We start from the raw sequence: 911,369 nt of genomic DNA on the forward strand, positions 1-911,369 counted from the left end.
CAGTACAGCGACGACCAGGAGCATCCGCGTGTCTTTATTATCAAGTCCGAACATGTGTTATTCCTCCATCACGCCTTTGCGGCCCATGAGACCCCGCGGACGGGTGAGCAGAATAATGATCGCGACGACATAGATGATGATTTGGTCGATACCGGGAAGGAAGGATTTGATCTCGTTCATCGAGGCAAAGCTTTCCAGAATGCCGAGCAAAAAGCCCGCCAGCACAGCGCCGGGCAGCGAGCCCATGCCGCCGACAACCACAACCACAAAGCTCAGCACCAGAAAGTCCATGCCCATATGGTAGTTGGGGGAATTGATCGGGGTATACATCACCCCGGCAAGGCCCGCGACAGCGGCAGCAATGCCAAACATGATGGTAAAGCGGCGGTCGATATTGATGCCCAGCAGACCAACGGTTTCACGGTCTGCCATGCCGGCACGCACAACCATCCCAAAGGTGGTGAATTGCAGGAAGGAGAAGATGCCGCCGATGATGACAACCGAGAAGAAGAAGTAGACGATACGCCAGACCGGATAGACAATATCCATGCCAATCAGGGCGCCAACATTGGCAACGCCGCTCAGCGCCTCGGGCGAGGGGGTTTGGATTGGGTTGGCACCGTAGAAATACTTGATCACTTCCTGCAACACGATGGCGAGGCCAAAGGTCACCAGGATCTGATCCGCATGTTCGCGCTTGTAGAAGTGCTTGATCAGCCCGCGTTCCATCACATAGCCAACGCCGATCATGATCGGAATGGCAAAGAGGATCGCGAAGGGCACCGCCCAGTCTATTATGGCGCTGCCGATTTCGGGACCGAACCAACTTTCCACATAGGGTGTCTTTACTTTCAGTGCGTTACCGAGGAAATCCTTTTGGCTTTCGTCGACAACCTCATAGCTGAGGCTCAGCAAACGCTGCACGGTCACGGCGCAGAAGGCACCAATCATGAACAGGGCGCCATGCGCAAAGTTCACCACGCCCAGCGTGCCAAAAATGAGTGTCAGGCCCAGCGCGATCAGCGCATAGGCAGAGCCTTTGTCCAGCCCGTTTAAAATTTGCAATAGGATTGCGTCCATAGTCCCCACCCTTGGGTTCTTCGATGTGGAAGTGGTGGATTCCGACCCTGCGAGGCCTCATGCCCCGTCTTAACGGCACGCCCACACGGCCAAGGCCGCGTCAGGTGAAACCGGGATGTCAGAATGAAGATAATGCGCCGGGCGCTATAGCAAGCGCCCGGCTATGAGTACCTGAATTAGGCGCCCGGGTTACAGCTGCCCAATGCACCACCGGCAAACATCGGGTGATCCGCAGGATAGGTAACCTGTGCTGCAGGTGTGACTTCAACCACTTCAAGAAGGTCAAACTCGGACGTGGGGTTTTCTTTACCACGTACAACCAGAACGTCTTTGAAGCACTGGTGATCTTCGGCGCGATAAAGCGTCTTACCGTTGCCCAGACCGTCGAATTCAAAGCCTTCCAGGGCTTCGACAACAGCGCAGGGGTTGAACGAACCCGCGCGCGAAACGGCATCTGCATAGAGCATGGTCTGGCAATAAACAGTATGTGCCGCCTGGCTGGGTGGGAAGCCGTATTTGGTGCCAAAGGAGCGCACAAAGGCCTGGCTGCCTTCGTCCTGCAGCGACCAGTGCCAGTTGGTGGAGCCGTGGATGCCTTTAACGTTGGCACCAGCACCTTTGGCCATCAGGCGCGAATAGAGCGGAACAACAATTTCAAACTGTTTGCCGTTTACGATCTTTTCACGCAGGCCAAACTGAACCGCGTTGGTCAGCGAGTTCACCATGTTGCCGCCGTAGTGGTTCAGAACCAGCACATCGGCGCCAGAGTTCAGAACTGGGGCGATATAGGAAGAGAAGTCAGTGGCCGCCAGCGGCGTACGTACTTTTTCCACGGTGTTCCAGCCGAGCGCTTCGGTCGCGGCCGCGATGCTTTCTTCCTGGGTCCAGCCCCAGGTGTAGTCAGCGGTCAGGTGATAGGCGTTCCGGTCGGTGCCATAGAGGTTCTTCAGCACTGGCGCCAGCGCCGCTGCCGACATGTAACCGTTAAAGAAGTGACGGAAGCCATTGGCTTTCTTGTCTTTACCGGTGGTGTCGTTGGAATGTGTCAGACCAGCCATGAAGATCACGCCAGCTTCCTGGCACAGGCCCTGAACGGCGACAGCCACACCGGAGGACGAGCCACCAGTGATCATCACGGCGCCGTCTTTTTCGATCATCGACTTGGCCGAGGCACGGGCCGCATCAGATTTTGTCTGGGTGTCGCCGGTGACGAACTTGACTTCTTTGCCCAGGATGCCGTCGCCCTGCAACACCTTGGACGAGAAGGTGTTCATCATGCCGCCGTCGCCGCCGCCATTCAGGTGCTCAACCGCCAGCTGATAAGCGCGCAGCTCGTCGGCGCCCTCATCGGCGTAGGGGCCGGTCTGTGGAACGTTGAAACCCAAAGTAACCGAGCTGCCGGTTGGGTCGTTGGTGAACGCGGCTGCAGAAGACGCGGTAAAAATTGTTGGAAGCGCAAGGCCAGTGCCTGCGAGGGCGCCTGACTTCAGGACCCCGCGACGCGAGAATGCTGACTTGGACATAAAATCCTCCCTTATGTGTAAAACGTCGAACAGCTCCTCACTTCTGCGCAACGTCTGCACGTTTTGTGCAAAATCAGTATGGGAGCGAGTTGTAAAATTGCGCAATAAAACCCTTGAAATGATCATCTATTCTGTAAACAAATGCACAGTATTCACTGGTATTCTGTAAAGTTTATTATACTGCAGTGCAGAAAGCCTTTGAAATGGTAGGGTTTTGACAAGGAGCCAGCGGATGGCGCGTGACACGCTGACAGGCAGCCGTATTCGGGAGCGGCGTTTGATCCTGGGTATTCGACAGGCTGAGCTGGCGCGCAAGGCTGGAATCTCGGCCTCCTACCTCAATTTGATCGAACACAACCGCCGTAGAATCGGCGGTAAACTTTTGGTGGGCTTGGCGCAGGTTCTGGGGGTGGAACCCTCGATGCTGACCGAAGGTGCCGAAGCGGCATTGCTCTCGTCTCTGCGGGAGGCGGCAGCGGATGCCGGCCCCAAGGTGGCAGAGCTGGACCGCACCGATGAGTTTGCCGGCCGCTTTCCGGGCTGGGCCGAGGTCCTGGCCAGCAATCATCAGCGCATCGCCCGGCTGGAACGCACGGTCGAAACCCTGTCGGATCGGCTGACCCATGACCCGCAGCTTGCGGCCTCGTTGCACGAGGTGTTGTCAACGGCGGCGGCGATCCGCTCGACGGCCTCGATCCTGGCCGAAACCGGAGAGCTGGAGCCGGAGTGGCGGGATCGGTTTCACAATAACCTCAATGAGGATTCGCGGCGTCTGGCCGAAAGCAGCCGTGCGCTGGTGAACTTTCTTGATGAAAGCGACAGCAGCGCAGAGCGTCGCGGGATGCCACAGGAAGAGGCCGAAGAGTTCCTGCTGTCCAATGGCTATCACTTCCCTGACCTGGAGCAAGGGCGCACCGACCCCAAGTCGCTGGTTGCGGCGGCCCCGGAGCTGATCAGCGACTCGGCCCGGATGATCGCCCGTAGCGCCTTGGAGCAATATCACAGTGATGCCCAGCAGATGCCGCTCGACGCGGTGGCGCAGATCATCCAGGCCGAGGGGCTGGATCCCTCTGCGCTGGCGCTGCGGTTTAATGTCGCCCTGCCGGTGGTCTTGCGCCGTCTGGGTGTCTTGCCAGTTGATGTGCTGGGGCAGGAGGCAGGGCTGGTGGTCTGCGATGGCTCGGGGTCGATCCTGTTTCGCAAACCGGTGGCTGGTTTTGCTCTGCCGCGCTTTGGCGCCTCCTGTCCGCTTTGGCCGATCTATACGGCGCTGCAGCGACCGGACGTTCCATTGCGGCGCAATGTGGTGCAGCAGGGGCGCAGTGCGCTGGGATTCGAATGCCTGGCGGTGGCCTGGAACCATGTGCCCAGCTCGTTTGACCGGGATCCGCTTTATCACGCGGTGATGCTGATCCTGCCGCGCCGCGAGGTGCCGGCGCAGGCGCAGCCGGTGGGCAGCAGCTGCCGGATCTGCCCGCGCCAGGCCTGTGAAGCACGCCGTGAGCCGTCGATCCTGAAGGAAGAGTTTTGACTTGTGCCCGGCGGCAAGGCTAGTCTGCCTTGGGATGAGAACGTGGCCTTGGGCAAAAATGTCCGAAGCAGCCGCGCTGGGAGGAACTTCTGCCAATGAGCAGACATGTGGTTTTAATTGAAGATGAGCCAAATATCGCGGAAGCCATTCGGTTTCTGCTGACCCGCGACAAGTGGACGGTGGATGTGCATGGAAATGGCAGTGACGCGGCTGCGGTCATCCAGGCAGCCAGCCCCGATCTGGTGATCCTGGATCTCATGCTACCGGGGAAAAGCGGCCTCGAAGTGATTCAAGAGCTACGCCTTGTCGACGGGATGCAGGCGCTGCCGGTGTTGATGCTGACCGCACGCGGCCAGCTGAAAGATCGTGAAATGGCGGAAAAAGCCGGGGTAACCAGGTTTATGACCAAGCCGTTTTCCAATTCCGAGGTGCTGACGGCGGTGCGCGACCTTTATGCGCAGGCCTATCAGGCGCCGCAGACCGTGACAGCACAGGACGCCGCCCAGTGAGGGGGCTTTTATAATGCGTGGCGACGGGGCCGGACGCCAGGATGAGCCCAACAGCCCCTTTGTGGAGCGGCGCACCTATCGCCGCCGCCGCCTGATGGATATCGCCCGCTTGCTGCCGATCCTGGGTGCATTGCTGTTGACGGTGCCCCTGATGTGGCCAAACCCAGATCCCTATCCCGCCCCTGGCAATCACGGCGGCATGGCGACCTCTGCTGCGATCACCTATATCTTTGCGGTCTGGGGCGGATTGATCGCTGCCAGCTTTGTCTTTGGACTGGCGGTGCGGCTGTGGGCCGGGCACTGGACAGAGGGCGGAGCCCAGGACGACCAGAGCTGATGGCCTCGCTCAATGTTCTGGCGCTGGTCTGTCTGGCCTATGTGGCGCTGTTGTTCCTGGTGGCCTTTCTGGCGGATCGTCGCGCCGCGCGCGGCCACAGCTCTGCCTGGATCCGCTCGCCGCTGATTTATACCTTGTCGCTGTCAATCTACTGTACCGCCTGGACCTTCTACGGGGCGGTGGGCTACGCGGTGCGCTCGGGGCTGGAATTCCTGACCATCTATCTGGGGCCGACGCTAGTTATGGTTGGATGGTGGTGGGGCCTGCGCAAGCTGGTTCGGATAGGGCGCAGTCAGCGGGTGACCTCGATCGCGGATCTGCTGTCGGCGCGCTATGGCAAGTCAAATGCGCTGGCCATTGGTGTCACTGTCTTGGCGGTAATTGGCATAACCCCGTATATTTCGCTGCAACTTCAATCTATTACCCTGTCTTTCTCAATCTTTGCCGAGGCCGATCCGCTGCGCAGCTACCACGATACCACGACGGTGTTCTGGGTGACGGCGGGGCTGGCGGTTTTTGCGATTTTGTTTGGCACCCGCAATCTAAACGCAAATGAACGCCACCACGGCGTGGTCACGGCGGTGGCGCTGGAGGCGGTGGTCAAGCTGGTGGCGCTGCTGGCGGTTGGCATCTTTGTGGTCTGGGGCCTGTCGGATGGGATCTCAGATACACTGGCCCGGATTGATGCCTCGCAAATTGGCGATTGGCGGGTGGATGGCGGCCGCTGGGCCACCATCACCTTTTTGTCGGCGGCCGCCTTTGTCTGCCTGCCACGGATGTTTCAGGTCATGGTGGTCGAGAACGAGGATGAGCGGCATCTGCGGGTCGCGGCCTGGGCCTTTCCGCTCTATCTTTTTCTGATCTCGATGTTCGTGGTGCCGATTGCTGCCATCGGCTTGGAGCTGCTGCCGCCGGGATCAAACCCGGATCTGTTTGTTCTGGCCCTGCCTCTGTCGCAGGGACAACAGGGGCTGGCGATGTTGTCTTTCCTGGGAGGGTTTTCTTCGGCCACATCAATGGTGATCGTGGCGGCCATGGCGCTTTCGACCATGGTGTCGAACCATATGGTGATGCCGATCTGGCTACATCTGCAAGGGGGCGAGGGGGCCTCGGTTTCTGGCGATGTGCGCAATGTGGTGCTGTTTGCCCGCCGGATTTCCATCGCGGTCATTCTTGGCTTGGGGTATTTCTACTACAAACTCTCTGGCGGAGGCGCGGCGCTGGCAGCCGTGGGGTTGATCTCCTTTGCCGGAATTTCCCAGATGTTGCCGCCGCTTGTCGGCGGGTTGTTCTGGCGCGGCGCCACCCGGACCGGCGCCCTGAGCGGCCTGTCCGTGGGCTTTGCCATCTGGGTCTATACCATGTTGCTGCCCGCCTTGGGCGGTGGCCTGTTGCCGGATCACGTCCTGGCCGAAGGGCTGTTTGGCCAGTCCTGGCTGCGGCCGCAGGCCCTGTTTGACATCGAAGGGCTGGATCCGACGGTGCATGCGGTGCTCTGGTCCATGAGCCTCAATGCGGCGGTGTTCTGCCTGGTCTCGCTGGTGACCTTCCCCAGCCCAATCGAGCGGCTGCAGGGGGCGCAGTTTGTCAATGTGTTTGAACATTCCTCGGGGCCACGCGGCTGGACCGGCTCGGTGGCGCAGAGCGAAGACCTGATGGTGATGTCGCAACGTATCCTGGGCGCCACCGAGGCCCAGGCGTTTTTCCAACGGGAGCTGGCCCGGCAAGGCGTGCGCGGCACCCTGCCGGAGCCAACTCCGGCCTTTCTGGAACGGTTGGAGCGTGAATTGGGGGCCTCGATCGGGGCGGCAGCGGCCCATGCGATGATTGGCCAAATCGTGGGTGGCTCTTCGGTTTCGGTGCAGGATCTGCTGGCGGTTGCGGATGAAACGGCGCAGATGCTGGAATATTCCAACCAATTGGAAGAACAGTCAGCGGAACTGTCGCGTACGGCGCGCCAATTGCGGGTCTCAAATGAAAAGCTGACCCAGATTTCCCAACAAAAAGATGCCTTTCTCAGCCAGGTGAGCCATGAGCTGCGCACCCCGATGACCTCAATCCGGGCCTTCTCTGAGATCCTGCGTGATGACGGCGATATGCCCCTGCCGGACAAAACCCGGTACGCCACCATCATCCATGATGAGGCCCTGCGCCTGACCCGGCTGTTGAATGATCTCCTGGATCTGAGCGTGCTGGAAAGCGGTCAGGTCAGTTTGAATATGTCGGTGGGCACCCTGAGCGACGTGATGGACCATGCGGTATCCACTGCATTGGCGGGCTCGGATCATCCAATTCAGGTCCAGCGTGATCCAAAATCAGAGGACATCCGCATTTCCTCTGACCTGGATCGGCTGGCGCAGGTTTTTATCAACCTGATTGCCAATGCACAGAAGTATTGTGACGCTGACCCGGCGGAATTGACCATTCGGGTGACCCGCAGCTTGGGGGAAGTCTGGATTGATTTTACCGACAATGGCAGCGGCGTTCCCGCCGACCACCAACAGCTAATTTTTGAGAAATTCTCGCGTGTTAGCCCGGAACGCGCAGGCGGAGCCGGGCTTGGTTTGGCGATTTGCCGTGAGATTATGCAGCGCCTGGATGGCGACATTTCCTACCTTCCCGGAGCGACGGGAGGCAGTTTCAGAATTTCCCTGCCATTTGAGCGGAAAATCCCCCCCGAGAGACCGTTTTAAAGGTCTTGGTAACGAACCGGCGTTAAGACAATTAAAAAGGGAGCGCAAAACGTGCAGGTTGATGGCTGATGTCTGAAGCGGAAAAACAGCAAGCTGGTAACGGCGGGTCCGGTGGACTCGCGCGTAAACTTGCGGCGTCAAAGGATGGGGGGGCGGCTCAAAAAGGGTCTCTAACTCTCAAAGCCCTGCGTCGCTCGCTTGCCCGCGCGGCGTCAGAGCAATGCGATCTGCCACTGGCCGTTTTGGCGGCACGCCAGGTCAATCGTGCCCCCGAAGACCTGGTCGAGGTGCTTTCTGACAAGGATCTTCTGGTGGTTCTGGACGGTCCCGACGGCCGTATTGGCGCGGCCACCATGGATGCGGCTTTGGTTACGGCCTTGATCCAGAAACAGACCATTGGCCAGATCATGGGCAAGGCCCCGTCTGAGCGGAATTACACCCCAACCGATGCGGCAATGACTGCTGAGTTCCTGGAAAAGTCCTTTTCCAAGGTGCAGGCCTTGTTGCAGGGGGAAAGAGATCAGCTGATCTTTTCTGGGTATCGCTACGGGGCCCAGATCGAAGACGTGCGCTCGCTGATCCTGGGGATGGAGCGGGAAAACTACCGTCTGATCACGATGACGGTGGATTTGGCCATTGGGGCAATGCAGGGCGAGCTGAAGCTGATCCTGCCGGAACCCACCCTGGAGGAGCTAGGCCTGAGTGGTGCAAAACCCGGGCCTACTTTGGCTGGCGGCATGGGCGCCATGCGGGCGGAGCTTTCTGCGATTCTGTGTAAGGTCCGGGTGCCACTCAATGAATTCTCGGCCCTGAGGGTGGGTGAAGTTCTGCCACTGGATCAGGCCTTTTTGTATGAAACTGATTTGATCGACATTGGCGGCCAGTCAATTGCCAAGGGACGTCTGGGCCAGTTGAACGGCGCCCGCGCGGTGCGGTTGAGCACAGGGCGCCGGCAGCAGGCGGACCCTGCTCAAATGGGCGATGCGTTTGCCGATAGAATTGGGTCTGACGCGCCACCGGCTCTGCCTATGATCGAAGAGCCCGCGACGCTGGATCTGGGAATTGCGGCGCAGGATTTGCAAGATCCATTGGATGATCCGATGGGCTTTGCTGCGCCGGCCGGGGGGCTTGCCCTGGGCGGGATGGACTCCGATCCAGCTGGGATGGAGGATGACCTGAGTGATCTAGGTGCAGATTTCGGCGCGGACTTTGGGGGCGGCTTGGGTGGTGATCTGGGCGCGGATCTCGGCGCGGATCTGGCCGCATCCCCAATGGGGGAGTTCGCCGGGCTTGGCGACAGCATGAACCAGTTCAACCCGGATGACGCGGCCGCAGAAATCTCAAAACTCGCAGGCCTGGAAGGGGATTCCGCGCCTGGGCTTTGATGCCGCGCGGTGGCGCCTTTTGCAGGGGGATCCCGATCTGGGAGAGCGGTGCTTGGCGCCGTTTCATGTGTTGGAACATTGCCCCGCCTGCGAAATGGATTTGACAGTCGGCTTTTGCATGAATTTTTGCAGTGAACTTAAATCGTGGGCTTTCGCTGGCGGCTTTAGCGGTGGGCGGCGGCGGTGTCCTTGCAACAGGACATCAGACCAGAAACACAACAGGCCCGGCCAGAAATACAACAGGCCCGGCCAAAATGGCCGGGCCTGTTGCGGATAGAGAGAAGGTCAGGAGGCGCCGCGATTTTACACAACGGCAAAACGCTGCGAAAAAACAAGCGCTCCCATGTTCTTATGCGGTGGCGATTGATTCCAGCGTTGGCCGCAGACCATCCAACTGATAGCCCGCAGCGCTGGTTTTTTCCAGAATCTCGTCGGGGCTCATCTCGGTGGCAACCCCCAGCGACCAGATCACCGAACAGCGGGTTCCAGAGGCACAATAGGCCAGAACCGGACCTGGGCTTTCCTCATAAAAGGCACGCTGTTGCGCGACATTTTCAGGTGTCATGGTCTGATGGGTGAGCGGCAGTTCCCGAAAGACCAGCCCCGCTGCCTCGGCAGCGGCCCGAATGGCAGCGGCCTGATGGCTGGGCGGCACTTCGGAATCCGGGCGATTGCAAATCACCGTCTTGTATCCGTTGGCAACAATTTCAGGCATGTCTTCAGCCGAAATTTGCGGCGAGACGGAGTAGCGGGGGGTGATTACACGTGCATCCATATTGATTCCCTTAAACCTTCGCTGCCAGTCCGTCCAGTTGCCTGCCAAAAAATGGTGCAGCCGCCATGCCCAAAAGCATCGCTCCCATGAAGATAAGACCGCCAGAGCCATTGTAGCTGAGCGAGGCAACCGCCGGTCCGGGGCAGAGCCCGGCCAGACCCCAGCCCATGCCAAACAAGATTGATCCGATGATCAGCCGGTGATCCATTTCGGGGCGGGGGGGCGCTGGGAACTCGCCGCCGACCAGGGGGCGTCGCCCCTTGGTCAGGCGCCAGGCGACAAACATCGGTATAATGGCGCCGCCCATGACAAAGGCAAGGGTGGGGTCCCAGCTGCCAAAGACGTCAAGCCAGCCCTGCACCTTGGTGGTATCGGTCATACCGGACACAAAGAGCCCTGCGCCAAACAATGCGCCGGACAGAAGGGCGAGAAACAAACGCTGCATCAGATTACTCCCAATACGTGGCGGAACAGGACAATGGTGCCCCCCCCGGCCAGGATATAAAATACGGTGGCAACAATGCCGCGCAGGGACAGGCGGGAAATCCCACAGACCCCATGGCCCGAGGTGCAGCCATTGGCAATTCTGGTGCCAATCCCAACCAACAGGCCCGCAGCTATGATCACCGCGATATTGCTGGTCAGATGGGTGTCTACACCGCCTTTGTAGAAGGGCAAAAGCAGCATTGGGGTGCCCAGCACCGCAATCAAAAAGACCAGCCGTTCTGCTGCATTGCTACGGCCCGAGCCGTCAACCAGGCCACCAATGATGCCACTGGCGCCCATGATGCGGCCATTGCCAAGCAGGAAGACTGCGCCTCCCAGCCCGATGAGGCCGCCTCCGACGAGCCCCCAGATCCAATCCATTTCCATTTTCGCGCGTTCCTATTTTGTCAACTTGGATAGCGGGGTATAGGCAACCACTGGGGCAACCACTGGATAGCCATTTCCGCCGCGACGGGGAGGTCAGCCATGCCAGGATAGGCCCACATGGCCCAACTCACCTGACCTTATACGCCTCGCCTCGTACACCTGGTCCCGCATTCAGCCCCGACATAGGGGCAATGTTCTGGCGGAATGTCTCAGCGCCGCCAGAGCAATCTTCAGCGGCCTAAATCTTGTTTACCGGCAGTTTCAGGAAGATGTCTCCCTGTTCGTCCGGTTCCGGCATCTGTCCGGCCCGCATATTGACCTGCAATGAGGGCAGGATCAGCCGGGGCATCGCCAAGGTGGCATCGCGGGCGTCGCGCATTGCAGTGAACTCTTCCAGCGGGCGGCCCTCCCCGATATGCACGTTGAGCGCTTTTTGCTCTCCGACTGTGGTCTCCCAGGCATAGTCATCACGCCCCGGTGCCTTGTAGTCATGGCCAACAAAGATGCGGGTTTCGTCGGGCAGGGCCAGGATCTTTTGGATCGACTGGTACAGCATCTCGGACGAGCCGCCGGGGAAGTCACAGCGGGCGGTGCCAAAATCTGGCATGAACAGGGTGTCGCCAACAAAGGCGGCATCGCCAATCACATAGGTTAGGCAGGCAGGGGTATGGCCCGGCGTATGCAGCACCTCGCCGCGCAACTGGCCAACCATAAAGTGATCGCCCTCTTCGAACAAAGCGTCAAACTGGCTGCCATCGCGCTGAAAGGCGGTGCCTTCGTTGAAAACCTTGCCAAAGGTATCCTGCACCACGGTGATATTGGCCCCAATGCCAATCTTGCCGCCCAGGTGCTCTTGCAGATAGGGGGCCGCCGATAGATGGTCCGCATGCACGTGGCTTTCCAGGATCCACTCACATTTGAGCCCTTCCTGTTTGATCCAGGCAATGATCTGATCTGCCGAGGCCGTGTCAGTACGTCCCGAGGCATGGTCAAAATCCAAAACGGAATCGACAACAGCACAGGCAGGCCCCGCTGGATCCCGCAGAACATAGGATACTGTGTTGGTGGCCTCGTCGAAAAAGGCTTTGACGGTGGGGTTCATTATCTGGGCACTCCCTTTCGTTTCGATAGATATATACAAAATAAGGAATATGTTTCAAGTGCTGCGATAGCCTTGCATGGAGATTAGTCTAGAGACGCTGCAGGTCAGGGTCTTGAAAAAATCTGCTCAGGATGAATTTTGACCGTTTTGACTTGTCTCAATGACAGCAAAGCTGCGGTGGGCTAGGCAGACCCCCATGAGGGACAGGCTGAGGCCTTTTTACGGGGGTTTCAAGCCTCTTGGGATCTGACTTGGCTACACTGCCCTCACGGCCTGCCTGCAGGGGCGCCAGATCGTCCTGCATACAGGAGTTGGCGCCAGTGACTGCGCAGAGGAGCTGCTTGCGACAGAGGTTTTGCGACAGGGGTTTATGGCGAGGCCAGACTTGGGACAATTTTGGAGGAGATGAGATATCATGACACGCGCGTTGCTGAACCAAGCCGAGGAAATGGCAAAAACAATTCGTCAACAACCGCCACAGGACCGGCTGGCCCTGCGGCCTGAGTTTTCACGCCTCCTCAGCAATTTACGAATCGAAGGCGTCTCTGTGCCGCGTCACTTGCAGCAATTGGATACAGATCTGTCTGAAGAAGAGGCTGAGACCCAATTTGACAATATGCCCGTCTAAACAGATCGGCCATTTTGCCCAGCGTCTTTCCCGCTAGGTTGTCGCCTGTTCAGCGCGACAAGCCGGGTTGGGTGTGCAGCGCAGGGTTGGTCAGTACGGGTTTGGTCAGTACAGGTTTGGTCTGTGCGGGCACGGGACTCTTGGGTCGCGTGACGTGGCCCGCTGGCTTCCTGGCTTGGGGGGGGCTCAGACGGTTAGCCCAGAAAAATTCCCACCATGACAAGCATCAATCCAATAACCGACAGAAACAATGCGCCCAGATTATAGGGCAGAACTTTTTGCACAACAGCGCGCAGCGCCTCGTCGTCCAGGTTTTTCCCACGTGCGCGGACAACGTGCACGATGCACCACATCAGGCCAATCAGACCAGCAACCGACAGGGCGGCTCCGGCCCAGACGAGGATTTCAAACATAGCGCAGCTCCTGCATCACTTGCACAGCTGTGCGATTAGCGGATTGCCAGTGCAGACACAAGCCGCAGCGCCTTGGATCTCGATGCCGCTGCGGGGACCGGGGCAGGGCAGCAAAGCTGATATCTGGCTTGCACCCTTGCGGATGGCTCGTCCTGGTTGAGGAAGACACCGGGGCAGACTTGGGGGTAGGCCTGGGTGTAGACAGAAGCATCGGCCGGGGACAGACCGGCCCAGGGGCAAAGGCGAGAAATCGCGGCAGGCCGTTTCCTGTCTTGCGATAGGGCTGTTGTGTCGCTATCCCCTTGCCCCAATCCCTATCTCATGACAGCAGTAAAATGAGGCACCCATGACAGATCATGAAGACGCGAGCGACTCCTACAAAGTGACCGCAGGAGAGCTGCGCCAGTTCGTTGAACGTATCGAGCGGCTGGAGAGCGAAAAGAAAGACATCGCCGAACAAGTCCGCGAAGTCTACGCCGAGAGCAAATCCCGTGGCTATGACCAAAAAGCCCTGCGGGCCATTGTCAGCCTTCGCAAGCGCGACAAGGATGAGATCGCAGAACAGGAAGCCGTTCTGGAGATGTACAAAGAAGCTTTGGGGATGACCTGAAGACAAAGACCCATTCTGCCGCGACCCCTCATCGGTCGCTGCAGGGGGGCGCAATCGCCTAAATCCACCAGCCAAAGGCGGCTGGTCTGCGCGTTGCATGGCAGGCAGGCGATTGCGCAAGACCCTGAATTTACGCATCAAACCGGCGTGCGGATCACCTGATTAGCCTATCTTGCGCGGGTAAATGTCTGGCAAATGTCTTATGAATGCAGCACATCCCATCGGGGCTGTGGAGCGTGCCTCTCCTGCTGCAGGGCTGGGACTGAAATTGCTTCAGGGTTATAAATTTTAAGCTTGAAATATCCGCCGCGCTGCTTGATATTGCGGTAACAGCTGCTGCAGCCGCCAGTTTACCAGTGCCAAGTGACCAAAAGGAGAGCTCCATGCCTGCCATTTCTGTACATCCCGAAGGGTGGAAACCGGCCAAAGGCTATGCCAACGGTATGGTCGCCGAGGGAAAGCTGCTGTTTGTTGGTGGCCAGATTGGCTGGACTGCGGATCAGGTCTTTGAAGAGCATGGCTTTATTGGCCAAATGAGCCAGGCGCTGCGCAATATTCTGGATGTGGTAGAGACAGCAGGCGGGCAGGCGCGCGATATTACCCGCCTCACCTGGTATGTGACAGACAAGGCCGAATATCTGGCGCATCAAGCCGAGGTTGGCGCCGCATACCGCGCGGTCATGGGGTATCATTTTCCCGCGATGACCATGGTTGTTGTCTCGGCGCTGGTCGAAGATGAAGCCAAGATCGAGATCGAGGCAACGGCAGTTCTCCCCTCCTGAGCCCCCCACTAGACAACAGATTTTCTTAGAAGGCCGGTAGGGAAACCTCCGGCCTTTTGTGATGTTTCGGGGTCTTTTTCGCGGGCAAAGCAGCCGAGTTGCTGGGATCAAAGCAGCCGCTGAAAGTTCCATTTTGGTGCTGCAGGCGGGAAGGTCGAGAGTCTTTTGCTTTGTATTGTCCTGCGCCCAAGAAATGGGCGAGTGATAAGGTTTATATATTTCAATATGTTGGCCCTGATTGTTGTGATTTGGGTCTGTGTTTTTGCATTTTTCAAAATTTTACCAGTTGATAAAAAATCAAACTGTGGCACTCTTTGAGTCGAAGAAGAACACAGTCAGGGAGACACCCAATGGCGAGTAGCCATCAGGCATCAGGCATTCAGGCAGGGCGATTGGCCGCTGCTGATATCGCCGACAACTTTGGGGATCTGCACCCCGCTTATGACGCACATGAGGCCGCAGTGGCCGCGGATCGTTGCTATTTCTGCTATGATGCGCCCTGTATGACCGCATGTCCCACCAGCATTGATATTCCGCAGTTCATCCGCGAGATTCAGGCCGGGCATCCGTCTTCTGCTGCCAAGACCATTCTGGACCAGAATATCCTGGGTGGCATGTGTGCACGGGTCTGCCCCACAGAAACGCTCTGTGAAGAGGCCTGCGTCCGTGAAGCCGCCGAGGGCAAGCCGGTCGAGATAGGCCGGTTGCAGCGCTATGCCACCGACACAGTGATGGAAAAAGGCGTGCATCCCTTTAGCCGTGCCGCCAGCACGGGCAAGCGGGTGGCGGTTGTCGGCGCCGGTCCTGCGGGTCTGTCAGCAGCTCACCGTCTGGCGATGCTGGGCCATGACGTGGTCATCTATGACGCCAAGTCCAAGGCCGGTGGCCTGAACGAATTTGGCATCGCCGCCTATAAATCCACCGAAGATTTTGCCGCCCGCGAGGTCGACTGGCTGCTGAAAATCGGCGGTATCACCGTCGACTACGGCAAAAAGCTGGGCGCGGATCTATCGCTGGAGGCGCTGAAAGGCGATTTCGACGCTGTCTTCCTGTCAATCGGTCTGGCAGGGGTCAATGCCCTGCGCGCCGAAGGTGAAGACTTGAGCGGCGTGCGCGATGCTGTTGATTTCATCGAAGAGCTGCGCCAGGCTGAGGATCTTACCAAACTACCTGTTGGCCGCAATGTTGTGGTCATCGGTGGCGGCATGACAGCTGTTGACGCCGCCGTGCAGTCAAAACTGTTGGGCGCCGAAAACGTGACTATCGCCTATCGCCGCGACCGCGACGCGATGGGGGCCAGCCGGTTCGAACAAGATCTTGCGGCCTCCAAGGGGGTGACATTGATGTTCAACGTGATGCCCAAGGCGATCCATGGCAATGGCGCCGCCGCCGAGATCGAGCTGGAATATACCCAGGTCGAAGACGGTCGCGTTCGTGGCACTGGTGAGACAGTGCGCCTGGCCGCAGAGCAGGTCTACAAGGCCATCGGCCAAAGCCTGCAAGGTCAGCCCGACGCGGTTGCGCTGGAGGGTGGCAAGATCATGGTCGATGCCACAGGGCGCACCTCGGTGGCGAATGTCTGGGCCGGGGGCGACTGTGCCTCTGGTGGCGAAGATCTCACCGTGACTGCCGTGGCCGAAGGCCGCGACGCTGCAATGGACATCCATACAAGCCTGATGGGCTGAGCAAGCCAGGGTCGTTGCTGGTCAACGGCCCTAAGCGAGCATGAAAAGGGACAGACAAATGGCTGATCTGACAACAGAATTCCTGGGTATCAAATCCCCAAACCCGTTCTGGCTGGCCTCGGCGCCACCAACGGACAAAGAATATAACGTACGCCGCGCCTTTGAAGCAGGCTGGGGCGGTGTGGTCTGGAAGACCCTCGGCTCCGAAGGCCCCCCCGTGGTCAACGTCAACGGCCCGCGCTATGGCGCTATCTTTGGCGCCGACCGCCGGCTGCTGGGGTTGAACAACATCGAGCTGATCACGGATCGCTCGCTGGAGATCAACCTGGAAGAAATCACCCGCGTCAAAAAGGACTATCCGGACCGCGCCGTGATCGTGTCGATTATGGTGCCCTGCGAAGAGGAAGCCTGGAAGGCGATCCTGCCCAAGGTTGAGGCTACCGGTGCCGATGGGATCGAGCTGAACTTTGGCTGCCCGCACGGCATGGCCGAACGCGGCATGGGTGCGGCTGTGGGTCAGGTGCCTGAATACATCCAGATGGTCACCGAATGGTGCAAGAAATACTACTCCAAGCCCGTCATCGTAAAGCTGACGCCCAATATCACCGATGTGCGTTTCCCCGCACGTGCGGCCAAGGCCGGCGGCGGTGATGCGGTCAGCCTGATCAATACCATCAACTCGATTGTCTCAGTTGATCTGGACCAGATGGCGCCCGAGCCAACCGTTGGCGGTAAGGGCACCCATGGGGGCTATTGTGGCCCTGCGGTAAAACCAATTGCGATGAATATGGTTGCGGAAATCGCCCGCTGCCCCGAAACCCATGATCTGCCGATCTCGGCCATTGGCGGTGTCACCACCTGGAAAGACGCGGCAGAATTCATGGCGCTGGGGGCGGGCAATGTGCAGGTCTGCACCGCCGCCATGACCTATGGGTTCAACGTGGTGAAAGAGATGATTTCCGGCCTGTCCAACTGGATGGATGAAAAGGGCTATACCTCGACCGAAGACTTCATCGGCATGGCGGTTCCAAATGTCACCGACTGGCAGTATCTGGATCTGAACTTCATCGCCAAGGCCAAGATCAATCAGGAAGACTGCATCAGCTGTGGCCGTTGTTTTGCCGCCTGCGAAGACACCTCGCACCAGGCCATCGAGATGAGCGCCGACCGTGTCTTTACCGTTAAAGATGATGAATGTGTGGCCTGTAACCTCTGCGTGAATGTTTGCCCGATTGAGGGCTGCATCACCATGGAAGAGGTTCCCGCTGGCCAGATTGATGAGCGCACCGGAAAAGTGGTGTCGGGTGAATATGCCAACTGGACAACCCATCCCAATAACCCCTCTGCCACCGCTGCAGAGTGAGGTAACCGGCCCAAGGGGCTGATTTAAATGAAAAAGGCAGCGTTTTGACGCTGCCTTTTTTGGTTTGGCTATATTGTTGTATGGCGCAGAGACCTGGGCGAGCTATTGGAGTTAACCAATGTTAACTTGTTGGCGTAAGCATCCGGCGATACAGGGTTTCCAGGAATTCTGGGGCCGCATCAAAGGGGTCTTCCGGCCCCATCAGCATCCGCACCTGAACGTCAAAATCCGCATAGTGCTGGGTCAGGGCCCAGATCGAAAACATCAGATGTTTGGGGTGGGTGGTGTTGATTTTTCCCGCCGCCATCCAGCCGGTCAGGACGGCTTCCTTTTCTGCCAGAAGATCCCGCAGATCGGTGGATAATGCGTCCAGCATACGCGGCGCCCCCTGCACGATTTCATTGGCAAACAGGCGGCTTTCGCGCGGGTAATCCCGGCTCATCTGCAGCTTGCGCTGCACATAGGCGAGGATCTCTTCCAGCGGTTCACCCGCAGCGTCGATCTCGCGCATCGGGTCAAGCCAGGTATCCAATAGTTCAGACAGCAGGGCGGTGAACATCGCCTCCTTGGAGGGGAAATAATACAGCAGATTCGGCTTGGACAGCCCGGCCTGACTGGCAATTTGATCCACCGTGGCACCGCGAAACCCATGGGTCGAGAAGACCTCAAGCGCGGCCTCCAGGATGGCGGCGCGATTCTTTTTCTGGATACGGGTGGGTGATCGGTCCTTGGGCATAGTGGATAAGCGATCCTTAACGTCCGTTGTGCGGGTTTGAGCGCCCGCAATTTGCGCATTGCCCCGGTTTTCATGGGGATTCCAGAGCCAAAATGACTCAATTTCTTGACTGGTGGTCTCTCCGTGATAGCGTGAGTTTGACCAGTTGGTCAAATCCATCTCTTTGGGTGCAGGCCAACGATTCAAAGCCACCGATTGGTGCCAAGCCAAGAATAACCCGCAAGATCAGCGGGGGGAACAGGAAGGAAGCTGCGATGACGTCTTTGGGACAGAATCTAAAAATCAACGGCGATCGGCTCTGGGAGAGCCTGATGGAGATGGCCAAGGTCGGCCCCGGTGTCGCAGGGGGCAACAATCGCCAGACCTTGACCGATGAAGATGCCGAAGGGCGCGCCTTGTTCCAGAAATGGTGCGAAGAGGCGGGCTGCACCATGGGGCTGGATCAGATGGGCAATATGTTTGCCCGCCGCGAAGGCACCGATCCGGAGGCGTTGCCGGTCTATGTGGGCTCGCACTTGGATACCCAGCCAACCGGCGGCAAATACGATGGTGTGCTTGGGGTTCTTGCTGGGCTGGAGCTGATCCGTTCGCTCAATGACATGGGCATCAAGACCAAACATCCCATTGTGGCTACGAATTTTACCAACGAGGAAGGCACCCGTTATGCTCCGGCCATGCTGTCGTCAGGGGTTTTTGCGGGCATTCACACCCAGGACTGGGCCTATGACCGGGTTGACGCCGAGGGCAAGTCATTTGGCGATGAGTTGAAGCGGATCGGCTGGCGTGGCGAGGAAGAGGTTGGCGCGCGCAAAATGCATGCCTTTTTTGAGCTGCACATCGAGCAGGGCCCCATTCTGGAAGCCGAGGGCAAGGATATTGGCGTGGTCACCCATGGCCAGGGCCTGAGCTGGACCGAAGTGACCATTACCGGCAAGGATGCCCATACCGGGTCGACCCCGATGCCGATGCGCCGCAACGCGGGCCTCGCCATGGCGCGGGTGCTGGAAGCGGTGGATGAAATTGCCTGGTCCCATGCGCCAAGCGCCGTTGGCGCGGCAGGTCATATTGACGTCTATCCAAACTCGCGCAATGTGATCCCTGGCAAGGTGGTCTTTACCGTCGATTTCCGCTCGCCCGAGTTGGAAGTCATCGAGGATATGGAGCTGCGGCTGCGCGAAGAGGGCAAGGATATCGTCGAGGCCTTGGATATGCAGATCACCTTTGAAAAGGTCGGCGGCTTTGACCCGGTGAAATTTGATGAGACCTGTGTGGCGGCGGTGCGCAATGCGGCCGAGCGTCTGGGCTATTCGCATCTGGATATCATTTCCGGCGCCGGCCATGATGCCTGCTGGATCAACCGGGTGGCGCCAACTGCGATGATCATGTGCCCCTGTGTGGATGGTCTGAGCCACAACGAGGCGGAAGAGATCAGCAAGGACTGGGCCGAGGCTGGCGGCAATGTGTTGTTTCACGCGGTTGTCGAAACGGCTGAGATCGTTTCCTGATAGAGTAGCAAGGGGACGGGGCGCTGCTCTCAAAAAGGGAAGGGGCGCGCCTCTCAAAGGACGGAGCGCTGCCCCTAAAAGGAGGGGGCGCTGCCCCCGCGGCCCTGGCGGGCCGCTCCCCCGGGATATTTTTGGCCAACTGAAGAGGGGCCAAGAGAACACTGAAGAGGGGCCAAGAGAACAGGGAACTGGTCCCAAAACCAGATAAAAGTGGCGCAAAATGCGCCCGAGACAGGGAGTTTTACCATGACTAAAGTCATCAAGAACGGGACAATTGTCACCGCGGATCTCACCTATAAGTCGGATGTTTTGATTGAAGGTGGGGTGATCACCGCAATCGGGCCGGATCTTAAGGGCGATGAAGAGTTGGATGCCACTGGCTGTTATGTCATGCCGGGCGGGATTGACCCGCATACCCATCTGGAAATGCCCTTTATGGGCACCTATTCGACGGATGATTTTGAAAGCGGTACGCGGGCTGGTCTGGCGGGGGGCACCACCATGGTGGTGGATTTTGCGCTGCCAAATCCGGGTGAGAGCCTGCTGGATGCCTTGAAGCGTTGGGATAATAAATCCACCCGGGCGAACTGTGATTATTCCTTCCACATGGCGGTGACCTGGTGGGGCGAGCAGGTCTTTGACGACATGAAGACCGTGATCGAGACCCGTGGTATCAATACCTTCAAGCATTTCATGGCCTATAAGGGCGCTTTGATGGTCAATGATGACGAGATGTATTCCAGCTTTCAGCGTCTGGCGGAACTGGGCGGTATTGCCATGGTGCATGCGGAAAACGGTGATGTGGTGGCGGAGCTGTCGGCGAAGCTGCTCGCCGAGGGCAATACCGGCCCCGAGGCGCATGCCTATTCGCGCCCGCCCCAGGTGGAAGGCGAGGCCACCAACCGGGCCATCATGATTGCGGATATGGCGGGGGTGCCGCTTTATGTGGTGCATACCTCCTGTGAGGACAGCCACGAGGCCATTCGCCGGGCGCGGATGCAGGGCAAACGGGTCTGGGGCGAGCCGCTGATCCAGCATCTGACGCTGGATGAGAGCGAATATTTCAATCCCGATTGGGATCATGCCGCGCGCCGGGTGATGTCGCCGCCGTTCCGCAACAAGAAACATCAGGACAGCCTTTGGGCGGGTCTTCAGTCTGGCTCGCTTTCGGTTGTGGCCACCGATCACTGTGCGTTCTCGACTGAGCAGAAACGCTATGGGGTGGGGGATTTCACCAAGATCCCCAATGGCACGGGTGGGTTGGAAGACCGGATGCCGATGCTGTGGACCCAAGGCGTTGCCACGGGTCGGATCACGCCAAATGAATTTGTTGCCGTGACCTCGACCAATATTGCCAAGATCCTGAATTGTTATCCCCAAAAGGGTGCGGTTCTGGTTGGCGCCGATGCCGATCTGGTGGTCTGGGATCCGGAAAAGTCAAAAACCATTGCCGCCAGCACCCAGCAGTCTGCCATCGATTATAATGTCTTTGAGGGCCATGAGGTGAAAGGTCTGCCGCGCTTTACCCTGAGCCGAGGCCAGGTGGCTGTGCAGGACGGCGAAATCCGCACCCAGGAAGGCCATGGCCGGTTTGTTGAGCGCCAGGCCAATACAACCGTGAACAAGGCGCTGTCGACCTGGAAAGAGCTGACTTCTCCGCGTCCCGTTGAACGCTCTGGCATTCCCGCAACTGGCGTTTAATCAAAGAGCAGGGCTGCGCCGGGGGAGCCCCCCTCGTGTGCGGCCCGCTTATAGTCTGAACAAGGCGAAGACATGAATACTCAAACGACTACCCAGGCCGATGCTCCCCAGGCCGATTCTCTCCGGGCCCATGCCCCAGAGGGTGCCCCCGAGGCCGTCGTCGAAGCAAAAAACCTGGATCTGGTTTTTCCGACAAATGACGGTCCCGTACAGGCGCTGAAGGATGTGAACCTCACCATCAACAAGGGGGATTTTGTCTCCTTTATTGGCCCCTCGGGCTGCGGCAAAACCACCTTTCTGCGGGTGATGGCGGCGCTGGAACATCCCACTGGTGGATCTATCACCGTAAATGGCATGACCCCGGATGAGGCGCGCAGGCAGCGCGCCTATGGCTATGTGTTTCAGGCGGCCGGCCTGTACCCCTGGCGCAGCATTGCCAAGAACATCAAGCTGCCGCTTGAAATCATGGGCTATTCCAGGGCCGAACAGGACAAGCGGGTCGAACAGGTGCTGGAGCTGGTGGAGCTTACGGGCTTTGGCGGCAAATATCCCTGGCAATTGTCGGGGGGGATGCAGCAGCGCGCCAGCATCGCCCGGGCGCTGGCCTTTGATGCGGATATCCTGCTGATGGATGAGCCCTTTGGGGCGCTGGACGAGATTGTGCGCGATCACCTGAATGAGCAGCTCTTGAAACTTTGGGCGCGTACCAACAAGACCATCGGCTTTGTCACCCATTCGATCCCGGAGGCGGTCTATCTGTCGACCAAGATCGTGGTGATGAGCCCGCGCCCCGGTCGCATTACCGATGTGATCGAGAGTACCTTGCCGCGCGAGCGCCCGCTGGATATTCGCGACAGTCAGGAATTCATCGATATCGCCCATCGGGTACGCGAAGGTCTGCGGGCAGGGCATGGCGATGATTGATGCTCTGGTTTTGACAACAGCCGGGGAGGGGGCAGTATGAAAACCTTTTTTTCCGTTCTGACGGTGCTCGCGGCGATTGTGGCCTTTTGGTATGCGGCCTGCGTGCCGATGAACATCAAGGGCGTGTTGGATGCGGCGGAACGGGGCGGGGCCGAAGTCATGCCTGCGACCTCGAAAGCGCGGCGCGATATGGGGGCCTTTGGTCTGGTGGCTGGCAATTCCTTTGCCATTGCCGATACCTTTGCCCAGGACCGCCCGCGCCTGCCGGCGCCGCATCAGGTGATATCTGAGCTGTGGGAGACCACGGTGATGAAAAAACTCACCTCAAAACGCTCGCTTGTCTATCACGCGCAGGTGACGCTCACGGCGACCCTTTTGGGGTTTGTCATTGGCACCGGTCTGGGAATTCTGCTGGCCGTGGGCATCGTGCATTCACGGGTGATGGATATGTCGGTGATGCCCTGGGCCATTGTCAGCCAGACCATCCCGATTATTGCGCTGGCGCCGATGATCATTGTGGTGCTCTACTCGATCGGGGTGCAGGGGATCCTGCCCAAGGCGATCATATCGGCCTATCTCAGCTTCTTTCCTGTGGTGGTTGGCATGGTGAAGGGCCTGCGCAGCCCGGATGCGATGCAGCTGGATCTGCTGAAAACCTATAGTGCCAATACCGCGCAGGGGTTTTGGAAGCTGCGTTTGCCCTCGTCGATGCCCTATCTGTTTACCTCGCTGAAAATTGGCATCGCGGCCTCGCTGCTGGGGGCCATCGTGGGGGAGTTGCCAACCGGGGCTGTTTCGGGTCTGGGCGCGCGTCTGTTGGCGGGCAGCTATTATGGTCAGACGGTGCAGATCTGGTCAGCGCTGTTTGCGGCGGCCATTCTGGCGGGGCTTTTGGTGGCGCTGCTGGAGCTGATCGAGAAGATCGTGTTGAAACGGATGGGAATGCAGCCATGATGAGACAGCGCATGATGAGACTGTGCCTGATGAGACTGTGGCAGTGGGGCGCTGCCCCCGCCGCAAAAATGCGGCTCCCCCGGGATATTTTGGGCCAAATGAAGCCCGTGGTGTCGGCGCCGATCAGGCCCCGGCTGGGCAGCGGAGGTGTCAGATGATTTTGGTGTTTCTTGCGGTTTTGGTCTGGTGTCTGGGGTGGTGGTTGAACAGCCGTTTGGCCAATGGGCACCGCGCGGATACCCGGGCTGTGAAGCTTTTGGTGCCGGTGATCTTTGGTGTCACGGTGTTACTGGTCTGGGAACTTATGGTGCGCGGGCTTGCGGTTTCGATGGTGATCCTGCCAGCACCGAGCCTTATTGCCGAGCGCTTGGTATCGTCGTTGCCGATCCTGTGGAAGGATCTGGCGCAGACCTTTTTGAAAGGGGCCTTGTCTGGCTATATCATGGGCTGCGGTGCGGCCTTGCTGATGGCAGTGGCGGTGGATCGCAGCGATTTCCTGCGTCGCGGGCTGCTGCCTGTGGGCAATTTTGTCGCCGCTCTTCCCATTGTTGGCACCGCGCCCATTTTGGTGATGTGGTTTGGCTTTGATTGGCAGTCCAAGGCGGCTGTGGTTGTGGTCATGGTGTTCTTTCCGATGCTGGTGAACACGGTGGCTGGTCTGCGCGAGACCTCTGCCATGCAGCGGGATCTGATGCAGACCTATGCGGCCAGCTATTGGCAGAGCTTTTTCAAACTGCGCCTGCCGGCGGCTTTGCCCTTTATCTTCAACGGTTTGAAAATCTCGACCACCCTGGCGCTGGTGGGCGCAATTGTGGCGGAGTTCTTTGGCTCTCCCACCGTGGGCATGGGGTTTCGGATCTCGACCAGCGTCGGGCAACTGGCCCTGGATATGGTCTGGGCCGAGATTGTCATGGCGGCTTTGGCGGGGTCGTTTTTCTACGGGGCGATTGCCCTGATGGAGAAAAGCCTGACCTTCTGGCACCCCTCGCAACGGGGATAAACGAACAATCCATCGCGTGAGATGAATTGCGCGGTGGATTTTCCAGAGGAGCGCTCTGGCAGAGGCCCATGAGAGTGGTGAAAAATCAGTCATTGGCCGAAAAGAAACGCTCAATTGCTGCGCGAAGAGGCAGAATGCCTAACAACAACTTAAGAATAATATTTGATCGAAGGGTCAAATTCGCGCTAGCGTTCATCATAACCAACGGGAGAACGATCTCATGAAACACATTTTGACAGCCGCCGGTCTGGCGCTTGCATCTGTCGGCGCGGCCCAGGCTGCGGATGACGTGAAACTGCAGCTGAAATGGGTTACACAGGCACAGTTCGCTGGCTACTATGTGGCACTGGACAAGGGCTTTTATAGCGCTGAAGACCTGAATGTAACCATCCTGCCAGGTGGCCCGGACATTGCCCCAACTCAGGTGATTGCAGGCGGTGGCGCCGATGTCACGGTGGAGTGGATGCCTGCGGCCCTGGCGGCGCGTGAAAAGGGCCTGCCGCTGGTCAATATCGCCCAGCCTTACAAAAGTTCCGGCATGCAGCTGACCTGCTGGAATGACACCGGCATCGCGGCACCTGAAGACCTGTCCAACCGCACCCTGGGTGTTTGGTTTTTTGGCAATGAATTCCCCTTCATGAGCTGGATGGGCAAGCTGGGCATCTCGACCGAAGCCAAGGGTGAGATGGGCGTCGAAGTTCTGAAACAGGGCTTTAACGTTGATCCGCTGTTGCAGCGTCAGGCCGATTGCATTTCCACCATGACCTACAATGAATACTGGCAGGTGATTGATGCCGGGGTTTCCGAAGATGAGCTGATCACCTTCAAATATGAGGATCAGGGCGTCGCCACGCTGGAAGATGGTCTGTATGTTCTGGAAGAGAACCTGAACGATCCTGCCTTTGTCTCCAAGATGGAGCGCTTTGTGCGCGCCTCGATGCAGGGGTGGAAATATGCCGAAGCCCATCCTGATGAGGCTGCGGAAATCATCCTTGAAAACGATGCCTCTGGCGCACAGACCGAAGTTCACCAGCAGCGCATGATGCGCGAAGTGGCCAAGCTCACAGCGGGCAGCAATGGCGCGCTTGATGTGGCGGACTATGAGCGCACAGTGCGGACCCTGCTGGAAGGTGGCTCATCGCCAGTGATCACCAAGATGCCCGAGGGTGCCTGGACCCATTTGATTTCTGACGCGGCTTTGAAATAAGTCTTTTGCGTCCTGCTCCAGACCGTGGCGTGGGACGCTGGGAAACATAATGAAACCCGCTTAACCTGATGGTTTGGCGGGTTTTTTTGCTCGATCTTTGTGGTCCTGATGGCAGGTGCAGCGGTCTAAATCTGTTCCAGAAAGCCGCCGTATTGACCGCGCTTAAAGACCAGGCCGTTGCCCGGGCAGGTGGTGACCTGGGTGACTTGGCCCAGAATAATGGTGTGATCCCCGGCGGGGTAGCTGTCAAAATGCTGGCACTCGAACCGGGCGATAAAGCCGGGCAGGGCCGGGGTTCCGGCGTCGCTTTGGCGCCAGTTTCCAGCGGTGAAACCCTTACCGTTGCGGGCAAAATGCTGTGCCTGGCTGAGCTGGTCTTCGGCCAGCACGTGAATGGCAAAGCGCTGTGCGGTGACAAAGGCATCGTGGCGCAGTGAGCTGCGATCGGGACACCAGAGCAAGAGAGGCGGTTGCATCGAGACGGAGGTGAAACTGTTGACCGTAATTGCCAGCGGGCCGCTGTCCGTCTGGGTGGTCACCACGGTGACTCCGGTGGCAAAGCAGCCCAGAGCATCCCGATAAGCCCGGGCCGTATCGGCGCCGGGAATAAAACTGGTTTGTGGCATCGCGCGCCTCGCTTCAGGTCTTTTTGCCTGCCTGCCATGTGCTGCCGTGATTGTCCACAGGGTTCAGGTCTTCCAGCAACCGACCATGGCGGCGGGTCTGTTCAATCACCTGTGCCAGGCTGTTAAGCCCGCGGGCCTGCAACATGGGGATCATCTGCACCAGTGCGCGGGCGGTTGCATCGGCGTCGCCCAGGGCCGTGTGGCGCAGGGCGGGGGGAATGATGATGTCCAGCCGTTTGCAAAGCGCGTCCAGCGTATGCGGTACCGAGGCACCAAACAGCACCGCGCTCAGCAGGACCGTATCCAGAATAGGTTGGTCCCAGGCCAGCCCGGTTGCCTTGGCGTGACGCCGCAGGAAGGCCATGTCAAACGGCGCGTTATGGGCCACGATGACCGCATCAGTGGCAAAGAGGTGAAACTTGGCCGCCGCAGTGGAGATCTTTGGGGCGCCCTGCACCATGGCGGTGCTTACCCCATGCACTCGGGTCGAAGCCTCGGGGATCGGGCGCCCCGGGTCAACCAGGGTGTCAAACTGCTCGCTCTCGATCAGGCGCCCATTCAATACCCTGACTGCACCAATCTGTACGATTTCGTCCTTATGCGGCAAAAGCCCGGTGGTTTCAGTGTCAAACACCGTAAAACACAGCTCATTCAGCGGCCGCTCCCCGATGTCCTGCAGGGGGCGGTCCAGCAGGTCAAAATCATAGACGATGGGGCGCGCAGCCTCTGGCGCAATTCTGGCAACAGAGGCATCAAAGATCAGCACGTAGCCCTCGCCCTGGCCCAGCGGTTTCAGGCTGACGGAATAGCGCTGCGCCTGATCGCGGCCGCAGACCTGCGCTTGCACCTCTGTGCCGGACTTGTTCATCTGATCATAGGCCGCTTCCAAAGCCACCCGGTCCAGATAGTCAAACAGGCGGGCATTCAGGCGCGGATGGGCGATCTGCGCCAGGACCGTTGCCGCCTGGGCATCATACAAGACGATGCGATGATCGGGCCCCAGCATCACCGTGGCCACCGGCAGCTCGCTCAACAGGGCCGTCAAGCGACGCTTGTCTGCCTCCAACCGGGCCGTTTCCTTGGCGATATTGCGGGCTGTAAGCTGGGTGGTGTCGCCCACCTGTCCCGCCAGCCCGGCAGCCGCCGGCGCCAGATCGCCCAAGTAACGCGCGGTCTTTGCGTCGATGCCGCGCGACACGCCGCCATGGGCGCGCAGCCGCATTTCAGCGGCGAGGATCTCGATTGGTTTGGCAACATTTTCGTCAAACAGCAGCCAGATACCAGCGCAAAGCCCAAGGATTGCAAAGGTGCCCAACAGGCCGGCAAAGATAAAGGGATCCAACAGGGCAGGCGTCGCCGCCCGTTCAAAGCTGAGCCAGAGACTGCCGAGGCTGACAGCAATCGCGCCAAGGGCCAGCAGGCAAAAGAACAGAAAAATCCGCAGGCGCAGGCTCAGATGGGTCAACATGAGTTAACTTCCGCAGATACTTAGCAAGAGGTGATCTTCTGCAGGCGGCGAGACCCAGTTGACGCCATGAATGCCGCCATCCTGCGCAAGGTTTGTCTCGGCCTCCACCGCAGCGCGTCGCCAGCTGGCGCAATCGGCGGCGATGCTAAGCTGGCTGATCGGGGCCCAGCGGCCAAAAAAGAACACCTCAGCCAGATGTTGATCGGGCTGCTTGGGGTGGCTGCGCATGGTGGCAAGATCAACCGCGACAAAGCGTTCGTTCAGCGGCACAATATAGGTCCAGGGCCGATAAAAACTGCGGCTCTCAACCGTGTCAGCCACCACCAGTCCTGCGGGCAGGCTGGTCAGGGTGCGGCTGTACCAACTGTACTCTGACGTCACGGTGACAGCGATCATCGCCAGGCCAGCAGCGACCGGGGCCAGCCAGCGCGGCAGCCGGGTTCCGGTGACACTGTTGATCAGCATCACCACCCCGGCGACAGCGATGCCGGCAAAAATCACAGCAATCAGTTCCAGAAACATAAATTACCCTCGCGATTGCCCGGTGGTTTTGTCAAACCGCCGGTTTTATCTTTCCCATAATAGCCCCGCCCAAGGCTCCTGCAGAAGCAACAGGCGGGTTCGCTAGCTCAGCAGTCCAGTACCGTGACCCAGCGCGGATTGCATGGTCTTTACCACCACAAAGGCATCGCGTAGATGACTTCGCTCAAAGTCGGACAAATTTGATGGCGCCAGATAGTTGTCCGGGGCGGCTCCCTGGCGCACCAGGGCGGCCTGGTGTTCCAGCCGGGTTTGGGCAATCAGATCATAGGCATCCAGAAGATCACGGGCCCCACTGGCGCTGATCACCCCACTGGCGGCTGCTGCCTCCAGACGCGCGCGGGTATTGACCGGCGAAATTTTTCCCTGCAGCGCGTAGATACGGCCCAGGTCGGTGACCGGCACCACGCCATTGTGCTTCATATCCAGGGTGTTGCGGTGCTCGCCGGACCGAATGGTGGCAAACCCCTGAGCAGCCCCAGCGGCGGCGTATGTTTCAGCGCATTGGAGGTCATATGGGCTACAAAGATTGAATTGGCGCAGGCCGAAGCCAGAACGCTGCTTTGCAAACCCTCAAACAGCGCGACATCGCCGCCAATAGGACGCAGATCAAACATCACCGAGGCCAGCATCTGGGCTTCGGGGGCGGGTTTGTTGATCCAGCCGCCAAAATAGTCGCGCCAGACGTGCAATGGCTGACGCCAGCGGGGATTGGTCGCCATCATATCGCCCGGACAATAGACATAGCCGCAGGTATTGAGCCCCTCGCAGACAAAGGCGGCGAGGGCGGCAAAATAGGCGTCGTCCTGGGGCTGGGCCTCATCCGACAGGATCAGGCAATTGTCCTGATCCGACACGCCTGTCTGCTCTTGGCGCCCCTGGCTGCCACAGGCGAGCCACAGATAGGGGACGGGAGAGGGCCCAAGCGTTTCTTGTGCAAGGGTGAGCAACCGCCGGGTCACGGTGTCGGCAATATCGGTGATCAGCCGCGTCACCACCTCATGGCGATTGCCGCCTGCCACCAGCTGCACCAGCAGCCGGGGGATTTCAGCGGTAACCTTGGCCATTTCCTCGGCGCTGTTGGCGCGGGCGATGCTGGAGACCAGCTCGGCTGAGCTGACCGCCTGAAACCGGGTGAGGTCGGTCTGGGTGATGATGCCCAACAGCTGGTCGTTTTGCACCACCGGGATATGGCCAATGTGATGTTCCATCATCGCATGCAGCACATCCGAGCCAATAGCCGAAGGCGGCAGGCTGCGGGGATTTTTGGTCATGATCTGCGACACCGGGGTGGAGAAGGGCAGCCCCTCGGCCAGCAGCTTTTCGGTCAGGTCACGGGTGGTCAGGATGCCCAGCAGGCGGTCGCCCTCGCTGATGCAGACACAGGAGATATGATGCGCGCGCATCAGCTGCGCCGCCCCCTGGCAGGTCAGACCAGGCGAGCAGGTCACCGGTGGCGCCGCCATAAAGCTTTCGGCGCGGGTGGTGGTGAGACCATTTTGAATGGGAGTATCGGGACGGCGGCGATCAAAAAAACGGGTGACCGACGGTTCTGCCTGCATCAACAGGGCAAAATCTTTGCGCGGGAGCAGCAGCAGCACCGTTGCAGTACTGGCCCGCGCCGAGGTAGCCGCGCGACCGCCGCGCGTCAGCCCGCGCTCGCCAAAGGAATTGCGCGGCCCCAGGATCGAGATCGCCATATGGTTTTCGTCAAAGACCTCGACTTCGCCGTGATACACCAGATACAGCCCGGCAAGATCGGCGCCCAGCTCATAAATCATCTCACCTGGATTGACCGACAGGATTTGAAACTTTGGAGCCAGATCCCGCAATGTGCTCTGCTTCAGGCTGTCATAGGGATGTACAGAGGTGAGAAAGCGGATCCGGTCGGTTTCGGAAATTGGCATCAAAGCACCTCTATGAATAAGGGCAACTTGGGACGACGGGGAGACCCGCCCGGGCGATAACCGGGGCGGGCATCAGGATGGGCTGGACGGACCATATGGGGGATACCCCGAGGGAGGAGTGACCCGTCCAGCTACCGATCCGGTGAGGGATCAGTGATCCTGTGCCGTACCGGCGCCACGGGGGATACGCACGCTTTCGACCAGATCTTTGATCTCTTGCGGGGTTTCCCTGGTGATGCTGGCCACCAGATAGGCCGTGGCAAAGTTGATCGCAGCGCCAATGGCTCCAAAGGAGGTTGACTTGATCGTGCCCAGCAGCGGATCTGCATCGGTAAAGGAGTTGGTGTCCGGAATGAACAGCCAGCCCTTGTGCAGGAAGATGTAGATCAGGGTAACGCCCAGACCCGCCAGCATACCGGCCACAGCCCCGGTGTTGTTGATCTTCTTGGAGAAGATCCCCATCATCAGCGCCGGGAAGATCGAGGCCGCCGCCAGACCAAAGGCCAGCGCAACAGTCTGCGCCGCAAAGCCGGGAGGGTTGAGGCCAAGATAGGTGGCAACCGCGATGGCCACGGCCATGGCAATACGCGCCGACATCAGCTCGCCTTTTTCCGAGATATTCGGATTGATCGAGCCTTTGATCAGATCGTGCGACACAGCGGAAGAGATCGCCAGCAGCAGACCAGCCGCCGTTGACAGCGCCGCCGCCAGACCACCCGCCGCCACCAGACCAATGACCCAAGAGGGCAGGTTGGCGATTTCAGGGTTGGCCAGCACCAGGATATCGCGGTTGAAGTTGGTCAGCTCGTTGCCTTCCCAGCCCATGTCAGCCGCCTTGGCCTGCATATCCGCATTTTTATCGTTGTAATACTGGATATGGCCATCGCCGTTCTTGTCTTCCCAGGCCAAGAGCCCGGTTTTTTCCCAGGTGGCCATCCAGTCGTAGCGGGCATCGTTTTCGATCTGCTCGACGGAAACCGCCTGCGCATCGGTGCCATTGGGCCACATCATATCGGTGATATTCAGGCGCGCCATGGCGCCAACCGCAGGCGCGGTGAGGTAGAGCAACGCAATGAACACCAGCGCCCAGCCAGCCGACCAACGGGCATCAGCGACGCGCGGTACGGTGAAGAAGCGCATGATCACATGGGGCAGGCCGGCGGTGCCGATCATCAGCGACAGGGTAAACAGCACCATGTTGAAGGTATCGGCATGGTGAGCGGTATATTCATTAAAGCCAAGCTCACGCACAATGGCGTCGAGTTTCGCCAGCAAAGGCTCACCGCTTGCAACGTGATCGCCAAACAGACCCAGTGCGGGGATTGGGTTGCCGGTCAGTTGCAGCGAGATGAAGATGGCCGGGATGGTATAGGCCATGATCAACACGCAGTACTGCGCAACCTGGGTATAGGTCACGCCCTTCATGCCGCCGAACACCGCGTAGGCGAATACAACACAGGCGCCGATCAGCAGGCCAGTGGTATTGGAGACCTCCAGAAAGCGGCCAAAGGCGACGCCAACGCCGGTCATCTGGCCGATCACATAGGTGGTAGAGGCGACGATCAGGCAGATCACCGCCACGATACGCGCGGTTGGGCTGTAGAACCGATCACCGATGAACTCGGACACGGTGAACTTGCCGAACTTGCGCAGATAGGGGGCGAGCAGCAGGGCCAGCAGAACATAGCCACCGGTCCAGCCCATCAGGAAGGAGGAGTTGTCATAGCCGGTAAAGGCGATGAGACCCGCCATCGAGATGAACGAGGCCGCCGACATCCAGTCGGCCGCTGTCGCCATACCGTTGGTGACAGGGTGCACGCCGCGCCCCGCCGCGTAGAATTCAGACGTGGAGCCCGCACGGGCCCAGATCGCGATGCCGATGTAGAGCGCAAAAGACGTGCCTACAAACAGCAGGTTGATGGTAAACTGATCCATGATTACTCCTCCTCGACGCCGAATTCACGGTCCAGCTTGTTCATGCGGAAGGCGTAGAAAAAGATCAGGGCCAAAAAGACCAGGATTGATCCCTGCTGGGCAAACCAAAAGCCCAGGTCAGTGCCGCCGACAGCGATGCCGGACAGCATCGGACGCAGCAGAATGCCAAAGCCAAATGAAACGACAGCCCAGATCACCAGGCTGACAAGAATGATCCGCACATTGGCCTGCCAATACCCCTTATCGGCATCGGCTGTCTGTGCAGCATTTGTTGTGTGATCCGCCATGGCGGCTTCTCCTTTTTTCTCCAGGACCTGATTGGGGGGTCAATCAGGCAAACGCTCTCTGTTTGCCCGCGCCACTGTCTTGAGAAGACAGGGCATCGGGCATGGCTCCGCCGATGTGCTGGCCCGAGGGGCAGCAGAGGTCGTTGGATTTTCCGGTTTGTTGGGTGGGGGCTGGCAGAGCAGGCCAGCCCCCTGGAAATTCAGATCTTACGTGGTCGCTTGGGTCACGATCTTGGCCAGACCATCGGAGATGGTGTTGATGTCTCCCATGGCATCAATTGTCTTCAGCGCGCCTTTGCCGTCGTAATAGGCAATGAGCGGCGCTGTCTGTTCGTGATAGGCCGCCAGACGGCTGGCAACGGTTTCGGCGTTGTCATCGGCGCGGCGGGTCATGTTTTCACTGCCACATTTGTCGCATTTTCCGGCAACTGCGGGCTGCTTGAAGCTGTCGTGATAGCCCTCACCGCAGCCGCCACAGGTGTAGCGGCCAGAGACCCGGGCCACCATGGCGCTGTCGTCCACTTCCAGGCTGATGGCGGCGTTGATCTTTTGCCCGGTTTCAGCCAGCAGAACATCCAGGGCTTCGGCCTGAACCGTGGTGCGCGGGAAGCCATCCAGGATGACCCCCTTGGCACAATCTGGTTCTGCCAGACGGTCACGCAGAATGTTGATGACAATCTCATCCGAGACCAGACCACCGGATTCCATCACCGCCTTGGCGGCATTGCCAGCGGTGGTGCCTGCGGCGACAGCTGCCCGCAACAGATCCCCGGTTGAGAGTTGGACGAGGCCAAACTTCTCTTCCAGAACACGAGCTTGTGTTCCCTTCCCGGCGCCAGGAGGGCCGAGAAGGATCAAAACAGCAGGGCGGGTCATTACATCTGTTGTCATGCTGCCTTACCCCTTGTTTGCCCGGTTTGCGATCAGGTCATCCACCACCGACGGATCCGCCAGTGTCGAGGTGTCGCCAAGCGCGCCAAAGTCGTTTTCGGCGATCTTGCGCAGGATGCGGCGCATGATCTTGCCGGACCGGGTCTTTGGCAGGCCCGGCGCCCATTGGATCACATCCGGGCTGGCGATGGGGCCAATCTCGGTGCGCACCCAGGTGCGCAGCTCTTTCAGCAGTTCATCCGACGGTTCGCGGTCGTTCATCAGGGTGACATAGCAATAGATGCCCTGACCCTTGATCTCATGTGGGTAGCCCACCACGGCGGCCTCGGCGACGGCGGCATGGGCGACCAGCGCGCTTTCGACCTCGGCGGTGCCCATGCGGTGACCCGAGACATTGATCACGTCATCGACGCGGCCAGTGATCCAATAGTCGCCATCGGCATCCCGGCGACAGCCGTCACCGGTGAAGTAATAGCCTTTGTAATCAGAGAAATAGGTCTTCTGGAAGCGCTCGTGATCGCCCCAGACGGTGCGCATCTGGCCAGGCCAGCTGTCCTTGATGCACAGGACACCCTCAACACCATTGCCCGAGATTTCCTCTCCGGACTGCGGATCCAGAACCACGGGCTGGATGCCAAAGAAAGGCTTCATGGCAGAGCCGGGCTTGGTGGCATGGGCGCCGGGCAGTGGCGTCATCAGATGACCGCCGGTTTCGGTCTGCCACCAGGTGTCGACAATGGGGCAACGGCCGCCGCCAACAACTTCGTTGTACCAGTTCCAGGCCTCGGGGTTGATGGGCTCCCCCACGGTGCCCAGCAGACGCAGGGAGGACAGGTCACATTTTTCAACCCATTCGTTGCCCTGACCCATCAAGGCGCGCAGTGCGGTGGGGGCGGTATAAAACTGGTTGACCTTGTGCTTTTCGCAGACCTGCCAGAAGCGGCTGGCGTCTGGGTAGGTTGGCACACCTTCAAACATCAAGGTGGTGGCGCCATTGGCCAGCGGGCCATAGACGATATAGCTGTGGCCGGTGACCCAGCCCACGTCAGCGGTACACCAGTAGATGTCTCCGTCGTGGTAATCAAAGGTGATCTCATGGGTCATCGCCGCATAGGCGAGATAACCACCGGAGGTATGAACCACACCTTTGGGCTGGCCGGTGGAGCCCGAGGTATAAAGCACAAAGAGCGGGTCTTCGGCGTTCATCTCTGCGGGTTTGCAGTAGTCGTTCGCCTCCAGTGCCATCTCGTTGTAGTCATAGTCGCGATCGGCAACCCAGGTGGTTTGGCCACCGGTGCGCTTGACCACCAGGCATTTCACCGTGTCCTTGCAGTGCAGCAGAGCGGCGTCCGCGTTGGACTTCAGCGGTGTCTTGCGACCGCCACGGGGGGCCTCGTCGGCGGTGATCACCACCTTGGCGTCAGAGCCGTTTACCCGCGCCGCCAGGGCGTCAGGGCTGAAGCCGGCAAAAACAATCGAATGGATGGCACCGATACGGGCACAGGCCAGCATCGCATAGGCGGCTTCGGGGATCATTGGCAGATAGATCACCACCCGGTCACCTTTGCGCACCCCCATGGTTTCCAGAATATTGGCCATGCGGCAGGTGCGGCGGTGCAGCTCACTATAGGTGATGTGCTGCGCGGCCTCGTTTGGATCATCGGGTTCAAAGATGATCGCGGTCTGGTCGCCACGGGTGTCCAGATGGCGGTCGATGCAGTTGGCCGAGACATTCAATGTGCCGTCGGCAAACCAGTTGATCGAGACTTCGCCAAAATTGTAGTTCACATCCTTCACCGTGGTGAAGGGTTTGATCCAGTCGATGCGCTTGCCGTGCTCTCCCCAGAAGGCCTCTGGATCGTTAAGCGAGGCGGCATACATTTCCTCATATTTGGCACTGTCCACATGGGCGCGGGCAACGGTTTCCACGGATGGCGCGTGCGTCTTACCTTCGGGCTGCGGTGACATGCTGTTCTCCTCCCAGATATCTAGTCGGTTCGACACCACAACTGCTAGGCGTGAGTGTCAAACCGTTTCCTTCCCTGCCGGTGATCATAGGGCGAGAAGAAAATAAGTGAATAAGATACGGGGAAATAACGATTTGCTTGTAAATGAATTTCCTTTCCAAGTCCAAATCTGAAAATTTGGCACCAAGTCACAAATGAATTCCCTTGTGATTATGGGGGTTATGAGTCAACGATTTGCAGGTGGATTTTTTGTAAAGCATTGAAAATGCCAGGCCCCAATGGGGGTAAAGGGCGTTTCCAATCTGTTTTGACCTGCGGCATTTTGTGCAGCAGGCGCCGGATCAGGCAAAAAACCAGGCTGTTTTGCGCAATTTTATTGCGCCGAGGTGGGTGGCCGAGGTGAGTGTCGAGGTGTGCGATTATGTGCGGCAACCGAACATGGCCCGGCCCTGATCAGCTCTGGGTCCACTCAGTTTCCGCCAGAGCTGCAAACTCTTTGTTTCGGGGGATCTGTGGGCTTGGCAGCTGTGTGTCTTGTCGTTAGCTTACCCGCCAAGCGCCTGCCAAAAAGGTTGCCCCACTGGGCGATTGGGCCACTGTCTGCAGGGCCTTGGGCTACTGGGTCACTGTGCAAGGATTGGCGCAACTAAGGGAGAAGAACACAATGAAGACGATTTTGACTGCCGCTGTGACGGTTGCCGCTGGTTTTGCGCTTGTTGGCGAGGCCGCCGCGACGGAATGGAATGTATCGGTTTGGGGCAAGCGTCGCGCCTTTACCGAGCATGTAGAGAAACTGGCCGAGCTGGTCAGCGCCAAGACCAATGGCGAATTCACCCTGAACATCAGCTATGGTGGCCTGTCCAAGAACAAAGAGAACCTTGACGGGATTTCGATTGGCGCTTTTGAAATGGCGCAGTTTTGTGCCGGCTACCACCGTGACAAAAACCCTTCGATCACCGTGCTGGAACTGCCCTTCCTGGGGGTGAATACCCTGGAAGAAGAGGTTGCCGTCAGCCATGCGGTCTATGCCCATGAAGCGGCACAAAAGGATCTGGCGCGCTGGAACGCCAAGCTGCTGATGACCAGCCCCATGCCACAGTACAATATTGTTGGCACCGGCGAGCCCCGCGATACGGTTGCCGATTTCAAAGACATGCGCGTGCGTGCCACCGGCGGTATCGGCAAAGCTTTTGCGGCGGTTGGCGCGGTTCCGACCTCGGTCACCGCGACCGAAGCCTATAACGCGATGGAATCCGGTGTTGTAGACACCGTCGCCTTTGCCCAGCACGCTCACCTGGCCTTTGGCACCATCAACCGCGCTGAGTGGTGGACGGCCAACCTGAACCCAGGCACCGTGAACTGCCCTGTTGTGGTCAACACGGATGCCTATGACGCGCTGTCTGACGCAGAGCGCACAGCCCTGGACAGCTCGGTTGATGAGGCGATTGATCACTACCTGGCCAACTATGGTGCGCTGCTCGAAAAATGGGACGCGGTGCTGGAAGAAAAGGGCGTGACCAAGGTCATGCTGCCCGAGGCAGAACTGGCCGCCTTCCGCGCCATTGCAGCCGATCCGATCCGTGAACAGTGGATCAAGGACATGGAAGCCCAGGGCATTCCTGGCCAGGAGCTGTATGATCTGGTGGTCAAAACACTGGCAGACACCCGCGCAGGTAACTAAGACCCGCTGCGACGGATCGGGGCTGAGAGGAACCTCTCGGCCCCGTTTTCTATTTCTTGGAACCCTCTAACGAAAGGTGGGCCCCATGGCGGGAAACGCCGCGGTGCTGGAAGACGGCAGCCTGATCAGTCGTCTTGACCGTAAATTACTAAAGCTGGAGCAGGTGCTTGCGCTGGTCAGCGGCTTGGCAGTCTTTTCTCTTATGCTCTTGGCCGTTGTCTCGGTTGGGGGGCGCAACGCGATGAATGCGCCGCTGCCGGGCTATGTGGATTGGATCGAGCAGGCCATGCCGCTTATTGCTTTTATGGGGATCGCCTATGTGCAGCGTGACGGTGGCCATATCCGGATGGATATTGTTATCGGGGCGCTGCGGGGGCGGGCGCTCTGGCTGTTTGAACTGGTCTCGGTCTTGCTCATCCTGGTGCTGATGCTGGCCCTTGTCTGGGGCAGCTGGTCGCATTTCTCCCGCTCGTTTGATTTTGCAGCTCCGTTGTGGAGCCGGGACAGTTCCATCGACATCGGCCTGCCAATCTGGCCGGCCAAGCTCTTGGCGCCGGTGGCCTTTTCGGTCCTGTGCCTGCGGCTGCTGTTGCAGGCCTGGGGATATGGACGGGCCATGGTGCTGGGGCTGGACACCCCGGCTGCGGTTCCCTTGATCCAGGACGCGGCCGAACAGGCTGCGGCTGAGGCAGAAGCATTAAGCGGACATGACAATGACGCCATCGGCGGGCAGGGGTAACGGGCATGGAACCTATTGAAATTGGCCTCTGGGTCACGTGTTTTTTGCTGGTGCTGGTTGTTGTTGGCATGCGGGTGGCCTTTGCCGCTGGTCTGGCCGGGCTTGTTGGTCTGATCTGGATTTTCTGGGCCAAATTTGGCTACAGCCCCGACAAATTCGGCAAGGCGGTGACTGTTTCGGTCAAAATTGCCGGCCAGGTGCCCCATTCCAAGGTCTCCAGCCAGGCGCTGAGCCTGATCCCGACCTTTATCCTGATTGGTTATCTGGCCTATTACGCTGGCCTGACCCGCGCCCTGTTTGAAGCCGCCAAGCGCTGGATTGCCTGGCTGCCGGGTGGGCTTGCGGTCTCGACCGTTTTTGCCACCGCAGGCTTTGCGGCGGTGTCGGGTGCATCTGTCGCGACCTCGGCCGTGTTTGCCCGTATCGCCATCCCCGAGATGCTGGCGATTGGCTACAACAAGCGCTTTGCTGCCGGGGTGGTTGCCGCTGCCGGTACGCTGGCCTCGCTGATCCCGCCTTCGGCCATTCTGGTGATCTATGCCATTATCGTGGAGCAGGACGTGGGCAAGCTGCTGCTGGCGGGCTTTATTCCCGGCGCCTTTAGCGCCGTGATCTATGTGTTGCTGATTGTTGGCATCGCGATGGTGTTCAAAAACGTCGGCCCCCCGGTCAAGGGCTTTACCTGGCGCCAGCGCTTTGAAGCGCTGCCCGGGGCGCTGCCGATTGTCTTTGTCGTCGTGATCATCATCTGCTTTGTCTACAACCCCTTTGGCGGTGATGCATGGGGCACCCCGACCGAGGGCGGCGCGCTGGGGGCCTTTGTGGTCTTTTGCATGGCGCTGTGGCGCGGCATGCGCTGGGGCGAGTTAAAATCGGCCCTGCTGGAAACCGCCAAGCTCACGGTGATGATCTTTACCATCATCTGGGGCGTGTTGATCTACGTGCGCTTCCTTGGTTTTGCTGATTTGCCGGGTGCCTTTTCGGACTGGATCACCAGCCTTGAGATGTCGCCGATGGTCATTTTGGTCTGTATCCTGCTGGCCTATGCGGTGCTGGGCATGTTCATGGATGCCATTGGCATGCTCTTGCTGACCCTGCCGGTGGTCTATCCTGCGGTGATGGCATTGAACGGCGGCGAAAGCGTTGCGGCCGCTGACAGTGCCTTTGGCATGTCGGGGCCGATGTGTGCGATCTGGTTTGGCATTCTGGTCGTGAAAATGGCCGAGTTCTGCCTGATCACCCCGCCAATCGGCCTCAACTGCTTTGTGGTGGCCGGGGTGCGCGACGATCTGAGCGTACAGGATGTGTTCCGTGGGGTGATGCCCTTCTTTATCGCCGATGGTGTAACCATCGCGCTCTTGGTGGCCTTCCCCTCGATCGTGCTCTATCTGCCCAGCCTGGCGCAGTAGCGATCGTTTCGCCCATAAGGGCACTCAGGCGTACTCTAGATAGGGGCGGAAAGACGCAGGTCTTCCGCCCCTTTTCTTTGTCGCGCGGCCGGCTGGGGAGGGAGGTCTCCCGCGCCCCTGCGGGTCTGAAAGCCTGGCCGCAAGTGCAAAAACGGAAAGCGGGTTGAAGGAATCACCCAAAGGTTGAACAATTGGTGCAGTTGCGTTGCTTAAAGAATTTGAGCAAGGAGACCAGTTGCATCATGTTATTGGATGCCCGACCAGATCGAATTGATTTTAGAGACCGAGAGTTCCGCTCGCAGCTTGTTTCGCTGCCAGCCCAATACCCCTCCGACCAGCAAATTGGCTTGTTTCTGGAACAGTACCAGAAATCGGGCATGGTGCTTGATCAGGGGGTAGACGGGGCCTGCACCGGATATGGGCTGGCGGCGGTGGTGAACTATCTGTCCTGGTACCGCAAGGCGCTGGAATTCTGGCAGGCGGAACAGATCAGAGACCCTGTTGACCTGCCGCCCTCGCCTGAAAAGGTGAGCGAATGGATGCTGTATAGCGCCGCCCGGCTGTATGACGAATGGGAGGGCGAGGACTATTCCGGGTCCAGCTGCCGCGGCGCGATGAAGGGCTGGCACAAGCATGGGGTTTGCAAGCAGCTGTACTGGCCCCGATCCGGCCCCGCCGATGAGGTCTGGGCGCAGGATGCCGCGCGGCGTCCCTTGGGGGCCTATTACCGGGTCAATGTGCAGTCAATTGCCGATCTGCAGGCGGCAATCTACGAGGTCGGCGCCGTCTATTGTTCGGCGCGGGTGCATGAGGGTTGGTTTTTTGACGAGCTCGATACAGCGCCGGCGCTGACCCGGTTTCAGCTGACAGGGGGAAATGTTCCGGATCATCTCGCGGTGCCGATCATTCCGCTCAAGCCGCAGTCGCGCGGAGGCCATGCCTTTGCGGTTGTTGGCTATACCTCGCGCGGTTTTATCGTGCAGAACTCCTGGGGGCCGGGCTGGGGCAAGACCTGGGGGCGCGGGGCAAGTAGTCTGCCTGATGCCGCTGGGGGCTTTGCGCTGATCACCTATGAGGACTGGGTGTTGAACGGCCACGACGCCTGGGTTGCCGCCCTTGCGGCCCCCATGCTGGTGGAAGAAAAGGTGACCGTCCTGAAAACCCCCAGCGAGCTGAGCCTGCTGGAACAGGTGGCCCAGGGCCGTGCCGAAAGCCATCTGCGGGCCAGTGCGCAGCCGGGGGCCGCCCGGCGCTGGCCCATCGCCAAGGCCCAGCAGCACTGCATCAGCATGGGCAATGACGGCAAACTGACCAATGGGCGCATTGATGCCAGCAGCGCCAGAGAAGGGCTGCGCAAATCAATAAAGGATTTGCTGAACAGCTACCCGGGCCGCGACCTCATGATCTTTGCGCATGGCGGGCTCAACACCAAAGAGGATGCCCTGCGCCGGGCGCAGGTGCTGGGGCCATGGTTCGAAGACAACAAGATTCTGCCGATCTTTGTGCTGTGGCGCACCGGCTTTGGCGAGACGCTGGCAAATATCGGCGCGGATTTTCTCAACAGCATTTTCCCCAGCCTTGAACAGCAGCGCTCAGGCGTTGAAGAGCTTGTGCACAGGCTGTCCAAACAGGTGGAAAAGCGGGTGGATCGGGGCTTTGAAGCCCTGGCCGAAAAGGTCATGGGCAAGGCCGTCTGGTCGCAGATGAAACAAAATGCGCAGGCGGCCAACCAACATTCTGCAACGCGCAACCTGACAGGCGGCATGCGTGAGCTTGCGGATTTCCTCAAATCCTATCAGGCCAGCGCCGATAGGCCGCTGCGGCTGCACCTGTTGGGGCATTCAGCCGGTGCAATCCTGCTGGGGCATTTTGCCCGCGATCTGGCGCGATTTAGCGATATTGCTTCGCTTGGGCTGCTGGCCCCGGCCTGCACATTGAAATTTGCCAATGCACATTTTGCGCCGCTGGTCGCGGCCGGGCGGCTTGCGAGTGACAAGCTGTATATCGTCAACCTGAGCCGCAAAAATGAGCGCGCAGACCGGGTTGGCCCCTATAATAAGTCGCTGCTGTATCTTGTCAGCCGCGCCTTTGAAATGCCCCGCAAAACGCCACTTCTGGGGCTTGATGACAGCTGGATCCTGGATTGTGAGGCGCCGGGGGGACGCAGGCCTTCGCCGCAGGTGTCCGGCGCCTTTGGCGATGAGAATGACCCGCTGCATCAGGCCATGGTGCTGGCAAAACTTGCTCCTTACTACGCGCTAACCGGCCAGAAGGCGCTGCCAGATTTTGGCGCAATGGCCAGTCTCCAGATCCTGCAAAAGGCCAATACGCTCAGCGATCTTGACCCGCTGCGGCAGGCCACAGAGGCTTTGACGCTGGATCTGCTGACCAAGCAGGACGGTATCCACGATGTTCTGCAATGGCGGAGTTTCACCGCGAAACATAATATCCCCTACCTGCTGCACGGCGCCGCCAACGCAAGGGTGCGCCGTACCGAAGGCGCCAGCGCCTACCAGCCAATTTCCCACGGCAGTATTGATAACGATGTTGAGGTGATGGACTGGGCGATTTCAAAAATGATCGGCACGCCCATCCGCCCTGCGACCGACCTGACAGAGAGTTGAGATCAAGCTTATTTTAGCCCCCATAAGGAGACCGTGATGACGACACCTAGAGCACAGTTGGAACGCCTCAGGGCGATGCTTTCAAAGGATGATTTGGTGCAGATGCGGGATGATCCGGCTGGGTTTGCGACTGTTCCTGCCGATGCAGATATTGCCGCGCCCCCGGTGGAAGCCCTGCGCATGGGGGCGGCGGCAGGGCAGGGCCCGGCGGATGATATGGATCTTGTGGTCGCGGTGATGCAGAAATTTGAGGCCGGCGAGGAGGTGACGCAAGAAGAGGTCATGCGCACTGAGGCCATTATCCTGCCGCGTCAGCGGCCTGCGGTTCTGGTGCGGCAGGATTCATTTGAGACGGTGCATCCGGAGTGGCTGCATCTGAATGACACAGAGCACGACGCGCGCGGCCATATCTTGGCAAGCCTGCCTTCTGTCGGCCGTATCAACGTGCCCAGCGACTGGTCGGTGCCCTATGCCGGAACCGGCTTTGTGGTCGGGAAAAATCTGTTGATGACCAATCGCCACGTGGCAGAGATTTTTGCAAATGGTCTGGGCCAACGCAATATTGCGCTCAAGCCCGGGGCCACGGTGAATATGGATTTCAAGGCCGAGCACGGTTCTTTCAAGCGCAGCCGGATCCAGATCATTGGCGTTCGGATGATTCATCCGTTCTGGGATATGGCCCTGCTTGAAGTCGACGAGCTGAAACAGGCGGGTGTTTTAAGCCTGTCTCAAACCCCGCCGGCAGAGTTGTTGGGGAAACAAATTGCGGTATTGGGATATCCGGCGTTTGACTCGCGCAATGACACAGCGGTGCAACACAGGCTGTTCAAGCGCATTTATAACGTCAAACGAATGCAGCCGGGGTTTTATACCGGACAAAACACCGTGCGCAGTTTTGACAACACTGTGCAGGCCTCCAGCCATGATGCCTCGACGCTTGGGGGCAATTCAGGCAGCGTTGTGGTGAACTTGGAGACCGGCCATGTGGTTGGGCTGCATTTTGGCGGCATCTATGGGCGCAACAACTACGCTGTGCCCGCATCGGAACTGGCCCGTGACCCCTATGTGATCAAGGCGGGCGTCGAATTTGCACCTGCCGCCCCAACACCGCGCCGCAATCCCTGGCAGCAGCAATGGGCTGCGGCAGATGGCTCAGAGGCGCCACAGTCTGCACTGGCGCAGTCAAATACTCAGGGCGATACCTCTCTCGACACACCGGCCAGTGCGGACCCCCGGAATGGGGTTTCCACCACCACCATGGTTCAGGTTGCTGCGGGCAGCGGAGCCAATGGGGCAGAGCTGTCGATCAATGTACCCATCAAGCTCACTCTGGGCTTTGATCTGGAGGCGGGGGGGGCGGGTACTGGCAGCAGCATCGCAGCCGCCGGGCCAATCACCGAACGCAGGGTCGAGCCGCGTCACGACGGCGATTACAGCGCGCGCGGCGGCTATGATCGCGCCTTCCTGGGGCTGCCTGTGCCGATGCCGATTGCGACCAACCCAGAGGATCTGTCGCGGCAGGAAGATGGAGAGACAGAGCTGCGGTACAATAATTTCTCCATTGTCATGAATGCAAAGCGCCGCCTTGCCCAGATCGTGGCAAGCAATCTGGACGCCAGTGACGCGGCCAAGGAACCAGAGCCCGGCTTTACCTATAGCCGCCATGAGCTGAACGGGTTTACCAGCAAGAACGACCGCGAAAAGTGGTTTCTCGACCCGCGGATCCCCGCGCGGGATCAACTGCCGGACAGGTTTTACAACCAGGATCGCACGGCCTTTGACAAGGGGCATCTGGTGCGGCGCGAGTCGGTTGCCTTTGGCTCCACTTTTGACGAGGTGCAGCTGGCCAATGGCGATAGTTTTCATGCGACCAATTGCTCGCCGCAGGTGAAAGGGTTCAACCGGTCAAACCTGGGGGGGCTTTGGGGAAAGCTGGAAAACGATGTGCTGGAAAGCGCCAAAACCAGCCGCTGCGTGGTGTTTTGTGGGCCGGTTTTTGCCTCCAGTGACAGGGCGTTTCACGGCCGCGATCTTGCGGGCGACACGGTGGTGCAGATCCCTGCACGATACTGGAAAATGATTGTCTGCCGTGACGGTGATGCGCTTAAAACCCATGCCTATCTGCTGCAGCAAGATCTGGGGGAGGTCAATTTTGAATTTGCCAAGGCAGGAGAGTGGCGGCAGCAGGAAATTGATCCGGCTGCGTTGGAACAGCTGCTGGGCAATGTGACCTTCCCGCATCTTCTGGCCGGCGGCGAAAAAATGAGCGCAGAGGAATGGCGCGACCTTGTTGCGGACCCGTTGACCAGCGAGGAGGAAATTCAGGAGGTTTCCCTGATCCTGCCCGGCGCCGGCGCCTTTGATTTTTGCATCGCGCCCAACCCGGATTTTGTCTATCTGCCACCGGGCAGCGCTGAAACGGAAAACGCCATGGCGGTGGCAAATGACCTGGCGCGCAGCCGCAGGGCAGCCTCCTTTGATATGCGCACCCGGTTGGGGAACAAGGACCCGGTGCTGGTGTCGGAAATGGACAGCTGGGGGCAGTTTCCTGTGTTGATCCGAGAAATTGTCGACCACCTGAACAAAGACTACCGGGTATGGTCCGTTGGGGCTGCAGGCGATACGGCCCGCAACATGGTGCAGGGACCAAAGGAGCCCGGTAAAACCGAATATATGCTGGCGCTAAATGAAAAGCGTAAGGATGTGAAAGGCTTTGTGTTTTCCGCTGCGGGCAATGATATCATCGGTGCAGATCCCGACACGGGCAGGCCGGTCCTGACCGATCTTCTGCTGCCGTTCAACGGCGATCCAACAGATGTGTTGGGCCATATCAACCAGGCCTTGCTGGCGGAAAAGCTGGCTTTCCTGCAAGAGATATATACCAAGGTTATCAGCGATATTCGCGCCGATCCTGATTTTTCCCAGCTGCCGATCTTTATTCACGGCTACGACTATCCCTTTCCCTATCCCTGGGTGAATGACCACCGCAATCCGGTCTACGCAGCCAAGGATAAATGGCTTGGTCGGCCCTTCTCAGAGCGGGACATACAGGACAAGACCCTGCGACGTGAGATTTTGAAGGAGCTGATAAATCGGCTCTATACCATGCTGTCAGGATTTTCAGGTGATCCAAAACAGTCGCGGGTCTGGCTGGTGGATTGCCGCAATGCAATGCCCAATCTTGCCGATTGGAAAGACGAAATTCACGGCACGTCAAACGGATTTCGCAGGGTTGCCAATAGGTTCAAGGCGGCTCTGAAAGAGGCTGGGATCTAGCGGGCAGGATGACAAAGGGGAGCATCGCATTTGCTTTTGCAAGTCCGGTGTTTCCTGAGCGCGTGTTTTTCACCAAGTGTTTTCTGATTGTTTGCGTCTCTCAGAATTTTGTTGGCGGGGACATGACCAAAACAGAAGTGATCGCTTGAAAATGTCACCCGTCTGCCTGTCTTGAAACGGCGGGGCAAAGCTGGTGATCCGTTGGGCGTTTGTCTGGTTCACGATAACCAAAAAAGCCCTCAACCTGTTGAGGTCAAGGGCTTTTTATGGCTCCGGCGGTAGGGATCGAACCTACGACCAATTGATTAACAGTCAACTGCTCTACCGCTGAGCTACGCCGGAATATGGGGTCCGTATAGCTTTGGTGTTTTTGCGCGTCCAGAAGAAAAATGGGTTGAACCGGAATTTTTTTCCCCTCCTACCAGCTGTCATGTGAAGCGAGTTTGACAGGCAGGCTTTGGCAGTTCTCTTGGAGATAAGGGGGGCAAGGGGGCATTGGCTCAGATACCCCCCATATTCATTCCACCGCACGAATGGGCTGCACCTGGGGGTGGTTTTGGGCGTCCAGGGTAATCTTGGCCTCGATGCCATACATGGTGCGCAGGTTCTGTGCGGTCAGAACCTCCACAGCCGGACCAGAGGCGGTTTTTTTCCCGCCGCTGAGCCCGACAATGCGGTCGGCATATTGGGCTGCGAGGTTTAGATCATGCATGGCCAAGCCGATAATGGTGCCGTTTTGGCGCGCCACCTTCCGCAACCGGTCAAGCACCAGCAGTTGATGGCGCAGATCCAGCGCGGCGGTTGGTTCATCCAGCAGCAGAACGCGAGGCTGGCGAAACAGGGCCTGGGTCAAAAACACCAGCTGGCGTTGCCCGCCGCTGATTTCGTCCAGTTGCCGGGCCTGCAGTGCCGCAAGTCCAAAGGTGTCGAGCGCGGCCATGGCTTGCTCGGCAAGGCCTGCTGGCAGGCGCAGACCAAGGCTGCCCAGACGCCCCAGGAGCACAACTTCCAGCACGGTCAGCGACGACTGCGCACTGGTGTCCTGCGGCATATAGGCGATCTGGCGGCGCTGCTCTTCTGGCGAGAGCACGCCTCCGGACACAGAGATCACCCCCTGCATCGGACTGAGCCCGGCAAGGGCGCGCAGCAGGGTTGATTTGCCCGCGCCGTTGCATCCGATCAAGGCAGTGATTTGCCCTTGAGGCCAAAGATCATCAAAGCCGCAGATTACCGGCGTGTTGCCGTAGGCCACGTTCAGGTTTTTGATATGGAAACTCACCAATGTCTCCTTTGTCCACGCAGGATGAGAAGGAACAGGAAGGGCACGCCAATCAGGGCGGTGACGATGCCAATTGGGATCACGCCACCGGGAGAGACCAGTTTGGACAGGACAGAGGCGCCGGTCATGACAATTGCACCAACCATCGCCGCCATAGGCAGCAATACACGCTGATCCTCACCCACCAGCATCCGTGCGATATGTGGTGCGACAAGGCCAACAAAACCAATGGTGCCAACAAAGGCGACCGCTGCCGCCGTCAGAAAGGCAACCATCGCAAAGAGCTTGATGCGCAGTGCATGCACATTGACGCCAATGGCTGCCGCCCGCGCATCACCAAGGCGCAGGGCGGTCAATTGCCAGAGGTTGGGCAGGACGGCGATGGTGCTGACAGCAAAGACAATGGCCACGATTGGCACGTTGTTCCAACTGGCCTTGAGAAGCGAGCCAAACAGCCAGAACACTATGGCCTGAAGCACTTCGGGAGCGGCAAGATATTGTACAAGCGATTGTGCAGATTGGAACATGAACAGGGTGGCGATCCCTGCCAGCACCATGACCTCGGGACGCATGCCGCGCATTTTTGAGAAGGAAAACACCAGGGCTGCGGCCAGAACGCACATGACAAAGGCTGACAGGGGCACGGTCAGCCATGGCAGCAAAGGCAGGCTAACGCCGGTCAGAATTGCCAGCGCCGCGCCAAACCCGGCTGCTGCCGAAAATCCCAGCGTATAGGGGCTGGCGAGCGGATTGCCGAGGATCGTTTGCATATGCACGCCCGCAGTGCCCAGAGACATGCCCACCAGAATGGCCATCAGGGTCATCGGCAGGCGGATGTCCTGAACAATCACCCGTGTTGTGGGATCCGCCGTGGCCGGGGTGAACAGCCCGGTCAGAACTTCGGTCAGCCCCAACATCGCGGGGCCGGTCAGAATGTCTGCGATGATCAGCGCAGCCAGAACGGCAGCGCCCCCAACAAGCCGGGTCAGGCGTCGCAGGATCAATGTGCGGTAAGCCGTTGAAATTGCAGTGTCAGGGGCGGCATAAACCGCCCCTTTCTGCTGTGCGGGGGATGCGGGTATCACTCGTCGCTACCTGGCAATTGAGTCATATAGGTGCCTTTGAATTCTACCGGCATATAGGTGGCAAAGAACCGGTCAAGCGAGGCCTGCGGGTCCAGATCCGCGAACTGTTCCGGGTACATCGCCTTGGCGAGGAACTGCAGGAAGGCATAGTCATAAAGCGTGCGATTGCCGCCATGATAGATGCCAAAGACCTGGCCGTTCTTTACCGCGTCCAACCCCTGCCAACCGGGGCGATCCATATAGGCCTGCATGCGCTCATGGGTCAGCTTGGGGTCCACGCCTGGCCCCATGATGACAGCCTCATCACGTCCGGCCCAGCCGGACCCGGCCAGCAGGATTGCCTGTGGGTTTTGAGCCAGCACATATTCGGGGCTCAGCTTGCCCCAGTTGCTGATCTGGCCATTGGCAATATTGGTGGCGCGCAGCTGGTCGATCACGGACCCCCATTGTGTCCCCGAGTAGGAGTTGTCGATCGTGTCTTTGCCTTTGCGGGCCAGTTCCACGTAGACCTTGGGATGGATGTCGTCGGGCAGTTGCGCGAGGCGGGCTTCGATCTCGCCTACGGCGGCGGCATATTCACTGGCCAGCGCATGGGCGCGGTCTTCGGTGCCCATGATCTTGCCCAGAATTTTGGTGGACTGGACATGTTTTTCCACGGTCTGCGCGTTGTAGTCCAACACAACGATTGGAATACCTGCGGCTTCCATGCGGTTGGCGACGTCTCCGAGGCTACGATACTGCCAGGCGGCCAGAACGGCCAGGTCAGGCTGTGCCGCTATTGCCGCTTCCAGCGAGAAGGAACCGGAATCGACTTCCCCGACGTCTGTGAGCTCTTCCAGACGCGGGATCGCGGCGGCATAGGTCTGCCATTGCAGATTGCGCCAACCTTCCCAGGTGTCTTTGGAAATCGCAACAACCCGGTCATAGGATTCGGCGCCGGCGATGGCCATGAAGTCTTCAAAGTAGAAGCCCAGCAGGATGCGCTGTGGATCTTCCGGCACCTCGACGGTGCGGCCCATGGTATCGGTTACGGTGATCGTGTCAGCCCAGGCGGGCATGGCGAAAGAGGCTGCAAAAGCAGCTGCGGCAACGCCGCTTGCAAGTGTTTTGAACATTGATTTTCCTTTGAGTCACAAGAATTCCTCGAACAGCTCCGCAGGGGGGCTTTCGGGTTTTCATTCAGGTTTTGTGAAAGCTCAAAGGAGAGGCGGCGCCCGGCTGTGGTAATCCGCGATAAGCCGCAAAGGTTTGTGCAGGGGGGGCGTCAAAGCCAGGTTCTGTTGATAGCTCAGCTTCAGAACAACCCAAGTCAGGTCGTCGCGTGCCGAGGTGTCGATAAAATGCCCAAAAGACTGACACCAATCACAGCCCCCGCCTTCGATGGTGGGTTCACTTGGCTCGCCGGTGTTTGGATCAATGGTGATCAACTGGATGCCAGAAGGCGAACAGATTTCAATCTGCATCGCGTTTGCCGAGGACCCAAGCACAAGGCCCGACATGGTGAACTGAACGAACAGCCATGTGAGTGCCGGGAAGAGCAATCCAAATTTATGAAGGAAACCGTGCTTCAAGAAGGGGCCATTTCATGCGGATAGTGAGGTCGTGATCGCTGACGTGGTGATCGCAGACTTGTTACCAAGGTGCAAGCTTCCGTGATGGGGGTGATGGGACTATCTGCAGCCCATGGTCAATCTGACTGGACAACCAAACTGGACAACCAAACCGGGCAACCGGACTGATAAATTGACTGACAAATCGACTGACAAATCGACTGGCCACCACATCCAGAGGACCCTGGCCTGTATCTTTCAGAGTCCTATCCCGGCTGCCACCGCCGAGACCGGTTTCGAAGAAGTGCGAAAGTGCGTCCTGGCGTAGATCATGAAAGTGTAGATCGTCGATCTCCAAGATCTTGCAGGCGTCAGTGAACAGGTGGTTGATCGTATCGGAATGGTACGGGAAAATACGCGCATCGGATCGCGGCATTGATGCGATGATTTTCATTCCTTCTTCGGCGATCCAACGCTTTGCGGATCGCACACTGGGAGAGGTTTCGGTCAGTGTCAAAATAACCGTGCCCTTTTGCTTCTTTCTAACGGTAGCGGTATAGCTCTGTGATCCGTCGGTCTTTGTGCGCGTCACACTGGGTCCCATGGGGATTGAGCTGCCCCCCGAAATTCGGACACTGACATAAGCTACGATTTGCAGTCTGCTGATCTTCGACGAAGAGGAGATCAGAAATGTCGAAACGGAAGAACCATTTGCCCGAGTTCAAGGCCAAAGTTGCGCTTGAGGCTTTGAAGGGCGAGCGGACTGTTGCTGAGCTGGCGAGTCAGTTTGGCGTTCACCCGACGATGATCCACAGCTGGAAACGGGCGCTTCTGGAAGGCGCGTCCGGCGTGTTCGAGCGTGGCGGAAAGAAGCCCCCAGAGATCGACGAGGAGCAGGTCAAAGAACTGCACGCGAAGATCGGGGAGCTGGCCGTCGCCAACGATTTTTTGTCACGAAAGCTCAAGCCGTGGATCGGCAAGTGAGGCGCAAGATGGTCGAGCCTGGCAATACCAACCTGTCAATTGGCAAACAGTGCAAGCTGTTGTCGATCTCGCGGTCATCGTTTTACTACATGCCCAAGGGCGAGACGGCGATGAACCTGATGTTGATGCGGCAGATCGACGAGCAGTTTCTGGAAACACTGTTCTTTGGCGTCCGGCAAATGACTTGGCATCTGCGAAACGAAGGTCATCTGGTGAACGAGAAGCGCATCCGACGCTTGATGCGGCTGATGGGCTTGATGCCGATCTATCAGAAACCAAACACCAGTAAAGCGGCGAAAGGGCACAAGACCTATCCCTATCTGCTGCGTGGCCTACGGGTGGAGCGCCCCAATCAGGTCTGGTGCGCCGACATCACGTATCTGCCAATGCGCAGGGGCTTTCTGTATCTGGTCGCCATCATGGATTGGCGCACCCGCAAGGTGCTGGCCTGGCGGATATCAAACACGCTGGAAGCTGAATTCTGCGTCGAGGCGTTGAACGAGGCCATCGCCAGGTTCGGCCCACCCGAAATCATGAATACCGATCAGGGCAGCCAGTTTACGTCCTTTGCCTGGACGGATCGGCTGCGCCGAACCGGCGTGCGCATCTCGATGGATGGCAAGGGCCGGTTCCTTGACAACATCTTTGTCGAGCGGCTCTGGCGGAGCCTGAAATACGAATGCGTCTACCTGCATGCTTGGGAGACCGGATCGGAAGCCAAAGCGGGTGTCGGCAAATGGATAGAGTTCTACAACCGAAAGCGTCCTCATTCCGCCCTTGGCGGCAAACCACCTGCCGTGGTCTATTGGCTGAGAAAAGAAGAAAACCAAACCGATCAGCAGGAGCAAAAAGTAGCCTAATCTACGCCGGAAACTGTCCAATGATTGGGGAGTAGCTCAGTGACGAGCGGCGGCAACAGACCTTCGAACCGTTCTCCCGTCTCGGGGAGTTCGGCGGAAATACGCGGTGCAGCAGCGTGAACCTCAGCTCCGACATGATGCGCGACGAGCCGGATGATCCGTTCGCCATCGACAGCCGTTACGCGGTCACTCGTTGCACACAATCCTTCGGATAGGCGATCAGCCCATAGACGCCCAACGGGGGTGAGCATGACTTCGACGATCTGCTCATCATCGAGATATTGGACAATTGCTGGACCAAGCGCGCTACGCAGCATGCGGCTGCCGCGAAAAAATGCTTCGGAGTGTCGATGCAAAGCGGTCATGCCTGTCCCCATGCGGCGGGACGGCGCGGAACGGCCCTCATCTGGAGTTGATCAAGAAGACCTGAAATGGAGGCGAAGCAACAACTTCAATGGCGTAGAAGTAGTTTGAGCGCAAAAAAAACAGGGAAACGGCGGTGCGACCGGAAAGAGCAGGACGGCAACAACAGAGTAAGCGCGCTTAAGTTTCAATTGTTGCTAGAAATGGCGGTGGCTAAACTACCGAGAATGCGAACTTCAGGCAGTTCAAACCCGAGATCGGTAAATGACATGTCGCGCGCTCCGCGCCCTTTCAGATAGAAAAGCTCCAGCAAGTTCGAGATCGCGTTGCCGCTTGCGCCCGCAAGCCCTGCGATCTTGTCCGGAACTTTTTCCTTCGCAACGGATCGCATGGCAAGCACGTCATAAAAGGAAAGCGCGAAAAAGCTGACCACAGGCCAGAGCAGCGCGATACCGAGGGCTTTTTTTGAACTTCCGGCGATATCGGTTTTCACATGCGCCCAGTGAACTTGGCTCGCAAACTTGTGCAAGACGTAAACAGCGACACCGGTGACCAGGATTGGAACAGCCTTCCGGACAACAGGCTGTTCTAGGACGCGAACAATGTGCGGCGGTGGACGTGCCTGTTCAGGGACGATCAATCAAACGTTCCTCCAGAAGTTCGATCTGGATTTGTTGCAATTCCGCAAGCTTGTCCCACTGCTGCGCCAATTGGTGGTCCATCTTTTCGTGCAGTTGCCTGATTTCGAGTTCTGCCTTCAAATTGACGCGGTAATCATTTTCAGCCTGTATCCGGTCTCTGGTATCCTGACGCCTTTGGCTCATCATGATGATTGGGGCCTGAAGGGCCGCAAGACTGGACAGGACGAGATTCAGCAAAATGAAAGGATAGGGATCGAATGGCCGCACCATCAGCCCGATTGCATTGACAGTGATCCAGATGACCAAGATTGCGGTGAATGAAATGATGAATGGCCAACTACCGCCAAACGCGGCGACGTGATCGGCCATTCGTTCCCCGAATGACGTTGATTCCTCGATCGCATCTGACAGGTTCTGCGAAACCAATTGGCCAGACTGAAGGCTTTCGATAACTTGGCGGTCCAGATCGCTCAATTCGCCGCGTTCTCTCTCAAGCAGCGCTTCGACATAGGCACCGCGGAACGTTGCGAGATCGGAGCGACAGATGTGCTTGCCTGCGTTCCAGCCGGGATAGGCTGCGTTGACCAGTTCGGAAACGCCGGGTCTGACGGAAACCCAAGGCCGAATGCGAGACGGCGGGAAAGCCTTCTGACAAACATGGCAATGGAACTTTGTGGTCGAGATCTTGGGCTCGGTCACCGGGCCAGTTTTCCTGCGGAACGCGACATCAGGAGCATCGAAATGCCAGTTGATAAGAAATTCAGACCGATCAAAAAGCCCAGAACCCATGTGGAGGTTGTCGGCCACTGCACCAAAATGACAGCTCCAAGAATGACCGCTGAAGCCCCGCTTGCTATGATCCAGCGCCAGCTTGATATCTGATTGCGCAATCTCAGCCCAAAAGTGATCGAGAGAGCGCCATCGAGCAGAAATGCAATGACGATGAACCCAGTGATGAATGCCGCGCCGCGATCAGGGAAAAAGACGAATGAGAGCCCTATAATTAACACAGCGGCGAAAAACAGCGTTACGATGCGCCAGTCAAAGATCACACGGAAACTGTTGGCAAAGGCCAGACCGGCGAGGCCCCAGAACACAAAGAGCCAAGCGACCAGTTGTTCAACTACAAGCGTTGCCACCACAGGGGCAAAGATCGCAGCCACACCCAGTGCCGCAAAGCCGAGCCCGAGGTTTCGGAAACTGTTTCTGATGTTCGCGTGCCTTCTGAGTGTTTGGTATCGAAATGGTTGCGCAGATGGTTTTCTGCAACTGAATCTAGGTTCGTGCGCAGAATGTGTCCACCCTTCTTGCTCAGGCGTTCAATGACGCGGTCCGACGCGTCAGACCGCATCATCATGAACAGCGCTGCCTGACCCGGTTGCAGGGCACCTGATACGTCTTTCATGAAATCGTCGTCTATCCCGTAGTCGGAAAGACCGCCTGAAATTGCACCTGCTCCGGCCCCAACGGCCAAGCCCAATAAGGGATTGAAGAAGATAAGACCCGCCAAAAGGCCCCAAAACGCACCACCGGTTGCACCAACGGTCCACATATTGACCATTTGATCCAGCTTGATGTTCCGATCCTTGTCCGCTGTCGCGATTACGGCATCCGCAATCTCCACAAGGTATTCCTTTGCCATTCCAAAGAGTTCATAACGCGCAGCCTCGGCTTTGGCGGGCGTGTCATATGCAACGACAATGAGTTCAGACATTCGATGTTCCTTTGTGAAACTGCGATCATTTCAGGTACTAAACGCGACTGAGGATGAGTGAGTGTTGGCCCAATACGGCGGTGGCCAGGGACTGCGCGCGGGCGACACCAATCCGTTTGGGCCGCCACCCTGCCGGAAAGGGCTTGAACGCCTCGATTAACTTCTGCGGACAGAATTTCCGCCAGCGATGATCTTGTTTATCAGCGTAGCGACCGCGTTATGTTCCTCGATCTCTCTGTCGGACCCTCCCGCATTTTCATGTGTGGCGGCGGCATCCTTGAGAACACCCATAATCTCGTTTTCTGGTAGGACCTTTGCATCATTCAGCGCGAGAAGCAGCGCTTCGCAGATTGATAAGGCGGCCACACCAGCACTCGTGCTATGGTCAGACATACTGTGTTTGCCTTTCAGGATTGTTGCACGCGCGCAGCGAACCTGTGCGGCGGTAACTGCAGTGTTTCAAAGATCACGTCTCTTTGGGCTGATCCATGTCAGTCGCGGCGGATTTCTCTTTGATAGGTAACCAGTATTTGTGTGGAAAGGAGCCTATGATGCAGAGCAAGCCGCTTGTACTCAAACTGAGCGCTTTTGTAGCCTTATCAGAGGCTGAACTGTCCATCCTGGAAGGTTTGCACAAGCGCCGCCGTACCTTTGCCGCTGGGCGCGGTCTGGTGCATCAGGGCCAAACGGATCATGCCGCATACATTCTCAATTCTGGGTGGGCTTGTTCCTACAAACTGCTTCGCGATGGGCAGCGGCAGATTGTTGATTTCCAGATACCAGGCGATTTTCTTGGGCTACGGAGTGTGGTGTTGCACATCTCAGATCATAGTATCGAGCCTGTCACTGATATCGAAGTGACGGAAGTTCATGTTGCTGACCTTCTGGAGGCGTTTTCGCACACGCCGCGGCTGGCGACAGCGGTCTTTTGGGCGGCGTCCCGCGACGAGGCGATGGTGGTGGAGCATCTGGTAGATATCGGGCGTCGTGATGCGGCTGAACGCATGGCACATTTTCTGCTCGAACTTGGGGCCAGATTGTCCCTTGTCGGCTTGGGAAGCAGGGCGGGATACGCCTGTCCTCTGACACAGTATCTTTTGGCCGATGCCCTTGGGTTAAGTGCCGTCCACGTCAACCGGGTTCTGCGGCAATTGCGCGAACAAGGACTGGTCACATTCCGCGATGATTTTGTCACGTTTGATGACTATGATCGGCTGGTTGAATTTGCGGACTTTGAGATGACCTATCTGGATCAGGTTGGGCCGCTCCTTTCATAAAGTGACGGTTTAAGTAGGCAGGGTTCAGATGCGTCCAAGTAGCACTAGAATAAGCACGATGATCAGCACGGTGCCAAGCACACCGGTCCCCGCATGACCAAAGCCGTAGCCATAGCCACCAAAGCGTCCGCTAACTCCACCAAGCAGAAAAATGACAAGAATGATGATCAGGATTGTACCAAGTGACATAGCGTTTCCTAAACTGTTGTGCAGTATGCGGCCACTCATCGACCCAGACGGTCAGTAGCGTTATGCGGTTCGAATTCGATGTGGACTGATGTTAGAAGTTAGTTTCCATCGATGGAAATGCCCTGCTCGTTGATCTGGATATCGACGCCGCTTTGGCTTTCACGGTAGTAAAAATAGATTGCAGTAAGGGCGACGACGGCGAGACCTGCGATCAAGACGAACAAGACGTTGCGGCTCATTATGGTCTTCCTTTCAGTTTTCTTTTGTCATTCGTGCCCGAGGGAAAGTGGCTCAAGCACAGACGCCAAGGAGCTATAACTCTCTATTCGTTCCGGCAGCCGGGCACATTCAGGTCTCTGCAAAAATATCCCGCAGCGCCGCCAATAACAGCGCCTGTCACAGGGCTTCCGCCCGTCGCACCGGAAATCACAGCGCCGCCGGCTGCACCGGCGATGCCGCGTTCTGTATCGTTTCCGAGACATCCAGTGAGGCCAAAAAAGACCGGTACAAGAAGAATGGATCTGAGGTGCATTTGACTATCCTTTGGTCCGATATGGTTGGAAATCTGTTCGAAGGGTCGAATTGAAAACAGATCAAACGCGGTCGCCAAACAAGGGTTGCAAGGCGACCGCGCATTTAACTCAGGCGGGCAGCGTTACGCGAGTGCGTGTGTTGCCGCGTCGAGTGCTTTGTGCGTGTCCGCATCGTTCTTTGCGGTGTGCGCCTTTTCAGCGGCCTGGTAGTGTTTGTGTGCCGCGTCCTTTTTCGGACCAGACGGGGCTTTGTCCCAGGCGGCCTTCACGGTTTTCATCTTGTCGGCAGCGTTGGTCGATTTATTGGTTTCGGGTGTCATTAACTTGTCCTTTCGTGGACGGTCCGGAAAAGGGAAACACGCGGGACATCGGACGAGGTGACAGATTGCCCCGCGTGTCTCCGGCTCACTCGGACTGGTACATGTCCACCGATATCCAGTGAACCTTCAGACTATCGCGCCGCCCTCGTTCTCCCACACTGATGCAGGTTGGTCTGGGGCATTGATTTCCGAAAATTCCGGGTGGAAGTTCACAAACTGGCGGAGTTTGGCCGACGTCCGGTTGATGATTGCCCGAACGGCTCCCCCCCGTGTTTCGCGGTTGTCAGCAGATGACTTGGGAACATGCACAGAAATGGTAGAAACCGGAAATGTAACCTCAATATCTTCACCGCCAAGTGCTGTTTGCACTCCACCGAATTGATCAAGAAGCCCCAGCATTGCTGTATTCTCGCTGTGGATCAGGGCATTGAACTCGGTAATTCGGCCTTGCCTCGCGAATTTCGCCAGCGCGCCAAGGAGAAGACCGCCCAGCCCCTGATGCTGATACTGATCGGCAATGGAAATGGCGATCTCAGCGACATGTTTTTGATCGGGTAGCCGTATATATCGCGCGATGCCAATCGGTTCCGGTATTGTTCTACATCTGAGCAAAGCGCCTGCCGCGACGTGGTCGGGGTCGTTTGCGGCTGTGATCCTGTCCAGTTCTTTCTCGGTGAGGGGGGTGTGCGCCCCCAGAAACCGAAAATATCTCGCACGACCAGACAAATGCGCGAAACCAATCTCCAACAGATGGCGATCTGTCGATGTCACGTCCCTCACGAGAACGGATACGCCGTTTTTGAGGGGTGTTGGGAAGGGTGTGAGTTTCACTGCGTGCCTCGAAGGTCAGATACGCCTGGTTGTCGTGCTGACGTTTCATCCACCCGGCGTTGGCGCGCTTTGGGATGGTCTGCAAGCACTCGTGTTCCGGCACGACCCTCGATGATGGCGCGGGCATCGGTCAGCTGTCCTATTCCGGCGAGTTTGCCACTGGCTGTTGCGAAGGCCACCGCAGCGGCGACCTTTGGACCCATCGAGCCGGGCGGAAGGTCAAGGCTCCCAAGTTTCGCTGGCGTCGTCGTGCTGATGGCGGTCTGATTGGGAGCGCCAAAATCTTGGTAGACGGCTGGTACGTCAGTCAGCAGCAAAAGCGCGTCTGCGTCGAGGCCGAGGGCCAAAAGGGCTGACGTTCGGTCCTTGTCGATGACCGCCTCGACGCCCTCCATGTCACCGCTCGCGTTTCGAATGACGGGAATGCCTCCACCGCCTGCGCAGATGACGATATGCTCAGCGTGCAAAAGAACCTTTATGGCCTCCAAACCGATGACGCGAAGGGGCATTGGCGACGGAACGATCCGGCGCATGCCACCGGTTGCTTCCTGCACCATCTGCCAGCCGTGATCGCTTGCAGCCAACGCGGCCTCTTTATCCGTATAGACAGGACCGATGGGCTTGCTGGGGGTGTCAAAGGCAGGGTCTTTCGGGTCCACCTCCACACGGCTGAGGAGAGATGCACAACGCGATCCCTTGGGGAGCGCGTTCATCAATTCCTGTTCGATCAAGTAGCCAATCATGCCGTCTGTCTCAGCGCCCAGCACATCCAGCGGCCATGGTTTTTGAGGATCATAGGACGCACCTTGGAGGGCCAGCAAACCAACCTGTGGTCCGTTGCCATGGGCCACGATGATTTCATGGTCACGCGCCAGATCAGCCAGCGCAAGTGCCGCAAGCCTTACGTTCGTCCGCTGAACGGCTGCGGTCAGCGGCTCACCTCTGCGCAATAATGCATTTCCGCCAAGAGCCACAACGATGCGCATGTCAGGCCCCCATTGTGGCGACGAGGACCGCCTTGATCGAATGCATCCGGTTTTCTGCCTGATCGAATACGACGGAGGCGGCGCTTTCGAACACCTCTTCGGTCACTTCCATGCAATCGATTCCGAACTTTTGAAACGTCGCTTCGCCGACTTCGGTGTCGCGGTTGTGAAAGGCGGGCAGGCAATGGAGGAATTTGGCATAGGGATTTTTCGTCTTTTCCATCACCTCGGTTGTCACGCGGTAAGGTTGTAGCAGCGCGATCCGCTCTTCCCAGACGTCATCAGGTTCGCCCATGGAGACCCAGACATCGGTGTAGACGAAATCGGCCCCTTCCAACCCTTCGGCATGCTTCTCGGTCAGGGTGATCCGCGCACCCGTGGTCTCGGCCAGGTGTCGACATCGCGTGACAAGGTCTGCATCGGGCCAGCAACTTTGTGGGCCGCACAGGCGAATATCCATGCCGATCAGGGCGGCACCGACCATCAGGCTTGACCCCATGTTATTGCCTGCATCCCCCATGAAGCAAAATGCGATATCTGAAAGATGCTTGTGCGTGATTTCCTTCATGGTCATCAGGTCGGCAAGGATCTGGGTGGGGTGAAATTCATCCGTCAGCCCGTTGAATACCGGCACACCAGAGAATTTGGCCAGCACCTCTGCGTCTTTCTGGCCAAAGCCGCGATACTCAATGCCATCATAGAATCGGCCCAGTACGCGCGCGGTGTCCTTCATGGTTTCCTTGTGCCCGATATGGCTGCCTGACGGACCCAGATAGGTGACATGGGCGCCCTGATCATAGGCGGCGACCTCAAACCCGCTGCGGGTGCGGGTGCTGTCCTTTTCAAATATCAGGGCGATGTTCTTGCCTTCGAGCATGGGGCGTTCATATCCGCCTGCCTTGGCCATTTTGAGGGAGGCTGCGAGTTGCAGCAGGTGTCGGATTTGGTCCGGTGTGAAATCGAGTAGCTTAATGAAACTGTGTCCGCGAAGGTTCTGTGGCATTTGTTATTCCTTTAAATGGCGTCGCGGATCAGTGGGCAGGTCATGCAATGTGATCCACCGCGTCCACGGCCAAGTTCTGATCCGGGGATAGTGATGACCTCGACACCCGCCTTGCGAAGAAGGGTGTTAGAGTAGACGTTGCGTTCGTATCCGACGACAACGCCGGGCTCGAGACACAGAAGGTTGTTGGCATCGTCCCATTGCTCGCGTGCGGCCTCATAGGCGTCGCCGCCTGTTGGCACGGTGCGAAGTTTCTTGATATTCAAAGCATCCGCGACCACATCGAGGAAGGGTTTTGTTTCAACCTCAACTGCAATGGTTTTGTGGTCCGTTTGGCGCAGGCTTGTGCAGCGGATTGCATCTGTCACTTCGGAAAAGACCGTGACCAGATCACGGTCACAGAAGGTGAAGACCGTATCTAAATGCATCGCACTGCGGGATTTAGGGAACTGGCAGGCAATAACGCGGGTAGCACCGCCGCCTGCAAAAAGCCCACGCGCGATCTGGCCCACGGCCTGAGGTGTCGTCCGCTCGCCCATGCCAATGAGGACGCATCCATTGCCGATCGGCATGACATCGCCACCCTCGACTGTTGCGGGGCCGTGATCTGCCAGTGGGTCACCCCACCAGATAGGAAACCCGGCATTCTTGAAATCCGGATGAAACCGATAGATCGCAGCAAGGTTCAGCGTCTCTAACTGCCGTGCAGGCCAGTGCATTGGGTTGAGCGTAACACCACCATAGATCCAGCAGGTCGTATCGCGGGTGAAGATGTGGTTGGGCAAGGGCGGCAGGATGAAATCAGCCGGATCCAGCATAGGGGCAAGTACGCCCTTTTCGGCAATCGGTAACTCTGCCTTGCTCATCCCGCCGATCAGAATGGTGGACAGCAAATCAGCTGAGATTTCCATCAGATGCGCCATCAGATCGTCGGCAAGGCCGATGCCCACGGTATCGTCGGTAATCCGTGCCTCCAAAATCCAGCGGCGGGCTTCCATGTCAGCCAATGTCTCGGCCAAGAGTTGGCGCAGGAACACGACCTCGACCCCGCGATTGCGCATCGCATCAACAAAGGTCATGTGCTCGATCCGCGCCTGTTTGACCCAGATTACATCATCAAACAGCAGCTCGGCGCAGTTGGCGGGTGTCAGCCGCGCCATCGCTGCACCGGGTTTATGCACCAGAACGCGGCGCAGTTTGCCCGCCTCGGAGCGGACGCCGTAGGCCAATGAAGCATCGTGTGTCATGTTGGGGTTCCTTGCAGCAGCACGCCAAGACTGAGGGCGGCCATGATGATGACAGTGAGGCCCAGCAGCACGGGCCAGACAAAGCGAAGCCAGCGCTCATAAGGGACGCGCGCAATGGCGAGGCCGCCCATGACCACGGCGGAGGTGGGTGTGACGAGGTTTACGACGCCGGTCGCAGATTGGAATGCTGTGACAATCAGGCTGCGCTCGACCCCGGCAAAGTCGCCAACCGGCGCGAGGATCGGCATCGACAGAACGGCAAGGCCCGAAGTCGAGGGCACGAAGAACGCCATCACCACTTCGATCCAGTACATCACGTTGATGAACACGACCCGGTTGAGGCCCGCGACTGTACCTTCCCCCCAATGCAGGATGGTGTCGGTCATATGACCGGCGTCCATAATGACGACGATACCGCGTGCAAGCCCGATAATGAGCGCGACACCCAGAAGGTCGCGCGCGCCGCCGACAAAGGCCTCGACCATACCTTTCTCGCCCAGACGTCCGACAAGGCCGATGGCGATGCCCGCGAACAGGAACAGCCCGCTCATCTCGGCCATCCACCATCCGCCCAGCGACACGCCCCAGATCATGACGGCGAAGGTGGCCCCAAAAAGCAGCAGGACGATTTTATGCAGACCGGTAAAGTCCGTGGTGACCGCCTCGACCGTGCCAAAATGCGTCTCGTTCGAAGCCTTCAGATCATAGACAAACGACTTGGAAGGATCGGCTTTGACCCGTGCGGCATAGCGCATGACATAGGCCACGGTGGCCGCAAAAGTGATGCCAAGGATGACAAAGCGCAGCATCAACCCGTCGGTAAAGGCAACACCTGCCGCGTCCGACGCAATGACGGTAGAGAAGGCGTTCACAGTCGAGCCAAGCACACCGATGCCAGCGCCCAACAGGATCACCGCCACGGCTGTCATGGAGTCATAGCCTGCGGCGATCATGACGGGGGTCAGCAGCACGTAAAAGGCCAGTGTTTCCTCGGCCATGCCTTCGGTCGTGCCGCCGAGTGCGAAAAGCCCCATCAGGATCGGGATCATCCACTTTTCGCGCCCTTTGAGCCGCGTCATGGCGCGCTTGATGCCCGCATCGATGGCCCCCGTGGCCGTCACCACACCGATGAACCCGCCGATCATCAGCACGAACAACGCCACGTCGATCGCGTTCGCGGTATAGCTGCCAGGATCGTAAAAGCCTGCGATAGGGGCAAGGATGACATCGAAGACGCCCTGCGGGTTGGCCTCGGTGGGGGCATAGGTCCCCGCCACGGGGAGTTCCTTGCCAAGCGCCTCGGAGGCCACGCGCGCGTATTGGCCCGCCGGGATCACCCATGTCAGGGCCGCGATGATCACGATCAGCGCGAAGAGGATGGTATAGGCAGAGGGAAAGCTGAACCGTTTGGTGGGCTCAGCCGGGGGCGCTGCGGGGTTTGCCATTGGGTGTCCTTTGCCAGCAAGGGCCGCGATTTGATGCGCGACCGTTCAGGCAAGGCTAGGCGATGATGGCGGACGGCGGACTGACGGAGGTTAGCGGGGAGGTTTGAGGCTGAGGAGTCTGCTATGCGGACAATCCGGACTTTGAGGATTTCCGGACAAATGTCCGTTTCGGCGCTGACACTTATTCCGTGGCGGGAAACTTCAAATAGTATTCGATGTGTTTTGATACATGGGCTTCGAGCGCTGTTACCAAGCTTTTGTCTGCATCAGAAGTTAAGAGGTCCATTTCATCAAGTTCGTCAGTCCAAAGCCGTTCCAGTTTTTCCCACCTTTCCTCTTCAGTGGCGGTCGGAAGGTGTTCGCCCAACGCTGCTAGGATGCCTCTAAACTGGGCGGCCGCAGGATTTGCGCCAATTTTTTGAAGCGATTGAAGCACCTCTTGACCATCCAAGTCCGAGTAATTCGTTAGAAATGCGTTTACGCCGCCATTGTTTGCCCCTCCCATGTAGAGGCAGGCTATTGCGGCGTTTCGTCGTTCGTCACCGATTTCATACAACTCCGGATCGGCATTCATCACTAGGTTGTTCCATGCGGTTTCCTTGTTCGCGTCGCCCATTGCTTACAAACCTCTAGTCGTATCCTGCATTGATTCTACTAGCAGACATTCACGCACTGTGCAGCATCAGTTACTTCGGGCTCAATCCAGACCTTCCCGCGTTCACGCTCCCTGCCCATCCCCCACCGGCGTCTGCTGGTGCGCTAACCGCAACCATGTGCCGTCATCATTCAGGTAGGTCGAGGTGCAAAGCGCCTCATAGATCGGCAGGTCGCCCCGCTCAGCGGACACGCGGTACGCCAGAACCGCAATGTTGTCCTGCCGTGAAACCTGACGCTCACTCATCACGACCGTGCGCCATCTCTGCGCGACATCAGCCTCTCGCCACAGCGCATCGCCGCGCAGGATCCCGACGGGGTAGGGGAACACAAAGACGGCGTCTTTTGCGGTCATATGGCGGGCGCTGTCAGCACCTTCCGTCCAGAAACGCTCTTCGAGAGTCCATAAGGTGTCATCCGGTGTCATGCCGCGCCCTCGTCAATGTCCGACATCTCGCGGAGTTTCTTGATATTTGTAGGTATTTGCATCTCAGTTCCCTTGAGCCAGCGTTACGATCCAGCCAAGAAAAAGGGCTGCTGCGATGATCCAATAGAGGGGCGCGCCGGTTGGCAGTTTCACAGATTGAGCGACCGAGCCATTTCCGGAGGGTCCCGCGGTTTTTGCTCGATTTGGCAGAAAGGCCAGAAGTCCCGACGCAACGCGGCCCTGATCCGCTAGCAGTGTGGGCACGTCCTCGAAACGGGCCAATAACGCTTCCAGTCTTTGCCGTGCCGGGGCCTCTTGCATCTTGGCCAGATCAGACGCCTCATTCCACGGATCGACGTTCAGTCGGGCAAGCATCGACAGGACAGACACGCTGGTGCCTGTTCGGTCTTCACCGACCGGTGCCCCAAGAAAACGCGCGTAAGCCGGATCTTGGCCCAACTGGGTCATGGACATCGCCATTGTAGTCTCCTGTCCTGTGATTGGCAGAAATGGTGTCGTCGCGCGATTGTCTGTACACTTTGTGACAGGGTAAGCCTTGATGTGCCATGCTGCGCTGATGCAGATCAGGGCTTAAGCCGCGTAGGAGCAGGTTTGGCGCTGGTCAACGCATGGGTTGCCCGCGCGACGATGATCTCTTCGTCAGTTGGGATGATCAGTACGTCAACTTTGGAACTCAGCGAGCCGAAGCGGGTGGCATGTCTGTCGTTTGCGTCGGTGTCGATCTCCACACCCATCCAGAGCAGACGATCGCAGATGCGACGACGCACGAGGGCAGAATTTTCGCCGATCCCAGCGGTAAAGACGATGGCGTCGAGCCCACCAATGGCGGTTGCGAGCCGGGCCAATTCACCTGCTGCACGATAACAGAATAGGTCGATCGCTTCCTGTGCCGGGACTGCGGCATTTGCCTCTAGTGCCGCCATGTCATTGCTGATGCCTGACACACCGAGAAGGCCGGATTTCGTATAGAGCAACGATGTGACGTCCTGTGCAGTCAGGCCTTTTTCCTGCATCAAATACAACACGACGCCCGGATCGATCGCGCCGCAGCGACGGCCCATCATCAGCCCGTCAAGTGCGGTGAACCCCATGCTGGTTGCAACACTGCGTCGGTTCAACATCGCGCACATGCTGGCTCCGCTGCCCAGATGGGCGACAATCACACGCCCATTGGCACGGCCGCCAAGATGGGTCGGTAGGGTGCCCGCGATGTAATCATAGGACAGACCGTGGAAGCCATAACGCACTATTCCCTCGTCAGTCATTGCACGGGGCAGAGCAAAGAGTTGCGACAGGCGGTTTTGCGTCCGGTGAAAGCTGGTGTCGAAGCAGACGATCTGCGGCAGACCCGGCAGGGCGGCGGCGACACAGCGGATTGCCGCAAGGTTATGCGGCTGGTGCAGTGGCGCAAGCGGCACCAGCGCCTCAAGTTCAGTCAGCAGCACATCGGTGACCCGCGCCGGTTCGGCGTGCGTGCGCCCGCCATGCACCACGCGATGCCCGGCGGCCCGGATCGCGACACCGCTACGGTTGGAGTTCAGCCAGTCCAATAATTTTGGAATGAGAACGTCTAGCCCTGCCGACGGCTCAAGCGGCATCGGACTGGCCTTTGGCTCTGCAACCCCTACATTTTTACGTACCGAAAAGACCGGGTTTGTGCCGATCCCTGCGATCTTGCCGCGTAGTATCGGGGGTGGGCTGCCCGGTGCATAGGGATACACTGCGAACTTTATGCTGGAAGAGCCTGCGTTCAGCACAAGGATTGCATCTGTCATGGCAGTGTTGATGGCTGGTGGTTGATGACAAGCTGTGCCAACGCGCAAGAGGCAAGCCGCGACACCGTGCTGTCGGCCCGGCTGGTCAAGATGATCGGCACCCGTGCGCCCAGCACGATACCTGCGGCATCGGCACCGGCCAGATAGATCAACTGCTTGGCAATCATGTTCGCGGCCTCAAGATCCGGGGCGACGAGGATGTCTGCGATGCCCGCCACATCCGACACGATCCCTTTGGCAGCGACCGCTACCGGAGAGATGGCATTGTCAAAAGCCAACGGACCATCCAGCAACCCGCCGGTGATCTGGCCCCGATCCGCCATTTTGCACAGGGCGGCGGCGTCCAACGTCGAGGTTATCCGGGGGTTTACAGTCTCAACTGCTGAAAGGATTGCGACCTTTGGCAGGGACGTCCCTAGCGCGCGTGCCAGATCGATGGCGTTTTGGACAATGTCGCGTTTAACGCCAAGATCAGGATAGATGTTGATCGCGGCATCTGTGATCAGCAGGGGTTTGGGATAGGTCGGCACGTCCAGCACATAGACATGGCTCATCCGCCGCTCGGTACGAAGGCCAAGGGTGGTATCGACGATCGCTTCCATCAACTCATCAGTGTGCAGCGCGCCTTTCATGAGGGCATCCACTGTGCCCGCCCTGACAAGGGCCACCGCCGCCTCGGCTGCGGCATGGCTATGGGGTGTGTCGATCACCTCAAATCCCTTAAGGCTAAGCCCAGCCTCTTGTGCTGCAGCTTCGATCTTTGCCTTTGGTCCGACCAGAACGGGAAGGATTATCCCTTGCCGAGTGGCATCCAGCGCGCCGCTCAGGGACAGCGCATCGCAGGGATGCACAACTGCGGTCCGAACCGGTTCCAGTTCCTCGGTTGCTGCGATCAGTCTGGCATATTGCGCGCCTTGGACATGCAGATGGACCTCGGGCAGGACGACGCGCGGGCGGCGCACCTTGTCGCGTGGGGCGATGACACGTGCGACACCTTCGATGACTGAAATGCCGTCTTGGTTGAGGCAGGTGCAAGCAAGTAGCACGCGCCCTTTCTCAAGCTTTTCCGTCACTTCAACCCGTACGGTCACCGTATCGCCAAGCCCGACCGGAGCCTCGAATGTCAGGCTCTGGTTCAGGAAAATCGTGCCGGGGCCGGGCAACTCTGTGCCCAGCACGGCCGAAATGAGCGCGCCACCCCACATGCCATGGGCAATCACACCGTGGAACATGTCTGTCTTTGCGTATTCGGCGTCGACATGCGCCGGGTTCACGTCGCCGGACATAACGGCGAACAATTCGATATCCTGCGGTTTCAATGTCCGCGTCAGCTCCGCGTGGTCGCCCACTGCGATCTCGGCGTAGGTCTTGTTCTCGATATACTGCATCGGTTCAGGCGCGGACATGCAGGCCTCCGTCGACATAAGTGACATCACCAGTGACGCGGCCCATGCCGTCGCTTGCCAGCATGACTGCGACATCCCCCACATCCTTGATCGTCACAAGAGTCTGCTCGGGTGCGCGACTTCGTGCGGCGTCGATCAACTGGTCAAAATGGGCGATGCCGGACCCGGCGCGTGTTTGCAGCGGCCCCGGCGAGATCGCGTTCACACGGATGCCTTTGGGGCCAAGCTCAACCGCAAGGGCGCGCATCGTGCCATCTAGGGCCGCCTTGACCGGCCCCATGATATTGTAGTGATCAACGACTTTTTCGCCGCCGTAATACGTCATGGTCAGGATCGTGCCACCCTTTGTCATCAACGGCTCGGCGCGCTGTGCCATGCGGATCAGCGAGTGGACCGAAATGTCCATTGCCTGTGCAAAGCCCGCGCGGGAGCAATCAACAACCCGACCGTGCAAGTCCTTTGCCACGCAAAAGGCGATGGAGTGGACAATAACATCGAGCCGCCCCCAGCGCGCGTCGATCGCCGCAAAAACGGCGTCCATCTGCCCCTCGGCTTCGACGTCGAGTGGCAGTAACAGCTTTGCCCCCACGGCGTCGGCAACTGGCTGCACATAGGGTTTGGCCGTCTCGTTCACATAGGTCATTGAGATCTCGGCCCCCGCATCAGCGAAGGCCTGCGCACATCCGGCTGCGATGGAATGGGCGTTCGCAACCCCAACCACCAGCACGGTTTTGCCCTCCAGCGACGTCATCGCTGCATGACATAAGAGCCGGGCGCATCGCACAGCGCTGTGTACGCGCCGGAATGTGCGCCCATCGCTGGCGGTGCGGCAAGCGCGCTGGATCGCGCGGCAAGCCAGTTGGCAAAGCCAGTCCACCATGAACCGTCCTGGGCCGCGTTTTTCTCAAGCCATTCGGAGGGATCGCGGTAGGTGGCATTAGCTTTGGTCTCAGCGATCCGGAAATGCCGTCCTGCATGGCCGGGCTCTGAGACAATGCCTGCATTGTGTCCGCCGCTTGTGAGCACGAAAGTCACATCCGTATCAGCCAGAAGCTGCATCTTGTAGACAGATTGCCAAGGGGCGACATGGTCATCCTCGGTGCCGACGGCAAAGATCGGCGCGCGGATATCAGAGACGGCAATCGCTTTGCCCTCGACATGATATCGGCCTTCGGCCAAGTCATTATTGAGAAACAGCTTACGCAAATATTCGGAATGCATCCGCGCGGGCATCCGTGTGGCGTCGGCGTTCCACGCCATCAGATCGAAGGCATCGCTGCGCTGTCCCAGCAGATAATTGTGGATCGCAGGCGCCCAGATCAGATCACGGGCGCGCAGCAGCGCGAAGGCGCCGACCATCTGATCAGAGGAGAGATAGCCCTTTTCGGCCATCATGTCCTCGATCAGCGTGACCTCACTGTCATTGATGAACAAGCGCAGCGGTCCGGCCTCGGTGAAATCGACCTGTGCTGCAAGGAAGCTGGCCGAGGCCAGACGCGCGTCACCGTCCCGGCCCATCGCCGCCGCTGCGATCGAGAGCAGGGTGCCACCAAGACAATAGCCGACAGCGTGCAGCTTGGGCGCTTTTGTGATGGCGAGGGCGGCATCAATGGACTCCATCACGCCAAGCTGGCGGTAGTCTTCCATGCCCAGATCGCGGTCTTCCGCGCCCGGATTTTTCCAGGACACGATGAATACGGTAAAGCCTTGGGCCACAAGAAACGCGACCAGCGAATTCTGTGCCGACAGGTCGAGGATGTAGTATTTCATGATCCAGGCAGGCACGATCAGGATCGGCTCTGGCCGAACTGTGTCGGTCGCAGGCGAATATTGAATCAACTCGATCAGGTCGTTGCGAAACACCACCTTGCCGGGCGTGGTCGCCAGATTGCGCCCCACCTCAAAGACTTGCGGTCCAGCGGGCGGTGCGGTTCCGGTTTTCGCGATCAGGTCTTCGGTCAGATTCTTCACACCGCGCACAAGGTTCTGACCATGCTCAGTAAGAGTGGCCGAGATCACGTCCGCGTTGGTCATGGCAAAGTTCGACGGTGCGGCCGTGTCGGTCATCAGACCGGCCACAAAACCCATGAGGTTTTCATGTTCGGGCGTCACGCCGTGCACGCCGCCCGTGGCGTCCTGCCACCAAGCCCAGGACTGCTGATGTGCCTGAGACCAGACGTTGAAGGGGTATTTCTGCCAGGCTTCACCGGCGAACCGACGGTCGGGGTTCAGGGCCTGCGATGTGTCTGGCGCAGCCTCTGGCTTACCGATACCAAGGCTGGCCATCCAAACGGTCTGAGCGTCTCGGAAGGCCTGCTCCATCAGGTGCAACTGCTTGCCCGGCGAGACGGCGAGGTGGGTTGCCCAGTCCATCCACGCCTCGGCCAGCACCGAAGGTGAGAGCCCTGAGGTTGCCTTTGCGACGCTTGCGTGGGCCATCCGGTCAAGCGTTTCAAAGGGCGCGAGGAGAGGCGTTTTTTTAAGGTCAGGGCTGGGTCTTTTGATCTCCGAAGTCTGAGTCGATGGGGCCGGTTTATCGGCGCGAGACGCGATCGATTTGGGCTGTGTTGACATAGCTTGTCCTCTGGGTAACGACGCGGTTGGCGCATCCTTTTCCGGAGATCTAATGCGTTTGCTGCACTGCGGCGTTGATCTGGGTTAGTGTCTGGGCAGAATTGATCACCATCTTCGGCTATGATTGGCCCATAGGTTTTGGGGTGTCGATATTAACGCCTGTCACGCGCGTTGACGGCACCGGTGCCAAGTTCGATAATCTCCGCCGTAATCGCCTCCTGCCGCACACGGCGCAGGGTCGCTTGAAACGTCTCCAGTTCACGTGCGATTTGAGTCCCTGCGGACGACATGGCTTCCATCCGCGCTTCGTTCTCGGCGGCAAAGGCGTGGAGCGCTGCTTTGCAGACCTGCGCGTTGAAGTAATCCTGACCGAGCGAAGCGATCAGGGTGCTTGGCGATAACTGCATCAGGGGGCGGTCGCGCGATGCAGGCGGAAGATTGGCCAGATCGATTGGAAACAGATGTTGCCGAACAAGGGCAGGGCGGCCTGCTTGCCAGCCGGTGAAGATGACATCGAGACAGTCAATGCGCCGCGCGGTGACCGCCGCGTAGATTGCCGTTGTGATCTCGCCTGCCAATTTGGGAATGCCGGGCGTGTGCGAGGGCAGGGGTGCGCTCCAATGCGGTTTCAGACCGCGTGCTGTCGCAATAGATAGCCCCCTCTTGCCGATGAGGAACAAGGTTTCGGCTCCCGATGCCCCGCTGATGCTGTCGAGAACACGTTCGCTGAACGCGCCTGCGAAACCTTGCTCGGCACAAAAGACCAGCAGGCCCATTTGGTTGCCCGCGTCCTGCTGCTTGTCTTTGTCGGGGTCAGTCTTGGCGATATCAGGCCCCAGAACACGCGACATCGCCACAGCAATGGTTGCGGCGTAACTGTCCACGGCGTCAACTTGCCCTCGGGCGACATGCGCGCGGGCCGCGGCGATACCTTTCATGGCATTCACCACCGCGCCCAACTCGCGAATACCTTCGATCCGGGCGCTGATATCGGCCAGTCGTTCGGTCATGGGCCGTCTGCTGCGGCTGTGTCCGTCTTCACCGCTGTTTGCTCTCCGCCCAGTGACGTGGCGAGTTCGGCGAGCGTTTCCATCAGGCGCTCGCGAACTTTATCGTCAAGGTCTCCTGTCTCGGTCAGAGTTCTGAGTATCTCGGGCGCGTTCTTGTCCAGGTGGGCTGGTAGGCCTGTCCGATAGGCGGCCACCGCCGCAAGCGGCAAGGGATCCAGCAGCCCGGCCTGCACTGCGAGCATCAGTGCGACTTCATCCACCAAACGGAACGGCATATGCTGGGATTGACGCAGCGCTTCGCGGATCCGCGCGCCACGGGTCAGCTTCTCGCGGACGCGGCCATCGGGCATGCCGCCGAAGCGGGTAAAGACCTCAAGTTCCAGAAACTGCGCATAGTCCAGACGCAGCGTGCCTGCGGCTTTGCGAAGGATTGGTGCCTGTGTCTTGCCGCCGACGCGGCTGACGCTCAGGCCCACATCCACGGCCGGTTTCTGACCCTGATGGAACAGGGCGGCGTCCAGAACGATTTGCCCATCGGTGATCGAGATCAGGTTGGTCGGGATATAGGCCGACAGGTTGCCCGAGTCCGTCTCTGCAATCGGCAGGGCAGTGAGTGAGCCACCGCCGCGGTCCTTGGACAGTTTAGCCGCGCGTTCCAGAAGGCGTGCATGGATGTAGAAGACATCACCGGGATAGGCCTCGCGACCCGGCGACTGACGGGTCAGAAGTGCGATTTCACGGTGGGTGGCGGCGTGTTTGGACAAATCATCAATCACGATCAGCGCGTGCTGGCCTTTGTCGCGGAAGTATTCGGCCATGGTCATGCCTGCATAGGGCGCGATCCATTGCAGACCCGGCGCCTCAGACGCGCCCGCCACGACGACGATACAGCGCGCAAAGTTACCGCGCTCTGCAAGCGCATCGATGGCGCGGCGGACGCTGGATGTCTTCTGCCCCACGGCGACGTAGATGCAGATCATGTCGCTGCCACGTTGCGCGATCAGCGCGTCTATGGCCAGCGTCGTCTTACCCGTCGAATGATCGCCGACGATCAATTCACGCTGCCCCCGGCCAAGCGCAAACAGCGTGTCCACCACCACGATGCCGGTCTGGACGGGTTCGGTTACAAGATCACGTTCGATAATGGAGGGCGCAGGTTGTTCAATTGGCAGATGCGTCTTGGACTCTATCGGTCCTTTGCCGTCCAGGGCGCGTCCCAGCGGGTCCACGATCCGACCCAGCAGCGCCTCGCCGACGGGCACGCGCGCAACCTCGCCGGTGCCGAAAACCGCGTCGCCCGCTTCCACGTCCCAAGCGGCGTCCAGAAGAACGCAGCCGATCAGGTCGGGGTCGAGCACGCGGGCGAAACCAGTTTGACCGCCCTCAAAACGCAAGACCTCGTCAAGCCGCACATCGCGCAGTCCGGAGATCATGGCAACGCCGTCGCCGATCTCTTCGACCCGCCCCTTGTGCTCGGTGCGAGGGCCAAGGGCCGTGCTCTTCAATGCGTCTGCTGTTTTCGCGACCCAGTTTGACGTGTCAGGCGGCATCTTTCACCGCCTTCCGGACCTGTATTAAGTCCGCAGCCCACGAGTTGTGGAGGGTGAAGTGCGGGCTGCGCAGCTCCAGACCGGCAATCAGGTTGGGATCGGTGGTGAAACGTATTTCTGTGGTTCCGCCTAAAGCGGTCTGAATTTCCTTTTTGATCTTCCCTTGTTCTGCTCCTGTCTCGGTCGCCGAAACGATCTCGATGCCTTTTGGATCACTGGCCAGCGCTTTGCGGTCGGCGGCGGGCATATCTGCGATGGCGTTCACCAGTTGCGACAGAAAGGCGGATTGCACAGTGGGACCATTCAGGCGTTCCAGCAGCCGGGCGGCAATCTTGAGCGACAACTCCAAGGCCTGGGCGTCATTGGCTTTGGCTGCGGCTACCCTATCATGGCTTTTAGTGTCTTTTGCTGTGGCCAATATCGCCTCGGCCTGTGTGCGGGCCTCGGCGAGGGTGGATTTTGCGGCGGATTCAGCTTCTGCCCTTGCCGCATCACGCATCGCGGCGCGTTCTTCTGCGATGCCGGCGCGGGCCTTGGTGGCTTCGGCCAGTGCGGTGTCGGCCTTGGCCTGCGTCGCCGTTGCCGCTCCGATCACCGCCTGTGCGGTTTTTTGACGCTTGGCAATGGCCGCCGCGACAGGACGCCAGAAGACCCGTGACAATAGCCAGACGAGTATCAGGACGTTGACCGCCTGCAGGCCGAGGCCCCAGAAATCAATTGTCATCGGCCTAAGCCAGCAGCGGGTTGGCGAAGATCAACAAGAGCGCGATCACCAGACAATAGATCGCGGTCGTCTCGATCATGGCTAGGCCTACGAAAAGCGTACGCGAAATCGTGTTCGCGGCTTCCGGCTGGCGCGCGATGGCGTCCATCGCGGCGGCCACGGCGCGGCCTTCTGCGAGTGCGGGTCCAAGTGCGCCAAAGGCCACGGCAAAAGCCGCACCGATGATGCTGGCAAGAGCGAGGTAATCCATTAAGTGTCCTTTTGGTTTGGGGGAGGGCGCGGCGCGGCATCGCGCTTGGCGCTTTGGCCGTCCTCTACCGTGGATGTGATGAAGACCATTGCCAGGACGGCAAAGATGTAGGCCTGCACCAATCCGGTCAGCAGATCGAGCGCCATCAGCGGGATCGGCACCAGAAGGCCCGCCAGCGAGGCGACGATGCCGATGACGAAAACGCCGCTCATGACATTTCCGAATAGGCGCACAAACATGGAAAATACGCGTGTCAGGCTTTGCAGTATGTTGAGCGGGATCATGACCGGGTTGGGTGCTGCGAAGGATTTGAGATAGCCACCAATGCCGTCGCCGCGCACACCAAACCAGATCACCGACATAAAGACGAGTACGGCCAAAGCGGCGTCGGTTTCCAGCCCAGCGGTTGGCGGCTCGACCCCCGGGATCAGCGACGACCAGTTGGCTACAAGAATGAACATGAACAGCGTGCCGATGAAAGCGCGGTAAGGGGCAGGGTTTGCGCCGCTCGTCTCGACGATCTGGGTGTCCATCGTGGTGACGATCAGCTCTAAGGCGGCCTGCCGTTTGCCGGGCACAAGGTCCATCCGCCTCGTCAGCAGAAAGGACCCGAGAACCAGTATCGCCATGATCGCCCAGGTCGTCAGCACGGCCTGTGTGATGGGCAGAGGGCCGAGGTAGAAGAGTGCGATTGAGTCCAGTGGCGAATTCAAACCTCGTCCCTCCGCACCTTGTAGAGCATCAGAGCTCTGGCGCAGAGGACCCCTGCAAAAGTCGCCAGCAAGGCCAGCCCGCCAATCAGGACTGCGATGAAAAAGCCCGTGACCAAAAGGGACAGACGCCCGAGGGTCAGGGCCAATCCCATCAGCGGTTGACCGTCGTGCACGATCAGATCAGCCGTCGCGCGCAGGGCGCGGAAATAACCATATCCGATAAAAAGCCCAGCCAGAAAACAGCTTGGCAGGAGGATGAACAGCGGCAGGCCTGAGAGATCAATCATTCCGCATTCATCCATTTCCATGCGGTCCAGCCGCCAAGGCAAACACCCAAAAACATTAAAGGGGCGCTCCAGAAAATGCCTGAGGCGAAGCGGGCATCAAGCCAGCGCCCCAAAAACAGGCCCGCCAGCGTCGGGACAACAAAGATCCAGCCCAACACCCCAATTTGCGCCAGACGGCGGCCCACGGACATATCACCGTCGCGCAGCCAGCGGTCACGCCGGTCCCGGCGCAGACGGGTTTGCGTCACCAGCGGATCATCGTCGGGCCCATCTTGTTGAGGCGTGGGGGTCATCGGAACTCACCCGCGTTTGCACCGGGCTTCAGGCGACTGACCATGTGGCGGATGGCGTTGAACTGCAGGCGCATCGTCTCGACATGCTCGGTCCGCTCAATGTCTGCATCGGATTGGAATCGGGCCAGCACATCGGCGTCGAGGGTGGAAAGGTCATCGCCCGTCACGGCCTCGCGTGTTGCAATATGAATGTCAGAGGTATCCCCAACAGTCATGACCCCACCGCGCAGGGCGCAAAACTGCTCGAGGTCGGCTTTGCGCCAACTGACGATTGAGACCGCCAGTGCTGTGACGAAGGGCGCGTGGCTTGCGAGGATGCCGAAACTCCCGCTCGCGTCCTCGGCGCGCAATCCGTCGATGTCTTCGTCCACAACGACCGAAAGGGGTGTAATAATCCGCAACCTCATGCCGCGGCCTCTTTGGCGTTGGCGGCGTCTTCTTTCTTGCGTGCATCCTCCAATGTGCCGACCATATAGAGAGCGCTTTCGGCCCAATCGTCAGCGGCACCGTCCAGGATCGCGCGGCACCCTTTGAGAGTGTCAGCCAGCGGGACGCTGGCACCGGGCGTTCCGGTAAAGGCTTCGGTCACCATAAAGGGTTGGGTCAGGAACCGCTGCAGCCGCCGGGCGCGTTTCACGATGAGACGGTCGGCTGTTCCCAACTCTTCGACCCCCAGCAAGGAGATGATATCGGTCAACTCCCGGAAGCGGGCCAGGGCTTGCCGGACAGCTTCGGCGGTCTTGTAGTGCTCCTCTCCGACCACGAGTGGATCGAGCAACATCGAGGATGAGGCCAATGGGTCAATCGCCGGATAGAAACCTTCGGCGGCTTGGGCGCGCGACAGAACGATAACACAATCCATATGGCTGGAGATCGTGGTGACTGCTGGGTCGGTGAAATCGTCGGCGGGTACATAAACCGCCTGAATCGCCGTCACGGCTGACCCCGCGACTGATGCGATCCGTTCCTGAAGTCCTGCGACTTCGGTCGCAAGTGTGGGCTGATAGCCAACGCGCGAGGGCAAGCGACCCAGCAGGCTCGACACCTCTGCGCCCGCCTGCACAAAGCGAAAGACGTTGTCCATCAGCAAAAGCACGTTTTTATGCTTTTGATCGCGGAAATATTCTGAGATTGTCAGCGCGGTCAGCGGCGCGCGCCAGCGCGCGCCGGGTGGCTCATTCATCTGCCCGTAGACCAGCACCGTGCGTTCCAGCACGCCGGACTCGCTCATCTCTGTGAGCAATTCGTGCCCTTCGCGGGACCGCTCGCCGACACCGGCAAAAACTGAGATGCCTTCGTATTTCTCGACCATGGCCCGGATCAGTTCCATCACCAAAACGGTCTTGCCAACGCCTGCTCCGCCGAACATCGCGGCCTTGCCGCCCTGGGCCATCGGAGTCAGCAGGTCGATCACCTTGATACCGGTCTCGAATACGTCCGTCGTGCGGGTTTGGGTGCTCAAAACGGGTGGCAGCGCATGGATTGATCGGCGTGGCGTATCCTTTGGCAGCGGTGGGCCATCGTCTTTGGGAGAGCCAACGACATCCAACAATCTGCCAAGCACAGCTTCGCCAACCGGCACGGCAACTGGCCCGCCGCTTGCATGCACTGCGACGCCGCGCGCGAGGCCCGCGGTTGATTGGAACGCCACTGCACGTAACGTGGTCAAATCAAGATGGCTGTGAACTTCCAGGATAAGTGGGCTTGGCACATCCCATTCGACATTCAACGCGGCGTTAATTGGCGGCAGGTCCGCGCTGGCAAAAAGCACATCCACAACTGCACCTCGTACAGCAAGCACAGTCCCAATGTTCTGCTGAGATGGATCTGTGGATTTGTGGTGGTTTTGCATCGGGGCGCGGTCTTTCTGAAGGGGCCATCTGTCTCAACTTAACCGGAGCGTCGGGGGACCGTGCTGATCGGTGTTAGCGTGGCGCCGGTAGCCGCGCAGGCGTACTATACAAATCGGGCACCTTTCATTGAAAACCATGGCCGCTAACCCTGATCAGTGCGGAAGGGGCTATCTCCAGGCAAACATGAACGCACCGCTGCGTCATGTGGCGCAACCTTTGGGAGGTTTGTCGTGATTGGATACTTTGGAAACATCGAAGAATTGGCCGAAGAAAACACGGACTTCCGGCGGGTGCTTTATACTGGAGCCAAGCTTCAGCTGGTTTTGATGTCGATTGATCCAGGCTCCGAGATAGGCGGTGAGCTTCATTCCGACACGGATCAGTTCTTTCGTATCGAGGACGGCAAAGGGCGCGCGGTGATCGACGGCGTCACCCATAAGTTGGGACCCGGCGACGGTATCGTTGTGCCTGCAGGTGCGCATCATAATGTGATTTGCACAGGGCATGAGCCGCTCAAATTTTTTACGATCTATGGCCCGGCACATCATCGCGATCAGCTTGTGCAGAAGACAAAGGCAGAAGCGGATGCCTCGGACGAAACCTTTGAGGGACAGACCACCGAAAACAAATCTGACGTGGTCCGGATCTAGTGACCTGGTCCTGTTGCCGTTCTGAGCACAGTCAAAATGGGCGCATAATGTGCCGTCAAATCATCTTCACGCAAAAAAAACATGGGGTTTTTAATGTCACAAAATAGCAAAGCAACCACAGAGGCAGCGACCGATTTCGAAGCTGTAAGCCACCAGCTCGCCGCCTTGCGGACAGATTTGTCGCGCCTTGCCGAGACAGTCAGCGGGATTGCTGGAAAACGCGGTAGCCATATGGCGACTGATATCGTCGAAGGCTTTGGCGAAGCAAAACATTACGTCGAAAGAACAGGGAAATCTGCCGAACATCAGCTTGAGGCATCGGTTGCCGATCATCCGTTACTGGCCATTGGCCTTGCGGCGAGCGCTGGTCTTTTGGTCGGGGCCATGTCGCGCCGGTGAACCAGTTTCTGACAGATGCGATGCGCGGCGTTGAAGGCAGTGCGCGAGACGCCGCGCAAAAAGTGCTTTGGCGCTTGTTTTTGGAAATATCAGTCGGCCTGATTGGGCTTGCGGGCTTTGGGTTCATCACTGCGTCTGCCTTCCTCGCACTCAGCGCGTCTTTCGGCGCTGCATGGGCGGCCCTATCGACGGGGCTTGGTTTGCTTTTGGCAGCAGGAGGGTGTGTGGCGATCGTCAAAAAACCGTGGTCAAAACAGCATCTTTCAAACGCACCCAACGCCCCACCCATTCCCACGGCAACGGACCCCGCAGGCGTCGCGGCTACAGTTGCTTTTACTGCAGCCTTTGTCCTTGCCAGATATTTGGGCGACGACAAGCCGGACTGATTTGATCGGGAAAAGTGCTGCGAAGGCATCCTTTTCCTGATCAACTTACTTGGGCCTGAGAAGGCTTTTATTTCAGGCCCCGGCGCTTGTTTTGGGAGTGATGGGTCAAAGTCACTCGATCAATTGCGCTAGGGAAGCTTAGGTCTGCTGTGCGGAAAAACCGGACACTGGCTGACTGTGTGCCGGTGTCCGGTTTATTGTTTTACAGTTTAGTTATGGAGTTCCCCCCATCGACAACCATGGCACTGCCGGTCACGAAAGACGCCTGATCAGAAAGCAAGAACAAAGCTGCGTTGGCGATTTCGGACGGCTCAGCCATGCGCTTGAGCGCGTGGAAACTGCGCACGACTTCATGAGTCCCCACGTCATCACCGGCCATGGGCGTCATCGTGCCTCCCGGGAGGAGCGCGTTTACGCGGATGTTTTCCGGCCCGTGTTCTGTCGCCAGAACCTGTGTCATCCCGATGAGTCCCGCCTTGGAAGCGGCGTAGGCCGCCATGCCAGGCAAGCCGATTGTGTGTCCCACGAATGTGGATGTGAACACAATTGAACCACCACCGCGTTTACGCATCGCAGGGATCTGGAACTTGGCCGCATAGAACCCGCTATTCAGATTTACCGCCATCACTTTATGCCAGTTGCTGTCTGCCATGTCGGGGACTGGTCCCATGTCTCCAATGATACCTGCATTGTTGAAAGCGCCGTCGAGGCTGCCAAAGCGCGATTCCGCGAGCGCCACCAACGCCTCGGCGTAGCTCGCGTCCTCGACGTTCCCCGCGAGGAAAGCCGCCTCGCCTCCCGTGGCAGAAATATCCTTTGTGATCTCCTCAAGCAGTTCGGCGCGACGCGCTCCGAGCACCAGTTTCGCACCTTCAGCTGCGAAAATTCTGGCGGCGGCGGCTCCTATGCCACTGCTCGCGCCGGTGATGATAATTGTCTTTCCGTTGAGAAGCATTCCTATCTCCTTATATTGAGGACTGGGAGATGCTTAGTCAGATCGAGGCTGCTGACCGACCCGTTTCTTGCGTAAATACCATTTGTCTGCTGCGAAAGGTCGCCATTTATTGCGGATGCAGCGTCGGTCGCTCTGGGCTCAAAGTCGACCTTGGGCTGGCTTGAGCACCCCTAGCGAACGCGCGGCGGCGTGGCGTTTCTCTGCGTCAGGACAAATCAATTTGTTGCTGAGGTGTGGCCGACAACTTGCAAGTCTTCACACTCAAAGCCATGGCGTTCCAAGTCGAGGGTGATGTGAGACAGCCCGAACCTATCGCGAAGGGCGATCTTCACGGCCTCTTTCACGCGATCAGCCTCGTTCCAGCGGCCTTCTTTGATCACAATATGGGCGTTCAATGCGGATTGGTGTTCCTGCATCTGCCACAGATGCAGGTGGTGCACATCCCCAACGCCTGACACGCCGCGCATCGCCGCTAGCACAGCTTGCGTATCCATATCCGGCGGACTGCCCAGCATCAGGATGCGCACTGACCCGCCAATTTCGGTGATGGATTGCCACAGGATGTAACCGGCGATCAACAATGTGATCAGTGGATCAATCAGCCGCCAATCATAGAGAATAATGACAGTGCCTGCCACAATGACAGCAACGGAACCAAGTGCATCCGCAACATTATGCAGGAACGCCGCGCGAATATTCATGCTGCTTTTGGAGAGTGCATAGGTCAGAAATGCGGTGAGCGTATCTACCCCAAGCGCGAATGCTGCAATGATAACAACTGACCATCCGTCCACGTCTGTGGGGGCGAACAGTCGCAAAACCGCCTCATACGTCAAAAAGAGGCCCAGCAGGATCAGCGTTGTGTAGTTTATCAACGCCGCAACGATCTCTGCACGGCCATATCCAAACGTCATGGTGTCGTCTGCGGGTCGCCTTGCGATAATACGTGCAAACAGGGCCAGACCAAGCGAAAGCGCATCTGACAGATTGTGGATCGCATCGGCGATTAAAGCGAGGCTACCCGATAGAATTCCGCCGACGATCTGCACCACAGTCAACATGATATTGATCATAACGGCCCAAACTATCCGCGTGTTTCCGGCTTTGGGGTCGATATGTTGGTGATGTCCGGGTTTGCTGAGGACGTTCCCGGTTTTGATCCTATGCCCCAATTCAGACGGGCATATTATTGAACATGTCGTCCTCATATTTGGGTCCGACGGCCCGCTTCTCGTCTGGTGGTGCCGTTTGTTCCTTCGGCGTCTTGCCATCGTTCTTGGTGGCAGGTGCAGTCTTCGCCTCGGCGGGGGCTGTGGAGCCAAGCGCCTTTTTGTCTAGATCCTTGAAAGTCATTTGAAGCTCGCTTTCTGTGTTGTATGTTGGGTCCAACAACTGTCCCTCGAACGGGCACCCGGTTGCACTAATCCAAGTTAGGAGCGGCGGTCGTTCCCACGATGCATCGACGTGGTCAGCGGTAAGATCCTTTTCGCAGGTGAGCCTGCTAACCGGTGACACGTCCGTCTCCGACAACAAGTTGTCTCCGACACAGACCTGCGATCTTTTCGTCATGGGTCGAGATCAGAAACGTCGTGCCTTCCTCTCGATTGATTTGACCGATCAACTCCATGACGCGGGCAGCAGAGGCGCGGTCAAGGTTGCCGGTCGGCTCGTCTGCGAGCACCAGTTCGGGGCCGTTCATCAGGGCGCGGGCGACGGCGACACGTTGTTTCTGTCCGCCTGACAGTTTGGTCGAGGGGAAGTTGGTCCGTTCCTCTAGCCCCATGCGCACCAGCAAGTCGCGGCCACGGTCGCGGGCGGCGGATGTCTCGCGGCCCATTCGGACAGCTGTCGGAAAGATGACGTTTTCCAGTGCGGTGAAATCGGGCAACAAGTTATGAAACTGGAAGACAAAGCCGATGTGGAGGTTACGAAACACCGTCAGCTGCTTGTCGTCCGCCGCGATCAGATCCTGCCCCAACATGTTGTAGCTGCCCGATGTGGGCTTCATCAACGTACCAAGGATTGTCAGCAGCGTGCTTTTGCCCGAACCGGACGGACCCAGCAGGGCGGCCATTTCACCCTTTGCAAGGGAGAGTGACAAGCCGCGCAACACGCGTGTTGCCACGTCCCCGGTTCCGAAGGTCTTGACCAGATCGTTCACCTCAAGAAGGGCGCTTTGCGAAATCGTCATTGTCCGATTGCCGTGACTGGATCGACCCGGGCGGCCGACCTCGCAGGCAGGATAGAAGCGAGTATCGAGCCGGTGAGCGTCAGGGCAATGGCCAGTCCATACGATCCCTGGGTAATGTCCAACGGCAGAGTCCCTGCCTGAAACGCATCGCGCGATGGGAATGGCAGCAGGGCAAGATACCCCAGGGCCGCCCCCGTGACCCCGCCCATCAGTCCGATCATGGCACCTTGAGTGACGAACACGAAAACAACGAAGCCACGACTTGCCCCCATCGCCCGCATGATCCCGATCTCGGGGCGGCGGCGGTAGGTGGAGAGCAAGAGCGCTGAGGCGACCCCGATGACGATGGTGATGAGCGCGAAGGTTTTCAGGAAATACCCGGTCTGCGCCTGTGCGTTCAGCGCCTCCATCAACTGTTCGGCTCCGTCCGTCCACGGCACAGCATCCAGACCCGTGAGCCCACTGATCCGAAGGGCGGTGGTATTGGCGGCATTCAGATCGTTCAGCTTGATCTCGATCTGTGTCACGCCTTGGGGCATGGCAAAGAGGGTTCGCGCAGTCGAGAGGCTGACAAAGGCGCGCGCGCCGTCCATCCCACCATTGCCCGTATCAAAGATGCCGCTCAGTGTGAGTGTCGCCGTGACCCCGTTTGAGCTTTGCAACCGTAGTGTCTGGCCGAGCGATAGGGCCAGATCATCTGTCAATCTATTGCCCAGCACGATGAGACCCGAGCCGAGCCGTACGGTTCCCGCGACCATGTAGCCCTCAAGGTCCAGGATCGCGGATTCTTTCCCAGGCTCCAAACCTGTCACGCTGACTTGGGCGACTTGAGCGCCGCGTGTCAGAAATCCGGCACCGGTGATCTGCGGCGAGACGGCACGCACACCGGGTACGGCCTGGATCAGGGGAAGCCATGTCGCCGCATCACTCAGTGTGGCGGTCCGGTCGCGGCCCCGTTCGGTGACGAACAAGACATGCCCGCCATCCAAGTCATTTGGTGAAATCAAAACGGCAGGGTCATCGATCTCGGCCTCGATCGTGATATGCGAGATATCGCCCACGGTGCGCGACAGGATGAATTCGGCCAGCCCCCCGATCAGGGCCGACATGAAAATGAAGATAAACACGCCCACCGCGACCCCGACGACGAGGAGCGCTGTTTGCGCCTTGCTCGCCGTTAGGTATCGGCCCGCGATCTTGAGCGCGTAAAGCATCAGGGTTGGTCCGACACGACGGCCTGCCCAACTTCGATGTTGGTGGGGTCGATGATCACGGCGTCACCCTCGGCAAGGCCTCCTGTCACGATCAGCCGTGCGGCCGGCCAATCGACGACTGAGACGGGTTGGAACATGGCGGTCCCGTCTCTGACCACAAAAACGCCGGTGCCATCCGCGCCTGTTTGCAGGGCGGTGCGCGGTAGGGTCAGCGCCGCATCGCGTCTCTCCACGATGATGTTCGTCGCAACCGTCAGACCGATGGGAGCCATGACCGGGGCCTCAAAGGCAATCTTGACCGCCAGACCACCGGTTGCCGCATCCACAAGGGCAGACACGAAACTGACGTGTCCGTCTCGATTGCGTGCCTCACCCGCCAGTTGCAGCAGCGCAGGTTGTCCTAATGCAATCTGTGTCGCATAGGCTTCGTCCACATCGGCTTCGACCACCAGATCGCTCAAATCTGCCAGTGTCAGCAAGGGAATTGTGGGTCCGGTAAGTTGGCCCAGCTCGGCGTCAAGCGCCACAACAGTGCCGCTGCGCGGCGCGCGGATGGTGTGATTGCCAAGCACGACTTGGGCTTGATCAAGAGCGGCGGTTTGGCGCGCAACCTCCTGCACCGCCGTTTGGACGACATGGGCATCGGTTTCGAGCACGCTCCTGGCGATATTTGGGCCAAGGGACAGCGCGCGCTCGTAGCTTTCGGTTGCCTGAGCTTGGTTAACGAGGGCTACATCCAGGCCAGCCATGGCTTGCCGCACAATTGCATTTTGCGCGGCGGCGTCCACTTGTGCAAGGATCTGGTCTGCCTCAACCACATCACCTTCGGTAACGGCAATTGCTATCAGGGTGCCTGTAGCAACGGGCCGGATGGCGACGGAATTGACTGCAGCAATACGTCCGTTGACGGCGAGAAGGCGTGTGACGGGCGCCGCTTGGGCCATTTCGACCGCGACCACCGACGGCCCGGCCATCCACTGTTGTGAATATGCGAGAGCCGCCAGCGCGAGCCCCATGACGCTTGCACTGATCCAGAGCCAAATCCTTCGGTTTGGTGAAGCGACTGGGGCCGGATGACATAGGGCAGGGACGGGTGCTGGACTCAAAGCGAGCAGATCGGTCGTGCCGTTCTCATTGGAAGTGTTGTCAGTTTCCGTCAATGTAACTCCCTTTTCGAACTGAGTTTGCGACCGCTGGTGCGTCAGTCCCCAACCCTGTGTCTGCTAGGTCAGAATAGGTGGCCCGGACACCTTTGGTGCTGACATGGATCAGGGCGGCCCCCTAACTGACATGGCATAATAAGCGGACAGAAGCACCGGACGGTTGGATGGTCCGCTTACTGCGTTTTAGTCAGAAATAAGGGAGTCTGAATGCCCGACGATCCATACGAAGCGCTTGGCTTGCCCAAGTCGGCCACGGCAGACGAAATCAAGAAAGCATATCGCAAACTGGTGCGCACCAGCCATCCGGATCTAAATCCCGACGACGCGGGCGCAGAAGCACGGTTCAAGGCCATTGCCGCCGCCTATGAAGTGTTGAAAGATCCCGAGACCCGTGCGCGCTTTGATGCCGGCGAGATTGACGGACTAGGTGCGGAACGCCCTCAGCGCCAGTATTACCGCGATTTCGCACATGCACCTGACAACGCTTACCAGCAAGGTCATGGTTTCGGCGCAAATGCCGATCCCGCGGATATCTTTGCTGAGATTTTGCGAAACCGCGGGCGCGGCCATGGTGCCGACGACTTTGGCGCACGTGATTTTCAGGCCGCCGGTGCGGACGCGCGCTATACATTGGAAGTGCCTTTCCTTGATGCCGTGCGGGGCAGTAAAACGAAGATAACTCTGCCGGGCGGCCAAAGCCTTGAGGTCAAGATCCCGCGCGGCACGGAAGATGGTCAGACCCTACGACTGCGCGGCAAGGGCAGCCCCGGCTTTGGCGGCGGACCACCCGGTGATGCATTGATCACAGTTCTTGTGCGACCCCATCCGGTGTTCCGCCGGGATGGCGACGACATCTTGCTGATTTTGCCGATTACAATAGACGAGGCCGTTCTGGGCGGCAAAGTCACCGCACCAACTATCGACGGACCAGTCGGTCTGATAGTGCCACCTGGGGCAAGCACCGGCAGGGTCCTGCGTTTGAAGGGCCGCGGCGTTGCGCGAGCGGGGCGAAAGTTGAGCGGCGATCAGAAGGTCGAATTGAAGGTCGTTGTGCCGCCTGATCCTGATGAGAGCCTGCGCGAATTTCTGTCTGAATGGCGCCAAAATCACGGGTTTGATCCGCGCATTGATTTGATGAAGAGGGCAGAGACATGACAGACCTTTTCTCAGAGGATGAAGTCGTCGTTACGGTAACACGATTGACCCGCGTACAGCTTGCGCGCTTCATTGAAGGCGATTTCATCAAGCCGCAGCGCCATACCGACGGATATGTTTTCCGTCCCATTGACATCGCGCGGTTGGAGCTCTTGTGCGATCTGTCTCAGGATCTCGATCTTGAAGAAACAGCGCTTGGCATTGTGATCTCGCTTATCGATCAATTGCACGCCGCGCGACAGGATCTTGCGGCAATGGCCCAGGTGATTGACGCCCTGCCTGTGGATCTGCGCAGCCAGATCGACACCACGTTGAAACAGGGCTGAACAAGGTGTGCGAAGGATCAACGGATGACTTTAGATGCTCAATGATCGCATAAAGACCGCGCTGCTGGCCATTGCTTTGCTGGGCCTGATATCCGGTGCGGGCCTTTGGATGGCCGGTTTGCCGGAGTTCACTGCCTTGGCCTGGTCGGCTGGTGTTGTGCCGGTTCTTGCCGCCCTTGTAATCGAGATTATACGAAGTCTCGCGCAGGGGCGGGTCGGGCTCGATATTGTCGCCGCTTTGTCGATGTCGGCGGCGTTGGTTTTTGGCGAAGCGCTCGCAGCCGCAGTGGTCGCACTGATGTATTCGGGCGGCACCTTTCTGGAAAGCTTTGCCGAGGGTCGTGCCCGGCGCGAGATGCGCGATCTTCTGTCCCGGGTCGCGCGGACAGCGACGCGGCATCGCGGTGGACGGCTGGAAGAGGTCGCACTGGACGCCATCGTGCCGGGGGATCTGTTGTTGATCCGGCAAGGCGACGTTGCTCCGGTTGACGGCGCTTTGGAAAGTGCGCAGGCCATGTTGGATCAATCTGCCTTGACGGGTGAAGCGATGCCGGTACGCTTGGCGCGCGGTATGGACGTTATGAGTGGCGTTACCAACGCGGGCGAGGCTTTCGATTTGCGCGCAACCCGTGCGGCGTCTGAGAGCACCTATGCCGGTATCGTGCGGCTTGTAGAGGCGGCACAGAAATCCCGCGCGCCCATGGCGCGACTGGCAGATAGATACTCACTGCTTTTTCTAGGGGTGACGGTCGCGCTGGCGACCGGGGCCTGGTGGTTTACCGGCGATCCGATCCGGGCGGTCGCTGTCTTGGTCGTTGCGACCCCATGCCCGTTGATCCTGGCCGTGCCAGTGGCCCTTGTTGCGGGTATGTCACGGGCGGCGCATTTTGGCGTCCTGATAAAAGGTGCACAGGCGCTTGAGGCCATGGCACGAACCCGAACGCTGATCTTTGACAAGACGGGAACGCTGACGGACGGGCGCCCGAAGATTGTGGCGGTCACGTCGACCGGCGATCTGAGCGAAGAGGACATCCTTTATTTTGCAGCGTCCCTTGATCAGGGCTCCAAGCACCCGGTGGCACAGGCTGTTGTCGCGGCAGCTCAGGCGCGCGGCGTTGAATTGCCGGTGCCCGCAAACGTTGTTGAGACACCAGGCGAAGGTGTCACCGGAATTGTGGATGGTCGGGCGATCGTGGTCGGCGGAACCGGATTTATTGCGGCACAAACAGGAACGCCTCTCGATCCGAAACCTTTGGCACCGGGAGCTGTTCTGGTGTCGCTTGCCGTCGACGGCAGCCCTGCAGGGTGGATCGAGATGGCCGATACGTTGCGCAGTGGGACACCTACATTGCTGTCCGAAATACGCCGAAACGGGGTTGCACGCCTCTTGCTGGCGACTGGCGACAGGCACGCCGTTGCAGATGCGGTGACAGAGGGACTGGGCCTTGATGCTGTTCATGCGGATCTGACACCGGATCAAAAGGTGCTTTTGGTCCTATCCGAGCGCAAACACGGCCCGGTTATGATGGTGGGCGATGGTGTAAACGATGCACCCGCACTTGCCGCGGCGGATGTTGGCGTGGCGATGGGTACACGTGGTGCCGCGGCGTCAGCCGAGACTGCGGATGTGGTTCTTTTGGTGGACGACCTTGGGCGGCTTTTGCCGGGTCTGGTGATTGCCCGCAGCGCACGCTTTATCGCGTGGCAGAGCGTCGTTGCAGGGATTGGCCTGTCAGTCGCGGGCATGTTTGCTGCGGCCTTTGGCTACCTGACTCCGGTGCAGGGCGCATTGCTGCAAGAGGTGATCGACGTCGCGGTCATCCTCAATGCACTCCGGGCGCTGAGGATCGAACCGGGCGAAATTGCAAAAGGCTCTTCGGTTACAGTTTCAGGATCGGCACCCCGCCTGCCTTCAGAAAAGAAAGCGGAGCGAATTACGCGCTAACTGACGCGGAGTTCGTTCACGACCGACGTTGTGCCAGGTGCACGCCACGCTGTCGTTGCGACCAGGTTCCGGTCATTCCAGGTTTAAACGCTCCCAGTCAAATGAACCTCGCCGCCTTTTGCCGTCACTTTGACATGATCGTCAGAAAACCATGCTCGGTGCAGCGCATGACCGATGTCACCTTGAATTTTCGAGGTGTCAGGGCGCTTCTTCACGCTGATCTGGTTGGAACCCCCCGTGATACCCGTCAGCGAGCGGATAGCCTTCCATAGCCTGCGCTTAGTGGAAAGCCCCAACCGGTCTGGCGATGGAGAACACCGCGCCGAGATGCGAAAGGTGGTTGGCGACGGTTTGAGGCTGGACGCCGCTGTTCAGCTTTTCTTGCGTAAATTCGATGATGTCGGCGCTGGTTATCGCGTCACAGTGTTGGTCCGCGATATCAAACGTCTTGATGCTCTTCAGAACTTGGGTCTTGGTCCGACCGATCTGTTTGTTGCTTTCTTGGACATACCTGTCGATGGCATCGGCCAAGGTCGGTGTCTTCTTGCTTTTCGGTTGAGTTTTGAGCGCATCAAGGGCACCGGGTCTCGCAAGGCTTTCTTCGCGGTTTTCAATCCACGCCGCAGCGGTTGATCTGCGCTCGAATGTCTGACTTTCGCGAAGTAATACTTTACCTTGCCGCATCACTGAGATTTGTGCGAGCCAAGCCATGGTGCCATTCTTGCGACGACGCCTTATGATGGTTCCCATGATTTACAACATGGCCTTTCATTCTACATCACGTGTTGTAAATGTAGCGGATAATGGGCCTAAATGGCAAGATATCGAACATAGACAAACCTGAGCAACCGGAGCTAAGTGTTGGAAAAGGCGATAAAATCACAGATTGGCGTAAGTGGCAGGTTATCTGTGGCTCCGATGATGGAATGGACCGATCGCCATTGTCGCTATTTGCACCGTTTGCTCAGTCAGCAGACGCTGCTTTATACGGAAATGGTAACGGCGCCGGCTCTGGTGCGGGGCGGGGCTTTGCATTTGCTGGACTACAGCCCGGAGGAACACCCGGTTGCCTTGCAGCTTGGTGGCTCTGACCCGGTTGAACTGGGGCTGGCGGCTCAGCTGGGCGCGCGCGCGGGCTATGATGAAATCAATCTCAACTGCGGCTGTCCCAGTGATCGGGTGCAATCTGGTGCCTTTGGTGCGGTGTTGATGCAAAGCCCTGATCTCGTGGCAGAGTGTGTTGCTGAGATGCGGGCCAAGGTGGCGGTGGAGATCACGGTGAAATGCCGTATTGGAGTGGATGAGCAGGAACCGCGCGACATCTTGCCGGTGTTTTTGGAGAAAATTCGCGCCGCAGGTTGTCAGCGGGTGACCATTCATGCGCGCAAGGCCTGGCTCAAAGGGCTGTCCCCAAAGGAAAACCGCGACATCCCGCCACTGGAGTATGACCTGGTGCACGAGATGAAGCGCGCCTTTGGCGATATGCACATCTCGCTGAATGGCGGCATTGCCACTTTGGACGCGGCGCTTGACCATCTTGATCGGGGCCTTGACGGTGTCATGGTGGGGCGTGCGGCCTATCATCAGCCCAGCGATATCCTGGCCGCTGCGGATGCGCGGGTCTATGGTCGTGGCGAAGTGCGCGATCCCTTTGACGTGGTGCTGCAGATGCTGCCCTATATCGAAGAACAGATGGGGCAGGGCGCGCGGCTGCATCAGATCAGCCGCCACATGCTGGGGCTTTTTTCCGGTCGCCCCGGTGCGCGGGCCTGGCGGCGCCTCTTGTCGGAAGGCGCAAGCCGGGCAGGCGCTGGCCCCGAGTTGGTGCTGCAAGCCATGCAACAGGTGCAAAACCCGCCAATCGCGGTCTGAGGGGGGGCAACGATAAAGCGTCAGGCCAGCAGCCTAGCGTTTGAGCCGGGCCGTGCGTCCGCCCCGCCGTTTGGTCAGATTTTTTGCACGGGCAGGGAGCGCCTCCATGATTTCGGCGCGGGCCTCGTTAGACAGCTTGGACCATTGGCTGATTTCGTCGATCGAGCGATAACAGCCGGTACAGATGCGGGCCTCTGGGTGGACGACGCAGATATTGATGCAGGGCGATTGGATTTCATCCCGCTGCCAGACCTCTTTGCCGTTGCTCTTAGTCATTCTTCAGGTGCCTCATGCGGTCAAGTGCTCCCTGTAGGATATAGGACGCGGCCACGTGGTCGATAACCTCTGCGCGACGTTTGCGTGACGTATCTGCCTCTAACAGCGCTCTTTCAGCGGCGACGGTGCTCAATCTTTCATCCCAAAACCCGATGGGCAGCTCTGTCAGGCGCGACAGATTGCGGGCAAAAGCGCGGGTTTTTTGGCAGCGTGGCCCTTCCGAGCCGTCCATATTACGCGGCAGGCCAAGCACCAGCCCGCCGATCTCGCGCTTTTTGACGATCTCAAACAGGCGTTCTGCATCCAGGGTGAATTTTTTGCGCCGGATGGTTTCCAGCGGTGTCGCCACCGTGCCCATCCGATCAGAGATGGCGACACCCACGGTTTTGTCGCCAAAATCGAGACCCGCCAGCGAGGTGAAGCCAGGGGCGGCGGCGGCAAACTCTTCGAAGTCGTCGTAGATCATGGCTCCAGTCCTGCCATGGAGGCGGCCGATTCAAGCTGCGCCAGCGCCTCGGTATCGTCGGCAAAGCGGGTTTTGGCCTCGGCATAGATGGCCTTGGCACGGTCCTGTTCGCCCAGCACCCCCAGGGCGCCGATCAGCTGTGCCCATTCCGGCGCGGAGCCACCTTCGGTGGCCAGACGGTCAGAGAGGCGTGCAACCATGCCTCGGATCATCTCCTGGCGGCCCTCTGCGGTCATCTCCTGTGCCGCCTCTAGATCCTCGGCGTTGGGGCCGGCAAGGGCGGGGGCCTGTGCACCGGCAGCGCCAGGCGGAGAAATCGGGCTGTACTCAATACCGGCGCGGAAGGCCATGTCTTCGATCTGGGCTTCAATCCCATTGATCCAGGGCGCACCTTTGGGGCCTTGACGCAGGGTGTCGACCCAGACCCTAAAGGCGATATCGGGGCGGTCCAGCTGCCCCTGGAGCAAGCCATAGTAATACCGGGCGGGGCCATTGCGGGGATCCAGCCGGAGCGTGTCGTCCAGCAGCTCTTCGGCTTCGGGGGAGACATATCCGCCCGCCGCCATGATCATCAGCTCCGCCAGCTCGCCATAGTCCTGGGGCTCTAGATCGCCGCTCATGATGCGGATGTAGTTCTGCTTGGCCTGATAGGCGGCAATGAAATTGCCCAGATTAGCCTCATGCTGCGCCAAAAGCGCCTGTCCCTGCGCGTCATCCGGGCGCTCACCTGCGGTTTGGCGCAGCTGCGCCACCAGATCGGCATAGCCCGGCTCCAGATTGGGGTTGGGCTGGGGCGGCACCTTGCTTTCGGCTTCGGCCTGTTTGGGGCGGGTCTGGGCGTAGTTGTCTGAGGCCTCAATGCGGGAGGCCAGCCCCATATCGCCGTATCCCGGCGCGCCAAGAAGGTTATAAAGCGCCAAAGTCCCGCCGATCAGCAGCGCCGCTGCCAGCACCACCGTGAGACGGCTCATCCCCTTGGGCTGGGGGCTGCCCGAGCTTTGCTTTTGCAACTGGGCGTCCGCAGCCAGAATACGGCGCGACACCTCGGTGCGCACACGCTGGGCATCGGAGTCGTTGATCACGCCACGCAGCAGATCCTTGTCGACGTCGCTCAGTTGTTGGCGATAGACCCGCAGGTCATAGGCCGCCGGGGGTTCTGCCATGGAATGGGCCCGCAGCAGGATAAGCCCCAACAGAGCAGCCATTGCCAGGGCGACAAAGGAAATCAGGATCCAGAATACCATAGTGAAGCTGCCTCTTTGGTCTCAGATATTGGGCCGGGTCGCCGCTAGCCCCCGTCTACAGGGGCGGGGCACAGGAAAAAAGACCTATCTGGCCGATTGCGGGCGCCTGCCCGTCGCTGGTGCGATTGGTCGCATGTCGCAAGAGTGCAAAAATGCGACGATAAACGGCGCCGGGCAGGCCGGGCTCTGGGGCATACCTGTTAACAGTCTCGAACCATCGGATTCGCACATGAAACGCTATTCAGCCTTTGCTGTCGCGCGGGAAGCCCTGCGCTATCATACCGGATGGGAGCGCGCCTGGCGCTCGCCGGAACCCAAACGCCACTACGATGTGATCATCGTCGGGGCCGGGGGCCATGGTCTGGCCACCGCCTACTATCTTGGCAAGAATTTCGGCATCACCAATGTCGCGATTATTGAAAAGGGTTGGCTGGGCGGCGGCAATACCGGTCGGAATACCACCATCATCCGCTCGAACTATTTGCAGGATCCGTCGGCTGCGATCTATGAAAAGGCGCGTAGCCTTTATGAAACCATGTCGCAGGATCTGAACTACAACGTGATGTTCAGCCCCCGTGGCGTCATCATGCTGGCGCAGACCGAGCATGAGATCCGTGGTTACAAGCGCACCGCCCATGCCAATGCGCTGCAGGGGGTTCAGACCGAATGGATCTCGCCGGAGCGGGTCAAGGAAATTGTGCCGATCATCAACCTGCATGGTCCGCGCTACCCTGTCCTGGGTGGACTGTTTCAGGAACGCGGCGGCACCGCCCGTCACGATGCGGTGGCCTGGGGCTATGCGCGTGCCTGTTCCGACATGGGCATGGACATCATCCAGCAATGCGAAGTCACTGGTGTGCGGGTTGAAAACGGCCGTGTTGCCGGGGTCGAGACCTCCAAAGGTCCGATTGATTGCGACAAGATGGGTATGGTTGTTGCCGGCAATGCCTCGCATCTCTCTGAGATGGCAGGCTTCCGTCTGCCAATGGAATCTGTGGCGCTGCAGGCGCTGGTCTCTGAGCCGATCAAACCCTGCATGGATGTGGTTGTGATGGCCAATACCGTGCATGGCTACATGTCCCAGTCCGACAAGGGCGAGATGGTGATTGGCGGCGGTACCGATGCCGCCAACAACTACACCCAGCGTGGCAGCTTCCACCATATCGAGGAAACCGTGCGCGCCCTGGTCGAGACCTTCCCGATGGTCAGCCGCCTGAAGATGCTGCGCCAGTGGGGCGGTATCGTCGATGTGACCGGTGACCGCTCGCCGCTGATCTCCAAAACCCCGGTGGACAATTGCTTTATCAACTGTGGTTGGGGCACCGGTGGTTTCAAGTCGATCCCTGGATCCGGCTGGGCCATGGCCGAGCTGATGGCCACGGGCCATTCGCCGCTGACCGAGGAATTCTCGATCAACCGCTTCAAAGAAGGCAAGTTCATCGACGAGAGCGTCGCCGCTGGTGTGGCACACTGATGAAGAAACTGTGCGGTTACACATTTTGCCTACTAGGGGGGCTAGTAATGTTGTTCGCTTTCGGAGACTGGCTAACCGCCGACTATCCGGAAATGAACCCATTTCGCTTTCTGGGGCAGTTTGAAGGTGGAGTAATCGCGATTTTGCAAACTCAGTTGATCTGGCTTCGAGTAGCCATTGTCGGGACTTTGGGGATGTTGCTTTTCCAAATCGGACGGTCGCTGATCAACAATGAAACGGGAGAGCAATAATGCTGATCCTTGAATGCCCTTATTGTGGCGTCAAAGCTGAAGAAACCGAACTGGGCGCCGGTGGCGAAGCGCATCTGAAGCGTTTTGGCCCTGGCTCGGACGATGACCAGTTCCATGATTATCTGTTCATGCGCGAAAACCCCAAGGGGGTGCATTTTGAACGCTGGCGCCATGCCAATGGCTGCGGCAAGTGGTTCCATGCCGCGCGCTGCACCATGACCATGGAGGTCTTTGGCACCTATAGCGCCCAGACCTATGAGCCGCCGCAGGAGATCAAGGACAAGATCACCGCAAAACGTCCCGGCTGGAGCTGGCGCGAATTCTCGGATGCCTCCGAATGATCCGCCTTGCTGAAACATTTGCCTTTACTTTGAGAGGTCTGACCACATGAGCACGCGTCTCGCCAAACAGGGCCGGCTGATTGACCGGTCAAAACAGATCGAGTTTACCTTCAACGGCAAACGTATGCAGGGCTATGCGGGCGACAGTCTTGCCTCGGCGCTGCTGGCCAATGATCAGGTGATGATGGGTCGGTCGTTCAAATACCACCGCCCGCGCGGCGTTATCGCGGCGGGTTCGGAAGAGCCCAATGCGCTGATGCAGCTGGGCACTGGTGATCGCTACGAGCCCAACCAGCGCGCCACCACCACCGAGCTGTTCTCGGGTCTGACGGCGCAGTCGCAGAACCACTGGCCCAGCCTGGAATTTGACGTTCTGTCGATCAACAACAAGCTGTCGCGCTTTTTGACGGCAGGTTTCTACTACAAGATGTTCATCCACCCGCGTCCGCTGTGGAAACATGTCTACGAGCCGATCATTCGCAAATCTGCCGGTCTGGGCGCCGCGCCTGAGGCAGAGCTGAAAGACGCAGACACCTACGAGCATTTTTACTTTTTTGCCGATGTGGTTGTGGTTGGCGGCGGTGTCGCCGGCTTGCAGGCTGCCAAGGCGGCGGCGGCCAGCGGTGCCAAGGTGCTGGTGCTGGAACAAAACAGCTATTGGGGCGGACGTGCGCCAGTGGATGGCGGAACCATTGATGGGGATGCGCCGGAAGCCTGGGTTGAAAAGACCCTGGCCGAGCTGCGGGCGATGGAAAACGTCACCCTGCGCGACCGCTGCATGGCCTCTGGCGTCTATGACCACGGCTATGTGCTGGGCTATGAGCGTCTGACCGATCACGTGCCCGGACAGGGTGGCCCGCGCCACCGTCTGTGGCGGATCCGTGCCAAACAGATCATCACCGCCTCTGGCGCCATTGAACGCCCGCTGTCCTTTGCCGGCAACGATGTGCCCGGCGTGATGCTGGCGGCCTCGATGCGCGACTATGTGGTGAACTGGGGCGTGAACCCAGGCCAGAAGGTCGTGGTTGCCACCAATAATGACGATGCCTATCGCACCGCGCTGGTCCTGCATGAGGCAGGTGTCGAAGTGGTGCGGGTGGTTGATGCCCGCGATACCGGCGGCGGCGCCCTGATGGAGGCCGTGCGCGAAAAAGGTATCCGGGTTGAACTGGGCCGCGCCATTGCCCGCGTCAAGGATGGCCCCCGGGTCACCAAGGTCGCCATCTGTGCTCAAAACGGCGAAGGCGGCGCTCAGGAAGAGATCGAGGCCGATGCCGTTGCCATGTCCGGTGGTTGGTCGCCTGTGGTGCACCTGTGGTCGCACTGCGGTGGCAAGCTGACCTGGGACAAGGAAAACGCTTTCTTCCGTCCCGATCCCACCCGTCCGCCGCTTGGCGACAATGGTGCAGGCTTTGTGATTGCCGCAGGCTCCGCCAATGGCAATCTGGGCCTTGGCGCCACGTTGGAAGATGCAGCAGCCGCTGGCGCGCAGGCGGGGGAAGCCGCTGGCTTCCCAGCCAAAACAGTCGCCGCCTCCAAGGGGATCTCGGAAGATGAGAGCCTGATGGAGCCGGTCTGGCTGATGCCCGCCAAGGCGGATATCAAGCTGCGGATGAAAACCTGGCTCGACTATCAGAACGACGTCAAGGTTTCCGACGTGCAGCTGGCGGCCCGTGAAGGCTATGAAAGCGTTGAACACACCAAGCGCTACACCACGCTGGGCATGGCAACCGATCAGGGTAAGCTGTCCAATATCAATGGGCTGGCCATTCTGGCGGATAGCCTGAATGCAGAAATCCCGCAGGTTGGCACCACCACCTTCCGTCCGCCCTATCACCCCATCTCGATGGGCGCGATTGGCGGCGAGGCCCGTGGCGAGATCTTCCAGCCGGTGCGCAAGACACCGATCTATGACTGGAACGATGCCAATGGCGCGGATTGGGAGCCGGTGGGTCAGTGGCGCCGTCCATTTGCCTATACCCGCAGCGGTGAAAGCCGCCATGACGCGGTCAATCGCGAGGTCAAGAACACCCGTGAGAACCTTGGTGTGCTGGACGCGTCAACCCTGGGCAAGCTGATTGTCAAAGGCCCGGATGCAGGCAAGTTCCTGGACATGATGTATACCAACATGATGTCGACCCTGAAGGTGGGCAAATGCCGCTATGGCTTGATGTGTTCGGAAAATGGCTTCCTGTCTGATGATGGCGTTGTTGCCCGCATCGACGAGGACACATGGCTGTGCCACACCACCACTGGCGGCGCCGAAAGCATCCATGGCCACATGGAAGAATGGCTGCAGACTGAATGGTGGGACTGGAAAGTCTATGTCGCCAATGTGACCGAGCAATACGCCCAGGTTGCGGTTGTTGGCCCCAACGCCCGCAAGGTACTGGAAAAGCTGAACGCTCAGGCTGGTGGCGGCATGGATCTCAGCAAGGAAGCACTGCCCTTCATGGAGTGGCGTGACGGCCAGATCGGTGGCTTTAATGCCCGCGCCTATCGGATCTCATTCTCGGGTGAGCTGTCCTATGAGATCGCGGTTGCAGCCTCTGAGGGGCAGGCGTTCTGGGACGCGCTGATGGAGGCCGGCAAGGAATTCAATGTCATGCCCTATGGCACGGAAACCCTGCACATCCTGCGGGCCGAGAAGGGCTTTATCATGATCGGGGATGAGACCGACGGAACTGTTATTCCGCAGGATCTCAACTTGCAGTGGGCCTTGTCCAAGAAGAAGGAAGACTACCTGGGCAAACGCGCCCATCTGCGCTCGCATATGGCAGATCCTGACCGCTGGAAATTGGTTGGTCTGGAGACTGTTGATGGCTCGGTGCTGCCCGATGGCGCCTATGCCCGGGGCAATGGCATCAACGCCAATGGACAGCAGATCGTGATTGGCCGGGTGACCTCGACCTATTATTCCGCAACGCTGGAGCGTGGCATTGCCATGGGTCTGGTCAAGCACGGACCAAAACGCATGGGCGAAGTGATCGAGTTCCCCGGAACCGATGGCAAGATCTACAAAGCCAAGATTGTTGACCCGGTCTTCTATGACAAGGAAGGGGAAAAGCAGAATGTCTAATCCTGTCACCGCCACTAATGGGGCGCAATTCACCGGTCTCGCCACAGTCGAGGACGCAGGTTTGCAGGGGATGATCACCCTGCGCGGCGATCTGTCTTCCAAAACTCTGAAGGCGGCGGTCAAGGCGGCCACCGGTGCCGAGGTGCCAGAGCAGCGCAAGATCTCGGTGGTTGAGGGCGGCGCAGCGGCCTGGATGTCTCCGGATGAGCTGCTGCTGTTGGTGCCCTATGGCGATGCCGTGGCCAAAACCGCCGAGCTGGCACAGGCCTTGAAAGGCGAACATGCGCTGGCGGCCAATGTGTCGGATGCGCGGAGCTATTTCAGCATTTCCGGTGCAGGCGCGCGCGAAACGCTGGCCAAGATCAGCCCGGTGGATCTCTCGCCTGAGGCCTTTGGCGCAGGCGACTTCCGTCGCAGCCGGACAGCACAGGTTGCGGCAGCCTTTTGGCTGCAAGATGACGACAGCTTCCGCCTTGTCTGTTTCCGCTCGGTTGGTGCCTATATGTTCAACCTCTTGTCCGCGTCTGCCCATCCACAATCCTCGGTGGGTGTGTACTGAGTAGACCCCTCCCTTTTGGGTTGAAATTCTAAAACTGTAAATCTAAAGTGCCCTCAAAGTGATTTTGAGGGCACTTTTTTGTTTGGAATTTGTGTTTGGCAAAACTGAAATTGGGGCACGTTACGCCGTGAAGGGAGATGGTTTTGCAATTTTGCAGACCGCTGTATCTGGCCACTATTCGCGATGACCGTCCTCATGGCAATGCCGCCGCCTGTGTTACCGGTAAGTGTCGCCGGGGCTGAGCGGGTTAAGTAAGAGAGAACAAGGAGTTTGAATGAAACAGCTTAAAAAGATGAGCCTCGCGCTTCTGGCTGGCCTTTGTATCGCTAGCCAGGCCCAGGCTGCGGACCGCATCATGTGCGAATTGACTGCGCATACCAGATTTGGTCTGGTGCCCCCGAAAGTGCTGATCGAGTTTAACGATAACCGGGGATCCGCGCTGGCCTATGATGCGCATATTCATGAGGTCTACGGCAAGCCAATCGCAGCCGAGTTAGAAGAAACCAGGGCGTCTCGTTACACAATTTCCTGGAGGATTGAAAACTTGCCAATTCGGGGCAATACCACGTCTAGCGCACAGAGCATGCTGCGGTTGAACCTTAAGACAATGACAGCGAGTTTTACCGGCTATCTGGGCGGCTATGCCAATCACGCACGTGGCAGCGGGAAATGTCGGCCAGTTTCCTAGGGTCTGGCACAAACCCTTGGGGGATGTGAGCAGATTCTGACCTCTGGGGCTTGCAGAAGCAAGCTCTATCACTTTTCACTTTTGTGAAGTTAGTTGTCATGGTAATTAACCATAACCTAGATGGATTGTAATCGCCCCCGTTTAGGGAGGGGCATCAGAGTGCCGAGATCTTTTTAGAGTTGTGTGTCTGTTCCTGAGGGTTGAATGACAGGATATTTAAACAGTTTGTTGTTTGCGACGTTAACCCTGTTTGGCGGCAGTGCTTATGCGGCCGATACCTTCACCTGCACTCTCACACCGGTGACCAAGTCTGGCTGGATACCCTCTCGGGTTTTGGTGGAGTTCTTGGAAAGTGGCGAAGATGCGCGGATCTGGGCCTCTGAGGGAGGGGGATCGGTTCATGCGGTTTTGAAACAGCGCAGCGAGACTTCGTATCTGTTGGACTGGACGCCAAGCCGTGCGCTGGTGGCAAAAGCCACGGAGTTGAGCAACGACCGCTACAGGGCAATTTTGAACCTTGGAAATTTGAAAGTTTCGCTTCAGGTTCTGTCCAACTTCGCTTCTGGAGCGCGGTCACCGCGAGGGGTCGGAAGCTGTATGAGGGTCGGGGACTCGTGAGCCAACCACATGGAACATTCGCGATAAGTGATTGCAGCCAAAACGATAATTTTTGAAATGAAGATAACGAATAGCTAAAAGATATGATGTGAAGGTACTACTTCCTGCAGCACGCGTTCTGGCTGCCTCTGGGTCAGTTGTTCAGGCAGCTGAGGAGCCCAAATTCGACTATACCTGCCGTATAAAAGCAAAGCGAACGAGGGGCTGGACCCCCTATCAGATAAAGTTCTCCATTAACGAAGAGGACATGACGGTTCTGGTTGACCACGGCATGAGCACGCCTGGCGAGGAGAGGCCTGTAACGGCCAAGCTCAAACGCAGAGATGATGAGACTCTCCGCTTCAAGTGGAGGATTGGCCTCAGAACTTCGGAATGGGACATCATGTCCATCGGCTACAAGGTGGATTTTAAACCTGAAACAAAAACCGGAATGATGTGGCTTGCCATCCCATCTGGGGGCGCCCGAGACGGTCCTGGAACCCTATCTTGCAAATAGCCCGGCTTGTGACGCCTGCCTGTCTATTTGTTGTCGCTGAACAAAAAGGTTGGGAACCGGGTTAAGGCGCGCTCTTGTGTGAGCGTTTCAAATCCGGTGGCCCGCCCGTTGTCTTCGTTGCAGTTGCTATAAAACGACAACTGGTCTGCCAGCTGCTGCATGCGCTGTTTTCGAATCTCTGCATCCAGAAAGGGTGCATGGGTCGACAGGTAGAGGGCAGGGCGGTGCTCTTTCAGCCAGGGGATCAGGCTGGGCAGCACATCAAATTCGGCGCCTTCAATATCCATTTTTACCAGCGAGACACGGCTCAGGTCTGCAGATTTGGCAAAGTCTTTCCAGCCCAGGGTGATCACGTCAGAACCGTGCTCCCCATCGTTGAGCAGGCTGGTCATACTGTCGCCAGCCTCGCCGCCAAAAGAGGCCATCCGGGCAATGCCGACGTCTTGGCTCAGCGCTGCGGAAAAGGCCGAGACATTCTGCACAGAATTCAGTTCCAGGTTCCAGGCGAGATAGCGAAAGGCCACCGGGTCCGGCTCAAAGCAATAGACCCGCCGGGCCAGGCTGGCGCCATATAATACCGTGGGGCCAATCCAGGCGCCAATGTCGAGATAGTCGTGATCCGCGTCCAGATGCGCCTCCAGCACGGCAAAGGTTTCAGGCTCCCAGGTGCCTGCGCTTGCTTTGCGCCAGAATTTGGAATGATAGGGATCCAGCCGAAAGGCAGTGCCGTTCAGAGAGCCGGCATAGTGCCCCCGGGCGCGGTAAAACATTTTGCGCGCGGCGATCCAAGTCTGCATGACCTTCTGTGCGATCATCTCAAGTTTCCTTATTATTGCACATAGGCCATGCGCGGTTTTATTGTCTTGGCACTTGACCTGCTGCCCCCCGCGCCGCATGTATCAGCTCAGGAACGCAACAAAAATTGACAGGTGTCCACTATGGCTTTTGAACTTCCCGATCTTCCTTATGCACATGACGCGCTGGCCGCCAAGGGCATGTCGGCAGAAACCCTGGAATACCACCACGACCTGCACCACAAGGCCTATGTCGACAACGGCAACAAGCTGATTGCAGGCACCGAGTGGGACGGTAAATCTCTGGAAGAGATCATCATCGGCACCTACGACGCGTCTTCTGTGGCGCAAAACGGTATCTTCAACAACATCTCGCAGCTGTGGAACCACAACCAGTTCTGGGAAATGATGGGCCCTGGCGCCGCCGCCATGCCTGGTGAGCTGGAAAAAGCTCTGGTTGAAAGCTTTGGTTCGGTTGACGAGTTCAAGTCGCAGTTCTCTGCTGCTGGCGCTGGTCAGTTTGGCTCTGGCTGGGCTTGGCTGGTGAAAAACGCTGACGGCTCGCTGGCTGTGACCAAGACCGAAAACGGCGTCAACCCGCTGTGCTTTAACCAGACCGCGCTGCTGGGCTGTGACGTTTGGGAACACTCCTACTACATTGATTTCCGCAACAAGCGCCCCGCCTACCTGTCGAACTTCCTCGACAACCTGGTGAACTGGGAAAACGTCGCTTCGCGTCTCGGCTAAGCCTCTTTAGTTTTCAAAACCTTGAAGCCCTGCCAGCAATGGCGGGGCTTTTTATTTGGAAAAAATGTTGCCGTATGAGATGATTTCAATCAAATTTGAAAAATCAACCTTTGATTGAGGTACTTTTATGCGCTTCTCTTTTTGCCTGATCTTGTTTTTTTCTTTGACGTCCTGCTCGGTTATTGAACGCGAGGTTGGATATCCTGGCGGTAATCTGGGCTATCTGGCGGATCGCAACACCCTGTTTGCCAAAGGGCAGGAGCAGCGCGTGAACCGATATCTGGTCAGTCTGGCGCTGATTGCGCCGCTGGTTGCGGAAACGGCCCGCACCGGCACCGAGGCAAAGCTATCTTCGTCTGCAATTGAGCTTCTCTATGGCAATATCGCCAAGCTGAAAGCGGCCTCCTCTCTGTGCAAATTTCCTACCCTGCCGGTTGCAGCCGATGCCAAGCCTGGTGACGTCGCGATCAAGTGTGATGCTGCAAAGCTGAAGGGCAACGTTAACACGGCCCTGAATTTTGAATCTCTGTCTTATGAAGTGGCAAAGTCCCTGGGGGATGCGCTGAAGCAGGCCTTTGACAATCTGGAAATCAAGGCAAATGTGACACGCATTATTGCCCTGGATCCTTCGGAAATCCTGCGGGCGGTGCTGGGGGCGCGTCGACTTATTCCAATCTTGATGGACTATCTTGCCACTTTTCGGGATGTCTCAATTATTTTTGGACAGTCCGTCGTGACCTCGTGTGAGCAGCAAGAAATTGCCTCCTGCGCCGCTGTAACCCAAAGCTTTGCCAGCTTGATCAACCGGCCCGCAGGCGAGAGCCTGGAACAGGTGACGGCGCAAAGACCGATCTACGACATCTATTCCACGTCAAAAGCGGCGATTACTGCCGGGCTCGACTGGAAGCTGCAGCAATGGCAGGTGGTGGCGCTGTTGCAGAACGTAAACCGTGCCTGCAGAAAGCTAGAGGCCATTGCCCGGGTCGATGATGCTGACTACCAGGGTTGCGCGGTGAAATGGGATAAGGTCGTCGTGAACCAAACAGCGCCACGCGCTGGAAAAACCGTTCAGGAAGTTGACGAATCAACCGCCGCCTTGCCCAAGGTCAATGCGTTGATCGCAGCCCATGGCGCGCAACAGGGCTAGGGACGGCTTGCCTGCTTCACCAGGCGGCGTTTTACTGCTGCGCAACTGGTTTTGTGGGGAGGGGCTTAGGTCGCCAGAGCGTTCAACGCCTGCTCTGGGGTTTCGACCCAGATCAGGAAATCGCTGAGCGAAGTATCGGCAAAGCCCTGAGCCACCATATGGGTCATCAGGTCGTGCAGCTTGTCCCAGTAGCCTTCGACGTTCAGGATCACGATGGGTTTGTCGTGCAGCCCCAGCTGGCGCCAGGTCAGGGCCTCAAACAGCTCATCCAGCGAGCCCGGACCGCCCGGCAATACCACCACCGCATCGGCATTATACAGCATCACCTTTTTGCGCTCATGCATGGTCTCGGTGACCACATAGGTGTTGAGGTCGGATTTTCCGACCTCTCGCTTGACCAGATGCTCGGGAATAACCCCAAAGGTCTCCCCTCCGGCCTCTTGTGTGGCGCGCGCCACAACCCCCATCAGGCCAACGTCTCCGGCGCCATAAACCAGCCGCAACCCGCGCGCTGCAAGCATCACTCCCAGGCTTTTGGCGGCGCTTTCATAGGCGGGCATTGCCCCAGACCGTGATCCGCAATACACACAGACCGATTTTATAGGCATGAGAAAGGCCTTTCTTTGAGTTTTCAAGGGGAAACATAACTGGTGTTTTGACCCTTGATAGCGTGATTGATAGGCTGCCTCAACCGGGTGCATGGCGCGGTTTCAGCGGGAAACCCGTTTGGCACTGAAGGAAGGAAGAAGATGGCTGGAACAGGTGTAACAGGTGGGCTGAGTAGCATGGCTCTGGGTGGAGCTGTTGCGACGGTTGTTGTCGTCGGGGGGGCAACCATGGTCTGGCTCGGAGTGTTTGACAGCAGCGATGGCACGCGCAGCACCCGCGATGAGGCTTCAAACCCGGTTGTCATCTCGCCCTCGGCCACTCCGCCGGTGGTGATCGAAGGTGTTTCGCAACAGCCGGAGCCAGTGGTGAGCGAAACTGCAACCGTCGCCCAACAGGCTGCAACCCAACAGGCAGAACAGCAAGACAGTGGGCAAGCAGAGCAACAGCTCGCATCGCCGCAAGAGGTGGCAGCGGTCGACACCACTTCGCAGGCCTCCACTGGCTCTGTGAGTGATGCGCCTGCGGTGGAAACCAGTGCCGATGGTGGCAAAGCTGTGATCGAGACTGAAAACCTTGCCGAAGATACCAGCGCCGCAGAGAGCAGTGATGCCGCGCGGGTTGCGGCTCTCGCCCTCCCAGAGGGAAACACGGCCGAGACCCCCTTGTTTGAAGCGCCGCTGCTGGATCTGGTTCGGGTTGGCCCAAATGGCGAAACCGTAATTGCCGGCCGCGCCCCGGCGGGTGTGCGGGTCGAAGTCCTGCTGGACGGCGAAGTTGTCGAACAGGTTGAGAGTGAGGCCGGCGGTGATTTTGTCGCTTTTGCGGATCTGCCCCCGAGCACCCAGGCGCGGGTGATTTCTTTGCGGGCCAGTGCCCAAGGGCAGGAGCGTCTGTCGGACAGCAGCTTTATTGTCGCGCCCGCGACCCCTGTGCCAGCCGGTCCTGCGCCGACCTCAACCGCTGAGGCTGCGCCGGTGTCGGAGCAGGTCGCCACAGAGACGGGTGACGCCCCATCTGATGAGGCCGCGCAGCGTGCCGAAGCATCTCAGGTCACCGAAACAGTGGCCACCGAAACACTGGCCACCGAAACACTGGCCGAGGCCACAAAAACGCCAGAGGATACAGTGGTGTCCAAGGTGCCACAGGGGCTGGACACAGGGACGCCGAATGCGCCCAAGGCTACAGAACTCGCTGCGGATGTTGCCTCTCCCGAAGCCAAGCAGATGGCGGATGCCACAACGGCGGGTGCACAGCCGGATGCAACCAGCCCTGGCCGCGGCGAGGAAGCCGTTGTCGCAGAGACCGATCCGGCCCCCCAGCCCGAAGCCACCCAGGTTGCTGTCCTGCGGGCCAATGCCGAAGGTGTCACCCTGGTGCAGCCGATCGCGCAAAAACCGCAGGGTAAGGTGGTTCTGGACACCATCAGCTATTCTGACAATGGCGAGGTGCAATTGGCCGGCCGTGCCGGGGCTGCGTCCAATGTGCTGGTCTATCTGGACAACACGCCTGCGGGGCAGTTTGCTGCCGCCGAGAATGGCAGCTGGGGCGGCGGGCTAGAGGCGGTAGACCCAGGTGTCTATATCCTGCGCCTGGATGAGGTGAACGACGCGGGCAAGGTCCTGAGCCGGTTGGAAACTCCCTTCAAACGCGAGGCGCCCGAGGTGTTGCAGCCGCCCGTTGCCGAGGGGGCAACAGGGGATACCGCGCCATTGGTGCGGGCTGTGACTGTGCAAGAGGGCGACACGCTCTGGGCGATTTCGCAGCAGCGCTATGGCAGCGGGTTTCTCTATGTGCGGGTCTTTGAGGCCAATAACACTGCCATCCGCGACCCGGATCTGATCTACCCAGGCCAGGTCTTTACCCTTCCGGAATAATCTCTGGCCAGCAACGAAAAACGCGCCTGATCTGGGCGCGTTTTTGCGGCTGCTACTGGTGGGATCGCCACCGGCAGCCTATCTGTCATACATTGAGCCAGGATATCACGCCCTATGCCCCCAGCCGAGACTTCTATCGCCAGCGACGAGCGTCGCTCTGGCCTGCGGACCCTGCGTCGGATGGGGCCCTATCTGTGGCCGAGCAAGCATCTCTGGGTAAAGCAACGGGTGGTGCTTGCCATTGCGGTTCTGGTCCTGGCCAAGCTGATCGCGGTCTATACGCCGATGCTCTATAAAGGCGCGGTGGACAGTCTGGCGGCAGAGGGTGTTCCGCCGCTGGCGCTGGGGGCTGTTGGCCTGACCATCGCCTATGGTGTTGCGCGGGTCTTTACCACCGGGTTCCAGCAACTGCGGGATGTGATCTTTGCCCCTGTTGGCCAGCGCGCCCTGCGGCATCTGGCACTGGAGACCTTCACGCATATTCACCGCCTGTCGATGCGCTACCACATCACCCGCAAAACCGGCGGCCTGTCGCGGATCATCGAGCGTGGCGTCAAGGGGGTTGAGTTCCTGCTGCGGTTCATGCTGTTCTCCATCGGCCCCCTGGTGTTGGAGCTGACCCTGGTGGCGGTGGTGCTGACGGTGCTGTTTGACGCCTGGTATCTGCTGGCAGTTGTCGTCACCATCGGGCTCTATGTCTGGTTTACCTTTGCCATCACCGAATGGCGGGTGAAACTGCGCCGCGAGATGAACAAGCAGGACACGGACGCCAATCAAAAGGCCATCGACAGTCTGCTCAACTATGAAACCGTCAAGTATTTTGGCGCCGAGGCACGCGAAGCCAAGCGCTATGACGGGGCGATGCGGGCCTATGCCAATGCGGCGCTGAAAACCGCCTATTCACTGGCCTTTCTGAACTTTGGCCAAAGCCTGTTTATCACTGCCGGGCTGGTGGCGGTGATGGTTATGGCGGCGATGGGGGTTCAGAGTGGCGAGCTGACGGTTGGCGATTTTGTCATGGTCAATGCCTATATGATCCAGATCACCGTGCCACTGAACTTCCTGGGCACAGTCTACCGTGAAATCCGCCAGAGCCTGGTGGATATGGGAGAGATGTTTGACCTGTTGGAACAACCGGCTGATGTCGCGGATGCGGCTGACGCCAAGGTGCTAAAGGTCTCTGGCGGTGAGATCCGGCTAACGGATGTGCGTTTTGGCTATGACAGCGGCCGGGAGATCCTCAAGGGGGTTGATCTGGTGGCCGGGGCCGGTCAGACGGTTGCCATCGTTGGCTCCACCGGGTCGGGAAAATCCACCGTTGGTCGGCTGCTGTTTCGCTTTTACGATGTCACCGGTGGCGCACTGACCATTGATGGTCAGGATGTGCGGCAGGTGACCCAGGAAAGCCTGCATGCCGCCATTGGCGTGGTGCCGCAGGACACTGTGCTGTTCAACGATACCATCCGCTACAATATCGCCTATGGTCGCGATGGCGCGGATCAGGCAGCGGTCGAGCAGGCCGCGCGGGATGCCCAGATCCATGACTTCATCACCAGCCTTCCCGAAGGCTATGACACCCAGGTTGGCGAGCGTGGGCTAAAGCTGTCGGGCGGAGAAAAGCAACGGGTTGGCATCGCCCGGACCCTGTTGAAAAACCCGCCGATCCTGCTGCTGGACGAGGCAACCTCGGCGCTGGACACCGACACCGAGCAAGAGATCAAGGATGCCCTGGAACGCGCAGCACAGGGCCGCACGGTTCTGACCATTGCCCACCGCCTGTCTACCGTGGCCGAGGCGGATATCATTGTGGTTCTTGAGCAGGGCGAGGTGGTCGAGCAGGGCAGCCACGAGGATCTGTTGGCCCGGGAAGGCCGCTATGCGCATCTGTGGCAGCGACAGCAAGCGGAGCAGGACGTAGCTTAGAACGGTTGGTGGACAAGACAAAAGGGATGGCGGCAAAATGGACCTGAGCTGGGCCCTTTATCTGGCATTCTGCGCGGTTCCGCTGATGACGCTGCTGCCGCTCTTGCGGCACGAGGGCTGGTGGGTGCGTGGGTTCGAATTCCCGGCCATGCAGATCACGGTTGTGACGGCTTTGGCGCTGGTCGCCTGTCTTTGGGTTAATGGCTGGCCGGGGGGCTGGGGCCTTGGGCTGGCTGCCGTGCTGCTTGGCTGCACCCTGTTCCAGCTGGGCCGGATCCTGCCCTATACGCGGCTGTTTCCCCATCAGATCCAAACCGCGCGGCAGGCGCGGCCGAAAGATCGGTTGAATATCATTGTCGCCAATGTCCTGATGACCAATCGCAACGCAGGCCCGCTCCTTGATGTGATCCACACAGAGGCGCCGGATCTGATCCTGACGCTCGAGACGGACGACTGGTGGCAGGAGCAACTGGCAGGGATCGAGGTGGATTATCCGTTCACTGTAAAACAGCCACTCGACAACCTGTATGGGATGCATCTTTATTCTCGGTTACAGCTGCTCGACGCACGGATTGCATATCTGGTGGACGACGAGGTTCCCTCGATCCATGCAGATGTGGTGTTGCGCTCTGGCACCAGGGTGCGGCTCCATTGCCTGCATCCAGCGCCGCCCAGCCCCACCGAGAATCCAACCTCTGCCGAGCGGGATGGAGAGCTGTTGCTGGTCGCACGCGAGCTGGACGTCTGCGCCGGGCCTGTGGTGGTCATGGGCGATCTGAACGATGTGGCCTGGTCCGCCTCAACCCGGCTTTTCCAAAAGATAAGTGGCCTTCTGGATCTGCGCATCGGGCGCGGGCTGTTCAGTACATTTCACGCCGACTACCTGTTCATGCGATGGCCGCTGGATCATATCTTTTGCTCAGGCGATTTCACGCTGGCCCGGATCCGGCGGCTGGGGCACATAGGGTCGGATCATTTTCCGATCCAGGCAGTGCTGCAGCATACCCCGCGTGCGCTCGACCTGCACCCAGAGCCTACAGCCAGCCTTCGCGAGGCCGAACGCGCCGAGGAAAAGATCGCGCAAGTGGATGCAGATCAGACTGCACTGCCCTGATTTTTTGGGGGGGCTTTTTTTGAGGGGCCTTGAATGAACGAAGGCCCCGCCTGAGCGGGGCCTTTGGGGGTCTTTCAGAGACTTATTCTGCTGCCCGCAGGGCGCTGCTGTCGCCGGGGTCTTGGGGGGCGGCTGTGTCGCTGGCCTTCTGGTCCGTGGATTTTGCAAGCGGTGTGCGGCTGATCAGGTCATCCCAGAGGATTTCACTGGTGGGCAACTTGCGGGCCTTTTTGGCAAGGCGCATGTCCTGGGCAATGCGGCTAGAGCGTCCCCCGGTGAGACGCGCCATCAACTGTCCCATCCAGCCAAGGTAGGTGGACAGCCAGACCCGAATTGCCAGCAGCGAAGGGGTCACCACCAGCGTCAGAACCGTGGCAATACCCAGCCCAAAGACCACAGCCGTTGCCAGTTGTTTCCACCACAGGGCTGTGGGGCTGTCGATGGAATAGCCACCGCCGATAAAGTCCAGGCTGATGCCAAACATCATCGGTGCAAGCCCCGCCATGGTGGTGACGGTGGTCAGCAGAACCGGACGGATCCGGGCCTCGGCGGTGCGAATGATCGCTTCGATCCGCGGCATTTGCTGGCTGAACTCCTGATAGGTGTCGATCAGAACAATATTGTTGTTCACCACGATCCCCGCCAGAGCCACAATGCCGGTGCCGGTCATGATGATCGAAAACGGCTGCTGCATCACCATCATGCCAATCAGCACCCCGGTGGTGGACAGTACCACCGCCAGCAGTACCAGAACCGCATTGTAGAACGAGTTGAACTGCGCCAGCAGGATTACAAACATCAAGGCCAAGGCCCCGGCAAAGGCCTTGGACAGGAAAGCGCCTGATTCCGCCTGCTCGTCCTGGTCGCCGGTCCATTCCCAGCTCACCCGAGGATCCAGCGGACCTGTTTCGAGCCATTCCGTGAGCTTTGCGATGCGCTCATTTGCGTTGACCAAGGCGATCTTGGCACCGCCATCTATGGCCTGCTGCACGGCCTCCACGTTCTCAAATGCAACATATTGGTAGATGGTATAGTTGGTGCCTTTAGGGTCGGTGACAACCTCGCCGCGCGGGGACAGCCCGTCGGGAACGGTCTTGATCATGGCAAGGTTGAGCTGCCCGTCGCCATTGGGGTTGTCAATCGAGACACTATGCAGGCCGCTCTCAACATCAGCTTTGACGTCATAATAGCGTTCCTGGTCGACGCGGCTGATCTGCGCCAATTTGGGCACCGGTTTGCGGGTGATGAAGTTCGACAGCGGCACCAGCCCATCGGCGGTGCGTACCTTCAGCGTATCCAACGTGGCCAATACACGATTTTCATCGGGCAGGCGGACACGGATTTCGATCTCCTCGTCCGAGCTGTCGACCCGCATGGTGTCCAGCAGGATACCACGCGTCACCAGCTGTACCATGGCCCCCACGGTGGCGACATCGGCGCCAAAACGCCCCGCCTTTTCAACATCAACGTCGATCTGCCAGTCGATGCCGGGCAGCGGCAGGCTGTCCTCAACCAGGGTGAGGCCGGGGGTGGATTCGAACTGGGCGCGGGCGGCGCGGGTGGATGCGGTCAGCGCTTCCCAGCTGTCGCCGCGAATGCGCAGATGCAGCGGTTTTCCTGATCCAGGCCCCTGTTCCAGCGCTTTGATTTCAACAAAGAAACCAGGGATTTTAGCCAGCTCGGCATTCAGTTCTTCGATCACCGTATTGCCGTCAAACTTGGTCGCTGTGACCTCACGGGTGAGCAGGTCAAAGAACCAGGTCTCGGTCTGGGTTGGACGGTCCTCCCAGGGGATGATTTCGAATTGTACCTGACCGACAGTATCAACCGGCCCCTGGTTATTGCCGGGGCCACCTGTGGCCAGGCCACCTTCGCCGGCAAAGGAGAAGACATTGATCACCGCAGGATGCGCCAGGATTGTCTGTTCGGCCCGTTGCACCATCAGGTCCTGCTCTTTCAGGCTGAGGTTGCCACGGGCGCGCACATAGGCCGTGGCCTGTTCCGGCTCGGATTCGACAAAGAATTCCACGCCGTAGTTGTTGTCGCCAAACATGGTGAAAACCGTGCTGATACCAAAGGCAACAGCGGCCAGGGTGACCAGCGGCATCACCGGGTTACCAGCAATGAATTTGATTGCATAGCCAAAGGTGGTGTGATGATAGCCGGCCTGAACGCTGCTCTCTTTGCGGCTGATTTTTGTCGCCCCCAGGGTAATAGAGGCGGCAAAGGCAGAGGCGATAAAGACCAGCCCGCCAAAGCCAAGCCCCGCCAAGGGGGTCGTGCCATCGGGCAACAGATATGTGGGGTTGAGCATCTGCATGGCACCGGCAAACATTCCCCATAGGGCAGGGGGCACCAACAGCGCCCGCAGCCACCAGGGCGCAATGGCGCGCAGACCATTGGAGGTTTGCTCAAAGATCCGGCTGATGCGGCCAGACAGCCCGCCCATGACAGGCAGGTAAATCAGCGCCACCACCAAAGAGGCCGACAGAACAAAGATCAGGGTGACTGGCAACATGCCCATGAACTGGCCGGGAACACCGGGCCAGAACAGCATTGGCAAGAAGGCACAGAGTGTGGTCGCGGTGGAGGACACGATGGGCCAGAACATCCGCTGCGCCGCCTCAACATAGGCATGCATCGGACCGGTGCCTTCGCTGATGCGTTTATCGGCATATTCCACCACCACAATAGCCCCGTCCACCAGCATGCCAACGGCCAGGATCAGGCCAAACATCACGATGTTTGAGATCGAAACCCCCATCACTGCCAGGAAGGCAAAGCACAGCAGGAAGGAGGTGGGGATGGCAAAGCCCACCAGCAGCGCCGCGCGGCTGCCCAAAGAGGCCAGAACCACAATCATCACCAGCGCAACAGCCGTCAGAACCGAGCCTTCCAGCTGGTCCACCATGGAGCCGACAACCCGGCTTTGGTCATTGGAGGTGCCAAGGGTAACAGAGCCCTTGAGCTCCGCTGGCCATTTGGCCTGGGCCTTGGCCAGGGTTGCCTTCACCAGATCAACGGTATCAATCAGGTTAAAGCCTTTGCGCTTTACCACCTGCAGCGCGATGGTGTCAGCGCCATCAAACCGGGCGGTACCGGCGCGGTCCTCAAAGGTGAAATTGATCTCGGCCAGCTCTCCCAGTGTGACGATACGGTCACCATTGGTTTTGACCGGCAGCCCGTAGATGTCGTTCACGTCATCAAAAGACGACGGGATCTTGACCGAGAAGGTCCCTTGATCGGTCTCGACTTCACCGGCGGCAATCAACTGGTTGTTGTTGCGCACCACATTGATCAGCTCAACCGCTGTGATGTTGTAGGATTCCAGACGCAGAGGGTCGATGATGACCTCGACCATTTCGTCGCGATTGCCGGCAATGCCGGCCTCCAACACCGCGTCCAGTGCCTCGATATCGTCCTGCAGATCCTTGGCGATACGGGCCATGGTGCGTTCCGGCACCGCGCCGGTCAGGTTGACGATAACGATGGGGAATTCTGAAAAGTTGATTTCCGTAAGCGAATAGGTCTCGGCGCCGTCGGGGAACTCGGCCTCAGCCCGGGTCATGGCATCGCGCACATCCGCCATCACGGCTGTTTTGTCCCAGCCAAAGTCGAATTCCAGCGCCACACCAGCGTAGTTTTCCGCCGCTGTCGCGCTCATCTTGTCGAGCCCGTCGAGATCGGCCAATTCGGTTTCCATGACCTTGACCAGCAGGCTTTCAGCGTCTTCGGCGGAAATACCCGGGAACTGGACCGAGATGAACAGGGCCGGAATTTCAATATCCGGCTCACCCTCTTTGGGCAGGCTGGAATAGGCAAAGCCACCCACCAGGATCGAGATCAGAATAAAGGCGATAACCATGCGGGCCCGGTCAGCGGCCCAGGAGACGACACCGATCATTGGGAGGCCTCATTCTGGTAGCTGGGGACAACGGCAACGCCACTGATGACAAAATCCTGCCCTGTGATGATCACGTCTGCCTGCTCTGGCAGGCCATCAACCCAAATGCCATCTGCTTCGTCGCGCAGCAGCTCTACCGGGATGAATCCGACGGTCTGGTCGGCCTTAACGGTTCTGACGCCCAGTTGCCCGTCCTTGTTCAGGGTGAGGGCGGACTGTGGCAATTTATGCGCTGTCGCCCCCGGAGCCGCAATTGCGATATCTGCGGTCTGCCCGTCGCGGATGGCCAGGTCAGGGTTGGCAACGGTGATCTCGACTTCAAAGGTGCGGGTGGCCTGATCGGCAGAGCGGCTGACAAAGGTCACCACACCCTCGACCAGGTCTCCGGTGGCCAGTTTGGCCCGCGCCAGCGCGCCAAGAGCAACGCGATTGACCTGGGTCTCAGGCACAAAGCCAATCACCTTGATGGTGTCGAGCTGGATCACTGTTGCACAAAGATCGCCGGGCAGAACCAGACTGCCGAGCTCAGCACTGTCGCTTTCCAGCAGCCCGTCAAAGGGCGCCAGAATGGTCAGGCGTTCGATTTCTTTTTGCGCAGCACCAACGGCGGCGATGGCAGATTCGATGCCCGCTTTTGCGGTTTCCAGCCCGCCCTTGGCGCTGGCCACCCCTGCAACAGCAGTGCGTTCCGCCGCTTTTGACGCCGCCAGATTTGTCTCCGAGGTATATCCGCCCTGTGACAGTTTCTCAGAGGCGGTGAGTTTGATAATGGCTTCGCTCAGTTTTGCGTTTGCCTCATCAAGACGCGCTTCTGAGACGGGCATATTGGCGCGGGCTTCGCTCAGGCGTGCCTGAGCTTCCAGCAGCGCTGCCGGGCGGGTGCCGGGGTCTAGCTCGCACAGAACATCGCCCTCGTGAACCTGTACGCCCTTGCGCAGGGGTTCAGAGATCACGGTAGAAGAGGTTTCAGCGCGAAGATTGACCTCACGCACCGCCTGGGTCATGCCACGCAGGATCACCGCCCGGTCAAAAACCTGGGCCTGACTGTGCAGGGCAACCACGGCTATGCGGTGTTCTGCCACCGGCTCACGGGTTTCTGCCTCGGCAGTTTCCTCAGCACTGGGGCTGGCGGATGAGGATGTGGTTTGGGCCGCTTCACCTCGGGCAAAGGCCAGCAGGGCGTCACGTTCGATGACCAGAAAATACAGGCCTAGGGATACCAAAATGGCAGTAATAAGGGGGATCAGTTTCATCTCGGGCCTTTCAAAAGCATTTTCGCTTGGTAAAAGCTGGTGACCAAGCACACCGGAGATCCCGCCAGATCTGCTGATAAGTGATAGTTGTGATCTATGCGTTGTCCATACTAAACGGAACAGTTCAGCCCACATTTATTGGAAAAAAGTAGTGGTTTCCCTAAATTTCCCCTGCAATGGAGTACTTGGCTTGCTGCAACAGGCAGGATATGAGGGGCGAAAGAGGATAAAACATTCCCTGCCGTTTTTGCAGAGGGGATGGCACTTCGGGGGCAAATACCATGAGCGACACTGACAGCTTTATTGACGAAGTTACGGAAGAGGTACGCCGCGACCGTTTGTTCGTTATGCTAAAGCGCTATGGCTGGATTGGCGGCCTGGCGGTTGTGCTGATCGTCGGCGGCGCGGCCTACCGCGAGTATAACAAAGCGCAGAACCTTGCGGCCTCCCAGAGGCTGGGCGATGACATGATCGCCGCGCTCTCTTTGGATGAGGATCTGGCACGGGCAGAATCCCTGTCACAGATCTCTGCGGAGACCCCTGGCGGGGCGGCTGTTCTGGCGATGTTGCAGGCGGGAGCCCTGGCAGACGCGGGGCAACAGGATGAGGCCGTAACGCGGCTGCAGGCGGTTGCTCTGGATGCAGAGCTGCCGCTGATCTATCGTCATATTGCCAGCTTTAAGGCCCTGGGGTTGCAGCAGGACAGCCTGAGCATCGCGGAGCGGCGGTTGCAATTTGAGGCGCTGGCCCAGCCGGGGGCGCCTTTGGCGCTGCTGGCATCAGAGCAAATGGCGCTTTTGGATATTGAAGCGGGTGACCCGGATGCAGCAATTGACCGCCTGAAGGCAATTGTTGAGGATGCGAGTGTCACAGCGGACTTGAAAGAGCGGGCCACGCAAGTGATTGTGGCCCTGGGGGGCGCGCTGGACGAGGCTGCTGTCTCTGAAGGTTAACAACAACCGCAGTGTCAACTTGCGGAAAACTACAACGGGTACGAGGCAGGGTCATGACGGCAGCTAACTCCTTTTCTTTGGTACGGATCTTGCTTTGTAGCACCGCCCTGGCAGTGGGGCTTAGCGCCTGCTCTGAGCCGGAGGTGATTCTGCCAGGCAAGCGAGAGTCGATCCGGCCGGATGCCGAAATAGAGACGGTAAACCAGTCGGTGGCGATTACGTTGCCTAAACAGGTTGCCAATGCGACCTGGGCCCAAAGCCACGGCAATCCGGCTTACCGGACCGCCCATCCCGCCTTGAGCTCGACGCCACGGCTGGCCTGGTCGGTTCCAATTGGTGCCGGTGACGGGCGCAAGCAACGGATCAACACGCGGCCCGTTGTTGCCGCTGGCCGGATCTACACGCTGGACAGCGCAGCGCGGGTCTCGGCGGTTTCTCCTGCAGGGCAGCTGCTGTGGCAAAGTAACCTGCTGCCGGCGCGCGACGACGAGGGCCAGGCCACTGGCGGTGGCATGGCCTTTGCTGATGGGGTGCTCTATGTCTCCTCTGGCTTTGGTGTGCTGACCGCGCTGGATGCGGCCACTGGCAAACAGGTCTGGCGCCAGGAATTGGATGCAACAGGATCCGGCGTGCCGACAGTGCGCGACGGGCTGATCTATCTGGTCGCCGGAGATGACACCGGCTGGGCAATCCACGCAAAAGATGGCCGCATTGCATGGCAGGTGGAAAGCGCACCAAGTGCGTCAAACGTGCTGGGCGCACCGGCCCCTGTCCTGACCAAAGATCTGGTGATTTTTGCCTTTGGTTCTGGTGATTTGGTGGCGTCATTCCGCCGTGGCGGGCTGCGCCGTTGGAGCGCCTCGGTGGCGGGGCAACGTGTTGGATCTACCCTGGCGCGGATCAGCGATGTAACGGGCGAGCCGGTGCTTGTGGGGCAACGCGCCTATGTGGGCAACCATTCCGGACGCACCGTGGCCTTTGACACCGCAAGTGGTGAGCGTATCTGGACCGCGCAAGAGGGCGCGATTGGTCCGGTTTGGCCCGCAGGCAACAGCCTGTTTCAAATCAGTGACCGCAATCAGCTTTTGCGGCTCGATGCCGGGAGCGGTGAAGTGCTCTGGGCGGTTGATCTGCCGGGATACCTGAAGGACAAACCGGGCAAGCGCGGTGCCATCGTTGCGCATTATGGCCCGATCCTGGCCGGTGGGCAGCTTTTGGTTGCCTCCAATGACGGGCTGCTGCGGCAGTTTGATCCGCGCGATGGCAGCCTGTCGCAGAGCATCGAAATTCCGGGGGGCGCGACGGCCGCGCCGGTGGTTGCAGGCAATACTCTTTACGTGGTGTCGAGCAAGGGCAACCTGCTCGCCTTCCGCTAATGCGCAATCGGCTCTGGCCGTGGCCGCATAGATGCGCTATTGGGCGCGTCTCAAACGCTGAAAGTTGGGTCCGATGTCTTTTACCCTCGCTATTGTGGGCCGCCCGAATGTGGGCAAGTCCACGCTGTTCAATCGCCTTGTAGGCAAAAAGCTGGCGCTGGTTGATGACCAGCCCGGTGTGACGCGCGATCTGCGCGAAGGCGAGGCGCGTCTTGGCGATCTGCGCTTTACCGTGATTGACACGGCCGGTCTGGAAGATGTCACCGATAACTCGCTGGAAGGCCGGATGCGGCGACTGACCGAACGCGCGGTGGATATGGCCGATATCTGCCTGTTCATGATTGATGCGCGTACCGGGGTCACCCCGGTTGATGAAATGTTTGCCGAAATCCTGCGTCGTAAATCCGCGCATGTCATTCTGGCCGCCAACAAGGCCGAGGGCAACGCCGCCGAGGCAGGTGTTCTTGAAGCCTATGGTCTGGGTCTGGGCGAGCCGCTGCGGCTGTCTGGTGAACACGGGGAAGGTATCACCGATCTCTATGCAGAGCTTGTTCCCCTCGCAGATCAGTTTGAGGCCGATGCGGTGGATCATTCTCCTGTTGTTGACCTCGATCTGGATGAGGATGACGACTGGGACGAAGAAAACGCGCCACCCGTGCCAGTGCCAACCCGTGAAAAACCGCTGCAGGTGGCCGTGGTTGGCCGCCCCAATGCCGGTAAATCGACCCTGATCAACAAGATCCTCGGCGAGGATCGTCTGCTCACCGGGCCCGAGGCGGGTATTACCCGTGATGCGATCTCATTGCAGATCGACTGGTCTGGCACCCCCATGCGGATCTTTGACACTGCCGGCATGCGTAAAAAGGCCAAGGTGCAGGAAAAGCTCGAAAAGCTTTCGGTTTCTGACGGGCTGCGTGCGGTGAAATTTGCCGAGGTCGTGGTTATCCTTCTGGATGCCGAGATCCCCTTTGAACAGCAGGATCTGCGGATTGCCGACCTGGCTGAACGTGAGGGCCGGGCTGTGGTTGTCGCGGTCAACAAATGGGATGTCGAAGACAACAAACAGGAAAAGCTGGCGGCCCTGAAAGAGAGCTTCACCCGGCTGTTGCCACAGCTGCGTGGCGCCCCCTTGGTGACGGTTTCGGCCAAAACCGGTAAGGGGCTCGATCGTCTGCATGCGGCCGTGATGCGTGCCTATGATGTCTGGAACCGCCGCATTCCAACAGCGGCGCTGAACCGTTGGCTGACGGGCATGCTGGAGCAGCACCCGCCCCCCGCACCGCAGGGCAAGCGGATCAAGCTGCGCTATATGACCCAGGCCAAAACACGTCCGCCAGGATTTGTGGTGATGTGTTCGCACCCGGATAAAATTCCGGCCAGCTATACACGCTATCTGGTCAATGGGCTGCGTCAGGATTTTGACATGCCCGGCTCACCGATCCGCCTGACCATGCGGGGGCAAAATGACCAGAACCCCTTCAAAGGGCGTAAGAAAGCTCCGCCCTCCAAGCTGCGCAAACACCTGTCCGGGCGCCGCGCCTAGCTTGGGTATTTAGGGTCCGCCTTCTTCAGGCGTGTTGAATTTTCACGTTCCAAACACCTCAGAGCTGTATGCTCTGGGGTGTTTTTGTTTGAAGAGAGAGCGCAGTTGGGTCAAGATCGGGAAAGAAGGCGGGGGCTGCGCTGGCAGATTGAGTGAAACATCCGTTTTTGAACGATCCAGAGCTTTCAAACCCGCGTTACACTTGGCATTTATTTGAATCCCCATGGACCTAAGAAACTATACCCGCAGTTACGCTCAGCAAGACAACAAATTGGCTTTGTTGAGCTATTTTGGCACCTTTGCCACCTATTTCTGTGCGCTCTATCTGGCGGTCAGCCAGGCTGATAAACTGTATATTTTGATCCCCTGTGGCCTGGTTTTTGCTTTCGCCTCGGTGCGGCTATACGTGTTGCAACACGATACCGGCCATCACTCCCTGTTTGAAACACGGCTTCAAAACGAGCTGGCCGGCCATGTGCTTTCGCCCTTCACCTTTGCGCCTTTTGAGGTGATGAAGCAAAATCACAACCTGCATCACGCAAATATTGGCAATCTTGACCATCGCGAAACCGGCGAGATCCACACGATGACCCTGCAAGAGTGGCAGCAGGCGGGGTTTTGGCAGCGGCTTTATTATCGCCTGTATCGTAACCCGCTCCTGTTTGTGCCACTGGGCGCGGCCTTCACCTATTTCATCCGCTATCGCTGGCCCAAGAACAGCACGCGCTTTGGCGCGCTTGGGGTGATCCTGCACAATATCGCCATCCTGTGTTTGCTGTGGCTCTTGTATCAGATCACAGGCTGGCAGGGTGTGTTGATCTGGTTGGGCTTTTCCTTTCTGGGCGGCATGATCGGGGTGTTTTTGGTCTATCTGCAACATAATTTTGAAGACACCTATTGGGATCGCCGCCCGGATCTTAATCCTGCCGAGGCTGCATTGCAGGGCTCTTCCTGCCTGGATTTTGGCTGGCTCTTTGATTTTGCCGTTGCCAATATCACGCTGCATGACATTCACCACTTTAACGCGCGTATCCCCAGCTATCGGCTGCGTCAGTGCCACTATAACCTGCCTGCCGAATTTGCGTTGCGGCGTATCAAATTTGCCGAAGCCTTGGGCGCGCTGTCGCTAAAGCTCTGGGATGAAGAGAAAAAGAGGCTTGTGCCCTTTCCGGGGTAACTCTTGGCGTGCAATAATTGCGCAGTACAAGCCGACGCGCAGCAGGGAAATTCAGAGGAGTAAGGCAGGAATGACCGACATAATTGAATTGAGTGGCGTTGGTCCGGCGCTGGCAAAAACGCTCAAAGAGCACAGGTTGCACACGGTTGAGGCCGTCGCTGCGGCCTCCCTGGAGGATTTGAAAGCCATCCCCGGTATCGGTGCCGCCCGCGCCATGCGGTTGAAGCGGGCCGCAGAGGCAGAGGGCTCCGCTGAGGCCAAACCAGCCGCAGCGCCCGCCAAACCAGCTACTGCAGGCGCGGTCAAATCTGGCGGTGCAGGGGCGGCAAAGACAAATTTACCGGCAAAAGCAAAAGCTAAACCCGTGGAGATAACACAAGGCAGCACGGCGGCTGGGTCCGATGTGGTCTCGGTTTCCGAGATTGAAGAGGCCTTGAGCATAGCTCTGGCGGCCGCAGAGGCGGCGCGCGAGGCGGCTGAGCAAAAGGCAGCCAAGGCCAAGGCCAAAGCCAAAAAATCCGCGCGCAAGGCCGAAGCTCTGATGGAAGAATTTGGCAAGGCAAAAGAAAAAGCCCGTACCAAGGCAAAAAAAATGAAGGCCGAAGCGCACCGGGCAATTGAAGATGAAAAGGCCAAGGCCAAGGCAATTTTGGAAGGTCTGGCTCAAAAATCCAAAGACATGGGCAAAGAGAAAGACAAGAACAAGAAGCCTAAAGCCAGCTCCAAATCGTCTGGCAAAAAGAAACCCAAGAAGCTCGACCTTTGATTCTGGGGTAATACTGCCCGGGGACGATTGGAAAAAGGAGCGGCGCTCGGGAATGAGTGCCGCCCCTTTTTTCTAACTTGCTATCAGGTCCGGATTGGACCCTTTAGACCAGATCCCCATTGGCGGTGAGGGTCAGTTTGTTTTTCAGATAGGGGCCCAGAACCTCAGGCAAGATGACCGATCCATCGGCCTGTTGGCCATTTTCCAGAACCGCAATCAGGCAACGGCCAACTGCCAGACCAGATCCGTTGAGGCTGTGGACAAACTCAGGCTTGCCACCATCCGCCGGGCGGAACCTGGCGTTCATGCGGCGCGCCTGAAAGGCGCCGGTGGTGGAGACAGAGGAAATCTCGCGGTAGGTGTTTTGCCCCGGCAGCCAGGCCTCGATATCAAAGGTGCGCCGGGCGCCAAAGCCCATATCGCCAGTGCAAAGCACCACGGTGCGGTAGGGGACACCCAATTTCTCCAGCAGCCCCTCGGCGCAGCGCAGCATGCGCTTTTGCTCGGCATCAGACTCATCCGGATGGGTGATCGAGACCATCTCGACCTTTTCAAACTGGTGCTGGCGCAGCATGCCAGAGGTGTCGCGCCCGGCCGAACCCGCCTCGGAGCGGAAGCACTGGGTATGGGCGGTCATGCGGATGGGCAGCTCAGCCGCCTCCAGCACGTCGCCAGCAACGGAATAGGTCAGCGTCACCTCAGAAGTGGGCACCAGCCACCAGCCATTGGTGGTCTGGTAGCTGTCATCGCCAAATTTTGGCAGCTTATCAGTGCCATACATGGCTTCATCACGAACCAGAACCGGGGTCTGCACCTCGGTGAGGCCATTTTCATCCACATGGGTGTCAACCATGAACTGCGCCAGGGCGCGGTGGATACGGGCGACGCCGCCCTTGAGGAAGACAAACCGCGCCCCCGAGGTCTTGGCGGCGGTTTCAAAATCCATCGCCTGGGCCACGCCTGCGATCTCAAAGTGTTCTTTGGCAGCAAAATCCAATTCCCGCGGGGTGCCCCAGCGGTTGACCTCGACGTTGTCGTTTTCATCGGCGCCATCAGGCACATCATCGGCGGGCAGGTTGGCAATACGCGCCAGCATGTCGGTCTGTTTGGCGTCCAGCTCTTTGGCCTCGGTCTGCAGTGCAGCCACTTGCGCCTTCTTCTCGGCCACCTCAGAACGCAGACGTTCAAAGGTCTCAGTGTCGCCCTTGGCCTTGGCGGCGCCAATTTCCTTGGCAGCTTTGTTCTGCGCGGCCTGCGCGGCCTCGGCTTCCTGGATCTTGGCGCGGCGCGCCTCGTCCAGCGCCAGAATGTCTGAGGACACGCCCGCATCCCCACGCCGCGCCAAAGCAGCGTCAAAAGCAGCAGGGTTTTCGCGGATTGCACGGATGTCATGCATGGTGTCGTCTCCTCGACGGTTTTTGAATCAATAGGCAACCTATGCCGCAAGGGTTACCAAAGAGGAAGGGGGCAGGGGCAAAAGCTGGCAAATGTTGTAGCGCCGCACGGGAAGGGGCGGCAGCTGCCGGGGCCACTTTGCCTATGTGCGGTGTGCCCTTGCTGGGGGGCGGGTTTGCCTTGGTCGCCTTGATGGCTTCGGTAGCATCAGCCGAGATCGCATTTCCCCCAGCTTTTCAGGGCCAAACAGCGGGCCTGCCTTGCAATGCTTGGGTGCAGCGCATAGGTTCGCCGCAAATTCACGGCACCTCGCCAAGAGGGTGCCGTATAGACAGAAGGAAGACCCCCTTGGATATGAACCAAATTGGCCAGTTTCTACCGCTTATTCTGATCTTTGCGATCATGTATTTCCTGCTGATCCGTCCGCAGCAAAAAAAGATGAAAGAGCACCAGACCATGGTCTCGAATGTGCGTCGCGGCGATCAGGTGGTCACCCAGGGTGGTTTGATTGGCAAGATTGCCAAGGTCAAAGATGACAACGAAGTCGAAGTTGAACTGGCCGAAGGTGTCAAGGTGCGGGTGGTGAAATCCACCATTGCCCAGGTTCTGACCAAGACCGAACCGGCAGCTTAATTGCCCCCTTTAACAAACTGAAAAGGCAGGGCAATGCTTCAAATTGATCTCTGGAAAAGGGTTCTCATCTGGCTGGTCTGCGTGACCGGCCTTTTGCTTGCCCTGCCAAATGGGTTTTACACCCGGGTGGAGCAGTCTAACGATGCTGCCGCCGAAATTATCGCCCAAGGCGACACCCCCGAACGACAGGCCTTGGTCGCGCAATGGCCCAGCTATCTGCCGTCCTCGCTGGTCAATCTTGGTCTCGATCTGCGCGGTGGCGCACATCTTCTGGCCGAAGTGAAGGTCGAGGAGGTTTACGCTGCCCGCATGGATGCGCTTTGGCCCGAGGTGCGCGATGCACTGCGGCCCGAACGCGCCACGGTTGGCAGCTTTCGCCGTCAGCAAGCGCCCGAGGGGCAGATTCGCCTGAAGATCTCCAAACCCGAAGGCATGCCTCGCGCGCTGGAGTTGGTGCGCGGCCTTGCCAATCCGATCACCAGCCTGACGGGCGCCGGCGGCAATGACATCGACGTATCGGGGCAGGGTGATATAATCACCGTGGAACTCTCCGAGGCGGAAAAACTCGCCTCCGATGATCGCACCGTGCGCCAGTCGCTGGAAATCGTGCGTCGCCGGATTGATGAGGTCGGCACCCGTGAGCCGACCATTCAACGCCAGGGCGCGGATCGGATCCTGATCCAGGTGCCGGGCATTGGGTCTGCGTCTGAGCTGAAAGCCATCATCGGCACCACCGCGCAGCTGACCTTCAACCCGGTTGTCGGTCGCGGATCTGACGCGGATGCGCCTGCAGGCGTGGGCAACAAGGTCATCCCATCGCTGGATGAACCTGGCACCTATTACACGGTCGAAGCAGCACCTGTGGTCACCGGCGAACAACTGGTTGATGCCCAGCCTGCCTTTGACCAGAACGGCCGCCCGGCGGTGAACTTCCGGTTCAACACCTCTGGTGCGCGCAAGTTTGGCGACTATACGGCGGATAACATTGGCTCTCCCTTTGCCATTGTGCTGGATGATGAGGTGGTCTCGGCCCCGACCATCCAGTCGCATATCCCCGGTGGCTCCGGCATTATCACCGGCAATTTCACCATCGAGGAAAGTACCCATCTGGCCATCCTGCTGCGCGCCGGTGCCCTGCCTGCAGGGCTGGAATTCCTGGAAGAGCGCACCATTGGCCCAGAACTGGGCCAGGACAGCATTGATGCCGGCAAGGTCGCCACCATTGTGGCCTTTATCGGCGTGCTGGTCTTTATGGCGCTGAGCTATGGGCTGTTTGGGATTTTTGCCAATGTGGCCTTGATCCTGAACGTGGCGCTGATTTTTGGCTTCCTCAGCCTGATTGGCGCAACGCTGACACTGCCGGGGATTGCCGGTATCGTGTTGACGGTTGGTATGGCGGTGGATGCCAATGTGCTGATCTTTGAGCGGATCCGGGAAGAGCTGAAAGCTGGCCGTGGCCCTGCGCGGGCCATCGACGAGGGCTACTCCAAGGCGCTGAGCGCCATTCTGGACGCCAATATCACCACCTTCATCACCGCTGTGATCCTGTTTGCCATGGGCTCGGGTCCGGTGCGGGGCTTTGCAATCACGTTGGGACTGGGCATTTTGACCTCGGTCTTTACCGCGATCTTTGTCACCCGGTTGATTGTCGTGATGTGGTTTGAGCGTCGCCGTCCCAAAACGATTGAGGTGTAATCATGCGGTTAAGACTTGTTCCCCAGGAAACCTCTTTCGATTTCTTCAGCAAGTGGAAGATCTGGCTGGGTATTTCCGCCCTTATGATGATTGTCGGACTGGCGTCCTTTGGTCTGCAGGGGTTGAACTTTGGCATCGACTTTCGCGGTGGCACAACCGTGCGGACCGAAAGCACCACGCCGATTGACGTAGGCCAGTACCGAGAGGCCATTGCGCCACTGGAGTTGGGCGATATCTCGATTACCGAGGTGTTTGACCCAACGTTTGAGGACGACCAGCATGTTGCCATGCTTCGTATTCAGGCGCAGGCAAATGGTGAGGCGATGTCCGCTGAGGTGATCCATACCTTGCAAACCACGCTGGACGCGGTGGCGCCGGGCATCAAATTTGTCTCAGTTGAATCCGTGGGCCCCAAGGTCTCGGGGGAACTGGTGCAAACCGCCATGCTCTCTGTGGTGCTGGCCATTGGTGCGGTGCTTATCTACATCTGGCTGCGCTTTGAGTGGCAGTTTGCGCTGGGTGCGGTTGTGGCCCTGGTGCATGACGTGGTGCTGACCATCGGGATCTTTTCCGAGCTTCAGATCAAATTTGATCTCGCCATCATCGCGGCGCTGCTGACGATTGTAGGGTATTCGCTCAACGACACCGTGGTGGTGTTTGACCGGGTGCGCGAAAACCTGCGTCGCTATAAACAAAAAGACCTGTCGGAGGTGCTGAACCTGTCGATCAATGAAACCCTCAGCCGTACCATGATGACCTCGGTCACCACTCTGCTGGCGCTGATCTCGCTGTATGTGCTGGGCGGCGATGTGATTCGCGGATTTGTCTTTGCGATGATCTGGGGCGTGATTGTCGGGACCTATTCCTCGGTCTTTGTTGCCTCCACCATTCTGCTGTGGCTGGGCGTGAAACGCGACTGGAGCAAGCAGGCCAATACCGCCGGCAACCAGTTTGGCAATATTGATGCCTGATTGCTTCGATCCGAAGCACTGAGGATACAAAAAGACGAAGCTGCGGGGACTCTCCGCAGCTTCGTTTTGTTTTGACAAGCCGATTGCGGACATGGCAGGGATTGCTCCGGTTTGAGTTCCGCGCCGCACAAGAGAGATTGGACAGCCCATGCAGCTCAATGAGGTGACATTTACGGAGGCCCGGCCTGTTGATGGCTATGGGCCCGGGTTCTTTCGTGTCGGCGGAGAGGTGCATGACGGCGCCTTGTTGATCACCGCAACGGGGTTGAGCGCCTGGGGAGGCTATGACGATGATGCGGGCCTTTTGGCGCTGGCCGGGCAGGTGGACGTCTTGTTTATCGGAACCGGGGCGGAAATCGCCCATATCCCTGCAGAGCTGCGCAACAGACTCGAAGGGGCGGGGCTGGGGGTGGAAGTGATGAACTCTCCGGCGGCCTGCCGAACCTATAATGTGCTGCTGTCTGAGGGGCGCCGGGTCGCGCTGGCAGTCCTACCAGTCTGACGCCGGTTGACTGGATCCAGCGGCAATGGGGCTGCAAAGGTGAACATCCCCGGTGAGATTTGACCTGCCGCAAGGCGTGACCCTGGGCTTTCGTTCTTTTGTGCAACCAAACAATGAGATAAGCCTGTATTCATGTCACTGAATGTATCAGATCTGAGTATTGCCCGTGGGGGGGTGCCGGTGCTGGAGGGGATCAGTTTTGAGCTGAAGCCCGGACAGGCTTTGATTTTGCGTGGCCCCAATGGAATTGGCAAAACCACCCTGTTGCGCAGCATCGCAGGGCTGCAACCGCCGCTTGCTGGCACGGTCAGCGGTGGCGAGGATCAGATTGCCTATGCGGCACATTCCGATGGGTTGAAATCCGCTTTGACCGTGACCGAGAACCTTACCTTTTGGGCCAGTGTTTTTGGCACGCGCAGCATCGAACCGGCGCTGCAGGCCTATGATCTGACCACGCTGCGGGATCGTCCGGCAGGGGCGCTCTCGGCGGGGCAGAAACGGCGGCTGGGTCTGTCGCGGATGATGGTAACGGGGCGGCCGATCTGGGTGATGGATGAACCCACGGTGAGCTTGGATCAGGCCTCGGTCAGCCTGTTTGCCACTGCGGTGCGTAGCCATTTGGGCGCCGGGGGATCGGCGCTGATTGCCACCCATATCGACCTTGGGTTGGATGCCACTGTGCTGGATGTCGGCCCCTATAAGGCGGCGCCGCTGGATATTGATGACTTTGACGGAGGCTTCCTGTGATTGCGCTGCTGATGCGGGATCTGCGCCTGGCGGTGCGGGCCGGGGGCGGATTTGGCCTGGGGCTGGCCTTTTTCCTGATTGTCACCGTTATGGTGCCCTTCTCGGTTGGCCCTGAGTCCGATCTTTTGGCGCGGATTGCGCCGGGGGTTCTGTGGCTGGGGGCGCTGTTGTCCTGCCTGTTGTCCCTGGACCGGCTGCTGGCGCTGGACTGGGAAGATGGCTCGTTGGATCTGCTGGCCACAGCACCGCTGCCGCTGGAGGCTGTGGTCAGTATCAAAGCGCTGGCCCATTGGATCACCACCGGCCTGCCGCTGGTTCTGGCCGCGCCTATGTTGGGGGTATTGCTGAACCTGCCGCTTGAGGGCTTTAAATGGGTGTTGATCTCGCTGTTGCTGGGTACCCCTGCCTTGTCGGTGATCGGAACCTTTGGTGCTGCGCTGACAGTGGGGCTGAAACGGGGCGGGCTATTGCTGTCGCTGCTGGTGATGCCGCTTTATGTGCCGACGCTGATCTTTGGCGCCGAGGCAGCCCGGCGCGGCGCAATGGGCATGGTGGTGGAAACGCCTTTGCTGATGCTGGCCGGCATTTCCGCCGGCGTTATCGCGCTGATGCCCTTTGCCAGCGCAGCCGTATTGCGTATCAATCTGCGCTAACTATGTAATCAACCGAAATCACGGGAACGAGAGAGCCAAAATGTCGATCTGGGAATATGCCAATCCACGAAAGTTCCTGCACACCTCGGAACGGGTGATGCCGGTGCTATGGGTGAGCGCGGGCCTGTTGATGGCCATAGGGCTGATCTGGGGGTTCTTTTTCACACCCGATGATTACCGCCAGGGCTCAACCGTCAAGATCATCTTTTTGCACGTGCCGGCAGCCCTGATGGCGATCAACGCCTGGTTCATGATGCTGGTGGCCTCGCTGATCTGGGTGGTGCGGCGTCACCATGTCAGTGCATTGGCCGCCAAGGCCGCAGCCCCTGTCGGGATTGTGATGACGCTGATTGCCCTGGCGACAGGTGCGATCTGGGGGCAGCCGATGTGGGGCACCTGGTGGGCCTGGGATCCGCGACTGACCTCTTTCCTGGTCTTGGCGCTGTTTTATCTGGGCTATATCGCCCTCTGGGAAGCCATTGATAATCCTGACACTGCTGCGGATCTGACGGCGATCCTGTGTCTTGTTGGGACGGTTTTTGCGGTGCTCAGCCGCTATGCTGTGAACTTCTGGAACCAGGGGCTGCATCAGGGCGCCTCGCTGAGCCTGGATGAAAAGGAAAACGTGGCGGATGCCTTTTCCAACCCGCTCTATGTTTGCATGATTGGCTTTGGATTGTTCTTCCTTGCCATGGTGTTTTACCGCACCGGGACAGAAATTCGCGCCCGGCGCATCAAGGCGCTAATGGCGCGTCAACGGCAGGAGGCGTGACCATGTTGCCAGATCTGGGAAAATACAGCGATACGGTGCTGTCGGCCTATGCAGCGTCCCTGCTGCTACTGGCGCTTTTGGTGGTGCTGACCCTGTGGCGCGGCCGTCGGGTCCGGCGCGAAATGGATGCTCTGGAACAAAGGATGCGCCGGGATGGCTAAGTTCTCTCCGCTGATGGCGGTTCCGATTGTGGTGTTTGCCAGCTTTGTGGGCCTCGCGGTCACCGGCATGTACCGGGAGGATCCCGAAAGCCTGCCGTCGGCCCGCGAAGGCCAGCCAGCCCCTCCGGTGGTGCTGAGTGAATTTGCCGGTAAAGAACTGTTTAACGATGCGGCTCTGCGCGACGGTGAGGTCAAGCTGGTCAACTATTGGGCCAGCTGGTGCGCGCCCTGTCGGGTGGAACACCCGAATCTTGAGGCGCTGTCGCAGGAGGGGCTGACGATCTACGGGGTGAACTACAAGGACCAGCTGGACAATGCTGCGTCATTTCTGGATGAGCTGGGCGATCCCTATACGGCCATTGGTCGCGACGAAAAGGGCCGCATGGCCCTGGATTGGGGCGTCTATGGCGTGCCGGAAACCTATGTGGTTGACGGAAACGGCAAGATCATCCTGCGCTTTGCCGGACCAATAACGCAGCGGGTGATCAAAAACACCCTGCGCCCGGCCATTGAAAAGGCCCGCGGCAACTAAGCCTGTCTTTCCCCCAAGACAATTGCTTGGGGAGCAGGGGCTGCGGGCCCTGTTGCTCAGGCAGCGTCAGTCAAAGATCGAAAGGTCGAGATCAAGGCCGCAGCCCAGCCAAATGCTGTGGTCGCGGTGGTCTTCCAAGGCGTTTCCGGTTTCGGGATGGGCAAAAACAATCAGATCCCCCCGGTTCAGGGCCAGCCATGGCAACAGTTCGGAAAACTGTGCAGGAGTGGCGGCCAGTTGGCAGGACCACATTGGATGTGGTCCGACGGGTTTTTCGTGGATGCGGCCCATTTGAACCCCAAAGCGCGCGGCGGCGGTGTCGCAAAGGATTATTGCCGCTTGCAGGCTGTCGGCGTCAAAATAGACATGGGCGTGGTAGCCCTGGATGCTGGAGATTTGTTTCATTTTACCAGCCTATGCGCAGCGGGTGCCCGTTCATACCTCTAGCGCTTCACAGGGCCTGTGCGATTCTACGCGTGATACTGGACGCGCCTGCGAAAGACGATAGCCACCTGATACAGTCAGGACTTCGTCGGCGTTGTTTACGATGACATCCATCCGGCCAAAGCGCGCCATGGTGGCCTTTATCACCTGCTCAGTGCTGCCATCCTGAGTGAGATCTGCCTGCAGAAACAACTAGTTGTCATTCGGATCGGTGACAGGTTCGCGGTGGCGCCAGGTCAGCGCGGCATTGTTTCCTTGTTGAAACAGCACAGCGATGGCGCGCCCAATACCATAGGTGCCGCCGGTGATCAGAACAGGTTTGACCAACCTGTGACCTCCTCAAAACCTCGGACCCCGACAAACGCTCCACCAGAGCGCCGGCCAGGATCGAGGGCTTTCACGGCCTCAGGATTTGGCGAGGTTGCGCAGCACATAGTGCAGCACGCCGCCATTTTCGACATATTCGATTTCTGGTGCGGTATCTATGCGGCACTTCAGGGTGATGTCCTTGACCGTGCCATCAGCAAAGGTGATGGCGCAGGGCACATCTTGCAGCGGCTGGATGGTGTCGAGACCAAAGATTGAAACCGTTTCATCCCCGGTGAGGCCGAGGCTTTTGCGGCTGTCGCCATTGGTGAATTCAAAGGGGATCACCCCCATGCCCACCAGATTGGACCGGTGGATGCGTTCAAAGCTTTCAGCGATCACCGCCTTGACACCCAAGAGCGCGGTGCCTTTGGCAGCCCAGTCCCGCGAGGAGCCGGCGCCATATTGTTCACCGCCAAAGATCACCAGCGGAGTGCCTGCCGCCTGATAGGCCATCGAGGCCTCATAGATCGAGGTCTGCTGCCCATCTGGCCCTTTGGTATAGCCGCCTTCAACCGGGCTGCCGTCTGCCTGGGCCAGCATTTCGTTCTTGATGCGGATATTGGCAAAGGTGCCGCGCATCATGATCTCGTGGTTGCCCCGGCGGGAGCCGTAGGAGTTGAACTCACGGGGCTGCACCTGGCGCTCCAGAAGATGCTGGCCGGCAGGAGTGGTGGTTGCAAAAGAGCCCGCCGGAGAGATGTGGTCGGTGGTGACCATATCGCCAAGCAGCGCCAGCACCTTGGCACCGGTGATATTGGTGATGGTGCCGGGGGTCGGCCCCATACCCTGGAAATAGGGCGGGTTCTGAATATAGGTGGACTGGGGCGGCCAGTCATAGGTCTCGGCATTGGTGGTTTCTACCGCTTGCCATTTCTCGTCGCCTTTGAAGACATCGGCATATTTGGACAAAAACGCCTCGCGGGTGACGGTTTGATCGACCAGATCCGCGATCTCCTTGGTGGAGGGCCAGATATCCTTGAGGTAGACATCCTGGCCGTCCTGGTCCTGACCAATGGCATCGCGGCTGAGGTCGATATCCATGGTGCCAGCCAAGGCATAGGCCACCACCAGCGGCGGCGAGGCGAGGTAGTTGGCGCGCACATCGGGGCTGATGCGGCCCTCAAAGTTGCGGTTGCCCGATAGAACCGAGGTTGCCACCAGATCGCCCGTTGCAATCGCTTCGGACAATTCCGCCTGGATCGGGCCGGAATTGCCGATGCAGGTGGTGCAGCCATAGCCCACCAGATTAAAGCCAATCTTGTCGAGATCCGCTTGCAGCCCTGCGGCCTCAAGATAGGCAGAAACCACCTGGCTGCCCGGCGCCAGCGAGGTCTTGACCCAGGGCTTGCGGTCCAGCCCCAGGGCGGCGGCCTTGCGGGCCACCAGGCCAGCCCCGATCATCACATAGGGATTGGAGGTATTGGTGCAGGAGGTGATCGAGGCAATCACCACCTTGCCGCTTTCCAGCGTGTAATCTTCGCCCTTGACGGCAACTTGCTTGCCCATGGGGCGCTTGAATGTCTCTTCCATTTCGCGGCGGAAGGCGCTTTGCCCCTCGCTGAGCGCCACATAGTCCTGTGGCCGTTTGGGGCCGGAAATCGCGGGCACGATGGTGCCCATATCCAGGCTGAGCCTATCGGTATAGATCGGCGCATAATCAGCACCGCGCCAGAGCCCGTTTTCTTTGGCATATGCTTCGACCAGCGCCAGACGATCCTCATCGCGGCCGGTATTGCGCAGGTAGCGCAGGGTCTCACCATCAATTGGGAAAAAGCCGCAGGTGGCCCCATATTCGGGTGCCATATTGGCGATGGTGGCGCGATCGGCCAGGGGCAGGTGATCAAGACCGGCGCCAAAGAATTCGACAAACTTCCCAACCACGCCCTTGGCACGCAGCATTTCCACAACCTTGAGCACCAGGTCGGTGCCGGTGGTGCCCTCGACCATTGCGCCAGTAAGCTCAAAGCCAATGACCTCGGGGATCAGCATCGAGATCGGTTGACCCAGCATGGCCGCTTCGGCCTCGATGCCGCCAACGCCCCAGCCCAGAACGGCGACGCCATTGACCATGGTGGTATGGCTGTCGGTGCCAACCAAGGTGTCAGGATAGGCAATTTCCTCGCCATTTTGATCGGTGTCCGACCAGATGGTCTGCGACAGGTATTCCAGGTTTACCTGATGGCAGATACCAGTGCCGGGGGGCACGACGCGAAAATTGTCAAAGGCGCCCTGACCCCATTTCAGGAACTGATAGCGCTCCATGTTGCGCTCATACTCGCGGTCCACATTCATCTGAAAGGCGCGGGGATTGCCAAATTCATCAATCATCACCGAGTGGTCAATGACCAGATCGACGGGCACCAGCGGGTTGATCTTCTTGGCGTCGCCCCCCAGGGCCTTGATGCCGTCGCGCATGGCGGCAAGATCGACCACAGCGGGCACGCCGGTGAAATCCTGCATCAGTACGCGGGCAGGGCGGTAGGCAATCTCACGCGGGTTCTTGCCCCCCTTGGTGCCCCATTCTGCAAAGGCCCTGATGTCATCGGTGGAGACCGAAAAGCCGCCATCCTCAAACCGCAGCATGTTTTCCAGCACCACCTTCAGGGCGGCGGGCAGTTTGGAGAAATCTCCCAGCCCGGCTTCTGTGGCGGCCGGGATTGAATAGTAAGAGATCGACCGGTCGCCGGAGCGGAGCTTGCGGCGGGTTTTGGCGGTATCTTGTCCAACGGTAATGGGCATCTTGGCCTCCCTTTGGGGCATGTAACAGGGAACTCGCTGTTGATTTTGTGCCATTGCATTGGATTTCACACAATAGCGGAGGTGGCGCAAACTGGTGACAAAGCCATCAAATCACCAAATCCCCGAGTTGCCAATGTCGGGCTCAAGACGGGCTCAAGAATGATTGATTGGCGTTACACTGCGCGGCGCAGTAAACCAGACAGGCCAGCAGGCCAGAAAAGTAAATCAGAGAGGCCAGTAGACCAGACGATGGGCCAGACGCGGAAAGTACCAGCCATGAGACGTAAAACAGCCCTTGCCACCGCCCTCTCTGCGGTCCTTTCCGCTGTCTTGGGTCTTGCCTTGCCAAGTGGCGCGCTGGCGCAGCAGGGGGAGGAGGCTTCGCCGCAGCCGGTGGTGGTGGAGCTATTTACCTCGCAGGGCTGCTCTTCCTGTCCGCCCGCTGACGCGCTGTTGAAACAGCTGGCTCAGCGACCAGGGGTAATCGCGCTGGCGCTGCATGTGGATTACTGGGACTACATCGGCTGGAAAGACTTCTTTGCCAGCCCGTCAAATACCAACAGACAAAAGGGCTATGCGCAGGTCAACGGGCGCAAGATGATCTATACGCCGCAAATGATTGTCATGGGACAACAGGATATCCCGGGGAGCGATGTCATGGGGCTTTCTGAAGCGATTTCAGCCTATCAGGCCCGCCCACGCCCTGTGGCGCTTGAACTGCAGCGACAGGGCGGGCGCCTCACGGTGACGGTTGCGCCACGCGGCGCTTTGCCGGAGGGCCCTATTGCAATTCAGCTGGTGCGCTACACCGCATTGGAAACCGTGGAAATAACCCGTGGAGAACTGGCAGGCCATCAGATTGACTATGCCAATATTGTCAATGATTTTCAGCAGGTCGCGATCTGGGATGGGCAGAGGGCCAGCGCCTTTACAGTTGATTATGATGGGGCGCAGCCCGCCGCCATTTTGGTACAACTGGGCCCCTTTGGGGCAGTCTTGGCCGCCGCACAAGTTGAGTAAGATACATGGGAGGACCGGCAGCCTTAGTGGCTCAGGTTTTTCATGTATACATCTGATTTATAATGAAAATAGCACAGGTCTCTACCTGGATTCTATTTTGTCTTCCGGAGGATGTTCTGGCGCCGGGAGGAAGCCAAGTGGCTTCCAGCGCCGGTGGATCCAGAACCATTGGCCCATATGGCGGCGCACCATACTCTCCAAATCATCGCAAATGGCCCGCGTCATAGTGACAGGATCCGAGGCAGGGATTTCGCCATTCAGGACGACCTCAAAATCCAGGCCGTTCCCCTGACGGATGCCGTAGACCGGGATCAGGGCCGCGTTGTATTTCAAGGCCAGCTCAGCCGGTACGGTTGAGGTGACAGCGGGTTTGCCAAAGAAATCTATCAGCACGCCATCATGAACGTGGAGATCGGCAACAATTGCGATAATACCCCCTTTTTTCAGGTGTCGCACCATTTCCACCATGCCACGCCTGCCCTGTTCGAACATCGGGGTGCCAATATGGCTGATGGTGCGTACATAGTGGGTGTTGAAAAAGGGGTTGGCCATACGCCGATACAATGCGCCCATGGAAAACCCGCGAGAAATCAACCCGGCGCGGGCGGCGTCGTAATTGCCAAAATGACCGGTGACCAGAATGACAGGCCGCCCTGCGGCGCGCGCCTCTTCCAGGGCTTTCAGCCCGTCGCCGGTGATGGGGGCTGCCTTGGCACGGTCGACAAATGGCGCCCCGGCGTAGAGCTCGGCAATGGTGCGACCAGCATTGTTGCTGACCTCACGGCACAGGTGATCGACCTCGGGCTTTGTCAGTTCGGGGCAGGTCAGGGCCAGATTGTCCCGAATTCTGCGATCAAAGCCTACCAAGGGTCCAAAGGCGCTCACCAGCTTGCCGATCAGAGGAATACGCCAACGATAGGGCACAAATCCGGCCAATCCCAGGATCCCGCGCAGAGCGATATTTTCGACAAAATAGGAGGCACGTTGTTTGGCCGTCAGTTGCGATGGATCTAGGGGCATAGAGCGGATTGCCTGCAGGGACATGGAACAGAAACGAACCATAACCTTTGGTGAACAAAGGCACAACCGAAGACCATAATCGCTGCCCGAGGGCCTGTTGCAACGCTGACCCTATGGCCGGATCGTTGCGATTGGCAGAAGGCTTACTCTTCGTCCTCTTCGGAGATCAGCTCAATCTCACCGGTAGTGATGAGGTCGCGCATCGCCGAAACGATCAGACCAAAGGCTGCTTCGCCATCATTGCGCTTGACCTTGCCGCGCTCTGCCACTTCTTCCCGAATATTGGTGGCCATGCGACTGGACATGTTGTCGAGCAGGAATTCATTGGTGGCAATATCGTCTTCTTCGGTGGCAAAGGCGATGGCGGTCACCAGTTCTGGAAGCGCCAGCACGCGCATCAGTTTGGGCACGTCTAGCGGCTGCATCCGCTGCGCCAATAGACCATAGGTAAAGATGGCTTTGCGCACATCAGTGGCAAATGCCTCGTCTTCTTCTTCCAGCGCGATGAGAACCTCTTCCCGCTTGGCGGCTGCAGCTTCGGTCAGAATTGCACCGACACGTTGGCCGGGCGTGGTTTCAAAGGCAAGATCGGGCCGTGCCTCGACCTGACCCGCAAGAGAAAGGCCAATGCGATCAACGGTTTCTGGGGTGACATTGCTGGTATGGCTTACGGCATAGGTAATTTGGCGCGCCACATTCCCCGGCAAATGCATCAGCATCTTTGCCGCTTTTGCGGTATCAAGTTTTGACAAAAGAACCGCTGCAACTTCGATGCTTTCGGCTTCGGCGAGGGCGGCAAGGTCTTCGGGGGGCAGGGCTTTGAGGCGCTCCCAAGGATCGCCAAACTGGCGCACGCCGGCCTCTTTGCGCAACCGGCTGGCGGTTTGGCGGCTGATCCGCCCATCCATTGCAGTCAGGGCACCGGCCAGACCATTTGGAAAGGTGAGGCCAACATTGTCCAACATTTCCGCAAATTCAGAGGCAACAGCATAGAGCGTTTCGCGGTCGATAAGACGCATCTTTCCCATCTGCTGAGTCAATTCCATTTGTAACTCATCAGGCAGATCTTCGATTGGAATATCAGCACCTTCATTGAGCAGCAGGCGCACAACAATGGCAGCTTTGGCCTTCCCGCTGAGCTTTGGGGCAGACAGAGAGCTTCCGCCCATTCCGCCCATTCCGCCCATTCCAGCCGGAGCCGGAGCGGAAAAATCGCCCATCCCACCACCATTGGTGGTCATTGGTAGCGCCAACATATCGTCTTGCAGCATTCTAGCACCCTAGCCAAAAAGATTCTTTTTCGGTCAGGTACAAACTAGCCCACAAGCGGTAAAGAAAAGCTGAAGCTCAGTAGCTTGTTGTGGCACCGGTCTCCAGAGCCAGACGCAGAGAGGTTTCCGGCCAGGTTCCAGCGCCGCCGCGTGCCCGAATTTCCTTCCACTCCGCCAGGGCCAAGCCAAATTGACCTTCCTCGACAAAGCCTTGACCCATGTAGGACCGGGCCAGAAGATTGTTGGGATCGGCAGCAATTGCTTGGTCGTAATAGTTTTGGGCGAGGGCGCGATTGCCCAGCTTGCGGTGGGTGAATCCCCAGTAGGTCAGCACCCGTGGGGCGTCTTGATCATGCATCGCTGACAGCACCGCCTGGGCGTCTTTGTTGCGCCCGGCATAGGCAAGCTCGCGCGCGGCCTCAAACAACCCGTCCTGATCGAGCGAGGACTCTTTTGGCGCGACACAGCGGCCCTTTACCTCATCCCAGACCTGTTGGCCTTTGCAGGTCTTGGTTGTTTCGCTGGGTGTCGGCGGGGTCATTGTGTCGCCCCCGGCTGAGAGTGCGGGGAGAGGCAAGACCAGGGCGGCAGCAAGCAAGAGATAACGCATCAAACAACTCCGAAAACAAATAAGGGCTTTGCACCACTATAGCGCAAAATATGCCTTTGGTGGCAAGCACCTCTGGTCGTTCGGTCACGTTGATGTGAAGCCCGGCTGTTCTGGGCCTATCTTGCAGCGCAAGGGCGACAGGGAGGGAGCAAATGCCAGGTGAAGCCGTTTTGCAGGCTGTTGAGTTTTTTATCGTCCGCGATACGCGTAGATCGCCTGTTGGCTACGCGCCCCGGTGACGTCCAAACCAGAGGTTTTGGCCAGGGGTGCAGTCACGAAACAGGCGCGCCTCCCCTCGGAGACGCGCCTGTTTGTTGTTGTCGTCACCTTTGGCAATTAGGCGCCAAAGACCCGTTTGAAAATCGTATCAACATGTTTGGTATGGTAGTCCATGTTGAACTTTTCCTCGACACCTTCTGTGCCCAACGCGGCGACCACATCGGCATCAGCCAGCAGCAGTTCGCGGAAATCAAGCCGTTCTTCCCAGACCTTCAACGCATTGCGCTGCACCATGGAATAGGCGTCTTCGCGGGATACACCTGCCTGTGTCAGCGCCAGAAGCACCCGCTGGCTCATCACCAGTCCGGGGAACTTGTTCATATTGTCCAGCATGTTTTCGGGGAAAACCAGCATCTTGTCGATGACACCGGTCAGGCGGGCCAGGGCAAAATCAAGGGTGACGCAGCAGTCGGGGCCAATCGCGCGCTCAACCGAGGAGTGCGAGATATCACGCTCGTGCCACAGGGCGACATTCTCTAGTGCCGGGATCACAGCCGAGCGCACCAGACGGGCGAGGCCGGTGAGGTTTTCGGTCAGGACCGGGTTTTTCTTGTGCGGCATCGCCGAGGAGCCTTTCTGGCCCATCGAGAAGAACTCCGCGCCTTCCAGCACCTCGGTACGTTGCATGTGACGGATTTCAGTCGCGACGTTTTCGATCGACGAGGCAATCACGCCCAGGGTGGCAAAGAACATTGCATGGCGGTCACGCGGGATTACCTGAGTCGAGATCGGCTCGGGGGTCAGGCCCAGTTCGGCGCAGACATGTTCTTCGATTGCGGGGTCGATATTCGCAAAGGTGCCCACCGCGCCAGAGATTGCGCCGGTGGCAATTTCTGCCCGCGCCAGCTTGAGGCGCGCCATGTTGCGGTCCATCTCAGCGTAGAAACGCGCAAATGTCAGACCCATGGTTGTGGGTTCGGCGTGGATCCCGTGGGAGCGGCCAACACGTACGGTGTCCTTGTGCTCCAGCGCGCGCTTCTTAAGCGCTGCCAGCAGGGCTTCCATGTCCTTGATCAGAATATCAGCAGAGCGCACCAGCTGCACGTTGAGGCAGGTATCCAGCACGTCGGAAGAGGTCATGCCCTGGTGGACAAAGCGGGCCTCTTCTGATCCCACATGTTCGGCCAGATGGGTCAGGAAGGCGATGACGTCATGTTTGGTCACGGCCTCGATTTCGTCGATGCGGGCGACGTCGAATTCCACATCCTTGGCTTTCCAGACCGCATCGGCGTTTTCGCGGGGGATGACACCGATATTGGCCATGGCTTCGCAGGCATGGGCCTCGATCTCGTACCAGATCTTGAACTTGGTCTCGGGCGACCAAATGGCGACCATTTCGGGGCGGGAATAACGAGGGATCATTGGCGAAAGCACCTTTATGGGATTGTCCAGTTGATAGGGCGGGTCATAAGGGAGGCGCGCCAATTGGGCAAGACCGGGCAGGTGGATATGAAAAATGTCGCATCTCCCAAGTCGCTTTGCCACTTGGGGCGCGCCTGCGGGTCAGTTGCCTTGCCGTTCTGTCAGCGGAGCCCTGATCAAAAAAAGCGGCGCCTGTTACAAGGCGCCGCCGAATAAAACGGGACTGTTGTCCACCTGAGCTAGGTTTTGGGCCTATGCGCCAGCATATCGCGGTTGCGGCAATAGCCCGGCGCTTCTTCCAGATGGCTGTGTGATGCCTGCAGGTCGGCGCAGCCCGCTTGATTGGTGCAATGGCTGCAATTCATAACCGCACGTCTGAACTTGCGGCCCTCGGCCTCTGGGTCTGCAACGATGCTTTTGCCAAAATCAACGCCCAGGCGATCAGCCATACCCTCTACCAGGTCGGTGCTTTGCCCGAGTTTTGAAAAAAGTCCCATGCGCGTCTCCTCAGTGTGGACCTGTGTCCAGATTACTGAGAGCAAGATGACAGGGATCCAGCAGGGGGACTTTGATATGTATCAATATCAATTTCCGATCCGGGTTGATCACTGTCCGGCGAGGGCCCCAGGCCCCCGGGAATGGGGGGGATCAATAATCACCGCTCGACATCATTGAATGCTCTTCCTCCAATGTTGTCAGAACTTTGGAGTTGTGCTCCAGGGTTCGGTGCACCGGACATTTGTCGGCTATCTCCAGCAGCTTGTCACGTTGGTCTTCGCTCAAGGGGCCGCAAATTCGAATGGTGCGGATAAACTGGTCGATCTTGGCCGGTCCCGAAGGCAGAACATCCTGCGCGTGGACCTTGTCATGCGAGATATCAACGCTGACGCTTTCGAGCGGCCAGCCTTTGCGACGGGCATACATGCGAATGGTCATCGAGGTACAGGCGCCCAAGCCAGCCGAGACAAAGCCATAGGGCGACATGCCGCGATTGGTGCCGCCATAGGCCAGGGGTTCATCCGCATGGGCATGATGATGAGGACCAGATTGGATATCCTGCAAAAACCCTGTGGGATCCGCCTCGGTGATCCGCAAGACGCCTTCGGGCGCGCCGGGGGGCGGTGCGGGAGGTGTTAGATCAATGTAGCGCCCGGCCCAGGCTGCGATCACCTCGGCGGCATATTCCGCATCCCGCGCTTTGCTGATCAGATGGTCGGCCTCATCCAGGGTGACAAAGCTTTTGGGATGTTTGGCAGCGGTGAAGATCTCTGCGGCATTTTCCACGCTCACGGTGTCATCCCGCGGCGCATGCATCACCAAGAGGGCGGCATTCAGCTCCTGGATGGCTGGGGTCAGAACTTCGGCCTGGATATCTTCGACAAAATCACGACCAATTACAAAGGGGCGCCCGCCGAGGCAGACTTCGGCCCGATCCTTGGACCGGATCTCGGGCAGGGCCGCGTCAAAGTGATGTGAGACATGGCCCGGATCAAAGGGTGCGCCCAGGGTGACAACGCCCTTGATCGTCGCGATGCCCGCCCGCGCGCGCAAAACGGCAGCGCCGCCCAGGGAATGCCCGATCAGCAGCGATGGCGACATGTCGCGCCCGGCAAGGTACTGCGCGGCAGCAATGAGATCAGCAACATTCGAGCTGAAGGTGGTATTGGCAAACTCCCCGTCAGAATGTCCAAGCCCGGTGAAATCAAAGCGCAGCACGGCAATGCCCATGGAGGCCAGCCGTCCCGCAATACGCCGCGCCGCGGGAATATCCTTGGAACAGGTGAAACAATGGGCAAATAGCGCGGTTGCCAGCACGGGCCCGGCAGGCAGATCAAGCCGGGCGGAGAGGGGCTCACCGGAGTGGCCGGGAAAGGTGATGCGTTCGGTTGCCATGAGGAAAGGCCTTGTTGCTAGGGCTGTCTTAGATTGGGCAAGGCGGCGGCACAGGGCAAGGCGACTGCGGGAAACGTCACGGGAAGGTGAAGGAAAGAGACCGCGAAGGCCTCTCATTGGCTGCGAGCGAGACCTGGGCGACGAGCGAGACCTGGGCGACCTGTTTTGACTGACGTGTTTGGAACTGACTTGCCTGCTCAGCATGAAACGGCCGATCCTGCGCAACTATCTGCGGTGGAGCAATTGCAGCGGGCTGTCGCTGGCCGTAAGGTCCAGGTTATGAAACCTCTGTTGCTTCTTCCTGCCCTGATCTCTGGCCTGATGCTTCCGGCATTGGGGTCGGCGCATCCTCATGTCTTTGTGGACACTGGCTTTGCCCTTGAGTTTGATGATGACAACCAATTGGTTGGGATTAAGGTCACCTGGCAATATGATGAATTTTATTCGCTTTTGATCACCGAAGATCTGTTTCTCGACAAGGATGGAGACGGCAAGCTCACCCCGGATGAACGCCAGCGTCTGATTGGATTTGATACCAATTGGGATGAAGGCTTTAACGGCGATCTGGAAATTCGCGCAGCGGGCCAGCTCTTGGCGCTGTCCGGCCCGATGCAGGCCACCACAGACCTGCGTGAGGGGCGGATCGTCAGCTCCCATGTTCGGCAACTGGAGCCCCCGGTGGCCATGCAGGATGGGCCGTTTTCGATCAAGGCTTTTGATCCGTCCTATTACACAGCCTATGAGATCAATCTGCCGGTGACCCTGTCGGACCAGCTGCAGGGGCTGTGCCTGCTGGAGCGGATCGAGCCGGATATCGCTGGCGGATTGGCTTTGATGCAGGCCCAGCTGCTGCGGCTGAACGCCGATGCCGATCTGGAAGAGAATGATATTCCGCTGATGGGCGGAGAATTTGCCACGGAGATCCTGGTTACATGCCCCGCATCATAAAAGCCCTGGCCCTGGGCCTGGGCTGCATTGCCCTGTGTCTGTGTATCTGGTGGCTGTCGCGAGGGGCCTTGGCACCTTTGGGCGATTGGGCGGCGGGGCATCAACGCGAATTTCAAAATCGGATTGCCGGATCTTTGCGGGCGCTGCGGGCTGGGGAGCCCGGGGCGATTATGGCGCTGATGCTGCTGTGTTTTGCCTATGGGTTTTTCCACGCCATTGGGCCGGGCCACGGGAAAATCCTGGTTGGCGGCTATGGGTTGGCGCGCAAAACGCCCTGGCTGCGCCTGGGCGGTGTGGCGCTTTTGTCCAGCCTCGGCCAGGCGGTCACGGCAATTGTCTTGGTCTATGGTGCCATTTCGCTGTTGCAGCTGGGCCGCGACAGCCTGATCGGGCTGGCAGAAAAGACAATGGCACCAATCAGCTATGGGGCTATTGGTACGATTGGCCTGTGGTTGCTGCTACGGGGCCTTCGCAAGCTCTGGCGCAGCGCCGCTGAGACTTCGCATGCCGCTCATGATCAGGGCTCTACGTCTGAAACAACGCAGGGCCAAGGTCATGGGGCTCATCACGCGCATGGCCACGATCACAGCCATCAGCATGACCCCAGCCACGACCACAACCATGGCGCATCAGAGGTCTGTAGCGATTGCGGTCATCGCCATGGCCCCAGCCTGGAAGAGGTCAGCGGTCTGCAGTCCTGGCGCGAGGCCTTGGTTTTGATTGGAGGAATCGCGATAAGGCCCTGCACCGGAGCGTTGTTTGTTCTGGTCATCACCTGGCAGATGGGGATCGCTATGGCTGGCATCGCCGGGGCCTTTGCAATGGCGCTTGGTACCGCCTTGGTGACGATCACGGTGGGGCTTGCGGCGCTTGGTCTGCGCGGTGGGGCCCTGGCGGTTTTTGCCCGTACAGGCCGTGCGGCGCAGATGGTGCCTATTCTTGAGATCGGCGCTGGCTTTCTGGTTGTGCTGGTTGCTTCTGGGCTTTTGCTGCGCAGCCTTGCCTAGGAGGTTTGAAAACCAAAGGTCCGGCGCGATTTTACATTCAGCCATGGTCTGAAATCTTGAGCCTGAAATCCTGAGGCTGCTAACTTGGGCCTGCTACCCTGGGCCTGCAATTTGATTGTCCCGAAAAACGACCCTGAAAGCCTCGCATGATTCTGCAAAAATCCATCCCGTATAACCCGCTTGAAGAGGTACCGCTGCCTGGGATCAAGCCGATGAACCTTGCCGATTGGCTGCGCCCGGATGAGGCCTTTGCCGCGCAGGTGGCCTATCGGGCCGAGCTGTTGTCCAACAGCCGCGACAAGGTGCTGATGATGCATCCCGATGCGCAGATCGCTGCACAAGAGCTGCTGGAACTGGTGCTTGACCATCGCTATGACGGCGCGCGGGATCATGTGGTCCTTCCGGATGGGACCAGGGTCACGCTTGACTGGCAGCAGCCTTTGGCGACTCTGGGGCAGATCTGCCAGGAAGATTTCTGTATTCTTGAACGCGCCGAAGGCAGCCCAGAGCACGTATTGACCGGCGCGGTGCTGTGTTTCCCTGCCAGTTGGACGCTGGCAGAAAAGTTCATGCGCCCGCTTGTCGGGGTTCATGATACCGTCGACAGCTACGATAGCAAAATGGCATCGCGGGTTCAGCGTCTGTTTGACGGGGTGCAGGTGGGGCGGCCGCTGTGGCGGTTCAATGCGCTTTGGTATCAATCGCCTGAGCTGCACGCGCCGCGTGCAGAGCATGACCCCCGAGACCAAAGCCACGGCGAGGATGCGCCCTATCTGCGCAGCGAGCAGCAGGTCATTTTACGTCTCCCCAAATGCAGCTCGGTGGTGTTTTCGATCCATACCTACATGGTGCATCGCGATGACGTCATGGCGGAGTGGGGGCAAGATGTCGCTGCCAGCTAGTTAGCCCTTGTCTGCTGCGGGGCAGGTAGGTGGGGCGCTCTGGCAGTGGTCATCACCAGGGGCGGCCATCGGTATCGTCTGACCCGTATATACCACCAAGACTAGGGCGGAATTATTGTGGCAGCAAAACCCGTGCTGCGGCCTGCACCATGCCAGAGCCGTGCAGGAACAGGATAACCATCCCTGTCAGCAATGCGCGCACTGAAAGCACCAGATCGACACTTCGAATGCCATTTCCCATCATTGAAAGAACCGCACGGGGCAGGGCAAAGAGCCAGCTCAGGCGGCTTTTGCCAAACACCGTCTGATAAGAGGCATGAGAGGCGACCGAGGGAACTCTGCGCCCTGATTTGGCGCGCGGTGTTCGGCGCCTGGGGCTGCCTTGGATCTCGTTGCAATGTTGTTCCAGACCTGCTGTTGCCTCATCGGCAGATCCAAACCGGGCTTGCCCCCGGGCGCGTTCGGCCTCGGCTTCGGCGCGGGCCTGATCCGCCATCCAAAGGCGCGACGCGGCGGCAGACATTTTTTTTGGTTTTTCCATGGCTGGAGCTGCCGCCACCAAAGTCCGGGCCAAATGGGGGGCGGGCTCTGGAGACTTTTGGACAGAGGAGGCATCAGCCATAACCTGTTCCAACAGCGCATCCGCCGCCATAACCGCAGCCTCTGTATCGTTGACGACCATGGCAGGGGAGGCACAAAGCTCCACCGTGAGAGGCTCGTCCGCCGGGGTGAAAGCTCCAAGAAACTGTTTTGGCGTCAGAGGCCGGTTGGTCTCTTGCCAGAAAATGACCACAGGATCTAATGTTTCTGTCAGCCGTTTCAGGATCATGGCGAGCAGAATTTCCGAGATTTCCTGATCGCAGACCTCGGGAAAACAAGGGGTCATTGCCAGCTCGATATAGGCCGCCGGTGCCGGAATGCCGGGCGGGGTGCGTACGCCAAGCCGTAGTGGAATACGGCGCAGTCGCAGGCTGATCTTGTATTGATCGCCATCCAAGCCGATCCGATGCGGATCACGGGCATTGATCTGAAGTGCGGGATGGCCGAATTCTTCCAGTGTATCCAGCAGCTCTGTCAGCGCGAGTGTCAGTTTTTCTTCGCTGCGGTGTTCAAACCCCAGCTTGCCTTTATATTGCTCTACCTGTGCCACCGTCAGGGTCCTCCGTTCGGGGTGCTCTGCAGCAACAATAAGAGGGGATCTGGTTCAAAAGTGAGGCGGAGAGAGACAATAGATGAAGACGAATTCAGATTTTACTTTGCTGTTGTGATGTTTTGAATTCTTGTTTTATTACGGATGTTTATAGGGCGGATTTGTTCCGGGTATTGATGGAATTGGGCAAGAAAAGGGCGCTCTGCGGCCACTTTGATGCCGCATACCCTACAATCAGCCCCAAACGGCGGGATTGTTCCAGCCACAAAACACAAGGGTCAACAGCGGCGGAGTTGGGGGCGCAGTCGCAGGATTGTTTCCCCCCATGAGATGTCCCCAAAGACCTCCCTGATCTGTCGGCCTGTTAGTTGTCGATCTGACGCCCCATGATGGCGAGCGACTGTTGATAGACTGTTGCGGCGTTCCACTCTTTTAGGACGCGGTAATTGGGTTGGCCCTCCTGGTAGCCCTTGCCACGCTTCCAGCCCCGTTTTTGCAAATAGCGCGCGGTTGAGGCGAGGGCGTCCTCCATATCATAAAAATTGACCCGCCCGTCGCGGTTCCAATCGACGCCGTATTCCAGCGCATTGCCGGGCAAAAACTGGGTATGTCCCAGTTCGCCGTGTTTCGCCCCCAGAGTGGCAGGGGTGATGGCGCCCTGGTCCACCAGTTTCAAGGCTCCCAAAGCATGGGGTTCAAAGAAATCAGAGCGGCGGCAATCATAGGTCAGGGTGACAATGGCCGAGACAATCTGGCTATCGCCCATGTAGTTTCCAAAGGCGGTTTCCATCCCGTGGATGGCGATCAAGACCCCGGCCGGGACGCCGTATTTGCGTTCCAGGGCGGCGTAGAAATCTGCATGGCGCGCCCTGCGCTTGCGGCCCTGGGCCACAATGGTGGCAGAGCCGCGGATCTGCATGAATTTTTCCAGACTGTAGCGAAAGCTCTTTTGGTTGCGGTCTGCGGCGATGGTACGGGTGGCGTATTGGGCCTGCGCCAGGGCCTGCAGCCCCGCTGATTTCACCCCTGCACGGCGCGCGACCTTGGCAAAATCAGCTTTCCAGGCGTCAAACCCGGCAGCGCGATTGCCACAGGGGGCGGCGGCTGCGGGCAGGGCAAAACTGCTGACACCAAGGGTCAGGGCGAGGGCGGCAAAGGCAATGAGGCGCATAAAATTGATCCTGAAAACAATTGAAACAAGTGCAATCAAAGTCTAACGGGCTGGCGGGGGGAGTCTAACGGGAAAACTGCGATCTGTTTCTCATTTCTGACGCAGGGCTTTAGCCAAAGGCACTGGCCGCAGACAGCGCCAACCCATCGGCCACCGCCGTCATGGCATTGCGGTTTTCGACCCTGGCATTGGGGCAGAGCTGACGCAGTCCTGCTTCAAGCGAAGAGAGCAGCGAGGAGCCACCGACCATGACCAGCCGATCAATCCGCACCGGAGCCACATCTGCCGTCTCTAATGTTTCAGCGGCGCTATGCGCAATCTGCGCCATCATTGTGGCCAGGCTTTCCTGCATCAGGGCTTGCGAGAGCGGGGCAGAGAGGCCGCGTTCCAGGATGCGCAGGTCGATCCGTGGATCGGTCGCCATCGCACCATTGGCCCCATTGGCCTGGATCTTGCCGCGCTCCACCGCAAAGGCCAGATCATGCCCCAGCTCGTCTTCCAGTACAGAAACCAGCCGGTTCAACTTGACAGGTTCAACCGCATATTTTGCCAGATCACGGGCGGCACGGCGGCTGTCAGCAGCATAGAGAAAAGGGATCATCTGCCAGGTGGCCAGATCGTTGAACAACCGGTTGGGGGCGGGCAGGGTCTCTTTGCCAAAGGCATTGCGGATCTGGCTGCCGCGCCCCAACAGCGGCATCACATGGTCAATGCTGATCTGGCGGTCAAAATCGGTGCCGCCCAGGCGTATCCCGTGAGAGCCCAAAATGCGGGTCTCACCGCTGCTGTCCTGCTCAAAAAGGGTGAAATCCGATGTGCCACCGCCGATATCCACAATCAGCCCCAGCCCCGCCGAGGGCGTTGCAGAGCGCACTGCGGCCTCGGGCTCATAGAGAAAGCGCACATCTTCAAACCCGGCTGCCAGGTAACAATCGCGCAGATCAACCTCGGCCTGGGCATCGCGGGCGGGATCATTGCTGTGGAAATGCACCGGTCGCCCCGACAGCGCATGGGTGAATGTCTGATGTGTCGCGGCCTCGGCACGGGATTTCACCTCGGCCAGGAAGCGCGCAATGATCTGGATAAAATCGGTAACCTCGCCGTTGATGCGGCGCTCTTCGCGCAACAGCGGCGTGCCCAGCAGGCTTTTGAGCGCCCGCATGAACCGGCCTTCGTCGCCATTAATCAGCGCCCGGGTGGCCGAGCGCCCAATGCGCATCGGGCGCTTGGGCTCAAAAAACACCGCTGTGGGCAGGGTGGTCTCCCCCGGTTCCATCTCAACCAGAAACGGCGCGTTGCCAACCGCAATTCCGGCGGCGGAATTGGAGGTGCCAAAGTCGATGCCCAGGGTCATCGGCGTGGTGGTCGCGGGTGCGGTTGCAGGCATGAGTTGGCTCCTCATCAGGGGACTGGAACGCGCCTTCCTACAGAAGCCAAGCAGGTGCTTCAAGAGACAAGCGCGCCAATGCCCATCTTGCGCAACGCAGGGCGCAAACCCGGCAATAAAAAAGGGCACCCGGTTGGGGCGCCCTTCCTTATTCAGTCTAACCGTGAAGGATTAGCAGCTGTAGTACATGCCATACTCAACAGGGTGAGGCGTGTGCTCATAGGTCTGAACTTCTTCCATTTTCAGAGCGATATAGCCTTCGATCTGATCCTTGGTGAAGACGTCGCCCTGGATCAGGAAGTCGTGATCGGCTTCCAGTGATTCCAGCGCTTCACGCAGGGAGCCACAGACGGTTGGGATATCGGCCAGCTCTTCGGCGGGCAGGTCATAGAGGTTCTTGTCCATGGCCTCACCGGGGTCGATCTTGTTCTTGATACCGTCAAGACCAGCCATCAGCAGAGCAGCAAAGCACAGGTAGGGGTTGGCGGCCGGATCGGGGAAACGGGCCTCAACGCGCTTGGCTTTGGGGGATTCAGTCCATGGGATCCGCACACAGCCGGACCGGTTACGCGCAGAATAGGCGCGCAGAACGGGGGCCTCGAAACCAGGGATCAGGCGCTTGTAGCTGTTGGTCGCTGGGTTGGTGAAGGCGTTCAGGGTCTTGGCGTGCTTGAGGATGCCACCGATGAAGTACAGGGCTTCATCCGAGAGATCCGCGTATTTGTCGCCCGCAAACAGTGGCTTGCCGTCTTTCCAGATCGACATGTTCACGTGCATGCCGGTGCCGTTGTCGCCATAGATCGGCTTGGGCATGAAGGTGGCGGATTTGCCGTAGGCGTGGGCCACGTTGTGGATCACATATTTGTATTTCTGCAGCTCGTCGGCCTGTTTGGTCAGGCTGTCAAAGATCAGGCCCAGTTCGTGCTGGCAGGAGGCAACCTCGTGGTGGTGCTTGTCCACTTTCATGCCCAGACGCTTCATGGTCGACAGCATTTCGGAACGCAGGTCCTGCGCTTCATCGGTGGGGTTCACCGGGAAGTAGCCGCCTTTGAGGCCAGGGCGGTGGCCCATGTTGCCCATTTCATACTCGGTGTCGGTGTTCCAGGAGGCGTCTGTCGCGTCGACCTCGTAGGAAACCTTGTTGATCGAGTTGGAGTAGCGCACGTCGTCGAACAGGAAGAACTCGGCTTCGGGACCCATGTAGGCCACATCACCAATGCCGGATGCCTTCAGATAGGCCTCGGCTTTCTGCGCAGTGCCGCGGGGATCACGCTCGTAGGCTTCGCCGGTGTCGGGCTCGACGATGGAGCAGTGGATGCAGATGGTCTTTTCGGCGTAGAAAGGATCTACATAGGCGGACGTGGTGTCTGCCATCAGTTTCATGTCGGAGTTTTCGATCGACTTCCAGCCAGCGATCGAAGAGCCGTCGAACATGAAGCCTTCTTCGAGGAAGTCTTCGTCAACCAGGTCCACGTCCACGGTGACGTGCTGCAGCTTACCGCGCACATCTGTAAAGCGGATGTCGACATAGGCGGCATCTTCGTCTTTGATCATCTGGAGAACTGCGTCTGTGCTCATTCCCTTGGTCCTTCTGATTTTGATGTCAGGTAGTATTGTTTACAGTGCGTCCGTGCCGGACTCGCCGGTACGAATACGGATGGCCTGTTCGACGGGCGAAACAAAAATCTTGCCGTCGCCAATCTTGTCGGTTTTAGCAGCGTCAATGATGGCTTCAATGGCGGCTTCGACCTGATCGGCCTCGAGCACAACCTCGATCTTCACTTTGGGCAGGAAGTCGACAACATATTCTGCACCGCGGTAAAGTTCGGTATGGCCTTTTTGGCGGCCAAAGCCTTTGACTTCGATGACGGAGAGGCCCTGCACGCCTACATCCTGTAGCGCTTCCTTCACCTCGTCCAGTTTGAACGGCTTGATGATGGCTTCGATCTTTTTCATGCCTTGGACTCCTCACAACCTTGTCGAAGCTCGTCAGATCATTTCTTATTGGTGACGACAATGCGCTGTGCTGTCTCAGGGGGAGCAAGCTGGCAGATTTGAGTGCATCTGATTAAAAAATAGGCGATGCGCCCTAAATTTGTGCAAAAGTGAATCGCCAGGTCTTTGGGAGAAGGAGAGCCCTCATGATGGAACTGCTAACGGCCGCCCAGATGCGTGCCATAGAACAGGCCGCCATCGAGTCGGGGGAGGTCACGGGGCTGGAGCTGATGGAGCGCGCGGGCACCGGCGTGGTGGAGGCCATCTTTGAGGAATGGCCGGAACTGGAATTGGTCGGACAGGAGGGGGGCGCTGCCCCCGATCCTGCGGATCCCCCCCGAGGTATTTTGGGCAAGATGAAAGCCCTGGTGCTTTGTGGTCCCGGAAACAATGGTGGTGATGGCTTTGTTGTGGCGCGATTGTTGCGGGCGCGTGGCTGTGAGGTGGAGGTGTTTTTCTTTGGAGAGGCTGCGCACCTGCCGGCGGATGCGCGGGTCAATTTTGACCGGTGGTCAGAAATTGGGGCGGTGAAGCCGTTACAGGATGATGTATTTGATGGATGGCCGGATGAGACTTCGGGGGTTCACATTGTCATCGACGCCCTGTTTGGTACCGGATTGGCACGCCCGTTTTTGCAATGCCGCCATTTGTCGAGGAGGATGAACAGCTGTTCCGAGTTGGCCAGAACGAGAGATCTGTTTCCCAGGGTTGTTGCCGTGGATATTCCCAGTGGGCTTTGTGCGGATTCCGGGGCGTGGCTCGGGGATGATCAACCGCTTGATTTTGCGGGGCTGGCAAACCTGACCGTGACCTTTCACAGTTTGAAGCCAGGGCATTTCTTGGCTGATGGGCCTGCAAGCTGCGGCAAAGTGGTCTGTACGGATATCGGGTTGACTGCGCCATCAAAGCTGGGGTCGTTGTCGCGCAACGCTTTGATTGAGATGTATAATGACAATCGCCCTGGGCGGCATATTGTGTCTTTGGTTGGCGGTGGAGGGGAGCCCCACCTGTCGGCAAAACAGGGGCCGCATAAGTTCTCCCATGGTCATGCTCTGGTTTTGTCGGGGGGGCATGGCCGGACAGGGGCGGCGCGATTGGCGGCGCGCGGAGCGTTGCGGATTGGTGCCGGGCTGGTGACACTGGGGTCGCCCCGTTCGGCGATGTTTGAAAATGCAGCACAGCTGACAGCGATCATGCTGCACCAGATTGATGGTGCCCATGGGGTAAGTGAGCTGTTGGAAGACAAGCGGTTCAATGCCCTGTGTCTTGGCCCTGGGCTGGGCCGGGGGATGGATACCCAGGCGGTGGTGATTGCCGCCTTGAAAGCGCGGCGCGCGACTGTTTTGGATGCTGATGCGCTCACTCGATTTGAGCGCGATCCGCAGGTGCTGTTTGATTTGCTGCATGAAGATTGTGTGCTCACGCCACATGGGGGGGAGTTTGCAATACTGTTCCCGGATCTGGCGGCAAATCTTGCCGCGAGACCGCAAACAGGCCCGGCCTATTCCAAGGTGGATGCCACCCGCGAGGCCGCCGCGCGGTCGGGTTGCGTGGTGCTGTTCAAGGGGGCTGATACGGTGATTGCTGATCCAACAGGGCGCTGTTCGGTGAATTCAGCGCAGTATGAAAGGGCAGCGCCGTGGTTGGCCACTGCCGGGGCAGGGGATGTGTTGGCCGGGTTTATTACCGGGCTTCTGGCGCGCGGGTTGTCGCCAATGGCAGCGGCAGAGGTTGGGGCCTGGCTGCATGTGGAATGTGCCCGACAATATGGCCCCGGCCTGATTTCTGAAGATCTGCCAGAGCAACTGCCAGCCGTGTTGAACCGGCTGGAGCAGGGGGCTAGGCGCATGGGGCTGTGATGCGGGATTGGGTTGTGATGCGGGATTGGGCGCTGAGAGCTGCCCTGGCCGCTGCAACCTCTAGCCCGCTGGCATAGATGATATGGGGGCGGCTAAAGCGCAGAACTGTCAGCGTCATCTGGCGCAGCCCAAGATCGCAGATGAACTCCCCATCGACCAATGAGGCGGCCCGCGCCAGAGCCTGTGGTTTGCCAAAAATGGCTTTGGCCCGCCAATCACGAAGCAAGACCTGCTGGTCGGCAGGCAGGATCACATCACAGTCCGGGCGGCTGTCCCCCAGAGAGCCGGGCGCAAACCAAATGGCTTTGGTCGTGCTGAGATGCTGCTCTACCGCGAGACAGCTCACCAGTCCCAGATCGCGCGAGATGATGCTGTCGCCGGGCCTGAGTGTCTCGACCTTGCAGTCGCCGCGCCGCGTGAGCAACAGGGTGCCGGGTAGAAACCCGATAGAGATGGTCTGCGTGTCATTGACCTCGGGAGGGGGATGGTGCGGGCGCTTTGCCGGAGTCGCAAGCAACGACCCCGCAGGCCAAGGGGCTTGCGATTTCACGGTTTTGTACTCTTTTTGCCTCAAGTGTTTTTTGACCAGCCTAGGAGAGATCAAGGATCTGGTCGCGTCAATTTTTCCAGGCGGCTGCATAATGCGTTAATTTTTTCAGGATTGTTGCGCTCCTGCATTGTTCTGATTTTGGTGAAATTAGCGCTCGCATCCGATTGCAACCTTTGCTATCCACCGCGGCACGCGAAGAGTGATTTGCGAAACGTGCGGGTGTGGCGGAATTGGTAGACGCACCAGATTTAGGTTCTGGCGCCGCGAGGCGTGGGGGTTCGAGTCCCTTCACCCGCACCAACATCTAAACCGACGTGAACGGTTTAGAACATTTATCCTTATAAAATAAGAGTGTTGCGGGTTTTTCTGAATTGAGTGACTACCCATGATGTGCAGGAATGTGTGATGTGCAGGAATGTGTATTCGTTTACGCATATTTTCCGCACGGCGCGCAATTCATGGCGTCTATTCGTAAGCTCAAATCAGGATACCGGCCAGAGATTGCCCGCAGGGGTGTCCCCGTTCGCCGGGCAGTGAGAAATCCACTTCAATCGCTGGACACTCGCGTGTGCAATCATCCTTGAGGTTCGCTGTACGGAATTTGCGCCCGTTCGCCAGCGCATCACTGGTGAAGTCAAGCGACCAACGTTGATTGGCCGCAATCGGGCACCAGCCACGCTCACGGCCTTCCTTGGGGATCTTTTTGCGTTTGGTTCGGCGCAGCCATAGCCGTTCTTCGCGGTAAATCCGCTCGACAACTTTGACGTTCACCTTGAAACCCTCGCGCACCAGTCTTGCGTGGAGCATGCGATAGCCATACCTTCTGTGCTTTCCTGACAAGGTGATCAGGCGTTCCCGGAGCCGCACGTGGCGATCCGGGCGCGCCAGATACGTCAGGCTTGATCTGGATATCCCAACAAGCCTGCATGCCCGCCGCTCGGTGAATTGGTGATCGCGCACCAGAGTTCTCACGGCATCCCGGCGGGCAGCAGGCGCCAGGAGGGTCCGCAGGCTCACTCGAACGCATGGCGTTTGCCTGCTTCCATTGCCAACAGCCCCTTGAGACCGGCGTTATCAAGCATGGCGTCGGCCAGGAGGCGCTTCCGTTCCGTGTTCTCTGCCTCAAGATCCTTCAACCGCCGCAGCTCGGATACTGTCATGCCGCCATACTTGGCTTTCCACTTGCACAAGGTGGCGTCCGACATTCCGTTCGGCGCGACAAACGATCCCCCGGATCGTTTGCTTTACGCTTGAACTGCGGCACAGCTCCGAGACTTTGGCTCCCGCCGCATACTCCTGCAAAATCCCGACAATTTGTTCCTCTGTGAACCGTGACTTGCGCAGTCTTCGTTCTCCTCGTTGCTTTGAACGTTACGAGAACAAACTCTCAATTTGAATGGCCCAAAATCTTGGGGACACGTCAGAATCAGCCCAACCATGACGTTCGCGCCAAGCATGGCCACGCATATATTGTGAACGCGAAACTGTTGAGTGATTTCCCGAATGGGCCTCAGGGTATTCACAAAATGGTCCACGATATTTCCGGCGCGGTCTAATCGAAAAGCCCTGCGAAATCAGCTACGTCACGCTCAGTCTTGATCAAGCGCAGACTCTTCGCATACGACCTTCACTATCTGCGCCATTTCCGTTTCAAAGGTGTCGGTTGAATGCGTGGTTTTCTGCGCTTTAACATCTTCGATGGATTTGGTGTCCACACTGTGCGTAAACCACTTCAAAAACGTGCGCATCACATGCGAAACACCTTCCTCACGGACGCTCCTCAGGTCTTCGGCGAAATAAGAGTTGCCGGCGTGGTGTCCAGTGATGATTTCGTATGACGGGAAATAGGCGACCCCATCGTTGCCTTCCGACAGCTCTTCAGCCGCGACCCGAAGAACTGATTTGGAATAAATAGTCGCGGACAGTGCACTTTTGCCTGTTGCTGTAGCGACCAAAGGAACAGGTGAAACTGTTAGTATGACTTTCACCGTCGGATTTATATTTCTCAGCTTAGAAATAAATAAGTTCAAGTCGTCAATAACTTCCGACACGCGCCAATTCTTAAACGTGTATTTTTCTTCCGAAAATTCGCCACCCGATACTCCGGGGCACAATGGGAAAACCGTGCCGTCGTCGCGCGACATCCAGCTTTCAGTGAGACCTAGCGTGAAAACGAAAACATCCATAGTTTCGAACATCTGTCGCACTGCAAGTAGATGCTGCGCTCTGTCGAATAGAGCCTCATCAGAACTAACAAATCCATTTGGCTGGATCTGGGGTCGCAGCGGATCAACAAAACTGTCCCTGTAGCGCCAGATCGGCTCTGACGACTCGAATGTACGAAATGCTCGATCAAAAAGCTGAAGGAGTTGACGGGCCGTATAGATGTTGCCGTATCGGCAACTGAAGGTACCGTAATTGAAGTCACGCAGGATGCTTTCGGAAAGCAAAGGGTGACCTGTCTCTTCGACGTAGTAGTTGAAACCCGTCGCTTGCAGATGACGCGCAATATGTTGGGAAAAACAGCTTCCTGCAGTTGCTACTTTGTCCGATTTTTCAATAAGAAACGGTACAGAAGTGACCGGGTCACATTCATCTCGGTCAACGCTTGCTACTGAGCGTCGCCAAAAGGCCGAATCGGGAAGTGTTTTGTATGGATTGTTTCCCATCTTTCTCAAGCTTCCCTTCTTTTTCTGGGGGTTTTTAGGTAGTCTGACAACTGATCCAAAACCTTCGACCCAAAATCAATGTTTCCGTGTGTAGGGTCCGCAAATCGCGCCATTTCTTCCGTAAGGTAGCCATCTTTATCTACCGTTTGCGCAGGAACTTCTAAATATGGAACATCCAGATCATCACAGGCTTCACGTATCAATTCATCATATGCCCGCCATAAAACAAGCGGGAAGTGATCGGCACATATTCCGTAATTCTTCACCCGCTCCAGATAGGGTCCTTCGAGCTTCAATGTTCCATGCTCATCAAATAGATGCGTGCTATACCGCGGTGGCGGCGGCGCTTGCAGATACACCACATCATCACCAAGCCGGCACTTAAGTTCACGCAGCAGGCGAATGCCGAAATCGCTCTTTTCGGCCATCTTTTCGGCCATAAAGGCTTTCGTTAGAGGCTCTGTGAAGTAGAACTTTTCACCATTGTTTTCTTCACAAAATCTGTCACCGAAGAAAGCAAAATCGAAAGGCTCTGGATGACTAAATAAACCAAAATGAGTGTGGATGGCGCCCAAAAGGGAAAACGCAAAACTAGTATTTTCGTTCTCACTTCGACAGGAGTCAATTTGTTTTAAAATTTCCACATTTGGTTTATTGTCAAGAAACAGCGGCTTAAACTGGTCGTTATGCAGGTTGATAAAGGAAGCACCCATTCCCCATTCACCAGGAGTTTTTTTTGAATACGCGGCTGAAAGAGTTCCTACGTGACTTTGCCCCAAAATAATACAGTTGCTCAAAGCAGAACCTCACTCGAATTTTTCTGACCTGCGATTAGACTGGTGAATCTAATCCATTAAGCTCAAGCGGCGCTACCATATATCACTCTTCTCAATAGGACCAATGCTAGCGCGCGCCCGTCCGATACCCCAACTCATCACGTTGTTCGGGGCTAACAGCGGGTGTGGTATTTGGCAAGAACTTTGATGCTGTCAACTGGGCCTGTCGTCGTAGGCCTATTCGCTCACCCGAGGTCAGCGAATAGACAGCGCGGTAGGTCGTAGCCTCCTCGATGCTGGAACCCCGATCATGTGGCGCGTCCGGGCGGATGATCAATGCATCTCCGGATCTGGCAGGGCGCTGCATTCCGGGATAGGCAAAGCTTTGAACGCCCCAATCGGTCATTCCCACTACGTCGCAATCGTGCGGAGGGAGGCAGAATGCTTCCGTCAAGCCACTTGCACGGACAAGCTCCAGTCCCAGGGGGACTTTGCCTTCGTAGGCACTTGGGCAAATAACGACCTCAGTAGCCCAATCAGCGCAGTGGTCTGCCGCTGGGGCATCTCTACGCAGGTCTGGAATGTGGTGCAGTTGCAATCGCAACTGCCTCAGGCCGCCTGGGCGCCTACGCCTGCCAATGTCACGGCCAGATCATGGGTACGCTGCTCGGCGGCTTCAAAGGACGCCTTATAACGGTCGTCCTTGAATTCCTGATATTCAATTGCGATTGTATCGATATCCTCCGCTGCGACGCCAAGGTAATGCGCACAGGCCGCCAGTGCCGGGTCCAAAGCATTGAGATCCGCGCCTACACCACCAGTCGCAAAGCCAAACTCCCCGCGTGCCGACAAAACAACCAACCGTTTTCCCGATAGGACCGGCTCGATTGGCGTATCGCCACGCGCAAGGTCAAAGGAAAAGGTCTTGCCAATCCGCGCGACATGATCGATCCACCCCTTCAAGGCCGCCGGCATACCGTAGTTGTACATCGGCGCGCCCATCACGATGATATCCGCAGCAGTCACTTCCTCAATCAGCTCATCAGACAGTGCGAGCCGCTCATGCATCCACGGCTCACGCTCCTGTGTTGGGGGAAACGCGGCATGGATGAACCGGTGATTAATGGATGAACTGGTGATCAATGGCCGGAATGGGGTTCATTCCGACATCCCGGACGATCACTTTCGTGTCTGGTGCATCGGTCCGAAACCTTTAGGCAAAAATTTCGGTCAGATGGCGTGTCAAAGACCGGTCTTCCAATTGGGCACTGGCCTCAATCCGCAGCAAGCTGGGCATGGGACATCTCCTTGGATTTTGCATGCCCCGTCTTGTTTACCAACCCACCAAACAACTGGAGAAATCGCATTTATCAGGGCATAGATGAATGAAATTCATCTCAACTGTAATCCGAAGGCAGAAATCCGATGCGGCGTCTTCCCCCCCTACATGCTCTCAGGGCCTTTGAAGCCGCCGCGCGGCATCTACATTTTGGCCATGCCGCCGCAGAACTTCACTTGACGCCGACCGCGATCAGCCACCAGGTGCGCCAACTGGAAGAGATTTTGGGCGTGAAGCTCTTTCAGCGTTATCCGCGCCCCATTTGCCTGACTGCCGAGGGCGCGGCCTTGTATCCAGTGCTGCGCGAGAGCTTCGACCGCATGGCTCACGCCATCGTTGAACTTGCGCCGCAAGACAAAGACCGTCCCTTGACGGTGTCTGTCACTGTGGCTTTCGCCAGCCTCTGGCTGATGCGCCGCCTGCCGGACCTGAACCGTCAGACCGGGTTGACCCTGAAGATTGAAGCCGACAACTGCCCCGTGGACCTTTCCGCAAGCAACGTCGATTGTGCCGTGCGCTATGCTCGCCAGGCGGGTGCAGAAGACCATTGGTTGCCGCTCTTCAAAGACCGCCTCGTACCGCTCTGTGCACCGGATCTGGTGCACAGCAATTCTATCGAGGGCGATGCCGATATCCTGCGGTTGCCGTTGATCCAATACCGATGGGCCTCTGAAACGGATGCACCGCCAAGCTGGCAGAGTTGGTCGCAAGCCGCTGGCTTAGCTGGAGAAAATCCAGAAATCTCGCAGCATTATTCCGAGGAAATTAATGCCATCGACGCTGCACTCGCGGGTCAGGGTGCAGTATTGGCATCCAGTGTCTTGGCTTCCTCCGCGGTGGCAGCCGGGCATCTGGTGTGCTTATCTAAAACCGCATTGTCGGGGCGAATGTTCTGGGCCGTGGCCCGCAACGGACACCCGCGGCTCAGCGAGGTGGAGAGCTTTTCGATTTGGGCGCGATCTACCAGTTGAGCCAGATAAAAGCAACGCGGCTTGTTTCCGCATGCCTCCTCTCAGACAGGGTTCCATATCTGCACGTGCAGCGAAAGGCAGCATTCGGAGGCGGCAGTGCGACCAGCGTGTCCGGGTTTGCAGGCAGAAGGTTGAGTTGGCTAGGTGTATTTCTGCACGTCTCTGACAACGGTGCCGAGCGCAACATCGCCCTGGTCAGCTCTCGGGAAGCATTTTGCTCTTGCAGCAGAGTCTTCGCTGCGACTTGCGTGAATGTCGAGCTTGGGCTGGAAGCGGTCGGTTCAGCTGATCCCAAGAAAACTGCCAGAGGCAGGGCTATAACATAGCTGCGATTTTCACCTCACGCCAACGGGCGCGCGCTACTGCCGCCGGTTAGCGGCGAGGTCAGAGTTGCATGACGCAGCCCACAATCACCAAGACCATTTCGCTGGGCACAATCCTTAACCTCGCCACAATCCTCACCTCCCTGGCTTTTGCCTGGGGGCAACTCAATACGCGCATATCTGTGACCGAGGAAACGATCAGCCGTCTCGATGGCCGGGTGGTGACGCTGGATGACTTTCAGCGCCGTGAGGATCAAATCGACCGTAGCCGTCTCGCTAGGTGTCAGTGATCAGGGTTGGCAGTCAGGCTTCAGTCATCTCGGTCTCCAGGACTTGAAGGGGCCGCCCCGCGGAGGGGGCGGCATTTGGTGGATCAGTTGAGGGCGCCGGGCAGGCTGAGATCGCCCGAAGCGATGTCGAAGACATCCGTCACGCAGAGCAGCGGCGCATGGATGTTTGTGTTCACCCGCAAGGCCGAGGTCACACCGTCATAGGCGGCACCGCTGACAGCGTCCGGTTTGGCGAAGGGCACGGTGAGAGAGATTTCCGGCCCGTCGAACAGTGGTGCATAGCCTGGGCTGTCGATGAAGATCGGGAGCCCAGGCCATGTCGCGGGCATGGCGGGCGTTGCACCTTCGGGAATGTCCCGCACGCCGAGAGCGCCTTCGCCGCAGGCCTCGGTCGGCGTCAAGACAACCCAATGGCTGTGCCACAAAAGCCCGTCATTGGCCGGATTGCCGTCGTTGTTTTCGTCAAAGAGCGGCGTGTCGTCGAAGTCCGGATGGCTGGTCGCGGCCAGAGCCAGGATGCCTGTGCCGCCTTCGAACCCGACCACCGCAGGGTCCAGCGAGGTGGGCCAGACATAGGACAGCACGGGGGCACCGGCGAGGGCGCCGCTCGGGTCTGGTTGCTCTGATCCTGCGACACCGTTCGTTGTCATGTGGAACGTCACGAGACGGCTATCACGATGGGCATGGGCGGCGAGGATATCAAAGGCCGCGGTTTTGAAAGCGTCAGCTGGCGAGGGGATGGCCCCGTCTTGGTGGATGGCATGGTTTTCATCGGCGAAGGCACCGCTGGCCAGAGCCAGGGCGCAAAGGGATGTCAGAAGGATGCGGGTCATGATGGTCTCCATTCATTAAAGATAGCGAGTCGATATCATTTGGTGAAAGTTATTGCAATGATGATTTCGACTCGCTACTTTGCGCGTATGAAAATAGCCAACCACATCCGCGCACTTGTTAGTCGCCTCACCCGCCTCGACGCCTCGGATACCTGGGGCGATGATCTGAACCCGGCGCAGATCTCCGCCTTGGAGTATCTGTCCTGTGCCAACCGCTTCTCGCGCGCACCCTCGCACGTGGCCGAGTATCTGGGCACGACGCGGGGAACGATGTCGCAGACGCTCAAGGCGCTGATGCGCAAAGGCTATGTGTCCGAAGCGAGATCCGAGGCGGACAAGAGGTCGATCCGGTATGATCTCACTGAAACAGGTTTCGCCGTGGCGGGGCGAACAGCCGCCTTGACTGAGGCCATTGCAGCGCTGCCCGCGGACCGCCAAACGGATCTTGCCGAAACCCTCTCGACAGTTCTGAAATCCCGTCTTGCAGCGCGCGGCGGGCGCGCCTTTGGTATGTGCCGCAGCTGCGCCTATCATCGCACGACCGGTGATGGCGCGTTTTGCGCCCTGCTGTCGCTGCCCCTCGCAGCGGAAGAGGGCGATCAGATCTGCCACGAACAGGTGGCAGCATGACGACCCGCGTCACCATTGAAGGCCTGTTCGCGGGCGTCGTTGAAGTGCACTGGCCTGGCAAACCACCATCGGCGATCAGAAAGCGGCCGCTCTCGCAGACTGTTTCGGTAACAGAAGGCGGCCTCGACGGAGATATGCAGGCAGACCTGACGGTGCATGGCGGTCGGGACAAGGCCCTACATCACTATCCCGGGGAGCATTATGCGGTCTGGTGCCATGAGTTGGCTCGCGATGATCTCGTGCCCGGCGGGTTTGGCGAAAACATCACGACCACCGGTCTGACGGAAGAAACGGTGTGCATCGGTGACGTGTTCGCGCTCGGAACGGCAAGGGTGCAGATCAGCCAGGGTCGGCAACCCTGTTGGAAACTGAATTCCTACACGGCCGACGACCGGATGGCATGGCGCTTTCAGAAAACGGGACGGACAGGGTGGTATTACAGGATTTTGGCACCCGGCGAGGTCGGCGTCGGGGCGACCCTGACGCTGATCGACAGGCCCTGTCCGGAGTGGAGCGTCGCTCGCGTCACGCGCGCACGATTGACCCGACGCATCTCACGTCAGGACGCGGGGACCCTGGCAGACCTTGCCGAACTCGCCAACGGCTGGCGTGACGCGTTCGCCAGACTGGCGCAAGGCAATAGGCAGGAAGATACCGCAAAGCGGTTGCAAGGCTCATGACCTAGGCGTTTTTCGTGACAGCATTTGATGGCCCGAACCTTGTCGTGCTCAGCCTCGAAGAGCGGGGGAAGGGAGATCTCGCCAGCGTCGCGTTGCGGGTTCAAAACCCCGGTGCTCTTGGGGTCTTGATCGATCACATGGCAGTTCATACTATTTTCTCAGTCCGGTGTTGGAAAATATCCGACCTTCACGTTGGCGGCTCAAATCTGCTGGTCCATCGAATGGGATGGCATCTGTGCCGCGTCGTGCCATCGGACAACTTTTGCGGGAACGCCTGCAACGGTGCAGTTTGGCGGCACCTCTTTCAGGACCACGCTGCCCGCTGCAACTTTGCTCATCGCTCCGATTGTTACATTCCCCAAAACTTTGGCGCCGGCGCCAATCATGACGCCCTGTGCGATCTTGGGGTGTCGGTCTCCGATCTCATTGCCGGTGCCGCCCAGAGTTACATTCTGCATAACCGAGACATTATCATTGATCACTGTCGTTTCTCCGATCACGACACCGGCCCCGTGGTCAACCAGAATGCCGCGCCCTATGCTGGCAGCGGGGTGAATATCAGGCCCCAGCACCAGAGACACCCGGTTGGCCAGCCAGGCGGCAATGTCTGTACGCCCGTCCTTCAAGAGCTGATGCGCGATACGATGTGCCTGAACCGCTTGGAATCCTTTGAAGTTCAGAAGGGCATGAAGGTAACTGGTGCAGGCGGGATCGCGGTTGTAGGCGGCTTGGAGGTCCGCAACGGTGGCATTCGGCACGGACGGATGTGAATGCAAAATCTCGGCAAACAAATCCCCCAAGGCGCTGACATCAACTCCAGTTGCATGAAGAACCGCTGAGAGGTGACGTGCCAGCATCCACTCCAACGAAGATGCCTGCGCAAGGGGGGCAAGAACTGTGTTCAGGATCGGCTCCTGCCTGCGCAGCTGATTGACCTCGCTCACACATATCTCGAACATTGACTGCCGCGTATGTCCATCGGTCTTTTGCAAGTTCACAAGCATGTTTGCCCTAATACCGGATGTTTGATCCACCTTGGGGCGCCTTTGTGTTTCTTGGTGTTTTGACAAGGTTCAGAAGGTTTCGACATTGGGCCGCAGCTCGATTTCATAGGTCCAGGCGCTCTTGTGCTGTCGAGACAGCTCAAGATAAGTTCGGGCAACTTCATCGGGGTGAAGCGTGGTGTCCGGGTTTGCGTAGGGCCCTCCACGATCAGGCCAAAGGATCACGCCATCCAGAACAACATGGGCGACGTGGATGTTCTTTGGCGCCAGTTCGCGTGCCAGGCTTTGGCATAGACCGCGCAGCGCAAATTTTCCCATCGCAAAGGGGGCGGATTGTGCAAACCCTTTCAGCCCTGCGGACGCGCCAGTGAACAGCATTGTTCCACTGCCCCGCGCGATCATTCGCCGTGCTGCCGCCTGTGCTACAACCAAAGCCCCCCAGCCATTCACCGACAAAGTTGCGCGCACGAGATCCAGGTCAAGGTCGGCAATCGGGCCACGCATATAGGCCCCGGCGTTATATACAACGAGGTCCGGTGGTCCCAAATCGGTATCCACCTGATGAAACAGGGTTTTCACATTCTCAACCTCCGACGCGTCGCAAACATAGTGCTTTGCGCCAATCTCTGCGCAGAGTTCCGGCAGTGATCCCGAGCGGCGCGATGCAAGCGCCACATCATATCCGGCCTGCGCAAATGTCCTGGCCAGTGAGGCCCCGAGACCGGGGCCTGCACCAACAATCAGTGCCACTTTATCCATGGAACTGCTCCCAACTCACGCGAGAGCTTGCAGACATCTTGGTCACTTCGACAGGCGCGCTCAGCCATGTTTCGTATTTTTTGAAAACGCGTGTGGTGTAGTCTTGCGCGTAGTGGGCGTTCAGTGCCGCCTCATCTTCAAAGCATTCAAACAGATGCAACGTGTTGCTGCGATCTTGGCTGACAAATGCCGCAAAGACGTGACACCCAGGCTCTTTCAGAGTGGGCGGAATGATCGCATCCAGGGCGGCCTTGGCCGCGTCGAAATACTCGGGCTTTATCTGGATTACCGCGAACAGGAACAGTTTGGGTTGATCGCCAGCCATTTACAGGCCTCCCATGTAGACAGGTTTCAGGCCTTTGATGAGCTCAGCTTGTATTGGCATGACTGCATCGTTAACGGCGGTAACCCCCATGTCCTGGCCAATTTGTGTCCGGATCGGGCGCGGAGCGTCCATGTCCACAAGATCCGCAATGCGATTTGCGACGTTGACGGCATCCGTGCTCGCATCCCCTTGCTCAAACATGCCCTGAAACATCCCAAGAAGACGGTCCCGGCCATTGGCCAAATCCCCATAATCCTGAACGCGCGGCAAATCAGCAGGTGCGGGGGCTGTTGTGACCAGATCGGTTCCGTGGCCGCTGGGCTCGACCAGAATTGACTCGATGCCGAGAGGTTCAAGTTCATAGTGCAGCGATTCACAATAGGCTTCCATCGCCCATTTGCTGGCACAGTACAGTCCGAAGAACGGCATCCCGAAGCGACCTGCAGAAGAGCTTAGGCTGATGATAAGGCCAGACTTTCTGGCGCGCATCGCCCCAAGAACGGCGCGGCTCATCCGCATGATGCCGTACACGTTCACGTCAAACAGATCTTGAGCCTGCTTGACCGTAAATGCCTCGGTCAGGCCAACAGGCATAACGCCTGCGTTATTGATCAGCACATCAATCGGGGCCTCTGCTTCGATTTTTGCAACTGCTGCAGTGCAGACAGCTTCGTCCGCGACATCCAATTCGATTGGCACAATGCGGCCGTCAGAACTGTCAGAAAACGCGGTCAATTCAATCGCGGCACCTTTGTTGCGCCCACTCAGATTGCGCATTCCCGCGTAAACAGTATGCCCGCGCGACGCGAGGGATTTGGCTGTGAGCAGACCGATTCCCCGGCTTGCACCGGTAATGAGGATTGTTTTTGCAGATGTCATTGTTGTTGTTCCTTCATTTTGAAGACTGTGCGCATAAAGAGCGCAAGCGGTTCGTCATTCCCGCTGGCTTTCATGCGTGTTAGGGCTCCGCTCCAGGCGTTCATCAACCAGTCAGCTGCTTGTGCCGAAGTGAGATGTTCAAGTCCAAGTTCGGACAGTTCGACCTTGCTCAAGCACTCTGCCACCACGGCGGTCATGTCCCGCCAGTGAGTGTCCAACACAGCCTGAAACGCAGGTCTTTCGTCAGCAAGCTCCGTCGAGAGATTGCACATCAGGCATCCCTGTTGGAATTTGCGGTTCCTCATATCCTCGCGGGCTTGTTCAAAGAATAAGCGCAGGCGGTCGATATGGGGGTGTGATGGGTCTTCCAGACATTTCTTTGCCGAGGCAATCTGCGCCTCGTTGTAGCGATTGGCCACCGCTATCCCGAAGGCTTCTTTGGACGGGAAGTGGTGATAAAAGGAGCCTTTGGGCACGCCTGAGCTTGCCAGGATGTCATTGATCCCGCTTTCGGAAAAACTGGACTCTCGAAAGGCATGTTCGCCGGCATCCAAGAGTTTCTCACGGTTTAACATCTGTGTGTTCTGGTCTCTTGGGCGTGCCAATTTTGTTATCTCCTGCTGTTTTCCAGATTTTAAATAGACCAGTCTCTTATTAATTAAAAGCACGTCCCATTCACACTATCGTTATTATCCTTCGCGCAGGGGCGCCCAGATGGATCCTGAACTGTTGATCGACAAAACCAATGGCGCTGCAGGCCCTTTTGAAAGGTGGCTTGATCCGTTGAAATCGCTGCCCAAAGTTTCCTTTGTAAAATCGTTGCTGCCTGACTGGCATGGTGCATAGCAATCGATTCAAACTTGCAGCGAAGGCCTGTCTGCCAGGCTTTTGAAACCTACTGGATGCCAGTTTGCCAGGCCTTGCCAATAGCCAAACGCGGTTCCATTTTGACGCCCTGGGACTGGAAAGGGGGAGGGTGATTTTGTGTTGTTTTCGCTATTGGATGGAATCACATGAGACCCTATAAGCCACGCGACGACGACACAGGGCAAAATCACTAGGGGTGTTGGGTTATGGATTGGTTATGGGAGCACGCTTCAAGTTCCAGTCGAAAAATCTGAACTTTCCTCCCCTTTAGACTCTGTTTCCGCTACTGTTTTCTTACCCCTATTTACAAAGGCGAACTGGCTTGAATCAGGACCACACGTGCCCAGAGAATATTTACGGAGTTGACCGGTGGGGCAAAGGCCTGATCACCATTTCGTCAGATGGTGAGATCGCTCTTTGCAATCCAGCCCATAAGGCGGCAGCTCCAATCAGCCTGCCTGGCATCCTGAGCGATCTGGAGCAGCGTGGCATCGCCACACCGCTCTTGCTGCGTATTAGCTCATTTTTGGAAAACGAAATCCGCCACATCAACCAGAGTTTTTCTAGCGCAATCCAGCGGGTTGGGTACAAAGCACCCTATCGCGGTGTTTTTCCTATCAAGGTGAACCAGCAAGCGCAGGTTATTGACCGTATCGTCGAATTTGGAAGCAAATATGACTTTGGGCTTGAGGCAGGATCAAAACCCGAGCTGGTGATCGCCCTGGCACATCGCCTGTCCAAAGACGCTCTGATCGTTTGCAACGGTGTCAAAGACGCCGAATTCATTCGCTTGGCGATCCTGTCACGGCGGCTTGGCTTTAATACCATCATTGTGCTGGAAAGCCCCAAAGAGGCCGAGACCGTTATCCAGGTCACCCGTGAACTTGGCATTGAGCCGCTTTTGGGGGTCAGGGTGAAACTGACCAACCAAATCGGCGGCAAATGGCAGGAGAGCTCAGGCGATCGGTCGGCCTTTGGCATGAACACCGATCAGCTGCTGCGCGTTGTGGACCGGCTAAAGGACGTGGGCCTGCTTCATTGCTTGAAACTGCAACACTCCCATTTGGGCAGTCAGGTGCCGGATGTGAATGATGTCCGCCGCGCCACTGCGGAGGCCTGTCGTTATTTCATCGAGCTGACCGGCGAAGGCGTGCCGCTGACCCACCTTGATCTGGGCGGTGGTTTGGGGATCGACTATACCGGCGAGAAACGGGCCGCAGAAAACTCGATCAACTATTCCATCGAGGAATATGCCGCCAATGTGGTGGAAACCGTGGCCTACGCCATGGACGAAGCCGAGATTAAGCATCCGGTTCTGGTCACGGAAAGTGGCCGCGCCGTGGTTGCCACCTCGTCGATGCTGATTTTCGATGTGCTGGAAACCACGCTGTATGACGCCCCGGACGCCCCGGAAGTCCAGCCGGAGGATCATCACCTGGTGACCGATCTGGCCGCAATCCGCGGCTATCTGGTGGCTGGCCGGGTGCAGGAGTGCTGGAACGATGCTACGTTTTATCGCGATGAGCTGCGCGGGTTGTTCCGCCGCGGCATGGTTGATCTGCGTCAGATGGCGCGGGCAGAGCGCATCTATTTGTCCCTCGTAGCCCAAATCAAAGTGCTTGTCGCGGCTTCAGACGAAGTGAACGAACTGGGTGAAAAGCTGAAAGAGGTTGCAGATGTCTATCACTGCAATTTTTCGCTGTTCCAATCCCTGCCTGATGTCTGGGCCATTGATCAGCTCCATCCGATTGTTCCGCTGCAAATGCTGAACCAGAAACCGGACCGTCGCGCGGTGTTGTCTGACATAACCTGTGATAGCGACGGTAAGGTGGACCGCTTTATTCTGGCCGATGGCATTTCGCCCTCTCTGCCCGTGCATTCCTTGGAACCGGATCAACGCTATTATATTGGGGTTTTCTTTGTCGGAGCCTATCAGGAAACCCTGGGCGATTTGCATAATCTGTTTGGCGACACAAATGTTGTCACAGTCGATCTGCGGCCGGATGGCGGTTTTGACCTGTTGCACGAACAGGAAGGCGACACGATCGCCGAGGTCCTGTCCTATGTTGAATTCGACCCGGCTGACTGCGTGGCGGCCTTTCGCAAAATGGTTGACGAAGCAATTTCAAACGGGTCGGTAAAGGTAAGCGAACGCAAGATATTGATCGGGGCCTATCGGGACTCGATCAACGGCTATACCTACTATGAATAACCCCGGGAAGGAGAAAACCACCATGGGTAAGACACTTGTTGTTGGTGCCGGCGGCGTGAGCCACGCCTCGGTCCATAAGATGGCGATGAACGCCGATATTTTCACCGAAATTACATTGGCCAGTCGCACCAAATCCAAATGTGATGCGATCGCGACCAGTGTGAAGGAACGCACCGGGGTTGATATCAAGACGGCTGCGCTGGACGCCTATGACGTTGCTGCCACGGTTGCCCTGATCCGCGAAACCGGTGCCGAGATTCTGGTGAACCTTGCCTTGCCCTATCAGGACCTTGTGCTGATGGATGCCTGCCTTGAGGCCGGATGTCACTACATAGATACAGCAAACTACGAACCCGAGGACGTGGCCAAATTCGAATACCACTGGCAATGGGCCTATCAGGACAAGTTCAAAGAGGCGGGGCTGACCGCCATCTTGGGGTCCGGCTTTGATCCGGGTGTGACCAGCGTTTTTGCCACCTGGTTGCGGAAACATAAGTTGGACACCATTCGCCAGATTGATATTTTGGATGCCAACGGTGGGTCTAACGATCAGGAATTTGCCACCAACTTCAATCCCGAAATCAACCTGCGTGAAGTTCTGGCAGAGGCTCGTCATTGGGAAAACGGTGCATGGCACGGCACCCCGGCGATGACCCACAAAGTCGAATTCGACTTCCCTGCCATTGGGTCCAAGAACATGTACCTGATGTATCACGAAGAGCTGGAAAGCCTGTCGACCCATTTCCCGGAAATCGAACGGGCCCGGTTCTGGATGACCTTTGGCGATGCCTACATCATGCATGCCAAAGTGCTGGAGAATGTCGGTATGACCCGGATTGACCCGGTGATGCACGATGGTCAGGAAATCATCCCGATCCAATTCCTGAAGACCCTGCTTCCCGATCCCGGTGACCTGGGCCCGGAAACCAAGGGCAAGGCCTGTATCGGCGATATCGCGACGGGGCAGGCCAAAGATGGGTCTGGCGAAAAGACATTCTACATCTACAACATCTGCGACCATGAGGAGTGCTATGCCGAAGTTGGCAGCCAGGCCGTCAGCTATACCACCGGTGTGCCTGCGATGATTGGTGCTGCTCAGGTGCTGAAAGGCAACTGGACCAATCCCGGCGTCTGGAACATGGAGCAGTTGGACCCCGATGACTTCATGGACATGCTGAATGTCCACGGGCTGCCCTGGCAGGTCCACGAACTGGATGGGCCTGTCGACTTTTAACAGTCGCGTGCCCCCCTTTGGCCCGGCAGCAATGCCGGGCCTTATCTTCGTTCCAAGGATGGATAATGCAATGTCCGACATGATGGCCACCCAGGCAGGGGATGCAGGGGCTTTCCACGATTTTGACCTGTCCCGCGTTCCAACGCCGTCTTTCGTCGTGGATGAAATAGCCATCGCGCAGAACCTGATGGTCTTGGCCGATGTTGCAGACCGGTCCGGGGCGCATATTCTGGCAGCGCTCAAGGCGTTTTCAATGTTCGCTCTGGCGCCAATGGTGCGGCAATACCTGCGTGGCACCTGTGCCAGCGGCTTGTATGAAGCACGGCTTGCACGGGAAGAATACGGTGGTGAAGTGGCCACCTTCTGCGCTGGGTACAAGGATAGCGAAATAGATGAAATCATCTCGCTGTCCGACCATATGATCTTTAACAGCCCCGCGCAAAAAGACCGTTTCCTGGCCAAATGTCAGGCGGCTGGAAAGCAGGTCGGGCTCCGTATCAATCCGGAACACTCCGAAGGCGAAATTGCCAAATATGACCCCTGTGCGCCTTGTTCGCGGCTGGGCACCCCTATCAGCCAGCTGACCTCAGAGGTGATAAACGGGGTGGACGGGTTGCACATGCATACCCTTTGTGAACAAGGGTTTGCCCCTCTCGAACGGACCTGGGTCGCGATCGAGCCCAAGCTCAAGCCGTATCTCAGCCAGCTGAAATGGTTGAATTTTGGGGGCGGCCACCACATTACCCGTGATGATTATGACCGCGACGCTTTGGTGAATTTCATCCAGGATATCCGCAGCAGATATGATGTCGATGTCTACCTGGAACCGGGCGAGGCCGTTGCGCTGGATGCGGGGATTCTGATCGGCGAGGTGCTGGACCTGCCGCAAAACGGTATGGACCTAGCCATCACCGATATTTCAGCCACCTGTCATATGCCGGATGTGATCGAAGCCCCTTACCGACCCGCGATGATGGGGGAGACCGACACGGGCCATATCTACCGCTTTGGGGGACCCTCCTGTCTTGCCGGGGATGTCATCGGCGACTACGGCGTGGCGCGACCGCTAAACGTCGGCGACCGTTTTGCCTTTCTGGATCAGGCACATTATTCGATGGTCAAAACGAACACCTTCAACGGCGTTGCCTTGCCGACCATTGTTCTGTGGAATAGCCAGACGGATGATCTAAGGATTGTGAAACAATTCGGATATGACGATTTCAAGGACAGACTGTCATGAAGGGAACGCTATGAACATCTTTCTGGATAGCGAATTAACGGCCGGTGAGCGTAGCGAAACCTCCCACTTTCGGGTCATTCCCGTGCCTTTGGAACGCACTGTGTCCTATGGTGCTGGCACCGCATTGGGGCCGCAGGCAATCATCGACGCCTCCAACGAGCTGGAGCGCTTGTGTCAGGGGATAGAGCCCTGTGCCAAAGGCATCTTCACCGAACCAGCGCTTGATTGTGACGGGCCTCTCGCCGAGGTGATGGAGCGTCTGGCCCAGCGTACCGAAGCCTGTGTGCGTGCAGGTCAACTGCCGGTCACCCTCGGCGGGGAACACTCCCTAAGCTATGGCGCCGTGACGGGGGTCGCCAGAGCGCTGAACCAACCGGTTGGCATCGTGCAAATTGATGCACATGCTGATTTACGCGTCGCCTACCAGGGGGAAAAACACTCTCATGCCTCCGTCATGCATCTGCTGGTCAATGAGGGCCACAGCTTGGCCCAATTTGGTGTGCGTGCCCTTTGCACACAAGAGGCCGAAAGCCGCGCTGCAAACGGGGTCTTTCATGTGGATGCGGAAGAGCTGGTCACCGGTAATCTCCATGCGATCGACCTGCCCACAGATTTCCCGGAACTTGTCTACGTCAGTTTCGACGTGGATGGTCTGGATCCCTCACAGATGCCTGCCACCGGCACACCGGTTCCCGGAGGCCTGGGCTACTATCAGGCGCTACACCTTGTGGAACACGCCTTAAAGGGCCGGCGCTGCGTGGGGGTGGATGTTGTTGAACTTGCCCCCGATGGCAATGCGGCCTGGGACTTTACCGCAGCGCAGATCGTATATCGCTTAATGGCTGGCTGCCTTGGAAATACGGGGGCATGACCACAGGGTATTATGCCTAGCTGTTCTCACCTTCGTTTGTTCTCGTCGGCCCGTGCCTGAATTGCAGGTCTCCCCAGGGGATGTGCGCAGCTGGACCTATAGCAAACATCCTGCGCGCCAAGGGGGCTAGAGAGCCGAGCCAATGTCTGCGCCTGGTGTCTGCGGCTTCAGCTATTTGCGAATGCAGCTAGCGCGCTGACAGTGCTTCAGCGAAAGGCGGGACCATGCGCCCAGACAGTCATGGAGTGACGGACCCCATGTTTGACCGGGGTGACTTGATGCAGCCAAAAACTGGGGAAAACGCTGGCACATCCTTGGACACGACTGGCGGCAAGAACCTGCGCGCCAGGCATGATTTCTAGGTCACCGCCCTCGTAGGTGCTGGGTTTGCTCAGTTGCAATACCAGGGTAAGTTTGCGTTTTCCCGCTGCGGGACCATCGCCAATATCTGAATGCCACGAAAAATGGCCGCTGTCAGTGGCCTTGTATGTCGCCACCTGAGGGCTTTCCGCAAATTCCCGCAGATCAAAATCGAACTTAACATTGGCCCTGCGCACGAGCTCAATAAGGCGCTCCATGACCCAGCCCATACCCGCAACCTCATCTATCCAAACCAACTTGGCTTTGCGAAGGTTGTGGTTCTGGTTTTGACCAACCAGTAAGGCATCACTGGCTGGCGACCTGGCCAGCGCAGCAATAATTTGTTCGCATTCTCCGACGCTAAACGCATCTGGAATCGTATGGACTGCCATCATTGTATGAACCTTTTCGAGCATTCGACTAAGCGTCCCGAAAAGCGCCGCTTTGCATTGCGCGGCCCACAAGAAGGGTCATCTTGGACAGAGATCAAGCGAGAGCCGCAGCGCCTGCGCCGGGGGGAGTGCCCCCTGTGACATGCAGGTGAGAACCACTTGAGGTTTACATCAGTTAGGTTTTCCGGGGGCCTGAAACTGCGCCAGAACCATTTGCTTGATTTTTGTAGAAGAGGTTCGCGGATTGTAGCGAACTTGGGCGATCTCTTTCCCCATTTCTTTCAAATAGGCATTCACATCAAGGTTGTGGGGGTTGCTGCCCCAATCCTCCCCGATCACAAAGATATCCGCGTTCACAGCTTTGCAGCCCGAAACATACTCCAGCTCGTGGTAGGGGCGGACAATGTCGACACAGCTTAAAGCCTGCAACATCTCCACGCGCTGCTCCAACGGGACAACCGGAATATTTGGTTTGTAAAGATTGACGACCTCATCTGAAGCAACGCCAACAGCAAGAACCTTGCCCAGTGATTTGCAATGGTTCAACAGAGCAAGGTGGCCGACATGAAGTAAGTCAAAAGTTCCAACTGTATAAACGATCATTCTTCGCTTTATCCTTTTACCTACCCATAAACAGTGATACCCAGCGGCATCTGAATGCACGCCGACGTGATATTTCTTCAGTAGTTTCAAACAATTAAATAGATAAACCTCCAGACCTTCAGATGTCTGGAGTCGGCTCGTGTTTTGAAAACTACACGTTTCAAAGGCACACAGAATGGGAAGCAGAGATTGCCTGTCAACATTGACTAGGGTCCTGTCCCTTAACTTAAAGGACCTGCTATGACAACCAAAAACGCTGTGACCGGCGCGCTGCCGACAAGACCGATCCTTTCATATATCAAGGATCTTCCCAATATCTGCTCTCTGGCGGGCCTGGGCTGCACGCTGCTAGCGATCTATTTCTTGATCGTGGGGGTTTATCCTGCCGCAATGATTGGCATGATCTGGGCTGTTGCATTTGATTGGGCGGATGGGCTCATCGCGCGCCGAATGGCAGGACGAACAGGCGCGGATCGAAAATTTGGCGGCCAACTTGATCTACTCATTGATATCGTAAGTTATGGCGTCACGCCCGCCATTTTGATTTTGAGCTATGCAAATTTCAGCGCAAGCTTTTTACCCGTCGTTTTCACAATGCTGGTTTTTGGCGCCATACGGTTGAGCTATTTTAGTACTTTTGGGCTGTCGGGTGACTCTAAATACACAGGCTTAGCTATTGATAATAATAGTATTATTCTCGTTTTTGTTTTCATGTTTGCAGGGTATTTTGAACGCCCGGTATTTGCCATTGTTCTTGCTGCCAGTGGTCTTTGCCTCGCGGTCTTGAATGTCTCGCAGATAAAGACTCCAAAGCTCTCGGGAAATCCTGTCAACGTCGCCCTTCTTGCGCTTTATACGCTGGCCGTCTCCTGTATCTATGGTTGGAAGTTAATGTGAATTTGACCTGGAATAGAAGGGGCCTGTTCCGCGCGCGGCGTTTGTCTTCCTTCCGGACCAGGCCGGTCGCAATCGGAGCCTTTCTGATCTCAGCGACGGACAGCGTTCACTCATCTACATTGCTCTGACGGCAGCGATGTTGGGAACAGATCAGAGCGCGCTCGCGCTTGGCCACGGGTGACAGCGGAGTTGAGCGCGCCGTCTGTTGTTTCACCAAGGAAAGCCTACGTGTCACACGTCACGTTAAACGCAATTATGCTGCGAGCTGCTCTTTTCGCAATGCCATTGCTTCCTTACACACTTGGGGTCCGACAGCAAATGCGCGCTCGATCATGCGGTTTTCACCGATGGGATCACATATACAATGAGCCGCTCTGGCAACGGCTGTGACACTTCCGCATGCAGTTCTTCGACACGAGCCAAAAGCGGCGAAAGATCGAAGCCGTAAAGGCCCCATGACTCGACAGGTGTCGTGGGTGAGAAGTTTGGGGTCCGCGTGGCTTGCCGATCCGATACTCCCCACCTCCCAAAGGCGGGTAAACTTCTCATCAGATGATGTCGTTCATTGGTCAGTGATGGTCATTCCCGCTCTGGCAGTTTGAGCATGTGCTGCGCAACGCCGATCCATTCACGAATGAGATTCTCGCGTTTTATCGCGTCTTTCCGCAGGATCGTGGTCAGGGTCAGGCCACGAATGAACTCAGTGCTGAGCTCGGCGACACGCGTCATCCGCGGATTGGCTGCAAGTGGCGAGAACAGTTTTTGCACAACACGATCCCGGCTTTCCCGCGCGCGTCTTTCCGCAACGCGCAGAGAGTCTCGAAGTGCGCCATCCGTGCGCGCCACGGCCCAGAGTTCAAGTTCGGTGGCAAAAGAAGGATGTGCAAATGCGTTGGCGAGCGTCCGGATGATCCGCTCCACCGGGTCAGGCATGTCAGACAGTGCCTTGGCTTCTTCCCACACCGCCGCTTCGTTCATCTGGACAAGCCGGGCAACGGTCGCCGACAGCAGCTCGGCATGCGTCGGGAAATGGTGAAGCAAAGCGCCTCTGCTTACACCTGCGCGCTTCTGCACTTCCAATGTCGTCGTGCGCGCCACGCCCTCATCGACAAGGACCTGAACGGCGGCTTCGAGCAACTTTTCATGTGTTGCAGCGTGTTTCTGCGCGCGGGTCATGGGAGTGTCGGGTTTTGCAGGGGATGGTCTGGAGGCCATGCGTGGTCCTAACTTGGGCTTGGTGGCCGCGGCAGGCGCGGCATGGGCTGCGCGGAAGACCATCGTATATGGTTTTCCATTTTCGTGATCATGTCGGGATCGCCCGCCCACCGGATAGGCGATCCACGGTTCTGAGCCGTCCAGTTTATGTTTCCTGATCTGCCAGCCATCGGGACCGCGCGGTCGTATCGAAGACCGTCATGTCGGCTTCTGATCGCGTTTGCGACGCTGTGATCGCGCGAGGCTGCGGGCAGGCATTTCCTTCCACCCATCCCGGTGGCAATTCCGCTCGCATATTCAGCAATGTGGGGCGGCATGACATTGCGCACTTGATCTCGTAGCCGCAGCTGACCGCTGGTCAGTCGGAAAGCCATCTCGACACTCTTTCTTTGTTGGTCCCCTTGGGGGCAGTACACTCGGGCGTTCTGGCTTAGCTCTGTTTGCCCGACGCCCGTTCCATGTCTCGGATCATGCGTCTTGCTTCATCGCCCTCTGGAATGGGCCGTCCGCTGTCGCGCCATTCGATCGCTGCCTTGAAGCCTTCGCTCTGGGCGTATCTTCTGAACCACAGCCCTTCGGGATTGTGGCGGGTTATCCCGTCAAAAACCGTGGCGCTCATTTGTGCTTGCTCAAGGCCCTGCGCCAGCATCACCTGATTGACGACAATTTTATGCATTGCGAGGTGTCCCCGAGGCACGCCAGCGATGCGCTTGGCCAGCCTCATCGTCTCGCTTTCCAGCTCCTCGACAGGGCAGCTCAGATTTGCAAGCCCCCAGTCTGCGGCCTGAGTTCCGGTGATCATGTTGCCGGTAAACATCATCTGTTTTGCGCGTGCCGGCCCCAGACGGAAGGTCCACATTGCGGTCGTGGGGCAGCCCCAGACCCGTGTGGGCATGTAACCGATCCGCGCGTCATCAGCCATGACGAGCAAATCGCAGCACAGCGCGATATCGCTGCCACCCGCCACAGCTGCACCATGAACCTTCGCAATAGTCGGCTTGGTGCAACGCCATAAGCTCATGAAGTTTTCCGTGTTTCTTTTCATGGCCCGATAATCGACCATCGGGTCCCAAGGATCACTTTCCTGCTGGCAGGGGTGCTCGATATCACTTTCGGCGTAGTCCACGAGATCATATCCGCCGCAGAACCCCTTACCGGCACCCTCAAGGACGATGACATGGACCTCGTCGTTGTCCTCGGCCCATTCGACAGCAGTGCGCAGCTCCCCCGGCAGATCGTCGTTGATGGCGTTAAATCGCTCTGGCCGGTTCAAGACGAGGCGCGCGATGCTTGGCGTATCGGCGTCCTGCGAAATTGTGAGCGTGCTGAAGTCTGGCATTGTTTGATCTCCTCTTCCTTATGCCTCCGTATACTGGATCTGTGCTTCACAGTCAAAGCTGACTGTGAAAAACTTGGGCGGCACATAATTCAGATTGACCTGAGCCTGCCTGCGCCCCCTTTATGGAGGGCCGGTTGGGCACCGTGAGTGGATTGGCGGGCGTTCCTGCGGATCCATAATCCGCCACGCTGCACCAGCCGCAGGGAAATTGCTTGGACTATCCGACAATCCCAACATGTCCCAATGAGCGTCTGCGCGATTGGCAGAGCCATGATCTATGGTTTTTCCTAAAAACTAGAAATCGAGCCGCCATACTCATCCGTGATTTTTGCTGATGACTACCGACTGTCTCCAGAGCTGACAAACTGTGCGGATGCCAAACTTGCATGGAGATCGCATCACGCGACTTGCGGATTTTCAGGCTTCTTACGACCGCAATCCTCTTGCGTGTGAAATGATCCTAAAGTGGCTCGATATCGCTAGACGACAAATGCCTCGTAGCCGCGAAATCTGAAACTAGATCTCTTTCATTCACGGTTCCCAAAGCGTCAAGTGAGGGCGTGCCGACATGGTGCTGAGGGATGGTACTCCGTGCAGATCCAATGCGCAGAACACCAGTGAAAACAGAGTGGTACAACAATCTGGCAAGCCATCGTCGTTCGCTAGCGAGTTAAATCGTTCGCCCGTGGAAAAATGACACTGCGTTGTGTTAGCACGCGATCCTCAACCAACCAAAATATACACTTTTGATTGGTTGAGGCATTACAGCTTGCTGTCAGCCTTATGACTCGACAGTTCTTTGGTTCGTTGTAATTAGAACGGGATCTCGTCGTCGTCGATGTTGTGCGAGGGGCCGCTGCTGCCGCCACCAAAGCCGCCACCCTGCTGCGCACCGCTGTCGTAGCCACCGCCACCGCCATAACCGCTGTCCTGGCCGCCGCCGTAGCTGGCGCCGCCACCGCCGCCTGCGCCACCACCTTCGCCACGCCCGTCGAGCATTGTCAGTGTCGAGCCAAAGCCCTGCAACACCACTTCGGTGGAATAGCGGTCATTGCCGCTTTGATCCTGCCATTTGCGGGTTTGCAGCTGACCCTCGATATAGACTTTGGAGCCTTTGCGCAGGTATTGCTCGGCGACGCGGACAAGGCCCTCGTTGAAGATCGCAACCGAATGCCATTCGGTACGCTCGCGGCGCTCACCAGTGTTGCGATCTTTCCAGTTTTCCGAGGTTGCAATGCGCAGATTGCAGACTTTGCCACCGTTCTGAAACGACCGCACTTCCGGGTCGCGCCCCAGGTTACCGATGAGGATGACTTTGTTGACTGAGCCGGCCATAGGGGTCCGTCCTTATTCTTTTCTTAGGTTGTGTTACGCGCGGGAGAGGGGGCTTGCCGAATCCCAACCGCTGGGTTGCAGCTACAGTATAGACCTGGGCGCGGCTAGGAAAGCTCTCCTCTGGCCGCATTGCTCTTGGACATTTGAGGAGAGGGTAGGGGGGCTCTGTTACGGGTGGTTTTGGGTGAATTTGCCCCTGCATTTTGTCCCGTGTGAACCTGTTTGCTTTCATTTGATGAAAATCCGGCTATAATCCGGCCTGAACTCAGCAGGGCAACAAGATGATAAGCGGGATGCGGTCACTGACATTTGGGGTTTTTAGTGCCGGTCTTGGCCTTGGTTTCACCTGTGCCACACTGGCGCAGGCGGATATGTTCAGCACCAAAAGCAGGCGTGATCTTTTTTCTGCCCATACCCGCATTCTGGATACACGGGCGGCGCAGCAATACGAGGATTCGGCACGCCTGCGCCCGGATACTGTCCCGTCGGTCTCGTCTATCAGCCCGCGCTACACCGGTAATTATCGTGGTGAATACCTGGCCATGGCGCGACAAGCTGCGCGCAAACACGGGGTGCCTGAGGATCTATTCCTGCGCCTGGTGCAACAAGAGAGCAACTGGAATCCTAACGCAGAATCCCACAAGGGTGCGTTGGGGCTGGCGCAGTTGATGCCGGCCACGGCGCGTCGCTTGGGGGTGGATCCTTCCATTCCAAAACAAAACCTCGAAGGCGGCGCCCGCTACCTGTCCAAACAGTTCAGGAAATTCGGATCCTGGCGCCTGGCGCTGGCGGCGTATAATGCCGGGCCGCAAGCGGTTCAAAAATACGGTGGGGTGCCCCCCTATAAGGAAACTCAAAACTACGTGGCCAAAATCTGGGGCAGCTGATCTAGGGGCTTTTGTCTTTGAGCGTTCGGCAAGTAGCTGTTTGTAATACATAAATTTTGGAACTTCAGGGGGGCTTTGCAACGCAGCTCGCTTCTGGGACTGGCTTTGGCGCGCGTGACTCAGAGCAAAAGGTCACCGGTGGAAGGGGATGTTAAAGAGTTGATAATTTTACTTAATGCCTTGTTAACTTCCCCGGTTTGCCATTAATCAGCCGTATTATTTTATGACGTTGCCTGTGATTTCAGGAGGAATTCAAGTGACCAGCAGAAGCTTTGACGACCGGCTCGAACGCATTCAATGGGTACCCGGAGCGGTCCCGTCACAAGACGTGATTGATAGCGTCCTGGGGGGGCAGCGTGGCCTGGCAAAGGCCCGCAGCGTTGGGGCTACTCTGTTGGGAGCTATCCTGGGCATTTGTATCGGCTTTGGCCTCAAGGGAATGACGCTTGTTGGCTCTCCCTGGGGGCCGGATACTGGTCTGGTGGGGGTGATTGGGGGCGGCTTGTCTCTTTCTGGCCTCGCGGTTTCGGTAACTCTGGCGATCTATGCTGCGCTGCGCAGCCGTAGACATCCCTGGCTGATGCAATTTGCCTCAATGAACCTTCTGATGATCGTGGTCCTGCTGCTCAGTTGACCACAAATACCTTTGTGTAGCACTGCAATTTCATCTGCTGTGGGAGTGGGATGAGATACTTGATTTTTTTAATCAGGAATTGCGCTACATCAAAGTTTTCATTATGGGTTCCGGAGAATACAGGCACAACCGCTATTCCCGGAGCCCATGATGCAGCGACCTAACCCGATCCGATTGACACTCTCCAGCCTTTGCGCTTTGGCCGTTTTCACCTCTGTGGGGGCCGTGCAGGCAGAGACCCTGGCGCGGGACCGTCTGCTGGAACAACTGGGTGAGGCGCTGTTTCACGACGGAAACCTGTCGCTGAATCGCAGTCAGTCCTGCGCCAGCTGCCATGACCCGGAGCGGGGGTTCAGTGATGCCCGTCGCTCTGCCGATGGGGCGTTTTCCCTTGGCGATGACGGTAGATCATTGGGCAACCGCAATGCGCCAACCGCGTCATATGCCGCCTTCATTCCCCCCTTTCACCAGAATGAGGATGGCAAATGGATCGGCGGTCTGTTCTGGGATGGGCGTGCAGCCGATCTGGAAGAACAGGCCGGTGGCCCGCCATTGAACCCAGTCGAGATGGGGCTGCCAGACAAGGCGGTTTTGGTGCAGCGCCTGCGCGAAAACCCGGCCTACGCAGAGCAATTTTCCACGCTTTTCACTCCGACGGTTCTGCAGCAAGATGAGACTGGTTTTACCGCCATGACCCAGGCGATTGCGGCCTTTGAACGCCGCGATGAATTTGCCCCCTTTAGCAGTAAGTATGACCGCTACCTGGCTGGAAAGGCCGCGTTTTCAAAGGAAGAGGAGCTGGGGCGCACGCTGTTCTTCTCAGACCAGTTTACCAATTGTAATCAATGCCATCAGCTGCGGGGCAGCCCAATAGGCGCGCAAGAGACCTTTACCGATTACAGCTATCACAACATCGGCGTGCCACGTAATCCTGCGGGTATCCAAGAGGCGGGCATGGCCGTGGATTTTGTCGATGATGGCCTCTTGGCCAATCCACAGGTGACTGATCCAGGCCAGCGCGGAAAGTTCCGCACGCCAACCCTGCGCAATGTCGCTGTGACTGGCCCCTATATGCACAACGGGGTGTTTCAGGATCTGCGCACGGTGGTGCTGTTCTACAATCGCTACAACAGCAAGGCAGAGGCCGCGCAAATGAACCCCGAAACCGGCCAACCCTGGGGCGAGGCTCCGGTGCCTGGGACACTGTCCGTCAAGGAGCTCACCCACGGGCCGGCTTTGGATGCACAGCGAGTGGACGCGCTGGTGGCTTTCTTAAAAACCCTGACGGATCAGCGCTACGAAGACCTTCTGGACGCCGCGGAATAAGATCACAGGCGTTCATCACAGGCCTCCATCACAGGAGCCCATTGCTGGCGGCCCGCACCCGTCTTTGGGCGGGGCCACCCGAGGAATCATTCCGCGGCCAGCTTGATGACCGGCTGCATCCGTTCCAGCACCTCATCGCTCAGGTGGCATTTGATCTGGTGCCCCGCCTGCAGAACGCGGGTGGGCGGTACCTCTCTATCACAAAGCCCACCCGGCACCTCGCCTTTCCAGCGGCATCGCGTTTGAAATGGGCAGCCCGAGGGCGGATCCATCGCCGAAGGAATATCGCCCTCCAGGACGATATGTTGCTTTTGGATTGATGTATCGGCAATCGGCACCGCACTGAGCAGGGCTTCGGTATAGGGGTGGTAGGGCGGCGAAAAGACCTGATCGGTATCGCCCAGCTCCACCACATGGCCCAGATACATCACCATCACCCGATCACTGAGATAGCGCACGATGGACAGATCGTGGCTGATAAACAGCAGGGTGGTTTTTTCGGTGCGCTGGATCTCCATCAAAAGGTCTGTCACGGCGGCCTGAACCGAAACATCCAGTGCCGATACCGGCTCATCCGCCACCACAATCCGCGCCCCGCCCGAAAAGGCCCGCGCAATGCCCACCCGCTGCTTCTGCCCGCCCGAAAGCTGGCGTGGCATCCGATCCGCAAAGGCCCGTGGCAGTTTGACCAGATCCAGAAGTTCAAGCATGCGCTGTCGGCGCTCCAGGTCGCTGTCACCTATGTCAAACACCTCCAGTGCCCGGATGATCTGGCGCCCCACAGTCATGGATGGGTTGAGCGTGTCAAATGGGTTTTGGAACACCATCTGTACATCCGAGATGGTTCTGGTGTCACGGTCCTCAATAGGGGTTTGTTCAATGTTTTGACCATCCAGCAGGATTTCACCCTCGGTGGCGGTCTCCAGCCCCATCAACACCTTGGCAAAGGTGGACTTGCCACAGCCGGATTCCCCAACAATGGCGAGCGTTTCAGACTCCCTCGCCTCAAAGCTCAGGGTTTCATTGGCTTTGACCACCCTTTTGGCCCCCCCACCAAACAGCGCATTGGCTGCCACCTCATAATATTTCTTGAGATTGTCGATCTTGAGAACAACCGCGCCGGGTTTGGTCTTTTCCTTCTGCGCCGCAACGGCAATGGGCGCGTTCCAGTCGATCTCCTGGTGGCGCAGACAGCGGGTGGCATGGCGGTCGTTCCCCGTCACATCTGCCATATCGATCTGTCCGACATCGCAGCGGCCCGCTTCAAAGTAGTCGCACCTGGGGCCAAAATTGCAGCCTGTCGGCCGCTCATGCGGCAGCGGAAAGTTGCCGGGGATCGCCACCAGCGGATGGGCGTTCTTGTCGGCACCAGGCAGCGGGATTGAGCGGAACAGGGCCTGAGTATAGGGGTGCTGCATCTCATCAAACACCTCCGCGATCGAGCCCCGCTCGACCGCCTCGCCCGAATACATCACGCAAAGTCGGTCACAGGTCTCCAGGATCAACCCCAGGTTATGGCTGATGAACAGCATCGAGGTGCCGTATTTCTTACCCAGCTCCTTGACCAGCTCGACCACGGCGGCTTCAACCGTCACATCCAACGCAGTCGTCGGCTCATCCAGGATCAGCAGCGCCGGTTTTGACATCAAGGCCATGGCAATGACAATACGCTGCTGTTGCCCCCCAGACAGCTGATGCGGATAAGAGTTCAGCATTCGCTCCGGATCGGGCAAGCGGACATCCGTGACAACCTCCAGCGCACGTTCATAGGCTTGGCTTTCACTGATGCCCTCATGGATCATGGGCACTTCCATCAGTTGGCGCCCAATTTTCATCGCCGGGTTGAGGCTGGCCATAGGTTCCTGATAGATCATTGCAATCTCATTGCCGCGGATATCCCGCAACTCCTCGGCACTCATCTGCGCCAGATCGCGGCCCTTGAACTTGATCGAGCCGCCAACAATGCGGCCGTTCTTGCCCAGATCCTGCATCACCCCCAGCGCCACGGTGGATTTGCCACAGCCGGATTCGCCAACCAGCCCCACCGCTTCACCGGGGTGTACCGAGACAGAAAAATCCATCACCGCAGGGATTTCCCGCAACCGGGTAAAAAAGGAAATCGACAGCTTGTCGATCTCAAGCACCGGCCCATCAGTCTCTGACAGTTTGTTCATCATCGTGTCTCCCTGCTGAGCCCAAAAGGATTACCCTTTCATTTGGCCTCAAATATCCCGGGGGTCCGGGGGCTGGCCCCCGGCGCTGCCAGGTTTGGATTAATCCTTCAGGCTCTCTTCACGCAGCCCATCCGCCAGTAGATTGAGGCCCAGAACCATGCTCAACAGTGCAATTGCTGGTGGCAGGGCGGGGTGCAGATAGATCGCCAGTAGCTTGCGCCCCTCATTGATGGTCGATCCCCAGTCGGGGCTTTCCGGTGGCAACCCGAGGCCAAAAAAACCTAATGTTCCTAACAGGATGGTCGTGTACCCAATGCGCAGGCAAAAATCGACAATCAGCGGCCCACGCGCATTGGGCAGCACTTCCCACAGCATGATGTACCAGGGGCGCTCGCCGCGGGTTTGGGCTGCTGCCACATAGTCGCGGGTTTTGATATCCATGGCGAGGCCACGCACAATACGAAACACCGTGGGCGAGTTCACAAAGACCACCGACACAAAAACCACGAGGATGCCGCCGGGAATGTTTATTCTGTCCAGAACCGCAGGCAGGATATCGACCTTGGAACCGGGGGCGTTCACCACCATCAGATAAAGGGCCAGCATCGGCAGCAAAACGACCCCAAGGTAGAGACGGTTTTGCGCCGGTTGGGTGCGATACCGCGCATTGATCAGCACGTAGAAAAAGATCAGCGGAAAGGCAAAAAGCACAATGGCCATATACTGCGGCAGCCCTGTGAGCACAATTTCCGGCGTGACCAGCAGGTAAAACAGCAAGATCACCGGGAAGGCCAGGATCAGATTGGCAAGGAAGGACAAAACAGTGTCGAGCCGCCCACCAAAATACCCTGCAGGCAGGCCAAGTGTGATGCCAACCATAAAGGCAAACAGCGTCGCCAGCGGCGCAATCTTGACCACCTCCCAGGCGCCCTTGACCATGCGGCTAAAGACATCGCGGGCCAGGTTGTCGCCGCCCAGAAGATACCACTGAAAATCACCCTCTTCGGGGCTGCGCAGCGGTGTCCCTGGCACTTTGTTTTTCAGGCCGGATAGCTGCGCCAGTGGATCATGGGTGACAATCAGGTCAAAGGCGCCAAAGAAACCAGTGAACACCCAAAACATCACCAGCGCAAAACCGATCATGCCGATTGGGCTGTCAAACAGCTTGCCATAGAGACCAAGCCTGCGTTTGTAGCGGATCGACAGGGTGAACAGCAGCACCAGGGCGATCCAGACGGGTAAGAACCGCTGCGCCATTGCGCCGATAATACCGGCACCTGTTCCCATGATAATGCCCAGAACCAGATAGCAGACAAGCAGGGCGGTTGTGGCCCATAGCGCCGCCTTGACGGCCCAACTGGCCAGCGCACGCGGTTCAGTGCTGAGGCCGGTGCTGCCATTGCCGGTATTGATGACCCGCTGTTCTGGCAACACTGCGCTGAGCAGGATCCAGACCAGGACCGAGATGGCAAGAAGCCCAAGGGCGAAAAAGAGAACGGGGTCGAGGAAGGCGATCTTGCCGGTCCAGCTGAGAGGGTCCATGTCTGTCTCCTTCCGTTATGAAATGCGAATGCGGGGATTAAGGAAGACATAGCCAATGTCAGAAATCAGCTGGGTCACCAGGACGACAAAGACCGAAACAACCGAAATCGCCAGTAACAGCTCAATGTCGTTATTGCCTGCGGCCTGCACAAGTATCCATCCGAAGCCTTTGTAGTTAAATAGGGTTTCCACAATGACGACGCCATTGAGCAACCAGGGAAACTGCAACATGATCACGGTGAACGGCGCAATCAGCGCATTGCGCAGGGCGTGTTTCAAAACAATCTTGGGAAAGCTGACACCTTTGAGCCGGGCTGTGCGAATATACTGCGCTGTCATCACCTCGGTCATCGAGGCGCGTGTCATGCGGGCGATATAGCCCATGCCATAAAGCGCAATTGTCAGAACCGGCAGAAAGAAATTTTCAAAGGTGGGATTCTCGGTGGCGGCGGTGGCAGAGCCTTTGAACCATTTTAATCCAACGGTGGAAGAGGTGAAGATCGCGATAAAAACCACGCCAGAGACGTATTCCGGGGTGGCGGTGGTCAGAATGGAGACGGTGGAAAGACTGCGGTCCGTAACCGATCCTTCGCGCATGCCGGCCAGAACACCAATGATCAACGCCGAGGGGATCATCAGCAGCAACACCCAGCCCATCAGTCGCAGAGTATTGCCCAGGCGTTCCGTGACCACACTGGCGACATCTTTCTGCAATACCGTTGAATGGCCCCAGTGGCCTTGCAGAATGCCGCAGAACCTTGGCGCCTCAGCGGCTTGGACCTGGGCCGCAACGCCGGTTATGCAGCGGCCGGTTGTTCCGTCGTCACTCTCCAGTGTCCAGCCGGGCAATACTCCCAGCCACTGGCCATATTTGACAGCCATCGGCTGACTATAGCCGTTTTTGTCAAGCCAGCTGGCCACGGCCTCGTCGGTCATCCGAAAATTGCCCTGGGTCTTGGCGAGCTTTTCCAGATTTGGATACAAATTGGTGAGCGTAAAAACGATGAACGTCAGGCATAGCGCCGTCAGGAGCATCACGCCTGAACGGCGTAAAATGAACAATCCCATAGGTTTCCCTGTTGGTCTGGCGTCAAAACCGGGGCAGCCTCGGAGGCGCAGCCTTGGTTTTCTTGGCTGCCCTGAGCCGCAGTACAGATCTGCGGCTCAGGGGGAGGGACATGCTGGAGGCCGGTATCTAGGCCGACCACCCCCATTTGTAGTGGTGATGTTCAAAGGTCACATGCATATCGGCATTGGCAACGCCCTCGCGCATGTGCCGATAGAGTGAACGCCAGTAGGGCTGGATGGTGACGCCTTCGTCCTGAATGATCATTTCCATCTTCTTCATCACTTCGCGGCGCTTATCCGCGTCTGCAATGGCCAGGGCCTGGGTCAGCAGGGCATCGAACTCTTCATTGGACCAGCCAAACTCGTTCCAGGCCTCGCCCGAGCGATAGGCCAGCGCGTGGATTTGCACACCCAGCGGGCGTGGATTCCAGTTGGTAGAGCTGAAGGGGTATTTCACCCAGTCATTCCAGAAGGTCGAGCCAGGCAGCACTGTGCGCTTTACCTTGAAACCGGCATCGCGCAGCTGTGCGGCAACCGCATCGGTGGTGTTTTTGCGCCAGTCGTCATCAATCGAAATGATTTCATGCTCGAAATCCAGCATGCCCGCCTCGTCCATCAGGGCGCGGGCCGCTTCGGGATCATATTTCTGCGGTGGCAGTTTGGCATACTCGGGATGGATTGGACCCACATGGTGGTTCTCGGCCGCCTGGCCACGGTTGCCATAGCCCAGCTCAAGACAGACCGCGTTATCAACGGCCATCTGGATTGCCTGGCGCACCCGTTTATCCGCATAGGGACGTTTGCCGTCCACTTCAGCCAGCTGATTGGGGCGCACCACGATGGTGGCCATGGTGACAACCTCGGATTTGGGGTAGCCCAGCGCATCCATCACATCGATGAATTCACCAACCGATTCATAGAGCATATCAACTTCGTCTGATTCCAATGCAGCCAGCCAGGAGGAGGGGTCGGTGCCAAAATCGGTGTATTCGATGCGATCCAGGGCAGGTGTGCCGTAGACCTCTTCGCCCCACCATTTATGCGCGGTATTGCGGTCCAACACGGCTTTGACACCCACCTCCAGCGAGCTGAGAAGATAGGGGCCGGTGCCGACGTTTTTAGTGAAGTCAGTGGTCTGGAAGCTGGAATGGGTAATGGCGGCAGGATAATCCGCCATGCCGGCAATCAGTGAAATATCCGGGCCAGGCAAGTTCAGGCGGAGGGTGTGTTCGTCCACAATCTCGATACCGCCCTCAACGGCGGCGTTTGTCTCGGGGTCAATCAGGGTGGAGAAACGCCCGGCCATCGAGTTGCCTTCCAGCCCCTTGTCACACCAGCCGGCGATATTGCGCGCCACATCTTCGGCGGTGAAGGCGTCGCCATTGTTCCAGGTCGCGCCCTTGCGCAGGTTCAACGTATAGACGGTGGCGTCTTCATTGACCTCCCAGCTTTCCAGCAACATGCCCCGGATCGAGCCGTCATTGTTGTATTCCACCAGGTATTCGAGTGTCCCCCGCGTCTGGTTCGCCATCTGGGACCAGTCATAGGTGCGTGGGTCTTTGAGAGGGCGGACCTCCATTTGCACCCTCAGGGTGCCACCGGATTTCATTTCGGTCGCTGCCTGGGCCGCAGGGGCCGTCAACCCAAGAAGGCCGTAGGCCGCAGCAGCGCTCACCCCCAGACCGGTGGCGCGGGTCAGAAATTCGCGGCGGTCCAGTTTACCGTCGATGACTTCCTGGGCATGCATTTGTGCGGCCCAGTGTGGCGTCACATCTGTTGTGGAATTATGGGTCATTTGGATCTCCCTTTGGTGCACCGCGGGGAAATGTTCCCCCTCTGGACATTGCCAATGTGTTTCTGGACCTGTGGTCAGAAATGGTGCTGTTGTGGCTTGCTGCCATTTGATGACCTCATTCGGCCCTAGTTCTGGGGGCAGGTCAATGCTCAGAATCGATCTTTAAGTGGTTAAAAGCGACATTGTTGGTGTCGATTTTGAATTATCTCACTCAGTCCATCAGATGACTGGGCACCTGTGCCCAGTTCTTCGGGTCCGAAAGCTGTGTCACCTTGTTGAGTCGATGCGAAAGAATCGCAAAAGCTGTCACCGCCCAGGCAGGCAGAATCACGGGCAGAATCACTGGCGGGATCGCAGGCGGAATCACAGGCGTTTGCGGGATGATTTTCGCAGGGTGCTGGGGGTTTGGCCGGTATGCTGGGTAATAAAGCGGGTGAAATAGGCGGGGCTGCCAAATCCAATCTGATCAGCGATATCCCGCATGGTCATATCGGAAAAGGCCAACAGGCAGCGCGCAGCATAGAGCTGGCGTTCGGTCAGCAAAGCCGCAGCAGTTTTACCGGTTTCTGACTTGCAGACACGAGTGAGATGGGTCGGGGTCACATTCAGGGCGGCGGCATGATCGGCCATTGTCGTGCGGGCGTCATAATATTCGCTGACGCGTTGGCAATAGGCCTGTGACAGGCGCCGGGCGGCGGATGGCCGTTCTGGGGGCAGGGGCCCCGAGGGCGGCAGGCGCCGCAATTGAATGCTGATCAGCTCGCTATAAGATTGCAGGGCGCGGCGCCACAGCGCCGGGTGGCCTGTTTGTTCCTGCACCATGGCTTCGAGCAGAGCATTCAGCCGTGCCTGTTCGCGGGCGTCAGAGATTTTCAGATGCAGGGGTTTGTCAGGTGTGGCAACCGGGGCCGAGACCGGAATTTTGAGTGCCTGCCCCAGGCACTGGCGGCCAAATTCAACGGACCAAAGCGACCTGGCGGGAAAAAACAAGGCGCTATGTGTGCTGAACCCACGTTGGTTGCCATCCATCAGCATACGCCCCTGACCACGGGTGACCCAGATCAGCAGATGCTCACCGCGATCATGCGGGAGCTCGGTTTGCCATGCGCCAGACGATACCAGTTGGGAAAGTGGAATAACCTGGATTTCTTCGTTTGGGGTCGGATCAAAAGGCATTAAGTGGCAAACACTTCGCTACTAGGTTCAATTTAATACAAGCAGGGCATGAATTTTTGATTCGGGCAAGTTCTCCCGGAAAATGTGTTTACCTTAAGGTGTTCGTTTTCTAGGTGCGCAATCAGAGGCCTGTGCCTCAGATGGCAATTCTTGCAGCCATATTGCGGCGGTTATTTCCCGCAACCATCTGAAACTGTGGTGCTTTTTGGTGTTTTGCCAGGGGGCACCCTGGGCGGATCTGGGCCGTGCGGAGGCCTGAGGTCAGATCACACCGCGCTGGAAGGGACGACCGTCCAGTCTTTCATTCTAGAGCGAAACCAGCTGCGTTGCCGTTTGGCATAGCGGCGCGTGGCGATGGCTGCCTGTTCCCGCGCGGCCTCCAGTGTCAGCTCACCACGGATATAGCCCATCAATTCCGGCACACCGATGGCCTTGCACGAGGGGAGCCTGGGATCGTAGCGGTCACGCATCGCCTCCACCTCTTCCAAGGCACCTTGCTCTAACATCTGATCAAAGCGTTGACGGATGCGGGGCTCCAGCCAGTCTTTGGGACTATCCATAACCAGGGCGGAACAGGTGCCAATTGGCAAAACAGGTGCGGGGGTGTCGTCTTGCCAATCTGCCAGGGATCGTCCTGAGGCCTGCAAGACCTCCCAGGCGCGCTGTACCCTGGCCCGATTGTTTAGATCTATACGCGCGGCGGTTTGCCGGTCGAGCTGCGCTAGCAGCGCGTCAAGCGTGAGGGAATCACCACGTGCACGAATCTCGTCGGGTGTTGGCGGGATTTCTGCCAGCCCTTCGGTGAGGGTGGAAAAATATAGCCCGGTGCCGCCAACGATAATGGGACGCTCAGAGCCCTCCAGCAGGGATTTGACCTCTCGCAGCCAGTGGCCTGCGGAATATTGCGCATCATATGCGACATGACCGTACAGACGGTGCGGCAGGCGCTGCTCATCCGCGCGCGAGGGGCGGGCGGTAACCACGCGCCAGCAATCGTAGATCTGGCTCGCATCCGCGTTGACGATCACACCGCCTTGTTTTTGCGCGATTTCCATCGCCAGGGAAGATTTCCCGGAGGCCGTGGGGCCGGCCAGAAGCACGGGTTTGTCCGGGTCAAGATCGGGCAGCAGCATGAGGGGTCCGTCCAGAGGTTTGCGAGTTTAGGTCAGCGGCAGGTTGGAAACAGATCAGAAACAGAGAGGAAAGCGGCTTACCCGCATTGAAACTCGTCGCATTTTGCTTCATTTTGCCGCGCAAACTAACCCCCTCATCTGCCGGAGCGCAACATGCCCCTTGATCTCGAAACGCTGGATACTGTTCCAGACGCTACCTATAACCGTGTCATGCTGAAAATCTCCGGCGAGGCGCTGATGGGCGATCAGGGGTTCGGCCTGCACCCCCCCACCGTTCAGCGCATCGCGCGGGAAGTCAAAACCGTGCACGACATGGGCGTCGAGATTTGCATGGTGATTGGCGGTGGCAATATTTTCCGCGGCCTGTCCGGTGCCGCCCAGGGGATGGAGCGCACCACTGCCGATTATATGGGCATGCTGGCCACGGTCATGAACGCCCTGGCCATGCAAAGCGCCCTCGAGGATCTGGGGGTATTCTGCCGGGTGATCTCTGCCATCCCGATGGATCAGGTCTGCGAGCCCTATATTCGCCGCCGTGCGGTGCGCCACCTGGAAAAAAAGCGGGTCTGCATCTTTGCTGCCGGCACCGGCAACCCCTATTTCACCACCGACACCGCTGCGACGCTGCGCGCCAACGAGATGGGCTGTGAAGTGATCTTTAAAGGCACCAAGGTGGATGGTGTCTATGACAAAGACCCTGAAAAACACGCCGATGCCAAACGCTATGACATGGTCACTTTTGACGATGTTCTGGCCAAGCGCCTTGGGGTGATGGATGCCTCGGCGATTGCCCTGGCGCGGGACAACAACCTGCCCATCATTGTGTTCTCGCTGGATGAGCCCGGCGGGTTTCGCGGAATTCTGGCAGGTGAGGGAACCTATACCAAGGTGCAGGGGTAACCTTTACTTGTCTGCGCGTTTTTGAGTTTTAGGAAAGTTTTGCGCTGTCATACGCCTGATACTTTTTGCGCCTAAGTCAGAGCCAGGCATCATTTACAGAACGTGAAGGCCGGGGGAATTGATCTATCCCGGCGATGCCACGGTCCCCCCTGGACCCCATTTTTCTGCGCGTGATGGCCTGCCATCGCGCGCAATTTCGTTCCGGGAACCGGGGCAACCCGCAGGCGGTGGGCTGTGATTTCATAGCGAGGCTGCGCAGAAAACGAGGTCATGATCGCTATACATTGACGGACCAATGGCTTATGAGCGGATCAAAGACTGCCTCAAGTCAGGGGAGAGAAGAGATGTCTGACGATTTCGAACTGGATACCGACGATCTGAAACGCCGTATGGACGGCGCGATGGCGAATTTGAAAACCGAATTTGCCTCGTTGCGCACGGGACGTGCGTCTGGCTCCATGCTGGAACCAATCATGGTCGAGGCCTATGGCTCGATGACACCGATCAATCAGGTTGGTACGGTAAACGTACCTGAGCCGCGCATGGTTACCATCAATGTCTGGGACAAGGGCCTGGTGGGGCCGGTGGAAAAAGCGATCCGTAATTCTGGCTTGGGCATCAACCCGCAGCTCAACGGCACCATCATCATGCTGCCGATCCCAGAGCTGAACGAAGAACGCCGTCGCGAGCTTGGCAAGGTTGCTGGCCAATATGCCGAACACTGCCGGGTTTCGATCCGCAATGTGCGCCGCGATGGCATGGATCAGATCAAAAAGGCCAAGGCCGACGGCATGTCTGAGGATGACCAGAAATTCTGGGAATCCGAAGTGCAGGATCTGACCGATGCGATGATCAAGGCTGTGGATGACGCGCTTGAGCACAAGCAGGCAGAAATCATGCAGGTCTGACCCGCTATATGCCCAGTGTTTCCAATACGAGTACGACCAGCACGGCGTCAGGGGGACAGAGTTCCACTGGCCCGCGCCATGTTGCAATTATCATGGATGGCAATGGCCGGTGGGCGCAGGCGCGCGGACGTCCCCGCCTGTTTGGTCATCACGCTGGCGCCCGCCGTGTGCGTGAGATTGTTGAGTGTTGCCCGCGCTTTGGGGTCAAATATCTGACCATTTTTGCCTTCTCTACCGAAAACTGGAAGCGGACCCAGGTTGAAATTTCGGGATTGATGAGCCTGTTTCGCCGCTACATCTCAAAAGAAATGAAGGCCCTGGCGGCGCAAAATGTGCGGGTGCGGTTTATCGGCGACCGTTTGCGTCTGGACGCCAAGCTGGTGCAGCTGATGGATGAGCTGGAGCATGAAACGACGCAAAATGATGGCATCAATCTGACCATCGCCCTGAACTATGGGGGGCGGGACGAAGTTGCCCGCGCCACCAAAAGACTGGCGCAAGACGTGGCATCAGGGCAGCTGTTGCCCGAGGATGTCAACGAAGAAACACTGCCGCGCTACCTGGACACCCATGTTTTGCCCGACCCGGATCTGGTGATCCGCACCAGCGGCGAAGCACGGATCTCCAATTTCCTGCTGTGGCAGTCCGCCTATGCGGAATATGAATTCATCGATACGCTCTGGCCGGATTTCACCGCCGATGAGCTGGGCCGTCTGTGCCAAAAATTTGGTGCCCGAGACCGCCGGTTTGGCGCGGTTACCTCATGAGTACACCCATTCCAAATGGTGCAGGCCCCACTGGCCCGACTGGCCGCTGGGGCGATCTGATGCCTCGGATTATATCCGCTTTGGTGATGGTTGTGGTGGCCCTGGGGGCGATCTGGGCCGGGGGGCTGGTCTTTATTCTGGTGATTGCACTGTGTTGTGGCGGCATGGTCTGGGAGCTGACCCAGATGTTGGCGCCACGTCGGTCTGGCACAGCGCTCCAGCTGGGAGCCGCGGCTTTTGGCGCCGTGTGTCTTGCCGGGGTGCTGCCAGTGCCCTTGGGGTTGGCGCTATTGCTGCTGCCCGTTGTTCTGGGCTGGCTGAAGGTTGCTGAAGCCGCCAAAACCCGATTTGCGATCTTTGCGCTGTGGGTCGTCTTTGCTGGATATAGTTTTATCTGGATGCGGGGCACTTTGGGCGCGGATTGGCTGATCTGGTTGGCCCTGGTGGTGATTGCCACGGATGTTGCCGGGTATTTTGCTGGAAAAATCTTTGGCGGGCCAAAATTCTGGCCACGTATCAGCCCGAAAAAGACCTGGTCCGGCACCTCTGCCGGCTGGGTCGCGGCTGCATTGGTGGGCCTGGGCGCGGCCCCTTTGTTCGACATGGGCTTTGCGCTGGTCCTAGCCTCCGTGCTGGTCTCGATGGCCAGTCAGGCCGGAGATGTCGCCGAAAGCGCCTTGAAGCGCCAGACAGGGGTCAAGGATTCCAGCGGGCTTATTCCGGGCCACGGCGGGTTGCTTGATCGCTTTGATGGAATGCTGGGCGCTGCGGCCATGTTCCTGCTTCTCTTCACCTTTCTGGGATAGCCTGAGAGGGAAATAAATGCGGAAAATCTCTATTTTTGGCGCCACCGGCTCCATCGGTCAAAGCACCATTGATCTCATCAAACGCGCACCTCAATCCTATGAGGTGGTGGCGCTGACGGGGGGGCGCAATATTGCCCAGCTGGCGCGCGATGCCATCGACCTGCGCGCCGATCTGGCGGTCACCGCCTTTGAGGATCAGCTCCCCGACCTGCGTGCCGCCCTTGCTGGCAGCGGAGTCGCGGCGGCAGCGGGGCAGGCGGCCCTGATTGAGGCTGCGACGCGGCCAGCAGATTGGATCATGTCGGCCATCGTCGGGGTTGCGGGACTGGCGCCGGGGCTCAAGGCGCTGGAACAGGGGACAACGCTGGCGCTGGCCAACAAGGAATCACTGGTCTGCGCCGGAGAACTGTTGCTGGACACAGCCAAGCAGCACGGCGCCCGCCTGCTGCCCGTCGATAGCGAGCATTCAGCGGTGTTTCAGGGGCTGGTGGGTGAAGAAATTTCAGCGGTGGAGCGTATCGTCATCACTGCGTCCGGCGGCGCGTTTCGCGACTGGCCTCTGGCAGATCTGCAGCAGGCCACGCTGGCCCAGGCCTCGTCGCATCCCAATTGGGACATGGGTCAACGGATCACCATTGACAGCGCTTCTATGTTCAATAAGGCGCTGGAGGTCATTGAAACGCGTGAATACTTTGGCGTGGAGCCAGATCAGATCGAGGTGCTGGTACACCCCGAATCCCTGGTACATGCACTGGTTGGATTTCGCGATGGTGCCTTGATGGCGCATCTCGGCGCACCTGATATGCGTCACGCCATTGGCTATGCACTGCACTGGCCCGAGAGGCGTGATCTGCCTGTCGCCAGGCTGGATCTGGCCAGCATCGGCCAGCTGAATTTCCGCCAGCCGGATCTTGCCCGCTATCCGGCGCTGGCGCAGGCGCGCGATGTCATGCAGCGCCGCGGCCTGATGGGCGCCGTGTTCAATGCCGCCAAGGAGCGCGCGCTGGATCATTTTATCGCCGGCGCCATCCGGTTTACCGATATAGCCGAGATCACCGCCAGGGTGCTGGATCAGATTGAGACGCAAAGCGGCCTCATTGAGTCCGCAATGACCCTTGATAACGTCACACAGATTGACCACATCGCCCGCAAGGCTGCGGATGTGGCCGCAGCTCAAAGCATAGGGTAAATTTTGGACCTACTCGCACTTCTCCCGCAGCTCAGCGGGCTCGTTTACACGGTTGTCAGTTTTGTCGTCGCGCTTTCGGTGATCGTGGCGGTGCATGAATATGGCCACTACATCGTTGGGCGCTGGTCCGGGATCCATGCCGAGGTCTTCTCGCTTGGCTTTGGTCCGGTGCTGTGGAGCCGTCACGACAAACGCGGCACCAAATGGCAAATCGCGGCCCTGCCTTTTGGCGGCTATGTGAAGTTCCTGGGCGATGCCGATGCGGCCTCTGGCAAGGATACAGAGGTCATCGAAGCCGCAGCGGCGGATCCGGTGCAGTTGCGGCGGACCATGCATGGCGCGCCGCTCTGGGCGCGTGCCGCAACGGTTGTTGCGGGTCCTATGTTCAATTTTGTCATGTCGATTGCCGTCTTTTCGTCGCTTGCGCTGTATTTTGGCGCGGTGCGTGATCCGCTGACTGTTGGCTCATTGGTGCCGGTTCCTGGCGTGGAAAACACCCTGCTCCCTGGTGATGAGCTGCTTGAAGTTGCCGGCCAGCCTGTTCCTGCTCTCAGCGATACTGCGGCCTGGTCTGATTTTCGCGATACCTTGCCGATGTCCCCCAGCCTGGAATATCTGGTCCGTCGTGACGGTGTTGAACACAGGGTTGTGGATACCAATTTTGCCCCGGCCTATGTGTCTTCTGTGACGCCGCGCAGTGCCGCCGCGGATGCAGGGCTGCAAACTGGCGATTTTATCACCGCAGTGGACGGCGAGCCGGTTTTTGCCTTTGGTCAACTGGTAGACAAGGTTGCGCAGACCGAGGGGGCGGAGCTTTCTCTTGAGATCTGGCGCAATGGGACAACGCTTGAAATGTCGCTGTCGCCGCGCCACGTGGACCTGCCCAATGCTGATGGTGGCTTCAGCAGCCGTTGGCTGATTGGAGTGAGTGGCGGCAATCTGATAGAATATGAGACCGAGCCGACGACTTTGGGGCGCGCGCTGACAACCGGGGTAGAGCAGGTCTGGACTGTGGTCAGCTCTTCGATCTCGGGGCTTGGCCATATTATCACCGGGGCGATCAGCAGCTGTAACCTGTCAGGGCCGATTGGCATTGCAAAGGCATCCAGCGACACCGCAAGCCAGGGGGCTGCCAGCTTTATCCGCTTTATTGCGGTCCTGTCGACCGCCGTTGGTCTGCTCAACCTGTTTCCCATCCCGGCACTGGATGGCGGCCACCTGGTGTTTTATGCCTATGAGGCAGTGGTCGGACGTCCGCCCAGTGATCGCGCGGTGCAAATCCTGATGACTGCTGGTATCGCCATGATCCTGTCTTTGATGGTCTTTGCGCTGAGTAACGATATCTTCTGCTGATACGGTGGTCTGCCCCTCCTATCGGCGCTTGTTGCTCAAGAGGGGGCAGTGCGGCCTGTACCCAAACCGGCCTGTATCCAAACCGGCCTGCATTCAATCCGGCCTGTATCCAAACTGGCCTGTACCAAAATCAGGCTGTGCCAAACTGATGCCACATTCCGGGGTTAATGCTTTGCTAATCTGCATTAACGCGCAGGGTTTGACCAAGGATACTTGAGGAGCGGGCTGAAGCGAGCCCCCGGGGTATCGCGTCAGATTTTGCGCCTTTCCTGGGGGAACTTGTCATGCAAAACCAGATGCCAAAACCGGCTGAAACTGAAAATGGATTTGCGCTTTTACTGCGCCTGAATTGGGATCGAGCGCTTTCGGCAACCTTCATCCTGCTGTCGCTGTGCTTCGGGAGTTGGCTGGCCGCTTTGTAATCTCATCACACGTTTGAAATTTCATTGCCAGTAAACACGTGGGTTTTAGCCTGCGTGTTTTTTTTGTTGGTTTTGACAAGCGCTCACAAACCCGGTACGCACAGTGATAAGGTGCTATTAATTTCGGGTAAATACTGATGGTCTGGGGCAAGAACGTGGGCATATCCTGCGGTGAGCGCGTAAAGCGTACCAATATTTTGTATCGGGGCGTATCTGTGATCGCCTTAACAGTTACCTTTGGGCTTGGGCTGTCACCCAATTTTGCCGAAGCACAGAACTACCGGTTCAACAGTGTTCAAGTTGAGGGTAACCAACGTATCCAAAGCTCAACTATCGTTGCCTATACGGGTATCGAACGGGGCAAGACTGTTTCCGCCGGTAAACTGAATGACGCCTATCAGAACATCATCGACAGCGGTGTGTTTGAGAGTGTCGAGCTGGTTCCCAAGGGAAATACTCTGGTCATCAAGGTGACCGAATTCCCGACCATCAATAAAATCAACTTTGAAGGCAACCGCCGGATCAAGGATGAGAACCTCTCTGAAATTATCGAATCGTCTCCGCGCCGGGTGTTTAATCCTGCCGTTGCGGAACAGGATGCGGCAGCCATTGCCGAAGCCTACGGTGTGCAGGGGCGGCTGGCATCGCGGGTGACCCCGCGGATCATTCGTCGCAGCGACAACCGTGTCGATCTGGTGTTTGAAATCTCCGAAGGCGACACCACCGAAGTTGAACGCGTGTCCTTCCTTGGCAACCAGGTCTATTCGGATCGCAGGCTGCGCCGGGTTCTGGAAACCAAACAGGCCGGCTTGCTGCGTGCCTTTATCAATAAGGACACCCTGATCGAAGACCGGATCGACTTTGACAAACAGGTCTTGCGCGATTTCTACCTGTCGCGCGGCTATGTCGATTTCCGGGTCAATAGTGCCAATGCCGAAGTCACCCGCGAGCGCGACGCGGTCTTCTTGGTGGTGGATGTTTCCGAGGGGCAGCAGTTCTCCTTTGGGGAAATCTCGGTAACCAGCGAGGTTTCTGAGGCGGACGCGGATGTGTTCCGCTCAGTGCTCAAATCCAAGCCGGGTATCATCTATTCGCCAACGGTGGTTGAAACCGAGATCGAACGCCTGGAAAACCTTGCATTGCGCCAGGGTATTGATTTCCTGCGGATCGAGCCTCGGGTGACGCGCAATGATCGTGACCTGACGCTTGATGTTGAATATGTCCTGACCCGCGGTCCGCGGATCTTTGTTGAGCGTATCGATATTGAGGGCAACACAACAACGCTGGACCGGGTCATCCGCCAGCAGTTCCGTACCGTTGAAGGCGATCCTTTTAATCCGCGTGAGATCCGACGCACGGCGGAACGGATTCGCGCACTGGGTTTCTTTTCTGAATCGGAGGTCGATGTCCGCGAGGGAAGTTCCCCCAGCCAGGTCGTGGTGGACGTCAATGTTGCGGAACAGCCAACCGGTTCGCTGAGCCTTGGTGGCTCATATTCGATAAATGATGGCTTTGGCGTCGCTGTGGGATTGACCGAAAACAACTTCCTGGGCCGTGGTCAGCGTCTTTCGTTTTCGATTAAAACAGCAACTGAAACAGACGAATATGTCCTTGGATTTGTTGAGCCGCATTTGTTGGGCCGAGATCTTCGCTTCAGTTTTGACCTCGGGGTTTCTGAATCGGACTCGAGCTTTTCGGAGTACGATACCAAACGTGCGTTCCTGTCTCCGGCGCTTTCCTTCAAGCTGAGCGAGAGTTCAGCCCTGCGGGTGAGCTACACTTGGGACTCTTCCGAAATGGTTGCGCGGGCTGATAAAACCTACACGGGCGGTACTTACCCAGCTGCGGCGCCGACAATTGTAAATGAAATTGCCCAAGGGAAACGTACAAATAGCGTTTTGGGCCTGAAATACACCTATGACAGCCGGTTGAATGGCCTGGACCCCAATGCAGGATTTCTGTTTGAAGTCGGCGCGGATTATGCGGGTCTTGGTGGTGACAATGAGTTCCTGAAGACGAGCACAAAATTTGTGGCTCAAAGGACGATCCTCAACGAAGAGGTAACTCTGCGCGCCACCTTGGAAACTGGGGCTCTCCACTGGATGGGGAACAACAACAGCCGGTCGCTGGATAGATATGTTCTGTCCCCTTCCATCATGCGCGGGTTTGAACCCGGTGGTATTGGTCCTCGGGACCGCTCGGCGCGGGCAGATGGCGGCACTTATGATGACTTCCTGGGCGGCAACCTTTTTGCTGTTGCGCGATTTGATGCGGAATTCCCGCTGGGCCTGCCTGATGAACTGGGGCTGCGTGGGGCGTTGTTCTATGACGTTGGCAACCTCTGGGGATTGAACGATGTTAATACCTCAGGCAGCACAAACATTGTTGGGCGTGAAGGATCTTTCCGTCATGTGGTTGGCTTCTCGGTGCTCTGGACAACTGGTCTTGGGCCGCTGCGGTTCAACTTCTCCAAGGCGCTCAAGAAAGAAGACTATGACAAGGAACAGAGCTTCGATCTGACCCTGCAGGCGCGGTTCTAAACCCGTGATTGGGCAATTGCTGACATATCTGCCCTTCCGAAAATACCAAGCGCTGGCCCTAGGGTCGGCGCTTGTTGCCCTGACAACAGCGGCAGCACCCGCTTTGGCGCAACAGGGCCTGCCGCTTGGCGGGTTTGAGCTGGGGCAGAACGTTCAGCTTGGAACGCCACAAAGCGGTTTGCTGACCATTCAACCCGACAGGCTGTTTTCCGAAAGCCTATTTGGCAAGCGCGTGGCTCAGGAAATCGAAGCCGAAGGCGCTGTATTGACGGCCGAAAATCGAAACATCGAGGCTGATTTACGGGCTGAAGAGCAGGAATTGACCCAGCGGCGTAGTGATATGGAGGCTGAAGCCTTTCGTACTCTCGCCGATGCCTTTGACCGCAAGGTGCAAGAGACCCGTAGCACCCAGGACCGCAAACTCCGCGAAATCAGTCAGCTGGGAGAGACCGCCCGGCGGGAGTTTTTTGCCGCCTCTCTGCCCGTGCTGGAAGGGATCATGCGCGAAACCGGGGCCGGGGCAATTCTCGACCATTCCACAGTTTTTCTAAGCGCAGATGTGGTGGATATCACCGATCTGGCCATTGCCCGCATCGACAAGGTTCTAGGGGACGGGCTGAGCCAGCCCGAAGGGGCCCGGGACCAGTAGGGCGCTAGAACCTTGCTCAAAATGGGCCTAGTTGATAGGGACGTTTCAAACATACCAAAGACAGGATACTTGCCATGACCGCTGAGCTACAGAGCGCCGATATTCACCTGATCCAGCGGATCCTGCCGCATCGCTACCCCTTCCTTCTGGTGGATAAGGTGCTGGACATCAACGGAATTAACTCGGCGCGTGGCATCAAGAACGTGACCATGAACGAGCCGCATTTCCAGGGGCATTTCCCGGGAACGCCGATCATGCCAGGGGTCACCATCGTCGAGGCCATGGCGCAGACCGCCGGTGTCATGCTGGGGGTGGCCTTGGATATGGTCGACCGCGATCTGTTGATCTACTTCATGAATATCGACAAGTGCAAATTCCGCCGCAAAGTCATCCCAGGTGACGTGCTGGAAATGAATGTTGAGATTCTGCGCGGCAAGGCTGGCGGCAAAGTCTTCAAATTCAAAGGCCTTGCCACGGTTGAGGGCGAAACCGCTGCCGAAGCAGAGTTCACCGCCATGGTGGATATTCAAAAGGATTGAATGAGATGAGCCAAATTCATCCCAGTGCCGTGATCGAAGAGGGCGCCAGGATTGGCGAGGGCTGCCAGATTGGTCCTTTTTGCCATATTGGCGCAGAGGTGGTTCTGGGCGCGCGTGTGACGCTGAAATCCCATGTGGTTGTCACCGGAGATTGTGAAATTGGCGATGACACCGTGGTGTTCTCTTTTGCGGTGCTTGGCGAGATTCCGCAGGATCTCAAATTTCAGGGCGAAAAAAGCCGCACGGTCATTGGCAAGCGCAACCGCATTCGCGAGCATGTTACGGTCAATGCCGGCACCGAAGGCGGTGGCGGGATAACCCAAATTGGCGATGATGGGCTGTTTATGGCCGGCTGCCATATTGCCCATGATGCCATTGTGGGTGACCGGGTGATTGTGGTGAATTCCGCTGCGGTGGCCGGGCATTGTGTTCTCGAAGATGATGTGATCATCGGCGGACTTTCTGGTATTCACCAATGGGTCCGTATTGGCCGTGGCGCCATCATTGGTGCTGTAACCATGGTGACCAATGATGTGATCCCCTACGGCCTGGTTCAGGCGCCGCGCGGCGGGTTGGATGGGCTCAATCTGGTTGGTCTGAAACGCCGGGGCGTGACGCGCTCTGATATTACCGCATTGCGGGCAGCGTTTCAGATGTTGGCACAGGGCGAAGGTACCTTTCAGGAACGCGCCCGGCGTTTGGGCGAAGAGACCGAGAGCCCTTATGTTGAAGAAATTGTTGCCTTTATTACGGGTCAGACGGATCGCTCCTTCCTGACACCCGGAGCTTGACGCGATGCTTGCAGTTATTGCCGGAACCGGGCTTTTGCCCAAAGAAGTATGTGACCGTCAGACCCGTCGACCGCTGATCTGCGCCATGGAGGGATCTGAGCCGGACTGTGTCGATGCTGAGATTTCCTTTCGCATTGAACATCTCGGCAGCTTTTTTGCGCGGCTGAAATCGGCAGGCGTGACTGAGGTCTGTCTGGCCGGAGCGGTGCGGCGCCCGCCCGTTGATCCTAGCGCCATTGATGCCGCAACCCTGCCGATGGTGCCGGTTATCCAGGCGGCTTTGGGGGCCGGCGATGACGGGGCTTTGCGCGCCGTCATGGGGCTGATCGAGGCGGCAGGCTTTGCCCTGCGGGCAGCGCATGAGGTCGCACCAGAACTGTTGATGGCAGAGGGTGTGCCCAGTCAGGTTCAGCCCGGCGCAATCGACAAGGTGGATGCGGAGCGCGGCGCCGAGGTGGTTGGCGCGATGTCGGCAGCGGATATTGGCCAGTGCTGCGCCATTCGCGCAGGCCAGGCGATTGCTGTGGAAGGTAGCTTTGGCACCAACTGGATGCTGCAAAGCCTAAGCCAGCGCCCCGATGGCCAGGGGGGGATCTTGTTCAAGGCCCCCAAACCGGGACAGGACCGCCGCGCCGACCTGCCAGCCATTGGGCCGCAGACGGTTGAGCTGGCAGCTAAGGCCGGATTGTCGGGAATCGTGTTGGAGGCAGGTGGCGTCATTGTGCTGGAGCAGGACGAGGTGATCGCGGCCTGTGATCGCCTGGGCCTGTTTCTCTGGCTGCGCGACTCGTGAGCCTCAGGGTCTTTATCCTGGCGGGGGAGCCCTCGGGCGACAGGCTGGGGGGGGCTTTGATGGCAGGGCTCAAGGTGTTGCGCCCGGATGTCAGTTTTGCGGGCATCGGCGGGGCGCTGATGCAAGCGCAGGGGCTGCGCTCGCGCTTTCCCATGGAAGAGCTGTCGGTCATGGGGTTGGCAGAGGTGCTGCCAAAATACCGGCATCTCAAACGGCGTATCCGCGAGACGGCCGAGGCGGTGATTGCCCAGAAACCTGACGTTTTGATCACCATCGACAGCCCGGATTTTTCGCTGCGGGTTGCCAGCCTGGTCAAGGCAGGCAGTGACATTCGCACCGTGCATTATGTTGCCCCTTCGGTCTGGGCCTGGCGGCCCAAGCGGGCGGTAAAGATGGCCAGGTGCATAGATCAGGTTTTGGCCCTGCTGCCGTTTGAGCCGCCCTTGATGGAAGCGGCGGGGATGGACTGCGACTTTGTCGGCCATCCGGTTGTGGCAGAGCCGCTGGCAACAGATCCCGAGATTTCTAATTTTCGCGCAAGATTTGATCTTGGCGACGCGCCGCTGGTGCTGGCTTTGCCGGGCTCCAGACGGTCCGAGGTCACGCGGCTAGGGCCTGTGTTTGGGGAGGCTTTGAAAGCCTTTGCGCATTTCCATCCTGGATACAGGGTGGTGGTTCCCTGTGCGGCGCCAGTGGCCGATCTGGTGCGCGCCCAGGCTGAGGAATGGCCCCAAAACACCCTGTTTCTGGACCCCAATGCCCATGATGCGCAGATCTTTGCGGCGATCAAGCGCGCGGCCTTTGCGACGTCAGATCTGGCGCTTGCGGCCTCGGGCACCGTCTCGCTGGAGCTGGCTGCCAATGCAACACCCATGGTGATTGCCTACCGGTTTCAGTGGCTCACCTGGCAGTTGATGAAACGTATGGCCCTGGTGGACACTGTCACCCTGGTCAATCTGGTGAGTGAGACCCGCGTGGTGCCAGAATGCCTAGGCCCCGATTGCACTGCCGAAAACATTGCCGCCCAGTTGGACGCGCTGGCCAAGGCTCCCGCGCTGCAAAAGGCGGCGATGGCGGTGACCATGCAGCGTTTGGGGCAGGGCGGTGAGGCACCGGGGCTGCGGGCTGCCAGGGCGGTGCTCGGTCGCTTACCCTAAGGGGGGCGCTATTTGTTGTTGGCCCGCAGGCCTGCTTGCAACAGCGCAACCAGCTGCGAGGTCGGGGCCTCGGGCGCGGAGTCAAAGCCAATACTGTCTGGCGATAGCAAAGCGGACAGATCCGAGAGGGTGATCCCCTCCAGCAACTTCAGATCCCCCTGATCGGCAAGGATGCGAAGCGCCTGAGCGCGGGCCTGATAAAAGCTGGCAAGCCGCTGCAGATAGCGGTAGCGATTAACGACAATCTGGACCAGGTAGATAAGCATGCCGATAACGGCCACCCGTGTCGCGGTTTGGGTGATCTGGCGGGTCAGTTCATTGTTGCGCAGCGACTGATCCAAAGCGACCCGGACCTTTTCATATTCGTCGATGGAGGTGCGCAATACATTTGAGGATGCACTTTCCCGGTTCACCAGCTCTTCCTGGTCTTTGAGAAGAGGTTGCAGCGTAGTGATACGTCTGGACAGGTTCTCGAGAGTGTCCAGAATTTGGTTTGTGCCCGGGGGAACAAGTGAAGAGTAGGGCACCAAACGCCCGTCCTCTTGATCTCGTCCGGTGGTATCAACAAAAATACCCTTTGCAGGGAAGCTGAGTAAATTTGCCTGTGGGTTGCTGCCCAGGATTTCGCCAGATGGCAATGATGTGAGCAGCGTAAAAGGCGCATCAATTTTTGACCCAAACCGTTCATACTCTTGGGTGTGCCACAAAACGCCGTCCTGGGAATGTGAAATCTGCGGGATCTTGCCACCTCTGGTCGTTGCGATGCCTGCGGCAACAAATCCATATTTTTCACTATAGGTCAGCGCGCTGATCTCGGTCGATGTTTGTCCAGGTGGTCGCTTCCAGGCCAGCCCGTTGGAGGACGACAGCAATAGCCCTGGCCCTCGAAAGTTTGTTGCAATGGCCAGAAACAGAGGGCGTTTCTCTCCTTCAGATAATTCAGTGCCCGCAACCAGTTGCGTGAGAAGGTGACCGGCAAAAAGAGGGGAGTTTTCGGCAATCGAGAAACCATCAGCAAGGCCCCATGCTCCCGTGGCACTGCGCATGAGCGCGAAGCTATCACTTGACGTTGTGAGAGCCAGGAGGCTGGCCCCATATACCAGCAGCGAGCCATCGTCGCGCTGCAACAGCGCAGAAATCGTGCTGTTCGGGGGCATCAGGGCAAGCGCCTCCGCCAGAGGTTGGGGTGCCTTCGGGTCTGTCAGATCAAGGAGTAGAGGCGCAACAGAGGTCTCGGAAATCTTTCTGGAACCAAAGGCAATAACCTCCCCGGATTTCAGAACCTTTATATCGCGCAGAGTGCCGGGCCCTGCATGGACCTCTTGCCACCCATCGCTGGTTTGCTGTGTGATGTGATAGAAAGGTTTGCCGCTCTTGAAGCCTGAGTTGTGCCCAACCAGGAGATCGCCAGTGCCTAGACGTATGATGGCCGCAAACCGGATGTCTTCATCGCCAGAACTGGGAAAGGGAGACGTATTTGTCCCATCCTCAAGCCATTCAATAAGAACGGCTTGGGCCGGGCTGTTGGTTCCATCCCAAGCCAGGCCAACAATTGTATCATCCCGCAGGCGGCGGTGGAGAGCGACCCTGATGTCTTCGTATTGGTAGGGTCCGGTTTCATCCCATACCGTCAGCGGGTTCAATAGTGTTTCTTCCAGTTTTGTTTTTTGCTGGTCGTTCTCCAAACCGGCCTCATCTAGCTGCGATGATATTTCAACAAATCTGCTGCGGACCGCGTCTTCGCCGACCTGCTGTTCACGTTGAATGGCGTGTAGCGAGGCGCCAATCGCCTTTGCGTCTTCCATGATGGCCGGATCGAGTTTCCGATCCGTCGAAAGCAGGTCGTCAATTTTCTGAATGATGAAGGGAAGAACCAGAACCAGGACAAGCCCGCCCAACAGCAATATCCAAATGGTTTGGAATTGCCCCTGGGCCAAACGATGGTTTGCTTTTGCCGTTCCCTCACATTCATCAGCGATACGTCGAATGATTGTGCCCGTTATCTGGCCACTTATCTGGCCTGTTATCTGGCCAGAAGGCAGGAGGTCTGCGGTGTCATGCGAAGGCGCGGTCATAACTCTACTCTTTACAGTGCTGAGATAGAGCAACTGTAGCATGTAGAATAGTTGTGCCTAGCACCTTCCTGTTGAAAGCTTAGTAGCCGCGCCAGATCCAACCGCCGCCCAGGATACGGCTGCTTCCGGATTGGTAAAAGACACAGGCCTGCCCCGGAGAGACGCCTTCCTCGGGTGTCAGCAGTTCTACTTCGGCGGTGGTGGCGCTGAGCGGGCGAATGATTGCTTCGCGCGGAGGACGGGTCGAGCGCACCTTGACCATGACCTGCCACTCTGTGCGGCTGTCAAAGGGCTCATCTCCCAGCCAGTTGATTTCGCGCACCGGGATGGTGCGGGTTGCCAACAGCTCTTTGGGGCCGACAATCACCTGTTTTTTGTCCACATCCAGCCGCACCACATAGAGCGGCTCGGTCAGGCCACCGATGCCCAGCCCGCGCCGCTGGCCGATTGTGTAGTGGATAACGCCGGTATGGCTGCCCAGGACGCGACCATCTGCGTGCAGGATCTCGCCGGGCTCTGCTGCGCCGGGGCGTAGTTTCTCGATAACGGAGGTATAATTTCCATCCGGCACAAAACAAATGTCCTGGCTGTCCGGCTTATCCGCCACCGCCAGGCCATATTTTGCCGCCATCGCGCGCGTTGCGTCCTTTGAGGGCAGATGGCCCAGGGGGAATCGCAGATAGTCCAGCTGTTCGGGGGTGGTGGAAAACAGAAAATAGCTCTGATCGCGATTCGCATCTTCTGCGCTGTGCAACTCGGCCCCCTTGTCGCCCATCTTGCGCTGAATATAATGCCCGGTGGCCATGCAATCAGCCTCCAGATCGCGGGCGGTTTCCAACAGATCCTTGAACTTCACCCGCTCATTGCAGCGGATACAGGGCACAGGCGTTGCCCCGGCCAGGTAGCTGTCGGCAAATTCGTCGATCACCGCGTCTTTGAAAATGTTTTCATAATCAAGAACATAGTGGGGAAATCCGCGTTCTTCGGCGACCCGGCGTGCATCATGAATATCAATGCCAGCGCAGCAGGCCCCTTTTTTGGCCAGGGCCGCACCGTGATCGTAGAGCTGCAATGTCACCCCAATCACATCGTAGCCCTGATCAGCAAGGTCGGCGGCAACAACGGAACTGTCGACACCCCCGGACATGGCCACAACCACACGGGTTTCAGAGGGCGGTTTGGCAAAGCCAAGTGAATTCAGCGGTGTATCGATATCCAGTGCCATCAGGCAAATCCTTAGATCAAGGGGGCAAGCATCGCAGAATATATGAAAATCCTACAGACTCTCAAGGGGGCAGGTTCATGGCTCCTTAAGTAGACTGGGCAGAAACTACAGCTGAACAAAATACTGATGCACCGAATAAGGGTAGAGGCATGTTCCTGAAGAAAGTTGAGGGTCCGCGCGCTGTGACGTTGCCTGATGGCAGCACGATGACACGAGCTGATTTGCCACCGGAAAATACCAGACGATGGGTGGCCTCCCGCAAAGCTGCAGTTGTGCGCGGCGTGCTATATGGGTTGCTCCCACAGACCGAAGCCCTGCGCCGATATGGGCTGAGCGAGGAGGAGTTTCGCAGCTGGATTTCCGCCGTCGCAGACCATGGGGAAGAGGGCCTGAAGACCACCCGACTAAAAGAGTACCGTAAACATTGAGGACATTATCAAGTGAAGACTTGAGTAAAAGTTGAAAATTTAGGATTGTAGTAACGGGCCATTAACCTTTTTCGATCAGGGTTAACGTAACCTAAGGGAAACAGTTACAGGCGGAGACTTTCAACATGCGCATTCTACTGGTCGAAGACGATCCAACGACAGCAAAGAGCATCGAGTTGATGCTGACCCATGCCAACCTCAACGTGTATTCAACGGACCTGGGGGAGGAAGGGATCGATCTGGCGAAGCTTTATGACTACGACCTGATCCTGCTGGATCTTGGCCTGCCAGATATGAATGGTCACGAAGTCCTGCGTCAGCTGCGTATGGCCCGTATCGAAACGCCGATACTAATCCTGTCTGGCGCCGACGATACGGACAACAAAATCAAAGGCTTCGGCTTTGGCGCGGATGATTACCTCACCAAGCCATTCCACCGCGAAGAGCTGGTGGCCCGGATCCACGCGATTATCCGCCGCTCCAAAGGTCACTCCCAGTCCATCATCAAAACCGGCAAGATTGCGGTTAACCTGGATGCCAAAACCGTGGAGGTGGACAGCAAGACCGTGCATCTCACCGGTAAGGAATACCAGATGCTGGAACTACTTAGCCTGCGTAAGGGGACCACTCTGACCAAGGAGATGTTCCTTAACCATCTTTATGGTGGCATGGACGAACCTGAGCTGAAAATCATCGACGTCTTTATCTGCAAACTGCGCAAAAAGCTGAGCACTGCAACAGGTGGTGACAATTATATCGAAACAGTTTGGGGCCGGGGCTATGTTTTGCGGGACCCGCAGGATGATCAGATGTCCGGTGGTCACCGCATGGCCGTAGGGGCCTGAGGCGACAATTTCTGATCGCGGCGGTTACAGCCCGGAAATGGCATGTCGAAATGGCACAGTGGTGAACTCTGTCTGCGTGTGTCGGTCTTTTTGAAATGTCCGTATAGTGATATTCAGGTTAACGCAGTTGTTTTTGCATTGCGAAGAAGAACCCGCCTCGGCGGGTTTTTTGCTGTCTTGGGATCAGGACCTTTGCCGGGGCATTTTCTTGCGCTGTGGTCACTGGACCTGAGACCAACTGCGTTTTATCACCTAGGGCAAACCAGGACGACGGGGACAGCGCGTGAAACAGTTCGAAACAAAAGATCCCGCAGGGCTTTCGCCAGATCAGGCCGAGGCGGAGTTTCTGCAGCTGCAAACTCAGCTCATCGCCGCAGACCAGGCCTACCACCAGAATGATGCGCCAATCCTGAGCGATGCCGCCTATGACGCAGCCAAAAGACGCTATCAGAACCTCGCGGAGGCTTTCCCGCAGCTGAAAGAGATTGCGACCCAGCTTGATGTCGTTGGCGCGCCGACAAGCTCGGGTTTTGGCAAGATCCAGCACGTGGTGCGGATGTTGTCGCTGGGCAATGCCTTTGAGGACGGGGACGTCGCGGATTTTGACCGCAGCATTCGCAGCTACCTGGGGCTGGAACCCGCTGCACCGCTGGCTTTTACGGCCGAGCCCAAAATTGACGGGCTATCCCTGTCGCTTCGCTATGAAAAAGGCGTTTTGATTCAGGCCGCGACCCGGGGCGATGGCGCCACGGGGGAGAATGTCACCGCCAATGCCCGCACCATTTCGGATATCCCGCAACAGCTGACCGGCGCGCCGGATGTGCTGGAGGTGCGTGGCGAAGTCTATATGAGCCACGAAGATTTTGCCGCACTGAACGCCCGTCACGCAGAGCGCGGCGGCAAGGTCTTTGCCAATCCACGCAATGCGGCGGCGGGGTCTTTGCGGCAGCTGGACGCCGAAATAACCCGCGCCCGGCCTTTGCGTTTCTTTGCCTATAGCTGGGGCGAACTCTCTGCTCCCCTTGGGGATACGCAAATCAGCGCAATCGAGCGCCTGGCCGAGCTTGGGTTTCAGACCAACCCACTGACAAAGACCTGCGATACCGTTGCTGATCTGATCGCGCATTACCGTTTGATCGAAGAACAACGCGCCACGCTGGGCTACGATATCGACGGGGTGGTCTACAAGGTGAACGAGTTGGCGCTGCAGGATCGGCTTGGGTTTCGCTCGACGACACCACGTTGGGCGATCGCCCATAAATTCCCGGCTGAGCTGGCCTGGACCTGGCTGGAGGCAATTGACATTCAGGTGGGGCGCACCGGCGCGCTCAGCCCGGTTGCTCGTCTTGCTCCGGTCACAGTGGGCGGCGTGGTGGTCTCAAATGCCACCCTGCACAATGAGGACTATATCCGGGGGCGGGATTCCAAAGGTGCGGTGATCCGGGGCGGCAAGGATATCCGCATTGGCGATTGGGTACAGATTTACCGTGCCGGGGATGTGATCCCCAAGGTGGCGGATGTCGATCTTGCAAAACGGCCCGCTGACGCTATTGAATTTACCTTTCCCGACCGCTGCCCTGAATGTGGTTCCGAGGCGGTGCGCGAAGAAGGCGACGCGGTCAGGCGCTGCACGGGCGGCATTATTTGTCCCGCGCAAGCCATTGAAAAACTAAAGCATTTTGTGTCCCGCAAAGCCTTTGACATCGAAGGTCTGGGGGCCAAGCAGCTGGAGGCGTTCTACAATGATGCAGATCTGGCGATCCGCACGCCGGTTGATATCTATACCCTGGCAGATCGGGACGCGGACCAGTTGGCAAAGCTGAAGAACCGGCCAGGTTGGGGCGATCAAAGTGCTGCCAATCTTTTTGCTGCGATCAATGAAAAACGCAATATTCCGCTCGGGCGCATGATCTTTGCGCTTGGCATTCGACATGTGGGGGAGGTCGCAGCCAAGGATCTGGCGCTGCATTTTGGCAGCTGGGAGGAGCTGGCAAAGGCCGTGGATGAGGCCCGTGCGGCCGCGCTGGCCCATCGTGCGGCGGATCAGGCTGAGGATCAGGAGCGGGAGCTGGCCAGTACCGAAGGCCGCCGCGCCAAGATCAAGGAAACCCGCGAGGCGGTACTGGCAGATTTGCAGGTGCCCGCGTCAGCGCGGGAGGCCTGGGTGGATTTGATTGGCATTGACGGGATCGGCGCAACAGTTGGCCTGTCTTTGTCCGACGCGCTGGCCAATAGCCAGGAGCGCGCAGTGATCAATGATCTGGTGGCTCATCTGAACATCTCGGCCCCGGCAGTGCCATCGCAGGCAAGCCCGGTTGCGGGGCTGACAGTGGTCTTTACCGGCAAGCTGGAAAAGATGACCCGCGACGAGGCCAAGGCGCGCGCCGAATCTCTGGGGGCCAAGGTCTCTGGCTCGGTGTCGAAGAAAACCGATATCCTGGTGGCCGGGCCGGGGGCTGGATCAAAGGAGAAAAAGGCGCGCGAGCTTGGCATTCGTATCTTGGATGAGGATGGCTGGTTGGCGGAGATTGCAGCCACATGAGTGGCCGCCCGGAAATCCTGTTTCCGCTCTTTGCCGGAGCCGAAACCCTTAAAGGGGTTGGCCCAAAAACGGCACAGAGCCTGGCTCAGATCGGGGTGGAAACGCCGCGGGATCTGGCTTTTTCTCTGCCGCATTCGATACTGGATCGTCGTCGGCGCGACAGCATCAAGGGGCTGGAGCTGCCCGCCATTGCAACGGTGGAGGTCGAGGTGGGAAGCCACCAGCCGGCGCGCAATCGCGGCGGTGCCTATAGGATTAATGTCAGCGACCAAGAGATTGAATTTCAACTGGTATTCTTTCACGGACGCAGCCGGTACCTCGAGGCGCAATGCCCCGAAGGTTCGCGGCGTCTGGTGTCGGGCAAGGTGGAACTGTTTGACGGAGTTGCCCAGATGGTGCACCCGGATCATATGGTTCCCCTGGCCGAGGCCGAGGATATCCCAGAGTATGAGCCGGTCTATCCGCTGACCCATGGGGTAACCCAGAAAACCATGACCAAGGCGGCGCTCAGCGCTTTGGAGCGTCTGCCGGAGCTTGCCGAATGGATAGATGCTGAGCAGGTCAAACGCGAGGGCTGGCCCACCTGGAAAGAGGCGCTGATTGCTGCCCATCATCCGCAGGGGCTGGGTGACCTGTCGCCAGAGGCACCAGCCCGAACCCGGCTTGCCTATGATGAATTGTTTGCCCATCAATTGACACTGGCCCTGGCACGGCAGGCAGAACGTAAATCCCATGGCATCGTCAGCCGGGCCACAGGGCGCTTGCAAGGGCCGGTGCTGGCCTCGCTGCCCTATCGTCCGACCGCGGCGCAGACCCGTGCCATCGCAGAAATATCGGCAGATATGGCGAGCGACCGCCGGATGAACAGATTGCTGCAAGGGGATGTCGGATCAGGGAAAACCCTGGTGGCCTTTATGGCATTATTGGTCGCGGTTGAGGCCGGTGGGCAGGGCGTGATGATGGCACCAACCGGCATCCTTGCACAGCAGCACTATGCGGGGCTGCGGCCGCTTGCTGAACAGGCCGGGGTGGTGCTTGAGCTGCTGACCGGCCGCGACAAGGGCGCTGAACGGCGTGCCAAGCTGGCGGCGTTGAAAGCTGGCGATATCCAGATCCTGGTTGGCACCCATGCGGTGTTTCAACAGGATGTGGTGTTCCGTCGGCTGCATCTGGCAATTGTCGATGAACAACACCGGTTTGGTGTGCGTCAACGGATGGAGCTGGCGGAAAAGGGCAAAGGTGCCGATGTTCTGGTGATGACGGCCACGCCAATCCCGCGCTCGCTGGCGCTGGCGCAATATGGCGATATGGATGTCTCGGTGCTGGATGAAAAACCGCCCGGGCGTAAACCGGTTAAAACTGCGGTGTTGAGCACCGAACGCATGCAGGAGGTGGTGAACCATCTGCAGCGGGCAATCGACGAAGGTCGCCAATGCTATTGGGTCTGTCCACTGGTGGGCGAGTCCGAGGTGATGGACCTGATCGCCGCTGAAGAACGCTTTAAACATCTGCGCGCCACTCTGGGCGAGGGCATTGTCGGTCTGGTACATGGCCAGATGCCCCCAGCCGAAAAAGACGCGGCCATGGCGGCCTTCCAACGGGGAGAGACCAAGGTTCTGGTGGCAACCACCGTGATTGAGGTGGGGGTGAACGTGCCCAATGCCTCGATCATGGTGATTGAGCGCGCCGAGATTTTTGGGCTGGCGCAATTGCACCAACTGCGGGGGCGGGTTGGACGTGGAAGCGCGGAATCAACCTGTCTTTTGATGTATCAACCGCCCCTGTCCGAAGGCGGGCGGCGCCGGTTGGAGGTCCTGCGCGAGAGCGAAGATGGCTTCAAAATCTCTGAAACGGATCTGCAGATGCGCGGCGCGGGCGATGTGATTGGCACCGCCCAATCTGGATTGCCGCGCTTTCACATCGCCGACCTTGAACGCCAAGCGCCCTTGATGGCCGTTGCGCAGAGCGATGCCCGGTCTTTGTTGGCGATGGATCCCGGTCTGGACAGCGCCCGAGGCCGTGCCGCGCGTGTTCTCCTTTGGCTGATGAAGCAGGATCAGGCTATTCGTTTAATTTCAGTCGGTTAGGCTGGATTTATCGAAACCTCCACTCTGAAGTTCCAAAAAAGTTCGCAAATGTTCTCAAAAAGTTCTTTACAGGATGGGCGTAAAGTGAGAACAAAAGGGCAACAAGACCGACAAAGAGCGGCGCGGTGAAAACCTGGACCCCGACAGAGAGTAGTGGAGATAAATCTGATGATGACCCAACTGAAGACAACCCTGCACAATGCCCAATCCACCCTGCTACAGGATGCTATTGGCGCTGTTGCCCTGATTGTTATGCTTGTTGTTGCCCTTCACCTGCCGGGATTTATGTAGTCGCGCTGTCGTGATCGAGGAGACCTTTTTACCTGGCCCTGAACCCCTATCTAATTTCTGCCTGCTGTCTTTATGTCATGTGCGCTGGCATCCATCCCGATGCCTTTGGATCCCCGCCTGATCTTTCCGCCCGGTTGCGCCTAACAACCGGTTTGCGTGCCTGAACCCCGCATGAAGACGCATCTCCTGCCGCCACCATCTGCCCGGATGAGTGGCGGCTTTTTTTTCCAGATGCCTTTTTACCAGATTTCCGGGGTCGCTTAGGATTTAAACCCCATGCGCAGGCCGCCCCAGTGCCGGGTGCCGACAAAGACAGGCACGGACAGATCCTTCATCATGACAAAATGCCCACCCCCCATATCCCGGCGGTAGACCTGCATCAGGAATGGCTCAGAATTTCGCCCGGCTTTGAGCCCCACACGGTCGTCAAAGATCCGTCGGTTGCGGCAATTGGCAGTGTTCCAGTCGGGATCGGGGCCTTGGGGATGGGAAAAGACCTTATTGTGGGTTGGTAGATAGCCGTTGGTGTCAATCGCGGCACAAAAAACCACGCGCGGATCAAAATCCAAGGCAGCCTCTAGCAGGGGCGGCAGCGTGGCATCGGTGAGGGCCAGAAAACCTGTGGTGTATTGTTCTGGATTGGTGCCTGGGATCAGCCGGTAGTTTTTGTCGAACAATGCATTTGACGAGATTTTTCCGGCCGCCAAGGCCGTTTCAAAAATCTCGCTGACCTTGTGACTAAGCTCGGTCACATAAGAAATGAACCTCTTGTCGGTGGACTGGCCGCCCAGGGCGACGGTGCCCTGTACCAGCTGTTCGGAAGAGGAAATCAAATTCTCAACCCGGGTATGGGTGTCATGAATGCCCGTGGTGGTCTCCTTCACGGATTTCCCTATGCGGTTGATATTTGGCGCAAAACTACTCACGGCGTTTTTAACCAGAGCCGCCTCGCTGAGGATCCGGGCGGTCTGTGTGTTTACCTCGGTGGCCTTTTCTTCAATGCTCTGCAGAGAGCTGTCTGTCTCTCTGGCCTGGCCCAGAATTTTTTCGGCGGACCGTGCAACCTTGACCGTTTCATCGTGCAGGAGCGTCACCCAGTTGGACAGGTTTTCGATATTATTGCCAATCTCCCGCGCCGCCGTCTGGGTGCGTTTGGACAGATCATTGATCGCCTCCGCGACCACGGCAAATCCGCGCCCGGCATCCCCCGCCCGGCTGGCCTCGATCTTGGCGTTGATGGCCAGGATGTTCACCTGCGCGGCAATATTGGTGATCATCTCGTTGTTTTTGCGGACCGCATCCACGGTATCGCCAATCTGATCCGTGCGTTGCTCCAGATCGTTCACCCATTCGGCGACTTCCTGACTGCGGCCGCTGTTGTCGCGCACAAATTTCACCGAGGCCTGAACGGACTGGAGTGTTTGTTCGGTGGTGATCGATACCGTCTGGATGGTATCAAGAACCTGACCATTTGAGGTGACAACCTGATCAGCCTCTTGGGTGAGTTGCTGCAGAGCGGCTAGTTGGCGCTGCGATTTTTGATCCATCAGGTCCAGAAAACCGGCAATATCCACGATCTCAAAGCCAAGCTGCGAGGAGATCTGGGTCAGGTGATTGAGTTGCGGATTGTCAGCCGCATGATCCTGACCGGCGATGAGCGCAGCACCAGGACCTGGCGCTGGGGCATTGGTTGCCATTTGAGAGACATTTGACTGCATGTTCTGGGCCCGTGTTAGATTAACGGGCCCATCGTATTTGAATAAAATAAAGGTGTGGTTAAGCGCAGTTTTTCTGCAAAGCGACTTTAAACGCGTCCAGGCTGGCCTCAAGGCAGAGCAGGATCGAGGCGTGGCGGTTTTTGAATTCGCGTGCCGGAATAAGGACTTCCAGTTCCGCAAAGGGGGCTTTGGGGGCTGGCTGGTTGTCGGTTAGCATGGCTTTCAGCGCATCCCGCGCGGTTTCCACCTCGGCAAGAGAGCGTCCAATTATGTTTCGTCCAACAACCGAGGCAGAGGCCTGACCCAGAGCGCAGGCTTTGACATCCTGACCAAATTCGGCAATCCGTCCGTCTTCTATGTTGAGGTCAACCGTGACGGTTGATCCACAAAGCGGCGCGCGCTTTTTGGCCGTGGCATCGGGGTTTTCCAACCGCTCCAGAAATGGAATATCGGCGGCCAGCGCCAGAATGCGGGACGAATAGAGTTTGATCAGATCTGTTTCGCTGGACATTGGCTGCCTTGGGCTTTCCCTTGGTGTTTCTTCCCCATACATAGGGAGGCAGATGCAAGATGCAAAAGGTTTTTATAATGTCCTTTGATCACAATAGCCTGAAGTATGACGCTGCCGGGTTGATCCCCTGTATCGCCCAGGATGAGCAAAGCGGTGAAGTGCTGATGATGGCCTGGATGAACGCGCAAAGCGTTGCCAAAACGCTGGAAACCGGCAAGGTGACCTATTGGTCGCGCTCACGCCAGGCCTTTTGGGTCAAGGGGGAAAGTTCGGGCCATGTGCAAACCCTGGTGGACCTGCGCCTGGATTGCGACCGTGATTGTCTGTTGGCCCTGGTGCATCAGGTGGGGCCTGCCTGTCACACCAACCGGCGCAGCTGTTTTTACACGGCTGTTCGTGACGGCGCGGAACAGGAGTTGATGGCGCCGATGATCTAGGGCGCACCAAGGGAAAAGGGCGGCGCTGGCGCGCCGCTGTCTCCGGCGGAGGTATTTGGGGCAAGATGAAAGAGGGGCTGGAGGTTAGTCCAGGCCCACCAATTGGCGGATGTCTTTGGGGCTGGCGCCGTCGCGCCGGTATTTGGCGATGGCACGGGCATCATCGCGTTTGGCGAGCCGTTTGCCCGCCTCATCGCGGATCAGGCGGTGGTGGTGATAGGTTGGATGGGGAAGGTTCAACAGGGCCTGAAGCAATATATGTATTCGCGTTGCTTCAAAGAGATCCTGACCCCGAATGACGTGGTTCACGCCCTGGGCCGCATCGTCCAACACCACTGATAGATGGTATGAGGTTCCCATGCCGCGCCTGGAAAGAACAACGTCGCCGATAGTCTTAACCATGTTATCTGGGGTGAATTCAACGAGACCCCGTTCGCCATTCGATCCGTTTCCAGTCTCCAGAAAACTGCCAAAGCTAGCAAAAGACTTTCCGGGCACTATGCGATTCTGAAACAGGCCGGGCACCATGCCGATCGCTTTTTCCATATCGAGCCTAAGGGGAACATTTTGAGGGCGTTGGTGCTGATCAGAAAAGACCTGTTCCCATGGCCCCCGGCATGTTCCGGGGTAGATTACCCCGTCTGGCCCCAGCAGAGGCGAACCTTCCTGCGGGGCGGCAGCTGCGGCGGCGATGTCTTTACGATTGCAGGTGCAGGGGTAGAGGAGACCCAACTGCCACAGACGATCCAGAGCCTCATCGTAGATTGACTGGCGCTCTGACTGGCGCATTACCGGTTTGGGCCACCACAATCCAAGCCATTCCAGATCTTCATAGATCTGTGCTTCCCACTGGGGGCGTGCACGAGATTGGTCAATGTCTTCGATCCGTAGCAGAAATTTGCCCCCCTCAGCCATGGCCATGTCATGGGCCAGTAGGGCGGAGTAGGCGTGGCCCAGGTGCAAGGGGCCAGTGGGCGAGGGGGCAAAGCGGGTGATGAAGGTCACGGGATCTGCCCCCATTGGGTTTGTTCAGGCAAAGGTGTTCAGGCGAAGTTTTCCAGCCAGGTGGTCCAGGCCGCTTTGGCGCGATCCGTATAGGCCTTGTAGCGGTCCTTGCGACCACGGCGCCCCCCTTTCAGGCCCTCGACCGGTTGGAACAGGCCAAAGTTCACATTCATCGGCTGAAAGGTCTTGGCCTCGGCACCGCCGGTGATGTGATGGATCAGCGCGCCCATGGCACTGTCTTGTGGTACTTCTGGCAGCTCAAGGCCGAGGATCTCGGCGGCGGCCATGCGACCGGCCAGCAGACCCATGGCCGCACTTTCCACATAGCCCTCGACCCCGGTGATCTGGCCGGCAAAGCGCAGGTGGGGTTTGGATTTCAGCCGCATCTGGGCATCGAGCAGGGTCGGAGAGTTGAGGAAGGTATTGCGGTGGATGCCGCCAAGCCGGGCAAAATTGGCTTCTTCCAGACCGGGAATCATCCGCAGCACCTCGGTTTGGGCGCCATATTTCATCTTGGTCTGGAAGCCGACGATATTGAACAGGGTGCCAAGCGCGTTGTCGCGGCGCAGCTGTACCACGGCATGGGCTTTGACATCCGGCTGATGTGGATTGGTCAGGCCAACGGGTTTCATCGGGCCAAAGCGCAGGGTCTCGCGGCCGCGCTCCGCCATGACCTCGATCGGCAGGCAGCCATCAAAATAGCCGGCGGTTTCACCCTCGTGGAATTCGGTCTTATCAGCGGAGAGCAGCGCGTCGATAAAGGCCTCATATTGGTCTTTGGTCATCGGGCAGTTGAGATAGGCGGTGCGCTCTGCCTCTGTCTCGCCCTTGTCATAGCGGGACTGCATCCAGGCCTGTGACATATCAATGCTGTCTGCATAGATGATTGGCGCGATGGCATCAAAGAAAGCAAGGGCCTCGGCGCCGGTTTCGGCCTGGATGGCCTGGCCAAGGTTGCCGGAGGTCAAAGGCCCGGTGGCAAAGATCCAGTGGCCGTCCTCGGGCAGGGCGGTGATTTCCTCGTAGGAGACCGCGATATTGGGATGGGATTTCAGCTTGGCTGTCACCGTTTCGGCAAAGGGTTCGCGATCAACCGCCAATGCACCACCGGCGGGCAGGCGGTGTTCCTCGGCTGTGGCCATGATCACGCCATTTGCGGCGCGCATTTCCCAATGCAGCAGGCCCACGGCGTTTTGCTCATCGTCATCCGAGCGGAAGGAATTGGAGCAGACCATTTCGCCCAGATTGCCGGTCTGATGGGCAAAGGTTTCCACTTTGGGCCGCATCTCGTGGATCACCACTTTGACGCCCATGTTCGCAGCCTGCCAGGCTGCCTCGGACCCGGCCATGCCGCCGCCCACGATATGTAATGTCTCTGTCATGTGGAGCAAATAGGGCAGTGCGCGCCCTTAAGCAATATTGCGCAGGCCCAAATGTGGCAGCAAAGGGGCACAATCAGGCACAATGGGGCAAAGAAGGGAGAGGCAGGTTTCCAGCGCCCTGTCTGGGGCAAATGGCATGAGTTTTTCGGAGGGGAAACAGTCAGTCCAGAGGTGAGCCATTGTTTCGGCTTTCTGCACCAAACGACAAGGCTTGGGGGGAAATAGTCCAAAGTATAGGCGCGAGATCTTTGGGAGAGGGGGTATTTGGGGCCGCTGAGCGGGAATGTCGCCCGGGGAGAGAGATTCCCGGTTGGAGGGACCTTCCGCTACAGCGGCCCAAATTGTGTCCGGGGCAGAACCTGTGTCATACCCCGTGCCCAATCTTTGCCATTATCTTGCCCCGATTAAAAGGCCCGATATAGAAACAATAAATCCTGAATGGTAAACAAAGACTAAAATTTTCAGAAAAATTGTCTCTATTTCCAATCGGGGCTGCGTTTTTCGATAAAGGCCTGCATGCCCTCAATGGTATCGGGTTGCATCAGATTGGTGACAATGACCTTGCTGGTATAGGCGTAGGCCTCTTCAATCGGCATCTGCAGTTGTTGGTAGTAGGCCTCTTTGCCGACTTTGACGGCGGCGCCAAGTTTTGCGGCGATCTTATCCGCCAGGGCACGGGTCTCGGCCTCCAGCTGCTCGGCTGGGACGGCGCGGTTGATCAGCCCCAGCTCAGCAGCGCGGGGGGCTGACATGAATTCGCCGGTGGTGAGCAGTTCAAAGGCGTGTTTACGGGGGATATTGCGGGATAGGGCGACCATGGGGGTAGAACAAAACAACCCGATGTTGACGCCATTGACGCCAAAGCGGCAATCGTCAGTTGCAACCGCCAGATCACAGGAGGCAACCAGTTGGCAGCCCGCTGCTGTGGCAATGCCATGGACCTGGGCGATGACCGGCTGCGGCAGGTTTTGCAGCCCCAGCATCACCGAGGTGCAGCGGGCAAAAAGCCCCTCAAAATAGGACTGTCCCTTGTCCTCTGCTGCGCGCCCAGCGGTCATCTGGCGAATATCATGGCCGGCACAAAAGGCTTTGCCGATACCAGACAGGATCACGGCCTTGATGCTGGTGTCGTCTTTCAGGGCATCAATCTGCGCCTGCAGCGCCGCCAGCATTTCATCCGAAAGCGCATTCAGGCGCTCGGGTGCATTCATCTGTAAATGGGCCACTGCATTTTTGTCGTGACGTTCCAGAATTGCCATCTTGCTCTCCTCCTAGGTTCCGGGTGAACTCTAGGGCGCAAAGAGGGAGAGGAAAAGCATGGGTTTGGCATTTGAGGCGAGAGAGTTGGAAGCCTATATGGCAGAGATCTTTCCGCAGGTCGCAGATGATTTTGCGATCGACGCACTGTCCTGGGAGGGGATTACCATGCGGCTGAAAGTGGCAGAACGCCATCTGCGCCCTGGTGGCACGGTGTCTGGCCCGTCGATGTTTGCGCTGGCCGATGTCACTGTCTATGCGCTGGTGCTGTCGCGTCTGGGCCGCAAGGCGCTGGCGGTGACCACCAATTGCTCGCTTGATTTTATGCGCAAGCCCGAGGCGGGGCTAGATATTATTGCCAAAGGCCAGTTGCTGAAACTGGGGCGCAGCCTGGCGGTAGGGGATGTTCATATGTTCTCTGCAGGATCGGATAAGATGGTGGCGCGGTCCACCATGACCTATTCGATCCCACCAGAGCGCTGAGCAGTGAAGCTTGAGCGTTACAGGATCGCAGTTGCCAGCGGCTGGCCAACCTTGACCAGGGTTTCCCGGCCTTTGGCGCTGTTTTCTACCAGATCAGGGCTAAAGCTGACCCGGCCGGGCTGAAAGACCACCACAACAGTGGAGCCACCGAACTTGAAATAGCCCTTTTCCTGCATCTTGTTGACGGGGCCGGAGGCCAGGGTGTTGATGATTGATCCCACCCCAAAGGCGCCAATTTCGCTAAAGCAATAGGTGTCAATCTTATCGTTTTTTATCAAGGTGTTGCAGCGCTTGTTTTCCCCAAAAACATCCGGGCCAGCGCCCAGGGCAATAGGGTTTACCGAATGCAGCGCTCCGGCAATCTCTTGGGTGGTTTCAATCTGGCCAGAGGCGGGGAAATGATAGCGGTGGTAGTCCGCAGGGCAGAGACGCACGATGGCCAGCGCCCCGCCCAGAAACTGCTCTGACAGACCTGGCAGCATTGATGTGATCGACATCGGATGGCCTTTGACCGGGACAAAGACATCTTTGTCCAGTTTGGGAAAGACCAGAACCCGTCCATCCGCCGGGGCGACAATCTCGCGCGGGTCATCGGAATAGGGGCGCGCTTCGGGCTTGAGGTGGCGGGCAAAGAAATCGTTGAACGAGCTGTAGGCCTGCGCGGGTCGCACCGCTTCCTCCATGTCGATGGAGAGCTCTTCAATGACCGAGGCGATTTTGCCGCGCGACAGCGGGCTGTCATACCACAGACCAAACAAGCGGCTTATTAGGGAGCTGCGAAACAACAGGCGCTCTATCAGGCTGGAACTGGCATCCTGATAGGCCCAGCGGATCCATTTTTCGCCCAGGATGACTTCGTCAAATACCCTGCCGCTGTCCCGGTCGACCACTTGAATTGGGGTGTTCTGCATGTGATCCGCCTTGCTGTGCCTTGGTCCTCGCCGCCTAGCAGAAGCGGGCGCAAGCGCCAAGAGGGGCTGGCAGGGCGGCGCCGTCAAAAAGGGCAGGGATGGATTGGTTATAGTTTTTAACTATAATAATCATTCCCGTTATCTGTTTGTCCAATGAGGGTAAGCTGTGCAAGCGTCACCGCACAGATGCCAAGGGGCACAGGCCTGCGCCGTTACGCCCTGAGAGAGCAATTCAGAACCGACAAAGGAGTGACACATGACATCGCGTAGAACGCTTTTAAAAACCACATTGGCTGCAGGTTTTGCCCTGGCTGCCAGCTTCACCACTGCCAGCTTTGCAATGGCAGAAGAGCTTGATAAAATTAAGGAAGACGGAGTAATCCGCATCGCCATGAGCGGCGCTTACCCTCCCTTTAACTTTGTCAACGACAGCAACGAGGTTGTCGGTTTTGATCCGGCCGTTGGTGCCGAGATCGCCAAACGCATGGGAGTCGAAGTTGAAATCGTCACCACCGCCTGGGACGGCATCATCGGCGGTTTGCTGGCCAATAAATATGACGCCATCGTCGGATCCATGTCGATCACCGAGGAACGTCAGCAAGTGGTTGATTTTGTTGGCCCCTATTACACCACCAAACGCGCTATCTTTGCCAAGCCGGGGGGCATCAGCTCGGCTGCTGAACTGGGCGACGCCAAGGTTGGCCTGACGCTGGGCGAAACCCATGAGGCCTGGGCCCGCGAAATGGGCTATGACGTGCGCACCTACAAGGGCCTGCCCGAGCTGCTGCTTGAGCTGGAACATGGCCGTGTTGACGTCATCGTCAATGACTCGATTGCTGCCATCCTGGCGATGAAGGAAACTGGTCAGGACTATGTCATGATCACAGATTTTGAGACCGAAGAATTTGGCGCCGGTATCGCCATCCGCAAGGGCAACCCAGAGCTGGCCGCCGCCATGCAGGGCGCGCTGGATGCGATGATGGAAGATGGCACCTATCTTGAAATCGCCAATAAATGGGTTGGCGGCGACATTCGCTAACCCCTAAAGACGCGGCCCCGTTTGGTTGTCTCTTTTGATCACCATCGGGGCCGTGCTATGCGCGACTGCCGTGCTGTTACGCAGGGCAGCAAAGACATAAGCGCGGTTTGAGGAGACAGACGACAGTGGACTATGCCTTGATGCAACGGGTCTTTCCCTTCTTTCTGGAGGCGGCCTGGATAACCATACTGCTGTCGGTGCTGACCGCCCTGTTGGGGGTGACCTGCGCCATGCTTGGCACTGCGGCCCGGCTGTCGCGGTTCCCGGTGCTTCGGTTTTTTGGGGCTGCTTATGTCAGCGTGTTTCGCGGTACTCCGGCGCTGATCCAACTGTTTATCCTCTATTTTGGCGGTCCGCAGATCGGTATCCAGCTGGATGCTTTTGAGGCCGGTGTTATTGGTTTGGGGGTCAATGTCGGCGCCTATATGACCGAGACCATGCGTGGCGCCATTATCTCGGTTGACAAAGGCCAGGGCGAGGCCGCCCGGACCCTGGGCATGAGCAAATGGCAGGCGATGCGCAATGTGATCCTGCCGCAGGCCATGCGCCTGATGATCCGCCCGCTGGGGGTGAATCTCAACACGCTGATCAAAAGCACCGCGCTGGTCGCCGCGATTTCGGTGGTTGAGCTGACCTATACAGCGCAGCGCTACATTGGCTCTACCTACAAACCCTTCGAGATGTTCCTGATTGCAGGCCTTTTGTACATGATCATCATCTATGTTGTCGGGCTGGCCGTGACCTGGGCCGACCGCAAAGCCCGCCTGAATTGATCGGGGAAAGGAAACCGCATGGGACTCGATTTTAGCGTCATTCCAAAATACCTCGACATCGTCCTCCTGGGGGCGCTCTGGACCATTGCCATTACCGTGGGGGCTGCGGTTGTCAGCTTTTTCGGCGGCATTTTTCTGGCTGTGGTCGCGCTCTATGCCCCTGCAGTGGTGCGTTGGCCCTTTCGGGTCTTTTCCTTCCTGTTTCTGGGCACGCCGCTGTTGTTGCAGTTGTTCCTGATCTACTTTGGCCTGGTGCAGGTTGGCGTAGACGTACCGGCCTTTGTTGCCGGGGTGATTGGCCTGGGGCTGCATTTTGCCGTCTATAACTCGGAACTGTTTCAAACCAGCATTCTGGCCGTCGACAAAGGCCAGGTCGAGGCCGCCCGCACCCTGGGCCTGTCGCGGATGCAGGCGCTGCGCAAGGTGGTGGTGCCGCAGGCCGTGCGCGACGTGATCCCGCCGATTGGCAACAATATGATCGCGCTTTTGAAGGATTCCGCCCTGGTCTCGGTGATTGGTGTCTCTGAGCTGACCCTGTCTGCGCAACGCGCCATTGGCAGCACCTATCGGCCCTTTGAATTCTACGTCCTGGTGGCGGCAATCTACTATATTATCAACCTCGGCATGGAGGCCGTCTTGCGCCGCGTGGAACGCCGCATTCAGGCCTCGAAATGAACCGGCAGGAGAAAGACATGAGCGAGCAGAAACCTTTCATCGATATCCGTCACGCCAAAAAGAACTTTGGCACATTGGAAGTTTTGAAAGATATCAACCTGCAGGTGGAGCGGGGGCAGATCGTTGCCATTATCGGCCCGTCGGGCTCTGGCAAAAGCACCCTGCTGCGGGCGATCAATGACCTGGATCCGCTGACCGGCGGTGAGATTTGGCTGGAGGACAAGCAGATCAATATGGATCTGCCCCATCGTCAATATGAACGTCATATCAATGAGGTGCGCCAGGAAATTGGCATGGTTTTCCAGCACTTCAACCTGTTTCCGCATCTGAAAGTGCGCGAAAACGTGACCCTGGCGCCAAAGATGCTCAAAGGTCTGTCCGAGGCAGAGGCAAACGCCCTGGCGGAGGAGCAGCTGACCAAGGTCGGCATGATTGAACGGATCGACTACTACCCCTCGCAGCTTTCGGGTGGACAGAAACAGCGGGTGGCAATTGCGCGGGCTTTGGCGATGAAGCCCAAGGTGATGCTGTTTGACGAGGCGACATCGGCGCTGGACCCAGAGCTGGTCGAAGAGGTGAACCTGGTGATGAAACAGCTCGCCGAAGAGCACATGACCATGATCATTGTCACCCATGAGATGGGCTTTGCCGAAAGCGTTTGTGATCGGGTTTTGTTTATGGATCAGGGGGTTGTAGTTGAAGAAGGCCCACCAGAGGTGATCTTTCGCAATCCCAAGAGCGCGCGCACACAGAATTTCCTGCGCAAACATCTGGCTGGCCAGAACGCCTAGCGATAACTACGCTGTTCAATCGGGGTCTTGTCGATTTCAGCAATCAGCCGATCAATCAGGATCTGTTCGGCGCGGTTCTTGGTCGCGTTTTCGCTCCAGACCAGATAGACGTCGATGGCGGGCAGATCCTTGTAGGGGGGCACCTGCCACAGTTGTCCGTCCTGCACATCGCGTTCGGCCACGTGAATGGGCAGCGGGCCAACGCCTAGGCCCGAAAAGATCATCCGGCGCACCTCTTCCAGATGGCTTGAGACGCCGGTGATTTTCTGCCCCAGGGCGGCCTGCGCCCGCATCACCGTGATGGGTTTCAAAACATCCTGTAGCCGGTCGGTCTCAAAACTGACCGAAGAATGCCCCTCCAGGTCCGCGATGGTCAGATCGTCGCGGCCAAACAGCGGATGCGGCGGGCCGCAGAACAGACCAAAATATTCGCGAAAGACCCGCCGGTATTCCAGATTCGGATGGTGATCCCCAACCAGGCAGATGGCAAAGGAGGCGCGTTTTGCGGCGACCTCGGCAATGGCCTTGGAGCTGGACAGCACCTCGATCTTGAGCGTGGCCAGCGGGTGGTCGCGGTGAAATCCTGTGAGAGCCTGGTTGATCAATGGGCTCACCACATGGCTGGCCATGGCAATCCGGACATGGCCGCGGACATCATCGGTCATTTCGCGCATCAGGGTCGACAACCGCAGCACCGAACCATTGATCTCCACCGCCTCACGGTACAGCAATCGCCCCGCTTCCGTCAGCGCATAATGGCCGGGAGAGCGGTTTATCAGCTTGCGGCCAACCCGGTCCTCCAACCGTTTTAACGCCGTAGAAACAGAGGGTTGTTTGAGCCGTAGCTGGCTTGCGGCATCGGTGACAGAGTGGCTTTCAGCCAGAACAACAAAGGTGCGCAACAGGTTCCAGTCCAGCTCGCGGGCGATCCGTTCCGGTTGGTAGTGAGGGTCATCTTCGCGCATAGCTCGTCTCTATATCAAGAATTCCAATTATCTATTTGATCTATACTAAGGGCTCTCGCATGGTTCCTTCAAGCCCGCATTCCGGCTGCCCGCATCTTTGCCGCACTTCTATAGCGCGACGATGTCAGGGCTGGACACCACAGCGGCAGGCACATGGAAAGCAAAGAATGAGCAATCTATTTTATCAGGCGCAGGGGCGCAGGCCGGTTCTGGATCAGGCGCGCGGCGTTTATATGTGGGACAAGGATGGCAAGCGCTATCTGGATGGTTCGTCGGGGGCGATGGTCTGCAATATCGGCCACTCCAACCAGGAGGTGCTGACCGCGATGCGCCGCCAGATGGAAAAGTCCACCTTTGGCTATCGGCTGCATTTTGAGACCGAAGCCTCCGAACAATTGGCGCAGAAGCTTGCCGGGTTGATGCCGGGCGATCTGAACCGGGTGTTCTTTGTGTCTGGCGGCTCTGAAGCGGTGGAAAGCGCCACCAAGCTGGCCCGGCAATATGCCTTGGCCAGTGATCAGGGCAGCCGCTGGAAAGTCATCTCGCGTGCGCCCAGCTATCATGGCTGCACATTGGGTGCCCTGGCCCTGACCGGTTATCGCCCGCTGACCGCACCCTTTGCGCCAATGATGCAGGACATGCCGAAAATCCCCGCGCCCCGGGCCTATCTGGACGGGCTCAACCCCGAGGATCCGACCACCGGCCACCACTATGCCGATATGCTGGAGGCAAAGATCATTGCCGAAGGCCCCGAAACTGTTCTTGCGTTTATCATCGAACCTGTCGGTGGCGCCTCCACTGGCGCGCTGGTGCCGCCCGAGGGCTATATGGAGCGGATCCGTGAGATCTGCACCCGCTATGGCATCTTGTTGATCATGGATGAGGTGATGACCGGGGCCGGCCGTACCGGCAGCTTTCTCGGCTCGGATCACTGGCAGGCGCAGCCCGACATTGTGGTGATGTCCAAGGGGCTGGGCGCGGGCTATATGCCCCTGGGGGCGGTGATTGCCGATGAGCGCCTGGTTGAGCCGATACTGGCGCAGGGCGGCTTTGCTCATGGTTTTACCTATGCTGGCAACCCGCTGGCCTGCGCCGCCGGGCTGGCGGTGGTGAATACCATCGAAATAAGCGGGCTTTGTGCCAATGCCGCCAAAATGGGCGAGAGCCTGTTGGCACGGCTCAATGGATTGATGCAAAAGCATGAATTGATTGGCGATGTGCGCGGCAAGGGGCTGCTGACGGCCTTTGAATTTATGGCCGACCGGGACAGCAAGGCGCCGCTCCCGGCTAGGCTGAATGCCCATCAGCGCTTTGTCGATCTGGCCTATGCAAAGGGGCTGATTGTCTATTCGCGACGCACGCGCGATGGCACCGAGGGGGATCACATCCTGGTTTGCCCACCGCTGATCGTGAACGCGGAGCATATCGACGAAATCATCGAGGGTCTTGATGCCAGCCTGGTTCAGTTCAGCCAGGACATCCATTCCGAACTAAAGGCAGGCTGACCCATGCGCAAAATTCTGATTACCTGTGCCGTCACCGGCTCTATCCATACGCCGTCGATGTCGCCCTATCTGCCTGTGACGCCTGCGGAAATATCTGATCAGGCGCAGGGCGCAGCCGCGGCAGGTGCAGCGATCCTGCATCTTCATGCGCGCAATCCCGTGACCGGCCAGCCTTCGGCCCGCGCAGAGGATTTTATGAGTTTCCTGCCGCAATTGAAACAATCCTGTGATGCGGTGTTGAACCTTTCAACCGGGGGCAGCGCGGTGATGACCCTGGATGACCGCCTGGCCGCCCCCAAACGGGTCGAACCGGAGATGTGCAGCCTCAATATGGGCAGCATGAACTTTGCGCTCTATCCGGCGGCGGCGCGGATTTCCGACTGGAAACACGACTGGGAACAGCCATTTCTGGAGAACTCGGATGATCTGGTGTTCAAGAACACCCCGCGCGACATTGCCCGTATCCTGACCGAGCTGGGGGTCGAGCGGGGCGCCCGGTTTGAGTTTGAATGTTACGACGTTGGGCATCTTTATATGCTCAAACATTTTGTCGATCGCGGATTGGTGCGAAAGCCCCTGTTCATTCAGTTTGTCTTTGGGGTGTTGGGCGGCATGGGGACGGATCCGGAAAACCTGATGCATATGAAGGTGATCGCGGACAAGCTGTTTGGCGATGATTACATGTTTTCGGTGCTGGCAGCGGGGCGTCAGCAGATGCCGCTAATCACCATGGCCGCCGCCATGGGCGGGCATGTGCGGGTTGGGCTGGAGGACAGTCTGATGATCTCGCGCGGGGTTCTGGCCAAGGATAACGCCGAACAGGTGCGCAAAATTCGCCGCATCGTCGAAGACCTTGGCCGTGAGGTGGCAAGCCCAGATGAGGCCCGCGATATGCTGGGCCTCAAAGGCGCTGACCGCACCGCGATTTAAAGTGATACAGAAGGACAGGCAGATGAAAGCGATCTTTGACGCGCGCCAATGGCACCACGACCCCAAGCATTTTATGGCCAACGGCAAGGCGCAGCCAAACCCGGAACAGCCCAAACGCATTGAGGTTCTTCAAAACGGAGCACTGGCGGCGGGCTGCACATTCTCGGAGCCGCAGGATGCGGGTCTCGGCCCGATTGCTGCGGTGCATACGGCGGAATATCTGACCTTTCTCAAGAATATCTACCGCCGTTGGCAATATATCAAAGATGCAGGCGAAGAGGTGATCCCCAATATTCACCCTGCCAACCGCAGCGACAGCTACCCCAAATCGGCCACCGGCCAGTCGGGTTACCATCAGGCAGATACCGCCTGTCCAATCGCCAAGGGCACCTGGGAGGCGGCCTATTGGTCGGCGCAATCGGCCATTTCAGGTGCCGATCACCTGCGCGAAGGCGGCCAATCCGCCTATGTTCTGGCCCGTCCACCGGGGCATCACGCCTTTGCCGATATGGCCGGGGGATTTTGCTTTCTGAACAATTCCGGCATCGCGGCCCAACGGCTGGCCGCAGCCGGGCTGCGGCCGGCGATTGTCGATGTGGATGTGCATCACGGCAACGGCACCCAAGGCATATTCTACAATCGTGATGACGTGTTGACCGTCTCACTTCATGCAGACCCCGACCGGTTTTACCCGTTCTTCTGGGGCCACGCCCAGGAGCGTGGCGCGGGCGCGGGGCTGGGCTATAACCTCAATCTGCCGCTGGCGCGCGGCACCGATGATGAGGGCTTTCTCAAGGCGCTTGATGTTGCGCTGGAACGGGTGACCCTGTTTGGCGCCGATGTCGTGGTGGTGGCTCTGGGGCTGGATGCCTCTATTGATGATCCGTTTCAGGGGCTTGCCGTGACGAAAGAGGGGTTCTCTCGTATTGGCGCGGCCTTTGCAAATCTTGGCCTGCCGGTGCTGTTTGTCCAGGAGGGCGGATACCTGAGCGCCAGTCTTGGCGAAAACCTGACCCGCTGCCTGACAGGCTATCAAAGCGCCACTTGACGGAAAGCGGCCTGCCCAAGGTCGCGACAATGAAAGAAGCTGACATGACAACCGCACTCTCCAACACTCAGTTGGCATATCTCCAGTCCCTGCGCCGGGAGCTGCACCAAAGCCCCGAGATCTCGGGCGAGGAGGCTGAAACCGCGGCGCGTATCACTCAGGAGCTGACGCGCGCCGGGGCGGACCGGATCTGGACCGGGCTTGGCGGCCATGGCGTCGCGGCGGAATTCCGGGGTCGGCAGGACGGGCCGACAGTCATGATCCGCTGCGAGCTGGACGCTTTGCCGATCCCTGAAATCTCGCAGGCGCCCTATCGCTCGCGGGTGGATGGCAAGGGGCATCTGTGTGGCCATGATGGCCATATGGTGATGGTGCTGGGGGTGGCGCTGGCGCTAAAAACCCGCCCTGCCTTGGGCCGGGTGATCCTGCTGTTCCAACCGGCAGAAGAGACCGGCGCCGGGGCCGCTGCGGTGATAAATGACCCGCGCTGGCCGGAGCTGAGACCTGATTTTGCCTTTGCCTATCATAATGTTCCGGGTCGACCTTTAGGTGAAATTGGTCTGTGCCAGGGGGTGAGTAACTGTGCCTCTCGTGGGATGAAGATCCGCTTTGACGGCAAAACCTCCCATGCGGCAGCGCCCGAAGATGGGGTCTCGCCGGGCTTGGTGATCGCAGATCTGATGCAGCGCCTGCCACTGCTGGGTCCAGGTGGTGAAATGGGGGATGATTTTGCCCTGGCGACACTGACCCATGCGCAGCTTGGCGAGGCAAGTTTTGGCATCGCACCGGGCGCCGGGGAGCTGCGCATGACCCTGCGCAGCCAGACCGATGCCAGGATGGCGCGCCTGGTGCAGGAGGCAGAGGCGCAGCTGGCGCGGGCCTTGGCAAAGGCTGCAAAGCAGGCCGGGGATGTGTCTGGCAGTGTGACTTGGCACGATGTGTTTTTGGCCACCGTAAATGAGGACAGCGCTCTCGCTATTGCCACCAGGGCCGCCTCCAGCCTTGGCCTGTCCACAGTGGCAATGCGCCATCCGATGCGCTGGTCAGAAGACTTTGGCCGTTTTGGCCTGGATGGCGCCAAGGCGGCGATGGTGTTTATCGGATCCGGCGAAGCACAGCCACAGTTGCATAACCCGAACTACGACTTCCCGGATGGCTTGACCCCAATCGGCGTGGCCCTGTTGGTTGAAATTGTCGACCAGCTGCTGGCGGAGCAAGGCGATGCTCATCCCGCGCCCAAAATCCTCCAGCTGTCAGATGTGCCCAATGACTGACCACCCAAACGACAGCGCCTGGTGCGAGATCTCCCCGGTGCAGATCTCGCAGAACCTGCGCCATACTCTGGATCGGCTGCCTGCGCAGACCCGGCTTTGTGCCGTTATCAAGGCGGATGCCTATGGGCATGGCATTGAAAACGTGGTGCCTGTGTTGATGGCCCAGGGGGTGCGCCATATCGGGATCTCTTCCAACGCCGAGGCCCGCGCGGTGCGGGTGGCTGGTTTTAGCGGGGCGATCCTGCGCCTGCGCACGGCCACACCAGATGAGGTCGAAAGCGCCCTGGGGGATGATGTCGAAGAGCTGGTAGGATCAGAAGAGGGGCTGCGGGCGATCCGGGACAGGCTGGGGGGGAGAGCCCTGCCAAAGCTGCATATCTCATTGAATGCCAATGGTATGTCGCGCGATGGGCTGGAGTTGTCGACACAGCAGGGGCGGCGTGCCTGTGGCAATATTCTGAAACTGGGGGCCGGGCGCATTGTCGGGCTCTGCACCCATTTTCCGTCAAATCATAGCGATGAGCTGGCGGAAAATATTGCAAGATTTCAACAGGATATTGCCTGGGTTTTTGCCAATAGCAGCCTGCGGCGTCAGGATGTTTTGACCCATGCCGGCAGTACATTGACCCTGGCTTCTGGATGCGATCCGCAGGTCGATATGATGCGCTGTGGCGCCATCCTGTTTGGCATCGCTGGTCCCAGCGCAGAGTTCCATCCCGCATTGACCTTGAAATCCCAGGTGATCAGCGTCGGATCCTACCCCAAAGGCAGCACAATCGGCTATGATCGAACCGCCGTTTTGCGCCGGGACAGGCGGCTTGCCAGCGTTGCTTTGGGCTATGCCAATGGTTACAGCCGTCAGCTTGCACAGGGGGCCGAGGTGCTGATCCGGGGACAGAACTGCCCGGTGATGGGGGCGATCTCGATGAATACCATCGTGGCCGATGTGACTGAGCTGCCCGAGGTTGCGATCAGTGATGAGGTGGTCGCCTTTGGCCAGCAGGGGGGGCGAGAGATCGGATCCCAGACGATTGAACGGCTTAGCGGCACCATCATGGCCGATCTCTTTTCCGATTGGGGGCAACGCAATCCACGTTTTATTTGTGACCGCGCTGCCCCAAATGTCTAGGGCGCGGCGGTCGTGGGGGCAGCTGCGAGGGCGCGATTGCAAGCGCCGGGTTAAGCGCCGGGACCTGACAGCAGCTCGGCGCCGCGCAACAGCTCGCGTACCGCGACCTCCTCTGTGTCAAAGGTGTCTTTGAACACCTCAACCGCCTTCCAGGGGTCGGCATCGCCGCACATGAACACATCAAAGGCGCCATAGCCGATCTCTGGCCAAGTGTGGACGGTGATATGGCTTTCCCCGAGAACCGCAACGCCCGAAACACCCTGCGGAGAGAATTTGTGGGTATGGATATGCAGCAGGGTTGCGCCACATAGGGCGGCTGCCCGACGAAAAGCGTCCTGAATGCGGGCTTCGCAGTCCAGCCCGGTCCCTTCCATCACCTCGATGATGAGATGGGTGCCGGCAAAGACCTTATTGTCACGGCAGATAAAGTGATCTGTGCGATCGGCCTGCGCCAGCGCCACCAAGGTTGCCGCAGTGGCCTGGCGGGGGCGGCCTGTGTCCGCCGGGCCTGTGTCTGCCTGGCCTGTGTGTGATGGGGCTGGCTGTGACGTCAACCCGGGGGGGAGGTCAGTGGTATCACTCACGTCTGCCACCTTGGGTATCCGTGCCGAGCAATCCGGTTGATCCAACGCGCACCTCTGGGCTTGACGGGGTCCTGTTGGTGGGCGGAACAGCAGCGCAACAAGATCGGGTGATAGGGTTTGGGCGGTGTCCCAAAATCGTGGTTCCATCTAGCATGAGCCACAGGCGCGCTGCAAGCCAGCCAGGCGTGACGGGCTTGGGTAGCAGGTCGTCAAAGATGTGAGGGGCAGAGCCGTGATGAAGGGGCTGACATAATAAAAAGGGCCGGGGACATGCCCCGGCCGTCAGTTGGTTCCTTTGCCCAGGGGATCAAGGGCGCCAGAACGGAAGAGTCGCTTGATAATGGGCTTCTGCGCGGGAGATCCCAATGTCATTCAGTTGCTCTGCGCTAAGATGGCGCAGCTCTGTTCGCGTCTTGTGACGGATGGACCATTTGGTGACGAGGACTGCAAAGGCAACGGCGACCTGTGCCAGCACCGGCAAAGCAGGGCGGCTGTTCAGGTAGGAGGTGTGCGAGGGGCTCTGGGTTGCAGAAGAAGTCATGGTCGTTTTCCTTTATTGTGTTGATACAATCCCAATTGTCTGTTATGTAAACTTGATACAATGAATAAAAGTGGCTGTCTAAGGATGGATTGTAATGGGTACAATTTGGTCGCCAGACCTCGACGGTAAATCGGGACCCAAATACCAGCGGGTCGCGGATACCATCCGCGCGGCGGTTGATGATGGCATATTGCAATGCGGCACAAAGTTGCCGCCAGTGCGGGAATTGGCCTATCAGCTCAGGATCACGCCGGGCACCGTGGCTCGCGCCTATACGCTGCTGACGGATGAGGGGCTGTTGCAGGCGGAAGTTGGCCGCGGCACCTTTGTCGCGGAAAAGCAAAACCGCGTCATGGATGATGTCTGGTCGCGCGAATTGCACCTGCAAGAAGCCAAAGATCCGCATCATGTCAGCCTGTTTAGTCCACGTATGGTGGATGTTGGCCAGGTTTCCGCCCTGCGGGAGGCGATGGAGAAAGTCTCCAGGGCGGATCCCTTGCTGTTTTTGAACTACCCAACGCGGGATGCCTATCTGCCGGTACGGCAGGCTGTGCTGCAGTGGCTGGAAGGGCATGCCTTGGGGCCATTGGGGGAGGCGGATGTGGTTCTGACCCATGGGGGGCAAAATGGTATCCTGACCGTGTTGCAGACGCTGCTGCGGGATCCGCAGCCGGTGATCCTGGTGGAGGATCTCTCCTATGCAGGGTTCCGACGGGCGGCAGAGCTGTTGCGGGCCAAAGTTGTCGGTGTGGCGATGGATGAGCAGGGAATTGTACCAGACTCGCTAGAGCTTGCGATTCGAAAGTCTGGCGCGCAGGTACTTTGTACCAGTCCAGAAGTGCACAATCCGACCGGCCTGTTTACCCCTCTGAAACGACGTCAAGAGATCGTCGAAGTTGCGCGGCGCCATGGGGTGCAGATCGTCGAGGATGATTGCTATCGCATGGGAGAGGCCAAGGCGCCAAGCTACCGGGCGCTGGCGCCGGATATGACCTGGCATGTGTTTTCGATTTCCAAGAACCTGACACCGGCGCTGCGGGTTGGCTTTGCTCTGGCGCCAACGGGGCGGTCGCAGGATCTGCGCCGGGCTGCGGAGTATAGCTATTTTGGTCTGGCGCAGCCTCTGGCGGAAGTCACCCGGATCCTGCTGTCAGATCCCCGTACCAAGGAGCTGGCGCGGGAGGTGCGCAAGGAAATGGCCAAATACGTCCGTGTTGCGGTGAATACACTGGGCGGTTTTGAGCTGGTCTGGAACGATGAGGTGCCATTTTTATGGCTGAAACTCCCGGCAGGCTGGCGTTCAGCCGCCTTTACCCGTGCAGCCGAGGCCAAGGGGGTTCAGATCCGGTCGGCAGATGAATTTGCCCTGCGTGATGGGCGCGCGCCCAATGCCGTGCGCATCTGCGTCAATGGCCATGTCAGTCTCAAACGGTTTGAAGAGGCCATGCAGCGGCTGCGCGCGCTGCTGGATAACCCGCCCGAACAAATCAGCGTGTGACCCGTCGGACGGGTGGGGTGTTTTGCGTTTCTTAATCTCTTCTGGCGAGCGGAAAAAGTCTACTTGGGGAGATAGAGGGGGGCGATAGTGTTTAGATGTCACGGGTGCGGCGGCGCTGGCCTTGGATTGGTAAATCGTTTTGGGGTATTATTATACCTATTTTTTAAACACTTGAAAACAAACAATTTAAACATGTTTGACGGCATTGACGCGGGGCGGGGAACTCCGTAAACCCTGTCCATCAAATCGGGCGCTGGACCTTTGTTCTGCGTCGTCACGACAAACAGGATTGACCTGCCATGAAAACCTTCTCTGCTACACCGGCAGATATCGACAAGAAATGGATCATCATTGACGCCGAAGGCGTCGTGCTGGGCCGTCTCGCATCGATTATTGCCATGCGCCTGCGTGGTAAGCACAAAGCAACCTTCACTCCGCATATGGACATGGGTGACAACGTCATCGTGATCAATGCCGAGAAAATCCAGATGACCGGCAAGAAGCGCGAAGAGCACTTCTACTGGCACACCGGCCACCCCGGTGGCATCAAGTCCCGCACCAAGCAGGAAATCCTGGAAGGCAAGCACCCCGAGCGTGTTGTCTATCAGGCCGTCAAACGCATGCTGCCAGGCAACCGCCTGTCGCGTCAGCAGATGACAAACCTGCGCATCTATGCTGGCACCGATCACGGGCATGAAGCCCAGGCGCCCGAAGTTCTGGACGTGAAGTCCATGAACAAGAAAAACACGCGGAGCTGATATCGATGACTGATCAGATCAACACTCTCGAAGAGCTGAGCGCCGTTGCAGGCGTTGAGGTTGTCGCCGAAGACATCATCGCCCGTGAACCTGTTCGTGACGAACTGGGCCGCTCTTACGCCACTGGTAAGCGTAAAGATGCGGTTGCGCGCGTCTGGATCAAGCCTGGCTCCGGCAAGGTCGTGGTGAACGGCAAAGAAATGAAAGCTTACTTTGCCCGTCCGGTTCTGCAGATGATCCTGCGTCAGCCGTTCACGGTTGCCGGTGTCGAAGACCAGTTTGACGTCTTCGCGACCGTCAAAGGTGGTGGTCTTTCCGGCCAGGCCGGTGCGGTTAAGCACGGTGTTTCCAAAGCACTGCAGCTGTATGACCCCTCCCTGCGCGGTGCTCTGAAAGCCGCTGGCTTCCTGACACGCGACAGCCGTGTTGTTGAACGTAAGAAGTTTGGCCGCCGCAAAGCGCGTCGTTCCTTCCAGTTCTCCAAGCGTTAAATTTACCGCATATGTGGTTTTGGGGGCTGCCTTCGGGCGGCCCTTTTCTTTTTGAACTCTCTGCCGATTTGATCCCAACCGGCTTGGGCCGTTTTGGTAAAACTCTACAGCTCGCTGGGGTGCTGGTGACCACGCGACCCAGTGACAGGCAATATGCGGGTAACACTATTGAGGGGACCCCTGCGGTGTTGGCTGAATTTGGGCTCTTGCTTTGTTGGACCGCGCCTTTGCAAAAGGCTGCCAACGCGGTCTTGAACTGCTGGCCCTGACCTGACCCAAGCCCAATGCGCGAAGATTTACGGTTGGCTTTGACCACGTTTGCCTGCGCCTTGAGGGGCGGCAATTGGGAGGCGAGCGTTTAAACAATGTTCAAACATTTTGTGTTTAAGAGGAGCCATGCCTCAGAACGAGTACCCCTATAGGAGAACCCAATGCTGAATGTCTCGAGCAGTAAAGAAGCACCGCTTGGCAACGGGAGAGTTGAAATTGGCCGTTTCACCTATGGTTATGACGGCATCAGTTTCCGAAATACAGAAGAAGGGGCCAATGTTGTGATTGGTTCGTTTTGCTCGATCGCGGAAGATGTGACAATCATCCTTGGGGGGCAGCACAAGATTAACCGGATTGCCACATTTCCTGTGGCGCAGGTCTTTCAGGATGAGCAACTGGCGGAGGGGGATCAGGGGCTGATGGATGTCACGATCGGCAACGACGTCTGGATTGGTCACGGGGTGACCATCATGCCGGGGGTCAACATTGGTGACGGTGCAGTCATTGCTGCCACGGCCACTGTGTTCAAGGATGTTGGTCCCTATGAAATTTGGGGCGGCAATCCAGCGACATTCCAGTGCAAGCGTTTTGAAGACGATATGATCGCGGCGCTTCGAAAGCTTGCTTGGTGGACCCTGCCTGAGGAACTCATCGAGGAAATGGCGCCGCTATTGTCGACCGTGCCAAATCCCGAATTGATCGAAGGGTTGCAAGCAATCGTGACGGACCTGGTGGTCTTTGCGGATGGGAGTGATGCCGCCGCCTAGCAGCGGGTTCGCCGCAAGAGGATTAAGAAGCGCCCCGGATCTGCGGGGCCTTTTTTCTGAGCAGAGACACCTTGCGGCTATGGCCGCGTCAGTTGTCTGGCTCGATCAGGCCCAGACCGCGCAGGTAGATGCCGATGCCGGTTTCCAGCAGATCCTCCGGGGGAAAGGGCGAGGTCGCACCGGGAGTGTTGCGGGCATAGAGCTCGACCACGCCGTGGCTCATCGCCAGGATATGGGCGGAAAACATCGAGGCAGGGGGGCGCCTGTCCGCCGGGATTTGCTGGCTGAGATCATCTGCGGCGCGTTCCAGGATATTGCGGGCGCGATTCGCGGCAGCGGCCAGTTCCGGGGAGCGGTTACTGGCAATCCCGCTTTCGAACATGGCGATGTAGTGGCCGGGATGTTTGCGCGCAAAGGCGAGATAGGCACGGCCTGTGGCCTCAAAGGCGGCCAGGGGCGACGGCTGATATTTGTCATAGGCGTGCTGCATCAGGTCGGCAAACATCAAAAACCCCTGACGCGCCGCCTCTGCGATCAGATCTTCGCGGCCTTCAAAATGGCGATAGACCGCCGCCGGGGTAACCCCGGCCTGTTTTGCAGCCTCAGAGAGGGTAAAGCCAGTGGGGCCTTTCTGTTCGATCAGACGCAGCGCCGCCTCAACCAGGGCCTGACGCAGATTGCCGTGATGATACCCACGTTTAGGCATCCCAGTTTTCCGGTCCGATGCAGATGTTTTCATTTATGGGTCCGATGGCTTTCTCATCTTTGTTTTTATAATCAATAGCATGCAGGACTGTGCGAATGGCAGAAAGACGCGCACGCCGTTTGTCATCAGAGCGGATCACACACCAGGGCGCATGGGTGCTGTGGCTTTTATTGAGGGTCTCGCCGATGGCGGCGGAATACTCCTCCCATTTCTCCAGCCCTTTGACATCAATCGGGCTGAGCTTCCATTGCTTCAGCGGATCGCTTTCGCGGGCCAAAAAGCGGCGTAGCTGCTCGGGGCGGCTGACGTTCAGCCAGAACTTGAACAGGATAATTCCATCGTCAACCAGGGCCTCTTCAAAACCGCCGACCTGATGAAAGAACCGTTTGCGCTGCTCTGGAGTGCAAAAGCCAAAAACATGTTCGACCACGCCGCGATTGTACCAGCTGCGGTCAAAAAACGTGATTTCACCGCCAGAGGGCAGGTGATCGACGTAGCGCTGAAAATACCACTGGCTTTGTTCGGGCTCGCTGGGTTTGGACAGGGCCACGACGCGGGCGCCCCTTGGGTTGAGGTTCTCGCGAAACCGTTTGATTGTACCGCCTTTGCCGGCCGCATCGCGGCCCTCAAACACAATCGCGACCCGCGCGCCACTCTCTTTGACCCAGGACTGCAGCTTGACCAGTTCGACCTGCAAGGATTTGATTTCTTTCTCATAGTCCTTGCGGGGCATGCGCTCCGAATAGGGGAAATTTGGTGCCAGAATGTCGTCCTTGTCACTGTCTTTGATACAGTTGGCCAGGTCTGTTGGAGCTTGGTTCTTGAAATAGCTGCTGATGGCGCCGTCAAATGGCAGTTTCATTGGCGAACTCCTCTTTGGTCAGGCCTTTATAGGGCAAGACCGGGGGGGATGTGAATCGCTTTCACTCAGATCAGGGGCCAGCCCAGGCGATATCCAGGTCCCGTGGCCGCAAACCGCCAGAGGCCTGCGCGCACAACGCAACACCAGGCGGCGCCGGACAGGATATCCTCTGGGCTAACGCTGCCTCTGTTGCTTAACGCTGGCGTCCGATATCTGCCATATCAAAGGGCGTCGATTGGTAGATCTCGTTGATCCAGTTGCCATAAAGCAGATGCGCATGGCTGCGCCAGCGGTTCAGCGGCGGGCGGCTGGGATCGTCATTTGGGTAGTAGTTTTGCGGAACATTGATTTCCGTGCCATTGGCGACATCGCGGTCATATTCCTGTTTCAGGGTGTCGCTGTCATATTCAAAATGGTTAAAAATATACAGCGCCTGATGTGCGGGGTCCTGCACCAGACAGGGGCCGGCCTCTTCGCTGCCCAGCAGGGTTGTCAGGCCGGGGGTCGCGTCGATTTCATTCTGGCGTATTTCTGTCCAGCGGGAGACCGGTATGACGCAGTCATCCGAAAACCCACGCAGATAGGGAGAGGAGGCGGCAAGGTTCTGATGGCGAAAGCAGCCAAAGGCCTTGTGGTCCAGCAGGTGTTTTTTCACACCATTGAAGTAGTTGATCATCGCCATGCCGCCCCAGCAGACGCCAAAGGTCGAGTGCACATTGGTCTGTGTCCACTCAAAAACCTCGCAAAGCTCGTCCCAGTAGGTGACCTCTTGAAACGGCATATGTTCAATCGGCGCGCCGGTGATCAGCAAACCGTCAAATTTCTGATCCTTCACCTCCTGAAAGGAGTGATAAAACTCTTCCATATGGGCGGCGGCGGTGTTGCGGGTCTGGTGCTCGGTCATCCGGATGAGCGACAGATCAATCTGCAAAGGGGTGGCGCCAATCAGACGGGCAAACTGGTTTTCCGTCTGGATTTTCTTGGGCATCAGATTCAGCAACCCGATGCGCAGGGGGCGAATGTCCTGACGCGCCGCTTGATCCGGCGACATGACCATGACGCCTTCGTTCGTCAGAACGTCATAGGCGGGCAGGTCAGAAGGGATCTTGATAGGCATGTCAGGTCCTCAATGTGGGGAAAATGTAGCGGCGTTCTGCTAGATAGGCCGGTTTGGTTTAGGGCTCAAGTGTCTGGGCGATCAACTCATTGAAATCAGCCTCAGTTTTGATCGCCGATATTTGATCCGCAGTGACGGTAACACCCCAGTTCTTTGCCATCGCTGCATAGCGCGGCTGGCGATGAGCCAGGGCCTGGGCATAGGTCCAGCGAATAAAAGCATCAGGGTCGACATCGCTCTCTGATAGACCCATTTGGTTGAGATAGTCTTCCCAGGTTTTTTGCAGGAAATCCGGTTGATAAGACATTGGTTTTGGGGCGCGGTCAAAGCGGCGGATCAGCTCTTCGGTATGGGCGTCATCGCCTTTGATCCAGACCAGAAGGCACTGTTTGGAGAGCTCTGTCAGGACGGGGTCCTTGGGGTCATCTGCATCGACCCATTCGCAGATTGACCCGCCCGTGTCGCAGATGAAATTTGGATAGTCATACAGCCGGGTAGCGCGGTCGGCAAAATACTGGGTGTCCAGCAGGGCGTGGATTTCGGCCATGCGGAACTGATCCTGACGGCGCTGATATTCTGCCATATCCAGCCCGCCCTTGGCAGGGTCGCCGGGTTTACCCAAATAGGAGGATACCGGGGTCAGGTTCTCAAAGGTGATATTGGAGCCAATATAGATCGAATCTGACAGCAGCAGATCCCGCAGGAAAGGGTTTTTCATCGCTTCGGATTTTGCATTGTCGGCGATATATTCGCCCATGTAGCGGGTGCCGATGCGGTAATCTACCGAGTAGTGAAACCAACTGCCTGCGTTGCGTAGGATGTTGCTGATATAGGTCTTGCCAAGACCGGACATCCCAAAGAACAAAATGCGTTTTTGCGGCGCATCGCGCCAGTCTTGTGCACTCTTATATAGCATTGACCCGTCTTCCCTATTTTCGTCTGGTCTTGCTAATCGGCTCTGGCAGGTTGGTCAATTCTACTGTGATGCCGCAGTTCTCAGGAAAGGCGGGTCTTGTTCAGGCCGATCCGCCCTGCGGCCTCGAGGATATTGAGGTAATTGGCGGCAAAGATCAGCCCGGCGCCGATGAATGTCCAGACCACGACGGCCTCGCCATAGATGACCATGGCCAGCACAGCGATCACCGGCAGGCGGGCAAAGTCAAAGGGGACCACCACTGTTGCCGGTGCGATGGACAGCGCATTGGTAAAGCAGAAATGTGCAGCCAGACCGGCCAACCCGATAAGCAGAACCCAGGGCAGGACCTCCAGGCTGGGCAGGGCAATGTCCCCATCCCATCCGGCCATGATCAGCCCCATGACCAGCTGCATGGAGGTGAGCCAAAACAGGATTGAGGCAATGCTCTCATGGCGGGTCAGCCGCTTGGTGAAAATAACGGTCAGAGCAAAAAAGACGGCACAGCTGGCGGCGGCGATAACCCCGGCGTTGAGCGTTTCCGGGGAGGGGCGGGCGACAATCAGGATACCCATGAACCCGAGCAGAACCGAAAATCCGCGGATCATGGTCAAGCGCTCCCCAAGCAGCAGGGGCGATAGCACCACCACCCAAAGCGGTGAGGTGAATTCAAGCGCAAAGACCTGCGCCAGAGGGATCAGGGTCACGGCAAAAAACCAGAGGTTTTGCCCAGTAAAATGCGCCATGTTTCGAAACAGGTGGCTGCTCAGGCGATCCGTTTTTACACTGCCCCAGTTGCCCCTTACCGTGATCAGCAGGGCCACGATGACCACCCCAACCAAACTGCGATAGCTCATGATTTCAAAGGTATCGAGCGTCTGACCCGCTTCGCGACCTGCAATCGCCATGGCCGAAAAAGAGGCGATAGCCCCCAACATCCACAAAGCCGCTGGCAGAATTTTGATCTCAGCAGTCATGGGGGATTCCTTTGGGTTCTGGGGCTCGCCATCACAGGAACCCGTATTTCTCGGTCGCGTCAATGGGGGGGGAACCATGGGGTAAAAGAAAGCCCCGGCACCGGGCCGGGGCTGATGGTTTTTAATAGCCGACGCGTGGGATTATTCCCACTCGATGGTGCCCGGAGGTTTCGAGGTGATGTCGTAGGTGCAGCGGTTGATGCCCTTCACTTCGTTGATGATCCGCGTCGCGGTCTCGCCAAGGAATTCATGGCTGAAGGGGTAGTAATCCGCCGTCATACCATCAACGGAGGTGACGGCGCGCAGGGCACAGGCAAAATCATACGTCCGCCCATCGCCCATCACACCCACGGTGCGGACCGGCAGAATGGCAACAAAGGCCTGCCAGATTTCGTCATAGAGACCATGTTTGCGGATTTGGTCGATATAGACGGCATCGGCCTCGCGCAGGATCTCCAGCTTTTCGCGGGTGATCTCGCCGGGGCAGCGGATTGCAAGACCGGGCCCAGGGAAGGGGTGGCGGCCAATAAAGCTGGCAGGCAGACCCAGTTCGCGGCCCAAGGCGCGGACTTCGTCCTTGAACAATTCGCGCAGCGGCTCAACCAGCTTCAGGCCCATCTTTTCGGGCAGCCCGCCCACATTGTGGTGGCTTTTGATGGTGACCGAAGGACCGCCAGAGAAGCTGACGGATTCGATGACATCGGGGTAAAGCGTGCCCTGTGCCAGGAACTCGGCGCCCTCAATCGAATTGGCGTGTTTCTGAAACACATCAATGAACAGTTTGCCGATGATTTTGCGTTTGGTCTCAGGGTCGCTTTGACCTTCCAGCTCGCCCAGGAACAGGTCCTGCTCGTCCGCGTGGATGAACTGCATGTTGTAATTGTCGCGGAACATGGTGACGACCTCATCAGCCTCACCCTTGCGCAGCAGGCCGTGGTCAACAAAGACACAGGTGAGCTGATCACCAATGGCCTCGTGCAGCAAAACGGCGGTGACCGAGCTGTCAACGCCACCGGACAGACCGCAGATCACCTTTTTGTCGCCAACCTGTTCGCGGATCGCGGCAATGGCCTGCTCGCGGTACAGACCCATGGTCCAGTCACCGCTAAAACCTGCGAGGCGCACAAAGTTTTCATAAAGCTTGGCGCCATTGGGCGTGTGGTGCACTTCGGGGTGGAACTGCACCGCGTAGAAATTGCGGCTGATATCAGCGGTGATGGCATATGGCGCATTGGGCGAGGTGCCGTAGACCTCGAACCCTGGTGCAATCTTGCTCACGTGGTCACCGTGGGACATCCAGACCTGCTCGCGGTCTGCGTCATCTTGGAACCAGCCCTCCAGCAGCGGCAGCGAGGCAATGGTGGGTTTGACATAGGCTCGACCAAACTCGGCGGTGCCATGGCCGCTTTCGACCATGCCCCCAAGTTGATGCATCATCACTTGCTGGCCGTAGCAGATCCCGAGAATCGGTACGCCTATGTCAAAGATCTCCTGTGGCACGCGGGGGCTACCCTCGCGGGTCACGCTGTCTGGGCCACCGGAAAAGATCACGGCCTTGGGCGCCAATTGGCGCACAAAATCCATTGTGACGTTCTGGTAGGGGTGAATTTCGCAATAGACATTCAGCTCACGCAGGCGGCGCGCAATAAGCTGCGTAACCTGGCTGCCAAAGTCTATGATAAGAAGGCGGTCATGGGATGTCTGGCTCATGTTTGGCTCATAGGCCCTGTGTTCCTGTCTGGCAAGAGGACAGATGTGCCACAGGGGCTGGTTGATGCAAAACTTTGCCAATCTTGGCCGCGGTTGCGGGTGTTTTTGCGCAGAAGCAGACGCAGGGGCGGAAAAAATGCTGATCAGATGTCGCTTTCCAACCGGATAGGCCGTTATCCTTCGGCGCGGACGGTGGTTGGCGGTCTAAATATCTCCTAACGAAATTCCTTCAAGAGGGCTGACCATGGCTGAAGAAGCACCACGTCGTCGGAGCAGAGGTGGCGGCGGCGCCGCCCGCCGCGCAGAACGTACCAGCATCAAAATTGAAACTGCAAAGTACATTCAGCGCAATATCCCCAACTTCGAGGTTCTGACCCAAGAAGCGCTGGAGATCATCGAAGCCAATGCGGATATCATCCTTGAAGAGGTTGGCGTCAACTTTGTGGACAATCCGGCAGCGCTGCAGCGTTGGCGTGATGCTGGTGCAGATGTTCAGGGCGAACGGGTGCGTATTCCCCGTGGCCTGGCCCGCAAGCTCTGCGCAACGGCGCCGTCTGAGTTCACCCAGCACGCCCGCAACCCGGAAAAATCCGTGGTCATCGGCGGCAAAAACATGGTTCTGGCACCTGTTTATGGCCCGCCCTTTGTGCGCGATGCCAAGGGCGGACGTCGCTATGCGACCATGGAAGATTTCAACAAGTTTGTGAAACTCGCCTATATGTCCAAATGGCTGCACCATTCAGGTGGCACCGTTTGTGAGCCCACGGATATCCCGGTGAACAAACGTCACCTGGATATGCTGCTGGCCCATATGACTCTGTCCGACAAGCCCTTTATGGGCTCGGTGACCGAGCCAAGCCGGGCGCAGGATTCGGTCGATATGTGTGAGATCCTCTTTGGGAAGGAGTTCGTACAGAACAATACCGTCATGACCTCGCTGACCAATATCAACTCGCCAATGACATTTGACGATGTAATGATGGGGTCGCTGGAGGTCTATGCGGCCAATAACCAGGCCTGCATCATCTCTCCCTTTATCGTGGGCGGTGCCATGGCGCCGGTTTCGGTTGCAGGTACCCTGACGCAGGTTCTGGCCGAGGTCATGGCCGGTGTGGCCTATAGCCAACTGGTCCGTCCCGGTGCGCCGGCGATCTTTGGTGCCTTTGTTTCCTCGATTGACATGAACTCTGGTGCGCCAACCTTTGGCACGCCCGAGGCCTCTCTTATTACCTATGGCGCCGGTCAGCTGGCGCGCCGTTTGAACCTGCCGTTCCGCTCTGCCGGGTCCTTCTGCGGCTCCAAACTGCCCGACGCCCAGGCCGCGTATGAAACCGCCAACTCGCTCAACATGGGGCTGTTGTCAGGCGTGAACTTCATGCTGCACGCCTGTGGCTGGCTCGAAGGCGGGCTGGTGGCTGACTTTGAAAAGTTTGTCATGGATGCCGACCAACTTGGCACCTTGCATGGCCTGGCCAAAGGTGTACCAGTGAGCGAAGACGATCAGGCAATGGATGCGATCCGCGAAGTTGGCCCCGGTGGCCACTACCTGGGCTGTGCCCATACTCAGGCAAACTTCAAAACCGCCTTCTGGAAGTCCGAACTGCTGGACTACAAACCCTTTGAAACCTGGGAAGAAGAGGGCGCCCGCGACACCTATGCTTTGGCAACCAACCGCGTGGATTATCTTCTGTCGAACTATCAGGCTCCCGAGTTGGATCCGGAAATCAGAGCGGCACTGGAAGCCTTTGTTGCTGAGAAAAAATCCGCGTCTCCGGATACTTTCATGTAGATTTTATGGTGTCCTGATCGGGGAGCTATTTTCCCGTATAAGGCGAGACTTTGCAGGCAGTGGCTGGAATAGCCACTGCCTGTTTTAGTTTGGCAAAGGGCTGGTGTTATTCGCTTCTGCCGCTGCAGGTCGGTCCGGTTGGGCCGGGGGCGCCAGATACTCTGCTTCCCCAAGCAGGGCTATCAAGATCTCGACATGACGGCTGATGGCATAGCCCGCATCTCCACTCAGTCGCTGTTGGTTCACCTCATGTTCAAGGTCCAGCAACCGCATGATCGCTGCGGCGGGTCTTGCAGGCTTTTCAGTGCCAAGAATCCTGCGCAAATCCCGTTCCCTGCTGTAGTTGCCAGCGCCAATACGGGCGGTTCTAACCAGAAGCCTGGGGCGGTGAAGGGTTTTTAGACGGCTCAGTAGGTCCTGCATTGAAGTGTCCCTTTTGCTGTGCGTGTGGTCTAGGCCATAACACAACTCAAGCGGGTGTTGCCGCGAGAGGCTGTTCGCCGCGCGGTCTATTGTTTGTTGATTGGTGAGTTTTTGGAAACAATGATGGATAACTCGAAGTTCTGTTCAAAATCAGGCGGGTAAACTCTCTGTCTCTGTGGGAAACCTTGGGGGCGGAATGTGGACTATTTGCCTGGCTGACGACTGGAGATCAGTATTCATGCAAAGACAGTCAGCACAAACACTCCCGGAATGGGTCCCCACCGAGGTACAGAGATATCTGGACCACACCGAAGGCGGACGTTCGATCCGTCAATTGGCAAGAGATCTAAAATGCCATCCGTCAACCGTGTTGCGGCAAATACGCCGGGTCGAAAACCGCCGCGATGATCCTTTGATCGACTGCGCATTATGCGAATTGGCGACGGCTCATTTTAATCGCCAGGTCTCACCGAAATTCCAGTATTTTTCCGATTCAATGACGTTACAAACCGCCGCCCTTGAGGTCCTGGCCCGGCTTTGCCAAAGCGGTGCAGTTTTGGCGGTGGCGGAGGGTATGGAAAAGGCCGTGGTTGTGCGGGAAGGCGAAGGCGCGATGAGCAAGCTCGCGGTGGATCAGGGGCTGGCAGGGAATATGGCGCTTTTGGGCTGGATCAGCTGCACCCGGCCCGGTCGCCTGCGTCGCTATCATATCACCCCAATGGGGCGAACGGTGTACAGTCGTTTGATGGCAGAGCGGGAAAATCGGGCGCGGGCCAAACTGGAGCAGGGATTCAGTGAAACGCAGCAAAGCTATCTGCCAAGACGGGGCGATAAAACCAAAGAGCGCCGTACGCGCTATGGTCTGGGGGAAACCCCTCTGGATATGCTGGCGCGCTTGCAGGACAAAAGCGGTGAGCCCTTTCTGGCCCGAGAGCTGGTCGATGCGGGAAAACGCCTGCGGGAGGATTTTGAATTGGCGCAGGTCGGCGATCACCTGGCGCAGAGCAGGGACTACTTTGCGGCGTCAGAGAGTTGTGGGCGCACCAAGCCGCCAAAGCGGAGCGCTGCGTCTACAGCGGCAAAAAAGCGGGCTGCTGAAGCAATGGCGGCTCTGGGCTCTGGTCTGAACGATATTGCGCTGCGGTGTTGTTGTCACCTGGAGGGGCTGGAAGCCGCAGAGCGCCATCTGGGATGGTCGGCGCGTTCTGGCAAAATTGTCCTGCGGATTGCCCTGGGGCAGCTAAAGGTCTTTTATGATGAAATGGACGAGCGCCTTGGAGAGGCCCGTTGCAATCAGTTGATTGGCTGACGGTTCACTCTATTGGCGGCAATCGCGCAGCCAGGGGGAAGGCGGCGATTTTGACCCTTTCTGCTCCTTTAAGTGATAATCGCATCTTGTAGCTAGCGGCTGTTTTGATAGGGTGCTCTTATGAGATTTACCCTTCGACAGCTTGGATATTTCAAGGCGCTGTGTGAGCATCGCAATTTTGGCCGTGCGGCCCAGGCCTGCCATGTCTCTCAGCCGGCTTTGTCTGTTCAGATCAAGGCATTGGAAGACCAAATGGGGGGAATTCTGGTCGAACGCCGGGCGCGTGAGGTGATCCTTACGCCTTTGGGGCGTGAGGTCCTGGCGCAGAGTGACGAAATCCTGCTCTCCGCTGGACGGTTGGAACGTCTGGCGCAGGATCAGAGCAGCGGTCGGCGCAGCCTGTCATTGGGGGTGATCCCAACCATTGCGCCCTATTTGCTTCCGGGGTTTCTGGCTGATCTGCGGGCGCAGGATCTGCAATTGGACATTCAGGTGCGTGAGGCGAGAACCGAGCGCCTGCTGGAGGCCCTGCAAAGCGGCGCATTGGATCTGGCCATTATGGCGCTGCCCAGCGGTGGTGCCGGGCTGGTTGAAGTAGATCTGTTTGAAGACCACTTTTTGCTGGCGGGCTCCGCCAATCGTCTGGCGCAGGTCAATGCCGGGCACCCAAAGGTTGAACCCTCGGATCTGGAGGCAAATCAGTTGATGCTGCTTGAGGATGGCCATTGCCTGACGGATCAGGCGCTGGAGGCCTGTGGTGTTGCGCGCTCTGCCTCGGGGATCAACATGGGGGCAGGGTCGCTGGCCACGCTGTCACGTCTGGTTGCCGCTGGTTTTGGCCTGACCTTGATGCCCGAGCTTGCATTGGCTGCGGAATGTAACGCAGCGCAGGGGCTTTGTGTTCAACGCTTTGGCGCGCCGCAACCAAAGCGCAGGATTGGCTTGATCCGCCGCGCCAGCACCGCAGAATCAGAATGGTTTCAGGATCTGGCCCGCGTGGCGCGGCAAACCGGGCAGGCTATTCTGGAGCAGGCTCAAAAAGACTACGGGCCCGCCACTGGCGAGCCCGAGTCTTAAACAGGTTTTGCAAAATCGCAGGGATTAGGCTGCAGCAGTTTCTTTTGCGGCCTGTAGGTGCTTCATCACGTTTTCCGGGGAGGAGACGCCATAAGGGTCTTCGCCGTGGTTGTCGCAGAGGCCGGGCTCTTCGAACCAGGCTTCAACAACACCATTGTTGACGATGGCGGCATAGCGCCAGGAGCGGGCACCAAAGCCCAGGTTGTCCTTGGCGACGAGCATGCCCATTTTGCGGGTGAACTCACCAGAGCCATCAGGGATGACAGTGACGTTTTCCAGGTTCTGCGATTCGGCCCATTTGTTCATCACAAAGCTGTCGTTGACCGACATGCAGTAGATGGCGTCGATGCCTTCGGCCTGAAAATCGGCAAAGCCTTTTTCAAAGCCGGGCAGCTGGTACGTGGAGCATGTGGGGGTGAAGGCGCCGGGCAGGGAGAACAGCACAACGCGCTTGCCTGCAAAGTAATCCGCAGTGGTTTTGTCTTCCCAGCGGAACGGATTGGGACCGCCCACAGCTTCGTCGCGTACGCGGGTTTTAAAGGTCACGTCGGGCAGTTTTACGCCAGCTTTCATCTTACAACTCCATGGATGATGAACCAGTTTGGCAGCCAGTTATAAGAGTTCTAAATTGAGCGCAACCATCTCTGGGCCTTGTCGTGAAACAGTCATGGAATGGCTGGGGAATGAGTTGAAAATAAGCACAAATGCCCGAAATTTTAGCCCTGTCGCGCTGCGGGAGGGGCCTGGGGTTGTGCAAGGGTGTGCTGAGTCAAATAGCGCCAGAACTTGCGGCTATGCATCACTTGCATTGCCGATATCTCAATGTCGCGGTGACGCCAAGGAATGAACGTGCTAAGTCACCTGGGAACACAGGCCAGAAGCGGACCCACCATGCGTGATCTAAAAATTCCCGAGCAACGGCACCCCGAAAAGGCAAATCGCCCGGACAATGCCCAGCCAAAGAAACCCAGCTGGATCCGGGTAAAGGCCCCGGGCGGCAAGGGCTATGCGGAAACGCATAAGATCATGCGCGACAATGGGCTGGTCACGGTCTGCGAAGAAGCGGGCTGCCCGAATGTGGGCGAATGCTGGAGCCAGGGGCACGCCACCATGATGATCATGGGCGAGGTCTGCACCCGTGCCTGTACCTTCTGCAATATCGCCACCGGAAAACCGCCCGAAGATCTGGACGCCTTTGAGCCTGGCCGGGTGGCCCATGCAGTGCAAAAACTTGGTTTGAATCACGTGGTCATCACCTCGGTGGATCGCGACGATATCAGCGATGGCGGAGCAGAGCATTTTGCCCAGACAATCCGCGCCGTGCGCCACCGCAGCCCCGCGACCACCATCGAGACCCTGACGCCCGACTTTATCAAATGTGACATGGCGGTGATTGAACAGATCATCGAGGCGCGTCCCGATGTGTTCAACCACAACCTGGAAACGGTGCCGGGCCTCTACCCCGAGGTGCGCCCCGGCGCGCGCTATTTCCACTCCCTGCGCTTGTTGCAGCGGGTCAAGGAGCTGGATCCGTCGATGTTCACCAAATCCGGCATCATGGTTGGCCTGGGCGAGGACGAACAAGCGGTGCGTCAGGTGATGGACGACATGCGGGCCGCCGATATCGATTTCCTCACCATTGGTCAGTACCTGCAGCCAACGCCAAAACACCACGCGGTGGATCGTTTTGTAACACCTGAGGAGTTCAAATCATATGAGAAGGCCGCCTATGGCAAGGGCTTCCATATGGTGTCGGCCACACCGTTGACGCGGTCTTCTTATCATGCGGGAGATGATTTTGCCCGGCTGCGGGCTGCGCGGAATGCCAAACTCGGCTTGGCCTAATCAAAACGCCCCAGACGGCAGGCATCACATCAGGTGGAGACCTGCAACGTTGTGATGCCTGTCATGGGATTTCTTTCTCCCCCTCGCGCCCGTCCTTACGCCCGTCCTCGCACCTGTTGTCACTCTCCCTATCTTGCTCATATTGCGTGGTATTTGCAAAATCGGGCAGGCAGGATTCCCGGCGGATGGTCCACAGCTCGTAGGTCGGCGTGAGCTGGTTCGGCTGGTCCAGTATCCCGAGGTGAACTTCGATCTCATCTTCGCTGCGAGAAAAAACCGAAGAGCCACATTTGGGGCAGAAGAAACGCCCCGCATAGCTGTGGGTTGGACCTGTGATGGTCACGGAGCCTTCTGGGAAAACGGCGGAGGCGTGAAACAGCGCTCCGTGGTGTTTGCGGCAGTCAAGGCAGTGACAAATACCAACCCGGTAGGGTTGGCCTTTTGCAGTCACCCTAACGCTGCCACATAAACAGCCACCAAGGAATTCCGTCATGGGGCGCTCCCTCTTAAGTGTGGCGCGGGACAATGGGGGCCCGTCAGCCACCGCCTGTCAGTCACCGCCAGTCAGTCAGCTTTCGTCAGTAAAACGCACTTTGCCAATATAGGGCAGGTTGCGATTGCGCTGCGCAAAGTCGATGCCATAGCCCACGACAAATTCATCGGGAATTTCAAAGCCAATCCAATCGGAGCGGAAATCCACTTCGCGGCGCGACGGTTTGTCCAGCAGGGCGATGGATTTCAGCCGCGCCGGTTTGCGGCTTTCCAGCAGATGCGTGACATGGTTCAGGGTGTGGCCGGTATCGACGATATCTTCAACCACCAGCACATCACGCCCTTCAATTGCGCCGCGCAAGTCTTTGAGAATGCGCACTTCCCGGCTGCTTTCCATGGCGTCTCCATAGGAGGAAGCCTCCAGGAAATCGACCTCGATCGGCAGGTCCAGCTCACGCACCAGATCGGCAATAAAGACAAAGCTGCCGCGCAGCAGGCCAACAACAACCAGCTTATCCGTGTCGCCAAATTCCTGGGTGATATCGTCACACAGCTCTTCGATGCGCGCTGCAATAGTTTTGGCTGAAATCATCACATCGATGACATATGGACGCTGTGGCATGGCTGACCCCTTGAAATTCCCGCGCGTTCATAGGACATGACGCGGCACGATCATAGCAAGAAAATTGATGTCGCTCATGCCAGTTCACTCAGAAAACCGCCAGATGCCCTATACCGCACAGCAGATGTACGGGCTTGTGGCGGATGTGGCGCAATATCCAAAATTCCTGCCCTGGTGCGCCGCCGCGCGCATTCGCAGCCGCAGCCAGCAGGGCCCGGCCGAGGTGATGGAGGCGGATCTGGTGATCTCTTTCAAGGTATTTCGCGAGCGTTTTGGCAGCCGGGTGACGCTATTTGCTGATGATATGAAGATTGATACCGAATATCTGGATGGCCCCTTTCGCCACATGAAGTCGAACTGGAGCTTTGCGCCACGCGAAGATGGCACCTGTGATGTCACCTTCTTTGTTGATTTTGAGTTCAAAAATGCGGTGTTGCAAGGCATCATCGGGGTTGTCTTCAACGAGGCAATGCAGCGTATTGTGAAGGCATTCGAGCGTCGCGCGGCTGAGCTATATGGCTAGGCTGCCCTGAACACAGGAAGCCTGAACGATGAATACCCCCTTCGCGGGCCAATTGGCCGCTTTTGCAACGTCACAGATAAAGCCCTCCGTATTGGCCCGCCAGATGGCGCGGCTCTCGGCGCTGGACTGGCTGGCCTGTGGCTGTGCCGGAACCGCAGAACCAGTGTCGCGGATTCTGCGTGATCAGGCCCTGTCCGAGGCCGGGGCGGCGCAGGCAACCCTGTTTGGCGGCACCCAGGTGCCCGCGCGGATGGCGGCGCTTGCCAATGGCACCATCTCGCATGCGCTGGACTATGACGACACCCATTTTGCCCATATCGGCCACCCCTCGGTGGCGGTGTTCTCTGCAGCTTTTGCGCTTGGCGAACTTCAGGGCAACAGCCTGCAACAGGTGATCGAGGCGGCGCTGTTTGGCATGGAGCTGTCTATCCGGGTGGGGCTGTGGTTGGGGCGCTCGCATTACCAAAAGGGCTATCACCAGACGGCAACGGCTGGGGCCTTTGGTGCCACGGTGGCCGCGGGTCGGCTGTTGGGGCTGAACACCGATCAGATGGAAATGGCGCTGGGGCTTTGCGCCACCCGCGCGGCGGGGCTGAAGGCGCAATTTGGCACCATGGGTAAGCCCTATAATGCCGGACTGGCTGCCACCGCCGGGGTTGAAGTCGCCCAGTTGATCAAAGCGGGGTTTGAGGCAAACCCCGGGGCCATGGAGGGCACCTTGGGGTTTGGGGCAACCCATCACGGTGAAGGTAACCTGGAGGCGGCGCTGCAGGATCTGGGGCAGGTCTGGCTGTTTGAAACCATCAGCCATAAATTCCACGCCTGTTGTCACGGGCTGCATGCGGCATTGGAGGCCTCTCGTAGCCTGGATCTGGCCGCGCCCGAGATCGCCAGCCTGACGGTGCGCACCCATCCGCGCTGGATGACCGTGTGCAACCAGCCCGCGCCGGATACAGGCCTGGGGGCAAAGTTTTCCTACCGGACGGTTCTGGCCCTGCAGGCGCTTGGCAAAGACACCGCGCGGCTGGACAGTTACAGCGATGCGCTGTGCCGGGATCCACGGCTGGTTGCCCTGCGTGATCAGATCCATGTGCAGGCAGATGACAGCCTCGCCGAGACAGCGGCGCATGTGACGCTGGTGCGGCGCGACGGCAAGCGCCTGGAGGCCAGCCATGACCTGCAGGCGCCGGTGGGTTATGAGGCACGCGAAGCGCGGCTGCTGGCCAAGGCTGCGGCCTTGTTGGGTCCCTCGCGCAGTGCGGCACTGTGGTCGGTGCTTCAGGGGGCAGGATCTGCGGCGGATGTCACCCCGTTTTTCTAATCTGGTGGTGAAATGAAAAACGGGCTCCCCAAAATCTGGGAAGCCCGCCAGTAGCACAGTCTGCAAGCTGCTGCATCCATGCCGCGTGAGTGGTGGCATTTGCCGCGAGAGAACAGGCCCCAAGAGGGGCACGCTCGCTTTGTTAGCTGGTCATGTCGTAGGCGCGTTCGCCGTGCACAGAGATATCTAGCCCGTTTGTTTCGGTTTCAACGTCAACGCGCAAAGATGTGAAGGCGCCGACGATCTTGATCAGGGCAATGGTGACAACGGTGGTGAAGATGCCGACCACCGCCAGCGCGCCCAGCTGAGCACCCCAGGCACCCTGTCCAAAGACCGCGATCATGATGGTGCCAAAGATGCCGCCAACGCCGTGTACGGCAAACACATCCAGCGTGTCGTCGATATGCAGCTTGTTGCGCACCAGATTGACCAGCTCCTGACAGAGAATACCGGCGATACCGCCAATGATCAGCGCCTCAATGGGGCCAACAAAACCGCTGGCCGGGGTGATCGAAGCAAGGCCTGCAATGGTGCCTGTCACCAGACCCACAACCGAGGCCTTGCCGTATTTGATCTTCTCCCACAGCGCCCAGGTGAGCGAGGCCGCAGCGGCGGAAATATGGGTGACGGTCAGCGCCATGGCCGCGCCACCATCTGCCGCCAGCTGCGAGCCGCCGTTAAAGCCAAACCAGCCAACCCAGAGCATCGCAGCGCCAATGACCACATAGCCGGGGTTATGGGGCGGGGTGGTACGGTTTTTGCGGGGGCCGAGGAAGATCGCGATGATCAGCGCCGCCAGACCGGCGGTTTCATGCACCACGATGCCACCGGCAAAGTCCCTGACGCCGATCTCTCCAAAGATGCCGCCATCCGCCATGATGCCGCCACCCCAGATCCAGTGCACCACAGGCGCATAGCACAACAGCATCCACAGCCCCGAAAAGGTCAGCACAAAGGCAAAGCCAACCCGTTCCACATAGGCGCCCACAATCAGCGCCGGGGTGATGATGGCAAAGGTCATCTGAAAGGCAAAGAACAGAACCTCGGGCAGGGTGCCGCTGAGGCTCTCAGCGGTGACGCCATTGAGGAACATTTTGTCCAAACCGCCCCAATAGCCGCTCTCCCCGGGTCCAAAGGCAATTGTGTAGCCAAAGGCGAGCCAGAGAATGCTCATCAAACAGGCAATTGCGTAGCATTGCATAAAGACGCTGAGCACATTTCGTGCACGCACCAAGCCGCCATAAAACAGGGCAAGCCCCGGCAAAGTCATAAACAGCACCAGGGCCGTTGCTACAATGATCCAAGCTGTATCAGCTCCATTCATGGGGTCGTCCTTCCATCCCGCTTGCGTGGTTGGTGGCTCACAGACCTGATCTGAAGTGAGGAAAAAAGCATCACGTGGATCAAAAGCGCCAAAAACATGGGCTTTTTTGAAAGTGATCAAAAATAAGGCGGAATTTAAGAGCTCTTGCCTAAATCGCGTTCAATTTGCAAAACAGCGCGCTGCAGGAGAAAAAGCGCATATGCGCAGCTTTTTGCCCGGACATTTTCGCGGCCAAGGGCACCAAATTCGATGGTCTCCACCATGACCTTTTGGCCGGTTCTGGCGAGGCCAAAGCAAACACGGCCTTCGGGCTTATGTTCGGATCCGCCAGGGCCTGCAATGCCGGTGATCGAGACCGCCAGATCCACGCCCGCCCGGTGCAGCGCGCCCTCGCACATTTCCTGCGCCACTTCTTCGCTGACGGCGCCAAAGGCTGCCAGCGTCGACTCATTCACCCCCAGCATGTCTTGCTTGGCACGGTTGGAATAGGTGACAAAGCCGCGATCCAGCACGGCAGAGGAACCGGGCACATCCGTCAGGGCCGCCGCCACCATGCCGCCGGTGCAGCTTTCGGCGGTTGCCACGGTCAGGCCCAGTTGCGCGGCCAAAGCAATAAGCCCGGCAACATCGGGTTGGGTCGCTGGAACTGCCTTCTCTGGCGCTGCCTTGGGGAGGGATTGGCTCATAGCCCCAAAACTCCGTGGCTGAATCCGGCAAGCACCATCACCCCAAGGGCGGCCAGGAACCCGGCTATGATGTCATCCATCATCACCCCAACAGGGCCTTCTTTGCGATCTGCCCAGCCCACGGGGCCAGGTTTCCAGATGTCGAACAGGCGAAACAGAACAAAGGCGGTGACCCAGCCGGGCCACAGCGCGGTGATCGAGATATCATGCGCCCAGGCCGGGTAGGAAATCGCCCAGATCGCCAGCCATTGCCCGGCAACCTCGTCGATGACAATTTCAGACGGGTCATGATTTGCCTGCCCCCTTGTCATTGCAGCCGTGGCCCAGATGCCAATCACGGTACAGATGAGGGTGGCAAGGGCCAGCAGAGGAAAGCCGCCCCACTGATGCAACCCGTAGGCCAGCGGCAGCGCCGCCAGTGAGCCCCAGGTGCCGGGGGCGGGGCGCAAATAGCCAATGCCGCCAACAGTTGCCATTACAGAGGCCAGGGTCATGGTTTCACCAGTGCGGCAGTGGCAAGAGAGGCAATGCCTTCGCTGCGTCCGGTAAAGCCCAAGCGCTCAGATGTAGTGGCCTTGATCGACACGCGGTTGGCATCAATCCCGAGGATTTCGGCCATGACGGCGCGCATCTTTGGCGCATGGGGGCCAATCTTTGGGTATTCACAGACCAGGGTGCAATCGACATTGGAGATCTGAAACCCCATGTCGCGTGCCAGATCGGCGGCATGGCGCAGGAAGATCTCGCTTGCGGCGCCTTTCCACTGGGGATCAGAGGGCGGGAAATGCTGGCCGATATCGCCCTGTGCCAAAGCACCATAGATCGCATCCGTCACCGCATGCATGCCGACATCGGCATCGGAATGGCCCTGAAGGCTGCGATCATGCGGGATCTCGACACCGCAGAGGATGACGCTGTCACCGGGGCCAAAGCGATGTACATCGTAGCCATTGCCCAGTCTGACATCCGGTCTGATATTCATTTTCTCTTCCGTTTCCAAAATTCTGGCGGCGCGGGCAAAATCCTCGGGCCGGGTGATCTTAATATTGTCTGGCTCGCCGGCGATGATTGCAACCTCCAGCCCGGCGGCGCGGGCAACCTCGACATCGTCAGCGGCACCGCCGGGATGGCTGGCATGGGCGGCAAGGATCGCCTCCAGCCGGAACCCCTGCGGGGTCTGCGCCGCAAACAGCCCGGTGCGATCCTGCGTGCCGGTGACCTGCCCCTCAGCACCGGTCCACAGCGCGTCGGTGATCGCAAGGGCAGGGGCGGCGGCGGGGCCGTGGTCCAGGGCTGCAATGACCGATGCGATCAGCGCCTGACTGGTGCAGGGGCGGGCAGCATCATGGATCAATACCTTGGAAATCGGCAGGCCCTGCGCAGATCCTGCCCGAGCAAGATTGAGATCCCGCAGCGCAATCAATCCGTTTTGCACCGAGATCGCCCGCTCGGCGCCACCCGCTGTCAAAACAAGGTCGCTGTCGGTTGCAAAACTGTCCCAGGCGCTGCGGTCCTCAGGAGAGAGCACCAGCACAATTGTGCTGATCCCGGCGTCACGAAAAGCCTGCAGGGTCCAGTCGATGACCCGCTGACCTTTGAGAGCGCGCCATTGCTTGGGCAGGCCGCCACCGGCCCGGGTGCCGCGTCCTGCCGCGACGATCAAGGCTGCAGTGGTCATAAAACCCTCTCTCTTCTGGTTCCGTCGTGCCAAATCTGGTGTCTCGGCGCTTTGGCCCGGCTTCGATCTGTGCTGTGGAATGTTTAGGTTCTGCCAGTTCCAGAGGCAATCACCTGCGGTGAAGTGCTTAAAATTTAGGCAAGTGGTGGGAGTTGTGCCCTTGCAAGGGGCGGATTCATTGTCCAATACCGCGGGCTTCGGCTACAAAACACTCACTCGCACAAGGATTAGGCAATTGTCCTTCACCCTCGGAACCACCTCTATGACCCCACCAATCGCGCTGGCCCCCATGGCTGGAATCACCGATCGCCCGTTCCGCGATCTGGTGCGCTCTTTTGGTGTGGGGCTGATGGTCAGCGAGATGGTGGCGAGCCAGGAAATGGTGCAGTCAAAGCCCGGTGTGCGTGAACGCGCCGAGCTGAGCGCCGATGTGGAGAATACTGCGGTGCAACTGGCCGGGCGCGAAGCCAGCTGGATGGCGGAGGCCGCCCGACAGGTGGCAGATCGCGGCGCGCGGATGATTGACATCAACATGGGCTGCCCGGCCAAGAAGGTGACCAGCGGCTATTCCGGCTCGGCCTTGCTGAAAACGCCGGATCACGCGCTCTCATTGATCGAGGCAGTGGTGGCGGCGGTGGATATTCCGGTGACCCTGAAAACCCGTCTGGGTTGGGACGACAACTGCCTGAACGCAGCATCCGTTGCGGCCCGTGCCGAAGCGGCAGGGGTTCAGATGGTCACCATCCATGGTCGCACCCGCTGCCAGTTTTACAAAGGCCGCGCCGATTGGGCTGCCATCCGGGCGGTCAAGGATGCGGTGAGCCTGCCGGTTCTGGCCAATGGAGACATTGTCGACAGCCAGACCGCCACGGCAGCCCTGGACCGCTCCGGGGCCGATGGGGTGATGATCGGGCGCGGCATCCAGGGCAAGCCCTGGCTCTTGGCTCAGGTTGCCAGTGACCTATGGGGAAACGCGGCTCCGCAGGTGCCTGAAGGTGCCGAGCTTATCCAAATGGTTTCAGCGCATTATGAGGCGATGTTGTCCTTTTACGGCTCTGATCTGGGGCTGCGCGTCGCGCGCAAGCACCTGGGCTGGTACATGGATCTTGCCCAGACCCCAGCGCCGCTGCGGCGCGCGGTTTTGATTGAAAAAGATCCGGCTGAGGTGCTTCGGCTTTTGCCGGATGCCTTGTCCCAGCCGCAACGAGAGGGAGCAGCATGATTTCGGACGCCGCACTTTGGGCCTCACTTCCGGTCCCGGCCTTTTTGATCGGGGCTGACAATTGCATTCTTGATGTAAACGCTGCCGCCGAGGGTTTTTTGAATACCTCACGCCGGGGGCTGCTGAACCAGCCGGTCTGGCAACAGATCGCCATAGATGCCCCCATTGAGGCCTCATTCGAGCGCGCCCGGGCCCAGGGGACGCCATTGTTTGTCAATGATATTGATGTGGGCTCGCGCAGCCGGGCACCGTTGCAATGCGGGGTGCAGATTGCCCCGGTTCAGGGGCGGAAAGGCGAGATGCTGCTGTTGCTCTCCCCGCGCGAGCTGGCGGCGCGGATGACGCAGAACCATTCCGCAAAATCGGCGGCGCAATCTGCCATCGGCATGGCGGAAATGCTGGCCCATGAGATCAAAAATCCACTTGCGGGCATCACCGGTGCGGCGCAGTTGCTGAGCATGAACCTCTCTGGGGAAGATGTTGAACTTACGGATCTAATTGTCAGCGAGAGCCGCCGTATCGTCAAGCTTCTGGATCAGGTGGAACAGTTCGGAAATCTGAGCGAACCACAGTTCAAGCCGGTCAATCTACATGATGTTCTTGACCGGGCGCGGCGGTCGGCCTTGCTGGGGTTTGGCGCCAATATGACCATCACCGAGGACTATGACCCATCACTGCCCCTTGCCTGGGGCGATGCGGATCAGCTGCTGCAGGTGGTGCTGAACCTGCTGAAAAACGCCTCAGAGGCGGCAGGTCCAAGCGGCGGCACCATCCGCATTCACAGCTACTACGAGCATTCCTTCAGAATGCGCCGCAGCGATGGCACCGGCAAGCTGCTGCCTTTGCAGATCGAAGTAATAGATGACGGCCCCGGCCTGCCAGAGGCAATCCGGGAGGATGTCTTTGATCCCTTTGTGTCGGGACGTGAAAACGGCACCGGCCTGGGGCTCGCCCTGGTGAGCAAGATCATCGCTGAACACAATGGCTGGATCTCAGTTGACTCGGTGCCGGGACGCACCGTGTTCCGGCTTTCCCTGTCCCGCATACCAAAAGACGCAGAACCGCAGGAGATTTAACCCATGGACGGCACCGTTCTTGTTGCAGATGACGACCGCACTATTCGTACCGTGCTGACGCAGGCGCTGACCCGGGCTGGCTGCCGGGTGCATGCGACCTCTTCGCTGACCACCCTGATGCGCTGGGTTGCGGAAGGGAAAGGTGACGTGGTGATTTCAGACGTGGTCATGCCGGATGGCAACGGTTTGGAAATGCTGCCAAAGATTGCGCAGGACCGTCCAGGTCTGCCGGTCATCGTGATCTCGGCGCAAAATACCATCATGACCGCGATCAAGGCTGCCGAGGCAGAGGCCTATGACTATTTGCCAAAGCCCTTTGATTTGCCGGAACTGATGAAACGAACCGCCAAAGCCTTGGCGGAAACGCAAAAATCCCCCAGCAGCAGCACCGTTGTCGAACAGGATCGCCCCGAAGATCTGCCATTGGTGGGGCGGACCGAGGTCATGCAGGCGCTGTACCGGCTGATCGCGCGGGTGATGAACACGGATATGCCGCTGATGATCACCGGTGAAAGCGGCACTGGAAAATCGCTGATTGCCCGCGCCGTGCATGATTTTTCTGATCGCAGAACCCTGCCGTTTGTCACCGCCTCTGAAAGCGACCTGATGGCGCTGGAGGGGCCCGCCCGGCTGCTGGCCGAGGTCAAGGGCGGCACCCTGCTGATTGATGAGCTGGTTGATCTGCCGGATGAGGCCCAGGCGCGGCTGGTGCGGATGATGGATTCTCCGGGGACCCATGCGCCGCGCATCATGGCGACCAGTCAAAAAGACCCGGCTGCGGCGATGGAAAGCGGCGCGCTGCGCCAGGATCTGTACTACCGGATCTCGGGGACCGAATTGCGGGTGCCCAGTCTGCGCGAAAGGGTCGAGGACATCGCGTTGCTGTCGGCGCATTTCCTGATAAAGGCCGAAAATGACGGGGCGCTACATCGGCGGTTCAGCGAAGAGGCCAGCGAGATGATGCGCCATTGCGCCTGGCCGGGCAACGTCCGCCAGTTGGAAAACCTGGTGCGGCGGCTGGCTCTGACGGCGCGCAGCGAGGAGATCTCGCGGTCAGAGGTTGCAGCGGCTTTGGGACCGCAAACCGAGGCCGGGCCAATCATCGGCGGCACCGTCAACGAGAAGCTGGCAGATTCGGTTGCCCGTCATCTGCAGCGCTATTTTGACCTGCATGGCGATATCCTGCCGCCTCCGGGGCTTTATGCGCGAATCCTACGGGAAGTAGAGGCTCCGTTGATCGAAATTGCGCTCACGGCGACCGGCGGAAACCAGGCAAAATGCGCTGAGCTTTTGGGCATCAACCGTAATACGTTGAGAAAGAAAATCACCGACTTGGATATTGAGGTGACACGCCGTCGCAAACTGATGTAATATCGCCACATGACTGTGGTCGTCGCCGGTTTTTACTGGTGATGACCGCGATATATGGCGGTTGGCCGATGTGGTCATACATCAGAATGAGGGTATCGAGTGGCTCAAAAGTCACAATTTTGGATTGGTCAGGGCGCATTTATGGCCTTGGACCATTGGCGTAAAACACGTCAGGCCCGCAATATCGGTACCCTTGGAATGGTGGTGCTCGGCCCGCTTCTGGCGCTGCTGACCTTCCTGATTTTTGGTCCGCTTGGCCATGGCGCCTCGTCCAGACCGCTGCGTCTGATTCTGCTGGCGGATATGGTCTATGTCATGGCGGTCGCCGCCCTGGTCCTGACGCAGATCGCCCGGTTGTTTGCGGCGCGGCGCTCCAAGTCGGCGGGATCCCGCCTACACCTGCGCCTGATTGGCGCCTTTGGCTTTCTGGCGCTGGGGCCGACGGTGATCGTCGCGGTGTTTGCAGTGCTCACGGTGAATGTCGGGCTGGAGGGCTGGTTCTCGCAGCGGGTGCGTCAGGTGATTGGCACCTCGCTGTCCGCGGCAGAGGCTTACCAGGAAGAACACCGTCGCGGTATTGCCACCGATGGCGAGGCCCTGGCGCGATTTCTGGATCAAAGTCGCAGCCGCAGCTACTACATCAACGATGCGGAGTTGCGCCAGGTTTTGACCCAGGGACAATTGCAGATCCAACGCGGGCTGCGCGAGGCCTATGTCATTGATGGCACTGGACGTATTCGCGCTCGGGGCGAACGCTCTTACGAGTTTGATTTTGAGCGCCCCAGCCCTGAGGACATTGCCAAGGCCAGCTCTGAAGGGCTGAGGATTATCCAGGATTGGGACAACAATGAGTTTCGCGCCCTGGTGCGGCTGAATGCCTTTGTGGACCGGTTTTTGTATATCAGCCGCGACGTTGACGGCGCCCTGTTGAACCTGCTGGACGAGACCAAGGAAACCGCGCTGCTGTATCAACAGCTCGAGAACGAACGTGGCCGGGTTCTGTTTGAATTTGGCCTTTTGTATATCGGCTTTGCGCTGATCCTGATCCTGGCGGCCATGTGGCTGGGGATCTGGTTCGCGGAACGGCTGTCGCGCCCGGTTGGGCGCTTGACGGTGGCGGCCCAGCGGGTTGGGGGCGGCGATCTGAACGCGCGGGTTCCCGAAGAAGATGGTGGTGATGAGATTTCCCAATTGGGGCATTATTTCAACCAAATGACCCATGAATTGCGGGCGCAGCGCGCCACCCTGCTGGAGAATACCAATCAGATCGAACGGCGGCGACGGTTGTTTGACTCGGTGCTGTCTTCGGTCACCTCGGGGGTTGTTGGCCTGGATCATGAGGGCAAGATCACCTTTGTGAACCGCTCGGCTGAGCGGCTTTTGGATTGGAAAGAGGACCAGCAATCCCTGTCTCTGTCGGTGGCGATCCCGGAATTTGGTCCGCTGTTTGAAACGCTGGTCGCCGGCGGTGGCGAGGCGGAGCAGGGCGAAGTCAAAGTGACCCGTCAGGGGCAGTTGGAAAACCTGCTGGTGCGGATGTCACGACGGCGCGGCGATGATGGCAAACTCGAAGGCTATGTGGTGGCCTTTGATGACGTGACCGATCTGGTCAGTGCCCAACGGATGGCGGCCTGGGGCGATGTGGCCCGACGGATTGCCCATGAGATCAAAAACCCGCTGACGCCTATTCAGCTCAGCGCTGAGCGGATCAAGCGTAAATTTGCCCCGATGCTGGGGGAGGAGAACAGCGACAAGCTGCAGTCCATGACCGATGTGATTGTGCGTCAAACCAATGATTTGCGTCGTATTGTCAATGAATTCTCCAAGTTCGCGCGGATGCCGGAACCCGAACGCCGCGAAGAAGATCTGGTGAGCCTGGTGCAGGATGCCGTGACCCTGCAACAGACCGGCCAGCCCGGGGTTATCATCTCGGCGGAACTTCCAGACCAGCCACTTTGGGCGGATCTGGATTCCACCATGATTGGGCAGGCGCTGACCAATCTGATCAAGAATGCGGGGGAAGCGATTGAAACGCTTCGCAAAAAGCAGCCAGATACCAGGGTGGAGCCACAGATCCGTATCGCGCTTTGCGTGGCGCCGACCGGCGGCTATGAGATCACCATTGCCGACAATGGCATCGGTCTGCCAGAGGACCGAGCCCGGTTGTTTGAACCCTATGTGACCACCCGAAACGAGGGCACGGGTCTGGGGCTTCCGATCGTGAAAAAGATTATCGAGGAACATGGCGGGGCGCTCTCGCTTGAGGATGCGCCGATTTTTGAAGGGCACCAACATGCTGGTGCCATGGCAGTGATACGTCTGCCCGCAGCTGCCAGCGCGGAGCAGGGGAACCGGAATACAGTGAAAGCAGGTCTGACATGAGTGACATTCTGATTGTTGATGATGAACGTGACATTCGCGAGTTGATTTCTGACATCCTGGAGGATGAGGGATATGCAACCCGCAAGGCCGGTAATTCAGAAGAGTGTATGGCGCAGCTCAACCAGGAGCTGCCCGCGCTGCTCATTCTGGATATCTGGCTTAAGGACAGTCAGATGGACGGCATCGATATTCTCAAAACGGTGAAACGCGACACCCCCGAAGTGCCGGTGGTGATCATCTCTGGCCATGGTAATATTGAAATCGCCGTGGCTGCGATCAAACAGGGCGCCTATGACTTTATTGAAAAGCCCTTCAATATTGATCAGCTGATGGTGGTCATCCGCCGCGCCATGGAGGCGTCGCAGCTGCGGCGGGAAAACACCGATCTGCGGCGCAAGGAAACCGGCGGCTCTGAAATGATCGGCTCTTCTGCGGCCTTCCGTGGGCTGGTTGGACAGCTGGACAAGGTCACCAAATCCAATGGTCGGGTGATGCTCAGCGGTCCGGCTGGCAGCGGCAAAGAGATTGCAGCGCGCTATATTCATGTCAATTCGGCGCGCGCCTCTGCGCCCTTTGTCACGGTCAGCTGTGCCGGTATCGAACCCGACCGGATGGAGGAAGTCCTGTTTGGCCGGGAAAGCACCGAGCGCGGCGTAGAGCCGGGGCTGTTGGAGCAGGCACATGGTGGCGTGATCTTCTTCGATGAGGTGGCGGATATGCCGCTGGGCACCCAGTCAAAGATCCTGCGCGTTTTGGTTGATCAACAATTCCAACGGGTTGGAGGCAATGACAAGGTGCGGGTTGATCTGCGCGTCATCTCAGCCACCAATAAGGACCTTGAGGCAGAGATCAATGCAGATCGATTTCGTCAGGAGCTGTATCACCGCTTGAATGTGGTGCCGATCAATGTGCCCTCATTGGCGGACCGACGCGAGGATATCCCGCAGTTGGCGGAGTATTTTATCGCTCAGTTCAATGAGAACCAGGGACTGCCACTGCGCGCCTTGGCGGATGAAGCGGTGGCGCTGATGCAGACCATGACCTGGCCCGGCAATGTGCGCCAGTTGAAGAACATGGTGGAACGGGTGCTGATTCTTGGCGATGGCACCGGTCCTATCGAGGCAAAGGATCTGCCGCGCGAAGAGGAAAAAGTGGTGGAAGAGGGCCGGGTTGTTTTGTCCGGTGCCCTGGCGACCCTGCCGCTGCGCGAAGCCCGCGAAGCATTTGAACGGGAATACCTGCTGACCCAGATCAACCGCTTTGGTGGCAATATCAGCCGCACCGCCTCCTTTGTCGGGATGGAACGCTCCGCTTTGCACCGTAAGCTGAAATCGCTGGGGGTTGTGACCTCCAACAAGACCGGTGCGCGCATTGCCCATGTGGAAAAGGAGGACGACATGGTCTGAGGCTTGGTGGGGGCCGGTCAGATCGAGGCCAGTGCAATCGAGACTGCTCAGACCGAGACTGATTGCAACACTGTCCCAAGCTCATTCCCCGCTACCGCCCCGCTACCGCCCCGCTACCGCCGAGGGTATTGGGGACTGGACCTCGTGGGGGATCTTTTGCGACCTGGGACAGGGCTGCAAAAGGACAGGGCTGCAAAGCGACAGGGCCGTAAAGAGATGGTTCTTTAAAGCGGTGGCAAAATAACGGTGGTGCCATTGCTTTGCAGGACTGCACAGGATTCTTGCGATAGGCCAGCGTCACGTCGATTGCGTCCCGGCAAGGATTGCAGCTTGGCGATTTGCTCTTTGGTGCAGCGTGGCAATTCCAGGTGCTGGTAGCCTTTTTGCGCCATGCAGCGTTGCTCTAGCTGGCTGCGCAGGCCCTGGTTCACATCCACTGTATAGGTGCCGCCATCCACCCAGTAGCCGGGTCCGGTCCAGCAACCGCCAGCGTTACAATACTGCCGTCCCGGATAATAGACTGGTGGGCGTTGGCGGATCTGATTGGCCACGGGGGCATCTTTCAGGGCCGCGACCTTGCAGGTCAGGGTATCGCTGTTGGTCCGCGTCTGATCATTGCCGGGGCGGTAATAAACCGGCAGGGGGCCGCAGGAAGCAAGCCCTAGTACGACAAAAGAAAATGCAGTGGCCAGGTGAAATCGGGACATAGGGGCGGGGTGCCGTATTTGGGCAAGAGTTACAATTGATTTGACCCTCTAGATGGCTTCTGGCATTCAAAACTGGCGAAATGGCGCCAAGGGACAGTGGCATGAAAGTTATTATCTGTGGTGCAGGTCAGGTTGGCTGGCAGATTGCGCGCCACCTCTCTGCGGAACAAAACGATGTCACCGTTGTCGACAATAACCCGGAGCTGGTGCGCCGGGCGACGGATACGCTGGATGTGCAGGGGGTGGCTGGGTTTGCCTCTTATCCGGATGTGTTGGACCGGGCCGGGGCCCGTGACGCTGATATGATTATCGCCGCCACCCATTCCGATGAGGTCAATATGGTCACCTGTCAGGTGGCCCATTCGGTTTTTTCGATCCAGCGCAAAATTGCGCGGCTTCGGGCGCGCAGCTATCTGACTGCGATCTATTCGGATCTGTATCGCCGCGAACATCTGCCGATTGATGTGGTGATCAGCCCGGAACGCGAAGTGGCGGCTGCGGCGATGCAGCGGCTTCAGGCGCCGGCCGCCTTTGATACCGAGATCTTTATGGAGGGCGACGCCCAGCTGCTGGGCATTCAAATCGACGAAGACTGCCCGGTGGTGAATACACCGCTGCGCCAGCTCACCGATCTGTTCTCGACGCTGCGGGCCATCGTTGTTGGTGTGCGTCGCGACGGGACGCTGTTTGCTCCGGATCCGGGCGATCAGTTGTTTGTCGGCGATAGCTGCTATGTGTTTGCCCATGCCGAAGATGTTGACCGTACCATCGAAATCTTTGGCAAGGTTGAGAAACGCCAGGACCGGGTGGTGATTGTTGGCGGCGGCAATGTCGGCCTGGAGGTGGCCAAGGCACTGGAAAGTGGCACCAGTCGCATTCGCGCCAAGATGATCGAGAAAAGCCGCAAATGTGCAGAACATGCAGCCGAGGCGCTGGAGCGGACCATCGTGCTGAACGGCGATGGTTTGGACCGCTCACTGATGATCGAGGCGGGCATTGACCGCGCTGATGCCATGCTGGCCGTCACCGATGACGACAAGACCAATATGCTGGCCGCGGTACGGGCCAAGGCCGAGGGCTGTCCCTTTGTGATTGCTCTGATCAACGACCCAACGCTGTTGCCCCTGTTGAAACCCCTGGGCATTGACGCTTTCATCAACCCGCGCGCCACCACGGTGAGCTCGATCCTGCGCCATATTCGTTATGGCCGGGTGCGTCAGGTCTATAGCATTGGCGATGCCGAGGCCGAAGTCATCGAGGCTGAGGTAATGGGCACCTCTCCCATGGCCGGTAAGGCAATCCGGGATATTGATTTCCCCGAGGGGGTATTGGTATGCGCCGTGCGTAAAAACGGCAAGGTGCTGCGCCCAACTGGCGGGCTGAAGATCGAGACCGGCGATGTGATCGCACTTTTTGCCATGGCGGATGACGTGCCCGAAGTGGAGCGTCTGATGCAGGTCTCCATCGACTACTTCTAGGATGGGGCGCCGCAACAAGACACCCAACCGGATCCTGCGACTGCCGCTGTTTTTGTTGATCTGGAGCGTGGCCTCGCTGGCCATGTGGGTTCCGGCGGCCCATGCGCTGGCGCTGAATGACCACCAGACCTCGCGGGCGTTTTTCTACACCGGTATTTTGGGGCTGTTTCTGGTCACCCTGGCGGGGCTGTCGCTGGGCAACCGGGTGCCGCGCTATGGCATGCCGGGGCAGCTGCTGTCACTGCTCGCGACGTTTGTTATTTTACCGCTGTTTCTGGCGGTTCCGGTGCAGGAATCGCTGCGCAACACCAGTTTCCTGAACGCCTATTTTGACATGGTCAGCGCGGTGACCACCACCGGGGCTGATATCTACGCAGATCCCGGCAGGCTGCCCCCCAGTGTCCATCTGTGGCGCGCCATGGTGGCCTGGCTGGGCGGGTTGCTGATGTGGATCTCGGCCTCTGCGGTTCTGGCGCCCTTGTCGCTGGGCGGCTTTGAGGTGACAGCCCGCGGTGAACCCGGCGGTGGGAGCGCGGCGCACTCGCAGATCCAGGATGTCGATCCCAAAAGACGCCTGATCGAGATCGCCCTGACGCTTGGTCCGGTCTATGCCGGGCTTACGACCGTGCTGTGGATTTTGCTGATGATCACCGGCGAGACGCCTCTGGTTGGGATGGGGCATGCGATGTCGATCCTGGCCACCTCCGGTATTTCCGCCGTCGGCGGTGTTGAAAATGCTGCCAGTGGCATTGGTGGCGAAATGGTAATGTTCCTTTTTATGTTCTTTGCCCTCTCCCGCCTGACCTTTTCTGATGACACCGTCACGGTTGGTTCTGGTCGATTGGACAAGGACCCCGAATTCAGAACCGGGTTGCTGATTATTGTTGGGATGCCGCTTTTGCTGATCCTGTGGCATTGGTTCAGAACCTTCGAGGTTGGTGCCCATAGCGAGCCGGTTCAGGCGCTCAGATCCTTTTGGGGCGGGCTTTTTACCGTCATGTCCTTTTTGTCGACCACCGGTTTTGAAAGCGCCGATTGGCAAACCACGCGGGAATGGTCCGGGCTGCAAACCCCAGGCATGATCCTGCTGGGGCTTTCGGTGATTGGCGGCGGCGTGGCGACCACAGCCGGCGGTGTGAAACTGCTGCGTGTCTATGCGCTTTACCTGAATGGCATGCGCGAAATGGAGCGTCTGGTCCATCCTTCATCGGTCAGCGGAGAGGGCAGTGGCAATAAGCGGATACAAAGGAATGGCGCCTTTGTTGCTTGGATATTTTTTATGCTGTTTGCCCTGTCTCTGGCGCTGATCTCGATTGCGCTGTCGGCCGTCGGGAGCGATTTTGAACATTCCCTGATCCTGGCCATTGCAGCGCTGTCAACCACCGGGCCACTGACCGAAATTGCCGGCAATGCGCCTATTGTGCTGACCAGCCTGGCACCTGCGGCAAAACTGATCCTCTGCTTTGCCATGGTGCTGGGGCGGCTTGAGACATTGGCGATTATCGCGCTTTTGTCTCCAAATTTCTGGCGCAGCTAGGCAATCGTGGCAAACCTCTGTGTGTGTTGGGTGTTTTTCGGCTGGAAACTGTCAAAATCTGCGTCCATAGTCGTAAGTAATATGGGACGCTGGTCCGCAGCGTGCCGCAAGAACAAAGGCGAGAGATATTAATATGGCTTCGGACAGACAGAATTTGCAGGATGCATTCCTCAATCACGTTCGCAAAACCAAGGTTCCAGTGACAATTTTCCTGATTAACGGGGTCAAACTGCAGGGTGTCATCACCTGGTTTGATAATTTCTGTGTGCTGTTGCGTCGTGATGGCCAGTCCCAACTGGTCTATAAACATGCGATCTCCACTATCATGCCGGCGCAGCCGATCAGCCTTTACGAGGGTGAAGACGCCTCTTGATGGAGCACGACAGGATCCGCACCCGCGCCTGGGTGTTACATCCGGACATTAAATCTGATCAGGGGCGCCGCCCTGCTGAACCCGCTTTGGCGGAAGGTGTTGCCTTGGCCGAGGCGCTGCCTGATCTTGACGTCATTGGCTCTACCGTTGTGCGCCTGCCAAAGGCCCATGCGGGGATGCTGTTTGGCTCGGGGAAAATCGAAGAGCTAAAAACGCTGTTGCACGCGAGCGAGATTGATCTGGTTCTGATTGATGGGCCGGTTTCGCCGGTGCAGCAACGCAACCTGGAAAAGGCCTGGTCGGTCAAAATCCTTGATCGCACCGGGCTGATCCTAGAAATCTTCTCGGATCGCGCTCGAACCCGCGAGGGTGTCTTGCAGGTCGAGATGGCGGCGCTGAGCTATCAGCGCACCCGTCTGGTACGGGCCTGGACCCACCTGGAGCGTCAGCGTGGCGGCTTGGGATTTGTCGGCGGACCCGGCGAAACCCAGATCGAGGCGGACAGGCGTGCAATTGATGACCAGTTGGTCAATCTGCGCCGTCAATTGGCAAAGGTGGTCAAAACCCGTACTCTGCACCGCGCAGCCAGGGCAAAGATCCCGTTCCCGATTGTGGCACTGGTCGGCTATACCAATGCTGGTAAATCCACCCTGTTCAATCGTTTGACCGGGGCTGATGTCATGGCCAAGGACATGCTCTTTGCCACGCTGGACCCAACCATGCGCCGGGTTGAGATGCCGGATGGGCCCGAGATCATTCTCTCGGATACCGTTGGCTTCATCTCGGATCTGCCCACCGAACTGGTGGCGGCCTTCCGGGCGACGCTGGAGGAAGTGCTGGCGGCGGATGTGATCCTGCATGTGCGTGATATCAGCCATGAAGACAGCCAGAACCAGGCCAATGATGTCGCGGCTATTCTGGCGACGCTTGGGGTCGATGAAAACCGCGCCCAGATCGAGGTCTGGAACAAGCTGGACCAATTGCCCGATGACGTGGCCGAGGCGCGCCGCCAGCGGGCTGCGCGCGAAGAGGGGATCCATGCGATATCCGCCCTCACCGGGGAGGGTATCGAGGCACTTCTGGAGGATGTCGCTCTTAAATTGGAAGGCGTGCGCCACGTTGAGGAGTTTACGCTCTCCTTTGCCCAGGGCAAACAGCGTGCTTGGCTGTTTCGACAGGACGTGGTGATCAGTGAAGAACAGGGCGAGGAGGGCTTTGCCCTGACGGTGCGCTGGACGGATAAACAAAAAGCCCAGTTCAACGCGCTGTAAACGGCGCGTCAGATGGGGCAACAGGTCGAGCGCGGGGGAAGCCTCCCTGCGCTCGATTGCATTTGGGCGCTCGTTTGCATTTGAGCGGCTCAGTCGGGCTTGGCTGCTTTGCCTTGCCGGGACAGCACATAGGCGGTGACGACGGGGCCAATCAGTTCAAAGCCGGCGGTTGTGCCAATGGCCAGAGCGGTGATCTGATCGCCATAGGCGGGCAGTTGCTCTGAGGCGGCCAGTGCCATACCGATGGCAACACCCGCCTGGGGCAGCATTGCGGCGCCGTAGTAGCGTTGTTCCTGTTTCGGGGCCCGCGCCGCCGCGCCACCGATCCAGCCGCCAATAGTCCGCCCCAGAATGCGAAGCAGCGCATAGACAAAGCCCGCGCCGCCCGCCAGCACCAGGGCCTTGGCGTCTAATGTGGCGCCGGCTAACACAAAGAAAACAATCAGAAAGGGCCATTCAAAGCTGCGGACCTCGGCAAAGGCGCGGCTGTTGTGGCGGGTGTGATTGACGATAACGGCGCCGACGGTCATGCCCGCAATCAGATAGGACAGGTCCAGCATCAGCGACAGACCGGCAGTGAGGAAAATCAGGCCCAGCGCTTCGATCCTGAGCGGTTCACCGTCGGAAAACCGACCAATCAGGAAGGCACCTGGCCAGCCGATGGCAACGCCCAAAGCGATCGAGCCACCGAGTTCATAGGCGGCGACGACCAGCGGGGATGACCCCTCGCTGGTTCCGGTGGTATCCCCAAACAGGCGCAGTGCGAGCATCGTCAGGCTAAAGGTCAAAAGCCCCCAGGCATCGTCAATGGCCACAATGCCCTTGAGCCTTTTGGTGAAGGAGCTGTCCTGACCGGATTGATCAATGACATCGTAGGTGGCCGCAGGATCGGTGGCCGTGGCCAGGGCTCCCAGCACCAGCGCCAGGGCCAGCGGCAACCCAAAGCCCCATAGCCCAAGGCTCACCACGGCCTGGGTCACCAGCACGACGCAGAGCGAGACGATAATGACGATCCGCCCATGACCCCGCAGGGTCTCCAGCGAAAGCGAGCTGCCCAGCAAAACCGCGACAGCACTGAGGGCGACAATCGCAACTACCTGATACAGATCGGTAATTGCGTCAGGCAACAGGTCAAACCCAGCCTGACCCACCACCAGGCCAAACCCCAGCAACAGCGTTACCCGCGGCAAGCGCAGCTGCCGTCCTATGCGGTCTGCGGCCAAACCGACAAAGAACAATAGGCCCATCACAATGAGTGGGGTGGCGAGGTCCTGCATGGCTGGTCAGTTCCTAGGGTTAATGGTGGTCACACCAACTGCCGCTGCGCGGGCGAGATCTTCGTCCAGCGACATCGGCACATATTCACCGCGTCGCCACAGCTGGGCCATGTCATCATAGTTGCGGGACAGGAAATGCCCTGATTGTCCGGTTGCCAGAATGAACAAGGAGCTGTCCGGGTCAGCAAAATCATATACGCCACGATAGCCCGCAGCGTGAATATTCTGAAACGGGTTGGGACCGCGGCCCGAGGTCAGCCCTCGTTGCAGGGTATTATCACCGCCGCTGGTCGACTGGCGGATATTCACAAAGAACCGCAAGACCGGAACTTTGCCCAGGGTCGCGTGGTCCTGGGTGGCCTGATGCGCATCCCCCCAGCGCAGGGATTCCAGGGCTGGACCATAGCGCTCTTCGATCCAAATCAGGGCATCATCCAGCGCCAGGCGGGCCATATCGGTGCATGTTTCCAGCGGCGCGCTTTGGCGCACGTCACACCAGCTGCTGGCCCCGTCTACATCCCGGTAGACACGTTCGATAAACAAAGGGTCCACCTGGGTGAATTCACTTGCCAGCGGTCCCAGATCATCGGTGATCAGGCGGGACTGAAGCGCCCGTAGCCAGGCGGCATAGATCAGGGGTTCAGGCAGATGTTCATTCATCTCGCCGTTCCATTCGGACAGCAGTGACAGCGCGGTCTGGCGCTGCTTGTCCCGGCTGCCATCCTCTGCGGCGCTGCCGGTGAACCACAGGTCGGCTCCAATCAGCGGCAGCAGGGAGCGCGCAGTGTAAGACACCGTATCGAGCTGGGCCTCCATGAAGCTGTCGCGGGTGTGCACTTCGCGGCTCTGCATCAGACGGCGCCAACGGTTGATCCTCTGGGTATCGCCCCAGGTATAGGATACATGGCTGGGGAACGGGCGTTCCAGGATTTTGTTGTTGGTATTGCCCAGTATTCCGCCGCGCGGGCTGATGAATTCAGGATTGGCGGCATAGGGCGCGCGCCCCAGCCAGCGGTTCACCCGCTGCCAGCCCTGGCTGGGCAGGCGGCCCTTGCTGTGATGTCGGGCGTCGCGGGCCGGAAAGGCGCCGACGGTTTTTTGGGCGATGGTCTGGCGATCTGCCAGAACCAGATTCTGCGAGGGGGCAATGAAGCCTTCCCCGGCAATAATGGCCTCGGCGACATTTGTGCTGCGCATCAGCTCTATCGCCGCCGTGAGCGATGTGTCCTGCGGGTCAAGCGCTGTCCAGCCCAGGCTGACCACATGCCCTGGCGGGGTAATGGCGGCAAGCCCAAACAGGGATCCGGGCAGAATGGGGCCGTTTTCGCTCCAGCGCAGGGTCAATGTCACTGGCGGCTCATCCTTGATTTTGATAATCGAGGGGCGCCCGGTAAACCTCTGATAGCCCTGCGGCGTGAGGTATTCCTCTGGGTTGTCCGGGTTCAGCCTTTCGATGAACAGATCCTGATCATCCAGAAAAGACGCGGTAATCCCCCAGCCCAGCTGCTCTGAACGTCCGGTCAGGATGGCTGGAATGCCGGGAATAGTACCGCCGATGACACCGCCGGTTGCCAGCTCCATGCGGGCCAAATACCAGCTGCCCGGTGCCGAAAGCGCCAGATGTGGGTCATTGGCCAAAAGGCTGCCGCCCGCAGCCGAGCGATTGGGGGCGGCAGCCCAGGCGTTGGAGGCGCCGCCAAAACCGCGGGCCGATACTGGAAACAGGCTGTCCCTGGGGGGCAGCGGCTCGGTGCTGGCATAGCGGGGCAGATCTGGGAAAAGACTGGCATATTCGGGCAGGGTGGTGATGCCCTTGCCGGGGGCGTCCGGCAGAATATCCTGCAGACGTGCAGGATCGGCAAGCGCCAGCGAGGTCCGCGCCCGCAAAACCTCATCCTGTAGGTGGTTCGATGACCGCAGCGCCATGAGTTTCATCACTGCGATGCTATCGGCTGGCTGCCAGGGGGCCATCGGCATGTTGAACAGGAACATCTCGGGGGCACCACGTCCCAGGGCGTCTTCGTTGATTTCCAGAATGCGCGCATTCACCCCGGCAGAATAGGCTTTGAGCGATCGCAGTGTCTCTTCTGACTGGGCCGAGACTGACTGCTGGGACAGCCCGTAAAGATCAAGGCGGCGCACAAGCAGATCACTGTCAATGGTGCGTCTGCCAAAGACTTCGGAAAGCCGCCCCTGGGCCGTGCGCCGCAGCACTGCCATCTGCCATAACCGGTCCTGGGCATGGGCATAGCCGAGGCCAAAATAGACGTCTTCGTCACTGGCACCAAAGCTGCCAAAAATATGCGGAACATTGGCGTTGTCGCGGATAATTTCCACCGGCGCCGAAAGACCAGGAAGAGAGATCTCTTTGTCGTATTCGGGCAAAGACTGGGCCGCGAGGTAATAGGCCAGGCCGCTGGCAATCAGGGTCAGCAGAATCAGTGTCGCAGCCAGCCGCAAGAGCCAGCGAAAAAGACGTGCCATCAAGTGCCTGTTTCCTATTATTTTATGGTTTAGCCGCCCTGTGTGCAATTGCACCCTGCCGGACCGGTGGTATGTTGTCGCCAACATAAGCCAGTTCAGAACAGGGGAAAAGCAAATGGCAAAAATCGCATTTTTGGGGTTGGGGGTTATGGGCTACCCGATGGCTGGCCATCTGAAATCCGCAGGCCATGAGGTTTGCGTTTACAACCGCACAACCGCCAAGGCCGAGACCTGGGCGCAGGCCCATGAGGGCAGCTTTGCGGCTACGCCCCGCGCCGCCGCCGAGGGGGCGGAATTTGTGCTGTCCTGCGTTGGCAATGATGATGATCTGCGGGCGGTCTGTCTGGGTCCGGATGGGGCCTTTGCCGGAATGGCGAAGGGAAGTGTGTTTGTCGATCACACAACGGTGTCGGCCAAGGTCACGCGTGGGCTATATGCTGAGGCAGGCAAAAGCGGCATTTCGTTTGTGGATGCACCGATCTCTGGTGGGCAGGCGGGCGCGGAGAACGGCGTTTTGTCGGTGATGTGTGGCGGTGATGTCGAGGCCTTTGAACAGGCAGAGCCGGTGATCCAGGCCTATGCCCGCATTTGCCGCCGTATCGGCGACAGCGGCGCAGGCCAAATGACCAAGATGTGCAACCAGATTGCCATTGCCGGCCTGGTTCAAGGGTTGAGCGAAGCGCTTCATTTTGCAGAAAAAGCCGGTCTGGACGGCCGATCCGTGGTCGAGGTGATCAGCCAGGGCGCCGCCGGCAGCTGGCAGATGGCAAACCGCTATGAAACCATGTTGGATGACCAGTTCGAACATGGCTTTGCGGTGGATTGGATGCGCAAGGATCTGGGGATCTGTCTGGACGCGGCGAATGAAACCGGAGCCAGCCTGCCGGTCACGGCCCTGGTGGATCAATTTTACAAAGAGGTGCAAAAACTCGGCGGTGGCCGTTGGGATACATCGTCTTTGCTCAAACGTCTGCGGGCCTTGGACTAATCCCTGCGCAGGCCAAAGTGGGCCCCAACGGGTGGCACAGGGACGTAGGCAAGACCTGAATACCAAAAGAGGCCGTGCAAGATGATTTGCACGGCCTCTTGTATTTCTGCCTTGGCGTATCGGCTGCCCGGAAGGGGCGGGATTGGCGCCTAGGGGATAATACGGGTGTATTTTGTGCCTTCCAGCGTCGCGCCAATGCGCAGCCCGGCCTGACCAAAGACAGCCGCAAGAACCGGTGAGGTCAGCGTGTTTGTATCTGCAGTGATGGAATTGCCGTCGTCCCGTACAACATATTCAAGATCCGCGCCCGCGGCCCAGCCAGAGGACCGGCGGAAACTGCTGAGTGCGTCCTGGGTCATGAAGAACAGAACGTGGGCATATTGCTGGGCGCCAATTTGCAGCCCGGCGTTGCCTTTTACGGTCGAATAATAGTCCACGGTGGCGCCATTGATCAGAAGGGCACCGCGGCCATAGGCCCCGCCAACAATAAACCCGGCCTCGGTCACCAGCGGCATGACAAGCATACCGGTGGATTTTTCTGCCAGGGTCCGGGTGTTGGGATAGAGATTATACATCTGATTCAGAGTTGAATCGACGCGGGCATCAATGGTGGCCCCATTGTTGCTGCCAATGCCATTGCCGCAGGCTGCGGTGACGCCTGCTCCGGCCAGAAGGCTTAGGGTGAATCCGCGACGTGACATGCGGTCAAAAGATTTGCTGCTCATATATCCAGTTGCCTGTCCTGCTGCTCAAAACGGCCCAATGAGGGTGAGAGATCCTCAGCCAGCTGGCCCGAGCGGGTGTCGTTGCAATAGGCCGGTTCTCCGGCTCTGCTTCAATGTATAGGCGTATTCTGGCCGTCTGTCATCACTTGGCCAACAGCAATTGCAGCCAATGGGCGGCATATTGCTGTTTTGCACTCATCTTATGGTGATCAGGGCGATGCAACAGGCCAATGAAACAGGCCGGTGAAACAGGTTGGAACGCGCCGAAGAACGGGCCGGTTGGCAGGCTGGTTGGGGACCCGCGGCCCCTAACCGTTAAGAATCCGGGCGGTTTGTGGTGCGAAATAGCTAAGAATTCCGTCACATCCAGCACGCTTGAAGGCCATCAGGCTTTCAAGCATGACCTTTTCACCGTCGATCCAGCCATTTAGTGCGGCGGCCTGGATCATCGCGTATTCACCAGAGACCTGATAGGCAAAGGTTGGTGTGCCAAAGGTGGATTTCACCCGGTAGCAGATGTCCAGATAGGCAATCCCCGGCTTCACCATCACCATATCCGCGCCTTCCTGCAGGTCGCGTTCGATCAGGCGCATGGCCTCATCCGAGTTGCCGGGATCCATCTGGTAGGTCTTTTTATCGCCCTGCAACGCCCCCGAGGCGCCAACCGCATCCCGGAAGGGACCGTAGTAGCCCGAGGCGTATTTTGCTGAATAGGACAGGATCGAGACATTGCGATGCCCGGCTTTTTCAAGCGCCTGGCGGATGGCCCCAATGCGGCCATCCATCATATCCGAGGGTCCAATGATATCGGCCCCGGCCTCGGCCTGGGCCAGGCTCATCTTGACCAGGGCCTCAACGGTTTCATCATTGAGGATCTCGCCCTCAACCACATAGCCGTCATGGCCGTTGATATTATAGGGGTCCAGCGCCACATCGGTCATCACCGCCATGTCCGGCGCCACGGATTTGATTGCGCGGATGGCGCGGTTACACAGATTGTCCGGGCTCCAGGCTTCGGCGCAGTCCTCGGTTTTGAGTGCCGCATCGGTGTAGGGAAACAGGCAGATCGCCGGAATGCCCAGCGCCTGTGCCTCCACTGCGGCCTCGGCTATCTTGTCAACCGAGCGGCGCAGCACCCCCGGCATCGAGCTCACCGGCTCCTCAATACCTTCGCCATCGCGCACAAACACCGGCCAGATCAGATCATCTGTGGTCAGGGTGTTTTCACGCACCAGGCCACGGATCGCGGGGCTCATTCGGGTACGGCGCAAGCGGCTGGCGGGAAAGGGAGCGACGGTCGGCTTCATCTGGAACTCATCTGTTTTGTTGCAGGTTGCCTTTGGGTCGCATGGAAGCCCGGCCCAAGGCAAGTGGCACAATCGCCGCGCTTTTCTCTACCTGCGGGCCTGGCCGCGCGTGGGGGGCTTGTTTAACCCAATGTGACAGAGGATATAGGGCCGGTTCGCACCCGCCGGATATTGCCTTTTGTTCGCAAAAGAGCCAGTTGCGTCGGCAGCGTGATCCTGCGTGATAAGAGGCATTGACGTTTTGAGTTTGTTTGAAACCCTGTCCGAGATGATTGATCTGCGGTCTTTTTCCAATCTTTGGTATTGGATTGCCCTGGCAGTTATGTGGTCGACTCTCAGCCATCGCATCCTGGGCGCGCCTTTTGACATGGTACATCGGGCCCGCAAATACGGTGGACAACAGGCACAGGACCTGGACGATTTGGTGCGCATCAACGTGAACCGGATGATGTTTGTGGTGCAATCCGCCGGTGTCTGGTTGCTTGGGCTGGCCTGTTTTGTCCTGTCCGTTTTGGCGACGCTGGGCTTTGGTCTGAGTGTCGAAATTGCTCAGGCGGTCTTTTTGCTGGTGTTTCCGATGTCGCTGGTTGTTTTGATCAACCTGATGACGGCGCAGAAGATCCTCAAAACTGCGGCGCAGGGCGAAGATCTCTACAAAGCCATGACCACATGTCGGCTTTTGATTCAGCTTTTGGGCATGGTCTGCATCTTTTTGACCTGCCTTTGGGGGATGTTTCAGAACTTGCATATTGGTCCTTTAGGCGGTTAGGCGCGGATCACTTGCCTGTGTGGCGTGATTGAAACTGGACGCCCTGTCTGACAGCGTCCAAAACTGTCCGCCAAAAGCACCGACCCCAGAGTGACCTCCGGGAGCAGAAGTTTGAGAGGAGAGGCGCGATATGGCGCAACGAGCGATTACCATGGGCGGCGCCCCCGAAGGGTTTGATGCCCGGCTGATCCTGGATGAGCTGGCCAAATCCGGCCAACCGGTTTTGCATATCGCCCGCGATGACAAGCGGATGGAGGCCATGCGGGCCGCGCTTGCGTTTTTTGCGCCACAGATGCCGGTGATCATCTTCCCCGGTTGGGACTGTCTGCCCTATGATCGGGTCTCGCCCAATGCGGATGTGGCGGCGACGCGCATGGCCTGTCTGGCGGCGCTGGTGCATCAGATGCCAAAACAGTTCATCCTGTTGACCACCCTGAATGCTGCCAGCCAGCGGGTGCCAGCGCGCGCCATCCTGCGCGATGCGGCCTTTTCGGCGCGGGTGGACCAGCGGGTGGATGAAAAATCCCTGCGGGAATTCCTGGTGCGCATGGGCTTTGTGCAAAGCCCCACAGTGATGGAGCCGGGGGACTATGCCATTCGCGGCGGCATCATTGACATATTCCCCCCAGGTGACAGTGGTCCGGTGCGGCTGGATTTCTTTGGCGATGTGCTGGACGGTATCCGCCGGTTTGACCCGGCCAGCCAACGCACCACCCAAACCCTGGATCTGATCGAACTGGCTCCGGTTTCCGAAGTGATCCTGGACGAGGCTGCCATCACCCGGTTCCGGCAGAATTACCGGATCGAGTTTGGCGCTGCCGGCACCGATGATCCGCTCTACGAGGCGGTAAGTGCCGGGCGCAAGCATCAGGGCATTGAGCATTGGTTGCCGTTCTTTCATGAAAAACTGGAAACGCTGTTTGACTATCTGCCACCAAAGGCCACGATCACGGTCGACGATCAGGTCACCCCGGCACGTCTGGCGCGCTGGGACAGCATCGAAGACCAGTACGAGACCCGCAAGATCGCCATGAGCCAGAAGGGGCGCATGGATACAGTCTACAAGCCAACCCCGCCGGGGCTGCTCTATCTGGATGATGCCGCCTGGGAGGAAGCCGTGGCGCCACTGCGGCGCATTCAGCTGCATCCCCTGGCGCAGGCGTCGGGGCCAGGCGTGGTGGATGCTGGCGGGCGTATCGGTCGCAACTTCTCGCCTGAGCGACAGCAGGAAAACGTCAGTCTTTTTGGTGCCTTGGCCGATCACATTAAGGCGCGCCTGCAGGAGGGGCCAGTGGTTGTTGCCTCCTATTCCGAGGGCGCGCGTGAACGGCTGACCGGGCTGATCGAGGACGAAGGTCTTGCCGAGATCATTCCGGTGATGGATGGCACAAGGATTGGAAAATCCGGGCTTCATCTGGCGGTTTGGGCGCTGGAGCACGGATTCCAGTCTGACAAGATGACGGTAATCTCAGAGCAGGATGTGCTGGGAGACCGGCTGATCCGGGCCCCCAAGAAACGCCGCAAGGCAGAGAATTTCCTGACCGAAACACAGTCGCTTAGTCCGGGCGATCTGGTGGTGCATGTGGACCACGGCATTGGCCGCTATCAGGGCATGGAGGTGGTCCGCGCCGCCGGTGCCGCCCATGAATGCCTGCTGCTGGAATATGCCGAGGAATCCAAGCTTTACCTGCCGGTCGAGAATATCGAACTGCTGTCCAAATACGGTCACGACGAGGCCTTTCTGGATCGCCTTGGCGGGGGGGCGTGGCAAGCGAAAAAGGCCAGGCTCAAGGAACGCATCCGCGAGATGGCGGATAAACTTATTCGGATTGCTGCCGAACGGGCCCTGCGCCGGGCCCCGACAATGGATCCGCCGCCGCATGCCTGGGAGGAATTCTCGGCCCGCTTCCCCTATCAGGAAACCGACGATCAACTGCGCGCGATTGAGGATGTGATGGCGGATTTGACCTCGGGCCAGCCGATGGACCGGTTGATCTGTGGCGATGTGGGCTTTGGCAAAACCGAAGTGGCAATGCGGGCCGCCTTTGTGGCGGCAATGTCCGGGGTGCAGGTGGCCGTGATCGCCCCAACAACCCTGTTGGCGCGGCAGCACGCGGCATCCTTTGTTGAGCGTTTTCGGGGATTTCCCTTGGAGGTCAGGCAGTTGTCGCGCTTTGTTACGGCAAAAGACGCCGCCAAGACGCGCGAAGGCATGGCCAAGGGCACGGTTGATATCGTCATCGGCACCCATGCCTTGCTGGCCAAAAACATCCGTTTTAACAACCTTGGCCTGTTGATCATCGACGAGGAACAGCATTTTGGCGTCGGACATAAAGAACGGCTGAAACAGCTGCGGTCTGACATTCATGTGCTGACCCTGACGGCGACGCCCATCCCGCGCACCCTGCAGCTCAGCCTCACCGGGGTGCGCGATCTGTCGATCATCGGCACGCCGCCAGTGGATCGCCTGGCGATCCGCACCTATGTCAGCGAATTTGACGCCGTTACATTGCGCGAGGCGCTGCTGCGTGAGCATTATCGTGGTGGCCAAAGCTTTTACGTGGTGCCCCGCATCTCGGACCTGCCCGAGATCGAGGCTTTCCTGAAAGAGCAATTGCCGGAACTCAGCTATATGGTGGCCCATGGGCAAATGGCCCCGGGTGAGCTGGATGACCGGATGAATGCCTTTTACGACGGCAAATATGACGTGCTGCTGGCGACAACAATTGTTGAAAGTGGTCTCGACATTCCAACCGCCAATACCATGGTGGTGCACCGAGCGGATATGTTCGGCCTGTCGCAGCTCTACCAGATCCGCGGACGTGTCGGCCGCTCCAAAATCCGCGCCTATGCCTATCTCACCACCAAACCGCGCCAGCGCCTGACGCCCGCCGCAGAAAAGCGCCTGCGGGTGCTGGGCTCGCTTGATACCCTGGGGGCGGGCTTTACCCTTGCCAGCCAGGATCTTGATATTCGCGGCGCTGGCAATCTGCTGGGAGAGGAACAATCCGGCCAGATGCGCGACGTGGGATACGAGCTGTACCAGTCGATGCTGGAGGAGGCGATTGCCAAGATCCGTTCCGGTGAGCTGGAGGGCCTGAGCGACGGGGACGAGCAATGGGCGCCACAGATTAACCTGGGCGTGCCGGTGCTGATCCCAGAGGCCTATGTGCCGGACCTTGATGTGCGCCTTGGGCTGTATCGCCGTCTTTCGTCGCTGACCACCAAGGTGGAGCTGGAAGGTTTTGCTGCCGAATTGATTGACCGATTTGGCACATTGCCAAAAGAAGTCAATACCTTGATGCTCGTTGTTCGCATCAAGGCAATGTGCAAACGCGCCGGGATTTCCAAACTGGACGCTGGTCCCAAAGGGGCGACCATTCAGTTCCACAATGACAAATTTGCCTCGCCGCAGGGGCTGGTTGATTTCATTCAGGGGCAGAACGGTCTGGCCAAGGTCAAGGACAACAAGATCGTGGTACGTCGCGACTGGAAGAAAGACAGCGACAAGATCAAAGGCGCCTTTGCCATCGCTCGCGATCTGGCCGAACGGCTGGTTGCCGAGCGGAAAAAGGCAAAGGCCAAGTAGTCCTTGATGACACCTCGTCACCTTAACCGGGTGTCATTTTCTTTTAGGCGCTGCAGCAGCTTGAGGGCTGCATAGCCACCTGGGCGCAGCCGCAGGAGGCAAAGACGCCATCCGAGCGCGCCTGGGCAAGGTCGAGCTTTTGTTTGATGTGATGGATCTCAACCGTCTCGCCACGCGCTTGCAGACAATCGTATAGGCCCTTGAGACTCCAGACATTATCTGGATGAACGGAGGCGCGCGACAGGGTGTCGTCAAGCCCGAGATCCGCGCGGTAGACCGCTTCGGCCTCCGCCACGTGGCCCTGTTCCAGCAAGAGCGCCCCCAGCGCGTGACGCGTCGGCTGCATCCAGCCCCAGGGCTCATCATAGGGCAGAGTGTCGTCCAGAGCGACCGAGCGGCGCAGGTGGTCATAGGCCGTGGCGTAGTTTTCTTTGCGGTATTCAATCTCGCCGCGCAGCATTTCGCGGGCAATTTCTAGCAGATCCACCACCCGATTATTGTGCATCAGGCGGCTTTCCGGCACCCGCGCCTTGGCCGCAAGAAAGTGCTGCTCTTCTGCTTCGGCCTCTGCCACCCGGCCGGTGGCCGCATAGCCGATGGCACGGGCGTAATGGGTTGTGGCCGTCAGGGTGCAATACAGCTCTGGGTCTTGCGGCAGCTCTAGGGCAATGCAGTCCTGCCAGCGGCCAAAGCGGATCAGGATATGGGGATGCATCGCCATATAGGATTCAAAATAATCCGCCATGGGCGGGCTTTCAATACGGAGCATCTCTTCGGGGGTGGTCTGCCACAAACCGGCATTGGCCCGCAGAGCGGGTTCCATTTGTCCAAGGAAAAGAGCACCATAGATGACAAAGTGATAGTCGTGCTGGCGGTAGCCTGTGTAGATATTATAGGCGCCTTCGCGGGCGTAATATTTCAGATCCGCCTTGATCGCTTCTTCGTTCCACAGCACCACGTCATGATAGTTGCCGCAAAGCACATCGATATGGGTGGGCATATGCACCAAATGGCCGGCATCTGGCACCAGACGGCGCAATACATCCGCAGCCTTGAGAGCCTTTTCCGGGCTGGGCGACATCTCCATCAGATGGACATAGATGTGTAAAAGCCCCGGATGTGACATTGCTCCGGGGGCGGTTTCCATGGCGGATTCAAGCACCTGTTGCGCCTCTAGCGTGGCGGCGCCCTTGGCCGGGGAACCGGATTTTAGATCCCACATTTTCCAGGGCGTGAGGTTGAGCAGGCTCTCGGCGTAAACAGTGCGCAGGTCGAGATGGCTGTCACAGCTGGCAAAGGCCGCGCGCATGGCATCGGCAAAGTCAAAATCCCAGGCATGCATGTCTTCTGCCAGTGCGCGCTGTGGATAGCGGGCCTGCAGGGCCGTGATCAGCAGGGTTTCGGCTTGGGTGCAGCCTGCTGTATGCTGCAGGGCCGCCTGGCTGGCATCATAGGCGATGGCCAGGGCTTCGGCGCGACCGGGCTGGTCATGCAGCGCCCAGGGCATGTTGTAATTGGGGCCAGCGGCATAGGCGAGCCCCCAATGGGCCATGGCGCAGTTGGGATCATGAGTAAGCGCCTGTCTGAAACAGGCGACGGCCTCTTGATGGTTGTAGCCATAGGTCCAGATCAATCCGCGATCAAACCACAGCTGCGCCTGTGGGGATGTGGTGGTGATTGGGCTAGAATAGCTGCCCAGATCATACGGATATTCCATGAAAAACCTCTCCAGATATCTGGCCCAAACATCTGGGGAGGTTAGGAGTTTCGCCGCCCTTCGACAAGACAGTGATGTGGGCCAGTGATGCCGTTCAGTGGCTAGAGCACATAGCGCGCCTCAACCCGTGCTATGTGCAGCATGATCAGGTAACCAAGGCCGGACATCACCAGAATTCCCAGCGTGACGGGGAAGAGCGTGCCGTTAAACAACAGCCCGATAGGCGCCGCGATGATGGCTCCACAGACCGTAGAAATCGCACCAATGACCGAAGCGGCCATGCCGGCGATATGGCCCATAGGTTCCATCGCCATTGCATTGAGATTGCCCATTGTGGTGCCGGCCATAAAGAAGACGCTGGTCTGCCAGGCCACAAATAGCCCAAAGGCCACTGCGCCGGGGAGCGGGACGTTTGCGAGGCTGAACATGATGGCCGAGAGGACAATTTGCCCCGCCAGGGACCAGGTCACAATGCGACGCATGCCGATGCGCACGACAACGGCGGCATTCAGCAGGCTGGCACTGCCCGACATCAGCGCCACCAGGCTGAACCAGAAGGGGAAACTGTCGGCACGATCAAAAATGATGTCATAGATCTGCTGAACCATGGTGATCATGGTGAAGAGGATGGCCAGGCAGAGGGTTTGCACCAAGATGGACAGGCGCACTGTTGGATGCTGGACCATCTCCTTGACCGCCGCCAACATCAGCGGAATCCGAAAGGGGCGCCGGTTTTCAACCGCCAGTGGCTCGGGCAGGCGCAGCATGGTCCAGACCGAGATGATGATCGCAAACAGCGCAAATGCAGCAAAAATGCCGCGCCAGCCCGCGATCAGGATAACAAACTGACCCAGCATCGGCGCAACTGCGGGAACCAGGGTAAAGATCATCATGGCAATGGACATCATACGCGCCATCTCGCGCCCGGAATAGAGGTCGCGCACAATGGCCAGGGCAACAACCCGTGGGCCGGCGGCGCCCAGCCCCATGGTCACCCGCGCAAAAAGAACCAGCTCCAGCGAGGAGGAGGCCCAGGCCACACCTGCAGAGAGCACGTAAACCAGCGCGCCGGCGATGATGACCGGCTTGCGCCCAAAGGCATCAGACAGGGGGCCGGTAAAAAAGGTGCCAATGCCCATACCCAGGACAAATGAGGTCAGGATCAACTGCGCCTGGTTTACGTCATTGGGGCTCAGTTGAGCGCCAATTTCCGGCAGGGCCGGCAGCATGGCATCGATGGAAAAGGCAATCGTCGCCATCATCATAGCAACCAGAGAAATGAACTCGGCCTTTGACATGGCTTGGGCGGGTCTAGTCGTCATTGGGATCCTCATAAGAGACTTCGGGGATCCTGAAATTGAATCCTGACCGGGCCTCAACGGTGTTCGGCTATCATGGTCAGAACCGAGAGGCCATGGTTCAATAATGCACAGACTTCTGTGCATTGTTGTCTTGTGAACTACCTGAAGACGCAAGTGGCAGCCAGAGGCGAGACAGGAGGGGGCTGGAAGGCGTTTACCAAATAGTCAGCCGAGGCGGCACTGCTTTGGCTATTCGCCAGAATCCGGCTTCTGTGGACTGGCGGGGAGCCTGTCCTGGCTCAGGCTATGGGGTTGATCATCCATATTGGCGACCTGCTCTTCCTCGCCCTCATCGTTGCGCCCGAGGCGGGCAAAAAGCCATTCGTTGTGCTCTTGCCGTTTGAGCAGTTGGATCTTGGCAAATTCATGGATGGCCAGAGCAAAAACGCCCAAGCCGCCAAAAATCAAAAAGGTCGTGGCCAGCTTGCCTGCCGTGGTGACCGGCACCAGGCTGCCATAGCCAACGGTCGAGATGGTCACGATGGTAAAGAAATAGGCATCCAACCAGCTCCAGCCTTCGACAATGCGAAAAAACACCGTGCTGCCGGAAATGATAGACAGCAGCGAAACAAAGATTGTCATGCGCCTGAGTTGGCTCATGCTTCCCCCTCAGTGGATTGAAGTTGCTGCATAATGTCCGTGATAATCTGTTTCCACATTTCGGGCTGCTGGGCGCCTGGAACCGCATGTTGATTGGCAATGATGAAGGTTGGAACCGAAGACACCCCCATCTTGCGTGAATGGGCGTCGCGGTTGCGGATGTCGTCGATATCATTGGATCCAGACAGAAGCTGACGCACGACATCGGCTTCCATGCCCACATTTGCGGCGATTTCGGCCAGCACATCCCTATCGCCAATATCACGGGCCTGGGCAAAATAGGCGTCAAACAGGGCATCAACCATGGCGGCCTGTTTGCCTTCGATCCCGGCCCAGTGGATCAGACGGTGGGCGTCAATAGTGTTGGGCGTGCGCTGCATGCCTTCAAAATCAATGCGCAGGCCTGCTTTTTCGGCGTGTTCCACCACCGGTGCATAGGCCCGGACTGCGGCCTCTTTGCCGCCAAATTTGCCTTCCAGATATTCCCGGCGCCCCATGCCCTCGGAGGGCATATCGGGGTTCAGCTGAAAGGGGTGCCATTCAATCACAAAGGGATGATCGGGGATTTCGGCCAGTGCTTTGTCCAGATGCGTCTTGCCGATATAGCACCAGGGGCAGATCGGGTCGGAAATGATGTCGAGCTTGACGGTGGGCAGGGCGGCGGTCAGATCAGCGGTCATGGGCTATCCTTTGAAATAGGCGGGCAGGGCGCGGCGCAGCAATTTGCCGTTGGCGCCGCTGGGCAGCATGTCGAGATGCACATAGGCACGCGGCTGTTTATAGCGGGCCAGATGGGCGGCTGCAAAAGCCTCTAGCTCTGGCACATCCAATTTGGTTGGACCGGTGTAGAAGGCGACAATGATATGGCTGTCGGTTTTGACTTCAACCGTGGCAACCCCCACTTGGGTAATGCCGGGATGGGCAGAAAGCTGGGTTTCCACCTCAATCGGGGAGACCCGAAAGCCTCCGGCATTCATCATGTCGTCCACGCGGCCAAGATAGCTCACCTGACCGTCAACGGCCATGGCGCCTTGATCGCCGGTCAGGAACCAGCCGTCCTGTATCCGTGCTGCGGTCTCTTCCGGGGCATTCAGGTATCCCAGCATCAATCCAGGATCGCTGTCGGCAATGGCAATCGTGCCCTCCTGGCCTTGGGGCACCGGGCCCTCGGCCCCCAGGATGGCGATCCTGCGCCCCTGTTGCGGCCGCCCCAGCGCGTCGCCCCGCGCCGGATGGGCCGGGCTGGAGGAGATGAAGGTGGAGCATTCGGACATGCCGTAGGCCTCATATAGCTCGGTGCCGGTGGTGCTGTTCCAGGCGCCGTGCAGATGTGACGAGAGCTTCTCTCCGGCGCACAATCCATGACGCAAATCCGGAAGCTCCATGGCAGTTTCGCCCTTCAGGATCTTACGATAAACACCTGGAGCCGCGGCGAAAATTGTTGCCTTATGTTGGCGCAACAGGCCTGGCAGATCACCAGGGTCTGTGCCGGGGTGCGGGATCAATGCGGTGGCGCCAATGGCCCAGGGGTCCATCAGGCCCGTGCCCAGGGTAAAGGTCCAGTTGAAGGCCCCGGCATGCAGCAGCCGGTCAGTGGGTTTAAGATCATACCAGCCCGTCACCATCATCTGGCGGGCCCAGATTGCGCGGTGGGCATGGGCCACGGCGCGCGCCTTGCCGCTGGTGCCTGAGGTATAGACCGCATAGGCCATCCGGTTTGGGTCTCCCATGTCATAGGCGCAGGGAGGGAGCGCATGCATCGCCTGCAGCTCTGCCAGCAGGATCTGTTTGTCATGGGGCGCGCAGGCGACCTGCGGGTCACGCAGCACGGCTGCGGGCTGCAGATCGGCAATCATCTTTGCCGTCTCCTCCTCGGTGAGCTGCGAGGAGGTCGGCACGGGCACCAAACCGGCGGCAATTGCGCCAAGATAGGCAATGGGGAAATCAACCGTATTTCCCAGACGCATCAGCACGATCTGGCCAGGCGTGAACCCCGCCTGCAGCAGCCCGGTGCCGGTGCCGCGCACTGCGGCTTCCAACTGGGCATAGCTCCAGATCTGCGAGTCGTTGGGGCCGACAACTTCCAGACCTGGTTTATCGGCCAGGTCAACAGCATGGCGGAGCACAAAGGCTGCCAGATTGAAGGGGGCGGGGCAGGGCGCAAAGGCGCCTTGATCAAACAAGGATAACATTTCCATTGGCTAGCGTGACAAGGTCTGCGTTGCAAGCACCCACCGGGCGGCATATAGAAGCCCTATGACAGGAAACGACCCAAAATCTTTGATTACCATTGCCCGCGCCAATGGCGATGAACGCGAAGCAGAGCCCCTGGACCTGGGTGCCCGTGTGCGCGAGTTGCGCAAGGCGCGCGACTGGACATTGGAGCACGCCGCCAATCAGGCCGGTCTGGCGCGCTCGACCCTGTCTAAAATCGAAAACGGCCAGATGTCGCCGACCTATGAAGCCCTGAAAAAGCTTGCGGTTGGGTTGCAGATCTCGGTGCCACAGCTGTTCACGCCGCCGCAACGGGATCAGGTCAATGGTCGGATGACGGTGACCAAGTTGAACGAAGGCTCAGCCCAGGCCACCGCGACCTATGAGCATGAGCTGCTGGCCGAGGGGCTGCGCCGCAAACAGATGTTGCCCTACCGGGCCCGGGTGCGGGCGCGGTCGATGGAAGAGTTTGATGGCTGGGTGCGCCATGACGGCGAAGAGTTCATGTATGTGCTGACCGGAGTGGTGACGCTGTTTACCGAGTTTTATGAACCGGTTGAGATGCGTCGTGGTGACAGCGCCTACTACGACGCGGCAATGGGGCATAATGTGGTGTCGCAAAGTCAGGAAGATGCGACCATCCTCTGGGTGACCTCGCTCAGCTAAGGCCCTGCGTTCTGCGGAACCTAGATCCCCACAGTCATTTAGTGTTGTGGATCTTTCAGTGTTGCGGATTTGCTCCTGGCCGGTTCTGGTCTGGGTCAGATCAGGTTTCTGCTCAGGCTGGATTTTGTTCGGGCTGGACTTTGTTCGGGCTGGACTTTGTTCGGGTAGACTTTGGCTTGGGCAGGCTTTGGCTTAGGCCGAGTAAGATTTCAGCTCCGCATGCAGGCTTTCGGTAAAGAGAAAATCCTCGATCTCTTCACGGGCTTCGCGCAGAGTCAGCTGATGGCTGTCTGCAAGGTAGCTGACAAAACCATCGTGATCCCCTTTCAAGCTGGAGACCGTATCGAACTGCAAATGTGGAAACCGCTGTTTGGCCCGGGGGTACATTGCCTCCCAGCACAGCGGGGGAGGACGGAGTGTCATGATTGGTGCCCCTCTTTAACCGTTACCATTTATACAAGCACAGTATAGCAAAAATGGGCCAAAATGGAATGATCGAGTTTCCTGAGGCAGTTTTACGCCGACCATGGGAAAAAGAGGGTACGCTCACATGGCCCCGGCGTCAGAGGTATGCCTGGCCCCATGGGGGGCCAGACGGCCTGTCAATCTTCCTGATACCACCAGACATCTGGCATAAACCCGGTGCGGTCTCCGTAGATCGGCAGGGTTTGCGGGAACTTCAGCGCCCGTTTATGGGCGATACGACCCTTATCAAAGGTCCAGATCGGGATCACATAGCGCCCCGCCGTGAGCAGGCGGTCCAGGGCACGGGTGGCGGCGACAAAATCTTCTGGGGCCTCCACGCTGAGCATGGTGTCAATCATCGCGTCCACCGCAGGTGAGGCGATGCCCATCAGGTTGCGGCTACCGGGTTGTTCGGCACCGGCTGAACCCCAGTAGAGTTTCTGTTCGTTTCCCGGGCTGAGGGAGAGTTCGCGGCGCACCTTGGTGAGGTCAAAGTCAAAGCTGCTTTGACGGCCAACATATTGCGCGTTGTCAACAGGTTCTGGGGTCAAGGTGATCCCCAGGCGTTCCAGCGCGCGGGCATAGATCTCGACCACGGTTTTCATTTCGCTGTCGCCCTGGCGCAGCAAGACGTTAAAGGCAACCTGGTTGCCCTCCGCATCGCGCAGGACGCCGTCTTGCACCGTCAGGTCGGCTTCTTCCAGCAGGGCCATCGCTTTGCGAAGGTTCGTGCGATTGCGCTTGGTGCCGTCACTTTGCGGCAGGCTATAGCCGTCAACTGTGCCGGGGGGCAGGTCCTCCGCAAAGGGCATCAGGTATTCGGCAACCCGGCCGCTGGCTGCCCCGGGACGCAGCCCGAGATGCGAGTTGGAGAAATACGAGGTGATACGCGGTTGGGCGCTGCCGGTTATTGTCTCGTTGATGTATTCAAAGTTGAAGGCAAGCAGCAACGCCTCGCGCACCCGCCAATCGTCCAGGGGCGCGCGGCGGGTATTGAAGGCAAGCCCGGTCATGCCCGAGGGGCGTTTGTGGGGAATCTCACTTTTGACAATCCGGCCATCGGTCACCGCAGAAAACCCATAGGCGCTGGCCCATTTATCGGCATTGAATTCCCGGTAACTGCTTAGCTCGCCGGCTTTGAAGGCTTCAAACAACACGGTTTGGTCGCCAAAGAAGTCTATCCGGAGCTCATCAAAGTTTTGCGTTCCCACCCGAAAGGGCAAATCCTTGCCCCAATACTCGGGATTGCGTTTCAGGGTGATTTGCCGACCGGCTTCAAAACTCTCGATCACATAGGCCCCGGTTCCAATTGGCGCCTCTGTCAGGCCGGAGGCGGCAAAATCTTTGTCCTCCCATTGGGATTTTTGCAAAATCGGACGCATGCCTGCAATCAGAGCGAGTTCTCTGTCGGCGGTGTTAAAGGTGATGCGCAGGCTCAAAGGGCCGGTCTGGCGGATCTCGGCAATCTTGTTCCAAAAGCCGCGATAGCGCAGATGCCCCTGGGTGCCGAGGGTCTCATAGGACCAGATCACATCTTCGACCGTGACCGGGCTGCCATCGGAAAAACGCGCCTCAGGTCTGAGGGTGAATTCGACCCAGGATCGGTCCTCGGGTACTTCAACTGATTCGGCCAACAGCCCGTAAAGAGAGAAAGCTTCGTCCCAGGATCGCCCCATCAGGCTTTCATATCCCCAGAATCTGAGCTGCCAGGGAGGGGTGCCTTTTTGGGCAAACGGATTAAGCGTATCAAATCCGCCGGTGTTCCCAACCACCACTTTCCCACCCTTTGGCGCATTGGGGTTTACATAGGGTAGAGATACAAAATCCTGTGGTAGAGCGGGGGTCCCATACATAGCTATGCCATGTGATGATTCTGCGACTGCAAAATCGGCAGCGCAAAACAGCAGGATTCCAGAGGTTGTAACTTTGAGTTTTTGGAAAAAATCTGGAGTCACTTTGGCAACAATCCCCTTCAGCCCTTATTTCCTTGGCTCTATACCCCAGCGGCCGCGCATCGTCATTTAAAACTTTTAGCTTGGATGCACAGGGGAAATTGCTTATAAAGGTGTCACTGCTCGATAGGTTTCTTGCCTGTATGAAACCTGCCTCAATAACTTCACGCCCGCTTCGCGCGGGCGTTTTTTTTTGGGGATTTCAAATATCCTATTGTGAACTGATTGGCCAGATCCGGCGATTTTAACGCTGGTTTGACCTCCGTGCCTGGCTGTTCTGGCTGGCCACCAGGGGGCGAGGCTACGTAGTCCTACGCGTTTCCTTTGCCTTCACGGCATGGCAAGAAGGGGCACCAAATCTTGTCAGGATCCAAGGAAGGAACAACAGATGACGCTCCAGGGGAAAACCGCTGTGATCACCGGATCAAACTCAGGCATCGGGCTGGGCATTGCGCGCGAATTGGCACGGGCTGGGGCAGATGTGGTGTTGAACTCCTTTACCGACCGCGAAGAGGATCACGCGCTTGCGGCGCAGATCGCAGCTGAGTTTGGCGTCCAGGCCCGCTACATCCAGGCCGATATGTCCAACGGCGACGCCTGCCGTGGCTTGATCAAAGAGTCCGGGCGTTGCGATATCCTGGTCAATAATGCCGGCATCCAGCATGTGGCGCCAGTGGATGAATTCCCGGCCGAAACCTGGGATGCCATTCTGGCGATCAACCTCAGCTCTGCCTTTCATACCACAGCGGTGGCTCTGCCGATGATGCGGGCGGCCGGCTGGGGGCGGGTGGTGAATATCGCCTCAGCGCATGGGCTCACCGCTTCGCCGTTCAAATCGGCCTATGTCGCGGCCAAACATGGCGTTGTTGGCCTGACCAAAACCGTGGCGCTGGAAACCGCAGAAGAACCGATCACCTGCAATGCCATCTGCCCCGGATATGTTTTGACTCCGCTGGTTGAGGCACAGATCCCGGATACCATGGCGAAATACAACATGTCGCGCGAAGAGGTGATCAAAAAGGTAATGTTGGAGCGCCAACCCTCGCGGGAGTTTGCCACGGTGGAGCAACTGGGCGGATCCACTGTCTTTTTCTGTTCTGATGCTGCGGCGCAGATCACGGGCACCACGCTGAGCGTTGATGGGGGCTGGACCGCACTTTAGACAGGACCTGCAAAAGACAGGGCCTGCAAAGCGGTTACCGCGCAACAAAAAAAGAAAAGGGAAGGCGCGGCGCCTTCCCTTTTTTGTTGCTGCAAACCCTATGGGTCTGGGATGGGTCGCCCGCGCTGGGGTACAGGCTACTCAGGAGGTCTCTTCTGGCTGCTCTGGGGTGCTGGGATCCTTGGGGTTGGGATAGACCAGCCCGGCTGAGATCACCAGTTTAGCCGCATCCTCCACGCTCATTTCCAATTCGATCACATCATCCTGCGGGACAAAGAGCAAAAAGCCCGAGGTTGGGTTGGGGGTTGTTGGCAGAAAGACACTCATCATCGGGCTGCCGGTATTGGCATGTGCCGAAATTTCGCCTTTTGCCGTGGTCGAGATGAAGCCGATGGCCCAGATCCCACGACGGGGGTACTGGATCAGGCAGGCTTTTTCAAAACTGCGTTCCGACTGGGCAAAAACGGTTTCCGAAATCTGCTTGATGCCGGAATAGATGGTGCGCACCACGGGCATGCGATTGACCAGGTTTTCGGCAAACCCGATCAGCGAGCGGCCAATGATCCCCTTGGCGACCCAGCCAATGACAATGGTAAAGACCAAAAAGAAGATCAGCCCGATACCACGCAGGTTGATGCCGATATATTGCTCGGGCGAGATGGTATGCGGCACCAGAGGCAGCACCACGGAATCGACCCAGCCGACAACCGTCCACAGCAGCCAAATGGTCAGGCTGACCGGAGCAATGACCACAATCCCGGTAAAAAACGAGGAGCGGAGCCGCGCAAATACGCCGGGACGGTGGCGAATGGGGTCTTCGTCAAAGGGTGTGGTCATTGGAAACAATCAGGTATGAGGAACAGTCACGTCCGTTGCGTTGATCAGAACCTAGGTACTGATCACGCCATGGGCAATGCCAGAGTCAAAGGAAAGTCACTCAAGAGTTAAGCGCGACCATTTCTTTGGCAATTTCCGCGGCAAGCCGTGCATTATTTCGCACCAAAGCAATATTTGCCGTTAGCGAGCGCCCCTCGGTGAGCTCAAAAATCCGTTGTAGCAGGAACGGCGTGACGGCTTTGCCGCAAACCCCTTGCGCATCGGCTTCGCTTTGCGCCTGGGCGATCACCGGAGCGAGCAGCTCGGCAGCAATTTCTGCCTCGCGCGGGATCGGGTTGGCAATCAGCTGACCACCGGGCAGGCCCATGGCGCTGCGCATGATCTGCGCGCGGGCGATATCCCTGGCGCTGTCCATACGCAGCGGCGCGGTCAGATCTGACTGGGACGACCAGAAGGCGGGGAAACTGTCCTGACCATAGGAGATGACCGGAACCCCCTGAGTTTCAAGGATCTCCAGGGTTTTGGGGATGTCCAGAATGGCCTTGGCTCCGGCGGCGACAACGGTCACGGGGGTTTGCGCCAGCTCCATCAGGTCGGCGGAGATGTCAAAGCTGGTCTCGGCCCCCTTGTGGACACCGCCAATACCACCGGTGGCAAAGACCGAAATTCCGGCAAGCCGGGCTGCGATCATGGTGGCGGCCACTGTGGTGGCTCCGGTTTTACCCATGGCAATACAGGCAGGCATATCGGCGCGCGATACCTTGGCCACATCTTTGGCCTGGCCCAGCGATTGCAGCTGATCGGGCTCCAGCCCGACATGCAAGACCCCCTGCATCACCGCAATGGTCGCCGGTGTTGCGCCTGCATCGCGGATATCCTGTTCGACCTGGGCCGCCACTTCGACATTTTGTGGGAAGGGCATGCCATGGGTGATGATGGTGCTTTCCAGCGCCACAATGGCGCTGCCTGCGGCTTTGGCAGCCTGGACTTCGGCGGAATACTGGATGTCGATCACAGCGGGGTATCTCCTGAAACATAGGTGGCGGCGGTCTGCAGGGCAGTCTCCAGCGCCAAGTGTCGGTCTGCGCCACGCGCTTCGGCGGCGATATGCGCCGCCATGAAGGTATCACCGGCGCCGGTGACACGGGCAACGGTCACCTGCGGCGGGTGTTTGGTTATCACGGTCTGTGAACCGTCTATGGTATGGGGCTCACCGGTGGCGGCATCACTGGCAGAGGCGTCACTGGCAGAGGCATCCCCATCGGTGACCAGAACCCGCGCCGCGCCATGAGCGATCAACGCCTGTGCCGCCTCGGCGCTATTGGTAAAGCTGGCCTGGCACAGCAGCCCGGCCTCTTCGAGGTTCACATAAAGCGTGCCACGGGTGGCGGTCAAAAACGGACGCAGCCGCTCTGCCTTGCCGGGAGAGGCCGGAGCCACATGCAGCTTGGCCTGGGCAAAGGCCGGGTCGGTGGCAATTTCGGCCAGCAAGGCCTGAGTGAGATTGCCGTCCAACGCAATGGCGCCCTGATAGGGGGCCTGGGGCGAACCCAGCGTGCCATCCAGCAGCGGGCGCAGGATCTTATCCCCGGCGGCCTCCAGGGAGTGGGCATCTGCGATGGCGGCAATCAAGCCATTGCCCCCCTCAACCGCCATGTAGCGATCTGTCGGCAAATCCCCGCAGCGGTACAGATGCTGAGTGCCGCAACCCAGACGGGCGCAGGCGGCAATCAACTCTTCGCCCTCGGGGTCGGTTCCTACCGCGCTCAGCAGATCGGGTTTGAGCCCAAAGCGCGCCAGTGTCATGGCAATATTCAAAGCAACACCGCCGGGCAGGCGGGTAATACGACCCGGCATATCAGAGCCGCGGCGCATATCCGTTGGGCAGCGGCCAATGATGTCCCATAGAACAGACCCGATGCAAAGCACCTGTAGAGCGGGAGCAGAAGCGGTGGCGGGCGTGGTGATATCCTGTGTCATGGCAACTCTATTGCGCCTTTTTCCGCGCCCCGCAAGCGACAAGCGGAAAAAGCCGCGAGGTGATCACCCGGGCACTAGGGAGTGGCAAAAACCAAGGAGGCCCAGAGCGTTTGCCAAACCGCTTTTGCGTCCTCTTGTGCGGGGGGCAGTGGTTGCGCAGCTGTCACGGGGCGCAGCACCACAGCGTTCAGCAGGTAGCGCCGCTGGGCCCGCACAGGAACCTGAACAATGCCGCTGTCATTGGTCTGCAACAGCTGGCGCTGAACACTGTCATCTGGTGCGCGTTCAAACAGCTCGACCTGGGCATGCACCCTGGGCGCCCCCTGATACAGCAGTTGTACCGGCATCATTGTCGGGCTGCCGTCACCAGGCAGCGTAAGGGTGTAGGGGTTTTGCAAAGCCACAAACTCGGTCTCCAGGCCAAAGGCCCGGTCTGCGCCGGCGCCATGGTCGACGGCGACCAGCAGTTTTGCGTGGCGGGTGTAGTATTCGCCAAAACCGGCCTCCGGCAGACCACGGGCCTGATGGCGGGCCAGAATGTCGTCAAATCCCTGGGCCTCGGCAAAAGCGGCAAATTTCTCCCAGCTCTTGTAGGTGATCAGATCGGGAGAGGTTTCGTGCAGGGCGATCAACAATCCGGGCGCCAGGTTGTTCAGCACCAGGGCGGGCATATCCCCCATCCGCCCCGTATAGGGTGTGACCTCGCCCCCCTGGACGATGTCAAACCGGCGGATGCGATGATCAAAATAGGGCAGGCGGGCGCCTTTGAACAATTGGCCGTTTCTGAGCCCCGCAGTGAGGGATTCGTCGGAATTCACTTGATATTTCTCAGGCTCAATCCAAAACTCATGGGCAAGCGCCAGAGGCGTCGACGCCAGAAGGGCGGCAAGGCAGAGACCAGGCAGAAAAACAGAGCGGACCACGGGTTTGAGCATTTTCAGAACTTTTCACTTGGGTGGCTTCAGGGTGGGTATCCTCTCGCTTCTGTCAAGCCTTATGCTCTGCCTGCCGATGTCGGGGGGGGCACATGAGATCACGCCGACGATCGCAGACTTTGACGTTTCTGACGGCCAGCTCAGGCTGCTGTTGCGGCTGAACATCGAAGCCTTTGTTGCCGGAATTGATCTGGATGATCGCAGCGACACCAATAGCAGCGAGAGATCCGCCGACTATGATTTGCTGCGCAACATGTCCGAGGACGAATTGGAGCCCATGGTGCGGCTGTTTGTCGAGGACTGGCTGCCCACGGTGCAAGTCGAAGCTGGCGATCCGGTGCTTTTGCAGCTGCAGAAGATCACCATCCCGCAGGTGGGAGATGCCAGCCTGCCGCGCAGCTCGGTACTGGAACTTTCGGGGAGCCTGCCGGGATCTGCGCTTTATCTGAACGTTACCTGGCCAGAGCGCTCCGGGGCGGTGGTCCTGCGGCAGAATGCTGTGCCAGAGCCCTATACCGGTTATCTTCTGGGCGGGGTGCGCTCTCCTGCCATCAGTCTGAATGGCGGTGCAGTGCAAAGTGGCTGGGAGGTGTTTCAAAGCTACCTGCCAGTCGGGTTTGATCACATCCTGCCCAAGGGGTTGGATCATATCCTGTTTGTGCTGGGGCTGTTCTTCCTCAGCACCCGGTTGCGGCCGCTGCTGTGGCAGGTCACCACCTTTACCCTGGCGCATAGCATAACCCTGGCGCTGGGCGCTTTGGGCCTGGTCAGTGTAAATACTGCCCTTGTCGAGCCCCTGATTGCGGCCTCGATTGTATTTGTCGCGGTGGAGAATATCTTTTCCCGCCGTCTGCACCTTTGGCGTCCGGTGGTGGTGTTTGCCTTTGGGCTGTTGCATGGGCTTGGCTTTGCCACGGTACTGGGAGAGTTTGGCCTGCCGCAAAATCAGGTCGTACCGGCGCTGCTTGGCTTTAACGTCGGGGTGGAACTGGGACAGTTGGCCGTGATCGCCCTGGCCTATGGCACGCTGGGCTATTGGTTTGGCACCCATCCCAAATACCGCGGGCGGGTGGCCATCCCGGCCTCTGTGACCATTGCGCTGATTGGCAGCTATTGGTTTTATGAACGTGTGTTCCTGTAAAGCCTGACCTGCTTTGACCAACTGGCTATGACCAACTTGCCTTGACCAAAAGAAAAGGCGCAGGAGTTGCCTCCTACGCCCTGTCGTCCGGTGCCGAACTGGTGTCAAAACTGACGTGCCCGGTCGCCCGGTGGGTCTAGCGCATAGCCGCCATAAAGCGGCTGAGGGTGGCAACGGGATCTTCGGTGTTCCAGATCTCCTCACCCAGGCCAAAGAAATCGGTAAAGGGTGACACCGTGCGGATCAGATCTTCGGTCAGCCCACCCTCGGCCACCACAGGCACCTCGATCATCTGCGACCACCACTGAAACAGCTCTGTTTCGGCCACGGCGCCATCGCCCAGCCCAGAGGTGCCAACAGGACCAAAGCTCACGTAATCCGCTCCGGCTTCCCCGGCGCTGATCCCGTCATGACGCGAGGCGCCGCAGAAACTGCCGACAATGGCATCCGGCCCCAGCGCCTTGCGGGCGGTGCGCACGGACTTGGAGGCATCGTTCAGATGCACACCATCCAGCCCCAGGCGCTCTGCCAGGATTTGGTGGTCGCTGATCACAATGGCAACGTCGCGGGCATGGCACACCTCGCGCAGGGCATCGCCCGCACGGCTCAGCGTGTCTTCGTCCCGGCTGGCCATATTCAGCCGCAGGCAGGAAATCTCGGCGCTGTCCAAGACACGGCCCAGAATATCAGGGTAGCGACCCAGCTCAAAACTCGGGGGGGAGATCAGGTAGATCTGCGGGGCTTCGGTGGCTTCTGAGGCGTTATCCATGCAGGTCACTCCTGTTGATCTTGAAGCACGGGTTTTAGCGGTTTTGTAGCCGAGTGCAAGGTTTTGGCGGGCCAGGGACAGGAATTCCACCATTGCACTCCGGTTGGTGGGCCGCAGCCCTGTCATATGGGTTGCTCATTGGCGATGTGACGACTACAGCAAGGCGGTCTTAAGCGGAGAGAAGAATGCCCAGCCATATGCCACAACCTGCCTTTGTCCTGGTGCGCCCGCAGATGGGGGAAAACATCGGTGCGGCGGCCCGTGCCATGTGGAACTTTGGGCTTGACCGGATGCATATTGTGGCGCCGCGCGATGGCTGGCCCAACCCCAAGTCCGTGGCCATGGCCTCGGGCGCTGGGCGGCTGCTGGATGAGGCGGTCCTGTCTGATGATCTGCCCTCCGCCCTGGAAGACTGCTCCTTTGTTTTTGCCACCACGGCGCGCCCGCGCGAGCTGGTCAAACCGGTCTACAGCCCCGAAGCGGCGATGAAACTGGCAGCGCAAAAGATCAAAGCCGGCGAAAAGGTCGCGGTGCTGTTTGGTCCTGAACGCGCTGGGCTGGAAAACGATGATATTTCCCGCGCCAATGCAATTATTTCGGTCCCGGTGAACCCGGATTTTGCCTCGTTGAACCTGGGCCAATGTGTGTTGTTGACGGCCTATGAATGGCAGCGCCAAACCCAAGAGATCGCGGATGAGGTCATTGAACTGGGTAAAACCGATTGGGCAACGGGGCGCGATGTTGAGGCCCTGGTCAGCCACTATGAGGACCGTCTGGACGAAGCTGGCTTTTTCTTTCCAGTGACCAAGGCGGCGGGCATGAAGGTGGTGTTTCGCAATATGTTCAGCCGCATGCCTTTGACACGCGCCGATGTGCAGATGTTGCATGGAATCATGCGGCAGATGGTACGTTGGCGACACAAAGACGATCCAGCCCAGGACGCGCCGGGCAACGCACCAGAAAAATGACATCTCGGGGCTGCAAAGGCCGCGCATGCTCTGGACCTTCGCTGCAAGCCTGCCTAGCTTGGCCCCAGTTCTAAAAGAGGCAAGCATGAGCAAGCGCAGCATTTTTGAAGAGGTCGCGGGCGACAAACCCGACGCCGCCCCAGCAGTCACTCCGGGCATGATAGATCGCGGCCGTCGCGGCGCGCGCGGCGCCATTCGGGCCTGGTTGATGGTGCTGTTTGCCCTGGTGGTCGCGATGATTGTGGTGGGCGGGCTGACTCGGCTTACAGATTCAGGCCTGTCGATCACCGAATGGCGTCCGGTGACCGGGGCTGTGCCGCCCCTGACAGAGCTGGACTGGCAGGCCGAGTTCGACAGATACAAACAGATTGACCAGTGGCGCATCGCCAACCAATGGATGGAGCTGGCGGATTTCAAGGCGATCTATTGGTGGGAATGGGGCCATCGTCAGCTTGGCCGCGTCATGGGGCTGATCTGGGCCCTTGGCTTTCTGGGCTTTCTGGTCACCAGAAAAATCCCCACTGGCTGGACCATACGGCTTGCGCTGCCGGGGCTGCTGGGCGGTGTACAGGGCGCTATTGGCTGGTGGATGGTGTCCTCGGGCGTGACCCAGGGCGAGGGCATGACCTCGGTGGCCTCCTATCGGCTTGCCACGCACCTGGGGCTGGCCTTTGTCATTCTGGGCGTCATCGCCTGGTCTATCCTGCAGCTGGGACGCAGTGAACGCGATCTGATGCAGGCGCGCCGCGCCAAAGAGGCAAAGATCTTTGGCCTCTCCACCGGCTTGCTTCATTTTGCCTTTCTGCAAATCCTACTGGGCGCCTTGGTGGCGGGGATTGATGCTGGGCGATCCTATACCGATTGGCCATTGATGGGCGGGCAGGTGATCCCACCAAACCCGCTGATGTTTGAGCCAATTTGGCGGAACTTCTTTGAAAACCCTGGACTTGTTCAGTTTATTCACCGGGTCAGTGGTTATCTTTTGTTTGCCTTTGCCGTTGTTGTCTGGCTCAAAGGGCGCGCTTCGGCGCATCCGCATACCCGCAGCGCCTTTTCCTTGAGTTTTGCAATTTTGTGCCTGCAGATCCTTTTGGGTGTGATCACCGTGATCTACGGCGCGCCCTGGCAGGCCGCGATCCTGCACCAGCTCGTGGCCGTCGCCCTTTGGGTCGCAATCCTGCGGGCCCGGTTTCTGGCGGGCTATCCCATTTCAACTTCGATCAAGGACCATTGAACCATGAGCATTTTTGACACTTTGATGGCCTATGAGCGCGATACGCAGGCGCTTGGGCAGATCGCCGGACGGCTGGGCTGGGATCAGGAAACCATGATGCCGCGCGGCGCAGGCCCGCAGCGCGGTGAAGAAATGGCCGCGATCGAGGCGGTTCTGCATGCGCGCCGCTCCTCTCCACAAGTGGCAGAGTGGCTGGCAGCGGCGGAGGTGCCGGATGCGGTGGGCGCGGCGCAACTGCGCGAGATCAAGCGCAGCTACGAGCGCAGCGTCAAGGTCCCCGCCGATCTGGCGCGCCGTATTGCCCGTGTCACCTCTGAAGCACAGGGCAAATGGGCTGCTGCCCGCGCAGATGAAGATGTCGCAGCCTTTCTGCCGGTGCTGGAAGAGGTTGTGGCCCTGAAGCGCGAGGAGGGTCAGGCCCTGGCGGCGGGCGGTGACGTCTATGACGCCATGATCGAAGACTATGAGCACGGCACCAGCGCCGCAGAAATTGCTGCGATCTTTGACACCATGCGTCCCGGGCTGGTGGACCTGCGGGCGCGGGTGCTGGACAAGCCAGCCCCACAGGCGCTGCAGGGCAGCTTTCCCGAAGGCGCGCAGATGAAGCTGACCCGCAAACTGGCCAAGGCCTTTGGTTATGACATGAGCCACGGTCGGGTCGACAAGGCGGTGCATCCCTTCAGCTCGGGCAGTGGGCTGGATGTGCGTATCACCACCCGCACCAGCGAAGAGGATCCCTTTAATTGCTTCTACTCTACCATTCACGAGGTCGGCCATGCCGCCTATGAACAGGGGATCAGCCGTGACTATCTGCTGACGCCACTGGGGCGGGGGGTGTCGATGGGCGTGCATGAAAGCCAAAGCCGGATTTATGAAAACCAGATCGGACGTGGTGCCGCCTTTACCAGCTGGCTTTATGGTGAGATGCGCGACAGCTTTGGTGATTTTGGCATCTCGGATGCGGATGCATTCTACAAGGCGGTGAACAGGGTTCACAAAGGCTATATCCGCACCGAAGCCGACGAGCTGCAATACAATCTGCATATCATGCTGCGTTTTGATCTGGAGCGGGCCCTGATGGCTGGTGATCTGGAGGTTGGCGATCTGGAAGCCGCCTGGAATGATCGCTTTGAGGCGGATTTTGGCTATGGCGTCGACAAGCCGTCAAACGGCTGTTTGCAGGATGTGCACTGGTCCGTTGGTCTGTTCGGGTATTTCCCGACCTATTCCCTGGGCAATGTCTATGCGGGCTGCCTGAACAAAAAAATGCGGGCGGATCTACCAAAGCTGGATGCGGAACTGGCAACCGGCAATACGGCGTCTGCAACCAACTGGCTGCGTCAAAACCTGCAACAGCACGGCGGATTGCGTAGCCCACAAGAGACGATCACCCTGGCCGCTGGCACCACTCCCAGCCCGGCACCCCTGATGCAGTATCTGGAGGAAAAATTCACCGGTCTCTACGATCTGTAACTGTGGATGTCTCTGCAAGACATAAGGCCAGGCAATTGCCTGGCCTTTTCTGGTTTGGAGAATGGACTGGTTTGGGACTGGCCTAGACCAGGGCCATGCGCTCGGCCCGCTCGGGATCCGGGAAGGGGCGGAACAGGCCAAATTCTGCATGTGCAATCAAGGCATTTACGTTGCGATAGAGGCGGGCAACCTCTTCGTCGTCTTCCCCCAGAACCCGAAAGGCTTCATCCAGCTGGGCCAGGTTCTCGAATTCGATCTCCAGCAGGAAATCCCGGCAATTGTCGCTGGCAAGGTTCAGCTTGCGTCGCAGCAACCGGTGCCCCTTCACAACCCCGCGCTGTTTCAGATAGTCCATCCATTGATCAACCGCCCCGGCAAAGGCCAGAGCTTTGGCTTCGTTGTGGATGTCGATGGAGCAGTGATAAAGGTTCATGAGCAGATCCTGGCGAGTACTGTGGGGCTTTTGATCTCCTTGCTATGAGAAAAAACCTTCGCTTTCGTTAAAACCCAGCCATTCACATCCAGATGCCATAATTTTGCTCTCCTTTAGGGAGAGCTTACCCGCATGATGTGCAGCCATTTTGAGAGAGATATTTGGAATGAAGAGGTTTTTGGCCACCGCGATCCTGTCGTTATTGGCATTTCAACCCACGGTGAGCGCGGCGGAACTGACCCGCAGTGAAGCCCGGCAACTGGCCTATGCAGGCGATTTTACCAGTTTGGAAAGCAGGCTCAGCCAGGAACGAGAACGCCCCCTGATCGAGAGTGAGGATTTTTTCAAACTGCGGCGGCTGATGTCGGTTTTTGAGGCCTCTGATCCGCGGATGGTCTCTTTTGTTGAGAGCTGGGTCGACGCGGTGCCAATGTCGAGCTTTGCCCATTCGGCGCGCAGCTTTTCGCTGAGCCGGGGCGCCTGGGATATTCGGGGGGAGCGCTATGCCAAATATGTGCATCCTCAGGCCCTGGCGGTGCACCACAACATGATCCAGCAGGCCATTGCCCACGCGCGTCGCGCCCTGGAGCTGGACGCAGATTTTATTCCCGCCTCCGACGCGCTGCTGAACCAAAGCGCCACTTCGCGCGACAAGAGCGAGATTCTTGAGACCCTCGACAGGGTTATGACACAGCAGCCGAACTGGGGCAGCCTGCGCAGGTCGCTTGATATGGCCCATCAGGGCTATGGCGGCACTGCGGCAATGCTGGAGCAACTATGCCAAACCTACGCGCCGCTGATCCCCAGCGATGGTCCGGATATGCTGTTCCGCTGCCGTTACTCCGGGCTAAAGCGGTACTACTTTTCTGAAAGTTACGATCTGCGCCAGACAATGCAGGCAGCGGTGGCAAAAGACCCTGAGTTTGATCTGAGCCGGGCCATTCGCATGACGGATCGAAGCGAAAGCCATAATCGCACAGAAGATGAAATCGAGTTTGCGCGCAAAACCATTCTGGAGCAGGCCTGGTGGAGGCCTCGGGTTGTTCAGAACTTTGACGCTGCCTTTAAAACCCGGTTGGGAGGGCGGTCTCTAAAGGACGAAATCGCGGTATTGAAGATTGATGAGGTGAAGGAGGGGTTGCGGCATGATCCGTTTGATCAGTCCTTAATGAAACTTGCTGAGAACTGGATCTGGTATCAAATCAAAAACAGATCAACTGAATATGCTCCTGCAGCGCTTTATGATCTCCAGGAACAGGTTGCAGAGGATTTTGCTTTCCGACGTCTTATTGCTTCCCCCTTTTCTGGACAAAACTGGGAACAGGTTGCAAAGCTCAAATTCGGCAACGATAGCCCTCTCAATATTTTCTTAGGCGATCAGTTTCTTGTTAACGGTATCGTCTATTCTGGTTTTGAAGATCAGGCTCTCTATAGGTTCATGGCCCGTAAAGCGGAGCAATGGTACCGGTTCCGCGGGGTCGTAAGACTGGTCGATCACAAGGGGGCCCGGCCTGAAAAGGGCGATGCACCCCATTGGGATCGTAGCGCACTTTTGCATTGCCCATTCCTGCGCGCCTATCTCTTGCTGGAGCAGGTCTGTGCGGAAAACGGGGGCCGGGGATATTGCGCAGAGGAGGATTTTGCATCCTTTGCACCACAGTTGGAAATGGCGCGGGCGGATCAAAATTGTGACTATCTCAACGGATTAAGCCCAGAAGAGCTGGCCTTCAAACCGGTCAAGGTGGATCTGTCTTATGATCCGCAGGATCATTGGCCGGCAGTTGAATAACGCCGGCCAATGATCTGTTTATATTAGGATATTACTCTTCGGTCGCCACGACTGTTTCGTCTTCTTCGCTGTTTTCGGCAATCCAGGCGACCGAAACCACCTCTTCGCCTTTGCCGGTATTAAAGACGCGCACACCGCCAGCAGACCGGGAGCGGAATGAGATGCCATCAACCGGAACCCGGATCGACTGGCCTTTGGAGGTGGCCAGCATGATCTGGTCGCCCAGCTCAACAGGGAAGGTTGCGACAATCTCGCCGCCCTTCATGGCGCCAACACCCTGGCCGCCACGGCCACTCACCCGGTAATCATGGGCCGAGGTCAGATTTCCCGCGCCGGGTTTGTTGATGGTGACAAGCAGATCATTGGCTGCCAGCATTTGCTGATAGCGATCATCACTCAGCGCACCGTCTTCGACCTCTTCCGCGACTTCAGCTGTGACATCGTCCTCGGAAATGTCAGTGCCGAGTTCAGAGCGGAAGCGCTTGATAAAGGCGCTGCGTTCCCAGGGTTCGGCGTCAAAGTGGCGGATCACCGACATGGAGACAACTTCCGCCCCTTGGCTGAGTTTGATCCCGCGCACCCCAACAGAATTGCGGCTGTTAAAGACCCGAACATCAGTGGTGGGGAAGCGGATGGCGCGACCGGTGCTGGTGACCAGCATCACATCGTCGTCTTCGGAACAGATGCGGGCATTGATCAGTTTGGTGTCGGCATGTTCGTCTTCGAACTTCATCGCGATTTTGCCGTTGGATTTCACATTTGTGAAGTCCGACAGTCGGTTACGGCGCACAGTTCCGGCAGACGTGGCAAAGACAATCTGCAGATCTGCCCATTCATCATCGGGTCGATCCACCGGCATGATGGCGGCAATCGACACCCCAACCGGGATCGGCAGGATATTGACGATGGCCTTGCCTTTGGCGGTGCGTCCGCCCTGGGGCAGACGCCAGGTTTTCAGCTTGTAAACCATGCCATCGGTGGTGAAGAACAACAGCTGGGTATGGGTATTGGCCACAAAGAGGTTGGTGACAACATCCTCTTCCTTGGTCTGCATCCCCGAAATACCCTTGCCGCCACGCTTTTGGGCGCGGAAATCCCCCAGTGGCGTGCGCTTGATGTAGCCGCCAGAGGTCACGGTAACGACCATGTCTTCGCGCTCGATCAGGTCTTCGTCATCCATATCACCGGACCAATCGACGATCTCGGTGCGGCGGGGCACGGCAAACTGCTCGCGCACTTCCCGCAGCTCATCGCAGATGATCCCCATGATCCGTTCCCGCGAGGACAGGATTTCAAGGTATTCCTTGATCTTGCTGGCCAGGTCTTCCAACTCGTCGGTGACTTCTTTGACGCCGATCTGAGTCAGCCGTTGCAGACGCAGTTCCAGAATGGCGCGGGCCTGGGTTTCCGACAGGTTATAGGTGCCGTCTTCGTTGGCGGTATGGGTCGGATCGTCAATCAGCGCGATGTATTCCAGGATCGGCTGGGCTGGCCAGCGTCGCGTCATCAGTTTCAGACGCGCTTCAGCGGCATCGGCGGATTGGCGAATGGTGGCGACGATCTCGTCGATATTGGTAACGGCCACGGCCAGACCACACAGCACATGGCTGCGCTCGCGGGCCTTGCGCAGCAGATAGGCGGTGCGGCGCGCCACCACGTCTTCGCGGAAATCAATAAAGGACGTCAGGAAACGGCGCAGGGTCAGCTGCTCGGGGCGGCCGCCGTTCAGCGCCAGCATGTTGCAGCCAAAATAGGTCTGCATCGGGGTGAAACGGAACAGCTGGTTCAGCACCACCTCTGGTGTGGCATCGCGTTTCAGTTCGACCACGACACGTACGCCGTTACGGTCGGATTCATCCTGAACGTGGGCGACGCCCTCGATCTTCTTCTCGCGCACCTGCTCGGCAATCTTTTCGATCATCGCGGCCTTGTTGACCTGATAGGGGATTTCATCCACCACGATGGCATAGCGGTCCTTGCGAATTTCCTCGACGCGGGTCTTGGAGCGGATGATAACGCTGCCGCGCCCCTCAAGGTAGGCTTTGCGCGCGCCCGAGCGGCCCAGCATGATGGCGCCAGTAGGGAAGTCGGGGCCGGGCACATAGTCAATCAGCTGTTCACTGGTGAGATCGGGATCATCAATCAGCGCCAGCGTGGCGTCGATCACTTCGCCCAGGTTATGGGGGGGGATATTGGTGGCCATGCCAACCGCAATACCGCCGGCACCATTGACCAGCATGTTCGGAAAACGTGCCGGCAAAACTGTGGGTTCTTTGTCTTTGCCGTCGTAGTTATCCTGAAAATCGACCGTATCTTTTTCGATGTCTGCCAGCATAAAGGCCGAAGGCTTGTCCATGCGCACTTCGGTATAGCGCATTGCGGCGGCATTATCGCCATCCATCGAACCAAAGTTGCCCTGACCGTCCAGCAACGGCAGCGACATGGAGAAATCCTGTGCCATCCGAACCAGGGCATCATAGATCGCGCTGTCACCATGCGGGTGGTATTTACCCATGACATCGCCCACGGGACGGGCAGATTTACGGTAGCTTTTGTCATGGGTATTGCCGGTCTCATGCATCGCATAAAGAATACGGCGATGCACCGGTTTCAGCCCATCGCGCAGGTCGGGAATGGCCCGGCTGACGATGACGGACATGGCATAGTCCAGATAGGAAGTCTTCATCTCCGCTTCGATGGAGACCGTGGGGCCGTCATAAGTGGCGCGCTGAGGAAGGTTTTCTTCTGCGTTTTCAGGAATATCCGGCGTATCTGTCACGTTTGCTGCCCGTTCTTTTCTATGGGTCTATATCTTGTTGGTGCACCCTATCAGAGAGGGCCTATAGGGTGCAAGCAAACTGCCGGTTTTGCTCCGGTTTTGCACCGACTTCGTACTAACTACCTACCGACTTCGTACTGGCTTCGCACTGGCTTTGCGGGGCTTTTGAGGAGGGGGGCAGCGGATGAAACCAGAATTTGCACGCGGTTAACCTATTTCGCGCTAGTTTATATCTTGGGGGGCTTTCAAAAGGAGGTCACAGATGGAGATGAGCAGTACCGAAATGATGCTCAAGGGCTATGGGCTCACCACTGCCGAGTTCACCTATCACATGCCCGACTATGCCCATGTTCTGAATACCTATGTCTGGCAAGACTATGACATGGCGCCGGACCACGAGCGCCTGTTCAAATTTATCGAATTCTGGCAGCGTGAGCTGGACGGGCCGTTGCATTCAGTGCGGTTCAGTCATCGCAAGATGATCAGCCCGGGCGAATGGCGCAATGTCAAAGGTATCTTGAACCTGCACTGACCTTGCCACTGGCCTGACCCTGATCTGTCACTGGCTAAATACTGGCCTGTATTTAGCCTGAAGCTAGGCTGGCCGCTGGTGTTTTCTTGGTCGGGGGCGGTTCAGGCTGAGCAACTGGCGCCGCCCAGAACGCAAAACTTGGCGCAATGGGCGTGGTTCAGCCGCACTGGCGCCTCTGCTTGTGCAAGTGTCTCTCCCAGTTCGAACTCTGGCGAATAGGGTAGCAGGGTACAGGCGAGAACCACAGGGGCCTTGGCGCCTTTGCGTTTGACCACCATGCGGGAGGAAGAGCACATCACGTCATTTGGGGATTTATCCAGAATGCCCCAACAGGCCGTGGTGATCTCAGGCACCTCGACGCTTTCGTCCATTTCGGGAAACAGCACGGTTGCACCAGGGTTCTGGGCATCAATGTCAAAGCCGTGCCTCTGGTAGAGTGCTGCAAAACCGGCACGGCTTTCTGCCGCGCTTTCGCCCCAAAGACTGCGGCCTGCGACAGCCATTTTAATGCCCGCATCCCGCAACCAGCACATGCCTTCGATGGTTTTGGCAAAACTGCCAAGCCCGCGCTCTTGGTCATGGTGCCGGGGTGAGAAATGATCCAGTGAGACCCGCAGTGTCATCTTGCCGGGGTAGGCGGCTTCCAGCTCTTGCAGGCCTGCGCGCATGGATTTGCGCATCATCGGCAGCATTGCATTGGTCAGGATCAAAACCTCAAAACCCCGCGCCAGGGCGGTTCTGGCCATGGCGATCATCTGTGGGTTCATAAAGGGCTCGCCGCCGGTAAACCCGATCTCGCGGATTGGCCAGGCGCGCTCGGTGACCTGATCGAGATACTGCCGCACCTCGGGTTCGCTCAGATAGACCAGCGCATCATTGGTCGGCGAGCTGAGGATATAGCAGTTTTCACATTCGATATTGCACAGCGTACCGGTGTTGAACCACAGGGTTTCAGGATTGCTCAGCGCTACGGAGGCGCGTTCGGATCCGTCCGCTGTCACATGACTGTCTTTGAATTTCCCGATATTGGCGGCTGGGCCAGATAGATCTTTCACACTTAAGCTCTCTCGGACAGTTTCTTTCGCTGGACGCTAGCCTATAATGGTGGAAAATGAAAAGCCGCCACAGGTCTTTATGACAGGGAAGTGATGGTGTGGGCCCGGAAACGGAAACAAATCATTGTCGTTGCAGGAAGTTGGAAAACAAGATGGTATCTCGTGTCATTCCGGTCGAACCTTTTGATCTGGTGGTGTTTGGAGCAACAGGCGATCTTGCGCGGCGCAAGATATTGCCGGCCTTGTTTCGCAGGTTTTGCGCCGGGCAAATCCCTGGCGGAACACGGATTATCGGCGCTGCGCGATCTGAATTTTCAATCACGGGGTATCGCGACAAACTGGCGGCAGACCTGAAGCAGAACACCAGCGAAAAGATCTGCGACGCCGATGTTCTGGCTGCGTTTTTGCAACTGGTGACCTATGTGCCGCTGGACGGCAGCGGCGAGACCGGCTGGCCTGCGCTCTGTGAGAGCCTGTCCGCGAGCGGGGCAGAGCGGGTGAAGGTGTTCTATTTCTCGGTAGGTCCGGCCCTGTTTGAACCCCTGGCAGAGCGTTTGCACAGCTATGGATTGACCAATGCGGCGACGCGTATTGTGGTGGAAAAACCCTTTGGCCACGATCTGGCCTCGGCGCGGGATCTGAACCGGACCCTGGCCAGCCATTTTGACGAGGGGCAGATTTACCGGATTGATCACTATCTGGGCAAGGAGACGGTGCAAAATCTGATGGCGGTGCGGTTTGGCAATATGCTGTTCGAGCCGCTTTGGAACAGCCAGTATGTTGACCATATCCAGATCACCGTGGCTGAAACCGTCGGGGTGCTGGGGCGAGAAGATTATTACGAACGCGCCGGCGCGATGCGGGACATGACGCAGAACCATCTGATGCAGCTTTTGTGCCTGATCGCCATGGAGCCGCCGGCAAAATTTGATCCCGACGCAGTCCGCGATGAAAAGCTCAAGGTGATCCGCGCCCTGGATCCGGTGGAGCCCTATCACATTGTGCGGGGGCAATACGCACCGGCTGCGGGGGCGGTTGGCCGCGATTTAAATTACCGGGAAACGGTTGATAATCAACGTAGTAGCACCGAAAGCTACATCGCTCTCAAGACACATATCAGCAACTGGCGGTGGGCTGGAACACCGTTTTACCTGCGGACTGGCAAGCGGCTCAAGGCGCGTTCATCGGTGATCAATGTGATGTTCAAGGATGCACCGCATTCCATCTTTGGCGAAGAGGCCGGACGCCATGCCAACCATCTGAAAATCCGCCTGCAACCCAATGAGGGCATCACCCTCAGCGTGACCATCAAAGAGCCGGGACCGGGGGGGATGCGCCTGATGGATGTGCCGCTGGATATGAGCTTTGCTGAGGCGCTGGGGCCTGAGGGGAGCGAACCGGCAGACGCCTATGAGCGGTTGATTATGGATGTGGTGCGCGGCAACCAGACCCTGTTCATGCGCGGCGATGAGGTCGAAGCCGCCTGGGGCTGGACCGACCCGATCATTGCCGACTGGCAGGCCCGGGGGGATGTGCCAAAACCATATGAAAGCGGCAGCACCGGTCCAGGGGATGCGGATCTTTTACTGCGCCGCGATCAACGTGAATGGAGAGGGATAAACCCATGAAGATTAGTGAATACCCAGACAGGGAGATGTTGGCGATTGCTGTGGCCAACGCGATTGCCGGGGAATTGAAAATGCATCTTCTGCATCACGATACCGCCGCGCTTGCCGTGGCTGGCGGCACCTCTCCGGCACCCATCTTTGACGACCTCTGCGCTGCGGATCTGGACTGGAGCCGGGTGCATGTCATGGCTACGGATGAGCGCTGGGTTGCACTGGAAAGCGATCGCTCCAATGCCCGCCTGATCCGCAAACACCTGCTGACGGACCGGGCAACAGCGGCGCATTTTTTGCCCTTTCATGTCCCCGCCAGAAAGCCAGAAGAGGTTCTGGCAGAGATCGAGGCACAGATTGCACCCAACCTGCCGCTCTCGGTTGTGCTGCTGGGAATGGGCGAGGACATGCATACCGCCTCGCTGTTTCCCGGCGTGGCGGGGCTGGAACAGGCGCTGGCCGCCGATGCGCCAATCCTGTCTGTCCTGCGTCCCGACAGCCAGCCGGAACCCCGCGTCAGCTTGTCAGCGTCGGTGTTGAACGGGGCGCTTTCCAAACACCTGGTGATCTACGGAGAGGCCAAGAGAAAGGCGCTGGAAATGGCGCTTTCGTTGCCGCCTGAACAGGCCCCCATTCAGGCCGTCTTGACCGAAATTACGGTGCACTGGGCTCCGTAATTGCAGGTGACTCTCAGCCGTTATTGAGCGCGCCTGGGCAGGTTATCCCGCTGCCGGGGCCGCACCATCAAGGTTGATGAACTGCTGCTTCAAGCTGTCGGGCAGGGGGTAACCCGCGCTGCCATCGGGGCTGCGCAGCACCATCACCGCCTCAAGGCTCGCCCGCAGCCCATCGGACCAGATCTGCTGTTCCATGACATATGAGGTGTTGCGAAACGAGAGGCAGCGCGCGGTGGTGATATAGGGCTCATCCAGCACCATTTCCCGCATGTAGTGCACATTGGCATTGCGTAAAACCGAGCGCGGCGCCGGTCTGCCTTCAAAATGCTTGGCGCAGAAATTGTCAAAATAGGTGACCCGGGCGGTTTCAAACCACCCCAAATAGGCCTTGTTGTTGACGTGCCGCAGAATATCAAGCTCGGAAAATCGAACCCGATCCGCCAGGGCCATCGGTTTGGGCTGATCCAAGCCCTGCGCGCGTTGTTCATCCGCGCTGAGCGGTGTGAGAAATCGTAAATCCATATCCCTGCGCTAAACTGCGGAAGGGGTAAAAGGCAAGAGCCCCATTTTGTGCCGCCGCGTCGTCGCCGCCCTCAACAGAACAGCTTTCCAACGCGCAGTGGTTTTCCTGTGCAGCACCACCTAAAGGGGCGTGCTACAATGGTCGAACAAACTAGCTACGCCTAGATCAAGGCAAAATAACAGATAAATCTGGAGCGGGTAACGAGAATCGAACTCGTAACTAAAGCTTGGGAAGCTGCCGTGATACCTTTTCACCATACCCGCCCTTGTAGCCTTGCTATCCAATGAGGCTGGCGAGGTCAATATGCTCAAACCGGGTTTTCGAGTTCCTCTTTCGATGGTGCGAAACCGCGAAGATTTTTTGGGTTGTAGTGCAAAGTGGGATCCGCGCGTCGAATGAATGCCGATGGGTGAATTTGGGCATCGTCGGGGATATGGCGGTACTGAGCCAGTGGCAGGTAATAGCCAAGCACTCCCTTTTGTCCGGGCCAATTGCTGCGTCGCACCAGGCGGGGGAAAAGCTCGAGAATGGGCCAGAGTTTGCGTAGTTTCATCTGACTGTGCAGTGGGGTTTTGGCGCTGGGTTGCGAGACTTTTAAGTTCATGCGTTCAGTCACTTTGTCTTTTTGACCAAGCACATAGCGGTTATAGTAAAGCTCGCGGAATTCGAGACTGTCGACGCTCAGAGCGTCAAGCTCCTGTCGCATCCATTGCATGGTTTGTTTGGCAAGACCGGCCTCAGCCTCTGGCACACTGCCTGCGACATCGGTATGGGTGCCGGGAAACCAAACCTGTTTTACATCCTGAGGTTCCGGGTGCTTTTTGCTGCGAAACCGGGTGCCGTGATATTCTTGTCCTTCTTGCCACATCTGTTGGCGGAAAAAGCAGCGGGTCTCATCAATTGAAAGCACATGGCGGACGGCTTTGACCGATGGGTTTTCATCGACGCTTGAGTGGGTGCCAAATTCAATAAAGGTGTCTTTTTGCAGCCGAATGCGGATCATTGAACTGACCGTATCCCAAAGCCCGAGAAAGCGGATGGGAACCCGGCGCAGGTGGAAAAACTGTTCAGAAATCCGCAAGGGTGCGAACTGTTCATTGGGGCCATCCTGGCGCAGTTTTCGCCAGGCTTTGAATACCGGACCGATCAGGTGCAGCTCATGCGGGGCGACGAGGCCAAAATCATTGATGAAACCAGCCAGAACACGAGCGGTATAGGCGCCTCGTGAATACCCAAAAAAATACAGCCTGTCGCCTTCGCGATAGTTTTCGCAGAGGAAGGAATAGGCATGCAGGACATTGGTGTGCAGTCCCCAACCAAAGGCCAGGCCAGCCACCAACTTGGTCTTGGCAAAAAGACTGTTGGCGAAGGGGCGGGTCGAAAGCGTGCCAACGCCCGGTTCATAATAGACAAGTTGATTTTCGTTGTGTTTCAAGCATTTGTAGAGGCGTAGAATGTTGCTTTCGTTCTGTTCGACCTCGTTTCCGGTACCATCCAGGCAGATAATCAATTTGCGTGACATGAAAAAGCTTTCCGAGAAAAATCCTCGGAAAGCTATCATGTTTCAGGTATTGCAACAACCTTGACGTGTCAGCCGCGACGGCGACGGCGGCGTCCGCCTGCAGGGCCATCTCCGCCACCGGTGTTGAAGTTGACCTCCGGCAGGGTCAAAATCGACGCCAGAATTGGGAAAGGCTCTTTCGAGTTGGGGATTGCCGAGGCATTGACAAAATGTTCCTGGAACCGCGGCTCGACAGCGGTTTCGATTTTCTCGATCTTGCGCACGGTTTGTTCGATTTCACTGCGGGCCTTGGTGTTGAGCAGGGCAATGCGGGCGCCGGTGCCGGCGGCATTGCCGGCGCTGGTGACCTTGTCGATGGGGCAGTCGGGGATCATCCCCAGAACCATGGCGTGTTTGGCGGAGATATGCGCGCCAAAGGCACCGGCCAGAACCACCCGGTCGACGGTGTCGACACCAAATTTGTCCATCAGCAGTCGCGCGCCGGAATAGAGCGCCGCCTTGGCCATCTGAATGGCGCGAATATCGGGGTTGGTGATGGTAATCTTCGGCCCACCTTCGGCGCTGCCATCCCAGACCAGATAGGCATTGGTGCGGCCATCGGCAATACAGCGGGCCGTGCCGGTCTGCTCTGCCGAGCCAATCAGGCCGGAAGCGTCCAGCACCCCGGCCATACGCATTTCTGCGATGGCCTCGATGATGCCAGAGCCACAGATGCCGGTGATACCAGTGGTGGCAATGGCGGCATCAAAGCCCTCTTCATCGGACCAGATATCAGACCCGATGACCCGAAAGCGCGGCTCTTTGGTCTCAGGGTTGATTTCCAGCCGCTCTATGGCACCGGGAGCGGCCCGCTGGCCGCTGGAAATCTGTGCGCCCTCAAAGGCGGGACCCGTGGGAGAGGAACAGGCGAGGACCTTGGTCTTGTTGCCCAGCAGGATTTCGGCATTGGTGCCGACATCAACCACCAGGACCAGATCTTCGGATTTATCCGGCGCTTCAGAAAGCGCAACCGCAGCCGCATCGGCGCCAACATGGCCGGCAATGCAGGGCAGCAGGTAGACGCGGGCCGCCGGGTGGATGTTGAGGTCCAATTCAGCGGCGCGCAGGGCCAGAGAATCCGAGGTGGCCAGGGCAAAAGGTGCCTGACCCAATTCAAAGGGATCAATGCCTAGGAACAGGTGGTGCATCACCGGGTTGCAGACAAAAACCGCATCCACGATCAGGTTCTTGTCGATCTCGGCCTCGGCTGCAATCTGGGTGAACAGGGCGTTCATGCCCTCGCGCACTGCGCGGGTCATCTCCTGATCGCCGCCCTTATTCATCATCGAATAAGAGACCCGGCTCATCAGATCCTCACCAAAGCGGATCTGTGGGTTCATAATGCCGGATGAGGCAACGACCTCGCCGCTGATCAGGTCGCACAGATGTGCGGCAATGGTGGTGGAGCCAAGATCAACCGCCAGCCCGTAGAGGGTGCCTTCGTAATAGCCGGGCCAGATATTCATGATCTTGGGCGGGTGATTTGCGTCGCCCAGGTGCACCGCCACAGTGACCTTCCATTGGCCTTTGCGCAGGGCAGGCTGCAGGCATTGCAGGATATGCAGGTCCGTTTTGACATTCTTGAGCTGCCATTGATTGTCGAGCGCCTCTATCAGCCGCTCCATATCGCCCGAGGGCTTGTGCATGTCGGGTTCTTCCACCTCGACATAGAACAGCCGGGTCGAGGGATTCATGGTGATATCGCGGGCCTCGGCACGTTTGCGCACCACCTGGCGGTGCACCTGGCTTTCGGGGGGGACGTCAATCACCACATCGCCCTGGACCTGAGCCTGACAACCCAGGCGGCGGCCATCAATCAAGCCACGCTTGTCTTTATAGCGCTGTTCGACCTTGTTCCACTCGCTCAGGGCATCATTGGCAACGGTCACCCCATGTTTGGAGAACTCACCATAAGAAGGGGTGATCTGGCATTTTGAGCAGATACCGCGTCCGCCGCAGACAGAATCGAGATCTACTCCCAATTGCCGTGCGGCCGTCAATACCGGCGTCCCAACCGGAAAATGACCGCGCTTGCCCGATGGCGTAAAGATGACGAGAGGATCGCTGCTCATAAAGGCACCCTATGGATTCATGTATTTTCACCGGACCATAGGGGCTTGGCGGCGCAATCAAAAGTCTCAGACCGCCACAATCTGGTCCAGTGGCGTCATTTTTCCGCCGCGGGCCCGTCATTGGCTTGGCTACGGCTGACTGGCGAGATCGCAAATGTGCCTTCCAGGGCTTTAACTTTGGCGGGCTCGCCTGTGCTTTAGCGCGGCGCGACGTCCTCCAGCCAGTCCAGAATGGCTTGCCGGTTGCCATCCAGGCGCGGCGCCGGGGCGCGGGTCTTGGGATCCTTCAGGCCTGACATCTTGATCGGATTGCCCGCAGCCACATAGGCCGGGGCGCCGTCTTCGTCCAATACGTCAACCACCATATTGCGCGCCAGGATTTGCGGATCCTTCAGGACCTGTGCCACATCCTGGATTGGCCCGGTTGGAATGCCGGCCTCGGTGAGGTGCGCAATCCAGTGGTCAGCCGGTCGATCAATGGTAACTGCCTCGATTAAGCGTTTCAAAAGGCGGGCATTTTCACACCTGGCTGGATTTGTCGCAAAGCGCTTGTCCTGTGCCAATGGCAGCTCCAGGGCGGTGCAGAGTTTGGCAAAGAGGGCGTCATTGCCGGCGGCGATGACAAACAGACGGTCCTCGGCGTGAAAGGTCTCAAATGGTGTGATCGACGGATGACGGGCGCCAGAGGGGCGCGGTGCTTCGCCAGTGACCGAGGTGATGGCAATGGCATGTTCCAGCAGCGCCAGTTGGCTGTCGAGCATGGCAATATCAACTTTCTGCCCCAGCCCGGTTTTTTGGACCTCCAACAGGGAGGCAAGAACGCCCTGCGCAAGAAACATGCCAGCGGCAATATCACCAATTGAGGCGCCAACCCGTACTGGGTCGCGGTTGCGCTCTCCTGTGATCGACATCACCCCGCCGCGCGCCTGAACCACCATATCATAGGCGGGGCGCTGTGAATCCGGGCCGCTATGGCCAAAGCCGGACACCGCGCCGTAGATCAGCTTTGGAAAGCGCTTGTGGAGATCCTCCCAGCCAAAGCCAAGACGCTCCATCACGCCGGGGCGGTAGTTTTCCAGAACCACATCCGCCTGCGACAGAAGTTTATTGAAAACAACGCGGTCCTCGAGGGACTTAAGGTCCAGCGCGATGCTTTCCTTGCCGTGGTTGATGGTGGCAAAATAGGCGCTGTCCTGGCCCTTGAACGGTGGGAACGAACGGGTGTCATCGCCGCTGCCGGGGCGTTCCACCTTGATCACGCGGGCGCCCAGATCCGCCAGGGTCATCGAGGCATAGGGGCCGGCAAGCACATGGGTGAGATCGACGATAAGAATCCCGGTCAATGGTCCAGTATTTGGGGAGGCTGAAGTTGCGGACACAGGGAAATCTGGCGTTGTCATTGAAGGTTCCTCTTGGTTCTGTTCGCTCAAACACAGGGCATAACGGCTTTGTATGAAACAGCTTTGACGTAGATCAGGTCGGCCAGAACTTCGCCAGACCTCTGCCAGACCTTGGCCAGAATGAAGTCCTCAGTCACGGGTGACAAATGCTGCGCTGCAGGATTTCTTGGTCCGGCCTCTTTTCTATCCTGATCTTCTGTGCAATAGGGTCACCGTCAAACGGGGTTTTGCATAGGGGTAGCAAATGCAGATTCGTGAGGCACTCACCTTTGATGATGTTCTACTGGTTCCAGGCGCGTCCGACGTCCTGCCCAGCACTGCTGATACGCGCACACGCGTGACGCAGAAAATTGATCTCAATATTCCGCTGATGAGCTCGGCCATGGATACGGTGACCGAAGCCCGCATGGCTATTGCCATGGCGCAGGCCGGCGGTATGGGTGTCATTCACAAAAACCTGGATGCCGAAGAGCAGTCGCGTCAGGTGCGGCGGGTCAAACGCTTTGAAAGCGGTATTGTTTATAATCCGATCACGCTGCTGGCCAGCCAGACGCTGGCGGATGCCAAGGCGCTGCAGGAACGCTATCGCGTCACCGGCTTTCCGGTGGTGGATGAAGCGGGCCGGGTGGTCGGCATCGTCACCAATCGCGATATGCGCTTTGCCAACGACGACGCAACGCCTGTCTCGGTGATGATGACCTCGGATAATCTGGCGATGCTGCAAGAGCCCGCCGATCTGGACGAGGCCAAATCAATGATGCGCGCCCGTCGCATTGAAAAGCTGCTGGTCACCGATGGCAGCGGTAAACTCACCGGTCTTTTGACCCTGAAAGATACCGAACAGGCCGTGTTGAACCCAACCGCCTGCAAGGATGAGCTGGGCCGTCTGCGGGTTGCCGCTGCCAGCTCGGTTGGCGATAGCGGTTTTGCCCGTTCAGAGCAGCTGATTGATGCCGGTGTTGATATTGTGGTGGTGGATACCGCCCATGGTCACTCGGCGGGCGTTCTGGACGCGGTGAAACGGATCAAGGCGCAGTACCCCAATGTGCAGGTCATTGCCGGCAACGTGGCCACCGGGGCGGCGACTTCGGCGCTGATCGACGCAGGCGCCGACGCCATCAAAGTGGGCATCGGGCCTGGCTCGATCTGTACGACACGGATGGTGGCGGGGGTTGGCGTGCCTCAGCTCACGGCCATCATGGACTGCGCCGCAGCGGCTGGCGACACGCCGGTTATTGCCGATGGCGGCATTAAATTCTCTGGTGACTTTGCCAAGGCAATTGCAGCTGGCGCGTCTTGTGCCATGGTGGGCTCGATGATTGCCGGCACAGACGAAAGCCCCGGTGAGGTGATCCTCTATCAGGGGCGGTCGTTCAAATCATACCGTGGTATGGGCTCGTTGGGCGCCATGGCGCGGGGCTCTGCCGATCGCTATTTCCAGAAAGACGCCGCCAGCGACAAACTGGTGCCCGAAGGCATCGAAGGTCAGGTGCCCTATAAAGGCAGCGCCAATGCGGTTATTCATCAGCTGGTGGGGGGGCTTCGCGCCGCCATGGGCTATACTGGCAGCGCCACGGTTGAGGCGATGCGCAAGGACTGCTCTTTTGTGCGCATTACCGGTGCCGGCCTGAAAGAAAGCCACGTGCATGATGTCCAAATCACCCGTGAAAGCCCGAACTACCGTATCGGCTAAATAGATTGGAAAGATGACGATGACCCTTTGTAGCTTTGGAGCCTGGGCGTGACCCCGGCTGCCCGCCAGCAGGCGGCCATCGAAATTCTTGACCTGATCCTCGATGGGGAAGCGGCTGAAAAGGCGCTTACCTCTTGGGGGCGGCGCAATCGTTATGCCGGCTCCAAGGATCGCGCCGCCGTGCGCGATCATGTGTTTACCGCCCTGCGCCGGCGCCGCTCTTTTGCGGTGCTGGGCGGGACGCAGACCGGTCGCGGTCTGGTCCTGGGGGCGTTGCGCGCCACAGATACCGATCCCGCGACCGTGTTCAGCGGCCAGGGCTACGGGCCCGCGCCCCTGACCGAGGCCGAGAGCGCCGCGCCTGCCGCCTTTGCCTCTGATGCTGAGCGTCTGGATATTCCTGATTGGATCTGGCCCTCCTTTAGCGACAGTCTGGGCGAGGCCGCAGAAGCCGCAGCGCAGGCCCTGCAGTCGCGGGCGCCCGTGTATTTGCGGGTCAATCTGCTGCGCAGCAACCAGGCCGATGCAATCGAGGCCCTGGCAGAAGAGGGCATTATCTGTGTGCCGCACCCTGCCAGCGATACGGCCCTGGAGGTGACCCAGGGGGGACGCAAGATCCGCAACAGCGATTGTTTTGCAGATGGCCTGGTAGAGCTGCAGGATGCCGCCAGTCAGGCGGTAGTCGACAAGCTGCCTCTGCAGGACGGCATGCGGGTGCTGGATTTCTGTGCCGGCGGCGGTGGCAAAAGTCTTGCCATGGCGGCGCGCGCCAAAGTTGATCTTTTTGCCCATGATGCCAATACCAGCCGGATGAACGACCTGCCGCTGCGGGCTCAGCGGGCGGGGGCAGATATCACCTGCCTGTCCGAGGATGAGCTGGAGAAGGCTGCACTCTTTGATCTGGTGCTGTGTGATGTGCCCTGTTCCGGTTCTGGATCCTGGCGACGGGCGCCAGAAGGTAAATGGCGCCTTACCCGGGAGATGCTGGACGAGATCCGGTTGTCTCAACGTCAAATCCTAGAGGATGCCTGCCAGCTGGTGCGCCCAGGTGGCCATCTCGCCTATGCAACCTGTTCCATGCTGGACGAGGAAAACAGCGCACAAATTCAAGGTTTTCTTGACAATCATGAGGGCTGGTCGCGGAAGGATCAGGCCAGCTGGCAGGTTCAGGACGGCACGGATGGGTTTTTTGTCACTGTGTTGACGCATATCGGCTAGGGTTGTTAGGTAATTCGTCAGGAAAGCTACATATACCTTAAGGTGGCTTTAAGACTTTAGCCGCGTTATGGCGGCTACCAATCCTGAAGATGGAGCCGAAATGTCCGGTCGCCAAAATTCCTCCGTGCCTGTGCTGCGGACTTACCACCCTGAACATCTTCGCTTGGGGGCGACTTTGCTGTTGTCGATTGGGCTGATGGTGGTGCCAAGCTTTTTTGCCTGGCCCGATTGGATCATGCGCGGTCTTTTGGCGGTTGGGCTAACGCTGCTGGCGGTTGGGGTTCTGATGCTGTTTCAGGCGCGGCTGCGGAGCAATGCGCGGTCCATGGCGGTTGAACTGCTCACCGGTTTTATTGAAAAAGATGCCACCCCCAGCTTTGTGACCGATGATGACGGCACTATACACGCCTGTAACCAAGCGGCACAGAATCGGTTTCATGAAAATGATCGCACGACCCTGGCAGGGGCCCTGCGCTCGGTATTGGCCAATCCATCGGCGGTGCTGTTCCGGCTGCAAAGCCGCGCAAGGTTTGAAGGATCCGCACGCGAAGACATCGTGACCCGCCGGGGTCATGTGCGCCTGGCTGTCCATCAGATGCATGGCGGCAGCTTCCTGTGGCGTGTCGAAGATATCGCCGAGCGCCAGTCCGGGCGGGGCTCGGAAGCGGTGCCAATCCCGATGATCACCGTCGGGCGCACCGGTGCGGTCTTGTTCATGAATGAGGCGGCCCGAAAATTGGTTGGCGAGCGGGTGAAATCCACCGACCGGTTGTTCGTGACGCTGCCGGTGAGCAGCGGTGAGGTGAATACCATCACCACCAAAAGCGGCCCGATTGACGTGTTGGTTACCGAATTGAACCGAACCCAGGGGCGCAGTGAGCTGTTCTTGATGGAGGTCAACAGCGCTGAGCTGCAGACCCAGCAAACCAGCTTTGAACATATGCCGGTTCCCTTTATCAAACTGGCGCCCTCTGGCGATGTTCTTTCGCTTAACAAGATGGCGATGGGAATGCTTGGTGTCGAGGGCCGGGACAATCTGAAGCTGGCGCAACTGATGGAGGGCCTGGGGCGACCGATGTCGGATTGGCTGCGTGACACTGCGGATGGGCTGGCCTCCAACAAATCCGAATTTCTGCGGCTGTCGCGACCTGACAAGGAGGTCTTTGTCCAGGTGACGCTGACCCGCGCGGTGGAAGAGGGCAACACCATCCTTATTGCGGTGTTGAATGACGCGACCGAATTGAAAACGCTGGAGGCGCAGTTTGTCCAGAGCCAGAAGATGCAGGCGATTGGTCAGCTGGCCGGGGGCGTGGCCCATGATTTCAACAATCTTCTGACCGCTATTTCAGGCCATTGCGACCTGCTGCTGCTGCGGCATGATCAGGGGGATCAGGACTTTGGCGATCTCATCCAGATCCACGAGAATGCCAACCGCGCCGCCTCGCTGGTGAGCCAGCTTCTGGCCTTTTCACGCAAGCAAACCTTGCTGCCCGAAGTGCTGGATGTCCGCGATACCCTGTCGGACCTGACCCATCTGCTGAACCGTCTGGTTGGGGAAAAAGTCACCCTGACCCTAAGCCACGATCCGGTCATGCGCTCGATCCGGGCTGACAAACGCCAGTTGGAACAGGTGTTGATGAACCTGGTGGTGAATGCCCGCGACGCGATGCCCAACGGTGGTGAGATCCGCGTGCGGACCGAAGCCGTCACCCTGGATGCCCCGCTGAAACGGGACCGTGCCGCGGTTCCCGAGGGCAATTGGATCACGGTAAAGGTCAGTGATGAAGGTGTTGGTATTCCAGCGGATCAATTGCAAAAAGTTTTTGAACCCTTCTATACCACCAAGCGCACCGGTGAGGGGACCGGTCTGGGCCTGTCCACGGCCTATGGGATCGTCAAACAGACAGGTGGCTATATCTTTGTCGACTCGGTGCCCAACAAAGGCACCCAATTCACCCTGTACTTCCCGGTCTACCAAGAGGGCAAAGACGACAAGGTCGAGGTTGCCGAAGCGCCAGCGCCCAAGGCAGCGCCCGCTCCGCAGCATGGCGAAGGCGTGGTGCTATTGGTCGAGGATGAGGCGCCGGTCCGGGCCTTTGCGTCGCGCGCCCTGCGCATGCGGGGCTATACGGTTCTTGAGGCCGAGTCCGCAGAGGACGCGCTGCGCACACTTGAAGACCCCGGTCTGACGGTGGATGTGTTTGTGACGGATGTGATCATGCCGGGAATGGACGGCCCCACCTGGGTGCGTCAGGCCCTGAAAACACGCCCTGACACCCGGGTTGTCTTTGTTTCGGGCTATGCCGAAGGGGCTTTTGGCGAATCTGAACCGGATGTGCCTAATTCAGTATTCCTGCCAAAACCATTCTCGCTCAACCAGTTGACGGAAACGGTTCACGCCCAGCTTCACTAAGCCCTAAGCCCTAAGCCCTAAGCCCTAAGCCCTAAGCCCTGGCACCGAGAGGCTGGATTCCCTCGGTGCTCAGCCTCACTGAATGCTGTCGTACAGCTCAAATTCCTCGGGCTTTTTGCGCCGGTACAGCGCCTCAATCTCGGGGCTGAGTGTTAAATCCATGACGGGGCTGACATTGCGTTGTTGCAAAGTGATCTTCACATCCAGCCGCTGTTCCAGGAATGACTGAATGGCTGGCTGATCTTCATAGCGGAACAGATGGGTGACGTGACAGCCGTTCTTTTGCGGTTCCAGGAATTTTGCCTGACTGCCGACGTTGGCATAGTCGGGTTGCTGGCCCTTGCAATAGCCACGTACAAATTGATCAAAACTAATGCCATGGGTCGCATTGGCTTTGCCCTCCATAAAAGGGCGCTGGCGAAACCGATACCAGCTTCCCAGCCAGCTCACCGGCTCACGCATGACAGCTGCCACCTCCAGTTCCACATTACAGACACGCTCAAACATCGGGCGAATCCAGCGGTTGTAGCGATAAAGTGGCGCATGCTTTAATTCGGGAGGGTTGGTAATTGCCAGATCCGCACGCGTTTGCAGCGCTTCCTGGTAGGCAGATGTGCCCGTTTTTGGCACCGAGAGTAGCACCAGTTTTTCGTCATAAAATACCAACATAAACCGCGTCAAATCCTTTGAAACAAGATGGATAGAGGTTGTACCTCACTGTCTAACACCTGGCTTGTCGTCTGAATAGATGAAGTTTGTATTTGCTTTGTTCTCTTTTTGGTCTCATAAGGAACAAGAGGCGAACACAGCAGGGATTGCCGCAAGCGCAGCTCTATGACACATAGAAGAGGACAAGGGACTATGGCGGATCTGTTGACCATGAAAAATAAAGTAAGCGGTGACAAGCAGAAGGCGCTCGATAGCGCGCTTGCACAGATCGAACGACAGTTCGGCAAAGGCTCCATCATGAAGATGAGCGACGGTGCCATTCAGGAAATCGAGGCCAGCTCTACTGGATCTCTCGGCCTGGATATTGCCCTGGGCATCGGTGGCCTGCCAATGGGGCGCATCATTGAAATTTATGGTCCGGAAAGTTCTGGTAAGACCACGCTGACCCTGCATTGTGCGGCGGAGCAGCAAAAAAAGGGTGGCGTTGTAGCCTTTGTTGACGCGGAACATGCGCTGGACCCGCAATATGCGGCCAAGCTGGGGGTTGATCTTGATGAGCTGCTGATCTCGCAGCCCGACACCGGCGAACAGGCACTGGAAATCACCGATACCCTGGTGCGCTCTGGCGCGGTCAATATGGTCATCGTCGACTCGGTGGCGGCGCTGACGCCAAAATCAGAACTCGAAGGCGATATGGGCGATTCCAGTGTGGGTGTTCAGGCCCGCCTGATGAGCCAGGCCATGCGCAAGCTTACCGGCTCGATCAGCCGGTCCAAATGTATGGTTATTTTCATCAACCAGATCCGGATGAAAATCGGCGTGATGTTTGGCTCGCCCGAGACCACAACCGGCGGCAACGCCCTGAAATTCTATTCCTCTGTGCGTCTGGACATCCGCCGTATCGGCGCGGTCAAAGACCGGGATGAAATTGTCGGCAATGCCACCCGCGTTAAAGTGGTGAAAAACAAGGTGGCGCCGCCCTTCAAGCAGGTTGAATTCGACATCATTTATGGCGAAGGCATCTCCAAAATGGGCGAACTGCTGGATCTGGGCGTCGCTGCGGGCGTGGTGAACAAATCCGGTTCCTGGTTCTCCTATGGGGATGAACGGATCGGGCAGGGGCGTGAGAACGCCAAACAGTTCCTGCGTGATCATCAGCCCATCGCCTATGACATTGAGGACAAGATCCGCGCGGCCCACGGGTTGGAGTTTGATCGCGCTGACAGCGCTGATGAGGATGATATTCTCGAAGGGTAATACCCCTGGGAATTTGATCAAAATGATCTTTCAAAAGGACGTGGTGGATGCTGCGTCCTTTTTACGTTCTTTGGTGGGATGCGGGCTGTGGACAGGGACAGATTGGGGGGATAAACCTCTCTCCAACCTTGAACATTGCCCGCAAAGGGATCCCTATCCATGGCGACGCTGAACGACATCCGCTCAACCTTTCTGAACTACTTTGCCAAACAGGGGCATGAGATCGTCGACTCCAGCCCACTGGTGCCGCGCAATGATCCTACCCTGATGTTTGTCAACTCAGGCATGGTACAGTTCAAGAACCTCTTTACCGGGGTTGAAACCCGCGACTATAAACGCGCGACGACCTCGCAGAAATGTGTGCGCGCCGGTGGTAAGCACAATGATCTCGACAATGTAGGCTATACTGCGCGTCACCATACCTTCTTTGAAATGCTGGGGAACTTCTCCTTTGGCGACTATTTCAAGGAAGAGGCGATTCCCTTTGCCTGGGAGCTGATCACCAAGGAATTTGGCATCGACAAGAACCGTCTGTTAACCACGGTTTATCACACCGATGACGAAGCCTTTGCGATCTGGAAAAAGCTGGGTGTGCCTGAGGATCGCATTATTCGCATCGATACTGCGGATAACTTTTGGCAGATGGGCCCCACTGGTCCCTGCGGCCCCTGCACCGAGATCTTTTATGACCACGGCGATCATATCTGGGGCGGCCCTCCCGGCTCGGCTGATGAAGATGGCGACCGTTTCATCGAGATCTGGAACGTGGTCTTCATGCAGAACGAAAAGTTCGAAGATGGCTCGCTGAAACCACTGGACATGCAGTCGATTGACACCGGCATGGGGCTGGAACGTATCGGGGCGCTGTTGCAGGGCAGTCACGACAACTATGAGACCGATCTGTTCAAATCCCTGATCGAGGCCTCGGCGGATGTCACCAATTCCGACCCCTACGGCGACCAGAACGTGCATCACCGGGTGATTGCCGATCACCTGCGCTCGACCTCTTTCCTGATGGCCGATGGGGTGATGCCGTCCAATGTTGGCCGTGGCTTTGTGCTGCGCCGCATTATGCGCCGGGCCATGCGTCACGCCCATCTTCTGGGCGCCAAAGATCCAGTAATGCACCGGCTGGTGCCAGCGCTGGTGCAGCAGATGGGCGCCGCCTATCCAGAGTTGGGCCAGGCCCAGTCGATGATCGAGGAAACGCTGCAGCAGGAAGAAACCCGTTTTAAGCAGACGCTGGAACGCGGCCTTAAGCTGTTGGACGATGAGGTCTCCGCACTGGAAGACAAAGCGCCGCTGCCTGGTGCCACCGCCTTCAAACTTTATGATACCTATGGGTTCCCGCTGGATCTGACCCAGGATGCGCTGCGTGAAAAGGGCCGCGAGGTCGATACCGATGGCTTTGACAGCGCCATGGCTGAGCAGAAAGCCAAGGCGCGCGCTGCCTGGTCGGGATCCGGCGACAGCGCCGACAGCACCATCTGGTTCGATATCGCCGACAAGCACGGCGCCACGGATTTCCTCGGCTATGACACCGAGCAGGCGGAAGGCCAGGTTGTTGCCCTGGTCAAGGACGGCGGCGAAGTCAGCGAGGCCGGGCAGGGCGACAAGGTGCAACTGGTTCTGAACCAGACGCCGTTTTATGCTGAATCCGGTGGCCAGGTTGGCGATAGCGGTGAGATCCGCGTTGACGGCGGGGTTATCCGTGTGACGGATACCAAAAAATCCGCCGGTGTCTTTATTCACATGTGTGACGTGGTTGAGGGGCTGGTCACCGCCGGCGCCCCGGCGCAGTTGCGGGTTGATCCCACACGTCGCGCCGCCATTCGCGCCAACCACTCGGCGACCCACCTGCTGCACGAGGCCCTGCGCGAGGCGCTTGGCGATCATGTGGCGCAGCGCGGGTCGTTGAATGCGGATGATCGGTTGCGGTTCGACTTTAGCCACAGCAAGGCGCTGAGCGATGCCGAACTCAGCAAGGTGGCCGCGGATGTGAATAGCTATATCCGTCAGAACACCGCTGTTGAAACCCGCATCATGACACCAGATGACGCGCGCGCCTTGGGGGCGCAGGCGCTGTTTGGCGAAAAATACGGCGATGAGGTTCGGGTTGTCTCGATGGGACGGGCCGCGACCGGCAAGGGCAACGACGGCGAGACCTATTCGATCGAGCTGTGTGGCGGCACCCATGTACGCCAGACCGGCGACATCGGGACCTTTGTCATTCTTGGCGACAGCGCCTCATCCGCTGGGGTACGTCGGATCGAGGCCTTGACCGGCGCTGCGGCCTTTGATCATCTGCAGCGGACTGCGGGCCAGATGGCAGAGATTGCCGGCACGCTCAAGGCGCAGCCGGGTGAGGTGATGGATCGCCTGAAATCCATGATGGATGAGCGTAAATCGCTGCAAAATGAGATCTCCAACCTGAAACAGCAACTTGCCATGGGCGGTGGTGCCGGTGGCGGTGCGCAAACAAAAGATGTTGGCGGCAAGACGTTCCTGGCCCAGGCCCTGCAAGGTGTCTCTGGCAAGGATCTGCGCGGGTTGATTGACGCCCATAAACAGAGCATCGGGTCTGGTGTGATCTTGCTGATCGCCGAAGAGGGCGGCAAGGTGGCCGTTGCGGCGGGTGTCACAGATGATCTGACCGCAGATGTCTCGGCGGTTGACGTGTTGCGCGCTGCAGTTCCGGCAGTTGGTGGCAAAGGCGGCGGTGGCCGTCCTGACATGGCCCAGGGCGGTGGCAAGGATTTTGCTGGTGCAGAAGAGGCGATTGCAGCAGCGGAGGCCTTTTTGGCGGGCTGACCGTAAATTGCGGTTAACTTGCCAGCATGGCCGAGATTAAGAAACGCCCGCAGTCATCCGACTGACGGGCGTTTTTATTGAATTGGACCATATGGTCAAAAAACTAATCGACGCGGCGATGCAATTGCCTATGCTGAGCCAAAGCCAGGCAGATTACCGGAGGTTCCCCATGCCCGCACTTTGGATTGCTCATGTTACCGTCACCGATGAAGAGGCCTATGGAAAATATGCCAAATTGGCCGGCCCAGCCATCGCCAAGGCCGGGGGAGAGTTCATCGCCCGTGGCGGTCGCTTTGTTCAGCTCGAAGGCAAGGAGCGCCCCCGCAATGTGGTTGCAACTTTCCCCAGTGTAGAGGCGGCAGTGGAGTGTTATCACAGTCCTGAGTACCAGGAAGCGCTAAGCCATGCCCGCGGCGCCTCTGAGCGGGAGTTGATGGTGGTCGAAACCAGCGCCTGAAGGTGATGGAATTTGTAAGCTCGCGCACCAGGGCATCCATTTTGGGTGCCCTTTTTCATGGTCATTTTGTTTGGCGGCTGCGGCATCGTCAAACAGAAAGGGGCGCCCCGAGGCGCCCCTGTTTTGGCTGTGTAGTGTAAGGTTTTAGGCGTTACGCGCCATCCGTTTACGCTCATGCGGGTCAAGATAGCGCTTGCGCAGACGGATGTTGTTTGGCGTCACTTCCACCAGTTCGTCGTCGTTGATATAGGCAATGGCCTCTTCCAGCGACAGCGTGATTGGCGTGGTCAGGCGAACCGCTTCGTCGGTGCCAGAGGCCCGCACGTTGGTCAGCTTTTTGCCTTTCAGCGGGTTCACTTCCAGATCGTTTTCACGCGAATGCTCACCAATGATCATACCGGTGTAGATATCCACCTGCGAACCGATGAACATTTTGCCGCGATCTTCCAGGTTCCACAGCGCATAGGCCACGGATTGGCCGCTTTCCATTGACAGCAGAACGCCAGCGCGACGGCCGGGAATAGGCCCTTTGTGCGGGGCCCAGCCGTGGAATACGCGGTTCAACACGCCAGTACCACGCGTATCGGTCAGGAACTCGCCGTGATAGCCAATCAGGCCTCGCGACGGCACATGGGCGATGATGCGGGTCTTGCCTGCGCCGGCTGGTTTCATCTCGACCAGCTCACCTTTGCGGGCGCCAGTGATTTTTTCAATCACGGCACCAGAGTATTCGTCATCAACGTCGATGGTGGCTTCTTCGATTGGCTCCATGCGGACGCCGTCAATTTCTTTCATCAGAACCTGAGGACGCGAAATCGACAGCTCAAAGCCTTCGCGGCGCATGTTTTCGATCAGGACACCCATCTGGAGTTCGCCTCGCCCGGCAACTTCAAAGGCATCGCCGCCAGGGGTGTCGGTGACTTTGATCGCGACATTGCCTTCGGCTTCTTTCATCAGGCGGTCGCGGATAACCCGCGACTGAACCTTTTTGCCGTCACGACCGGCCAGCGGGCTGTCGTTGATGCCAAAGGTCACAGTGATGGTTGGCGGGTCAATCGGCTGGGCATCCAGGGCTTCATCCACTGCCAGGGCGCAGATGGTATCTGCCACGGTGGCCTTGGTCATGCCGGCCAGAGAGACGATATCGCCAGCTTGGGCTTCTTCGATGTCCTGCTGTGCCAGACCACGGAAGGCCTGAATGCGGGTGACGCGGAACTGTTCGATCTTTTGGCCAATGCGCGACAGGGCCTGCACGGTGGCGCCCACTTTCAGCGAACCACTTTCCACACGACCTGTCAGCAGACGGCCAACAAAGGGGTCAGAACCCAGGGTGGTGGCCAGCATGCGGAAATCTTCACCCTGGCGTTTGATCTGCTTTGGCTCGGGCACGTGGTTTACAATCAGATTGTACAGCGCGTGCAGATCCTTGCGGGGACCGTTGAGTTCTGCATCGGCCCAACCATTACGGCCAGAGGCATACATATGCGGGAAATCAAGCTGATCTTCGGTTGCATCCAGTGATGCAAAAAGGTCAAAACATTCGTCCAGAGCGCGATCCGGCTCGGCGTCGGGCTTGTCGACCTTGTTCAGCACCACGATGGGGCGCAGGCCCAGGGCCAGGGCCTTAGAGGTCACAAATTTGGTCTGCGGCATGGGGCCTTCGGCGGCATCCACCAGCAGGACAACACCGTCAACCATCGACAGGATCCGCTCAACCTCACCGCCGAAATCGGCGTGACCGGGGGTATCAACGATGTTGATACGGGTGCCATTCCACTCCACCGAAGTGGGTTTTGCAAAAATGGTAATGCCCCGCTCGCGTTCCAGGTCGTTGCTATCCATGGCACGTTCAGCCACAGCCTGGTTTTCGCGGAAGGCGCCGGATTGTTTCAGAAGCTCATCAACCAGGGTCGTTTTACCGTGGTCCACGTGAGCAATGATCGCAATGTTGCGCATGTCCATGACGTCAGCCTTTGTAAGGAAGTTGCGCCGCCCATAGCCCGATCCCACGCCAAAGGCCAGAAGAAATACGTCCAATCCGGCCTGTGAGGCAAAACCTGCAACAATACTGCGTATTTGATTGCAAATTATTTCGGTTCAACACCGCGTCAAGGCCGGGACCAAGCTGCGGCAAGGCTGGCGAAAGACCGGGAAGGACTGGGAAAGACCGGGCGCTGTCACGAGGCGTCTTTGGAGCAGGGGGGCTGCGCTGCCAAAGCAGGCACAGCTAATGACCGGAAGAGGAGGAAAACAGGTGAATGACCAACACGCCGGCGATGATCAAGCCGATGCCAAAGATTGCGGGCAGGTCCAGACGCTGGCCAAACATGACCAACCCGATAAAGGCAATGAGCACAATGCCAAGCCCGGCCCAGATGGCATAGACCAGACCAACCGGCATGTATTTCAACGTCTGCCCCAACATGAAAAACGAAAACCCATAGGCAACAATGACCACCAGCGACGGGCCAAGGCGGGTGAACTGTTGGCTCGCCTGCAGCGCGGTGGTGCCGATGGTCTCTGCCGAGATGGCAAGGACAAGATAGAGGTAGTGAATGGGCATGTCCGGATCCTCTGCAGTGCTGAACTTTGGGGCTCTTCCTTGGCCATACCCGAAGGTTTTGATCTGCGACAGTCCGGAAACGGCAGGGCGCGAATATTTGCAGGTGGATTGTCTAGGTGGATTGTCTAGAAGGTGAGAATGGGAGGTTTGAGTACGAGGTTTAACTGCCGAGTCGGCTGGGAGCCATTGAGCCAAAAAAGCCGCATCTTTGAACAGGTACCTGTGCAATCGAGATAATCGACGTCGGCTATGTGGCGCTGTATCAAGCCGCAAATCTTACAGACCAAACCGACTGGTCCTTCCCCCACTACAAGCCGCTAGGAAATCAGACCAATGTGCCGCTGGGCCGCTTATCTTGGATCCCCCATCTTTCTTGAAGACATTATTTCCCGCCCCGGTCACTCGCTTGTGGCGCAAAGCCAGGAGGCGACCGAGTGCAAGACCAGCACCAATGGAGATGGCTTTGGTGTCGCCTGGTACGACCAAAAGGCAGAGCCCGGGCTGTACCGCGACGTCTATCCGGCCTGGTCCGATACCAACCTGCGCGCATTGGCCCATCAGGTGCAGTCCGGACTGTTCCTGTCGCATGTGCGGGCCTCAACCGGGTCTGCCATCAGCCGCAATAACTGCCACCCCTTTGCCGTTGGTCGCTGGTCCTTTATGCACAACGGCCAGGTCGGCGGATTTGAACAGTTTCGCCGCTACGCCGATATGTGTATCCCCGATGAGCTGTACCCCCATCGGAAAGGCGCCACCGATAGTGAGGTGTTGTTTCTCCTGGCCCTGAAAGAAGGGCTGGATCAGGATCCATTGCAGGCCCTGGAGCGGGCAGTGGCAAAACTGGAGGCACTGTCGCGCAATCGGGGCACCACGCCGCATATGCGGCTGTCGGTGGCTCTGTCGGATGGGGAGAGGCTTTATGCAGCGCGCTACTCCTCCGATCATGTCGCACCTTCGCTTTACTACAGATGGAGCAATACGCGGCAGGGCTGGGCCGTGGTGTCGGAACCGCTGGAACAAAAACAGGATGGCTGGCAGCTGTTGCCACCGGGCGGTTTCCTGACCCTGTCAAACAGCGGGAGTGAGGTGACGGATTTCACCCCAGGCAGGCATGATATTGACCTGAGCTGCCCGGGGTAAGTATTTATAACCGTTCGTTTTCTTCAAACCATGGGGAGATACGGTCACGCACATAGGTCCAGACCTCGGGGGCGCCGCGGCTGACTTTGACGCCAACGCGGGACTCGACCTGCTGCAGGCTGACATCATACTCCAGCCAGCTGCCGCCACCGTTGAGAAGGTTCAGCAAAACCGGCTGCACCCGGTCAATGGCCTTGGCATAGACCGCATCGGCGCTTGCTGCTGCTTCGAACTCATCCCAAAGCACCCGAAACTCTGTCGCCTGTGGCGCGGGCAGCAGGCCAAATAGACGATCGGCGGCCTGTTGTTCCTCAGCTTCCTGTGCAGCCTGAGCCTGAGCCGAGACCGCGCCGTGAATTGGCGTATCTCCCGCGTCTACTTCAACAATATCATGCAGCAGCAACATGTTGATAACGCGGGATATATCGATGTCAGTGGCGGCATATTCCCCCAGAATCCAGCCATAGAGCATGATATGCCAGCTGTGCTCGGCTGAGTTTTCCGCCCGTGACCCATCGCCAATCCAAGTGGCGCGCAAAACGGTCTTCAGCGCGTCGGCCTCGTTGAGGAAGGGCAGTCGCCGGGTCAATGGGCTGACGTCTTGAGTGGTCGTTTTTCCCAGTAGGGACAGCGCGTGATGATAGGCCTGCGGGAAATTCTGTTCGAGCGCTGCCGCGCGCCCACCGTGAAGATTGCCCCGGACCACATCAATATGATCCGGCAGAGGCGCAGATCCGTATAGCGTTTGAAAAATGGGCTGGCAGTGGTCCAGATGTTTGGCAAAGCGGGCATCTGGCGATTCGGCTTGCTCAAATTCAAGCCAAAGGCCGTGTAGGGCCGCACCTTGATCGCCGGGCAAAAGCCCAAACAGCCGGGTTGCGGCTGCCTTTTCGGCGATTGCTACGGCCTGCCAATCGACCTTTTCTCCAATCGGGTGATCTCCGGCGTCGATCTCGACGAGATCATGCAGCAACAGCATTTGAATGACGCGGGTGATCGAGACCTCTGGCCCGGCAAAGGGCGCCAGAACCAAGGCGTAAAGCGCCAGATGCCAGCTGTGTTCGGCAGAGTTTTCGCGGCGCGAGCAGTCCAGGATCAGGTTTTGACGCTCAATCCCGCGCAGCCTGTCTGCCTCCAGCAGAAAGGCAAATTGCGCCTGGATACGCGGGTTCATTTTTGCACTCTCTCTTCCAGGTCGCGTTGAACCTGGGCCAGTTTGGCGGAAATGAAGTCGCGGGCTTTGCGTTCCGCAAGACGCACCCGAATTTCAGTCAGAAAGGCTTCTTCCAAAGACTGAGAGGCTGCCCCAAGAACCTGGGCAACCTCCATATAAAACCGATCTTCGCCGATGGCATCCTGGACTTTGAGCGTATCGATTGCCAGCTTTTCACCCAGCTTTTCGATGGTTCCCATTAGCGGGTATTCTCCGTCAGGCGGCGCTTCACATAGTCAGTGGTGTGGCCCATCAAGGTGTCCATATGCTCCCCCTGGAAGAAGTGGTCAGCGCCCTCAACTTCGGTATGGGTGACTGTGATGCCTTTTTGCTCGTGCAGCTTGTTCACCAGATTGACGGTATCCGCAGGCGGTGCCACGCGGTCGGCGCTGCCGTTGATGATCAACCCAGACGAGGGGCAGGGCGCCAGAAAGGAGAAATCATACATATTGGCGGGCGGTGCCACCGAGATAAAGCCGGTGATTTCGGGGCGGCGCATCAAAAGCTGCATACCGATCCAGGCGCCAAAAGAGAACCCGGCAACCCAGCAATGCTTGGAGTTGTTGTTCATCGACTGCAGATAATCCAGCGCCGATGCCGCATCTGACAGCTCACCAATACCCTGATCGTATTCGCCCTGCGACCGGCCTACACCACGGAAATTAAACCGCAAAACGGTAAAACCCATGTTGTAGAATGCATAGTGCAGGTTGTAGACGACCTTATTGTTCATGGTGCCGCCAAACTGCGGGTGCGGATGCAGAACAATGGCGATAGGTGCGTCTTTTTCTTTTTGCGGGTGATAGCGGCCTTCCAGGCGGCCTTCGGGTCCGGGAAAAATGACCTCAGGCATGTGTGGGTTAATCCTATTCTCATTTTCTGCAGATGCTGTTCCAGGAATACTTGACGAATTCCATCAGTCATCTTAGAACAATTCTAATTGCTGGCGCAGGCCATTGCATTGCACCGTCACGCTGAGATACGCACTCACGCGGTTAAGGTCAATGTTTTCGCGCCTAAACTGATGTTTGGAGAGATGGAAAGATGAAGCTTTCTACCAAAGGGCGCTATGCCATGGTCGCACTGGCTGATATTGCGTTGCAGCCGCAGGGCGCGCTGGTTGTGCTTGGTGATATCTCCAAACGGCAAAATATCTCACTTCCCTACCTGGAGCAGCTTTTTGTCAAACTGCGCCGGGCAGAGTTGGTTGCTTCGGTGCGCGGACCCGGTGGCGGCTATCGCCTGGCCCGTCCGCCGTCAGAAATTCGGGTTGTCGATATCCTGAGCGCCGTGGATGAAACCGTTGATGCAATGCACAAGGGGGCGGGGGCTTCGGGGGCCACCAGCGGTAGTCGGGCGCAATCGCTCACCAACCGTCTGTGGGAAAGCCTCAGCGCCCATGTCTATGTGTTTTTGCACCAGACCAGGCTGTCGGACATCATTCAGAACGACCTGGCGCCATGCCCTGCGGTTCCGGGTTTGTTTTCAGTTGTTGACGCAGAATAATCCGGACATGAAGAGGGTAAATGCATCCAATCCTGTCCGACTTGAACGAGAAAAGATGATTCTATGACACGGGTTTATCTCGATCATAACGCCACCACCCCCCTGGCCCCTGCGGCCCGGACCGCGATGATTGCGGCGATGGATCAATGTGGCAATCCCTCATCGGTGCATGCCGAGGGTCGCGCCGCCAAGGCGGTGATCGAACGCGCCCGTGCCCAGATTGCTGCTGCCTTTGGTGCTGACGGGGCGGATATCGTCTTTACCTCGGGCTCCACCGAGGGCGCCTCGCTGGCTTTGGCGGGACGCGATCTGCATGGGGCGGCGATTGAACATGATGCCGTAAGGGCCTGGACATGCGAGGATATTTCGGTTTCTCCCGCCGGGCTGGTTGCCGTAGAGACCCCCGCAGAAACAACCCTGCAACTGGCCAATTCCGAAACCGGAGTAGTGCAGGAACTGCCGCAGGGGCTTGCGGTCAGCGATGTGACCCAGGGCTTTGGCAAGCTGCCGATCGCCTTTAACTGGATGGGTGTCGGCATGGCGCTGATTTCGGCGCATAAGCTGGGCGGACCCAAGGGCATTGGCGCCCTGGTGATGCCGCGTGGCACCGATCTGGCGGCGCAAATTCGCGGTGGCGGTCAGGAAATGGGCCGTCGCTCCGGTACGGAAAACGTGATCGGTATTGCCGGTTTTGGCGCCGCCGCCGAAGCCGCAGCTGCCCAGCTGGCTGATGGCACCTGGGAACGGGTGCAACAGCTGCGCGATCTGATGGAAGAAGCCCTTGTGGCCGGCGCTCCAGGGCTTATTTGTGTCGGCAAAGATGTGGCGCGTTTGCCCAACACCTCCTGCTTTGCGGTGCCGGGCTGGAAGGGGGAGACCCAGGTGATGCAGATGGATCTGTCCGGCTTTGCCATCAGCGCCGGCTCTGCCTGTTCCAGTGGCAAGGTGCGTGCCAGTGCGGTGCTGACCGCGATGGGATTTGACGAAGATACCGCCCAGGGCGCCGTGCGCGTCTCACTTGGGCCGACAACAACAAAAGACGAGGTGCTGCGCTTTGCGCAGACCTGGCTTCAGAAACACAAGAAACATTGCGCCCGCGTGGCGTGAATGCAGGAGAAGAACATGGCCGCTTTGGACCAGACCCAAGTCAAGGAAGGTGTCGACCAGGAAACCGTGGATGCGGTGGCCGAGGTCAGCACGTATAAATACGGCTGGGAAACCGATATCGAGATGGAATATGCCCCCAAGGGCCTGACCACCGACATTGTTCGCCTGATCTCGGAAAAGAACGAAGAGCCCGAGTGGATGCTGAACTGGCGCCTGGAGGCCTATGATCGCTGGCTGCAAAAGGAAGAGCCAACCTGGGCCATGGTCGACTATCCTGAAATCGATTTTCAGGACCAGTATTACTATGCCCGCCCCAAATCCATGGAAGTAAAGCCAAAATCCCTGGATGACGTCGATCCCAAGCTGCTGGACACCTACAAAAAGCTGGGTATCCCGCTGAAAGAGCAGATGATCCTGGCCGGCGTTGAAGGCGCTGAGAATGCTCCCGCCGAAGGTCGCAAGGTTGCCGTGGACGCGGTGTTTGACTCGGTTTCTGTTGGCACCACCTTCCAGGCTGAGCTGAAAAAGGCCGGGGTAATCTTCTGCTCCATCTCGGAAGCGATCCGCGAACACCCCGAGCTGGTGAAGAAATACCTCGGCACCGTGGTTCCGGTTTCGGATAACTTTTATGCGACGCTGAACTCGGCCGTATTCTCGGATGGCTCCTTTGTCTATATCCCGCCGGGCGTGCGCTGCCCGATGGAGCTGAGCACCTATTTCCGTATCAACGCGGAAAACACCGGTCAGTTTGAACGTACCCTGATCATCGCCGACAAGGGCTCCTATGTGAGCTACCTTGAGGGCTGTACCGCACCGGCCCGTGATATCGCCCAGCTGCACGCCGCTGTGGTTGAGATCATCATCGAAGAAGACGCCGAGGTGAAATACTCCACCGTGCAGAACTGGTACCCCGGTGATGAAAACGGCAAGGGCGGCATCTACAACTTTGTCACCAAACGCGCCGACTGCCGCGGTGATCGCGCCAAGGTCATGTGGACCCAGGTGGAAACCGGCTCTGCCGTGACCTGGAAATACCCCTCCTGCATTCTGCGCGGCAACGAGAGCCAGGGCGAGTTCTACTCCATCGCCATCGCCAACAACATGCAGCAGGCCGACACCGGCACCAAGATGGTGCATCTGGGGCGCGATACCAAATCGCGGATCGTCTCCAAAGGGATTTCCGCCGGCAAGGCGCAGAACACCTATCGTGGTCTGGTCTCGATGCATCCCAAGGCAAAGAACAGCCGCAATTTCACCCAATGTGACAGCTTGTTGATCGGCGACAAATGTGGCGCCCACACCGTGCCTTACATTGAGGTGAAGAATAACTCATCCCGGGTTGAGCACGAGGCGACAACCTCAAAAGTGGACGATGACCAGCTGTTCTACTGCCGCCAGCGCGGCATTGGCGAAGAAGACGCGGTGGCCCTGGTGGTCAACGGCTTCTGCAAGGACGTGCTGCAGGCCCTGCCGATGGAATTCGCCATGGAAGCCCAGCAATTGGTGGCGATCTCCTTGGAAGGTTCGGTGGGGTAAAATGACCGAAGCTCAGCTCGCCGAGATTTTGAAAGAACGATACACGTCCGCCGAAAAGCGAGAGATGGTCACGGCCATTCATGTATTCGGAGTTGAATTCGCAGATCTTCTGGATGGAGTTTCAATCAACGACGTAGCTGAGCTTGGAACCGGTCATCGCTCCTATGGAACCGAAATCCGTAAGGGCATCCGACTGTCTAAATTTGTGACTCTGAAGAGGTGAGTAGCATGATCGTCACAACCACCCCCTCTGTTGAGGGCTACCAAATAGCTGAATACAAGGGCATCGTCGTGGGCGAGGCCATCATGGGGGCCAATGTGGTGCGGGATGTCTTTGCCTCGATCACCGATATCGTCGGTGGCCGCTCTGGCGCCTATGAAAGCAAACTGCAGGACGCGCGTGAAACCGCGCTGGCAGAGCTGGAAGACCGCGCCCGTGAAAAAGGCGCCAATGCGGTTGTGGGCGTTGATCTTGATTACGAGGTCGTTGGCAATTCGATGTTGATGGTCTCTGCCAGCGGCACAGCGGTGGTGATCGGCTGACATGACCTTGACGGCTCCTCATATCGCGCCTTTACGCCTGTTCTGGTGGAAAGCGGTGCCAAACTTTGGCGACGTGCTCTCCAGCCTTGTGGTGGCGCATCTGAGTGGCCGTGACGTGGTGCATTGTGGTCCCGGCAAGGCGGATCTTTTTGCCATTGGCTCGATCCTGCAAATTGCCCGGCGCAAGTATTCCGAGGCAAAGACCTATGCCCAAAAGCCGGAGATCTGGGGGGCTGGGCTGCTGCATGCAGTGTCGTCACTTGATTTTTTATCCAATGTAAACATTGCCTTGCTGCGCGGTCCTATCACGGCTTCGCTGTTGGGGGTGAAAACACAACGCTTTGGAGACCCTGGACTGCTGGTGGCAGATGTCTTTGCGCCCGCGTCATCAAAAACCCACCGGATCGGCCTGGTTCCCCATCACAGCCAGATGGAAGACCCGCAAATTCAGGCGCTTGCGAATAGCAGTGAGGAGATCTTGCTGATTGATCCGCGTCAGGATCCCGCCACCGTCTGTCGCCAGATCAGCGCCTGTGGACATATCTATGCTGCCTCGCTGCATGGGTTGATCACCGCGGACGCCTACGGCGTGGCCTCGACCTGGGTCGCACCCGGGGATCAGGGGCATCTGAAATACTACGACTATGCCGCCTCGATCGGGCGGGTCCTTATTTCTCCGCTGGCCTGGGAGCAGATCCCTGGCCACGCGCGAAACACCGACCAACCGGCAGAGCTGACCTACGGCGCGGGCATTGCGCGCGCCCAGGCAGATCTGCGTAACAGTTTTCCTGCGCGCCTGCGCGCTGAACAGAACACAGGGACCGCCTGAGGGCGCGACCAAGAGAAAAGAGACGAGGAAAAAATGCTCGAAATCAAAAACCTGCACGTCAAACTTGAAGACGAGGACAAGCAGATCCTGAAAGGTCTGAACCTGACTGTTGAAGCCGGCAAGGTGCATGCGATCATGGGGCCAAATGGCTCTGGCAAGTCGACACTTTCTTATGTTCTGTCGGGCCGCGACGGCTATGAAGTCACCGAAGGCAGCGCCACCCTGGCGGGCCAGGATCTGCTGGAGCTGGAGCCGGAAGAGCGCGCCGCACTGGGTGTGTTTCTGGCCTTTCAATACCCGGTTGAAATTCCCGGCGTCGGCAACATGACCTTCCTGCGCACCGCGGTGAATTCCCAGCGCAAAGCCCGCGGCGAAGAAGAGCTGTCTGCGGCAGAGTTCCTCAAATCCATCCGCGCCAAGGCCAAAGAGCTGAAGATCGACGCCGATATGCTGAAGCGTCCGGTCAATGTGGGCTTCTCTGGTGGTGAGAAAAAGCGGAATGAAATCCTGCAGATGGCCATGCTTGAGCCCAAGATGTGCATCCTGGATGAAACCGACTCGGGCCTTGATGTCGACGCGATGAAACTGGTCGCCGAAGGCGTCAACGCCCTGCGCGACGAGGGCCGTGGCTTTCTGGTGATCACCCACTACCAGCGTTTGCTGGACCATATCAAACCGGATGTTGTGCATATTCTGGCGGGCGGCAAAATTGTAAAAACCGGTGGGCCGGAGCTGGCAATGGAAGTCGAAAACAACGGCTATGCTGGTATCCTGGCGGAGGTTTCCTGAGATGGCGCTTGCTGATGTGAAACAAAGTGCCACCGAGGCACGGTTGGCGGCGCTGAGCCTGCCGCAGGGCGGTTGCCTTGCGGCGGCACGTCAGGCGGCGCTGTCGCGGGTGCAGACCATGGGATTGCCGGGGCGCCGTGATGAATACTGGAAATACACCCGTCCCGATACGCTGATCTCAGCTGACGTCGAAAAGGCAGCAGTTTTTGCCATGGACGAAGCACCAATGTTCAATGAATTTGACCGTTTGAAGGTCGTTTTTGTGGATGGCGTTTATGATACCGAGGCTTCGGATGATCTGAGCCTGGAAGGTGTCCGGATCGACCGGATTGCGGATATCTGCAGTCAGGACATTCATTGGGCCAAAGACCTATACGGGGTTCTGGAGGCACGCGGCCAGGCGCCGGTGGAACGTCCGCTGGCAGCCTTGAACACCGCCTTTGCCCAGGATGGTGTTGCCATTCATGTGACCGGCAAGCCCAGCAAGCCAATCAACCTGGTCTATGTGCATTCGGATGAGGGATCAGATGCCATCCTGCATCACGTGATCCGGGTTGAGCCCGGCGCTGAGGCCACGATCCTGGAAAACGGCCCGGCTGCCTCGCGGTTCAACAAATGTACCGAGATCGACATTGCCGACACCGGCAAGCTGCATCTGGTGCGCGCCCAGGGGCGGGATCATGAACGTCGGGCTGCGACCCATCTGTTTGCCCGTCTGGGCGCTGAATCCGTGTTCAAAAGCTTCACCCTCACGGTGAATGGCATTTTGACCCGCAACGAGGCGGTGATTGAGCTGTTGGGCGATGACGCCATTGCGCATATTGCCGGCGCCTGTGTTGGCGACGGGGAATTCCATCATGATGACACGGTGTTCATCACCCATGATGCGGTAAACTGCGAAAGCCGTCAGGTTTTCAAAAAGGTGCTGCGCAATGGGGCCACCGGTGTGTTTCAGGGTAAAATCCTCGTCAAAGAGGGGGCTCAGAAAACCGATGGGTATCAGATCAGCCAATCGCTGCTTTTGGATGGTGACAGCCAGTTTCTGGCCAAGCCTGAGCTGGAAATCTATGCCGATGATGTGATCTGTTCCCATGGCTCCACCACCGGCGCCATCGACGAAGAGGCGCTGTTCTACCTGCGCTCGCGTGGGGTTCCGGTTGCCGAGGCGACGGATCTTTTGACTCTGGCTTTCCTGGCGGAAGCGGTGGAAGAGGTCGAAGACGCCGATATTTCTGCTTCCCTTGTTGCCCGCCTGGAAGGCTGGCTGTCGCGGCGCCGCTAAATGGCGGTCACCGGCGATATTCTGGCAACCTATCGAGGGCCGCGCAGGGTGTTTGCGCGGCTCTTGACCATGGGCCCGCGCGAGGACCGGCTGTTGGCAATCCTTATGGCAAGCTGCGCTTTGATGTTCATCTCGCGGATGCCCAGCCTGGCACGCGAGGCGCATCTGACCGGACAGGAACAGACAATGTTGCTCAGCAACGCGTTGTTTGGCATCATTTTTATCGCTCCTCTGGGCCTGTATACCCTGGCGCTGATTGCCCATTTCATCGCCCGTGTTATGCGCGGCAGTGGCGAAAGCCATGCGGCGCGTCTGGCGCTGTTCTGGAGCCTTCTTGCCGCCAGCCCGCTGATGCTGCTGAATGGGCTTGTGGCGGGTCTGATTGGCCCCGGAACTGAGCTGAACCTGGTTGGCGGACTTTGGTTCACGGCCTTTTTGTGGTTCTGGATCAGCGGTATGTATCAGGGCTATTGGGCCAAACCCCAGGTGCACGCATGAGGTTTCTGTGGTCTTTTTTGATACTGACCCTGCGCCAGCCCGGCGTGGCGGCCCGTACCATTTTGTTGCGGCAATGGCCACCCGAGGCCGTTTGGACCGGATTTTTTCTGGGGATTATCCTTGGAACCTTTTTTAATACCCTGCTGAATTACTGGTATCCGCTGGTAGATGAACTGGCGTTCCTGAACCTTTCAAGCGGGACCTATTTGGGGGTCTCTGCGCTGATGAGCCTTGGATTTGCATCCACGCTGGCCATTGCCGGGCGCTGGCTGGGTGGTATCGGGCGGTTCATGCCAGTGCTGACGCTGCTGGTCTGGTTGCAATTGGTGCATATGGTGGTGCAGGCGATACTGATCATGGTGATGCTTCTGTCACCTGCGCTTGGCAACCTGCTCGGCCTTGTCGCCAATGTCTTTTTGTTCTTTGTCTTGTTGAACTTTATCAATGAAGCGCATGGCTTTGCCTCGCTTTGGCGGAGCCTTGCAGTGGTTGTCATGGCGGCCATTCTGGTGTTCTTTGCCTTTATCTCTGTCGTTGGCCTGATCGGCCCTGATACCATTGGACTGCCTGAAAATGTATGATGTAGAAAAAATCCGTGGCGACTTTCCCATTCTGTCCCGGCAGGTGAACGGAAAGCCGCTCACCTATCTGGACAATGGCGCCTCGGCGCAGAAACCGCAGGTGGTGATTGATGCAATCAATCAAGCCTATTCTCAGGAATATTCCAATGTTCACAGGGGGCTGCACTATCTGTCCAATCTCGCCACCGAGAAATACGAAGGCGTGCGCGGCATTATTGCCAAGTTCCTGAATGCGGCGAGCGAAGACAGTATCATTCTGAATTCCGGCACCACTGAAGGCATCAATATGGTGGCCTACAGCTGGGCCATGCCGCGGCTTCAGGCCGGGGATGAGATCCTGTTGTCGGTGATGGAGCATCACGCCAATATCGTGCCCTGGCATTTCCTGCGTGAACGTCAGGGGGTGGTGATCAAATGGGTGGATACCGCCGCTGACGGCAGCCTTGATCCGCAGGCGGTGCTGGACGCGATCACACCAAAAACCAAACTGATTGCAATCACCCAATGTTCCAATGTGTTGGGTACTGTTGTTGACGTCAAAACCATCACTGCGGGGGCCCATGCGCAGGGGATTCCGGTATTGGTCGATGGCTCGCAAAGTGCCGTGCACATGCCGGTGGATGTTCAGGATCTCGGCTGTGATTTCTTTGCCATTACCGGGCATAAGCTGTATGGGCCCTCTGGCTCTGGGGCGATCTATGTACACCCTGACCGGATGGCCGAGATGCGCCCCTTCCTGGGCGGTGGGGATATGATCCGCGAGGTCTCCAAGGAGGCGGTGATCTATAATGATCCGCCAATGATGTTTGAGGCCGGAACACCGGGCATTGTCCAGACCATCGGCTTGGGCGTTGCGCTGACCTACATGATGGATCTGGGGATGGAGAATATTGCCGCCCATGAAGCCGAACTGCGGGACTATGCCATGGCCCGACTGCAGGGGTTGAACTGGATTAATATCCAGGGGCAGGCCACTGGCAAGGCTGCGATTTTCAGCTTTACCATGGAGGGGCCGGCCCATGCCCATGACATCTCCACCATTCTTGATAAAAAGGGCGTCGCGGTACGGGCCGGTCATCACTGCGCCGGCCCGCTGATGGACCATTTGGGCGTTACCGCCACCTGCCGCGCGTCTTTTGGCGCCTATAATACCAAGGCTGAGGTCGATACTCTGATCGAGGCGCTTGAACTGGCGCATGAGTTGTTCGCCTAAGACGACTAGGGCGTACAGGCAGATTTGGCACAGGCGAGGAGGGATCCTCGCCTGTGCTTTTTTGGATCACGTTCCCAGGTGGATGTTGAACCGGGCGCGTATTTTGGCGTCCAGGGTGGGATCAAAACGGGCGGCAGAGCGCTCTGACAGGATTTGCTCCTTGCGGGCTGTTGCCTTATGCAACAGGTCTGGTTTACCCAGCTCAACCCATTCTTTTGGTGAGGTGCGGTCCCCCAGTGACGGGTAGACATAGTCAGCCTGCATGCGGCCCAGGGTCTGGCTGGTTCCCAGATAGTGACCAGGGCCATTCAAACAAACCTCGGCCATCTGATCCAGCGCCAGGGTCTCGTCGGTGACTTCGATGCCGCGCACACAACGCAGCGCCTGACCAATAAGATCGTCGCCCAAGATCAGGGATTCATGGCAAAATCCCAATAGTGAAGCATGCATGCCGGCGGCTTCATAGACCATGTTGAGGCCCGAGAGCCCGGCCATGACATTGGAACACATCTGCTCCCAGCCAGCCTGCATGTCGGGCAGTTTGGAATCTCCGATGCCGGCAGCGGCGCCGCCTGGCAGGTCGTAGAACTTGTGCATCTGGGCGCAGCCTGCTGTCAGCAGGGCCTGTTCACCGGATCCCCCAGTCATGGCGCCAGTGCGCAGATCCAGACCAAAGGGCCAGGTGCCAAAAATCGCCGGGGCACCGGGTTTCACCGCGTTGACATAGACCAGTCCGGCCAGGCACTCGGCCACCGCCTGGGTGATGGCACCGGCGATGGTTGAGGGCGCCGTGGCCCCGGCCATACCAGCCGAGAGCAGCAACACTGGCATCCCATATTTGATGCATTCCTCCATGACCTGGCAGCTTTCGGTGGCAAATTTCATCGGCGGCACGACAAAACAGTTGGAGTTGGAGACAAAGGGACGTTCGCGCCATTTGTCTTCTCCACCTGCTATGAGGTGCAGCATCTCCATTGCCGGGGCGACAAACCCCGGTTCGGAAAAGGAGACACCGATATGTTTGGTAGTGCCCGAGGTGGTGGCATAGATCGAATTCAGGTCCATCTCCAGATTGTCCGCGATGTCGCGACAAACCATAGGGCGTTGAACAAAATGGATATTGTCGAGCTTGTCACAGATCCGGGAGGCATCGTGCAGATCCTGAACGGTTGAATCGCGGTAGTGGCGCCCTTCGACATCGACCATATGAACCGCTGCGCCGGCGGTGCCGTAATGTACGCGGTTACCTGACAGTTCGAGATCGTGTTTGCCGTCCCGGCTGAACAGGGTGATGGAGCGGTTGGCCTTGGCCAGCATGTCCTCCACCAGGGCGCGGGGAAAGCGGATGCGACCATCCTCGCCCAGAATACAGCCCGCCTTTGTCAGGTGGTCGATCCCACTTGGGGGGGCATCTGCCAGGCCGATGTGTTCCAGCGCATCCAGGGCGGCGCGGTGAATTCTCTCCATTCCCTCCTGGGTCAGAGGTTTGAAGGTGCCGCCCTCCATGCCTGGGCGAATGGGGCGCAGATGGTCGGGCAGGGCACTGGCACGGGCGTTTCGACGTGCTGTGCGGCCTCCGCTGCGCGAGGATGCACGGGGGGAGCTGGCAGTTTGATCAGTCATAGCGAGGGTCCTTGATGCAGGAAAAGGGCAGTTGTTTCAAAGTGGTGAAGACAACACCCAGCCAGGGCGCCCACGGGCTGCAAGGCCCCTGGTGGCACCAATGGTGCGCCATACTAGATTTATGACACAGCGTTCCGCCAGCATATTGGATCCCTCCTGCTCCCCCTTGCAGCCTTGGCGGTTTTGAGGGCCGATTCTAACATGTTTGCGACCTTTGTGAAAAATGCGACCTCTTTTTCACGACACCTTTTGAGAAGGGGGCTGTGATCTGGCCGTTTTTCTGTGGGACCCAGAAAAACGCAGTCTCCTTTCAAGATCTCTTTTGGGGGCAGTTAATTTTCTTTCATCTACGCGGCCCTTTCCTGAAAAATGGAACAGCTCGTTAAGGTATTTCTCCGAAAATGGAGGCTCAGGATATATCGCGCTGTGAATGGCGCTAGAACAGGCAAGAAATCATGCCAGCTGCTCAGATGAACTGGAACAAAATTGGACTATTGCTCGCCGTTGGCACGTTTTCGGCTGTTGCCATTCCAGCCTTGTCTGGGGATTGGCAATCCACCAGTTTTTTCTCCCCTCAACACAATCTTGTAGGCGCCAGTATTCAAGGTTTTGACCAGCCTCGCGACAGTTTGGAATTTTCCGCCGACAGGGACTATGGGCGACTTGTTTTGGGCGGCAGCTACAGTCGCGGCAGCGGGTCTTTGTTTTCCGGACTGGGCGGCGCAGCTGGGACGGAGCGGGTGAGCCTGCGGGCTGGATATGATTTTGGCCAAAGTCTGGGCTATGTTTCATTGGGGCGCCAGCAGGCGCTGGCACTGCGCGGCGAGGACGCGACGGATACCTTGGGCATCGGCATTCGGGTTTCCCTGAACCGCGCCCTGCAGCTCACCGGGGAATATCTGCATCGCGCTCCTTCGGAGCCGGGCGCATATCAAGGTCAATCCCCCAGCCGGATTTCTATTGGTGCTGCGTTTCGTTTCTAGATATCGCCCTTGGCGGACCAAAAAAGACATGCTAGGACTTCGGGCATGACCAAAACCTGCACCCTGATTATTTGCTGCATTCCCTGCTGAATTCCTCAGCGGGCTGGTTTCTGTCGTTTTCTTCACCTTGACAAGTTGCTATGCCCGCGCTGCGCGCCTAGCCCATCCGTGTCCGTCCAAGGAGCTGTCATGATGACCACGAACACCGTGATTAAACTGCACAATACCAAGACCCGCAAAAAGTCGGAGTTTATTCCGATAGATGCCAATAATGTGCGGATGTATCTCTGCGGTCCCACGGTTTATGACCGGGCGCATCTGGGCAATGCACGCCCCGTGGTGGTGTTTGATGTGCTCTATCGGCTGCTGCGGCAGGTTTTTGGCCCGGCTCACGTGACCTATGTGCGCAACTTCACTGATGTTGACGACAAGATCAACGCCACAGCCCTGGCGCGCAAAGAAGCGGGCGCCACCGGAACGCTGGAGCAGCTGATTGCCGAGCGCACCGAAGAGACCATCGGCTGGTATCTGAGCGACATGGGCAAGCTGGGTGCGCTGGAGCCTGATCACATGCCACGGGCGACGCAGTATATTGGCCAGATGGTGGCGATGATCGAGGATCTGATCGCCAAGGGCCATGCCTATGCGGCTGAGGGCCATGTGCTTTTTGCGGTGGACAGCTGGAAGCAGCATTATGGTGCGCTGTCCGGGCGATCGGTGGATGACATGATTGCCGGCGCCCGCGTCGAAGTTGCCCCCTATAAAAAGAACCCGATGGATTTTGTGCTCTGGAAGCCCTCCACGGATGACATGCCGGGGTGGGACAGCCCCTGGGGGCGTGGCCGTCCGGGCTGGCATATCGAGTGCTCGGCGATGTCGCAGGAACTGCTGGGGGCGGATTTTGATATTCACGGTGGCGGCAATGATCTGATGTTTCCGCATCATGAAAACGAAATAGCGCAAAGCTGCTGCGCCAATGGCGATGATAGTTTTGCACGCTACTGGCTGCACAATGAGATGCTGCAGGTCGAGGGCAAGAAGATGTCCAAGTCGCTGGGCAATTTCTTCACCGTGCACGATCTGCTGGCCGGCCACGACGGCGAACCGGGCGTGCCGGGTGAGGTGATCCGCTTCGTCTTCCTGTCGACGCATTACCGCAAACCGATGGACTGGACCGCGAAAAAGGCTGCAGAAGCTGCGGCCACGCTGCGCAAGTGGCGTGCGCTGACGGCGGGTATTCAGGCTGATACAAATCCGCATCAGATGGTGGTGAATGCACTGGCAGATGACCTCAATACCCCTTTGGCAATCTCTGCGCTGCACACACTTTTTAAAGACTTTGAAATGAATGGCCGTGGCGGGGCAGTGTTCAAGGCGTCCGCTCAATCTTTGGGACTTCTGACAGAAGAAATAGGTGGATGGGAAACAATTCCGGAAATTGATCTCTCGGCCCATGAGGGACGCCTATTTGCGGCCCGTCAGGCGGCGATGGAGACGAAGGACTTCGCCGAGGTCGACCGGCTGAAAGCGGCTTATCAGGCGGCCGGGCTGGAAGTGCGTATGTCCAAGACCGGGGTGGAACTGCTTCCGGGCGCCGGTTTCGATCCGGCCAAACTGGAGGCGCTGTGATGAGCAAATCTCGCCTGTATCTTTATGACACCACCCTGCGCGATGGCCAGCAGACCCAGGGGGTGCAATTCTCCACCGCCGAAAAAAAGCGGATCACCCAGGCGCTTGATGATCTTGGGATCGACTATATCGAAGGCGGCTGGCCAGGTGCCAACCCCACCGACAGCGCCTTTTTTGATGAGGCGCCCAAGACCCGCGCCACCATGACCGCCTTTGGCATGACCAAACGGGCAGGGCGCTCGGCTGAGAATGACGATGTGCTGGCAGCGGTGGTGAATGCGGGGACCTCTGCCGTTTGTCTGGTGGGCAAGGCGCATGACTATCATGTGACCGCAGCGCTTGGCATTAGCCTTGAGGAAAACCTGGAAAACATCCGCGCATCTATTGCACATCTGGTGGGGCTGGGCCGTGAGGCGCTGTATGATGCCGAGCATTTCTTTGATGGCTATAAGGCCAATCCCGAATACGCGCTGGCCGCTTGCCGTACAGCCCTGGAGGCCGGGGCGCGCTGGGTGGTGTTATGTGACACCAATGGCGGGGCCATGCCCAGCGAAGTGCGCCGTATCGTGGCCGAGGTCATAGAGGCGGGCATTCCGGGCGAAAGCCTTGGTATTCACACCCATAACGATACCGAGAATGCAGTGGCCTGTTCTCTGGCCGCAATTGAGGCCGGGGCACGACAGGTACAGGGCACGTTAAACGGGCTGGGGGAGCGCTGTGGCAATGCCAATCTGACCACCTTGATCCCGACCCTGCTGCTGAAACAGCCCTACGCCGATCAATTCGACATTGGCGTCACCCGGCAGGGACTTGCCGGGCTGACCCAACTGAGCCGGATGTTGGACGAGATCCTGAACCGTGTCCCAACCAAACAGGCGCCCTATGTTGGCGCCTCGGCCTTTGCCCATAAGGCCGGGCTGCATGCCAGTGCGATCCTCAAGGATCCCACAACCTATGAACATATCGCGCCCGAACTGGTTGGCAATGCGCGGGTCATTCCAATGTCGAACCAGGCCGGTCAGTCCAACCTGCGCAAACGTCTGATGGACGCCGGGCTGGAGGTCGCCAAGGGAGATCCGGCACTGGCGCGTATTCTTGATCGCATCAAGGACCGTGAGGCAGAGGGCTATTCCTATGACACGGCGCAGGCGTCGTTTGAGCTGCTCGCCCGCGAAGAGCTGGGACAAGGCACTGATTTCTTTGAGGTCAAGCGCTACAAGGTCACCGTTGAACGCCGCAAGAACAAACATAACCGCATGATCAGCCTGTCGGAGGCGGTTGTGGTGGTCAAGGTTGACGGTGAAAAGCGTCTTTCGGTCAGCGAGTCGATGGATGAAACCGGCAGCGACCGGGGCCCGGTGAACGCGCTGGCCAAGGCGCTGGCCAAGGATCTGGGGCGCTACTCGGCGATTATCAACGATATGCATCTGGTGGATTTCAAAGTGCGCATCACCCAGGGCGGCACCGAGGCCGTGACCCGTGTTATCATTGACAGCGAGGATGCCCAGGGGCGGCGTTGGTCCACTGTTGGTGTCAGCGCCAATATAATAGATGCCTCTTTTGAGGCTTTGCTGGATGCTATGCGGTGGAAACTGTTGCGTGACAGCAAAGAGCTGCAATGATCACCCAAGCGATAAAATTTATCGCGGTTTCCGGAGCTATTACTGCGCTTGTTCCGCTGGTCCTGATCCTGTCCCAGCCGCTCAAACCAATCGCCCCCTCAGCGCCGACGCTGGATTTTGACAAAATTCTGCAGGGTCGCCCGCAGGTGGATTCCCAGTCCGCAGCGGTGGAAAATGTGTATATGCGCGATGGGTACGGACTACAGGTAAGGTCGTATTCCAATGGGGATGGGCCGTTGATTGTGCTGGTACATGGCTCTGGCTGGAATGGATTGCAGTTTGCAGGCCTTGCGCAGCAGCTCGATGGTACCGTGCTGGTGCCGGATTTGCGCGGCCATGGTGCGCAGCCCGGCAGACGTGGGGACGTCGACTATATTGGCCAGCTAGAGGATGATCTGGCGGATCTGATCACAGCCAGGGGTGCCCCGGGTCAAAAGGTTGTTCTGATCGGCCATTCATCGGGCGGGGGGCTGGTGGTGCGCTTTGCCGCGGGGGCGCAGGGCGATCTGCTGGATGGGGCGGTGCTGTTGGCGCCTTTCCTACACCACAGCGCCCCCACGATGCGTGCCAATTCCGGTGGTTGGGCGCGGCCCCTGCCGCGTCGCCTCATTGCCCTGTCGATGCTCAATGCCGTTGGGATTACCGCCTGGAACCACCTGCCGGTTATTCAATTCAATATGCCGACAGAGGTTCTGCAGGGGCCGCTGGGGCATCTGGCAACACCCTCCTACAGTTATCGGCTCAATCAATCCTACGCGCCGAGAGCGGACTATTTGAGTGATATCAGATCCCTGCCGGAGTTCCTTCTGCTTGTCGGCGCACAGGATGAAGCCTTTGTTGCTGAGGCCTATCGCCCAGTGATGGAGGCCGAAACTGCCAAAGGTGCCTATCAGGTTCTGGTGGGTACCGGGCATCTTGACCTGGTTGATGCGCCGGAAACTCTGGCGGCAATTCGGGGGTATTTGGATGCGTTTTGATGATGACCTCTCCAGCTGTGCTGAGCTGGTCCAGAAGGGGGACCCGGACCGGTTCCTGGCAACCATGGCGGCCCCTGTTGCTGCGCGGCCGCTGCTGTTTGCGCTGTATGCTTTTAATCTCGAACTGGCGCGCGCCCCCTGGGCCAGTCAGGAAAGCATGATTGCCGAGATGCGGGTGCAATGGTGGCGTGATATTGGCGCTGAAATCGCCCAGGGCGGTGCGGTGCGACGCCACCATGTGGCGACGCCCCTGGGGCGGCTGCTGCGCGCGGATCTGGCCATATATATTGACCCCATGGCCGAGGCCCGCCGTTGGGATATCTACAAGGATCCCTTTGAAGATGAGGCGGGTTTTGACCGCTATATTGACGCCACTGCGGGCGGGTTGATGTGGATGGCCGCGGCCTCCCTTGGCCAGGCGGACGAAGCAGTGGTGCGCAAATTTGCCTATGGGGTAGGGATCGCCAATTGGTTCAAGGCAGTCCCGGAGCTGGTGAAACACAGCCGTATCCCGCTGCTGGATGGCACCCCCGAGGGGCTGCGCCAATTGGCCCGCAAAGGCCTGGAGCATATCCAGCAGGCGGAAAAGCAGCGTGCCCTTGTTTCCAAAGAAGCCGGCCATGCCCTGTTATCCGGCTGGCAGGCCAAAGCGATCCTGAAACAGGCGCTACGCCAGCCATACCGCATTGCCGAGGGCAGCCTGGGACACAGCGAGTTCCGCCGCCGGGCCGGTCTGATTTGGCGGGCTGGGCTTAGGCGTTGGTAGCCTGAACTTTCTGTGTATCTTATCGATTAAATGAAAAAAGGCGCCTCAATCGGGCGCCTTTTTTGTTTGAAATCTCCCTTGGAGATCAGGCCTCTTTGGGCCGCATGGCCAGCCAGACCAGGGCACCACCGGCCAGAACCAGGAAGGGCGCCATCGCCATGTTGACGGCATTCCAGCCCTCAACCGGGTTGCCACCAGAGCAGTTCATCAAGCCACCAGAGGCCAGCGAGGCCATGGTTACACCGCCAAAGACCAAGAGGTCATTGAGGCCCTGCATCCGTCCGCGCTCTTCTGGAGTATGCGAGGCGGTCAGCATGGTGGTGGCGCCAATAAAGCCAAAGTTCCAGCCCAGGCCCAGCAGGATCAGCGCGATAAAGAAGTTCTCGAGCTCAACCCCCTGCAGCGCCACTGCGCCGGCACCGGCAAGGATCACCAGGCCGGCAGCGACAACTTTATGGACGCCAAAGCGCGCAATCAGGTGGCCGGTAAAGAAAGAGGGCACATACATCGCCAGAACATGCAATGACACAACATCTGCCGCGTTGCCCTCGGTAAACCCACATCCCACAACCGCCAGGGGCGTCGAGGTCATCACCAGGTTCATCAGCGCGTAAGAGACCATGGAACAAATCACCGCCACCGCAATAGCCGGGGTTTTCAGCAGCTCCATTCGGCTGCGCCCGGCGGGAAGATCTTCGTGGGGCGCTTCGGGCTTGGGGATGTCCAGGAACAAAAACAGGCCGGATCCCAACAGGTTGATGGCAATCACTGTCAGATATGTGCCGAGAAAGGGAATAACAAAGACCTGGCTTGTCGCCTTGACCAACTGTGGCCCCAGCAAAGCCGAGAGCAATCCGCCCGCCATGACATAGGAAATCGCCTTGGGCCGAAAACTCTCAGAAGCGGTATCCGCTGCGGCAAAGCGGTAAAACCCATGGGCGCTCATGTAGACGCCGGTCAAAAGACTACCCAGCAGGAAGACCGGGAAAGACCCGAGGTAGAGCCCATAGGCGCCAACCAACCCGCCAAGCGCACCAAACATCGCTCCGGTAAAAAAGCCAGCGCGACGTCCCCATTTTTGCATGATCGACGAGATCGGTGTCGCGGCAACCATCGAACCCGCAACAATCAAAGAGATCGGCAGGGTGGCAAAACAGGGGTTGGAGGCCAGGGACTGGCCAGCAAGCCCGCCAATGATAAAAATCATCGGCATTTGTGAGCCGAGGATTGCCTGGGCCAATACCAGGATGGCGACGTTTTTCTTGGCGACGAGGTCGCTTGGGGTGGTCATATGAACTGTCATATGGGATGCGTAGCGATCAATATTCAAAGGAACAAGCGGCAACAAACGTTTTGGTACAATGTCGCAGGAAAAAGAGAACGCTTTGAGGAATTTGGATGTGAGCCCCTTTGTGACCGACTGCGGGCCGGAGGCGGGCCGCATTATTTGCACCGATGCCTGTGTCAGCGAGGGGGCCGACTGGCTTGCCAAGCGTGATCCGCGCTTTGCCACGGCTTTGGCCCACTGTGGCCCGCTGCCGCTGCGGCGCAAACCGGATGGCTTTGGTCAACTGCTGAGCGCAATTGTCAGTCAACAGGTGAGTGTGGCCTCTGCCAATGCGATCTGGCAGCGTCTGACAGAGGCGCGTCTCACCACGCAGGCAGAGATCCTGGCAGCAACCGAGGACGACCTGCGCGCAGCCGGGTTAAGCCGACAAAAAGTCAGGTATTCTATGGCCTTGGCCGAGGAAGGTATCAACTTTGACGCGCTCCGCGACATGCCGACAGACAGGGTTATCAAGACCCTGACAAAGGTCGTCGGCGTTGGCGTCTGGACCGCTGAAATCTATGCCATGTTTTCGCTGGGGCGGGCGGATGTCTTTGCCCCCGGCGATCTGGCCCTGCAGGAGGCGGCCAAAGTCCTGTTTGACTTGCCGCAGCGGCCAAAGGAGCGCGAGCTCAGGACATTGGCTGAGGCCTGGTCGCCCTGGCGGTCGGTTGCGGCCCGCATTCTGTGGGCCTATTACCATGTAGCGAAGGACAGGGAAGGGATCCGATGACTCGTGTACTAAAAGCTGAGCGCAGAGAGCCGCTCTCCGGGGTGACCCGGTCTATTGTGGTGTTTCTGCATGGCTACGGCGCCAATGGGGCGGATCTTCTGGGTCTTGCCGACCCGCTGGCCGAGCATCTGCCGGACACACTGTTTGTCGCCCCAGACGCGCCAGAGAATTGTCCGGGTGCGCCAATGGGATATCAGTGGTTTCCGATCCCCTGGATTGATGGCTCCTCGGAAGAGGAAAGCATGCGGGGGATGAATGCCTCGATCGAGGATTTGAACGCCTTTTTGGACGCGCTGATGGTCGATGAAGATGTGCTGCCCGAACAGGTTGTGCTCTTTGGGTTCTCGCAGGGCACCATGATGAGCCTGCATGTGGCACCGCGCCGCGAAGATGCGATTGCCGGCATTGTTGCCTTCTCGGGTCGCCTGCTGTCGCCCGACTCGCTCAAAGACGAGGTGGTGAGCCGGATGCCGGTCATGCTGGTACATGGTGATGCCGATGATATGGTGCCGCCACAATCCCTGCCAGAAGCCGCCGAAGCCCTGGGTCAGGCCGGGTTCAAGGATGTCTTTGCCCATATCATGAAGGGTACCGGCCACGGGATCGCCCCCGATGGGCTGAGCGTGGCCCTGGCCTTTATGCGGGATAAGTTGGGCCTGTAAGGGGCGGGTATTATGTGGGGTGCGGGTTTTGGACCTGCATCTCGCTGGCGTTAAATTCGCCAAAACGAGTGCTTGATCAGGGTTTCCTAGCGTGGTTTCTCCGGCTTGAGCGGGCAGTCGGATCCTTGCGGTCCTGTTTGGGTTTGGACTGTGTCTTGGTCTGAGCCTTGTCCGGTGTCTTGGGCGGCGTCTTCGCCTGTGCCTGACCTTTAGACTGCACCTGAGCTTTAGACTGTACCTTGGCCTTTTGCGCTCTGCGATTGGGCAGCTGCGACGGTTTTGCGGGCCCAGGAATGTTTGGGATTTCAAGATCTTCCCAAGCGCCCTGCGACAGCCCATCCAGCGTCCAGGCGCCAATACTATAGCGAATTAGCCGCAGGGTGGGGAAACCAAGCGCAGCTGTCATGCGGCGTATCTGCCGGTTTTTGCCTTCCCGAAGGGTGAGAGAAATCCAGCTGGTCGGAATGGATTTGCGCGCGCGAATGGGCGGGGTCCGCGCCCAGAGTTGAGCAGGTTCCGCCATCAGACGCGCCTTGGCGGGCCGGGTCAGGCCATCCTTTAGCGCGACGCCTTTTTCCAGCGCCGAGATTGCCGCTGCATCCGGCTGACCCTCGACCTGTACCCAGTAGGTTTTGGCCATCTTATGCTTTGGGTCGCTGATCCAGGCCTGCAATCGGCCGGTATCTGTCAGCAGCATCAAGCCTTCGCTGTCACGGTCCAACCGCCCTGCGGCATAGACGCCGGGGCAGTCAATAAAGGCGCTCAAGGTTTGACGGGGGCTGCCCTGGCTGCCGGAATCCGTGAATTGCGGCAGCACGTCATAGGGTTTGTTAAAGCGAATAAGGCGGGTCATGGGAATTCCATAGGCAGTGGCCCGGTGGCTTGCAAGCAGGCTTTGGCAGCCGGCGGAATCCCCGCGTCACAAGCCTGTCACAGACGAATGCTAGCGATGAAGCGAAATCTTGTAGCTGGCAAGGGCTTGTCAGACAATAACCACGATATATAGTTAAACATATGCTGGGGCGGGTTCCCCGCTCTGGTGCCGGTAACGGGCAGACAGGGTGAGGAAGACGTAGCATCATGGATGGCGATTTCAGAACTGATTTTGTGAGGGACCCTAGCGCATTGCGGAATCACCCTGCGCTGGTGCTGAATGCGGACTATCGGCCGCTGTCATATTACCCGCTGTCCCTGTGGAGCTGGCAAGACGCGGTCAAGGCAGCCTGGCTGGACCGGGTGGATATCTTGGCGGAATATGACGAAGTGGTGCATAGCCCCAGCACCCAGATCCGAATACCTTCGGTTGTGGTTCTGAAAGACTATGTGAAACCTCAAAAGCGCGTGGCCTTCACGCGCTTTAATTTATTTCTGAGAGACGAATTTTGCTGCCAGTATTGCGGTGCCCGTGGCGATCTGACCTTTGATCATGTGGTTCCGCGGGCGGCAGGTGGGATCACCAGCTGGGAAAATGTCGTGGCCGCCTGTTCATCCTGCAATTTAAAAAAGGGCTCCAAGCCCTTGCATATGCTAGGTATGTCACTGCAAAAAGCGCCAAGACGCCCCGGAGCAGAAGAGTTGCGCAACACCGGGCGAAAGTTCCCACCCAACCATCTGCACGACAGTTGGATGGATTTTCTCTATTGGGACACCGAGCTTGATGCCTGACGCCTGATGGCTTCAGCTCAGATCTGACTGATCCTAAGGTATTGATTTATTTGTGGACTACGCGTCTGAGCGTTGCAGCATGCCAAACAGATCGCGCGGATCATCCGGGTCGGCCAACATATCTAGCTCAATAAAGAACTCGGTATCTTTGATGTGGTCGCGGATGTAACGCAGAGCGCTGAAATCTTCGATGGCAAAACCGACGCTGTCGAACAGAGTGATCTGCTTGTCGTCGCGCCGCCCCTGTTTCTGGCCGGTGATCACTTCCCAAAGCTCAGTCACCGCAAAATCTTCTGGCATCTGCTGAATTTCGCCCTCGATCCGGGTTTGCGGCGGGAACTCCACAAAGACATCAGACCGGTTCAAGATGCCGGCGGCCAATTCGGTCTTGCCGGGGCAGTCGCCGCCGATGGCATTGATATGCACGCCGGCGCCGATCATGTTGTCGGTCAGGATGGTGGCGTTTTGCTTGTCGGCGGTGCAGGTGGTCAGGATCTGCGCGCCTTCAATGGCTTCCTCGGGGGAGCTGCAGCGCACCACCTCCAGGCCAAAAGGGGCCAGGTTACGGGCGCATTTTTCTGTGGCCGCCGGATCCTTGTCAAACAGGCGTACGGTTTTTAGCCCGCAGATCGCCTTCATCGCCAGGGTCTGGAATTCCGACTGAGCCCCATTGCCAATCATCGCCATGGTATCCGCTCCCTTTGGCGCGAGATACTTAGCCGCCATAGCTGAGGTCGCGGCGGTGCGCAGGGCGGTGAGCATTGTCATCTCGGTCAGCAGCATCGGGTAGCCGGTGTAGACATCCGCCAACAGCCCAAAGGCGGTTACCGTTTGCAGGCCCTCGCTGGTGTTTTTGGGATGGCCATTGACGTATTTGAACCCATAGGCCTCCCCATCCGAGGTCGGCATCAGCTCGATCACGCCGACATCGGAATGGCTGGCAACACGCGGAGTTTTGTCAAACAATTCCCAGCGCTTAAAGTCCGCTTCGACATATTCCGCCAGATCGCGCAGCATGGTTTCAATGCCAATGCTGTGGACCAGACGCATCATGTTGTCGACGCTGACAAAGGGAACGAGGGCTTTATGCGAAGGCGTGGTCATGTCGTGGTCCTTTCGCGGGGGCTGAGATGGATACCTGCCAACATGCAGCGCACCGAGCCTCCGGCTGTTTCGATGGTTGGAATAGAAAGTGGCAACAGGCTTGTGCTGCGCTCGATGATACGGATTTGATCGGGGCGCAGCGCCGTCAGGGCGCGGGTGGACAGGGCCAGCAGCGGCTTTGATCCGGTCAGCGCAAAGACATTGCCGGCAAAGTTCTGGATCTGGTCTTCGGAGAGGTCGATGACCTCATGGCCGGTTTCCGCCAGGCGCGTGGCAATTTCCCTGCGCCGGTCTGGATCGCTGATCATCGACAGACTGATCATGGCAAAATCAGTGCCGATCCCCATCAGCACATTGCTGTGATAAACTTCGCGTCCCGCGGCGTCGCGGGCCTCAAAGGCCATGGGTTCATAATTGAAGTGGGTGCAAAACCGCTCCAGCAACACCGGATCGGCCCGGTTTGATGTCACCGTATAGGCAATCCGGCCAATATGATCGAGCACCATAGCGCCCGTGCCCTCCAGTGTCAGCCCGTCTTCTTCCAGTCCGGAAAAATCAATGACATCCTGCACCCGGTAGCTGCGCTTTAGCGCCTCGATAACATCCCAGCGCCGTTCCAGCCGTCGATTGGGAGCATGCATCGGATAGATGGCAATATGGCCGCCGGAATGTGTCGAGAACCAGTTGTTGGGAAAAACGCTGTCAGGTGTCGCGGTGCCGGTGTCGTCAAAGACATGCACGCGCACCCCGGCATATCGCAGAGTTTCCACTGCGGTATCAAACTCTTGCAGAGCCTTCATGCGGGTAACCTCAGGGTTACCGGCAGGGGTTTGAAAGGCATTGTCCGCCTGGGTGTCCGGGTTTGAACAAAAATTGTGCGGCCGGATCATCACCACGGCAGTGGGGGCTTGCAGGGTGTTCAATTGTAGCTCCTGGTGGGCCGGTCAAAGACACGGCGCCCAAGCGCAGAGGCGCAGAGATCAACCATCAGATGGGCTGTGCGGCCGCGTTCATCCAGAAACGGGTTCAGCTCTACCAGATCCAAAGAGGTCATCAGACCGGAATCATGCAGCATTTCGCAAACCAGATGGGCCTCGCGCACCGTTGCGCCACCTGGAACCGTGGTGCCAACAGCTGGCGCCACAGATGGGTCAAGGAAATCCACATCCAGCGACACATGCAGCAGACCATTGGCCTTTGCGACCCGATTGAGGAACCGCGCCAGCGGTCCGGCGATACCATTTTCATCAATGTCACGCATGTCATGGCGGTAAATTTTGCTGGCTTCCAGCGCCTGCCGCTCAGCGCTGTCAACAGAGCGCAACCCAATCATACAGAGGTTTTCCTGTGGCACCGGGTTGGTCACCTCGGGGAAGCCATCAAACCCACTGCGCCCGGTAAAATAGCCAACGGGCGTGCCATGCAGGTTGCCGCTGTCCGAGCTTTGCGGGGTGTGAAAATCCGTATGGGCATCCAGCCACAAAACATAAAGCGGGCGCTTTACCGAGGCGGCATAGGTTGCCACCCCAGAGACGGATCCCAGCGACAAAGAGTGATCGCCGCCAAGGAAGATCGGCAGACCTTCGGCCATTGTATGCTGGGCAATTTCGACCAGCGCGGTTGTCCAGCCAATGGTCTGATTGGGTGCAAAAATCACGCCATCTTTGACATCGGGATCATGTGGAGCAGGGGAGAGATTGCCCAGATCGGTGACCTGATGGCCAAGCCCGGACAGGGCCTCAGCCAGGCCCGCCGTGCGATAGGCATCCGGTCCCATAAGGCAGCCAGCCCGGCGTTTGCCGCTGTCCACCGGGGCTCCAATCAGGAAACAGGTCTTATGAGTCATGGTGAAACGCTCCGCGTCTATATCGATAACTTGTAGAAACCTCCGAAATGGGGTGATTGAAACCAACCAAATTGGTCGGTATGTAATGCAAACCATCAAATCGGAGGCGCATGATGGATAAAACGGACGAAAGACTAATTGCAGCCTTGCGGCACAATGCCCGCGCCAGCCTGTCAGACCTTGCTTTGCAGCTGGATTTGTCCCGTACCACTGTGCGCGCCCGGATCGAGCGGCTGCAACTGCGCGGAGACGTTCTGGGCTTTACGGTTGTCCTGAAAGAGGATGTGCTGCGCGACCCGGTGCGGGGGTTGATGATGATCGGCATCGAAGGCCGCGGTGCCAGCCGCATTGTTCGCCAGCTTCAGGGCCTGCCAGAGGTGCGTGCCATCCATACCACCAATGGGCGTTGGGATCTGATTGTTGAACTGGGCACCGAAACGCTGGAAACCCTGGATGCAGCGCTTGCAAAGATACGCACCTTTGACGGGGTGGTCAGCAGTGAAACAAATCTGCTTTTGGCGACCAAAAAGGACTCCTGAAACCACAATGGGCGCATTGGACGCGGGCGCTGTTGGGCGTTTTGTGGTGTCGGTCCGTGTGCCGAGAGGCGGTTTAGGACTTGCTGCGCGCCGCTGCGATCCACAGACCGGCCAGGGCAAAGGAGAGGATTGCGTTCCAACTGGCCATTGAGAGAGTGAACAGCTCCCATGGCACCTCATCGCAGCGCACCAGCGGGGCCCCCATGATCTGTTCCATCAGCTGTTCAGGGGTCAACCCACCAATCGGACCCGAGGTGCAGGATGTCGGTCCCTCCCAATAGCCGCGCTCAACCCCTGTGTGATAGACGCCAATCCCGCCAGTGATCAGGGTGGCCAAGGCGCCAAGGTACAACAGCGCCGTGAGACCTGCGCCAGGCAACAGAAAAGCCAGGATGCCGATGCCGACCGCGGCGACATGCGGGTAGCGCTGCCAGTAGCACATCTTGCAGGGGGCCAACTCACCAATATACTGAAAACCAAGCGCTCCCAGCATCATCGCCGCTGAGCCCAAGGTCGCGGCAAGGATCAGAATTCGTCGCATATCACAGGTACCTCAGCACTAAAAATCCGCCAAACAGGAGCATGGAAAAGACGGTAAAGACAAGTCCCAAACGCTGCTCGATAAAGTCACGAATTGGTGCACCAAAGGCGCGCAGCAGCCCGGCCACGATAAAGAAGCGCAGCGCACGGGCCAAAATGGAGGTCGCCAGGAAGGTCATCAGCGGCATGCCGGTCCAGCCCGACATGATTGTAATGACTTTATAGGGGAAAGGTGTAATCCCAGCCACCAGAACCGCCCAAAATCCGAAGTCATTGAATTTATGATTGAATTCTTCAATTGCTGTGGCTTTTCCCATGGCTTCGAGGATCGGCTGTCCCAGGCTGTCATAGAAAAATGCGCCAATGGCATAGCCCAACATGCCACCGGCAACAGAGGTCCCTAGCGCAACCGAAGCAATCAGCCAGGCCCGGGAGGGGCGCGCCAGTATCATCGGAATCATCAAGACATCCGGGGGAATGGGAAAGATCGAGCTTTCGACAAAGGAGACCGCAGCGAGCCACCATAGGGCGTGGCGATGATCCGCGAGGGACATGGTTCGATCATATAGCCTGCGTAGCACTTGAAATACCTTTGCTTTTTCCCTGCTTCCGTGGCCTCGCACGGGGGCGAGATGAGGTCAATAACAGCGCGGTATCTGCGGTGGATTTTTGCCAATTTTCTGCATTCTATTTGGCATTTTCCTCTGGACCTCCGGTTCGGGCTTGGGTAGGAACGGGACGTTGCCCAAGTGGCGGAATGGTAGACGCAGGGGATTCAAAATCCCCCGCTGGTGACAGCGTGCCGGTTCGAGTCCGGCCTTGGGTACCATTAAAATCAAGGCCTTGCGTGAGTAACTTCATGCAAGGCCTTGTTTGTTTTCCAGAACACTCACACACACGAGTCACACAGGCTTCTTTTGTTCTCTCTTTGGTCGCTTAGGTGCGACGATGTTGTGCTGCCTTTGATAGGGCTTTTCGACTTGCCTTCTTTCGGTAGTAGGCAACCATCTCAGGGCTTTGGTTTGTCACGGCTTGGATTTCTGCATCGGTACAGCCTGCCTCGGCCAACCGAATGATTGCCAATTTTCGCAACCCATGCAGAACGTATGGTTTAGCTGCTTCCCCCAAGTTATTGCGCCAGCGTCGAAAAGATTTCTCTACAGCGTCGTACCCAAGTGGTTCTGTTAGGTTCTTTGCGAGCACATGCTTCCCCTTTAGCTCTCGGCTAGACAGATAGTCCCTAAGGTCTTTGGGGCAGTAGGTTTCAAAGTACTCTCCGCCTTTTTCGTCCAATACTTCCATCCAATCCCCGGAGAAGCGCCTATGCTCCATGGAAATTGCTGCATTGGGGCGTTGACCTGTCCCCAATATCAACTCTGCAGCTGTTCGAACTGTATCGGGTGCCTCGGATAGTTTGCCTATCATCCAATCTGGCCAAGGCTCGAATTCTCGCTGCTTTCCGTAGTGATCGATACCTTTTGTTGGATTGTCACCAATGGGCCAGTCCAATTTGTCCTTTGCATAGTTCCAAAGAAGGCTAATCACTTGCAGCCGCTTGTCAGCCTTTCGGGGCTTTCCTGCCATTTTCGCATGAATGGAGCGAAGGTTTTGTTTGCCAGTGTTTCGAACGGCCTTGTTCGCATTCTTTATTAGAATTTCTTCCATGTCGCGTGAGTATGATTTCTTGGTGCCCGCTGATAGGCGCCCCTGGATACGCGGATCGGATCGCCAGGCCCTAATGAGGTCTCCCCAAGTGTGTTTTACTTCCGGTTTTTGCCGCTCATGCCGTCCTGCTTCGCATTGCCAATACAGTGCGTCTAAGGTCTGCGCATCCCCCTCCCATTTGAGAAGAATGGCCTTCTGCCTGCGTCTACTGCCTTCTGTCCATGTCACACGGTGATATGGCTCCCAGGCTTGCAGCCGCACGGACCACTTCCAGACGAGGCGTGGCTTTTCAATACGCGGTTTCAGAGGGCGTTTCACAGCTCGAATTCCTCAATGTTTTTTGCGGCGGTTCCGTCGATGATGGCCTTAAGGTCAGTCACCCGCCAGCGCTTGAGGCCGCCACCAAGTGAAACTGGCTTTGGGAAAGCGCCGAAATTGACAAGTTCTCGGAACTTCGTCGCGGACATGTCCATCATCTTAGCGGCTGTTTTCTCCGTAACCGCAATCCTTTCAACTTGTCCCATGCGGTTCTCCATCTGATGGGTTTGGGTGAGGTTCACTCAAGGCGCTGCGCGCCACACTTGAGCTAATCTGTTTATGATTGCTCTGCCGCATAGTTGCCCCACTGATCTGCCATGGCATTGGCAATGCCTGGGAATGTTTTGCTGCGGATCTGCCAGCGCAGTTCGCCCGGTGGGGCGCGGTGGATGGCGGACCAGCGTTTGTGGGTCTCTGTGCCTTTCTCAGGCGGTGTCAGCTTGTTTGTGGGGGTGAGCTTGGGCAACCCGCGCAGGTAAAGCCCTGTGGCCTTGAAGGCGGGCTCCCCAAACCACCAGGGCTGCACATGCTGGGCGGCGGGCTGAAAGTTCTCGATCCGCTGTTTTGCGTGTTTGTGCATCACCGGGTTTTCCACCGCGACGCGCGCGATCGGCGCATTCCAGCAGGCTGAAAACAGCGCGGCGCCTGCATTGAGGTCAGCCCACATTTCCGACAGGCTGCGTCCCTTTGGGGGCTGGTGCAGCCAGCGCACGCCGCTGTTGCACAGCCGGGTGCAGGGCGGATGCATTACGGCCAGCAGATCCCAGCCCAGACCCAGCACCTCGCGCACATCGCATTGCATGTGGCGGTTGCTGCGATCTTGCGCGGGCAACAGATCACAGGACCAGGCGTCATGGCCGCGATCGAGAAACGCCCGGCGCACCGCGCCGCTGGTTTCGCAGCCGATCAGAACTTTCAACTGTTTCATGGTGGTCCTAGTCTTTTCCTGCGGCACGGCGCATGCGGCGGATACTGCGTCGCATGATGCCGGCGCGTTCCTGCCGCAGGGCTGCAAGCGCCAGTTCTTTACGCAAGATCCTGTTGTGCAGCCGTGCAAGGCGTTCAAATTCTTCCGGGGTGGCGTGATGCGTCCAGGGCGCGCCAAGCCCGAACGGCTTTTCTGAGCGAGGGGCTGGCATCTCAGCCTGTACAGCAGCGGCAAGTGCACGGATGAAATCTGTCGGGGCGTGGTTTGTCGGCATTTATCCATGCTTTCTGGGGACTTGGATGCGGCCAGACCAGATCAGGAAATCGGTATGCATATTCTCAAACCGCTGGCGCGCAGCGGTGTCGGTTGCAAGCTGGCGGCGGCTAGTGACCTGGCAGACGGTGCGCAGATGTTCCGTGGCGGCTGTCGGGCTGAACTGGCCACCGGGAAAGCCATTGCGAGTGGCGGCGTAGCGCTGAAAGGCCACGTCATTGGCCAGCATTGCGGCGCGCATGGGGGCCTTGTCTTGGGTGATCTGCTGCATGGGGCCTCCTGTTGTCTTGATGGGGCGCGGCTGTTGTTCGTGAGTGGTGGGCTTGCAGCGCTCACGCTGCTGGTGTTGCGGGGGCCTGCCCTTGGCCGTTGTAGGGGCAATCCGGGCGACCATCAGTGGCGCGGCGATTGCGGTTGCCAGCTTGATGGGCGGCTTTGGCCCAGGCAGTGATGGCGTCAAAGAAGTTGTCTGCGCTTGCCGTGATGCCGTGCAATTCGGCGCGATGCGTCAGGTTTTCCGGTTCCCACCAGTCCTGTGGATCATCGCTGGGCGGGGTCAGGTTGCCGCCCAGATCCTGAAATTTCAGAATTTTGCAAAGGCCCTGCTGGGCGGTGATTTCCGCCGCGGCTGCGGCCAGGCTATTTGGGGGCATGGTATGACCTCGGTGGATTAGTGTGCGGGCGGTGGGTTCTTTGGAGGAGGACTGAAACCGCCCGCACTATCCCGCACATCAGAAGGAAATGCGCGGAAACTGGGTAAAACAAGACTTGCGATGTCCTCCTTGTCGCAGGCCTGGTGTTGCTAGTGGGGCGGGGGTGGTGCCCGCTGTGATGCGGGCGTCAAGGTGCCGTGCCGGATGATGGGGCAGGCAACGTGGCGGGGCAGGTTCAGATCACGCGGCATGGCGGCGCTGAACCCGGTACCCCTGTTTCTCGGCATAGCAGCGCACGGTTTCGCCCACCCGGATCAGGGTCTGGTCGATCGGTTCCGGCGAGGGTTCGGGCCTTTCGATCAGGTGCTGCGGCCGCAGGCGCTGCGGATCAAAGCCCTGACCGCGCGCGGCCTTCATCGTGGCCCAGGCAGCGGCAAAGAGGGTGGTGTCGTGCAGGTAATCGTGGGGAGCGCTGACAATCTGCCGCGCGGTTTGGGTAATGTTACTCATTCAATCCTCCATCGGTTGATGAGGAGGCGATACAGGGTAAGTTTACCCAAGTCAAATCATAAATGGGTAAACAAACCCATTTATGATTTAACGATGGCAATGAAAAACCCCGCTGTTGAAGGCGGGGGTCACCAGTTTGGAATGATGTTCAGTGAGTTATGATTGCAAGTTGCTGCTGTCGTCATCGTCGGAGCCAACAGCCATCTCAAGGTCAGCTATGCCAAACACTACCTTGTAGATGTCGTGCATACACAAGATAAATAGGAATAGAGTCCAAACCACGATGCCGTTGGAGATGGCGACAATAAGGGTGTCTTCTGCATTGAGGCCTTTAACGAGTAAGACGGCAATTGTTAGAGTGAAGCCCCAAAAAATATACCAGGCGTTGTCTTTCAGTTCACCTTTCACGTCGGCCGCTGCGGTTTTCAGCTTTACATTGTTGTTGAACCGCCGGGCCACAATTCGATTAAGGGTCATGTGAATATTGGCCACGGATGCCAGTGTTACGGTGAGTATTACAGCCATCAGCGCAAGCACCTCATGGTTCGCAAAACCCACCAAGAATGCGTTTTCTGCAAGCCATTCTGGTTTGCAAATCACCGTGACTGCGATCACAGTCGCAAGCGCGATTAGTGATATAACCTTAACCATCTCGTTTTCCGAACAGGTATGAAATCAAACCTAGTATTTTTGTGGGCTCGCTTTGATGTGGCATAAGGCTCTCATGGGCATCTTTTGTCCGCCTTGCCTGCCTGCTACTGAATAGAGTCTTGCGGCCAGATTTCATCGTGATTTTGCCAGGGCCTTCAGATGCGTATTCCACTGCGCTTTCAACAAATCCACCCTCCGGTGCTACTGCGCCATCTGGGTTTTTGATGCTGTACTCGCTGCTTTGGCCATTGGCTTGCTGCTTTGCGATTCTATCGAACTCCTTGAATTTATCAAACCCTTTCAGCCCATTTGGCGGGTAGAACTCAAAAGAGATTTCCGTGATTTGTCCCCGATATTCCTTTGCAGCCATCCAAAAGTCTTTCTCGGTCGAAAGGTATTCGACGTCAGTGTGCCAGGAAAAGCCTTTCCGCCGGGCCACATGGCTCTCAAGTAAGGCCGCTGTGATCCTCTGCGATGACCCGACGTCCTGGCGCTTCTCGAAGGTCATTACTTGTTGGTCCGGTGACACGTCAATGGCTAGGAAAGAGGCCTTGTAGTGCTTGGACTTTGTAAGTGCGAACAATTCTTCTGGACCAGCGTTCACCAGTTCTTCAACAGGCTTTCCGACAAATCCTGCGTAGATGTTGGGCCCTTGGCAGCTCTCGGGGAAGGGAACGTATGTGTATAGTCTTCCTGAGTAGAAGAAATCGTGTCTGCTCGAGAATACTTCTGTCAGAAACTCTCGTCTCGTAGCGTCTGGCTCATTTCTCTGGGCCTCTCGGGCAAGGTCACCGATGGTCGGAACGCTTAAGGAAAGGCGTAAATATTCGAATGTGGGCATGAAATCTCTCGAGTTATTCTAGCGAACCATTTCAATCATGACGCGATTCTGCAAACAAAGATGCGTCGAGGGTGGGGTGGGCTCCCCAAAAGGGAGGCGGTTTGTAGAATATTAGAGGAGAGGGTCAGGTTTTCTGCGCCAAGTCGGCGGGCCAGTGCAGCCGCACGCGAGCAGCCCATTTGAGCCGGATGTTCCAAATGTTGCTGGCTCCGGGATTTAACGAGATCAAATGAAAGAGCCCTGGCTCGTCGCCTGGTTTTATCTGCTTGACCCAGCCCATGCCGTCTTCATCTTCACAGACACAGCGATGCCCGACGTCGTCAGAGGGCACGGCGTCATGCCCGTTGCGGGTGTAGAACAATAGATCGCCGTCAGAATAAACGGGCTCCATGCTGTCGCCTTCGACCTCGACCGCAACAATGCCATGAGGGGAAAGGCCGGGCGGGCATTCCACCTGAGGGCCGTCGCCTTTCTCATAGGCGTCAAACACGGGCACTTTTGCGCCTGCGCCGACTTTGCCGGCGATTGAGATGGTGAGGGTGTTACTTGGTTGCCCCTCGGCCCAGGCCATGACGTCTTCGACGGTCATCCCGAGAGCTTGGGCCAGGCGGACGGCAGAGGACAGCTTTGGTGATGCTGCCTTGCCTCGCTTAAGATCCCGTACAAAGGACTGATGTAGTCCGGCAGCTTCCGAGAGCGGCGCGTCCTTCAGATTGCGAGCCTCCATGACGTTCCGGAGGCCTTCGAGGAATTTTTCACTCTCATTCAACATTGGGGAAATATACCCAAAGAGTTGAAGATTTAATATTGGGAACTTTACCCTTGATAATTCGGGTAAACTTACCCAATAATGCCGCATGGAACAGTTTCTCGAAGATATGCAGGCTTACGCCGATGCGGTAGGCCGAAGCCCACAACACGTTTTGCGCCAAGCTGTTGGCGCAAGCTGGTTGCAATGGAAAGCTTGGGTGGATGGGCAATCGAGCCCGACACTGAACACTGTGGACAAGATCCGCCAATACATGGCTGACAACCCGCCCCCCGTTGTTGAACAGAGGGAGGACGCCGCATGAGCCGCCCGCGTCTAACCCTGATTGTGAGCAATGATCCGTCATGTGCCGAGGCTGGCACGCCCCAGGGGCAAAGCTCTTGGTCAAAACAGTTGGACCCGTACCGGCTGAAGGTCGAGGCGCCGGACCTGTGGTCCAGCTACTTCCGGGCGCGGTTCAACAGCCCGCGCGAGGTGGCGCTGTTTTGCGATGTCAGCTTCCAGACGGCGCTGAACTGGTGGGGGGCGGTAACGTCTCCGGCCAGCCACATCGCGCTGCTGATGATCCTGACCGATCCGCAGGCGCCGGAGTTCTTCCAGACACAGATGGGGCAGGCGGCATGAGTATCCGAATGCAACGCATTGCCTATCAGATCTGGTGGCTGACCCGCGCGACCGCAGGGGATTGCACCCTGGCGGATCTGGCAGAGTTCACGGGGGCTTCCGCGAATACCTGCCGCAACATCTGCATGCACCGGGGCTGGGGCAACCGCTACCGCCGCCGGGTGACGGATCGGCGGCAACGGGCGGGTGTTCGGCTATACCTCAGTGACAGGGCGCGGGATCTGACGGAGATTTTTGCATGAGCCCATCTCCCAACTTTCTGCGGCCCGTCGATATGGGTGACCTGCCGGAGTACCCGCTGTCATGCGATGACCGGCTGGACAGCCATTTCTTCATGGCCTGGGAGCGGCGCCGCTGGCTGGCCTCGGATATGCGGCTGAACGCAACGCCAGAATGTCGGGCGCTGTTCTTTGATCTGATCAATATCGCCTATGACAACAGCCCCGTCGGCACTCTGCCGATGGATCAGAATATTCTGGCCAAACTGCTGATGATTGATCCAGGGCATTTTGGCTCGCTGTGCAAGCTGGACTATGGCCCTCTGTACAAGTGGGAGGCCTGTCGCTGCGACAATGGCGATATCCGGCTGATGCACCCGATGGTGCTGCGCAGCCTGACCGAGGCCATGGCCCGGCGCCAGGACCACCGGGCGCGCAATGACGCTGCCAACTCGGCCAAGCGGTTGCAGCGGCTGCGCATCACGGTTTCCGGCTATCACGCGGATCTGGCCAAGAATGATGCGGCAGTGCGCTGGATGGATGAATGGCTGGTGAAAGAGGGCTGCGAATACCGCAGTGCTGCCTGGATTGAGCGCTCGATGCAGGCCTGGTCGAACCACATCTTTGACCTCGGGCGCTCCGGGGGCGCGTTTCAAAACAAAGGAAGCTGACACTGTCCGACAGTGTCCAAGACTGTCCGGCGGACAGTTCAAGACAGTCTCGGACAGTCTCAGACTGTCCTGCACGACATAGACATAGACAAAGACAAAACATGACAGCAGGACGGTTGCGCCCCAGATGCAGCGCCCCGCCTGTGGATAAGTCGGACTTGCTGAGAAAGAGGAAGGGCAGAGACATGGATGCCAAAGAACAGAGCGAAGGCGAAAAGCGGGTTGAAGCGGTTCTTATCGCCCCATTGGAGGCCCTGGGGCTTGCGAGACCAACAACGGCGACCCTTGCCAAGTTTGAGGGGCAGAAGAACGAGCTGCGCCAGAAGCTCGCCTATATGACAGAGCGGGGCTTGATTGAGCTGCGGGAATGGGTTGAGGCCCATCCGGCAGGCAAGGATGCGGATCGGTTCCCCATTCCGCTGAAGATCCTGAAAAAAGCGCGCGAGATCGAGGTGCCAGACACCGGGCCGTCTCCGTTGATGCTGAAAGTGTTTGCCCATGCGACTGGTCAGGAAGCGATCCAAAAGGGCTGGGCGCCAGAGTTGCTCAAGTTCATCAAGGTTGCGCGGGAATGGCCGGGGGCCTGGAGCCTGTCAAAACTCAGGGCAGAGGCAGATAATCCGACGCGCCGCCTTGAGGATATCGAGCTGCGGATGTCGCGCGGTGAGCAGATCCCGCCAGAGGAGCTGGCGTTTCGGGATCGGCGGCTGGCTGCCTTGCGCAGGTGTCAGGACATTGGTGATCAGGCTCGGGCGGGGCAGGCGGCATGAATATGGCTGCTGATCTGGCGGTCCCGCCTGAACCGGGCTGTGGATCTCGGCTGACCGCAGTGCGCGCCCCGCGCAGCGGCAAGCTTGAAGTGGGCGTGCTGGACCTGATCGAGTGGGCCTTCCAGCGCGAAAAGGTCAGCCTCGACTTTAACGAGATCGAGACAGAGACCGGCGCGCGGCCGGGCATTGGGGTGGAATATCTGATGATGCAGCAGGCGAAACTTGGCTGTCGGGTGCAGGGCGGCGGTTGCTCACCGCGTCACCACGATGCGGATATGGTTGCCGCCTCCCTTGCCAGTCTGCCGGACAGCCAGGGCGGGCGCCGCATGGCTGTTGAGATCGCCGAGCTGGCCCGTGTGGGGCAACGGCCTGACTGCATGATTGGTGTGCGGGCAAGCTGCGGTCCGGTTGCATGGCGGGGAAGTCGGCATGGCCGGTTTGCGGTGACAGAGCGGTGCACAGAACTTGGTGCGCGGTGGCCGGCCAGTCAGCTGGGCACCAAGGCAAACGGGTCCTGGTGCCGGGTGAGTTATGCCGGGTCGGCGCGTGATGTTGCGGCGGCACGGCGGCGCTATCTGGCGTGGTACGGGGCCTTGTTGCATCTGCGTTATGTGTTGCAGGTGGCTTGCCCTCTGACCTCGTTCACGGTGTCTCAGGCGATGCCTGCGCGCAATCCCTGGCGCGGGGCTTGACGGTCAGGATCTCAATCACTAGACAAGATGCCAACACCTTATTCATGCCCGAAGCGGAAACCCCGCCTCGGGCATTTTGCGTTCTGGGGGCCAGCGAATGACAGCCCGAAGCGAGTACCACCATCTTTACAATCTATCGGCATGGCGGCGTCGGTTGCGTCCGCAGCATCTGGAGCGGGAACCTCTGTGCCGGGCCTGTCTGCGGCGCGGCATCCTGAATGATGGCTCGCTGACCTCGGCGGGGGCGGAGCAGACCAATGCACGGCGGCGGTTTCTGGTGGTGGATCACCTGATCCCGCATCGCGGCGACCGGACCTTGTTTCTGGATCCGGGCAACCTGCAGACGCTGTGCCCGGATGACCATGACCAGAACAAGCAGCGGCTGGAAACACGGGGCTTCTCGCAGGAACGCGGCAGCGATGGCTGGCCCATCGACCCGCTGCATCCCGCCAACCAGTAGGCCAGCTGCCTGCCCCGTGATGGGGAGGGGGAGGGTCGGCAGGAAAATCCCTTTTGGTGGAAACCGGAGAGAGAACCTTTCTGTGCGCAAAGCCCTAATTGAATAGAAAAAACCACAGGTTATGGGAGGAGGTCACAACATGGCACGGGGCCGCAAGCCAACAGAGGAAAAGGTTGTTCCGCTCACCGATGAGGGGGTGCAGCCGCATAATCTGGCAGAGCGCGCCCGTGCCCGGCTTGAGGAACTGCGCCCCGAGGGGCTGACCGGCCAGCTGCGCTGGACCTTTGACCGGCTGGCGCTGCCGCTGTGTCATCCAACTGTTGATCGGCTGAAACCCCAGCACATGGAGCCGTTTTTGCAGCTGTGCAAGGCGGTGGTGCGCCATGACCGGATCGAGCTGGAGCTGGAAGAGCTGGGGGAGACCTATGTGAGCCAGACCCGCAACGGCACCCAGATCAAGGCGCGGCCAGAGGTGGCGCAGCTGAATGAAACCTTCCGNCAGATCCGGGGGCTGGCNAATGATTTTGGCATGACGCCNGCNGCNGANCGNGGNCTGTCNGGCGGTGGCCAGATGGGCTTTGACTTNCCNGATCCCAATAGCCCNGAGGGGTTTATGACGTGAGCGACACTGCGGCGCGGATCAGCTATGAGGAGGATCCGGTCACGGCCTGGGCGCAGGATGTTGTNGCNGGNGNNATCACCGCCGGGCCCTATGTGCGGGCGGCGGCNGAGCGGCACCTGCGCGATCTGATCGAGGGGCCAAAGCGCGGCCTCAAATGGGATCTGGTGGCGGCGCTGCGGGCGATCAGCTTCTTTCCCCAGGTGCTGCGGCTCAATGGCGGCCAGTTTGAGGGGCGGCCCTTTCATCTGCACCCCAGCCAGGCGTTCCGGATCGGCTCGCTGTTTGGCTGGAAGAAGTTCAGCGCCACTCACGGGGCCTGGCTGCGCCGCTTTACCCGGTTCTATGATGAGGAAGGCAAGGGCAACGGCAAGTCGCCGATGCTGGGTGGCATTGGTCTTTATATGATGGTGGCGGATGGTGAGCCGCGCGCCGAGATCTATGCGGCGGCTGCGAAAAAAGACCAGGCGGGCATTTTGTTCCAGGATGCGGTGGCGATGGTGGAACAGTCGCCGGTGCTGAAACGCCGGGTGAAACAGCTTGGGGAAAACCCGGTCTGGCAGCTGACCTATGTGGGCAAGTCGGGCGACAAGCGCAAGTTCAAGCCGCTGTCGGCGGAAAAGGCGCAGTCGGGGCCGCGCCCTCATTGTGCGCTGACGGATGAGGTGCATGAGCATCCCAACCGGGATGTGATCGATATGCTGGAGCGGGGCTTCAAGTTCCGCAAGCAGCCGCTTTTGTGCATGGCGACCAACTCGGGCACCGACAAGAAATCGATCTGCTGGGAAGAGCACCAGCACGGGGTCAATGTGGTGAGCGGGGTGCATGAGGATGACAGCACCTTTGCCTTTATCTGCGCGCTGGATGACGGGGATGATTGGGAGAATGACCCCAGCTGCTGGGTGAAGGTGAACCCGCTTTTGGGGGTGACGATTGAGGAAGACTATCTGCGGGGTGTTGTGAAACAGGCGCGGATGATGCCGGGCAAGCGCAATGGCATTGCGCGGCTGCATTTTTGCCAGTGGACGCAATCGGTAAAGGCGGCGATCAAGCGCGATGCCTGGGTGGCCTGCCATGGTGATGTGGATGCAGAGGCCTTGACCGAAAAGGGATACCGCTGTTTTGGCGGGCTGGATCTGAGCCAGGTGCGGGACTTCACCGCGCTCACCCTGACCTGGGTGCTGGATGCCACCAAGGACGCGGAACAACTGGTGTCAAAGACCTGGTTCTGGACGCCAAAGGATACGCTGCTGGAGCGCGCGGGCCGCGATCAGGCGCCCTATGATCTGTGGGCCGATCAGGGCCATATCGAGGCGATCCCCGGCGAGCGGTTGAAATACCCCTGGCTGGCGGATGCGCTGGCGGATCTGAATGCGCGCTATCTGCCAGAGGTGATTGCCTGCGACCAATATGGGCTGGAGCGGCTGAAGGACAGCCTGACGGAAAAGGGGCTGTTGTTGCCAAGCGAGGTGCATCCGCAGGGCTTCCAGAAGCGGATCCTGGACAAGGTGCCGGATCCGACCAAACCGGGTGAAGAGGTCGAGATCTATCTGTGGATGCCGGATTCGATCAACAAGCTGGAAAACGCAATTTACGATGGGCGGCTCATGGTTGCCAAGAACCCGCTGCTGGACAGCATGGCGGCCTCGGTGACTTACGCCGAGAATCGCACCGGGCACCGGATGTTTGACAAGGAAAAGGCCCATGGCCGGATTGACGGCATGGTGTCGCTTGCGATGTCGGCGGGCATGGCGCTGTGCCGGGACCGTGGCCTGCCGGAGCAGTCGCCCTGGGCCGATGATGGCTATTCAATGGAGGATGACCTGTGGGATTGATGGGCAGATTGCGCCGTGACCGGGCTGTGGCCGAGGCGGCGCCAGAGGATCGCGCCCAAGTGCTGGTGGACAGTGGGCAGGTGGACGGTAATGCGACCAGCATTGCGGATGTTCTGAATGGCGGCACCTCTGAGGGCGTGACCATGAAAGAGGCGCTGTCGCTGCCAGCGGTCTGGGACGCGATCAACTTTCTGTCGGCGGCGATGGCGGGATTGCCGATTGAGGTGTTTGAAAAGACCGACGAGACGGGCGGCGACAAGAAACTGACCGGCGGCGTGGCCGATGTGCTGGGGGCGGCGGTCAATGACAGCACCACCTCGTTCAGTTGGCGCGAGACGTTTTTTGCCCAGGTGTTTGGGCCGGGGCGGGCCTATAGCTACATTGAGCGCGACCGGCGCGGCGAGGTGATCAATCTCTTTGCCATGGAGTATGAGCGGGTCACGGTGCGCAGGGTGAAGGGGCGTCTGTTCTATGACTATATGGAGCCGTCGGGCCGGGTGAAAACCTATGCCGGCAAGGACGTGATTGATATCGCCTATATGCTGCAACCGGATCATGTGAACTGCCATAATCCGGTGATGACCTGCGCCAGCGCCATCCGTCAGGGGCTGAATGCCAACCGCTATGCGCTGACGGTTTTTGGCAAGAATGGCGTGCCGCCCTATGTGCTGAAAGGCCCATTTACGGCGGCCAGGGAAATGATGCGGGCGGCGGCGGATCTGATGAAGGTGACGCGCCGGTCGGCGGAGGATGGCAAGCCGATCCTGCCGATGCCAGCGGGGCATGATCTGGTGCGGCTGGGGGATGACCCGGAAAAAATGCAGCTGACGCCGGTGCAGATCTTTGCGGTGGGGCAGGTGGCGCGGATCTATCAGTTGCCGCCGGTGTTTTTGCAGGAGCTGAGCAAGGGCAATTACAACAATATCGAGCATCAGGATTTGCATCTGGTCAAACATACCCTGCGGCGCTGGGTTGAGAAGTTTGAGCAGGAGCTGACGCTGAAGATTTTTGGGCGCGGCTCCCGGCGCTATGTGAAGCTGGACCTGGACGGCATCATGCGGGGCGACTTCAAGACCCGGATCGAGGCGATTGTGAAGGCGGTTCAGAATGCGCTTTTGACCCCGAATGAGGGGCGCGAAATGATGAACAAACCACCGCTGGCGGGGGGTGAGACGCTGTTTATCCAGGGCGCCACGGTGCCGTTGGAAATGGCGGGCACGGCCTTCAACAAGAATGCGCCCCCGGCAGTTGGCGACAGGCCTGCCGAAGAGCCAGACGACACAACAGAGACAACCGAAACCGAGTAACAGGAGGTCGCGATGAGCGAGCTGCAACGTGAGGTGCGCTATTGCGCCCTCGCGCCCGTTGAGCTGCGTGAGGCTGCGGGTGATCAGATCAATGTGACCGGCTATGCCGCTGTCTTTGGCGAGGCGGCGGATATTGGCCCGCTGGACAGCTGGGGCTGGTCGGAGGTGGTGGAACGCGGTGCTTTCAGCGCGGCACTGCAGCGCGGTGATGATGTGACCTTTCTGATCAATCACCGGGATCTGCCGCTGGCGCGCACCACATCCGGCACGCTGACGCTGACTGAGGATGAACGCGGTTTGCGAGTGGATACGGCGCTGGATGCCAGTGATCCGGATGTGATGCGGATCCTGCCCAAGATGCGGCGGGGGGATCTGTCAAAGATGAGCTTTGCCTTTGTGGCCGAGAAAGAGACCTGGGACGAAACCGGCGATCACGCGGTGCGCAGCATCCAGTCGGTGCGGCTGTATGATGTCTCGATTGTGACGGACCCGGCCTATGAGGGCACCGAAATCGGCCTGCGCTCAAAACAGTTGGCACTTGGCGGCGGCGTGGATCTGCACCGCCGCCAGATGCAGATGCGGATGCGACTGACCTGCGGCGGCTGAACCCGCATTCCACCGCCCAGATAGATCGCGCGCCCCGGGCAGGCGCATCTTTCCACACCCAATCACCAAAACCCAATCTCAACATCAAAGGATGATCCTATGAGCAAGATCAAGGAACTGCGCGAGCGCGCCAAGACAATCGAAACCGAAGCGCGCTCCATTCTGGACAGCGTGACGGACAAGACGCCCAAGGCGGAGGCTGAGGCGGCGCATCAGAAGTTTGACACCATGATGGATGAGCGCGACAGCGTGGTGGCGCAGGCTGATCGCGAAGAGCGCGCCTATAAGGCGGCCCAGCAGGAAGAGCGCCGCCGCGAGACCCAGGAACGCGAAGAGCGCGAAGCACAGCGCCCTGGGCAGGAAGAGCGCCAGCACAACCCGGCGCAGGCGGTTGGCGATGAATACCGCGAGGCCTTCCGCCAGTATCTTGCCAATGGGGCGGATATGTCCGAGCTGGACCGCGAGGCGCGCGAGGCTTTGCGGGCGGGTGCCCAGGAAATCCGGGCGCAGAATACTGGCACCGGGGCGCAGGGCGGCTTTCTGGTGCCAACCACGCTGGCCAACACCATCAATATCGCCGCTGCCGCCCATGGCCCGATGATGGATGGGACGATTGCGACCGAGATCAATCTGGCCAATGGCGCGCCCTTTGATATGCCGATGGTGGACGATACCGAGGCCGAAATGGATCCGCACGCGGAGGGCGAAGAGGGTGTGGATGATGACAGCGGCGACATCGTCATCGGCAAGACGCAGCTGCTGGCGCATGTGATGAAAACGCCCTGGATCAAATGGTCCTTTGAGCTGGCGCAGGATTCCAGTTTTGGCTTTGAGGCGCTGCTGGGTCAGCTGATCGGGGAGCGCATCGGGCGCACCGGCAACAAGTGGCTGACGGTGGGCAGTGGCGTCAATGAGCCGCTTGGGTTTGTGACTGGCGCGCCGGTTGGCCATGCGGCGGGATCGGCGGCGGCGCTGACCTTTGATGACATCATTGATCTGGAGCATTCGGTTGATCCGGCCTATCGCACCGGTCCCAAGGTGCGGTTCCAGATGCATGACCAGACAGTCAAGGCGCTGCGTAAGATCAAGGATGCCAATGGCCGCTATCTCTGGTCTGATGGGGACGTGACCAAGGGGGTGACGCCCTCGCTGAATGGCAAGCCGGTGTCGTTCAACCAGGCGATGGCCAAGATTGGCGCCTCGGCCAAGCCGATCTCCTTTGGCGACTTCTCGCAGTATTATGTGCGCAAGGTGGGCAACCCGCTGATTGGTGTGGCGCGCGAGAAGTTCTTTCCCAACCTTGGGATTATGGGGGTGCACCGCATTGACGGCGCGCCGGGTCAGACCAAGGCCATCAAGACGCTGCAGATGGCGGCCTGATCTGGCTGCATTTTAAGGCGGTCCCTTTGGGGGGCCGCTTTCCTGTTTCTTATTCCCGAGGGTGACCCCCATGAAAATCAAAATCCTTACCAGCTGCGGCGGTGTTGCCCGTAGCTTTACCGCCGGTACCGAGCCAACTGTCGCTGATGATGTCGGCCAGGATCTGGTCAATGCGGGCTACGCTGAATTGCTTGACGCCGAGGCGCAGCCGGTTGTGGCGGTTTCCGAGCCCACCGAGCCCACCGAGCCCACCGAGCCCACCGAGCCCACCGAGGAGTGATCCGATGGCTTTGACGCGGAGTGTTGCACCGGTTCTGGCGCCGGTGGATCTGGCCCGGCTGCAGGCGCATATGCGGCTGGAAGCCGGGGAAGATGATGACCATCTGCAGCACTGCCTTGATGTGGCGATTGCGCAGTTTGATGGCGCGGATGGCGAGCTGGGCCGCGCACTGATGGATCAGACCTGGCGGGAGACCTTCTCGGCAGTGCCGCCCGGTGGCCGGGGCGTTGTGCTCACGCTGTTGCCGGTGCGCGAGATCGTCCAGGCCGAGATCCGCGATGCCAATGGCGACTGGATCGCGGTTGAGGGCGTGACGTTAGAGGATCTTGAGGGGGATCGCAGCGCGGTGTTTGCGCCGTCCTGGGGGGCACCGGGGCGCCACCGCTGGCCCTTGCGGATTGATTATGTGGCGGGCTTTGGCGCTGAGCCAGGCGCGGTGCCCTTGCCGATCTGCCATGCCATCCTGTTGTTTGCGGCGCATCTTTATAAGGCGCGTGAGCCTGTGAGTTTTGAGGGCACACCGGTTGAGGTGCCGCTGTCGATCGCGCGGCTGGTGGCGCCGTTCAAAAGCTGGTGGATGTGATGCGGATTGCTGCGCGTGATCGGCGGATCATCATCCTGCAGGCCACCTTTGAGAAAAACGACGCCAGGGAAATGGTGGCAACGGGGTGGGAGGCATATGCGCGCCCCTGGGCTGCGTTTACGCCGGTGTCTGATGGCGAGCGGCTGCGTGCAGCGGCGGTGGAGCAGAAATCGGATGCCCGGTTTGTTGTGTCCTGGTCGGTGCGGCTTGCAGAAATCACCAGCGCCTTTCGATTGCGCTTTGACGGGGATGATTGGCGGATCACCGGCATCAAGGAATTGGGCTTTCGTAATGAGCTGGAGATCACCGCCTGGCGATTGAAGAAAGCAGGGGGCTGATATGGGTGCAAAACTGCGCATTGAAGGCTCGGGCGATATCGAGCGCGCCCTGGTGCAGCTCACGCGGGGGCAGTCGAAAGCCTCGGGGCGGCGGGCGCTGAAAAAGGTGCTGAAGCCGGTGGCGCAAGCGGCAGAAGGCATGGCGGGCGGCAAGTTCAAGGTTGCGGTGACCAGCAAGCTGGACAAGAGCCAGAAGCGGCGCGCGCGCGGCGATCAGGGCCGCAATCGGGTGGCGATGTATGTGGGGCCGGTGCAGTCGGATGGCAGTCATTCCCCGCATGCGCATCTTTATGAGGATGGCACCGCGCCGCGTTATCAGAACTCCACCGGCAAATTTACCGGCGAGATGCCGGCCAATCCCTTCCTGCGGCCTGCCTGGGATCTCTATGCGCCGGGGATGCTGGAGGCTCTGGGGCTGGAGATCCGCAAGGATATCGACAAGACGCTGGAGCGGGCACGGCGCAAGGCTTTGAGGGCTGGCAAATGAGCCTGGAACTTGAACTGGGGGTCTTGCTTGAAACCCTTGGGGTTCCCGTTGTCTGGGGCCTGTTTGGCAGTGACGTGGGCTTTCCCCGCATCAGCCTGCTCCGGGTTGGCACGGTGACGCGCTATGCGCTGCAGGGCCGGGCAGATGTGGAAACCGCGCGGGTGCAGGTGAACATCGATGCGCTCTCATATGGTGAGCTGATCTCGCTGGGGCCTGCAGTGTCCCACCTTTTGACAGGTTATCGCAGCGGGTCGGTGATCCGCTGCAAGGAACTCTCGCGCCGGGACGGATCCTCCGAGACCGGCGGGGAAGTGGTCCGGCGTCAAATGCTGGATCTCCAGGTGCGCTACCGCGCCTGAATACCCCAGGCGTGACTGCGCCTGGCCTATTACGCATGGCCGGGTAACCGGCTGAATACTCTGACAATCTGAAAGGAATAAGCCAATGGCAGAAAATGTCATTCCGGGCGATCTGTGCGATGTGCAGTGGTCTGAAGACGGGGTTGCCTGGGAGGTAATCAAGGGGTGCAAAACAGTTGGCATCCCCGAGGAAAGCCCGGAATACCGGGACCGCACCTCGCTGGACAGCCCTGGCCGCAACAAGGAATACGGCGTCGGCCTGACCGATACGGGCGAGCTGACGCTGAGCTGTTTCTACTCGGCAGATCTCTATGAGAAGGCGCTGGCGCGCAAAGGCAAGGTGATCTTCTTCAAGGTGGATCTGCCCGCTGTGGACGGCGAACAGCTCACTGGGGATGCCTTTGATTACAAGGCCTTTGTGAACCCCTCTATTCCGTCTGTGGACGTGGATGGCGATTTGATGACCGATCTCAAACTGCGCCCGACGGGTGTGGTTGGATGGACCAAAGGGGATCCAGTCGTATGATCCGCAGCGCAAGTATGAAGCTGGGGAAAAAGACCCTCAAGCTGAAGTTCTCGACCCGTGCCCTGATCCGCATTGAAGCGGAAAACGGCGGTCAGTCTTTTGACACCCTGCTGGATCAGCTGATCACCGGCGCCGGGGGCGTGACCCTTATGGCCTCGGCTTTGGGGGCGGGGCTCAATGATGGCAAGGGCATTGATCCCGACCAGGCCCTGGACCTGATCGACCAGGCGGGCGGGGTGCGCAAGTTGGTCCCGCTGGTTGCCCAGGCCATTGGCGCCGCCTTTGACGTCAAATCCGCGGCTGATGAGGACGGCCAGGTTGATGAGACCAGCGAGGCAGGCGAGGCGGCGCCAGGCGAGGCGGCGCCGGGAAAGGGCAGTGCCGCCGCAGAGGCGTAGACTGGGAGGCGATGTTCTCAACGTGGTGCGGGCTGGACCTGCACCACGGCGACTTCTGGGATGTCACCCTGCGGGAATACGATCTGATCACGGGCGGCAGGATCAAGGCCAAGGATCAGGAGTTCAAAGCCTGGCGGGTGCTCAATCAGGAACTGGGCATTCTGGTGCAGTTTGCCTTCCATGATCCCAAAAAAATGCCGGACTTCACCAAGGCGGCGGAGCCTGCAAAACCGGCAATCCGGGATAGAGCGCAGGATCTGGACAAGCTGCGCGCGGGTCTGATGGCGCTGCACTTTCAAAGCAAAAAGGGAAAATAGATGGCCATTATTGGTTCGCTCCGGGGGCTGTTGTCGCTGGAATCCACAGCCTTTGAAAGCGGTGCCAAGCGTGGCATTGCGGCCATGGGCAATGTCGAGCGGCGCATGGTGCGCTTAGGCAATACGGTTGAGCGCCAGGGGCGTCGGCTGGCGCTTGGCCTCACTGTGCCGATGGTTGGTGCGGCGGCACTTGCGGTGAAATCCAGTCTCAAAATTGTCGATGCCCAGGCCAAGATGGCGCAATCGCTGGGGACCACGGTGGCCTCGATGCAGGTGCTGGAGCGGGCGGCGGATCTGTCGGGGGTGTCAATTGGCGAGGTTGAGCAGGCCACCATCCAGCTGACCAAGCGGCTCAGCCAGGCGGCGGCGGGCAGTGGCCCTGCGGTAAAGGCGCTGGACCGGCTGCATCTGAGTGCCGAGGCGCTACAGCGCCTGCCGCTGGATGAACGTCTGGCAAAGATCCAGGATGCCATGGCGCAATTTGTGCCAGAGGCCGAGCGCGGCGCGGTGGCCTCTGAGCTGTTTGGCAGCCGGGCCGGGCTGATCTTTACCCGCATCGATAGCAGCGCCCTGCGTCTGGCGACTGAGGACGTGATGCGCTTTGGCGTTGCGGTCTCCGAGGTGGATGCGGACCAGATCGAGCGCACCAATGACGCGCTGTCGCGCATGGGTGTTGTCGGTCGTGGCATGGCCAATCAGCTGACGGTGGCGCTGGCGCCGTTTCTGGAAGAGCTGAGCGACAAGGCGGCCAGCGTGGCGGAGTGGTTTACCAATCTGTCTGATGGCACCAAGGGGCTGATTGCCAAGGGCGCAGTCCTGACGGCCACCCTTGGGCCTTTGGCGCTGGGGTTTGGCCTGGTGCTGAGACTGGCGATCCCGATGGGCGCGGCGGTTGCGGGGCTGGTGACCACTTTGGCCCTGGCGCCGGTCAGGTTCCTGGCCGCTGCCAAGGCCTCAGTTGCGCTGGAGTTGGCGCTTGGGGCCACCAGCACCAGGGCGGCGCTGGCCAGCCTTGCCATCAAGGGGCTGACGCGGGGGCTTGGCCTGTTGCGACTGGCGGCAATGGCGACCGGCATTGGCGCGCTGATTGGTGTGGCTGCCGGGATCTATCAGGGCTTCACCCAATCGGCACAGGCTGCTGAAGATTACGCGCTTGCAATTGAGGGGGCAGCGGCGGCGCATGACCTGTTGGAGCGTGCCACCGATCAGTTCTATCGCAATATGACGGCCAAGAATGCCGAGGCGATGCGCCGGGCGGCAGAGGCGGCGCGCGATGCCACCCGCCAGGCGCTGGAGGCGGCGAAGGCTGAATTGGAGGCCGCGTCTTTTACCACCAATTTCTTTGGTGCCAGTCTCTATGAGACGGATCGCATGGCCAAGGCCCGCGCGGATATCGACGCCCTGTCTGGTGCCTTGGCAGAGGCCGAGGCGCGGCTGGACGCGGCGGCTGTGGCGGCTGAGCGGACCGCAAAACATGCAGGCGATGCGGCGGATAATATCGACGCGGCAGCGCGGGCCACGGATCCGTTGATCCAGGGGCTTGGCGGCGCGGCGGGGCAGGCGGCGGCTCTGCGCGGCTATCTCTCTGGCCTGCCGGGGGCACTGGCCGGGGCGCAGGCCAATATTGCCGGGCTGAAGGCTGGCATGGCCGTCTTGGCAAGCGGTGGCGGCGAGGCGGCGGCCAATGTTGCCAAGTATCGCGCCGAGCTGGTCGCGGCCCTGCCGCCATTGGAAGAAATGCACGACGGCCAGCGCCGCAACGTGGAGGAGGGGATCAATCAGCAGGTGCGCCTGTTTGAGGAAAACCAGCGCCTGAGCGGCGAATACCGCGCGCAGATCAGCGCCCTGAACAAGGTGCGCTCTGCCGGGGGCGCGGCCAGCAAAAGCGCGCTGGCGGCGCTGCAAAAAGAGATCCGCGACCGGCGCGCCCTGGTGGGGCTGACCGATGAGCAGCGCAAGAAGCTGGAAGCGGTGCGCGCGGTTCAGCAAAAGCTGGGCAAGGAGGGCGCTGGCATCGGCAAGGCGCAGATCGAGGCGCTGGCGGATCAGGTGATTGAGCTGGACCGGGTGGATGCGGCGCTGGACCGGGTGCGGGATCAGCAGGAACGGTGGGCAGAAAACATCACCCGCACCGCCTTTGAGGGCGGCAACCTGGGCGACACCATCAAGGGCATGCTCAAGGACATTGCCTATCAGTTTGCCAATTCCAGGATTGTGCTGCCGGTGGTGGCCTCGGTCTCGGGCATTCTTGGGCTTGGCGGTCTGAACCTTGGCGGCGGTGGTGGTATTGGCGCGGCCCTTGGTGGCGGCGGTGGTGTTGGTGGTGGCCTGGGGGGCGGCCTGGGAGGTTTGCTGAATGGCGCCGGTGGCTTGCTGAAGCTGACCGGCGCAGGCAGTGCACTGTCGGGGGTTGGATCGGGCTTCTTGGGAGTCTTGTCTGGGGGTGGCCTTGGTTCCAGCTTTGCCAATATCGGCGGGTTGCTCTCGGGGGCCACGGGCGGCTGGGGCGCAATTGGTGCGGCTCTGCCGGCACTCGGGATTATTGTGGGCGTGATTGCGCTGCTGGCCAAGGGGTTGAGCCGCAAATACGCCGGCACCGGCATTCGCGGCCATTTTGACGCCGAGGGCTTTAATGGCAGCCAGTTTGATTTTTACAAAGGCGGCTTTCTGCGCTCCAACCGGACCTATTACAAACCGCTGGAGGCTGAGTTTGAAGCGATGCTGGATGACAGCATGGCGGGGCTGACCACGGGCCTGACGGATATGGCGGAAACCCTGGGGCTGAGCACGGATGCGCTGGAGGGCTTCACCGGCGAGGGCTTCACCATCTGGATCAATGGCAAAACCCAGGAAGAGATCCAGCAAGCGCTGCAGGAGCAGATCGAGGCCACCGGCAATGCCATGGCCGAGCTGATCCTGGGCACGGATGCGTTCAGCCGCGCCGGAGAAAACGCGCTGGAGACGCTGTCGCGACTGTCGGGCAGTCTGCTGGCCTTTAATGATGTGGCGGATCTGCTGGGGCATCAGGGCTTTGATATGTCCCTGACAGGCGGTGACAATGCCTCAACTCTGGTGGATCTCTTTGGCGGCGCCGAGGGGTTGAATGCGGCGGCCAATAGCTATTTTGCCGGGTTCTATTCCGAAGGCGAGCAGACCGAGACCATCCTGCGCCGGTTGCGGGAGCGCTTTGACGATATTGGCGTGGCAATGCCAGAAAGCCGGGCCGGGTTCCGGGAGCTGGTCGAGAGCCTGGATCTCACCACCGAACACGGGCGGAAACTTTACGCCAGCCTGCTGCAGATGTCGGGGGCAATGGATCAGGTGCTGCCGCAGGTGGACAGCTTCACCCTGTCGATGGCGGGCATGCTGGATGAGATTGGCGGCGAAATTGGCCTGCAGATCGAAACCGCGCGCGATATGGCGGCGGATGCACGGGCTGCGGCCACGCTCTGGGCGCGCACGGCGGAGAGCCTGCGGGACTATCTGTCTGGACTGGGCACCTCCGAGCTGGGCGGTGCCAGCCGCGATCAGGCGGCGGCAGCCCAGCGGCGCCGGTTTGAGGAAGCCTATGAGGCGGCGCGCGGTGGTGATCAGGAGGCGGCGGCGGGCCTGTCTGGTCTGGCGCGGGACTATCTGCAATCGGCNCTGGCCACGGCCAGATCCTCATTGGAGTATCGCCGTCTTGCCGCCCTGGTGCAGGGCAAGCTGAACTTTGTCGCCGGGGTCTCTGAGCTGGAAAGCGGCAATGAGGAGGTGCTGGAAGCGCTGTATAAACAGCAGATCGAGGTGCTGACCGATCTGGGCACCTTCCTGCAGCTCAAAGGCCTGACCAGTGATCAGGTTGGCGAGCTGAGCGACGGGGTGCAGGCGCTGCATGCGGATTGGGATGGCACGGTGGAGGCGTTCCAGTCGTCATTGGGGGCGCTGGAGGATGCGATCAAGGATGCGGAGGCCTTCTCCTATGATGATCTGGTGGGGCGTCTTGATGTGGCGGTGGCGCTGGATGACACTGCGCCGTTCTGGCTGCGCCACCTGGTGGAGAACGCCGGGACGGGGATCCAGACAACGCTGGATTTTGTCATTCGCCGCGATGATCTGACAGCGGCGGATCGCTGGATTGCCACCAATGCCCTGTCGGAACATGTGGCAACGCTGGATCTGATGTTGGGGCAGGATCTTGATGTCGAGACCCGGCGACTGGCGCTGAGCACGGATGCAGAGATCCGGCGCGATATGCGGCTGAAGCTGGTGCAGGATCTGGATGGGGAGACGCGTGCCCTGTTGCTGACACAGGCCGCCACGCTGTCGCGCCAGGTGAATGTTGCCCTGACCGAGGAGGGCAATGCCGCCATTGGCCGGCTGACCGCGCTGCAGGATCTGATCGGCAGCAATGGCGGCAATCTCACCTTTGATGGTGGCGTCACCCTGACCGCTGACAGCGTGTTCAGCGATCTGGTGGCCTCGACCAGCGGGCTGACGGCCCCCTTAAGCGCTTTGCAAGCCATGTTGAGCGCGCTGCGGGATGCGGTGCAGGAAGATGTGGATCATCGCAAAGGCCAGCTCAAACTTGTTGGGTTGCAGACCGAAGGGGTTGAGATCGCCGGACAACAGAAGAGCCAGTCAGAGGGCACCCTGGCCACCTTCGAGGCGCTGCGCCGCCAATACGGCATCTCTCTGGTGGGGCAGGATCAAAGCGTTGGCCTGGGGCCAAATGGCTATCTGACCTCCTCCTTTGACTATTATGGCGGCACCGCAGCCAATCTTGCGGCCTTCAAGGCGGCGCTGCAGGACCAGCTGGGATCGGCCTCCTATGGCGAGGTGATGCGGCGGGTGAATGCCTCGACAACCGAGAAGAAATCCAGACTGGCGCGCTTGCGCGAACAGATCCGCGATCTGGGCGGGGTGCCGCAGTTTGCCGCTGGCGGTGTGCATGCCGGGGGCTGGCGTGTGGTTGGGGAGCGCGGCTGGGAGCTGGAGAATACCGGATCCAGCCGGGTGATCAGCCATTCCGATTCCAGGGCCATGCTGGACAATCGCCGGGTGGTGGAGAGCGTTGATAACCTGGCGCGCCAGGCCGGGGTGCAGGGCCAGAAGGTGGAACTGCTGATCAAGACAATCGCCCGTGTGGTGGAAAACTGGAACGATGCGGGCTTGCCCAAAGAGGTGGCGTGATGGACTTCAATATTATTGCGCCGATGCCGGTCACGGATGTTGAGCTGGTGGGCTCCAATATTGCCGAGGATGATCATCCGGTCTGGGATGCGGGCGTCACCTATGCCCTGGGGGATCGGGTGATATCGCTGGTGACCCACCGCATCTATGAGAGCGTGCAGCCCGGCAATCTGGGTCATGACCCGGTCTCGGATGCTGGCAGCTGGTGGCTGGATCTGCGGCTTGCCACCCGGCGCTGGTCGGCCTTTGACAATCGCCGCTCAAACACGGCCAGCCGCGCCGATGAGATCACCTATTCCATTGTGCCAACACGGGACTGCGATGCGATCTCGCTGTTTGGCCTCACGGCGGGGGCGGTGCAGATCGCGGTGCGCGACGGCGGCACCCTGATTTATGATCAGACCTTTGTGCTGGCAGACACCGGCCATGTGGTCAGCATGTACACCTATTTCTTTGGCGGCATTTTTTATGCGCGCCAGAAGGTGTTGAACGGCTTTCCCGGCTATATCGGTCATCAGATCGATATCACCATCTCCGCACCGGGTGCGGTGGCCGAGGTTGGCCATATCGTGCTGGGCCGCAACCATATTCTGGGCCGTATCATGGATGGCGCCGAGGTCGGCCATGTCAGCCACAGCCGCAAGGAGTTTGATCAGTTTGGCGATGAGCTGCTGATCAAGCGCGGCTCCACCCGCAAGGTGACGGTGCCTTTGCGGGTGCCGACGGTGCAGGCGCCGCGAGTGATGGATCTGGTGGCTGAGGTGGATGGTCTGGTGACCGCCTTTTATGGCTCCAGCGAATACGCGCCAAACTACGGCATCGAGGGCCTTGGCTTTGTCGATGACCACACGCAGTCGCTGGATGCGGCTGGGGATTCAATCTTCACCCTTGTTCTCAAAACCATCAAATAGGAGTGCGCAACCATGGCAGCACCCATTGCCCCGGCTTTGCCGGCTATTCCGTCACGCTCTGCGCCAGAGGCAGATTTTGACGCCAAGATGTTTGCTCTGTTCAAATGGGCCACCGATGATTTTGTCGGCTTCATGGAAGACTGGCGCAGCTATCTGGACAGCGGCGCCGGGGTCATAAGGGGCAGCAATGCCAATGGCGCCTATGTGCGCTTCCCCGATGGCACCCAGATCTGCACCCATCTGGCCCAGCTGAGTTATTCGGTGCCGGATCTTATGTTTGGGATTTGGACATTCCCCGCCGCCTTTAGCACCGTCACTGGGCTGGTTTTGGAGGGGAGTGTCGATAACGACAGCGCGACTGCAAACCTGACGCCCACAAGAAATGAGCTTGGGCAGGTCTTCGTGGATGTTGCAACTGCCTCTGTGGGCCACCTGGGCCTGCGCAACCAGATCGGCGCCACGGGCTTTGGTGCCTCCGATACCGTTTTACTTCACATGACAGCCACTGGCCGCTGGTTCTAAAGGAGCGCTCCCATGCATATCACCTTTATCTGCAGCGCCGGTCTGCCCAGTCTTCCCGGCCAACCTGGTCTTCCCGGCCAACCTGGCCAGCCTGAAACTACAGCCCGCGTCGCGGGCGATACGATCACCGTCGATGGGGTGGATTATGATCTCTCCGCCGTGCCCGAGGGCGGCTTTGCTGAACCGAGTGGCGATCATCCTTTCTTGGGGCGCATCAGACGCAGTGGCGGGGTGCTGAGCCTGTCGCTGCGCTGGCGCTATGACGCAGCCACAGCCGAGGCGCACCAGCCCACCGTCGCGCCGGTTCTGATTGTCGCTGCCGGGGCCGTGCCCGATCCCATCATTCGCAAACCTGCCACGCCGGAGGCATAGGCCCATGACATTCTTGCTCACGATCACCACGGCAGAAACCCACGCTGCCGAGGGCCTGTCGCAGGCCAAGGCTGACGGCCTGGCGCGGGCGCTGCAGCAGCTCACAGCGGCGGCATCGGAAATCACCGGCCAGGTGCCCCAGGCGGAACGCGACAGCTGGGCCACCAAGGCCCTGGCGGCGCGGGCCTGTCTGGCGGATGCGGCCAGCGCCGATCAGCTGGCCATGCTGCAGGCCGAGGCGGCCATTACTGGCGAGGCGGTTGCGGATCTGGCAGCAGCGATTGTCACGATGGCCGAGAGTTACGCCGACATTGCCGCACAGCTGGCTGGACTGCGCCGCAAAACCCGCGCGGCAATTGAGGGGGCGACAACGCCTGCGCAGGTGCAGGTCGCCCTGGCGGCGCTTGATGCGGCGTTGAACACTCTGGGGGCGGGCTGATGCCTGAGCCGGGGTTGATCGACTGGATGTCGAACCTGTTGGGGGGTGCTGCCACCACGCTGGTTGGGGCCAGTATAGGCCGCTTGATGTGGCATTCCGGCGAGGTGCGCAAAGGCCAGCGCCGTTTCTTTGGCCCGGAGCTGCTCTGGGAAATCCCGGTGGCCATTGGCATGGCCATCATTGGAGAGGCCATTGCCAGCTATATGGGTGCCGGTCCAACCGTGACCACCGGCATTGTGGCGCTGGCGGCCTATATCGGCCCGCGCGGCGCTGAGGTGCTGCTGACCAAATGGCTGCTGCGCGCCAAGCCGTAAAACTACCACAAAACCCAAAACCTGAACCCAGCCCTGCCTCTGGCGGGGTCTTTTGCATTGGAGCAAACATCATGAAACTGATCTCAAACTGGCGCGCCACGCTTGGCAAGTCCTGGTCTGTCTGGCTCATTTTGGCGAGCCTGGTTCTGCTGGGCGGATACTTCCTGGCCCTGGTTCAACCCGGCATGCTGGGCTGGGATCCGCTGTATTTTGCCATGGCCTCGGCCACATGCCAGGCGCTGGCGATCCCGGCGCGGCTGGTGCTCCAGAACGGCTTGTCCAGCCTCGCTGCCTTCCGGCGCGATCAGTCTGGTGCGGTGCGTCGGCGCACGGTTGGGCTGATCGCGGGCAGCGGCATCGCCATGAGCACGGCCATTGGCTTCATCGGTCAGTGGGAGGGGCTGCGGACGCAAGCCTACCGCGATGTCGTGGGTGTCTGGACCGTCTGTTATGGCGAAACCAAGGGGGTGCAGCGCGGCGACAGCTACAGCAAGGCCGAGTGCGATGCCATGCTGGCGCGTGAGATCGTCGCCTATGAGGTGGCGCTGGATCGCTGCCTGAAGCATCCGGTGCCGGTCGGCATGAAGATCGCCCTGGTCAGCTGGACCTACAACGTCGGGGCAGGGGCCGCCTGCAAATCTACCCTGGTGCGCCGCGTCAATGCCGGGGATCTGATCGGCGCCTGCAATGAGCTGCCGCGCTGGAACAGGGCAGGCGGGCGGATCATACCAGGGCTGAGCAACCGGCGCGGCGCCGAGCGCGCAATGTGCCATCAGGCGCTGAAAGAGGCGGCATGATCCCGGTTCGGATATGGGGTTGGGTGCTGCGCAATCTGCCCGGAATTGCCCTGGTGGCGGTACTGGCTGGGGTGGTCTGGACCATTGGCGCGGCCTTCCAGGACCGCACCAGGTTGCGCGCCGAGCTGGCCGCCACGCAGGTGGATCTGGCAACGGCACAGTCCAGCCTGCAGCAAGCCGCCGAGACCGCCCGCATCCACCGCGCCCACCTGGATCGCGCCGCCGATGAGGCCCGCGCCTGGGTGGCGCTTTCTAATGATCTGCAACAGATGGAGGGCCGCGATGCGCCTTTATCCCCTTTGCTTGCCGCTACTGCTCGGCGCTTGTTCTCAACCAGCCAGTGAACTGGTCATACCACCGCCCAGAGTGCCGACCGATCTGCTGCAGCCCTGCGCCGGATACACCGGCCCGCTGCCGCTATCTGAGGGTCAGTTCTCAGATGCCCTGATTGCCGAGGCGCGGGGCAGGCGCTGTGCCAATGGCAAGCTGGCCACCGTAGCTGAGATCCTGGCCCTGCCCAATTTTGAAGACTGATCCCTCCGCGCCCTAGCGGGGGGATCGGGTGCGCAAACACCCGTTCCCACGCAGCCATCCGTTCAAAGCGGCTGCCCCGACATCACAAATCAGAAAATGTCGCCCGACTCTCGCGAGAGTGGGCACCCCATATTCTGGAATCAGCAATGACAACAATGACAAAGGTGCGCCCTGCCGCGCCCGTCGCCCCCTGGCTTGGGGGCAAAAAGGCCCTGAGTGCCCGTATCATCGCGCGCATCGAGGCCGTCGACCATGCCACCTATGCCGAACCCTTTGTCGGCATGGGGGGTGTTTTTCTGCGCCGCAGCTGGAAGCCGCAATGCGAGGTTGCCAATGACTTCAATGGTGAAATCACCAATCTGTTCCGCATCCTGCAGCAGCATTTGCCGCAGCTGATGGAGGTCATGCGCTATCAGATCGCCTCGCGCCGGGAGTTTGAGCGGCTGCGCAAAACCGATCCCGCCACCCTGACCGACCTGCAGCGCGCGGCCCGGTTTTTGTATCTGCAGCGCCAGGCCTTTGGCGGCAAGCTCGGTGGTGTCTTTGGCGTTGCCACCGACCGTCCGTCCAGGTTCAGCCTGTCCCGCCTGGAACCAATCCTCGAGGCCGCCCATGAACGGCTGGAAAGCGTCATTTTTGAAAACCTAGACTGGTCAGATCTGATCCGCCGCTATGATGGCAGCAAGACGCTGTTCTACCTCGACCCGCCCTATTGGGGTGGTGAAAGCGACTATGGCAAAGGCCTGTTTGAGCGCAGCGCTTTCCAGGCGATGGCGGAGCAACTGGCCGGGATCCGTGGCAAGTTCATCCTGTCAATCAACGACTGCCCCGAGATCCGCGAGCTGTTCGCCGGGTTCGAATTTGAAGAGGTGCGGTTGAAATATACCGTCGCTGCAGGTGGTGCGACGGATGCGGCCGAGCTGATCATATCCAACTTTGAACCGCGTATCGGGCTGATCTGATAAGGGGGGCATTGGCTGGCGGGGCGTAGTGGTCCCGCCAGGTCGAAAGTGGGCTAGGAGCAGTCCCGTCAGCAAGAAGGTGAAACGGGCGGATTCCGGAAGTTCGCCACACGCGCGAACGTCACCTTGCCAGATCACGGAAGCGGACACTCGGCCAGGATCGCACTGCGGAACCCTGGGTCACCTACAGGTAGCGCGGCAAGCGGCATTCACTGCCGTTGCGCAATTCGGTGGAGGCCGAAATAGAAGGGCACACGCATAAAATGGCGCAACGTTCACAGTTGACGGAAATACTTCAGAACGTTTCTAGGAGTGTCTGGAGAAACCGTGATGCCAGCCTCAACGCGGTTAAACACTTCAATAGCCATGTCAGGCTGTGGAATTAAGACATTAGTAACAAATCCGCGCTGAATTTGGTCCGCTTTGCTGATCTTGGCTTGGGCGTAAAAGACATAAGATAAGTGCTTCACAAACGGATGATCACCATCGTCCAATAGACATGTCTGATCGCAGCCATCATAGAATGAACTGATATTTACAAGCAGGTTCAGACCGTGCGGACACGTGTCATTGCACACAATGAACAGATGTTTGTCTGGCCCAGAGGGGACCAGCAGGGTTCCTCTCCGATAAACCAACTCTAAAGCGACGCCAGAATGTCTTGGGCATTCTGAAGGCTCTGATATTCACGAGCGCGTTTTTCAGCTTCGTCGACACCCACTGCCTTCATGATCTCTTGCAGACTGATTTTGCGGGATGATCCTTTAGGATCTTTCCATTCCGGCACGTTCTCGACCACATGTGTCCAGTCACGCAAAGCCCACTTATTCATGTTGCCAAACTGGGTCCAGATGTCCGCAAGGATAGCCAGTTCCGTTTGGCTGAGTTCGTCAAGGTCATCAACAGATATGTTGGTGTTGGCTAAGCCCACGTTGTGGTCTTCGCGGTCCTTGAGAAAATCAGCCCATCCCACGCCCTCGGGATCATATGCGCCACTAAGGTAGTCATAGGTGATAGAGTTTACCGGACCATGCGGCATGGATACCCGAGCTTCATCTTGAATCGGGTGCCCCCTGCGCTTCACGCTTTCACGATCAGCGAGATAAACTAACTTCACTGCCTTCAAGACCGACACAGCTGATCCACCCGACTGAAGGGCAAAATATGCAATTGTTTGCGCCGCTTTTCGTGGATTGTAAGTCACTGCTTCGGTTCCCTTGTGTCCACAAAATATGCACACGGAGATTACGTTAGACAAGAGAGGTCAGTAAAATGTGAATGTTCTTAGTAGAATCGAGCACACTTGGACTGGTAGAACTATTTTATAACCAGACGACTTCAACGAGCTGTTCGCACCTACAGTATTCCTCTCGGAGAGTCAACGGCAACTTCGAGCCGGGAAGGGCTTTACTCAAATCTCGTGGTGCAAGGGCATATAACCGCATCCAAGACAGATTTCTCCGGCGGGTCCACCCTGGTAGTGGATTCCACCAAAGCAACCACAAGAAGGACAAAGCTCCTCGACCTCTAGGTCCAACCATGCGGCTCCCCTCGCAAAGCATGGAACGCCAGAGCGGTCGTAGCTCTCGAATTCAAAGACGGCATCTTCAGGTGGAACGTATGCTGCAGCGCCCGCCTTTAACAGAAAGGGGATGACTTCCTCGGCTTCAATGTCAAACCATTCTCCAGACCGGCGCTTCTGGTGAAATTCTCGATGTAACCGGGCTTCAAGCGCAGCATCTTCCGAAGCTTCAATGTATCCAAGTAACCTGAGTTGAACGGGGTTACCGGTTTGTAGCTCGGACATCCTGCGTTGGATGGAATTTGTCCGCCCAATCTTGATCGGACTTAATTGCTCTTCTCCATTGGCTAAAAAGTAAACTGGCAAGATCCCGACTTTCCCTCATTGCTTGGCTCCCAGTGTTGCACTTGCGACGAATGGCGGCAATGGGGGCTGCAAAGGCAGCATTGGCAGCAACCGCCGGACGGCAGCTCTGGGCCGAGGCTGCGTGGAAGCGTCGACCGAGCGCCCAAGTTCAGTGCCTACTTTCTGATGCCTGGCCGACGATACACGCCGCAGCTGCGTCCTCTTGATCACGCTACCCACATCTCGGTTAGCGAGATGTCTGTCCGAGTGCCTTGGCTGAGGGTTGCTTGATCCGTGTCAGCGAAAGGTCACGCTGCAAGGCTATTGCCAACATACAGTCAGAGAACCTATCCTGAATTCATCCTCGAAAATCAGTAAATCGTTTTCAGAACCTTCGCTGTGCCGACAACCAAGTCTTCGATCTCTTCTTTGGTCGGCTCTCGGCCTTTGGCATGGTCGCAGACGTTTCGAATGTCGCCAAGGTATTGAATAAACCGCCATTGCGGCACTGCGATAATCGCAGCGCCTTTCAGAAGTTCGTTGAGGTCTGAGATTCCAGGGTTCTTCTTGCGTATCGTGATGCTGTGCACATCACACACATGATGAAGATGCTTCTCGATAACAACGCCGCAAACTGCTCCAGCTGCGCGTAGATGCCCAGCCTTGCCCAAGCTGGCGGCGGCCTCGACCTCGCTATCAAACAAGTCTGCCTGTAAGACAGCCGTCAGATCTACTAATTTCGATTTTAAAGCGTCTCGTGCAGCCTTTGCTATATATAATTGTTGTCGAAATTCTGGAATTGCTGCTGCGCCATTGACCACGGCGCCTGTCGCCTTAGTCACTCGTAAGTCCTGCAGGCAATCCTTGATCATATAGTTGTCATAAGTGATTGCCTTTCGAACCCTTGGGTACTCAAAGTGCGAGTTAAAGTCGTCCAGCCGGTCGGGGAGGACCTGTTTTACAACCGCTTGAGCCTTTGAGTACCAACTTTGATAGGAAGACAGAAAAGAAGGGAGAGAATCCAGAAATTTATCGAGTCTCGGCTCATCTCCATCAAAACTCTTGAGGTAAGCGTCATGGACCTCGTTCGGATGATAGACATACTCCAATGATAGGCAAAGCAGCTCACCCTCGGCGATCAACTCGTTCAGCTCATCTGAAAACTTCGCCACTCTATCAGACATAATTCTCCGATCCTCAAGCTGAACCACCTCGCCGGGTTGAGTGCACTTTCGCATTGGAGATAATGGCTTTACAATCTAAAAGGTCATTTCAACATGCAGATACTGGACGACTACGGAGAGCGCCGGGTGCTTGCTTCGTCCGCTGACCTGCCAATTACGACCGTGCCGATGCTACATAGCGCATGAACGGTCGCTTTGGTGATGCCGCGCCGCAGTGACCAGCTTGGGGGTGAAAGGCAGCTCTGGGCCGTTCTCGCCGATGAGGCCGACTGGACAGAGGGCGGGGGTCTAGCTTTGGTCGGACCAGCGGCGGATGTCGGTACAGCGCAGATTGCGTGCTTTGCAAAGTTAAGCAAATGCCCAAAGCCGACCTTCTGTCTTGCAAAGCACACCCTAGTGCAGTTTGCGTAGAACCGAGCTCATCTCTCGACTTGATCTGAAGCTCGCGCTTCCTAAATCTAGTTATGAAAAGAATTTTTATGGAAACCACTAGGGAAGTTCACTTCAGCGCTTAGGATGCAAGAACCCTCACTCCGCTAACTGTTCCAAGTATCGTTCAACGACTGGCCTACAAACAAAACTGTACTGCGCATTTGGCTCGCAGAGTTTTTTCAACGTTTCCAGACGAGCTTTCCGCAATAATGGGGAAGTTGCCGCCATAGCCGATTCTGCGGCTGACTTGATATGGTAGATTGCATCCATCCGTGCGGTTACTAGGTCATCCCTATTGAGCTTGATGACTTCAATAGTGGTTTCAGCTCGTTGATCTCCCAACTTTGGAAAGAGCACTTGACACAATGCATCAAAATGTTCAGTCGGCTCGTCAATATATGGGTCGATAAAAGGAAAGCTGTCATCGTATAGGTCGGATTTGTTGTTGTTACAGCGCCAGCAAACAAAACCCAAGTTTGACCAGGCAAATTCCAAATGTTTATATTTCGCTATTCCTTTGGGTTTGATGTGTTCTACGTCCCCGGGATACGTCGCACCGATATTTGTCTCGCAATACATACACTTGCCATGAGAGGCTTCTTGTAGCACGGCTTTGTTCGTTGGATGTTTGTAATTTTTTGCTTCAAGCGCCGCTGGATGGGGACACGCAGGTCTATTGATTTTGTGCATCAAGCCACTTTCCAAGAGCGGCGTGCATCAGTTCGCCAACTCCTTCGTTTTCAAGTTCTATCTGAAGTTTTTGTGCAACGTCTTGGTTAAACGGTTGTTCCAGGTATCGAGAGAGAATGCTGTCGATTTTACGTTCCGCCCATATCGGATAGGGCGCGCCAACGCCCAACACATCATCAAGAATGCGGTTTGCCGTTGCCAGCTTGTCCTTCAGCGGCAACTCCAATACCTCAATCCTATCGCGTTCGTTCGGCCTAAGAGCGTAGACCTTAGCGTTTTCAACGGAGTTCACCACCAAAGGACTGTGGGTGGTCACGATGATTTTGACTTTAGGAAAAGATCGATGAATCATTCCGAGAATTTCACGTTGTAAAGATGGATGCAGATGGTGCTCTATCTCATCCACTATTAAAGTAAAGCTAGGATTGTCTTGGCTGAAATTATACAGCAGCCATGCGAGGGAAATCAATGTTGTGACTCCCCCACTTGCCGTCTCAAGCAAGAATTGATCCCGTCCATCCTTACAAACAAAAACTAGCTCGTCGTCTTTAAACTCAAATCGGTCAAACCCGACTGTGGGAGGCAAAAAATTTCGCAGAAGGTTCATGAAGCCGATGTAGTTATTCTCGGATTCTGCATGCCTTGGCCGCGCCCAATGATCTCCTTGTTTTACCCCAGAACCATCTATAAGCCACTTCAACAATGTAGTTTTTATTTCAAGACCAATATAGCCACCTGTTTGAGCGGGCTGGGAGACCTTATTGTTAAACTCATGATATGCCTCATTGCGTGATTTTTTGTTGCCCGTATTTATATTGGAGACTTTTTGATACAAAAAGGAAGGCCTGTGTGAAGGTAAGAATATTCCTGGCACAGGCCTGCGCGGTAAATATTCCATTATATACTGCGCACTAACATTGTTAGGGGTTTTCAGCTTAGTTTCATTTCCATCTTCAAATTTGATGGTTCCAACGATATTGGGATCAGGTTTGTCAAATAGGCGTGAAAGAAAACCGCCAACGTGCCCCCAAAATCCGGATGTATAACTGACCTCTCCATCATCGGAAACCATTGGTGTTGCGTGGCTAACGAATCTAGCCCCAAATTGGGAACTGAGCAACGAAACCAATGTAGTTTTACCGGATCCGTTGGTGCCGGTGATAATTGTAACAGGGGCACTCAAATCCATTTTTATACTATCGAATTGTTGCCAATCGTTGAGCTCAAATGCAGAAAAAGTCAAAATAAGTCACTCCCAATTTCTCTCCATAGTAGTCAAGGTATTTCGGCTTTTCAACCAGTTAGAAGATACAGCGCAACTGTGAAAGGAAGACCGTTTCGGAACTTAAACTGTGATCCCGCAGCATCAGCCGCTGCCCCCTTCAGATCGTCTGCTCGTGCGTAACATGCTGTTGGCCATAATTTTTCCCGGCTTTATCTAGTAGTTAGAGGCTCTTCGCTGTCGTCATCCACAGTGACATGAATTTGTAGTGTCGAACGTACGCATCTTCTCGGGTTCTTCTGAAACTTCGCGCTGGCAGCGAAAGTCCGGTTTCGGTCTTCGTTGTGGATGGGCAAGTCTGCTTTGGGCTGAATAGCGCAAAAACTTTGCTTGGCGCGGGCGAATGGAGCTCGCCGTGCAAATTGACGCAGCACCAACTTAGGTGCTGCATCGGAGCGGAACTTCAGAAGCCCTGCAGTGAGCCGCCTAAGATCATGTCAGCCATTAATCCCAGGAAGTATCAATTCCTCTTCGATCCAATGACGCTCTTTCTCAAGCTTTGCGCATGTTTTCTGCGCGATCTCAGACGTGAACATCGTCTTCAGGTAGTTTATCAAACCAGGTGTGAGTGGGCTTTGGCCCGACTTCTGAGGCGGGTGCATGGAATCGAAGTCAACGGAGTAGATATACACTTCCTTACACCAATTGATCGCCAAATAGTACGCCAGTTGCGGCGAGGCGAATTCCAGCATTGGTAGCATGGAACGTACAATTTTCTTCTCGTCGTCGGCAAAAACTCTGTCGTTCTTCTTTAAGAGTGCACTGAGCATAAAGCCCCAAGACGAGAACCCCGCGGCGCGAGCAGCCTCTTCGAGAAAAAGGTTGTAAATTGGAACGAGGCTAGAACCGGCATTTTTTCGCGCCTTTATCTCCATTTTTGCCACGCGCTTTAGTTGTCGGGTAAAAGTTTCAACTGGAGTGCTTGTCGGGAAAATCAGGCCTCCAGCGAAGGAATAGTCGTAAGTCTTGTCCATCTCAGCTCCATATAGCGCGTCAATTATGGGCTTGATCTGCAAAGACTCCACGGAACACGCAGGGCTCGGATGGGAATTCAACGAAAATGGCTGTCTCAACTACGCAAAGCAGATCTGCTGGCGCGCCATAACGCCTAGCAGGAAGCTGGTATAGCGAGACGCTGCTGTCAACCCCCTTCCAGTAACAGTTGCCGCGACAATCAACGGTGCGTTTCTGGCCTCAGGCCTTGCACGCTGCACTAGTAGGAAATGTCTGCTTCGGGCTGGGAATCGCCATTCATCGGCGATTGGCCACCGACGTATTGGGCCAGTGAGACCCTACTGCGCGTCTGGGCAAAATGCGAAAAAGTGGAGTTTGGCAGGTCGCAAATTGCCACTCACACACCCCTTATTCGTTCTTGTAATGTCCGTGTGAGCTAAAATCGCCAAGTTATTGAACCATAAAGAAATCGATGTAATTCAAAATCCCCCGCTGGTGACAGCGTGCCGGTTCGAGTCCGGCCTTGGGTACCATATTCCTCAAGGGCTTGCAGAACGATGTTCATGCAAGCCCTTGAGAGCCTCCTATTAAGTTCCCCCGGCAGTTCCCCATTCCCTTTTTGTTATGGTCCGTCGCGTCGACTTTGCGCCGGTTTTGAGAGCCATCTTTGCGATGCTCGTTGTTGATACTTCTGGACCATGGCCTGTGTTTAGACTGCTTCAACCCAGCAGATTGTAGCTATTTGTTATTCTTGATTTATTTCAACAGGCTACGCGCAATGATACTGCGTTGAATTTCCGAGGATCCTTCATAGATGCGGAAAATTCGAAGGTCGCGTAGATAGCGCTCCAGGGGGAAATCGCGCGTGTAGCCATAGCCGCCATGAATTTGCAGCGCCCGGTCGGCAATGCGCCAGGCCGCCTCAGAGGCAAAAAGCTTGGCAATTGCGGACTCGGATGAATAGCGCGCGCCAGTGCCACGTTTGACGGCCGCCTGCATAGCCAAAGCCCGCGCCGCTGCCAGGTCGGTCACACTATCTGCCAGCATCCACTGTAGGCCTTGAAAATCAGCAATCGGATGGCCGCTAACCCTGCGGTCCTTGGCATAAGAAATCGCCGTTTCCAGGGCGGCACTTGCTATGCCGGTTGCCTGTGCCGCGACCTCGATCCGGCCGTTGTCGAGCACCTTCATTGCGGTGCGAAACCCTGTGCCTTCGGCACCAATGCGATTGTCAGCGGACACCCAGCAATCAAAGTTTATGCCAAACACGTGACCGCCGCGCAGGCCCATGGTCCTTTCGTTCGGACCGATGTCGACTCCCTTTGTTGTCTTTGGTTCAACCACAAAGGCGCTGACCCCGCGTGCACCAGCTTCCCGGTCGGTTTTGGCGTAAACCACGATGAAGTCGGCCCCACCAGCGTTGGAAATGAAACATTTTGAGCCTTTGATCCGATAGCCATCGCCCTCGCGGGTTGCATAGGTCGTCATATCCGCCGGGTTTGAGCCGGCTTGCGGTTCGGTCAGTGCAAATGCGCCTAGGGTTTTACCTGCGGCAGCATCGGGCAGCACGCGCGCCTGCAAGGCGTCGTCAGCCCCGAGCAAAAGCGAGTCCGTTGCCAAAAAGTGGGCGGTCAACATTGACGCGGTGGAACCGCAAGCACTGGCAACAGTTTCGACTGCTGCATAAAGCGCGGGACCAGAAAGGCCGATTCCCCCCAATGGTTCCGGTAAATTCATACCCAGAAGACCCATTTCGGCCATGGCAGGCAGGTGAAGGGTCGCAAAGAGCGCCTCTTCATCCAATTGCGCAGCCTGCGGTGCAAGCACCTCGGTGCAAAAGCGTTCGATCTGGGTTGTAATGGCGCGTTCTTCGTCTGTCAGCGGGTATATCATGGGGTGTTTCCTTTGGAGAGCTCTGCGAGAATGTCAGCCGCATCTGCGTTGAGTGCAGGCGCGGAAAGTCGATTGCCGCGCGGGACATCACTGAAATGAACTGGCTGTTCGGGAACGTTGAGGCGACCCAAGGTTGGATGATCAACATCAGAGGTCAGTTGCCTCTCAACGACCTGGGGGGAGTTCCAAGCCTCGGCAACCGACTGAAGCAAGGCGGCCGGAATTCCTGCACTGGACAGGCTTGCAACAATCTCGCCCGTGGATCGTGTGCTGGCCCATCTGGCAATATAATCAGCCAGCGCAGGTTCGTTTTGGCGCCGCAACGCGTCGGTGGAAAATCGAGTGTCCTGTACCAGCTCCGGCTGCCCGATGACCTGGCAGAAGGTCGCAAACAGCCTGTCGTTCAGAACCGCAACAGCGAAAAAACCATCCTGGGCAGGATAGGTCCCAAACGGGGCAGATAGCGGATGACGGTTGCCTGTGCGGGTTGGAGAAACCTTCTCCATCAAGGTCCGGCATGCCAAGATCGGCATCATGGACATCAATGAGTCAAACAGAGCCACATCCACATATCGCCCCCTGCCGGTACGGCTGCGATCAAACAGCGCGACCATGGTGCCCCAGGCGGCAAACAGGCCGCCTGCGACGTCAGCCAGGGCTTCGCCAACCATGGTAGGTGCGCCGCTCGCCTCGCCGGTTGCATCCATCAGCCCGCTCATGGCTTGAATGATAATGTCATAGGCGGGCTTGGACGCATTTGCCCCGGTTTGGCCAAAGCCAGAGACCGAAACGTAAATCAGCGCTGGGAATTGTTCTCGCAGGTGTTTTTCACCCAGCCCCAACTTGTCCATCACGCCGGGGCGATAATTTTCAACCAATACATCGGCATCGCGCAACAACGCATGTACGGTGGCGCGCCCCGCATCGGATTTCAAATCCAAAACAATTGAGCGTTTGCCCCGGTTCACTGCCTGAAACAGCAGGCTTTCCCCCTGATCGAAGGGCCCGATGTGGCGATAGTCATCCCCGTGAGAGGATTCTACTTTGATCACATCCGCGCCCAAATCGGCCATCATTGCGGTGCAATATGGGCCAGCGAGAACACGGGTGAAATCCAGTACCCGTACCCCGTCAAGGGGTTTTGCAGTCTGTGTGAGGGAGGTATCGTTCATTGCAATCTCCGGCATGTGTTGCTGGAAACTAGGCAAGAACTTGATATAGGGTGAAATATAGAGTTATCATATAGGAATAAATGAAACCTATACCTATCACCATGCGCCAGATAGATTATGTCGTTGCCACCGCAGATGGAGGCAGCACAGCTGCGGCTGCGCGCATATTGAATGTGTCACAGCCATCGGTGTCGCTTGCTATTGCGAAGGTCGAGCAACATTTACAGCGTGCCCTGTTTGCCCGCACCTCTGGCCAGGGGGTTGTATTAACGTCTTTTGGCCACCTAAAGCTTGGTGAATTCAGAAATTTGCAAACGCAGGCGCGACAGGTTCTGGTCGCGGATGACCCCAATCGGGCCACTCTTAATCTGGGCGTTTTCTCGACCCTTGGTCCGCGGTATGCGCCGTCGCTGGTTCGCGGATTTCAAAGCGAAAACCCAACAGCACGCATATGCTTGTTTGAAGGCGATCTCGAGACCCTGTCGGCCTGGCTCGAAAGCGGAAAAATTGATATCGCCCTTATGTATGATTTTGGCCTGCCCTCGACACTGGATGTCATCCCGTTGGCTGATGTGCGCCCCTATGGTCTTTTGCCGCAAGACCACCCGCTTGCCCACCGCAAGGAGGTTGCTGTCGCCGAGCTTCTTCAAGATCCGTTGATCTTGATGAACTTGCCGCACAGCCGCAGTTATTTCCTGACGCTGGCGCAGATGAACGGGATCACGCCAAAGATCGCCTATGAAACGAGCTCGGTTGAAATGCTACGCTCGATGGTCGCCAATCAGTTGGGCGTGGGCCTGTTGGCAACCGATATTCCGCATGAAACGGCCTATGACGGGCAAGCAGTTGTCCGAATGCCGCTGCAGGGAACCCTTGCCCCGCATCGTATTGCATTGGCCCGGTCTGGGCGGTTACGAACAAGTGCTCTGGCGAACAGGTTCTGCCACTTTTCAGCTCAATCGTTTGAGGTCTGAGCGAATTTTCTAAGGTTTCAGGCCATAACCCGCAAAGGCTTGTTTCACCTCAGCCATCTGTTCTGAGTTCAGGAGTTTTGGGCTGCCAATGCTTAGGGAGGTGACATATCCCTTGGCCAAAGTTTCCAGCTCGATCATTCGCCACAGAGCGCGCTCCAGGCTGTCGCCTGTGACCACGGCGCCGTGGTTGGCCATCAGGCAAGCGGATCGGGAACGCAGCGCCAGGAGCACCAGATCAGACAGTTCCTGGCTGCCAAAAAGTGCATAGCCCGCCACAGGGACATCATCGCCCCCAAAGGCCGCCACCATATAGTGACAGGCCGGGATCGGCTGGTGGTTCATTGCCAGCGCGGTGCAAAAGACGGGATGGGCGTGCACGACGGCCATCTCCGTTGGTTTGGCCACAAGAATGTCCCGGTGAAACTGCCACTCAGAGGAGGGCTTCATCTGACCCCTGCGCAGCCGAGAGCCATCCAGGGGCAGCAAAACCAGCATGTCGGGGCGCATCTTTTCATAGTCCACCCCAGAGGGGGTGATCAGCATGCCATCGGTGGTGCGCAGAGAAATATTGCCCGAAACACCCTGATTGACACCCGAGGCCTGCATCGCCAGGCAGGCATCAATGATGGATTGTCGGGTGGCGGTGTTATCGCAATAGGGGCCAGGCATCGGATCAGGCATCGGCTCTAGGCCTTTGCCGCGACAAAAGACTGCGCCATGTCCGGGAACAGAGCCGCCAACCCAGCCTCGGACGCGGCACAGACCCCGCGTTCGGTGATCAGGCCGGTCACCAGATGATTGGGGGTCACGTCAAAGGCCGGGTTGCTGACCGGGGTTCCATCCGGGGTCACCTGCACGGTTGAGATCTCGCCCTTGGAGGAGGAGCCGCCCTGAATATGGCTGACCTCTTCAGCGGCGCGGTCCTCGATTGGGATCTCCGTGATCCCGTCCAGGACCGTCCAGTCGATTGTGGGCGAGGGCAGGGCGACATAAAAGGGCACATTGTTGTCTTTTGCTGCCAGCGCTTTGAGGTAGGTCCCGATCTTGTTGCAGACATCGCCCTGCCGGGTTGTGCGGTCGGTTCCGGTGATGACCATATCAACCAACCCGTGTTGCATCAGATGCCCGCCGGCGTTGTCGGTGATATAGCTATGGCTGATCCCATGGCTGCCCAGCTCCCAGGCGGTCAGAGCGCCCTGGTTACGCGGGCGGGTTTCATCCACCCAGACATGTAGCGGGATGCCTGCATCATGGGCGTGGTACATCGGGCTGGTGGCGGTGCCCCAGTCAACCGTGGCGATCCAGCCGGCGTTGCAATGGGTCAACAGGCGCACGGGGCTACCGTCGCTTTTCCGCGCGGCGATCTCCTGGATCAGCTGCAACCCATGTTGGCCGATGCGGCGGTTGATCTCCACATCTTCGTCGGCGATCTCATGCGCCAGAGACAGCGCAGCCTGGCGACGTTGTTCCAGAGGCAGGCCCATCAGCAGATCGCGGCACCGGTTCAGGGCCCATCGCAGGTTGATGGCAGTGGGGCGGGTCTGGTGCAGGGTTTCCCAAGCCCTTTGCAGGGCCGCATCGCCTGGATCCAGGCGCATGGCCAGCGCCATGCCATAGGCGGCGGTCGCGCCAATAAGCGGCGCCCCGCGAACATGCATGTCCTTGATGGCGCTGGCAAAGCCCTGCAGGCTATCCAATTGTTCAATCCGAAAGTCATGGGGCAGCCATCTTTGATCAATGATCTGCAGGGCCTCGGCGTCAGCGTCCCACCACAGGGATCTATAGGGTGTGCCGTCAACTTTCATGAATGATCTCCGCAGGTGGCAACAGGGGGGTACAGCCTGGTTAGCTGGCTTTGATTGTACCTTTATGACAGATCAATGGGTGGGAGTGCGACCACTTCTTGGCAAAACAAAATACAGGCGATCATACTTGGCTTAGGTCCGGCGGCTTTGCCCCGTATATTTGCCCCGTATAGATGTGCGCTGTATAGATGTGTCCCGTATAGTTTTCACTGTATAGATGTCTGTCAGGGGCATTGACGTGGCGATCCGGCCCGGCGGTCTACGCGCCAGCGTTGCGGGCGCGCAGGCCTCTTTCATAGGCGGCAGTGAGAATAATCTGCCATTTTCGCGGGGTCGTGCGATATTCAGGTTCCACATCAATGCGCAGACAGGTATCGGAGGTTTCCAAACTATTGGGACCTTTGCGGGCTGCCGCTGAGACGCATCTTTCGAGGGACCAGAAGTCTTGTACCATCGGGTTGTCTGCGACCAGGTTGCTAAGTAGGATCAAACTGCGCTCCTTTTGAGGTATCACGTCACTCGCGTCAGGGTTGCGTTTTTGGATTGGAAATGTGTTTAAACCAACCTGCGGCCTAAGTCAGTATTTGATTTGAAAAAACGAATATTTCTTGCTGGTTTTCTGATCCCCCCCCGCAGAACCGGCCTGCAAGGGTCAATCAGGTTGAGATCCCCCTTGCACTCACCTGCGACATTCTGCCACACTGCCGCGACTCTTGAGGGGGAGGGTGCCGGGGAAAATTGGCGGGCTTTTGTCACATGCGAGAAAAGTGCCGTCTCATCCACTTCGCTTGATTTTGAAGCGCTTGACAGGTTGGGACCGCAAGGGGCTAGCTTGATGCGTGCAATCAGATCAGCCCTTATTCATCGCGTTGGCCCTTTGGCCCGGGGTGAAATTAGAGTGAGTGTGAGCCTATCGCCGTTCCAACGTAGAAGGGTGAAATTTCATGAAAAACATCGTGGGAGAAATCTAAACATGAAACATACAAAACTAACCGTCGGAGCCTTGGTGACTGCGGCCTTTATGGCACCAGCAGCACAGGCGCAGGAATATATTACAATCGGTACGGGCGGTGTGACCGGTGTGTATTACCCAACAGGTGGCGCGATTTGCCGCCTGGTAAACAAGAGCCGCAAAGAGCACGGGTTCAAATGCGCCGTGGAATCCACCGGTGGCTCTGTCTACAACATCAACACCATCCGCGAAGGCGAATTGCAGTTTGGCGTTGCCCAGTCCGATTGGCAGCACCATGCCTATCACGGCACCTCCAAATTCTCCGAAAACGGCCCCTTTGAAGGCCTGCGCGCGGTATTCTCGGTGCATCCTGAGCCCTTTACCGTTGTGGCACGTGCCGATGCCGGCATCACCACCTTTGACGATCTGAAAGGCAAGCGCGTCAACATTGGTAACCCCGGCTCCGGTCAGCGTGGCACCATGGAAGTTCTGATGAACGCCAAAGGCTGGGGCATGGAAGATTTTGCACTGGCAACCGAGCTGAAAGCGGCTGAACAGTCTGCAGCCCTGTGTGACAACCAGATCGACGCCATGGTCTACACCGTTGGTCACCCCTCTGGTTCGATCCAGGAAGCCACCACCGCCTGCGATTCCGTACTGGTAACCGTTGATGGCGACGCCGTGACCAAACTGGTTGAAGACAACGCCTTTTACCGCACCGCCACCATCCCCGGTGGCATGTATCGCGGCTCTGACGCGGACGTACAGACCTTTGGTGTGGGCGCGACCTTTGTCTCCTCCACCGATGTTCCGGACGAGGCGGTCTATGCGGTTGTGAAATCGGTGTTTGAAAACTTTGATGCCTTCCGCAAACTGCACCCTGCCTTTGCAAATCTGAAGCCTGAAGAGATGATCGCCGATGGTTTGTCTGCACCGCTGCATGACGGTGCGGCCAAATACTACCGTGAAAAAGGTTGGATCGAGTAATAAATCCAACGACATAGGGAGGGGCGCGATTTCGTGCCCCTTTCACCTTACGAGGGGGTACCCCCCAAAACCAATAATATCAGACAGGGTCCGCAACAGGGGGCTTTCCCCATAGGACGGATCACTTCTGTATGGGAGATTATCCATGACATCCGATGTTCAGGGAAATCGACCGCTTAGCGAAGATGAACTGCAGGAACTGGTCGCCTCCTCTGATGCGGGTGCGCGCAACCCGGTCGGAGCTGTGGGACTGTCCCTTGCCATCATCGCTGTGAGCTGGTCCGTTTTTCAAGTCATTCTCGCCTCACCGCTGGCAAATTACCTGCTACCGGGCGCGGTCAACAATAATTCGCGTCTGATCCATCTTGCCTTTGCGCTGATGCTGGGCTTCATGGCCTATCCGGCGATGGGCCGCGAAAGCCGCAATCTGATTTCCTTTGCGCTTGGACATCTTGGCACCGTTCTTGGGCTGGGCGCCTTTACGGTGGCGGTGATGGTTACGGTCTCGCCGGATATCTCCATGAATGTGGCCGTTGTGATTGGTGCCGTGGTTGCGCTGGCGCTGGTGGCTCCCACCTTCCTGAATGGCACTGGTGTCGCCACCGCAGTGGAACGCATCGTCAGTGCCTGTGGGGTGTTTGCGGCGATTGTGGTGCTGTTTTACAGCGCCTTTGCCATTCTGGGCCAATACCTGTTGGGCAGCTGGAACACCACCCTGCAGGGTGTGGCGCTGGTACTGGCACTGGCCATGGGCGCCTGGTTTGTGCTCACCTATGTTCGGCAATGGAAAACCCCCGAAAGCGGTTTTGTTCCGGTTCAGGACTGGGCCCTGGCCGGGGCCGGGGTCTTTGTCGCCATCTATGGCTATCTGAACTATCAAAAGATCGTCGACAGCGGCGGCCTGGCGGATGACATCGACAAGTTCTACGCCCTTGCAGGTCTCTTGATACTGTTCGAGGCGGCGCGCCGCGCGTTGGGGCCGGCCATGGCGATTATTGCCACGGTATTTCTGGCCTATGTTTTCTTTGGCGCCTCTGACTGGGTGCCCGAAGTCATTCGCTGGAAGGGCGCAAGCCTGAAAAAAGCGATGAGCCATATGTGGATCACCTCTGAAGGTGTCTTTGGTATCGCGCTTGGGGTTTCGACTAAATTTGTCTTTCTTTTTGTGCTCTTCGGCGCACTTCTTGATAAGGCCGGGGCAGGGAACTACTTTATCAAAATGGCCTTTGGTGCCCTGGGCCACCTGCGCGGTGGTCCGGCCAAGGCGGCTGTTGTGGGTTCTGCGGCAACCGGGCTTATCTCGGGTTCTTCGATTGCCAATGTGGTCACCACCGGCACCTTTACCATTCCGCTGATGAAGCGGGTCGGCTTCTCATCCGAGCAGGCCGGATCGGTCGAGGTTGCCTCATCCGTCAACGGCCAGATCATGCCACCCGTGATGGGGGCCGCGGCCTTTTTGATGGTTGAATATGTCGGCATTTCCTATGTCGAGGTGATCACCCACGCCTTTCTGCCGGCGGCGATTTCCTATATCGCACTGGTCTATATCGTGCATCTGGAGGCGGTGAAGCGCAATATGCCCACATTGGGCAACCGCGAAGTCCACATGACCCGCACCATTCTGGGCATGGCGAGCTTTTTTGCGGTCTTTGCCGGACTTTGCTACGGCAGCCAATTCCCGGTGGAGGCGGCCTATAGATGGGCGCCGAGTATTGCTGGATTCCTGATGTTTGGCGTGGTCTTTGCCATCTATCTGGCCCTGGTGGCTTTGGCGTCCGGCATCGATGATCTCGAGCCGGATGACCCCAATGCCGAAGAGATCGAACTGCCGGATATCTCCAAGATCTACAAAGCGGGTCTGCACTATATGCTGCCCATCGTGGTGCTGGTGTATTTCCTGATGATCGAGCAGAAATCTCCGGGGCTTTCGGCCTTCTGGGCCACGGCACTGCTGTTTGTCATCCTTCTGACCCAAAAACCCATCAAGGCGATTTTTCGCAAACAAAGCAACATGATGCCCACCTTTGTTGAGGGCTGTCATGACCTGTGGAGCGGCTTGATTGACGGCTCTCGCAACATGATCGGTATCGCCCTTGCAACGGCGACGGCCGGTGTGATCGTGGGCACGGTGACGCTGACAGGGGTTGGTCAGGTGATGGCCGAGCTGGTGGAAACCATGGCCTATGGGCTCACCTATCTGAGCGCAATGGCAGTTCACGCCATCAGCCCGCTGACCGATTTTGTTGGCATTACCAGCTTTCAGGGCACCGTGGCGGAACGCGCCGCAGACATGACCGGTACCATCCTGGTCTTTGTGCTGATTTGCGTTGGTCTGTTGTCGCTGGTGCTGGGCATGGGTCTGCCGACAACCGCCAACTATATCGTTGTCAGCTCGCTGATGGCGGGGGTTGTGGTGGAACTGGGGGCGCAGTCGGGTCTGATCGTGCCGCTGATCGCCGTGCATCTCTTTGTCTTCTACTTTGGGATCATGGCCGATGTGACCCCACCGGTGGGGCTGGCCAGCTTTGCTGCCGCCGCTGTGTCCGGCGGTGACGCCATCCGCACCGGCTTTGTCGCCTTCTTTTATAGTTTGCGAACAGTGGCTTTGCCCTTTGTCTTCATCTTCAACACCGATCTGTTGTTGATAGATGTCACCTGGGTTCAAGGCATTATGGTCGCCATATCTGCAACCATTGCCATCCTGGTCTTTACCGCCGGCACCATGGGCTATTTTGTCACCCGCAGTAGGCTGTATGAAAGCTTCCTCTTGGTCTTTGTCGCCTTTGCGCTGTTCCGTCCGGACTTCTTTATGAACCGGATCATGCCGCCCCACACGGAAGTTGCCCCAACCGAACTGGTGCAGGCACTTGGCGCGGCAGAGGCGGGACAGCAGCTGCGTCTCACCATTGAGGGGCCCGATTTTGACACCGGCGAAATTGCCTCGACAACGCTGATTGTCGAAGCGATCGAAGGGCTGGATGGTGCTGCCTTGGCTGAAAAGGCCGGGCTGATCCTGTTGCCCGAAGGCAGCCAGATGAACCTGGATGCACCGGGCTTTGGGACCCCGGCGGAACAAGATCTGGGCAGCTTTGACTTTTACGGGGATACACCTGTTTTTGTGAAGGAAATCCTGGCACCAGTTGATCAGCTGCCCAAGGAGTTGGTGTTCATTCCAGCGCTTTTGCTGCTGGGTCTGATTGCCATGATGCAACGCGGCCGCGTCCGCAGAGAAGGAGATCCAGCATGATCAAATCTGTCCTGTGTGCGGTGGAGTTAAGCGATAAGGCCACCGACAAAATGGTACTCGAACAGGCGGCCAGAATGGCCGACCTGGACGGGGCGCAATTGGATGTGGTGAATGTTCTGCCTGACTTTGGCGAAAGCTGGGTTTCGGGTTTTTTTGAAAGCCATCACCATGAAAAGGCAGTTGAGGAAACCACAACCAAGCTGAAAAGGATCTGCGCCGAGATCCTGGGGCAAGAGCGCAATGCCAAGATCCGCCATGTGGTGGCCACCGGGACGGCCTATCAGGAGATCCTGAAGGTGGCCGAGGCCGCCGGCAGCGACCTGATCGTGGTTGGGGCCCATAAGCCTGATCTAAAGGACTATTTGCTGGGGCCCAATGCGGCCCGGGTCATCCGGCATTCGGAGTGCTCGGTCTTTGTTGTTCGCGGTCCAAAGGCCTGAAGATCAAAAGGCCTGAAGACCCAACCTGAAGACCCTCACCTGAAAACCAAAAAAGGGGCGCTGTGATGTGCCCCTTTTTGCTGGCCATTATTACAGAGCACTAGTCATACCCGGTCATTTCCAAATAGCCGGTGCCGCTGTGGCTGCCAGATACAGTCACGGGACCCTCCCAATAGGCAAAGGCCACATCCATCCAGCTTTGGGGGTTAAGGGCTTCAACTATCAGGAAAACATTTCGCTCTGGCAGGTGAACCTCCCAGCGCACCGGGATCTGTCGTCCGGCAACCTCCACCTGCGCCAGGGGGACTGCCTGAAAGGAACCCGGTGCCAGCGGCGTGACCTTGCCGGAGGCGGAAATCCAGGTCCCTGATCGAAAGTCATCGGCTCCATCGGCGCCGCGCAACACAAACCCCATCAGCTTATCGCCACTGTCAAACCGCAGCGAAAACCAGTCCCAGCCATTTTGATCTTCTGACAGCGGCTGGCTGGACCATTCGCGATCCAGCCAGCCATCGCCGGTCACAGCAACAGGCCCGGAGGGCAGGGTGAGGGTGCCTTGGATTTGGTAATTTGGCTGCGAGTAATAATAGCTGGCCTGGCCTTCGGGGGATTTCACCGAATAGCCCTGCTCGCCCTGCAAAACCAATGGCGCCATGGTTTCGGCCGAGAGGTCATATGAAAAACTGTCACCCGCGGCGTAGAGATCAAGCTGGGACAGGTCATTTGCACCCGCCATCTGCCAGTCGTCAATCCAGGCCTGAAAGGGCGCTGTGGTGACCCCGGCCTGGCCAATGCCGCCGCGGGCCAGGCGCTCGGTTGAGAAATGCGCAGTGGCGCTGGTCAGGCCGGCATGGCCCATCCAGATCTGCGGGCTTTGCCAACCTTCTGCCTCGCCCGGCGCAAGGGCGCTGCGAAACAGCGTCCATTGAATGCCGTAGCTCTGGCCGTTTTCATCCTTAAGGTTGGCAGTCAAATACCACCATTCAATACGAAAATCCGGATGAGCCCCGTGGTCCCTGGGGAACTGCAAGCGGTGGTCGGGATGCGGAATGGCAAAGCCTTCAGCCGCACTCCCCAGACTGGCAAAGCCCTGGGACAATGCTGGGCTGGCGGCAAGCAGATTCAGACAGAGCAGCAGGCGGCTAACGTTCACTGGAAAACACCTTCAACAGAGCACTGGGCTGGAGACGAAACAGGCGCCAGGCCGGCAGCAGTGCCGCCAGCAGAGCGGCCAAAAGCGACAGTGTGACAAGCCACAGCCAGTCCAGAGGAAACAGATAAACCGGCAGTCGCCAGCCAAAGGCCTCGGTGTTGATCACCACCAACAAGGCCCAGGATAGCACCAATCCCAGCGGCAGGGCCAACAGGGCAGTCAGACCGGCCATCAACAGGCTGCGCAGGATGTCGATCTGCGCCAGCGTTCGGCGGCTGACCCCCATGGCCCAGACCGGGCCCAATTGCGGCAGGCGCTGGCTCCAGAGGGTTGCGAGACTGGTGAAAATCGCAAAACTTGCCACCCCCAATGTGAGCAGTTTCAGGCTGTCGGTCACCAGAAAGGTCTGATCAAAAACCCGTTTTGAGGCGGCTTTGATCTTGCCTTGTTCGACAAGACTTTCTCTATCCAAATCAAACCTGTCCTGGATCTTTTTGATCAAAGCAGGAACATCACTGGCTTCAAGACGCAGGCCAAAACGCTGGTTGGGCGCCTGTGGCGCATTGCGCAGCAGTTGTGCCATCGAGACAATGGCTTGCCCGTGGGGATTGCCATAGTCTGAGTAGATGCCCAAAACCGTGCTCGGCCAGCCCTGCGGCAGCGGTATTGTGTCGCCCAGGTTCAGCTTGCGGCGCCGTGCCAGTTGTTCGCTGACCAAAAGCCCCTTGCCCTGCGCCAGCAGATCCCAGACCTTGGGCTGGGCCTCCAGCATGGGCCAGTTGTCACGATATGTGGGATCGTCCAGCACGCCGTAAATGGTGATCTGTCCGGCCTGATCGCGCAGGATTTGAGAGCGGATGGGTAAGACCCGCAGGTCTTGTTGCGCCAACCATTGGTGCAGCGCGGCGCCTTGGGTATCATCGCGTGCAGTGACGTAGAGCTCTGAAGTCAGCCGTTGGTCCAACCAGTCAGAGAAGGTCAGCCTAAAGCTGGAAACCATTGTTCCAACGCCAATATTTGTCGCCAAAGCCAGCATAAGCGCCACCAGCGCCAGGGAAAGGCCGGGAAGCTGTGCCCGCGCATCCGCCCAGAGCCAATGCCCGAGCGGATGGCGCGTCAGCCTCTGGCCTGCCTGCAGAATATGCCAGAGGCAAAATGGCAGTGGCAGCGCCGTCCCCAGCAGCAGACAGCCCAGAAACACAAAACCACCGTTGAGACCGCCCCACAGCAGCAGGGACAGGGTGCCAATGCCCAGCAATCCTACCCCAGCCCGCGCCCAGCCGTTGAAATTGCGCAGAACCTGTTGGCCTCTGGCCTGGGTGGAGGGCGCTTGCAGGATGGGAAGATGCCAAAGGGTGAAAAACGAATAACAACTGGCGATCCCCGCCCCAAGCAGGGTCATGGCCAGGCCGGACAGCACCCATTGGGGCCGCAGGGTCAGGCCGTTGTCAACCTCAACACCGTAGAGCCCCGAGAGGGTCACAGCCACACCGGGCAACAGGGAGGCTGCAATAAAATACCCAATTATCAATCCGATAAAGGCCGATACACAGGCAATGATGGTGATCTCTATTGCCAAAATAAAGACCAGATTTTGGAACGGAAGCCCAAGGCAGCGCAGGGTACGAAACAGGCCGCGCCGCTGCTCCATCGCCAGACCAATGGTGCCCTGCACAATAAAAAGCCCAACAACAAAGGATAAAAACCCAAAGGCCGTCAGGTTGAGGTGAAAGCTCTCGGTGAGGGTTCCCGGTGCAATGCGGCTGGCGCCTGCGGCTTCAAATTGAATATGTTCTGGCAGCGCTTGTAGTGCACTTGGGGATGGTGGGGCTGGCGACTGATAGATGAGCCGTGTCAGCCTGTCAGGCGCATCAAGCAAGCGGCTGACGACCGAAATATCGCCAATGACTTGACCGGGCGGCAGCTCTGCTGAGAGGTGGAGCGTTATCTTTGGAAACTCTGCAGCAACCAGTTTGGCCGTTTGGGGATGCAGCCACAAACCACCAGGCGGGCGTAGCATCGCGATCAGCAGCGTCCCGTTCTGCGCTGTCGTTTCAGATGACGTGAGGCCAGGAATCTGTGGCGGAGACAGGAGATCAATACCAGTCATTTCAATGGCTTGATCTGCAACCTTGATGCGACCCTCCAGGATTGGAGCCAGTTTCCAGCCGCTGCGCCTAAGCCTGACATACTCAGACAGGGTCAAGCTGTTGTTGGAGGCGGGCACCAGGCTTGGCCGATCAATCTGGCGTGCATAGTTTTCTGCCCTGGCGTAGCTGGCTTTTGCCTGGTTGTTGATCGCCTGGACGGCCATCCACAGGGCTGTTGCCAGCGCCAGGCCGACAATCAGGGCTGCCAGCTGAAATCTGTGCTGACGCCAATGGGACAGCAGCGCAAAAAGGGCAGGCCCTGTCACGTCAGCCCCCCGTTGCTGAGATGCAGCCGCCGATCCAGGGCGGCAGCAATTGTCTGGGAGTGCGTGACGAGAAACAGCGCGGTTTGGCTTTCGGCGACCAGATCCAGCATCAGCGCCAGCACCGCCTCGCCGCTTTCCTCATCCAGGCTGCCGGTTGGTTCATCCGCCAGCAACAGCTTGGGCCGCATGGCAAGCGCGCGGGCAATGGCCACCCGTTGCTGCTGCCCCCCCGACAGCTGTTCTGGGTAGCGGGACAACAAAGCGGTCAAGCCCAGCCGCTGCGCCAAAAGAGCCTCCCAATCCGGATCATGGGCTTTGGCCAGCTTGGCATGCAGCGCGATATTTGCCGCGACATCAAGTGAGGGAATGATATTAAATTGCTGAAAAACAATGGAAACCTTGCTTCGGCGCAGCGCCGCCCGCCCGCTATCATCCAGGGTGCGCAGGGCAACGCCATCCACATGGATTTCGCCACTGTCAAACCCGTCCAAAGCCCCAACAAGGTGCAAAAGCGTGCTTTTGCCAGATCCGCTTTCACCCGTTAGCGCCAGGGAGGTTCCGGCCTGCAATTGCAAACTGACCCGATCCAGTATCGGCTTCTCCAGGTCGCTTTGGGGGATTGTTTTGGTGACATCTGTTACGGTTAAAACCATGTTTTGATCTGTTTCCCGGGAAATGGCCGTCAGCAGGGCAAATGGCAGGTTGATCGCTGTTTGGCAGTGAATACCCCTGGGCGGGAACTGTCCAGCAACTCGCTGTCTTGTTGGCGCGCTTTGTTTTAGTTTAGGGATGTTTGAGATATGGATATGGAAGCCTTGCGATATGAAAATTGGCGTTTTTTCAAATATTTGGGCAAGATCGCTCTGGCTTGCGATAAACCGGTTCAACAGCAAGAACGGCTGGGTGATGAGCAGCCATATTGCCATGTCGATGATGCTGGCACTCTTTCCCTTTGTTTTGTTCACTGTGGCCTTGGCCGGCACCGTGGCCAGCGTTTTTTCCCAGAGCGTCGAACTGGAGCGTCTGGTGGATCTGGTCTTTGGGGCCTGGCCTGAGCCTGTCTCAACCCCGATCCTGGCTGAGCTTGACGCGGTGCTGGCAAGTTCCAACACCGGATTGATCACGGTGGGGGGGATTTTTGCCCTCTATTTTGCCTCCAACGGCGTCAATGCCGTACGGCTGGCCATGGTGCAGGCCTATCACGACGAGGATCACCGTCCCTATTGGCTGTCCCGGCTGCTGTGTCTTGGCCTTGTGGTTCTGGGCGGCGTCGGCATCCTTATTGCGGCCCTGTTTGAGGTGGTCTTGCCGCTCTATCTACATTACCTGGCTGAATTTTTCCCGGATGTGGATCTGTCCGGCTATTTGACACCAGGCCTGCATGCTTTGGTGGTGGCTCTGTTGCCCTTTGGTGCTGTGTTTTGCTGTCATCTTTTGCTGCCAGGGAAAATACATCGCCTGTCCCATATCCTGCCCGGCACGGTTCTCACGGTGGCGCTCTGGTGGGGCGCCGGGATTGGCTTTGCCTTCTATGTTGGATCAATTGCACAATATTCTGCCACCTACGCCGGGTTGGCCGGGGCCATGGCTGCGATGATTTTCCTCTATGTGAACGCGGCAATTTTGATCCTGGGTGCGGAATTCAACAGCGCCCTTATTGATCTGCGATCCAAAAGGTAAGGGGTTAGCGGCACACAAGGCAGCCCAGTCACATCACGGGCTGTGCAAAAATATCACATGTTTCCGGATTGGAAACAATGGGGCAGCCTTGCCACATTTTGGCCCCGCTCGGATCCTACCCAGATCCTACCGTAACACCCCAGGAACACAGAGGTAGGAAGCGCAAGATGACAAGGTTTGGCAAAGAGCTGTTGGTCCCACAACTGGTAAAACAGGTTTTGCAAAAGTCAGGGCTTGCCAGCCAGATGTCGCAGAAGCTGCGCGTTTCTTTGCAAAGCGAAGGCGAGGGCGAAGAGGCCCTCAAACTGCGCGATCTGGCACACCAGTCGCTGATGGGCCAGCACTAAGGGCCCAAAGGCTTAGCCCTTGTATCCCATCGCCACGACAAATTTTTCCGAACTGTCTGACCGCGACGATGGCGGTTTGACATTGGCAACCTTGGTGAATTTGTTCTTCAGCAGTTTTTGCAGCTCACCCTCGGCACCGCCGGCCAGAACCTTGGCGACAAAGGTGCCGCCTTCTTCCAGAACATCAAAGGCAAAATAGGCTGCGGCCTCGCACAGCGCGATAATCTTGAGGTGGTCAGTCTGTTTGTGGCCTGAACTGGAAGCCGCCATATCGGACATGACCACATCGGCAGAGCCGCCCAGCCATTCTTTGACCTGATCATCGGCGCCTTCATCCATAAAATCGAGCTGGTGGAATTCAGCCCCCGCCATGGGTTCCATCTCCTGCAGGTCAACGCCAATGATACGGCCCTGGGCCTTGCCGCGTTTTTCGCCCATCACATTGATACGCTTGACGGCCACCTGCGCCCAGCCACCGGGGGCGCAGCCCAGGTCGACAACGCGGGCACCGGGCACCAGAAAGCGATATTTGTCGTCAACTTCCATGATCTTATAGGCGGCGCGCCCACGATAGCCTTCGGCCTGAGCGCGTTTGACATAGGGATCGTTCAGCTGGCGTTGCAGCCATCGGGTCGAGCTCAGCCGACGTCCGCGGGCGGATTTCACCTTGACCTTAAGATCCCGCTGACCACGGCCAGAGGTATTCTTGCCTGTGGGGGTTTTTCCGTTCGGCGTTTTTGCCATCATCTTCACCGTTTTGCCGCAGCCTCCAAACCGGAGGGCAGGGCGTCAATTACATTTTTCGCGCCTCAGAAGGGCCCGTCTTCCAAAACACCATCCGCGCTCATCTGCGCATAGAGCAGGCCTTCGCGCAGACCACGATCCGCCACCGACAGCCGATCCGTTGGCCAACACCTGAGCAGCGCCTGCAAAATGGCCGACCCGGACATGATCAGGGCCTGACGGTCTTCGCCAATTCGGGGGTCGCGACGACGCCCCTGAGGCCCAAGATCCAGATAGCCACGGATCACCTTGTCGATCTGGTCGCTGGTCATCCGCAACCCGTCTACCTTGGTGCGATCGTAGCGCTTTAACCCAAGATGGGAGGCAGCAACAGTGGTCACCGTACCCGAGGTGCCAACAATCTGAAAGCCATCGCGGGCCTGCTCATCCTTATAGGGGGCAAAATCCGCTAGATGTTCTTCAAAATACCAGCTCATCAGGGCAAAGCGGGCTGAATCATCTTCGACGTCGTTGAACTGATCCCGCAGGGTGGCCACGCCAAGCGGCACAGAAATCCAATCCACAACCTTGGCCGAGGGAAAGGGGCTGTAGGCAGGATGAAAGCCGGCATGCAGCCGCATGATCGCTGCCGGGCGATCACGCTTTGGCACCGACGAAAGATCAATCCAGACCAGCTCGGTCGAGCCGCCGCCAATATCCACCACCAACAGCTGCTCGGTTTTGGTCGAGACCAAAGGCGCGCAGGAAATGACCGCCAGGCGGGCCTCTTCTTCGGGTTGGATGATTTCCAGCAGCAGCCCGGTTTCCCGCTTTACCTGCCTGATGAACTCACGCGCGTTTTTTGCCCGTCGACAGGCTTCGGTGGTGACCAGCCGCATGCGCTTGACGCGGTTGCGTTTGAGTTTTTGCTGGCAAATCCGCAAGGCCTGAATGGTACGGGACATGGACGAACGGGACAGGCGTCCGGTCCGCTCAAGCCCGGTGCCCAATTGCACAGACTTGGAAAAGCTATCCACCACATGAAAGCCGCTGCCCTTTGGCTGGGCAATCAGCATGCGGCAACTGTTTGTGCCAAGATCCAGAGCCGCATAAAGCGCATCAGAATCCGGACGGGCTGGTACAGGGGTTTCAACCACCTTGGGAAACGCGCCCGCACCTTTGGAACGCCTGGGCGTCATGATTCACGCCCTCCGATTATCGTGTTGCCCCTAGACTATGGAGCCAGGCCCTGCTGCGCAAGGGGATCTGGCGTCTATAACACTGTGCGCCCGAGGCGGAGTCCGGGGGGTCGCTGCAGAGATTGCGACAAACTCATATGTTTGATGAGTATTTTGACACTCCCCAGCTGTGGCCAGGACCGGGGCAGCTTTGTATTCAAGAGAAAGGAAAAACGTCGCTCAAAACCCAAGTGGTGTCGAAATCCGGCGTACTCGGTGAAACGGGACGCACTAGAAACAAAAATTAACAGACGTCTCAGGAGAACAGGCTATGGTGGATGTTACGATCGTATACTGGCGCGATATCCCCGCGCAGGTCATTGTGGGCAAGGGGCGCCGCGGTTCAAAACGCCAATTGGAAGAACGTTTTGAACAGGCGATCGACCGGGCCGCAATGAAGGTCAACGCCAAAGACAGCGATGCCTACCTGGCAGAATGGCGCAAAGCAGCGCCCTATGCCCTGGAAGGTGAAGCTGGCGAAGTCGCCGAAGCTGAGGCCAAACGTTTGGAAGCGGAATACGATCAGGATCGTCTTAAGACCCTGATTGCAAATGACGGATGGGCGTGAGCCTGACACCACTATGGGAGGCCGTGATGGCTTTGTTGAACTTCAAAAAACGCGACTCTGGCGCTGAACAGCCCGTCACTCCTGAAATGGAGGCCTTTCTCAAGGGCTACTCCATCGAAGTAATGCCGCGCACAGCCACCAAGGTTGACGATTTCCGCGCTCTGCTGCCTGCCGGAACCCGCGTCTATATCGCCCATATCGATGGCACGCCAATCGAAGACATGGTTGCCACCGCCAAACGTATTGCCGATGAAGGCTTTGATGTCATGCCGCATTTCCCCGCGCGCATCATCAAGGATGAGGCCACTCTGGCCGACTGGATCGCCCGCTACCAGGGCGAAGCCGGCGTCAAGCAGGCCCTGTTGCTGGCCGGTGGTGTTTCAGAGCCACGGGGAGATTTCCACTCCTCGATGCAGCTGCTGGAAACCGGTCTGTTCGACAAGGCGGGCTTTACCCATCTGAACGTTGCGGGCCACCCAGAGCCAAACCTGGACATTGATCCCAAAGGCGGTCGTGCAAACACCTACGCAGCACTGGACTGGAAACAGGAATTCTCCAAGCGGACCGACGCCGAGATGGCCTTGGCCACGCAGTTCTGCTTTGAGGCGAAGCCGGTTATCGACTGGGTCAATGAGCTGAGCGAGCGCGGCATGAACCTGCCGGTGCATATCGGTATCGCGGGTCCTGCCAAACTGCAGACCATGATCAAGTTTGCCATTGCCTGTGGGGTTGGCCCCTCTTTGAAAGTGCTGCAAAAGCGCGCCAAAGATGTTACCAAACTGCTGCTGCCACATGAGCCCGGTGAGGTTCTGGCGGATCTGGCGGCCCACAAGGCTGCAAACCCGGATTTCAACATCACCAAAGTTCACTTTTTCCCACTTGGCGGCATCAAGACCAACGCCACCTGGGCCATCAACAACGGCGGCGCATCCGCGCAGCCCGTCAACCCGCAAGGATAAACAATGACCCGTACGGTTATAGAATCTAAAACAAAAACCGCTGTTATGGGCTTTGACGAGCCATTCTGTGTTATTGGCGAACGGATCAACCCCACCGGGCGTAAGAAACTGGCGGCGGAACTGGAAGCCGGAGATTTCTCCACGGTTGAAAAAGATGCTGTGGCGCAGGTTCTGGCCGGCGCAACTGTGCTCGATATCAATGCGGGTGTTGTCTATAATTCCAACCCCAACCCCAATGAGACAGAGCCACCGCTGATGCGGAAAATTGTTGAGCTGGTTCAAGGGCTTGTTGATGTGCCTTTGTGTATCGATTCCTCGGTTCCCGGCGCGCTTGAAGCCGGGCTGGAAATCTGCGAAGGCCGCCCGCTGCTGAACTCGGTCACCGGCGAAGAAGAGCGCCTGGAACAGATCCTGCCGCTGGTCAAAAAGTACAATGTGCCCGTTGTGGCGATCTCCAACGACGACACCGGGATTTCTGAAGATCCCGATGTACGCTTTGAAGTGGCCAAGAAGATCGTTCAGCGCGCCGCCGATTTTGGCATTCCCGCCCATGATATCGTGGTTGACCCGCTGGTGATGCCAGTTGGCGCCATGGGGACGGCCGGCCTGCAGGTCTTTGCCCTGGTGCGCCGTCTGCGCGAAGAGCTGGGCGTCAACACCACCTGCGGCGCCTCCAACATCTCCTTTGGCCTGCCAAACCGTCACGGCATCAACAATGCCTTCCTGCCAATGGCGATGGGGGCTGGCATGACTTCGGCGATCATGAACCCTGTTGGCCTGCCCGTGACGCAAACAGCCCTGGCTGCCAAAAAGGAAGAAGTTGCCGCCGCTGGCATCATTCTGCCCGAAGGCATGGATGATGAAACCTTTGTCACCATGTTTGGCCTTGGCTCGATGAAGCCCCGTGCTGGTAAGGAAATGGAAGCGATCCGCGCGGCCAACTTCCTGACCAACAATGACCCACACGGTAGCGAATGGATCAAGTTCAACAAGGCGCCTCTGAAAGAGGGCGAAGAAAGCCGCGGTCGTGGTGGCCGTTCTGGCGGACGTCGCCGCCGGGGCTGAGCCAGCCCAGCTGCCTAGCAACATTGGAACCAACAAATAAGGCCGGGGAAACCCGGCCTTTTCTTTTCTTTTTGATGGGGCCGCATCAGGGGGCCGCATCATCAGAGATCCCGCCGGTCTTCGGCTGCGGATCGTGTCCCTGGGCAATGAAACCCAAGTGAAAGCCCCAATTCAGACAATGGCCCGCTTGGCGTGCCGCGTCCTGGCAGGAGCGGCACAGCCCCCACCATACCATCGCGCGCGGCTTTGTCCTTGTCGGATCGGGCGATTAGGTGGCGGTGGACTGAAATTCGCGCTTCTGTACGGCACAGTCATCGCAGGCAGAGATGCAAAGCGGTCATCCAATGCCGTTTTTGCACGTACTTACGCAAGTTTCCATATTGGGAACACAGTTCGCAAAATACAACTTTATCGGAAAGTTAATGGCGGAGAGACAGGGATTCGAACCCTGGGAACCCGTGAAGGCTCAACGGTTTTCGAGACCGCCCCGTTCGACCACTCCGGCACCTCTCCGCGGGGGTCTGGTGGAGGAGCGTTTAAGGCTGAACGCGGCCCAGTGCAAGGGGGATTTTCAACTTCTTTTGAGAATGGCATTTTTTCATTGTTTTGGCGTAGTTTTTGCCTAGATTTCAACTATGAGACACTTTGCAAAACGCTTTTTTCATTTGGCGCTGGCCGCTGTTACCTTTGGATTTCTGGGGCTTCACCTGGCCCCTGCGGCACAGGCCGCTGAACGGGGCAAGGTTGCGGCTTTTCTTGAGGTGACGGGGTTTGATGTTGCCCTGGACAGTATTGCGCTCTCGGCCGGGAATGCGCCGCAGATGCTGGGGCTGTCCGCTGGCGACTTTGGCTCAAACTGGACGCGGCTGTCGCAATCGGTGTTTGACCAGGATGAAATGCGCGAGCTGGCTCTCGATATCCTGACCGAGACCCTGGAGGATGAGGCGTTGAGCCATGCGGCGGCCTTTTATGCCAGCGATCTTGGGCAGCGTCTGGTCCTGGCTGAAAACGCGTCGCATCTGGTTGAAGAGGGTGATACCAAACAGGTTGCCGGCCAGCGCATCATTGCGGATCTTGTCAAAACCGGCAGCAAGCGTGTGGCGCTGTATCACCGGATGAGCAAGGCGATTGATGCGGCCGGGGCAGGGCTGAAGGCGATCCAACAGATCCAGTTTCGCTTTCTGATGGCCGCCAATGCTGCTGGCGTCATTGAACTGAAATTGGATGCCGATGGGCTGCGCGCGCTTCAGCGTGCCCAGGAAGCAGAGATGCGCATGTCGCTGCGGGCCTCAAACCTGGCCGCCTCTGCCTATACCTATCAAAGCTTTAGCGAGGCAGAGGTCGAGGCCTATGTCGAGGCGCTGGAGACTCCGCTGATGCAGCAGGTCTATGAGCTGTTGAACGCGGTGCAGTTTGAAATCACCGCCAATCGGTTTGAAGCTTTGGCTTTCCGGATGAGCGAGCTGGGGCAAGGCGAAGATATCTAGCCCCGGGCTTGATGCCACCAACGCGCAGTTATCACCCGCCAAAGTGTCCTAAACCAGCGGGCGCGGCGATATCTGACGCCACAGCTATAATGGGTTGACAGCGACAGTGATTTTCGGGCAAATGCGCCATCCCGGCCCGGATTCTCTGTGCCGGGTTCATTTTGTAATACGGCCCCAAACCGGGGCGCGCTGTTCGAGGTGGCCACACGGCCAAAACGCCCGATAGGGGACCAAAGGACGCGGTTGATAAAGGAAACACGCATATGTTTGCGGTCCTCAAGACTGGCGGCAAGCAGTACAAAGTTCACGCGGGCGATATCCTCCGCATTGAAAAATTGGCTGCAGATGCTGGCGAAACAATCCAGTTCGACGAAATCCTGATGCTCGGTGGCGACGCCCCCGTCGTTGGTGCTCCTTTGGTAGATGGCGCTGCTGTTAAGGCAGAAGTGATCGACCAGATCAAAGGCGAAAAGCTCATTCACTTTGTGAAGCGTCGTCGTAAGCACTCTTCCAAGCGCACGAAGGGTCACCGTCAAAAGCTGACCCTGATCAAGATCACCGAGATTCTGACATCCGGCGCAACCAAAGCTGCTCCAAAAGCCGCCGCCAAAGCTGCTCCTGCTGCTGCTGCCGCCGGTTCTGACGATCTGACACAGCTGACTGGTGTAGGCCCTGCCGCCGCCAAAAAGCTGGTTGAAGCTGGTCTGACAAGCTTTGCCCAGATCGCAGCCTTGTCGGATGACGACATTGCTGGTATTGACGCGGTCAAAGTGAAACCCGAGTGGGTTGAACAGGCCAAAGATCTGGCTAAAGGCTAAGGAGAGACAGAATGGCACATAAAAAAGCTGGTGGTTCCTCCCGTAACGGCCGCGACTCAGCGGGTCGCCGCCTCGGCGTGAAACTCTATGGTGGCCAAGCGGCCATCGCAGGCAACATCATCATTCGTCAGCGCGGCACCAAGTTTTGGCCGGGCGAAGGCGTGGGCCTGGGCAAGGATCACACGATCTTTGCAACGGCAGACGGTGCTGTCACCTTCCACAAGGGCCTGAAAGGCCGCACCTTTGTATCGGTTCTCCCAGTGGCGGAGGCCGCTGAGTAAACCGAACCCATAAGGTTTTGAAAAATCAGGGGATCGGCGACAGCCGGTCCCCTTTTTCTATTTGGCGCAGCTGCGTCTGTATTGTTTTGTTTTGGCGTCTTGATGACAGACCGGCGACCCCACATCTTTTATGGGTAGAGATCACCCTTTGCCTGTGTGGGACAGGGCCTTTCAGGTCACAGGTCACGGGTCACTTGAAATCTACCTACCGCGCCGTGGTTACCGATTTCTTTGCAAAAAGGAGCAGAGATATGAGCTTGGATAATGTGAAAAATCAGCAGGTTATTGAAACCAGCCGGTTTGTGCTGCGCCCGCTTCGGGAGTCCGACAGCGGCCTTATTGCCCTCTATATGGGTGATGAACGCGTGGCCCGCATGACCCCCTCCATTCCCCATCCGATGCCCCCCGGCGCGGTTGAGGCCTATGTCTCCCGTGCGAGTTCTGGGACGCGGGAAGAGGATATCTGGGCAATCGACGGCACACCGGACGGCGGCGCGGAACTGAAGGGGATTATCAGCCTCAAGCAAATGGACCGCGACCAATCCGAGGTGAGCTTTTGGATTGCGCCCTTGTTTTGGAACACCGGCCTTGCCTCCGAAGCGCTGGAGACACTGGTGAAGGCCAATCCGCTGGGAAGTGTCGCCATGTTTGCCTCGGTCTTTCAGGACAATCCGGCCTCGGCGCGGGTGCTGATCCATTGCGGTTTTGACTATCTTGGCGATGCCGAGAACTTCTCGGTCAGCCGCAACGCAAATGTGCCCACCTGGACCTATAGCCGAAAACTGTGATTGGCGCGGCTGGCGCTTTCAGGTAAGGCACATCAAAGACAATAGGCGGGCCCCAGTAGGGGGCTCGTTGACCCAATCGTATATCCGCGCAGCACCTCGCAAAGGGGGCCGCGCAGCAAGGAGCCGCCATGAAATTCCTCGATCTGGCAAAGGTCTACATCCGCTCTGGTGGCGGCGGCAACGGCTGCGTGAGCTTTCGCCGCGAGAAATACATCGAATACGGTGGCCCTGATGGCGGTGATGGCGGCAAGGGCGGCTCGGTCTGGGCCGAGGCCGTGGATGGGCTGAACACGCTGATTGATTTTCGCTATCAGCAGCATTTCTTTGCCAACAACGGCCAGTCCGGCATGGGGCGTCAGCGCACCGGCAAAGATGGCGAAGAGATCACCCTGCGGGTTCCCGTCGGCACCGAGATCCTCGATGAGGATCAGGAGACCGTTCTGGCGGATATGACCGAGATCGGCCAACGGGTTCAGCTGGCCAAGGGCGGCAATGGTGGCTTTGGCAACCTGCACTTTAAATCCTCCACCAACCAGGCGCCACGGCGTGCCAATCCTGGCCAGGAAGGGGTGGAGCGGACCATCTGGCTGCGGCTGAAGCTGATTGCGGACTCCGGCCTGTTGGGGCTGCCCAATGCCGGCAAATCCACGTTCCTGGCCTCCAGCTCTAACGCGCGCCCCAAGATTGCCGACTATCCCTTCACCACGCTTCACCCGAACCTTGGCGTGGTTGGTATTGATAACACTGAATTTGTCATGGCTGACATCCCCGGCCTGATTGCCGGCGCACATGAGGGCAAGGGCATTGGTGATCGCTTTTTGGGCCATGTGGAGCGCTGCGCTGTCCTGCTGCATCTGGTCGATGGCACCTCTGATGATGTCGTCGGCGACTATCAGACCATTATTGACGAACTCGAAGCCTACGGCGGCGAGCTGGCCAATAAGCCGCGCGTGACCGCCCTGAACAAGATCGACGCCCTGGATGAGGACGAGCGCGCCGAGGCCCTAGCCGCCTTGGAAGCGGCTGTTGGCGGCAAGGTTTATATGATGTCTGGCGTCAGCCGCGAAGGCCTGAACGAGGTTCTGCGCGCGGTGCGTGCCGAGATTGACGATGATCGCATTCGTCAAAAACCCGTCGAGGAACAAGACCCTTGGCGGCCCTGATCGACGCGAGCCGCATTGTCGTAAAGATCGGCTCAGCCCTGCTGGTTGATCGCAGCACGGGCAAGCTGCGGTTGGGCTGGCTGCATTCGCTTGCCAATGATGTGGCCTGGCTTAAATCCCTGGGCAAGGATGTGATCCTGGTCTCTTCGGGATCTATCGCGCTGGGGCGCGAAGTGCTGGGGCTGCCGCGCGCGGACCTGCCGCTGGAAAAATCGCAAGCGGCTGCGGCTGTTGGGCAAATCCGACTGGCGCGCGCCTATGAAGAGGCCCTGGCGCCCCATGGTGTCACCACCGCCCAGGTGCTGGTGACGCTGGAAGATAGCGCTGATCGTCGCCGCTACTTGAACGCGCGGGCGACGCTTGAGACGCTGATTGGTCTGGGCGCGGTACCCATCGTCAATGAAAATGACACCATCGCCACCGACGAAATCCGCTATGGCGACAATGACCGGTTGGCGGCGCAGGTTGCGGTGACCGTCGGGGCCGATGCGCTGGTGCTGCTGTCGGATGTCGATGGGTTTTACAGTGCCAATCCGGCGCTGGACCCCAATGCCAAACGCTATGACACCATTGACCAGATCACCCCCGAGATCGCAGCCATGGCCGGCGATGGTGTGTCTGGCCTGTCAAAGGGCGGCATGATCACCAAGGTGCTGGCAGCCAAGATGGCGACAGCGGCCGGTTGCGCTATGGTGATTACCGAAGGATCGCCCCTGAACCCGTTGAAAACACTGATGGAGGGTGCGCCTTGCACCTGGTTCACCGCGCAGGATGACCCGCAGGTTGCCCGCAAGCGTTGGATTGCGGCGATGAAGCCGCGCGGGGTGGTTTCCATTGATGCCGGGGCCGCGCGCGCGCTGGCAAACGGCAACAGCCTATTGCCCGCAGGGGTCTGTCATGTGGAGGGTGACTTTGGCCGGGGGGATCCCCTGGCCATCCAGGGCCCGGAGGGGCGCATTTTGGGGCAGGGCCTGTCACGCTATACAGGCGACGAAGCCCGCGCCATTCAGGGGCGCCAATCTGCCGAAATCGAAGAGGTCCTAGGCTATCCCGGCCGGGCTGCTTTGATCCACCGGGACGATATGGCGCTCTGACCTCTCTACTTAGGGGCTGGAAACCCGCCTGTGTCTGCTCCTAATCTGGCAGCAATGGAACGGCGCCAGCCTCTCTCAGACAAGGCTTAGAAGAGACCGATGAAAGACACTCAAAATATCCCCGCGCTGATGATGGAACTTGGCATTCGTGCAAAGCGGGCGGCGCAGACCCTGGCCACAGCCAGCGCCGAACGCAAACATGCCGCCCTGATTGGCGCCGCCGATGCGGTCTGGGCGCGGCGCGGCGAGATCATTGCCGCCAACGCCAAAGACCTGGAATTTGGCGCCTCCAAGGGCCTGTCGCCCGCAATGATGGACCGGTTGATGCTGGATGAGCCCCGTATCCAATCCATCGTGGACGGGCTGCGCGCCGTGGCTGAACAGGCCGATCCTGTGGGCGAGATTCTGGCAGAGTGGGAGCAGCCCTCGGGGCTTAACATTCAACGCGTCAGAACGCCGCTTGGCGTCATTGGGGTGATCTATGAAAGCCGCCCCAATGTCACGGCGGATGCCGGGGCGCTGTGCCTGAAATCCGGCAATGCGGTGATCCTGCGTGGCGGCTCTGAGAGTTTTCATTCCAGCCAGGTCATTCATTCCTGCCTGGTCGAAGGCCTGCGCGGCGCCAACCTGCCCGAGGACGCGGTGCAACTGGTGCCAACGCGGGACCGCGCAGCGGTGCAGGAGCTGCTGACCATGACCGAATATGTCGATGTCATCGTGCCCCGGGGGGGCAAGGGGCTGGTGGGATTGGTGCAGCGCGAGGCGCGGGTGCCGGTTTTTGCCCACCTTGAGGGCATCGTGCATATCTATCTGGATAAATCTGCCGACCCGAAAAAGGCGCTCGATGTGGTGCTGAACGCAAAAACCCGCCGTACCGGTATTTGTGGCGCCGCAGAATGCCTGCTGATCCATCGCGATATCGTTGACACAATTGGCCGCGACGTGCTGACCGCGCTGGCCGCTGCCGGGGTGGAGATCCACGCCGCTGGTGGCTTGGTTGGCCCCAAGGGCATGGCGCCTGCAGAGGATGCAGACTGGGGCAAAGAATTCCTGGATAAGGTCATTGCCGCAAAGCCTGTGGCAGATATCGAGGATGCAATTGCGCATATCCGCAAATATCATTCCCAGCATACCGATTGCATCATTACCGAGGATGAGGCCGCCGTGGCCCAGTTTTTTGCAGAGCTCGACAGTGCGATCCTCATGCATAATGCATCGACCCAGTTTGCCGATGGCGGTGAATTTGGCATGGGGGCCGAAATTGGTATTGCCACCGGCAAGATGCATGCCCGTGGCCCAGTTGGGGCGGCCCAGTTGACCAGCTTTAAATATCTGGTGCGGGGCGACGGCACTGTCCGGGCCTAGGAGCGGCACAGGCCTGACCCTCTAACTCTTTGAAAGTACGGCAAGAAAGCCCCCAATATCTGATTGGGGGCTTTTGTTTTGTTCACGCTCGCGCAGGTCTGACATCAGGTGGTCTGAAACCAGGCCTGCTAAAACCAGAGGTTCTAGAACCAGACGGCGGCTTTTTCATCGCTATGGTCAAAGCCCAGCTGACGTTCGGCCTGTGTCGCGGCGGCCGGCAGCATGGCAAATTGCACCTGTGCCGGGGTCAGATTGGCCGAGGTGTCGCTACCGTCGAGATAGGCCCAAAGCGGCGCGTCAATATTGATCTTGCGGCCTTCGCCGGACACGGACCATTTCCCATCTGTGCAGGTCATGGTGATCATACCGCCATAGGGCAGGGCACTTTCCAGGCACAGCGCCGCCAGAAAGGCCATACGCACGTCGCTGCGGTTGCACCCTTCGGTGAAATCCCATTGGAACTTTAAGCGGCCCGCCTTGCTGATGTCATCCAGAACCGAGACGATCTCGGCCCGGCCCATCTGCTGATCGCCGGCGGCACCAAAGGCAATGCGGAAAAACCGGATGCGGGCATTGGCATTCAAAACACTGTCGGAAATCAGCTCCAGCTCGGGACCAGCCATGGCTCCGGACATTGCCAGCAGTTCCAATCCGTTGTTAATGGCGCCGACCGGGCTGATCAAATCGTGACAAATTCTGGACCCTATCAAAGCGGCCAAATTGGCGGTATCTACGGCCATATCTTTCCTCCGACTTGGGCCCATCACATGATCGACCTCAATGCTTTCCTTGCCCCCGGCATGCGTGTAAAACACCCGGAACATCCTGAATGGGGACCGGGAGAAGTCCAATCCAACGCAGGTGGCAAAATTACTGTCAATTTCCCAGACCAGGGGAAACTGGTCTTCGACGGGGCGCGCGTCCCCTTGATTCTAGTGAATGAGCCTTAACGGTTTACGAAAGGTTAAGAAACCCCGGAGAGTTTTACGAAAACCTTGCTTATCGCTGCCTTGGCGGTCTATCAGCTCTGCAAATTGATCTTGGAAAGCCCTGATACATGGCTGAAAGCCCAACAGAATTCACCGTCTCTCTGGCGAAAAACGACGCAGACCTGCGGGCGGCTCAGGCACTGCGGTACGAGGTTTTTGTGAATGAAATGGGCGCGGATGGCGCCCTGGTCGATCACTGCGAAGGGCTGGAAAAAGACAAATTTGATGCCTTTTGCGATCATATGATCATCCGCGAGACAGCAACGCAGCGTGTTGTCGGGGTTTACCGTCTGATGCGCAGCGATCAGGCCCGGCGCGCAGGAGGGTTCTATTCAGATGCCGAATACGACCTGGGGCCGCTGATCGGCTCTGGGCGGCGCCTGCTGGAATTGGGCCGATCCTGCCTGCATCCCGCCTTTCGCGGCGGCAAGGCGTTGTTTTACCTCTGGGTTGGTCTCAATGACTATGTGACTGAACATGATGTTGAAATCCTGTTTGGCACCGCAAGTTTTGCCGGCACAGACCTAGCGGCCCTGGCAGGCCCATTGTCGGTGCTGAACCGGGACTACCTGGCGCCAGAGCCGCTGCGGTGCAGATCCCGCAGCTACCAGTCTATGGACCTTTTGCCCCCCAGCGCCGTGGACCGTAAGCGCGCAATGATCGCATGCCCGGCTTTGATCAAAGCCTATCTGCGCCTTGGCGGAACCGTGGGCGAGGGCGCCTTTGTCGATCATGCGTTCAACACCACCGATGTGCTGATGATCCTGGATACTGCAGCTATGAGCGCACGGCAAAAACGCTTTTACAGCACGCCCAAGGCGCAGGGGTAAGAGATGTCTGCGACCTGGAATGAAGGCGACCCACCAGAGCCCCTGCGGATCCAGCCTTTTGGCTGGTTGCTGATTTTGCTGCGCGGCAGCCTGCTGGGAACGCTGGTTTTTGGCGGATTGCTGATCCTGCTGCTGGTCCGCCTGGTGGAGCGGCCGCTTTGTGGTCTGCACCGGCCTGTGACGCCCTTTATTACCCAGTTTGTTTGCCGAAATGCGTTTCGCATCTTGGGGATCGGCTTTTGCACCCATGGCAGCCTGATGCTGCAACGCGGCGCGGTGGTGGCCAATCACACCTCCTGGCTGGATATTTTTGCGCTCAATGCCAAAAAGCGGATCTATTTTGTCTCCAAGGCCGAAGTGGCCGCCTGGCCCGGCATCGGCTGGCTCGCCCGCTCCACTGGGACCGTCTTTATTGAACGCAACCGCGCCCGCGCAAAAGAACAGACCGAACTGTTCGAAGCGCGGCTGATGGCCGGGCATAAGCTGTTGTTCTTTCCAGAAGGCACCTCGACTGACGGGTTGCGGGTTTTGCCCTTTAAAACAACGCTTTTTGCCGCCTTCTTTGGCGATCATCTGCGCGATGTCTGCTATATCCAGCCAGTGTCGGCGGTGTTCCACGCGCCCCATGGGGCCGAGGAGCGGTTTTATGGCTGGTGGGGCGATATGGAGTTTGGACCACACCTGCTGAAAACCCTGGCCTCGCTGCGCCAGGGCCGGGTAGAGCTGACCTATCATGCGCCGCTCAAGGTCAGTGATTTTGCCAATCGCAAGGCGCTGGCGGCTGAATGTGAACGCCTCGTGCGACAGGGCCATGCCAAGATCCGCAAATAGCCCTTGCGGAGGCCGCGATCCTGGCCTATACGCGCGCCATCAAACCCGCAGGTGGGGTTTGGCCTGTCTGGGGGAGAAATCCCCAAATGGGCCGCCGGTTGGAGCATTTGCTCTGAACCCCCACCGAGGACTGAAACCGGAAACAAGGAATACTAGCATGGCTCTTCCCGAGTTCACCATGCGCCAGCTGCTGGAAGCAGGCGTACACTTTGGTCACCAGACACAGCGCTGGAACCCTCGCATGGCACCCTATATCTATGGTGCACGCAACGGCATCCACATCATGGACCTGACACAGACTGTTCCTATGCTGGACCAGGCGCTGCAGATCGTCCGTGACACCGTTGCCAAGGGCGGCCGCGTTCTTTTTGTTGGTACCAAGCGTCAGGCCGCAGGCCCCATCGCCGAAGCCGCTGAAAAATCCGCTCAGTACTTCATGAACCACCGCTGGCTCGGCGGCACCTTGACCAACTGGAAAACCGTTTCCCAGTCGATCAAGCGTCTGAACGAGATCGACGAGAAGCTCGAAGGTGGCGCCGAAGGCCTCACCAAGAAAGAGCGTCTGGGCATGGAACGTGACCAGCAGAAGCTGCAGGCGTCATTGGGCGGTATCGCCGAAATGGGCGGTGTTCCTGACCTGCTCTTCGTCATCGACGTGAAAAAAGAAGCGCTGGCCATCGCCGAAGCCAAAAAACTGGGCATCCCGGTTGTGGCGATCGTCGACACCAACTGCTCCCCTGATGGCGTTGATTTTGTGATCCCAGGCAACGATGATGCATCGCGCGCCATCTCCCTGTACTGTGACCTGATTGCACGTGCTGCACTGGACGGCATGTCCGCTCAGCTGGGCGCTGCCGGTGTTGACCTGGGCGCTCTGGAAGATGCGCCTGTAGAAGAAGCTGTTGCTGAATAAGCACCTGCCGACGCTACCTGTCACAGATTTGACATGCGGGGCAGGCTATCACCTGCCCCAATTCCGTTTTGATTTGAGGAGAGCCTAAAGATGGCAATCACAGCTGCACTCGTTAAAGAACTGCGCGACTCCACCGGCGCCGGCATGATGGACGCCAAAAAAGCGCTGACCGAAACCAATGGCGACATGGACGCCGCCGTTGACTGGCTGCGCACCAAAGGTCTGGCCAAAGCGGCCAAAAAATCCGGTCGTACCGCAGCAGAAGGCCTGGTGGCCGTTGTTGTTGAAGGCAGCAAAGGTGTTGCGGTTGAGGTGAACTCCGAAACCGACTTTGTTGGCAAGAACGCCGAATTCCAGGAAATGGTTGGCGGTATCGCCAAGGCAGCCCTGGGTGTTTCCGATGTTGACGCGCTGAAAGCCGCTGACATGGGCGGCAAGACCGTTGAATCCGTCATCACCGACAAGATCGCCACCATTGGTGAAAACATGTCCGTGCGCCGCATGGCCGTGCTGGAAGGTGAAACCGTGATTTCTTATGTCCACAATGCCGCAACTGCCGGCATGGGCAAAATCGGCGTCTTGGTTGCAATGACCGGTGGCAACGAAGCCTTTGGCAAACAGGTTGCAATGCACATTGCCGCCGTGAACCCTGCCGCACTTTCCGAAGCTGACCTGGACGCGTCGGTTGTTGAGAAAGAAAAGCAGGTTCAGATGGATATCGCTCGCGAATCCGGCAAGCCCGAAGCCGTCATCGAAAAGATGATCGTTGGTCGCATGAAGAAGTTTGTTGCTGAGTCCACTCTGCTCAACCAAGCCTTTGTTGTGAACCCCGACCTGACCGTTGAAGCCGCAGCAAAAGAAGCTGGCGCGACTATCACCGGTTTTGTCCGTCTGGAAGTTGGCGAAGGCATCGAAGTCGAAAAAGAAGACTTCGCAGCTGAAGTTGCAAAAGCCGCCAAAGGCTGAGCTTTTTCAAAACAACTCAGATTAGAGGGGCTGACGGTTTTCCGTCGGCCCTTTTTTGTTCTGCCACGCGACCAACAGGCCGTTCTGATGCGGTGCGCAAATAGACTGGGGCTGGAACCGCCGGGAATGGCAGTAAACCCCAGGAACCGAGCTGGAAAAAAGGCCAGAGTTCCAGGCGCCGGGGCTTCCCCGCAGCCTAAAGCCACGGCGCCAACGACGATGTTAGGGGCTAGTATCCGGGGGGCAGGGATGTCGAGAGGCCCCATTGATGGGGATGATGGGGCCCCTCTTTCAAACGGCACTGGCGTGGATAAATACACACCAGACACCGGACAGGTCTGAGAGCCTTGTTATCGCAAGGGTCGTTTCCCATAGTTCCCAGGCCAAAGCCACCACTCACGGAACTCCGACACATTGCCCCAGTTTGCAACACAAGTGTAGTAGTGTTTTCCATACCCGATAGACGGAAGCTGCCCTAGGGGAAGTCTCTCCTAAAGGGCGAGGATTATTTGGTTTTTAGCCAGCACCCCCCCGGTTGCGGGTAAGGTTTTTCAGGTTTCGAGGATATACATCTGATTTTGCAAGGCGGCTTTTAGCACCGCTTGGGCGCTGGTTTCCACCGACAGCGAGGCGCGCGCCAGTCGCAGGTGTTTTTCGACCGTGGCCGAGGTGAGCCCCATGAGCAGCGCAATATCCTGGGTGGTCTTGCCGTCCCCGACCCACTCCAGTGCTTCGCGCTGCCGGTTGGTCAGGCCGCGATTCGGCGGATCATAGGGCAAAGTCAGGATCTTGAGATGAACCACATTGTTCATCAAGACGATGTCTTCTCCGTGCTCTTTCCACATCTCGTCCAGTTCGCTTTGGCAGCTTCCAGGCTTGGCGGCCAGGGAGATTGCCCCTTTGTAGCGTTTGGAGGCAGAGAAAAAGCTGATCGTATATCCGGCTGTCAGCTGCATACGTTCGTTGAATTCAATCACCTGTTTAGAGGCCGGGCCCAACTGGCCATTGTTCAGCAGTTCGCGGATGATCTTCCAACTGCAAGCGCCTTCATTCTCCAGCGCCCAGAGCACCATCGGCGCCTGGCGGTAGAGGCCCTGATGCAGGAACCCCGAGATGTATTTCTGATCGTGATTGGTCAAAATGACAAAATCGTCGGGATCCCCCAACGAGGTTTCGGTTTTGAACCGGGTATAGCCGTAGATCAGGCGGTCAAACCCATATTCGGCCATCTTCACGACATGGGCATGCCACAGCTCCTCAAGGCTTTTTGCGCCAGAAACAAAATGAAGATATTCCAATATTGTCATCAGCTTACATCGCTTGATTGAGTCAGCTTTTGTACCAAAGCATCAATCGCCATCAAATAGCCCTGCGTGCCAAATCCACATATCTGGCCGATTGCGGCCCGGGCGATATAGGACTGGTGGCGAAACACCTCGCGGGCATGGATATTGGACAGATGCACCTCAACGGTTGGGATCTCAACCGAGTAGATGGCATCCATCAAGGCGACAGAAGTATGGGTATATGCGCCAGCATTCAGAACAATTCCCACATGTTGGCCACGGGCCGCATGAATGGCGTCCAGCAAAACCCCTTCGTGGTTCGATTGCAGACACTGCACCTGAAACCCCAATTTCTTTGCATGTTCAATGCAGCTGTTTTCCAGCATGTCCAGGGTTTCGGCCCCGTAGACTTCGGGTTGCCGGGTTCCAAGCAGGTTGAGATTTGGACCGTTCAGTATCAATAAGCTGTGCATTACATATCCCCCACTTTTCAGGTTTAAGATTAAACGGCAGCTTTGCACAGGGATAGCGAAACCGGAGAGCGCGGTTTTACGTGTAGTATGTTGCGAATATCGCACGAAAAAAGGCAAGCGCCCAAACTGGCCGCCTGCCTAAATCTCTGCCCGTCTGGCGGGCCTAGCTGTTGGTCAGCACAACTTTACCCATCACCCGTCTGTCCTGCATCATCTCCAGCGCCTTTGCCGCCTCTGTCATTGGCAAGACGTCACAGATCTGCGGCTTGATCTTTCCTGAACCATAAAGCGCCTGGAGCTCGGCCATATTCTCGGCATGGCCCTTGGGGTCACGAAAAACCGAAGCGCCCCAGAACACGCCACGAATGTCGCAGCCCTTGAGCAAAGGCAGGTTCAGCGGAATTTCGGGGATGCCCGCAGGGAAGCCGACAACCAGGTACCGGCCCAGCCAGGCCATGGTTCGCAGCGCCGGTTCCGCATAGTTTCCGCCCACCGCGTCATAGACGACATCGACTCCAGATTTGCCGGACAGCTCTTTGATATTATTTGAAAAATCCTTTTGCTCATCACGGCTCATATCGCGACTGTAGACCAGCGTTTCATCGGCACCGATCTTTTTGCAAAAGGCTGCTTTTTCGGCTGAGGACACAGCCGCAATGACCTTTGCGCCCATGGATTTACCCAGCTCAATGGCCGCAGCACCAACGCCGCCGGCAGCGCCCAAAATCAGCAGGGTTTCCCCCGGTTTCAGCTCTGCGCGGTCTTTGAGGGCATGATAGGAGGTGCCATAGGTGAAGACAAAGCCGGCAGCATCTTCAAACGGCATCGCTTCCGGAAATTTGACGGCCTGATTTGCCGCCATACAGATCTGCGTGGCAAAGCCCCCATGGCCGGTCAAGGCCAGCACCCGGTCGCCAATTTCATATCCGCTGACACCCTCGCCAAGGGCAGTCACCACGCCGGAAATCTCTCCACCTGGGGCAAAGGGGCGCGCAGGCTTCATCTGATAGAGATCGCGAATGATCAGCGTGTCAGGAAAGTTGACGCCGGCGGCGCGAATTTCAACCAGCAACTCGCCTTTGCCGGGGCTAAGGTCCGGCTGTTCAGTCCAGACAAGCGTTTGGGGTCCACCGGGGGTGGTGCTGAGCATAGATTTCATATTTTGTTCCTTCCGGCCGCCCGGTGGCTGACCCGTGTTTCTAAAATTACGTAAAGTCTTCTGTCCCTCAGCCGCGTTGTCAATGGCATAGCGAAATGTAATTCTACATTGTGAAACCGCCAGAGGCCACGGGAGGCTCTGGAAGGCGGGACTGAGGAGAAAGCACAACATGGGTCAAGGTGATGCGGGACGTGATCACGCCGAGTTTCGGCGCGAGGTCCGGGAATGGCTGGAGGCAAACTGCCCGCCAGAAATGCGTGATGGCGCAGGTGGTGAGGATGCGATCTGTTGGGGCGGGACCACTTGGGTCTTTACCTGCGAGGCGCAGAAGACCTGGCTGGACCGCTGTGCAGCACGTGGATTTACCGTGCCCACATGGCCAAAACCCTATGGCGGGGCGGGACTCAGCCGGGATGAAGACAAAATCCTGAAACAAGAGATGCAGGCCATTGGCGCGCGCTCTCCGCTGGATAGTTTTGGCATCTGGATGCTGGGCCCGGCGCTGTTGAAATTTGGCAGCGAAGAGCAGAAATTGCATTTTCTGCCCCCCATTGCCCGCGGCGAAATCCGCTGGTGCCAGGGCTATTCCGAGCCCGGCGCGGGCTCTGATCTGGCGGGGGTACAGACCCATGCGGCAGATCAGGGCGATACCTGGCTGGTCAATGGGCAAAAGATCTGGACCTCTTATGCGGATCGTGCCGATTGGATCTTTGCCCTGCTCAGAACCAATCGCGAGGCCAAGAAACATCTTGGTATTTCTTTTGTTCTTATGGATATGCGCAGCCCAGGAATTACCACACGTCCGATCCAATTGATCTCTGGTGCCTCGCCCTTTTGCGAGACCTTTTTTGAGGATGTCGAGGTGCCAAAACATCAGGTGGTTGGCACCATTGACCGGGGCTGGGATGTCGCCAAATACCTGCTGACCCATGAACGCGAGATGATCAGCAATGGCGGCAATGTCATGGGATCAGGCCGTGCCCTGGGGGCGGTTCTCGCTGAAAGCGAAACAGGACAAAGCGATCCTGTGCTGCGCGGCGAGGCCATGCGGGCCGAAGTCGACAGCCTGGCGCTGGAGATGACGCTGGAGCGCTACAAGGACCAGGCCGAAGGCGGCCAGGGCGTTGGCGATGCCTCTGCCATGCTGAAATACATGGGAACCGAGCTGAACAAGCAACGGCTTGAACTGATCATGGCCGCCGATGGGGCCGATGCCCTGACCTGGGGAGACACGCCAGCCTCGTCCTGGCTGCGCACCAAGGCCAACTCGATCGAGGGCGGCACCTCCGAGGTGATGCTCTCCATTATCAGCCGTCGCATTTTGAACCTTCCAGGATAAGAAACATGGCAAAACTCATTCAAACAGAGGAAGAAACCCTCTTGGCAGAGGCGGCCCATGGGTTCCTCTCCAAATCTGCCCCTGTGTCTCGTCTGCGCGAGATGCGCGATAGCGGTAAACACTCTGACCCAGAACTGTGGCAGGAAATGGTGGCGGCCGGCTGGGCCGGTGTGCTGGTTCCCGAAACCGCTGAGGGCTCTGACATGGGGCACGCGGCGGCTCATGTACTGGCCCGCGAGATGGGCCGCAACCTGACTGTCAGCCCGTTTCTGAGCACCGCCGTCATGGCCGCAACCCTGCTGCGCCAATTCGGCGATGACAGTGCCACCAATAAACTGAAACAGATTGCGGTCGGCGGGCTCACCTATGCGCTGGCGCTGGATGAGACAGCAAAATTTTCGCCCGACCGGGTTGAACTAACGGCGGAAAGCCGTGGCAACGGCTATGTGTTGAACGGTAAAAAGCGTTTTGTTGTCGATGGGTGTGATGCTGACCGCATTCTGGTGTTGGCCAAAAGTGATGCGGGCCTGTGCCTGTTTGATCTGGCCAACAAAGCAAAGGGCCTGACCCAGAGCCCGCTGAAGATGATCGACAGCCGCGATGCTGCAGACCTGATATTTGACAATGTCGAGGTCTCAGGCGAGGCGCTGCTGGGTGAGGCCGGCGCAGGCTATGAATTGCTGAAACCCGCGCTAGAGGCCGGACAGGCTGCACTGGCTGCCGAAACCACCGGGCTGGCCGAGGCGGCGTTTTCCCTGACCACCAATTACCTGAAAGAGCGCAAACAGTTTGGCATCACCATCGGCAGCTTTCAGGCGCTGCAGCACCGGGCGGCGCATCTGTGGTGCGAAATCGAGCTCACCCATTCCGCGGTGTTGAATGCCGGGCGTATTCTGGACGAAACTCCTGATCAGGCGACACTTGCGGTCTCGGTCGCCAAGGCGCGGGCAACGGATACGGCCCAGAAATCGGTTCAGGAAGGCGTGCAGATGCATGGCGGCATTGGCATGACGGATGAATTCGACATGGGATTTTATATGAAACGCGCCCGTGTCGCAGCCGAATGGCTGGGGGACTATGGCTATCACGCAGGGCTTGTTGCCCAATTGCGCGGCTTCTAAGGAGAGATTGAAATGCAGGATCTGTTTACACTCAACGGCAAGACCGCGCTGATCACTGGTGGAGCAACGGGCATTGGCCGGATGGCGGCTGAAGCCATGGTCCGGGCTGGCGCCCGGGTCTTGATCGCCTCGCGCAAGGGCCATGCCTGCGAAGCCGTGGCACAGGAGCTGAACGCATTGGATGCGCCAGGATCTGCCGAAGGCTTTGCCGGGGATGTCGGCACAGAAGAGGGTATCATCGCCCTGGTGGAAGAGGTTCAATCCCGCACAGAGCAACTTGATATTTTGATGAATAACTCAGGCATCACCTGGGGGGCAGAGCTAAAGGACTTCCCGCATCAGGCCTGGGAAAAGGTGATGAATGTCAATGTCACCGGCGTCTTTGACCTGACCCGCCGTTTGCTGCCAATGCTGATCAAAAGCGGTGAGCTGGGAGATCCGGCGCGGGTCATCAATGTGGGCTCTGTCATGGGGGAAATCCCCATGGGGGATGGTGCCTATAGCTATTCGGCCTCCAAGGCGGCTGTCATTCATATGTCCAAAGTTCTGGCCAAGGAACTGGCGCATAAGCAAGTCACGGTAAATGCACTGGCTCCTGGTCCCTTTGTGTCTAGGATGACCGCCTTTGCCACTGGCGACGAGGAGAAGCGGGAAAAGGTCGGCAAGGATGTTCCCCTTGGCCGGGTTGGCCGCTACGAAGATATCGCGGGCTCTGTTTTGTTTCTCAGCGGCAAGGGCGGCGCCTATGTAACCGGTTCGGTGGTGCCGATCTCTGGTGGTATCAACGTCATGTCCGGTCAGAATATTTTTGCCAGCGCAATGGAGTAATCAGGTTTGAAATGGCCTGCAATACTCTGAAATAAGGAAGAAAATATGTCTTCACCAAAACGACATCTCCCAAAGGCGCTGCAAAACCTGCGCATCCCGCTGATCGGCTCGCCTTTGTTTATCATCTCGGTGCCGGAGCTGGTGATTGCCCAGTGCAAAGCGGGCATCGTGGGGGCCTTTCCGGCGCTGAACGCCCGCGAAGGCGAGGGGGATCCGATCCTGCTGGAGGCCTGGCTCAAGCAGATCACCGAAGAGCTGGATCGCCACAATCAGGACAACCCCGATCAGCCAGCCGCGCCCTTTGCCGTCAACCAGATTGTACACCGCTCAAACGCACGGCTTGAGCGTGACCTGGAGATCTGCAACCGCTGGAAGGTGCCAATCTGGATCACCTCGCTGGGCGCGCGCCCTGAGGTGAACGAGGCGGCGCATTCCTGTGGCGGCGTGGTGCTGCATGACGTGATCAACAATACCTTCGCCAGGAAGGCGATCGAGAAGGGCGCTGACGGGCTGATTGCCGTGGCTGCCGGCGCTGGTGGTCATGCTGGCGAACAGTCTCCCTTTGCTTTGATCCGTGAAATCCGCAGCTGGTTTGATGGCCCCCTGGCGCTGTCTGGCGCGATTGCCAGCGGTGAAGCGCTGTTGGCGGCGCGCGCGTTGGGCGCTGATTTTGGCTATGCCGGCTCGCCATTTATTGCCACCCATGAGGCAAACGCCCAGCCGGGGTACAAGCAGATGATCGTCGATAGCACCGCCGAGGATATTGTCTATTCATCGCTGTTTACAGGCGTTTGGGGGAACTACCTGAAGAAATCCATTTCTCAGTCAGGGCTGGACCCTGACAATCTACCCGAAGCGGATTCTTCCTCGATGAACTTTGGCAGCGGCTCTTCGAAACCAAAAGCCTGGAAAGAGATCTGGGGCTCTGGTCAGGGCATTGGCGACGTGAAATCTATCTGCTCTGCCGGGGAACTGGTTGATCGCATTGCAGCAGAATATCAAGCCGCAGGAACCAGACTGGCAGCAGAGTTCAGCGGCTGACCAATGGCAGAGCTGATAATTGTCCGCCATGGGCAGGCCTCCTTTGGGGCCAGGAACTATGATGATCTGAGCGACCTGGGGCGGCAACAGTCGCGCGCCCTGGGCGATACGTTACGTGCCCTTGACTGGGTCCCGGATCGGATGATCACCGGCAGCCTGATGCGTCAAAAACAAACCCTGGAGGAAATGGGGTTTGCAGGGGCCGCCGAAGAACATGCCGGCTGGAACGAGTATGACTTTCACGACCTGCTCAACAGCCGCTATGGCGGTGTGGCCCCGGATGATGTGATTACTGATCGCAAGACCCATTTTCGCGCGCTGAGGGAAACCTTGGCAGATTGGCAGACCCAGGGCATTCCCGGCGCCGGCGAAACCTGGGGACAGTTTTGCGACCGGGTCGAAACATCGCGCCAATCCGCCGTGCGCGCTGGGGCTGAACGGGTATTGGTGGTAAGTTCTGGCGGTGCCATCGCGCGACTGGTTGCCGCCAGTCTGGGCCTGCAAAATGACCAGATGATTGCACTGAACCTGCAGATCAAGAACACATCCACCAGCCGGTTCGTGTTCTCAAAGGAGAAGTTTTTTCTCCATGAATTCAATTCTGTGCCGCATTTTCATAACCTGGAGCGTGCGGCTCTTATGACCTATAGTTGACAGGAGCAGAAGATGAGCACAAAGACCCAGACCCTGGATCAAGAGGCCGTTGCCGCCTATCTTCGTGGGCGCCTGCCGGGATTTGACAGCGAATTTGAGGTTGTGAAATTTGCCACCGGGCAATCAAACCCCACCTTCATGTTAAAAACCACCGCAGGCAATTATGTGCTGCGGCGCAAACCTCCGGGCGTTCTGCTGAAATCGGCCCATGCGGTTGATCGGGAATTCCGGGTGCAACAGGCCCTGGCGCAGAGCGATGTCCCGGTGGCAAAGATGCATCTGCTCTGCGAAGACGATGACGTTATTGGCTCGGCCTTTTACGTGATGGATCACGTGGCCGGGCGCAACATCACCGATCCGCGGATGCCGGACATGGATCCGCAGTCCCGCGCTGCGGTGATGGATGAGATGAACCGGGTTCTGGCCTCGCTGCATCAGGTGGACATCGATGCGGTTGGCTTGTCGGACTACGGTCCTCCCGGCAACTATTTTGAACGCCAGTTGGCCCGCTGGACCAAACAGTATCGTGCCTCGGAAACCGAAGTTATCCCCGAGATGAACGAGTTGATCCAAGCTCTTGAAACTGCAATGCCAAAAGAGGACGGGCAACGCGGCCTTGTGCACGGGGATTACCGGATCGACAATATGATCTTTGCCAGTGACGGCCCCAGTTGTCAGGCCGTGTTGGACTGGGAACTGTCGACCATTGGCCACCCCTATGCGGATCTGGCCGGTGTCATCATGCAGTGGCAAATGCCCCCCGGCGCCGAAGGGCGCGGCCTTGCCGGTGTGGATCGCGCCGCACTTGGTCTGCCCTCGGATCAGGCCTTTATTGAGAGCTATTGCACACGGCGGGGATTGGCCGGAATTGATAACTTTGGCTTCTACCTGTCCTTCAGCTTTTTCCGCATGGGGGGGATTTTGCAGGGCGTTTTGAAACGCGCGCTGGATGGCAATGCCTCAAACCCCGAACGCGCCGTCAAACTGGGTGGGTTTGTCTCACTCTTTGCCCGTAGCGGGTTGGATGCGCTCAAGAAATAAACTCTTGAACTGTCAAAAATGCGGGCGATTTCTGCCCGCATTTGTTTACCTCTCTTGGCTAGACAGGCCTTTCCATGCGGTACTGCGTGGTTCTACGTAGTCCTTTGCCCTCGACCAAAGCGGCCTGGACTGCGCAATATGTCAATCAAAGCCTTCGGCAACAGAAGGCGCATTCTGAACGAAGGAGAGCCTGGATGACAGAAAGTGACACCCTTAGCACACGTGATCTTGGGGATGGGATAGTTGAGCTGCAACTGGGGCGTGGTCCGGTCAATGCGCTGAGTGCCGATTTCCTGATGGGTTTTGCCGCATTGATCACCCGGCTGGGCGCGGATGACGCCGTGCGGTGCATTATTTTGAGCAGTCCTTTCAAGGTGTTCTCCGCCGGGCTTGACCTGAAGGAAGCGCAGCATTTCGACCTGGAGCAGCAGCAGGCGATTGTGCGTGGGCTGAACGAAGGTTTTCTGGCGCTTTATGCCTGCCCCAAGCCGGTTGTCGCCTCCATAGGCGGTGCGGCGATTGCGGGTGGGTTGTTCTTTGTTTTGGCCAGTGACCGCCGGGTTGCGATGACCAAATCCTCCTTTGGGCTTGCCGAAGTGCGCGTTGGGGCGGATTTCCCGGTTGGTCCATTGGAGATCGCCAAGGCCACTTTGGACGCGGATACTCTGCGGCGTCTGATGTTGACCGGTCAGCCCGTTGGCCCCGTCGCGGCGCGCAATTTTGGCTTTATTGATATCATCGCGGACGACCAGGAAGACCTGGCAGCCTATTCGCTCTCAGAGGCGCGCAAGCTGGCCGCGCTTCCGTCGATTGCCTATGGCTCGATCAAGCAGCAGCTCAGAGGCGAAACAATCATAAAGATCAAGACAGCATTGGCGGCAGGCGGTAACGCCCCCGAAGGCGGCTGGTTCAACAGCCAGACCATACCAGCAATGCAGCGCATGATAGATCAGGGATAGCCATTTAAAGGCGAATATAGGGGTGCAGGGCATGGATGAAATCCGGCTTGAAAACTTAAAGCAGTGGCAGCAACGCTATGTGGATCAACAGAAATATGCAGGTAGCTCGCTGCTGATCAAACAGGGCGGAGCGGAGAAGTTTTTCCACGCTGCGGGGCGGCGGAACCTGGAAGAAAACTTGGATTTCACCCGCGATACTCTGGTCCGGATTTATTCCATGACCAAACCTGTGACCTCTGTCGCGCTGATGATGCTGGCCGAAAAGGGGCTGTTTCACCTTGATGCGCCGGTGTCAGACTTTATTCCTGAATTTGCACAGATGCAGGCGCTGGTGCCCGGCGCCACCTCGATTGATCAAACAGAGCCCTCGCGGTCGCCAACCCTGCACGAGCTGCTGACCCATACAAGCGGGCTAAGCTATCCGTTCAACCCCGGCATTCTGTCCCAGGCCATGAACCAGGAACAGCTGATGTTCAAACCAAACCAGGGGGATCTGGGCAAGATGGTTGCGCATCTGACCAGCTATCCCCTGGCGTTCCAGCCGGGCAGCCGTTGGGAGTATTCCGTCGGTATTGATGTGCTGGGTCGGGTCGTCGAAATCGTTTCCGGTCAAACACTTGCTGAGTTCTTTGAAACAGAGATCTTCCAGCCTCTTGGGATGATAGAAACCGGGTTTCGTGTCCCGCGTCAGGCAGGCAACCGTTTTGCCTCGCTCTATACGCCGCTGTCCGGGGATGCCATGGCGCTCAATTCAGCAAAAACCGGCACTGAGACGCTGCGCCTGACGGATCTGTACGGAGGCTCCCCCTTTGAAACTGCGGACATGATGTCAGGTGGGGGCGGCCTGGTCGGGACCATTGATGACTATATGCTGTTTTCCGAGATGCTGCGTCTGCGTGGTCGCTGCAAGGATGGCTTTATTCTGTCTCCAAAAACCATTGATTTCATGATGCAAAACCATCTTCCTGGTGACATTGCCTCGATGGGCCCACAAAGCTTTGCCGAGCAGCCGATGGAGGGTATGGGCTTTGGTCTGGGCGGGGCTGTTGTGCTGGACCCGGCGCGGGCGCGCTGCCCCGGATCGGTTGGCGATTTCAGCTGGGGCGGAATGGCCTCGACCTTCTTTTGGGTGGATCCAAAACTGGACCTTTCGGTGGTCTTTTTTACGCAACTTTCTCCCTCCAGCTCGTATCCTGCGCGGGCTGAGCTCAAAGCCCTGGTGCACGGAGCCATTTTGAAATGACCAAAAATCCAATCCTTTGGACCCCGACCTGTGATCGCGCCGAGGCCAGCCAGATGGCGGCCTACCAGAACTGGCTAAAGCAGACCAAGGGCCTGGAATTTGACAGCTACAACGACCTCTGGACCTGGAGCACAACTGACCTGGAGGCATTCTGGCAATCAATTTGCGACTATTTTGAGCTGCAGTTTTCGCAATCCGCCAGCACTGTTCTGGCCGAGCGGAAAATGCCCGGTGCAAAATGGTTCCCCGGTGCACAGCTGAACTGGGCCGAAAACATCCTGACCGGCAGAGGCGTAGGTGAGGAAAATCAAGCGCTTATCACCCACTCTGAAACATTTGGCCGCACCGAGCTCAGCTGGGGTCAACTGCGCGCGCAGGTGGCAAGCCTGGCCGCGCATCTGCGGGATATGGGTGTCGGGCAGGGGGATCGGGTCGCCGCTATCCTGCCCAACACCGAAAGCGCCATTATCGCCTGTCTTGCGGCCACCAGCCTGGGCGCCATCTGGTCCCTTTGTGCGCCGGATATGGGCCATGTCGCCATTCTGGACAGGTTCCGCCAGATTAAACCCAAGGTGCTGATCTATCAGGACAATTACCTGCATGGTGGCAAACAGGTCAGCCGCAGGGACGAAATGGCCAGGGTTGTTGCTGACCTGCCAAGCCTGCAGAGCCATATCTATGTCGCCACAAATGACCAGCCGGGCCCCATGGGAGCGGTGGCCTGGGACAGCCTGCTGCATCGCCCGGCAGAGCTGACATTTGCGCAGGTTGATTTTGATCACCCCCTGTGGATCGTCTATTCCTCTGGCACCACGGGCAATCCAAAGCCGATTGTACATGGCCACGGCGGCATTCTGCTGGAAGGCTGCAAGCAATCGCTTCACCTTGATCTGAGCCCGGCAAGCCGGTTTTGCTGGCTGACCTCATCTGGCTGGATCATGTGGAATTTGCAACTTGGAGCTTTGGGGCAGGGTGCCACTGTGATGCTCTATGATCGTGCCCCTAACTATCCGGATATGCTGGATATTTGGCGGCGCGTCGCCGATGAAAAGATGACCTATTTTGGCGCAGGGGCGGCGTTTTTCACCGCCAGTGCCAAATCCGGGATCGAACCCGGCGCTGCTTTGGATCTATCATCCCTGGTCTCATTGGGGGCAACCGGATCGCCGATGACCTCAGATGGGTATGACTGGGTATATCGCTCGGTGAGCAACGATATCTGGTTGGCGCCAGTTTCCGGCGGCACCGATTTTGCCGGCGCCTTTGTTGGCGGCAATGTGATGTTGCCAGTGCGGGCCGGCGAAATGCAGGCCCGTGCGCTTGGCAATGCGGTGCGTGCCTTTGATCCTTTTGGCGCCGAGTTGACCGGAGAGGTCGGAGAATTGGTCTGTACCGAGCCCTTGCCCTCTATGCCGTTGTTTTTCTGGGGAGATGAGGACGGATCACGCCTGCGCGAAAGCTATTTTGAAACCTATCCCGGCATCTGGCGCCATGGGGACTGGATCTCATTCACCCCAGAGGGCGGATCGGTCATCTACGGCAGGTCAGATGCAACCATCAACCGGCGCGGATTGCGGCTGGGGTCATCCGAGATCTATCAGGCGGTTGAGGCCCTGACAGAGATCCAGGACAGTCTGGTGGTTGATCTTGAATTCCTCGGCAAAGACAGCTTCATGCCGCTCTTTGTGGTGCTCACACAGCCCGGAAGCCTGGATAACGATCTGAAAGATAAGATAAAGTCCTCTATACGCCAGTTTGTTTCCGCGCGTTTTGTTCCGGACGATATTGTAGAAGTTCCAGAAATTCCCCGTACACTTTCTGGCAAAAAGCTGGAAGTTCCGGTGAAAAAGCTGCTACTTGGTGGCGACCCTGCAAAGGTTGTGAACCGGGACTCGATGGTGAACCCTGACAGCTTTGATGTGTTCATTGCCTATGCCAATGACCGAAATACGTCTTAGAAAGAACTGCTAAATGACTGATGCTGGGAGTCTCCTTCTCAATCTTCTTGACCTGGAAGAGCTCGATACCAATCTCTATCGCGGGATTGGCTCCGGGGGGGAAACGCCGATGCGGATCTACGGCGGCCAGGTCATTGCTCAGGCCTTGGCCGCGGCCTATGCCAGTGTTCCCGAACGTCTGTGCCATTCGCTGCATGCCTATTTCATCCGTCCCGGTGATCCCAGCAGACCTGTCATCTACGAGGTGGATCCAGCCCGCGATGGCGGCAGTTTCACAACCCGTCGGGTCACTGCAATCCAAAATGGCCGACAAATCCTGAACCTGGCGGCCTCGTTCCATTTGGTGGAACAGGGCTGGGAACATCAGCATAAAATGCCCGACGTGCCGCCGCCTGACGGGCTGTTGTCCCGCGATGAATTGCATCGCCAGCATGCCCATCGCATCGCAGAAGATCAATATGACGAGTTCATCAAGGAGCGTCCCTTTGAGATCCGAGATATTGAGCCGCGCGATCCGCTGGACCCAGAAATAACCAGTGATATCAATCACATGTGGATCAGGATGGAGGCAGCAAAAGGGGCAGGGCCGCAGCTGCAACATGTGCTGATGGCCTATGCCTCCGACTTTGGTCTGCTGGGGTCAGCGCTGCGGCCACATGGGCTCACCTGGCACAAGCCCGAGGCCATGACCGCCAGTCTGGACCATGCCATGTGGTTCCATGCTCCGGTGCAGTTTGAAAACTGGCACCTTTATACGATGGATTCTCCCTTTGGTGGCGGCGGCCGCGGCTTTAACCGCGGCTCGATCTACACTCAGGACGGCCAATTGGTCGCCAGCGTCGCACAGGAAGGACTGATGCGGCCAATCAAACCACAAGGGTAAAACGAGAAACCGCCCTATTTACCGCTAAACCGGTCACGCAGTCTTTGCATGCCGGTAATCCAACGGCCATAGTTGGTGGCTTTTGCCTGCATGTAGTCTTTGACCTGTGGATGCGGAAGAACCAGGAACTCGTTGTTCTCAATGGCCTTTACACAACAGTCTGCAACCATATCCGGTTCCAGCAAGCCATCCAGGCTGGCCACGCTATCCTCAAGCCCGCGGGTCATTTCAGACCGGACAGCCTGCGGGCACAGCACAGAAACGCCGATACCCTGATCGCCGTAGGTGATGGCCAGCCACTCTGCAAACCCAACTGCCGCATGTTTGGTTACCCCGTAAGGCGCCGCACCAATCTGGTTCAACAGACCCGCCGCCGAGGCAGTGTTGAGCATATAGCCGCCACCACGTTTCAGCATTAGCGGCACCAGATGGCGTGAGGCCCAAACATGGGACATCACATTGATATCCCAAATCTTTTGCCATTCATCATTGGGAACTTCAAAGCCACCCATGGTAAGAATGCCTGCATTGGAACAGAACAGATCAATTGGGGCGATGCTGTCTTCGACGGTATCAATCAGAGTTTTGATGCTGTCCTCGCTGGCGGCGTCAAGATGTAGCGCGACACCGCCAATATGGGCTGCCGTCACTTTTGCTGCATCCAGATCAATATCGGCACAGATCACATGCGCAGCGCCCAGATCGGCAAATTTCTGTGCTAGCCCTTTGCCAATGCCATGTGCGGCGCCGGTCACAACTATGCAGCTACCCTTGATGTCCATGTCTGTCGCCTTGTCCCTGGTTTTGTTGGATAAAGGCTACCGTGCTTTCCCAGGTCTGCCAATCCGGTGTGACGGAACGGAACAAGTATATTTTACATAATACCAATTATGAGTTTATTATATGACCTTTGGAACGCCCCCCAAGATTGTGTCTTATCTGGTTACAGATCCTTCGTCAGTTTCTCAAAGGCGCAGTTCTGTGATAGAAAAACTTCGCCGGTGAGATCCTGCAGGAAATGGCTCCGCTTCAAACGGTCCATCACCGGTCCCTTGACCTCGGACAGATGCAGCTGCACCCCCAGATCGGCAAGCTGCTGATTGATCGCCTCAAGAGAGTCCAAGGCGCTCAGGTCAATTTCGTTGACAGCCGAACACATCAAAACAACATGGCGCAGCTTGCCTTCGCTGCGATGTACACGGTCCAGGATCAGCTCTTCCATGCGCCTGGCATTGGCAAAATACAGGCTCTCGTCAATTCTCAGCGTCACCAGCGAAGGATCGGTCAGCACCTGATGGCGGTCAATGTTTCTAAAATGCTGGCTTCCGGGCACCTGCCCGACCTCTGCCACATGTGGCCTGGAGGTCTTCCACAGGAACAGCGCGATCGAGGTCGCAACCCCGGCGCCGACACCGGTTTCGACCCCAACCAGCAATGTCAAAACAACGGTTACAAAGACGGCCGCAAAATCTGCGCGTGAATAGATCCAGGCGGTTTTTAGGAAGGAGAGATCAACAAGCGATAAGACCGCCACGATAATTGTCGCGGCCAGGGTCGCTTTTGGCAGGAAATATAAATACGGTGTCAGATAGATAGCTGCCAAAGTTAAACCAATTGCAGTCAAGGCGCCAGCCGCTGGGGTGCGCGCGCCGGCGTCAAAGTTCACCACCGATCTGGCAAAGCCTCCGGTGACAGCATAGCCGCCTGACAGACCGGATGCGATATTTGCGGCACCCAGGGCCGTCAGTTCCTGATTGGGGTCAATCTTCTGGCGACGCTTGGCGGCCAGGGTCTGGGCAACCGAGACGCTTTCGACATAGCCGATGATGGTGATCAACACGGCCGGCCCAATCAGCGCTGTCAAAACTGAACTGTCCAGTGTCGGCAGTCCCAAGGGTGGCAACCCAGTTGGGACAGTCCCAACAACCGAGACCCCAAGGGCTGGCAGATCAAAGCCCCAGGACAAGGCTATGGTGCCAAAGACGGCAAAGACCGGGCCTACACGCACAACAGTGCCAGCCACCTGCTTGGACAGGCCGAACTTGGCCTGCAAGAGGTCCGACAGCCCAAAGCGCAGCCAGAACAGAAAGACCAGCACAGCAAGCCCCAGCGCCAGCGTCACAAAATTGACCTGTCCCAGCCCCTGCCCCAGTGACGATAGAATCTCCAGCAAATTATGCCCCGAGGCGCTGATACCCAGGATATGTTTGGCCTGGCTGACCGCGATCAACAGGCCTGAGGCGGTGATAAACCCGGCAATGACAGGATGTGAGAGCAGATTGGCCACCACTCCCAATTTCATCGCCCCCATGGCGACCAGCAAAACGCCCGACATCAGGGCCAGTACAGCTGAGGCGGCGACATAGTCGGCAACAGTTTCCAGCCCCAGCGATGACAAGGCCGAGGCCGACATCAGGGAAACCACCGCGACCGGCCCCACCGCCAATACCCGTGAGGTGCCAAAGATGGCATAGGCGACCAGAGGCAGGATCGAGGCATAAAGCCCAACCTCTGCGGGTAGCCCGGCAAGCAAGGCATAGGCCAGGGATTGAGGGATCAGCATGATGGTGACAATCACCGCTGCGGTGACATCGCCGCCCAGGTCTTGTCGATTGTAGGCGGCGCCCCAGCTCAGGATCGGGAAAAGCCTTTTCCACTGCGGGTTGGCCGTGGCTGTTTTTGTCATTGCTGCTCTCATCCGTTTAACGCCCTCTGGGCCGGGACTGTTTACACATTCATTTATCTATATGTAAATAAGTGAGAGTAAACCCCTGGCGCCAATCAAAGCGAAAGAAAAGCCTTCACAGCCCCAAAGAAAGATGTTAACTTATTGTAAAGATGCAATTATGTTCAAGTCTCGGGTGGGTTCAGCCTGTTCGCCTTGCGTTTTTGTGGCGGCATTTGTGCAAATCGATAGATTTGTTTTTGCAAAGCTGTCCCGAGGCCGGCCTTGGCTCTCTTGCGGAGCGGGGTTTTCCATTGCATCGCTGCAAGATCACCCTGCCCTATGGCGCCGCTGAGCGCCCTCTGCAAAAATGCCTGCAACAGGCGCGCCGCGCCCCTCTGGTTTTGTATATTCCCGAGGTCGGCATCAGCGATGGTAACCAAATGGACCGGACTGCGACACAGTGCATCCCCGGTCGCCTTCGGTCCTGCCGCTCTCAAATCCCCTGTTTTCAAGATAAGATCAACAAAACTCCACCGCGGGGTGGGCTTTAGGTGGCAAAACAAGCTGTTAAGGCTTTTGGATCCTAACCACGTTCCGAAGAGGACAAACCTCCCCGTCTATCCCTTGCAGCTTTGGCGGGATGGGCTCCCAACCTCTGCGATATGCATAATTGCAATGCGATATTGCGCAAATGCAGGTCCGGAATGACAGTGGGCGAGGGATGGCTCTCCACCCCTCGCCCATTGTCAGGACAAATTTGCCCCGAACCGGCCTATGAAAGGCACGCTCTCCTTAGAAAAACGCCTGCAAACCGGTTTGAGCCCGGCCAAGGATCAGCGCATGAACGTCATGGGTGCCCTCATAGGTGTTAACGGTCTCAAGGTTGACCATGTGACGAATGACATTGAACTCCAGGCTGATGCCGTTGCCACCGTGCATGTCACGGGCATTGCGCGCGATTTCCAGCGCCTTGCCGCAGTTGTTGCGCTTGACGATGGAAATCATCTCTGGCGCGGCATTTGCCTCATCCATCAGGCGACCAACCCGCAGGGAGGCCTGCAGCCCAAGGGTGATTTCGGTCTGCATATTGGCGAGCTTCAGCTGGAACAACTGGGTGTTGGCCAGCGGGCGGCCAAACTGATGACGGTCCAGACCATACTGCCGTGCGGCGTGCCAGCAGGCCTCTGCCGCGCCCATGGCGCCCCAGCTGATGCCATAGCGGGCCCGGTTCAAACAGCCAAACGGACCTTTCAACCCCTGCACATGTGGCAGCAGCGCCTCGTCACCAACTTCCACGCCCTCCATGACGATCTCACCGGTGATCGAGGCCCGCAGCGAGGCCTTGTTGCGGATTTTTGGTGCCGAAAGGCCCTTCATGCCTTTTTCCAGCACAAAGCCACGGATCTTGCCGCCGTGTTCATCCGATTTGGCCCAGACAACAAAGACATCGGCGATTGGGGCGTTTGAAATCCACATCTTGGAGCCGGTCAGCTTATACCCTGTCGCGGTTTTTTCCGCGCGGGTTTTCATGCCAGCCGGGTCAGAGCCCGCGTCGGGCTCGGTCAGGCCAAAACAGCCGATCCACTCGCCAGAGGCCAGTTTTGGCAGGTATTTCTGCCGCTGCTCTTCGCTGCCGTAGGCATAGATCGGATACATCACCAGCGAGCTTTGTACCGACATCATCGAGCGATAACCGCTGTCGACGCGCTCAACCTCGCGGGCCACCAGACCATAAGACACATAACCGCCGCCCAGGCCGCCGTATTCTTCGGGAATGGTGGTACCGAGCAGGCCCATTTCGCCCATTTCGCGGAAGATCGCCGGGTCGGTTTCTTCGTTTTCAAAGGCTGCGGTGACCCGTGGCTGCAGTTTTTCCTGGGCATAGGCCCGCGCCGAGGCGGTGATCATCCGCTCATCTTCGCTCAGCTGGTCGTCCAAACGCAGCGGATCTTCCCAGGTAAAGCCTCCCAGATCCGGTGCATCTTTGGCGCGCAGGCTTGGTTTATCAGTCATTGAAAGACCCTCAATATTGGAATTATGGCGTGTGTTGACCAAGGATTAACAGCAGACCTGGCAAAAAAACAGCGAGACTTTGGCATTCAAACATGAGTAAACCTCATAGATGCAACATCCTCGACGATTCCTCCCCTCAATCTCGGCGCTGCGCGCCCTTGAAGCCTTGGACCGGCTTGGCAGCGCCTCTGCTGCGGCAGAAGAGCTGTGCCTGACCCAGGGCGCAGTGAGCCGCCAGTTACAAGCGCTTGAGGCGCAGCTTGGGGTCTCGCTTGTGCGGCGCGATCGCAAGAAACTGCACCTGTCACCAGAGGCGCAAACCTATGCGCGCGAAATCCGCGACGCGCTGGACAAGATCACCCAATCCACCCTGCGAGTGCAGACCGCGCCACTGACGGGAACCCTGAACCTGGCGATCCTGCCGGCCTTTGGTATGCGTTGGCTGATGCCCCGCTTGCCGGAATTTGCCCGTCGCCACCCTGATATTACCATCAATATGACCACACGGTTGCAGGAATTCAGCTTTGGCAGCGAACCCATTGATGCGGCAATACATTTTGGCAATGCCATATGGCCCGGAACGGAATCCCTCTTGTTGAAAAGCGAGCAGCTTTTGCCGGTTTGTAGCCCTGAGCTGGTGGCCAATGGCAGGTTTATCCCGCCGCAGCAGATCCTGGAGATGCCGCTTTTGCATATTCAAACCCGCCCCACGGCCTGGCTGGATTGGTTTGAACTGCAGGGGGTCACCGCCAGCCCCGAGGATCTGGGCGGCACGATGTATGATCAATTCTCAACCATTACACAGGCAGCCCAGCATGGCCTGGGGGTGGCCTTGATGCCAGATTATCTGGTGGAACAGGATATCGCCACCGGGCGACTGACCGCGCTGCAGCCGCAGGCAACCGAAGCCTCCGGCGCCTATTACCTTGTCTGGCCCAAAAGCAAAGCGCGTGATCCGGCGCTGACCAAGTTCCGGCACTGGCTGGAGGGACAGGCCCAGCCCGAAGACCCGCTGCCACGATAGGCGCCTCAGCTTTTGCAACTGCACAACAAACAACAAAATGGGCCCTCAAAAGGGGCCCATTTTTATTCGACAAACGATCCGGTCCAGTTTTCCAAGACCGATCTAGCCCAGAGCGTAACCAGCCCCGCGCACGGTGCGCACGGGATCCTCGCCACCATACTGGGTCAGTGCTTTGCGCAAACGGCCAATATGCACATCGACAGTCCGGGTATCGACATAGATGTCACGGCCCCAGACCCGATCCAGCAATTGCTCCCGGCTCCAAACCCGACCAGGTTTCTCCATAAAGGTGGAGAGCAGGCGAAACTCGGTTGGTCCCAGCTTCAGGGGATTTTCTGACCGGCTGACCTTATGGGTTTCGGCGTCCAGAATGATGTCATCAAATTCCAGCCGCACCCCAACGGTTGACGGGCGCACCCGACGCAGCTGCGTACGCACCCGCGCCATCAGCTCGATCACCGAATAGGGTTTGACCACATAGTCATCCGCACCGGTTTCCAGCCCGCGCACCTTGTCGACTTCTTCCGACCGGGCCGACAACATGATAATTGGAATACCGCGTGTCTCTGGCCGTGTTTTCAAACGACGACAAACCTCGATGCCGCTCAAATTTGGCATCATCCAATCCAGCACGATGATATCGGGCATGTCTTCTTCAACAAGCAGCAGGCCTTCTTCACCATTTTCAGCCCGGATAACGCGAAAGCCATCGGCCTCAAGATTATAGGCAAGGACTTCGCGTTGGGCCAATTCATCTTCGATGATCAGAACAGTGGGCTGATCGGCAGTCATCAATCAGTGCTCCCCGGTCGCGGTGGAGGTGGTGTCGGCTTTGGGCCGCTCATCCTCGGGGCGGTTGCCCGTCACCAGATAGATCAATTCCTCGGCAATTGAGGTCACGTGATCGCCCATGCGCTCAATGTTTTTGGCGATAAAATGCAGGTGCATACAGGCGGTAATGTTGCGCGGGTCTTCCATCATATGGGTCAGAATTTCGCGAAACAGCGCATTGTACATCTGATCAACTTCGCGGTCGCGGGTGATCACATCTGCAGCCAGTTCAACATCGCGCTGGATATAGGCGTCCAGCGCATCTTTCAGCATCAGCTCGACCTCGCGGGCCATTCTGCGCAGGGCCGCCGAGCTGTCGGTGCTGTCATGCCACTGGATCAGAACACCTGTGCGCTTGGCGATGTTTTTCGAATAGTCACCGATGCGTTCCAGGTTGCCGGCAATTTTCATCACCGACAGGACCACGCGCAGATCAACTGCGGCAGGCGCGCGGGTGGCAATCACGCGGGCGGATTCCTCGTTGATCAGTTCTTCCAGACCATCAATGGCCCGGTCTCCAAGGCGCACCTGCTGCGCCAGTTCTTCGTCACGGGTTTCCAGCGCCCGTGCAGAGGCGACGATTGCCGCTTCGACCAGGCCGCCCATCTTCATGATCTGGGCCTGAATCGCTTCGAGATCCCGATCAAAGGCGGAGGCAATATGTTGTTCTACCATGGTATTTTCCTTTGTGGGCTTAACCGATACGGCCAGTAATATAGCTTTCAGTGCGGGGATCTTCAGGGTTGGTGAAAATCTGCCCGGTGGCACCAAATTCTACCAGATTGCCCAGATGGAAAAAGGCGGTTTTCTGGCTGACCCGCGCCGCCTGTTGCATTGAGTGGGTCACGATCACCACGGAATAATTCGCCCGCAGCTCGTCGATCAGCTCTTCCACCTGTGCCGTGGCAATTGGATCCAGCGCCGAGCAGGGCTCATCCATCAGCAGGACTTCTGGTTCGGTGGCAATTGCGCGGGCGATGCACAGACGCTGTTGTTGGCCGCCAGACAGACCGGTGCCGGGTGCATCCAACCTGTCCTTCACCTCTTCCCAGATCGCGGCGCGACGCAGGGATTGTTCAACAATTTCATCCAATTCCGCTTTGTTTCGCGACAGGCCATGGATCCGTGGACCATAGGCGACATTGTCGTAGATCGATTTTGGGAAAGGGTTGGGTTTCTGAAACACCATTCCGACCTTGGCGCGCAGCTGTACCGGATCGACGCGTTTGTCGTAGATGTCTTCCCCATCCAGCAGAATGTCACCCTCCACCCGGCAGACATCAATTGTGTCGTTCATCCGGTTGATACAGCGCAGGAAAGTGGACTTTCCGCAGCCCGATGGGCCGATAAAGGCGGTGACCGTGTTGGCGTCGATTTCAACATTCACGTTCTTGATGGCATGCGTATCCCCATAATAGACGTTGACGTCCCGTGCGGAGATCTTGGTGGTCATTGTGTCCAAGCTTTTATCCAACATATTCATAATATTCATTTCCTCACCTCCGGCTACCAGCGACGCTCAAAGCGACGACGCAGTATCACAGCCACCGTGTTCATGGTTACAAGAAAGACCAGTAGGATGATAATGCCGCCCCAGGCGCGCTCATAAAAGGCCGGGTCGGCGCGTTTGGCCCATTCGTAGATCTGTGCAGGCATTGCAGAGTTCGGGGACAACAGACCTTCCCCGATGGTTCCAGGCGCGTTTGAGGCGATAAAGCCAACCATGCCGATCAGCAACAGCGGCGCGGTTTCCCCAAGTGCCTGCGCCAGGCCAATGATGGTCCCGGTCAGAATACCAGGCGCGGCCAGGGGCAGCACGTGGTGGAAAACCGATTGCATCTTGGAGGCCCCAACCCCCAGCGCCGCATCCCGGATCGAGGGCGGAACCGCCTTCAGGGCGGCGCGGGTTGAGATGATGATCGTCGGCAAAGTCATCAGCGTCAGGACCAGGCCACCAACCAGCGGCGCCGACATCGGCAGATGCATGTAGTTGATGAAAACCGCGAGGCCCAGGATACCATAGACAATCGACGGCACCGCCGCGAGGTTGGCGATATTGACCTCGATCACATCGGTGATCCAGTTCTTGGGGGCAAACTCTTCCAGATAGATTGAGGCGGCCACACCAATTGGCAGGGCCAGGGCCAGCACCACCAGCATCATGAACAGCGAGCCCATCATCGAAACCCCCATACCTGCGGCCTCTGGACGCTGATCCGAAGCATCAGACCCCAGGATGAAGTCCAGGTTGAAGGTCTTTTCAATCACCCCTGCCGCAATCAGCGCATCCGTCAGATCCAGTTGCGCAGGCGAGATGTTCTTGTCGTTTGCAATGCTCTCACGCGTGACCCGCCCCTTCAGATAGCCATCAACACGGCTTTGCGCCAGAAAGCGGAACGCGATGGTTTCACCAATCTGTTCAGGGTTGGCCAGCACAAAGGCCCGCAGTTGCGCCACGGCGTTCTTCGACAAAAGACCCGCCATCTCTTTGGATTTCAGGCTGGTCTCGATGCCCAGGTCTGAAATGGTTGTCTGCATCGCGGCTTTGATCAGGGGCGCATAGCCAAAGGTGGTGACGCGCTTGATGTCTTCGGGATTGCGTTCGGCGTTCTTGTCCAGCTTGCTTTCCAGCAGTTCGACATTCAGGGTGATAAAGGTCTGCTGAAAGGCACCAGTGCCGCGGCTGACAATTGTGGTCACCAGAACCAGCAGCATAATTAGTCCCACGGCGATGGCCGCAACACCATAGGTTTTGAACCGGGTTTCTGCCGCGTTGCGCTTGATGGTCCGTTGGGACAGGGTCAGCAAAGAACTTTGCGCTCCTGCAGACTGGCCCGGATTTGGGCTGAGATCGGTCATTAGTCGTACTGCTCCCGATATTTGCGCACAATATAAAGCGCCAGGACGTTTAGGCCCAGTGTGAGGACAAAGAGGGAAAGCCCGAGGGCAAAGGCTACCAGTGTTTCGGGGCTGGCAAAATCGGTGTCACCTGTCAGCTGACTGACAACACGGGTGGTTATTGTTGTCATCGATTCAAAGGGGTTGGCAGAGAACTTGGCAATTGCCCCTGCCCCCATCACAACAATCATCGTTTCACCAATGGCACGCGATGCCGCCAGCAGGATGGCGCCGACGATTCCCGGAAGCGCTGCCGGCAACACCACCTGGCGGATCGTTTCCGACGGGGTGGCGCCGAGGCCAAGCGAGCCATCGCGCAATGTTTGCGGAACGGCGTTGATGATGTCATCCGACAGCGAGGAGACAAAGGGGATCAGCATGATGCCCATCACCACCCCAGCGGTCAGAACCGAGGTCGCACCTGTCATCCAGCTAAGCCCAAGCACCCCGTCTTCGCCCTGGCCAAACAGCTTGAGCAGCAGCGGGCCAACCGTCAGCAGCGCAAAGAGACCATAAACGATGGTCGGGATCCCCGCGAGGATCTCCAGCAGCGGCTTGGCAAAGGAGCGCACAGTGGAACTGGCGTATTCAGACAGGTAGATGGCGGCAAACAGGCCAATGGGAACCGCAACCAGCAAGGCGATGGCAGAGATATAGAGCGTGCCCCAGAGCAGCGGCAGCATCGACAATTCACTGTCACCACGGAAGTTCGGCGCCCAGGTGGTGCCAAAGAAAAAGTCGGTCCAGGCATGTAAACCAAAGAAGTTTATGGTCTCAAACAGCATCGACAACACGATGCCAACCGTGGTGAGGATTGCCAGCGAGGCGGCCAGGATGAGCAGCGCCAGAACCCCGCGCTCAACAACGTTTCGCGCGCGAAACTCTTTGTTGGTGCGGCGTGCGGAAAGGCCAAAACCAACCAGCGCCAGGACCAGGCACACCAGCGTCATTGCGGTTGACCCCGTGCGGGACAGGCTGCGGTAGCTTTGGGCTGCCTGCAGCACTTCCGGGCGCACTTCGGACCCCAGGGCAACGCCAACAGTGCCAAGCACTGCGCGGATATCACTGGTTTCAGTGTTCAGCGTAAGGGCTTGGTCTTTGGTCATAACCCCTTGCAACACTGCCTCGTCCAGACCTTCGGCCAGGCGGCGCACATCACTCATCACCAGGCCAATGCTGGTGTTTTCGGGGATCAGCTCTGAGGGGATCGTTGCCGACACCCGGTTTTCAATCAGGAGAGGCTGCGCCAACAGCCAAACCATCAGCGTGATCAGGGCTGGAATGGCAACGCTCATGGCGACATTGGCACCATAATAAACGGGTAGTGAATGCAGTTCGCGCGGGTTTCCCTGCGCCGAGGTCAAGGCGCGGCGGCGCCCGAACCAAAAGCCAAGCGCAGTAAGCGTCAGCAGGACAATGACAAGCCAGAATGTTGGCATCTTATGCTCCGGTATGGCAGCGGCAGAAAATAGGAGCTGGATCTGGTCCAGAAATAAAACTGGGGCGGATTATCCGCCCCAGCCAATAACGATGTGCTGGGGGCGATTAGGAGTTGCCGCCCATGGTGGCTTCGTTGGCAACCGCATCCTGAGTCTCGCTCAGCTCGGGGTCAGCAACCAGGCCATATTCGGACAGGGGGCCATCAGGGCCGGCAACCTCATCAGAGATGAAGAACTCAGCATATTCTTTCAGGCCAGGGATCACGCCGATGTGGGCTTTCTTCACGTAGAAGAACAGCGGGCGCGATACAGGGTATTCGCCGGTTGAGATGCTTTCAGTCGAAGGCACGATACCGGACATGGTTGCAACCTGCAGCTTGTCGGTGTTGTTCTCATAAAACGCCAGACCAAAGACGCCGATACCGTCCTTGTTGCTTTCAATCCGCGCCAGGGTTTCGGTGTAGTCGCCGTCGATGTCGACAGAAACGCCATCGGTGCGCAGCGAGATACAGGCTTTTTCAGCGGCTTTTTTCTGTGCCTTGGCAGTGTCGCCTTCGGCATGGGCCAGCAGGTGCTCAAATGCGCCGGTGGCTTCGCAGCCCGCCAGGATCACTTTGTCTTCAAACACTTCACGGGTGCCGTGTTTGGTGCCTGGGATAAAGGCCTGGATATTCTGTGCCGGGAAGGCAGGGTTCACGTCGGCCCAGGTTTTGTTTGGGTTTGGAACCATCTTGCCGTCAACCAGGATCTCGTCAGAGAGCGCCAGGAACCAGTCTGTGGGGGTGTAGGCAAATTCGTTGCCGTTGATGTCGGAGGCAAAGACAATGCCATCATAACCGATGCGGACTTCGATGATGTCGGTGACGCCGGCTTCGGCGCAGGCCTTGATTTCTTTTTCCTTGATGGCGCGCGACGCATTGGCCACGTCGATGGTGTTTTCACCAACGCCTTCACAGAACCGCTTCAGACCGGCAGAGGAGCCACCGGATTCAACAACAGGTGTTGGAAAGTCGAAGTTTTCGCCAAAGGCTTCGGCAACGATGGAGGCATAGGGCAGAACGGTGGAGGAGCCTGCAACCTGAACCTGGTCACGCGCGGTGGCAGCTGTCGCGGTGGCGGCGGCGATGGTCAGGGCAGAAGCGGTCAGTTTCACAAAGGACATGAGAGTCTCCATGAGAGATTAAGATGTGTGACCATCCACACGATGATCATGGGCCCCTCCTAAAAGGCGCGTATGAGGCTTTTGTGACGGCTGTGTAACAGGCATATGACAAAACCCGACTTGAAGCGATTTTTGTCACAAAACCCGGCCTGCCCATTAACCTTTGATCCCGAGCAACCTTTGATCCCGAATGTCTGGCAGCTGCGCAGCCGCACGGGGGCACGGGGGCAATGGCAGGCGATGACGGCCGTGATCTATGCTGCACCGACAAGATCCGCATGTCAAAACCAAGCGCCCGCGCAGGCCGCGCGCCGGACTGCTGCCGGTTCAGTAAGGCCAAAAGGCCATGACGCTGAAACCGGGGACTGCGCTGTCAGGACAGTGGTAAAGTCACCGAAAAACAGCTTCCCGTCCCTAGCTCGCTTTCCACCCGCAACCGGCCACGGTGGCGGTTGACGATATGTTTGACGATGGCCAGCCCCAACCCGGTGCCACCCATTTCGCGGGAGCGGTGATTGTCGGCGCGATAAAACCGCTCTGTCAGCCGTGGCAGATGGATCGGGTCAATGCCCGCGCCATTGTCAATGACCTGCACCCGCACGGCCGGGGCGCGAAGCGATGGATCCCGCTCCAGCAACTCAAGGGTCACATTTACCTGATCGCCGCCATATTTAATGGCGTTCTCAACCAGGTTGATAAAGACCTGCAGCAACTGATCGGGATCGCCCATGATCATCACCGGATCCGCGGGAGGGGTAAAGCTGAGGCTGACATTCCCAGCCTCAGCAAGGGGCTGCATGGTCTTGAGCGTCGAGCTGAGATGCGCCACCAGGTCCATCTCCTCCTTGGGGCGAATGCGCTCTTTGCTCTCCACGCGGTTCAATGACAACAGATCGCCCACCAGACGGTTCATCCGGCTGGCTTCGCCTTCCATGATCGTCAGGAAGCGATCCCGCGCCGCCGCGTCATCGCGCGCCGCCCCGCGCAGGGTTTCGATAAACCCCATCAGGGCCGTCAGCGGGGTGCGCAACTCGTGGCTGACATTGGCGACAAAATCTCGCCGCATCTGGTTGGCCTGTTCGCGTTCGGTCACATCCAGGAAGGTGATCAGTACCGCGCCGCCTTCGACAGCGCCGATACCGGCAATATACCGCAGTTCAACCTCGTAGGTGGTGTCCTGCGCGCCATCGTTTGACAGATGCCTGGCGGTGCGATTGCCGCGATCCTCCAGACATTTCTCAATTGCTGCGTTGACACCTGGTTGTCGCAGGATTGTCGCAAAATGGCGGCCAAGGATCTGCTCCCCCAACAGGGCAAGCCCAGATTTATTGGCACCGATAAAGCGCTCGGTTTGATCAACCAAGACGCAAGGCATTGGAATTGCCTCCAGAAAACCTGCCATCACCTCTTGTTTCATTGCGAACCCCTGTTGCGATCCGGTTCCAATATCAGGCAAATGTAAAGCCTATGTGGCAGGTCATCGCCTGGCTTGGAACCGGGGTCTTTGGTTAGACGGGTCGCATTTCAGCGCGGAAGCGGCGCATGTTTTCCTGATAATGCAAGGCACTAAGGGTGAGCTTCTGCGCCTGTTCCTCAGAGACCTCGCGCACAACCTTGCCTGGTGCGCCCATCACCAGAGAGTTATCCGGAATCACCTTGTTTTCGGTGATCAAGGCCCCTGCCCCAATCAGACAGTTCTTGCCAATCCTGGCGCCGTTCAGAACAGTTGCGCCCATGCCGATCAGGCTGTTTTCGCCGATGGTGCAGCCATGCAGCATAACCTTATGGCCAATGGTGCAATTCTTGCCCACGGTCAGCGGAAAGCCCGCGTCAATGTGCATGACCACGTTTTCCTGCACATTTGCGCCTTCGCAGATGCGGATCTCTTCGTGGTCGGCGCGGATGGTACAGCCAAACCAAACCGAGGCCCCGGCCTCCAGCACCACCTGGCCAATCAGATTGGCATCGGGGGCAACCCAGGTATCGGGGTGCAGCTGTGGCTGGTGATCACCAAGAGCATAGAGTGTCATGACATGTCCTCAAATTCGCTTTGCAACAGGCGCACATGATCCGTGAGCTGCGGCTGCTGGATACGGCGCAGGCGGGTGGCGGTGATGATGGTTTTCAGCGCCTCTTCGGTGGTGTCCAGATCATCATTGATCAAGACGTGATCATAGCTGCCCCAGTGGCTGATTTCATCCCAGCTCTTCTCCATCCGACGCTTGATGGTTTCGGCATCGTCCTGCCCCCGGCTTTCCAGTCGGCGCCGCAACTCGGTGATCGAGGGCGGCAGCAAAAAGATCGACAGCGTGTGCTGACCCAGCTCTGAATTGCGGATCTGCTGCGCCCCCTGCCAGTCGATGTCAAACAACACATCCTGCCCGTTCTCGATAGCCTCCCGCACCGGCCCCTTGGGGGAACCGTAGAAATTGCCAAAGACATGGGCATGTTCCAGCATGTCATTTTCTGTCACGGCGGATTTGAAATCATCCACGGATACAAAATGATAGTCCTGCCCGTCGACCTCGCCGGGGCGCGGGTTGCGGGTGGTGGCCGAAACGGAAAACGAGATACAGTCGTCCCAGCTGCGCAACCGCTTTGCCAGAGTGGATTTGCCCGCGCCGGAGGGCGAGGACAGGATGATCAAAAGGCCGCGCCGATCTGCCATCAGGTCTTCTCCTTTGGAGTTATTCTATATTTTGCACTTGTTCGCGCATTTGGTCGATCACTGCTTTCAACTCTAGCCCCACCGAGGTCAAGTCACTGTTAAGCGCTTTTGAACAGAGCGTATTGGCCTCGCGGTTGAATTCCTGCATCAGGAAATCAAACTTGCGCCCCACCGAATCCCCGGTGGTCAGCAGATCTTCGGCGGCCAGGACATGGGCCGCAAGCCTGTCGATTTCTTCGGTAACGTCGGATTTTACGGCCAGCATCGCCAATTCCAGGGCAACCCGATTGGCATCTGCCCCGTCAGAGTTTTCCAATACCTTGGCCAGATTCGCCTTGAGCGCCTCGGCCACCAGGGGGCGGCGCGCTTCGGCACAGTTTGCCGCCAATTGGGTCAAACGCCGCACTTCGGCCAGTTGATTCCGCAAAACCCGCTCCAAGGCTGCCCCTTCGGCTTCACGCATTTGAACGAATTCGGCCAAAAGTCTTTCGAATTCCTTTTTTAACGCGGCAACCAGGGGCGCCGGATCATCCTCGGGTGCGGTGGTCTCCAGCACCCCGCGAATAGACAGCAGATCCGCGCCGGATGTGACCGACAGATCCACCCCCGCCGACTGGGCCAGCGCCTCGGCCTCGGCCAGGGCGGTGAGCACCGAGCTCAGCAAGGGTTTGTTCAGAGTGAGCGTTCCGGCAGCGTCTTCTCCCCGGTTAATACGCAGCCCGAGCGAGACATTGCCCCGCGCCAGTTTGTTGCCCATGACCCTGCGCAGGTGCACTTCCAGCCCATCCAGCCAGTCCGGCACCCGCAGCCGCAGATCAAGCCCCTTGGCGTTGACCGACCGCATCTCCCAGCTCCAGCTATGGGCCCCAAGTCGCCCCTGCCCCGAGGCAAACCCGGTCATGCTTCGTATGTTCATCAACTTGTCCTTATTCCATCAATTGGCAGCAAAACCGGGCCAAAACCTGTGTCGTCAGACCTGTCGACAAGCGCAAAAGGATAGGTGCTTATACAAAGGTGTTAACCATTGCTTCAAGTTTTAGTCCAAATTTGAATAATATTGTGGCATGTTAACTGCAAGGTAACCATCTAAACGGTACGAATGGGGCAGTCGACAGATTGTGTTGCGTACGAGATGGCAAGTGGACCGGACAACGTAAGGAAAAGCACATGTTTTTTGGCGGCAGAAAAAACTCTAGCCAGGACAAGGGTGACAACAAGGTGGTTCCCATGACGAATTTCCGTAACACCGTTCCGGTTTCCCCCATGCGTCAGGCAGAGGCCTATTGGACCGCACTGCGTCGCGGCGACGACATTCCCAGCCGGTCACAGATTGACCCGCGCGGGTTGGAGAACATTCTGTCCCAGACGTTCATTCTGGAACGTGTGGCCCCTGGTATCGCCCGTTTCCGTCTGGCTGGCCAAAAGGTCAACGAGATGGCAGGCATGGAGGTGCGCGGCATGCCGATCACCGCCTTTTTCACCCCGGATGCGCGCAAACAGATGAGCGCCGCACTAGAGCACATGTTTGAAGCCCCCGCCATTGTCGAGGTCGAGATGCAGACCGAAGGATCGCGTCTGCGTGGCCGTCGTGAGGCCCGCATGCTGCTGCTGCCACTGCGCAGTGACCTGGGCGATGTGAGCCGTGCGCTGGGTGTTTTTGTCTCCGAAGGCAACCCGACCAAAACATCGCAGCGTTTTGCAATCACCTCGATCGAAATGCGTGCCGTTGCCAAAAACACGGATGACACCGCGTTCAAGGCAAAGTCGCGCAGCTCGGATGATGTGAATGCGCCAAACCCCGCGTTTGCAGAATTGCAGTCCCGCCTCGCCTCTGAGACATCCATCCTGCAAGAGGCGCGTGATCTGGCCGATCGCAGGCTGAAAAAAGCGGCGCGTGATACCGCGCGGGCAGAGGCCAAAAGCAAATCAAAAGGGGCACATCTGCGGCTGGTCTCCAGCCGTGATGAAACGCCCGTTTCTTAAAATTTTAGCCTATTTCTAGTCTATTTGGTCATAGTCTAGTTAGCAACGCCCCGCGGAAGAACTCCCGGGGCGTTTCCCTTTTTGCGAAGGGAGCTAAGCCTTAAGCACCGTGACGCAACGCATTAACGCAACACCCTGCGATAAAACAAAAAACCGCCCCAGAAGACTGGAGCGGTTTTGATGTTTGCTGGCCTGAAAGCTGTGGCTTAGCTGGCTTCGGCGCTGCGCGACCGGCGCTTGTTGCGCAGGTCTGACAATTCTTCTGCAACCAGGAAGGCCAGTTCCAGGGATTGGCTGGCGTTGAGACGCGGATCACAGGCGGTGTGGTAACGATCACTCAGGTTTTCATCCGTCACCGCCCGAACACCACCGGTGCATTCGGTTACATCCTGCCCTGTCATCTCAAAATGTACGCCCCCCGGAATAGTGCCTTCGGCGGAATGGACCGCAAAGAAGTCCTGCACTTCGCGCAGAACGCTTTCAAAGGGACGGGTTTTGTAGCCGGTGGAGGATTTTATCGTGTTGCCATGCATTGGATCGCAGACCCAGGTGACCTTGGCGCCTTCTTCCTCAACCGCCTTGACCAGACGCGGCAGATGCTCTGCCACCTTGCCGGCACCAAAGCGGGCGATCAGCGTCAGACGGCCCTCTTCGTTTTCCGGGTTCAGGCGTTGCATCAGCACCTTCAGGTCTTCGGCGGATGTCGTTGGGCCACATTTCATGCCGATGGGGTTCAGCACCCCACGGCAGAATTCCACATGGGCGCCATCGGGCTGGCGGGTACGATCCCCGATCCAAAGCATATGACCGGAGCCCGCAAGCCATTTGCCAGAGGTCGAATCCAGACGGGTCAGCGCCTCTTCGTATTCCAGCAGCAGGCCTTCGTGGCTGGTGTAGAATTCTACAGTCTGCAGCGCATGCGAGGCATCATTGTTCACGCCCGCCGCCTTCATGAAGTCCAGCGTATCGGTGATGCGATTGGCCATGTCACGGTAGCTCTGGGCTTTTTCGCCCTCGGTAAAGCCCAAGGTCCAGGCGTGCACCTGGTTTACATCGGCATAGCCACCGGTGGAAAATGCCCGCAACAGGTTCAGGGTTGCCGCCGCCTGGGTGTAGGCTTGCAACATCCGCTTGGGATCCGGAATACGCGAGGCTTCGGTAAAGCCAAGATCGTTGATGATGTCACCGCGATAACTGGGCAGTTCCACCCCATCCAGGGTTTCCGTTGGCGCGCTGCGGGGTTTGGCAAACTGGCCGGCCATACGACCGACTTTGACCACCGGAACCTTGGCACCATAGGTCAGAACCATGGCCATCTGCAGCATCACCTTAAAGGTGTCGCGGATGGCATCCGCGCTGAACTGCTCAAAACTTTCGGCGCAGTCACCGCCCTGCAACAAAAACGCCTCGCCACGGCCCGCCGCTGCAAGATGTTGTTTCAAGCGACGTGCTTCGCCGGCAAAGACCAGTGGCGGATAATTTGAAAGCTGCGCTTCAACGGCACCGAGGGCCGCGGCGTCGGTATAGTCAGGCATCTGCACGCGGGGTTTGTTGCGCCAGGATGCTTTTTGCCACTCACTCATAGCTTTTCTCCGCATAAGAGGTCTTAATAATAGAACGGAAGCCACCTATACAAAAACGCACTCGTGCTGACCAGTTTAGATTTGCCCCTCTTGACCCGGCTCCGAACCTATGGTCACGGTTTTCTGGTCTCACGCGGGGCTGACTTTTTACTCGTCTCTCCCGGTGCATTCAAAATTTGCCAAGGATGTGCCCATGCAAACCCAAAGAAAACCGGTCGAAGCATCAAAAGAAGTTACGGCCGAAAAAAGATATGTATTTGTTTTATTAGAGAGATTTTCGATGCTCTCTTTTGCGTCGGCGATTGAATGCCTGCGCATCGCAAATCGCATGGCCGGTCAAGACCTCTATAGCTGGACATTGTTGGGTGAAGGTGGCGAAAGTGTTACCTGTTCTGCCGGGACCACCTTTGCGGTGGATGGTGATCTTGGTGAATTGCAGCGCGATGACATTATTCTGCTCTGCGCCGGGGTGAACGTTCAGGCCGCAGCCAGCAAAAAGCTGCTGGCCTGGCTGCGCCGCGAGGCCCGCAAAGGCGTGATGGTTGGCGGACTGTGCACCGCCTCTTATGTCCTGGCCAAAGCGGGATTGCTGGACGGGAAACGGGCAACCATCCACTGGGAAAACATCGACAGTTTTGCCGAAGAGTTCGAGGAAGTGACCCTCACCAAGTCTGTTTTTGTCATTGATAACAATCGCATGTCTACCGCTGGCGGGACCTCTTCTATTGACCTGTTGCTGAAACTCATTGCCAATGACCACGGCGAGGATCTGGCAAATGCCGTGGCCGACCAGTTGATCTATTCCTCTATCCGAACCGACCAGGACACCCAGCGCCTGTCGGTACCAACCCGCATCGGCGTGCGTCACCCTAAGCTGTCGCTGGTGATCCAAATGATGGAAGCCAATATCGAGGAGCCTATCAGCCCCTCCGTCTTGGCGCAGGATGTCGGGATGTCGACCCGGCAGCTCGAACGGCTGTTTCGTCGTTATCTAAACCGCAGTCCCAAACGCTATTATATGGAGCTGAGGTTGCAAAAGGCCCGTAATCTTTTGATGCAGACCGATATGAGCGTGATCAATGTGGCGCTGGCCTGCGGTTTTGCCTCTCCGTCGCATTTTTCCAAATGCTACCGGGCACATTACGACACCACCCCCTACCGCGAGCGCGGCAGCAAATCGGGCGCTCAGTGATTCGCGCCGGTTTGGCAGTTCCTGATTCTCTGACTTGATCGGCCGCCTCGCCCTCCCGGCGGGCACAGCCTGCCCCGGCACGTGGCATTTTCTTCGCGGGCCTGATCTCTGACATCAACTTTTGCTCCAGGCGTTCAGCCACAGTCGCAGGCTTTGCCTCAGCGGCTTTGTCCCTTTTGGTTTTATCAATAAAATCACGTGACGCCTCAAATGCTTGGCGCGCCGGTGGGGGTCTGGATCGCGAGGCTGGAATTCGCCCAAGGGGCGCCGTTTTGCTCCGTTCCAACGCGCTACGACAGGCGATCCCCGCCGGTGCCTGCGACAAAATCGACGTTGTTTTCTTTGACTTCGGTGCCGAACCCTGTAGAGCATCCGCCTCATCAGGCCAGCAAACCGCTACTGGTAAAAAAATACAGAGCAAGTGGACATCGGGAGGGTGTCGCTAGCCAAGGGGACTTTTCTTTTCAAAGCGCCTTGCCTAGGGTTCATTATGAACAGACTTGTTCCAATAAACTGGGAGAATTATGATGAAAAAATTGATGATGGCCACTGCGGCTCTCGCCCTGACTGCTGGCACGGCCTATGCAGGCAGCCACGCCAAGGAAGTGAAGCTTGGCGTTCTGATCGGTTTCACCGGACCTATTGAATCGCTGACCGCTGCCATGGCGGCTGGCTCTGAAATGGCGATGGACGAAGTCACCAAATCCGGCCTGCTGCTTGATGGTGCCACCGTGACCTCCGTGCGTGCTGACACCGGCTGCATCGACAACGGCCTGGCCGTGGCCAATGGTGAAAAACTGATCGCGGAAGGCGTCAACGGCATCATCGGCGGCGACTGCTCCGGTGTGACCGGTGCCATCCTGCAGAACGTTGCCATTCCAAACGGCATGGTCATGGTTTCCCCCTCGGCGACCTCGCCCGGCCTGTCCACCATGGAAGACAATGGCCTGTTTTTCCGCACCTCGCCCTCTGACGCCCGTGAAGGCCAGGTTATGGCCGAGATTCTGCAGGAAAAAGGCGTTGAATCCATCGCTCTGACCTACACCAACAATGACTATGGCAAAGGTCTGGCCGATGCGATCAAGACCTCCTTTGAGGCCGTTGGCGGTGAAGTGACAATCGTGGCAGCCCATGAAGACGGCAAGGGCGACTACTCTGCTGAAGTGGCCTCGCTGGCCTCTGCCGGTGGCGACATTCTGGTGGTTGCGGGGTATCTCGACCAGGGTGGTCTGGGCATCATTCAGTCCTCGCTCGACTCCGGCGCCTTTGACACCTTTGGTCTGCCTGGCGGCATGATCGGTGATAGCCTGCCCGAAAACGTCGGGTCCGACCTGGATGGCTCTTACGGCCAGATCGCGGGCTCCGACAGCCAGGGCGCGGTAATCTTTGCCGAGCAAGCCAAAGCCCTGGGCTTTGACGGCACCTCTGCCTATGCCTCCGAGTCCTATGACGCGGCGGCTTTGATCCTGCTGGCGATGCAGGCGGCAAATTCGACCGACCCTGCCGAATATGGCGCCAAGATCATGGAGGTGGCCAATGCCCCCGGTGAGGTGATCAATCCTGGTGAGCTGGGCAAGGCACTGGAACTGATTGCGGCTGGCAAAGACGTTGACTTCCAGGGTGCCACCGGCGTTGAGCTGATTGGCCCCGGTGAGAGCGCAGGCTCCTACCGTGAGATCCTGGTCAAAGACGGCATGAACACCACTGTAAAGTTCCGCTGATCTCTCTTGTAGGATCATAAAGACAACGAGCAGCCCGGGAATTTCCCGGGCTGTTCCAAATTTAGTAAGCCGAAAAATAACGGCAGGGGATAAAATGATATGATCGTCGTCGAGGATTTGCACAAGCACTTCGGCGGGTTCCACGCGGTTGACGGCGCCTCGCTTGAAATCGCCAAGGGCTCCATAACCGGTTTGATCGGGCCAAACGGCGCGGGAAAAACCACCCTTTTCAACGTGATAGCAGGTGTTCTTGAGCCCACATCCGGTCGGGTGACCATGGATGGCGAAGATATCACTGGTCTGCCGCCGCATGAGCTGTTCCACAAGGGCCTGCTGCGAACCTTTCAGATCGCGCATGAGTTTTCCTCGATGACCTGCCGCGAGAACCTGATGATGGTGCCCGGCGCGCAATCGGGGGAAAGCCTGTGGAACACCTGGTTTGGCCGCAAGCGCATTGCCGATGAAGAGCGCGCCCTGCGGGCCAAGGCCGATGAGGTGCTGGAATTTCTCACCATCAGCCATATCGCCGATCTGCGCGCAGGCGAGGTATCGGGCGGCCAGAAGAAGCTGTTGGAGCTGGGCCGCACCATGATGGTGGATGCCAAGATCGTTTTCCTGGACGAGGTTGGCGCCGGGGTGAACCGCACCCTGCTCTATACCATTGCCGATGCCATCAAGCGGCTCAATGAGGAGCGCGGTTATACCTTTGTGGTGATCGAACACGACATGGAATTTATCGACCGCCTCTGTGATCCGGTGATCTGCATGGCCGAGGGTAAAAAGCTGGCCGAGGGCACATTGGCCGAGATCAAGGCCAATGAGCAGGTGATCGAGGCCTATCTGGGCACCGGGCTGAAGAACAAAGACAAGTTGGAGAAGGCCTGATGGGGTATTTTAAAGAAAGCCGGGGCTCTGCCCCCGCCGCTTCGCGGCTCCCCCGAGGTATTTTTGGCAAGATGAAGAGGGGCGGCGCCCATGTCTGAACCTTTTTTGATTGGTGACAGCATGACTGGGGGATACGGCAAGGGGCCGGATATCCTGCATGACTGCACCATTGCTGTGAACCCCGGTGAAATTGCCGTGATTGTTGGCCCCAACGGGGCTGGCAAATCAACCGCGATGAAGGCGGTTTTTGGCATGCTGAATGTGCGCTCGGGCGCGGTGCGGTTGGGCGGTGAGGATATCACCAAGCTGAGCCCACAGGACCGGGTGATCAAAGGCATGGGCTTTGTGCCGCAAACCAGCAATATCTTTACCTCGATGACGGTGGAAGAGAACCTGGAGATGGGGGCGTTTATTCGCACCGATGACATCACAGGCACCCTGGAGCAGGTCTATGATCTGTTCCCGATCCTGCGCGACAAGCGCAACCAGCCCGCCGGTGAGCTGTCTGGTGGGCAACGCCAGCAGGTGGCTGTGGGGCGCGCGCTGATGACCCAGCCCAAGGTTTTGATGCTGGATGAGCCCACCGCCGGGGTGTCGCCCATCGTGATGGATGAGCTGTTTGACCGTATCATTGAGGTGGCCCGTACCGGATTGCCGATCCTGATGGTGGAACAAAACGCCAAGCAAGCGCTTGAGATCGCTGACAAAGGCTATGTTCTGGTGCAGGGGCGCAATGCCTATACCGGCACCGGGCAAGAGCTGCTGGCAGATCCCGAAGTACGCAAATCGTTTTTGGGGGGGTGACGCATGTCCTTGCTACATTCAAAAAGCGTCTTTGGTCTATCCTGCGCTGTTAGCCTGGCAACGGGATTGCTCTCTGCAGGCACACTCTCAGCAAAACCTTTACAGAAGGTCTGTTATTTTACCCATGTCGCCAAGGTCACAGACCAAGGGATGCAACGTGCTGATCTTTCCTTGCATGTCGATATTTCACACCCTGGGAGGTCAGGACGCGTGAACGTCGACGGAAGCGGCGTCTACAAAGCTAAAGCCATTTGCTTCGAAAGCGGTGCAACCGAGTACCGGTTCCGAACTGGCGCTTCAAAAGAAGAGATCATGATAAGCCCACAGGGTGATGCCCTTTGGGATATCCGATTTTTTAATGAGGATTACATGGTCTATGTCGGGACCTGTGACACAATAGAGGTGACTTCCTGATGGACTTCCTCAACGCCCTTGTGGCGCTTACCAACTTTGTGATGATCCCCGCCGTGGCCTATGGCAGCCAGCTGGCGTTGGGTGCGCTGGGCGTCACGCTGATCTACAGCATCCTGCGGTTTTCCAACTTTGCCCATGGCGATACCATGGCCTTTGGCACCATGATGACCATTCTGGTGACCTGGTTGCTGCAGTCCTGGGGCATCAGCTTTGGGCCGCTGCCCACCGCGCTCTTGGCCCTGCCCTTTGGCATTCTGGCCACCATGGTGCTGGTCTTGATCACGGATCGCACCGTCTATCGCTTTTACCGCGCGCAAAAAGCCAAGCCTGTGGTTTTTGTCATGGTCTCGCTGGGGGTGATGTTCATGATGAACGGCATTGTACGTTTTATCATTGGACCAGGTGATCAGCGCTTTGCCGATGGTGAACGCTTTATCATCAAGGCACGCGCCTTTAAGGACATGACAGGCCTGCGCGAAGGGCTGGCGATCAAGACCTCCCAAGGCATCACTGTGGTGACGGCCATTGTGGTTGTGGCGCTGCTGTTCTGGTTCCTCAACAAGACCCGCACCGGTAAATCCATGCGCGCCTATTCCGACAATGAAGATCTGGCGCTGTTGTCCGGCATCAACCCCGAACGGGTGGTGATGTATACCTGGCTGATCGTGGCCGCCTTGGCGACCATCGCCGGTGTGCTCTACGGGCTCGACAAGAGCTTTAAGCCCTTCACCTATTTCCAGCTGCTGCTGCCGATCTTTGCCTCTGCCATTGTCGGAGGGTTGGGCAGCCCCCAGGGCGCCATTGCAGGTGGGTTCATCATCGCCTTTTCCGAGGTAACCATAACCTACGCCTGGAAAAAGGTGCTTGGCTATCTGATGCCGGCACACCTGGAACCCGATGGGTTGGTGCAACTGCTGAGCACCGACTATAAATTTGCGGTCTCCTTTGCGATCCTGATCATCGTCCTGCTGTTCAAGCCAACAGGGCTCTTCAAAGGGAAATCGGTATGACTGATACTCTGAAACACAGTCTTTTGTTTGCGGTCGTCGCCGTGCTGATCCTGCTGGAAGGCCTGACGGATTGGAGCTTTTTCTCAGGCTCTTGGAACTCCTCTCTGGTGATCCTCAACATGGGGTTGATCTCGGCCATCATGGCGCTGGGGGTAAACCTGCAGTGGGGCTTTGCCGGCCTGTTCAATGTGGGCATCATGGGGTTCACTGCTCTGGGCGGTCTTGCAGTGGTGCTGACCTCAACGCCGCCAACCTCAAGCGCCTGGAGCGCCGGTGGTCCTGGCGTTGTCATGGCCCTGGTGATGGGGGCGCTGACGGTGATCTCGGCTGTTGCCGCAACCCGGATGCTGCCCAAGGGAGGCCTGCGCGCCGCGTTGATTGTGGCAATCCTGATTGTTGGTTTTGTCGTCTATCGCGCCCTGTTCGATCCGTCGATTGAGGCGATCGAAGCCATCAATCCGGCGCTGGCGGGCAATATCGGCGGGCTTGGCTGGCCGGTGCTGCTGTCCTGGCCCGTGGGTGGCCTGCTGGCGGCCGGAGCTGCCTGGCTGATTGGCAAGACAGCCCTGGGGCTGCGCTCGGACTATCTGGCGATTGCCACCCTGGGTATTGCCGAAATCATCATTGCCATCCTCAAAAACGAAGACTGGCTGTCGCGTGGGGTGAAAAACGTCGTCGGCCTGCCCCGTCCAGTGCCCTACGAGGTCGATCTGCAAAATGACCCCACCTATGTCGACTGGTTCGCCAGCCTTGGGCTGGATCCGGTTCTGGGCTCGACGCTTTATGTCAAGCTGGGCTATGCAGCACTGTTTTCCGTGGTTCTGATCGCGCTGCTCTGGATGGCCCAGATGGCGCTCAAAAGCCCCTGGGGGCGGATGATGCGCGCCATTCGCGACAATGAGGTCGCAGCGCAAGCCATGGGGAAAAACGTCACCAAGCGCCATTTGCAGATCTTTGTGCTTGGTTCGGCTATCTGCGGCATCGCAGGTGCGATGATGACCACCCTGGATGGCCAGCTGACTCCGGGCACCTATAATCCCCTGCGCTTTACCTTCCTGATCTGGGTGATGGTCATCGTTGGCGGCTCTGGAAACAACTTTGGTTCGGTCCTGGGCGGTTTTCTGATCTGGTTCCTCTGGATCAAGGTGGAACCCATGAGCCTGGAGCTGATCACCCTGCTCACCTCCGGTCTGGACGAAACCAACATGCTGCGGATACATCTGCTGGAAAATGCCGCCCATATGCGGCTGTTCACCATGGGATTGATCCTGCTCTTGGTGCTCCGCTTCAGCCCGCGCGGTTTGATCCCGGAGAAGTAGCAGAACAAAAGGGCAGCCCAACACCCCAACACACCGGGCGCCCCTGTCTTCCAGGCCCATATTTCATTTGGCCCAAAATATCCCCGCCGAAGGCGGAACCAAGAGGGGGCTGGCATTTGCCAGCCCCCTCTTCACTTTAGCGTCCTTTAAACAACCCCCCCAGGATGCCGCGTACCAGACGCCGACCGGTGGTGCCTTTCAGCTCTTTGATCACCGCTTCTGACATGGCAGAGGCAAAGCTATCCTTTGGTCGATGCCCGCGCGACGACGAGCGCGGAATACGGGAACCGGAAAACCGCCGTGCGGCATTGAACTCCCGCGCCATCGGTTCTGGCGCCGCCTCTGCCTTGGCTTCTGCGGTCTCGGCCTGCTCTGCCGCCTTGGAGCTGCGCGCCAGCAGGATTTCATAGGCAGAATGGCGATCCAGGGGTTTGTCGTATTTCCCCGCCATATCCGATTGCTTCAGCACCTCAGCACGCTCCGCTTTTGTCAGCGGCCCCAACTGGCTGCTGGGCGGCCGGATCAGGGTACGCTCGACAATGCCCGGCACCCCCTTCTTTTGCAGCATCGAGGTCACCGCCTCGCCAACGCCAACCTCGCGAATGGCATCCTCGGTCGAAAACCGCGGGTTCTCTCTGTAGGTCTCGGCGGCCAGTTTCAGGTTTTTGCGATCCCGCGCGGTAAAGGCGCGCAGCGCGTGCTGGATGCGATTGCCAAGCTGTCCCAGAATATCCTCTGGAACGTCGCCTGGGCTCTGGGTGATGAAATAGATGCCCACCCCCTTGGAGCGGATCAGCCGCGCCACCTGTTCGACCTTGTCGACCAGGGCCTTTGGCGCGTCCTCAAACAACAGATGCGCCTCGTCAAAGAAGAACACCAACCGGGGCTTGTCAGGATCGCCCACCTCGGGCAGCTCTTCAAACAGTTCGCTCAGCAGCCAGAGCAGAAAAGTGGCATAGAGCTTGGGCGCTGCCATCAGTTTGTCAGAGGCAAGGATATTGACCATGCCGCGCCCGGCGCTGTCCTGTCGCATCAGATCGCTCAACGCCAGCGCGGGTTCGCCAAACAGATCCGCCCCACCCTGGTTTTCCAGCACCAGCAGACGCCGCTGAATAGCCCCAACCGAGGCCGGGGAGACATTGCCATAGCGCAGCGATAGCGCGCCGCGGTTTTCACCAATCCAGACCAAAAGCGCCTGCAGGTCTTTCAGATCCAGCAGCGGCAGGGCCTGCTCATCCGCCAACCGAAAGGCGATGTTCAATATCCCCTCCTGGGCCTCGCTCAGCTCCAGCAGTTGCGCCAACAACAGGGGTCCCATCTCTGCCACCGTGGTGCGCACCGGATGGCCCTGCTGACCAAACAGATCCCAAAACGTGACCGGGCAGCTGTGGTAGTGATAGGATGAAAACCCAATTTTTTCGGCACGCGCGGTAAAGGCATCATGTAGTTTGTGGCTAGCCATTCCAGGCTTGGCCAGCCCCGAGAGATCCCCTTTTACATCCGCCAGGATCACCGGAACTCCGGCCTGGGAAAAACTTTCGGCGAGAATTTGCAGGGTTACCGTCTTACCGGTGCCCGTGGCCCCGGCGATCAGCCCGTGGCGGTTTGCATATTTGAAACTCATCTCTTGCGGCTCAGCGTAGCCTTCGCCGCCGCCGCCAATAAAAATCTTGTCCGTCATAGTCTTCCTTTGCCCGCCAATAGACGCCCCCAAAAGGACCTTTGAAGGCACGGACGGGAATCACCCCGGGCACGTGGATTTCAAGCACAGTCCCTTGAAAACTGATTATTAACTTATATATGCGATCAATGTCATGCTCGTCCTCTCTAATCGAGACCGCGACGGGCATTTCCTCCCTGTCAGACTGGCCGTGCCCTGGGCACGGCCCTTTTTTTTGCCGAGGCAAATCCCGGTCCAAATCGCGATGTTTTTTGTATCTGGCCTTCCCCTCGTCCGTTTTGCCCATCATTTAGGCAGCCAGGGCGGTCAACCCCTCTCGTTTGGGAGCTTCTTTGGCCAAAACACCAGGTAAAGCAGCTAAGCGTCACATTTTTTTGCTATTCCATGTTGACCAATGCACGGGCCTTTCGTAACGTCCTAATCAATAACTAAGTCGGCCAGTCCGACGGGGAGAACTACACAAAAAGGGGAGCCGGAGAGCTTCCTTTTTTGCTTTTGATCCAAGCCCTTCACTTGTTACTAAACTCGTTTACAAATCCTTGCCGATTTCTCATCTGTCGCGGGATTGAGACCTGACACCCCAGTTGCAACATGGTAAAGCCTTTGCAAACGACCTGAGAATAATGAGGCATTCATGATCAAGTCCCTTACGCCAATCACCCTGGCCGCCCTGTTGGCGGTGACAAGCACTGTGTCAGCCCAGGAAAGTGGAACAACCGCCACTGAAACAGCTGAACAGGCCGCGCCGGCCAGCGAAACAACCGCGGATCAGATGTTGGATCTTGGCCAGCCTGTTGACGATGGCACCCCAAAACTTGGGGATCGTTACGCCAAAGAGACCCATGGCGACTGGGATCTGGCCTGCGTGAAAACCGAAGCCGAAACAGATCCTTGTTCCTTGCTGCAAATTCTGACGGATCCAAACGGCAATCCCATGGCCGAAGTCTCGCTGTTCCGGATTGATCAGCCCGGTGGCCAGGCCGTTGCCGGCGCCACCATCATTGTTCCGCTGGAAACCTTGCTGCCTGCCGCATTGACCATCTCGGTGGATGGCGCCCCTGGCAAGCGGTATAACTATTCCTTCTGTAACCCGCTTGGCTGTGTTGCCCAGATCGGTTTGACCCAGGCGGATATCGACACCTTCAAAGGAGGCAGCGAAGCCACCCTGGCACTGCGGCCAGCGCCAGCACCAGACCAACTGGTTGAGATGAAGATGTCGCTCAAAGGCTTTACCGCCGGATACAATGTTGTGGACGTGGTGCAGCAGTAAGCGGTGCTATTCGGCGCATCGGGCGAGATCCGCCCCGCGCCGAACCCGTACCCCCCCCCCGGCCCCTGGACACTTGGCGGCCCCCGGACACTTGGCGGCCCCCGGACATACAAAACCACCGCAGGTCATCAGCCTGCGGTGGTTTTCTTTGTCTAGACCTGCGCGTTTTAGATCCGCCCCAGGGCCAATACAGCGTTCAAACCGCCAAAGGCAAAGGCATTGGACAGCGCCACATCAACCCGCGCTTCGCGGGCCTGATTTGGCACCACATCCAGGGCACATTCCGGATCTGGCTCTTCATAGCCAATTGTCGGCGCAATCACTCCGTCCTTCAACGCCATGATACAGGCCAACAGCTCTACCGCGCCGGTGCCGCCGATCAGATGGCCATGCATGGATTTGGTCGAAGACATCATCAACCGGTCCGCATGGGGGCCAAAAACATCCGCCACGGCGGCGCATTCGGTTTTGTCATTGGCTACCGTTCCGGTGCCATGGGCGTTGATATAGCCGACGCGCTCGCGGTTCACGCCGGCATCCTGCAGCGCACCGGCGATGGCCCGCGCCGCGCCCTGTTTGCTGGGCATGACGATATCTGAGGCATCCGACGACATGGCAAAGCCCAGAACTTCGCACAGGATCTCCGCCCCGCGCGCCTGGGCATGTTCATATTCTTCAAAGACAAAGATCCCTGCGCCTTCGCCCTGAACCATGCCATTGCGATTGGCACTAAAGGGACGACAGGCCTTTTTCGACATCACCCGCAGCCCTTCCCAGGCTTTGACACCGCCAAAGCAGAGCATGGATTCCGAACCGCCAGTGACCATCGCCGGGCTCATGCCGCTGCGCACCATCTGAAAGGCCTGCGCCATCGCGTGGTTAGAGGAGGCACAGGCGGTCGAGACGGTAAAGCTGGGGCCTTTGAGGTTGAATTCCATCGAGACATGGCTGGCAGCTGCGTTGTTCATCAGCTTGGGTACCACAAAGGGGTGTACCCGGTTCTTGCCGTCCTCATAGACAGAGCGGTAATTGTCGTCCCAGGTCGAAACCCCGCCGCCGGCGGTGCCCAGAACCACGCCGGATTTGGCAGAGAGCTCCCCGTGGAACTCGAGCCCGGATTGCAAAATGGCTTCTTTGGCGGCGATCAGCGTGAACTGGGTGAACCGGTCATAAAGGCTCATCTGCTGACGGTTGAACCGCCCTTCGGCCTCATAGCCGCGCACCTGACCGCCGATCCGTATGGAGAGGCGTTCTACGTCGCGGAACTCAAGCTTGCCGATGCCGCAACGGCCCTCGCGCATGGCTTCAAAGGTGGCAGCAACCGAATGCCCCAGGGCATTGATGGTCCCTGCTCCGGTAATGACAACGCGCTTCATGTCGTATTCCCCTAGGATTTGAGCGCTGATATCACGAGTTTTGTGACACTAACTTGTCAATCCCGGCAATGATGGCTGCGACATTTGAGATATCAAAATCGCTGTCTTCGGGTGTATTGGAGTTGAAGGGGATTGAAATATCAAATTCCTCTTCAATGGCAAAAATGCACTCCACCAGCCCCATGCTGTCGATCCCAAGATCTTCCAACGTGCTGGTCAGGGTTACATCCGATGGCTCAAGCAGCGCCTGTTCGGCGACAATTGCGATGACCGTGTCCTGAGTGCTCATTTTGGCCCCCTGATCTGTGATGTCCAAGCAGATGTAGCCGCTTCAATCCTATTTGAAAACAGCCTTTTTCAGGTTTTCGATATCCCGCATCAGCCGTGGCAAACGCCGCTGAGCCTTGTAGATTTCCGTATGGGTTTCCATCTTGACCGCCGGGTAGCCCATGACGACCCGCCCTGCAGGCACATTGGAGATGATTTTGGTCGCGCCACCGGCAATCACCCCATCGCCGATAAAGATATTATCCGCAGCGCCACATTGACCGCCCAAGACAACATTATTGCCCACCTCAACCGAGCCCGACAGGCCACATTGCCCACAGATCAGGCAATCCCGGCCAATCCGGGTATTGTGGCCCACATGAACCTGGTTGTCCAATTTGCTGCCCGAGCCAATCTCAGTGTCGCGAATGGTGCCATTGTCGATGGTACAATTGGCACCAACCTCCACATCGTCACCGATCGACACCGCCCCAAGGGAATGAATGCGCAGCCAGCTTTGGGATCTTGCATCGCCTTGATCGCCGACGGTTTTACGGACGTTTTCCACGCCTGACACTTCCGGCGTCACATAGGAGAACCCGTCACTGCCAATACGGGCACCGGGTTGGGCGCGGAAACGATCACCAATGCGGGCGCGCGCCCCAATCGAGACCATTTCCCGCAGCTGCGCCTGCGCGCCGATCTCAACCTCGGCACCAATATAGCAATGCGGCCCGATGACTGAGCCTGCACCAATTTTTGCCCCCGCAGCGATAATGCTCAGAGGTCCGACCGAGACATCCTCACCAAGCGAGGCGCTGGGGTCGATTACGGCAGAGGGATGAATGCCAGGGGCAAATCCCTGCCCTTTGTCCATAATCACCGAGACGCCCCCCAAAGCCAGGCGCGGGCGGGCGGCAAACAGCGCCGCCTTCAGCCCCAGGGCCTGCCAGTCGGCCCCCTCCCACAGCAAAGCCACCTGCGCAGTACCACGCGCCAATCCTTCAGCATATTTGGCTGAGGTGGCCATGGCCAGATCCTGCGGGCCGGCATCCTGTGGCTCTGCGGCGCGGTTAATCACCAGCTCCAGGTCGCCCTGTGCCTCAACGCCAATGGCCTCTGCGATTTCGCGAACTGTGTACATATCTAGGGGCCCTTTCCGGCTTAAGCTCCTGATCGGGCCCCAGATTTACCCCTGAACGTCTGTCAGTGACACCCCGGCCCGCTCGAGTGCAGCCCAGACTTTGGCATCACGCCCATAGACATCCCGGCGGAACTCGGCCCGGCCTTTGTTGGACACATATGCGGTTCGGTAGATAATGTGAACAGGCACCTGTTGTTCCAGTTCCACCTTGGTTTCCTTGCCGGATTTCAAAATGCGGTGGAAAAAGTCGTAGGGATCTTCGGTTTGCTTGGCCAATAGCGCATAGGCAAATTCAAAAGGCTGCGCCAAACGGATGCAGCCATGGGAGAAAGCACGCACCTCACGGTTGAACAGGCTCTTTTGTGGCGTGTCATGCAGGTAGATATTGTGCTTGTTGGGGAAGATGAACTTTACAAGCCCCAACGCATTGCGGGTGCTGGGCGGCTGGCTCATGGCGTAGGGAAAGTTCCGGGCGGTGAACTGCGAGAAATCCACCGCGCTGCGATCCACCACGCGGCCCCGGCTGTCGGTGATGCGGATATGGCCAACCGCATTTGGGTTGTTGCGCAGTTTGGGCAGGTATTCCTTGGTGATGATCGAGCGCGGCACATGCCAGCTGGGATTGATCACCATATGCTCCATCATATCAGAGAACTCGGGCGAGCGGCGACCTGACTGGTTCTTGCCAATGACCGAGCGGGTCTCGAAGGTGACATCGCCATTGTCGATGATCTTGGCAGTAAAATCGGTCTGATTGACCAGGATATGGCGCTCCCCACGGTCCGGCGTCAGCCAGCGTTCCCGCTCCATGGCGATGATCACCGATTTCAGGCGATCCCGCACCGGGCGGTTGATTTCTTCCAGGGTGCCGCCGCCGGCAACACCGTCCACCTCAAGCCCATGGTCCGACTGAAAGTTCTCGACGGCGCGTTCCATGTCCCGATCAAAACTGGCGGTGGCGCTGCGCTCCATATAGCCCAAGGCGATAAGGCGATTGCGCAGGGCAACAACGCTTGTTCCGGTATCGCCAGGCTCCAGCTTTTGCCCCGGAACGATTGGCCCCCAACCACCCGCGGCTTGCAATTGCTCCAGACGCAGCTTTTCGCGCATCAAGGCACGATACTGTGGCGAAGCCGGAACCAGGGTACGCATATAGGCAAAGGGCTGATGGTCCCGCATGCCCGCCAGTGCCGCAGCGCCGTCGTGTTCGCGCCGTTTCCGGACCATGTCGCTGTCGATGGTGGAAGGGTCCAGCAAGCCAGTTTGTATCATGGCAGCATAGTTAACAAATGCAGTGCTGAGCGCCGCTTCGACCTGGCCAAAATCACGTGCGGTACGGGCATTTTTCATCTGCTCCATCAGCGATGCAGCGGTGCCAGATTGATCAGGCAGCCCATGGGCCGAGGCCTCCTCCAGAGCGCGCAGCAAAGCCGCACGCCGCAGGTTTGACGCAGCGTCGCCGCCAGTCCAAAGGGCCGAATAGGTATTTTCCCGATAAAACTGCGCAACATCATCGTTAACGGAAGCGGTGGCCGCGACGGCTTGCCGAAAGGCCGTGGACTGCGCGGTTGCCATGGTGCCAAAACCAAAACTGCCGATGCTGCCCAAGGCCAGGGCAAAAAGCCCATACTTAAGACGTGCAGCGCGCCTCGGGGAGTTGATTTTGGTCATATTTTTAGGTCCTCAACAGCAATGAACGGTAACAATGGTAGCAGCTCTATGAATTATTGGTGAAAGACAGTCCAGAATGTCCATTCACGTTTCCGCAACCACGTTATGTCAGTGTGATTGTGGTGCGATGCTGTCGCATAAATAGGGGTAATCGACGCTACTCTTAGGGGAAAAATTTACCACTCGTCCCCTTTTGCGCAATTTATTGCCGAAAATCCGCGCCAAATGGTCAACTGGCAAAACGGACCTTGGTAATTGATTCTCTCTGTGGCATACCGACCACAGGAAAAAACACAGTCGGCTCGTAACATCGGGCATAGGCAGGATTAATCACGTTCGGGATGGCGTAGTTAAGATATGGCAGAACTTACCAAGACGGGCATGACCCGGCGGGCACTTCTGGGTGCATTTGCGGCTACAACAGTTGCGGCAGCTCCCACTTTCTCCAAGGCAGCAGGTTTCTTGCGTGGCGGGGGCGATATCCGCCGCATTCGCATGTTCTCTGGGCGTACTGGTGAACGGTTGGATATGATCTACTGGATCGATGGCGACTACATCACAGACGCCGTGAAAGAGATCAACTACTTCATGCGCGACTGGCGGACCGATCAGGTGAAAACCATGGATCTGCGCACCATCGACATCATGGCCGCATCGCATAACCTGCTTGATGTAACCGAACCCTATATGATGTTGTCCGGTTACCGCAGCCCGCAGACCAACGCGATGCTGCGCAGACGCTCACGCGGCGTGGCCAAGAACTCGCTGCATATGCGCGGTCAGGCCGCCGATCTGCGTCTGGCGTCTCGCTCGGTCACCCAAATGGCAAATGCCGCCAAGGCGTGCCATGCTGGTGGTGTTGGCAAATACCGCGGCTCGAACTTTGTCCATATGGACTGTGGTGTTGTGCGCAGCTGGAACGGCTAACACGGCTCTGTTTCGGTCGATACGGGTATCGGCCGGAAGCCCCCTTTTGCTGCTGTTAGATTTTTTTCACTCACGCCGTTTTGCCATTGCGGCTCAGTCTGTTGGCGTCTATACCGCCCCCTAATATAGGCACCTGTAGCTCAGCTGGATAGAGCGCTGCCCTCCGAAGGCAGAGGCCAGAGGTTCGAATCCTCTCAGGTGCGCCAGAATTCATAAGGCTCGATGCGTTTTGCATCGGGCCTTTTCACTTTTGGTTTGTTGTTCAGAGCCTTGCGCGGCAGTCGATACAGGGAAATGTTGGAAAATCTGTAGCCAGCCCCTGTCTTGGCTGCTTCATGGGAGCTTTGCCCCAGCAGCCCTATTGCCTCCCCGCCGAAACCTCATGACAGTCCTGCAGGTTTCTGCTGTGTTGAGGGGGGCTTGGCTGCGGCGCGCCTAAGCTCCCAGATCAAGGGCGCGCAGGTTGGAAATGTTTGACATAGTTCCAAGCAGAGCAAACGAGAGCGACAACAACGGCTCCAGAGCAGCTAGGCAAGCGTGGCGATCCAAACGCTATCAGTGGATGGGCCATCTGGTCACCGCTGCCGCAGCCAGAAAACCGGCTCTTTGCGGTGGCAAGGGTCCAGTCCCATCAGTGATCTGTCAGCGTTGTCCGCATCGCGGGGACTGACAAGCGCAGGTCAGGCTTTGTGCGGGGCCCTTTTGTGGCCCCTTAAATTGAAAACGGGTGCGTCGCCGCACCCGTTTCTCCGTTCCAGACAAATGGTTCAGAGATGTTTACGCTCTTGCAGGAGGCCTTTGAAGATGCACCAGCACATCACCAGCAACACAACCGTGAAGGGCAAACCGGTGGAGATCACCATTGCCTGCAACGACCCAAGGCCACCGCCAATCAATAGCGTGATGGCAACCAGACCTTCGAAGGTACACCAGAACACCCGCTGCGGGATTGGCGCATCGAGCTTACCACCAGCTGTGATCGTATCGATCACCAGGCTGCCGGAGTCGGATGATGTCACGAAGAACACGATCACCAGCACAATACCAACGGTCGAAGTGATCGAGGACAGCGGCAGGCTATCGAGCATCGCAAACAGCGACAGCTCCGGTTTGTAGGCATCGATCACATTGGCTTTCACGGCGCTGGCATCGACATTTGCGATCATGTCGTTGATCGCGGTACCGCCAAAGACAGCCATCCAGAAAATGCAGACCATAGACGGGATGATCAGCACGCAGACCAGGAATTCCCGAACAGTGCGGCCACGCGACACACGGGCAATGAACATTCCGACAAAAGGCGACCAGCTGATCCACCAGGCCCAATAGAATGCGGTCCAGCCTTCGCGGTAACCGTCATCCGAGCGACCAAATGGGTTGGACAGCGGCACGATCTCCTGCACGTAGGCCACAAGCGTATTGCCAAAATCCGTGAATATGCCGACGGTCCCAGCGGTAAAAAGCACAAAGAGCAGCAGAGCAATTGCCACCACCATGTTTATTTCGGACAGGACCTTGACCCCGCCATCAAGCCCGCGCACCACGGAAATCAGCGCCAAAAGGGTGATGCCGATGATCAGGATGACCTGAACCGTTAGGTTTGTCGGAATGCCATAGACAAACTCCAGACCGGCATTGGCCTGTTGCGCGCCCAGACCAAGCGAGGTCGCAAGGCCAAAGAGTGTGGCAAAGACCGCGACGATGTCGACTGTGTGACCCCACCACCCCCAGATGCGTTCGCCCAGGATCGGGTAAAAGGCCGAACGGATCGAGAGCGGCAGACCCTTGTTATAGCTAAACAATGCCAGCGCGAGCGCGACAACCGCATAGATCGCCCAGGGGTGCAGCGCCCAGTGATAAGAGGTCGCGGCAAGCGCCATGCGCTTGGCTTCCGCCACATTGGCCGCAATAAGCGTTCCGTCCTCGGCGAATGGGCGTATCGCGTCCAATGGCGCGTCGCCCCAGGGGGTGCCAAAATAATAGGCGGGCTCCAGAACGCCAAAGAACATCAGCCCGATGCCCATGCCGGCTGCAAAAAGCATCGAAAACCAGCCGACATATCCGTAGTCGGGTGTCGCCTCAGCCCCACCCAACCGGACGGATCCGTAGGGCGACACGATGAGAGCGAGACAGAAAACGACAAAGATATTCGCCGAGCTCAGGAAGAACCCGTCAAAGGTCGAGGTCAGAGCCGGGCGCAGCCATCCAAAGAACGTGGCGGCCTGCTCTGGTGCCAACAGCGCGTAGATCACAAAAACCACCACCGACAGTCCCGAGATCAGAAAGACCGGGTTGTGAACATCAAGCCCGAAGGGCCCAATCTGCGTTTCAATATTGTCCTGACCAATCTCGTAATCAGTGTCAATTATGCCAGCGGCGCCTTCCGGTGCCGGAATCCCTGCATTGACGTCTTCGTCGGCCATATTTTAGCCTCCCATTTCGTTTTTTGTATTTAATTAAAGGCCTTACGCGCGCACGACCATCACAGAGCACTTTGCGTGCTCGGCCAGTTTCCCGCCGTGAGACGGCCAGATATGGTCGATCACATTTGGAATATGGCTCGCCATAACAACCAAATCGGCGCCGATCTCATCAATTGCACGCATCAGTGCATCGTCGATCTCGGTCGTAGGATCATGTGCGATGGCAGCATGTGCCGAGGTTTCGACGCTGTGCTTGGAGGCCTCTGCCTCAGCAAAAGCGCCAAGTTTTTGGCCGAACTCTTCTGGGTTATGTGCCACCTGGCCAGGTGCGGTAGAGGTAACGCCAACGTAATAAATGGGCACGTTATATAGCTTGGCCAAGTCAGCAGCGCAGTCGAGCGCGGACCTCAGCCGTTCGATATGTGCCAGATCTACCGGCACCATTATTCGCTTGAACATTTTCCCTCCTTAATGAGCGTCGGCCCAACCATGTTTTTCAGATTTGGATGCGCCACACATACTCTCTTGAATTGCAGGACCGATTGCTCCCCGGTCATTGATACCTCTCTTTGGCCAAGGGTTCTTTTTTGGCCATTAGGTACGAGCGTAACGGTATGGAAGTGGAAATTGCAAACGGATGCGCTCATTTGGGTGACACCATGGCGCGTCGAACATGCCCCCAGCTAAAAACAATCAGGGGCCGGTTCGGGAAAATGGCCCAAGGATTCGGGGAAAAAAGCACCGAGGGTTGGGTGGCAACTATACGACACTGCCACGGGCCTCACGGTTGAGGCAATGCCCCTCTGCCACGGCCCTAGGTTACCGCCACATCCAACACAAAAATCTACAAAGGCTCAGCTCTCCGGGTCCATGACCTCGCGACAACGAGAGTGACAGGTTGGGCCAAAGCTCGACACTTATGCGACGATTCAGTTTCAGAATGCGGCAACCTTCGGTCGGATTCAGGCCAACAGGTTTTAACCAGCCCAAGTTGCAGCCAGGCAATGCAATCGCGCAAACCGCCGCTAATTGGGCCGCGAATTGGGGAGTATCAGACGGCTTTCATGTGATTTCAGCGTAGTGCGCGCTGTTGGGCCGTAGTCGTCACAATCCGACATAAACTCCAGTACTTCAGCCTGCGTTTCCGCATCAAAGGACCCCAGGGTTTCAGCTCCCGGATGATAGCTTTCACTTTGCAGGCCGTTGCCGCACAGAATTTCATGCTGATCAAACAACAGATGTACATAAGTGACCTGCTGGCCATCAGCCAACACGCGAATCGTTGTGTCGTTTATCAGGTGCTTGGCCTTGACCAGGACTTCGAACTGTCCAAAAAACAGCTCAGCCAGATCTGAAGAAATCAACACACGGTGATTTGGCGATACCGCGATGCGACCGTGACAGCCAAGCGCATTTTCAGCAAAAACCACTGGAGCATTTCGCCCGGTAGCACAGCGGGTGCTGCGCCCGATCCAGCGCAGGGGCTGCAGGCCGTGATCGCGGGTCACAACCCGGATGCCGACCTCAAGATCCTCGACCGAGACCAAGCCAAATTCGGTATCAATCTGCGTCCCCGCCACAAAACAAGGCGGGGTGCTCACGACGGTTTTGACCTGCACAGATCCGACGTCGCTATTCCCCTGATCATCCACCACCTTATACGAGAAGGTGCTTGTCTCATCCACGGTGCTGTCATTGCTGATCGAGAGCGTGCCGTCCGCGTTCAGGGTCACCACCTCTCCGCTGCTCAGCGTAACGGAGTCCCCTGGCGAAACCGCCTGCCCGTCAATATGGGTAATCGTCAGACTGCTGCCGTCGCTGTGAAGGTCATTGTCCAGAACGTTTAAGGTCTCGGACCCGTCGCCGGAAATTTCAAAGACGTCGCTGGTTGCGGCCAGATCCGGCTCAAATGGCCCGGTCAATGTGTCGATGTCGGAATTCCACACCAGATCACCGTTCAGGCCGCCCTCGGGGAGGCCTGAGAAATCAATGATCATGGTGGTATAGAGATCTCCGACGGCCTCGCTTCCGGTGAGGTTCACAATGCCCGTATAGGTCGCGGTAATGTTGCCGGACAGGTCTTGGTATTCAGGCGAAAGCTTGAAAGGGTAGCCATTTTTGGAGCTAGGCGTAGACCCTCCGAGAGGATCATCATCCATGGCAAAGGTGGTATCAAACACCGAGTTGGCCGGAGCCAGGTCAATCTGCAGCGAGGTCAACAGTTTGGTGGTCGTCAGTTGATGCCAGTCATAGCCAAAGTACATCTCGATATCGGCACCTGACGCCCCGCCAGCGGTATAGGGATCCAAGGCCTCCCAGGTCAGGACTTCGGTTGTGCCGTCGGCATAGGTCGCGGTGATTGTGGCGCCATCCAGATCAACACCACGAGAGGATGTGTCGGCGCGCACACCATAGGCGCTTTCATGCGGATCTTCATCAAGCCGGATAATGTCGATTGTGGGCATGACTTTTGACTGCTTTCGAATGGACACCGTTGGCGCCAGCGCGAGTGCTGTGCCGTTAGCATTTGGCTGGTTTAAATACCTGTTAGAGTTCTATGAAAGTAAACTGAGCGGTTACAGTGGCAAAAACGCAGCCGAAGTTGGGCATTCTTTTGGGCTTTCCGGATTGAGAGCCGCACATTCATCAGCCCCATCCGGAGGGACGAACAGGTGAGCGCATAGCGGCCTCACCCCGCTTGCCGTCGAACTGGGGTCCTCGGTGTGGCTCATATCCGTCCTCATTCAGCACTTCCGCTTGCACGACCGGATATCCGATCCAGTTGCTGACACAGTTTGGCGCATCCCGCACCCCCCCCGTCTTCGTCCAGAAGGATCATGATGTTGCCCCGACCATTGCCGCACTCGGCAGGGCGTTGGGCCATAGCCGGAGGTCTTTGATTATGGCGCTGCCCACCGGGAGGAGCTGCATTGGCGCCGCCAAAAGGGCAGCCATGCCGCCGTGGGCAGTCTGCCCGGTGGACACCCCGTTGTAAAAGCCTTCGATGTGGGTGGCGTCCAGGACAAAAGCCAGCGCAAAGGCTTCCTCAGAGCCAAGGGCCAGGGCGTCGTCTGCCCCCAGTACCTCGGTCAAAACGCCCCCGACCTTGCTGCGGAAACTTGGTTTGCCCGTATGCGCCCCGGCTGTTGAGACGCGAAGGTCAATAAAATTGTCAGCGTCACTCTCCCACTGCAAGGGGATAGCGTTGCTGGAGCTCTCAGGTTCCTTCGCCCGCGTCATTGTCCCCGTCATCAGAAAGGTCAGCGCCACGGGCATGGTGACTTTGCGGGCAGAAAACCGGCTTACAACTGCATTTGTCGGGGCAGTATCTGCATATACACCGATTGTGGAGGCGGCAGTGGTTGCCGGGATCAAGAACGAATATTTTCCCGCCGCCAAAGCGTAATTGTTTGCACCACCTATGGCGAACCTCAAAGCCCCGGAGGTCAAATCATCAACGTCAACTTCAAGAAGAATGGTATCCCCAGCCGTTGCCGGTGACCGGACGACAAACGAACGGTCATTCACCGCCACATCCTCAAAGATCAGTTTGCCATCGGCAGCAGAAATACCACCGTCGGCAGTATTCCACACAGTCGCAAAAGACGGATCAGGGTTCAACTCGGAACCAAACACGCCAACAGCCCTGGCCAGTTCCACAGGGGCAATCTGCAGGCTCTCAGCGGCGGTAGAGACCTGCGCCGCTTCGGTGCTGATGTAGTCTGTGGCAAAGGGCCCGGCCTCAAGCTGGGCGGTTTGAACATCGCCCGAGACCGTCAGGGTCAGCGGTCCTGCGCTGGGGGTGAAGGCCAGGCGAACGCTGTTCACCTCGCCAGTTCCCGCCCCGATCAGCGGCCCATCTGTTGCCGCACCAGAGAGGGTAACTGTTCCGGTCCCGGTGAAGCTCAGAACATGTTCCACCGCCGCCACCGTTACCACCTGCGTCGACAGGGCGTCACTGTTCAGCAGCAGGTTTGTCCGCACCTCAGAACAGACAGCCAGCCCGGCAGGCACCAGCTTGCCGCCCTGCCAGATGTGGTGCCCCCTGCGCGGCTCTCCCGCCAGCGCCTTGACCCAATGCCCCAGGGCGTTCAGCTTCCAGGCCGCTGACTGCCGCGCAAAGTCGAACAGCCCGTCAAAGGTGACAGCGCGGCCATCAAGCCCATAGACCCCGGCAGAATAATCCGCGACCACGGCGGGAGCCTTGCCGCCGATATTATAGCGCGCCAGCGGTAGTGCCTGCCCCGCGCCGATGCCCAAACCGAGCCCCAGCATCAGAGCCAGCCTGCAACTGTCGCGGTGGTCCCGGTGGCCTCGATGCCGACAGCCGAAATCTGCAGTGTTTCGCCTGCTGAAACCGCATAGGTGATCACCACGCCATTTACGTCCCGAATGGCGACATCGCCCGAGGTAAGAACCCGCAAGACGCGGGGCCGCAGCGGCAGGTCGACACCATCGGCCGGCACAATGGCAAAATGCTCTGTGGCGGGGCTGGTCAAGCTGCGGCTCAGCGCGGCAAAAGGATCGGTCTGGGGCATGGTTTGGCCTCATGTTTTTGGTTGAAATACGCGCCCCTGTTTGGGGCCGGCTGCAGGTCAGGATCTCGGCCAGGGCGGCTAGGCGCCCATTTGTACCAGGGCCATCCCCGCGCTTGGGACACCAATGCCTCCAAGATCCGCCCCTCAGTCAGTGTTGGCAGGTCAAGATAGCCCTGGCAGGGTTGCAAAAGATCTGCAGAGGCGTGCGACGCCCAGGCAACAGGATCAGCGTCACTGCGACCGGCAGCCAACCGCGCTACTCAGCACAGCAGGCAATCGTGGGGCAGATTGGCGTCAATACAGGAATGGCACGAACTTGGCGGTTTTGCCGGCATAGGCACGGAATTCCGCGCCATATCGGTCGGCCAGATAGCGATCCAGCGGTGGAATATGATAAAAGACAAACAGTGCAACCATCAGCATGGGGATGGAAAACGCCCAAACCGAAGCCGCCAGAATGGCCCATCCCGTGAACAGCAGGCTGTCGCCAAAATAGTTGATATGCACGGAATAAGAGAACAGCCCACCCGTATAGCAGTGCCCCTTTGAACCGGGCAGCCTCTTCCAGGCGCGACGTTGCAGTTCGGACCCGGTGTTCAGGCAGGACCCAGTGGCCAGCAATGTGCCCCCCAGCCAATCCCAGAGACCAAAGGGGGTGGAAACCCCGGACAAGGCCCCTGCCCCGAGTACCAAAAATCCAATTTCGACGATGCCAATAAAAAGGGTCAGCCCCAGCCCTTCGGACATCTCAACCCGGCGCTGCAGGATAACAAACAGGGTCACCGCGTGCCGCGCCCAGTACAGAACAGCACATAGCGCCAAAACCTTGGCCCGGGTTGGATCTGCCCACTCAAAGCCGCCAAAGGCCAGCCACAGGCACATCACAACCAGGGCACCGTGCAAGACAGCAAAGGTCAGTTTTGGGCCATAAGAGCGGGCATGGGCGCGATCAACACCACCGTATCTGGTTGTCATTGTCGTCTCCTGTGGTGTGCGACTGCCAAGGGGATTGCTGTTAAACTGTTATGCTGGGGCTGCCCCACCTGAACACATACACCCCGAATTTGCGGTCGCCTCAGGGAAACCCCCGCCTTTTTAGTCCAATCGGACGATAAAACTGCTCTAGACCTCTGCTTTGGTTCATGTCAACTGTATTTAGACCAAATGGACGAAAACAAATGCCAAAAATTGTCGATCACCAGGCCTATAGTCAGCAGCTCGCACAAGGCGCTGCCGGGTATTTTTCGGACCATGGTTATGCCGGGACCAGCATGCGCAAAGTTGCGCAGCATCTGGGCCTGTCAAAAAGCGCGCTGTATCACTACTTTGCAACCAAGGAGGATCTGTTTTTGACCTGTACCAAACAGGTCATGGGCGCATTTGACGCTGATTTTACCGACCCTCAGGCGACAGAACAGGAAAACCTGCAACGCCTGACAGATGCCTTGCGCCAGGATTTTGCCCGTGAAATGGCGCTGATTTTTGACTACCTGCGTGGCAAAACCCGGCCCCAAATAGCAGAGGACGAGGCCATGCAGGTGGCAATGAGCACCTATCGCAGGGTTGTCACTACCATTGTCGGGGACCAGCGGGCCGAGGAGGTCCTGGCCGGTTTGCTAGGTACGCTAATGTTGGATTATTTGACTGGCAAATGACCACGCGGGACGCCGCCTGGGAATCCAACCTGTGCATCCAAACTGGGCATCCAAACTGGCGATCCAACAACCTGGGAATCCACCTTCGGGGCGCGATCCGCGCCGTTCCAGACTGAATGTCCCGCTCTGCCACAATCGGGCTGACCCGAGTGTGGCAGAGGGGTCATCACAGGAGGGGGTCAGGAAAAGGTCGGCGCCCGTTTTTGCATCATGGCTGTGACAACTTCGGAAAACTCCGGGGATTTCAACTGGGCGACAAACAGGTCGGACTCGCGATCCATATGCGCCGCAACCAGATCGCGCTGATGACGGATCAGGGATTTTGACAGCTTCATGGCCTCAGGCGCCGATGCGGCGACGTGATTGGCAATCTCTGCCACCTGTTGCAGCAGCTCTGCATCGGAAAAGACCCGTGAAACCAGACCGTAGCTATGCGCCTCTTCTGCGGTGAGACTGCGCCCGGCCAGCAGAATATCATTGGCAACAGCCATCCCAACTGAGGCCGACAACAGCATTGACGAGGCGGCCTCTGGCACCAGGCCCAATTTGACAAAGGGCGCCGTGAAGGTGGCGCTGGCAGCGGCATAGACCAGATCACAATGCAGCAACATGGTCAGGCCAATGCCAATTGCGGGGCCATTCACGGCGGCAATCACCGGTTTTTTGCAGGTGGAAATCGCCTCGAGAAACCGGGCGACAGGGGGCAAATCACCGCTGTGGTCCGCCATCGAGAAATCCTGCAGGTCATTGCCGGCGGTGAAATAATCCTCAGCGCCCGTAATGACAAAGGCGCGCTGGGTGTCTGAGGCCTCATAGGCCTTGAGCGCATCCGCCATGACGCCATACATCTGTTGTGTGATTGCATTGCGCTTTTGCGGCCGGTTGATGGTCAGAAGGGTAACCCGATCATCGGTCTGAAGAGTAATTGTGTCGGTCATAACAGCAGTCCTAACATGTGAAATCTCAAAGGCATTCCTGCCAATTCAAGCGGTTACCTGGTCTTGTGAAAGCCAATCCCAGCATTCTGCCCAAAGCGCTTCGCGGCCTGGTCGAAAGGCGCCTTCGTGACCAATACGCGTCACACCAATGTCAGCGGGTGTTCTGATTTGCAACGATTTCGCTGCGTTGGGATAGCACTCCAGCAGATCACGCGCCGCCTGCGGGGTTGCAATCGGATCATCGGTAAAGACCCAGGATCGGATCGACGCCGTCACATCGCTGTAGTGCTGTGGCTTTAGCAGCCCCTCATAATCGGCGCGAAAGTAGCTGCGACGTTGGCTCCATTTGCGCCAGGTCTTGAACACGCGGGGCGGCAAGGGCTCGCCCTGCCAGCCGCCCACCGGTTTGATATAGCCCCAGCGCAGCAGGGAATAGGATCCCAAGAGCCACCAGAAGTAAAACTCAAGCGGCCAGTTCTTTACCTGGTGGCCACCAAAATACCCGGTCCCAACTGAAACAAGTGCATGGCGATCAATGGCTTGGTGGTTGGACATCACACCGATAAAATGGCCACCAACGCTATGGGCCAAATGGGTAATGCGCACCCCCGGTGCCGCCTGGGACAGCTGCTCCACGGCGGCAACCATATCGTATCGACCCCAATCCGGATATTCGATCTCGGACTGGGCCAGATCGCCCTGGCGCGACCCCGCAATACCGCGGTAGTCATAGGTCAGCACAATGGCCCCACGTTCGGCCATGAACTGCGCAATCCCGTGGTAAAACTGGCGCGGAAATCCGGTTCCTGCAGAGATCAGCACCGCCAGTTCAGGGGTCTCGCAGGTGGTCAAGTCGCCTTGCAGCGTAACCCCGTCACTGGTGGTAAAGCTGAGTGGTTCACGCTTTGTCAGTTGCATCATCGTCATCTCCGACAGGGGGTGAGACTGGGGCTGAGACTGGGGCTGAGACTGGGTTGATAATCTCATCGGCATGGTCCACCAGATGGGTGAGGAACCTCTGGATAACCAGCTGTTCTTTATCACTAAAAGGCGCAAGCAAAGCCCTGTTGAAATGCTTGGTTTCCTCTTTCACACGGGCCAGGATTTTGGCGCCACTGTCTTCAAGGTGGATATTGGTAATCCGGCCATCACTGGCCGAGGCAATACGGGCAACAAGGCCACGTTCAACCATGCGATCCACCAGACCGGTCAGGCTGGATTTCCCCATAGAGAGCCGTTTGGCGATTTCGGAAATGGGCTGTGCATCTGATTGTGACAAGACAAAGAGCACCGCAAACTGGCGTGTGGTCAGCCCCACCGCCTGGCGCGTGCGCCGGTCGGCTGCGCGAAACAGCGCACTATGGGCCACCTGCAATTGATGAAAGACGCGCAGTTTTACCGACAAAACAGGACTCCAAAACAGATCTTTATTTGGTTCGTATATGAACCAATTCCACCGGGCAATGATGACCAAACGGCAAGATGCCGCGTCATCGGCAGCCAAATGTAGCGAGTTCCGGTGCCAAAAATTCAGGTCCGCAGCCAACTCCGGATGAACCCGGCAGAGGCAATTACGTTTAAAATCAATGAACTGAAATACGTACTTTAGGTGGTTAAATCTGAAATTCAATTTTCTGATAAAAACACTTGGGTATCTGCTGGAAATTCTCTAAAAGGCCGAGTCACACGACCAACACACTGGAGACGCTTATGTCCTATGCGACATTTTTTGGCGGTTTCCTTGGTGCTGTTACAGCCAGTGCACTCGTGATTGCACAAGCCAGTGAAGCTCAAGCGGACGCCCTCACTGTAACAGATATTGCCGGCCGGCAAATTACCTTCACAGAACGCCCTGACAAGATCGTTCTTGGCGAAGGGCGCATGATATATTCAATCGCGCCGCTGACGACGGGCAATCCGTTTGAAAAAATTGTGGGCTGGAAAGACGATCTGATCACGTATGATCCCGATGCCTTTCGCCAGTATGAAAAAGCCTTTCCCGAAGACACCGCCCGGTTGATCAACTTTGGCAACCCCTACGCTGGTGATTTCAGTATTGAATCCGTACTGGAGGCGGGAACGGATCTTTTGTTGCTCGATGTGGGCAACCTGTTCAAAGCCGAAGAGACCGGCCTGATCGAAAAGATGGAAAGCGCAGGCGTCAACGTCGCCTTTGTTGATTTCCGCCGAAACGCTACTGAAAATACCGTGCCATCGCTGTTGATGATGGGCCGCATCCTGGGCGAAGAAAAACGTGCAGCGGAACTTATCGATTTCTATATCGGCCAAATGCGCAAGGTCACCAATATTGTCGACCAGATCCCGGCTGACGAACGCCCCCTGGTGGCGATTGAAAACGCAGCCGGATGGCAAGCTGATTTTTGCTGTTGGTCCTTTGGCCCTTACAACTTTGGCCGTTTTGTCGAATTGGCAGGCGGGGTGAACTACGCCTCGACCCTGGCCAATGCCTATTCTGTCGACATCAGTCTGGAAGGGCTGATTGAGGCAGATCCTGACCATATCATCGCCACCGGCGCCAACTGGATCGAATCGCGCCCAGAGGTCGCCTCGATCCTGTTGGGCTATGAAGGCGACCCTGCAGTGAATCACGCAAAGCTGCAGGCGCTGGCGGATCGCACCGGGTTTGCCCAGATGCGGGCGGTGAAAGAGGGCAATATGCACGCGATCTACCACCAGTTCTACAACTCGCCCTACCACTTTGTTGCGGTGCAACAGATTGCCAAATGGCTCCACCCGGACGAATTTGCAGATCTGGACCCCCAGGCCTCCCTTGAGGAACTGCACGACAAGTTCCTGCCGTTTGAGGCTTCCGGCCAGTTCTGGACCTCGCTCAAATAATTTCAACGGGTTCGCACCGCTGCTTTTGATGTGCGAACCTGACACTTGGAAATCCTATAATGACAGATCAAACGACCTCAGCCGGATTCGATGCGGCGGCTCTTGTGATGGCCTACAAACGGCGCAACCTGCGCCGTGTAGGGCTGGTTGCCGGAGCCGTGACAATAATGATGTGCCTTGTTGTTCTGGACATCATCACCGGGCCTGCAGACCTGAGTTTTGGCCGCACGCTTGCCGTGATCCTGGATCCATCACTTGCATCGCCAAAAGAACAGGTGATCATCTGGCAGCTGCGTTTGCCCGTTGCTTTGATGGCTGTGACGGTTGGCGCCATGCTGGGCGTTGCCGGTGCGGAAATGCAAACCATTTTGAACAACCCGCTTGCCGATCCCTTTACCCTGGGCCTGTCCTCGGCTGCCAGTTTTGGCGCGGCGCTGGCCATCGTGCTTGGCTGGTCGGTTGTGCCGGGTGTTGGCGGGTTGTTTGTCACCGCCAATGCCTTTGTGCTGGCGATGATCACCTCTGGGTGTTTGTTTCTTTTTACCCGTCTTCGCGGCGTCACACCTGAGGCGATGATCCTTGTCGGGATTGCGATGCTGTTTACTTTCAATGCCTTACTGGCATTTCTTCAATATGGAGCATCCGAGCTGCAATTGGCTCAGCTTATTTTCTGGCAACTTGGCTCGCTCGCCCGTGCCTCCTGGACCAAAGTTGGCGTCTGCATCGCCGTTCTGCTGATTGTCCTGCCCTATTTCATGTCACGTTCCTGGGCCTTGACCGCTTTGCGCATGGGCGAAGAAAAAGCCGCAGCGCTTGGGGTCAACGTGTCGCTGTTGCGCATGTCGGTCCTGGCCGGGGTCTCCCTGTTGTCTGCTGTCGCGGTGTCCTTTGTCGGGGCTGTGGCCTTTGTCGGACTTGTCGGCCCCCATATCGCCCGAATGATTGTCGGCGAAGATCAACGGGGCTTTCTGCCACTTTCGGCGCTCTGCGGTGCGCTGATCATGTCCGGCACATCCATCGCCTCCAAGGCCATCACACCGGGCATTGTCTACCCAATTGGCATGATCACATCGCTGATCGGCATCCCGTTTTTCATCCTGTTGATCCTTGGGCAACGTAAAAGGCATTGGCAATGACCAGACTAAGCGCGCAAAACCTGTCTTATTCCTATGGGGCACGGCCCGTCCTGAAGGAGCTGGATTTTGATGCCCTGCCGTCAGGCAAGCTAACCGCTTTGATCGGGCCCAATGCGGCGGGGAAATCCACCTTGTTTCGCCTGATCTCAGGGCTCGCAAAGCCGGCGACCGGGCAGATCACCCTGAATGACACCGATCTTGCCTCTCTGGGGTCTCGTGAACGGCTCAAACGCATCTGCTTCATGCCGCAATACTTTGCCGCAAACGCAGCCCTCACCGTTTTTGATGTGGTCATGATGGCGCATAAGCAATTGCGCGGATGGCGGGTAACTGCGGCAGATATGGCGGCAGTTGCCCAGGCTCTGGCAGAGGCCGGGATCGGCCATCTGTCAGAAGCCTATGTAAGCGAGCTGTCCGGCGGGCAATCCCAGATGGTTTCTGTGGCCCAGGCGCTCATCCGGCATTCTGACGTCTACCTGTTTGATGAGCCCACCTCGGCGCTGGATTTGCGTCACCAACTGGAGGTGCTGACCCGCATTCGCGCAACCGTTCAGGCACGTGACAGTATCGGCGTTGTCGCATTGCATGATTTGAACCTCGCAGCACGCTTTGCCGACCACCTTATTTTGCTGGGTCAGGGACGTATTCTTGCCCAGGGCTGCGCAAAAACCGTGCTGTGCTCACCGGCGATATCTGAAACCTACAAAGTGGATGTTGAAATCAGCACTGGCCCCAGAGAGGATCTGACCGTCCATGCCTACGCGTCGTGAATTTATCCTCTCTCGCAAGGGCGCTTTAACCTGGTAAACTCCAAATCAAAGAAAACCCGCGCCAAATCTGGCGCGGGTTTTTTAGGATGTTAGGGCGGGCATAGGCCGCACAAAGTCACATCTGACCTGTCTTGCCGCCGAAGCTTAGGAACAGCCGGAGGTGGAACCGCAGGTGTTGCATTTCATGCAGGTGCCGTTGCGCACCAAGGTGTAGTTGCCGCATTCGCCGCAGGCTTCGCCCTCATAGCCCTGCATCTTTGCCTTGGTCCGTGCATCCATGCCAGTAACGGGGCCAGATAGCGGAGCTGCTGTGACCTCTGGCACCAGAGAATGCAGGTCCGAAACAGGATCCGCTGCCGAAATCCCTGCATTCATCAGACCACTTGCCCCGCCCTGGAGCACCACCAGATCCTGTGGCAGGCGCTTGCGCAGATAGCCGGTAGAGGAAATCTGCTTCAGCACCTCCAACGACCGGCTTGCCGCGCTTTCGCTGAGTTCCGAAAGATTGGACACGCCTTCTTCTTCGCCGCGCCCGATATCGTCAAAGGCCGGGCCTTGGGGTTTTACATGCGCCAGATCCGTGCGATCCAGATAGCTGACCGCCAGTTCACGGAACACATAGTCGAGGATCGAGGTGGCATTCTTGATCGAGTCATTGCCCTGGACCATGCCTGCGGGTTCGAATTTGGTAAAGGTGAAGGCATCGACAAACTCTTCCAGTGGCACGCCGTATTGCAGACCGACTGAAACCGCGATGGCAAAGTTGTTCATCATCGCCCGGAATCCTGCACCCTCTTTGTGCATGTCGATAAAGATCTCACCCAGGGTGCCGCTCTCATATTCGCCGGTTCGCAGGTAGACCTTGTGACCGCCAACAACTGCCTTTTGAGTATAGCCTTTGCGCCGTTGCGGCATCTTGGTGCGGTGGGATTTGATCACCTCCTTGATGACGATCTTTTCGATAATTTTCTCTGCCAGAACAACGGCTTTTTCCTGATTGTTACCGGTTTCCAGCAGCTCTGCCGCCTCATCGTCATCCTCAACCAGCGCCGCCGCCAGTGGCTGGCTCAGCTTGGAGCCATCGCGGTACAGCGCATTGGCCTTGACGCCCAGGGACCAGCTCAGCTCATAGGCCTTTTGGCACTCTTCAATCTCGGCATCATTGGGCATGTTGATGGTTTTAGAAATCGCACCGGAAATAAAGCTCTGGGCAGCAGCCATCATGCGGATATGGCTTTCGACCCCAAGAAAGCGCTTGCCCTTTTTGCCGCAGGGGTTGGCGCAGTCAAAGATCTGATAATGCTCTTCTTTCAGATGTGGCGCGCCTTCCAGCGTCATGGTGCCACAGACATGATCATTGGCCGCGTCGATATCGGCTTTGGTAAAGCCAAGGTGGCGCAGCAGATCAAAGGTGGGATCATTCAGCTTTTTCGCCGGAATGCCCAACACTCCGGTGCAGAAATCCTCGCCCAATGTCCACTGGTTGAACACAAAGCGGATGTCAAAAGCGGATTCCAAGGCACTGTCGATCTTGGACAATTCATTGGGACCAAAGCCGTGACCGGTCAGCGAGGTGTGGTTGATCCCCGGCGCATTGCCAAGCGAAGCATGCCCCACCGCATAAGAGACGATCTCTTCGATCTGCGAGGAGCTATACCCCAGCCCTTCGAGAGCGGCCGGGACCGAACGGTTGATGATCTTGAAATAGCCGCCACCGGCCAGTTTTTTGAACTTCACCAGGGCAAAATCCGGCTCAATCCCGGTGGTGTCACAGTCCATCACCAGACCAATGGTGCCGGTGGGCGCAATGACAGTGGTTTGGGCATTGCGGTAGCCGTGCTTTTCGCCCAGCTCCAACGCCTCGTCCCAGGCCCCCATGGCAAGATCCGCAAGCCGCGCATCAGGGCAGCCGGAAATGTCCAGCGGCACCGGCGGAACCGAAAGACCTTCATACCCGGTGACCCGCCCCATGGCAGCAGTGCGGTGGTTGCGAATGACCCTGAGCATCGCATCGGCATTGCGCGCGTAGCCAGAGAAGGCGCCAAGTTCACCAGCCATCTCGGCCGAGGTGGCATAGGCAACACCGGTCATCAGCGCGGTCAGCGAGCCGCAAAGCGCCCGGCCCTCCTCGCTGTCATAGCCATAGCCCATGTTCATCAGCAAACCGCCGATATTGGCATAGCCCAGACCCAGGGTTCTAAAGTCATAAGACCGCTGCGCGATCTCCTTGGACGGGAACTGCGCCATGGTGACCGAAATCTCCAGGGTCACGGTCCACAGACGACAGGCATGCATGTAGTCTTCTGCCTGGAACTTGCCATCCTTGTAGAAGGTCAGCAGGTTCAGAGAGGCGAGGTTGCAGGCGGTATCGTCCAGGAACATATATTCGGAACAAGGGTTTGAACCACGAATCTCACCGTCTTGCGGGCAGGTGTGCCATTCGTTCACGGTGTCGTGGAACTGGATACCCGGATCGGCGCAGGCCCAGGCCGCATGGCCGACCTTTTCCCACAGATCCCGTGCTTTGACGGTTTTGGCCACCTTTCCGTCAGTCCGGTTGATCAGCTGCCAATCGGCATCCTTTTTAACCGCATGCAAAAACGCATTGGTAACCCGGATCGAGTTGTTGGAGTTCTGACCGGAGACAGAACTATAGGCCTCGGAATCCCAGTCGGTATCATAGATCGGGAACTCGATGCTGTCATAGCCCTGCTTTGCGTAGTCCAGCACGCGCTTGATATAGGTCTCGGGGATCGCAACCTTCTTGGCCTCGCGGACCGCCTTTTTCAGCGCCGGGTTGGCCGAGGGCTCATAGGCATCCTCAGAGGCGCCATCCCAGGACCGGATTGCCGCAAAGATGCTGTTCAGCATCTTTTCATGCATCTTGGAGCCCGCCACGATGGAGGCCACTTTCTGCTCTTCGATAACCTTCCACTGGATGAAATCTTCGATATCCGGATGGTCCGCGTCGACGATCACCATCTTGGCCGCGCGCCGGGTGGTGCCACCGGATTTGATCGCCCCTGCGGCGCGGTCGCCAATACGCAGAAAACCCATCAGACCAGAGGATTTACCGCCCCCCGACAGGGCCTCCCCTTCGCCGCGCAGATGGCTGAAATTGGTGCCGGTGCCAGACCCATATTTGAACAGGCGGGCCTCGCGCACCCAAAGGTCCATAATGCCGCCCTCGTTGACCAGATCATCGGCCACCGACTGGATAAAGCAGGCATGGGGCTGTGGGTGCTCATAGGAGCTGGTGGATTTGGTGAGCTTACCAGTTTTGTAATCGACATAATGGTGGCCCTGGGCCGGACCATCAATCCCATAGGCCCAGTGCAGACCGGTGTTGAACCACTGTGGGCTGTTGGGCGCCGCGCGCTGGGTCGCCAGCATGTGGCGCATCTCGTCAAAGTAAGAGCGCGCATCACCTTCGCTGGTGAAATAGCCGCCTTTCCAGCCCCAATAGGTCCAGGCCCCGGCCAGACGATCAAACACCTGCTTGGAGGAGGTTTCGCCCCCTGTAGGTACATCTTTGCCAGCAGGAACGGACCGCCAAAGGAATTCAGGAACGCCCTCTTCTTTGACCTTTTTCAGGCGCTCGGGCACGCCGGCCTTGCGAAAATACTTCTGCGCAATGACATCGCTGGCAACCTGGCTCCAGCTGGAAGGAACCTCAATATTCTCCTGACGGAACACAATGGTGCCATCCGGGTTTCGAATTTCGGAGGTGGCAGAAATGAAATCCAGAGATTTATAGGCGTCCTGCCCTGCCTTGGTGAATTTGCGCTCGATCTTCATGCTCTGCCCCTTGAGATGCTCTTGGTCTCATAACTTCATTGCCGCCACAGCAGCTGTGGCCCGTCCATCAGGAAAGCACATCATAGCCGACAGGCCTGTTTTATGGGCCAGCTACTTAAGGCCTTCGCCGGCCATTTTTGCGGATATGTCTAGTGTTTTTCCCATCGTCATGGCGCCGCCGATCTAACTAGATCTAGTAGTGCCGATCCGAGTTCCCACAATTTGGCGTATTGTACCCAAGGGGGTCAACGGAAATTTTACCAATTTTAAACCATCTTTTCTGTTGACGAAATTCCTCAGGACGCGGGGCTCGCGGGTCCGAGTGATTCACCCACAGGCGACGGCACCGCAAGTGACATATGTTACCAAACTCACGGCTGCGAAAACGCGGGTAACAGCAACAACTTGCCCCTCAAAGTTAAAACCTGCCCAGAGCAGGCCACCAAGATCGCCGCAAAAACTGGCACGCCCCCCGGCTTCAAATGCTTGGTTTTGCAGTTCAGGCCGCTTGTGGCTTGCTTGCACAGATTTTCAGCGAACCGGTCAGGATCGAACATTCGCCTTCTTAATACTCTGGCAACCAATTGCCACGCTTCGGCGTCACTTTCTTAAAGAAGTGTTAAAATCTGCACTTTTGTCGATCTGCACAAATTGTCCCTGAATCTGTGATTCTTCGACAGCATCATCAGGCTGGTGACTGGGACAGGCCTTTGGGAACCAAAACTGATGAGCTGGTATCAGATGGCTCAAAGCCGCCGCGCCTTGTGGCTGAACACTGGGAGAAAATTTCTATCGGGAAAAGAAAACGGGCAGTCGCATCTGAATGCGAACTGCCCGGTTTATGTCCAACCCTATGGGTTGTGCCTTCTATCCACCACCCAAAAGCTCAATGCTTTTAAGTGATTATGGTCGGGGCGGCGAGATTCGAACTCACGACCCCCTGTACCCAAAACAGGTGCGCTACCAGACTGCGCCACGCCCCGGACCGTGCGCTGTTCCTAACGCCAGTGAATTGATTTGAAAACCCCTAACATGGCCAAATTGGTGTAGTTTTTGAAAAAACTTTGTGACGCATCTCAGTACCGATCGAAATCCCATAGCGCGCGGCCAAACCGCCGTTAATTTCGAGCACCGCAAAGACGTTGTCGCCACCCGGCAGAGGTGTGAGATCACCCGGAATCGCATTGGCCTGCACGTGAATGACCCGGCCCGTCTGATCCAGAAAAATGATATCCAGTGGAATGAGGGTGTTTTTCATCCAAAAGGCCGCGCGCTGCGGCTTTGGATAGACAAAGAGCATCCCTGCTCCGCGCGCCAGGCTTTCGCGGAACATCAGCCCCTGGGCGCGCTCGGCTTCGTCATCGGCGATTTCAACATTAAAGGAGGTCTGCCCCCAGCTGCCACGCAGCTCCACCCGATCGGGGCGACAGTCAGCTGCAGGAGCAGCGGTGGAAAGGCCCAGGCCAAAGACAATGCCAAAGACAAGGGCCAAGGCCGGTGCGGCGAGAGAGGCTCTCAACCGCGCCATGTGATCAGGTGTCCTGATCGCTATCAAGCAGGGCTGATTCCCAGGCTTGAACTTCGGCGGCCATCTGGCCGCGTTTGCCATCAATCACCCGCAAGGCCAGTGCTTCGCCGGGCTGTAGATCCGCCAGACCGGATTGGCGCAGGACCTCAACATGCAGGAAGACATCTTCGCTGCGGCCAAAGATATTGGCAAAGCCAAATCCCTTACCTTTGTTGAACCACTTCACCCGCGCCGGTACCAGCGGTCTGGATTGCATATCACTTAGGTCAAAGTCGGCAAAGTCGCTCAGAACCGGGTTTTCCTCCCGCTCTGGCGGATGGATCGCCAGGACCTCGACCGCCTGCACACCTCTGTCGGTGCGGTGAGTCACGATTTCGACACGGGTACCATCCGCGACCGAACTCTGTCCAAAATTACGAAGTACATTTACGTGCAACAAAATGTCAGGGCCGCCCAGATCGGACACAACAAAACCAAATCCCTTGGTGGGATCAAACCATTTAACAAGGCCTTGGATTTGCTGCAGGCTGCTCAGATCTTCTGCCACTTATCTCATCCACTGCGTCTTTTTCATTTTCGTAGTGATGTGATGCGCGATTTCACTGCCGGAATTCAAGCAAAAAACCCTCCCATTTGTTAGGAAAGTGCTATTTTCCGCCGTTAGTGCTTAAGGATTGAGACGAGAAACCGACCATTTGTCCTGTTCGGTGGGTCGTACCCAAGCAAAACGGTCATGTAAACGAAACGCGCCATCGGCCCAGAACTCAATCTCAACAGGCGTTATCCGATAGCCGCCCCAAAATGGCGGTCTTGGAGGATTCGGTCCCTTGGTTGCTGTCACCTTTGCCACCTCAGCCATCAGGCTGGCGCGGCTATCCAATGGGCGGGACTGCTTTGAGGCCCAGGCACCAAGACGGCTTTTGAGCGACCGCGAAGCATAGTATTCATCCGCCTTTGGTCCCTCCTCCCGGCTAATAGTACCCCGCACGCGGATTTGCCGCCGCAGGGATTTCCAATGCATGACAAAAGAGGCCTTGCCAGCCTGGTCCAGCTCCTGCCCCTTGGCGCTCTCGTAGTTTGTATAAAAAACAAAGGCGTCCGCCTCGATCTCTTTCAACAAGACCATACGCGCGTTGGGCAAGCCATTGGCATCAACTGTCGCCAGAGCAATAGCATTGGGATCGTTGATTTCTGTCTTTTCGGCCTCTGCCAGCCAGGCGCGGGCAATTTCAAAAGGGTCATCGCCGGCAAAGAGCCCTGAACGTTCACTCATAAGAGCCTCCTGTCTGTTTTGCCGGTACACTAGGCAGCCGCTTTCGGAACGGCAAGGGCCGCAGAGAACAGATGTAGGGGAGACATGTTGGCGGGCAGGTATCGGAACAATCAAGGTCGCCCCTTGAAGCAGGCGCGCCAACATATTAAACGTGTTTAACTTTACGGATCACAGGCGGAGAACCTGAATGTCTAATCAACTGCTGACCGGCAAGCGCGGTCTGATCATGGGCCTGGCCAATGACAAATCGATTGCCTGGGGAATTGCCAAGGCCTGTGCCGATGCTGGCGCCGAGCTGGCCTTTTCCTTTCAGGGCGACGCTCTGAAAAAGCGCGTCGTGCCACTGGCCGAACAGCTGGGAAGCAATATCGTCCTGCCCTGCGACGTCTCGGACGAGGCCTCGATGGATGCGCTGTTTGCTTCATTGGAAGAAAAATGGGGCAAGCTGGACTTTGTGGTTCATGCCATCGGTTTCTCGGACAAGAGCGAGCTGCGCGGTCGCTATGTCGACACCAGCCGCGACAATTTCCAGATGACCATGGATATTTCGGTCTATTCCTTTACCGCCATTGCCAAGCGCGCGGAAAAGATGATGGCCGAGGGCGGCTCGATGCTGACGCTCACCTATTATGGGGCCGAGCAGGTCATGCCACATTATAATGTCATGGGTGTTGCCAAGGCAGCACTTGAGGCTTCGGTGAAATATCTCGCCGAGGATCTGGGCAAGGACGGTATTCGCGTCAACGCGATCTCTGCCGGTCCGATCAAAACCCTGGCGGCTTCGGGCATTGGCGATTTCCGCTACATCATGAAGTGGAACGAATACAACTCGCCGCTGCGTCGCAATGTGACGACGGATGACGTGGGCAAATCGGCCCTTTACCTTTTGTCTGATCTCAGCTCCGGCGTAACCGGTGAGAACCTGCACGTGGATGCGGGCTATCACGTGGTTGGCATGAAAGCTGTCGACGCGCCTGACATTACCAAATAGCCTGTACGCCTCCCTGCACCTTGGTCATCGCGCCCGGATTTCCGCAGCGAATGATCAAGGTGCAGGGGCGCCAACCTCAAAAGAACTGCTTTTTTGATCACTGCCCGACAGGGCCTCATCACCGAGGCTGGGCCGAGATCCGACAAGCACCATCACGCAGCCACCACCACCGCCGGAGCCATAAAGATGACAGACCGCCTGCCGCATGAAAAAGGCTTTCATATCAGCTGGGACCAGATCCACCGAGACAGCCGGGCACTGGCCTGGCGGCTGGACGGACAGGGGCCTGAAAATGGCGCCTGGCGTGCCGTGGTGGCGATCACCCGCGGCGGCATGGCACCTGCAATGATCATCGCCCGCGAGCTGGACATCCGCACGGTCGATACCATCAGCGTGAAATCTTATCATTCCGGCGGCGGCAAGGCCGACCAGCGGCGCGAGGCCGAAGTGCTGAAAAGACCCGACCCCGCGCTGATGGGCGATGGCGATGGTATTTTGATCATCGACGATCTGGTGGACAGCGGCAAAACGCTGGAACTGGTGCGCGCGCTCTACCCCAAGGCGCATGTTGCAACCGTCTATGCCAAACCCAAGGGACGCCCAATGGTGGATACCTTTATCACCGAGGTCAGCCAGGACACCTGGATCTTTTTCCCCTGGGATATGGCGCTGCAATATGTCGAGCCCTATCGCGGCACCGATTAAACCGCGCTCCGCCCTTGAAATCAGCAAACCAGCGCGCCCCTTTGGGCGCGTTTTTCTTTGTCAAAACCCCAGGCTGCATCCCGGCCGCGTTTTAATCCCAGTTTTTTTGTCCCGGCTTCAGGACGTTCTTCTGCCCCAGACCGCCGTGCAAAAGAGAGAGTGATTGCCATCGCGCGCCCAAGCCCCTACCAATTCTCAATCAGAAAACCGTCAACAGGAGCGGGCATGACCAAGTCGCGCACAGAGGCCACCTTTCTTTCACCAATTGTCGAATCCCGTCGCTGGCTCGAAGGTGTCTCTTTCCCTCCTGAGCGCGCGTTGCTCAATGTCAGCCAGGCCGCCCCGGCGGATCCACCACCGCTGGGGCTGCGTCAGGCCCTGGCAGAGGCGGCGCTCAACCAGGATGACGCACATCTATATGGGGCTGTCCTGGGACGTGACGGCCTGCGTCAGGCGCTCTCAGATCAGATGAGCAGGCATTATGCGGCCACCATCACGCCTGCTCAGGTCGGCATCACCTCGGGCTGCAATCAGGCCTTTGCCGCCACCATTGCGGCACTCTGCGGCGAAGGGGATGAGGTCATCATTCCGGTGCCCTGGTACTTTAACCACAAAATGTGGCTTGATCTCAGCGGCGTCACCGCCCGCCCGCTTCAGGTTGGCGATGATATGCTGCCTGATCTCAGCGCCGCGCAGGCGCTGATCTCGGCGCGCACCAAGGCCATTGTGCTGGTGACGCCAAACAATCCAACCGGAGCGGAATATCCTGCCGGCTTGCTGCGCGCCTATTTTGATCTGGCCAAATCCAATGGGCTTACCCTGATCGTGGATGAAACCTACCGCGACTTTGACAGCCGCTCGGGTCCACCCCATGGGCTGTTTCAGGATCCGGATTGGGATCAGACCCTGATCCATCTTTATTCCTTCTCCAAAGCCTATCGTTTGACCGGCCACCGGGTTGGCGCCATCGCCGCCGCGCCACAACGCCTGTTCGAAATGGAGAAGTTCTTGGATACGGTCACCATCTGCCCGTCGCAGCTGGGACAGATCGGCGCGCAATGGGGCATTCACAATTTACAAGACTGGCTGGCCGGGGAACGGGCTGAAATCCTGGCGCGCAAACAGGCCATCACCGACCACTTTCCCAGCCTGCAGGCCAGGGGCTGGAAACTGCTGGGATGTGGCGCCTATTTTGCCTATGTGGAACATCCTTTTGATGCCCCTGCCGAAGAGATCGCCAAGAAACTGGTCGCTCAGGCCTCGGTGCTGATGTTGCCGGGCACCATGTTTATGCCAGAGGGCAGCAAGATCGCCGAGCGCCAGTTTCGCATTGCCTTTGCCAATGTTGACGCCGCCGGAATTGCCGAGCTGTTCGACCGGTTGCGCAATTTCACCCCTTAGGCGACCAGGGCTGGCAGATATCGCAGCTATTTCCCGCATCCACAGGTGCAGATCCCGGTCAAAGCCTCTTATTCAAGTTGTTGAGAGGCCGCAGGATCTTGCTCCCCTTGGGGTGGCAGCGTATGCAAGGTGCGAATTCATTTGAAGAGGCGGCCCCCAGGCGAAAATCTCGCGGCGCCTTTCTGAACCGAAAACAAAGAGGGCAGCATGGCCACAAGCATTAAAAAATTATCCAATACCTTTGTTTGGATCCTTATGGGTTTGCTGATTGTTGGCCTTGCCGGCTTTGGCGCCGTCAACTTCAGCAGCTCAATGTCCGCCGTTGCCATTGTTGGCGAAGAAGAGGTCACCGTTGACGAATACCTGCGCGAGATGCAGCGCGAACAACGTGCGCTGCAGGCTCAGGGTGGGCAGAGCCTGACCTTTGCCCAGATGGCTGCCTTTGGTCTGGACCAGGCGGTTCTGGGCCGTCTGATCTCCATTGCCTCCATCGACAACGAGGTCAAAAACCTTGGCATTTCCGTTGGCGATGAGAACCTGCGCCAGGAGCTGGCCGAAATCCCTGCCTTTCAGGACGCCAGCGGCAAATTTGACAGGCAGGCCTATAGCTTTGCGCTGCAGAACGTCAATCTGAACGAAAGCGATTTTGAGGCCGACCTGCGCCGCGAATCCGCCCGTACCCTGGTGCAGGGCGCGATCGTGGTCGGAGCCAAGATGCCCCAGACCATGACCAAAACCATGACCGATTACATCGGTGCGCGCCGCAGCTTCTCTTATGTGGCGTTTAGCCCTGATCAGATCGCGCTGATCCAGGTGGTGCCAGAGGACGCGGTGCTGAAGGAATTTTATGACGCCAACACGGCACAGTTCACCCTGCCCGAAACCAAGCGCATCACCTATGCGCGCCTCAGCCCCGATATGATTCTGGACAGCGTCGATGTCGCAGATGAGGCCCTGCGCGCGCTTTATGCAGAACGCAGTGACCAGTACGAGGTTGCCGAGCGCCGCCTGGTGGAACGCCTGGTCTTTGCCGATGAGGCCAGCGCCGCCGATGCCAAGGCACAGATTGATGCCGCAAGCACAACCTTTGAAGCGCTGGTCCAAGCGCGTGGTCTGTCGCTGCAGGATATCGACCTTGGCGATGTGACACTGCCCGCCCTTGGCGAGGCCGGCAAAGCGGTTTTTGCCGCCGAAGTGAACGATGTTACCGGGCCTCTGCCCACGGATCTCGGCCCTGCCCTGTTCCGGATCAATGGCCGGCTTGAGGCCCATCTCACCACCTTTGAGGAAGCCCTGCCTGACCTGCGCGATGAGCTGGCAACCGATCATGCCCGCCGTCAGATCGAACAACAGGCCGAAGAGGTCAACGATCTGCTTGCCGGCGGAGCAACGCTGGAAGACCTGGCAAATGAAAGCAAAATGGAAGTGGCCAGCCTGGACTGGAGCGGCGAGACCGGCGAAGGCATCACCGCCTATGAAGGCTTCCGCACCGCTGCCAGCGTGGTGACACTGGAGGATTTCCCCGCCGCTGAATTCCTCGAAGACGGCAGCCTGTTTGCCTTGCGCCTTGATGAAATCCTGCCCGAACGTCCCGAAGCCTTTGAGGATGCCAAACAAAAGGTGCTGGCCGCCTGGGAAGCAGATCGCGTTGCAACAGCCCTTCAGGCACAAGCCGACGCACTGTTTGCCGTGGCCTCTGAAACTGGCGAATTCCCCGAAGGCACCCAGGTCCAAAGCGAAACCGGCCTCACCCGCACGGCTTACCTCGACAACACGCCGGCCGATATGATGAACCAGATCTTCACCATGGCGCCGGGTGATCTCAAGGTGATCCAGGGCGAGGCCAGCACCGTTGTGGTCCGACTGGATGAGGTTCTTGCCGCCGAGGAGAACGAGGAAATGCAACTCCTGGCAAAGGCGCTGAGCACCCAATTGGACCAGGCCGTATCAGAGGCACTGTTCTCCGCCTTTATCAACGACGCACAGCTGCGTGCCGCGCCCCGCGTTGATCAGCAGGCGCTGAACGCTGTTATGACGAACTATCAGTAAATAAGTGAGACCTGCCCGATGGCCTTGACCCCAGATTTTGCGAGCTTCGCCACGGCCTATGAGAGCGGTGAAAACCAGGTTGTCTATACGCGGCTTGCCGCAGACCTGGATACCCCCGTCTCTTTGATGCTCAAGCTCACAGGCGCCCAGAAGGACGCCTTTATGCTGGAATCCGTAACCGGTGGGGAGGTGCGCGGTCGCTACTCCATCATCGGTATGAAGCCCGATCTGGTCTGGCGCAGCCAGGGGGAGGCCTCGGCGCTCAATCGTTCGGCCCGGTTTGATCCGGATGCCTTTGAGGCACAGGACGGCAATCCGCTCGACAATCTGCGTGCGCTGCTGGCCGAAAGCAAAATCGACCTGCCCGAGGACATGCCCCAGGCCGCAGCAGGTCTGTTTGGCTATCTTGGCTATGACATGGTGCGCCATGTGGAATATCTGCCGGATGTGAACCCCGACCCGCTTGGCCTGCCGGATGCGGTGATGATGCGCCCCTCTGTGATTGCTGTGCTTGACGGCGTCAAAGGTGAGGTCACCGTGGTCTCTCCGGCCTGGGCCAGCGACGGCCAGACCGCGCGGGCAGCCTATGCACAGGCCGCTGAGCGGGTCATGGATGCGGTGCGCGATCTGGAACGGGCGATGCCTTCGGAAACCCGCGATCTGGGCGACGCCCGCGAGATCGCGCCACCGGTTTCGAATTTCACCAAATCCGGCTATATGGAAGCGGTGGAAAAGGCCAAGGACTACATCCGGGCAGGCGATATCTTTCAGGTGGTTCCAGCACAGCGCTGGAGTCAGGAATTCCCGCTGCCCCCCTTTGCGCTCTATCGCTCATTGCGGCGCACCAACCCCTCGCCCTTTATGTTCTATTTCAACTTTGGTGGCTTCCAGGTGATCGGTGCCAGCCCGGAAATTCTGGTGCGGGTCTTTGGCAATGAGATCACCATTCGCCCCATCGCAGGCACCCGCCCCCGTGGCGAGACCCCGGAACAGGACAAGGCAAACGAGCTGGATCTTCTGGCCGACAAAAAGGAGCTGGCAGAGCACCTGATGCTGCTGGACCTGGGGCGCAATGACACTGGCCGGGTGGCCAAGATTGGCACCGTCAAGCCCACCGAGCAGTTCATCATCGAACGCTACAGCCATGTAATGCATATCGTCTCCAATGTGGTGGGCGAGCTGCACGAAGACAAAGACGCGCTGGATGCGTTTTTTGCCGGCATGCCTGCGGGAACCGTGTCCGGCGCACCAAAAGTGCGGGCGATGGAGATCATCGACGAGTTGGAACCCGAAAAACGTGGCGTCTATGGCGGCGGTGTTGGCTATTTTTCAGCTGGGGGGGATATGGATATGTGCATCGCCCTGCGCACCGCCATCGTCAAGGATCAGACCCTCTATGTGCAGGCCGGTGGTGGCGTTGTCTATGACAGCGACCCTGAGGCCGAATATATGGAGACCGTGCATAAATCCAACGCCATCCGTCGTGCGGCAGCCGATGCAGCGCGCTTTGTCGGCAGTGGTAACAGCTGATCGCGACAGGCGCGCGTTTTAGCACTGACACGACAAAAGGGCCTCCACAGGGAGGCCCTTTTTTTATATTTTCTCATATTTTGCGGCTCTGTCCGGGCCTCATGTTGGGACAGGCCTCATGTTGGGACGGGCCTCATCTTGGGACGGGCCTCATCTTGGGAGGGGCCGCATCACGGAGATTCAGGCTTCTGATCAGGTCCGCATCATTCCGCCGCAGGAAGCATCGCCTTGAGCCCGGCTGAAATGGGGGCCAGACCAACCTGACTTGCGCGATCCTGCAATCCCCAAAGCAACAGCGCCGAGATAGTGTCTGGCCGCAACCGGCCCAGCATGATCACAGCACCTTCCTGACGGGCCCGAAAAGCCGCTTGGTCCAGGAACCGGCGAATGGCGCGGGGGTTTTGTCCGGCCCCGTCAAAATCGCGAAACACCACTCCGGATGGCATACCATCGCGCAGGGCCAGTTTTTGCACCGTGTTCAGCCCGCTATTCTGGGTCACCATGCCATAGCCCGTGGCCTTCATCACTGCCACCATCTGATCTGCCAGCGGCCGGTTTCCCTGAAACCCGGTGTCAACGCCTTCCAGGATCCCAACCGCCTGCGGCAATTGCTGCATCCAGACCCCCATTGTGGTTTCAGCGTCCTGCGGTGTGGCCTCACGCGGAAGATCCGCGAGGATCAGCACTTCAAACCCAGCGGCGCGGCGCGCCTGCATTTTTTCTGCGGCTTTTGGATCCTGTGGAGAGATTGCAAAGGTCAGCGGATAGGGGAAACCTTCCAAAGCTTCGACGCCAATGGCCCCCTCATCATCTATCAACACGATGGACATCAAGGGGTGGTTATTCAGCGCGGCAAAAGCCTCGGCGTTGGTCTCAAAGGGAATACCATCGGCAACCGCCGCATCTGAGGGCGCTGCCGCATCGTCACCAATCAAAGTCGGTGTGCTGCTGCGTTCGGTCAGCGGGACCACGCGGGTGCCCAGTCGCGCACCGGTCGCTTCGCTCTCGTCAGAGGCCAGCTGCTGTTGATCGGCCTGTTCATCAGACTGTTGATCAGACTGGGCCTGCGTTTCAGTCTCCCCAGGCGCAGCACCTGCGGCCTCCTGCTCAGCCGGATCCGCCTCGGCTTGCGCGCCGAGGCCGCCGGGCTGAGGCCTTGCCCCAGGCGTGACTGATATGCTGGGCAGTGCCGTGGCAACCGGCGCAGCGCCGATTTCGGGCCCGGTCAGGACCGGCACAACAGGCGATGTCACAACAGGCGTGGAGATCTCGGGGCTTGGGGGCGGGCCATCCGCGTTGGCCGTTTCCGCCCTCTCGGTATCGGTGGTTTCAGCATTGGAGCTGTCGGCCCCTATGCTGACGGCATCCGATATTTTAGTTCCGGAGCTGACAACACCAGTTGCATCAGTCGCGCCCCCGGCCCGCTCTGATGACACAGCTTGGTCGGAAAGGGGCGTGGTTTCTTCGGGATTCGATTCTGCCATGACCTGCGGGGCTGGCACAGCCGCAGTCTCGGTGGAGACCACTGGCTGCTCTTCCTGGCCGGGTGCATTTGGGGCCGCGCCACTCTCTGTCTCAGCAGAAACGGTGCTTGGCAGCTGTGGCAGGCTCTCAACCCCTGCCCCCTGGGTCATATCGCCTGGGCTGGCCCCCTCTGCGGTGGCCACCACGGGCCTGGAACCTGGATCGGTGTCGAGAACGGCAATGGGACTGGTATCCTCATTGCCGGAGCTTGTCGGAGTGCTGGGGGCTGCATCCACAAGATCGGCATCGCGGCGCTCATTGGCTTCAGGCGCCTGTATCGCTGATGTTTCAGGCTGGTTGGACTGATCCGGCATTGTTGCATCAACCTGCACCCGGCTCGGCAAGGGGGACGATAACGACCACATTGCTGCCCCCGCTACGGCCACCAACGCACCGACACTCACGCCTCCGAGAAACCCTTTCATCGCAGTCTTGCCTCTCAATCACCTGTTTCCACCCTGTCACCGGGCTGGTTTTACCTCAACGCCGCAGACAGAAACGGCGCATCTGCACCCCAATTTCTGCCTGTTTGGTCCCTAGTCAGGTCAGGGCATGCGCCAATTGAACGTCCTGCTCTTGACGCTGCCGCACAAGCCTGAACAAGTATACCAAAACCACTATACTGCGGCGCCCCCCTCGCCCGCCACCCATAAAAGAGCCCACCAAGATGCTGCTGCTAATCGACAACTACGACTCCTTCACCTACAACCTTGTGCACTATCTGGGCGAGCTCGGCGCTGAGATGGAAGTCCATCGCAACGATGCTCTTACCGTGCAGGAAGCCATGGCGTTGAAGCCAAAGGGCATCCTGCTTTCGCCTGGTCCCAAGGCGCCGGCACAAGCCGGGATTTGCCTGGCGCTGACCCTGGCCGCTGCAGAAACCAGAACGCCGCTGCTTGGGGTCTGCCTGGGGCATCAGACCATCGGCGAGGCCTTTGGCGGCAATGTGGTACGCTGCCACGAGATCGTGCATGGAAAGATGGGCAAGGTTCACCACAACAACACCGGGCTTTTTGCCGGGCTGCCCAGCCCGTTTGAGGCAACCCGCTATCATTCGCTGGTGGTGGACCGCGAAACCCTGCCCGAATGTCTGGAAATCACGGCCGAACTGGAAGATGGCACCATCATGGGGTTGCAACACAAGGGGTTGCCGATGCACGGGGTTCAGTTTCATCCCGAATCCATTGCATCCGAGCACGGCCATGCCCTGCTCAAGAACTTTCTTGATGACATGAAGGTGTCGGCATGAGCGATCTGATCAAACCGCTGATTGGTGCCGCCGCCGACCGCCCGCTCAGCCGTGATGAGGCCATCCAGGCCTTTACCCTGCTGTTTGAAGGCGAAGCCACCCCCAGCCAGATTGGCGGCATCCTGATGGCGCTGCGAACACGCGGCGAAACCGTTGACGAATACGCCGCAGCGGCCTCGGTCATGCGGTCCAAATGCAACCCAGTCAAAGCACCTGCGGGGGCCATGGATATCGTCGGCACCGGCGGTGATGGCAAACATACCCTGAATATCTCTACCGCCACCGCCTTTGTGACCGCAGGCGCCGGGGTCGTGGTCGCCAAACACGGCAACCGCAACCTGTCGTCGCGCTCGGGCACCGCGGATGTGCAGGCGCAGATGGGCATCAATGTCATGGTACCACCAAAGGTGGTCGAAGCGGCGCTGGCCAGCTGCGGTATCGCCTTCATGATGGCGCCGATGCATCACCCGGCGGTTGCCCATGTAATGCCGACGCGTCAGGAACTGGGTACAAGAACGATCTTTAACATCCTGGGTCCATTGACAAATCCCGCAGGTGTCACCCGGCAGCTCACTGGTGCCTTTAGCCGCGACTTGATCCGTCCAATGGCGGAAACCCTGGGCCAGCTCGGGTCTGAGCGCGCCTGGCTGGTGCATGGCTCGGACGGGACGGATGAGTTGACCATCACGGGGGTGAGCTGGGTTTCAGCGCTGGAGGAAGATGGTTCGATCCGTGATTTTGAGCTCCACCCGGAACAGGCCGGTCTGCCGGTGCATCCCTTTGAGGCCATCGTCGGCGGCAGCCCCGAGGATAACGCCGTGGCGTTCCGGGCGCTTTTGAACGGCGATCAGGGCGCGTACCGCGATGCTGTTCTGCTGAATGCCGCCGCCGCTCTGGTGGTTGCCAACGCTGCCAATTCCCTGCCAGAAGGTGTTGAAATGGCAAAAGAAAGCATAGACTCCGGGGCAGCCAAGGGAAAACTGGACGCGCTGGCAAAGATCACCACGGCTGCTGCCGTATGACCCAGACTGATGGCTTGGCCCCGCTAGGAGACAGCCACAACGCCCGCCCAGAACAAAACCTGGCGAACAGCCCGGCAGACCGTCTGACAGACCGCCTGGCAGACCGTCTGGGCGACTGGAGTGACCTGGCGTTTTTCTCCGAGAACTGGCCAGGCATCAAAGCGCGCCTGGATGCAGACACCCGGAGTATTCTGCCACCCGAGCCACTTCGGTTTGCGGCTTTTGAGCTGACACCGCTGGCGCAAACCCGCGTGGTCATTCTTGGTCAGGATCCCTATCCCACGCCGGGGCATGCCAATGGGCTGGCCTTTTCAGTCGCGCCGGACGTAAGGCCCCTGCCTCGGTCTCTTTCCAATATTTACAAAGAACTACAGGAAGACATTGGCCGTCACCCCGCCACAGGTGATTTGCAAAACTGGGCGCAACAGGGCATTCTGATGCTCAACACCGCGCTTTCCGTACCCGCAGGCGAAGCCAATGGGCACAGGGATCTGGGCTGGGCGCCGCTTGTGGAACAGGTGCTCGCCAAGACCTCCCAAAAGCCAACCGCCTATGTATTCTGGGGAAAACAGGCGCAGAGACTTGAAAAACATATCCATCCGGGCGATCACCTAATCCTGAAGAGCGCCCATCCTTCTCCGCTCTCTGCCCACCGCGGCTTCTTTGGCTCAGGGGTGTTTTCGGAGATCAACAGCTGGCTTGCCGCGCGTGGTTCCGTGCCAATCGACTGGTCAATCTGAGGGCAAGCAATGACAAACAGGAGGCAGGAGCATGGCTGAAAATGTTCTGGACAAGATCAAGGCCTATAAGCTGGAAGAAATAGCCGCTGACAAAATCGCCAAGCCATTGTCCGAGGTCGAAGCAGAAGCCCGCGACGCCTCTGCCCCCAGGGGCTTTGCCTCGGCGCTTTCCAGCGCCGCCCGCGACGGCTATGGGCTGATTGCGGAAATCAAAAAAGCCAGCCCCTCCAAGGGCCTGATCCGAGAAGATTTCAACCCTGCCGCGCTGGCACAGGCCTATGAACAGGGCGGCGCTGCCTGCCTTTCGGTTCTGACCGATACGCCGAGCTTTCAGGGCGCCAAATCCTTCCTGGTGGAGGCCAGAGAGGCCTGCTCCCTGCCCGCCCTGCGCAAAGATTTCATGTATGATACCTATCAGGTTGCCGAGGCCCGCGCCCTGGGCGCCGATTGTATCCTGATCATTCTCGCTTCGGTGAGCGATGCACAGGCCGCCGAGCTGGAAGACTGCGCCGTGGGTTGGGGAATGGATGTGCTGCTGGAGGTCCATGACGAGGCCGAGCTGGAGCGCGCCAGCCTGCTGAAATCCCCCCTGATGGGGATCAACAACCGCAATCTGAAAACCTTTGAAACAACATTGGACACCACCCGTTATCTGTCGCGACTGGTGCCTGCCGGGCGCAGCATCGTCTGCGAAAGCGGCCTGTCCACTCCGCAGGACCTGGCGGATATGGCCCGCTATGGCGCCCGGGCCTTTTTGATCGGGGAATCCCTGATGCGACAAGAAGATGTGGCGCAAGCGACCCGCAGCCTGCTGGCGGACCCGCTGATCCCCGGGGCACTCTGAACATGGCTCTGACCCATTTTGACACCAAGGGCGACGCCCATATGGTTGATGTCTCCGACAAAGAGGTCACCGCGCGTGTGGCCGTTGCCGAGGGTCACATCACCATGGCCCCACAAACCTTTGAAATCATTTCCCAAGGCAAGGCCAAAAAAGGCGATGTGCTCAGCGTGGCGCGGCTGGCAGGTATTATGGGGGCGAAAAAGACGCCCGACCTGATCCCGCTGTGCCACCCGCTTGCCATTACCAAGGTCGCCGTTGATCTGTCGCTGGATCCCGATCTGCCCGGCGTCCGGGTGCAGGCCACCGTCAAGACCACCGGCCAAACCGGTGTAGAGATGGAGGCCCTGACGGCGGTGTCAGTGGCCTGTCTCACCGTCTATGACATGGCCAAAGCCGTGGATAAGGGAATGCAGATTGGCGGCACCAGGGTGGTGCTAAAAGATGGCGGAAAATCAGGGCGATACGAGGCGTAGATGATTTCAGTTTCCGAGGCCCGCGCGGCTCTTTTTCAGCTCAGCTCCGTGACCGAAGTTGAGCAGGTCCCCCTAGCCCAGGCCAATGGCCGGGTCTTGGCTCAGCCGGTCAGCGCCACGCGGGACCAGCCGCCCTTTTCCGCCTCGGCGATGGATGGCTACGCGCTAAAACGGCACGAAGTTGAACTGCATGCCATGTTTCAGGTCATCGGTGAGGCCGCCGCAGGGCATCGTTTTGATGGCACCCTAAAGGCCGGTCAGGCGGTGCGGATTTTCACCGGCGCGCCAGTTCCGGACGGCGCCGATTTTGTGGTTATTCAAGAGGATGTTGGCCGCAAGAAGGATCTGATCACCATCCTCAATCACCCCGGCGACTCGGACAATATCCGCCCCCGTGGCGGTGACTTCAGCATCGGCCAAACCGTCAATGCGCCGCGTCTCCTGCGGGCCTCTGATGTGGCGCTTTTGGCGGCGATGAATATCCCCGTGGTTCCTGTTTTCCGCCGCCCTGTGGTCGCCTTGATCTCAACCGGCGACGAATTGGTGATGCCTGGTGGCACCCCCGGTCCGGATCAAATCATCGCCTCAAATACCTTTGGTCTCAAGGCGATGCTGGAAGAGTTTGGCGCAGAGGTGCGGATTTTGCCCATTGCCAAAGACAATGAGCCCTCGCTGAAAATGGCCTTCTCTCTGGCGCGTGACGTCGATCTGGTTGTCACCATTGGCGGTGCTTCGGTTGGGGATCATGATCTGGTCGCCAAGGTCTCGGCTGATCTGGGAATGGAGCGCAGTTTTTACAAGGTTGCCATGCGCCCCGGAAAGCCGCTGATGGCCGGGCGCATGGGCAAGACCGCCATGGTCGGCCTGCCGGGAAACCCTGTTTCTGCAATGGTTTGCGGGCATATCTTCTTGCGACCTATGATCCAAAGCATGTTGGGATTGCAGCCAGGGGTCGAACCGCTGCAAACCGCAACCCTAACCCATGAACTGGCGGCGAACGGGCCGCGGGAACACTATATGCGTGCGACGGTTGCTGCAGGTAAGGTCACCGTTTCGCCCGCACAAGACAGCTCGTTGCTGACCGTTCTGGCCGATGCCAATGCCTTGCTTATCTTGCCGCCCAATGCGCCAGCGCAACGCCCCGGCGAGACCCTGCAATACCTGCCGATCTGAACCTGCCCAAGTGGGAAACTCCGGAATCCTCCAACAGTGAAAACCTCACAAAAGAGGCTGCGGTGTTCTTGTGTTGTTGACACAAAACGGGAACATGAATAGAACAAAGCGCAACAGATGTATTTGGAGGGACAGAAATGCTAACCAAGAAGCAGTTGGATTTATTGAACTTCATACATCGGCGCCTGCAAAAGGACGGTGTTCCTCCCAGTTTTGATGAAATGAAGGTTGCCCTTGATCTGCGCTCCAAATCGGGGATTCACCGGCTCATCACTGCGCTAGAAGAACGTGGATTTATCCGGCGTCTTGCCCACCGCGCGCGGGCGATCGAAATTTTGCGCCTGCCAGAAAACATCGGGGGCGCCGCAGGCCTCTCCAGGGACGATAGCGCCACCGGGACGCGCGAAACTGGGACGCGCGCAACCGGGACTGCAATCGACTTGGAAACGCACAGAAGCACCCGTGACGCCGCCCCGTCTACCACTTCTTCGGATTCTGTTATTGCCTCACTACAAATTCCGGTCATGGGCCGCATTGCTGCAGGGGTGCCAATCGAGGCGATCAACGAGATCACCCATCAGATCGCAATCCCTCAAACCATGTTGTCTACCAATGGCAAACACTACGCATTGGAGGTCCGCGGCGACTCGATGATCAATGCAGGGATCAACGATGGCGACATCGTGGTGATCCGCGAAGCCGACACTGCGGATGATGGGGATATCGTTGTTGCCCTAATTGCCGACGAAGAGGCGACGCTGAAGCGGCTGTTCCGCCGCAATGGTGCCATTGCGCTTGAGGCCGAAAACCCCGCCTATGAAACCCGTATCTTTGCAGAAGATCAGGTTAAGGTTCAGGGGCGGCTGGTTGGCTTGATCCGCAGCTACTGACCTTTGGGCTTACGGGCTGGCAAGCCACTGCCACCACCTGGAGTCGGGACAGGTCAGGGGCGCGACCAGGGGCGGTTTCCGGCCAGTTCATTTGCGGTGACCAATGTGCCATCTCGAGCCATTTTGATGCTGCCACTGCGCCGCAGGTGATCCGGCCCCAGAACCTGGCAGCTGCCTTCTGGCGCAAGGGCCGTGTTGGCAATGACCAAATCTGCCGCGTGGCAGTTTACAAATTCACCAGCCTGCCGCTTGCCGGTAATATGCACAATCCGGCGTCCAAACACCCAGATATCCCTGTCTTGGCTGAGGGCCGTCCACCGCTGCGCAGCCTCACTATGTGACACCAGCGTGCCATCCGCCGCCAACCAGCTTTTGGCCGTGTACCCCTGACTGTTTGCTCGGGACAAAGCTCTGCCCTGCGGGGTCAACACCCCGACCAGCGCCCCATTGGCCGAAACAAGTAGAATTGGCCTATTCGCCTGCCCCCAAACTGCGATGGAAAATCCAATCAAGCCCAGCCCAGCCCATCGCAGCCGCCCCTGCCAGAGCAGCACAACCAGCGCCCCCAGGGTGAAAAGTGGCAGCACCCAATGGCCGGGCATCACCACCCCACTCTGCGCATGTGGAAAGGCCGCGACCCAGGCCGCAACCCCCAATATCCATTCAAGACCAATCTGCAGAAAGAAAACTCCGATCTGTTCGGCACCAAAAGGCGCCAGACAGAGGGATAATACCGCAGCAGGAACAACAACCAATCCCATGATGGGAACCGCCAGCACATTGCCAATAAGCCCGTAATGGGACAGGACATGAAAGTGGGCAGCACCAAAGGGCGCGGTTGCGGCTCCGGCCACTGCCGAGGAAACAATCACCGTCAGGACCGGCCGTAGCCAGGCCGGACCCACTGCCAACTGCTGGGTTCTGATCCAGCCAAACACCGCGACCAAAGCGGTGGTTGCGGCAAAGCTCATCTGAAAGCCGGGGCTCATCAGTGTATCCGGCCTGCGCAACAATACAAGTGTCGCCGCCACGGAAACGGCTCTTAAGGATAGGGCGCGCCGGTCCAGTAAAACCGCCATGAACAGGACCAGAACCATAATAAAGGCCCGTTCCGTGGATATGCTTGCACCAGAGATCCCGAGGTAGATGGCCCCCACCGCAAGCGCCGCCCCTGCAGAGATCTTTTTGATGTTCAACCGCAGGGCAATTGACGGGATCAAGCAGAGCGAAAACCGCAGCACTGTAAACACAAACCCGGTCAACAACCCCATGTGAAGCCCAGAGATCGCCAGCAGATGGGCCAGGTTGCTTGCCCGCAACGCCTGCAGATCTTCCGGGGCGACCCCGCTTCTGTCTCCTGCGATGATTGCAGCGGCGAATCCACCGGTTTTGGGCCCCAAACGGCGTTGCACTGCCTGGGACAGGCGATAGCGGAACCTGTGCAGATACAGCCCGGATTGCGCAGGCTGCAGAACCACAACCGGCACACGGGTATAGCCATTGGCACCAATTTTGTTGAACCAGGCATATCGGCGAAAATCAAACCCTCCCGGCTCGCTTGGGCCCTGGGGAGGCATCAAATGGGCAGTGGTGGCCACGGTTGCCCCCACCGCCGGGCTGTTGCTGCCAGCGGCCAGCGTCAACCGCACCCGTGCGGGACGCTTCCCAGGTGCCACACGCGCCAGCCGCACATGATCCAGGGTCACTCTAACGGCGCCACTACTGGCGCGATCCATGGCGATGACCCGCCCCTCGACCGGGCCATAGTAGCGAAACGACAGCACCGGCGCCTGCACGAGAGAGGTCCGTAACTGGGCCGCAGAAAAGCCCAGGCCAATGAGGAGGATCGCCCAGGCAACAATCGCCCGGGCATCCCGGCAACGGGTCAGAGGCAGTGCCACGAGCAGGGTCAAAGCCAGCAGACACAAAGCAAAAATACCCGGGTCGCTGCGCAGCAGAAAGAACCACCCGATGCCAAGCCCGAGACAAACCGGGATCCAAGGCATCAACGATCCACGCTGCGCCAACAGGGCCTGATCAATGCGCAACAAGATCTGCAAGGTTGCTCCGGCTTCCGCGCCTCGGTACACAGGCAGAAAATCCGGCTCATTTTTGGTTTCCAAAGGCAGATCACCTCATGTCCAAACCCGTCGTCACACGCTTCGCCCCCTCTCCTACAGGCTATTTGCACATTGGTGGCGCCCGTACCGCCCTGTTTAACTGGCTTTTTGCGCGCGGCCGCGGTGGCAAGTTTCTTTTGCGTATCGAAGACACCGATCGTGCGCGCTCCACGCCCGAGGCAACGGCCGCTATCTTGCAAGGCATGAACTGGCTGGGTCTGGATCATGACGGCGAAATTGTCAGCCAGTTTGAAGGCGCTAAACGCCATGCCGAGGTCGCAGAACAGCTGCTGGCCGAGGGTAAGGCCTATAAATGTTTCGCCACCCAGGACGAAATTGCAGCTTTTCGGGATGCCGCAAAAACTGAGGGAAAATCAACGCTCTATCGCTCCCCCTGGCGGGACGCCAACGCCGAGAGCCACCCGGATGCCCCCTATGTGATCCGCATCAAGGCCCCGCAGGAGGGGGTCACGGTGATCCAGGATCAGGTGCAGGGCGATGTCACGATTCAGAACAACCAGCTGGATGACATGATTCTGCTGCGCTCAGACGGCACGCCGGTCTACATGCTGGCGGTGGTGGTTGATGATCACGATATGGGCGTGACCCATGTGATCCGGGGCGACGATCATTTGAACAATGCAGCCCGCCAGATGGTGATCTATGATGCGATGGGCTGGGATATTCCGGTCTGGGCCCATATTCCACTGATCCACGGGGCGGATGGCAAAAAGCTCTCCAAACGCCATGGCGCGCTTGGCGCCCAGGAATATCAGGCCATGGGCTACAGCGCTGCGGGGATGCGGAACTATCTGGCCCGCCTGGGCTGGAGCCATGGTGATGACGAATTTTTCACTGATGCCCAGGCACAGGAGTGGTTCGGGCTTGCGGCCATTGGCAAAAGCCCGGCCCGATTTGACACAAAAAAGCTGGAGAACCTGTCGGGACAACATATTGCTGTTAGCGATGACGCTGCACTGCGGCAAGAAATTCAGGAATACTTGATCGCTGCTGGAAAAACACCGCTAGATGACGTAAAGTCAGCAAATCTTGAACGTGCGATGTATTGCCTCAAGGACCGGGCCAAAACTTTCCCTGACCTGCTTGAAAAAGCTCATTTTGTTCTGACATCCCGGCCAGTTGAACCAGATGAAAAAGCCGCCAAGGCACTGGCAAATGTATCCGACGGTATACTGGCTCAATTGACGCCGCAGTTGCAAAGTGTTAGCTGGACCCGTGACGATCTTGAGGCGCTTTTCAATACATTTGCAGAAGCCCATGACACCAAGTTCGGCAAACTGGCCGCCCCCCTGCGGGCCGTGTTGGCCGGTCGCGCCGCAACACCGTCGGTGTTTGACATGATGCTGATCCTGGGCCGCGAAGAAACAATGGCCCGGCTCAACGACGCCACAGGCTACCCCTGTCCTTAACTGGTCAGTAAGCCTGTTTCTATACGACCTCACCTGCGCGATCCGCGCGCAGGTTCTGCCTGCACCGTGCCCGGGAGGAAATTCCGGGTATTCGTGCCTGATACAGGAAGGGACATCTATGACCGAGACACAGAAGACCGCAAAGCTCAGCCTGAATGGCCAAGACTATGAGCTTCCCATTTTCTCGCCAACCGCCGGCCCTGATGTTCTAGACATCCGCAAACTCTATGCCCAGGCCGGCGTTTTTACCTATGATCCGGGCTTCACCTCGACCGCCAGCTGCGACAGCACCATCACCTTTATTGATGGTGGCAAGGGCGAGCTGCTGCACCGAGGCTACCCGATTGATCAGCTGGCCTCGCAGTCGCACTACCTGGAAGTCTGTTATCTGCTGCTTTATGGTGAGCTACCAACTGCGACACAGCTGGAAGATTTTGAAGCCCGTGTGACCCGTCACACCATGGTGCATGAGCAAATGCACAATTTCTTCCGTGGGTTCCGCCGCGATGCGCATCCAATGGCAACCCTGGTTGGCGTTGTGGGGGCGATGTCTGCCTTCTATCACGATTCCACCGATATTTCCGATCCCTGGCAGCGCGAAGTGGCCTCGATCCGTCTGATCGCCAAACTGCCGACAATTGCAGCCATGGCCTATAAATATTCCATCGGTCAGCCTTTTGTGTACCCACGCAACGACCTGGATTATGCAGCCAACTTCCTGCACATGTGCTTCTCGGTGCCCGCCGAAGACTACAACGTGAACCCGATCCTGAGCCGCGCAATGGACCGGATCTTTACCCTGCACGCAGATCACGAGCAAAACGCCTCGACCTCGACCGTGCGCCTGGCCTCGTCTTCGGGTGCAAACCCATTTGCCTGTATCGCTGCGGGCATCGCCTGCCTTTGGGGCCCTGCCCATGGTGGCGCCAACCAGGCCTGCCTGGAGATGCTCAAGGAAATTGGGACCGTTGACCGCATTCCTGAATTCATCGCCCGCGCCAAAGACAAGGATGATCCCTTCCGTCTGATGGGCTTTGGTCACCGTGTTTACAAAAACACCGACCCGCGCGCCACGGTTCTGAAACAGTCCGCTGATGAGGTGCTCGAACTTCTGGGCGTCGAAGACAACCCGCTACTGCAGGTTGCCAAAGAGCTGGAACAGACGGCGCTGAATGATCCCTATTTCAAAGAGAAGAAGCTGTTCCCGAATGTGGACTTCTATTCCGGCATCATTCTCGAAGCGATGGGTTTCCCCACCTCGATGTTCACCCCAATCTTTGCTCTGTCGCGCACCGTTGGCTGGATCTCGCAGTGGAAAGAAATGATTGCAGATCCACAGAACAAAATTGGTCGTCCACGCCAGCTCTACCTTGGGCAAACCGCGCGCGACTACGTGGATATCGAAAACCGCTAAACGTTCTCGTTGTACAAAATAATAGCCTCGCCATTTTGGCGGGGCTTTTTTGTCGGCTGACCGCTCTCAAACAGGTCATCCACAAAATCACCCAGTGAGTCGCCAGCATCCAAGTCAGGTATTTTTGCGGCCACCAGCGCTCAAATAGGGGTCAACCCTGGCCCTCTTTGTGACCATTTTCAGCAATTGGTTCCCGGTGGGCGACAATCACCGCAGCGTTAAATCATTGTGGAAGCTCTGGTTCCGTTTTCCAGACAATCTGTCTCTTATTGTCTTGTTCCAATGCCCCAACCAGAGGTAATTTAAACAAAATATTGATCACTTTCTGGGGGACATTTCTATGATGTGGATGGCGCTTTTGGGTATCGGCCTGGTTGCCGGTATCGCCTTTATTATTGACGACGACGATGATGATGTACCTGCTGACACCGGCAGCGGCAGCGATTCCGGCGGGGACACGGGGGGCGGTTCTGATGTCGACTCCTTTATTGGTGCCAGCGGTGATGACGACATCGACGGGGACGCGGAAAACAACACGCTCCTGGGCAAGAATGGCGACGACAGTCTTGACGGCAAAGAAGGCGATGACCGCGTCTTTGGCGACGGCGGCCAGGACAGCGTCGATGGTGGCGAAGGCGACGATGAAGTCTTTGGCGGCAACGGCAAAGATCTGGTCCTGGGTGGTGAGGGCAATGACCTTCTCCGCGGCGGACGCGACGCAGATCTTTTGGTTGATACCTCAGGGGCTGACACCATCTATGGCGATACCGGCAATGACGTGATTGTCTCCAGTGGCAATCTTGACCCGGCCACTGAAAACGACATTGTCGCGGTTCTTGCGCAGCCGATGGACTTTATCTCCGATGCCGATACCGAAGGCGATGTTGTTGATGCTGGTAACGGCGATGACACCGTCATCTTTGGGGTAAATGATACCATCACCGGCGGCGCCGGCGAAGACACCTTCATGGCGCTGTCCTGGCTGGAAGGCGGTGAAGCGGCAACCATAACCGATTTTGATCCGGATGAAGACAACCTGATCTATTCCTATGACGCGTCACAAACAGAGCCAGTCATGACCGTAACCATGCAGGACAATGACAGCGGCTCCTCTGACGCGCTGATCTCTGCCAATGGTCATTTGGTTCTGCGGGTCGAAGATCAAGACCCCGCCACCTTTGATCTGACCAAACATCTGGTTCTGATCGAGGGCTCAGGCACAGCTGCAGCTGCCACTGCCTAGGTCTGATCACTGCTAAAAACATCCAGGGGAAAGCCGCGTTGGGATCTGCTCCTCACGCGGCTTTTCTGTATCCGCCAGCGCCTGCGGGACAAGGTAAACCACAAAAAAAGCAAAGCGAGGGGGCGCCCTAGGCGGCTGCCCCTTGCATCTGGGCGAGCACACTGGCCGGGCTGCCTGGCGCTGTCATAAAGGGCGCCATGTCTGCATCATTGGTGCAGGCCACCTCGCCAGACAAAATACGGCTGGACATTGAGCGCTGGCTGATACCATGGGCCCTCAGGAATTCGGCATCCTGATGCGGGCGAAACTCCCCCTGCGACTCGGGGTCGGAAAGATACTTGCCGATCACTTTTGGCACCCGGGTTTGCTTTAGGTTGTTGCCTTTCAATACCGACCAAAAGAACCCATCCCCCATGGAGCGGATCACTTCACCGTTGTTGAAATAGGATGGATACCATTTTCCGATCATATGGACATCCCACAGCGTTGCAGGGCCAAAGGTCCCGCGCTCTCCGGTGCCGCTGCCCAAGCGCAGGTTTTGATCCAGTACCGGGGGCCAGGTGGGTTTGAAATGGGTGTAGTCAATATCTGTCAGATCAAAGGGCTCTGCCATATCCTTTTCGTCAAAACAGATCTCCCATTCGCCACAGACCAGCGCCGAATTTGTCTCCAGCGCCGTTCCCGCCAACAGCCCCACCGCATCGCGTGCCAGGCGATCATCCATATTGAGGTTCATCACATAGGGCGTCGTCGACAGGGCGGTTCCGGCGGACCAGGCTTCATAGATGCTCAGTGGTTCATCAAAACTGTGCCAGGGCGCATCCAGCCAATCTGGTGCCGTATCGCCGTTGTCAAAGATGTAGCAGGGTTGAACATTTAACGTCTGGGACTTCAAATTCTCCCAATGAGCCCGCAGCAGGTCCAACTTGTTTTTCTGTTGATGCCACACCGCGCAAAAGACCGTGACGATGGGCTGTTGATCCTGCGCGAGGCTGGACAGATTATGGGAGGTGAATTTCACGACAATAAATCCTAAAACGTCTAATGCGCCGAGAGGACGATCCACCCAACGCATAGAGTCTTAGGGTTTCATACCTAATTGACCGTTAACGGCCCTCGAATGTGGCGGGGCGTTTTTCCAGAAAGGCGGTGACGCCCTCATTGAAATCACGGGTTTTGCCACATTCCCCCTGCAGGCTCGCCTCAACCGAGAGCTGTTCCGGCAGGCTGTTGCCATAGCTGGCGCGGATCGCGGTTTTGATGGCGCCAAAGGCCTTGGTTGGGCCATTGGCCAGATAGGCCGCGCGTGCGCGCCAATGGGCTTCAAAGTCATCATCCGGGATGGCCTCCCAGATCATCCCCCAGTCGCTAGCCTGTTTGGCAGAAATCTTATCCGCAAACAGCGCGGCCCCCATGGCCTTGGCCAGGCCCATTTGGCGCGGCAGGAACCAGGTGCCACCGGCATCCGGCATCAGGCCAATGCGGGCAAAAGCCTGCAGGAAATAGGCGCTTTCGGTCGCAATCACCACATCTGCCGCCAGGGCCAGATTGGCGCCTGCGCCAGCAACCGGACCGTTAATGACAGAGAGGGTCGGAACCGGGCAGTCATAGATGGCCTCCAGCATCGGGGTGTATTCATCCCGCAGGGTGCGTTCCATATCAATGTCGCCATTGCCAGAAGCATCGCTCAGATCCTGGCCCGAGCAAAACGCCCCCCCGGCCCCGGTGAGCACAACCGCGCGGGCCTCGGATGCCGCGCGTTTCATTGCATGCGTGATCTCTGCCCGCATCTGGCCTGTCAGCGCATTCATCTTGCCTGGGCGGTTCAGCGTGACAATCGCCAGATCATCCTCACAGGTGTACAGGATTTCCTTGTAGTCCATCAAAGCCTCATATTTCTCAAACGCGGGTCTCGTATACGCGGGGCCGGTTCTGCGACCGCACTGCCCCGGTTTACCCGCAACCGTGGCGCAAAGCACAAGCAGGCGAAAGCCAAACCCCGCGTCACCACATCCAAATTGTCACTCGTCGAGAATCTGGCTTAGCCGGGCCTGTTCCTCATCGCTCAGCGCCGGATCCGCATCCCCGGCAGCCCGCCCCCGGCCACGCATGTAGCCAGCAGCAACCATCAGTGCCAACAGCAGCATCAAAGGGCCAGCAGCCCACAGCAGCCAATTGGCACCCGAGGTGGTGGGCCGCAACAGCACGTATTCGCCGTAGCGCTCGACCACAAAGTCGATCACCTCGCCATTGCTGTCGCCTTCCACCAGGCGCTCGCGCACCAGAATGCGTAGATCACGGGCCAGTTCAGCATTGGACTCGTCGATGTTTTCATTTCGGCACACCAGACAGCGCAGACCTTTGGACAACTCCCGGGCGCGGGCCTCCAAAGCCGGATCCGACAGAACCTCATCCGGTTGCACCGCCATGGCGGGCGTCGGCAGGGCTGTCAAAGCGGCCAAGGCGCAAAACAGCGCCAGGACACAGGCTGACAGGGCGCGGGCTGACTGAGCGCGGGCTGACTGAGCGCGGGCTGTCAGGGCGCGGGCTGGCGTCCAGGTCTTTAGGATAGTCATTCTGCCGCCACCCCTGCTGGTGCGTTTGTGCCACCCTGGCCTTTGGTTGCACCCGCAGCCACCCGAAAGCGACGATCGCTCAGGCTCAGGAGGCCGCCAAGGGCCATCAACAGGCAGCCGCCCCAGATCCAGTTGGCCAGAGGTTTGATATAGGTGCGCACGGTCCAGCCGCCGCCCTCCTGTTGGTCGCCAATGACCACATAGAGGTCACGCAACAAACTAAAATCGATTGCCGCCTCGGTTGTGGGCATTTTGGCCACCGGATAGTTGCGCTTTTCAGGATGCATCACCGCGACATGACGCCCCGCACGGGTCACGCTGACAGTTGCCATGGTGGTAAAGTAATTTGGCCCCCGCGCGTTTTCGACCCCGTCCAGCGTCAGCTCATAGGCGCCAACCGTAAAGGGGGAGCCAATCTGCGCCACACGGATATCTTCGACATCCCAGGCAGTCAGCCCGGCAATGGCAAAGATCGTAACGCCCAGCCCGGCATGGGCCGTGGCTTTGCCCCAGTCAGCACGTGGCAGGCGCATCAGACGCGCCATGCTGCCGGTCCGCCCCCACAGGTCAACCAAGGCCCCAAACACCACCCAGGAGCCCAGGAACAACCCAATCGGCCCCAGAGCCGAACGCCCGGTCTGCATCGCCCAGGCCAGCACGCCCAGGGCCAGTGCCAAGGCAAAGACATAGCGCAGCTTTTTCAGGGTTCGCCCCAGATTGCCGCGCTTCCACGGCAACATCGACCCGATGGGCAGAACGGCCCCCAGAAGCACCATAAAGGGCGTGAAGGCTGCGTTGAAAAACGGCGGTCCAACCGAGAGCTTACGATCAAAGGCCATTTCCGCCACAATGGGCCAGAGGGTGCCAAAAAACACCACAAAACAGCCAACGGCCAGCAGGAGGTTATTGGCGACCAGGGCGCCTTCGCGGCTGACCAGTCCAAAGACCCCGCGCGCCTGCATCGCCTGGGCGCGGGCAGCAAACAGTGTCAACGCCCCCCCGGTAAAGAAGGCCAGGATGAACAGGATGAAAATCCCGCGCTCGGAGTCATTGGCAAAGGCATGTACCGAGGTCAAAAGCCCCGAGCGTACGATGAATGTCCCAACCAGCGAGAAGCCAAAGGCGAGGATTGCCAGCAGGATCGTCCAGCTTTTCAACGACTCACGTTTTTCCACGACAATTGCCGAATGCAGCAGCGCTGCCGCCAGCAGCCAGGGCATGAAGGAGGCGTTTTCAACGGGATCCCAGAACCAGAACCCTCCCCAGCCGAGTTCATAATAGGCCCACCAGCTGCCAAGCGCGATGCCAATGGTCAAAAAGATCCAGGCCGCCAGCGTCCAGGGGCGCACCCAGCGCGCCCAGGCGGCGTCGACGCGGCCTTCGATCAGGGCTGCCACCGCAAAGGAAAAGGCCATCGAGAGGCCCACATAGCCCAGGTACAAAAACGGCGGGTGAAAGGCGAGCCCGGGATCCTGCAGCAGCGGATTCAGATCCTGGCCATCAAAGGGCGGCACAGCGAGCCGCAAAAACGGGTTTGATGTGAACAGAATAAAGGCAAAAAACGCCACCCCGATCGAGGCCTGCACCGCCAGGACTCGGGCCTTCAGGGTCTGCGGCAAGCCGCCGCCAAACACCGAGGCCACCGCGCCAAACAAGGCGACGATCAACACCCAGAGCAGCATCGAGCCCTCATGGTTGCCCCAGGTTCCTGAGATTTTATACAGCATCGGTTTGGCGGAATGGCTGTTCAGCATCACCAGCCGCAGCGAGAAATCCGAGGTCACAAAGGCCCAGACAAGGGCCCCAAAGGCAAAGGCGGTAAAGAAGAACTGCGCCTGTGCTGCGGGCTCGGCCACGGCCATCCAGCCGGGCCAGCGTTTATGGGCGCCAATCATTGGAACCACCATTTGAACGATGGCAATCATGAAGGCGAGGATGAGGGCGAAATGTCCGAGCTCTGTAATCATGTATTTGTCTATAGTCGTTACCGCGAAGCGGGCCAATGGCAAAACCCGCGTCCAGCCGCCGCAGTCCCATCACTTTTGCCAAAAACCAGCCTCAAAAACAAAAGCCCCCTCTGAGCCGGGCTCAGAGGGGGTAATCAATCGGGCCTAGGGTATGAGATGATCTGACATTATGAGCTGCCAGAATGATCTGACAGAGGCCAGCAGATCACCCACCAGATCACAAAACGCCTTTAGCTGTCCGGCTCTTGGTAGACACCCTGTTCTTTCAAAGCATCGACAACCTCTTTTGGCATGTAGGTTTCATCATGTTTTGCAAGAATTTCAGAGGCTTCAAAGACACCGTTTACGTATCTTCCGGTGCCGACCATCCCCTGGTTTTCTGCAAACAGATCCGGCAGCACACCGGAAAAGGTCACCGGAACGGTGGCGCCACCATCTGTCACTGAAAAGCGGACCGCTTCGCCCTGCCCCCGCATCAGGCTGCCCTCTTCGACGAGGCCACCAATACGGAACACCTCGCTTGGCGACGGCGGCGCTTCGGCCACCTGGCTGGGCGAGCGAAAGTAGTTGATCCCATCCCGCATCGCATAGCCGATCAGCCCGGTCGCCACCACCAAAGCAATGGCCGCAAGGGCAATGACCTGGATCCGGCGCTGTTTCTTGAGATTCTTCATCCTGCGGGCCTTTCGGGTGGTGTCACGGGAACAGTGGGGCCATCATCAGCCCGGCTGTTTCCTCTTCACCTAACATCAGATTGGCGTTCTGCAAGGCCTGACCGCTGCTACCTTTTGTCAGGTTATCCAGCGCCGCAAAGACAATTGCACGGCCTTCGATCCGGTCAGCGGCAACGCCGATATGGCAAAAGTTCGAGCCGCGCACATGATGGGTGCTGGGCGCTTCACCAAATGGCAGCACCTCGAGGAAGGGCTCATCCTTGTAGGCTGCTTCGAACGCCTGATGCATCGCCCGGGCATCGCCTTTGACATAGACGGTGGCCAGAATGCCCCGGTTGGTTGGCACCAGATGCGGGGTGAACTGCACCTTCACCGGACGTCCCGCAAGCGCGGAAAACTCCTGATCAAATTCCCCCAGATGGCGATGGGTGCCACCAATGGCATAGGCGTTGTAGCCCTCGCTCAGCTCTGCATGCAGCAGGTTTTCCTTGAGCGCCCGACCCGCACCAGAGACAGCGCATTTCAGATCAAGAATGATCTCGTCCAGATCAATCAACCCACCCGAGATCAGCGGCCGCAGCGCAAACTGGCCCGTGGCCGCATTGCAGCCGGTGCCGGCGACCAGCCGCGCCGATTTGATCTCTTCGCGGTAAAACTCGCTGAGGCCATAGACAGCCTCTTCCTGCTGCTCCAGCGCGGCATGCGGATTGCCGTACCATTTTTCATACTCAGCCGGATCCCGCAGCCTGAAATCAGCCGACAGATCTACAATCTTAAGCGTTTTTGGCAACGCCGCGATCACCTCCTGGCTGGTTTTATGCGGCAGGGCACAGAAACACAGGTCGATGCCAGAAAAATCAATTTCACTGATTTTACAAAGCACTGGCAGCGACATGTGACGCAGATGCGGGAACACCTGAGCCATGGTCATCCCGGCCTTGCGCTCTGCTGCCAGGGCTGCAATTTCGATGTTTGGATGGTTCGCAATCAGCCGAACCAGCTCTGCGCCAGTGTAACCGCTGGCACCAAGAATTGCCACTTTATGGGTCATGTCAGACCTCGCATTTTGAATGTGTATTTGGGTTTCATGCCTCAGCGTGAAACGGGACCTAGAAGAAAAGTCGCGTGCCGTCCTTGCGCCAGATCATCGGGCGATGCTGCGGCATCCCCCTGATCCTGCAGGTATCAGGCCGCTTGAAAGCGGATTTCTCGTCGGAGAAACTGGGTGGCCCGGTCGCTGACACGCGCAGGGTCTCCGGTGGTGAAATAGCCGCCTGTCCCCGTCCCGATCATATTCGGGTGGCGCTCAAGATAATCCGCCAGACTGTCGGCCACCAGATTACCCTGGCTAAAGACCTTGACCTCAGCCCCCAGCGCCGCCTGAAACTCGTTTTCCATCAACGGGTAATGCGTGCAGCCCAGGATCGCAGCCTGCGGTTCCGGCATCTTGCGCTTCAGGGCATCCACATGGCTGCGCACCAGGGCCTCGGCCAGGATCATGTCGCCGTCTTCGATGGCGTCCACAATGCCGCCGCAGGCCTGGGCCTCCACATCGACACCAATGGCGCGAAAGGCCAGTTCCCGCTGAAAGGCCCGGCTGGACACGGTGGCAGGTGTGGCAAAAAGCGCCACATGTTTCACCGCAACCTCGCGCGGTGGGCTGTTGTCGCCCCATTGCCGCTCGGTCATGGCTTCGATCAAGGGAACAAAAACGCCAAGCACCCGCTTGCCCTGAGGCAGCCCCTCTTCCTGCATCCGGCGCAGCGCTGCGGCTGAGGCCGTGTTGCAGGCCAGGATGACAAGATCACAGCCCCTGGACCACATGTCCGCAACGGCGGCCTTGGTCAGGTTGTAAATATCCTCTGCGTCGCGCACCCCATAGGGCGCACGGGCGCTATCGGCATAGTACAGAAAATCCACATCCGGCAGACGGGATTGGGCAGCTTTCAGGACGGTGAGCCCGCCCAGTCCGGAATCAAAGATACCTACAGCCATGATCTCTCTTTCAGGCCTGCGCGTCAGGCGCGATGTTTCTCCTCAAACTCAAACCCATATTCGTAGGATTTGAGCGGCTTCGGAGACAGCTCATACGTGGCTTTGCGCAGGAAATCCATCATTCCTTTTGTATCCTTTGCCAAGGGTGTCAGGATATCGCGGCTGATCGGTTCACCAATCACCACTTTGACCGGGCTATCGACGCGTTTTTTGAACTCTTTGATCAACAGCCCCATCCGTAGGGTGGAATGCAAATGGCTGGCAATCTGGAACAGCCGCGAGGTATGGCCTTCAAAAAACACCGGCACCACCACCGCATCGGATTTGGCAATCATCCGGGCGGTAAAGCCCCGCCAACCGGGATCCATCGGCTGAGAAAAGGGTTTTGCAGCGGTCGAAACCGTACCGCCGGGAAAGATGCCTATGGCCCCACCCTGCCCCAGATACTCCAGCGCCTCGCGGCGGGTTTGCAGATTGTCGCGCAGCGCCTCTTTGGTGTTGTCAAAGGAGACCGGCAGGATGGCCTTGTTCAGATCCTCAGCCTTACGAAACACCTGATGCGCCAGGATGCGGAAATCGCCGCGGGTTTCGGCCAGAATATGCCCCATCATCAACCCATCAAGAATACCATAGGGGTGATTGGCAATCAGGATCACTGGCTTATCCCTGGGGATATTGTCCAGGCTGCCGCGGGTGATATCCAGGGTCAGCCCATAGCGTTCTGCCATCACGCTCCAGAAATTGCGCCCCTCTGCCAGCTCACGCTCATAGCCGTCGGCCCGTTTGATCAGCCGCAGCCGCCCCGTGCTGTTTTCCAGCAGGCGGATCAGCGTGCGCCCCGGCGCTGAGGTCGCAGAATGGGCATAAGAAATATCACGGGCGATATGACGGGTAAGATGACGGCCTAGATGACGGTTTGGGGGCAAGCTGAAACTCCCGAGAAGGCGCAGAACCGGAAAACTGATGTCTAAGACACTGACGTAACACAGAGGTGACAACACGCAATATTGCGCCAAAGGGAAAGGCCAAAACGAAAGGGGATGTAACCCTATTGGTCACATCCCCTTTGCAGCCGCGAACGACAAACCCCTTAGCGGGACTACTCGGCCGCGTCTTTTACCGGCGCGCCGGACTGCCGCAGGGCAATCAGCAGCTCTTCGCGGCGTTTGGCCGCTTTGGTTTCGCTCTCCAGTTTGACCGGCCCAAAGCCACGGATCTGCAAGGGCAGCTCTGCCAGTGCAATCAACGGCTCCAGGGTATTGGCATTTGCCTTGGGCAGCCATTCCTTCATGTCGCGCTCATACTGCTTGATCAGCGCCCGCTCCATTTTGCGCTCTGCGGTGTAGCCAAACACATCCAGCGGCGTATTGCGCAGCGGTTTCATCTTGGCCAGCAGGCGCAGCCAGCGGGTCATGCCGGGGCCGAACTTGCGCTTTTGCGGACGACCATTGACCATCTTGCCGCCAAAGATCGGCGGCGCCAGATTGTAAGAGACCTTCAGATCCCCCTCAAACTCAGCCGCCAGTTTTTCATGGCTCGACAGCAGCAGCCGGGCGACTTCGTATTCGTCCTTATACGCCAACAGCTTATGATAGCCCTTTGCCACAGCTTCCTTGAGCCGTTTGTCGCTGATACTCTCCAGCAGCTTGCCATAGCGCTTTGCCAGGCCCACCCCCTGATAAGCCACCAGCTGATCACTGCGGAAGGCAATGATCTCTTCCAGGGATTTTGGCAGCTGCGCCACATTGTCAGGCTTGGCGATTTTGGCAGCCTCGGCGGGGTGCACAATTGCCCAGCGACCAATTTCAAAGGCGCGCAGGTTCCGGTCTACCGCCGCCCCGTTCAGGGTAATCGCCTCGATAATTGCCTGGTGGCTCACCGGGATCAGGCCCTGCTGCCAGGCTGCACCAAAGACCATCATGTTTGAGAAAATCGAATCTCCCATGGTGGCACGGGCCAGCTCTGAGGCATCAAACAGGGACAGATTATCGCGCAGACGCGCCTGAAGAGCGACCTGCAAGCGGTCTGTTGGCAATTGGAAATTGGTGTCGCGGGTGAAATCACCGGTGATGATTTCATGGCTGTTGACCACGCCGCCGGTCTGGCCGGTTTTCATCAACCCAATGGTCTTGGCCCCGGCGCTCACTACCAGATCGCCGCCGATCAGCGCATGGGCCTCGCCGGTGGCGACGCGAATGGCGCTGATATCTTCGGGACGTTTGGCCAGACGGCAGTGGATATGCACGGCGCCGCCCTTTTGGGCGAGACCTGCCATTTCCATCATGCCCGCGCCCAAGCCATCAATCTGCGCGGCCTGGGCCAGCACCGCACCAATGGTCACAACGCCAGTGCCACCAACCCCGGTGATCACCACATTATGGGTGCCTTTGATTTCAGGCAGTTGGGGGTCAGGCAGGTTCGGCAGCTGCAAATCAGCGGTGGCTTCCTTGCGGATCTTGGCGCCCTCAACCGTCAGGAACGAGGGGCAAAACCCGTTGACGCAAGAAAAATCCTTGTTGCAGGAGCTTTGATCAATCGCCCGTTTGCGGCCCAGCTCGGTTTCCTTTGGAACAATGGAGACGCAGTTGGACTGGATGCCACAATCTCCGCAGCCTTCGCAGACATCCGGGTTGATAAAGACCCGCTGATCGGGATCCGGGAACAGGCCCCGCTTGCGACGGCGGCGCTTTTCTGCGGCACAGGTCTGGATATAGATGATGCCAGAGACACCCTCGATCTGTTCGAACTCTTTTTGCACCGCCATCAGTTCGGCGCGTTCGTGCATGCGCATGCCGGCCGGGAACAGCTTGGGGTCGACATCTTCCTTTTCGTCATAGACCACCGCGATGGTCTTCATGCCCATGGCCTTGAGCTCATGGGCGATCTGATGCGCTGTCAGCCCGCCTTCGGTCTGCTGACCGCCGGTCATGGCAACCGCATCATTATACAGGATTTTATAGGTGATATTGGTGCCCTCTGCGAGGGCAGCCCGTATGGCCTGAACGCCTGAGTGGTTATAGGTGCCATCGCCAAGGTTCTGGAACACATGGGGTCGATTGGAAAACGGCGCTTCGCCAATCCAGTTGGCGCCTTCACCGCCCATATGGGTAAAGCCCGTGGTCTCGCGGTCCATCCACTGCACCATGAAGTGACAGCCGATGCCGGCATAGGCGCGGCTGCCTTCGGGCAGTTTGGTGGATGTGTTATGCGGACAGCCCGAACAGAAATAGGGCAAGCGCGCGGCGATCTCTTCGGCATTGTCGGCGCGTTTGGCATCCTCCAGCGCCGCCAGACCGGCCTTGACCGCTTCCGTGTCGCGACCTTCCTCAATCAAAATACCGCCGAGCTTTTCGGCAATCATGATGGGATCAAGCGCATATTTGGTTGGGAAAAGCTCTGCGCGATCAGGGGTTCCAACGCCCCCCTTATACCAACCATAGACCCGGCGACCGCGACGATCATCAAAGATCGCTTCTTTGATCTGCACCTCGATCAGCTTGCGCTTTTCTTCAACAACCACAATCAAATCAAGACCTTCGGCCCAGGTGTTGAAGCCTTTCATATCCATTGGCCAGGTCTGACCCACCTTGTAGGTGGTGATGCCAAGGCGTTCTGCCATGGTCTCGTCGATGTTCAGCAGCGACATGGCATGGACTAGATCCAGCCAGTTTTTACCCGCCGCCACAAAGCCGATCTTGGCGCCGGGTTTGCCCCAGACGCGCTTGTCCATCTTGTTGGCATGGCTAAAGGCCTCGGCCGCAAAGCGCTTGTAGTCAATGATCCGGTCTTCCTGCTGGAAGCGATCATCCGCCAGACGAATATTCAGCCCCCCTTCTGGCACGTCAAACTCTGGCCGGACAAGCTGCACCCGATCCGGGTCGCCATCGACAACCGAAGTCACCTCGATGGTGTCCTTCATCGTCTTCAGCCCCACCCAAAGCCCGGAAAACCGGCTCAATTCATAGCCATAGATGCCATAGTCCAGGATCTCCTGCACGCCAGCTGGGCTGACGATAGGCAGATAGCAATCCAGCAGCGACCATTCGGACTGGTGCAGCACGGTGGAGCTTTCGCCGGTGTGGTCATCGCCCATGGCAACCAGGACACCGCCGTTTTTCGAGGTGCCGGCCATATTGGCGTGACGGAAGGCATCACCGGACCGGTCAACACCGGGGCCCTTGCCATACCACAGGCCAAAGACACCGTCATATTTGCCTTCTCCGCGGATTTCCGCCTGCTGCGCGCCCCAAAGCGCGGTGACAGCCAGATCTTCGTTGAGCCCAAATTGGAAGGTCACGTCAGAGGCCGTCAGGTGCTTTTCAGCGCGCTGCATCTGCATATCAACAGCGCCCAGCGGAGAACCGCGATAACCGGTCACCAGGCCAGCCGTGTTCAACCCTGCTGCGGTATCGCGGGCCTTTTGCATCATCATCAGACGCACCAAGGCCTGCGTTCCATTCAACATCACAGGTGACTTGCTCAGGTCATATTTGTCATTGAGCGAAATTTTTTGCGTGCTCATCCGGTCCTCCCAACCAAAAACTAGCTTGCAGTGCTTGACCCTGTGATAGGTCACAAATACTGACCTGTATAGGCAGTTTTTTTACTTTTCCCTCGCGTCGGCGTGGAAAATTGATAAAAAACTATGATTTCATGTAATCTATTCAAGACTGATCGAAAGAGACGGATATGGATTGGGATAAGCTCAGAATTTTTCATGCAGTGGCCGATGCAGGCAGCCTGACCCATGCCGGGGACAAACTGAACCTGTCCCAGTCCGCAGTCAGTCGGCAGGTTCGCGCGCTGGAGGAAAGCCTAAACGCAACGCTGTTCCACCGCCATGCCCGGGGGTTGATTCTGACCGAACAGGGCGAGTTGCTGTTTGATGCCACCAAATCCATGTCGGCCCGGCTGGAGGCGGCTTCGGCGCGCATTCGCGACAGCGAGGAAGAAGTCTTTGGCGAATTGCGTGTCACCACCACCTTTGGTTTTGGCACGCTTTGGCTGGCGCCGCGTCTTACCAAACTGTTTGAGCAATATCCCAACCTCAAGATTGACCTGATGCTCGAAGAGCGGGTTCTGGACCTGCCGATGCGCGAGGCTGACGTTGCCATTCGCATGAAAGAGCCAAGTCAGGCTGATCTGGTGCGCAAACGCTTGATGACCGTGCAGATGAAACTCTATGCCTCACGCAAGTATCTGGATCTGAATGGCACGCCCGAAAGTACAGAAGACATCAAAGATCATCGCCTGATCTGTCAAAACCAGCGCTCTGCCCAGGTGGGCTCGGCCTCAGTTCTGGTGCAGCGCCTGTTGACCCACAACCCAGGCTCCCTGCTCACCGTGAACAACTACTTTGGCGTCCTGCAGGGGGTTTTGCACGATCTCGGCATCGGGATTTTGCCGGATTACGTCACCGAGGATTTCCCCGATCTGGTGGAGGTTCTGCCCAATGAATATAACACCGGCGTGCCGGTCTACCTGGCCTACCCGGAAGAATTGCGCCATTCGCAGCGCGTTTCGGCCTTTCGGGACTTTGTCCAGACCGAAATCATGGCCCATCGCAAACATATGAAAGAGCTGGGCAAATTATAGCCTCTGTGGCGAAAGACAGAACCATGCCCGCAAGCCATGCAAAAATCGCATAGCGGAAATGCCGCTACACCTGCACTAAACATCTTGAAGGGTCAGCATCATAACCCTAAATGGGGCCTATGAAGACGAGGCGAGAGCCTTACTTCATACCTCCCTGTTGGACTTCGGCCGAGCTTAGTGCTCGGCCTTTTTTTTGCCCTTACACCTGTGAACAATGGCTCTGCCCCTTGCAAGCGCCGGGCTTTGCAAATTCGGTGATCGCTGCCGGACCGCCTGAAATTTCAACACTGCCCTTGGGGTCTGCGCAAACTCCGGGCGCCAACAGAACCATTGTTGTATTTTCCCACCCCAATCCTGCAAAAAACATCTCTGAGCCATTTCGACGCGATTGCCTCATGAGATACCCCCTTCCCCATCAGGCTGGCATGCTCTAAAAGCCGCCTCAGTAGCACCATGGGGGGCCATATCGCGCCATGCAAGAACCAGCCATCACATCCGAACTGATCGCAAGCCACGGCTTGAACGCCGAAGAATACGACATGATCCTCGAGATCATCGGGCGCGAACCCAGCTTCACCGAACTTGGCATCTTCTCGGCCATGTGGAACGAGCACTGCTCTTACAAATCCTCAAAAAAATGGCTGCGCACCCTGCCGACTGACGGCCCGCAGGTCATCTGTGGCCCCGGCGAAAATGCCGGCATCGTTGATATCGGCGATGGCGATGCGGTGGTTTTCAAAATGGAAAGCCACAACCACCCCTCTTATATCGAACCCTATCAGGGGGCGGCGACGGGTGTTGGCGGCATCCTGCGCGATGTCTTTACCATGGGCGCGCGTCCCGTGGCCTCGATGAACTCGCTGTCCTTTGGCGAGCCCTCCCACCACAAGACCCGTCAGCTGGTCAACGGTGTGGTTGAGGGCGTTGGCGGCTATGGCAACTGCTTTGGCGTGCCCTGCGTCGGCGGCGAAGTCCGGTTCCACCCAGCCTATAACGGCAACTGCCTGGTCAATGCCTTTGCGGCTGGTCTGGCAAAAACGGATGCGATTTTCTACTCCGCCGCTTCCGGCGTTGGCATGCCCGTTGTCTATCTCGGCGCCAAGACCGGCCGCGACGGCGTTGGCGGCGCCACCATGGCCTCTGCCGAATTTGACGACACGATCGAGGAAAAACGCCCCACCGTTCAGGTTGGCGACCCTTTCACCGAAAAACGCCTGATGGAGGCAACGCTGGAGCTGATGCAGACCGGCGCGGTGATCTCGATCCAGGATATGGGCGCGGCGGGTCTGACCTGCTCAGCGGTGGAAATGGGCGACAAGGGCAAGCTGGGGATCAAACTGAACCTCGAAGATGTCCCCCAGCGCGAAGAAAACATGACGGCTTATGAGATGATGCTCTCGGAAAGCCAGGAACGCATGCTGATGGTGCTGAAGCCCGAGCTTGAGGCCGACGCCCGTGCGGTGTTTGAAAAATGGGACCTGGACTTTGCCATTGTTGGTGAAACCATCGCCGAAGACCGCTTCCTCATCCTGCACAATGGTGAGGTCAAGGCGGATCTGGTCCTGTCAAAACTCGCCTCCACCGCGCCAGAATATGACCGCCCCTGGGTCCCTACGCCTGCGGCAGTGCCGCTCACCGATGCGGATGTGCCCACCATTGATCCCATCGATGGGTTGAAGGCGCTGCTGGCCTCGCCCAACTACGCCGGCAAACAGTGGGTCTACGAGCAATATGACACCACGGTCATGGGCGACACAGCCCGCCGCCCCGGCGTTGGGGCGGGTATCATCCGGGTGCATGGCACCGACAAACGTCTCGCCTTTACCTCGGATGTGACACCGCGCTACGTCAAGGCAAACCCGGTTGAGGGTGGCAAACAGGCCGTGGCCGAAGCCTATCGAAATCTGACAGCTGTTGGCGCCAAGCCATTGGCAACAACTGATAACCTGAATTTTGGCAACCCAGAGAAGCCCGAGATCATGGGCCAGTTTGTTGGCGCCATTCAGGGCATTGGTGAGGCCGTGGCGGCGCTGGATATGCCCATCGTGTCGGGCAATGTCTCGCTCTACAATGAAACCGACGGTCAGGGCATTCTGCCGACGCCGACCATTGGCGCCGTTGGTCTGATTGCTGCAGGCGAAGAGGCCATCATCGGCCAAGCCCGCGACGGTCATATTGCGCTGCTGATCGGCGAAACCCTGGGCCATCTGGGCCAATCTGCCCTGCTGGCAGAGGTGTTTAACCGCGAAGACGGCGATGCCCCTGCGGTTGATCTGGCGGCGGAAAAGCGCAACGGGGAATTCATCCGTGCCAACCGCGGCTTGATCAAGGCCTGTACTGATCTGAGCGATGGCGGTCTGGCACTGGCGGCGTTTGAGCTGGCCGAAGAAGCAGGTGTTGGCGTCCAGATCGACGCAGGCGACACCCCGACCCTGTTTGGGGAAGATCAGGCGCGCTATCTGGTGGCCTGCAACTTTGACCAGGCCGAAGGTCTGATGCTGGCAGCTGGCAAGGCAGGTGTCACCCTGACCACCGTAGGCAAATTTACCGGCGACAGCGTCAAAATTGGTGGCTCCGAGGCGCCGCTGGCTGAATTGCAAGCGGTCTTCCGGGCGGGCTTTGCTGACGCGGTGGCGTAAAACCGCGCCGCACTCGCTCTGTATCTCATCAAAGGCGCGCAAAACCAGCGCGCCTTTGCGCGTATTACTGACCACCCTCCGCCCTATTTGTGCTGATTACAGTGGCCTTGAGTGCTTGCACTACCCCCAAGGCCACCCTAAGTTTCAAGCAAGACCAAAGCCAAGGATCACCCCTATGCCAATGCAAGCTCAAGAAATCGAAGACCTCCTGCGCCAGTCCTTTCCGGATGCGGAAATCCAGGTCGCAGGCCAGGATGGGGTTCATATGTCCGCCATGGTGGTGGATGAGAGTTTTCGGGGCAAAAACCGGGTGCAGCAGCAGCGCGCAGTCTATGCCGCGCTCAAGGGCAAAATGGACGGCGCCAACGGAGAGTTGCACGCCCTGGCCCTGACCACCAAGGCGCCTGAGTGAACAAAATCTTGATCGTCATTGCTGCTCTGGCAGTGCTGGCGGTCTGGATTTATTTTGAACTCGAGCCATATATCGAACAAGACCGCGACAGGCGGAACCGCCGAAAGGAAAAGACAGATGAGCGACGCAAAGACCCGCATCGACGAAACCGTAAAAGCCAATGACGTTGTGCTCTTCATGAAGGGCAACAAGGACATGCCCCAGTGCGGGTTCTCCTCGCGCGTGGCTGGCGTGCTGAATTATATCGGCGTTGATTACACCGATGTAAACGTGCTGGCCGACGAAGAAATCCGCGCCGGCATCAAGGAATATTCCGACTGGCCCACCATTCCGCAGCTCTACATCAAGGGTGAGTTTGTCGGCGGTTGCGACATCATCACCGAGATGACGCTTTCGGGTGAACTGGACGGTCTGTTTGCCGATAACAAAATCGCCTTTGACAAGGACGCCGCAGACAAGATCCGCGAAGCCAACGGCTAAACATCCCCCCACCCGGCCCGCAGTTTCCATGTCACGCCGGGACCTGCACAGATACAAAAGCCCTTTCCGGCAGATACCGGAAGGGGCTTTTTGTTGCTTGCAAGAAACGTTCCCAGATCACCCAGGTTCACACAGATTTCACGCGGGATCGCCCCATGTTCACCTGATGCAGCCCAAGCCTATTCAGCTGCGGATTTTTCTTCGATCTGTTGCGCCAAGGATTCGGCGCGGGCCGCCAGTTCCGCCAGGGCTTCGGGCACTTGTGGTGGCACAACAGGCACCTCGATGCGCTCGGGCTCGGGGGCGGGCGTGTTTTTCAACGCTTCCAGCTCTGCCACGCGCTCTGCCAGTTCGGCCTCCACCTCTTTGATGCGATCCTCGACGGCTGCGGTTTTATCGGCCAGCATCAGACCCGCCATCAACAGCATCCGCGCCTCGGGCATCCGGCCAATCTGATCCGACAGGACCTGGGCTTCGTCATCCAGCATCTTGGCGGCGGAATGCAGATAGCTTTCTTCGCCCAACTGGCAGGAGACTTCAAATCCACGCCCACCGATATGAATAGTTACTTCTGGCATCAGACTTCTTCCCCTTCCGGCAGGTTTTGTTCTGGCAGGGTTTGTGCATTGGCCAACAGCGGTTCGAGCTTGGCCAGCACCGCATTCACCTGCGCCTGTTCGTTGGCCTGGGCCGCACGCAGGGCTTCGTTGGTGCTGTGCAACGCATCATTGGCAAGGCGCAGCTCATCCAGCTGAGCCTGGAACTCATGGTCCTTGGGCACCACAGCGGCCGCCGCCTGTGCCTCGGTCAGCTGCGCCTTCAGCGCGGAAATTTCCGCCTCCAGCGCCGCCTGATCCACCGCGCCCCCGACATCGCCTGCCATGTCCCCCGAAGAGGCTTCCTCGACCTGGGTCAGCAACTGCTGGTGAGCGTTTTTTAGATCGGTGAGTTCGGTTTCCAGAGCTTCCTTTTCAGCCGCCATACCGTTGCCTGCGCTTTCCAGCGCCCCTTTCAGCCGGGTAATTTCCAGCTTCAAAGCATCCTTTTCATCGGTATTGCCGACCTCATTGCGCAACAGTTCCAGCTCTGCCTGCAGCGCGGCCATGTCGCCATTGTCAGCAGCAGGTGCAGCCTGCTCTGCCTCTTTGAGACGGCTGTGCAGCACCTTCACCCGTTCCTCAAGCTGGGAATTGGCGGTTTTTTCTTCTTCCAGCGCGCGCTCCAGATCGGAATTATCCGCAGCAGCCCGGGCCTCTTCCTTGGCCTCGACGCGGGCCTGCTCCAGCTTTTCAACCCCCGAGCCAATCCGCTCCATGGCGGCTAGAATACGTCCCTGCAACTCTTCGATCTGCGTCATACCTGTCCCTCACCCCTCATCACTTCTGCTGGTGCCTGCCTCTGTGTCCTGTGCAGCACCTGCTGGCCGTCAGCGCGAATCGCTTTACACCAGCCGCGTTGCCAACAGCTTAACGAAGTCAGGAGTAAAACACCCCCTCTTTGCTTTCAAGCACTTGCAGCCATGACTTCGCCTTCCCGGCAGGGAATGGCGCAGAAAGCTTGATCTTTGGGCTGTCACTGCTATTGAGCGGCGGACCAGCCTGGTAACCCAAAGGAAAACTTCAGTGGATCTGACAGCCCTGCGCACCGCCAACCCCGAACATTGGAACAAGGCCGCCGCCATTCGCGCGCTTGCCCTTGACGCCGTCGCCGCCGCCAACTCCGGCCACACCGGTATGCCCGTCGGCATGGCCGATGTCGCCACCGTGCTGTTTGAAAAGCACCTGAAGTTTGATGTCGCGGCCCCCCAGTGGCCAGACCGGGACCGCTTCATCCTCTCTGCCGGTCACGGCTCGATGCTGATTTATTCCCTGTTGTACCTGTGCGGCGACAAACAGGTGACACTGGACCAGATCAAAAATTTCCGCCAGATGGGGGCGCTGACAGCGGGCCACCCGGAAAACTTCCTGCTCGACGCGGTTGAGACCACCACCGGCCCGCTGGGTCAGGGGATTTCTAACGCTGTTGGCTTTGCCATGGCCGAAGAAATGCAGCGCGCCCAATATGGCCGCAAGGTTGTCGATCACCACACCTATGTCATCGCCGGCGATGGCTGCCTGATGGAAGGCATCAGCCAAGAGGCCATCGGCCTGGCTGGCCGTCATTCGCTCGGCAAGCTGATTGTGCTGTGGGACAACAACAACATCACCATCGACGGCACTGTTGAGCTCTCGGACCGCACCAACCAGGTGCAGCGCTTCCGCGCCTCTGGTTGGCAAGTGATCGAGATCGACGGCCACGACCCCGTTGCCATCGACGAAGCGCTGACAGCCGCCAAGAAATCGAAGAAACCTTCGATGATTGCCTGCAAAACTCATATCGCTTTGGGCCATGCCGCACAGGACACCTCCAAGGGCCACGGCGCGCTCACGGATGCGGATCAGATGGCCGCCGCCAAGGCCGCCTATGGCTGGACAACCGGCCCCTTTGAGGTTCCCGCCGATATCAAATCCCAGTGGGAAGCCATCGGTGCCCGTGGCGCGACAGAACGCGCAGCCTGGGAGGCCCGCTTTGCCGAGGTCTCGCAGCAGAAACAGGACCGTTTCAACCGCGCCTATGCGCTGGACGCTCCCAAAAAGCTGTCGGCCACCATCAAGGCGCTGAAAAAGCAGGTGTCTGAAGCGCAACCAAAGGTTGCCACCCGCAAGGCCTCTGAAATGGCTTTGGAGGTGATCAACCCGATCATGCACGAAACCGTGGGTGGCTCGGCTGACCTCACTGGATCGAACAATACCAAAACCGGCGATCTGGGTGTGTTTGACACCGACAACCGCAAGGGCCGCTACGTCTATTGGGGCATCCGCGAGCACGGTATGGCCGCCGCGATGAACGGCATGGTGCTGCACGGCGGCATCCGCGCCTATGGCGGCACCTTCTTCTGCTTCACCGACTACGCCCGCCCCGCCATGCGTCTCGCGGCGCTGATGAAGATCCCGACAGTGTTTGTGATGACTCACGACAGCATCGGCGTTGGCGAAGATGGCCCAACCCACCAGCCGGTTGAGCATCTGGCAATCTGCCGCGCCACGCCCAACACCTATGTGTTCCGCCCTGCGGATGCGGTTGAGGCAGCTGAGGCCTGGGAAGTGGCCCTCACCGAGAAGGACACCCCTTCGGTGATGACCCTGACCCGTCAGAACCTGCCCACCCTGCGCACCGAGCACAAGCTGAGCAACCTCACCGCCAAGGGCGCCTATGTGCTGGCCGAGGCGACCGGCAAGCGTCAGGCCATCCTGATCGCCACCGGGTCCGAGGTGTCATTGGCGATGGAAGCCAAGGCCAAACTGGAAGCCGAAGGCATCGGCACCCGCGTGGTTTCCATGCCCTGCATGGAGCTGTTTGCCGCCCAGGACGAAGCCTACCGCCGCAAGGTCCTGCCCGCAGGCCCCGTGCGCGTCGGCATCGAGGCCGCAATGCGGGCCGGCGGCTGGGATCGCTGGTTGATGGGCGAACGTGGTCAGGACAAAAAGGCCGGATTTATCGGCATGGACCGCTTTGGTGCCTCGGCGCCCGCAGGTGAGTTGTTCGAAAAATTCGGCATCACCGCCGAGGCCACCGTTGCCAAGGTAAAAGAGCTGCTGGGGTAAAACCACAGTTTAGTAAGACCACAAAGGGCACCCAAATGGGTGCCCTTTTTTGTCATGTTTTTTGTCATGTAATGTCAGCTAGGCGGACAGTGCTGCTTTTGAACCCATTCAGAAAAACCATCGCGTCCGAACCGAGGGGTGGGAAGCAAAGCGCCCGCCCCGTGGGGGCGGTTCGGGCGCTGCCAAAGCGGCGCTTTGGCAATTGGCGAAACACCTGATTGTGGCAGCCATTGAAGGCTCGCTATGTGAACAAATCTACCAAATTGAGCGGCTCATACCACGCCAATTCACACCATAGAACTTTGACAGTTTTAGTGGCTTGCTTTCGCGCTTGTGAACATACCCATCACCGGCCCGATCACCTTGGTCGCTATGGGGATCAGCGCCAGCCCTAGGGTCACGCCAAAGATGCCGTCCATGGTGGCCTTGGCGCTCCATTCGACAAATCCGGCCCAGCCTGCAGGCACCGCGTGACCTGCGGCATAGGCGAGGTCATGGATATGATGGCCCAACCAGCCAAAGCCCAGAACCTCCAGCCCGTGGATGATGATGGATCCACCAACCCAGAGCATCGCGGCGGTGCCCACAACAGACAACAGCCACATCAGCACCGGCATGAATTTCACCATGCCGCGCCCCAGCCCACGACCAATGGGCGTTGGCGCATTCTGAGTGAGGAACAGGCCCACATCGTCCATCTTGACGATCAGCGCCACCGATCCATAGACCGCAAGCGTCACGCCGATGCCCACAACCGCCAGCGTCGCCGCCTGCATCCAGACATTGGGGGCCTCAATCGCCGCCAGGGCGATGGTCATGATCTCGGCCGAGAGGATAAAATCGGTCTTGATGGCGCCTTTGATCTTTTGCTCTTCCAGATGGCCTGGGTCCTTGATGCTCATGTCCTGCTCGATCTCATGGCTGGCATGGGGAAAGAACACATGAAAGATCTTTTCGGCGCCTTCAAAGCACAGATAGCTGCCGCCCAGCATCAACAGCGGGGTGATGGCCCAGGGGGCAAAATTTGCCAAGAGCATCGCCACTGGCATCAACAGCACCAGCTTGTTGAACAGCGATCCACGGGTGATGCGCCAGATGATCGGCAACTCGCGCGCGGGATCAAAGCCTTGCACATATTTTGGCGCCACAGCCGCGTCATCGATGATCACCCCGGCAGTTTTGGCTCCGGCCTTGCCCGCTGCCGCCGCCACATCATCAACCGAGGTCGCCGCCACTTTGGCAATGCCTGCCACATCATCCAGCAAAGCCAGCAAACCGCTCATGTCAAAAACCCTTATTTGTGCCGCGCATGTGTTTGCAACCTACCCTATCTGTGCCGGGTGACAAGCGTTAGCGCCACCGATCTACATGCCGCTATTTCCGTTAACGCCACCGGGTAAAATCGTTAACGCCACCGGCATGGTTTTGCGCTAACATGCTGTGTTTTCGCTATATTTGCCCCTTTAGCAGGAAACCAATGAGGTCTATACGCGACATCAAGATTTGCTCGCCTGGAGATATGCTCATGACCATCAAAGTCGGGATCAACGGTTTTGGCCGCATTGGCCGCTGCACCCTGTCACACATTGCGGCCTCGGGGCGCGATGATATCGAAGTTGTCAAAGTCAACGCTACCGGCCCGCTGGATACGGCGGCACATCTGATCAAATACGATTCCGTGCACGGCCGTTTCCCTGGCGAAGTCACCATCGGCGAAGGCACCATGAACCTGGGCCGGGGCGACATGCAGATGTTCTCCACCTACAACATGGATGAGCTGGACTGGTCCGGCTGTGATGTGGTTCTGGAATGCACCGGCAAGTTCAACGACGGTGAAAAAGCCAAGGCCCACCTTGCGCGCGGTGCCAAAAAGGTTCTGCTCTCGGCGCCCGGCAAAAATGTCGACAAGACCATCGTTTTTGGCGTCAACGATGCTGAACTCAAAGCCTCTGACACCATGATCTCCAATGGTTCATGCACCACCAACTGCCTGGCGCCGCTGGCCAAGGTGCTGGATGACTCCTTTGGCATCGAACATGGTATCATGACCACCATCCACGCCTATACCGGTGATCAGCCAACGCTGGACCGCCGTCACTCGGATCTGTATCGCGCCCGCGCGGCTGCCATGTCGATGATCCCCACCTCCACCGGTGCGGCCAAGGCCCTGGGCGAGGTTCTGCCCAACCTGAAGGGCCGTCTGGATGGCTCTGCCATTCGGGTGCCGACGCCAAATGTTTCGGCTGTTGATCTGACCTTCCGCGCCAGCCGCGATGTCACCGTTGAGCAGATCAACGCCGCCATGCAGGAAGCCGCCGCTGGTCCGATGAAGGGTGTCCTGGGCTATGAGCCCGCGCCGCTGGTGTCGATCGATTTCAACCATTCCTCCGAGAGCTCGATCTTTGCACCGGACCAGACCCGCGTGGTAGAGGGTCGCATGGTACGCGTTCTGTCCTGGTACGATAACGAATGGGGCTTTTCTGTCCGGATGGCCGATGTGGCCGTCGCCATGGGGCGTTTGGTCTAACCCGCCCGCTGATCGGCCTGATCGCCCTAACCGTAAAGGGCGGCAGGCTAACGGCGTGTCCCTCTTGAGATTTCTCGCCCGCTCAGGCATATCTGAGCGGGCGTTATTCATTCTGGCGGAGCCCCATGACCAATAAGATTGCCATCTGGCTTGGCCTGTTGCTACTTTCCGGCGTGATCGCTGATCTCTTCCTGTCTGGTGGAGACAATCTGCTTTTCCTGGGTAGAAAACTGTTTGAGCTCATCGACTGGGTCGCCTTCTGGCGCTGAACCACAGCCCTCCAGGGTGTTCCCCGGCTCTTCTGTTGACGCAGGCTCCCGCCGCAATTCTCCTGGCACAGAAACTAAAGGTGGCACAGATAAAAAGGGCGCGGCCCTTGTCTGGCCACGCCCCCGTGTCATCATTTTGTATCTGGGTCGCCCTGGTAAAGCTGTTATCTCACAAAACTGCCGGGCTCTGGCAGCGAACGCCCTACAGCGCCCGGCGGTGTCTCTGGTTTAGCCCTTGCCCAGCCGTTTGAGCAGCTCTTCAAAAACCAGCGGCGTGACAAAGCTGGAGACATCGCCATCCAAGCGGGCAATTTCCTTGACCAGCTTGGAGGCAATCGCCTGATGCCGGGCCTCGGCCATCAAGAACACCGTCTCAACCGAGCTGTCCAGCACGCGGTTCATACCAACCATTTGATATTCATACTCAAAATCAGCAACCGCCCGTAGCCCCCGGACAATGATCTGGGCGCCGACATCATGGGCGCAATCAATCAACAGGTTTTCAAAGGGGTGCACTACAATTTGGGTATCGGTCTGCTCGCTCAGTTTAGCGCATTCCGCCTCGATCATGGCCACGCGCTCTTCCAATGAGAACAACGGCCCCTTATCGCGGTTGATCGCAACCCCGATAACCAATTTGTCCACCAGCGCACTGGCCCGGCGGATGATGTCGATATGACCCAAAGTGATGGGATCAAATGTGCCTGGATACAAGCCGATACGCATAGGCCTCTCCTGCGCTAGTCTGGTTACAATCTAAGATCTTGGGCGGACCAAACAGCTAAACGCCCAAGGATGCAACAGGGTGAAAATACGCAGAGCAGAATTCCCGCGCGTCATCTGGTCGCGACCCAACGTTTCTCCAGCACTGACTGTTCACATCGACCACCTACAAGGGCCGCTCAGGCCGTACCCTGTCGGGGTGCAGATCCGGCGCTATCGGTCCCATCCGATCCGCGACAGGATCCCCACGACAGGGCACGGCCTGGGCAGCTGAATGCAGGGCGGCTGAATGGCAGTCAAAGAGACAGGGCATTTAAGACAGCGGGTTTAACAGTGCAAAAACCCGCAGGTCAGTGCCCCCTGATCATGCCTTCCAGCGCGTCTTTTTCCATGGCGATTTCTGTCAACTGTGCCTTGACCACATCCCCCAACGAGACCAGGCCAATCATTTTACCGTCCTCGACCACCGGCATGTGACGGAAGCGTCCTTCGGTCATCTGCTGCAATACATTCTCGACATTGGACTGGCTGGAGCAGGTCACAAGCTTGCTTGTCATATAGGCACTGACCGGTTTTTGCAGACAGCCTGCGCCACTTGTGCCCAGTTCCCGGACGATGTCGCGCTCGGACAGGATGCCCTCGGCGGTTTGCCCGTCGGAAGAGACCACCACCGTACCAATCTTTTTGTCCGAAAGCAGAGCCGCCGCATCGGCAACCGAGGCATCTGGGGACACAGTTACAACTGGAATACCCGCCTTGGACTTCAGAATAAATTGAACCAGCATATGCGCTCCTTTGGCAATTTTATTGCGTATTACCAAGCGTTGCCGCAACGCCGCGTCAAGTCAAGGCCTCCAGCCGGGCCACCTCATCGCGGATGCCTTTGGTCAGGGCGCGCGCAAAGCGGTTGAGCCGCTCGCTGCGCTGGTCTCCTTGATGGCGTACCAGGTAGAAACTACGGGTGAGACTGATCTCCTCGGTCAAAACCTTGCGCAGCATCCGGTGCGCGGGCAGCGAGAAATCATGCGCCACACACAGCGCCGTGCCCTGGGCTGCCAGCTTGATCTGAACCGAGACCGAATTGGAGGCCAGCGCCACCCGTTCGATCCCCAGATTGCTGATATAGTCCAGCTCCTGATCAAAGATCATGTCTGGAATATAGCCGATCATTTTGTGCCCCTTGAGGTCTGCGAGCGTTTTGATCGGCGGGTGTTTGCGCAGGTAGTGATGCGACCCCACCATGTGCAGCTTATAATCTGTCAGTTTTTGCACCAAGAGCTGGCCTGCGGTAGGGGCGCTGACGGTCACCGCCATATCGGCCTCACGGCGGCTGAGATTGATCACCCGGGGCAAGGCCAGGATCTGGATATCCAGATCCGGGTGCTCCTCACAGATCTGGGCGCAAACCTGGGGCAGGATGTAATTGGCGCTGCCATCGGGTGCCCCAATGCGGATCTGCCCTGACAGGGTATCGCTTGGCCCGGTGAGGGCCTCGGCCCCGGCCCGCATCGCCTGTTCTGCGGCCTCGGCATGAACCAAAAGCCGGTCCCCCGACGCACTGAGCGCATAGCCCTGGGGTGATTTGACAAAAAGAGGGGTTTCCAAAGCAGCTTCAAAACGCGCAATGCGACGCCCGACCGTCGCCGGATCCATTTTTAGGATACGCCCGGCGCCAGACAGGCTGGCCTCGCGGGCAACCGCCAAAAACACTTTCATATCATCCCATTGAGCATCCATCTGCGCGATCCCCTCAGTTTGATCGGGGCTTTACGCCCCCGTTAACCATTTGCGTTCCTGCAAACCCTGTTTGAAATCTTTCCCCTTTTCCGTTGTTTTTTGCAAGCCTAAGCTCGCGACAAGTCATCCATGAGGAGGTTTTTCTGATGCAAGAGCTCACCCACTATATCAACGGTGAACACGTCAAAGGCACGTCGGGTCGTTTTTCTGACGTCTTCAATCCCGCCACCGGCGAAGTGCAGGCCAAATGCCCACTGGCCAGCAAAGAAGAGATGGCTCAGGCCGTCGCCTGTGCCGCTGCCGCTCAGCCTGCTTGGGAAAAAGTGAACCCCCAGCGCCGCGCCCGGGTGATGATGAAATTTGTCGACCTGCTGAACCGCGACATGGACAAGCTGGCCGAAACCCTGTCGCGCGAACACGGCAAGACCTTCCCCGACGCCAAGGGCGACATCCAACGCGGTCTGGAAGTGGTGGAATATTGCATCGGCGCGCCACAGCTGCTGAAGGGTGAATTCACCGACAGCGCCGGCCCTGGCATTGACATGTATTCCATGCGTCAGGCCCTGGGCGTGACTGCGGGTATCACCCCGTTCAACTTCCCGGCGATGATCCCCATGTGGATGTTTGCCCCGGCCATCGCCTGCGGCAATGCCTTTATCCTGAAACCATCCGAGCGCGACCCATCGGTGCCTTTGATGCTGGCGGAACTGCTGGAAGAAGCAGGCCTGCCAAAAGGCATCATCCAGGTTGTGAACGGCGACAAAGAAGCCGTGGACGCGATCCTGTTTGACGACACCATCCAGTCGGTTGGCTTTGTCGGCTCCACCCCGATCGCCGAATATATCTACGGCACCGGCTGTGCCCAGGGTAAGCGCGTCCAGTGCTTTGGCGGCGCCAAGAACCACATGATCATCATGCCCGACGCAGATCTCGACCAGGCGGCTGACGCCCTGATCGGTGCCGGCTACGGCGCGGCTGGCGAGCGCTGCATGGCGATTTCGGTTGCGGTTCCCGTCGGCAAAGAGACCGCAGACCGGCTGATCGAAAAACTGATCCCCCGTGTCGAGACGCTGAAGGTTGGCCCCTACACAGCTGGCGACGATGTCGATTACGGCCCGGTTGTGACCGCAGCTGCCAAGGCCAATATCGAACGTCTGGTGCAGACCGGTGTTGATCAGGGCGCCGATCTGGTAGTCGATGGCCGTAACTTCAGCCTGCAGGGCTATGAGGATGGCTTCTTTGTTGGCCCCAGCCTGTTTGACAATGTCACCACCGACATGGACATCTACAAGCAGGAAATCTTTGGTCCCGTGCTGTCCACCGTACGCGCCGAAACTTATGAGGAAGCGCTGTCCTACGCGATGGATCACGAATACGGCAACGGCACCGCGATCTATACCCGCGATGGCGACACCGCCCGTGACTTTGCCAACCGGATCAACATCGGCATGATCGGCATCAACGTGCCAATTCCTGTGCCACTGGCCTACCACACCTTTGGCGGCTGGAAAAAATCCGCCTTTGGCGATTTGAACCAGCACGGTCCGGACGCATTCAAGTTCTACACCCGCACCAAAACCATCACCTCACGCTGGCCCTCGGGTATCCGTCAAGGCGGCGAGTTCAACTTCAAAGCAATGGACTAACCTCCAGCGCTTACTTTAAAAATGAAAAGAGCTCCGATGCATTTCGGAGCTCTTTTCTATTTCGCAGGTCTATTTCGCAGGCCAAACTTGCTATTCCCAGGCCAAACACAGTTGCAACAATTTGAATGAATACGCAAAAGTGAAGTGCATAGGTCTTTTCACCCCGGCACAAGATCCCATATGGATACGGCACCCCTCGAAACAATTACTGTGTGACCAATTCAATGTCTTCAAAACCTATCCATCGTCGTGCTGCCCTGCTGGGGCTTGGCGCATCTCTGGCCACTCCGGCATTGCTGCGGGCGCAATCCAGTGACGCATTTCCGCAGACTGAAGATCCAATTTCCAATCAACACACGGTTCAGCGCAATATTTCCTCGTTCCGGCAACAGAACTGGCAGGATCATTTTGACGAACTGGGCATTGGCTGTTTGCTGGCAGATGTCACATCGCGGGCGGTTCACTACTGGGGCAGCGACGGCGAAACCTATCGTCTCTACCCCTCCTCGGTGCCGATGTCGGAAGAGCTGACCAAACGCGGCTATACCAAGGTTGTCCGCAAGGCCGAAAACCCCACCTGGACGCCAACGGCTTCGATGCGCGAACGCGATCCGACACTGCCCGACCGGCTGCCAGGTGGCCCCGGAAACCCGCTGGGCACCCGCGCCATGTATCTGACCTGGCCGGCCTATCTGGTGCATGGAACCCATGACACCCGCAAGATCGGACGGCAAAGCTCTTCCGGCTGCATTGGTCTATATAATCAGCATGTTGAACAGCTCTACCCGCTGGTCAAAGTTGGCACCCAGGTGCGTATTCTTTAACCCGCCAAGGCAATCAAAGTGTGCCGGGCCTGTTGCATGGCAGCAGGCCCGCCCCAAGGCTCAGACCTATGAGGCTTTAGTCTTGGGCTGGATGTCTTCTTCGTTCAAAAAAAGATGCGTCGGTGCCTGTCCAGCCCTTTGTCGCAGGACGGCCTTTTCCATCAAGTCCTGGAAATCCCGCAGATAGACCTCTGAATCATAAAGCGGCGTGTTCCAGAGATTGTCCTTCAGACGTTGTTTGATTTGCCCCAGGGCTTCTGGGTCCTGCGCCAGCTTTAGCGCCAGATCAAAATAGTCTTCTGCACTCTGGGTGATCAAATCCTCGCAGCCAATCGCGGTAAGCAGGCTGGCCGCCACACGCGAGGCAAACTGATCGCCAGGTTTGGTAATCAAGGGCACCCCAGACCACAGGGTCTCGCTGGCCGTGGTATGGGCGCAGCAGTTGAACGTGTCCAAAAACAGATCCGCCTGAGGCAACCGTGCAAGATGCGCCTCAATGCGCACCCGGCCTGCAAAAACCAAACGCTCTGGGCCAATCCCCCTGGCTGCCGCTTCGTCGGTGAGGTTCTTTTTCAGATGCTCGTTTGGCGCCAGAAGCCACAGAATGCTATCGGGAACCGCATGCAAAAGCCGCATCCAGATATCATATTCGACCGGTGTGACCTTGAAGGGGTTGTTCAGGCTGCAAAAAATAAACTTGTCTTCTGGCAGCCCAAGCTCGGCTTTGGCCGTAATCGCCTCCGGATGTGCACGCAAATTGTCGTTCGCCTGATAGCAGTGCGGCATATACATGATTTTTTCGCTAAAAAACTGGCGATTGCTGGCCGGAACCGTCACAGGATCACCAAGGAAATAGTCCATGGCAGCCATGCCGCTGGTGCCGGGATAGCCGAGATATGAGACCTGAACAGGCGCCGCCCGATGGGCAAAAATCAGCGGACGGCAGCCCTTGGTAAAGCCCTTCATATCGACCGCAATATCCAAGCCATCCGCGCAGGCCCGTTCCGCCGCTTCCTTGTCCGTCAGTCCCACCAAAGAGACATAGGATTCTGCGGCGGATCGGATTTGGCGGCCCAAAGCGGTATCTTCGAACTTTTGCAAATCATAGAGAAAGACTTCAAAGCGATCCCGGTCATGGTTTTCAAAGAACTTCCCCAACAAGAACATCGTGGCGTGATCATAAAAATCCGCAGAAAAATAGCCGATCCGAATTTTGTCACCAGGCGTCACGCGCGGCTTGAACTTGTGGTTCTTCAATACGTTTTTCTGCAGCAAGCGATCACGACCAACGAGGTGGCTTTTGTGCAGCATTGGATCATCGACAACCGACAGCAAATTAAACGGATTGCCCAGGGTTTTCCTCTTGTCCAGGACCTTCAGCATGTCCGGCAGTTTTGGGAAAAAACTCCAGTCGCTTTCCGCCATGCTGAGGTTGAGCAAATTGGAGATCGCCGGCACATTGGATGGTTCGACAGTCAGAGCCGCCTGAAAGAAACCTTTGGCATCATGGGGCTTTCCCCAGCTCTCCAATGTGTTTCCGATCGAGACAAGTATCTCTGAACTCTTGGGCTCCAGAGACAGGGCATGGGTCAGGTATTTCAAAGCCTCCAAATGGTTGCCAGTCTTCAAGAAAAAGCTTGCCAGGAGCGTGTAAAACCGGGTCTGCGTGGGGTATTTTTCCACCCCCTTTTGTGCCAGGAGGCCAACTTGGTTTAATTCATTGTTCACCTGCGCCAGCAAAATTTCCTTGTACAACAGATGCGAGTCCAATTCCCCGATGGCCGCCTGACCAACCAAGGGTTTCTTACCTCGCTTTTTGCCTGACCGAAGCGACGTCGATGCCCCCTTGTGGCGCAAAAACCCCTGCGATCCGCCCAAAGCAGTTTTGCCACGCGCATTTTTACCAAGATCCAGAGAGAAGGTATTATTGACCAACGTCTTGCCTCATTTGTGATATCCGCTATTGCCCACTGCGTATTTGCGCCGGTTGAACCAGGTGCAACCTTAGGGCAAAGCCAGTTAATGCCCTGTTACCAGCTCGAAATCTGTGCAATGGAACCTGTCCCGACAGCCACGCTACATGTCCCGCTACTTGATATTGCAGTAACCGGAGGACCCCGGATGATCCCGGAAGAAGCCATGTTAAAAGGGACTTTCAACGATGTATAAAGGGGGGTGAAACCCCAAAGAGTTTGTCTTTCAACCCTGGCCTGGATCGCTCAGACCGGGGTATCAGGTGATATTGAGGCACTTCGCCTTTCAAACGCCCCTCCCCTACTGCGGCCCCTAAAAATAGCGCCTGGCGGGCCCGAAGCGTCCAGCAGGCCGCGCAGCATATTGCTGAGCTGGGTCCGCTGCCGCACGACCAGATCGCGTGCACGATGGAGCAACAGCACGCCCTGCTGCTCTTCGGTCTTGATCGCCACGAAGCGCATTGTTGGGCGCGTGACAGCCTCGCAGATTGCTGCCGCGTCGATGACGTCCGACTTGCCACGTTTGACATAGGCCCTCACGTATATCGCAGGCATCAGGCGGACGTCATGGCCCGGCTTCCGGAATTGCCACGCCCAGTGGTGACCTGATCCACAGGCCTCCATGCCGATGAGGCATGGCTCAAGGCTCTCGAAGAACTGCAAAAGCTGTGCACGCCTAAGTGACTTGTTGAATGCAACGGCCCCGTCCGCTGTGATCCCATGCACCTGAAAGATGTTCTTGGCCAGATCCAGACCGACTGTTGTAACCTGCATTGGGTGGCTCCTCTCATAGCAGTGATGGACAACTGCAGTATGGTGCAGGAGCCATCCACCCCATCCGCGTCAACGCTCCATAGCCCCCTTGCCTGCGATGATCTTGTCGCGAAATTTCTCGATACGTTTGATGCGCGTCTCCAATTTCTTCGCGCCGTTGAGATTAATGACATAGCTCCGTTGGCGACCCGGAGTCAGGGCGTGAAACGCCTCGGCAAGCTCACCATCCGCATCCAGCGCTTCGGCAAGTTCATCGGGTAGGTCAGGTGCAACAGTGTTCTTAGGTGGTTTCTTACCCTCTTCGGCGTAACCTTTCGCTTCATCCAGATAGGCGCGGATCGTCGCTTCCATCATCGCGGCTTGCTGGCTTGCGGTGAAATTCAATGTATTTGCATGCTGTGTGTTCGGCCCCGGCTTTTCCAACACATCTTCCGGGTCTTTCATCAATGCGGCGTTGAAGAAGCCGACCACGAATTTGTTCTGATACGCCCCCATGATGGCGATGTTGCGGCCCGCATGCATGTAGCAGGGGTGCCCCCATTTCACGGTCTCTTCCAAACCTGCTGACAAACAGATTTCGCGCAGCTTTCCAAGCCCATCCGCCCAGAGCCTCGTGGAGCAATCGGGCGTATCAAAGCGGTCGCACCGTCCACAGCCCTTGGAGAAAAAATCTTCAATGTCGGTAATCATTCGCTGCCCTTTCGACCTGTGCTCGGGTGAAGAGATAAAGACCGCCGAGCAGCATCAAAGCCAGCGCCGGAAGCGGTATGTAGAGATCCCACTCCGGCGGCGCGGGGCGGGTGCTGGCGACAAATACGGCGATCACGAGCATGGTGAAGATAATCGACATCCTGCGACGAAAATGTCGGATTGATTGACTGATTTTCATGAAAGCGCCCCTCTATCTATCGAGTGCGCGTTGAAGGTTGTCGAAAAAGGTCGCCCAACCGCTCTTCGCACCACCAAGGGCCTGTTTCTGATCGGCATGGAAGCCGCTTTGCTCCATCCTGAGCCTGGTTCCGCGTGCGGTGGGCTCCAGCGTGAATGTCACAACCGTCTCAACGTCAAATGCGCTCCAACTGTAGGCTAGGCTTCGCTGCGGTTCGATCTCCACGACCTTGCAATCAATCTCCCCCCATTCCGCCTGAAAGCGGAACCGATGACCGACTTCCAAGCGGAAGTCACTTTGCATCAGCCAGTCGACCATAATTTCGGGCTGCGTCAATGCCCGCCAGACCTTTTCGGGCGGATGAGAAAACACGCGTTCAACAACGACCCTACGGGTTTCGCCCTGATCCCCGGTCATTGGTCCATCCGCTTCAACACATCGTCGAGGCGGTCGAACTTGACCTCCCAGAAGCGTGTCATCTGGTCAGCCCATTCCACAAGCGGACGCAGCGCATCGGATCGTGCCGCATAGTGCGTTTCGCGCCCACGTTGCTGCCCGGCCACCAATCCGGCGCCCTTTAGAACCACCAAATGCTTCGATACCGCCGGCTGCGAGATTCCTGAACGTTCCGTCAGCGCCCTGACGGTCTGTTCACCTTCGAGGCAAAGATGCTCAAACAGGCGACGCCGCGTTGGATCGCCAAGGGATTTGAATAGAGTGTCATTTGGTTGCATTAGGATTTCAATAGCCAGACAGTTATGATTTATTCATAACCCTGTAGCTATTGGATAGTCAAGAACTGACCTTCGCTGCACCCCGACGAATTAGAAAGCTGGACTCATAGCTGCCATGCGGTGTTGCAGAGCCATGGTTCTGCACCTGGTCGGCAATCGTTGCGGTTGCCCGTGACTGCCGTCAGCCCAACCACGACATTCATGCCAGAGGTGGCGATAACCTGCAGCAGGCGCGAACGATCTTCCCAAAAGCCGCCATTCAGCAGGCGGTGGCGGCCCTGGCTGATGCTGCATCAGGCACGAATGACCGCGAAGCGCAGTTTGTGTACTTTGCAAAACAGTCACTTTCAATGACCTACTAGAGAGCTCTCCCTTGAGTAATTCGAGTAGGAGCGGTACGAAGACCCCGACAGAGCGCGATGTCAAAGTACGATCTCGTTTCGATTTTGGGCAAAAGCGTTTGGGGCAAAAACATCTGTCGTCCCCTACAATCACTCCGTTACTAGGTGGGCTAAGTGTTTTCTGATTTACAAATAATAGAAGCGAGTATTTCGAATGACATCGCTGACAATGAATTAATCCTCTCGCTTGGCGTCCAAAACGTTATTCGTGCCATGATTGTGGCAGAGGACAGGCGATTTTTTTCTCATTGTGGTGTGGATTTCAGGGGAATTACGAGGGCGGTTCTTAAATATTTGTCGGGAGGTAGGCTTGAAGGAGCGAGCACAATTGAGCAACAATTTGTGCGCACAGCGCGCCGACGCTACGAAATCACCTTTGCTCGGAAATTTACCGAATGCGTATTGGCGGTTATTGTCTCCTCACGTCATAGCAAAGCGCATATTGCCTACTCATACTTAGAGGTTGCATATTTTGGATGGCGTGCAAACGGTGTTCAACAAGCCGCTCGGCGCTTGGGAATTGATCTTCTGCATGCGTCAGAGGCTGAGGCTGCTACGCTTGCAGCCATGTTAAAAGTGCCGATGCCACGCTTCCCGTCTCAACGCTATGTTACACGTCATGCCCAGCGTGTGGAGTATATTTTAACAAATTGGAATGAAGTAGGAACACGAAATGGCTTTACTTTCTAATTGGATCCGAGGGATGAGCTCTAGCTACCCTGATCCAACCTCATGGAAGGACCAAGGGGATTTGGCTAAGAAAGATGTCTTCCGGTTTACTCGCCTCTGGCTGTGTGAAGGAATTCCTTACGCGTTCCGAAACAATGCCGCAGCTTATGAGCTTGCACGTGAGAACTTCGGAAAAGTGCTGGGGGAACATCCGAGGAACGTTAGCATGACTGGCAGCGGTCGTCTAGGCTTCTCACTAGCGGGAACCAAATTTGGCGCTGCCTATAATCCTGATAAATCTGACGTCGATCTATTTTTAGTATCGGATACATGGTTTGAAAAAATGACCGAAGACGCGGAGCTTTTCATCGCCAGGTTATCCGGAGGTCTCGCGGTCCCTAGAAATGAATTCGAAAAGAAATATTGGCCTGAAAACGCCCAGCGCTTGAAGCAAGGAATAATCAGAGGGCACGTAAATCAGCACTATATACCGAATGTAGAGAGATATAAGGCTACACGTTCTTGCTACAAAGCTTGTCGAGCGTTTCAAGCCACCCTTGGTGGCGAGGAGGGAACAGCTGAGCCCAAAAAGGTAAGTGTTAGAATTTATCAAAATTGGGCTCGTGCAGAAAGCCAAATCGGTGGATCATTGCTCTTTGCCCTAAAGCAAACCGGCCATGATATAAGTTAGTACTAAGAGCAACTTTAAACCGAAACGCGGCGCTTACAAATATTCTTTCCTATCAGGGTCGGCTGATGTTGGTCGCGCTGGTCTGCCGATCTACGAACGAAGACTTTCCCTGCCAAATCAATGGCTGCTTCGGGCTGCGAGCAGCCGCTAGCGCCATTCGGGACTTAGAGGCTAACACTCGTCGTGAGCCCGACCAAAGAAGTATAGCGTGCCCATTTTGAAACCTGTCCGGGAGTGTGCCGTCCGCGTTCTGTGTAAACTGGAAGTCCTTGATCCAAACAATGGAGGGGCGGCCATGTGGCGCTCTTTCCTGCCGGAGGTCGGCGCAGCTCTGAGGGCAATGCTACGGCCCTGAAGTTGGGAAGAATTGAAAGGCGTGCCCTAAGAGCTCGGCTCCGAGCACTTTAAAGCCTCTTCAAACGACCTTTAAAGAACTCGGCAGACGGACATTTTAAACGGTTCGGGATGCGCTATAACCGAGTTTGAAATGGGAAGTGTCCCTTACTGCAATGCGAAGTGTCCCAAACTCACCTCGAAATTGGCACCAAAGGTGGGTGGCCTCGGGTCCAGTTCTGGCATAGAAAACAGGGCGTTCGTCTAGAAAAATTTGCTGCAATGGGAAGTGTCCCGCACTGCAAAACTAAGTGTCCCGCTACACCCGCTGTTAGGAGACACTTGATATTGCAGTAACCGGAAGACCCCGGATGAAGCCGGAAGATACCGGATAGAGCCATTTAAAACAGGCTTTAAGAGGAGTTTATGGGGTTTGAAAGCTAGGAGTGCGTTGTCTTTCAAAGATGGCCTAAATCGCTCTAACTGAAACGACAGACGATTTTGAGACACTTCCCCTTTCAAACTCCCTAACTTTCCTACAGCCCTTAAAAACAGCGCCTTGCGGGCCCGATGTGACCAGCAAGGTTCAATTTCTCTACTTCCGAACTAGGAACTAGACTGCGTTGAGGCGGTCCCGTTCCTAGAAAGGGATTTAGTTATAGGTGGCAATCTCTTGATGAACTTTGGCAAGGCAGAACCGCGCTGCGAACTAGGAACAGATTTTGCGGTGTGAACGGGGTCCCCTCTCCCCTGCCCTGCGGCACCAAATAGAACGGTAGTTCTGCAAATTTATGAATGCTGCCGTTCTGGGGCGAAATCAGATCAGAGCTACTGAGTTGCAATACGCCAAACCCTCGTTCGCTGCGGCAGCAAAGACAAAATCCGTGCGGACTCACGCATTGCGAACAAACCTGCCTTTCGCCTTAGCCACGCGACTCTTGCTGAATGTGAAAAGGCTTTGTAGGTTCACGGAGAGAACAAAGCCTCTCCACTGCATTGGAGCTCGTAGCCACGGGAGCGCACCGCCCGAAATGGAGCACATTTGGTTGGTTGAAAACCTGCCTGACGATTGTGGTCCACCGGAACCACTTCATATAGGTGGAGCGGCGGACATTGACTGTCGCTGATGGAATGCAGTTTCGTGCTCATGCCATCTTTCGTCTGACCGATCAGGCGTCAACGTCGCCCTCTCACACCAAAGCGAGTGTTAGCGTTCATTAAACGCATTGTTCATAGTTTGATATACCGGCTTAAGCATATAGGATAACAACGTTTTTTCTCCAGTCGTCATTTCTGCTACTACCGTCATACCAGCTTGCAGAGGGCGCATATATGCGCCGATCCCGATTGAGCGGTTGTCCAATTGGATCGATGCGCGGAAATATGTTTCGCCGGTCTGCTCATCAATCAAAGGCACAGGTGACAGTGCTGCAACCCGGCCTTGGATTTTTCCGAAACGCCGTACATCATAGGTATCAACGGTAAGATTAACTGGTTGTTTCAGCCCCACATGCCCGATTTCGTTGTTAGGGATGCGCGCCTCAACCATCAGATCCAATCGTGTTGGCAGCAACTCAAAGATTGTCTCGCCCGGAGCAATTACCTCACCTTCATTGGGGAAGGCAACGGATTGCACTATTCCTACGCTAGGCGCAGTAATCTGCAGCTCTTCAAGTTTGCGATCGACAATTCTCAATGACACTGCAAGTTCACTGCGCATATCGCTCATCTCTTCGACCACATTCAGCATTTCTTCGCGCAAGGTCAAAGTTTGTTCGGCCATTTCCGCCTGGACAAGTGTTAGAGCGCTGCGGGTTTGGGCTAGACGGACTTCTCCGTCGGATGCCGCTGTGCGTAACGCATCCAGCTGATCGGCCTCGCGTCCGAGATCACGCAAAGTGGTCAAACCTTGCTTATACAGATGGCGAGCACGCGCCAACTCTTCCTGCTTACGTTCAACCCGCTCTAGTGTGAAACCCTGAGAGGTCTGGAGTATGTCCAGCGTTTCCTGCTGCTGAGCGATTGACAGACTCTTCACACGCTGGCTCTCAGCGTAGATTTCTAAAGTTGCGGCCGCGCGGTGCTGGTTTTTCTGGCGCAGCGCTTGCAGTTCGTCTTCGTTGATCACAGTTCCGCTTTCCAGTGTACGCAAAACGGTCCGGGCGCGAGACAGCTTGCGATCAACGGTCGCTATCTGTTCACGTAGCCTTTGCTGTTCCTTATCCAGATCCGGATGGCGCAACTCGACCAGCACATCACCCTCTTTAACTTGGTCGCCGTCTTGCACATGCACATATTCGACGATACCGCCTTCCATCACCTCGATTTGAGTATAGTCGCCAAGCGGCACGATCGTGCCCGGTGCTCGGGTGATCTGAGGCACATCTGTGCGTCCGGCTAAGACCACCAGCGCAACCACCATGCCAGAAAAGATCAAAGAGATTAGCGCTGCAAATCGCGATTGACGGCTTTTTTCTTTCTGCTTGGCCTTTGCAATCGGGCCGTTTCCCTGCTGCTTCTTGGATGATGTGCGCATTTTTAGGTTCCCGTTGCTTTCATAACCGCCTGCACCTTTTTGATGGCCGCAGGTCCGGTATCATTGACGATGACACGATCCCCGTTCAGGTAAATCAGCCGGTCTGCCATTTGCATAAACGAACGATCAGCAGTGGTGATCAGAACGGTCTTTGCACCGCGCTGATTTTCCAACCAATTCTTAAATCGATCACGGCGGGTCTGTGATAGGCCGTTAGTCGGTTCTGAGAATAAGAATATTGATGACTGCCGTGCCATGCTCCGGGCCAGCGCAATTGACTTGATCAGCTCGCTAGGTAGGCCCGCCACAAATTGAGCGCTCAGGCGCGTATCACATCCTTCCGGCATGGCCTTGATTTCTTCAGAGATGCCAATGTGCTCCAATGCCGCAAGAATCTCCGCCTCACTCAGTGCCGGGGCAGCCAGGCGAAAATTTTGAGCCACGGTCCCGTGGAAGAGCTGAGGCGTGTAAGTTGAATAGGTTATTGATTTGCGCAGTTCATCCCGTGCGATCTGACGGATGTCGATACCATCATGCTCTATTACGCCGGAGGAGGGTGACGCAAACCCGGTGGCCAAATCCAGTACCGCTGTCCGGCTGGCGGTATCCCGCCCCATGATTACTACAAGCTCTCCCGGTGTGCAGTCGAAACCGGCTGCTGTGAGCAGCGCGGGATTCAGCGGATCTGGGCGATGGTTCACCCCCTGGAATGAAATTGCACCGCGCAGAGTTTTCTGATGAGACTGGTTCAAGCCCAGCTCTACTTCCTCTGTCAGCGATAACACCTGATCGGCCTGCTTCTGGCTCTTGCGAAATCCGGCAATCTGCCCAAGCGAAGATTGAAAGGCTTGAACTGGCGCGAGAACCTTGGAAACAAGGGCGATAGAGGCGATCAACGCACCAAAACTAATACTGCCTGCTACCGCGCCATGTGCACAAAGAATGATGGCTCCGACCGAACCAAGTGCAACAATACTCTGCGACACGGCCTGAATCAGGTTGCGCAGCTGACGAGCACGAGCGGTTGCTGTCTCCGATGCTTCCGCCAGCGGCATACAGCGGCGCAACCATTGTTCTTGCATGCCAAGATTGGCCATTGTGCGCTGATGCTCCACGGCATCCTGGATCACCGTTGAACTTGCTCTGCTGGCCTCTGCCGCGGCATGTTCCAGTCGCTTCTGGAATGGCATCGCAAGAGCCCCGATGCACATCAGAAGTACCGCAAGCCCAAGTGTAAAAAGTCCGACAGAAGGGGCCAGATAAGTCAGAACTGCAAAGAACATCAGCGCAAACGGCAAGTCGATCAAAGTTGTCATCACCTGGCCGACGAACAGCTCTCGCAAGGATTCGAATTGACGGAAACGCGCAATTTGCTGACTCACACTGGACTTTTGCAGCTGCGGCAGCGGCAGGCTCATCAGCTTTCCAAAAAGCGCTACCGCTAGGGCGCGCTCCCCTTGCTGACCGACATAGGCCAGCGCCCTGGTTCGGACACTGCGGAACAGGAAATCAGACGTTGCCAGAATAACTACACCCGCGACCAATGCCACCAGCAAGTCCACCGAACCGGAAGGAATCACGCGATCATAGATGGCCATGATCAAGAGCGGTGCCAGCAAGCCCAACAGGTTGGTCAGGAAACCCGCCAACAACAGGCCGGGTATCATCTGGTGCAGCGCCGCAAATGAAGCTCCAACCGTGCGATGCTCCCGGTGTGCAGGCTGATAACTGAATTTCTCGATCCGGATTACTGTGCAGGGATTGACCCGTGCTTCCAGAGTGCCAGGGTTTCCCCCATTCAATCCCGCAATTTGTAGCATAGCTCCTTTGCGGCGCAGAGCTACGAAGCAGCTACGATTGGCTGGGATAACCAGCGCGGGGCAATCTGCATCGGTGATCTCGCTCTCTAGACAGGCTACACGGGTATAGGGAACATCCAGATTCTCAAGAGTTTGGATCAAACCGTCAGGATCAAGCGTTTCAGTAAGATACGGGAATGCCTCTGCTATCGCTTCGTCGTTGCTCTGCCAGCCTCCGACAAGCAGCAGTTCCTTCAACAGTGCACCGGCGTTTTGAGTTGTGACCAGGCTCATGCCACGTCCTTTCGCTGCTCGGCTGCGGTTTGTTCGGCATGGGCGTCCGCGTCCCAATCTGCAACCTCATCCCCCACCAAACAGGTCAGTTTGCATTCCACATCAGCAAGACCCTTCATGCGGGGATCAGGGCTGTTCATCAAGATCGTCGGCTTTGGTGACAAGGAGGCCAAACACTCCGCCAAGTCCTCCCGCTCTGCGGTATCCAGTACCGCAGTCGGTTCGTTCAAGAGCAGGATGCGCGGACGTAACGCCAGCACACGTACCAGCGCAATCAACTGCCGGTTAACGGGATCGTTTTCAAAAGCGCTGCCAGAGCCTAGCTTTGTATTATACCCCATTGGCAGTCGATGAATCCGCTTTTCCAGCCCCAGCTTCGCCGCAAACTCTTTCGCCCGGGAAATATGCGTCTCATCGCCAAAAGCGCTTAGATTTTCTAATATCGTGCCCGACAGAATGGCTGGATCGTTTTCCAACACAACAATGGCATCCTGACCCCGCCTCGATACGAGTGACTGCGCTGAAACTCCGTCTATCAGCACTTCACCGGCTGCAGGACTACAATGCCCAGTTACAGCATCGTAAAGTGCCTGTATCTGCCAAATCGCATTGCTGCTGACCAAGCCGATCTGGCCTGGCGCCAATACCATGGAGCTTACTCCCGAGCGTTCGGAATCCCCGCTTCCTCCCTGGAGCCGGAGGTTGCGCAGGGTGATGTTTCCTTCGATCAGAGCTGCACACTTTGTTGAGACCGGGTCAATATCCAACGCATCAATTTCACGCAGCTTTCTCCAGGACAGAGCAACGCTCTCTGACTGCACCCATAGTGTCATCAATTTGGTCAACGGCTGTACAATCCGCCCGTTCAACAACATACATGCAGCCATTTCAGCGATCCCGATCTGCTGACGGATAACCAAGAAAGCGCCAAACAGTCCCATAGCAGCCACAGAAACCTGCCCAAAGACAGCCCCGAAATTCTGAGCGAAGCCGGAAAACCGGATCAACCGATGGCTGAGATCAACTGTTTGATCTTCCAGCAGCTCAAACCGCCGCTTCATCTGGCGCTCCATCCGGTTGGCTTTGACGGTTTCGTTGCTCGACAGCACCTCGGACAAAAAAGCGTACCGGCGGCTGTCTAGCGATTTTCTCCTGTCAAATAGCGCCCATTGAGCGCGTTTCATTAACAGGGAAAACACCAGCACCGCCACCAGGCCTGTGATTGGCACAAGAACCAGCCAGCCTCCGATCAATGCCACCATCACCGCGAAAACCAGCATGAATGGCAAGTCAATCAACAGGGCATGGTTCTGCCCTGCGTGATGGTCACGCAGCTGAGCAATGGCGGAAAATCGATCAATATATGCCGACGCTGAATCCCGCGAAAATGCCTGAGTGTTGGCGTGTAATATCCGGCTCGCAAAACGCCGATAATTCGAGACTGCTGCCTTTTCCGCAGCCGCGTTCAGTAATGTCAAACGGCTCCACCGTAGCACTAATTCAACTCCCGCGCTCACTAGGAGGAGGACAGTTAACATACGCAGTGTTTCAACTGACTGAAAGGGGATCACACGATCAAAAATCAAAAGAATAGAGATGGGAATAACTAATGCGACGACGTTAAGTGACAGCGATGCAGCCAGAAGAGGCAGCTTCACGGCCAGGGAACTGTCACGCCCTTTGAAAGTCTTTTGTTCCATACCGGCCCCATACCACACACTCTGGTGCACAAGACATTGAAACCCCTTAAGCCTTTATCAATTTAGCAGCATGCAGTGCGTAAGATTGAATTAAAATTCAAGCTATGCGTGTGAGATTGCATTAACCGTTTTGTGTTAATGAAAAAATCAAATGTATTTCCGGAGGTTCTGATGTCTGGCAAAGCCCATCATTCGATAAACCAGCCACACAATTTGATAAAAGATCAAAAAGATAAGGAGACTTTTGCAGAGGGGCTGTCAAAGGGCGCGCAAGCCACACCCGAAGACCAAAGCCGCAGCACTCTCCACACTGGAGAAATTCAAGAAGGCGATGCTTCCGAAAGAAGCGCTTTTGATGGGTACGCAAATTTCACTGTGCAAGATGAAGAAACCTTATCCACCCAAGAGGCGCCCGGTGACAGCAGTCAAGACGCAGCTTTGCTTCTTCCTCATGATGGCTCCCCCGTTTTTTTTGATGCAGAATCTCCTCAAGACACAGGAAGAGACGCTGATGATGGTCAGATTGTTGCCCGGTCTCACCAAATTCCCAATGAAGGGACCGAGCATGCGATTGACGTTGGCGGTGCTCAGGCGCCATCGGCCCAACAAACTACTCAGACCGCTAACCGTAGCGCTGGAGATGGATCTCCAGAACCACTCAAAGAAAATAACGCACCGGAAAGCCTTTCGCTCTCTAACAGCACCATTGCCGAGAACGCAGAAGGCGCAATCGTCGGCAACCTCTCCGCTGAGGATCAGGATGCGGGCGACAGCCACAGCTATTCTGTCTCCGATGACCGCTTCGAGGTTGTCGAGGGCCAGCTCAAGCTGAAGGACGGCGTATCGCTCGACCATGAGGCCGAAGCTGAGATCGATGTACAGGTCACCGTAATCGATAGTGCGGGCACATCGCACACGGAAGACTTCTCAATCGAGGTGACAGATCAGAATGACGCCGTGACCGGCGTCGAGCTGACCGGCAGCACCATTGCCGAGAACGCAGAAGGCGCAATCGTCGGCAACCTCTCCGCTGAGGATCAGGATGCGGGCGACAGCCACAGCTATTCTGTCTCCGATGACCGCTTCGAGGTTGTCGAGGGCCAGCTCAAGCTGAAGGACGGCGTATCGCTCGACCATGAGGCCGAAGCTGAGATCGATGTACAGGTCACCGTAACCGATAGTGCGGGCACATCGCACACGGAAGACTTCTCAATCGAGGTGACAGATCAGAATGAGGCTCCTGGCGGGTTAACACTTGAAGGGGAAAGTGAAAACCTTGTTGAAAATGGCAGCTTTGAAAACTTTAGTCTGGAAACCGGTCGTTGGCGCGCCTTCAAAGAGGACGATTCCGGCGGGTGGGATACTGATACCAGTATGGAAGTCTGGGACAATTTAGGCCGGACTGATGCTTCTGAGGGCGAGCAGCACCTAGAAATGGACTCTGGCCGCGGTGTCGATAGCATCAGTCAGACCATTCAGACCAACGAAGGGCAAGTTTATGATCTGGGCATCGATCTACGCGAACGTCTTACAAATGGCACCGACACTGTCGAAGTCTATTGGAACGATAATCTCGTTGGTGAATTGGATCCTGACAGCAAGGAGTGGACGACCTTTGAAATGCAGGTGATCGGCACCGGCGAAGATAGGCTGGAACTGCGAGAGGCAGCCGATCAGAATGACAGCTATGGAGCACTAGTCGATAACATTAGGGTTACTGCCGCGCAAAATGTTGTTGCTGAAAACGTCCGTGGTGCCATCGTCAATCGGGTTAACTTCGAAGATCCAGATGGCGATGACAGTCATATGTTCGAGGTATCGGATGATCGCTTTGAAGTTGCCAATGGCTTTTTGCGCTTGAAAGAAACTGAAGCGCTCGACTTTGAAGACGCTAGCGAGATCGTCGTATCCGTCACAGTGACAGACACCGGCGGCCTCAGTGCCTCTGAAACCTTTACTGTTGAGGTGGCTGATACCGCCGATCTGACTCTCTCGTCAGGGTTTCATGCCCAATACTTCGACATGAACCAACAGCTCAGTTCACTGGAGGACATTGATTGGGGTGCCGAGCCAACTCATCAGGAGCTAGTCACAGAGATAAACTATGAGAATGGCAGTGATTCCTTTTGGGAAGACGGCTCCAAAGATACATTCGCTGTAGAAATTTGCGGCGCCGTGCAGGTGGACGAAGGGGGAATATACCGGTTCGATCTTGGCGGTGACGATGGCGCTCAATTAGTAGTGAATGGGAAACTTATCGTCGAAAATGATGGTCTCCATGCCTATCAGACTAAATCGGGCGAAGTGCAGCTAGATCCTGGCACCCACCATATTGAAGTGCGGTATTTCGAGAATTATGGGCATGCGGGCCTGAAACTCGAATGGGAAGGCCCTGGCATGGACGGGCCTGAGCTTGTGACAGCGCCGGATATCTCCGAAGCTCAAACCGTATCAGGCATGCCGATTGCGATGAACGTCGCCCATCCGGAGATTGAACTAAGCGAGACTACAAACCTAGTGCTGGACGGGCTGCCTGCAGGTACGGTTGTGGAAGCGGGCGGCAAGACGCTGATGGTGGAAGGCGGCAGCGCTGACATCACTGGCTTCGACACAGAAATGCTTACAATTACGCCGCCTTATGATTATTCAGGTCAAGTCGATGCCACGCTCACCATGACCGATAGCAACGCTACGATAGGCAACACAGTCATTAGGCAGCCAATTACAATCAACGTGAACGAGGCCCAGATAACTGTGCCAACTGCAGAGTTGGTGACAGGATTCCGAGCTGACTACCTAGATGTGGACCAGCGGATCGGAAAGCTGGATGACGTGAACTGGGACGCTGACCCCACCCACCAGGACCATCAGGCAGAAATTGATTACAAAAACAGCAGTGAATCCTTTTGGGAAAGTGGTTCCAAAGATACGTTTGCAACCCGGATCCAAGGGCAGGTTACGGTTGAGGAAGGCGGTTCCTACACCTTTTTCACCTCCGCTGACGATGGTGTGGTTGTTTTTGCCAACGGGCAGGAGGTCGTCAAAGACGATGGCAATCACAGGTATCGTGAAGATTCCGGTCGGATCGAATTGGAACCCGGCACACACGACATTGAGATTCGATATTTCGAGAATTACGGGCATGCAGGTCTGAAACTTGAATGGGAAGGCCCGGATTCGAACGGCCGTGAGACGGTACAAGCCGATCAGGACATCGCCGTTGATGTGAACGGCACATTGGATGTGGGCATCGGGCTAGAAGGTGCGAGTGACAGTGCGACCGTAGGAATTGAAGGCCTGCCCCGTGATACGATCTTGACTAGTGGCGACAATGCTCTTGTAACAGACGGCGGGCCAGTGGATCTTTCGGGTTGGAACATAAGCGCGCTCGAGGTTTCTCCACCACCCGGTTACGAAGGGGAAATCAAGGGGGAGATAGTTGTTAGCGACACTGCCTTCAATGGCGCACCTGTCACCTTCAGCTCTGATTTCACAATACCGGTTGGAGACACAACGATTACGCCCGAACCTGTTTCTCAGGGTGAAGAGGGAATCGGTCCCGAAAGCAGCATGAGCTCTGGAGACGCTGCGTGGGATGCGTGGGATGCGTTTACAGAACTAAGCGAGGAAGGCGGCCAAGATTACGATACCTCACAGGAAGATGTTCTGGAAGATGTTCTGGCCGAGCCAGTTATTGTTCAAGAGTCGCAAGAGATTTCTCAGATCAGCACTGAAACCTATGAGCGAACAGATTGGTAACACTCTGCTCATTCAAAAGCTGGCAGCAGCCAAAAAGAACAACGCTGGTTGATTGTCGTGTCATGCGCACCCGATAAGGCCCGTTATGTTGAGCATGGGGAAGGCCGACAATAAACACGAGCTTGGAGAACAGATGCGACTAACCTGCCTTGACGGCAAGGTGCTGACGCAGCTCCTGAAGGGTTTTTCCCAAGGCAATTTCCATTGCAACCCCATCTGTGGGATCCGGCAACTGGGACATCATCTTATTGTATACCCACAATGTTTCTAGCAGGTGCGCCTCTTTAGACATCTCAATTCCGTTGTTCGCATATTCCTCGGTCACAACCCCACTACAGAACATCAAACGCATAGAGTCGGCAGGGATAACGTGACCTGGCGATCCAAGGCTTGATTCCGTTCGTCCACTTGGACCGCCTCCTTGCTCCGGCTCAATAGGCTGTGCGGGCTGTTCGCTACTAGGCAGCGGAATCGACATAGGCCCCTCACCTGTCAAAACCCAAGATGCCGAAATGCCCAAATGGGTACTTATGGCGGTTAGAAATTCACTTCCAACAGCCCTATCACCGCCAATATAGTTCTGAATCGTACGGTAACTGACACCCGTTCTTTTTGATAAATCTTTAATAGTCAAAGACTTACACTCACACACCTCGCGAATTCTCTCCGGTACACCCAATTGTTCACCCACCTTATTGACACTATACCCATTTGGGTGTAATGTGAGTATGCAACGACACGATACAAGGCCGCAATGCGAGGGCAGTATGACAAAACAAGATAAAATATTCCAGCCCGGGACCATCCTGCATGAGGTGATTGTGGGTGCATTTCGATCTTCGGGGTCAAGTTTCGAGGCTTGGTGCCGCACAAACGACGTCAAGCCAAGCACCGCCCGCACAGCCACCTACGGGCAGGCTGGAGGAGAAGTGGGCAGCGCTATGCTGGAACGCATCATTGATGCCGCTGGGCGGGAGATGATCGAAATGGCCTATTCCAAGCGAGTGATCCGTGAGGCCGCAAAGCTCGAAAATGCACGGGGTGGAGCATGAACCCCCTCCCGTCCCCCACAGCTCAACCCGTCCCCTGCGCCTGCTTGCAGTCGGTTGAGCCACTACCCCAGCGACACCGTGGATGGGTCGCTGGGGGCTTTTGCAACACAGTCGCCACTCGCGAAGTCGGGTCCCGGCTCCGTCCTATTTTGGGCGGGCTGGGGCCAATGGATCCGGACTGGTCCCTGACAGGTTCAGAACTCCTGGACGGCATCATCGGGGCGATCTGCGTCTTCGCCCTGCCCGTCCCCTCTTATTCATTGAGTTTCTGCAATGACCGATAACTTCACAAGCCAGCGCACCTCCCTCGCCCCTGTTGCCTCCGCACTAGCAAGCGCCACGGCCGAGTACGCAACAAACCGAGCTGCTTCGGAGGAAGCCCATTTCGCTTTGAGCGAGGCTCGCCTTACAGGCGCTCAGAATGTGAGCGCACTCGCGGATCAATCTGACGCAGCGATCGAAGCCATGAGCGCCGCCCAGGAACAGATCGCCAACCTTATGGCGGACCTCAAAGAGCAAGGTGTTCTCGACGGTTTCTACGCCTTCGCCGCAGCCCAAAACCGGCACCAGACCTGATGCCCGGCGCGCAGATCATACGAGGCCCCTTCTGGCCAGGTCCGCGCATCCAAACTCACAGCCATGTCGCACAGAACGACAGGCCACAAGCAACTGAACCCCATTTCACTGGAGCATCCACAATGACCCCTCCAAATTGGCAGAATACTCAATCGTTGCCGGTGGCAGACATCCAGGTGGAAGAGCGCCTGCGGATCGCCTCCAAGCCAGCGGTGGCCAGCATTGTGTCATCCATTCAGGAAGTCGGCAGCATCCTGCAACCCTTGTTGGTGCGCCGGATCAAAACCGGCTATCGCCTGATGGACGGGCTGCACCGCCTGACCGCCGCGAAGCAGGTCGGCCTGAAAGAAGTGCCGGTCAAGGTGAGCGAATGCACCAATGACCAGGCCATCCGAATTGAGGTTGACGCCAACGTGGCCGGCGCACCGCTCACGCCTTTGGATATGGCAGTGTTTTTGGCCGCCCACAAAGAGCTGTACGAGCGGGAAAACCCCGAAGCGGCGCAGGGAAAGGCCGGTGCCCATGGCCGGTGGAATGCAACGGACATAATGTCCGTTGCATCTTTCAGCGCCAATGCGGCGGAAGTTTTTGGCAAGGGCGACCGCCACATTCGCCGCCTGATCAGCGTCGGTGAGAAGCTGTCCAAAGCTGAGATCGACCTTTTACGCAAAGCACCAAACAGGGTGCAGTTCATAGACCTGGAACACATCGCCAAATGCGGCGCACAAGCCGACCGCAGTGCAATCTGCGCCGCGCTGGGAGCGGGTGAAGCGAAAACCGCCAAGGAAGTTCTGGACCGCAAAAAGGCCCCAGGCGCGGCGGTGCTGTCGCCGCTCGATCAGCAGATTGCGAAGCTCAAAGACGCCTATTCGCGCGCTCAGAAAAGCGCCCGCCGGGAGTTCGTCCGGCTTCATAGCGACGAGCTGATTGAGCTGATCCATGAAATCAGCGCCGAGGAAGAGGGTGCCGCCGAAGTGGTCTCGTTTGCCAGCAAACGGGAGGCGGTCCAATGAGCGACGACATAGCCCCCTCCCAAGAATGGTGGTCTGCAGAGCAGATTGCAGAGGCTTGCCTGCCCGGCCTTCCTGGGACGGCCCGAGGGGTAAACATCTTTGCTATGCGCGAAGGTTGGCGCGGTGCGCCAGGCGCGATTATGCGCAAGCCTGGGCGCGGCGGCGGTCTGTTCTATCACTGGTCCGTGCTGCCGTTTAACGCCCGTTTAAAGCTGATTGAACAGGACGCTGTGTCCCAAGCGGAGCACCCCGAAGCAAACCGCGACCGTAGCCAGGTCTGGGCAGGCTATGAGCAGCTCAATCAAAAATCCAAAGACGCCGCTGCAGAACGCCTGGACGCCCTCAACAAAGTTGAGCTGTTACATCTCAGCGGTGCGACCCATGTCGTGGCAGTTGAAGTGATCGCCAAGGAAAAAGACGTCAGTCCCCGCACTGTCTATAACTGGTTGGCCATGGTTGAGGGTATCGCGGATGTGGACCGCCTGGCCTATCTGGCACCCCGCGTGCCCAAAAAACGCACTGCGCCGGAGGACCGTGCGAAGTACCTCCCCTTTATGAATTGGCTTCAAAGCGCCTTTCTGCGCTTGGAACAGCCTACATTTGCGCAGAGCTATCGCGCCGCCACTCGAGAGGCCGGTCGGCAGGGCTGGGACTACCCCATCCTGAAGACCGCCAAACGCTGGGTGGACGCTGAGGTGCCACGCACTACACAGGTGTTCAAGCGCCAGGGTATGAATGGCCTCATGCGCTGTTTCCCAGCGCAAATCCGCGACCGGTCCTCCCTATCGGCCCTGGAAGCGGTCAATGCCGATTGTCACAAGATCGATGTCTTTGTGAAGTGGCCTGATGGCACGGTAAATCGCCCTCAGATCGTGGTGTTCCAGGACCTTTACTCAAACAAGTTCTTGTCCTGGCGGGTGGATCACGACCCCAACAAGGTCATGGTTATGGCCGCCTTTGGCGAGATGGTGGACAAGTGGGGCATTCCAAAACGCTGCCTATTTGATAATGGCCATGAGTTTGCCAACAAGTGGATGACCGCCGGAGCCCCTACCCGCTTTCGATTTAAAGTCCGTGAGACTGACCCAGTTGGCGTGCTGCCGCTCCTGGGCATCAAGATGCATTGGGCCACTCCTGCCCACGGACAGGCAAAGCCTATCGAGCGGGGCTTTCGTGATGTTGCCAGCGACGTGGCAAAGGATCCGCGCTTTGCCGGTGCTTACGTTGGCAACCGACCCGGCGCAAAACCAGAGAACTACGGCAGTCGTGCCATCCCGCTGGAAGAGTTTCTTGAGGTTCTGGAAGAGGGCTTTGAAGAGCACAATGCGCGCCCTGGGCGGCGGTCTGACACTGCAAACGGGCGATCCTTTGATGAGACATTTGCGGAGAGCTACGCCAAAACCACGCGCCCAAGGGCAACAGAAGAACAGCGTAATCTCTGGCTCATGGGGCAAGACACCAAGAAGCTGCACAAACAGAACGGCAGCCTCACCTTCCACAAGAACATCTATCACTGCGCCTGGATGAGCCAGGAGGCCAACAAGAATGTAGTTGTCCGCTTTGACCCTGAGGATCTGCACAGCGGCGTCCATATCTATGAGCCCACAGGCGAATACATGGGCTTTGCTGAATGTCAGCAGAAAATCGGTTTCTTCAGCCATGAAGATGCCAGGGCTACAGCCAAGAAAAAGCGCGCAATCGTCAAAGCTGAAAAGAAACTCGCAGAGCTGCACGCACCGTTTTCTCCGGACCAGCTTGCAGACGATCTGCGACAGACCCGCGCACAAACCAAAGTGACCCCCTTGGTAGAGGCCAAAGTCGTGTCACCAGTGTTTGCCAATCGCGTGTCCGCCTCAAACTTCCGGGACCACAACTCCCCTGCAGCCGAGGCCGCACAGGACGCCCTCATTTTTGAGATGAGCACGGCCAAACAGAGACGCAAACCCAAAGCAGCACCAACAGAGACGTTCGCAGTGGCGAAAGATCCGGATGCGCGGTTCCACCAGGCATTGGAAATCCAGGAACGGCAAAACGCAGGCGATCCGGTGGGCGAGCGGGAGGCGAGTTGGCTGGACGGGTATCAGACCCACCCGGAATTTGAGGCTCGCATTGAGCTTCACAAGAGCTTCGGCAGCAACGACGCCGGATAGATAATCAAAAAGAAGAAGCCGTCGCCTGGCTTGGACCCCGTGGCGACGGCAACCGATGGAATAGGAGCGAGCATGTCACAGCAGATGGAAATCGGCAACAGCGTCCAACCCCTGACCAATGTGGCGGCGATGGCCACTTTGGTGAAGGAGTTGCAGGGCCGGACCTTTGGAATGCCAGGTCTTGGGGTGTTTTATGGCTATCCCGGCTATGGCAAGACCTTCGGCGCGATTTACTGCGCCACCACTTTTGACGTCATTCACATCTCCATGCAGGGGGATTGGACCAAGAAGACCTTCCTGGAACGTCTCTTGATGGAGCTCGGTGTGCCACCAAAGCGCACTATCCCGGATATGGTGTCGCAGGCCTGCGAAGAGCTGGCCATCGACGGGCGCACCTTGATTGTCGACGAGTCTGATTATGCCTTCCGGCGCGGCATCATTGAGCTGATCCGCGATCTGCACGACGGCTCTGACACCCCCATTGTCATGATCGGCATGGAGGAGTTTCCACAGAAGCTCCAGAAGTACGAGCTGATCCATAGTCGCGTGATGTCCTGGGCGGCTGCTGAGCCTGCCATTCTGCGCGACGCCAAGCTTCTGGCCTCAGTCTACGCAGAAGGCGTGGAGATCAGCGAGGACCTATTGGACGCGATTATGGTCCGCAACACCGGCAATGTGCGCCGCATGGTGGTTGATATTGCTCAGGTGAAAAGCGAAGCCCTGGCACAGGGTGTCGATGCAATGTCGCTGGAGGATTGGGGCGGGCTACAGTTCCGCCGCAAGGATGCGCCGTCTCCACGCCGGGGGCTGAAGTAATGCCCCTTTTGCCGCGCACACCTCGCGATCCATCGGAACAGAAGATCCTGGAGTATATCTGCGCCCAAGACCGCTTCACCTACTCAGATGTGGCTGAGCATTGCGACACAAGCAGCTGGGCGCGTAGGGTTTTCCTGAAGGAGCTGCAACGCCAGGGAATGGTAAAGCCCTGCGCGCGTGAAGGTAAAGTCCAGTATTTTTCGGTTGTTCGAGGCAATGGCCAACCACCTCAGTCGCTCATTGAGCTTCCCCCGATCCAACCCAATGGCACAGAAGAAAAAGCCATTTGGGCCTATATCCACGGTCACGCCTACTTCACTTTTGAGGACATAGCTCGGGTCTGCACTGTCGGAGCCATCCGCACCCGGTTTATGGGACGGCTGCGTAAACATGGCATCATTCGTGAATGGAGCCGCAGCCAGGGCAAGATCTTCTACACGGCAAAACAGCCTGAAGACCTCAGGGACCAGGCCAAGGCCGAGCGTGCATCGGATGAAGGCGCGATCTGGACCGCCATTCGCCATCAAAAGAAGTTCCGCCCCGTTGATCTCTTTGCAGCTCTTTCCCCCGCCCGCCCTGACATCACCCAGGGTGACATCCTGAACTACTGCCGGATTTTGAGAACCTCCGGATATCTGCGCGCAAGTGCCCGCACCCGAAGCCGCAAGATGGGCCCGGATACTTCCCTTATTCTCACCCGAAACACCGGCCCCTTGCCGCCTCAGCAAAAGCGCATGACCGTCGTCATCGACAGCAATAAGGACAAGATCATCTACGCCTCCGGAGGTCGCCTTCAATGAGCAGCGATAGAGAAGTCATTGCCCTGGACGCCTGGGGCGACACTCTGCCCGACTGGATCACCGTGCTGGTGCAGGAATGCGACCGGTCTTCGCAGAACGCTGTTGCGGCGAAGATCGCCTTCAGCCCGGCCGTGGTCAGTCAAGCCATCCGCAACCGCTACAGCGGGAACATGCGCAGCATTGAAAGCCGGGTGCGGGAGGTCTTCATGAGTGCCCCGGTGCTCTGCCCCGCTCTAAAAACCAGGATCGAGAGTGCTGTCTGCCTGCAATATCGCCGCCGCGCTGAGACCTGGACCCATGGCAGTCCCTTCCGCGTCAAGATGATCCGCGCCTGCCGGGCCTGCCCCAAGTTCAACAAGAGTGATGAAGAATGAAACCAGATCTTTCGCTCAAAACCAAGTTTGCCATCTGGCTCCGCAGACTAGCCGACCGGCTGGATCCCACCGGAGCCTGACACCCCAGCGCCATTGAGCGCACAACCAACTACCAACTACCAACTAAAGGAAACACCCCATGTCAAAGAAGATCACCAAACAGGACCTGATCCGAAGCATTGCAGAAGAGCTGGGTCAGACCCAGGAAGCCGTTGGCGCAACAATCGAAGCCCTCATTGGTCAGATCACCAATGCCGCAATGGCCAGCCAGGAGGTCAGCTTGCATGGCTTTGGCACTTTCAAGCGGTCTGAACGCGCAGCGCGGGCCGGGCGCAACCCCGCAACAGGTGTCTCCATCCAGATCGAGGCGTCTTCGTCTCTTGGCTTCAAGCCTGCCAAGGCCGTGAAAGACAAGCTGAACTCCTGACCCAAGCGAAACCCGTTCGGCCTAGCCGGACGTGGTCACCAGGGCGCGGCGGCCCTGGTCTGATGAGCAGCCAATCCACTGGAAAGGACACAGACATGGCACCATTCATTCTCGGGGCAGTCCTCTTAGTTGTCGGCGCTGTTCTGACCGCTGCCGAGGCACGGGCCTGCGCCTATGAGCGCAAAAACATCGGCCCAATCCTTGCCCTTGTCGGCGTCGGTTTCCTGGTCGGCGCTGGTATCGACACTCTTTTCTAAAGCTTCCTCCCTCCCCCAATTTTGAAAGAAACCACCCATGACCAACGCCCAGAATCCGACTCCTGAAACGGCATTCATGCCCGCCAAGATCCCCGATGGGATTGTCGTAGTAGACGGCAAGAATTACCGTACCAACGCCAAAGGGTCTCTAGTGCCCGTTGAGCTGGTCAAAGCGCAAGACGCGCTCCAGGACGAAACCGTCCGCAAGATGATTGGCCATGGGAAGGCCTTGAGCGAGCAGATTGCCCGGTTCAAAGCCCATACCTTCAACGATATCGGCGCGTTTGAGGCACTACTAGCCCAGCAATACGAGGCCAAAATCGGTGGCAAGAAAGGCAACAAAACCCTGTTCAGCTATGACGGGTTGTACAAGGTCCAGGTGCAGATCGCTGAGGCCTTTGACTTTGGTCCCGAATTGCAGATCGCCAAAGAGCTGGTTGACGAGTGCCTGAACGAATGGGCAGCAGATTCCGGCCCAGAGCTGCGCGCCATCGTCACCAAAGCGTTCAACACCGACAAAGAAGGCCAGATCAACCGCTCTGAAATCTTCATGCTGCTGAACCTGGACATCTCTGATGAGCGCTGGAAACGGGCGATGCAGGCAATCCGCGACGCCATGCGCGTGGTCGGCTCCAAAACCTATGTTCGGTTTTATGAGCGCCCCTCCCAGACCGCAGCCTGGGAAGCCATCACCATTGATCTTTCAAAGGCATAGGAGGCGGTCGTCATGGCAATGTCAGAAGACGAGATCCGCGAGGCAATGCGGAAGAGCTTCAGCGCTTACACCACCAAGATGCGGCGGGCCTCCCTAGTGCTGGGCAGCAACTTGTCAGTGCTCAAGGGTGAAGCAAATCTGGCAAAGCTCGAGGGCGGTGCCTTTGGGCGGATTGCCCGCGAGGAAATGAGCGCCGCAGATCAACGCATGACAGCGGATGCGGCGACCTTCCACCCAACCGTCCCCTTTATCAACGAGGTGTCCGGATGAGCCGCGCCCTGCAACGCAAGATCCACGTGGGCTGTAAGGAGCTAGGCCTGGACAGCGACGCCCGCAAAGCGCTGCAGCTTGTCGTCACCGGTAAGGCTTCCATGACGGACATGAGTGAGGCAGACTTAAACGCTGTTTTAAAGCGCCTTAAACAGGACGGTTTCAAAGCCAGCTCGAGCGGGAAGAAACACGCCAAAGCCTCCCGGCCTGATCTGCGCCTGGTCCATGTTCTGTGGCGCAAGCTTGGCGAGGCTGGTGAACTGCGCGACACCAGCCGCGCGGGTCTGAACAAATTCATCCGCGCCCGGTTTGAAAACGCTTGGAGCAACGTGCCCGCAGACGTGGACATGATGCGGGATTACCAAGAGATCGACCAGGTCATTCAAGCTCTCAAGAATTGGGGCCAGCGCTCCGGCATCGACTTTGACTGGTCGGATCATCGCAGATGAGTGGTGAGTTCAAACCATATCTCCCAGGCGTTCTGGCGCTGATCGCTGATAACATCAGCGTTGAGCTCGCCGTGCGCCTTGCCAAACAGCGTGGCGGGCGCGAAGTCTATATTGCCAAGAACCCTGCCCCCGGCAGCTCTATTTCCAAAATTGTGGGGCAAGCCAATGCACAAAAGCTCTACAAGCTGCTGGGCAGTGGCAAGATGCTGGTGCCTGCCGGAAACATCAGCGGTCAAACCGGACGTCGCCAGCGGATCGCCATGCTTCTGGACCAGGGCCTGAGCCATTCGCGCATTGCCGCCGAAGTGGACGTCCACATCCGGACAGTGGAACGCGTATCCGCCGAGCTGCGCTCTCCTACGGAACAGCGGCAATCCGATCTGTTCCTCTAAACCCTGATCGACGAACTGGTGACAGGCAGCAAAAACACTCCTCACCTGGAACCTCATTGTTCATTTTTTTGGCTGAATTTTGCCCAATCCGCCCTCTTCACCCCCGCTGGGTGAAAATCGCAGGGAGGGAGTGCTCTGAGGATCGCCGTTAAATACCACTTAAACGGGGTACAGACGCGCTTGTGGAAATTTCCGACCCGGAGTAGCATTCAGGCGAAAACTGCGCTCAGCGGCCCGCAAATTGAGCCACACAGATCTCCCAAAAAAATCAATTGATGCGTTTTGGACGACCTCCCGACACGTGACAGGGAGTTATCTGCCGACTGATGTCGGCATCACAGTCACATGACAGATACACAAACAAACCTCCTCACCTGTGACGAAATGATCGATCTCGGGATGAACGTCTCAGAAATGCTGGAAGACCTGGAAGACCACCTCGGTCCGGAGGCCGTCTGGAAACTGACAAGCCTCTATGGCGGTGTTGAGGCCCACATCCCTCACCCACATAAGAAGGCGCAGTCACTTACAGCCCAGCAACTTGGTGACCCAATCACAGATTGGATCTACAAAACCTATGGCGCAGGCCGGATCAAAATCCCGATGGGGCCACATACAAGCCGGGCAGTGAAAATGGCAGCGTTCCGTGTGGCCCTGCTCAGCGGTCAATCGCAACGGATCATCGCTCAGTCTCTCGGATGCAGCATTCGCACCGTGGAGCGCGCAAAGCGCGAACTGGTCGACGCTGGGTTTCTGTAAAGAGCTTCGGGCTTAGGGACCTCTGCGGTCCCTTAAATCGCCCGGTGGGTGGGCGTCAGCAATCCTGGTCCCTTCTGTGCACTTACCGCGATCCCCATTCGCCAACGGCGGTATCCGTGGGACAATCTGACCCCGCACAAATCTGGGGTTTGCCAGTCTAAGAAGTTCCAGCCTACCTCTAGCGCAGGTCCTCTAACCTTTAAGCCAAACTGTGCATGAGCAACGTTACTCGCCCATCACTGACACAAACGGCCCAGAACCGACCTTGGGCCAGCTGATCAAATGCTGCGGTCGCAGCCCGCACAGCAGACATCTGTGCCAATTGGGTATTTTGTGACTTGTGCTCCAATTTCGGGAAGTCGACTTCACCTACAACTAATGTGTTGAACTTCCGGGTAGTTCGCCTCATCGTTCGTCCAAGAAGATGTGATGGAGGCGAACTTGGCAGTATCCCCTAAAGGTCTAAGTATTCAGACGATGTACCGTGACTATCGTGACGGTCGCTTGATTGTGAACAGGCAATATCAAAGAAAACTGGTGTGGACTGTCTCTGAGAAAGTGAAGCTGATCGACAGCATTATGCTTAACTACCCCATCCCGCTGATACTACTTGCGGAGAAACCAACCGTTGATGGTGCGGCGGCTACGCTTGAGGTCATTGACGGAATGCAGCGACTAAACGCCATTTTTAGCTTCATTGAGCACGGCTTTGAAGTCGATGGCAAATGTTTCGATTTGGACGAACTACCGCGCGCTCGCCAAGCTAGCGAACAAGGTCTATTTCCGTCTTTTGGCGAAGATATAGAAAGAATATCACCCGAGGCATGCGCTGATTTCTTGGACTATCAATTAGCCGTCACTGCCTTCTCCGGGGAAGATGAAGCTCGGATCACAGACATTTTCGGTCGGATCAATTCCGGAGGGAAGCAGCTGAGCGACCAAGAGCGGCGTCAAGCGGGTGTTCTCACGCCTTTTGCAAATATGGTTCGCGAAGTGTCGGCGGAGCTGAGGGGGGATGTCTCTAAGGAGCAACTGACCCTGTACGAGATGCCGGAAATTAGCATCGAAACTCAAAAAAATCCTCACGGTTACAAATTGAAAGCTGAGGACATTTTCTGGTGTCGGCAAGGCATCATGCGCACAAATGAACTGCGCGATAGCGACGATGAGGAAATGATGATCGACGTCTGTGCGTCGATACTTAATGGGAGTCCGGTCGACGGTTCACGAGCATATCGGGACAGCTTGTATGCTGCAGGGACCGATAACGCGAAAGAAATTAACAAGAAACTCAATGCCTACGGGACAGAAAAACTCCAAACCGAGGTTAAACTCGTATTTTCAGCGCTCCGTGCTGTCGTCGAGGGCAGTAGCGAAGCCGCAAACCACTTCCGAACTACGGTTTATGCCACTCCAACATCAAACTCGCAAAAATCACCATTCTATGCGGTATTCATGGCGTTTTTCGACCTCATCGTTAAAGAGACAAAATACCCTGATTTGTACGCGGAATTAATGGGTGACCTTGCAAATATTGCTCAGAAAATCTCTGTTGGTCAGAAGCAAACTAAGGCAAAAGACCGCAAAACCAATGTTAACCAAGTCAAAGGGCTGATACGTGATCGGTTCGTCGCAAGCGATGTGGCGGCTTTCTCACATGGCCCAGGGCTCATTCTTGAGTTCGAAAACTCAATCGCAAGATCCAAAACTGAAACGTCTCGTTATGAGTTCAAGCAAGGTATCTTGCGCTTGGACGATGGGCGAGGTGAAGATCCAAACATTTTCAAGGTAATGCTTGAGACGATTTGTGGCATAGCAAACTTGGGACCGGCTGCCGATGGCTACCTCTACGTTGGTATCGCGGATAGAGACGAGCATGCGAAACGGATCACGGCTCTCGATGCCGTGGAGCCGTTGAGGGTGCGTCACGTGAACGTGGTTGGTGTCGAGCGTGAAGCGAAAGTGCTTGGCATCGAAATGGACGCCTACCAGAAAAAATTTGAAGACTTCATATCTAACTCTGACCTTTCAGAGCCATTGAAAAATGATGTCTCCACTTGCATCGACACGGTGACCTACAAGGAACTCGAGATAATGCGCATTCGAATTCCTGCTCAGAAAACTATGAGCTTTGTGGGCGACGACGCGTTCTATCGGGTCGGGTCGTCTACAAAAAAGGCTACAGGGCCCGAGATTGCAGCTTTGGCGAATAAATTTTGAGGAATTTTTCCGCAGGCACTCATCTACTGTAGTCCGTTTCAACGACTAGAATATTCAGAATGATGCACAAGCCCTTTGTCTGAAATCTGTAGCTGTCTAGCTACCATGAATGACAGCTTTGACCAATAAAACGATTGCCGTTCGCGCATGCGGCGAAGTTCCGCTTCCCGCCCTTTGTGTCAGCAGTCGCGAGCGTCCCGAAGCGGCCTTTAGCCAACCATTTTTTGCTCCAAGATCTCGTCGCCAGTGCAGACATTTATGTATTGTATGACTGTACTGTAAGCGGTGCGCCGCTCCCACACTTACGGCATGGCGCGTGATCTGCGATTCAGAGGCTTCTTTGGTTTGTGGGGAGTTTCTCGATGGGAGCTATAAGCGAGTTTCTGGCAAGTGTGCCGCGTCGGGCGGATGGCAAGCGGAATTGGCCGTCGGAACTGAAGGCTCGGATCGTTGCGGAGACGTTGATTGAGGGCGAGACGGTCAAAGCTGTTGCGAGGCGATACGAGCTAATTCCGAGCACAGTGTCTGACTGGCGGCGGATGGCGCGGCAGGGCAAGCTGGTTCTGCCCAACTTGGAGGGCATCGATTTTGTGCCGGTTGAGATTGAGGTGCCTGTGCCCCAGCCTTTGGCGGTGACATCGTCCAGCACCATTGATGTGATCAAGGACGACGTCGCCGTTCGTCTTGATGCGGCAACGCCTGCACGCCGGATCGCCGAGATCGTGCGGGCCATAGCCACGTGATCACGCCATCCCACAAAGTCCGGATATTTGTTGCCAGTGATCCGGTGGACTTCCGTAAAGGCCATGATGGGCTGGCTGCTTTGGTGCAGAGCCAATTGCGCCAGAAGCCGTTTGATGGGTCGGTCTATGTGTTCCGTGCCAAGCGTGCGGATCGGCTGAAGCTCATCTATTGGGACGGCAGCGGGCTGGTGATGGCATACAAACGGCTGGAGGATAACAGCTTCACTTGGCCTGCGATCAAGAACGGTGTGATGCGCCTGGAACCGGCCCAGTTTGAGGCGCTGTTTGCGGGTTTGGATTGGCGGCGCGTGCGCCCTTTGGAGGTCGCGGTCCCGGCTGCGGCGGAGTGACTCACAGGGGCGTTTGCACGGGTCACTACGCCCTTGTTTTGTTATGGTATCGGGCATGACTGCACCCGATGAATTGCCAAATGACATTGCCGAACTGAAGGCGATCATCCTTGCGCAGCAGGATCAGAATGCGCGGCTTGAAGCCTTGGTTGCCTCTTTCAAAAAGGCTCTCTTTGGGGCCAAATCCGAGAAGATTGATCCAGCCCAATATGAGCTGGAATTGGAGGATATCGAAACGGCTCTCGCACAGGTCGAAGCCGAGATTGACGCCGACGAACGCACCGCGCTCGTACGGTCCCCAAAGCCGCGCCAGACCAACCGGGGCTCACTGCCCAAACATCTGGAACGGGTTGAAGTGGTCATCGAGCCAAAGCTGTCATGCCCGTGCGGAACCGAACGTCATGTGATTGGCGAGGATGTCAGCGAGCGGCTGGACATCATCCCGGCCCAGTTCCGGGTGATTGTCACCCGTCGTCCCAAATACGCCTGCCGGTCCTGTGAAGGCGGGGTGATCCAAGCTCCGGCCCCCGCTCACATCGTCGCGGGCGGCCTGCCAACCGAGGCCACGCTGGCCCATGTTCTGGTCTCCAAATACGCCGATCATTTACCCCTTTATCGGCAGGCGCAAATCTACAGTCGCCAGGGGATCGATCTGGATCGTTCGACCCTGGCCGCGTGGGTTGGCAAGTCAGCGTTCGAATTGACCCCGGTCTGTGAGGCGCTGATGGCCGATCTGAAGCGCTCCACCAAGCTCTTCATGGATGAAACGCCCGCACCGGTTCTGGCCCCGGGAAGGAAGCGGACCAAAACAGGCTACTTCTGGGCCCTGGCCCGGGATGACCGGCCATGGGGCGGTGAGGATCCGCCCGGCGTGGCCTTCACCTATGCGCCTGGACGATCCGGCCAGCATGCGGACAACATTTTGACGGGCTTCAGCGGCACCCTGCAGGTCGATGGCTATGCTGGCTATAACCGCCTGCTCAAACGGCCAGCACAGGATGTGAGGCTGGCGTATTGCTGGGCCCATGCCCGCCGCAAGTTGCATGATGTTACCCAGTCCAGCGCTGCCCCGATCGCGCAGGAGGGTTTGGCGCACATTCAGGCGCTCTACCGCATCGAAAAAGACCTGCGAGGCCTAACCGCAGACCAACGTCATGCTGCGCGGCAGGAGCGCTCAAAACCTATCATCGACGCCTTCGAAGTCTGGCTCACGGCGAACCGCACCCGCGTCTCGGCCAAGTCGCCAACCGGAGAGGCCCTGAAATATATCGCCAAATACTGGGACGGGCTGAGCCTGTTCCTTGATGATGGTCGCATCGAACTCGACAGCAACCCCGTGGAGCGCACCATCCGTCCCATCACCCTCAATCGCAAAAATGCGCTCTTCGCAGGCCATGATGCTGGAGCACAAAACTGGGCCGTCATCGCGTCCCTGATCGAGACCTGCAAACTCAACGGGATCGAGCCCCAAAGCTATCTGTACGCCATCCTGACAGCCATTGCTGGCGGGCACAAACAATCGGACATCAAAGAGTTGCTGCCCTGGAACTACGCCAAGCCCGTGTGACCGGCGCACCGCTTACACTGTACTACAAGTGTAGAAATCATATAGCGCTGCAAACTATGGGGCGGATCTGAGGTGTTACCATTTAGAGAACATACGGGGGAACAGAGGAACTGGCCGCAATTAGGCCAGATTTCATCAATGCTTTCACCAATAAACCAATAGTAACAGTTATACCACAAACGCGTTTTGCCAATTCAGAGGAAAAGAGATGAACGATGCCTCACAGCTTCGGATTGAAGCTGCCCACAAGAAGATCTCGGACGTTTTTTCCAAGGATTACGCCTTTACGATCCCCGCCTATCAGCGCCCCTACGCATGGGAAACGACGCAGGTTGAAGAGTTGTTGGCCGACCTAACTGATGCCATGACACCGACCTCAAAGTCAGGTGGGTTCTACTTTCTCGGCAGTATTGTTCTGGTTAAAAAACATGGCAGCCCGGACTCACGTGTTGTGGACGGACAGCAGCGTTTGACCACGCTGACGATCCTGTTCAGCGTGATCCGCGACTTGACCGAAGACGCTGTAAAGCAGGCCAACCGCGAAAAATATGTCAAGCAGGTGGCCAATGAAGATGAAGGCATCCCCGAAGCACTCCGACTTCAATTGCGTCAGAAGGATCAGGCATATTTTGAGAAACACGTTCAGGCTGGCGGCGCAACTGACAACCTTCCCGCGATTGACGGGCTGTCGGGTGCCAAGGCCCGTATCATTCAGAACGCAGGGACCGTCCGCCGCAAGCTGGAAGATATGGGGGAAGAGACGCGTAGCGCGCTTTTGAAGTTTCTTCTGCAGAGTTGTTATCTGGTTGTCGTTGAGGTGCCAACGCAAACAGCAGCCCGCCGAATTTTCACGGTCTTAAACGCGCGCGGCATGGATTTGTCTGCCACAGATATTTTGAAGGCTGACCTTCTGGAACGTGCTGGCGAGGACAAGGAAGACAACCTTTCTCAGCGGTGGGAAGACGTCGAAGTTAGCCTTGAACGCGGTAAGTTCAGCGATCTATTCACGCACATTCGGATGATTTTTGAGCGAGACAAGCCACGGTCTGCGCTCGAAAACGGATTCCCCGAACAAGTCTTAATTTTTCGTGATGATCCTGTGAGATTTATGGATACGGTTCTCGAACCGTTCGCGGACGCATTCTTGCTGTCTATGGACGATGCAGAGCTAAGGAGCCGTTTTAGCCACAAAACTGCTGACCTTGTGCGCTCTCTCGATCGCTTGGATAACAAGGATTGGCTGCCGCCACTTCTTCTTTGCCTTCAGCAGAGCAGTACCGGGAACAAAGACGATGTTGCAGACTTCGTCTTCGAGCTTGAGCGGCTGGCATATTACTTGTTCATGGTCCGCGCTGACGTAAATGCCCGGATGAGCCGCTATGCGGATGTTCTCGACATGCTGGAGCCGCCAGTCGACCGCAAACTCCGGGCAGGCGCAAAGGAGCGCTCGACAGGATTGGAATTGACCCAAGATGAAGTTTTTGCGCTGTTCAATGCGCTTGATGGGGATGTTTACTTGGCTACACGGGTCGTCAAACCCCTTCTATTGCGGCTCGAACAGGCATCTCACGATGGGTCTGCAAATTACGATTTCCCGACCATTTCAGTGGAACATGTTTGTCCACAAACCTTGGAAGAGGGCTCCCAGTGGGCAGAGTGGTATGCTGACGGGGAAGATCACAGCATTTGGCTGCATACCATTGGCAACCTTGTTCTTTTGAATTTCCGGAAAAACTCGGCTGCCAGAAATTACGATTTCGACAAGAAGAAGACCAAGTATTTTGCCGCCGATGACACAAGTCCATTCACTCTGACCAATGAAGTCCGTGAATTCGGTTCTTGGAAGCCAGAGGATATCGAAGGGCGCAGAAAAGCACTGTTGAAGCGCTTGGCTAAAGACTGGGGCCTGCAAGACACCTTCAAGAAGTGGTGGAAAAGCGAATGACAAAAAAATTCGCATCCAAAATCTTAAGTGTTGATGGGCCCCAAGGGGCATACTGCAGCGCTTCTATCCAACAGATCGCCAAGAGTAGTTCATAAAGCGTTTACATCCAGATGGAATGGGAATGGGGCAGAGGATGTCTCCCTTCTGCCCCTCACGTGGAAATGCGCATAGTGCAGAAATTGCGCCATTGCCGTCTCTATCTATCGATCAAGAGCCGCCATTTGTGCTGCTCGCAGCGAACTTCAGCTCTCCGCCCTTCGTGCTCGACATCACTTCCGGCCCAGAGCGGACTCTCGACCCGCCTTCCGGATGCTGCGGTCGCAGCCCGCTTAGCAGTCATTCGCTGCAAGCGCAAAATCTGGAAGAAACCGAACTCGCAGTTCGCGGACGATAGTCGCAAACTGTTCCTATCACGGAATGAAGGCCACCGGCCCCCGTGCCATCGCCGGACCGGCTCGCGGTCTGGCGATGTGTCTCCGCCCACGCCTAGCTTGGGCAGAAAAATGTGCTTGCCTGCAATTAAGCGCCGCACCGGAACGGTTCGATCACCACCCCTCGCTCCGGCGATGCCTCGGCTCAGAGCAAATGTCCGAGTTGGACTCGTTCTTGATGTTCCTTACGAACGTGTCTTGCTCCCAACGCCTGGTTCAAGCCTTACAGGCATGCGTGTTCTCGCGAGGCCTCAGCATGCGTCCACCTGTGCCAGAAACCATATTGGAGAAGCTTTAACAGGCTGCTGAAAAAGGTCTGACACGCGCCGCTCTCGCCTCGCTCGTCATGTCCCGACACGACGCGTTTTCATCAGCTTAACGAGAGAAGCCAAAAAGTGACGCGCCTTGGCGTCGAAATCGACTTCGCCGGAGTTTTTCAGCAGCCTGTTAATTGAGCGGCCTAGAACCACTGCTAGACAAAGCGAGATTGAACAGCCCTTTTCTGGATTTAGTTGATTTTGATGACAGGTGCGCAAAACCATCCCAAATGGCGGCCACGGCTTTCATTGTTCATCGCGGCACTTTTGTTTCTAGTGAGGCGTCACGGTAGGTTACAAAGCACTTTTTGCGGAAATGTGGTCAGCGACGGCTGACCGATACGATAAAATGGTTTGCCGCAAGCGGATCACCGTTGTCGCGGTTTACAATGGCGTTCTTGTCGGAATTCCATTCCCATTCGTCGAAATACCAGACATCGGCCATGGTTTGGGGCACTTGCAGGAACACATAGGACCCTTCGGCTAGGCGCGCTCCAGGCGCGCCGGGTTTTCGCGCATCGAGCCCGATATCGACCTGCTGTACCGCGCAATTGTCGGAACGACTGGCTGACCACTCGATAAATCCCCGAACCAGCGACGATACCTGTGCGACCGCCGACAGTGACGCTGTCACCAGTTTGAGACCTTGGTCGAACTCCTTCGACCCTAAAGCTTCGGCTAGTGCCTTGTCGAGCCGGCTGGACAGGTTGATGGTCTGGAACGCTAGTGTGATACCTCGTTCCGGAACAGTCATGTCGCTGAACAAGGGCCATCCTCCTATGGCTGCAGAGCCGCGTCCGACGGTAAGCTGGCGTGCAAAATGGGCCTTGGCGCCGTCCTTTTCACCGGTGTCCCATGCGAGTGTCGCCTCGAAAAGGATCTCGTGAGGACCAAAGCCAGGATAGCGATGCACATGCAACCGGTCCAATAGCATGCGCACGCTCACCCCGGGTTGCAGCGGGTCAGGCGCTTCAGACGCCGATCGCAAGGGGCCGGCGCCATCAAAGAAACCAACCAGATGCGTCACGTTGCGAAACGGGTATACGATCCATTCTACTAACCCAGATCCCGGTCCGAACGTGTCAGTCGCCACCCTGGGCGCGCCACCGCGCAATTGCGTAAGCACCTCATCTTCGTTCAAGACTTTGAGCTGCTCAATCAGCCGATCTTCAGGCAAATCCGACACTTGTTTAACCGAGCCGAAGAGCGAAGTTGATGATGTCATGACAAAACCCTTGCACGAACCTTTTTGCGACTTCACTCTAGTGGAGTTAGCGACATGTGGGAAGTGATCGTGGATCAGATCGAAGCCATTGACTTGACCGTCGTCCAGCGCGAGGGCCGCCTGACTGCCGACCTGCGTATGGGTGAAAACGTGACTTCCGGCGTCGCACTGCCGGACTTGCCCGACGGCGCCGTCGGCGATCTCAGGTGGTTGCTCGAGGATTACCCTCGTCTTCCACCCGGGGTGGCTAGGTTCGCTGCGGAAGACGCCGAGAACCGGCTGATCGCTTTTGGCCGGGAACTGGGCACCTGCCTAGACCCAGTTCTGAAGGTGGCGTTGGAACAGGGCGCATCGTATGATCAATTGCAACTCAGGATTTCTGACGACGCTGGTCACACACGCCATTGGCCGTGGGAGTTGATCTCTACCGAAGAAGGCGAGCTGGGCTTCTTACTTGGCGCGATCCTGCGCAACCCGGCGAAACAAGCCACGCAACCACCAGCGGCCCCGACTCCAAGGCCCATAGACGCTCAGCACCCGCTGCGGGTACTCTACGTCATCTCACGACCGCGATCGACCGAGGATGTACCGTTTCGCTGCGTTGCCAGCCGGGTGCTGAAGGCGATTGAGGGCACGGCGGTTCAACTAGACATCCTAAGGCCCCCGGCAATCGAGGCCCTCGAGGAAAGACTCGCCGCGGCACGTGAGGAAGGCACCCCTTATGATGTCGTTCACTTTGATGGCCATGGCGAACTGGTCGAGACCATGACAGGACCGCGTGGGGTCATCCTTTTCGAGGATAGCTCGCGCAAGAAAGCGCGCCACGTAGATGCCAGACGCATTGCGCGCATTCTCGAACGCGGCGCGGTGCGGGCGCTAATCCTCAATGCGTGCCACTCAGGTGGCACGCTGATGATCAAACCCGCAGTGGAAGAAGAGGCAAGTCAGATGCGCGCCGTGGCCTCCTTTGCGGAAAGCGTCGCCGCCCATGCCTCAGTCGACGTCGTCGCGATGTCTCATGCCGTCTTCGTAAACACAGCTGCGCATATTGTTGATGACATCTTCGGATGCCTTGCCAAAGGTGCGCCGGTATCGCAGGCGGTGCGCTACGCCCGGCGGCGGTGGTCGGCGGGTGCCGCCAGCCGCAGCCCCGGAATAGGCCACGCAATCATCCGTACTTTTGGCCAAGTGGCCTTGCATCCGTCGCCCGCAAGCCTTCCACCGTACAGGCCATTTCAGATCGACAATAGCGCGACACCAGCGCATCCTGATTTGCCTAGAGTCTTCCACGCACCTCAAAGGCTGCTCGGAACTGACGACACGGTCTTGTCGTTAGAAAAGGCGTTGGTGGAAGGCGGCCATGTCCTGTTGACCGGCCTCAAGGGATCGGGCCGAACGTCGACGCTGCTTGAATTCGGGCGCTGGCTGGCGGCAACGCGTTTTGTTCAGGCCGATCGTATCGGTTATGTCGACCTTGGCACAACGGAAAGCGCCGAACAGGCCCTGGACATACTCGCCTCCGACCGTTCCCGTGTTCTGCTTGTCGATCATGCCGAATGCATCCATGGCAGCCTGTTGATGAAGCAACCCGCATGGACATCGCAAATGCTAGCCCGTCTCGGCCAAGTTCTCGACGCCGCATCGGAAGAGAACCGGCAAGTGATCTTCGCCGCGCACGCGTCTATTGCCGATGTAGGAAATCTGACCACGGAGCCGATCCGGCCGCTTGAACTCGACGACATGCTGGGTTTGGCCGAGGATATTCTGGATCAGCCCGACGCTGGCGTCGCGCTTCTCTGGAGCGCAGGGCACCCGGGCAGCCTCGACGTTTTGCGCCGCTATGCTGCCGAAGACTGGTTCGCAAATGCCAAGCACACACTCGACCTGTTGAAAGAGCTTTCCAGTGGCCTTTTCATTGAAGTGACACCCCCGCTCGATGATATGACACCGCTGCTAATAAAGAACGGCATGGCGATTACCCCCAATGACATCGCGCCACTGTGGTTGATCTCCCAGTTTCAAGGCTGCTTCGTGTTTCCCCACCGAAGCTACGGTGTAGAGCACGCGGCGCGAAATTTTCGCGGTTCATACCTCGCGATCTTCGAGCCGGAAAATCGCCCGATGGAACTTCTGTCTAAGCTCCAAGACGCAGGGCTTGTCAATTGGCATGGAACGCAAAGCCTTTGGCTGCATCCGCTTCTTCCCTGCGTTGTACCAAGCCCCTATACGGCCGATGGCTACCGAACCGAAGACGGGCGCACTGCGCTCACCAACATCGCAACCTTCTTCTCCGGAATGCTAGTCTGGGCCGACCCAGAACGATCAAGTCCCGCGCCCGAACCGAAAGGCTGCTACCCGGCGGGACCTTGGGGCATACCGTCCCTTCTGCGGGGCTGGCACATCGTATCGGGCGAGCTGGGTATAAGCCACGAGCGGATGGTCGAACTGGTCAGGCGGTTACGGCTTCGGCTGCTCGAAATCGGTGCGGAAGGCGTTTGGCTCGAAGTGCTGACGCGCACTTTCGCGGTCTTCAGAGAATACCCTCCAGAAAACAGGGAACACGATCCGACAGCTTCGTTGGGATTCCTCGCATTGCTGGGCGACGAAGCCGAACGTACTGGCGACAACTCAATGCTTCGCGACGCAGCTTTTGCGCAGGCCGACCTCGCCGCCCAGGTCGATTGGAACGCCGCAGACGACGGTCAAAAAAGTCAAGAATACGCCGAAATGCTAAACCGTGCGACACGCTTGGATGCCGCGATGCGTACGGGCCGGGCACTCCTGCGGGGGGATCATGCCGCCGCGCGCACCGCGTTCGAACAGGCGCTCGAAATTGCGGATTACGATATGCTGAAACGGGTTCGTCCGCTTCTCGAGCTGACCAAGCTGTTGCGCACCAGCCAGAGCGAGTACGACTTGCCCCAGGCATTAGACTATGGTGAAGAAGCCGTAGAGATCACGACGGATCTGCTTCGCATGAGGATGATAGATCCGGGACTTCACAGCTATGCGGCGCTCAGCACCTCAAACGTGTATATCGATATCGTGACTGCGCCCGACGATGATTTTCCAGAGGGGAAGGACAGAGGAGAGTTTCTCGGCGAACAAAGCCTGAAATACGCCGCCTCTGATGGGCAGCGTGCCCGCTCCAGCCTGAACCTTTCGAACTGGCGACGAATGCGTAATCGCCCGGCTGAGGCGGCCGAGCTCTTGATTGAGTCGGCGTCACTGTTTGAAGCTTCAGGCGAACGATCTTTCGTAGGAGCCACTCTTCTCATGTATGCTAGAGCTTTGGCGGAAAGTGGAAAATCCGATGATGCCGTGGCTGCGACCAAGCGCGCCGAGAGCGTATTTCGCACGCTTGGCGACGATGTAAATGTCAGAGCCTCGGAGTTGCTCCGCGAAGAAATTCTGCAATCCGGAACAGACTGACTTGCAATGCACGGCTCTTTCAATTCGATTTACCAGCTCCCGTAAAGTTAGGTGGAAGTGAAGGTTTCGAAGTTGATCAAACGAACCACGCAAAGAGCTGACCTACCAAATGTTCGCAGCAAGCTGAAGTCTACACTAGTGGCTGCGACGGGAACGTTTACCGCGTTATGTTATTTCAGCGGCGAGCTACCCAGCACACTCGGCCCATAACTGCCAATTAGTCGCGTTCGTGCATATGTCTGCTTTGTATCAATTTCAGAGAATGCCTTTGCGGCGAACGGCACCCGCAAGATGTCATTCGCCGTCTTCCACGTCAGGGTTTGAAAAATGTATGGGCCAAGGGCGACCCGATGATAAGTCAGGATGGCGTGGTTCAGATTCTGGCGCACTATACCTGTCACGGGCTTTGTCGATCTCCGTAAGGCAACGAGCGGCTGGGTCGTTTTTGCCTCCTTCGACCGTGAGAGCTAGCAGCTCTTTACGCAGCAACGTCGATGGCACAGGCACGACTTCATAGGCGCCGCGCCAATCCTCAGATGGGACGCGGGTAGTCACGGCGACTTCGACAGACCGCCAGCCCAGGAAGGATCGCTTTGTCGCGATTTCACATTTGACAAGCAGCAGTATATCGTCCGGCGACGGATGCTGGGCCAAGCTGCGAGCGAGTAGAGCTTGTTCGTTGTTTCTTGGTCCATCCAAGAGCAGGTCATGCACGTAGGCACGCGTGTCGGGATTATCCCGGAGCAGGTCCGCGAGCTCATCTCGCAGTCGCATTTGGTCATGCGTCTTTTCGTTGAGGTTTCCTGATAAGACCAGATCAACTATTCTCCGGGCCGAGGCATCGCCTCCGAAGTTCATGGCAGACTTCCGCCACTGGTAGTCCTGAAACAGACGTGGATCGTTTTCGGCTAGCTTGAATAGCACGCTCTGGCCGCCCTCAGGCGAAGAGAGGCAGATGTTACGGATCATTTCTTCAAGCATCCGCGGACTTCTATGAGCGTCCGGCAGGCTTGAGATGATTTTAGGTATCTGCGCGATTGGAGTTGCGAAGGGCAATAAACGCAGCCAATCTCGGAGCTGATAACCGTCACCGTCCGTCAGAATCCAAGCCTTCGTATTCGCCTCGTCAATCGTTTCCTCGATTCCTGCCGCTATGAGGTCAATGGAGACTTCTTCTCCCGACAAGACAATGCTTAGGAGAAGCGCGGCGCGCGATTGACGCTCCGCAAGGGCAATCAGCTTTTCGAAAATTCCATTACAGTCGCCGTGTGGCAGGCGCGCGCCGACACAGCCGAGAACCACGGCGCGGTTCTGTTGCTCCTCCGTTGTGCCCTCTGCGATCAATGTTTCGACGGCAGTGAAAATCGCGTTCGCCTCAGGACAACTTTCTTCTGGCTTCGCCTGCCGCGCCGCACGTCGGGCGCTGACCCCTGAAAAATCCACGCCGCCTATAAGGCTGCGGTCTTCAGTCGGATCGTTCTCATTTATCCATTGGACGGCCAGGACGCGCGCGGCGTTTTTGCCGAAATGCTCGTCTGTCAGGTAGCTCGCCGCCACCTTGAATGTCTCTGGAGCGTGTATGGCGATCATTGCGGCTTGGTATTCGTGCGTGTGGGGATTCTGCGCTTCACGCACCGAATTACTATCTCGCCATTTGCTTGCCTTCGCGGCCTCACGAAATTCATGATAGCGGCGCAAATTGTCATCCAGCAAGCGCTGGAGCGTCGGAAGTAATGTTGCTGCCGGCGCTTGCTGGATCATGCTGGCAATTGCCGCCTTGTCATAACGGGGAATATCGTCGGCCGCTAAGAGCCGGTCCGCCCAAGTTTGCGCCAGCTTGCCGATCATGTCCAAGTCGTCTGCATCGAACGGGCGCTCGCGACGCTCATTGGATGCGGGTCTCCATGAGAAAAGGGCGGCGAGGTGCGCTAGCTCTACATCTTTCGCCGCGTCAGACTTGGTGACAACGGCAGCCACAAGGCTTTCGCCTCGGGTAAGAGATAAGCGTCGCCGCAAGATGGAGTAACGATCGCTGGCCGCTCTATTGAAACTTCCATTTCCGTCGCGCAACTTGGATCGCACGTCAAGGTAGGCGTCAATCATCGCGCCCACCGCTTTGGGACCGAGAACTGATGCCGCTGCATTGGCCTTGTCATCGTACGAATTGGTTTCGGACAATGCGATTTTCAGCAGGTCGTCCTCTTCTAGCACAAGATGGCTAGCCGCAAGAATGTCGTCCGCGCCATAAAACAGTTCGTGCCCGGCGCGCAGGCGATTAAGTACCGCCTCGGCAACTGCCTCGGGATAGCGCTCATTCAGTTCCCAAATCAATCCGCGATGATTGTCCTCGCGCCCGTCGATATCGAGGCTTGTCAGAAACGCGATAATCTCGCTCGAGATGTCCTCAGACGGTTCTGTCCATATAAGATTATTCAATCGCTCACCTGGCGATAGTCCAGCGGCCTTTTGCCTTTCACGGGCCATGGTTAGCCTTGCCTGGATTGCTGCATCGCCGATGCCCTCGATGTAAGATTTCCGGACAAGTGAATCGTAAACTGAGTCGTCGGCGTCGCATAGGAGGTCAGACAGATGACGGTCGGCGCGACGGAAGGACAGGGCGTCGGCGACGCTAACCTTAACCTTGAGATCGGCGTCGGCTTTTGCCACGGCAGTTACGAGGTCGAGACCGTCCATTCCGCTGTTGCTGGCTATCTCTGACAAGACGTGTCTGCGCACGGAGGCCGGCAGACCTGCGAGCCGTTCTGCTGCGTCGTTTCCTAGCACTGACGGCCGAAATTTATCGACAGCCCGAAGAGCGCTGAGATGGATCTGATCGCTTTCGTGCGTAAGTTGTGGCCAGAGAAGATCAATGAATTCGGGCCGACCGGTCGAGATCATGAAGCGGAAGGCGCGATCCAGCTTGCCCGGCGTATGCCAGCGCTGGAGACGCGATTGGACTTCACCAGCGACTGCGTTCCAGACTGCATCGTTGGCTCGGAAGATCATTTCCGCTGCGAGCATAGGGTCGACACCCAAGGCGGCCAATATAGCGGTGGTGCAGGCCTTTTGCTGTGCCTCGTCACCCCGTGCGGTGCGCTCCACCGCGAAGAGTATTGCTTCCGTCCAAGGGCGGCGATCCAGCATTTCCGCTCGCAGTCTGTCCAGAGCGACAGGATCGTCTACTGCCATCGCTATCAGGCGCTCGACTTCATGAGAGGCGAACCATTCCTGAAATTGTTGGTGCTGGAATGAAATACCGGCAGTATCACCCGAACGAACCAGAACGTGCGCGCTGACAAGCGTATTGAGCAACTCGTTCGGTTGGATCGACACAAAGGATAACTGATCCGTCTCAACAAGGTTGCGGGAGACACTGTTAACCACCCTCCGAGCTGCCGTGTCGGTAACTGACGTGTTGGCATCGGCAGTCATGGTGACTGCAAGGCGTTCGAGATATAGTTCTGGGAACCCCTCGGTCCCATCCATCAACGCCGCTCGACTTCCCGCGTCCTGCTCGAAAGCGGAAACGAAACGCCGTAGCACTTCTTCTTTCGTAGTGGGGAATGGCTGACCATCAGGCAATGCCAGCAGCGAAGTCAGATAGAGCGGGATGGACACAAGTTCCCGCACCCCTGGTGATCGCCAGGCCTGATCGACCAACCTCTCCCCGGTCTCGCCCCGAATCTCGCGGGCAATGGCCATCTGCTGTTCACCACCGAGTGACAGCAAGTCGACCCGCGTTCCGCCGAAGGGAATGTCGAGCGCTTGCCGTCTGGTGGAAATGACCAACCCGAGTTCCGGCAGCTCCGCTTTGAGCCGGGTAATCTCGACACGGGCGCGCTCCCGCGCCGCACCATTCAGTTCGTTCCAGCCATCGAGCAGCAGCACCACGCCGGGCGCGCCAGCGGCTCGGTGAAGGTCAGTTTCTGATATTCCGGAATAAGTTGCGCGCTTCAGGACCGACCCGAGCAAGCTGTCTTGTAATGTGGCCCATTCTCCAAGAGGAACTATGATTGGCGACCCGGCTTGGGCATTTACCACACCATTGGCGAGCTGGAAGATCGTGGTTGTCTTTCCCATGCCGGGAGCGGCAACAAGGATGAGGTCTTCAAACGTAGTGACCGCTTTTGCCAGTGCGTCGGTGCTGAGAGGGTCTCTGATCTGGTCGATTTTTAGCGTGAGCGGGATTGTACTCGATGGCCAAGTATCTGCCTTTCGAAACACCGCCAGATCAGCTGTTGCGGCCTGCTTCAACCGTGCGCGCAGCTCCTCATCGGTTGGTATAGTTGGAGCAGGCGGGAAGGGCACCTTTTCAACTATGCTGCGCCAAGTGGCCTCATTCGCTTGCCGCTTCCACTCGATGAGCAGCTTTTCAGTGAAATACGGGTCCTTCGAGTCTATCGCCTTGGCGCAATCCTTGCAGAGCCAGATGCCGTTGTTGAGCGACTTCCGTTCGTCACTCGTCAGACTTGCGTTATATCGCGGTCCACCGGGGGCGGCTGCGGTGATATGTGAAGCCTCACCTATGCTGATCGTGGTTTTTCCATCGGAACTGGCCGCGCTCGTGATCCCGCGACACGAAGGGTTCGAACAATGATGCCCCGATTGCTTTTCGAGAAGCCGCTTAGTCGGTGCGGAGAATTCGTCTCTGTTTGTGTTCTTAGCCATCGATCAGCACTTTTTATCGGTTTCGCAACCGCGGGAGGAATCACATTTCGTTAGCAACGTATCCTGCCGTCGCAGATTGTGCACGGGACGCGTCGTATCTGCCTTCGCCAATTCTCTCCATGTATTGAGACACGAGGCTTTGCAAACGTCCGCTTCCGCTTGAAGCACTAAAAACAGCCAAGCCGGAATCGGCGTCAAACCTGTCATTCGTCCTTGCCGCAGCGAACTTCTGCTTCCCGCCCCCCGTGTCGGTGCCTGGCGCCATGCTGCGCCTTACACGAATGTCGTGAAAGGGCTGACAGCAGCCGCTAGCGCCATTTGGGACTGAGCTGCTGACGCTCGTCGCGAGCCCGACCAAAGAAGTATAGCGATGCCCATTTTGAAACCTGTCCGGGAGCGCGCCGCCCGCGTTCTGTGTAAGTTGGAAGTCCTTGAACCAAAACACAATGGAGGGGCGCCCATGTGGCGCTCTTTCCTCCCCGAGGTCGGCGCAGCTCTGAGGGCAATGCTACGGCCCTAAAGTTGGGAAGAATTGAAGGGCGTACCCTAAGAGCTCGGCTCCGAGCACTTTAAAGCCTCTTTAAACGACCTTTAAAGAACTCGGCAGACGGACATTTCAAACGGTTCGGGATGCGCTATAACCGAGTTTGAAATAGGAAGTGTCCCGTACTGCAATGCGAAGTGTCCCAAAATCACCTCGAGATTGGCACCAAAGGTGGGCGGCCTCGGGTCCAGTTCTGGCATATAAAACAGGGCGTTCGTCTAGAAAAATTTGCTGCAATGGGTGTTAGGAGACACTTGATATTGCAGTAACCGGAAGAGCCCGGATGAAGCCGGAAGATACCGGATGAAGCCTTGTGTAAAAGGGCTTTTAAGAGGGATTAAAGGCGTTTGAAGACCTAGAGCGTTTGTCTTTCAAAGACGACCGAAATCGCTCAAACTGAGACAACAGGCGTTTTTGAGACACTTCACCTTTCAAACTCCCCTCCCCGACTACGGCCCCTAAAAATAGCGCCTCGCGGGCCCGAGGCGTCCAGCAAAGGTCATTTTCTCTACTTCCGAACTAGGAACTAAGCAGCGTTGAGGCGTTCCCCTTCCTAGAAAGGGATTTTGTTATTGGTGACAATCTCTTGATCAATTTTGGCAAGGCTGAACCGCGCTGCGAACTAGGAACAGATTCTGGCCGTGTGAACGGGGTACTCTTTCCCCTGCCCTGCAGCACCAAGTAGAACGGTAGTTCTGCAAATTTACGAATGCTGCCGTTCTGGGGCGAAATCAGATCAGAACCACTGAGGTGCAATGCGTCAAACCCAAATTCACTGCAGCAGCAAAGATACAGAACGTGCGAACTCACGCATTGCGGACAAAGCGCCAACGCGCTGCGGCTGCGCCAATGTCAGCTCAACTCTAGTTTCCAAATCTTCCGCCGAGCCTCGTCTCGGCGTTCGTATTCCTCAATCGCACCGTCCAAATCATCCGGTGAAAGCGCGTCGGCACCTTGCGCGTGCCGGGTGATCTGCATCGTATACCAAGCAGTCACGCCCCCTTCAGGCGGGTTCTTGAATCGAGGAAACGGCGGTTCGGCCCGCTGACCAGCCAGCCAGTATGACGGCAATTCAGGGTCCACCACTAAAGCACGAGCCAAGCCAACGAGGTCGGCCTTGCCCTCTGCAATAGCACCTTCGGCTTGAGTTAACGTTTTGAAGCCGCCAGTCACCATTAAAGGTACACTGGTCTTTGCACGCGCGCGTCCTGCAAAATCTAAGAAATAGGGACCAGAGCCTGCACGATCAGAAGAGGATGCAGCTCCTGGGAAATAAGTGCCGCCACTGATGTCGATCAGGTCGATGGCAAGTTTGTCCATCGCGGCGATAACCTCAAGGGCCTCATCCTCGGCGAAACCGCCCTCAAGCTGATCAGTGGCGTTCAATTTGATACCCACAGGAAATTCCGGCCCAACGCCGTCGCGCACAGCGTCGATCACATCCAGCAACAGACGCATCCGGTTTCGTAGCGAACCGCCATAGGCGTCGTCACGTCGATTGAACAACGGCGACAGAAACTGGTTTAATAGGAACCCGTGCGCCGCGTGGAGTTCCACGCCACCGAACCCGAGCTCTTTGGCGAGCTTGGCCGTGCGGGCAAACTCGGTTGGCAGTGCCTCAATTTCATCCAAAGTCAAAGCGCCGCAGGTCAAGCTGGGCAAGTCAAGCGCGCTCGGTCCTTTTGGTACGCTGATTTGAGCGTCCGCCATCGCGCCTGCATGGCCCAGCTGCAACCAAAGCTGAGCGCCATCGGTTGCGCCTGCCTTCGCTAGGCGCACGAACTGATCACGATCCGAACAGTGGTTCACGATCAGATTACCGGGTTTCTCGGGATAGCAGGGAGTGCCTTGAACCTCACCAATGATCGACAAACCAAGACCGCCTCTGGCCCAGTGTCCATAGAGATTGACTTGGTCCTCGGTCGGATTGCCAGCTCCGTCGCCCAAAGAGTCAGACATTGCGGATTTGGCGATGCGGTTCTTGAGCGTCACGCCACAGGGCAAGGTCAGTGGTTGGGCGAGAGCGGAAATATGAGATTGGGTCATGGGGTGTATCCTGTTCTTAGCCCTGACATACGTCAAAGTGGCCGCTCGTGCAAAACGTAGCATTCCCCCAGATGGGCTCAGAGCCGCCTTGCGGCGGTACAGCGGGCTGGGACGGTTGCCGTCGCCGTTGCAAGTGACCGCAGGCAGCCCAAACCAGCCCCAAGCATCATCGATGCCAATTTGTGTCAGCCGACCTTCGCTGCGCAGTTAGCGAACTCACACACTGCGGGACAAACCTGACCTACAGCGTACTTGTCTGAATGTCCGCTCCCGTTCAGCTTATCAACTGGAGAGGTGTCTGCTTGAATTCACTGGGCGGAGCCCTTGGCATTCAAAAGGAGATGGGGGATCATGCGCTCCCTCGGTCACGGATATGATCTAGGAAGACTCTCAACCGAGCTGGAACATAGTCCCGACTGGGAAATACCGTCCAAACGGCCGTGTCGAAGCCTGTCGCACTCCCTTCGTAGTCGGGGAAAAGGTCGATAAGTCGACCAGTCTCTAAGTCCTCCGCCACTGTCCAATCGGCCAGTAGGGCAACGCCAAGTCCCTCGAGCGCTGCGCGCCGGACCGCCAAGGCGCTGGAGATTGCGAGCGTCGGATTTGGTCGTACTTCAATCAAGGTATCGGTCGGTGTTTTTCTGAAGCGCCAAGCCGAACCGAAACGTGGCAGAGCAAAGAAAATACCATCCCTGGTGGCCAGGTCCGATGGACTGTCTGGTGGTCCAGCTACATCCAGGTAGGCTCGTGCTGCGACTGCGTGATAGTGAACGTCAAACAGTTTCGAGACAATGAATGACCCTTCAACCTGCGGGCCGAGGCGCAGGGCGAGGTCAATGCCTTCGGCTGCAATGTCTATCTCAGCGTCGGTTAGGATAAGTTCAACCTCGACCCGAGGGTAGGCGGATCGAAACGGGCCGAGACGGGGAGTGAGCCAGCGCTCCCCAAAAGCAACTGACGTTGTGATCCTGAGAAGACCGGACGGCTCTGTCACCGCATCGCGGGCGATGTCCGCCGCTTCTTCTATAGCTTCAATAATTGATCCGACTTGTGCGAGGTAGAGCCGTCCCGCCTCTGTAAGGGCGAGCCGTCGCGTGGTTCTTTCAAAGAGTGTGAGACTGAGCGCCTGTTCGAGCGCTGCAACACGTCGGGATACAGACGACGGATCGACCCCTTCATCTCGCGCGACTGCCGCGAATGAACCTCTCCGTGCGACATCGGCAAAGGTCTTGAGAAGGTTTAGGTCCAAAGCCAATTCATTCCTGCATTTGATGCACGACAGAATGTCATGAAAGCCTGTTTCCCGCAAGATGCGCGCGTATCATGTTGAAGCCATCCAAACAGGAGGCATTGCCATGAACCGTATTCTTCAAATCGACAGTTCATCCCGACCAACCGCTCCGTCCGAAAGTGCCATCGAGGGTTCATTCAGCAGAGCGTTGGCGGATCACATCACTGACCAACTGTCCAGTGTGACCCCGAACGCCGAGATTGTGAACCGCGACCTAGTCGCAGATCCAATCGCTCATATCGCCGACCAGACCATCAAAGGCTACTACACTCCGCCAGAGGCGATGACTGACGATCTTCGAAAGGCGACTGCGCAATCGGATACACTGATCGCTGAACTCCGCGACGCGGATATTGTTGTGCTATCCGCGCCCCTCTACAACTTCTCGGTTCCGTCCGCGCTGAAGGCCTGGATCGACCAGATCGTTCGTATCGGACACACCTTCGCTTATGAGGACGGCCAGTTTCGCGGTCTTCTAGCTGATCGTCCGACCTACCTCGCGTTGAGCTACGGCGCAGGCGGTTATGCGCCAGGCGGGCCGTTGGAGAGCTACGATTACCTGCGTCCTTACCTGACCGGCCTGATGAACTTTATCGGTCTGACTTCGGTCGAGGTTTTCACCATTGAGGCTACGACCGTGCCGGATGCCCACGACATCCTGCAAGCAGCATTGGCTGACATTGATGCCAAATTGCCCGGTTCAATCGCTGCCTGAACTCCACTTAATCCCCAATCCAAATCAGGAGACTAATCCATGCTGAAATCAGCCATTGCTACCTTTGCCACAATTCTCGCGACTACGCCCGCGTTCGCGGAACCTGTTGAGTGGACCCTCGACCTTGGCCATGCCCATGTCGGCTGGGAGATCGACCATATGAACATGGCCAATACGGTCGGTCGGTTTGACACTTTCGACGGAACGTTTCTCATTGATGAAGAAGTTCCCGCAAACAGCGAGATCACTTTCACTATCGACGCCGCTTCGATCAACTCGAACCATGTCGGGCGCGACAATCATGTGCGCAACGCCGATTACCTGAACGTCACAGACCACCCAACCATCGACTTCACCTCTACCGAGGNGCGGATGCTAACGCCGACCACAGGCAAACTGATCGGCGACCTTACAATACTGGGCGTGACGGCCCCAGTCGAACTCGACTTCCAAATGGTCAACCGTCGGACCTACCCGGATTTCATCCCGAATTACGATGAAGTCGAAGTCGTCGGCTTCCATGTCACGGGCGAGATCGCGCGGTTGGACCACGGGATGGACTTCATTGCCTTTCTTGGTTCGCCCACCGGCTTCGTGGTCGATCTCGACGCCCGTTTTGATTTGGTTCGCTGTGACGGCGCTCCCGACACGAACGTCCCTTGCAATTGGGGCCGGGTAGAGGGCTTCACAGGCCCGAATGAGAGCTGATCCAATGCGCCGCTCAGATATTCCGGCGCGCTGGCCAGTCGTCATCGTCCTTCTACACTGGACGATGACGGCGGCCCTCCTTGCCATGATTTTGGGTGGTTTCGCCATGTCGCGGGTCGCAGAAGCGGCAGCGGAGGCGGGAGATTTTTCTCTCACCGTTTTGGGGATTCCAGTCTTCGAGGCCTACCAGCTTCACAAGTCTATCGGGGTCCTGCTTTTTGGACTCGTCCTGATCCGCCTTCTATTCAGAGTCGCTTTGCCAGAGCCCGACCTGCCAGAGCACACGAAAACGCCCGAAAGGTTCGCCGCGCGAGCGGCGCATGTGGGGCTCTACATGCTCATGTTCGGGTTGCCGATCTCTGGGTGGTTGCTGGTCGCATCGTCCCCGCTCGGGATACCGACGCAGGTTTTTGGTCTCTTTACCTTCCCGCACCCCATCGGCCCCGACGCCGGGCGGGACGCATTGTTCCACACGGCGCATTGGGCAGGGGCCTGGGCTCTCTGCGGGCTTGCTTCGGTTCACACGGCGGCAGCTCTGAAACACCACGTCATCAACCGAGACAGCGTGCTGGAAGCGATGCTTCCTGTTCGCCGGTCAAAAGACGAGAGGAGTGACATCCATGCAGAATAGACCTTCCGCAATCGCCCTTTTCATCATCTTGGCAAGCGCGGCATATGGACAGGATGCTTGGACAGTCGATCACGCATCGAGCCANTTGACCTACAGTGTCGAGATAGCCGATCAGACCGCGCAAGGTGCCTTTGGTAGCTGGGTCGCAGATATTTTCTTCGATCCCGAGCGCCCTGAGACAGGGCAAGTGCGGGTCGAGATTGATATGCCGACCGTTTCCATCGCCGACCCACGTGCGACTGCCGTTGCAAATGAGGCGTGGCTTTCTGTCGACGATCATCCGTTGGCCGTTTTTGTCGCTGACCAGTTCGATCTTGCGACGAACGGCACTCTCGTCGTGGTTGGCACCCTCACTCTCAAGAACATCGACGCGCCGATGACCTTATCGGGAACGCTGATTGTCCAAGGCGATACCGCGCAGGCTGATCTGTCCGGAGTTATCCCACGCCTCACATACGATATCGGTGCAGGCCAGGACGTGGTTTCCACCNACGTCACGGTTAATGCCACCCTAACGGTCCATCGCAGCCCCGAAGAAAACTAAAGGAGTATACCAATGACACAGACCATCAATCTTAGCGGCAGAACCGCTCTCATCACTGGCGCGAGCCGGGGTATTGGCGAGGCAACCGCCCGTCATTTCGCAAGCCTTGGAGCGAATGTGGTGCTTGCCGCCCGCTCCACCGACACTGTTGCCACCATTGCTGATGACATTGGCGCAAACGCCCTCGGACTGACCTGCGATGTGTCGGATTGGGGGCAAGCGTCGAACACCGTGGAACGAGCAACCGAGGCGTTCGGTGGTGTCGATATTCTCGTGAACAACGCGGGACTGATCGACCCCATCGCACGGATAGAAGACGCCGACCCTTTTGCATGGGGCAAAGTTGTGGACGTGAATGTGAAAGGTGCTTTCCACATGCTACGCGCCGTCTTGCCGGGAATGATCTCCGGCAGGTCAGGTCTCGTCGTGAATATCTCTTCCGGAGCTGCAACGTCGACGCTCGAAGGATGGTCGCACTACTGCGCCACCAAGGCAGCACTCTTTAGTTTGACGGGCACTGCACAAAAAGAACTCGGCCCGAAAGGCGTAAATGTGATTGGCTTATCGCCCGGAACTGTCGCCACTGATATGCAGCGCAGCATCAAGGCATCCGGCATCAACCCGGTCAGCCAGCTCGATTGGGAGCGCCATATTCCGGCAGACTGGGTTGCGCAGGCAATCGCCTGGCTCACCACCGATGCGGCGCGGAAATACGATGGGACTGATTTTTCGCTAAAGACTGATGCAGGTCGCCTTGCGGTTGGCCTTCCGGCGGATTGATAGACGACTTACGGAAGTGCGAACATTCGTGCGCTGTGCAGCATTGGTGGGTGTGGGCTCTCACCCGGCTTTCGCTGCAGGCTACATGAAAGGCCGCTGTTGGGAAATGGATCAAACTTTGCAAAGCCCACTCCCTGCGCATAGCCGCAGTTGCCCATGCGCCGCGATGGTCACGTGATCCTTCAAAGGCGGTGGATGACTGCTGTCAGCCCGAATGAGGTGCCCCTAGCTACCGGTGCACTCAACTCCGATACGTTGTAAGTCTCCGAATGATCGCATCCAAGCCAGCATCAGCTTGTAGCCTTGCCGCGTTGTGGCAAAACTATGCGTTCCCAGCACCTGATCGTTCTGGTCAACAACAGCAGCGACGTGCAAATCTTTGTGAGTATCGACGCCACCGACGACGGGTGAGGTTTGTGAGGGTTTGGCCATGCTGTCATCCTTTCCAGCTTTCGATTGAACGAACTTCATCGGAAAGAGTGCACGGACAGGACAGTCACGAGACCAAGCGGTCAGGCCCTTCTTGGGTCACGCGGCATCTTCGAGACAAAGCCTCACCGCAAGGCGTTCCCGGGCGGTCGACAGGTCCATCTCCGCATCAAACCAGATCGACAGCGAACCACGCTGCTTCAGGGCTCTATTATAGTGTGACCAGTTTTTGGTCTTGTAATTCGTAGAGGGCCAGCTGCTCATGGACGCCAGCTATCACGCTGGATTCATGTGGTGCATCCTAGGGGCACGATTTGTGCAACAAAGCCCTACCAGGGGACATCGCAAATACTTGGTGGCTCAATTCGTATAATTCAGGCATTGTCGCCCACGTGGATGATAAAGTCGTGTGTACGATTGAGCTCTCCTTCCCAAACTATGATGACATACCAAGATGACCAACTTTTTGCTGAAGAGCCCACGCTTAGTTTTTGTCCATCTGCCAAAGACTGGAGGGACTTCAGTACGAAAGGCTTTGGGTGGGGGCGTCGAGAGAAGGTTCTTTGGACATCTCCCCGATAGCTTTAGACACTTGTCCAGCTTTGCGGTCACTCGAGAGCCTAGAGCCCGTTTCCTCTCCGCTTTTCGGATGTTCAAGTATGGCAACAAGTTGGAACGAGACTACTACTCAGAACCGCGCTGGCCGGATCTGACCGTAACTAAAGCGCTGGATGTGATGGAGGATTCTAAGGTCGGGTTCGACCGCAGTCAGAGAAGTTTAGCTTGGAATCTTAAGCATCATTTGCTTCCCCAAACTCACCCCTTCAATTGCCTGGAATTTGCCAAAACGATACTCCGTTTTGAAAGTCTTGATAGCGATTTTTCATGCTTGTGTTCGGATTTAGGTATCACTGCTGAACTTCCACAGCTTCGTCGTTCTAATGGGAAGCAGTTCCCGGAAGAGCCTTGGGTTCCTGAAGACATTGATCGCTTTTACAACCTGTTTCAGGAGGACTACCTCCAGTTGGACTACAAGCCTGTAGCAACACCTCGAAAAAGCACTCCCTTGGTGGCCAAAGCAAGTATGCAACGATCTACTGACCGGACTTTATATACCCTCTGGCCGACCTATTTTTCCGATCAATCAGTCTTTGCGAATAATGCTGCAGAATCTTTGCCTGCAGTCGACTGTGCCTTAGAGCCATTTGCTGCCGAAGTTATTCCTGGTGATCAGAACGGCACTTGGGCGGGACGGTCGAAGGATTTGATCGATCACTTTCATAAGTTGCAACCTGAGTTCTCAGGGATGTCACGCCTGTCACATTTGCTAGCTTGTACAATCGTTGTGCTTCGGAGGGACGAGGCCTGCGAACCAGCCAGAAAGCTGTTTTGGAGGATTTTGGATGAACGGTTTGATGATATCCGTTCCGAGCTCTCTCTCCGGTGGCTCGTTTCAATTTCCGATACTATGGCTGATTTTGGGAGATCTTCAGGCGAGCGGGCGGTTGGATTGAATGCGAGTGTCTTTGCAAATAGCACAAAACTACACGAAAGTGAACTTAAGGTCTTCTACCCAAAGAGACCATGGCCTCCTAAAAAAAGGATGACTCCAGGTGGCGAACTGTTTGATGGTATGATCACTTTTTGGACAGAAAAAGGCGATTTAATTGAGAATATGTTTGCTCGATCTTTGAAAGTTGCCGAGTTGGAACCCACGGCAGGAAAAATTCTGGTTGAAGTTATCGATCGGTTAAAAAGGGGGCCAACTGTCTACCGAAGGTTCACTCGCATCGCGGGCAAAGAAACCGTCCCGATTCTCGAAGAAGAGGTGAGAAACAGAATTCGGCGCATAATGTCGAAAAAGCTCTAAGAATTTCCCGGAGAGACAATCAAAGTGATTACTTACGAATATAAGTTTTACTTGGGACCACATTCGCCTTTGTCCCTTCAGTTGCAGCGACTTCTTGCTTCCAACTCGGATCGTTTGGTTGAAGTTGATTCAGAATACCCAGCCGCAAAAATGCATAGAGAAGTTCTTGCGGAGTTTTTGAAGCTGCCAGCAAGTCAGCTGGCAGACGAAAATACCCACCAGATGTACGTTGACACCGTTCTAGAACACGACCGCACTAGGCGGGTCATCTACAATTTCGATGCTTTCTTGGGGAGTCGAAAAAGCTCTCTAGAATACGCGACTGCATATCCCAGTCTCGAAAGAAAGGTTTTCCCTCTACGGCATCTAACAAGTGCACAAAACGTCACGATCTTCATATGTCTCCAGAGCTATGCACAGTTCGTTGATAAAGAGTTGGAAGGTCATCCTGAGTTGCGCGAGCGGCTGTATTCTGACCCATACAACCTTACGTTTTCTTGGGTTCCGTTTGTTTCCCGCCTCCAGGAAGCTTGGCCAGAAGCAAACATTGTAATCTTTGACAGTCAGGATCTGGCGCCTAAATGGGCTGCTATTGTTGCTATGATATCGGGACACCCATTGGCTCACTTCTTCGCAAATATCACCGATTTTCCCTCCACATGTATGAACAGGAAAGGTCGCATAGCGTATCGAAGGCATATGGCAGTGGCTCCCTCGCAATCTCTTAGGGACTGGGTCGAAGCAACTTCCTTTTTCTGTCAGAATTACGGTTCCGGAAGTCATGCTCCTGCTCACAGCTGGGAAGAGACTTGGACGCCGGATCAACTAGCTTATTCTCGACAAGTACTTGAACAAGACTTTGAGAAGTTGCGGGTCCTAAAGAATGTTTCTTTGGCCAACGAACTCATGGTGAACTTGAAATGACATCTAAGCGGACACCGGATATTGTTTGTATTGGCGCTCAAAAAGCTGGAACCTCGTGGTTGCACGAGGCTCTGTCCACGCGACCTGATGTGTGGGTGCCCCCTTTCAAGGAACTACACTTTTTCGACCATAAGTTTATCGAGGAGTGTCGGCAGTGGGCGCCTTGGCATGTGAAGAAGGGCGTGAAACAAGCGCGGGTTTACTATCAATCCCAATTGACCAGGCACGACGACTCTTACCTGGAGTACCTAGATCGACTGGTTGAAAAGCCTTTTCTGAATGGCACCTGGTACAAATTTGTATTCTCGCGGGCAGGAGTTCACCAAAAATGTTTGGATGTCACGCCAGAGTACTCTTGTATTCCAGAGGATGGGGTAGACTTCTTCAGACGGTTCCTACCCGGCGTCAAAATTGTCTACATCATTCGGCATCCTATGGACCGCCTTAAGTCGCAACTGAGAATGACAGCATTTCGTCGGAAAGCCCTCCCATCATCAAAGGCTGAGTGGCTTGATTTACTTGACTTTCCTGCCCTGCAAACAAGAGGGGACTATTTGAATATAGTTCCACGATGGGATAGTCACTTTTCAGACGATCAGCTGCTATACCTACCATTTGGCCAAATCGCAGCAGATCCAGTGGGTTTCTTACGGACTGTAGAAGAGCATTGCGGGTTGCCGCCCAGAGAGTACAAGAAGGCGCACCGCCGAGTTCACCAAACGCAGAGTCTGGAGCTTCCGGATTTTGTACTCAAGCATTTGGAAGACATGTCCGCTCCACAATCTGAGTTCATCCAGGAGCGTTTTGGCCAAAAATTTTATATGTCGACGACATAAATCCATAGGAAGGCAAGACCCATGAAGGTAGATACTTCGATCTCTTCAACAAACGTTACATTGGATGCATCCAATATACACGAGGAAGCAATACCTTCGGTCTCTGCGCTGGTGACTTGTTTCAGCTCAGCCATCCAGTCTCTTGGCAACGCTATAGAAGACCTCTACGAGGATAGTGAAATTGAGGACGGGCGCCGCAAAGCGATGATGGCTTTGGTTCTGAAAATGGAAATTCTTTCTGACACGCTTAGTTCTCAATCAACAATTCTCGAACAGCTGAGATGCAACGAAGTTTCTCCCCTGGAAGTTGGCTTCCCTGAGTTCGAACACACGAGTTACTAGTCGAAAGCTCCTTAGCCTGGGCGATCCAAGTCCTATGTCAGTTGCCTCAGAGCCTAGCTTTTGTCTGACATCCGCGCCGTGGAATTCACTCCCAGCAGCGATGGTGACAGTCCTATCTTGCCGGAACTGCTCAACCAGATCCCCGAGGGCGAAGAGATCGGCACCGTGACCGCCGATGGGGCGTATGACACACGCCGTTGCCACGCCGCCATCATCGACCGTCAGGCCACGCCGATCATCCCTATCCGCAAAAACGGGCGGCCGTGGAAAGATGTAAGCGGTGCGCCGATCACACGTCTGCGGTGTAACTCCAGGGCATCAGGCTGCTGATGTTGGACTGCTTATGCCCGTTTGCGATGGCGGTCAGTGTTCGAGTGAGCCAGGCGTGCGGATCGACGGCGTTCATCTTGCAGGTTTCGATCATCGACGCGAGGATTGCCCAGTTCTGGGCACCGGCGTCATGCCCGGCAAAAAGAGCGTTCTTCCTATTCAGAGCTATAGGTCGGATTGTCCGCTCGACGGAATTGGAGTCCATTTCCACGCGGCCGTCGTCGAGGAACTCGGTCAGGCCTGCCCAGTATTTGGAGATGTAGTTCAGGGCCTCGCCGATGGGGGATTTGGCGGAGACGCGGGCGCGGTTTTCCTTGAGCCAGTTCTCCATTTGACCGACCAGCGGTTTTGAGCGCTCCTGGCGTGCCGCTTTTCGATCCTCCGGACATTGGCCCCGGATGTCCTTTTCGATGCGGTAGAGGGCCTGGATCTGGATCAGGCCATCGTCAGCAATCGGAGTGGCTTTGCCGGATTTGGCAACCTCGAAGAGTTTGCGCCGGGCGTGTGCCCAGCAATGGGCTAATCGGATCGTGTTCCCCTGACGCTTGAGCAGGCGGTTGTAGCCTGCGTATCCGTCTACTTGCAGGGTGCCGGCGAAGCCTTTCAGAATGTCTTCCGCGTATTGGCCGGACCGCCCCGGCGCATAGGTGAAGGCCACACCCGGCGGGTCGTCCCCGCCCCATGACCGGTCATCGCGGGCAAGCGCCCAGAAGTAGCCGGTTTTGGTCTTCTTGCGACCGGGGTCGAGCACTGGGGCAACCGTTTCATCCATAAACAGCTTGCCCGAGCGTTTCAGGTCAGCCATCAGCGCGTCAAAGACGGGACGCAGCTCAAAGCCCGCACGACCCACCCAGGCCGCCAATGTGGAGCGATCCAGATCGATGCCCTGACGGCTGTAGATTTGTGCCTGGCGATACAATGGCAAGTGATCGGCGTATTTGCTGACGATCACATGGGCAATTGTCGCCTCGGTCGGCATGCCGCCGGGGATCAGGTGTGCCGGAGCGGGCGCCTGGGCAATCCCTTCCTCGCAGGACCGGCATGCATATTTCGGACGGCGGGTTACGACCACCCGGAACTGGGCCGGAATGACATCGAGCCGCTCGCTGACATCTTCGCCAATCACATGCCGTTCCGCACCGCAGCCGCAAACCGTGCTCTCTGGCTCGATCACCTCTTCGATACGCGGCAGGTGCTTGGGCAGCGCTCCACGATTGGCTTTGCGCGGACGGGGTTTGCCCGTTGCCTGCTGGTCGTCGGCTTCCTCTTCTGCCTGGATCGCCTCCGTTGCCGCTTCGATGTCTTCCAGCGCCAGCTCAAATTGTTCAGGATCAACCCGTTCGGATTTTGATCCGAAGAGCACGCGCCTGAAGTCGGCCACCAGCTTTTCCAACCGGACGATACGGTCCTGATGACGCTGCTCACGCCCGTCTGACGCGATGATCATCGCCTTCAGAGCTGCCACATCGTCGGGAAGATCAGCCGCATCAATCATGGGGGGAGTTTACCATTTCCACCCATTGAGCGCCCTCGCAAAGCGGGGTCCGAGTCACTCCGCCGCAGTTGGCGGGCGCGCCGCCAGAGCCTTCACCTTGCGCCAGTCGAGCCCGGCAAACAGCGCCTCAAACTGGGCGTGATTGAGCGACATCAGCCCGTCCCTGATCGCAGGCCAGGTGAATGTCGTTTCCTCCAGCCGCTTGTAGGTCATCACCAGCCCGGTGCCGTCCCAATAGAGCAGCTTCAACCGGTCGGCCCGCTTGGAGCGGAACACAAACACGGTCCCTGTGAACGGCTCTTTGCGCAACTCGTTTTTCACCAGCGCCGCCAGCCCGTCATGGCCTTTCCGGAAGTCCACCGGATTGGTCGCCACCACGATCCGCACCCGGTTCGACGGGAAGATCATGAGACTCCATTCAAGGCATGAACAATTTCTGCGATCCGGCCCGGTGGTGTCTCCGCATCCAGCCGCACCATGGTCGCCCCGTGCGTAATCTCGACAGCTTGAGCGGATGCAGTCACCGGTTTCGCCGCTTCCGGTTCGATCACCACAGGAGCAAATTCAACTCCCGCCAAATCCGGCACCACCAACTTGCCCTCCTTGGCCAGACGCCGCCACGACGACAGATGGTTGGGGCGCAGCTCGTGCCGCTCAGCCACCTCGTTCACGGTCACACCCGGAACCAGCGTCTCGGCAACAACGCGCCCCTTGTAAGCATCGCTCCAGCGCCGCTTGCCAGACGGACCGACAATGACCTCCAGTCGGCCAATGTCCTCCATATGGTGCTCAATATGTCCTACCAAAGCCGTCTCCATTCCAAATCTACATGTGGAAACGGAATCGCAGATCAAGCATCCATCAGGAAGGTGGGGTTAAAGCACCGGATACGGAAAGATGGCTGCCCGGCGGCAATCACCCGAAACGAAACCCTTCGCGCCACCCGGCACTATGGCAGGGCGTTCTGGAAGCGGTGGACCGGATACCATGTCCGGAGCCGGGTCGAGGCGAAAATGCGGTGCCTCAAGGCCTTCGGCGAGCGCATCGCCGCAAGAGACCCGGACCGACAAACCGCCGAAATCCAGATCCGCATCGCCCTCATCAACCGTTTCAATGCGCTCGGCACCGCTGAGATCGTCCGCGTGGCATGACGTTGACGGGGAAAGGGGCAATCATGCCTCAGGCATGAGTTGCGCAACAATGCCGCTGGTAGCCGTCATTGATGCGGACTGGCTAAATAGTCGGCAAACCTCAATATAGCGCTCCTTGCTCCCCTCTCGCCACAGGCGCCCTCCCCTCGTTTTGGGACAGGTGCTTCTCCTTCTACTTTGTTTAGAACTAGGACCAGACAAACAAGAGGCCGCTTACTGCCCAAGCTGCAACTGCGTGGCCATTGCACAGTAGGGCTTACCAGCATAGCTGCAGTCCGGCCCCAAGATTTTGGTCGCGTATCCCAAGCGATTGAGGATCCCTGCGAAGCTTTTCCTGGTAAAGGTTATTGTGGATCTTGCTCCAACGGACTTGAGATATCTATTGGCGACCTCAAAGAGAGCCTCAAGGTTACGGCGATCATTAGCCTCAACCCTCGTCATTTCCCAAACTTCTGATGATACTGGCGCAGCCACACCGCTCAGGATGCCTGTTGGAATGCCAGGCAAAAGACCCGCTTCGGCATCTTTGACCAAATAACTAAATCCCGCTGTTCCATATCGCGTTTGGGCGGTGGTCGGCAAAAGCCTCGCATAGCCGGAAAGAACTCCATCTTCCTCCAGAAGGATGTAGACCGTCTCAGCACGATCATACTGGTCCCTCTCAATTCTTGTGGACCGGGGGATATCCCACCCCAAGTTTTCAGCGAAGAGTTCATATCGCCTCTGAAACTGGGCCTGCAAAAGCCCTCCATAAAGACCAGAGTTCTTTTCATCGACGACAATTGCATTGATCATGTTCAGCTCCAACGTGTTTACGCGGCAGACTATGCGCGTTTCACGTAGGGTCTGTGAGTGATTTATTAGTCTATAATTCGGTACTTATATGCCGAGAGCAACGCTGTCGCTAAGGTCGGAGCGGAGAGCTTGGCCATGACCCTTTCACGCAGAGCGCTAACTGCGCGTTGGGAGACCCCCTGGCGCTCTGCAATCTCTTTGTCTGTCAACCCTTCAGAGACTAGCTGTAGATACCTGCGGCCCAGCTCTGAGATCTCGGGGCCAGCCTTCCTCTTTTCGCACTCAATACACATCTTAGCCAGTAACCCGAAGAGCTCAAGCCGGTCGGCCTCAGAAAGTGACCTTTCATAGTGGGTTATACCAATGATTGCTCGGGTTCTGTTTACCGATATCGAAAGCACAGAACCGTTCACCATCCCTGAGGACCTAGCTGCCGAAATCACATCAGGCATGTTAGCCGGATAGAGTTCTAGCAGCTCATCCCAATTTTTGAATCCCTCATACTGGCTCCCCCATATGACCACGGGATCGCTGAGAATGTAGCTATTGGCCTGATACTCTTCCAACCAACTGTTTGGGAATGTCGTGATGATCTCGCTTGGGATACCCTGAATGAAATCAAAGCCTGCGGTGAACCCATGACTATCTACACGTTGACCGTAGGAAGATAACTCTCCCTTGAGTTGTTGCCATGCTCCAGAATTCATGCAAATGTTCCAATATTATACAAATTTATCGAAAAAGTATCAAATATGAACAACGATCCACTCTATGACTTGGCCATCAAAATTCTAAATAGCAGCCCGCGAGACGCTGCTCGGGTCGTCATTATTTGTCAGATTCTTCGCCGCTCTCGGAAGACAAAGGCTGGGCCTGTAAATGCTTGTGGAGAAACTTCAGCTCCTCCTGGGTCAGCTTCGACATCTCGTTGATAACCCCATCATAAATGGGTTCCTCTCGACGCCCCGTTAGAACGTAAGATATTGAAATTCCAGCAGCTTTGCACAAGACAATCACGTCTTGCATACCTGGGTTGCTACCCGGCTTCGTCATCCGGGATACCCGATCCCGACTCCACCCTAGGTCCTCAGATAGCTGAGTCACATAGAAAGCCCCAGCCGCCTTCTTAGCGGCAAGTTCAGCTTTCAACCTAGTACGCCAGTCTTCTTCCATCGTTTCTCAAACCAAGCAGCATTAAGCGCGACAGTACGACTTATTAGTCGAATTGACAATGCGCTTTTAATCGCGATAATGCTCACTATAAGTCGAATACATGCGGTTTAGGAACGCCATGACAGAGCAAAAGAAAAACGAAGTCGAGCGCAAGCGCATGGTCGCATCTTGCGAAAAGCGCCGTCAGAATCTGGAAATTTCTTTGCGGGGTTTCTCTAAAGAGGCTGGGCTAGAACCCTCCTACTACGGCCACTGGGTTGCGGGGCAATTCATGTTTCCCTCAGCACAAAAGCTACGAAAAATCCACGCCGCATTTGAGCGCCTAGAACAACTCGAAGAGTTTCGAGCCAGATTGGCTGAAGGAACTTAAAATGGCGAGAAACTTGGACACTCCCACGCTCAACCGTGCTTCATCCGAGGCCTGTATGCGGTTGAGCCACTACCCCAGCGATGCCGTGGATGCGTCGCTGGGGGCTTTTGACACCCCACGCCCGCTCACGGCGAAGACCGGCCCCGGCGCAGCCCTATTTTGGCTGAACCGGGGCCACATTATCCACCTGCCCTGGGCAAACTTTTCTGAGTTTTGGGACGATCTCATTGGCGGTGTTTGCGTCTGCATCTTCCCCCTGCTTCTTTTGTTTCTGGAGTTTGTGAAGTGACCGAAGAATTTAAAACCCGGCGCACGTCCCTGGCCCCCATAGCCGCCGCACTAGCGGGTGCGACCTCTGAGTATGCGGAACGCCGCCAGGAGGTCCAAGACGTCCATATGGATCTGTGCAGTGCCCGCCTGTGGGGCGCCCCCAACCTAGGCGAAATTTCGGCAAAATCTGATGCCGCCGTCGAAGCCATGAGCGCGGCACAAGAGAAGGTCGCCGACCTGATGGCCACCCTGCAGTCCACAGGCGCCCTCGCCAATTTCTACGCCTTCGTCTCAACCCAAGACCGGGCTGCAACCTGATGCCCGGCGCGCAGATCATAGAGGGTCGTTTCCCGGCCCCAGAGCGCGCCGAATTTGCCGGTCACGCCGCACAGAACGGCGGGCCTTCTTCAACTGAACCCAAGTTAACTGGAGCATCCACAATGACCCCTCCAAATTGGCAGAATGTTCAATCCCTGCCGGTCGCAGATATTGAAATAGAAGAGCGCCTGCGCATCGCCTCCGACACGGCAGTCGCCAGTATCGTTTCATCCATTCAGGAAGTCGGCAGCATCCTGCAACCCTTGTTGGTGCGCCGGGTCAAAACCGGCTATCGCCTGATGGACGGGCTGCACCGCCTGACCGCCGCGAAGCAGGTCGGCCTGGAAGAAGTACCGGTCAAAGTGAGCGATTGTACCAATGACCAGGCCATCCGTATTGAGGTTGATGCCAATGTGGCTGGTGCCCCGCTTTCGGCACTGGATATGGCGGTATTTCTTGCTGCCCATAAGGAGCTCTATGAGCGCGAAAACCCCGAGACGAAGCGAGCTTTCAAAGCCAACCAGGCAAGGCGTGGCGATTGTACTGACATAATGTCAGTACAATCATTTGCCTCCAACGCTGCAGAGGTGTTTGGCAAGGGTGAACGCCAAATCTTCCGCCTGATCAGCGTGGGCGAGAAGCTCTCCAGAGAAGAAATCACCCTCCTCCGCAAAGCCCCAAAGAAGGTGCAGTTCAAAGACCTGGAACACATCGCCAAATGCGGCGAGCCAGAAGACCGGAGCGCGATCTGCATGGCCCTGGGCACCGGAGAAGCCAAATCAGCAAAAGAGGTGCTGGACCGCAAAAAGGCGGCAGGCGCGCAGGTACAATCCACCACGGGGCAGCAGGTCTCAAAGCTCAAAGACGCCTATTCCCGCGCCAAGAAGGCCGCCCGGAAAGAGTTTGTCAGACTGCATTGCGATGAGCTGATCGAGCTGATCCACGAGATTGCCTTTGAAGAAGACAAGGCGGCCGAGGTTGTCCCCTTCACCAGCACGCGTGAGGCGGGGCAATGAGCGTGGATATCACCCCTGATCAGGAATGGTGGTCTGCAGAGCAGATAGCCGAGGCGCGCTTTCCTGGTCTGCCTGGAACGGCGCGAGGCGTGAACATCTTCGCCATGCGCGAAGGCTGGCGCGGTGCACCAGGGGCGATCATGCGTAAGCCCGGGCGCGGCGGTGGTCTGTTTTATCACTGGTCCGTGCTGCCCTTTAACGCCCGTTTAAAGCTGATTGAACGGGACGCAGAACGTAAAATTGAGCACCCGGAAGAGAGCCTGGATCGCGGTCGGGCCTGGGCGGAATACGAGAGCACCAGCCAGAAGGCAAAAGACACGGCTGCTGAACGGCTGGATGCGCTCAACAAAGTAGAGCTCTTGCACCTGAGCGGTGCGACCCATGTCGTGGCTGTTGAAGTGATCGCAAAGGAAAAGGATGTCAGTGCCCGCACGGTCTACAACTGGTTGGCAATGGTTGAAGGCGTAGCAGATGCGGACCGCCTGGCCTATCTGGCACCTCGCGCGCCAAAGAAGCGGGTCAAGAAAGAAGACCGTGCGCAGTACCTCCCCTTTATGGACTGGCTGCAAAGCGCCTTTCTGCGGCTGGAACAGCCGACCTTCGCGCAAAGCTATCGCGCCGCCACTCGGGAAGCAAAGCGACAGGGCTGGGACTACCCGATCCTGAAGACCGCCAAACGCTGGGTGGACGCCGAGGTGCCGCGCACCACGCAGGTGTTCAAGCGCCAGGGTATGAATGGCCTCATGCGCTGCTTCCCGGCGCAGATCCGCGACCGGTCCTCTCTATCTGCCCTGGAAGCGGTCAACGCCGACTGTCACAAGATCGATGTCTTCGTGAAGTGGCCAGATGGCACGGTAAATCGCCCTCAGATCGTGGTGTTCCAGGACCTCTACTCAAACAAGTTCCTGTCCTGGCGGGTGGATCACGACCCCAACAAGGTCATGGTAATGGCAGCCTTTGGTGAGATGGTAGACAAATGGGGCATTCCCAAACGCTGCCTGTTTGATAATGGCCATGAGTTTGCCAACAAGTGGATGACAGCCGGGGCCCCTACGCGCTTTCGATTTAAAGTCCGTGAGACCGATCCAGTTGGCGTGCTGCCACTCCTGGGCATTAAGATGCATTGGGCGACGCCAGCGCATGGGCAGGCAAAGCCAATTGAGCGAGGCTTTCGTGACATTGCCAGCGACGTGGCAAAGGATCCGCGCTTTGCCGGTGCCTACGTTGGCAACCGACCCGAGGCCAAGCCGGAGAACTACGGCAGTCGTGCCATCCCGCTGGAAGAGTTTCTTGAGGTTCTGGAAGAGGGCTTTGAAGAGCACAACGCCCGCCTTGGGCGGCGGTCTGACACTGCAAATGGCCGTTCCTTTGATGAGACCTTTGCCGAGAGCTACGCCAAAACCACGCGCCCAAGGGCAACAGAAGAACAGCGCAATCTCTGGCTCATGGGACAAGACACCAAGAAGCTGCACAAACAAAACGGCAGCCTCACCTTCCACAAGAATATCTATCACTGTGCCTGGATGAGCCAGGAAGCGAACAAGAATGTAGTTGTCCGCTTTGACCCTGAGGATCTGCACAGCGGCGTCCATATCTACGCGCCCTCCGGCGAATACATGGGCTTTGCTGAGTGTCAGCAAAAGATCGGCTTCTTTAGCCATGAAGACGCCAGGGCGACCGCTAAGAAGAAGCGCGCGATTGTGAAGGCAGAGAAGAAACTGGCAGAGCTGCACGCACCCGTTTCTCCGGAACAGCTCGCAGAGGATCTGAGGCAGACCCGCGCCCAAACCAAGGTCACGCCCTTGGTAGAAGCCAAAGTCGTGTCCCCAGTCTTTGCCAATCGCGTATCCGCCTCCAACTTCCGGGACCACAACTCCCCGGCAGCCGAGGCCGCACAGGATGCCCTCATTTTTGAGATGAGCACGGCCAAACAGAGACGCAAACCCAAAGCAGCACCAACAGAGAAGTTCGCAGTGGCGAAAGATCCGGATGCGCGCTTCCACCAGGCGCTGGAAATCCAGGAACGGCAAAACGCGGGCGCTCCGGTGGGCGAGCGGGAGGCGAGCTGGCTGGACGGGTATCAGACCCACCCGGAATTTGAGGCTCGCATTGAGCTTCACAAGAGCTTCGGCAGCAACGACGCCGGATAGATAATCAAAAAGAAGAAGCCGTCGCCTGGCTTGGACCCCGTGGCGACGGCAACCGATGGAATAGGAGCGAGCATGTCACAGCAGATGGAAATCGGCAACAGCGTCCAACCCCTGACCAATGTGGCGGCGATGGCCACTTTGGTGAAGGAGTTGCAGGGCCGGACCTTTGGAATGCCAGGTCTTGGGGTGTTTTATGGCTATCCCGGCTATGGCAAGACCTTCGGCGCGATTTACTGCGCCACCACTTTTGACGTCATTCACATCTCCATGCAGGGGGATTGGACCAAGAAGACCTTCCTGGAACGTCTCTTGATGGAGCTCGGTGTGCCACCAAAGCGCACTATCCCGGATATGGTGTCGCAGGCCTGCGAAGAGCTGGCCATCGACGGGCGCACCTTGATTGTCGACGAGTCTGATTATGCCTTCCGGCGCGGCATCATTGAGCTGATCCGCGATCTGCACGACGGCTCTGACACCCCCATTGTCATGATCGGCATGGAGGAGTTTCCACAGAAGCTCCAGAAGTACGAGCTGATCCATAGTCGCGTGATGTCCTGGGCGGCTGCTGAGCCTGCCATTCTGCGCGACGCCAAGCTTCTGGCCTCAGTCTACGCAGAAGGCGTGGAGATCAGCGAGGACCTATTGGACGCGATTATGGTCCGCAACACCGGCAATGTGCGCCGCATGGTGGTTGATATTGCTCAGGTGAAAAGCGAAGCCCTGGCACAGGGTGTCGATGCAATGTCGCTGGAGGATTGGGGCGGGCTACAGTTCCGCCGCAAGGATGCGCCGTCTCCACGCCGGGGGCTGAAGTAATGCCCCTTTTGCCGCGCACACCTCGCGATCCATCGGAACAGAAGATCCTGGAGTATATCTGCGCCCAAGACCGCTTCACCTACTCAGATGTGGCTGAGCATTGCGACACAAGCAGCTGGGCGCGTAGGGTTTTCCTGAAGGAGCTGCAACGCCAGGGAATGGTAAAGCCCTGCGCGCGTGAAGGTAAAGTCCAGTATTTTTCGGTTGTTCGAGGCAATGGCCAACCACCTCAGTCGCTCATTGAGCTTCCCCCGATCCAACCCAATGGCACAGAAGAAAAAGCCATTTGGGCCTATATCCACGGTCACGCCTACTTCACTTTTGAGGACATAGCTCGGGTCTGCACTGTCGGAGCCATCCGCACCCGGTTTATGGGACGGCTGCGTAAACATGGCATCATTCGTGAATGGAGCCGCAGCCAGGGCAAGATCTTCTACACGGCAAAACAGCCTGAAGACCTCAGGGACCAGGCCAAGGCCGAGCGTGCATCGGATGAAGGCGCGATCTGGACCGCCATTCGCCATCAAAAGAAGTTCCGCCCCGTTGATCTCTTTGCAGCTCTTTCCCCCGCCCGCCCTGACATCACCCAGGGTGACATCCTGAACTACTGCCGGATTTTGAGAACCTCCGGATATCTGCGCGCAAGTGCCCGCACCCGAAGCCGCAAGATGGGCCCGGATACTTCCCTTATTCTCACCCGAAACACCGGCCCCTTGCCGCCTCAGCAAAAGCGCATGACCGTCGTCATCGACAGCAATAAGGACAAGATCATCTACGCCTCCGGAGGTCGCCTTCAATGAGCAGCGATAGAGAAGTCATTGCCCTGGACGCCTGGGGCGACACTCTGCCCGACTGGATCACCGTGCTGGTGCAGGAATGCGACCGGTCTTCGCAGAACGCTGTTGCGGCGAAGATCGCCTTCAGCCCGGCCGTGGTCAGTCAAGCCATCCGCAACCGCTACAGCGGGAACATGCGCAGCATTGAAAGCCGGGTGCGGGAGGTCTTCATGAGTGCCCCGGTGCTCTGCCCCGCTCTAAAAACCAGGATCGAGAGTGCTGTCTGCCTGCAATATCGCCGCCGCGCTGAGACCTGGACCCATGGCAGTCCCTTCCGCGTCAAGATGATCCGCGCCTGCCGGGCCTGCCCCAAGTTCAACAAGAGTGATGAAGAATGAAACCAGATCTTTCGCTCAAAACCAAGTTTGCCATCTGGCTCCGCAGACTAGCCGACCGGCTGGATCCCACCGGAGCCTGACACCCCAGCGCCATTGAGCGCACAACCAACTACCAACTACCAACTAAAGGAAACACCCCATGTCAAAGAAGATCACCAAACAGGACCTGATCCGAAGCATTGCAGAAGAGCTGGGTCAGACCCAGGAAGCCGTTGGCGCAACAATCGAAGCCCTCATTGGTCAGATCACCAATGCCGCAATGGCCAGCCAGGAGGTCAGCTTGCATGGCTTTGGCACTTTCAAGCGGTCTGAACGCGCAGCGCGGGCCGGGCGCAACCCCGCAACAGGTGTCTCCATCCAGATCGAGGCGTCTTCGTCTCTTGGCTTCAAGCCTGCCAAGGCCGTGAAAGACAAGCTGAACTCCTGACCCAAGCGAAACCCGTTCGGCCTAGCCGGACGTGGTCACCAGGGCGCGGCGGCCCTGGTCTGATGAGCAGCCAATCCACTGGAAAGGACACAGACATGGCACCATTCATTCTCGGGGCAGTCCTCTTAGTTGTCGGCGCTGTTCTGACCGCTGCCGAGGCACGGGCCTGCGCCTATGAGCGCAAAAACATCGGCCCAATCCTTGCCCTTGTCGGCGTCGGTTTCCTGGTCGGCGCTGGTATCGACACTCTTTTCTAAAGCTTCCTCCCTCCCCCAATTTTGAAAGAAACCACCCATGACCAACGCCCAGAATCCGACTCCTGAAACGGCATTCATGCCCGCCAAGATCCCCGATGGGATTGTCGTAGTAGACGGCAAGAATTACCGTACCAACGCCAAAGGGTCTCTAGTGCCCGTTGAGCTGGTCAAAGCGCAAGACGCGCTCCAGGACGAAACCGTCCGCAAGATGATTGGCCATGGGAAGGCCTTGAGCGAGCAGATTGCCCGGTTCAAAGCCCATACCTTCAACGATATCGGCGCGTTTGAGGCACTACTAGCCCAGCAATACGAGGCCAAAATCGGTGGCAAGAAAGGCAACAAAACCCTGTTCAGCTATGACGGGTTGTACAAGGTCCAGGTGCAGATCGCTGAGGCCTTTGACTTTGGTCCCGAATTGCAGATCGCCAAAGAGCTGGTTGACGAGTGCCTGAACGAATGGGCAGCAGATTCCGGCCCAGAGCTGCGCGCCATCGTCACCAAAGCGTTCAACACCGACAAAGAAGGCCAGATCAACCGCTCTGAAATCTTCATGCTGCTGAACCTGGACATCTCTGATGAGCGCTGGAAACGGGCGATGCAGGCAATCCGCGACGCCATGCGCGTGGTCGGCTCCAAAACCTATGTTCGGTTTTATGAGCGCCCCTCCCAGACCGCAGCCTGGGAAGCCATCACCATTGATCTTTCAAAGGCATAGGAGGCGGTCGTCATGGCAATGTCAGAAGACGAGATCCGCGAGGCAATGCGGAAGAGCTTCAGCGCTTACACCACCAAGATGCGGCGGGCCTCCCTAGTGCTGGGCAGCAACTTGTCAGTGCTCAAGGGTGAAGCAAATCTGGCAAAGCTCGAGGGCGGTGCCTTTGGGCGGATTGCCCGCGAGGAAATGAGCGCCGCAGATCAACGCATGACAGCGGATGCGGCGACCTTCCACCCAACCGTCCCCTTTATCAACGAGGTGTCCGGATGAGCCGCGCCCTGCAACGCAAGATCCACGTGGGCTGTAAGGAGCTAGGCCTGGACAGCGACGCCCGCAAAGCGCTGCAGCTTGTCGTCACCGGTAAGGCTTCCATGACGGACATGACAGAGGCCGATTTAAACGCAGTTTTAAAGCGCCTTAAACAGGACGGCTTCAAAGCCAGCGCCGGTGCGAAGAAACACGCCAAAGCCTCTCGTCCGGATCTGCGCCTGATTCATGTTCTTTGGCGCAAGCTTGGCGAGGCTGGTGAACTGCGCGATGCAAGCCGCGCCGGTCTGAACAAGTTCATCCGCGCCCGGTTTGAAAAGACCTGGCACAACGTGCCCGCTGATGTGGACATGATGCGAGACCACGCCGAGATCGACCAGGTCATTCAGGCCCTCAAAAGCTGGGGCAAGCGCGTCGATATCGACTTTGACTGGTCGGATCATCGCAGATGAGTGGTGAGTTTAAGCCATGTCTCCCCGGTGTTCTGGCCCTGATCGCTGATAACATCAGCGTTGAGCTCGCTGTGCGCCTTGCCAAGCAGCGTGGCGGGCGCGAAGTCTATATCGCCAAGAACCCTGCCCCCGGCAGCTCCATTTCTAAAATCGTCGGGCAAGCCAATGCACAAAAGCTCTACAAACTGCTGGGCAGCGGCAAGATGCTGGTGCCTGCCGGAAACATCAGCGGACAAACCGGACGCCGCCAGCGGATCGCCATGCTCCTGGACCAGGGCCTGAGCCATTCGCGTATTGCAGCCGAAGTGGACGTCCACGTCCGGACAGTGGAACGCGTATCCGCCGAGCTGCGCTCCCCTAGGGAACAGCGGCAATCCGATCTGTTCCTATAAATCCGGATCGGCCAATTGGTGGCAAACCGCAAAAACTCCCTCCACCTGGAACCTCATTGTTCATTTTTCTGGCTGGATTTTGCCCAATCCACCCTCTTTGCCCCCGCCAGCTGAAAATCGCAGGGAGCAAGTGTTCTGAGGATCGCCGTTAAATACCACTTAAACGGGGTACAGACGCGCTTGTGGAAATTTCCGACCCGGAGTAGCGTTCACGAGAAAACTGCGCTCAGCGGCCCGCAAATTGAGCCACGCAGATCTCCCCAAATTCCCAACTGATGCGTTTTGAGCGACCTCCCGACACGTGACAGGGAGTTATCGGCCGACCGATGTCGGCATCACAGTCACATGACAGATACACAAACAAAACCAAACCTCCTCACCTGTGACGAAATGATCGATCTCGGGATGAACGTACCAGAAATGCTGGAAGACCTGGAAGACCACCTTGGTCCGGAGGCCGTCTGGAAACTGACAAGCCTTTTTGGCGGTATTGAGGCCTACATCCCTCACCCGCATAAGAAGGCGCAATCACTTGCAGCCCAGCAACTTGGTGATCCAATCACTGATTGGATCTACAAAACCTATGGCGCAGGCCGGATCAACATCCCAATGGGGCCACAATCAAGCCGGGCAGTGAAAATGGCAGCGTTTCGGGTGGCCCTGCTCAGCGGCAAATCGCAACGGATCATCGCTCAGTCTCTCGGCTGCAGCATTCGCACCGTTGAGCGCGCCAAGCGCGAGCTGGTAGACGCTGGGTTTTTGTAAGGAGCTTGGGGTTTAGGTCTCTCTGTAGTCCTGAATCTCACCCGGTTGGTGGGCGTCAGAAGTTTGCAGGTCGTCCTGGCCCTCTCTGTATTAGTCACGGGCTCCGGCATCACTCAGAAGCATCTTGAAGAGCGCCTGCTGGGTCAGATTGAGGCCGCTGATAAATGCCCTTTGGCGGTCTTCCAAATTGCGTTTGCGCCTCGCGTCGGTTGCGCCATGCACGATCGCCGAGCGAACGTCATAGAACTGCTTGATTGCAGCTCGTATGTCGTCCTTATGTGTTTCATCGACACCCAGCAATTCAGCCATCCCATCTTGGAGTTTTTGGCTGATCCGACCGCCTTTAGGCCTAAACATCAATTCCAACGATTGCGAAATGTCCAGAATTTGATCGTTGGCACCAAAACGCCCCAAACGCGCCAGAGCTTCTGAGAGCCGATGAATGATTGGCGCAAGGCGTTCAAATTCCTCGTCTCTTCGTTTGATATAGGCTTGTTTGGCCAGATTGATCGAGCTGTTCTGAAGCTGTGGAGGGGCTCGAAAAGGGTCGTGCCGACGTCCGACTTGACGGATCGGTTGGGAACCACCTTGACTGTGAGCCAAGCCCAACAAGCTATGTGCGGATCGATGCACACACCCGTGCATCAACATGAAAGGTAAGATCGGCGTTTGGTTCGCAATGGACAGGATTTCCAGAAACGTGAGAGCGTCATCCTCAAATCTTGGCGGCCAACTGGGCCGCTCCTCCCGATAGTCAGTCTTCCTCCGAAACACCGGTCGCCAGTGGAACGGCCGCACCACAGCGCCAATCTGCCGCCAATCACGTCGATCCATCTCTTCTGGCACAAAATCCCGGATCCATTCGCGATCCAGATAATCAGAGAGGACGGCAGCAGGTTTGACGATTAAACCCTCCTGAATCTCAAATTCGTTGCGAATTTCGGGACCATGGAAGAGCAGTAGATCGTAGCCCAGACCGAGCCCGTTTGGAACATCGATTTCTAAGGTCGTCGAACTCAGGTCAAGGACCGATCCAAGTTCGTTCGCAGCTTTTTCAAACCCGCCGTCGCCATGGGCATGGGCGCGCTCCAGTAGACCGGCCACGATCTGTGTCAGCCAGGTGAGCGATGTCCCGTTCAAAATTTTGACGTGAAATTCGTCATTTCCGATACGCGTCCCAAGCGCCCTGGCGAGTGTTGGGTGTGACCTCAGGATACCTCTTACCGGGTCAAGCGCTTCGCGAAGCGGCTTGTAGTATTTCTTCTCAATAGATCGTGTTGCAGAGCGCGCGAGATCATAGAGATGGGCCAAATCATCCTTTGGAAAGGGCGTTTCATCTTTGCCGTTGAATGACAGGCGGGGCGGGTAAGAACTCGCCTTCCAATATGCTTCAAGAAATGGTTCTTGAACTTTGGCGAGATGGCCCAGTGATGGCGCCAGGCGGGCGCACCATGAATTCAATGAGTATGTCATCAGACCTATCTAACTGAAAATATAGGAGATGACATCGGCCCATAAGAGACATTCGTCTGGCCAGGCCGCTCCGCGATGCAGCTTCACCGAACCAGACTTTCGCCGCGTGTGCAAAATCCGACGGTGGACGAATTCCCGCTCTGCGGACAAAGCGCCATTTCGCTGCGGTTGCGCCAACGTCCGTAATGGACAGAGTATCCAACAAACTCACCATTTTAAGGAACGAAGCTTAGAAACGTTGGTCATCAGGTGGTGTCGGCCATCTTGTTCAGCCAGTTTCAGAAAATGTACAAGTTGACTTGAGCCTATGTTGCTTAGCGCATGTAGCGCCCCGATCCTTTGATATAATTGACCGGATTCCCATGCCAACACTGCCAATTTTTCAGTCTCTTGAGAACCAATAACAGACAGGGCATTGAGCGCGCGCCGACGAACATACTCATCGGAATCTTTGACAAAAGACAGTAGTAAAGGTTCAGCAACTTCAAGCTCAGCTACGCATCCTAGATATTCCGCAATCTGCCATTTCGCTTGGGTTTCGTCCGATTTTACAGCTTTTTGTGCAAGGCTTACCAGAACAGGCACATCTTCAGAAATTTTGTCGATGAAGTTTTCACACTCGTTGTCTCGTGCAACAGCGTAAAGCACATCATCCCAAGTTTGCCGATCCCAATTGGTGCTATCTGTCTCATTCAAGAACGCGAAAAATGAAACCTCAAAGCGAGGCCAATCTGGATACTGCAACTCCCATTCTGCGGTCTCGTGCAACGAGCGGCTTGCCCAGTCTTTGAAGCGCTTGATTTCATGTTGAAATTCCATGTGTCATATAATGCCTTGGTAATCCCCCCATTTTTAATGGGGTCCAGCCGTAGAATTCATGCGGCTGTTTTCAGTTTCATAGCGGGGGTCATCCCACCGATGCCCATGTTGGGTCGCTCGTTGTTGTAAGTCCAGAGCCATTCGGTTGCCTGGTCCTGTGCCTCCTCGATGGTTTCAAAGATGTATTGCCCCCCAGCCATTCGCCACGAACGGTGCGGTTGTAGCGCTCGATGTAAGCGTTCTGCTGCGGCTTGCCGGGCTGGATGTATTCGAGCCGAACGTTGCGTTTCTCGGCCCACTCCATCAGCTTTCCACTGACATATTCGGGCCCGTTGTCGACGCGAATTACCTGAGGTTGACCACGCCATTCAATGATCTGGTTCAAGCTACGCACGACCCGCTCTGCAGGAAGCGAGAAGTCCACTTCGATGCACAAACCTTCGCGGTTGAAGTCGTCCAGAACGTTCAGTGTTCTGATCGAACGACCATCCGCAAGCTGGTCTGCCATGAAATCCATCGACCAAGTCTCATTGGGCCTGTCAGGCACTGCCAGCGGTTCCGGCTTGTCGCGCTTCAGCCGTTTCTTGGGCTTGATCCGCAGGTTCAGCGCAAGCTCGCAGTAGATCCGGTAGACACGTTTGTGGTTCCATCCATAGCCCTGGACATTGCGCAGATACAAAAAGCACAGGCCAAAGCCCCAGCTACGTTTGTTGGTGGTCAGGCGTTCCAGCCAGTCCGCAATCTCTTCGTTCTCATCGCTCAAAACAGGGGTGTAACGATAACATGTCTCGCTAATCTGGAACGCCCGGCAGGCCAGAGCGATGCTGATCCCATATTGCGCAACCGCATTCATGGCCATCTCTCGCCTATGAGACGGCCTTAACGCTTTTTTCCAAGCGCTTCCTTCAGCAGGTCGTTTTGCATGCTCATCTCGGCATACATGCGCTTCAGACGACGGTTCTCTTCCGCCATATCCTTCATCTCAGAAATCAAAGACGCGTCCATGCCGCCAAACTTGGCCCGCCATTTGTAAAAACTCGCGCTGCTCATCCCGTGCTCGCGGCACAGCTCAGAGACCGGCACGCCACCCTCTGCCTGCTTCAACACGGCCATGATCTGTGCGTCGCTGTATCGTCCGTTCTTCATCGCAAATCTCCTCAGATATCTTGCCGAGAAAATTCTACTTTTGAACACCACTATTTTTAGGGGGGATTACCCCTTAAGCGCGCCGAGTTTCAATTGAAATGAAGGAGCAGACATTCGTGAACGATGCAGCATCGGGGAGTCTGGACTCAGAGCCGCCTTGCGGCGATGCGGCACCTCGATTCCGGCCCGGCAGATCCTTGCACGGGCCACGGGATGACCGCAGGCAGCCCAAAGCAGTCAATCAAAAATCCAGCATATCACCAGGGCAGCCTAAGCAATTTGGCGAAAAGCAAAAACTCTCTGTTCGATATTCCATGCTCAGCCCGAGCTACAAAACAGTCATCTGATGTAACTGTCGTACTTTTGATCGAAGCTAATGCAGTTAAGTTGGCAGCTTGCGACACCGAAACAACCGTTGCGATAGTTGCTCAGATGCACGTGCTCAAGCAATTGAATGCTGACTGAGGAAAAAATTTTGGCTCAAGTATGGCAGATGTGCGAGGCACTTTACGGTGTACTTTTGATCAGGGAAACAATGCGTAGAAATTTCAAAAACACTGTTCGTCAAGTCTTGCTGCTGTTTGCTGTCATTCGCGACCTCTTTCAGCCTGGTCTTGCAAAAATCGTTAGTGACATCGTCGCGCGGCACCTGGGAAGAAATCCTGAGTTCAGTGTGAACAGATATCCTCCGCTAGTTCGTGCAATGAGATGGGTAGTCAGCAATCCTTTTCGCGCTTTAGCACTCATAGCCTGTCCGTATCTCGGTATCCTGATCGCGACGCATTTAGGTTGGGTCGATGACATTGATCCTGCCGCAAACAACAATGTAACCGTCCGCGACTATTGGACCCTCAATTTGGGTGTATTTGCTGTTCAGGCAGCGCTTATTGGTGTGGTTTTTCCGCTGGTAATCGCTTTCGTAGGCTTGCTCAATCAGGGCCGCGCATCTTTCGCCTCACGCCTTACAATCTACATCGATTCTTCGGGTGCTTTGTTTGTGGGTCCTAGTTCGCTACTTTTATGCATAGCAATTGCAGTGCAGCTTCCGTTTGGAGAGAAGTTTGTCAATGTTAGTTTGGTAGTGACTCTTTTGAATATTGCGTGGTTTTCAGTGAATGCGCTCGCTCTGGGTTATTTCGTACTGCGTACAATTGCGTTTCTACATCCGGCACGAAGAGCGCCCATCATGCGCAATTACGTTGCAAACGTGATCTGGCCACGTGAGTTAATCGCTGCGGTCACTTCCAACCGTTGGGACAATGTCATTGAATACAAACATCTCCCTGGTGGCGACAAGGTTGACCCATTCGCAGCTGGCGCACGTTCAAGGGTGTGGTATTCTGCGCTCTGGGTCGGTGGAGAGCCACGCGTAAGCCGTCGTCTTCATGGGAAAAAGAGGCTGATAGATGTTCGCTTTGGGGTTCTAACGGCAGTTGTTAATTCTTGGTTGGAACAAGCACCCGAGCTGGATGAGGAGCAAGTCCGAGATTTCGTTACCCCCCTTCAACCAGGTTGGATCTATGAGGGAAATTGCGTGCTAGCGCGTGCGACGTCTTCTTTAAGTCCCATTGAATGCTTTGCGATCAAGAAGTCGTTCAAGTTCGGCACGGCGCCAGTCGAGAACGGCGCGATTAGTGCGACCAGCAAGATCTTAGAGGAGATGATTGCTGACCTGATCGCTCTCATCGACAGCAATCAAGCTAACGAGTTCGGGGACCAGCTTCGCGAAGTGATCAAGTTTCACGCATTCCTCTATCGATTGGCGCAAAACAAAGATGAAGGCTTTAATTATTCCCAGCTGGGGTCTGGGCAGTCCATTTTCAGCAACGCATTAAGTGAGGATTGGGCGAAAGCCTACCGCGACGTGATCCGCCGTATTATCAAACGTTTGCCGGATGAACCTCAATTCATGCGATCGATGGTTTATGCGCCCTCAAATCTATACCAGCGTGTATCAAGCGAGGTAACACCGGCAGCGCTCTCACCTATCCTGGGGTTGGCCGAGAGCCTCGCTTATGACATGACCGAATGGGCACTTGGAGAACATCGCGCTGAAAAAGATTCAGGTCTTGATGACGGCCGGGCATTTTCTCTAACGCGTCGAGGTGAAGTCTATGCCGGTGCTTGGCGCGAGCAAGTCGCGGGTTGGGAGAGCCTTCTAACAGCAATTGCCAGCGCGCCTGACCGACGCAATCGAGGAGATCGAACTTGGCAAGACTTCACTTGCATATCTGAAAATATCGCCAAACATCTGCGCGCTACGACAAAAATGACGGCTCGCGCCGTCTGGCTTGGCGACACCTTAGCAACGAGCTGGACAGGTGATTTACTGCTCCATTGGTTGCCCCAAGCCGAACGCGGATGGAATCCACGCAGTACTTTTCCGATTAGACGATCCGAAGCCCTGACACTTGAAGTGTTGCAGCTAGATTGGGAAGCGGTCGAGAAACTAATGCTCAAGCCGAGCGGAGAGGCCGCCAGCGCTTCAAGCATTTTCAGCGCAGTTATGAACAATGTATGGCGGGACCACGTGTTCATCCTCGCGAGCGTTTGCATTCACTGGGCGATCTACCACGGTGCCAGCGAAACGGCGCCTAAAGCGGCACACATGCTCCTTCACAGAAAGCCACATGATCGTGGAGACACAGGCCTCCGGGCAACTCGTGATTTTTCCGGAGTTGATTTCTTAATTTCAGCGCTAAGAATTGTCGGCTCTGGAGAACATTTCTCCGATCAGAGCTACGTTGGGAGTTTTGACCATTTGCTTGAAGGGCTCGGCCGACTTGAAGAAGAGGTCAAAGTGTCGATGCGGATCTACAGCTCGAGTGGGGGCCTTTCTTTCTCGTCACTACCAATAGCCCAAGCAATTGCGCTTATGGTTACGACTTCAAGCCCGCAGGGTATCAATAACGACTTCCGTCATTTTCTCACTCATTCCGTTGATGATATACTTCGTCGTCGTGAGGAATTTCTCACTAGGTTGATTGCCGCATTCGACGAAATCAGTGCTGACGAACATGAGGAACTGCTCACAAATTTGGTACGGCCGGGCGATGCACTTTCGTTTGATGCGCGGCGGGATCATTCGCGGCGGCTGGTTGAACAATCTCTCGACGAACTAAAAGGATACCGTGCAGCCGCCGTTGTAGATGCGCCAATCGACAACACGCGTATGGCAACCGTGACGGCTGCGGCGGCTTCCGAGGCTTTTTCGAAGGCCGGATTTCCGCGCCAACTCTTCGACGAAATTACAGAGACGGATCAAACCCTGAGCGAGTTCACCATGAGTCTTAGTGGAGTAAGTAAGGGGGAATTCACTGACCCTCCGATGGGGGCGCCCGTACTCAACGAGGAGGACTGGTGGCGACAAACAATGTCGAACCAAGTAGCCGTGGTGATTTGGTCGGACATCATAGGCAAAACAAAATTTTTAGACATCCAGAGCCAGACGCCAGACGATTTCTGGCAAGTGGTCCGCGAAGGCAGCGCCAAACTTCGCGACGCTGGTCTCGATCCACTCCTGGTGATTGGCAATACTTTCAATCCCGATTGGTGGTTCGACTGGGTATGGCCAGAATCTCACGGTGGCACGACACGTCCGTCAGACTTAGTCATCACCACCGAAGAAGGACAACTTGACTCCTATGAGTGTACGATGAACGACATACCAGTTTACAGGGCGCAGACTGAAGAAGGGGTAGCATACCTAATTCCTTCACAGCTCTTCAGTAAACTGCGCTTCCACGACTTTGGAGGCGGGTCCTCGGTGGCATTGCACTTTGAGTCCGATCCTGAAAACCCGTGGTCAGGGACAATGCATGCAACCTTCCAGAGAGAAGTTGAACTGGCCAACGTTGAGAGTTACCGCGTTAGATGGGCTCAGGTAAAAGATATGCCATTGGCGAGCGAAGACTAACTCAAGTCCTCATTGGAAATTCCATCGAAAATCGTTTCCGTGCATCCTAAGTAACGAAAACAGGTCAATCCGCCCTTAGGGTGCATAGCGGAGTTCGACTTTTCGGGAAGAAATCCGCACTTTGCAAAGCCCGCAACCTGCGCATAGCTGCCACTTGCCGATAGTGCAGCACCGACGCAGTGATCAAAGGGGCGATGAATGGCCGCTTTTTCCTGTCTGGCACGGAACCTTCGCAGCTGCAGCGAATTTCCGGTTTCCGCCCTTATCTGCATGTACTGGATGCCCGGCTGCTTACCTGGGATGAGTGCGCTTTGAGCTGAGAGCCGACCTTCCGGCACTTCTAGAGTTGATCACTGACCAGGCGGCCCGCCTTGGGTCGGCGTTAACGGCAGCTATGCGCAGAAAGCGAAGTTTGCAAAGTCGTGGTCAGCGGGTCACCTTGAAGCCGTGACGGCCCACACCGGATGAGGTGGGTGGCTCCTGCTCCACCGGCATCGAATGTGCCAAAGTGCAATTATCATCAACTGCTAGGAAAGGAGCCACCCAATGACAGTTAAGACAGTCGGCCTAGATTTGGCCAAGGATGTTTTTCAAGTTCACGGTATTTCCGAGAATGGTCGCGTGATCTTCAACAAGGCGATCAAGCGTGCGAAGCTATTGGCGTTCTTCGAGACGCTGCCGCCTTGTATGGTCGGAATGGAGGCCTGTGGATCAGCGCACCATTGGGGGCGCACACTGCGCAAACTTGGTCACGATGTCAGGTTGATGCCTGCGAACTATGTAAAGCCTTATGTCAAACGCGGAAAGACAGATGCGGTGGACGCGGAGGCAATTTGCGAAGCCGTCAGGCGCCCGACGATGCGCTTTGTCGAGATCAAGACCGAGGATCAACAGGCTATTCTATCGATCCACCGCACGCGGGATCTGGCAGTCCGGCAGCGCACCCAGCTGGCCAATATGATCCGCAGCCTGTTGCGCGAGTTCGGGCATATCTTGCCTATCGGGATCGAAGCGGTAACGGCCTTTGCGAAGCGCCACCTTGACGGTGATCACCCGGACATGCCTGAGATCGCGAACGGGATGCTCGGGATACAGTGCTACCAATTCATCGGCCTGAACGAACGCATCTCTGGCTATTCCAAGATGATCGAGCAACATGCTCTGCTAAATGCTAATGCGCGCAGATTGATGCGCATGCCAGGAATTGGGCCAATAACAGCATCGGCCATTGTCGCTACGATCGGGGACGCAAAACAATTCCGCACCGGGCGCGATCTAGCGGCTTGGCTGGGGCTGACCCCGCTCAACAAATCCAGCGGCGGCAAGGAGCGATTGGGCAAGATCACAAAGGCTGGCGACCGCTACATTCGCAAGCTTCTGGTCGTGGGCATGACGTCTCGCGCCGTAATGGCGAAGCGCTCACCTGAAAAAGTCGATCTGTGGACGGCGAAGATCATCGCGGAGAAACCGTTCCGGCTGGCAACCGTCGCGATGGCGAACAAGGCAGCGCGTTCCATCTGGGCGATGCTCACAAAGAAACAGGAATACAGGCAGCCCGCGTTCTAACCGCGCCGACTGCCTACCAGATGCAAGACGTTGAAGTAATGATGCGGACTTAAGTCAACCAAGAGCAAGGACACTCCGGGAATGGCTGCGGCCCTCTGAGGTCGATAAGCCGATTGGAACCTCGCTCGCGGAATTCATTAGGGCCAGTGGAGGCAATGCCAAAACATAAACAGGCCGGACAGACGACAGTACTGACGAAAATGACCGCAAATACCGACAGAAAACGCTTGCAATGCAGGAGCCACCCACAGAAGCCATTGGCCAGAGATCCAAGCGCTGCGTTGCAGCTTCCCCGAAGCAGCCGTTCAACACATTGTGCAGCATTTTTGTTGGCCATAGGCAGCAGTGCGGGACTTAGCAGCCCTTCTCTTTCTGCAAATCAGTACCTGCTTTGACAGTAAGATCGATAAGTTCTTTCCAATAAATCGTCACGAGAGGAGGGCGACTGAAACAGAAGAAATTTTTGACCTTCGGACAAAAGGCTTTGTTTAGGAGTAAGCGTCACGATGGCCAATAGATTGAAGGAAGAGGCTTCCTGTGCAAATGTGTCGGGTGAATAAGCTTGCCGTCAAACCGCGCAGATCCCTGATCTCGTTCCTGATGGACCAACGCTAACGAGGTGGACCGGACAGCGCCAGTCATGTTATTCCTTCAAGATCTGGACACAGCTGGAGCGAGGGACTGATGCATTTCTGACATGCCTGGCACCAGTACATTAAATATTGCATATTTCATTTACCTGCCCAGAAACACGCCATAAGAGCATCCCCCCCCGTTGGTGCAGCTTGTGAATGTTTGTTGAGATCAAAAGGTATATTTGAAGGACATCTTAGGGAGTTATTAAGCCCCTCAAGTGCTGAAATGCGTTGATTGACGATTTCGCTTTGGAGCTTTTAACGATGACACTACGCCGATATATTTTTGCGCTTATAGCGATTCCCTTTGTTGCCTTGCTAATAGAGGGAGGCGCGAAGGGGAAAGATGACTTGCTCCGCTATATAAATGCCGGGCACACGCAGGTCGAGATTGGCGAAGCGGTTTTCCTATCTGGCATGGCGCATTTGGTGCAGGAAGAACGGGGGCTCACCGCTGGATTTCTAGAATCAAAAGGCACAGATTTTCGCGACGAGCTGCAGGAAATCCGGCACGAACTGGATGAGGCCGTCAAAGCCATACCGACTGCGATCATTGAGATGCAAAAACAGTTTGCCGATCTGAAGGCAGTGCGGGGCACGGTTGACCAACAGAGCGTCGGTACCAAAGAGGTGAGCAGCTACTACACCAAGATCGTCACAACCATTTTGGACGCCGCGGATGAGGAAATGCTGCGGCAAAACAATGCGGAGATCGTCCAGATTGCCTCCGGTCTGGTCTCTCTGAGCGCCGCCAAGGAGGCGGCTGAGCTTCAGCGCTCGGCGGGTCTACATGGCTTTATTGAGGGCCATTTCGATTTGGCCGTTTACCGTGAGTTTTCAGAAGAATGGGCCTCAGAAACGCAGTTCCTGCATGTTGCCCATATTGTGCTGGCCAGTCACATGCCGGACCTCGATTTCGAACACCGGCTGAACGAAAGCGGATTGCTCCAGATCCGTGAGGCCGTGATCGCCGCAGAGCCGGGTGGTTCTGTGGCCGATGTGACTGCTGAGGACTGGTTCAGCCGGTCTTCAGACTGGATTTCCTATCTGCACAAGGTCGAATTAGAAGCCGCAACAGAAATGACTGACCTGGCAAAATCCGATGCCAGCAGCGCGCTGATCACCCTGTTGACAACGCTGGTTATTGTAACGATTTCGATCATAGCAACCGTCGGCATTGGGCTGCGCCTGATCCGCATCTTCGACACCCAGTTCGGTGCTTTGCAGGAAGATCTGGACCGGCTGTCGCATAAGGATTTTGATTTCGAGCCCGCCTTCATTGACTCGGAAACCGAAATAGGTGAGCTGAACCGCGCCATGGATAAAACCCGTGTTGCGCTTCAGGAGGCAGATGCCAATCTTGCCATGACAGAAGCAGACCGGACCTCGGTTATCAGTTCTCTGGACGCGCACCTAAAACGCCTGGCGGACCGGGATCTTGATTGCGCGATCACGACTGTTTTCCCCTCAGAATATGAACAATTGCGCAGCAGTTTCAATACAACTGTGGCAACGCTCAGCGCCACTGTTCAGCATGTGATTGATGCGACCCAGAGTATCCGTGCCGGCACTGTGGAAATCAGCCAGGCTGCGGATGACCTGTCGCACCGAACGGAAAGCCAGGCCGCGACGCTGGAAGAAACCGCCGCTGCCATGGATGAGTTGACCGCCAGCGTGAAAAACGCCGCCGAAAGTGCCCGCAGTGTTGAAAGCATCATGGCCGAGGCCAAGCAAGAAGCGCAAAACAGTGGAACTGTTGTTGCAAATGCGGTTTCGGCGATGACCGAGATCGAAAACTCCTCGACCCATATTGCGCAGATTATCGGCGTCATCGACGACATCGCGTTTCAGACCAACCTTCTGGCTTTGAACGCCGGGGTCGAGGCCGCCCGCGCGGGTGAATCCGGTCGCGGATTTGCGGTTGTTGCCTCCGAGGTGAGGTCCCTTGCACAACGGTCCTCCGATGCGGCAACGGAAATCAAAACGCTGATCAGCAAAAGCTCCACTCAGGTGGAGCGCGGCGTGGATCTTGTCGGCAAGGCCGGTGGGGCACTGCAAAACATTGTGGAACGGGTCAACCATATCTCTAAACTGGTGACCGATATCGCCGAGGGCGCCGTGGAGCAGTCTACCGGCCTGGGCGAAATCAATACCGGTGTTGTGCAACTGGACCAGGTAACCCAGCAAAACGCTGCCATGGTAGAGGAGACGACAGCGGCTGGGCATACGCTGAACAATGACGCCAACGTCCTTGCTGAGCTGGTCGCTGTCTTCAAGCTGGCTGGCGGGTCGGTGATGAAAATTTCGCCGCAGTCTCCAGCCCACAAGACTTCCGCCGAAGCGTCAAATGTTCCCCAGGCCCACGGAAACGACTGGGACCAAGAGGCCTTCACTCCGCCCCGCGCGGCTGCGAGCGGAGCTGGAGCCGGAACGTGGCAGGATTTTTAAATCAGAACTGGTTTTCAAACTGGTCCACACGTCTCCGTCGGCCGCTTGCTCTCAACCAAATCTGACCTGGCGGACCGGGCAAGGCCGGTCGTAAGCCGCACCCTCCACCAGAACTGTATGGCGCAACAATAGATCGCGGTTCACATCTGCGTCGCACAACCGTTTGTTGAAATCAAACTCAGGCCTGAGTGCAGGCGAGTATCGGCATCGTTTCAAGATAAATGCCCTGAAAATGGAGCAAAGTGCATACACGCAGCCACGCCTCTCACGGCTGCCTCGGCCCGCTACCAAAGCGGACCATTGCAGATAGTACAGTGAATGACCTGTTTCCTAAACAACTGCCCCAGAATAAGACCGGCCAGAATTTTTGGCCTTGAAGGTCCGCTTGGACGGCTTAGCCAAATATTTGCTGCAGACGCAGCTAACGGCAGCTCTCCGCCCGACATGCATGTACTTGGGGTCCGGCTGCCCTCCTGGCATGAGTCCGCTTTGGGCTGCGAGCAGCCGCTAGCACCATTTGGGACTGAGATGTCGACACTCGTCGCGAGCCCGTCCAAAGAAGTATAGCGATGCCCATTTTGAAACCTGTCCGGGAGAGCGCCGCCCGCGTTCTGTGTAAGTTGGAAGTCCTTGAACCAAAACACAATGGAGGGGGCGCCCATGTGGCGCTCTTTCCTCCCGGAGGTCGGCGCAGCTCTGAGGGCAATGCTACGGCCCTGAAGTTGGGAAGAATTGAAGGGCGTGCCCTAAGAGCTCGGCTCCGAGCACTTTAAAGCCTCTTCAAACGACCTTTAAAGAACTCGGCAGACGGACATTTTAAACGGTTCGGGATGCGCTATAACCGAGTTTGAAATGGGAAGTGTCCCTTACTGCAATGCGAAGTGTCCCAAACTCACCTCGAAATTGACACCAAAGGTGGGTGGCCTCGGGTCCAGTTCTGGCATAGAAAACAGGGCGTTCGTCTAGAAAAATTTGCTGCAATGGGAAGTGTCCCGCACTGCAAAACGAAGTGTCCCGCTACAATGGGAAGTGTCCCGCACTGCAAAACGAAGTGTCCCGCTACACCCGCTACACTTATTCTTGCAACACCACTTTGCACCCGCGCTGCTTGCTCTTGGGGGCTGGGCGCGCTATTAAATAAACGACCGTTCAATTCATACACGCCAGGGAGGACAGGACGTGGATTTTGCTTTGACCGAGGAACAGACCGCGATTTTTGATATGGCTCATGCATTTGGCCAGGAAAACATTGCGCCGTTTGCACGCCAGTGGGAAGCCGAGGGCACCATCCCCAAAAAGCTGTGGCCACAAGTGGGCGAACTTGGCTTTGGCGGGCTTTATGTCAGCGAAGAAACCGGTGGCTCGGCGCTGACCCGGCTGGATGCCACTTTGGTGTTTGAGGCCCTGTCGATGGCCTGCCCTTCAGTGGCGGCCTTTTTGTCGATCCATAACATGTGCGCCAAGATGCTGGACAGCTTTGCCAGCGACGAAATGAAGGCGCGGATCATGCCGGATGTTTTGTCACTGAACACCGTGCTCAGCTACTGCCTGACCGAGCCGGGCTCTGGTTCTGATGCGGCAGCGCTGAAAACCCGCGCCGACAAGACAAATGAAGGCTACACGCTGAACGGCAACAAGGCCTTCATCTCGGGGGGGGGCTATTCCGACGCCTATGTCTGCATGGTGCGCACCGGTGAAGACGGTCCCAAGGGCATTTCCACCGTCTATGTCGAAGACGGCACCCCGGGCCTGTCCTTTGGCGGGCTGGAAGAAAAGATGGGCTGGAAAAGCCAACCCACCGCCCAGGTGCAGTTTGACGATTGCAAGATCCCGGCCAACAACCTGGTCGGCGAAGAGGGCAAGGGGTTCAAATACGCGATGATGGGCCTGGACGGCGGACGTCTGAATATCTCCTCCTGTTCGCTGGGCGCCGCGCAGACCGCGCTGAATCTGACGATGAAATACATGTCCGAGCGCAAGGCCTTTGGCAAATCCATCGACCAGTTCCAGGGGCTGCAGTTCCGCCTTGCGGATATGGAGATTGAACTGCAGGCGGCACGTGTCTTTTTGCGTCAGGCAGCCTGGAAGCTGGATCAGGGCGCACCCGATGCCAGCAAACACTGCGCCATGGCAAAGAAATTTGTGACCGAGGCGGGATCCAGGATCGTTGATCAATGCCTGCAGCTGCATGGTGGCTACGGCTACCTGGCAGATTACGGTATCGAAAAGCTGGTGCGGGATCTGCGCGTTCACCAGATCCTTGAGGGCACAAACGAGATCATGCGAGTGATTGTTGCGCGCCATTTGCTGGCCGAACACAGCTAAGCCCGGTACTATGCGCCTGTCGCAGCCGGTATCCCGTCCCCACTCCCAGGGCGACAGGGTGCCGGGTGTTTGACCCGCGCCAACAGCGAGGAACCTATGAGCGATATCAATATCCGTGTGATCGGTCAGGCCGGTCGCATCACCCTCAGCCGCGGCAAGGCCCTGAATGCGCTGTCTTATGATATGTGCATGGCCATTGACGCCGCCCTGCGCCAATGGGCAACCGATGATGCGGTCAAACTGGTGGTCATTGATGCCGAGGGCGAAAAAGCCTTTTGCGCCGGCGGCGACATTGCCGAGCTGTATGAGACCGGCACCGCAGGCGATTATGCCTATGGGCGCAAGTTCTGGAGCGACGAATACCGGCTGAACGCCCTCATTTTTGAATATCCCAAACCGGTGGTCAGCTTCCTGCAGGGGTTCACCATGGGGGGGGGCGTCGGCATTGGCTGTCATGGCACCCACCGGGTGGTTGGCGACAGCAGCCAGATCTCCATGCCCGAAGTTGGCATTGGCCTGTTGCCCGATGTGGGTGGCTCTTTGATGCTGGCCCTGGCGCCGGGGCGTCTGGGCGAATACCTCGGCCTTACCGCCACACGCATGAAGGCCGCAGACGCCATCTATGCGGGCTTTGCCGATTTCTACATCCCCGAAAGCTTTTGGCCCGTGTTGATCAACGGGCTGCAAAAAGATGGTGATCCAGCGCTTTTGGAGGTGGCGTCACAAAAGCCGCCAGCGGGCACATTGGAAACCCAGCAGGCTGAGATCGATCGCTATTTTGCCGGCGAAACCCTGACGGATATCCTGACAGTGCTAAAGGGAGAACCCAGCGATTTTGCTGAAAAGACCCTAAAGGTATTGGGCCGCAATGCGCCGCTCTCGATGGCCTGCACGGTCGAGCTGTTGCACCGGTTGCGCGCCAGCAGCCTGAGCATTCGCAAGGCGCTGGAGTATGAATACCGCTTTACCTATCGCGCCATGGACAAGGGTGATTTTCTCGAAGGTATTCGTGCCCAGATCATCGACAAGGACCGCCAGCCCAAATGGCAATATGCAGAGCAGGATGTTCCCGCTACCGCCGTCAGCCAGATGCTGATGCCGCTGGGCGCGGACGCCTTGGTTTTTGAGGAGGAGTAACACATGAAAATCGGATTTATTGGTCTTGGCAACATGGGTGGCCCGATGGCTGCCAATCTCGCCAAAGAGGGTCACGACGTTCTGGGCTTTGACATGGCCAGTGTCACAGTCGAGGGCGTCACCATGGTCAGGTCGGCCGCTGAGGCTGCAGCCGGGGCCGATGTGGTGATCACCATGCTGCCCAATGGTCAGATCCTGCGCACCGTTGCCGCTGAGCTGCTGCCCGCCATGCAGGCCGGAGCAGCCCTGGTGGATTGCTCCACCGTGGATGTGGACTCGGCCCGTGCGGTTGCAGAACAGGCCGCTGCGGCGGGTCTATTGTTTGTGGATGCGCCCGTGTCCGGCGGTATCGGCGGCGCTGCAGGCGGCACCTTGACCTTTATGGCCGGCGGTAGCGCCGAGGCCTTTGCCAAGGCAGAGCCCCTGTTTGACATCATGGGCCAGAAGGCCGTGCATTGTGGCGAGGCCGGCGCCGGCCAATCCGCCAAGATCTGCAACAACATGATCCTGGGCGTGACGATGATTGCCACCTGCGAAGCCTTTGCTCTGGCCGACAAACTGGGTCTGGACCGGCAGAAAATGTTCGACGTGGTTTCCACCTCTTCGGGCTATTCCTGGTCGATGAATGCCTATTGCCCGGCCCCCGGCGTTGGTCCGCAGTCGCCTGCCGACAACGATTACAAACCGGGGTTTGCCGCGGAACTGATGCTGAAGGATCTGCGGCTCAGCCAGCAGGCCGCCGTCAGTGCCGATGCCGACACCCCAATGGGCGAGCTGGCACAGGCGCTTTATGCCAAGTTTGTCGAAAACGAAGACGGGCTTGGCATGGACTTTTCCGCCATGCTGCCCCGCTTTGAAAAGCGCGGCCGCAGCTAAACCAAACCTCTGGCGCGCCCCTGCCGAACGCAAGGCTTGCCCGGCCCAGAGGTGTCTCTTTCGACCAAGAGACACCTCTGGGCCGGGCTTCTTTGTGCGCCAATGGCGCGATCCAACCAGCACTTCCGCCCCTGACCTGCTGCGTTGAAAAATTCGGAATTTGTTCAATTTGATTAAAATTCAGAAAATGGGCACCGGGTTTCCACATTTCAGTCCAAATTCGCAGCGACACCTGAGGTCGGGCCACAGAAAATTTGCGGCCTCCCACAGGGTGCAGGAACTCACATGGCTACGGCGACAGAACTCGATATCAACACCTCCGCCACCGCCGATCAGATGGCGCAGGAGATTTTTGGCGACGGAACCACCGTTGTCAGTGCCAGCTATTCCGGTGATGCTGCCTCCTCTGGTATTTACTCCGGTGCCGATACAACTGTGGCAGGCGTCGCCCCCGCCGATAGCGGCGTCATCCTGTCCACTGGCCACGTAGATGATTTCACCAATAGCTCTGGCACCAGCAATACCAACACCTCCGGCAATACCAGCACCAATACCAGCGGCATCAATGGCGACAGCGACTTTAACACCATTGCTGGTTCCGCCACCTATGACGCCGCCTTTATGGAGATTGACTTCATTCCCGACGGCGATGTGCTGACGCTGGACTTTGTGCTCTCCTCTGAGGAATACCCCGAGTTCTCCAGTTCCCAATACAACGACGTGGTTGGCGTTTGGGTCAATGGGGTACAAGCACAGGTCACCATTGGCGATGGCTCTGCCTCTATTGGTAACATCAACCAAAATGAAACCGAAAACATCTACGTCGACAACACCGGCGATCAGTACAACACCGAAATGGACGGGTTCACCATTACCCTGACCTTTACCGCCCCGGTGACTGCAGGTGAAGTGAACACGATCAAGATCGGCGTCGCAGATGTTTCTGACAGCAATTATGACACCAATCTGCTGGTGGCAGGCGGGTCGGTCCAGACCGCCTTTGTTGCCCAGGACGATCAGGTCGATCTGAGCTTTAACACCTCAAAAACATTGGATGTTCTGGAAAATGACACCAGTTCAGCTGGCGGCACGCTGACCGTCACCCACATCAATGACATTGCGGTCTCCCCTGGGGATACGGTGACCCTGGCAACCGGCCAGCAGATCACGCTGAACCCGGACGGGACGCTTGAGGTTCAGTCCGACGGCGATGATGAGACCGTCTATTTCAACTACACCACCGAAAACGACAGCGGCGACAGTGACACCGGACTGGTCGAGATCAATCAGGCCCAGGCCTGTTTCATGGGGGGAACCCGGATTGAGACCGATCAGGGCCCCATCGCAATCGAGAACCTGACGGCTGGCATGATGATCCAGACCTATGATCACGGGTTTCAGCCGCTGCGCTGGATTGGCCACAGCAGGGTTCCGGTGACCGCGATCACCGCACCGATCCGTATTGCCAAGGGCCAGTTTGGTGCTGAGGCGGATCTCTGGGTCTCCCCCAACCACCGAATACTGATCACCGGCCAATTTGCCGAACTGCTGTTTGGCGAAGACGAAGTGCTGGCCAAAGCCAAGGATCTGGTCAACGACGCGAGCATCCGCCCCGATCTCAGCCTTGAGACGGTCGATTACTATCACCTGCTGTTTGACCAGCACGAGATCCTCACCTCGCATGGGGTATTGAGCGAAAGCTACCACCCCGGCCCGCAGACAACTGCTGGTTTTGACGCCGAAACCCAGGCTGAACTTTTTGCCCTGTTTCCAGAGCTTTGCCCGCAGACAGGGGCTGGGTATGGCTTTGCCGCGCGCCTTGCCCTGCGCCAGTATGAGACCCAATTGCTAAACCACTGCCTGTCGTCCTAGGTACAGATGTCAAGCAGTGGGGCGGAACAGGGCCAACAGGGCTTGTTTGGTCTCATGATCAACCGGGAACATCATCTCCAACCTCAGCTCTGACATCGCCAGATCCCCGGTCGAGGTGAACTGCGTCAGGGTTGAAAACAGTTTCAGATCCAGTCCGTTAAACCGATAATGAGTTGGGATCACCGCTGGCATTTGCTCCAGAACGGGACGCGAATGTGCAGCCACCCGGCGCTGCAACTGCTGCATCGCCTGCTGCAAAACCGGCGCCTTGCCAAGATGGGACAGCTCATTGCGCAATCGCATCAAAGTCAGCGCTTCGACCTCTTCCAGATTGACCAAGGCACCGCGCAGAGCCTCGTTTGCGCACAGGGCATCAATCAGGCTGTCGTCGAGCTGCACTCCAACAGAGGTCAACAGGGCTGCGGCAGGGGGATTCATCGCTTTTAGAATCCAGTGATGATCAATCGCAATTGCCGGAAAAGGCGCGTGACGCTCCAGCATCCATTCAACCGCCTGCGCCAAGGGCGCGCGATCCTCGTCTTTCAGTTCACCGCCACCAAAGGCTGGGGCAAATCCGGCTGCAAGCAATAGCTGGTTGCGCGCCGCCAGTGGCATTTGCAGCTCTTCCCCCAGCCGCAGTGCCATATCACGACTGGCGCGGGCGCGTCCGGTCTCCAGAAAAGAGACATGCCGGGCAGAGACCTGTGCCGAAAGCGCCAGGTCAAGCTGGCTCATGCGGCGAATGCCCCGCCATTCTTTCAACAGCGCTCCAAAGCCACTCATCTTGCCCATCCTCATCTGCGGTTCTTCACCTGCGGTCTTGGCCAGCCTATTCGCTGTGTACAGGGATTTCACCTACCTCTGAGGTAATTGTTTTCCTGTCCTCCGCGCGGGATGCTCAGGACATCACGCAACAGGAGACCACTGATGACACATGACACCGCCACCAAGGCGCTCAAACTTGCAGCCCTCGGCACGGTTCTTTTTGGGCTGGGAATGGTTCTCGCCCTGGTATCGCCGCTTCGGGTTGCCCTGGAGCTGTTTCTGGACCTGGTGCATTTTCCGCTGGACGGCCAACAAGCACTGGACAGCGATAGCACCCATGTGCTGGCTGCGATTTCAGGCGGGCTGCTGGTCGGCACCGGCAGCCTGATCTGGGGCATCACAACAGAAGTCTATAGCAAGGCCCCAAAGATCGGCGGCCGCATCATCCTGACTGGTATCCTGGCCTGGTACCTGCCCGACAGCTTTGGCTCCTATATGGTCGGAGCCTGGTTCAACGTGGTTCTGAACACTGTGTTTCTGGCGATGTTTGCCGTGCCAATCCTGCTGTATCGCCCGGTCAAACAGCCCGTAACCGCCTGACCGGTGAGCCCCCTTTTGGAATAGGATTGGCCGGAACAACACCGGCCAACCGCTTATTCTGCCGCGACTTTCTTATTTGCCAGCATCTCTTTCAAATAGCGCCCTGTATGGCTGAGGGGTTCTTTGGCAATGGTTTCCGGCGTGCCGGTGGCGACGATCTCACCACCGCCATCGCCGCCTTCGGGGCCGATATCAATGATCCAGTCGGCTGTTTTGATCACATCAAGGTTGTGTTCAATCACCACCACGGAATTGCCCTGATCAACCAATTCATGCAGCACCTCGAGCAGCTTTTTCACATCCTCAAAATGCAGCCCCGTGGTGGGTTCATCCAAAATGTAAAGCGTCCGCCCGGTCGAGCGTTTGCTCAGCTCCTTGGAGAGTTTCACCCGCTGGGCCTCACCACCGGACAGGGTGGTGGCCTGCTGGCCGACCTTGATATAGCCCAGACCAACCCGCATCAGCGCGTCCATCTTGTCGCGGATAGTGGGCACGGCCTGAAAAAACGCCTGGGCGTCTTCGACTGTCATATCAAGCACATCTGCGATGCTCTTCCCCTTGAAACGCACCTCCAGTGTCTCGCGGTTATAGCGCGCGCCTTTGCAGGTTTCGCATTCCACATAGACGTCCGGCAGGAAATGCATCTCGATCTTGATGACCCCGTCCCCCTGGCAGGCCTCGCAGCGGCCCCCCTTGACGTTAAAGCTGAACCGCCCCGGTTTATAGCCGCGCGTCTTGGCCTCGGGCAGGCCGGCAAACCAGTCGCGGATCGGGGTAAAAGCGCCAGTATAGGTGGCGGGGTTTGATCGTGGCGTGCGGCCAATGGCGCGCTGGTCGATGTCGATCACCTTGTCCAGATGCTCAAGCCCCTTGATGCTTTCGCAGGGCGCTGGGGTCTGGCGGGCACCATTGAGCCGCATCGAGGCGGTTTTGAACAGGGTTTCAATGGTCAGGGTGGATTTACCCCCGCCCGAAACCCCGGTCACACACAAGAATGTGCCCAGTGGGAATTCCGCCGTGACATTTTTCAGGTTGTTGCCAGTGGCCTTGACCACCTTCAGCTTTTTCTTGTTGCCCTTACGCCGTTTCGCCGGAACCGGGATCTCGCGCACGCCAGCCAGATACTGGCCGGTAATTGACGCCGCATCGGCGGTGACCTGCGCCGCAGTGCCGTGGCTGACCACTTCGCCGCCATGCACACCGGCACCGGGGCCGATGTCAAAAACATAGTCGGCCTGACGGATCATATCCTCGTCATGTTCCACCACGATCACCGTATTGCCCTGATCGCGCAGGTTTTTCAGGGTGGTGATCAGCCGGTCATTGTCGCGCTGGTGCAAACCGATCGAGGGCTCATCCAGCACATATAGCACCCCTGTCAGGCCCGAGCCAATCTGGCTGGCCAAACGGATCCGCTGGCTTTCGCCCCCCGACAGGGTGCCACTGGCCCGCGACAGGCTCAGGTATTCCAGACCTACGTTGTTCAAAAAGCCAAGCCGCTCGCGGATCTCTTTGACAATGGCGCGGGCGATTTCTTGTTTCTGCTTGGTCAGATGGTTGGGCACATCCTCGATCCAGGCCAGCGCCTCGCGGATGGATTTCTGCACCACCTGCCCCGCATGTACCCCGGCAATCTTGACCGCCAGGGCCTCTTCGCGCAGACGATAGCCGCCGCAGGCGCCACAGGGGCGATTGTTCTGGTAGCGTTCAAACTCTTCACGGATCCAGTTGCTGTCGGTTTCGCGGTAGCGCCGTTCCATATTGGGAATGACGCCTTCAAAGACGCGGGTGACCTCATAAACCCGGCCACCTTCGTCATAGCGGAAGGGGATTTCTTCCTCACCAGAGCCGCGCAGGAACACCTGCTGCACCTTGGGGTCCAGGTCTTTCCACTGGGTGTTCTTGTTGAACCCATAGTGTTTGGCGATGGCCTCAATTGTCTGCAGGAAATAGGGCGATTTGCCTTTCCGCCAGGGCGCCAGGGCACCATCATAGATTTTCAGGCTTTGGTCCGGAACCACCAGACGTTCATCAAAGAACAGCTCGACCCCCAGCCCGTCGCAGACGGTGCAGGCGCCAAAGGGCGCATTGAACGAAAACAGCCGGGGTTCGATCTCGGGGATGGTAAAGCCGCTGACGGGGCAGGCAAAATTCTCGCTGAAGGTCAGCCGTTCAGGATCACCTTCGCGCGGTGCAGTTTCCAGAATGGCAATGCCATCGGCCAGATCCAGCGCGGTGCGCAGCGAATCTGCCAACCGGGTCTCCAGACCCTCGCGCACCACCAGACGATCCACCACAACATCAATGTCATGACGGAACTTCTTGTCCAGGGTCGGCGGCTCATCCAGTTCGTAAAATTCACCGTCGACCTTGACCCGCTGAAAGCCCTGTTTGCGCAGCTCCAGCATTTCCTTTTTGTACTCGCCCTTGCGGTCGCGCACGATGGGCGCAAGCAAAAAGCCACGGGTGCCCTCCTCCAGCGCCATCACCCGGTCGACCATATCCTGCACCTGCTGCGCCTCGATGGGCAGACCGGTGGCGGGGCTAAAGGGCGTGCCGGCCCGGGCAAACAGCAGCCGCAGATAGTCATAGATCTCGGTCACGGTGCCGACAGTGGAGCGCGGGTTTTTCGAGGTGGTCTTTTGTTCGATCGAAATTGCCGGGCTGAGGCCGGAGATATGATCCACATCCGGCTTTTCCATCATGTCGAGGAACTGCCGGGCATAGGCTGACAGGCTTTCGACGTAGCGGCGCTGGCCCTCGGCGTAGATGGTATCAAAGGCAAGCGAGGATTTCCCCGATCCAGACAGGCCGGTGATCACCACCAGCTCATCGCGAGGGATATCCACATCAATGTTTTTGAGATTATGTTCGCGTGCGCCGCGCACCTCGATGGATTTCAACTCAGCCATACTGCCCTCGTGCCAAATACTCTGGCCACCACGGGATCAATCCGCTGCCAGTCTTCGACCTACAGATAGGCAATGTGGCGCCAGACTCCAATAGAAAAGTGAGAACGTTAGTGGAACATTTTCCTGCATTTTGGCCAGGAAACGCCAAATATGGTGGCTTGGTCTATATCGTGGCGCGACCGCTCAATAGGACAGATGACGGCGCTTCAGGGCCAGAACCTGATGGACGAGAAAACCACCCAGAAACAGCAGCAGCAGAACCGCCATCAGCCCCGAAAACCCGGCAAGACCAAGCGAGAGCACCATCAGGGGCGTGCCAATGGTATTGCCGAGATTGCCGGCCTGGGCCAGGACACCGCCCGCCTGGGCGCGATCCTCATCTTCCAGGTTCAGCTGCGGCACCGAAGCAAAAGACCCCCCCTGTACCAGCCCCATGGCAGCAGCCAGGGCGATACAGGCCAGCGGGTCGCCGGGCTGCAGCCACAGCCAAAGCACCCCGCCGGCAGACAGCACAAAGCCCAGTTGCGCCACCTTCACGGCTGCAAAATGACGCAGCAAAAAGACCCCCAAGCTGAGGGAGGTGGCAATACTGGCCAGCGGCATGGCGCCCAGAACATAGCCGCGCTGCTCTGCCGCGATATAGGGCGGGATCACCGTCAGGATGGAGACAAAACAGCAGGTATAAAACAGCCAGCCCGCCGCTGGCGCCACCTTCCAGGCGGAACGATAGACCGGCACATGCAGCCCCGGCAGGCTGCGCAGGGCGGGAAATTCGGTGCGCGGCGGTACTGGCACATCCCGCAGCGCCCTGCCGAGCCACAGCGCCAACCCCACCATGATCAGCGCATGGGCGGCAAACAGCGACAACAGGCCAAAGCGCGCGACAAGCGGCAGCCCAAACCAGGCAAGCAGGGTAAAAGCGACGCCAAAAAATGTGCTCCACAGGGTCATGGCCAGCCCACGATCCCGGTTGGAGCAGAGCGCCGCAATCAGCGTTGGCCCGGCCACCACCACGCCCAGATGCGACAGCCCTTCGATCAGGCGACTGACAAGAAACAGGCCAAAGGGCAAATGCAGCGCCTGCAGGGCAGACATGCAGGCCCCAACCCAAAGCGCGCCAACCAGGCTACGCCGATAGCCAAAGGAGCTGACAAACAGCCCCGCCACCAGCCCAAAGAGGATGCCAACACTGCCGACCAGTGACACGGCAAAGCTGAGCGATGCCCCGGCATCCGGGTAAAGCTGATCCATACGGTCAAAAATCACGCTGATTTTACCGTATTGCGCCGCAACCCCCAGGCCAGCAGCCCAGATGGTAAAAATCAACGGCCAACGCGTTGTGATCGGGTCTGTGGCCATTGCTCCCTGCCCCTTTGGTTGAGAGCAGCTCTGTGCCCTGCCCCTGGACCTCACCTTTAGACTGGCCCACCTCAGAGTGCCAGCGTCGCAGCAGGGCCATTTTGTCGAAATGGGATCGCCTGGACAGGCCCAGAACCGCAAGAGCCCTGGACAGGGTCTTGTTCAACACTCGTTCCAGGCCAGCAGGCGCGCGCGGAAACCTGCCTCATTCACTGTCTCACTCCCCCGCATATTCCCGATGTTTTCCCAAAGGGTTGAGGTGGATTTTAACGCTGTCTTGATGCCACACAAAAACGCACGCCCCAGGGGGACGTGCGCGGTAGACAGTGCAGTGGACCATCAGGACGACTATCTGGCCAGTACTCAGGTCAGTAATTAGGTCAGTAATCAGGCCAGATGTACCAGGTTACATGTGAATGACACGATCAAAGGCGTCGAGCACGCTTTCATGCATCATCTCGCTGAGGGTGGGATGCGGGAAGACGGTATTCATCAGGTCTTCCTCGGTGGTTTCCAACTGGCGACCCACCACATAACCCTGGATCAGCTCGGTAACTTCGGCGCCAACCATATGGGCCCCCAGCAGCTCACCGGTTTTGGCGTCAAACACGGTTTTGATCAAGCCTTCGGGCTCGCCCAGAGCGATGGCTTTGCCATTGCCGATAAACGGAAAACGACCAACTTTGATGTCATAGCCCAGCTCTTTGGCCTTGGCTTCGGTATAGCCAACGCTGGCCACCTGCGGCTGGCAATAGGTACAGCCCGCGATGCTTTCGGGTTTCACCGGATGGGCGTGTTTGCCACCGATCAGATCCGCAACCATGACACCTTCGTGGCTCGCCTTATGGGCCAGCCAGGGCGCGCCGGCGATATCGCCGATGGCATACAGCCCCTCAACCCCGGTGCGGCAGAACTGATCCGTCACCACATGGGTGCGGTCAAGCTTGACGCCAAGCGCCTCCAGCCCCAGACCCTCGACATTGCCGACAATGCCGACGGCAGAGATCACGGTGTCGAACTCTTGCTTTTCGACCTTGCCGCCAACCTCGATATGGGCGGTGACCTTACCCGGCGCCCGGTCCAGCTGCTTGACCATGGCTTTTTCCATGATCTTCATGCCCTGTTTGACAAAGGCCTTCTTGGCAAAGGCGGAAATCTCGGCGTCTTCTACTGGCAACACCCGGTCCATGACCTCGACAACGGTCGTGTCAGCACCCAGCGTGTTGTAAAAACTTGCAAATTCGATGCCGATGGCACCGGAGCCAATGACCAGCAGCTTTTTGGGCATGCGTGGCGGCACCAGCGCGTCGCGGTAGGTCCAGACCAGATCGCCATCGCCTTCCAGCCCCGGCAGCTCCCGCGCCCGCGCGCCGGTGGCCAGGATGATGTTCTTGGCGCTCAGCTCCTGCACGCCCTTGTCGGTTTTGACACTGACCTTTCCCTTGGCGGGCAGTGTCGCTTCGCCCATCACCACTGTGATCTTGTTCTTCTTCATCAAATGACCAATGCCCGAGGACAGCTGTTTGGCCACCCCGCGTGAGCGTTTGACAACCGCATCAAGATCATAGGTGATGTTATCCGCGCTCAGGCCAAATTCCTTGGCCCGCTCCATCAGGTGGAACACCTCGGAAGAGCGCAGCAGCGCCTTGGTCGGGATACAGCCCCAGTTCAGACAGATGCCACCCAGGTTCTCGCGCTCGACAATCGCAGTCTTGAGCCCCAGTTGCGCCGCCCGAATGGCGGCCACATATCCGCCAGGGCCTGCGCCGATTACGATCACGTCATAGGATGCTGCGGCCATTGTGTTCCCTCATGAACAAATATCCAAAAACTAGTTTACCGTTAAACTAATTCCCAACGCACTGCAACAACCGAAGCCGTCCCGCCCTGAAACGGCACAAAAGCGCGTGCATAATTATCCCAAGACTAACAAGCAAAGACGACAGAACAACAGAAAAATCTCGCTGGAACATCTGGAGCCTTGGTTATCCTACGCCGCAACCAGCAGTTTCGGCTGATGATGATGCTTGCCGCGAAAATGTCGCGCCGATAGGCTGGCAGCTATCAGAGGTTTCAATTTCAAACAGGAAATTTCGTTAATGAGCCAAACACTTCAGCCACCTGAGGAACACGCCGTCCTATGCTGGCTGGCCACATCGGATGCCGACAACAGGCCCAATGTGTCCCCCAAGGAAATCTATGCCGAGCTGGACGCCGAGCGGCTGGTCATCGCCGATATCGCCTCTGCTCGCAGCGTGCGCAACATCCACGCCAACCCGGCGGTCTGTGTCAGCTTCGTCGACGTCTTTCTGCAGCGTGGTCACAAGGTTGAGGGCACCGCGAAAATCATCGCCCCTGATGCCACCGAATTTGCAGAGCTGGCGGCGCCCCTTCTGGCGATGACCGGAGAGGCCTTTCCTATCCGCAACGTGATCTTAGTGCACATTTCGCGCCGTTCGCCCATTTTGGCACCAAGCTACCTGTTCTACCCGGACCGCAGCGAGGCCGAGCTGCGCGCGGATGCATATGCCAGCTACGGCGTCGCCCCACGTAGCTGACCCCCCGTGCTGCCGACAAGACGGCAGGCAAGGCACAGCCTGTAGCAAGGCACCGCCTCTGCCCATAAGCCCTGCGGGCTGTTACCCAATGGCCCGCAGGCGGCGCAGCGTTTCGCCGTAGCCACCGGATTCGACATAGGTCTTCTCGGGTGCCGTGCTGTGGCGCGACAGCACGGCGTTGCGATAGGGAAAGCGGCCAAAATCGCGGATCACTTCACGGTGTGCACGGGCATGGAACAGATTAACCGCGCCGGTTTCGGGCATCCGCTGCAGCATCAGCCGCACACAGCGCTCCTGATCGCACAGGTTCTCGGAATGCATCAGTGGCATGTAAAAGAACTGTCGGCCTGGCTCGTCGATCTTCATGTCCCATTTTTTCTGGATCGCGTTCTTGGCAGCACTGAGCGCCATACGGTCCGAGTGAAAGGCCTCGCCTGTTCCCCGGAACATGTTGCGCGGGAACTGGTCCATCAGAATGATATAGGCCAGAGTACCGGAGGGATAGGTCAGCCACAGGGAAAACTTGCCCTCACAGGCTGCCTTCCAAGTGTCCAGAAAACGCGTGCGGATGGTGTCATCCAGCGCGTCATCGCTGAGATACCAGCCTTTTTCTCCAACCTCATCCAGCCAGAACTTAAGGATTTCTTCGGGCCCCTGCATTGGTCCATCTCCACGTATTAATACCGAAGTTTAGTTCAGACCATTTTACATAGCGTTTACAAGTGACGCGGGGTCACTATTTGCAACATTTTTGGCATTTCGATGAAATATTCCTCACAACCCCATTGGGTTAGCGCAATCACCCGGCCTCACTGGCGGCTTCCTGCTCCTCAATCTCGGTTTCAATGGCATATTCCTGGGCAAATTCCACCACCACAGGCGAACCGCTGGGCGTCATTGGCGACATAATCCCGGTTTCGTCAGCGGGAATCGATGCCCGCTGGGTGGTACGATAGAGCGCGTAGACGGCCAGGGCGATCAGCAATACCGCCATGAACAGAAAATACCCCGAAGGACCAAAGACTGCATCGCTCATGATCCAGCCGGTGATCAGCGGACCGGCAATGGCGCCCAGCCCGTTGATAAACACCAGCCCGCCAGAGGCTGCCGCCATATCATCGTGCTCCAGATAGTCATTGGTATGGGCGATCAGCAGGGAATAGAGCGGGTTGGACATGCCGCCGATAAAGAAGGCCGCCAGCAACAAAAAGCTATAGTCCCCGCCCATCACCATCCCCATGAGCGCAGCGCCGCCCCCCAGGGCAGAGACGGCCAGAACCAGAACCCGGCGATCCATCCAGTCTGACATCCAGCCCAGCGGAAACTGCAGGACAACCGCGCCAATGTAGAAGGTGGCAATAAAGATCGAGATCTGTGACAGGCTGAGCCCTGCCTCGGCGGCATAGACCGCGCTCATACCAAACTGAGCCGAAAACACCCCGCCCAGCAGAAACATGCCGACACAGCCAAGCGGCGAGACATTCATCAGCTCGCGCAGCGACATTGGCTTGGTGGTTGCAAAGGCCGGGGTGGGTGAAATCGACAGCAAAATTGGTGCAAAGGAGACCGAGACCACCACCGAGGCAATCACAAAGGTCTCATACCCTGCCGGATCCCCCACCAGCATCAGCGCTTGCGCCGCCACGATGCCAATGGTCTGCACAATCATATAAAGCGACAGCGCCTTGCCCCGGTTGGCATTGTCGGCCGCGTTGTTCAGCCAGCTTTCTGCCGTGACATACACCCCTGAAAAGCAAAAGCCGATCAGCGCCCGTCCCAGCATCCATGCAATTGGATTGGCCACCGCAGGATAGAGAATCATTACCGCCGAGATCAGCGAGGCAAGCGCCGCAAAAACCCGCACATGGCCGACACGTCGGATCATCTCGGGCGCCAGGCGCGATCCGCCCAGAAATCCGACAAAATAGGCCGACATCACAAAGGACATCTGCAGGGTCGAAAACCCCTCCAGCGCGCCCCGCACCCCCAAAATGGTGCCCTGCATGCCATTACCGATCATCAGCATGCCCATGCCCAAGAGTAGCGCCCAAGCGCTCGACAAAACCTGCAGCATCGCGATGGCTCCTTTGTCATCGGACAAGCGCCACTGTAACAGGTGTAACAGTGGCCCCTGCCCGTCTGGTGTTTTTGACGGGGGTGCCTCTGTCGCCAGAGGCAGGTGTCGGTTGAGATTGATTGCGAAGACGTCGTTTTCCGGCTCTCATCAGTGCGGAAATTACCCGCGCTTGTCTACCTTCATTTGCCGCCCTTCTGCCCCCTATTCGTCTCTTGGGGTAATAAAAGCGACCCGTCTCCATAAGAAAAGAAACGATAGCCGCTCTGTACCGCGTGATCATAAATCTCGCGCACCCGCTGTTGCCCCATGAGTGCAGAGATCAGCATCAACAGGGTGGATTTTGGCAGGTGAAAATTGGTCATCAAGGCATCGGCCACATGGAAGGTGAACCCAGGGTAGATAAAGATATCCGTCTCGCCCTCCCAGGGCTGCACAGTGCCGCTGCGCGCCGCGCTCTCAATCAGGCGCAGGGCCGTGGTGCCCACCGGAATGATCCGGCCACCGGCGGCTTTGGTTGCGGCGATATCCGCGGCGGCCTGTGGGCTGACCCGTCCCCATTCCGCATGCATTTTGTGGCTGGTCACATCTTCGACCTTGACCGGCAAAAAAGTTCCCGCGCCCACATGCAGGGTCACATAGGTGAACTCTACCCCCCTGGCCTTGAGCGCGGCCAGCAGTGGCGGGTCAAAATGCAAAGAGGCCGTCGGCGCGGCAACCGCCCCGGAATGGCGCGCCCAAACGGTTTGGTAGTCTTCTTTGTCCTGATCATCTGCGGCCCGTTTGGCGGCAATATAGGGCGGCAGCGGCATGGCGCCCGCCGCGTTGAGCGCCGCATCAAAATCATCGCCAGCCAGGTTAAACCGCAACTGCCCCTGCCCGTCAGCCACGCCAACCAGCTCAGCCGACAGGGCCTCGGAAAACACCACGACCTCGCCAAGTTTGACCTTCTTCAAAGGCTTCAACAGGGCGGACCAGCTGCCATCTGCCTTCGGCTCTAACAGCGTCACTTCGATCTTGGCGGCCATTTTGCCCTGAGCGGTGTCGCGATGGCGCAGGCCAGAGAGCCGCGCCGGGATGACCTTGGTGTCATTCAACACCAGTCGATCTCCGGGCTGCAACAGGTCCACGAGATCGCCCATATGGCCATCCGTCAGGGAATCAGGTGTGGCCACCAGCAACCGCGCCGCGCTGCGCGGCGAGGCCGGGCGGGTGGCAATCAGGTCGTCGGGCAGGTCAAAATCAAAATCGCTGAGTTTCATGCCGCCCCTTTAAGGGGTTTATCGCCGCTTGGCCATGGCTCTTGCAGGGGGCAGGTGTGACCAAGCCCCGGGCCTCCTCACCGCTCGCCGCCGGTGTTACTGTGCAGATGGGCGGGAGGCGGTTGTGTCTCTTCCTCCGGCGCACCTGGAACAGTGGGGGCCTTGCCGCGAAAAATCTCCCTGAACATGCCAGGAGCCAAGGCCGACAGGGGATTGACGCTGACCTTTGGATCATCCGCCGAGCCCCTGAGCCTGAAGGCAAAGCCAAACAACCCCTCCCCCTTGCGGGAAACCACCCGGCCAATGGCATTGATAATATAGATGGGCGAGATCACCCCGCGCATGTTCAGCGTGCCGGAGTCCAGTTCATAAATCCCGTCCATCGACAGCCCCATCGAAGGCCCGACAGCGCTGCTTTCATGCAGGGTCAGATGGGTAGAGCCAAGCCGGAATTTTGCCTCGACCCCGGTAAACAGAATGCCGCCACCGGACAATTCATCCACCAGACCAATGACGCTGATCGCATTCAGCAGCGCCGCCATGGAGGGCGCATTTTTGATACGGGTGTTTTTGATCTGGATCTCACCGTCGTATTCACCCGGTTCCTTCGCCGGAATTAATGTCATGTCAAAGCTGCCGCCCTCACCATGACGCAAAATACCGGCGGCCTTAAAAACACCGCCCGCATCATCGGCGCGGATCCGGGTGGCTATGCCCCCCGGTTTTGGCACCACAACCCCAGAGACCGGCGTGGCTCCATTGAGATTACCGGTGAACTGGCCATTTAGCCCGCCCTGTGTGGAGAACCGTCCCTCGAACCCGGTCAAGGCAATGCTTTCGGTGACACGCAGACGCTCCAGCTGCATGGTGATCGGGCCGGACGGAGCGCTGCCCCCAGAGCCATTCCCCGTGCTGCTGCCACTTTCACCAGAAAAGGGCGCCTTTTGCAGATCAAGCGTGCCGCTGGTCACCTGGATCTCCGCCAGCCCATTGCGCAGGCCAATGAAATTCACAGCGCCCTGCATCCAATTGCCAACACTCACCGCGCTCAGATGGGCCTGCTGCAACCCGCCGCTCTCCTTGGTGGTCACCCAGCCCTCAGCCTGCAACCCCGGCGCCTGCAGCCGCAGCCTGTCGACCTTGACCGGCGTGGCCAGGGTGACATCCATATCCAGCTGACCGCGGCTCGCCGGGGGTTTGCGCCAACTGATCTGCGGGATGCGCAGATCCACCCCTGCCAGATCGGATGTAAACTGCAACTGCGGTGGCTGCTCTGGCACGATATCCAGCTGATAGCTCCCCTGCCCCTGGCCAGCGACAGTGCCCTTGGGCAGGCCAATTTGCAGGGTGTCTATGGCCTTTGGGCTGATCTCGATCTCGCCGGTCACCCGACTGGCCGGGCTGGCCTGCCGCCCCACGGCCTGGCTCCAGTTGGCAGTTACGGGGATACCCGACAGGCTGCCTGCACCTGACAGCGCCACCCGCCCCTGATCACCGCGCAGCGCCAGTACCGGCGCTGCGACCACGTGGTTGGGAACCAAAGTGGCGCTCCGCACCTCGCTGACGGTGCCCCGGTAGTGATACTTGATATCTTCGGGAGCCACCTGGGGCTTTAGCGGCAGCGCCAAAGTGCCAACCACATGCACCCGCCCCTGGGCCAGATCAACAGGCAGATGTGCCTTGTCCAGAATGGAAAGCGGCGGGCGATTGAGCAGCGACAGCCCCGCCGTGACAGATCCCTCCGCCACCACCCGAGCAATCCCCGGCGCGCCATCGCGCACCGAGGTATCCGGAATAATAAAGGAGGTCCCGGCGACCTGCACCGCGCCGCCCTCATCGGCGGTCACCGTTCCCGCAGCAGCAACAACAACCATCCTTGTATTGTAGAGACTAAAATGACCGGCACCGCCCGTCACCCGTGGCATGTGTTTTTGGAATTTGACTTCGGCGTTGGTGAAATTGGCATCCAACGCATAAAACGGCTTTGCCCGCCCCTTGCCGCGCAGGGCAAAATTCACGTCCTGGGCCTGGGCCTGAAAGACGTTTTGCAACACCCACTGGCGTGGTTTTTCCGCCGCCCCGGTCGGCCACAGCGATTTCACTTGCGCCAGATCCAGGTGGTCAGAGCGCGCATCCAGGGCATATTCCCAGCCCTCGGGGCCGGTTTCAAACTTGCCGTTCAAACGGATTTGACGGCCCTCATGCTCGACCAGCATCTCGCCAAGCTGAAAGCGGAAGGGATTGGGCTGCAGGCGAAAATCAACCGTCACACCGGCAAAGACCTGCGGTTGCGAATACAGCCCGCGCGGATTGAGGGTGAGATCGGTGAACCGCAATTGCCCCACCAGATCGGTCAAACGGCCATCTGAGATCCCTGCCAGCTCAGCACTGCCCTCCATGGTGCCCGAGCCCCAGCCGCTGTTGATCTTCAGCTCATCAAACTGCAGGCGCTGCTCCAGCGGCAAGAAGGTGAAATAGCTATGGGCGCCGTGAATGGGGATTGGCAGGGTTTCCGGCGAGGGCTGGATCACCCCTTCGCCAATTTGCAGGCTTGCCGACAGCGGCAACAAAGTGCCCTCGCTGGTGATCCCGCCGCGTAAAGATCCCGAAATAGAGGCGCGCAGCACCTGCAACCAGCCAAGAGCCGGCGCCTGCACCGCAATGTCTTCGCTGGCGATATCGCTGACCAGTATCCCAAATTCTGCTGCGGAATCGCCAATATCGGATTTGTAGCTCGCCTCAACCGCGCCCACATCCTGACGCCCGCTCAGCACCGAAAAGCCCGAGGAAATGGTCAAGGCCTGGTCCTGCCGGGTAAAGCGCACATTGCCCCCATCCAGGATCCAGACCCGGCCAAGCCGCGCGTCTTCATAGCGCAGGGTCACCCCATTGGTGGAAATCTCGGTCAAAGAAGACAGCACCGGCAATTCAAACTGACTGTCCCATTGCTCGATCAGCTGCGGCAGATTGGCCGCCTGGCGCAGCGGCGAGCCCCCCTGGGAGAGGCTAAGCGCGATACTATCGGATTCGCGACGCAGACTGGCATATAGCCCACTGAGCGAAATCCGCTTGGGCTGTATCTTGCCCCGCAGCAAGGGCCGCATTGCCATGGAAATTTCGGCATCAGCCAGTTGCACAATCGGCGTTCCATCTGCTGCGCGCAGGGTGACATCGCGCATCCCGATCCGCGGTCTCCAACCGTGATTGACCACAAAGTTGAGATCGCCAAACTCAAGCTGCAGCCCATTCAAATCCCGCTCGATGCGGGTCTCCAGACGCTGACGCAACCACTGGGGCGCATCCATTTTGGTGCCGATACCAAAATAGACCACCCCGGCCCCCAGAAAGCACAACAAGGCCAGCAACCGGATGGTCCAGCGCAGGGCACGCAGAGACCGGCGCCGGCGCCGTTGCGCGGGCCGCCCCACAAGCTCATCGACTTGACGCGCGACGAGATCCTCATTTTCCCCAACTGGTTCGATCAGTGTTTATCCTTTGGCCACGATGGCCTAACTATATCAGACAGCCCTTGCCAAACAGTTCGAGTTCAAACCATTTGGAGCCAACCGTTTGCGACCCACAGGTTCAGGAGACCACATAAATGCTCGATGCAACTGATCAGGCCCCTCTGTTTTGCCTGCCCCGTGATGGCGGCGGTGAAGTCTCTCTTGCAGAGCTGAAAGGCCAAGCCGTTGTTCTGTTTTTCTATCCCCGCGATGATACCCCGGGCTGCACCAAAGAATCCATCGGGTTTTCTGCCCATCTGCAAGGCTTTGCCGATGCTGGCGCCTTGGTTTTTGGAATTTCCAAGGACACGGTGTCAAAGCACGATAAATTCATCGCAAAACACGAGCTGACCACGCCGCTATTGTCCGATGCCGAGGGCAGCACCTGTGAAGATTACGGGGTCTGGAAAGAGAAGAACTTGTACGGCAAAAAGCACTGGGGGATTGAGCGTTCGACCTTCTTGATCGACGCTGAAGGCCGCATTGCCCGTATCTGGCGCCGGGTCAAGGTTCCCGGCCATGTGGAAGAGGTGCTGGAGGCGGCCCAGTCACTCTAACCCTGTCTCTCTAGCCCAGTCTCTACAGCTCTGGCCCATTAGCCTGCGTCTGGAACCTCTGGGTCTGGAACGTCTGGATCTGGGGTTGGCTCTTGTTCTGTGCGGGCTTTGGCGGGGCGCAAGCCTGCACTAAGCGCCTGTGAGGCCCCGCTGCGCAGCCCTGGTAGGTGCCCTGCTTTTTTGCCCTTTGTCTTTTTAGGAACTCATATGACCGCTCCCCTCACCCTCGCACAGATGGCCAATGACGTGTTGACCACCGCTGATGGCGCGGCAAAGGCCGCCCTGTCGCGCCGCCATGCCGCCGCTTGGTTTGCCGCCCGCGAACAGGACCCCTGTGCAATCGAGATTGGCACCGCCAATCCGCCACTGCACCCGGCCCGCCCGGACAAACCTGAATTGCTCAATCCGCGCGATGTGCCAAAGCGCAAGCCCGGTTCCGAGGCAGGCCGCATCGCCCTGTTGCATGCGGTTGCCCATATCGAGCTCAACGCGGTGGACCTGCACTGGGATATCATAGCGCGCTTTTCCCATGTGCCCCTGCCGATTGGCTTCTTTGATGACTGGGTCAAGGCCGCTGATGAGGAATCCAAACATTTTGGCCTGATGTGCGAGTGTCTGGAAAGCCTTGGCAGTTTCTACGGCGCCCTGCCGGCCCACCGGGGAATGTGGCAGGCCGCCGAAGATACCGCAGAGGATCTGATGGGGCGCCTGGCCGTGGTGCCGATGGTACTGGAGGCCCGTGGGCTTGATGTAACCCCAGGCATGATAAAGATTTTCCGCCAGGCAAAGCTCACCCAGGCGGTGGAGGCCCTGGAGGTGATCTATTCAGAAGAGGTCAGCCATGTGGCCTATGGATCCAAGTGGTTCTACTTCCTGTGTGGCCGTGACAATCTGGATCCCAAAGAGGTCTTTCATACCCTGGTCAGGAAATACTTTCGCAGCTCCCTAAAGCCGCCTTTCAATGAGGAAAAACGTGCCGACGCGGGTATTCCGCCAGATTTCTACTGGCCATTGGCTGACCAGATCAAACCGATTGCCGGGGTTTGACCTCGCCAATCAACAACAGGATGCGACCACCACCATCCTTGATCAGCTATTGGCAGGTTTCCGAATGCCCTGGCAGGACAGGCACAGGGAGGGGCCACGGGGCAAACACTGGGGCGAACACTGGCTTTGCTACTGGCAACATTTCGCCCAAATACGCCTCCCACCGGAGCAAACCGAAGAGGGCACACCAAAAAAACCGCCTTCACACTTGCCCACAGGCTGCCGCATGGCTAAAGATTTCGCGCAGAGTTCAGCAGCTGGGGATGGCGGCGGCTCTGCGATATAGGGATGGGACAAGGATCGGCTCGTGCGGACACGTCTGGCTATCAGGATACATGCATTTCTGGAACACTACTTTCCAGAACGCCGGGTCTTTTTAAAATCCGATACAGATACCCGTTTTGTCCGGCTGAGGTCGGGCACACAGCTGATCGCCGTCACCGGGATGGTCGCCTTTGTTGCCTGGGCCATTGTCGCCACGGCGATTGTCTTGATGGATAGCATCGGCTCCGGGAACTTTCGCGAACAGGCCAAGCGGGATCAGCTCACCTATCGCGCCCGGCTCAACGACATCTCAAACGAACGGGACACCCGCGCCGAAGAGGCTTTGGCGGCTCAGCAGCGGTTCAACGCCGCCCTGGCGCAGATTTCGATGATGCAGTCCGAATTGCTCACCTCCGAGACCCGGCGCCAGGAGCTGGAAACCGGCATCGAAGTCATCCAGACAACCCTGCGCCAGACCATGACCCAGCGTGACGGCACCCGCGCCGAACTGGAAGAGCTGCGGCAAAACACCAAGGCAGATTGGGACACCCCCATGGCTGCGGCAGCTGCGCCCTTGCAGATGGATTTTCTCTCTACTGCGCTGTCGGAAACGGCGACCGAACGCGACCAGATCGAAACCGATGCCCAGGAAGCCCTGGAACAGCGCGCCGAAATGGAGCTGGAACTGGAGCTGCTCAACGAGCGCAACGACCAGATTTTCCGTCAACTCGAAGAGGCGGTCGCCGTATCGGTGGCGCCGCTGGACAAGATGTTTAGAAATGCCGGCATGCCGCCAGATCGTATTCTGGAGCAGGTGCGGCGCGGATATAGCGGTCAGGGCGGTCCGCTCAGCCCTTTAGCCCTATCCACCCGCGGTGAGGAACCCTCCGCGGATGAGCTGCGCGCCAACCAGATTCTCAATCAGTTGGACCAGTTGAACCTCTACCGGATGGCAGCGCAGCAGGCGCCTTTTGCAACCCCGGTTAATCTGAATCTGGTGCGTCAGTCTTCGGGCTATGGCTACCGGCGCGACCCCAAAACCGGCGGCCGCCGCCTGCACAAAGGGTCTGATTTTGCCGGCAGTACCGGCACCGATATCTTTGCCACGGCCGATGGCATCGTCACCCATGCCGGCTGGCAATCCGGTTATGGCAAACTTGTTACCATTCAGCATGCCTTTGGGATTGAGACGAAATACGCTCATAACTCAAATCTGCGCGTTAAGGTGGGCCAAAGGGTCTCGCGCGGGGATCACATTGCTGATATGGGTACGACCGGACGGTCCACCGGAACCCACCTCCACTATGAGGTAAGGGTTAATGGCAAACCCGTAAACCCGATGATCTATATCAAGGCTGCAAGAAATGTTTTCTAAAAGCAAAATCAACGAGCCCGGACCTAAACAGGCCGAGGCAACCCCTACAGCGGCTCCGGCGGCCTCATCCGCACCTGCTGCATCTGCCAGCGAATACAAGCCCTCTGCCCCAAAGGCAAAGCCGCCCGCATCGCTGCTGAGCTCGGATCTGCACATCACCGGCAATCTGAAAACCTCAGGTGACATCCAGGTCGAAGGCACCGTCGAAGGTGATATTCGCGCCCACCTGCTGACCGTTGGCGAAACCGCCACCATCAAAGGCGAAGTGATTGCTGATGATGTTGTCGTCAATGGCCGTGTTGTGGGCCGGGTACGTGGCCTCAAGGTGCGTCTCACCGCCACCGCCCGTGTCGAAGGCGACATCATCCATAAAACCATCGCGATTGAGAGCGGCGCCCATTTTGAAGGCTCGGTCCAGCGTCAGGATGACCCACTGACCCCTGGTGGCAAAAAAGCCATGCCGGCAGCTGCGGCCTCTGCCCCTGCCCCCTCGGCAGCCGTCAAAGCGGCAACAGCCGCTGCCAAGGCCGACAGCTAACCTATCGCCGCCCCGTGCTTTGCCCCCTCGGGACAGAGCAGAGAAATTGAACCCGTCGCAGATCGGCTCTGCGGCGGGTTTCTTTTTGCACTATCCGCCCGCTCGACAACCGGAGGAAAGTTGCACCTGCAGATCGGGTTACCAAGCTGAAAATCCCCCCTCCCCCTCTGCGTGGTGAAGGAATTTTGCTTTCACTGCTCAACCTTTGGGAGTACCCTCCGGCAGGTATTTTATGACGTAGTCTGGAGAGAACCATGCCGGTTATTCTTGGTGCAATTGCCGTTTTGGCAGCCGCGTTTTTTTGGATCCAACGGGCCCGCAATGCGGCGCAGATGGGCCACGATCTGGTGGATGTCGCCAATGACATCCGTCTGGCCGCACGTAGATTTGGCTTTCAGCGCCGCAGCAATATCCACCCTGCCGAGACCATCGAGGACCCGCAGATTGCCTTGGCGGCCCTCGGGGTCAGCTTTCTGGAGCTTGACGATTATCCGACCGCTGAACAAAAAGAAGCCCTGATCCGTGGTCTGCGCGAAGAGTTGAGGATCCCACATCAGGATGCCGAAGAGCTGGTTCTGCTTGGGCGCTGGATCATGACAGAGTGCGGCGGCCCGCAGCAGGCGATTTCACGGCTGTCACGTCGGCTCTACAAGCTGAGCGCACAGAGCCATTTCAACGTGCTTGTCAGCCTCATTCAGGGCATCGCAAAATTTGGCAGCGGCAGCCTGACACAGCCGCAAAAAACCGCGCTGGAGGATGTCCAGCGCGGTTTGAGGATCAGCTAGAAACTGACGGCTCCCCGGTGAATATTACCGGGGAGCCAAGACCTTACTCAGTGACGGTCACTTTGCTCATCATGTCGGGTTTGCCCACAACAGAACCATTGCCGCCGGTGCCCAATTTGATCGCATCCACCACATCCATGCCTTCGGTGACCTGTCCAACAACGGTGTATTGCCCGTTGAGGAAATGACCCGGCTTGAACATGATGAAGAACTGCGAATTGGCGCTATTGGGGTTTTGTGAGCGCGCCATGCCAACGATGCCGCGATCAAAGGGGCGATCCGAAAACTCGGCAGGCAGATCGGCCAGATCAGAACCGCCCATGCCGGCGCGGCTCATGTCGCCACCCATTTTGCCATACTGAACATCGCCAGTCTGCGCCATGAAGCCATCAATCACGCGGTGGAACACCACCCCGTCATATTTGCCCTCGGCTGCCAGCGCGGTGATCTGAGCCACATGTTTGGGGGCCAGATCCTCAAACAGGTCGATCTTGACGGTGCCATTGGCCTCGCCCTCGATCTGGATTTCCAGCCCTGCCGCCAGCGTCGAGCTGGCCAGAAGGGAAAATACCGCTGCCAGCTTAAACATCTGCGGCCACCTTGACGCTGATCATGCGATCGGGATTTGCGGGGGGCTCGCCTTTGACGATGGCGTCAACGTGTTCCATGCCTTCAATCACCCGACCATAGACGGTGTATTGATTGTTGAGGAAGTGGTTGTCCTTGAAATTGATGAAGAACTGCGAGTTGGCCGAATCCGGGCTGGCGGAACGGGCCGCGCCCAGGGTGCCGCGGTCATGTGGCAGGCTGGAAAACTCAGCAGGCAGGTTTGGCAGCGACGAGCCACCAGTGCCAGCCATGCGGATGTTAAAGCCGTCTTCCATATCGCCATTGGCGACATCGCCGGTCTGCGCCATAAAACCGTCGATAACCCGGTGGAAGCAGACGTTGTCATACTCACCCGCGCGCGCCAGTTCCTTCATGCGCTCGGCATGTTTGGGGGCCACATCCGCCAGCAATTCGATGACAACATTGCCATCTTTCAGCTCAATAATGACGGTGTTTTCTGGATCTTTGATATCGGCCATGAGGCCCTCCTGTCTGCAAAATTTGCAACGATAGTTAAGGGTAGCGCTCGCAATTGCCAAGGGAGCATTGACTGATGGCCAAAAAGCGCTGAAAGAACAGCGTGATTACCCGCGATATTTGCACAGAGGAGCCTCTGATGGGCTGGAAAACACTCGACGATATGGATCTGAACGGTAAACGCGTCCTGGTGCGCGTGGACATCAACGTCCCTCTTGTTGACGGCGTGGTGACCGATTCCACCCGAATCCGCCGCATTGCTCCAACCGTGCGGGACATTCTGGCGGCCGGTGGTCGGCCGATCCTGCTGGCGCATTTTGGCCGCCCCGGCGGTGAGCGGCGCGAAAACCTGTCGCTGAAGCAGCTGGTCCCCACCCTGGAGCGCGCCTTTGAAACCACTGTGCGGTTTGCGGCCGATTGCGTTGGCGAAGGCGCCAAGGAGGCCGCAAGCGCGCTGCAGCCTGGCGAAGTGCTGCTGTTGGAAAACACCCGGTTCCACGCGACTGAAACCAAAAACGACCCCGAACTGGCCGCCGCCATGGCAGAGCTGGGCGATGTCTATTGCAACGATGCCTTTTCCGCAGCGCATCGCGCCCATAGCTCCACCGAGGCCCTGGCGCGGCTGCTGCCCGCCTGTGCAGGCCGCCTGATGCAGGCAGAACTCCAGGCGCTGGAAAGCGCCCTGGGGGCGCCAAACCGCCCGGTGACAGCGGTTGTCGGCGGCGCCAAGGTGTCGACCAAGCTGGAGCTGCTGGGCAATCTGGTGGAAAAGGTCGATTATCTGATCATTGGTGGTGGCATGGCCAATACCTTTCTTGTGGCCAAAGGCCTGTCCGTGGGCATTTCACTGGCCGAGCGGCTGATGAAAGACACCGCAGCGCAGATTATGGCGAAGGCCGAGAAGACCGGCTGCAAGATCATCCTGCCCAGCGACATTGTGGTTGCTGAAAAGTTTGAATCGCACGCTCCGCACCAGATCCTGCCGGTGGATCAATGTCCGGACAACGGCATGATCCTGGATGCGGGCCCCGAGAGCCTGAAGGTGATCAATGAGACCTTTGAACAGAGCAAAACCCTGATCTGGAACGGTCCGCTTGGCGCCTTTGAATTTGAGCCCTTTGATGCCGCCACCAATGCCGCAGCTCTCAAAGCCGCCGCGCTGGTCCGTGCAGGCCTGCTGACAGCCGTTGCAGGCGGTGGCGATACCGTCGCCGCGCTGAATGCCTCAGGCGCGGCGGGGGATTTCACCTATATCTCCACGGCGGGCGGAGCCTTTCTGGAATGGATGGAAGGCAAAACTCTCCCCGGTGTTGCCGCGCTGGAAAGCTGAGGCCTGCAGCTTCGGGCCCCGCAACGCCTGATCAAAGCAAGCTCCCCCCAACTGACCGCCGATCCGGAATTTCTCTGGGTCGGCGGTTTTTGTCTTGCGGCTATCCCCTTGGTCTTTGGCTGAAAATATTAACAAACCCTTAATGGTAAAAATTCTATCCCCTTGGAGTCAAAAGGGGATTCACAAAGCGAATCGCTTGTGCCATAACAAAGACAGAGGCCGGAACAACTGGCCCAACAGCAGACTTGAGCAGTAAACATACAGGCACTTCCATTGACCCGAAGCCACAAGCCTTCCTTAGGTTCTTTTACCTTTTTTGTCGTCGCATTTGCGCTGGGCGCATATTTTACCTTTGCGGCGGTGCAGGGTGATTTTGGGTTGTTCAGAAGAGTCGAGATCCAGGCCGAAGCCGATGAGCTTCGCCTGGATCTTGATCGTCTGACCCTGGAAATTGCCGCGATCGAAAACCTCACCCATCGCCTGTCGGATGACTATCTGGACCTGGACCTGCTGGATGAGCAGGCGCGCTCGGTGCTGGGCCTGCTGCGTGCAGACGAAATCGTCATCCAATAAACGCTTTTTGCACCCCTCCTGTGGCACAGCGGACTGATCTGGCTGTTGAACAGGTTTGACCATCATGCAACCATACGGAAAATGCTCTGCGGCGGCAGGCCATTTGGCGTGGCTCTTGGGTCCGCGTCGGGGTTTTTGCTGTGTCTTTTCTGCGGTGAAATAACCCGAGGTCACAAAAGGTCTCGCCAGCCAGGTCAAATTCAACTATTAATTAGTTTAACACTAAACTATCTAGCCTCAAGGGGGAGCCCGCACCGATGGCAGCTAGGAAAAGCACAAAGAAACCAAATGTTTCTGCCGAGGAACTGACCAAGTATTACCGTGACATGCTGTTGATCCGTCGATTCGAAGAAAAGGCCGGTCAGCTCTATGGGATGGGGCTTATTGGCGGGTTCTGTCACCTCTATATCGGCCAGGAGGCCGTTGTTGTTGGCCTGGAGGCCGCAGCAGAAGAAGGCGACAAACGCATCACCTCTTATCGCGATCACGGTCATATGCTGGCCTGTGGCATGGATCCAAGTGGTGTCATGGCCGAATTGACGGGGCGCGAAGGTGGCCTGTCCAAAGGCAAGGGCGGGTCGATGCATATGTTCTCGAAAGAGAAGCATTTCTACGGTGGCCACGGTATTGTTGGCGCCCAGGTGCCGCTGGGGGCCGGTCTGGCCTTTGCTGACAAATACAAAGACAACGGTCGCGTGACATTCACCTATTTTGGCGATGGCGCTGCCAACCAGGGCCAGGTCTATGAGACCTTCAACATGGCCGCCATCTGGGACCTGCCGGTGATCTTTGTCATTGAGAACAATCAATATGCCATGGGCACAGCGCAGGCGCGTTCGACCTCGACCCCTGACATCTACACCCGTGGTCAGGCCTTTGGCATCCCCGGTGAAGCCGTCGACGGCATGGATGTTCTGGCCGTAAAGGAGGCCAGCGAACGGGCCACGGCGCACTGCCGCTCTGGCAAGGGGCCTTATATTCTTGAGGTCAAAACCTACCGCTACCGCGGCCATTCGATGTCGGATCCGGCCAAGTATCGCACCCGTGAAGAGGTGCAAAAGATGCGCAGCGAACGCGACCCGATCGAACAGGTCCGCGATCTTCTCCTGACGGGCAAACACGCCACCGAGGAGGATTTGAAAGCGATCGACAAAGAGATCAAAGAGGTGGTCAACCAATCCGCCGAATTTGCCCGCACCAGCCCGGAACCAGCGCTCGAAGAGCTCTGGACCGACATCTACGCCTGAGGGGAAGAGAAGAGATATGGCAACTGAGATTCTGATGCCCGCCCTGTCGCCAACCATGGAGGAAGGCACGCTGGCCAAATGGCTGGTCAAGGAAGGCGATACCGTGAGTTCCGGCGATATTCTGGCCGAGATCGAAACCGACAAGGCCACCATGGAGTTCGAAGCTGTCGATGAAGGCATCATCGGCAAGATCCTGATCTCCGAAGGCTCTGAGGGCGTGAAGGTAAACACGCCGATTGCCGTTCTGGTCGAAGAGGGCGAAAGCCTGGACGCTGCGCCTGCGGCGGGCAAGGAAGCGCCGGCGGCCGGGGCACCTACGGCGCCCGCAGCCCCCGCCGCTGCTGCCGCGGCCCCTGCCGCACCTGTGGTCGATACCAGCCCGGACTGGCCCGAAGGCACCGAGGTGGTAAAGACCACGGTCCGCGAAGCCCTGCGCGACGCCATGGCGGAAGAGATGCGCGGCAATGAAAACGTATTCTTGATGGGGGAAGAGGTCGCCGAATACCAGGGCGCCTACAAGATCAGCCAAGGCTTGCTGGACGAATTTGGCCCCAAGCGGATCATCGACACGCCGATCACCGAACACGGCTTTGCCGGGATCGCCACCGGCGCCGCCTTTGGCGGGCTGAACCCGATTGTCGAGTTCATGACCTTCAACTTCGCCATGCAGGCGATTGACCAAATCATCAACTCTGCGGCCAAGACGCTTTATATGTCTGGCGGTCAGATGGGCGCACCTATGGTGTTCCGCGGCCCCAATGGTGCCGCTGCCCGCGTCGGCGCCCAGCACAGCCAGGACTATGCCGCCTGGTACATGCAGGTGCCTGGCCTCAAGGTTGTCATGCCCTATTCGGCCTCTGATGCCAAAGGTCTGCTGAAATCCGCGATCCGCGATCCCAACCCGGTGATCTTCCTGGAGAATGAAATTCTCTATGGTCGTTCCTTTGACGTGCCCAAGATGGATGACTTCACCGTTCCCTTTGGCAAGGCGCGGATCTGGCGCGAAGGCTCTGACGCCACCATCGTTTCCTTTGGCATTGGCATGCAATACGCCCTGGAAGCCGCTGACCAGCTGGCCGCAGAGGGGATCTCAGCCGAGGTCATCGACCTGCGCACCCTGCGCCCGATGGATCTGCCGACGGTGATCAAATCGGTGATGAAGACCAACCGCCTGGTCACCGTCGAGGAAGGCTGGCCGCAGGGCTCTGTTGGCAGCTATATCGCCTCGGAAGTGATGCAGCAGGCCTTTGATTACCTGGATGCCCCGGTCATCACCTGCACCGGCAAGGACGTGCCTATGCCCTATGCCGCCAATCTGGAACGCCACGCCCTGATCACCACCGACGAGGTGGTCGCAGCCGTGAAGCAAGTGACCTATCGGTGAGGCAGGCGTAATGGCAATTTTTGATCCAATTCCTCACGATGGAGGCTATCGCTATAGCATTCGTGATGAAGCTTCTAATAAGATCTATGTCGTTTTTGTAACACGCGAAATGCTAGATGATGCCGTCGGCGACAATCGCACTGATGAACAGTCAATAAGCTGGATGCGTGAAAATGAGGCGGAGCTCCATAAAGCATGGAGCGCAAGGGTCTTTGGAGGCCCTAGCATAGCTCCGTTCAATCGCATCTTCGTCCGGGAGGAAAGCTAATGCCCACTGAAATTCTCATGCCCGCCCTCTCTCCCACCATGGAGGAAGGCACGCTGGCAAAATGGCTGGTCAAGGAGGGCGACACCGTCTCCTCCGGCGACCTGATTGCCGAAATCGAGACCGACAAGGCCACGATGGAATTCGAGGCCGTGGACGAAGGCACCGTCGGCAAGATCCTGATCGCTGAAGGCTCCGAGGGGGTCAAGGTCAATACCCCCATCGCGATCCTCCTGGAGGAGGGCGAAAGCGCCGATGATATCACAACAGCTGCGGCGCAACCGGAAGCGGCCGCCGCCGCTGACGCGGGCGCGGCGGCGGCCTCCGGCGGAGGCTCCGACGCGCCCGCTGCCCCCGCGACGCCGGCTCCTGCAGCCGCCGCCGCCGCAGATGGGTCGCGCATCTTTGCCTCGCCCCTGGCCCGTCGCATCGCCGCCGACAAGGGGCTCGACCTCAGCGCGCTCAGCGGCTCCGGCCCACGTGGCCGCATCGTTAAGGCTGACGTCGAAAACGCCAGTGCCGCCGCGCCGCAAGCCGCGGCCAAACCAGTAGCAGCGGCCCCTGCCCCGGCAGCCGCCGCGCCCGCTGGGCCTTCGGCGGATATGGTCGCCAAGATGTATGAAACCCGCAGCTTCGAGGAGGTCAAACTCGACGGCATGCGCAAAACCATCGCTGCCCGTCTCACCGAAGCCAAGCAGACCGTGCCGCATTTTTATCTGCGCCGCGACATCCAGCTGGATGCGCTGCTCAAGTTCCGCGCCCAGCTGAACAAGCAGCTCGAAACCCGGGGTGTCAAACTCTCGGTGAATGATTTTATCATCAAGGCCGTGGCGCTGGCACTGCAGGCAGTTCCAGATGCCAATGCCGTCTGGGCGGGAGACCGGGTGCTGAAGATGAAAGCCTCGGATGTGGCCGTTGCGGTTGCCATCGAGGGCGGCTTGTTCACGCCAGTGCTGCAGGACAGCGAGCTCAAATCCCTCTCGGCGCTCTCGGCAGAGATGAAAGATCTGGCGGCCCGCGCCCGTGATCGCAAACTGGCCCCACATGAGTATCAGGGCGGCAGCTTTGCCATCTCCAACTTGGGCATGTTTGGTATCGACAATTTTGACGCCATCGTGAACCCACCCCATGCCGGCATTCTTGCGGTTGGCGCCGGCAGCAAAAAGCCGGTTGTGGGGGCGGATGGTGAGCTGAAAGTGGCGACTGTGATGTCTGTCACCATGTCTGTTGATCACCGGGTCATAGACGGCGCCCTGGGCGCGCAGCTGTTGCAGGCGATTGTCGAAAACCTGGAAAACCCTATGGTCATGTTGGCCTAACCGCCGAACAGGCCCGCTTCAAAACAGGCCTTCTCCAAAACAGGCCTGACACCAAAACGGGCCTGACACCAAACCCCGAGGCAGAGACTGCCTCGGCGCCCCAGTTGCAGATTGATCCTGCGGCTGGGGCTTTGGTTTCTCAGGCTATGTTTGTATTCATGGGCCTGTTGAATTTACTGAAGCAGCTGTTTTCAATGGAAATTTTTTGCTCTGTAACCGCGCTTGAATCGCCAGTCCTTTGGTGGCCAGATAAACGGTTACCTCGGCGGGCTTAACCCCAGGCTGAATCAAAACCAGGCTGAAACAAAAAAGGGGCAGAATATGCCCCTTTTCACTTGCTTGATCAGTCAAATCCCAGGATCGCTTACTGGCGCCACAGGCAACTAGGGTGCGTATTCGCGCGCAAGGCCGTACAGGGAAGCTTACTGGTGCTCTCTATCGGATCCGTTTGGCACCACCTGATCCATGCTGATCGAGGGCTGATCACAGCCAGCTTCGCCGACGATCTTGGCCGGGACGCCAGCGACGGTCTTGCAGGGCGGAACCTCTTGCAGCACCACGGATCCCGCAGCGATACGGCTGCAATGACCAATGCGGATATTGCCCAGAACCTTGGCTCCAGCACCAATCAACACCCCATCTTCGATCTTGGGGTGGCGGTCTTCTTCTTCCTTGCCGGTACCGCCCAGTGTCACCGAATGCAGCATCGAAACATTGTTCCCCACCACAGCGGTTTCACCAATAACAATGGAATGGGCGTGGTCGATCATGATACCACGGCCAATTTTGGCACCGGGGTGAATATCAACACCAAAGATTTCAGAGATCCGCATCTGGAAAAAGAAGGCCAGGTCCAAATCGCCCTGCAGCCACAGCCAATGGGCAATCCGGTAAGCCTGCACCGCCTGATAGCCTTTGAAATACAGGATCGGTTGCAACAGGCGATGGCAGGCCGGGTCGCGATCATAAACCGCCATCAGATCGGCGCGAGCGGCCGCAATCAGGTCCGGGTCAGAGGCATAGGCCGTATCCACGATTTCACGCAGGATCACCATCGACATCTCATTGGAGCAAAGCTTTGCAGCGATCCTGTAGGACAGCGCCTTCTCTAGCGTCGGGTGGTGCAGGATGCAGGCATGAATCAACCCGCCCATAAGTGGCTGTTTGGCAACGGCTTCCTGAGCCTCTGTCGAGATTTGTTCCCAGACCGGGTCCAGGGGCGAAACGGCTTTACGCGTCTTGATCATGGCATGGCGTCCTCTTCTAGCCCTTAGGTTTGCATTTAGGGCAGAAAAACCCAAGCGCAAACCCTTGATGGAGAAGATTTCAAAATAGAATGAGTCGCCCCCTTGCCCCGGATCCGGTGCCACAGACCGCTGCCAAAGGCCCCCTCTGACCTAAGATATTCCGCCTGCGCGCGACCATTTTTGCGCATCAACTCACCGGGTCAGGCGGCGCTCCAATTCCGCAAGAGCGATACGCAAGCATTTGATATAGCTCAGATCATTCCAAAATGGCTCAGTGCAAAGCGGGCCAAAACACTGCCGTGCCACCGCATCCAATGTGCCATTGCCCCACTGCGGATGCAGCTGACCCGTGCGCGCCACATGCGCTGCTGCCTGTTCCGCCCGGTCAAACAGGCGCTGACACAAATTTGACCGCTGCGGCGCTGGCACCGCCCGCAAAGCCCGCGCCAGACTGCTCAGATCTTGCGGCAAAACCGGCCCGAGCAGATCGGGTTTTACGCTGATTTTACTACAGCCTTTCAGCGCCACAGGGCCGCACCGCCCTGTCACGCAATTGGCATTTGGGTTGCAAAGCCTGCCCCGTAGCGATCTGACAGCTGAGCCACCTCGATGATATCCCCAGGCAGGGCCGAATCTGCGGTTTGATCGCTCAGGGAATAGGTCCAGTTGGGGGCGCTCACCTCCCGTTCCCGCAGCAAGGTGGTCCCCCGCAGGACGCGAAACCGGTAGGCTTCCCGCGCCTCGCCCAGGGGGATTTCGGCCAGGTCCCAACTGTCGCCTTCCACCCGGCTACGCCGGATCCAACTGACAGAAATGTCACTGCCAAGCCCCCCTTTGAGCCGCAGATGCACCGGAGCATAGGGGCGTAAGCCATTGCCATCAAACGCTTCAACCTTATGGATATAGCTTGGATCATCATAGCCGCGCCGTGCCGGTCCAATCCGGTAATGCCGTGCAATGCGGCGTTGGGCCAAAGACAGCTCGAGCTGTGAAAAACTCCCGTCCAGCAGCACCACATAAGAGCCCTCGGGCCAGACCATCGGCATCAAGCCGTCGCTGCCCAATTGCCCCCGCAGGCGGCCACGCAGCATATAGGTATTGTCGCCAACCAATTCGGCCTCGCGGAACTGGAAGATCTCCCAGTTGTCATTGCTGCCATCCCCGATGGCGACGGCATTGGCCCCATTCAGCACCGCCAGCGCCGAGCGGCTTTGCAACGCGCCTGAGATCAGTTTCACCTGCAGATCAGCGCCAAGATCCCAGCGCCCCGGCGCCGCCGCCCTCAAATCCGTCTGCGTCAGACCAATGGTGCTGCGTGCCGCAATAACCTGCTCCAAGGCATAGTCGGAATCACTCCCCGAGGAATAAACAGCAACGGTTCCCGGCCAGGGTGCGGCTGTCACCGCCAGATGTGGCGCATGGGCTGTTTCCTCCCCCGTCAGCAGAGGCAAATCCATAAACAACGGCAAGACCGGCAGGGGGGGCTCAAATTCCTGACCAGAGGGCAGCGTTTCAGGAATATCCGCCGACAGATAGACCTCGGGGTCGATCCGCACCGCATCGACACTCTGCGCGGTGCCCAGCTCCATCCGATCAACACGATAGCGCTGCAGAGGTTCTGTTCCCTCCTGCGGTTGCGCCGGGCTTGCCAGGGATGGGGTATCTGGCAGCGCAATGACATCGCCAACCCCAAGGTGCAGCAGGGATGGCGGCAGAACAAAACGGGCGGTGTCACGCGACACCCGCGCCTCGGCCAGCCAGCGTTCAACAACCTGACGCGCCTCGCTTTGGGTCAGGACCAGGGCCAGCTCACTGCTGCTGACGGCATGGGTTTCCGCGTCGGGCAGGCTCGCCTCAACGGCGGCAATATCATAGCCTGCGCCCCATTCGATAAACCGCAAACGGACCCGCCCCGCCAGTTCGGCCTCTGCCTCGCGGGTGAGCTCAACAATGCCGTCCAGTTCGTCATCATCAACCAGGCTTTGGGCGGGCAGCATATAGGCGCTGTCCCCCTGACGCAGCCGGAACTCCAGCACCCCGTTGCGTTCAATGGCATCAAAGCCATAGCGCAGGCTCAAAGGCTGCAGCGCCGCGCGCGCCTCGGCGACTTGGCTCACCCCATAGCCGTGCACAATCCCGTGCAGCTGGTCGACATCAATCCGCCACTGCCCCGCTTGCACGCAGATTTCACGCACCACCGAAGCCAGGCTGCGCTGCCCGGCGCGCCCGTTGAGCCAATGGCCACGCAGATAGTTCGCGCCATCACTCCAGACGCCATCGAGATTTGGAAAGGCGGGAAAGGGGCGCGCATCCCAGGCCCAGACATAGGCGTTGCTCATATCCAGCATCCGCCCCTCATATTCGCTGGACAGCGGGTTGTTGGCCTCCTCCCCCCAATAGCCCAGCACCGCCCGCAGGTATTGCAGCTGCATCAGATCATCGCGCTGGCCATTGGAATAGTTCGGCAGCTGCGATTCCGAGCTTTTGGGGTCGAGGAATTTATTGGGCTGATTGGTCCCCTTGTCGATGGCAGCACAGCCCAGTTCGGTGAACCAGATCGGCTTTTTCTGCGGTTGCCAGGCGGTGGGCAGTGCTTGGCGGACCCCGTCTATGCGCTCGTGGTGCGGGTTGCTCCACCAGTTTTTCAGGTCTTTGTAGCGCCAGATCCAGGGCTCATCATGGGCGCCATCGGTGATCGGCGTGCGGATCTGCGCCGCTGCGGCCTCGCTAGAGTGGTAATACCAGTCATAGCCCTCACCGCCAGCGACATTGGCGCGTAAATAGTCCAGATCATAGATGCTGGGCGCCCCTGCTGTGCGGTCCAGATGATCCACCCCGTCGCGCCAGTCCGACAGCGGCATGTAGTTGTCGATGCCGATAAAATCGATATTGGCATCAGCCCAAAGCGGGTCGAGGTGGAAATACCTGTTGCCCTCGGGGCTTTGGTAGCCCCAGTATTCGGACCAATCCGCCGCATAGCTGATCTTGGCCGCGGGCAGCAACAGACGCACCTCGGCCGCCAGATCCCGCAGCGCGGCAACCGCTGGGAAACCAGTAAGACCGCGGATCTGGGTCAGCCCGCGCATCTCGGAGCCGATACAAAAGGCCGCGACCCCGCCCGCTGCGGCACAAAGCGCCGCATTGTGTAAAATGAACCGCCGCAGCCCCCAATCCGCAGCACCACTATAGCTCACCTGACCACCGGCAACGGTGAAATCCGCTGCCGTGGCTGCCCCCATAAAGGCAGCGACCTCGGCGTCAGCCGCCAGGGTTTGATCCGGTGTTCCCGGCAGACCCGGCGCCTTTGACAGGGTGATGCGCCCGCGCCAGGGCAGTGGCGGCTGTGTCGCGGCATCGCTCCAGGGATCGGGAAGGCTGTTACCTGCCACCTGATCCATCAGCACAAAGGGGTAAAACATCACCCGCTTGCCAGCCTCCTGCAGCGCCTGGATCGCCTCGATAACGGCAGCGTCACTGGGGGTGCCGCCATAGACACCGCGCCCGTCGCCATCCACCGGCACCAGATCGGCGCTGGTCCGGGTTTGCCCAGAGACCCGCCAGGCCATGGGGATACCTTCAGCCTGCTTTTGCTCCACCTTGGGTTTGATCTGACACTGCCCACAGCGCAGATCATCGCCAAACCAAGACACAATCAAAGAGGTGGCTTGGCAGCTTGGCAGCTCGGATGAGAGCGCCGCCAGCGAGGTCTCCAGGTCGCTTAGCCCCGAGGCCGTATGGCTGTTGGCCCCCGTGGCCTGGCCCGGACCAATGCCATAGTGAACGGCGGTGGTGGCCAAGGCATATTCGCCGGTGCCCGGCAACAGAGCCACCCCCTGGATCAACTGCCCAAGATCAAGAGAATACTCAGGGCTACCGGGTTGCTCGGGGCGCACAACCTCAAAGGAGAACTGCGGCACCCTGTTGCCAAAGGGCTCCAGCGCCAGGTCTTCAAACACCACATAGGCGGTGCCGCGATAGGCGGGAACCTCGCCGGTGCCCTCTATCGCCTCCATCAGCGGATCCGGCAGCTGATCCTGGGTGCCGCGATAAAGCGTCATATTCAGGTCCCTGGCAGAGACCTCTTCGCCATCCGCCCAGATCCGGGGCACAGCGGCGATCTCCCCCTGACACAGCGCAATCGCCAGCGAGACCGAATAGCTGTAGCGGGTGGTGCTGGGCTGGCTTGGCGCCCCCTTGCCACCACCAGATACGGTGGTGGTCTCGGCAAACTGGCTGGCCCAGATCACCTGCCCCCCCAGACGGGTGCGGCCATAGATCTGCGGTATCGGCGCGCCTTGCCCTGCTTCTGTCAGGCGAAACCGGTCCACCCTACCCGTCTCGATCGCGTCAGAGCCCGACCCCAGCAGCCGGTCATCAATGGCCCGCCCCAGGGTGGCGCCAATGGCGCGGCCAATGGCAACGCTGGACAGCCCGGCCACCGCGCCGCCAATCGAGCCGCCAATCGCGGCGCCCGCTGCAGAAAGAACAATTGTCGCCATCAGATTTGCTCCTGAGGAAAGGAAAAACGCGCCACCAGACGACGCTGCCAGGGCGCCGTCAGGGCGCTTTCCACCACCCCGTGGCCGTAATAGGCATGGATAAACCCTGGCCCCCAATTGTCCTCCTGGCTGGACACAGGTTTGGAGCCGGAACCGGAGCTGAAACCAGGCTTTGTCACACAGGCCTCACTCAGCCGGGATTGTACCCCCAGATGTTTTGCTACCGCCCCTGCCCGCATGCGAAACAGCAGCACATCCCCCAGCGCCGCCTGCGCCAGAGGTTTTGCCACAAGATGGGTCAGCGCCGCCTGCCACAGGCGCTCCTCGCCCTGCGGTTCAGACCAATCCATCGAATAAGGCGGCGGTGTTTCCGGCTCGGCCTCAAAAAGAGCCCGCCAGATCCCCCGGATCAAGCCCAGACAATCGCAGCCAGCGCCACGGCAACTGGCCTGATGCAAATAGGGCGTCCGCAGCCAGCGCCGGGCCTCAGCCACCACCTGCAGGTTATTCCCTGCCTCAGAGATGTCTTGCCCCGTCATCTGCGGCTGCCCCCTGTGGTTTGGCCTGTGGTTCGGCCTGTGGATTTTGGCACCGCCATCACCCAGTCCTCGCCCGGGATATCGGGAAAGCCCTGATAGTTGATCAGATTGTTGAACTTCAAACGACAGCTCTGCATGGATTTGTCACATCCGGGCTCCAACCGCAGCTGATCCCCAGGCCGCAGCCCCCCGCGCAGCGCCTCCCACAGAGTGATCCGCCGTGCGTCCTTGAGCTGCTCATCCCGCTTGATGCTGCCCCAGAGCCCTATTGCCGCGCCGCTCAGCACTGTCAGACGCCCACCTGCAAACCAGCCCGGCTCAAACCCGGCGAGGCTTTGCCATTGAAAGGCGCTGTCTTTGGGTATCGTCTCGACCTGACCTTCAAAGGCGTAGCCCGAGGTTGTCAGATCAAAACGGCAGGCACCATCGCCCAGAACCGCAGTGCAGGGTTTCTGATAGATCCGTCCCAGAGGCTGGTTCAGGGCCTCGGTGAGGCCGCGCAGTTCCGCCTCAAAAGCGCCGCCCGCCCGGTGCAGCTCGCCAATGGTGCCGTGAAACTGCAGCCAGCGATCTGCGGTGTTTTTCCAGTTGACCAACCAACAGCTGAGGTCGGCCCCGTCAAAGCGCCCGGCCACAATATCAGCCTCACGCAGGGCGACATCACTCAGCGCCCCCTGCGCCGAAGAGTTATCAACGGAAAGCCCGGTGCTCTGCACCAGGGCGCGGGCGCTCAGCCCGGAACCCGCGATGAAACGCCAGTCCTCAAACGACAGATCCAGATCATGATCGGTAAAGCCAAACCGGGTTCCATCCTTGCGGGTCAGCCCCCAGCACCGTGCCAGGGTGGTGACACCCGTCTGTGTATGCGCCCAAAGGCCCTCAGCTGCTGTCGCCATCAGACTCGCACCTCCACCACTGGCACATTGGGCACATCCCCGGCCTGGAAAGAGGCAACACTGGTCAGGATCCTATCGGTATCAAAGCGCACCGGCACGTCAAATTCACAGCCCGCCACGATCTCAACCCCCTGTTCCGGCGGATAGCTCAGACGGATCAGGCCGGTGGTGGGATCCAGCGTGAAGTCAATATCTTCTTTCAGCTCTTCCTGCCCCAGCCCCAAACGAACCGTGCCCACTACCGGTTTGCTGAGGGGGCGCTGGTAGATGCTGTCGCCAGAGCGATAATTCTTGATCAGTTGAAAATCGCGCTGGGCGCCATCCCCCAGCCCAATGACCTGATCGCGAAAATCCACCTCCGCCGAGGGGCGAGCGGATTTGTAATCGGACCAGTCTTTCCAGCGAAAGCCGTAAATCTGCCCCTGGCGGGCCTCAAAAAACGCAATCAGTGCTTCGATGTCATCCAGTGAGCGCAGCCCCAGCCCGGCATCATAGCGCCGTCGGGAATGGGCCCAGGGGGTGTTGCGTTCCTCAAACCCATTGGCCAGCGTCACCACATCACTGCGCCGCTCTGGCCCGCCAACCGAGCCAAAGCTCAGAGAGGCGGGAAATCTGATTTCGTGAAAACTCATGGGAGTGCGCTCCTAACGGTTGCGATTGCCACGGCTCAGTGCGCGCGACAGTTGGGCGGCGATCTGGCCACGACTGCGCGCAAAACCCTGAACATCGGGGGTGCTGACATTCATCACCACGGTGGTGCCGCCGCCCTGCGAGCGCACGCCCAGGCTACCATCCGCGCCGCGGCTCAGCGGCAGAATGGCTTCGGGGCCTGCCTCGCCCATCAGCCCGGTGCCGCCACGCATCGGAAAACGGGTGGGGGCGCTGACGATACCACCGCGCGCAAAGGGAACCACCTGCCCCTGAGAAAACGCCGCGCCATTGGCAAAGGGCAAAAGCCCGCCAATCAGATCGCCAACCCCGGTGGAAATCAGCCCGCCAACGTGATCGGTGATCGGGCGCAGGGCGGCATTATAGGTGGTTTTGACCAAAGAGCGCGCCAGACCATCCAGCGCCGAGGACAGGCTGTCGCCATCAAAAACCACCTGCTCAAAGGAGCGCCGCAACCCGCGCGACAGCCCCCGTTCCAGAGTCTCGACATCCTTGCCGGTGGCTTCAAAAGCATCACGCACCCGGCGCAACTCTGCTTCAAAGCTGGCGGCCATCCCGGCGGCATCGCCAAGCGTATCGCCAAGCGCCCCACTTTGGAGGTCCAACGCGGCAATGTCACGACTGTCAGCCATGGTGCGATCCTTTGTGCACTGTGCCCGGCATCTCGCGATGCCAAAGCGGGAAAATTGAAACTTAGGGGGCGTGATTATCCAGCTGCGGCGGAGGGTGGCGTCTGGTCAGGAAAGCGCCGCATCAGCGCCTGCAACCCACTTCGGTTCAGGCTTGGGGCCTGTGCCACTGGCGCGAGCAGCAATTGCAGCTCCAGCGGAGTGAGGTCCCAAAACTCTGCCGGGCGCAGCCGCAGCCCGCCCAGACCAGCCCGCATCAGGCCAGGCCAATCCAGCCCACTCATGGCGCGACCTCCTGGCCCTGTGCCGCGGCCGGGAGCGAAAAACTGCGGGCCAGAAGTTGCGCCGCCACCCTAGCGGCCTCAACAGCACCGCCGGCAATCTCTGCCCCGGCCAAATCCAAAACCTCCAGATCATGGCCGCCGCCCTCCAGACCAGCCGTCAGCAGCGCAAGAATATCAGCCGCAGAAAATCGTCCTGTTTCAAAGCGCTGTACCAGCGCCACCAGCGATCCCTCCTGCAGCTGCATCTCCAGCCGCGCCAATGCCCCCAGGGTGAGACGCAGCACAAAGGGGCTGTCATTGATGACCAGCGTCACCTCACCCCGCCAGGGGTTTTCAGGCTTTTGTTGCATGGCTCACGCCGCCGTAAAGCTGAGCGCGCCAGCACTCGCCAGGGAGAGCTCATAGGTGGCTTCGCCATTATGGCTGCCGACATAGTCCAGCGCAGTCACCTGAAACGGCCCCTGCACGGTGCCAAAGTCCGGCACCACCACCTGGCAATCCGGCGTCACCCCGTCAAAGAACAGCTGGCGCGCCCGCTCATCGGTGGTTTCATCGCGAAACACCCCCGACCCTGAGATCGAGGCAGAGCGCACCCCGGCGCCCGCCAGCAGCTCGCGCCAGCCGCCCTGGCTTTCGAGACTGGTGACATCGACAGTTTCGGCGTTAAAGCTGATCCGCGTGGCCCGCAGCCCCGCCAGTGTTTCAAACTGACCATCGCCGGTCATATCCACCTTGATCAACAGATCCTTACCATTCTGGGTAGCCATGACAGCGCCCCCTTTCTAACTGAGTGAGTGTATGGGTTGGTATTTGTCTGCAAAAACTGAAACTTAGAGCTCAGCTGTCTTCCACCCGCGCGGCAAAAAGCAGGGTAATGCTGCGACCGCCGTCTTGCAGGCGCTGGGCGCTGGCGCGTTCAAACCAGATTCCCACCAGCCGCCCCCGGCTGAGGCTCAGCGGCGCATCAACCAGCGCATCACAGATCGCGGCGGCGGCCTCCTTGGCGACGATAAAGCCGGCGCTGCTGGTGAAAACGCTGATGGTAAAGCGGTGGCGGGCGCCCTGACCGCTGGCGTCTGAACGATCCAGAACCTCTTCGGAACCCAAAACCGCGTAGATCTGCGGCAGGCTGCCCGTCGGCATGGCGTCAAACAGATCAGAGCCAAGGGCCGCCGTCACCCCGGCATCAGCCGTCAGGTGCTGAAACACAGACTGCTGCAATGCACTGGCCAGCGCATAGGTCATGGCGCCACCTCCTCGATACATTGACAATTTAGATAGCGCCCGCCCGGGTCTGCCTCGCTGACCGCTTCGATGCGGAACAGGCGCTGGCCTTGGCGAAACCGCTGACCGGGGCGCGGACGCGACAGGCTGCCCTGTGGCGTGGCGCGCAGGGTGATCTTGTAGCGCTGCAGGGACAGGCTGCCGCCCTCTTGCCCGGCGGTGCGCCCCGTTTGGGCGCTCAGCTCGGCCCAGACCACCCCCAACGGTGCCCAGCTTTCGCTATAGCCCCCAGCCCCATCGCTGAGCCGCTGCGGGTCTTCCAACAGCAGCCGTCGGCGCAGCTGCGGTGCCAGACTGTGGGTCATGACGTCCCCCCCGCCGAAAGCCGCAAATGACGATAGCGATCAATCAGGCTGACAACGCCAAAGGGCATGCAGCCGCCATGCAGGCCCGTGTCATCGCGGTATGCGTAATAATGGGCCGCCAACATCAACACCGCCTGGGCCAGATCATGGGGCAGCGCCTGCCAGTTGGTGGCCATCCCTGCGGTCAGCGTAATCTCCAGCCGGGCACCGTTTTCCAGACGCGGCAGCGATCCTGCGCGGGGGTGTAGGCGGGGCTGCTGGCTGTCGGATTCCACCCAAAAGGTTTCGGGTGCCAAGGCCGAGGGATCGCCTTCAGCATCAAACAGCGTTGCCAAGGTCAGAGACAGAACCGGGGCAAGCGGCAGCGCCGCCCAGTCGAGCCGCCGCCAACCGGTAATCACCCAGAGGAAATCGCGCTGCAACAGCGCCTTGCCGGTGCGGTTTTCAATCGCCGCCAGAGAGGCCCGCAAAAACCCGGTCAATACACTGTCCTGCAAGTCGTCTTCGCCAAAGCCGGTTCCCAGTCGCAGGTGCGCCTTAAAGGCCTCCAGCGGCAGGGCCGTATCCGGCACCGGTGTCACTTCGCTCAACATCATCATCAACTCCGCGGGCTCAGATCCCCAAGATGTCCCAATCTGGTTCAGCGGGCACGCAAGGCTCTCTGCCGCTCGGACGGAGGGGGAGCAGCTAGACGACAGAAAACCAGGGAATGCGTACCCGCCGGGGAACCGGGCTGCCGGTTCCCCATTCAGCCAAAGCAGTTAGCTCAGGCCGAATTTCAGCAGTTTGATGGCTGCAAAATCGCTGACATCGCCGCCCACCCGTTTGGTGGCGTAAAACAGCACATGGGGTTTGGCGCTAAAGGGATCGCGCAGCACCCGCAGATCGGGGCGTTCCGCAATGGTATAGCCAGCGGCAAAATCACCAAAGGCCAGCGACAGGCTACCCGAGGCGGCATCCGGCATGTCTTCGGCAATCAGCACCGGATAGCCAAGCAGGCGCGCAGGTTCACCTGCCGCCAGTCCGTCGGACCACAGAAAGCGGCCATCCGCGTCTTTCAGCTTGCGCACCAGGCCTGCGGTTTTGGAGTTCATCACAAAGCTGGCGTTGGCGCGATACCGCGCCCCCAGAGCGTAGACCAGATCAATGATGGCGTCGCCATCCCCAATGCCACCATCATCCCCTGACGCGACATAGCCAAGGCTTCCCCAGCTCCAGCTGCCATTTTCCACCGTCGGATGGGTCAGAATACCCGTTGGCTTGTCGATGCCATCGCCGGTCAGAAAGGCCGCAGCTTCGGCGCGGGAGAACTTGTCGGCGATGCGCCCGGCCAGCCAGCCTTCGATGTCAAAGGCGCTGTCGTCCAGCAGCCGCTGCGAGGCCTTGGGCAGCGCACTCAGCTCATGCAGGGCAATGGTGATCCGGTCGATCACCGGTGTGCCGCTCTCCACAGTTGGGTCGGTCTCGGTGGCCCAGCCCGCCCCGGTGTCGCTGTGATCAATCAACACATCGAACGAGGTGGCCTCCACGCTCACCACCGTGGCCACAGCCCGGATCGACGCGGTGGACTGCAGCACAGATTTCACCGTCTCCGAGGTCTGCGGATCCACCAGATAGCCGCCATCACTGTTGACAGTGGTCGACAAGGCCTTGCTTTCAGGCATCAGGCCACGAAGGGCACTGTCGTCGCCGGTCCGGATGTAGCCACAAAAGGCCTTTTGGTGGGGAGCCTGCTCTGCGCTTGCGGCTGCAAGATGCGGGCGCACTGCCCGGTTTGTCTTTCGATCCAGCATGGTCATTCGCTCTTCCGTCTGTTTGAATTTTACTTTCACAACGTCCTGAAACCCTTTGAACTCCCGCAGAAACCCTGACATCGCCTGGGTGACTTCCTGGGTCAAAGGAGCTGCCTGGTTGGCCAAGTCCGGGGTATCCCTCTTAGTCATGTTTTTGTCCTGTTCTGTTCAAGGTTGGGGAAAGAATCATACGGTTCAGATCGCGGCTGGCCCGGCGCAGATCAGCAGCAAGTTGCCGCAGCTTGCGCTCTTCGGCATCGGATTTCTGGCCCATCACCCGCGCCGTTGGCAGCATCGGAAAGGTCACCAGGGAGACTTCCCAAAGCTCAACCTCGGTGAGCACCCGGCCGCCATCCTCGCCCCTGTGGGCGCGCTTGGTCCGGTAGCCGATCGACAGGCCTTCGATTGCGCCCGCAGCGATCAGCGCCGCCGCTTCGGCCCCGCGTGAAATTTCCGTCAGCAGGCGGCCTTTGACCCAAAGCCCACGCGTGTCTTCGCGCAGCTCTTCCCAGACACCAATTGGCTGGGCGGGATCGTGCTGCCACAACATCTTAACCCGACAGCCAGAGGCCGCGAGGCGCTGCAGCGAGGCGCCATAGGCCCCCGGTGCGACGCGATCTCCGCCCTGATCGGCCTCGCCAAACAGGCTTGCGTACCCCTGGATCACGCTGTCGTCCTGAACCGTCAGCATCTCCCCAAAGCGCGAAAACTTATGTTCAAATCCTGCCTCAACCACCATTGAATAACCTCACTTAACCTGTTGTAAACACGTCAATTCATCGCCAGAAGAGATTGAAATGCCCGTGTCAGTATCACTGCGGCCACGCCATAGACCGTCAGCCAAAGGCGCCGCTCCATCCGCTCCAACAGCTGCTCCAGTTGCTGCTGCCGACGTTCAAGTGCCTGCAATTGGATCTCGATGACCTTTTCATGCGCCGACAACCTCAGCCCCGGCGCACAGTCAAACGGTGGCATGGGATATTCAGCCATCCAGCTCGCCCTCGGGCAGCGGTGGCAGGCCAAGCAATTTGCGTTTCTCTGCCTGGCTGAGGAAATCCGCAGCCGAGACCCGCTGCCATTGCCGCTCACGCTCTTCGGAGAGCGCTGAGACTTGATCAAGGTCGGGCTTTAGTTCGATGATTTCATTGCCAAACCCAGAGAGCCATTCAGACAGTCCCGCCGCAATCCGGGTCACCAGGGGCACCACGGTCAGGCGATAGAAGGCCCGGTTTGCCTCCTGGTAATTGGAATAGGCCGTGTCGCCCGGCAGGCCCAACAGCATCGGCGGCACCCCAAAGGCCAGGGCAATTTCACGCGCCGCGGCTTCTTTGGTCTTTTGAAACTCCATATCCGAGGGCGAAAACCCCATGGGTTTCCAGTCCAACCCGCCCTCCAGCACCATGGGTCGCCCGGCATTTCGTGCGCCTTGAAAGTTGGCCTCGACCTCTTCGCTAAGGCGGCGAAACTGGTCATCTGACAGGCTGCCCTGGCCATCGGTCCCGGCCCAGACCAGCGCCCCGGACGGGCGTGCTGCATTGTCCAAAAGCCCCTTTGACCATTGTGAGGCTGCGGAATGCACATCCAGCGACAGCGCCGCCGCCTGCAGCGGTGCAAGCCCGTAGTGATCATCCTGCGGGTGGAAGTTTTTCAGATGCAGCACTGCGGTCCGACTATCTTCGCAGGCAAAGCGGTGTTTGCGCCCCCCCACAGTATAGTCATAGGCCTGTGGCCAGCCGTCGGGACCGGGTACAAGTGTCATGCGGTCAGGGCGCAGCAGATGCAGCTCCGAGGGCCAGCCTTCCGCCTCGCTCACCGCCTCGACATAGACGTTTCCCGACAGCATCAGATGGCCAAACAGGCTCTCAAAAAAGTCCTGCCGCGTCTGCGCCCCATTGGGGCGGGTGATAAGCGACAGCAGCGGGTGGGTCTCATAGCGCTGCGCGGCGTCCTGAACCACCAGCGGCAGGGCCGCTGCCGCCTCGATCACCATACGAACGGCGCGAAACCCAACCGGATTTCCCAGGTAGCCAAGCCGCGTCAAAGAGCTGGTATCGCGGGCAGCCAGCGAGAAGGCGCCGCCGCCCTGCCAGGCAATGCCACGGGCGGCAGTGCTGGCCTTGGTTTGCGTCACTGTGGCCGATGAGGCCAGGGGCTCGCTGGGCTGTTTCTTGCGCCAGGGTAGGTCAAACCTCATGGGCCGCTCCTTTGATCCATCATCCGGGCATCGCGCCCTTTGCTGGAGAACAGATATGAGCTGCGGAGCTGAACATCCTCCAAGCGCGCCGTTCCACACAAAGGAAACGCAGGACGTAATATTCTGTATTTACTTATTAATTACAGATACCCCGGTGTTGCATTCCGCCGCGTGGCGTCAGACCATTCGGGCGCGTGGCAGGCGATTTTGGCGCGCCGGATCCAGAATTAACTGATGAATAGCCCAGACCAGCGCATCAACCCGGTCCGGCGAGCCCTGCCCCTGAAACCCCTGCGCAGCCATTTGGCACATTTGCTCTTCCAGCTCTGCCAGACCTGGCAGATGATGCACCCGGCGCTGCTCATAAAGAGCGGCAACGGGCTCAGCGCGCACCACCTTCCCCCGGCTGGCATGAACCGCCTGAAAACCGATCAGCGGATCAATCTGCCGCAGCAGGCTTTCAACCAGCGCGCCCCCCTGGTTGACCTCCGCCACCACCCGGTCAGCGCCGAACTCCTGATGGGCGGCAATCACCGCCTTGGCCCAGGTCAAGGGCCCCACCCCCTGAACGGTCCGATCCGCCAATACATAGGCCTGCCAGTTTTGCACCGGCCCCTGCAGGCAGGCTCCGGCCACAAGGATCCCGCAGGCATCCGAGGCCTTTCCCGCGCTCACAGCCGGATCCACCGCCACCACGATGCGATCCAACACCGGCGCCGCAGCCACCTGCAGCTCGGCCAATTGCGCAGCCCGCCAGATGGCGCCCTCGACATCGCTCAGCAGCACGCCGTCAAGTTCCTGCCGCCCCAGACGCGAGCCCGCATAACGGGCGCGCACCTCGGTCAGGAAGGAGGGCGCAAGATTGGCGCGGTTGGCCTCTGTGGCGGCGTGGCTTTGCACCGTAGAGGGCGTTTGCAGGAGCTGACGCAGCACCGCCACATTGCGCGGTGTAGTGGTCACACAGACCCGTGGGTCCTCTCCCAGCCGCAGGGAGAACTGCAACATGTCCCAGGCCTCGCGCGCGCGGCGCCATTTGGCCAGCTCATCCGCCCAGGCAGTATCAAACTGCGGCCCCCGCAGCGCCTCTGGGTCGTGGGCCGAAAAGGCCTGCGCCATGGCGCCATTGGCCCAGATCAGCTTGCGTTCACCTGATTTCCACTGCGGCCTGCGATCCGGGGGGGAGCAGGCCAGAATGCCGCTGTCGCCCTGGATCATCACATCGCGGACCTGATCATAGGTCTCGCCAATCAACGCCAGGCGGCGGGCGCGACCGGGGGCCAGGGGCGTGGCACCTTCGACCTGGCTGCGAATCCATTCCGCCCCGGCGCGGGTCTTACCGGCGCCGCGCCCTCCCAGAATTACCCAGGTCCGCCAGTCCCCTGGGGGCGGCAGCTGATGTGCATGGGCCCAGACCTCAAACAGATAGGGCAAGGAAAGCGTCGCATTGTCACTCATCGCCTCGGTCAGGGTTTTCTGCAGCAAAGGCGCGGCGCAGGCGATCCAGGCGGCTGCTGATTTCAGCCCGGGCTGCGGCAAGATCAAGCCCCTGTTGATCACAGGTCTCTTGGGGGTTTTGCTCGACAAGGGTCTTCTCCACTTTCTGGCAATCTCTGATAAGCCCCTCAAGTTTTGCAATCCGGGGAAGCGCGGCGTTCAAGGCCTCCTCCCCGCAAGCGGCAAGGCGCTCCTGGAGGTCTTCGGCCTCCTGGCGCAGGCGCAGGATCGAGCGCTGCAGCGACTGAAACAGATCCTGCGTGGTTTGAGTATTGGGGGATGGCTCTGTCTGTGACATCTGGGCGTGGGCCTTTCATCCAAAGGGCCCCCGACACGACAAAAGACTGAGAGGATCAAACGCTGGCGCCCCAGAACCTGGCGCGGCGGGCAAGAAAGTGATCTTCGTTCTTTTTCCAGCTGCGGGGCAAATTAGGCGAGATCCTGGGTGAAAGTCAAATGAGACAGGGTTGCCAAGCGTCCGAGAGTAAAAGGAAATCTTAACAGACCGGGAGTGGTCCTGCCGGAGCCACCGGCCCAAACCACCGGCTTGCGCCACCAGCCTAGTCCACTGCCTGTGCTCTGACCTGTGCTCTGGCGCAGGCCAAAGAAAACCCGCCCCCATCAGATGATGAGGACGGGGGCAAAGATCATCGTGACCTTAAAAGAGCAGTTTAATCAGTTATTGTTCCGCTGCGCTTCGATCTCGCGCCATTTTGCAACGTTGCTATTGTGCTGTTGCAGCGTCTCCGCAAAGGCATGACCGCCGCTGCCATCCGCTACAAAGAACAGAAAATCGGTCGGCTCCGGGTTCACCGCCGCCAAGAGACTCGCCCGGCCAGGGTTGGCGATAGGCGTTGGGGGCAACCCTTCGATCACGTAGGTGTTCCACGGTGTAACCTTGCGCAATTCGCTTTGACGCAGGCCCCGACCCAGCACGCCTTCGCCTTTGGTGACGCCATAGATCACGGTGGGATCCGTTTGCAGGCGCATGCCCCGGTTCAGACGATTGGTAAAGACACTGGCCACCTGGCCACGCTCTTCTGCGACGCCGGTTTCTTTTTCGATGATCGAGGCAAGGATCAGCATTTCTTCGGGCGATTGCACCGCCGCGTCCTCGCTGCGGTTTTCCCAGGCTGCCGCAATCAGCAACTCCTGGCGCTCCTGCATCTGCGCCAGGATCTCGTCACGGGGCTGCCCTTTGACAATTTCATAGCTGTCAGGCGCCAACATGCCTTCTGCCGGGCGTTCTCCGGGATCACCGCTGAGAATGTCGATGTTTTGCAGGGCATTCACTACCTGCCAACTGGTCACACCCTCGGCCAATGCAACCCGGAAACGGGTATCCGAGGCAGATTTCAACTGGGTGAAGATCGCAGGCACATCGTCAACGCCGAGCTCAAAATCAGCCCGTTCGACAAATTTACCAGAGGCCGGGTCCAGCTCACGCACCTCGGCCCGCACCCGTGTCACCCCAACGCGGTAAACCACCTCGGTGCCGCAGGTGCTGGCGCCGCCCTGGGTGATCTGATCCAGAATGCTCTGCATCGTGCTGCCAGGACGGACAAGAAAGCTCCCCGCTTTGAGCTGGCGCGACTTTTCAGTGTATTTGGCGCTGAGCCGGAACAACATGCCGGAGCTAACCGCCCCCTGCTTTTCAAGCTCTGCGCTCACCCGGGTCATGTTTGACCCAGGGCGCACCTGCAGACAGATCGCTGTCTCCAACGGCCCCTCAGCGGTATACTGTGACTTGCCCCAAAGGATGACGCCGCCCAAAAGGAACAGCACCACCACCAGAACCGTCAGCATATTCGAAGCCAGGCTGCGCCACATTTATTTAGGCTTCCCAAAGACAACCGAGGCATTGGTCCCGCCAAAGCCAAAGGAATTGGACAGGGCCACGTCAATCTTGCGCTCACGCTTGGCATTTGGGGCCAGATCAATAGGTGTTTCAACCGCCTGATTGTCCAGGTTGATCGTTGGCGGAGCAACCTGATCGCGAATCGCCAGGATCGAGAAGATCGCCTCAATCGCGCCAGCAGCGCCCAAAAGATGGCCGGTTGCTGATTTGGTCGACGACATGGTGACCGCAGCCGCATGATCCCCCAGCATCCGCTCAACCGCGCCCAGTTCAATTGTGTCGGCCATGGTCGAGGTGCCATGGGCGTTGATGTAGTCTACATCTTTGGGCTCAAGCCCTGCATTTTTCAGCGCTGCGCGCATCGACCGCTCGCCGCCTTCGCCGGTCTCGGAGGGGGCGGTGATATGATAGGCATCGCCCGACAGGCCATAGCCCAGAACTTCGGCATAGATTTTGGCGCCACGGGCCACGGCATGGTCGTAGTCTTCCAGCACCACAACTCCGGCACCTTCGCCCATGACAAACCCGTCACGATCAGCGTCATAGGGGCGGGACGCCGATTTGGGATCATCTGCCCATTTGGTCGACAAGGCCTTGCAGGCATTAAAGCCGGCAATGCCAATTTCGCAGATCGCCGCTTCGGCGCCACCAGCAATCATCACATCGGCATCGCCGGATTTGATCAACCGGGCCGCATCGCCAATGGCGTGGGCCCCTGTTGAGCAAGCCGTCACCACCGAGTGGTTGGGGCCTTTGAACCCAAAGCGGATTGAGACCTGACCAGAGATCAGGTTGATCAGCGCACCGGGAATAAAGAAGGGAGAGACCCGGCGCGGGCCCTTTTCCTTGATCATCACTGCGGTGTTGGCGATGGAACTCAACCCGCCGATGCCAGAGCCGATCATGACGCCTGTGCGCTCCTGGCTTTCGGTATCTTCCGGGGTCCAGTCAGCATCCCGCACAGCCATTTCAGCGGCGGCGATACCATAAAGGATAAAGTCATCGATCTTTTTCTGATCTTTCTTGATCACCCAGTCATCCGGATTGAAAGAGCCGTCTGTGCCGTCACCACGCGTGACTTCGCAAGCATAGGTGGTTGCAACACCACTGGCCTCTGCGTCAAACAGGGTGATCGGTCCGGCGCCAGATTGACCGTCCAGCAGGCGCGACCAGGTCTCTTCGACCCCGGTTGCCAAAGGTGTCACCAATCCCAGTCCGGTTACAACGACTCGACGCATTCCTTGCTCTCCTCTGCCTCGGCAATTCGCAACCAGATAGCTTGGATTGCCCTAGGGGTGCAAGTGCGCCAATAGAACGTATCGGCGCAGAATGGCAAATAACAGAGCCCAAGCCAAGCCAATCAGCGCATCGGCACTGCGGCAAACCGGCTCTGCCAAGCGCCCAGCCAGAGAGCCAGGCCAAAGGATCCGGCCAGCCCTCTGGCGAAAGCAAAAAGCGGAACGGCCATGTTTGACCGCCCCGCCTATTACCTGGTGCAAGCCCTGCAGTCGCAGGTGATTCATTAAATGAATTCAGCAACTTCTTCAGGGTGCGGCTGGGCCGCCTCCAGGGCCTCCTCCAGGGTGAGCGTCTTGCGAAACAGCGCCCGCCCAACCAAAGCCCCGGCAATATTGGACAGGTACTTCAACCGCGACAGATCATCGACACAGCGCACGACGCCACTGGCGATCACCGGTGACTGAGCCTTGGCGGCCAGCCCGGAAATCAGCCCCAATTGCCCGTCCAGGTCGGACATATCACTGTCGATATCGGTGACAATAATGCCTGCAAAGGGGGCAGCCCCAAAGGCGGCGATATAGCTTTCAGGTTCAAATGCACCAGCTTGGCGCCACCCTTCAGTCATAACCTGCCCCTGCCAGACATCCACCGCCAGAACGATCTGATCGGGATACTGTTTCGCCATCTCGCAAACCAAAGTGGGATCAAGCGCGGCCAGGGTGCCAACAACGATACGTCCTGCGCCCTGTTCGATCCAGCTCTCGATACTGTCCCGGCTGCGCATACCGCCGCCCAATTGTACCGGAATACCAGCGCTGCGAATGATCTCAGCCACCAGTTCTTTGTTGCTGTCATCGCCCTGAATGGCGTTGAAATCAGTCAGGTGCATCCACTGGGCACCTGCTGCGGCAAATTCCTTTGCCTTTTCAACAGGATCCACATGCCAGACCATCGGCTCCTCCAGCCGACCCTTTTCCAGAGTGACGCAGCGCCCGTCTAGCAATTCGATTGTCGGAAAAATCATCATCTCCGAAGCCCTCCTAGTTGGTCATCTTTACACGCTACCACAAAAACGGGCGACGCAGGAGAACCATCGTCCAGAAGAACAAAAGGCGTGAGACGCAAAACGGCGCTTCCACGATGGAAAGCGCCGTCAAGGCAATCACAATGATGTAATTACGACTTAGGAAGCTTCGGTGATGAACTTCACTGCGTCGCCAAATGTCTGGATGGTTTCGGCCGCATCATCAGGGATCTCGATGCCGAATTCTTCTTCAAAGGCCATGACCAGCTCAACAGTGTCGAGGCTGTCTGCACCCAAATCGTCGATGAAGGACGCGTTTTCGGTCACTTTTTCTTCTTCAACACCCAGGTGCTCTACAACGATCTTTTTTACGCGGTCTGCGACGTCGCTCATGTCATTTCCTCGTTCTTCAGGGCAGATTGCCCGGTTTTGCCCGTACCCGCTTGGGGTGGCATTGTTTTGCCCGATGCGGGCGGTTCTGCTCTCAAAAACGAGAGCTACCCGATCGCTTTCCCTTGCGAGGAAAACGTCAGGACGAATATGGGCCGCCTATAGCACAGACCAGCGCAGAGGCAAATGCTTTCGCTGCATCTGCGGTTCTTGTCTATGCCCTGCCATGACTGCCCCAGTCGAGCAGATGGCGCCGCCCAGCCCCAAGGACAAGGGGCAGCACCGAAGATTTCTAAAACCTTGTTGATATCAATATGATATTCACAAAGTTCTGGGCTATTTTGTGCTTTGAATATCTCGATTCTGCAACGTTTTTTGCGGCAGGCCGAAGAATAAACAAAACCAAATGAGCCTACAGCATCGCCATACCGCCGTTCACATGCAGGGTGGTTCCGGTGACATAGGCGGCCTCGGGGCTGGCCAGATACAGCACCGCAGCGGCGATTTCTTTCGAATCCCCCATCCGGGCGGCGGGAATCTGCGACAGGATGGCATCTTTCTGCGCATCATTCAGTTTGTCGGTCATGGCGGTGGCAATAAACCCAGGCGCAACCGCGTTGACCGTGATGCCGCGATTGGCGACCTCATAGGCGACGGATTTGGACATCCCGATCATCCCCGCCTTGGAGGCGGCATAGTTGCCCTGACCAGGGTTGCCAGTGGCGCCAACGATGGACGAGATGTTGATGATCCGACCCCAGCGGGCTTTCATCATGCCGCGCAGCACCCCACGGCACAGCCGCATGGTCGAGGTAAGGTTCACATCCAACACGCTTTGCCACTCTTCATCTTTCATGCGCATAAAAAGATTGTCTTTGGTGATCCCGGCATTGTTCACCAGAATATCAACACTGCCCATGGCAGCGACAGCCTGTTTGGGCAGGGCTTCCACCGCCTCTGCATCGCTCAGGTTGCAGATCAGCACATGGGCACGCTCGCCAAGCTCAGCTGCCAGTTCCTGCAGCGGGGCCTCGCGGGTGCCAGAAAGCGCAACGGTCGCACCCGCTGCGTGCAGGGCACGGGCGATATCGCCGCCGATCCCACCCGAAGCCCCGGTGATCAGGGCGGTTTTACCAGTCAAATCAAACATATCTCTTCCTCTGTTTGCAGGTGCATGACCATCAGAGCCGCGCTTGCTCCCGGTCGCACCGCTTTTGCGCGCGTAGAATTCAGGCCTCTTTGACGGCTGCAACCGCCTCGGGGGTGCCAAACTGACGGCAGGTCAGGCTGCGGTCGATCTTGCGGATCATGCCCGACAGAGCCTTGCCGGATCCAATTTCCCAGAACTCCGTGACGCCCTGCGCCGCCATGACCTGGACGCTTTCACGCCAGCGCACCGAACCGGTAACCTGTTCAACCAAAAGCTGGCGGATTTCAGCCGGGTCGCTCACCACGTCGGCGCGCACATTGGCAATCAGCGGCACGGCGGGGGCTTTGATCTCAACCGCGGCCAGGGCCTCGGCCATGACATCTGCGGCGGGCTGCATCAGCGCACAGTGGAAAGGTGCCGAGACCGGCAGCATCACCGCCCGTTTGGCCCCACGGGCCTTGGCGATTTCTGCGGCCCGTTCAACGGCGGCCTTGTGACCGGAGACAACCACCTGGGTGGGGTCGTTGTCATTGGCAGCCTGGACCACTTCGCCCTCAGCCGCCGCTTCGGCTGCGACCTCTTTTACAGTGGCGAAATCTAGCCCCAACAGCGCAGCCATGGCGCCCACACCAACCGGCACGGCGCTTTGCATCGCTTCGCCCCGGGTGCGCAGCAGGCGCGCGGTATCTGCGATGGAAATTGCCCCGGCAGCAGCCAGCGCCGAATATTCCCCCAGCGAATGGCCGGCAACAAAACCAGCCTGGTCAATCGCAACGCCCTCGGCCTCCAGCGCACGCATCGCCGCCAAGGAGGTCGCCATCAGGGCGGGTTGGGCGTTCTGGGTCAGGGTCAGGGTTTCGATATCGCCCTCCCAGATCAATTTGCTGAGGTGTTCCCCCAAAGCCGCGTCGACCTCATCAAAAACAGCCTTCGCGGCCGGATAAGTTTCTGCCAATGCCTGGCCCATTCCAATGGCCTGGGCGCCCTGCCCCGGAAATACAAATGCGATCGTCATTAAGGGTCACTTCCTTCGCTGTCGTTTTCCCCGGTTTAGACGCAGCTGACCCAACGTACAAGAGAACTGACCAAGGGTGCCCTTCTGCCCACCTGTCCAGTCCGCCAATCCAGCCCGCCTGTGCTACCCCTCTGTCCTGCCCCTTTGTCCTGCCTTGCGGATAGGGGCACGATGGCGGCTGCCAGATCGGCGCTCTGCGCCACATGACCCTTCGCACAAACTCTGTTCGCGCACGGACAGAGCCCCCCATTGCATGCCTCTGCGTCTCGATTAGAGTGGCCAGCATCGCACCTCACAAGGAACCACCCCCGTGCCAGCCCAAAACACCACCTCCAGCTACGGCAGCGTCACCAAAGGCTTTCATTGGCTCTCTGCCCTCCTGCTGATCTCCGCCTTTCTGCTTGGCCTGATCGCCAACGATCTGGCCCATGAGATTCAAAGCCCGGGGTTTGATGGATCCGACGCGACCCTGTCCCGCGCCGTGCTGCTGTTCTCGATCCACAAAACCATCGGCGTTGCCGCCTTCTTTACCGGGTTGGGCCGCATTCTGTGGGCCCTCTCCCAGCCCAAGCCGGGGCTGTTGCATCCGGAAAACAAACCCGAAGCCCTGGCAGCAGAAGTGGTTCACTGGCTGCTTTACGGGGCCATGGTGGCGACGCCATTGACGGGCTGGATCCACCATGCCGCCAGCACCGGCTTTGCCCCGATCTGGTGGCCCTTTGGCCAGGAGTTGCCCTTTGTGACAAAATCCGACGCCACCGCAGCACTGTTTGGCACGCTGCACTGGGTCTCGACCCAGACGCTGATGGTCACCTTTGGACTACATGTCGCCGGAGCATTGAAACATGCGGTGGTCGACCGCGACGCCACCCTGCGCCGCATGTTGCCCAAATCCGGTGATCTGCCAACACCCCCCGCACAAAAGCACAGCCCGGTTCCAGCCGGTCTTGCGCTGGTTGTCTGGGCGGCAGTGCTGACCGGCGGTGTCATGATGGCGCAAGATACACAGGACAACAACCAAAGCGCCACCGCCACAGGGAACGCCGCAACACGGCCCGCCGGGAACTGGGCGGTACAAGAAGGCAGCCTTGGCCTGACCGTCCAACAGATGGGCAGCGGCGTCAGCGGTTCCTTTGCCACCTGGCAGGCCGATATCACCTTTGACGACCCAGATGCGCCGGGCCCCGCGGGTCAGGTCGCGGTCGAGATCGACATTGCCTCACTCACCCTTGGGAGCGTCACAGATCAAGCCATGGGGGCGGATTATTTTGACAGCGCCACCTACCCAAAGGCCCGGTTCGAGGCGCAGTTGGAAAAGCTGGAGACCGGATACCAAGCGGTCGGAGAGCTGACCATCCGCGACAAGACCCAGCCTCTTACCCTGCCCTTTACCCTGCAAATCAATGGCGACACTGCGCAGATGCAGGGCCAGGCGGTGGTGAACCGGCTTGATTTTGACATCGGTGCGGGCACCCAGGACGAGGGCACCCTGGGCTTTGAGGTTGTCCTGGATGTTTCCCTGACCGCTCAAAAGACCAAATAATCTGACAGTATCCTCTGACAGATCCCACCCGCGCAGCACCACCCACAAAAACAAACCTCTCCGGAATGATCCGGGGAGGTTTTTACGTTTCGCCATCCTGGCCAAGGATCGACATCTCGTGGCAAAGCAATCCCAGGGACGTAAAGCCAGAGCGATCTCGCGCCAAGACATGAAACCTCTGACCTCTGCGAACGCAAAACGCCGCCTCCCCCTATGGGAAAGCGGCGCTTCGTCTTGATAAGCTTCGAGCTGAGAAACAGCTGTTACTCGGCCTTCATCGCTTCAACAGAGATCGCCACAGCCACCTCATCGCTGACATATGGCGCGAATTTTTCGAGGCCAAAGTCAGACCGCACCAGCGTGGTGGTTGCATCAAAACCAGCCCAGGGCTTACCCGCCATCGGATGATCGCCAGCCTGGTTCAGAGTTGCGTCCAGAACCACGGATTTGGTCACGCCATTCAGGGTCAGGTCGCCGGTGATCTTGGCAGCGGTATCCCCTGTCACCTCGATATTGGTGGAGGTGAAGGTAATCTGCTCGTCCCCTTTGGCGCCAAAGAAATCAGCGGACATGAAGTGATCAAACCGCGCCTGCCAGCCGGTCAGCATCGAGCTCAGCGGCATGGAAACGGAAACGCTGGAGTTTGCAGGGGCTTCCTGATCAAACATGATCTCGCCTTCAAAGCCCGAGAACATCCCACTACCGGTGGAGAACCCGAGGTGGTTGTAGCTGAACACAATCTGGCTGTGGCTGGAGTCCAGCACATATTTTTCGGGGGCAGCAAGGGCTGCGGTGGTGCTCAGGCCGACAAGTGCTACAGCGGCAAGGATCTTTTTCATGAATTTTCGCTCCATTGGTGAAGGGTAGAGTTTCAGGGTGTCTGAATCTTGTGGGCTACACCTGTGGCCTGGATGACAAAAATGAAACCAGCATTTTCCAACATCATCTGTTGAGAAAAGAACAAAGGCCCTGCGCGGCAACGCAGAGCCCTATATTTATCGCAATTTCGGGGGGACAGGATCAAAACCATTCACGCAGACGTGAACAGGTCAGCTAAACAATTGCACCGCTCCGCTCAGCTGATCCCGCAACTGGCTACGCGCCGCCGAACTGCCAAGGGGCACCTCGATCAAAAGACTGCCGTCGTTTTCAAACAATTGCACCGCAGCGTCGTTCAGCCGGGCGCCGCCAATGGTATCGTAGCTGCGGCGCAGGACCGTTTTGGGCTGCCCCTGTGCATCCCGGCGCAGCACCCGCAACTCGCGGCGCACCGGATCAAAACAGGCCTCTGGCTGATTGTGCAAATCACGGGTGGTCATCAGCACCAACCCGAGCACAAAAAACAGGACCGAGACACCAACCTTCACCAGGTTCAATTCCGGATCGGCAACACTGCCCGGAAACAGCCATAGCCAGCTGGCGCTGACCATCATGGCAAGCCCCAGGCCGCGCAGCATAACAGTACGCAGCCGCCAATTTGCTTCAAAGCTCAGAACCAGTGGCATCGCCGTTGCCAGGCTGCCAGTGGCGCGCGAATGATCCATAAATCTACTGCGATGCTGGTGCCCATAAGAAAGGGGGGCCTCACTGGATATGCTCATCATCTGCCTCAATCTGTCTTGCCGTCACCTATCCGGTGCACATTAACTTTTTGTTAACCAAGTTTGACGTGAAGAATGAGGCAACATTGGGGCGACAGGGAGGGAATTGTTGATTTTCCACCCCTTTTCGCCCTACACATCGGGCAAAACAGACTCGGTCCAGGCCCTGCAATTGTCGCAACGGCTGCTGTTGCCCGCCTGAGATGTACCCGCCGACCAATTCACCTTGCTCTTTGCGTCAAAGCCGTTATATGGGGCCAACCTTCCGCGACACATTCGTTCCGCGCAGACTCTCGTGACAGGGCAGCGGAAGGTTCAACCGCCCGGTCTATGAAATGCGCCTTGAAACAAACTGGAGTTCGCATGCCCCTCTATGAGCATGTTATGATTGCGCGTCAGGATCTGTCCAACTCGCAAGCTGAAGGTCTCGTCGAACATTTTGGTGCCGTATTGGCTGACAACGATGGTAAACTCGTTGACAGTGAATACTGGGGCGTCAAAACGATGGCCTACAAGATCAACAAAAACCGCAAGGGCCACTATGCCTTCCTGCGCACCGATGCACCTGCAGCGGCTGTTCAGGAAATGGAACGCCTGATGCGCCTGCATGATGACGTGATGCGCGTTCTGACCATCAAGGTCGACGAGCACGCCGAAGGGCCTTCGGTCCAGATGCAGAAACGTGACGAACGCGACACCCGTCGCGAGCGCCGCTGATCTAGCTTGAGAAAAGGACGCTAAACCATGGCAGCCAAACCATTTTTCCGCCGTCGTAAAGTCTGCCCCTTCTCGGGCGACAACGCGCCAAAGATCGACTACAAAGACACTCGTCTTCTGCAGCGCTACATCTCTGAGCGTGGCAAGATCGTACCTTCGCGTATCACCGCCGTTTCGGCAAAGAAGCAGCGTGAACTGGCCCGTGCTATCAAGCGCGCCCGCTTCCTCGCCCTGCTGCCCTATGCTGTTAAGTAAGGAGACCTGAGCAATGCAAGTTATCCTTCTTGAACGTGTGGCCAAGCTGGGCCAGATGGGCGACGTCGTAGACGTTAAGTCCGGATATGCCCGCAACTTCCTGCTGCCCCAGGCGAAAGCCAAGGTCGCATCGGAAGCCAACCTGGCCGCCTTTGAAGCCCAGAAAGCGCAGCTGGAAGCACGCAATCTGGAAACCAAAGCCGAAGCCGCCGCCCTGGCTGAAAAGCTGGACGGTCAGCAGTTCGTCGTGATTCGCTCTGCTTCGGATTCTGGTTCGCTTTACGGTTCCGTCACCCCGCGTGATGCCGCCGAAGCCGCCACCGAAGCCGGGTTCTCGGTCGACAAAAAGCAGGTTGCTCTGATCGATCCGATCAAAGACCTCGGCCTGCACACCCTTGTGGTCAAACTGCACCCAGAAGTCGAAGCTCAGATCAAGCTGAACGTAGCCCGTTCCGCCGAAGAAGCTGAGCTGCAGGCCTCTGGCAAATCGATCCAGGAGCTCGCTGCCGAAGAGGAAGCCGCTGCTGAATTCGAAATCGCAGAACTGTTCGACGATATCGGCTCTGCCGCATCCGACGACGACGACGACCAGGGCGACGCCCCCGCAGCTGCTTCTGACGAAGAGCCTGCTGCCTGATCACCAGCTTGATCAGACATCTATCAGAATAGGCCACGCCCCTGCGGTGTGGCCTATTTTCTTTTCGGGCTGGCTCAATTCGCTGCTCCGTCCTACTCTGAGGCTGTGTCACCTTTGAATTTAGGGAGCAAAGCATATGAGTAGCCGAGTTTTAACAGACCTTTGTGGCGGTTTTCTTTTTCTGGCGCTATCCGCCTGCGACACTGTCCCGCTGGAGGCACCGCTGCAGGTCAGCGGTGCTCTGCCAAGTGGTTATGCCAATGATGAGGCTCAGTGCCGCGCCGAGGCCCGTCGTGTTGGGCAGGGGCATATCGGCAAGACTGCAGCCATAGTCGGCACAGGTGGCGCCCTGGGCGGTGCAATTGAAGGCCACGACAAAGCGCTGGCAGGTGCCATCGTAGGTGCCGCCGTTGGTGCCGCGATTGGCGATGCTGAGGTCAAGCAGGCGCAGCGTAACTACCTGGTGCAATGCATGCAGCAGCGCGGTCACCCTGTGACCGGCTAAGGGATCAGACCTCCTGACTGGCAGCTTCGCGCCGGAAATCATCACATCTCCCGCTAAGGGGCGTCTATTAGCGGGAGCTGGCTCTAACTGTCTGCTTCCGGCAAATATTCCAAGATATCTCCGGGCTGGCCCTCCGGAAACCGGCAGATCGCATCCTGGGTTGCAAAGCCCCTCCTTTGGCCTTGCCGGATTTTAGCAAGGACCGATTAGCCTCGGTGATGTCCACCGCAGCGGCCAGTTCGCGAAATTTCACTTTTCAGCTATCGCAGGTCACCGCCTCCCGTTTGGGTCCGGGCAGCGCCTTTGGGATGAGAAAGTTCCCGCCGATCCAGGCGGGGCTTTCTTTCCTTTCCCAAAGGAATGTCTAGGATGACCCAAACGGCCCGCGACACGATACTTCAACTGGTGGATTTCCTGCATGATGACATTAAAAATCAGCGGCAAGACCTTGGTTCTTTTGATGTCCTTGGTTGCCCCGCTGGCAACCACAGCCTGCAGCCAGGACAAACAGGGCGGCGCAGAAACCCAGGTCACCCCGCCCCTTTACCCCAATGAAACACCGCAACTGCGGCAAAGCATCAACCATTGGGCAGACCACTATGAGGTCCCGCGCGCCCTGGTGCATCGTTTGGCAATCCGCGAAAGCACCCACCAACCAGAAGCCATCAACCGCCCCTACTATGGCCTGATGCAGATCCTGCCGGCCACTGCACGTTCCATGGGGTTTTCCGGTACACCGCAGGACTTGCTGGATGCGGATACAAACCTTGAATTTGCGGTAAAATACCTGCGCGGCGCCTGGCTCTTGTCGGACGGTAATTTTGATACCGCAGTCAAACATTATTCGCGTGGCTATTATTACGAGGCCAAGCGGCGCGGCATGTTGAAAGAGACCGGCCTGGTGCACTAGCCCCCGACCAAGTGGCACATGCTGTGGCGAAAATTCACCGGGACTAAATTCACCGGGACTCCTGTCATTTTGCTGTTATCGTTACCGGATAATTACGCAGCAAACTGACACTGGGAGTTTCTTCATGCCGATCTCACTTGACCGCCGGTCTTTTCTCGCTGGCAGCGCCGGCCTCATCGCGCTGCATCCGTTTTCTCTTCAGGCCGCCTCAAACCAGGTGCATCTGCGACTGATGGAAACCACCGACCTGCATGTGCATGTCTTTCCCTATGATTACTATGCAGACAAACCCCGCGACACGGTGGGGCTTGCCCGCACTGCCTCAATTGTGAATGACATCCGGGCCGAGGCCACCAATGCGCTGCTGCTGGACAATGGTGATTTTTTGCAGGGCAACCCAATGGGGGACTACATCGCCTATGAGCGCGGAATGCGCGAAGGCGATCTGCATCCGGTGATTGACGCGATGAATACTGTGGGCTTTGATGCCTCGACACTGGGCAACCACGAGTTCAACTACGGTCTTGATTTCCTGATGAAATCCCTTGCCGGGGCACAGTTCCCGGTGGTCTGCGCCAATATCGCCAAAGAGACCGGCGTCGGCCCACGTGACGACAAGACCCTGCTGCCCCCCTATGTGCTGATAGATCGCGAGCTGACCGATGGCGCAGGCGCAAAACATCCGATCAAAATTGGCCTCATCGGCTTTGTCCCGCCGCAGGTGATGAACTGGGATCGTCGTCATCTGGAGGGCAATGTCCAGGCCCGTGACATCCTGCAGACCGCCCGTGCCTATGTGCCGGAAATGAAGGAGAAAGGCGCGGATATCATCATCGCGCTCTCTCATTCCGGCATTGGCGAAGCGCGTGAGCAGGAGGGGATGGAAAATGCCTCACTGGTGCTGGCTGGTGTGGACGGAATTGACGCAATCATGACCGGGCATAGCCATCTGGTGTTCCCCTCCTCCAAATATGACGGGCTTGATGGCATCGACGTGGCCAAGGGCACCCTGCAGGGCAAACCCGCCACCATGGGCGGCTATTGGGGCAGCCATCTGGGCCTGATTGATCTGATGCTGGAACGCGACGCAGGCGGCTGGCGCGTCGTCGGCCATGCCGCAGAAGCCCGCCCCATTTCCAAACGCAACGAGGACCGATCAATCACCGCACTGGTGGAAAGCGATGCAAAGGTGCTGGCCTCTGTCGCCCAGCAGCACGAGGAAACCCTGGCCTATGTGCGCCGCGCGGTGGGCAAAACCGATGCGCCGCTGCATAGCTATTTTGCCCTGGTTGCCGATGATCCTTCGGTGCAGATCGTATCCATCGCCCAGAGCTGGTACATCGCCCAGATGCTGCAGGGCACCAAATACGAAGGCCTGCCAATCCTGTCAGCTGCAGCGCCGTTCAAGGCCGGTGGCCGTGGCGGCCCTGAGTATTTCACCGATGTGCCAAAGGGCGATGTGGCGATCAAGAATGTCTCGGATCTATATCTCTACCCCAATACCGCCCGCGCGGTTCTGGTCAGTGGGGTTCAGGTCAAGGACTGGCTGGAGCGTTCAGCGGGCATGTTCAATCAGGTAGAGCCGGGCAAGGCAGACCAGCTGCTGCTCAACCCTGATTTCCCAAGCTACAATTTTGATGTGATGGACGGGGTGCGCTATCAGATCGACCTGAGCCAGCCGTCAAAATTCAGCAGCACCGGCGTTCTGGAGAACCCCGAGGCCAATCGCATCGTCAACCTGACCTTCAACGGCGCGCCAATCGACCCGGAGGCCCAGTTTATCGTTGCCACCAATAACTACCGCGCCTCAGGCGGTGGGGACTTCCCCGGTGCAAAAGGGGATTCTATCGTCTTTGAAGGGCCAGACACCAACCGCGACGTCATTGTGCGCTACATCGTCGAAAAAGGCACCATCAGCCCCCGCGCCGATGCCAACTGGAGCTTTGCGCCCCTGCCCGGCACCAGTGTTCTGTTTGATACCGGTCCCAAGGCAAGCGACTACGCCGGGGATGTCGAGGGCGTCGCCATCTCAGCCGCAGGCGAAGGCCCCGACGGCTTTGCCCGCTTCCGCATCGACCTCTGATAGATCAGGCGCCGCGGGTCCCTGATCCGCTGAAAGACATCCAAAAAGCGGGCCCGCTATTCAGCTGGGCCCGCTTTTGCATCAGTCGGCACCTCTGATTTTAGAAGTCTTCCCAGCCCCGGGCGTCGTCAGTCCCGGTGGCAGCCATCGGCGGCGCAGCCTTCACGACACCCTCCCAGCTGTCTTCACGCGCAAAATCCGCCGCGGCACCCGAAGCGGAAACGGTCGTATCAACAACCCTGACCGCCCCCCGCGAAAGCGACTGGGACTGATGTGAAATCTCAAAGTTCCCCATCAGTTCAGCCAGCTTTCCGGCATCGGTTTTTAGCAGCAGACTGGCCGCTGTGGCCTCTTCCACCATGGCGGCATTTTGCTGCGTCACCTGATCAAGTTGCATCATGCCTGAATTGATCTCGTTGAGACCTGTCGATTGCTCGACCGCGCCTTCGGCAATTCCAGAAACCTGTTTCGAGATCCGGCTCACCTGTTCCACGATATTTTGCAACGCCCGGCCTGCCTGACCCACCAGATCCACACCGCGACCAACCTGTTTGCCGCTGTCTTCAATCAGCGTTTTGATCTCCATCGCCGCCCCCGAGGAGCGCTGCGCCAGGGCGCGAACTTCGCTCGCCACCACCGCAAACCCCCGTCCGGCCTCTCCTGCACGGGCGGCTTCTACCCCGGCATTCAGTGCCAATAGATTGGTTTGAAAGGCAATATCATCAATTACCGAAATGATCTGGGAAATGCTCTCGGATGAGTTTTCGATTTCGGTCATCGCGGCAACCGCTTTTTGCACCACAACATCGCTGTTCTCAGCCTCGATACGGGCCTCTTCCATCGTTTGCTCGACGGCCTTTGCCCCTTCGGCAGCAGATTTCACCGAACTCGTCAGCTCGTCCAATGCAGCAGCCGTTTGTTCCAGGGTTGCCGCCTGGCTCTCGGTGCGGTGGGACAGATCCGTCGAGGCCTGGCTGATTTCAACCGCGCCATTGCCGATACTGCTGGAGGTCTCCATAACCTGACCAACAATCCCTTTTAGATTGCTGACGGTCATGTTGAAATCGCGGCGCAGTTTTTCGTAATCCTCGGGGAATTTCTCTTCGATCTGCACCAGAAGATTGCCTTTTGACAGCTGCGACAGCTCCGCGCTCAAATTCTCTACCACCCGGTTCAGCTCGGCATCACGACCTTCGGCCTTTTTCTTCTCCAGGGCCTGCATTTCGACCAGAGCATCCCGGAATACGTCCAGCGCCCTCGCCATCTGCCCAACTTCATCGCCACGATCCTGACCCTGAATTTCAACCCTGTTGTCCCCCTCAGCCAGTCCCTTCATCGAGACCGTGATCCGGTTGACCGCGCGGGCCAGGCTGCTGCCCAGCATCAAGGCAAAGGTGCCGCCCAGAAGGATGGCCACAACAATTGCCACAGGAATCATGGTTTGGGTCTGCGCTGACATTTCGGCGTTTTCCGCCTGGCGCGCCCGCATCGTGGTGAGCTCCCCCGCCTCAAAAGAGGACATGATTTCGGAGAATTCCGCAAAATAGGCAGCCCCGCGTCCGGCGCCAACAAAATCAGCCATATCATCCATGGTTTTGGCGTCACCAATGTCGCGACGCAGCTTTAGCAGCGGCTCAACCACCTGTTCACGCCAATCCGCAAGCGTCTTGGCCATTTTAGTGATACGGATCTCCTGCATCAGGTTCTCGCTGGTTTCCTCTGTCAGGCTGCTGATCAGGCGATCAAAGGCCTCAACCCCTGTGTTGTAAGGCACCAAAAGCGCGTCATCGCCGGCCAGAAGATAGCCGCGCATGCCGGATTCCATGCCAACAGCAATCGCCAGTAGATCTTTGGCTTTGCTGATGGTCCCGTGGGCTTGTTCCACGGCGGCCAGCGAAATGTTTACAAAGTCCGGACTGGCAATGCCGGATTTCACCAGGGTGACAAACGCCTGACGACGATCCGTCAGCCGGACCTCTTCATCTTCGATGAATTGTTCGATTTCCGAGCGAAAGGCGTCGATAAACACTGATCCTTTGGCCGTTTTGACCTCTGCCGCCATGTCATTCATGGTCATTGCGTCACCAATTTCACGGCGCAGTTCAATTGCTTGCTCGGCAACCTCTGTCTGCCAGGAGCGCAGAGTGTTTTCTGCCTGGGTTAAACGCTCCACCATCTTGGGCTCATCGCTGACGATCACAAACAGTTCTTCAAAGGCAGCGAAGGTTTCAGCCGATCCGTTTTCATAGGGCTGCAGATACCGCTCCTGCCCCGCCAAGAGATAGCCGCGCAGGCCTGACTCCATTTCAAACGCCGCCGCAGTGAGCGACGCAACCTGATCCAGAATATGCCGCGAATGTTCGACCTTTTGAGAGGTCTCTTCCATCCGTTTCAGATCATAGACCGCCAGTCCGCCGACTGCGGCAATGAGAACCAAAGGAAACAATGCCGCAGACATGACTTTTGTCTTTGTCTTCGCATTGGAAAAAGAAAATCTCCGAAACCTATTCGCAGAACCACCAGACATCGTTGCATCCCATCTGAATCAATAGAAATCTCACGATGAGACACAAGGCTTACGATAGTCTTATTTGCACCAGAGGTTGTGAGAGTATTTTTTCATTACGAGTTTGGAATGTCTAAAAAAAAGCCAGCGCATCATATGGTTTGGCCCCTTTGAAACGAAAAAGGGCCGCCCAAAAGGCGGCCCCACAAAGCTCAAAAGGAAAGAGCTTATTCTTCTTCCAGAGCCTCGACAGCTTTTTGAAGGTCCTCTTTGGAGACTTCTTTCTCAGCGACGGTGGCCTTGTCAAACAGGTGGTCGATGACTTTGTCTTCAAACAAAGGCGCACGCAACTGCTGCTGCATCTGAGCGTTCTGCTGAATGAATTCAAAGAACTGGCGCTCTTGACCTGGGTACTGACGCGCCTGAGCCATGATGGCCTGGGTCATTTCAGCATCGGTCACTTCGACTTCGGCTTTCTGTCCCAGTTCTGCCAGCAGCAGGCCCAGGCGAACGCGGCGCTCAGCCAGAGCGGTGTGCTCTTCGGTTGTCTCGATATCGCCGTGATCGTGACCTTCGACCTCAGGGTGATCCTCGTGCCACAGCTGATGTGAAATCTGCTTGGCTTCGGCTTCGACCAGCGATGGGGGCAGATCAAAGGAGACCAGCTCGTCCAGCTTGTCCAGGGTGGCACGTTTCATCACGGCGCGGGCTGCACCGGCATATTCGGCTTCGAGACGTTCGCGGATCTGACCCTTCAGAGCCTCCAGATCTTCGGCGCCAAATTTCTTGGCCATCTCGTCGTTGATCTCGGCAGCTTTTGGCGCCTTGACCTCTTTGATGGTGCAAGAGAACACAGCTTCTTTGCCAGCCAGGTGTTCGGCCTGGTACTCTTCTGGGAAGGTCACGGAGACGTCTTTTTCGTCGCCGGCCTTCACGCCAACCAGCTGCTCTTCGAAGCCGGGGATGAAAGAGTTGGAGCCCAGAACCAATGGGTAATCGTCAGCTGCGCCGCCCTCAAAGGCTTCGCCGTCAACCTTGCCCAGGAAGTCGATAACAACCTGATCGCCATCTTCAGAGACAGCCGCTTCGTCACGAGCTTCAAATTCCTTGGCGTTTTCAGCCAGGTTTTCCAGCGCTTCGGTGACAGCTTCGTCTTCGGCTTTCACAACCAGCTTCTCAAGGGTCACACCAGACAGGTCGACCTCAGGAATTTCTGGCAGCGCCTCATAGGACATATCAACGCTGACGTCGTCGCCCTCTTTCCAATCTTCATTGGTCATCTTGACGTCGGGCTGCATGGCAGGACGGTCACCGGATTTTTCAAAGTGCTCATTCATGGCACCATCGATGGATTCCTGCATCGCTTCGCCAATCATGCGCTGGCCAAACTGCTTTTTCAGCAGCGCCATAGGCACCTTGCCTTTGCGGAAACCTTTCATTTCGATTTCCGGCTGCGCTTCGGCCAATTTTTCATTGACCTTGGCGTCCAGTTCGGCCGCCGTGACCGTGATGGCGTAGCCGCGTTTCAGACCTTCGTTCAGCGTCTCGGTGACCTGCATGTTATACCCCATAGAGATTCGGGGCGCGCGCGCAGGCACCGCCCCCAGACAATTTGTGGCCTTCTATTGTTACTGGCGGCGCGGTGCAAGTGCCATTGCCGGTTTCCCCCTCTCAAAGCAGCAATTCCCTGGGGTTTTTTTGGTCTCCCCACAAAAAACACGCCCCCAGCAAGGGGGCGTGCGTATTGTTTTGAAAACCGAGCTGAAGACCCGAGGGGAAAATCTGTCTTCAGAACTTCCAGCGAGCGCCGGCCAGGATCACGTTTGCATCCTGATAGGTGGTCGCCGAAGTGTCCGCGTAGGAGTAATCGCGGTAAGCGACATAGGTCTCAAGGTTGAGACGGTCGATTTTTTGAACCGCAGCAATACCCCAGGATTCCGAGGAATCCCCTGCTGTTACCTGATCGGAGCCATCGTAATAGTCCACCGAGAAGGAGGTTTTGCCTGCTGCAATCAGATCAGCTGAATAGCCGAGCTTGGCATAGGTGTAGGTGCCTGCGATATCACGTTCGCCCGCAGCCAGCGCAAAGGAAAGACCTGTGTCTTTATGCAAAATCGCCACAGAACCAGAGATGTCACGGCTGTCCTGTTTGCCGGTTTCCTCGGTCCAGGCCGCTGCGAGACCAGCGTCCAGGGCAAAGGCACCCAGTTCATCATTGTTGTAGCGAACCGCAACGTCGTAGGTTTCGCGGTCATTGTTGGTTTTCAAAATATCGGTCCCATAGGAGGCCGAGAAGGTGAAACCGCCATAGTTGGTGCTGTCATAGCGAATACGACCCAGACGCGGACCGTCGTATGTCGCAGAAACGTCAGCCACGCTCACGCCGGTGAGGTTGCCAGCGCCATCGCGGAACAGGTAGCCACCGCCGATGTCAGCAATCGACGCATTGGCGCCAAGACCGGTTCCAGAGTAGTCAGCTCCGGTGATGCCGTCAGAGGCCATCGAGCCCTGACCAGCCGAGAAGGTGCCGTAGTTTGCTGTCTCATACTGCAGATCAACGTGACGCAGGTTGGTCCGGCTCCAGCTGGTAACATCCCCCTTGGAGGTCTGGTCTGTGCCATCAGACGCACGGAAGCCAAAGGCCGTTTCAAAGTGGAATTTCAGTTTGTTCTGACCAAAGGCCTGTTCGACCCAAAAGCCGATCCGCGAGTTCGACGAGGAGTTGTCAGACAGGCGGTTATAGTCTTCAACACCGTCGTCGAACGACTGAAAGGATGGGTTGAACTGACCATACCAGCGGAAGCTGCCGCCGTTGTCATTGGTATAGGTGGGGCCCGCAAATGCGGGGGCTGCCAGCAAGGCTGCGGCAACGACCGCGCTGCTGCGCAATACGAGTTTGGTGCTCATGGATCTTGAGTCTCCTGATTGAACTTAGGTGGCCCGTACTCCCCCCATCCCAGGGATCCGTTCCTCGCCTGTTTATAACAATCAGTTTTTTTGGCGCGCAGTCTTGAAATCAATTCAGCTTTGCCAGGGGTCAAAATTTGGCAATATTTTGCTTTATTGCCAATATATTCGGCTATTTTCCGCAAAGCCCGAACACCCTTAAGTGAACCAGATCACTTAGCGCCTGCGCTCAGAACAAAGCTGCTTTGCGCCCAGCGAAACTCACTACAGAGTGATCAGTTTTTTTCAAACCGATCACGGAATCGTTTTTTCTTGTACCAAGAGCTGCAGCAAAATTTGCGGCCCTTCTTTGCGCCCTTTGCCAGCCGGGGCAGGCAACAACGTCAGCTGTCATTCTGATCCGGTTTGGACAGAATTTCTCCAACCGTTGCCAATCTGGCATTTGCACAGGCCCGCCCCTGGGCTTCGGCAACAATGGCTTTGGCAAAGTCCCCTTCCGTGCGTGGCAAGGGGCCCCGGTACCCGGCACAGCCACGCAACAGGTCCGGCGGCACGGCATGGGGAGCCAGAATGGGGCTAGGGGCGGGTTTGGTACAGGCGCTCAGCAATATGGCCAAGCAAAGGTGACAAAGGCGCATCCTGGCCCTCCATCCGTTGCAGATCATTGGCGATCAAGGACCAGCGCCGCGCCGCTTCTTCGGCACGGGCCAAATGGGCGCGGTGAATACGCGCCGCCTCTTCTACCCGGTCCAGCTCAATCAGAGCCGTGGACAATTGCCGCTGCACCTGTCCCAGTTCAGCACTCAGCCGGGTCCGCTCGTGGATAAGCCGCCCGCCCCAAAGAACCAAAAATGTCCCCCCCAGCATCACCGCCAAAACCGGCAGGTTGCGCAGCAGCCAAACCAGGGTCATCTGGCAGCCTCCAAGGCCGCATGGCACATTTCCATTTCCGAAAACCGGCGCCGGGTCAGACCACGCCAGACCTTGCCACCTGCCCGGTTCCAGCGCGGCAACTCATTGCAGGCCCCCTCCAGGTCCCCCGCATTGGCGAGACGCAGCAATGTTGATTGGCAGGCGGCCTTTGCCCCGACATTATAGGTCCAGGACACCAGGGCAATCTTCATGCCCAGCGGAACGGTCGCCGTCAGACATTGATCAAGCGCGGCTTCGTAGGACAGGATCTCGGCCGCCAGAATCTGGTCGCATTCCGCCTTGCTATAGCGGTCGCCTGGCGCCACCTGCTGGGTTTTGCCGTAACAGACCGTCCAGACGCCAACCACATCGCGGTAGGCCTCTTGGCGCAGCCCTTCCCAACCGCCGATAAAGGCAAGGGCAGTGGAGAGCGCAATACCGCCGCCGGCGATGATCCCCAAACTGCGGTTCCGCATCGCCCCCGCCTGACTGCGGCGAAACTCTCGCAAATCCGCAAGCCCCGCCTGCAACACAATCCGGGCCGGAATGGCCAGGGTCTGAAACACCGCCGAGGCCACTGCAAAGTAGACTGGCGAGCAACGGGTCATTTCCGGGCTGATTGTGGCAAAGAAAAACCCAAGTAGCGCAACCAGACCAGCGAGAACAAACCAAACGCTGGCAGCTCTGGTTAGCACCGTTTTCCAATTAGAAATCAGTTTCATCAGTCTTCTCCACTCAACAAACCAGGTCAGAGACCGGGCAGTCTAGGCAGAGGGGTTTGAAAGGAGGTAAGCCCTGCGTACGCTGCAGGAGTTACCGCAAAAGCTGCGAGACTGGGCGCATAAACAGACTGGGCGCATAAACAGACTGGGCGCATAAACAAAAAGACCGGGCAGCGCGTAAAGCGCTAGCATGCGGGTCAGTGCCAGGTCATCGCAGCCCGCGCGAACGTCGGCAAGCCGCCCGAAGCCAGCCGTCGGTTGCCGGGAACCAGTAACCGGTAGCCAGAAAACTGAGGGGGAAAAAACCACATCATAGAGGCCGGTTCCACAATTTGCCCAACGGGTCTTTGGTTTGAGTATCCCTAGCGGCCAAATTCAGGCTATGCTACCCAAAGATAACTGAAAAGTGCCCTTCTATGACAGTCAACATGAGTACCGAAACGCCTGTCACCTATCGCCAAGGCGTTCGCAAAACGCTACGGGCGGTTATTGATCTTTTGGCTCTCATTGCCGGCTTGCTGGCCGTTGCAAATCTCTTTCGCATTGGCAAGTTTGGGTCGCCCTTTATTGTCACAACCTTGCTTCTTGTCTTTATCAGTATTCTTCCGACCATTTTACTGCGCAGGAAAAAATACCTGTCTCTGAGTGGCGGCCTGACCGTAGCCGGGCTGGTCATTACCAATTTTGTCGGCATGATACATCTTGGCATGGGCGCGGCAGCCATCTTTGCCTTTCCCTTTTACATGGCGCTCTGTGCGGCCTTGTTCAGCCGAAAGCTGACGGTGCTGTTCTTTTTTGCCTTTAGCTGCGCATTCGCGACCATCGCCTATCTGTTTGTCACAGGGGTCCTGGTCTCCCCCGATCCCAGGATCGCGGACTGGAATAAAGGCCCAGACAACTGGATCGTCCTGTTGATCGCGCTCATGGCCACCAACATGTTGGTCATTACCCTGGTCACCAACCTCAGTCGCTACTGGAAAGAGACCGAGAATGAGGCGACAGACAAGGCCCTGCAATTTGAAACCCTGGTCGAATATGCCCCCGACGCCATTGTGATTTACGACATCGAGAAAAACCATTTCATCTCGGCCAATGGCCGGGCGGTAGAATTCTTTGGGTACGACCGCAACACGCTGGTTCGCGGGCTCAGTCTGGTGGATCTCAGCCCAGAAAAACAGCCCTCCGGCGAGTTGAGCGCCACACAGGCCCGTCAATACCTGGAGGCTGCCCTTGACGGTGAAACCCCCATTTTCCACTGGCGTCACCTCAATGCATCAGGTGAGGAAATCGACTGCGAAATCTCCCTCACCCGCCTGCCGCCCTTTCGGCAGAAACTCATCCGGGCCAATATCGCCGATATCTCCAAACGGCTGGCGGATCAAAAACAAAGCGAAGATCTGCAATCACAGCTGGCCGCGTCGCAACGGCTTGAAACCATTGGTCAACTGACAGGAGGAGTGGCGCATGATTTCAATAATCTCCTCGCCGTCATCCTGGGCAATCTTGAACTGCTACAAGACGAACCAGACACCAAAAAGCGGGCAGACTACATAGCCTCCTGTATCGGCGCCACCATGCGCGGGGCAGACCTGACAAGAAGCATGTTGAGCTACGCCCGGCGTACGCCATTGCAGCCCGAGGTGGTGAACCTGAACAAGCTGGTTCTGGACACAAAAAACTGGGCCGGGCGCACCCTGCCCTCGCATATTGAGGTTGAAACCTCGCTGCTGGCACGACTTTGGGATGTTGAAGTGGACCCCGGCCTTGCCGAAAGCGCCCTGCTGAACCTGATCCTGAACGCCCGCGACGCGATGTCTGACAGCGGCAAACTGACCATCGAGACCGCAAATGTCCGGATTGACCAAACCTATCAGGACAGTCGCAACGAAGCCCTGAAGCCAGGGCGCTATGTAATGATTGCCGTGTCAGACACCGGTCAGGGCATCGACCCCGAAATCGTGGATAAGATCTTTGACCCGTTTTTCACCACAAAACCCTCCGGCGAGGGCTCAGGTCTGGGTCTTTCCATGGTTCTTGGCTTCATGCGCCAATCCGAAGGCACCGCCCAAGTCTATTCTGAGCCAAGCGTTGGCACGACCTTCAAGCTGTATTTCCCAGCCATGTCTCCCGACCCGAGCAAAGCACCAGCGCAAAGCGCAGCTGCCGAGGCCGCGACGTTCCAAGGCAAACGTATTTTGCTCGCCGAGGACGAAGAAGAGGTGCTGCTGGTGCTGAAATCCACCCTGGAACAAGCAGGATATTCGGTGACCACCGCCTCCAACGGGGATGCGGCAAAAGAGATCTTTGAAGCAGATCCAACGTTTGATCTGCTGCTTACGGATATCGTCATGCCGGGCCGTCTCAAAGGAACCTGCTTGGCGACGGCGCTGCGTGTCCTCAAGACCAACCTCCCGGTTGTCTTTATGTCGGGCTATGCGGCCGAGGCAACGGTGCATGGAAACGGCCTGCGCCCGGAAGACATCCGGTTGATGAAACCCATCATGCGGGGGGACTTGCTGGAGGCAATTTCAAAAGCCCTTGGGACGGCTCACCCAGAGCCGTAAAACTGCTGCAAAATTCCGGGGCCTGACCCTAAGCGACCGAGCAATCCGCCAAGGCATCCTGCAACACCGCAAGAACCGCCGCTTTGGGCACCTCAGCGGTCACAAAGGCATCGCCAATGCCGCGCGCCAGAATAAACCGCAGCTGACCATCCACCACCTTTTTGTCCTGCCCCATCAGATCCAGCAGTGTCTCTGCATCCGGCAGAGCGCCTGCAATATCCGACAGATCCGTTTTCATCCCCATGGATTTCAGATGCGCGCGCACCCGGCTTGGGTCTTCCTGGCTGCACAGGCCCAACCGTGCAGACAGCTCAAACGCCAGCGCGCAGCCAATGGCCACGCCTTCCCCATGCAGCAGCCGGTCAGAATAGCCGGTGGCCGCTTCCAGCGCGTGCCCAAAGGTATGACCAAGGTTCAACAGGGCGCGGTCCCCCTGCTCGGTCTCGTCACGCGCCACGATATCAGCCTTCATCTGCACCGAGCGGGCGACGGCCTCAACCCGGGCCGCCATGTCGCCGGACGCCAATTTTGGCCCCATGCCTTCGAGCCAGGCAAAGAACTCGGCATCGCCCAGCATGCCGTATTTGACCACTTCCCCATAGCCCGCAAGGAAATCCCGCGCCGTGAGGGTGCCCAGAACCTCGGTATCCGCCAACACCAATGTGGGTTGATGAAAGGCGCCGATCAGATTTTTGCCCTGCGGTGCATTGATACCGGTTTTGCCCCCAACCGAGCTGTCAACCTGAGCCAAAAGCGAGGTGGGGATTTGCACAAACCGCACGCCCCGGCGCAGCACCGACGCGGCAAACCCGGCCAGATCGCCAATCACACCGCCGCCAAAGGCCACCACAACATCGTTGCGCTCGACCTTTTGTTCCAGCAGCCATTCCACCGCGCGGGTAAACTGCGGCCAGCCCTTGGTGGATTCCCCGGCAGGCAAAGCCAGCGAAACCATTTCGATCCCGGCAGTGCGCAGCCCCTGCCTCAGGGTTTCCAGATGCAGATCCGCAACCGTCTCATCTGTCAGCACCGCAACGCGGGGCCGTGTGAGGAAGGGCGCGATCCGCGTCCCGACGTTTTGCAACAATCCAGGCCCGATCACCACGTCATAGGCCCGCCCCTCAAGGGGGACATGCACGATCCGTTCCATCATCAGCTCTCCAATACATCGGGGCGAGACCGCAAGGCCTCCAACACCCGGTCCACCATTTCTTCAATCGAGGCCTTACCGTCCGAGACCACTGCCAGATCTGCCTTGGCATAAAGCGGCACTCTTGCCGCATATAGCTGGGCCAGGGTGGCACGGGGATCCGCGGTTTTCAGCAAGGGGCGGGTGTCGCGGTGGCGCACCCGGTTCCACAACACATCCAGATCGGCCTGCAGCCAGATCGACGCCCCGTTGCGGGTAATGGTCTCGCGATTCTCCGCCGCCAGAAACGCGCCGCCGCCGGTGGACAGTACGCCACATTCCTCAGTCAGCAGCCGCGCGATGACCTGACGCTCCTTTAATCGAAAGAAGGCCTCTCCATCGCGGGCAAAAATCTCGGGGATGGTCATATTGGCGGCAGATTCGATCTCGTGGTCGCTGTCCAAAAACGGCACCTGCAGACGCGCCGCCAGGGCGCGGCCCACAGCTGTCTTGCCGGCGCCCATCATACCCACCATAACAATGGTCTTTTTCAGCCGTCCTGGACTGGGAGGTGAGCCATCCACCTCGGCTATTTGCTCTTTTTCGCTCATTCTTCAGTGAATGACGTGATATTGCAAAAAAGGCCATATATAACTTGAGCAAAACACAAAGAAGCAGGCAACGGGTGCGCAATGGTGCGATTGATCAAATATCTAGTAATTTTTGGCGTTCTGGCGGGACTGGGACTGGTGGCCTATGCCTATATCGGCCCCTGGTTCGGAGCTGATTTTAGCGTTCCGGTGCAAGAGATCCGCAAGCCGGTGCTGCTAGATGCACATTAGGCCGCGCCAAAAGACAGGCCTCAAGAGAGCCATTTCGGCGCTATTTTTCAGCACCTTATGCGCCAGTCCCAGCCTGGCACAGGCGCCGCTGACGGTGATTGATTGGCTCGGCCAGCCAGATAGTTCTGCGCCACTGCCAAGCACCGTCTTGCTGGAGCCCCCCGTCACCGGCAGTGCGGCCCGGCCCGCGATCACCGTAACACCGCTTCAGGCGCTGTTGCCCCCTATTGGACTGGTGGCGCCTTCCGCCACTGGTCTGCCAATTGATCTGTGGCGCGGCAGTGATCCAAACGATATCGCCGAACTGCTCCGCTCTGTTTCGGTGCAGGGCAATCCGGCGATGCAGTCGCTTTTGTTTACCCTGCTGCTCTCTGAAAGCCGCCCGCTGGAGCCAGAGGGGGATGTCATACTGCTGGCGCGCCTGGACCGCCTGATCACTCTCGGCGCCTCTGATCCGGCGCAGGCCTTGGTGGAACAGGCTGGCCCTGCCGCCACAGCGGCGCGGTTCCGGCGCTGGTTTTTCACCACCCTTCTCAGCGGTGACGAAGACCGGGCCTGCGCTGCCCTTGTTGCCGCCCCCTTTCTGGCGCCTGATTACCAGACCCGCATTTTCTGCGCTGCCCGCCGGAGCGATTGGCCAACCGCTGCTTTGATGCTCGAATCAGCCCATGCGCTTGAGCTCTTGCCAAAGGCGCAGCTGGATCTGCTCGACCGCTTCCTGAATCCCGATATTTTTGAACTTGCCCCGCCCCTGCCGCTGCCGGACAAACCCGATCCTTTGACCTTCCGGCTCTATGAGGCGATTGGCGAACGCCTTCCCACAGCGCCGCTGCCGCGGGCCTTTTCGGCGGCGGATTTGCGGGATGTGGCGGGCTGGAAAGCCCAGCTGGAAGCCGCCGAACGGCTGACCCGTGCCGGGGCTTTGAACCCCAACCAGCTTCTGGGGCTCTATACGGACCGCAGCCCAGCAGCCTCTGGCGGAATTTGGGACCGGGTCGCGGCCCTGCAACGCTTTGAGGCGGCGCTCAACAGCGCCAGCAGCGCAGAGGTGGCCAATGCGCTGCCTGCGGTCTGGCAGGCGATGCAGCAGGCCGGGCTTGAGGTTGGGTTTGCCGATCTGTTTTCCACTCAGTTGGCCCGCTTTAACCTCAGTGGTGCGGCGGCAGAGCTGTCCTGGCGCATTCGCCTTTTGGCGCCGACCTATGAAATAGCATCCCACAGCCCCCCCGACGACAGCCTGGAAAACAGCTTTCTCGCAGCGCTGGCACAGGGAACACCGGGGCAACCCGGATCCAACCTGAGCGCCCCGGTTGATCCACCGGCTGCTCCATCGGTGGATCCATCGGCAGATGGCGCGCCGCCCATAACCGACGCGGCGGAGCCCGGTACTGCGACGGCAACCGAAGAGGCCGCCCCGTCGTCCCCCGGCGCTGCCGCACGCAGTGGTTACTCCCCGCTGATGCTCTCGATCATTCAGGGATTTGACGATGGCGCAGAGGTCCCCGTCAAAATCCGCAGACTGTTAGACAATGGTCAATTGGGCGAGGCCATTTTGCGTACCATGGATCTCTTTGCACGGGGCGCTCAGGGCAATCTTGGGGATCTCAGCAAATCCCTGGCCGCGCTGCGCGCTGTCGGGCTGGAAGACACCGCAAGACGGGCAACCCTGCAGCTGTTGTTGTTGGAACGCGGCTGAATGGCCCCCCCGCGCGATGATCTGCAGTGGATTTCCACCTTTCTGGAAGCCCAGGCCGCTGAGGCAGGCGCCGCGCGCAACACGCTGCTGGCCTATGGTCGGGATCTCAAGGATGCTGCGGGTTGGCTGGCCCATCGCAACTGCGGCTTTGGCCAGGCCGCGCGGGATGACATCGAGGCCTATCTCATCAGCTGCGATGCAGAGGGCCTGTCCCGCGCCACCCGCGCGCGGCGGCTTTCGGCCATTCGCCAGCTCTACCATTTTGCCTTTGAAGAAGGCTGGCGCGCCGACAATCCTGCCATTCAGATCAAGGGACCGGGTCGCGCCAAAACGCTGCCCAAAACGCTGGAGGTGATCGAAGTTGACCGCCTGCTGGAGGCGGCGCGGCAAACCGGACGAAAACCGGCGGATCGACTGCGCAACACCTGCCTGATGGAGCTGCTCTATGCCACCGGCATGCGGGTGAGCGAGCTGGTGTCGCTGCCGGTGGCCTCTGCCCGCGGCAATCCCAATATGTTGTTGGTGCAGGGCAAAGGCGGCAAAGAACGCATGGTGCCGCTGTCTCCGCCCGCCCGAGAGGCATTGCGGGTCTGGCTGCTGATCCGTGATGAGCTGGAGGAAAAGAACCAGGCCAAAGGTGCGCCCGGATCAAAGTTCCTGTTCCCGTCGCGCGGCAAAGAAGGCCATCTGACCCGCCATTGGTTCTATCTGCTGATCAAGGATCTGGCGGCGAGCGGCGGCGTTGATCCGCAAAAGGTGACGCCCCATACCCTGCGCCATGCCTTTGCCACCCATCTTTTGGCCAATGGCGCCGACCTGCGTGCCATCCAGGCGCTGCTGGGCCATGCGGATATCGCCACCACCGAGATCTACACCCATGTCCTGGACGCCCGTCTCAGCGAGCTGGTTTTACAGCATCATCCGCTGTCCCGTCCGGGCGAGGCCAGCCAAAGCCTGGCCAGGACCAGTAAGGGCAACACGGATAAGGCGCGGGAAGAGTAAGGCGGAGTTCGCCCTGCCCTGTATCACCGTCTCCGGCCTGGAATGCCCACAGGCACTGCCGCACCAACGCCCCTTGTCTGGCGCGCCCTCGCAGCCCATAACCTATAAAAACACAAACTGAACTTGGATCTATCATGGACACCGCTCAAACCGTTCTGGACAGCGCCTTCTGGATCTCCGCAGGGGCAATTCTGCTGCTGTTGGTACTCTCTGCCTTTTTCTCTGGCTCAGAAACGGCCCTGACGGCGGCCTCCCGCGGCAAGCTGCGCACCCAGGCGGACAAAGGATCACACGGCGCGCAGCGCGCCCTTGATGTCACCGAAGACAGCGAGCGGCTGATCGGCTCGGTATTGTTGGGCAACAACTTGGTGAACATCCTGGCCACCTCGCTTGCCACCGCCCTGTTGACCCGCACCTTTGGCGAAAGCGGCGTTGCCTTTGCCACCCTGGTCATGACCCTGCTGGTGCTGATCTTTGCCGAAGTCCTGCCCAAAACCTATGCCATCTCCAATGCCGAGAAGGCCGCTTCCGCCGTGGCGCCGATCATTGGCGTGCTGGTGACCATCCTCGCCCCGATCGTGGCTGCCGTGCGCTTTTTGGTGCGCGGGATTTTGCGCCTCTTTGGGGTCCAGATCGACCCGGACAGCCACATCATGGCGATGCGGGAAGAGATTGCCGGTGCCTTGCATCTGGGCCATTCCGAAGGCGTGGTGCAAAAGGAAGACCGCGACCGCATCCTGGGTGCGCTGGATCTGTCAGACCGGTTTGTCGAAGAGATCATGCTGCATCGGTCGCATATTCAGATGATCGACGCCGCAGCAGAACCGGCTGATATTCTGGAACAATGCCTGACCTCGCCCCATACCCGGCTGCCCGTCTTCAAGAATGAGCCAGAAAACATCATCGGCATTGTGCATGCCAAGGATCTGCTGCGTGAAATGTATGCCCAGATCGGCGGCCCCGAAGGCGATGCCAGCGCCCTGCGCAAATTTGAAATCACCACGGTGGCCAAGCCCCCCTATTTTGTCCCTGAAACCACCACACTGGACGATCAGATGCGGCAGTTCCTGCGGATGCGGAGCCATTTTGCCCTTGTGGTGGATGAATATGGCGCCCTGCAGGGGCTGATCACCCTGGAAGACATCCTGGAAGAAATTGTCGGCGAAATCACCGATGAGTTTGATCCGGCAGAACAGTCCCTGGTGAAAAAGGACAGCGATGGCAACTATACCATCGAAGGCGCCACCACCATTCGAGACCTGAACAGGGCCACCGATTGGAACCTGCCGGATGAAGAAGCCAATACCATCGCAGGGCTGGTCATCCATGAGGCCCAGATGATCCCGACCACGGGTCAGGTGTTCTCCTTTCACGGCTTCCGCTTTGAGGTCACTGGGCGCGAAGGCAACCGGATCACTGCCTTCAAGGTGCGCCCCCTGTCATGAGCCGCGCCTATGCATGGTTTGATCAGATCTTTCTGGACCTGCTGCGACAGCTGCGCTGGAGCTTTCTGCCGCCGCTGTTGATCTACTTTGCCTATGGTGTTCAGGGCATTACCTCGGTTGTGGCGACATTTTTTGTCAAGGAATACCTGGATCTAGAGGCCGCCTTTCTGGCCGGGCTGGCCTTTTGGGTGGGATTGCCCTGGGCGCTGAAGATGCCACTGGGGCATCTGGTGGATCTGATCTGGCGCAGGAAATACCTGTTGATCCTGCTTGGCGCCGGTCTGATGGCCGGCAGCTATGGCATCATCGCCAGTCTTTTGATCGCACCCGATGCCATGGTTCAGATCATGCCCGCCAACAGCTGGTACGTGACGGCGGCGCTGCTCGCCCCCTGTGGGTTTGTGCTGCAGGATGTCGTGGCAGATGCGATGTCGGTGGAGGCCATCCCGCACCGCAAACTCGATGGGAGCTCCTTCACCGAGGCCGAGAACCGCGTCATGCATACCACCATGCAGACCCTGGGGCGGATCACCCTGATTGGTGGCTTCAGCACTGCGGCCGCGATGAATGTCTGGCTGTTTGACGGCGCCGAGGCCTTGGCTCAGGAGGAAAAAGGCGCGCTTTATGCGCAGGTCTATCTGCTGGCCCTGATGGTGCCGCTGCTGTCGCTGACGGGCATTGCCGTGGCGCTGTTTCAACGCAGGCACCTGGGCGCCAAGTTGCGGAAAATCGGCCTCAGCGCTGCCGAGATCCAGAACCGCCTGACACTGCCACGGGATCCGGTTCTGGTGAACTGGTGGTATTTTATCGGCGGCGGCGCCTTTGTGGCGCTTTCGCTCAGCGTTGGTCTCAGTGACATGGCGCAGGCGCAGGAGCTGATCTTTGTCGGCTCGATGACCATTGTACTGCTGCTGATGCGCCAATTGATCAAGGCGCTGACACCGCAACAGGCGCGGGCTTTGATCGGCACCGCCATCATCATCTTCGTCTATCGCGCCACGCCCCTGAATGGCGCCGCAGCCACCTGGTTCGAGATAGACGTGCTTGGCTTTGACCAACAATTCCTATCGGTTCTGTCGCTGATCTCATCCCTGCTGACGCTGTTTGGCATGATCCTGCTGCGGCCGCTGATCGCCAATAACACAATCGCCTGGATCATCACCTTCCTGGCGCTGACCGAAGCCTTGCTGAGCCTGCCCAACATCGGGCTATACTACGGGATCCACAATTGGACTGCGCCGCTCACCGGCGGCCTGGTCGATGCGCGCTTTATCGCTTTGGTGGATACGGCGGTGGAATCTCCCCTGGGGCAAATCGCCATGATCCCGATGCTGGCCTGGATTGCCCGCAATGCCCCCAGCAATCTCAAAGCGACCTTCTTTGCGGTGATGGCCTCTTTTACCAATCTGGCGCTCTCGGCCTCCAGCCTGGGGACAAAATACCTCAACCAGGTCTTTGTGGTCACCCGTGACGTCAGCAATGCCGAGGGCCAGATCACCACCCCTGCGGATTATAGCTCTCTCGGGGCGCTGTTGATCACCGTGGCGCTGCTAAAACTGGCTGTCCCCTTGCTGGCGATTCAGCTGGTACAACTCAGCCCGCTGCGCAGCACCGACTAGCCCCCCCCCACAGTGAGACTGCAATTTTTGGGCGAACCCACGTCACCGTGGTCACGTTTCAACTGACAGCGACGGGTTCTGTCGCTTTTCTACTGGACTACTGTTCACTTCTGTACAGAATAAGGAAAAGCCTCATTCAGGGAGAAGCCTCATGAAAACCACCACTCGCGTGGCCGTGATCGGCGGCGGTGTCGTCGGCTGTTCGGTCCTCTACCACCTGACCAAACTTGGCTGGAGCGATGTCATGCTGCTGGAGCGCTCCGAGCTCACCTCCGGCTCCACCTGGCATGCTGCGGGCGGTTTTCATACCCTCAACGGCGACACCAATATGGCGGCCCTGCAGGGCTATACGATCAAACTCTACCGCGAGCTGGAAGAGATCACCGGTATGTCCTGCGGCTTGCACCACGTCGGTGGCGTCACCCTGGCAGACAGCCAGGACCGCTTTGACATGATGAAGGCCGAACGGGCCAAACATCGCGTCATGGGGCTGGAGACCGAAATCGTCAGCCCCGAAGACATCGCCAAGATCGCTCCGGCCACCAATACCGCGGGTCTTGTCGGCGGGCTTTATGATCCGCTGGATGGTCATCTGGATCCCTCCGGCACCACCCATGCCTATGCCAAGGCCGCCCGTATGGGGGGCGCCAGCATTGAAACCCATTGCAAGGTGATAGAGACCAACCAGCGCCCCGATGGCAGCTGGGACGTGGTGACAGACAAGGGCACCATCCGGGCTGAACATATCGTCAATGCCGGTGGGCTCTGGGCGCGGGAAGTCGGCGCCATGGCGGGGATTTACTTTCCTCTGCACCCGATGGAGCACCAGTATATCGTCACCGACGAGGTCCCGATGATTGCCGAGATCATCGACGCAGGCGGCGAGCACCCCCATGTCATGGATCCGGCCGGCGAAAGCTATCTGCGCCAGGAGGGACGCGGGTTGTGCATCGGCTTTTATGAACAGCCCTGCAAACCCTGGGCCGTCAATGGCACTCCATGGGATTTTGGCCACGAACTCCTGGGCGATGACTTTGACAAGATCGAAGCCTCCATTGATTTTGCCTACAAACGATTCCCCGCGCTTGAAGCCGCCGGGGTAAAATCGGTGATCCACGGCCCCTTCACCTTTGCCCCCGATGGCAACCCGCTGGTGGGACCGGTGCCGGGGGTACGCAACTACTGGTCCGCCTGCGGCGTGATGGCCGGATTCAGCCAGGGCGGCGGCGTCGGCTTGATGCTGGCACAGTGGATGATCGAAGGCGAACCAGAGCGCGACACCATGGCGCTGGACTGCGCCCGCTTTGGCGACTGGATCACCCCCCGCTACACCCTGCCCAAGGTCATCGAGAACTATCAAAAACGGTTCTCCATCGCCTACCCCAACGAAGAACTGCCCGCCGCGCGCCCCTTTCGCACCACGCCAATGTATGATGTCTTTGACAACATGGGCGCGGTCTGGGGCCAGCAATACGGCTTGGAAGTCCCCAACTATTTTGCCAGGCCGGATGAACCCCGCTTTGAAACCCCCTCCTTCCGGCGCTCCAACGCTTTTGACGCCACCGCCCGCGAGGTCAAAGCAGTGCGGGGCAGCGTTGGCATCAACGAGCTGCACAACTTTGGCAAATACCGGATCACCGGCGCAGGGGCGCGCGCCTGGCTGGATCGCATCATGGCCGGCCGGATCCCACAGCCAGGCCGGATCAGCCTCTCGCCGATGCTGTCAGCCAAGGGGCGTCTGATTGGTGATTTCACCATCTCCTGCCTCAGCGAAACAGACTATAGGCTCACCGCCTCCTATGGGGCGCAGGCCTATCATATGCGCTGGTTCCTCAAACATCAGGCGCCGGATGTGGCAATCGAAAACATCTCCGACAGGCTGAACGGCTTCCAGATTGCCGGCCCCAAGGCGGCACAGGTGCTGCAGGCCTGCACCCTGCAGGATGTCTCGCAGATGCGGTTCATGGACGTGGCGCGCATGACGGTCGGCATGGTGGACTGTCTGGTGCAGCGCGTCAGCTACACTGGCGATCTCGGCTATGAGATCTACTGCGACCTGCCCAGCCAGCGCGCCCTATGGGCGAAGCTCTGGCAGGCAGGCCAGCCCCTCGGCATGATGCCCTTTGGCATGCGGGCGATGATGTCCCTGAGGCTGGATAAGTTTTTTGGCTCCTGGATGCGGGAGTATTCCCCGGATTACACCGCCGCCGAAACCGGATTGGACCGCTTTATCTCATTCAAGAAACCCTCTGACTTCATCGGCCGCACCGCCGCCGAGGCTGAACGCGCACAGGGACCGCACCGCAAACTCTGCGCCTTTGAGGTTGACGCGACAGATGCAGATATCAACGCCTACGAGCCAATTTCGGTCAAAGGAGAGGTTGTCGGCTTTTGCACCTCGGGCGGCTATTCCCACCACGCCCAGAAATCCATCGCCCTGGGCTTTATCCCCACACCAGTGGCCCAGCCCGGACTGGAGGTTGAGATCGAAATCCTTGGCAACATGCATCAGGCCCGGCTGATCACCGACCCCCTGTTTGACGCCGACGGCACCCGCATGCGCGGCTAAACCCCCAGTTCTGCAAAAGACCAATCCGCCAAGGCTGCTATGGCCTTGGCGCCTGCCGCCTTCCCCTTCTGCTCCCCCTTTGTCTCGCGGGCTTTTTGCTTTCATCTTTCCCCAAATACCTCCGCCGGAGGCATCCAGCCTCTCCGGCTCTCGACACTAGAGCCTGTTCAGGCGTAGGTTTGCAAAACCTAGACTTTCAGAAACACAGGATCATAAACACGGGATCATGAGCAAAATCGCCATCCTCCTCCTTGCAGCCGGCGCTTCCGCGCGGATGCAGGGGCGCGATAAGCTGATGGAAGAGATCGAGGGCACGCCGCTGCTGTCGCTGCTCTGCCACCGCGCGGTGCAGACCGGGCTGCCCTGCTATGTGGCCGTTCCCAGCCAGGCGCATCCGCGGGTCGCGGCCACCGGCAGCGCCCATGTGATCCCGGTGCCAAAGGCCGCTGAGGGCATGGCCGCCTCAATCCGCACCGGGATTGCGGCCCTTCCGGACACCACCGAAGCCGTGATGATCCTCCCCTGCGACATGCCCGAGCTGCAAACCCAGGATTTGTTAGATCTGGCCACCCATTTCCAGGGGCCTGACGGTCCGGTACTGCGCGCCACCTCCAGTGATGGCACCCCTGGCCACCCGGTGCTGTTTCCCCGGCGGTGTTTTCCGGCGCTTGGTCAGATCAGCGGCGATCAGGGCGCCCGCAATGTGCTGCGCAGCCAAGAGGTGCAGCTGGTCGCCCTGCCCGGCCAACACGCAGTGACGGATCTGGACACCCCAGAGGCCTGGGCGCACTGGCGCGCCGGGCGATAGGTTTTTTGCCAAAACGACTGCGTTAAACATGGCGTTAAACAAAGGGGAAGCAAAATAGAAAAGGCGGAACCCTGCGGTCCCGCCCATGTTTTTAGGTTCATCCGCCACGCCGCAGATCACCGCCGCAGATCAGCACTGGCGCGAAGGTAAGTGCAAAATCAATGCACCAGCAGGCGCGCCTCGTGACGTTTCAGCGAGCGCCGCGCAGAGCTATAGGCTTCCCGGCCTTCCTCGGACTTCAGCGCCGGGAAGATCTCATAGACCTCGTTGCGCTGCGCATTGTCCAGGCCCCGCAGGGTCTGATCGCCAGGCTGGAAGCTTTCGCTCCAGGCGCCATCCGACAGCACAACCTCATGCTGATCGAACATGAAGTGGATATAGGTGACCGAGCTGGTCTCCACCGCGTCCACGCCTGCAAGGCCGGTCAGATGTTTCGCCGCGACCAGGACTTCGCGATCTTCAAAGTAAAGCGCCGTCTTGTCGTTGGCCACCAGCACCCGGTGATTGGGGCTGACCATCATGTCGCGTTCGGGCAGACCATTGCCCAGGGCGCCTTCGCGGATCAGGATCGGCTGCAGATGCTCTGCCGCTTTCAGCTCTGCTGTGGCAAGGGTACGCTTACCCAGCCAGCGAATGGCCTGGATGCCATTGTCCCGGGTGATGATCCGGTCCCCAACACCCAGGTCTTCGACCCGGCGTTCCCCTTCGGGGGTGGCAATCAGTGTCCCCGGCGTAAAGCAGGGAACGATGACGTTTTCGATCTCGTAGAACTCGGCGGTGCCGGTGACCGCGCCCCCCGCATCCAGGAAGGTAACTGTCCCGTTTTCCGGGTTGGTGCTGTCATACTCAACCTCGAGCGAGCCGCCCGGGTTCTGCTCTTCCGCAACACCGCGCAGATCCAGCACGTCGACATCACTGTCATCCGCGTCTTCACCGCCATAGACCGTGTCATTCTGGCTGATGCCGGAAATGGTATCCGACCCGGTGCCCCCAAGCGCAAAATCTGCGCCATCGCCTGCACCCAGATCAATGTTATCCAAGCCTGCGCCGCCATCCAGCTCATCATCGCCCTGACCGCCAAGGATGGTATCGTCACCTTCGCCGCCAGTCACCGTGTCATCGTCGATGCCCGCGTCGATCATATCATTGCCGGTGCCACCAGAAATGAGATCATCGTCATCCTGGCCATAGATCACATCATCGCCAGCGCCGCCCTCAATGGTATCCATGCCATTGGTGGGATCTGGATCCACGGGACGCCCGTCCGAGCCATCATCGGTGATATTGAGCCCATCTGGGAAAGCTGGGTCCAGACCGCCATAGATCGTATCAGAGCCGTCGCCGCCGATCAGGCTGTCAGAGCCCTCACCGCCGGTGATCAGGTCATCTTCGGTGCCACCATCAATGGTATCATCGTCAATACCGCCATCAATGGTATCGGAGCCCGCGCCGCCCGTGATCAGGTCGTTATCGTCGCCGGTGAGGATCACATCATTGCCAGCGCCACCATCCACGGTGTCACGGTCGTCCAGCGGATCTGCATCGGCTGGCACGACGGGGATGTTTGGTGTGGTGCCAGTATAGCCGTCAAAGCCCCGGTCAGGCAGCGGAATGGGATCATCCGAAGAGGTGTCGATGACGTCATCTCCGTCACCGCCCTCAACGCTGTCAGAGCCATCACCACCCTCGATAGTGTCGGCGCCGTCACCGCCTTCGATGGTATCGTCGCCGTCGCCACCGATCAGCGAGTCATCGCCGTCGTTGCCATAGAGGACATCGTCGCCCTCCCCACCGTCAATGGTATCATCACCGGGAATGCTGGTCACCGGGGTGCCCAGAGCATCAAAGAACACATCACTGACAACAACACTGCTGTTGATGCTGCCATCCTGCGTATGGGTGATGACAATCGACGACACCGGGCCGGGGATTGTCACCAACATTGAGGTGTCGGGATTGTCGTCGCTGGTAAAGGTATCGTCTTCGCGCGTTGAGGCGGTATCATAACCGGCAATCGCATCGGTATCTTCCATGGTCAGCCCCGGGCCACCGGCCAGGTTCACCACAATGGGGTTTCCGTCTGCGTCAAAGGCCGTGATGCGCACCTGGCTGTCAGCATCAATATCGCTGACACGGAAGGATACATCGCCAACCGGATCCGAGAAATCCAGGCGGTAATCGGCTGTGCTGCCATCAGAGCTGACCTCTGAGTTCAGCCCGCTTTGCGGATCGGCGGTGATGCCGCCGGTGTTGATATTGCCAACAAACTGCGGCACGTCGGAAAATTCGGTCGCAGTATCGCCCGAGCTGCTGGAGACCGAGAAATCAACTGTGACCGAACCGGTATCCTGCGAAAATCCGGCGCTCAGATCATCCGATGGGTCAACAGGATCGCCGCCATCGGGATCCGGCGCAAGGTCCCACTGGAACACTTCCCGGGTACCGCCGCCGCCGACACCAGGAACGTCAGTATCCCCGGCCAGCACATCATCGCCGATACCGCCACTCAGACTGTCGGCACCGCCGCCGCCATGCACGGTGTCGTCGCCTTCACCAGCCAGCACGGTGTCGTCTCCGGTTCCCGCATTGACCAGGTCGTCATCTTCCCCGTCCGCCGGGTTGATCGCATCGTCATTGTCGATCCGGTCGCCTTCTGGATCACCAAGGTAAGAGGTGTCGATCAGATCATCGCCAGCGGTGCCTTCGACGATCCCGTCAAGGCCACCACCACTGGGCACAACAACATTGTCATCCAGCACAGCAACATAGTCGATGCCGCCGCTGAAAGAATTGCCGCCGTCGCCATCCGCGCCGATGACAAAGCTGTCTTCGCCATCTGCCGCCACATCCATGGTCATACCAACAATATCGTCGCCGGTGGTATAGCTGGTGCCCTGTGTCGTGTTCTCAACAACAAGTGTGACGCCGCCTGGGCTCCACCCATAAGACACGGTGACAACATCCCCGGTGGCAAAGAATCCAGGGTCGGTTGCAAACTCCACCAGATTGCCATCATCGGCATGGGTCAGCTGAACGGTGCCGTCCTCGGTGGTCCGGATCACAAAATTCTCGCCGTCTGCGTCATCTTCCGATGACAGTCCACGGCTCACAACCGTTTGATCGCCAGACCCCGGAAAGGTGTTGGACTTAAAGGAGGTGATGACTGTTCCGGTGGTGAGATCAAAAGGATCGTCATTGTCGCCCGCGACATTGAACTGGCTGCTGCTGCCATTGCCCAACATCCAGCCGCCCGCGTAATTGGCGCCGCCAGAACCCGTACCATCCTGGGCAATGCCATCGCCAAGACCGCTGTCGTCCTCGGTATATCCCTGGCGGAAATCCCAAAGACCAATCAGATTAGCCGAATACGGGTTGTCAAAATTGTCAGCCATCTCGTTCTCCTACTCGGCCTAGGGCCGTTTAATCCGCCCATAGACCAAAGCGCTCAAAACCGAATTTCCAAGTCACCACAAAGGCGTCACCGCCAAAGCGCAACCAAAATACAAACCCGAAAAAGGAGAGGCACAGTCCCGCAGATCACAACTCTAGGCGCAGCACCGGCACTAAAGCACAGGCCACGACAAAAGTCGGAACAGGTCAAATACACCAAGCATCCGTAACAAGCGTAAGAGCAGTTCACGCCGCGCATTGCTTTTGGCAGCTGCGCTACAGGATCCCAGGACCAGACCAGAGATTATGTCACCCCCCAAATGGGCAAGTTAATGAATAGCTGATGCAGTTAATTCAACAAAGAGAAAAAACTTAACGAAATTTTACATGTTTCCAAACCGGTGCATCTTACCTCGTGAGGTCCTGCTGCCCGATGACAGCTGAAAAGAAGCAATTGTTGCGAAAAATGCAGAAATCTTTTGCAGCACTGAGGATATGCCTCTCAAAAGGAAACAATTTGGAGTTTTTCAGCCGGTCCTTGTTTCCAAACCAGCAACAGCCACGCGGCTGGCATCGCATGGCGCTGGATGGTCAACACCCTAAGATTGTTTTGTGCTTCACCTTGAGGCCAGGTCCAATTTGCTGCTTTTTCGAGCACTGTTTCCGAAGGCGCAACGATCCGCAATAGAATCAACCTCACATCGGTACACTTTCGCAGTCCCCCCCTATCCACAAGAGCTCTCAGGTCGGGGCAAACGAGCAGGCGTAGCTGCCAAAGGTGCAGGCTGCTCGGAGGGAGGGTCGGAGGGAGGGAACGTCAACACCCACATTAGGCATGACAGCCTTTCAATCGCGGGGCCGAGCCCCCCTGACCAGCTGAGAAAAGCTGCCGACACATCCCATGAGCGGACCTGGCCGATTGATAGCTGGGGCGGGACATGGTCCGTCATTTCAGTCTGGGCCAACGGCAGCTTTGCCGCGAGAGTTTCCTTATGCGAAAGCGGACCGTTGCTTCGAAATGATCCGGAATAGTGAACAGTTTCGAACGCAACGTACCCGACTTCGACCCCGCATCCCGCGCCTGCGCTTCTGGCAAAACCGGCTTCAATTTGAAACCACATTTGTGCGTGAAGACCTTGCTCCAGCGGCCACCTGCAGTGCCCGTTATGCCAGCCTTGAAGGCCCTGATTGAAAGCCAACATCCGTACAGAACCCACTATTGGCGATGAATGCGGTTCCTTACCCCGGTTTGAGGCACCGCATTTAGCCATTGATTCTCAAACACTTCTGATGTCGCCCCATATTCCAGCGCTGGAAGGTTCATATGAAAAACCGGTGCGCCACAGAAAAAAAACCAAGCAAAATCTGTAACATACAACTTTATATTGGGCATGTATCAATCGTGTCTTGACGCTAAAGCCGCCATTCGTATGAGTTATGGCATGACATGTTTGGCATTGATACTTCGCCTGGGTAAGGCCACTGCAGCATTTGCAGTCATCCTTGTGCTTGGCTTGTCGTTGCCATCTGCGGCGCATACCGTTTCTGGCCATCACAGCCCCAAAACCATGGTGATGACGGCAGTTGATCTCATGGGCGCGGAACAGGCGTCTCATGATGGAAGTGGCAATAACCAAACACTCCCTGCAGACTCTGCCAGCTGTTGTCCGGGCGCCTGTGTGGCGCTGGATGTGCTGATGATCCAGTCGTGCCATGTATTCCAGCAGTATGTGATCCGCTGGACTGTGGCCGAGGCCAAGCTTCCTTCACTGGACCTGATTACGCACCTTCGCCCGCCCAAAACCTGAGATCTTGAACCGCTTTTGCGGTGCGTAAACCAATCCTGCGCCGATGCGCTGGGTTTTCGCTGACCTATCTCAGGAAAAACACATGAAAACTTCACTTCTGGCCGGGGCAAGCGCCCTGTTGCTGGGTGCATGCGCGATGACTCCCGCTGCGCTTCCCGAAACCGAGGCGCTGAACCGTGTCGCCGCCCAGTCTGGCCCCTATCGGGCGCTGGGGTATCAATCCCCCTTTGCCGGATTCGAGCCCCACGCCCCCACAGGGCCGGCCTCTTGGCGCGCGGTCAATGATGCGCAGACGGAGGGCTGACAGATGAAACGTAGAATTTTGCCTGTCGTGCTGGCAGGCCCCCTGGCTTTGGCCGCCTGTTCAACAGGTGTCCCGGAACAATACACCAATGAAACCCTTGGCTTTCAAGCCATCGCTGATCAAACGCAAAACGCAATTGGCACGCGCACGGCCTTTGCCCGTAGCCAAACCCAGAACGAAGCCCTGAGCCAAGAAGTGCGCGAATTGGTGCTTGGCAAGACCATATCAGCCGATACCGCAGTGCAGGCGGCCCTGCTGAACAACAAGGGTTTGCAGGCAGCCTATGCGCGTGCCGGGCTGTCGGCGGCAGAGGTCTGGCAGCAGATGACACCCGAAAACCCGGTTGTATCCCTTGGTTTGTTCGGCATTGGCGCGCCGGAGCTTGGCTTGTACCGGGCGTTGGAATCCACCATTGCCGTCAATCTTCTGGATACCAGGACCAGAAAGCAACGCATCGCAGTTGCCAAAGCACAGTTTCAGCAGGCGCAGCTTGCCGCCGTGCAGGAAACGCTGATGCTGGCGGGCGAAACCCGACGGGCCTGGATCAATTCTGTCGCCGCCTTTGAACGGCTGAGCTATCTGCGCAAGGCAAGGGAAACCGCTGATGCAAGCGCCGAACTGGCCAGTCAGCTGGGCAAAACCGGGGCTTTGAACAAGGCTGGCCAAGCCCGCGAGTTTGCCTTTCAGGCAGAGCTGGCCGGCCAAGTTGCGCGTGCGCGGCTTGAAGCCTCATTGGCCAAGGAAGAGCTGACCCGACTGATGGGACTTTGGGGCGGGGATGCGCGCTACTATGTGCCGGACGCCTTGCCAGCCCTGCCGCGATCCTTGCCCAGGGTCGCGTCAATCGAGGCCGCCGCTTTGCAGAACCGGGTCGACCTGAAGGTTGCACAAATCGGGCTTGAAGCGCAGGCGCGCGCCTTTGGGCTGACAGATCAGACCCGGTTGGTGACAGACCTGGAGCTGATTGCAGGGTTTGAAGCAGAACGTGAGCGCCAGGACGGGGCCACGCATACGGACACCCGGCCGCAACTGGAGCTGGAGTTTGCCATTCCGATCTTTGATCAGGGCAAAGCCCGCATGCGCAAGGCGGAACTGTCTTATATGCAGGCTGCCAATCAGCTGGCCGAACGGGCTGTGAATGTGCGCTCTGAAGCGCGCAGCGCCGAATTAGCCTATCACGCGTCGTTTGAAATCGCACAGCACTACCGCGACGTTGTCCTGCCCCTGCGCAAATCCATCGAAGAAGAAGGTCTGCTTAGCTACAACGGCATGATCACCAATACATTCGAACTGCTGACTGATCTGCGGGACAGACTGTCCAGTGCTCTGCAAGCAGCAAACGCCAAACGCGATTTCTGGCTGGCACAGGCAAATGTGAATACCGCGATTTATGGCGGCGGCGCGGGCTCGGCCGCGATGCGCGACGCCGGCGCAGAGATCGCCAGCGGCGGCAGCCCAGCCCATTAAAAGGATCAACCAAGATGATGAACAGACGTCAAATTCTAGGCGCCGGTGCGGCAGGTGCTGCGCTTGTCTCGTCCCAGGCCTGGGGCAAGACCACCAACATGGGTCTTCCTGAAGCCGCCCTGATGGATACAGCAGCAACACAGCCCCCCAAAGCGCCCTCAACCGGGACTGATTACAATCCGGTGGTGACCCTGAACGGTTGGACACTTCCGTTTCGCATGAACAACGGGGTGAAGGAATTTCACCTGATTGCCGAACCGGTAGAAAGAGAGCTGGCCGATGGCATGACCGCACATCTATGGGGCTACAACGGCCAATCCACCGGCCCCACAATCGAGGCGGTCGAGGGTGACCGGGTCCGTATCTATGTCACCAACAAGCTGCCAGAGCACACAACCGTGCATTGGCACGGGCTGATCCTGCCGTCCGGCATGGACGGTGTGGGCGGGCTCAGCCATCCCGGCATTCCCCCGGGCAAGACCTTTATCTACGAGTTCAATCTGACCAAATCTGGCACCTTCATGTATCATCCACATGCGGATGAAATGGTGCAAATGGCCATGGGCATGATGGGAATGTTCATTGTGCATCCCAAAGACCCTGATTTCATGCGGGTAGATCGCGATTTCCTGATCATGCTCAATGCCTTTGACATTGATCCGGGCACATTTGTTCCGCGTATCATGACCATGACCGATTTCAACCTGTGGACATGGAACAGCCGGATCTTCCCCGATATTGATCCGCTGGTTGTCAACAAGGGTGACAAGGTAAGGGTGCGGGTTGGCAATCTGACCATGACCAACCACCCGATCCACATGCATGGCTATGACTTCAAGGTCACCTGCACCGATGGCGGCTGGGTACCGGAAACTGCGCAATGGCCAGAGGTGTCGATCGATATCCCGGTTGGCGCGATGCGCGCATATGAGTTTGTGGCGGACCACTTAGGCGACTGGGCCATTCATTGCCACAAATCGCACCACACCATGAATGCGATGGGCCACGATGTCCCCACGTTCATCGGTGCCAACAAAAGCAAGCTGACAGGTCAGATCCGCGCGTTGCAGCCGGAATACATGCCCATGGGCACGGCTGGCATGGCCGACATGGGGGAAATGTCGATGCCCCTGCCGGACAATACCGTCCCGATGATGGCTGGCTGGGGGCCCCACGGCCCCTTGGAAATGGGCGGCATGTTTTCGGTTGTGAAGGTGCGCGACGGCATTGGATCAGACGATTACAGCGACCCCGGCTGGTATCAAAACCCGCCCGGCACTCAGGCCTACGAATGGACCGGAGAGCTACCGGAGTTTGCACGTGCAGACACGGCACAAACACAGATCACCCCAAAACCAACCACCAAAGGCTAGCGCCCCAGGTCTCTTTATACACAATGAGGAAACACCCATGAAAACAATCCTTTCGACAGTAGTCATCGCCGCACTCCTTGCTGGCCCTGCCTTTGCATCTGGCACGCATGGCGGCGGGCACGGCGATGGAATGGAGGTCGGCAAACCCGGTGACGCACATCACGTTGACCGCGAAATCAAAGTCTCGATGCAAGAGACTGACGACGGCGAAATGCTGTTTGAGCCCCGAAACTTCTCTTTTGCCAAAGGTGAAACGGTCAAGTTCACAATCACCAACGCCGGTGAGTTGGAGCATGAATTTGTATTGGATACCGCCCCGCGAAACCTCCTGCACAAGGAAATGATGGCCAAAATGGACATGGAACACGATGACCCAAACTCAGTGCGGCTTGATGCCGGTGCGCAAGCAGAGGTCGTCTGGACCTTTTCCAACAGCGGCACCTTTGAATTCGCATGCCTGATCCCTGGTCACTACGAATCCGGCATGCATGGCCCGGTGGTGGTGAAATGAAGATCACAATCGAAGGAAAACGGATCATGAAAACCATAAAACTAGCCGCAACGGCGCTCATGCTTGCTGTAGGTTTTGCCGCCAGTAGCATGGCTGGAACCTTTACCAAAGGCACGGTTAAAAAGGTCGATCCCAGGTCCGGCAAGGTTACAATTATTCACGAAGAACTGGTGGATCTGGACATGCCCGCCATGACCATGGTTTTCCGGCTGGCCGAAAAAGACATGCTCGACCAACTGGAAGCAGGGCAGGAAATAGAGTTCGTCGCCGAAAGGATCAAAGGCAGGCTCACCGTGACTGAGCTGAGATAGGCAACTCACGGGAGGTCCCGCTCGGGCCTCCCACCTACGCGATTTGCGCCGGTGGGAGGCTCTAAACGCTACCGTTTTTCCCAGCGGAAAAACCGCCTGAACGCAGTGTCTACAGGCCGTTTTGGCCAAAATTATCTATCAAAAGACAATCGCTTAGGCATCCCGATAATCGTACAGAAAACAGAAGAAAGAAGCCAAAATGAACACCTCCTTATCAATTGCTTTGGTCGCCGCCATTGGAGCCGCCGCAATATATGCTTTGTCACATGATACAGATGAGGCAGCTCCGCCCGCATCCGCTCAGGTCGCCGGGGGGCCAATTGTCAGCGTCCGGATAGCCGACACGTTCACAGCATCGGCGCAGGTGGGAAAACAAATATTCGACGCGGCTTGTGCCAACTGCCATGGCCAGAACGCTGCAGGGCGAAACGGCATGGGGCCGCCGCTGGTACACAAGATCTACGAACCCTCACACCACGCAGACGCAGCCTTTATGCGGGCGGTGCAATACGGGGTACAGGCGCACCATTGGAATTTTGGCAATATGCCCAAACAAGGCGGCCTCACAGACGGCGATGTAAAAAGCGTCATTCACTATATACGTGAACTACAAAGGACCAACGGGATTGAGTAGCGACCCATCGGAGACCCAGCCCAAGGCCCTCTCCAAACCTCTGCTTCTGACCCGTGCGAAATTGCTTCAAATATGCGTGCTATGCAGGAGCTGTCCACACAGGTCTTTCGCGGCACCGTGCAGTGGCCCCTGCGCCGCAGCACGCCTGGGCTATCGAAGATAGGTGTTTGTCCAGCCCCTGCGCGAGATCAAAGCCAACGGACCGACCGCAGGCCATGTGGCAAGCAAGGCGCCCGCCACCGTCACCGATGCGCTGACACCGCTGGAGGGCGCGTGGAGTGAAGGACTTCGAACACCCAAAAAACCACCTATAAATTCAAGGTGTTAGTGGGGCTTTCTTGCCAAAATAAGATTATGGCGGAGAGACAGGGATTCGAACCCTGGAGACGGTCTCCCGCCTACACACTTTCCAGGCGTGCGCCTTCGACCACTCGGCCACCTCTCCGTTAGGCGGACTTTTGACCGATCAGAAAAGGAAATGCAAGGCCCGTTCTGACAAAAAACTCACCTTTTTCAAAAGCTTTTTCAATCAAGCAGATACAGGCAGATATAGGGAGATCCCGGGGGGACGTGCTTTGCCTTTTTGTGCCGTTCCCAGGCCTGCTAATCCAGCGCCTGCAGGGGGTGGTCCCTCGCATCCAACCCGGGGCCTGCCCCAGGCCTGCGGGTTCTGCCCCCTCCGTGACAGTTACAGTAGCAGTTCCAGCTCTGGGCCCACAGGCCCTGTCGGCACAGCAAAGCTAACGGTCAGAATCTGCCGCGCCATCCTCTTCGCCGCCCTGAAGATCCCCAAGGTCCGGCTGTGTCAGATCTGTGGTGGCCTCTGAAACCGCGCTGGTGGCGGCCTGATCAGCGACCGCATCTTTGGTTCTTTCAGCCACCAGCGCCTCTGGATTGCGGATCCAAAGATCACGCTGGGCAAAGGGAATTTCAATCTCTTCCGCAGCAAAGCGCGCCGCGATCTCGTAGTTGAGATCGGATTTCACCGACAAGACCCAGTTCACATCCCGCAAAATGGCGCGGATCTCAAAGTCGAGACTATCCGCCCCAAAGCCTTGGAAGATCACGCTGGGCGCCGGTTTCAGCAGCACCATCGGGTGGGATTGAGCAATCTCATTCAGGATGGCCTCTACGCGGCGCGGATCGGTGCCATAGGCCACCCCAACAGGGACAATCACCCGGCCAACCGTATTGCCACGGGTGTAGTTGGTAACGGTCCCGGTGATCAGATCCGAATTTGGCACAATCACATCGCTGCGATCAAAGGTCTCGATCCGGGTCGAGCGCACCGAGATGTCGCGGACATAGCCCATCAACCCGCCCACTTCGATCCAATCCCCCTTGGAAATCGGCCGTTCGATCAGCAGGATGATACCAGAGACAAAATTCGACACGATGGTTTGCAAACCAAAGCCGATCCCCACCGACAAGGCCCCGGCCACAATCGCCAGGGATGACAGATCCAGGCCCGCCATCGAGATCGCCACAAGCGCCGCCAGGAAGATGCCAACATAGCCCAAGCCGGAAACGATGGCATTCTGCCCACCAGGGTCGATATTAGTTTTGGGCAATAATGAGGTACGCAGCGTGCTCTGCACAACCCGTGTCACCCCATAGCCAAAGGCAAAAACCACAACAAAACTCAGGAAGGCAACCGGAGAGATTTGGGTATCACCGATCTGAAACCCCGCCAGAAAGGTCGACCAGAGTTCGGTCATATCGGCAACCCGGGCGCCCCAGATCAACGACAGCAAAGGCAGGGCGATCAAAGAGAGGGTAAATCCAACGGCCACCAGAACAAGCGAGTCGCGCGCGGCCTCCCCCTGCCCTGACACAAACCCATAAAGATCCCCGGCAAAACGCTGCACAACAAAGAGTACCGCCAAAAGCAGCAAGGTCAAAATAGCCGGGTAGATCAAGGCCTCGGCGGCATTGACATAGCCAACCGCCGCAAGAACCGGAGCTGCAAACCCCAGAAAGAAAGCTCCGCGCCGCACCACATCAAACAGCCGGTTGGCTCCGATCGAGATACGCGTTTCCTGTTCCGGGTCGCGCTCGGATTTATCCGCTGCGCCCGGAGCCAATCCAGCCTGTACCGGTCTCCCCTGTGCCACCCCAAGCGTGTTCAACCGATAAAACACCAGAGCCGCAGCAACAATCAAAGGAAAGCTCAGCACCGACTGAGTATCCACTGAGGTTTTTTCCAGCTGGTAGAGCTCGTACAGGACATCCTGCAGCACCAGAATAACCGCCCAGAGGTCGATCATCAGGCGGGCTTCTCCGCGCCGCACCACCGCAAAAGGCACCAGGCTGACCTCTCCCGGAGCTTTGAACAGCTGATCGCCAAGCCAATGGAATGCGAACAGGATCAGAGCCCATCCTGGCAGGTGCTCGAGCATCAGGGTGCCCCGCACCCCAAGAATGCCCGCCACCTCCAAAGAGGTTGTCAGCAATAGGATTCCGAGCAACGGCAGGGCAACCTGCAACAGCGAGACGATAAAGGTCCACACCCCCGTGCCACGGGCACCAAGGCCGCGCAGATGATCCCCCATCGCCCGCGCCCAGGGGCGCCCGCGCAGCAGCAGGAAACCGCCAAGCAAGACCAACAGCAGAATTTCTGGAAAGCCATCCCAGATCTTCTCAACTGTGGTATCGCTCCCGATCTGTGACTTGGTCTCAAACCACAGGGTCCGCCCAGCCCAGGACAGGGCCGCCAGAGCATCTGGCCAGAGCTCAGGGTTCAAAGGAGACGGGCCGCGCTGCAACAGATGCTTGGTGCGGCGTTCGCGAATGATACTGTCAACTTCACTGATCAACCCATCCGCACGACTAAAGGCCGCTTCTGCGATAACGCGCGGGACTTTCAGCTGATTGAGCTGGGCAGTCAGTTGATTTCGCAGCGTGGCGATGTCTTCAGGTTCCGTCGCCCCGTCAGCGGGGGCAGCCCCAAGCGCTGCAATCTGATTTGTCAGCGTTTGAATACGCTGCTTGTTTTTGCTTTTTTCGACCTGAAAGTCCTGACGAAAACTCGTCAGTTCCTTGCGTAGCTGCTCAAAGGCGGCGCTTGAGGCACGTCTGCTTTCAATCGACTGCTCGGCCCGCAGGGCGGTGCTTTCCCACTCCTGCATGTAGCTCTGTTGCTGCGCCGTCACCTGCGCCGTCACCTGTGCCAAGACAGGTCCGGAAACGGCCAGGCTGCCCAGCACTGCAACAGCAAGCCAAAAGGCAAAAGCGGCAATCAACCGCGTCACGAGGGTGTGAGACCACAAGGTTGCGGCCTCACAGTTGACACGGGCAGACTGCCGGAGCGCGATGGTCATACGTCCTCAAAGACGCCCGGAATTGAGGCTGGTGTATGGGTCATCCAGTCGGGCACCGGCAGGTCCTTTTCGCGCAGGAACTCTGGGTTGAACAGTTTTGACTGATAGCGGGTTCCGTAGTCACACAGGACAGTCACAATGGTATTGCCCGGTCCCATGTCCTTGGCCATACGCACAGCCCCAGCGATATTGATCGCCGAGGATCCCCCCAGAACCAGGCCCTCGTCATGCAACAGGTCAAAGACAAAGGGCAGCGCCTCTGTGTCCGAGATCTGATAGTTGAAGTCGGGCTTCAACCCTTCCAGGTTCTTGGTGATCCGCACCTGGCCGATACCTTCGGCAATCGAGGATCCCTCCATGACGATCTCGCCAGTGGTGTAATAGGAATAAAGCCCCGCCCCCATCGGATCGGCCAGGGCAATCTTCACGCCCTTGGGCTGCAGGCATTCGGCGACCCCCGCCAGGGTCCCGCCCGAGCCAACCGCGCAGGTAAAGCCATCCACATTGCCACCGGTCTGCTCCCAGATTTCGGGGCCGGTGGTTTCAACATGCGCCTGTTTGTTGGCGATATTGTCGAACTGATTGGCCCAGATCGCGCCATTGGGTTCGGTTTTGGCAAGCTCATTCGCCAGCCGCTCAGAGTAGCGCACAAAATTGTTTGGGTTGCGATAGGGCGCCGCAGGCACCTGCACCAGCTGGGCCCCAGCCAGACGCAGCATGTCCTTTTTCTCTTCGGACTGGGTTTCCGGGATCACGATCACGGTTTTGAACCCCATCGAGGCCCCCACCAGCGCCAGGCCAATACCCGTATTGCCGGCCGTGCCTTCGACAATGGTTCCGCCCGGCTTTAGTTCACCACGCGCAATCGCATCCTTGATAATATAAAGCGCCGCCCGGTCTTTGACCGATTGACCGGGGTTCATGAACTCCGCCTTGCCCAGAATTTCACATCCGGTCTCATCGCTGACGCGGTTCAGACGGATCAGAGGAGTGTGGCCAATGGCGTCGGCCAGATCGCGTGCAATGCGCATGGTATCCCTTTCGATCATTCCCCCAAGATGTAACCAAGGGGGCAGAGCTCTACAAGATGGGAAGCGGCGGTTAGCGCAGCTCTGCGCGCAGCCGTTCACGGTGACGAGACAGCCAAAGCCCTGCGGTGATCAGCGGCATGTCCTGATAGTGGTGATCATCAATCCCCTGCATCAAGGCGTCAAAGCTGAGGATCTCGCTGCGCAGATCCTCGTTTTCACCGGCAACTCCACCGCCGCCACTGATGCAAGAAAGATCCGTAAGGCCCACAAAAATATAAATAAACTCTCCTAACGCACCACTGGAAGGGTAGGCTTGCGTCACCCTTTCCAACTGCGAGATCGTCACACCGGCCTCCTCCACCGCTTCGCGACATGCGGTCTGTTCCGGGGTTTCGCCAGGGTCAATCAGCCCTGCCACCGGTTCCCACATCCAGGGGCGTTTTTCGCCAGCAATAAAGGTGGCCGCCCGGAACTGCTCGACCAATAGCACCTGATCGCGCAGCGGATCATAGGGCAAAACCACCGACGCCCGCCCCACCAGCGCCACGCCTCGATTGACCGAGGGGCTCATGGTTCCATCATAGCGGCGGAACCTGAGATCCATCTCCTCCATCGCAAAAAAGTTCATATAGGCGCGTTTGTGGCTCTCAACCTGCACATCCTGTGACAGATCATGCGCCGGATCTTCGGTTCTGGACTGCGCCATCAGCCAGGCAGAGGCGCGGCGACGGATCGACGGCAGAGACCTGCGCATCTGCTCAGCGGTCATCCGCCCCTGATAGGCCATGACCTCTTCTGCCGCGCGCAGCGTCAAGGCCCCGGACTGGGCAATCCAGGCCTCCAGATCCCAAGGCACGGCGGGCTGCCATTGGCCGGGCGCTGGAAAATAAACCCGCGCAGCAGCGTCTTCCCCAGAGGGCAGTTTGACAATGATGGGCCGCAACGCATAGTCAAAGCCCCCTTCGTAGAAATCCAGCGCCGCCAGATCCGCGGGGCTCAACCCGCGCACCAATAGCCCGGTGGCGGTTTCTCCGCTGGCCTGCGCGATCATTGGAAAAATCTGGTCGCGGACCGCATAGACCCCATGATCAGCCAGGCTGACCTCAGTGATATCCAAACCCGCGCAGCCACGGCCCAACACCAGCTCTAGCAGCGGCACATAGCGAAGAGTGCCGTAGAAAAATAGATCAACCACGCCTTTTAACCCATTGTTAAGTCTAATTATGGCCAGCGCTTATCTGTGCTTTCAGCCAGTAGCCCAGCCAGACAGCCGCCAATAATCAGGGGCAGTAAAACCGATGGTACCGCAATAACAAAAAAGTATTCCAGCGACAGGGTCAAAATTGCCAACAAGGCGTCAAAAGGCCCGCCATACCGATTGCGCATGGCGCGGTCGAACATCTCCCAGGCGCCTTGAATGAACAGGGCCCACAGCACCATCACAGCCGCGCCGGTCAACCCGTTGTTAATGGCTGGCACCAGGCCATGACCAACCCGCCGCCCCATAAATATCCAGCCGGTCAACACACCGAGAATGACATTGATGTGGAAAAAATACCCAAAATCGGTTCCTTCGGGCATCAATGGCACCACCTGCCAGGAGACAACAAGGGCAAGCAGTCCCAGGCAAAGAGCGGCAACAAGGCGGGCGGCGGTCGGCATTGCGGAGATCATCCTTGAGGTTGAGAACACGGGTCAGGGCAAATACGCGCCCCAGACCCAGTCTTGTTTAACAGTCCGTCTGATCTGACAGATCAGCTTACAACACCTGATCAAGTGCAGTGATCAATTTATCCACTTCGGAACGGCTGGTGTAATGGGTGAAACTCAACCGCAAGACCCCCTCTTGGGGATCAACGCCCATCGCAGAGAGCGCACGCACAGCATAAAAATCACCGCCTCCCGCCATGATCCCCTGCTCCGCCAGCTGTGCCGCGACCGCCAGCGCCGGGCGGTTCAGTGCCAGCGCCACGGTTGGCGCTCGCTTAGCGGCCTCGCTGGGGCCCAGCAGGCGCAGATCATTGCGATCCTTTACCGCATCCAGCAGCGGCTGAAGCAGCGCAATCTCATGCCCGCGCATCAGATCATGCACAAAAGATGCCCGCGCCGCTGCCCCATCGGCGGGACCACCATGATGATCACAGAGGGCATCAAAATAGTCTGCCATACCGGCGCTGGCAGCAACCTGCGCATGATCCGGCCCCGCCGGGGTAAAGCGTTTGTACAGGCAATCACCGTTGAAAAAATGCCCCTGATTGGGAAGCAGCGCGCCGAGCTCACGCCGCATCACCATCACCCCCTGATGGGGGCCGTAGGTTTTATAGGCGGAAAACAGATAGATATCGGGGCCAAGATCGCCAACATTGGGCAATCCATGGGGCGCATACGAGACCCCATCGACGCAGACAAAGGCCCCTGCCGCATGCGAGAGCGCGGTAATCTCGGTCACCGGGTTGATCTCACCCACAACATTGGAACACTGCGGAAAACACACCAAACGAACCTTTTCGTCCAGCAGGGTCTCCAGTTTTGCAGGGTCAAGATGCCCGGTCTGCGGATCAATTTTCCATTCGCGGATCTCGATCCCCTCATCGGCCAAACGCCGCCAGGGGCCGGTATTGGCCTCATGATCCTGATTGGTCACAATAATGGCTTCGCCCGGCTGCAAAAGCTGCCGAAAGGCCTGCGCCAAAACATAGGTGTTTTGCGTTGTGGAGGGGCCAAAGCTCACCTCGTCGGTCTCAACCCCCATCAGCGCAGCCAACCGCTGGCGGGCCTCGTCCATTTCAGCCCCTGCCAGCCGCGACGCCTCGTAGGGGCCATAGGGCTGAACTATGCGCTGCGTATAGTACCGCGTCAGCCGGTCGATCACCTGGGTACAGGTATAAGAGCCGCCCGCATTTTCAAAAAACGCCTGTCCCTGCAGGCTTGGTTCCTGAAAGGCAGGAAACTGCCCGCGTACAAAATCAATATCCAGCGTCATGCTCATTCCCCAATTCCGCTCCCCGGCCCCGTCGCCAATGTTGTTAACAGCAATGGATGCCGACCCAATGGCAAGAGGTCAAGGCTGGAGGGAAAGACAAAGGATCAGGACAGGCGATTGGTGTTCCAAACAACACCCGAAACCCATGTTAGCTAGGTCGCAGTCATTCGTCACCAGATCGCCGACGCCCCCCAACTGCAGCAGGGGGCGCCGTTTAATCTATCCTCAGCAGCTGCGCGCCAGACTGCCCAAAGGGCTGCCCAACAGACAGGGCAACTGGCAGGGCAACTGGCGGCTAAACTGGGATCAGGCGTTCACATCAACCACGACCCGGCCCTGTACCTGGCCCTTCAGAATATCCGCACCCAACTGCGACAAATCCGAAAGCACAGCTGGCTTGATCATCGCCTCCAGCTTCTCCATCGGCAGATCTGTCGCCAGCCGCTCCCAGGCCCGCAGCCGATTGTCATAGGGTTGCATCACGGAATCGATGCCCAGCAGGTTCACCCCCCGCAACAGGAACGGGATCACAGTTGCCGGCAGGCCAGCACCACCCGCCAGTCCAACAGCCGCAACCGAAGCGCCATATTTCATCTGGCCCAGCACCCGCGCCAGCATCTCACCGCCAACCGCATCAACACAGCCCGCCCAGGTCTCGCTCTCCAGCGGGCGCTTGACCGTTTCGTTCAGCGCATCACGTGCCACAATCTGCGTCGCCCCCAAGCTGCGCAAATATTCCTCGGTTTCGGGGCGTCCGGTGACAGCCGCGACCTCATAGCCAAGATTGGCCAGAATAGCTGTTGCCACCGAGCCAACGCCCCCTGCGGCACCGGTCACCAGAACCGGCCCCTGCCCGGGTTTCATGCCGTGATCCTCCAGCGCCATCACCGCCAGCATGGCCGTAAAACCAGCGGTGCCAACGGCCATTGCCTGACGCGTATCAAGCCCCGCAGGCAGCGGCACCAGCCAATCCGCCTTGACCCGGGCCTTTTGCGTGTAGCCGCCCCAATAGGCCTCGCCCACGCGCCAGCCGGTCAAAACCACCTTGTCACCGGGCTTGTAGCGATCATCCTCGCTGGCCTCGACGGTGCCGGCAAAATCGATACCCGGAATATGGGGATAGTTTCGCACCAGCCCGCCACCCTTGGGGCTCAGGCAGAGCCCGTCCTTGTAATTCACCGTGGAATAGTCAACCGCAACCGTGACATTTCCCTCTGGCAGCCGATCAAGATCGATCTGCTCTACCGCGGCAGTCGCCAATCCGCTGTCTTCATCCTTGTTCACAATCAGTGCATTGAACATTTGCTTTCTCCCGTTGTCTCAATAAGACCATCAAATCCAGAATTTTTCACGCACGGTCGCCGCACGCAGGCCGTCAGGCGTTTCGACTTCCAGTTTGGTTCCCGCATCCCAATGGGTCATCCGCACCAGTCCAATTGCAACATTGGTCCGGAAATCCGGTGACCAGGCCGCCGAAGACACCCGCCCCACCCGTTTTCCAGCCGCGTAAAGTGGCCAGAACTCTGTGCAGGCGGGAACCGGGTCGCCGGCAATAGAAATGGCGCGGATCTGTTGAACCGGCCCTTCTTTTGCAACCCGCAACAGGGCATCGCGCCCGATGCAACCAATTGCGGTATGGGTGTCGCAGAACCGACCAAGTCCACATTCATGTGGCGTATTGTCATCGGTCATGTCATTGCCATAGCTTAACAATCCGCCCTCGATACGCTCGATCAAATTGGGACAGCCTGCCCGCACATTCAGGTCCTGGCCTGCGTCAAACAGCTTGTTCCACAGCGGCATGCCGATTTCTGCATCCTGGACATAGATCTCAAACCCGCCCTGTTTGGAATAGCCCGAACGGGCAATCACCAAATCGCGGCCCTGAAACTGGAAAGTCCCAAATCTGAAGAACCGGATAGATCGAATGGTGTTGCCAAAAACCCGCTCCAATAGCTCCTCGGCTTTGGGCCCCTGCACCGCCAGCGGTGAGACATCCGGCTCATCCACCAGCACATCCAGGCGCCAGCCGTTGGCAATGCCCTTGACCCAATACAGCAGATCGCTGTCCGCAATTGAAATCCACCAGCGGTCTTCTGCCAGCTTTACCGCAACCGGATCATTCAGCATACCGCCGGTTTCATCAACAATCGGCACATAAAAGCACTGTCCCGGCAGCATGCCTCGCAGATCACGCGGCGTCAGCATCTGCATCAAACGCCCAGCGTCCGGCCCCCGCAACTCCACCTGGCGCTCACAGGACACATCCCAGATTTGAACATGCTTTTTAAGGTGATGATAATCAGCCTCAACACTCTCAAACACCGTCGGCAACAACATATGATTGTAGACGGTATAGGCCTTAACATTGGCAGCCTCGACCCCTTCGGAAAAAGGGGTTCTACGCAAACGCCGCGACGGTGAAATTAGTGCCATTGTTCATCCTCCTGGCAACGGGGAACTCAATAATTCGGACCAGATCGAGGTCTTTCCGGATCTGGTAGTTTAGCGTGGAGACCGCCCAATTGGCTTGTTGGGTCTGGGGGGGAAGCTGACAGAGGCGAAGCGCACAGACCTGCAAATTACCGCAGCTCTCCGGCTATTCCTCCAAACCGCAATGGCTTCCATTGTTTCCTCCAGAACGACCTGAAACCGACTCACCGCTTGCAATTTAAATGTCAGACTTTTAAATGTCAGACAAATAAAAAATGCAGCCCCCAAAGCGAGGACCTGACATGAAGATTGATCCAAACAGTTCAGCAGATCTTTCAGTGCAGATTGCCCAGGCTATAAAAGACGCCATTATCAGCGGTCAGCTAATTGTTGATCAGCGTCTGCCTTCAGAGTCCGAACTGGCTGATCAATTGCACGTGTCGCGCCCCACCGTCCGCGAAGCCTTGAAGCGACTGGCGGCGCAGTCCCTGATCCGAACCCAACGGGGCGCCACTGGCGGTGCCTTCATCAACCGCCTCAGTTTCGAAGACGCCCATGCGCAGCAAGTGACCACGTCAACCCTGCTGCTGAGCATGAACGAGGTGAGCTTTGAGACCGCCTGCGAAGCCCGCTACGCGCTGGAACGCGCCTGCGCGCCACTATCCGCCAGCCGCCGCAGCGCCGATCATCTGGCCACAATGCGGGCCGAAATCTTCCGCCAAGGCCAACCCGGCCTGTCAGATGAGGCCTTCTGCGCCTCTGACGTCGCCTTTCACCGCGCTTTGGTTGACGGGGCCGCCAACCCGGTGCTTTCTTATCAACTGGCCGGCGCAGTAGAGGCCATGCAGCCGCTGATGAATATCATCACCTTCACCGCACGGGACCGCGCCCGTATCGTCGCGCTGCACTGCCAGATTGCCGATGCCATCGACCAGGGAAATGGCGCAGCGGCCTCCGACGGTTTGACAAGACTTGAAACCGAAACGCTGCAACTGGCGCAAAAAGTCTTCGAATCCCGCGCCGCCAAACCCTGACGCCCTATCCCTACCGACCCTCCCCCCTGTCTCTGCCCTGTCTCTGCCCTGTTCCAATACAGCCAGGGCGCCTTTATTCTACCCATGTTTCATTTGGCCATAAATATCCCGGGGGAGCCGGTGCCCGGCACCGGCGGGGGCTGGCCCCCGCCACATACCCACCATCGACTTGCCCACCCTCAACTTGCCCACCTTCAACAGTCCCACCAACAAAATGAAACATGCTGACAAAAAAGGGCGGTTCCCCACTTCAAATCCGTGCCGCAATAGCCTATGTTTACCCTGTTCCCTCGGGAACTATGAACATAAATGCGCTCGTAATACACGGATCGGACCCGGGGGCGGTACCCGGCGACTCCACCAAACATGCTTCATTTGGGCATCATGGGGTCGAAATAGGATCGACGGACGTCTAAAGGGGTTAGCTTTGTTTCGGCTGTCTGCCACCGTTATCGGCGAAAACTGTACAATTGCAAATGACAATCGTGCTCCGGTAGCCCTGGCTGCGTAAGCAGTTCGGAAAACCGAAACTTAAGTCCTTTCGCCTAGCAGCGATTGGCGGGGTTCGCAGGTACCTGGCAACAGAAACCTGCACTTCCCCCCTCTGCCGCTCTGCCGCGCTTTTTGTCTGCGACCTTATTGTCGACAGGAAACTCTCGTTTGCGCGCCTCTCTGTCGGCGGATTTCCGTCTTTGCGGGGGCTATCCATCCCCCATTGGCCGATAGCGCCACGCCGCCGCGCTTCCGCCCAGGCACAGTGGACCGCCCCAGGGCCCCTGCTTGACAAATCACTGCCTTGATCGCATCACTGGCCGCAGAAGAACGCGGCGAACGCCCTCTGGCGCCAGCCAGTAGCCTGCCAAAGCCCCCCTGCTTGCGAGAAGACAGCTCTATGGCTCCCCCAAACCCCCTGCCCTGGTTTTGGATTTCACCGGCGCTCAGCGTTCCAACCAGGCATCGCACGCGCGATATCCCCATGGAATTTGCGCTCAGCGGCCTGGCCGGGGGTGCGCCACAGGATTTGCCAAGGGACAAAATGACATGACAACAGTGTCCTGGCGCGACATGTGGCGGGTCTTTGGCAAGATCGGCCTGATGAGTTTTGGTGGCCCCGCCGCGCAAATTGCGGTGATGCACCGCGAGCTGGTGGAAGAGCGGCCCTGGCTGGACGAGGAGAGCTTTCTGCGCGGCCTGTCCTTTTGCATGTTGCTGCCCGGACCCGAAGCCATGCAGCTGTGCACCTACACTGGCTGGCGCCTGCGTGGCTTCGCTGGCGGGCTGCTGGCGGGCCTGCTCTTCGTGCAGCCCGGCGCTCTGGTGATTGCAGCGCTGGTCTGGCTTTACACCGTCTTTGGCGCACTGCCCGCGGTGCAGGCGGCCTTCCTCGGCATCAAGGCCGCAGTGGTGGTCATTGTGGTGCAGGCACTCTGGAAGTTGAGCCACAAGGCCTTGAAACGCCGACAAGACTGGTGGCTGGCCGGGTTTGGGTTTGTTGCCCTTTTTGCCTTTGACCTGCCCTTTCCACTGGTGATCCTGGGGGCCGGTCTCTTTGGCATGGTAACCCTGCCTGGTTCATCTCAGGCCCGCTCACCCGCAGCAATCTGCGAGCCGACCACCAAAACCCGGGCCACGATTGCGACCGCGCCGCAGCTGCAGCTCCGACACACCCTGCGCACCAGTGTCATCTGGGGTGGCTTGTGGCTGCTGCCACTGGTGCTTCTCAGCCTCGCAGGAGCTGATTTTCTGGCCAGTATCGGCTGGTTCTTTGCAAAATTGGCGGTGGTGACCTTTGGGGGCGCCTATGCGGTGCTGGCCTATATGAGCCAGGCCGTTGTGCAGCAACACCAATGGATTACCGCCGGAGAGATGATCGACGCGCTTGGCCTGGCCGAGACCACCCCCGGTCCCCTCATCCTGGTGACCCAATTTGTCGCCATGCTAGCGGGGCTGAAACAGGGTGGTTTTGCGCTGTACCTGGCAGCCGGAGCAACGGCGCTTTGGGCCACTTTCATGCCCTGTTTCCTTTGGATCTTTGCCGCCGCCCCCTATGTGGAGCGCCTCGCCGCCCAGCCGCGCCTGTCCGCAGCGCTCAAGGCGATCACCGCCACGGTTACCGGCGTGATCTTCAACCTGATGGTCTGGTTCACCCTGCATGTGCTGTTTCAAGAGGTGTCTCATCTGCAAGGCGGGCTGCTGACAATGCCCTGGCCCAATCTGGACAGTCTGGACATTTCCGCCTTGCTGCTGACCCTGTTGGCGCCGCTGGTCGCCTATGGACTGCGGGGGCGCCTGTTCTGGCTATTGGCGCTCATGGCCCTGGCCGGTCTGATGATACAACCCCTGCTGACCCTGACATAGCCAGGGATGCCCTGCCGATGGCAAGGCGGCTGCACCGGCTAGAGTCCCAAATTAATGACAAAAACTCGTTGAGCGCCTCTTTAGTTTCTGGCAGAATCCCCTATGCTGGTGCAGCAATTTAACAGGGGTGTCATTCATGTCCCGCGAAATCGACTACGGCAATCTGATGCACTCCGCCATGCGCGGCCTCATTCGCACTGTCCTGCAGGATGTTGCGGACAAGGGTCTGCCGGGAAATCATCACTTTTTCATCACCTTTGATACCAACCATCCGGATGCGCAATTGGCAGACTGGCTGCGGGATCGCTACCCCGGTGCCATGACTGTCGTAATGCAGCACTGGTATGACAATCTCGACGTCGGAGAGGATGGCTTTGGCATCACCTTGAACTTTGGTGATGCGCCAGAACCGCTGTATATTCCCTATGATGCGATCGAGACCTTCGTGGATCCCTCGGTGGAATTTGGGCTTCGGTTTGAATCAGCCGAAGACGACGACGATGAAGATCCCACCGATGATGATCATGACAACGACCCCCACGACGACGACGAAACACCACGTGCCTCTGACGGGGATGTTGTTTCTCTGGACAGCTTCCGCAAGCACTAATGCTTTCCCCGTGCCCACCGCTCTGGTGGTGCAGCGGAGCCAGAGCGTGCCGCGGGAGCTAGATGGTGTCGCGGGACGGTATTGGTCCAGACAGGCAAGGTCGCGCCCCCTGACAGCACCAAACATGTGATCCCGAGTGTTTAACCTTGCGAGACTTTGACTTTGCGAGGCTTTGACCATGAAGGGGTGACCGCGAAAGTTTGAGCTGGCGCAAGACAAGCCGTGGACCTGTCTGCCGACTACGCCCTGCGAAAGCGGGTCAAGTCAAAATCAAACTCTAACAATCTGTTTTAAAAAGACTTAATAACCTTGCCGCAGCATTCACGCGACAAAGATCCCGCATGCAAACGCCTTGCTATCTATCAACCGCTGGTGGGCCTCACTGACGAAGAAGCTCAGTCTCTATCCGGCGAATAGGCTGGCCATTTCGATGCGTGTTAAAGACCAAAGACAGCCCATTTTCCGTCAGGCGGCGATCATATTGCTGCATTTCATAATCGCCATTGTGATGGATAAACATCGAAAACACCGTCAGCGTATCCCCGGTTAGCCGCGCCCAGACATAGGGCTGCCCCTTCATCGGGTCCTTCTGCACCTCATGCCCAAAGACATTGCGCTGCATGGCCGCTGCGTAAATCCCGCTGCGGTCGCTGGGAATAAATTCAACCGCGTAAGACTTCTCGCTGCGCCGCCCATCCTCTTTTTCGGTGACTGTACTCCACTGAACCTGGAAGCCTTTGTAGGTCTCGGCAATCACAATGCTCAAATCGCGCTGATCCTTTGTGCCGTCGCTCATCAGCACTTCGGCCGATCCGCTATAGCGGCCGACAAAATCGCCAATATCATGCGCAGAGGCCCGCGCCACATGACCAAAAACCAGAACAAAGGTCAAAACCAGCAAGGGAAGACTTGCAGGCAAGGTCCCCAGCCCAAGTGGACCTGCCCCTGTGGCACCCCGTGCAGTGGCTCGAGGGAAGGATTCGACCAATTGCGTCACTTTAATCTCCAATGCTGCACCCAAAGTGGGTGGTTGGAGTTTACTGTAAAGATCTCAGCGCGCCTGGCAATGACATGGAACAAGCCCGTTCTGGAGAATTCTCCCTATACCCCAGCTGGTGATAGGCTATGCTGCGCGCAACTGGCCAATTGCGTTGCAACAGCGCAGAGGTTACACGGCATGCAACGGCATACCATACGGAGATAGACACGATGTCCGATACCCGCACCGAGACCGACAGCTTTGGTCCGCTAGAGGTTCCTACCGACAAATATTGGGGCGCTCAAACCCAGCGCTCGCTTATGAATTTCCCCATCGGCTGGGAAAAGCAGCCCGTCGCCATCGTGCGGGCACTGGGCGTGATCAAACAGGCCTGTGCCATGGCCAACAAGGCCTCTGGCAAGATGGAAGACCGCATTGCTGATGCCGTCATCGCCGCTGCAGGCGAAGTGATTGAGGGCAAGTTTGACGACAACTTTCCATTGGTGGTCTGGCAGACAGGATCTGGCACCCAGTCCAACATGAACTCCAACGAGGTGATCGCCAACCGCGCCATCGAAATGCTGGGCGGCGTCATTGGCAGCAAAGACCCGGTTCACCCCAATGACCACTGCAATATGGGTCAGTCCTCCAACGACACCTTCCCCACCGCCATGCATATCGCCACCGCCATGTCGGTGCGGGACGTGCTGCTGCCCGGTCTGGAAAAACTCGCCAAGGGTCTGGAAGCCAAATCCGAAGAGTTCAAGGACATCATCAAGATTGGCCGCACCCATACCCAGGATGCGACACCGCTGACACTGGGCCAGGAATTTGGCGGCTACGCCCACCAGATCCGTCAGGGGATTGCCCGGGTTGAGCTGGCCATGCCCGGCATCTATGAGCTGGCACAGGGCGGCACCGCCGTTGGCACCGGGTTGAACACCCAGAAAGGCTGGAGCGAGACTGTTGCCGCTAATATGGCCGCGATTACCGATCTGCCTTTTGTCACCGCCCCCAACAAATTCGAAGCCCTGGCCGCCCATGATGCCATGGTCTTCCTGTCGGGTGCCCTCGCGACCATCGCCGGGAGCTGCTACAAGATCGCCAGTGACATCCGCTTCCTGGGTTCCGGTCCCCGCTCCGGTCTGGGCGAGCTGATCCTGCCCGAGAATGAGCCTGGCTCTTCCATCATGCCCGGCAAGGTGAACCCCACCCAGGCCGAAGCCCTGACCCAGGTGGCCGCCCATGTCATGGGCAATGACGCTGCAATCAAATTTGCCGGCAGCCAGGGCCATTTTGAGCTCAACGTCTATAACCCGATGATGTCCTACAACCTGCTGCAGTCGATCCAGCTCTTGGGCGACGCCGCCGACAGCTTCACCGAACGGATGCTCAACGGCATTCAGGCCAATGAGCCCCGCATCGAAAAGCTGATGAAGGAAAGCCTGATGCTGGTGACAGCTCTGGCGCCAACCATCGGCTATGACAATGCCACCAAGGTCGCCAAGACGGCGCATAAAAACGGCACCACCCTCAAAGAAGAAGCCATCGCGCTTGGCTTTGTGGATGAGGCGACGTTTGACGCGGTTGTGCGCCCCGAGCAGATGATTGGTCCCAAGGACTGATGGGCAAGCCGGTCAATCTGAACCGGTTTCGGAAAACACAGGCGCGGGCCAAGGATAAGGCCCGCGCCGACCAGAACGCTGTGAAATTTGGCCGCAGCAAGCTGGAAAAATCGCTGGAAGAGGCCCGCGCCGCACAGGCCAAGCGCGCGCTGGATGGCCACAAGAGCGACGAATGAACAGCCGGCCACGCAAACACTCTTTGACCCTACGCGGGCATCGCACCTCGGTCTCGCTGGAAGATCCCTTCTGGCTGGAGTTTCGCCAGATCGCAGCAAGAACAAATCGCCCAATCAATGAGTTAGCAGCCGAAATTGATGAGGTGCGCGGCGCTGACTGCGGCCTGGCCTCAGCCATTCGCCTGTTTGTCCTGCGTGATCTGCAAGCGCGGCTCGCCGCTCAGGACTGATCTGCCTCGCCGCGCGGGGTAAACTGCAGCCAGATGCCGTTTTTTGATCGCACGGTCAGATGCGCCACTGGCACCGGCTCGGCGCCGGATTTGCAGGTGATTTTGAAATGCCGCAGGATCAGCGACAGGATCAGCGGCCCCTCCACCATGGCAAATCCGGCGCCGGGGCAGACGCGTGGCCCTGCCGAGAACGGGATATAGGCCTCGCGCTGGCATTGTTTACCATTCTCCGTTTGCCAGCGGCTGGGGTCAAATCCGTCCGGGTTGTCCCACAGCCGCTCGTGCCGGTGCAGATGCCAGGGGCTCAGCACGATCTGCGCCCCCTTTGGCACCAACCGGTTGCGGAAGGTCACCGGGCAACTGGCCTCGCGCACCATCATCGGCACCGGAGGGTAGAGCCGCAACGCCTCGCGAAACACGTCCCGCGACAGGCGCAGCTTTGATATGGCGCTAAAATTTTCATCCTCCAGCGCCTCAGCCTCCAGAACCAGCTGGTCTTGCCAGTCCGGGTAAAGCCCCATCAGGTAAAGCGTCCAGGCCAGCGCGGAGGCGCTGGTTTCATGGCCGGCAAGAAAGAAGATCGCCACCTGATCCACCATCTCCTGCGCGTCGAACCGCTCACCAGTGTCAGGATCGCAGGTGGTCATGATTTTGGTCGCCAGATCCTCTGGGGCGGTCCCGGCCTTGATCGCCGCCATGCGGGCTTCGGTCAGCTTGGTGATCAGGGCCCGGATCACTTTGGCATTGGGGCGGGTGCCGCGACGAAAGAACCGGGGCATCCATTTGGGGAGCGGCACAAAGGCCGCCAGGTTCAACAGGGGTTGGCTGCGCTGATAATTGCGAAAGCGGGTAAAGACCTCCCCCGCCACTTCGTTTTCGATCGGGATTGAAAACAGGGTGCGGAAAATCACATCCGCCGCCACATGGCTGGTGATCTCTTCGGCCTCGATCTTTGCGCCCTGCCCGACCTGGCGCTGCAACCGCACAATGGCCGAGTCAGCCGCAGCCCGCATCGCCGGATAGGTCGCCTTGAGCCGACCACCTTCAAACGCGGGATCAATGATGCGGCGCTGGCGTTTCCAGGTCTCACCATTGGTCAGGAAGACAGAATTCCCCAGCAGCGGCTTTAGCCCCTCGGCAATGCGGTCGGATTTGGGGAAGACATCAGGCTCTTCTTTCAGCACCCGCTTGATCAAATCCGGCTGGTTGATCAGAAAGGAACGAAAACTCGGGGCGCGGAATTCGGCCATCCAGGCCCGATAGAGCTTGGCCGGTTGCGCCGACAGGATATCGTCGCGAAACAGCCGCACATAGCGCCACAATGACACACGCACAGGGCGCGCCTGTGGTTTTGGCGGCTGGGGCCTGGGCACCTCTGGTTTTGGCTGGGGGCCGGGTTTATGGTCAGGCGCGCTCATTCTGGCGACACCGAGGTATATTTGGACACAGGCACATCAATCCGGCTGGCAGAGGCCCTGCGTGTTTTATAGCGCTGCCGCAGCGTTTGTGCCCCCGCTGTGATGCGGAAATAGTCATAGTCGCCAGGTTGGTCAAAAGCGCAAAGATATTGGAAATGCAGGCGGAAAAACCGCCAGCGCAGCGCGGCCCACCGCGCCGGGCTCAGCGTCTGGGTGAAGGCGGCGGAAAACACCAGCGGCCAGCGTTTACCCGCTGGCGCAACGCCGCTCACCGCAACCGGATCACACAGCGCAAAGGCGCAGCCATCGCCCGGTGCCGAAACATCAATCCAAGCAATTTCATCGCGCCGTGACAGATATTGCAGATCGCTGCGCAACCGGCTGGCACGGGGCAGGAAAGACACCATCGGCACCACCTGGCCCAGGGTCAGAAAGCCGATTTCGGGGTATATCTCTGGCAGCCCCACGCGGATGAGATCCGCCAGAACCGACACCCCGACATGCGCCCCCGAGGAATGGCCAACCACCAATATTTCATCAATATCACCCGCAACCAAGGCCGCCGCGATCTCTTGTTTAAAGGCAGCAATCCGCGCCTCCAACTCTGGTGGGTTTTCCCCGCGCGAAGCTGCCGAATAGGCGTAGTCATGCATCAGATAATAGGCAAAGAACTTGCCGTCCTGCTGTTTGAACCATCTGAGCAAAGCCCCCGCCGCCACAACGCCAACGCCCCAGCCGGGCAGCAGGGCGAACCAGGGCACCTGACCCATGAGCCGCGCCATAGCCGCCGCCCATGCAGCCCCACAGGCCCAGAGCAGCAGCAAGGCCAGGAGCGCCTGCACCAGCAGCATTCCAACCGGGTAGAGCGCGGCAATCACCGGGCCTTTGCGCAGCTGCATAAGGCGGCCCAACGTGCCAGAGGCTATGTAGATCCAGGCGGTACGGATCAGTTGCAGATAGGTTCCCACAATCGAGGCATCCATGCTGTCGCGCACAATATCGGACCAGACAAGCACGCTGAACTCGGTTTGCACCCGCTGCCCGTCGATCTCACCCGTGACCTGCCAGCCGTAGGGGCGCTGCCCTGCGCCTTTGCGGGCAGGAACCTGCGGCTGCAAAGAGATCCGATAGTTGCTCAGCTCTGCCTGAGCGGCAGATTCCTTGCGGTACAGCTCGCGGTAGCGGCGGGGGTGTATGGGATCATAACCGGGGATATAAAATACCCGCCGCGCCCGCACCGGCGTGGCTGGGTCATCTGGCCTGCCCTGTGCCTCCTGCCCGATTGTGCCCCGCACTATGCTGTCCATTCCCTGGCCTCGTTCTTTGGCCTCATTTCCTGGCCTCGTCGTCTTTGACGCCAGAGTAGTCGAGATTTCCGGCCAGAGTAAGGCCGAGACTGGACCAAGACTGGGCTATAGCTGAGCTATGGCTGGACGAAGACCGGGCCTGCCTGTGTACAAAGAAAAAAACCTCCCACTGGCGGCACCCAGAGGAAGGTTTGGCGAAAGATCCGCAATGGTCGCCTGCGGCTTAGCCCAGAGTGGCAAGGAACGGAAAGGCTTCGAGCAACCACCAGGAGAAGGTCGAGAACAGCCCGGTGACCAGCATAAAGCCCACCAAAAGCAACAGCCCGCCCATGAGTTTTTCGATCAGGCCCATATGGCGCTTCATCCGGTTCATCACCACCATCGAACGGTTCAGGAAGATCGCCGCCAACAAAAACGGCACCCCAAGGCCAAGCGCATAGATCCCCAACAACAAGGTGCCGCGACTGACCGAGGCCTCGGATGCAGCAAGCGACAGGATCGCCCCCAATTGCGGGCCAATGCAGGGCGTCCAGCCAAAGGCAAAGGCCAGCCCCAGCACATAGGCCCCCAGCACCGATCCACCGGCCTGACCGGCATCAACCCGCGCCTCGCGGTCCAGGATGGGAATGCGGAACACGGACAGGAAGTGCAGGCCAAAGATGATCACCACAACACCCGAAGCCTGGGCGAAAAGCTCCTGATTTTGCAGCACAAAGGCACCAAAGAATGAGGCGGTGAAGCCCAGCAGCAAGAACACTGTCGACAGCCCCAGAACAAAAAACAGCGCCGACAGAATTACCTTGCGCCGTGCAGCGGCAGTTCCCTGCATCTCGCCAATCGAGACGCCGCTCATATAGGCGAGATAGGGCGGTACAATTGGCAGCACACAGGGCGACAAAAAGCTGACCAATCCCCCCAGGAGCGCCACAAACATTGCAGGCAAAAGCGCTGCATCTATGATCTCAATTCCAAACATCTCGTTCCCCTAATACAGGCGTTGACGACCCATAGACCAGCCAGTGCCAAAGGTCACGAGGCGCATTGGTCACATCCTTGTGGACAGCGCGTGAGCGGCGGCTTATCTGGATAAGCATGACTGATTTCCCTACCGATAGCGATGCCACCCTGGATGCCATTGGCCTGCTCTGCCCCCTGCCCGTGCTAAAAGCGCGCAAACGCCTGAAAGACATGGCGCCCGGCGCGGTCTTGCAGGTTCTTGCAGATGATCCGGCAGCCATTATCGACATCCCGCATTTCTGCGCCGAATCTGGCCATGATTTTCTTGGGCAAACCAGCCAGGATGACCATCAGATCTACCAAATTCGCAAAACCGGCTAACCAGCAGCCCCCGGCCACCCCCGGTCAGCTGGATCCCAACCAAAGCGGCCTCGCTGGCTCAGACTGGCTCAGACAGGTATTGATCCCGCAGTTGGCGTGTCCTGGCTAAACAGGTTCAGCCAGCCCTGCCCCTGCCGCTGCCAGATGGATGACACATACATCGCATCTCTGCTGGCGGTTCCGGGGCGCTGATACAGTGCCAAATAGGACAGGCAGACATGATCCTTGCCCATCTGCAAGAGCCTGGGCTCGGTGAGCTCAAATGAGCTGACAGTCGGCCCTGCTTGCAGTTGATCGCAATGTTCGGCCCGGGTGGCAAAACCGCTGGGGTAGACGCCCAGAAAATCAGCGTGGAGCGCGGCCTTGTCTGCTTCTGGATTGCCATCGACCAGGGCCTGCCAGACCCGTGTTTCCTGCTCCAGGATCTCAGTCAACAATCCAGAATGCCCGTTGTTCGTCATCATCACGGCCCCCATGTGCTGCGGGTTTGTTTGCCATTTCGCCAGCGTCATAAACTCCGGCAGAAACAAAAAAGGCGACCCCTGGGGGTCGCCTTTTGTCTTATCCGATAGACCACCATCCGCGCCGCTTGGGCTTGGGTGGGGCGGATGGTTCTGGCTCTGCAACCACTTCCACTTCCGCAGGCGCTGCGGGTTCCGGCGCGGCTTCTGCTGCAGGCGTTTCAGTGACCTCTGGCAGGGCCGTCACGTCCGGCGCGGCAACAGTCTCGGCAACAGGCTCCTGCTCAGCAGGCTCCGCTGCAGGGGGGTCTTCAACGGAAACCTCTGCGGCGGCGGCTTCATCCACCTCCGGCGCGGTTGCTTCGGCTGGTTGAGGCTCAGTTGCTGCTTTTGCAACAACGTCCTCTGCCGGAGCTTCTGACGCCGCAGTCTCAGAAACCGCAGGTTCAGAGACCTCAGGTTCAGAGACCGCGTCTTCTGTTACAGTACCCTCAGCCGGAGCCGCCTTTTCAGATGCGGGGGCCGCTACGGCCTCAGCCTCGTTTTTGCTGCTTGTTTCGGCTTCGCTCACAGGTGTGGTTTCTGCCGCAACGCTGGCAGTGTCCCCAGCCTCTGCCGCAGGGGCCTCTGCACTCTGCGTCGCCTCAGCTGTGGTCTCTTCGCTTTTCTTGCTGCGCGAGCGTCCACCACGGGTACGGGTCCGGGTGCGGGTTGGTTTTTTCTCTTCAGACTCGGCCTCTTCACCTGCCTCGGAGTCGGGTTTGGTTTCCCCTTCAGATCCAGCTTCAGAGCTGTCGCCAGCTTCGGTCCCGTTGCTGTCACTGTCGTAGTTTTCACCGCCATTGCCGGACTTGCGACGCCGACGCCGACGCCGTTTGCGCTTGGGCTTGTCCTCGCCACTGGTCTCGGTCTCTTCAGATTCAGTGACCGCCTCCCGAGGCTGTTCTTCCTCTGCGACCTCGGCATCCGCCTCGGCCTCAGCCTCATCAGCGTCGATCTGCGCCATAAGGGAGGTGTCCGCCGACACAACGGGCGCTTCAGGAACAGTCACCACGCGGGTGGCCGTTTTGAATTTCTCCAGCGTGAAATCAGGGCTGACCAGATGCGCATCCCCTTCGATGCGGACCGACATGCCGTAGCGGGCTTCGATCTGCGCGATATGTTCACGCTTCTGGTTCATCAGATAGTTGGCGATATCAATCGGGCAACGTACCAGAACCTCGCGCGAGCGGCGGCGCGTGCCTTCTTCCTCGATCTGGCGCAGGATCGACAGCGCCATGCTATCGTCGGAGCGGATCAGGCCGGTGCCGTGGCAATGTGGGCACGGCGCGGTTGTGGCCTCGATCATGCCGGGACGCAGACGCTGACGCGACATTTCCATCAGGCCAAAGCCCGAAATACGCCCAACCTGAATGCGGGCGCGATCCGTCTTCAGCTTGTCCTTCATGCGATTTTCAACGGCGGCGTTGTTCTTACGCTCATCCATGTCGATGAAGTCGATGACAATCAGACCGGCGAGATCACGCAGGCGCAGTTGGCGGGCCACCTCTTCGGCGGCCTCCAGGTTGGTGTTGAGCGCGGTTTCCTCGATCGAGGACTGTTTTGTCGCCCGACCAGAGTTCACGTCAACTGCCACCAAAGCCTCGGTGGTGTCGATCACGATATAGCCGCCCGATTTCAGCTGCACCGTGGGGTTGAACATACCACCAAGATAGCTTTCGACCTGGAACCGCGCAAAAAGCGGCAGGGTTTCCTGATAGTTTTTTACGTTCTTGGCGTGGGACGGCATGATCATTTTCATGAAGTCCTTGGCGATGCGATAGCCGCGCTCGCCCTCAACCAGCACCTCGTCAATCTCACGATTATAGAGATCGCGGATCGACCGTTTGATCAGGTCGCCCTCTTCGTAAATCTTGGCGGGGGCGATGCTTTTCAGCGTCAGCTCGCGGATCTGTTCCCAGAGCCGCTGCAGATATTCATAGTCGCGCTTGATTTCTGCCTTGGTGCGCTTGGCACCGGCTGTGCGCACAATAAGGCCCGCACCCGATGGCACGTCGATTTCGGTGGCGATGTCTTTCAGTTTTTTGCGGTCAACGGCATTGGTGATCTTGCGGCTGATACCGCCACCGCGCGCGGTATTGGGCATCAAGACGCAGTAGCGCCCTGCCAGCGACAGATAGGTTGTGAGAGCAGCACCCTTGTTGCCGCGCTCTTCTTTGACAACCTGGACCAGCAGGATTTGACGGACCTTGATGACTTCTTGAATTTTATAACGACGTGGACGCGGCTTGCGGGCCGGGCGAATGTCTTCGCTGTCGTCTTCGTCGGCAACCGATTCAATGCTTTCGTCTTTGGAGCTGGCATCGGCACGGGCTTCGGCCTGCGCTCCGTTTTCGCCGGTCTCGTCGCTTGCCTCTTTGTCAGTGTCAGCCTCGGCGGTGGCCTCTGCTGTGGGTTCAGCAGCGGCTTGCGCAGCTGCGCCCTGTTCAGTTGCCTCTTGTTCTGGCGCCTCGGCTGTGGCGGTTTCGCCCGCAGCGTCTTGGCTGGCCTCTTCCGGGCTGGAGGGCTCTTCTACGGGTGTGTCAGCGACCCGTTCCATCGGCGATGAGCCTTCGGGAACTTCGGCCAGCTTGGCCTCATCGCGCGCCATTTCCTCCACCAGATCGATGGTTTCCATACCGGCGATTTCCACAACTGCGGGAGTGTCGGCACCGGCTTCAGCGGCAGATGTAGCTGGAGCAACCTCTTTGGTTTCAACCGCGTCCCCAGAGGAGACCTTGGCGGCCTTGGGCCGGGAGCTTTTGCGGCTCCGAGAGCGCGACCGTGACGGCTTGGCCTCGTCGTCCTCTTCACGGGCACGCTGTGCTTCCGCATAGGCGCGCTCTTCTTCCATCAGGGCTTCGCGGTCAGCAACCGGGATCTGATAATAGTCTGGGTGGATTTCCGAAAAGGCCAGAAAGCCATGACGGTTGCCGCCATATTCCACAAAGGCGGCCTGTAGCGAAGGCTCGACCCGTGTGACTTTTGCCAGATAAATATTGCCAGCTAGCTGGCGTTTGTTCTCGGATTCAAAGTCGAACTCCTCAACCTTGTTTCCGTCGACCACCACAACGCGAGTTTCTTCCGCGTGGGTGGCATCGATAAGCATCTTCTTTGCCATGTTTCCTTGGTGCACCAGCCCTGCGCAGACGCAAGCCTCCCCTTATCAGGAGGCCGCGCATGTATCGGGGGGTGTCTTGTCAGGGCGATCTGGGACGGCGCACTACAGGAGATGGCCCTGGAACTTATGTCCGGTCCTCGTGCCTGTATGCTCTTCGCTCGCGCGCGCGTCATCGCGTTTCTTCTCCGACAGGTCGGGAGGACCCGTTGCCTGCCTTGTTATTCCTCTTTGATTGATCAAAGAGGCGCTTAGCTGCTCCGTATGAATTCGGAGCCAATCGGTCTATCTCGCCTTTTCGGTTCATTCCGATGTCGGGTTGTTCCGATGTCGGATCACGCCAGTCAAAAGTGCGAGACAGCGAATCTCAAAATGGTGGGTCAATCGTTAGACCTCAGTCCATACCTTCACCATAAGACCAGCGCCGCGGCAATGACAATGGACATTCGTCATTGCAGGCTGGCTGATGGGGCAACAATGCAGGTAAAAAGCAAAATGATGAATGTTTAATTAAAAAATTAGGCGCCTCAGAGGCCAAACGGCTCCATCCCCAGGCCAAATCACTGGCGTTACACCAAAAAGCAAACTTACCCACAGGACACCCCGTGCCCCGTGGGCAAAAGTGCCTTATCCCAGATAGTCAGAGCGCTGCAGCGCGTATTTTGCCATCTTTTCGTTCAGCGTACGGCGCGGCAGGCAGAGTTCTTCCATCACGCTGGCAATGGATCCCTTGTGGCGGCGCATGGTGTTATCAATCAACATGCGCTCAAAGGCTTCGACATATTCCTTCAACGGCTTGCCTTCGGTGGTCATCACCGGCTGCATCTCTTCGTGATCGGACATCAACAAAGAGGCAATGGTGCCAGACCCGCGCCGCGCCTGCAGCACGGCACGCTCAGCCACATTGATCAGCTGACGCACGTTGCCCGGCCAGGGCGCCTGCAACAGTTGCGCAGCCTCCTGGGCCGAGACCTGCGGCGCGTCACAGCCGTATTCTTCGGCAAATTGTTCGCACAACCGGGTAAAGAGCGTCAGGATGTCCTCACCGCGCTGGCGCAGCGGTGGCACCATGATGCGCAGGGCGGCAAGGCGATAAAACAGATCCGGGCGCAGGGCATCTTCGCAGGTTTTACCCGCTTCCTGCAGGTTCGAGATCGCGATGATCCGCGTCTCCCCCGGCATGCCCTGCTCGTTGATGGCGCTCAAAAGCTTGGCCTGCAAGGTCTCGCTCAGCGCCTCGATCCCTTCGAGAACCAGCGTGCCGCCCCGTGCATCTTCCAGCGCGGGCAACAGGCTGTCTTCTGGCTGCATCGGGCCAAACAGGCGTTTGGACAAGGCCTCTTCTTCCAGCGCGGCGCAGGAGATCAGCACAAATTTCTTTCCCGCACGACTGCCAACCGCATGCAACGCATGGGCGACAAGCGTCTTGCCAGTACCGGTTTCGCCGTCAATCAGCACGTGGCCGTCGGCCTGGCCCAGATCCAGGATATCCTCGCGCAGGCGCTCCATGACCGGGCTCATGCCGATGAGTTTCTTCATGATCTGACCGCCGTCGGACAGCTCCCGACGCAGGGCCCGGTTGTCCAGGGTCAGGCGGCGCGCACCGGTGGCACGCTTGGCCAGCTCTGACATGCGATCGGGATTGAACGGTTTCTCCAGGAAATCAAACGCCCCGACCCGCATTGCTTCAACCGCCATGGGCACATCCCCATGACCGGTGATCATGATGACCGGCAAGCCGCTGTCGTTGCCCATCAGTTTTTTCAGGAACTGCATCCCATCCATACCGGGCATCTTGATATCCGATATGACAATGCCGGGGTAATCCGCACCCAGCTCCTTTAGCGCCTCTTCGGCGCTGGCAAAGGTCTCGGTGTCATACCCCGAAAGCGCCAACCACTGGCTGATTGACTGGCGCATATCCTGCTCATCATCCACGATCGCAATTTTCATGGCCTGTGCCATAGGACACCCCTTCTTTGTTTTTTCACGGGCCGCTATTCCGCGGCCTCGATGCCGTCCACAAGGATCGGCAATTGCATCTCAAATACGGCGCCGCATTTTTGTCCGTTGCGCGCGGCGAGCCGTCCCCCTAGGTCGTTTACGATCCCAGAGGAGATGGCAAGCCCCAGCCCAACCCCGTCACCGGCCTGTTTGGTGGTGTAGAACGGATCAAACAGGCTACCAAAATCCTCAATCCCCACACCATTGTCACGCACCGACAAGGTCGCGGTCTCGCCCGCAGCCAACAGGATTTCAACCTCCGGCTCCTCTACTGATTTGGTGGCATCCAGGGCATTGCGCAAGAGGTTGACCATCACCTGTTCCAACCGCATCCGATCCGCCATGACAAAAACCGGATCATCGGGCAGAATACGGGTGATCTTGACGTGCCGTTGCCGCAGCTGCGGTTCCATCATCGACAGGCTGGAGGCCAGCGCATCGCCAAGGTTTACAGGGCTGAACGCATCGCCACCCTTGCGGGCATAGGATTTCAGCTGCCGGGTAATTGCCCCCATGCGCTCGATCAGATCATCAATGCGGCCAAAGGAGGCCAGCGCCTCTTCCGGTCGGTTGCGATTGAGCAAAAGCCGCGCGCCGGCGAGATAGGTTTTCATTGCCGCCAGAGGCTGGTTCAGCTCATGGCTGACGGCCGCAGACATCTCGCCCAGAGCCGCCAGTTTGGAACTCTGCGCCAGGCTTTGCTCTGCCACGGCGAGGGTCTTTTGCATCCGCTCACGCTCGGCAATTTCCCGCTGCAAGCGCGCATTCAATACGCGAAGCTCCGCCGACTCGCGCTGGAACAGCGCCATCCTGATCGCCGTCTTCCGGCTCAGCGCATAAAAGGCCAGCGCCAGCAGGATGGCGAATCCCATGATCTCGAGCGCCAGCACGGCGTTTACCTTTTCGCGGATCGAGGCAAAGGTGGTGAAAGAAGTCATCCGCCAGCCCTGAAACGGCACCCGGTTTTCCAGCCGCATCACCGCTTCACCCTGCAAATAGGCATCCGGTGGCAGGGTGCTCCAGTCCGCCGTTGCCCGGATGGCGCGCTGGATGGCACTTTCGGGCGTTTGCAGGACCAGCGCCTCATGTTCTTTCAGGCCCCGCCAGCGTGCCTCGGTGGCGAGCACAATATTGCCCCGGCTGTCGGTGACCATCACCGCATCCGAAACCCCGGCCCAGGCCCGCTCAAACTTGCGCAGGTCGACCTCGATGACGATGACCCCCAGCAGCCCCGAGGTATCGACCATGCGGCGCGAATAGGTAAAACGGTAGCCGCCCACCTCGCGTTTGATCACCGAAAACACTGTGGATCTGGCGCGGGCCGCATCAACAAAATAGGCCTCATTACGATGATTTTCGCCCAGGCGATTGCGATTGGTCGCCGCAACCGTGCGCCCATCGTTGGCCATCAGCATGATCGAATTTGCGCCGATCTCATCAATGAAGGACAACAACCGCTGCGTCGACAGCGAGAAATCCTGGCTTTGCAATGCCGAAATCAGCGTCTGATCGCGCGCCAGAAGCTGCGGCACAATAGCATGGCGGCGCAGCTCGCTGACCAGGTTACCAGAATACAGCGCCAGCCGCAGCTCGCCGCGATTGCGGGTGCTATTGGTAAAGCGATGGGTCAATTGCTGGTTTGTCACCCAGACGGTAACAGCCGCAACGCCCATGAACAGCAAAAGCGCCAGACGCGCGCCCCAGGGAATGGTGCGCGACCCGGTTTCACGTGCTGGAATGTGTTTGGAACTCTGCGGCGCATTCATAGGGCAATCCTATTCCTGACGCCGCAGGAGCTCAAGTCACGCAGCCGCGACGATACCAGCCAATGCGCGAAAGACTGCCGTTCCATCGGTGCCACCGTGACCCTCGTCAGCGGCGCGTTCCGGGTGGGGCATCATGCCGAGCACACGACGGTTTTCCGACAGGATACCGGCAATATCATCCACCGACCCATTGGGGTTCTGCGCATAGGTAAAGGCGATGCGGTCCTGATCCTTCAGCGCCGCAAGGGTTTCGGCATCGGCAAAGTAGTTGCCATCGTGATGTGCAATCGGAATGCCAATCACATCGCCCTTGGCATAGCCTTGGGTAAAGACACTCTGCTCGGTCGCCACCTGCAAATCCACGGTGCGGCAGATGTATTTCAACCCGGCATTGCGCAGCAGTGCCCCCGGCAATACGCCGGTCTCAGTAAGGATCTGGAAGCCGTTGCAAACCCCCATGGCATAACCACCACGGTTGGCATGTTCGACAACCGCCTGACAGATGGGCGACTGGGCCGCGATGGCGCCACAGCGCAGGTAATCCCCATAGGAAAACCCACCGGGAACACCCACGATATCAACACCCTCGGGCAGCACGCTATCCTTGTGCCAGACCATGGAGACATCAAAACCGGCCTGTTCAAAGGCAACCGCAAGATCGCGGTCGCAATTGGATCCGGGAAATACGACGACGGCTGCTTTCATCACTTCATCTCGATGCTGTAGGATTCGATCACAGTATTGGCGAGCAGCTTTTCGCACATCTCGGTGACATCAGCCTCGGTGGCGCCTGCGGTGAGATCAAGATCAATCACCTTGCCCTGCCGTACGCCTTCGACCTTGTCAAAGCCCAGAGCCCCAAGCGCGTGGCGCACGGCCTCACCCTGTGGATCCAGAACCCCGTTCTTCAGCATAACATGCACCCGTGCCTTCATCGTGTCGTTCCTCAGCTTCGATGGGAGCCGACCCCTGGTCGCGCCCTTTGCAGAAAAGTAGAACCCACCCCCGACCTATTGGCGGGAGTGGGGAAATGTGCCTCACCAGATCAGTTCACCAGCGTTGGCTTGCTAGGGGCTGGCGGGTTGTTCGGCATCACCCCCAGGCGACGCGCCACTTCGCTATAGGCATCCGTCAGGCTGCCCAGATCGCGCCGGAACACGTCTTTGTCCAGCTTCTGGCCGGTCTCGATATCCCACAGGCGGCAGCTGTCGGGGCTGATCTCATCGGCCACCACCAGGCGCTGGAAATCACCGTCATAGACGCGGCCAATCTCGATTTTGAAATCCACCAGACGAATACCCACGGCCAGCATCACCCCGGACATAAAGTCATTCACCCGCAGTGCCAGGCTGAGAATATCATCCATGTCCTGCTGACTGGCCCAGCCAAAGGCCGCGATATGCTCTTCGGTCACCAGAGGATCACCCAGGGCATCGTCCTTGTAGCAATATTCCACAATGGGACGCGGCAGTTGTGTGCCTTCGTCAATGCCCAGTCGTTTGGACATCGAACCCGCCGCATAGTTGCGCACGATCACTTCCAGCGGAATGATCTCGCAGGAGCGCACCAGCTGTTCGCGCATGTTCAACCGTTTCAGGAAATGCGTTGGCACACCAATCTGGCCCAACCCCTTCATGAAGTATTCGCTCAGCAGGTTGTTGAGCACACCCTTGCCTTCGATCACGTCTTTCTTTTCGGCGTTGAAAGCAGTGGCATCATCCTTGAAATACTGCACGATGGTGCCCGGTTCCGGACCTTCATACAGTGTTTTGGCTTTGCCTTCGTAGATCTTCTTGCGACGTGCCATGAGGAGCCTTTCGAGGTAAAGGCCAGGAATCCCGGCCCGGTTTCTTGCCGTTCTCATAGGGCAAGGGGTGAAATGCTGCAAGTATACTGGCGCGCCCCAGACAAATAGAACTGGTTTTGGAGAGATTGTCGCAGACAATCGCGCCACAACGGCCTGATCCGCGCCGCATTCCGCCGATGCATGCCCTCCCGGTCTCCCCCAGTCTCTCCCGGTCTCCCCTGCCCCTTCGCAGCTGCCTGCCCCTTTGCAAGCTCCATATGTGCGCCCCCGTAGTCAACCAAGACACACAGGCAACTGAAATCTGACGGGGAAAGCCAGGCCGGTAGAATTTGACCGCTATATTGTCGCTATCTCTGGTCCCGGACCAAATACGCCCCATATTGGATGGGAGACAACGCATCATGGAGGACGACACATGACCACATTTGATGACCGCGTACAGGCCTTTGAGGCAAAATTTGCGCAGGACCTTGAACTTCGGTTTCAAGCCCGGGCGCGCTGCAATAAGCTGCTGGGACTTTGGGCTGCAAAAATCCTGGGCCTGGACGACGAAAAGGCACAAGGCTACGCGACAGAGGTTGTCACCGCCGATCTGGAACACCCCGGTCATGACGACGTGGTGAACAAGATCGCCGCTGACATGGTGGCCCATGAGCAATACCAAATCACCACAGAAGATATCAAAAAGCAGATGGCCGAGTTCCTGGCCCAGGCCAGCAAAGACCTGCTGGGAGCCCGCTGATCCGCAATTGCAGGACCGCTGAACGACGCCTTGCCGCGCCTGCGGGTCATCGCGTTGGCGGCGGCAACTGAGGATCTGATGGCCAGCGCAGCCTGTCCACGACACGCGCAGCAAATGTGGCACCCGAGTTTGCAAATCTATTGTCGCCGGGCAAAGCGCAGTTAACGTCACAAAAACCTGAGCTTGCTAAATTGGCCTTTCTGCCCCTTCCGGGCATCGCAGAAAGACCAAAATGCAGAGCCTCAAACTCCCCTCGGCAGGACAGCCTCTTCACGTCCTCCGCCTGACAGCGCCCTTTGTTATGGCTGGCCTCTGCCTTTGGGCCATTTTCACCCGTATTGAGCTCCCCTCCCTTTCGGATCTTGGCGGGCTGCTTGGCGGATTGCGGCTGTGGCAATGGCTGGCGGCCTGTGGCGCAACCGGAATCAGTTTCTGGGCCCTGGGACGCTATGACTCCGTGGGCCACCGTCACCTGCAAACCGGCCTGGATGGGCCACAGGCGCGTCACGCCGGAATGGCTGCAATCGCCTTTTCGCAATTGGTCGGCTTTGGATTGCTGACCGGGGCTTACGCCCGTTGGCGAATGGTGCCGGGATTGACCGTCATGCAGGCAGCACAGCTGACCGGCCTGGTTGGCGTGACATTCCTGGCAGCATTGGCCGTGATTTGCGGCATTGCCATGGTTCTGTTTCCGGTCTTTGCCTGGTTCAGGCCCATCGGCGCCCTGCTACTCGCCGTCGCCGGTGCCGCCAGTCTCCTCAGCTTTGTGGCGCCCCGGCTGAACATCGGGTCATTGTCGTTGCGCTGGCCCTCCCTGGCGGCCATGGCGGCACTGTCGGTCTGGGCGCTTATTGATGTCATGGCCGCAGGCACCGCGCTTTGGATCCTATTGCCCAGCTCGCTTGATATCTCTTGGACCACCCTGCTGGTGGTCTACGCCATCGCCTTGGGAGCCGCGATTTTGTCCTCTGCCCCCGGCGGCACAGGCCCCTTGGAACTGATGGTCTTTAGCCTTCTTCCCGCCCATGACAGCGCCGGCCTGCTCGCTGCGCTGCTGGCCTTCCGGCTTGTCTACTACGCCCTGCCTGCAGCAATCGCCTGTATGATGATGCTTGCACCCGAGCGGCTCAAAACCATCCGAGCGCCTGTTACCGACCCCGATCTATTGGGCGCGCAGCACCGCTCAGCAGAGACCCTGCCCCACCAACGGCTTCGGGCAGAGACTGGCGTTATTCGTCAAAATGGCGGCCATGTTCAGGCCTTTGGGTTTAACCAACTGGCCTTGCTGGACAGTCCACAGATCTCTGTGGCGCTGTTTGATCCGGTAATTGGCAGCTTCAAAGAGACCCTCACGCCTTTGCAGCGATATGCCCGTCAACGCAATGCCGCGCCCTGCTATTACAAATGTTCAGCCCGCAACGCCCTGGCGGCCCGTCAGGCCGGTTGGACGGTCTTGCGGATCGCCTCCGAAGCCGTTGTCTCACCTATAAGTTTCAGCGAATCCGGATCCAACCATCGCCAATTGCGGCGCAAGCTGCGCCATGCGGAAAAGGCCGGAATCAGCGTCCGCCCGGCACCACCCAACCTGCCACTGGCGCAGATGGCGGCGCTTGATCTGGCCTGGCAAAACCGCCACGGCAATGCCCACGGCACCACCATGGGCCGGTTCGAGGCCAATTACCTGGCAACACAGCGTGTCTTTCTCGCCTGGCAACAAGAGCGTATTATCGGTTTTGTCAGCCTGCATGTTGCCAAAACAGAATGGTGCCTCGACCTCATTCGCATCTGCCCCAATGCCCCCGATGGCACCGGCCATATCCTGCTGCGTGCCGCCATAGCCGCCGCCAAGGAGGACGAGATCCCGCGCTTGTCGCTGGCTGCCGTTCCCGATCATCGCTACGCAGCCCGGATGGATCAAGGCCTGCGCCGGTTCAAAGCCTGCTTTGCGCCAGACTGGCAGCCCAGGTACATGGCTTGCCCCACTTGGGGCGATATGGTGATCGCCGGCTTCGAGCTCTTCCGCCTGATCCACCACCCCGATCCGGTGCAACCCACCAGCCTGACGCAGTTTGATGCGCTGCGCTCCGGCCATGGCGCTGACCATGGCGCTGACCAGGACGCCGAGACAGCAGAGTGGCATCGTCCGAGACCGGTTGCAGGGGGCATGCAGTCAGGATCAGCGCATTCCGCCGCGCGTGCCTCATAATCAAGTTGAAAATTATGCATTTGCGCTCTCCACGTTCACATGACACAGCAGGCGGGACACCTGGCGACCCGTGGTTTCTGAAGTTCACCTGCGACCGATAAAGCAACCAACAGACCAAAGACCTGCCCACATTTGCCTTTCCTTTGACAGGACATACCGATGACCAATTTCTTTGCCGAGTTCCTTGCGGAAAAAGACGTCCTTCTGGCCGATGGCGCCACAGGCACCAACCTCTTTAACATGGGGTTGCAGTCCGGAGATGCCCCCGAGCTGTGGAACACGGATGAGCCCAAAAAGATCATGGCCCTGTATCAAGGCGCAGTGGATGCCGGCAGTGACTTGTTTTTGACCAACAGCTTTGGCGGTACCGCCGCGCGCTTGAAACTGCATGATGCCCAGGGACGGGTGCGTGAGCTCAACCGTACCGCTGCGGAACTGGGTCGCGAAGTTGCCGATAAGGCCAATCGCAAGATCGCCGTTGCCGGCTCGGTTGGCCCCACCGGTGAAATCATGCTGCCCGTGGGTGAGCTGAGCCACGAACTGGCTGTCGAAATGTTCCATGAACAGGCCGAAGCCCTGAAAGAGGGCGGTGTTGACGTGCTCTGGGTGGAGACCATTTCCGCCCCCGAAGAATTTCGCGCCGCCGCCGAGGCCTTTGCGCTGGCAGGTATGCCCTGGTGTGGCACCATGAGCTTTGACACCGCCGGGCGCACCATGATGGGCGTCACCTCTGCGGATCTGGCGCAGCTGGTTGAGGATCTGCCCAATCCACCGCTGGCCTTTGGCGCCAACTGCGGCACCGGCTCATCGGATATCCTGCGCACCGTGCTGGGCTTTGCCGCACAGGGAACCGAACGGCCGATCATTTCCAAAGGCAATGCCGGCATTCCAAAATATGTTGATGGGCACATTCACTATGATGGCACCCCAGAACTGATGGGCGAATATGCCGTTATGGCGCGGGACTCCGGTGCCAAGATCATCGGCGGCTGCTGTGGCACCATGCCAGAACATCTGCGCAGCATGCGCGAGGCCCTGGACACCCGCCCCCGCGGTGAGCGCCCAAGCCTGGAGCAAATTGTCGAGGTGCTTGGCCCCTTCACATCCGCCAGTGATGGCACCGGCGAAGAGGAAAAGGCCGCCAGCGAACGCCGCTCCCGCCGCGGAAGCCGTCGTCGCGGCTAAAGCCCGAAAAAGATACCATTCTTCGTTGCCATCGCTGTTGATGGCAACGATCCCATCCAGCTGGTATGACCTGCCGGATCAGGTGCCATCACAGAGCTGCGCGCGCCATCAAACATCAGCTGCTGATCTTGGTGGCCTTGACGGCGTTGGATAGGGTTCTGCCAAGCCAGTCAACGCGCTTTTCCTCCCTCCAGCGCCCCCACATACCCCCTCCAGCCAACTTAATCCGTTGCGATTGACAAAGATCATCTCGCCCAGAGCCTAGCCAGCATCGCCCGGGACTTGCCGTGACACTACGCAAAGCATGGGACAAGGCGCGCCATTCGCGCATTGCCAAACCCCAAAAGGTCAGACATGTTAGCCGCTCATTTTCCAGCCGTGAAGCACGCGGCGCGGCGCAATTCAATGAATCCTCAGCCTGGATAAACGGCTTTTGTCATGAACAGCTGTTCACAGGCAGTCAAATCAGGCGAGGACAGCTGAATCAAACGTCGCCTTGCGCCTGCTACACTTAAACCAAATGATACTCGCGGAACAAACGATGAATTTATTGCTATTGGGCAGCTGCAGGATACACGGCACATTGGGTGGCATAATTGCAGATAGTGCACATGAAGTCCTGAACAAAATTGACCCAAAGTGGTTTATGCACAATGTGAGAGCCGCCGAACAGTCTTTAAGAATAATAATGGGCGAAGAAAAACCACCCCTTCACCTCAAGGAATTAATTTTTGAAACCGACGACACCAGAGACATTAAGTATGTCGCGCCGGATGTTGTTAAAAACGCTGACCTGCTCGTCGTAGAAATGTGTACTTTAAAATCGTTGCGACTAGAGGGATGGGAGATAAACTCACATAGAACTTATCGAGAGGAAAGCAGAACTGGACAAAAAATAGAAGGCGTGGAGGAAAGGTATTTCACAGCACATGAAATAGCAGGCCACATAAGAAAGATAAAGGAAGCCACCTTAAAGCCTGTAATGATTGTCAATCACATTTCCACAACCGGTATTAGCTCAATGGACACTGCGCGGCGCAGGGTCACAGATTTCACTTTGGCTGCTCAGAAAATGGTGGATTTTGAGTTCTTTGACACGGCTTCTGTATTAAATCATGTGCCACTGGAACAAGCGCTTGAGGATCACAGTCATTACCGGGATGAATTTATGCCAGTTATGGGCCACGCGCTGGCCGACCATATCACCAGGTGCTTCTCTTAAAGTCTGGACTTGGGAGGCATCGCCAATGGATGACGATTGCGGGCGAAAAGACCTTTGTGCACCGGCCGTACCGCACTATCTCCCATCGCCAGTCCTTAAACCGGCCAGACATCCATCATCTGGGTCAGTCACAAGTGGGGGGATCGCGGCCATTGCTGCGGCGTGTGCCGGAATGCACGGTTGCCTTGGGCAGCTTGCGCCAGGGGAGGCATTCCCCTGTCGTGCAACACATCTGCAATCCAATCCGCGTCACAGCCGCCGCCCACCAAAAGCGCCGCCAGCACAGCCTACAAAACGTCAAAACAGCCCAAGCTGGTCGCCCGGTTGCGGAGGTCTTTCAAATAAGTCGGCTCGCAGATCAGGCTGGCGCTCCGCAAGTCCCAATCGCCTGCAGGCCATCTTGAACCGTCGCCCGATCATGGCAGCATATTCCCCCTCGCCGCGCATGCGTTGCCCCCAGCGCGGGTCATAATCACGTCCGCCATGCATTTCGCGCAGCCGCGCCATGACCTTGGCAGCGCGACCGGGTTCATGTACTGCCAACCACTCCTGCCAGAGCTCTGACACTTCGCGGGGCAGTCGCAGCATGATCCAGCTCGCGGCATCCGCGCCCGCCGACGCCCCTGCGGCCAGCAAGGCCTCTAGCTCATGGTCCGTCAGTCCCGGCACCACCGGAGAGGCCATCAACCGCACCGGCACGCCCGCCTCGGACAGGCGGTTGATCACCGCCAGCCTGCGCGCCGGCGTCGGCGCGCGTGGTTCCATCCGGCGCGACAAATCCGGGTCCAGCGTGGTGACAGAGATCCCAACCCGCACCAGCCCCTTGACGGCCATTTCCGACAGGATGTCGAGATCCCGCTCAATCAGGCTGCCCTTGGTGACGATGGCAACCGGATGGTTGAAATCCCGCAACACCTCCAGACAGGCCCGCGCCAATCCGTGATCCCGCTCGCAGGGTTGATAGGGATCGGTATTGGTGCCCATGGCCAGGGTCGCCACCTTGTAGCGCGGCTTTGACAGCTCCCGGCGCAGTACCTGCGCCACATTGGGGCGGGCAATCAGCCGGGTTTCAAAATCCAACCCCGGCGACAGGCCAAGGTAGGCGTGACTGGGGCGGGCAAAACAATAAATGCAGCCATGTTCACAGCCCCGGTAGGGATTGACCGAGCGATCAAAAGGCAAATCCGGTGAACGGTTGTATGAAATGGCACTGCGGACCTGTTCGAGGCGAATTTCGGTTGGAATCACCTCACTAGGTTGCTCTTGCTCCCAGCCATCGTCGACGGCGGCGCGCTGCACATCAAAGCGGCTTGACGCATTGCTAAGGCTGGCGCGCGCTTTGCGACGTAGCGCCGGAGAGTGAATCATCTGTTCCATTTGGCGATTATGTCTGCGTTTTTGGAACAAATGAAGAACAAACTCGGAAAATCGAAGATTTCCTTGCGAATTCTTCATTATCAATTTGTATTTTTTGGCCCTATAGGTCGGTCCAGACAACGGCAATGTCGCAATCAATGCAGTCTCGACGCGGCAAAGTGGCCCAATAGTCGTCACAACGATACCACGCCGGGGACTCCCCGCCCACTCAAGGAATAGGCGCATGTCAGAAGAAGAAGATATCATCCTGGCGGATCTGGACGATGAAGAACTTGTCCAACAGATGTTTGATGACCTCTATGATGGGATGAAAGAAGAGATCGAAGAAGGTGTGAACATCCTTCTGTCGCGCGACTGGGAGCCCTATAAGGTGCTGACCGAAGCGCTGGTTGGCGGCATGACCATTGTTGGCGCCGACTTCCGTGATGGCATTCTCTTTGTGCCCGAAGTGCTGCTGGCGGCAAACGCCATGAAGGGCGGCATGGCCATCCTAAAGCCACTGCTGGCCGCAACTGGCGCGCCACGTATGGGCTCGATGGTGATTGGCACCGTCAAAGGCGATATCCACGACATCGGCAAAAACCTGGTGTCCATGATGATGGAAGGCGCCGGTTTCGAGGTGGTCGATCTGGGGATCAACAACCCGGTTGAAAACTACCTGGAAGCGCTCGAAGAGCATAAGCCCGACATCCTGGGCATGTCCGCCCTGCTGACAACCACCATGCCCTACATGAAGGTTGTGATCGACACGATGATCGAACAAGGCAAGCGCGACGATTATGTTGTTCTGGTTGGCGGTGCGCCGTTGAACGAAGAATTTGGCAAGGCGATTGGGGCTGACGGCTACTGCCGTGATGCCGCTGTTGCAGTGGAAATGGCCAAGGACTTTGTTGCGCGCAAGCACAACCAGATGAGCGCCTAACTTGGCACGCAAAGGACGTGCAGCCCGTTTGACTGAACGGGCTGCATTTCGCCCCCCCACGGGGCGAACCCTGGAGGAAAGCTCCCTCACGGAGCGGGGGCTGGCTGCCCCAGAAAAAAAACACGGCCGTATCCTGCTGATCGCCTGCGGCGCCCTGGCGCGCGAGATTCTTGCCATCAAGGACATCAACGGGCTGGATCATATCGACCTCACCTGCCTGCCTGCCAAGCTGCACCTCTACCCAGACCAGATCACCATTGCGGTTGAAGGCGCGGTTTTGAAGCATCGCAGCACCTACGACCAGATCTGTGTCGTCTATGCCGATTGCGGCACTGGTGGAGAGCTAAAGCAAAAATGCGACGAACTGGGCGTCGAGATGGTAGCCGGGCCGCATTGCTATTCCTTCTTTGAGGGCAACGAGCAGTTTGCACAACGTGCCGATGCAGGGGAGATCACCGCGTTTTATCTCACCGATTTTCTGGTGAAACAGTTCGATGCCTTTATCTGGAAACCCATGGGACTGGACAAGAACCCCGAGCTGCGCGAGATGATTTTTGGCAATTACACCAAGCTGGTCTACCAGTCGCAGCTCTCGGACCCAGCCCTGCTGGAAAAGGCGCAAGACTGCGCCGCCCGCATGGGGCTGGAGTTTGAACACCGGCACACAGGGTATGGCGAGTTGCAAGACGCGGTGCTGCACTGGGGCAAGTCCAAAGCCTGAGAGAAGGGATTTTCCCCGCCCTCAGGCCCTGATTCAGACCCCGGTTCAGGTCCAGGCGGGTTAGGCTGAGGCCTTGACCATCAGGCTTTGTATCGCCTCTGCTTCAAACGCCTCCAGCGCGGTGCTGTCCTGCGCCGCTGCCACCCGGGCCACCCAGGCTTTCACCACAGCGCTGTCAGGCATCAAATGCGGCGCCCAGAGAAAGGCCGAGGCCATGATGAGATCCGCGACGGTCAGATCATCGCCCAGCAAAAATGGCTTATCCTGCAACCCAGTTTCCAGCTGTGCCCCGACCTCGGTCAGGGTGCGAAACGCCCCCACCAGCGCCGGGTGGTTCACCTCAGCAAACTGCGCCACCAAGGCAGGCTCCAGCACGCCACCATAGTAGCACATCCAGCTCAGGTAGCTGCCCCGCCCCGGAGCGCCGATCTTGGGGCTCAACGGCTGGCCGTAAAGCTCATCCAGATACATCATGATGGCGGCACTCTCGCGAATGGTCTCGCCTTCATCGGTGACCAAAAACGGCACCTTGCCTTCGGGATGGGCGTTCATCGGATCCCGCCGCCCCGAGCCGTCACTTTTGACAATGTCAACACAGATGACCTCCACCGCGTCGAGCTTCCCCATCAGCATAAGCTGGGAAATGACGCGAGAAGAGCGGGTGTTGGGAGAATGATATAGCTTTGGCATTGGAAAAGAACCTTTCAGATTTTGGTTGCCGATGCGGGATATATGCCGCTACCCTCCTGTCAAATTCTGTCAGGATGTATTGTCTAGTTTACCACATGGCCAAATCAGATCGCCTCTTTCGTCTGCTGCATCTCATCCGTGGGTTGACGCCGCCAGTGACCGCGGCCCGACTCGCTGCCGCGATGGAGGTATCAGAGCGCACCATCTACCGCGACATCGACAGTCTGCGCGTCGCTGGCGCCAGGATCGAGGGCGAAGCGGGCCTTGGCTACACCATGGTCGAAGACCCCGCCCTGCCGCCGCAGACCTTTACCCAGATCGAAATCGAAGCCCTGACGCTGGGCCTGTCCGAGGTGGGGCAGCGCGGTGACAGAGATCTGGCACAGGCGGCCAATGATGCGCTGGTGAAAATCCTCGCCACCCTGCCCGAGCGACAGCAACGCCAGGCCATGCATGCGGTCAATCTGGCGCATCGGTATACGGTGCCGCAGCCGCCCACCATCGACATGACGCTGCTACGCGAGGCCATGTGGGCCGAAGAGGCGCTGGAAATCGGCTACAGAGATCTAAAAGATGCCCAGACCCAACGGCGCATTTACCCGCTGGCTCTATCCTATCATGACCATGCGGTCATGTTGCTCGCCTGGTGCTGCAAACGCGCGGATTTTCGCATGTTTCATGTCACGCGTATCGAAGGCTACACCAAAACCGGCGAGAGCTTTCGCCCGCGGCGGGTGTCGCTGCTGCGGGACTATATCGCGCAGCTGCAACAGCGCAACAAGGCCAGGCTGGCCACCCCCTGCGATCCAGACCAGACCGCGCCGCGCTAGAGCTGTGCGGCCGCCGTGTCGCGAATGCGCTCGATCATTGCCCGCAGCCCATTGGAGCGCTGCGCCGACAGATGTTCGTTCAATCCCAAACGCTCCAGCTCGGCCCGGGCATCCACCGCCACGACCTCAGTCAGCGTAAGCCCGTTGTAGAGGCTGCGCAGCACCGAAATCAATCCGCGCACGATAAGCGCATCACTTTCGCCGTCAAAATGAAAACGCCCCTCTGTGATTGTTGGATGCAGCCAAACCTGGCTGGCACAGCCATCCACCTTGGTTGCGGGCACCTTCAGCGCCTCTGCCAGAGGCTCCATTGCCTTGCCCTGTTCGATCACATGGCGATAGCGATCTTCCCAGTCTTCCAGGAATTCAAAGTCTTCGACAATCTCTTCAAATGCGGCGCTGGCCATGTCCGGGCGTCCCCTCGTTTGTGACAGAAATCAGCAATGCAGCACCTATGCCGCCTGTCCATGCTTTTCAACAGCTTTTCAAGCGCCGCGCAATCGGGTAACCACAATCAACCAGACTTAAAAGACGGGCGGGACGACATGCGTAAATCCTTGGCACTCATCTTGGCGGGCACGCTGATACTTGCGGGCTGTGGCGGCTGGCGTGAGTCACGTATCAATCCAGGCAACTGGTTTGGAAAATCACGCTCCGCGCCCGTTACTGTGGCCGCTGAAGGCGAACCAACCAATCCACTGCTTGCAGAGGAAGGGCGCAAGAGCATCTTTGCCCGCCCTGACAAAGAAGACCTGAGTGTCCCCGTGGCAAAAATCAGCGAGTTGCGGGTGGAACCTACTCCCAATGGCGCGATCATCTATGCCAGTGGCATTGCGTCCCGACAGGGGGCCCATAAGGTGGAATTGCGGCCTGTTGCCGATGCTGCGGATAACACGCTGGAATACACCCTGCACGTTCTGTACCCTGTGGACCCCACCCCGGCGGGAAGCGAACACAGCCGCACCATTCAGGCGGCGGTTACCGTTTCAGAACAAAGCCTGCGCGGCATTCGCACCATCCGCGTCAGCGGCGCCGAAAACGCCCGCGAAACCCGCCGCCGCTGATCCCAGGCCGCGTCGCACAAGCCGCAGTTTAGCAAAGCGCCGTTTGGACACAGCACTGTTTCGAATAAGCCCAGAGTCCCAGAACTCTGGGCTTTGCTATGTCTATCGACAGGTTTCCATCAACAGGTTTCCATCGACAGACAGAATCAAACAAACAAACAAGCACAGGGACAAGAACAGGGCCTGTCACCAAGCATCGCCGATAGCCAGTTTGGATAGCCAGTTGGCAGTGCACGCTGTGATCACGCCCCCTGGCCGCCAAAGGTCGCGATAGACCAGCCGCTACAGCGCCACCACTTTCACCGATTGACCCTTGGCGGCCAGGGCAATTTCGCCATTGCACAGACGCAGAGCGTCCTCACCAAAGACTTCGTGACGCCAGCCTGTCAGGGCGGCAACGTCGCGCTCCCCTGCGGCGATGGCATCCAGGTCCGCGCTGGGGGCGATCAGCTTGGCGGCGACACCTGCAGATTCGGTCTTGGCCTTCAGCAAGACCCGCAACAGATCCGACAGCGCCGGGTTGACCTGCAGCTTTTCCCGGCTGCGATCAGCCTTGGGGTGTTTGTCAGCCGGGCAATTAATGCCCCTGGTGACCGCCTGCAAAATACCTTCTGCAATGGCACCTTTACGGGCTTCGCGCAGCAACAGACGCGAGCCCCCCAGATCGGCGCCGGTACGCGGCTTGGTCGAAGCCAGCTCAACCAGCGCGTCGTCCTTGAACACGCGGTTGCGCGGTACATTGTTGGTCTGGGCATAGTCTTCGCGAAAGGCCGCCAGTTCCCGCACCACAGCAAGAAACTTGCCAGAGGAGGTGCGGGTTTTGACCCGGCGCCAGGCCTCTTGTGGCTGAATGTCATAGGTCGCAGGATCGGTCAGCACCTGCAGTTCCTCGGCAACCCAGTGCGACCGCCCGCTGCGTTCAAGATCGGCGGCGAGAAATTCATAGACCCGCCGCAGATGGGTCACATCCGCCAGCGCATAGGTCTGCTGGGCCTCGCTCAAAGGGCGACGCGACCAATCGGTAAAGCGCGAGCTTTTGTCGACGCCTTCCTTGACGATCTTGCGCACCAGGGTTTCATAGCCGACCTGATCACCAAAACCGCAGACCATGGCCGCGACCTGGGTATCAAACAGCGGCTTGGGAAAGACATTGGCATCCACCCAGAAGATCTCCAGATCTTGCCGCGCGGCATGGAACACCTTGACCACCGACTCATCGCGAAACAGCGTATAAAGCGGCTCCAGCGACAGACCGTCGGACAAAGGGTCAACCAGCACTGCGTCGTTCTCACCATCGCCGGAAAAGGCGATCTGGATCAGACAGAGCTTGGAATAATAGGTGCGTTCGCGCAGAAACTCGGTATCCACCGTCACGTAGGGGTAATTTGCGGCCTCTTCACAAAAGGCCTGCAGCTCGTCGGTGGTGGTCAGAGTTTTCATATATCACGACTTTTCTGGTGTTCTGGTCCAAAGGAATGGCCATGGTGATACGCCTTTGACGCCAGCAATGCAAACCGCCAGATCAGCCCTGCAGCAGTACCGGGGTGCGATCCCCCGCCGCAAAGCGTCGCAGCACTGCCGGATAGAGCCGATGCTCCTGCACCAGCACCCGCGCCGCCAGATCCTCGGGGGTGTCTCCGGGCAGAACAGGCACCCGCGCCTGGCCCAAAATTGGCCCGTCATCCAGCGCCGGCGTGACCTCATGTACGGTGCAGCCATGCTCTGCATCCCCGGCCTCCAGGGCGCGCGCATGGGTGTGCAGGCCTTTGTATTTAGGCAGCAAGGAGGGGTGAATATTCAGCATGCGGCCCTGAAAATGTGCCACAAACCCTGCGGTCAGAACCCGCATGAACCCGGCCAGACAGACAATATCAGCGCCTGCGTCAAGAATGGGCTTTACCAGTTCGGCCTCAAAGGCTGCGCGGTCGCCCTTGAACGGGCGATGATCCACCGCCGCCGTGGCAATGCCAGCAGCAGCGGCCTTTTTCAGCCCGCCGGCCTCGGCGTCATTTGACATCACCAGACAGGGGCGGGCCGGATGGTCGCCGGTCATGCTCTCGATCAGCGCCACCATGTTGGAGCCGCCGCCCGAGACCAGAATGGCAACCTTTTTCTTATCGCTCACAGCAGGTTGCCTGTGTAGCGCATGCCAGCACCAGCCGTCACCGTGCCAAGCCGGCTGACGGTTTCGCCTTCGTCCTGCAGGATTGCGACCAGCTCATCCGCGCGATCAGCGGACACCGACAGGATCATGCCAATACCGCAGTTGAAGGTTTTCAGCATCTCAGCCTCGGCAATACCGCCCACCTCGGCCATCCATTTGAACACGCCGGGCAGCTCCCAGCTGTCCAGGTTGATATCAGCGCCCAGATCCTCGGGCAGCACCCGTGGCAGGTTTTCAGTAAGACCACCGCCGGTGATATGGGCCAGCGCATGCACGCCCCCTGCCCGCACTGCCGCGAGACTTTGTTTCACATACAAACGGGTTGGCGTCAGCAGCGCCTCGCCCAGGCTGCCCGCGCCAAAGGGCGAATCCGCGTCCCAACCCAGGCCAGAAAGTTCAACAATCTTGCGCACCAGAGAATAGCCATTGGAATGCACCCCGTCCGAGGCCAGCCCCAAGAGCACGTCGCCCTCGACCACGCCCGCAGGCAGGGCGGTGCCACGTTCCATGGCGCCAACAGCAAAACCGGCAAGATCAAAATCACCCTTGGGGTACATGCCGGGCATCTCTGCGGTTTCCCCCCCGATCAGCGCGCAGCCAGAGCGCACGCAGCCCTCGGCGATGCCTTCGATGATCCGGGCAGCCGTTTCTGTTTCCAGTTTGCCGGTGGCAAAATAATCGAGGAAGAACAACGGCTCAGCCCCCTGGCAGACCAGATCGTTGACACACATGGCGACCAGATCAATGCCCACACCATCCACAACACCGGTGTCGATGGCGATACGCAGCTTGGTGCCAACCCCATCGGTGGCACCAACCAGGATAGGATCGCTATAGCCTGCATCCTTGAGGTCAAAAAGCGCGCCAAAGCCGCCAAGGCCGCTCATCACGCCGGAGCGATTGGTCCGCTTGGCGGCGGGCTTGATGCGATCCACCAGGGCATTGCCCGCGTCAATATCCACACCTGCATCCGCATAGGTCAAACCGTTCTTGCCGCTGGTCATCTCTTGGCTCCTTAAAACTGGTTGCGCAGCCTTTATCGCAAGGCTCACCGGAAAGAAACAAGGGAATCCACCGTGCGCGACCTGTCGCACGGTGGAGGGGCCAAATCAGCAGTTAATTCAGAGGCCAAATTGCCATGGCGCCGGTTGATATGCGTAGCCTTCCGTTTGGCGCAGCACCCGGCCAAGGCCTGGGAAGTCGATATGGCTTCCGGTCAGCAACAGCCCATCGGTGGCGGCACGATCCAGCATTTTGTGGCGAGTCGCCGCCGTCAGCTGCGGATCGGTGTCAAAGGCGATGGTCCAGTCGGGATAGGCAAATTGCAGCGCGGTGCTGTGGATGATGTCCCCCCAGAACAACAGCTGCTCACCACCGCTGTCCAGCATATAGCCCGTATGTCCAGGCGTATGCCCCGGCAGCGGCAGCGCGGTGAACCCCGCAAGAACCGTGTCTTCGCCCGCAATCAGCCGCAACCGGTTCTGATAGGGGGCAACCGTCATACGAGCCATTTGGAAAAATCCACGGCTGTTTTCCGGAACCGAGGCCATGATGGCATCGTCATGCCAGAACTCCCATTCCACCTGTGACACCACCAGCGATGCATTTGCAAACACCGCCGTGCCATCGCCCGCAACCAGCCCGCCAGAATGGTCCGGATGCATATGGGTCAGCAAAACTGTCGAAATTTCGCTGGGCTTCACCCCCATGGCTGCCAATCCGGCGCGCATCGCTCCCAAATTTGGCCCCATCAGGTCAGCTGTTCCGGCATCAATCAGGATTTTTTCACTGCCCCGCTCCACCAGGTAGCCCTGCACCGGGATCTGCAACCCCGCAGGGGTCATCTGGTGCAAGCCCTTGGCCAGAACCGCATTTGCTTTATCCGCATCAAAGTTGGCAAAAAGCTGCGTCCCCAGTGGCAGATGCCCATCCAGCAACACGGTCACACGGGCATCCCCGATGGAAAACTGGTGCAAAACCGGGGGCAAACCTGTTGTTGGCGCCGCAGTCTCATCTGTATCCTGAGCCAGCGCCCGACCAGAAATCAAGGCAGCAGCAGGCGCTGCGGTAAGAGCACTCAGTAGGGTTCTACGATTGATCGTCATAAGGTTCTCCAATATGATTTAGACCAAGTCTTGGCCTCATACCCGATTTAGTTTGCTCAAACGGGCCAATGTAGGCCTAAATCGCCTATCGCCCTTATAAGCAGGATTTATAACAAACATGGATCGACTGGGACTGTTGGAAAGCTTTGTCATCGCCCTGGACGAAGGCAGCCTGAACCGCGCCGCCCAGCGCCGTGGCATCAGCCAGCCCGCCATGAGCCTGCAAATCAAGCAGCTCGAAGCCCTGCTGGGCCATGAGTTGCTGCATCGTTCCTCAACCGGGGTAAAGCCAACCCGCCCTGGCCAGTTGGTCTATGCCCAGGCGCAGGGGCTATTGTCGGGCTATGACCTGATGTGCGCCGAGCTGAGCGCCCTGGAAGACAGCGTCTCGGGCACCTTTCGGATCAACACCAGCACCTTTTTTGGCCGTATTATCCTGGGTCCTGTGCTGCTGGAGGTCAATCAGGCCTACCCTGACCTGAATATCGTGATGAAACTGGAAGACCGGCTGGTTGATGTCCTGCGCGAAAATGTGGATCTGGCAATCCGCTCTGGAACGCTGGGCGACAGCGATGGCGCCGCGCGCAAGATCGCCCAGATGGAAACCGTGCTGTTTGCCACCCCCACCTATCTGGATCAGGCCGGACGCCCCAGTGTGCCCGAAGACCTGAGACGGCTGAAATTCATTCAGCATCACGAAGATCAGACCGGCGGCTTTTTCCCGCTGACCCTAGACGGCGTGGAATATCAGGCGCCGGTTCATGTGGGGTTCACCGCCGATGACCCTGATTTGATCATCCGCGCGGTGTCAAACCACACCGGATATGCCCGTGCGCCACGGCTGTTTCTCGATGAGGCCTTGCTGGATGGGCGGTTTGAGGAAGTGCTGCCCTCATATCAGCCTCAGCCCAAAGATATCTATGCGGTGTACCCTTCACGCCATAGCTATGACAAACGCCACGAGGTGGTCGTGGCGGCGCTTCTGGAGCGTATCGAGGCCCTGCGACGGGCTTCCCTTGCCCGGCGTTGCCCTCCAACTGCAATCATGGCTTGACCTTCCTGCGGGCATTTTCTAACCACGTCCCCAGGCGGGCCTGTAGCTCAACGGTTAGAGCAGAGCGCTCATAACGCTTTGGTTGCGGGTTCAAATCCTGCCGGGCCTACCAATTCCCCCTACCGCCTGGTGAAAACCTTCGCCCCCCCTATCTTGGATAGAGCGGTGATTTGACAGGTCCTCCAGACAGGGGCAACAGACAGGGGGCATCAGCGCCGCATCGGAACATATCAGCCGGAAAAATCAGGACGTTGCGGTCCCCGCGATCCTGCATTCGTCAGCTGAGATGGGTATGCTCGCATTTGGCTATGCCGGCGACATGCGCGGCGCGGCAGTCCGGACCATGCCAACTGGGACCAATTGACCACGGCGCGCCAGGGCACCAGTCCCTCTCCCCGTGATCACGGCAGCGGGGCTGCCTTCTGACGATATGATTATTTCCAGGTCATCCCCTGTCCGGAAAAACACCCCATCATGGTATCGGGAGGCATTTGTCCAAGCTGCTCAAACAGGGCCAGGCAGTCGATCTTTGAAATCAACTCGGCGATCAGCCCCTGTTCAAAGCGCAGCATCAACAGGCTTTCTATAGAGAGAGGAGTATCCCCATCCGGGCCAGAGGCAGTTGTTCTGTAGTAGACGCTGGCCCAGTCGCCATCTTCCAGATACACAAGAATTTCGCTCTGCATCGGCCCCATAAGGCGGCCAAACATTTCCACCAAAAACGGCAGATCCTTCCGGAGGGCCATGCCGCCAAAAATTGGATCATCCTGTGCCAATGTGGGGGAAAGTAGAGTGTCCAAAGCGGAAATATTGCCTGCGTCCCAGATCTCTGAGAACCACAGTTCAACAACCTCCCGTTTGATCATAGTCATAGTATAGTCGCATTCCAGTCTAGTATTCGAACCGATCCCAAGCAGGACAGGCTGTAGGCACCATAACCTTAGCCTCTGCAGGTTACGGAAAACTTGCTGAACAGACTGGATCAAAACTTGAACGACAACAATCTTACGCATTGAAAGAGCGGGGCAGATCCAAGCATTCAGCACTGGACTGTGGCCAGGCCACCACTCTTTTTGATGCCTGCTACCGGTGTCGGCACATCTGCTGTCCGATCACTGGTCGTGGGACAGAAAGTCGACCATCATCCCGGGCGAAACAGACCAGAGCAACAGGAGATACGCGTGTCAGAGCATGGATATGAGGCCGGCCGGCTGAACCTTCCCTTTGTGGGGATCTCCACCTTTGGGAAATCCCCCTATGTGGCCGACTGGACCGCGATTGACGCGGATGTCGCCATTCTGGGCGCTCCCTTTGACTTTGGCACCCAGTGGCGCCCTGGCGCACGCTTTGGTCCCCGTGCAGTGCGCGAGGCCTCTACCCTGTTCAGCTTTGGCCATGCCGGCGCCTATGACCACGAGGATGACGCCACCTATCTGGGCGCCGATGTCAAGATCGTGGATATTGGCGATGCCGATATCATCCACACCAAAACCGAAGAAAGCCACGCCAATATCGAATTTGGTGTCAGGAAGATCCTCACAGCGGGCGCCCTGCCCGTTACCATCGGTGGCGACCATTCGATCAATATCCCCTGCATCAATGCCTTTGCCGAGGACTGCGCCATAAATGGCCCGCTCCATGTGGTACAGATTGATGCACATCTGGATTTTGTCGACACCCGGCACGGCGTCACCAATGGCCATGGCAACCCAATGCGCCGCGCCATCGAGAAAGATTATGTCGCGGGCATGACACAGCTCGGTATCCGCAATGTCTCTTCGACCGCCAAGGACGGCTATGATGATGCGCGGGCGCGTGGCTCTGACATCCTGTCGGTGCGCCAAGTCCGCAAACTGGGCACCCAAGCCGTGCTGGAGCGCCTGCCAAAGGGCGCGCGCTACTATGTGACCATCGACATTGATGCCTTCTGCCCCTCTATCGCTTCGGGCACGGGCACGCCCAGCCATGGCGGGTTTCTCTACTACGACGTGCTGGAGATCCTTCAGGGGCTGGCCCAACGCGGCGATGTGGTTGGCATTGATCTGGTTGAGGTCGCCCCTGCCTATGACCCGAGTGAAAGCACTCAGATCCTGGCGGCGCAGCTGCTGCTCAACTTCATCGGCTTCATTTTCCACGCCCGCAAGAACCACAGCGCAGAAACCTGATAGGTCCTGCCACCTGTGGCGTGCGGCGGCAGGACGGCTAGCGCCCTCGTCTAGCGCCCGATGACAATATCAGCCTGCAAACCGCCAAGCTCTTTGCTTTTGCCCAACCGCAGCATGCCGCCATGGGCGCGGGCAATATCGGCAACAATGGCAAGGCCCAACCCAACCCCCGAGCCCAGGTCCTGATTCCGTGCCGGATCCAGCCGGGCAAAGGGGCGCACCGCATCACCCCGTTGGGCCGCCGGGATACCGGGACCGTCGTCTTCAACCCGCAGCCGCAAAGATTTCTCGGTCAGGGTGACAGAAACCCGCGCCCGCGTGCCATAGCGCACCGCATTGGAGATCAGGTTCTCCAATGCCCGGCGTATCGACTGCGCCCGCAGCGGCACGGTACCAGAACCGCTCAACTCTCCCAGCATCACGTCCTTGTTCTGCCGCCGCCAATCCTCAACCACCGAAACTGCCAGCTTTTGCGGATCCACCGGCTCTGGCTCGCCGATGGAGGCGCCCCGTGAAAAATCAAGGAAAGCATCCAGCAGCGCCTGCATTTCGCTGACGTCGCGCAGCATGGGCTCTGCCTCGTCCTCATCGATCATCGCCAGGCTCAGCTTGAGCCGCGTCAACGGCGTCCGCAGATCATGGCTCACCCCAGAGAGCATCAGGGTGCGCTGTTCGATCTGGCGCTCGATACGCGCCCGCATGTCAAGAAAGGCACTGCCAGCCACCCGGACCTCGGTGGCACCGCGGGGGGAGTATGGCAGGTTGCGCCCGCGGCCAAAGGCCTGGGCCGCATCGGCCAGTTTTTTGATCGGGCGCAACTGGTTGCGCATGTAAACAATGGAAATCACCGTCATCAAAAACCCAAAGAACACCATGGTCACGATCAGCTGATGCGGTGCCGCAGCGGTCAGGCGCCGGCGGTCCAGCCCCAGCTCCAGGATCCCCGCCGGGGTTTCCAAATAAAGCAGGAACTCGCGGGTCTCGAGAAATTTGACCGCAACAAACCCCTTTAGCTCCTGCTGCAGTTTTTCCCGTACCACCCGGCCGGAGAATTCAATCCAGCTCAGCTCATCCTGTGGCCGTGGCGCATCCTGTTCCACAAAGCGTGCTGTCATGGTCAAAGGCGCCAAATAGGGCGCCAACCGTTGCAGATAGAGGTCAGCATCCGAGGTATCACCCGCCTGTTGTCGCAACAGGGTGATCTCTCGCAAAACCGTTATGGCCATCTGCGTTGTCACATCCTCAAGATCACGTTTGATAAAGACAATGGTGACCAGCAGTTGCAGGGCAACCACAGGCATAATCAGGATCAGTGCCGCACGGGCATATAGGCTGCGCGGAACATATTGTTTGAGCCATTGGAAGAACATAGGCTAATACTAGCGGCGCAGGCACCCAGTGTGAAGACCGGTTGACCCCCGCCAGTATTTGGTCGGAGCTCAGCCGGAAAAATACCAAAGGCAACGCGCAATGCGGCCCTTAGCAGAGGCAAACCAAATGCAGGCTCCCGATGATTTCAACCCGGCCCCCGGCCATCCAGAAGAGCTGCAACCCGGTGTGCGGCGCCTCTTGGCCCCCAACCCCTCGCCGATGACCTATCGGGGTACAAATACCTATCTGGTTGGGACAACGGAGCTGGCCGTCATCGACCCCGGACCGGATATGCAGCCTCATTTGGAGGCGATTCTGGCCTGCGTTCTGCCAGGCCAGCGGATCAGCCATATCATTGTCACCCATAGCCATCTGGACCACTCCCCCCTGGCCCGTGCGCTCTCTGCCAGCTGCGGCGCACCAGTCTATGGCTTTGGCCCCTCAGAGGCCGGGCGCAGCGCTATCATGCAACAGCTTGTCACCGCAGGCATGACAAGCGGCGGCGAAGGCATCGACAGCGATTTTGTCCCGGATATCACCGTTGCGGATGGCGAGATCCTGTCAGCGGCAGGCTGGCAGCTCGAAGTCATCCACACCCCCGGCCATCTGGGCAACCACATTGCCCTTGCCCTGGATGATGCCTGTTTCACAGCAGATCACGTGATGGGCTGGGCCAGTTCACTGGTCTCGCCCCCTGATGGGGATCTGACCGATTTTATGACTTCCTGCGCCCGTCTGCGCGCCCGCAACTGGCGGGTGTTCTACCCAGGTCACGGCGCAGCAATCACGGCCCCGCAAGAGCGGCTGGACTGGTTGATCGGCCATCGCAAAAGCCGCGAAGCCGAAATCCTGGCCTGTCTCGCACAGGCCCCGGCCACCCCAACCGAGCTGGCGCGGGCGATCTACCAAGAAACCCCCGCTGCTCTGTTGCCAGCGGCTGAACGCAATGTGTTTGCCCATCTTGTCGATCTGGCAGGCAGGTCCAAAGTTGAACCCTGCGGCGCCTTTACAGAAACCGGCAGCTTTCAAATTCTGCCTTGAGTTTTTTTCAAGAAATCGAATTTCCCCTCTGGACCTCCCCCAGAGGCCCCGCTATATCGCACGGACCGTTCCGGCGTAGCTCAGCGGTAGAGCAGTTGACTGTTAATCAATTGGTCGTAGGTTCGATCCCTACCGCCGGAGCCAAAAATTTCAAGGACTTAGCGCTCATCCGCTAAGTCCTTTTTCTTTCTGAGCACAGAAAATGCACCGCTTTCCCGAGAGAACGATGCCCTTTTTCTTTTTCCCGTGTTTTCCGACACTTGCGGACGGCACTTCCCAGGGGAAAGTGGATGCGCAGGAGAAACACAATGCAGAAATCACCCGCAAGAGAATGGAAATAGCCCGGTCGATCAACTCATATGACTGATTGCAGACGTACCCAACACAGGGTTTGACGACCTGTTTGGCGCAACGGTTGTGATCGTGGCATATGTTCTGGTGTTTGAGCCGTTTGGTTATCGTACCCCGGAAGACGAAGGACTCCTTGCTGCCAAGATTGTCCTTTTCCCTACGGCGGTCCTTTGGGCTGGTGTCTGGGTGGTCGCAAGGTTCATTGTCGGCAAGTGACGGTCTGACAGCAGGGATTGCTGCCGCCCCTTCACGGGGAATCTGGGCGGCGCTGATACAGGCTTTTGGCATATCATCGAAGCCACCGGGGCGTCGGAGACAGACAATGGCACCGCCAGGTCTTTACCCTTTATGTTTGTGCCGTTTTTCAGACCTCTTGCACAAAGCCACTCAAACCTGCTCAGAATGGGCAAGATGCGCTTGCAGGCCTGTTTTTGTTCCGGCCCAGATGTCCTGCAGCCTGGTAAGCGGAGGTTTTTGGTCCGTCTCCTGTATCTCAATTTTACGCAGGGCGCTGCGCAGATCGACCAGCCCCAAAACCGCCGCAGATCCGGCCAGGCGATGGGCCTCCTTGCGGTGCTCATCACGCAGCTGAGACGCGCCATCCAGTGCGCCCAGGAAGCTTTCGAGTTCGGCGATAAAGCTCTTCAAAAATCCGGTTGCGCGCTCTGCCCCCAGAGCCTCAAAGAACTGCGCGATATCGGATTGCTCCGGTGGCTGGTGTTCGGCAGCTTTGGCCGGCATTGCATGCCGCGCGACCAGGGTTGAGAGATCGCTATTGCTGACCGGTTTTGTCGCCACCTCGGCAAAGCCGGCCTCCAGGATCCGCGCATGGTCTTTGGGGGCGGTATGGGCCGTGAGGGCAACGATATCCACGTCATCCGCCAGGTGTTCCGCCCGTATCCGCCGGATCGCTTCGATGCCGTCCACCTCGGGCATGCTGATATCCATCAGGATAAGGTCAAATCCCTGCTGCCTGCATGTCTCGACCCCAGCAGCGCCGCCGGAGGCCACCGTGACCTGATGCCCCAGTTTTTGAAGCATTTTCTGGAAAAGCTCTCGGTTGATATCATTGTCTTCCACCACCAGAATTTTGGCAGAATGTTCCTGCGCCTGTTCTGTGGCTGGAGTGGCGGCAGGAAGCGACTGCGTTGTCGGCAACGGCAGGATAAGAGAAAACAGGCTGCCTTCGCCCAATTCACTTTCACAGGTGATGGTCCCGCCCATGGCCTCGACGATGCGGCGGGTGATTGCCAGCCCCAGGCCGGTGCCTTCGCTGCCGCGCTGATAGCTGGAATCCAGGGTGATAAAGTCCTCAAAAATCCGGCTCAGGTTGTTCTTGGCAATGCCCTCCCCGGTATCAGAGACGTGAAATTCGATCTGGCCTGCGGTGGTATTGAGCTGAACATCAACCATCACGGCGCCATCACGGGTGAATTTAATCGCATTCCCGATCAGATTGAGCAGAGCCTGTTGCAGCGCCCGTGGCCGCCCCGTGACCATTTCCGCACCATCTTTGATACTATAGTTCAGGGTCAGCTCGTTGCCATTCGATCGCGCAGGTGCCTTCTGGCTTTCCACCAGACCTTCCATCAATTCTCGCAGGTTGAAGGGGCATTCGACCTCGGTTTCGATACCGGCTTCCAGGCTCGACAGTTGCAACACATCATTGACGTGATGCAGCAGCAACTCGCCGGACACCAACATCGCATTCAGGTAGCGGCTTTGCTCCGTATCTGGCCCCGTCTGTTTCAGCAGTTCAATGGAACTCAGAATCCCGGTCAGAGGCGTCCGCATTTCATGGCTCATGACCGTCAGCAGATTGGCCTTGGCGCGCTCTCCGGCCAGGGCATCATCACGGGCTCGGCGCAGCTCTTCCTCAACTGCGATGCGGTCGGAAATGTCGCGAATATAGCCAACATAGGCCTGGTCGGTTTCACTGCGACTGACGGAAAGCGACATCTCCATGGGGAAGATCTCGCCTGACTTTCTCTGTGCCTGCAGTTGCACCCGCCCCCGGCCTGCCAGGCGAGGATTGAAGTTTTTTTTCAGCCGTTCCATTCCCGCGAGATGGACCTGACGCAAATGTGGAGGAATGATCAATTCATCCATTTTTGCCCCCATGACCTCCTCGCGCCGGTAGCCAAAAATTGCCTCGGCTGCTCCGTTAAAAGCAAGGATACGGCCCTCTTGATCGATCATCAAAATAGCATCGAGCGAAGAGGAAATCATCGCCTCCATACGAGAAGAGGCCTTGCTGCGCTCTTCGGCCAATCTGCGGCCCCGACGATACATCCATCCCGACAGCAAGGCGGTGATCGCCAGAGCCACAATCAGGGCAAAAAGCACAACCGCCAAGCGCCACATGATCGCAAACAGCTGCAAACGCTTGCCTTCGGTGTCTTCGACCTGAATGACCACACCATAAAGCGCCAATTCCCGCACATCGTCGCCATTATGCAGCAGGTGCATAGCGATCAGATGGCGGTTCTTCATCAGCTGCTCATCGGGGACATCAATCAAGGCAGTAAGGGACGTCAGACGGTCCTGCAGCCGACCAAGCAATTCCCCACCCTCTGGAGAACTGCGCAGATCAGCAAAAAGCGGGCCTTCAACAAAAGTAACTATGCGACTGTAGTAGACGTCAAATTGGCGCCGCAAAGCAGCGACTCCCCCCGGCTCTTCCGCCGAGGTAAGAGCCGCCTCCAGTTTAAGGTGGTCAACTTCGGCCTGCGACAGCACCCACTGCATATTGTCAGTTGCAGCGGTTGAGAGCCCCTCCAGGCGCTGCAAGACCTCATGCCCAAGACGCATCGACTGCAGGGTAAGCATCGGCAGCACCATCAGGGCCAACAGGAGCAGAATCTTTGTAAAGCGCGGCCAGTTTCCGGAACCAAGACGGTCCCAAGAGAACCATCCAGCCGCCTTCCTGGGGAAGGCGGCCTTGGGACCTGCTTTCTTTTGATTTTGGATCTGCCCTGCTGTCTGTGTCATTCAGGTTTTTGCCTCAGTGTCAAATGGTCCAGTTGCCAGATACTGCGGGAATAGACCGCCTCGGTGCGGTAGGAGGGGTTGTTGTCATAGGGGTAAACCAGCCACAGAGGACCCTTGCCCCGCAGAGACATCGTTTTGCCATTGCGCAGATAGGCAATAAGTGGCCCCCCGGCGACAGCATCAGAAAGCGGCACCTCGACCATATAGTCATTGACCGCGCGCGCCTCGATGATGACACCCGGTGTCTCTGCCGTCAGATCAAATTGCGCGAGCAGATCTGCCAGGGGCACCCCGGTGAAGCTTTGTGGGCCCGTGGTCCAGATCGTAGCGGTCTCAAAGCTTTCCGCTGTAAAGGCCTGCAGGTCCTGCAGTGTCAGCTGCTCTTCCCGCGCCCCCTCGCCCTCCAACGTGACCGTAAGCAAAACGTCAGCCGCACCTTCGGTTGCCGTTCCAGCCTGGGCCATATCGGCGCCAAACAGGCTTACAAGTGCTGCAACACTCCCAACAAAAGCTAGGGACAGCAGTCTCTTACCGCGTATCATCATCTATCTCTCCAATACGGTACAAAATGCGTTCAGGGATTCCCCAACAGTCAGCACTTTCTGTGCTTTTTACGCTATCTGCGATTGAGCAAAGCCTAACATATCTCCGCCTTGGGACTATCTACGCCTGAGGATAGTTTCCTATCCTTCCGTATAGTTACGCTATCCGGGTGCTTGTCATCCCTGCCATTTGCAGCCCCAATCAAGGCAACATGGGGACAAAAACGCGGCCTGGCGGAGGCCCTTTCTTATGTTCAAAATAACCGCTGGGTCCCCTTTGCGTTAGAACCTGCGCGTTGAAACAGGCTTTCCGGGGGCCGCAGTCCCAGTGCGGCAACCAGTGCAGCAATCCGGGTGCACCTGAAAACCTTCTCTCCAATTGATCCAAAATCTTGATGGATTTGAAACACTTCTGATTGTAAACTTACCCAAGATCAACTCGAACTCAGTTAAGGTTTTCATGCGTATTTTGCTAGCAGACGATCATGACATGGTCCGTGAAACCATCTCTGCCTACCTCGAAAGCAAGGGGGATGCAGCGGTGTTTTTGGCAACAGACCTGGCCGGGGCACTGGACCAAATTCACCGCGACGGCCCTTTTGATCTTGTGTTGTTGGACTACCAAATGCCCGGAATGCACGGGCTGGCCGGGCTGAGCGAAGCGATTGCTGCCAATGGCGGCAAAGGCGTTGCCATTCTTTCTGGCAATGCCCCGCTTCAAACCGCGCAAGAAGCGCTCAAACTGGGGGCTATTGGCTTTATTCCCAAAACCATGGGCGCCCAATCGCTGCTTAATGCGGTACGGTTCATGTCCGCCGGGGAAATCTATGTCCCGGTAGACCTGATGCGCGCAGAATCTGCAGCCCCTGCGCATCCCCTGGCTGAAAAACTCAGCCCGCGTGAAAATGAAGTCCTGTCCTGGCTTTGCAAGGGCCAATCCAACAAAGAAATCGCCCGCGAACTTGATCTGCAGGAAGTCACCATCAAGCTGCATGTACGGACGCTGTGCCGCAAGCTGGAAGCAAAAAACCGCACCCAGGCTGCCATGATCGCAAAAGAAGCCGGGCTCTATTGATCCCTTTTCCAAGGCCCGCGCAGGCCTGATACTTACAGGCTGTCACCGCTTGTTCGCAGGTTCTCTGCCGCGCCCCTAGACCGCGACCTTAGCTGGCAAAGCCGCGTAGCCGCGAAAACGAATGCGCCCGCCATCCCGCCGCCCCGGCAGGATCTCATAGTTGGGGAAGCGCGCCAAAAACCGCTCCAGCGCAATTTTCCCCTCCAGCCGCGCCAGGGTCAGCCCCACACAAACATGAGGCCCGCCAGCAAAGGCGAGATGTCGGTTTGGTTTGCGCCCAATGTCAAATATGTGCGGATCTGCAAAGACCTCTGGATCGCGGTTGGCCGCACCAATCAACAGATGCAAATTGCTGCCACGTGGAATGACAACCCCACCAATTTCAACCATGGCAGTGGTTTCGCGATTGCCCAGCTGGTTTGGCGAGCGAAAGCGCAGCACCTCCTCCACCGCCGTCTTGATCAGATCCGGCTGCGCCAAAAGCCGGGCGCGTTGCTCGGGATAATCATGCAGCAGCGCCAACCCGTTGCCGATCAAATTTGTGGTGGTCTCATGCCCCGCATTCAAAATGAAAATGCAGTTCTGGATGAGCTCAATCTCGCTCAATCTGTCATCCTCGGCGGCGCTATTGTCATCGCCAATGAGCCGGGTCAGGACATCTGTTTCAGGATCCCCCGGTGCCGCTCTGCGACGGGCAATGAGGTCCTGCAGATAGGCCTTGAATTCCTCAACCGCCCGATGCCCCAAGGCCAGCTCTTCCTCTGTCAACGAGGGCTCTAAAGCCCCCAGAATTGCCAGCGACCACTCCCGCAAGGGCTCACGTTCTTCGAGCGGGACATCCAGCAGGTTGCCGATGACCTGAATTGGAATACTGGAGGCAAAATCCGCGATCAGATCCACCGAAGAGCGGTTCTCCAACCCGTCGAGAAGATGATCAACGGTGGCGATCAGCCCAGGTTCCATCCGGGCAATCGCCCGCGGTGTCAGCGCCGAACTCATGATCCGCCGGACCCGCGTATGCAGCGGCGGATCCGAGAACACCAGCGAGGTGGTGTGATGTTCAAACAGCGGCGAGTCGAGGCCAAATTTGGGTGAAAAAACCGCCCGTTTGTCTGAAGAGTACAACGAAGTGTCCCGGTAGATACGGTCCAGATCCGCGTAGCGACTGACCAGGAAAGACCCATCTGGCTGCGCCAAGACAGGCGCCTGGGACAGCAGCGCATCATAAAAAGGAAAAGGGTCCTCAACAAAACCGGTGGGCGGATTGGTCAAATCAAAGTTATCAATATCCGCCATCGGCGATGCAGAGTGGTCTGGCAAAGTTTATACTCCTGATCTTTGATCTCAGGATCAGATGAAAACAACATCCTGTCAACAACATGCGACTGATCCCCAGCCCTGCGTGTCGTTGCAAAAGGACGGATGACAAGGGCAAAAATTCCGCCTATGTTCTCCAAATGTCCACAGCCATTTCCACCATTCGAAACCTCGGCCCGGCCTATGAGGAATCCTGCAAACGGGCAGGCATTCACAGCGCCGAAGAGCTGCACAGCCTAGGCGCTGATGTGGCCTATGGGCGCCTGCTGGCCAGCGGCAGCAAGCCACATTTTATCGCCTATTACGTCCTGGTCATGGCGCTGCAGGGGCGCCCCTGGAACGATTGCAAAGGGGCGGAAAAACAGGCCCTGCGCAAACGCTTTGATGCCATCAAGACCCGGAGCTTTGACAAGGAGCTTTCCGAATTTGAGAGGATCCTCGACCAGATTGGCGTTATTGACAGATCGGCGCGCCGCTAGCTACCCCAACCGTCCCCCTGCAGCCCCATAGAAAAGGGCCGCTGCAGATTTCTCCGCAGCGGCCCCGATCTAAACTTCAGATAAAAGCGGTGGCTTAGCCGACCAGCTCAAGACCGGAGAAGAAGTAAGCGATTTCAACAGCTGCTGTTTCAGGCGCGTCGGAACCGTGAACCGAGTTTTCACCAACCGATTCAGCAAACTCAGCGCGGATGGTGCCGGGCGCGGCGTCGGCTGGGTTGGTTGCGCCCATGATTTCGCGGTTTTTCGCGATGGCGTTTTCGCCTTCCAGAACCTGGCAGACGATTGGCTCGGAGGACATGAATTCGCACAGCTCATCGTAGAAGGGACGCTCAGCGTGCACTTCATAGAACTTGCCAGCCTGGGCTTTGGTCAGGTGAATGCGCTTTTGTGCGACGATGCGCAGGCCAGCTTCTTCGAATTTGGCGTTGATCGCACCGGTCAGGTTGCGACGAGTGGCATCGGGTTTGATGATCGAGAAAGTGCGTTGCAGAGCCATCGGGCGTTCTCCATTTGAAAGATTGGCTGCAGAAATTTGCGCCGTATTATCGCGCGCCGCCTAACACGCCAGCGGGCCTATGGGAAGGGGTGAGTTGCGCCAGGCAAAAATGCAAGGCCATTTTATGTGGCTCCCCTTTATGTGGCCTCCTCCAGCGGATCATGAATATCGAGCCAGCGCACATAGATCGCCGAAGCCAAAGCGCAGAGGCTCGATAGCAAGATGATCGACAGCACCATAAATGGCGCATTCTCTGCCGTGACCAAAACGCCGGTCACAGTGGTCATCACCGCGCCCAGGGCAACCACGATGGCCCCCGACAGCCCAGATGCACTGCCCGCAAGGTGCGGCCGCACCGACATCAGCCCCGCACTGGCATTGGCCACTGTCAGCCCGTTGCCAAATCCCACCAAAATGGCAGCACCAAAAAACACCGGGATCGCCCCCTGCCCCGCCAGAAACAGCGCCAAGCCGATCATTGGCCCGATAACGGCGGCAAAACGCCCCGCCAGGATCAAAGAGATCAGCGGCACCCGGTTGGCCAATCTGCCGGTGACAAAATTGCCAACCATGAAGCCACCCGTGATAATGCCGATGCCCAGCCCCAACTGTGCCGGGTTGAGATCAAACCAGGCCGCTGCCACCAGGGGTGCGCCGGTGATAAAAGCGTAAAAACCGCCAATGGAGAAAGCCAGACAGAAGCTGTAGCCCCAAAAGCGGCGCGAGGCCAAAAGCTCTGGGTAGCTGCGCATCTGTGCCCCAAAGGTGGCAGATTGTTGATGATTGGTCTCGCCCCAGTTGCTCCAGCTGAGAGCAAACACAGCAAACCCCAGAATGGCATAGAGCACAAAGCTGGAGCGCCAGCCAAAAAGCATATCCAGCCCCCCACCAAGCAACGGCCCCAACATCGGCGCCAGCGCCATGGCCATGGTGACATAGCCCAGCTTGCTGGCGGCCTCGGTTGCAGAATGCATATCGCGAATGGTGGCCCGTGACAGAACCTGGCCCGCAACAACCGTGCCCTGGATCATGCGAAAGCCGAGGAAAACCCAGACCGATTGCGCCAACACGCAGCCGATTGATGCCAGCGCAAAAATCAGCATCGAGCCCAGTAAAATGGGACGTCGCCCAAAGCGATCAGACAGCGGCCCCATGAGCAGCTGCAACACGGCTGAGATGCCCAGATAGCCAGCCAGGGCCAGGTTCACCACCCCGTAGCTGCTGTCAAAATCCTCAGCGATCCGCGCCAGAGAGGGCAGAAACATGTTCAGTGACAAAACCGCCAGGGCGGTGGCAAAAATCAATGTTATGAGATGGGGAGCTTTCTCTGCGGCCCGCATAAAATCACCTGAATACTGTAGCTTAGACTGAGAAATAGCCAAATACGGCCTCTGCGCAAATGGTCTGCATCCAAACTTCCAGCATTCCTTGGTAAAAGACCAGATACAAAGCGCACGTGCCCACCGCCTTAATCTGGCGCCGAATATTGCGACGCGGGGCGTTTGGAGGGCTGATCTGCGGCAGGTTTCAGACAGCCCCCTCACAGAGGTGCAGCTCAGCGCGGATACGCATTGACAAGGCGCGGTGACTGCGACAGTGGATGAGCCATGCTACGTATTCGCGATATCACCTATTCGGTTGAAGGCCGCCCTCTGTTCGAAGAGGCCAGTGCCACCATTCCCAACGGCCACAAAGTGGGTCTTGTGGGGCGCAACGGCACCGGCAAAACAACCTTGTTTCGCCTTATTCGCGGCGAGCTGGCGCTTGAGACAGGGTCGATCACCCTGCCGTCCAAGGCCCAGATCGGCGGCATCGCGCAAGAGGCGCCCTCGTCCAATGTGTCGCTGATCGACACCGTGCTGGCTGCCGCCACCGAACGGGCCGCCTTGATGGCCGAGGCCGAGACCGCAACAGATCCGACCCGCATTGCCGAGGTGCAGACCCGGCTGGCCGATATCGACGCCTGGTCCGCCGAAGCGCGCGCCGCCTCGATCCTCAAAGGTCTGGGTTTCGACGAAGAGGCACAACAGCGGCCCTGCTCTGACTTTTCAGGTGGCTGGCGGATGCGGGTTGCCCTGGCGGCGGTGCTGTTTTCCGAACCCGACCTGTTGCTGCTGGACGAACCGACCAACTATCTTGATCTGGAAGGCGCGCTTTGGCTTGAGGCCTATCTGGTCAAATATCCGCACACCGTGATCATCATCAGCCACGACCGTGAACTGCTGAACCGGTCGGTGGGCGGCATCCTGCATCTGGAAGACCGCAAGGTGACCTATTATGGCGGCAACTACGATCAGTTTGCCCGCCAGCGCGCCGCCAATCGCGCCAACCAGGCCGCCCAGGCGAAGAAACAAGACGCCCGGCGCGCCCATCTGCAGAGCTTTGTCGATCGCTTCAAGGCCAAGGCCAGCAAGGCCAAACAGGCGCAGAGCCGGGTGAAAATGCTGGAAAAGATGGAAACCATCCGCGCGCCCGAAGATGCAGCACGCACAGTTTTCACCTTTCCCACGCCGGAAGAGCTGTCGCCGCCCATTATCGCAACCGAGGGCGTCAAGGTTGGCTATGACGGCAAGGTGATCCTGAGCAATCTGGATCTGCGTATCGATCAGGACGACCGCATTGCCCTGCTAGGCAAAAACGGCGAGGGCAAATCCACCCTGTCCAAAATGCTCTCGGCGCGGCTTGCGCCTATGGGCGGCAAGATGACCCAGTCGAGCAAGCTGCGGATCGGCTTTTTTGCCCAGCACCAGGTGGATGAGCTTTATATTGACGAAACCCCGCTGCAGCACCTGATGCGCGAGCGCGCCAGTGAGGGCCAGCCGCGGCTGCGGGCGCGTCTGGCCGGGTTTGGCCTGGGCGCCGATCAGGCGGATACCGCCGTGGGCCGCCTGTCGGGGGGGCAAAAGGCACGTCTGTCCTTGCTCTTGGCCACATTGGATGCCCCGCATCTGTTGATCCTCGATGAGCCGACCAACCACTTGGATATCGAAAGCCGCGAGGCCCTGGTTGAAGCGCTGACTGCCTATACCGGCGCGGTGATCCTGGTCAGCCACGATATGCACCTGCTCAGCCTGGTGGCAGACCGTCTCTGGCTGGTCTCCAAGGGCACGGTAACCCCCTATGAGGGCGATCTGGCCTCTTATCGGGCGTTGTTACTGGAAAAAGACAAGCCCGCGCCAAAGGACAAGCCTGCCAAGAAAGAAAAGGCCAAGCCAGCACGCCCCTCGCGGGATGCCATCCTGGCCCTGCGCAAGGAAGCGCGCAAATCCGAAGAGCGTGTCACCAAACTGACCCAGATGAAAGACAAGCTGGATGTCAAACTGGCGGATCCGGAGCTTTACGAACCTGAGAAAAAAGACGAGGCTCGGGTTTGGCAGGGCAAACATGCCGAGGTCATCACCGCATTGGAGCGGGCTGAGCTGTTGTGGATGCGCGCCTTGGAAAAATTGGAAAAAGCTGAGGCTCTATGATCGACACTGCCTTTCTGATCACCTCTTTTGTGACCCTCTTTGTGATCATTGATCCCATTGGGCTCACCCCGATCTTTTTGGCACTGACCCAGGGGGCAACCCCGCACGAACGGCGCTCGATTGCGCTGCGCGCCGCACTTACCGCCATGTTTTTGCTGGCACTCTTTACCGCCTTTGGCGAGGCAGTTTTGGGCTTTGCCGGTATCTCCATGGCCGCATTCCGTGTGGCGGGCGGAGTGTTGCTGTTCCTCACCGCGTTGGACATGTTGTTTGAGCGGCGCACCAAGCGACGGGAAAATCAGGGTGAAGAGGCCACCCCGGCTCAGGACCCGTCGATTTTTCCAATGTCGATCCCGCTGATTGCCGGGCCTGGATCCATTGCAACGGTGATCCTGCTGGCTGGGCAAAAACCTGGGCTGGAGGGTTTTGCCCTGGTGATGTCTGTGGTCTTTGCGGTGCTGACTGTGATGTTGACCATGTTCCTCGCCTCAGGCCTGTTTGAACGCGCCCTTGGCAAGACCGGCATCAATGTGGTGACCCGGCTCTTGGGGATGCTGCTCGCCGCCCTGTCGGTGCAGTTTGTCCTGGACGGGCTGCGTGATTTTGGCTTTGCCAGCTAGCCGGGGCGCATAGCCACACGCAAAAGGGAGCACATGTGACCCATGGAAGACATCGATTATGGCCGTCTGCTCTACCTGTTGTTGCTGCTCTGTGCGGTGGGGTCTTGGGTTTTTGTGCAAACGCGACAAAACCTGAGCACAACCCTGCAACAGCTGGCGATCTGGGGCTTTATCTTTCTGGGCGTCATCGCCGGCTACGGTCTGTGGGAGGACATTCGCCAAACCGTACGCCCACAACAATCGGTGATGAGCGAAACCGGGCGCGTCATTGTTCCCCGCGCGCCCGATGGCCATTACTACCTCACCCTTGCCGTCAATGGTGCTAAGGTCGAGTTTCTGGTGGATACCGGTGCCAGCGAAGTTGTCCTGAGCACGCAGGATGCGCGCCGCGCCGGGTTGGAACCGGAAAAGCTGGCCTATCTCGGACGGGCCAATACGGCAAACGGCATTGTGCGCACCGCATCTGTGCGGATTGATGAACTCACCCTTGGTGAGATCCGAGATCGCAATCTACGGGTATCCGTCAATCAGGGTGAGATGGACAAGTCATTGTTGGGTATGACCTATTTGCAGCGATGGTCCAGTATTGAAATTCGCAACGGCGCCCTGGTGCTGACCCGCTAGATCCCGCTTTGCAGCGAGGGCGATAGGGATATGCAGCCAGCAAGCTGTCAGCTCACCGAAATCAATTGCTTCAATCGGTCCTGCTCCATCAATTCCGTGAACTCAAGCCCCAGATAGTCCCCCTTGCTCCAGACGATCTTGCCCACAAACGACCAGCTGTCATAGGTGACTGCGTGATCAGGGAAATTTATTCTCTTTCTGGGTAAGACGACTTCGATCTCGCTCCCGACCTTGTAAACGGTCTCTGTTTTCACCTTGGCGCCAATTCGGCTGACATCAACAATTCGGGCCTCGGCGTCCTCCTCCTCCTCTTTTCCGGCCTTCACCTTGCAATCGATACGACAAACAAACCGTTTTTGAATATCGGATTTTTTTTGTCGCATCCGATCAAAGAGAACAAACGCAACAACACCCAGGATCAAAACCATGAGGGCGCCGATGCCGGCCGTTTTACTGGTGACCAGGGCCTCACTAACGGTCTCTCCCGCTGTTCGCCAAAACCCGTTCACCTCCCCACAGGGGAGAGCGACCAACTCTTTTCGGTAGACCTCCAGTTTGTCACGGACGCGCAGCTTCCGCGCCGCCTCCGCGGCTTTGAACTGCCCCCCAATCGAACGCATTTTCAAAATGGTTTTTTGCAGCGCCACAAGTTTGGCAGTTGGGGTGCTAATTTTCTCAAACCCGTTTTCGACGATCAGGAGCCGCAGTTCGACCACTGGTGTTTTGCGCAGAAAGTTGGAAAGCCTATTGGCAGCCCCGGTATCCGCACCAGTTTCAACGTTATCCAGAAAATCTTCGCTCAGATGCACCAAGGTCGTCAAATCGTCAAAGACACGGCAATTCATTTCCTGCGCGGAGGTGGCTCCAGCCCCGCCCAGGAAAAGCGCCACCAGCAATAGGAAACGCGCGCACCGACGCTTACCTTGAAGCGTCACATGACCAACGAGCCTTTGAGCTGCGCTCACAGAACATTCGGGACACCCATTGCCCGCCTTCCGCCGCCAGATCACCTGCAGGTTTTGAGTAATAACTTTAAACATTTACACACTCATCCAGCTCCGCCCAAAGCAGCCCAGCCCCTGGGCACATCTTCGAGCCAACAACACCTATCATCTGGCCAATATGCCAACCGATTGAAGATTAGGCTTCCGGCACCCCCACCCAACGATGGAAAACCTATCCGAAAGCAATATTTCCACTATCTCCCGAAAAAATTAAGAACCATTATACCAATCACAAATTTACCGTCATATCGCGCCCAAAGTAAATTTGGGGTTTTGAATGTATCTTTTGAGACCGGTACACTTTTACGACCGATACAATAGCTTCCTTTAAAAGGCTCGCCCATTGATTGGAAGCAAGCGCGAAGCTATTCTTAAATTGACATCCGACGTCCCGGGAAAGGCCAATCCCGTGCCCTTCTGTATCAAAACAACCTGTATCAAAACAACTCAAGGATTGGCAAGCGGCATCAAGCCCCCCCCTATGCGGGAAAATTTCTACAATCTGACTCCATTACAAATGCTAGGCGGCTCTCCCCCTACAGGCGAGTTGTCCGCGGCATCAAAAGAAACCCATAATTCTGACCGCTCATCAAGTGGAAGATCGCAGATCAATGAGGCGCTGCTTGACCCGCCAGCCCCCTCAGGCCTCTGCTTTCTTTTCCCAACGCCCAGATTCCTCGGACCAGTACTGGGCAGAACAGCCCGCACCTGTCAGGCTTTTCCATTGTCCCCGCGCCTGCTGAACCGCATCCGGGTCCGTGCCGTCGAACAGAATACACACGCGCTCCAGCGCCTGAACCTCCTCAGGGGTCACAACCGCGCCATCAACTGTCATCAGACACTCTGGCGCGTTGGCGCTCTCGGCGGTGTTGGTCAGCAAAATGGGCTGCAACGCATCATGGGGCCCACCCGCCAGACCATGGGCCAGGAAACTGTCCGTACTGCCCTGCCAAAGGCTGTCATCCAGCCAACTCATCCGGTCGGCCATCGTGCCCCGCACTGCGATGCGCCAGCCTGCACCGCGCGCCTTTTGCAGCAAAACCGGAAGGGTCTCCTGCAAAGGATGGCGGGTCAGGTGATAAAAATAGGCAGCGCCCATGATCGACTTATTCCGCCTCAAAGGTGTTTTGCACTAGGCGATCCAAGGCCATGACGCCCCAACCGGTGGCGCCTTTGGGCGCATAGGATGTGGCGGATGTCACCGAGGCAACGCCGGCAATATCCAGGTGAATCCAGGGCATATCGTCCTTGATAAAGCGTTTGAGGAACTGCGCGGCGGTGATCGAGCCGGCAGGGCGGCCACCAACGTTTTTCATATCGGCAATCCGCGATTTCAGCTGATCGTCATACCCCTGGCCAAGCGGCAGGCGCCAGGCGCCTTCATCGGTTGCCTTGGCCGCCTTGAGAAAACCATTACACAGGCTGTCGTCATTGGAGAAAACCGCCGCGTTTTCATGGCCCAGGCCAATAATCACCGCGCCGGTCAAGGTGGCCAGATCAATGATGCCACAGGGATTGAACCGCTCCTGCGCGTACCACAGCACATCACAAAGCACCAAACGGCCCTCGGCATCGGTATTGATCACCTCAACCGTGTCCCCCTTCATCGATTTCACCACATCGCCGGGACGGGTGGCATTGCCCGAGGGCATATTTTCCACCAGACCCACCAGCCCCACCACATTGGCGCGGGCCTTGCGCAGGGCCAGCGCCTTCATGGTGCCGACAACCACCCCGGCGCCGCCCATATCCATGGTCATGTCTTCCATGCCAGCGGCGGGCTTTAGCGAGATACCGCCGGTATCAAAAACCACACCCTTGCCAACCAGGGCCAGCGGAGCTTCGCCCTCGGCCCCGCCTTTCCAGTTCATAATCGCAACCTTGGAAGGGCTGTCAGAGCCCTGCCCGACACACAGCAGCGCTCCCATGCCGAGCTCTTGCAGCTGCGCCTCGTCGAGAATTTCCACCTCAAGCCCAATCTGAGACATGTCTTCGATCCGGCGGGCAAATTCGCTGGTGGTCAGCACATTGGCGGGTTCATTGACCAGATCGCGGGTCATGTGAACGCCCTCGGCCACGGCAGCCAATGGCGCATAGGCGGCTGCCATCTCGTCATAGGCCCTGTGCGCAATGGTAATCTCGGCTGCAGGTTTGGCCTCTTTCATGGCCTTGTGCCGGTCAAACTCATAGCTGCGCAGCGCCATCCCCATCGCCAGCTCGGCAGCCTTTGGAATCGAGCCCGCCATCACCGTCATGGTTTTCTGTGGCGCCGCAACGATCAGCTTGGCGCCGGCCCGACGGGCCGCGATTGGGGTGGTGCGGCGTGGCAAGACCAGCACATGCAGGGCTTCTGCGGCCATGCCAGCAGGCCAGGCCAGGGAAATCACCGTGCCTGGCTTGTGGGTTGCAAACTCCGGAGCAGCGATCAGACGTGCCAGGGCGCCTTTGGTCAACCGGTTGGCACTGCGCGCAGCCTGATCCATCACACCATCGGGGGTGACCAGAACAACAACATGATCGGTCATCCCAGCGAGGGCCTTGGGGTCGTAATCGGTAAAACGGACGGCGGGCATAGTGCGCATAATCTTGAGGCTCCTGTCGGAATGGGGTCTTGTTTTATTTACACAATAGGTAACTGGGGCTCTGCACAATAGCCAGCCCCCACCGGCCCGCTGAGCCAGGGGAAATCAGGCATTGCAAACGAGCTGACGTCGACACCAACCTGCCAAACCTGCAATAGACCTCAGAAATCACGCAGATAGCAGTTTTCCCCGTGAAACAATTCCTCTAAGGTTCCGCAAAATGATAATGGCAGGGTCTGGGGGGATCGAATGTCACGCTTTGACAGATATGTCCTGTCGCAATACCTGCTGTTTTTCAGCTTTTTTGCGCTCATTCTTGTTGCTGTCTTCTGGGTCAACCGGGCAGTTGTGCTGTTTGACCGGCTGATCGGTGACGGCCAGACGGCACTTGTCTTTCTGGAGTTCACCGCCCTCACCCTGCCCAATCTCATTCGCATGGTGCTGCCTGTGGCGGTCTTTGCCTCTGCGGTCTGGGTGACCAACCGGCTGCAAAGCGAAAGTGAGCTGACCGTGCTGCAGGCCACTGGCACAAGCCCCTGGCAAATGGCGCGACCGGCCTTGGTTTTTGGGCTGGTCACCGCCCTGATGATGTCTGTGCTCACCCATTTCCTGTTGCCCAGCTCGATTGGCCAACTGGCGCTGCGTGAACAGGAGGTATCGCGCAATGTTACCGCCAAGCTACTGACCGAGGGGCATTTTCTGCACCCGGCTAAGGGCGTGACCTTCTACATCCGTCAGATTGATTCCAATGGAACGCTCAATGATGTCTTTCTGTCTGACCGCCGCGATCCAAATCAAATCGTGACCTATACCGGTGCGCGTGCTTTTCTGGTGCGTGACGGGGACAAAACCCACCTGATCATGGTCAACGGCATGGCGCAGCGCCTGAACAATCGGACCAAGCAGCTCTCCACCACCAACTTTTCTGATTTCTCCTATGACATCAGCTCTCTGGCCAACAAAAGCTCAACAATACAGCGCAGTATCCGCGAGATCTCCAGCTGGGAGCTGCTGCAAAACCGGGAGGAAATCAACCTCTCCGAAGGCTTTAGCCTTGGCGCGCTGGCCGAAGAATTTCATCTCCGCTTTGCCCGCGCTCTGATCTGCGTTGTGGTGGCGCTTATCGGATTCTCTGCGCTCATGATCGGATCACATTCGCGTTTTGGCGTTTGGCGGCAGGCGCTGCTGGCCTTTTTGTTGTTGATCATCGTCGAGGGGCTGCGGGGCGTGGTTTCGGAACCGGTGCGGATCAGTCCTGATCTGTGGCCGCTGATCTACCTGCCTGCCCTGATCGGCCTGGTGATTGCAGTCGGATTTTTGCAATTGGCCGCGCATCCGCTGACCCCGCGTCGCAGGTCTGTCTCGAGTCTCGAAATTGGTAGCCAGGAGGCCGGATCATGACGCTGGATCTGTATTATGCCCGACGGTTTTTCCAATGGTTTGCAGTGATCTGCGGCGTGTTGATGACCCTTGTTATTCTCATCGACCTGAACGAGCAGATCCGCCGTTTTGATGCCTTTGATGTGAGCGCCAGCCAAATTGTTGGGCTCACGCTTCTGAATGCCCCCGCAGCGCTCAGCGAGTTCCTGCCGCTGATTATGATCCTGACCACCATTGTGTTGTTTGTCGGTCTCGCCCGCAGCAGCGAGCTGGTGGTGACGCGGGCCGCTGGGCGATCGGGCATTCGAGCGCTGGCGGCGCCGGTTCTGGTGGCCGGGCTGCTGGGGCTGCTGGCGGTGAGCACCCTCAACCCAATTGTTGCAGCCACAACCAACCTGTCCAAGAGCCTGGCCGACACCTATCGCACCGGCGGGCCCTCGGCCCTGTCGCTCTCTGGTGAAGGGTTATGGCTGCGCCAGGGCAGTGCCAACGGCCAGTCGGTCATCCATGCCAGCTCTTATGGCGGTGGGCGCGACGACATTGTGCTCTATGATGTCACCATCCTTGCCTATGCACCCGGCGGCGGCCCCATCCGGCAAATCATCGCCGAAACGGCCCGGCTGGACGGCGATGAATGGCTGCTTCACAAGGCCAAGGCCTGGCATATGACGGCGGGTCTCAATCCTGAAAGATCAGCCGCCACCCATGATACCCTGCGGATCCCGACCTCGCTGACGCAGGACCGCATTCGGGACCGGCTGGGATCGGCGGATGGGATTTCCGTCTATGACCTGCCAACCACCATTCGCGATCTTGCCGAGGCCGGCTTTGCCACCAAACGCTACCAGGTCTGGTACCAGGTAGAATTGGCCCGGCCCCTGTTCCTGATTGCCATGGTGCTGGTTGGGGCCGCCTTTACCATGCGCCATACACGATTTGGCGGCACTGGCCTTGCAGTGCTAACTGCTGTGTTATTAGGCTTTGGACTGTACTTTATACGAAATTTTGCGCAGATTCTGGGGGAGAATGGTCAGATTCCGGTGGCCCTTGCCGCCTGGGCTCCGCCGGTTGCCTCAATACTGCTGACGATGGGACTGCTTTTACATGCTGAGGACGGATAATATGCGCCGCGCCCTGTTGCTCTCGGTGGTTTTGCCCTGGCTAGCCATCACCTCCCCTGCGGGAGCGCAGCAAAACGGACCTGCTCCCACTGCGGAGCAGCCTGCGATTCTGGTTGCTGATCAGTTGTTTATCACCCCCGAGCGGCAATTGATCGCAAAGGGGAATGTTGAAGCGTTCCAAGGGGATGTCCGGCTACAGGCACAGCGGATCATCTTTGAAGAGAGCTCTGGAACCCTGCAGATCGAAGGCCCTATCCGGATTGATCAGGGCGGCGACATTACAATTCTGGCCAATGCAGCCGAACTGGACCGCAGCCTGCGCGACGGGCTTTTGACCGGGGCGCGCATGATCTTTAAACAGCAATTGCAGCTGGCCTCCTTGCAGATGACCCGCGTGGGAGGGCGCTATACGCAGCTCTACAAAACCTCGGTGACCTCTTGCCATGTCTGCGAAGATGGCAAGCCACCGCTTTGGCAGATCCGCGCCGGGCGCGTCATTCATGACCAGGTTGAGCAGCAGCTTTATTTTGAAAACGCCCAGGTCAGAATTCTTGATGTGCCGGTGTTTTACTTCCCCGCCGTGCGTCTGCCAGATCCAAACCTAAAGCGCACCAGCGGCTTTCTGGTGCCCTCGACCCGGACCACCTCGAACCTCGGAACCGGGGTCAAAGTTCCTTATTTCTTCACGCTTGGCGACAGCCGGGACCTTACCCTGTCACCCTATATTTCGGGCAGCACCAGAACCCTGGAGGCCCGTTACCGGCAGGCCTTCCGGCGTGGCTCCGTTCAACTCGAAGGGGCCTATACCCGGGATGATCTGCAGCCAGGCGAAGACCGTGGGTACCTCTTTGCGACGGGCCTGTTTGAGCTGCCGCGAGATTTCCAGCTGGAGTTTGACCTCAAGACGGTTTCGGATGACGCCTATATTGCAGATTACAGCCTGCCCGACCTTGACCGCCTGCGGTCCGAAGTCACCCTGACTCGCTCCACCCGAGACAGCCTGCTGCACGCGGCTTTGATTAACTTCAAGACCCTGCGCGACAGCGAAGATCAGGATCTCATCCCCTCCACCATTGGTGAGGCCTATTTTCAAAAGCGTTACTTCCCGACCTCCATTGGCGGTGAGACCCGGTTGACACTTGAGGCCCACGGCCACAACCGCACCTCTGATCAAGAAGGTAACCTCACCACCGCCAATGGTCGCGATCACGGGCGTTTCACCGCAGATCTTGATTGGCGCCGGAGCTGGCAATTGGCCGGTGGGGTGCAGCTGGAATGGGAGATCGGCTCTGCCATTGATGGCTTTACCACCTATGACGATTCGTATTTTTCCGAACACAGTTCGCGCCTCACCCCCAGATCCGCGCTCACCCTGCGCCTGCCCATGTCCAAAACCGACGCCAGCGGCGCCGCCCAGTACTTTGAACCCATCGTGCAACTGGGCTGGAGCAATGTGATCGGAGACAGCGTTGCGCAAGATGAAAGCAACTATGTCGAATTTGACCAGGCCAATCTGTTGTCGCTGTCGCGGTTCCCGGCGTCGGACGCGCGCGAAGACGGGCTGACCCTCGCCTATGGCTTCAACTGGGCGCGCTTTGCCACCAGTGGCTGGCAGGCCTATGCGACGCTGGGCCAAGTGATCCGCCAGGACGCCGACAGCCGTTTCACCAAAAGTTCGGGCCTGGGGGGCACCACTTCGGACCTGCTATTGGCGGGTCAATTGAAATTCAACGACGGCATTGCCCTGACCGCGCGCGGCCTGCTGAATGATTCTCTGAACTTCTCCAAAGCAGAGGTGCGTGGGGACTGGTATCGTGATGCGCTGGCCGTTTCTGGCAGCTATCTCTGGCTTGGCACCGATCCAAACGAGAACCGCATCACTGAAACCTCTGAAATCTGGTTTGATGGCTCCTACAAGGTCTCTCCCAGCTGGAAAGCCAGTGCCAGCCTGCGCTATGATATTTCCGATGCCCGGGCAACGCGGGCGGGACTTGGCCTAGCCTACAGCAACGAATGTGTGACGGTCGACCTTTCGGTAAACCGTCGCTATACCTCAACAACAAGCGTAGATCCCTCAACGGATTTTGGGTTTTCAATTTCCATGAACGGGTTCTCAGTCAATAACGGCAGCAAACAGTACAGGCGATCATGCAGACAATCTTGACCCAGGCCTTCTCCGCTTCCTTGATCCGAAGCCTTTCCAGAGCGACGGTGGCTATCACGTTGAGCCTCGCGCTCTCTTCGACAGCAGCGCCACTGGCCGCGCAGGGGCTGTTTTCACCCGCAGTGACCGTCGACAGCTCTGTCATCACCCATTACGAGCTGCAACAGCGCGCCCGGTTCATGAACGTGTTGCGGACGCCTGGGAACCCGGAAATCATGGCGCGCAAAGAGCTGATCAAGGATCGGCTCAAACAGGCTGAACTGGCCAGGGTTGGCATCTCCCCCAGCGAGGAAGAGATTACCGCAGGCATGACCGAACTGGCCGGACGGGCCAATCTGTCGCTCAATGAGTTTCTGACGGTTCTCAAAGACAACGGAGTCGATCCCGAAACTTTGCGCGATTTTACCGAGGTGGGTATTGGCTGGCGCGAATATATTGGCGGGCGGTTTTTGTCCCGGGCACGCCCCACAGAGGTGGAAATTGACCGTGCAATGGGTCAGGCGGGTTCCGGCGGGGTGCAGGTTCTGCTGTCAGAACTGATCGTGCCCATCAACGAACAAAACGCGCAACAGGTCCAGAACCTGACCGATCAGGTTGGGGAAATAACCAGCTTTGCTGCCTTTTCGACTGCAGCCACCCAGTATTCCGCCTCAGACAGCCGGAACAATGGCGGCCGTCTGCCATGGATGAACCTGACCAAACTGCCGCCACAGCTGCAACCAATTGTCCTGGCGCTTGACCCCGGCGAAATCACCGAGCCCCTGCCCTTGCAGGGCGCCGTGGCGATGTTCCAGATGCGTGGCGTGCGCGAAGTCGTCGGCAGCAACCAGAAATATTCCGCAATCGAATATGCCGCCTATTATCTCCCCGGTGGCCGCAGCCCCGAGACCCTGGCCCAAGGCCAGAAGATTGCGGATAGCATCGACAGCTGCGACGACCTTTATGGCATCGCAAAGGACCAGGACCCCAGCATTCTGGACCGCCAAAGCCTGGTGCCTGCTGAAATCCCCCAGGACATCGCCATCGAGCTGGCCAAGCTGGATGACAATGAAATTTCCCTCAATCTAACCCGCAACCAGGGTCAGACACTGATGTTGCTGATGCTCTGTGGGCGCACCGCCGAACTGGGCGAAGGTGAATCTCGTGAAACCGTCGCCAATGCTCTGACGCACCAACGGCTGACGTCTTTGGCCGAGAGCTTCCTTGAACAGCTTCGGGCCGACGCCCTGATCGTTGAGAAATGACCCGCTCTGGCCTGCCCCAGCGTCCCATCGCATTGAGCTGTGGCGAACCAGCCGGGGTTGGCCCTGAGATCACCGTAAAGGCCTGGCAGCTCTTGCAAGAGAGCTGCCCCTTTTATTGGATTGGTGATCCACGCCATCTGCCAAAAGACGCGCCCTTTGCAGTGATCCAGGCACCAGAGGAGGCTCTGGCGCTCTGCGGCCATGCGCTTCCGGTCTTGCCATTGGAGTTTGCCGGTTCCGCTCTCAAGGGCCGCGCCGACCCCAAAAACGCGCCGGGGGTTGTGCAGTCCATTGAACGCGGCGTTGCTTTGGTCCAGTCGGGGCAGGCCTCGGCACTTTGCACCGCCCCCATCCACAAAAAGGCGCTGATTGATGGGGCTCAATTTGCCTTTCCCGGACATACCGAGTTTCTCGCCCATCTGGCAGGCTGCAGCCGCGTTGTGATGATGCTGGCCAGCCCTGCCCTGCGGGTGGTTCCCGCCACCATCCATATCGCGCTGAGCGAGGTCCCGCGCGCCCTCACCCCGGATCTGCTGCGAGAGGTGATCGCCATCACCGCCCAGGGGCTGCGCAGCCAGTTTGGCATTGCCCATCCGCGCATCGCGGTGGCCGGGCTGAACCCCCATGCCGGTGAAGGCGGCGCCATGGGGCAGGAAGAGCTGTTGTGGATCAATGATCTTATCCGCGAGTTGACCTCGGACCAAGTCACTCTCACCGGGCCACATCCGGCGGATACCCTGTTTCATGCTACCGCCCGCGCCCGCTATGACGCCGCCATCTGCATGTATCACGATCAGGCGCTGATCCCGATCAAGACGCTGGACTTTGATCGCGGCGTCAATGTCACCCTGGGCCTGCCCTTTATCCGCACATCGCCAGATCACGGCACGGCCTTTGATATTGCAGGCACCGGCCAGGCAAACCCGTCCAGCCTGATTGAAGCGCTGAAACTGGCCCAGACCATGGCGCAGCGCAGTGCCAACCAGGGCGCGGCAGAGCAACCTTAGGCGGTAGCCTCCCCTTGACGCCTCTCAGCCGACTGCCTATCCCTCCCCCACCCTTTCTTTGACTGGCGCCCCGCAAGGCCGCGCGCCCTGGACATATCGCAATGAGCGCCATCGACTCCCTGCCTCCCCTGCGTGAGGTCATCGACACCCATCAGCTCCTGGCGCGCAAATCGCTGGGACAGAACTTTCTGCTGGATCTCAACCTCACCTCAAAAATCGCCCGCCAAGCCGGCGATCTGAGCGAATGTGATGTGCTGGAGATTGGCCCCGGCCCCGGCGGCTTGACCCGCGGATTGCTCGCCGAGGGGGCCCGCCGGGTTCTGGCCGTGGAGAAAGACAGCCGCTGCATGCCCGCCCTGGCAGAAATTGCCGAGGCCTATCCGGGCAGGCTGGAGCTGATCAATGGCGATGCGCTTGACGTGGATCCGCTGGCGCATCTCACCCCGCCCGTTCGGATTGCAGCCAACCTGCCCTATAATGTCGGCACTGAACTGCTGGTGCGCTGGCTCACCCCCAAGGACTGGCCGCCCTTCTGGCAAAGCCTCACCCTGATGTTTCAGCGCGAAGTGGCCGAACGTATCGTCGCCCAGCCCGGCACCAAGGCTTATGGCCGTCTGGCGCTTTTGGCGCAGTGGCGCGCGGATGCGCGTATTGTTCTCTCCCTGCCCCCCGAAGCCTTTAGCCCTCCTCCCAAGGTCCATAGCGCGGTTGTGCATATCACCGCTCTGGAACAACCCCGCTTTCCGGCGGATGCCGCCACCCTGTCACGGGTGATCGCTGCCGGCTTTAACCAGCGTCGTAAAATGCTGCGTGCCAGCCTCAAAAGCGTAGCCCCCGGTATTGAAGACCATTTGCAAGCCGCAGGTATTGCCCCAACCGAGCGGGCCGAACAGGTCAGCCTGGAAGAGTTTTGCGCCCTGGCCCGCAGCATCAAACCACTGGACTAGCCTGTGCAGCCACTGCCGCTGCAGACTCCGATGTGGTCACACAAAAAAACCGGCCTTCTTGCGAAGGCCGGTTTTTCTATTTCTGTTCCATAGCCGGAATTATTCGGCCACCTCTGGCGCATCCTCGGGCTTTGGTTTGGGCTTTCGCGGCCGGGGCGCCCGCTTGGGCTTGGGGTCCTGGGCCACCTCTGCCGCAGCAGGGGCCTCGCCTTCGGCGGCAGGGGTCGGCGCAGCATCGGCGTCAGGTTTCGCCTCCACGGGTTTGCGTCCGCGCGGCTTGCGGGCCGCTGGTTTTTTCGGCGCGGCAGCGGGTTCTTGCCCGTTGCTTTCCGGTGTGTCCACCAGGCCGCTGTCCTGGGCGTCATCACTGACCACATCGCGGGGGTCAAGCACCTCTGGCTGCGGCGCGCTGGCCGGATCCTGGCGAGGGGGTGCAGGCCTTGCTGCTACATCGCCCTGGTTCTCAGCGCTGGACTGACCATGTTGAGACTGCTGCCGCCCAGTATGAGGTTGCGCCCCTTGATTGGCGGTTGCTTCCCGCTCCTGACGCTCAAGCCGTTCAGCCCGTTCGCGGTCACGATCAGCCTGACGCTCGCGGTTCTGGCGTTCCTGATCTTCCCGACGGGCATCAATTTCGCGCTGCGCTTCATTCAAAAGCCGCAGGTAATGCTCCGCATGCTGCTGAAAATTCTCGGCAGCAACCCGGTCATTGCTGAGTTGTGCGTCCCGTGTCAGCTGGTTGTATTTATCAATGATCTGCTGCGGAGTCCCGCGCACCTTGCCCTCTGGGCCGGAGCTGTCGAAGACGCGATTTACAACATTAACCCCATTGGGGCGATTTCGGTTCGACTTCGAACGCGAACGTGATTTTGACGATCTCATATGCCTAACGTAAGCCTTAATTTCATGGGTCAAGGATCTAATTCAGCGCATCATTGCGCCGGATGATCGACTATTTTGGGCTTGGTGTCGCTGGGAGGTAGAACAACCTCGCCGTTTTAAGCGACACTTTGAGTAACCACTTTATATGCCCCCAGACAAGGGGCGCGCCTCATATTTCGCGAAGTTTCTTTCAAAAAGACAAATTTTCGCCGAAAAAAGGCCGATCAGGCTCCGTTTTGGGCCCCGTTTCGGGCAAAGACAACCCGGTCGCGCCCGTCGAGATCCGGCAGGATTGCGATATCCGTCAACCCGGCCTGGTGCAGCATGGCAGCGACGTCCTGCCCCTGTGTGGGGCCAATTTCCAGACACAGCCGCCCCCCGGGGCGCAGATGTGCCCCCACACCAGCGGCAATCGCGCGATACGCCGCCAATCCGTCGCCACCATCCGTCAGGGCAAGGTCTGGCTCGTGCTCGCGCACCTCTGGCGACAGATCCGCCATCTCCTGCAGCGCGATATAGGGCGGGTTCGAGACAATCAGGTCAAAGCTGCCACTGACCGTGGAAAACCAATCCGATTGCTGGATCTCTGTGCGGGCCTCAACCCGGTGCAAAACTGCATTGGCGCTGGCTTGCAGGCAGGCGGCCTCGCTCAGATCCACTCCCAGCCCCGAGGCCAGAGGCATCTCTGCCAGCAGCGTCACCAGAATACAGCCAGAGCCAAGCCCCAGATCCAGCACCCGTTCAAAAGGTTCCGCCAGGGCGACCTCGATCAGGGTTTCGGTTTCCGGGCGCGGGTCCAGTACATCCTTTGAAACCTTGAACCTCCGGCCATAGAACTCCCGCTCGCCAAGCAAATGCGACACCGGCACCCGGATCGCGCGCAGTGCAATCAGCTGCTCGTAGCGCTCTGCCACATCGGGATCGAGATCCTCCGGGGCAATCAGCGTCACCCGGCTTGCCTCGATCCGGGCGGCATGGGCCAGCAGAATGCGCGCATCTCGGGCGGGGTCATCCACCCCGGCGGCGCGCAGCCGGGCGGCGGCAGCGGCCATGGCGCGCGCCGCTGTCATGGCCTGAGCGGCAGTCATGGCGCGTCCCTGCTCATTCTCATTGCCCCATTTCAGCCAGCAGCCGCGCCTGATTGTCAGCCGTTAGCGCATCTATGATTTCATCCAGGTCACCCTGCAGGATTTGATCCAGCTTATAAAGCGTCAGGTTGATGCGATGGTCAGACATACGTCCCTGTGGGAAATTATAGGTGCGGATCCGTTCCGAGCGATCCCCTGAGCCCACCTGGCTGGCACGATCCGCAGAGCGTTCCCCATCAATGCGCTGACGTTCCAGATCATAAAGCCGTGCACGCAGAACCTGCATGGCAATCTCGCGGTTGCGGTGTTGTGATTTCTCGGCGCTGACCACCATGACCCCGGTGGGAATATGGGTGATACGCACGGCGGAATCGGTGGTGTTGACGTGCTGTCCACCGGCACCAGAAGCCCGCATGGTATCAATGCGGATATCACCGGGATCAATTTGCACATCGACTTCCTGCGCTTCCGGCAGCACCGCCACGGTCGCCGCAGAGGTGTGGATGCGGCCACCGCTTTCGGTCACCGGGACCCGTTGCACCCGGTGCACTCCGCTTTCATATTTCATCCGCGCAAAGACGTTCTCGCCCTTGATATGGGCAACAACCTCTTTGATGCCGCCCAGCTCGGTGGCCTGTTCTTCGATGATCTCGAATTTCCAGCCGCGCGCCTCGGCGTAGCGCTGGTACATGCGCAGCAGATCGCCAGCAAATAGCGCCGCCTCATCGCCGCCGGTACCGGGGCGGATTTCCAGCATGGCCGGGCGCGCATCTGCAGCATCTTTGGGCAGGAGCGCCAGCTGCAAGGCCTCTTCGGCGGCGGGCAGAGCCGCCTTGAGCTGCGGAATTTCTTCCGCCGCCAACTCCTTCATATCCGGATCCGACAACATGGCTTCAGCATCGCCCAGATCGGTGAGCAACTGCCGATAGGCGGTAATTTGTTCAGCAACCGGTTTGATCTCGGAATACTCGCGCGCCAGATCTGCGATCTCAGCGCCGCTGACACCCTCTGCCATTGCGGCTTCAAGATATTGAAACCGTTGCAGGATCTGTTCTAGCCGCTCTTCGGGGATCATCCGTGCCTCATTTACTTTTGGGGTATCATCCTGCCACTTTGGCAGCCTGTTGTTTCTGTGATATGCTAGCTCCATGCAACATGCCAGAGTCCTTATCACATTCGCACTGATCCTGTCGGCAGGCCCTACGTTGGCGGATGTCATTGGCCCGGGTGGCAAGGTGATCGACTGTTACTGCACTGACAAAAGTGGCGCACGGGTCGATCTGGGTGAAATTCGCTGCCTGGATGTCGACGGGCGACAGTTTCTGGCCCAGTGCCAAATGTCGCTCAACGTGCCGATGTGGCGGGAAGTGCAGGCCAATTGCCTGTCAGCCGAACTGCAAGCCCCCGACTCGCAAAAGCCTGACCATGCGCCCTATTCCGTTGCCCAGGCGGACCTGCCTGATCTCTAAACTCCCGGACTATATCGGTCTCACTGCGGCCTCTTGTTGGATGGCGCAAAGCGTCACGTTCTGGCCGCTCTAGTCCTGGGACCGGGACATCAACGACAACCACCCGTCAATGCGCGACTTGTTGACGCCAAGGTCAGAGCGGCCAAACCGCAGCCGGGCGTAGACCTTGAGCAAGTCACCATCCTGACGGGCGGTGGTGTAGTCGGGGAAGCCAATGACCTTGGTGCGGGTCACATAGGTGGCCATGCCCTCCTCGACGGATCCGGCCAGAAGTTTTGTTCGTGGTGCAGCACTGGCGATCCGGTCAAAATGCTGCAGCCCTTCAGGACCAGTGCGCACGACTTTAAACACACCGCCGCGAAACTCTTTGTCCTCAGAGAGTTCCGGCTGGGTGTTCCAATCAAAGGGATCAACCGGCGCCAATCTGATAAAGCCAACAACAACAACCGCTGCCGCCAGCAGAACCCAAATCAGCATCATAATCTTCCCCATCGTGGCCCTGCCCTCTCCTTGGTACCCACAGCCCCCAATCGGGAGGCCGCCATAGAGGAGCTTAACGTGACTTCACGCCAGGAAGAACGCACATCATCTCATAAAGCAAATTAGCCGCAGTCAGGGCGGTATTGCCGGTGGTGTCATAGGGAGGCGAAACCTCCACCAGATCACAGCCAACGATATTGAGCCCTTTCAGGGACCGGATCAGCTCTAGCGCCTGCGGTGTGGTCAAGCCGCCGATTTCTGGCGTGCCGGTGCCAGGCGCATAGGCCGGGTCCAGACTGTCGATATCAAAGGTAATATAAACCGGACGTGTGCCAATATCGCGACGGATCTCGGCCCCCATATTGTGCAGCGGCCGCCCCCAAAGCTCCTGAGCGGGGAACTGTTGAAAGCCCCAGCCCTGCGCCTCGGTGAAGTCATCGGCGCCATAGCCAGTGCCACGGATACCAATCTGATAGGTCTTGTCTGCGACGATCAGCCCTTCCTCATAGGCGCGGCGAAACACCGTGCCGTGGGTTTCTCGTTCGCCAAACATGTCATCATTCACATCCGCATGGGCATCCACATGGACCAGCGCGACAGGGCCAAATTTTGCTGCAATCGCCCGCAGGATCGGCAGGGTGATCGAATGATCGCCCCCCATCGCCATCGGGATCACACTGCCGGACAGGATCGCCTGATAGCTTTCCTCGATGATGCGCAGCGATTCTTTCAAGGAAAACGTATTGATCGCCAGATCGCCAATATCGCCCGCATTCAGACTGTCAAAAGGCGCCGCTCCCGTGGCCATGTTATAGGGACGCAGCATGGCGCTCTCGCTGCGGATTTGTTTAGGACCAAAGCGGGTGCCTGACCGCCAGGACGTTCCGATATCCATCGGCACCCCCAGAAAGGCCACATCCAAACCTTCGAGCGAGGTTGCCTGCGGCAGGCGCATAAAGGTGCTTGGCCCGGAAAACCGCGCCAGATCATTGCCACTAATCGGTTGATTGAACTCAGCCATTTTCTCTCATATTCCAGCCCAGAAGGCAGATAATTTCCATTGCAACATGGGCCCCGGCAATTGCAGTCGCCCCTGTGGTGTCAAACGGAGGCGAGACCTCCACCACGTCACCGCCTTTGATATTGATCCCGGCGATCTCGCGCAAGATGCGAGCAGCCTGCGCAGAGGTAAGCCCGCCCCAGACAGGGGTGCCTGTGCCCGGTGCATAGGCCGGATCCAATCCGTCGATATCAAAGCTGAGGTAGCAGGGACGATCCCCGAGGATCTTTTTGATCCGGGCGGCGGTTTCAACCGGGCCAATTTCATGCACAGTTGCCGCATCAATGATATTGACCCCCAAACTGTCCTCATTGGTGGTGCGAATCCCCACCTGAACCGAAGTCGCCGGGTCAACAATGCCCGACTTCACCGCCTTGTAGAACATGGTGCCATGATCGACGCGGGTAAAATCATCATCCGGCCAGGTGTCGGTATGGGCATCAAACTGCAGCAACGAGATGGGCCCGTATTTCTCGGCATAGGCCTTGAGGATCGGAAAACTGATATAGTGATCCCCTCCCAGCGTCACCGAGGCCGTATCGGTCGCAAGAATGCCGCGCATGTGATCGCGCAGCACATCCGGGAAAGCCGCGACATTGGCGTAGTCAAAGGCCAGATCGCCGTAGTCGACAATGGCCAGTTCACTCAGCGGATCATAGCCCCAGCCATAGGGGGCATCCGGGCTTTGCAACTCCGAAGCCTCGCGGATCGCCCGTGGACCCAAACGCGTACCCGGACGATTGGTAACCGCCTGATCAAAAGGCACACCGGTCACAGCAATATCGGCGAGGCTCAGGTCTTTGCTATAGCGACGGCGCGCAAAAGACAGCGCGCCGCCAAAGGTATTCTCAAAGCTGAGTCCGGTCAGATCCTTGCGCGTAAAGGCCTGATCTACCTGTGTTTTTGCGTCGTTCAGTGCCACTCTATCCTACCCCTGTGCAACTCCCCGCCCCGGCAGGGCCAACCAGGCGCAAACCAGGCAGCACGCAGAACGGTGAAAATTTGATCATATCACAGAGACGGAATAGCCATTTTCAGAGCGCCTGTCACCTTCGCTCGCGCCAAACTTATCCTAAGGGCTGCGCCCGCTCCACCAGACGCGCAAAGAAGGAGGCGCCAATTGGGGCGATATCGTCGTTGAAATTGTACTTTGGGTGATGCAGGCCTGCGCCATCCCCCTGGCCCAGGAAAAGATAGGCACCCGGGCGCGCGTTCAACATATAAGAGAAATCCTCAGCCCCCATTTCGCGCCCGCCATCGGCCTCGACATTTTCTGGCCCTGACACCTCGCCAGCAACCTCAACTGCGAATCCGGCCTTAGCGGCATCATTGATGGTCGCCGGATAGCCAATCTCATAGTTCAACTCCGCCGTCACACCATAGCTCGCGGCTTGCCCCGCAACGATCTCCTCCATGCGGCGCATGACCATGGCCTGCACCTGCGGGTTGAAGGTCCGCACCGTGCCATTGATATAGGCCGTATCCGGGATCACATTGTCCACGGTTCCGGTGTGGATTTGCGTGACCGAGACCACCAGATCTTCAAGCGTGTGATGATTGCGGCTGATGATGGTTTGCAGGGCCTGGGCAATACCACAGGCTGCCATCACCGGATCGCGGGTCTCATGTGGCATGGCACCATGCCCGCCAAGCCCCTGAATATGAATATGAAACGTATCCACAGCCGCCATCAGCGCACCCGGCGTGGTCACAAAGGTGCCCTCTGGCAATCCCGGTGCATTGTGCAATGCATAGACTTCGCCGATATCAAAGCGCTCCATGATGCCCTCTTCGACCATGATCCGGGCACCGCCAATGGCCTCTTCTGCGGGCTGAAAGATCAGCGCCACCCGGCCAGAGAAATTGCGCGTCTCCGCCAGGTATTTGGCCGCCCCCAGCAGCATGGTTGTATGGCCGTCATGGCCACAGGCATGCATATTGCCCGCATGCTGCGAGGCATAGTCAACGCCGGTTTCTTCCGGGATCGGCAGCGCGTCCATATCGGCGCGCAGCCCAATTGTTGGCCCCTGCCCCGCCGCGTTGCCCTGGCCATTGATGATGGCCACCATGCCAGAGGTGGCAATGCCTTCGTGCAGCTCATCCACGCCAATCTCGCGCAGGCGCTCCGCCACATAGGCGGCTGTCTTGGGCAGAGCCAAAGCCAATTCAGGGATTTGATGCAGATGCTGACGCCAGGTCTTCATCTCGGGGGCAAAATCAGCAATGCGGTTCACGACGGCCATGGGGTGGACTCCTGTGCAAGGATCGGGATTGATGCATCTGACACAGGAACAAGAGAGGCTGCAATGCCCGAAACACCGCCACTACCACCTTTTGACATGACACTGATTCAAGACAAAACCGCAGGAATTGAACGGCTTGTTGCGATCATGCAGGCCCTGCGCGATCCCAGCCACGGCTGCCCATGGGATCTGGAGCAGGATTTTGCCTCCATCGCGCCCTATACCATCGAAGAAGCCTACGAGGTCGCCGACGCGATTGAGCGCCAGGCCTGGGATGAGCTGAAGGGCGAGCTGGGGGATCTTTTGTTCCAGTCCGTCTTTCACGCCCAAATGGCAACGGAGGCCGGGCATTTCAGCTTCCAGGATGTGGTCACCACCATGTCCAACAAGATGGTCTCGCGGCATCCCCATGTCTTTGGCGATGAGTCCCGTGACAAAAGCGCCGACCAACAAACCGCCGATTGGGAAGCCATCAAGGCAGCCGAACGGGCGGGCAAGCAGGAAACCGGCACATTGGACGGCGTCGCCGTGGGGCTTCCCGCCTTGCTGCGGGCTTACAAGTTGCAAAAGCGCGCCGCCCGCGTTGGCTTTGACTGGCCCGTCATTGACGAGGTCATTGCCAAAATCGCCGAGGAAAGCGCCGAGCTGGCCGAGGCCCGTGCCACGCTGACCCAGCTGCAGGTCGAAGAAGAATATGGCGATCTGATGTTTGTCATGACCAACCTTGGCCGCCATCTAGGTGTTGAACCCGAAGCAGCCCTGCGCAAGGCCAATGCCAAATTCATCCGCCGCTTTGAAGGCGTCGAGGCCAAGCTGGCCCAACTGGGCAAACGCCCCGAAGACAGCGACCTGGCGGAAATGGATGCGCTTTGGGACGCGGTAAAGGCCGAGGAACCAAACCCCAACTGACCGCCGTTGCCTCTTTCCAAGAAAATTCAAAATTCCGCCCCGTCCCCTCTCGACAGGTTGCTGGACATTTGTGATGCCCGCTGCGACCCTCACCTTTTGTCACAGGATCCCTCGCATGACCGCCCGCAAAGTAATAATCGACACCGACCCCGGTCAGGATGATGCCGTCGCACTGCTGCTGGCGCTGGCCAGCCCTGATGACATCGAGGTCCTGGGCATTACCTGTGTGGCCGGTAATGTGCCGCTGCCGCTGACCCATAAAAACGCCCGCATCATCTGCGAGGTGGCAGGCCGCTCCGATGTTCCGGTCTTTGCCGGTCGCGCGGCCCCCCTGTCGCGCCCCCTGGTCACCGCCGAAGAGGTACATGGCAAAACGGGGCTGGACGGCCCGGAGCTGTTTGAGCCAACACTGCCGCTGCAGGATCAGAATGGCGTGGATTTCATCATCGACACCCTGCGGCGTGAACCGGCTGGCACGGTGACGCTCTGCCCGCTGGGGCCGCTCAGCAATATTGCCGCCGCCTTTCAGGCGGCGCCGGATATCGTGGATCGGGTGCAGGAGGTGGTGCTGATGGGCGGCGCCTATTTTGAAGTCGGCAATGTCACCCCCGCGGCTGAGTTTAACATCTACGTCGACCCGGAAGCCGCTGACATCGTGCTGAAATCCGGCATTCAAATCACCATGATGCCGCTGGATGTCACTCATAAGGCCCTGACCACCCGCCCCCGTATCGAGGCGCTGCGGGCACTGGGTAATCGCGCCGGGTCTTTCACCGCTGAGATGCTCGATTTCTTTGAGCGGTTCGACATGGAGAAATATGGCTCAGAGGGTGGCCCGCTGCACGACCCCTGCGTGATTGCCTATCTGATCCAGCCCGCGCTATTTTCGGGCCGCCAGATCAACGTCGAGATTGAAACCCAGTCCGACCTTACCCTTGGCATGACTGTTGCCGACTGGTGGGGTGTCACCGCGCGCGCGCCCAATGCGCTCTTCATCGGTGATCTGGACGCCGAGGGGTTCTTTACCCTCATCACTGACCGTCTGGCCCGCTTGTGAGCGCCGCCCTGCATCTGGCCCGCCCCGAGCATCTGGAAAAGCTGCTCACCCTGGTGGAGGCCTTCCATATCGAAGAAGGCCTCGACACCAGCCCAGAGCAGCGCCGCGCCGGGATTGAACCGCTGCTGGAAGGCATTCCCTATGGTGCCGTCTATATCATCGGCCCCACCCGTGCCCCCATTGGCTATATCGTGGTCACCTTTGGCTGGTCGGTGGAATTTGGCGGCATGGATGGGTTTGTCGATGAGATCTACATCCGCCCGCCCGTGCGCGGCCGTGGTCTCGCCTCCGAGGTGCTGATAGAGCTGCCCAAGACCCTGGCCCAGGCCGGGATCAAGGCGCTGCACCTGGAGGTGGACCGGGACAATGAACAGGCCCAAAGGCTGTACCAGCGCGCCCGGTTTCATCCCCGCGACCGATATATACTGATGACAAAACTGCTCTAGGCCAGCAGCCACGCGGCCTAGTCCAGGTTGCGCATCAGCCCGATATTGCAGGCCGTGGCATAGCCCATGGCGCGTTTGATGCCGGGCAACAGGGCCGCGCCATTCATCGCGTAGCTCAGCTCAATCAATCCCTTTTCGCCAAAGGCTTTTACAATCTGCGCCCGCGCCTCAGTATCATCGGCGCGCTCGGCGGTCACGGCCTGCGACAGGGCCACCACCGCCGCAAGCTCTGGTGTCAGCTCCCCCTTGGTCAGGATCGCCTTGATCAAAGTTTTTGGCAGGCCGGCCTGCAGCGCCAGATTGATCTCTGCCTCGACGCAGGTCCCACAATCGGCGGCCAAAGCACCGGTCAACCGCGCCGCGTGATAGGCCTCTGGTGGCAGATGACGGTTCGGGTTCACAAACCCGAATATCCGGTTGTACCGCGACAAAAGACCAAAATCAGCCTCTGCGATGGCGTGGGTATAGTCCAAGGGAACATTCAGCTGCTTTTCAGCGCGCCGGATCATAAAATGGGCAATTCTACGAAGCATCAATAGGTCCTCGAAACAAGTGGGCCGAGGCATTTCTGCCCCGGCCCACTTAGGATTGCAAGTTCCAAATCCCTTTGAAACCCCGCGTTGTAAACCCTCTATTTCAGGATCGAGCGGCCTGCATATTCGGCAACTTCGCCCAGCACTTCCTCAATGCGGATCAACTGGTTGTATTTCGCCAGCCGGTCAGAGCGCGCCAGGGAACCCGTTTTGATCTGACCACAGTTGGTGGCCACGGCGAGGTCCGCAATGGTGGCGTCCTCGGTCTCGCCCGAGCGGTGGGACATCACATTGGTGAAGCCGGCGCGATGCGCCATATCCACGGCCTTCAGGGTCTCGGTCAGGGTGCCGATCTGGTTCACTTTGACCAGCATCGAATTGGCACTGCCGCGTTTGATACCTTCGGCCAGACGCGCCGGGTTGGTGACAAACAGATCGTCGCCAACCAGCTGTACCTTATTGCCGATGGCGTCGGTCAGGGCCTTCCAGCCATCCCAGTCGTCTTCGCCCATGCCATCCTCGATCGAGATGATTGGATAGTCATTCACCAGCGCCGCCAGATAGTCGACGTTTTCCTCAGAGGACAGCACCTTGCCCTCACCTGACAGGTGGTATTTGCCATCCTTGTAATACTCGGTGGCGGCGCAATCCAGCGCCAGGTAGATTTCCTCACCGGGGCGATAGCCAGCTTTTTCAATGGATTTCAGAACAAAATCAAGCGCCTCGCGGGTGGAGGCAATGTTCGGAGCAAAGCCACCTTCGTCACCGATACCGGTGGACAGGCCAGCGGCTGACAGCTCTTTCTTCAGAGTGTGGAACACCTCGGCCCCCATGCGCACGGCCTCGCGGATATTGTCCGCAGCCACAGGCATGATCATGAATTCCTGAATGTCGATGGGGTTGTCAGCGTGTTCGCCCCCATTGATGATGTTCATCATCGGTACCGGCAGCATGCGGGCAGAGGTGCCACCAACATAGCGAAACAGCGGTTGCGTGGTAAAGTCAGCGGCGGCCTTGGCCACGGCCATGGACACCCCCAGAATGGCATTGGCGCCCAGACGTGCCTTGTTTGGTGTCCCGTCCAGCTCGATCATTGCACCGTCAATCGCAACCTGCTCGGTGGCGTCAAAACCAACCAGCTCTTCGGCGATTTCACCATTGACGGCGGCAACCGCTTCCAGCACGCCCTTGCCAAGGTAGCGGTTCTTGTCGCCGTCGCGGCGTTCTACCGCTTCGTGGGCACCGGTAGAGGCCCCCGAAGGCACAGCGGCGCGGCCCATGGTGCCGTCTTCCAGAATCACATCGACCTCAACCGTGGGGTTGCCCCGGCTGTCGAGGATTTCGCGGGCGTGAATGTCGATAATTGTGCTCATTTGGACGGTCCTTGACTGCAACAAAAGATGCCTGCGTCATAGCAGCCAAGGGGCAAATGTAAACAGGTCTCGTTATCGCTAACACGGTTTATTTCACGAGGTTAGGGCTAACATATCGCTGTTTGCGCCACCGGTATCGATGCCGTTTTCGGCGCCTGCAGACTTCGGCCTCACGCTAGGGCGCGACACCAGCAGTCCCAGGCTTTGCAGAACCCCCAGCCCCCGCGCGCTGCAGCCGCGCCTGTTCACGGGCCAAACGCCGTTCCCGCACAAAGGTATAGAGGCCAGAGGCAATGATCAGCGCGGCACCACCTAGGGTCATGGCATCTGGACGCTCACCAAAGACCAGCACCCCAACCAGAATGGAGAACAACAACCTGCTGTAGCGAAACGGCGTGACCGCTGATGCATCCCCGATACGGGTTGCCGTCACGATGGCGTAATAGCCTGCGACTCCAAAGACGATCCCGCCCAGCATCATCCCTATCTGGCGACCATCCAGCCCGGTAGGCTCACCGCCGGTTGTGACCAGCAACAACCCACCGGCCACCACCACCGAGGCAAAGGCCTGAAAGCTGACAACCGCCGAAGAAACGGTGCTGTCGACCATACGGGTCAGCAAATCCCGTGCGGCAATGGCCAGAACGGCCACCAGCACCAGAATCACCGAAGGGTTAAAACCTGCCAACCCAGGGCGTACAATCATCAAGACCCCGGCAAAGCCCACACAGATCGCGCTCCATCGCCGCCAGCCGACCTGCTCGCCCAGAAACAGCGCAGCCCCCATGGTGATGACCAGCGGCAGCGCCTGAAACACCGCAGCAACCGTGGAAATATCAACCAATGACAGCGCAGTGGCAAAGGCCACGGCCCCCACGGCCTCGGACAGGGTGCGCAGGATCGCCGCGCCCCGCCAGGCTGCTGGCGCAAAAAGATTGTCGCCCCGGTACACAGCCGCAGCCGCAAAGACAGCCCCAGAGCCCAGGCCCAGCATGATCAGGATCTGTCCCACCGGAATCTCCCCCGACAGGCGCTTGATGAACATATCTTCCAGGGTAAAGGCGGCCATGGCCGCAATGATAAAGAGAATTCCGTTTAGATTGTTCACGCCAGGCCCTCCAAAAACATGCGTACTGCTATGCCTGCCGTTTGTCACCGGACCACTGCAGCACCCGGACAGGAAATGCGGATCAACCAGAGGCACCGCAAGCCAATTCACGACATGGATCACAACAGTTTGTGGGTTGGGACTTCACAAGAGTTGATAGGTTGAAGAAAAGTCATGCTCTGCCTGGTCCCGTGCCGACCTTTCTACAGAGGCAGACCTGCGCCTTCTGACGCTTAATCAGAGGGGGTATTTTTCTTCAGGGGCACGCCATAAAGCTCCAGCTTGTGACCTTTGAGCTGATAGCCCAGCTTGGCCGCGATGCGTTCCTGCAGGGCTTCGATGTCGGGATCACAAAACTCGATCACTTCGCCGGTATTGATATCAATCAGATGATCGTGGTGATCCCGGTCTGCGTCCTCGTAGCGGGCGCGGCCATCGCCAAACTCCAGCCGGTCCAGGATCCCGGCTTCCTCGAACAGTTTGACGGTGCGGTAAACCGTGGCAAGCGAAATCCCGCTGTCCAGCGCGCTGGCACGGGCATATAGCTCTTCCACATCCGGGTGGTCGGCACTGTCCTGCAAGGCACGGGCAATCACCCGGCGCTGGCCGGTCATCCGCAAGCCCTTGGCCTCACATCGAGCGATAATCGTCATCACGTTTTGCTTTCCGTCCACTGGTCTGGGTTCTCTATGTAGCCAATCAACGCGCCGACGAAAACCAAAATCCCACCAGAACTCGTCATTGACTTTATCCACAGAACACCCCATGTGAACCTCAGGCATCCTTCCCTGCCGCGTGAGCAGAGACAGCCCGGACGCGCACCATATGCGCGACAGACCCGGTGTCTAGTGAAGTGCCAAGGTTCCCAAAATCACGCGTGGGGCACTTGCAAATCCCAGCGGCCAGGCATTCGTCTGCGCCCGCTTGAGGGCTTTGCCCCACCAAAAGCCAGCGCATTTTGCGACTGGTCGACACGGTTCGTGCCATAGGCATTGAGCCGCGAAAGGACGATACGTGACTGAATTTTCGACAATGGGTCTACCCGATCTGGTTCTGGCCCGTCTGGCCGATATGGGTCTGAAGGATCCAACCCCGATCCAGGCCCGCGCCATTCCCCATGCTCTCAACGGTGAAGACGTGCTGGGTCTGGCCCAGACCGGCACCGGTAAAACAGCCGCCTTTGGCGTGCCCTTGATTGCCCGCATGCTGGACTATGGCCGCAAACCTGCCGCCCATACCGTGCGCGGTCTGGTGCTGGCGCCCACCCGCGAACTGGCCAACCAGATTGCCGCCACCCTGAAAGACCTGACCGAAGGCACCCCGATGAAAATCGGCCTGGTGGTGGGCGGTGTTTCAATCAACCCGCAGATCCAGCGCATTTCGCGCGGGACCGACATTCTGGTGGCCACCCCTGGCCGCCTGCTCGACATCCTGGACCGCAAGGCGCTGGATCTTGGCTCCTGCGATTTCCTGGTGCTGGACGAGGCCGACCAGATGCTGGACCTCGGCTTTATCCACGCCCTGCGCAAGATTTCCGCCCTGCTGCCCGAAGAGCGCCAGACCATGCTGTTCTCGGCCACCATGCCAAAACAGATGAACGAGATCGCCAATTCCTATCTCAACCGCCCCGTGCGCATCGAAGTCTCGCCTCCCGGCAAACCCGCCGCCAAGGTCACCCAATCGGTGCATTTCATCGCCAAGGCGGAAAAGCTGAGCCTGCTGAAGGAACTGCTGACCGAACATAAAGATGAGCGCACTCTGGTCTTTGGCCGGACCAAACACGGTATGGAAAAGCTGATGAAAGTGCTGGAAAAATCCGGCTTTTCCGCAGCAGCCATTCATGGCAACAAAAGCCAAGGTCAGCGCGAGCGTGCTCTGGCAGCCTTTAAATCCGGTCAGATCAAGGTTCTGGTTGCAACGGATGTTGCTGCTCGTGGTCTGGACATCCCGGATGTGAAATATGTCTACAACTACGAGCTGCCCAACGTGCCCGATGCCTATGTGCACCGGATCGGCCGGACCGCGCGTGCCGGCAAGGATGGCCAGGCCGTCGCCTTCTGCGCTCCGGATGAGATGGAAGAGCTGAAAGCAATCCAGAAGGTGATGAAAATCACCATCCCAACGGCCTCTGGCAGCCCATGGGAGCCAATTCCCGGCGCCACCCCCTCTCGTGGTGGTCGCCCCGGTGGCAAACCAGGGGGCAAACCCGGTGGCGGCAACCGTCGGCGTGGCGGCGGTGGCCGCGGTCAATCCCAGGGCGGTGGTAAACCCGCTGGTGCAGCCGGCGGATCCGGCGCGGGTGCAGGTGGTGGTGCGGGCAACAACCGACGCCGTCAGGCCCGCTAAGCCGTCGGGCCTGCTAAGTAGTGCCCCCCAGGCCCGCGCGTTGCGCGGGTCCCCCGGTCCGCAGATCGCTTACAAGGCCAATTTCACACCTCTGGCGCCCTGCTTCCGGCAGGGCGCCATTTATTTTGGCGACAATCTGCTGCTGTGACGATACCAGCTCCGCCCCCGTTGGGGTCAGCTCCAGATCTCAGCCTCCAAATGCTCCCGCCCACTCCAATTGCATCAAGATGCAACAGGAGCAGTTGGGGGTGGCGCCGTGCCTTTGGCACGGCGCCACCCCCAACGGGAGGAGAGCTTATTTATAAGCTCGACGACGGGCGGGAGCGCTCCCCTTGCCTGGTCTCTGACATCTGTCTGGGGCAGGCCCTTTCGCCGGATTTAATCTAGACCTTATCTAGACCTTAACTAGACTTGGCAGGCTCTCATCAGGTGCCACAAAAGGTTGCTGTGACAACCTCATGCGCCTCGGGAGGTCGTTGCAGATCTTCGGCGCCCTGCTGCTCAGTAAATGGCTGTTGCAGAACCGTCCCCAGGCGCTCAAACAGGGTGAAGTCGCCCGCCACCGCGGAGGCAATCATCTCTTCGATCCGGTGATTGCGGGGAATATAAACCGGGTTGCTGGCTCGCATTATCGCCTGCGGGTCCTGTTCCTGTTCGCGCCGCTGCATCCAGCGGGCCTGCCAGGGTTCAAAGGCCTTGGAATCGCGGAAGTAATCCACTGCGCGCCCATCAGCCAGGGCGCGGAAGCTATTGGTAAAATCCGCCTGCCCCTGCTCCATCAACTCTAGCAGATCCGAGATCAGATCCATATCCGCATCCTGCGCCGTCTCTAACCCGATCTTTCGACGGAACAGACGCAGCCATTCGGTCTCTATCAGGGCGGGCATGGTGTGGACAATTTCGGTCGCTTCCTCGACTGCCTGTTGCGGATCATCCAACTGCTGGATCAAAGCGGTGGCCAGCTGCGCCAGATTCCAGACCGCAATGCTCGGCTGGTTGGAATAGGCATACCGCCCCATGCGGTCGATCGATGAAAACACCTGATCGGTGCGGTAGTGATCCATGAAAGCGCAAGGACCGTAATCAATGGTTTCCCCGGAAATGCTGCTGTTGTCGGTGTTCATCACGCCGTGTATAAACCCAACAGACATCCAGGCGGCAATCAGCCGGACCTGCGCATCGCGCACCGCGCGCAGCAATCCCATCGGCCCCTCGGCTTGGGGATAGTGGCGGCTGATGGCATATTCGGTCAGCTGCCGCAGCGCTGCGGTTTGCCCCCGCGCCGCAAAGAACTGAAAGGTGCCGACCCGCAGATGGCTGGCGGCGACGCGGGTCAGCACCGCACCGGGCATCCCGCCTTCGCGCCAGACCGTTTCGCCAGTGGACACCGCTGCCAGCGCCCGGGTGGTAGGGACCCCAAGTGCAAACATCGCTTCCGAGACCACATATTCACGCAGCACCGGCCCCAACCAGGCGCGACCGTCCCCCTGGCGCGAATAGGGCGTGCGCCCCGCACCTTTCAGCTGGAGATCATAGCGTCTGCCATCAGTGCCCAGCACTTCGCCCAGCAAGATTGCGCGCCCATCCCCGAGCTGCGGGTTAAACGTGCCAAACTGGTGGCCTGCATAGGCCTGCGCCAGAGGATCCGCCCCCTCTGGCACCTGGTTTCCGGCAAAGACCTCAGCCATCTCCACAAGATCACCGGCTTGCACCTGCAACAGGTCAGCCAGAGTCTGGTTAAAGGCAATCAGCTGCGGAGCGGCCACTGGCGCGGGGCGCTGCCTGGAATAGAACCCGGAGCCCAGCTGGGCATATGTATTGTCAAAGGGGATGTGCAAAGCCATAGCCCCAAGATATGTCTCAGATACAGGAATACCAGTGTGAAGGTGCTGCCACGATGACTGCGGATGAAATCATTACAAAACTGCAACTCTCTCGCCACCCCGAAGGCGGCTGGTATCGTCAAACCTGGGTGGCTGAAAACGCGGGTCGCCCCAGCGGCACCTGCATCTATTTCCTGCTGCGCGGCGATGAGACCAGCCACTGGCACCGGGTCGATGCCAGTGAAATCTGGCTCTACCATTCCGGCGCGCCCCTGATCCTGTCGCTCGCCGCAACCGACGCAGGCCCCGCCACAGAACATCTGCGCACCCCGGATCTCACTGTAGGGCAGCCCCAACTCATCGTCCCCGCAGGCCACTGGCAAGCCGCCCGCAGCACCGGTGACTACACTCTGGTCAGCTGCACCGTGTCGCCGGGCTTCCAGTTTGAGGGGTTTGAGCTGGCCGCACCTGAGTTTGATATTCCGCGATCTAACAGCCCCCATTGAAACACGCGCGTTTCTCTCGGGTAGCAATTGCCACCGATCTGGCACCCCCTCCCTCTTCTGATCTCAGCATATTTTTGGTCGATTTTCATCGCAAAATCGCGCCGCCCCCCTAAGACGACCGTGGGGCGGATGTGATGTCTCTCGAAAAGGTGCAGCTACAGTCACTCTATTCAATCCATGAAAAGTGGTTGCGTCCCTATGAGCGCAAACCCATGGATGCTGTTTTGGCCACTGCTTGATCTTCTACAGATCTTCAAATGAACAGTTTGCAAGATTCAGGATCCTACAGGTGCAACGCCTACTCCCCCGGCACGCTGATCACCCCGCCGCCAACGCAGGCCCGCACACCTGTGGTGCCCGGACAGGAGGTCGGCAGGCCACGCGAGACCCGCACGGCCAGAAAGCCAAAGGCCTGGGCCTCCAGCATGTCACCATCCAGCCCGACCTCCTCAACCGGTTTGACAGGACAGTCCAGTGAGACCGCCAGCATCTGCATCAGCACCGGATTGTGCCGCCCCCCTCCGGTCACCAGAACCACCGAAGGTGGCTCGGGGCAGTGCTCCATGCCCTGGGCCACCGAGGCCGCGCACATGGCCGTCAGGGTGGCGGTGGCATCCGCATCGCTCAGCTCTTTCACCAGATCAATCATCTCCGCAAAGTCATTCCGGTCCAGTGACTTTGGCGGCATTCGAAAAAAATAAGGCTCAGCCAGAAACAATTCCAGCGCGCCGGTCTCAACCTCTCCGCTACTGGCAACCCCCCCGTCTTTGTCAAACGCCAGCCCCAGCCGCGCCTGCAGCAGATCGTTGATCGGCGCATTGGCCGGTCCGGTATCAAAAGCCAAGAGCGCGCCGGGGTCTTCCGGTTTGTCAAACCGCGGATCGACATAGGTGATATTGCCAACCCCACCGAGATTCAGGAAACAAATCGGGCCGGTGGCCTTGATGTATTTGGCACAGGCAAAGTGAAAAAACGGCGCCAGTGGCGCGCCTTCGCCCCCCATGGAAACATCATCGCTGCGAAAGTCCCAAACAACCGGCAACTTCAGCGCCTCAGCCAGAACCGCGCCATTCCCTACCTGCAGGGTGCCTTGCTGGCGCGGAGCATGGGCCAGAGTCTGGCCATGAAACCCAACCAGATCAATATCTTCAAAGCCACCAAGCGCTGCCATATGTTTGGCCTCCACCACCTCGGCAGCCGCCTCAACCTCGGCGCCGTGCCAGCGTCCCAGGCCTGCGCGCAGGATCACTCTCTCAGCGTCAGAGTAGGGCTGGTACCCACTGGGGCCAAAGCCTGCAATCCGCAGACCATCGGTCTCAACCACCGCAACATCCACCCCATCCAGCGAGGTGCCACTCATCGCACCCAGGGCGCGCAACACGCCGGTTTTGGCAATCACTTTGCTCATCATCTGTCTCGTCTCATTGTGCCCAAAGCCCTGCCCGGCAACCGGGGCAATCGCCCAGAGCATTCGTCTCTGCATAGCAGCCTGCTCTGGCACAGGGAACAGTCACCAAGAACAGCTGCAATTTTGTCAGGAAAACAGGTTCCATGTGGGCAATTTGCGTCTTATACACCACGTCGCAAACCAAACGCCGAGGCATGTTATGACCTATCACCCAAAATCGGACTTTATCGCTGTCATGATGGAACGCGGGTTCCTTGCTGATTGCACCGATTATCAAGGCCTTGATGAGGCCCTGATGCAGGGTGTTAAGCCTGCCTATATCGGTTTTGACGCCACCGCAAAATCCCTGCATGTGGGCTCGCTGATCCAAATCATGATGCTGCGCTGGTTCCAGAAAACGGGCCACCAGCCGATCACCCTGATGGGCGGTGGCACCACCAAGGTCGGCGACCCCTCCTTTCGCGCCGATGAGCGCCCGCTGCTGAACGACGCCCAGATCGACGACAATATCGCCGGCATCAAAAAGGTGTTCTCCGCCTATATCGACTATGACAGTGACGCGCCCAACAAGGCGCTGATGCTGAACAATGCCGAATGGCTGAACGGGCTCAACTACCTTGAATTCCTGCGCGACATTGGCCGCCATTTCTCGGTCAACCGCATGCTGGCCTTTGAATCAGTCAAATCGCGGCTGGACCGCGAACAGTCGCTGTCCTTCCTCGAATTCAACTACATGATCCTGCAGGCCTATGACTTCCTAGAGCTGAACCGTCGCTATGGCTGCATCCTGCAGATGGGGGGCTCGGATCAATGGGGCAATATCGTCAACGGGATCGACCTGACCCGCCGGGTGCTGGACACTTCCATCTACGGGTTGACCTCGCCGCTGCTGACCACCTCGGACGGCAAAAAGATGGGCAAAAGCCAGGACGGCGCAGTCTGGCTCAACGCAGAAATGCGCTCGCCATATGAGTTCTGGCAATTCTGGCGCAACACCACCGATGCCGACGTTGGCCGCTTCCTGAAACTCTATACCGAATTGCCGGTGGAGGAATGCACCCGCTTGGGGGCGCTCGCAGGGTCCGAGGTCAATGCCGCCAAAGTGATCCTTGCCAATGAGGTGACCAAACTCCTGCACGGAGCCGAGGCCGCAGCCACCGCCGAAGCCACCGCCCGAGAGGTCTTTGAAAAGGGCGGCGTTGGCGACGATCTGCCAACCTTGACCCTGACCAGGGCAGAGCTCGGGGAGGGCGTCTCTATCGTTCAGCTGATTGTCAAATCCGGCCTGGCCAAATCGGGCAAGGATGCCAAACGGCTGATCAGTGAAAATGGCGCCAAACTGGATGACAAAGCGCTCAGCGATGCGGGTCTGATGATCGACGCCACGGCCCTGTCGAGCCCCATCAAGCTCAGCGCCGGCAAAAAGCGCCACGCCCTGGTGCAGCTCTCGGACTGATCCGCCGCCCCATAAAACACTCAGCCCATAAAACACTCAAAAGGGGCTCAACAGCCCCTTTTTCCCACCCGCAAGCCCCCTTATCCCCGTGCCCAGCCAGCCAGCCAGCCAGGCCAAAGACACAATGGCTCAGCCCACGCACCGTCAACCGCTTTTCATCTTTCTAAAAATACCTCGGAGTGTGAGGCAGAGCCTCACGAACAGATCCTCCAAAAGAACTGGCCCGTCAAAAGAACCACCACTCCATCAGGCTCAACAGCACGAAGACCGGGATGGACACAACGCTTGCCAATACAAAGGCCGCCGACAGGGTCAGCTTGGGGTTTGGTGCGATCCGGCCCAGAACAGGTGTTTGCTTTTTCATCCCCAGATTAACCATCATTTAGGTTTCTGATTGGTAAATAGTCCCATGCTGGACGTTGATATATCTGCCTCTCTCTCTGCCCCCCTGCCGCCTCAACCTGGTGGCGGCTCCGGCCTCCCGGCGTCTCTCCCGGCTTTGGCGCAATCTGCGGAATTTGCGCGCGCCCTGACAGCTCAGGGACAGGCCCCGACCATTCTGCCAGAACTGCACAACAGCCTTGTCACGACGCGCCGCTTTGCCGCCGGTTTTTCGCTCGCCATGATCAATCGCGCAACGCTCTCCCAGCCCAGTCAGGTACAGGAGGCGCTGCGGGCCAATGGTCTCGGCAAAACCCCAGTGATCCTTTCTCCCGAACAGCCCTGCCCCGCGCTTGCAAATATTGGCGCCCTGCCGCTGGTCAGCCCCGCCTTTGTTGCCCGCCTTGACCTCTCCTCAAGCGCCAATCAACGCAAAGCCGCCCTGCATCAAAAATGGCGCAACCGGTTGACCCGGGCGCAGTCCTACGACCTCAGGGTAAGCCGCCAGAACATGCCGCTGGATGCCCGCCACTGGCTGTTTCTCGCAGATCAGACGCAACAGCGGCAGCGTGGCTATCGCAGCTGGCCCATCGAGCTGACCCTCGCCTATGGGCGTGAAAACAAAGGCAAGGCAAAGCTGTTTCAAGCCTTCAGTGGCAGCGAAACTGTCGCCGCCATCCTGATCCTGCGCCATGGTCTTGGCGCGACCTACCACATTGCCCATGCCACCCAGACCGGAAAATCGCTCTCGGCGCATAACCTGCTGATGTGGGAGGCGATGACCTGGCTCGCCTCCAAAGGCTGCCAGCAACTGGATCTTGGCCTGATAAACACCGAAGAGGCGCCCGGCCTTGCGCGCTTCAAACTGGGCACCGGCGCCCGCCTGTCGCAACTGGGTGGCACCTGGGCGCTGTGGATGCCCCTTGGGCGGCTGTTCTCCCCCCTGTCCCGCTGCGACCGCAAGCTGATGAGTGCCCGCGCCTTTTAACAGGAAATGCTAGACAGGGCGTCTTCATCTGGTAGTTATTGAACAGATGTTCAGATACCTGAAGGACCAGCTCTTATGAAACTCGCACAGACCTGCGCCATCATTACCGGCGGCGCCTCCGGCCTCGGAGAGGCCACCGCACGCCACTTTGCCGAAAACGGCGCCAAAGTTACCATTTTGGACCGAGACGCCGAACGCGGCCCAAAGGTCGCTGCAGAAATCGGCGGGCATTTTGTTCAAACCGACGTCACCGATGAGGAATCCGTGAGCGCAGCCATTGCCTTTGCAGTTGAGAAAATGGGGCGCATTTCCGCCTGTGTGAACTGCGCCGGCATTGCCTATGGCATCAAAACCATCGGTCGCGATGGCCCCCACCCTCTGGATGCATACAAGCGCACCATCGACATCAATCTGGTTGGCACCTTCAATGTCGCCCGCCTTGCCGCTGTTGAAATTGCCAAAAACACCCCCGAAGCCGATGGCGCCCGCGGTGTGATCATCAACACCGCCTCCATTGCGGCCTATGATGGTCAGAAAGGCCAAGCCGCCTATGCCGCCTCCAAAGGCGGCGTGGTTGGCATGTGTCTGCCGATGGCGCGCGATCTGGCCTCTACCGGCATCCGGGTAATGACCATTGCGCCGGGCATCTTCATGACGCCCATGCTGGCGGGGCTTCCCGAAGAGGTTCAGCAGCAACTTGCCGCAGATGTGCCCAACCCGGTGCGTCTCGGCGATCCGGCAGAATACGGCCGCCTGGCCGGGTTCATCACCGAAATGGGCTATCTCAACGGCGAGGTCATTCGCATTGACGGCGCCCTGCGGATGCGCTGATCGGCAGATGTAGCACCCAGTCAAAAATTAAGGGCGCGGCAAAACTGCCGCGCCCCTAGCCCCAGACTACGGGGCGAACTTAAAGTTAATACTATGCGTTAGTAATTTGTTAACTAACACATTTCTTGCTTCACAAGCAGGATCACCCTTCGGATTTCTCTTCCAGCATCATCCATTCTTCTTCGGCGGCTGCCAGCTTTTCCTGGCGCTCGACCAGGGCTTGGGTTGCCTTTTTGAACTTGACTGGCTCACGGGTGAACAACGCCGGATCCGCCATCAGTTCTTGCAGCTTGGCAATCTCTTGTTCCAGCCGTTCGATTTCTGCGGGCAAGGCCTCCAGCCGGTGCTTTTCCTTGAAGGACAGCTTTTCCTTGGCACCGGAGTCGGCGGCAGTATCTTTAGCCTGGGCTTTTTGGGCTTTGATTTTCTGCGGTTTTTCGCCTTTGTCGCCACCGGGCAGACCACCACGCTGGCTGATATAATCGCTCCAGCCGCCCGCATAGGCGGTCACCTTGCCGTCGCCCTCCATGGCGATGGTGGTGGTGGCAACACGGTCCAGAAAGTCCCGATCGTGGCTAACCAAAAGCACTGTGCCCTCGTAGGAATCCAGCAGTTCCTGCAACAGGTCCAGCGTTTCCACATCCAGATCATTGGTGGGTTCATCCAACACCAGGAGATTGCTTTCGCGGGCCATCAGACGGGCCAGCAGCAACCGCGCCTTTTCCCCGCCCGAAAGCGACCGTACCGGGGCGCGGGCCTGGGCCTCATCGAACAAAAACTCCTTGAGGTAACCGACCACATGTTTGGGAACGCCGCGCACCATGACCTGATCCGCCTTGCCCGAAATCCCCAACAAGGGATCCGAGGTCAGATTCTCCCAAAGCGTGGCATTGGGATCCAACTGGTCACGGGTCTGGTCAAACAGCGCAATTTCCAGATTGGTCCCCAGTTTGACGGATCCTGCGTCAGGCTCCACCTGTCCCAGCATGAGTTTCAGCAACGTGGTCTTGCCCGCCCCGTTTGGGCCAACAAAGGACACTCGGTCACCGCGTTGAATTTTAAGCGAAAAGTCCTGAACGATCACCTTGTCGCCAAAGCTTTTGCTCAGACCTTCTACCTCGATCACCTTGCGACCGGATTTGGGGCCGGAGTCCAATGCCAGCTCGGCTGCGCCCTGGCGTTTGATCTGGCCTGCGCGTTGATCTTTCAGCTCGTGCAGGGCCCGCACCCGGCCCATGTTCCGCTTGCGCCGCGCCGAAATACCCTCAACCGCCCAACGGCTCTCGCTCTTGATCAAGCGGTTCAGCTTATGGCGCTGCTGGTCTTCTTCTTCCCAGATCTTGTCGCGCCAGGCCTCAAAGCCCTCAAAGCCCTTTTCCTGACGCCGCACCTGACCGCGATCCACCCAAAGGGTCGCCCGGGTCAGCGCCCGTAAAAAGGCCCGGTCGTGTGAGATCAGCACATAGGCGGCGCGGGTGGATTTCAGCTCGGCCTCCAGCCAGGTGATGGCCTCGATATCCAAATGGTTTGTCGGCTCGTCCAACAGCATCAGATCTGGGGCTTCCGCCATCAGCTTGGCCAGGGCGGCGCGGCGTTTCTCGCCGCCAGAGGCGGTGGCAACCGGGCGGTCGGGATCAAATTTCAGCCCCTCACCGGCGCGCTCTACCTTGTAGAGTTCGCCCGGATCGAGCTCCGAGGCGGCAAATTCGCCAAGGGTGGCAAACCCGGCCATCTGCGGATCCTGTTCCATATAGCCAACCGAGCGGCCAGAAGGCACCACAAGCGTTCCGGCATCAGCTTCAACAAGCCCTGCCATCACCTTCATTAGGGTGGATTTTCCGGATCCATTGCGCCCGACAAGGGCGACCCTGTCACCAGGTTGCACCACCAGATCTAGATCTGAAAAGATGGGATCACCGCCAAAGGTGAGGGAGATCCCGGTCATCTGCAAAAGAGGAATACGTGCCATGTGAGCCAGCTAAACCGCGCAGGCGATAAGGTCAACGCTCAGTGCTGTTCAGCGACGCCCCGCAACAGACGTTTGCGCGTTGCCGGGATGTCTGTGACCTCGAGCCCGGTAAAAACATGGCAGGTGTTGAGCGCGGCGTCGATCACCACGTGATCGCTCACCCAGCCCCCCATCGCCAGATAGCTGCGCAACAATGGCGGCAGCTGGGCCTGAGCCTGCTTTAAATCCGGTTTCTGGCCCTCAGCCCGGCCCCGCAACAGATCAGAAAAGGATCGGGCCTCAGCTGCCTTGATACCGGGACGCTGGCGGGGCGGTGCGAGATGGCGGTGCTGCAACAGGGCGAAGGCCTCGACATAGGATTCGGGGGTTGTTCCGGCAAAAGACGAACAGCCAAACAGCAGCGCAACCCCCTGCCGGTCCACCATACTGGTGACAGCGCCCCAGGCCAGACGCAGAACGTCAGCATCCTGAACACCGGGATCAATGCAAAAACGACCAAGCTCCAACATGCGTCCTGGAAAGCTGGCAAGCCGTGAAAGCTCGTAATACTGAAAAGAGTAGCTCTGCGACAGCTCCGCACCGCTTTCCAGCAGCATCAGCCGGAAACAGCCAACCAGCGCCCCCGAGGAGCGGCACTCGATCAGCACATGCAGACAGCCTGCATCAAATTGGTCCTGATCCAGGGCTCCTGTTGCAAAGCAACGCGCCCGCAGGAGCCGCGCCGCCATCACATCGTCAGCGCCTTGCGCAAGCCGCGCCCGGTAGCCGCCCTTTTCCAGCAGCACGCCTGAAACGGGCATCTCAGCCAGCGCCATCCTGTCGTCTCTGCCTGACACTCCCAGCCCTCCTTGCCCAACGAAATGGCCACAGCAGGTGACCAATCCCTCACAATTCAGACAAACCAACCGGGCGCGCGTTGCGCACCCGGGGTAAAATCCCCAAGGTTATTGCTCCAGCAGAGAGCCTGGGTTGAAGTTGCCAAGGCTGCCAAGCAGCTGTCGGATAAATGTTTTATCCTCAACGCTGGAGCTGGTGACCCGGCGTTCCAGCGGAATCACCTTGCCGTCCTCAAGGCTGTAGCGCTCGATGCCTGAAACAACATCGCGCGAGTCAAAGCTGATGGCGACCAGTGAGCGCGAAACTGGCTTTGTGGCGCCGGCGCCACGTGTGCGCATCAAGGTTGATACATAGTAGTATCCGCTCTCATTCAAAACCCCCGAGGCCGTCGGGGTGCCAACTGTCTCGGCCACGGAATCTTTGGTATCAACACCAACAACGACCTCAGCCAATTGTTCTTCGGTGGGGGTGTAGCCGTGTTTCTGATAGATCGCGCTACATCCGGCCAAGGCCGCCGCAGCAAACGCCCAGGCCGCAAATTTCACCGCTGATCTCAGCTGGTCTTTCTGTGCATTCATGATGATCCCCACAACACTGCATTGCCTCTGGCTTGAACACGCCCTTGAACCCGATTACCTAATGCGGGCGCCCGGTTCAAGAAACGAAAGTAGCCAACATGACTGACAGCACCACTCTAAAGGTGTCCGATCTGCCACAGAACAGGGCAACCACGTTTGATCTGCACCCAGACGCAAAGACGCTTGAAACACTGGCCCAAGAGCTGGATATCAAGGGTTTGCGCAAGCTCCGGTTCACCGGAACGGTCAGCACCAAGGGCCGTCGCGACTGGCAGCTTTCCGGCCATTTGGGGGCAACGGTTTTGCAGGATTGCGTGGTGACGCTGGAGCCGATGACCACGCGAATCGATGAAAAGGTTGAAAGATTTTTTGTCTCCAACCTGTCTGAACCCGATGATCCTGAGGTGGAAATGGATGCTGATGAACGCATAGAACCGCTCCAGGATACCATTGATCCCGCAGCTGTAATGATCGAGGCGCTTTCCTTGCTGATCCCGGCCTACCCGCGAAAAGAGGGCGCAGAACTGGGCGAGGCAGTCTACAGCCAGCCCGGAGTTGCCCCGATGCGAGAGGACGATGTCAAACCCTTTGCCGGGCTTGCCGCGCTCAAGAAACAGATGGACCCAGAGAATAAGAGCTAAAAATCTCTGAAGATGGCGGTTTTCCGGCTGGCATCATTGCGCCACCTAGCTTAAAAAACCGCTTGCGCAGACGGAGATTCTCAGTATTTTCGCGCGCTCATCGGAATTTTTGGTTGGACATCGGAGAGGCTGCGGCCTAAACGCTCGCCTACCGATCTAACGAACGAATGTGAAACGCGCCGCGGGCATAACCCCAAGGCCCCAAATACGAAGGTTGAGACATGGCCGTCCAACAGAATAAAGTATCCAAGTCGCGCCGTAACAACCGCCGCGCGCACGACGCTCTGGTTGCTGCAAACCCGAACGAATGCTCGAGCTGCGGTGAATTGAAGCGCCCACACCACGTTTGCCCCTCCTGCGGCAACTATGACAGCAAAGAAATTGTTGCCATGAACGACGACGTCGAAATCGACGAAGACGCGGCATAAGATCGCGACGATCACACATTTTGCGGGGCGGATTTTTGCATGACGGGTAAACCCGATCAATCAGTGACAAAATCCGACCGCATTGTGATCTCGGTTGACGCCATGGGCGGAGATGCCGGCCCTGCTGTTGTGGTGGCCGGCCTTGCCATGTCTGCAAAGAAGAACCCTCAGCTGGGTTTTTTGCTGCATGGTCCGATCCAGGAATTGACCCCGCTGGTGGCCAAGCGCCGCATTCTGGACGGGCGCGTCGAAATTCGCGACGCCCAAAAGATCGTCACCATGGAAGACAAGCCCAGCCAGGTCATGCGCAATGGCAAGGGCACCTCGATGTGGTCTACTCTGGATGCGGTCAACAACGGCGAGGCCGCCGGAGCCGTGTCCTGCGGCAACACCGGGGCCTTGATGGCTCTGTCGATGCTGCGCCTGCGTAAAATGCCGGGGGTGAACCGCCCAGCCATTGCGATTCTCTGGCCATCACGCAATCCACAGGGATTTAACGTGATGCTCGACGTGGGTGCGGATGTCCGCGCCGATGCGCAGGATCTGCTGCAGTTTGCCCTCATGGGCACTTCTTATGTGCGCAATTCCATGAATATCCGCCGCCCCCGCGTCGGGTTGCTCAATGTTGGCACCGAGGCCCACAAGGGCCATGCCGAACTGAAAGAAGCCCATGCCCTGATCGCAGAACAGGCAGAGCGGGCCGACTACGAGTTTGTTGGCTTTGTTGAGGGCAGCGACATCCCCGGAGATGTGGTCGACCTGATCGTGACCGATGGTTTCACCGGCAATGTTGCCATTAAAACTGGCGAAGGCACCGCCAGCATGCTGCGCACGACCCTGCGGGAAGCCTTTGAATACTCATTCCTTTCCCGCATCGCTGCTATCCTGGCCTATACCTCTCTTTCGCGGCTGACCAAACGGATTGATCCGCGGCGGGTCAACGGCGGGGTGTTTCTCGGCCTGAATGGCACTGTGGTCAAATCCCACGGTGGCGCCGATGCCACTGGCATCTCGGCCGCGGTCAAGCTCGCCTTCCTCTTGGCCCAGCAGGGCTTTGCCGAAAAGCTGGCTGCACGGGTTGCATCTGTCGTCGAGCTTACTCAAGATGATGCAGCTCTCCAGGATGCTGAGCATCCCATCAAATAACTCCAAAAGGCAGGCATAGAATGACGCGACGTGCGGTAGTGGTTGGCACAGGACATTATCTCCCCAAACGGGTGGTGGAAAACGCGGAATTTGAAGCCTCTTTGGACACCAGCGATGAATGGATTCGGTCGCGCTCGGGAATCGAGCGGCGCCATTTTGCCGCCGAGGGTGAAACCACCTCTGAAATGGCAACCGCAGCCGCCCTGGCAGCGCTGAACGACGCCGGGCTGGAAGCCAAAGATATCGACGCCATCATCCTGGCCACTTCCACCGCCGATCTCACCTTTCCCTCTGCCGCAACCATGGTGCAGGCCAATCTGGGCATGACAAATGGCTTTGCCTTTGACGTCCAGGCCGTTTGCGCCGGGTTTGTCTATGCCTTGACCAACGCCAATGCGCTGATCTTGTCCGGCCAGGCAGAGCGTGTTCTGGTGATCGGCTCGGAAACCTTTAGCCGCATCATGGATTGGACCGACCGCTCGACCTGCGTCTTGTTTGGCGATGGCGCCGGCGCGCTTGTGCTCGAGGCCCAGACCCAGACCGGCAGCAAAGACGATCGTGGCATTCTCGCCACCGATCTTAATTCTGACGGGCGTTACAAAGATCTGCTCTATGTGGATGGCGGCGTTGCCACGCAAAACACCGGCCATCTGCGCATGCAGGGCAACCAGGTGTTCCGCCATGCGGTGGAAAAACTGGCCAAAACCGCAACCACAGCGCTGGAACGTGCCGAGCTCACCACCGCTGACGTCGATTGGATCGTGCCACATCAGGCCAATATCCGCATCATTCAAGGCACCGCCAAAAAGATGGGCCTGTCGATGGACAACGTGGTTGTGACGGTTCAGGACCACGGTAACACCTCCGCCGCCTCGATTCCGCTGGCGCTGTCGGTGGGCAAGGCACGCGGCCAGATCAAGCCCGGCGATCTGATTGTCACCGAAGCCATTGGTGGCGGTCTGGCCTGGGGCGCAGTAGTGTTGCGCTGGTAGCTCCGAAGCCAGGAAACAGGGCTCTTGCAATTCATTGATATTGACAGGGAAATTCCCCTGCCCCTATGATTTGAGAAACAACGGGGATTTAGCATGAGCGAAAAAACTCTTACACGCATGGATCTGAGCGAAGCTGTCTTCCGTGAGGTCGGCTTGTCTCGAAACGAAAGCGCCCAACTGGTAGAGAGCATGTTACAGCACATGTCCGATGCTCTTGTGCTGGGAGAGCAGGTGAAAATCTCGTCTTTTGGCACCTTTAGTGTCCGGGATAAGTCTGCTCGTGTTGGTCGAAATCCCAAAACCGGCGAGGAAGTTCCGATCCAGCCACGACGCGTTCTGACCTTCCGCCCTTCACATCTGATGAAAGACCGGGTCGCAGACGGAAACCGCAAATAACGCGGCATCCTTCCGTTTTGCCCGTCTTTGCCTGCCTTCTGCCCGGCTCTGCCTTCCGATCCGGTTAGGCCAGCCTCCCAGCTCTTCCCAGAGCATGATCATTGGAACTATCAAGATGTCAAAATCAGCAGACGCCTTTCGCACCATCAGCGAAGTCGCGGACTGGCTCGGCGTGCAGGCCCATGTACTGCGCTTTTGGGAAAGCAAATTCACCCAGATCAAACCCGTAAAACGGGCGGGTGGTCGGCGCTATTACCGACCTGCGGATATGCTTCTGTTGGGGGGGATCAGGAAGCTTTTGCACAAAGATGGGCTGTCGATCAAAGAGGTCCAGGCGATTCTGCGGGATCTTGGCATTTCCCATGTGAGTCAGATGTCCCACGATCTGGACTCCGATGGTCCGCCATCAGATAGTTTTTTGCCGGGCGCGCTGTCCAAAACCACCGGAGGCTCTCGGAACGCGGGTTCGGCAAGTAGCCCGCAGCAGACCACGTCCCCTTCCCCCGTTGAAGAGGCGACCCCAGAAGACGCAACGCGTCCTTCAGGGGATGCGGCAAATGACCAAAGACCACCGGGATTGAGCAACAAAACCTCCTCGTCCTCGGACCAGGCAGCTGATGTCTTACCCCCCCTGGCGACCAAAGGGGCAAGCGGGACAGAAACTGCTCCCCTCGCCGATGAGACTTTTGACACCCGTCAAAGCGAATCATTCCCTGCTTCAGATCTGGCTACCGTCACTGACGCACCGGCAACCGTTGAGGACAGCCTATCCGAACTGGGGTCCGAACAGCTGCCGCAAACGGATCCCATTCCGCCGAGCCCGCCAGCCGAGACAGATTTGGTGCAGCCCGATGCTGCTACGGCGGAACCCGAACAAATGTATATGGAGCTCGACGGCCCAGCCGAGCTCGCCCCGGCGGCCCAGACGCTGTCTGAGCTCGGCGAGACGGGAGCGGTCGACACGACACCACTAGACACAGCGCCAAGTGCCGCTGATCCGGTTGAACTTATGCAGCACTCCCCCTTGACCGGCGAGTCACAGAATCCCGCCGCCGATGTCGCAGTGGATTCGCTTGAAGCCCCCTCTCAACATGCATTTCCTCCTCAAGAGCAGGCAGACCCAGCATACATCACCGATGCAACGGAGTTGCCACAGCCCCCTGCGCCCCCCTCCGCTCCCGCAGCGACTGTCCTCGCCCTGCTTGCACAGACCTCACGCCTGCCCGCGCATATCAAAGCGGATGTTGCCGGCTGCGCCGCAGAGCTGCGCGCAATCCTGGCCGCAGGCTAAAATATTCACTGCTACTGAAAAAAACCGGAAATACCCCCTTGCCCCCGCCGGGAAATACAGTAGAACCCGTCATCAGCGGGCTATGGCGCAGCCTGGTAGCGCGTCCGTCTGGGGGACGGAAGGTCGCAGGTTCGAGTCCTGCTAGCCCGACCAAAAACCGTTTGAGTGTTCTACACTCAAACGGTTTTTTGCTTTTCACCTCATCTGCTTGCAGCTTTTGCCAAATCTCCAAAGAGGTGATATCGGTCAGCCCTATCGGCCCACCTAAGCCAGAGGATAATGGATCATGACCGGCGTTCTACCCAGCCAAGCTATTGAAAAAATGTTTCAACGTGGTGAAATCACCCTCGCCGAACCTCTGGTCGATGGTCAGGTTCAACCCGCCAGTTTGGACCTGCGACTTGGCACCGTTGCCTATCGTGTCCGCGCCTCCTTTCTGGCGGGGCGGGAATGCAGCGTCGCAGAGCGGATCAGCGAATTTGAGATGCATCGCATTGATCTGACCAAAGGCGCAGTGCTGGAAAAGGGCTGCGTCTATCTTGTACCCTTGATGGAGGGGCTGGCGCTGCCCCAGGATGTATCGGCAGTGGCCAATGCCAAAAGCTCAACCGGGCGTCTCGATCTATTGACCCGGACCATCACCGATGGCGGCGTGGAGTTTGACCGCATCAAACCCGGCTACAGCGGCCCGCTTTATGCCGAGATATGCCCGCGCTCCTTTTCGGTGCTGGTGCGTCCGGGGATGCGGCTGAACCAAATCCGTTTCCGTCAGGGCCAGGCCGTTCTCAGCGATGCTGAACTGGCCGAACTGCACCAGCAAAGCCCCCTGGTGGATGGGACAGCCGTGATCGAAGACGGGCTGGGCTTTTCTGTCGATCTGCGCCTGCCCGGATCCGATCTGGTGGGCTACCGCGCCAAGCCGCACACCGGGGTGATTGATCTGGATCGGATCGGTGAATACGATCCGCAAGACTATTGGGAAGAGGTCCACAGCACCTCTGGCCGCATTATTCTGGATCCTGGCGCCTTTTACATTCTGGTCAGCCGCGAAGCCGTGCAGATCCCCCCGGCCTATGCCGCTGAGATGGCCCCCTATCTTGCCATGGTAGGCGAATTCCGGGTGCATTACGCTGGCTTCTTTGACCCTGGCTTTGGCCATGACGCCGCTGGCGGCACCGGCTCTCGCGGGGTGCTGGAGGTGCGCTGCCACGAAGCGCCCTTTGTCCTGGAACACGGGCAGGTGGTTGGTCGCCTGGTCTATGAGCGCATGAGCCAACTGCCCGAGCAGCTTTATGGGGCTGGCATTGCCTCCAATTACCAGGGCCAGGGTTTGAAGCTTTCCAAGCATTTCAAATCCCCGCGCTGATCATATTGCCTTGGGCGGCTTCCAATCTGGCAGCCCCCAAGCAGCGAGGCCGACCCTATTTCAGCTCGCTCATATTTCTGACGCCACGCATCTTGCAGCCTGGGCTTTCCTTCAAGAGGGGCTAAGGCTAGGAGCAGGGAACCAGATCCGCGCAAAAGGTGATTCATATGCCGCTGCCGTCCTCTCCGCCTCTGCAGCAACCGCTTTGGGCCTCGATCCTGATCCTGATGAGCGCAATTGGCATTGTTGGCTCTAACTCCCTGCTCCTCTCACCGCTGGTTCTGGCCGTGGGCAATGATCTGGGCGCCGATCCTGCCGGTGTGATGCAGGCCGCCAGCGCCTACGGGCTTGGGGTTGCGGCTGCGGCCCTCACCCTGGCGCCCTTGGGAGACCGAATCGGAGCGGGACGGCTGTTGCGCATTGCCTTGCTGGTGCTGGCACTTGGGTTGGCCGCCAGCTCCGCCGCACCGGGGCTTTGGGGCTTGATAGCGGCGCAGGCTTTTTGTGGTCTCGCAGGAGGGGCCGCCCTGCCCTCAATATACACCCTGGCTGCGGTGATTGCCCCAAGGGGGCGCGAAGCCCGCGTGGTTGGCCTGGTTTTGACCGGTTGGACCCTGTCTATGGTGCTGGGCGTCAGCCTGAGCGCATGGCTGGCCGATCTGGCGGGCTGGCGGTTGGTCTATCTGGCCCTGGCGCTATTGGCAGCCGGGCTCTGGCTCAGCTCTGCAGGGCTTGGTCGGATCACTTCCAGCTCGGGGGGGCAGGCCAGCTCCCCCCTGACGGCGCTGCGGGTACCGGGAATTCGGCGCGGGTTGCTGGCCTCCTGCCTGCTGATGCTCAGCTTTTACACCACCTATTTTTTCACCGGTGCCCATGTGACCCTCACCCTGGGCCTCAGCACCGCCCAGGCAGGGCTGCTGCCACTGTTTTACGGCATTGGCTTTGGGCTTGCGGTGATCTTTGATCCGCTGCTGGACCGGCTGGGATTGGTCCGTGCCACGCCGCCGATCTTTGTGCTGATTGCCCTTACCTACCTGGTGATGCTCAGCGTTGCAGGCAACTACACATTGCTGCTGCTTTTTGCGCTGGTCTGGGGCGTTTTCCAGCACCTCGGCCTCAACCTTCTGGTGGCACGGCTCACGAGTTTGGATCTCGAACAACGCGGAGCCATCATGGGGCTCTATAGCACCATTACCTATCTCTGCGTCTTTGCAGCGCCTTTTGTCGGCGGGCTGCTCTTTCCGCTCTGGGGGCTCATGGGCTGCCTGGCGCTGTCGGCGCTCCTATGCCTTTTCGAGGCCATTGAGGCCGCAATAAGCCTGCGCCGCCCTCTCCCTCCTACTAATCCCGTTTTGCCCGACGCGCCTGTCTGATAGCACGGATACGATCCCGTTCCGCGCGGGCTTCGGCCTCGGCCGGTGTTTCTGCGCCGCCCGGCCCGTTGCGGCCAGAGCTCCGCGATTTTCGCCCAGACAGGGCCCCAAGCCCGGCATCAACCCCCGCATTCACCGCCTTGCCCAGCAAACGCCGCATCACCATTTTTATAATCATATCAAAATTCATTACGTCTCTCCCACGGCCAGAAGCGCCAATTTCACCGGGCGCGCCTCATTGGCTGCACATCACCGCCACGATACCTAACAGCAGAATTTGGCAATTCCTTGACCAAGACACCCCACCTGCCACCAAGGCCCAAGGGCTGGGTTACTCGCCAAACAGTTCGGGCTGATCGCCGATCTCTTCGTCGTCCTCACCGCCCTGCCCCAGTTGCAGGCTCCCGGGAGGAGGCCTGTTTTCCAGCAGGCCAGCGGCGCGCAGCTCTTTCAGCCCGGGCAGATCACGGGCGCTTTCCAATCCAAAATGGTCCAGAAACACTGGTGTCACCACAAAGGTCACAGGTCGCCCTGGCGTCATCCGCCGCCGCCCTATGCGAATCCATTCCATTTCCAACAGCTGATCCACCGTGCCGCGCGAGACAGAGACCCCCCGAATTTCCTCGATCTCGGCCCGGGTCACCGGCTGGTGATAGGCAATGATCGCCAGGGTCTCGATTGCAGCGCGACTCAGCTTGCGGGTTTCAACAATCTCTTTTTGCATCAAAAAGCCAAGGTCAGGCGCGGTGCGTATGGCCCAGGCCTCGCCGACCTGAACCACCCGGACCCCACGCCCTTCGTAGCGTTTGCGCAGATGTTCCAGGGCCGTCGCCGGATTGCAGCCATGCGGCATCCGCCCTTCCAGATCGCGCAGGGTTACCGGCGTGGCACTGGCAAAGAGCACGGCCTCTACCATGCGCTCCTGCTCTGCAATGGGCGGGGCATCAAACAGGCTGTCGCTGTCACTTTGCGGGTCATTCGCGGAGGCGGCGCTATGGGGGGGGTGCATCAGCTATCCTCGTCCAGGCTGCGCAGTTGAATAGGCGCAAAATTCTCGTTCTGACGGATTTCAAGCCGCCCTTCCTTGACCAGCTGCAAAGAGGCCGCAAAGGTCGCCGCCGTGGCCGAGCGCCGCTTCACCGGGTCCTTGTGCCAGCCATCCGGCAGATAGCTGAGCATATCCGTCCAACTGCCTGTAAAGCCAATCAAAGCCCGCATCCTCTCGAGCGCCTCTTCCATGGTGTAAACGCTGTCGCGGTCCATTACAAAGGGGCGGAAATCATCCTTGGTGCGGATCCGGGCATAGCCCTGCATCAGGTCCAAAAGATTGGCAGAATAGGTTACGGTCCTGATCCGTTCGACATCTTCGTTTTGCCCCCGCACAAAAAAGTCGCGCCCCATCTGGTCGCGCCCCATCAGACGGGCGGCAGCATCGCGCATTGCCTGCAACCGTTCCAGCTGAAAGGCCAGATGGGCGGCAAGCTCCGCCCCGGATGGCCCGTCTTCGCTGGGATCAGGGGGCAGCAGAAGGCGTGATTTCAAATAGGCCAGCCAGGCCGCCATCACCAGGTAATCCGCTGCCAGCTCGATGCGCAGCTCCTTGGCGTGTTCCACAAATGTCAGATACTGTCGGGCCAGTTCCAGCACCGAGATCCGGCGCAGATCAACCTTTTGCGTCCGCGAGAGAGACAGCAACAGATCGAGCGGCCCTTCAAAGCCGTCGACATCAATAATCAGTGCCTCCGCTGCCAGCCGCTCTTCGACGGACTGCGCGGTGACTTCATGAAACAGGTTTTTTTCAGACATAGACCTTTCCGCCCATCAAGGCGGTAAGTTCGGCTTCAGCTGCCGCAGTGTCAAGTGGACTGGGGGGCTGGCGCCGCGCCAAAGCCACCTCAGCCCGGGCCAGCCCTGCCGCATCCATTGGCCCTGCGGCCTCTGCAACTGCGCGGCGCTCCGCAAGCGAGGCATTACAATACAGCACCAGATCGCAGCCCGCCTCGCGGGCCGCCGCTGCATTTTTCGCAGGGGTTCCGGCCAATGCCTTCATCGAGATATCATCGGTCATGATCAGACCGCCAAAGCCGATCTCACTGCGGATCATTGTCATGACACTTTTTGAAATGGTGGCCGGTTGCCCATCCAGCGCCCCATAGACCAGATGCGCCGTCATGCCGATTGGCAGGTCGTTCAACTGCGCAAAGACAGCAAAATCCTGCGCCCGCAGCGTTTCCAGAGGAGCCGACACAAACGGCAGGTCCTTGTGGCTATCCACGGTTGCGCGACCATGGCCCGGAATATGTTTCAACACGGGCAGCACGCCGCCATCCAGATGTGCCTGTGCCGTCACCCGTGCCAGCGCGACGACCTGTTCAAGGCTGTCGCCATAGCAGCGGTTTTTCAAAAACTCATGGGTGTTTGGCGTCACCAGATCGCCAACCGGTGCGCAGTTGCTATCGATGCCAAGATCAAACAACTCCTGCGCAATCAGGCGATAGCGCAGATACATGGCGCGCTCGGCCTCTGCGCCAGCCTGTATCACATGGTCCAGCGGCGCCATCCAATCCCGCGCCAGCGGGCTGCGCAGGCGCTGCACCCGGCCACCCTCCTGGTCGATGGTGATCAGACAGTCGCGACCTACGGCCTCGCGCAGTTCACAGCACAGTGCCCGCGTTTGATCGGCGCTTTTGATATTGCGGGCAAAGAGAATAAAGCCAAAAGGATCCGCTGCGCGGAAAAACGCCTTTTCCTCAGCACTCAGAACCAGCCCTTCGGCATCAAGAATGGTAGCGCCGCAGGCCGTCACCGTGTTGTCACCGGGATGCAATCCGCCTTACCGGCGACCAAAGTGGAGCAGAACCGGCGGGCATCGGACAGCCCGTCAAAACCCATGGCGCGCAACCGGTAGAAGGTCCGCCCGCCACTTTCGGCCCGCTGGATTACCCGGGTTTTACCCTCCAGGTAGTCTTCAAAGCGGTGATAGATCCGATCCCATTCCGCACGGGCCACTTCGGCGCTTTCATAGGCGCCCAGTTGTGCCAGGCGCGTTCCAGCCGGAAGACTGTTGGGGTCAACTTCGAGGGTCGCTCGACCAGCGCCGGGGGACACCTGTGCAACTGCAGGGCTGAACCGTGCCGGACGCAGAGTTGGACGCAGCGAGATCTTGACACCGGGCGCATTGAGCAGCGCAGAAGAGGGTCTAACGGCAGCGCCGATAGCAGCGATTTCAACAGGTTGCAACGGTTCTGGCTGCACGATCACCGGAGCCACCGAAGGCTGCTCCTGTGAATTATCTTCAGTATCTTCAAGGCGGGCAACCCCATCGGTGAGTTCCGCCACCAAAGCGTCGATATCGCCGTTCTGGTATGCGGTCACCGAGGCCTCAGAGATCTGCGGCACGGCTGTTTGGCTGCCTTGGTTGATCACCTGTGGTGGCACGTCTGCTTCTGGCGTTGTGAGGCGCGACATGGGCTGATCGTCCTGTGACAGTTCGATGGGTTGCGGCGCCAGGGTCAAGCGCTCGGCTGGCGCTTCGGCGGTGCCATTGGCGGCAACCGAGTTCACCGCCAGCCCCTGATGATCCGCCTGGCTCCCACCAGGATTTTCAGGCTGCGCCCGCATTGGTCCTTCGACCGCGCGCACAACAGGAACGCCACTGACGTCGCGCATGACCAGCTGATAGCCCCAGACGCCCAGGCCGATCACCAGCGCCAGAGACGCGGTGGCTCCCAGCAGGCCGGTGGCACGCGCCAGACCAGACGCCATCCCCGGCGTCGCATAGCTGCTGTCGTCGTCATAGCCGTAGTCTGTGTCTTCGTCTTGCGTCTCATAGCCATAGCTCTGCGCCGCAGCGCCGCCATAGGTGCTATCGGCGGTGCCTTGCAGGGCGGCAAAATCTTGCCCGACATGCCCAGCTCCGGCAGGAACCTCAGTTACCTCAGGCGCGGCGGCGTAGCTCTGCGTGCGAAAGCTCTGGGTGGAATAGTCCTGCGCGCCAATCCCCGGAACGCTATAATCTTCGCTCACGTAGTCCTGCAGCTTTGGCTGTTGCAGCGGTGCCGCTGCGGGCGGAGCAACAGCAAAGGCAATTGGCGCCGCGGCGGCGGCCTCAGTCTCTGATGGGCGCGGCTGGTAATTGGCGTAGAGATCAGGGCCTTCCGCCGGAAAAGGACTCACACTGCGGGACGCGCGTGGCGAAACGGGCTGTTGGCTGACCTGATGTTGCGTGGCGTGGTGCTGCGTGGCGTGATGTTGACTGGCCTGCGCCTGGGGCGCGTAATGGCTCCCCTGCGCCTGCCCCGCCGGAACGCTGCGTGCGGTCACATGCGGGTTCACAGTGATCTTGGGGCCAGAAGTGTTGGGGCCAGAGGTATTGGTGCCAGAGGTATTGGTGCCAGAGGTATTGGTGCCAGTGCCGCCATGCCCAAAGCGATCAGAAGCCCCCTCATTGCGGGAACCGTTATGGGAATAGGGCTGATCAGAGCCCGCCTGCGCAAAATACGCCATAATCCGCCTTACTGCCCTTTAGAGTCAGGCGAGATATCTCTCACCTGACTGCTGTGGGTCTCTTGAACTGCCTCAGTCCGACGGTTGTGTGCGGTTTTTACCGCATCTCCTGCGCCGGTTTCACCCCTAGAATACCAAGACCGGCGGAAATAACAATGGAAACGCTGCGCGCCAGCGCCAAATTGGCATGTGTTGCTGTTTCGCTGCTCTCGTTAACAAAACGTAAACCATGCTCAGTTTTGCCAAGGTGGTAGAGACCATGCAGCTCGGACGCGAGATCGTAGAGGTAAAAGGCCACCCGATGCGGCTCGTTTGTGCGGGCGGCAATTTCAATCTGGCGCGGCCATTCCGCTAGTTTCTTGATCACAGCCAGCTGCGACGGGTGCGACACCTGGGCCAGATCTGCGGCAGCAAGTACGGCATCATTGGTGGCGATCCCTGCCTCCTCTGCCTTGCGCAGGGTCGAGCAGATCCGCGCGTTGGCATATTGCACGTAGAAGATCGGATTGTCCTTGGATTGCTCCAGCGCCTTATCCAGATCAAAATCAAAACCCTGATCATTTTTGCGGGTGAGCAGCATAAAGCGGGTGACATCAGGGCCAACCGCGTCAACCACATCGCGCAGGGTGACAAAGGTCCCTGCCCGTTTTGACATCTTGAATTCCTGGCCGTCCTTGAACAGCTTCACCAGCTGACACAGCTTGATATCCAGTGGCACCTTGCCATCGGAGAGGGCCGATACAGCCGCCTTCATCCGCTTGACATAGCCGCCGTGATCGGCGCCCAGAACGTCGATCAGCTCATCAAAGCCACGGCTGACCTTGTCGTAGTGATAGGCAATATCCGGGGCAAAATAGGTCCAGGCACCATCGGATTTTTTCACGGCCCGATCCACATCGTCGCCATGGTCTGTGGATTTGAACAGGGTTTGCTCGCGCGGCTCCCAATCGTCTGGCTTTTTGCCTTTTGGTGGCTCCAGCACGCCCTGATAGATCAGACCCTTGCTCTCAAGCTCTGCCAGAGCGGCCTCGATCTTGCCGGTGCCGTACAGGGATTTTTCCGAATAAAACACATCCATCTTGATGCCCAGCATAGCCAGATCTTCGCGGATCAGCGCCATCATCGCATCGGTGGAGAATTCCCGCACATCCGCCAGCCAGACGTCCTCGGGCTGGCCAACATAGGCATCACCAACCTTGTCCTTGAGCGCCTGGCCAACTGGCACCAGATAGTCGCCAGGGTAGGTCCCATCTGCAAAGGCGATCTCCTGACCGTGGGCCTCCAGGTAGCGCAGATAGACCGAGCGCGCCAGCACATCGACCTGGCCACCGCCATCGTTGATGTAATATTCTCGGGTGACGTCATAGCCCGCATAGCCCAGCAACGAGGCAAGCGCGTCCCCAAAGACCGCGCCACGGGTATGGCCCACATGCAAAGGTCCGGTGGGGTTGGCCGATACATATTCGACGTTAACCCTTTTCCCCAGCCCCAGATTGGCACGGCCATAGTCCGTCCCGGCGTCCAGAACCGCCCCCAGCACGCTTTGCCAAACAACGGGTGCCAGCCGCAGGTTCAAAAATCCAGGCCCCGCCACCTCTGCCGAGGAGATGCGCCTGTCCTCTGCCAGTTTGGCTGCCAGCGCATCCGCGATATCGCGGGGCTTCAGCTTGGCGGGTTTGGCCAGCACCATGGCGGCATTGGTGGCCATATCCCCATGGGCCGCATCACGCGGTGGCTCAACCGCGACATTTTCAAAGTCGAGCCCCTCGGGCAGTGCGCCCTCAGCAGTCATGGCGGTGAGGCTGTCGATGACAAGCGCGCGGATATCGGAAAAAAGGTTCATCTCTGGCGTCCCATTGGTTCGACTTTGCGGCTTATCATGCCTAGCTCAATGGTCAACCATTCTGTGGCGCAAGACCAGCCCACAGGCGCTGCAACAGGGCACAATAGACGCATCTTTGTCCAAAGTCCTGCGCCCTGCGCTCAAAGCGGAGCTGCCATCAAAGCGCCGCCTGGCCCACAGAGGCATCGCCCCAGGCGCGGATTTTATAGCGCCGTAAAGAGGCGACATAATAGGGATCAGACAGGATCAGGCGTTCCACATCCGCCCGCGTTTCCGCCTGCACCGTCCAGATGGCGCCGGGAAAATCCTGCATCGGCTGCATGGCCAGCGGTCCGCCAATTTGCAGCTCAGCCCGACCGCGCACAAAAGCGATATGGGCAATACGGCGGGATTTATCCCCCCGGATACGTGACATGTCAGGGGCATCCTGAAAGGTAACTGTCCATTGTTTCATAGCGCGGCCCCGGTCTTGGCTTTGTGATCTCGCTATAAAAAAGCTCTGTCAGCGCGGGATCATAGGGCCAGATTTTGCCACCGTTACAGCCAGCGCCCATTGCCCCGTCTCCCCTGGGCCCGCTGCGGCTGCTATGCCAGCTTGCCCTCGCGGCTCAGCTGCTCGTGCAGTTGCAGCGCAAACCGGTCTGTCATGCCCGCGATATAATCCGAGATGATCCGCGCCAGTGTGGTCTGATCCAAAGCCGCGGCAATCTCATCATGCCAGCGCTCTGGCATTTGCAACGGATTGGCCAGAAAATAAGGAAACAGCGCCGCGACAACTGCTGCCATGCGAACGCGCACCTCCATCACTGAGGGCGCGCGGTACATACGACGGAACAAAAAAGCGCGGATCTCTTTCAGATCCCGCCACAGCTCTGGTGAAAAGGCCACCACCGGGCGCCCCAGCGCCCGCACCTCCTCGACGCTTTGGACCCCGCTGTCGCGCAAATTTTTGCGTGAGGTATCAATAACATCCCCGACCATGACACCAAAAACCCGGCGCAAGGCCTCGTGACGTCGGCGCAGGGCATCCAACCCGGAGTATTTCTGATCGACCTCTTGATAAGCGGCGCCAATGATCGGCAGATGGGCAATGTCCTCATCCGTAAACAGCCCGGCGCGCAGCCCGTCGTGCAGGTCGTGGTTGTTATAGGCGATATCATCCGACAGGGCCGCCACCTGCGCCTCGGCGCTGGCGTGGGTATGCAGTTCCAGATCCATAGCCGCGTTGCATTCCGCCAGCGCCCAGGGAAGTTCTCCGACCACCGGCCCATTGTGTTTTGCAATGGCTTCAAGGGTTTCCCAGGTGAGGTTCAACCCGTCAAATTCAGCGTAGTGACGCTCCAGACAGGTGACAATGCGGATCGCCTGGGCGTTGTGATCAAAGCCGCCATAGGGCTGCATCAGCGCATGCAGCGCATCTTCGCCAGTATGTCCAAAGGGCGTGTGACCCAGATCATGGGCCAGCGCCACTGCCTCGGTCAGTTCCTGATTGAGCCCCAGCGCCGCAGCAATTGTGCGCCCGACCTGGCCGACCTCAATCGAATGGGTGAGCCGGGTGCGATAATTATCCCCTTCGTGTTCAACAAAGACCTGAGTTTTATGTTTCAACCGGCGGAAGGCGCTGGCATGGATGATCCGATCCCGGTCGCGCTGATAGGGTGAGCGAAAACTGCTTTCCTCTTCAGAGATCAGTCTGCCCCGGCTTTGGTCCGGTTTGGTGGCATAAGAGGCATGCATGACTAATCTTTCTCCCGTGAAATCTTGTCGTCTTGGTCGCACCTTTCTATATAATGTAATGCGCTGCAATACAGCACCGGGAGAGACCACATGAACCTGCCACCAAAAGTGACCGATCGGGCCTTTGCCCGGCTGACCGAGATTGGCGCTGCAAGCCAGGGCCAGGCGCTGCGTATTGCGGTCGAAGGCGGCGGCTGCTCCGGCTTCCAGTATGAGATCGGCCTTGATGCCCCTGGCGAAGATGATCTGGTGCTTGAAGGTCAGGGCGAAAAAGTCGTGGTTGATACCGTATCGCTTCCCTTTTTGGAAAACGCCGTGATTGACTTCACCGAAGAGCTGATCGGCGCGCGGTTCACCATTGAGAACCCCAATGCCTCGTCCAGCTGCGGCTGCGGCACCTCGTTTTCGATGTAACAGCGACCGCGCAGGCCTGCCACCGGCAGCCGCGCGCCATCTGGCTGCCGCCTGTTCAGATCGGGGGATTGGACGACAAGACGCGTCTTTAGGCGAGCAACCGCTGCCTGGCTCGTGGTTTCACCACCTGCCCCCGCAGCAGGAACAGGCCGGACCCAATCACGATAAAGCCGCCGATCCAGGTGCCTTGGCTCGGCATTTCGCCAAAGACCCATGCGCCGATTGTCAGCATCCAGACAAATTGCAAATTCATCAAAGGTGTCACCACATAGGCCGGCAGCAGGCGCAGGGCCGCCACCGCCAGCCACCGGGCGGCAAAAAGCAACCCGGCATATGCCAAGGCCCAGGCCAGATCCGCCAGTGGCATCGGCTGCCAAACAACTGGCAATAGCGGAACCATTGCAAGGCAGAGTAGCAGATTGGGATAAAAGACCTGCGGCAGCAGGTTCGTATCATGGCGACTGATATAGCGCGCCATGACCATAGAAAATGTCCCCCAGGTCGCCCCCACAAGCGCCAGGACGTGCCCCCCCGAGATAGATGAGACACCGCTGGGAAACAAAAACAGCACGCCAACAAATCCCATCCCCAGGGCAATCCAGGCGCCAAAACTGATCCGCTCTTTCAGGATCAGCCCGGACATAACCCCTGCCAGCAGCGGCATCAGACCAATAAACAGAAAAACCTGCGCAAAAGGCAGCAGGCGAAACGCATAGAAAAAGCAAATAGCCCCCAGCAGGGCCGCCAGACTTCGCAGCCCCATGGCACGCGGGCAAGCCGTTCGCCAGGGCAGGTATTTGGCAAAGACCCCAGAGGGTGGCTTCTGCCCCCCCGGCCCCGTCCTTTGCCCCCCCGGTCCTGTCCTTTGCCCCAAGGGCTGATGAATTGACAGCTGGGGTAAGGCGCGCTTGTCCTCTCGCGACATGCACAGCCAGTTGACCAGTATCGACAGGACGGCAACCATGCCTCCCGCGAGCACATAGATCTGGGCCGCCTCATAGCCCCCTGACAAGAGTTTGATGATCCCATCCGCAGACGAGATAAGTCCCGTGTACGCCACGATCATCAGCCCCCCCAGAACTGGCGTTGAAAGCCCCCTCATCCGTTGTTTACCCGCGCAATTGGCCCCTCCGTCGTGCCGCTGCGGGCAAAGGCCTCAAAAAAGGTCTCAAAGCCGACAGAGCTGCGCTCTGCCGCACAGAGCAGTTCGTAGGCGCTTTCACTCAAGCCTGCAGAAATCAAGGGGCGCAAGGCCTGCCAGTCTCCTGCTCGGCTTCCGGCCTGAAACACGGCCTGCGACAGGTGATGCAAGACCCCCTGTTCGGCAGGGCGTTGGAAGCGCAGGGCTGCTGACGGAATTCTGTCGTAAAAACAGGACCCCGCGTATAGGGCCTGATGCCAGCTGCTCACCAGGAACATGTGATAGTCGTCCCGGTGCAGCGGCGGTGCAGCCGCCCTGCCCGCCTCCATCAAGGTAAATCCTTGATGGTGCCGCGCCAGCCAGTCCTCCCAGATTGCCGAGGGCGTTTCGCCACAATAGCGCAGCGAAATGCAGATCTCGGACAGAAGGTCGGCATCCTGGTCCAGAAAGGCGAGCAGCCCGACATGGGTGAGACTTTGGACTGCTGCCGGTGACAGCCCCGGTGGCCGGCGTCCATAGTCGCTCAGATAGAATACAATATGTGTGAGCTCATAGGCGGCCTTGCGATTGGGCACCGCAAACTGGGCGCTCTCATCGACAAAGGCATGCAGCCTCTCGTCCAGTCCTGGAAAATCCGCAACCAGCCCGCGGCGCGCCAACAGCCGACGGGCCTCAGCGCGTTGCAGGTCGGACAACTCATGGCTTGGCAGATCCTGCTCTATCACCCACTGCGCCAGGGCTTCGCCCTTCCCTGCCGAGTCAGCTGAACCTGAGCCAACACCTGAGCGAACAAGGCCAAGATCTTCCAGGTCCATACAGATGGACAAAACAAACCGGTAGTACTGTCGGAAAAAACAAAGATGGCGGTCCGCACCAGCATAAAAGGCGCGCAGCGGAGCAAGGGCCGCAGGGGCAATCCCGTCCAGATCACGCCCCCCAGCCGCCACACCTGCCCCAGAGGCCTCTTGGGTGCATTCAAGGACATTCAGCAGTTCAGCGTTTTCTTTCAACCAATAGACATCTTCCTGGGCGTGGCGATGACAGGATACCGCCTCTATCAGGTGCGACAGGGTGTCGACACGGCGCAGCGGCCAGTTGCTTTTGGGAAACCTCAGTATCTGCGCCATTGTCGCGTCTTCCTATTCCTCGCCTCATCCAGGCCTGGGCGCCCCGCAGGCAACCCGATACTGGCACTGGCGCGCCAACCAACTCGGGGCGCGCCATGTTTTTATCCCTTAGCTGCCCGACGAGAACAGCCCAGACAGATCACCACGCACCACAGTTGCCCCTGCTGTAGGCGCAGACCCGGAGGAGAAAAGCTCCACCAATGCGCCAGAGCCCTGATCGCCCCGCGCCTGAGGTGCAGAGCCAGAAGAGAACAGAGCCGTGTTCTCGCCACTCCAGCAGGTGCTCATTTCTGGTGCGGAGCCGGAGGAGAAAAGCTCCGCCCCGTCGCCGCAGAACAGGCTGCAGCCTTTGGAATTCGACTCAACCTTAGCCTGATCTGAAGAAAAAGTCGCCATGTGAGTTTTGTGCAAAGCAGTCATTAGAACCTCCGTTTGAAGTGAGTAATCACCCCCAAACGCTTGCACGGCATTTCCTGTCTGAAAATAGATTAATTCAATTTTAAGTTGCCAGAAAAAGGATACCCACGTTAACTTTTAACTAGATTTAACTGTTCCTTTTCAACTAAGTAATTCAATCCCCAGGTGAGTAGATGATTTATCCACACCTCTGTAGACGCAAGGCTATCGCCACCCGCGTGGATTGCGCCCCGCAACTGTGCAAAACGCGTCGCGCAACGCGGGGAAACGCCACAGACTGATTCGCCCTTTCCGGCGCCTCTTGCTCCAGCCTCTCTATTGGGCGATAGAACAGCCAAAGCATCCAAACCCCCACGGCAGGAGACGCAAATGAAGATCGCCAGTTTCAATATCAACGGCATCAAGGCCCGCGCCGCCGCTCTGCCGCAGTGGCTGGATGAGGCCAAACCTGATGTTGTCCTGTTGCAGGAGATCAAATCCATCGACGAGGCCTTCCCCCGTGAACTGTTTGAAGATCGCGGCTATGCTGTGGAAACGCACGGGCAGAAAGGGTTCAACGGGGTCGCAATCCTGTCAAAGCTGCCACTGGAGGACGTCAGCCGGGGCCTGCCTGGCGATGACACCGACCTGCAGGCCCGCTGGATCGAAGCAACCGTTGTTGGCAAACAGGCCCTGCGCATCTGCGGCCTCTACCTGCCAAATGGCAATCCGGTTGAACTCACCTCCGAGGGTAGCCCCGTGCCGGGCGGGAAATACGCCTACAAGCTGGCCTGGATGGAGCGACTGCAGGCCCGCGCCCGCGCTCTGCTGGACAGCGAAATGCCAGCGCTGATGGCGGGGGATTACAACATCATCCCTCAGGCCGAAGACGCCAAGCGCCCCGAGGCCTGGCGGGAGGATGCATTACATCGCCCCGAAAGCCGCGCCGCCTACCAGCGAATCGTCAACCTGGGCTTCACCGAGGCCTTCCGGGCGCGCCATCAGGGGCCAGGGCATTATACCTTCTGGGATTACCAGGCCGGGGCCTGGAACCGGGACGACGGTATTCGCATTGACCATTTCCTGCTGAGCCCACAGGCGGCAGATCTGTTGCAGGACTGCCAGATCGACAAAGAAATCCGCGGTCGCGAAAAACCCTCCGACCATGTGCCGATCTGGGTAGAACTGGACCTTTAAGGTAAGGCCCCCACAATCCCCGCTTCCGCTGCGGGGGTTAAGTGACAGATCTGGATCATAGTGCGCCGCGCGGCAGCGCGGCGCCGGGCCCAACGGGAAGCCGGGCCGCGTGTCGGCCCAACTCCGGGCGGGAGCCCCCCCTTTTTTGATCCCACCTGTCTGAGGATCCACCAGCCCCTGTTTAAGATCTCCCCTTCGGCATTTCCTGTCGGGGATTTCCTGTCAGGCAGGTTCACTCTGGCCGGTTTTCTTTGGTCCGTTTTCTCTGGCCGGTTCACTCTGGTTGGCTTACTCTGGTTGGCTCATTCGGGCAATCCAGCCAGCGTTAGCCCTGTTGGGTCACATCGTGACGGTAGATCCAGTCAAACTGGGCCACCATTTTCTGGGGCGCAAAACGGCCTCCCAGTTTCAAGATCTGATGCGCAGGCCAGCTCAGCGGAGCACGTAGATGATACTTCCAGGCGTTGCGACTGGCAGCCTCTACCACCCTGGCTGCCCGGTCCCGCCGGTGGGTCTGATAGGATGCAAGCGCGGCGGGGATATCCCCGGGCTGGGCTTGCAGTGCTGCGCCAAGCACCCAGGCATCTTCCAGGGCCAGATTGCCGCCCTGTGCCATAAAGGGCAGGGTTGGATGGGCTGCGTCTCCAAGCAAGGCAACCGCCCCGCGGTGCCAATGGGGGGCCACAGGATGGCGAAACAACCCCCAGAGCGCGCAGTCCTGAACCTGTGACAACAATTGATGGGCTTCGCCGCCAAATCCCGCAAAGGCGCGGCGCATGTTTTCCGGATCATCCGGCAGATGCCAGCCTTCGTCTGCCCAGGCGCGGCGTTCCTGTGCCGCCACCAGATTGAGCAGCGAGCCATCGCGTAAGGGGTAGGCCACCAGATGGCGGCCCGGCCCCATAAAGACCTGGGCCTCGGCGGGCAGTTTGCTGTGATTGGGCACGATCGCCCGCCAGGCCACCTGCCCGGTGAAAAACGGCTGGCTCGCCTCATTCAGCGCCCGCCGGGCCTGTGAATGCAGCCCATCTGCGCCGATCACCAGATCTCCGCCACACTGGGCGCCATTGGCAAGATGCACCACGGGCTTTGGCCCGCAGTCGACCCGCTCCACCTTTTGCAACAACCGCACCTGCACCCCGGCCTCGCGGGCTGCATCGGCCAGAATTCTGATCAGGTCCGCACGATGGACAAAATAGTAGCGCAGATCGGCGGCATATTGATCCAGGTCCAGCCGCAGCACCTCGCCGCCGTCGCGATGTCCGCGCAGCACCACGGCCTTGGCACGCTGCGAAGACCAGGCCAGCGCATCGTTCAGCTCCAGCGCAGTCAGAACCGCCATGCCATTGGGCGTGATCTGCAAGCCCGCCCCAACTTCCGAGACGGCCCCGGATTGCTCCAACACAGTGACCTGCGCCCCTTTGCGCTGCAAAACCAAAGCCGCCGCCAGGCCGCCGATGCCTGCGCCGATGATGGTAACGTTGAGATGTCTCAGTGTCATTGCTGCCTGCTGTATTTCGCTCATGCATTGTCCATAAACGAAAATCGCCGGAGCAACAGGCCCCGGCGTGATGGTTTTTTTGCATTCTCTCAGAAATCAATCGTCACGATGGACTTTCTCGCGGCGTTCGTGACGTTCCTGCGCTTCAAGGCTCATCGTGGCATTGGGACGCGCATCCAGACGTTTCAGAGAAATTGGCTCTCCGGTCACTTCGCAGTAACCATATTCGCCCTCATCAATCCGGCGGATCGCCGCGTCAATTTTGGAAACCAGCTTGCGCTGGCGATCTCTGGTCCGCAGCTCCAATGCCCGGTCCGTTTCTTCGCTGGCCCGGTCTGCAACATCAGGAATATTGCGGGTGTTGTCTTGCAACCCTTCGATGGTATCGCGGCTTTCTGCGAGCAGATCCTGCTTCCAGTTCAGAAGTTTACGACGGAAATACTCAAGCTGCCGATCATTCATGAAAGGCTCATCTTCGGCCGGACGGTAATCTTCCGGCAGAAACATCTCTTGTTTCATTTCGGCTCCTTCGGTCTCGCCCATTCTGTAGGTCTCTTCAATCTTCGCCATACATCCTGGCTCCCCATGCCGCTGCGTTTATCCCCTGACAAGCCGATTGTCACTACACAATAGTAAACAGACCGGGTTAAAACCTTCCTAAATGCGCCAGATCGCGAGAAAGCAAGCAGGGGATGTATATAAATTATGCAGTTTCAAGGCACTAAAGACTACGTCGCCACCGACGACCTGAAAATAGCAGTCAATGCAGCCGTCACACTGGAGCGCCCGCTACTGGTCAAGGGCGAACCCGGCACCGGCAAGACTGAATTGGCCCGTCAGGTGGCTGAGTCCCTAGGGCTGAAGATGATCGAGTGGAACGTCAAATCCACCACCCGCGCCCAGCAGGGGCTGTATGAATATGACGCGGTCAGCCGGTTGCGCGACAGCCAGCTTGGTGAAGAGCGCGTGCATGACGTCAAAAACTACATCAAAAAAGGGAAGCTCTGGGAAGCCTTTGAAGCGGATGAAAAGGTCGTGTTGTTGATTGATGAGATCGACAAGGCAGATATCGAGTTTCCAAACGATCTGCTGCAGGAGCTCGATAAGATGGAGTTTCACGTCTACGAGACCGGCGAAACAATCCGCGCGGTCAATCGCCCGATCATGATCATCACCTCCAACAACGAAAAAGAGCTGCCCGACGCCTTTTTGCGCCGCTGCTTCTTCCACTACATCCAGTTCCCCGACGCCGCGACCATGAAAAAAATCGTCGCGGTGCATCATCCGGATATCAAGGAGTCGCTGCTGACAGCTGCGCTGACACAGTTCTACGAGATTCGCGACACCGCCGGTCTGAAGAAAAAGCCTTCGACCTCAGAGGTGCTGGACTGGTTGAAGCTGCTTTTGGCCGAAGACCTGAGCCCAGAAGATCTGGCCCGCAACGGGGCCGATGCGCTGCCCAAACTGCATGGTGCTCTGCTCAAGAACGAACAGGATGTGCATTTGTTTGAACGCCTGGCCTTTATGGCACGCGGTCGCAAGTAAGGACGCTGTGATCCTCAAAACAGGGTGCGGGATGTCTTGCCCCTGTTTTGGGATCATGTCTGGGCTGAGACACAACCGACAAGTTCCTCTCAGCCGCCTCTGTCTCTTCAAATTTGCGCCCCATTACCTTATTACCTTGGCACGGATCTATTGACTGGGTGCCGTATCGCGCCGATTTTTTTGTGACGCATGCTGGAGCTCCGAGTGATTCCCCAAAGATTTCAATTTGGTCCCTTTGCCACCTCCAAGCGCCCTCATGGTCTGGCCCGGCCTGATGCGCTGGCAGGACCTCGGGCTCTGGCGCGGCTGGTATTGCCGCTTGGCCTGGCAGCCCTTGTCTCGGCCTGCACGCTTCCGGCAGCGCAAAAGACGCCCAGCCGCGCCGCTTTGGCCAGCAGCAGCCTGCCTGCCGCCAAGGCCTTTTCCGCGCCGCGCCCGCTCCCCCCGCAGCGCTCCAACCGGGATATCGCCCGCGATTTTCTGGATCTTCACTTCCAGCTCGAAGGCGGCACCACTTTGCCGGTCTTCACCCGGTTTGAGCGCCCCATCCGCCTGCGGGTTGTCGGCAATCCCAGCGCCGGGTTTCAAAGAGACCTCAACCAACTGTTGCACCGCTTCAAGCAAGAGGCCGGGATTGATATCCAGCGGGTAAACAGCGGCCCGGTTGAGATCACGGTTCAGGCTGTCTCCAGCCGCGCAATCCACCGCGCCCTCCCCAAAGCCGCCTGTTTTGTCGTGCCAAATGTTGATTCACTGGCCGAGCTGCGCCGCAAACGGCGCAGCCCCGACACCGACTGGTCGCGCCTGCGCAGCCGTGAACGTCTGGCGGTTTTTGTGCCCAATGACATCAGCCCACAGGAATCCCGCGATTGCCTGCACGAGGAGCTGGCCCAGGCCATTGGTCCCCTCAATGATCTCTATCGCCTCTCGGATTCCGTCTTTAACGACGACAATGTTCACACCGTGCTTACCGGGTTTGACATGTTGGTGTTGCGCGCCACCTATGCGCCAGAGCTGCACACCGGCATGAGCCGCAATGAGGTCGCCGCCATTTTGCCGGGGCTTTTGTCGCGTCTGAACCCTGCAGGCAATGGCATTGCCTCTCGGGCTCTGCCGACCACACCGCGCAGCTGGATCAACGCGATAGAAACGGCGCTTGGCCCCGGCAGCTCCTTCAGCAGCCGCAAACGGGCCGCAAACCAGGCCGTTGTGCTGGCGCGGGATCTGGGCTGGTCCGATCACCGCCGCGCCTATAGCCTCTATGTTCTGGGGCGCATGATCCAGGCAAACGAGCCGGAGCTGGCACAGCGCCATTTTCAAACCGCGCTTGATTTCCTGAACCAGACCCCGGGCAGCGATCTGCATCAAGCGGTTATCCGCCCGCGCATGGCAGCCTATCAGATTGCCCGCGGCGAAGGCGAAGCGGCCCTGCAGCAGATCAACCCGGCGCTGCCCGTCGCCAGCCGCTATGAGAACGCCGCCCTGTTGGCGACATCCCTGCTGATCAAGGCCGAAGCCCTGGATCTCCTGGGCCAATTTGCCACTGCAAACACGGTCAGGCTGGACAGCCTTGGATGGGCGCGGTACGGGTTTGGCCCGGATTGGGCGGTGCAAGCCAAGATCCGCGAAGTCGCGGAACTGCGCCCCTCGACCAACTGAGACAGCTACACACATCGGCGCAAACTGCTGCGCAAAAACAGGCGGAAAAAACATGATCGTAATTGGCGCAGTCCTGCTGGGCATTCTGTCGGGCCTCTACACCGCACGAAAACGTGGCGGCAATACTGCCGATTTGCTGCAATATGCCGCTGTCTATGCCATCGCCTTTGGTATTGTGGGGGTCATTGCCACCATCGTGATCCATCGCATGCTGGCCTAAACCGTCGCGAAAGGCCTCCTTCATGTTTCAGCCCTTTTTTGAGAATCTGCGCAAGGCGGCAATCCCGGTGTCTTTGCGCGAATACCTCACCTTTCTGGAGGGGATGAAAAAGGGTCTTGTGACCTATGACATCGAAGCCTTCTACTTTCTGGCCCGCTCGGCCATGGTCAAGGATGAGCGCAATATCGACAAATTCGACCGAGCCTTTTCAGCCACCTTCAAAGGTCTGGAATCGATCCCAAATTCGGCGGTGATGGATGCGGTAGACATTCCCGAAGACTGGCTGCGCAAGATGGCTGAAAAGCACATGAGCGCGGAAGAAAAGGCCGAGATTGAGGCCATGGGTGGCTTTGAAAAGCTGATGGAAACCCTGAAACAGCGGCTGGAAGAACAAAAAGGCCGCCATCAGGGGGGCAGCAAATGGGTTGGCACCGCCGGCACCTCGCCCTTTGGCGCCTATGGCTACAACCCCGAAGGCGTCCGCATCGGCCAGAAAGAAAGCCGCCATCAGCGCGCGGTCAAGGTCTGGGACAAGCGCGAGTTCAAGAACCTCGACGGGGATGTTGAACTTGGCACCCGCAATATCAAAGTGGCCCTGAAGCGCCTGCGCCGCTGGGTCCGCGAGGGCTCCCATGAAGAGCTGGATCTGGACAATACCATCCGCGCCACCGCAGAGCATGGCTATCTGGACGTCAAAACCCGCCCCGAACGCCATAACGCGGTAAAGGTTCTGCTTTTCCTCGATGTTGGTGGCTCGATGGATCCGCACATCAAGGTGGTGGAAGAGCTGTTTTCAGCCGCCCGCAGTGAATTCAAACATCTGGAATATTTCTACTTTCACAACTGCCTCTATGAAGGTGTCTGGCGCGATAACCGCCGTCGCTGGGAGGCGCAGATGCCCACCCATGAGGTGTTGCGCACCTACGGACCTGATTACAAATGTATCTTTGTCGGCGATGCCTCGATGTCGCCCTATGAGATCGCCTATCCCGGTGGTGCCAGCGAACACTGGAACCAAGAGGCCGGCCAGGTCTGGCTCCAGCGCGCGCGCGACCAGTGGAAATCCCATCTCTGGATCAACCCGGTGCCGCAAACACACTGGGACTATACCCATTCCATCGGCATGATCCGCGAGATATTTGAAGACCACATGGTGCCAATGACCCTGGATGGCCTGGAACGCGGCATGAAAGAGCTGACCAAATAGGCCAGCCCCCCAGTTCTGCCGACGTGATCCCCCGCCGTAACAGAGCGCGGTAGCCAATTTGGCCGCCAGCTCAGATCGGGCAGTCCGGGTCAGTCAGTCCGGGTCAGTCAGTCCAAATCGGTCAGTCCAAATCGGTCCAGGGCCAGGGCTTCACATTGCTCGCCACCATCTGATAGCGCGCTGCCTTGGCGATCCAGATTCCCAGATCGGTACCAAAATCGGCCAGCCGCTCGTTTGGCTCTTTGGTGACGGCAAGTACAATGAACTGCAGCACCGTCGCAGTGGCAAGCACCGTCTGGGCCACCGAAATCATCACTGCGATCAGGATCATATAAAACAACCGTGCCAGCAGGCCTTCCTGCTCCTCCGGTTCAAACTGTTCGCCATGCAAACGGCCATCGATATCATCTGGATCAGGCACCGGCACCCTCTTGGTTTTGGATTATTCCTACGCCTACCCTTCCCTACCCAAGGCCAGTCTGCAACCGTGAAAACCGCAGCGAGGCTGCGCAATCGGTGCCATGCCCCGCACCGCGCCCGCCATTTGCCCCCCAGGCAGAGGAACCAGTGCCGAGGAAAACGCCAAGCGCCAGGATGGTTTTCACGGCGACCGAAGCGCACAGGATGCCGCTGCTCTCTTGTCCTGCGCGCATTTTCTGCCCATATCTGGCCTATGTTGCGTTTTACTCCCATCCTGCTGGCTGTGATCTATGGCCTTGTCATGTACCGGATTTCGGTCTGGCGGACCCACCGCGAGCTGGACGCCCGTTCAACCGAGCTGGCCGATGCAAAACTGCGCCGCCTGACGGATCGCATGGCAGCAGCGCTGGAGATTGATCGCATTCCGGTGTTCATCTATGAGGTTGATCCCGTCAACGGGCTGGCGGCACCGGATGGCCGGATCTTCATCACCCGTGGGTTCTACCGCAAATACCAAAGCGGCGAGGTCACAGATGCCGAGCTTGCCTCGGTCATCGCCCATGAGCTGGGCCATGTGGCGCTGGGGCATGCGCAGAAACGTGTGATTGATTTCTCTGGTCAAAACGCCCTGCGCACCGCGCTGATGATGATCCTGGGGCGCTATATTCCCATTGTCGGCCCCTGGATTGCCGGGCTGCTGGCCAATCTGCTTGCGGCACGCCTGTCGCGCAGCGACGAATATGAGGCCGATGAATATGCCGCCGCCTTGCTGACCAAATCCGGCATCGGGCTGGAGCCGCAAAAGTCCCTGTTTCGCAAACTCGAAGCACTGACCCAGGCGCGGGCAGGCATGGCCCCGGCCTGGTTGATGTCACATCCCAAAACCCAAGAGCGCATTGCCGCTCTGGAACGGCTGGAAGCCGACTGGCAACGCGTCTGACATCACGTCATTTTCCCGCCGCCCCTTGCCATTTCAGCGCAGAGCGCCCAAATCAAAAGTTCCCGTGACTGGAAGCCTGATTGGACCCCTCATGCGCTATTCTCTTCTTGACCTTGCTCCGGTGCCCGAGGGCAGCGAAATCCCACAGTCGTTCCAAAACAGCACCGATCTGGCCCGCCAGGCCGAGGCCTGGGGCTATCACCGTTACTGGCTGGCGGAGCATCACAATATGCCCGGCATCGCCAGTGCCGCCACCGCAGTGCTGATTGGCCATATCGCCAGCCAGACCAAATCCATTCGGGTGGGTGCGGGCGGTATCATGCTGCCCAATCACGCGCCCTATATGGTGGCCGAGGCCTTTGGCACCCTTGCGGCGCTTTATGGCGACCGTATCGACCTAGGCCTGGGGCGCGCGCCCGGCACTGACATGCAGACCGCCCGCGCCCTGCGGCGCGGTATGGCCTCAGGTGCTGCTGATACCTTTCCGCAGGATGTGATTGAACTCATGGGTTTTCTTGGCCACCTGGACCCGCAGGCCAAGGTCCGCGCCTTCCCCGGCCAAGGCAGCAATGTGCCGGTCTGGATCCTTGGCTCCAGCCTATACGGCGCGCAGCTGGCGGCACAGCTGGGCCTGCCATATGCTTTTGCCTCGCATTTTGCACCGCAAGCGCTGGACCAGGCGCTTGAGGTGTATCGCCGGGCCTTTCGCCCCTCGACCTATCTGGAAAAACCCCATGCGATGATCGCCGTCAATGTCTTTGGCGCCGATACCGATGCCGAAGGCATCCGCCTGCGCACCACCATGCAACAGGCCTTTGCCCGTTTGCGTCTGGGCCAGCCCGGCAAACTGCCGCGCCCGGTGGAGAACATCGCCGACCACCTGCCACCTGCGGTGCTCGCCGGGGTGAACGAGGCGCTGACGGTTTCCGCCACCGGCAGCCCTGAGACGGTCAAACGTGAATTGTCTGAAATCCTGACACGCCATGACCCCGATGAGGTGATCATCACCGGGCAGATCCATGATCATGACGCCCGGCTGCGCTCGTTTGAGATCGCCGCTGAGGCGCTCAAAGCCCTGTAGGCCCAGCAGGCCAAAGCCTAGCCCGTTGCCAGCGCTTTGGCCAATCGCGGCAGGCGGGCCTTTTTCAGGAGCGGGCGGATCTCCCAGCCGCCGCCCGACAGGCGGTTGGCCTCGGCCAGGACCTGAGCCCCCAGCGCCTCCATCCCAGCATGATCTTTGAGCCAGAGATCATAAAGCAACTGATCAGGGCCAATCCGCTCCAGCCCTTCCTCTGCCAGGGTGTGGCGGGGGAAGTCCTTGTTGTTGACGGTGACGATGGCATCCGCGTGGCCGGTGATGGCGGCGGCGAGCACATGCACATCCGCCGCATCCGGCAGCCAGAGCCGCGCCTCAACCCCCGGTGCCGGGGCCACCACGGCCTGCGGCCAGGTGGCTTTGAGCAGCGCCACTTCGGCGCGGGCCTGCGCCGCGCCCTCGGGCCCCAGTTTCACTGCGGCCCGGCTCCACTCTTCCAGGATACGCGCCGACCAGAGCGGCGTGAACGCGCCTCGGGCAGCCGCCCCGATCAGCATTTCCCGCATCACCGTGGGGTACAGCACACAGGTATCCAGCAAAAGCTTCATCGCCCCGGCTCAGTCCAGCCGGAAGAAGACGGATTTCAGATAGCCGCTTTCAGCCAGCTGCGGCAATTGCGGATGGTCCGCGCCTGCATAGCCGGTGTGGATCAACTGTCCACGACGGCCCGCCCGGCCAATACCGCGCGCCGAAGCATTGCGGAACCGCGCCAGGTCGGCGGCGTGGGAACAAGAGCAAAGCCCCAGATAGCCACCGGGTTTCACCAGTGGCGCCGCCAGCTTTGCAATCCGCTCATAGGCGCGCAGACCAGCCTCTAGCGCCTGTTTGGAGGGGGCAAAAGCCGGCGGATCACAGACCACCACGTCAAAGCTGCACCCCTCCTCAGCCAGGGCTGCCAATTGATCAAAGGCATCGCCCTGACGGGCGGTGAAACTATCGCCAAAACCAGAGGCCGCAGCCCCCTGCCCGGCCAGATCCAGCGCCGCAGCAGAGCCATCAACGCAGGTAACTGATCCAGCACCTGCAGCGCGCATCGCCAGACCAAAGCCACCAACATGGGAAAACACATCCAGCACATCACCGCCCGCAGGCACCAGCCGGGCGGCAAAGGCGTGATTCTCGCGCTGATCATAAAACAGACCGGTTTTCTGCCCGCCTGTCAGATCCGCCATATAGGTGGCACCGTTCATCTGTACCGGCACCGGCGCGGTGGGCGCGGCCCCCAGCAAAGTGAGGCTCTCGTCGTTCAGCCCCTCCAGCCCGCGGGTCCGCCCAGAGGCGTTTTTCAAAATGACCGTACATCCTGTGACCTCGGCCAGCGCCGCAGTCAGCGGTTCAATAAGAGCCTCGGCCCAGGCGGCATTGGGCTGCACGACGCAGGCCTCCCCAAAGCGGTCGATCACCACACCAGGCAAGCCGTCGGCCTCGGCATGGACCAGGCGATAGAACGGCGCGTCATACAGCTGCTGGCGCAGGGCAAAGGCCTGCGCAATCCGCGCCTGGAACCAGGCCTGATCAATCACCGCCTGCGGGTCGCGGTCCAGCATCCGGCAGATGATCTTGCTGGTTGGGTTGACCGCAACGGTCCCCATTGGCGTCTGCGCCTCATCCAGCAACACGGCCAGGCTGCCGGGCTCCATCTTGCGGGTGCGCCGATCAGTAACCAGCTCGTTGGAATAAACCCAGGGAAAGCCGTGGCGCAGGGCGCGGGCATTTGCTTTGGGCAGGAGTTTTACACGGGGGCGCTCTGGCGCGGGGGATGTGGCTGTCATGAGGCTCTCATAGACCCATCGCGCCAACAGGGAAAGGGGCCTGCACATTCGTGCGGCCCCAAAAGGTATTGAACGACAGTTGAGCCGACCTAGGGTCCTGACCCTAGAGTTTATTCAGCGCCTGAATAAGACCACCACGGCGCGGGGTGCGGCTGCCAGGAGAGAGGATTTCTTGCTGGATCACTTTTGCCAGAAACCCGGTAATCCGCACCTTCTGAGTTTGCCCTTCGGCGATGGCAACCAGCGCACGGCGGCCGCCATAGGCTGTCAGATCCGCCTCAACCTCGCGCACTTCGGTCAGCGCTTCGCCGGTCTGCGCATCGCGCAGCACCATGATGAAAGCAATCGAGTGCACCCCACCAGTGGTATAGCGCGCCTTTTGGGTCAGGGCGTGGAACCGCAAGACTTCGACGTCCAGCTCAGCCTGCACGGGTCCGGACAGCGGCCGCACTCCGGCCTCCAGCGCATTTTTCACAATCTCCTGCACCTGCATATGGCGGTTGCCCAATGGATCTTCGCGCCAGACAATATCGCCCTGCGGAATGTAGCGATTAGCCTCTGAGACTTTCAAGGTAGGGGGCACCCGCACATTGACCTTGGTTATGGTCATATCTGAGCCTGCAACGCTTCCCAGCGGCCTGCGGGCCGGGTCGCTGTACTCTGCGCCGCCCAGGGCATCGACGGCAATGACAGGGGTAATTGACTGCGGCTGCAGATTCAGATCCGCCCCCTCAATCGGCTGATACCCCTGCGCCACCGCCCCGTAGTTTTCTGGCAAGGTCTCGAATGGGGCATTGCGGGAGGGAATATCCACCGTAGCACAGGCGGACAGGCTACAGCCCAGTGCGGTGAGGAAAAGTCTGCGAAGGGTCATCATTGCTCTGCTCCTTGCCAATTGCCGGCAACACCCGGCTTGCTGGTTCAAAGCCAACCTGATCCGCAAAGGCGGCAGGATTGAGACAAATTTAGTTCAATTTAACGAAATCGAAATCTATTTGCAGATTGCCCCCACCGCCGTCTCCCGGCGCGCTCGGCCAAGACCGCCCCTGCCCCCCCTGGACCACCTCTGGGCCACCCCTGACAGGGGCTGACCGCAGGGGCCAACAAACCAGGCAAAAGGTGCAACAAGCCAAAGCTGCACCAAGGGGCCAGTTCAGTCGAGCAGGGTGAGGTTCAACCGCGCAAGCGGGGTGGAAATCAGTCGCGCGAGCGCGAGCGCCAACCGCCGCGACGGCGCGGCATTGCCATTTCCTCCAGCCCCTGTTGCAGCACCACGGTCATCGGGTGATCTGAAGGTTCGCTGCTATAATGCTCCAGGATCTGGGTGATCGCAGCCCGGTTGTCCAGCTCGACAGGGAGGCTCAGCGCCCAGTCCAGAAAGATGCTGCGGCATTGACTCGCGGTAATGCCCTCGATCCGATAAGCCTCGCGGATCAGCTGTTTATGATCCAGTTTCGCCATCGTCTGCATGCCCCGTTTCCTTCTGTAAGGTCCGCGAGATAATCGCAGCACAGTTCTTATAGGCCTGTTCCAGAGCCTGTTCCAAGTCTTCCAAACATCCATAACCGGCACTGCGGCTCAGGAAGAGCGCACCGCCCTCTCCCATTGTGTCTTTGTCAAGAGAGCCGCCAGACAGCTGCCGGGCAGCTGTCTGCACCGACCAATATAGGGCGTAGGCCTTTTGCAGAACCAACGCATCTGCGGCATCCAGCCAGCCGCCAGCGACAGCCTGCTCCAGCCCATTTGCCACATCACGCTGCGCAGACTGCGCCAAGAGCGCACCAGCCTGCGCCAGCAACTCAATATCCATCATCCGTCCGGCGCCGGTTTTGGCATCCCAGACTCCGGATGAGGTCTTGGCGGAGGCCAAACGATCGCGCATATGTGCCACCTCGGCCAGCACTTTGACTTGCGACCGCTGCCGGGCAATCACGCTGCGCCGAAAGGTTTCAAATTCCTGCATCAACCGCGGCTCACCGGCGATCACCCGCGCCCGTGTCAGGGCCAGATGCTCCCAGACCCAGGCCTCGTTCTCTTGGTAATGGGTAAAGGCCGACCAGCTGGTAGCCACCGGCCCCTTGTTGCCCGAAGGACGTAGCCGCATGTCCACCTCATAAAGGCGCCCCTGCGACATTGGCGCCGACAATGCCGTGATCAATGCCTGCGTCAGGCGGGCGTAATAGGACCGCGTGGCCAGCGATTTGCGACCCTGCGACATCTCGATACCCTGTGGATCATAGACCACGATGATATCAAGATCGGACTGCGCATTAATCTGCCCCGCCCCCAAAGAGCCCATGGCAATAACAATTGGTCCCGCTCCCGGAGGCGGGCCGTGTTTGACAGAAAACTGGCGGATCACCCGGGGAAACAGCGCCTGGATCACCGCCTCTGCCAATTCGCTATACTGTGCCCCTGCGGCTTTGGCGTCCAGCAAGCCGCGCAGGTGGTGCACACCAATGCGGAAATGCCATTCTTTGCACCAGCGCCGCGCGCTGTCCAACTGGGTCTCGTAATCGTCCTCCAGCTCCAGCACCGCCTCCAGCCCTGATCGCAGCACCGCGCTCCCTGGCCAGTCTTCAAAGAAGCTGCCCCCGATCACCGCATCAAAAACGCCAGAGTTGCGCGACAGGAACCCGGCCAACTCGTACGATGTGCCAACAATATCAACCAATAGATCCAGCAGTTGCGGGTTTGCCTCGAACAGGGAAAACAACTGCACCCCCGCAGGCAGACCCGCCAGGAACCCATCCAGCGCCAGCAGGGATTCAGCAGGTTTGGCCGTACGCGCCAAGCGGTTCAGCAGCTCTGGCTTGAGCCGGTCAAATATCTGTGCGCCCCGCTCCGAGCGCAGGGCCGGATATCCGCGCCAGCGGCCAATGACGCTTTCGTCAAAGCCATCGGGAATGACAGGTTGAGGCCGCGCCGCAGCATCGGGCGCAAAGAAGTCTTCGGTCAGCTCATGCACCTCAACCAGACGGCGGTGAATCTTTGCCTGCAATTCCGCCGGATCCTCCCCCATCAGGCAGGCGACGCGGGCAATGCCCTCGCCAGAGTTTGGCATTTTGTGGGTCTGGGCGTCATGCACCATCTGAATGCGGTGCTCCACCTCGCGGTGGGACCGGTAATGCGCGCTCAGCCGGGTAGCGACCTCTGGCTGGATCCAGTCCTTTTGAGCAAGAGCCGCAAGCCCCTCGACCGTGCCGCGCAGCCGCAGCCCTTCGTCCCGCCCCCCGGCAATCAACTGCCGGGTTTGGGTGAAAAATTCGATCTCGCGAATACCGCCGCGCCCCAGTTTCATATCATGGCCCGGTACGGTGATCGGACCACCGGTGCCCTTGTTTTCACGGATGCGCAGCCGCATGTCGTGGGCGTCCTGAATGGCGGCAAAATCCAAATGGCGGCGCCAAACAAAGGGGCGCAGTGTTTTCAGGAAAGCCTCCCCCGCAGCCAGATCCCCGGCGCAGGGACGTGCCTTGATATAGGCGGCACGTTCCCAGGTCCGGCCCAGACTTTCGTAATAGCGTTCTGCCGTCTCCATCGCCAGACAGGCGGGAGTGACCGAGGGATCCGGGCGCAGCCGCAAATCGGTGCGAAAGACATAGCCGTCTGCCGTGCGGTCGCTCAGCGTCGTGCACATGTTGCGGGTCGCCCGCGCCATCGCCTGTCGCACCTCAAAAAAGTCATCGGGATCAAAACGGGTCTCGTCAAACAGGCAGATCAGATCAATATCCGAGCTGTAGTTCAGCTCATAAGCGCCCATTTTCCCCATGGCGAGAATTGAAAGCCCCCCCGCAGTTTCAACATCCGCCTCGGTGAGCCCCGGCAGTTTCTTGCGCCGAATAAGCGCGGCGATTTCCGCCTTTATCGCCACATCTGCGCTCAGCCCGCCAAAGTTTGTCAGCGCCGTGGTCACCTCTTCCAGCGACCAGCCGCCGGATAAATCACAAAGCGCTGTCAACAGCGCCACCCGGCGTTTGGCCTGCCGCAGGCCTGGTTTCAGCTGATCTGGGGCCAGGGCGCGGCAATCGTCAAAAACACCTGCCAAAGCCTGTTTGGGGCCGCTCAAGGCCTCGCCAATCCAAACTGCCTCCTGCTCGATCAATCTGCGCAGATAGGGGCTGGAGCCCGCAGCCCCAGAAATGAGCTGCCCGGTTTCCGGATTGAGCCCAGCAACCAGATCACGAGATTCGGCGCCCAGATCAGGGTCATAGGCAATGGGGAGGCGGGTTATTTTCAGCTGTCCAGACATGCCGAACACTGTTCTGCCTAAACAGCAACGTCAATCCGAGAACCGCACAAACATGGCAAGAAAGCGCGGGTAAATGCAGGAAAAACCAGCCCGGAGGTACGGAATACCAGTCTCCCCAAATTTTGCCACAGCCCTTAAGAAAGCCTTGCTGCTATGCTCTTCCATTTGTTTGTTTCTTGACGGGTAACGAGTGTGAGTGTGTGTTTTAGCTTTTCTGGCGCGGGACATATTCCTTGGCCCTTTTGGAAAAGCTGGTGTTTGGTTTATTTGTTTATCAGTCGGTAGATCATAGCAGCTTCTCTCCCCTCCGCTTAAAATTCGGCTTATCCAACGGGTCACAGCGCATGGCGCGATCAACAGATGGTCAGCACTGCATCCTGCACTGACAAAAGCGTGAACCACTCTGCCTTTACCCTGCTCGCCGATCTACCTACTCGTAGGTACACCCAGAACTCACCGCTATATCTTTAGGGACAAATACAAACGCGAGCCTCAAGCCGAGCTGACTGCGGGTTTCAACATTCCGCTTTCGGTTCTCGGATCGACAGAGGTTCGCAAACGGAGACACGTTGATGGACATTAATGCAGACTTCACCAAACGCGCCTTGGTTCATTCCGCTGATGAGCCCTGGGTTGCCTCCCCGATGGCTGGTGTTGATCGGCGGATGCTTGACCGAATTGGAGATGAGGTGGCCCGCGCCACCACAATTGTAAGATATGCCCCCGGTAGCCATTTTTCCGCCCACACCCATACTGGCGGCGAAGAGTTCATTGTTCTGGAGGGGGTGTTTCAGGATGAACATGGGGACTATCCGGCAGGCAGCTATGTCCGCAACCCGCCCACCACCAGCCACACACCGGGATCCAAAGCGGGCTGCACGATCTTTGTCAAACTCTGGCAGTTTGACATGGCGGACCGGACCCAGTTTTGCAAGAAAATGACCCAGGATGCGGCCCCTGGCAAAGATGGTATTGCCACGCTTGAGCTGCACCGTGACGCCCGCGAAAGGGTCACCTATCACCAAATTTCTGCGGAGACCTCTTTTGAGGTAACCGACCCTGGAGGCATTGAACTGCTGGTGCTCGACGGCAGCCTGCGCGAGGCTGGCGATCAACTTGAAACCGGTGCCTGGCTGCGCCTGCCCGAAGGACAGCCGCTTAGGGCCTTGTCAGGGCACAAGGGGGCGAAGGTCTGGGTGAAAACCGGCCACCTGCGCTTTGCCAAACCTCCGGCGGCGTGATGGGAAGGCAGACCAGGACGCAGCTCATGGACGCAGCAGAACAGCAGATGCGCCCAAAAGGTGCCGATGGTTTCAGCTCTTCCGACCTGAGCGCCGAAGTCGGCATTCACAAGTCCCCCCATCACCAGCAAGGCACACAATCGGGATTGCCCCCGCGTTTACCCCTACGCTTGCCCCCTGCGCTCCCCCTGTGGCTTGGGCGTTTGTGCCGCTGCGGCACATCTGCAAAACCATCTATAAAGCCGTGATCGCGCGCCCTAAGATCGCCACTGAACAGGTTTTGTCCCAAGGACAAGGCAACCCGGCGTCCCCATAAAACAACCGCATCCGGCGGGAGTTTTGGGGAAGAGGCGGGAATGAAATAAAGGGACAGGTGATGGAACTCGAACAGGCAATAAACGAGCGGCGCTCAATTCGTGGCTTTACCAAGGAGCCCGTTTCAAAAGAACTCCTGCAGGATATCATTGCGCTGGCCAACCGGGCGCCCTCGTCGATGAACACCCAGCCCTGGCACCTGCATGTGCTGACCGGAGAGCCGCTGGAACAGGTGCGCCGCGGCAATACCGAACGGATGCTGGATGGAACACCGCCCAGCCGCGATATTGAAGACTACGCCGCCTATGAGGGCGAGCACCGGACCCGCCAGATCGAAATTGCGGTACAGTTGTTTGAAGCCATGGGGATCGAGCGGCACGACAAGGAGCGCCGCCAGGACTGGGTGATGCGGGGCTTCCGCCAGTTTGATGCCCCCGTCTCAATTGTTGTCTGCTTTGATCGGTCGCTTTTGGACAATACCATTGCCCATTTTGATACCGGTGCCATGACCTACGGGCTGGTGCTGGCTGCCTGGAGCAAGGGCCTGGGCGCGGTGATCAATGGGCAGGGTATCATGCAAAGCCCGGTGGTGCGTGACGTCGCCAACATTCCCGAGGACCAGATTATTCTGACCTGTGTGGCTTTGGGATGGCCAGATGAGGATTTTGTCGCAAACTCAGTGGTTTCGCGTCGCCGCGCGCTCGAAAACACCACCCATTTTCTTGGCTTTGAAGGCTAGTCCCCGCCCCTCCGCAAGCCGCATTTTCCCCCTGCGTCCTGCGGGGGGAAGCCCCCTCAGATCCGCTGCAGTGACCGGGCCTTCTGCGACACCAAGCACGTGCAACATCCCTCCCCCGCCCCCCCAAGGCCGTCCTGATTGGCTGATATCGGCAAGACTGGCCCGCAGGGTCAGATTTCTTGCGATCATTCCATGCTCCGCTGCCAGCGCGCCGCCTTGAACGCCAGGGAGCCTGAACCCGACCCCTGCGCCGCTGCGTTTTGGCGACTTTTTTCTTTCTTTTTCAGTTCGAAAAGTGAATACCCCGGGGCAAGGAGTAGCGACATGAATATTTTGAACAGAATTTTCTACAAAAAAAGAAAGTTTTACGACGACGATTTTGACTGGGAAAGCTACACAGCGGATTCCTATAAACGCCGTTTGATTGGCGACGTTGAAAAAGATCACGACGTCATTGCCAAGTCCACCGAGCTGAGTTTCGACCCGGAAACTGGCCATGTGATCAAACAGGGCCGCTCGCTGCATCCCAACCAGCATTTGATCTACGAAGTCATTGGCCAACTGCAACCCGCTTCGGTTCACGAAGTCGGCTGCGGTGCGGCTGACCATCTGGGCAATGCTGTCGCGTTTTATCCCAACACCCAGTTTTCTGGCAGTGACCGTGGTGCCACGCAACTTGACCTTGCGCGCAGCCGTCACCCCGAGCTGAAAGACCGTCTGAAGCTGCAGGACATCACCATGCCGTTTTCTCGCCAATGGCCGAAATCGGATCTGATCTACAGCCAGGCTGTCCTGATGCATATCCATACTGCAGTCAGTCACTTTGTGGCCCTCTGCAACATGGTCAATATGGCCAACAACTACGTTTTGCTGATGGAGAACTATCAGTGCCACAATTTTGTTCAGGACATTATTGGGCTGCGTGACGGGGGGCATCTGGCCTGGGATGAAACCCATATCTATCGGTTTGATGGATCAACCGGCGCCCGGGCGATCCTGTTGTCGAGAACCCCACTGGACTATGAAGAACTGACCAGTGACGCGCAAATCCGTGCAGGTCTTGACCCGTCGCGTCGGCGTCTGAACCGCGCTGCCGAAGACAGCTCCAGGGCAACGTTCGGATACTAAAGTCGCAAGACTTGCAAAGATGCAGATATGCGGCGGTTCTCAACTCGGAAACCGCCGCTTAACTACGCCTTCCCCAGGCCTCTTCTCCTAATTGCGCTGATCGGCTATTACCCGGCCTGATTGCTCAGCCTGTTGGCTTTCGCATTCCAAAACAACAATCGGATCTGCGAGACCCAAGACCTATTCTGCCTGTCCCGTTCTGCCTGTCCCGTTCTGCCTGTCCCGTTCTGCCTGCCCCGCGCGAACCGGGGCTGATTTTGCAACGCCCAGACAAGCCGCATCCTGCGCGACCGGGACCCACCTTCCGTTCGAAATACGGTTTCGCAAGCGCCATACCATAGGTGGTTGGTTCCACCGGTAGCATCCCACCCCACGGGTGCAGTTTCTGTCAGATGAGGACCGGAGACCATCCCCCCTCGAATTGGGTCTCCTGCTACTTCTCAACCGGCCCTTCGGTGCTTGCCCTGATACTGGGTTTTCAATTTGGTCATAAAAAACAGTCACTTCTTCGGCACAAAACCGCCGTAAGCAGCCGCTTATGCGGCCCGCCCTAAACTTGTTGCCACTAGAGGCGGCCGCTCCACGCGCCAAAATGACCGTGAGCGACAACACGAGTTGCCGCCTTGTCCAGCCGAAGATCCGGCAGAAACGTAAGGAATACTCAAATGCGCAAATTTACCCTGCTTGCCCTGCTTGCCATCGCCTCTCCCGCCCTTGCCGATAGCATCACAAAAGACAGTGTGCTTGGCACCAACATGGAAGAGGTACAGGCCTCGCTGACTGCGATGGGCTATGACGTCCGCAAAGCTGAGATGGAAGACGGACAAATCGAAGTCTACTTCGTGCGCGACGGTCAAATGGGAGAGGTCTATGTGAATCCCCAGACCGGCGCAGTCATTAAGCTAAAGACGAAGTGATCGCATTATGGCTCTCATGTCCAAACAGAACAGCGGGCGCACAGGCGCCCGCGACAGAACAGGTGCCCGCGATATCCTGGTCTGGGACCCGCTGGTCCGGTTAATACATTGGTCGCTTGCCCTGACCATTCTTCTCAATGGCGCACTGGTGGAGGAGGAAAGCAAAGTTCACGAATGGATCGGCTACATCGCGCTTGGGTTGGTTGGTATTCGTCTGGTCTGGGCTTTGATCGGCCCGAAACACGCGCGGTTTTCGGCCTTCCCACCAAGCCCAGGCCGGGCAATCCGATACCTCCGAGACGTCCTTTCTGGCGACCGGACTGTGCACCTGTCGCACAATCCACTTGGGGCTCTTATGGTCTACAACATCTGGATCTCGGTCATAGTCATCGGCAGTACGGGCTACATGATGACCACGATCTCCTTCTTCGGTGTCGATTGGGTCGAGGAACTGCATGAGGTTGCTTTTGGCTGGCTGCTGTTCTCGGTTGCGCTGCATGTGGCCGGTGTGGCGTTTGACAGCTGGCGCTCCGGTGTCAATCTGGTCCGTTCCATGGTAAGCGGGCGCAAAGCCATTCCGAAAGGACGCGAGATAGAATGAGGCAAACGCTGAGGCCCACAAAAACCAGGGAAAGGCGCGCAACGGTTGTTGCGGGCCTTATCCTTTTACAGGCCATGTGCGCGCTGTTCTTCATCGGCGATGTGGTCAAAGACTTTCGCGAGGACGGGCAGTTTGACAATCCACATCTGATCCTGGAATCTGTGGCTGCGGCATCCCTTATTGCTGGCGTCATCTTTCTCATGTTTGAACTGCGCGGCCTGCTGGCTCGCATGTCGGAAATGCAGCGCGGGCTTGATATTGCCCGTGGCCATCTGGCTGAGATCATTGATGCCTTCTTTGCCGAATGGAAGCTGACAGCCGCGGAACGGGACGTCGCCATCATGATGCTCAAAGGGGTGGACAACGACACCATCGCACGCGTCAGGAAAACCGCACCAGGAACGGTACGGGCACAGGCCACACGCATCTATTCAAAATCGACGACAGACGGGCGGGCGCAGTTCATCAGCCTCTTTATGGAAGAGTTGTTGTCAGGCGACATTGCACCCGATGAAAATGTCGCTCCGGAAAGTTCAGAAAATCCCAACAAAAAGACCGCGGGATCGCCAAAGCAATCCTCTGCAAAGGAACTCACATGAATGACGTAAGCGCCCACCCGGATGACCCCCACTACATCAACCGAAGCGGCTGGCTGCGGGCTGCGGTGCTTGGTGCCAACGACGGCATCGTTTCGGTGTCTTCGCTTGTTGTCGGCGTGGCGGCCGCAAACCCGGCCCCCTCGGCGGTACTGATCGCGGGTGTTGCAGGGCTCGTCGCCGGAGCGATGTCAATGGCAGCAGGCGAGTATGTTTCTGTTTCCTCGCAGTCTGATACAGAACGTGCGGACATCGAACGCGAGAGAATAGCATTGGTCGATATGCCCGAGGAAGAGCTCGCGGAGCTGGTCGAGATCTACAAAGAACGCGGGTTGAGTGCGCAAACCGCCGAGGCCGTCGCAAGAGAGTTGACAGAAAAGGACGCGCTGGGGGCACATATCCGCGACGAACTGGGCCTGTCGGAAATCCACACCGCAAACCCGCTTCAAGCAGCGCTGACCTCCGGAGCGACCTTCAGTGTCGCCGCCGCCGTCCCCGTCCTTGCCGCGTTTTTGGCACCGCCCTCAGCAATTATCTCAACAGTGCTGATCGTCACGGTCATCGCTCTGGCTGTTCTGGGCATGTTGGGAGCCAAGGCAGGTGCGGCCCCAGTGTTACCCGCAACCACCCGGGTGGTTGTGTGGGGCGTTTTTGCAATGGCGGTGACCGCCTTTGTGGGGTGGCTGTTCGGAGTGAGCGTCTAGCCCCTATCCTTGCTGCCGGCCATCAGAAACTGGATTGGGGGCCGCCGCCTCGCCGCCAATTCCCCCCCCGATCGCCGGAGGTTGAAAGGAAGACCATTGGCACAAACCAAGCACCGAGCGCGCGCAAGATTTACGCTGAAATCAACGGGGAGCCTGCACGCCCCAGTGTCACGCCCTGCATTTTCCCTCGCGCAGCTCGACAAACCTTATGGCGCTTCAAGCGGCGGTCATGGTGCGGGCCAAAGTGGGGACCAAAACGCATAAAATCAAAAAATATTCAATGTTTTCATAGCGTATTTGGTGCGGGCGGTGAGACTCTCAATGGTATGACAAATCAATAACTTAACCCCATCAAAGAGTAAAATATGCGTAACACCTCACCTTTTACGTAAAGCCCCTCCACCACAGCTCCCGATCCACAATCAAATGATTTCCATTTATTTTCAACGCAGTTTGAAGATTAGGCATACATGGTTTGGAGTAAAAATCACGGGTATGGGCGACTTCAAAATCGCCCCTGCCCCGACCTTTCTGCCCGTATCGACCAGACCCGCAGCGGGGTCGCGCCCTTGGAGCTGTCGGTCTAGCTAAGCTGTGCTGACCGGCGGCAACCAGTCCGAAGCGAACGTAATCAATTAGATGCAGCGGTAGCCACAAATCACAAAGCCAGGTCAGCACTATCAGAAGTTCTTGAACCTGGCGACAAAGGATAAGGAGCGAGAACCACACTTGCTCGTTCAATCTCTGTCCTCTAGTTTCAACCCATATCCCTCAGAGAGGACATTTTCGAAATGCCCAACGAAGATATTTTGACCGTGAAAGAGCTCGCTGAGTATCTCAAAATCGCTGAGAAAACGGCCTATCGGTTCGCATCTGAGGGGAAGGTTCCCGGTTTCAAGGTGGGAAGCGCATGGCGGTTTCGGAAAAGCGAGATCGACCGCTGGATTGCCGAGCAAGAACAAAAACAAGAAGGGGAGCAATAATGACAGGTCAGCAACAAGCTGAGGCTTTGCGCCGGGAAATCTGGCAAATCGCAAATAGAGTGCGGGGTGCGGTCGATGGCTGGGACTTCAAGCAGTTCGTCTTGGGCGCGTTGTTCTATCGCTTCATCAGCGAGAACTTCACAAACTACATCGAAGGTGGTGACGACAGCATCGATTATGCTGGCATGTCGGACGCTGACATCCCCGATGAGGCCAAAGTCGATGCGATCAAGACCAAGGGCTACTTTATCTATCCCAGTCAGCTCTTTCAAAATGTGGCCAAGACCGCGAGCAAAAACGACAGCCTGAACACCGACTTGGCAGAAGTCTTTTCGGCGATCGAGGCTTCAGCGAGTGGCTACCCGTCCGAAGACGACATCATTGGCCTCTTTGCTGACTTCGACACCACCAGCAACCGCCTTGGTAACACGGTTAAGCAAAAGAACGAGCGTCTGGCGGAAGTCCTCAAGGGCGTAGAAAGTGTAACGTTGAACTTCGACGAGAACGAAGGCGATCTGTTTGGCGACGCCTACGAGTTCCTGATCTCAAACTATGCGGCCAATGCGGGCAAGTCAGGTGGCGAGTTCTTCACACCAACCCATGTGTCCAAACTGATCGCGAAACTGGCCTTGCACAAACAAACCAGCGTCAACAAGATCTACGATCCGGCGGCGGGGTCCGGCTCGCTGCTTTTGCAGGCTAAGGATGAGTTCGACAAACACATCATCGAAGACGGTTTCTTCGGGCAGGAGATCAACTACACCACTTACAACCTCGCCCGCATGAACATGTTCTTGCACAACATCAACTACGACAAGTTCAACATTCAGCACGGCAACACGTTGATGGAGCCGCACTTTGGCGATGACAAGCCTTTTGATGCCATCGTGTCGAACCCGCCCTATTCGGTGAAATGGAAGGGTTCAGACGATCCAACCCTGATCAATGATGAGCGTTTCGCCCCCGCAGGTGTACTGGCCCCGAAGTCGAAGGCGGATTTTGCCTTTGTCCTTCATGCGCTGCACTACCTGTCGGCCAAGGGGCGGGCTGCGATCGTTTGCTTCCCCGGTATCTTCTACCGTGGCGGCGCGGAGCAGAAGATCCGCAAGTATCTGGTCGACAACAACTTCGTTGAAACGGTGATTGCCCTCGCGCCGAACCTGTTTTTCGGCACGACCATTGCCGTAACGATTTTAGTACTGGCCAAGAACAAGACCGACACCGCAATACAGTTCATCGATGCAACGGGTGAGGCGTTCTTCCGCAAGGGCACGAATATCAACATCATGGAAGACCGGCACATTGCCGAGATCATGAAGATGTTCGACAACAAAGAAAACGTGCCTCACGTGGCCGAAACCGTTCCCTACGACACGATTGTCGAGAAAGACTACAACCTGTCGGTCAGTGCCTATGTCGAGCCAAAGGATACTCGCGAAGTCGTCCACATTGCCAAGCTGACTGCCGATCTAGAAGCTACTGTCGCCAAGATCGACCAGCTGCGTGCAGACACCGGCGTCATTGTCGCGGAGATCGAGCACTTCCGGGATCATTTATTGGATTATGAAGGCAAAAACGTTGAGTACTTACCCATGGGTGATGAGCGGGTGGGAACCTTCACGCGTGGCGGCGGGCTCCAAAAGAAAGACTTCGTCGAGTCTGGAGTAGGTTGCATTCACTACGGTCAGATTTACACCCACTACGGGACATATGCCCGTACAACCAAAAGCTTTGTTTCAGAGGAGTTTGCCAAGAAAGCTCGCATGGCAAAGCCAGGCGACTTGGTGATTGCGACAACGAGCGAGAACGATGACGACGTTTGCAAGGCGGTCGCTTGGCTCGGTGATGAGGAAATCGCCGTCAGTAGCGACGCATGCTTTTATTCGCACAAATTAAATCCACTGTTTGTCGCCTATTTTTTCCAAACTGAGCAGTTTCAAAGGCAAAAACGCATACACATTACAGGTGCAAAAGTGAGGCGCGTCAACGCCGATAGTCTGGCCAAAATCTTGATCCCTGTTCCCTCTGCCGACGACCAAGAGCACGTCGTCAACATCCTCGGAAAGTTCGAGGCGCTAACCATGTCGCTCGGCGACGGCCTGCCACGTGAAATCAAGTTGCGTCAGCAGCAATATGGATACTACCGCGACTTGCTCTTGAGCTTTCCCAAATCCGTCGGAGCTGCATAGATGGCAGAGCTGAACGAAGCTCCAGAACCACAAGAAGACAAGCTAAATGAAATCGCTCAAAAGCTCGTCGACGCTGACAAAAAAGTGCAGCTGGTCTATGCCTTCAACGGCACCGGAAAGACTCGGTTGTCTCGCGCGATTAAGGAGCATCCATCTCTTGCCCCTGAACAGGAACAAGAGGTGGAGCTGACTCAGCGAAAGATCCTATATTACAGCGCATTTACTGAGGACCTATTCGTATGGGACAACGATACTGAAAATGACGAAGTCCGGAAACTTAACATTCAGCCGAATGTTTTCACAGACTGGATTTTGAATTCTCAGGGTGATGAAAGGATCATCAAACACTTCCAGCGCTACACAGACGAGCGGTTAACGCCTGAATTCCCGCCAAAGACCGAGCAAATCACAAACAGCGAGGGCAGACGGGAAAATATTACCACCTACCCTGAGGTTCACTTTTCCCTCAGGGGGGGCAGCGAGCTTAAACCGAATATCAAGATTTCAAAGGGTGAAGAGAGCAATTTTGTATGGAGTGTGTTTCTGTCATTGCTGGAAGAGGCGGTTGAAATCCTATTGGATGACCAAGACGAAAGCGACCGTTTCAAAGAGCTTAAGTATGTCTTCATTGACGATCCGGTCAGCTCGCTAGATGAAAATCACCTGATCGAGCTGGCCGTGGATTTGGCGACTTTGATCAAATCAGCAAAAGATACCGGCCTGAAATTCATCATCACCACCCATAACCCGCTATTTTACAACGTTTTGCACAACGAACTATGCAATGACGACACTAGGTTGAGATGGCGGAACGCGCGAGCAAAAGCAGAAGCGTACTTATTGCAGAAGTATGAAGATGGGAGCTTTGATCTTTCGTCTCAAAACGATCGCCCATTCTCCTATCACTTGCACCTGCTTTCAGAGGTGCAATCTGCCATCGGAAGCGGGAGCGTAAAGAAGTATCACTTCGGGTTCCTGCGAAATGTCTTGGAAAAGACAGCAACTTTCCTGGGGCATAAAAAATGGGAGCAATTGCTGCCGGAAACCACTGAGGGAAGGGTTAGTTCGCTCGCGTGGCGGCATTTGAACTTGGCCAGTCATTCCGCCCATAGCGGCGAAGAAACCGGTGAACTGAGCGCAACAGACCGAGACGAACTGAACAACATAGTCCAGCATATTATTGATCAGCACAAATTTAGAGATCTACGTCCCGATGACCAGTAAAACGACACCCATTGCAGAGACGCCCAATTACATCGTCCTCGACAAGTACACCAAGGAGTGGGAAGCCACTGATTGCTACCAGAGCGAAGACGATCTGGAACGCGAATTGGTGCAGGATCTGGTCAATCAGGGCTATGAGTTCCTACCTGCTCTGACGACCCCAGATTCCATGCTTGCCAATGTGCGGGTGCAGCTGGAGCAGCTGAACAACGTCGCGTTTTCAGATGATGAATGGAAGCGTTTTGTCGAGACCTACCTCGACAAGCCGAGCGACAGTATCGTCGACAAAACCCGCAAAATCCACGACGACTACATCCACGATTTTGTTTTCGACGACGGGCGCATCCAGAACATCTACCTTGTCGACAAGAAGAACATGGCCCGCAACAAGCTGCAGGTGATCAAGCAGTTCGAGCAGGTCGGCACGCACGCCAATCGCTATGACGTAACGATCCTGGTCAACGGTTTGCCATTGGTGCAGATCGAGCTGAAAAAGCGCGGCGTGGCGATCCGGGAAGCGTTTAACCAAATCCATCGCTACAGCAAGGAAAGCTTCAACAGCGAGCATTCCCTGTTCAAGTTCCTGCAGCTCTTCGTGATTTCGAATGGCACCGACACCCGGTATTTCGCCAACACTACCAAGCGTAACAAGAACAGCTTCGACTTCACCATGAACTGGGCGAAGTCGGACAACAGCTTGATCAAAGATCTGAAAGACTTCACTGCTACTTTCCTTCAGAAGCGCACGCTGCTTAACGTTTTGCTGCAGTATTCGGTCTTCGATGTCAGCGATACCTTGCTGGTCATGCGCCCCTACCAAATTGCTGCGACAGAACGCATTTTGTGGAAGATCAAAAGTTCATTTGAGGCCAAAAACTGGAGAAAGCCAGAGAGTGGTGGCTTCATCTGGCACACCACTGGCTCTGGCAAAACGCTGACGAGTTTCAAGGCTGCGCGGTTAGCGACTGAGCTGGGATTTATCGACAAGGTCTTCTTCGTCGTGGACCGTAAGGATCTCGACTTCCAGACCATGAAGGAATACCAGCGATTTTCTCCTGACAGTGTAAACGGCTCTGACAGTACGGCCGGGTTGAAGCGCAACCTGGGTAAAGACGATAACAAAATCATCGTCACGACGATTCAGAAGCTGAATAATCTTATGAAATCTGAAGGTGATCTGCCGGTGTACGATCAGCAGGTGGTCTTTATTTTCGACGAGTGCCACCGCAGTCAGTTTGGTGAGGCGCAGAAGAACCTGAAGAAGAAGTTCAAGCGATTTTACCAGTTCGGTTTCACCGGAACGCCGATCTTTCCTGAGAATGCACTTGGGGCTGAAACGACCGCCAGTGTATTTGGCCGTGAACTACATTCCTATGTGATTACTGACGCCATTCGGGACGAAAAGGTTCTAAAGTTCAAGGTCGACTACAACGATGTGCGTCCCCGGTTCAAAGCCATCGAAACAGAGCAAGACGAAAAGAAGCTCAGCGCTACTGAAAACAAGCAAGCGCTTCTTCATCCAGAACGTATTCGGGAAGTCTCGCAGTATATACTGAACAACTTCCGTCAAAAAACTCACCGGATGCAAGCAGGCAGCAGTCGTTTCAACGCCATGTTCGCCGTCAGCAGTGTCGATGCGGCAAAGCTCTACTATGAAACCTTAAACACGCTACAGGCAAACAGTGAAAAGCCGCTAAAGATCGCGACAATCTTCTCGTTTGCAGCCAACGAAGAGCAAGACGCGATCGGGGACATTCAGGACGAGAGCTTTGATGTGTCAGCGATGAATAGCAGTGCGAAGGAATTTTTGAGCGCCGCAGTCGACGACTATAATGCCTTCTTCAAGACGAATTTCAGTGTCGATAGCAGTGGTTTTCAGAACTACTACCGCGACCTTGCCAGCCGGGTTCGCTCGAAGGATATCGACCTGCTAATTGTCGTCGGCATGTTCCTTACTGGCTTTGATGCTCCGACGCTCAATACCTTGTTTGTTGACAAAAACCTCCGCTACCATGGCTTGATGCAGGCGTTTTCCAGGACCAACCGGATCTACGATGCGACCAAGACATTCGGCAATATCGTAGCGTTCAGGGACCTTGAGCAAGCGACCATTGATGCGATCACGTTGTTCGGTGACAAAAACACAAAGAACGTTGTGCTGGAAAAGAGCTACGACGAGTACATGAATGGTTTCGTTGATCAGGAAACCGGGGCGGCGCGACGCGGGTTCATTGATGTTGTGAAGGAGCTAACCGAACGCTTTCCCAATCCGGACGAGATCGTCAAAGAAGAAGACAAGAAGGAGTTTGCAAAGCTCTTTGGTGAGTATATGAGGGTCGAAAATGTGCTTCGGAACTACGATGAATTCTCAGCATTGAAGGCCTATCAGGGCCTAGACCCGAAAGACGCCGATGCCGTCGAGGAGTTCAAGCAAAAGCATTACTTGAACGATGTTGACCTTCGCGACTTGGAGGCAATCGACCTACCCTCAGAGAGAGCGGTTCAAGATTACCGATCATCGTACAATGATATTCGCGATTGGCAACGTCGAGAAAAATCGTCGGCTGAACAAGAACAGAACAATATCGAGTGGGATGACGTCGTTTTTGAGGTCGACCTTCTTAAATCGCAAGAGATCAACCTTGATTACATCCTCGAGCTGATCTTCGACAAGAACAAGAAAGTGAAGAGCAAGGGAGATCTGATTGAAGATGCTCGCCGTGTCATTCGCGGCAGTCTTGGCAATCGGGCAAAAGAGAGTCTGATAGTGGACTTCATCAACCAGACTGATCTTGACAAGATTGATGACAAGGCTGGTGTGATCGACGCATTTTTCTCTTTTGCCCAAGCGGAGCAACGCAAGGAAGTCGAAGAGCTTATCAGGTCAGAAGATCTAAATTCTGATGCAGCAAGACGCTATATTTCGGCTTCCATAAAACGCGAATTTGCAAGTGAAAACGGCGCTGACCTAAATGCTATACTTCCCAAAATGAGCCCACTAAATCCGCAGTTTCGGACTAAGAAGACGACCGTCTTCGAGAAGATTACGGCCTTTGTCGAAAAGTTCAAAGGTGTGGGGGGGCAGATCTAGTGATCTATGCGACCCATCACCGACCTACCTTTACTGCCCGTCTGGCAGGTCCAGGATCTCAGCCACGGCCTCCAGCTTGCCATTGGCGCAGGACCGCCCCCGCGCCTCGGCAATCAGGGCATCCGACATCTGGCCCTCAGACCGGGGCAGCGGGCCGGTGTATCCGGCGCAGGGCTGCAGCAGATCTGCCGGCACATTTGGCGGCGGTATCATCGCCTCACTGGCCGGTTGAGAACAACCGGCCAGCAGTAGCGGCAAGCAAAGGCGATAAAGGCGCATCGCGGCCCTCCATGTTTTGCATCTCGTCTGATAGCGCCCCCCAGGTGCGGGCCTCATCGGCGGCGCGGTCCAGGTGGGCGCGGTGAATGCGGGCGGTCTCGGCGGCTTGCTGCAGGCTGGCCTGCGCTGTTGCCAGATCCACCTGCGAGGCCGCCAGCTCTGCCCGCAGCCTGGTGCGATCCTGGAAGGCGGCGCCAATGGTCCAGACCACCCCGGCCAGCAGGGCCACCAGGGCAAGCCCTGGCAGATTGCGCAGCACCCAACCCCATATCCTAACCGGGATCATGCCGGTTCTTTCAGGGCCTGATGGCACATGGCGCGCTCGGCGCCGCGCCGGTTGCTCAGCCCCGGTATGATCCGCCCGCCTGCCCTGTTCCAGCGCGGCAGCTCATTGCAGGCGCCTGTCAGATCCCCGACATTGGCCTTACGCACCAGGGTCGATTTGCAGGCCGCCCCTGCCCCGACGTTGTAGGTCCAGCTGACCAGGGCGATCTTCATGCCCACCGGCACCGGGTGTTTCAGGCATTTGTCCAGCGCCACCTCATAGGCAACGATCTCGCGCGCCAGCATTTTATCGCACTCGGCCTTGCTGTAGCGATCACCCGGTTGCACCCCCTTGGTTTCTCCATAGCAGACGGTCCAGATACCCACGACATCGCGGTAGGCCTCGGTCCGCAGGCCCTCCCACTGGCCAATGAAGCCAATGGCCGTGCTCATGGCGATGCCGCTGCCCGCGATCAGCCCAACCGTGCGCCGCCGCACCGCGCCGCCCGTGTCGCGCCGGAAGGCGGCAAGGCCCGACAGCCCGGACAGCCCGCTTTGCAGCACCAGCCGCGCCGGGATCGCCAGCACCTGACACGTGGCCGAGGCCATGGCAAAATACAGCGGATCCCAGCCCAGCATGCCGGGTTGGACCAGGGCCAGAAAATATCCGCCCAGCAGAACCAGGCTCGCCAAAATGAGCCAGACAGACCAGGACTTGCCAAGCGTGGCGCGCCAGTTTGAGATCAGTTTCATAATGTTTGCTCCAATGCAAAAGACCCCGCCAGCGGCAGGGTTGGTTTCAGGTTTTGGGTTTTGTGGTAGTTTTACGGCTTGGCGCGCAGCAGCCATTTGGTCAGCAGCACCTCAGCCCCGCGCGGGCCGATATAGGCCGCCAGCGCCACAATGCCGGTGGTCACGGTGGGCCCGGCGCCCATGTAGCTGGCAATGGCCTCGCCAATGATGGCCATGCCGATGGCCACCGGTATTTCCCAGAGCAGCTCCGGGCCAAAGAAACGCCGCTGGCCTTTGCGCACCTCGCCGGAATGCCACATCAAGCGGCCTATACTGGCCCCGACCAGCGTGGTGGCAGCACCACCCAGCAGGTTCGACATCCAGTCGATCAGCCCCGGCTCAGGCATCACCCCGCCCCCAGAGTGTTCAGCGCCGCATCAAGCGCCACCAGGGCGGCCTGCACCTGCGCAGGCGTTGTCGCGACCTCAATTGCCGCGCGGGTTTTGCGCCGCAGACCGGCCAGCTGGGCCGCGATGTCGGCATAGCTCTCAGCCATCGCGACAATCGCCGCTGCCAGATCCGCAACCGCTTCGCCGGTAATGGCCGCCTCGGCCTGCAGCATGGCCAGCTGATCGGCGCTGGCCGCATCCGCCAGATACCCCCGCGCCGCCAGGGCCTTGGTGGCCCAGCTGTCGCGTTCCGCCTGGGGCACCTGGCCGGTGATTTCCGATGCCGCCGCTGCGAGCTGCTGCAGCGCCCGAGACAGGCCGTCAGCCTTGGCCTGCGCCAGGCCCTCGGCAGCGTGGGTTTCTGCGGTGGTGATCGTGAGCAAGAATGTCATGGGCCTATGCCTCCGGCGTGGCAGGTTTGCGGATGATGGGATCGGGCACGGCCCCGGCGACAACGCTCAGAACCGGCGCGACGGTGGGCTGGTGCGCCGCGGCTGTGGCTGCGTCATAGCGCCAGCGCAGCGACAGGGTCAGCACGCCGCCACTGCGCCTGATGCGCCCCACAAAAGGATGATCGCCCTCGGGCTCAGCAAAGCCGCCCTCGGGCACGGCGGAGAGATCATAATCCAGGCCATCGACGGTGAGCGTGTCGCCTGCAACGCTGGCGGAGGTTTCAGGCTGGCCAGGTTGGCCGGGCAGACCGGCGCTGCAGATAAAAGTGATATGCATGGGAACGCTCCTTTAGAACCAGCGGCCAGTGGCTGTCATGTGAAGTAAAACGGTATCGGAGGCACCAAAGCCCGTGGCGCCGATCTGGTTGCGCAGGCCCAGGTGGCCCACAGAGGCACTTGCAACATCCACGAAGACCTGCCCCAGTTCATTTCTTGTCGGCGTCAGGTTTGCAGTCGCGCTGTCGTTATCGACACTCCCCTCCAAAACCAGCCCAGTGACGGTGCTGAAGGCGGCGGGGAATGCCCAAATCCCAAACATAAGATCCGGCACCGAATAACTCAGCTGGACCAGATGGGTGCAGATCTGGGTGCCATCGGGGAAGCGCACATAGGCGCCATTGGCATTGCTGCCCCTTACGACCCCAGCGCCGCTGTCCAGGTAGCTGCGCCAGTCTTCCATGAAGCCGACAAAATCATCGGTGGCCCATTTGAACAGAGCAAACATCTTGGCGTCAAAATCTGCCTCTGGCGCAGAGCGTGACGGAATAGCCGGCAAAGCCGGGGCAATGGGTGCTGCCATGGTTGCGCACTCCTATTTGATGGTTTTGAGAACAAGGGTGAAGATTGAATCCCCAGCCGCATCCAGCGGCTGCGTGTGGTCATCGACAAAGCCAAGGCCCTCGATGCCGTAGTTTGGCGCGTATTCGCTGGAGCCATAAAAGGCGGTCACCAGACCATCCACCTCGGCCACCAGATCCATCACACGCGGCGCCTGCACCGTCGGCACCCGCAAAGGCACCGTCACCTTGCGGGTGGAACCGCGCTTGATCAGCAGCTCATCGCCAAACTGGTCAAACTCCTTGCGGCTGTGGCTGACATGGCCGACCTCGGCGCCATCCATGATACTGCCCAGAATATGGTTGCGGCCCAGCACGATATGGCCAACCTCGGCCACCGCACCCGGTGCGGAGATGGTGATATCGATCTGATGACCGATATAGCCGGGAAAGCCGTTCAACACCTTCTGGCGCGCATAAAAAATGCCGCCAAAGAAATAGGTGTACATGCTGACCACATGGCCCGTGTCTGCCAGCACAAAGGTCTGATCATAAATCAGGGTGCCGCCGTCGCGCACGGCGATCTGCACCGCCCCCGCCGTGAGGCCAAACAGCGAGATCGCATCGCAGTCCCGCGTTGGCACAATGGAATAGGTGATCTCATCGGCGCGGCTGGCCTTGTTGGAGCGGCGATTGTCAAAAGCCGACCAGCGCCGGGTGGCAAGCCGCAGATCCAGCCACCAGCTGCCAGCATCCGAGACCGGGTCATGACCCAGATTGCCGGGCTGCACGCTCTCATAGATGCGGTGGGTCACCAGCGATATCACCCGATCCCCCAGGGCATAGGTGACGCCCACATCCCAGACCGGATGATCATCCTCGGCAATATTGGAGCCCACCAGCTCAACATCGGTGACCGGCATCGGCGCAATAATATTGAAGTCCATCACAGCACCTCCCTCAAACCATTTCCGGCGGCAGGCCCGCATCGTTCCAGTTTTCCACCACACGCGCGATTGTCTTGATCAGCAGCTCCACCTTCTGGCCCTGCACCCCGGCCTGGCGCGCCAGGTTATCAACGCTCTCCACCACCCGGCGGTTGTCCAGCATCGCCCTGGAATCAGAATGGCTGATCACCCGGCTGGATCCGGTATTCTCCAGCTCCCAGCCGCGCTCCCCAACCACACGCCAGCCACCGGCATGCACACCGCCAGCGGCAAACTGCGGCACCCCGCCCAGATCGCGGATCTGTTCGCGCAAACGCGCCAGTCTGGATTTCTTCTCGGTTGTTGAGCGGTTCACCCGCCGCATCACCTCGCCATAAGAGGCCGATCCCAACTGTTCCTGCAGCGCCGCCTTGAAGGCCGCGAGATTGGCTGCGGTGCCGCCGTAATAATCAAAGGAGGAGGTCAGATAGCCGTTTGGCCCCAGGCCAACGCTTTGGTCCTGCCCCACCAGGGAGATACCGTATTGCCGCCGAAGCGCCTCGAATGTGGCCAGGGTGCCCTCTGACTGGCTCTTCTGTTGCCCGGCGATCTCAACCCCTTCGGTTTGCAACCCCACAAGTTTGAGCTGGCCTTTGCGATGATCCACATCTTCCTGCACCGCATCCCGCAGCGCGCTCAACATGGCTTGCAACGCGCTCAGAGGGGCTGTCAGCCCGCTGGTCGAGGCCACCAGATCGCTGAACACGCTGTCAGCGGTCAGGGTGACGCCACCATCAAAGGTGAGATTGCCGCCATTGCTGCCGATCAGATCATGCAGCTCGGTCAGCCGGCCAATGGCGGCATTGCCCTCCTCGGTCAGGGCAACATTCACCTGGCGCGACAGCGTTGCGGCCTGTGTCAGCAACAAAGCACGCGTCTCCCCATCCAGATCCTGCACCAGCTTCAGCCGCATATCGCGCCGGATCTCTGCATCGGTGCTCAGCGCCAGCCGCCGGGTCTCGACATCAAGATCCTGCCCCAACATCAGATCCAGCGTTGCCACATGTTCCGACAGGGCATTGGTGGCGATCCAGCGATCCGCCGCTGTCAGATCATCGCGGCGAATGACAAAATCCAGCGTTGTCTGGATCCCCGTCCCGGCGTTCTCCACCAGGTGGCGCAGCCAGAACGGCGCGGTGTCATCCAGCGCCACCGCCACATCAAGACGCCCCACCAGATCATCATAGGAGAAGGCCTCCGCATCCTTGATCGCATCCTCCAGCGCCCCCAATGACGACTGGAACGCCTCCACCGTGCCATCCCAATCCGCATGCAGCGCCTGCACCCCGTCGCTCAGCTCGCCAACCTGAACACTGGTCAGGCCTTTCAGTTGCAGGAAGGTGCCAAGGTCGGTCAGCACCTCGATCTGCTGTTTATACAGCGCTTCCAGCACCTCCTCATTGCCGCTTTCCAGCTCAGAGACCCCGGCGACAAAGTTCAGCTTGCCCTGCACCAGGGCGGCAAGACGGCGATACTCCAATGAGGATCTGGCCGTCCCCAGGGCCGATTGCAGATAGTCCCGCGCCAGACCAGACAGGCCCGCCGCCGCCTCCTGATCACCACCGCGCGCCGCCTCATAGGCCTCCTCAAACCGGCGCCGCTGGGCTGCCGCCGCCTGCTCGCGGCTGGCACCGCCCAGCTCGGAGGTGCCCAGACCCGACAGATAGTCCCGCAGGCTCTCCGCCGTGCGCGCCCAGAGCGTCGCCGCAGCCCGTGCATCCGCCGCCATATCGCGCGCGGTTTCGATCTGCAGGCCAATCTCGCCGCCAATCTCATCCAGCATGCCCGCCATCGACAGGGTGAAGCTGTCCACCTGCGGCAGCACCTGATCCATTGCCCCCGACATCTGCAGCAGGCTGGCGTAAAGTTTCCGCCCGTGTTCAGTGGTGAGATCCAGGCTCTCAACCAGCTCCCGGAACCCGGCCCGGCTTTCTGGCATCGCCACGCCAATATCGTCAAAGCGCTCCCGCAGGCGGCGCAGGATGGTTTCGGTCTGCTCGCCTTCAGAATAGAACCCGGCAAAATAGCTGTTGGCCGCCGCACTCAACCCCTCGGCACCGCCAAAGAGATCCACCAGCGCCGAGGCATTGTCACCACCTGTCAGGGACATATCAAAGCTCTGGTGTCCCAGCAGATCCGCCACATCATTGAAGGCCAGCAGACTGCCCGACAGCCGCGCCATCGTCTCCAGGGCGGTTTCTCCGGCGCGGCTGAAGTCCTCTGTGCCCAGGATCAGCTCGGCCATGGCATTGCCGGTGGCCTCGATCTGCTCCTGCAGCGCTTGCTGGATCTCTTCCTGGGTTTTGCCATTGATCCAGATGGTGAAGCCCTCGCCGGTGAAGCCTTCCAGCGCATCCGTGCTCAGCCCCAGGGTTTCCGCCATATCCGTCAGGCCCGTGGTCAGCCCCGCCATGCTGTCATCCAGCATCTCTTCGAACTCAGCCTCCAGCGGTTTGTAATAGGTCCGGTTGGAGCGCAGAAAGCCGCCTTTGTAAAAATCAAACTGGCCGCCATTGAAGCCCTCGGCATCAAAGCTGCCGCGAATGCCGGTGCCGACGTATTTGCGGCTCAGCCCCTTGGCCAGCAGCGCAATCACGCCCACAATAATCCCGAGTGCCGGCAGGGCCGCGCCAATTGCGCCCCAGCCGCCCGTGGCCCCCGAGAGCAACCCGCCGATATTGGCAAAGCTGGAGCCAAGGCCACCCCCAGACAAGACCCCCAAGAAGCCCGATCCAACCCCCGACAGGGCACTGCCTGCGCCGGTCAGTTTCAGCAAGCCACCGGCCCCATTCAGCAAGCCCCCCAGGCCGCCCCCCAGGCCGCCACCGCCACCGCCGCCACCAAGGGCCGCGCCAACACCACCACCGCCACCAAGGTTCAGACCGCCAAGCCCCAGAATGCCCGAGATCGAGGCCACCACCGGCAGCACAATCCTGGTATTGGCAAACTGATAGGCAATATCCTTGAGCATGCCCTTGATGGTGTCGCCCAGGTTGCCGCCCTCAAAGGCGGTGCGGGTGATGTTTTCGGCCCAACGCTCCTGCTGATCCCGCACCCGGTCCAGCGCTGCATCGACCCGGTCCAGTTCAATCACCTGATCCGCCAGCGCCTCGATCTGCGCCTTGCCAAGGCCGACACCTTCGCGACCAAGTTTCTGCTGAACCGCGCGCACCGCCTCCAGTTTCCGACGCTGCTCATCGGTCAGCCCCACCAGGGCGCGCCGCTCGCGGATCTCTTTTTGCAGCGCCGCCAGCGCGCTCTTGCTGGCCGCCCCCCCGGCAGAACTCACCTTGTTCAGGGCAGTGATCTGCGCGCGGTATTCGCCGCTCAGGCGCTGGTTTTCCTCAAACAGGCGCACCTGCTGAGTGATCCCCTCTTCCACGTTGCGGCGCTGGCCGTCGTGCATCTCTTCCAACGGCGGCAGGGCCGCGACCAGCTCGGCGCGGTATTTGGCAACATTCGCCGCCGCCTCGCCGCCACCGCTTGCCAATACGGCCATGCCAGCCTTCAGCCCGGCAATATTGGCCTGCGCGCCTGCCAGTGCCCCAGGCAGGCCAGAGAGATAGCCGCGCAGAGCCGCCGCCTGCCCCGCCGCGCCGCCAAGCCCCTGGATCAGCGGATCCGTGGCCCGCGCTGCCGCATCGATGTTATCCGCCGCATCGCCCGCATGTTTTGCGGTCTGTTCTGCCGCCACAGCCGCCGCGTCCAGCCGCGCCTCGGCCTCAGCCAAGGCACCAGACAGGGCCTCGATATCCGCGCGGGCCTTGGCCATGCGATCCGTCTCATAGAGACTGGCACCAAAGAAATTGGTGGTAAAAGACGCGGCCTCAAGTTCTGCCTTCGCCGCCTCCAGCGCTTGGCGGGTGGCATCGCGCGCCGCCTCTGCCGCCCGGCGCATCGCCTCGGCATTCTTGGCCGTCATATTGCGATAAAACTGGTCGGTGGCGCGCTCCAGCAGGTCATGCGCCGCCGCCGCGTCTTTGATCGCAATGGCGTAATCTTCAGCAGCCTGTGCCGATTGGGTGAAGCCCTGATAGATCCCGGCAGCCACACCAATCAGCGCGCCAATGCCGGTCGCCAGTGCCGCCACCCGCAACAGGCCAAGCCCCCGCGTCAGCCCCTTGATGGCAAGGCTGGACAGCGCCGCCCTGGTGCTGGTGGCCCCAAGTGCCAGTTCCAGCGCAACAGAGGCCTTGGCAGCGGCCAAAAACTGCACCGGGGCCAGCGCCAGGCTGGTCACCAGCCCCGCAACCGCCACCCCCATCGGGATCGCCAGTCTCAGCACCAGGCCAAACCCCAGCGCCAAGGGCCCAAGGGTGGCCGTCAGGGCAGCGCCCTTGGCAATCAGTGTCTTGGTGCCATCAGACAGATTGGTAAACCACTCCGCTGCGCTGGCCGCCTTGTCGCTCAGCTCTTCCAGAATGGGCGCAAGCGCCACCGTCAGCTGGTTGGCCATGCCACGACCAACAACCCCCATGCGCGACAGCGCGTCATTGGTGCGCTCGATCTGGTCTGCATCCACCTCGGAGACCGCAACGCCAAAGCGCATCACGTCCTCAGTCGCCAGACGCAGGGCGCTGCTATCGATGCGGGTAAAGATCAGCCCGGCCCGGCTGCCAAACAGCTCCGAGGCCACCGCGCCCCGCTCTGCCTCTGGCACAAATTGCGCCATGGCGCCCTGGATCCTGGCCAGACGCTCATCCAGCGGCAGGCGCTGCAGGGCCTCGGCGCTCAGATGCAGCCGGTCCAGCGCCTTTACCGCAGGGCCACTGCCCGCCGCCGCCTGGCTGAGCCGCTTGGTCAGCTGGATGGTGGCCTGCTCAACCTCCCCAATTGACACCCCCGACAGATCCGCCGCCCGCTCCAGCACCTGCATCGAGGCCACCGTGGTCCCCAGCGACTGCGCCATCTTGGCCTGGGCATCGACAATTTTGAGGCTGGATTTCACCGCAAGTGCCGCAGCACCCACCATCGGCACAGTCAGACCAAGCGCCAGGCGGCGCCCCTGGCGCTCAACCGTATTGCCTAAGCGCACCATGCGCCGCTCGACGTTGCCCATGGCCGCAATGCCACGCTTGGCACCGCTTTCAAAGGCTGTGGATTCCAGCGACAACAGCCCCCGGAGCGAACCAATAATGGCCATCTATGTTCCCTTTTTGCTTTGAAAGTGCAGCGCCATCAGACCCGCGCGCAGCTTGTCCAGATCCTGCGCTCTATCCCGGCTTGCCGGTTTTGCAGGCTCCGCCGCCTTGGTGAAGTCCGGCATTTTCTTGGGATCATGGAAGGCAAACTGCACCAGAATGCCCAGTTCCTGATTAAGCACCCGCCAGGCTTTGAACTCCTGATCCTTGGCCTTGATCTTGCCGGTTGTGATCAGATCGTATTCCCGCAGGGTGACATCCCAAAAATCGCCGTGGTGCAGGTCCAGCCCGCACCACGTCGAGAACATCGCCTCCCAGTCTACGCCTCTGCGGCGGCACTGCCCTTTCCCGGCCCAGCCTCACCGACCTCGCCTGCCTCGCTGGCCTCATCAACCTGGCCGTCCTCATCAGCCGCGGATTTGACGTCAAAGGCGGCGCCAATGGCCTGGGCAACCAGCGGGACCAACTTGCGAACCCCGCCCGCCTGGTCGATCAGGTCCAGGGCCTGGTCGGAATCAATGCCCTTGCCATCATTGAGCCCCGCCCCCAAAGCCGAGGCCATAAGGGTCACGCCCCCGGCGCCGGTGATCAGCTGATCCAGCAGGGTGTCAAAAGACTGACCGCCGTTTTCCGCTTCAATGCGGATCAGGGCACGGGTGGAGAACTTCAGCTTGAGGGTCTTTTTCCCCAGCTTCATGCTTGCGCTGCGGATCATACGACTGGGTTCCCTTTGGTCCACCCAACCACACCCGTCGGGCGCAGTTTGAGATCGGTCATCAAATCGCCATCCACGTCCACAGACGGAATAGAGGGGTTCACAAAGGCCTTGTAATCAAAGGCATCCCCGGTGAGCTGCGCGCCTGCAACAGCGGGCAGATCCACCTTGAAGAAGATCACCTTGCCTTTGCGCGCCAGCGCCTTCTCATAGAGATCTGCCGAGTAGAAACAGCTCAGCGTCAGCTCGCCCGTGTCGGTCAGGCCGACGCCGTATTCCTTGTTGCGGCCAGGGCTGTCCAGCGAGGTCCGGTCCCGGTATTCCGGGCTTTCCTCGGGGATGCCAACTGTTTTGCACCCCTTGATTACCTCCCAGGCAACCCCGTCTTCAGACCACTGCACATCGCACAGATCGCCCGGAATGACATTTTCTGCCATTGGCTTATTCCTTTCAGATTGTCAGAGTATTCAGCCGGTTACCCGGCCATGCGTAATAGGCCAGGCGCAGTCACGCCTGGGGTATTCAGGCGCGGTAGCGCACCTGGAGATCCAGCATTTGACGCCGGACCACTTCGCCGCCGGTCTCGGAGGACCCGTCCCGGCGCGAGAGTTCTTTGCAGCGGATCACCGACCCGCTGCGATAACCTGTCAAAAGGTGGGACACTGCAGGCCCCAGCGAGATCAGCTCACCATATGAGAGCGCATCGATATTCACCTGCACCCGCGCGGTTTCCACATCCGCCCGGCCCTGCAGCGCGTAGCCCGTCACCGTGCCAACCCGGTGCAGGCTGATCCGGGGAAAGCCCACGTCGCTGTCAAACAGGCCCCAGACAACGGGGTGCCCAAGGGTTTCAAGCAAGACCCCCAGTTCAAACTCCAGGCTCATTTGCCAGCCCTCAAAGCCTTGCGCCGCGCCCGCTCCAGCGTTTTGTCGATATCCTTGCGGATCTCCAGCCCCAGAGCCTGCAGCATCCCCGGCGCATAGAGATCCCAGGCAGGCCGCAGGAAGGGATTGGCTGGCATCTCGCCGGTAAATTTGCCGGTCTCTTTGTGGTAGCGCGGCGCGGTGCCATCCTCATAAAGATGCGCATGCGGGGAATGACTGCCATCCGCCTGCACCGGCCCCACATACATGGCCACCCGATTGCGGCCCTGATCGCCGCGCGCGCGCCGCCTCTGGCTCTTGTCCAGCTTGCTGGTCACCGCGACTTTGAACTTGCCGCCCGCCATGCCTTCTGCCGCCTGCGCCACCGGCTTCAGAACCGTCTTCAGCGCCCGCCGCCCCGAGGCTTTCGACTGACCCCGCGTGAGCTGCACCAGGGCGCGCTCAATATCGCCAGAGCCTTCAATCCGCAGTTTTGCACCCATATCAGCCTCCTGCCGTCTTCAACCGCCAGGCAGAGATCTCCAGCCCGCTGCGGAAGCCCAATTCCTTGATGCCGGTGATCCGCCAATCATCCCCGTCAAAGCGCAAACGAAAGGCGCTGGTGATGGCGGCAAGCCGCACCGACCAGGACACAACAAACCGGGCATCCGATTTCTGCTCCACCGCCGCCGCCCGCAGCCGCTCGCCATCGGACACAGGCGCAAACGAGGCCCAGGGGCGCGCGTATTCAGCCCACCCCGTTGCCACCATTTCCCTGGCGTCGTTTTTCTCAAAGGAAGCCTGCAGGATGATGATCCGGCGATCCCGCTCAGCAATCCGCATCACATCCACCAGCTTTTGAACGGCGCCACCAGCCGCGCGATAGACAGCGGCACCTCAACCGGTGTGCCCTCAAAGGTTACCGGCTCACGCGCCTTATAAAGATGCGCCGCAAACAGCAGGATGGCATGGCAGATCGGCAAGGGCACCGCGCCCGGCTCCGCACCAAAGCCCGCCACATAGTCAATCCGCAAGGGCCAGCGGTGGTGCCCCGGCGCGCCCCAGGACGGCGCAAAGGCCGCGCTGCGATCCCCCTCCAGATCCTCTAACGTCACGCCCTCAACCGCAATCCAGTCGCCATTGGCATCGCGGATCTCGGCCTGGACGATCTCGCGCACCGGCAACAGCGTGAGCGCAACGCCCCGGCCATCCCCCGGCACTGCCGCGAAGGTCTCCCGCCAGGTCTGGTCCATCAGTGCCCGGCCCAGTTCGCCTTCAGCGCCATCAAACTGCGCAATCGCCACATCCAGGCAGTGCTGCAGGTGGTCATCATCTTCCCCCGCTTCCAGCCGCATATGCGCCTGCAGCCGGGCCAGATCCACCGGCGGCTGCCCCGGTGCAACACTCCGCGTCAAAGCCATCGGATCACTCCCCGGTTGGCTCGGTTGGCTCGGTTGGCTCAGTTGGCTCAGTTGGCTCGGTTGGCTCGGTTGGCTCGGTTGGCTCGGTTGGCTCGGTTGGCTCGGAAACCGCCACAACGGGCTGGGCATCGGCGTCAAGCAATTCAGCGTAGCCCGCATTGACCAGATCCTGGCCGACATCATCAGCAACGATTGGCTCAGAACCTGCGGTAAAGCTGCGAGCAACACTGCCGCAGCTGGTAAGGATTTTGATTTTCATGGGGGTCACCCTCGGGAATAAGAAACAGGAAAGCGGCCCCCAAAGGGACCGCCTCAACACAGCCAGAAAGACGCCAGATCAGGCCGCCATCTGCAGCGTCTTGATGGCCTTGGTCTGACCCGGTGCGCCGTCAATGCGATGCACCCCCATGATCGCAAGGTTCGGAAAGAACTTCTCGCGCGCCACACCAATCAGCGGATTGCCCACCTTGCGCACATAATATTGCGAGAAGTCGCCAAAGGAGATCGGCTTGGCCGAGGCGCCAATCACCGCCATCGCCTGGTTGAACGACACCGGCTTGCCATTCAGCGAGGGCGTCACCCCCTTGGTCACGTCCCCGTCCGACCAGAGATAGCGGCCATTGGCATCCTTGATCTTGCGCAGCGCCTTGACCGTCTGGTCATGCATCTGGAACCGCACCTTGGGACCGGTGCGATAGGCCGGATCCACCGAATGCTCCAGATCGATGATGTCATCAAAGGTCAGCACCGCCGCCGCTGCCGCCGCATGGCCAACCGGAGCGCCCGTCACAAACCCAAGCGGCTCATTGACGCCACTGCCCACCGTCAGCCACTTGTTGCCGGTGCGCCCGATGCGCTCCCCGATCAGCTGCCCCAGCAGCGCCTCAAAGCCAAAACTGGAATCCTGCGCCAGCTCAAAGGACCATTTGATCCAGGGCGTTTTCATCACATGCGCCAGCAGCTGCGTCTTGCCGATGACGATGTCGCCGCTGTCATCATCCACCCCCTCTTCGCCCTCAGCATGGGGATCCATTTCGGCATCGGTATCGTCCACCATCGGCATATCAAAGGGCGCGCCATTGGCCAGATTGATCTCGGTCGCAATCGTCCCATCCATCATCGGGCCATGGGCGGCAGCGGCGATATTGATCGTATTGGCCAGCGTGGTGGGCACCAGAAAGCCGCCCTGCGCCCCGGTGCCGGTGTTCTGCGCCCGGATCTCCTGCGCCCCCGCCCGCAGGGCCTCGCGCGCTTCGCGGTCCAGCTCGGACATATCCGCCCCATTGGCGAGATACTGGCGGAAGGCCTCGCGGTATTCATCGCCAACCGCCTGCGCCGGGTTGTGCTGGCGCTCTTCCTGCCCAGGACGCTGCGCTTCGCGCTCTTCGCGCTCCCGGGTCTCGCGGCGCCGCTCTTCCTGCTGGGCCGCCTTATAGGCCCGCTCTTCGCGATCAGCCTGCGCCACAACGCGGTCGCGCTCGTCCATCATGGTGTCAAACTTCTGATGCGCCGCCTCCGCCTCGGCCTTGGGCGTCTTGTCGGTCACGCTGTCCAAGATAGAGCGCGCTTCGGTTTCGATTGTCTTGGCGCGCTCGCGCAGTTCCTTGATCTTGCTCATAGGATCATCCTTTGATGTTGAGATTGGTTTTGGTGATTGGGTGTGGAAAGAGGCGCCTGCCCAGGGCGCGCGATCTATCTGGGCGGTGGAATGCGGGCTCAGCCGCCGCAGGTCAGTCGCATCCGCATCTGCATCTGGCGGCGGTGCAGATCCCCGCCGCCGCCAAGTGCCAACTGTTTTGAGCGCAGGCCGATTTCGGTGCCCTCATAGGCCGGGTCCGTCACAATCGAGACATCATACAGGCGCACCGACTGGATGCTGCGCACCGCGTGATCGCCGGTTTCGTCCCAGGTCTCTTTCTCGGCCTCAAAGGCAAAGCTCATCTTTGTCAGATCGCCGCGCCGCATCTTGGGCAGGATCCGCATCACATCCGGATCACTGGCGTCCAGCGCCGTATCCACCCGCAAACCCCGCTCATCTTCCGTCAGCGTCAGCGTTCCGGATGTGGTGCGCGCCAGCGGCAGATCCCGGTGATTGATCAGAAAGGTCACATCATCACCGCGCTGCAGCGCCGCGCTGAAGGCACCGCGTTCCACCACCTCCGACCAGCCCCAGCTGTCCAGCGGGCCAATATCCGTCGCCTCGCCAAAGACAGCGGCATAGCCGGTCACATTGATCTGATCACCCGCAGCCTCACGCAGCTCAACGGGCGCGACGGCGCAATAACGCACCTCACGTTTCGGCTCGCTCATCGCGACCTCCTGTTACTCGGTTTCTGTTGTCTCTTCGGACTCTTCGGCAGCCGTGTCGCTGTCTGCCGGGGGCGCATTCTTGTTGAAGGCCGTGCCCGCCATTTCCAGCGGCACCGTGGCGCCCTGGATAAACAGGGTGTTGCCCCCCGCCAGCGGTGGTTTGTTCATCATCTCGCGCCCCTCATTCGGGGTCAAAAGCGCGTTCTGAACCGCCTTCACAATCGCCTCGATCCGGGTCTTGAAGTCGCCCCGCATGATGCCGTCCAGGTCCAGCTTCACATAGCGCCTGGATCCGCGCCCGAAGATCTTCAGCGTCAGCTCCTGCTCAAACTTCTCAACCCAGCGCCGCAGGGTATGTTTGACCAGGTGCAAATCCTGATGCTCGATATTGTTGTAATTGCCCTTGCTCAGCTCCTGCAGAAACACCGGCGGCAGCTGATAGATCCGCGCCACCTGCCCCACCGCAAAGATCTGAACCGGCGTCAGCTGCATTTTTTCCGGGTCATCCCCCAGCCGCACCAGGTCATGCCCCGCAGGCATCGGCAGGATCGGCTTGCCATCCTCTGCCGACCGGCGCGTCACCTTCATCAGATCCGCCGCCGCCCGCATCATTTCCCTGGCCGCCGTAAACGGGCCTTTCAGCACATAGGGCGGCACGCCATTCTTGCCAAAAACCGTCAGCGCATAGCGGTTGGCATTCAGCCCCTGACGGATGGCGCTGGCGCAGGTCATCACCGGATTATGGCAGTTCACATGATCCGGTTTCAGCATATAGGCGATATCAATCACGTCCTTGCCGGCATAGGTTTTCACCCGCCCCGATGGCTCCATATAGTCATAAAACAGACGCCCCTTCACCTTGCGCACCGTGACCCGATCATACTCCATCGCAAAGAGATTGATCACCTCGCCGCGCCGGTCGCGCTCGATGTAGCTATAGGCGCGCCCCGGCCCAAAGACCTGGGCAAAAAACGTCTCGCGCCAACTGAACGAGGTGGTGCTGTCATTGACCGCCGCCCCCAACACATCGGCCACGCCGCCGGTTAGTTTCTTGTCTCCGCCCGTCTCATCGGTCTTTTCAAACACCTCAATCGGCAATCCCGCCATCGCCGCCGACAGAAAGTTGATCGCGTCCCAGACCGCTGGCAGCGACAGCGCCTCTTTCATGGTCACGCCCTCGGAGGTGCCGCCATTCAGAACATCCGCAATGCTGGTCGCATTACCGTCCACCTGCCCACTGTCCACCAGCACTTGGGCGCGATCCTCTGGCGCCGCCTCGGCCACAGCCCGGTCACGGCGCAATCTGCCCATCAATCCCACAGGTCATCCTCCATTGAATAGCCATCATCGGCCCAGGGCGACTGCTCCGGCAGGCCACGGTCCCGGCACAGCGCCATGCCCGCCGACATCGCAAGCGACACCATGCCATCAATCCGGCCATGGGCCTTTTCCTTGTCAAACATCCGGTGCCCGGTGCGGTTCTCGGCGTAGGTCACCGAGGCCGCCATGCTGTCCAGCAGCGGGTTCTTGGCAACCATGAGCCGCCCATCGTAAATTGCGTTTTCCAGCTTGTTGATCGAATCCGGCATCCACAGATAGATCTCGACCTCTTCCCCCGGTTTGGTCGGATCCGGCACCTTGTCCAGGATCCGCTTCTGGAAGCCCTGCGGATGCACCTCGCTTGGCAACAACAGCCCCTTTTCCGTCAGGCTGTCCTTCAGCCGCTCCAGCCCATATTGGTCGCAGGCAATCACCTCTGGCAGATAGCGCGCGTTCAGATCCGCCAGCGCATCCGCCAGCCAGGGGTATTTCAACCGCTCGCCGGGGATCGCCTCGATATGGCCCTGATCGGCCCAGAGATCATAAGGCGCCTGATCGCGGCCCGCGCGCTCCAGCAGCGTATCCTTTGGCGTCCAGAACCAGGTCTTTGACACCAGTTGTTCCGCGTCCTTGGTGGCATCCAGCACCCAGGTCAGGGTGAGCGCAGTGAAGTCCCGCACCTGGCTCAGATCCAGCCCGCCAAAACAGCGGTATCCCTTTTCGGTCAAGGCCTCTGCATCCACATCACCATGGCAGGCCACCCAGGCATCGCGCTTGATCGCCGCCTTTACCGATTGCGTCCACTGGCAAAAATGCAGCCGCGCAATGCCATTGCGCTTGCCCGGCATCATCCGCGCCTGTTTCACAACACCCCGCAGATACTCTTCCTCAATCGTCACCCCCAAAAGCGGGTTCACCTTCACCCAGCAGCTGGGGTCATTCTCCCAATCGTCGCCGTCATCCAGCGCGCAGATGAACGCAAAGGTGCTGTCATCCTCCTGCACCCCGGTCACCACATTGACCCCGTGCTGGTGCTCTTCCCAACAGATCGATTTCTTGTCGGTGCCCGAATTGGTCGCCATGCACAAAAGCGGCTGTTTGCGGAACTTGAAGCCCCGCTCCAGCATATCGATCACATCGCGGTTGGGATGTTCATGCACCTCATCGGTCAGCGCGCAATGGGGGCGCGGCCCCGACTGCGCCTTTTCCGCCGACAGCGGCTTGAACTTGCGCTTGTCGCCCGACTTGCCAACATAGGTCAGCTGCCAGACCGGGTTTTCCCCAAGCTGTTTCACCCGGCGTTTCAGCACCGGCGACTGATCCACCATCGCCACCGCATCCTGGAATAAAATGCCCGCCTGGTCTTTTTTCGCAGCCGCCGCGTAAACTTCGGCGCGCGGCTCACCATCCGCCACCATCATATAGAGACCAATGCCGCCCAGCATGGGCGACTTGCCGTTGCCCTTGCCTTCCTCATCATAGAACCGGGTAAAGCGGCGCAGCCAGGCCCCATGGGTGGCGCTGAACTTCTTCCAGCCAAACAGCGAGCCGATCCGGAACGCCTGGCTGGGGTGCAGATGAAAGGGCCGCCCCTCAAACTGGCCGCCATTGAGCCGCAACACCTGGGGAAAGAAGCTGATCGCCCGCTGCGCCGCCACCAGATCCCATTTGAGGCCGCGCTTTGGCCCCTCGATCAGATCGCGCAGGTGCCGCTCAGCCGCCGCCCGCACATAGGGCCCGGCGGTGATTGCNCCAGCNACAACATCCTGCGCCCAGGCCGTGACCGGATCCTCCTCATAGCTGATCCGCACCGCAGTGTCGCTCACGTCATGAACCCCTCTGGGCTATTGGGATCGGGGAAGTCAAAGCCCATCTGGCCACCGCCTGACAGCCCCCGNTCGGCNGCNGGCGTCATGCCAAAATCATTTGCCAGCCCCCGGATCTGCCGGAAGGTTTCATTCAGCTGCGCCACCTCAGGCCGCGCCTTGATCTGGGTGCCGTTGCGGGTCTGGCTCACATAGGTCTCCCCCAGCTCTTCCAGCTCCAGCTCGATCCGGTCATGGCGCACCACCGCCTTGCACAGCTGCAAAAACGGCTGCAGGTGCTGGGGTTTCAGCCGGTCAACAGTTGGGTGACACAGCGGCAGCGCCAGCCGGTCAAAGGTCCAGCGCAGCTGGCCGGTCAGCCCCTCGGGGCGCAATTCCTCAAGCCGGGCGCGGGCGCGCTCTTGCAGATTATGCGGCTGCACCCCCTCATCGGTGAGCGGAACAACCTTTTCCTCTGTTGGCTTGCGGCCCCGTGCCATGTTGTGACTTCCTCCCATAACCTGTGGTTTTTTCTATTCAATTAGGGCTTTGCGCACAGAAAGGTTCTCCCTCCGGTTTCCACCAAAAGGGATTTTCCTGCCGACCCTCCCCCTCCCCATCACGGGGTGGACCTCTGGTCTACTGATTGGCGGGATGCAGCGGGTCGATGGGCCAGCCATCGCTGCCGCGTTCCTGCGAGAAGCCCCGTGTTTCCAGCCGCTGCTTGTTCTGGTCATGGTCATCCGGGCACAGCGTCTGCAGGTTGCCCGGATCCAGAAACAAGGTCCGGTCGCCGCGATGCGGGATCAGGTGATCCACCACCAGAAACCGCCGCCGTGCATTGGTCTGCTCCGCACCCGCCGAGGTCAGCGAGCCATCATTCAGGATGCCGCGCCGCAGACAGGCCCGGCACAGCGGTTCCCGCTCCAGGTGCTGCGGACGCAACCGACGCCGCCATGCCGACAGATTGTAAAGGTGGTGATATTCGCTTCGGGCTGTCATTCGCTGGCCCCCAGAACGCAAAATGCCCGAGGCGGGGTTTCCGCTTCGGGCATGAATAAGGTGTTGGCATCTTGTCTAGAGATTGAGATCCTGACCGTCAAGCCCCGCGCCAGGGATTGCGCGCAGGCATCGCCTGAGACACCGTGAACGAGGTCAGAGGGCAAGCCACCTGCAACACATAACGCAGATGCAACAAGGCCCCGTACCACGCCAGATAGCGCCGCCGTGCCGCTGCCACATCACGCGCCGACCCGGCATAACTCACCCGACACCAGGACCCGTTTGCCTTGGTGCCCAGCTGGCTGGCCGGCCACCGCGCGCCAAGTTCTGTGCACCGCTCTGTCACCGCAAACCGGCCATGCCGACTTCCCCGCCATGCAACCGGACCGCAGCTTGCCCGCAGACCAATCATGCAGTCAGGCCGCTGGCCGACACGGGCCAGCTCGGCGATCTCAACAGCCATGCGGCGCCCGCCCTGGCTGTCCGGCAGACTGGCAAGGGAGGCCGCAACCATATCCGCATCGTGGTGACGCGGTGAGCAACCGCCGCCCTGCACCCGACAGCCAAGTTTCGCCTGCTGCATCATCAGATATTCCACCCCAATGCCGGGCCGCGCGCCCGTCTCTCTCTCGATCTCGTTAAAGTCGAGGCTGACCTTTTCGCGCTGGAAGGCCCACTCGATCAGGTCCAGCACGCCCACCACAAGCTTGCCGCTGCGCGGGGCGCGCACCGTGGTCAGCCGAGACCCACAGCCCGGTTCAGGCGGGATCGCCAGATCAGCAGCCATATTCATGCCGCCTGCCCCGCCCGCGCCTGATCACCAATGTCCTGACACCTGCGCAAGGCAGCCAGCCGCCGATCCCGAAACGCCATCTCCTCTGGCGGGATCTGCTCACCGCGCGACATCCGCAGCTCGATATCTTCCAGGCGGCGCGCATGCTCGATGCCCTCATTGCGCAGCCTGGAGCAGGTCCAATCACCGGGCCAAACGCCGCGTTCAGCTGTGACCTGCCGCAACAACTCGGGCGCCCACCCTTTGGCCAGCGCCTCTGGCACCAGATGGTGGGTGGCAAACACCTTGAGGATAAAGGGAGACGGGCCAGTCTCTGGTGTTTCGATCTTATGCGCCCGCTGCAGGATCTTCAGCGGAATGGGGAACCGATCTTTATCCTTGCCGCCCGGGTGCGCCTCAACCCATTCCCGCAGCTCAATCAGGCCCCGCTCCGTCATGTAGGCGAGCTTCTGGCGCAGTTCGTTCTTCTGCCCCTCAAACTTGGCAAGGGTCGCCGTCGTTGGTCTGGCAAGCCCCAGGGCCTCCAATGGGGCGATAAGAACCGCTTCAACCCGCTTTTCGCCTTCGCTCTGTTCTTTGGCATCCATATCTCTGCCCTTCCTCTTTCTCAGCATTTCCGACTTATCCACAGGCGCGGCGCTGCATCTGGGGCGCAACCGTCCTGCTGTCATGTTTTGTCTTTGTCTATGTCTATGTCGTGCAGGACAGTCTGAGACTGTCCGAGACTGTCTTGAACTGTCCGCCGGACAGTCTTGGACACTGTCGGACAGTGTCAGGATCCTCTGTTTTGAAACGCGCCCCCGGAGCGCCCGAGGTCAAAGATGTGGTTCGACCAGGCCTGCATCGAGCGCTCGATCCAGGCGGCGCTGCGGTATTCGCAGCCCTCTTTCACCAGCCATTCATCCATCCAGCGCACCGCCGCATCATTCTTGGCCAGATCCGCGTGATAGCCGGAGACCGTGATGCGCAGCCGCTGCAGCCGCTTGGCCGAGTTGGCCGCGTCATTGCGCGCCCGGTGGTCCTGGCGCCGGGCCATGGCCTCGGTCAGGCTGCGCAGCACCATCGGGTGCATCAGCCGGATATCGCCATTGTCGCAGCGGCAGGCCTCCCACTTGTACAGGGGGCCATAGTCCAGCTTGCACAGCGAGCCAAAATGCACCGGATCAATCATCAGCAGTTTGGCCAGAATATTCTGATCCACCGGCAGAGTGCCGACGGGGCTGTTGTCATAGGCGATATTGATCAGATCAAAGAACAGCGCCCGGCATTCCGGCGTTGCATTCAGCCGCATGTCCGAGGCCAGCCAGCGCCGCCGCTCCCAGGCCATGAAGAAATGGCTGTCCAGCCGGTCATCGCAGGACAGCGGGTACTCCGGCAGATCGCCCGTATCGACGGGCCGCAGAAAGTTGGGAGATGGGCTCATGCAAAAATCTCCGTCAGATCCCGCGCCCTGTCACTGGGGTATGGCCGAACACCCGCCCGTTGCCGCCGATCCGTGACCCGGCGGCGGTAGCGGTTGCCCCAGCCCCGGTGCATGCAGATGTTGCGGCAGGTATTCGCAGAGGCGCCGGTAAAGCGCGCCAGATCCGTCAGGGTGCAATCGCCCGCGGTCGCGCGGGTCATCCACCAGATCTGGTAGGCAATGCGTTGCGTCTGGATGCTCATGCCGCCTGCCCCATCTGTGTCTGGAAGAACTCCGGCGCCTGCGGATCGGTCAGGATCATCAGCAGCGCGATGTGGCTGGCCGGAGAGGTCACCGCCCCCCACCAGTTCAGCGCGGTCTGGAAACTGACATCACAAAACAGCGCCACCTCGCGCGGGCTATTGAACCGGGCGCGGAAGTAGCTGGACCACAGGTCCGGCGCCTCGACCTTCAGCCGGTACGGGTCCAACTGTTTTGACCAAGAGCTTTGCAGCTGGGGCGTGCCAGCCTCGGCACATGACAGATCATTGCTTACAATCAGGGTTAGACGCGGGCGGCTCATGCGGCGTCCTCCCTCTGGGTCGGCGTCACCTTCAGAAAGGAGAAAAGAGCCCGCGATGGTTCATCCACCTGCTGCTCTCGCGCCATTTTGCACAACGCATCATACCAGGCAGCAGGCATCACGCCCTCTTGCATATGGGTATGCACGGTTGTTGGTTTTTTGTTCAGGCGCATCGCGACGGCGCGATATCCACCCAAAGCTTGGATCAGGGTACGAGTGGTCATGCCTACGCCAATAATACGATATTTTCGCATTATCAAGCATACAACACTTCATTGGTGCGAATTTATCGTATTTCCGCGAAAACTATCCCATGAACTATCTTGAAACAGAACGCGCCTGCCGACGCGGTGACACCTCCGCAGAAGCCATCCACCAACGCCTGGTGGCAACACGCTTAATGACCGGCCTGTCGCAGAAAGAACTCGCAGCAAACGCGGGTATAAAATACACGACCTTTCGTTCGCAGGAACAAAGCGGCGCGCCTTCTGTCCAGCTTATGAGCTATTTCCTGTCCGCCTTTTCGGTGGACTTTAACTTCATTCTAGGGGGCGACCCCGCGCGGCTGCCCGCCGACGTTCTTCAAGAGATACTGAAGCACCTCGGCTAATGCGCAGCCATAGGATTGGCGCAAACACCCAGTTCAGATTGATTCCCAACGGAACAAGGATGATGGCAATTGCCCTTGGCAGCATACGATTCCTCCACAATGTTCACGTTTTAGTCCAATACAAAACCCCAAGGCAACCCAAGAGAATATTTCTAAAATACCATTTTTTCGTATTTTTGAATTGACGTATGCGAAATTTTCGTACTATCTGAACTCCATCAACCGAAGGAGAATTAGATGCAAGACCTTCCAAAAGAAGTCATTCAGACCGCCCGCGGGATCGCCTCTCATCCAGAGGATTTCCTCAGCGACACAACCGTATTCACCACGGCCTGGGCCGCACTCAAGGCTGAGCGCGGGCAAAGCTTTGATCCCAGCAGACTGCGGCCGCAGCATATCGTGGATTGCCCGCCCCCAACGCCAGAGCCGATCGATCAAACTCTTGATCGTGTCGCTGAGAGGGTCCGCGACCTGATCGCAACAAAGGGCTATTGTGGCCAGCCGCCCCATGCCGCTTGATTTTCCTGCGATCCGCGCGGCTGCGCTGGATTTGAAGCAATACCACGGCCTGGACCGGCTTTTGCGGTTCCTTGACCTCGGCGGCACCATCACCCCGCCAAGCGATGATCCGCAGGACTGGTGGGAACCAGAAAACCTGACCCACCGCGCAGACCTCTTGGGGATCTGTGAAACTGGCAGCGACAACTATGCCGCGCTATCAGCCTGGCTCGCCGCCGCTGCCAAAACCCCGGTCGCTCAGCACTCTTCCCCATGCCCGACACCGGCAGCGTAAGCGCTGCCCAATAGGGCGCGGCACGAAAAAGCCCATCACTCACCGACACCCGCCGCGCCCCATCCAGACAACAGGAGGCACCATGCAACAAATAGTACAGGACAAGACCCCCATGCGCGCCGCCATGCTGGCCCATGACGTGGCCTTTCAGCGCTACGCCGCCACCCGCAATGGCTTTCCCGGCGGCCAGTTCAGCCCGACAGCGGCCACGGAACATCTGCGCACGGTCTGCCAGGTCACTGGCCGCCGCCAGCTTGCAACCGACACCGCTGCGCGCCTGCGGTTTGAGAACATGCACACCGATTTCCTGATCTGGTCTGGCCGCATCCAAGCCCCCAGAAAGCATGGGTAAATGCCGACAAAACACGCCCCGACTGATTTCATCCGTGCACTTGCCGCTGCTGTACAGGCAGAGATGCCAGCCCCTCGACAAGAAAAGCCGTTCGGCCTTGGCGCGCCCTGGATGCATCACGCCACCCCGGAAGAATTTGAACGCCTTGCGCGCCTTCACAGCCGGATCTTGCGTAAAGAACTGGCGCTCGCAGCCCTGCGGCAGGAACGCGCCGGCATCATGCGCCGCAGTATCCGCCGCATGCGACGTGCCGCAGGAAAAGACTAGGACCACCATGAAACAGCTAAAAGTTCTGATCGGCTGCGAAACCAGCGGTGCGGTGCGCCGGGCGTTTCTTGAGCGCGGCCATGACGCCTGGTCCTGTGATCTGTTGCCCGCGCAGGACCGCAGCAACCGCCACATGCAATGCGATGTGCGCGAGGTGCTGGAAATGGGCTGGGATCTGCTGGCCGTCATGCACCCGCCCTGCACCCGGCTGTGCAACAGCGGCGTGCGCTGGCTGCACCAGCCCCCAAAGGGGCGCAGCCTGTCGGAAATGTGGGCGGATCTCGATGCGGGTGCCGCGCTGTTTTCAGCCTGCTGGAATGCGCCGATCGCGCGCGTCGCGGTAGAGAACCCAGTAATGCACAAACATGCAAAACAGCGGATCGAGAACTTTCAGCCCGCCGCCCAGCATGTGCAGCCCTGGTGGTTTGGGGAGCCCGCCTTTAAATCCACAGGGTTATATCTGCGCGGGCTGCCCAAGCTCACCCCCACCAACAAGCTGACACCGCCTGAGAAAGGCACAGAGACCCACAAACGCTGGTCTGCCATCCACCGCGCTCCGCCGGGCGAACTGCGCTGGCAGATCCGCAGCAAGACCTTCCCCGGCATTGCCAATGCCATGGCAGATCAGTGGGGCGACTATGCCAGCGATCACAAATTTACCGCCTGACACGACAACCACCCCAGCTGTTACTGCAGCGCGAACCAGGAACCAAAAATGACACAGCAACTTATTGCAGTAGATGCTGACGCCCTCGCACGTCTTCAGGACGAACTGACCGAGATCAAGAAGCTACTCCTGTCTTCCAAAATCAGCCCGCCGGCCAAGTGGATCACAGTCGCGGAATACGCCCAAAAGGCGGGGAAATCAGAAGCGACAGTCCGCCGCTGGGTCAGAGATGGAAAGCTGGAACGCAACAAAGGGTTGGTCAAAAACCTCGATATCTAAGTGCTGGCCCCATCCTTCACAATTCTATGCCCGCCAAAGGTTAATGGCCACTGCCAGCCCAAAGCAGTTATCGGTTCGAGGCGCAGCGATGGGCCCACCGTCGACGCAGCGGGCGGACAGCGGCCGTTCGCCGCAAACGCGAACACGCCATAGATTCATCGCGGATCCGGACATTCCGCCAAGCCTGTCTCCCCAAGATCAAGGAGTTCCGCACTGAGAGCGGACAGCGGACTGATGGCAGTGCAGCACCGAACGCGCAGAAACCGGTTTAGCTGTCGTTCATCGTCCTACCGGAACAACGGAACGAAGCGCGGGATCTAAAAGGCTGCAAGTTAAGACAACCTTTCAATACCATGGATATGGCCTCGCCGTTGCAAGGGTAGTGCCGACCGGGTCTATTCAGCTCAATTCTCCCGGTCCGGCGAGTTCGCCTGATACAGGCCGGAGAGGATCGGACTGGCGCCGCCCCGTTCGTGAGAGGAGACTAGGATCAACCGGTTGGCCGCCCGGCTAGCGCCAAGGTAGAGCCGCGACAGGTAGCGTCGCTTGGCGCCCACGCTCAGGTCATGCGTCGCCCAGTCGGCGGCATCGACGTGTATGAGATAGACCGTCTCGAATTGCAGGCCAGCGACATATTCCGGCATGGACAGCACGCATTTGCGCTTGGCGTAACGCAGCTGATCAAGGTCTTCGCGCGATTCCACCCGCACTACATTTTCTTTGATGCGTCCGGCCTCCCGATAAATCCGGAACATGTCCATGGACATGCAGAGCACCGCCACCTGTCGACCACGACCTTGCAAACGAACCGTTTCGGCCTTGGCATCTGCCACGACTTTATCAATTAGCTCGATGTTCTTATCGAACTCCCAGATCTCCGGCACGGCCCCCAGCTCCCTTTCGGATTTCCCCGAATATTGTTCGAGTTCGGAGGCGAGCTCCCCTTCAAGGTTCAAAGCGGGGAATGCGCCGTCGATTTGTCTAAGGAAACTCACTATCTCCCCCGTCGAGCGGTAGACCTGTTGAAGCTCCACCTGTTTAGACTCGCCCACCTTTGGATTGCGGAAGCGAGCAGCCCCAGCGTTGAGCGCTCCATCAGATATGCTTTGCTTCAGGTCATAGGCCATAAAGAGCGGCAGACTGCCATTCACCGCGGCCCGGGGGGCAAAGAGATTATGGAAGATCATAGTCTCGATGCGATTGAAGTAGTGGTACTCGTCGACGAAGATCACGTCGAAGCCCTGCGTCTCTCGAAGGTGGTCCCATTCGTGCGACACGAGGTAACGCTCGAAGTCGGAAATCATCTGGTCCATGCCAAAGAGCTTGTGGCTTTGCAGCTCTGCCCGATAGGCATCGTAAATCTCAAGCATCAGCTCGCGGTCGGCACGGGTTTCCAGCGGCATCTGCCAGGACTCGCGTCGGGCGGTCAGGTAGTTTTTGCCGGAATCATGCCCCTTGCGGACGCGATCGGCATCAAGGACGCAAGCGATTTCATTTGCGATGTCTTGAAGCAGGCTTGGGCCTGGGCCTTCGGGTGTGAAGACTGCAGACAGGTTCTTGACCTTGGCGCGTAAGGGCAGTGCATGGCGGGGGTTCTTGCCGATCTTGGAAATGGCGTCCTGGATGAAGTCCATCTGGAACTCGCGCCCCTCGAGCCCGTCGGTGGAAAGGGGTGTCAGGCCTTTCCGCTCATAGCTCATCCTTTCCTGTGCCAGATCGTAAAGCGTGCCGATCCATAGTTTCGGTCGCCCTTCGCTTGTCGTCAGTTTCTCCCAGCGTTGCGTGGGATCAAGGACGAGGAAGAGCCGCCGGACGACGTCGTGGGCTAGGGCCGAGCTGTGGGTGATAAAGGCGAATGTCTTCTGATTATCGCCGTCTGCGTCTGTGTAGAGGTCCCAAAGACACTTCACCGCCATGGCCTGAGTCTTGCCAGTGCCCGCCGCCCCTCTGAGGCGCACCGGGCCCGAATGATCGCGAGTGACGAAGTCGCGTTGGGCTGTATTGAGCTTGGAATTGTACCATTCGTTCAGCAGCCCGTCGAAGCCTAAGCCTAGGCCGTCATGTTCCGACAAGAGGATGCCGAATTCGCCGAAGGTCTCCGCGGGCGCGACGACTTCTGCAACAAGGGCATCGAGGATGCCGGAAACCGCGCGGTCAAAGACGCCGTAGTTGGGCGAGATGCCCCGGAAGGGGACAGCATCTGGCGTGACAAGGAAAACGAACAGATGCTCAGTGTCCTTGGCTCTTTGATAGAAGTGCAGCCTTTGCCTGGACGTTCTAGAATTCGATACGTAAATCGAAAAGATCGGGCCCTCGTGAAAAGGCTGCCAGTTGGTGGGCAGGGCGCTCGTCCGGTCGAACTTGCAGATCCCTGCCCGGAAGATGCGGCTAAGGGTATCCGCCGGAAATTCGACTTTCGCCAAGATGTCGACGTCGACGATGACGAACCTGCTGTCTTCTTTGCTGGCCTCGGCGAGGATATAGATACAGTCGTCAAATTCAACGCGACGCAGGCCGACGGTATTGGCAGGGATCTCGAAGTTTTCTGTCCAGGTTTCATCGATCAGGGACACATTGAGACTCACGAGCGCCTCTTCGGCGATTACAAGTGCCTTCGGCATCTTTAGGCTTCCTTTTCGATAAAGACTTTGCCGGCCATTTGGCCGCAATGGTTGTCATAGGCTTCTGGCGCGCCGATACGCAGGAACAGAAAGGCCATTTTTTGAACGATCTGGTAGCGCATCTGGTCTGAGAACCTGCCCGTTCGAAAGAAGCCCTCTCGTTCGTCGCGAACCTTCCAGTCCGGGTAGGACTGGAATACATGACGTTGCTCGATCGAGAAGATGTCCCGAAGACGTAGGACGAAGCCTTGCTCCATGAAGCCTGGCAGGCCTGGGACGAAAATTATGTCCGGAAAGCCGTCCGAAGTCGTGAGGCTCTTGCGCGCCGCCTCGAGGACCTTAACCCTCTGACTCCCGAATGCCTCGCGCAGTTGCACGAGCTCTTCGAGGTAAGATCCCGTCGCCCGCACTGCCAGTGCAAGGGCCTCGAGTCGCCGGATCGTTTCTTCTTTATTGATGCCGACGAGATCGGCCACCTCGCGACCTGATTGCTCTTGCAGCCAGGAAATCAAGTCTGTCTTGTCAAGCTTCTCGAGGCCTAGATCTTGACGCTTAATGCAGGCATTGAGCTCGTCGCTTAGGGCTGGGGCGCGCTTATCAACTTCGTCCTTCAGCTGTCTTTGCGCCCAACGGGTGGCAATATGCTCCTCCGCTGGGATAATCTCGATCCAAGAAATGCGGTCGGAATTCTTGCGCTGCTCGATGTCGCAGTCTGCGTTAAGCACAAAACCCCATTGGTAATTGGTCACGTCGTTCTCCAGAATATCCCGCTGGATGATGTCTCCCTGCTGGAAATTCTGTACGTAGTCGATGTCCTGCAAGTGATAATCCAATGAAACCTCCGGCTTATGCGAAATTGCGAATGAGAGCAGGATCAAAACTTTGGCCCCATAAACGATTTACAACAGGGGCAGTGATAACTGAACACACAATCAAGAAAAGCAAAATCCCCCCTAACTAACGTCACCCACCCAGCCATCGCAATACACGGGGACCTTTTCTTTTGGCTCGCAGCCAACCGCTTGATCCAGGCCTCGTGTGATCTGCTGAGATGGTTTCGGTGTGGGTGTCTCGAACCATACTGCATAACATTATGGGTGGCCGGTTCGGGGAAGCTGCCTCGCAGCAAGAGGCGACTTGGTGAATGTCCGGAGAGGGCCGACCTTGGCGGCGATCCGAGCCAAATCCATCGACTTTGCAAATGTCGCAATCTGCGCTTAGCAGACTCTCTGTCAGCCAAATTTCAAACGCCTAATCAAGGCGCTTGGCCAGCTCTTCGGCACTTTCATTATAGTACACCCGCAATTGCCGCAAATCTGTGTGTCCCACCATCCGAGCAAGCGCCAGCACATCTAGCTTGGTTGAGAGGGCGGTAATGGCCGCATGGCGGGAATCATGAAAAGTCAGCCCCTTCACACCTGCCCGGTCCCGCAGCTTTCGGAACAACACATCCAACTGACGAGACGACAGGCCAAACACGGGATCCAATTCCGGCAACGCTCTTATGAGCTCAACAGCCTTGCTCGACAAAGGCACCTCGCGCGGCCTGCCGTTCTTTGTGTGGGTCAGCAGAGCCACCCGGCGATCCAGGTCGACGCGATCCCACTCCAACCCTGCGATTTCTCCCGCGCGCATGGCGCATTCCATCGCAAATTTGAACGCATGGAACGCGCGCGCAGTGGCCTTGCTCAGATCCTCACCAGCGCTGAACTGCATCGCCTCGATCTCGGCAGAGGTTGGTAGTCGATCACGCGGCTGAGGCTTTGTGGGCTTTCGCACATCGCTCAGCGGGTTTATTGAGACCAGCTCCCAATCGCGCCGCGCGACAGTCAGAACCGAAGACATGAGCTGCATTTCTCGAATGACGCTTGCCGGGGCGACCTCCTGCAACCGCTTGTCCCGCCACTTGGCAAAGTCTTTGGCAGACAAGTCCTCCAGGCGAATTTGAGCAATAGGATCTCGCCCAAACTTCTCCAGCCTGATGACTTCCCATCGGTGACCACGTTTCGCTGGCGACACCTCACGGGCGTAGCGGTGAAACAGCTCACCCAATGTCAGCTTGGCAGCGATCTTATCGCCGTGCAGTATCTCATATTCCGCCCGCGCAGCCCAATCCTTGGCCTCTTGCTTTGTCGGGAATACCTTTGACTTTCGGATACCCCTGCGGGCAATCTCTGCCCGGTATCCTGATTTGAGCTTACGAATAGACGCCATGAATTACGCACCGTGCGGAAAATATGCGTAAACGAATACACATTCCTGCACACCATGGGTAGTCACCCAATTCAGAAAAACCCGTAACACTCTTATTTTATAAGGATAAATGTTCAAAACCGTTCACGCCGGTTTAGATGCTGGTGCGGGCGGTGGGACTCGAACCCACACGGGCACAAGGCCCAACAGATTTTAAGTCTGGTATGTCTACCATTCCATCACGCCCGCAACCAAGGCACAGCCCTGGGCTCTGCCTTGGTCCCAAGGTCTAGCCGCCCAAACCTTGAGGCACAATCTGTTTTATCGGCGAAAGGGGCATTTTTGCCTCTCCCCCCCTGCCCCCTCCAGCTGCTGCCAGACGCCCTCAATTAGGGGCACTCAAACCGGGGTCATTACCGCATCTTCCTTGACCGCCTGCATCGCCACATAGGTCGAGGTGGAAGCCACATGCGGCAGGGAGGAGATCTTTTCCCCCAGAACCTGCCGGTAAGCCGACATCGACCGCGTGCGCACCTTGAGCAGATAGTCAAAATGCGACGCCATCATATGGGCCTGCTCAATCTCAGGAAGTTTCACTACTGCAGCGTTGAACTTGGACAGGGCGGATTCACGGGTGTCATCCAGTTTGACCTCAACAAAGGCTACGTGATCCAAACCCAGACGGATTGGATCAATCAAGGCGCGATACCCGGTGATGACCCCGGCGCTCTCCAATCGGCGCAGCCGTGTCTGCGTCGGGGATTTCGACAACCCGATGCGACGGGCAAGGTCGGCAATGGAAATCCGCCCATCCTCCGCCAATACGTTGAGAATCTTTCGATCAAAGAGATCAAGATCTGAAAAATCCATTTGAACTGCTCCACTAACAAAATTCCAGTCAATCACCTCATGTATATACAATCTTAAGTCTGTTGTCCTGCATGAATGGCTGTATTCTGTTCTAAACGCCCTCCTTATAGCATTGGAGCCTCAGAATGACCAAGCACAGCAAACTGCGTGACCGGATTGATGCCGGAACCTATGTCGACCAACAAAAGATGTTCGCCCAGCTGTGCAATACCGCAGCGCTGGATGCAGCGGACCGCGCGGCGATCTGCACCAAGGCCGCCGCATTGGTGCGCGACATCCGGGGCCATTCCAATCCGGGCCTGATGGAGGTTTTCCTGGCGGAATATGGCCTCTCCACCGACGAAGGCGTCGCCCTGATGTGTCTTGCTGAGGCCCTGCTGCGGGTGCCGGATGCCGATACCATTGATGCGCTGATCGAAGACAAGATCGCACCTTCCGACTGGGGCAAGCACCTGGGCCGCTCGTCCTCCTCGCTGGTCAACGCCTCAACCTGGGCTTTGATGCTCACCGGTCGGGTGCTAGATGAAGACCGAAGCCCCGTGGGCGCGCTGCGCGGAGCGATCAAACGGCTGGGCGAGCCGGTGATCCGCACCGCCGTTGGTCGCGCGATGAAGGAAATGGGCCGCCAGTTTGTGCTCGGGGAAAACATCGAAGCCGCCATGAAGCGCGCCGCCGGGATGGAAGCCAAGGGCTATACCTACTCCTATGACATGCTGGGCGAAGCCGCCCGCACCGAAGCCGATGCCGCGCGCTATCACCTGGCCTATTCCAAGGCGATCTCAGCGATTGCGGCTGGCTGCACCGAGGATGACATCCGGAAGAACCCTGGCATTTCAATCAAGCTATCGGCCCTGCACCCACGCTATGAACTGGCCCAGGAAGCCCGCGTCATGGAAGAGCTGGTACCGCGCATCAAGGCGCTGGCGCTCTTGGCCAAATCCGCAAAGATGGGCCTGAACATCGACGCCGAAGAGGCCGATCGCCTGTCGCTGTCGCTGGAAGTGATTGACGCGGTGGTCTCGGATCCGTCGCTGGCCGGCTGGGAGGGCTTTGGCGTTGTAGTCCAGGCCTATGGGCCACGCACCGGTCTGGCGATTGACGCGCTGTATGAGATGGCCGAAAAATACAACCGCCGCTTTATGGTGCGCCTGGTCAAGGGTGCCTATTGGGACACCGAGATCAAGCTGGCGCAGGTCGAAGGCGTCGATGGTTTTCCGGTCTACACCAACAAGGCGCTCACCGATGTCTCTTATATCGCCAATGCCCGCAAACTGTTGCAGATGACCGACCGGATCTATCCGCAGTTTGCCACCCACAACGCCCATACCGTCAGCGCAATCCTGCATATGGCCAAGGATGCCGAGGCCTATGAATTCCAGCGCCTGCATGGCATGGGCGAAACCCTGCACAATATGGTGCTGGAGCAAAACAAGACCCGCTGCCGCATCTATGCGCCCGTTGGCGCCCATAGTGACCTGTTGGCCTATCTGGTGCGTCGCCTGCTGGAAAACGGCGCCAACAGCTCCTTTGTCAATCAGATCGTCGACGAAGAGGTGGCCCCCGAAGTGGTCGCCGCCGATCCCTTTGTCGAGGCCGCGGACTGTGCCAATAAAATCCCAACCGGCCCTGAACTTTTTGCACCGGAACGGCCAAATTCCAAAGGCTTTGATCTGGGCCATGCGCCCACCCTTGCCCGGATTGAGCAGGCCCGCGCGCCCTGGCACAAACACAGCTGGCAAGCAGCGCCGCTGATTGCCGGTGATGCAGCGCCGGAAGCGGCTGAGGATGTCATCAACCCCTCTGATCTGACCACCGTCGGGCAGGTTACCCCCTCCAGTGCGGCAGATGTGGAACAGGCGCTCACCGCCGCCCGACCCTGGGATGCCCCCGCGGCCGAACGGGCTGCCGTGCTGAACAGGGCGGCAGATCTCTATGAGGAAAACTTTGGCGAGCTCTTTGCCATTCTGGCGCGAGAAGCGGGCAAGAGCATTCCAGATGCGGTGGCCGAGCTGCGCGAAGCGGTGGATTTCATGCGCTACTACGCGGCAAATATCCCCAATGCGGCCCCTGCCGGGGTGTTCACCTGCATCTCGCCCTGGAACTTCCCGCTGGCGATCTTCTCGGGGCAGATTTCTGCCGGGCTGGCCTGTGGCAATGCGGTGCTGGCCAAACCAGCGGAACAAACGCCGCTGATTGCCCATCGGGCCATATCGCTGATGCATGAGGCCGGTGTGCCCCGCAGCGCCCTGCAACTGCTGCCGGGACGGGGCTCAAAAATTGGCGCCGCCCTGACCGGGGATGCCCGTGTTGATGGCGTTGCCTTCACCGGCTCCACGGCCACTGCCATGCGGATCCGCAGCACCATGGCCGACAGCCTGCGCCCCGGCGCGCCGCTGATTGCTGAAACCGGTGGGCTAAACGCGATGATCGTCGACAGTACCGCCCTGCCCGAGCAAGCGGTGCAGTCGATTATTGAGAGCGCCTTTCAGTCCGCAGGTCAACGCTGTTCGGCACTGCGCTGTCTCTATCTGCAGGACGATATTGCCGAAAGCGTGCTGACCATGCTCAAAGGCGCGATGGATGTGCTCAATCTTGGCGATCCTTGGCATCTGAATGTCGACAGCGGCCCGGTGATTGATGCGGGCGCCCGTGCCGGTATCCTGGTCCATATCGACCAGGCCCGCGCAGAAGGTCGGGTGTTGAAAGAGATGAGCACGCCGCAAGGTGGCACCTTTGTCGGGCCAACCCTGATTTCGGTCAAGGGGATCGGCGATCTTGAGCAAGAGATCTTTGGGCCGGTTCTGCATGTGGCCCGCTTCAAATCCCAGGATCTGGACAAGGTCATCGACCAGATCAATGCCACCGGATACGGGCTGACCTTTGGGTTGCACACCCGCATTGATGACCGGGTGCAGCACGTCTGTGACCGCATTCACGCGGGCAATATCTATGTGAACCGCAACCAGATTGGCGCGATTGTCGGCAGCCAACCCTTTGGCGGCGAAGGCCTGTCCGGCACCGGCCCCAAGGCAGGTGGCCCCAACTACCTCGCCCGGTTCTGCGCGCCAGACCGTCAGACCAGCACCGAAACCTGGGGGACAACCACGGCTGAGCTGCCGGGAGAGACCGGCGTTCCCGGTCGTCCCATCACCACCTCCCTGCCCGGCCCGACCGGTGAATCCAACCGGCTGACCACCTCGGCCCGCCCGCCGCTGCTGTGCATGGGGCCCGGTGCCACCGCCGCAGCGGCCCAGGCCAAAGAGGTCATCGGCATCGGCGGCACCGCAATCGAGGCCCACGGGCTGTTCGATCTGCATCGTTTGGAATTCATCCAAGGGATTGCAGGCGTCTTGTGGTGGGGCGATGAGGACACCGGCCGCGAAATCGAGCGCACCCTGGCCAAACGACAGGGGCCAATCCTGCCGCTGATCCCTGGCCACCCTGATCGCGCCCGGGTTCTGGCAGAGCGCCATGTCTGTGTCGACACCACCGCAGCGGGCGGCAATGCGGCCCTGCTTGGCGGCGAAAGCTAAGGCGAGAAACACCGCAGAAGCTCTTGACGTTGGGCCAAAATCGGCCCAGCGTCACCCCATGTTTCCACTGCGTGACCACAACCCGTCAAACTGCACACCCTATGTGGTTTATGTCCTGATAGCCGCCAATGTTCTGGCTTATCTGCTCTACTCGGGCCTCAGCACCAATCCACAGGCCCTGATGCAATTCTATCAGGCCTATGCCATCATCCCCGCACAAATTGTTGGGGGTGAGAACTCTTCCACCCTGCTCACATCGGTGTTCATCCATGGCGGCCTGATGCATCTGGGCGGCAATATGCTGTTTCTCTGGATCTTTGGCGACAATCTGGAAGATGAGATGGGGCATTTGCCCTTTCTCGCCTTTTATCTTGCCTGTGGCGTGGGCGCAGGGCTGATCCATGTGCTGGCGGCCCCAACCTCGCAGGTGCCCACCATCGGTGCCTCGGGCGCCATTGCAGGGGTCATGGGCGGCTATTTGCTGCTGTTTCCCAAGGCGCGCGTCGACATATTGCTGATCCTGATCATATTTTTCCGCGTTATCACCGTGCCCGCCGCGCTGATGCTGGGGCTTTGGCTGGCCTTGCAGATCTTTGGTGGCTTTGGCTCTGACCCGAATGAGGGCGGTGTCGCCTATTGGGCCCATGCTGGTGGTTTTGCGGTTGGGCTGGTGCTCGCGCTGCCGCTTTGGCTGCGCCGGGGCGGACCAAGGTTTTGGCAGCAGACCGCCGGCACGCCACCAAACCCCAAAACCGAATATACCTATAGCGTCACCCGTGTCCCCCGCCTGCCACGCAAGAAAAAGAATCCAGGTCGCACAAAACCCGGCCCCTGGGGCAAGTGAAGGAGAGCCAAATGGTCACTCTCACCGCAAGCTGCCATTGTGGCGCAGTCGCGTTGACCGCAGATTTTCCGCAGGGGCTGGCCTCGGCGGCCCGCTGTGACTGTTCCTTTTGTCGCCGCCGAGGCGCTGCGGCGGTAACGGCGCTCAGCAGTTCCCTAAAGATACAAAAGGGCGCCGAGAACCTGAGTCTCTACACCTGGGGCACCGGCACGGCCAAGCACTACTTTTGCAAGACCTGCGGCATCTATACCCATCATCAGCGCCGCTCTGACCCGAATGAATGCGGGGTAAACCTGGGTTGCATCGACGGGGGCAATCCCAGAATCCATGCGCAAATCTATGGTGAAATTCCCTGGCATGACGGGGTAAACCACCCTTCGGATCAGTAGGCCTGGGCACCAAAGGCCGTAGCTGTGCCAGGGAGTGGGTATGGCGCGGGTATGGGGCGATGAATAGGCTGCCCCAACAGCCAAACCCAACAAAAAACGCGACCAAAGGGCCGCGTTCTCATTGTTCTCGCTTGATCTAGAGCTGCTTCAGTTCCGGATCACCTTGGCAAAGCTTTCAAAGATCGGCTCGTTGGCGCAGATCACTTCGCCGCTTTCGACGATGCTATTTTCCGGATCCAACGCCTCTGCCAGACCGCCGGCCTCTTTTACGATAATGATGCCCGCTGCCAGATCCCAAGAATGCAGCCGGCGCTCCCAAAAGCCCTCGTAGCGGCCAGCGGCCACATAGGCCATGTCCAGCGCAGCCGAACCAAAGCGGCGCACACCAGCGGTCGCAGGCAAGAGGCGCGCCAGATCCTTCAGGGTTTCTGGCAGATCGGCGCGGCCCGCAAAAGGCAGGCCTGTGGCAAAAATGGATTCAATCATACGGTGACGGGCAGAAACCCGAATGCGGGTCTCGTTCATCCAGGCGCCAGTGCCTTTTTCGGCAAAGAACATCTCATCCTTGGCGGGGTCATAGATCACCCCGGAAACGATGTTGCCCTTGTGCTCCAGCGCGATGGAGATCGCCCAGTGCGGCAGACCATGCAGAAAGTTGGTGGTGCCATCCAGCGGGTCGACAATCCAGCGGCGGGTTGGATCCTCGCCGGGGGTTTCGCCACCTTCTTCGGCCAGCCAGCCATAGGTTGGCCGTGCGCCCATCAGCTCATCCTTCAGGATCTTCTCGGCGGCAATATCGGCCTTGGAGACAAAGTCGCCAGCGCCCTTGCGCGAGACCTGCAGGTTTTCCACTTCCTGGAAATCCTTCACCAGGGAACGGCCAGCCTTGCGGGCGGCTTTGATCATCACATTAAGGTTTGCGCTGCCAATCATGTTTGCTGGATCCTGTTGAATGCGGGGAGATGTCGGTCAATGGGTGCCTATACGCCGCAGTGTCGCATTTGCCAAGGGTGAATGCAGCACCATGTGAGTGCACATGGTCACTGCGGGCCGCTGCGGGTCGTTGGGTTTTCCGCAGGGTCATATCTGTGCGATGGTTGTCAAAGGTCGAACTGAACGACAGAGTTCAGTAAAACCCACCGCAAACCACGATGAGCGATGGGCCACAACAGGGAGAGAGACATGAGCACAGAAATGCAAGAAATCGTTTTGGCAAGCCGCCCAGAAGCGGAACCCAAGCCTGAAAATTTTCGATTGGAAACCCATCCGCTGCCCAATCCGGGTGAAGGGGAAGTTCTTGTAAAAGTTCACTATATGTCGCTGGACCCCTATATGCGTGGCCGTATGGACGACGCCAAATCCTACGCCGCTCCGGTGCCGATCGGAGGTCGCATGGAAGCCGGCGGCGTTGGTGAGGTCATCGCGTCAAACAGCCCCCATTTTGAGGTCGGCGATTTTGCCTTTGGCATGTTTGGCTGGGCCAGCCATGGTTGCCTGCCCGCGCGTGAGCTGCGCAAGCTGGACCCAAAACAGGGGCCAATCACTGCAGCGCTTGGCGTGTTGGGCATGCCCGGGTTTACCGGATGGCATGGCTTATCCGCTTACGGCCGCCCCCAGGCGGGGGAAACTCTTGTTGTGGCGGCGGCGACCGGCCCGGTTGGATCCATGGTTGGTCAACTGGCCAAAAAGGCAGGGCTGCGGGTTGTTGGCATCGCCGGTGGCGCGGAAAAGTGCAAAATGGCGGTCGAGACCTTTGGCTTTGACGCCTGCCTGGATCACCGCGCCTACGCGGATGCCCGTGCCCTGCGCCAGGATCTGAAAGAGGCCTGCCCCAAAGGTATCGACATCTATTTTGAAAACGTCGGCGGCAAGGTGCTGGAGGCGGTGCTGCCGATGATGAACCCCAATGGGCGCATCCCGATCTGCGGCATGATCGCCTGGTATAACGCCGGTGGCCTGGGCGAAGGTGCCAGCGACGCAGCCCTCACCGGCCCCAATATCTGGCGCAATGTGCTGGTGAAGTTCCTCTCGGTAAACGGCTTTATCATCTCCAACCATTTTGACCGCTATCCTGAGTTCCTGAAGGAAGTTGGCCCAATGGTGGCCAAAGGCGAGCTCCGTTTTGTCGAAGACATCGCCGAAGGTCTGGAAAACGCCCCAACCGCCTTTATGGCAATGCTGAACGGCGGCAATACCGGCAAGCAGATCGTCAAACTGGTTTAAGGACAATCCCTCTGGCTATTCTCTAGCCAGAGGGATTTGACATCTTTGCGCGCGCCTATGCCTCTGCCTCGCGTGGCATAACTGTCGGCAGAGGCTTGTTACGCTTTCGTTTTTTACCGCTGCGTTTATACTTACTCTGGTACTCTCTGCGCTGCTTCGTCACCTCATACAAAGTAATGCCAGAACTGGTGCCCAAATTCAGGCTTTCGATCATTCCAAACATCGGAATTGCGACGCAGGTTTCGCAATTCTCCACAGCAAGCTTACTGATCCCGCGCTTTTCATTCCCAAACCAAACCGCAAGTTTAGCGTGCTGAGTATAATCACCTTCATGCAGGTAGACATTGGTCTTCCCCTTCACATGGGGTGAAGTGACAACGGAAGTAAATCCACGCTTTTTAAGGTGGTCGATACAGTCTTGGGTGCTGTCGAACCGCTTTACAAAGGTCCACTTAACTGCAGAGACTGATGTCTTCATAAGCGATTTTCGCTCACGTATGTCCTGCCAATCTTCTGGCAAAGCTTTTCGCGGATCGACCACATAGACGCTTTCAACACCAAGCGCGTTTACATTGCGGATAACGGTTCCAATGTTCTTGATATCCTCTGGGTTTTCAATCACCGCAATCAGGTTCTTACAGCGAAACTTCTTAATCTCATCCGCCCGCTTTCGAACTGAAGGCTTTGATCTTTTCTTTTCCTCGGGCTCCATAAGTCCCCACCTCTCAAAATTTCATCGAACAGCTTTTACGTAAAAGGTTCAATATTCTTAGTGGGTTACCACCCTCAAATCAACCAACTGAAAATAGGACATATAGATCCGTAGCATAGCGCCAGAAGCGGCTACTGCTGTTGCAGTTTGCGCGCCTCGACTTTGGCCAGGCGGATCAGCTCCTGCATGTAGGGCTTTTCCCGGTCGTCACTGCGGATCGCCGCATAGAGACGGCGGGTGATGCCGGATTTGGTCAGTGGTCGCGTGACATAATCCGAGGAATATTTCACCTCGCGCACCACCCAGTCCGGCAGTACCGAGACGCCCCGGTTCGAGGCCACCAACAGCAAGATGACTGCCGTCAGCTCCACCTGACGAATGCTTTCCGGTTCGACCCGCGCCGGGATCAGCAGTTGGCTGAACACATCCAGCCGCGACTTCTCGACAGGATAGGTGATCAGCGTCTGGCCGATAAAATCCTCTGCCTCGACATAGGTTTTCTGGGCCAGCGGGTGATGCGAGGAGGCGACAAAAACCGCCTTGTAGTCAAAAAGTTCGATAAAATCGACGCCGGGAATTTCCTCGGGATCCGACGAGACCACCAGATCCACCTCCTCCTTTTGCAGGGCGGGCAGAGCGTCAAAGGCGAGGCCCGGACGAATGTCCACATCCACATCGGACCAGCTTTTGCGAAACGCCTCAAGCACCGGGAACAGCCACTCAAAACAGGCGTGACATTCAATGGCGATATGCATCCGCCCGGCATGGCCATCGCGCAGCGAGGAAAACTCGGCCTGCGTCGCTTCGACCTGAGGCAACACCTGTTCCGCCAAGCGCAGCAACCGCAGCCCGGCTGCCGACAGTTTCATCGGCTTGGACCGCCGCAGAAACAACTCCACCCCGGCTTGATCCTCCAAACCCTTGATTTGATGGCTCAATGCGCTCTGGGTAATGTTGAGTTGGTCAGCAGCCCGCGCCAGACCTCCGGCCTCGTGAATAGCCTTGATGGTGCGCAGGTGGCGAAACTCGATATGCATAACTATAGCTCAGCTCATGTTGTTCTTGAGAATTATGAAATTGTCTCACAATGCTGCACATGCAACAAGAGCTGAATTCACATGGAGAACAAAGTCATGACCAGCCCTGAGATTTCATTTGAGTTTTTCCCGCCGCAGTCGCTGGAGGCCTCATTCCGTCTCTGGGACACGGTGCAGACCCTTGCACCGCTTGATCCCCGCTTTGTGTCGGTCACCTATGGCGCCGGAGGCACCACACGGGATTTGACGCGCGATGCAGTAAAAACCCTGCATGGCAGCTCTGGGCTCAACGTCGCCGCACATCTGACCTGCGTGGATGCCAGCCGGTCTGAAACACTGGAAATTGCTGAAAACTTTGCCGCCGTGGGCGTCACCGAGATCGTCGCCCTGCGGGGGGATCCTCCCAAAGGCGCCGGTCAATTTACGCCGCATCCGGATGGGTTTGCCAATTCTGTTGAACTGATCGAAGCCCTGGCTGCAACCGGCAAGTTCATCCTGCGTGTTGGCGCCTACCCCGATCCGCACCCCGAGGCCGCAAACGCCCAGGCCGATGTGGAGTGGCTCAAGCGCAAGCTGGACGCCGGCGCCGATGAGGCCCTCACCCAGTTCTTCTTTGAGGCCGAGACCTTCCTGCGCTTCCGCGATGCCTGCGCCAAGGCGGGCATAGACGGTGACAAGCTGGTTCCCGGCATTCTGCCGATTGAAAACTGGAAAGGTGCACGCAACTTTGCCAAGCGCTGCGGTACCGTGATCCCCGCCTGGGTGGATGACGCCTTTGAAAAGGCCACGCGCGACAACCGCGAAGACCTGCTGGCCACGGCCATTTGCAGCGAGCTTTGCTCTGACTTGCTGGACGAAGGGGTGAAGAAACTGCATTTCTACACGCTCAACCGTCCCGAACTGACCCGCGATGTCTGCTTTGCGCTTGGCCTCACGCCGAACATCTCTTTGGAGAACGTAGCGTAAAGCTTGTTGCGGCTGCGGCTCTTGAGGTAATTCCAAAAAGGAACGCACTAGGGAGACCCCTGGTGCGTCTTTGGAACAGGCACAAAAAGGGCCCCGATATGGCAATTGCAAAATCCCCAGCCGATCTGTTGCCGATGGATCAGGTTGTTCAGTTTTCCGGGCTTGAGTTCATGCAGGGCGTTCTGGAAGGGCGCTTGCCCGGCCCCCCGATCGGGGCGCAACTGGGCTATACCCTGCACGAAGTCTCGGAGGGGCGCGCGGTGTTTCGCGGCACCCCGCAATTTGAAGTCACCAATCCCATGGGCACTGTGCATGGCGGCTGGTACGGCACTCTGCTCGACAGTGCCATGGCCTGCGCTGTGATGACAGCCGTCCCCAAAGGATCCGCCTATACAACCTTGGAATATAAGGTCAATATTCTGAAATCCATTCCGCTGGGAACAACAGTGGACTGCGTCGGTGTGATTGATCATGTTGGTCGCTCCACCGGGGTGGCCCATGGCGAGATCCGCGGCGTCGAGGATGGCAAGCTTTATGCGACGGGTTCAACCACCTGTATTGTGATGAATATCTTCGGCACCAAAGCCTGAGCTCTCAGGCCTGTTGAGGCGCGTAACGCACACAGCAACCAGGGACCTTGGCTAGGTTGCTGGGGATTGGGCTGCGGAGCTGTTGGGGCGGGGTTAAGGCGCATGTCCTCTCAGCCCGGCAAACCAGCCTGCTGATTTCTTCTGCAGCACCGCCGCTTGAACGCTGCTGTGCAGCCGCTCGCTGGGGTCCAGTCCCACCTGCCGTTTGCTGCGCAATAAGAAGATCTTGCCCCAGCCCTGCCAGGTGCCAACCGAGGGCGCCTTGGGATCAACAGGAAAGCGCATGCGCCAGTCTTGCGGCAGGGGCAAACCACAGTCTTCGGCCTTTTCCAGCATCCAGACCAGCGGCAGGTTCGACAGCGGTCGTGCCTCCTCGTGGCCCGCAAGCTGGCCGCCAATATCGCCATGCGCCCCGTGAAACCAGACCTGCTCGATGCGCCCATTCCACCCCTCGGGGCAGGTCCAAAGCACCGGCTTGAACACATCGCGGGTCTCGTCCAGCGCCAGGGCATGGTAGCCGTGCTTCACATGTGAGCCGAGTTCATGGTTATGAAAGGCATGACGGCTCTCGGCCCAGCGCCACATCAGGGGCAGCCGCAGCCCCAGGGCCTTGACCGTATCCCAGACGCCGATCATCTCGATTTTGGTCTCGGCGTGGCAATGCGTCCTGCGAAAGGCCTGCGCCACCTCTGGCGATCCGGCCCGCTGGTAATGACGGTAGGCCGTGCGAATATTGCGCACGGTGGCATGTTCCGCCTTCAAGAGGCCAACCTCTCCAATCACCCCCGCCAGCGAGCGTACCGCATAGGCGCCACGCGAATAGCCCAACAGGTAAATGCGATCACCCGGGTGGTAGCGCGAGGCCAGATAACCATAGGCGCGGCGGATCTGCCGGTTGATGCCGCGCCCCATCATCACATCCGGCGCGCTGGTCCAGCCGGTCCATTGCACCCCGGCTTCATAAAAGACAGAGACCTCAGCCCCCATTTCACGGCACATCTGATACAGCTTGCCGGCATGCGTCTCATGCCCCGGCTCCAGCGTCGACATGGTACCATCCAGAATGATCACATGGGCCTGCGGCCCCCGCAGCTTGGCCTCACCGGAATGCTCCGAGCGCAACGGCCGCCCGAGCCATTCAAGTAAGCGATTACTAAGCTGCTTTAGTCCCATCCTTCAGTGCTTCCCATAGTTTCAGCGGTGTGAACGGCATGTCCACCTGCCGCAGGCCCTTATCCCAGGTGGCATCTTGAACCGCATTGGCCAATGCCGCCAGAGCGCCAACTGTCCCAGCCTCGCCGCAGCCCTTCATCCCCATTGGGTTTTGTGTCGAGGGCACCGGCTCAGAGGTAAATCCAATCATGGGGACGTCCTGCGCGCGCGGCAAGGCGTAGTCCATAAACGTTGCCGTGAGCAACTGACCCTCATCGTCGTAGACCACATGTTCCATCATCGCCTGGCCCAGCCCCTGCACCACACCGCCATGCACCTGACCTTCGGCCAGCATCGGGTTGATCAAATTGCCAAAATCATCGACCACCGTATAACGGTCAACAGTGCAAACACCGGTTTCGGGATCAATCACCACCTCAGCGATATGGGCGCCGTTTGGAAACGAGCGCCCCGGCAATTGCGCCCGCGCCGCGTGACGCAGCAAATCAAGGCGCCCTTTCGCGCGGGCCATCTCTGCCGCCTCCAACATTGAAGGCGTCAGGTTTGATCCCGGTGCCCGGAAGGTCTCGCCGTCAAAATTGACCGCCTCTTCCTCGACGCCCATTTCTTCGGCCAGGAAAGGTGTAAAGGCGGCTACCATCACATCCACAGTCGCCAAGGTGGCATTGGCCTGCGTGGTCACCGAGCGCGACCCGCCAGTGCCGCCGCCCTTGGCGATGCGGTCGCTGTCGCCCTGAATGGTCGAGATCATCTCGGCAGGAATACCCGTCTGATCCGCAAGGAACTGGGCATAGACAGTTTCATGCCCCTGCCCGTTGCTTTGCGTGCCAACATAGATATTCACCCGGCCATCCTCCAGAAATTCGACTTCTGCACCTTCTGAAGGGTCGCCCAAAATACTTTCGATATAGTAACACAGGCCAAGACCACGCAGTTTCCCGGTCTCTGCATCGGCAGCACGACGGGTCGCAAACCCTGCAATATCAGCTTCGTCTTCGGCGCGCGTCAGGATCATGCCAAAATCCCCAACATCGTAGCTTTCGCCGGTTACCGTGGCATAGGGGAAATTACCCGGCGCAATAAAGTTGCGACGGTGCAGTTCAAGCGGGTCAACCCCCAGCTCCCGCGCGGCGCGGTCCATCACCCGTTCCAGCACATAAATCGCCTCGGGGCGCCCAGCGCCGCGATAGGCATCCACCTGGGTGGTATTGGTATAGATGCCTTCCACCTGCAGCCAGGCGGTTTTGATATCATAGACCCCGGCCAGGACCCGGCTGAACAGCTGGGTCTGGATCGGCTGGCCAAACTGCGAATTATACGCCCCAAGGTTACAGCGCGTCTGCACCCGGTAGGCGGTAATCTTCAGATCCGCGTCAAAGGCCAGCTCTGCCAGCGAGGTAAGATCGCGCCCGCCGTTGTCGCTGAGCATGGCCTCGGTACGGTCCGACATCCAGAACACCGGCTTCTCCAGCGTCCTGGCGGCATGGGCGACGACAAAATACTCCGGATAGGTCATCGCTTTCATGCCAAAGCCACCGCCGACATCCGGCGTCACCACATGCACGTCCTCTTCTGCCAGATGCAGCTTGGCCGCCAGCTGGCTTTTGGTGCCCCAGACGCCCTGCCCACCATAGGTGAAATGCAAACGCCCCTCGTCCCAGGTCGCAAAACAGCCCCGTGGTTCCATGGCGTTGACGATAATGCGGTTGTCTTCAACCTGCAGCGACACGGTATGGGCTGCCGCCTCAAAGGCCGCTTGTGTTGCGGCCTCATCCCCCATGCCCCAGTCAAAGGCGCTGTTGGTTGGCGCCTCCGGGTGCAGCGGTTCACCACCAGCCTGCAGGTCCAGCTTGACCGGAAGATCGTCAATATCCAGCTCAATCAGCTCACCCGCGTCACGGGCCTGATCCAGGGTCTCGGCAATGACAACGGCGATGGGCTCCCCGACAAAGCGCACACGCCCATCAGCCAGCATATGGCGTTCAGGTGCGGCACCGTCGCTGCCGTCGCGGTTCTTGACCACGGTGGCATCCATGGTGGTGGTCAGCCCCGCCGCCTGAAGGTCCGCGAGGGTCAGCACCATATGCACCCCCTCGGCGGCGCGGGCCTCCTCCAGATCCAGGGTCGAAATCACCCCATGGGCAACCGGACTGCGCAGAACCCAGGCCCGCAGTGCCTCCGCCGGGGCGCAGTCTTCGATATAACGCCCATGCCCGGTCAGAAACCGGACATCTTCGACCCGTTTGACCGGCTGACTTTTTCCAAATTTTTCCATGCTCGCCCCCTGTTCGCGCTGGCTGGTGCTTTCAGGGGACCTTAGCCTTAGTGGCGCGCTTGTCCAGAGAGCTCAATCACCGTCGCCACGTCAGACAACCCGTAACCATTGAACTGCGTGCTCATGGCAGAGGAATAGGCACCGAGCCCCGGAAACAAGACATAGTCGCCCGTCTGGCTGTCCGCAGGCAGCGGCAGGCCATCTGGCAATCGGTCCAGACTGTCGCAGGTGGGGCCAAAAACCACCCTAGGGCTGCGCCCTGCCTGCCGGTGCCGCCCTTCTGCGCTGACCACCTCGACCCGTCCCGGCAGCCCCATATCGCGGATATCAACCAGACCGCCGTAGATCCCGTCGTTCAGAAACACCATATTGCCGCCCTCGCGCATCCCCTTGATCCGCGCCGCCAATGTGAAGGATTCTGAGACCATGGCCCGGCCCGGCTCACAAATCAGCTGCGGCGGCGTGGGACCAAAGGCCTCAGCAACGGCTCCCTTGATGGCGGCAAAGACCCGCTCCAGATCCGGCGCAACCCCATCGCGATTGGCGGCAAAGCCTCCGCCGACATTCAGCCGGGCAATAGGGACACCCGCTGCATCAACAATCCGCTTGGCCGCATGGATATATTCGACCCAGGCCGTGGCATCCTCACACTGGGTGCCGGGATGAAAACACAGCGCCGGAGTCCAGCCCTCAGCGGCGACGCGTTTCAGCAGGGCAACGGCCTCATCCGGGGCCGCGCCAAATTTGCTGCCAAAGTCATAGGCCGCGCCCTCCACCGGCAGGGCAAAACGCACCGCGATCTCCTTGTCACGCGGCACGGCAGTCAGCTTGTCCAATTCGGACCACTCATCCACCGACCAACTCGCCACATCATGGGAAATCCCCGCAGCAATCTCGGCCATGGAGCGCACCGGGTTGTTGTAGTGCATCACCGCATCCGGGCTGGCCAGACGCACCGCAGCCATCTCAGCCGGAGAGGCGACATCAAAGGCCGAGATCCCGGCCGCGACCAGGTTCGACAACACCGCCTGATGCGGGTTGGCCTTGACCGCATAGGTGACCAAACCGTCAAATCCTGCCTGAAACCGCTCCGCCACCTGATGCAGCACCCGCGGCGAGAAATAAAGGATCGGGTGATCCGGGTTGTGTCGCGCCAAGTGCGTTTCAGGGTCAAGCCATAGCGGTGGGATGTGCTGCATCTGGTAAAGCCTCATGTGTTTTGCCTATTTTCGGGCGTTTTGGCGTCGATATCCTTCGGCACTTTGCCTATATTGACGAAAACTCCCGGCAGATTGCAGGCATTGAGATGAAAACAGACGAAACCGACCAGCAACTTTTGACCCTGTTGCGGGAAAATGCCCGCCGCCCGGTCTCTGATCTTGCCCGTGCGCTTGGGCTTGCCCGCACCACGGTGCAGGCGCGGATTGAGCGGTTGGAAAGCACCCGCGTGATTGAGGGCTATACGCTGCGCAGCTCTGCCGCGACACGCCCGCCGCTGCAGGCCACGGTGTTGATCTCGATCGAGCCGCGCTCTGGCCCCGAGGTGCTGTCGCGGCTGCGCAGCCTGTCGGGGGTTGAGGTGGTGCATACCACCTCGGGGCGGTTTGATCTTTTGGCCCAGGTGGTGGCCCAGACCACAGCCGAGCTGGACCAGACCATTGATCGCATCGGCGAGGCCCGTGGCGTCCGCTCTTCCGAGAGCCTGATTCATCTGGCAACCAAGCTGGACCGCACCCCCTAGGGTTCTGACCCCAGGGAACCGCCTTTTAGCCAGCAAGGCTGCACCATGGCTTTCCCTTTGCGCGCCCATTCGTTATTGGATGCAACAACCCCGAATTCAACCGACGCAGGACGACCCTCATGGCACTGGACAAGACATTCGACGCGGCCGAAGCTGAAAGCCGCCTATACAAAGCCTGGGAAGAGGCCGGCTGCTTTAAAGCTGGCGCCAATGCCGAGCCTGAGGCCTCGACCTATTGCATCATGATCCCGCCGCCCAATGTCACTGGCGTGCTGCATATGGGCCATGCCTTTAACAACACGCTGCAGGATATCCTGATCCGCTGGAAGCGTATGCAGGGCTTTGACACCCTGTGGCAGCCGGGCTGCGACCACGCAGGCATCGCCACGCAAATGGTGGTGGAGCGCGAGCTGGCGAAAGAAGGCAAGAAACGCACCGACTTTAGCCGCCCTGACTTTCTCGCCAAGATCTGGCAATGGAAAGAGCAGTCCGGCGGGACCATCATTGAGCAGCTCAAACGCCTGGGCGCGTCCTGCGATTTTGACCGCACCGCCTTTACCATGGCGGGGGCAGCAGGCGACACCCGTACCGGCCACGAGAACTCGCCCAATTTCCACGATGCCGTGATCAAGGTCTTTGTGGAGATGTACAACAAGGGGCTGATCTATCGCGGCAAGCGTCTGGTCAACTGGGACCCGCATTTTGAGACCGCGATCTCTGACCTTGAGGTGGAGAATATCGAGGTCGCGGGCCACATGTGGCACTTCAAATATCCGCTGGCGAATGGCGCGACCTATACCTATGTCGAGAAGGATGAGGACGGCAATGTTACGCTCACTGAAGAGCGTGACTATATCTCCATCGCCACCACCCGGCCCGAAACCATGCTGGGCGACGGCGCGGTTGCGGTGCACCCCTCGGATGAACGCTATGCGCCCATCGTTGGTATGCTCTGCGAAATCCCCGTTGGCCCCAAGGCGCAGCGCCGCCTGATCCCGATCATCACGGATGAATACCCCGATAAGGACTTTGGCTCTGGCGCGGTGAAGATCACCGGCGCGCATGATTTCAATGACTATCAGGTCGCCAAACGCGGCGGCATTCCGATGTATAACCTGATGGACACCAAGGCAAATATGCGCGCCGATGGCGCGCCATATGTGGAAGAGGCCGCCATCGCCCAAGCCATCGCCAATGGCAAACAGGACTTCACCGAGGCCAGCATCGCCGCGATGAATCTGGTGCCGGAAGAGTATCGCGGGCTGGATCGGTTTGAGGCCCGCAAACGCGTGGTGGCCGATATCACCGCCGAAGGTCTGGCCGTGATGCATACCGTCACCAAGGTGGTCAAGGATGAGGACGGCAACGAGACTGAGGTCTCCGAGACCGTGCCTTATGTTGAGGCCAAGCCGATCATGCAGCCTTTTGGCGACCGCTCCAAGGTGGTGATCGAACCAATGCTGACTGACCAGTGGTTTGTTGACGCCGAAAAGATCGTTGGCCCCGCCCTGGACGCGGTGAAAGACGGCACCGTCAAGATCCTGCCCGAGAGCGGTGAGAAAACCTATTACCACTGGCTGGAAAACATCGAGCCCTGGTGCATCTCACGCCAGCTCTGGTGGGGCCACCAGATCCCGGTTTGGTATGGGCCGACCAAAGATGCTCTTGAAGATTTCGACAACTACAAAGGCACTTCAAGAACTTTCTGTGGGGCGACAGAAGAAGAAGCGATTGCACTCGCGCAGGCTTACTACGGTGAGAGCGCAACTGTTTCCGTTGACGCAGAGGGAACTGAATTCGAGTACATGACAATGTACGAAAATGAAGGTGACACCGAAGGTAGTTCGACAGTTTCTCTGACCCGCGACCCCGACGTGCTCGACACCTGGTTCTCCTCCGGCCTCTGGCCGATCGGTACGCTGGGCTGGCCGGAGTGGAGCGAGGACACGCAGAAATACTTCCCGACCTCGACGCTGGTCACCGGGCAGGACATCCTGTTCTTCTGGGTTGCGCGCATGATGATGATGCAGCTGGCGGTGGTCGATCAGATCCCGTTCGATACCGTCTACCTGCATGGTCTGGTGCGCGACGCCAAGGGCAAGAAGATGTCGAAATCCACCGGCAACGTCATCGACCCTCTGGACATCATCAAGGAATACGGCGCCGACGCGCTGCGCTTTACCAATGCGGCCATGGCCAGCCTCGGCGGCGTGCTCAAGCTCGACATGAAGCGGATCGAGGGCTATCGCAACTTTGTCACCAAGATCTGGCAGGCCTGCTCCTATGGCGAGAGCCAGATTGATGCCTTCTCGGTCACCCGCGACAGCACCCCGCCCAAGGCGAGCCTGCCGCTCAACCGCTGGATCATCGGCGAGATCGCCAAGCTGCGCGAAGAGGTCGATGCGGGCTTCGAGAGCTTCCGCTTCAATGACGCCGCCAATGCGATCTATGCCACCTTCTGGAACACCTTCTGCGACCGCTATCTGGAATTCACCAAACCGGTATTCCAGGGCGATGATGCGGCTGCCAAGGAAGAAACCCGCGCCACCTTTGCCTGGGCGATTGATCAGGCGCTGATCCTGATGCACCCGATCATGCCCTTTGTGACTGAGGAGCTGTGGAATGCCACCGAAGGGCGCGGCGTCAAGATGGGCGAGGCCTCCAAGATGCTGGCCCATGCCGCCTGGCCGAGCTACCGCGCTGCCGATCTGGTAGATGCCGAGGCCGAGGCCGAAATGAACTGGGTCATCGCGGTGATTGGCAATGTGCGCTCGGCCCGCTCGCAGCTGAACGTGCCGTCGGGTTCCATCGTGCCGATGCTGGTCACCGAAATGGACGCTGCGGCACAGGGCTATTGGGATCGCAACGCAGAGCTGATCCTGAACAAGGCCCGCATTGAAAGCCTGACCCAGGCAAAGGACCTGCCCAAAGGCTGTATTTCAATCGCCGCTCCGGGGGCATCCTTTGCGCTGCCTCTGGCCGATATCATTGATGTTGCGGCAGAAAAGGCACGTCAGGAAAAGAACCTTGGCAAATTGACCAAGGAGCTGGGCGGGTTGCGTGGGCGGTTGAAAAACCCCAAATTCGCCGCCTCGGCCCCCGAAGAGGTGGTGGCAGAAGCCCGCGAAAACCTGGCCCTGCGCGAAGAGGAAGAAGCCAAGATCAAAGACGCCCTGGCGCGCCTGCAGGAAATTGGCTAGGCGGACCGCGCCCAAATAGACAGGTGACAGAAACGCCCGCCACCGCGCGGGCGTTTTTTCATATGTAACCTATATTTTTGATATTTTTTGGTATTTTCACTCGCTTACGGGGAAAATGTCTGTCGGCTCACCATTGTCTTTGCCTTGGTTCTGTATCAGCTTGTTGCATATTACAGGAGGGAGTTCTGAAGATGCCAAAGGGCTATTGGATCGCACATGTCGATGTTGACGACTTGGATCGGTACAAGGAATATATCGCAGCCAATGCAGCGCCCTTTGCCGAATATGGCGCGCGTTTTCTGGTGCGGGGTGGTGCCAAAGAGGTCCGCGAAGGCAAGATGCGCGCCCGGACCGTGGTGATCGAATTCAAGGATTTCCCGACAGCAAGATCCTGTTATGATAGTGTCTCTTATCAGGATGCCAAAGCGCTGCGGGATCCGGTTTCAACCGGCGACATGGAGATTGTCGAAGGCTACGATAACTAGCACCAAAAGCTTGACCAGCTGACAGGTTTTGGGCCTACTTACAACGTTGATTGGTCAGGTTCTCGGGGTCAGATAGATCGACCCAACCAAAGGTTTACACAATTGGCCAGGTGCGGCTCACCGCCGCTCCGGCCCTTGGATCCACGGAGTATCCCTGACATGCTCAAGAAATTATTTCAGGCCTTCAGACCCGCCGACCCGCCAGCACTTCCCGATCCGGATGCAGAACTGGCTTTGGGCGCATTGCTGGTGCGGGTCGCAAAATCGGACCGCGAATATAAGCTGGAAGAGATCAGCCTGATTGATCGGATCCTGTCGCGGCTGTACCAGCATGACGCGATTGAGGCTGCCAAGGTCCGGGCCACCTGCGAGAAATTGCATTCCGCCGCCCCCGAGACAGACACCTTTGGCCGCCTGATCCGCGAGACCACCGGGCTGGACGAACGTCTGGCGGCGCTGGATGCACTGTGGGAAGTGGTCCTGGCCGACAACAATGAACACGAAGGCGAGGTTCGCATTCTTGAAGAAGCCTATAAGGCCATGGGGCTGTCCTTTGCGGACAATGAGGCGTCGCGCAGCAAAGCCCAGGCCAAGTTCGCGGCCAGCCTAGAGGACAAATAATGTTTAAAGAACTGCTGGCCCTTCTTTTGGCTCCCGCACCAGAGCCTTTGACGGATGAAGGGGCGCGCATGGCGCTGACCGCGCTTTTGGTCCGTATTGCCCGCTCTGATCACAACTATTCCGAAGTTGAGAAAGACCGCATAGACCGGATCATCTGCTCCCGGTTTGGCCAGGATGCCGGTGGCGCGATCATTCTGCGCGAGCAGGCCGAGGCGATGGAGGCCGAAGCCCCGGATACGGTGCGCTTTACCCGCGCCATCAAAGAGGCCGTCACCCTGGAAGATCGCATTGGCGTTGTCGAAGCCATGTGGCAAGTGGTGCTGGCGGATGGGCGCCGCGACGCTGGTGAAGATGCCGTGATGCGGCTGACCGCGAAACTGCTGGGCGTGAGCGATCTGGACAGTGCCAAGGCACGCAAACGGATGGAAGAAACCACATGATTGCCTGTCTCGGCATGTATGACAGGCCTGAAACCGCTGCTGCCAATGACCTGCTCTGGTCTGCCATTCGCAACTCTCTGGAAACCGGGCCCGAAAGCCTCTCTCGCGAGATTGACCCATGGTTGGCCTGGACCTCCCCGGAGCTTTTGCTGGCCCAGACCTGCGGCTGCCCCTTCCGCACCCGGCTGTACGGCGAGGTTCAGCTGGTCGGCACCCCGGACTATGGCCTGCCAGATTGCCCGCCAGGGTTTTATCGCAGCGTCTTTGTCGCCAAAAAATCTCAGACCACGCCACAGCTGGAGCACTTTGACCAGGGCCGCTTTGCCTATAATGATGCCCTGTCGCAGTCCGGCTGGGCAGCCCCCCTTATCCATATGCAAGATCACAACATCCTGCCGGGAGCCCTGGTCGAAACCGGCAGCCATCGCGATTCGGCCCAAGCGGTTGCCGAGGGGCGCGCTGATTTTGCCGCGCTGGACCTGCTGTCCTGGGATATGATCCAGGACTACGATGATTTTGCGAATGACCTGTCGGTTGTTGATCTCACCGTGCCAACGCCCGGCCTGCCGTTAATCACCGCGTTAGACCAGGATCCTGTGGCCTTATTTCTGGCGGTAAAATCCGCCATCGAATCTCTGGATGACGCCACGCGCGCCACTCTCAGGCTCAAAGGGTTTTTGCACATCCCCACCAGCGAATACCTGGCGGTGCCAACGCCTCCGGGGCCAGTACTGACAGACCTAAAGATTAAGGCGCGCGGTTAGGGTGCAGCTGCTCATTTCGAAGACTTTGACCTCCTTTCCGTGCGGTTATCCCCAAAACTTCCCGGTTTTAACATTGCATTCAGACATTTTTTCGGTCCAATTAGGGCCAGTTTTTCACAACTGGGCGAAACCGTTTTGACCACTCAGACACCTGTACTCGAGATCCGCGACCTGCATAAATCTTATGGAGAGTTGGAAGTTATCAAGGGTGTCAATATCACTGCCCATCGCGGAGATGTTGTGTCTTTGATCGGCTCATCCGGATCGGGAAAATCCACCCTTTTGCGCTGCTGTAACCTGCTGGAAAACAGTCAGGCCGGCGAGATCCATTTCAAGGGAGAACCCATCACCTGGTCGGGGAACGGACTGAACCGCCGCCCCAGCGATGCCAAACAGGTGCTGCGCATTCGTACCAATCTGTCGATGGTGTTCCAGCAGTTCAATCTCTGGGCTCATATGACCATCTTGCAAAATGTGATGGAAGCCCCGGTCACGGTTCTGGGTCGAGACCCCAAAGAGGTTGAAGTCGCCGCCCGCCAATATCTGGACAAGGTTGGCATTGCCGACAAATGGGACGCCTATCCGGCGCAGCTGTCTGGCGGCCAACAGCAACGCGCAGCCATTGCGCGGGCGCTGTGCATGGAACCCGAGGCCTTGCTGTTTGACGAACCAACTTCGGCACTGGACCCAGAATTGGAACAGGAAGTGATCAAAGTCATCAAAGACCTGGCCACCGAAGGCCGCACAATGATGATCGTGACCCATGACATGAACCTCGCCGCCGATGTGTCAGATAAGGTTGTGTTTCTGCACAAGGGCCTGATCGAGGAACAGGGCAGCGCCGATGAGGTCTTTGGCAATACACAATCCGAACGGTTGCGCAATTTCCTGGCACCAACACGCCACCTGCGCGCAAGCCAATAACCCTTTGCCCGGCCTGAACTGGGCCGCGGCGATGACAATAAGAAACCAAAACAGAAACCAAAAAACTGGGAGTATCACCATGAAATCACTCATTCTGACCACCGCAGCGCTTGCTTTGACCGCAGGCATGGGTCTGGCTGACACTGTCCGTCTGGGCACCGAGGGCGCCTACCCTCCCTACAACTTCCTGAACGACAACGGCGAAGTGGACGGTTTTGAGCGTGAGCTGGGCGATGAGCTGTGCAAACGCGCCGAGCTGACCTGCGAATGGGTCACAAATGACTGGGATTCCATCATCCCGAACCTCGTTTCCGGCAACTACGACGCCATCATCGCCGGTATGTCGATCACCGCCGAGCGTGAAGAAGTTGTGGACTTCACCCAAGGCTACACCCCCCCGTCGCCTTCGGCCTATGCCGCATTGTCGGCTGATGTGGACCTGACCGGCGGCGTGATTGCAGCCCAGACCGCCACCATCCAGGCCAACCATGTTGTCGACACCGGTGCCACTTTGGTGGAATACCCCACTCCGGATGAAACCCTGGCCGCAGTCCGCTCCGGCGAAGCCGATGCCGTGATCGCAGACAAAGACTACCTGGAACCCGAAGTCGAAGCCTCTGACCTGGTCTTTGTTGGCGAGGATGTGCCACTGGGCGGTGGTATCGGCATGGCCTTCCGTGAAAGCGACAGCGAAATGCGCGCCAAGTTTGACGCCGCTATCACCTCGATGAAAGAAGACGGCAGCCTGAACACGCTGATTGAAAAGTGGGAAGTTGGCGGCACCTGGTAAGCCAGAACGCCTAACTGATACGCTCTTGATAAAGGGGGGCTACTGGCCTCCCTTTTCACAGTTTCGGCCGGTTGCGCCGATCTAGACGATGAGGTCTGCCATTTTCTCCTTTTGCTCTGACCCGGCCACACTCGAGACGTTTCAGTGGATGAGTTGCTATCTCACCACCGGTAAACACATGGCCTTTTATATGTCGTTTGGGACGGTTCTTTTGCTGCTGGCCTTTGCAGCGCCTGCCGCACTGCTGTTTGGTTTTGGTGGCGCCATGGCGGCGCGGGCGCGCTTTGCGCCGCTCAGCTGGTTGGGGCGTGGCTATATCGCCATCGTGCGCGGCGTGCCGGACATCGCCTTTTTCCTGTTCTTCGTCATCGCACTGGATCAGGCGCTGGAATATCTGCGCCACAGGGTTAAATGCCCGGATTGGGACCAACCCATTCGCCAGGGCAGTGATTTTATCGTCTGTGACATTGCCAAGCTGCCCCTGGGGGACGCCGCGCAGTGGATCCATGAAGTCTATGGTTTTACCATTGCCGTTGTGACCTTTGCCATTGTTTTTGGCGCCTTCGCCGCCAATGTTCTGTTTGGCGCCATGCGGGCGGTGCCCCATGCGCAGATCGAAACCGCCGAGGCCTATGGGCTCAACCATCGCCAGACCTTCTGGCGCATCCTGGTGCCACAAATGTGGACCTATGCCCTGCCCGGTCTTTCCAATCTCTGGATGGTCCTGATCAAGGCAACACCGCTGCTGTTCCTGCTTGGCGTCGAGGATATCGTCTATTGGGCCAAAGAGCTGGGCGGCTCCAAGACCGCCAAATTCACCGCCTATCCACACCCCGACTGGCGCACGTGGTATTTCCTTGGATTGTTGGTTTTCTACCTGAGTTTTACCAAGGTCTCTGAGCTGGTTCTGGACCGCATCACCACCCGCCTGTCCCATGGTCAAGCCACCCTGGCTGGCGAAGCGCAAAGGAAAGCGTCATGAGCTGCTTTCAAACCGTTCAGGACTATGCTTTGCGCTCGCTGGGGTATGGCGAACGGCTGCTGCCGCGCAGTGACTTTACCCTTTGTGAGCAGTTCACCCTGATCGGCTCTGGGATGATCTGGAATATCTATTTCGGCCTGCTGGCTGTGGTCACTGGATTTTTCTTTGCCAACCTTCTGGCGGTGGGGAAAAATGCAAAATCCCTCTGGGCCCGCAAACCCGCCGAATGGTTCATCTTTCTGTTTCGCGGCTCGCCCCTGTTCATTCAGTTCTTCTTTGCCTATTTCCTGTTCCTCAGCCTGAAAAGTGTATCGAGCGTCTTTAATCCCCTGTCCGCCGCCTGGGCTGGTGCGCTGGTCGTATTATTTCTGAATACCGCCGCCTATTCCGCCGAGATCTTCTACGGGGCGCTGCGTTCAATCCCCAAAGGCGATATCGAGGCCGCAGATGCCTATGGGCTGACCGGCTGGTCCCGGTTTCGCAAAGTCATGTGGCCAACCATGATGCGGCTGGCCTGGCCCTCCTATACCAATGAAGCGATCTTTCTGTTTCATGCCACCACCCTGGTTTTTGTCTCGGGCTTTCCGGCATGGCGGCAAAAGGGTGATGCGCTCTACTATGCAAAATACTTTGCGGATAAGACCTTCAACCCCTTTGTGCCCTACCCCATCCTGGCCTTCTATTTCATCCTGCTGACCCTGATGGTGATCTCCCTGTTTGGGGTAATCAACAAGCGGCTGAACCGACATCTGCCACAAGGCCAGCGCCCCAAGTTGAAGTACAGACCGAACTTCATGCGCTAAAAGATCAAAAATAATACCTTGTGATGGCTCCTTCGGGAGCCATTTTTTATAGCAATTCTCCCGGTCTCTCCGCTCCATTTCAAACTTTTGATCAAATTCTCTTGGCTCATTCAAAATCCTGCAGTACAACAAAGGCACCACTACCAAGGAGCCGCCCCATGGACCTGTCCAAGCTAAAAACCATCCGCATCGCCGCCTGTGATGTGAACGGACAGATGCGCGGCAAACGCATGCCCGCCTCACAGGCGGGAAAACTGGCCGATGGCGCCGCGCGATTGCCGCTTTCAGCCCTGAACGTGGATATCTGGGGGCGCGACATCGAAGACAGCCCACTGGTGTTTGAAACCGGCGATGCCGATGGCATCCTAAAGCCAACAGGACGTGGCCCGGTGCCGATGCCCTGGCTCGAGACCCCTTCGGCTCTGGTCCCGATGGTGCTGGAAACCGACGATGGCGCGCCCTTTATGGGCGATCCGCGCCAGGTGCTGGCACAGGTGCTCGACGGCTATGCGGCCCGCGGTTGGACGGTGATGGCCGCCACCGAAATGGAATTCAATCTGGTGGATGATAGCGGCCACCAACCCGGCCCCCCGGAGCATCCCCACACCGGGCGTAAACTCAGCCAGCAATCAGTGCTGTCCTTGCAAGAGCTGGACGCCTTTGATGGCTTTTTCACCGATCTCTACGCGGGCGCCGAAGAGATGGGCATCCCGGCACAATCGGCGATTTCCGAGGCCGGATTGGGCCAATTCGAGATCAACCTGAACCATCAGGACGCCCTGCGCGCCGCAGATGATGCCTGGTTGTTCAAAGCCTTGGTCAAAGGGCTTGCCCGCGCACACGGGATGGCGGCCACCTTTATGGCAAAACCCTATGCCGAGGAAGCCGGCAATGGCATGCATGTGCATTTCTCGGTGGTGGACGCGCAGGGCAACAATGTCTTTGATGATGGGACGGAAACCGGCACAGAACTGCTGCACCAGGCCGTTGCTGGCTGTCTGGCGGCGATGCCGGCCAGTACGCTGGTCTTTGCGCCGCACGGCAATTCCTATGCCCGTCTGGTGCCCGGCGCCCATGCCCCGACCGGCGCTGCCTGGGCCTATGAAAACCGAACGGCAGCCATCCGCATTCCCGGCGGCAGCCCCAAGGCGCGGCGCATTGAACACCGCACCGCTGGCGGTGACATCAACCCCTATCTGATGCTCTCTGTTGTGCTGGGGGCCGCCCTGCTGGGCATCACCGACAAAATGGTGCCGCCCGCCGCCTCCAGTGGCAATATCTATGAGCAGACCGATCTGCCGCAGCTGGCCCCCGATTGGGAGACAGCAATTTCCCGATTCGAGGAAAGCCCGCTCATCGCGCGCATCCTGCCGCAGATGATGATCCGCAACCTGGTGATGACCAAACGCCAGGAACTGGCGGGCTTTGCCGCCCTGCCGACAGATCAACATTGGCTCAGCTGGTTGGAAGCGGTATGAACAGGATCAGTCCCGAGGCGCGGCCTCACCCTATCCCCTTTTGATCAAATCTGGTGAACTATGAAAATCGGCATCCTGCAAACCGGCCACGCGCCCGAAGACCTCATTCAGGGCTCGGGTGACTATGACCAGATGTTTTGTAACCTCCTGGCAGGGCATGGCTTTGAGTTTGAGACCTTTGCGGTCGTTGACGGCCAGTTTCCCCAAAATGCCGATGCCGCCGATGGCTGGATCATCACCGGCTCGCGCCATGGCGCCTATGAGCCCCACGACTGGATCCCGCCGCTGGAAGATCTGATCCGGGACATTCACGCCAGGAAACAGCCC

Annotated in this window: 876 protein-coding genes, 13 tRNA genes, 3 other RNA genes and 9 pseudogenes (2 of these 901 only partly in view); 457 read left to right on the forward strand and 444 right to left on the reverse strand. The window is 58.2% G+C overall.

Translation table 11 applies throughout. The features are described 5' to 3' along the window. The 3 genes from ARCT_RS0109955 to ARCT_RS0109965 form a co-directional block, all read right to left on the reverse strand. Positions 1-54: the 5' end (the start) of a branched-chain amino acid ABC transporter permease gene (locus ARCT_RS0109955; RefSeq protein ID WP_027239939.1), read on the reverse strand. It extends 1,149 nt beyond the left edge of the window; 54 of the gene's 1,203 nt are visible here — the first part of the coding sequence; its start codon is at positions 52-54; its stop codon lies off the left edge, out of view. A 3-nt stretch (positions 55-57) separates the two neighbouring features. Beyond that, positions 58-1,080, reverse strand: a complete 1,023-nt coding sequence (locus ARCT_RS0109960; protein ID WP_027239940.1) for a branched-chain amino acid ABC transporter permease — start codon at positions 1,078-1,080, stop codon at positions 58-60. A gap of 176 nt (positions 1,081-1,256) precedes the next feature. Continuing rightward, a complete protein-coding gene (locus ARCT_RS0109965; protein WP_027239941.1) occupies positions 1,257-2,603 on the reverse strand; it encodes a substrate-binding protein in 1,347 nt (448 codons plus the stop codon). Positions 2,604-2,835: 232 nt separating this feature from the next. On the opposite strand from ARCT_RS0109965, the gene ARCT_RS0109970 reads away from it, so the two are divergent. From ARCT_RS0109970 to ARCT_RS0109990, 5 genes are all read left to right on the forward strand, one after another. Then, the gene (locus tag ARCT_RS0109970; RefSeq protein ID WP_027239942.1) at positions 2,836-4,134 is read left to right on the forward strand and encodes an XRE family transcriptional regulator; all 1,299 of its coding nucleotides are present in this window, start codon (positions 2,836-2,838) and stop codon (positions 4,132-4,134) included. Positions 4,135-4,229: 95 nt separating this feature from the next. Further along, positions 4,230-4,643, forward strand: a complete 414-nt coding sequence (locus ARCT_RS0109975; RefSeq protein ID WP_027239943.1) for a response regulator transcription factor — start codon at positions 4,230-4,232, stop codon at positions 4,641-4,643. Positions 4,644-4,656: 13 nt separating this feature from the next. Beyond that, entirely contained in the window at positions 4,657-4,980 is a 324-nt protein-coding gene (locus tag ARCT_RS0109980) for a hypothetical protein (protein ID WP_205855521.1), read from the forward strand. Next, positions 4,980-7,673 (forward strand): sensor histidine kinase, encoded by a 2,694-nt coding sequence (locus tag ARCT_RS0109985; protein WP_027239945.1) that lies wholly within the window; start codon positions 4,980-4,982, stop codon positions 7,671-7,673. Before ARCT_RS0109980 ends, ARCT_RS0109985 begins: the two co-directional genes overlap by 1 nt. Positions 7,674-7,741: 68 nt before the next feature. Beyond that, positions 7,742-9,058, forward strand: coding sequence for a FliM/FliN family flagellar motor C-terminal domain-containing protein (locus ARCT_RS0109990; protein ID WP_027239946.1), 1,317 nt, complete (start codon positions 7,742-7,744; stop codon positions 9,056-9,058). Positions 9,059-9,407: 349 nt separating this feature from the next. On the opposite strand, the gene ARCT_RS0109995 is transcribed toward ARCT_RS0109990, so the two are convergent. From ARCT_RS0109995 to ARCT_RS0110010, 4 genes are all read right to left on the reverse strand, one after another. Continuing rightward, a complete protein-coding gene (locus ARCT_RS0109995) occupies positions 9,408-9,833 on the reverse strand; it encodes a TIGR01244 family sulfur transferase (RefSeq protein ID WP_027239947.1) in 426 nt (141 codons plus the stop codon). A 10-nt stretch (positions 9,834-9,843) separates the two neighbouring features. Continuing rightward, on the reverse strand, positions 9,844-10,278 hold the full coding sequence (locus ARCT_RS0110000; RefSeq protein ID WP_027239948.1) for a DUF6691 family protein: 435 nt from the start codon (positions 10,276-10,278) through the stop codon (positions 9,844-9,846). After that, a complete protein-coding gene (locus ARCT_RS0110005) occupies positions 10,278-10,706 on the reverse strand; it encodes a YeeE/YedE family protein (RefSeq protein ID WP_027239949.1) in 429 nt (142 codons plus the stop codon). The genes ARCT_RS0110000 and ARCT_RS0110005 overlap by 1 nt, the downstream gene beginning before the upstream one ends. A 238-nt stretch (positions 10,707-10,944) precedes the next feature. Then, positions 10,945-11,808, reverse strand: coding sequence for an MBL fold metallo-hydrolase (locus tag ARCT_RS0110010; protein WP_084300804.1), 864 nt, complete (start codon positions 11,806-11,808; stop codon positions 10,945-10,947). 415 nt (positions 11,809-12,223) lie between these two features. Between ARCT_RS0110010 and ARCT_RS0110015 the strand changes: the two genes are divergently transcribed. Then, entirely contained in the window at positions 12,224-12,436 is a 213-nt protein-coding gene (locus ARCT_RS0110015) for a hypothetical protein (protein ID WP_051360651.1), read from the forward strand. 194 nt (positions 12,437-12,630) lie between these two features. On the opposite strand, the gene ARCT_RS0110020 is transcribed toward ARCT_RS0110015, so the two are convergent. Next, the gene (locus tag ARCT_RS0110020) at positions 12,631-12,849 is read right to left on the reverse strand and encodes a hypothetical protein (RefSeq protein WP_027239952.1); all 219 of its coding nucleotides are present in this window, start codon (positions 12,847-12,849) and stop codon (positions 12,631-12,633) included. A gap of 346 nt (positions 12,850-13,195) precedes the next feature. Between ARCT_RS0110020 and ARCT_RS0110025 the strand changes: the two genes are divergently transcribed. From ARCT_RS0110025 to preA, 4 genes are all read left to right on the forward strand, one after another. Beyond that, entirely contained in the window at positions 13,196-13,459 is a 264-nt protein-coding gene (locus ARCT_RS0110025; RefSeq protein WP_027239953.1) for a DUF2312 domain-containing protein, read from the forward strand. A gap of 383 nt (positions 13,460-13,842) precedes the next feature. Then, positions 13,843-14,241, forward strand: coding sequence for a RidA family protein (locus ARCT_RS0110030; RefSeq protein ID WP_027239954.1), 399 nt, complete (start codon positions 13,843-13,845; stop codon positions 14,239-14,241). Positions 14,242-14,591: 350 nt separating this feature from the next. Further along, positions 14,592-15,926, forward strand: a complete 1,335-nt coding sequence (locus ARCT_RS0110040) for an NAD(P)-dependent oxidoreductase (protein ID WP_027239955.1) — start codon at positions 14,592-14,594, stop codon at positions 15,924-15,926. Positions 15,927-15,984: 58 nt separating this feature from the next. Continuing rightward, complete coding sequence (gene preA, locus ARCT_RS0110045) at positions 15,985-17,289, forward strand: NAD-dependent dihydropyrimidine dehydrogenase subunit PreA (RefSeq protein WP_027239956.1); 1,305 nt, start codon at positions 15,985-15,987, stop codon at positions 17,287-17,289. Positions 17,290-17,410: 121 nt separating this feature from the next. Here preA and ARCT_RS0110050 read toward each other — a convergent pair whose 3' ends face one another. Beyond that, positions 17,411-18,025, reverse strand: coding sequence for a TetR family transcriptional regulator C-terminal domain-containing protein (locus tag ARCT_RS0110050; RefSeq protein WP_027239957.1), 615 nt, complete (start codon positions 18,023-18,025; stop codon positions 17,411-17,413). 254 nt (positions 18,026-18,279) lie between these two features. Here ARCT_RS0110050 and ARCT_RS0110055 point away from each other — a divergent pair, with 254 nt between their 5' ends. The 6 genes from ARCT_RS0110055 to ARCT_RS0110085 all read left to right on the forward strand — a co-directional run bounded on the left by ARCT_RS0110055 (position 18,280) and on the right by ARCT_RS0110085 (position 25,316). Then, positions 18,280-19,530, forward strand: a complete 1,251-nt coding sequence (locus ARCT_RS0110055; RefSeq protein ID WP_027239958.1) for a Zn-dependent hydrolase — start codon at positions 18,280-18,282, stop codon at positions 19,528-19,530. Positions 19,531-19,776: 246 nt separating this feature from the next. Continuing rightward, positions 19,777-21,231, forward strand: a complete 1,455-nt coding sequence (gene hydA / locus ARCT_RS0110060; RefSeq protein ID WP_027239959.1) for a dihydropyrimidinase — start codon at positions 19,777-19,779, stop codon at positions 21,229-21,231. Between the two features lie 72 nt (positions 21,232-21,303). Continuing rightward, positions 21,304-22,155 carry an ABC transporter ATP-binding protein gene (locus tag ARCT_RS0110065; RefSeq protein ID WP_027239960.1) on the forward strand — a complete coding sequence of 284 codons (852 nt, stop codon included), beginning with the start codon at positions 21,304-21,306 and terminating at the stop codon, positions 22,153-22,155. Between the two features lie 36 nt (positions 22,156-22,191). Further along, complete coding sequence (locus ARCT_RS0110070) at positions 22,192-23,109, forward strand: ABC transporter permease (protein WP_027239961.1); 918 nt, start codon at positions 22,192-22,194, stop codon at positions 23,107-23,109. 154 nt (positions 23,110-23,263) lie between these two features. Next, positions 23,264-24,109, forward strand: coding sequence for an ABC transporter permease (locus ARCT_RS0110080; protein ID WP_027239962.1), 846 nt, complete (start codon positions 23,264-23,266; stop codon positions 24,107-24,109). A gap of 220 nt (positions 24,110-24,329) precedes the next feature. Beyond that, entirely contained in the window at positions 24,330-25,316 is a 987-nt protein-coding gene (locus ARCT_RS0110085; protein WP_027239963.1) for an ABC transporter substrate-binding protein, read from the forward strand. A 125-nt stretch (positions 25,317-25,441) separates the two neighbouring features. Here the strand turns inward: ARCT_RS0110085 and ARCT_RS0110090 are convergent, their stop codons facing one another. From ARCT_RS0110090 to acs, 8 genes and pseudogenes are all read right to left on the reverse strand, one after another. Beyond that, positions 25,442-25,942, reverse strand: a complete 501-nt coding sequence (locus ARCT_RS0110090) for a flavin reductase family protein (RefSeq protein WP_027239964.1) — start codon at positions 25,940-25,942, stop codon at positions 25,442-25,444. 13 nt (positions 25,943-25,955) lie between these two features. Continuing rightward, positions 25,956-27,410 carry a 3'-5' exonuclease gene (locus tag ARCT_RS0110095; protein ID WP_027239965.1) on the reverse strand — a complete coding sequence of 485 codons (1,455 nt, stop codon included), beginning with the start codon at positions 27,408-27,410 and terminating at the stop codon, positions 25,956-25,958. A 3-nt stretch (positions 27,411-27,413) separates the two neighbouring features. Further along, the gene (locus ARCT_RS0110100; RefSeq protein WP_027239966.1) at positions 27,414-27,932 is read right to left on the reverse strand and encodes a hypothetical protein; all 519 of its coding nucleotides are present in this window, start codon (positions 27,930-27,932) and stop codon (positions 27,414-27,416) included. A 102-nt stretch (positions 27,933-28,034) separates the two neighbouring features. Continuing rightward, positions 28,035-29,857 (reverse strand): annotated as a pseudogene (locus ARCT_RS25785) (DUF294 nucleotidyltransferase-like domain-containing protein). Between the two features lie 150 nt (positions 29,858-30,007). Further along, positions 30,008-31,792 carry a sodium:solute symporter family protein gene (locus tag ARCT_RS0110110; RefSeq protein WP_027239967.1) on the reverse strand — a complete coding sequence of 595 codons (1,785 nt, stop codon included), beginning with the start codon at positions 31,790-31,792 and terminating at the stop codon, positions 30,008-30,010. 2 nt (positions 31,793-31,794) lie between these two features. Continuing rightward, positions 31,795-32,079: a DUF4212 domain-containing protein gene (locus tag ARCT_RS0110115; protein ID WP_027239968.1), complete on the reverse strand. Its 285-nt coding sequence runs from the start codon at positions 32,077-32,079 to the stop codon at positions 31,795-31,797. Between the two features lie 207 nt (positions 32,080-32,286). Next, positions 32,287-32,970 (reverse strand): adenylate kinase, encoded by a 684-nt coding sequence (locus ARCT_RS0110120; protein ID WP_027239969.1) that lies wholly within the window; start codon positions 32,968-32,970, stop codon positions 32,287-32,289. Positions 32,971-32,976: 6 nt separating this feature from the next. Beyond that, positions 32,977-34,938, reverse strand: a complete 1,962-nt coding sequence (acs, locus tag ARCT_RS0110125; protein WP_027239970.1) for an acetate--CoA ligase — start codon at positions 34,936-34,938, stop codon at positions 32,977-32,979. Between the two features lie 663 nt (positions 34,939-35,601). Here acs and ARCT_RS0110130 point away from each other — a divergent pair. The 5 genes from ARCT_RS0110130 (at position 35,602) to ARCT_RS27045 (ending at position 44,666) form a co-directional block, all read left to right on the forward strand. Then, a complete protein-coding gene (locus ARCT_RS0110130; protein ID WP_027239971.1) occupies positions 35,602-36,618 on the forward strand; it encodes a C4-dicarboxylate TRAP transporter substrate-binding protein in 1,017 nt (338 codons plus the stop codon). A gap of 85 nt (positions 36,619-36,703) precedes the next feature. Beyond that, positions 36,704-37,357: a TRAP transporter small permease subunit gene (locus ARCT_RS0110135; protein ID WP_027239972.1), complete on the forward strand. Its 654-nt coding sequence runs from the start codon at positions 36,704-36,706 to the stop codon at positions 37,355-37,357. Positions 37,358-37,362: 5 nt separating this feature from the next. Next, the gene (locus ARCT_RS0110140; protein WP_027239973.1) at positions 37,363-38,766 is read left to right on the forward strand and encodes a TRAP transporter large permease; all 1,404 of its coding nucleotides are present in this window, start codon (positions 37,363-37,365) and stop codon (positions 38,764-38,766) included. Positions 38,767-39,008: 242 nt separating this feature from the next. Further along, entirely contained in the window at positions 39,009-41,390 is a 2,382-nt protein-coding gene (locus ARCT_RS25790) for a C1 family peptidase (protein WP_051360653.1), read from the forward strand. A gap of 36 nt (positions 41,391-41,426) precedes the next feature. Next, positions 41,427-44,666, forward strand: coding sequence for a DNA/RNA non-specific endonuclease (locus tag ARCT_RS27045; protein ID WP_084300806.1), 3,240 nt, complete (start codon positions 41,427-41,429; stop codon positions 44,664-44,666). Positions 44,667-44,933: 267 nt separating this feature from the next. Here ARCT_RS27045 and ARCT_RS0110165 read toward each other — a convergent pair. The 6 genes from ARCT_RS0110165 to ARCT_RS27050 all read right to left on the reverse strand — a co-directional run bounded on the left by ARCT_RS0110165 (position 44,934) and on the right by ARCT_RS27050 (position 49,097). Beyond that, positions 44,934-45,008, reverse strand: a tRNA-Asn gene (locus ARCT_RS0110165). 175 nt (positions 45,009-45,183) lie between these two features. After that, positions 45,184-45,945 (reverse strand): ABC transporter ATP-binding protein, encoded by a 762-nt coding sequence (locus ARCT_RS0110170; RefSeq protein WP_051360656.1) that lies wholly within the window; start codon positions 45,943-45,945, stop codon positions 45,184-45,186. After that, positions 45,942-47,030, reverse strand: a complete 1,089-nt coding sequence (locus ARCT_RS0110175; RefSeq protein ID WP_169731213.1) for a FecCD family ABC transporter permease — start codon at positions 47,028-47,030, stop codon at positions 45,942-45,944. The genes ARCT_RS0110170 and ARCT_RS0110175 overlap by 4 nt, the downstream gene beginning before the upstream one ends. Beyond that, positions 47,027-48,145 carry an ABC transporter substrate-binding protein gene (locus ARCT_RS0110180; protein WP_027239976.1) on the reverse strand — a complete coding sequence of 373 codons (1,119 nt, stop codon included), beginning with the start codon at positions 48,143-48,145 and terminating at the stop codon, positions 47,027-47,029. Before ARCT_RS0110180 ends, ARCT_RS0110175 begins: the two co-directional genes overlap by 4 nt. An 81-nt stretch (positions 48,146-48,226) precedes the next feature. After that, on the reverse strand, positions 48,227-48,601 hold the full coding sequence (locus ARCT_RS0110185; protein ID WP_027239977.1) for a DUF2946 family protein: 375 nt from the start codon (positions 48,599-48,601) through the stop codon (positions 48,227-48,229). A 61-nt stretch (positions 48,602-48,662) separates the two neighbouring features. After that, positions 48,663-49,097 (reverse strand): site-specific integrase, encoded by a 435-nt coding sequence (locus ARCT_RS27050; RefSeq protein ID WP_154665337.1) that lies wholly within the window; start codon positions 49,095-49,097, stop codon positions 48,663-48,665. A 173-nt stretch (positions 49,098-49,270) separates the two neighbouring features. Between ARCT_RS27050 and ARCT_RS0110200 the strand changes: the two genes are divergently transcribed. Continuing rightward, positions 49,271-50,424, forward strand: a protein-coding gene (locus tag ARCT_RS0110200; protein ID WP_240476292.1) for an IS3 family transposase whose coding sequence is annotated in 2 segments (ribosomal slippage) — positions 49,271-49,543 and positions 49,546-50,424 — 1,152 coding nt in all. Because the reading frame shifts where the segments join, the coding sequence is not laid out codon by codon here. Between the two features lie 41 nt (positions 50,425-50,465). Here ARCT_RS0110200 and ARCT_RS0110205 read toward each other — a convergent pair. The 6 genes and pseudogenes from ARCT_RS0110205 to ARCT_RS0110230 form a co-directional block, all read right to left on the reverse strand. Then, positions 50,466-50,741 (reverse strand): annotated as a pseudogene (locus ARCT_RS0110205) (P-type conjugative transfer ATPase TrbB); the annotation flags it as partial. A 233-nt stretch (positions 50,742-50,974) separates the two neighbouring features. Continuing rightward, positions 50,975-51,427 (reverse strand): hypothetical protein, encoded by a 453-nt coding sequence (locus ARCT_RS0110210; RefSeq protein WP_027239982.1) that lies wholly within the window; start codon positions 51,425-51,427, stop codon positions 50,975-50,977. Beyond that, positions 51,414-52,127 carry a DUF1003 domain-containing protein gene (locus tag ARCT_RS0110215; RefSeq protein ID WP_240476293.1) on the reverse strand — a complete coding sequence of 238 codons (714 nt, stop codon included), beginning with the start codon at positions 52,125-52,127 and terminating at the stop codon, positions 51,414-51,416. Before ARCT_RS0110215 ends, ARCT_RS0110210 begins: the two co-directional genes overlap by 14 nt. Continuing rightward, on the reverse strand, positions 52,124-52,567 hold the full coding sequence (locus ARCT_RS25805; protein ID WP_240476294.1) for an HdeD family acid-resistance protein: 444 nt from the start codon (positions 52,565-52,567) through the stop codon (positions 52,124-52,126). Before ARCT_RS25805 ends, ARCT_RS0110215 begins: the two co-directional genes overlap by 4 nt. Further along, on the reverse strand, positions 52,552-53,142 hold the full coding sequence (locus ARCT_RS25810; protein WP_084300811.1) for a DUF1269 domain-containing protein: 591 nt from the start codon (positions 53,140-53,142) through the stop codon (positions 52,552-52,554). Before ARCT_RS25810 ends, ARCT_RS25805 begins: the two co-directional genes overlap by 16 nt. A gap of 156 nt (positions 53,143-53,298) precedes the next feature. Then, entirely contained in the window at positions 53,299-53,535 is a 237-nt protein-coding gene (locus ARCT_RS0110230; RefSeq protein WP_027239984.1) for a hypothetical protein, read from the reverse strand. Positions 53,536-53,690: 155 nt separating this feature from the next. Here ARCT_RS0110230 and ARCT_RS0110235 point away from each other — a divergent pair, with 155 nt between their 5' ends. Next, positions 53,691-54,419 carry a Crp/Fnr family transcriptional regulator gene (locus tag ARCT_RS0110235; protein ID WP_027239985.1) on the forward strand — a complete coding sequence of 243 codons (729 nt, stop codon included), beginning with the start codon at positions 53,691-53,693 and terminating at the stop codon, positions 54,417-54,419. Between the two features lie 24 nt (positions 54,420-54,443). Here ARCT_RS0110235 and ARCT_RS27510 read toward each other — a convergent pair whose 3' ends face one another. The 24 genes from ARCT_RS27510 to atpD all read right to left on the reverse strand — a co-directional run bounded on the left by ARCT_RS27510 (position 54,444) and on the right by atpD (position 74,458). Then, positions 54,444-54,608 carry a DUF3309 family protein gene (locus tag ARCT_RS27510; protein WP_084300813.1) on the reverse strand — a complete coding sequence of 55 codons (165 nt, stop codon included), beginning with the start codon at positions 54,606-54,608 and terminating at the stop codon, positions 54,444-54,446. Between the two features lie 98 nt (positions 54,609-54,706). Then, complete coding sequence (locus ARCT_RS28365; protein ID WP_169731214.1) at positions 54,707-54,847, reverse strand: hypothetical protein; 141 nt, start codon at positions 54,845-54,847, stop codon at positions 54,707-54,709. Positions 54,848-55,263: 416 nt separating this feature from the next. Then, positions 55,264-55,461 carry a hypothetical protein gene (locus tag ARCT_RS0110255; RefSeq protein ID WP_027239987.1) on the reverse strand — a complete coding sequence of 66 codons (198 nt, stop codon included), beginning with the start codon at positions 55,459-55,461 and terminating at the stop codon, positions 55,264-55,266. Between the two features lie 126 nt (positions 55,462-55,587). After that, complete coding sequence (locus tag ARCT_RS27055) at positions 55,588-56,292, reverse strand: GNAT family N-acetyltransferase (RefSeq protein WP_051360661.1); 705 nt, start codon at positions 56,290-56,292, stop codon at positions 55,588-55,590. Then, complete coding sequence (locus ARCT_RS25820; protein ID WP_084300815.1) at positions 56,289-57,278, reverse strand: carbamate kinase; 990 nt, start codon at positions 57,276-57,278, stop codon at positions 56,289-56,291. The genes ARCT_RS27055 and ARCT_RS25820 overlap by 4 nt, the downstream gene beginning before the upstream one ends. 1 nt (position 57,279) lies before the next feature. Then, positions 57,280-58,281: an ornithine carbamoyltransferase gene (gene argF, locus ARCT_RS0110270; protein ID WP_027239988.1), complete on the reverse strand. Its 1,002-nt coding sequence runs from the start codon at positions 58,279-58,281 to the stop codon at positions 57,280-57,282. A gap of 11 nt (positions 58,282-58,292) precedes the next feature. Beyond that, positions 58,293-59,528, reverse strand: a complete 1,236-nt coding sequence (gene arcA, locus ARCT_RS0110275; RefSeq protein ID WP_027239989.1) for an arginine deiminase — start codon at positions 59,526-59,528, stop codon at positions 58,293-58,295. Next, a complete protein-coding gene (locus ARCT_RS0110280; protein ID WP_027239990.1) occupies positions 59,525-60,973 on the reverse strand; it encodes a YfcC family protein in 1,449 nt (482 codons plus the stop codon). Before ARCT_RS0110280 ends, arcA begins: the two co-directional genes overlap by 4 nt. A gap of 181 nt (positions 60,974-61,154) precedes the next feature. Further along, a complete protein-coding gene (locus tag ARCT_RS0110285) occupies positions 61,155-61,589 on the reverse strand; it encodes a DMP19 family protein (RefSeq protein WP_027239991.1) in 435 nt (144 codons plus the stop codon). Positions 61,590-61,691: 102 nt separating this feature from the next. Next, a complete protein-coding gene (locus ARCT_RS0110290) occupies positions 61,692-62,054 on the reverse strand; it encodes a hypothetical protein (RefSeq protein WP_027239992.1) in 363 nt (120 codons plus the stop codon). 63 nt (positions 62,055-62,117) lie between these two features. Continuing rightward, entirely contained in the window at positions 62,118-62,534 is a 417-nt protein-coding gene (locus ARCT_RS0110295; RefSeq protein ID WP_027239993.1) for a hypothetical protein, read from the reverse strand. A gap of 104 nt (positions 62,535-62,638) precedes the next feature. Beyond that, positions 62,639-63,850, reverse strand: coding sequence for an acetate/propionate family kinase (locus ARCT_RS0110300; RefSeq protein ID WP_027239994.1), 1,212 nt, complete (start codon positions 63,848-63,850; stop codon positions 62,639-62,641). Next, a complete protein-coding gene (locus ARCT_RS0110305) occupies positions 63,847-65,256 on the reverse strand; it encodes a bifunctional enoyl-CoA hydratase/phosphate acetyltransferase (protein WP_205855522.1) in 1,410 nt (469 codons plus the stop codon). Before ARCT_RS0110305 ends, ARCT_RS0110300 begins: the two co-directional genes overlap by 4 nt. Then, positions 65,243-66,007 carry an enoyl-ACP reductase FabI gene (gene fabI / locus ARCT_RS0110310; protein WP_027239996.1) on the reverse strand — a complete coding sequence of 255 codons (765 nt, stop codon included), beginning with the start codon at positions 66,005-66,007 and terminating at the stop codon, positions 65,243-65,245. The genes ARCT_RS0110305 and fabI (ARCT_RS0110310) overlap by 14 nt, the downstream gene beginning before the upstream one ends. Continuing rightward, entirely contained in the window at positions 66,004-67,830 is a 1,827-nt protein-coding gene (locus ARCT_RS25825) for a PHA/PHB synthase family protein (protein WP_084300817.1), read from the reverse strand. Before ARCT_RS25825 ends, fabI (ARCT_RS0110310) begins: the two co-directional genes overlap by 4 nt. A gap of 152 nt (positions 67,831-67,982) precedes the next feature. Further along, positions 67,983-68,840 carry a F0F1 ATP synthase subunit gamma gene (locus ARCT_RS0110320; RefSeq protein WP_027239997.1) on the reverse strand — a complete coding sequence of 286 codons (858 nt, stop codon included), beginning with the start codon at positions 68,838-68,840 and terminating at the stop codon, positions 67,983-67,985. Next, on the reverse strand, positions 68,837-70,390 hold the full coding sequence (locus ARCT_RS0110325) for a F0F1 ATP synthase subunit alpha (RefSeq protein WP_027239998.1): 1,554 nt from the start codon (positions 70,388-70,390) through the stop codon (positions 68,837-68,839). Before ARCT_RS0110325 ends, ARCT_RS0110320 begins: the two co-directional genes overlap by 4 nt. Continuing rightward, on the reverse strand, positions 70,380-71,114 hold the full coding sequence (locus ARCT_RS0110330) for a F0F1 ATP synthase subunit B family protein (protein WP_027239999.1): 735 nt from the start codon (positions 71,112-71,114) through the stop codon (positions 70,380-70,382). The genes ARCT_RS0110325 and ARCT_RS0110330 overlap by 11 nt, the downstream gene beginning before the upstream one ends. Positions 71,115-71,118: 4 nt before the next feature. Further along, positions 71,119-71,364: a F0F1 ATP synthase subunit C gene (locus ARCT_RS0110335; RefSeq protein ID WP_027240000.1), complete on the reverse strand. Its 246-nt coding sequence runs from the start codon at positions 71,362-71,364 to the stop codon at positions 71,119-71,121. Continuing rightward, positions 71,364-72,077, reverse strand: coding sequence for a F0F1 ATP synthase subunit A (locus tag ARCT_RS0110340; RefSeq protein ID WP_036784729.1), 714 nt, complete (start codon positions 72,075-72,077; stop codon positions 71,364-71,366). The genes ARCT_RS0110335 and ARCT_RS0110340 overlap by 1 nt, the downstream gene beginning before the upstream one ends. Next, complete coding sequence (locus ARCT_RS0110345) at positions 72,074-72,364, reverse strand: N-ATPase subunit AtpR (RefSeq protein ID WP_027240002.1); 291 nt, start codon at positions 72,362-72,364, stop codon at positions 72,074-72,076. The genes ARCT_RS0110340 and ARCT_RS0110345 overlap by 4 nt, the downstream gene beginning before the upstream one ends. Beyond that, complete coding sequence (locus ARCT_RS0110350) at positions 72,361-72,657, reverse strand: AtpZ/AtpI family protein (protein WP_027240003.1); 297 nt, start codon at positions 72,655-72,657, stop codon at positions 72,361-72,363. The genes ARCT_RS0110345 and ARCT_RS0110350 overlap by 4 nt, the downstream gene beginning before the upstream one ends. Beyond that, the gene (locus tag ARCT_RS0110355) at positions 72,654-73,064 is read right to left on the reverse strand and encodes an ATP synthase F0F1 subunit epsilon (RefSeq protein ID WP_027240004.1); all 411 of its coding nucleotides are present in this window, start codon (positions 73,062-73,064) and stop codon (positions 72,654-72,656) included. The genes ARCT_RS0110350 and ARCT_RS0110355 overlap by 4 nt, the downstream gene beginning before the upstream one ends. Beyond that, positions 73,061-74,458 carry a F0F1 ATP synthase subunit beta gene (atpD, locus tag ARCT_RS0110360; protein ID WP_276202241.1) on the reverse strand — a complete coding sequence of 466 codons (1,398 nt, stop codon included), beginning with the start codon at positions 74,456-74,458 and terminating at the stop codon, positions 73,061-73,063. The genes ARCT_RS0110355 and atpD overlap by 4 nt, the downstream gene beginning before the upstream one ends. 282 nt (positions 74,459-74,740) lie before the next feature. On the opposite strand from atpD, the gene ARCT_RS0110365 reads away from it, so the two are divergent. From ARCT_RS0110365 to ARCT_RS0110375, 3 genes are all read left to right on the forward strand, one after another. Beyond that, a complete protein-coding gene (locus ARCT_RS0110365) occupies positions 74,741-75,160 on the forward strand; it encodes a cupin domain-containing protein (protein WP_027240006.1) in 420 nt (139 codons plus the stop codon). A gap of 93 nt (positions 75,161-75,253) precedes the next feature. Then, positions 75,254-75,559 carry a hypothetical protein gene (locus ARCT_RS0110370; RefSeq protein WP_027240007.1) on the forward strand — a complete coding sequence of 102 codons (306 nt, stop codon included), beginning with the start codon at positions 75,254-75,256 and terminating at the stop codon, positions 75,557-75,559. Beyond that, the gene (locus ARCT_RS0110375) at positions 75,556-75,945 is read left to right on the forward strand and encodes a hypothetical protein (RefSeq protein ID WP_154665338.1); all 390 of its coding nucleotides are present in this window, start codon (positions 75,556-75,558) and stop codon (positions 75,943-75,945) included. Before ARCT_RS0110370 ends, ARCT_RS0110375 begins: the two co-directional genes overlap by 4 nt. Positions 75,946-76,147: 202 nt before the next feature. On the opposite strand, the gene ARCT_RS0110380 is transcribed toward ARCT_RS0110375, so the two are convergent. From ARCT_RS0110380 to ARCT_RS0110405, 6 genes are all read right to left on the reverse strand, one after another. Beyond that, the gene (locus tag ARCT_RS0110380) at positions 76,148-76,900 is read right to left on the reverse strand and encodes an SDR family oxidoreductase (RefSeq protein ID WP_027240009.1); all 753 of its coding nucleotides are present in this window, start codon (positions 76,898-76,900) and stop codon (positions 76,148-76,150) included. A 215-nt stretch (positions 76,901-77,115) separates the two neighbouring features. Beyond that, positions 77,116-78,060: a cation diffusion facilitator family transporter gene (locus ARCT_RS25830; RefSeq protein ID WP_051361048.1), complete on the reverse strand. Its 945-nt coding sequence runs from the start codon at positions 78,058-78,060 to the stop codon at positions 77,116-77,118. 13 nt (positions 78,061-78,073) lie between these two features. Continuing rightward, positions 78,074-78,253 carry a hypothetical protein gene (locus ARCT_RS27955; protein ID WP_154665339.1) on the reverse strand — a complete coding sequence of 60 codons (180 nt, stop codon included), beginning with the start codon at positions 78,251-78,253 and terminating at the stop codon, positions 78,074-78,076. A gap of 148 nt (positions 78,254-78,401) precedes the next feature. Next, a complete protein-coding gene (locus ARCT_RS0110395) occupies positions 78,402-79,091 on the reverse strand; it encodes an ABC transporter ATP-binding protein (protein WP_027240011.1) in 690 nt (229 codons plus the stop codon). After that, complete coding sequence (locus ARCT_RS0110400) at positions 79,088-80,305, reverse strand: ABC transporter permease (protein ID WP_027240012.1); 1,218 nt, start codon at positions 80,303-80,305, stop codon at positions 79,088-79,090. The genes ARCT_RS0110395 and ARCT_RS0110400 overlap by 4 nt, the downstream gene beginning before the upstream one ends. Further along, positions 80,305-81,321: an efflux RND transporter periplasmic adaptor subunit gene (locus ARCT_RS0110405; RefSeq protein ID WP_240476297.1), complete on the reverse strand. Its 1,017-nt coding sequence runs from the start codon at positions 81,319-81,321 to the stop codon at positions 80,305-80,307. The genes ARCT_RS0110400 and ARCT_RS0110405 overlap by 1 nt, the downstream gene beginning before the upstream one ends. Before the next feature lie 354 nt (positions 81,322-81,675). Here ARCT_RS0110405 and ARCT_RS0110410 point away from each other — a divergent pair, with 354 nt between their 5' ends. From ARCT_RS0110410 to ARCT_RS25835, 3 genes are read left to right on the forward strand one after another with little or no spacing between them, the layout of a single operon-like run. Then, positions 81,676-82,623: a DnaJ C-terminal domain-containing protein gene (locus tag ARCT_RS0110410; protein ID WP_027240014.1), complete on the forward strand. Its 948-nt coding sequence runs from the start codon at positions 81,676-81,678 to the stop codon at positions 82,621-82,623. Then, positions 82,620-82,949: a chaperone modulator CbpM gene (locus tag ARCT_RS0110415; protein ID WP_027240015.1), complete on the forward strand. Its 330-nt coding sequence runs from the start codon at positions 82,620-82,622 to the stop codon at positions 82,947-82,949. Before ARCT_RS0110410 ends, ARCT_RS0110415 begins: the two co-directional genes overlap by 4 nt. A gap of 34 nt (positions 82,950-82,983) precedes the next feature. Then, positions 82,984-84,894 carry a heavy metal translocating P-type ATPase gene (locus tag ARCT_RS25835; protein ID WP_051360663.1) on the forward strand — a complete coding sequence of 637 codons (1,911 nt, stop codon included), beginning with the start codon at positions 82,984-82,986 and terminating at the stop codon, positions 84,892-84,894. 279 nt (positions 84,895-85,173) lie between these two features. On the opposite strand, the gene ARCT_RS25840 is transcribed toward ARCT_RS25835, so the two are convergent. Further along, positions 85,174-85,644, reverse strand: a complete 471-nt coding sequence (locus tag ARCT_RS25840; protein ID WP_051360665.1) for a hypothetical protein — start codon at positions 85,642-85,644, stop codon at positions 85,174-85,176. A 168-nt stretch (positions 85,645-85,812) separates the two neighbouring features. Here ARCT_RS25840 and dusA point away from each other — a divergent pair, with 168 nt between their 5' ends. Further along, positions 85,813-86,766 carry a tRNA dihydrouridine(20/20a) synthase DusA gene (dusA, locus tag ARCT_RS0110430; protein WP_051360667.1) on the forward strand — a complete coding sequence of 318 codons (954 nt, stop codon included), beginning with the start codon at positions 85,813-85,815 and terminating at the stop codon, positions 86,764-86,766. A 33-nt stretch (positions 86,767-86,799) separates the two neighbouring features. On the opposite strand, the gene ARCT_RS0110435 is transcribed toward dusA, so the two are convergent. Genes ARCT_RS0110435 through ccmI form a run of 3 tightly spaced genes read right to left on the reverse strand, consistent with a single transcriptional unit; the run spans position 86,800 to position 88,752 of the window. Continuing rightward, positions 86,800-87,042 (reverse strand): DUF1289 domain-containing protein, encoded by a 243-nt coding sequence (locus ARCT_RS0110435; RefSeq protein WP_027240017.1) that lies wholly within the window; start codon positions 87,040-87,042, stop codon positions 86,800-86,802. Continuing rightward, positions 87,035-87,508 (reverse strand): Holliday junction resolvase RuvX, encoded by a 474-nt coding sequence (ruvX, locus tag ARCT_RS0110440; RefSeq protein WP_027240018.1) that lies wholly within the window; start codon positions 87,506-87,508, stop codon positions 87,035-87,037. The genes ARCT_RS0110435 and ruvX overlap by 8 nt, the downstream gene beginning before the upstream one ends. Then, positions 87,505-88,752, reverse strand: coding sequence for a c-type cytochrome biogenesis protein CcmI (ccmI, locus tag ARCT_RS0110445; protein ID WP_027240019.1), 1,248 nt, complete (start codon positions 88,750-88,752; stop codon positions 87,505-87,507). The genes ruvX and ccmI overlap by 4 nt, the downstream gene beginning before the upstream one ends. A 229-nt stretch (positions 88,753-88,981) precedes the next feature. On the opposite strand from ccmI, the gene ARCT_RS0110450 reads away from it, so the two are divergent. The 8 genes from ARCT_RS0110450 (at position 88,982) to ARCT_RS0110485 (ending at position 96,258) form a co-directional block, all read left to right on the forward strand. Continuing rightward, positions 88,982-90,226, forward strand: a complete 1,245-nt coding sequence (locus ARCT_RS0110450; protein WP_027240020.1) for a sarcosine oxidase subunit beta family protein — start codon at positions 88,982-88,984, stop codon at positions 90,224-90,226. Between the two features lie 47 nt (positions 90,227-90,273). Then, the gene (locus ARCT_RS0110455; RefSeq protein WP_154665340.1) at positions 90,274-90,477 is read left to right on the forward strand and encodes a hypothetical protein; all 204 of its coding nucleotides are present in this window, start codon (positions 90,274-90,276) and stop codon (positions 90,475-90,477) included. Beyond that, entirely contained in the window at positions 90,477-90,818 is a 342-nt protein-coding gene (locus ARCT_RS0110460; protein WP_027240022.1) for a sarcosine oxidase subunit delta, read from the forward strand. Before ARCT_RS0110455 ends, ARCT_RS0110460 begins: the two co-directional genes overlap by 1 nt. 46 nt (positions 90,819-90,864) lie before the next feature. Beyond that, positions 90,865-93,897 (forward strand): sarcosine oxidase subunit alpha family protein, encoded by a 3,033-nt coding sequence (locus ARCT_RS0110465; protein ID WP_027240023.1) that lies wholly within the window; start codon positions 90,865-90,867, stop codon positions 93,895-93,897. Continuing rightward, positions 93,890-94,456: a sarcosine oxidase subunit gamma gene (locus tag ARCT_RS0110470; RefSeq protein ID WP_027240024.1), complete on the forward strand. Its 567-nt coding sequence runs from the start codon at positions 93,890-93,892 to the stop codon at positions 94,454-94,456. Before ARCT_RS0110465 ends, ARCT_RS0110470 begins: the two co-directional genes overlap by 8 nt. Before the next feature lie 274 nt (positions 94,457-94,730). Then, positions 94,731-95,144: a hypothetical protein gene (locus ARCT_RS0110475; protein ID WP_027240025.1), complete on the forward strand. Its 414-nt coding sequence runs from the start codon at positions 94,731-94,733 to the stop codon at positions 95,142-95,144. 204 nt (positions 95,145-95,348) lie between these two features. Further along, positions 95,349-95,762, forward strand: coding sequence for a hypothetical protein (locus ARCT_RS25845; RefSeq protein ID WP_154665341.1), 414 nt, complete (start codon positions 95,349-95,351; stop codon positions 95,760-95,762). Between the two features lie 88 nt (positions 95,763-95,850). Then, entirely contained in the window at positions 95,851-96,258 is a 408-nt protein-coding gene (locus tag ARCT_RS0110485) for a hypothetical protein (RefSeq protein ID WP_027240026.1), read from the forward strand. A 23-nt stretch (positions 96,259-96,281) separates the two neighbouring features. Here the strand turns inward: ARCT_RS0110485 and ARCT_RS0110490 are convergent, their stop codons facing one another. Continuing rightward, a complete protein-coding gene (locus tag ARCT_RS0110490; protein ID WP_240476298.1) occupies positions 96,282-97,073 on the reverse strand; it encodes an FkbM family methyltransferase in 792 nt (263 codons plus the stop codon). Between the two features lie 123 nt (positions 97,074-97,196). Here ARCT_RS0110490 and ARCT_RS0110495 point away from each other — a divergent pair, with 123 nt between their 5' ends. Then, a complete protein-coding gene (locus tag ARCT_RS0110495) occupies positions 97,197-97,799 on the forward strand; it encodes a superoxide dismutase (protein ID WP_027240028.1) in 603 nt (200 codons plus the stop codon). Positions 97,800-97,950: 151 nt separating this feature from the next. Continuing rightward, the gene (locus tag ARCT_RS0110500) at positions 97,951-98,946 is read left to right on the forward strand and encodes a hypothetical protein (protein WP_161631312.1); all 996 of its coding nucleotides are present in this window, start codon (positions 97,951-97,953) and stop codon (positions 98,944-98,946) included. 65 nt (positions 98,947-99,011) lie between these two features. Here ARCT_RS0110500 and ARCT_RS0110505 read toward each other — a convergent pair whose 3' ends face one another. Then, the gene (locus tag ARCT_RS0110505) at positions 99,012-99,554 is read right to left on the reverse strand and encodes an LOG family protein (RefSeq protein WP_027240030.1); all 543 of its coding nucleotides are present in this window, start codon (positions 99,552-99,554) and stop codon (positions 99,012-99,014) included. A 141-nt stretch (positions 99,555-99,695) separates the two neighbouring features. Here ARCT_RS0110505 and ARCT_RS0110510 point away from each other — a divergent pair, with 141 nt between their 5' ends. The 3 genes from ARCT_RS0110510 (at position 99,696) to ARCT_RS0110520 (ending at position 104,466) form a co-directional block, all read left to right on the forward strand. Continuing rightward, a complete protein-coding gene (locus ARCT_RS0110510) occupies positions 99,696-101,429 on the forward strand; it encodes a LysM peptidoglycan-binding domain-containing protein (protein ID WP_027240031.1) in 1,734 nt (577 codons plus the stop codon). A 114-nt stretch (positions 101,430-101,543) separates the two neighbouring features. Then, the gene (locus ARCT_RS0110515; protein ID WP_027240032.1) at positions 101,544-103,352 is read left to right on the forward strand and encodes an ABCB family ABC transporter ATP-binding protein/permease; all 1,809 of its coding nucleotides are present in this window, start codon (positions 101,544-101,546) and stop codon (positions 103,350-103,352) included. A gap of 37 nt (positions 103,353-103,389) precedes the next feature. Then, a complete protein-coding gene (locus ARCT_RS0110520) occupies positions 103,390-104,466 on the forward strand; it encodes an endonuclease/exonuclease/phosphatase family protein (RefSeq protein ID WP_027240033.1) in 1,077 nt (358 codons plus the stop codon). Between the two features lie 82 nt (positions 104,467-104,548). Here the strand turns inward: ARCT_RS0110520 and ARCT_RS0110525 are convergent, their stop codons facing one another. Both ARCT_RS0110525 and ARCT_RS0110530 read right to left on the reverse strand, forming a co-directional pair. Then, positions 104,549-108,370: an efflux RND transporter permease subunit gene (locus ARCT_RS0110525; protein WP_027240034.1), complete on the reverse strand. Its 3,822-nt coding sequence runs from the start codon at positions 108,368-108,370 to the stop codon at positions 104,549-104,551. After that, positions 108,367-109,623, reverse strand: a complete 1,257-nt coding sequence (locus tag ARCT_RS0110530) for an efflux RND transporter periplasmic adaptor subunit (protein ID WP_027240035.1) — start codon at positions 109,621-109,623, stop codon at positions 108,367-108,369. The genes ARCT_RS0110525 and ARCT_RS0110530 overlap by 4 nt, the downstream gene beginning before the upstream one ends. 281 nt (positions 109,624-109,904) lie before the next feature. Between ARCT_RS0110530 and ARCT_RS0110535 the strand changes: the two genes are divergently transcribed. From ARCT_RS0110535 to ARCT_RS0110555, 5 genes are all read left to right on the forward strand, one after another. Continuing rightward, complete coding sequence (locus ARCT_RS0110535) at positions 109,905-110,576, forward strand: hypothetical protein (RefSeq protein WP_027240036.1); 672 nt, start codon at positions 109,905-109,907, stop codon at positions 110,574-110,576. A gap of 53 nt (positions 110,577-110,629) precedes the next feature. Continuing rightward, a complete protein-coding gene (locus ARCT_RS0110540) occupies positions 110,630-111,952 on the forward strand; it encodes a PQQ-like beta-propeller repeat protein (protein ID WP_036784738.1) in 1,323 nt (440 codons plus the stop codon). Positions 111,953-112,025: 73 nt separating this feature from the next. Further along, complete coding sequence (gene der, locus ARCT_RS0110545; RefSeq protein ID WP_027240038.1) at positions 112,026-113,495, forward strand: ribosome biogenesis GTPase Der; 1,470 nt, start codon at positions 112,026-112,028, stop codon at positions 113,493-113,495. Positions 113,496-113,718: 223 nt separating this feature from the next. Continuing rightward, entirely contained in the window at positions 113,719-114,672 is a 954-nt protein-coding gene (locus ARCT_RS0110550; RefSeq protein ID WP_027240039.1) for a fatty acid desaturase, read from the forward strand. Between the two features lie 70 nt (positions 114,673-114,742). Continuing rightward, positions 114,743-115,438, forward strand: a complete 696-nt coding sequence (locus ARCT_RS0110555) for a helix-hairpin-helix domain-containing protein (RefSeq protein WP_027240040.1) — start codon at positions 114,743-114,745, stop codon at positions 115,436-115,438. Positions 115,439-115,541: 103 nt separating this feature from the next. Here ARCT_RS0110555 and serS read toward each other — a convergent pair whose 3' ends face one another. After that, positions 115,542-116,834 (reverse strand): serine--tRNA ligase, encoded by a 1,293-nt coding sequence (gene serS / locus ARCT_RS0110560; RefSeq protein ID WP_027240041.1) that lies wholly within the window; start codon positions 116,832-116,834, stop codon positions 115,542-115,544. Positions 116,835-117,187: 353 nt separating this feature from the next. On the opposite strand from serS, the gene yajC reads away from it, so the two are divergent. The 9 genes from yajC (at position 117,188) to ARCT_RS0110605 (ending at position 123,499) form a co-directional block, all read left to right on the forward strand. After that, positions 117,188-117,466 (forward strand): preprotein translocase subunit YajC, encoded by a 279-nt coding sequence (gene yajC, locus ARCT_RS0110565; protein ID WP_036785718.1) that lies wholly within the window; start codon positions 117,188-117,190, stop codon positions 117,464-117,466. A gap of 33 nt (positions 117,467-117,499) precedes the next feature. Beyond that, entirely contained in the window at positions 117,500-119,161 is a 1,662-nt protein-coding gene (secD, locus tag ARCT_RS0110570) for a protein translocase subunit SecD (RefSeq protein ID WP_027240043.1), read from the forward strand. Between the two features lie 2 nt (positions 119,162-119,163). After that, positions 119,164-120,132, forward strand: a complete 969-nt coding sequence (gene secF, locus ARCT_RS0110575) for a protein translocase subunit SecF (protein WP_027240044.1) — start codon at positions 119,164-119,166, stop codon at positions 120,130-120,132. Positions 120,133-120,280: 148 nt separating this feature from the next. Then, a complete protein-coding gene (locus ARCT_RS0110580) occupies positions 120,281-120,634 on the forward strand; it encodes an Mth938-like domain-containing protein (protein ID WP_027240045.1) in 354 nt (117 codons plus the stop codon). A gap of 132 nt (positions 120,635-120,766) precedes the next feature. Continuing rightward, the gene (ccmA, locus tag ARCT_RS0110585) at positions 120,767-121,381 is read left to right on the forward strand and encodes a heme ABC exporter ATP-binding protein CcmA (protein ID WP_027240046.1); all 615 of its coding nucleotides are present in this window, start codon (positions 120,767-120,769) and stop codon (positions 121,379-121,381) included. Next, a complete protein-coding gene (gene ccmB / locus ARCT_RS0110590) occupies positions 121,378-122,034 on the forward strand; it encodes a heme exporter protein CcmB (protein WP_027240047.1) in 657 nt (218 codons plus the stop codon). The genes ccmA and ccmB overlap by 4 nt, the downstream gene beginning before the upstream one ends. 40 nt (positions 122,035-122,074) lie before the next feature. After that, positions 122,075-122,806, forward strand: coding sequence for a heme ABC transporter permease (locus tag ARCT_RS0110595; RefSeq protein ID WP_027240048.1), 732 nt, complete (start codon positions 122,075-122,077; stop codon positions 122,804-122,806). Positions 122,807-122,808: 2 nt separating this feature from the next. Next, entirely contained in the window at positions 122,809-122,967 is a 159-nt protein-coding gene (gene ccmD, locus ARCT_RS0110600) for a heme exporter protein CcmD (protein WP_027240049.1), read from the forward strand. After that, positions 122,960-123,499, forward strand: a complete 540-nt coding sequence (locus ARCT_RS0110605; RefSeq protein ID WP_027240050.1) for a DsbE family thiol:disulfide interchange protein — start codon at positions 122,960-122,962, stop codon at positions 123,497-123,499. The genes ccmD and ARCT_RS0110605 overlap by 8 nt, the downstream gene beginning before the upstream one ends. 66 nt (positions 123,500-123,565) lie before the next feature. On the opposite strand, the gene ARCT_RS0110610 is transcribed toward ARCT_RS0110605, so the two are convergent. The 3 genes from ARCT_RS0110610 to acnA form a co-directional block, all read right to left on the reverse strand. Next, positions 123,566-123,904 (reverse strand): DOPA 4,5-dioxygenase family protein, encoded by a 339-nt coding sequence (locus tag ARCT_RS0110610; RefSeq protein WP_027240051.1) that lies wholly within the window; start codon positions 123,902-123,904, stop codon positions 123,566-123,568. A 231-nt stretch (positions 123,905-124,135) separates the two neighbouring features. After that, positions 124,136-124,270, reverse strand: coding sequence for a hypothetical protein (locus tag ARCT_RS28790; RefSeq protein WP_276202242.1), 135 nt, complete (start codon positions 124,268-124,270; stop codon positions 124,136-124,138). Between the two features lie 78 nt (positions 124,271-124,348). Continuing rightward, the gene (acnA, locus tag ARCT_RS0110625) at positions 124,349-127,051 is read right to left on the reverse strand and encodes an aconitate hydratase AcnA (protein ID WP_027240053.1); all 2,703 of its coding nucleotides are present in this window, start codon (positions 127,049-127,051) and stop codon (positions 124,349-124,351) included. 276 nt (positions 127,052-127,327) lie between these two features. Here acnA and ARCT_RS0110630 point away from each other — a divergent pair, with 276 nt between their 5' ends. Next, positions 127,328-128,071, forward strand: coding sequence for a DUF1223 domain-containing protein (locus tag ARCT_RS0110630; RefSeq protein WP_051360671.1), 744 nt, complete (start codon positions 127,328-127,330; stop codon positions 128,069-128,071). Positions 128,072-128,152: 81 nt separating this feature from the next. Here ARCT_RS0110630 and ARCT_RS0110635 read toward each other — a convergent pair whose 3' ends face one another. The 6 genes from ARCT_RS0110635 to ARCT_RS0110660 all read right to left on the reverse strand — a co-directional run bounded on the left by ARCT_RS0110635 (position 128,153) and on the right by ARCT_RS0110660 (position 134,506). Beyond that, positions 128,153-129,091 (reverse strand): lysophospholipid acyltransferase family protein, encoded by a 939-nt coding sequence (locus ARCT_RS0110635; protein ID WP_027240055.1) that lies wholly within the window; start codon positions 129,089-129,091, stop codon positions 128,153-128,155. Between the two features lie 143 nt (positions 129,092-129,234). Further along, positions 129,235-130,362 (reverse strand): flagellar motor switch protein FliG, encoded by a 1,128-nt coding sequence (locus tag ARCT_RS0110640; protein WP_027240056.1) that lies wholly within the window; start codon positions 130,360-130,362, stop codon positions 129,235-129,237. 76 nt (positions 130,363-130,438) lie between these two features. Continuing rightward, positions 130,439-130,972, reverse strand: coding sequence for a tetratricopeptide repeat protein (locus ARCT_RS0110645; protein WP_027240057.1), 534 nt, complete (start codon positions 130,970-130,972; stop codon positions 130,439-130,441). A gap of 336 nt (positions 130,973-131,308) precedes the next feature. Then, positions 131,309-132,613: an adenylosuccinate lyase gene (gene purB / locus ARCT_RS0110650; RefSeq protein ID WP_027240058.1), complete on the reverse strand. Its 1,305-nt coding sequence runs from the start codon at positions 132,611-132,613 to the stop codon at positions 131,309-131,311. Between the two features lie 239 nt (positions 132,614-132,852). Then, the gene (locus ARCT_RS0110655) at positions 132,853-133,110 is read right to left on the reverse strand and encodes a DUF6455 family protein (protein ID WP_027240059.1); all 258 of its coding nucleotides are present in this window, start codon (positions 133,108-133,110) and stop codon (positions 132,853-132,855) included. Positions 133,111-133,261: 151 nt separating this feature from the next. Then, complete coding sequence (locus ARCT_RS0110660) at positions 133,262-134,506, reverse strand: bifunctional alpha/beta hydrolase/OsmC family protein (RefSeq protein WP_027240060.1); 1,245 nt, start codon at positions 134,504-134,506, stop codon at positions 133,262-133,264. Between the two features lie 279 nt (positions 134,507-134,785). Here ARCT_RS0110660 and ARCT_RS0110665 point away from each other — a divergent pair, with 279 nt between their 5' ends. The 3 genes from ARCT_RS0110665 (at position 134,786) to ARCT_RS0110675 (ending at position 137,363) form a co-directional block, all read left to right on the forward strand. Beyond that, positions 134,786-135,454 (forward strand): DUF1007 family protein, encoded by a 669-nt coding sequence (locus tag ARCT_RS0110665; RefSeq protein ID WP_084300956.1) that lies wholly within the window; start codon positions 134,786-134,788, stop codon positions 135,452-135,454. Next, positions 135,439-136,461: a nickel/cobalt transporter gene (locus ARCT_RS0110670; protein WP_027240062.1), complete on the forward strand. Its 1,023-nt coding sequence runs from the start codon at positions 135,439-135,441 to the stop codon at positions 136,459-136,461. Before ARCT_RS0110665 ends, ARCT_RS0110670 begins: the two co-directional genes overlap by 16 nt. A 146-nt stretch (positions 136,462-136,607) precedes the next feature. Beyond that, on the forward strand, positions 136,608-137,363 hold the full coding sequence (locus tag ARCT_RS0110675) for a heme-dependent oxidative N-demethylase family protein (RefSeq protein ID WP_027240063.1): 756 nt from the start codon (positions 136,608-136,610) through the stop codon (positions 137,361-137,363). Between the two features lie 112 nt (positions 137,364-137,475). On the opposite strand, the gene ARCT_RS0110680 is transcribed toward ARCT_RS0110675, so the two are convergent. From ARCT_RS0110680 to ARCT_RS0110700, 5 genes are all read right to left on the reverse strand, one after another. Next, positions 137,476-138,513 (reverse strand): hypothetical protein, encoded by a 1,038-nt coding sequence (locus tag ARCT_RS0110680; protein ID WP_027240064.1) that lies wholly within the window; start codon positions 138,511-138,513, stop codon positions 137,476-137,478. A gap of 364 nt (positions 138,514-138,877) precedes the next feature. After that, a complete protein-coding gene (locus tag ARCT_RS0110685) occupies positions 138,878-139,684 on the reverse strand; it encodes a lytic murein transglycosylase (RefSeq protein ID WP_036784745.1) in 807 nt (268 codons plus the stop codon). Between the two features lie 109 nt (positions 139,685-139,793). Beyond that, positions 139,794-141,071: an Hsp70 family protein gene (locus tag ARCT_RS0110690; protein WP_027240066.1), complete on the reverse strand. Its 1,278-nt coding sequence runs from the start codon at positions 141,069-141,071 to the stop codon at positions 139,794-139,796. 171 nt (positions 141,072-141,242) lie between these two features. Continuing rightward, positions 141,243-142,649 carry a type I glutamate--ammonia ligase gene (gene glnA, locus ARCT_RS0110695; protein ID WP_027240067.1) on the reverse strand — a complete coding sequence of 469 codons (1,407 nt, stop codon included), beginning with the start codon at positions 142,647-142,649 and terminating at the stop codon, positions 141,243-141,245. Positions 142,650-142,688: 39 nt separating this feature from the next. Next, on the reverse strand, positions 142,689-143,027 hold the full coding sequence (locus ARCT_RS0110700; RefSeq protein WP_027240068.1) for a P-II family nitrogen regulator: 339 nt from the start codon (positions 143,025-143,027) through the stop codon (positions 142,689-142,691). Between the two features lie 185 nt (positions 143,028-143,212). Here ARCT_RS0110700 and ARCT_RS0110705 point away from each other — a divergent pair, with 185 nt between their 5' ends. Continuing rightward, the gene (locus ARCT_RS0110705) at positions 143,213-144,925 is read left to right on the forward strand and encodes an NAD(P)H-hydrate dehydratase (protein WP_036784749.1); all 1,713 of its coding nucleotides are present in this window, start codon (positions 143,213-143,215) and stop codon (positions 144,923-144,925) included. On the opposite strand, the gene ARCT_RS25850 is transcribed toward ARCT_RS0110705, so the two are convergent. Beyond that, positions 144,906-145,475: a Hint domain-containing protein gene (locus ARCT_RS25850; RefSeq protein WP_240476299.1), complete on the reverse strand. Its 570-nt coding sequence runs from the start codon at positions 145,473-145,475 to the stop codon at positions 144,906-144,908. The genes ARCT_RS0110705 and ARCT_RS25850 overlap by 20 nt on opposite strands. A gap of 215 nt (positions 145,476-145,690) precedes the next feature. On the opposite strand from ARCT_RS25850, the gene ARCT_RS0110715 reads away from it, so the two are divergent. Next, a tRNA-Leu gene (locus tag ARCT_RS0110715) sits at positions 145,691-145,775 on the forward strand. Between the two features lie 177 nt (positions 145,776-145,952). Here ARCT_RS0110715 and ARCT_RS27060 read toward each other — a convergent pair. The 7 genes from ARCT_RS27060 to ARCT_RS25865 form a co-directional block, all read right to left on the reverse strand. After that, on the reverse strand, positions 145,953-146,492 hold the full coding sequence (locus ARCT_RS27060; protein ID WP_322786414.1) for an IS3 family transposase: 540 nt from the start codon (positions 146,490-146,492) through the stop codon (positions 145,953-145,955). Then, positions 146,489-146,680, reverse strand: coding sequence for a transposase (locus tag ARCT_RS27960; protein WP_154665343.1), 192 nt, complete (start codon positions 146,678-146,680; stop codon positions 146,489-146,491). Before ARCT_RS27960 ends, ARCT_RS27060 begins: the two co-directional genes overlap by 4 nt. Beyond that, the gene (locus ARCT_RS28940; protein ID WP_154665450.1) at positions 146,598-146,819 is read right to left on the reverse strand and encodes a transposase; all 222 of its coding nucleotides are present in this window, start codon (positions 146,817-146,819) and stop codon (positions 146,598-146,600) included. The genes ARCT_RS27960 and ARCT_RS28940 overlap by 83 nt, the downstream gene beginning before the upstream one ends. Positions 146,820-147,064: 245 nt before the next feature. Next, positions 147,065-148,144: a GSCFA domain-containing protein gene (locus ARCT_RS0110730; protein WP_027240070.1), complete on the reverse strand. Its 1,080-nt coding sequence runs from the start codon at positions 148,142-148,144 to the stop codon at positions 147,065-147,067. Between the two features lie 5 nt (positions 148,145-148,149). Next, positions 148,150-148,941, reverse strand: a complete 792-nt coding sequence (locus ARCT_RS0110735) for a hypothetical protein (protein ID WP_154665344.1) — start codon at positions 148,939-148,941, stop codon at positions 148,150-148,152. Positions 148,942-149,047: 106 nt separating this feature from the next. Continuing rightward, positions 149,048-149,524, reverse strand: coding sequence for an AraC family ligand binding domain-containing protein (locus ARCT_RS28945; RefSeq protein WP_379652493.1), 477 nt, complete (start codon positions 149,522-149,524; stop codon positions 149,048-149,050). Between the two features lie 5 nt (positions 149,525-149,529). Further along, positions 149,530-149,988, reverse strand: a complete 459-nt coding sequence (locus ARCT_RS25865; RefSeq protein ID WP_240476300.1) for an FMN-dependent NADH-azoreductase — start codon at positions 149,986-149,988, stop codon at positions 149,530-149,532. A 357-nt stretch (positions 149,989-150,345) separates the two neighbouring features. Here ARCT_RS25865 and ARCT_RS0110745 point away from each other — a divergent pair, with 357 nt between their 5' ends. Further along, on the forward strand, positions 150,346-151,230 hold the full coding sequence (locus tag ARCT_RS0110745) for a LysR family transcriptional regulator (RefSeq protein WP_027240072.1): 885 nt from the start codon (positions 150,346-150,348) through the stop codon (positions 151,228-151,230). A gap of 394 nt (positions 151,231-151,624) precedes the next feature. After that, on the forward strand, positions 151,625-151,843 hold the full coding sequence (locus ARCT_RS0110750; protein WP_027240073.1) for a hypothetical protein: 219 nt from the start codon (positions 151,625-151,627) through the stop codon (positions 151,841-151,843). 83 nt (positions 151,844-151,926) lie between these two features. On the opposite strand, the gene ARCT_RS0110755 is transcribed toward ARCT_RS0110750, so the two are convergent. Then, on the reverse strand, positions 151,927-152,676 hold the full coding sequence (locus ARCT_RS0110755) for a hypothetical protein (protein WP_027240074.1): 750 nt from the start codon (positions 152,674-152,676) through the stop codon (positions 151,927-151,929). Positions 152,677-152,763: 87 nt separating this feature from the next. On the opposite strand from ARCT_RS0110755, the gene ARCT_RS0110760 reads away from it, so the two are divergent. Further along, the gene (locus tag ARCT_RS0110760; protein WP_027240075.1) at positions 152,764-153,306 is read left to right on the forward strand and encodes a MarR family winged helix-turn-helix transcriptional regulator; all 543 of its coding nucleotides are present in this window, start codon (positions 152,764-152,766) and stop codon (positions 153,304-153,306) included. After that, positions 153,303-153,986 (forward strand): MOSC domain-containing protein, encoded by a 684-nt coding sequence (locus ARCT_RS0110765; RefSeq protein WP_027240076.1) that lies wholly within the window; start codon positions 153,303-153,305, stop codon positions 153,984-153,986. Before ARCT_RS0110760 ends, ARCT_RS0110765 begins: the two co-directional genes overlap by 4 nt. Before the next feature lie 200 nt (positions 153,987-154,186). Here ARCT_RS0110765 and cysE (ARCT_RS0110770) read toward each other — a convergent pair whose 3' ends face one another. The 5 genes from cysE (ARCT_RS0110770) to ARCT_RS0110790 form a co-directional block, all read right to left on the reverse strand. Then, positions 154,187-154,945, reverse strand: a complete 759-nt coding sequence (gene cysE / locus ARCT_RS0110770; RefSeq protein ID WP_240476301.1) for a serine O-acetyltransferase — start codon at positions 154,943-154,945, stop codon at positions 154,187-154,189. A 114-nt stretch (positions 154,946-155,059) separates the two neighbouring features. Next, on the reverse strand, positions 155,060-155,749 hold the full coding sequence (locus ARCT_RS0110775) for an SDR family NAD(P)-dependent oxidoreductase (protein WP_027240078.1): 690 nt from the start codon (positions 155,747-155,749) through the stop codon (positions 155,060-155,062). Beyond that, complete coding sequence (locus ARCT_RS0110780) at positions 155,742-156,074, reverse strand: putative quinol monooxygenase (protein ID WP_027240079.1); 333 nt, start codon at positions 156,072-156,074, stop codon at positions 155,742-155,744. The genes ARCT_RS0110775 and ARCT_RS0110780 overlap by 8 nt, the downstream gene beginning before the upstream one ends. Further along, positions 156,075-156,953 (reverse strand): SDR family NAD(P)-dependent oxidoreductase, encoded by an 879-nt coding sequence (locus ARCT_RS0110785; protein ID WP_027240080.1) that lies wholly within the window; start codon positions 156,951-156,953, stop codon positions 156,075-156,077. After that, positions 156,950-157,528 carry a TetR/AcrR family transcriptional regulator gene (locus tag ARCT_RS0110790; protein WP_240476302.1) on the reverse strand — a complete coding sequence of 193 codons (579 nt, stop codon included), beginning with the start codon at positions 157,526-157,528 and terminating at the stop codon, positions 156,950-156,952. Before ARCT_RS0110790 ends, ARCT_RS0110785 begins: the two co-directional genes overlap by 4 nt. Positions 157,529-157,667: 139 nt before the next feature. Here ARCT_RS0110790 and ARCT_RS28795 point away from each other — a divergent pair, with 139 nt between their 5' ends. The 5 genes from ARCT_RS28795 (at position 157,668) to speB (ARCT_RS0110815) (ending at position 163,377) form a co-directional block, all read left to right on the forward strand. After that, entirely contained in the window at positions 157,668-157,799 is a 132-nt protein-coding gene (locus ARCT_RS28795; RefSeq protein ID WP_276202243.1) for a hypothetical protein, read from the forward strand. A 343-nt stretch (positions 157,800-158,142) separates the two neighbouring features. After that, positions 158,143-160,032 (forward strand): biosynthetic arginine decarboxylase, encoded by a 1,890-nt coding sequence (gene speA / locus ARCT_RS0110800; RefSeq protein WP_027240082.1) that lies wholly within the window; start codon positions 158,143-158,145, stop codon positions 160,030-160,032. 22 nt (positions 160,033-160,054) lie between these two features. Continuing rightward, the gene (locus tag ARCT_RS0110805; RefSeq protein WP_027240083.1) at positions 160,055-161,266 is read left to right on the forward strand and encodes a saccharopine dehydrogenase family protein; all 1,212 of its coding nucleotides are present in this window, start codon (positions 160,055-160,057) and stop codon (positions 161,264-161,266) included. A gap of 70 nt (positions 161,267-161,336) precedes the next feature. Further along, the gene (nspC, locus tag ARCT_RS0110810; protein ID WP_027240084.1) at positions 161,337-162,506 is read left to right on the forward strand and encodes a carboxynorspermidine decarboxylase; all 1,170 of its coding nucleotides are present in this window, start codon (positions 161,337-161,339) and stop codon (positions 162,504-162,506) included. Positions 162,507-162,516: 10 nt separating this feature from the next. Then, the gene (gene speB / locus ARCT_RS0110815) at positions 162,517-163,377 is read left to right on the forward strand and encodes an agmatinase (RefSeq protein WP_027240085.1); all 861 of its coding nucleotides are present in this window, start codon (positions 162,517-162,519) and stop codon (positions 163,375-163,377) included. A 206-nt stretch (positions 163,378-163,583) separates the two neighbouring features. Here speB (ARCT_RS0110815) and ARCT_RS0110820 read toward each other — a convergent pair whose 3' ends face one another. Next, positions 163,584-164,132 carry a 2OG-Fe(II) oxygenase gene (locus tag ARCT_RS0110820; protein ID WP_027240086.1) on the reverse strand — a complete coding sequence of 183 codons (549 nt, stop codon included), beginning with the start codon at positions 164,130-164,132 and terminating at the stop codon, positions 163,584-163,586. Between the two features lie 168 nt (positions 164,133-164,300). Further along, positions 164,301-164,732: an adenylyltransferase/cytidyltransferase family protein gene (locus ARCT_RS0110825; RefSeq protein ID WP_027240087.1), complete on the reverse strand. Its 432-nt coding sequence runs from the start codon at positions 164,730-164,732 to the stop codon at positions 164,301-164,303. A 240-nt stretch (positions 164,733-164,972) separates the two neighbouring features. On the opposite strand from ARCT_RS0110825, the gene ARCT_RS0110830 reads away from it, so the two are divergent. Then, positions 164,973-165,629, forward strand: coding sequence for a CDP-alcohol phosphatidyltransferase family protein (locus tag ARCT_RS0110830; RefSeq protein ID WP_027240088.1), 657 nt, complete (start codon positions 164,973-164,975; stop codon positions 165,627-165,629). Positions 165,630-166,208: 579 nt separating this feature from the next. Here ARCT_RS0110830 and ARCT_RS0110835 read toward each other — a convergent pair. The 3 genes from ARCT_RS0110835 to ssb all read right to left on the reverse strand — a co-directional run bounded on the left by ARCT_RS0110835 (position 166,209) and on the right by ssb (position 169,518). Further along, positions 166,209-166,805: a TetR/AcrR family transcriptional regulator gene (locus ARCT_RS0110835; RefSeq protein WP_027240089.1), complete on the reverse strand. Its 597-nt coding sequence runs from the start codon at positions 166,803-166,805 to the stop codon at positions 166,209-166,211. 469 nt (positions 166,806-167,274) lie between these two features. After that, positions 167,275-168,183 (reverse strand): crotonase/enoyl-CoA hydratase family protein, encoded by a 909-nt coding sequence (locus ARCT_RS0110840; protein ID WP_027240090.1) that lies wholly within the window; start codon positions 168,181-168,183, stop codon positions 167,275-167,277. A gap of 813 nt (positions 168,184-168,996) precedes the next feature. Next, positions 168,997-169,518 (reverse strand): single-stranded DNA-binding protein, encoded by a 522-nt coding sequence (gene ssb, locus ARCT_RS0110845; RefSeq protein WP_027240091.1) that lies wholly within the window; start codon positions 169,516-169,518, stop codon positions 168,997-168,999. Between the two features lie 293 nt (positions 169,519-169,811). Here ssb and ARCT_RS0110850 point away from each other — a divergent pair, with 293 nt between their 5' ends. The 3 genes from ARCT_RS0110850 (at position 169,812) to ARCT_RS0110860 (ending at position 172,365) form a co-directional block, all read left to right on the forward strand. After that, positions 169,812-170,405, forward strand: a complete 594-nt coding sequence (locus ARCT_RS0110850) for a lytic transglycosylase domain-containing protein (RefSeq protein ID WP_027240092.1) — start codon at positions 169,812-169,814, stop codon at positions 170,403-170,405. Between the two features lie 256 nt (positions 170,406-170,661). Next, positions 170,662-171,039 carry a hypothetical protein gene (locus ARCT_RS0110855; protein ID WP_027240093.1) on the forward strand — a complete coding sequence of 126 codons (378 nt, stop codon included), beginning with the start codon at positions 170,662-170,664 and terminating at the stop codon, positions 171,037-171,039. A 147-nt stretch (positions 171,040-171,186) separates the two neighbouring features. Further along, positions 171,187-172,365 (forward strand): cytochrome-c peroxidase, encoded by a 1,179-nt coding sequence (locus ARCT_RS0110860; RefSeq protein ID WP_027240094.1) that lies wholly within the window; start codon positions 171,187-171,189, stop codon positions 172,363-172,365. 86 nt (positions 172,366-172,451) lie between these two features. On the opposite strand, the gene ARCT_RS0110865 is transcribed toward ARCT_RS0110860, so the two are convergent. The 6 genes from ARCT_RS0110865 to miaA all read right to left on the reverse strand — a co-directional run bounded on the left by ARCT_RS0110865 (position 172,452) and on the right by miaA (position 181,253). Then, positions 172,452-174,539: a dipeptide ABC transporter ATP-binding protein gene (locus ARCT_RS0110865; RefSeq protein WP_027240095.1), complete on the reverse strand. Its 2,088-nt coding sequence runs from the start codon at positions 174,537-174,539 to the stop codon at positions 172,452-172,454. Positions 174,540-174,638: 99 nt separating this feature from the next. Next, a complete protein-coding gene (locus ARCT_RS0110870; protein WP_027240096.1) occupies positions 174,639-176,081 on the reverse strand; it encodes an ABC transporter permease in 1,443 nt (480 codons plus the stop codon). Positions 176,082-176,096: 15 nt separating this feature from the next. After that, entirely contained in the window at positions 176,097-177,149 is a 1,053-nt protein-coding gene (locus ARCT_RS0110875; protein WP_027240097.1) for an ABC transporter permease, read from the reverse strand. Between the two features lie 127 nt (positions 177,150-177,276). Continuing rightward, entirely contained in the window at positions 177,277-178,944 is a 1,668-nt protein-coding gene (locus ARCT_RS0110880) for an ABC transporter substrate-binding protein (protein ID WP_027240098.1), read from the reverse strand. Positions 178,945-179,307: 363 nt separating this feature from the next. Then, positions 179,308-180,120 carry a helix-turn-helix transcriptional regulator gene (locus ARCT_RS0110890; RefSeq protein ID WP_027240099.1) on the reverse strand — a complete coding sequence of 271 codons (813 nt, stop codon included), beginning with the start codon at positions 180,118-180,120 and terminating at the stop codon, positions 179,308-179,310. Positions 180,121-180,386: 266 nt separating this feature from the next. Further along, positions 180,387-181,253, reverse strand: coding sequence for a tRNA (adenosine(37)-N6)-dimethylallyltransferase MiaA (gene miaA, locus ARCT_RS0110895; RefSeq protein WP_027240100.1), 867 nt, complete (start codon positions 181,251-181,253; stop codon positions 180,387-180,389). Positions 181,254-181,406: 153 nt separating this feature from the next. Between miaA and pyrH the strand changes: the two genes are divergently transcribed. The 13 genes from pyrH (at position 181,407) to lpxB (ending at position 194,067) form a co-directional block, all read left to right on the forward strand. Further along, on the forward strand, positions 181,407-182,153 hold the full coding sequence (pyrH, locus tag ARCT_RS0110900) for a UMP kinase (RefSeq protein ID WP_027240101.1): 747 nt from the start codon (positions 181,407-181,409) through the stop codon (positions 182,151-182,153). Between the two features lie 344 nt (positions 182,154-182,497). Next, positions 182,498-183,061, forward strand: a complete 564-nt coding sequence (frr, locus tag ARCT_RS0110905; protein WP_027240102.1) for a ribosome recycling factor — start codon at positions 182,498-182,500, stop codon at positions 183,059-183,061. An 8-nt stretch (positions 183,062-183,069) separates the two neighbouring features. Continuing rightward, a complete protein-coding gene (locus tag ARCT_RS0110910; RefSeq protein WP_027240103.1) occupies positions 183,070-183,828 on the forward strand; it encodes an isoprenyl transferase in 759 nt (252 codons plus the stop codon). Further along, on the forward strand, positions 183,825-184,634 hold the full coding sequence (locus ARCT_RS0110915) for a phosphatidate cytidylyltransferase (RefSeq protein WP_051360677.1): 810 nt from the start codon (positions 183,825-183,827) through the stop codon (positions 184,632-184,634). The genes ARCT_RS0110910 and ARCT_RS0110915 overlap by 4 nt, the downstream gene beginning before the upstream one ends. Positions 184,635-184,650: 16 nt before the next feature. After that, complete coding sequence (dxr, locus tag ARCT_RS0110920) at positions 184,651-185,823, forward strand: 1-deoxy-D-xylulose-5-phosphate reductoisomerase (protein WP_027240105.1); 1,173 nt, start codon at positions 184,651-184,653, stop codon at positions 185,821-185,823. A 3-nt stretch (positions 185,824-185,826) separates the two neighbouring features. Continuing rightward, positions 185,827-187,176: an RIP metalloprotease RseP gene (gene rseP / locus ARCT_RS0110925; protein WP_027240106.1), complete on the forward strand. Its 1,350-nt coding sequence runs from the start codon at positions 185,827-185,829 to the stop codon at positions 187,174-187,176. 284 nt (positions 187,177-187,460) lie between these two features. Next, positions 187,461-187,598, forward strand: coding sequence for a hypothetical protein (locus ARCT_RS28370; protein WP_169731215.1), 138 nt, complete (start codon positions 187,461-187,463; stop codon positions 187,596-187,598). Between the two features lie 137 nt (positions 187,599-187,735). Further along, a complete protein-coding gene (gene bamA / locus ARCT_RS0110935) occupies positions 187,736-190,138 on the forward strand; it encodes an outer membrane protein assembly factor BamA (protein ID WP_027240107.1) in 2,403 nt (800 codons plus the stop codon). Positions 190,139-190,145: 7 nt separating this feature from the next. Next, positions 190,146-190,787: an OmpH family outer membrane protein gene (locus ARCT_RS0110940; protein WP_379574544.1), complete on the forward strand. Its 642-nt coding sequence runs from the start codon at positions 190,146-190,148 to the stop codon at positions 190,785-190,787. Between the two features lie 74 nt (positions 190,788-190,861). After that, entirely contained in the window at positions 190,862-191,326 is a 465-nt protein-coding gene (gene fabZ, locus ARCT_RS0110945; RefSeq protein ID WP_027240109.1) for a 3-hydroxyacyl-ACP dehydratase FabZ, read from the forward strand. Positions 191,327-191,331: 5 nt separating this feature from the next. Then, a complete protein-coding gene (gene lpxA, locus ARCT_RS0110950; RefSeq protein WP_027240110.1) occupies positions 191,332-192,117 on the forward strand; it encodes an acyl-ACP--UDP-N-acetylglucosamine O-acyltransferase in 786 nt (261 codons plus the stop codon). Positions 192,118-192,121: 4 nt separating this feature from the next. After that, complete coding sequence (locus ARCT_RS0110955; protein ID WP_027240111.1) at positions 192,122-192,910, forward strand: LpxI family protein; 789 nt, start codon at positions 192,122-192,124, stop codon at positions 192,908-192,910. After that, complete coding sequence (gene lpxB, locus ARCT_RS0110960) at positions 192,907-194,067, forward strand: lipid-A-disaccharide synthase (protein WP_027240112.1); 1,161 nt, start codon at positions 192,907-192,909, stop codon at positions 194,065-194,067. Before ARCT_RS0110955 ends, lpxB begins: the two co-directional genes overlap by 4 nt. An 8-nt stretch (positions 194,068-194,075) precedes the next feature. Here lpxB and ARCT_RS0110965 read toward each other — a convergent pair whose 3' ends face one another. Continuing rightward, a complete protein-coding gene (locus ARCT_RS0110965; RefSeq protein ID WP_154665345.1) occupies positions 194,076-195,965 on the reverse strand; it encodes a hypothetical protein in 1,890 nt (629 codons plus the stop codon). A 256-nt stretch (positions 195,966-196,221) separates the two neighbouring features. Continuing rightward, complete coding sequence (gene mnmA, locus ARCT_RS0110970) at positions 196,222-197,367, reverse strand: tRNA 2-thiouridine(34) synthase MnmA (RefSeq protein ID WP_027240114.1); 1,146 nt, start codon at positions 197,365-197,367, stop codon at positions 196,222-196,224. A 149-nt stretch (positions 197,368-197,516) separates the two neighbouring features. On the opposite strand from mnmA, the gene sciP reads away from it, so the two are divergent. The 5 genes from sciP (at position 197,517) to ARCT_RS28800 (ending at position 203,560) form a co-directional block, all read left to right on the forward strand. Then, entirely contained in the window at positions 197,517-197,795 is a 279-nt protein-coding gene (sciP, locus tag ARCT_RS0110975; RefSeq protein ID WP_027240115.1) for a CtrA inhibitor SciP, read from the forward strand. Positions 197,796-197,920: 125 nt separating this feature from the next. Next, a complete protein-coding gene (gene ctrA, locus ARCT_RS0110980; protein WP_027240116.1) occupies positions 197,921-198,640 on the forward strand; it encodes a response regulator transcription factor CtrA in 720 nt (239 codons plus the stop codon). A gap of 283 nt (positions 198,641-198,923) precedes the next feature. Beyond that, positions 198,924-201,182: an NAD-dependent DNA ligase LigA gene (gene ligA, locus ARCT_RS0110985; protein WP_027240117.1), complete on the forward strand. Its 2,259-nt coding sequence runs from the start codon at positions 198,924-198,926 to the stop codon at positions 201,180-201,182. Continuing rightward, positions 201,179-203,269, forward strand: coding sequence for an ATP-dependent DNA helicase RecG (gene recG / locus ARCT_RS0110990; RefSeq protein ID WP_027240118.1), 2,091 nt, complete (start codon positions 201,179-201,181; stop codon positions 203,267-203,269). The genes ligA and recG overlap by 4 nt, the downstream gene beginning before the upstream one ends. A gap of 168 nt (positions 203,270-203,437) precedes the next feature. Beyond that, the gene (locus ARCT_RS28800) at positions 203,438-203,560 is read left to right on the forward strand and encodes a hypothetical protein (protein ID WP_276202244.1); all 123 of its coding nucleotides are present in this window, start codon (positions 203,438-203,440) and stop codon (positions 203,558-203,560) included. Positions 203,561-203,820: 260 nt separating this feature from the next. Here the strand turns inward: ARCT_RS28800 and ARCT_RS0111000 are convergent, their stop codons facing one another. Together ARCT_RS0111000 and ARCT_RS0111005 are read right to left on the reverse strand one after the other, a co-directional pair. Further along, positions 203,821-205,257, reverse strand: a complete 1,437-nt coding sequence (locus ARCT_RS0111000) for a methyl-accepting chemotaxis protein (RefSeq protein WP_240476303.1) — start codon at positions 205,255-205,257, stop codon at positions 203,821-203,823. 79 nt (positions 205,258-205,336) lie between these two features. Then, positions 205,337-205,789, reverse strand: a complete 453-nt coding sequence (locus ARCT_RS0111005; RefSeq protein ID WP_027240120.1) for an iron-sulfur cluster assembly scaffold protein — start codon at positions 205,787-205,789, stop codon at positions 205,337-205,339. Between the two features lie 59 nt (positions 205,790-205,848). On the opposite strand from ARCT_RS0111005, the gene hisI reads away from it, so the two are divergent. Then, a complete protein-coding gene (hisI, locus tag ARCT_RS0111010) occupies positions 205,849-206,226 on the forward strand; it encodes a phosphoribosyl-AMP cyclohydrolase (RefSeq protein ID WP_027240121.1) in 378 nt (125 codons plus the stop codon). 84 nt (positions 206,227-206,310) lie between these two features. Here hisI and gluQRS read toward each other — a convergent pair whose 3' ends face one another. From gluQRS to ARCT_RS0111025, 3 genes are all read right to left on the reverse strand, one after another. Continuing rightward, positions 206,311-207,246 (reverse strand): tRNA glutamyl-Q(34) synthetase GluQRS, encoded by a 936-nt coding sequence (gluQRS, locus tag ARCT_RS0111015; protein ID WP_240476304.1) that lies wholly within the window; start codon positions 207,244-207,246, stop codon positions 206,311-206,313. Between the two features lie 23 nt (positions 207,247-207,269). After that, on the reverse strand, positions 207,270-208,613 hold the full coding sequence (gene trmFO / locus ARCT_RS0111020; RefSeq protein ID WP_027240123.1) for a methylenetetrahydrofolate--tRNA-(uracil(54)-C(5))-methyltransferase (FADH(2)-oxidizing) TrmFO: 1,344 nt from the start codon (positions 208,611-208,613) through the stop codon (positions 207,270-207,272). Positions 208,614-209,089: 476 nt separating this feature from the next. Continuing rightward, on the reverse strand, positions 209,090-209,872 hold the full coding sequence (locus ARCT_RS0111025) for an enoyl-CoA hydratase (protein ID WP_027240124.1): 783 nt from the start codon (positions 209,870-209,872) through the stop codon (positions 209,090-209,092). Between the two features lie 58 nt (positions 209,873-209,930). Here ARCT_RS0111025 and ARCT_RS0111030 point away from each other — a divergent pair, with 58 nt between their 5' ends. Beyond that, entirely contained in the window at positions 209,931-210,353 is a 423-nt protein-coding gene (locus ARCT_RS0111030) for a PaaI family thioesterase (RefSeq protein WP_027240125.1), read from the forward strand. 17 nt (positions 210,354-210,370) lie between these two features. On the opposite strand, the gene asd is transcribed toward ARCT_RS0111030, so the two are convergent. Then, positions 210,371-211,264, reverse strand: coding sequence for an archaetidylserine decarboxylase (gene asd / locus ARCT_RS0111035; protein WP_027240126.1), 894 nt, complete (start codon positions 211,262-211,264; stop codon positions 210,371-210,373). A gap of 256 nt (positions 211,265-211,520) precedes the next feature. Here asd and ARCT_RS0111040 point away from each other — a divergent pair, with 256 nt between their 5' ends. The 4 genes from ARCT_RS0111040 to ARCT_RS0111055 all read left to right on the forward strand — a co-directional run bounded on the left by ARCT_RS0111040 (position 211,521) and on the right by ARCT_RS0111055 (position 214,542). Next, a complete protein-coding gene (locus ARCT_RS0111040) occupies positions 211,521-212,303 on the forward strand; it encodes a transporter substrate-binding domain-containing protein (protein WP_027240127.1) in 783 nt (260 codons plus the stop codon). A 125-nt stretch (positions 212,304-212,428) separates the two neighbouring features. Continuing rightward, on the forward strand, positions 212,429-213,076 hold the full coding sequence (locus ARCT_RS0111045) for an amino acid ABC transporter permease (protein WP_027240128.1): 648 nt from the start codon (positions 212,429-212,431) through the stop codon (positions 213,074-213,076). Positions 213,077-213,094: 18 nt separating this feature from the next. Then, positions 213,095-213,751, forward strand: coding sequence for an amino acid ABC transporter permease (locus tag ARCT_RS0111050; RefSeq protein WP_027240129.1), 657 nt, complete (start codon positions 213,095-213,097; stop codon positions 213,749-213,751). A gap of 17 nt (positions 213,752-213,768) precedes the next feature. Further along, positions 213,769-214,542: an amino acid ABC transporter ATP-binding protein gene (locus ARCT_RS0111055; RefSeq protein WP_027240130.1), complete on the forward strand. Its 774-nt coding sequence runs from the start codon at positions 213,769-213,771 to the stop codon at positions 214,540-214,542. On the opposite strand, the gene ARCT_RS0111060 is transcribed toward ARCT_RS0111055, so the two are convergent. After that, a complete protein-coding gene (locus ARCT_RS0111060; RefSeq protein WP_027240131.1) occupies positions 214,539-215,507 on the reverse strand; it encodes a LysR family transcriptional regulator in 969 nt (322 codons plus the stop codon). The two genes, ARCT_RS0111055 and ARCT_RS0111060, sit on opposite strands and share 4 nt — an antisense overlap. A gap of 167 nt (positions 215,508-215,674) precedes the next feature. On the opposite strand from ARCT_RS0111060, the gene ARCT_RS0111065 reads away from it, so the two are divergent. The 5 genes from ARCT_RS0111065 to alr are packed head-to-tail and all read left to right on the forward strand — an operon-like array spanning position 215,675 to position 221,393. Beyond that, positions 215,675-217,012, forward strand: a complete 1,338-nt coding sequence (locus ARCT_RS0111065) for an aminotransferase family protein (protein WP_027240132.1) — start codon at positions 215,675-215,677, stop codon at positions 217,010-217,012. 3 nt (positions 217,013-217,015) lie between these two features. Further along, complete coding sequence (locus ARCT_RS0111070; protein WP_027240133.1) at positions 217,016-217,942, forward strand: BKACE family enzyme; 927 nt, start codon at positions 217,016-217,018, stop codon at positions 217,940-217,942. 22 nt (positions 217,943-217,964) lie between these two features. Further along, positions 217,965-218,990, forward strand: coding sequence for a histone deacetylase family protein (locus ARCT_RS0111075; RefSeq protein WP_027240134.1), 1,026 nt, complete (start codon positions 217,965-217,967; stop codon positions 218,988-218,990). Between the two features lie 44 nt (positions 218,991-219,034). Continuing rightward, entirely contained in the window at positions 219,035-220,264 is a 1,230-nt protein-coding gene (locus ARCT_RS25870) for an amidohydrolase (protein WP_205855523.1), read from the forward strand. After that, positions 220,257-221,393, forward strand: coding sequence for an alanine racemase (gene alr / locus ARCT_RS0111085; protein ID WP_027240135.1), 1,137 nt, complete (start codon positions 220,257-220,259; stop codon positions 221,391-221,393). Before ARCT_RS25870 ends, alr begins: the two co-directional genes overlap by 8 nt. Before the next feature lie 50 nt (positions 221,394-221,443). Here the strand turns inward: alr and speD are convergent, their stop codons facing one another. Both speD and ARCT_RS0111095 read right to left on the reverse strand, forming a co-directional pair. Beyond that, a complete protein-coding gene (gene speD, locus ARCT_RS28650) occupies positions 221,444-221,977 on the reverse strand; it encodes an adenosylmethionine decarboxylase (protein WP_276202245.1) in 534 nt (177 codons plus the stop codon). A gap of 307 nt (positions 221,978-222,284) precedes the next feature. Further along, the gene (locus ARCT_RS0111095; RefSeq protein WP_027240136.1) at positions 222,285-222,518 is read right to left on the reverse strand and encodes a DUF1127 domain-containing protein; all 234 of its coding nucleotides are present in this window, start codon (positions 222,516-222,518) and stop codon (positions 222,285-222,287) included. A gap of 94 nt (positions 222,519-222,612) precedes the next feature. Here ARCT_RS0111095 and ARCT_RS0111100 point away from each other — a divergent pair, with 94 nt between their 5' ends. The 4 genes from ARCT_RS0111100 to ARCT_RS28805 all read left to right on the forward strand — a co-directional run bounded on the left by ARCT_RS0111100 (position 222,613) and on the right by ARCT_RS28805 (position 226,302). After that, entirely contained in the window at positions 222,613-224,016 is a 1,404-nt protein-coding gene (locus ARCT_RS0111100) for an aminotransferase-like domain-containing protein (RefSeq protein WP_027240137.1), read from the forward strand. Between the two features lie 299 nt (positions 224,017-224,315). Next, a complete protein-coding gene (gene rplM / locus ARCT_RS0111105; protein WP_027240138.1) occupies positions 224,316-224,774 on the forward strand; it encodes a 50S ribosomal protein L13 in 459 nt (152 codons plus the stop codon). 5 nt (positions 224,775-224,779) lie between these two features. Beyond that, the gene (gene rpsI, locus ARCT_RS25880) at positions 224,780-225,265 is read left to right on the forward strand and encodes a 30S ribosomal protein S9 (protein ID WP_036784764.1); all 486 of its coding nucleotides are present in this window, start codon (positions 224,780-224,782) and stop codon (positions 225,263-225,265) included. A gap of 431 nt (positions 225,266-225,696) precedes the next feature. After that, positions 225,697-226,302 carry a CatB-related O-acetyltransferase gene (locus ARCT_RS28805; protein ID WP_027240141.1) on the forward strand — a complete coding sequence of 202 codons (606 nt, stop codon included), beginning with the start codon at positions 225,697-225,699 and terminating at the stop codon, positions 226,300-226,302. Positions 226,303-226,390: 88 nt separating this feature from the next. Here ARCT_RS28805 and ARCT_RS0111125 read toward each other — a convergent pair whose 3' ends face one another. From ARCT_RS0111125 to guaA, 6 genes are all read right to left on the reverse strand, one after another. Next, complete coding sequence (locus ARCT_RS0111125) at positions 226,391-227,008, reverse strand: TetR/AcrR family transcriptional regulator (protein ID WP_027240142.1); 618 nt, start codon at positions 227,006-227,008, stop codon at positions 226,391-226,393. Further along, positions 227,001-227,870, reverse strand: coding sequence for a polyphosphate kinase 2 (ppk2, locus tag ARCT_RS0111130; protein ID WP_027240143.1), 870 nt, complete (start codon positions 227,868-227,870; stop codon positions 227,001-227,003). The genes ARCT_RS0111125 and ppk2 overlap by 8 nt, the downstream gene beginning before the upstream one ends. Before the next feature lie 193 nt (positions 227,871-228,063). Then, positions 228,064-228,987, reverse strand: a complete 924-nt coding sequence (gene metA, locus ARCT_RS0111135; RefSeq protein WP_027240144.1) for a homoserine O-acetyltransferase MetA — start codon at positions 228,985-228,987, stop codon at positions 228,064-228,066. 58 nt (positions 228,988-229,045) lie between these two features. Beyond that, positions 229,046-229,903: a hypothetical protein gene (locus ARCT_RS0111140; protein ID WP_027240145.1), complete on the reverse strand. Its 858-nt coding sequence runs from the start codon at positions 229,901-229,903 to the stop codon at positions 229,046-229,048. Positions 229,904-229,983: 80 nt separating this feature from the next. Beyond that, a complete protein-coding gene (locus ARCT_RS0111145; RefSeq protein WP_027240146.1) occupies positions 229,984-230,877 on the reverse strand; it encodes a DMT family transporter in 894 nt (297 codons plus the stop codon). Positions 230,878-231,018: 141 nt separating this feature from the next. Beyond that, a complete protein-coding gene (gene guaA, locus ARCT_RS0111150; RefSeq protein ID WP_027240147.1) occupies positions 231,019-232,587 on the reverse strand; it encodes a glutamine-hydrolyzing GMP synthase in 1,569 nt (522 codons plus the stop codon). A 244-nt stretch (positions 232,588-232,831) separates the two neighbouring features. Between guaA and ARCT_RS0111155 the strand changes: the two genes are divergently transcribed. Continuing rightward, entirely contained in the window at positions 232,832-234,376 is a 1,545-nt protein-coding gene (locus ARCT_RS0111155; RefSeq protein ID WP_027240148.1) for a trimethylamine methyltransferase family protein, read from the forward strand. 84 nt (positions 234,377-234,460) lie between these two features. Here the strand turns inward: ARCT_RS0111155 and ARCT_RS0111160 are convergent, their stop codons facing one another. Then, positions 234,461-234,799 carry a DUF6477 family protein gene (locus tag ARCT_RS0111160; protein ID WP_027240149.1) on the reverse strand — a complete coding sequence of 113 codons (339 nt, stop codon included), beginning with the start codon at positions 234,797-234,799 and terminating at the stop codon, positions 234,461-234,463. 496 nt (positions 234,800-235,295) lie between these two features. Here ARCT_RS0111160 and ARCT_RS0111165 point away from each other — a divergent pair, with 496 nt between their 5' ends. Both ARCT_RS0111165 and ARCT_RS0111170 read left to right on the forward strand, forming a co-directional pair. Continuing rightward, positions 235,296-236,108, forward strand: coding sequence for a DUF6456 domain-containing protein (locus ARCT_RS0111165; protein ID WP_322786416.1), 813 nt, complete (start codon positions 235,296-235,298; stop codon positions 236,106-236,108). A 120-nt stretch (positions 236,109-236,228) separates the two neighbouring features. Next, complete coding sequence (locus ARCT_RS0111170) at positions 236,229-237,185, forward strand: LysR substrate-binding domain-containing protein (protein ID WP_027240151.1); 957 nt, start codon at positions 236,229-236,231, stop codon at positions 237,183-237,185. Positions 237,186-237,209: 24 nt separating this feature from the next. On the opposite strand, the gene ARCT_RS0111175 is transcribed toward ARCT_RS0111170, so the two are convergent. Further along, a complete protein-coding gene (locus tag ARCT_RS0111175) occupies positions 237,210-237,758 on the reverse strand; it encodes a peroxiredoxin (protein ID WP_027240152.1) in 549 nt (182 codons plus the stop codon). Positions 237,759-238,076: 318 nt separating this feature from the next. Between ARCT_RS0111175 and lipA the strand changes: the two genes are divergently transcribed. Further along, on the forward strand, positions 238,077-239,030 hold the full coding sequence (gene lipA / locus ARCT_RS0111180; RefSeq protein ID WP_027240153.1) for a lipoyl synthase: 954 nt from the start codon (positions 238,077-238,079) through the stop codon (positions 239,028-239,030). Positions 239,031-239,091: 61 nt separating this feature from the next. On the opposite strand, the gene ARCT_RS25885 is transcribed toward lipA, so the two are convergent. Together ARCT_RS25885 and hpt are read right to left on the reverse strand one after the other, a co-directional pair. Next, the gene (locus ARCT_RS25885) at positions 239,092-239,523 is read right to left on the reverse strand and encodes a GFA family protein (protein ID WP_051360679.1); all 432 of its coding nucleotides are present in this window, start codon (positions 239,521-239,523) and stop codon (positions 239,092-239,094) included. A gap of 75 nt (positions 239,524-239,598) precedes the next feature. Further along, a complete protein-coding gene (gene hpt / locus ARCT_RS0111190) occupies positions 239,599-240,144 on the reverse strand; it encodes a hypoxanthine phosphoribosyltransferase (RefSeq protein WP_027240154.1) in 546 nt (181 codons plus the stop codon). 76 nt (positions 240,145-240,220) lie between these two features. Here hpt and ARCT_RS0111195 point away from each other — a divergent pair, with 76 nt between their 5' ends. Then, positions 240,221-240,667: a type II toxin-antitoxin system RatA family toxin gene (locus ARCT_RS0111195; protein WP_027240155.1), complete on the forward strand. Its 447-nt coding sequence runs from the start codon at positions 240,221-240,223 to the stop codon at positions 240,665-240,667. A gap of 28 nt (positions 240,668-240,695) precedes the next feature. After that, positions 240,696-241,988, forward strand: a complete 1,293-nt coding sequence (locus ARCT_RS0111200; protein ID WP_027240156.1) for an MmgE/PrpD family protein — start codon at positions 240,696-240,698, stop codon at positions 241,986-241,988. 142 nt (positions 241,989-242,130) lie between these two features. Here the strand turns inward: ARCT_RS0111200 and ARCT_RS0111205 are convergent, their stop codons facing one another. The 4 genes from ARCT_RS0111205 to ARCT_RS0111220 form a co-directional block, all read right to left on the reverse strand. Continuing rightward, complete coding sequence (locus ARCT_RS0111205) at positions 242,131-243,312, reverse strand: ammonium transporter (RefSeq protein ID WP_027240157.1); 1,182 nt, start codon at positions 243,310-243,312, stop codon at positions 242,131-242,133. A gap of 134 nt (positions 243,313-243,446) precedes the next feature. Continuing rightward, positions 243,447-243,998, reverse strand: a complete 552-nt coding sequence (locus tag ARCT_RS0111210; protein WP_051360680.1) for a CinA family protein — start codon at positions 243,996-243,998, stop codon at positions 243,447-243,449. Beyond that, a complete protein-coding gene (locus tag ARCT_RS0111215; protein WP_027240159.1) occupies positions 243,995-244,492 on the reverse strand; it encodes a phosphatidylglycerophosphatase A family protein in 498 nt (165 codons plus the stop codon). The genes ARCT_RS0111210 and ARCT_RS0111215 overlap by 4 nt, the downstream gene beginning before the upstream one ends. Beyond that, positions 244,489-245,676 (reverse strand): bifunctional 2-C-methyl-D-erythritol 4-phosphate cytidylyltransferase/2-C-methyl-D-erythritol 2,4-cyclodiphosphate synthase, encoded by a 1,188-nt coding sequence (locus tag ARCT_RS0111220; RefSeq protein WP_027240160.1) that lies wholly within the window; start codon positions 245,674-245,676, stop codon positions 244,489-244,491. Before ARCT_RS0111220 ends, ARCT_RS0111215 begins: the two co-directional genes overlap by 4 nt. 235 nt (positions 245,677-245,911) lie before the next feature. Here ARCT_RS0111220 and dusB point away from each other — a divergent pair, with 235 nt between their 5' ends. The 5 genes from dusB to ntrX all read left to right on the forward strand — a co-directional run bounded on the left by dusB (position 245,912) and on the right by ntrX (position 253,133). After that, complete coding sequence (gene dusB / locus ARCT_RS0111225; RefSeq protein WP_027240161.1) at positions 245,912-246,898, forward strand: tRNA dihydrouridine synthase DusB; 987 nt, start codon at positions 245,912-245,914, stop codon at positions 246,896-246,898. Beyond that, the gene (locus ARCT_RS0111230; protein WP_027240162.1) at positions 246,895-247,974 is read left to right on the forward strand and encodes a two-component system sensor histidine kinase NtrB; all 1,080 of its coding nucleotides are present in this window, start codon (positions 246,895-246,897) and stop codon (positions 247,972-247,974) included. Before dusB ends, ARCT_RS0111230 begins: the two co-directional genes overlap by 4 nt. 3 nt (positions 247,975-247,977) lie before the next feature. Beyond that, positions 247,978-249,345, forward strand: a complete 1,368-nt coding sequence (locus ARCT_RS0111235) for a sigma-54-dependent Fis family transcriptional regulator (RefSeq protein WP_027240163.1) — start codon at positions 247,978-247,980, stop codon at positions 249,343-249,345. Positions 249,346-249,486: 141 nt separating this feature from the next. Beyond that, positions 249,487-251,727, forward strand: a complete 2,241-nt coding sequence (locus ARCT_RS0111240) for a sensor histidine kinase NtrY-like (protein WP_051361058.1) — start codon at positions 249,487-249,489, stop codon at positions 251,725-251,727. Continuing rightward, positions 251,724-253,133, forward strand: a complete 1,410-nt coding sequence (gene ntrX / locus ARCT_RS0111245; RefSeq protein WP_027240165.1) for a nitrogen assimilation response regulator NtrX — start codon at positions 251,724-251,726, stop codon at positions 253,131-253,133. Before ARCT_RS0111240 ends, ntrX begins: the two co-directional genes overlap by 4 nt. A gap of 224 nt (positions 253,134-253,357) precedes the next feature. Here ntrX and ARCT_RS0111255 read toward each other — a convergent pair whose 3' ends face one another. Further along, entirely contained in the window at positions 253,358-253,840 is a 483-nt protein-coding gene (locus tag ARCT_RS0111255; protein ID WP_027240167.1) for a hypothetical protein, read from the reverse strand. Between the two features lie 101 nt (positions 253,841-253,941). On the opposite strand from ARCT_RS0111255, the gene trkA reads away from it, so the two are divergent. The 4 genes from trkA to hflX all read left to right on the forward strand — a co-directional run bounded on the left by trkA (position 253,942) and on the right by hflX (position 258,499). Beyond that, positions 253,942-255,318: a Trk system potassium transporter TrkA gene (gene trkA, locus ARCT_RS0111260; RefSeq protein WP_027240168.1), complete on the forward strand. Its 1,377-nt coding sequence runs from the start codon at positions 253,942-253,944 to the stop codon at positions 255,316-255,318. Position 255,319: 1 nt separating this feature from the next. Further along, positions 255,320-256,855, forward strand: coding sequence for a TrkH family potassium uptake protein (locus ARCT_RS0111265; protein ID WP_027240169.1), 1,536 nt, complete (start codon positions 255,320-255,322; stop codon positions 256,853-256,855). Between the two features lie 133 nt (positions 256,856-256,988). Further along, a complete protein-coding gene (gene hfq, locus ARCT_RS0111270) occupies positions 256,989-257,228 on the forward strand; it encodes an RNA chaperone Hfq (protein ID WP_008204623.1) in 240 nt (79 codons plus the stop codon). Further along, positions 257,228-258,499: a GTPase HflX gene (gene hflX / locus ARCT_RS0111275; protein WP_027240170.1), complete on the forward strand. Its 1,272-nt coding sequence runs from the start codon at positions 257,228-257,230 to the stop codon at positions 258,497-258,499. Before hfq ends, hflX begins: the two co-directional genes overlap by 1 nt. A gap of 89 nt (positions 258,500-258,588) precedes the next feature. Here hflX and ARCT_RS0111280 read toward each other — a convergent pair whose 3' ends face one another. Beyond that, the gene (locus ARCT_RS0111280) at positions 258,589-259,776 is read right to left on the reverse strand and encodes a cation:proton antiporter (RefSeq protein ID WP_027240171.1); all 1,188 of its coding nucleotides are present in this window, start codon (positions 259,774-259,776) and stop codon (positions 258,589-258,591) included. Between the two features lie 6 nt (positions 259,777-259,782). After that, the gene (locus ARCT_RS0111285) at positions 259,783-262,260 is read right to left on the reverse strand and encodes a penicillin acylase family protein (RefSeq protein WP_027240172.1); all 2,478 of its coding nucleotides are present in this window, start codon (positions 262,258-262,260) and stop codon (positions 259,783-259,785) included. A 115-nt stretch (positions 262,261-262,375) separates the two neighbouring features. Here ARCT_RS0111285 and ARCT_RS0111290 point away from each other — a divergent pair, with 115 nt between their 5' ends. Next, the gene (locus tag ARCT_RS0111290; protein WP_027240173.1) at positions 262,376-263,248 is read left to right on the forward strand and encodes an NAD(P)-dependent oxidoreductase; all 873 of its coding nucleotides are present in this window, start codon (positions 262,376-262,378) and stop codon (positions 263,246-263,248) included. 149 nt (positions 263,249-263,397) lie between these two features. On the opposite strand, the gene ARCT_RS0111295 is transcribed toward ARCT_RS0111290, so the two are convergent. Continuing rightward, positions 263,398-263,973 (reverse strand): lipid-binding SYLF domain-containing protein, encoded by a 576-nt coding sequence (locus ARCT_RS0111295; protein WP_027240174.1) that lies wholly within the window; start codon positions 263,971-263,973, stop codon positions 263,398-263,400. Positions 263,974-264,281: 308 nt separating this feature from the next. After that, positions 264,282-265,280, reverse strand: a complete 999-nt coding sequence (hemB, locus tag ARCT_RS0111300) for a porphobilinogen synthase (protein WP_027240175.1) — start codon at positions 265,278-265,280, stop codon at positions 264,282-264,284. 241 nt (positions 265,281-265,521) lie between these two features. On the opposite strand from hemB, the gene ARCT_RS0111305 reads away from it, so the two are divergent. Both ARCT_RS0111305 and mfd read left to right on the forward strand, forming a co-directional pair. Further along, the gene (locus tag ARCT_RS0111305; protein WP_027240176.1) at positions 265,522-266,049 is read left to right on the forward strand and encodes a hypothetical protein; all 528 of its coding nucleotides are present in this window, start codon (positions 265,522-265,524) and stop codon (positions 266,047-266,049) included. 130 nt (positions 266,050-266,179) lie between these two features. After that, on the forward strand, positions 266,180-269,638 hold the full coding sequence (gene mfd, locus ARCT_RS0111310; protein WP_027240177.1) for a transcription-repair coupling factor: 3,459 nt from the start codon (positions 266,180-266,182) through the stop codon (positions 269,636-269,638). Between the two features lie 43 nt (positions 269,639-269,681). Here the strand turns inward: mfd and ARCT_RS0111315 are convergent, their stop codons facing one another. The 5 genes from ARCT_RS0111315 to ARCT_RS0111335 all read right to left on the reverse strand — a co-directional run bounded on the left by ARCT_RS0111315 (position 269,682) and on the right by ARCT_RS0111335 (position 275,508). Further along, positions 269,682-271,355, reverse strand: coding sequence for a hypothetical protein (locus tag ARCT_RS0111315; protein WP_027240178.1), 1,674 nt, complete (start codon positions 271,353-271,355; stop codon positions 269,682-269,684). 101 nt (positions 271,356-271,456) lie between these two features. Then, a complete protein-coding gene (locus ARCT_RS0111320; protein WP_027240179.1) occupies positions 271,457-272,677 on the reverse strand; it encodes a multidrug effflux MFS transporter in 1,221 nt (406 codons plus the stop codon). A 228-nt stretch (positions 272,678-272,905) separates the two neighbouring features. Continuing rightward, on the reverse strand, positions 272,906-273,316 hold the full coding sequence (locus ARCT_RS27065) for a potassium channel family protein (RefSeq protein WP_051360682.1): 411 nt from the start codon (positions 273,314-273,316) through the stop codon (positions 272,906-272,908). After that, positions 273,313-273,996, reverse strand: a complete 684-nt coding sequence (locus ARCT_RS0111330; RefSeq protein ID WP_036784769.1) for a DsbA family oxidoreductase — start codon at positions 273,994-273,996, stop codon at positions 273,313-273,315. Before ARCT_RS0111330 ends, ARCT_RS27065 begins: the two co-directional genes overlap by 4 nt. A gap of 3 nt (positions 273,997-273,999) precedes the next feature. Further along, complete coding sequence (locus tag ARCT_RS0111335) at positions 274,000-275,508, reverse strand: class I adenylate-forming enzyme family protein (protein ID WP_027240181.1); 1,509 nt, start codon at positions 275,506-275,508, stop codon at positions 274,000-274,002. A 64-nt stretch (positions 275,509-275,572) separates the two neighbouring features. Here ARCT_RS0111335 and ARCT_RS0111340 point away from each other — a divergent pair, with 64 nt between their 5' ends. After that, positions 275,573-276,196, forward strand: coding sequence for a helix-turn-helix domain-containing protein (locus ARCT_RS0111340; RefSeq protein ID WP_027240182.1), 624 nt, complete (start codon positions 275,573-275,575; stop codon positions 276,194-276,196). A gap of 192 nt (positions 276,197-276,388) precedes the next feature. On the opposite strand, the gene ARCT_RS0111345 is transcribed toward ARCT_RS0111340, so the two are convergent. Together ARCT_RS0111345 and ARCT_RS0111350 are read right to left on the reverse strand one after the other, a co-directional pair. Further along, a complete protein-coding gene (locus ARCT_RS0111345) occupies positions 276,389-276,619 on the reverse strand; it encodes a hypothetical protein (protein ID WP_051360684.1) in 231 nt (76 codons plus the stop codon). A gap of 179 nt (positions 276,620-276,798) precedes the next feature. Beyond that, positions 276,799-278,616, reverse strand: a complete 1,818-nt coding sequence (locus ARCT_RS0111350; protein ID WP_027240184.1) for an extracellular solute-binding protein — start codon at positions 278,614-278,616, stop codon at positions 276,799-276,801. Between the two features lie 385 nt (positions 278,617-279,001). On the opposite strand from ARCT_RS0111350, the gene ARCT_RS0111355 reads away from it, so the two are divergent. Then, a complete protein-coding gene (locus ARCT_RS0111355; protein WP_027240185.1) occupies positions 279,002-279,775 on the forward strand; it encodes a 3-hydroxybutyrate dehydrogenase in 774 nt (257 codons plus the stop codon). Between the two features lie 141 nt (positions 279,776-279,916). Here ARCT_RS0111355 and ARCT_RS0111360 read toward each other — a convergent pair whose 3' ends face one another. The 4 genes from ARCT_RS0111360 to ARCT_RS0111375 all read right to left on the reverse strand — a co-directional run bounded on the left by ARCT_RS0111360 (position 279,917) and on the right by ARCT_RS0111375 (position 283,515). Beyond that, complete coding sequence (locus ARCT_RS0111360) at positions 279,917-280,612, reverse strand: DUF502 domain-containing protein (protein ID WP_027240186.1); 696 nt, start codon at positions 280,610-280,612, stop codon at positions 279,917-279,919. A gap of 100 nt (positions 280,613-280,712) precedes the next feature. Then, positions 280,713-281,627, reverse strand: coding sequence for a pseudouridine-5'-phosphate glycosidase (locus ARCT_RS0111365; protein ID WP_027240187.1), 915 nt, complete (start codon positions 281,625-281,627; stop codon positions 280,713-280,715). Continuing rightward, positions 281,624-282,592 (reverse strand): PfkB family carbohydrate kinase, encoded by a 969-nt coding sequence (locus tag ARCT_RS0111370; protein ID WP_027240188.1) that lies wholly within the window; start codon positions 282,590-282,592, stop codon positions 281,624-281,626. Before ARCT_RS0111370 ends, ARCT_RS0111365 begins: the two co-directional genes overlap by 4 nt. Positions 282,593-282,666: 74 nt before the next feature. Further along, positions 282,667-283,515 carry a DUF4198 domain-containing protein gene (locus ARCT_RS0111375; RefSeq protein ID WP_240476306.1) on the reverse strand — a complete coding sequence of 283 codons (849 nt, stop codon included), beginning with the start codon at positions 283,513-283,515 and terminating at the stop codon, positions 282,667-282,669. A gap of 88 nt (positions 283,516-283,603) precedes the next feature. Between ARCT_RS0111375 and ARCT_RS0111380 the strand changes: the two genes are divergently transcribed. Beyond that, the gene (locus tag ARCT_RS0111380; protein ID WP_240476307.1) at positions 283,604-284,668 is read left to right on the forward strand and encodes a HupE/UreJ family protein; all 1,065 of its coding nucleotides are present in this window, start codon (positions 283,604-283,606) and stop codon (positions 284,666-284,668) included. Positions 284,669-284,804: 136 nt separating this feature from the next. Here ARCT_RS0111380 and ARCT_RS0111385 read toward each other — a convergent pair whose 3' ends face one another. Beyond that, positions 284,805-285,437, reverse strand: coding sequence for a thiamine phosphate synthase (locus tag ARCT_RS0111385; protein WP_027240191.1), 633 nt, complete (start codon positions 285,435-285,437; stop codon positions 284,805-284,807). A gap of 185 nt (positions 285,438-285,622) precedes the next feature. Here ARCT_RS0111385 and ARCT_RS0111390 point away from each other — a divergent pair, with 185 nt between their 5' ends. The 3 genes from ARCT_RS0111390 to ARCT_RS0111400 all read left to right on the forward strand — a co-directional run bounded on the left by ARCT_RS0111390 (position 285,623) and on the right by ARCT_RS0111400 (position 289,112). Continuing rightward, positions 285,623-286,405 (forward strand): RNA methyltransferase, encoded by a 783-nt coding sequence (locus ARCT_RS0111390; protein WP_027240192.1) that lies wholly within the window; start codon positions 285,623-285,625, stop codon positions 286,403-286,405. An 85-nt stretch (positions 286,406-286,490) separates the two neighbouring features. Continuing rightward, the gene (gene ctaA / locus ARCT_RS0111395) at positions 286,491-287,639 is read left to right on the forward strand and encodes a heme A synthase (protein ID WP_027240193.1); all 1,149 of its coding nucleotides are present in this window, start codon (positions 286,491-286,493) and stop codon (positions 287,637-287,639) included. Positions 287,640-287,642: 3 nt separating this feature from the next. Beyond that, positions 287,643-289,112 carry a carboxypeptidase M32 gene (locus tag ARCT_RS0111400; protein WP_027240194.1) on the forward strand — a complete coding sequence of 490 codons (1,470 nt, stop codon included), beginning with the start codon at positions 287,643-287,645 and terminating at the stop codon, positions 289,110-289,112. 82 nt (positions 289,113-289,194) lie between these two features. Here ARCT_RS0111400 and ARCT_RS0111405 read toward each other — a convergent pair whose 3' ends face one another. After that, positions 289,195-289,545, reverse strand: coding sequence for a DUF6614 family protein (locus ARCT_RS0111405; protein ID WP_027240195.1), 351 nt, complete (start codon positions 289,543-289,545; stop codon positions 289,195-289,197). 166 nt (positions 289,546-289,711) lie between these two features. Between ARCT_RS0111405 and ARCT_RS0111410 the strand changes: the two genes are divergently transcribed. Further along, positions 289,712-291,334, forward strand: coding sequence for a DUF4034 domain-containing protein (locus tag ARCT_RS0111410; RefSeq protein ID WP_027240196.1), 1,623 nt, complete (start codon positions 289,712-289,714; stop codon positions 291,332-291,334). A 31-nt stretch (positions 291,335-291,365) separates the two neighbouring features. Here the strand turns inward: ARCT_RS0111410 and gyrA are convergent, their stop codons facing one another. After that, positions 291,366-294,113 (reverse strand): DNA gyrase subunit A, encoded by a 2,748-nt coding sequence (gyrA, locus tag ARCT_RS0111415; RefSeq protein ID WP_027240197.1) that lies wholly within the window; start codon positions 294,111-294,113, stop codon positions 291,366-291,368. Positions 294,114-294,375: 262 nt separating this feature from the next. Here gyrA and ARCT_RS0111420 point away from each other — a divergent pair, with 262 nt between their 5' ends. After that, entirely contained in the window at positions 294,376-294,645 is a 270-nt protein-coding gene (locus ARCT_RS0111420) for an usg protein (protein WP_027240198.1), read from the forward strand. A 101-nt stretch (positions 294,646-294,746) separates the two neighbouring features. Here the strand turns inward: ARCT_RS0111420 and ARCT_RS0111425 are convergent, their stop codons facing one another. Further along, complete coding sequence (locus tag ARCT_RS0111425) at positions 294,747-295,700, reverse strand: radical SAM protein (protein ID WP_027240199.1); 954 nt, start codon at positions 295,698-295,700, stop codon at positions 294,747-294,749. 152 nt (positions 295,701-295,852) lie between these two features. Here ARCT_RS0111425 and zwf point away from each other — a divergent pair, with 152 nt between their 5' ends. Both zwf and pgl read left to right on the forward strand, forming a co-directional pair. After that, positions 295,853-297,328: a glucose-6-phosphate dehydrogenase gene (zwf, locus tag ARCT_RS0111430; RefSeq protein WP_027240200.1), complete on the forward strand. Its 1,476-nt coding sequence runs from the start codon at positions 295,853-295,855 to the stop codon at positions 297,326-297,328. Continuing rightward, positions 297,325-297,996 carry a 6-phosphogluconolactonase gene (pgl, locus tag ARCT_RS0111435; protein WP_027240201.1) on the forward strand — a complete coding sequence of 224 codons (672 nt, stop codon included), beginning with the start codon at positions 297,325-297,327 and terminating at the stop codon, positions 297,994-297,996. The genes zwf and pgl overlap by 4 nt, the downstream gene beginning before the upstream one ends. 42 nt (positions 297,997-298,038) lie before the next feature. Here the strand turns inward: pgl and ARCT_RS0111440 are convergent, their stop codons facing one another. The 5 genes from ARCT_RS0111440 to ARCT_RS0111460 form a co-directional block, all read right to left on the reverse strand. Next, positions 298,039-298,518: an acyl-CoA thioesterase gene (locus ARCT_RS0111440; RefSeq protein WP_027240202.1), complete on the reverse strand. Its 480-nt coding sequence runs from the start codon at positions 298,516-298,518 to the stop codon at positions 298,039-298,041. A gap of 190 nt (positions 298,519-298,708) precedes the next feature. Next, positions 298,709-298,782: transfer RNA gene (locus tag ARCT_RS0111445), tRNA-Gly, on the reverse strand. Between the two features lie 44 nt (positions 298,783-298,826). After that, positions 298,827-300,041 carry a DUF2235 domain-containing protein gene (locus tag ARCT_RS0111450; protein WP_027240203.1) on the reverse strand — a complete coding sequence of 405 codons (1,215 nt, stop codon included), beginning with the start codon at positions 300,039-300,041 and terminating at the stop codon, positions 298,827-298,829. A 68-nt stretch (positions 300,042-300,109) separates the two neighbouring features. Beyond that, positions 300,110-302,152, reverse strand: a complete 2,043-nt coding sequence (locus ARCT_RS0111455; RefSeq protein WP_027240204.1) for an ASKHA domain-containing protein — start codon at positions 302,150-302,152, stop codon at positions 300,110-300,112. A 197-nt stretch (positions 302,153-302,349) separates the two neighbouring features. Next, on the reverse strand, positions 302,350-303,552 hold the full coding sequence (locus ARCT_RS0111460) for a CaiB/BaiF CoA transferase family protein (RefSeq protein WP_051360688.1): 1,203 nt from the start codon (positions 303,550-303,552) through the stop codon (positions 302,350-302,352). Between the two features lie 244 nt (positions 303,553-303,796). On the opposite strand from ARCT_RS0111460, the gene guaB reads away from it, so the two are divergent. The 3 genes from guaB (at position 303,797) to ARCT_RS0111480 (ending at position 308,876) form a co-directional block, all read left to right on the forward strand. Continuing rightward, entirely contained in the window at positions 303,797-305,245 is a 1,449-nt protein-coding gene (gene guaB / locus ARCT_RS0111470) for an IMP dehydrogenase (protein ID WP_027240206.1), read from the forward strand. 48 nt (positions 305,246-305,293) lie between these two features. After that, on the forward strand, positions 305,294-306,463 hold the full coding sequence (locus ARCT_RS0111475) for an RsmB/NOP family class I SAM-dependent RNA methyltransferase (protein ID WP_027240207.1): 1,170 nt from the start codon (positions 305,294-305,296) through the stop codon (positions 306,461-306,463). Positions 306,464-306,563: 100 nt separating this feature from the next. Next, on the forward strand, positions 306,564-308,876 hold the full coding sequence (locus ARCT_RS0111480; protein WP_027240208.1) for a hybrid sensor histidine kinase/response regulator: 2,313 nt from the start codon (positions 306,564-306,566) through the stop codon (positions 308,874-308,876). Positions 308,877-308,951: 75 nt separating this feature from the next. Here the strand turns inward: ARCT_RS0111480 and ARCT_RS0111485 are convergent, their stop codons facing one another. Further along, positions 308,952-309,545, reverse strand: coding sequence for a hypothetical protein (locus ARCT_RS0111485; RefSeq protein ID WP_027240209.1), 594 nt, complete (start codon positions 309,543-309,545; stop codon positions 308,952-308,954). Between the two features lie 192 nt (positions 309,546-309,737). Here ARCT_RS0111485 and recA point away from each other — a divergent pair, with 192 nt between their 5' ends. The 3 genes from recA to ARCT_RS0111500 all read left to right on the forward strand — a co-directional run bounded on the left by recA (position 309,738) and on the right by ARCT_RS0111500 (position 314,070). Then, a complete protein-coding gene (gene recA / locus ARCT_RS0111490; RefSeq protein ID WP_027240210.1) occupies positions 309,738-310,802 on the forward strand; it encodes a recombinase RecA in 1,065 nt (354 codons plus the stop codon). A 159-nt stretch (positions 310,803-310,961) separates the two neighbouring features. Beyond that, positions 310,962-313,613 (forward strand): alanine--tRNA ligase, encoded by a 2,652-nt coding sequence (alaS, locus tag ARCT_RS0111495; protein WP_027240211.1) that lies wholly within the window; start codon positions 310,962-310,964, stop codon positions 313,611-313,613. A gap of 169 nt (positions 313,614-313,782) precedes the next feature. Next, the gene (locus ARCT_RS0111500) at positions 313,783-314,070 is read left to right on the forward strand and encodes a DUF1330 domain-containing protein (protein ID WP_027240212.1); all 288 of its coding nucleotides are present in this window, start codon (positions 313,783-313,785) and stop codon (positions 314,068-314,070) included. 144 nt (positions 314,071-314,214) lie between these two features. Here the strand turns inward: ARCT_RS0111500 and typA are convergent, their stop codons facing one another. After that, positions 314,215-316,032 (reverse strand): translational GTPase TypA, encoded by a 1,818-nt coding sequence (typA, locus tag ARCT_RS0111505; RefSeq protein ID WP_027240213.1) that lies wholly within the window; start codon positions 316,030-316,032, stop codon positions 314,215-314,217. A 265-nt stretch (positions 316,033-316,297) separates the two neighbouring features. Beyond that, the gene (locus tag ARCT_RS0111510; RefSeq protein ID WP_027240214.1) at positions 316,298-316,633 is read right to left on the reverse strand and encodes a DMT family transporter; all 336 of its coding nucleotides are present in this window, start codon (positions 316,631-316,633) and stop codon (positions 316,298-316,300) included. Between the two features lie 333 nt (positions 316,634-316,966). On the opposite strand from ARCT_RS0111510, the gene ARCT_RS0111515 reads away from it, so the two are divergent. After that, on the forward strand, positions 316,967-317,773 hold the full coding sequence (locus tag ARCT_RS0111515) for a class II glutamine amidotransferase (RefSeq protein ID WP_027240215.1): 807 nt from the start codon (positions 316,967-316,969) through the stop codon (positions 317,771-317,773). A gap of 4 nt (positions 317,774-317,777) precedes the next feature. On the opposite strand, the gene ARCT_RS0111520 is transcribed toward ARCT_RS0111515, so the two are convergent. The 3 genes from ARCT_RS0111520 to ARCT_RS0111530 are packed head-to-tail and all read right to left on the reverse strand — an operon-like array spanning position 317,778 to position 319,839. Next, positions 317,778-318,947, reverse strand: a complete 1,170-nt coding sequence (locus ARCT_RS0111520; RefSeq protein ID WP_027240216.1) for an HD domain-containing protein — start codon at positions 318,945-318,947, stop codon at positions 317,778-317,780. Continuing rightward, positions 318,944-319,186: a hypothetical protein gene (locus ARCT_RS0111525; RefSeq protein ID WP_027240217.1), complete on the reverse strand. Its 243-nt coding sequence runs from the start codon at positions 319,184-319,186 to the stop codon at positions 318,944-318,946. The genes ARCT_RS0111520 and ARCT_RS0111525 overlap by 4 nt, the downstream gene beginning before the upstream one ends. Continuing rightward, positions 319,186-319,839 carry an alpha/beta hydrolase gene (locus ARCT_RS0111530; protein WP_027240218.1) on the reverse strand — a complete coding sequence of 218 codons (654 nt, stop codon included), beginning with the start codon at positions 319,837-319,839 and terminating at the stop codon, positions 319,186-319,188. Before ARCT_RS0111530 ends, ARCT_RS0111525 begins: the two co-directional genes overlap by 1 nt. A gap of 191 nt (positions 319,840-320,030) precedes the next feature. Here ARCT_RS0111530 and iscR point away from each other — a divergent pair, with 191 nt between their 5' ends. The 11 genes from iscR to ARCT_RS0111585 all read left to right on the forward strand — a co-directional run bounded on the left by iscR (position 320,031) and on the right by ARCT_RS0111585 (position 328,870). Beyond that, the gene (iscR, locus tag ARCT_RS0111535) at positions 320,031-320,492 is read left to right on the forward strand and encodes a Fe-S cluster assembly transcriptional regulator IscR (protein WP_027240219.1); all 462 of its coding nucleotides are present in this window, start codon (positions 320,031-320,033) and stop codon (positions 320,490-320,492) included. 63 nt (positions 320,493-320,555) lie between these two features. Further along, positions 320,556-321,599 (forward strand): cysteine desulfurase family protein, encoded by a 1,044-nt coding sequence (locus tag ARCT_RS0111540; RefSeq protein WP_027240220.1) that lies wholly within the window; start codon positions 320,556-320,558, stop codon positions 321,597-321,599. A 15-nt stretch (positions 321,600-321,614) separates the two neighbouring features. Next, positions 321,615-323,135: a Fe-S cluster assembly protein SufB gene (gene sufB, locus ARCT_RS0111545; protein WP_027240221.1), complete on the forward strand. Its 1,521-nt coding sequence runs from the start codon at positions 321,615-321,617 to the stop codon at positions 323,133-323,135. 1 nt (position 323,136) lies between these two features. Further along, entirely contained in the window at positions 323,137-323,358 is a 222-nt protein-coding gene (locus ARCT_RS0111550) for an HTH-like domain-containing protein (protein WP_036784780.1), read from the forward strand. A gap of 5 nt (positions 323,359-323,363) precedes the next feature. Continuing rightward, on the forward strand, positions 323,364-323,678 hold the full coding sequence (locus tag ARCT_RS0111555) for a heavy metal-binding domain-containing protein (RefSeq protein ID WP_027240223.1): 315 nt from the start codon (positions 323,364-323,366) through the stop codon (positions 323,676-323,678). 1 nt (position 323,679) lies between these two features. After that, complete coding sequence (locus ARCT_RS0111560; RefSeq protein WP_027240224.1) at positions 323,680-324,507, forward strand: polysaccharide pyruvyl transferase family protein; 828 nt, start codon at positions 323,680-323,682, stop codon at positions 324,505-324,507. Between the two features lie 33 nt (positions 324,508-324,540). After that, positions 324,541-325,296 (forward strand): Fe-S cluster assembly ATPase SufC, encoded by a 756-nt coding sequence (gene sufC / locus ARCT_RS0111565; RefSeq protein WP_027240225.1) that lies wholly within the window; start codon positions 324,541-324,543, stop codon positions 325,294-325,296. 1 nt (position 325,297) lies between these two features. After that, entirely contained in the window at positions 325,298-326,578 is a 1,281-nt protein-coding gene (locus ARCT_RS0111570) for a SufB/SufD family protein (RefSeq protein ID WP_027240226.1), read from the forward strand. Beyond that, the gene (locus ARCT_RS0111575; RefSeq protein WP_027240227.1) at positions 326,579-327,076 is read left to right on the forward strand and encodes a Yip1 family protein; all 498 of its coding nucleotides are present in this window, start codon (positions 326,579-326,581) and stop codon (positions 327,074-327,076) included. It begins immediately after the preceding gene. Further along, positions 327,073-327,657, forward strand: coding sequence for a Yip1 family protein (locus tag ARCT_RS0111580; RefSeq protein ID WP_027240228.1), 585 nt, complete (start codon positions 327,073-327,075; stop codon positions 327,655-327,657). Before ARCT_RS0111575 ends, ARCT_RS0111580 begins: the two co-directional genes overlap by 4 nt. Next, on the forward strand, positions 327,650-328,870 hold the full coding sequence (locus tag ARCT_RS0111585; protein ID WP_027240229.1) for a cysteine desulfurase: 1,221 nt from the start codon (positions 327,650-327,652) through the stop codon (positions 328,868-328,870). The genes ARCT_RS0111580 and ARCT_RS0111585 overlap by 8 nt, the downstream gene beginning before the upstream one ends. A 66-nt stretch (positions 328,871-328,936) precedes the next feature. Here the strand turns inward: ARCT_RS0111585 and ARCT_RS0111590 are convergent, their stop codons facing one another. After that, positions 328,937-330,493 (reverse strand): trimethylamine methyltransferase family protein, encoded by a 1,557-nt coding sequence (locus ARCT_RS0111590; protein WP_027240230.1) that lies wholly within the window; start codon positions 330,491-330,493, stop codon positions 328,937-328,939. A 629-nt stretch (positions 330,494-331,122) separates the two neighbouring features. Between ARCT_RS0111590 and ARCT_RS27070 the strand changes: the two genes are divergently transcribed. The 5 genes from ARCT_RS27070 (at position 331,123) to ARCT_RS0111620 (ending at position 336,470) form a co-directional block, all read left to right on the forward strand. Beyond that, entirely contained in the window at positions 331,123-331,476 is a 354-nt protein-coding gene (locus ARCT_RS27070; protein ID WP_161631314.1) for a hypothetical protein, read from the forward strand. Positions 331,477-331,665: 189 nt separating this feature from the next. Continuing rightward, positions 331,666-333,105 carry a cysteine--tRNA ligase gene (gene cysS / locus ARCT_RS0111605; RefSeq protein ID WP_027240231.1) on the forward strand — a complete coding sequence of 480 codons (1,440 nt, stop codon included), beginning with the start codon at positions 331,666-331,668 and terminating at the stop codon, positions 333,103-333,105. Next, the gene (gene cimA, locus ARCT_RS0111610; RefSeq protein WP_027240232.1) at positions 333,105-334,727 is read left to right on the forward strand and encodes a citramalate synthase; all 1,623 of its coding nucleotides are present in this window, start codon (positions 333,105-333,107) and stop codon (positions 334,725-334,727) included. Before cysS ends, cimA begins: the two co-directional genes overlap by 1 nt. Next, positions 334,724-335,704, forward strand: coding sequence for an alpha/beta hydrolase (locus tag ARCT_RS25900; protein ID WP_051360693.1), 981 nt, complete (start codon positions 334,724-334,726; stop codon positions 335,702-335,704). Before cimA ends, ARCT_RS25900 begins: the two co-directional genes overlap by 4 nt. Continuing rightward, positions 335,694-336,470 (forward strand): squalene/phytoene synthase family protein, encoded by a 777-nt coding sequence (locus tag ARCT_RS0111620; protein WP_027240233.1) that lies wholly within the window; start codon positions 335,694-335,696, stop codon positions 336,468-336,470. Before ARCT_RS25900 ends, ARCT_RS0111620 begins: the two co-directional genes overlap by 11 nt. Before the next feature lie 85 nt (positions 336,471-336,555). On the opposite strand, the gene ARCT_RS0111625 is transcribed toward ARCT_RS0111620, so the two are convergent. After that, positions 336,556-337,773: an MFS transporter gene (locus ARCT_RS0111625; RefSeq protein WP_027240234.1), complete on the reverse strand. Its 1,218-nt coding sequence runs from the start codon at positions 337,771-337,773 to the stop codon at positions 336,556-336,558. Positions 337,774-337,870: 97 nt separating this feature from the next. Between ARCT_RS0111625 and ARCT_RS0111630 the strand changes: the two genes are divergently transcribed. Next, positions 337,871-338,530 carry a DNA-3-methyladenine glycosylase family protein gene (locus ARCT_RS0111630; RefSeq protein WP_240476308.1) on the forward strand — a complete coding sequence of 220 codons (660 nt, stop codon included), beginning with the start codon at positions 337,871-337,873 and terminating at the stop codon, positions 338,528-338,530. After that, the gene (locus ARCT_RS0111635) at positions 338,527-339,192 is read left to right on the forward strand and encodes an alpha/beta hydrolase (RefSeq protein WP_027240236.1); all 666 of its coding nucleotides are present in this window, start codon (positions 338,527-338,529) and stop codon (positions 339,190-339,192) included. Before ARCT_RS0111630 ends, ARCT_RS0111635 begins: the two co-directional genes overlap by 4 nt. Before the next feature lie 76 nt (positions 339,193-339,268). Here the strand turns inward: ARCT_RS0111635 and ARCT_RS0111640 are convergent, their stop codons facing one another. Further along, a complete protein-coding gene (locus tag ARCT_RS0111640) occupies positions 339,269-340,045 on the reverse strand; it encodes a pseudouridine synthase (RefSeq protein WP_027240237.1) in 777 nt (258 codons plus the stop codon). A 227-nt stretch (positions 340,046-340,272) separates the two neighbouring features. On the opposite strand from ARCT_RS0111640, the gene ARCT_RS0111645 reads away from it, so the two are divergent. After that, complete coding sequence (locus tag ARCT_RS0111645; RefSeq protein ID WP_027240238.1) at positions 340,273-340,857, forward strand: HNH endonuclease; 585 nt, start codon at positions 340,273-340,275, stop codon at positions 340,855-340,857. A 57-nt stretch (positions 340,858-340,914) separates the two neighbouring features. Here the strand turns inward: ARCT_RS0111645 and ARCT_RS0111650 are convergent, their stop codons facing one another. Genes ARCT_RS0111650 through rocF form a run of 3 tightly spaced genes read right to left on the reverse strand, consistent with a single transcriptional unit; the run spans position 340,915 to position 343,807 of the window. Then, positions 340,915-341,961 (reverse strand): ornithine cyclodeaminase, encoded by a 1,047-nt coding sequence (locus ARCT_RS0111650; RefSeq protein WP_027240239.1) that lies wholly within the window; start codon positions 341,959-341,961, stop codon positions 340,915-340,917. Next, complete coding sequence (gene ctlX, locus ARCT_RS0111655) at positions 341,958-342,884, reverse strand: citrulline utilization hydrolase CtlX (protein ID WP_027240240.1); 927 nt, start codon at positions 342,882-342,884, stop codon at positions 341,958-341,960. The genes ARCT_RS0111650 and ctlX overlap by 4 nt, the downstream gene beginning before the upstream one ends. Beyond that, positions 342,881-343,807, reverse strand: a complete 927-nt coding sequence (rocF, locus tag ARCT_RS0111660; protein WP_027240241.1) for an arginase — start codon at positions 343,805-343,807, stop codon at positions 342,881-342,883. Before rocF ends, ctlX begins: the two co-directional genes overlap by 4 nt. Before the next feature lie 113 nt (positions 343,808-343,920). Here rocF and ARCT_RS0111665 point away from each other — a divergent pair, with 113 nt between their 5' ends. Further along, positions 343,921-344,346, forward strand: coding sequence for an Lrp/AsnC family transcriptional regulator (locus ARCT_RS0111665; protein ID WP_027240242.1), 426 nt, complete (start codon positions 343,921-343,923; stop codon positions 344,344-344,346). A gap of 73 nt (positions 344,347-344,419) precedes the next feature. Here ARCT_RS0111665 and ARCT_RS0111670 read toward each other — a convergent pair whose 3' ends face one another. Beyond that, a complete protein-coding gene (locus ARCT_RS0111670) occupies positions 344,420-344,887 on the reverse strand; it encodes a disulfide bond formation protein B (RefSeq protein WP_027240243.1) in 468 nt (155 codons plus the stop codon). 1 nt (position 344,888) lies between these two features. Continuing rightward, the gene (locus ARCT_RS0111675) at positions 344,889-345,467 is read right to left on the reverse strand and encodes a YqaA family protein (RefSeq protein WP_027240244.1); all 579 of its coding nucleotides are present in this window, start codon (positions 345,465-345,467) and stop codon (positions 344,889-344,891) included. A 162-nt stretch (positions 345,468-345,629) separates the two neighbouring features. On the opposite strand from ARCT_RS0111675, the gene ARCT_RS0111680 reads away from it, so the two are divergent. After that, positions 345,630-345,715, forward strand: a tRNA-Leu gene (locus ARCT_RS0111680). A 107-nt stretch (positions 345,716-345,822) separates the two neighbouring features. Here ARCT_RS0111680 and ARCT_RS0111685 read toward each other — a convergent pair. The 10 genes from ARCT_RS0111685 to ARCT_RS0111730 all read right to left on the reverse strand — a co-directional run bounded on the left by ARCT_RS0111685 (position 345,823) and on the right by ARCT_RS0111730 (position 351,584). After that, positions 345,823-346,869, reverse strand: a complete 1,047-nt coding sequence (locus ARCT_RS0111685; RefSeq protein ID WP_027240245.1) for a tyrosine-type recombinase/integrase — start codon at positions 346,867-346,869, stop codon at positions 345,823-345,825. After that, on the reverse strand, positions 346,866-347,075 hold the full coding sequence (locus tag ARCT_RS0111690) for a helix-turn-helix transcriptional regulator (protein WP_027240246.1): 210 nt from the start codon (positions 347,073-347,075) through the stop codon (positions 346,866-346,868). The genes ARCT_RS0111685 and ARCT_RS0111690 overlap by 4 nt, the downstream gene beginning before the upstream one ends. Positions 347,076-347,146: 71 nt before the next feature. Beyond that, a complete protein-coding gene (locus ARCT_RS0111695; protein WP_036784785.1) occupies positions 347,147-347,797 on the reverse strand; it encodes a hypothetical protein in 651 nt (216 codons plus the stop codon). A 7-nt stretch (positions 347,798-347,804) separates the two neighbouring features. Further along, the gene (locus tag ARCT_RS0111700) at positions 347,805-348,071 is read right to left on the reverse strand and encodes a hypothetical protein (RefSeq protein WP_027240248.1); all 267 of its coding nucleotides are present in this window, start codon (positions 348,069-348,071) and stop codon (positions 347,805-347,807) included. Beyond that, the gene (locus tag ARCT_RS0111705; RefSeq protein WP_027240249.1) at positions 348,072-348,341 is read right to left on the reverse strand and encodes a hypothetical protein; all 270 of its coding nucleotides are present in this window, start codon (positions 348,339-348,341) and stop codon (positions 348,072-348,074) included. 61 nt (positions 348,342-348,402) lie between these two features. Then, positions 348,403-348,723 (reverse strand): hypothetical protein, encoded by a 321-nt coding sequence (locus tag ARCT_RS0111710; RefSeq protein WP_027240250.1) that lies wholly within the window; start codon positions 348,721-348,723, stop codon positions 348,403-348,405. Positions 348,724-348,963: 240 nt separating this feature from the next. Next, positions 348,964-349,233, reverse strand: a complete 270-nt coding sequence (locus ARCT_RS0111715) for a hypothetical protein (RefSeq protein ID WP_027240251.1) — start codon at positions 349,231-349,233, stop codon at positions 348,964-348,966. A 156-nt stretch (positions 349,234-349,389) separates the two neighbouring features. Then, complete coding sequence (locus tag ARCT_RS0111720) at positions 349,390-349,884, reverse strand: hypothetical protein (RefSeq protein WP_027240252.1); 495 nt, start codon at positions 349,882-349,884, stop codon at positions 349,390-349,392. Continuing rightward, positions 349,877-350,725: a hypothetical protein gene (locus ARCT_RS0111725; RefSeq protein ID WP_027240253.1), complete on the reverse strand. Its 849-nt coding sequence runs from the start codon at positions 350,723-350,725 to the stop codon at positions 349,877-349,879. The genes ARCT_RS0111720 and ARCT_RS0111725 overlap by 8 nt, the downstream gene beginning before the upstream one ends. Positions 350,726-350,849: 124 nt before the next feature. Next, the gene (locus ARCT_RS0111730; protein ID WP_036784790.1) at positions 350,850-351,584 is read right to left on the reverse strand and encodes a S24 family peptidase; all 735 of its coding nucleotides are present in this window, start codon (positions 351,582-351,584) and stop codon (positions 350,850-350,852) included. On the opposite strand from ARCT_RS0111730, the gene ARCT_RS0111735 reads away from it, so the two are divergent. The 29 genes from ARCT_RS0111735 (at position 351,583) to ARCT_RS0111880 (ending at position 373,987) form a co-directional block, all read left to right on the forward strand. Next, a complete protein-coding gene (locus ARCT_RS0111735; RefSeq protein ID WP_027240255.1) occupies positions 351,583-351,798 on the forward strand; it encodes a hypothetical protein in 216 nt (71 codons plus the stop codon). The two genes, ARCT_RS0111730 and ARCT_RS0111735, sit on opposite strands and share 2 nt — an antisense overlap. Continuing rightward, on the forward strand, positions 351,795-352,118 hold the full coding sequence (locus ARCT_RS0111740) for a hypothetical protein (protein ID WP_027240256.1): 324 nt from the start codon (positions 351,795-351,797) through the stop codon (positions 352,116-352,118). Before ARCT_RS0111735 ends, ARCT_RS0111740 begins: the two co-directional genes overlap by 4 nt. Beyond that, positions 352,115-352,360, forward strand: coding sequence for a hypothetical protein (locus tag ARCT_RS25905; protein ID WP_036784793.1), 246 nt, complete (start codon positions 352,115-352,117; stop codon positions 352,358-352,360). The genes ARCT_RS0111740 and ARCT_RS25905 overlap by 4 nt, the downstream gene beginning before the upstream one ends. Then, positions 352,357-353,007, forward strand: a complete 651-nt coding sequence (locus ARCT_RS0111750; protein ID WP_240476309.1) for a hypothetical protein — start codon at positions 352,357-352,359, stop codon at positions 353,005-353,007. Before ARCT_RS25905 ends, ARCT_RS0111750 begins: the two co-directional genes overlap by 4 nt. Before the next feature lie 185 nt (positions 353,008-353,192). Further along, entirely contained in the window at positions 353,193-353,777 is a 585-nt protein-coding gene (locus ARCT_RS0111755; RefSeq protein WP_027240258.1) for a hypothetical protein, read from the forward strand. Positions 353,778-353,779: 2 nt separating this feature from the next. Continuing rightward, positions 353,780-354,469, forward strand: coding sequence for a hypothetical protein (locus ARCT_RS0111760; protein ID WP_051361060.1), 690 nt, complete (start codon positions 353,780-353,782; stop codon positions 354,467-354,469). A gap of 97 nt (positions 354,470-354,566) precedes the next feature. Further along, positions 354,567-354,929, forward strand: a complete 363-nt coding sequence (locus ARCT_RS25910) for an HNH endonuclease signature motif containing protein (protein ID WP_051360767.1) — start codon at positions 354,567-354,569, stop codon at positions 354,927-354,929. A gap of 139 nt (positions 354,930-355,068) precedes the next feature. Continuing rightward, positions 355,069-355,551, forward strand: a complete 483-nt coding sequence (locus tag ARCT_RS0111770) for a P27 family phage terminase small subunit (RefSeq protein WP_027240260.1) — start codon at positions 355,069-355,071, stop codon at positions 355,549-355,551. A 200-nt stretch (positions 355,552-355,751) separates the two neighbouring features. After that, positions 355,752-357,383 carry a terminase large subunit gene (locus tag ARCT_RS25915; RefSeq protein WP_456153987.1) on the forward strand — a complete coding sequence of 544 codons (1,632 nt, stop codon included), beginning with the start codon at positions 355,752-355,754 and terminating at the stop codon, positions 357,381-357,383. Next, positions 357,383-358,690, forward strand: a complete 1,308-nt coding sequence (locus ARCT_RS25920) for a phage portal protein (protein ID WP_051360699.1) — start codon at positions 357,383-357,385, stop codon at positions 358,688-358,690. The genes ARCT_RS25915 and ARCT_RS25920 overlap by 1 nt, the downstream gene beginning before the upstream one ends. A 12-nt stretch (positions 358,691-358,702) precedes the next feature. After that, positions 358,703-359,296: an HK97 family phage prohead protease gene (locus ARCT_RS0111785; RefSeq protein WP_051360700.1), complete on the forward strand. Its 594-nt coding sequence runs from the start codon at positions 358,703-358,705 to the stop codon at positions 359,294-359,296. A 99-nt stretch (positions 359,297-359,395) separates the two neighbouring features. Continuing rightward, positions 359,396-360,676 (forward strand): phage major capsid protein, encoded by a 1,281-nt coding sequence (locus ARCT_RS0111790; protein ID WP_027240262.1) that lies wholly within the window; start codon positions 359,396-359,398, stop codon positions 360,674-360,676. 70 nt (positions 360,677-360,746) lie between these two features. Then, positions 360,747-360,956: a hypothetical protein gene (locus ARCT_RS0111795; RefSeq protein WP_027240263.1), complete on the forward strand. Its 210-nt coding sequence runs from the start codon at positions 360,747-360,749 to the stop codon at positions 360,954-360,956. 4 nt (positions 360,957-360,960) lie between these two features. Further along, a complete protein-coding gene (locus ARCT_RS0111800) occupies positions 360,961-361,539 on the forward strand; it encodes a head-tail connector protein (protein ID WP_027240264.1) in 579 nt (192 codons plus the stop codon). Further along, positions 361,539-361,877, forward strand: coding sequence for a phage head closure protein (locus ARCT_RS25925; RefSeq protein ID WP_036784797.1), 339 nt, complete (start codon positions 361,539-361,541; stop codon positions 361,875-361,877). The genes ARCT_RS0111800 and ARCT_RS25925 overlap by 1 nt, the downstream gene beginning before the upstream one ends. 1 nt (position 361,878) lies before the next feature. Continuing rightward, the gene (locus ARCT_RS0111810; protein WP_027240265.1) at positions 361,879-362,364 is read left to right on the forward strand and encodes a hypothetical protein; all 486 of its coding nucleotides are present in this window, start codon (positions 361,879-361,881) and stop codon (positions 362,362-362,364) included. Beyond that, a complete protein-coding gene (locus ARCT_RS0111815) occupies positions 362,361-362,723 on the forward strand; it encodes a hypothetical protein (RefSeq protein ID WP_027240266.1) in 363 nt (120 codons plus the stop codon). The genes ARCT_RS0111810 and ARCT_RS0111815 overlap by 4 nt, the downstream gene beginning before the upstream one ends. Before the next feature lie 85 nt (positions 362,724-362,808). Next, on the forward strand, positions 362,809-363,249 hold the full coding sequence (locus tag ARCT_RS0111820) for a phage tail protein (protein WP_027240267.1): 441 nt from the start codon (positions 362,809-362,811) through the stop codon (positions 363,247-363,249). Further along, positions 363,246-363,647: a hypothetical protein gene (locus tag ARCT_RS0111825; RefSeq protein ID WP_027240268.1), complete on the forward strand. Its 402-nt coding sequence runs from the start codon at positions 363,246-363,248 to the stop codon at positions 363,645-363,647. The genes ARCT_RS0111820 and ARCT_RS0111825 overlap by 4 nt, the downstream gene beginning before the upstream one ends. 11 nt (positions 363,648-363,658) lie before the next feature. Further along, positions 363,659-363,964 (forward strand): hypothetical protein, encoded by a 306-nt coding sequence (locus ARCT_RS25930; protein ID WP_036784800.1) that lies wholly within the window; start codon positions 363,659-363,661, stop codon positions 363,962-363,964. Between the two features lie 5,171 nt (positions 363,965-369,135). Next, the gene (locus ARCT_RS27080; protein WP_027240271.1) at positions 369,136-370,047 is read left to right on the forward strand and encodes a hypothetical protein; all 912 of its coding nucleotides are present in this window, start codon (positions 369,136-369,138) and stop codon (positions 370,045-370,047) included. Positions 370,048-370,059: 12 nt separating this feature from the next. Further along, positions 370,060-370,569 (forward strand): hypothetical protein, encoded by a 510-nt coding sequence (locus ARCT_RS28375; protein ID WP_027240272.1) that lies wholly within the window; start codon positions 370,060-370,062, stop codon positions 370,567-370,569. A gap of 12 nt (positions 370,570-370,581) precedes the next feature. Beyond that, on the forward strand, positions 370,582-370,941 hold the full coding sequence (locus ARCT_RS27090; RefSeq protein ID WP_051360703.1) for a hypothetical protein: 360 nt from the start codon (positions 370,582-370,584) through the stop codon (positions 370,939-370,941). A gap of 4 nt (positions 370,942-370,945) precedes the next feature. Further along, on the forward strand, positions 370,946-371,380 hold the full coding sequence (locus tag ARCT_RS0111855; protein WP_027240273.1) for a hypothetical protein: 435 nt from the start codon (positions 370,946-370,948) through the stop codon (positions 371,378-371,380). Beyond that, positions 371,380-371,694, forward strand: coding sequence for a phage holin family protein (locus tag ARCT_RS0111860; RefSeq protein ID WP_027240274.1), 315 nt, complete (start codon positions 371,380-371,382; stop codon positions 371,692-371,694). Before ARCT_RS0111855 ends, ARCT_RS0111860 begins: the two co-directional genes overlap by 1 nt. Before the next feature lie 71 nt (positions 371,695-371,765). Next, the gene (locus ARCT_RS0111865; protein WP_027240275.1) at positions 371,766-372,491 is read left to right on the forward strand and encodes a lysozyme; all 726 of its coding nucleotides are present in this window, start codon (positions 371,766-371,768) and stop codon (positions 372,489-372,491) included. Next, complete coding sequence (locus ARCT_RS0111870; protein ID WP_027240276.1) at positions 372,488-372,835, forward strand: hypothetical protein; 348 nt, start codon at positions 372,488-372,490, stop codon at positions 372,833-372,835. Before ARCT_RS0111865 ends, ARCT_RS0111870 begins: the two co-directional genes overlap by 4 nt. Positions 372,836-372,857: 22 nt before the next feature. Continuing rightward, positions 372,858-373,025 carry a hypothetical protein gene (locus tag ARCT_RS27965; RefSeq protein ID WP_154665346.1) on the forward strand — a complete coding sequence of 56 codons (168 nt, stop codon included), beginning with the start codon at positions 372,858-372,860 and terminating at the stop codon, positions 373,023-373,025. A 155-nt stretch (positions 373,026-373,180) separates the two neighbouring features. Next, on the forward strand, positions 373,181-373,987 hold the full coding sequence (locus ARCT_RS0111880) for a DNA adenine methylase (RefSeq protein WP_027240277.1): 807 nt from the start codon (positions 373,181-373,183) through the stop codon (positions 373,985-373,987). 275 nt (positions 373,988-374,262) lie between these two features. Here ARCT_RS0111880 and ARCT_RS27970 read toward each other — a convergent pair whose 3' ends face one another. From ARCT_RS27970 to ARCT_RS0111915, 7 genes are all read right to left on the reverse strand, one after another. Beyond that, positions 374,263-374,481, reverse strand: coding sequence for a hypothetical protein (locus tag ARCT_RS27970; RefSeq protein ID WP_154665347.1), 219 nt, complete (start codon positions 374,479-374,481; stop codon positions 374,263-374,265). Between the two features lie 146 nt (positions 374,482-374,627). Then, on the reverse strand, positions 374,628-375,191 hold the full coding sequence (locus tag ARCT_RS0111885; RefSeq protein WP_027240278.1) for a Panacea domain-containing protein: 564 nt from the start codon (positions 375,189-375,191) through the stop codon (positions 374,628-374,630). Positions 375,192-375,398: 207 nt separating this feature from the next. Beyond that, positions 375,399-375,875 carry a GIY-YIG nuclease family protein gene (locus ARCT_RS25955; RefSeq protein WP_051360705.1) on the reverse strand — a complete coding sequence of 159 codons (477 nt, stop codon included), beginning with the start codon at positions 375,873-375,875 and terminating at the stop codon, positions 375,399-375,401. Positions 375,876-376,225: 350 nt separating this feature from the next. Then, complete coding sequence (locus ARCT_RS0111895) at positions 376,226-377,038, reverse strand: hypothetical protein (protein WP_027240279.1); 813 nt, start codon at positions 377,036-377,038, stop codon at positions 376,226-376,228. A 528-nt stretch (positions 377,039-377,566) separates the two neighbouring features. Further along, complete coding sequence (locus ARCT_RS0111905; protein ID WP_027240281.1) at positions 377,567-378,160, reverse strand: HNH endonuclease; 594 nt, start codon at positions 378,158-378,160, stop codon at positions 377,567-377,569. Further along, entirely contained in the window at positions 378,144-379,403 is a 1,260-nt protein-coding gene (locus ARCT_RS0111910) for an AAA family ATPase (protein ID WP_036784808.1), read from the reverse strand. Before ARCT_RS0111910 ends, ARCT_RS0111905 begins: the two co-directional genes overlap by 17 nt. A gap of 476 nt (positions 379,404-379,879) precedes the next feature. Continuing rightward, positions 379,880-380,416 (reverse strand): hypothetical protein, encoded by a 537-nt coding sequence (locus tag ARCT_RS0111915; protein WP_027240283.1) that lies wholly within the window; start codon positions 380,414-380,416, stop codon positions 379,880-379,882. A 423-nt stretch (positions 380,417-380,839) separates the two neighbouring features. On the opposite strand from ARCT_RS0111915, the gene ARCT_RS27975 reads away from it, so the two are divergent. After that, positions 380,840-380,929: transfer RNA gene (locus ARCT_RS27975), tRNA-Leu, on the forward strand. 223 nt (positions 380,930-381,152) lie between these two features. Here the strand turns inward: ARCT_RS27975 and ARCT_RS0111920 are convergent. Together ARCT_RS0111920 and ARCT_RS0111925 are read right to left on the reverse strand one after the other, a co-directional pair. Next, positions 381,153-382,289, reverse strand: coding sequence for an acyl-CoA dehydrogenase family protein (locus ARCT_RS0111920; protein WP_027240284.1), 1,137 nt, complete (start codon positions 382,287-382,289; stop codon positions 381,153-381,155). Then, positions 382,286-383,461 carry a CaiB/BaiF CoA transferase family protein gene (locus ARCT_RS0111925; RefSeq protein WP_051360710.1) on the reverse strand — a complete coding sequence of 392 codons (1,176 nt, stop codon included), beginning with the start codon at positions 383,459-383,461 and terminating at the stop codon, positions 382,286-382,288. The genes ARCT_RS0111920 and ARCT_RS0111925 overlap by 4 nt, the downstream gene beginning before the upstream one ends. 80 nt (positions 383,462-383,541) lie before the next feature. On the opposite strand from ARCT_RS0111925, the gene ARCT_RS25960 reads away from it, so the two are divergent. Next, positions 383,542-384,435, forward strand: a complete 894-nt coding sequence (locus tag ARCT_RS25960) for a LysR family transcriptional regulator (protein ID WP_036784811.1) — start codon at positions 383,542-383,544, stop codon at positions 384,433-384,435. Between the two features lie 9 nt (positions 384,436-384,444). Here ARCT_RS25960 and ARCT_RS0111935 read toward each other — a convergent pair whose 3' ends face one another. From ARCT_RS0111935 to ARCT_RS28230, 3 genes are all read right to left on the reverse strand, one after another. Further along, a complete protein-coding gene (locus ARCT_RS0111935; RefSeq protein ID WP_240476310.1) occupies positions 384,445-385,116 on the reverse strand; it encodes a class II aldolase/adducin family protein in 672 nt (223 codons plus the stop codon). Between the two features lie 5 nt (positions 385,117-385,121). After that, entirely contained in the window at positions 385,122-386,240 is a 1,119-nt protein-coding gene (gene mtnA / locus ARCT_RS0111940; protein WP_027240287.1) for an S-methyl-5-thioribose-1-phosphate isomerase, read from the reverse strand. Positions 386,241-386,499: 259 nt separating this feature from the next. Further along, complete coding sequence (locus ARCT_RS28230) at positions 386,500-386,730, reverse strand: hypothetical protein (RefSeq protein WP_027240288.1); 231 nt, start codon at positions 386,728-386,730, stop codon at positions 386,500-386,502. Between the two features lie 483 nt (positions 386,731-387,213). Here ARCT_RS28230 and ARCT_RS0111950 point away from each other — a divergent pair, with 483 nt between their 5' ends. From ARCT_RS0111950 to ARCT_RS0111960, 3 genes are all read left to right on the forward strand, one after another. Next, positions 387,214-388,179, forward strand: a complete 966-nt coding sequence (locus ARCT_RS0111950) for a TAXI family TRAP transporter solute-binding subunit (protein WP_027240289.1) — start codon at positions 387,214-387,216, stop codon at positions 388,177-388,179. Positions 388,180-388,324: 145 nt separating this feature from the next. Beyond that, complete coding sequence (locus tag ARCT_RS0111955) at positions 388,325-391,426, forward strand: TRAP transporter permease (RefSeq protein ID WP_027240290.1); 3,102 nt, start codon at positions 388,325-388,327, stop codon at positions 391,424-391,426. Continuing rightward, positions 391,423-391,866, forward strand: coding sequence for a universal stress protein (locus ARCT_RS0111960; RefSeq protein ID WP_027240291.1), 444 nt, complete (start codon positions 391,423-391,425; stop codon positions 391,864-391,866). The genes ARCT_RS0111955 and ARCT_RS0111960 overlap by 4 nt, the downstream gene beginning before the upstream one ends. 100 nt (positions 391,867-391,966) lie before the next feature. Here the strand turns inward: ARCT_RS0111960 and ARCT_RS0111965 are convergent, their stop codons facing one another. Genes ARCT_RS0111965 through ARCT_RS0111975 form a run of 3 tightly spaced genes read right to left on the reverse strand, consistent with a single transcriptional unit; the run spans position 391,967 to position 396,088 of the window. Then, entirely contained in the window at positions 391,967-393,019 is a 1,053-nt protein-coding gene (locus ARCT_RS0111965) for a lipocalin-like domain-containing protein (protein ID WP_036784814.1), read from the reverse strand. After that, entirely contained in the window at positions 393,009-395,435 is a 2,427-nt protein-coding gene (locus ARCT_RS0111970; protein WP_027240293.1) for an FtsX-like permease family protein, read from the reverse strand. The genes ARCT_RS0111965 and ARCT_RS0111970 overlap by 11 nt, the downstream gene beginning before the upstream one ends. Continuing rightward, on the reverse strand, positions 395,432-396,088 hold the full coding sequence (locus ARCT_RS0111975) for an ABC transporter ATP-binding protein (RefSeq protein ID WP_027240294.1): 657 nt from the start codon (positions 396,086-396,088) through the stop codon (positions 395,432-395,434). The genes ARCT_RS0111970 and ARCT_RS0111975 overlap by 4 nt, the downstream gene beginning before the upstream one ends. A 169-nt stretch (positions 396,089-396,257) precedes the next feature. Between ARCT_RS0111975 and ARCT_RS0111980 the strand changes: the two genes are divergently transcribed. Next, on the forward strand, positions 396,258-397,115 hold the full coding sequence (locus ARCT_RS0111980; protein WP_027240295.1) for a YihY/virulence factor BrkB family protein: 858 nt from the start codon (positions 396,258-396,260) through the stop codon (positions 397,113-397,115). Between the two features lie 167 nt (positions 397,116-397,282). Further along, positions 397,283-397,462, forward strand: coding sequence for a hypothetical protein (locus ARCT_RS0111985; RefSeq protein WP_027240296.1), 180 nt, complete (start codon positions 397,283-397,285; stop codon positions 397,460-397,462). Positions 397,463-397,474: 12 nt separating this feature from the next. On the opposite strand, the gene ARCT_RS0111990 is transcribed toward ARCT_RS0111985, so the two are convergent. Both ARCT_RS0111990 and ARCT_RS0111995 read right to left on the reverse strand, forming a co-directional pair. Beyond that, entirely contained in the window at positions 397,475-398,206 is a 732-nt protein-coding gene (locus tag ARCT_RS0111990) for an RlmE family RNA methyltransferase (protein WP_027240297.1), read from the reverse strand. Positions 398,207-398,271: 65 nt separating this feature from the next. After that, complete coding sequence (locus tag ARCT_RS0111995) at positions 398,272-399,384, reverse strand: Ppx/GppA phosphatase family protein (protein ID WP_027240298.1); 1,113 nt, start codon at positions 399,382-399,384, stop codon at positions 398,272-398,274. A gap of 310 nt (positions 399,385-399,694) precedes the next feature. Between ARCT_RS0111995 and ARCT_RS0112000 the strand changes: the two genes are divergently transcribed. From ARCT_RS0112000 to ARCT_RS0112010, 3 genes are read left to right on the forward strand one after another with little or no spacing between them, the layout of a single operon-like run. Then, positions 399,695-399,991 carry a virulence factor gene (locus ARCT_RS0112000; protein ID WP_027240299.1) on the forward strand — a complete coding sequence of 99 codons (297 nt, stop codon included), beginning with the start codon at positions 399,695-399,697 and terminating at the stop codon, positions 399,989-399,991. A gap of 26 nt (positions 399,992-400,017) precedes the next feature. Further along, positions 400,018-400,950, forward strand: coding sequence for a methylenetetrahydrofolate reductase (locus tag ARCT_RS0112005; protein WP_027240300.1), 933 nt, complete (start codon positions 400,018-400,020; stop codon positions 400,948-400,950). A 3-nt stretch (positions 400,951-400,953) separates the two neighbouring features. After that, complete coding sequence (locus ARCT_RS0112010; protein ID WP_027240301.1) at positions 400,954-402,015, forward strand: methyltetrahydrofolate cobalamin methyltransferase; 1,062 nt, start codon at positions 400,954-400,956, stop codon at positions 402,013-402,015. Between the two features lie 423 nt (positions 402,016-402,438). Here the strand turns inward: ARCT_RS0112010 and ARCT_RS0112015 are convergent. Continuing rightward, positions 402,439-402,528: transfer RNA gene (locus ARCT_RS0112015), tRNA-Ser, on the reverse strand. A gap of 122 nt (positions 402,529-402,650) precedes the next feature. Between ARCT_RS0112015 and ARCT_RS0112020 the strand changes: the two genes are divergently transcribed. From ARCT_RS0112020 to ARCT_RS0112050, 7 genes are all read left to right on the forward strand, one after another. After that, a complete protein-coding gene (locus tag ARCT_RS0112020; RefSeq protein ID WP_027240302.1) occupies positions 402,651-403,502 on the forward strand; it encodes a DUF2059 domain-containing protein in 852 nt (283 codons plus the stop codon). Between the two features lie 263 nt (positions 403,503-403,765). After that, positions 403,766-404,320 carry a 50S ribosomal protein L21 gene (gene rplU, locus ARCT_RS0112025; protein WP_027240303.1) on the forward strand — a complete coding sequence of 185 codons (555 nt, stop codon included), beginning with the start codon at positions 403,766-403,768 and terminating at the stop codon, positions 404,318-404,320. A gap of 11 nt (positions 404,321-404,331) precedes the next feature. Continuing rightward, positions 404,332-404,601 carry a 50S ribosomal protein L27 gene (gene rpmA / locus ARCT_RS0112030; RefSeq protein WP_027240304.1) on the forward strand — a complete coding sequence of 90 codons (270 nt, stop codon included), beginning with the start codon at positions 404,332-404,334 and terminating at the stop codon, positions 404,599-404,601. A 251-nt stretch (positions 404,602-404,852) separates the two neighbouring features. After that, positions 404,853-405,389: a GNAT family N-acetyltransferase gene (locus ARCT_RS0112035; RefSeq protein ID WP_027240305.1), complete on the forward strand. Its 537-nt coding sequence runs from the start codon at positions 404,853-404,855 to the stop codon at positions 405,387-405,389. Between the two features lie 128 nt (positions 405,390-405,517). After that, positions 405,518-406,552: a GTPase ObgE gene (gene obgE, locus ARCT_RS0112040; protein WP_027240306.1), complete on the forward strand. Its 1,035-nt coding sequence runs from the start codon at positions 405,518-405,520 to the stop codon at positions 406,550-406,552. Further along, on the forward strand, positions 406,540-407,646 hold the full coding sequence (gene proB, locus ARCT_RS0112045) for a glutamate 5-kinase (protein WP_027240307.1): 1,107 nt from the start codon (positions 406,540-406,542) through the stop codon (positions 407,644-407,646). Before obgE ends, proB begins: the two co-directional genes overlap by 13 nt. Positions 407,647-407,745: 99 nt before the next feature. Then, positions 407,746-409,011, forward strand: a complete 1,266-nt coding sequence (locus tag ARCT_RS0112050; protein WP_027240308.1) for a glutamate-5-semialdehyde dehydrogenase — start codon at positions 407,746-407,748, stop codon at positions 409,009-409,011. A 143-nt stretch (positions 409,012-409,154) separates the two neighbouring features. Here ARCT_RS0112050 and ARCT_RS0112055 read toward each other — a convergent pair whose 3' ends face one another. Beyond that, positions 409,155-409,751, reverse strand: a complete 597-nt coding sequence (locus ARCT_RS0112055; RefSeq protein WP_027240309.1) for a histidine phosphotransferase family protein — start codon at positions 409,749-409,751, stop codon at positions 409,155-409,157. A 27-nt stretch (positions 409,752-409,778) separates the two neighbouring features. On the opposite strand from ARCT_RS0112055, the gene ARCT_RS27515 reads away from it, so the two are divergent. The 5 genes from ARCT_RS27515 (at position 409,779) to tsf (ending at position 413,540) form a co-directional block, all read left to right on the forward strand. Next, complete coding sequence (locus tag ARCT_RS27515; RefSeq protein WP_084300836.1) at positions 409,779-409,961, forward strand: DUF3553 domain-containing protein; 183 nt, start codon at positions 409,779-409,781, stop codon at positions 409,959-409,961. 107 nt (positions 409,962-410,068) lie between these two features. Beyond that, complete coding sequence (locus ARCT_RS0112060; RefSeq protein ID WP_027240310.1) at positions 410,069-410,830, forward strand: GNAT family N-acetyltransferase; 762 nt, start codon at positions 410,069-410,071, stop codon at positions 410,828-410,830. A gap of 3 nt (positions 410,831-410,833) precedes the next feature. After that, positions 410,834-411,661, forward strand: a complete 828-nt coding sequence (locus tag ARCT_RS0112065) for a lysophospholipid acyltransferase family protein (protein ID WP_027240311.1) — start codon at positions 410,834-410,836, stop codon at positions 411,659-411,661. Positions 411,662-411,818: 157 nt separating this feature from the next. Beyond that, a complete protein-coding gene (gene rpsB / locus ARCT_RS0112070; protein ID WP_027240312.1) occupies positions 411,819-412,574 on the forward strand; it encodes a 30S ribosomal protein S2 in 756 nt (251 codons plus the stop codon). 90 nt (positions 412,575-412,664) lie between these two features. Further along, positions 412,665-413,540, forward strand: a complete 876-nt coding sequence (tsf, locus tag ARCT_RS0112075) for a translation elongation factor Ts (RefSeq protein ID WP_027240313.1) — start codon at positions 412,665-412,667, stop codon at positions 413,538-413,540. A gap of 551 nt (positions 413,541-414,091) precedes the next feature. On the opposite strand, the gene ARCT_RS0112080 is transcribed toward tsf, so the two are convergent. The 3 genes from ARCT_RS0112080 to ARCT_RS0112090 all read right to left on the reverse strand — a co-directional run bounded on the left by ARCT_RS0112080 (position 414,092) and on the right by ARCT_RS0112090 (position 416,458). Continuing rightward, positions 414,092-414,847 (reverse strand): helix-turn-helix transcriptional regulator, encoded by a 756-nt coding sequence (locus ARCT_RS0112080; protein ID WP_027240314.1) that lies wholly within the window; start codon positions 414,845-414,847, stop codon positions 414,092-414,094. Then, positions 414,847-415,299 carry a type II 3-dehydroquinate dehydratase gene (aroQ, locus tag ARCT_RS0112085; RefSeq protein WP_027240315.1) on the reverse strand — a complete coding sequence of 151 codons (453 nt, stop codon included), beginning with the start codon at positions 415,297-415,299 and terminating at the stop codon, positions 414,847-414,849. Before aroQ ends, ARCT_RS0112080 begins: the two co-directional genes overlap by 1 nt. Positions 415,300-415,462: 163 nt before the next feature. Then, positions 415,463-416,458 (reverse strand): NADPH:quinone oxidoreductase family protein, encoded by a 996-nt coding sequence (locus ARCT_RS0112090; RefSeq protein ID WP_027240316.1) that lies wholly within the window; start codon positions 416,456-416,458, stop codon positions 415,463-415,465. A 169-nt stretch (positions 416,459-416,627) separates the two neighbouring features. On the opposite strand from ARCT_RS0112090, the gene ARCT_RS0112095 reads away from it, so the two are divergent. The 10 genes from ARCT_RS0112095 to ARCT_RS0112140 all read left to right on the forward strand — a co-directional run bounded on the left by ARCT_RS0112095 (position 416,628) and on the right by ARCT_RS0112140 (position 427,525). Beyond that, positions 416,628-417,797 (forward strand): acyl-CoA dehydrogenase family protein, encoded by a 1,170-nt coding sequence (locus ARCT_RS0112095; RefSeq protein ID WP_027240317.1) that lies wholly within the window; start codon positions 416,628-416,630, stop codon positions 417,795-417,797. A 5-nt stretch (positions 417,798-417,802) separates the two neighbouring features. Further along, positions 417,803-418,918, forward strand: a complete 1,116-nt coding sequence (locus tag ARCT_RS0112100; protein WP_027240318.1) for an acyl-CoA dehydrogenase family protein — start codon at positions 417,803-417,805, stop codon at positions 418,916-418,918. Between the two features lie 12 nt (positions 418,919-418,930). Then, positions 418,931-419,746 carry an SDR family NAD(P)-dependent oxidoreductase gene (locus ARCT_RS0112105; RefSeq protein WP_379573932.1) on the forward strand — a complete coding sequence of 272 codons (816 nt, stop codon included), beginning with the start codon at positions 418,931-418,933 and terminating at the stop codon, positions 419,744-419,746. Positions 419,747-419,791: 45 nt separating this feature from the next. Further along, a complete protein-coding gene (locus ARCT_RS0112110; protein ID WP_027240320.1) occupies positions 419,792-420,787 on the forward strand; it encodes an NAD(P)H-dependent flavin oxidoreductase in 996 nt (331 codons plus the stop codon). Positions 420,788-420,790: 3 nt separating this feature from the next. Further along, entirely contained in the window at positions 420,791-421,441 is a 651-nt protein-coding gene (locus ARCT_RS0112115; protein ID WP_027240321.1) for a histidine phosphatase family protein, read from the forward strand. Between the two features lie 12 nt (positions 421,442-421,453). Further along, the gene (locus tag ARCT_RS0112120; RefSeq protein ID WP_027240322.1) at positions 421,454-422,482 is read left to right on the forward strand and encodes a phosphotransferase family protein; all 1,029 of its coding nucleotides are present in this window, start codon (positions 421,454-421,456) and stop codon (positions 422,480-422,482) included. A gap of 194 nt (positions 422,483-422,676) precedes the next feature. Then, complete coding sequence (locus ARCT_RS0112125; protein ID WP_027240323.1) at positions 422,677-423,441, forward strand: enoyl-CoA hydratase/isomerase family protein; 765 nt, start codon at positions 422,677-422,679, stop codon at positions 423,439-423,441. 31 nt (positions 423,442-423,472) lie between these two features. After that, positions 423,473-424,684: a serine hydrolase domain-containing protein gene (locus tag ARCT_RS0112130; protein WP_027240324.1), complete on the forward strand. Its 1,212-nt coding sequence runs from the start codon at positions 423,473-423,475 to the stop codon at positions 424,682-424,684. Next, entirely contained in the window at positions 424,681-426,642 is a 1,962-nt protein-coding gene (locus tag ARCT_RS0112135; RefSeq protein WP_027240325.1) for an acetoacetate--CoA ligase, read from the forward strand. The genes ARCT_RS0112130 and ARCT_RS0112135 overlap by 4 nt, the downstream gene beginning before the upstream one ends. Positions 426,643-426,655: 13 nt before the next feature. Beyond that, positions 426,656-427,525 carry an acyl-CoA thioesterase gene (locus ARCT_RS0112140; protein WP_027240326.1) on the forward strand — a complete coding sequence of 290 codons (870 nt, stop codon included), beginning with the start codon at positions 426,656-426,658 and terminating at the stop codon, positions 427,523-427,525. 14 nt (positions 427,526-427,539) lie between these two features. Here ARCT_RS0112140 and ARCT_RS0112145 read toward each other — a convergent pair whose 3' ends face one another. The 3 genes from ARCT_RS0112145 to ARCT_RS0112160 all read right to left on the reverse strand — a co-directional run bounded on the left by ARCT_RS0112145 (position 427,540) and on the right by ARCT_RS0112160 (position 432,206). Next, positions 427,540-428,307, reverse strand: coding sequence for an SDR family oxidoreductase (locus ARCT_RS0112145; RefSeq protein WP_027240327.1), 768 nt, complete (start codon positions 428,305-428,307; stop codon positions 427,540-427,542). Between the two features lie 161 nt (positions 428,308-428,468). Then, positions 428,469-430,211, reverse strand: coding sequence for a SulP family inorganic anion transporter (locus tag ARCT_RS0112150; protein WP_027240328.1), 1,743 nt, complete (start codon positions 430,209-430,211; stop codon positions 428,469-428,471). Between the two features lie 774 nt (positions 430,212-430,985). Further along, a complete protein-coding gene (locus ARCT_RS0112160; protein WP_027240330.1) occupies positions 430,986-432,206 on the reverse strand; it encodes an acyl-CoA dehydrogenase in 1,221 nt (406 codons plus the stop codon). 109 nt (positions 432,207-432,315) lie between these two features. Between ARCT_RS0112160 and ARCT_RS0112165 the strand changes: the two genes are divergently transcribed. Next, positions 432,316-433,230, forward strand: a complete 915-nt coding sequence (locus ARCT_RS0112165) for a LysR substrate-binding domain-containing protein (protein WP_027240331.1) — start codon at positions 432,316-432,318, stop codon at positions 433,228-433,230. Positions 433,231-433,332: 102 nt separating this feature from the next. Here the strand turns inward: ARCT_RS0112165 and phoB are convergent, their stop codons facing one another. From phoB to ARCT_RS0112215, 10 genes are all read right to left on the reverse strand, one after another. Beyond that, complete coding sequence (gene phoB, locus ARCT_RS0112170; RefSeq protein WP_027240332.1) at positions 433,333-434,022, reverse strand: phosphate regulon transcriptional regulator PhoB; 690 nt, start codon at positions 434,020-434,022, stop codon at positions 433,333-433,335. Between the two features lie 3 nt (positions 434,023-434,025). Next, complete coding sequence (gene phoU, locus ARCT_RS0112175) at positions 434,026-434,736, reverse strand: phosphate signaling complex protein PhoU (RefSeq protein WP_027240333.1); 711 nt, start codon at positions 434,734-434,736, stop codon at positions 434,026-434,028. 19 nt (positions 434,737-434,755) lie between these two features. Continuing rightward, positions 434,756-435,553, reverse strand: coding sequence for a phosphate ABC transporter ATP-binding protein PstB (gene pstB, locus ARCT_RS0112180; RefSeq protein WP_027240334.1), 798 nt, complete (start codon positions 435,551-435,553; stop codon positions 434,756-434,758). A gap of 14 nt (positions 435,554-435,567) precedes the next feature. Next, positions 435,568-436,920 carry a phosphate ABC transporter permease PstA gene (pstA, locus tag ARCT_RS0112185; protein WP_027240335.1) on the reverse strand — a complete coding sequence of 451 codons (1,353 nt, stop codon included), beginning with the start codon at positions 436,918-436,920 and terminating at the stop codon, positions 435,568-435,570. Then, positions 436,920-438,398 (reverse strand): phosphate ABC transporter permease subunit PstC, encoded by a 1,479-nt coding sequence (gene pstC, locus ARCT_RS0112190; RefSeq protein ID WP_027240336.1) that lies wholly within the window; start codon positions 438,396-438,398, stop codon positions 436,920-436,922. Before pstC ends, pstA begins: the two co-directional genes overlap by 1 nt. A gap of 106 nt (positions 438,399-438,504) precedes the next feature. Further along, positions 438,505-439,560 carry a substrate-binding domain-containing protein gene (locus ARCT_RS0112195; protein WP_027240337.1) on the reverse strand — a complete coding sequence of 352 codons (1,056 nt, stop codon included), beginning with the start codon at positions 439,558-439,560 and terminating at the stop codon, positions 438,505-438,507. Between the two features lie 373 nt (positions 439,561-439,933). Beyond that, on the reverse strand, positions 439,934-440,977 hold the full coding sequence (locus tag ARCT_RS0112200; RefSeq protein ID WP_027240338.1) for an ATP-binding protein: 1,044 nt from the start codon (positions 440,975-440,977) through the stop codon (positions 439,934-439,936). Between the two features lie 91 nt (positions 440,978-441,068). After that, entirely contained in the window at positions 441,069-441,590 is a 522-nt protein-coding gene (locus ARCT_RS0112205) for a gamma carbonic anhydrase family protein (protein ID WP_027240339.1), read from the reverse strand. Then, complete coding sequence (gene gmk / locus ARCT_RS0112210; protein WP_027240340.1) at positions 441,587-442,228, reverse strand: guanylate kinase; 642 nt, start codon at positions 442,226-442,228, stop codon at positions 441,587-441,589. Before gmk ends, ARCT_RS0112205 begins: the two co-directional genes overlap by 4 nt. 19 nt (positions 442,229-442,247) lie before the next feature. Further along, positions 442,248-443,144 (reverse strand): YicC/YloC family endoribonuclease, encoded by an 897-nt coding sequence (locus ARCT_RS0112215; protein WP_027240341.1) that lies wholly within the window; start codon positions 443,142-443,144, stop codon positions 442,248-442,250. 251 nt (positions 443,145-443,395) lie between these two features. On the opposite strand from ARCT_RS0112215, the gene ARCT_RS0112220 reads away from it, so the two are divergent. After that, the gene (locus tag ARCT_RS0112220; protein ID WP_027240342.1) at positions 443,396-444,211 is read left to right on the forward strand and encodes a PAS domain-containing protein; all 816 of its coding nucleotides are present in this window, start codon (positions 443,396-443,398) and stop codon (positions 444,209-444,211) included. Positions 444,212-444,417: 206 nt separating this feature from the next. On the opposite strand, the gene ARCT_RS0112225 is transcribed toward ARCT_RS0112220, so the two are convergent. Next, positions 444,418-445,794 (reverse strand): class II 3-deoxy-7-phosphoheptulonate synthase, encoded by a 1,377-nt coding sequence (locus ARCT_RS0112225; RefSeq protein ID WP_027240343.1) that lies wholly within the window; start codon positions 445,792-445,794, stop codon positions 444,418-444,420. Positions 445,795-445,987: 193 nt separating this feature from the next. Between ARCT_RS0112225 and ARCT_RS0112230 the strand changes: the two genes are divergently transcribed. The 7 genes from ARCT_RS0112230 to ARCT_RS0112260 all read left to right on the forward strand — a co-directional run bounded on the left by ARCT_RS0112230 (position 445,988) and on the right by ARCT_RS0112260 (position 453,139). Next, a complete protein-coding gene (locus ARCT_RS0112230) occupies positions 445,988-446,986 on the forward strand; it encodes a GlxA family transcriptional regulator (protein WP_027240344.1) in 999 nt (332 codons plus the stop codon). Between the two features lie 527 nt (positions 446,987-447,513). Next, positions 447,514-448,707: an ABC transporter substrate-binding protein gene (locus ARCT_RS0112235; RefSeq protein WP_027240345.1), complete on the forward strand. Its 1,194-nt coding sequence runs from the start codon at positions 447,514-447,516 to the stop codon at positions 448,705-448,707. Positions 448,708-448,806: 99 nt separating this feature from the next. Further along, positions 448,807-449,592 (forward strand): ABC transporter ATP-binding protein, encoded by a 786-nt coding sequence (locus ARCT_RS0112240; RefSeq protein ID WP_027240346.1) that lies wholly within the window; start codon positions 448,807-448,809, stop codon positions 449,590-449,592. 90 nt (positions 449,593-449,682) lie between these two features. Beyond that, a complete protein-coding gene (locus ARCT_RS0112245; protein ID WP_027240347.1) occupies positions 449,683-450,396 on the forward strand; it encodes an ABC transporter ATP-binding protein in 714 nt (237 codons plus the stop codon). Between the two features lie 3 nt (positions 450,397-450,399). After that, positions 450,400-450,810: a hypothetical protein gene (locus tag ARCT_RS0112250; RefSeq protein WP_154665348.1), complete on the forward strand. Its 411-nt coding sequence runs from the start codon at positions 450,400-450,402 to the stop codon at positions 450,808-450,810. Beyond that, the gene (locus tag ARCT_RS0112255; protein ID WP_027240349.1) at positions 450,810-451,820 is read left to right on the forward strand and encodes a branched-chain amino acid ABC transporter permease; all 1,011 of its coding nucleotides are present in this window, start codon (positions 450,810-450,812) and stop codon (positions 451,818-451,820) included. The genes ARCT_RS0112250 and ARCT_RS0112255 overlap by 1 nt, the downstream gene beginning before the upstream one ends. Further along, positions 451,817-453,139 (forward strand): branched-chain amino acid ABC transporter permease, encoded by a 1,323-nt coding sequence (locus tag ARCT_RS0112260; RefSeq protein ID WP_027240350.1) that lies wholly within the window; start codon positions 451,817-451,819, stop codon positions 453,137-453,139. The genes ARCT_RS0112255 and ARCT_RS0112260 overlap by 4 nt, the downstream gene beginning before the upstream one ends. 136 nt (positions 453,140-453,275) lie before the next feature. Here the strand turns inward: ARCT_RS0112260 and ARCT_RS0112265 are convergent, their stop codons facing one another. Beyond that, positions 453,276-454,820, reverse strand: coding sequence for a helicase HerA-like domain-containing protein (locus tag ARCT_RS0112265; RefSeq protein ID WP_027240351.1), 1,545 nt, complete (start codon positions 454,818-454,820; stop codon positions 453,276-453,278). 634 nt (positions 454,821-455,454) lie between these two features. Between ARCT_RS0112265 and ARCT_RS0112275 the strand changes: the two genes are divergently transcribed. Then, positions 455,455-456,090, forward strand: coding sequence for an invasion associated locus B family protein (locus ARCT_RS0112275; RefSeq protein ID WP_027240353.1), 636 nt, complete (start codon positions 455,455-455,457; stop codon positions 456,088-456,090). 167 nt (positions 456,091-456,257) lie between these two features. Here the strand turns inward: ARCT_RS0112275 and ARCT_RS0112280 are convergent, their stop codons facing one another. Genes ARCT_RS0112280 through ARCT_RS0112295 form a run of 4 tightly spaced genes read right to left on the reverse strand, consistent with a single transcriptional unit; the run spans position 456,258 to position 460,548 of the window. Beyond that, complete coding sequence (locus ARCT_RS0112280; RefSeq protein ID WP_027240354.1) at positions 456,258-457,466, reverse strand: beta-ketoacyl-[acyl-carrier-protein] synthase family protein; 1,209 nt, start codon at positions 457,464-457,466, stop codon at positions 456,258-456,260. Positions 457,467-457,497: 31 nt separating this feature from the next. After that, the gene (locus ARCT_RS0112285; RefSeq protein ID WP_027240355.1) at positions 457,498-457,755 is read right to left on the reverse strand and encodes an acyl carrier protein; all 258 of its coding nucleotides are present in this window, start codon (positions 457,753-457,755) and stop codon (positions 457,498-457,500) included. 48 nt (positions 457,756-457,803) lie between these two features. Beyond that, positions 457,804-458,877 carry a UDP-3-O-(3-hydroxymyristoyl)glucosamine N-acyltransferase gene (gene lpxD / locus ARCT_RS0112290; RefSeq protein WP_027240356.1) on the reverse strand — a complete coding sequence of 358 codons (1,074 nt, stop codon included), beginning with the start codon at positions 458,875-458,877 and terminating at the stop codon, positions 457,804-457,806. Positions 458,878-458,922: 45 nt separating this feature from the next. Further along, positions 458,923-460,548: a L,D-transpeptidase family protein gene (locus ARCT_RS0112295; protein ID WP_027240357.1), complete on the reverse strand. Its 1,626-nt coding sequence runs from the start codon at positions 460,546-460,548 to the stop codon at positions 458,923-458,925. A 357-nt stretch (positions 460,549-460,905) separates the two neighbouring features. On the opposite strand from ARCT_RS0112295, the gene ARCT_RS0112300 reads away from it, so the two are divergent. Both ARCT_RS0112300 and ARCT_RS0112305 read left to right on the forward strand, forming a co-directional pair. Beyond that, a complete protein-coding gene (locus ARCT_RS0112300; protein ID WP_027240358.1) occupies positions 460,906-461,475 on the forward strand; it encodes a YcbK family protein in 570 nt (189 codons plus the stop codon). Between the two features lie 129 nt (positions 461,476-461,604). Continuing rightward, positions 461,605-461,681: transfer RNA gene (locus ARCT_RS0112305), tRNA-Arg, on the forward strand. A 561-nt stretch (positions 461,682-462,242) separates the two neighbouring features. On the opposite strand, the gene ARCT_RS0112310 is transcribed toward ARCT_RS0112305, so the two are convergent. The 6 genes from ARCT_RS0112310 to ARCT_RS0112335 form a co-directional block, all read right to left on the reverse strand. Further along, positions 462,243-463,898: a BCCT family transporter gene (locus ARCT_RS0112310; RefSeq protein WP_027240359.1), complete on the reverse strand. Its 1,656-nt coding sequence runs from the start codon at positions 463,896-463,898 to the stop codon at positions 462,243-462,245. 42 nt (positions 463,899-463,940) lie between these two features. Then, positions 463,941-464,357: a universal stress protein gene (locus tag ARCT_RS0112315; protein ID WP_027240360.1), complete on the reverse strand. Its 417-nt coding sequence runs from the start codon at positions 464,355-464,357 to the stop codon at positions 463,941-463,943. 566 nt (positions 464,358-464,923) lie between these two features. Then, positions 464,924-466,363 (reverse strand): Hint domain-containing protein, encoded by a 1,440-nt coding sequence (locus tag ARCT_RS0112320; protein ID WP_027240361.1) that lies wholly within the window; start codon positions 466,361-466,363, stop codon positions 464,924-464,926. A gap of 370 nt (positions 466,364-466,733) precedes the next feature. Next, positions 466,734-468,173, reverse strand: a complete 1,440-nt coding sequence (locus tag ARCT_RS0112325; protein ID WP_027240362.1) for a hypothetical protein — start codon at positions 468,171-468,173, stop codon at positions 466,734-466,736. Beyond that, positions 468,173-468,436, reverse strand: coding sequence for a spike base protein, RCAP_Rcc01079 family (locus ARCT_RS0112330; protein ID WP_027240363.1), 264 nt, complete (start codon positions 468,434-468,436; stop codon positions 468,173-468,175). Before ARCT_RS0112330 ends, ARCT_RS0112325 begins: the two co-directional genes overlap by 1 nt. A gap of 294 nt (positions 468,437-468,730) precedes the next feature. Next, complete coding sequence (locus ARCT_RS0112335) at positions 468,731-469,411, reverse strand: DUF1295 domain-containing protein (RefSeq protein ID WP_027240364.1); 681 nt, start codon at positions 469,409-469,411, stop codon at positions 468,731-468,733. Positions 469,412-469,614: 203 nt separating this feature from the next. Here ARCT_RS0112335 and ARCT_RS0112340 point away from each other — a divergent pair, with 203 nt between their 5' ends. Further along, the gene (locus tag ARCT_RS0112340) at positions 469,615-470,091 is read left to right on the forward strand and encodes a TetR/AcrR family transcriptional regulator (RefSeq protein WP_027240365.1); all 477 of its coding nucleotides are present in this window, start codon (positions 469,615-469,617) and stop codon (positions 470,089-470,091) included. A gap of 179 nt (positions 470,092-470,270) precedes the next feature. Here the strand turns inward: ARCT_RS0112340 and ARCT_RS0112345 are convergent, their stop codons facing one another. From ARCT_RS0112345 to ARCT_RS25965, 3 genes are read right to left on the reverse strand one after another with little or no spacing between them, the layout of a single operon-like run. Then, entirely contained in the window at positions 470,271-471,029 is a 759-nt protein-coding gene (locus tag ARCT_RS0112345; protein ID WP_027240366.1) for an enoyl-CoA hydratase-related protein, read from the reverse strand. 45 nt (positions 471,030-471,074) lie between these two features. After that, a complete protein-coding gene (locus ARCT_RS0112350) occupies positions 471,075-471,950 on the reverse strand; it encodes an alpha/beta hydrolase family protein (protein ID WP_027240367.1) in 876 nt (291 codons plus the stop codon). After that, complete coding sequence (locus ARCT_RS25965) at positions 471,928-472,659, reverse strand: MarR family winged helix-turn-helix transcriptional regulator (protein WP_240476311.1); 732 nt, start codon at positions 472,657-472,659, stop codon at positions 471,928-471,930. Before ARCT_RS25965 ends, ARCT_RS0112350 begins: the two co-directional genes overlap by 23 nt. A 251-nt stretch (positions 472,660-472,910) precedes the next feature. Here ARCT_RS25965 and ARCT_RS0112360 point away from each other — a divergent pair, with 251 nt between their 5' ends. From ARCT_RS0112360 to ARCT_RS0112370, 3 genes are read left to right on the forward strand one after another with little or no spacing between them, the layout of a single operon-like run. After that, positions 472,911-473,888 (forward strand): ABC transporter substrate-binding protein, encoded by a 978-nt coding sequence (locus ARCT_RS0112360; protein ID WP_240476312.1) that lies wholly within the window; start codon positions 472,911-472,913, stop codon positions 473,886-473,888. 59 nt (positions 473,889-473,947) lie between these two features. After that, positions 473,948-475,024: a FecCD family ABC transporter permease gene (locus ARCT_RS0112365; protein WP_036784830.1), complete on the forward strand. Its 1,077-nt coding sequence runs from the start codon at positions 473,948-473,950 to the stop codon at positions 475,022-475,024. Next, positions 475,021-475,794, forward strand: a complete 774-nt coding sequence (locus ARCT_RS0112370; protein ID WP_027240370.1) for an ABC transporter ATP-binding protein — start codon at positions 475,021-475,023, stop codon at positions 475,792-475,794. Before ARCT_RS0112365 ends, ARCT_RS0112370 begins: the two co-directional genes overlap by 4 nt. 144 nt (positions 475,795-475,938) lie before the next feature. Here the strand turns inward: ARCT_RS0112370 and ARCT_RS0112375 are convergent, their stop codons facing one another. The 6 genes from ARCT_RS0112375 to pdxH all read right to left on the reverse strand — a co-directional run bounded on the left by ARCT_RS0112375 (position 475,939) and on the right by pdxH (position 482,393). Next, positions 475,939-479,592, reverse strand: a complete 3,654-nt coding sequence (locus tag ARCT_RS0112375; RefSeq protein ID WP_027240371.1) for a vitamin B12-dependent ribonucleotide reductase — start codon at positions 479,590-479,592, stop codon at positions 475,939-475,941. Between the two features lie 371 nt (positions 479,593-479,963). Next, a complete protein-coding gene (locus tag ARCT_RS0112380; protein ID WP_027240372.1) occupies positions 479,964-480,149 on the reverse strand; it encodes a hypothetical protein in 186 nt (61 codons plus the stop codon). Between the two features lie 349 nt (positions 480,150-480,498). Beyond that, positions 480,499-480,575 (reverse strand) — tRNA-Pro (locus ARCT_RS0112385). A 44-nt stretch (positions 480,576-480,619) separates the two neighbouring features. Then, positions 480,620-481,120, reverse strand: a complete 501-nt coding sequence (locus ARCT_RS0112390) for a DUF192 domain-containing protein (protein WP_027240373.1) — start codon at positions 481,118-481,120, stop codon at positions 480,620-480,622. 4 nt (positions 481,121-481,124) lie between these two features. Next, positions 481,125-481,667, reverse strand: coding sequence for a cold-shock protein (locus ARCT_RS0112395; protein ID WP_027240374.1), 543 nt, complete (start codon positions 481,665-481,667; stop codon positions 481,125-481,127). A gap of 120 nt (positions 481,668-481,787) precedes the next feature. Continuing rightward, on the reverse strand, positions 481,788-482,393 hold the full coding sequence (gene pdxH, locus ARCT_RS0112400) for a pyridoxamine 5'-phosphate oxidase (protein WP_027240375.1): 606 nt from the start codon (positions 482,391-482,393) through the stop codon (positions 481,788-481,790). Between the two features lie 187 nt (positions 482,394-482,580). On the opposite strand from pdxH, the gene fabI (ARCT_RS0112405) reads away from it, so the two are divergent. The 5 genes from fabI (ARCT_RS0112405) to trpE all read left to right on the forward strand — a co-directional run bounded on the left by fabI (ARCT_RS0112405) (position 482,581) and on the right by trpE (position 489,069). Further along, on the forward strand, positions 482,581-483,384 hold the full coding sequence (fabI, locus tag ARCT_RS0112405) for an enoyl-ACP reductase FabI (RefSeq protein ID WP_027240376.1): 804 nt from the start codon (positions 482,581-482,583) through the stop codon (positions 483,382-483,384). Between the two features lie 186 nt (positions 483,385-483,570). Then, a complete protein-coding gene (gpt, locus tag ARCT_RS0112410) occupies positions 483,571-484,089 on the forward strand; it encodes a xanthine phosphoribosyltransferase (protein ID WP_027240377.1) in 519 nt (172 codons plus the stop codon). Between the two features lie 225 nt (positions 484,090-484,314). Next, positions 484,315-485,490: an aminotransferase gene (locus tag ARCT_RS0112420; RefSeq protein ID WP_027240378.1), complete on the forward strand. Its 1,176-nt coding sequence runs from the start codon at positions 484,315-484,317 to the stop codon at positions 485,488-485,490. A 207-nt stretch (positions 485,491-485,697) separates the two neighbouring features. Continuing rightward, complete coding sequence (locus ARCT_RS0112425; RefSeq protein ID WP_027240379.1) at positions 485,698-487,539, forward strand: peptidylprolyl isomerase; 1,842 nt, start codon at positions 485,698-485,700, stop codon at positions 487,537-487,539. Between the two features lie 18 nt (positions 487,540-487,557). Continuing rightward, positions 487,558-489,069, forward strand: coding sequence for an anthranilate synthase component I (gene trpE, locus ARCT_RS0112430; protein ID WP_027240380.1), 1,512 nt, complete (start codon positions 487,558-487,560; stop codon positions 489,067-489,069). A gap of 203 nt (positions 489,070-489,272) precedes the next feature. On the opposite strand, the gene ARCT_RS0112435 is transcribed toward trpE, so the two are convergent. Next, positions 489,273-491,018 carry a divergent polysaccharide deacetylase family protein gene (locus ARCT_RS0112435; protein ID WP_027240381.1) on the reverse strand — a complete coding sequence of 582 codons (1,746 nt, stop codon included), beginning with the start codon at positions 491,016-491,018 and terminating at the stop codon, positions 489,273-489,275. A gap of 242 nt (positions 491,019-491,260) precedes the next feature. Between ARCT_RS0112435 and ARCT_RS0112440 the strand changes: the two genes are divergently transcribed. The 7 genes from ARCT_RS0112440 to lexA all read left to right on the forward strand — a co-directional run bounded on the left by ARCT_RS0112440 (position 491,261) and on the right by lexA (position 496,984). Continuing rightward, entirely contained in the window at positions 491,261-491,842 is a 582-nt protein-coding gene (locus ARCT_RS0112440; protein ID WP_027240382.1) for an anthranilate synthase component II, read from the forward strand. Then, complete coding sequence (gene trpD, locus ARCT_RS0112445) at positions 491,839-492,864, forward strand: anthranilate phosphoribosyltransferase (protein WP_027240383.1); 1,026 nt, start codon at positions 491,839-491,841, stop codon at positions 492,862-492,864. The genes ARCT_RS0112440 and trpD overlap by 4 nt, the downstream gene beginning before the upstream one ends. Before the next feature lie 83 nt (positions 492,865-492,947). Continuing rightward, positions 492,948-493,604, forward strand: coding sequence for a uracil-DNA glycosylase (locus ARCT_RS0112450; protein ID WP_027240384.1), 657 nt, complete (start codon positions 492,948-492,950; stop codon positions 493,602-493,604). A 31-nt stretch (positions 493,605-493,635) separates the two neighbouring features. Beyond that, the gene (gene trpC, locus ARCT_RS0112455; RefSeq protein ID WP_027240385.1) at positions 493,636-494,448 is read left to right on the forward strand and encodes an indole-3-glycerol phosphate synthase TrpC; all 813 of its coding nucleotides are present in this window, start codon (positions 493,636-493,638) and stop codon (positions 494,446-494,448) included. Positions 494,449-494,450: 2 nt separating this feature from the next. Further along, the gene (gene moaC / locus ARCT_RS0112460; protein ID WP_027240386.1) at positions 494,451-494,921 is read left to right on the forward strand and encodes a cyclic pyranopterin monophosphate synthase MoaC; all 471 of its coding nucleotides are present in this window, start codon (positions 494,451-494,453) and stop codon (positions 494,919-494,921) included. Further along, entirely contained in the window at positions 494,922-496,094 is a 1,173-nt protein-coding gene (locus ARCT_RS0112465) for a molybdopterin molybdotransferase MoeA (protein ID WP_027240387.1), read from the forward strand. A gap of 137 nt (positions 496,095-496,231) precedes the next feature. Next, entirely contained in the window at positions 496,232-496,984 is a 753-nt protein-coding gene (gene lexA, locus ARCT_RS0112470) for a transcriptional repressor LexA (RefSeq protein ID WP_027240388.1), read from the forward strand. Between the two features lie 53 nt (positions 496,985-497,037). Here lexA and ARCT_RS0112475 read toward each other — a convergent pair whose 3' ends face one another. Further along, positions 497,038-499,044 (reverse strand): ComEC/Rec2 family competence protein, encoded by a 2,007-nt coding sequence (locus tag ARCT_RS0112475; RefSeq protein WP_027240389.1) that lies wholly within the window; start codon positions 499,042-499,044, stop codon positions 497,038-497,040. Positions 499,045-499,121: 77 nt separating this feature from the next. Between ARCT_RS0112475 and gltX the strand changes: the two genes are divergently transcribed. The 3 genes from gltX (at position 499,122) to ARCT_RS27980 (ending at position 503,191) form a co-directional block, all read left to right on the forward strand. Further along, the gene (gltX, locus tag ARCT_RS0112480; protein ID WP_027240390.1) at positions 499,122-500,534 is read left to right on the forward strand and encodes a glutamate--tRNA ligase; all 1,413 of its coding nucleotides are present in this window, start codon (positions 499,122-499,124) and stop codon (positions 500,532-500,534) included. Between the two features lie 118 nt (positions 500,535-500,652). Next, complete coding sequence (gene gltA, locus ARCT_RS0112485) at positions 500,653-501,948, forward strand: citrate synthase (protein ID WP_027240391.1); 1,296 nt, start codon at positions 500,653-500,655, stop codon at positions 501,946-501,948. Positions 501,949-502,297: 349 nt separating this feature from the next. Then, a complete protein-coding gene (locus ARCT_RS27980) occupies positions 502,298-503,191 on the forward strand; it encodes a calcium-binding protein (protein WP_161631315.1) in 894 nt (297 codons plus the stop codon). Between the two features lie 127 nt (positions 503,192-503,318). Here ARCT_RS27980 and ARCT_RS25970 read toward each other — a convergent pair whose 3' ends face one another. From ARCT_RS25970 to ARCT_RS0112540, 9 genes are all read right to left on the reverse strand, one after another. After that, positions 503,319-504,212: a glycosyltransferase family 2 protein gene (locus tag ARCT_RS25970; protein WP_205855524.1), complete on the reverse strand. Its 894-nt coding sequence runs from the start codon at positions 504,210-504,212 to the stop codon at positions 503,319-503,321. An 85-nt stretch (positions 504,213-504,297) separates the two neighbouring features. Continuing rightward, complete coding sequence (locus ARCT_RS0112505; protein WP_027240393.1) at positions 504,298-505,074, reverse strand: enoyl-CoA hydratase-related protein; 777 nt, start codon at positions 505,072-505,074, stop codon at positions 504,298-504,300. A gap of 138 nt (positions 505,075-505,212) precedes the next feature. Then, a complete protein-coding gene (locus ARCT_RS0112510) occupies positions 505,213-505,767 on the reverse strand; it encodes a cytochrome c-type biogenesis protein (RefSeq protein WP_084300844.1) in 555 nt (184 codons plus the stop codon). Then, positions 505,764-507,734, reverse strand: a complete 1,971-nt coding sequence (locus ARCT_RS0112515) for a heme lyase CcmF/NrfE family subunit (RefSeq protein WP_036784838.1) — start codon at positions 507,732-507,734, stop codon at positions 505,764-505,766. The genes ARCT_RS0112510 and ARCT_RS0112515 overlap by 4 nt, the downstream gene beginning before the upstream one ends. A 230-nt stretch (positions 507,735-507,964) precedes the next feature. Next, the gene (gene ccmE, locus ARCT_RS0112520; protein WP_027240396.1) at positions 507,965-508,408 is read right to left on the reverse strand and encodes a cytochrome c maturation protein CcmE; all 444 of its coding nucleotides are present in this window, start codon (positions 508,406-508,408) and stop codon (positions 507,965-507,967) included. A 22-nt stretch (positions 508,409-508,430) separates the two neighbouring features. Further along, entirely contained in the window at positions 508,431-509,459 is a 1,029-nt protein-coding gene (gene argC / locus ARCT_RS0112525) for an N-acetyl-gamma-glutamyl-phosphate reductase (RefSeq protein WP_027240397.1), read from the reverse strand. Between the two features lie 134 nt (positions 509,460-509,593). Further along, positions 509,594-510,403 carry a glutamate racemase gene (locus tag ARCT_RS0112530; RefSeq protein ID WP_027240398.1) on the reverse strand — a complete coding sequence of 270 codons (810 nt, stop codon included), beginning with the start codon at positions 510,401-510,403 and terminating at the stop codon, positions 509,594-509,596. Positions 510,404-510,426: 23 nt separating this feature from the next. Continuing rightward, a complete protein-coding gene (locus tag ARCT_RS0112535) occupies positions 510,427-511,329 on the reverse strand; it encodes a lysophospholipid acyltransferase family protein (RefSeq protein WP_051360714.1) in 903 nt (300 codons plus the stop codon). A gap of 173 nt (positions 511,330-511,502) precedes the next feature. Next, a complete protein-coding gene (locus ARCT_RS0112540) occupies positions 511,503-514,925 on the reverse strand; it encodes an indolepyruvate ferredoxin oxidoreductase family protein (RefSeq protein WP_027240400.1) in 3,423 nt (1,140 codons plus the stop codon). Positions 514,926-515,092: 167 nt separating this feature from the next. Here ARCT_RS0112540 and ARCT_RS0112545 point away from each other — a divergent pair, with 167 nt between their 5' ends. The 4 genes from ARCT_RS0112545 (at position 515,093) to grxD (ending at position 519,529) form a co-directional block, all read left to right on the forward strand. After that, entirely contained in the window at positions 515,093-515,998 is a 906-nt protein-coding gene (locus ARCT_RS0112545) for a LysR family transcriptional regulator (RefSeq protein ID WP_027240401.1), read from the forward strand. A gap of 473 nt (positions 515,999-516,471) precedes the next feature. Then, positions 516,472-518,637: a phosphoribosylformylglycinamidine synthase subunit PurL gene (gene purL / locus ARCT_RS0112555; RefSeq protein ID WP_027240402.1), complete on the forward strand. Its 2,166-nt coding sequence runs from the start codon at positions 516,472-516,474 to the stop codon at positions 518,635-518,637. 175 nt (positions 518,638-518,812) lie between these two features. Then, entirely contained in the window at positions 518,813-519,049 is a 237-nt protein-coding gene (locus ARCT_RS0112560; RefSeq protein ID WP_027240403.1) for a BolA family protein, read from the forward strand. 117 nt (positions 519,050-519,166) lie between these two features. Beyond that, the gene (gene grxD, locus ARCT_RS0112565) at positions 519,167-519,529 is read left to right on the forward strand and encodes a Grx4 family monothiol glutaredoxin (RefSeq protein WP_027240404.1); all 363 of its coding nucleotides are present in this window, start codon (positions 519,167-519,169) and stop codon (positions 519,527-519,529) included. A 179-nt stretch (positions 519,530-519,708) separates the two neighbouring features. On the opposite strand, the gene ARCT_RS0112570 is transcribed toward grxD, so the two are convergent. Then, the gene (locus tag ARCT_RS0112570; protein ID WP_027240405.1) at positions 519,709-520,107 is read right to left on the reverse strand and encodes a cell division protein ZapA; all 399 of its coding nucleotides are present in this window, start codon (positions 520,105-520,107) and stop codon (positions 519,709-519,711) included. Then, entirely contained in the window at positions 520,107-520,886 is a 780-nt protein-coding gene (locus ARCT_RS0112575; protein WP_027240406.1) for a hypothetical protein, read from the reverse strand. The genes ARCT_RS0112570 and ARCT_RS0112575 overlap by 1 nt, the downstream gene beginning before the upstream one ends. A gap of 265 nt (positions 520,887-521,151) precedes the next feature. Here ARCT_RS0112575 and tkt point away from each other — a divergent pair, with 265 nt between their 5' ends. Further along, positions 521,152-523,173 (forward strand): transketolase, encoded by a 2,022-nt coding sequence (tkt, locus tag ARCT_RS0112580; protein WP_027240407.1) that lies wholly within the window; start codon positions 521,152-521,154, stop codon positions 523,171-523,173. A gap of 311 nt (positions 523,174-523,484) precedes the next feature. On the opposite strand, the gene ARCT_RS0112585 is transcribed toward tkt, so the two are convergent. Next, positions 523,485-524,456, reverse strand: a complete 972-nt coding sequence (locus ARCT_RS0112585; protein WP_027240408.1) for a DUF808 domain-containing protein — start codon at positions 524,454-524,456, stop codon at positions 523,485-523,487. A gap of 242 nt (positions 524,457-524,698) precedes the next feature. On the opposite strand from ARCT_RS0112585, the gene gap reads away from it, so the two are divergent. Further along, entirely contained in the window at positions 524,699-525,700 is a 1,002-nt protein-coding gene (gene gap / locus ARCT_RS0112590; RefSeq protein WP_027240409.1) for a type I glyceraldehyde-3-phosphate dehydrogenase, read from the forward strand. A gap of 125 nt (positions 525,701-525,825) precedes the next feature. Further along, positions 525,826-525,969, forward strand: a complete 144-nt coding sequence (locus ARCT_RS0112595) for a hypothetical protein (RefSeq protein ID WP_027240410.1) — start codon at positions 525,826-525,828, stop codon at positions 525,967-525,969. A 228-nt stretch (positions 525,970-526,197) separates the two neighbouring features. On the opposite strand, the gene coaD is transcribed toward ARCT_RS0112595, so the two are convergent. From coaD to ARCT_RS0112610, 3 genes are all read right to left on the reverse strand, one after another. Continuing rightward, positions 526,198-526,695: a pantetheine-phosphate adenylyltransferase gene (gene coaD, locus ARCT_RS0112600; RefSeq protein WP_027240411.1), complete on the reverse strand. Its 498-nt coding sequence runs from the start codon at positions 526,693-526,695 to the stop codon at positions 526,198-526,200. A gap of 347 nt (positions 526,696-527,042) precedes the next feature. Then, a complete protein-coding gene (locus tag ARCT_RS0112605) occupies positions 527,043-527,477 on the reverse strand; it encodes a CBS domain-containing protein (RefSeq protein ID WP_027240412.1) in 435 nt (144 codons plus the stop codon). Between the two features lie 55 nt (positions 527,478-527,532). After that, the gene (locus ARCT_RS0112610) at positions 527,533-528,429 is read right to left on the reverse strand and encodes a LysR family transcriptional regulator (RefSeq protein ID WP_027240413.1); all 897 of its coding nucleotides are present in this window, start codon (positions 528,427-528,429) and stop codon (positions 527,533-527,535) included. Positions 528,430-528,575: 146 nt separating this feature from the next. Between ARCT_RS0112610 and ARCT_RS0112615 the strand changes: the two genes are divergently transcribed. Then, entirely contained in the window at positions 528,576-530,075 is a 1,500-nt protein-coding gene (locus ARCT_RS0112615; RefSeq protein WP_027240414.1) for a CoA-acylating methylmalonate-semialdehyde dehydrogenase, read from the forward strand. Between the two features lie 224 nt (positions 530,076-530,299). After that, positions 530,300-530,899, forward strand: coding sequence for a L,D-transpeptidase (locus tag ARCT_RS0112620; RefSeq protein ID WP_027240415.1), 600 nt, complete (start codon positions 530,300-530,302; stop codon positions 530,897-530,899). Between the two features lie 66 nt (positions 530,900-530,965). Here ARCT_RS0112620 and ARCT_RS0112625 read toward each other — a convergent pair whose 3' ends face one another. Beyond that, positions 530,966-532,834: an O-linked N-acetylglucosamine transferase, SPINDLY family protein gene (locus ARCT_RS0112625; RefSeq protein WP_027240416.1), complete on the reverse strand. Its 1,869-nt coding sequence runs from the start codon at positions 532,832-532,834 to the stop codon at positions 530,966-530,968. Between ARCT_RS0112625 and ARCT_RS28380 the strand changes: the two genes are divergently transcribed. Further along, positions 532,748-533,068, forward strand: a complete 321-nt coding sequence (locus tag ARCT_RS28380) for a hypothetical protein (RefSeq protein WP_169731208.1) — start codon at positions 532,748-532,750, stop codon at positions 533,066-533,068. The two genes, ARCT_RS0112625 and ARCT_RS28380, sit on opposite strands and share 87 nt — an antisense overlap. A 137-nt stretch (positions 533,069-533,205) precedes the next feature. Here the strand turns inward: ARCT_RS28380 and ARCT_RS25975 are convergent. The 5 genes and pseudogenes from ARCT_RS25975 to ARCT_RS0112650 form a co-directional block, all read right to left on the reverse strand. Then, a pseudogene (locus ARCT_RS25975) lies at positions 533,206-533,646 on the reverse strand (IS110 family RNA-guided transposase); the annotation flags it as partial. A gap of 69 nt (positions 533,647-533,715) precedes the next feature. Beyond that, positions 533,716-534,336 carry a YdeI/OmpD-associated family protein gene (locus tag ARCT_RS0112635; protein ID WP_027240417.1) on the reverse strand — a complete coding sequence of 207 codons (621 nt, stop codon included), beginning with the start codon at positions 534,334-534,336 and terminating at the stop codon, positions 533,716-533,718. After that, positions 534,320-534,535 carry a hypothetical protein gene (locus tag ARCT_RS0112640; RefSeq protein WP_027240418.1) on the reverse strand — a complete coding sequence of 72 codons (216 nt, stop codon included), beginning with the start codon at positions 534,533-534,535 and terminating at the stop codon, positions 534,320-534,322. The genes ARCT_RS0112635 and ARCT_RS0112640 overlap by 17 nt, the downstream gene beginning before the upstream one ends. 12 nt (positions 534,536-534,547) lie before the next feature. Continuing rightward, complete coding sequence (locus tag ARCT_RS0112645; RefSeq protein WP_027240419.1) at positions 534,548-534,952, reverse strand: SRPBCC family protein; 405 nt, start codon at positions 534,950-534,952, stop codon at positions 534,548-534,550. Next, positions 534,949-535,269 (reverse strand): ArsR/SmtB family transcription factor, encoded by a 321-nt coding sequence (locus ARCT_RS0112650; RefSeq protein ID WP_036784846.1) that lies wholly within the window; start codon positions 535,267-535,269, stop codon positions 534,949-534,951. The genes ARCT_RS0112645 and ARCT_RS0112650 overlap by 4 nt, the downstream gene beginning before the upstream one ends. Before the next feature lie 515 nt (positions 535,270-535,784). On the opposite strand from ARCT_RS0112650, the gene ARCT_RS27530 reads away from it, so the two are divergent. Beyond that, positions 535,785-536,360: a biosynthetic peptidoglycan transglycosylase gene (locus ARCT_RS27530; RefSeq protein WP_084300846.1), complete on the forward strand. Its 576-nt coding sequence runs from the start codon at positions 535,785-535,787 to the stop codon at positions 536,358-536,360. A 61-nt stretch (positions 536,361-536,421) separates the two neighbouring features. Beyond that, positions 536,422-537,030, forward strand: a complete 609-nt coding sequence (locus ARCT_RS0112655) for a hypothetical protein (RefSeq protein ID WP_161631316.1) — start codon at positions 536,422-536,424, stop codon at positions 537,028-537,030. 1,540 nt (positions 537,031-538,570) lie between these two features. Here ARCT_RS0112655 and ARCT_RS0112660 read toward each other — a convergent pair. The 3 genes from ARCT_RS0112660 to ARCT_RS25980 are packed head-to-tail and all read right to left on the reverse strand — an operon-like array spanning position 538,571 to position 543,692. Then, positions 538,571-539,899: an HlyD family type I secretion periplasmic adaptor subunit gene (locus tag ARCT_RS0112660; protein WP_027240422.1), complete on the reverse strand. Its 1,329-nt coding sequence runs from the start codon at positions 539,897-539,899 to the stop codon at positions 538,571-538,573. Positions 539,900-539,901: 2 nt separating this feature from the next. Next, entirely contained in the window at positions 539,902-541,992 is a 2,091-nt protein-coding gene (locus ARCT_RS0112665; protein ID WP_027240423.1) for an ABC transporter transmembrane domain-containing protein, read from the reverse strand. Beyond that, the gene (locus tag ARCT_RS25980) at positions 541,989-543,692 is read right to left on the reverse strand and encodes an ABC transporter transmembrane domain-containing protein (protein WP_051360716.1); all 1,704 of its coding nucleotides are present in this window, start codon (positions 543,690-543,692) and stop codon (positions 541,989-541,991) included. The genes ARCT_RS0112665 and ARCT_RS25980 overlap by 4 nt, the downstream gene beginning before the upstream one ends. 138 nt (positions 543,693-543,830) lie before the next feature. Between ARCT_RS25980 and ARCT_RS0112675 the strand changes: the two genes are divergently transcribed. Next, complete coding sequence (locus ARCT_RS0112675) at positions 543,831-547,451, forward strand: PA14 domain-containing protein (protein ID WP_027240424.1); 3,621 nt, start codon at positions 543,831-543,833, stop codon at positions 547,449-547,451. Between the two features lie 139 nt (positions 547,452-547,590). On the opposite strand, the gene ARCT_RS27535 is transcribed toward ARCT_RS0112675, so the two are convergent. Then, positions 547,591-548,256 carry a helix-turn-helix domain-containing protein gene (locus tag ARCT_RS27535; RefSeq protein ID WP_084300962.1) on the reverse strand — a complete coding sequence of 222 codons (666 nt, stop codon included), beginning with the start codon at positions 548,254-548,256 and terminating at the stop codon, positions 547,591-547,593. On the opposite strand from ARCT_RS27535, the gene ARCT_RS0112685 reads away from it, so the two are divergent. From ARCT_RS0112685 to ARCT_RS0112780, 20 genes are all read left to right on the forward strand, one after another. Continuing rightward, positions 548,219-548,503: a hypothetical protein gene (locus ARCT_RS0112685; protein ID WP_027240426.1), complete on the forward strand. Its 285-nt coding sequence runs from the start codon at positions 548,219-548,221 to the stop codon at positions 548,501-548,503. The genes ARCT_RS27535 and ARCT_RS0112685 overlap by 38 nt on opposite strands. Before the next feature lie 273 nt (positions 548,504-548,776). After that, positions 548,777-549,079 (forward strand): hypothetical protein, encoded by a 303-nt coding sequence (locus ARCT_RS0112690; RefSeq protein WP_027240427.1) that lies wholly within the window; start codon positions 548,777-548,779, stop codon positions 549,077-549,079. After that, positions 549,079-550,092: a ParB/RepB/Spo0J family partition protein gene (locus tag ARCT_RS25985; protein ID WP_084300850.1), complete on the forward strand. Its 1,014-nt coding sequence runs from the start codon at positions 549,079-549,081 to the stop codon at positions 550,090-550,092. The genes ARCT_RS0112690 and ARCT_RS25985 overlap by 1 nt, the downstream gene beginning before the upstream one ends. Further along, a complete protein-coding gene (locus ARCT_RS0112700; RefSeq protein WP_027240428.1) occupies positions 550,089-552,242 on the forward strand; it encodes a transposase domain-containing protein in 2,154 nt (717 codons plus the stop codon). The genes ARCT_RS25985 and ARCT_RS0112700 overlap by 4 nt, the downstream gene beginning before the upstream one ends. Before the next feature lie 72 nt (positions 552,243-552,314). Then, complete coding sequence (locus tag ARCT_RS0112705; RefSeq protein ID WP_027240429.1) at positions 552,315-553,058, forward strand: AAA family ATPase; 744 nt, start codon at positions 552,315-552,317, stop codon at positions 553,056-553,058. Further along, entirely contained in the window at positions 553,058-553,858 is an 801-nt protein-coding gene (locus ARCT_RS0112710) for a hypothetical protein (protein ID WP_027240430.1), read from the forward strand. The genes ARCT_RS0112705 and ARCT_RS0112710 overlap by 1 nt, the downstream gene beginning before the upstream one ends. Next, a complete protein-coding gene (locus tag ARCT_RS0112715) occupies positions 553,855-554,232 on the forward strand; it encodes a hypothetical protein (RefSeq protein ID WP_027240431.1) in 378 nt (125 codons plus the stop codon). The genes ARCT_RS0112710 and ARCT_RS0112715 overlap by 4 nt, the downstream gene beginning before the upstream one ends. Before the next feature lie 139 nt (positions 554,233-554,371). Then, complete coding sequence (locus ARCT_RS0112725) at positions 554,372-554,659, forward strand: HU family DNA-binding protein (RefSeq protein WP_051360720.1); 288 nt, start codon at positions 554,372-554,374, stop codon at positions 554,657-554,659. 3 nt (positions 554,660-554,662) lie between these two features. Then, positions 554,663-554,735, forward strand: an RNA gene (locus ARCT_RS27540) — hammerhead ribozyme type II. A 19-nt stretch (positions 554,736-554,754) separates the two neighbouring features. Next, a complete protein-coding gene (locus tag ARCT_RS27985; RefSeq protein WP_154665349.1) occupies positions 554,755-554,916 on the forward strand; it encodes a hypothetical protein in 162 nt (53 codons plus the stop codon). A gap of 37 nt (positions 554,917-554,953) precedes the next feature. Beyond that, on the forward strand, positions 554,954-555,631 hold the full coding sequence (locus tag ARCT_RS0112735) for a DUF3164 family protein (RefSeq protein ID WP_036784851.1): 678 nt from the start codon (positions 554,954-554,956) through the stop codon (positions 555,629-555,631). A gap of 12 nt (positions 555,632-555,643) precedes the next feature. Then, positions 555,644-555,901 carry a hypothetical protein gene (locus tag ARCT_RS0112740; protein ID WP_027240434.1) on the forward strand — a complete coding sequence of 86 codons (258 nt, stop codon included), beginning with the start codon at positions 555,644-555,646 and terminating at the stop codon, positions 555,899-555,901. Next, positions 555,898-556,350, forward strand: coding sequence for a gp16 family protein (locus ARCT_RS0112745; RefSeq protein ID WP_027240435.1), 453 nt, complete (start codon positions 555,898-555,900; stop codon positions 556,348-556,350). The genes ARCT_RS0112740 and ARCT_RS0112745 overlap by 4 nt, the downstream gene beginning before the upstream one ends. Next, positions 556,347-556,742 (forward strand): helix-turn-helix domain-containing protein, encoded by a 396-nt coding sequence (locus ARCT_RS0112750; protein ID WP_027240436.1) that lies wholly within the window; start codon positions 556,347-556,349, stop codon positions 556,740-556,742. Before ARCT_RS0112745 ends, ARCT_RS0112750 begins: the two co-directional genes overlap by 4 nt. A gap of 345 nt (positions 556,743-557,087) precedes the next feature. Then, the gene (locus tag ARCT_RS0112755) at positions 557,088-557,501 is read left to right on the forward strand and encodes a helix-turn-helix domain-containing protein (protein ID WP_027240437.1); all 414 of its coding nucleotides are present in this window, start codon (positions 557,088-557,090) and stop codon (positions 557,499-557,501) included. A gap of 477 nt (positions 557,502-557,978) precedes the next feature. Then, on the forward strand, positions 557,979-559,721 hold the full coding sequence (locus tag ARCT_RS0112760; protein WP_161631317.1) for a GmrSD restriction endonuclease domain-containing protein: 1,743 nt from the start codon (positions 557,979-557,981) through the stop codon (positions 559,719-559,721). Between the two features lie 362 nt (positions 559,722-560,083). Further along, entirely contained in the window at positions 560,084-560,464 is a 381-nt protein-coding gene (locus tag ARCT_RS0112765; protein WP_027238649.1) for a transposase, read from the forward strand. Next, a complete protein-coding gene (gene tnpB / locus ARCT_RS0112770; RefSeq protein WP_027240439.1) occupies positions 560,461-560,814 on the forward strand; it encodes an IS66 family insertion sequence element accessory protein TnpB in 354 nt (117 codons plus the stop codon). Before ARCT_RS0112765 ends, tnpB (ARCT_RS0112770) begins: the two co-directional genes overlap by 4 nt. Positions 560,815-560,869: 55 nt before the next feature. Beyond that, positions 560,870-562,381, forward strand: coding sequence for an IS66 family transposase (tnpC, locus tag ARCT_RS0112775; RefSeq protein ID WP_027240440.1), 1,512 nt, complete (start codon positions 560,870-560,872; stop codon positions 562,379-562,381). Positions 562,382-562,589: 208 nt separating this feature from the next. Then, complete coding sequence (locus ARCT_RS0112780; protein WP_027240441.1) at positions 562,590-564,326, forward strand: DUF262 domain-containing protein; 1,737 nt, start codon at positions 562,590-562,592, stop codon at positions 564,324-564,326. A 1,070-nt stretch (positions 564,327-565,396) separates the two neighbouring features. Here ARCT_RS0112780 and ARCT_RS0112785 read toward each other — a convergent pair. After that, positions 565,397-566,299, reverse strand: a complete 903-nt coding sequence (locus tag ARCT_RS0112785; protein ID WP_027240442.1) for a hypothetical protein — start codon at positions 566,297-566,299, stop codon at positions 565,397-565,399. 54 nt (positions 566,300-566,353) lie between these two features. Between ARCT_RS0112785 and ARCT_RS0112790 the strand changes: the two genes are divergently transcribed. After that, complete coding sequence (locus tag ARCT_RS0112790; RefSeq protein WP_027240443.1) at positions 566,354-569,731, forward strand: CHAT domain-containing protein; 3,378 nt, start codon at positions 566,354-566,356, stop codon at positions 569,729-569,731. A gap of 294 nt (positions 569,732-570,025) precedes the next feature. On the opposite strand, the gene ARCT_RS0112795 is transcribed toward ARCT_RS0112790, so the two are convergent. The 3 genes from ARCT_RS0112795 to ARCT_RS0112810 all read right to left on the reverse strand — a co-directional run bounded on the left by ARCT_RS0112795 (position 570,026) and on the right by ARCT_RS0112810 (position 578,238). Next, on the reverse strand, positions 570,026-574,399 hold the full coding sequence (locus ARCT_RS0112795; protein ID WP_027240444.1) for an NACHT domain-containing protein: 4,374 nt from the start codon (positions 574,397-574,399) through the stop codon (positions 570,026-570,028). Between the two features lie 1,396 nt (positions 574,400-575,795). Beyond that, positions 575,796-576,989, reverse strand: coding sequence for an NADH:flavin oxidoreductase/NADH oxidase family protein (locus ARCT_RS0112805; protein WP_027240446.1), 1,194 nt, complete (start codon positions 576,987-576,989; stop codon positions 575,796-575,798). A 349-nt stretch (positions 576,990-577,338) separates the two neighbouring features. Continuing rightward, positions 577,339-578,238, reverse strand: a complete 900-nt coding sequence (locus ARCT_RS0112810) for a LysR family transcriptional regulator (protein WP_027240447.1) — start codon at positions 578,236-578,238, stop codon at positions 577,339-577,341. Between the two features lie 106 nt (positions 578,239-578,344). Here ARCT_RS0112810 and ARCT_RS25990 point away from each other — a divergent pair, with 106 nt between their 5' ends. The 5 genes from ARCT_RS25990 to ARCT_RS0112835 all read left to right on the forward strand — a co-directional run bounded on the left by ARCT_RS25990 (position 578,345) and on the right by ARCT_RS0112835 (position 581,658). Beyond that, a complete protein-coding gene (locus ARCT_RS25990; protein WP_027240448.1) occupies positions 578,345-578,995 on the forward strand; it encodes an FMN-dependent NADH-azoreductase in 651 nt (216 codons plus the stop codon). Positions 578,996-579,034: 39 nt separating this feature from the next. After that, positions 579,035-579,703, forward strand: coding sequence for a YceI family protein (locus ARCT_RS27095; RefSeq protein ID WP_051360725.1), 669 nt, complete (start codon positions 579,035-579,037; stop codon positions 579,701-579,703). Between the two features lie 4 nt (positions 579,704-579,707). Further along, entirely contained in the window at positions 579,708-580,334 is a 627-nt protein-coding gene (locus tag ARCT_RS26000) for a cytochrome b (RefSeq protein WP_051360727.1), read from the forward strand. After that, on the forward strand, positions 580,324-580,878 hold the full coding sequence (locus ARCT_RS0112830; protein WP_027240449.1) for a YceI family protein: 555 nt from the start codon (positions 580,324-580,326) through the stop codon (positions 580,876-580,878). The genes ARCT_RS26000 and ARCT_RS0112830 overlap by 11 nt, the downstream gene beginning before the upstream one ends. Before the next feature lie 12 nt (positions 580,879-580,890). Next, positions 580,891-581,658 carry an SDR family oxidoreductase gene (locus ARCT_RS0112835; RefSeq protein WP_036784856.1) on the forward strand — a complete coding sequence of 256 codons (768 nt, stop codon included), beginning with the start codon at positions 580,891-580,893 and terminating at the stop codon, positions 581,656-581,658. A gap of 228 nt (positions 581,659-581,886) precedes the next feature. On the opposite strand, the pseudogene ARCT_RS27545 reads toward ARCT_RS0112835, so the two are convergent. Together ARCT_RS27545 and ARCT_RS27990 are read right to left on the reverse strand one after the other, a co-directional pair. Beyond that, a pseudogene (locus ARCT_RS27545) lies at positions 581,887-582,090 on the reverse strand (IS110 family transposase); the annotation flags it as partial. A 156-nt stretch (positions 582,091-582,246) separates the two neighbouring features. Next, positions 582,247-582,351, reverse strand: a pseudogene (locus ARCT_RS27990) (IS5/IS1182 family transposase); the annotation flags it as partial. 190 nt (positions 582,352-582,541) lie between these two features. Between ARCT_RS27990 and ARCT_RS27100 the strand changes: the two are divergent. The 5 genes and pseudogenes from ARCT_RS27100 to ARCT_RS27550 form a co-directional block, all read left to right on the forward strand. After that, entirely contained in the window at positions 582,542-583,957 is a 1,416-nt protein-coding gene (locus ARCT_RS27100; protein WP_027240451.1) for a sulfotransferase family 2 domain-containing protein, read from the forward strand. Between the two features lie 81 nt (positions 583,958-584,038). Continuing rightward, positions 584,039-584,881 carry a hypothetical protein gene (locus ARCT_RS0112855; protein ID WP_161631318.1) on the forward strand — a complete coding sequence of 281 codons (843 nt, stop codon included), beginning with the start codon at positions 584,039-584,041 and terminating at the stop codon, positions 584,879-584,881. Then, positions 584,878-585,717, forward strand: a complete 840-nt coding sequence (locus tag ARCT_RS0112860) for a sulfotransferase family protein (protein WP_027240453.1) — start codon at positions 584,878-584,880, stop codon at positions 585,715-585,717. Before ARCT_RS0112855 ends, ARCT_RS0112860 begins: the two co-directional genes overlap by 4 nt. Before the next feature lie 21 nt (positions 585,718-585,738). Beyond that, a complete protein-coding gene (locus ARCT_RS0112865) occupies positions 585,739-586,059 on the forward strand; it encodes a hypothetical protein (protein ID WP_027240454.1) in 321 nt (106 codons plus the stop codon). 63 nt (positions 586,060-586,122) lie between these two features. Next, positions 586,123-586,356: pseudogene (locus tag ARCT_RS27550) on the forward strand (transposase); the annotation flags it as partial. Here ARCT_RS27550 and tnpC (ARCT_RS0112870) read toward each other — a convergent pair. From tnpC (ARCT_RS0112870) to tnpA, 3 genes are read right to left on the reverse strand one after another with little or no spacing between them, the layout of a single operon-like run. Further along, positions 586,349-587,884: an IS66 family transposase gene (tnpC, locus tag ARCT_RS0112870; protein ID WP_027240455.1), complete on the reverse strand. Its 1,536-nt coding sequence runs from the start codon at positions 587,882-587,884 to the stop codon at positions 586,349-586,351. The pseudogene ARCT_RS27550 and the gene tnpC (ARCT_RS0112870) overlap by 8 nt on opposite strands. A gap of 54 nt (positions 587,885-587,938) precedes the next feature. Next, positions 587,939-588,292 carry an IS66 family insertion sequence element accessory protein TnpB gene (gene tnpB, locus ARCT_RS0112875; protein WP_027240456.1) on the reverse strand — a complete coding sequence of 118 codons (354 nt, stop codon included), beginning with the start codon at positions 588,290-588,292 and terminating at the stop codon, positions 587,939-587,941. Continuing rightward, entirely contained in the window at positions 588,289-588,690 is a 402-nt protein-coding gene (gene tnpA, locus ARCT_RS0112880; protein ID WP_240476315.1) for an IS66-like element accessory protein TnpA, read from the reverse strand. The genes tnpB (ARCT_RS0112875) and tnpA overlap by 4 nt, the downstream gene beginning before the upstream one ends. 78 nt (positions 588,691-588,768) lie before the next feature. On the opposite strand from tnpA, the pseudogene ARCT_RS26010 reads away from it, so the two are divergent. Then, positions 588,769-589,035, forward strand: a pseudogene (locus ARCT_RS26010) (IS5/IS1182 family transposase); the annotation flags it as partial. Between the two features lie 213 nt (positions 589,036-589,248). On the opposite strand, the gene ARCT_RS27105 reads toward ARCT_RS26010, so the two are convergent. The 3 genes from ARCT_RS27105 to ARCT_RS28235 all read right to left on the reverse strand — a co-directional run bounded on the left by ARCT_RS27105 (position 589,249) and on the right by ARCT_RS28235 (position 591,003). After that, a complete protein-coding gene (locus tag ARCT_RS27105) occupies positions 589,249-589,830 on the reverse strand; it encodes an acyl-homoserine-lactone synthase (RefSeq protein WP_051360731.1) in 582 nt (193 codons plus the stop codon). 65 nt (positions 589,831-589,895) lie between these two features. Continuing rightward, the gene (locus tag ARCT_RS0112895; RefSeq protein ID WP_027240458.1) at positions 589,896-590,537 is read right to left on the reverse strand and encodes a helix-turn-helix transcriptional regulator; all 642 of its coding nucleotides are present in this window, start codon (positions 590,535-590,537) and stop codon (positions 589,896-589,898) included. Between the two features lie 121 nt (positions 590,538-590,658). After that, positions 590,659-591,003, reverse strand: a complete 345-nt coding sequence (locus ARCT_RS28235; protein WP_027240459.1) for a hypothetical protein — start codon at positions 591,001-591,003, stop codon at positions 590,659-590,661. A gap of 118 nt (positions 591,004-591,121) precedes the next feature. Between ARCT_RS28235 and ARCT_RS0112905 the strand changes: the two genes are divergently transcribed. The 16 genes from ARCT_RS0112905 to ARCT_RS0112980 all read left to right on the forward strand — a co-directional run bounded on the left by ARCT_RS0112905 (position 591,122) and on the right by ARCT_RS0112980 (position 600,392). Then, positions 591,122-591,373: a helix-turn-helix transcriptional regulator gene (locus tag ARCT_RS0112905; protein WP_027240460.1), complete on the forward strand. Its 252-nt coding sequence runs from the start codon at positions 591,122-591,124 to the stop codon at positions 591,371-591,373. Between the two features lies 1 nt (position 591,374). Then, positions 591,375-591,662 (forward strand): hypothetical protein, encoded by a 288-nt coding sequence (locus ARCT_RS0112910; protein ID WP_027240461.1) that lies wholly within the window; start codon positions 591,375-591,377, stop codon positions 591,660-591,662. Continuing rightward, the gene (locus tag ARCT_RS0112915; RefSeq protein WP_027240462.1) at positions 591,659-591,961 is read left to right on the forward strand and encodes a hypothetical protein; all 303 of its coding nucleotides are present in this window, start codon (positions 591,659-591,661) and stop codon (positions 591,959-591,961) included. The genes ARCT_RS0112910 and ARCT_RS0112915 overlap by 4 nt, the downstream gene beginning before the upstream one ends. Positions 591,962-592,083: 122 nt before the next feature. After that, a complete protein-coding gene (locus ARCT_RS26020; protein WP_051360733.1) occupies positions 592,084-592,977 on the forward strand; it encodes a ParB/RepB/Spo0J family partition protein in 894 nt (297 codons plus the stop codon). Then, positions 592,974-595,127, forward strand: coding sequence for a transposase domain-containing protein (locus ARCT_RS26025; protein ID WP_036784862.1), 2,154 nt, complete (start codon positions 592,974-592,976; stop codon positions 595,125-595,127). The genes ARCT_RS26020 and ARCT_RS26025 overlap by 4 nt, the downstream gene beginning before the upstream one ends. A 72-nt stretch (positions 595,128-595,199) precedes the next feature. After that, positions 595,200-595,943 (forward strand): AAA family ATPase, encoded by a 744-nt coding sequence (locus ARCT_RS0112930; protein ID WP_027240429.1) that lies wholly within the window; start codon positions 595,200-595,202, stop codon positions 595,941-595,943. Continuing rightward, positions 595,943-596,743: a hypothetical protein gene (locus ARCT_RS0112935; RefSeq protein ID WP_027240430.1), complete on the forward strand. Its 801-nt coding sequence runs from the start codon at positions 595,943-595,945 to the stop codon at positions 596,741-596,743. The genes ARCT_RS0112930 and ARCT_RS0112935 overlap by 1 nt, the downstream gene beginning before the upstream one ends. Then, the gene (locus ARCT_RS0112940; RefSeq protein WP_027240431.1) at positions 596,740-597,117 is read left to right on the forward strand and encodes a hypothetical protein; all 378 of its coding nucleotides are present in this window, start codon (positions 596,740-596,742) and stop codon (positions 597,115-597,117) included. The genes ARCT_RS0112935 and ARCT_RS0112940 overlap by 4 nt, the downstream gene beginning before the upstream one ends. A gap of 139 nt (positions 597,118-597,256) precedes the next feature. Then, on the forward strand, positions 597,257-597,544 hold the full coding sequence (locus tag ARCT_RS0112950) for an HU family DNA-binding protein (protein ID WP_051360720.1): 288 nt from the start codon (positions 597,257-597,259) through the stop codon (positions 597,542-597,544). A 3-nt stretch (positions 597,545-597,547) separates the two neighbouring features. Continuing rightward, positions 597,548-597,620, forward strand: an RNA gene (locus ARCT_RS27555) — hammerhead ribozyme type II. 19 nt (positions 597,621-597,639) lie between these two features. Next, on the forward strand, positions 597,640-597,801 hold the full coding sequence (locus ARCT_RS27995) for a hypothetical protein (protein WP_154665349.1): 162 nt from the start codon (positions 597,640-597,642) through the stop codon (positions 597,799-597,801). A gap of 37 nt (positions 597,802-597,838) precedes the next feature. Continuing rightward, positions 597,839-598,516, forward strand: coding sequence for a DUF3164 family protein (locus ARCT_RS0112960; protein ID WP_036784851.1), 678 nt, complete (start codon positions 597,839-597,841; stop codon positions 598,514-598,516). Between the two features lie 12 nt (positions 598,517-598,528). Continuing rightward, positions 598,529-598,786: a hypothetical protein gene (locus ARCT_RS0112965; protein ID WP_027240434.1), complete on the forward strand. Its 258-nt coding sequence runs from the start codon at positions 598,529-598,531 to the stop codon at positions 598,784-598,786. Then, positions 598,783-599,235, forward strand: coding sequence for a gp16 family protein (locus ARCT_RS0112970; protein ID WP_027240463.1), 453 nt, complete (start codon positions 598,783-598,785; stop codon positions 599,233-599,235). The genes ARCT_RS0112965 and ARCT_RS0112970 overlap by 4 nt, the downstream gene beginning before the upstream one ends. Next, positions 599,232-599,627: a helix-turn-helix domain-containing protein gene (locus ARCT_RS0112975; protein WP_027240464.1), complete on the forward strand. Its 396-nt coding sequence runs from the start codon at positions 599,232-599,234 to the stop codon at positions 599,625-599,627. The genes ARCT_RS0112970 and ARCT_RS0112975 overlap by 4 nt, the downstream gene beginning before the upstream one ends. 345 nt (positions 599,628-599,972) lie before the next feature. Further along, positions 599,973-600,392: a helix-turn-helix domain-containing protein gene (locus tag ARCT_RS0112980; protein ID WP_027240465.1), complete on the forward strand. Its 420-nt coding sequence runs from the start codon at positions 599,973-599,975 to the stop codon at positions 600,390-600,392. Positions 600,393-600,482: 90 nt separating this feature from the next. On the opposite strand, the gene ARCT_RS0112985 is transcribed toward ARCT_RS0112980, so the two are convergent. The 5 genes and pseudogenes from ARCT_RS0112985 to ARCT_RS28960 all read right to left on the reverse strand — a co-directional run bounded on the left by ARCT_RS0112985 (position 600,483) and on the right by ARCT_RS28960 (position 603,830). Beyond that, positions 600,483-601,865: a HEPN domain-containing protein gene (locus tag ARCT_RS0112985; RefSeq protein ID WP_154665351.1), complete on the reverse strand. Its 1,383-nt coding sequence runs from the start codon at positions 601,863-601,865 to the stop codon at positions 600,483-600,485. 207 nt (positions 601,866-602,072) lie between these two features. Next, positions 602,073-602,684 carry a HEAT repeat domain-containing protein gene (locus ARCT_RS0112990; RefSeq protein WP_027240467.1) on the reverse strand — a complete coding sequence of 204 codons (612 nt, stop codon included), beginning with the start codon at positions 602,682-602,684 and terminating at the stop codon, positions 602,073-602,075. Positions 602,685-602,740: 56 nt separating this feature from the next. Then, positions 602,741-602,983, reverse strand: coding sequence for an integrase core domain-containing protein (locus tag ARCT_RS28950; protein WP_379574966.1), 243 nt, complete (start codon positions 602,981-602,983; stop codon positions 602,741-602,743). Then, positions 602,914-603,543 (reverse strand): annotated as a pseudogene (locus ARCT_RS28955) (DDE-type integrase/transposase/recombinase); the annotation flags it as partial. The gene ARCT_RS28950 and the pseudogene ARCT_RS28955, both read right to left, overlap by 70 nt. Before the next feature lie 20 nt (positions 603,544-603,563). Beyond that, positions 603,564-603,830, reverse strand: coding sequence for a transposase (locus ARCT_RS28960; RefSeq protein ID WP_027240468.1), 267 nt, complete (start codon positions 603,828-603,830; stop codon positions 603,564-603,566). Between the two features lie 213 nt (positions 603,831-604,043). Between ARCT_RS28960 and ARCT_RS28240 the strand changes: the two genes are divergently transcribed. The 8 genes from ARCT_RS28240 (at position 604,044) to ARCT_RS0113040 (ending at position 618,605) form a co-directional block, all read left to right on the forward strand. Beyond that, positions 604,044-604,295, forward strand: a complete 252-nt coding sequence (locus ARCT_RS28240) for a hypothetical protein (protein ID WP_161631319.1) — start codon at positions 604,044-604,046, stop codon at positions 604,293-604,295. Beyond that, positions 604,285-607,746: a hypothetical protein gene (locus ARCT_RS0113010; RefSeq protein WP_027240470.1), complete on the forward strand. Its 3,462-nt coding sequence runs from the start codon at positions 604,285-604,287 to the stop codon at positions 607,744-607,746. The genes ARCT_RS28240 and ARCT_RS0113010 overlap by 11 nt, the downstream gene beginning before the upstream one ends. A gap of 546 nt (positions 607,747-608,292) precedes the next feature. Beyond that, positions 608,293-609,312 carry an IS110 family RNA-guided transposase gene (locus ARCT_RS0113015; RefSeq protein ID WP_027239017.1) on the forward strand — a complete coding sequence of 340 codons (1,020 nt, stop codon included), beginning with the start codon at positions 608,293-608,295 and terminating at the stop codon, positions 609,310-609,312. A gap of 899 nt (positions 609,313-610,211) precedes the next feature. Further along, positions 610,212-612,395 carry a methyl-accepting chemotaxis protein gene (locus ARCT_RS0113020; RefSeq protein ID WP_027240471.1) on the forward strand — a complete coding sequence of 728 codons (2,184 nt, stop codon included), beginning with the start codon at positions 610,212-610,214 and terminating at the stop codon, positions 612,393-612,395. 1,179 nt (positions 612,396-613,574) lie between these two features. Next, positions 613,575-614,720: an acyl-CoA dehydrogenase family protein gene (locus tag ARCT_RS0113025; protein WP_027240472.1), complete on the forward strand. Its 1,146-nt coding sequence runs from the start codon at positions 613,575-613,577 to the stop codon at positions 614,718-614,720. 96 nt (positions 614,721-614,816) lie between these two features. Further along, positions 614,817-615,857: an enoyl-CoA hydratase/isomerase family protein gene (locus ARCT_RS0113030; RefSeq protein ID WP_027240473.1), complete on the forward strand. Its 1,041-nt coding sequence runs from the start codon at positions 614,817-614,819 to the stop codon at positions 615,855-615,857. A 3-nt stretch (positions 615,858-615,860) separates the two neighbouring features. Next, entirely contained in the window at positions 615,861-616,733 is an 873-nt protein-coding gene (mmsB, locus tag ARCT_RS0113035; RefSeq protein WP_027240474.1) for a 3-hydroxyisobutyrate dehydrogenase, read from the forward strand. A 285-nt stretch (positions 616,734-617,018) separates the two neighbouring features. After that, the gene (locus tag ARCT_RS0113040; RefSeq protein WP_027240475.1) at positions 617,019-618,605 is read left to right on the forward strand and encodes a choice-of-anchor L domain-containing protein; all 1,587 of its coding nucleotides are present in this window, start codon (positions 617,019-617,021) and stop codon (positions 618,603-618,605) included. A gap of 9 nt (positions 618,606-618,614) precedes the next feature. Here ARCT_RS0113040 and ARCT_RS0113045 read toward each other — a convergent pair whose 3' ends face one another. After that, the gene (locus ARCT_RS0113045; protein WP_027240476.1) at positions 618,615-619,388 is read right to left on the reverse strand and encodes a helix-turn-helix domain-containing protein; all 774 of its coding nucleotides are present in this window, start codon (positions 619,386-619,388) and stop codon (positions 618,615-618,617) included. 144 nt (positions 619,389-619,532) lie between these two features. Between ARCT_RS0113045 and ARCT_RS0113050 the strand changes: the two genes are divergently transcribed. Then, positions 619,533-619,970: a hypothetical protein gene (locus ARCT_RS0113050; RefSeq protein WP_036784868.1), complete on the forward strand. Its 438-nt coding sequence runs from the start codon at positions 619,533-619,535 to the stop codon at positions 619,968-619,970. 53 nt (positions 619,971-620,023) lie between these two features. Here the strand turns inward: ARCT_RS0113050 and uvrA are convergent, their stop codons facing one another. The 3 genes from uvrA to lpdA all read right to left on the reverse strand — a co-directional run bounded on the left by uvrA (position 620,024) and on the right by lpdA (position 626,042). Next, the gene (gene uvrA / locus ARCT_RS0113055; protein WP_027240478.1) at positions 620,024-622,882 is read right to left on the reverse strand and encodes an excinuclease ABC subunit UvrA; all 2,859 of its coding nucleotides are present in this window, start codon (positions 622,880-622,882) and stop codon (positions 620,024-620,026) included. A 183-nt stretch (positions 622,883-623,065) separates the two neighbouring features. Further along, positions 623,066-624,241: an MFS transporter gene (locus ARCT_RS0113060; RefSeq protein ID WP_051360735.1), complete on the reverse strand. Its 1,176-nt coding sequence runs from the start codon at positions 624,239-624,241 to the stop codon at positions 623,066-623,068. 406 nt (positions 624,242-624,647) lie between these two features. Continuing rightward, the gene (gene lpdA, locus ARCT_RS0113065) at positions 624,648-626,042 is read right to left on the reverse strand and encodes a dihydrolipoyl dehydrogenase (protein WP_027240480.1); all 1,395 of its coding nucleotides are present in this window, start codon (positions 626,040-626,042) and stop codon (positions 624,648-624,650) included. Positions 626,043-626,340: 298 nt separating this feature from the next. Between lpdA and ARCT_RS0113070 the strand changes: the two genes are divergently transcribed. Further along, positions 626,341-626,799, forward strand: coding sequence for a pyridoxamine 5'-phosphate oxidase family protein (locus ARCT_RS0113070; RefSeq protein ID WP_027240481.1), 459 nt, complete (start codon positions 626,341-626,343; stop codon positions 626,797-626,799). Positions 626,800-626,880: 81 nt separating this feature from the next. Here ARCT_RS0113070 and ARCT_RS0113075 read toward each other — a convergent pair whose 3' ends face one another. The 4 genes from ARCT_RS0113075 to ARCT_RS26035 all read right to left on the reverse strand — a co-directional run bounded on the left by ARCT_RS0113075 (position 626,881) and on the right by ARCT_RS26035 (position 633,500). After that, positions 626,881-627,459: a DUF924 family protein gene (locus ARCT_RS0113075; RefSeq protein WP_027240482.1), complete on the reverse strand. Its 579-nt coding sequence runs from the start codon at positions 627,457-627,459 to the stop codon at positions 626,881-626,883. Positions 627,460-627,598: 139 nt separating this feature from the next. Beyond that, positions 627,599-628,873: an MFS transporter gene (locus ARCT_RS0113080; RefSeq protein ID WP_027240483.1), complete on the reverse strand. Its 1,275-nt coding sequence runs from the start codon at positions 628,871-628,873 to the stop codon at positions 627,599-627,601. Positions 628,874-629,055: 182 nt separating this feature from the next. Beyond that, entirely contained in the window at positions 629,056-630,135 is a 1,080-nt protein-coding gene (gene queA / locus ARCT_RS0113085; RefSeq protein ID WP_027240484.1) for a tRNA preQ1(34) S-adenosylmethionine ribosyltransferase-isomerase QueA, read from the reverse strand. A gap of 77 nt (positions 630,136-630,212) precedes the next feature. Further along, positions 630,213-633,500 (reverse strand): DUF3971 domain-containing protein, encoded by a 3,288-nt coding sequence (locus ARCT_RS26035; protein ID WP_240476316.1) that lies wholly within the window; start codon positions 633,498-633,500, stop codon positions 630,213-630,215. A gap of 236 nt (positions 633,501-633,736) precedes the next feature. Between ARCT_RS26035 and ARCT_RS0113095 the strand changes: the two genes are divergently transcribed. The 5 genes from ARCT_RS0113095 to ARCT_RS0113115 all read left to right on the forward strand — a co-directional run bounded on the left by ARCT_RS0113095 (position 633,737) and on the right by ARCT_RS0113115 (position 638,207). Beyond that, complete coding sequence (locus ARCT_RS0113095) at positions 633,737-634,198, forward strand: peroxiredoxin (RefSeq protein ID WP_027240485.1); 462 nt, start codon at positions 633,737-633,739, stop codon at positions 634,196-634,198. Between the two features lie 207 nt (positions 634,199-634,405). Beyond that, complete coding sequence (locus ARCT_RS0113100; RefSeq protein ID WP_027240486.1) at positions 634,406-635,245, forward strand: ferritin-like domain-containing protein; 840 nt, start codon at positions 634,406-634,408, stop codon at positions 635,243-635,245. A gap of 307 nt (positions 635,246-635,552) precedes the next feature. Further along, positions 635,553-636,884: a M23 family metallopeptidase gene (locus ARCT_RS0113105; RefSeq protein WP_027240487.1), complete on the forward strand. Its 1,332-nt coding sequence runs from the start codon at positions 635,553-635,555 to the stop codon at positions 636,882-636,884. Next, complete coding sequence (locus ARCT_RS0113110) at positions 636,874-637,422, forward strand: bactofilin family protein (RefSeq protein ID WP_027240488.1); 549 nt, start codon at positions 636,874-636,876, stop codon at positions 637,420-637,422. Before ARCT_RS0113105 ends, ARCT_RS0113110 begins: the two co-directional genes overlap by 11 nt. Before the next feature lie 254 nt (positions 637,423-637,676). Next, positions 637,677-638,207, forward strand: a complete 531-nt coding sequence (locus ARCT_RS0113115; RefSeq protein WP_027240489.1) for a hypothetical protein — start codon at positions 637,677-637,679, stop codon at positions 638,205-638,207. 43 nt (positions 638,208-638,250) lie between these two features. Here ARCT_RS0113115 and ARCT_RS0113120 read toward each other — a convergent pair whose 3' ends face one another. Both ARCT_RS0113120 and ARCT_RS0113125 read right to left on the reverse strand, forming a co-directional pair. After that, positions 638,251-638,796: a peptidylprolyl isomerase gene (locus tag ARCT_RS0113120; RefSeq protein ID WP_027240490.1), complete on the reverse strand. Its 546-nt coding sequence runs from the start codon at positions 638,794-638,796 to the stop codon at positions 638,251-638,253. After that, complete coding sequence (locus ARCT_RS0113125; protein WP_027240491.1) at positions 638,789-639,295, reverse strand: peptidylprolyl isomerase; 507 nt, start codon at positions 639,293-639,295, stop codon at positions 638,789-638,791. Before ARCT_RS0113125 ends, ARCT_RS0113120 begins: the two co-directional genes overlap by 8 nt. 137 nt (positions 639,296-639,432) lie before the next feature. Between ARCT_RS0113125 and ARCT_RS0113130 the strand changes: the two genes are divergently transcribed. The 6 genes from ARCT_RS0113130 (at position 639,433) to ARCT_RS0113155 (ending at position 645,411) form a co-directional block, all read left to right on the forward strand. Beyond that, positions 639,433-640,623: a phosphoglycerate kinase gene (locus tag ARCT_RS0113130; RefSeq protein ID WP_027240492.1), complete on the forward strand. Its 1,191-nt coding sequence runs from the start codon at positions 639,433-639,435 to the stop codon at positions 640,621-640,623. A 273-nt stretch (positions 640,624-640,896) separates the two neighbouring features. After that, a complete protein-coding gene (locus tag ARCT_RS0113135; RefSeq protein WP_027240493.1) occupies positions 640,897-641,196 on the forward strand; it encodes an FtsB family cell division protein in 300 nt (99 codons plus the stop codon). Between the two features lie 257 nt (positions 641,197-641,453). Then, positions 641,454-642,443 carry a pyruvate dehydrogenase (acetyl-transferring) E1 component subunit alpha gene (gene pdhA, locus ARCT_RS0113140; protein WP_027240494.1) on the forward strand — a complete coding sequence of 330 codons (990 nt, stop codon included), beginning with the start codon at positions 641,454-641,456 and terminating at the stop codon, positions 642,441-642,443. Positions 642,444-642,459: 16 nt separating this feature from the next. Further along, positions 642,460-643,827, forward strand: a complete 1,368-nt coding sequence (locus tag ARCT_RS0113145) for a pyruvate dehydrogenase complex E1 component subunit beta (RefSeq protein WP_027240495.1) — start codon at positions 642,460-642,462, stop codon at positions 643,825-643,827. 10 nt (positions 643,828-643,837) lie between these two features. Beyond that, positions 643,838-644,095 carry a hypothetical protein gene (locus tag ARCT_RS0113150; RefSeq protein WP_027240496.1) on the forward strand — a complete coding sequence of 86 codons (258 nt, stop codon included), beginning with the start codon at positions 643,838-643,840 and terminating at the stop codon, positions 644,093-644,095. Beyond that, on the forward strand, positions 644,095-645,411 hold the full coding sequence (locus tag ARCT_RS0113155; protein ID WP_027240497.1) for a pyruvate dehydrogenase complex dihydrolipoamide acetyltransferase: 1,317 nt from the start codon (positions 644,095-644,097) through the stop codon (positions 645,409-645,411). The genes ARCT_RS0113150 and ARCT_RS0113155 overlap by 1 nt, the downstream gene beginning before the upstream one ends. Before the next feature lie 156 nt (positions 645,412-645,567). On the opposite strand, the gene ARCT_RS28000 is transcribed toward ARCT_RS0113155, so the two are convergent. The 26 genes from ARCT_RS28000 to fabD all read right to left on the reverse strand — a co-directional run bounded on the left by ARCT_RS28000 (position 645,568) and on the right by fabD (position 667,920). Continuing rightward, a complete protein-coding gene (locus ARCT_RS28000; protein ID WP_154665352.1) occupies positions 645,568-645,762 on the reverse strand; it encodes a hypothetical protein in 195 nt (64 codons plus the stop codon). 71 nt (positions 645,763-645,833) lie between these two features. Beyond that, the gene (gene cysE / locus ARCT_RS0113160; protein WP_027240498.1) at positions 645,834-646,658 is read right to left on the reverse strand and encodes a serine O-acetyltransferase; all 825 of its coding nucleotides are present in this window, start codon (positions 646,656-646,658) and stop codon (positions 645,834-645,836) included. Between the two features lie 192 nt (positions 646,659-646,850). Then, complete coding sequence (locus ARCT_RS0113165) at positions 646,851-647,207, reverse strand: DUF7742 family protein (protein WP_240476317.1); 357 nt, start codon at positions 647,205-647,207, stop codon at positions 646,851-646,853. Further along, positions 647,204-651,157: a baseplate multidomain protein megatron gene (locus ARCT_RS0113170; RefSeq protein WP_027240500.1), complete on the reverse strand. Its 3,954-nt coding sequence runs from the start codon at positions 651,155-651,157 to the stop codon at positions 647,204-647,206. The genes ARCT_RS0113165 and ARCT_RS0113170 overlap by 4 nt, the downstream gene beginning before the upstream one ends. Then, positions 651,157-651,696 carry a C40 family peptidase gene (locus tag ARCT_RS0113175; RefSeq protein ID WP_051360737.1) on the reverse strand — a complete coding sequence of 180 codons (540 nt, stop codon included), beginning with the start codon at positions 651,694-651,696 and terminating at the stop codon, positions 651,157-651,159. Before ARCT_RS0113175 ends, ARCT_RS0113170 begins: the two co-directional genes overlap by 1 nt. Continuing rightward, positions 651,693-652,592 (reverse strand): DUF2163 domain-containing protein, encoded by a 900-nt coding sequence (locus ARCT_RS0113180; protein ID WP_027240502.1) that lies wholly within the window; start codon positions 652,590-652,592, stop codon positions 651,693-651,695. The genes ARCT_RS0113175 and ARCT_RS0113180 overlap by 4 nt, the downstream gene beginning before the upstream one ends. Then, a complete protein-coding gene (locus ARCT_RS0113185) occupies positions 652,592-653,224 on the reverse strand; it encodes a DUF2460 domain-containing protein (protein ID WP_027240503.1) in 633 nt (210 codons plus the stop codon). Before ARCT_RS0113185 ends, ARCT_RS0113180 begins: the two co-directional genes overlap by 1 nt. 12 nt (positions 653,225-653,236) lie before the next feature. Then, positions 653,237-653,893, reverse strand: coding sequence for a phage tail tape measure protein (locus ARCT_RS0113190; RefSeq protein ID WP_027240504.1), 657 nt, complete (start codon positions 653,891-653,893; stop codon positions 653,237-653,239). 74 nt (positions 653,894-653,967) lie between these two features. After that, entirely contained in the window at positions 653,968-654,174 is a 207-nt protein-coding gene (locus ARCT_RS0113195) for a rcc01693 family protein (RefSeq protein WP_027240505.1), read from the reverse strand. Further along, positions 654,171-654,524: a gene transfer agent family protein gene (locus ARCT_RS0113200; RefSeq protein WP_027240506.1), complete on the reverse strand. Its 354-nt coding sequence runs from the start codon at positions 654,522-654,524 to the stop codon at positions 654,171-654,173. Before ARCT_RS0113200 ends, ARCT_RS0113195 begins: the two co-directional genes overlap by 4 nt. 3 nt (positions 654,525-654,527) lie before the next feature. After that, positions 654,528-654,941, reverse strand: a complete 414-nt coding sequence (locus ARCT_RS0113205) for a phage major tail protein, TP901-1 family (protein ID WP_027240507.1) — start codon at positions 654,939-654,941, stop codon at positions 654,528-654,530. A gap of 70 nt (positions 654,942-655,011) precedes the next feature. After that, positions 655,012-655,419, reverse strand: a complete 408-nt coding sequence (locus ARCT_RS0113210; RefSeq protein WP_027240508.1) for a DUF3168 domain-containing protein — start codon at positions 655,417-655,419, stop codon at positions 655,012-655,014. Beyond that, positions 655,416-655,763: a head-tail adaptor protein gene (locus ARCT_RS0113215; protein WP_027240509.1), complete on the reverse strand. Its 348-nt coding sequence runs from the start codon at positions 655,761-655,763 to the stop codon at positions 655,416-655,418. Before ARCT_RS0113215 ends, ARCT_RS0113210 begins: the two co-directional genes overlap by 4 nt. Beyond that, positions 655,760-656,359 carry a head-tail connector protein gene (locus tag ARCT_RS0113220; RefSeq protein WP_036785830.1) on the reverse strand — a complete coding sequence of 200 codons (600 nt, stop codon included), beginning with the start codon at positions 656,357-656,359 and terminating at the stop codon, positions 655,760-655,762. Before ARCT_RS0113220 ends, ARCT_RS0113215 begins: the two co-directional genes overlap by 4 nt. A gap of 165 nt (positions 656,360-656,524) precedes the next feature. Continuing rightward, entirely contained in the window at positions 656,525-657,706 is a 1,182-nt protein-coding gene (locus ARCT_RS0113225; protein WP_027240511.1) for a phage major capsid protein, read from the reverse strand. Then, positions 657,699-658,295: an HK97 family phage prohead protease gene (locus tag ARCT_RS0113230; RefSeq protein WP_027240512.1), complete on the reverse strand. Its 597-nt coding sequence runs from the start codon at positions 658,293-658,295 to the stop codon at positions 657,699-657,701. The genes ARCT_RS0113225 and ARCT_RS0113230 overlap by 8 nt, the downstream gene beginning before the upstream one ends. A 32-nt stretch (positions 658,296-658,327) precedes the next feature. Further along, complete coding sequence (locus tag ARCT_RS0113235; RefSeq protein WP_027240513.1) at positions 658,328-658,546, reverse strand: GTA head formation protein, RCAP_rcc01685 family; 219 nt, start codon at positions 658,544-658,546, stop codon at positions 658,328-658,330. Then, the gene (locus tag ARCT_RS0113240) at positions 658,539-659,750 is read right to left on the reverse strand and encodes a phage portal protein (RefSeq protein WP_027240514.1); all 1,212 of its coding nucleotides are present in this window, start codon (positions 659,748-659,750) and stop codon (positions 658,539-658,541) included. Before ARCT_RS0113240 ends, ARCT_RS0113235 begins: the two co-directional genes overlap by 8 nt. Before the next feature lie 177 nt (positions 659,751-659,927). Further along, positions 659,928-661,205 (reverse strand): DNA-packaging protein, encoded by a 1,278-nt coding sequence (locus ARCT_RS0113245; RefSeq protein WP_027240515.1) that lies wholly within the window; start codon positions 661,203-661,205, stop codon positions 659,928-659,930. After that, complete coding sequence (locus ARCT_RS26040) at positions 661,198-661,542, reverse strand: hypothetical protein (protein WP_051360739.1); 345 nt, start codon at positions 661,540-661,542, stop codon at positions 661,198-661,200. Before ARCT_RS26040 ends, ARCT_RS0113245 begins: the two co-directional genes overlap by 8 nt. 377 nt (positions 661,543-661,919) lie before the next feature. Next, entirely contained in the window at positions 661,920-663,074 is a 1,155-nt protein-coding gene (gene mltG, locus ARCT_RS0113255; protein WP_027240516.1) for an endolytic transglycosylase MltG, read from the reverse strand. Continuing rightward, positions 663,075-664,340 (reverse strand): beta-ketoacyl-ACP synthase II, encoded by a 1,266-nt coding sequence (gene fabF / locus ARCT_RS0113260; protein ID WP_027240517.1) that lies wholly within the window; start codon positions 664,338-664,340, stop codon positions 663,075-663,077. It abuts the gene before it with no gap. A gap of 284 nt (positions 664,341-664,624) precedes the next feature. Further along, the gene (locus ARCT_RS0113270) at positions 664,625-665,368 is read right to left on the reverse strand and encodes a 1-(5-phosphoribosyl)-5-[(5-phosphoribosylamino)methylideneamino]imidazole-4-carboxamide isomerase (RefSeq protein WP_027240518.1); all 744 of its coding nucleotides are present in this window, start codon (positions 665,366-665,368) and stop codon (positions 664,625-664,627) included. Between the two features lie 156 nt (positions 665,369-665,524). Beyond that, positions 665,525-665,758 carry an acyl carrier protein gene (locus ARCT_RS0113275; protein WP_009808171.1) on the reverse strand — a complete coding sequence of 78 codons (234 nt, stop codon included), beginning with the start codon at positions 665,756-665,758 and terminating at the stop codon, positions 665,525-665,527. A 409-nt stretch (positions 665,759-666,167) separates the two neighbouring features. Further along, positions 666,168-666,905, reverse strand: coding sequence for a 3-oxoacyl-[acyl-carrier-protein] reductase (gene fabG, locus ARCT_RS0113280; protein WP_027240519.1), 738 nt, complete (start codon positions 666,903-666,905; stop codon positions 666,168-666,170). A gap of 79 nt (positions 666,906-666,984) precedes the next feature. Then, complete coding sequence (gene fabD / locus ARCT_RS0113285) at positions 666,985-667,920, reverse strand: ACP S-malonyltransferase (RefSeq protein WP_027240520.1); 936 nt, start codon at positions 667,918-667,920, stop codon at positions 666,985-666,987. A 310-nt stretch (positions 667,921-668,230) separates the two neighbouring features. Here fabD and ARCT_RS0113290 point away from each other — a divergent pair, with 310 nt between their 5' ends. Then, positions 668,231-669,463: a cytochrome b/b6 domain-containing protein gene (locus ARCT_RS0113290; RefSeq protein ID WP_027240521.1), complete on the forward strand. Its 1,233-nt coding sequence runs from the start codon at positions 668,231-668,233 to the stop codon at positions 669,461-669,463. 263 nt (positions 669,464-669,726) lie between these two features. Here ARCT_RS0113290 and ARCT_RS0113295 read toward each other — a convergent pair whose 3' ends face one another. Together ARCT_RS0113295 and ARCT_RS0113300 are read right to left on the reverse strand one after the other, a co-directional pair. Further along, positions 669,727-670,302, reverse strand: a complete 576-nt coding sequence (locus ARCT_RS0113295) for a YceI family protein (protein ID WP_027240522.1) — start codon at positions 670,300-670,302, stop codon at positions 669,727-669,729. A gap of 210 nt (positions 670,303-670,512) precedes the next feature. Then, positions 670,513-671,007, reverse strand: a complete 495-nt coding sequence (locus tag ARCT_RS0113300; protein WP_027240523.1) for a hypothetical protein — start codon at positions 671,005-671,007, stop codon at positions 670,513-670,515. A 420-nt stretch (positions 671,008-671,427) separates the two neighbouring features. On the opposite strand from ARCT_RS0113300, the gene rpsF reads away from it, so the two are divergent. From rpsF to ARCT_RS0113330, 6 genes are all read left to right on the forward strand, one after another. Continuing rightward, positions 671,428-671,781 (forward strand): 30S ribosomal protein S6, encoded by a 354-nt coding sequence (rpsF, locus tag ARCT_RS0113305; RefSeq protein WP_027240524.1) that lies wholly within the window; start codon positions 671,428-671,430, stop codon positions 671,779-671,781. Positions 671,782-671,808: 27 nt separating this feature from the next. Continuing rightward, positions 671,809-672,036, forward strand: a complete 228-nt coding sequence (gene rpsR / locus ARCT_RS0113310) for a 30S ribosomal protein S18 (RefSeq protein WP_005982441.1) — start codon at positions 671,809-671,811, stop codon at positions 672,034-672,036. Between the two features lie 13 nt (positions 672,037-672,049). Then, the gene (gene rplI, locus ARCT_RS0113315) at positions 672,050-672,673 is read left to right on the forward strand and encodes a 50S ribosomal protein L9 (RefSeq protein ID WP_027240525.1); all 624 of its coding nucleotides are present in this window, start codon (positions 672,050-672,052) and stop codon (positions 672,671-672,673) included. 136 nt (positions 672,674-672,809) lie between these two features. Next, positions 672,810-673,178 carry a hypothetical protein gene (locus ARCT_RS27560; RefSeq protein WP_084300858.1) on the forward strand — a complete coding sequence of 123 codons (369 nt, stop codon included), beginning with the start codon at positions 672,810-672,812 and terminating at the stop codon, positions 673,176-673,178. A 421-nt stretch (positions 673,179-673,599) separates the two neighbouring features. Beyond that, entirely contained in the window at positions 673,600-674,088 is a 489-nt protein-coding gene (locus tag ARCT_RS0113325; RefSeq protein ID WP_205855559.1) for a lytic transglycosylase domain-containing protein, read from the forward strand. A gap of 124 nt (positions 674,089-674,212) precedes the next feature. After that, on the forward strand, positions 674,213-676,171 hold the full coding sequence (locus tag ARCT_RS0113330) for a bifunctional 2',3'-cyclic-nucleotide 2'-phosphodiesterase/3'-nucleotidase (protein ID WP_027240528.1): 1,959 nt from the start codon (positions 674,213-674,215) through the stop codon (positions 676,169-676,171). 100 nt (positions 676,172-676,271) lie between these two features. Here ARCT_RS0113330 and ARCT_RS0113335 read toward each other — a convergent pair whose 3' ends face one another. The 7 genes from ARCT_RS0113335 to ARCT_RS0113365 all read right to left on the reverse strand — a co-directional run bounded on the left by ARCT_RS0113335 (position 676,272) and on the right by ARCT_RS0113365 (position 683,218). After that, positions 676,272-678,629, reverse strand: coding sequence for a CHASE3 domain-containing protein (locus ARCT_RS0113335; protein WP_084300860.1), 2,358 nt, complete (start codon positions 678,627-678,629; stop codon positions 676,272-676,274). A 275-nt stretch (positions 678,630-678,904) separates the two neighbouring features. Beyond that, a complete protein-coding gene (gene tig, locus ARCT_RS0113345) occupies positions 678,905-680,236 on the reverse strand; it encodes a trigger factor (protein ID WP_027240530.1) in 1,332 nt (443 codons plus the stop codon). A 229-nt stretch (positions 680,237-680,465) separates the two neighbouring features. Next, the gene (locus ARCT_RS0113350; RefSeq protein WP_027240531.1) at positions 680,466-681,584 is read right to left on the reverse strand and encodes a porin; all 1,119 of its coding nucleotides are present in this window, start codon (positions 681,582-681,584) and stop codon (positions 680,466-680,468) included. Positions 681,585-681,813: 229 nt separating this feature from the next. Next, entirely contained in the window at positions 681,814-681,978 is a 165-nt protein-coding gene (locus ARCT_RS28245; RefSeq protein ID WP_161631321.1) for a hypothetical protein, read from the reverse strand. Continuing rightward, positions 681,968-682,093 carry a hypothetical protein gene (locus ARCT_RS28810; protein ID WP_276202246.1) on the reverse strand — a complete coding sequence of 42 codons (126 nt, stop codon included), beginning with the start codon at positions 682,091-682,093 and terminating at the stop codon, positions 681,968-681,970. The genes ARCT_RS28245 and ARCT_RS28810 overlap by 11 nt, the downstream gene beginning before the upstream one ends. Positions 682,094-682,160: 67 nt before the next feature. Further along, positions 682,161-682,496 (reverse strand): hypothetical protein, encoded by a 336-nt coding sequence (locus ARCT_RS0113360; protein ID WP_027240532.1) that lies wholly within the window; start codon positions 682,494-682,496, stop codon positions 682,161-682,163. Next, positions 682,493-683,218, reverse strand: a complete 726-nt coding sequence (locus tag ARCT_RS0113365) for a lysozyme (RefSeq protein ID WP_051360741.1) — start codon at positions 683,216-683,218, stop codon at positions 682,493-682,495. Before ARCT_RS0113365 ends, ARCT_RS0113360 begins: the two co-directional genes overlap by 4 nt. Positions 683,219-683,634: 416 nt before the next feature. Between ARCT_RS0113365 and ARCT_RS27110 the strand changes: the two genes are divergently transcribed. Further along, the gene (locus ARCT_RS27110) at positions 683,635-685,782 is read left to right on the forward strand and encodes an ATP-binding protein (RefSeq protein ID WP_084300861.1); all 2,148 of its coding nucleotides are present in this window, start codon (positions 683,635-683,637) and stop codon (positions 685,780-685,782) included. A 28-nt stretch (positions 685,783-685,810) separates the two neighbouring features. On the opposite strand, the gene aroB is transcribed toward ARCT_RS27110, so the two are convergent. Both aroB and ARCT_RS0113380 read right to left on the reverse strand, forming a co-directional pair. After that, positions 685,811-686,932, reverse strand: coding sequence for a 3-dehydroquinate synthase (gene aroB, locus ARCT_RS0113375; RefSeq protein ID WP_027240534.1), 1,122 nt, complete (start codon positions 686,930-686,932; stop codon positions 685,811-685,813). Positions 686,933-686,934: 2 nt separating this feature from the next. Further along, complete coding sequence (locus tag ARCT_RS0113380) at positions 686,935-687,522, reverse strand: shikimate kinase (RefSeq protein WP_027240535.1); 588 nt, start codon at positions 687,520-687,522, stop codon at positions 686,935-686,937. Positions 687,523-687,603: 81 nt separating this feature from the next. Here ARCT_RS0113380 and ARCT_RS28385 point away from each other — a divergent pair, with 81 nt between their 5' ends. From ARCT_RS28385 to ARCT_RS0113415, 7 genes are all read left to right on the forward strand, one after another. Beyond that, entirely contained in the window at positions 687,604-687,753 is a 150-nt protein-coding gene (locus tag ARCT_RS28385; RefSeq protein WP_169731216.1) for a hypothetical protein, read from the forward strand. Next, the gene (locus ARCT_RS0113390) at positions 687,743-689,449 is read left to right on the forward strand and encodes a hypothetical protein (protein WP_379574220.1); all 1,707 of its coding nucleotides are present in this window, start codon (positions 687,743-687,745) and stop codon (positions 689,447-689,449) included. Before ARCT_RS28385 ends, ARCT_RS0113390 begins: the two co-directional genes overlap by 11 nt. Next, a complete protein-coding gene (locus ARCT_RS0113395) occupies positions 689,450-690,451 on the forward strand; it encodes a tyrosine recombinase (protein ID WP_027240537.1) in 1,002 nt (333 codons plus the stop codon). Between the two features lie 134 nt (positions 690,452-690,585). Further along, a complete protein-coding gene (locus ARCT_RS0113400) occupies positions 690,586-691,896 on the forward strand; it encodes an HlyC/CorC family transporter (RefSeq protein ID WP_027240538.1) in 1,311 nt (436 codons plus the stop codon). Beyond that, positions 691,893-693,515 carry an MFS transporter gene (locus ARCT_RS0113405; RefSeq protein WP_027240539.1) on the forward strand — a complete coding sequence of 541 codons (1,623 nt, stop codon included), beginning with the start codon at positions 691,893-691,895 and terminating at the stop codon, positions 693,513-693,515. The genes ARCT_RS0113400 and ARCT_RS0113405 overlap by 4 nt, the downstream gene beginning before the upstream one ends. A 151-nt stretch (positions 693,516-693,666) precedes the next feature. After that, positions 693,667-696,084: a GcvT family protein gene (locus ARCT_RS0113410; protein ID WP_027240540.1), complete on the forward strand. Its 2,418-nt coding sequence runs from the start codon at positions 693,667-693,669 to the stop codon at positions 696,082-696,084. A gap of 226 nt (positions 696,085-696,310) precedes the next feature. Then, entirely contained in the window at positions 696,311-696,892 is a 582-nt protein-coding gene (locus ARCT_RS0113415) for a nucleotidyltransferase family protein (RefSeq protein WP_027240541.1), read from the forward strand. A 158-nt stretch (positions 696,893-697,050) separates the two neighbouring features. On the opposite strand, the gene ARCT_RS0113420 is transcribed toward ARCT_RS0113415, so the two are convergent. Together ARCT_RS0113420 and ARCT_RS28005 are read right to left on the reverse strand one after the other, a co-directional pair. After that, positions 697,051-700,284, reverse strand: a complete 3,234-nt coding sequence (locus ARCT_RS0113420; RefSeq protein WP_027240542.1) for a Hint domain-containing protein — start codon at positions 700,282-700,284, stop codon at positions 697,051-697,053. A gap of 500 nt (positions 700,285-700,784) precedes the next feature. Further along, positions 700,785-700,982, reverse strand: coding sequence for a hypothetical protein (locus ARCT_RS28005; protein ID WP_154665353.1), 198 nt, complete (start codon positions 700,980-700,982; stop codon positions 700,785-700,787). Positions 700,983-701,470: 488 nt separating this feature from the next. Between ARCT_RS28005 and ARCT_RS0113425 the strand changes: the two genes are divergently transcribed. From ARCT_RS0113425 to ARCT_RS0113460, 8 genes are all read left to right on the forward strand, one after another. Further along, on the forward strand, positions 701,471-701,653 hold the full coding sequence (locus ARCT_RS0113425) for a hypothetical protein (protein ID WP_027240543.1): 183 nt from the start codon (positions 701,471-701,473) through the stop codon (positions 701,651-701,653). Between the two features lie 20 nt (positions 701,654-701,673). Then, positions 701,674-702,090: a hypothetical protein gene (locus ARCT_RS0113430; protein ID WP_161631322.1), complete on the forward strand. Its 417-nt coding sequence runs from the start codon at positions 701,674-701,676 to the stop codon at positions 702,088-702,090. Between the two features lie 82 nt (positions 702,091-702,172). Then, positions 702,173-702,394: a hypothetical protein gene (locus tag ARCT_RS0113435; RefSeq protein ID WP_051360745.1), complete on the forward strand. Its 222-nt coding sequence runs from the start codon at positions 702,173-702,175 to the stop codon at positions 702,392-702,394. A gap of 3 nt (positions 702,395-702,397) precedes the next feature. Beyond that, the gene (locus ARCT_RS0113440; RefSeq protein WP_027240546.1) at positions 702,398-703,861 is read left to right on the forward strand and encodes a TolC family protein; all 1,464 of its coding nucleotides are present in this window, start codon (positions 702,398-702,400) and stop codon (positions 703,859-703,861) included. A 14-nt stretch (positions 703,862-703,875) separates the two neighbouring features. Next, complete coding sequence (locus tag ARCT_RS0113445) at positions 703,876-705,234, forward strand: multicopper oxidase family protein (RefSeq protein ID WP_027240547.1); 1,359 nt, start codon at positions 703,876-703,878, stop codon at positions 705,232-705,234. Positions 705,235-705,271: 37 nt separating this feature from the next. Further along, positions 705,272-705,745, forward strand: a complete 474-nt coding sequence (locus tag ARCT_RS28865; protein WP_027240548.1) for a cupredoxin domain-containing protein — start codon at positions 705,272-705,274, stop codon at positions 705,743-705,745. Then, positions 705,742-706,056, forward strand: coding sequence for a copper-binding protein (locus ARCT_RS28870; protein ID WP_322786420.1), 315 nt, complete (start codon positions 705,742-705,744; stop codon positions 706,054-706,056). The genes ARCT_RS28865 and ARCT_RS28870 overlap by 4 nt, the downstream gene beginning before the upstream one ends. A gap of 199 nt (positions 706,057-706,255) precedes the next feature. Further along, complete coding sequence (locus ARCT_RS0113460; RefSeq protein ID WP_027240550.1) at positions 706,256-706,690, forward strand: c-type cytochrome; 435 nt, start codon at positions 706,256-706,258, stop codon at positions 706,688-706,690. Between the two features lie 355 nt (positions 706,691-707,045). Here the strand turns inward: ARCT_RS0113460 and ARCT_RS0113465 are convergent. The 8 genes from ARCT_RS0113465 to ARCT_RS0113500 form a co-directional block, all read right to left on the reverse strand. Beyond that, positions 707,046-707,135 (reverse strand) — tRNA-Ser (locus tag ARCT_RS0113465). A 295-nt stretch (positions 707,136-707,430) separates the two neighbouring features. Next, the gene (locus ARCT_RS0113470; RefSeq protein ID WP_084300863.1) at positions 707,431-710,010 is read right to left on the reverse strand and encodes a DUF3772 domain-containing protein; all 2,580 of its coding nucleotides are present in this window, start codon (positions 710,008-710,010) and stop codon (positions 707,431-707,433) included. After that, complete coding sequence (locus ARCT_RS0113475) at positions 710,007-711,041, reverse strand: cysteine synthase A (protein WP_027240552.1); 1,035 nt, start codon at positions 711,039-711,041, stop codon at positions 710,007-710,009. The genes ARCT_RS0113470 and ARCT_RS0113475 overlap by 4 nt, the downstream gene beginning before the upstream one ends. A 70-nt stretch (positions 711,042-711,111) precedes the next feature. Further along, positions 711,112-712,236, reverse strand: a complete 1,125-nt coding sequence (locus tag ARCT_RS0113480) for an NUDIX domain-containing protein (protein WP_027240553.1) — start codon at positions 712,234-712,236, stop codon at positions 711,112-711,114. 26 nt (positions 712,237-712,262) lie between these two features. Next, a complete protein-coding gene (locus ARCT_RS0113485; RefSeq protein WP_027240554.1) occupies positions 712,263-712,703 on the reverse strand; it encodes a TrgA family protein in 441 nt (146 codons plus the stop codon). Between the two features lie 97 nt (positions 712,704-712,800). Then, complete coding sequence (locus ARCT_RS0113490) at positions 712,801-714,024, reverse strand: aminotransferase class V-fold PLP-dependent enzyme (protein ID WP_027240555.1); 1,224 nt, start codon at positions 714,022-714,024, stop codon at positions 712,801-712,803. Positions 714,025-714,330: 306 nt separating this feature from the next. Continuing rightward, entirely contained in the window at positions 714,331-715,326 is a 996-nt protein-coding gene (acuI, locus tag ARCT_RS0113495; RefSeq protein WP_027240556.1) for an acryloyl-CoA reductase, read from the reverse strand. Positions 715,327-715,356: 30 nt separating this feature from the next. Further along, positions 715,357-716,460 carry a dimethylsulfoniopropionate demethylase gene (locus ARCT_RS0113500; RefSeq protein WP_027240557.1) on the reverse strand — a complete coding sequence of 368 codons (1,104 nt, stop codon included), beginning with the start codon at positions 716,458-716,460 and terminating at the stop codon, positions 715,357-715,359. A 299-nt stretch (positions 716,461-716,759) separates the two neighbouring features. Between ARCT_RS0113500 and ARCT_RS0113505 the strand changes: the two genes are divergently transcribed. The 4 genes from ARCT_RS0113505 (at position 716,760) to ARCT_RS0113520 (ending at position 720,459) form a co-directional block, all read left to right on the forward strand. Beyond that, positions 716,760-717,491, forward strand: coding sequence for a FadR/GntR family transcriptional regulator (locus ARCT_RS0113505; RefSeq protein WP_027240558.1), 732 nt, complete (start codon positions 716,760-716,762; stop codon positions 717,489-717,491). Positions 717,492-717,736: 245 nt separating this feature from the next. After that, positions 717,737-718,087: a transfer-messenger RNA gene (gene ssrA / locus ARCT_RS27565) on the forward strand. Positions 718,088-718,532: 445 nt separating this feature from the next. After that, positions 718,533-719,849, forward strand: coding sequence for a chromate efflux transporter (gene chrA / locus ARCT_RS0113515; protein ID WP_027240559.1), 1,317 nt, complete (start codon positions 718,533-718,535; stop codon positions 719,847-719,849). Positions 719,850-719,985: 136 nt separating this feature from the next. Further along, complete coding sequence (locus tag ARCT_RS0113520) at positions 719,986-720,459, forward strand: SspB family protein (protein ID WP_027240560.1); 474 nt, start codon at positions 719,986-719,988, stop codon at positions 720,457-720,459. A 379-nt stretch (positions 720,460-720,838) separates the two neighbouring features. On the opposite strand, the gene ARCT_RS0113525 is transcribed toward ARCT_RS0113520, so the two are convergent. Further along, the gene (locus ARCT_RS0113525; protein ID WP_036785849.1) at positions 720,839-721,357 is read right to left on the reverse strand and encodes a hypothetical protein; all 519 of its coding nucleotides are present in this window, start codon (positions 721,355-721,357) and stop codon (positions 720,839-720,841) included. A gap of 311 nt (positions 721,358-721,668) precedes the next feature. Here ARCT_RS0113525 and fumC point away from each other — a divergent pair, with 311 nt between their 5' ends. The 3 genes from fumC to ARCT_RS0113540 are packed head-to-tail and all read left to right on the forward strand — an operon-like array spanning position 721,669 to position 723,469. Next, positions 721,669-723,063 carry a class II fumarate hydratase gene (gene fumC / locus ARCT_RS0113530; RefSeq protein ID WP_027240562.1) on the forward strand — a complete coding sequence of 465 codons (1,395 nt, stop codon included), beginning with the start codon at positions 721,669-721,671 and terminating at the stop codon, positions 723,061-723,063. Next, positions 723,063-723,239: a DUF4169 family protein gene (locus tag ARCT_RS0113535; protein ID WP_027240563.1), complete on the forward strand. Its 177-nt coding sequence runs from the start codon at positions 723,063-723,065 to the stop codon at positions 723,237-723,239. Before fumC ends, ARCT_RS0113535 begins: the two co-directional genes overlap by 1 nt. Continuing rightward, complete coding sequence (locus ARCT_RS0113540; RefSeq protein WP_027240564.1) at positions 723,236-723,469, forward strand: ribbon-helix-helix domain-containing protein; 234 nt, start codon at positions 723,236-723,238, stop codon at positions 723,467-723,469. The genes ARCT_RS0113535 and ARCT_RS0113540 overlap by 4 nt, the downstream gene beginning before the upstream one ends. Here the strand turns inward: ARCT_RS0113540 and ARCT_RS0113545 are convergent. The 3 genes from ARCT_RS0113545 to ARCT_RS0113555 form a co-directional block, all read right to left on the reverse strand. Next, the gene (locus ARCT_RS0113545; protein ID WP_051360748.1) at positions 723,460-724,887 is read right to left on the reverse strand and encodes a cytochrome P450; all 1,428 of its coding nucleotides are present in this window, start codon (positions 724,885-724,887) and stop codon (positions 723,460-723,462) included. The two genes, ARCT_RS0113540 and ARCT_RS0113545, sit on opposite strands and share 10 nt — an antisense overlap. Continuing rightward, positions 724,884-726,194 (reverse strand): hypothetical protein, encoded by a 1,311-nt coding sequence (locus ARCT_RS0113550; protein WP_240476319.1) that lies wholly within the window; start codon positions 726,192-726,194, stop codon positions 724,884-724,886. Before ARCT_RS0113550 ends, ARCT_RS0113545 begins: the two co-directional genes overlap by 4 nt. A gap of 223 nt (positions 726,195-726,417) precedes the next feature. Beyond that, the gene (locus tag ARCT_RS0113555) at positions 726,418-727,170 is read right to left on the reverse strand and encodes a cytochrome c biogenesis CcdA family protein (RefSeq protein ID WP_027240567.1); all 753 of its coding nucleotides are present in this window, start codon (positions 727,168-727,170) and stop codon (positions 726,418-726,420) included. Positions 727,171-727,286: 116 nt separating this feature from the next. Between ARCT_RS0113555 and ARCT_RS0113560 the strand changes: the two genes are divergently transcribed. Continuing rightward, positions 727,287-727,532: a sulfurtransferase TusA family protein gene (locus tag ARCT_RS0113560; RefSeq protein WP_027240568.1), complete on the forward strand. Its 246-nt coding sequence runs from the start codon at positions 727,287-727,289 to the stop codon at positions 727,530-727,532. Between the two features lie 68 nt (positions 727,533-727,600). Here ARCT_RS0113560 and ARCT_RS0113565 read toward each other — a convergent pair whose 3' ends face one another. The 7 genes from ARCT_RS0113565 to purC form a co-directional block, all read right to left on the reverse strand. After that, complete coding sequence (locus tag ARCT_RS0113565) at positions 727,601-727,996, reverse strand: nuclear transport factor 2 family protein (RefSeq protein ID WP_322786422.1); 396 nt, start codon at positions 727,994-727,996, stop codon at positions 727,601-727,603. Between the two features lie 97 nt (positions 727,997-728,093). After that, positions 728,094-731,153 (reverse strand): Rne/Rng family ribonuclease, encoded by a 3,060-nt coding sequence (locus tag ARCT_RS0113570; protein WP_027240570.1) that lies wholly within the window; start codon positions 731,151-731,153, stop codon positions 728,094-728,096. A 624-nt stretch (positions 731,154-731,777) separates the two neighbouring features. Then, entirely contained in the window at positions 731,778-733,115 is a 1,338-nt protein-coding gene (locus ARCT_RS0113575) for a sigma-54-dependent transcriptional regulator (protein WP_027240571.1), read from the reverse strand. A gap of 32 nt (positions 733,116-733,147) precedes the next feature. Beyond that, positions 733,148-734,920, reverse strand: coding sequence for a sensor histidine kinase (locus tag ARCT_RS0113580; protein WP_027240572.1), 1,773 nt, complete (start codon positions 734,918-734,920; stop codon positions 733,148-733,150). Positions 734,921-734,956: 36 nt separating this feature from the next. Beyond that, positions 734,957-735,625 (reverse strand): phosphoribosylformylglycinamidine synthase subunit PurQ, encoded by a 669-nt coding sequence (gene purQ / locus ARCT_RS0113585; protein WP_027240573.1) that lies wholly within the window; start codon positions 735,623-735,625, stop codon positions 734,957-734,959. Further along, positions 735,625-735,855, reverse strand: coding sequence for a phosphoribosylformylglycinamidine synthase subunit PurS (purS, locus tag ARCT_RS0113590; protein WP_027240574.1), 231 nt, complete (start codon positions 735,853-735,855; stop codon positions 735,625-735,627). Before purS ends, purQ begins: the two co-directional genes overlap by 1 nt. A 110-nt stretch (positions 735,856-735,965) precedes the next feature. Then, positions 735,966-736,727, reverse strand: a complete 762-nt coding sequence (gene purC / locus ARCT_RS0113595; RefSeq protein WP_027240575.1) for a phosphoribosylaminoimidazolesuccinocarboxamide synthase — start codon at positions 736,725-736,727, stop codon at positions 735,966-735,968. A 415-nt stretch (positions 736,728-737,142) separates the two neighbouring features. Between purC and ARCT_RS0113600 the strand changes: the two genes are divergently transcribed. The 4 genes from ARCT_RS0113600 (at position 737,143) to ARCT_RS0113625 (ending at position 742,082) form a co-directional block, all read left to right on the forward strand. After that, positions 737,143-737,469 (forward strand): DUF1476 domain-containing protein, encoded by a 327-nt coding sequence (locus tag ARCT_RS0113600; protein WP_027240576.1) that lies wholly within the window; start codon positions 737,143-737,145, stop codon positions 737,467-737,469. 301 nt (positions 737,470-737,770) lie between these two features. Then, entirely contained in the window at positions 737,771-739,675 is a 1,905-nt protein-coding gene (locus ARCT_RS26050) for a phosphatidylglycerol lysyltransferase domain-containing protein (protein ID WP_240476320.1), read from the forward strand. A 159-nt stretch (positions 739,676-739,834) separates the two neighbouring features. After that, positions 739,835-740,860 carry a betaine--homocysteine S-methyltransferase gene (gene bmt, locus ARCT_RS0113610; protein ID WP_027240577.1) on the forward strand — a complete coding sequence of 342 codons (1,026 nt, stop codon included), beginning with the start codon at positions 739,835-739,837 and terminating at the stop codon, positions 740,858-740,860. Positions 740,861-741,401: 541 nt separating this feature from the next. Then, positions 741,402-742,082 (forward strand): hypothetical protein, encoded by a 681-nt coding sequence (locus ARCT_RS0113625; protein ID WP_154665355.1) that lies wholly within the window; start codon positions 741,402-741,404, stop codon positions 742,080-742,082. A 297-nt stretch (positions 742,083-742,379) separates the two neighbouring features. Here ARCT_RS0113625 and ARCT_RS0113630 read toward each other — a convergent pair whose 3' ends face one another. Next, a complete protein-coding gene (locus tag ARCT_RS0113630; protein ID WP_027240579.1) occupies positions 742,380-743,459 on the reverse strand; it encodes a PA0069 family radical SAM protein in 1,080 nt (359 codons plus the stop codon). Positions 743,460-743,682: 223 nt separating this feature from the next. Here ARCT_RS0113630 and ARCT_RS0113635 point away from each other — a divergent pair, with 223 nt between their 5' ends. After that, positions 743,683-744,381: a corrinoid protein gene (locus tag ARCT_RS0113635; RefSeq protein WP_027240580.1), complete on the forward strand. Its 699-nt coding sequence runs from the start codon at positions 743,683-743,685 to the stop codon at positions 744,379-744,381. A gap of 1 nt (position 744,382) precedes the next feature. Then, positions 744,383-745,102, forward strand: a complete 720-nt coding sequence (locus ARCT_RS0113640; RefSeq protein ID WP_027240581.1) for a DUF1638 domain-containing protein — start codon at positions 744,383-744,385, stop codon at positions 745,100-745,102. Between the two features lie 60 nt (positions 745,103-745,162). Here ARCT_RS0113640 and ARCT_RS0113645 read toward each other — a convergent pair whose 3' ends face one another. After that, entirely contained in the window at positions 745,163-745,792 is a 630-nt protein-coding gene (locus ARCT_RS0113645) for a glutathione S-transferase family protein (protein WP_027240582.1), read from the reverse strand. 95 nt (positions 745,793-745,887) lie between these two features. Here ARCT_RS0113645 and ARCT_RS0113650 point away from each other — a divergent pair, with 95 nt between their 5' ends. After that, positions 745,888-746,622, forward strand: coding sequence for a helix-turn-helix transcriptional regulator (locus tag ARCT_RS0113650; protein WP_027240583.1), 735 nt, complete (start codon positions 745,888-745,890; stop codon positions 746,620-746,622). On the opposite strand, the gene ARCT_RS0113655 is transcribed toward ARCT_RS0113650, so the two are convergent. Beyond that, on the reverse strand, positions 746,619-747,029 hold the full coding sequence (locus tag ARCT_RS0113655) for a SufE family protein (RefSeq protein WP_027240584.1): 411 nt from the start codon (positions 747,027-747,029) through the stop codon (positions 746,619-746,621). The genes ARCT_RS0113650 and ARCT_RS0113655 overlap by 4 nt on opposite strands. A gap of 138 nt (positions 747,030-747,167) precedes the next feature. Here ARCT_RS0113655 and ARCT_RS0113660 point away from each other — a divergent pair, with 138 nt between their 5' ends. Continuing rightward, positions 747,168-747,686 (forward strand): hypothetical protein, encoded by a 519-nt coding sequence (locus ARCT_RS0113660; protein WP_027240585.1) that lies wholly within the window; start codon positions 747,168-747,170, stop codon positions 747,684-747,686. Between the two features lie 282 nt (positions 747,687-747,968). Here the strand turns inward: ARCT_RS0113660 and rnd are convergent, their stop codons facing one another. The 4 genes from rnd to ARCT_RS0113680 all read right to left on the reverse strand — a co-directional run bounded on the left by rnd (position 747,969) and on the right by ARCT_RS0113680 (position 751,955). Continuing rightward, positions 747,969-749,126 carry a ribonuclease D gene (gene rnd / locus ARCT_RS0113665; protein ID WP_027240586.1) on the reverse strand — a complete coding sequence of 386 codons (1,158 nt, stop codon included), beginning with the start codon at positions 749,124-749,126 and terminating at the stop codon, positions 747,969-747,971. Positions 749,127-749,208: 82 nt separating this feature from the next. Continuing rightward, positions 749,209-749,811 (reverse strand): phosphoribosylglycinamide formyltransferase, encoded by a 603-nt coding sequence (gene purN / locus ARCT_RS0113670; protein WP_027240587.1) that lies wholly within the window; start codon positions 749,809-749,811, stop codon positions 749,209-749,211. Continuing rightward, entirely contained in the window at positions 749,808-750,854 is a 1,047-nt protein-coding gene (gene purM, locus ARCT_RS0113675; RefSeq protein WP_027240588.1) for a phosphoribosylformylglycinamidine cyclo-ligase, read from the reverse strand. Before purM ends, purN begins: the two co-directional genes overlap by 4 nt. A 117-nt stretch (positions 750,855-750,971) precedes the next feature. Further along, on the reverse strand, positions 750,972-751,955 hold the full coding sequence (locus ARCT_RS0113680) for an MBL fold metallo-hydrolase (protein ID WP_027240589.1): 984 nt from the start codon (positions 751,953-751,955) through the stop codon (positions 750,972-750,974). A gap of 118 nt (positions 751,956-752,073) precedes the next feature. On the opposite strand from ARCT_RS0113680, the gene ARCT_RS0113685 reads away from it, so the two are divergent. Both ARCT_RS0113685 and ARCT_RS0113690 read left to right on the forward strand, forming a co-directional pair. Further along, the gene (locus tag ARCT_RS0113685) at positions 752,074-753,009 is read left to right on the forward strand and encodes a LysR family transcriptional regulator (protein ID WP_027240590.1); all 936 of its coding nucleotides are present in this window, start codon (positions 752,074-752,076) and stop codon (positions 753,007-753,009) included. A 36-nt stretch (positions 753,010-753,045) separates the two neighbouring features. After that, positions 753,046-753,121, forward strand: a tRNA-Ile gene (locus ARCT_RS0113690). Between the two features lie 322 nt (positions 753,122-753,443). Here ARCT_RS0113690 and ARCT_RS0113695 read toward each other — a convergent pair. Beyond that, positions 753,444-753,881 carry a nuclear transport factor 2 family protein gene (locus ARCT_RS0113695; RefSeq protein WP_051360750.1) on the reverse strand — a complete coding sequence of 146 codons (438 nt, stop codon included), beginning with the start codon at positions 753,879-753,881 and terminating at the stop codon, positions 753,444-753,446. Between the two features lie 309 nt (positions 753,882-754,190). On the opposite strand from ARCT_RS0113695, the gene speB (ARCT_RS0113700) reads away from it, so the two are divergent. Further along, positions 754,191-755,174 (forward strand): agmatinase, encoded by a 984-nt coding sequence (gene speB, locus ARCT_RS0113700; protein ID WP_027240592.1) that lies wholly within the window; start codon positions 754,191-754,193, stop codon positions 755,172-755,174. A 50-nt stretch (positions 755,175-755,224) separates the two neighbouring features. On the opposite strand, the gene ARCT_RS0113705 is transcribed toward speB (ARCT_RS0113700), so the two are convergent. Further along, the gene (locus ARCT_RS0113705; protein WP_027240593.1) at positions 755,225-756,544 is read right to left on the reverse strand and encodes an ATP-binding protein; all 1,320 of its coding nucleotides are present in this window, start codon (positions 756,542-756,544) and stop codon (positions 755,225-755,227) included. Positions 756,545-756,671: 127 nt separating this feature from the next. Here ARCT_RS0113705 and ARCT_RS0113710 point away from each other — a divergent pair, with 127 nt between their 5' ends. Together ARCT_RS0113710 and ARCT_RS0113715 are read left to right on the forward strand one after the other, a co-directional pair. Next, positions 756,672-757,586 (forward strand): MBL fold metallo-hydrolase, encoded by a 915-nt coding sequence (locus tag ARCT_RS0113710; protein WP_027240594.1) that lies wholly within the window; start codon positions 756,672-756,674, stop codon positions 757,584-757,586. Between the two features lie 69 nt (positions 757,587-757,655). Beyond that, positions 757,656-757,730, forward strand: a tRNA-Asn gene (locus tag ARCT_RS0113715). Between the two features lie 594 nt (positions 757,731-758,324). Here the strand turns inward: ARCT_RS0113715 and ARCT_RS0113730 are convergent. After that, positions 758,325-760,928: a hybrid sensor histidine kinase/response regulator gene (locus tag ARCT_RS0113730; protein WP_027240595.1), complete on the reverse strand. Its 2,604-nt coding sequence runs from the start codon at positions 760,926-760,928 to the stop codon at positions 758,325-758,327. Continuing rightward, positions 760,925-761,473: a molybdopterin-dependent oxidoreductase gene (locus tag ARCT_RS0113735; RefSeq protein WP_051360753.1), complete on the reverse strand. Its 549-nt coding sequence runs from the start codon at positions 761,471-761,473 to the stop codon at positions 760,925-760,927. Before ARCT_RS0113735 ends, ARCT_RS0113730 begins: the two co-directional genes overlap by 4 nt. A gap of 457 nt (positions 761,474-761,930) precedes the next feature. Here ARCT_RS0113735 and ARCT_RS0113740 point away from each other — a divergent pair, with 457 nt between their 5' ends. Beyond that, complete coding sequence (locus ARCT_RS0113740) at positions 761,931-762,545, forward strand: response regulator transcription factor (protein WP_027240597.1); 615 nt, start codon at positions 761,931-761,933, stop codon at positions 762,543-762,545. Positions 762,546-762,620: 75 nt separating this feature from the next. Here the strand turns inward: ARCT_RS0113740 and ARCT_RS0113745 are convergent, their stop codons facing one another. Continuing rightward, positions 762,621-763,841 carry a cytochrome P450 gene (locus tag ARCT_RS0113745; RefSeq protein ID WP_027240598.1) on the reverse strand — a complete coding sequence of 407 codons (1,221 nt, stop codon included), beginning with the start codon at positions 763,839-763,841 and terminating at the stop codon, positions 762,621-762,623. Positions 763,842-764,002: 161 nt separating this feature from the next. Here ARCT_RS0113745 and ARCT_RS0113750 point away from each other — a divergent pair, with 161 nt between their 5' ends. Next, positions 764,003-764,341 (forward strand): TfoX/Sxy family protein, encoded by a 339-nt coding sequence (locus ARCT_RS0113750; protein ID WP_027240599.1) that lies wholly within the window; start codon positions 764,003-764,005, stop codon positions 764,339-764,341. A 94-nt stretch (positions 764,342-764,435) separates the two neighbouring features. Here the strand turns inward: ARCT_RS0113750 and ndk are convergent, their stop codons facing one another. Then, positions 764,436-764,858, reverse strand: a complete 423-nt coding sequence (gene ndk, locus ARCT_RS0113755; protein WP_027240600.1) for a nucleoside-diphosphate kinase — start codon at positions 764,856-764,858, stop codon at positions 764,436-764,438. A gap of 137 nt (positions 764,859-764,995) precedes the next feature. Next, positions 764,996-766,198 (reverse strand): Bcr/CflA family efflux MFS transporter, encoded by a 1,203-nt coding sequence (locus ARCT_RS0113760; RefSeq protein WP_027240601.1) that lies wholly within the window; start codon positions 766,196-766,198, stop codon positions 764,996-764,998. A gap of 267 nt (positions 766,199-766,465) precedes the next feature. Between ARCT_RS0113760 and ARCT_RS0113765 the strand changes: the two genes are divergently transcribed. Genes ARCT_RS0113765 through ARCT_RS0113775 form a run of 3 tightly spaced genes read left to right on the forward strand, consistent with a single transcriptional unit; the run spans position 766,466 to position 769,572 of the window. Next, positions 766,466-768,328, forward strand: a complete 1,863-nt coding sequence (locus ARCT_RS0113765; protein WP_027240602.1) for an ABC-F family ATP-binding cassette domain-containing protein — start codon at positions 766,466-766,468, stop codon at positions 768,326-768,328. After that, positions 768,325-768,948 carry a MarC family protein gene (locus ARCT_RS0113770; protein ID WP_027240603.1) on the forward strand — a complete coding sequence of 208 codons (624 nt, stop codon included), beginning with the start codon at positions 768,325-768,327 and terminating at the stop codon, positions 768,946-768,948. The genes ARCT_RS0113765 and ARCT_RS0113770 overlap by 4 nt, the downstream gene beginning before the upstream one ends. Before the next feature lie 42 nt (positions 768,949-768,990). Then, positions 768,991-769,572: a retropepsin-like aspartic protease family protein gene (locus tag ARCT_RS0113775; protein WP_027240604.1), complete on the forward strand. Its 582-nt coding sequence runs from the start codon at positions 768,991-768,993 to the stop codon at positions 769,570-769,572. A gap of 47 nt (positions 769,573-769,619) precedes the next feature. Here the strand turns inward: ARCT_RS0113775 and ARCT_RS0113780 are convergent, their stop codons facing one another. The 3 genes from ARCT_RS0113780 to ARCT_RS0113790 all read right to left on the reverse strand — a co-directional run bounded on the left by ARCT_RS0113780 (position 769,620) and on the right by ARCT_RS0113790 (position 773,158). Beyond that, on the reverse strand, positions 769,620-770,612 hold the full coding sequence (locus tag ARCT_RS0113780; RefSeq protein ID WP_084300867.1) for a PilZ domain-containing protein: 993 nt from the start codon (positions 770,610-770,612) through the stop codon (positions 769,620-769,622). Between the two features lie 604 nt (positions 770,613-771,216). Further along, complete coding sequence (locus tag ARCT_RS0113785) at positions 771,217-771,675, reverse strand: DNA polymerase III subunit chi (RefSeq protein ID WP_027240606.1); 459 nt, start codon at positions 771,673-771,675, stop codon at positions 771,217-771,219. A gap of 7 nt (positions 771,676-771,682) precedes the next feature. Next, on the reverse strand, positions 771,683-773,158 hold the full coding sequence (locus tag ARCT_RS0113790) for a leucyl aminopeptidase (RefSeq protein WP_027240607.1): 1,476 nt from the start codon (positions 773,156-773,158) through the stop codon (positions 771,683-771,685). 249 nt (positions 773,159-773,407) lie between these two features. Between ARCT_RS0113790 and lptF the strand changes: the two genes are divergently transcribed. The 6 genes from lptF (at position 773,408) to rsmA (ending at position 781,021) form a co-directional block, all read left to right on the forward strand. Further along, positions 773,408-774,559: an LPS export ABC transporter permease LptF gene (lptF, locus tag ARCT_RS0113795; RefSeq protein WP_027240608.1), complete on the forward strand. Its 1,152-nt coding sequence runs from the start codon at positions 773,408-773,410 to the stop codon at positions 774,557-774,559. Next, positions 774,556-775,659 (forward strand): LPS export ABC transporter permease LptG, encoded by a 1,104-nt coding sequence (gene lptG / locus ARCT_RS0113800; protein ID WP_027240609.1) that lies wholly within the window; start codon positions 774,556-774,558, stop codon positions 775,657-775,659. The genes lptF and lptG overlap by 4 nt, the downstream gene beginning before the upstream one ends. A gap of 1 nt (position 775,660) precedes the next feature. Then, the gene (locus tag ARCT_RS0113805; protein ID WP_027240610.1) at positions 775,661-777,823 is read left to right on the forward strand and encodes an LPS-assembly protein LptD; all 2,163 of its coding nucleotides are present in this window, start codon (positions 775,661-775,663) and stop codon (positions 777,821-777,823) included. Continuing rightward, positions 777,808-779,067 carry a peptidylprolyl isomerase gene (locus ARCT_RS0113810; RefSeq protein WP_027240611.1) on the forward strand — a complete coding sequence of 420 codons (1,260 nt, stop codon included), beginning with the start codon at positions 777,808-777,810 and terminating at the stop codon, positions 779,065-779,067. The genes ARCT_RS0113805 and ARCT_RS0113810 overlap by 16 nt, the downstream gene beginning before the upstream one ends. Continuing rightward, a complete protein-coding gene (gene pdxA, locus ARCT_RS26055) occupies positions 779,064-780,074 on the forward strand; it encodes a 4-hydroxythreonine-4-phosphate dehydrogenase PdxA (protein ID WP_036784889.1) in 1,011 nt (336 codons plus the stop codon). Before ARCT_RS0113810 ends, pdxA begins: the two co-directional genes overlap by 4 nt. A gap of 101 nt (positions 780,075-780,175) precedes the next feature. Beyond that, a complete protein-coding gene (rsmA, locus tag ARCT_RS0113820) occupies positions 780,176-781,021 on the forward strand; it encodes a 16S rRNA (adenine(1518)-N(6)/adenine(1519)-N(6))-dimethyltransferase RsmA (protein ID WP_027240612.1) in 846 nt (281 codons plus the stop codon). Between the two features lie 99 nt (positions 781,022-781,120). On the opposite strand, the gene ARCT_RS0113825 is transcribed toward rsmA, so the two are convergent. The 3 genes from ARCT_RS0113825 to prfA form a co-directional block, all read right to left on the reverse strand. Then, positions 781,121-781,903: a DUF4167 domain-containing protein gene (locus tag ARCT_RS0113825; protein ID WP_027240613.1), complete on the reverse strand. Its 783-nt coding sequence runs from the start codon at positions 781,901-781,903 to the stop codon at positions 781,121-781,123. A 224-nt stretch (positions 781,904-782,127) separates the two neighbouring features. Beyond that, positions 782,128-782,991: a peptide chain release factor N(5)-glutamine methyltransferase gene (gene prmC, locus ARCT_RS0113830; RefSeq protein ID WP_027240614.1), complete on the reverse strand. Its 864-nt coding sequence runs from the start codon at positions 782,989-782,991 to the stop codon at positions 782,128-782,130. 19 nt (positions 782,992-783,010) lie between these two features. Further along, positions 783,011-784,066 carry a peptide chain release factor 1 gene (gene prfA, locus ARCT_RS0113835; RefSeq protein ID WP_027240615.1) on the reverse strand — a complete coding sequence of 352 codons (1,056 nt, stop codon included), beginning with the start codon at positions 784,064-784,066 and terminating at the stop codon, positions 783,011-783,013. Between the two features lie 73 nt (positions 784,067-784,139). Here prfA and ARCT_RS0113840 point away from each other — a divergent pair, with 73 nt between their 5' ends. Further along, entirely contained in the window at positions 784,140-784,460 is a 321-nt protein-coding gene (locus ARCT_RS0113840) for a hypothetical protein (RefSeq protein ID WP_027240616.1), read from the forward strand. Positions 784,461-784,529: 69 nt separating this feature from the next. On the opposite strand, the gene ARCT_RS0113845 is transcribed toward ARCT_RS0113840, so the two are convergent. The 4 genes from ARCT_RS0113845 to ARCT_RS0113860 all read right to left on the reverse strand — a co-directional run bounded on the left by ARCT_RS0113845 (position 784,530) and on the right by ARCT_RS0113860 (position 788,243). Next, positions 784,530-784,952, reverse strand: coding sequence for a DUF1499 domain-containing protein (locus ARCT_RS0113845; RefSeq protein ID WP_027240617.1), 423 nt, complete (start codon positions 784,950-784,952; stop codon positions 784,530-784,532). 61 nt (positions 784,953-785,013) lie between these two features. Then, entirely contained in the window at positions 785,014-785,961 is a 948-nt protein-coding gene (gene speB, locus ARCT_RS0113850; protein ID WP_027240618.1) for an agmatinase, read from the reverse strand. Next, complete coding sequence (speB, locus tag ARCT_RS0113855) at positions 785,954-786,922, reverse strand: agmatinase (RefSeq protein WP_027240619.1); 969 nt, start codon at positions 786,920-786,922, stop codon at positions 785,954-785,956. Before speB (ARCT_RS0113855) ends, speB (ARCT_RS0113850) begins: the two co-directional genes overlap by 8 nt. Before the next feature lie 145 nt (positions 786,923-787,067). Beyond that, on the reverse strand, positions 787,068-788,243 hold the full coding sequence (locus ARCT_RS0113860) for a M20 aminoacylase family protein (protein WP_027240620.1): 1,176 nt from the start codon (positions 788,241-788,243) through the stop codon (positions 787,068-787,070). Between the two features lie 63 nt (positions 788,244-788,306). Between ARCT_RS0113860 and mazG the strand changes: the two genes are divergently transcribed. The 3 genes from mazG (at position 788,307) to ARCT_RS0113875 (ending at position 790,655) form a co-directional block, all read left to right on the forward strand. Next, positions 788,307-789,152: a nucleoside triphosphate pyrophosphohydrolase gene (gene mazG, locus ARCT_RS0113865; protein WP_084300869.1), complete on the forward strand. Its 846-nt coding sequence runs from the start codon at positions 788,307-788,309 to the stop codon at positions 789,150-789,152. 115 nt (positions 789,153-789,267) lie between these two features. Continuing rightward, the gene (locus tag ARCT_RS0113870) at positions 789,268-790,209 is read left to right on the forward strand and encodes a nucleoside hydrolase (RefSeq protein WP_027240622.1); all 942 of its coding nucleotides are present in this window, start codon (positions 789,268-789,270) and stop codon (positions 790,207-790,209) included. Next, on the forward strand, positions 790,206-790,655 hold the full coding sequence (locus ARCT_RS0113875) for a GNAT family N-acetyltransferase (protein ID WP_027240623.1): 450 nt from the start codon (positions 790,206-790,208) through the stop codon (positions 790,653-790,655). Before ARCT_RS0113870 ends, ARCT_RS0113875 begins: the two co-directional genes overlap by 4 nt. A gap of 17 nt (positions 790,656-790,672) precedes the next feature. Here the strand turns inward: ARCT_RS0113875 and ARCT_RS0113880 are convergent, their stop codons facing one another. The 4 genes from ARCT_RS0113880 to ARCT_RS0113895 all read right to left on the reverse strand — a co-directional run bounded on the left by ARCT_RS0113880 (position 790,673) and on the right by ARCT_RS0113895 (position 794,322). Further along, positions 790,673-791,188 carry a carboxymuconolactone decarboxylase family protein gene (locus tag ARCT_RS0113880; protein WP_027240624.1) on the reverse strand — a complete coding sequence of 172 codons (516 nt, stop codon included), beginning with the start codon at positions 791,186-791,188 and terminating at the stop codon, positions 790,673-790,675. A gap of 98 nt (positions 791,189-791,286) precedes the next feature. After that, positions 791,287-792,561, reverse strand: coding sequence for a phosphopyruvate hydratase (gene eno, locus ARCT_RS0113885; RefSeq protein ID WP_027240625.1), 1,275 nt, complete (start codon positions 792,559-792,561; stop codon positions 791,287-791,289). Between the two features lie 175 nt (positions 792,562-792,736). Then, positions 792,737-793,669, reverse strand: a complete 933-nt coding sequence (locus tag ARCT_RS0113890; RefSeq protein WP_027240626.1) for a DMT family transporter — start codon at positions 793,667-793,669, stop codon at positions 792,737-792,739. 233 nt (positions 793,670-793,902) lie between these two features. Further along, complete coding sequence (locus tag ARCT_RS0113895; RefSeq protein WP_027240627.1) at positions 793,903-794,322, reverse strand: Fur family transcriptional regulator; 420 nt, start codon at positions 794,320-794,322, stop codon at positions 793,903-793,905. Positions 794,323-794,683: 361 nt separating this feature from the next. Between ARCT_RS0113895 and ARCT_RS0113905 the strand changes: the two genes are divergently transcribed. Next, positions 794,684-796,015 (forward strand): DEAD/DEAH box helicase, encoded by a 1,332-nt coding sequence (locus tag ARCT_RS0113905; RefSeq protein ID WP_027240628.1) that lies wholly within the window; start codon positions 794,684-794,686, stop codon positions 796,013-796,015. A gap of 425 nt (positions 796,016-796,440) precedes the next feature. Here the strand turns inward: ARCT_RS0113905 and ARCT_RS0113915 are convergent, their stop codons facing one another. After that, positions 796,441-797,859 (reverse strand): protein adenylyltransferase SelO, encoded by a 1,419-nt coding sequence (locus ARCT_RS0113915; protein WP_027240629.1) that lies wholly within the window; start codon positions 797,857-797,859, stop codon positions 796,441-796,443. A 53-nt stretch (positions 797,860-797,912) separates the two neighbouring features. On the opposite strand from ARCT_RS0113915, the gene ARCT_RS0113920 reads away from it, so the two are divergent. After that, complete coding sequence (locus ARCT_RS0113920; protein ID WP_027240630.1) at positions 797,913-798,344, forward strand: cupin domain-containing protein; 432 nt, start codon at positions 797,913-797,915, stop codon at positions 798,342-798,344. Positions 798,345-798,469: 125 nt separating this feature from the next. Then, a pseudogene (locus tag ARCT_RS28965) lies at positions 798,470-798,583 on the forward strand (hypothetical protein); the annotation flags it as partial. A 59-nt stretch (positions 798,584-798,642) separates the two neighbouring features. Here the strand turns inward: ARCT_RS28965 and ARCT_RS0113925 are convergent. Then, positions 798,643-799,752 carry an anhydro-N-acetylmuramic acid kinase gene (locus ARCT_RS0113925; RefSeq protein ID WP_027240631.1) on the reverse strand — a complete coding sequence of 370 codons (1,110 nt, stop codon included), beginning with the start codon at positions 799,750-799,752 and terminating at the stop codon, positions 798,643-798,645. Positions 799,753-799,951: 199 nt separating this feature from the next. On the opposite strand from ARCT_RS0113925, the gene tyrS reads away from it, so the two are divergent. Then, the gene (gene tyrS, locus ARCT_RS0113930; protein WP_027240632.1) at positions 799,952-801,208 is read left to right on the forward strand and encodes a tyrosine--tRNA ligase; all 1,257 of its coding nucleotides are present in this window, start codon (positions 799,952-799,954) and stop codon (positions 801,206-801,208) included. A gap of 226 nt (positions 801,209-801,434) precedes the next feature. Here tyrS and ARCT_RS28390 read toward each other — a convergent pair whose 3' ends face one another. Further along, positions 801,435-801,590, reverse strand: a complete 156-nt coding sequence (locus tag ARCT_RS28390; protein WP_154665357.1) for a hypothetical protein — start codon at positions 801,588-801,590, stop codon at positions 801,435-801,437. Positions 801,591-801,617: 27 nt separating this feature from the next. On the opposite strand from ARCT_RS28390, the gene ARCT_RS0113940 reads away from it, so the two are divergent. Together ARCT_RS0113940 and ARCT_RS0113945 are read left to right on the forward strand one after the other, a co-directional pair. Next, a complete protein-coding gene (locus ARCT_RS0113940) occupies positions 801,618-802,577 on the forward strand; it encodes a GNAT family N-acetyltransferase (protein WP_027240633.1) in 960 nt (319 codons plus the stop codon). 75 nt (positions 802,578-802,652) lie between these two features. Then, complete coding sequence (locus tag ARCT_RS0113945; RefSeq protein ID WP_027240634.1) at positions 802,653-803,408, forward strand: 3-hydroxyacyl-CoA dehydrogenase; 756 nt, start codon at positions 802,653-802,655, stop codon at positions 803,406-803,408. Positions 803,409-803,550: 142 nt separating this feature from the next. On the opposite strand, the gene ARCT_RS0113950 is transcribed toward ARCT_RS0113945, so the two are convergent. The 3 genes from ARCT_RS0113950 to ARCT_RS0113960 all read right to left on the reverse strand — a co-directional run bounded on the left by ARCT_RS0113950 (position 803,551) and on the right by ARCT_RS0113960 (position 806,792). Then, positions 803,551-805,377: an ABC-F family ATP-binding cassette domain-containing protein gene (locus ARCT_RS0113950; protein WP_169731217.1), complete on the reverse strand. Its 1,827-nt coding sequence runs from the start codon at positions 805,375-805,377 to the stop codon at positions 803,551-803,553. 38 nt (positions 805,378-805,415) lie between these two features. Continuing rightward, a complete protein-coding gene (locus ARCT_RS0113955; RefSeq protein ID WP_027240636.1) occupies positions 805,416-806,192 on the reverse strand; it encodes a GNAT family N-acetyltransferase in 777 nt (258 codons plus the stop codon). A gap of 129 nt (positions 806,193-806,321) precedes the next feature. Beyond that, positions 806,322-806,792 carry an outer membrane protein assembly factor BamE gene (locus tag ARCT_RS0113960; RefSeq protein ID WP_027240637.1) on the reverse strand — a complete coding sequence of 157 codons (471 nt, stop codon included), beginning with the start codon at positions 806,790-806,792 and terminating at the stop codon, positions 806,322-806,324. A 98-nt stretch (positions 806,793-806,890) separates the two neighbouring features. Between ARCT_RS0113960 and ARCT_RS0113965 the strand changes: the two genes are divergently transcribed. From ARCT_RS0113965 to ARCT_RS0114005, 9 genes are all read left to right on the forward strand, one after another. Continuing rightward, positions 806,891-807,433 carry a YceD family protein gene (locus tag ARCT_RS0113965; protein ID WP_027240638.1) on the forward strand — a complete coding sequence of 181 codons (543 nt, stop codon included), beginning with the start codon at positions 806,891-806,893 and terminating at the stop codon, positions 807,431-807,433. A 221-nt stretch (positions 807,434-807,654) separates the two neighbouring features. After that, positions 807,655-807,861 carry a 50S ribosomal protein L32 gene (gene rpmF, locus ARCT_RS0113970; protein WP_027240639.1) on the forward strand — a complete coding sequence of 69 codons (207 nt, stop codon included), beginning with the start codon at positions 807,655-807,657 and terminating at the stop codon, positions 807,859-807,861. 39 nt (positions 807,862-807,900) lie between these two features. Next, complete coding sequence (plsX, locus tag ARCT_RS0113975; RefSeq protein WP_027240640.1) at positions 807,901-809,007, forward strand: phosphate acyltransferase PlsX; 1,107 nt, start codon at positions 807,901-807,903, stop codon at positions 809,005-809,007. 20 nt (positions 809,008-809,027) lie between these two features. Then, positions 809,028-809,999, forward strand: coding sequence for a beta-ketoacyl-ACP synthase III (locus tag ARCT_RS0113980; protein ID WP_027240641.1), 972 nt, complete (start codon positions 809,028-809,030; stop codon positions 809,997-809,999). A gap of 93 nt (positions 810,000-810,092) precedes the next feature. Continuing rightward, positions 810,093-810,395, forward strand: a complete 303-nt coding sequence (gene ihfA, locus ARCT_RS0113985; RefSeq protein ID WP_027240642.1) for an integration host factor subunit alpha — start codon at positions 810,093-810,095, stop codon at positions 810,393-810,395. A 115-nt stretch (positions 810,396-810,510) separates the two neighbouring features. Further along, positions 810,511-811,686 carry a MerR family transcriptional regulator gene (locus ARCT_RS28505; protein WP_205855526.1) on the forward strand — a complete coding sequence of 392 codons (1,176 nt, stop codon included), beginning with the start codon at positions 810,511-810,513 and terminating at the stop codon, positions 811,684-811,686. 76 nt (positions 811,687-811,762) lie between these two features. Then, positions 811,763-811,839, forward strand: a tRNA-Pro gene (locus tag ARCT_RS0113995). A 133-nt stretch (positions 811,840-811,972) separates the two neighbouring features. Then, positions 811,973-813,052: a 2'-deoxycytidine 5'-triphosphate deaminase gene (locus ARCT_RS0114000; protein WP_027240643.1), complete on the forward strand. Its 1,080-nt coding sequence runs from the start codon at positions 811,973-811,975 to the stop codon at positions 813,050-813,052. Between the two features lie 167 nt (positions 813,053-813,219). Beyond that, complete coding sequence (locus ARCT_RS0114005; protein ID WP_027240644.1) at positions 813,220-814,425, forward strand: MFS transporter; 1,206 nt, start codon at positions 813,220-813,222, stop codon at positions 814,423-814,425. Here ARCT_RS0114005 and ARCT_RS0114010 read toward each other — a convergent pair. The 8 genes from ARCT_RS0114010 to ARCT_RS0114045 form a co-directional block, all read right to left on the reverse strand. Then, complete coding sequence (locus ARCT_RS0114010) at positions 814,394-814,615, reverse strand: hypothetical protein (RefSeq protein ID WP_036784896.1); 222 nt, start codon at positions 814,613-814,615, stop codon at positions 814,394-814,396. The genes ARCT_RS0114005 and ARCT_RS0114010 overlap by 32 nt on opposite strands. 141 nt (positions 814,616-814,756) lie before the next feature. Next, positions 814,757-815,434, reverse strand: coding sequence for an SMC-Scp complex subunit ScpB (gene scpB, locus ARCT_RS0114015; RefSeq protein ID WP_027240646.1), 678 nt, complete (start codon positions 815,432-815,434; stop codon positions 814,757-814,759). Next, positions 815,434-816,231 carry a segregation and condensation protein A gene (locus tag ARCT_RS0114020; RefSeq protein WP_027240647.1) on the reverse strand — a complete coding sequence of 266 codons (798 nt, stop codon included), beginning with the start codon at positions 816,229-816,231 and terminating at the stop codon, positions 815,434-815,436. The genes scpB and ARCT_RS0114020 overlap by 1 nt, the downstream gene beginning before the upstream one ends. Continuing rightward, positions 816,224-817,252 (reverse strand): beta-N-acetylhexosaminidase, encoded by a 1,029-nt coding sequence (gene nagZ, locus ARCT_RS0114025; protein WP_027240648.1) that lies wholly within the window; start codon positions 817,250-817,252, stop codon positions 816,224-816,226. Before nagZ ends, ARCT_RS0114020 begins: the two co-directional genes overlap by 8 nt. Then, a complete protein-coding gene (locus ARCT_RS28675) occupies positions 817,228-818,931 on the reverse strand; it encodes an SPOR domain-containing protein (protein ID WP_084300870.1) in 1,704 nt (567 codons plus the stop codon). The genes nagZ and ARCT_RS28675 overlap by 25 nt, the downstream gene beginning before the upstream one ends. A 97-nt stretch (positions 818,932-819,028) precedes the next feature. Then, a complete protein-coding gene (gene argS, locus ARCT_RS0114035) occupies positions 819,029-820,774 on the reverse strand; it encodes an arginine--tRNA ligase (protein ID WP_027240649.1) in 1,746 nt (581 codons plus the stop codon). A 157-nt stretch (positions 820,775-820,931) separates the two neighbouring features. Continuing rightward, positions 820,932-821,228 (reverse strand): YciI family protein, encoded by a 297-nt coding sequence (locus tag ARCT_RS0114040; protein WP_027240650.1) that lies wholly within the window; start codon positions 821,226-821,228, stop codon positions 820,932-820,934. Between the two features lie 131 nt (positions 821,229-821,359). Beyond that, a complete protein-coding gene (locus tag ARCT_RS0114045) occupies positions 821,360-822,511 on the reverse strand; it encodes a deoxyguanosinetriphosphate triphosphohydrolase (RefSeq protein ID WP_027240651.1) in 1,152 nt (383 codons plus the stop codon). A gap of 90 nt (positions 822,512-822,601) precedes the next feature. On the opposite strand from ARCT_RS0114045, the gene ARCT_RS0114050 reads away from it, so the two are divergent. After that, positions 822,602-822,925 (forward strand): HesB/IscA family protein, encoded by a 324-nt coding sequence (locus ARCT_RS0114050; RefSeq protein WP_027240652.1) that lies wholly within the window; start codon positions 822,602-822,604, stop codon positions 822,923-822,925. An 88-nt stretch (positions 822,926-823,013) separates the two neighbouring features. Here the strand turns inward: ARCT_RS0114050 and ARCT_RS26070 are convergent, their stop codons facing one another. The 3 genes from ARCT_RS26070 to ARCT_RS26080 all read right to left on the reverse strand — a co-directional run bounded on the left by ARCT_RS26070 (position 823,014) and on the right by ARCT_RS26080 (position 825,589). Next, positions 823,014-824,027: a DMT family transporter gene (locus ARCT_RS26070; RefSeq protein ID WP_036784901.1), complete on the reverse strand. Its 1,014-nt coding sequence runs from the start codon at positions 824,025-824,027 to the stop codon at positions 823,014-823,016. Next, positions 824,024-825,193, reverse strand: coding sequence for a DUF6902 family protein (locus ARCT_RS26075; protein WP_051360755.1), 1,170 nt, complete (start codon positions 825,191-825,193; stop codon positions 824,024-824,026). Before ARCT_RS26075 ends, ARCT_RS26070 begins: the two co-directional genes overlap by 4 nt. Positions 825,194-825,301: 108 nt before the next feature. Beyond that, positions 825,302-825,589 carry a DUF6749 family protein gene (locus ARCT_RS26080; protein WP_161631323.1) on the reverse strand — a complete coding sequence of 96 codons (288 nt, stop codon included), beginning with the start codon at positions 825,587-825,589 and terminating at the stop codon, positions 825,302-825,304. Between the two features lie 390 nt (positions 825,590-825,979). Here ARCT_RS26080 and xth point away from each other — a divergent pair, with 390 nt between their 5' ends. Beyond that, on the forward strand, positions 825,980-826,786 hold the full coding sequence (gene xth / locus ARCT_RS0114070) for an exodeoxyribonuclease III (RefSeq protein WP_027240653.1): 807 nt from the start codon (positions 825,980-825,982) through the stop codon (positions 826,784-826,786). A 325-nt stretch (positions 826,787-827,111) separates the two neighbouring features. On the opposite strand, the gene ARCT_RS0114075 is transcribed toward xth, so the two are convergent. Together ARCT_RS0114075 and dksA are read right to left on the reverse strand one after the other, a co-directional pair. Continuing rightward, complete coding sequence (locus ARCT_RS0114075; protein WP_027240654.1) at positions 827,112-828,287, reverse strand: FAD-dependent monooxygenase; 1,176 nt, start codon at positions 828,285-828,287, stop codon at positions 827,112-827,114. Between the two features lie 96 nt (positions 828,288-828,383). Next, on the reverse strand, positions 828,384-828,806 hold the full coding sequence (gene dksA / locus ARCT_RS0114080; RefSeq protein WP_027240655.1) for an RNA polymerase-binding protein DksA: 423 nt from the start codon (positions 828,804-828,806) through the stop codon (positions 828,384-828,386). Positions 828,807-828,992: 186 nt separating this feature from the next. On the opposite strand from dksA, the gene ARCT_RS0114085 reads away from it, so the two are divergent. From ARCT_RS0114085 to ARCT_RS0114100, 4 genes are all read left to right on the forward strand, one after another. Then, positions 828,993-829,832 (forward strand): AAA family ATPase, encoded by an 840-nt coding sequence (locus tag ARCT_RS0114085; RefSeq protein ID WP_027240656.1) that lies wholly within the window; start codon positions 828,993-828,995, stop codon positions 829,830-829,832. Between the two features lie 297 nt (positions 829,833-830,129). Next, a complete protein-coding gene (locus ARCT_RS0114090; protein WP_027240657.1) occupies positions 830,130-831,491 on the forward strand; it encodes a DUF2927 domain-containing protein in 1,362 nt (453 codons plus the stop codon). Between the two features lie 52 nt (positions 831,492-831,543). Beyond that, positions 831,544-831,711, forward strand: a complete 168-nt coding sequence (locus ARCT_RS28395) for a hypothetical protein (protein WP_027240658.1) — start codon at positions 831,544-831,546, stop codon at positions 831,709-831,711. A gap of 22 nt (positions 831,712-831,733) precedes the next feature. Beyond that, positions 831,734-832,918 (forward strand): vWA domain-containing protein, encoded by a 1,185-nt coding sequence (locus tag ARCT_RS0114100; RefSeq protein WP_027240659.1) that lies wholly within the window; start codon positions 831,734-831,736, stop codon positions 832,916-832,918. Between the two features lie 121 nt (positions 832,919-833,039). On the opposite strand, the gene ARCT_RS0114105 is transcribed toward ARCT_RS0114100, so the two are convergent. Continuing rightward, entirely contained in the window at positions 833,040-833,339 is a 300-nt protein-coding gene (locus ARCT_RS0114105) for a DUF4389 domain-containing protein (RefSeq protein WP_027240660.1), read from the reverse strand. Between the two features lie 43 nt (positions 833,340-833,382). Beyond that, positions 833,383-833,571 carry a hypothetical protein gene (locus tag ARCT_RS0114110; RefSeq protein ID WP_027240661.1) on the reverse strand — a complete coding sequence of 63 codons (189 nt, stop codon included), beginning with the start codon at positions 833,569-833,571 and terminating at the stop codon, positions 833,383-833,385. Between the two features lie 20 nt (positions 833,572-833,591). Here ARCT_RS0114110 and ARCT_RS0114115 point away from each other — a divergent pair, with 20 nt between their 5' ends. Further along, entirely contained in the window at positions 833,592-834,278 is a 687-nt protein-coding gene (locus tag ARCT_RS0114115) for a M48 family metallopeptidase (RefSeq protein WP_027240662.1), read from the forward strand. A 91-nt stretch (positions 834,279-834,369) separates the two neighbouring features. Further along, complete coding sequence (locus ARCT_RS0114120; protein WP_027240663.1) at positions 834,370-835,359, forward strand: LLM class flavin-dependent oxidoreductase; 990 nt, start codon at positions 834,370-834,372, stop codon at positions 835,357-835,359. A gap of 17 nt (positions 835,360-835,376) precedes the next feature. On the opposite strand, the gene ARCT_RS0114125 is transcribed toward ARCT_RS0114120, so the two are convergent. The 5 genes from ARCT_RS0114125 to ARCT_RS0114145 form a co-directional block, all read right to left on the reverse strand. Beyond that, a complete protein-coding gene (locus tag ARCT_RS0114125) occupies positions 835,377-835,922 on the reverse strand; it encodes an RSP_2648 family PIN domain-containing protein (protein ID WP_027240664.1) in 546 nt (181 codons plus the stop codon). A gap of 9 nt (positions 835,923-835,931) precedes the next feature. Further along, entirely contained in the window at positions 835,932-837,146 is a 1,215-nt protein-coding gene (locus tag ARCT_RS0114130) for an RSP_2647 family RNA methyltransferase (protein ID WP_027240665.1), read from the reverse strand. 103 nt (positions 837,147-837,249) lie between these two features. After that, positions 837,250-838,020, reverse strand: coding sequence for a DUF6778 family protein (locus ARCT_RS0114135; protein WP_240476321.1), 771 nt, complete (start codon positions 838,018-838,020; stop codon positions 837,250-837,252). 323 nt (positions 838,021-838,343) lie between these two features. Further along, positions 838,344-838,616: a hypothetical protein gene (locus ARCT_RS0114140; protein ID WP_027240667.1), complete on the reverse strand. Its 273-nt coding sequence runs from the start codon at positions 838,614-838,616 to the stop codon at positions 838,344-838,346. After that, the gene (locus tag ARCT_RS0114145) at positions 838,588-841,398 is read right to left on the reverse strand and encodes a [protein-PII] uridylyltransferase family protein (RefSeq protein ID WP_027240668.1); all 2,811 of its coding nucleotides are present in this window, start codon (positions 841,396-841,398) and stop codon (positions 838,588-838,590) included. The genes ARCT_RS0114140 and ARCT_RS0114145 overlap by 29 nt, the downstream gene beginning before the upstream one ends. A 572-nt stretch (positions 841,399-841,970) precedes the next feature. On the opposite strand from ARCT_RS0114145, the gene ARCT_RS0114155 reads away from it, so the two are divergent. Next, positions 841,971-842,639: a cupin domain-containing protein gene (locus ARCT_RS0114155; protein ID WP_027240669.1), complete on the forward strand. Its 669-nt coding sequence runs from the start codon at positions 841,971-841,973 to the stop codon at positions 842,637-842,639. 376 nt (positions 842,640-843,015) lie between these two features. Beyond that, on the forward strand, positions 843,016-843,693 hold the full coding sequence (locus ARCT_RS0114160) for a nitroreductase (protein WP_027240670.1): 678 nt from the start codon (positions 843,016-843,018) through the stop codon (positions 843,691-843,693). A 185-nt stretch (positions 843,694-843,878) separates the two neighbouring features. On the opposite strand, the gene ARCT_RS28260 is transcribed toward ARCT_RS0114160, so the two are convergent. Continuing rightward, entirely contained in the window at positions 843,879-844,019 is a 141-nt protein-coding gene (locus ARCT_RS28260) for a hypothetical protein (protein ID WP_161631324.1), read from the reverse strand. On the opposite strand from ARCT_RS28260, the gene ARCT_RS0114170 reads away from it, so the two are divergent. The 9 genes from ARCT_RS0114170 to ARCT_RS0114210 all read left to right on the forward strand — a co-directional run bounded on the left by ARCT_RS0114170 (position 844,018) and on the right by ARCT_RS0114210 (position 855,126). Further along, the gene (locus ARCT_RS0114170) at positions 844,018-844,821 is read left to right on the forward strand and encodes a class I SAM-dependent methyltransferase (RefSeq protein ID WP_027240671.1); all 804 of its coding nucleotides are present in this window, start codon (positions 844,018-844,020) and stop codon (positions 844,819-844,821) included. The two genes, ARCT_RS28260 and ARCT_RS0114170, sit on opposite strands and share 2 nt — an antisense overlap. Positions 844,822-845,486: 665 nt before the next feature. Then, positions 845,487-845,738: a PepSY domain-containing protein gene (locus ARCT_RS26085; protein WP_036784906.1), complete on the forward strand. Its 252-nt coding sequence runs from the start codon at positions 845,487-845,489 to the stop codon at positions 845,736-845,738. 16 nt (positions 845,739-845,754) lie between these two features. Continuing rightward, positions 845,755-846,339, forward strand: a complete 585-nt coding sequence (locus ARCT_RS0114180) for a cytochrome b/b6 domain-containing protein (protein WP_027240672.1) — start codon at positions 845,755-845,757, stop codon at positions 846,337-846,339. 74 nt (positions 846,340-846,413) lie between these two features. Next, a complete protein-coding gene (locus tag ARCT_RS26090; RefSeq protein WP_205855527.1) occupies positions 846,414-846,938 on the forward strand; it encodes a helix-turn-helix transcriptional regulator in 525 nt (174 codons plus the stop codon). Beyond that, a complete protein-coding gene (locus ARCT_RS0114190; RefSeq protein WP_027240673.1) occupies positions 846,935-847,639 on the forward strand; it encodes a VIT1/CCC1 transporter family protein in 705 nt (234 codons plus the stop codon). Before ARCT_RS26090 ends, ARCT_RS0114190 begins: the two co-directional genes overlap by 4 nt. 791 nt (positions 847,640-848,430) lie before the next feature. Then, positions 848,431-848,622, forward strand: coding sequence for a methylation-associated defense system helix-turn-helix domain-containing protein MAD1 (mads1, locus tag ARCT_RS0114195; protein ID WP_027240674.1), 192 nt, complete (start codon positions 848,431-848,433; stop codon positions 848,620-848,622). Continuing rightward, positions 848,622-850,811: a type I restriction-modification system subunit M gene (locus tag ARCT_RS26095; protein ID WP_084300871.1), complete on the forward strand. Its 2,190-nt coding sequence runs from the start codon at positions 848,622-848,624 to the stop codon at positions 850,809-850,811. Before mads1 ends, ARCT_RS26095 begins: the two co-directional genes overlap by 1 nt. Then, on the forward strand, positions 850,812-852,035 hold the full coding sequence (locus ARCT_RS0114205) for an AAA family ATPase (protein WP_051360759.1): 1,224 nt from the start codon (positions 850,812-850,814) through the stop codon (positions 852,033-852,035). Further along, positions 852,025-855,126: an HsdR family type I site-specific deoxyribonuclease gene (locus tag ARCT_RS0114210; RefSeq protein ID WP_027240676.1), complete on the forward strand. Its 3,102-nt coding sequence runs from the start codon at positions 852,025-852,027 to the stop codon at positions 855,124-855,126. The genes ARCT_RS0114205 and ARCT_RS0114210 overlap by 11 nt, the downstream gene beginning before the upstream one ends. Before the next feature lie 30 nt (positions 855,127-855,156). Here the strand turns inward: ARCT_RS0114210 and ARCT_RS26100 are convergent, their stop codons facing one another. The 29 genes from ARCT_RS26100 to ARCT_RS0114355 form a co-directional block, all read right to left on the reverse strand. Then, positions 855,157-855,339, reverse strand: a complete 183-nt coding sequence (locus tag ARCT_RS26100) for a hypothetical protein (RefSeq protein ID WP_027240677.1) — start codon at positions 855,337-855,339, stop codon at positions 855,157-855,159. 4 nt (positions 855,340-855,343) lie between these two features. After that, positions 855,344-855,691 (reverse strand): hypothetical protein, encoded by a 348-nt coding sequence (locus ARCT_RS27115; protein ID WP_154665359.1) that lies wholly within the window; start codon positions 855,689-855,691, stop codon positions 855,344-855,346. Further along, complete coding sequence (locus tag ARCT_RS0114225; protein ID WP_027240679.1) at positions 855,688-856,422, reverse strand: lysozyme; 735 nt, start codon at positions 856,420-856,422, stop codon at positions 855,688-855,690. Before ARCT_RS0114225 ends, ARCT_RS27115 begins: the two co-directional genes overlap by 4 nt. A gap of 71 nt (positions 856,423-856,493) precedes the next feature. Continuing rightward, on the reverse strand, positions 856,494-856,808 hold the full coding sequence (locus ARCT_RS0114230) for a phage holin family protein (protein WP_027240274.1): 315 nt from the start codon (positions 856,806-856,808) through the stop codon (positions 856,494-856,496). Further along, positions 856,808-857,242 carry a hypothetical protein gene (locus ARCT_RS0114235; RefSeq protein ID WP_027240680.1) on the reverse strand — a complete coding sequence of 145 codons (435 nt, stop codon included), beginning with the start codon at positions 857,240-857,242 and terminating at the stop codon, positions 856,808-856,810. Before ARCT_RS0114235 ends, ARCT_RS0114230 begins: the two co-directional genes overlap by 1 nt. A gap of 4 nt (positions 857,243-857,246) precedes the next feature. Further along, positions 857,247-857,579: a hypothetical protein gene (locus ARCT_RS26110; protein ID WP_036784914.1), complete on the reverse strand. Its 333-nt coding sequence runs from the start codon at positions 857,577-857,579 to the stop codon at positions 857,247-857,249. Between the two features lie 12 nt (positions 857,580-857,591). After that, positions 857,592-858,101 carry a hypothetical protein gene (locus ARCT_RS28400; protein ID WP_027240681.1) on the reverse strand — a complete coding sequence of 170 codons (510 nt, stop codon included), beginning with the start codon at positions 858,099-858,101 and terminating at the stop codon, positions 857,592-857,594. Between the two features lie 12 nt (positions 858,102-858,113). Further along, complete coding sequence (locus ARCT_RS0114250; RefSeq protein ID WP_154665360.1) at positions 858,114-859,025, reverse strand: hypothetical protein; 912 nt, start codon at positions 859,023-859,025, stop codon at positions 858,114-858,116. A gap of 13 nt (positions 859,026-859,038) precedes the next feature. Beyond that, a complete protein-coding gene (locus ARCT_RS27125; protein WP_027240683.1) occupies positions 859,039-864,207 on the reverse strand; it encodes a phage tail tape measure protein in 5,169 nt (1,722 codons plus the stop codon). After that, positions 864,208-864,513 (reverse strand): hypothetical protein, encoded by a 306-nt coding sequence (locus ARCT_RS26125; RefSeq protein ID WP_036784917.1) that lies wholly within the window; start codon positions 864,511-864,513, stop codon positions 864,208-864,210. Positions 864,514-864,524: 11 nt separating this feature from the next. Then, a complete protein-coding gene (locus tag ARCT_RS0114265) occupies positions 864,525-864,920 on the reverse strand; it encodes a hypothetical protein (protein WP_027240684.1) in 396 nt (131 codons plus the stop codon). Then, entirely contained in the window at positions 864,917-865,357 is a 441-nt protein-coding gene (locus ARCT_RS0114270; RefSeq protein WP_027240685.1) for a phage tail protein, read from the reverse strand. The genes ARCT_RS0114265 and ARCT_RS0114270 overlap by 4 nt, the downstream gene beginning before the upstream one ends. Before the next feature lie 85 nt (positions 865,358-865,442). Further along, positions 865,443-865,805, reverse strand: coding sequence for a hypothetical protein (locus tag ARCT_RS26130; RefSeq protein WP_036784920.1), 363 nt, complete (start codon positions 865,803-865,805; stop codon positions 865,443-865,445). After that, positions 865,802-866,287 (reverse strand): hypothetical protein, encoded by a 486-nt coding sequence (locus ARCT_RS27130; RefSeq protein WP_051360762.1) that lies wholly within the window; start codon positions 866,285-866,287, stop codon positions 865,802-865,804. Before ARCT_RS27130 ends, ARCT_RS26130 begins: the two co-directional genes overlap by 4 nt. A gap of 1 nt (position 866,288) precedes the next feature. After that, positions 866,289-866,627 (reverse strand): head-tail adaptor protein, encoded by a 339-nt coding sequence (locus ARCT_RS0114285; protein WP_027240686.1) that lies wholly within the window; start codon positions 866,625-866,627, stop codon positions 866,289-866,291. Next, a complete protein-coding gene (locus ARCT_RS0114290; RefSeq protein ID WP_027240687.1) occupies positions 866,627-867,205 on the reverse strand; it encodes a head-tail connector protein in 579 nt (192 codons plus the stop codon). Before ARCT_RS0114290 ends, ARCT_RS0114285 begins: the two co-directional genes overlap by 1 nt. Before the next feature lie 4 nt (positions 867,206-867,209). Beyond that, positions 867,210-867,464, reverse strand: a complete 255-nt coding sequence (locus ARCT_RS28405) for a hypothetical protein (RefSeq protein WP_027240688.1) — start codon at positions 867,462-867,464, stop codon at positions 867,210-867,212. A 78-nt stretch (positions 867,465-867,542) separates the two neighbouring features. Further along, a complete protein-coding gene (locus ARCT_RS0114300; RefSeq protein WP_027240689.1) occupies positions 867,543-868,823 on the reverse strand; it encodes a phage major capsid protein in 1,281 nt (426 codons plus the stop codon). A 98-nt stretch (positions 868,824-868,921) separates the two neighbouring features. Beyond that, positions 868,922-869,515, reverse strand: a complete 594-nt coding sequence (locus ARCT_RS26140; protein WP_051360764.1) for an HK97 family phage prohead protease — start codon at positions 869,513-869,515, stop codon at positions 868,922-868,924. A gap of 12 nt (positions 869,516-869,527) precedes the next feature. Then, positions 869,528-870,826, reverse strand: coding sequence for a phage portal protein (locus tag ARCT_RS26145; protein WP_051360766.1), 1,299 nt, complete (start codon positions 870,824-870,826; stop codon positions 869,528-869,530). Then, positions 870,826-872,661, reverse strand: coding sequence for a terminase large subunit (locus tag ARCT_RS0114315; protein ID WP_027240690.1), 1,836 nt, complete (start codon positions 872,659-872,661; stop codon positions 870,826-870,828). Before ARCT_RS0114315 ends, ARCT_RS26145 begins: the two co-directional genes overlap by 1 nt. Continuing rightward, the gene (locus ARCT_RS0114320; protein ID WP_456153986.1) at positions 872,658-873,158 is read right to left on the reverse strand and encodes a P27 family phage terminase small subunit; all 501 of its coding nucleotides are present in this window, start codon (positions 873,156-873,158) and stop codon (positions 872,658-872,660) included. Before ARCT_RS0114320 ends, ARCT_RS0114315 begins: the two co-directional genes overlap by 4 nt. Before the next feature lie 121 nt (positions 873,159-873,279). Beyond that, on the reverse strand, positions 873,280-873,642 hold the full coding sequence (locus tag ARCT_RS26150) for an HNH endonuclease signature motif containing protein (RefSeq protein WP_051360767.1): 363 nt from the start codon (positions 873,640-873,642) through the stop codon (positions 873,280-873,282). Positions 873,643-873,739: 97 nt separating this feature from the next. Next, complete coding sequence (locus ARCT_RS0114330) at positions 873,740-874,429, reverse strand: hypothetical protein (protein ID WP_051361076.1); 690 nt, start codon at positions 874,427-874,429, stop codon at positions 873,740-873,742. 2 nt (positions 874,430-874,431) lie between these two features. Then, positions 874,432-875,022 (reverse strand): hypothetical protein, encoded by a 591-nt coding sequence (locus tag ARCT_RS0114335; RefSeq protein ID WP_027240693.1) that lies wholly within the window; start codon positions 875,020-875,022, stop codon positions 874,432-874,434. A 185-nt stretch (positions 875,023-875,207) separates the two neighbouring features. Then, on the reverse strand, positions 875,208-875,858 hold the full coding sequence (locus ARCT_RS0114340; RefSeq protein WP_154665361.1) for a hypothetical protein: 651 nt from the start codon (positions 875,856-875,858) through the stop codon (positions 875,208-875,210). Beyond that, on the reverse strand, positions 875,855-876,100 hold the full coding sequence (locus tag ARCT_RS26155; RefSeq protein ID WP_036784924.1) for a hypothetical protein: 246 nt from the start codon (positions 876,098-876,100) through the stop codon (positions 875,855-875,857). The genes ARCT_RS0114340 and ARCT_RS26155 overlap by 4 nt, the downstream gene beginning before the upstream one ends. After that, a complete protein-coding gene (locus ARCT_RS0114350; RefSeq protein ID WP_027240695.1) occupies positions 876,097-876,420 on the reverse strand; it encodes a hypothetical protein in 324 nt (107 codons plus the stop codon). The genes ARCT_RS26155 and ARCT_RS0114350 overlap by 4 nt, the downstream gene beginning before the upstream one ends. Then, positions 876,417-876,644 carry a hypothetical protein gene (locus tag ARCT_RS0114355; protein ID WP_027240696.1) on the reverse strand — a complete coding sequence of 76 codons (228 nt, stop codon included), beginning with the start codon at positions 876,642-876,644 and terminating at the stop codon, positions 876,417-876,419. Before ARCT_RS0114355 ends, ARCT_RS0114350 begins: the two co-directional genes overlap by 4 nt. 89 nt (positions 876,645-876,733) lie before the next feature. On the opposite strand from ARCT_RS0114355, the gene ARCT_RS26160 reads away from it, so the two are divergent. The 7 genes from ARCT_RS26160 to ARCT_RS26170 all read left to right on the forward strand — a co-directional run bounded on the left by ARCT_RS26160 (position 876,734) and on the right by ARCT_RS26170 (position 879,388). Next, positions 876,734-877,030: a helix-turn-helix domain-containing protein gene (locus tag ARCT_RS26160; RefSeq protein ID WP_154665362.1), complete on the forward strand. Its 297-nt coding sequence runs from the start codon at positions 876,734-876,736 to the stop codon at positions 877,028-877,030. 237 nt (positions 877,031-877,267) lie between these two features. Further along, entirely contained in the window at positions 877,268-877,549 is a 282-nt protein-coding gene (locus tag ARCT_RS27580) for a hypothetical protein (RefSeq protein WP_084300872.1), read from the forward strand. Continuing rightward, complete coding sequence (locus tag ARCT_RS0114370; protein WP_027240698.1) at positions 877,539-877,823, forward strand: hypothetical protein; 285 nt, start codon at positions 877,539-877,541, stop codon at positions 877,821-877,823. Before ARCT_RS27580 ends, ARCT_RS0114370 begins: the two co-directional genes overlap by 11 nt. Before the next feature lie 82 nt (positions 877,824-877,905). Then, complete coding sequence (locus tag ARCT_RS0114375; protein WP_027240699.1) at positions 877,906-878,175, forward strand: hypothetical protein; 270 nt, start codon at positions 877,906-877,908, stop codon at positions 878,173-878,175. Next, positions 878,176-878,442 (forward strand): hypothetical protein, encoded by a 267-nt coding sequence (locus ARCT_RS0114380; RefSeq protein ID WP_027240700.1) that lies wholly within the window; start codon positions 878,176-878,178, stop codon positions 878,440-878,442. 7 nt (positions 878,443-878,449) lie between these two features. Next, on the forward strand, positions 878,450-879,109 hold the full coding sequence (locus ARCT_RS26165; RefSeq protein WP_036784932.1) for a hypothetical protein: 660 nt from the start codon (positions 878,450-878,452) through the stop codon (positions 879,107-879,109). A 48-nt stretch (positions 879,110-879,157) separates the two neighbouring features. Beyond that, positions 879,158-879,388 (forward strand): hypothetical protein, encoded by a 231-nt coding sequence (locus ARCT_RS26170; protein ID WP_036784935.1) that lies wholly within the window; start codon positions 879,158-879,160, stop codon positions 879,386-879,388. 404 nt (positions 879,389-879,792) lie between these two features. Here ARCT_RS26170 and ARCT_RS0114395 read toward each other — a convergent pair whose 3' ends face one another. From ARCT_RS0114395 to ARCT_RS0114415, 5 genes are all read right to left on the reverse strand, one after another. Next, positions 879,793-882,009 (reverse strand): UvrD-helicase domain-containing protein, encoded by a 2,217-nt coding sequence (locus tag ARCT_RS0114395; RefSeq protein ID WP_027240701.1) that lies wholly within the window; start codon positions 882,007-882,009, stop codon positions 879,793-879,795. Between the two features lie 2 nt (positions 882,010-882,011). Continuing rightward, complete coding sequence (locus ARCT_RS0114400) at positions 882,012-882,842, reverse strand: hypothetical protein (protein WP_154665363.1); 831 nt, start codon at positions 882,840-882,842, stop codon at positions 882,012-882,014. A gap of 418 nt (positions 882,843-883,260) precedes the next feature. Beyond that, entirely contained in the window at positions 883,261-884,223 is a 963-nt protein-coding gene (locus ARCT_RS0114405) for a tyrosine-type recombinase/integrase (RefSeq protein ID WP_027240703.1), read from the reverse strand. Between the two features lie 141 nt (positions 884,224-884,364). After that, positions 884,365-884,451 (reverse strand) — tRNA-Leu (locus tag ARCT_RS0114410). A 150-nt stretch (positions 884,452-884,601) separates the two neighbouring features. Next, entirely contained in the window at positions 884,602-885,072 is a 471-nt protein-coding gene (locus tag ARCT_RS0114415) for an Lrp/AsnC family transcriptional regulator (protein ID WP_027240704.1), read from the reverse strand. Positions 885,073-885,197: 125 nt separating this feature from the next. Here ARCT_RS0114415 and putA point away from each other — a divergent pair, with 125 nt between their 5' ends. Genes putA through ARCT_RS0114430 form a run of 3 tightly spaced genes read left to right on the forward strand, consistent with a single transcriptional unit; the run spans position 885,198 to position 889,838 of the window. Next, positions 885,198-888,605, forward strand: coding sequence for a bifunctional proline dehydrogenase/L-glutamate gamma-semialdehyde dehydrogenase PutA (gene putA, locus ARCT_RS0114420; RefSeq protein WP_027240705.1), 3,408 nt, complete (start codon positions 885,198-885,200; stop codon positions 888,603-888,605). 58 nt (positions 888,606-888,663) lie between these two features. Further along, entirely contained in the window at positions 888,664-889,449 is a 786-nt protein-coding gene (locus tag ARCT_RS0114425; protein WP_027240706.1) for a rhomboid family intramembrane serine protease, read from the forward strand. An 11-nt stretch (positions 889,450-889,460) separates the two neighbouring features. Continuing rightward, entirely contained in the window at positions 889,461-889,838 is a 378-nt protein-coding gene (locus ARCT_RS0114430; protein WP_027240707.1) for a GFA family protein, read from the forward strand. Positions 889,839-889,985: 147 nt separating this feature from the next. On the opposite strand, the gene ARCT_RS0114435 is transcribed toward ARCT_RS0114430, so the two are convergent. After that, entirely contained in the window at positions 889,986-890,771 is a 786-nt protein-coding gene (locus tag ARCT_RS0114435) for an inositol monophosphatase family protein (RefSeq protein WP_027240708.1), read from the reverse strand. Positions 890,772-891,020: 249 nt separating this feature from the next. Here ARCT_RS0114435 and ARCT_RS0114440 point away from each other — a divergent pair, with 249 nt between their 5' ends. Then, entirely contained in the window at positions 891,021-892,061 is a 1,041-nt protein-coding gene (locus tag ARCT_RS0114440; RefSeq protein ID WP_027240709.1) for an NADP-dependent oxidoreductase, read from the forward strand. Between the two features lie 55 nt (positions 892,062-892,116). On the opposite strand, the gene ARCT_RS0114445 is transcribed toward ARCT_RS0114440, so the two are convergent. Together ARCT_RS0114445 and ARCT_RS0114450 are read right to left on the reverse strand one after the other, a co-directional pair. Beyond that, entirely contained in the window at positions 892,117-892,773 is a 657-nt protein-coding gene (locus tag ARCT_RS0114445) for a TrmH family RNA methyltransferase (RefSeq protein WP_027240710.1), read from the reverse strand. 131 nt (positions 892,774-892,904) lie between these two features. Beyond that, a complete protein-coding gene (locus ARCT_RS0114450; RefSeq protein WP_027240711.1) occupies positions 892,905-893,810 on the reverse strand; it encodes a LysR family transcriptional regulator in 906 nt (301 codons plus the stop codon). Positions 893,811-893,906: 96 nt separating this feature from the next. On the opposite strand from ARCT_RS0114450, the gene metF reads away from it, so the two are divergent. Together metF and ARCT_RS0114460 are read left to right on the forward strand one after the other, a co-directional pair. Further along, the gene (metF, locus tag ARCT_RS0114455; protein ID WP_027240712.1) at positions 893,907-894,776 is read left to right on the forward strand and encodes a methylenetetrahydrofolate reductase [NAD(P)H]; all 870 of its coding nucleotides are present in this window, start codon (positions 893,907-893,909) and stop codon (positions 894,774-894,776) included. A gap of 98 nt (positions 894,777-894,874) precedes the next feature. Continuing rightward, positions 894,875-895,366 (forward strand): PaaI family thioesterase, encoded by a 492-nt coding sequence (locus ARCT_RS0114460; protein ID WP_027240713.1) that lies wholly within the window; start codon positions 894,875-894,877, stop codon positions 895,364-895,366. Positions 895,367-895,459: 93 nt separating this feature from the next. Here ARCT_RS0114460 and ARCT_RS0114465 read toward each other — a convergent pair whose 3' ends face one another. Genes ARCT_RS0114465 through ARCT_RS0114475 form a run of 3 tightly spaced genes read right to left on the reverse strand, consistent with a single transcriptional unit; the run spans position 895,460 to position 900,013 of the window. Beyond that, positions 895,460-896,539: a DUF2235 domain-containing protein gene (locus ARCT_RS0114465; protein ID WP_036784939.1), complete on the reverse strand. Its 1,080-nt coding sequence runs from the start codon at positions 896,537-896,539 to the stop codon at positions 895,460-895,462. Further along, positions 896,520-898,814: a xanthine dehydrogenase family protein molybdopterin-binding subunit gene (locus ARCT_RS0114470; RefSeq protein ID WP_027240715.1), complete on the reverse strand. Its 2,295-nt coding sequence runs from the start codon at positions 898,812-898,814 to the stop codon at positions 896,520-896,522. Before ARCT_RS0114470 ends, ARCT_RS0114465 begins: the two co-directional genes overlap by 20 nt. A 47-nt stretch (positions 898,815-898,861) precedes the next feature. After that, positions 898,862-900,013, reverse strand: a complete 1,152-nt coding sequence (locus ARCT_RS0114475; protein WP_027240716.1) for a type III PLP-dependent enzyme — start codon at positions 900,011-900,013, stop codon at positions 898,862-898,864. A 107-nt stretch (positions 900,014-900,120) separates the two neighbouring features. Here ARCT_RS0114475 and ARCT_RS0114480 point away from each other — a divergent pair, with 107 nt between their 5' ends. The 12 genes from ARCT_RS0114480 to ARCT_RS0114535 all read left to right on the forward strand — a co-directional run. Further along, a complete protein-coding gene (locus tag ARCT_RS0114480) occupies positions 900,121-900,555 on the forward strand; it encodes an Lrp/AsnC family transcriptional regulator (protein ID WP_027240717.1) in 435 nt (144 codons plus the stop codon). A gap of 119 nt (positions 900,556-900,674) precedes the next feature. Further along, on the forward strand, positions 900,675-903,755 hold the full coding sequence (locus ARCT_RS0114485) for a valine--tRNA ligase (protein WP_027240718.1): 3,081 nt from the start codon (positions 900,675-900,677) through the stop codon (positions 903,753-903,755). 191 nt (positions 903,756-903,946) lie between these two features. Then, a complete protein-coding gene (locus ARCT_RS0114490) occupies positions 903,947-904,240 on the forward strand; it encodes a DUF1330 domain-containing protein (RefSeq protein ID WP_027240719.1) in 294 nt (97 codons plus the stop codon). Positions 904,241-904,399: 159 nt separating this feature from the next. Continuing rightward, positions 904,400-904,861 carry a tellurite resistance TerB family protein gene (locus ARCT_RS0114495; protein WP_027240720.1) on the forward strand — a complete coding sequence of 154 codons (462 nt, stop codon included), beginning with the start codon at positions 904,400-904,402 and terminating at the stop codon, positions 904,859-904,861. Next, a complete protein-coding gene (locus ARCT_RS0114500; RefSeq protein WP_027240721.1) occupies positions 904,861-905,301 on the forward strand; it encodes a tellurite resistance TerB family protein in 441 nt (146 codons plus the stop codon). The genes ARCT_RS0114495 and ARCT_RS0114500 overlap by 1 nt, the downstream gene beginning before the upstream one ends. Then, positions 905,298-906,065 (forward strand): phosphate/phosphite/phosphonate ABC transporter substrate-binding protein, encoded by a 768-nt coding sequence (locus ARCT_RS0114505; RefSeq protein WP_027240722.1) that lies wholly within the window; start codon positions 905,298-905,300, stop codon positions 906,063-906,065. The genes ARCT_RS0114500 and ARCT_RS0114505 overlap by 4 nt, the downstream gene beginning before the upstream one ends. A 135-nt stretch (positions 906,066-906,200) precedes the next feature. After that, positions 906,201-906,989 (forward strand): ABC transporter ATP-binding protein, encoded by a 789-nt coding sequence (locus ARCT_RS0114510; RefSeq protein ID WP_027240723.1) that lies wholly within the window; start codon positions 906,201-906,203, stop codon positions 906,987-906,989. Between the two features lie 79 nt (positions 906,990-907,068). Next, positions 907,069-907,779, forward strand: a complete 711-nt coding sequence (locus ARCT_RS0114515) for a transporter substrate-binding domain-containing protein (protein WP_027240724.1) — start codon at positions 907,069-907,071, stop codon at positions 907,777-907,779. 100 nt (positions 907,780-907,879) lie between these two features. Then, complete coding sequence (locus ARCT_RS0114520) at positions 907,880-908,761, forward strand: ABC transporter permease (protein ID WP_084300965.1); 882 nt, start codon at positions 907,880-907,882, stop codon at positions 908,759-908,761. Then, entirely contained in the window at positions 908,758-909,564 is an 807-nt protein-coding gene (locus tag ARCT_RS0114525; RefSeq protein WP_027240726.1) for an ABC transporter permease, read from the forward strand. Before ARCT_RS0114520 ends, ARCT_RS0114525 begins: the two co-directional genes overlap by 4 nt. Positions 909,565-909,722: 158 nt before the next feature. Beyond that, the gene (locus ARCT_RS0114530) at positions 909,723-911,042 is read left to right on the forward strand and encodes a glutamine synthetase family protein (protein ID WP_027240727.1); all 1,320 of its coding nucleotides are present in this window, start codon (positions 909,723-909,725) and stop codon (positions 911,040-911,042) included. A 60-nt stretch (positions 911,043-911,102) separates the two neighbouring features. Beyond that, positions 911,103-911,369: the start of a type 1 glutamine amidotransferase gene (locus tag ARCT_RS0114535; protein WP_027240728.1), read on the forward strand. 414 nt of this gene lie beyond the right edge of the window; the window shows 267 of its 681 coding nt (coding positions 1-267); it begins with the start codon at positions 911,103-911,105; the stop codon falls past the right edge of the window.

The sequence above is a fragment of the Pseudophaeobacter arcticus DSM 23566 genome, assembly GCF_000473205.1.
GTDB lineage: Bacteria > Pseudomonadota > Alphaproteobacteria > Rhodobacterales > Rhodobacteraceae > Pseudophaeobacter > Pseudophaeobacter arcticus.

Bases quoted from the DNA above. Each gene is read 5' to 3' on its own strand.
- ARCT_RS0110380 (WP_027240009.1), bottom strand. From the start codon at position 76,900: ATGCTTCTCAACGGAAAGACAATTATCATCACCGGCGCGAGCAGTGGC.
- cysE (WP_027240498.1), bottom strand. From the start codon at position 646,658: ATGATCAAGACGCGTAAAGCCGTTTCGCCCCTGGACCCGGTCTGGGAA.
- ARCT_RS0113695 (WP_051360750.1), bottom strand. From the start codon at position 753,881: ATGACTATGATCAAACGGGAGGTTGTTGAACTGTGGTTCTCAGAGATC.
- ARCT_RS0111550 (WP_036784780.1), top strand. From the start codon at position 323,137: ATGACCGAAGCTCAGCTCGCCGAGATTTTGAAAGAACGATACACGTCC.
- ARCT_RS0113095 (WP_027240485.1), top strand. From the start codon at position 633,737: ATGCTCGATGCAACTGATCAGGCCCCTCTGTTTTGCCTGCCCCGTGAT.
- ARCT_RS0113200 (WP_027240506.1), bottom strand. From the start codon at position 654,524: ATGCAACAAAAGCCTGAAAACCCCTGGCGGGGTGAGGTGACGCTGGTC.
- ARCT_RS0113195 (WP_027240505.1), bottom strand. From the start codon at position 654,174: ATGAGTGGGCTGGATTGGCCTGGCCTGATGCGGGCTGGTCTGGGCGGG.
- ARCT_RS27955 (WP_154665339.1), bottom strand. From the start codon at position 78,253: ATGACTTTCAAGGATCTAGACAAAAAGGCGCTTGGCTCCACAGCCCCC.
- lpxA (WP_027240110.1), top strand. From the start codon at position 191,332: ATGAGCCAAATTCATCCCAGTGCCGTGATCGAAGAGGGCGCCAGGATT.
- coaD (WP_027240411.1), bottom strand. From the start codon at position 526,695: ATGCGTATCGGCTTGTATCCAGGCACATTTGATCCCATCACTTTGGGT.
- mads1 (WP_027240674.1), top strand. From the start codon at position 848,431: ATGCCCAACGAAGATATTTTGACCGTGAAAGAGCTCGCTGAGTATCTC.
- ARCT_RS0110025 (WP_027239953.1), top strand. From the start codon at position 13,196: ATGACAGATCATGAAGACGCGAGCGACTCCTACAAAGTGACCGCAGGA.
- ARCT_RS0113765 (WP_027240602.1), top strand. From the start codon at position 766,466: ATGCTACGTATTCGCGATATCACCTATTCGGTTGAAGGCCGCCCTCTG.
- ARCT_RS0112505 (WP_027240393.1), bottom strand. From the start codon at position 505,074: ATGGACTACAAGGAAATCCTGTACACCTGTGAGGATGATCTGGCGATT.
- sciP (WP_027240115.1), top strand. From the start codon at position 197,517: ATGTTCCTGAAGAAAGTTGAGGGTCCGCGCGCTGTGACGTTGCCTGAT.
- ARCT_RS0113710 (WP_027240594.1), top strand. From the start codon at position 756,672: ATGCAGGCTCCCGATGATTTCAACCCGGCCCCCGGCCATCCAGAAGAG.
- ARCT_RS0113275 (WP_009808171.1), bottom strand. From the start codon at position 665,758: ATGAGCGACGTCGCAGACCGCGTAAAAAAGATCGTTGTAGAGCACCTG.
- ARCT_RS26170 (WP_036784935.1), top strand. From the start codon at position 879,158: ATGACACAGCAACTTATTGCAGTAGATGCTGACGCCCTCGCACGTCTT.
- ARCT_RS0113100 (WP_027240486.1), top strand. From the start codon at position 634,406: ATGACCGCTCCCCTCACCCTCGCACAGATGGCCAATGACGTGTTGACC.
- ARCT_RS0113965 (WP_027240638.1), top strand. From the start codon at position 806,891: ATGACTGACAGCACCACTCTAAAGGTGTCCGATCTGCCACAGAACAGG.
- ARCT_RS0110290 (WP_027239992.1), bottom strand. From the start codon at position 62,054: ATGACACCGGATGACACCTTATGGACTCTCGAAGAGCGTTTCTGGACG.
- ARCT_RS0112255 (WP_027240349.1), top strand. From the start codon at position 450,810: ATGGACTTCCTCAACGCCCTTGTGGCGCTTACCAACTTTGTGATGATC.
- ARCT_RS27065 (WP_051360682.1), bottom strand. From the start codon at position 273,316: ATGAGCCAACTCAGGCGCATGACAATCTTTGTTTCGCTGCTGTCTATC.
- ARCT_RS0113650 (WP_027240583.1), top strand. From the start codon at position 745,888: ATGGCCAAATCAGATCGCCTCTTTCGTCTGCTGCATCTCATCCGTGGG.
- ssb (WP_027240091.1), bottom strand. From the start codon at position 169,518: ATGGCCGGCTCAGTCAACAAAGTCATCCTCATCGGTAACCTGGGGCGC.
- ARCT_RS27560 (WP_084300858.1), top strand. From the start codon at position 672,810: ATGAGTAGCCGAGTTTTAACAGACCTTTGTGGCGGTTTTCTTTTTCTG.
- ARCT_RS0112970 (WP_027240463.1), top strand. From the start codon at position 598,783: ATGAGCCGCGCCCTGCAACGCAAGATCCACGTGGGCTGTAAGGAGCTA.
- ARCT_RS0113080 (WP_027240483.1), bottom strand. From the start codon at position 628,873: ATGCTGCAGGTTTTGTCGAGCGCTTGGGCGCTACTCTTGGGCATGGGC.
- ARCT_RS0111005 (WP_027240120.1), bottom strand. From the start codon at position 205,789: ATGTCCAGCGAAACAGATCTGATCAAACTCTATTCGTCCCGCATTCTG.
- ARCT_RS26125 (WP_036784917.1), bottom strand. From the start codon at position 864,513: ATGTTCTCGACGTGGTGCGGGCTGGACCTGCACCACGGCGATTTTTGG.
- ARCT_RS0112010 (WP_027240301.1), top strand. From the start codon at position 400,954: ATGACCCGTACGGTTATAGAATCTAAAACAAAAACCGCTGTTATGGGC.
- ARCT_RS0111320 (WP_027240179.1), bottom strand. From the start codon at position 272,677: ATGACGACTAGACCCGCCCAAGCCATGTCAAAGGCCGAGTTCATTTCT.
- ARCT_RS0114495 (WP_027240720.1), top strand. From the start codon at position 904,400: ATGCTCAAGAAATTATTTCAGGCCTTCAGACCCGCCGACCCGCCAGCA.
- ARCT_RS0113485 (WP_027240554.1), bottom strand. From the start codon at position 712,703: ATGCCGACCGCCGCCCGCCTTGTTGCCGCTCTTTGCCTGGGACTGCTT.
- ARCT_RS0114170 (WP_027240671.1), top strand. From the start codon at position 844,018: ATGAATATTTTGAACAGAATTTTCTACAAAAAAAGAAAGTTTTACGAC.
- ARCT_RS0113770 (WP_027240603.1), top strand. From the start codon at position 768,325: ATGATCGACACTGCCTTTCTGATCACCTCTTTTGTGACCCTCTTTGTG.
- pgl (WP_027240201.1), top strand. From the start codon at position 297,325: ATGAAGATTAGTGAATACCCAGACAGGGAGATGTTGGCGATTGCTGTG.
- mazG (WP_084300869.1), top strand. From the start codon at position 788,307: ATGCCCGAAACACCGCCACTACCACCTTTTGACATGACACTGATTCAA.
- ARCT_RS0113555 (WP_027240567.1), bottom strand. From the start codon at position 727,170: ATGTTTGGAATTGAGATCATAGATGCAGCGCTTTTGCCTGCAATGTTT.
- ARCT_RS0110140 (WP_027239973.1), top strand. From the start codon at position 37,363: ATGGAACCTATTGAAATTGGCCTCTGGGTCACGTGTTTTTTGCTGGTG.
- ARCT_RS0112985 (WP_154665351.1), bottom strand. From the start codon at position 601,865: ATGACATACTCATTGAATTCATGGTGCGCCCGCCTGGCGCCATCACTG.
- ARCT_RS26085 (WP_036784906.1), top strand. From the start codon at position 845,487: ATGCGCAAATTTACCCTGCTTGCCCTGCTTGCCATCGCCTCTCCCGCC.
- ARCT_RS0110675 (WP_027240063.1), top strand. From the start codon at position 136,608: ATGATTCTGCAAAAATCCATCCCGTATAACCCGCTTGAAGAGGTACCG.
- ARCT_RS0112230 (WP_027240344.1), top strand. From the start codon at position 445,988: ATGCAAACCCAAAGAAAACCGGTCGAAGCATCAAAAGAAGTTACGGCC.
- ARCT_RS0111760 (WP_051361060.1), top strand. From the start codon at position 353,780: ATGGCTGCTGATCTGGCGGTCCCGCCTGAACCGGGCTGTGGATCTCGG.
- ARCT_RS0113050 (WP_036784868.1), top strand. From the start codon at position 619,533: ATGACACATGACACCGCCACCAAGGCGCTCAAACTTGCAGCCCTCGGC.
- ARCT_RS0110860 (WP_027240094.1), top strand. From the start codon at position 171,187: ATGATGCAGCGACCTAACCCGATCCGATTGACACTCTCCAGCCTTTGC.
- ARCT_RS0112280 (WP_027240354.1), bottom strand. From the start codon at position 457,466: ATGAAGCGCGTTGTCATTACCGGAGCAGGGACCATCAATGCCCTGGGG.
- ARCT_RS0112120 (WP_027240322.1), top strand. From the start codon at position 421,454: ATGAGCACAAAGACCCAGACCCTGGATCAAGAGGCCGTTGCCGCCTAT.
- ARCT_RS0113410 (WP_027240540.1), top strand. From the start codon at position 693,667: ATGAAAACCACCACTCGCGTGGCCGTGATCGGCGGCGGTGTCGTCGGC.
- ARCT_RS0112110 (WP_027240320.1), top strand. From the start codon at position 419,792: ATGTCTTCACCAAAACGACATCTCCCAAAGGCGCTGCAAAACCTGCGC.
- ARCT_RS0113950 (WP_169731217.1), bottom strand. From the start codon at position 805,377: ATGGCACGTATTCCTCTTTTGCAGATGACCGGGATCTCCCTCACCTTT.
- ARCT_RS0113545 (WP_051360748.1), bottom strand. From the start codon at position 724,887: ATGAGCGCGCCTGACCATAAACCCGGCCCCCAGCCAAAACCAGAGGTG.
- ARCT_RS0114155 (WP_027240669.1), top strand. From the start codon at position 841,971: ATGGACATTAATGCAGACTTCACCAAACGCGCCTTGGTTCATTCCGCT.
- ARCT_RS0111585 (WP_027240229.1), top strand. From the start codon at position 327,650: ATGTATGATGTAGAAAAAATCCGTGGCGACTTTCCCATTCTGTCCCGG.
- ntrX (WP_027240165.1), top strand. From the start codon at position 251,724: ATGAGTGACATTCTGATTGTTGATGATGAACGTGACATTCGCGAGTTG.
- ARCT_RS28675 (WP_084300870.1), bottom strand. From the start codon at position 818,931: ATGGCGTATTTTGCGCAGGCGGGCTCTGATCAGCCCTATTCCCATAAC.
- ARCT_RS27980 (WP_161631315.1), top strand. From the start codon at position 502,298: ATGGCGCTTTTGGGTATCGGCCTGGTTGCCGGTATCGCCTTTATTATT.
- ARCT_RS0110405 (WP_240476297.1), bottom strand. From the start codon at position 81,321: ATGGGGCTCGCGCTGGCGGCTCTCGCATATTCACAACAGTGGATGGCC.
- ARCT_RS0111195 (WP_027240155.1), top strand. From the start codon at position 240,221: ATGCCAGTTCACTCAGAAAACCGCCAGATGCCCTATACCGCACAGCAG.
- ARCT_RS0111785 (WP_051360700.1), top strand. From the start codon at position 358,703: ATGAGCGAGCTGCAACGTGAGGTGCGCTATTGCGCCCTCGCGCCCGTT.
- lptG (WP_027240609.1), top strand. From the start codon at position 774,556: ATGACGCTGGATCTGTATTATGCCCGACGGTTTTTCCAATGGTTTGCA.
- ARCT_RS0111370 (WP_027240188.1), bottom strand. From the start codon at position 282,592: ATGACACAGGATATCACCACGCCCGCCACCGCTTCTGCTCCCGCTCTA.
- ARCT_RS0112975 (WP_027240464.1), top strand. From the start codon at position 599,232: ATGAGTGGTGAGTTTAAGCCATGTCTCCCCGGTGTTCTGGCCCTGATC.
- ARCT_RS0112260 (WP_027240350.1), top strand. From the start codon at position 451,817: ATGACTGATACTCTGAAACACAGTCTTTTGTTTGCGGTCGTCGCCGTG.
- ARCT_RS0114225 (WP_027240679.1), bottom strand. From the start codon at position 856,422: ATGAAACTGATCTCAAACTGGCGCGCCACGCTTGGCAAGTCCTGGTCT.
- acnA (WP_027240053.1), bottom strand. From the start codon at position 127,051: ATGCCCATTACCGTTGGACAAGATACCGCCAAAACCCGCCGCAAGCTC.
- ARCT_RS28375 (WP_027240272.1), top strand. From the start codon at position 370,060: ATGGCAGCACCCATTGCCCCGGCTTTGCCGGCTATTCCGTCACGCTCT.
- ARCT_RS0110775 (WP_027240078.1), bottom strand. From the start codon at position 155,749: ATGGATAAAGTGGCACTGATTGTTGGTGCAGGCCCCGGTCTCGGGGCC.
- ARCT_RS0111705 (WP_027240249.1), bottom strand. From the start codon at position 348,341: ATGCAGCAGATCACCCAAGACAAGGCCCCCATGCGCGCCGCAATGCTG.
- ARCT_RS0110555 (WP_027240040.1), top strand. From the start codon at position 114,743: ATGACCGACATAATTGAATTGAGTGGCGTTGGTCCGGCGCTGGCAAAA.
- ARCT_RS0111925 (WP_051360710.1), bottom strand. From the start codon at position 383,461: ATGAACGATACCTCCCTCACACAGACTGCAAAACCCCTTGACGGGGTA.
- ARCT_RS27995 (WP_154665349.1), top strand. From the start codon at position 597,640: ATGGCACCATTCATTCTCGGGGCAGTCCTCTTAGTTGTCGGCGCTGTT.
- ARCT_RS0113805 (WP_027240610.1), top strand. From the start codon at position 775,661: ATGCGCCGCGCCCTGTTGCTCTCGGTGGTTTTGCCCTGGCTAGCCATC.
- gpt (WP_027240377.1), top strand. From the start codon at position 483,571: ATGACAGACCGCCTGCCGCATGAAAAAGGCTTTCATATCAGCTGGGAC.
- ARCT_RS0110235 (WP_027239985.1), top strand. From the start codon at position 53,691: ATGATGCAGAGCAAGCCGCTTGTACTCAAACTGAGCGCTTTTGTAGCC.
- ARCT_RS0111460 (WP_051360688.1), bottom strand. From the start codon at position 303,552: ATGACAACGCCAGATTTCCCTGTGTCCGCAACTTCAGCCTCCCCAAAT.
- dxr (WP_027240105.1), top strand. From the start codon at position 184,651: ATGCGGAAAATCTCTATTTTTGGCGCCACCGGCTCCATCGGTCAAAGC.
- ARCT_RS0113735 (WP_051360753.1), bottom strand. From the start codon at position 761,473: ATGATGATACGCGGTAAGAGACTGCTGTCCCTAGCTTTTGTTGGGAGT.
- ARCT_RS0112705 (WP_027240429.1), top strand. From the start codon at position 552,315: ATGTCACAGCAGATGGAAATCGGCAACAGCGTCCAACCCCTGACCAAT.
- ARCT_RS0112325 (WP_027240362.1), bottom strand. From the start codon at position 468,173: ATGCTGGGGCTCGGTTTGGGCATCGGCGCGGGGCAGGCACTACCGCTG.
- ARCT_RS0113945 (WP_027240634.1), top strand. From the start codon at position 802,653: ATGAAACTCGCACAGACCTGCGCCATCATTACCGGCGGCGCCTCCGGC.
- ARCT_RS0111410 (WP_027240196.1), top strand. From the start codon at position 289,712: ATGAAGAGGTTTTTGGCCACCGCGATCCTGTCGTTATTGGCATTTCAA.
- ARCT_RS26080 (WP_161631323.1), bottom strand. From the start codon at position 825,589: ATGGCGACTTTTTCTTCAGATCAGGCTAAGGTTGAGTCGAATTCCAAA.
- ARCT_RS25910 (WP_051360767.1), top strand. From the start codon at position 354,567: ATGACAGCCCGAAGCGAGTACCACCATCTTTACAATCTATCGGCATGG.
- ARCT_RS0112320 (WP_027240361.1), bottom strand. From the start codon at position 466,363: ATGCCCACAATCGACATTATCCGGCTTGATGAAGATCCGCATGAAAGC.
- ARCT_RS0111540 (WP_027240220.1), top strand. From the start codon at position 320,556: ATGACACGGGTTTATCTCGATCATAACGCCACCACCCCCCTGGCCCCT.
- ARCT_RS0111070 (WP_027240133.1), top strand. From the start codon at position 217,016: ATGCGCAAAATTCTGATTACCTGTGCCGTCACCGGCTCTATCCATACG.
- ARCT_RS0114505 (WP_027240722.1), top strand. From the start codon at position 905,298: ATGATTGCCTGTCTCGGCATGTATGACAGGCCTGAAACCGCTGCTGCC.
- ARCT_RS0110915 (WP_051360677.1), top strand. From the start codon at position 183,825: ATGAGTACACCCATTCCAAATGGTGCAGGCCCCACTGGCCCGACTGGC.
- ARCT_RS0110010 (WP_084300804.1), bottom strand. From the start codon at position 11,808: ATGAACCCCACCGTCAAAGCCTTTTTCGACGAGGCCACCAACACAGTA.
- guaA (WP_027240147.1), bottom strand. From the start codon at position 232,587: ATGAGCCAGACATCCCATGACCGCCTTCTTATCATAGACTTTGGCAGC.
- tig (WP_027240530.1), bottom strand. From the start codon at position 680,236: ATGCAGGTCACCGAGACGCTGAACGAAGGTCTGAAACGCGGCTACGCC.
- ARCT_RS0110400 (WP_027240012.1), bottom strand. From the start codon at position 80,305: ATGCTTTACGCGCTCAAGATCGCGGGCCGATACCTAACGGCGAGCAAG.
- ARCT_RS0111590 (WP_027240230.1), bottom strand. From the start codon at position 330,493: ATGACTGATCAAACTGCCAGCTCCCCCCGTGCATCCTCGCGCAGCGGA.
- ARCT_RS0110410 (WP_027240014.1), top strand. From the start codon at position 81,676: ATGCCCGACGATCCATACGAAGCGCTTGGCTTGCCCAAGTCGGCCACG.
- ARCT_RS0111095 (WP_027240136.1), bottom strand. From the start codon at position 222,518: ATGACTTCTTCTGCAACCCAGAGCCCCTCGCACACCTCCTACCTGAAC.
- ARCT_RS0112790 (WP_027240443.1), top strand. From the start codon at position 566,354: ATGTGGGAAGTGATCGTGGATCAGATCGAAGCCATTGACTTGACCGTC.
- ARCT_RS0112080 (WP_027240314.1), bottom strand. From the start codon at position 414,847: ATGACAATATTGGAATATCTTCATTTTGTTTCTGGCGCAAAAAGCCTT.
- ARCT_RS0111560 (WP_027240224.1), top strand. From the start codon at position 323,680: ATGACCTTGACGGCTCCTCATATCGCGCCTTTACGCCTGTTCTGGTGG.
- ARCT_RS25925 (WP_036784797.1), top strand. From the start codon at position 361,539: ATGCGGATTGCTGCGCGTGATCGGCGGATCATCATCCTGCAGGCCACC.
- ARCT_RS0110355 (WP_027240004.1), bottom strand. From the start codon at position 73,064: ATGAGGTTGCGGATTATTACACCCCTTTCGGTCGTTGTGGACGAAGAC.
- ARCT_RS0112660 (WP_027240422.1), bottom strand. From the start codon at position 539,899: ATGCGCACATCATCCAAGAAGCAGCAGGGAAACGGCCCGATTGCAAAG.
- ARCT_RS0113015 (WP_027239017.1), top strand. From the start codon at position 608,293: ATGACAGTTAAGACAGTCGGCCTAGATTTGGCCAAGGATGTTTTTCAA.
- ARCT_RS0112125 (WP_027240323.1), top strand. From the start codon at position 422,677: ATGACAGAAAGTGACACCCTTAGCACACGTGATCTTGGGGATGGGATA.
- ARCT_RS27510 (WP_084300813.1), bottom strand. From the start codon at position 54,608: ATGTCACTTGGTACAATCCTGATCATCATTCTTGTCATTTTTCTGCTT.
- ARCT_RS0113955 (WP_027240636.1), bottom strand. From the start codon at position 806,192: ATGGCGCTGGCTGAGATGCCCGTTTCAGGCGTGCTGCTGGAAAAGGGC.
- ARCT_RS0111935 (WP_240476310.1), bottom strand. From the start codon at position 385,116: ATGCCTGATCCGATGCCTGGCCCCTATTGCGATAACACCGCCACCCGA.
- purC (WP_027240575.1), bottom strand. From the start codon at position 736,727: ATGGCACGTCGCAAGAAGATCTACGAAGGCAAAGCCAAAACACTGTAT.
- ARCT_RS0112205 (WP_027240339.1), bottom strand. From the start codon at position 441,590: ATGACACTCTATGCTCTTGGTGATCACCAGCCACAGCTGCACCCCGAT.
- ARCT_RS0114415 (WP_027240704.1), bottom strand. From the start codon at position 885,072: ATGGATTTTTCAGATCTTGATCTCTTTGATCGAAAGATTCTCAACGTA.
- hemB (WP_027240175.1), bottom strand. From the start codon at position 265,280: ATGAAGCCGACCGTCGCTCCCTTTCCCGCCAGCCGCTTGCGCCGTACC.
- ARCT_RS0114450 (WP_027240711.1), bottom strand. From the start codon at position 893,810: ATGCATATCGAGTTTCGCCACCTGCGCACCATCAAGGCTATTCACGAG.
- yajC (WP_036785718.1), top strand. From the start codon at position 117,188: ATGAACCAAATTGGCCAGTTTCTACCGCTTATTCTGATCTTTGCGATC.
- rplU (WP_027240303.1), top strand. From the start codon at position 403,766: ATGTTTGCGGTCCTCAAGACTGGCGGCAAGCAGTACAAAGTTCACGCG.
- ARCT_RS0110515 (WP_027240032.1), top strand. From the start codon at position 101,544: ATGCCCCCAGCCGAGACTTCTATCGCCAGCGACGAGCGTCGCTCTGGC.
- ARCT_RS0113225 (WP_027240511.1), bottom strand. From the start codon at position 657,706: ATGACTAAGAGGGATACCCCGGACTTGGCCAACCAGGCAGCTCCTTTG.
- ARCT_RS0113560 (WP_027240568.1), top strand. From the start codon at position 727,287: ATGACTGATTTCCCTACCGATAGCGATGCCACCCTGGATGCCATTGGC.
- ARCT_RS0112375 (WP_027240371.1), bottom strand. From the start codon at position 479,592: ATGAAGATCGAGCGCAAATTCACCAAGGCAGGGCAGGACGCCTATAAA.
- ARCT_RS0114205 (WP_051360759.1), top strand. From the start codon at position 850,812: ATGGCAGAGCTGAACGAAGCTCCAGAACCACAAGAAGACAAGCTAAAT.
- ARCT_RS0114250 (WP_154665360.1), bottom strand. From the start codon at position 859,025: ATGGACTTCAATATTATTGCGCCGATGCCGGTCACCGATGTTGAGCTG.
- ARCT_RS0112635 (WP_027240417.1), bottom strand. From the start codon at position 534,336: ATGATTACCGACATTGAAGATTTTTTCTCCAAGGGCTGTGGACGGTGC.
- gltX (WP_027240390.1), top strand. From the start codon at position 499,122: ATGTCCAAACCCGTCGTCACACGCTTCGCCCCCTCTCCTACAGGCTAT.
- ARCT_RS26100 (WP_027240677.1), bottom strand. From the start codon at position 855,339: ATGATACCGCCGCCAAATGTGCCGGCAGATCTGCTGCAGCCCTGCGCC.
- ARCT_RS0112595 (WP_027240410.1), top strand. From the start codon at position 525,826: ATGACCAATAAGATTGCCATCTGGCTTGGCCTGTTGCTACTTTCCGGC.
- ARCT_RS0113730 (WP_027240595.1), bottom strand. From the start codon at position 760,928: ATGACACAGACAGCAGGGCAGATCCAAAATCAAAAGAAAGCAGGTCCC.
- ARCT_RS0111525 (WP_027240217.1), bottom strand. From the start codon at position 319,186: ATGGGAACCATCGAAAAGCTGGGTGAAAAGCTGGCAATCGATACGCTC.
- ARCT_RS0114265 (WP_027240684.1), bottom strand. From the start codon at position 864,920: ATGATCCGCAGCGCAAGCATGAAGCTGGGGAAAAAGACCCTCAAGCTG.
- ARCT_RS0111855 (WP_027240273.1), top strand. From the start codon at position 370,946: ATGACATTCTTGCTCACGATCACCACGGCAGAAACCCACGCTGCCGAG.
- ARCT_RS0111895 (WP_027240279.1), bottom strand. From the start codon at position 377,038: ATGTCTGATAGAGTGGCGAAGTTTTCAGATGAGCTGAACGAGTTGATC.
- ARCT_RS0114370 (WP_027240698.1), top strand. From the start codon at position 877,539: ATGCCGCTTGATTTTCCTGCGATCCGCGCGGCTGCGCTGGATTTGAAG.
- ARCT_RS26095 (WP_084300871.1), top strand. From the start codon at position 848,622: ATGACAGGTCAGCAACAAGCTGAGGCTTTGCGCCGGGAAATCTGGCAA.
- preA (WP_027239956.1), top strand. From the start codon at position 15,985: ATGGCTGATCTGACAACAGAATTCCTGGGTATCAAATCCCCAAACCCG.
- ARCT_RS0110955 (WP_027240111.1), top strand. From the start codon at position 192,122: ATGCTTGCAGTTATTGCCGGAACCGGGCTTTTGCCCAAAGAAGTATGT.
- ARCT_RS0110765 (WP_027240076.1), top strand. From the start codon at position 153,303: ATGACGACCCGCGTCACCATTGAAGGCCTGTTCGCGGGCGTCGTTGAA.
- ARCT_RS0113130 (WP_027240492.1), top strand. From the start codon at position 639,433: ATGGGCTGGAAAACACTCGACGATATGGATCTGAACGGTAAACGCGTC.
- ARCT_RS0114180 (WP_027240672.1), top strand. From the start codon at position 845,755: ATGTCCAAACAGAACAGCGGGCGCACAGGCGCCCGCGACAGAACAGGT.
- ARCT_RS0111520 (WP_027240216.1), bottom strand. From the start codon at position 318,947: ATGAACCCGCGTATCCAGGCGCAATTTGCCTTTCTGCTGGAGGCAGAC.
- ARCT_RS0112905 (WP_027240460.1), top strand. From the start codon at position 591,122: ATGACAGAGCAAAAGAAAAACGAAGTCGAGCGCAAGCGCATGGTCGCA.
- ARCT_RS0114380 (WP_027240700.1), top strand. From the start codon at position 878,176: ATGCCGACAAAACACGCCCCGACTGATTTCATCCGTGCACTTGCCGCT.
- ARCT_RS0109985 (WP_027239945.1), top strand. From the start codon at position 4,980: ATGGCCTCGCTCAATGTTCTGGCGCTGGTCTGTCTGGCCTATGTGGCG.
- ARCT_RS0114085 (WP_027240656.1), top strand. From the start codon at position 828,993: ATGCAGTTTCAAGGCACTAAAGACTACGTCGCCACCGACGACCTGAAA.
- ARCT_RS0114145 (WP_027240668.1), bottom strand. From the start codon at position 841,398: ATGTCTGGACAGCTGAAAATAACCCGCCTCCCCATTGCCTATGACCCT.
- aroQ (WP_027240315.1), bottom strand. From the start codon at position 415,299: ATGCACAGCTTATTGATACTGAACGGTCCAAATCTCAACCTGCTTGGA.
- ARCT_RS0111240 (WP_051361058.1), top strand. From the start codon at position 249,487: ATGGCCTTGGACCATTGGCGTAAAACACGTCAGGCCCGCAATATCGGT.
- ARCT_RS0113170 (WP_027240500.1), bottom strand. From the start codon at position 651,157: ATGGCGACAATTGTTCTTTCTGCAGCGGGCGCCGCGATTGGCGGCTCG.
- ARCT_RS27580 (WP_084300872.1), top strand. From the start codon at position 877,268: ATGCAAGACCTTCCAAAAGAAGTCATTCAGACCGCCCGCGGGATCGCC.
- ARCT_RS0112225 (WP_027240343.1), bottom strand. From the start codon at position 445,794: ATGAGTGAGTGGCAAAAAGCATCCTGGCGCAACAAACCCCGCGTGCAG.
- ARCT_RS0112220 (WP_027240342.1), top strand. From the start codon at position 443,396: ATGTTTTTTGGCGGCAGAAAAAACTCTAGCCAGGACAAGGGTGACAAC.
- ARCT_RS0112335 (WP_027240364.1), bottom strand. From the start codon at position 469,411: ATGACAACCAGATACGGTGGTGTTGATCGCGCCCATGCCCGCTCTTAT.
- ARCT_RS26165 (WP_036784932.1), top strand. From the start codon at position 878,450: ATGAAACAGCTAAAAGTTCTGATCGGCTGCGAAACCAGCGGTGCGGTG.
- ARCT_RS27110 (WP_084300861.1), top strand. From the start codon at position 683,635: ATGACAGTCAACATGAGTACCGAAACGCCTGTCACCTATCGCCAAGGC.
- ARCT_RS0113390 (WP_379574220.1), top strand. From the start codon at position 687,743: ATGCACATTAGGCCGCGCCAAAAGACAGGCCTCAAGAGAGCCATTTCG.
- ARCT_RS27130 (WP_051360762.1), bottom strand. From the start codon at position 866,287: ATGGGTGCAAAACTGCGGATTGAAGGCTCTGGCGATATTGAGCGCGCC.
- plsX (WP_027240640.1), top strand. From the start codon at position 807,901: ATGACGGGTAAACCCGATCAATCAGTGACAAAATCCGACCGCATTGTG.
- ARCT_RS0110690 (WP_027240066.1), bottom strand. From the start codon at position 141,071: ATGCCTGCAACCGCACCCGCGACCACCACGCCGATGACCCTGGGCATC.
- ARCT_RS25820 (WP_084300815.1), bottom strand. From the start codon at position 57,278: ATGCGCATCGTTGTGGCTCTTGGCGGAAATGCATTATTGCGCAGAGGT.
- ARCT_RS0113325 (WP_205855559.1), top strand. From the start codon at position 673,600: ATGACATTAAAAATCAGCGGCAAGACCTTGGTTCTTTTGATGTCCTTG.
- ARCT_RS0112910 (WP_027240461.1), top strand. From the start codon at position 591,375: ATGGCGAGAAACTTGGACACTCCCACGCTCAACCGTGCTTCATCCGAG.
- ARCT_RS0112740 (WP_027240434.1), top strand. From the start codon at position 555,644: ATGGCAATGTCAGAAGACGAGATCCGCGAGGCAATGCGGAAGAGCTTC.
- ARCT_RS0113115 (WP_027240489.1), top strand. From the start codon at position 637,677: ATGCCGGTTATTCTTGGTGCAATTGCCGTTTTGGCAGCCGCGTTTTTT.
- ARCT_RS26130 (WP_036784920.1), bottom strand. From the start codon at position 865,805: ATGAGCCTGGAGTTTGAACTGGGGGTCTTGCTTGAAACCCTTGGGCAC.
- ARCT_RS0114270 (WP_027240685.1), bottom strand. From the start codon at position 865,357: ATGGCAGAAAATGTCATTCCGGGCGATCTGTGCGATGTGCAGTGGTCT.
- ARCT_RS0110255 (WP_027239987.1), bottom strand. From the start codon at position 55,461: ATGACACCCGAAACCAATAAATCGACCAACGCTGCCGACAAGATGAAA.
- mmsB (WP_027240474.1), top strand. From the start codon at position 615,861: ATGAAAATCGGATTTATTGGTCTTGGCAACATGGGTGGCCCGATGGCT.
- prfA (WP_027240615.1), bottom strand. From the start codon at position 784,066: ATGATCCCCGAAGAGCGGCTAGAACAGATCCTGCAACGGTTTCAATAT.
- ARCT_RS0113350 (WP_027240531.1), bottom strand. From the start codon at position 681,584: ATGAGCACCAAACTCGTATTGCGCAGCAGCGCGGTCGTTGCCGCAGCC.
- uvrA (WP_027240478.1), bottom strand. From the start codon at position 622,882: ATGGCTGAGTTGAAATCCATCGAGGTGCGCGGCGCACGCGAACATAAT.
- ARCT_RS0109960 (WP_027239940.1), bottom strand. From the start codon at position 1,080: ATGGACGCAATCCTATTGCAAATTTTAAACGGGCTGGACAAAGGCTCT.
- ARCT_RS0110665 (WP_084300956.1), top strand. From the start codon at position 134,786: ATGAAACCTCTGTTGCTTCTTCCTGCCCTGATCTCTGGCCTGATGCTT.
- ARCT_RS0111820 (WP_027240267.1), top strand. From the start codon at position 362,809: ATGGCAGAAAATGTCATTCCGGGCGATCTGTGCGATGTGCAGTGGTCT.
- ARCT_RS0111125 (WP_027240142.1), bottom strand. From the start codon at position 227,008: ATGCCTAAACGTGGGTATCATCACGGCAATCTGCGTCAGGCCCTGGTT.
- trpD (WP_027240383.1), top strand. From the start codon at position 491,839: ATGAGCGATCTGATCAAACCGCTGATTGGTGCCGCCGCCGACCGCCCG.
- ARCT_RS0113180 (WP_027240502.1), bottom strand. From the start codon at position 652,592: ATGGCGACAGCAGCTGAGGGCCTTTGGGCGCATACACAGACGGGTGTC.
- ARCT_RS0111075 (WP_027240134.1), top strand. From the start codon at position 217,965: ATGAAAGCGATCTTTGACGCGCGCCAATGGCACCACGACCCCAAGCAT.
- rocF (WP_027240241.1), bottom strand. From the start codon at position 343,807: ATGACTCATAAGACCTGTTTCCTGATTGGAGCCCCGGTGGACAGCGGC.
- ARCT_RS0112745 (WP_027240435.1), top strand. From the start codon at position 555,898: ATGAGCCGCGCCCTGCAACGCAAGATCCACGTGGGCTGTAAGGAGCTA.
- ARCT_RS25900 (WP_051360693.1), top strand. From the start codon at position 334,724: ATGATCACCCAAGCGATAAAATTTATCGCGGTTTCCGGAGCTATTACT.
- ARCT_RS0111575 (WP_027240227.1), top strand. From the start codon at position 326,579: ATGGCGGTCACCGGCGATATTCTGGCAACCTATCGAGGGCCGCGCAGG.
- ARCT_RS0111380 (WP_240476307.1), top strand. From the start codon at position 283,604: ATGTCGGGGGGGGCACATGAGATCACGCCGACGATCGCAGACTTTGAC.
- tyrS (WP_027240632.1), top strand. From the start codon at position 799,952: ATGACCTATCACCCAAAATCGGACTTTATCGCTGTCATGATGGAACGC.
- ARCT_RS0111980 (WP_027240295.1), top strand. From the start codon at position 396,258: ATGAAAATTGGCGTTTTTTCAAATATTTGGGCAAGATCGCTCTGGCTT.
- metA (WP_027240144.1), bottom strand. From the start codon at position 228,987: ATGCCTATCAAGATCCCTTCTGACCTGCCCGCCTATGACGTTCTGACG.
- ARCT_RS0112365 (WP_036784830.1), top strand. From the start codon at position 473,948: ATGACAGATCAAACGACCTCAGCCGGATTCGATGCGGCGGCTCTTGTG.
- ARCT_RS0111160 (WP_027240149.1), bottom strand. From the start codon at position 234,799: ATGCAGGACCTACTGAGCCGTCTAAAAACCCTTCACCGCCCCAGGCTT.
- ARCT_RS0114005 (WP_027240644.1), top strand. From the start codon at position 813,220: ATGCCGCTGCCGTCCTCTCCGCCTCTGCAGCAACCGCTTTGGGCCTCG.
- fabI (WP_027240376.1), top strand. From the start codon at position 482,581: ATGTCTAATCAACTGCTGACCGGCAAGCGCGGTCTGATCATGGGCCTG.
- ARCT_RS0112115 (WP_027240321.1), top strand. From the start codon at position 420,791: ATGGCAGAGCTGATAATTGTCCGCCATGGGCAGGCCTCCTTTGGGGCC.
- ARCT_RS0112805 (WP_027240446.1), bottom strand. From the start codon at position 576,989: ATGACCCAATCTCATATTTCCGCTCTCGCCCAACCACTGACCTTGCCC.
- ARCT_RS27045 (WP_084300806.1), top strand. From the start codon at position 41,427: ATGACGACACCTAGAGCACAGTTGGAACGCCTCAGGGCGATGCTTTCA.
- ARCT_RS0113625 (WP_154665355.1), top strand. From the start codon at position 741,402: ATGAATTTATTGCTATTGGGCAGCTGCAGGATACACGGCACATTGGGT.
- ARCT_RS0111145 (WP_027240146.1), bottom strand. From the start codon at position 230,877: ATGACTGCTGAGATCAAAATTCTGCCAGCGGCTTTGTGGATGTTGGGG.
- ARCT_RS26000 (WP_051360727.1), top strand. From the start codon at position 579,708: ATGCGCCGCTCAGATATTCCGGCGCGCTGGCCAGTCGTCATCGTCCTT.
- ARCT_RS0110085 (WP_027239963.1), top strand. From the start codon at position 24,330: ATGAAACACATTTTGACAGCCGCCGGTCTGGCGCTTGCATCTGTCGGC.
- ARCT_RS0111955 (WP_027240290.1), top strand. From the start codon at position 388,325: ATGACATCCGATGTTCAGGGAAATCGACCGCTTAGCGAAGATGAACTG.
- ARCT_RS0113740 (WP_027240597.1), top strand. From the start codon at position 761,931: ATGCGTATTTTGCTAGCAGACGATCATGACATGGTCCGTGAAACCATC.
- ARCT_RS0112390 (WP_027240373.1), bottom strand. From the start codon at position 481,120: ATGGCGCGGTTGAGAGCCTCTCTCGCCGCACCGGCCTTGGCCCTTGTC.
- ARCT_RS0113300 (WP_027240523.1), bottom strand. From the start codon at position 671,007: ATGGATCATTCGCGCGCCACTGGCAGCCTGGCAACGGCGATGCCACTG.
- ARCT_RS0113860 (WP_027240620.1), bottom strand. From the start codon at position 788,243: ATGGCCGTCGTGAACCGCATTGCTGATTTTGCCCCCGAGATGAAGACC.
- ARCT_RS0110335 (WP_027240000.1), bottom strand. From the start codon at position 71,364: ATGGATTACCTCGCTCTTGCCAGCATCATCGGTGCGGCTTTTGCCGTG.
- ARCT_RS0113570 (WP_027240570.1), bottom strand. From the start codon at position 731,153: ATGGCAAAGAAGATGCTTATCGATGCCACCCACGCGGAAGAAACTCGC.
- frr (WP_027240102.1), top strand. From the start codon at position 182,498: ATGTCTGACGATTTCGAACTGGATACCGACGATCTGAAACGCCGTATG.
- ARCT_RS0110295 (WP_027239993.1), bottom strand. From the start codon at position 62,534: ATGGCGATGTCCATGACCCAGTTGGGCCAAGATCCGGCTTACGCGCGT.
- tnpB (WP_027240456.1), bottom strand. From the start codon at position 588,292: ATGATCTTCCCGTCGAACCGGGTGCGGATCGTGGTGGCGACCAATCCG.
- ARCT_RS0114500 (WP_027240721.1), top strand. From the start codon at position 904,861: ATGTTTAAAGAACTGCTGGCCCTTCTTTTGGCTCCCGCACCAGAGCCT.
- ARCT_RS0114490 (WP_027240719.1), top strand. From the start codon at position 903,947: ATGCCAAAGGGCTATTGGATCGCACATGTCGATGTTGACGACTTGGAT.
- ARCT_RS0112865 (WP_027240454.1), top strand. From the start codon at position 585,739: ATGAAGGTAGATACTTCGATCTCTTCAACAAACGTTACATTGGATGCA.
- ARCT_RS0113980 (WP_027240641.1), top strand. From the start codon at position 809,028: ATGACGCGACGTGCGGTAGTGGTTGGCACAGGACATTATCTCCCCAAA.
- ARCT_RS0113685 (WP_027240590.1), top strand. From the start codon at position 752,074: ATGGATCGACTGGGACTGTTGGAAAGCTTTGTCATCGCCCTGGACGAA.
- ARCT_RS0114485 (WP_027240718.1), top strand. From the start codon at position 900,675: ATGGCACTGGACAAGACATTCGACGCGGCCGAAGCTGAAAGCCGCCTA.
- ARCT_RS0109965 (WP_027239941.1), bottom strand. From the start codon at position 2,603: ATGTCCAAGTCAGCATTCTCGCGTCGCGGGGTCCTGAAGTCAGGCGCC.
- ARCT_RS0110840 (WP_027240090.1), bottom strand. From the start codon at position 168,183: ATGCCAGACTTCAGCACGCTCACAATTTCGCAGGACGCCGATACGCCA.
- hydA (WP_027239959.1), top strand. From the start codon at position 19,777: ATGACTAAAGTCATCAAGAACGGGACAATTGTCACCGCGGATCTCACC.
- ARCT_RS0112545 (WP_027240401.1), top strand. From the start codon at position 515,093: ATGGATTGGGATAAGCTCAGAATTTTTCATGCAGTGGCCGATGCAGGC.
- dksA (WP_027240655.1), bottom strand. From the start codon at position 828,806: ATGAAACAAGAGATGTTTCTGCCGGAAGATTACCGTCCGGCCGAAGAT.
- ARCT_RS0111580 (WP_027240228.1), top strand. From the start codon at position 327,073: ATGAGGTTTCTGTGGTCTTTTTTGATACTGACCCTGCGCCAGCCCGGC.
- ARCT_RS0112835 (WP_036784856.1), top strand. From the start codon at position 580,891: ATGACACAGACCATCAATCTTAGCGGCAGAACCGCTCTCATCACTGGC.
- ARCT_RS0110055 (WP_027239958.1), top strand. From the start codon at position 18,280: ATGACGTCTTTGGGACAGAATCTAAAAATCAACGGCGATCGGCTCTGG.
- ARCT_RS0110070 (WP_027239961.1), top strand. From the start codon at position 22,192: ATGAAAACCTTTTTTTCCGTTCTGACGGTGCTCGCGGCGATTGTGGCC.
- ARCT_RS0112980 (WP_027240465.1), top strand. From the start codon at position 599,973: ATGACAGATACACAAACAAAACCAAACCTCCTCACCTGTGACGAAATG.
- ARCT_RS0111285 (WP_027240172.1), bottom strand. From the start codon at position 262,260: ATGGCACGTCTTTTTCGCTGGCTCTTGCGGCTGGCTGCGACACTGATT.
- purS (WP_027240574.1), bottom strand. From the start codon at position 735,855: ATGAAGGCACGGGTGCATGTTATGCTGAAGAACGGGGTTCTGGATCCA.
- ARCT_RS0111645 (WP_027240238.1), top strand. From the start codon at position 340,273: ATGGATGGCGATTTCAGAACTGATTTTGTGAGGGACCCTAGCGCATTG.
- ARCT_RS0113660 (WP_027240585.1), top strand. From the start codon at position 747,168: ATGCGTAAATCCTTGGCACTCATCTTGGCGGGCACGCTGATACTTGCG.
- ARCT_RS0111635 (WP_027240236.1), top strand. From the start codon at position 338,527: ATGACTCGTGTACTAAAAGCTGAGCGCAGAGAGCCGCTCTCCGGGGTG.
- ARCT_RS0113330 (WP_027240528.1), top strand. From the start codon at position 674,213: ATGCCGATCTCACTTGACCGCCGGTCTTTTCTCGCTGGCAGCGCCGGC.
- ARCT_RS26145 (WP_051360766.1), bottom strand. From the start codon at position 870,826: ATGGGCAGATTGCGCCGTGACCGGGCTGTGGCCGAGGCGGCGCCAGAG.
- ARCT_RS26155 (WP_036784924.1), bottom strand. From the start codon at position 876,100: ATGAGCATCCAGACGCAACGCATTGCCTACCAGATCTGGTGGATGACC.
- ARCT_RS0112895 (WP_027240458.1), bottom strand. From the start codon at position 590,537: ATGAATTCTGGAGCATGGCAACAACTCAAGGGAGAGTTATCTTCCTAC.
- ARCT_RS0112380 (WP_027240372.1), bottom strand. From the start codon at position 480,149: ATGTTCGATCCTGACCGGTTCGCTGAAAATCTGTGCAAGCAAGCCACA.
- ARCT_RS0111800 (WP_027240264.1), top strand. From the start codon at position 360,961: ATGGCTTTGACGCGGAGTGTTGCACCGGTTCTGGCGCCGGTGGATCTG.
- ARCT_RS0109970 (WP_027239942.1), top strand. From the start codon at position 2,836: ATGGCGCGTGACACGCTGACAGGCAGCCGTATTCGGGAGCGGCGTTTG.
- ARCT_RS0110820 (WP_027240086.1), bottom strand. From the start codon at position 164,132: ATGATGGCAGTCCATACGATTCCAGATGCGTTTAGCGTCGGAGAATGC.
- ihfA (WP_027240642.1), top strand. From the start codon at position 810,093: ATGAGCGAAAAAACTCTTACACGCATGGATCTGAGCGAAGCTGTCTTC.
- ARCT_RS25825 (WP_084300817.1), bottom strand. From the start codon at position 67,830: ATGTCAACACAGCCCAAATCGATCGCGTCTCGCGCCGATAAACCGGCC.
- ARCT_RS0112735 (WP_036784851.1), top strand. From the start codon at position 554,954: ATGACCAACGCCCAGAATCCGACTCCTGAAACGGCATTCATGCCCGCC.
- ARCT_RS0114355 (WP_027240696.1), bottom strand. From the start codon at position 876,644: ATGACCACTCGTACCCTGATCCAAGCTTTGGGTGGATATCGCGCCGTC.
- ARCT_RS0109995 (WP_027239947.1), bottom strand. From the start codon at position 9,833: ATGGATGCACGTGTAATCACCCCCCGCTACTCCGTCTCGCCGCAAATT.
- ARCT_RS0113230 (WP_027240512.1), bottom strand. From the start codon at position 658,295: ATGGTGGTTGAGGCAGGATTTGAACATAAGTTTTCGCGCTTTGGGGAG.
- hflX (WP_027240170.1), top strand. From the start codon at position 257,228: ATGGAGCACGACAGGATCCGCACCCGCGCCTGGGTGTTACATCCGGAC.
- ARCT_RS0111815 (WP_027240266.1), top strand. From the start codon at position 362,361: ATGAGCCTGGAACTTGAACTGGGGGTCTTGCTTGAAACCCTTGGGGTT.
- ARCT_RS0111340 (WP_027240182.1), top strand. From the start codon at position 275,573: ATGACAGGAAACGACCCAAAATCTTTGATTACCATTGCCCGCGCCAAT.
- ARCT_RS0112350 (WP_027240367.1), bottom strand. From the start codon at position 471,950: ATGATGCAACTGACAAAGCGTGAACCACTCAGCTTTACCACCAGTGAC.
- ARCT_RS0114100 (WP_027240659.1), top strand. From the start codon at position 831,734: ATGTTTCAGCCCTTTTTTGAGAATCTGCGCAAGGCGGCAATCCCGGTG.
- ARCT_RS0114470 (WP_027240715.1), bottom strand. From the start codon at position 898,814: ATGGAAAAATTTGGAAAAAGTCAGCCGGTCAAACGGGTCGAAGATGTC.
- ARCT_RS0110605 (WP_027240050.1), top strand. From the start codon at position 122,960: ATGGCTAAGTTCTCTCCGCTGATGGCGGTTCCGATTGTGGTGTTTGCC.
- ARCT_RS0111065 (WP_027240132.1), top strand. From the start codon at position 215,675: ATGAGCAATCTATTTTATCAGGCGCAGGGGCGCAGGCCGGTTCTGGAT.
- ARCT_RS26110 (WP_036784914.1), bottom strand. From the start codon at position 857,579: ATGCATATCACTTTTATCTGCAGCGCCGGTCTGCCCGGCCAACCTGGC.
- ARCT_RS0111915 (WP_027240283.1), bottom strand. From the start codon at position 380,416: ATGGACAAGACTTACGACTATTCCTTCGCTGGAGGCCTGATTTTCCCG.
- ARCT_RS0114210 (WP_027240676.1), top strand. From the start codon at position 852,025: ATGACCAGTAAAACGACACCCATTGCAGAGACGCCCAATTACATCGTC.
- ARCT_RS0110415 (WP_027240015.1), top strand. From the start codon at position 82,620: ATGACAGACCTTTTCTCAGAGGATGAAGTCGTCGTTACGGTAACACGA.
- ARCT_RS0112700 (WP_027240428.1), top strand. From the start codon at position 550,089: ATGAGCGACGACATAGCCCCCTCCCAAGAATGGTGGTCTGCAGAGCAG.
- ARCT_RS27100 (WP_027240451.1), top strand. From the start codon at position 582,542: ATGACCAACTTTTTGCTGAAGAGCCCACGCTTAGTTTTTGTCCATCTG.
- ARCT_RS0112435 (WP_027240381.1), bottom strand. From the start codon at position 491,018: ATGAAAGGGTTTCTCGGAGGCGTGAGTGTCGGTGCGTTGGTGGCCGTA.
- ARCT_RS0111335 (WP_027240181.1), bottom strand. From the start codon at position 275,508: ATGTTATCCTTGTTTGATCAAGGCGCCTTTGCGCCCTGCCCCGCCCCC.
- ARCT_RS0112055 (WP_027240309.1), bottom strand. From the start codon at position 409,751: ATGGCCGTAGATACCGCCAATTTGGCCGCTTTGATAGGGTCCAGAATT.
- ARCT_RS0111810 (WP_027240265.1), top strand. From the start codon at position 361,879: ATGGGTGCAAAACTGCGCATTGAAGGCTCGGGCGATATCGAGCGCGCC.
- ARCT_RS0110870 (WP_027240096.1), bottom strand. From the start codon at position 176,081: ATGGACCCTCTCAGCTGGACCGGCAAGATCGCCTTCCTCGACCCCGTT.
- ARCT_RS0111030 (WP_027240125.1), top strand. From the start codon at position 209,931: ATGGGTTTGGCATTTGAGGCGAGAGAGTTGGAAGCCTATATGGCAGAG.
- metF (WP_027240712.1), top strand. From the start codon at position 893,907: ATGACCAGCCCTGAGATTTCATTTGAGTTTTTCCCGCCGCAGTCGCTG.
- mltG (WP_027240516.1), bottom strand. From the start codon at position 663,074: ATGTGGCGCAGCCTGGCTTCGAATATGCTGACGGTTCTGGTGGTGGTG.
- ARCT_RS0110700 (WP_027240068.1), bottom strand. From the start codon at position 143,027: ATGAAAAAGATCGAAGCCATCATCAAGCCGTTCAAACTGGACGAGGTG.
- ARCT_RS0111100 (WP_027240137.1), top strand. From the start codon at position 222,613: ATGGGTACAATTTGGTCGCCAGACCTCGACGGTAAATCGGGACCCAAA.
- ARCT_RS0112235 (WP_027240345.1), top strand. From the start codon at position 447,514: ATGAAAAAATTGATGATGGCCACTGCGGCTCTCGCCCTGACTGCTGGC.
- ARCT_RS0112940 (WP_027240431.1), top strand. From the start codon at position 596,740: ATGAGCAGCGATAGAGAAGTCATTGCCCTGGACGCCTGGGGCGACACT.
- ARCT_RS0110475 (WP_027240025.1), top strand. From the start codon at position 94,731: ATGAAACAGCTTAAAAAGATGAGCCTCGCGCTTCTGGCTGGCCTTTGT.
- ARCT_RS0110280 (WP_027239990.1), bottom strand. From the start codon at position 60,973: ATGGCAAACCCCGCAGCGCCCCCGGCTGAGCCCACCAAACGGTTCAGC.
- ARCT_RS0112965 (WP_027240434.1), top strand. From the start codon at position 598,529: ATGGCAATGTCAGAAGACGAGATCCGCGAGGCAATGCGGAAGAGCTTC.
- ARCT_RS0110300 (WP_027239994.1), bottom strand. From the start codon at position 63,850: ATGACAGATGCAATCCTTGTGCTGAACGCAGGCTCTTCCAGCATAAAG.
- ARCT_RS0111455 (WP_027240204.1), bottom strand. From the start codon at position 302,152: ATGAGCAGCGATCCTCTCGTCATCTTTACGCCATCGGGCAAGCGCGGT.
- ARCT_RS0112575 (WP_027240406.1), bottom strand. From the start codon at position 520,886: ATGACGCAGATCGAAGAGTTGCAGGGACGTATTCTAGCCGCCATGGAG.
- rpsB (WP_027240312.1), top strand. From the start codon at position 411,819: ATGGCTCTTCCCGAGTTCACCATGCGCCAGCTGCTGGAAGCAGGCGTA.
- tnpC (WP_027240455.1), bottom strand. From the start codon at position 587,884: ATGATTGATGCGGCTGATCTTCCCGACGATGTGGCAGCTCTGAAGGCG.
- ARCT_RS0114440 (WP_027240709.1), top strand. From the start codon at position 891,021: ATGAGCACAGAAATGCAAGAAATCGTTTTGGCAAGCCGCCCAGAAGCG.
- ARCT_RS0112685 (WP_027240426.1), top strand. From the start codon at position 548,219: ATGACAAAACAAGATAAAATATTCCAGCCCGGGACCATCCTGCATGAG.
- ARCT_RS0113960 (WP_027240637.1), bottom strand. From the start codon at position 806,792: ATGAATGCACAGAAAGACCAGCTGAGATCAGCGGTGAAATTTGCGGCC.
- ARCT_RS0112265 (WP_027240351.1), bottom strand. From the start codon at position 454,820: ATGACGGACAAGATTTTTATTGGCGGCGGCGGCGAAGGCTACGCTGAG.
- ARCT_RS0112610 (WP_027240413.1), bottom strand. From the start codon at position 528,429: ATGGATGCTCAATGGGATGATATGAAAGTGTTTTTGGCGGTTGCCCGC.
- ARCT_RS0114405 (WP_027240703.1), bottom strand. From the start codon at position 884,223: ATGGCGTCTATTCGTAAGCTCAAATCAGGATACCGGGCAGAGATTGCC.
- ARCT_RS0113220 (WP_036785830.1), bottom strand. From the start codon at position 656,359: ATGATGTTGAGCGAAGTGACACCGGTGCCGGATACGGCCCTGCCGCTG.
- ARCT_RS0111360 (WP_027240186.1), bottom strand. From the start codon at position 280,612: ATGACCACACCCTTTGACGAAGACCCCATTCGCCACCGTCCCGGCGTA.
- ARCT_RS0110640 (WP_027240056.1), bottom strand. From the start codon at position 130,362: ATGCTGCAAGACGATATGTTGGCGCTACCAATGACCACCAATGGTGGT.
- ARCT_RS0112690 (WP_027240427.1), top strand. From the start codon at position 548,777: ATGACCGATAACTTCACAAGCCAGCGCACCTCCCTCGCCCCTGTTGCC.
- ARCT_RS0114285 (WP_027240686.1), bottom strand. From the start codon at position 866,627: ATGCGGATTGCTGAGCGGGATCGCCGGATCATCATCCTGCAGGCTTCC.
- ARCT_RS0113380 (WP_027240535.1), bottom strand. From the start codon at position 687,522: ATGAGCGAAAAAGAGCAAATAGCCGAGGTGGATGGCTCACCTCCCAGT.
- phoB (WP_027240332.1), bottom strand. From the start codon at position 434,022: ATGACTGCCGATCAGCCCACTGTTCTGATCATCGAAGATGAATTGGCC.
- dusA (WP_051360667.1), top strand. From the start codon at position 85,813: ATGATGGAATGGACCGATCGCCATTGTCGCTATTTGCACCGTTTGCTC.
- ARCT_RS0112060 (WP_027240310.1), top strand. From the start codon at position 410,069: ATGGCTGAAAGCCCAACAGAATTCACCGTCTCTCTGGCGAAAAACGAC.
- ARCT_RS0111570 (WP_027240226.1), top strand. From the start codon at position 325,298: ATGGCGCTTGCTGATGTGAAACAAAGTGCCACCGAGGCACGGTTGGCG.
- ARCT_RS0113540 (WP_027240564.1), top strand. From the start codon at position 723,236: ATGAACAGCCGGCCACGCAAACACTCTTTGACCCTACGCGGGCATCGC.
- ARCT_RS0113565 (WP_322786422.1), bottom strand. From the start codon at position 727,996: ATGATGACGAACAACGGGCATTCTGGATTGTTGACTGAGATCCTGGAG.
- ARCT_RS0110470 (WP_027240024.1), top strand. From the start codon at position 93,890: ATGTCTAATCCTGTCACCGCCACTAATGGGGCGCAATTCACCGGTCTC.
- ARCT_RS0112425 (WP_027240379.1), top strand. From the start codon at position 485,698: ATGGCCACAAGCATTAAAAAATTATCCAATACCTTTGTTTGGATCCTT.
- ARCT_RS0113365 (WP_051360741.1), bottom strand. From the start codon at position 683,218: ATGAAACTGATTTCTAATTGGAAAACGGTGCTAACCAGAGCTGCCAGC.
- ARCT_RS25835 (WP_051360663.1), top strand. From the start codon at position 82,984: ATGCTCAATGATCGCATAAAGACCGCGCTGCTGGCCATTGCTTTGCTG.
- ARCT_RS0112150 (WP_027240328.1), bottom strand. From the start codon at position 430,211: ATGACAAAAACAGCCACGGCCAACCCGCAGTGGAAAAGGCTTTTCCCG.
- ARCT_RS0110705 (WP_036784749.1), top strand. From the start codon at position 143,213: ATGATGGAACTGCTAACGGCCGCCCAGATGCGTGCCATAGAACAGGCC.
- ARCT_RS0110780 (WP_027240079.1), bottom strand. From the start codon at position 156,074: ATGGCTGGCGATCAACCCAAACTGTTCCTGTTCGCGGTAATCCAGATA.
- ARCT_RS0114125 (WP_027240664.1), bottom strand. From the start codon at position 835,922: ATGAAGCTTTTGCTGGATACCTGTGTGCTGTACCCCACGGTGATGCGG.
- ARCT_RS0112530 (WP_027240398.1), bottom strand. From the start codon at position 510,403: ATGGCTGTAGGTATCTTTGATTCCGGACTGGGCGGGCTCACCGTCCTG.
- trmFO (WP_027240123.1), bottom strand. From the start codon at position 208,613: ATGACAGAGACATTACATATCGTGGGCGGCGGCATGGCCGGGTCCGAG.
- ARCT_RS0114020 (WP_027240647.1), bottom strand. From the start codon at position 816,231: ATGTCTGAAAAAAACCTGTTTCATGAAGTCACCGCGCAGTCCGTCGAA.
- ARCT_RS0112360 (WP_240476312.1), top strand. From the start codon at position 472,911: ATGATATATTCAATCGCGCCGCTGACGACGGGCAATCCGTTTGAAAAA.
- xth (WP_027240653.1), top strand. From the start codon at position 825,980: ATGAAGATCGCCAGTTTCAATATCAACGGCATCAAGGCCCGCGCCGCC.
- ARCT_RS0110510 (WP_027240031.1), top strand. From the start codon at position 99,696: ATGGCTGGAACAGGTGTAACAGGTGGGCTGAGTAGCATGGCTCTGGGT.
- ARCT_RS0114465 (WP_036784939.1), bottom strand. From the start codon at position 896,539: ATGGGACTAAAGCAGCTTAGTAATCGCTTACTTGAATGGCTCGGGCGG.
- ARCT_RS0111265 (WP_027240169.1), top strand. From the start codon at position 255,320: ATGGGGCGCCGCAACAAGACACCCAACCGGATCCTGCGACTGCCGCTG.
- ARCT_RS0113500 (WP_027240557.1), bottom strand. From the start codon at position 716,460: ATGGCACTAATTTCACCGTCGCGGCGTTTGCGTAGAACCCCTTTTTCC.
- ARCT_RS0112960 (WP_036784851.1), top strand. From the start codon at position 597,839: ATGACCAACGCCCAGAATCCGACTCCTGAAACGGCATTCATGCCCGCC.
- pdhA (WP_027240494.1), top strand. From the start codon at position 641,454: ATGGCAGCTAGGAAAAGCACAAAGAAACCAAATGTTTCTGCCGAGGAA.
- ARCT_RS0113335 (WP_084300860.1), bottom strand. From the start codon at position 678,629: ATGTCTGCGGCATTGTTTCCTTTGGTTCTCATTGCCGCAGTCGGCGGA.
- miaA (WP_027240100.1), bottom strand. From the start codon at position 181,253: ATGCTGCTGCCCGATCTTGACCCGGACAAACCCGTGCTTCTGGCCGGC.
- ARCT_RS25870 (WP_205855523.1), top strand. From the start codon at position 219,035: ATGACAACCGCACTCTCCAACACTCAGTTGGCATATCTCCAGTCCCTG.
- ARCT_RS0112165 (WP_027240331.1), top strand. From the start codon at position 432,316: ATGCAACATCCTCGACGATTCCTCCCCTCAATCTCGGCGCTGCGCGCC.
- ARCT_RS0111315 (WP_027240178.1), bottom strand. From the start codon at position 271,355: ATGGAATATCCGTATGATCTGGGCAGCTATTCTAGCCCAATCACCACC.
- ARCT_RS0111920 (WP_027240284.1), bottom strand. From the start codon at position 382,289: ATGATATACCCGCTGACAGACGAAGAACGCGCCATTACAACCCAGATC.
- ARCT_RS0110635 (WP_027240055.1), bottom strand. From the start codon at position 129,091: ATGCCCCTAGATCCATCGCAACTGACGGCCAAACAACGTGCCTCCTAT.
- ARCT_RS0113435 (WP_051360745.1), top strand. From the start codon at position 702,173: ATGAAAACTTCACTTCTGGCCGGGGCAAGCGCCCTGTTGCTGGGTGCA.
- ARCT_RS0114130 (WP_027240665.1), bottom strand. From the start codon at position 837,146: ATGACAGCCACATCCCCCGCGCCAGAGCGCCCCCGTGTAAAACTCCTG.
- ARCT_RS0111665 (WP_027240242.1), top strand. From the start codon at position 343,921: ATGGATAAAACGGACGAAAGACTAATTGCAGCCTTGCGGCACAATGCC.
- ARCT_RS0111860 (WP_027240274.1), top strand. From the start codon at position 371,380: ATGCCTGAGCCGGGGTTGATCGACTGGATGTCGAACCTGTTGGGGGGT.
- ARCT_RS28235 (WP_027240459.1), bottom strand. From the start codon at position 591,003: ATGGAAGAAGACTGGCGTACTAGGTTGAAAGCTGAACTTGCCGCTAAG.
- ARCT_RS28240 (WP_161631319.1), top strand. From the start codon at position 604,044: ATGACCGCAGGCAGCCCAAAGCAGTCAATCAAAAATCCAGCATATCAC.
- ARCT_RS0114460 (WP_027240713.1), top strand. From the start codon at position 894,875: ATGGCAATTGCAAAATCCCCAGCCGATCTGTTGCCGATGGATCAGGTT.
- pstA (WP_027240335.1), bottom strand. From the start codon at position 436,920: ATGACCGATCTCAGCCCAAATCCGGGCCAGTCTGCAGGAGCGCAAAGT.
- ARCT_RS0110785 (WP_027240080.1), bottom strand. From the start codon at position 156,953: ATGACATCTGCAAAAACAATCCTCATTACCGGTGCAAGCCGGGGAATC.
- ARCT_RS0113785 (WP_027240606.1), bottom strand. From the start codon at position 771,675: ATGGGCGCTGCCTATTTTTATCACCTGACCCGCCATCCTTTGCAGGAG.
- alaS (WP_027240211.1), top strand. From the start codon at position 310,962: ATGGCGACGCTGAACGACATCCGCTCAACCTTTCTGAACTACTTTGCC.
- ARCT_RS28245 (WP_161631321.1), bottom strand. From the start codon at position 681,978: ATGACAGCTGACGTTGTTGCCTGCCCCGGCTGGCAAAGGGCGCAAAGA.
- ARCT_RS0111700 (WP_027240248.1), bottom strand. From the start codon at position 348,071: ATGCCGACAAACCACGCCCCGACAGATTTCATCCGTGCACTTGCCGCT.
- ARCT_RS0112860 (WP_027240453.1), top strand. From the start codon at position 584,878: ATGACATCTAAGCGGACACCGGATATTGTTTGTATTGGCGCTCAAAAA.
- ARCT_RS0112785 (WP_027240442.1), bottom strand. From the start codon at position 566,299: ATGACATCATCAACTTCGCTCTTCGGCTCGGTTAAACAAGTGTCGGAT.
- ARCT_RS0111060 (WP_027240131.1), bottom strand. From the start codon at position 215,507: ATGCGCGAAGATGACCCTCACTACCAACCGGAACGGATCGCCCGCGAG.
- ARCT_RS25840 (WP_051360665.1), bottom strand. From the start codon at position 85,644: ATGGGAACCATCATAAGGCGTCGTCGCAAGAATGGCACCATGGCTTGG.
- ARCT_RS0111440 (WP_027240202.1), bottom strand. From the start codon at position 298,518: ATGGATTTACGATTTCTCACACCGCTCAGCGCGGATGAACAACGCGCG.
- ARCT_RS0109990 (WP_027239946.1), top strand. From the start codon at position 7,742: ATGTCTGAAGCGGAAAAACAGCAAGCTGGTAACGGCGGGTCCGGTGGA.
- ARCT_RS0111165 (WP_322786416.1), top strand. From the start codon at position 235,296: ATGACGTTACAAACCGCCGCCCTTGAGGTCCTGGCCCGGCTTTGCCAA.
- ARCT_RS0111355 (WP_027240185.1), top strand. From the start codon at position 279,002: ATGACGCTCCAGGGGAAAACCGCTGTGATCACCGGATCAAACTCAGGC.
- ARCT_RS27080 (WP_027240271.1), top strand. From the start codon at position 369,136: ATGGACTTCAATATTATTGCGCCGATGCCGGTCACGGATGTTGAGCTG.
- ARCT_RS0111255 (WP_027240167.1), bottom strand. From the start codon at position 253,840: ATGTCCCGATTTCACCTGGCCACTGCATTTTCTTTTGTCGTACTAGGG.
- ARCT_RS0113235 (WP_027240513.1), bottom strand. From the start codon at position 658,546: ATGGCTGAATATCCCATGCCACCGTTTGACTGTGCGCCGGGGCTGAGG.
- queA (WP_027240484.1), bottom strand. From the start codon at position 630,135: ATGAAACTCAGCGATTTTGATTTTGACCTGCCCGACGACCTGATTGCC.
- rplI (WP_027240525.1), top strand. From the start codon at position 672,050: ATGCAAGTTATCCTTCTTGAACGTGTGGCCAAGCTGGGCCAGATGGGC.
- hfq (WP_008204623.1), top strand. From the start codon at position 256,989: ATGGCTTCGGACAGACAGAATTTGCAGGATGCATTCCTCAATCACGTT.
- ARCT_RS0111405 (WP_027240195.1), bottom strand. From the start codon at position 289,545: ATGAACCTTTATCACTGCTCCATCGACATCCACAACGAAGCCAAAGCT.
- ARCT_RS0110130 (WP_027239971.1), top strand. From the start codon at position 35,602: ATGAAGACGATTTTGACTGCCGCTGTGACGGTTGCCGCTGGTTTTGCG.
- grxD (WP_027240404.1), top strand. From the start codon at position 519,167: ATGAGCGACGCAAAGACCCGCATCGACGAAACCGTAAAAGCCAATGAC.
- fabG (WP_027240519.1), bottom strand. From the start codon at position 666,905: ATGTTTGATTTGACTGGTAAAACCGCCCTGATCACCGGGGCTTCGGGT.
- ARCT_RS0113490 (WP_027240555.1), bottom strand. From the start codon at position 714,024: ATGACGCTGGATATTGATTTTGTACGCGGGCAGTTTCCTGCCTTTCAG.
- ARCT_RS28390 (WP_154665357.1), bottom strand. From the start codon at position 801,590: ATGATGGTTAATCTGGGGATGAAAAAGCAAACACCTGTTCTGGGCCGG.
- typA (WP_027240213.1), bottom strand. From the start codon at position 316,032: ATGGACATGCGCAACATTGCGATCATTGCTCACGTGGACCACGGTAAA.
- ARCT_RS0113745 (WP_027240598.1), bottom strand. From the start codon at position 763,841: ATGGCGGATATTGATAACTTTGATTTGACCAATCCGCCCACCGGTTTT.
- ARCT_RS0113175 (WP_051360737.1), bottom strand. From the start codon at position 651,696: ATGACGGGGCAAGACATCTCTGAGGCAGGGAATAACCTGCAGGTGGTG.
- fabD (WP_027240520.1), bottom strand. From the start codon at position 667,920: ATGACGATCGCATTTGTATTTCCGGGGCAGGGCGCCCAGGCCATTGGA.
- ARCT_RS0110535 (WP_027240036.1), top strand. From the start codon at position 109,905: ATGAGCGACACTGACAGCTTTATTGACGAAGTTACGGAAGAGGTACGC.
- ARCT_RS0114425 (WP_027240706.1), top strand. From the start codon at position 888,664: ATGTTTCCACTGCGTGACCACAACCCGTCAAACTGCACACCCTATGTG.
- ccmE (WP_027240396.1), bottom strand. From the start codon at position 508,408: ATGAAGAATCTCAAGAAACAGCGCCGGATCCAGGTCATTGCCCTTGCG.
- ARCT_RS0113870 (WP_027240622.1), top strand. From the start codon at position 789,268: ATGACCGCCCGCAAAGTAATAATCGACACCGACCCCGGTCAGGATGAT.
- ARCT_RS0110655 (WP_027240059.1), bottom strand. From the start codon at position 133,110: ATGGGACTTTTTTCAAAACTCGGGCAAAGCACCGACCTGGTAGAGGGT.
- trpE (WP_027240380.1), top strand. From the start codon at position 487,558: ATGGCCTTGACCCCAGATTTTGCGAGCTTCGCCACGGCCTATGAGAGC.
- ARCT_RS0114190 (WP_027240673.1), top strand. From the start codon at position 846,935: ATGAATGACGTAAGCGCCCACCCGGATGACCCCCACTACATCAACCGA.
- fumC (WP_027240562.1), top strand. From the start codon at position 721,669: ATGTCCGATACCCGCACCGAGACCGACAGCTTTGGTCCGCTAGAGGTT.
- ARCT_RS0113400 (WP_027240538.1), top strand. From the start codon at position 690,586: ATGGACACCGCTCAAACCGTTCTGGACAGCGCCTTCTGGATCTCCGCA.
- alr (WP_027240135.1), top strand. From the start codon at position 220,257: ATGACTGACCACCCAAACGACAGCGCCTGGTGCGAGATCTCCCCGGTG.
- ARCT_RS0110095 (WP_027239965.1), bottom strand. From the start codon at position 27,410: ATGTTGACCCATCTGAGCCTGCGCCTGCGGATTTTTCTGTTCTTTTGC.
- ARCT_RS0110050 (WP_027239957.1), bottom strand. From the start codon at position 18,025: ATGCCCAAGGACCGATCACCCACCCGTATCCAGAAAAAGAATCGCGCC.
- mnmA (WP_027240114.1), bottom strand. From the start codon at position 197,367: ATGGCACTGGATATCGATACACCGCTGAATTCACTTGGCTTTGCCAAA.
- ARCT_RS0114335 (WP_027240693.1), bottom strand. From the start codon at position 875,022: ATGGATGCCAAAGAACAGAGCGAAGGCGAAAAGCGGGTTGAAGCGGTT.
- ARCT_RS0114430 (WP_027240707.1), top strand. From the start codon at position 889,461: ATGGTCACTCTCACCGCAAGCTGCCATTGTGGCGCAGTCGCGTTGACC.
- speB (WP_027240618.1), bottom strand. From the start codon at position 785,961: ATGGCTGAGTTCAATCAACCGATTAGTGGCAATGATCTGGCGCGGTTT.
- ARCT_RS0113535 (WP_027240563.1), top strand. From the start codon at position 723,063: ATGGGCAAGCCGGTCAATCTGAACCGGTTTCGGAAAACACAGGCGCGG.
- ARCT_RS0112000 (WP_027240299.1), top strand. From the start codon at position 399,695: ATGGTGGATGTTACGATCGTATACTGGCGCGATATCCCCGCGCAGGTC.
- ARCT_RS0110660 (WP_027240060.1), bottom strand. From the start codon at position 134,506: ATGGCAACCGAACGCATCACCTTTCCCGGCCACTCCGGTGAGCCCCTC.
- ARCT_RS0112105 (WP_379573932.1), top strand. From the start codon at position 418,931: ATGCAGGATCTGTTTACACTCAACGGCAAGACCGCGCTGATCACTGGT.
- ARCT_RS0111205 (WP_027240157.1), bottom strand. From the start codon at position 243,312: ATGAATGGAGCTGATACAGCTTGGATCATTGTAGCAACGGCCCTGGTG.
- ARCT_RS28795 (WP_276202243.1), top strand. From the start codon at position 157,668: ATGGATCCTGAACTGTTGATCGACAAAACCAATGGCGCTGCAGGCCCT.
- ppk2 (WP_027240143.1), bottom strand. From the start codon at position 227,870: ATGAAACTGCCATTTGACGGCGCCATCAGCAGCTATTTCAAGAACCAA.
- ARCT_RS0113845 (WP_027240617.1), bottom strand. From the start codon at position 784,952: ATGGGGAAGATTATGATGCTGATTTGGGTTCTGCTGGCGGCAGCGGTT.
- ARCT_RS0112675 (WP_027240424.1), top strand. From the start codon at position 543,831: ATGAAAAAATCAAATGTATTTCCGGAGGTTCTGATGTCTGGCAAAGCC.
- ARCT_RS0111295 (WP_027240174.1), bottom strand. From the start codon at position 263,973: ATGAGCAGCAAATCTTTTGACCGCATGTCACGTCGCGGATTCACCCTA.
- ARCT_RS0112140 (WP_027240326.1), top strand. From the start codon at position 426,656: ATGACTGATGCTGGGAGTCTCCTTCTCAATCTTCTTGACCTGGAAGAG.
- ARCT_RS0112095 (WP_027240317.1), top strand. From the start codon at position 416,628: ATGGGTCAAGGTGATGCGGGACGTGATCACGCCGAGTTTCGGCGCGAG.
- ARCT_RS0110645 (WP_027240057.1), bottom strand. From the start codon at position 130,972: ATGCGTTATCTCTTGCTTGCTGCCGCCCTGGTCTTGCCTCTCCCCGCA.
- ARCT_RS0112370 (WP_027240370.1), top strand. From the start codon at position 475,021: ATGACCAGACTAAGCGCGCAAAACCTGTCTTATTCCTATGGGGCACGG.
- ARCT_RS27090 (WP_051360703.1), top strand. From the start codon at position 370,582: ATGCATATCACCTTTATCTGCAGCGCCGGTCTGCCCAGTCTTCCCGGC.
- ARCT_RS0110090 (WP_027239964.1), bottom strand. From the start codon at position 25,942: ATGCCACAAACCAGTTTTATTCCCGGCGCCGATACGGCCCGGGCTTAT.
- ARCT_RS28260 (WP_161631324.1), bottom strand. From the start codon at position 844,019: ATGTCGCTACTCCTTGCCCCGGGGTATTCACTTTTCGAACTGAAAAAG.
- ARCT_RS0111040 (WP_027240127.1), top strand. From the start codon at position 211,521: ATGACATCGCGTAGAACGCTTTTAAAAACCACATTGGCTGCAGGTTTT.
- ARCT_RS0113895 (WP_027240627.1), bottom strand. From the start codon at position 794,322: ATGACGATTATCGCTCGATGTGAGGCCAAGGGCTTGCGGATGACCGGC.
- ARCT_RS25990 (WP_027240448.1), top strand. From the start codon at position 578,345: ATGAACCGTATTCTTCAAATCGACAGTTCATCCCGACCAACCGCTCCG.
- ARCT_RS0111905 (WP_027240281.1), bottom strand. From the start codon at position 378,160: ATGCACAAAATCAATAGACCTGCGTGTCCCCATCCAGCGGCGCTTGAA.
- ARCT_RS0113125 (WP_027240491.1), bottom strand. From the start codon at position 639,295: ATGGCCGATATCAAAGATCCAGAAAACACCGTCATTATTGAGCTGAAA.
- der (WP_027240038.1), top strand. From the start codon at position 112,026: ATGTCTTTTACCCTCGCTATTGTGGGCCGCCCGAATGTGGGCAAGTCC.
- ARCT_RS25810 (WP_084300811.1), bottom strand. From the start codon at position 53,142: ATGTCTGAACTCATTGTCGTTGCATATGACACGCCCGCCAAAGCCGAG.
- ARCT_RS0113475 (WP_027240552.1), bottom strand. From the start codon at position 711,041: ATGCGCATTGCACGCGATCTGGCCGACGCCATTGGCCACACTCCTCTG.
- ARCT_RS0113120 (WP_027240490.1), bottom strand. From the start codon at position 638,796: ATGTTTAAGCTGGCAGCGGTATTTTCCCTTCTGGCCAGCTCGACGCTG.
- asd (WP_027240126.1), bottom strand. From the start codon at position 211,264: ATGCAGAACACCCCAATTCAAGTGGTCGACCGGGACAGCGGCAGGGTA.
- ccmA (WP_027240046.1), top strand. From the start codon at position 120,767: ATGTCACTGAATGTATCAGATCTGAGTATTGCCCGTGGGGGGGTGCCG.
- rpmA (WP_027240304.1), top strand. From the start codon at position 404,332: ATGGCACATAAAAAAGCTGGTGGTTCCTCCCGTAACGGCCGCGACTCA.
- ARCT_RS0112615 (WP_027240414.1), top strand. From the start codon at position 528,576: ATGCAAGAGCTCACCCACTATATCAACGGTGAACACGTCAAAGGCACG.
- ARCT_RS0113215 (WP_027240509.1), bottom strand. From the start codon at position 655,763: ATGACCCACAGTCTGGCACCGCAGCTGCGCCGACGGCTGCTGTTGGAA.
- ARCT_RS0112710 (WP_027240430.1), top strand. From the start codon at position 553,058: ATGCCCCTTTTGCCGCGCACACCTCGCGATCCATCGGAACAGAAGATC.
- ARCT_RS0112570 (WP_027240405.1), bottom strand. From the start codon at position 520,107: ATGCCAGAAGTAACTATTCATATCGGTGGGCGTGGATTTGAAGTCTCC.
- ARCT_RS0112050 (WP_027240308.1), top strand. From the start codon at position 407,746: ATGAAAGACACTCAAAATATCCCCGCGCTGATGATGGAACTTGGCATT.
- ARCT_RS0114475 (WP_027240716.1), bottom strand. From the start codon at position 900,013: ATGCAGCACATCCCACCGCTATGGCTTGACCCTGAAACGCACTTGGCG.
- ARCT_RS0113395 (WP_027240537.1), top strand. From the start codon at position 689,450: ATGGCCCCCCCGCGCGATGATCTGCAGTGGATTTCCACCTTTCTGGAA.
- ARCT_RS0113750 (WP_027240599.1), top strand. From the start codon at position 764,003: ATGTCCACAGCCATTTCCACCATTCGAAACCTCGGCCCGGCCTATGAG.
- ARCT_RS0110395 (WP_027240011.1), bottom strand. From the start codon at position 79,091: ATGACGATTTCGCAAAGCGCCCTTCTTGAGGTGAACGATCTGGTCAAG.
- ARCT_RS0112330 (WP_027240363.1), bottom strand. From the start codon at position 468,436: ATGCCCCAGACCGATCCTTTTGCCGCGCTGAGCCGCAGCTTGACCAGC.
- ARCT_RS0111025 (WP_027240124.1), bottom strand. From the start codon at position 209,872: ATGGCAATTCTGGAACGTCACGACAAAAATGCAGTGGCCCATTTACAG.
- ARCT_RS0111995 (WP_027240298.1), bottom strand. From the start codon at position 399,384: ATGACGCCCAGGCGTTCCAAAGGTGCGGGCGCGTTTCCCAAGGTGGTT.
- ARCT_RS0112990 (WP_027240467.1), bottom strand. From the start codon at position 602,684: ATGGAATTTCAACATGAAATCAAGCGCTTCAAAGACTGGGCAAGCCGC.
- ARCT_RS0110330 (WP_027239999.1), bottom strand. From the start codon at position 71,114: ATGACAATTGATTTCTGGGGCCTCGGCCTGCAGGCGGTCAACGTCCTG.
- ARCT_RS27125 (WP_027240683.1), bottom strand. From the start codon at position 864,207: ATGGCCATTATTGGTTCGCTCCGGGGGCTGTTGTCGCTGGAATCCACA.
- ARCT_RS0111755 (WP_027240258.1), top strand. From the start codon at position 353,193: ATGGATGCCAAAGAACAGAGCGAAGGCGAAAAGCGGGTTGAAGCGGTT.
- ARCT_RS0114135 (WP_240476321.1), bottom strand. From the start codon at position 838,020: ATGACCCTTCGCAGACTTTTCCTCACCGCACTGGGCTGTAGCCTGTCC.
- ARCT_RS0111215 (WP_027240159.1), bottom strand. From the start codon at position 244,492: ATGACCCTGGCCTCTGTAATGGCAACTGTTGGCGGCATTGGCTATTTG.
- ARCT_RS0111155 (WP_027240148.1), top strand. From the start codon at position 232,832: ATGGCTGAAGAAGCACCACGTCGTCGGAGCAGAGGTGGCGGCGGCGCC.
- gluQRS (WP_240476304.1), bottom strand. From the start codon at position 207,246: ATGGGGGCAGATCCCGTGACCTTCATCACCCGCTTTGCCCCCTCGCCC.
- mtnA (WP_027240287.1), bottom strand. From the start codon at position 386,240: ATGAAAGTTGACGGCACACCCTATAGATCCCTGTGGTGGGACGCTGAC.
- ARCT_RS0111480 (WP_027240208.1), top strand. From the start codon at position 306,564: ATGTCCGGTCGCCAAAATTCCTCCGTGCCTGTGCTGCGGACTTACCAC.
- ARCT_RS0113020 (WP_027240471.1), top strand. From the start codon at position 610,212: ATGACACTACGCCGATATATTTTTGCGCTTATAGCGATTCCCTTTGTT.
- ARCT_RS28385 (WP_169731216.1), top strand. From the start codon at position 687,604: ATGGTGCGATTGATCAAATATCTAGTAATTTTTGGCGTTCTGGCGGGA.
- tsf (WP_027240313.1), top strand. From the start codon at position 412,665: ATGGCAATCACAGCTGCACTCGTTAAAGAACTGCGCGACTCCACCGGC.
- ARCT_RS0111210 (WP_051360680.1), bottom strand. From the start codon at position 243,998: ATGAGCCAATCCCTCCCCAAGGCAGCGCCAGAGAAGGCAGTTCCAGCG.
- ARCT_RS0112510 (WP_084300844.1), bottom strand. From the start codon at position 505,767: ATGACTATCCTAAAGACCTGGACGCCAGCCCGCGCCCTGACAGCCCGC.
- ARCT_RS0110230 (WP_027239984.1), bottom strand. From the start codon at position 53,535: ATGTCTGACCATAGCACGAGTGCTGGTGTGGCCGCCTTATCAATCTGC.
- ARCT_RS0110630 (WP_051360671.1), top strand. From the start codon at position 127,328: ATGAGACGTAAAACAGCCCTTGCCACCGCCCTCTCTGCGGTCCTTTCC.
- ARCT_RS26040 (WP_051360739.1), bottom strand. From the start codon at position 661,542: ATGTCACAGACAGAGCCATCCCCCAATACTCAAACCACGCAGGATCTG.
- rpmF (WP_027240639.1), top strand. From the start codon at position 807,655: ATGGCCGTCCAACAGAATAAAGTATCCAAGTCGCGCCGTAACAACCGC.
- ARCT_RS0113880 (WP_027240624.1), bottom strand. From the start codon at position 791,188: ATGCTTCGTAGAATTGCCCATTTTATGATCCGGCGCGCTGAAAAGCAG.
- ARCT_RS0111385 (WP_027240191.1), bottom strand. From the start codon at position 285,437: ATGGATAACGCCTCAGAAGCCACCGAAGCCCCGCAGATCTACCTGATC.
- ARCT_RS0110755 (WP_027240074.1), bottom strand. From the start codon at position 152,676: ATGACCCGCATCCTTCTGACATCCCTTTGCGCCCTGGCTCTGGCCAGC.
- ccmD (WP_027240049.1), top strand. From the start codon at position 122,809: ATGTTGCCAGATCTGGGAAAATACAGCGATACGGTGCTGTCGGCCTAT.
- ARCT_RS0110595 (WP_027240048.1), top strand. From the start codon at position 122,075: ATGTCGATCTGGGAATATGCCAATCCACGAAAGTTCCTGCACACCTCG.
- ARCT_RS0111975 (WP_027240294.1), bottom strand. From the start codon at position 396,088: ATGGTTTTAACCGTAACAGATGTCACCAAAACAATCCCCCAAAGCGAC.
- rpsI (WP_036784764.1), top strand. From the start codon at position 224,780: ATGACTGATCAGATCAACACTCTCGAAGAGCTGAGCGCCGTTGCAGGC.
- ARCT_RS0112345 (WP_027240366.1), bottom strand. From the start codon at position 471,029: ATGACCGACACAATTACTCTTCAGACCGATGATCGGGTTACCCTTCTG.
- ARCT_RS0114040 (WP_027240650.1), bottom strand. From the start codon at position 821,228: ATGAAACAATGGACAGTTACCTTTCAGGATGCCCCTGACATGTCACGT.
- ARCT_RS0113825 (WP_027240613.1), bottom strand. From the start codon at position 781,903: ATGAGATCGTCAAAATCACGTTCGCGTTCGAAGTCGAACCGAAATCGC.
- ARCT_RS0112715 (WP_027240431.1), top strand. From the start codon at position 553,855: ATGAGCAGCGATAGAGAAGTCATTGCCCTGGACGCCTGGGGCGACACT.
- ARCT_RS0112560 (WP_027240403.1), top strand. From the start codon at position 518,813: ATGCCAATGCAAGCTCAAGAAATCGAAGACCTCCTGCGCCAGTCCTTT.
- ARCT_RS0112245 (WP_027240347.1), top strand. From the start codon at position 449,683: ATGTCTGAACCTTTTTTGATTGGTGACAGCATGACTGGGGGATACGGC.
- ARCT_RS28370 (WP_169731215.1), top strand. From the start codon at position 187,461: ATGCAAAACCAGATGCCAAAACCGGCTGAAACTGAAAATGGATTTGCG.
- argC (WP_027240397.1), bottom strand. From the start codon at position 509,459: ATGACCCATAAAGTGGCAATTCTTGGTGCCAGCGGTTACACTGGCGCA.
- ARCT_RS0111730 (WP_036784790.1), bottom strand. From the start codon at position 351,584: ATGCGGCATTATTGGGTAAGTTTACCCGAATTATCAAGGGTAAAGTTC.
- ARCT_RS0110505 (WP_027240030.1), bottom strand. From the start codon at position 99,554: ATGCCTATAAAATCGGTCTGTGTGTATTGCGGATCACGGTCTGGGGCA.
- purM (WP_027240588.1), bottom strand. From the start codon at position 750,854: ATGACCAGCGGCAAGAACGGTTTGACCTATGCGGATGCAGGTGTGGAT.
- ARCT_RS0111515 (WP_027240215.1), top strand. From the start codon at position 316,967: ATGTGCCGCTGGGCCGCTTATCTTGGATCCCCCATCTTTCTTGAAGAC.
- ARCT_RS0114290 (WP_027240687.1), bottom strand. From the start codon at position 867,205: ATGGCTTTGACGCGGAGTGTTGCACCGGGGCAGCCGCCGGTGGATCTG.
- pstB (WP_027240334.1), bottom strand. From the start codon at position 435,553: ATGAATATTATGAATATGTTGGATAAAAGCTTGGACACAATGACCACC.
- ARCT_RS0109975 (WP_027239943.1), top strand. From the start codon at position 4,230: ATGAGCAGACATGTGGTTTTAATTGAAGATGAGCCAAATATCGCGGAA.
- ARCT_RS0113145 (WP_027240495.1), top strand. From the start codon at position 642,460: ATGGCAACTGAGATTCTGATGCCCGCCCTGTCGCCAACCATGGAGGAA.
- ARCT_RS0111510 (WP_027240214.1), bottom strand. From the start codon at position 316,633: ATGCCCATTCACTACCTCTATCTTGTCCTTGCCATCTCGGCAGAGACC.
- fabZ (WP_027240109.1), top strand. From the start codon at position 190,862: ATGACCGCTGAGCTACAGAGCGCCGATATTCACCTGATCCAGCGGATC.
- ARCT_RS27105 (WP_051360731.1), bottom strand. From the start codon at position 589,830: ATGATCAATGCAATTGTCGTCGATGAAAAGAACTCTGGTCTTTATGGA.
- ARCT_RS0111990 (WP_027240297.1), bottom strand. From the start codon at position 398,206: ATGGCAAAAACGCCGAACGGAAAAACCCCCACAGGCAAGAATACCTCT.
- ARCT_RS0114010 (WP_036784896.1), bottom strand. From the start codon at position 814,615: ATGAATTTTGATATGATTATAAAAATGGTGATGCGGCGTTTGCTGGGC.
- ARCT_RS0113150 (WP_027240496.1), top strand. From the start codon at position 643,838: ATGGCAATTTTTGATCCAATTCCTCACGATGGAGGCTATCGCTATAGC.
- ARCT_RS0111740 (WP_027240256.1), top strand. From the start codon at position 351,795: ATGAGCCGCCCGCGTCTAACCCTGATTGTGAGCAATGATCCGTCATGT.
- ARCT_RS0114300 (WP_027240689.1), bottom strand. From the start codon at position 868,823: ATGAGCAAGATCAAGGAACTGCGCGAGCGCGCCAAGACAATCGAAACC.
- ARCT_RS28365 (WP_169731214.1), bottom strand. From the start codon at position 54,847: ATGAGCCGCAACGTCTTGTTCGTCTTGATCGCAGGTCTCGCCGTCGTC.
- ARCT_RS0113205 (WP_027240507.1), bottom strand. From the start codon at position 654,941: ATGGCTACCCAGAATGGTAAGGATCTGTTGATCAAGGTGGATATGACC.
- ARCT_RS25920 (WP_051360699.1), top strand. From the start codon at position 357,383: ATGGGCAGATTGCGCCGTGACCGGGCTGTGGCCGAGGCGGCGCCAGAG.
- purQ (WP_027240573.1), bottom strand. From the start codon at position 735,625: ATGAAAGCAGCCGTCGTCGTATTTCCCGGATCCAATTGCGACCGCGAT.
- ARCT_RS0110015 (WP_051360651.1), top strand. From the start codon at position 12,224: ATGACACGCGCGTTGCTGAACCAAGCCGAGGAAATGGCAAAAACAATT.
- ARCT_RS0112620 (WP_027240415.1), top strand. From the start codon at position 530,300: ATGTCTTCAAAACCTATCCATCGTCGTGCTGCCCTGCTGGGGCTTGGC.
- ARCT_RS0113915 (WP_027240629.1), bottom strand. From the start codon at position 797,859: ATGGCTTTGCACATCCCCTTTGACAATACATATGCCCAGCTGGGCTCC.
- bmt (WP_027240577.1), top strand. From the start codon at position 739,835: ATGACCAATTTCTTTGCCGAGTTCCTTGCGGAAAAAGACGTCCTTCTG.
- ARCT_RS0113925 (WP_027240631.1), bottom strand. From the start codon at position 799,752: ATGAGCAAAGTGATTGCCAAAACCGGCGTGTTGCGCGCCCTGGGTGCG.
- ARCT_RS28865 (WP_027240548.1), top strand. From the start codon at position 705,272: ATGAAAACAATCCTTTCGACAGTAGTCATCGCCGCACTCCTTGCTGGC.
- ARCT_RS0110110 (WP_027239967.1), bottom strand. From the start codon at position 31,792: ATGGATCAGTTTACCATCAACCTGCTGTTTGTAGGCACGTCTTTTGCG.
- ARCT_RS26020 (WP_051360733.1), top strand. From the start codon at position 592,084: ATGACCCCTCCAAATTGGCAGAATGTTCAATCCCTGCCGGTCGCAGAT.
- tnpC (WP_027240440.1), top strand. From the start codon at position 560,870: ATGACTGCACCCGATGAATTGCCAAATGACATTGCCGAACTGAAGGCG.
- ctaA (WP_027240193.1), top strand. From the start codon at position 286,491: ATGAGCAAGCGCAGCATTTTTGAAGAGGTCGCGGGCGACAAACCCGAC.
- rplM (WP_027240138.1), top strand. From the start codon at position 224,316: ATGAAAACCTTCTCTGCTACACCGGCAGATATCGACAAGAAATGGATC.
- ARCT_RS0113210 (WP_027240508.1), bottom strand. From the start codon at position 655,419: ATGACCTATGCGCTGGCCAGTGCATTGCAGCAGTCTGTGTTTCAGCAC.
- ARCT_RS0110465 (WP_027240023.1), top strand. From the start codon at position 90,865: ATGAGCACGCGTCTCGCCAAACAGGGCCGGCTGATTGACCGGTCAAAA.
- ARCT_RS27515 (WP_084300836.1), top strand. From the start codon at position 409,779: ATGATCGACCTCAATGCTTTCCTTGCCCCCGGCATGCGTGTAAAACAC.
- ARCT_RS0114075 (WP_027240654.1), bottom strand. From the start codon at position 828,287: ATGACACTGAGACATCTCAACGTTACCATCATCGGCGCAGGCATCGGC.
- pdxA (WP_036784889.1), top strand. From the start codon at position 779,064: ATGACCCGCTCTGGCCTGCCCCAGCGTCCCATCGCATTGAGCTGTGGC.
- obgE (WP_027240306.1), top strand. From the start codon at position 405,518: ATGAAATTCCTCGATCTGGCAAAGGTCTACATCCGCTCTGGTGGCGGC.
- ARCT_RS0111175 (WP_027240152.1), bottom strand. From the start codon at position 237,758: ATGAAAGCTGGCGTAAAACTGCCCGACGTGACCTTTAAAACCCGCGTA.
- ARCT_RS0113030 (WP_027240473.1), top strand. From the start codon at position 614,817: ATGAGCGATATCAATATCCGTGTGATCGGTCAGGCCGGTCGCATCACC.
- ARCT_RS0110005 (WP_027239949.1), bottom strand. From the start codon at position 10,706: ATGGAAATGGATTGGATCTGGGGGCTCGTCGGAGGCGGCCTCATCGGG.
- ARCT_RS0111530 (WP_027240218.1), bottom strand. From the start codon at position 319,839: ATGCCTGAGGTCATTTTTCCCGGACCCGAAGGCCGCCTGGAAGGCCGC.
- ARCT_RS0111400 (WP_027240194.1), top strand. From the start codon at position 287,643: ATGAGCATTTTTGACACTTTGATGGCCTATGAGCGCGATACGCAGGCG.
- nspC (WP_027240084.1), top strand. From the start codon at position 161,337: ATGTCCGACATGATGGCCACCCAGGCAGGGGATGCAGGGGCTTTCCAC.
- putA (WP_027240705.1), top strand. From the start codon at position 885,198: ATGACCAAGCACAGCAAACTGCGTGACCGGATTGATGCCGGAACCTAT.
- trpC (WP_027240385.1), top strand. From the start codon at position 493,636: ATGGCTGAAAATGTTCTGGACAAGATCAAGGCCTATAAGCTGGAAGAA.
- ARCT_RS0112950 (WP_051360720.1), top strand. From the start codon at position 597,257: ATGTCAAAGAAGATCACCAAACAGGACCTGATCCGAAGCATTGCAGAA.
- ARCT_RS0112665 (WP_027240423.1), bottom strand. From the start codon at position 541,992: ATGAGCCTGGTCACAACTCAAAACGCCGGTGCACTGTTGAAGGAACTG.
- ARCT_RS28805 (WP_027240141.1), top strand. From the start codon at position 225,697: ATGCTGAATGTCTCGAGCAGTAAAGAAGCACCGCTTGGCAACGGGAGA.
- cysE (WP_240476301.1), bottom strand. From the start codon at position 154,945: ATGTTCGAGATATGTGTGAGCGAGGTCAATCAGCTGCGCAGGCAGGAG.
- ARCT_RS0110135 (WP_027239972.1), top strand. From the start codon at position 36,704: ATGGCGGGAAACGCCGCGGTGCTGGAAGACGGCAGCCTGATCAGTCGT.
- ARCT_RS0111280 (WP_027240171.1), bottom strand. From the start codon at position 259,776: ATGCAGGACCTCGCCACCCCACTCATTGTGATGGGCCTATTGTTCTTT.
- ARCT_RS0110750 (WP_027240073.1), top strand. From the start codon at position 151,625: ATGACGCAGCCCACAATCACCAAGACCATTTCGCTGGGCACAATCCTT.
- zwf (WP_027240200.1), top strand. From the start codon at position 295,853: ATGGTATCTCGTGTCATTCCGGTCGAACCTTTTGATCTGGTGGTGTTT.
- ARCT_RS0114435 (WP_027240708.1), bottom strand. From the start codon at position 890,771: ATGATTGGCAGCGCAAACCTTAATGTGATGATCAAAGCCGCCCGCAAG.
- ARCT_RS0110460 (WP_027240022.1), top strand. From the start codon at position 90,477: ATGCTGATCCTTGAATGCCCTTATTGTGGCGTCAAAGCTGAAGAAACC.
- ARCT_RS0114530 (WP_027240727.1), top strand. From the start codon at position 909,723: ATGGACCTGTCCAAGCTAAAAACCATCCGCATCGCCGCCTGTGATGTG.
- ARCT_RS0113190 (WP_027240504.1), bottom strand. From the start codon at position 653,893: ATGGCTGACAGTCGTGACATTGCCGCGTTGGACCTCCAAAGTGGGGCG.
- prmC (WP_027240614.1), bottom strand. From the start codon at position 782,991: ATGACTGCCGCTCAGGCCATGACAGCGGCGCGCGCCATGGCCGCTGCC.
- ARCT_RS0110285 (WP_027239991.1), bottom strand. From the start codon at position 61,589: ATGGGCGACGCGAACAAGGAAACCGCATGGAACAACCTAGTGATGAAT.
- chrA (WP_027240559.1), top strand. From the start codon at position 718,533: ATGACAACAGTGTCCTGGCGCGACATGTGGCGGGTCTTTGGCAAGATC.
- ARCT_RS0113245 (WP_027240515.1), bottom strand. From the start codon at position 661,205: ATGAGTGACAATGCGACGCTTTCCTTGCCCTATCTGTTTGAGGTCTGG.
- pstC (WP_027240336.1), bottom strand. From the start codon at position 438,398: ATGCCAACATTCTGGCTTGTCATTGTCCTGCTGACGCTTACTGCGCTT.
- ARCT_RS0110100 (WP_027239966.1), bottom strand. From the start codon at position 27,932: ATGTTTCTGGAACTGATTGCTGTGATTTTTGCCGGCATCGCTGTCGCC.
- ARCT_RS0114160 (WP_027240670.1), top strand. From the start codon at position 843,016: ATGGAACTCGAACAGGCAATAAACGAGCGGCGCTCAATTCGTGGCTTT.
- pdxH (WP_027240375.1), bottom strand. From the start codon at position 482,393: ATGAGTGAACGTTCAGGGCTCTTTGCCGGCGATGACCCTTTTGAAATT.
- ARCT_RS0113060 (WP_051360735.1), bottom strand. From the start codon at position 624,241: ATGGCCACAGACCCGATCACAACGCGTTGGCCGTTGATTTTTACCATC.
- ccmI (WP_027240019.1), bottom strand. From the start codon at position 88,752: ATGGTATTCTGGATCCTGATTTCCTTTGTCGCCCTGGCAATGGCTGCT.
- ARCT_RS0112200 (WP_027240338.1), bottom strand. From the start codon at position 440,977: ATGAAACAAGAGGTGATGGCAGGTTTTCTGGAGGCAATTCCAATGCCT.
- trkA (WP_027240168.1), top strand. From the start codon at position 253,942: ATGAAAGTTATTATCTGTGGTGCAGGTCAGGTTGGCTGGCAGATTGCG.
- ARCT_RS0114000 (WP_027240643.1), top strand. From the start codon at position 811,973: ATGACCGGCGTTCTACCCAGCCAAGCTATTGAAAAAATGTTTCAACGT.
- ARCT_RS26025 (WP_036784862.1), top strand. From the start codon at position 592,974: ATGAGCGTGGATATCACCCCTGATCAGGAATGGTGGTCTGCAGAGCAG.
- ARCT_RS0113155 (WP_027240497.1), top strand. From the start codon at position 644,095: ATGCCCACTGAAATTCTCATGCCCGCCCTCTCTCCCACCATGGAGGAA.
- ARCT_RS0113040 (WP_027240475.1), top strand. From the start codon at position 617,019: ATGGCTACGGCGACAGAACTCGATATCAACACCTCCGCCACCGCCGAT.
- ARCT_RS0112465 (WP_027240387.1), top strand. From the start codon at position 494,922: ATGATTTCAGTTTCCGAGGCCCGCGCGGCTCTTTTTCAGCTCAGCTCC.
- ARCT_RS0111625 (WP_027240234.1), bottom strand. From the start codon at position 337,773: ATGACAGTTCATATGACCACCCCAAGCGACCTCGTCGCCAAGAAAAAC.
- ARCT_RS0113470 (WP_084300863.1), bottom strand. From the start codon at position 710,010: ATGACCATCGCGCTCCGGCAGTCTGCCCGTGTCAACTGTGAGGCCGCA.
- aroB (WP_027240534.1), bottom strand. From the start codon at position 686,932: ATGGAACGGATCGTGCATGTCCCCCTTGAGGGGCGGGCCTATGACGTG.
- ARCT_RS0111220 (WP_027240160.1), bottom strand. From the start codon at position 245,676: ATGACCACTGCAGCCTTGATCGTCGCGGCAGGACGCGGCACCCGGGCC.
- ARCT_RS0111985 (WP_027240296.1), top strand. From the start codon at position 397,283: ATGACAAGGTTTGGCAAAGAGCTGTTGGTCCCACAACTGGTAAAACAG.
- ARCT_RS0110450 (WP_027240020.1), top strand. From the start codon at position 88,982: ATGAAACGCTATTCAGCCTTTGCTGTCGCGCGGGAAGCCCTGCGCTAT.
- ARCT_RS0110120 (WP_027239969.1), bottom strand. From the start codon at position 32,970: ATGACAACAGATGTAATGACCCGCCCTGCTGTTTTGATCCTTCTCGGC.
- ARCT_RS0112585 (WP_027240408.1), bottom strand. From the start codon at position 524,456: ATGAGCGGTTTGCTGGCTTTGCTGGATGATGTGGCAGGCATTGCCAAA.
- ARCT_RS0114525 (WP_027240726.1), top strand. From the start codon at position 908,758: ATGAGCTGCTTTCAAACCGTTCAGGACTATGCTTTGCGCTCGCTGGGG.
- ARCT_RS0110910 (WP_027240103.1), top strand. From the start codon at position 183,070: ATGCCCAGTGTTTCCAATACGAGTACGACCAGCACGGCGTCAGGGGGA.
- argS (WP_027240649.1), bottom strand. From the start codon at position 820,774: ATGAACCTTTTTTCCGATATCCGCGCGCTTGTCATCGACAGCCTCACC.
- ARCT_RS0110850 (WP_027240092.1), top strand. From the start codon at position 169,812: ATGCGGTCACTGACATTTGGGGTTTTTAGTGCCGGTCTTGGCCTTGGT.
- acuI (WP_027240556.1), bottom strand. From the start codon at position 715,326: ATGTTCAATGCACTGATTGTGAACAAGGATGAAGACAGCGGATTGGCG.
- secF (WP_027240044.1), top strand. From the start codon at position 119,164: ATGCGGTTAAGACTTGTTCCCCAGGAAACCTCTTTCGATTTCTTCAGC.
- moaC (WP_027240386.1), top strand. From the start codon at position 494,451: ATGGCTCTGACCCATTTTGACACCAAGGGCGACGCCCATATGGTTGAT.
- ARCT_RS0111640 (WP_027240237.1), bottom strand. From the start codon at position 340,045: ATGACCCGCCTTATTCGCTTTAACAAACCCTATGACGTGCTGCCGCAA.
- ARCT_RS0111690 (WP_027240246.1), bottom strand. From the start codon at position 347,075: ATGGGACAAGTTGAAAGGATTGCGGTTACGGAGAAAACAGCCGCTAAG.
- ARCT_RS0112440 (WP_027240382.1), top strand. From the start codon at position 491,261: ATGCTGCTGCTAATCGACAACTACGACTCCTTCACCTACAACCTTGTG.
- ARCT_RS0112160 (WP_027240330.1), bottom strand. From the start codon at position 432,206: ATGACTGATAAACCAAGCCTGCGCGCCAAAGATGCACCGGATCTGGGA.
- ARCT_RS0111750 (WP_240476309.1), top strand. From the start codon at position 352,357: ATGAGCCCATCTCCCAACTTTCTGCGGCCCGTCGATATGGGTGACCTG.
- ARCT_RS0112100 (WP_027240318.1), top strand. From the start codon at position 417,803: ATGGCAAAACTCATTCAAACAGAGGAAGAAACCCTCTTGGCAGAGGCG.
- ARCT_RS0114115 (WP_027240662.1), top strand. From the start codon at position 833,592: ATGTTGCGTTTTACTCCCATCCTGCTGGCTGTGATCTATGGCCTTGTC.
- lptF (WP_027240608.1), top strand. From the start codon at position 773,408: ATGTCACGCTTTGACAGATATGTCCTGTCGCAATACCTGCTGTTTTTC.
- ARCT_RS0111720 (WP_027240252.1), bottom strand. From the start codon at position 349,884: ATGGTTAAGGTTATATCACTAATCGCGCTTGCGACTGTGATCGCAGTC.
- ARCT_RS0114480 (WP_027240717.1), top strand. From the start codon at position 900,121: ATGAAAACAGACGAAACCGACCAGCAACTTTTGACCCTGTTGCGGGAA.
- ARCT_RS26160 (WP_154665362.1), top strand. From the start codon at position 876,734: ATGAACTATCTTGAAACAGAACGCGCCTGCCGACGCGGTGACACCTCC.
- acs (WP_027239970.1), bottom strand. From the start codon at position 34,938: ATGTCACCGCAGCCCGAAGGTAAGACGCACGCGCCATCCGTGGAAACC.
- ARCT_RS26140 (WP_051360764.1), bottom strand. From the start codon at position 869,515: ATGAGCGAGCCGAAACGTGAGGTGCGTTATTGCGCCGTCGCGCCCGTT.
- ARCT_RS0113940 (WP_027240633.1), top strand. From the start codon at position 801,618: ATGCTGGACGTTGATATATCTGCCTCTCTCTCTGCCCCCCTGCCGCCT.
- ctrA (WP_027240116.1), top strand. From the start codon at position 197,921: ATGCGCATTCTACTGGTCGAAGACGATCCAACGACAGCAAAGAGCATC.
- ARCT_RS0114395 (WP_027240701.1), bottom strand. From the start codon at position 882,009: ATGCCGAAGGCACTTGTAATCGCCGAAGAGGCGCTCGTGAGTCTCAAT.
- ruvX (WP_027240018.1), bottom strand. From the start codon at position 87,508: ATGATCTACGACGACTTCGAAGAGTTTGCCGCCGCCGCCCCTGGCTTC.
- hisI (WP_027240121.1), top strand. From the start codon at position 205,849: ATGCAAAAGGTTTTTATAATGTCCTTTGATCACAATAGCCTGAAGTAT.
- ARCT_RS0113070 (WP_027240481.1), top strand. From the start codon at position 626,341: ATGAGCCAAACACTTCAGCCACCTGAGGAACACGCCGTCCTATGCTGG.
- serS (WP_027240041.1), bottom strand. From the start codon at position 116,834: ATGCATGACATCCGTGCAATCCGCGAAAACCCTGCTGCTTTTGACGCT.
- ARCT_RS0113445 (WP_027240547.1), top strand. From the start codon at position 703,876: ATGATGAACAGACGTCAAATTCTAGGCGCCGGTGCGGCAGGTGCTGCG.
- ARCT_RS0110550 (WP_027240039.1), top strand. From the start codon at position 113,719: ATGGACCTAAGAAACTATACCCGCAGTTACGCTCAGCAAGACAACAAA.
- ARCT_RS0110490 (WP_240476298.1), bottom strand. From the start codon at position 97,073: ATGATCGCACAGAAGGTCATGCAGACTTGGATCGCCGCGCGCAAAATG.
- ARCT_RS0112650 (WP_036784846.1), bottom strand. From the start codon at position 535,269: ATGCAACCAAATGACACTCTATTCAAATCCCTTGGCGATCCAACGCGG.
- ARCT_RS0111050 (WP_027240129.1), top strand. From the start codon at position 213,095: ATGGGACTCGATTTTAGCGTCATTCCAAAATACCTCGACATCGTCCTC.
- ARCT_RS0113240 (WP_027240514.1), bottom strand. From the start codon at position 659,750: ATGAGGTTTGACCTACCCTGGCGCAAGAAACAGCCCAGCGAGCCCCTG.
- ARCT_RS0112780 (WP_027240441.1), top strand. From the start codon at position 562,590: ATGAACGATGCCTCACAGCTTCGGATTGAAGCTGCCCACAAGAAGATC.
- ARCT_RS0111620 (WP_027240233.1), top strand. From the start codon at position 335,694: ATGCGTTTTGATGATGACCTCTCCAGCTGTGCTGAGCTGGTCCAGAAG.
- ARCT_RS0114445 (WP_027240710.1), bottom strand. From the start codon at position 892,773: ATGGAGCCCGAGGAAAAGAAAAGATCAAAGCCTTCAGTTCGAAAGCGG.
- ARCT_RS0112300 (WP_027240358.1), top strand. From the start codon at position 460,906: ATGGCAGAACTTACCAAGACGGGCATGACCCGGCGGGCACTTCTGGGT.
- ARCT_RS0110540 (WP_036784738.1), top strand. From the start codon at position 110,630: ATGACGGCAGCTAACTCCTTTTCTTTGGTACGGATCTTGCTTTGTAGC.
- ARCT_RS0111390 (WP_027240192.1), top strand. From the start codon at position 285,623: ATGCCCAGCCATATGCCACAACCTGCCTTTGTCCTGGTGCGCCCGCAG.
- ARCT_RS0110345 (WP_027240002.1), bottom strand. From the start codon at position 72,364: ATGATTGATCTCTCAGGCCTGCCGCTGTTCATCCTCCTGCCAAGCTGT.
- ARCT_RS0112035 (WP_027240305.1), top strand. From the start codon at position 404,853: ATGAGCTTGGATAATGTGAAAAATCAGCAGGTTATTGAAACCAGCCGG.
- ARCT_RS27985 (WP_154665349.1), top strand. From the start codon at position 554,755: ATGGCACCATTCATTCTCGGGGCAGTCCTCTTAGTTGTCGGCGCTGTT.
- ARCT_RS27535 (WP_084300962.1), bottom strand. From the start codon at position 548,256: ATGGTCCCGGGCTGGAATATTTTATCTTGTTTTGTCATACTGCCCTCG.
- ARCT_RS0112090 (WP_027240316.1), bottom strand. From the start codon at position 416,458: ATGAAATCTATGCTCAGCACCACCCCCGGTGGACCCCAAACGCTTGTC.
- ARCT_RS25980 (WP_051360716.1), bottom strand. From the start codon at position 543,692: ATGGAACAAAAGACTTTCAAAGGGCGTGACAGTTCCCTGGCCGTGAAG.
- ARCT_RS0114375 (WP_027240699.1), top strand. From the start codon at position 877,906: ATGCAACAAATAGTACAGGACAAGACCCCCATGCGCGCCGCCATGCTG.
- ARCT_RS0111735 (WP_027240255.1), top strand. From the start codon at position 351,583: ATGGAACAGTTTCTCGAAGATATGCAGGCTTACGCCGATGCGGTAGGC.
- ARCT_RS0110495 (WP_027240028.1), top strand. From the start codon at position 97,197: ATGGCTTTTGAACTTCCCGATCTTCCTTATGCACATGACGCGCTGGCC.
- rsmA (WP_027240612.1), top strand. From the start codon at position 780,176: ATGAGCGCCATCGACTCCCTGCCTCCCCTGCGTGAGGTCATCGACACC.
- ARCT_RS0113705 (WP_027240593.1), bottom strand. From the start codon at position 756,544: ATGTTCTTCCAATGGCTCAAACAATATGTTCCGCGCAGCCTATATGCC.
- ARCT_RS0110805 (WP_027240083.1), top strand. From the start codon at position 160,055: ATGGGTAAGACACTTGTTGTTGGTGCCGGCGGCGTGAGCCACGCCTCG.
- ARCT_RS0113045 (WP_027240476.1), bottom strand. From the start codon at position 619,388: ATGAGTGGCTTTGGAGCGCTGTTGAAAGAATGGCGGGGCATTCGCCGC.
- ARCT_RS0112145 (WP_027240327.1), bottom strand. From the start codon at position 428,307: ATGGACATCAAGGGTAGCTGCATAGTTGTGACCGGCGCCGCACATGGC.
- ARCT_RS0112295 (WP_027240357.1), bottom strand. From the start codon at position 460,548: ATGACCAAAATCAACTCCCCGAGGCGCGCTGCACGTCTTAAGTATGGG.
- ARCT_RS0110830 (WP_027240088.1), top strand. From the start codon at position 164,973: ATGACAACCAAAAACGCTGTGACCGGCGCGCTGCCGACAAGACCGATC.
- ARCT_RS0113270 (WP_027240518.1), bottom strand. From the start codon at position 665,368: ATGATGATTTTTCCGACAATCGAATTGCTAGACGGGCGCTGCGTCACT.
- ndk (WP_027240600.1), bottom strand. From the start codon at position 764,858: ATGGCTCTGCAACGCACTTTCTCGATCATCAAACCCGATGCCACTCGT.
- ARCT_RS0111500 (WP_027240212.1), top strand. From the start codon at position 313,783: ATGCCCGCACTTTGGATTGCTCATGTTACCGTCACCGATGAAGAGGCC.
- ARCT_RS27960 (WP_154665343.1), bottom strand. From the start codon at position 146,680: ATGTCGGACGCCACCTTGTGCAAGTGGAAAGCCAAGTATGGCGGCATG.
- ARCT_RS0110305 (WP_205855522.1), bottom strand. From the start codon at position 65,256: ATGTCCGCGCCTGAACCGATGCAGTATATCGAGAACAAGACCTACGCC.
- ARCT_RS0110790 (WP_240476302.1), bottom strand. From the start codon at position 157,528: ATGTTAAACCGTGAGAAACTCTTGGATGCCGGCGAACATGCCTTTCGA.
- ARCT_RS0113580 (WP_027240572.1), bottom strand. From the start codon at position 734,920: ATGAATGCGCCGCAGAGTTCCAAACACATTCCAGCACGTGAAACCGGG.
- ARCT_RS0110760 (WP_027240075.1), top strand. From the start codon at position 152,764: ATGAAAATAGCCAACCACATCCGCGCACTTGTTAGTCGCCTCACCCGC.
- ARCT_RS0113655 (WP_027240584.1), bottom strand. From the start codon at position 747,029: ATGGCCAGCGCCGCATTTGAAGAGATTGTCGAAGACTTTGAATTCCTG.
- ARCT_RS0109980 (WP_205855521.1), top strand. From the start codon at position 4,657: ATGCGTGGCGACGGGGCCGGACGCCAGGATGAGCCCAACAGCCCCTTT.
- ARCT_RS0113010 (WP_027240470.1), top strand. From the start codon at position 604,285: ATGCTGACTGAGGAAAAAATTTTGGCTCAAGTATGGCAGATGTGCGAG.
- lpxD (WP_027240356.1), bottom strand. From the start codon at position 458,877: ATGTACACAGTTCGCGAAATCGCAGAGGCCATTGGCGTTGAGGCACAG.
- ARCT_RS0112275 (WP_027240353.1), top strand. From the start codon at position 455,455: ATGATCAAGTCCCTTACGCCAATCACCCTGGCCGCCCTGTTGGCGGTG.
- recA (WP_027240210.1), top strand. From the start codon at position 309,738: ATGGCGGATCTGTTGACCATGAAAAATAAAGTAAGCGGTGACAAGCAG.
- ARCT_RS0111880 (WP_027240277.1), top strand. From the start codon at position 373,181: ATGACAAAGGTGCGCCCTGCCGCGCCCGTCGCCCCCTGGCTTGGGGGC.
- ARCT_RS0111790 (WP_027240262.1), top strand. From the start codon at position 359,396: ATGAGCAAGATCAAGGAACTGCGCGAGCGCGCCAAGACAATCGAAACC.
- ARCT_RS0110580 (WP_027240045.1), top strand. From the start codon at position 120,281: ATGCAGCTCAATGAGGTGACATTTACGGAGGCCCGGCCTGTTGATGGC.
- ARCT_RS0112420 (WP_027240378.1), top strand. From the start codon at position 484,315: ATGACCAAGTCGCGCACAGAGGCCACCTTTCTTTCACCAATTGTCGAA.
- ARCT_RS0113635 (WP_027240580.1), top strand. From the start codon at position 743,683: ATGTCAGAAGAAGAAGATATCATCCTGGCGGATCTGGACGATGAAGAA.
- ARCT_RS0113430 (WP_161631322.1), top strand. From the start codon at position 701,674: ATGTATCAATCGTGTCTTGACGCTAAAGCCGCCATTCGTATGAGTTAT.
- ARCT_RS0110435 (WP_027240017.1), bottom strand. From the start codon at position 87,042: ATGACTAAGAGCAACGGCAAAGAGGTCTGGCAGCGGGATGAAATCCAA.
- rnd (WP_027240586.1), bottom strand. From the start codon at position 749,126: ATGAAAACTCTGACCACCACCGACGAGCTGCAGGCCTTTTGTGAAGAG.
- ARCT_RS0112005 (WP_027240300.1), top strand. From the start codon at position 400,018: ATGGCTTTGTTGAACTTCAAAAAACGCGACTCTGGCGCTGAACAGCCC.
- ARCT_RS25930 (WP_036784800.1), top strand. From the start codon at position 363,659: ATGTTCTCAACGTGGTGCGGGCTGGACCTGCACCACGGCGACTTCTGG.
- ARCT_RS0113440 (WP_027240546.1), top strand. From the start codon at position 702,398: ATGAAACGTAGAATTTTGCCTGTCGTGCTGGCAGGCCCCCTGGCTTTG.
- ARCT_RS0113295 (WP_027240522.1), bottom strand. From the start codon at position 670,302: ATGAAAAAGATCCTTGCCGCTGTAGCACTTGTCGGCCTGAGCACCACC.
- rpsF (WP_027240524.1), top strand. From the start codon at position 671,428: ATGCCCCTCTATGAGCATGTTATGATTGCGCGTCAGGATCTGTCCAAC.
- gmk (WP_027240340.1), bottom strand. From the start codon at position 442,228: ATGGCAGATCGGCGCGGCCTTTTGATCATCCTGTCCTCGCCCTCCGGC.
- ARCT_RS0113840 (WP_027240616.1), top strand. From the start codon at position 784,140: ATGCAACATGCCAGAGTCCTTATCACATTCGCACTGATCCTGTCGGCA.
- sufB (WP_027240221.1), top strand. From the start codon at position 321,615: ATGGCCGCTTTGGACCAGACCCAAGTCAAGGAAGGTGTCGACCAGGAA.
- ARCT_RS0111710 (WP_027240250.1), bottom strand. From the start codon at position 348,723: ATGCCCCCAAATAGCCTGGCCGCAGCCGCGGCGGAAATCACCGCCCAG.
- secD (WP_027240043.1), top strand. From the start codon at position 117,500: ATGCTTCAAATTGATCTCTGGAAAAGGGTTCTCATCTGGCTGGTCTGC.
- ARCT_RS0113185 (WP_027240503.1), bottom strand. From the start codon at position 653,224: ATGAGTTTTCACGAAATCAGATTTCCCGCCTCTCTGAGCTTTGGCTCG.
- ARCT_RS0112285 (WP_027240355.1), bottom strand. From the start codon at position 457,755: ATGAGCACTCAGGACACGGTCATCGCAATTGTCGCCGAACAGGCGCTG.
- ARCT_RS0113780 (WP_084300867.1), bottom strand. From the start codon at position 770,612: ATGTTTAAAGTTATTACTCAAAACCTGCAGGTGATCTGGCGGCGGAAG.
- ARCT_RS26070 (WP_036784901.1), bottom strand. From the start codon at position 824,027: ATGAGGGGGCTTTCAACGCCAGTTCTGGGGGGGCTGATGATCGTGGCG.
- ARCT_RS0111485 (WP_027240209.1), bottom strand. From the start codon at position 309,545: ATGTTGGTATTTTATGACGAAAAACTGGTGCTACTCTCGGTGCCAAAA.
- purB (WP_027240058.1), bottom strand. From the start codon at position 132,613: ATGATCCCTCGTTATTCCCGCCCCGAAATGGTCGCCATTTGGTCGCCC.
- ARCT_RS0112605 (WP_027240412.1), bottom strand. From the start codon at position 527,477: ATGCTGGTTCAATTTATTCTGAAGTCCAAGGCGGGTATTCCAGTTGTA.
- ARCT_RS0112515 (WP_036784838.1), bottom strand. From the start codon at position 507,734: ATGATTACAGAGCTCGGACATTTCGCCCTCATCCTCGCCTTCATGATT.
- gap (WP_027240409.1), top strand. From the start codon at position 524,699: ATGACCATCAAAGTCGGGATCAACGGTTTTGGCCGCATTGGCCGCTGC.
- rpsR (WP_005982441.1), top strand. From the start codon at position 671,809: ATGGCAGCCAAACCATTTTTCCGCCGTCGTAAAGTCTGCCCCTTCTCG.
- ARCT_RS0114140 (WP_027240667.1), bottom strand. From the start codon at position 838,616: ATGCAGACGATGGCGAAACTGGATCATAAACAGCTGATCCGCGAGGCT.
- ARCT_RS0111555 (WP_027240223.1), top strand. From the start codon at position 323,364: ATGATCGTCACAACCACCCCCTCTGTTGAGGGCTACCAAATAGCTGAA.
- ARCT_RS0113420 (WP_027240542.1), bottom strand. From the start codon at position 700,284: ATGGCTGACAATTTTGACAACCCGTATTCGGCTAATCTGATTGGTCTT.
- argF (WP_027239988.1), bottom strand. From the start codon at position 58,281: ATGCCACAGAACCTTCGCGGACACAGTTTCATTAAGCTACTCGATTTC.
- fabF (WP_027240517.1), bottom strand. From the start codon at position 664,340: ATGCGTCGAGTCGTTGTAACCGGACTGGGATTGGTGACACCTTTGGCA.
- ARCT_RS25885 (WP_051360679.1), bottom strand. From the start codon at position 239,523: ATGACGGAATTCCTTGGTGGCTGTTTATGTGGCAGCGTTAGGGTGACT.
- ARCT_RS0113775 (WP_027240604.1), top strand. From the start codon at position 768,991: ATGGAAGACATCGATTATGGCCGTCTGCTCTACCTGTTGTTGCTGCTC.
- ARCT_RS0113075 (WP_027240482.1), bottom strand. From the start codon at position 627,459: ATGCAGGGGCCCGAAGAAATCCTTAAGTTCTGGCTGGATGAGGTTGGA.
- arcA (WP_027239989.1), bottom strand. From the start codon at position 59,528: ATGACACACGATGCTTCATTGGCCTACGGCGTCCGCTCCGAGGCGGGC.
- ARCT_RS0112645 (WP_027240419.1), bottom strand. From the start codon at position 534,952: ATGACCGGGGATCAGGGCGAAACCCGTAGGGTCGTTGTTGAACGCGTG.
- ARCT_RS25960 (WP_036784811.1), top strand. From the start codon at position 383,542: ATGAAACCTATACCTATCACCATGCGCCAGATAGATTATGTCGTTGCC.
- ARCT_RS0111055 (WP_027240130.1), top strand. From the start codon at position 213,769: ATGAGCGAGCAGAAACCTTTCATCGATATCCGTCACGCCAAAAAGAAC.
- ARCT_RS0113415 (WP_027240541.1), top strand. From the start codon at position 696,311: ATGAGCAAAATCGCCATCCTCCTCCTTGCAGCCGGCGCTTCCGCGCGG.
- ARCT_RS0111420 (WP_027240198.1), top strand. From the start codon at position 294,376: ATGGAGATGAGCAGTACCGAAATGATGCTCAAGGGCTATGGGCTCACC.
- ARCT_RS0114340 (WP_154665361.1), bottom strand. From the start codon at position 875,858: ATGAGCCCATCTCCCAACTTTCTGCGGCCCGTCGATACGGGCGATCTG.
- ARCT_RS0113760 (WP_027240601.1), bottom strand. From the start codon at position 766,198: ATGCGGGCCGCAGAGAAAGCTCCCCATCTCATAACATTGATTTTTGCC.
- lpdA (WP_027240480.1), bottom strand. From the start codon at position 626,042: ATGGCCGCAGCATCCTATGACGTGATCGTAATCGGCGCAGGCCCTGGC.
- lipA (WP_027240153.1), top strand. From the start codon at position 238,077: ATGCGTGATCTAAAAATTCCCGAGCAACGGCACCCCGAAAAGGCAAAT.
- ARCT_RS0112765 (WP_027238649.1), top strand. From the start codon at position 560,084: ATGGGAGCTATAAGCGAGTTTCTGGCAAGTGTGCCGCGTCGGGCGGAT.
- ARCT_RS0111725 (WP_027240253.1), bottom strand. From the start codon at position 350,725: ATGCCCACATTCGAATATTTACGCCTTTCCTTAAGCGTTCCGACCATC.
- ARCT_RS25845 (WP_154665341.1), top strand. From the start codon at position 95,349: ATGACAGGATATTTAAACAGTTTGTTGTTTGCGACGTTAACCCTGTTT.
- recG (WP_027240118.1), top strand. From the start codon at position 201,179: ATGAGTGGCCGCCCGGAAATCCTGTTTCCGCTCTTTGCCGGAGCCGAA.
- ARCT_RS0111960 (WP_027240291.1), top strand. From the start codon at position 391,423: ATGATCAAATCTGTCCTGTGTGCGGTGGAGTTAAGCGATAAGGCCACC.
- ARCT_RS0111170 (WP_027240151.1), top strand. From the start codon at position 236,229: ATGAGATTTACCCTTCGACAGCTTGGATATTTCAAGGCGCTGTGTGAG.
- ARCT_RS0114050 (WP_027240652.1), top strand. From the start codon at position 822,602: ATGAACCTGCCACCAAAAGTGACCGATCGGGCCTTTGCCCGGCTGACC.
- ARCT_RS0110530 (WP_027240035.1), bottom strand. From the start codon at position 109,623: ATGAAACTGATCCCCCTTATTACTGCCATTTTGGTATCCCTAGGCCTG.
- fabI (WP_027239996.1), bottom strand. From the start codon at position 66,007: ATGACGTCGCTGGAGGGCAAAACCGTGCTGGTGGTTGGGGTTGCGAAC.
- ARCT_RS0111695 (WP_036784785.1), bottom strand. From the start codon at position 347,797: ATGAAACAGTTGAAAGTTCTGATCGGCTGCGAAACCAGCGGCGCGGTG.
- ARCT_RS0111000 (WP_240476303.1), bottom strand. From the start codon at position 205,257: ATGGCAACCAATGCCCCAGCGCCAGGTCCTGGTGCTGCGCTCATCGCC.
- ARCT_RS0114120 (WP_027240663.1), top strand. From the start codon at position 834,370: ATGCGCTATTCTCTTCTTGACCTTGCTCCGGTGCCCGAGGGCAGCGAA.
- ARCT_RS28960 (WP_027240468.1), bottom strand. From the start codon at position 603,830: ATGAAGAACGGACGATACAGCGACGCACAGATCATGGCCGTGTTGAAG.
- ARCT_RS0110320 (WP_027239997.1), bottom strand. From the start codon at position 68,840: ATGACCGAACGACTGGCCGATATCAGCGCCCGGATCGAAGGTATTCGC.
- ARCT_RS0112020 (WP_027240302.1), top strand. From the start codon at position 402,651: ATGAGACACTTTGCAAAACGCTTTTTTCATTTGGCGCTGGCCGCTGTT.
- ARCT_RS0113790 (WP_027240607.1), bottom strand. From the start codon at position 773,158: ATGCGCACTATGCCCGCCGTCCGTTTTACCGATTACGACCCCAAGGCC.
- ARCT_RS0110325 (WP_027239998.1), bottom strand. From the start codon at position 70,390: ATGCCGCCTGACACGTCAAACTGGGTCGCGAAAACAGCAGACGCATTG.
- ARCT_RS0111450 (WP_027240203.1), bottom strand. From the start codon at position 300,041: ATGTCACGCAAATTGATTATCTGCCTGGATGGTACCGGAAACGAGGTC.
- ARCT_RS0112240 (WP_027240346.1), top strand. From the start codon at position 448,807: ATGATCGTCGTCGAGGATTTGCACAAGCACTTCGGCGGGTTCCACGCG.
- ARCT_RS0111650 (WP_027240239.1), bottom strand. From the start codon at position 341,961: ATGACCACGCCTTCGCATAAAGCCCTCGTTCCCTTTGTCAGCGTCGAC.
- ARCT_RS0110835 (WP_027240089.1), bottom strand. From the start codon at position 166,805: ATGACCCGCGCGCAGAAACACGCTGCAACACATGAAAAGTTGCTCGAA.
- ARCT_RS0111230 (WP_027240162.1), top strand. From the start codon at position 246,895: ATGATTTCGGACGCCGCACTTTGGGCCTCACTTCCGGTCCCGGCCTTT.
- ARCT_RS0112215 (WP_027240341.1), bottom strand. From the start codon at position 443,144: ATGAACATACGAAGCATGACCGGGTTTGCCTCGGGGCAGGGGCGACTT.
- speB (WP_027240085.1), top strand. From the start codon at position 162,517: ATGAACATCTTTCTGGATAGCGAATTAACGGCCGGTGAGCGTAGCGAA.
- ARCT_RS0110065 (WP_027239960.1), top strand. From the start codon at position 21,304: ATGAATACTCAAACGACTACCCAGGCCGATGCTCCCCAGGCCGATTCT.
- ARCT_RS0111865 (WP_027240275.1), top strand. From the start codon at position 371,766: ATGAAACTGATCTCAAACTGGCGCGCCACGCTTGGCAAGTCCTGGTCT.
- ARCT_RS0111330 (WP_036784769.1), bottom strand. From the start codon at position 273,996: ATGACCGCTGATCTGACCGCCGCCCTGCCCACCGTCAAGCTCGACATC.
- ARCT_RS0111345 (WP_051360684.1), bottom strand. From the start codon at position 276,619: ATGACACTCCGTCCTCCCCCGCTGTGCTGGGAGGCAATGTACCCCCGG.
- ARCT_RS26150 (WP_051360767.1), bottom strand. From the start codon at position 873,642: ATGACAGCCCGAAGCGAATATCACCACCTTTACAATCTGTCGGCATGG.
- ARCT_RS0112195 (WP_027240337.1), bottom strand. From the start codon at position 439,560: ATGTCCTTTGTGAAACTGACCGCTTCTGCCCTGACCATCGCCGCCGCC.
- ARCT_RS0114230 (WP_027240274.1), bottom strand. From the start codon at position 856,808: ATGCCTGAGCCGGGGCTGATCGACTGGATGTCGAACCTGCTGGGTGGT.
- ARCT_RS0110730 (WP_027240070.1), bottom strand. From the start codon at position 148,144: ATGGGAAACAATCCATACAAAACACTTCCCGATTCGGCCTTTTGGCGA.
- ARCT_RS0114330 (WP_051361076.1), bottom strand. From the start codon at position 874,429: ATGGCTGCTGATCTGGCGATCCCGCCTGAACCGGGCTGTGGGTCTCGG.
- ARCT_RS0112340 (WP_027240365.1), top strand. From the start codon at position 469,615: ATGCCAAAAATTGTCGATCACCAGGCCTATAGTCAGCAGCTCGCACAA.
- ARCT_RS26050 (WP_240476320.1), top strand. From the start codon at position 737,771: ATGGCTGGCCTCTGCCTTTGGGCCATTTTCACCCGTATTGAGCTCCCC.
- ARCT_RS0110030 (WP_027239954.1), top strand. From the start codon at position 13,843: ATGCCTGCCATTTCTGTACATCCCGAAGGGTGGAAACCGGCCAAAGGC.
- ARCT_RS0113520 (WP_027240560.1), top strand. From the start codon at position 719,986: ATGTCCCGCGAAATCGACTACGGCAATCTGATGCACTCCGCCATGCGC.
- ARCT_RS0112540 (WP_027240400.1), bottom strand. From the start codon at position 514,925: ATGAGCACGCAAAAAATTTCGCTCAATGACAAATATGACCTGAGCAAG.
- ARCT_RS28800 (WP_276202244.1), top strand. From the start codon at position 203,438: ATGATGACCCAACTGAAGACAACCCTGCACAATGCCCAATCCACCCTG.
- ARCT_RS0114045 (WP_027240651.1), bottom strand. From the start codon at position 822,511: ATGCATGCCTCTTATGCCACCAAACCGGACCAAAGCCGGGGCAGACTG.
- gltA (WP_027240391.1), top strand. From the start codon at position 500,653: ATGACCGAGACACAGAAGACCGCAAAGCTCAGCCTGAATGGCCAAGAC.
- ARCT_RS0112250 (WP_154665348.1), top strand. From the start codon at position 450,400: ATGTCCTTGCTACATTCAAAAAGCGTCTTTGGTCTATCCTGCGCTGTT.
- eno (WP_027240625.1), bottom strand. From the start codon at position 792,561: ATGAGCACAATTATCGACATTCACGCCCGCGAAATCCTCGACAGCCGG.
- ARCT_RS0110350 (WP_027240003.1), bottom strand. From the start codon at position 72,657: ATGACCCCCACGCCTCAACAAGATGGGCCCGACGATGATCCGCTGGTG.
- ARCT_RS0112640 (WP_027240418.1), bottom strand. From the start codon at position 534,535: ATGAAAATCAGTCAATCAATCCGACATTTTCGTCGCAGGATGTCGATT.
- ARCT_RS26090 (WP_205855527.1), top strand. From the start codon at position 846,414: ATGTGCGCGCTGTTCTTCATCGGCGATGTGGTCAAAGACTTTCGCGAG.
- ARCT_RS0113920 (WP_027240630.1), top strand. From the start codon at position 797,913: ATGACTGCGGATGAAATCATTACAAAACTGCAACTCTCTCGCCACCCC.
- ARCT_RS25985 (WP_084300850.1), top strand. From the start codon at position 549,079: ATGCCCGGCGCGCAGATCATACGAGGCCCCTTCTGGCCAGGTCCGCGC.
- ARCT_RS0111795 (WP_027240263.1), top strand. From the start codon at position 360,747: ATGAAAATCAAAATCCTTACCAGCTGCGGCGGTGTTGCCCGTAGCTTT.
- ARCT_RS0110080 (WP_027239962.1), top strand. From the start codon at position 23,264: ATGATTTTGGTGTTTCTTGCGGTTTTGGTCTGGTGTCTGGGGTGGTGG.
- ARCT_RS0110455 (WP_154665340.1), top strand. From the start codon at position 90,274: ATGTTGTTCGCTTTCGGAGACTGGCTAACCGCCGACTATCCGGAAATG.
- ARCT_RS0111825 (WP_027240268.1), top strand. From the start codon at position 363,246: ATGATCCGCAGCGCAAGTATGAAGCTGGGGAAAAAGACCCTCAAGCTG.
- ARCT_RS0110020 (WP_027239952.1), bottom strand. From the start codon at position 12,849: ATGTTTGAAATCCTCGTCTGGGCCGGAGCCGCCCTGTCGGTTGCTGGT.
- ARCT_RS0113575 (WP_027240571.1), bottom strand. From the start codon at position 733,115: ATGGCACAGGCCATGAAAATTGCGATCGTGGATGATGAGCAGGATATG.
- ARCT_RS0111950 (WP_027240289.1), top strand. From the start codon at position 387,214: ATGAAACATACAAAACTAACCGTCGGAGCCTTGGTGACTGCGGCCTTT.
- guaB (WP_027240206.1), top strand. From the start codon at position 303,797: ATGCAGATTCGTGAGGCACTCACCTTTGATGATGTTCTACTGGTTCCA.
- glnA (WP_027240067.1), bottom strand. From the start codon at position 142,649: ATGAGCACAGACGCAGTTCTCCAGATGATCAAAGACGAAGATGCCGCC.
- ARCT_RS0114350 (WP_027240695.1), bottom strand. From the start codon at position 876,420: ATGAGCCGCCCGCGTCTAACCCTGATTGTAAGCAATGATCTGTCATGT.
- ARCT_RS25790 (WP_051360653.1), top strand. From the start codon at position 39,009: ATGTTATTGGATGCCCGACCAGATCGAATTGATTTTAGAGACCGAGAG.
- ARCT_RS28505 (WP_205855526.1), top strand. From the start codon at position 810,511: ATGTCAAAATCAGCAGACGCCTTTCGCACCATCAGCGAAGTCGCGGAC.
- ARCT_RS0114515 (WP_027240724.1), top strand. From the start codon at position 907,069: ATGAAATCACTCATTCTGACCACCGCAGCGCTTGCTTTGACCGCAGGC.
- ARCT_RS0111670 (WP_027240243.1), bottom strand. From the start codon at position 344,887: ATGCGACGAATTCTGATCCTTGCCGCGACCTTGGGCTCAGCGGCGATG.
- ARCT_RS0114235 (WP_027240680.1), bottom strand. From the start codon at position 857,242: ATGACATTCTTGCTCACGATCACCACCGCAGAAACCCACGCTGCCGAG.
- ARCT_RS0110525 (WP_027240034.1), bottom strand. From the start codon at position 108,370: ATGATCGGTGTCGTCTCCTGGGCCGCTGACCGGGCCCGCATGGTTATC.
- ARCT_RS0113405 (WP_027240539.1), top strand. From the start codon at position 691,893: ATGAGCCGCGCCTATGCATGGTTTGATCAGATCTTTCTGGACCTGCTG.
- ARCT_RS0113600 (WP_027240576.1), top strand. From the start codon at position 737,143: ATGACCACATTTGATGACCGCGTACAGGCCTTTGAGGCAAAATTTGCG.
- ARCT_RS28395 (WP_027240658.1), top strand. From the start codon at position 831,544: ATGATCGTAATTGGCGCAGTCCTGCTGGGCATTCTGTCGGGCCTCTAC.
- purL (WP_027240402.1), top strand. From the start codon at position 516,472: ATGCAAGAACCAGCCATCACATCCGAACTGATCGCAAGCCACGGCTTG.
- cysS (WP_027240231.1), top strand. From the start codon at position 331,666: ATGATGACCACGAACACCGTGATTAAACTGCACAATACCAAGACCCGC.
- ARCT_RS0113360 (WP_027240532.1), bottom strand. From the start codon at position 682,496: ATGACCCTGGTTTGGCTGCTGCGCAACCTGCCGGTTTTGGCGGTGATG.
- cimA (WP_027240232.1), top strand. From the start codon at position 333,105: ATGAGCAAATCTCGCCTGTATCTTTATGACACCACCCTGCGCGATGGC.
- ARCT_RS0113680 (WP_027240589.1), bottom strand. From the start codon at position 751,955: ATGACGATCAATCGTAGAACCCTACTGAGTGCTCTTACCGCAGCGCCT.
- ARCT_RS0112135 (WP_027240325.1), top strand. From the start codon at position 424,681: ATGACCAAAAATCCAATCCTTTGGACCCCGACCTGTGATCGCGCCGAG.
- ARCT_RS0110890 (WP_027240099.1), bottom strand. From the start codon at position 180,120: ATGCCTTTTGATCCGACCCCAAACGAAGAAATCCAGGTTATTCCACTT.
- ARCT_RS0112130 (WP_027240324.1), top strand. From the start codon at position 423,473: ATGGATGAAATCCGGCTTGAAAACTTAAAGCAGTGGCAGCAACGCTAT.
- ARCT_RS26075 (WP_051360755.1), bottom strand. From the start codon at position 825,193: ATGGCGCAGATACTGAGGTTTCCCAAAAGCAACTGGCCGCTGCGCCGT.
- ARCT_RS0110875 (WP_027240097.1), bottom strand. From the start codon at position 177,149: ATGGGATTGTTCATTTTACGCCGTTCAGGCGTGATGCTCCTGACGGCG.
- ARCT_RS0112935 (WP_027240430.1), top strand. From the start codon at position 595,943: ATGCCCCTTTTGCCGCGCACACCTCGCGATCCATCGGAACAGAAGATC.
- ARCT_RS28405 (WP_027240688.1), bottom strand. From the start codon at position 867,464: ATGAAAATCAAAATCCTTACCAGCTGCGGCAGTGTTGCTCGCAGCTTT.
- sufC (WP_027240225.1), top strand. From the start codon at position 324,541: ATGCTCGAAATCAAAAACCTGCACGTCAAACTTGAAGACGAGGACAAG.
- mfd (WP_027240177.1), top strand. From the start codon at position 266,180: ATGGCGCAACGAGCGATTACCATGGGCGGCGCCCCCGAAGGGTTTGAT.
- ARCT_RS0112760 (WP_161631317.1), top strand. From the start codon at position 557,979: ATGTACCGTGACTATCGTGACGGTCGCTTGATTGTGAACAGGCAATAT.
- ARCT_RS0113550 (WP_240476319.1), bottom strand. From the start codon at position 726,194: ATGGACAGCATAGTGCGGGGCACAATCGGGCAGGAGGCACAGGGCAGG.
- ARCT_RS0111715 (WP_027240251.1), bottom strand. From the start codon at position 349,233: ATGAGTAACATTACCCAAACCGCGCGGCAGATTGTCAGCGCTCCCCAC.
- ARCT_RS0110685 (WP_036784745.1), bottom strand. From the start codon at position 139,684: ATGCGCCTCATTGCCTTTGCCGCCCTCGCCCTGACCCTTGGTGTCAGC.
- ARCT_RS0113810 (WP_027240611.1), top strand. From the start codon at position 777,808: ATGCAGACAATCTTGACCCAGGCCTTCTCCGCTTCCTTGATCCGAAGC.
- ARCT_RS0110000 (WP_027239948.1), bottom strand. From the start codon at position 10,278: ATGCAGCGTTTGTTTCTCGCCCTTCTGTCCGGCGCATTGTTTGGCGCA.
- ARCT_RS0113645 (WP_027240582.1), bottom strand. From the start codon at position 745,792: ATGCCAAAGCTATATCATTCTCCCAACACCCGCTCTTCTCGCGTCATT.
- scpB (WP_027240646.1), bottom strand. From the start codon at position 815,434: ATGCACCCCCCCCATAGCGCCGCCTCCGCGAATGACCCGCAAAGTGAC.
- ARCT_RS28870 (WP_322786420.1), top strand. From the start codon at position 705,742: ATGAAGATCACAATCGAAGGAAAACGGATCATGAAAACCATAAAACTA.
- ARCT_RS0110880 (WP_027240098.1), bottom strand. From the start codon at position 178,944: ATGACCCATAATTCCACAACAGATGTGACGCCACACTGGGCCGCACAA.
- ARCT_RS0110040 (WP_027239955.1), top strand. From the start codon at position 14,592: ATGGCGAGTAGCCATCAGGCATCAGGCATTCAGGCAGGGCGATTGGCC.
- ARCT_RS0113630 (WP_027240579.1), bottom strand. From the start codon at position 743,459: ATGGAACAGATGATTCACTCTCCGGCGCTACGTCGCAAAGCGCGCGCC.
- ARCT_RS0112065 (WP_027240311.1), top strand. From the start codon at position 410,834: ATGTCTGCGACCTGGAATGAAGGCGACCCACCAGAGCCCCTGCGGATC.
- ARCT_RS0112725 (WP_051360720.1), top strand. From the start codon at position 554,372: ATGTCAAAGAAGATCACCAAACAGGACCTGATCCGAAGCATTGCAGAA.
- ARCT_RS0111290 (WP_027240173.1), top strand. From the start codon at position 262,376: ATGGCAAAAATCGCATTTTTGGGGTTGGGGGTTATGGGCTACCCGATG.
- phoU (WP_027240333.1), bottom strand. From the start codon at position 434,736: ATGGTAGAACAACATATTGCCTCCGCCTTTGATCGGGATCTCGAAGCG.
- pyrH (WP_027240101.1), top strand. From the start codon at position 181,407: ATGCCCCTTGATCTCGAAACGCTGGATACTGTTCCAGACGCTACCTAT.
- iscR (WP_027240219.1), top strand. From the start codon at position 320,031: ATGAAGCTTTCTACCAAAGGGCGCTATGCCATGGTCGCACTGGCTGAT.
- ARCT_RS0111200 (WP_027240156.1), top strand. From the start codon at position 240,696: ATGAATACCCCCTTCGCGGGCCAATTGGCCGCTTTTGCAACGTCACAG.
- ARCT_RS0112755 (WP_027240437.1), top strand. From the start codon at position 557,088: ATGACAGATACACAAACAAACCTCCTCACCTGTGACGAAATGATCGAT.
- ARCT_RS27115 (WP_154665359.1), bottom strand. From the start codon at position 855,691: ATGATCCCGGTTAGGATATGGGGTTGGGTGCTGCGCAATCTGCCAGGG.
- ARCT_RS0112750 (WP_027240436.1), top strand. From the start codon at position 556,347: ATGAGTGGTGAGTTCAAACCATATCTCCCAGGCGTTCTGGCGCTGATC.
- ARCT_RS28400 (WP_027240681.1), bottom strand. From the start codon at position 858,101: ATGGCAGCACCCATTGCCCCGGCTTTGCCGGCTATTCCGTCACGCTCT.
- ARCT_RS0113110 (WP_027240488.1), top strand. From the start codon at position 636,874: ATGTTTTCTAAAAGCAAAATCAACGAGCCCGGACCTAAACAGGCCGAG.
- ARCT_RS0112795 (WP_027240444.1), bottom strand. From the start codon at position 574,399: ATGGCTAAGAACACAAACAGAGACGAATTCTCCGCACCGACTAAGCGG.
- ARCT_RS0110520 (WP_027240033.1), top strand. From the start codon at position 103,390: ATGGACCTGAGCTGGGCCCTTTATCTGGCATTCTGCGCGGTTCCGCTG.
- ARCT_RS0112310 (WP_027240359.1), bottom strand. From the start codon at position 463,898: ATGGCCGACGAAGACGTCAATGCAGGGATTCCGGCACCGGAAGGCGCC.
- ARCT_RS25905 (WP_036784793.1), top strand. From the start codon at position 352,115: ATGAGTATCCGAATGCAACGCATTGCCTATCAGATCTGGTGGCTGACC.
- ARCT_RS0110865 (WP_027240095.1), bottom strand. From the start codon at position 174,539: ATGAACAAACTGTCAGAGACTGATGGGCCGGTGCTTGAGATCGACAAG.
- ARCT_RS25865 (WP_240476300.1), bottom strand. From the start codon at position 149,988: ATGCATGAGCGGCTCGCACTGTCTGATGAGCTGATTGAGGAAGTGACT.
- ARCT_RS0110370 (WP_027240007.1), top strand. From the start codon at position 75,254: ATGTCACAAAATAGCAAAGCAACCACAGAGGCAGCGACCGATTTCGAA.
- lexA (WP_027240388.1), top strand. From the start codon at position 496,232: ATGCTAACCAAGAAGCAGTTGGATTTATTGAACTTCATACATCGGCGC.
- ARCT_RS0111140 (WP_027240145.1), bottom strand. From the start codon at position 229,903: ATGCTATATAAGAGTGCACAAGACTGGCGCGATGCGCCGCAAAAACGC.
- ARCT_RS0111235 (WP_027240163.1), top strand. From the start codon at position 247,978: ATGGACGGCACCGTTCTTGTTGCAGATGACGACCGCACTATTCGTACC.
- ARCT_RS0110745 (WP_027240072.1), top strand. From the start codon at position 150,346: ATGCGGCGTCTTCCCCCCCTACATGCTCTCAGGGCCTTTGAAGCCGCC.
- ARCT_RS0112315 (WP_027240360.1), bottom strand. From the start codon at position 464,357: ATGTTCAAGCGAATAATGGTGCCGGTAGATCTGGCACATATCGAACGG.
- ARCT_RS0111870 (WP_027240276.1), top strand. From the start codon at position 372,488: ATGATCCCGGTTCGGATATGGGGTTGGGTGCTGCGCAATCTGCCCGGA.
- ARCT_RS0114110 (WP_027240661.1), bottom strand. From the start codon at position 833,571: ATGCGCGCAGGACAAGAGAGCAGCGGCATCCTGTGCGCTTCGGTCGCC.
- ARCT_RS0113505 (WP_027240558.1), top strand. From the start codon at position 716,760: ATGAAGATTGATCCAAACAGTTCAGCAGATCTTTCAGTGCAGATTGCC.
- ARCT_RS0110670 (WP_027240062.1), top strand. From the start codon at position 135,439: ATGCCCCGCATCATAAAAGCCCTGGCCCTGGGCCTGGGCTGCATTGCC.
- bamA (WP_027240107.1), top strand. From the start codon at position 187,736: ATGGTCTGGGGCAAGAACGTGGGCATATCCTGCGGTGAGCGCGTAAAG.
- ARCT_RS0110180 (WP_027239976.1), bottom strand. From the start codon at position 48,145: ATGTTCAAAACACTTGCAAGCGGCGTTGCCGCAGCTGCTTTTGCAGCC.
- ARCT_RS0110115 (WP_027239968.1), bottom strand. From the start codon at position 32,079: ATGGCGGATCACACAACAAATGCTGCACAGACAGCCGATGCCGATAAG.
- ARCT_RS0110825 (WP_027240087.1), bottom strand. From the start codon at position 164,732: ATGATCGTTTATACAGTTGGAACTTTTGACTTACTTCATGTCGGCCAC.
- ARCT_RS0113460 (WP_027240550.1), top strand. From the start codon at position 706,256: ATGAACACCTCCTTATCAATTGCTTTGGTCGCCGCCATTGGAGCCGCC.
- ARCT_RS0112930 (WP_027240429.1), top strand. From the start codon at position 595,200: ATGTCACAGCAGATGGAAATCGGCAACAGCGTCCAACCCCTGACCAAT.
- ARCT_RS0110610 (WP_027240051.1), bottom strand. From the start codon at position 123,904: ATGAAACAAATCTCCAGCATCCAGGGCTACCACGCCCATGTCTATTTT.
- hpt (WP_027240154.1), bottom strand. From the start codon at position 240,144: ATGCCACAGCGTCCATATGTCATCGATGTGATGATTTCAGCCAAAACT.